870 protein-coding genes, 4 tRNA genes, 1 other RNA gene, 13 pseudogenes, 2 CRISPR repeat arrays and 3 riboswitches (2 of these 893 only partly in view) are annotated in these 922,746 nt (G+C 40.3%); of the genes and pseudogenes, 466 read left to right on the top strand and 422 right to left on the bottom strand.

Going from position 1 to position 922,746, the window contains the following annotated elements:
* On the bottom strand, positions 1-5 hold the 5' end (the start) of the coding sequence (groL, locus tag AC2D3N_RS14405) for a chaperonin GroEL (protein WP_484691260.1). The gene continues 1,672 nt to the left of window position 1, outside the view; 5 of the gene's 1,677 nt are visible here — the first part of the coding sequence; it begins with the start codon at positions 3-5; the stop codon falls past the left edge of the window.
* A 195-nt stretch (positions 6-200) separates the two neighbouring features.
* Between groL and AC2D3N_RS14400 the strand changes: the two genes are divergently transcribed.
* From AC2D3N_RS14400 to AC2D3N_RS14375, 6 genes are all read left to right on the top strand, one after another.
* Positions 201-611, top strand: a complete 411-nt coding sequence (locus AC2D3N_RS14400) for a HEPN domain-containing protein (protein WP_484691259.1) — start codon at positions 201-203, stop codon at positions 609-611.
* The gene (locus tag AC2D3N_RS14395; RefSeq protein ID WP_484691258.1) at positions 590-1,009 is read left to right on the top strand and encodes a hypothetical protein; all 420 of its coding nucleotides are present in this window, start codon (positions 590-592) and stop codon (positions 1,007-1,009) included. The genes AC2D3N_RS14400 and AC2D3N_RS14395 overlap by 22 nt, the downstream gene beginning before the upstream one ends.
* A gap of 109 nt (positions 1,010-1,118) precedes the next feature.
* Positions 1,119-3,032, top strand: a complete 1,914-nt coding sequence (locus AC2D3N_RS14390) for a S9 family peptidase (RefSeq protein WP_484691257.1) — start codon at positions 1,119-1,121, stop codon at positions 3,030-3,032.
* A gap of 111 nt (positions 3,033-3,143) precedes the next feature.
* Positions 3,144-3,887 carry a Uma2 family endonuclease gene (locus AC2D3N_RS14385; protein ID WP_484691256.1) on the top strand — a complete coding sequence of 248 codons (744 nt, stop codon included), beginning with the start codon at positions 3,144-3,146 and terminating at the stop codon, positions 3,885-3,887.
* A 48-nt stretch (positions 3,888-3,935) separates the two neighbouring features.
* Entirely contained in the window at positions 3,936-4,157 is a 222-nt protein-coding gene (gene vapB, locus AC2D3N_RS14380; protein ID WP_231516612.1) for a type II toxin-antitoxin system VapB family antitoxin, read from the top strand.
* A gap of 2 nt (positions 4,158-4,159) precedes the next feature.
* Complete coding sequence (locus AC2D3N_RS14375; RefSeq protein WP_484691255.1) at positions 4,160-4,546, top strand: type II toxin-antitoxin system VapC family toxin; 387 nt, start codon at positions 4,160-4,162, stop codon at positions 4,544-4,546.
* Between the two features lie 12 nt (positions 4,547-4,558).
* Here the strand turns inward: AC2D3N_RS14375 and AC2D3N_RS14370 are convergent, their stop codons facing one another.
* The gene (locus tag AC2D3N_RS14370) at positions 4,559-4,726 is read right to left on the bottom strand and encodes a hypothetical protein (protein WP_484691254.1); all 168 of its coding nucleotides are present in this window, start codon (positions 4,724-4,726) and stop codon (positions 4,559-4,561) included.
* Positions 4,727-4,833: 107 nt separating this feature from the next.
* On the opposite strand from AC2D3N_RS14370, the gene miaB reads away from it, so the two are divergent.
* Together miaB and AC2D3N_RS14360 are read left to right on the top strand one after the other, a co-directional pair.
* Positions 4,834-6,192: a tRNA (N6-isopentenyl adenosine(37)-C2)-methylthiotransferase MiaB gene (gene miaB / locus AC2D3N_RS14365; protein WP_079681350.1), complete on the top strand. Its 1,359-nt coding sequence runs from the start codon at positions 4,834-4,836 to the stop codon at positions 6,190-6,192.
* Positions 6,189-6,728, top strand: a complete 540-nt coding sequence (locus tag AC2D3N_RS14360; RefSeq protein ID WP_484691253.1) for a hypothetical protein — start codon at positions 6,189-6,191, stop codon at positions 6,726-6,728. Before miaB ends, AC2D3N_RS14360 begins: the two co-directional genes overlap by 4 nt.
* Positions 6,729-6,961: 233 nt before the next feature.
* Here the strand turns inward: AC2D3N_RS14360 and AC2D3N_RS14355 are convergent, their stop codons facing one another.
* The 7 genes from AC2D3N_RS14355 to AC2D3N_RS14325 all read right to left on the bottom strand — a co-directional run bounded on the left by AC2D3N_RS14355 (position 6,962) and on the right by AC2D3N_RS14325 (position 15,754).
* Positions 6,962-8,647: a GUN4 domain-containing protein gene (locus AC2D3N_RS14355; protein WP_484691252.1), complete on the bottom strand. Its 1,686-nt coding sequence runs from the start codon at positions 8,645-8,647 to the stop codon at positions 6,962-6,964.
* A 78-nt stretch (positions 8,648-8,725) separates the two neighbouring features.
* A complete protein-coding gene (locus AC2D3N_RS14350) occupies positions 8,726-9,493 on the bottom strand; it encodes an HAD family hydrolase (protein ID WP_079681348.1) in 768 nt (255 codons plus the stop codon).
* Between the two features lie 56 nt (positions 9,494-9,549).
* Positions 9,550-9,639, bottom strand: a tRNA-Ser gene (locus tag AC2D3N_RS14345).
* Positions 9,640-9,687: 48 nt separating this feature from the next.
* Positions 9,688-12,138 carry a ComEC/Rec2 family competence protein gene (locus tag AC2D3N_RS14340; RefSeq protein WP_484691251.1) on the bottom strand — a complete coding sequence of 817 codons (2,451 nt, stop codon included), beginning with the start codon at positions 12,136-12,138 and terminating at the stop codon, positions 9,688-9,690.
* A 294-nt stretch (positions 12,139-12,432) separates the two neighbouring features.
* The gene (locus tag AC2D3N_RS14335; protein WP_079681346.1) at positions 12,433-12,909 is read right to left on the bottom strand and encodes a DUF4079 domain-containing protein; all 477 of its coding nucleotides are present in this window, start codon (positions 12,907-12,909) and stop codon (positions 12,433-12,435) included.
* Between the two features lie 61 nt (positions 12,910-12,970).
* The gene (locus tag AC2D3N_RS14330; protein ID WP_484691250.1) at positions 12,971-14,827 is read right to left on the bottom strand and encodes an ArnT family glycosyltransferase; all 1,857 of its coding nucleotides are present in this window, start codon (positions 14,825-14,827) and stop codon (positions 12,971-12,973) included.
* A 354-nt stretch (positions 14,828-15,181) separates the two neighbouring features.
* A complete protein-coding gene (locus tag AC2D3N_RS14325; RefSeq protein WP_079681344.1) occupies positions 15,182-15,754 on the bottom strand; it encodes a hypothetical protein in 573 nt (190 codons plus the stop codon).
* 54 nt (positions 15,755-15,808) lie between these two features.
* On the opposite strand from AC2D3N_RS14325, the gene AC2D3N_RS14320 reads away from it, so the two are divergent.
* From AC2D3N_RS14320 to AC2D3N_RS14305, 4 genes are all read left to right on the top strand, one after another.
* Positions 15,809-16,141, top strand: a complete 333-nt coding sequence (locus tag AC2D3N_RS14320; RefSeq protein WP_079681343.1) for a DUF565 domain-containing protein — start codon at positions 15,809-15,811, stop codon at positions 16,139-16,141.
* A 32-nt stretch (positions 16,142-16,173) separates the two neighbouring features.
* Positions 16,174-17,208, top strand: coding sequence for a glycerate kinase (locus AC2D3N_RS14315; protein WP_079681342.1), 1,035 nt, complete (start codon positions 16,174-16,176; stop codon positions 17,206-17,208).
* A 122-nt stretch (positions 17,209-17,330) separates the two neighbouring features.
* Positions 17,331-17,849, top strand: coding sequence for an ARC6/PARC6 family protein (locus tag AC2D3N_RS14310; RefSeq protein ID WP_484691249.1), 519 nt, complete (start codon positions 17,331-17,333; stop codon positions 17,847-17,849).
* 39 nt (positions 17,850-17,888) lie between these two features.
* The gene (locus tag AC2D3N_RS14305) at positions 17,889-18,398 is read left to right on the top strand and encodes a DUF29 family protein (RefSeq protein WP_079681340.1); all 510 of its coding nucleotides are present in this window, start codon (positions 17,889-17,891) and stop codon (positions 18,396-18,398) included.
* Between the two features lie 111 nt (positions 18,399-18,509).
* Here AC2D3N_RS14305 and pdhA read toward each other — a convergent pair whose 3' ends face one another.
* The 4 genes from pdhA to AC2D3N_RS14285 form a co-directional block, all read right to left on the bottom strand.
* Positions 18,510-19,541, bottom strand: a complete 1,032-nt coding sequence (gene pdhA / locus AC2D3N_RS14300; RefSeq protein ID WP_079681339.1) for a pyruvate dehydrogenase (acetyl-transferring) E1 component subunit alpha — start codon at positions 19,539-19,541, stop codon at positions 18,510-18,512.
* A gap of 549 nt (positions 19,542-20,090) precedes the next feature.
* On the bottom strand, positions 20,091-20,480 hold the full coding sequence (locus AC2D3N_RS14295) for a hypothetical protein (protein WP_484691248.1): 390 nt from the start codon (positions 20,478-20,480) through the stop codon (positions 20,091-20,093).
* Positions 20,464-21,648 carry a GNAT family N-acetyltransferase gene (locus AC2D3N_RS14290; protein WP_484691247.1) on the bottom strand — a complete coding sequence of 395 codons (1,185 nt, stop codon included), beginning with the start codon at positions 21,646-21,648 and terminating at the stop codon, positions 20,464-20,466. The genes AC2D3N_RS14295 and AC2D3N_RS14290 overlap by 17 nt, the downstream gene beginning before the upstream one ends.
* 79 nt (positions 21,649-21,727) lie before the next feature.
* Positions 21,728-22,429, bottom strand: a complete 702-nt coding sequence (locus AC2D3N_RS14285) for a RibD family protein (RefSeq protein WP_484691246.1) — start codon at positions 22,427-22,429, stop codon at positions 21,728-21,730.
* 212 nt (positions 22,430-22,641) lie between these two features.
* Between AC2D3N_RS14285 and AC2D3N_RS14280 the strand changes: the two genes are divergently transcribed.
* Positions 22,642-22,875 (top strand): hypothetical protein, encoded by a 234-nt coding sequence (locus AC2D3N_RS14280; protein WP_484691245.1) that lies wholly within the window; start codon positions 22,642-22,644, stop codon positions 22,873-22,875.
* Between the two features lie 22 nt (positions 22,876-22,897).
* On the opposite strand, the gene AC2D3N_RS14275 is transcribed toward AC2D3N_RS14280, so the two are convergent.
* From AC2D3N_RS14275 to AC2D3N_RS14265, 3 genes are all read right to left on the bottom strand, one after another.
* Positions 22,898-24,835 (bottom strand): tetratricopeptide repeat protein, encoded by a 1,938-nt coding sequence (locus AC2D3N_RS14275; RefSeq protein ID WP_484691244.1) that lies wholly within the window; start codon positions 24,833-24,835, stop codon positions 22,898-22,900.
* A 155-nt stretch (positions 24,836-24,990) separates the two neighbouring features.
* On the bottom strand, positions 24,991-25,863 hold the full coding sequence (locus tag AC2D3N_RS14270; protein WP_484691243.1) for a 6-carboxytetrahydropterin synthase: 873 nt from the start codon (positions 25,861-25,863) through the stop codon (positions 24,991-24,993).
* 97 nt (positions 25,864-25,960) lie between these two features.
* Entirely contained in the window at positions 25,961-27,325 is a 1,365-nt protein-coding gene (locus tag AC2D3N_RS14265; RefSeq protein WP_484691242.1) for a helix-turn-helix domain-containing protein, read from the bottom strand.
* 198 nt (positions 27,326-27,523) lie between these two features.
* On the opposite strand from AC2D3N_RS14265, the gene AC2D3N_RS14260 reads away from it, so the two are divergent.
* Complete coding sequence (locus AC2D3N_RS14260) at positions 27,524-27,949, top strand: FG-GAP repeat domain-containing protein (RefSeq protein WP_484691241.1); 426 nt, start codon at positions 27,524-27,526, stop codon at positions 27,947-27,949.
* Positions 27,950-28,214: 265 nt separating this feature from the next.
* Complete coding sequence (locus AC2D3N_RS14255; RefSeq protein ID WP_484691240.1) at positions 28,215-28,463, top strand: hypothetical protein; 249 nt, start codon at positions 28,215-28,217, stop codon at positions 28,461-28,463.
* Between the two features lie 68 nt (positions 28,464-28,531).
* On the opposite strand, the gene AC2D3N_RS14250 is transcribed toward AC2D3N_RS14255, so the two are convergent.
* Genes AC2D3N_RS14250 through AC2D3N_RS14235 form a run of 4 tightly spaced genes read right to left on the bottom strand, consistent with a single transcriptional unit; the run spans position 28,532 to position 30,639 of the window.
* A complete protein-coding gene (locus tag AC2D3N_RS14250) occupies positions 28,532-29,017 on the bottom strand; it encodes a PIN domain-containing protein (protein WP_484691239.1) in 486 nt (161 codons plus the stop codon).
* A complete protein-coding gene (locus tag AC2D3N_RS14245; protein WP_484691238.1) occupies positions 29,017-29,259 on the bottom strand; it encodes a UPF0175 family protein in 243 nt (80 codons plus the stop codon). Before AC2D3N_RS14245 ends, AC2D3N_RS14250 begins: the two co-directional genes overlap by 1 nt.
* Before the next feature lie 52 nt (positions 29,260-29,311).
* On the bottom strand, positions 29,312-29,905 hold the full coding sequence (locus tag AC2D3N_RS14240; protein WP_484691237.1) for a Uma2 family endonuclease: 594 nt from the start codon (positions 29,903-29,905) through the stop codon (positions 29,312-29,314).
* Positions 29,906-29,958: 53 nt separating this feature from the next.
* A complete protein-coding gene (locus tag AC2D3N_RS14235; RefSeq protein ID WP_484691236.1) occupies positions 29,959-30,639 on the bottom strand; it encodes a J domain-containing protein in 681 nt (226 codons plus the stop codon).
* Positions 30,640-30,784: 145 nt separating this feature from the next.
* Between AC2D3N_RS14235 and AC2D3N_RS14230 the strand changes: the two genes are divergently transcribed.
* The 7 genes from AC2D3N_RS14230 to AC2D3N_RS14200 all read left to right on the top strand — a co-directional run bounded on the left by AC2D3N_RS14230 (position 30,785) and on the right by AC2D3N_RS14200 (position 37,186).
* A complete protein-coding gene (locus AC2D3N_RS14230; protein WP_484691235.1) occupies positions 30,785-31,606 on the top strand; it encodes a DNA/RNA non-specific endonuclease in 822 nt (273 codons plus the stop codon).
* Between the two features lie 197 nt (positions 31,607-31,803).
* Positions 31,804-32,535: an SIMPL domain-containing protein gene (locus AC2D3N_RS14225; protein WP_484691234.1), complete on the top strand. Its 732-nt coding sequence runs from the start codon at positions 31,804-31,806 to the stop codon at positions 32,533-32,535.
* A gap of 147 nt (positions 32,536-32,682) precedes the next feature.
* A complete protein-coding gene (gene carA / locus AC2D3N_RS14220; protein ID WP_079681328.1) occupies positions 32,683-33,834 on the top strand; it encodes a glutamine-hydrolyzing carbamoyl-phosphate synthase small subunit in 1,152 nt (383 codons plus the stop codon).
* Between the two features lie 105 nt (positions 33,835-33,939).
* The gene (locus AC2D3N_RS14215) at positions 33,940-34,305 is read left to right on the top strand and encodes an STAS domain-containing protein (protein ID WP_079681327.1); all 366 of its coding nucleotides are present in this window, start codon (positions 33,940-33,942) and stop codon (positions 34,303-34,305) included.
* A 133-nt stretch (positions 34,306-34,438) separates the two neighbouring features.
* On the top strand, positions 34,439-34,834 hold the full coding sequence (locus AC2D3N_RS14210) for a Mini-ribonuclease 3 (protein WP_079681326.1): 396 nt from the start codon (positions 34,439-34,441) through the stop codon (positions 34,832-34,834).
* Positions 34,835-35,120: 286 nt separating this feature from the next.
* A complete protein-coding gene (gene rlmB, locus AC2D3N_RS14205; RefSeq protein WP_484691233.1) occupies positions 35,121-36,701 on the top strand; it encodes a 23S rRNA (guanosine(2251)-2'-O)-methyltransferase RlmB in 1,581 nt (526 codons plus the stop codon).
* Between the two features lie 260 nt (positions 36,702-36,961).
* A complete protein-coding gene (locus AC2D3N_RS14200) occupies positions 36,962-37,186 on the top strand; it encodes a DUF1816 domain-containing protein (protein ID WP_079681324.1) in 225 nt (74 codons plus the stop codon).
* Between the two features lie 26 nt (positions 37,187-37,212).
* Here AC2D3N_RS14200 and AC2D3N_RS14195 read toward each other — a convergent pair whose 3' ends face one another.
* From AC2D3N_RS14195 to AC2D3N_RS14175, 5 genes are all read right to left on the bottom strand, one after another.
* Positions 37,213-38,043 carry an alpha/beta fold hydrolase gene (locus AC2D3N_RS14195; RefSeq protein ID WP_484691232.1) on the bottom strand — a complete coding sequence of 277 codons (831 nt, stop codon included), beginning with the start codon at positions 38,041-38,043 and terminating at the stop codon, positions 37,213-37,215.
* 133 nt (positions 38,044-38,176) lie between these two features.
* Complete coding sequence (locus AC2D3N_RS14190; RefSeq protein WP_484691231.1) at positions 38,177-39,487, bottom strand: serine hydrolase; 1,311 nt, start codon at positions 39,485-39,487, stop codon at positions 38,177-38,179.
* Positions 39,488-39,564: 77 nt separating this feature from the next.
* Positions 39,565-40,467: a succinate--CoA ligase subunit alpha gene (locus AC2D3N_RS14185; RefSeq protein ID WP_484691230.1), complete on the bottom strand. Its 903-nt coding sequence runs from the start codon at positions 40,465-40,467 to the stop codon at positions 39,565-39,567.
* A gap of 36 nt (positions 40,468-40,503) precedes the next feature.
* Positions 40,504-41,658: an ATP-grasp domain-containing protein gene (locus tag AC2D3N_RS14180; RefSeq protein ID WP_079681319.1), complete on the bottom strand. Its 1,155-nt coding sequence runs from the start codon at positions 41,656-41,658 to the stop codon at positions 40,504-40,506.
* 285 nt (positions 41,659-41,943) lie between these two features.
* Positions 41,944-43,500 carry a glycosyltransferase family 2 protein gene (locus AC2D3N_RS14175; RefSeq protein ID WP_484691229.1) on the bottom strand — a complete coding sequence of 519 codons (1,557 nt, stop codon included), beginning with the start codon at positions 43,498-43,500 and terminating at the stop codon, positions 41,944-41,946.
* 117 nt (positions 43,501-43,617) lie between these two features.
* Here AC2D3N_RS14175 and ebsA point away from each other — a divergent pair, with 117 nt between their 5' ends.
* On the top strand, positions 43,618-44,007 hold the full coding sequence (gene ebsA, locus AC2D3N_RS14170) for a type IV pilus biogenesis protein EbsA (protein ID WP_200816858.1): 390 nt from the start codon (positions 43,618-43,620) through the stop codon (positions 44,005-44,007).
* Positions 44,008-44,162: 155 nt separating this feature from the next.
* Positions 44,163-45,257, top strand: a complete 1,095-nt coding sequence (locus AC2D3N_RS14165) for a phosphotransacetylase family protein (protein ID WP_079681317.1) — start codon at positions 44,163-44,165, stop codon at positions 45,255-45,257.
* Positions 45,258-45,310: 53 nt separating this feature from the next.
* Here the strand turns inward: AC2D3N_RS14165 and AC2D3N_RS14160 are convergent, their stop codons facing one another.
* Positions 45,311-47,053, bottom strand: a complete 1,743-nt coding sequence (locus AC2D3N_RS14160; RefSeq protein ID WP_484691228.1) for an SdrD B-like domain-containing protein — start codon at positions 47,051-47,053, stop codon at positions 45,311-45,313.
* Positions 47,054-47,384: 331 nt separating this feature from the next.
* On the opposite strand from AC2D3N_RS14160, the gene malQ reads away from it, so the two are divergent.
* Positions 47,385-48,893 (top strand): 4-alpha-glucanotransferase, encoded by a 1,509-nt coding sequence (malQ, locus tag AC2D3N_RS14155; protein WP_484691227.1) that lies wholly within the window; start codon positions 47,385-47,387, stop codon positions 48,891-48,893.
* A 106-nt stretch (positions 48,894-48,999) separates the two neighbouring features.
* Here the strand turns inward: malQ and AC2D3N_RS14150 are convergent, their stop codons facing one another.
* A complete protein-coding gene (locus AC2D3N_RS14150; protein ID WP_484691226.1) occupies positions 49,000-49,656 on the bottom strand; it encodes a pentapeptide repeat-containing protein in 657 nt (218 codons plus the stop codon).
* 150 nt (positions 49,657-49,806) lie between these two features.
* Positions 49,807-50,871 carry an undecaprenyldiphospho-muramoylpentapeptide beta-N-acetylglucosaminyltransferase gene (murG, locus tag AC2D3N_RS14145; RefSeq protein ID WP_484691225.1) on the bottom strand — a complete coding sequence of 355 codons (1,065 nt, stop codon included), beginning with the start codon at positions 50,869-50,871 and terminating at the stop codon, positions 49,807-49,809.
* Positions 50,872-50,966: 95 nt separating this feature from the next.
* Between murG and AC2D3N_RS14140 the strand changes: the two genes are divergently transcribed.
* Positions 50,967-51,809, top strand: a complete 843-nt coding sequence (locus AC2D3N_RS14140) for a nuclear transport factor 2 family protein (protein ID WP_484691224.1) — start codon at positions 50,967-50,969, stop codon at positions 51,807-51,809.
* Between the two features lie 245 nt (positions 51,810-52,054).
* Entirely contained in the window at positions 52,055-53,035 is a 981-nt protein-coding gene (locus AC2D3N_RS14135; RefSeq protein ID WP_484691223.1) for an ABC transporter ATP-binding protein, read from the top strand.
* Here the strand turns inward: AC2D3N_RS14135 and AC2D3N_RS14130 are convergent.
* Positions 53,032-54,423 carry a tetratricopeptide repeat protein gene (locus tag AC2D3N_RS14130; RefSeq protein WP_484691222.1) on the bottom strand — a complete coding sequence of 464 codons (1,392 nt, stop codon included), beginning with the start codon at positions 54,421-54,423 and terminating at the stop codon, positions 53,032-53,034. The two genes, AC2D3N_RS14135 and AC2D3N_RS14130, sit on opposite strands and share 4 nt — an antisense overlap.
* 248 nt (positions 54,424-54,671) lie before the next feature.
* Here AC2D3N_RS14130 and tnpA point away from each other — a divergent pair, with 248 nt between their 5' ends.
* The 4 genes from tnpA to hflX all read left to right on the top strand — a co-directional run bounded on the left by tnpA (position 54,672) and on the right by hflX (position 58,178).
* Positions 54,672-55,124, top strand: coding sequence for an IS200/IS605 family transposase (tnpA, locus tag AC2D3N_RS14125; protein WP_484691221.1), 453 nt, complete (start codon positions 54,672-54,674; stop codon positions 55,122-55,124).
* 107 nt (positions 55,125-55,231) lie between these two features.
* Positions 55,232-56,251, top strand: coding sequence for an ABC transporter ATP-binding protein (locus AC2D3N_RS14120; RefSeq protein ID WP_484691220.1), 1,020 nt, complete (start codon positions 55,232-55,234; stop codon positions 56,249-56,251).
* 192 nt (positions 56,252-56,443) lie between these two features.
* Entirely contained in the window at positions 56,444-56,746 is a 303-nt protein-coding gene (locus AC2D3N_RS14115) for a hypothetical protein (protein ID WP_484691219.1), read from the top strand.
* A 34-nt stretch (positions 56,747-56,780) separates the two neighbouring features.
* Positions 56,781-58,178 carry a GTPase HflX gene (gene hflX / locus AC2D3N_RS14110; RefSeq protein WP_484691218.1) on the top strand — a complete coding sequence of 466 codons (1,398 nt, stop codon included), beginning with the start codon at positions 56,781-56,783 and terminating at the stop codon, positions 58,176-58,178.
* Positions 58,179-58,226: 48 nt separating this feature from the next.
* On the opposite strand, the gene AC2D3N_RS14105 is transcribed toward hflX, so the two are convergent.
* The 5 genes from AC2D3N_RS14105 to AC2D3N_RS14085 all read right to left on the bottom strand — a co-directional run bounded on the left by AC2D3N_RS14105 (position 58,227) and on the right by AC2D3N_RS14085 (position 62,472).
* Positions 58,227-58,571 carry a hypothetical protein gene (locus AC2D3N_RS14105; protein WP_079681308.1) on the bottom strand — a complete coding sequence of 115 codons (345 nt, stop codon included), beginning with the start codon at positions 58,569-58,571 and terminating at the stop codon, positions 58,227-58,229.
* Positions 58,568-59,092 carry a phage tail protein gene (locus AC2D3N_RS14100; RefSeq protein WP_079681307.1) on the bottom strand — a complete coding sequence of 175 codons (525 nt, stop codon included), beginning with the start codon at positions 59,090-59,092 and terminating at the stop codon, positions 58,568-58,570. Before AC2D3N_RS14100 ends, AC2D3N_RS14105 begins: the two co-directional genes overlap by 4 nt.
* Before the next feature lie 257 nt (positions 59,093-59,349).
* Entirely contained in the window at positions 59,350-59,859 is a 510-nt protein-coding gene (locus tag AC2D3N_RS14095; RefSeq protein WP_234996823.1) for a phage tail protein, read from the bottom strand.
* 189 nt (positions 59,860-60,048) lie between these two features.
* The gene (locus tag AC2D3N_RS14090; RefSeq protein ID WP_079681306.1) at positions 60,049-60,570 is read right to left on the bottom strand and encodes a phage tail protein; all 522 of its coding nucleotides are present in this window, start codon (positions 60,568-60,570) and stop codon (positions 60,049-60,051) included.
* A gap of 129 nt (positions 60,571-60,699) precedes the next feature.
* Complete coding sequence (locus AC2D3N_RS14085; RefSeq protein ID WP_484691217.1) at positions 60,700-62,472, bottom strand: phage tail sheath family protein; 1,773 nt, start codon at positions 62,470-62,472, stop codon at positions 60,700-60,702.
* A gap of 606 nt (positions 62,473-63,078) precedes the next feature.
* Between AC2D3N_RS14085 and AC2D3N_RS14080 the strand changes: the two genes are divergently transcribed.
* The 3 genes from AC2D3N_RS14080 to AC2D3N_RS14070 all read left to right on the top strand — a co-directional run bounded on the left by AC2D3N_RS14080 (position 63,079) and on the right by AC2D3N_RS14070 (position 67,157).
* The gene (locus tag AC2D3N_RS14080; RefSeq protein WP_484691216.1) at positions 63,079-63,819 is read left to right on the top strand and encodes a LuxR C-terminal-related transcriptional regulator; all 741 of its coding nucleotides are present in this window, start codon (positions 63,079-63,081) and stop codon (positions 63,817-63,819) included.
* 13 nt (positions 63,820-63,832) lie between these two features.
* Complete coding sequence (locus AC2D3N_RS14075) at positions 63,833-65,104, top strand: Pvc16 family protein (protein WP_484691215.1); 1,272 nt, start codon at positions 63,833-63,835, stop codon at positions 65,102-65,104.
* Between the two features lie 91 nt (positions 65,105-65,195).
* A complete protein-coding gene (locus AC2D3N_RS14070; RefSeq protein ID WP_484691214.1) occupies positions 65,196-67,157 on the top strand; it encodes an ATP-binding protein in 1,962 nt (653 codons plus the stop codon).
* A 96-nt stretch (positions 67,158-67,253) separates the two neighbouring features.
* On the opposite strand, the gene AC2D3N_RS14065 is transcribed toward AC2D3N_RS14070, so the two are convergent.
* On the bottom strand, positions 67,254-67,739 hold the full coding sequence (locus AC2D3N_RS14065; RefSeq protein ID WP_079681301.1) for a hypothetical protein: 486 nt from the start codon (positions 67,737-67,739) through the stop codon (positions 67,254-67,256).
* A gap of 183 nt (positions 67,740-67,922) precedes the next feature.
* Here AC2D3N_RS14065 and AC2D3N_RS14060 point away from each other — a divergent pair, with 183 nt between their 5' ends.
* Positions 67,923-68,120, top strand: a complete 198-nt coding sequence (locus tag AC2D3N_RS14060; protein WP_484691213.1) for a hypothetical protein — start codon at positions 67,923-67,925, stop codon at positions 68,118-68,120.
* Positions 68,121-68,239: 119 nt separating this feature from the next.
* Here AC2D3N_RS14060 and ffh read toward each other — a convergent pair whose 3' ends face one another.
* From ffh to hisF, 4 genes are all read right to left on the bottom strand, one after another.
* Positions 68,240-69,667 carry a signal recognition particle protein gene (gene ffh, locus AC2D3N_RS14055; protein ID WP_484691212.1) on the bottom strand — a complete coding sequence of 476 codons (1,428 nt, stop codon included), beginning with the start codon at positions 69,665-69,667 and terminating at the stop codon, positions 68,240-68,242.
* A 285-nt stretch (positions 69,668-69,952) separates the two neighbouring features.
* The gene (locus tag AC2D3N_RS14050; protein ID WP_484691211.1) at positions 69,953-70,744 is read right to left on the bottom strand and encodes a pentapeptide repeat-containing protein; all 792 of its coding nucleotides are present in this window, start codon (positions 70,742-70,744) and stop codon (positions 69,953-69,955) included.
* An 81-nt stretch (positions 70,745-70,825) separates the two neighbouring features.
* Positions 70,826-72,001 (bottom strand): pentapeptide repeat-containing protein, encoded by a 1,176-nt coding sequence (locus tag AC2D3N_RS14045; RefSeq protein WP_079681297.1) that lies wholly within the window; start codon positions 71,999-72,001, stop codon positions 70,826-70,828.
* 175 nt (positions 72,002-72,176) lie between these two features.
* Positions 72,177-72,956, bottom strand: a complete 780-nt coding sequence (hisF, locus tag AC2D3N_RS14040; RefSeq protein ID WP_484691210.1) for an imidazole glycerol phosphate synthase subunit HisF — start codon at positions 72,954-72,956, stop codon at positions 72,177-72,179.
* A gap of 185 nt (positions 72,957-73,141) precedes the next feature.
* Here hisF and AC2D3N_RS14035 point away from each other — a divergent pair, with 185 nt between their 5' ends.
* Positions 73,142-74,743 carry a tetratricopeptide repeat-containing S1 family peptidase gene (locus tag AC2D3N_RS14035; RefSeq protein ID WP_484691209.1) on the top strand — a complete coding sequence of 534 codons (1,602 nt, stop codon included), beginning with the start codon at positions 73,142-73,144 and terminating at the stop codon, positions 74,741-74,743.
* Between the two features lie 158 nt (positions 74,744-74,901).
* Entirely contained in the window at positions 74,902-75,315 is a 414-nt protein-coding gene (locus AC2D3N_RS14030; protein WP_079681295.1) for a nuclear transport factor 2 family protein, read from the top strand.
* 109 nt (positions 75,316-75,424) lie between these two features.
* Here the strand turns inward: AC2D3N_RS14030 and AC2D3N_RS14025 are convergent, their stop codons facing one another.
* The 4 genes from AC2D3N_RS14025 to AC2D3N_RS14010 all read right to left on the bottom strand — a co-directional run bounded on the left by AC2D3N_RS14025 (position 75,425) and on the right by AC2D3N_RS14010 (position 83,783).
* On the bottom strand, positions 75,425-76,384 hold the full coding sequence (locus AC2D3N_RS14025) for a 3'(2'),5'-bisphosphate nucleotidase (RefSeq protein WP_484691208.1): 960 nt from the start codon (positions 76,382-76,384) through the stop codon (positions 75,425-75,427).
* 123 nt (positions 76,385-76,507) lie between these two features.
* Entirely contained in the window at positions 76,508-77,053 is a 546-nt protein-coding gene (gene rsmD, locus AC2D3N_RS14020; protein ID WP_079681285.1) for a 16S rRNA (guanine(966)-N(2))-methyltransferase RsmD, read from the bottom strand.
* A gap of 38 nt (positions 77,054-77,091) precedes the next feature.
* Positions 77,092-77,745 (bottom strand): imidazole glycerol phosphate synthase subunit HisH, encoded by a 654-nt coding sequence (gene hisH, locus AC2D3N_RS14015; protein ID WP_079681284.1) that lies wholly within the window; start codon positions 77,743-77,745, stop codon positions 77,092-77,094.
* Between the two features lie 299 nt (positions 77,746-78,044).
* Entirely contained in the window at positions 78,045-83,783 is a 5,739-nt protein-coding gene (locus tag AC2D3N_RS14010) for an alpha-2-macroglobulin family protein (RefSeq protein ID WP_484691207.1), read from the bottom strand.
* A 276-nt stretch (positions 83,784-84,059) separates the two neighbouring features.
* On the opposite strand from AC2D3N_RS14010, the gene AC2D3N_RS14005 reads away from it, so the two are divergent.
* From AC2D3N_RS14005 to psbM, 3 genes are all read left to right on the top strand, one after another.
* Positions 84,060-84,647 (top strand): Uma2 family endonuclease, encoded by a 588-nt coding sequence (locus AC2D3N_RS14005; protein ID WP_079681608.1) that lies wholly within the window; start codon positions 84,060-84,062, stop codon positions 84,645-84,647.
* Between the two features lie 46 nt (positions 84,648-84,693).
* A complete protein-coding gene (locus tag AC2D3N_RS14000) occupies positions 84,694-85,281 on the top strand; it encodes a Uma2 family endonuclease (protein WP_484691206.1) in 588 nt (195 codons plus the stop codon).
* A 580-nt stretch (positions 85,282-85,861) separates the two neighbouring features.
* A complete protein-coding gene (psbM, locus tag AC2D3N_RS13995) occupies positions 85,862-85,975 on the top strand; it encodes a photosystem II reaction center protein PsbM (protein ID WP_079681281.1) in 114 nt (37 codons plus the stop codon).
* Between the two features lie 100 nt (positions 85,976-86,075).
* Here psbM and AC2D3N_RS13990 read toward each other — a convergent pair whose 3' ends face one another.
* A complete protein-coding gene (locus AC2D3N_RS13990) occupies positions 86,076-86,930 on the bottom strand; it encodes a universal stress protein (RefSeq protein WP_079681280.1) in 855 nt (284 codons plus the stop codon).
* 115 nt (positions 86,931-87,045) lie between these two features.
* Between AC2D3N_RS13990 and AC2D3N_RS13985 the strand changes: the two genes are divergently transcribed.
* The 4 genes from AC2D3N_RS13985 to AC2D3N_RS13970 all read left to right on the top strand — a co-directional run bounded on the left by AC2D3N_RS13985 (position 87,046) and on the right by AC2D3N_RS13970 (position 91,194).
* Positions 87,046-87,555, top strand: a complete 510-nt coding sequence (locus AC2D3N_RS13985) for an acyl-CoA thioesterase (RefSeq protein ID WP_079681279.1) — start codon at positions 87,046-87,048, stop codon at positions 87,553-87,555.
* 156 nt (positions 87,556-87,711) lie between these two features.
* Complete coding sequence (locus AC2D3N_RS13980; RefSeq protein WP_484691205.1) at positions 87,712-88,851, top strand: ATP-binding protein; 1,140 nt, start codon at positions 87,712-87,714, stop codon at positions 88,849-88,851.
* 57 nt (positions 88,852-88,908) lie between these two features.
* Complete coding sequence (gene mutL / locus AC2D3N_RS13975; RefSeq protein WP_079681277.1) at positions 88,909-90,627, top strand: DNA mismatch repair endonuclease MutL; 1,719 nt, start codon at positions 88,909-88,911, stop codon at positions 90,625-90,627.
* Positions 90,628-90,783: 156 nt separating this feature from the next.
* A complete protein-coding gene (locus AC2D3N_RS13970; protein ID WP_079681276.1) occupies positions 90,784-91,194 on the top strand; it encodes a hypothetical protein in 411 nt (136 codons plus the stop codon).
* A gap of 63 nt (positions 91,195-91,257) precedes the next feature.
* On the opposite strand, the gene AC2D3N_RS13965 is transcribed toward AC2D3N_RS13970, so the two are convergent.
* From AC2D3N_RS13965 to AC2D3N_RS13955, 3 genes are all read right to left on the bottom strand, one after another.
* Positions 91,258-91,962, bottom strand: coding sequence for a CADD family putative folate metabolism protein (locus AC2D3N_RS13965; protein ID WP_484691204.1), 705 nt, complete (start codon positions 91,960-91,962; stop codon positions 91,258-91,260).
* A 249-nt stretch (positions 91,963-92,211) separates the two neighbouring features.
* Complete coding sequence (locus tag AC2D3N_RS13960; RefSeq protein ID WP_484691203.1) at positions 92,212-93,237, bottom strand: bifunctional heptose 7-phosphate kinase/heptose 1-phosphate adenyltransferase; 1,026 nt, start codon at positions 93,235-93,237, stop codon at positions 92,212-92,214.
* A gap of 64 nt (positions 93,238-93,301) precedes the next feature.
* Positions 93,302-93,871, bottom strand: coding sequence for a response regulator (locus AC2D3N_RS13955; RefSeq protein WP_079681273.1), 570 nt, complete (start codon positions 93,869-93,871; stop codon positions 93,302-93,304).
* Positions 93,872-94,012: 141 nt separating this feature from the next.
* On the opposite strand from AC2D3N_RS13955, the gene lipA reads away from it, so the two are divergent.
* On the top strand, positions 94,013-94,972 hold the full coding sequence (gene lipA / locus AC2D3N_RS13950) for a lipoyl synthase (protein WP_484691202.1): 960 nt from the start codon (positions 94,013-94,015) through the stop codon (positions 94,970-94,972).
* 27 nt (positions 94,973-94,999) lie between these two features.
* On the top strand, positions 95,000-95,116 hold the full coding sequence (gene psaX, locus AC2D3N_RS13945; RefSeq protein ID WP_079681271.1) for a photosystem I protein PsaX: 117 nt from the start codon (positions 95,000-95,002) through the stop codon (positions 95,114-95,116).
* 135 nt (positions 95,117-95,251) lie between these two features.
* On the opposite strand, the gene AC2D3N_RS13940 is transcribed toward psaX, so the two are convergent.
* Entirely contained in the window at positions 95,252-95,581 is a 330-nt protein-coding gene (locus tag AC2D3N_RS13940; RefSeq protein ID WP_144017875.1) for a hypothetical protein, read from the bottom strand.
* Between the two features lie 85 nt (positions 95,582-95,666).
* On the opposite strand from AC2D3N_RS13940, the gene AC2D3N_RS13935 reads away from it, so the two are divergent.
* Both AC2D3N_RS13935 and AC2D3N_RS13930 read left to right on the top strand, forming a co-directional pair.
* Complete coding sequence (locus tag AC2D3N_RS13935; RefSeq protein ID WP_079681269.1) at positions 95,667-96,302, top strand: DJ-1/PfpI family protein; 636 nt, start codon at positions 95,667-95,669, stop codon at positions 96,300-96,302.
* Between the two features lie 27 nt (positions 96,303-96,329).
* Positions 96,330-97,244 (top strand): ATP adenylyltransferase family protein, encoded by a 915-nt coding sequence (locus AC2D3N_RS13930; RefSeq protein ID WP_484691201.1) that lies wholly within the window; start codon positions 96,330-96,332, stop codon positions 97,242-97,244.
* Positions 97,245-97,273: 29 nt separating this feature from the next.
* On the opposite strand, the gene ald is transcribed toward AC2D3N_RS13930, so the two are convergent.
* Positions 97,274-98,359, bottom strand: a complete 1,086-nt coding sequence (ald, locus tag AC2D3N_RS13925) for an alanine dehydrogenase (protein WP_484691200.1) — start codon at positions 98,357-98,359, stop codon at positions 97,274-97,276.
* Between the two features lie 218 nt (positions 98,360-98,577).
* Between ald and murA the strand changes: the two genes are divergently transcribed.
* From murA to galT, 4 genes are all read left to right on the top strand, one after another.
* Positions 98,578-99,924, top strand: a complete 1,347-nt coding sequence (gene murA, locus AC2D3N_RS13920; protein WP_079681266.1) for a UDP-N-acetylglucosamine 1-carboxyvinyltransferase — start codon at positions 98,578-98,580, stop codon at positions 99,922-99,924.
* Positions 99,925-100,098: 174 nt separating this feature from the next.
* Positions 100,099-100,764 carry a DUF4340 domain-containing protein gene (locus AC2D3N_RS13915; RefSeq protein WP_484691199.1) on the top strand — a complete coding sequence of 222 codons (666 nt, stop codon included), beginning with the start codon at positions 100,099-100,101 and terminating at the stop codon, positions 100,762-100,764.
* 109 nt (positions 100,765-100,873) lie between these two features.
* The gene (locus tag AC2D3N_RS13910; RefSeq protein ID WP_484691198.1) at positions 100,874-101,917 is read left to right on the top strand and encodes a DUF2891 domain-containing protein; all 1,044 of its coding nucleotides are present in this window, start codon (positions 100,874-100,876) and stop codon (positions 101,915-101,917) included.
* Positions 101,918-102,040: 123 nt separating this feature from the next.
* The gene (gene galT, locus AC2D3N_RS13905) at positions 102,041-103,096 is read left to right on the top strand and encodes a galactose-1-phosphate uridylyltransferase (RefSeq protein ID WP_484691197.1); all 1,056 of its coding nucleotides are present in this window, start codon (positions 102,041-102,043) and stop codon (positions 103,094-103,096) included.
* A 99-nt stretch (positions 103,097-103,195) separates the two neighbouring features.
* Here galT and AC2D3N_RS13900 read toward each other — a convergent pair whose 3' ends face one another.
* The gene (locus AC2D3N_RS13900; RefSeq protein ID WP_079681262.1) at positions 103,196-105,136 is read right to left on the bottom strand and encodes an ABC-F family ATP-binding cassette domain-containing protein; all 1,941 of its coding nucleotides are present in this window, start codon (positions 105,134-105,136) and stop codon (positions 103,196-103,198) included.
* 113 nt (positions 105,137-105,249) lie between these two features.
* Here AC2D3N_RS13900 and AC2D3N_RS13895 point away from each other — a divergent pair.
* Positions 105,250-105,453 (top strand): annotated as a pseudogene (locus AC2D3N_RS13895) (DUF433 domain-containing protein).
* A gap of 57 nt (positions 105,454-105,510) precedes the next feature.
* On the opposite strand, the gene AC2D3N_RS13890 reads toward AC2D3N_RS13895, so the two are convergent.
* The 8 genes from AC2D3N_RS13890 to AC2D3N_RS13855 all read right to left on the bottom strand — a co-directional run bounded on the left by AC2D3N_RS13890 (position 105,511) and on the right by AC2D3N_RS13855 (position 113,879).
* The gene (locus AC2D3N_RS13890) at positions 105,511-106,368 is read right to left on the bottom strand and encodes a prohibitin family protein (protein ID WP_079681261.1); all 858 of its coding nucleotides are present in this window, start codon (positions 106,366-106,368) and stop codon (positions 105,511-105,513) included.
* 129 nt (positions 106,369-106,497) lie between these two features.
* Positions 106,498-108,012: a family 10 glycosylhydrolase gene (locus tag AC2D3N_RS13885; RefSeq protein ID WP_484691196.1), complete on the bottom strand. Its 1,515-nt coding sequence runs from the start codon at positions 108,010-108,012 to the stop codon at positions 106,498-106,500.
* Between the two features lie 217 nt (positions 108,013-108,229).
* The gene (gene psb27 / locus AC2D3N_RS13880) at positions 108,230-108,631 is read right to left on the bottom strand and encodes a photosystem II protein Psb27 (RefSeq protein WP_079681259.1); all 402 of its coding nucleotides are present in this window, start codon (positions 108,629-108,631) and stop codon (positions 108,230-108,232) included.
* Positions 108,632-108,696: 65 nt separating this feature from the next.
* The gene (locus AC2D3N_RS13875) at positions 108,697-110,319 is read right to left on the bottom strand and encodes a WGR domain-containing protein (RefSeq protein WP_484691195.1); all 1,623 of its coding nucleotides are present in this window, start codon (positions 110,317-110,319) and stop codon (positions 108,697-108,699) included.
* Between the two features lie 187 nt (positions 110,320-110,506).
* Positions 110,507-112,159: a DUF4912 domain-containing protein gene (locus AC2D3N_RS13870; RefSeq protein ID WP_484691194.1), complete on the bottom strand. Its 1,653-nt coding sequence runs from the start codon at positions 112,157-112,159 to the stop codon at positions 110,507-110,509.
* A 677-nt stretch (positions 112,160-112,836) separates the two neighbouring features.
* A complete protein-coding gene (locus tag AC2D3N_RS13865; protein ID WP_079681258.1) occupies positions 112,837-113,148 on the bottom strand; it encodes a DUF2973 domain-containing protein in 312 nt (103 codons plus the stop codon).
* 195 nt (positions 113,149-113,343) lie between these two features.
* The gene (locus AC2D3N_RS13860) at positions 113,344-113,676 is read right to left on the bottom strand and encodes a DUF2605 domain-containing protein (RefSeq protein ID WP_079681257.1); all 333 of its coding nucleotides are present in this window, start codon (positions 113,674-113,676) and stop codon (positions 113,344-113,346) included.
* A 77-nt stretch (positions 113,677-113,753) separates the two neighbouring features.
* Positions 113,754-113,879: a hypothetical protein gene (locus AC2D3N_RS13855; protein ID WP_484691193.1), complete on the bottom strand. Its 126-nt coding sequence runs from the start codon at positions 113,877-113,879 to the stop codon at positions 113,754-113,756.
* 194 nt (positions 113,880-114,073) lie between these two features.
* Here AC2D3N_RS13855 and AC2D3N_RS13850 point away from each other — a divergent pair, with 194 nt between their 5' ends.
* From AC2D3N_RS13850 to AC2D3N_RS13830, 5 genes are all read left to right on the top strand, one after another.
* Entirely contained in the window at positions 114,074-114,499 is a 426-nt protein-coding gene (locus AC2D3N_RS13850) for a DUF4278 domain-containing protein (protein WP_484691192.1), read from the top strand.
* A gap of 122 nt (positions 114,500-114,621) precedes the next feature.
* A complete protein-coding gene (locus tag AC2D3N_RS13845; protein ID WP_484691191.1) occupies positions 114,622-116,940 on the top strand; it encodes a TolC family protein in 2,319 nt (772 codons plus the stop codon).
* 67 nt (positions 116,941-117,007) lie between these two features.
* Positions 117,008-117,316, top strand: coding sequence for a 2Fe-2S iron-sulfur cluster-binding protein (locus AC2D3N_RS13840; RefSeq protein WP_079681253.1), 309 nt, complete (start codon positions 117,008-117,010; stop codon positions 117,314-117,316).
* A 463-nt stretch (positions 117,317-117,779) separates the two neighbouring features.
* A complete protein-coding gene (locus AC2D3N_RS13835) occupies positions 117,780-120,086 on the top strand; it encodes an AAA-like domain-containing protein (protein ID WP_484691190.1) in 2,307 nt (768 codons plus the stop codon).
* Positions 120,052-121,293, top strand: coding sequence for a WD40 repeat domain-containing protein (locus tag AC2D3N_RS13830; RefSeq protein ID WP_484691189.1), 1,242 nt, complete (start codon positions 120,052-120,054; stop codon positions 121,291-121,293). The genes AC2D3N_RS13835 and AC2D3N_RS13830 overlap by 35 nt, the downstream gene beginning before the upstream one ends.
* A gap of 183 nt (positions 121,294-121,476) precedes the next feature.
* Here the strand turns inward: AC2D3N_RS13830 and AC2D3N_RS13825 are convergent, their stop codons facing one another.
* From AC2D3N_RS13825 to AC2D3N_RS13810, 4 genes are all read right to left on the bottom strand, one after another.
* On the bottom strand, positions 121,477-123,792 hold the full coding sequence (locus AC2D3N_RS13825; RefSeq protein ID WP_484691188.1) for a bifunctional diguanylate cyclase/phosphodiesterase: 2,316 nt from the start codon (positions 123,790-123,792) through the stop codon (positions 121,477-121,479).
* A gap of 309 nt (positions 123,793-124,101) precedes the next feature.
* Positions 124,102-125,370 carry a bifunctional phosphopantothenoylcysteine decarboxylase/phosphopantothenate--cysteine ligase CoaBC gene (gene coaBC, locus AC2D3N_RS13820; RefSeq protein ID WP_200816855.1) on the bottom strand — a complete coding sequence of 423 codons (1,269 nt, stop codon included), beginning with the start codon at positions 125,368-125,370 and terminating at the stop codon, positions 124,102-124,104.
* A 37-nt stretch (positions 125,371-125,407) separates the two neighbouring features.
* Positions 125,408-125,620, bottom strand: a complete 213-nt coding sequence (gene isiD / locus AC2D3N_RS13815; RefSeq protein ID WP_079681249.1) for a protein IsiD — start codon at positions 125,618-125,620, stop codon at positions 125,408-125,410.
* Positions 125,621-125,709: 89 nt separating this feature from the next.
* Positions 125,710-126,333, bottom strand: a complete 624-nt coding sequence (locus tag AC2D3N_RS13810) for an alpha/beta hydrolase (protein ID WP_079681248.1) — start codon at positions 126,331-126,333, stop codon at positions 125,710-125,712.
* Between the two features lie 93 nt (positions 126,334-126,426).
* Here AC2D3N_RS13810 and AC2D3N_RS13805 point away from each other — a divergent pair, with 93 nt between their 5' ends.
* Positions 126,427-126,765 (top strand): Uma2 family endonuclease, encoded by a 339-nt coding sequence (locus tag AC2D3N_RS13805; RefSeq protein WP_079681247.1) that lies wholly within the window; start codon positions 126,427-126,429, stop codon positions 126,763-126,765.
* On the opposite strand, the gene AC2D3N_RS13800 is transcribed toward AC2D3N_RS13805, so the two are convergent.
* From AC2D3N_RS13800 to AC2D3N_RS13790, 3 genes are all read right to left on the bottom strand, one after another.
* Complete coding sequence (locus AC2D3N_RS13800) at positions 126,732-128,021, bottom strand: Glu/Leu/Phe/Val family dehydrogenase (RefSeq protein WP_079681246.1); 1,290 nt, start codon at positions 128,019-128,021, stop codon at positions 126,732-126,734. The two genes, AC2D3N_RS13805 and AC2D3N_RS13800, sit on opposite strands and share 34 nt — an antisense overlap.
* Positions 128,022-128,292: 271 nt before the next feature.
* The gene (locus AC2D3N_RS13795) at positions 128,293-130,068 is read right to left on the bottom strand and encodes a sensor domain-containing diguanylate cyclase (RefSeq protein WP_079681245.1); all 1,776 of its coding nucleotides are present in this window, start codon (positions 130,066-130,068) and stop codon (positions 128,293-128,295) included.
* 264 nt (positions 130,069-130,332) lie between these two features.
* Entirely contained in the window at positions 130,333-130,725 is a 393-nt protein-coding gene (locus tag AC2D3N_RS13790; RefSeq protein WP_079681244.1) for a winged helix-turn-helix transcriptional regulator, read from the bottom strand.
* A 374-nt stretch (positions 130,726-131,099) separates the two neighbouring features.
* On the opposite strand from AC2D3N_RS13790, the gene ppsA reads away from it, so the two are divergent.
* On the top strand, positions 131,100-133,529 hold the full coding sequence (ppsA, locus tag AC2D3N_RS13785) for a phosphoenolpyruvate synthase (protein ID WP_484691187.1): 2,430 nt from the start codon (positions 131,100-131,102) through the stop codon (positions 133,527-133,529).
* Positions 133,530-133,764: 235 nt separating this feature from the next.
* A complete protein-coding gene (locus AC2D3N_RS13780; RefSeq protein WP_484691186.1) occupies positions 133,765-134,067 on the top strand; it encodes a (2Fe-2S) ferredoxin domain-containing protein in 303 nt (100 codons plus the stop codon).
* Between the two features lie 182 nt (positions 134,068-134,249).
* Here AC2D3N_RS13780 and AC2D3N_RS13775 read toward each other — a convergent pair whose 3' ends face one another.
* Positions 134,250-135,146: an alpha/beta fold hydrolase gene (locus AC2D3N_RS13775; RefSeq protein ID WP_484691185.1), complete on the bottom strand. Its 897-nt coding sequence runs from the start codon at positions 135,144-135,146 to the stop codon at positions 134,250-134,252.
* A gap of 411 nt (positions 135,147-135,557) precedes the next feature.
* Between AC2D3N_RS13775 and AC2D3N_RS13770 the strand changes: the two genes are divergently transcribed.
* Complete coding sequence (locus AC2D3N_RS13770; protein ID WP_484691184.1) at positions 135,558-136,028, top strand: ATP-binding protein; 471 nt, start codon at positions 135,558-135,560, stop codon at positions 136,026-136,028.
* Between the two features lie 129 nt (positions 136,029-136,157).
* Here AC2D3N_RS13770 and AC2D3N_RS13765 read toward each other — a convergent pair whose 3' ends face one another.
* On the bottom strand, positions 136,158-136,487 hold the full coding sequence (locus AC2D3N_RS13765) for a DUF6439 family protein (RefSeq protein ID WP_079681239.1): 330 nt from the start codon (positions 136,485-136,487) through the stop codon (positions 136,158-136,160).
* Positions 136,488-136,531: 44 nt separating this feature from the next.
* Between AC2D3N_RS13765 and AC2D3N_RS13760 the strand changes: the two genes are divergently transcribed.
* Entirely contained in the window at positions 136,532-136,918 is a 387-nt protein-coding gene (locus tag AC2D3N_RS13760) for a sll0565 family protein (RefSeq protein ID WP_484691183.1), read from the top strand.
* A 31-nt stretch (positions 136,919-136,949) separates the two neighbouring features.
* Here AC2D3N_RS13760 and AC2D3N_RS13755 read toward each other — a convergent pair.
* A pseudogene (locus AC2D3N_RS13755) lies at positions 136,950-137,706 on the bottom strand (DevA family ABC transporter ATP-binding protein).
* Between the two features lie 15 nt (positions 137,707-137,721).
* Here AC2D3N_RS13755 and AC2D3N_RS13750 point away from each other — a divergent pair.
* The 3 genes from AC2D3N_RS13750 to AC2D3N_RS13740 all read left to right on the top strand — a co-directional run bounded on the left by AC2D3N_RS13750 (position 137,722) and on the right by AC2D3N_RS13740 (position 139,040).
* Entirely contained in the window at positions 137,722-138,327 is a 606-nt protein-coding gene (locus AC2D3N_RS13750) for a GNAT family N-acetyltransferase (protein ID WP_484691182.1), read from the top strand.
* Positions 138,328-138,390: 63 nt separating this feature from the next.
* Positions 138,391-138,618 carry a hypothetical protein gene (locus tag AC2D3N_RS13745; RefSeq protein ID WP_079681235.1) on the top strand — a complete coding sequence of 76 codons (228 nt, stop codon included), beginning with the start codon at positions 138,391-138,393 and terminating at the stop codon, positions 138,616-138,618.
* Between the two features lie 2 nt (positions 138,619-138,620).
* Positions 138,621-139,040, top strand: coding sequence for a PIN domain-containing protein (locus tag AC2D3N_RS13740; RefSeq protein ID WP_079681234.1), 420 nt, complete (start codon positions 138,621-138,623; stop codon positions 139,038-139,040).
* 55 nt (positions 139,041-139,095) lie between these two features.
* On the opposite strand, the gene devC is transcribed toward AC2D3N_RS13740, so the two are convergent.
* From devC to AC2D3N_RS13720, 4 genes are all read right to left on the bottom strand, one after another.
* Positions 139,096-140,271: an ABC transporter permease DevC gene (gene devC, locus AC2D3N_RS13735; RefSeq protein WP_484691181.1), complete on the bottom strand. Its 1,176-nt coding sequence runs from the start codon at positions 140,269-140,271 to the stop codon at positions 139,096-139,098.
* Between the two features lie 17 nt (positions 140,272-140,288).
* Positions 140,289-141,332 (bottom strand): HlyD family secretion protein, encoded by a 1,044-nt coding sequence (locus tag AC2D3N_RS13730; RefSeq protein ID WP_484691180.1) that lies wholly within the window; start codon positions 141,330-141,332, stop codon positions 140,289-140,291.
* 34 nt (positions 141,333-141,366) lie between these two features.
* Positions 141,367-141,591, bottom strand: coding sequence for a hypothetical protein (locus tag AC2D3N_RS13725; RefSeq protein WP_484691179.1), 225 nt, complete (start codon positions 141,589-141,591; stop codon positions 141,367-141,369).
* A 131-nt stretch (positions 141,592-141,722) separates the two neighbouring features.
* On the bottom strand, positions 141,723-143,213 hold the full coding sequence (locus AC2D3N_RS13720; protein WP_079681604.1) for a vWA domain-containing protein: 1,491 nt from the start codon (positions 143,211-143,213) through the stop codon (positions 141,723-141,725).
* A gap of 282 nt (positions 143,214-143,495) precedes the next feature.
* Here AC2D3N_RS13720 and AC2D3N_RS13715 point away from each other — a divergent pair, with 282 nt between their 5' ends.
* Together AC2D3N_RS13715 and AC2D3N_RS13710 are read left to right on the top strand one after the other, a co-directional pair.
* On the top strand, positions 143,496-144,134 hold the full coding sequence (locus AC2D3N_RS13715; protein WP_079681603.1) for a TetR/AcrR family transcriptional regulator: 639 nt from the start codon (positions 143,496-143,498) through the stop codon (positions 144,132-144,134).
* Between the two features lie 6 nt (positions 144,135-144,140).
* Positions 144,141-145,961 (top strand): DUF3685 domain-containing protein, encoded by a 1,821-nt coding sequence (locus tag AC2D3N_RS13710; RefSeq protein WP_484691178.1) that lies wholly within the window; start codon positions 144,141-144,143, stop codon positions 145,959-145,961.
* Positions 145,962-146,017: 56 nt separating this feature from the next.
* Here the strand turns inward: AC2D3N_RS13710 and AC2D3N_RS13705 are convergent, their stop codons facing one another.
* Positions 146,018-146,731, bottom strand: coding sequence for a Uma2 family endonuclease (locus tag AC2D3N_RS13705; RefSeq protein ID WP_484691177.1), 714 nt, complete (start codon positions 146,729-146,731; stop codon positions 146,018-146,020).
* Between the two features lie 279 nt (positions 146,732-147,010).
* On the opposite strand from AC2D3N_RS13705, the gene AC2D3N_RS13700 reads away from it, so the two are divergent.
* The 3 genes from AC2D3N_RS13700 to cas6 all read left to right on the top strand — a co-directional run bounded on the left by AC2D3N_RS13700 (position 147,011) and on the right by cas6 (position 153,798).
* Positions 147,011-150,466, top strand: coding sequence for a hypothetical protein (locus AC2D3N_RS13700; protein WP_484691176.1), 3,456 nt, complete (start codon positions 147,011-147,013; stop codon positions 150,464-150,466).
* On the top strand, positions 150,463-152,574 hold the full coding sequence (locus AC2D3N_RS13695) for a hypothetical protein (protein ID WP_484691175.1): 2,112 nt from the start codon (positions 150,463-150,465) through the stop codon (positions 152,572-152,574). The genes AC2D3N_RS13700 and AC2D3N_RS13695 overlap by 4 nt, the downstream gene beginning before the upstream one ends.
* Positions 152,575-152,706: 132 nt before the next feature.
* A complete protein-coding gene (cas6, locus tag AC2D3N_RS13690) occupies positions 152,707-153,798 on the top strand; it encodes a CRISPR-associated endoribonuclease Cas6 (protein WP_484691174.1) in 1,092 nt (363 codons plus the stop codon).
* A gap of 89 nt (positions 153,799-153,887) precedes the next feature.
* Here cas6 and AC2D3N_RS13685 read toward each other — a convergent pair whose 3' ends face one another.
* From AC2D3N_RS13685 to csx18, 14 genes are all read right to left on the bottom strand, one after another.
* A complete protein-coding gene (locus AC2D3N_RS13685; protein WP_484691173.1) occupies positions 153,888-155,216 on the bottom strand; it encodes a TIGR02710 family CRISPR-associated CARF protein in 1,329 nt (442 codons plus the stop codon).
* A gap of 26 nt (positions 155,217-155,242) precedes the next feature.
* Positions 155,243-155,902, bottom strand: a complete 660-nt coding sequence (locus AC2D3N_RS13680; protein ID WP_484691172.1) for a hypothetical protein — start codon at positions 155,900-155,902, stop codon at positions 155,243-155,245.
* Entirely contained in the window at positions 155,902-156,954 is a 1,053-nt protein-coding gene (locus AC2D3N_RS13675) for an RAMP superfamily CRISPR-associated protein (RefSeq protein ID WP_484691171.1), read from the bottom strand. The genes AC2D3N_RS13680 and AC2D3N_RS13675 overlap by 1 nt, the downstream gene beginning before the upstream one ends.
* Positions 156,955-156,957: 3 nt before the next feature.
* Positions 156,958-157,407: a hypothetical protein gene (locus AC2D3N_RS13670; RefSeq protein WP_484691170.1), complete on the bottom strand. Its 450-nt coding sequence runs from the start codon at positions 157,405-157,407 to the stop codon at positions 156,958-156,960.
* The gene (locus AC2D3N_RS13665) at positions 157,404-158,348 is read right to left on the bottom strand and encodes an RAMP superfamily CRISPR-associated protein (RefSeq protein ID WP_484691169.1); all 945 of its coding nucleotides are present in this window, start codon (positions 158,346-158,348) and stop codon (positions 157,404-157,406) included. The genes AC2D3N_RS13670 and AC2D3N_RS13665 overlap by 4 nt, the downstream gene beginning before the upstream one ends.
* Positions 158,349-158,432: 84 nt before the next feature.
* Positions 158,433-159,299, bottom strand: a complete 867-nt coding sequence (csx7, locus tag AC2D3N_RS13660) for a type III CRISPR-associated RAMP protein Csx7 (RefSeq protein ID WP_484691168.1) — start codon at positions 159,297-159,299, stop codon at positions 158,433-158,435.
* A 21-nt stretch (positions 159,300-159,320) separates the two neighbouring features.
* The gene (locus tag AC2D3N_RS13655; RefSeq protein WP_484691167.1) at positions 159,321-159,890 is read right to left on the bottom strand and encodes a Uma2 family endonuclease; all 570 of its coding nucleotides are present in this window, start codon (positions 159,888-159,890) and stop codon (positions 159,321-159,323) included.
* Between the two features lie 82 nt (positions 159,891-159,972).
* Entirely contained in the window at positions 159,973-161,130 is a 1,158-nt protein-coding gene (locus AC2D3N_RS13650) for a putative CRISPR-associated protein (protein ID WP_484691166.1), read from the bottom strand.
* Positions 161,131-161,163: 33 nt separating this feature from the next.
* Positions 161,164-161,577 (bottom strand): hypothetical protein, encoded by a 414-nt coding sequence (locus AC2D3N_RS13645; RefSeq protein WP_484691165.1) that lies wholly within the window; start codon positions 161,575-161,577, stop codon positions 161,164-161,166.
* Positions 161,574-162,809, bottom strand: a complete 1,236-nt coding sequence (csx10, locus tag AC2D3N_RS13640) for a type III-D CRISPR-associated RAMP protein Csx10 (RefSeq protein ID WP_484691164.1) — start codon at positions 162,807-162,809, stop codon at positions 161,574-161,576. Before csx10 ends, AC2D3N_RS13645 begins: the two co-directional genes overlap by 4 nt.
* Positions 162,796-163,530 (bottom strand): RAMP superfamily CRISPR-associated protein, encoded by a 735-nt coding sequence (locus tag AC2D3N_RS13635; protein ID WP_484691163.1) that lies wholly within the window; start codon positions 163,528-163,530, stop codon positions 162,796-162,798. The genes csx10 and AC2D3N_RS13635 overlap by 14 nt, the downstream gene beginning before the upstream one ends.
* A gap of 84 nt (positions 163,531-163,614) precedes the next feature.
* Positions 163,615-165,861 (bottom strand): type III-B CRISPR-associated protein Cas10/Cmr2, encoded by a 2,247-nt coding sequence (gene cas10, locus AC2D3N_RS13630; protein WP_484691162.1) that lies wholly within the window; start codon positions 165,859-165,861, stop codon positions 163,615-163,617.
* A gap of 31 nt (positions 165,862-165,892) precedes the next feature.
* Positions 165,893-166,810 carry a CRISPR-associated ring nuclease Crn3/Csx3 gene (gene crn3 / locus AC2D3N_RS13625; RefSeq protein ID WP_484691161.1) on the bottom strand — a complete coding sequence of 306 codons (918 nt, stop codon included), beginning with the start codon at positions 166,808-166,810 and terminating at the stop codon, positions 165,893-165,895.
* A gap of 64 nt (positions 166,811-166,874) precedes the next feature.
* Positions 166,875-167,186: a CRISPR-associated protein Csx18 gene (gene csx18 / locus AC2D3N_RS13620; RefSeq protein WP_484691160.1), complete on the bottom strand. Its 312-nt coding sequence runs from the start codon at positions 167,184-167,186 to the stop codon at positions 166,875-166,877.
* A gap of 132 nt (positions 167,187-167,318) precedes the next feature.
* On the opposite strand from csx18, the gene cas1 reads away from it, so the two are divergent.
* Both cas1 and cas2 read left to right on the top strand, forming a co-directional pair.
* The gene (gene cas1, locus AC2D3N_RS13615; protein WP_484691159.1) at positions 167,319-168,329 is read left to right on the top strand and encodes a CRISPR-associated endonuclease Cas1; all 1,011 of its coding nucleotides are present in this window, start codon (positions 167,319-167,321) and stop codon (positions 168,327-168,329) included.
* A gap of 479 nt (positions 168,330-168,808) precedes the next feature.
* Positions 168,809-169,093: a CRISPR-associated endonuclease Cas2 gene (gene cas2 / locus AC2D3N_RS13610; RefSeq protein ID WP_079681215.1), complete on the top strand. Its 285-nt coding sequence runs from the start codon at positions 168,809-168,811 to the stop codon at positions 169,091-169,093.
* Positions 169,094-169,453: 360 nt separating this feature from the next.
* Positions 169,454-169,805: a CRISPR direct-repeat array (repeat unit 39 nt; unit sequence AGTAGTTTTCTATCTTTTCCCCGCAAGGGGACGGAAACT).
* Positions 169,806-169,839: 34 nt separating this feature from the next.
* On the opposite strand, the gene AC2D3N_RS13605 is transcribed toward cas2, so the two are convergent.
* Both AC2D3N_RS13605 and AC2D3N_RS13600 read right to left on the bottom strand, forming a co-directional pair.
* Positions 169,840-169,956 (bottom strand): UPF0175 family protein, encoded by a 117-nt coding sequence (locus tag AC2D3N_RS13605; RefSeq protein WP_484691158.1) that lies wholly within the window; start codon positions 169,954-169,956, stop codon positions 169,840-169,842.
* Between the two features lie 161 nt (positions 169,957-170,117).
* A complete protein-coding gene (locus AC2D3N_RS13600; RefSeq protein ID WP_484691157.1) occupies positions 170,118-171,752 on the bottom strand; it encodes a TIGR03985 family CRISPR-associated protein in 1,635 nt (544 codons plus the stop codon).
* Positions 171,753-172,040: 288 nt separating this feature from the next.
* Here AC2D3N_RS13600 and AC2D3N_RS13595 point away from each other — a divergent pair, with 288 nt between their 5' ends.
* The 5 genes from AC2D3N_RS13595 to AC2D3N_RS13575 all read left to right on the top strand — a co-directional run bounded on the left by AC2D3N_RS13595 (position 172,041) and on the right by AC2D3N_RS13575 (position 178,650).
* Positions 172,041-172,223: a hypothetical protein gene (locus AC2D3N_RS13595; RefSeq protein WP_484691156.1), complete on the top strand. Its 183-nt coding sequence runs from the start codon at positions 172,041-172,043 to the stop codon at positions 172,221-172,223.
* Between the two features lie 264 nt (positions 172,224-172,487).
* Positions 172,488-173,891: a 3-isopropylmalate dehydratase large subunit gene (gene leuC / locus AC2D3N_RS13590; protein ID WP_079681211.1), complete on the top strand. Its 1,404-nt coding sequence runs from the start codon at positions 172,488-172,490 to the stop codon at positions 173,889-173,891.
* Positions 173,892-174,045: 154 nt separating this feature from the next.
* Positions 174,046-174,639 (top strand): 3-isopropylmalate dehydratase small subunit, encoded by a 594-nt coding sequence (gene leuD, locus AC2D3N_RS13585; protein ID WP_484691155.1) that lies wholly within the window; start codon positions 174,046-174,048, stop codon positions 174,637-174,639.
* Positions 174,640-174,769: 130 nt separating this feature from the next.
* Positions 174,770-175,798: a BMP family lipoprotein gene (locus AC2D3N_RS13580; RefSeq protein WP_484691154.1), complete on the top strand. Its 1,029-nt coding sequence runs from the start codon at positions 174,770-174,772 to the stop codon at positions 175,796-175,798.
* Between the two features lie 32 nt (positions 175,799-175,830).
* The gene (locus tag AC2D3N_RS13575; protein WP_484691153.1) at positions 175,831-178,650 is read left to right on the top strand and encodes a PAS domain S-box protein; all 2,820 of its coding nucleotides are present in this window, start codon (positions 175,831-175,833) and stop codon (positions 178,648-178,650) included.
* Positions 178,651-178,663: 13 nt separating this feature from the next.
* Here the strand turns inward: AC2D3N_RS13575 and uvrC are convergent, their stop codons facing one another.
* Positions 178,664-180,523 (bottom strand): excinuclease ABC subunit UvrC, encoded by a 1,860-nt coding sequence (uvrC, locus tag AC2D3N_RS13570; RefSeq protein ID WP_079681207.1) that lies wholly within the window; start codon positions 180,521-180,523, stop codon positions 178,664-178,666.
* Positions 180,524-180,616: 93 nt separating this feature from the next.
* Between uvrC and AC2D3N_RS13565 the strand changes: the two are divergent.
* The 6 genes and pseudogenes from AC2D3N_RS13565 to AC2D3N_RS13540 form a co-directional block, all read left to right on the top strand.
* Positions 180,617-180,829 (top strand): annotated as a pseudogene (locus tag AC2D3N_RS13565) (DUF29 family protein); the annotation flags it as partial.
* Between the two features lie 68 nt (positions 180,830-180,897).
* Positions 180,898-181,548: a Uma2 family endonuclease gene (locus AC2D3N_RS13560; RefSeq protein ID WP_200816853.1), complete on the top strand. Its 651-nt coding sequence runs from the start codon at positions 180,898-180,900 to the stop codon at positions 181,546-181,548.
* Between the two features lie 467 nt (positions 181,549-182,015).
* Entirely contained in the window at positions 182,016-183,566 is a 1,551-nt protein-coding gene (locus AC2D3N_RS13555) for a sensor histidine kinase (protein ID WP_144017873.1), read from the top strand.
* A 95-nt stretch (positions 183,567-183,661) separates the two neighbouring features.
* Entirely contained in the window at positions 183,662-185,296 is a 1,635-nt protein-coding gene (locus AC2D3N_RS13550; protein ID WP_484691152.1) for an alpha-D-glucose phosphate-specific phosphoglucomutase, read from the top strand.
* A 93-nt stretch (positions 185,297-185,389) separates the two neighbouring features.
* Positions 185,390-186,535 carry an AAA family ATPase gene (locus AC2D3N_RS13545; protein WP_484691151.1) on the top strand — a complete coding sequence of 382 codons (1,146 nt, stop codon included), beginning with the start codon at positions 185,390-185,392 and terminating at the stop codon, positions 186,533-186,535.
* Complete coding sequence (locus tag AC2D3N_RS13540) at positions 186,532-187,140, top strand: DUF4276 family protein (protein ID WP_079681203.1); 609 nt, start codon at positions 186,532-186,534, stop codon at positions 187,138-187,140. Before AC2D3N_RS13545 ends, AC2D3N_RS13540 begins: the two co-directional genes overlap by 4 nt.
* 52 nt (positions 187,141-187,192) lie before the next feature.
* Here AC2D3N_RS13540 and AC2D3N_RS13535 read toward each other — a convergent pair whose 3' ends face one another.
* The gene (locus AC2D3N_RS13535; RefSeq protein ID WP_484691150.1) at positions 187,193-187,858 is read right to left on the bottom strand and encodes a CatB-related O-acetyltransferase; all 666 of its coding nucleotides are present in this window, start codon (positions 187,856-187,858) and stop codon (positions 187,193-187,195) included.
* An 82-nt stretch (positions 187,859-187,940) separates the two neighbouring features.
* Here AC2D3N_RS13535 and AC2D3N_RS13530 point away from each other — a divergent pair, with 82 nt between their 5' ends.
* Positions 187,941-189,269: a cytochrome P450 gene (locus tag AC2D3N_RS13530; protein WP_484691149.1), complete on the top strand. Its 1,329-nt coding sequence runs from the start codon at positions 187,941-187,943 to the stop codon at positions 189,267-189,269.
* Between the two features lie 297 nt (positions 189,270-189,566).
* On the opposite strand, the gene AC2D3N_RS13525 is transcribed toward AC2D3N_RS13530, so the two are convergent.
* On the bottom strand, positions 189,567-189,740 hold the full coding sequence (locus AC2D3N_RS13525; RefSeq protein ID WP_159451540.1) for a hypothetical protein: 174 nt from the start codon (positions 189,738-189,740) through the stop codon (positions 189,567-189,569).
* A 173-nt stretch (positions 189,741-189,913) separates the two neighbouring features.
* On the opposite strand from AC2D3N_RS13525, the gene AC2D3N_RS13520 reads away from it, so the two are divergent.
* From AC2D3N_RS13520 to AC2D3N_RS13510, 3 genes are all read left to right on the top strand, one after another.
* Positions 189,914-190,096 (top strand): CsbD family protein, encoded by a 183-nt coding sequence (locus AC2D3N_RS13520; RefSeq protein WP_484691148.1) that lies wholly within the window; start codon positions 189,914-189,916, stop codon positions 190,094-190,096.
* Positions 190,097-190,329: 233 nt separating this feature from the next.
* Entirely contained in the window at positions 190,330-190,755 is a 426-nt protein-coding gene (locus AC2D3N_RS13515) for a hypothetical protein (protein WP_484691147.1), read from the top strand.
* A 35-nt stretch (positions 190,756-190,790) separates the two neighbouring features.
* The gene (locus AC2D3N_RS13510) at positions 190,791-190,946 is read left to right on the top strand and encodes a lmo0937 family membrane protein (RefSeq protein ID WP_144017872.1); all 156 of its coding nucleotides are present in this window, start codon (positions 190,791-190,793) and stop codon (positions 190,944-190,946) included.
* 104 nt (positions 190,947-191,050) lie between these two features.
* Here the strand turns inward: AC2D3N_RS13510 and AC2D3N_RS13505 are convergent, their stop codons facing one another.
* Both AC2D3N_RS13505 and AC2D3N_RS13500 read right to left on the bottom strand, forming a co-directional pair.
* Complete coding sequence (locus AC2D3N_RS13505; RefSeq protein ID WP_484691146.1) at positions 191,051-191,524, bottom strand: cadmium resistance transporter; 474 nt, start codon at positions 191,522-191,524, stop codon at positions 191,051-191,053.
* Positions 191,517-191,720, bottom strand: coding sequence for a hypothetical protein (locus tag AC2D3N_RS13500; protein ID WP_484691145.1), 204 nt, complete (start codon positions 191,718-191,720; stop codon positions 191,517-191,519). The genes AC2D3N_RS13505 and AC2D3N_RS13500 overlap by 8 nt, the downstream gene beginning before the upstream one ends.
* Before the next feature lie 165 nt (positions 191,721-191,885).
* On the opposite strand from AC2D3N_RS13500, the gene AC2D3N_RS13495 reads away from it, so the two are divergent.
* Complete coding sequence (locus AC2D3N_RS13495; protein WP_484691144.1) at positions 191,886-193,151, top strand: aliphatic sulfonate ABC transporter substrate-binding protein; 1,266 nt, start codon at positions 191,886-191,888, stop codon at positions 193,149-193,151.
* A gap of 98 nt (positions 193,152-193,249) precedes the next feature.
* On the opposite strand, the gene AC2D3N_RS13490 is transcribed toward AC2D3N_RS13495, so the two are convergent.
* Both AC2D3N_RS13490 and AC2D3N_RS13485 read right to left on the bottom strand, forming a co-directional pair.
* Positions 193,250-194,146: a PPC domain-containing protein gene (locus AC2D3N_RS13490; protein ID WP_079681196.1), complete on the bottom strand. Its 897-nt coding sequence runs from the start codon at positions 194,144-194,146 to the stop codon at positions 193,250-193,252.
* Positions 194,147-194,309: 163 nt separating this feature from the next.
* Positions 194,310-197,732, bottom strand: a complete 3,423-nt coding sequence (locus AC2D3N_RS13485) for a hybrid sensor histidine kinase/response regulator (RefSeq protein ID WP_484691143.1) — start codon at positions 197,730-197,732, stop codon at positions 194,310-194,312.
* A 582-nt stretch (positions 197,733-198,314) separates the two neighbouring features.
* Here AC2D3N_RS13485 and AC2D3N_RS13480 point away from each other — a divergent pair.
* Together AC2D3N_RS13480 and AC2D3N_RS13475 are read left to right on the top strand one after the other, a co-directional pair.
* On the top strand, positions 198,315-198,800 hold the full coding sequence (locus AC2D3N_RS13480) for a helix-turn-helix domain-containing protein (protein WP_484691142.1): 486 nt from the start codon (positions 198,315-198,317) through the stop codon (positions 198,798-198,800).
* Positions 198,800-199,369, top strand: coding sequence for a PIN domain-containing protein (locus tag AC2D3N_RS13475; protein ID WP_484691141.1), 570 nt, complete (start codon positions 198,800-198,802; stop codon positions 199,367-199,369). Before AC2D3N_RS13480 ends, AC2D3N_RS13475 begins: the two co-directional genes overlap by 1 nt.
* A gap of 771 nt (positions 199,370-200,140) precedes the next feature.
* On the opposite strand, the gene AC2D3N_RS13470 is transcribed toward AC2D3N_RS13475, so the two are convergent.
* A complete protein-coding gene (locus AC2D3N_RS13470) occupies positions 200,141-201,550 on the bottom strand; it encodes a hypothetical protein (protein WP_484691140.1) in 1,410 nt (469 codons plus the stop codon).
* A 622-nt stretch (positions 201,551-202,172) separates the two neighbouring features.
* On the opposite strand from AC2D3N_RS13470, the gene AC2D3N_RS13465 reads away from it, so the two are divergent.
* Together AC2D3N_RS13465 and AC2D3N_RS13460 are read left to right on the top strand one after the other, a co-directional pair.
* Positions 202,173-203,186, top strand: a complete 1,014-nt coding sequence (locus tag AC2D3N_RS13465; protein ID WP_484691139.1) for an IS701 family transposase — start codon at positions 202,173-202,175, stop codon at positions 203,184-203,186.
* Positions 203,187-203,524: 338 nt separating this feature from the next.
* Positions 203,525-204,079: a hypothetical protein gene (locus AC2D3N_RS13460; RefSeq protein ID WP_484691138.1), complete on the top strand. Its 555-nt coding sequence runs from the start codon at positions 203,525-203,527 to the stop codon at positions 204,077-204,079.
* A 6-nt stretch (positions 204,080-204,085) separates the two neighbouring features.
* On the opposite strand, the gene AC2D3N_RS13455 is transcribed toward AC2D3N_RS13460, so the two are convergent.
* The 12 genes from AC2D3N_RS13455 to AC2D3N_RS13400 form a co-directional block, all read right to left on the bottom strand.
* Positions 204,086-204,280, bottom strand: coding sequence for a hypothetical protein (locus tag AC2D3N_RS13455; RefSeq protein WP_484691137.1), 195 nt, complete (start codon positions 204,278-204,280; stop codon positions 204,086-204,088).
* Positions 204,281-204,393: 113 nt separating this feature from the next.
* Positions 204,394-204,750, bottom strand: a complete 357-nt coding sequence (locus AC2D3N_RS13450; RefSeq protein ID WP_484691136.1) for a type II toxin-antitoxin system PemK/MazF family toxin — start codon at positions 204,748-204,750, stop codon at positions 204,394-204,396.
* Positions 204,728-205,027: a hypothetical protein gene (locus AC2D3N_RS13445; RefSeq protein ID WP_484691135.1), complete on the bottom strand. Its 300-nt coding sequence runs from the start codon at positions 205,025-205,027 to the stop codon at positions 204,728-204,730. The genes AC2D3N_RS13450 and AC2D3N_RS13445 overlap by 23 nt, the downstream gene beginning before the upstream one ends.
* 83 nt (positions 205,028-205,110) lie before the next feature.
* Positions 205,111-205,332 carry a type II toxin-antitoxin system HicA family toxin gene (locus AC2D3N_RS13440; protein WP_484691134.1) on the bottom strand — a complete coding sequence of 74 codons (222 nt, stop codon included), beginning with the start codon at positions 205,330-205,332 and terminating at the stop codon, positions 205,111-205,113.
* Positions 205,329-205,535, bottom strand: coding sequence for a type II toxin-antitoxin system HicB family antitoxin (locus AC2D3N_RS13435; protein ID WP_484691133.1), 207 nt, complete (start codon positions 205,533-205,535; stop codon positions 205,329-205,331). The genes AC2D3N_RS13440 and AC2D3N_RS13435 overlap by 4 nt, the downstream gene beginning before the upstream one ends.
* A 106-nt stretch (positions 205,536-205,641) precedes the next feature.
* Positions 205,642-208,617 (bottom strand): L-glutamate gamma-semialdehyde dehydrogenase, encoded by a 2,976-nt coding sequence (gene pruA, locus AC2D3N_RS13430; protein ID WP_484691132.1) that lies wholly within the window; start codon positions 208,615-208,617, stop codon positions 205,642-205,644.
* A gap of 137 nt (positions 208,618-208,754) precedes the next feature.
* Positions 208,755-208,913 carry a hypothetical protein gene (locus AC2D3N_RS13425; protein WP_159451574.1) on the bottom strand — a complete coding sequence of 53 codons (159 nt, stop codon included), beginning with the start codon at positions 208,911-208,913 and terminating at the stop codon, positions 208,755-208,757.
* Between the two features lie 56 nt (positions 208,914-208,969).
* Entirely contained in the window at positions 208,970-209,161 is a 192-nt protein-coding gene (locus tag AC2D3N_RS13420; RefSeq protein WP_079681188.1) for a hypothetical protein, read from the bottom strand.
* Between the two features lie 151 nt (positions 209,162-209,312).
* Entirely contained in the window at positions 209,313-209,720 is a 408-nt protein-coding gene (locus tag AC2D3N_RS13415) for a barstar family protein (protein ID WP_079681187.1), read from the bottom strand.
* Positions 209,717-210,121, bottom strand: a complete 405-nt coding sequence (locus tag AC2D3N_RS13410; RefSeq protein WP_079681186.1) for a guanyl-specific ribonuclease — start codon at positions 210,119-210,121, stop codon at positions 209,717-209,719. Before AC2D3N_RS13410 ends, AC2D3N_RS13415 begins: the two co-directional genes overlap by 4 nt.
* A 244-nt stretch (positions 210,122-210,365) precedes the next feature.
* A complete protein-coding gene (locus tag AC2D3N_RS13405; protein WP_484691131.1) occupies positions 210,366-211,052 on the bottom strand; it encodes a hypothetical protein in 687 nt (228 codons plus the stop codon).
* A 33-nt stretch (positions 211,053-211,085) separates the two neighbouring features.
* Positions 211,086-211,646: a hypothetical protein gene (locus AC2D3N_RS13400; protein WP_484691130.1), complete on the bottom strand. Its 561-nt coding sequence runs from the start codon at positions 211,644-211,646 to the stop codon at positions 211,086-211,088.
* A gap of 157 nt (positions 211,647-211,803) precedes the next feature.
* Here AC2D3N_RS13400 and AC2D3N_RS13395 point away from each other — a divergent pair, with 157 nt between their 5' ends.
* From AC2D3N_RS13395 to AC2D3N_RS13380, 4 genes are all read left to right on the top strand, one after another.
* The gene (locus AC2D3N_RS13395) at positions 211,804-212,019 is read left to right on the top strand and encodes a type II toxin-antitoxin system HicB family antitoxin (protein WP_484691129.1); all 216 of its coding nucleotides are present in this window, start codon (positions 211,804-211,806) and stop codon (positions 212,017-212,019) included.
* A gap of 65 nt (positions 212,020-212,084) precedes the next feature.
* Entirely contained in the window at positions 212,085-212,336 is a 252-nt protein-coding gene (locus AC2D3N_RS13390; RefSeq protein WP_079681184.1) for a type II toxin-antitoxin system Phd/YefM family antitoxin, read from the top strand.
* Between the two features lie 4 nt (positions 212,337-212,340).
* A complete protein-coding gene (locus AC2D3N_RS13385) occupies positions 212,341-212,598 on the top strand; it encodes a type II toxin-antitoxin system mRNA interferase toxin, RelE/StbE family (protein WP_079681183.1) in 258 nt (85 codons plus the stop codon).
* 282 nt (positions 212,599-212,880) lie between these two features.
* Complete coding sequence (locus AC2D3N_RS13380; protein WP_484691128.1) at positions 212,881-213,747, top strand: alpha/beta hydrolase; 867 nt, start codon at positions 212,881-212,883, stop codon at positions 213,745-213,747.
* Positions 213,748-213,910: 163 nt separating this feature from the next.
* Here the strand turns inward: AC2D3N_RS13380 and AC2D3N_RS13375 are convergent, their stop codons facing one another.
* The 3 genes from AC2D3N_RS13375 to AC2D3N_RS13365 form a co-directional block, all read right to left on the bottom strand.
* Positions 213,911-214,090 (bottom strand): hypothetical protein, encoded by a 180-nt coding sequence (locus tag AC2D3N_RS13375; protein ID WP_079681182.1) that lies wholly within the window; start codon positions 214,088-214,090, stop codon positions 213,911-213,913.
* Positions 214,091-214,127: 37 nt separating this feature from the next.
* Positions 214,128-214,216, bottom strand: a riboswitch (Glutamine riboswitch).
* A 295-nt stretch (positions 214,217-214,511) separates the two neighbouring features.
* Positions 214,512-215,732 carry an HhoA/HhoB/HtrA family serine endopeptidase gene (locus AC2D3N_RS13370; RefSeq protein WP_484693759.1) on the bottom strand — a complete coding sequence of 407 codons (1,221 nt, stop codon included), beginning with the start codon at positions 215,730-215,732 and terminating at the stop codon, positions 214,512-214,514.
* A gap of 234 nt (positions 215,733-215,966) precedes the next feature.
* Positions 215,967-216,401, bottom strand: a complete 435-nt coding sequence (locus AC2D3N_RS13365) for an Hsp20/alpha crystallin family protein (protein WP_484691127.1) — start codon at positions 216,399-216,401, stop codon at positions 215,967-215,969.
* Between the two features lie 344 nt (positions 216,402-216,745).
* Here AC2D3N_RS13365 and AC2D3N_RS13360 point away from each other — a divergent pair, with 344 nt between their 5' ends.
* Complete coding sequence (locus AC2D3N_RS13360) at positions 216,746-218,608, top strand: chloride channel protein (protein ID WP_484691126.1); 1,863 nt, start codon at positions 216,746-216,748, stop codon at positions 218,606-218,608.
* A 50-nt stretch (positions 218,609-218,658) separates the two neighbouring features.
* Here the strand turns inward: AC2D3N_RS13360 and serS are convergent, their stop codons facing one another.
* From serS to AC2D3N_RS13345, 3 genes are all read right to left on the bottom strand, one after another.
* Positions 218,659-219,936, bottom strand: a complete 1,278-nt coding sequence (gene serS / locus AC2D3N_RS13355) for a serine--tRNA ligase (protein ID WP_484691125.1) — start codon at positions 219,934-219,936, stop codon at positions 218,659-218,661.
* A gap of 109 nt (positions 219,937-220,045) precedes the next feature.
* Positions 220,046-221,410 carry a WD40 repeat domain-containing protein gene (locus AC2D3N_RS13350; protein WP_484691124.1) on the bottom strand — a complete coding sequence of 455 codons (1,365 nt, stop codon included), beginning with the start codon at positions 221,408-221,410 and terminating at the stop codon, positions 220,046-220,048.
* A 51-nt stretch (positions 221,411-221,461) separates the two neighbouring features.
* Positions 221,462-221,995 (bottom strand): ferric reductase-like transmembrane domain-containing protein, encoded by a 534-nt coding sequence (locus AC2D3N_RS13345; protein WP_079681178.1) that lies wholly within the window; start codon positions 221,993-221,995, stop codon positions 221,462-221,464.
* Between the two features lie 145 nt (positions 221,996-222,140).
* On the opposite strand from AC2D3N_RS13345, the gene AC2D3N_RS13340 reads away from it, so the two are divergent.
* The 3 genes from AC2D3N_RS13340 to AC2D3N_RS13330 all read left to right on the top strand — a co-directional run bounded on the left by AC2D3N_RS13340 (position 222,141) and on the right by AC2D3N_RS13330 (position 225,046).
* Entirely contained in the window at positions 222,141-222,824 is a 684-nt protein-coding gene (locus AC2D3N_RS13340; RefSeq protein WP_484691123.1) for a response regulator transcription factor, read from the top strand.
* Entirely contained in the window at positions 222,821-224,350 is a 1,530-nt protein-coding gene (locus AC2D3N_RS13335) for a sensor histidine kinase (protein WP_079681176.1), read from the top strand. The genes AC2D3N_RS13340 and AC2D3N_RS13335 overlap by 4 nt, the downstream gene beginning before the upstream one ends.
* Before the next feature lie 213 nt (positions 224,351-224,563).
* Positions 224,564-225,046 carry a thiol-disulfide oxidoreductase DCC family protein gene (locus tag AC2D3N_RS13330; RefSeq protein ID WP_484691122.1) on the top strand — a complete coding sequence of 161 codons (483 nt, stop codon included), beginning with the start codon at positions 224,564-224,566 and terminating at the stop codon, positions 225,044-225,046.
* Between the two features lie 419 nt (positions 225,047-225,465).
* Here AC2D3N_RS13330 and ssrA read toward each other — a convergent pair.
* Positions 225,466-225,856: a transfer-messenger RNA gene (ssrA, locus tag AC2D3N_RS13325) on the bottom strand.
* Positions 225,857-226,081: 225 nt separating this feature from the next.
* Between ssrA and AC2D3N_RS13320 the strand changes: the two genes are divergently transcribed.
* Complete coding sequence (locus AC2D3N_RS13320; RefSeq protein ID WP_484691121.1) at positions 226,082-226,237, top strand: hypothetical protein; 156 nt, start codon at positions 226,082-226,084, stop codon at positions 226,235-226,237.
* Positions 226,234-226,578 carry a DUF6884 domain-containing protein gene (locus tag AC2D3N_RS13315; protein ID WP_079681174.1) on the top strand — a complete coding sequence of 115 codons (345 nt, stop codon included), beginning with the start codon at positions 226,234-226,236 and terminating at the stop codon, positions 226,576-226,578. Before AC2D3N_RS13320 ends, AC2D3N_RS13315 begins: the two co-directional genes overlap by 4 nt.
* Positions 226,579-226,780: 202 nt before the next feature.
* Here AC2D3N_RS13315 and AC2D3N_RS13310 read toward each other — a convergent pair whose 3' ends face one another.
* The 5 genes from AC2D3N_RS13310 to lpxD all read right to left on the bottom strand — a co-directional run bounded on the left by AC2D3N_RS13310 (position 226,781) and on the right by lpxD (position 231,338).
* Entirely contained in the window at positions 226,781-227,194 is a 414-nt protein-coding gene (locus AC2D3N_RS13310) for an AbrB family transcriptional regulator (protein ID WP_079681173.1), read from the bottom strand.
* Between the two features lie 130 nt (positions 227,195-227,324).
* Positions 227,325-228,131, bottom strand: coding sequence for a radical SAM protein (locus AC2D3N_RS13305; RefSeq protein ID WP_484691120.1), 807 nt, complete (start codon positions 228,129-228,131; stop codon positions 227,325-227,327).
* A 40-nt stretch (positions 228,132-228,171) separates the two neighbouring features.
* Positions 228,172-229,062, bottom strand: coding sequence for a CPBP family intramembrane glutamic endopeptidase (locus AC2D3N_RS13300; RefSeq protein ID WP_484691119.1), 891 nt, complete (start codon positions 229,060-229,062; stop codon positions 228,172-228,174).
* A gap of 23 nt (positions 229,063-229,085) precedes the next feature.
* Positions 229,086-229,484: an AbrB family transcriptional regulator gene (locus AC2D3N_RS13295; RefSeq protein WP_079681170.1), complete on the bottom strand. Its 399-nt coding sequence runs from the start codon at positions 229,482-229,484 to the stop codon at positions 229,086-229,088.
* An 807-nt stretch (positions 229,485-230,291) separates the two neighbouring features.
* The gene (gene lpxD, locus AC2D3N_RS13290; protein WP_484691118.1) at positions 230,292-231,338 is read right to left on the bottom strand and encodes a UDP-3-O-(3-hydroxymyristoyl)glucosamine N-acyltransferase; all 1,047 of its coding nucleotides are present in this window, start codon (positions 231,336-231,338) and stop codon (positions 230,292-230,294) included.
* 282 nt (positions 231,339-231,620) lie between these two features.
* Here lpxD and AC2D3N_RS13285 point away from each other — a divergent pair, with 282 nt between their 5' ends.
* Entirely contained in the window at positions 231,621-232,325 is a 705-nt protein-coding gene (locus tag AC2D3N_RS13285; protein ID WP_484691117.1) for a hypothetical protein, read from the top strand.
* Between the two features lie 88 nt (positions 232,326-232,413).
* Positions 232,414-235,218: an SUMF1/EgtB/PvdO family nonheme iron enzyme gene (locus tag AC2D3N_RS13280; RefSeq protein WP_484691116.1), complete on the top strand. Its 2,805-nt coding sequence runs from the start codon at positions 232,414-232,416 to the stop codon at positions 235,216-235,218.
* A 401-nt stretch (positions 235,219-235,619) separates the two neighbouring features.
* Here AC2D3N_RS13280 and AC2D3N_RS13275 read toward each other — a convergent pair whose 3' ends face one another.
* The gene (locus tag AC2D3N_RS13275; protein WP_484691115.1) at positions 235,620-235,880 is read right to left on the bottom strand and encodes a ParE family toxin-like protein; all 261 of its coding nucleotides are present in this window, start codon (positions 235,878-235,880) and stop codon (positions 235,620-235,622) included.
* The gene (locus tag AC2D3N_RS13270; RefSeq protein ID WP_079681164.1) at positions 235,877-236,095 is read right to left on the bottom strand and encodes a hypothetical protein; all 219 of its coding nucleotides are present in this window, start codon (positions 236,093-236,095) and stop codon (positions 235,877-235,879) included. Before AC2D3N_RS13270 ends, AC2D3N_RS13275 begins: the two co-directional genes overlap by 4 nt.
* 65 nt (positions 236,096-236,160) lie before the next feature.
* Between AC2D3N_RS13270 and AC2D3N_RS13265 the strand changes: the two genes are divergently transcribed.
* The 7 genes and pseudogenes from AC2D3N_RS13265 (at position 236,161) to AC2D3N_RS13235 (ending at position 239,300) form a co-directional block, all read left to right on the top strand.
* Positions 236,161-236,370: a 2-oxoisovalerate dehydrogenase E1 subunit beta gene (locus tag AC2D3N_RS13265; protein WP_079681162.1), complete on the top strand. Its 210-nt coding sequence runs from the start codon at positions 236,161-236,163 to the stop codon at positions 236,368-236,370.
* The gene (gene avd / locus AC2D3N_RS13260; RefSeq protein WP_234996821.1) at positions 236,367-236,807 is read left to right on the top strand and encodes a diversity-generating retroelement protein Avd; all 441 of its coding nucleotides are present in this window, start codon (positions 236,367-236,369) and stop codon (positions 236,805-236,807) included. The genes AC2D3N_RS13265 and avd overlap by 4 nt, the downstream gene beginning before the upstream one ends.
* The gene (locus AC2D3N_RS13255; RefSeq protein WP_079681161.1) at positions 236,804-237,862 is read left to right on the top strand and encodes an RNA-directed DNA polymerase; all 1,059 of its coding nucleotides are present in this window, start codon (positions 236,804-236,806) and stop codon (positions 237,860-237,862) included. The genes avd and AC2D3N_RS13255 overlap by 4 nt, the downstream gene beginning before the upstream one ends.
* 18 nt (positions 237,863-237,880) lie before the next feature.
* Positions 237,881-238,123 (top strand): annotated as a pseudogene (locus AC2D3N_RS13250) (formylglycine-generating enzyme family protein); the annotation flags it as partial.
* A 146-nt stretch (positions 238,124-238,269) separates the two neighbouring features.
* On the top strand, positions 238,270-238,872 hold the full coding sequence (locus AC2D3N_RS13245) for a Uma2 family endonuclease (RefSeq protein ID WP_484691114.1): 603 nt from the start codon (positions 238,270-238,272) through the stop codon (positions 238,870-238,872).
* 62 nt (positions 238,873-238,934) lie between these two features.
* A complete protein-coding gene (locus AC2D3N_RS13240; protein WP_079681159.1) occupies positions 238,935-239,150 on the top strand; it encodes a type II toxin-antitoxin system HicB family antitoxin in 216 nt (71 codons plus the stop codon).
* Between the two features lie 12 nt (positions 239,151-239,162).
* The gene (locus tag AC2D3N_RS13235; RefSeq protein WP_234996820.1) at positions 239,163-239,300 is read left to right on the top strand and encodes a four helix bundle protein; all 138 of its coding nucleotides are present in this window, start codon (positions 239,163-239,165) and stop codon (positions 239,298-239,300) included.
* A 184-nt stretch (positions 239,301-239,484) separates the two neighbouring features.
* Here the strand turns inward: AC2D3N_RS13235 and AC2D3N_RS13230 are convergent, their stop codons facing one another.
* The 3 genes from AC2D3N_RS13230 to AC2D3N_RS13220 are packed head-to-tail and all read right to left on the bottom strand — an operon-like array spanning position 239,485 to position 240,585.
* Positions 239,485-239,943, bottom strand: coding sequence for a ferredoxin (locus AC2D3N_RS13230; RefSeq protein ID WP_484691113.1), 459 nt, complete (start codon positions 239,941-239,943; stop codon positions 239,485-239,487).
* Entirely contained in the window at positions 239,943-240,329 is a 387-nt protein-coding gene (locus AC2D3N_RS13225) for a DUF1257 domain-containing protein (RefSeq protein ID WP_079681157.1), read from the bottom strand. The genes AC2D3N_RS13230 and AC2D3N_RS13225 overlap by 1 nt, the downstream gene beginning before the upstream one ends.
* Before the next feature lie 46 nt (positions 240,330-240,375).
* Positions 240,376-240,585: a DUF2997 domain-containing protein gene (locus tag AC2D3N_RS13220; protein WP_079681155.1), complete on the bottom strand. Its 210-nt coding sequence runs from the start codon at positions 240,583-240,585 to the stop codon at positions 240,376-240,378.
* A gap of 629 nt (positions 240,586-241,214) precedes the next feature.
* Here AC2D3N_RS13220 and AC2D3N_RS13215 point away from each other — a divergent pair.
* From AC2D3N_RS13215 to AC2D3N_RS13205, 3 genes are read left to right on the top strand one after another with little or no spacing between them, the layout of a single operon-like run.
* Entirely contained in the window at positions 241,215-243,554 is a 2,340-nt protein-coding gene (locus AC2D3N_RS13215) for a heavy metal translocating P-type ATPase (RefSeq protein WP_484691112.1), read from the top strand.
* 24 nt (positions 243,555-243,578) lie between these two features.
* Entirely contained in the window at positions 243,579-243,878 is a 300-nt protein-coding gene (locus AC2D3N_RS13210) for a Uma2 family endonuclease (RefSeq protein WP_484691111.1), read from the top strand.
* Positions 243,856-244,155 carry a Uma2 family endonuclease gene (locus AC2D3N_RS13205; protein ID WP_484693758.1) on the top strand — a complete coding sequence of 100 codons (300 nt, stop codon included), beginning with the start codon at positions 243,856-243,858 and terminating at the stop codon, positions 244,153-244,155. Before AC2D3N_RS13210 ends, AC2D3N_RS13205 begins: the two co-directional genes overlap by 23 nt.
* Positions 244,156-244,204: 49 nt before the next feature.
* Here AC2D3N_RS13205 and AC2D3N_RS13200 read toward each other — a convergent pair whose 3' ends face one another.
* From AC2D3N_RS13200 to hpf, 7 genes are all read right to left on the bottom strand, one after another.
* Entirely contained in the window at positions 244,205-244,843 is a 639-nt protein-coding gene (locus tag AC2D3N_RS13200; protein ID WP_484691110.1) for a Coq4 family protein, read from the bottom strand.
* A gap of 24 nt (positions 244,844-244,867) precedes the next feature.
* Positions 244,868-245,335, bottom strand: a complete 468-nt coding sequence (locus tag AC2D3N_RS13195) for a universal stress protein (protein ID WP_484691109.1) — start codon at positions 245,333-245,335, stop codon at positions 244,868-244,870.
* Between the two features lie 90 nt (positions 245,336-245,425).
* The gene (gene thiC, locus AC2D3N_RS13190; protein ID WP_079681148.1) at positions 245,426-246,805 is read right to left on the bottom strand and encodes a phosphomethylpyrimidine synthase; all 1,380 of its coding nucleotides are present in this window, start codon (positions 246,803-246,805) and stop codon (positions 245,426-245,428) included.
* 8 nt (positions 246,806-246,813) lie between these two features.
* Positions 246,814-246,913, bottom strand: a riboswitch (TPP riboswitch).
* Positions 246,914-247,074: 161 nt separating this feature from the next.
* A complete protein-coding gene (locus AC2D3N_RS13185) occupies positions 247,075-247,650 on the bottom strand; it encodes a Uma2 family endonuclease (RefSeq protein ID WP_079681147.1) in 576 nt (191 codons plus the stop codon).
* 108 nt (positions 247,651-247,758) lie between these two features.
* Complete coding sequence (locus AC2D3N_RS13180) at positions 247,759-248,802, bottom strand: GGDEF domain-containing response regulator (protein ID WP_484691108.1); 1,044 nt, start codon at positions 248,800-248,802, stop codon at positions 247,759-247,761.
* Positions 248,799-251,420 (bottom strand): response regulator, encoded by a 2,622-nt coding sequence (locus AC2D3N_RS13175; RefSeq protein WP_484691107.1) that lies wholly within the window; start codon positions 251,418-251,420, stop codon positions 248,799-248,801. The genes AC2D3N_RS13180 and AC2D3N_RS13175 overlap by 4 nt, the downstream gene beginning before the upstream one ends.
* A 237-nt stretch (positions 251,421-251,657) precedes the next feature.
* On the bottom strand, positions 251,658-252,305 hold the full coding sequence (gene hpf / locus AC2D3N_RS13170) for a ribosome hibernation-promoting factor, HPF/YfiA family (protein ID WP_079681143.1): 648 nt from the start codon (positions 252,303-252,305) through the stop codon (positions 251,658-251,660).
* Positions 252,306-252,571: 266 nt separating this feature from the next.
* Between hpf and lipB the strand changes: the two genes are divergently transcribed.
* The 3 genes from lipB to rpsU all read left to right on the top strand — a co-directional run bounded on the left by lipB (position 252,572) and on the right by rpsU (position 254,317).
* The gene (lipB, locus tag AC2D3N_RS13165; protein ID WP_234996819.1) at positions 252,572-253,237 is read left to right on the top strand and encodes a lipoyl(octanoyl) transferase LipB; all 666 of its coding nucleotides are present in this window, start codon (positions 252,572-252,574) and stop codon (positions 253,235-253,237) included.
* A gap of 195 nt (positions 253,238-253,432) precedes the next feature.
* Positions 253,433-253,753 (top strand): RNA recognition motif domain-containing protein, encoded by a 321-nt coding sequence (locus AC2D3N_RS13160; protein WP_079681140.1) that lies wholly within the window; start codon positions 253,433-253,435, stop codon positions 253,751-253,753.
* A gap of 348 nt (positions 253,754-254,101) precedes the next feature.
* Positions 254,102-254,317 (top strand): 30S ribosomal protein S21, encoded by a 216-nt coding sequence (rpsU, locus tag AC2D3N_RS13155; protein ID WP_026788585.1) that lies wholly within the window; start codon positions 254,102-254,104, stop codon positions 254,315-254,317.
* 124 nt (positions 254,318-254,441) lie between these two features.
* Here the strand turns inward: rpsU and AC2D3N_RS13150 are convergent, their stop codons facing one another.
* From AC2D3N_RS13150 to AC2D3N_RS13140, 3 genes are all read right to left on the bottom strand, one after another.
* Entirely contained in the window at positions 254,442-256,181 is a 1,740-nt protein-coding gene (locus AC2D3N_RS13150; RefSeq protein ID WP_484691106.1) for a potassium channel family protein, read from the bottom strand.
* A gap of 130 nt (positions 256,182-256,311) precedes the next feature.
* Complete coding sequence (locus AC2D3N_RS13145) at positions 256,312-256,881, bottom strand: Uma2 family endonuclease (RefSeq protein WP_484691105.1); 570 nt, start codon at positions 256,879-256,881, stop codon at positions 256,312-256,314.
* An 80-nt stretch (positions 256,882-256,961) separates the two neighbouring features.
* On the bottom strand, positions 256,962-257,384 hold the full coding sequence (locus AC2D3N_RS13140; protein WP_079681137.1) for a hypothetical protein: 423 nt from the start codon (positions 257,382-257,384) through the stop codon (positions 256,962-256,964).
* Positions 257,385-257,528: 144 nt separating this feature from the next.
* On the opposite strand from AC2D3N_RS13140, the gene gnd reads away from it, so the two are divergent.
* Positions 257,529-258,950 (top strand): decarboxylating NADP(+)-dependent phosphogluconate dehydrogenase, encoded by a 1,422-nt coding sequence (gnd, locus tag AC2D3N_RS13135; protein WP_079681136.1) that lies wholly within the window; start codon positions 257,529-257,531, stop codon positions 258,948-258,950.
* Positions 258,951-259,153: 203 nt separating this feature from the next.
* Here the strand turns inward: gnd and AC2D3N_RS13130 are convergent, their stop codons facing one another.
* Positions 259,154-260,500, bottom strand: a complete 1,347-nt coding sequence (locus AC2D3N_RS13130; RefSeq protein ID WP_484691104.1) for a YegS/Rv2252/BmrU family lipid kinase — start codon at positions 260,498-260,500, stop codon at positions 259,154-259,156.
* Between the two features lie 39 nt (positions 260,501-260,539).
* Positions 260,540-261,673 (bottom strand): Holliday junction branch migration DNA helicase RuvB, encoded by a 1,134-nt coding sequence (ruvB, locus tag AC2D3N_RS13125; protein WP_079681134.1) that lies wholly within the window; start codon positions 261,671-261,673, stop codon positions 260,540-260,542.
* Between the two features lie 237 nt (positions 261,674-261,910).
* Here ruvB and AC2D3N_RS13120 point away from each other — a divergent pair, with 237 nt between their 5' ends.
* Complete coding sequence (locus AC2D3N_RS13120) at positions 261,911-263,524, top strand: HEAT repeat domain-containing protein (protein WP_484691103.1); 1,614 nt, start codon at positions 261,911-261,913, stop codon at positions 263,522-263,524.
* A gap of 85 nt (positions 263,525-263,609) precedes the next feature.
* On the opposite strand, the gene AC2D3N_RS13115 is transcribed toward AC2D3N_RS13120, so the two are convergent.
* Positions 263,610-264,095, bottom strand: coding sequence for an allophycocyanin subunit alpha-B (locus tag AC2D3N_RS13115; RefSeq protein WP_079681132.1), 486 nt, complete (start codon positions 264,093-264,095; stop codon positions 263,610-263,612).
* 428 nt (positions 264,096-264,523) lie between these two features.
* Between AC2D3N_RS13115 and rlmD the strand changes: the two genes are divergently transcribed.
* The 6 genes from rlmD to AC2D3N_RS13085 all read left to right on the top strand — a co-directional run bounded on the left by rlmD (position 264,524) and on the right by AC2D3N_RS13085 (position 269,093).
* The gene (gene rlmD, locus AC2D3N_RS13110; RefSeq protein WP_484691102.1) at positions 264,524-265,915 is read left to right on the top strand and encodes a 23S rRNA (uracil(1939)-C(5))-methyltransferase RlmD; all 1,392 of its coding nucleotides are present in this window, start codon (positions 264,524-264,526) and stop codon (positions 265,913-265,915) included.
* Between the two features lie 224 nt (positions 265,916-266,139).
* Positions 266,140-266,307, top strand: coding sequence for a hypothetical protein (locus AC2D3N_RS13105; RefSeq protein ID WP_484691101.1), 168 nt, complete (start codon positions 266,140-266,142; stop codon positions 266,305-266,307).
* 1 nt (position 266,308) lies between these two features.
* A complete protein-coding gene (locus AC2D3N_RS13100; RefSeq protein WP_484691100.1) occupies positions 266,309-266,518 on the top strand; it encodes a type II toxin-antitoxin system HicB family antitoxin in 210 nt (69 codons plus the stop codon).
* Positions 266,519-266,751: 233 nt separating this feature from the next.
* Positions 266,752-267,228, top strand: a complete 477-nt coding sequence (locus AC2D3N_RS13095; protein WP_484691099.1) for a hypothetical protein — start codon at positions 266,752-266,754, stop codon at positions 267,226-267,228.
* Between the two features lie 61 nt (positions 267,229-267,289).
* A complete protein-coding gene (locus tag AC2D3N_RS13090) occupies positions 267,290-267,595 on the top strand; it encodes a hypothetical protein (protein WP_484691098.1) in 306 nt (101 codons plus the stop codon).
* 10 nt (positions 267,596-267,605) lie between these two features.
* Positions 267,606-269,093 carry an ATP-binding cassette domain-containing protein gene (locus AC2D3N_RS13085; protein WP_484691097.1) on the top strand — a complete coding sequence of 496 codons (1,488 nt, stop codon included), beginning with the start codon at positions 267,606-267,608 and terminating at the stop codon, positions 269,091-269,093.
* A gap of 87 nt (positions 269,094-269,180) precedes the next feature.
* On the opposite strand, the gene AC2D3N_RS13080 is transcribed toward AC2D3N_RS13085, so the two are convergent.
* Positions 269,181-269,465 (bottom strand): YiaA/YiaB family inner membrane protein, encoded by a 285-nt coding sequence (locus AC2D3N_RS13080; RefSeq protein WP_042155498.1) that lies wholly within the window; start codon positions 269,463-269,465, stop codon positions 269,181-269,183.
* 186 nt (positions 269,466-269,651) lie between these two features.
* Here AC2D3N_RS13080 and AC2D3N_RS13075 point away from each other — a divergent pair, with 186 nt between their 5' ends.
* The 4 genes from AC2D3N_RS13075 to AC2D3N_RS13060 all read left to right on the top strand — a co-directional run bounded on the left by AC2D3N_RS13075 (position 269,652) and on the right by AC2D3N_RS13060 (position 276,703).
* Positions 269,652-272,399 (top strand): response regulator, encoded by a 2,748-nt coding sequence (locus AC2D3N_RS13075; protein WP_484691096.1) that lies wholly within the window; start codon positions 269,652-269,654, stop codon positions 272,397-272,399.
* A complete protein-coding gene (locus tag AC2D3N_RS13070) occupies positions 272,396-274,252 on the top strand; it encodes a two-component system response regulator (RefSeq protein ID WP_079681125.1) in 1,857 nt (618 codons plus the stop codon). Before AC2D3N_RS13075 ends, AC2D3N_RS13070 begins: the two co-directional genes overlap by 4 nt.
* A gap of 91 nt (positions 274,253-274,343) precedes the next feature.
* On the top strand, positions 274,344-275,753 hold the full coding sequence (locus AC2D3N_RS13065) for a sensor histidine kinase (RefSeq protein ID WP_484691095.1): 1,410 nt from the start codon (positions 274,344-274,346) through the stop codon (positions 275,751-275,753).
* Between the two features lie 71 nt (positions 275,754-275,824).
* On the top strand, positions 275,825-276,703 hold the full coding sequence (locus tag AC2D3N_RS13060) for a tetratricopeptide repeat protein (RefSeq protein ID WP_234996818.1): 879 nt from the start codon (positions 275,825-275,827) through the stop codon (positions 276,701-276,703).
* A 91-nt stretch (positions 276,704-276,794) separates the two neighbouring features.
* On the opposite strand, the gene AC2D3N_RS13055 is transcribed toward AC2D3N_RS13060, so the two are convergent.
* Positions 276,795-277,196, bottom strand: a complete 402-nt coding sequence (locus AC2D3N_RS13055) for a response regulator (protein WP_079681122.1) — start codon at positions 277,194-277,196, stop codon at positions 276,795-276,797.
* A 270-nt stretch (positions 277,197-277,466) separates the two neighbouring features.
* On the opposite strand from AC2D3N_RS13055, the gene AC2D3N_RS13050 reads away from it, so the two are divergent.
* The 11 genes from AC2D3N_RS13050 (at position 277,467) to AC2D3N_RS13000 (ending at position 289,950) form a co-directional block, all read left to right on the top strand.
* The gene (locus AC2D3N_RS13050; RefSeq protein WP_484691094.1) at positions 277,467-278,666 is read left to right on the top strand and encodes a Fic family protein; all 1,200 of its coding nucleotides are present in this window, start codon (positions 277,467-277,469) and stop codon (positions 278,664-278,666) included.
* A 173-nt stretch (positions 278,667-278,839) separates the two neighbouring features.
* A complete protein-coding gene (gyrA, locus tag AC2D3N_RS13045; protein WP_484691093.1) occupies positions 278,840-281,389 on the top strand; it encodes a DNA topoisomerase (ATP-hydrolyzing) subunit A in 2,550 nt (849 codons plus the stop codon).
* Between the two features lie 246 nt (positions 281,390-281,635).
* Positions 281,636-282,976, top strand: coding sequence for an ABC transporter ATP-binding protein (locus AC2D3N_RS13040; RefSeq protein WP_484691092.1), 1,341 nt, complete (start codon positions 281,636-281,638; stop codon positions 282,974-282,976).
* A 34-nt stretch (positions 282,977-283,010) separates the two neighbouring features.
* Positions 283,011-283,427, top strand: coding sequence for an alternative ribosome rescue aminoacyl-tRNA hydrolase ArfB (arfB, locus tag AC2D3N_RS13035; RefSeq protein ID WP_484691091.1), 417 nt, complete (start codon positions 283,011-283,013; stop codon positions 283,425-283,427).
* Between the two features lie 157 nt (positions 283,428-283,584).
* Positions 283,585-283,770 carry a hypothetical protein gene (locus tag AC2D3N_RS13030; protein ID WP_484691090.1) on the top strand — a complete coding sequence of 62 codons (186 nt, stop codon included), beginning with the start codon at positions 283,585-283,587 and terminating at the stop codon, positions 283,768-283,770.
* A 303-nt stretch (positions 283,771-284,073) separates the two neighbouring features.
* Positions 284,074-285,231: a HesA/MoeB/ThiF family protein gene (locus AC2D3N_RS13025; RefSeq protein ID WP_484691089.1), complete on the top strand. Its 1,158-nt coding sequence runs from the start codon at positions 284,074-284,076 to the stop codon at positions 285,229-285,231.
* 8 nt (positions 285,232-285,239) lie between these two features.
* Positions 285,240-285,494, top strand: coding sequence for a ubiquitin family protein (locus AC2D3N_RS13020; RefSeq protein ID WP_026787947.1), 255 nt, complete (start codon positions 285,240-285,242; stop codon positions 285,492-285,494).
* A 2-nt stretch (positions 285,495-285,496) separates the two neighbouring features.
* Positions 285,497-286,006: a ubiquitin-conjugating enzyme E2 gene (locus AC2D3N_RS13015; RefSeq protein WP_484691088.1), complete on the top strand. Its 510-nt coding sequence runs from the start codon at positions 285,497-285,499 to the stop codon at positions 286,004-286,006.
* Positions 286,003-286,767: a Mov34/MPN/PAD-1 family protein gene (locus AC2D3N_RS13010; RefSeq protein ID WP_484691087.1), complete on the top strand. Its 765-nt coding sequence runs from the start codon at positions 286,003-286,005 to the stop codon at positions 286,765-286,767. The genes AC2D3N_RS13015 and AC2D3N_RS13010 overlap by 4 nt, the downstream gene beginning before the upstream one ends.
* Before the next feature lie 261 nt (positions 286,768-287,028).
* A complete protein-coding gene (locus AC2D3N_RS13005; RefSeq protein ID WP_484691086.1) occupies positions 287,029-289,227 on the top strand; it encodes a tetratricopeptide repeat protein in 2,199 nt (732 codons plus the stop codon).
* A gap of 24 nt (positions 289,228-289,251) precedes the next feature.
* Complete coding sequence (locus AC2D3N_RS13000; protein WP_484691085.1) at positions 289,252-289,950, top strand: hypothetical protein; 699 nt, start codon at positions 289,252-289,254, stop codon at positions 289,948-289,950.
* 112 nt (positions 289,951-290,062) lie between these two features.
* On the opposite strand, the gene AC2D3N_RS12995 is transcribed toward AC2D3N_RS13000, so the two are convergent.
* From AC2D3N_RS12995 to AC2D3N_RS12980, 4 genes are all read right to left on the bottom strand, one after another.
* On the bottom strand, positions 290,063-290,320 hold the full coding sequence (locus AC2D3N_RS12995) for a type II toxin-antitoxin system HicB family antitoxin (protein WP_484691084.1): 258 nt from the start codon (positions 290,318-290,320) through the stop codon (positions 290,063-290,065).
* A 252-nt stretch (positions 290,321-290,572) separates the two neighbouring features.
* Positions 290,573-291,754 carry an RNA polymerase sigma factor RpoD gene (rpoD, locus tag AC2D3N_RS12990; protein WP_079681111.1) on the bottom strand — a complete coding sequence of 394 codons (1,182 nt, stop codon included), beginning with the start codon at positions 291,752-291,754 and terminating at the stop codon, positions 290,573-290,575.
* A gap of 503 nt (positions 291,755-292,257) precedes the next feature.
* Positions 292,258-294,876, bottom strand: coding sequence for a M1 family aminopeptidase (locus AC2D3N_RS12985; protein ID WP_484691083.1), 2,619 nt, complete (start codon positions 294,874-294,876; stop codon positions 292,258-292,260).
* A 236-nt stretch (positions 294,877-295,112) separates the two neighbouring features.
* The gene (locus AC2D3N_RS12980; protein ID WP_484691082.1) at positions 295,113-297,452 is read right to left on the bottom strand and encodes a CHAT domain-containing protein; all 2,340 of its coding nucleotides are present in this window, start codon (positions 297,450-297,452) and stop codon (positions 295,113-295,115) included.
* 185 nt (positions 297,453-297,637) lie between these two features.
* Between AC2D3N_RS12980 and AC2D3N_RS12975 the strand changes: the two genes are divergently transcribed.
* The 7 genes from AC2D3N_RS12975 to AC2D3N_RS12945 all read left to right on the top strand — a co-directional run bounded on the left by AC2D3N_RS12975 (position 297,638) and on the right by AC2D3N_RS12945 (position 306,861).
* Complete coding sequence (locus AC2D3N_RS12975) at positions 297,638-298,279, top strand: sigma-70 family RNA polymerase sigma factor (RefSeq protein WP_484691081.1); 642 nt, start codon at positions 297,638-297,640, stop codon at positions 298,277-298,279.
* A gap of 161 nt (positions 298,280-298,440) precedes the next feature.
* Positions 298,441-299,370 carry a DUF1822 family protein gene (locus tag AC2D3N_RS12970; protein ID WP_484691080.1) on the top strand — a complete coding sequence of 310 codons (930 nt, stop codon included), beginning with the start codon at positions 298,441-298,443 and terminating at the stop codon, positions 299,368-299,370.
* Positions 299,371-299,458: 88 nt separating this feature from the next.
* Positions 299,459-301,750: a CHASE2 domain-containing protein gene (locus AC2D3N_RS12965; protein ID WP_484691079.1), complete on the top strand. Its 2,292-nt coding sequence runs from the start codon at positions 299,459-299,461 to the stop codon at positions 301,748-301,750.
* 94 nt (positions 301,751-301,844) lie between these two features.
* Positions 301,845-302,585, top strand: a complete 741-nt coding sequence (locus tag AC2D3N_RS12960; protein WP_484691078.1) for a DUF928 domain-containing protein — start codon at positions 301,845-301,847, stop codon at positions 302,583-302,585.
* Between the two features lie 298 nt (positions 302,586-302,883).
* A complete protein-coding gene (locus tag AC2D3N_RS12955; protein ID WP_079681103.1) occupies positions 302,884-304,056 on the top strand; it encodes a pyridoxal phosphate-dependent aminotransferase in 1,173 nt (390 codons plus the stop codon).
* 263 nt (positions 304,057-304,319) lie between these two features.
* On the top strand, positions 304,320-305,621 hold the full coding sequence (locus AC2D3N_RS12950; RefSeq protein WP_484691077.1) for an RNA-guided endonuclease InsQ/TnpB family protein: 1,302 nt from the start codon (positions 304,320-304,322) through the stop codon (positions 305,619-305,621).
* A gap of 4 nt (positions 305,622-305,625) precedes the next feature.
* Positions 305,626-306,861, top strand: coding sequence for an RNA-guided endonuclease InsQ/TnpB family protein (locus tag AC2D3N_RS12945; protein WP_484691076.1), 1,236 nt, complete (start codon positions 305,626-305,628; stop codon positions 306,859-306,861).
* Positions 306,862-307,022: 161 nt separating this feature from the next.
* Here AC2D3N_RS12945 and pirA read toward each other — a convergent pair whose 3' ends face one another.
* From pirA to ilvN, 6 genes are all read right to left on the bottom strand, one after another.
* Positions 307,023-307,178, bottom strand: a complete 156-nt coding sequence (gene pirA / locus AC2D3N_RS12940) for an arginine synthesis PII-interacting regulator PirA (RefSeq protein ID WP_197046309.1) — start codon at positions 307,176-307,178, stop codon at positions 307,023-307,025.
* A 217-nt stretch (positions 307,179-307,395) separates the two neighbouring features.
* On the bottom strand, positions 307,396-308,517 hold the full coding sequence (locus AC2D3N_RS12935) for an NAD(P)/FAD-dependent oxidoreductase (RefSeq protein ID WP_484691075.1): 1,122 nt from the start codon (positions 308,515-308,517) through the stop codon (positions 307,396-307,398).
* 156 nt (positions 308,518-308,673) lie between these two features.
* Positions 308,674-309,120 (bottom strand): photosystem II protein PsbQ, encoded by a 447-nt coding sequence (psbQ, locus tag AC2D3N_RS12930; protein WP_484691074.1) that lies wholly within the window; start codon positions 309,118-309,120, stop codon positions 308,674-308,676.
* Between the two features lie 93 nt (positions 309,121-309,213).
* Complete coding sequence (locus AC2D3N_RS12925) at positions 309,214-309,885, bottom strand: hypothetical protein (protein WP_484691073.1); 672 nt, start codon at positions 309,883-309,885, stop codon at positions 309,214-309,216.
* Positions 309,875-310,315, bottom strand: coding sequence for a hypothetical protein (locus AC2D3N_RS12920; protein WP_234996814.1), 441 nt, complete (start codon positions 310,313-310,315; stop codon positions 309,875-309,877). Before AC2D3N_RS12920 ends, AC2D3N_RS12925 begins: the two co-directional genes overlap by 11 nt.
* A 183-nt stretch (positions 310,316-310,498) precedes the next feature.
* A CRISPR array of direct repeats spans positions 310,499-312,922; the repeat unit is 37 nt; unit sequence GTTTCCGTCCCCTTGCGGGGAAAAGATAGAAACTAAC.
* 406 nt (positions 312,923-313,328) lie between these two features.
* Positions 313,329-313,859 (bottom strand): acetolactate synthase small subunit, encoded by a 531-nt coding sequence (gene ilvN / locus AC2D3N_RS12915; protein ID WP_484691072.1) that lies wholly within the window; start codon positions 313,857-313,859, stop codon positions 313,329-313,331.
* 351 nt (positions 313,860-314,210) lie between these two features.
* Here ilvN and crtH point away from each other — a divergent pair, with 351 nt between their 5' ends.
* Entirely contained in the window at positions 314,211-315,755 is a 1,545-nt protein-coding gene (gene crtH / locus AC2D3N_RS12910) for a carotenoid isomerase (protein WP_484691071.1), read from the top strand.
* A gap of 57 nt (positions 315,756-315,812) precedes the next feature.
* Here crtH and pyrF read toward each other — a convergent pair whose 3' ends face one another.
* The 3 genes from pyrF to AC2D3N_RS12895 form a co-directional block, all read right to left on the bottom strand.
* Positions 315,813-316,523: an orotidine-5'-phosphate decarboxylase gene (gene pyrF, locus AC2D3N_RS12905; RefSeq protein ID WP_484691070.1), complete on the bottom strand. Its 711-nt coding sequence runs from the start codon at positions 316,521-316,523 to the stop codon at positions 315,813-315,815.
* A gap of 155 nt (positions 316,524-316,678) precedes the next feature.
* Complete coding sequence (locus AC2D3N_RS12900) at positions 316,679-318,181, bottom strand: arylsulfatase (protein WP_484691069.1); 1,503 nt, start codon at positions 318,179-318,181, stop codon at positions 316,679-316,681.
* A 54-nt stretch (positions 318,182-318,235) separates the two neighbouring features.
* Positions 318,236-318,916, bottom strand: coding sequence for a MarC family protein (locus tag AC2D3N_RS12895; RefSeq protein WP_484691068.1), 681 nt, complete (start codon positions 318,914-318,916; stop codon positions 318,236-318,238).
* 191 nt (positions 318,917-319,107) lie between these two features.
* On the opposite strand from AC2D3N_RS12895, the gene AC2D3N_RS12890 reads away from it, so the two are divergent.
* Complete coding sequence (locus tag AC2D3N_RS12890; protein ID WP_484691067.1) at positions 319,108-320,112, top strand: helix-turn-helix domain-containing protein; 1,005 nt, start codon at positions 319,108-319,110, stop codon at positions 320,110-320,112.
* A gap of 17 nt (positions 320,113-320,129) precedes the next feature.
* Here the strand turns inward: AC2D3N_RS12890 and AC2D3N_RS12885 are convergent, their stop codons facing one another.
* The 13 genes from AC2D3N_RS12885 to AC2D3N_RS12825 all read right to left on the bottom strand — a co-directional run bounded on the left by AC2D3N_RS12885 (position 320,130) and on the right by AC2D3N_RS12825 (position 334,655).
* Entirely contained in the window at positions 320,130-320,342 is a 213-nt protein-coding gene (locus tag AC2D3N_RS12885; RefSeq protein WP_144017867.1) for a putative toxin-antitoxin system toxin component, PIN family, read from the bottom strand.
* A complete protein-coding gene (locus tag AC2D3N_RS12880; protein ID WP_079681093.1) occupies positions 320,332-320,556 on the bottom strand; it encodes a hypothetical protein in 225 nt (74 codons plus the stop codon). The genes AC2D3N_RS12885 and AC2D3N_RS12880 overlap by 11 nt, the downstream gene beginning before the upstream one ends.
* A gap of 139 nt (positions 320,557-320,695) precedes the next feature.
* Positions 320,696-322,192 carry an outer membrane protein gene (locus AC2D3N_RS12875; protein WP_484691066.1) on the bottom strand — a complete coding sequence of 499 codons (1,497 nt, stop codon included), beginning with the start codon at positions 322,190-322,192 and terminating at the stop codon, positions 320,696-320,698.
* A 38-nt stretch (positions 322,193-322,230) separates the two neighbouring features.
* Positions 322,231-322,668, bottom strand: a complete 438-nt coding sequence (locus AC2D3N_RS12870; RefSeq protein WP_484691065.1) for a YidH family protein — start codon at positions 322,666-322,668, stop codon at positions 322,231-322,233.
* A gap of 6 nt (positions 322,669-322,674) precedes the next feature.
* The gene (locus AC2D3N_RS12865; RefSeq protein WP_484691064.1) at positions 322,675-323,535 is read right to left on the bottom strand and encodes a bile acid:sodium symporter family protein; all 861 of its coding nucleotides are present in this window, start codon (positions 323,533-323,535) and stop codon (positions 322,675-322,677) included.
* A 60-nt stretch (positions 323,536-323,595) separates the two neighbouring features.
* Complete coding sequence (gloA, locus tag AC2D3N_RS12860) at positions 323,596-324,030, bottom strand: lactoylglutathione lyase (RefSeq protein WP_234996813.1); 435 nt, start codon at positions 324,028-324,030, stop codon at positions 323,596-323,598.
* A 101-nt stretch (positions 324,031-324,131) separates the two neighbouring features.
* Positions 324,132-324,920, bottom strand: coding sequence for an ABC transporter permease (locus AC2D3N_RS12855; protein ID WP_079681088.1), 789 nt, complete (start codon positions 324,918-324,920; stop codon positions 324,132-324,134).
* Positions 324,921-324,924: 4 nt separating this feature from the next.
* Complete coding sequence (locus tag AC2D3N_RS12850; RefSeq protein ID WP_484691063.1) at positions 324,925-325,953, bottom strand: glycosyltransferase; 1,029 nt, start codon at positions 325,951-325,953, stop codon at positions 324,925-324,927.
* Between the two features lie 101 nt (positions 325,954-326,054).
* Positions 326,055-327,524 (bottom strand): carotenoid oxygenase family protein, encoded by a 1,470-nt coding sequence (locus AC2D3N_RS12845; protein WP_079681086.1) that lies wholly within the window; start codon positions 327,522-327,524, stop codon positions 326,055-326,057.
* Positions 327,525-327,534: 10 nt separating this feature from the next.
* The gene (locus AC2D3N_RS12840) at positions 327,535-328,896 is read right to left on the bottom strand and encodes a folate/biopterin family MFS transporter (RefSeq protein WP_484691062.1); all 1,362 of its coding nucleotides are present in this window, start codon (positions 328,894-328,896) and stop codon (positions 327,535-327,537) included.
* Positions 328,897-329,169: 273 nt separating this feature from the next.
* Positions 329,170-330,486, bottom strand: coding sequence for a homoserine dehydrogenase (locus AC2D3N_RS12835; RefSeq protein WP_484691061.1), 1,317 nt, complete (start codon positions 330,484-330,486; stop codon positions 329,170-329,172).
* A 140-nt stretch (positions 330,487-330,626) separates the two neighbouring features.
* Complete coding sequence (locus AC2D3N_RS12830) at positions 330,627-331,451, bottom strand: SWIM zinc finger family protein (RefSeq protein WP_079681083.1); 825 nt, start codon at positions 331,449-331,451, stop codon at positions 330,627-330,629.
* 75 nt (positions 331,452-331,526) lie between these two features.
* The gene (locus tag AC2D3N_RS12825) at positions 331,527-334,655 is read right to left on the bottom strand and encodes a DEAD/DEAH box helicase (protein WP_484691060.1); all 3,129 of its coding nucleotides are present in this window, start codon (positions 334,653-334,655) and stop codon (positions 331,527-331,529) included.
* Between the two features lie 616 nt (positions 334,656-335,271).
* Here AC2D3N_RS12825 and AC2D3N_RS12820 point away from each other — a divergent pair.
* The 10 genes from AC2D3N_RS12820 (at position 335,272) to AC2D3N_RS12775 (ending at position 345,484) form a co-directional block, all read left to right on the top strand.
* Positions 335,272-335,514, top strand: a complete 243-nt coding sequence (locus AC2D3N_RS12820; RefSeq protein WP_484691059.1) for a hypothetical protein — start codon at positions 335,272-335,274, stop codon at positions 335,512-335,514.
* 53 nt (positions 335,515-335,567) lie between these two features.
* The gene (locus tag AC2D3N_RS12815) at positions 335,568-336,845 is read left to right on the top strand and encodes a hypothetical protein (protein WP_484691058.1); all 1,278 of its coding nucleotides are present in this window, start codon (positions 335,568-335,570) and stop codon (positions 336,843-336,845) included.
* Positions 336,846-336,868: 23 nt separating this feature from the next.
* Entirely contained in the window at positions 336,869-338,767 is a 1,899-nt protein-coding gene (locus tag AC2D3N_RS12810; protein ID WP_484691057.1) for a GTPase family protein, read from the top strand.
* Between the two features lie 85 nt (positions 338,768-338,852).
* On the top strand, positions 338,853-339,098 hold the full coding sequence (locus tag AC2D3N_RS12805) for a type II toxin-antitoxin system Phd/YefM family antitoxin (protein WP_484691056.1): 246 nt from the start codon (positions 338,853-338,855) through the stop codon (positions 339,096-339,098).
* Positions 339,095-339,481, top strand: a complete 387-nt coding sequence (locus tag AC2D3N_RS12800) for a type II toxin-antitoxin system VapC family toxin (protein ID WP_484691055.1) — start codon at positions 339,095-339,097, stop codon at positions 339,479-339,481. The genes AC2D3N_RS12805 and AC2D3N_RS12800 overlap by 4 nt, the downstream gene beginning before the upstream one ends.
* Before the next feature lie 17 nt (positions 339,482-339,498).
* The gene (locus AC2D3N_RS12795; RefSeq protein WP_484691054.1) at positions 339,499-341,817 is read left to right on the top strand and encodes a GTPase; all 2,319 of its coding nucleotides are present in this window, start codon (positions 339,499-339,501) and stop codon (positions 341,815-341,817) included.
* Between the two features lie 210 nt (positions 341,818-342,027).
* On the top strand, positions 342,028-342,351 hold the full coding sequence (locus AC2D3N_RS12790; protein WP_079681079.1) for a hypothetical protein: 324 nt from the start codon (positions 342,028-342,030) through the stop codon (positions 342,349-342,351).
* Positions 342,348-342,731 (top strand): aspartyl protease, encoded by a 384-nt coding sequence (locus tag AC2D3N_RS12785; RefSeq protein WP_484691053.1) that lies wholly within the window; start codon positions 342,348-342,350, stop codon positions 342,729-342,731. Before AC2D3N_RS12790 ends, AC2D3N_RS12785 begins: the two co-directional genes overlap by 4 nt.
* Positions 342,732-343,068: 337 nt before the next feature.
* On the top strand, positions 343,069-343,308 hold the full coding sequence (locus AC2D3N_RS12780; protein WP_484691052.1) for a hypothetical protein: 240 nt from the start codon (positions 343,069-343,071) through the stop codon (positions 343,306-343,308).
* 25 nt (positions 343,309-343,333) lie between these two features.
* Positions 343,334-345,484 (top strand): polyribonucleotide nucleotidyltransferase, encoded by a 2,151-nt coding sequence (locus tag AC2D3N_RS12775; RefSeq protein ID WP_079681077.1) that lies wholly within the window; start codon positions 343,334-343,336, stop codon positions 345,482-345,484.
* Between the two features lie 94 nt (positions 345,485-345,578).
* Here the strand turns inward: AC2D3N_RS12775 and AC2D3N_RS12770 are convergent, their stop codons facing one another.
* Positions 345,579-349,937 (bottom strand): Calx-beta domain-containing protein, encoded by a 4,359-nt coding sequence (locus AC2D3N_RS12770; RefSeq protein ID WP_484691051.1) that lies wholly within the window; start codon positions 349,935-349,937, stop codon positions 345,579-345,581.
* A 415-nt stretch (positions 349,938-350,352) separates the two neighbouring features.
* Between AC2D3N_RS12770 and AC2D3N_RS12765 the strand changes: the two genes are divergently transcribed.
* Entirely contained in the window at positions 350,353-350,538 is a 186-nt protein-coding gene (locus AC2D3N_RS12765; protein WP_079681075.1) for a hypothetical protein, read from the top strand.
* A 38-nt stretch (positions 350,539-350,576) separates the two neighbouring features.
* Here the strand turns inward: AC2D3N_RS12765 and AC2D3N_RS12760 are convergent, their stop codons facing one another.
* A complete protein-coding gene (locus tag AC2D3N_RS12760; RefSeq protein ID WP_079681074.1) occupies positions 350,577-351,536 on the bottom strand; it encodes a GDSL-type esterase/lipase family protein in 960 nt (319 codons plus the stop codon).
* Positions 351,537-351,667: 131 nt separating this feature from the next.
* Positions 351,668-352,870: a bifunctional rod-capping linker CpcD/ferredoxin--NADP reductase PetH gene (gene cpcD/petH, locus AC2D3N_RS12755; RefSeq protein WP_484691050.1), complete on the bottom strand. Its 1,203-nt coding sequence runs from the start codon at positions 352,868-352,870 to the stop codon at positions 351,668-351,670.
* Between the two features lie 292 nt (positions 352,871-353,162).
* On the opposite strand from cpcD/petH, the gene AC2D3N_RS12750 reads away from it, so the two are divergent.
* Positions 353,163-353,963 (top strand): sulfite exporter TauE/SafE family protein, encoded by an 801-nt coding sequence (locus AC2D3N_RS12750; RefSeq protein ID WP_200816848.1) that lies wholly within the window; start codon positions 353,163-353,165, stop codon positions 353,961-353,963.
* Between the two features lie 29 nt (positions 353,964-353,992).
* Here AC2D3N_RS12750 and AC2D3N_RS12745 read toward each other — a convergent pair whose 3' ends face one another.
* Entirely contained in the window at positions 353,993-355,006 is a 1,014-nt protein-coding gene (locus AC2D3N_RS12745) for a tetratricopeptide repeat protein (RefSeq protein ID WP_079681072.1), read from the bottom strand.
* A gap of 309 nt (positions 355,007-355,315) precedes the next feature.
* A complete protein-coding gene (gene leuS, locus AC2D3N_RS12740; protein ID WP_484693757.1) occupies positions 355,316-357,883 on the bottom strand; it encodes a leucine--tRNA ligase in 2,568 nt (855 codons plus the stop codon).
* A gap of 380 nt (positions 357,884-358,263) precedes the next feature.
* Between leuS and urtA the strand changes: the two genes are divergently transcribed.
* Both urtA and AC2D3N_RS12730 read left to right on the top strand, forming a co-directional pair.
* Positions 358,264-359,595: an urea ABC transporter substrate-binding protein gene (gene urtA / locus AC2D3N_RS12735; RefSeq protein WP_484691049.1), complete on the top strand. Its 1,332-nt coding sequence runs from the start codon at positions 358,264-358,266 to the stop codon at positions 359,593-359,595.
* A 135-nt stretch (positions 359,596-359,730) separates the two neighbouring features.
* A complete protein-coding gene (locus AC2D3N_RS12730) occupies positions 359,731-359,874 on the top strand; it encodes a hypothetical protein (protein WP_484691048.1) in 144 nt (47 codons plus the stop codon).
* 69 nt (positions 359,875-359,943) lie between these two features.
* Here the strand turns inward: AC2D3N_RS12730 and proC are convergent, their stop codons facing one another.
* The 7 genes and pseudogenes from proC to der form a co-directional block, all read right to left on the bottom strand.
* On the bottom strand, positions 359,944-360,750 hold the full coding sequence (proC, locus tag AC2D3N_RS12725) for a pyrroline-5-carboxylate reductase (protein ID WP_484691047.1): 807 nt from the start codon (positions 360,748-360,750) through the stop codon (positions 359,944-359,946).
* A gap of 370 nt (positions 360,751-361,120) precedes the next feature.
* Positions 361,121-361,723, bottom strand: a complete 603-nt coding sequence (locus tag AC2D3N_RS12720; RefSeq protein WP_079678500.1) for a cell division protein SepF — start codon at positions 361,721-361,723, stop codon at positions 361,121-361,123.
* A 122-nt stretch (positions 361,724-361,845) separates the two neighbouring features.
* A complete protein-coding gene (locus AC2D3N_RS12715; protein WP_079678501.1) occupies positions 361,846-362,517 on the bottom strand; it encodes a YggS family pyridoxal phosphate-dependent enzyme in 672 nt (223 codons plus the stop codon).
* Between the two features lie 35 nt (positions 362,518-362,552).
* The gene (pipX, locus tag AC2D3N_RS12710; RefSeq protein ID WP_079678502.1) at positions 362,553-362,822 is read right to left on the bottom strand and encodes a transcriptional coactivator PipX; all 270 of its coding nucleotides are present in this window, start codon (positions 362,820-362,822) and stop codon (positions 362,553-362,555) included.
* A 76-nt stretch (positions 362,823-362,898) separates the two neighbouring features.
* Positions 362,899-363,808: pseudogene (locus AC2D3N_RS12705) on the bottom strand (energy-coupling factor transporter transmembrane component T family protein).
* 167 nt (positions 363,809-363,975) lie between these two features.
* Entirely contained in the window at positions 363,976-364,362 is a 387-nt protein-coding gene (locus tag AC2D3N_RS12700) for a four helix bundle protein (protein WP_484691046.1), read from the bottom strand.
* Between the two features lie 200 nt (positions 364,363-364,562).
* The gene (gene der, locus AC2D3N_RS12695) at positions 364,563-365,927 is read right to left on the bottom strand and encodes a ribosome biogenesis GTPase Der (protein ID WP_079678504.1); all 1,365 of its coding nucleotides are present in this window, start codon (positions 365,925-365,927) and stop codon (positions 364,563-364,565) included.
* Positions 365,928-366,223: 296 nt separating this feature from the next.
* Between der and AC2D3N_RS12690 the strand changes: the two genes are divergently transcribed.
* The 8 genes and pseudogenes from AC2D3N_RS12690 (at position 366,224) to AC2D3N_RS12655 (ending at position 372,539) form a co-directional block, all read left to right on the top strand.
* Entirely contained in the window at positions 366,224-366,346 is a 123-nt protein-coding gene (locus tag AC2D3N_RS12690) for a HAMP domain-containing histidine kinase (RefSeq protein ID WP_144017726.1), read from the top strand.
* Positions 366,347-366,485: 139 nt separating this feature from the next.
* Positions 366,486-368,639: a pentapeptide repeat-containing protein gene (locus tag AC2D3N_RS12685; RefSeq protein WP_484691045.1), complete on the top strand. Its 2,154-nt coding sequence runs from the start codon at positions 366,486-366,488 to the stop codon at positions 368,637-368,639.
* 212 nt (positions 368,640-368,851) lie between these two features.
* Positions 368,852-369,282: pseudogene (locus tag AC2D3N_RS12680) on the top strand (ISAs1 family transposase); the annotation flags it as partial.
* Positions 369,283-369,686: 404 nt separating this feature from the next.
* Positions 369,687-369,992, top strand: coding sequence for a hypothetical protein (locus AC2D3N_RS12675; protein WP_484691044.1), 306 nt, complete (start codon positions 369,687-369,689; stop codon positions 369,990-369,992).
* 6 nt (positions 369,993-369,998) lie between these two features.
* A complete protein-coding gene (locus AC2D3N_RS12670) occupies positions 369,999-370,670 on the top strand; it encodes a Fe2+-dependent dioxygenase (protein ID WP_484691043.1) in 672 nt (223 codons plus the stop codon).
* Between the two features lie 110 nt (positions 370,671-370,780).
* Entirely contained in the window at positions 370,781-370,912 is a 132-nt protein-coding gene (locus tag AC2D3N_RS12665; protein ID WP_484691042.1) for a hypothetical protein, read from the top strand.
* Between the two features lie 40 nt (positions 370,913-370,952).
* A protein-coding gene (locus AC2D3N_RS12660) for an IS630 family transposase (RefSeq protein ID WP_484691041.1) occupies positions 370,953-371,827 on the top strand; the annotation gives its coding sequence in 2 pieces (ribosomal slippage) (positions 370,953-371,282 and positions 371,285-371,827; 873 coding nt in all).
* Positions 371,805-372,539 (top strand): hypothetical protein, encoded by a 735-nt coding sequence (locus AC2D3N_RS12655; RefSeq protein ID WP_484691040.1) that lies wholly within the window; start codon positions 371,805-371,807, stop codon positions 372,537-372,539. Before AC2D3N_RS12660 ends, AC2D3N_RS12655 begins: the two co-directional genes overlap by 23 nt.
* A gap of 46 nt (positions 372,540-372,585) precedes the next feature.
* On the opposite strand, the gene AC2D3N_RS12650 is transcribed toward AC2D3N_RS12655, so the two are convergent.
* Positions 372,586-372,966 (bottom strand): hypothetical protein, encoded by a 381-nt coding sequence (locus AC2D3N_RS12650; protein WP_079677922.1) that lies wholly within the window; start codon positions 372,964-372,966, stop codon positions 372,586-372,588.
* A gap of 42 nt (positions 372,967-373,008) precedes the next feature.
* Complete coding sequence (gene sufR, locus AC2D3N_RS12645; protein ID WP_484691039.1) at positions 373,009-373,737, bottom strand: iron-sulfur cluster biosynthesis transcriptional regulator SufR; 729 nt, start codon at positions 373,735-373,737, stop codon at positions 373,009-373,011.
* A gap of 154 nt (positions 373,738-373,891) precedes the next feature.
* Between sufR and sufB the strand changes: the two genes are divergently transcribed.
* The 4 genes from sufB to AC2D3N_RS12625 all read left to right on the top strand — a co-directional run bounded on the left by sufB (position 373,892) and on the right by AC2D3N_RS12625 (position 378,946).
* Positions 373,892-375,328 (top strand): Fe-S cluster assembly protein SufB, encoded by a 1,437-nt coding sequence (sufB, locus tag AC2D3N_RS12640; protein ID WP_079677920.1) that lies wholly within the window; start codon positions 373,892-373,894, stop codon positions 375,326-375,328.
* Between the two features lie 109 nt (positions 375,329-375,437).
* Positions 375,438-376,220, top strand: coding sequence for a Fe-S cluster assembly ATPase SufC (sufC, locus tag AC2D3N_RS12635; RefSeq protein ID WP_079677919.1), 783 nt, complete (start codon positions 375,438-375,440; stop codon positions 376,218-376,220).
* Positions 376,220-377,599 carry a Fe-S cluster assembly protein SufD gene (sufD, locus tag AC2D3N_RS12630; protein ID WP_079677918.1) on the top strand — a complete coding sequence of 460 codons (1,380 nt, stop codon included), beginning with the start codon at positions 376,220-376,222 and terminating at the stop codon, positions 377,597-377,599. The genes sufC and sufD overlap by 1 nt, the downstream gene beginning before the upstream one ends.
* An 84-nt stretch (positions 377,600-377,683) precedes the next feature.
* On the top strand, positions 377,684-378,946 hold the full coding sequence (locus tag AC2D3N_RS12625; protein WP_079677917.1) for a SufS family cysteine desulfurase: 1,263 nt from the start codon (positions 377,684-377,686) through the stop codon (positions 378,944-378,946).
* A gap of 40 nt (positions 378,947-378,986) precedes the next feature.
* On the opposite strand, the gene AC2D3N_RS12620 is transcribed toward AC2D3N_RS12625, so the two are convergent.
* The 4 genes from AC2D3N_RS12620 to AC2D3N_RS12605 all read right to left on the bottom strand — a co-directional run bounded on the left by AC2D3N_RS12620 (position 378,987) and on the right by AC2D3N_RS12605 (position 382,379).
* Complete coding sequence (locus AC2D3N_RS12620) at positions 378,987-379,988, bottom strand: ABC transporter ATP-binding protein (protein ID WP_079677916.1); 1,002 nt, start codon at positions 379,986-379,988, stop codon at positions 378,987-378,989.
* 162 nt (positions 379,989-380,150) lie between these two features.
* Entirely contained in the window at positions 380,151-380,819 is a 669-nt protein-coding gene (locus AC2D3N_RS12615; RefSeq protein ID WP_484691038.1) for a DUF3318 domain-containing protein, read from the bottom strand.
* Between the two features lie 116 nt (positions 380,820-380,935).
* Entirely contained in the window at positions 380,936-381,808 is an 873-nt protein-coding gene (locus AC2D3N_RS12610) for an alpha/beta fold hydrolase (protein WP_484691037.1), read from the bottom strand.
* A 25-nt stretch (positions 381,809-381,833) separates the two neighbouring features.
* Positions 381,834-382,379, bottom strand: coding sequence for a hypothetical protein (locus tag AC2D3N_RS12605; protein WP_079677913.1), 546 nt, complete (start codon positions 382,377-382,379; stop codon positions 381,834-381,836).
* A 196-nt stretch (positions 382,380-382,575) separates the two neighbouring features.
* Here AC2D3N_RS12605 and AC2D3N_RS12600 point away from each other — a divergent pair, with 196 nt between their 5' ends.
* Positions 382,576-383,760 (top strand): ferrochelatase, encoded by a 1,185-nt coding sequence (locus tag AC2D3N_RS12600; protein ID WP_484691036.1) that lies wholly within the window; start codon positions 382,576-382,578, stop codon positions 383,758-383,760.
* Positions 383,761-383,792: 32 nt separating this feature from the next.
* Here AC2D3N_RS12600 and AC2D3N_RS12595 read toward each other — a convergent pair whose 3' ends face one another.
* From AC2D3N_RS12595 to AC2D3N_RS12585, 3 genes are all read right to left on the bottom strand, one after another.
* Positions 383,793-385,271: a CoA-acylating methylmalonate-semialdehyde dehydrogenase gene (locus tag AC2D3N_RS12595; protein ID WP_484691035.1), complete on the bottom strand. Its 1,479-nt coding sequence runs from the start codon at positions 385,269-385,271 to the stop codon at positions 383,793-383,795.
* Positions 385,272-385,343: 72 nt separating this feature from the next.
* Positions 385,344-385,979, bottom strand: coding sequence for a uracil phosphoribosyltransferase (gene upp, locus AC2D3N_RS12590; protein ID WP_079677910.1), 636 nt, complete (start codon positions 385,977-385,979; stop codon positions 385,344-385,346).
* A gap of 31 nt (positions 385,980-386,010) precedes the next feature.
* Positions 386,011-386,556: a GAF domain-containing protein gene (locus AC2D3N_RS12585; protein WP_079677909.1), complete on the bottom strand. Its 546-nt coding sequence runs from the start codon at positions 386,554-386,556 to the stop codon at positions 386,011-386,013.
* Between the two features lie 74 nt (positions 386,557-386,630).
* Here AC2D3N_RS12585 and AC2D3N_RS12580 point away from each other — a divergent pair, with 74 nt between their 5' ends.
* From AC2D3N_RS12580 to AC2D3N_RS12570, 3 genes are all read left to right on the top strand, one after another.
* A complete protein-coding gene (locus AC2D3N_RS12580) occupies positions 386,631-387,284 on the top strand; it encodes a hypothetical protein (RefSeq protein WP_484691034.1) in 654 nt (217 codons plus the stop codon).
* A 50-nt stretch (positions 387,285-387,334) separates the two neighbouring features.
* Positions 387,335-387,928, top strand: a complete 594-nt coding sequence (locus tag AC2D3N_RS12575) for a sulfite oxidase-like oxidoreductase (RefSeq protein WP_484691033.1) — start codon at positions 387,335-387,337, stop codon at positions 387,926-387,928.
* A gap of 93 nt (positions 387,929-388,021) precedes the next feature.
* The gene (locus tag AC2D3N_RS12570; RefSeq protein WP_484691032.1) at positions 388,022-388,243 is read left to right on the top strand and encodes a hypothetical protein; all 222 of its coding nucleotides are present in this window, start codon (positions 388,022-388,024) and stop codon (positions 388,241-388,243) included.
* 278 nt (positions 388,244-388,521) lie between these two features.
* On the opposite strand, the gene AC2D3N_RS12565 is transcribed toward AC2D3N_RS12570, so the two are convergent.
* From AC2D3N_RS12565 to AC2D3N_RS12550, 4 genes are all read right to left on the bottom strand, one after another.
* On the bottom strand, positions 388,522-390,144 hold the full coding sequence (locus tag AC2D3N_RS12565) for a glycosyltransferase family 39 protein (RefSeq protein ID WP_484691031.1): 1,623 nt from the start codon (positions 390,142-390,144) through the stop codon (positions 388,522-388,524).
* A 92-nt stretch (positions 390,145-390,236) separates the two neighbouring features.
* Positions 390,237-390,422 carry a hypothetical protein gene (locus AC2D3N_RS12560; RefSeq protein ID WP_079677905.1) on the bottom strand — a complete coding sequence of 62 codons (186 nt, stop codon included), beginning with the start codon at positions 390,420-390,422 and terminating at the stop codon, positions 390,237-390,239.
* A 167-nt stretch (positions 390,423-390,589) separates the two neighbouring features.
* Positions 390,590-391,012: a type II toxin-antitoxin system VapC family toxin gene (locus AC2D3N_RS12555; RefSeq protein ID WP_079677904.1), complete on the bottom strand. Its 423-nt coding sequence runs from the start codon at positions 391,010-391,012 to the stop codon at positions 390,590-390,592.
* Entirely contained in the window at positions 390,999-391,262 is a 264-nt protein-coding gene (locus AC2D3N_RS12550; RefSeq protein WP_079677903.1) for a FitA-like ribbon-helix-helix domain-containing protein, read from the bottom strand. The genes AC2D3N_RS12555 and AC2D3N_RS12550 overlap by 14 nt, the downstream gene beginning before the upstream one ends.
* Before the next feature lie 277 nt (positions 391,263-391,539).
* Between AC2D3N_RS12550 and AC2D3N_RS12545 the strand changes: the two genes are divergently transcribed.
* The 6 genes from AC2D3N_RS12545 (at position 391,540) to AC2D3N_RS12520 (ending at position 398,032) form a co-directional block, all read left to right on the top strand.
* Complete coding sequence (locus tag AC2D3N_RS12545) at positions 391,540-393,471, top strand: carbamoyltransferase family protein (RefSeq protein ID WP_484691030.1); 1,932 nt, start codon at positions 391,540-391,542, stop codon at positions 393,469-393,471.
* Between the two features lie 115 nt (positions 393,472-393,586).
* A complete protein-coding gene (locus AC2D3N_RS12540) occupies positions 393,587-394,000 on the top strand; it encodes an SxtJ family membrane protein (protein WP_484691029.1) in 414 nt (137 codons plus the stop codon).
* Positions 394,000-394,164 (top strand): DUF5989 family protein, encoded by a 165-nt coding sequence (locus AC2D3N_RS12535; RefSeq protein WP_087882252.1) that lies wholly within the window; start codon positions 394,000-394,002, stop codon positions 394,162-394,164. Before AC2D3N_RS12540 ends, AC2D3N_RS12535 begins: the two co-directional genes overlap by 1 nt.
* A gap of 3 nt (positions 394,165-394,167) precedes the next feature.
* Positions 394,168-395,382, top strand: a complete 1,215-nt coding sequence (locus AC2D3N_RS12530; protein ID WP_484691028.1) for an SGNH/GDSL hydrolase family protein — start codon at positions 394,168-394,170, stop codon at positions 395,380-395,382.
* On the top strand, positions 395,379-396,605 hold the full coding sequence (locus AC2D3N_RS12525) for an SGNH/GDSL hydrolase family protein (protein ID WP_484691027.1): 1,227 nt from the start codon (positions 395,379-395,381) through the stop codon (positions 396,603-396,605). The genes AC2D3N_RS12530 and AC2D3N_RS12525 overlap by 4 nt, the downstream gene beginning before the upstream one ends.
* A gap of 98 nt (positions 396,606-396,703) precedes the next feature.
* Positions 396,704-398,032, top strand: coding sequence for a hypothetical protein (locus AC2D3N_RS12520; RefSeq protein ID WP_484691026.1), 1,329 nt, complete (start codon positions 396,704-396,706; stop codon positions 398,030-398,032).
* Positions 398,033-398,050: 18 nt separating this feature from the next.
* Here the strand turns inward: AC2D3N_RS12520 and AC2D3N_RS12515 are convergent, their stop codons facing one another.
* The 6 genes from AC2D3N_RS12515 to AC2D3N_RS12490 form a co-directional block, all read right to left on the bottom strand.
* Positions 398,051-398,524, bottom strand: a complete 474-nt coding sequence (locus tag AC2D3N_RS12515) for a hypothetical protein (protein ID WP_079677897.1) — start codon at positions 398,522-398,524, stop codon at positions 398,051-398,053.
* A 68-nt stretch (positions 398,525-398,592) separates the two neighbouring features.
* Complete coding sequence (locus AC2D3N_RS12510) at positions 398,593-400,908, bottom strand: tetratricopeptide repeat protein (RefSeq protein ID WP_484691025.1); 2,316 nt, start codon at positions 400,906-400,908, stop codon at positions 398,593-398,595.
* Positions 400,909-400,991: 83 nt separating this feature from the next.
* The gene (locus tag AC2D3N_RS12505) at positions 400,992-401,912 is read right to left on the bottom strand and encodes a HEAT repeat domain-containing protein (protein WP_079677896.1); all 921 of its coding nucleotides are present in this window, start codon (positions 401,910-401,912) and stop codon (positions 400,992-400,994) included.
* Positions 401,913-401,932: 20 nt separating this feature from the next.
* Positions 401,933-402,727 carry a calcium-binding protein gene (locus AC2D3N_RS12500; RefSeq protein ID WP_079677895.1) on the bottom strand — a complete coding sequence of 265 codons (795 nt, stop codon included), beginning with the start codon at positions 402,725-402,727 and terminating at the stop codon, positions 401,933-401,935.
* A 77-nt stretch (positions 402,728-402,804) separates the two neighbouring features.
* Positions 402,805-404,217, bottom strand: a complete 1,413-nt coding sequence (locus tag AC2D3N_RS12495; RefSeq protein WP_484691024.1) for a glycosyltransferase — start codon at positions 404,215-404,217, stop codon at positions 402,805-402,807.
* 270 nt (positions 404,218-404,487) lie between these two features.
* Positions 404,488-405,543 carry a glycoside hydrolase family 10-like protein gene (locus AC2D3N_RS12490; RefSeq protein WP_484691023.1) on the bottom strand — a complete coding sequence of 352 codons (1,056 nt, stop codon included), beginning with the start codon at positions 405,541-405,543 and terminating at the stop codon, positions 404,488-404,490.
* 271 nt (positions 405,544-405,814) lie between these two features.
* Between AC2D3N_RS12490 and AC2D3N_RS12485 the strand changes: the two genes are divergently transcribed.
* The 3 genes from AC2D3N_RS12485 (at position 405,815) to speD (ending at position 407,927) form a co-directional block, all read left to right on the top strand.
* Positions 405,815-406,117, top strand: coding sequence for a hypothetical protein (locus AC2D3N_RS12485; RefSeq protein ID WP_079677892.1), 303 nt, complete (start codon positions 405,815-405,817; stop codon positions 406,115-406,117).
* Between the two features lie 233 nt (positions 406,118-406,350).
* Positions 406,351-407,406 carry a pentapeptide repeat-containing protein gene (locus AC2D3N_RS12480; RefSeq protein WP_484691022.1) on the top strand — a complete coding sequence of 352 codons (1,056 nt, stop codon included), beginning with the start codon at positions 406,351-406,353 and terminating at the stop codon, positions 407,404-407,406.
* A gap of 101 nt (positions 407,407-407,507) precedes the next feature.
* On the top strand, positions 407,508-407,927 hold the full coding sequence (gene speD / locus AC2D3N_RS12475; RefSeq protein WP_026788369.1) for an adenosylmethionine decarboxylase: 420 nt from the start codon (positions 407,508-407,510) through the stop codon (positions 407,925-407,927).
* 293 nt (positions 407,928-408,220) lie between these two features.
* On the opposite strand, the gene AC2D3N_RS12470 is transcribed toward speD, so the two are convergent.
* Complete coding sequence (locus AC2D3N_RS12470; protein WP_234996630.1) at positions 408,221-408,832, bottom strand: hypothetical protein; 612 nt, start codon at positions 408,830-408,832, stop codon at positions 408,221-408,223.
* Positions 408,833-408,964: 132 nt separating this feature from the next.
* On the opposite strand from AC2D3N_RS12470, the gene queF reads away from it, so the two are divergent.
* The 5 genes from queF (at position 408,965) to AC2D3N_RS12445 (ending at position 411,206) form a co-directional block, all read left to right on the top strand.
* Positions 408,965-409,399, top strand: coding sequence for a preQ(1) synthase (queF, locus tag AC2D3N_RS12465; RefSeq protein ID WP_484691021.1), 435 nt, complete (start codon positions 408,965-408,967; stop codon positions 409,397-409,399).
* A 70-nt stretch (positions 409,400-409,469) separates the two neighbouring features.
* The gene (gene rpmI, locus AC2D3N_RS12460) at positions 409,470-409,667 is read left to right on the top strand and encodes a 50S ribosomal protein L35 (RefSeq protein WP_079677889.1); all 198 of its coding nucleotides are present in this window, start codon (positions 409,470-409,472) and stop codon (positions 409,665-409,667) included.
* A 37-nt stretch (positions 409,668-409,704) separates the two neighbouring features.
* Positions 409,705-410,061 carry a 50S ribosomal protein L20 gene (rplT, locus tag AC2D3N_RS12455; protein WP_484691020.1) on the top strand — a complete coding sequence of 119 codons (357 nt, stop codon included), beginning with the start codon at positions 409,705-409,707 and terminating at the stop codon, positions 410,059-410,061.
* A gap of 123 nt (positions 410,062-410,184) precedes the next feature.
* Entirely contained in the window at positions 410,185-410,727 is a 543-nt protein-coding gene (locus AC2D3N_RS12450; RefSeq protein WP_079677888.1) for a tetratricopeptide repeat protein, read from the top strand.
* A 248-nt stretch (positions 410,728-410,975) separates the two neighbouring features.
* The gene (locus tag AC2D3N_RS12445; protein WP_079677887.1) at positions 410,976-411,206 is read left to right on the top strand and encodes a hypothetical protein; all 231 of its coding nucleotides are present in this window, start codon (positions 410,976-410,978) and stop codon (positions 411,204-411,206) included.
* Between the two features lie 382 nt (positions 411,207-411,588).
* Here AC2D3N_RS12445 and AC2D3N_RS12440 read toward each other — a convergent pair whose 3' ends face one another.
* The gene (locus tag AC2D3N_RS12440; RefSeq protein ID WP_079677886.1) at positions 411,589-411,927 is read right to left on the bottom strand and encodes a P-II family nitrogen regulator; all 339 of its coding nucleotides are present in this window, start codon (positions 411,925-411,927) and stop codon (positions 411,589-411,591) included.
* Between the two features lie 499 nt (positions 411,928-412,426).
* On the opposite strand from AC2D3N_RS12440, the gene ilvB reads away from it, so the two are divergent.
* The 5 genes from ilvB to ovoA all read left to right on the top strand — a co-directional run bounded on the left by ilvB (position 412,427) and on the right by ovoA (position 418,520).
* Complete coding sequence (gene ilvB, locus AC2D3N_RS12435; protein WP_079677885.1) at positions 412,427-414,265, top strand: biosynthetic-type acetolactate synthase large subunit; 1,839 nt, start codon at positions 412,427-412,429, stop codon at positions 414,263-414,265.
* 34 nt (positions 414,266-414,299) lie between these two features.
* Complete coding sequence (locus tag AC2D3N_RS12430; protein ID WP_484691019.1) at positions 414,300-414,497, top strand: hypothetical protein; 198 nt, start codon at positions 414,300-414,302, stop codon at positions 414,495-414,497.
* A 180-nt stretch (positions 414,498-414,677) separates the two neighbouring features.
* Positions 414,678-415,802, top strand: coding sequence for a mechanosensitive ion channel family protein (locus AC2D3N_RS12425; RefSeq protein WP_079677883.1), 1,125 nt, complete (start codon positions 414,678-414,680; stop codon positions 415,800-415,802).
* A 324-nt stretch (positions 415,803-416,126) separates the two neighbouring features.
* Complete coding sequence (gene egtD / locus AC2D3N_RS12420; RefSeq protein ID WP_484691018.1) at positions 416,127-417,101, top strand: L-histidine N(alpha)-methyltransferase; 975 nt, start codon at positions 416,127-416,129, stop codon at positions 417,099-417,101.
* 87 nt (positions 417,102-417,188) lie between these two features.
* Complete coding sequence (gene ovoA, locus AC2D3N_RS12415; protein WP_484691017.1) at positions 417,189-418,520, top strand: 5-histidylcysteine sulfoxide synthase; 1,332 nt, start codon at positions 417,189-417,191, stop codon at positions 418,518-418,520.
* Between the two features lie 78 nt (positions 418,521-418,598).
* Here the strand turns inward: ovoA and AC2D3N_RS12410 are convergent, their stop codons facing one another.
* The 3 genes from AC2D3N_RS12410 to AC2D3N_RS12400 form a co-directional block, all read right to left on the bottom strand.
* Entirely contained in the window at positions 418,599-419,669 is a 1,071-nt protein-coding gene (locus AC2D3N_RS12410; protein WP_484691016.1) for an SGNH/GDSL hydrolase family protein, read from the bottom strand.
* Between the two features lies 1 nt (position 419,670).
* The gene (locus tag AC2D3N_RS12405; protein WP_484691015.1) at positions 419,671-420,852 is read right to left on the bottom strand and encodes an SGNH/GDSL hydrolase family protein; all 1,182 of its coding nucleotides are present in this window, start codon (positions 420,850-420,852) and stop codon (positions 419,671-419,673) included.
* Between the two features lie 138 nt (positions 420,853-420,990).
* Positions 420,991-422,319, bottom strand: a complete 1,329-nt coding sequence (locus AC2D3N_RS12400) for a hemolysin family protein (protein ID WP_079677878.1) — start codon at positions 422,317-422,319, stop codon at positions 420,991-420,993.
* Positions 422,320-422,551: 232 nt separating this feature from the next.
* Between AC2D3N_RS12400 and mfd the strand changes: the two genes are divergently transcribed.
* The 5 genes from mfd to AC2D3N_RS12375 all read left to right on the top strand — a co-directional run bounded on the left by mfd (position 422,552) and on the right by AC2D3N_RS12375 (position 427,138).
* Positions 422,552-426,067: a transcription-repair coupling factor gene (mfd, locus tag AC2D3N_RS12395; protein WP_484691014.1), complete on the top strand. Its 3,516-nt coding sequence runs from the start codon at positions 422,552-422,554 to the stop codon at positions 426,065-426,067.
* 116 nt (positions 426,068-426,183) lie between these two features.
* Positions 426,184-426,435 carry a DUF6737 family protein gene (locus AC2D3N_RS12390; RefSeq protein WP_079677876.1) on the top strand — a complete coding sequence of 84 codons (252 nt, stop codon included), beginning with the start codon at positions 426,184-426,186 and terminating at the stop codon, positions 426,433-426,435.
* Between the two features lie 8 nt (positions 426,436-426,443).
* Positions 426,444-426,521: a type II toxin-antitoxin system HigB family toxin gene (locus AC2D3N_RS12385; RefSeq protein ID WP_079677987.1), complete on the top strand. Its 78-nt coding sequence runs from the start codon at positions 426,444-426,446 to the stop codon at positions 426,519-426,521.
* Positions 426,522-426,526: 5 nt separating this feature from the next.
* A complete protein-coding gene (locus AC2D3N_RS12380; RefSeq protein ID WP_079677875.1) occupies positions 426,527-426,748 on the top strand; it encodes a hypothetical protein in 222 nt (73 codons plus the stop codon).
* Between the two features lie 9 nt (positions 426,749-426,757).
* Entirely contained in the window at positions 426,758-427,138 is a 381-nt protein-coding gene (locus AC2D3N_RS12375) for a diacylglycerol kinase (RefSeq protein WP_484691013.1), read from the top strand.
* A 114-nt stretch (positions 427,139-427,252) separates the two neighbouring features.
* On the opposite strand, the gene AC2D3N_RS12370 is transcribed toward AC2D3N_RS12375, so the two are convergent.
* Entirely contained in the window at positions 427,253-427,483 is a 231-nt protein-coding gene (locus tag AC2D3N_RS12370) for a photosystem II protein, Psb35-related (RefSeq protein WP_079677873.1), read from the bottom strand.
* Between the two features lie 514 nt (positions 427,484-427,997).
* Between AC2D3N_RS12370 and pedR the strand changes: the two genes are divergently transcribed.
* From pedR to AC2D3N_RS12350, 4 genes are all read left to right on the top strand, one after another.
* Positions 427,998-428,300: a photosynthetic electron transport-dependent transcriptional regulator PedR gene (gene pedR, locus AC2D3N_RS12365; protein ID WP_079677986.1), complete on the top strand. Its 303-nt coding sequence runs from the start codon at positions 427,998-428,000 to the stop codon at positions 428,298-428,300.
* A 23-nt stretch (positions 428,301-428,323) separates the two neighbouring features.
* The gene (locus tag AC2D3N_RS12360; RefSeq protein ID WP_079677872.1) at positions 428,324-428,635 is read left to right on the top strand and encodes a hypothetical protein; all 312 of its coding nucleotides are present in this window, start codon (positions 428,324-428,326) and stop codon (positions 428,633-428,635) included.
* A gap of 18 nt (positions 428,636-428,653) precedes the next feature.
* Positions 428,654-429,937, top strand: a complete 1,284-nt coding sequence (gene hisS, locus AC2D3N_RS12355; RefSeq protein WP_484691012.1) for a histidine--tRNA ligase — start codon at positions 428,654-428,656, stop codon at positions 429,935-429,937.
* Between the two features lie 410 nt (positions 429,938-430,347).
* Positions 430,348-430,803: an ABA4-like family protein gene (locus AC2D3N_RS12350; protein ID WP_079677870.1), complete on the top strand. Its 456-nt coding sequence runs from the start codon at positions 430,348-430,350 to the stop codon at positions 430,801-430,803.
* Between the two features lie 123 nt (positions 430,804-430,926).
* Here the strand turns inward: AC2D3N_RS12350 and AC2D3N_RS12345 are convergent, their stop codons facing one another.
* The 4 genes from AC2D3N_RS12345 to rpaB all read right to left on the bottom strand — a co-directional run bounded on the left by AC2D3N_RS12345 (position 430,927) and on the right by rpaB (position 433,341).
* Positions 430,927-431,268 carry a hypothetical protein gene (locus AC2D3N_RS12345; RefSeq protein ID WP_079677869.1) on the bottom strand — a complete coding sequence of 114 codons (342 nt, stop codon included), beginning with the start codon at positions 431,266-431,268 and terminating at the stop codon, positions 430,927-430,929.
* Positions 431,240-431,653: a hypothetical protein gene (locus AC2D3N_RS12340; RefSeq protein WP_234996629.1), complete on the bottom strand. Its 414-nt coding sequence runs from the start codon at positions 431,651-431,653 to the stop codon at positions 431,240-431,242. The genes AC2D3N_RS12345 and AC2D3N_RS12340 overlap by 29 nt, the downstream gene beginning before the upstream one ends.
* Positions 431,654-431,761: 108 nt before the next feature.
* Positions 431,762-432,427, bottom strand: a complete 666-nt coding sequence (locus tag AC2D3N_RS12335) for a cofactor assembly of complex C subunit B (protein WP_079677868.1) — start codon at positions 432,425-432,427, stop codon at positions 431,762-431,764.
* 182 nt (positions 432,428-432,609) lie between these two features.
* Complete coding sequence (gene rpaB / locus AC2D3N_RS12330; protein ID WP_026785605.1) at positions 432,610-433,341, bottom strand: response regulator transcription factor RpaB; 732 nt, start codon at positions 433,339-433,341, stop codon at positions 432,610-432,612.
* Between the two features lie 171 nt (positions 433,342-433,512).
* Between rpaB and radA the strand changes: the two genes are divergently transcribed.
* Both radA and AC2D3N_RS12320 read left to right on the top strand, forming a co-directional pair.
* Positions 433,513-435,129, top strand: coding sequence for a DNA repair protein RadA (gene radA / locus AC2D3N_RS12325; RefSeq protein WP_484691011.1), 1,617 nt, complete (start codon positions 433,513-433,515; stop codon positions 435,127-435,129).
* Positions 435,130-435,399: 270 nt separating this feature from the next.
* Positions 435,400-438,009, top strand: coding sequence for an MASE1 domain-containing protein (locus AC2D3N_RS12320; protein ID WP_484691010.1), 2,610 nt, complete (start codon positions 435,400-435,402; stop codon positions 438,007-438,009).
* A 131-nt stretch (positions 438,010-438,140) separates the two neighbouring features.
* Here AC2D3N_RS12320 and AC2D3N_RS12315 read toward each other — a convergent pair whose 3' ends face one another.
* The gene (locus AC2D3N_RS12315; protein ID WP_484691009.1) at positions 438,141-439,007 is read right to left on the bottom strand and encodes a lysophospholipid acyltransferase family protein; all 867 of its coding nucleotides are present in this window, start codon (positions 439,005-439,007) and stop codon (positions 438,141-438,143) included.
* Positions 439,008-439,242: 235 nt separating this feature from the next.
* On the opposite strand from AC2D3N_RS12315, the gene AC2D3N_RS12310 reads away from it, so the two are divergent.
* Positions 439,243-440,223 carry an ABC transporter ATP-binding protein gene (locus AC2D3N_RS12310; protein WP_484691008.1) on the top strand — a complete coding sequence of 327 codons (981 nt, stop codon included), beginning with the start codon at positions 439,243-439,245 and terminating at the stop codon, positions 440,221-440,223.
* A gap of 128 nt (positions 440,224-440,351) precedes the next feature.
* Here AC2D3N_RS12310 and rfbB read toward each other — a convergent pair whose 3' ends face one another.
* Positions 440,352-441,455, bottom strand: a complete 1,104-nt coding sequence (rfbB, locus tag AC2D3N_RS12305; protein ID WP_079677864.1) for a dTDP-glucose 4,6-dehydratase — start codon at positions 441,453-441,455, stop codon at positions 440,352-440,354.
* A 199-nt stretch (positions 441,456-441,654) separates the two neighbouring features.
* On the opposite strand from rfbB, the gene AC2D3N_RS12300 reads away from it, so the two are divergent.
* The 10 genes from AC2D3N_RS12300 (at position 441,655) to radC (ending at position 459,950) form a co-directional block, all read left to right on the top strand.
* On the top strand, positions 441,655-443,310 hold the full coding sequence (locus AC2D3N_RS12300) for a CapA family protein (protein ID WP_484691007.1): 1,656 nt from the start codon (positions 441,655-441,657) through the stop codon (positions 443,308-443,310).
* Between the two features lie 20 nt (positions 443,311-443,330).
* Positions 443,331-443,837 carry a hypothetical protein gene (locus AC2D3N_RS12295; protein WP_484691006.1) on the top strand — a complete coding sequence of 169 codons (507 nt, stop codon included), beginning with the start codon at positions 443,331-443,333 and terminating at the stop codon, positions 443,835-443,837.
* A gap of 251 nt (positions 443,838-444,088) precedes the next feature.
* Entirely contained in the window at positions 444,089-444,463 is a 375-nt protein-coding gene (gene rplU, locus AC2D3N_RS12290; RefSeq protein WP_079677861.1) for a 50S ribosomal protein L21, read from the top strand.
* Positions 444,464-444,517: 54 nt separating this feature from the next.
* Entirely contained in the window at positions 444,518-444,802 is a 285-nt protein-coding gene (rpmA, locus tag AC2D3N_RS12285) for a 50S ribosomal protein L27 (protein WP_079677860.1), read from the top strand.
* 267 nt (positions 444,803-445,069) lie between these two features.
* On the top strand, positions 445,070-445,546 hold the full coding sequence (locus tag AC2D3N_RS12280; RefSeq protein WP_484691005.1) for a GNAT family N-acetyltransferase: 477 nt from the start codon (positions 445,070-445,072) through the stop codon (positions 445,544-445,546).
* Between the two features lie 108 nt (positions 445,547-445,654).
* A complete protein-coding gene (locus AC2D3N_RS12275; protein ID WP_484691004.1) occupies positions 445,655-446,587 on the top strand; it encodes a class I SAM-dependent methyltransferase in 933 nt (310 codons plus the stop codon).
* A gap of 269 nt (positions 446,588-446,856) precedes the next feature.
* A complete protein-coding gene (locus AC2D3N_RS12270) occupies positions 446,857-452,652 on the top strand; it encodes a trifunctional serine/threonine-protein kinase/ATP-binding protein/sensor histidine kinase (RefSeq protein ID WP_484691003.1) in 5,796 nt (1,931 codons plus the stop codon).
* A 36-nt stretch (positions 452,653-452,688) separates the two neighbouring features.
* Positions 452,689-458,073, top strand: coding sequence for a trifunctional serine/threonine-protein kinase/ATP-binding protein/sensor histidine kinase (locus tag AC2D3N_RS12265; RefSeq protein WP_484691002.1), 5,385 nt, complete (start codon positions 452,689-452,691; stop codon positions 458,071-458,073).
* A 139-nt stretch (positions 458,074-458,212) separates the two neighbouring features.
* Complete coding sequence (locus AC2D3N_RS12260; RefSeq protein ID WP_079677855.1) at positions 458,213-459,055, top strand: MOSC domain-containing protein; 843 nt, start codon at positions 458,213-458,215, stop codon at positions 459,053-459,055.
* A 163-nt stretch (positions 459,056-459,218) separates the two neighbouring features.
* Positions 459,219-459,950: a RadC family protein gene (gene radC, locus AC2D3N_RS12255; RefSeq protein ID WP_079677854.1), complete on the top strand. Its 732-nt coding sequence runs from the start codon at positions 459,219-459,221 to the stop codon at positions 459,948-459,950.
* Positions 459,951-459,963: 13 nt separating this feature from the next.
* Here the strand turns inward: radC and AC2D3N_RS12250 are convergent, their stop codons facing one another.
* The 3 genes from AC2D3N_RS12250 to AC2D3N_RS12240 form a co-directional block, all read right to left on the bottom strand.
* Complete coding sequence (locus AC2D3N_RS12250) at positions 459,964-460,917, bottom strand: Hpt domain-containing protein (protein ID WP_079677853.1); 954 nt, start codon at positions 460,915-460,917, stop codon at positions 459,964-459,966.
* Between the two features lie 147 nt (positions 460,918-461,064).
* The gene (locus tag AC2D3N_RS12245; protein WP_484691001.1) at positions 461,065-463,038 is read right to left on the bottom strand and encodes a peptidoglycan D,D-transpeptidase FtsI family protein; all 1,974 of its coding nucleotides are present in this window, start codon (positions 463,036-463,038) and stop codon (positions 461,065-461,067) included.
* Positions 463,039-463,172: 134 nt separating this feature from the next.
* A complete protein-coding gene (locus tag AC2D3N_RS12240) occupies positions 463,173-463,757 on the bottom strand; it encodes a hypothetical protein (RefSeq protein ID WP_484691000.1) in 585 nt (194 codons plus the stop codon).
* 208 nt (positions 463,758-463,965) lie between these two features.
* Between AC2D3N_RS12240 and AC2D3N_RS12235 the strand changes: the two genes are divergently transcribed.
* The 3 genes from AC2D3N_RS12235 (at position 463,966) to AC2D3N_RS12225 (ending at position 468,387) form a co-directional block, all read left to right on the top strand.
* On the top strand, positions 463,966-464,637 hold the full coding sequence (locus AC2D3N_RS12235; RefSeq protein ID WP_484690999.1) for a glutathione S-transferase family protein: 672 nt from the start codon (positions 463,966-463,968) through the stop codon (positions 464,635-464,637).
* A 407-nt stretch (positions 464,638-465,044) separates the two neighbouring features.
* A complete protein-coding gene (glgB, locus tag AC2D3N_RS12230; protein WP_079677848.1) occupies positions 465,045-467,363 on the top strand; it encodes a 1,4-alpha-glucan branching enzyme in 2,319 nt (772 codons plus the stop codon).
* Positions 467,364-467,463: 100 nt separating this feature from the next.
* A complete protein-coding gene (locus tag AC2D3N_RS12225; RefSeq protein ID WP_079677847.1) occupies positions 467,464-468,387 on the top strand; it encodes a DMT family transporter in 924 nt (307 codons plus the stop codon).
* A gap of 138 nt (positions 468,388-468,525) precedes the next feature.
* Here the strand turns inward: AC2D3N_RS12225 and msrB are convergent, their stop codons facing one another.
* The 5 genes from msrB to AC2D3N_RS12200 all read right to left on the bottom strand — a co-directional run bounded on the left by msrB (position 468,526) and on the right by AC2D3N_RS12200 (position 471,575).
* A complete protein-coding gene (gene msrB / locus AC2D3N_RS12220; RefSeq protein WP_484690998.1) occupies positions 468,526-468,927 on the bottom strand; it encodes a peptide-methionine (R)-S-oxide reductase MsrB in 402 nt (133 codons plus the stop codon).
* Positions 468,928-469,016: 89 nt separating this feature from the next.
* Positions 469,017-469,478, bottom strand: coding sequence for a DUF2996 domain-containing protein (locus AC2D3N_RS12215; RefSeq protein WP_484690997.1), 462 nt, complete (start codon positions 469,476-469,478; stop codon positions 469,017-469,019).
* Positions 469,479-469,590: 112 nt separating this feature from the next.
* A complete protein-coding gene (locus AC2D3N_RS12210) occupies positions 469,591-470,484 on the bottom strand; it encodes a hypothetical protein (protein ID WP_484690996.1) in 894 nt (297 codons plus the stop codon).
* A 52-nt stretch (positions 470,485-470,536) separates the two neighbouring features.
* On the bottom strand, positions 470,537-471,043 hold the full coding sequence (locus AC2D3N_RS12205; protein WP_484693721.1) for a hypothetical protein: 507 nt from the start codon (positions 471,041-471,043) through the stop codon (positions 470,537-470,539).
* Between the two features lie 112 nt (positions 471,044-471,155).
* Complete coding sequence (locus AC2D3N_RS12200) at positions 471,156-471,575, bottom strand: hypothetical protein (protein ID WP_079677842.1); 420 nt, start codon at positions 471,573-471,575, stop codon at positions 471,156-471,158.
* Between the two features lie 148 nt (positions 471,576-471,723).
* Here AC2D3N_RS12200 and AC2D3N_RS12195 point away from each other — a divergent pair, with 148 nt between their 5' ends.
* From AC2D3N_RS12195 to AC2D3N_RS12165, 7 genes are all read left to right on the top strand, one after another.
* Positions 471,724-473,556 carry a S8 family peptidase gene (locus AC2D3N_RS12195; protein ID WP_484693720.1) on the top strand — a complete coding sequence of 611 codons (1,833 nt, stop codon included), beginning with the start codon at positions 471,724-471,726 and terminating at the stop codon, positions 473,554-473,556.
* Complete coding sequence (locus AC2D3N_RS12190; RefSeq protein ID WP_484693719.1) at positions 473,553-473,771, top strand: hypothetical protein; 219 nt, start codon at positions 473,553-473,555, stop codon at positions 473,769-473,771. Before AC2D3N_RS12195 ends, AC2D3N_RS12190 begins: the two co-directional genes overlap by 4 nt.
* 159 nt (positions 473,772-473,930) lie before the next feature.
* Positions 473,931-474,839 carry a DNA cytosine methyltransferase gene (locus AC2D3N_RS12185; RefSeq protein ID WP_484693718.1) on the top strand — a complete coding sequence of 303 codons (909 nt, stop codon included), beginning with the start codon at positions 473,931-473,933 and terminating at the stop codon, positions 474,837-474,839.
* Between the two features lie 228 nt (positions 474,840-475,067).
* Positions 475,068-476,345: an adenosylhomocysteinase gene (gene ahcY / locus AC2D3N_RS12180; RefSeq protein ID WP_484693717.1), complete on the top strand. Its 1,278-nt coding sequence runs from the start codon at positions 475,068-475,070 to the stop codon at positions 476,343-476,345.
* A 287-nt stretch (positions 476,346-476,632) separates the two neighbouring features.
* Positions 476,633-477,241 carry a DedA family protein gene (locus AC2D3N_RS12175; protein WP_484693716.1) on the top strand — a complete coding sequence of 203 codons (609 nt, stop codon included), beginning with the start codon at positions 476,633-476,635 and terminating at the stop codon, positions 477,239-477,241.
* Positions 477,242-477,316: 75 nt separating this feature from the next.
* A complete protein-coding gene (locus tag AC2D3N_RS12170) occupies positions 477,317-477,535 on the top strand; it encodes a transferase hexapeptide repeat containing protein (protein ID WP_484693715.1) in 219 nt (72 codons plus the stop codon).
* On the top strand, positions 477,532-477,807 hold the full coding sequence (locus AC2D3N_RS12165; protein ID WP_079677835.1) for a PIN domain-containing protein: 276 nt from the start codon (positions 477,532-477,534) through the stop codon (positions 477,805-477,807). The genes AC2D3N_RS12170 and AC2D3N_RS12165 overlap by 4 nt, the downstream gene beginning before the upstream one ends.
* A gap of 204 nt (positions 477,808-478,011) precedes the next feature.
* On the opposite strand, the gene AC2D3N_RS12160 is transcribed toward AC2D3N_RS12165, so the two are convergent.
* Positions 478,012-478,085 (bottom strand) — tRNA-Met (locus AC2D3N_RS12160).
* Between the two features lie 161 nt (positions 478,086-478,246).
* On the bottom strand, positions 478,247-478,411 hold the full coding sequence (psb34, locus tag AC2D3N_RS12155) for a photosystem II assembly protein Psb34 (protein ID WP_484693714.1): 165 nt from the start codon (positions 478,409-478,411) through the stop codon (positions 478,247-478,249).
* A gap of 244 nt (positions 478,412-478,655) precedes the next feature.
* Between psb34 and AC2D3N_RS12150 the strand changes: the two genes are divergently transcribed.
* From AC2D3N_RS12150 to AC2D3N_RS12115, 8 genes are all read left to right on the top strand, one after another.
* Positions 478,656-480,263, top strand: a complete 1,608-nt coding sequence (locus AC2D3N_RS12150; protein WP_484693713.1) for a class I SAM-dependent DNA methyltransferase — start codon at positions 478,656-478,658, stop codon at positions 480,261-480,263.
* A 362-nt stretch (positions 480,264-480,625) separates the two neighbouring features.
* Entirely contained in the window at positions 480,626-480,868 is a 243-nt protein-coding gene (locus tag AC2D3N_RS12145; protein WP_484693712.1) for a hypothetical protein, read from the top strand.
* Positions 480,869-480,935: 67 nt separating this feature from the next.
* Positions 480,936-482,219 carry a restriction endonuclease subunit S gene (locus AC2D3N_RS12140; RefSeq protein ID WP_484693711.1) on the top strand — a complete coding sequence of 428 codons (1,284 nt, stop codon included), beginning with the start codon at positions 480,936-480,938 and terminating at the stop codon, positions 482,217-482,219.
* Positions 482,216-482,548, top strand: coding sequence for a DUF6883 domain-containing protein (locus tag AC2D3N_RS12135; RefSeq protein WP_079677831.1), 333 nt, complete (start codon positions 482,216-482,218; stop codon positions 482,546-482,548). The genes AC2D3N_RS12140 and AC2D3N_RS12135 overlap by 4 nt, the downstream gene beginning before the upstream one ends.
* A gap of 12 nt (positions 482,549-482,560) precedes the next feature.
* Positions 482,561-482,779: a DUF4926 domain-containing protein gene (locus tag AC2D3N_RS12130; RefSeq protein ID WP_079677830.1), complete on the top strand. Its 219-nt coding sequence runs from the start codon at positions 482,561-482,563 to the stop codon at positions 482,777-482,779.
* A 115-nt stretch (positions 482,780-482,894) separates the two neighbouring features.
* Positions 482,895-483,332 (top strand): PIN domain-containing protein, encoded by a 438-nt coding sequence (locus AC2D3N_RS12125; protein ID WP_484693710.1) that lies wholly within the window; start codon positions 482,895-482,897, stop codon positions 483,330-483,332.
* Complete coding sequence (locus AC2D3N_RS12120; RefSeq protein WP_484693709.1) at positions 483,322-483,531, top strand: hypothetical protein; 210 nt, start codon at positions 483,322-483,324, stop codon at positions 483,529-483,531. The genes AC2D3N_RS12125 and AC2D3N_RS12120 overlap by 11 nt, the downstream gene beginning before the upstream one ends.
* 57 nt (positions 483,532-483,588) lie before the next feature.
* Entirely contained in the window at positions 483,589-486,750 is a 3,162-nt protein-coding gene (locus AC2D3N_RS12115; RefSeq protein WP_484693708.1) for a type I restriction endonuclease subunit R, read from the top strand.
* A 53-nt stretch (positions 486,751-486,803) separates the two neighbouring features.
* On the opposite strand, the gene AC2D3N_RS12110 is transcribed toward AC2D3N_RS12115, so the two are convergent.
* The 4 genes from AC2D3N_RS12110 to AC2D3N_RS12095 all read right to left on the bottom strand — a co-directional run bounded on the left by AC2D3N_RS12110 (position 486,804) and on the right by AC2D3N_RS12095 (position 488,825).
* Positions 486,804-487,361, bottom strand: coding sequence for an Npun_F5560 family protein (locus AC2D3N_RS12110; protein WP_079677826.1), 558 nt, complete (start codon positions 487,359-487,361; stop codon positions 486,804-486,806).
* Between the two features lie 142 nt (positions 487,362-487,503).
* Positions 487,504-487,851 carry a 30S ribosomal protein S6 gene (gene rpsF / locus AC2D3N_RS12105; protein ID WP_079677825.1) on the bottom strand — a complete coding sequence of 116 codons (348 nt, stop codon included), beginning with the start codon at positions 487,849-487,851 and terminating at the stop codon, positions 487,504-487,506.
* Between the two features lie 170 nt (positions 487,852-488,021).
* Positions 488,022-488,498 carry a Tic20 family protein gene (locus AC2D3N_RS12100; protein WP_079677824.1) on the bottom strand — a complete coding sequence of 159 codons (477 nt, stop codon included), beginning with the start codon at positions 488,496-488,498 and terminating at the stop codon, positions 488,022-488,024.
* Positions 488,499-488,627: 129 nt separating this feature from the next.
* Positions 488,628-488,825, bottom strand: coding sequence for a hypothetical protein (locus AC2D3N_RS12095; protein ID WP_079677823.1), 198 nt, complete (start codon positions 488,823-488,825; stop codon positions 488,628-488,630).
* 195 nt (positions 488,826-489,020) lie between these two features.
* On the opposite strand from AC2D3N_RS12095, the gene glyA reads away from it, so the two are divergent.
* From glyA to AC2D3N_RS12060, 7 genes are all read left to right on the top strand, one after another.
* Complete coding sequence (gene glyA / locus AC2D3N_RS12090; RefSeq protein ID WP_484693707.1) at positions 489,021-490,304, top strand: serine hydroxymethyltransferase; 1,284 nt, start codon at positions 489,021-489,023, stop codon at positions 490,302-490,304.
* A gap of 300 nt (positions 490,305-490,604) precedes the next feature.
* Positions 490,605-491,315 carry a pentapeptide repeat-containing protein gene (locus tag AC2D3N_RS12085; RefSeq protein ID WP_484693706.1) on the top strand — a complete coding sequence of 237 codons (711 nt, stop codon included), beginning with the start codon at positions 490,605-490,607 and terminating at the stop codon, positions 491,313-491,315.
* A gap of 340 nt (positions 491,316-491,655) precedes the next feature.
* Positions 491,656-491,813, top strand: a riboswitch (cyclic di-AMP (ydaO/yuaA leader).
* 94 nt (positions 491,814-491,907) lie between these two features.
* The gene (gene ntrB / locus AC2D3N_RS12080) at positions 491,908-492,750 is read left to right on the top strand and encodes a nitrate ABC transporter permease (protein ID WP_484693705.1); all 843 of its coding nucleotides are present in this window, start codon (positions 491,908-491,910) and stop codon (positions 492,748-492,750) included.
* Positions 492,751-492,791: 41 nt separating this feature from the next.
* On the top strand, positions 492,792-494,198 hold the full coding sequence (locus AC2D3N_RS12075) for an ABC transporter substrate-binding protein (RefSeq protein WP_484693704.1): 1,407 nt from the start codon (positions 492,792-492,794) through the stop codon (positions 494,196-494,198).
* A gap of 28 nt (positions 494,199-494,226) precedes the next feature.
* On the top strand, positions 494,227-495,063 hold the full coding sequence (locus AC2D3N_RS12070) for an ABC transporter ATP-binding protein (RefSeq protein WP_484693703.1): 837 nt from the start codon (positions 494,227-494,229) through the stop codon (positions 495,061-495,063).
* Positions 495,064-495,195: 132 nt separating this feature from the next.
* On the top strand, positions 495,196-495,666 hold the full coding sequence (locus AC2D3N_RS12065; RefSeq protein WP_079677820.1) for a J domain-containing protein: 471 nt from the start codon (positions 495,196-495,198) through the stop codon (positions 495,664-495,666).
* A 78-nt stretch (positions 495,667-495,744) separates the two neighbouring features.
* Positions 495,745-496,017: a DUF3143 domain-containing protein gene (locus AC2D3N_RS12060; RefSeq protein ID WP_079677819.1), complete on the top strand. Its 273-nt coding sequence runs from the start codon at positions 495,745-495,747 to the stop codon at positions 496,015-496,017.
* Between the two features lie 153 nt (positions 496,018-496,170).
* Here AC2D3N_RS12060 and uppS read toward each other — a convergent pair whose 3' ends face one another.
* From uppS to lysA, 3 genes are all read right to left on the bottom strand, one after another.
* A complete protein-coding gene (gene uppS, locus AC2D3N_RS12055; protein ID WP_484693702.1) occupies positions 496,171-496,920 on the bottom strand; it encodes a polyprenyl diphosphate synthase in 750 nt (249 codons plus the stop codon).
* Positions 496,917-497,831 (bottom strand): diadenylate cyclase CdaA, encoded by a 915-nt coding sequence (cdaA, locus tag AC2D3N_RS12050; RefSeq protein ID WP_079677817.1) that lies wholly within the window; start codon positions 497,829-497,831, stop codon positions 496,917-496,919. The genes uppS and cdaA overlap by 4 nt, the downstream gene beginning before the upstream one ends.
* 166 nt (positions 497,832-497,997) lie before the next feature.
* Entirely contained in the window at positions 497,998-499,386 is a 1,389-nt protein-coding gene (lysA, locus tag AC2D3N_RS12045) for a diaminopimelate decarboxylase (RefSeq protein ID WP_484693701.1), read from the bottom strand.
* Positions 499,387-499,567: 181 nt separating this feature from the next.
* Here lysA and AC2D3N_RS12040 point away from each other — a divergent pair, with 181 nt between their 5' ends.
* A complete protein-coding gene (locus tag AC2D3N_RS12040) occupies positions 499,568-502,051 on the top strand; it encodes an N-6 DNA methylase (RefSeq protein ID WP_079677815.1) in 2,484 nt (827 codons plus the stop codon).
* A 176-nt stretch (positions 502,052-502,227) separates the two neighbouring features.
* Here the strand turns inward: AC2D3N_RS12040 and AC2D3N_RS12035 are convergent, their stop codons facing one another.
* Both AC2D3N_RS12035 and AC2D3N_RS12030 read right to left on the bottom strand, forming a co-directional pair.
* The gene (locus AC2D3N_RS12035) at positions 502,228-502,794 is read right to left on the bottom strand and encodes a hypothetical protein (RefSeq protein ID WP_484693700.1); all 567 of its coding nucleotides are present in this window, start codon (positions 502,792-502,794) and stop codon (positions 502,228-502,230) included.
* Entirely contained in the window at positions 502,787-503,023 is a 237-nt protein-coding gene (locus AC2D3N_RS12030) for a helix-turn-helix domain-containing protein (RefSeq protein WP_079677813.1), read from the bottom strand. The genes AC2D3N_RS12035 and AC2D3N_RS12030 overlap by 8 nt, the downstream gene beginning before the upstream one ends.
* Positions 503,024-503,309: 286 nt before the next feature.
* On the opposite strand from AC2D3N_RS12030, the gene AC2D3N_RS12025 reads away from it, so the two are divergent.
* Positions 503,310-503,525 carry a hypothetical protein gene (locus tag AC2D3N_RS12025; RefSeq protein WP_079677812.1) on the top strand — a complete coding sequence of 72 codons (216 nt, stop codon included), beginning with the start codon at positions 503,310-503,312 and terminating at the stop codon, positions 503,523-503,525.
* A gap of 191 nt (positions 503,526-503,716) precedes the next feature.
* Positions 503,717-503,914, top strand: coding sequence for a hypothetical protein (locus AC2D3N_RS12020; protein ID WP_079677811.1), 198 nt, complete (start codon positions 503,717-503,719; stop codon positions 503,912-503,914).
* Between the two features lie 365 nt (positions 503,915-504,279).
* On the opposite strand, the gene AC2D3N_RS12015 is transcribed toward AC2D3N_RS12020, so the two are convergent.
* The gene (locus AC2D3N_RS12015) at positions 504,280-506,691 is read right to left on the bottom strand and encodes an ATP-dependent helicase (protein ID WP_484693699.1); all 2,412 of its coding nucleotides are present in this window, start codon (positions 506,689-506,691) and stop codon (positions 504,280-504,282) included.
* 50 nt (positions 506,692-506,741) lie between these two features.
* Here AC2D3N_RS12015 and AC2D3N_RS12010 point away from each other — a divergent pair, with 50 nt between their 5' ends.
* On the top strand, positions 506,742-507,629 hold the full coding sequence (locus AC2D3N_RS12010) for a DUF4349 domain-containing protein (protein ID WP_484693698.1): 888 nt from the start codon (positions 506,742-506,744) through the stop codon (positions 507,627-507,629).
* 129 nt (positions 507,630-507,758) lie between these two features.
* Here the strand turns inward: AC2D3N_RS12010 and AC2D3N_RS12005 are convergent, their stop codons facing one another.
* The 4 genes from AC2D3N_RS12005 to AC2D3N_RS11990 form a co-directional block, all read right to left on the bottom strand.
* Positions 507,759-508,853, bottom strand: a complete 1,095-nt coding sequence (locus AC2D3N_RS12005) for a RuBisCO accumulation factor 1 (protein ID WP_079677808.1) — start codon at positions 508,851-508,853, stop codon at positions 507,759-507,761.
* Between the two features lie 220 nt (positions 508,854-509,073).
* Entirely contained in the window at positions 509,074-510,417 is a 1,344-nt protein-coding gene (locus AC2D3N_RS12000; protein ID WP_484693697.1) for a hypothetical protein, read from the bottom strand.
* A 37-nt stretch (positions 510,418-510,454) separates the two neighbouring features.
* Positions 510,455-511,234, bottom strand: a complete 780-nt coding sequence (locus AC2D3N_RS11995; RefSeq protein WP_484693696.1) for a photosystem II electron transport protein, Sll1252 family — start codon at positions 511,232-511,234, stop codon at positions 510,455-510,457.
* 156 nt (positions 511,235-511,390) lie between these two features.
* On the bottom strand, positions 511,391-511,906 hold the full coding sequence (locus AC2D3N_RS11990; RefSeq protein WP_484693695.1) for a hypothetical protein: 516 nt from the start codon (positions 511,904-511,906) through the stop codon (positions 511,391-511,393).
* A gap of 683 nt (positions 511,907-512,589) precedes the next feature.
* Between AC2D3N_RS11990 and serA the strand changes: the two genes are divergently transcribed.
* From serA to AC2D3N_RS11960, 6 genes are all read left to right on the top strand, one after another.
* The gene (gene serA, locus AC2D3N_RS11985; protein ID WP_079677804.1) at positions 512,590-514,173 is read left to right on the top strand and encodes a phosphoglycerate dehydrogenase; all 1,584 of its coding nucleotides are present in this window, start codon (positions 512,590-512,592) and stop codon (positions 514,171-514,173) included.
* Positions 514,174-514,419: 246 nt separating this feature from the next.
* Positions 514,420-515,310 (top strand): 50S ribosomal protein L11 methyltransferase, encoded by an 891-nt coding sequence (gene prmA / locus AC2D3N_RS11980; protein WP_079677803.1) that lies wholly within the window; start codon positions 514,420-514,422, stop codon positions 515,308-515,310.
* 225 nt (positions 515,311-515,535) lie between these two features.
* On the top strand, positions 515,536-516,573 hold the full coding sequence (fni, locus tag AC2D3N_RS11975) for a type 2 isopentenyl-diphosphate Delta-isomerase (RefSeq protein WP_484693694.1): 1,038 nt from the start codon (positions 515,536-515,538) through the stop codon (positions 516,571-516,573).
* 43 nt (positions 516,574-516,616) lie between these two features.
* Positions 516,617-518,440 (top strand): signal peptide peptidase SppA, encoded by a 1,824-nt coding sequence (gene sppA / locus AC2D3N_RS11970; protein WP_484693693.1) that lies wholly within the window; start codon positions 516,617-516,619, stop codon positions 518,438-518,440.
* 101 nt (positions 518,441-518,541) lie between these two features.
* Positions 518,542-519,405, top strand: a complete 864-nt coding sequence (locus AC2D3N_RS11965) for a Tab2 family RNA-binding protein (RefSeq protein ID WP_484693692.1) — start codon at positions 518,542-518,544, stop codon at positions 519,403-519,405.
* A gap of 88 nt (positions 519,406-519,493) precedes the next feature.
* On the top strand, positions 519,494-520,156 hold the full coding sequence (locus AC2D3N_RS11960) for a Uma2 family endonuclease (protein ID WP_484693691.1): 663 nt from the start codon (positions 519,494-519,496) through the stop codon (positions 520,154-520,156).
* Between the two features lie 51 nt (positions 520,157-520,207).
* Here AC2D3N_RS11960 and AC2D3N_RS11955 read toward each other — a convergent pair whose 3' ends face one another.
* Positions 520,208-522,136 (bottom strand): heavy metal translocating P-type ATPase, encoded by a 1,929-nt coding sequence (locus AC2D3N_RS11955; RefSeq protein ID WP_484693690.1) that lies wholly within the window; start codon positions 522,134-522,136, stop codon positions 520,208-520,210.
* Between the two features lie 338 nt (positions 522,137-522,474).
* Between AC2D3N_RS11955 and AC2D3N_RS11950 the strand changes: the two genes are divergently transcribed.
* The 3 genes from AC2D3N_RS11950 (at position 522,475) to AC2D3N_RS11940 (ending at position 525,722) form a co-directional block, all read left to right on the top strand.
* Complete coding sequence (locus tag AC2D3N_RS11950; protein WP_079677797.1) at positions 522,475-523,422, top strand: metal ABC transporter solute-binding protein, Zn/Mn family; 948 nt, start codon at positions 522,475-522,477, stop codon at positions 523,420-523,422.
* Positions 523,423-523,474: 52 nt separating this feature from the next.
* Positions 523,475-524,212: a metal ABC transporter ATP-binding protein gene (locus AC2D3N_RS11945; RefSeq protein WP_484693689.1), complete on the top strand. Its 738-nt coding sequence runs from the start codon at positions 523,475-523,477 to the stop codon at positions 524,210-524,212.
* 142 nt (positions 524,213-524,354) lie between these two features.
* Positions 524,355-525,722: a 2-succinylbenzoate--CoA ligase gene (locus AC2D3N_RS11940; protein ID WP_484693688.1), complete on the top strand. Its 1,368-nt coding sequence runs from the start codon at positions 524,355-524,357 to the stop codon at positions 525,720-525,722.
* On the opposite strand, the gene AC2D3N_RS11935 is transcribed toward AC2D3N_RS11940, so the two are convergent.
* Both AC2D3N_RS11935 and menA read right to left on the bottom strand, forming a co-directional pair.
* Positions 525,700-526,116: a DoxX family protein gene (locus AC2D3N_RS11935; protein WP_234996628.1), complete on the bottom strand. Its 417-nt coding sequence runs from the start codon at positions 526,114-526,116 to the stop codon at positions 525,700-525,702. The genes AC2D3N_RS11940 and AC2D3N_RS11935 overlap by 23 nt on opposite strands.
* A gap of 64 nt (positions 526,117-526,180) precedes the next feature.
* Entirely contained in the window at positions 526,181-527,080 is a 900-nt protein-coding gene (menA, locus tag AC2D3N_RS11930) for a 2-carboxy-1,4-naphthoquinone phytyltransferase (protein WP_484693687.1), read from the bottom strand.
* Positions 527,081-527,398: 318 nt separating this feature from the next.
* Here menA and AC2D3N_RS11925 point away from each other — a divergent pair, with 318 nt between their 5' ends.
* Positions 527,399-528,880, top strand: coding sequence for an isochorismate synthase (locus tag AC2D3N_RS11925; protein ID WP_484693686.1), 1,482 nt, complete (start codon positions 527,399-527,401; stop codon positions 528,878-528,880).
* Positions 528,881-529,037: 157 nt separating this feature from the next.
* The gene (gene thiL, locus AC2D3N_RS11920) at positions 529,038-530,051 is read left to right on the top strand and encodes a thiamine-phosphate kinase (RefSeq protein WP_484693685.1); all 1,014 of its coding nucleotides are present in this window, start codon (positions 529,038-529,040) and stop codon (positions 530,049-530,051) included.
* A 1-nt stretch (position 530,052) separates the two neighbouring features.
* Here thiL and AC2D3N_RS11915 read toward each other — a convergent pair whose 3' ends face one another.
* Together AC2D3N_RS11915 and AC2D3N_RS11910 are read right to left on the bottom strand one after the other, a co-directional pair.
* Positions 530,053-531,309 (bottom strand): RNA-guided endonuclease InsQ/TnpB family protein, encoded by a 1,257-nt coding sequence (locus AC2D3N_RS11915; protein WP_484693684.1) that lies wholly within the window; start codon positions 531,307-531,309, stop codon positions 530,053-530,055.
* 214 nt (positions 531,310-531,523) lie between these two features.
* Entirely contained in the window at positions 531,524-532,543 is a 1,020-nt protein-coding gene (locus tag AC2D3N_RS11910; RefSeq protein ID WP_079677789.1) for a type I glyceraldehyde-3-phosphate dehydrogenase, read from the bottom strand.
* A gap of 184 nt (positions 532,544-532,727) precedes the next feature.
* On the opposite strand from AC2D3N_RS11910, the gene AC2D3N_RS11905 reads away from it, so the two are divergent.
* Positions 532,728-533,918 (top strand): site-2 protease family protein, encoded by a 1,191-nt coding sequence (locus AC2D3N_RS11905; RefSeq protein ID WP_484693683.1) that lies wholly within the window; start codon positions 532,728-532,730, stop codon positions 533,916-533,918.
* Positions 533,919-534,081: 163 nt separating this feature from the next.
* Positions 534,082-535,140, top strand: coding sequence for an AI-2E family transporter (locus AC2D3N_RS11900; protein WP_234996627.1), 1,059 nt, complete (start codon positions 534,082-534,084; stop codon positions 535,138-535,140).
* A 235-nt stretch (positions 535,141-535,375) separates the two neighbouring features.
* Here the strand turns inward: AC2D3N_RS11900 and AC2D3N_RS11895 are convergent, their stop codons facing one another.
* Positions 535,376-535,531 (bottom strand): hypothetical protein, encoded by a 156-nt coding sequence (locus tag AC2D3N_RS11895; RefSeq protein ID WP_159451518.1) that lies wholly within the window; start codon positions 535,529-535,531, stop codon positions 535,376-535,378.
* Between the two features lie 243 nt (positions 535,532-535,774).
* Here AC2D3N_RS11895 and AC2D3N_RS11890 point away from each other — a divergent pair, with 243 nt between their 5' ends.
* The 10 genes from AC2D3N_RS11890 to AC2D3N_RS11845 all read left to right on the top strand — a co-directional run bounded on the left by AC2D3N_RS11890 (position 535,775) and on the right by AC2D3N_RS11845 (position 542,969).
* The gene (locus tag AC2D3N_RS11890; protein ID WP_484693682.1) at positions 535,775-536,977 is read left to right on the top strand and encodes a Ycf66 family protein; all 1,203 of its coding nucleotides are present in this window, start codon (positions 535,775-535,777) and stop codon (positions 536,975-536,977) included.
* Complete coding sequence (locus tag AC2D3N_RS11885) at positions 536,974-537,330, top strand: YkgJ family cysteine cluster protein (protein WP_079677786.1); 357 nt, start codon at positions 536,974-536,976, stop codon at positions 537,328-537,330. The genes AC2D3N_RS11890 and AC2D3N_RS11885 overlap by 4 nt, the downstream gene beginning before the upstream one ends.
* Positions 537,331-537,475: 145 nt before the next feature.
* The gene (locus tag AC2D3N_RS11880; RefSeq protein ID WP_484693756.1) at positions 537,476-537,808 is read left to right on the top strand and encodes a TMEM165/GDT1 family protein; all 333 of its coding nucleotides are present in this window, start codon (positions 537,476-537,478) and stop codon (positions 537,806-537,808) included.
* A gap of 19 nt (positions 537,809-537,827) precedes the next feature.
* On the top strand, positions 537,828-538,127 hold the full coding sequence (locus tag AC2D3N_RS11875) for a TMEM165/GDT1 family protein (RefSeq protein WP_484693681.1): 300 nt from the start codon (positions 537,828-537,830) through the stop codon (positions 538,125-538,127).
* Positions 538,128-538,368: 241 nt separating this feature from the next.
* Complete coding sequence (locus AC2D3N_RS11870; RefSeq protein WP_484693680.1) at positions 538,369-538,596, top strand: sensor histidine kinase; 228 nt, start codon at positions 538,369-538,371, stop codon at positions 538,594-538,596.
* A gap of 101 nt (positions 538,597-538,697) precedes the next feature.
* Positions 538,698-538,898, top strand: a complete 201-nt coding sequence (locus tag AC2D3N_RS11865) for a hypothetical protein (RefSeq protein WP_484693679.1) — start codon at positions 538,698-538,700, stop codon at positions 538,896-538,898.
* A gap of 29 nt (positions 538,899-538,927) precedes the next feature.
* Complete coding sequence (locus AC2D3N_RS11860) at positions 538,928-539,356, top strand: QcrA and Rieske domain-containing protein (RefSeq protein ID WP_484693678.1); 429 nt, start codon at positions 538,928-538,930, stop codon at positions 539,354-539,356.
* Between the two features lie 195 nt (positions 539,357-539,551).
* Positions 539,552-539,977: a hypothetical protein gene (locus AC2D3N_RS11855; protein ID WP_484693677.1), complete on the top strand. Its 426-nt coding sequence runs from the start codon at positions 539,552-539,554 to the stop codon at positions 539,975-539,977.
* Positions 539,978-539,990: 13 nt separating this feature from the next.
* The gene (locus AC2D3N_RS11850; protein ID WP_484693676.1) at positions 539,991-540,572 is read left to right on the top strand and encodes a calcium-binding protein; all 582 of its coding nucleotides are present in this window, start codon (positions 539,991-539,993) and stop codon (positions 540,570-540,572) included.
* Between the two features lie 153 nt (positions 540,573-540,725).
* Positions 540,726-542,969, top strand: a complete 2,244-nt coding sequence (locus tag AC2D3N_RS11845; RefSeq protein ID WP_484693675.1) for a protein-arginine deiminase family protein — start codon at positions 540,726-540,728, stop codon at positions 542,967-542,969.
* A 55-nt stretch (positions 542,970-543,024) separates the two neighbouring features.
* Here the strand turns inward: AC2D3N_RS11845 and AC2D3N_RS11840 are convergent, their stop codons facing one another.
* From AC2D3N_RS11840 to AC2D3N_RS11830, 3 genes are all read right to left on the bottom strand, one after another.
* Positions 543,025-543,837, bottom strand: a complete 813-nt coding sequence (locus AC2D3N_RS11840) for a carbon-nitrogen hydrolase family protein (RefSeq protein WP_079677777.1) — start codon at positions 543,835-543,837, stop codon at positions 543,025-543,027.
* Positions 543,838-543,995: 158 nt separating this feature from the next.
* Positions 543,996-544,124, bottom strand: a complete 129-nt coding sequence (gene psaJ / locus AC2D3N_RS11835; protein WP_026795751.1) for a photosystem I reaction center subunit IX — start codon at positions 544,122-544,124, stop codon at positions 543,996-543,998.
* Positions 544,125-544,300: 176 nt separating this feature from the next.
* Complete coding sequence (locus tag AC2D3N_RS11830; RefSeq protein WP_079677776.1) at positions 544,301-544,792, bottom strand: Photosystem I reaction center subunit III; 492 nt, start codon at positions 544,790-544,792, stop codon at positions 544,301-544,303.
* A gap of 233 nt (positions 544,793-545,025) precedes the next feature.
* Here AC2D3N_RS11830 and tsaD point away from each other — a divergent pair, with 233 nt between their 5' ends.
* Both tsaD and AC2D3N_RS11820 read left to right on the top strand, forming a co-directional pair.
* Positions 545,026-546,072 carry a tRNA (adenosine(37)-N6)-threonylcarbamoyltransferase complex transferase subunit TsaD gene (tsaD, locus tag AC2D3N_RS11825; protein WP_484693674.1) on the top strand — a complete coding sequence of 349 codons (1,047 nt, stop codon included), beginning with the start codon at positions 545,026-545,028 and terminating at the stop codon, positions 546,070-546,072.
* Between the two features lie 81 nt (positions 546,073-546,153).
* Entirely contained in the window at positions 546,154-546,600 is a 447-nt protein-coding gene (locus AC2D3N_RS11820) for a DUF29 domain-containing protein (protein WP_484693673.1), read from the top strand.
* A gap of 139 nt (positions 546,601-546,739) precedes the next feature.
* Here AC2D3N_RS11820 and AC2D3N_RS11815 read toward each other — a convergent pair whose 3' ends face one another.
* From AC2D3N_RS11815 to AC2D3N_RS11800, 4 genes are all read right to left on the bottom strand, one after another.
* Positions 546,740-546,949 carry a type II toxin-antitoxin system HicB family antitoxin gene (locus tag AC2D3N_RS11815; RefSeq protein ID WP_484693672.1) on the bottom strand — a complete coding sequence of 70 codons (210 nt, stop codon included), beginning with the start codon at positions 546,947-546,949 and terminating at the stop codon, positions 546,740-546,742.
* 245 nt (positions 546,950-547,194) lie between these two features.
* Entirely contained in the window at positions 547,195-548,418 is a 1,224-nt protein-coding gene (locus AC2D3N_RS11810; protein WP_484693755.1) for a GUN4 domain-containing protein, read from the bottom strand.
* Between the two features lie 190 nt (positions 548,419-548,608).
* Positions 548,609-550,489, bottom strand: coding sequence for a calcium-binding protein (locus tag AC2D3N_RS11805; protein ID WP_484693671.1), 1,881 nt, complete (start codon positions 550,487-550,489; stop codon positions 548,609-548,611).
* A gap of 142 nt (positions 550,490-550,631) precedes the next feature.
* The gene (locus AC2D3N_RS11800) at positions 550,632-551,279 is read right to left on the bottom strand and encodes a calcium-binding protein (protein ID WP_484693670.1); all 648 of its coding nucleotides are present in this window, start codon (positions 551,277-551,279) and stop codon (positions 550,632-550,634) included.
* A 248-nt stretch (positions 551,280-551,527) separates the two neighbouring features.
* Between AC2D3N_RS11800 and AC2D3N_RS11795 the strand changes: the two genes are divergently transcribed.
* A complete protein-coding gene (locus AC2D3N_RS11795; protein ID WP_079677769.1) occupies positions 551,528-552,034 on the top strand; it encodes a GNAT family N-acetyltransferase in 507 nt (168 codons plus the stop codon).
* Positions 552,035-552,182: 148 nt separating this feature from the next.
* On the opposite strand, the gene AC2D3N_RS11790 is transcribed toward AC2D3N_RS11795, so the two are convergent.
* Positions 552,183-552,629 (bottom strand): hypothetical protein, encoded by a 447-nt coding sequence (locus AC2D3N_RS11790; protein ID WP_484693669.1) that lies wholly within the window; start codon positions 552,627-552,629, stop codon positions 552,183-552,185.
* A 203-nt stretch (positions 552,630-552,832) separates the two neighbouring features.
* On the opposite strand from AC2D3N_RS11790, the gene AC2D3N_RS11785 reads away from it, so the two are divergent.
* The gene (locus tag AC2D3N_RS11785) at positions 552,833-553,306 is read left to right on the top strand and encodes a photosystem I reaction center protein subunit XI (protein WP_484693668.1); all 474 of its coding nucleotides are present in this window, start codon (positions 552,833-552,835) and stop codon (positions 553,304-553,306) included.
* Positions 553,307-553,360: 54 nt separating this feature from the next.
* Complete coding sequence (locus tag AC2D3N_RS11780; RefSeq protein ID WP_079677766.1) at positions 553,361-553,477, top strand: photosystem I reaction center subunit VIII; 117 nt, start codon at positions 553,361-553,363, stop codon at positions 553,475-553,477.
* 82 nt (positions 553,478-553,559) lie between these two features.
* Here the strand turns inward: AC2D3N_RS11780 and AC2D3N_RS11775 are convergent, their stop codons facing one another.
* The 5 genes from AC2D3N_RS11775 to AC2D3N_RS11755 all read right to left on the bottom strand — a co-directional run bounded on the left by AC2D3N_RS11775 (position 553,560) and on the right by AC2D3N_RS11755 (position 557,133).
* Positions 553,560-553,742: a hypothetical protein gene (locus tag AC2D3N_RS11775; protein WP_484693667.1), complete on the bottom strand. Its 183-nt coding sequence runs from the start codon at positions 553,740-553,742 to the stop codon at positions 553,560-553,562.
* On the bottom strand, positions 553,739-554,083 hold the full coding sequence (locus AC2D3N_RS11770) for a hypothetical protein (protein WP_083620370.1): 345 nt from the start codon (positions 554,081-554,083) through the stop codon (positions 553,739-553,741). The genes AC2D3N_RS11775 and AC2D3N_RS11770 overlap by 4 nt, the downstream gene beginning before the upstream one ends.
* A 159-nt stretch (positions 554,084-554,242) precedes the next feature.
* The gene (locus AC2D3N_RS11765; protein WP_484693666.1) at positions 554,243-554,404 is read right to left on the bottom strand and encodes a hypothetical protein; all 162 of its coding nucleotides are present in this window, start codon (positions 554,402-554,404) and stop codon (positions 554,243-554,245) included.
* A gap of 229 nt (positions 554,405-554,633) precedes the next feature.
* Positions 554,634-556,733, bottom strand: coding sequence for a single-stranded-DNA-specific exonuclease RecJ (locus tag AC2D3N_RS11760; protein ID WP_484693665.1), 2,100 nt, complete (start codon positions 556,731-556,733; stop codon positions 554,634-554,636).
* 115 nt (positions 556,734-556,848) lie between these two features.
* On the bottom strand, positions 556,849-557,133 hold the full coding sequence (locus tag AC2D3N_RS11755; RefSeq protein ID WP_079677762.1) for a DUF427 domain-containing protein: 285 nt from the start codon (positions 557,131-557,133) through the stop codon (positions 556,849-556,851).
* A 162-nt stretch (positions 557,134-557,295) separates the two neighbouring features.
* Between AC2D3N_RS11755 and recQ the strand changes: the two genes are divergently transcribed.
* From recQ to AC2D3N_RS11710, 9 genes are all read left to right on the top strand, one after another.
* Positions 557,296-559,482 (top strand): DNA helicase RecQ, encoded by a 2,187-nt coding sequence (recQ, locus tag AC2D3N_RS11750; RefSeq protein WP_484693664.1) that lies wholly within the window; start codon positions 557,296-557,298, stop codon positions 559,480-559,482.
* Between the two features lie 117 nt (positions 559,483-559,599).
* Positions 559,600-560,232 (top strand): HAD-IB family phosphatase, encoded by a 633-nt coding sequence (locus tag AC2D3N_RS11745; RefSeq protein ID WP_484693663.1) that lies wholly within the window; start codon positions 559,600-559,602, stop codon positions 560,230-560,232.
* Positions 560,233-560,355: 123 nt separating this feature from the next.
* Entirely contained in the window at positions 560,356-561,396 is a 1,041-nt protein-coding gene (locus AC2D3N_RS11740; protein WP_079677759.1) for a patatin-like phospholipase family protein, read from the top strand.
* 21 nt (positions 561,397-561,417) lie between these two features.
* Positions 561,418-562,269: an RnfABCDGE type electron transport complex subunit D gene (locus AC2D3N_RS11735; RefSeq protein ID WP_339394353.1), complete on the top strand. Its 852-nt coding sequence runs from the start codon at positions 561,418-561,420 to the stop codon at positions 562,267-562,269.
* Between the two features lie 24 nt (positions 562,270-562,293).
* On the top strand, positions 562,294-563,613 hold the full coding sequence (locus AC2D3N_RS11730) for a DUF2330 domain-containing protein (protein ID WP_079677758.1): 1,320 nt from the start codon (positions 562,294-562,296) through the stop codon (positions 563,611-563,613).
* A 90-nt stretch (positions 563,614-563,703) separates the two neighbouring features.
* On the top strand, positions 563,704-564,276 hold the full coding sequence (locus tag AC2D3N_RS11725; RefSeq protein WP_484693662.1) for a Uma2 family endonuclease: 573 nt from the start codon (positions 563,704-563,706) through the stop codon (positions 564,274-564,276).
* A 125-nt stretch (positions 564,277-564,401) separates the two neighbouring features.
* Entirely contained in the window at positions 564,402-564,596 is a 195-nt protein-coding gene (locus tag AC2D3N_RS11720) for a hypothetical protein (RefSeq protein WP_079677756.1), read from the top strand.
* Between the two features lie 28 nt (positions 564,597-564,624).
* Positions 564,625-565,671 (top strand): M42 family metallopeptidase, encoded by a 1,047-nt coding sequence (locus AC2D3N_RS11715; protein ID WP_079677755.1) that lies wholly within the window; start codon positions 564,625-564,627, stop codon positions 565,669-565,671.
* Between the two features lie 122 nt (positions 565,672-565,793).
* Positions 565,794-565,866: transfer RNA gene (locus tag AC2D3N_RS11710), tRNA-Glu, on the top strand.
* Between the two features lie 69 nt (positions 565,867-565,935).
* Here the strand turns inward: AC2D3N_RS11710 and AC2D3N_RS11705 are convergent.
* Positions 565,936-568,716, bottom strand: coding sequence for a hybrid sensor histidine kinase/response regulator (locus AC2D3N_RS11705; RefSeq protein ID WP_484693661.1), 2,781 nt, complete (start codon positions 568,714-568,716; stop codon positions 565,936-565,938).
* A gap of 155 nt (positions 568,717-568,871) precedes the next feature.
* Positions 568,872-571,202 (bottom strand): diguanylate cyclase domain-containing protein, encoded by a 2,331-nt coding sequence (locus tag AC2D3N_RS11700; protein ID WP_484693660.1) that lies wholly within the window; start codon positions 571,200-571,202, stop codon positions 568,872-568,874.
* Positions 571,203-571,412: 210 nt separating this feature from the next.
* On the opposite strand from AC2D3N_RS11700, the gene AC2D3N_RS11695 reads away from it, so the two are divergent.
* Complete coding sequence (locus tag AC2D3N_RS11695) at positions 571,413-572,423, top strand: aldo/keto reductase (protein WP_484693659.1); 1,011 nt, start codon at positions 571,413-571,415, stop codon at positions 572,421-572,423.
* 68 nt (positions 572,424-572,491) lie between these two features.
* On the opposite strand, the gene AC2D3N_RS11690 is transcribed toward AC2D3N_RS11695, so the two are convergent.
* Positions 572,492-573,154, bottom strand: a complete 663-nt coding sequence (locus tag AC2D3N_RS11690; RefSeq protein ID WP_079677751.1) for a hypothetical protein — start codon at positions 573,152-573,154, stop codon at positions 572,492-572,494.
* A gap of 186 nt (positions 573,155-573,340) precedes the next feature.
* Between AC2D3N_RS11690 and AC2D3N_RS11685 the strand changes: the two genes are divergently transcribed.
* Positions 573,341-573,880, top strand: coding sequence for a GIY-YIG nuclease family protein (locus AC2D3N_RS11685; RefSeq protein ID WP_079677750.1), 540 nt, complete (start codon positions 573,341-573,343; stop codon positions 573,878-573,880).
* A gap of 178 nt (positions 573,881-574,058) precedes the next feature.
* On the opposite strand, the gene AC2D3N_RS11680 is transcribed toward AC2D3N_RS11685, so the two are convergent.
* On the bottom strand, positions 574,059-574,586 hold the full coding sequence (locus AC2D3N_RS11680; RefSeq protein ID WP_484693658.1) for a hypothetical protein: 528 nt from the start codon (positions 574,584-574,586) through the stop codon (positions 574,059-574,061).
* Positions 574,587-574,630: 44 nt separating this feature from the next.
* Positions 574,631-575,035 (bottom strand): NIL domain-containing protein, encoded by a 405-nt coding sequence (locus AC2D3N_RS11675; protein WP_079677748.1) that lies wholly within the window; start codon positions 575,033-575,035, stop codon positions 574,631-574,633.
* 198 nt (positions 575,036-575,233) lie between these two features.
* Between AC2D3N_RS11675 and AC2D3N_RS11670 the strand changes: the two genes are divergently transcribed.
* From AC2D3N_RS11670 to AC2D3N_RS11660, 3 genes are all read left to right on the top strand, one after another.
* Positions 575,234-575,830 carry a thioredoxin family protein gene (locus tag AC2D3N_RS11670; protein ID WP_079677747.1) on the top strand — a complete coding sequence of 199 codons (597 nt, stop codon included), beginning with the start codon at positions 575,234-575,236 and terminating at the stop codon, positions 575,828-575,830.
* Between the two features lie 104 nt (positions 575,831-575,934).
* On the top strand, positions 575,935-576,885 hold the full coding sequence (locus AC2D3N_RS11665; RefSeq protein WP_484693657.1) for an ABC transporter ATP-binding protein: 951 nt from the start codon (positions 575,935-575,937) through the stop codon (positions 576,883-576,885).
* Between the two features lie 40 nt (positions 576,886-576,925).
* Complete coding sequence (locus AC2D3N_RS11660) at positions 576,926-578,686, top strand: hypothetical protein (RefSeq protein WP_484693656.1); 1,761 nt, start codon at positions 576,926-576,928, stop codon at positions 578,684-578,686.
* Between the two features lie 31 nt (positions 578,687-578,717).
* On the opposite strand, the gene AC2D3N_RS11655 is transcribed toward AC2D3N_RS11660, so the two are convergent.
* Positions 578,718-579,614, bottom strand: coding sequence for a glycosyltransferase family 2 protein (locus tag AC2D3N_RS11655; protein WP_484693655.1), 897 nt, complete (start codon positions 579,612-579,614; stop codon positions 578,718-578,720).
* 151 nt (positions 579,615-579,765) lie between these two features.
* Positions 579,766-580,599 (bottom strand): hormogonium polysaccharide biosynthesis protein HpsJ, encoded by an 834-nt coding sequence (hpsJ-B, locus tag AC2D3N_RS11650; protein WP_079677743.1) that lies wholly within the window; start codon positions 580,597-580,599, stop codon positions 579,766-579,768.
* A 182-nt stretch (positions 580,600-580,781) separates the two neighbouring features.
* Here hpsJ-B and rfaE2 point away from each other — a divergent pair, with 182 nt between their 5' ends.
* From rfaE2 to AC2D3N_RS11625, 5 genes are all read left to right on the top strand, one after another.
* The gene (gene rfaE2 / locus AC2D3N_RS11645; protein WP_484693654.1) at positions 580,782-581,270 is read left to right on the top strand and encodes a D-glycero-beta-D-manno-heptose 1-phosphate adenylyltransferase; all 489 of its coding nucleotides are present in this window, start codon (positions 580,782-580,784) and stop codon (positions 581,268-581,270) included.
* Between the two features lie 81 nt (positions 581,271-581,351).
* On the top strand, positions 581,352-582,086 hold the full coding sequence (locus tag AC2D3N_RS11640; RefSeq protein WP_484693653.1) for a GUN4 N-terminal ARM-like repeat domain-containing protein: 735 nt from the start codon (positions 581,352-581,354) through the stop codon (positions 582,084-582,086).
* Positions 582,087-582,175: 89 nt separating this feature from the next.
* Positions 582,176-583,195 (top strand): ABC transporter ATP-binding protein, encoded by a 1,020-nt coding sequence (locus AC2D3N_RS11635; RefSeq protein WP_484693652.1) that lies wholly within the window; start codon positions 582,176-582,178, stop codon positions 583,193-583,195.
* A gap of 143 nt (positions 583,196-583,338) precedes the next feature.
* Positions 583,339-584,214: an ABC transporter permease gene (locus tag AC2D3N_RS11630; protein ID WP_484693651.1), complete on the top strand. Its 876-nt coding sequence runs from the start codon at positions 583,339-583,341 to the stop codon at positions 584,212-584,214.
* Positions 584,215-584,372: 158 nt separating this feature from the next.
* Positions 584,373-584,747 carry a hypothetical protein gene (locus AC2D3N_RS11625; RefSeq protein ID WP_079677738.1) on the top strand — a complete coding sequence of 125 codons (375 nt, stop codon included), beginning with the start codon at positions 584,373-584,375 and terminating at the stop codon, positions 584,745-584,747.
* A 98-nt stretch (positions 584,748-584,845) separates the two neighbouring features.
* On the opposite strand, the gene cobD is transcribed toward AC2D3N_RS11625, so the two are convergent.
* The 6 genes from cobD to pilM all read right to left on the bottom strand — a co-directional run bounded on the left by cobD (position 584,846) and on the right by pilM (position 591,732).
* Positions 584,846-585,958, bottom strand: a complete 1,113-nt coding sequence (cobD, locus tag AC2D3N_RS11620) for a threonine-phosphate decarboxylase CobD (protein ID WP_079677737.1) — start codon at positions 585,956-585,958, stop codon at positions 584,846-584,848.
* A 9-nt stretch (positions 585,959-585,967) separates the two neighbouring features.
* Positions 585,968-586,273 carry an HU family DNA-binding protein gene (locus AC2D3N_RS11615; protein ID WP_026795206.1) on the bottom strand — a complete coding sequence of 102 codons (306 nt, stop codon included), beginning with the start codon at positions 586,271-586,273 and terminating at the stop codon, positions 585,968-585,970.
* 230 nt (positions 586,274-586,503) lie between these two features.
* Positions 586,504-588,849: an AMIN domain-containing protein gene (locus AC2D3N_RS11610; RefSeq protein WP_484693650.1), complete on the bottom strand. Its 2,346-nt coding sequence runs from the start codon at positions 588,847-588,849 to the stop codon at positions 586,504-586,506.
* Positions 588,850-588,971: 122 nt separating this feature from the next.
* Positions 588,972-589,751 carry a pilus assembly protein PilO gene (locus AC2D3N_RS11605; RefSeq protein WP_484693649.1) on the bottom strand — a complete coding sequence of 260 codons (780 nt, stop codon included), beginning with the start codon at positions 589,749-589,751 and terminating at the stop codon, positions 588,972-588,974.
* Positions 589,748-590,596 carry a PilN domain-containing protein gene (locus tag AC2D3N_RS11600; RefSeq protein WP_079677734.1) on the bottom strand — a complete coding sequence of 283 codons (849 nt, stop codon included), beginning with the start codon at positions 590,594-590,596 and terminating at the stop codon, positions 589,748-589,750. The genes AC2D3N_RS11605 and AC2D3N_RS11600 overlap by 4 nt, the downstream gene beginning before the upstream one ends.
* A gap of 44 nt (positions 590,597-590,640) precedes the next feature.
* Positions 590,641-591,732: a type IV pilus biogenesis protein PilM gene (gene pilM, locus AC2D3N_RS11595; RefSeq protein WP_079677733.1), complete on the bottom strand. Its 1,092-nt coding sequence runs from the start codon at positions 591,730-591,732 to the stop codon at positions 590,641-590,643.
* A 186-nt stretch (positions 591,733-591,918) separates the two neighbouring features.
* Here pilM and AC2D3N_RS11590 point away from each other — a divergent pair, with 186 nt between their 5' ends.
* Together AC2D3N_RS11590 and AC2D3N_RS11585 are read left to right on the top strand one after the other, a co-directional pair.
* The gene (locus tag AC2D3N_RS11590; RefSeq protein ID WP_484693754.1) at positions 591,919-593,226 is read left to right on the top strand and encodes an ABC transporter substrate-binding protein; all 1,308 of its coding nucleotides are present in this window, start codon (positions 591,919-591,921) and stop codon (positions 593,224-593,226) included.
* A 404-nt stretch (positions 593,227-593,630) separates the two neighbouring features.
* Complete coding sequence (locus AC2D3N_RS11585) at positions 593,631-594,515, top strand: PhzF family phenazine biosynthesis protein (protein WP_484693753.1); 885 nt, start codon at positions 593,631-593,633, stop codon at positions 594,513-594,515.
* 2 nt (positions 594,516-594,517) lie between these two features.
* On the opposite strand, the gene AC2D3N_RS11580 is transcribed toward AC2D3N_RS11585, so the two are convergent.
* A complete protein-coding gene (locus AC2D3N_RS11580) occupies positions 594,518-594,958 on the bottom strand; it encodes a hypothetical protein (protein WP_234996626.1) in 441 nt (146 codons plus the stop codon).
* A gap of 50 nt (positions 594,959-595,008) precedes the next feature.
* Here AC2D3N_RS11580 and petN point away from each other — a divergent pair, with 50 nt between their 5' ends.
* Positions 595,009-595,098 (top strand): cytochrome b6-f complex subunit PetN, encoded by a 90-nt coding sequence (gene petN, locus AC2D3N_RS11575; protein WP_071782645.1) that lies wholly within the window; start codon positions 595,009-595,011, stop codon positions 595,096-595,098.
* 65 nt (positions 595,099-595,163) lie between these two features.
* Here the strand turns inward: petN and AC2D3N_RS11570 are convergent, their stop codons facing one another.
* The gene (locus tag AC2D3N_RS11570) at positions 595,164-595,904 is read right to left on the bottom strand and encodes a Uma2 family endonuclease (protein WP_484693648.1); all 741 of its coding nucleotides are present in this window, start codon (positions 595,902-595,904) and stop codon (positions 595,164-595,166) included.
* Between the two features lie 119 nt (positions 595,905-596,023).
* Between AC2D3N_RS11570 and AC2D3N_RS11565 the strand changes: the two genes are divergently transcribed.
* A complete protein-coding gene (locus AC2D3N_RS11565) occupies positions 596,024-599,800 on the top strand; it encodes a hypothetical protein (protein ID WP_484693647.1) in 3,777 nt (1,258 codons plus the stop codon).
* A gap of 29 nt (positions 599,801-599,829) precedes the next feature.
* On the opposite strand, the gene AC2D3N_RS11560 is transcribed toward AC2D3N_RS11565, so the two are convergent.
* The gene (locus AC2D3N_RS11560) at positions 599,830-601,479 is read right to left on the bottom strand and encodes a Ppx/GppA phosphatase family protein (RefSeq protein WP_484693646.1); all 1,650 of its coding nucleotides are present in this window, start codon (positions 601,477-601,479) and stop codon (positions 599,830-599,832) included.
* Positions 601,480-601,582: 103 nt separating this feature from the next.
* On the opposite strand from AC2D3N_RS11560, the gene AC2D3N_RS11555 reads away from it, so the two are divergent.
* On the top strand, positions 601,583-602,464 hold the full coding sequence (locus AC2D3N_RS11555; protein ID WP_079677728.1) for a 4-hydroxybenzoate solanesyltransferase: 882 nt from the start codon (positions 601,583-601,585) through the stop codon (positions 602,462-602,464).
* Positions 602,465-602,684: 220 nt separating this feature from the next.
* Here the strand turns inward: AC2D3N_RS11555 and AC2D3N_RS11550 are convergent, their stop codons facing one another.
* Positions 602,685-603,170: a hypothetical protein gene (locus AC2D3N_RS11550; RefSeq protein ID WP_079677727.1), complete on the bottom strand. Its 486-nt coding sequence runs from the start codon at positions 603,168-603,170 to the stop codon at positions 602,685-602,687.
* 412 nt (positions 603,171-603,582) lie between these two features.
* Between AC2D3N_RS11550 and AC2D3N_RS11545 the strand changes: the two genes are divergently transcribed.
* The gene (locus AC2D3N_RS11545; RefSeq protein ID WP_079677980.1) at positions 603,583-604,650 is read left to right on the top strand and encodes a Gfo/Idh/MocA family protein; all 1,068 of its coding nucleotides are present in this window, start codon (positions 603,583-603,585) and stop codon (positions 604,648-604,650) included.
* Positions 604,651-604,814: 164 nt separating this feature from the next.
* On the opposite strand, the gene speB is transcribed toward AC2D3N_RS11545, so the two are convergent.
* On the bottom strand, positions 604,815-605,735 hold the full coding sequence (speB, locus tag AC2D3N_RS11540) for an agmatinase (RefSeq protein WP_484693645.1): 921 nt from the start codon (positions 605,733-605,735) through the stop codon (positions 604,815-604,817).
* 197 nt (positions 605,736-605,932) lie between these two features.
* On the opposite strand from speB, the gene AC2D3N_RS11535 reads away from it, so the two are divergent.
* Positions 605,933-606,829 (top strand): alpha/beta fold hydrolase, encoded by an 897-nt coding sequence (locus AC2D3N_RS11535; protein WP_484693644.1) that lies wholly within the window; start codon positions 605,933-605,935, stop codon positions 606,827-606,829.
* Between the two features lie 35 nt (positions 606,830-606,864).
* Here AC2D3N_RS11535 and AC2D3N_RS11530 read toward each other — a convergent pair whose 3' ends face one another.
* Complete coding sequence (locus tag AC2D3N_RS11530; protein WP_079677724.1) at positions 606,865-607,263, bottom strand: ArsR/SmtB family transcription factor; 399 nt, start codon at positions 607,261-607,263, stop codon at positions 606,865-606,867.
* A gap of 114 nt (positions 607,264-607,377) precedes the next feature.
* Between AC2D3N_RS11530 and AC2D3N_RS11525 the strand changes: the two genes are divergently transcribed.
* On the top strand, positions 607,378-609,522 hold the full coding sequence (locus tag AC2D3N_RS11525; protein ID WP_484693643.1) for a heavy metal translocating P-type ATPase: 2,145 nt from the start codon (positions 607,378-607,380) through the stop codon (positions 609,520-609,522).
* 129 nt (positions 609,523-609,651) lie between these two features.
* Here the strand turns inward: AC2D3N_RS11525 and AC2D3N_RS11520 are convergent, their stop codons facing one another.
* Positions 609,652-610,554, bottom strand: coding sequence for a vitamin K epoxide reductase family protein (locus AC2D3N_RS11520; RefSeq protein WP_484693642.1), 903 nt, complete (start codon positions 610,552-610,554; stop codon positions 609,652-609,654).
* Positions 610,555-610,668: 114 nt separating this feature from the next.
* Here AC2D3N_RS11520 and AC2D3N_RS11515 point away from each other — a divergent pair.
* From AC2D3N_RS11515 to AC2D3N_RS11495, 5 genes and pseudogenes are all read left to right on the top strand, one after another.
* Positions 610,669-610,800 (top strand): annotated as a pseudogene (locus tag AC2D3N_RS11515) (response regulator); the annotation flags it as partial.
* 157 nt (positions 610,801-610,957) lie between these two features.
* Entirely contained in the window at positions 610,958-611,542 is a 585-nt protein-coding gene (locus tag AC2D3N_RS11510) for a MamS/MamX family magnetosome protein (RefSeq protein ID WP_484693641.1), read from the top strand.
* 138 nt (positions 611,543-611,680) lie between these two features.
* The gene (locus AC2D3N_RS11505) at positions 611,681-611,965 is read left to right on the top strand and encodes a type II toxin-antitoxin system ParD family antitoxin (RefSeq protein ID WP_079677720.1); all 285 of its coding nucleotides are present in this window, start codon (positions 611,681-611,683) and stop codon (positions 611,963-611,965) included.
* Complete coding sequence (locus AC2D3N_RS11500; protein ID WP_079677719.1) at positions 611,962-612,276, top strand: type II toxin-antitoxin system RelE/ParE family toxin; 315 nt, start codon at positions 611,962-611,964, stop codon at positions 612,274-612,276. Before AC2D3N_RS11505 ends, AC2D3N_RS11500 begins: the two co-directional genes overlap by 4 nt.
* Before the next feature lie 29 nt (positions 612,277-612,305).
* The gene (locus tag AC2D3N_RS11495; RefSeq protein WP_079677718.1) at positions 612,306-613,916 is read left to right on the top strand and encodes a SpoIID/LytB domain-containing protein; all 1,611 of its coding nucleotides are present in this window, start codon (positions 612,306-612,308) and stop codon (positions 613,914-613,916) included.
* Between the two features lie 210 nt (positions 613,917-614,126).
* Here the strand turns inward: AC2D3N_RS11495 and AC2D3N_RS11490 are convergent, their stop codons facing one another.
* Positions 614,127-614,447 (bottom strand): ferredoxin, encoded by a 321-nt coding sequence (locus AC2D3N_RS11490; protein WP_079677717.1) that lies wholly within the window; start codon positions 614,445-614,447, stop codon positions 614,127-614,129.
* 365 nt (positions 614,448-614,812) lie between these two features.
* The gene (locus tag AC2D3N_RS11485) at positions 614,813-615,112 is read right to left on the bottom strand and encodes a 2Fe-2S iron-sulfur cluster-binding protein (RefSeq protein WP_079677716.1); all 300 of its coding nucleotides are present in this window, start codon (positions 615,110-615,112) and stop codon (positions 614,813-614,815) included.
* 231 nt (positions 615,113-615,343) lie between these two features.
* Between AC2D3N_RS11485 and AC2D3N_RS11480 the strand changes: the two genes are divergently transcribed.
* The gene (locus AC2D3N_RS11480; RefSeq protein WP_079677715.1) at positions 615,344-616,354 is read left to right on the top strand and encodes a Gfo/Idh/MocA family protein; all 1,011 of its coding nucleotides are present in this window, start codon (positions 615,344-615,346) and stop codon (positions 616,352-616,354) included.
* Here AC2D3N_RS11480 and AC2D3N_RS11475 read toward each other — a convergent pair.
* From AC2D3N_RS11475 to AC2D3N_RS11465, 3 genes are all read right to left on the bottom strand, one after another.
* Positions 616,325-616,576: a helix-turn-helix domain-containing protein gene (locus AC2D3N_RS11475; RefSeq protein WP_079677714.1), complete on the bottom strand. Its 252-nt coding sequence runs from the start codon at positions 616,574-616,576 to the stop codon at positions 616,325-616,327. The two genes, AC2D3N_RS11480 and AC2D3N_RS11475, sit on opposite strands and share 30 nt — an antisense overlap.
* A 61-nt stretch (positions 616,577-616,637) precedes the next feature.
* A complete protein-coding gene (locus AC2D3N_RS11470) occupies positions 616,638-616,874 on the bottom strand; it encodes a DUF4351 domain-containing protein (protein ID WP_255377557.1) in 237 nt (78 codons plus the stop codon).
* A 44-nt stretch (positions 616,875-616,918) separates the two neighbouring features.
* Positions 616,919-618,163, bottom strand: a complete 1,245-nt coding sequence (locus tag AC2D3N_RS11465) for an RNA-guided endonuclease InsQ/TnpB family protein (RefSeq protein WP_484693640.1) — start codon at positions 618,161-618,163, stop codon at positions 616,919-616,921.
* A gap of 70 nt (positions 618,164-618,233) precedes the next feature.
* Between AC2D3N_RS11465 and AC2D3N_RS11460 the strand changes: the two genes are divergently transcribed.
* Positions 618,234-618,809 (top strand): ABC transporter substrate-binding protein, encoded by a 576-nt coding sequence (locus AC2D3N_RS11460; protein WP_484693639.1) that lies wholly within the window; start codon positions 618,234-618,236, stop codon positions 618,807-618,809.
* Positions 618,810-618,997: 188 nt separating this feature from the next.
* Here the strand turns inward: AC2D3N_RS11460 and AC2D3N_RS11455 are convergent, their stop codons facing one another.
* The 3 genes from AC2D3N_RS11455 to AC2D3N_RS11445 all read right to left on the bottom strand — a co-directional run bounded on the left by AC2D3N_RS11455 (position 618,998) and on the right by AC2D3N_RS11445 (position 621,209).
* Positions 618,998-619,522: a hypothetical protein gene (locus tag AC2D3N_RS11455; protein WP_144017679.1), complete on the bottom strand. Its 525-nt coding sequence runs from the start codon at positions 619,520-619,522 to the stop codon at positions 618,998-619,000.
* Between the two features lie 48 nt (positions 619,523-619,570).
* Positions 619,571-620,560: an adenylate/guanylate cyclase domain-containing protein gene (locus AC2D3N_RS11450; protein ID WP_079677709.1), complete on the bottom strand. Its 990-nt coding sequence runs from the start codon at positions 620,558-620,560 to the stop codon at positions 619,571-619,573.
* An 82-nt stretch (positions 620,561-620,642) separates the two neighbouring features.
* The gene (locus AC2D3N_RS11445) at positions 620,643-621,209 is read right to left on the bottom strand and encodes a pentapeptide repeat-containing protein (RefSeq protein ID WP_079677708.1); all 567 of its coding nucleotides are present in this window, start codon (positions 621,207-621,209) and stop codon (positions 620,643-620,645) included.
* A 345-nt stretch (positions 621,210-621,554) separates the two neighbouring features.
* On the opposite strand from AC2D3N_RS11445, the pseudogene AC2D3N_RS11440 reads away from it, so the two are divergent.
* Together AC2D3N_RS11440 and AC2D3N_RS11435 are read left to right on the top strand one after the other, a co-directional pair.
* Positions 621,555-621,837, top strand: a pseudogene (locus tag AC2D3N_RS11440) (zinc ribbon domain-containing protein); the annotation flags it as partial.
* A gap of 19 nt (positions 621,838-621,856) precedes the next feature.
* On the top strand, positions 621,857-622,150 hold the full coding sequence (locus AC2D3N_RS11435; protein WP_079677707.1) for an HU family DNA-binding protein: 294 nt from the start codon (positions 621,857-621,859) through the stop codon (positions 622,148-622,150).
* A 155-nt stretch (positions 622,151-622,305) separates the two neighbouring features.
* Here the strand turns inward: AC2D3N_RS11435 and AC2D3N_RS11430 are convergent, their stop codons facing one another.
* The 3 genes from AC2D3N_RS11430 to AC2D3N_RS11420 form a co-directional block, all read right to left on the bottom strand.
* Positions 622,306-624,618 (bottom strand): hypothetical protein, encoded by a 2,313-nt coding sequence (locus AC2D3N_RS11430; RefSeq protein ID WP_484693638.1) that lies wholly within the window; start codon positions 624,616-624,618, stop codon positions 622,306-622,308.
* Between the two features lie 311 nt (positions 624,619-624,929).
* On the bottom strand, positions 624,930-629,711 hold the full coding sequence (locus AC2D3N_RS11425; RefSeq protein WP_484693752.1) for an ELWxxDGT repeat protein: 4,782 nt from the start codon (positions 629,709-629,711) through the stop codon (positions 624,930-624,932).
* 244 nt (positions 629,712-629,955) lie between these two features.
* Positions 629,956-630,360, bottom strand: coding sequence for a hypothetical protein (locus AC2D3N_RS11420; protein ID WP_079677704.1), 405 nt, complete (start codon positions 630,358-630,360; stop codon positions 629,956-629,958).
* Positions 630,361-630,754: 394 nt separating this feature from the next.
* Between AC2D3N_RS11420 and AC2D3N_RS11415 the strand changes: the two genes are divergently transcribed.
* Positions 630,755-631,930, top strand: a complete 1,176-nt coding sequence (locus tag AC2D3N_RS11415; RefSeq protein ID WP_079677703.1) for a response regulator — start codon at positions 630,755-630,757, stop codon at positions 631,928-631,930.
* 37 nt (positions 631,931-631,967) lie between these two features.
* Positions 631,968-632,855, top strand: a complete 888-nt coding sequence (locus AC2D3N_RS11410; RefSeq protein ID WP_079677702.1) for an alpha/beta fold hydrolase — start codon at positions 631,968-631,970, stop codon at positions 632,853-632,855.
* Between the two features lies 1 nt (position 632,856).
* Here the strand turns inward: AC2D3N_RS11410 and AC2D3N_RS11405 are convergent, their stop codons facing one another.
* The 13 genes and pseudogenes from AC2D3N_RS11405 to murC all read right to left on the bottom strand — a co-directional run bounded on the left by AC2D3N_RS11405 (position 632,857) and on the right by murC (position 644,779).
* Positions 632,857-634,017 carry an amino acid ABC transporter permease gene (locus AC2D3N_RS11405; RefSeq protein ID WP_484693637.1) on the bottom strand — a complete coding sequence of 387 codons (1,161 nt, stop codon included), beginning with the start codon at positions 634,015-634,017 and terminating at the stop codon, positions 632,857-632,859.
* Between the two features lie 176 nt (positions 634,018-634,193).
* Complete coding sequence (locus tag AC2D3N_RS11400) at positions 634,194-635,282, bottom strand: amino acid ABC transporter substrate-binding protein (protein WP_079677700.1); 1,089 nt, start codon at positions 635,280-635,282, stop codon at positions 634,194-634,196.
* On the bottom strand, positions 635,258-635,380 hold the full coding sequence (locus AC2D3N_RS11395) for a hypothetical protein (RefSeq protein WP_200816710.1): 123 nt from the start codon (positions 635,378-635,380) through the stop codon (positions 635,258-635,260). The genes AC2D3N_RS11400 and AC2D3N_RS11395 overlap by 25 nt, the downstream gene beginning before the upstream one ends.
* A gap of 7 nt (positions 635,381-635,387) precedes the next feature.
* Positions 635,388-635,993, bottom strand: a complete 606-nt coding sequence (gene rdgB / locus AC2D3N_RS11390; protein ID WP_079677699.1) for an RdgB/HAM1 family non-canonical purine NTP pyrophosphatase — start codon at positions 635,991-635,993, stop codon at positions 635,388-635,390.
* A 55-nt stretch (positions 635,994-636,048) separates the two neighbouring features.
* Entirely contained in the window at positions 636,049-637,479 is a 1,431-nt protein-coding gene (locus AC2D3N_RS11385) for a phosphoglucomutase/phosphomannomutase family protein (protein WP_079677979.1), read from the bottom strand.
* Between the two features lie 144 nt (positions 637,480-637,623).
* Entirely contained in the window at positions 637,624-638,313 is a 690-nt protein-coding gene (gene folE / locus AC2D3N_RS11380; RefSeq protein ID WP_079677698.1) for a GTP cyclohydrolase I FolE, read from the bottom strand.
* 68 nt (positions 638,314-638,381) lie between these two features.
* Entirely contained in the window at positions 638,382-639,107 is a 726-nt protein-coding gene (locus tag AC2D3N_RS11375) for an SDR family oxidoreductase (RefSeq protein ID WP_079677697.1), read from the bottom strand.
* Positions 639,108-639,353: 246 nt separating this feature from the next.
* Positions 639,354-640,334 carry an acetyl-CoA carboxylase carboxyl transferase subunit alpha gene (gene accA, locus AC2D3N_RS11370; protein ID WP_484693636.1) on the bottom strand — a complete coding sequence of 327 codons (981 nt, stop codon included), beginning with the start codon at positions 640,332-640,334 and terminating at the stop codon, positions 639,354-639,356.
* A 228-nt stretch (positions 640,335-640,562) separates the two neighbouring features.
* Entirely contained in the window at positions 640,563-641,054 is a 492-nt protein-coding gene (locus AC2D3N_RS11365; protein ID WP_079677695.1) for a low molecular weight protein-tyrosine-phosphatase, read from the bottom strand.
* A 67-nt stretch (positions 641,055-641,121) separates the two neighbouring features.
* A pseudogene (locus AC2D3N_RS11360) lies at positions 641,122-641,391 on the bottom strand (zinc ribbon domain-containing protein); the annotation flags it as partial.
* 305 nt (positions 641,392-641,696) lie between these two features.
* Complete coding sequence (locus AC2D3N_RS11355; RefSeq protein ID WP_079677694.1) at positions 641,697-642,044, bottom strand: YbaB/EbfC family nucleoid-associated protein; 348 nt, start codon at positions 642,042-642,044, stop codon at positions 641,697-641,699.
* A 125-nt stretch (positions 642,045-642,169) separates the two neighbouring features.
* Entirely contained in the window at positions 642,170-643,132 is a 963-nt protein-coding gene (gene murB / locus AC2D3N_RS11350) for a UDP-N-acetylmuramate dehydrogenase (protein ID WP_079677693.1), read from the bottom strand.
* A gap of 51 nt (positions 643,133-643,183) precedes the next feature.
* Positions 643,184-644,779, bottom strand: a complete 1,596-nt coding sequence (murC, locus tag AC2D3N_RS11345) for a UDP-N-acetylmuramate--L-alanine ligase (RefSeq protein ID WP_079677692.1) — start codon at positions 644,777-644,779, stop codon at positions 643,184-643,186.
* Positions 644,780-645,140: 361 nt separating this feature from the next.
* Here murC and thrC point away from each other — a divergent pair, with 361 nt between their 5' ends.
* Positions 645,141-646,445: a threonine synthase gene (gene thrC / locus AC2D3N_RS11340; protein WP_079677691.1), complete on the top strand. Its 1,305-nt coding sequence runs from the start codon at positions 645,141-645,143 to the stop codon at positions 646,443-646,445.
* 64 nt (positions 646,446-646,509) lie between these two features.
* Positions 646,510-646,785 carry a MoaD/ThiS family protein gene (locus AC2D3N_RS11335; RefSeq protein ID WP_079677690.1) on the top strand — a complete coding sequence of 92 codons (276 nt, stop codon included), beginning with the start codon at positions 646,510-646,512 and terminating at the stop codon, positions 646,783-646,785.
* Between the two features lie 94 nt (positions 646,786-646,879).
* Here AC2D3N_RS11335 and AC2D3N_RS11330 read toward each other — a convergent pair whose 3' ends face one another.
* The 3 genes from AC2D3N_RS11330 to AC2D3N_RS11320 all read right to left on the bottom strand — a co-directional run bounded on the left by AC2D3N_RS11330 (position 646,880) and on the right by AC2D3N_RS11320 (position 649,194).
* Positions 646,880-647,428 (bottom strand): hypothetical protein, encoded by a 549-nt coding sequence (locus tag AC2D3N_RS11330; protein WP_079677689.1) that lies wholly within the window; start codon positions 647,426-647,428, stop codon positions 646,880-646,882.
* A gap of 319 nt (positions 647,429-647,747) precedes the next feature.
* Positions 647,748-648,497: a 16S rRNA (guanine(527)-N(7))-methyltransferase RsmG gene (rsmG, locus tag AC2D3N_RS11325; protein WP_484693635.1), complete on the bottom strand. Its 750-nt coding sequence runs from the start codon at positions 648,495-648,497 to the stop codon at positions 647,748-647,750.
* 13 nt (positions 648,498-648,510) lie between these two features.
* Positions 648,511-649,194, bottom strand: coding sequence for an ABC transporter ATP-binding protein (locus AC2D3N_RS11320; RefSeq protein WP_079677687.1), 684 nt, complete (start codon positions 649,192-649,194; stop codon positions 648,511-648,513).
* Between the two features lie 213 nt (positions 649,195-649,407).
* Here AC2D3N_RS11320 and AC2D3N_RS11315 point away from each other — a divergent pair, with 213 nt between their 5' ends.
* The 4 genes from AC2D3N_RS11315 to AC2D3N_RS11300 all read left to right on the top strand — a co-directional run bounded on the left by AC2D3N_RS11315 (position 649,408) and on the right by AC2D3N_RS11300 (position 651,751).
* Positions 649,408-650,436, top strand: coding sequence for a Sll0314/Alr1548 family TPR repeat-containing protein (locus tag AC2D3N_RS11315; RefSeq protein ID WP_234996623.1), 1,029 nt, complete (start codon positions 649,408-649,410; stop codon positions 650,434-650,436).
* A 9-nt stretch (positions 650,437-650,445) separates the two neighbouring features.
* Complete coding sequence (locus AC2D3N_RS11310; RefSeq protein WP_079677685.1) at positions 650,446-650,898, top strand: DUF3531 family protein; 453 nt, start codon at positions 650,446-650,448, stop codon at positions 650,896-650,898.
* 49 nt (positions 650,899-650,947) lie between these two features.
* On the top strand, positions 650,948-651,376 hold the full coding sequence (locus AC2D3N_RS11305; RefSeq protein WP_484693634.1) for an NUDIX hydrolase: 429 nt from the start codon (positions 650,948-650,950) through the stop codon (positions 651,374-651,376).
* Positions 651,377-651,487: 111 nt separating this feature from the next.
* Positions 651,488-651,751, top strand: coding sequence for a hypothetical protein (locus AC2D3N_RS11300; protein ID WP_144017677.1), 264 nt, complete (start codon positions 651,488-651,490; stop codon positions 651,749-651,751).
* Between the two features lie 57 nt (positions 651,752-651,808).
* Here the strand turns inward: AC2D3N_RS11300 and AC2D3N_RS11295 are convergent, their stop codons facing one another.
* From AC2D3N_RS11295 to ndhN, 8 genes are all read right to left on the bottom strand, one after another.
* Positions 651,809-654,235 carry a hybrid sensor histidine kinase/response regulator gene (locus AC2D3N_RS11295; protein ID WP_484693751.1) on the bottom strand — a complete coding sequence of 809 codons (2,427 nt, stop codon included), beginning with the start codon at positions 654,233-654,235 and terminating at the stop codon, positions 651,809-651,811.
* Between the two features lie 42 nt (positions 654,236-654,277).
* Positions 654,278-655,636, bottom strand: coding sequence for a methyl-accepting chemotaxis protein (locus AC2D3N_RS11290; protein WP_234996622.1), 1,359 nt, complete (start codon positions 655,634-655,636; stop codon positions 654,278-654,280).
* A gap of 68 nt (positions 655,637-655,704) precedes the next feature.
* A complete protein-coding gene (locus AC2D3N_RS11285; protein ID WP_079677977.1) occupies positions 655,705-657,150 on the bottom strand; it encodes a methyl-accepting chemotaxis protein in 1,446 nt (481 codons plus the stop codon).
* Between the two features lie 62 nt (positions 657,151-657,212).
* The gene (locus tag AC2D3N_RS11280; protein ID WP_079677681.1) at positions 657,213-658,295 is read right to left on the bottom strand and encodes a chemotaxis protein CheW; all 1,083 of its coding nucleotides are present in this window, start codon (positions 658,293-658,295) and stop codon (positions 657,213-657,215) included.
* A 60-nt stretch (positions 658,296-658,355) separates the two neighbouring features.
* Positions 658,356-659,912 carry a CheR family methyltransferase gene (locus AC2D3N_RS11275; protein WP_079677680.1) on the bottom strand — a complete coding sequence of 519 codons (1,557 nt, stop codon included), beginning with the start codon at positions 659,910-659,912 and terminating at the stop codon, positions 658,356-658,358.
* 166 nt (positions 659,913-660,078) lie between these two features.
* Entirely contained in the window at positions 660,079-661,818 is a 1,740-nt protein-coding gene (locus AC2D3N_RS11270) for a R3H domain-containing nucleic acid-binding protein (RefSeq protein WP_484693633.1), read from the bottom strand.
* A 119-nt stretch (positions 661,819-661,937) separates the two neighbouring features.
* The gene (gene ldpA / locus AC2D3N_RS11265; protein WP_484693632.1) at positions 661,938-663,203 is read right to left on the bottom strand and encodes a circadian clock protein LdpA; all 1,266 of its coding nucleotides are present in this window, start codon (positions 663,201-663,203) and stop codon (positions 661,938-661,940) included.
* Between the two features lie 298 nt (positions 663,204-663,501).
* Complete coding sequence (gene ndhN / locus AC2D3N_RS11260; RefSeq protein WP_079677677.1) at positions 663,502-663,978, bottom strand: NAD(P)H-quinone oxidoreductase subunit N; 477 nt, start codon at positions 663,976-663,978, stop codon at positions 663,502-663,504.
* A gap of 616 nt (positions 663,979-664,594) precedes the next feature.
* Here ndhN and rplC point away from each other — a divergent pair.
* The 35 genes from rplC (at position 664,595) to AC2D3N_RS11085 (ending at position 686,652) form a co-directional block, all read left to right on the top strand.
* Entirely contained in the window at positions 664,595-665,284 is a 690-nt protein-coding gene (gene rplC, locus AC2D3N_RS11255; protein ID WP_079677676.1) for a 50S ribosomal protein L3, read from the top strand.
* Positions 665,285-665,298: 14 nt separating this feature from the next.
* Positions 665,299-665,937: a 50S ribosomal protein L4 gene (gene rplD, locus AC2D3N_RS11250; protein WP_079677675.1), complete on the top strand. Its 639-nt coding sequence runs from the start codon at positions 665,299-665,301 to the stop codon at positions 665,935-665,937.
* On the top strand, positions 665,927-666,232 hold the full coding sequence (locus AC2D3N_RS11245; RefSeq protein WP_026786903.1) for a 50S ribosomal protein L23: 306 nt from the start codon (positions 665,927-665,929) through the stop codon (positions 666,230-666,232). Before rplD ends, AC2D3N_RS11245 begins: the two co-directional genes overlap by 11 nt.
* Positions 666,233-666,353: 121 nt before the next feature.
* The gene (gene rplB, locus AC2D3N_RS11240; protein WP_278973572.1) at positions 666,354-667,217 is read left to right on the top strand and encodes a 50S ribosomal protein L2; all 864 of its coding nucleotides are present in this window, start codon (positions 666,354-666,356) and stop codon (positions 667,215-667,217) included.
* Between the two features lie 80 nt (positions 667,218-667,297).
* Positions 667,298-667,576: a 30S ribosomal protein S19 gene (gene rpsS / locus AC2D3N_RS11235; RefSeq protein ID WP_026786901.1), complete on the top strand. Its 279-nt coding sequence runs from the start codon at positions 667,298-667,300 to the stop codon at positions 667,574-667,576.
* A gap of 135 nt (positions 667,577-667,711) precedes the next feature.
* Positions 667,712-668,068, top strand: coding sequence for a 50S ribosomal protein L22 (gene rplV / locus AC2D3N_RS11230; RefSeq protein ID WP_026786900.1), 357 nt, complete (start codon positions 667,712-667,714; stop codon positions 668,066-668,068).
* A gap of 65 nt (positions 668,069-668,133) precedes the next feature.
* Positions 668,134-668,862, top strand: a complete 729-nt coding sequence (rpsC, locus tag AC2D3N_RS11225; RefSeq protein WP_079677673.1) for a 30S ribosomal protein S3 — start codon at positions 668,134-668,136, stop codon at positions 668,860-668,862.
* 75 nt (positions 668,863-668,937) lie between these two features.
* The gene (gene rplP / locus AC2D3N_RS11220; RefSeq protein ID WP_026786898.1) at positions 668,938-669,363 is read left to right on the top strand and encodes a 50S ribosomal protein L16; all 426 of its coding nucleotides are present in this window, start codon (positions 668,938-668,940) and stop codon (positions 669,361-669,363) included.
* Positions 669,364-669,421: 58 nt separating this feature from the next.
* Entirely contained in the window at positions 669,422-669,649 is a 228-nt protein-coding gene (rpmC, locus tag AC2D3N_RS11215; protein ID WP_079677672.1) for a 50S ribosomal protein L29, read from the top strand.
* A 118-nt stretch (positions 669,650-669,767) separates the two neighbouring features.
* Positions 669,768-670,025, top strand: a complete 258-nt coding sequence (rpsQ, locus tag AC2D3N_RS11210; RefSeq protein WP_079677671.1) for a 30S ribosomal protein S17 — start codon at positions 669,768-669,770, stop codon at positions 670,023-670,025.
* A 38-nt stretch (positions 670,026-670,063) separates the two neighbouring features.
* Complete coding sequence (gene rplN, locus AC2D3N_RS11205; protein ID WP_026786895.1) at positions 670,064-670,432, top strand: 50S ribosomal protein L14; 369 nt, start codon at positions 670,064-670,066, stop codon at positions 670,430-670,432.
* A complete protein-coding gene (gene rplX, locus AC2D3N_RS11200; protein WP_079677670.1) occupies positions 670,432-670,785 on the top strand; it encodes a 50S ribosomal protein L24 in 354 nt (117 codons plus the stop codon). Before rplN ends, rplX begins: the two co-directional genes overlap by 1 nt.
* Positions 670,786-670,877: 92 nt before the next feature.
* Entirely contained in the window at positions 670,878-671,429 is a 552-nt protein-coding gene (gene rplE, locus AC2D3N_RS11195) for a 50S ribosomal protein L5 (RefSeq protein WP_079677669.1), read from the top strand.
* Between the two features lie 18 nt (positions 671,430-671,447).
* Positions 671,448-671,849, top strand: a complete 402-nt coding sequence (gene rpsH, locus AC2D3N_RS11190) for a 30S ribosomal protein S8 (RefSeq protein ID WP_079677668.1) — start codon at positions 671,448-671,450, stop codon at positions 671,847-671,849.
* A 144-nt stretch (positions 671,850-671,993) separates the two neighbouring features.
* Positions 671,994-672,542 carry a 50S ribosomal protein L6 gene (rplF, locus tag AC2D3N_RS11185; protein WP_079677667.1) on the top strand — a complete coding sequence of 183 codons (549 nt, stop codon included), beginning with the start codon at positions 671,994-671,996 and terminating at the stop codon, positions 672,540-672,542.
* 3 nt (positions 672,543-672,545) lie between these two features.
* Entirely contained in the window at positions 672,546-672,908 is a 363-nt protein-coding gene (gene rplR, locus AC2D3N_RS11180; protein WP_484693631.1) for a 50S ribosomal protein L18, read from the top strand.
* A gap of 156 nt (positions 672,909-673,064) precedes the next feature.
* Positions 673,065-673,607, top strand: coding sequence for a 30S ribosomal protein S5 (rpsE, locus tag AC2D3N_RS11175; protein WP_079677665.1), 543 nt, complete (start codon positions 673,065-673,067; stop codon positions 673,605-673,607).
* Positions 673,608-673,646: 39 nt separating this feature from the next.
* Positions 673,647-674,117: a 50S ribosomal protein L15 gene (gene rplO / locus AC2D3N_RS11170; RefSeq protein ID WP_079677664.1), complete on the top strand. Its 471-nt coding sequence runs from the start codon at positions 673,647-673,649 to the stop codon at positions 674,115-674,117.
* 89 nt (positions 674,118-674,206) lie between these two features.
* Positions 674,207-675,514 (top strand): preprotein translocase subunit SecY, encoded by a 1,308-nt coding sequence (gene secY / locus AC2D3N_RS11165; protein ID WP_079677663.1) that lies wholly within the window; start codon positions 674,207-674,209, stop codon positions 675,512-675,514.
* Positions 675,511-676,083: an adenylate kinase gene (locus tag AC2D3N_RS11160; RefSeq protein WP_079677662.1), complete on the top strand. Its 573-nt coding sequence runs from the start codon at positions 675,511-675,513 to the stop codon at positions 676,081-676,083. Before secY ends, AC2D3N_RS11160 begins: the two co-directional genes overlap by 4 nt.
* 393 nt (positions 676,084-676,476) lie before the next feature.
* The gene (infA, locus tag AC2D3N_RS11155) at positions 676,477-676,701 is read left to right on the top strand and encodes a translation initiation factor IF-1 (RefSeq protein ID WP_008191178.1); all 225 of its coding nucleotides are present in this window, start codon (positions 676,477-676,479) and stop codon (positions 676,699-676,701) included.
* A gap of 103 nt (positions 676,702-676,804) precedes the next feature.
* Entirely contained in the window at positions 676,805-676,918 is a 114-nt protein-coding gene (gene rpmJ / locus AC2D3N_RS11150; RefSeq protein WP_071782548.1) for a 50S ribosomal protein L36, read from the top strand.
* A 314-nt stretch (positions 676,919-677,232) separates the two neighbouring features.
* Positions 677,233-677,613: a 30S ribosomal protein S13 gene (rpsM, locus tag AC2D3N_RS11145; RefSeq protein ID WP_079677660.1), complete on the top strand. Its 381-nt coding sequence runs from the start codon at positions 677,233-677,235 to the stop codon at positions 677,611-677,613.
* A 92-nt stretch (positions 677,614-677,705) separates the two neighbouring features.
* Positions 677,706-678,098 carry a 30S ribosomal protein S11 gene (gene rpsK / locus AC2D3N_RS11140; RefSeq protein ID WP_026786884.1) on the top strand — a complete coding sequence of 131 codons (393 nt, stop codon included), beginning with the start codon at positions 677,706-677,708 and terminating at the stop codon, positions 678,096-678,098.
* Between the two features lie 135 nt (positions 678,099-678,233).
* Positions 678,234-679,193: a DNA-directed RNA polymerase subunit alpha gene (locus AC2D3N_RS11135; RefSeq protein WP_200816717.1), complete on the top strand. Its 960-nt coding sequence runs from the start codon at positions 678,234-678,236 to the stop codon at positions 679,191-679,193.
* A 162-nt stretch (positions 679,194-679,355) separates the two neighbouring features.
* Positions 679,356-679,706: a 50S ribosomal protein L17 gene (gene rplQ, locus AC2D3N_RS11130; protein ID WP_079677658.1), complete on the top strand. Its 351-nt coding sequence runs from the start codon at positions 679,356-679,358 to the stop codon at positions 679,704-679,706.
* Positions 679,707-679,923: 217 nt separating this feature from the next.
* Positions 679,924-680,727, top strand: coding sequence for a tRNA pseudouridine(38-40) synthase TruA (gene truA / locus AC2D3N_RS11125; RefSeq protein ID WP_200816709.1), 804 nt, complete (start codon positions 679,924-679,926; stop codon positions 680,725-680,727).
* Positions 680,728-680,801: 74 nt separating this feature from the next.
* On the top strand, positions 680,802-681,260 hold the full coding sequence (gene rplM / locus AC2D3N_RS11120) for a 50S ribosomal protein L13 (RefSeq protein WP_484693630.1): 459 nt from the start codon (positions 680,802-680,804) through the stop codon (positions 681,258-681,260).
* The gene (gene rpsI / locus AC2D3N_RS11115) at positions 681,260-681,673 is read left to right on the top strand and encodes a 30S ribosomal protein S9 (RefSeq protein ID WP_079677655.1); all 414 of its coding nucleotides are present in this window, start codon (positions 681,260-681,262) and stop codon (positions 681,671-681,673) included. Before rplM ends, rpsI begins: the two co-directional genes overlap by 1 nt.
* 47 nt (positions 681,674-681,720) lie before the next feature.
* Entirely contained in the window at positions 681,721-681,963 is a 243-nt protein-coding gene (locus AC2D3N_RS11110; protein WP_339394352.1) for a hypothetical protein, read from the top strand.
* 47 nt (positions 681,964-682,010) lie between these two features.
* Positions 682,011-682,238, top strand: coding sequence for a 50S ribosomal protein L31 (gene rpmE, locus AC2D3N_RS11105; protein ID WP_079677654.1), 228 nt, complete (start codon positions 682,011-682,013; stop codon positions 682,236-682,238).
* A 201-nt stretch (positions 682,239-682,439) separates the two neighbouring features.
* Entirely contained in the window at positions 682,440-683,549 is a 1,110-nt protein-coding gene (gene prfA / locus AC2D3N_RS11100) for a peptide chain release factor 1 (RefSeq protein WP_079677653.1), read from the top strand.
* A 127-nt stretch (positions 683,550-683,676) separates the two neighbouring features.
* A complete protein-coding gene (locus AC2D3N_RS11095) occupies positions 683,677-684,078 on the top strand; it encodes a response regulator (RefSeq protein ID WP_484693629.1) in 402 nt (133 codons plus the stop codon).
* A 146-nt stretch (positions 684,079-684,224) separates the two neighbouring features.
* Complete coding sequence (locus AC2D3N_RS11090; protein ID WP_484693628.1) at positions 684,225-685,925, top strand: ABC-F family ATP-binding cassette domain-containing protein; 1,701 nt, start codon at positions 684,225-684,227, stop codon at positions 685,923-685,925.
* 79 nt (positions 685,926-686,004) lie between these two features.
* The gene (locus tag AC2D3N_RS11085; protein ID WP_079677650.1) at positions 686,005-686,652 is read left to right on the top strand and encodes a Uma2 family endonuclease; all 648 of its coding nucleotides are present in this window, start codon (positions 686,005-686,007) and stop codon (positions 686,650-686,652) included.
* Positions 686,653-686,902: 250 nt separating this feature from the next.
* On the opposite strand, the gene dprA is transcribed toward AC2D3N_RS11085, so the two are convergent.
* A complete protein-coding gene (dprA, locus tag AC2D3N_RS11080) occupies positions 686,903-688,033 on the bottom strand; it encodes a DNA-processing protein DprA (protein ID WP_484693627.1) in 1,131 nt (376 codons plus the stop codon).
* Here dprA and AC2D3N_RS11075 point away from each other — a divergent pair.
* A complete protein-coding gene (locus AC2D3N_RS11075) occupies positions 687,972-689,534 on the top strand; it encodes an L-lactate permease (protein WP_484693750.1) in 1,563 nt (520 codons plus the stop codon). The genes dprA and AC2D3N_RS11075 overlap by 62 nt on opposite strands.
* Positions 689,535-689,651: 117 nt before the next feature.
* On the opposite strand, the gene AC2D3N_RS11070 is transcribed toward AC2D3N_RS11075, so the two are convergent.
* Positions 689,652-691,841: an O-linked N-acetylglucosamine transferase, SPINDLY family protein gene (locus tag AC2D3N_RS11070; protein ID WP_484693626.1), complete on the bottom strand. Its 2,190-nt coding sequence runs from the start codon at positions 691,839-691,841 to the stop codon at positions 689,652-689,654.
* 106 nt (positions 691,842-691,947) lie between these two features.
* Here AC2D3N_RS11070 and AC2D3N_RS11065 point away from each other — a divergent pair, with 106 nt between their 5' ends.
* A complete protein-coding gene (locus AC2D3N_RS11065; protein ID WP_484693625.1) occupies positions 691,948-692,796 on the top strand; it encodes a hypothetical protein in 849 nt (282 codons plus the stop codon).
* 24 nt (positions 692,797-692,820) lie between these two features.
* On the opposite strand, the gene AC2D3N_RS11060 is transcribed toward AC2D3N_RS11065, so the two are convergent.
* From AC2D3N_RS11060 to AC2D3N_RS11035, 6 genes and pseudogenes are all read right to left on the bottom strand, one after another.
* A complete protein-coding gene (locus tag AC2D3N_RS11060; protein WP_079677645.1) occupies positions 692,821-693,363 on the bottom strand; it encodes a pentapeptide repeat-containing protein in 543 nt (180 codons plus the stop codon).
* 113 nt (positions 693,364-693,476) lie between these two features.
* Positions 693,477-695,225, bottom strand: a complete 1,749-nt coding sequence (gene crtO, locus AC2D3N_RS11055) for a beta-carotene ketolase CrtO (RefSeq protein WP_339394351.1) — start codon at positions 695,223-695,225, stop codon at positions 693,477-693,479.
* 36 nt (positions 695,226-695,261) lie between these two features.
* Positions 695,262-695,396: pseudogene (locus tag AC2D3N_RS11050) on the bottom strand (RNA-guided endonuclease TnpB family protein); the annotation flags it as partial.
* A 26-nt stretch (positions 695,397-695,422) separates the two neighbouring features.
* Positions 695,423-695,773: pseudogene (locus tag AC2D3N_RS11045) on the bottom strand (RNA-guided endonuclease InsQ/TnpB family protein); the annotation flags it as partial.
* Between the two features lie 528 nt (positions 695,774-696,301).
* The gene (locus tag AC2D3N_RS11040) at positions 696,302-697,321 is read right to left on the bottom strand and encodes a DnaJ C-terminal domain-containing protein (protein WP_484693624.1); all 1,020 of its coding nucleotides are present in this window, start codon (positions 697,319-697,321) and stop codon (positions 696,302-696,304) included.
* A gap of 660 nt (positions 697,322-697,981) precedes the next feature.
* A tRNA-Ser gene (locus tag AC2D3N_RS11035) sits at positions 697,982-698,068 on the bottom strand.
* An 86-nt stretch (positions 698,069-698,154) separates the two neighbouring features.
* Between AC2D3N_RS11035 and AC2D3N_RS11030 the strand changes: the two genes are divergently transcribed.
* The 3 genes from AC2D3N_RS11030 to AC2D3N_RS11020 all read left to right on the top strand — a co-directional run bounded on the left by AC2D3N_RS11030 (position 698,155) and on the right by AC2D3N_RS11020 (position 700,105).
* A complete protein-coding gene (locus tag AC2D3N_RS11030; RefSeq protein ID WP_079677641.1) occupies positions 698,155-698,523 on the top strand; it encodes a 2Fe-2S iron-sulfur cluster-binding protein in 369 nt (122 codons plus the stop codon).
* Positions 698,453-699,076 (top strand): thermonuclease family protein, encoded by a 624-nt coding sequence (locus AC2D3N_RS11025; protein WP_484693623.1) that lies wholly within the window; start codon positions 698,453-698,455, stop codon positions 699,074-699,076. The genes AC2D3N_RS11030 and AC2D3N_RS11025 overlap by 71 nt, the downstream gene beginning before the upstream one ends.
* A 207-nt stretch (positions 699,077-699,283) precedes the next feature.
* Positions 699,284-700,105, top strand: a complete 822-nt coding sequence (locus tag AC2D3N_RS11020) for an inositol monophosphatase family protein (protein WP_484693622.1) — start codon at positions 699,284-699,286, stop codon at positions 700,103-700,105.
* Positions 700,106-700,149: 44 nt separating this feature from the next.
* Here the strand turns inward: AC2D3N_RS11020 and AC2D3N_RS11015 are convergent, their stop codons facing one another.
* On the bottom strand, positions 700,150-701,211 hold the full coding sequence (locus tag AC2D3N_RS11015) for a glucokinase (RefSeq protein WP_484693621.1): 1,062 nt from the start codon (positions 701,209-701,211) through the stop codon (positions 700,150-700,152).
* Positions 701,212-701,418: 207 nt separating this feature from the next.
* On the opposite strand from AC2D3N_RS11015, the gene AC2D3N_RS11010 reads away from it, so the two are divergent.
* The 5 genes from AC2D3N_RS11010 (at position 701,419) to AC2D3N_RS10990 (ending at position 705,329) form a co-directional block, all read left to right on the top strand.
* Complete coding sequence (locus AC2D3N_RS11010) at positions 701,419-702,672, top strand: FAD-dependent hydroxylase (RefSeq protein ID WP_484693620.1); 1,254 nt, start codon at positions 701,419-701,421, stop codon at positions 702,670-702,672.
* 4 nt (positions 702,673-702,676) lie between these two features.
* Positions 702,677-703,714 (top strand): ABC transporter substrate-binding protein, encoded by a 1,038-nt coding sequence (locus tag AC2D3N_RS11005; protein WP_484693619.1) that lies wholly within the window; start codon positions 702,677-702,679, stop codon positions 703,712-703,714.
* 251 nt (positions 703,715-703,965) lie between these two features.
* Positions 703,966-704,286 carry a type II toxin-antitoxin system HicA family toxin gene (locus tag AC2D3N_RS11000; RefSeq protein ID WP_079677976.1) on the top strand — a complete coding sequence of 107 codons (321 nt, stop codon included), beginning with the start codon at positions 703,966-703,968 and terminating at the stop codon, positions 704,284-704,286.
* 169 nt (positions 704,287-704,455) lie between these two features.
* The gene (locus AC2D3N_RS10995; RefSeq protein ID WP_484693618.1) at positions 704,456-704,794 is read left to right on the top strand and encodes a type II toxin-antitoxin system HicB family antitoxin; all 339 of its coding nucleotides are present in this window, start codon (positions 704,456-704,458) and stop codon (positions 704,792-704,794) included.
* A gap of 100 nt (positions 704,795-704,894) precedes the next feature.
* Complete coding sequence (locus tag AC2D3N_RS10990) at positions 704,895-705,329, top strand: hypothetical protein (protein ID WP_484693617.1); 435 nt, start codon at positions 704,895-704,897, stop codon at positions 705,327-705,329.
* 159 nt (positions 705,330-705,488) lie between these two features.
* Here AC2D3N_RS10990 and AC2D3N_RS10985 read toward each other — a convergent pair whose 3' ends face one another.
* Together AC2D3N_RS10985 and AC2D3N_RS10980 are read right to left on the bottom strand one after the other, a co-directional pair.
* Entirely contained in the window at positions 705,489-706,538 is a 1,050-nt protein-coding gene (locus AC2D3N_RS10985; protein ID WP_484693616.1) for a mannose-1-phosphate guanylyltransferase, read from the bottom strand.
* Positions 706,539-706,624: 86 nt separating this feature from the next.
* Positions 706,625-711,817: a response regulator gene (locus AC2D3N_RS10980; protein ID WP_484693615.1), complete on the bottom strand. Its 5,193-nt coding sequence runs from the start codon at positions 711,815-711,817 to the stop codon at positions 706,625-706,627.
* A gap of 456 nt (positions 711,818-712,273) precedes the next feature.
* Between AC2D3N_RS10980 and AC2D3N_RS10975 the strand changes: the two genes are divergently transcribed.
* The 9 genes from AC2D3N_RS10975 (at position 712,274) to AC2D3N_RS10935 (ending at position 721,299) form a co-directional block, all read left to right on the top strand.
* Positions 712,274-712,792, top strand: a complete 519-nt coding sequence (locus tag AC2D3N_RS10975; RefSeq protein ID WP_079677633.1) for a DUF4330 domain-containing protein — start codon at positions 712,274-712,276, stop codon at positions 712,790-712,792.
* Between the two features lie 421 nt (positions 712,793-713,213).
* Complete coding sequence (gene bchM / locus AC2D3N_RS10970) at positions 713,214-713,906, top strand: magnesium protoporphyrin IX methyltransferase (RefSeq protein WP_079677632.1); 693 nt, start codon at positions 713,214-713,216, stop codon at positions 713,904-713,906.
* A 91-nt stretch (positions 713,907-713,997) separates the two neighbouring features.
* Positions 713,998-714,414 carry a hypothetical protein gene (locus AC2D3N_RS10965; RefSeq protein WP_079677631.1) on the top strand — a complete coding sequence of 139 codons (417 nt, stop codon included), beginning with the start codon at positions 713,998-714,000 and terminating at the stop codon, positions 714,412-714,414.
* Between the two features lie 172 nt (positions 714,415-714,586).
* Positions 714,587-715,351, top strand: coding sequence for a type I methionyl aminopeptidase (gene map / locus AC2D3N_RS10960; RefSeq protein WP_079677630.1), 765 nt, complete (start codon positions 714,587-714,589; stop codon positions 715,349-715,351).
* 32 nt (positions 715,352-715,383) lie between these two features.
* A complete protein-coding gene (kaiB, locus tag AC2D3N_RS10955) occupies positions 715,384-715,686 on the top strand; it encodes a circadian clock protein KaiB (RefSeq protein WP_079677629.1) in 303 nt (100 codons plus the stop codon).
* A gap of 173 nt (positions 715,687-715,859) precedes the next feature.
* Positions 715,860-717,422 carry a circadian clock protein KaiC gene (gene kaiC / locus AC2D3N_RS10950; protein WP_079677628.1) on the top strand — a complete coding sequence of 521 codons (1,563 nt, stop codon included), beginning with the start codon at positions 715,860-715,862 and terminating at the stop codon, positions 717,420-717,422.
* Positions 717,423-717,478: 56 nt separating this feature from the next.
* Positions 717,479-718,279, top strand: a complete 801-nt coding sequence (locus tag AC2D3N_RS10945) for a tetratricopeptide repeat protein (protein ID WP_079677627.1) — start codon at positions 717,479-717,481, stop codon at positions 718,277-718,279.
* A 49-nt stretch (positions 718,280-718,328) separates the two neighbouring features.
* Entirely contained in the window at positions 718,329-719,108 is a 780-nt protein-coding gene (locus AC2D3N_RS10940) for a dioxygenase family protein (protein ID WP_079677626.1), read from the top strand.
* A 67-nt stretch (positions 719,109-719,175) separates the two neighbouring features.
* Positions 719,176-721,299 (top strand): DNA-binding protein, encoded by a 2,124-nt coding sequence (locus AC2D3N_RS10935; RefSeq protein WP_079677625.1) that lies wholly within the window; start codon positions 719,176-719,178, stop codon positions 721,297-721,299.
* Here AC2D3N_RS10935 and AC2D3N_RS10930 read toward each other — a convergent pair.
* Together AC2D3N_RS10930 and AC2D3N_RS10925 are read right to left on the bottom strand one after the other, a co-directional pair.
* Positions 721,270-721,605 carry a type II toxin-antitoxin system HicB family antitoxin gene (locus AC2D3N_RS10930; RefSeq protein ID WP_079677624.1) on the bottom strand — a complete coding sequence of 112 codons (336 nt, stop codon included), beginning with the start codon at positions 721,603-721,605 and terminating at the stop codon, positions 721,270-721,272. The two genes, AC2D3N_RS10935 and AC2D3N_RS10930, sit on opposite strands and share 30 nt — an antisense overlap.
* A 10-nt stretch (positions 721,606-721,615) precedes the next feature.
* Positions 721,616-721,804, bottom strand: coding sequence for a type II toxin-antitoxin system HicA family toxin (locus tag AC2D3N_RS10925; RefSeq protein ID WP_484693614.1), 189 nt, complete (start codon positions 721,802-721,804; stop codon positions 721,616-721,618).
* A 234-nt stretch (positions 721,805-722,038) separates the two neighbouring features.
* On the opposite strand from AC2D3N_RS10925, the gene clpS reads away from it, so the two are divergent.
* Positions 722,039-722,332 (top strand): ATP-dependent Clp protease adapter ClpS, encoded by a 294-nt coding sequence (gene clpS, locus AC2D3N_RS10920; protein ID WP_200816716.1) that lies wholly within the window; start codon positions 722,039-722,041, stop codon positions 722,330-722,332.
* Positions 722,333-722,851: 519 nt separating this feature from the next.
* On the opposite strand, the gene AC2D3N_RS10915 is transcribed toward clpS, so the two are convergent.
* Positions 722,852-723,178 carry a helix-turn-helix domain-containing protein gene (locus tag AC2D3N_RS10915; protein ID WP_484693613.1) on the bottom strand — a complete coding sequence of 109 codons (327 nt, stop codon included), beginning with the start codon at positions 723,176-723,178 and terminating at the stop codon, positions 722,852-722,854.
* Positions 723,179-723,337: 159 nt separating this feature from the next.
* Between AC2D3N_RS10915 and AC2D3N_RS10910 the strand changes: the two genes are divergently transcribed.
* The 3 genes from AC2D3N_RS10910 (at position 723,338) to AC2D3N_RS10900 (ending at position 727,707) form a co-directional block, all read left to right on the top strand.
* Complete coding sequence (locus tag AC2D3N_RS10910; protein ID WP_484693612.1) at positions 723,338-725,641, top strand: DNA-methyltransferase; 2,304 nt, start codon at positions 723,338-723,340, stop codon at positions 725,639-725,641.
* Positions 725,642-725,707: 66 nt separating this feature from the next.
* Positions 725,708-726,922: a class I SAM-dependent methyltransferase gene (locus AC2D3N_RS10905; RefSeq protein ID WP_484693611.1), complete on the top strand. Its 1,215-nt coding sequence runs from the start codon at positions 725,708-725,710 to the stop codon at positions 726,920-726,922.
* Positions 726,923-727,047: 125 nt separating this feature from the next.
* Positions 727,048-727,707: a class I SAM-dependent methyltransferase gene (locus tag AC2D3N_RS10900; RefSeq protein WP_079677619.1), complete on the top strand. Its 660-nt coding sequence runs from the start codon at positions 727,048-727,050 to the stop codon at positions 727,705-727,707.
* Here AC2D3N_RS10900 and AC2D3N_RS10895 read toward each other — a convergent pair.
* A complete protein-coding gene (locus tag AC2D3N_RS10895; protein ID WP_079677618.1) occupies positions 727,704-728,645 on the bottom strand; it encodes an AEC family transporter in 942 nt (313 codons plus the stop codon). The two genes, AC2D3N_RS10900 and AC2D3N_RS10895, sit on opposite strands and share 4 nt — an antisense overlap.
* 118 nt (positions 728,646-728,763) lie before the next feature.
* Between AC2D3N_RS10895 and AC2D3N_RS10890 the strand changes: the two genes are divergently transcribed.
* The 4 genes from AC2D3N_RS10890 (at position 728,764) to AC2D3N_RS10875 (ending at position 731,562) form a co-directional block, all read left to right on the top strand.
* Positions 728,764-729,612, top strand: a complete 849-nt coding sequence (locus tag AC2D3N_RS10890; protein WP_484693610.1) for a M15 family metallopeptidase — start codon at positions 728,764-728,766, stop codon at positions 729,610-729,612.
* The gene (locus tag AC2D3N_RS10885; RefSeq protein WP_484693609.1) at positions 729,612-730,319 is read left to right on the top strand and encodes an ATP-dependent Zn protease; all 708 of its coding nucleotides are present in this window, start codon (positions 729,612-729,614) and stop codon (positions 730,317-730,319) included. The genes AC2D3N_RS10890 and AC2D3N_RS10885 overlap by 1 nt, the downstream gene beginning before the upstream one ends.
* A gap of 276 nt (positions 730,320-730,595) precedes the next feature.
* A complete protein-coding gene (locus AC2D3N_RS10880) occupies positions 730,596-730,970 on the top strand; it encodes a PadR family transcriptional regulator (RefSeq protein ID WP_484693608.1) in 375 nt (124 codons plus the stop codon).
* Positions 730,971-731,025: 55 nt separating this feature from the next.
* Entirely contained in the window at positions 731,026-731,562 is a 537-nt protein-coding gene (locus AC2D3N_RS10875; protein ID WP_079677614.1) for a cofactor assembly of complex C subunit B, read from the top strand.
* A 346-nt stretch (positions 731,563-731,908) separates the two neighbouring features.
* On the opposite strand, the gene AC2D3N_RS10870 is transcribed toward AC2D3N_RS10875, so the two are convergent.
* A complete protein-coding gene (locus AC2D3N_RS10870; RefSeq protein WP_026785969.1) occupies positions 731,909-732,232 on the bottom strand; it encodes a DUF3155 domain-containing protein in 324 nt (107 codons plus the stop codon).
* Positions 732,233-732,630: 398 nt separating this feature from the next.
* Between AC2D3N_RS10870 and AC2D3N_RS10865 the strand changes: the two genes are divergently transcribed.
* The 4 genes from AC2D3N_RS10865 to AC2D3N_RS10850 all read left to right on the top strand — a co-directional run bounded on the left by AC2D3N_RS10865 (position 732,631) and on the right by AC2D3N_RS10850 (position 737,079).
* Entirely contained in the window at positions 732,631-734,019 is a 1,389-nt protein-coding gene (locus tag AC2D3N_RS10865; RefSeq protein WP_079677613.1) for a sensor histidine kinase, read from the top strand.
* 106 nt (positions 734,020-734,125) lie between these two features.
* On the top strand, positions 734,126-734,737 hold the full coding sequence (locus tag AC2D3N_RS10860; protein ID WP_079677612.1) for an SLATT domain-containing protein: 612 nt from the start codon (positions 734,126-734,128) through the stop codon (positions 734,735-734,737).
* A gap of 305 nt (positions 734,738-735,042) precedes the next feature.
* Positions 735,043-735,690 (top strand): hypothetical protein, encoded by a 648-nt coding sequence (locus AC2D3N_RS10855; RefSeq protein WP_079677611.1) that lies wholly within the window; start codon positions 735,043-735,045, stop codon positions 735,688-735,690.
* Positions 735,691-735,756: 66 nt separating this feature from the next.
* Entirely contained in the window at positions 735,757-737,079 is a 1,323-nt protein-coding gene (locus tag AC2D3N_RS10850; protein ID WP_484693607.1) for a four-carbon acid sugar kinase family protein, read from the top strand.
* 46 nt (positions 737,080-737,125) lie between these two features.
* Here the strand turns inward: AC2D3N_RS10850 and AC2D3N_RS10845 are convergent, their stop codons facing one another.
* The gene (locus tag AC2D3N_RS10845) at positions 737,126-738,598 is read right to left on the bottom strand and encodes an MBOAT family O-acyltransferase (protein ID WP_484693606.1); all 1,473 of its coding nucleotides are present in this window, start codon (positions 738,596-738,598) and stop codon (positions 737,126-737,128) included.
* Positions 738,599-738,680: 82 nt separating this feature from the next.
* Positions 738,681-740,081 carry an adenylate/guanylate cyclase domain-containing protein gene (locus AC2D3N_RS10840; RefSeq protein WP_079677608.1) on the bottom strand — a complete coding sequence of 467 codons (1,401 nt, stop codon included), beginning with the start codon at positions 740,079-740,081 and terminating at the stop codon, positions 738,681-738,683.
* A 230-nt stretch (positions 740,082-740,311) separates the two neighbouring features.
* On the opposite strand from AC2D3N_RS10840, the gene AC2D3N_RS10835 reads away from it, so the two are divergent.
* Positions 740,312-741,598 carry a pentapeptide repeat-containing protein gene (locus AC2D3N_RS10835; RefSeq protein WP_484693605.1) on the top strand — a complete coding sequence of 429 codons (1,287 nt, stop codon included), beginning with the start codon at positions 740,312-740,314 and terminating at the stop codon, positions 741,596-741,598.
* 122 nt (positions 741,599-741,720) lie between these two features.
* On the opposite strand, the gene AC2D3N_RS10830 is transcribed toward AC2D3N_RS10835, so the two are convergent.
* Together AC2D3N_RS10830 and AC2D3N_RS10825 are read right to left on the bottom strand one after the other, a co-directional pair.
* Entirely contained in the window at positions 741,721-743,547 is a 1,827-nt protein-coding gene (locus AC2D3N_RS10830) for a patatin-like phospholipase family protein (RefSeq protein ID WP_079677606.1), read from the bottom strand.
* A gap of 139 nt (positions 743,548-743,686) precedes the next feature.
* Positions 743,687-746,173, bottom strand: coding sequence for a tetratricopeptide repeat protein (locus AC2D3N_RS10825; protein WP_484693604.1), 2,487 nt, complete (start codon positions 746,171-746,173; stop codon positions 743,687-743,689).
* Between the two features lie 178 nt (positions 746,174-746,351).
* Here AC2D3N_RS10825 and AC2D3N_RS10820 point away from each other — a divergent pair, with 178 nt between their 5' ends.
* Positions 746,352-747,530: a CapA family protein gene (locus AC2D3N_RS10820; RefSeq protein ID WP_484693749.1), complete on the top strand. Its 1,179-nt coding sequence runs from the start codon at positions 746,352-746,354 to the stop codon at positions 747,528-747,530.
* 152 nt (positions 747,531-747,682) lie between these two features.
* Here the strand turns inward: AC2D3N_RS10820 and AC2D3N_RS10815 are convergent, their stop codons facing one another.
* The 7 genes from AC2D3N_RS10815 to AC2D3N_RS10785 form a co-directional block, all read right to left on the bottom strand.
* Complete coding sequence (locus AC2D3N_RS10815) at positions 747,683-748,003, bottom strand: hypothetical protein (RefSeq protein ID WP_484693603.1); 321 nt, start codon at positions 748,001-748,003, stop codon at positions 747,683-747,685.
* Positions 748,004-748,101: 98 nt separating this feature from the next.
* Positions 748,102-750,147, bottom strand: a complete 2,046-nt coding sequence (locus AC2D3N_RS10810) for an ATP-binding protein (protein ID WP_484693602.1) — start codon at positions 750,145-750,147, stop codon at positions 748,102-748,104.
* Positions 750,148-750,340: 193 nt separating this feature from the next.
* Entirely contained in the window at positions 750,341-750,637 is a 297-nt protein-coding gene (locus tag AC2D3N_RS10805; protein WP_484693601.1) for a type II toxin-antitoxin system RelE/ParE family toxin, read from the bottom strand.
* Complete coding sequence (locus AC2D3N_RS10800; RefSeq protein WP_484693600.1) at positions 750,634-750,858, bottom strand: addiction module protein; 225 nt, start codon at positions 750,856-750,858, stop codon at positions 750,634-750,636. The genes AC2D3N_RS10805 and AC2D3N_RS10800 overlap by 4 nt, the downstream gene beginning before the upstream one ends.
* A gap of 208 nt (positions 750,859-751,066) precedes the next feature.
* A complete protein-coding gene (locus AC2D3N_RS10795; protein WP_484693599.1) occupies positions 751,067-752,470 on the bottom strand; it encodes an NAD(P)(+) transhydrogenase (Re/Si-specific) subunit beta in 1,404 nt (467 codons plus the stop codon).
* Complete coding sequence (locus AC2D3N_RS10790) at positions 752,470-752,766, bottom strand: NAD(P) transhydrogenase subunit alpha part 2 (RefSeq protein ID WP_079677602.1); 297 nt, start codon at positions 752,764-752,766, stop codon at positions 752,470-752,472. The genes AC2D3N_RS10795 and AC2D3N_RS10790 overlap by 1 nt, the downstream gene beginning before the upstream one ends.
* Before the next feature lie 20 nt (positions 752,767-752,786).
* The gene (locus AC2D3N_RS10785; protein ID WP_484693598.1) at positions 752,787-753,944 is read right to left on the bottom strand and encodes a Re/Si-specific NAD(P)(+) transhydrogenase subunit alpha; all 1,158 of its coding nucleotides are present in this window, start codon (positions 753,942-753,944) and stop codon (positions 752,787-752,789) included.
* A gap of 344 nt (positions 753,945-754,288) precedes the next feature.
* Here AC2D3N_RS10785 and AC2D3N_RS10780 point away from each other — a divergent pair, with 344 nt between their 5' ends.
* The 5 genes from AC2D3N_RS10780 to AC2D3N_RS10760 all read left to right on the top strand — a co-directional run bounded on the left by AC2D3N_RS10780 (position 754,289) and on the right by AC2D3N_RS10760 (position 756,159).
* Positions 754,289-754,543 carry a DUF4258 domain-containing protein gene (locus AC2D3N_RS10780; RefSeq protein WP_484693597.1) on the top strand — a complete coding sequence of 85 codons (255 nt, stop codon included), beginning with the start codon at positions 754,289-754,291 and terminating at the stop codon, positions 754,541-754,543.
* Between the two features lie 11 nt (positions 754,544-754,554).
* Positions 754,555-754,773 (top strand): DUF2283 domain-containing protein, encoded by a 219-nt coding sequence (locus tag AC2D3N_RS10775; RefSeq protein WP_079677599.1) that lies wholly within the window; start codon positions 754,555-754,557, stop codon positions 754,771-754,773.
* Positions 754,774-754,807: 34 nt separating this feature from the next.
* Positions 754,808-755,296 (top strand): DUF29 domain-containing protein, encoded by a 489-nt coding sequence (locus AC2D3N_RS10770; RefSeq protein ID WP_484693596.1) that lies wholly within the window; start codon positions 754,808-754,810, stop codon positions 755,294-755,296.
* 166 nt (positions 755,297-755,462) lie between these two features.
* Entirely contained in the window at positions 755,463-755,921 is a 459-nt protein-coding gene (locus AC2D3N_RS10765) for a PIN domain-containing protein (RefSeq protein WP_484693595.1), read from the top strand.
* A gap of 10 nt (positions 755,922-755,931) precedes the next feature.
* Positions 755,932-756,159: a hypothetical protein gene (locus tag AC2D3N_RS10760; protein WP_079677597.1), complete on the top strand. Its 228-nt coding sequence runs from the start codon at positions 755,932-755,934 to the stop codon at positions 756,157-756,159.
* Between the two features lie 378 nt (positions 756,160-756,537).
* Here AC2D3N_RS10760 and AC2D3N_RS10755 read toward each other — a convergent pair whose 3' ends face one another.
* A complete protein-coding gene (locus AC2D3N_RS10755; RefSeq protein ID WP_484693748.1) occupies positions 756,538-756,864 on the bottom strand; it encodes a transposase in 327 nt (108 codons plus the stop codon).
* A gap of 11 nt (positions 756,865-756,875) precedes the next feature.
* Positions 756,876-757,481, bottom strand: coding sequence for a Crp/Fnr family transcriptional regulator (locus tag AC2D3N_RS10750; protein ID WP_484693594.1), 606 nt, complete (start codon positions 757,479-757,481; stop codon positions 756,876-756,878).
* Positions 757,482-757,653: 172 nt separating this feature from the next.
* Between AC2D3N_RS10750 and AC2D3N_RS10745 the strand changes: the two genes are divergently transcribed.
* From AC2D3N_RS10745 to AC2D3N_RS10730, 4 genes are all read left to right on the top strand, one after another.
* Complete coding sequence (locus AC2D3N_RS10745) at positions 757,654-758,223, top strand: PadR family transcriptional regulator (RefSeq protein ID WP_079679256.1); 570 nt, start codon at positions 757,654-757,656, stop codon at positions 758,221-758,223.
* 79 nt (positions 758,224-758,302) lie between these two features.
* Positions 758,303-759,898 carry an efflux RND transporter periplasmic adaptor subunit gene (locus AC2D3N_RS10740; protein ID WP_484693593.1) on the top strand — a complete coding sequence of 532 codons (1,596 nt, stop codon included), beginning with the start codon at positions 758,303-758,305 and terminating at the stop codon, positions 759,896-759,898.
* A gap of 66 nt (positions 759,899-759,964) precedes the next feature.
* Positions 759,965-763,204 (top strand): efflux RND transporter permease subunit, encoded by a 3,240-nt coding sequence (locus tag AC2D3N_RS10735; protein ID WP_484693592.1) that lies wholly within the window; start codon positions 759,965-759,967, stop codon positions 763,202-763,204.
* A gap of 275 nt (positions 763,205-763,479) precedes the next feature.
* Positions 763,480-763,740 carry a DUF1830 domain-containing protein gene (locus tag AC2D3N_RS10730; RefSeq protein ID WP_079679251.1) on the top strand — a complete coding sequence of 87 codons (261 nt, stop codon included), beginning with the start codon at positions 763,480-763,482 and terminating at the stop codon, positions 763,738-763,740.
* Between the two features lie 155 nt (positions 763,741-763,895).
* Here the strand turns inward: AC2D3N_RS10730 and AC2D3N_RS10725 are convergent, their stop codons facing one another.
* From AC2D3N_RS10725 to AC2D3N_RS10690, 8 genes are all read right to left on the bottom strand, one after another.
* A complete protein-coding gene (locus AC2D3N_RS10725) occupies positions 763,896-765,623 on the bottom strand; it encodes an ABC transporter permease (protein ID WP_079679250.1) in 1,728 nt (575 codons plus the stop codon).
* Positions 765,624-765,628: 5 nt separating this feature from the next.
* Positions 765,629-766,702 carry an ABC transporter ATP-binding protein gene (locus AC2D3N_RS10720; RefSeq protein ID WP_484693591.1) on the bottom strand — a complete coding sequence of 358 codons (1,074 nt, stop codon included), beginning with the start codon at positions 766,700-766,702 and terminating at the stop codon, positions 765,629-765,631.
* A 7-nt stretch (positions 766,703-766,709) separates the two neighbouring features.
* Positions 766,710-766,955 (bottom strand): ATP-binding cassette domain-containing protein, encoded by a 246-nt coding sequence (locus tag AC2D3N_RS10715; protein ID WP_484693590.1) that lies wholly within the window; start codon positions 766,953-766,955, stop codon positions 766,710-766,712.
* A gap of 396 nt (positions 766,956-767,351) precedes the next feature.
* The gene (locus AC2D3N_RS10710; RefSeq protein WP_484693589.1) at positions 767,352-768,554 is read right to left on the bottom strand and encodes a 4-hydroxy-3-methylbut-2-enyl diphosphate reductase; all 1,203 of its coding nucleotides are present in this window, start codon (positions 768,552-768,554) and stop codon (positions 767,352-767,354) included.
* 40 nt (positions 768,555-768,594) lie between these two features.
* The gene (locus AC2D3N_RS10705; protein WP_484693588.1) at positions 768,595-769,386 is read right to left on the bottom strand and encodes a lipoate--protein ligase family protein; all 792 of its coding nucleotides are present in this window, start codon (positions 769,384-769,386) and stop codon (positions 768,595-768,597) included.
* Complete coding sequence (locus tag AC2D3N_RS10700) at positions 769,355-769,831, bottom strand: YbjN domain-containing protein (RefSeq protein WP_079679244.1); 477 nt, start codon at positions 769,829-769,831, stop codon at positions 769,355-769,357. Before AC2D3N_RS10700 ends, AC2D3N_RS10705 begins: the two co-directional genes overlap by 32 nt.
* 63 nt (positions 769,832-769,894) lie before the next feature.
* Entirely contained in the window at positions 769,895-770,437 is a 543-nt protein-coding gene (locus AC2D3N_RS10695) for a Uma2 family endonuclease (protein WP_484693587.1), read from the bottom strand.
* Positions 770,438-770,534: 97 nt separating this feature from the next.
* Entirely contained in the window at positions 770,535-770,963 is a 429-nt protein-coding gene (locus tag AC2D3N_RS10690; RefSeq protein ID WP_079679240.1) for a DUF29 domain-containing protein, read from the bottom strand.
* A gap of 300 nt (positions 770,964-771,263) precedes the next feature.
* Here AC2D3N_RS10690 and AC2D3N_RS10685 point away from each other — a divergent pair, with 300 nt between their 5' ends.
* From AC2D3N_RS10685 to AC2D3N_RS10660, 6 genes are all read left to right on the top strand, one after another.
* Positions 771,264-771,533 (top strand): hypothetical protein, encoded by a 270-nt coding sequence (locus AC2D3N_RS10685; protein WP_484693586.1) that lies wholly within the window; start codon positions 771,264-771,266, stop codon positions 771,531-771,533.
* 272 nt (positions 771,534-771,805) lie between these two features.
* The gene (locus tag AC2D3N_RS10680; RefSeq protein ID WP_079679237.1) at positions 771,806-772,606 is read left to right on the top strand and encodes a TIGR04255 family protein; all 801 of its coding nucleotides are present in this window, start codon (positions 771,806-771,808) and stop codon (positions 772,604-772,606) included.
* Complete coding sequence (locus AC2D3N_RS10675; RefSeq protein ID WP_234996684.1) at positions 772,599-773,204, top strand: hypothetical protein; 606 nt, start codon at positions 772,599-772,601, stop codon at positions 773,202-773,204. The genes AC2D3N_RS10680 and AC2D3N_RS10675 overlap by 8 nt, the downstream gene beginning before the upstream one ends.
* Positions 773,194-773,637 (top strand): DUF7689 domain-containing protein, encoded by a 444-nt coding sequence (locus AC2D3N_RS10670; RefSeq protein ID WP_079679235.1) that lies wholly within the window; start codon positions 773,194-773,196, stop codon positions 773,635-773,637. The genes AC2D3N_RS10675 and AC2D3N_RS10670 overlap by 11 nt, the downstream gene beginning before the upstream one ends.
* A gap of 82 nt (positions 773,638-773,719) precedes the next feature.
* Positions 773,720-775,642: a tRNA uridine-5-carboxymethylaminomethyl(34) synthesis enzyme MnmG gene (mnmG, locus tag AC2D3N_RS10665; protein ID WP_484693585.1), complete on the top strand. Its 1,923-nt coding sequence runs from the start codon at positions 773,720-773,722 to the stop codon at positions 775,640-775,642.
* 261 nt (positions 775,643-775,903) lie between these two features.
* Positions 775,904-780,253, top strand: coding sequence for a transporter substrate-binding protein (locus tag AC2D3N_RS10660; RefSeq protein WP_079679233.1), 4,350 nt, complete (start codon positions 775,904-775,906; stop codon positions 780,251-780,253).
* Positions 780,254-780,317: 64 nt separating this feature from the next.
* Here the strand turns inward: AC2D3N_RS10660 and AC2D3N_RS10655 are convergent, their stop codons facing one another.
* Both AC2D3N_RS10655 and AC2D3N_RS10650 read right to left on the bottom strand, forming a co-directional pair.
* On the bottom strand, positions 780,318-780,776 hold the full coding sequence (locus tag AC2D3N_RS10655; protein WP_079679596.1) for an SH3 domain-containing protein: 459 nt from the start codon (positions 780,774-780,776) through the stop codon (positions 780,318-780,320).
* A 120-nt stretch (positions 780,777-780,896) separates the two neighbouring features.
* Positions 780,897-782,402, bottom strand: a complete 1,506-nt coding sequence (locus AC2D3N_RS10650; RefSeq protein WP_484693584.1) for an AAA family ATPase — start codon at positions 782,400-782,402, stop codon at positions 780,897-780,899.
* A 245-nt stretch (positions 782,403-782,647) separates the two neighbouring features.
* On the opposite strand from AC2D3N_RS10650, the gene AC2D3N_RS10645 reads away from it, so the two are divergent.
* Entirely contained in the window at positions 782,648-783,874 is a 1,227-nt protein-coding gene (locus AC2D3N_RS10645) for an RNA-guided endonuclease TnpB family protein (protein WP_484693583.1), read from the top strand.
* A gap of 17 nt (positions 783,875-783,891) precedes the next feature.
* On the opposite strand, the gene AC2D3N_RS10640 is transcribed toward AC2D3N_RS10645, so the two are convergent.
* The 8 genes from AC2D3N_RS10640 to AC2D3N_RS10605 form a co-directional block, all read right to left on the bottom strand.
* On the bottom strand, positions 783,892-784,392 hold the full coding sequence (locus tag AC2D3N_RS10640; protein WP_484693582.1) for a YceD family protein: 501 nt from the start codon (positions 784,390-784,392) through the stop codon (positions 783,892-783,894).
* 54 nt (positions 784,393-784,446) lie between these two features.
* Positions 784,447-784,923: a Jag family protein gene (locus AC2D3N_RS10635; RefSeq protein WP_484693581.1), complete on the bottom strand. Its 477-nt coding sequence runs from the start codon at positions 784,921-784,923 to the stop codon at positions 784,447-784,449.
* Positions 784,924-784,928: 5 nt separating this feature from the next.
* The gene (yidC, locus tag AC2D3N_RS10630; RefSeq protein ID WP_484693580.1) at positions 784,929-786,083 is read right to left on the bottom strand and encodes a membrane protein insertase YidC; all 1,155 of its coding nucleotides are present in this window, start codon (positions 786,081-786,083) and stop codon (positions 784,929-784,931) included.
* Between the two features lie 145 nt (positions 786,084-786,228).
* A complete protein-coding gene (locus AC2D3N_RS10625; protein WP_079677591.1) occupies positions 786,229-786,621 on the bottom strand; it encodes a PH domain-containing protein in 393 nt (130 codons plus the stop codon).
* The gene (gene rnpA, locus AC2D3N_RS10620; protein WP_484693579.1) at positions 786,593-786,997 is read right to left on the bottom strand and encodes a ribonuclease P protein component; all 405 of its coding nucleotides are present in this window, start codon (positions 786,995-786,997) and stop codon (positions 786,593-786,595) included. The genes AC2D3N_RS10625 and rnpA overlap by 29 nt, the downstream gene beginning before the upstream one ends.
* Positions 786,998-787,106: 109 nt before the next feature.
* The gene (gene rpmH, locus AC2D3N_RS10615) at positions 787,107-787,244 is read right to left on the bottom strand and encodes a 50S ribosomal protein L34 (RefSeq protein ID WP_071782564.1); all 138 of its coding nucleotides are present in this window, start codon (positions 787,242-787,244) and stop codon (positions 787,107-787,109) included.
* A 116-nt stretch (positions 787,245-787,360) separates the two neighbouring features.
* Positions 787,361-787,876 carry a DUF2808 domain-containing protein gene (locus AC2D3N_RS10610; protein WP_079677969.1) on the bottom strand — a complete coding sequence of 172 codons (516 nt, stop codon included), beginning with the start codon at positions 787,874-787,876 and terminating at the stop codon, positions 787,361-787,363.
* Between the two features lie 474 nt (positions 787,877-788,350).
* Positions 788,351-788,860, bottom strand: coding sequence for a helix-turn-helix domain-containing protein (locus tag AC2D3N_RS10605; RefSeq protein WP_484693578.1), 510 nt, complete (start codon positions 788,858-788,860; stop codon positions 788,351-788,353).
* Positions 788,861-789,036: 176 nt separating this feature from the next.
* Between AC2D3N_RS10605 and AC2D3N_RS10600 the strand changes: the two genes are divergently transcribed.
* The 4 genes from AC2D3N_RS10600 to AC2D3N_RS10585 are packed head-to-tail and all read left to right on the top strand — an operon-like array spanning position 789,037 to position 793,211.
* Complete coding sequence (locus AC2D3N_RS10600) at positions 789,037-789,624, top strand: adenylate kinase (RefSeq protein WP_484693577.1); 588 nt, start codon at positions 789,037-789,039, stop codon at positions 789,622-789,624.
* A gap of 26 nt (positions 789,625-789,650) precedes the next feature.
* The gene (locus AC2D3N_RS10595) at positions 789,651-791,063 is read left to right on the top strand and encodes a KAP family P-loop NTPase fold protein (protein ID WP_484693576.1); all 1,413 of its coding nucleotides are present in this window, start codon (positions 789,651-789,653) and stop codon (positions 791,061-791,063) included.
* Complete coding sequence (locus AC2D3N_RS10590) at positions 791,063-792,145, top strand: CBS domain-containing protein (RefSeq protein WP_484693575.1); 1,083 nt, start codon at positions 791,063-791,065, stop codon at positions 792,143-792,145. Before AC2D3N_RS10595 ends, AC2D3N_RS10590 begins: the two co-directional genes overlap by 1 nt.
* A gap of 22 nt (positions 792,146-792,167) precedes the next feature.
* Positions 792,168-793,211 (top strand): CBS domain-containing protein, encoded by a 1,044-nt coding sequence (locus AC2D3N_RS10585; protein ID WP_484693574.1) that lies wholly within the window; start codon positions 792,168-792,170, stop codon positions 793,209-793,211.
* Positions 793,212-793,357: 146 nt separating this feature from the next.
* Here AC2D3N_RS10585 and AC2D3N_RS10580 read toward each other — a convergent pair whose 3' ends face one another.
* From AC2D3N_RS10580 to psbH, 4 genes are all read right to left on the bottom strand, one after another.
* Positions 793,358-793,624, bottom strand: coding sequence for a DUF3146 family protein (locus AC2D3N_RS10580; protein WP_083622532.1), 267 nt, complete (start codon positions 793,622-793,624; stop codon positions 793,358-793,360).
* Positions 793,621-794,265 (bottom strand): aminoacyl-tRNA hydrolase, encoded by a 645-nt coding sequence (gene pth / locus AC2D3N_RS10575; RefSeq protein WP_484693573.1) that lies wholly within the window; start codon positions 794,263-794,265, stop codon positions 793,621-793,623. The genes AC2D3N_RS10580 and pth overlap by 4 nt, the downstream gene beginning before the upstream one ends.
* 49 nt (positions 794,266-794,314) lie before the next feature.
* Entirely contained in the window at positions 794,315-794,578 is a 264-nt protein-coding gene (locus AC2D3N_RS10570; protein ID WP_484693572.1) for a TatA/E family twin arginine-targeting protein translocase, read from the bottom strand.
* Positions 794,579-794,766: 188 nt separating this feature from the next.
* The gene (gene psbH / locus AC2D3N_RS10565) at positions 794,767-794,970 is read right to left on the bottom strand and encodes a photosystem II reaction center phosphoprotein PsbH (RefSeq protein WP_042151338.1); all 204 of its coding nucleotides are present in this window, start codon (positions 794,968-794,970) and stop codon (positions 794,767-794,769) included.
* Positions 794,971-795,201: 231 nt separating this feature from the next.
* On the opposite strand from psbH, the gene psbN reads away from it, so the two are divergent.
* The 4 genes from psbN to AC2D3N_RS10545 all read left to right on the top strand — a co-directional run bounded on the left by psbN (position 795,202) and on the right by AC2D3N_RS10545 (position 798,203).
* Entirely contained in the window at positions 795,202-795,333 is a 132-nt protein-coding gene (gene psbN / locus AC2D3N_RS10560; RefSeq protein WP_079679270.1) for a photosystem II reaction center protein PsbN, read from the top strand.
* 259 nt (positions 795,334-795,592) lie between these two features.
* Positions 795,593-796,693: a chorismate synthase gene (gene aroC / locus AC2D3N_RS10555; RefSeq protein ID WP_484693571.1), complete on the top strand. Its 1,101-nt coding sequence runs from the start codon at positions 795,593-795,595 to the stop codon at positions 796,691-796,693.
* A gap of 1 nt (position 796,694) precedes the next feature.
* Complete coding sequence (locus tag AC2D3N_RS10550) at positions 796,695-797,606, top strand: MBL fold metallo-hydrolase (protein ID WP_079679273.1); 912 nt, start codon at positions 796,695-796,697, stop codon at positions 797,604-797,606.
* A gap of 48 nt (positions 797,607-797,654) precedes the next feature.
* Positions 797,655-798,203 carry a DUF3747 domain-containing protein gene (locus AC2D3N_RS10545; RefSeq protein ID WP_484693570.1) on the top strand — a complete coding sequence of 183 codons (549 nt, stop codon included), beginning with the start codon at positions 797,655-797,657 and terminating at the stop codon, positions 798,201-798,203.
* A gap of 30 nt (positions 798,204-798,233) precedes the next feature.
* Here the strand turns inward: AC2D3N_RS10545 and AC2D3N_RS10540 are convergent, their stop codons facing one another.
* The 3 genes from AC2D3N_RS10540 to AC2D3N_RS10530 form a co-directional block, all read right to left on the bottom strand.
* Positions 798,234-800,003 (bottom strand): PmeII family type II restriction endonuclease, encoded by a 1,770-nt coding sequence (locus tag AC2D3N_RS10540; protein WP_484693569.1) that lies wholly within the window; start codon positions 800,001-800,003, stop codon positions 798,234-798,236.
* Positions 800,004-800,110: 107 nt separating this feature from the next.
* Entirely contained in the window at positions 800,111-800,992 is an 882-nt protein-coding gene (locus AC2D3N_RS10535; protein WP_484693568.1) for a hypothetical protein, read from the bottom strand.
* Positions 800,993-801,068: 76 nt separating this feature from the next.
* The gene (locus AC2D3N_RS10530) at positions 801,069-801,671 is read right to left on the bottom strand and encodes a DUF1517 domain-containing protein (protein ID WP_484693567.1); all 603 of its coding nucleotides are present in this window, start codon (positions 801,669-801,671) and stop codon (positions 801,069-801,071) included.
* Between the two features lie 117 nt (positions 801,672-801,788).
* On the opposite strand from AC2D3N_RS10530, the gene AC2D3N_RS10525 reads away from it, so the two are divergent.
* From AC2D3N_RS10525 to hetL, 3 genes are all read left to right on the top strand, one after another.
* Entirely contained in the window at positions 801,789-803,213 is a 1,425-nt protein-coding gene (locus tag AC2D3N_RS10525) for an MFS transporter (protein WP_484693566.1), read from the top strand.
* Between the two features lie 217 nt (positions 803,214-803,430).
* Positions 803,431-803,802, top strand: coding sequence for an ArsR/SmtB family transcription factor (locus tag AC2D3N_RS10520; protein WP_234996689.1), 372 nt, complete (start codon positions 803,431-803,433; stop codon positions 803,800-803,802).
* 36 nt (positions 803,803-803,838) lie between these two features.
* Complete coding sequence (gene hetL / locus AC2D3N_RS10515; RefSeq protein WP_079679278.1) at positions 803,839-804,582, top strand: heterocyst differentiation pentapeptide repeat protein HetL; 744 nt, start codon at positions 803,839-803,841, stop codon at positions 804,580-804,582.
* 61 nt (positions 804,583-804,643) lie between these two features.
* Here hetL and acsF read toward each other — a convergent pair.
* A pseudogene (gene acsF / locus AC2D3N_RS10510) lies at positions 804,644-805,721 on the bottom strand (magnesium-protoporphyrin IX monomethyl ester (oxidative) cyclase).
* Between the two features lie 227 nt (positions 805,722-805,948).
* On the opposite strand from acsF, the gene AC2D3N_RS10505 reads away from it, so the two are divergent.
* Genes AC2D3N_RS10505 through hemJ form a run of 3 tightly spaced genes read left to right on the top strand, consistent with a single transcriptional unit; the run spans position 805,949 to position 808,659 of the window.
* Complete coding sequence (locus AC2D3N_RS10505) at positions 805,949-806,596, top strand: biliverdin-producing heme oxygenase (RefSeq protein WP_079679282.1); 648 nt, start codon at positions 805,949-805,951, stop codon at positions 806,594-806,596.
* 50 nt (positions 806,597-806,646) lie between these two features.
* Positions 806,647-808,032 carry an oxygen-independent coproporphyrinogen III oxidase gene (gene hemN / locus AC2D3N_RS10500; RefSeq protein ID WP_484693565.1) on the top strand — a complete coding sequence of 462 codons (1,386 nt, stop codon included), beginning with the start codon at positions 806,647-806,649 and terminating at the stop codon, positions 808,030-808,032.
* A complete protein-coding gene (hemJ, locus tag AC2D3N_RS10495; RefSeq protein ID WP_339394361.1) occupies positions 808,033-808,659 on the top strand; it encodes a protoporphyrinogen oxidase HemJ in 627 nt (208 codons plus the stop codon).
* A gap of 319 nt (positions 808,660-808,978) precedes the next feature.
* Here the strand turns inward: hemJ and AC2D3N_RS10490 are convergent, their stop codons facing one another.
* The 10 genes from AC2D3N_RS10490 to AC2D3N_RS10445 all read right to left on the bottom strand — a co-directional run bounded on the left by AC2D3N_RS10490 (position 808,979) and on the right by AC2D3N_RS10445 (position 820,542).
* Positions 808,979-809,701 (bottom strand): biliverdin-producing heme oxygenase, encoded by a 723-nt coding sequence (locus AC2D3N_RS10490; RefSeq protein ID WP_079679286.1) that lies wholly within the window; start codon positions 809,699-809,701, stop codon positions 808,979-808,981.
* Positions 809,702-809,913: 212 nt separating this feature from the next.
* A complete protein-coding gene (gene surE / locus AC2D3N_RS10485) occupies positions 809,914-810,591 on the bottom strand; it encodes a 5'/3'-nucleotidase SurE (protein ID WP_484693564.1) in 678 nt (225 codons plus the stop codon).
* Positions 810,592-810,699: 108 nt separating this feature from the next.
* Positions 810,700-813,171 carry an ATP-dependent DNA helicase RecG gene (recG, locus tag AC2D3N_RS10480; RefSeq protein ID WP_484693563.1) on the bottom strand — a complete coding sequence of 824 codons (2,472 nt, stop codon included), beginning with the start codon at positions 813,169-813,171 and terminating at the stop codon, positions 810,700-810,702.
* A 457-nt stretch (positions 813,172-813,628) separates the two neighbouring features.
* Positions 813,629-814,450 carry a hypothetical protein gene (locus tag AC2D3N_RS10475; RefSeq protein WP_484693562.1) on the bottom strand — a complete coding sequence of 274 codons (822 nt, stop codon included), beginning with the start codon at positions 814,448-814,450 and terminating at the stop codon, positions 813,629-813,631.
* A gap of 100 nt (positions 814,451-814,550) precedes the next feature.
* Positions 814,551-815,210 (bottom strand): translation elongation factor Ts, encoded by a 660-nt coding sequence (gene tsf / locus AC2D3N_RS10470; RefSeq protein WP_079679293.1) that lies wholly within the window; start codon positions 815,208-815,210, stop codon positions 814,551-814,553.
* A 167-nt stretch (positions 815,211-815,377) separates the two neighbouring features.
* Positions 815,378-816,169: a 30S ribosomal protein S2 gene (gene rpsB, locus AC2D3N_RS10465; RefSeq protein WP_484693561.1), complete on the bottom strand. Its 792-nt coding sequence runs from the start codon at positions 816,167-816,169 to the stop codon at positions 815,378-815,380.
* Between the two features lie 173 nt (positions 816,170-816,342).
* Positions 816,343-817,623, bottom strand: coding sequence for an ABC transporter substrate-binding protein (locus AC2D3N_RS10460; protein WP_484693560.1), 1,281 nt, complete (start codon positions 817,621-817,623; stop codon positions 816,343-816,345).
* A gap of 98 nt (positions 817,624-817,721) precedes the next feature.
* The gene (locus tag AC2D3N_RS10455; RefSeq protein ID WP_079679297.1) at positions 817,722-818,387 is read right to left on the bottom strand and encodes a glycosyltransferase family 2 protein; all 666 of its coding nucleotides are present in this window, start codon (positions 818,385-818,387) and stop codon (positions 817,722-817,724) included.
* Positions 818,388-818,419: 32 nt separating this feature from the next.
* The gene (locus AC2D3N_RS10450) at positions 818,420-819,523 is read right to left on the bottom strand and encodes a methyltransferase domain-containing protein (RefSeq protein ID WP_484693559.1); all 1,104 of its coding nucleotides are present in this window, start codon (positions 819,521-819,523) and stop codon (positions 818,420-818,422) included.
* Positions 819,524-819,648: 125 nt separating this feature from the next.
* Positions 819,649-820,542, bottom strand: a complete 894-nt coding sequence (locus tag AC2D3N_RS10445; RefSeq protein ID WP_079679301.1) for a glycosyltransferase family 2 protein — start codon at positions 820,540-820,542, stop codon at positions 819,649-819,651.
* 297 nt (positions 820,543-820,839) lie between these two features.
* Here AC2D3N_RS10445 and AC2D3N_RS10440 point away from each other — a divergent pair, with 297 nt between their 5' ends.
* Positions 820,840-821,772, top strand: a complete 933-nt coding sequence (locus AC2D3N_RS10440; RefSeq protein ID WP_484693558.1) for a class I SAM-dependent methyltransferase — start codon at positions 820,840-820,842, stop codon at positions 821,770-821,772.
* A gap of 190 nt (positions 821,773-821,962) precedes the next feature.
* Here AC2D3N_RS10440 and AC2D3N_RS10435 read toward each other — a convergent pair whose 3' ends face one another.
* The 8 genes and pseudogenes from AC2D3N_RS10435 to AC2D3N_RS10400 form a co-directional block, all read right to left on the bottom strand.
* Positions 821,963-822,628 carry an HAS-barrel domain-containing protein gene (locus AC2D3N_RS10435; protein ID WP_484693557.1) on the bottom strand — a complete coding sequence of 222 codons (666 nt, stop codon included), beginning with the start codon at positions 822,626-822,628 and terminating at the stop codon, positions 821,963-821,965.
* 246 nt (positions 822,629-822,874) lie between these two features.
* Positions 822,875-823,398, bottom strand: a pseudogene (locus AC2D3N_RS10430) (ISAs1 family transposase).
* A gap of 174 nt (positions 823,399-823,572) precedes the next feature.
* Positions 823,573-825,282 (bottom strand): DUF3352 domain-containing protein, encoded by a 1,710-nt coding sequence (locus AC2D3N_RS10425; protein WP_079678891.1) that lies wholly within the window; start codon positions 825,280-825,282, stop codon positions 823,573-823,575.
* Between the two features lie 91 nt (positions 825,283-825,373).
* A complete protein-coding gene (gene corA / locus AC2D3N_RS10420; RefSeq protein ID WP_079678893.1) occupies positions 825,374-826,549 on the bottom strand; it encodes a magnesium/cobalt transporter CorA in 1,176 nt (391 codons plus the stop codon).
* A gap of 104 nt (positions 826,550-826,653) precedes the next feature.
* Positions 826,654-827,118: a nitrate reductase associated protein gene (locus AC2D3N_RS10415; RefSeq protein ID WP_484693556.1), complete on the bottom strand. Its 465-nt coding sequence runs from the start codon at positions 827,116-827,118 to the stop codon at positions 826,654-826,656.
* Between the two features lie 279 nt (positions 827,119-827,397).
* On the bottom strand, positions 827,398-828,465 hold the full coding sequence (locus tag AC2D3N_RS10410) for an LOG family protein (protein ID WP_079678896.1): 1,068 nt from the start codon (positions 828,463-828,465) through the stop codon (positions 827,398-827,400).
* Positions 828,466-828,660: 195 nt separating this feature from the next.
* A complete protein-coding gene (gene trxA, locus AC2D3N_RS10405; protein WP_079678898.1) occupies positions 828,661-829,005 on the bottom strand; it encodes a thioredoxin in 345 nt (114 codons plus the stop codon).
* Between the two features lie 343 nt (positions 829,006-829,348).
* On the bottom strand, positions 829,349-830,512 hold the full coding sequence (locus AC2D3N_RS10400) for a GuaB3 family IMP dehydrogenase-related protein (protein ID WP_079678899.1): 1,164 nt from the start codon (positions 830,510-830,512) through the stop codon (positions 829,349-829,351).
* A gap of 130 nt (positions 830,513-830,642) precedes the next feature.
* Between AC2D3N_RS10400 and AC2D3N_RS10395 the strand changes: the two genes are divergently transcribed.
* Positions 830,643-831,404 (top strand): hypothetical protein, encoded by a 762-nt coding sequence (locus AC2D3N_RS10395; RefSeq protein WP_484693555.1) that lies wholly within the window; start codon positions 830,643-830,645, stop codon positions 831,402-831,404.
* Here AC2D3N_RS10395 and petM read toward each other — a convergent pair.
* The gene (petM, locus tag AC2D3N_RS10390) at positions 831,378-831,479 is read right to left on the bottom strand and encodes a cytochrome b6-f complex subunit PetM (RefSeq protein ID WP_079679570.1); all 102 of its coding nucleotides are present in this window, start codon (positions 831,477-831,479) and stop codon (positions 831,378-831,380) included. The two genes, AC2D3N_RS10395 and petM, sit on opposite strands and share 27 nt — an antisense overlap.
* 88 nt (positions 831,480-831,567) lie before the next feature.
* Between petM and AC2D3N_RS10385 the strand changes: the two genes are divergently transcribed.
* The 3 genes from AC2D3N_RS10385 to AC2D3N_RS10375 all read left to right on the top strand — a co-directional run bounded on the left by AC2D3N_RS10385 (position 831,568) and on the right by AC2D3N_RS10375 (position 833,655).
* Positions 831,568-832,410: an alpha/beta fold hydrolase gene (locus AC2D3N_RS10385; protein ID WP_484693554.1), complete on the top strand. Its 843-nt coding sequence runs from the start codon at positions 831,568-831,570 to the stop codon at positions 832,408-832,410.
* Positions 832,411-832,422: 12 nt separating this feature from the next.
* Positions 832,423-832,734 carry a cupin domain-containing protein gene (locus tag AC2D3N_RS10380; protein ID WP_079678903.1) on the top strand — a complete coding sequence of 104 codons (312 nt, stop codon included), beginning with the start codon at positions 832,423-832,425 and terminating at the stop codon, positions 832,732-832,734.
* 123 nt (positions 832,735-832,857) lie between these two features.
* On the top strand, positions 832,858-833,655 hold the full coding sequence (locus tag AC2D3N_RS10375; RefSeq protein ID WP_484693553.1) for a PHP domain-containing protein: 798 nt from the start codon (positions 832,858-832,860) through the stop codon (positions 833,653-833,655).
* Here the strand turns inward: AC2D3N_RS10375 and AC2D3N_RS10370 are convergent.
* The 3 genes from AC2D3N_RS10370 to AC2D3N_RS10360 all read right to left on the bottom strand — a co-directional run bounded on the left by AC2D3N_RS10370 (position 833,652) and on the right by AC2D3N_RS10360 (position 837,826).
* The gene (locus tag AC2D3N_RS10370; RefSeq protein ID WP_079679571.1) at positions 833,652-835,064 is read right to left on the bottom strand and encodes a sensor histidine kinase; all 1,413 of its coding nucleotides are present in this window, start codon (positions 835,062-835,064) and stop codon (positions 833,652-833,654) included. The two genes, AC2D3N_RS10375 and AC2D3N_RS10370, sit on opposite strands and share 4 nt — an antisense overlap.
* 323 nt (positions 835,065-835,387) lie before the next feature.
* Positions 835,388-836,503: a diguanylate cyclase domain-containing protein gene (locus tag AC2D3N_RS10365; protein WP_484693552.1), complete on the bottom strand. Its 1,116-nt coding sequence runs from the start codon at positions 836,501-836,503 to the stop codon at positions 835,388-835,390.
* 288 nt (positions 836,504-836,791) lie between these two features.
* Positions 836,792-837,826 carry a hypothetical protein gene (locus tag AC2D3N_RS10360; RefSeq protein ID WP_484693747.1) on the bottom strand — a complete coding sequence of 345 codons (1,035 nt, stop codon included), beginning with the start codon at positions 837,824-837,826 and terminating at the stop codon, positions 836,792-836,794.
* Between the two features lie 212 nt (positions 837,827-838,038).
* On the opposite strand from AC2D3N_RS10360, the gene AC2D3N_RS10355 reads away from it, so the two are divergent.
* Together AC2D3N_RS10355 and yidD are read left to right on the top strand one after the other, a co-directional pair.
* Complete coding sequence (locus AC2D3N_RS10355) at positions 838,039-838,287, top strand: hypothetical protein (protein WP_484693551.1); 249 nt, start codon at positions 838,039-838,041, stop codon at positions 838,285-838,287.
* The gene (gene yidD, locus AC2D3N_RS10350; RefSeq protein WP_079678909.1) at positions 838,275-838,823 is read left to right on the top strand and encodes a membrane protein insertion efficiency factor YidD; all 549 of its coding nucleotides are present in this window, start codon (positions 838,275-838,277) and stop codon (positions 838,821-838,823) included. The genes AC2D3N_RS10355 and yidD overlap by 13 nt, the downstream gene beginning before the upstream one ends.
* A 20-nt stretch (positions 838,824-838,843) precedes the next feature.
* On the opposite strand, the gene AC2D3N_RS10345 is transcribed toward yidD, so the two are convergent.
* The 4 genes from AC2D3N_RS10345 to AC2D3N_RS10330 form a co-directional block, all read right to left on the bottom strand.
* Positions 838,844-840,229, bottom strand: coding sequence for a hypothetical protein (locus tag AC2D3N_RS10345; protein ID WP_484693550.1), 1,386 nt, complete (start codon positions 840,227-840,229; stop codon positions 838,844-838,846).
* Positions 840,219-841,625, bottom strand: a complete 1,407-nt coding sequence (locus AC2D3N_RS10340) for a helix-turn-helix domain-containing protein (RefSeq protein WP_484693549.1) — start codon at positions 841,623-841,625, stop codon at positions 840,219-840,221. Before AC2D3N_RS10340 ends, AC2D3N_RS10345 begins: the two co-directional genes overlap by 11 nt.
* Before the next feature lie 523 nt (positions 841,626-842,148).
* Positions 842,149-842,298, bottom strand: coding sequence for an element excision factor XisI family protein (locus tag AC2D3N_RS10335; RefSeq protein WP_484693548.1), 150 nt, complete (start codon positions 842,296-842,298; stop codon positions 842,149-842,151).
* Positions 842,295-842,426, bottom strand: a complete 132-nt coding sequence (locus AC2D3N_RS10330; protein ID WP_484693547.1) for an element excision factor XisH family protein — start codon at positions 842,424-842,426, stop codon at positions 842,295-842,297. The genes AC2D3N_RS10335 and AC2D3N_RS10330 overlap by 4 nt, the downstream gene beginning before the upstream one ends.
* 118 nt (positions 842,427-842,544) lie before the next feature.
* Here AC2D3N_RS10330 and AC2D3N_RS10325 point away from each other — a divergent pair, with 118 nt between their 5' ends.
* The 7 genes from AC2D3N_RS10325 (at position 842,545) to AC2D3N_RS10295 (ending at position 856,203) form a co-directional block, all read left to right on the top strand.
* On the top strand, positions 842,545-843,966 hold the full coding sequence (locus AC2D3N_RS10325) for a dihydrolipoyl dehydrogenase family protein (RefSeq protein WP_484693546.1): 1,422 nt from the start codon (positions 842,545-842,547) through the stop codon (positions 843,964-843,966).
* Positions 843,967-843,975: 9 nt separating this feature from the next.
* The gene (locus tag AC2D3N_RS10320) at positions 843,976-844,761 is read left to right on the top strand and encodes an endonuclease/exonuclease/phosphatase family protein (RefSeq protein ID WP_079678914.1); all 786 of its coding nucleotides are present in this window, start codon (positions 843,976-843,978) and stop codon (positions 844,759-844,761) included.
* Positions 844,762-845,487: 726 nt separating this feature from the next.
* Positions 845,488-850,884, top strand: coding sequence for a trifunctional serine/threonine-protein kinase/ATP-binding protein/sensor histidine kinase (locus AC2D3N_RS10315; protein WP_484693545.1), 5,397 nt, complete (start codon positions 845,488-845,490; stop codon positions 850,882-850,884).
* A gap of 197 nt (positions 850,885-851,081) precedes the next feature.
* A complete protein-coding gene (locus AC2D3N_RS10310; protein ID WP_079678917.1) occupies positions 851,082-852,377 on the top strand; it encodes a glycosyltransferase family protein in 1,296 nt (431 codons plus the stop codon).
* Positions 852,378-852,467: 90 nt separating this feature from the next.
* Positions 852,468-853,955, top strand: coding sequence for a site-2 protease family protein (locus tag AC2D3N_RS10305; protein ID WP_484693544.1), 1,488 nt, complete (start codon positions 852,468-852,470; stop codon positions 853,953-853,955).
* A 31-nt stretch (positions 853,956-853,986) separates the two neighbouring features.
* The gene (locus AC2D3N_RS10300) at positions 853,987-854,304 is read left to right on the top strand and encodes a DUF3067 family protein (protein ID WP_079678921.1); all 318 of its coding nucleotides are present in this window, start codon (positions 853,987-853,989) and stop codon (positions 854,302-854,304) included.
* A 135-nt stretch (positions 854,305-854,439) separates the two neighbouring features.
* Positions 854,440-856,203, top strand: a complete 1,764-nt coding sequence (locus AC2D3N_RS10295) for a serine/threonine protein kinase (RefSeq protein WP_484693543.1) — start codon at positions 854,440-854,442, stop codon at positions 856,201-856,203.
* A 41-nt stretch (positions 856,204-856,244) separates the two neighbouring features.
* Here AC2D3N_RS10295 and AC2D3N_RS10290 read toward each other — a convergent pair whose 3' ends face one another.
* A complete protein-coding gene (locus tag AC2D3N_RS10290; protein ID WP_484693542.1) occupies positions 856,245-856,895 on the bottom strand; it encodes a TapB family protein in 651 nt (216 codons plus the stop codon).
* A 238-nt stretch (positions 856,896-857,133) separates the two neighbouring features.
* Positions 857,134-857,685 carry a hypothetical protein gene (locus AC2D3N_RS10285; RefSeq protein ID WP_234996672.1) on the bottom strand — a complete coding sequence of 184 codons (552 nt, stop codon included), beginning with the start codon at positions 857,683-857,685 and terminating at the stop codon, positions 857,134-857,136.
* A gap of 211 nt (positions 857,686-857,896) precedes the next feature.
* Between AC2D3N_RS10285 and AC2D3N_RS10280 the strand changes: the two genes are divergently transcribed.
* Positions 857,897-858,082, top strand: a complete 186-nt coding sequence (locus tag AC2D3N_RS10280; protein ID WP_484693541.1) for a hypothetical protein — start codon at positions 857,897-857,899, stop codon at positions 858,080-858,082.
* A gap of 518 nt (positions 858,083-858,600) precedes the next feature.
* Here the strand turns inward: AC2D3N_RS10280 and AC2D3N_RS10275 are convergent.
* Together AC2D3N_RS10275 and AC2D3N_RS10270 are read right to left on the bottom strand one after the other, a co-directional pair.
* On the bottom strand, positions 858,601-858,966 hold the full coding sequence (locus AC2D3N_RS10275) for a clan AA aspartic protease (RefSeq protein WP_079678929.1): 366 nt from the start codon (positions 858,964-858,966) through the stop codon (positions 858,601-858,603).
* A complete protein-coding gene (locus tag AC2D3N_RS10270) occupies positions 858,963-859,238 on the bottom strand; it encodes a hypothetical protein (RefSeq protein WP_026796558.1) in 276 nt (91 codons plus the stop codon). The genes AC2D3N_RS10275 and AC2D3N_RS10270 overlap by 4 nt, the downstream gene beginning before the upstream one ends.
* A gap of 190 nt (positions 859,239-859,428) precedes the next feature.
* On the opposite strand from AC2D3N_RS10270, the gene AC2D3N_RS10265 reads away from it, so the two are divergent.
* Positions 859,429-865,611, top strand: a complete 6,183-nt coding sequence (locus AC2D3N_RS10265; RefSeq protein WP_484693540.1) for a translocation/assembly module TamB domain-containing protein — start codon at positions 859,429-859,431, stop codon at positions 865,609-865,611.
* Positions 865,612-865,624: 13 nt separating this feature from the next.
* On the opposite strand, the gene AC2D3N_RS10260 is transcribed toward AC2D3N_RS10265, so the two are convergent.
* The 4 genes from AC2D3N_RS10260 to AC2D3N_RS10245 all read right to left on the bottom strand — a co-directional run bounded on the left by AC2D3N_RS10260 (position 865,625) and on the right by AC2D3N_RS10245 (position 867,364).
* Positions 865,625-866,122, bottom strand: a complete 498-nt coding sequence (locus AC2D3N_RS10260; protein ID WP_484693539.1) for an AAA family ATPase — start codon at positions 866,120-866,122, stop codon at positions 865,625-865,627.
* A gap of 88 nt (positions 866,123-866,210) precedes the next feature.
* A complete protein-coding gene (locus AC2D3N_RS10255; protein ID WP_079678935.1) occupies positions 866,211-866,624 on the bottom strand; it encodes a putative toxin-antitoxin system toxin component, PIN family in 414 nt (137 codons plus the stop codon).
* Entirely contained in the window at positions 866,620-866,835 is a 216-nt protein-coding gene (locus AC2D3N_RS10250) for a hypothetical protein (protein ID WP_079678937.1), read from the bottom strand. Before AC2D3N_RS10250 ends, AC2D3N_RS10255 begins: the two co-directional genes overlap by 5 nt.
* 139 nt (positions 866,836-866,974) lie before the next feature.
* On the bottom strand, positions 866,975-867,364 hold the full coding sequence (locus AC2D3N_RS10245; protein WP_079678939.1) for a hypothetical protein: 390 nt from the start codon (positions 867,362-867,364) through the stop codon (positions 866,975-866,977).
* A gap of 132 nt (positions 867,365-867,496) precedes the next feature.
* Between AC2D3N_RS10245 and AC2D3N_RS10240 the strand changes: the two genes are divergently transcribed.
* Positions 867,497-867,694 (top strand): hypothetical protein, encoded by a 198-nt coding sequence (locus tag AC2D3N_RS10240; RefSeq protein WP_484693538.1) that lies wholly within the window; start codon positions 867,497-867,499, stop codon positions 867,692-867,694.
* Between the two features lie 175 nt (positions 867,695-867,869).
* Here the strand turns inward: AC2D3N_RS10240 and AC2D3N_RS10235 are convergent, their stop codons facing one another.
* The 9 genes from AC2D3N_RS10235 to AC2D3N_RS10195 all read right to left on the bottom strand — a co-directional run bounded on the left by AC2D3N_RS10235 (position 867,870) and on the right by AC2D3N_RS10195 (position 872,810).
* Complete coding sequence (locus tag AC2D3N_RS10235; RefSeq protein WP_484693537.1) at positions 867,870-868,100, bottom strand: hypothetical protein; 231 nt, start codon at positions 868,098-868,100, stop codon at positions 867,870-867,872.
* A gap of 193 nt (positions 868,101-868,293) precedes the next feature.
* Positions 868,294-868,863 (bottom strand): GTP-binding protein, encoded by a 570-nt coding sequence (locus AC2D3N_RS10230; RefSeq protein ID WP_079678949.1) that lies wholly within the window; start codon positions 868,861-868,863, stop codon positions 868,294-868,296.
* Between the two features lie 245 nt (positions 868,864-869,108).
* On the bottom strand, positions 869,109-869,450 hold the full coding sequence (locus AC2D3N_RS10225) for a XisI protein (protein WP_079678951.1): 342 nt from the start codon (positions 869,448-869,450) through the stop codon (positions 869,109-869,111).
* A complete protein-coding gene (locus AC2D3N_RS10220; RefSeq protein WP_484693536.1) occupies positions 869,435-869,896 on the bottom strand; it encodes a XisH family protein in 462 nt (153 codons plus the stop codon). The genes AC2D3N_RS10225 and AC2D3N_RS10220 overlap by 16 nt, the downstream gene beginning before the upstream one ends.
* Positions 869,897-869,911: 15 nt before the next feature.
* Entirely contained in the window at positions 869,912-870,253 is a 342-nt protein-coding gene (locus tag AC2D3N_RS10215; protein ID WP_079678956.1) for a XisI protein, read from the bottom strand.
* Positions 870,241-870,354, bottom strand: a complete 114-nt coding sequence (locus AC2D3N_RS10210; protein ID WP_255377667.1) for an element excision factor XisH family protein — start codon at positions 870,352-870,354, stop codon at positions 870,241-870,243. Before AC2D3N_RS10210 ends, AC2D3N_RS10215 begins: the two co-directional genes overlap by 13 nt.
* A gap of 46 nt (positions 870,355-870,400) precedes the next feature.
* Positions 870,401-870,730, bottom strand: a complete 330-nt coding sequence (locus AC2D3N_RS10205; RefSeq protein WP_484693535.1) for an element excision factor XisH family protein — start codon at positions 870,728-870,730, stop codon at positions 870,401-870,403.
* Positions 870,731-870,756: 26 nt separating this feature from the next.
* Complete coding sequence (locus AC2D3N_RS10200; protein ID WP_484693534.1) at positions 870,757-871,137, bottom strand: DUF4189 domain-containing protein; 381 nt, start codon at positions 871,135-871,137, stop codon at positions 870,757-870,759.
* Positions 871,134-872,810, bottom strand: coding sequence for a sensor histidine kinase (locus AC2D3N_RS10195; protein WP_484693533.1), 1,677 nt, complete (start codon positions 872,808-872,810; stop codon positions 871,134-871,136). The genes AC2D3N_RS10200 and AC2D3N_RS10195 overlap by 4 nt, the downstream gene beginning before the upstream one ends.
* Before the next feature lie 302 nt (positions 872,811-873,112).
* On the opposite strand from AC2D3N_RS10195, the gene AC2D3N_RS10190 reads away from it, so the two are divergent.
* A complete protein-coding gene (locus tag AC2D3N_RS10190; protein WP_079678961.1) occupies positions 873,113-873,781 on the top strand; it encodes a glycoside hydrolase family 108 protein in 669 nt (222 codons plus the stop codon).
* Positions 873,782-874,015: 234 nt separating this feature from the next.
* On the opposite strand, the gene AC2D3N_RS10185 is transcribed toward AC2D3N_RS10190, so the two are convergent.
* Positions 874,016-874,576, bottom strand: coding sequence for an EF-hand domain-containing protein (locus tag AC2D3N_RS10185; RefSeq protein ID WP_079678963.1), 561 nt, complete (start codon positions 874,574-874,576; stop codon positions 874,016-874,018).
* A 310-nt stretch (positions 874,577-874,886) separates the two neighbouring features.
* Between AC2D3N_RS10185 and AC2D3N_RS10180 the strand changes: the two genes are divergently transcribed.
* Together AC2D3N_RS10180 and AC2D3N_RS10175 are read left to right on the top strand one after the other, a co-directional pair.
* Entirely contained in the window at positions 874,887-876,251 is a 1,365-nt protein-coding gene (locus AC2D3N_RS10180; protein ID WP_234996674.1) for a salicylate synthase, read from the top strand.
* Positions 876,252-876,385: 134 nt separating this feature from the next.
* Positions 876,386-877,189 (top strand): methyltransferase domain-containing protein, encoded by an 804-nt coding sequence (locus AC2D3N_RS10175; protein WP_079678967.1) that lies wholly within the window; start codon positions 876,386-876,388, stop codon positions 877,187-877,189.
* 126 nt (positions 877,190-877,315) lie between these two features.
* Here the strand turns inward: AC2D3N_RS10175 and AC2D3N_RS10170 are convergent, their stop codons facing one another.
* From AC2D3N_RS10170 to hemL, 3 genes are all read right to left on the bottom strand, one after another.
* Positions 877,316-877,552, bottom strand: coding sequence for a CsbD family protein (locus AC2D3N_RS10170; protein ID WP_079678968.1), 237 nt, complete (start codon positions 877,550-877,552; stop codon positions 877,316-877,318).
* Between the two features lie 129 nt (positions 877,553-877,681).
* Positions 877,682-878,032 carry a hypothetical protein gene (locus tag AC2D3N_RS10165; RefSeq protein ID WP_079678970.1) on the bottom strand — a complete coding sequence of 117 codons (351 nt, stop codon included), beginning with the start codon at positions 878,030-878,032 and terminating at the stop codon, positions 877,682-877,684.
* Between the two features lie 64 nt (positions 878,033-878,096).
* Positions 878,097-879,392 carry a glutamate-1-semialdehyde 2,1-aminomutase gene (gene hemL, locus AC2D3N_RS10160; protein WP_079678972.1) on the bottom strand — a complete coding sequence of 432 codons (1,296 nt, stop codon included), beginning with the start codon at positions 879,390-879,392 and terminating at the stop codon, positions 878,097-878,099.
* A gap of 140 nt (positions 879,393-879,532) precedes the next feature.
* On the opposite strand from hemL, the gene hisE reads away from it, so the two are divergent.
* On the top strand, positions 879,533-880,108 hold the full coding sequence (hisE, locus tag AC2D3N_RS10155) for a phosphoribosyl-ATP diphosphatase (protein ID WP_079678973.1): 576 nt from the start codon (positions 879,533-879,535) through the stop codon (positions 880,106-880,108).
* A 144-nt stretch (positions 880,109-880,252) separates the two neighbouring features.
* Here the strand turns inward: hisE and AC2D3N_RS10150 are convergent, their stop codons facing one another.
* Complete coding sequence (locus AC2D3N_RS10150; RefSeq protein ID WP_484693532.1) at positions 880,253-880,966, bottom strand: DUF4079 domain-containing protein; 714 nt, start codon at positions 880,964-880,966, stop codon at positions 880,253-880,255.
* A gap of 127 nt (positions 880,967-881,093) precedes the next feature.
* Between AC2D3N_RS10150 and AC2D3N_RS10145 the strand changes: the two genes are divergently transcribed.
* From AC2D3N_RS10145 to AC2D3N_RS10135, 3 genes are all read left to right on the top strand, one after another.
* Positions 881,094-882,404, top strand: a complete 1,311-nt coding sequence (locus AC2D3N_RS10145) for an FAD-binding oxidoreductase (protein WP_484693531.1) — start codon at positions 881,094-881,096, stop codon at positions 882,402-882,404.
* Between the two features lie 32 nt (positions 882,405-882,436).
* On the top strand, positions 882,437-883,858 hold the full coding sequence (locus AC2D3N_RS10140; protein ID WP_484693530.1) for a (Fe-S)-binding protein: 1,422 nt from the start codon (positions 882,437-882,439) through the stop codon (positions 883,856-883,858).
* Positions 883,859-884,020: 162 nt separating this feature from the next.
* Positions 884,021-886,423, top strand: coding sequence for a protein kinase domain-containing protein (locus tag AC2D3N_RS10135; protein ID WP_484693529.1), 2,403 nt, complete (start codon positions 884,021-884,023; stop codon positions 886,421-886,423).
* Positions 886,424-886,501: 78 nt separating this feature from the next.
* On the opposite strand, the gene AC2D3N_RS10130 is transcribed toward AC2D3N_RS10135, so the two are convergent.
* The gene (locus AC2D3N_RS10130) at positions 886,502-887,146 is read right to left on the bottom strand and encodes a peptidoglycan-binding domain-containing protein (protein WP_484693528.1); all 645 of its coding nucleotides are present in this window, start codon (positions 887,144-887,146) and stop codon (positions 886,502-886,504) included.
* Between the two features lie 227 nt (positions 887,147-887,373).
* Here AC2D3N_RS10130 and AC2D3N_RS10125 point away from each other — a divergent pair, with 227 nt between their 5' ends.
* The 7 genes from AC2D3N_RS10125 to AC2D3N_RS10095 all read left to right on the top strand — a co-directional run bounded on the left by AC2D3N_RS10125 (position 887,374) and on the right by AC2D3N_RS10095 (position 896,884).
* On the top strand, positions 887,374-888,675 hold the full coding sequence (locus tag AC2D3N_RS10125; RefSeq protein ID WP_484693527.1) for an FGGY-family carbohydrate kinase: 1,302 nt from the start codon (positions 887,374-887,376) through the stop codon (positions 888,673-888,675).
* A 114-nt stretch (positions 888,676-888,789) separates the two neighbouring features.
* Positions 888,790-889,842 carry a GmrSD restriction endonuclease domain-containing protein gene (locus AC2D3N_RS10120; RefSeq protein WP_484693526.1) on the top strand — a complete coding sequence of 351 codons (1,053 nt, stop codon included), beginning with the start codon at positions 888,790-888,792 and terminating at the stop codon, positions 889,840-889,842.
* A 33-nt stretch (positions 889,843-889,875) separates the two neighbouring features.
* Positions 889,876-890,055, top strand: coding sequence for a HEPN domain-containing protein (locus AC2D3N_RS10115; protein WP_159451543.1), 180 nt, complete (start codon positions 889,876-889,878; stop codon positions 890,053-890,055).
* An 81-nt stretch (positions 890,056-890,136) separates the two neighbouring features.
* A complete protein-coding gene (gene ribBA, locus AC2D3N_RS10110; protein WP_484693525.1) occupies positions 890,137-891,864 on the top strand; it encodes a bifunctional 3,4-dihydroxy-2-butanone-4-phosphate synthase/GTP cyclohydrolase II in 1,728 nt (575 codons plus the stop codon).
* A gap of 239 nt (positions 891,865-892,103) precedes the next feature.
* Positions 892,104-893,867, top strand: a complete 1,764-nt coding sequence (locus AC2D3N_RS10105; protein WP_484693524.1) for a helicase HerA domain-containing protein — start codon at positions 892,104-892,106, stop codon at positions 893,865-893,867.
* 125 nt (positions 893,868-893,992) lie between these two features.
* Complete coding sequence (locus tag AC2D3N_RS10100) at positions 893,993-895,444, top strand: Vgb family protein (protein WP_484693523.1); 1,452 nt, start codon at positions 893,993-893,995, stop codon at positions 895,442-895,444.
* Positions 895,445-895,885: 441 nt separating this feature from the next.
* Positions 895,886-896,884 (top strand): RNA polymerase sigma factor, RpoD/SigA family, encoded by a 999-nt coding sequence (locus AC2D3N_RS10095; RefSeq protein WP_079678992.1) that lies wholly within the window; start codon positions 895,886-895,888, stop codon positions 896,882-896,884.
* A gap of 301 nt (positions 896,885-897,185) precedes the next feature.
* On the opposite strand, the gene AC2D3N_RS10090 is transcribed toward AC2D3N_RS10095, so the two are convergent.
* A complete protein-coding gene (locus tag AC2D3N_RS10090) occupies positions 897,186-897,419 on the bottom strand; it encodes a 2Fe-2S iron-sulfur cluster-binding protein (RefSeq protein WP_079676888.1) in 234 nt (77 codons plus the stop codon).
* 39 nt (positions 897,420-897,458) lie between these two features.
* Positions 897,459-898,925 (bottom strand): cobyric acid synthase CobQ, encoded by a 1,467-nt coding sequence (gene cobQ, locus AC2D3N_RS10085; protein WP_484693522.1) that lies wholly within the window; start codon positions 898,923-898,925, stop codon positions 897,459-897,461.
* A gap of 118 nt (positions 898,926-899,043) precedes the next feature.
* On the opposite strand from cobQ, the gene upp (AC2D3N_RS10080) reads away from it, so the two are divergent.
* From upp (AC2D3N_RS10080) to AC2D3N_RS10070, 3 genes are all read left to right on the top strand, one after another.
* Entirely contained in the window at positions 899,044-899,721 is a 678-nt protein-coding gene (gene upp, locus AC2D3N_RS10080; RefSeq protein ID WP_079678995.1) for a uracil phosphoribosyltransferase, read from the top strand.
* A 31-nt stretch (positions 899,722-899,752) separates the two neighbouring features.
* Positions 899,753-900,049: a ssl2009 family thylakoid membrane protein gene (locus AC2D3N_RS10075; protein WP_079678996.1), complete on the top strand. Its 297-nt coding sequence runs from the start codon at positions 899,753-899,755 to the stop codon at positions 900,047-900,049.
* A gap of 101 nt (positions 900,050-900,150) precedes the next feature.
* Positions 900,151-900,438, top strand: a complete 288-nt coding sequence (locus AC2D3N_RS10070; protein WP_079679577.1) for a YggT family protein — start codon at positions 900,151-900,153, stop codon at positions 900,436-900,438.
* A 161-nt stretch (positions 900,439-900,599) separates the two neighbouring features.
* Here AC2D3N_RS10070 and trxB read toward each other — a convergent pair whose 3' ends face one another.
* Positions 900,600-901,961 (bottom strand): thioredoxin-disulfide reductase, encoded by a 1,362-nt coding sequence (gene trxB / locus AC2D3N_RS10065; protein WP_484693521.1) that lies wholly within the window; start codon positions 901,959-901,961, stop codon positions 900,600-900,602.
* Positions 901,962-902,250: 289 nt separating this feature from the next.
* Here trxB and AC2D3N_RS10060 point away from each other — a divergent pair, with 289 nt between their 5' ends.
* Both AC2D3N_RS10060 and AC2D3N_RS10055 read left to right on the top strand, forming a co-directional pair.
* Positions 902,251-904,794 carry a phospholipase effector Tle1 domain-containing protein gene (locus AC2D3N_RS10060; RefSeq protein ID WP_484693520.1) on the top strand — a complete coding sequence of 848 codons (2,544 nt, stop codon included), beginning with the start codon at positions 902,251-902,253 and terminating at the stop codon, positions 904,792-904,794.
* 75 nt (positions 904,795-904,869) lie between these two features.
* Entirely contained in the window at positions 904,870-905,238 is a 369-nt protein-coding gene (locus AC2D3N_RS10055) for a hypothetical protein (RefSeq protein WP_144017737.1), read from the top strand.
* 102 nt (positions 905,239-905,340) lie between these two features.
* Here the strand turns inward: AC2D3N_RS10055 and AC2D3N_RS10050 are convergent, their stop codons facing one another.
* Both AC2D3N_RS10050 and AC2D3N_RS10045 read right to left on the bottom strand, forming a co-directional pair.
* Entirely contained in the window at positions 905,341-906,582 is a 1,242-nt protein-coding gene (locus tag AC2D3N_RS10050) for a DUF790 family protein (RefSeq protein WP_484693519.1), read from the bottom strand.
* Positions 906,583-906,792: 210 nt separating this feature from the next.
* On the bottom strand, positions 906,793-908,316 hold the full coding sequence (locus tag AC2D3N_RS10045; protein ID WP_484693518.1) for a DEAD/DEAH box helicase: 1,524 nt from the start codon (positions 908,314-908,316) through the stop codon (positions 906,793-906,795).
* A gap of 156 nt (positions 908,317-908,472) precedes the next feature.
* Here AC2D3N_RS10045 and AC2D3N_RS10040 point away from each other — a divergent pair, with 156 nt between their 5' ends.
* Both AC2D3N_RS10040 and AC2D3N_RS10035 read left to right on the top strand, forming a co-directional pair.
* Positions 908,473-909,135 carry a class I SAM-dependent methyltransferase gene (locus AC2D3N_RS10040; RefSeq protein ID WP_079679005.1) on the top strand — a complete coding sequence of 221 codons (663 nt, stop codon included), beginning with the start codon at positions 908,473-908,475 and terminating at the stop codon, positions 909,133-909,135.
* Between the two features lie 49 nt (positions 909,136-909,184).
* A complete protein-coding gene (locus AC2D3N_RS10035) occupies positions 909,185-909,904 on the top strand; it encodes a M15 family metallopeptidase (protein WP_079679007.1) in 720 nt (239 codons plus the stop codon).
* A 13-nt stretch (positions 909,905-909,917) separates the two neighbouring features.
* On the opposite strand, the gene AC2D3N_RS10030 is transcribed toward AC2D3N_RS10035, so the two are convergent.
* Positions 909,918-910,748, bottom strand: a complete 831-nt coding sequence (locus AC2D3N_RS10030) for an Rpn family recombination-promoting nuclease/putative transposase (protein WP_484693517.1) — start codon at positions 910,746-910,748, stop codon at positions 909,918-909,920.
* 5 nt (positions 910,749-910,753) lie between these two features.
* Positions 910,754-911,200 (bottom strand): hypothetical protein, encoded by a 447-nt coding sequence (locus AC2D3N_RS10025; protein ID WP_484693516.1) that lies wholly within the window; start codon positions 911,198-911,200, stop codon positions 910,754-910,756.
* 217 nt (positions 911,201-911,417) lie between these two features.
* On the opposite strand from AC2D3N_RS10025, the gene AC2D3N_RS10020 reads away from it, so the two are divergent.
* Positions 911,418-913,097: a glycoside hydrolase family 10-like protein gene (locus AC2D3N_RS10020; RefSeq protein ID WP_484693515.1), complete on the top strand. Its 1,680-nt coding sequence runs from the start codon at positions 911,418-911,420 to the stop codon at positions 913,095-913,097.
* Positions 913,098-913,103: 6 nt separating this feature from the next.
* Positions 913,104-913,568 (top strand): GNAT family N-acetyltransferase, encoded by a 465-nt coding sequence (locus tag AC2D3N_RS10015; RefSeq protein WP_079679014.1) that lies wholly within the window; start codon positions 913,104-913,106, stop codon positions 913,566-913,568.
* 246 nt (positions 913,569-913,814) lie between these two features.
* On the opposite strand, the gene AC2D3N_RS10010 is transcribed toward AC2D3N_RS10015, so the two are convergent.
* The 3 genes from AC2D3N_RS10010 to AC2D3N_RS10000 form a co-directional block, all read right to left on the bottom strand.
* Positions 913,815-914,225, bottom strand: coding sequence for a nuclear transport factor 2 family protein (locus AC2D3N_RS10010; protein WP_079679015.1), 411 nt, complete (start codon positions 914,223-914,225; stop codon positions 913,815-913,817).
* A 9-nt stretch (positions 914,226-914,234) separates the two neighbouring features.
* Positions 914,235-916,415: a lytic transglycosylase domain-containing protein gene (locus AC2D3N_RS10005; RefSeq protein ID WP_484693514.1), complete on the bottom strand. Its 2,181-nt coding sequence runs from the start codon at positions 916,413-916,415 to the stop codon at positions 914,235-914,237.
* Between the two features lie 124 nt (positions 916,416-916,539).
* Positions 916,540-917,601: a class I SAM-dependent methyltransferase gene (locus tag AC2D3N_RS10000; protein ID WP_144017738.1), complete on the bottom strand. Its 1,062-nt coding sequence runs from the start codon at positions 917,599-917,601 to the stop codon at positions 916,540-916,542.
* 219 nt (positions 917,602-917,820) lie between these two features.
* Between AC2D3N_RS10000 and AC2D3N_RS09995 the strand changes: the two genes are divergently transcribed.
* The 6 genes from AC2D3N_RS09995 to ygfZ all read left to right on the top strand — a co-directional run.
* Entirely contained in the window at positions 917,821-918,486 is a 666-nt protein-coding gene (locus AC2D3N_RS09995) for a DUF6629 family protein (protein ID WP_079679018.1), read from the top strand.
* 480 nt (positions 918,487-918,966) lie between these two features.
* On the top strand, positions 918,967-919,284 hold the full coding sequence (locus AC2D3N_RS09990) for a PepSY domain-containing protein (RefSeq protein ID WP_234996698.1): 318 nt from the start codon (positions 918,967-918,969) through the stop codon (positions 919,282-919,284).
* Between the two features lie 101 nt (positions 919,285-919,385).
* Positions 919,386-919,796 carry a Fur family transcriptional regulator gene (locus AC2D3N_RS09985; protein WP_079679022.1) on the top strand — a complete coding sequence of 137 codons (411 nt, stop codon included), beginning with the start codon at positions 919,386-919,388 and terminating at the stop codon, positions 919,794-919,796.
* Positions 919,797-919,964: 168 nt separating this feature from the next.
* A complete protein-coding gene (locus tag AC2D3N_RS09980; protein WP_484693513.1) occupies positions 919,965-921,875 on the top strand; it encodes an alpha/beta hydrolase in 1,911 nt (636 codons plus the stop codon).
* Positions 921,876-921,991: 116 nt separating this feature from the next.
* On the top strand, positions 921,992-922,390 hold the full coding sequence (locus tag AC2D3N_RS09975; RefSeq protein WP_079679025.1) for a hypothetical protein: 399 nt from the start codon (positions 921,992-921,994) through the stop codon (positions 922,388-922,390).
* Positions 922,391-922,448: 58 nt separating this feature from the next.
* Positions 922,449-922,746 carry the 5' portion of a CAF17-like 4Fe-4S cluster assembly/insertion protein YgfZ gene (gene ygfZ / locus AC2D3N_RS09970; RefSeq protein ID WP_484693512.1) on the top strand. It continues 761 nt past the right edge of the window, so only the first 298 of its 1,059 coding nucleotides appear in the window; the start codon lies at positions 922,449-922,451; the stop codon falls past the right edge of the window.

Below are 922,746 nucleotides of genomic sequence, written 5' to 3'. Positions count from 1 at the left end.
GCCATCTTACAATATCATTAATCACCAATAAGCCACTTTAGCACTCAAGGGTTTCGAGTGCTAGTTCGGAAATCCGTCATTATCGGTAGGTCGGGTTAATCTGTCTCTGTTCGGTTGCTGATTGAAAAAGGCAAGTTTAAAAGATATTAAAATGGGTTCTATAATCAATAGGGCGAGTTTTTTGGAGGTATACTAATTTTTTGAATAGACAGGATTTCCAGGAATTAGCACTTACTCGACTTCAAGACGCAAAAGTGCTTTTAGACAATCACCAATATTCCGGTGCTTACTATCTGAGTGGTTATGTGATTGAATGTGCTTTGAAGGCTTGTATTGCCAAAAAAACTCAGCAATATGATTTTCCTGACAAGAACACGGTTATGGACAGTTATACCCATAATTTAGAAAAGCTGGTGAAAGTTGCTGGGCTTGATAGAGAATTAAAGTCTCTACTAAATGATCGAGTATTTTCATCTCGATGGTCAGAAGTTAGAGACTGGTCAGAAGAAAGCCGTTATAAAAAAAATAACCAACAAAAAGCCCACGATATTTACTTAGCAATTACCGATCCTAATCACGGAGTTTTACAATGGTTGCAGCAACATTGGTAAATCAAGAAATAGAAGAAGGTCAAAGATTAATAGATGCTCTCAATACCGCAGGTTTATCAGTTCATTCGGCTTTGTGGCTGTATGCGTCAGAACCGGAAATATGGCACTTGACACTTGCTTTACCTGTGTATGATGATGTAGGATCACTTAAAACTTATGAGCAGATATTATCCGTTTTTCGCGAAGTCAAACCAGAATTAAAAATTGATTGGACAGGAATTGTAGCTGTTAGTCCTCAAGATGAATTAATTCAGGGCTTAAGTCAAGATCAGCAACATTGGAATATCAACTTATCAGGAAGACGCATGACCAATAGTATGGTTAATAGAATCTTGATTGAAGATGCTTACATTTATCAAATTGGCGTGAATTTACAACTCGGAATCTTACCAGAATAGGGTAGAACATAGCTGAATTAAGTAGTGAGGCGTTCACGCCTCAGAGTCCTTTAGGACTCACTACAAGTGTTAATATTTTTAATATTGTCAAAAATCAGATAATCAAAATATGAGCAAAAAAACTGCAAAATACGGGTCTTGGAAATCCCCCATTACCGCCGATTTAATGGTAGAAGGAACCGTTGGACTGGGGGGAGTAAGCTGGGATGGAGATAATATTTATTGGATAGAAGGTCGTCCATCAGAAGCGGGACGCAGTGTGATTGTTCGTCTGACTTCTGATAATCAATTAAATGATGTGACACCTCAATCTTTTAATGTTAGAACTCGTGTGCATGAATATGGTGGGGGTTCCTATATTGTTACTCAAGGAAATATTTATTTTTCTAATTTCGTTGATCAACGTCTTTATCAACAGAAAATTCAAGGGGAAAATACCCCTCATCAAATTACTCCAGAACCTATTACTCCAGAAGCAGAATATCGTTATGCAGATGGGATAATTGATGCTCAAAATCAACGGTTAATTTGTGTCCGAGAAGATCATACTCAAGGGGGAGAACCTGTTAATACAATTGTTAGTATTAATCTGAATAATAGTGAGGATATTCGGGTTTTAATTGAGGGAAATGATTTTTATGCTTTTCCTCGTTTAAGCCCTGATGGTAACAAATTATCTTGGATTTCATGGAATCATCCGAATATGCCTTGGGATGGGACGGAATTATGGGTGGCTGAGGTTAATTCCCAGGGGTTATTAGGAGAAAAACTATTAATTGCGGGGGGTTTAGAAGAATCGATTTTTCAACCCCAATGGTCACCGGATGGAATCTTATATTTTGTTAGCGATCGCTCAAATTGGTGGAACCTATATCGGTATACTGGAAAGATAGAACCCCTATATCCCATGGCGGCGGAATTTGGTTTACCCCTTTGGGTATTTTCCATGTCAACCTATGGGTTTAGTTCGGCAGAAAAAATTATTTGTACCTACAGTAAAAATGGTACTTCCTATCTAGCGAGTTTAGATACTCAAACTCATAAATTAGAGGATATTGATATTCCTTATACTGCAATTGATAGCTTAACCGTTTCTGGAAATCAAGTCTTATTTATTGGGAGTTCTCCTACGGAAAGCAGTGCTATTGTACGGCTTAATTTAGAAACAGGAGAACTAGAAGTATTACGGCGTTCCAGTCAAATTGTACTGGATAAAGGCTATTTATCCGTCCCTCAACCCATAGAATTTCCGACAGAAAATGGGAAAACCGCCTATGGATTTTTCTATCCTCCTCAAAACAAAGATTATCAAGTTTCAGAGGAAGAAAAACCGCCTTTAGTTGTGAAAAGTCACGGGGGGCCAACATCAGCAACTTCTAGTAGTTTGAGCTTAAAAATTCAATACTGGACAAGTCGAGGATTTGCCGTTTTAGATGTCAATTATGGGGGAAGTACGGGTTATGGACGGGAGTACCGTCAACGGTTAAATAAAAGTTGGGGAATTGTGGATGTGGATGATTGTTGTAACGGGGCGAAATATCTGGCAGAACAGGGTTTAGTGGACGGAAATCGCATGGCAATTGCGGGGGGAAGTGCGGGGGGTTATACCACTTTATGCGCCTTAACCTTTAAGGATGTATTTAAGGCGGGGGCGAGTTATTATGGAGTCAGTGATTTAGCCGCTTTAGCAACGGATACCCATAAATTTGAATCCCGTTATTTGGATAAATTAATTGGAGCTTATCCTGAAGAAAAGGCTATTTATCAACAGCGTTCTCCGATTTATCACGTTGATCAATTATCCTGTCCGGTGATATTTTTTCAAGGATCAGAGGATAAAATTGTGCCTCCCAACCAAGCAGAAATGATGGTAGAAGCGTTAAAAGCTAAGGGTGTTACCGTAGAATATGTTCTGTTTGAAGGAGAGCAACACGGTTTCAGAAAAGCCGAAAATATTAAATGCGCCATTGATGGTGAATTTAATTTTTATGCCAAAGTCTTCAATTTTGAACCCGCAAAATAAATGTAGGATGGGCTTCGCCCATCACTACTAAATTAATTAAAAATTAAATAAAAAAACACGCACTTTTAAAAATATTGTATAATAGTGTATAAACAGATATCATCAGCCATTATGTCTGTCACACCAATTCAACCTCCAACAATTGATTTAACAGAAGTTATTACCGAGGATGATACTCCTGTGGATAATTTTCTATCTGCAAAGTTACAGCGTTTATTAGTTGAATGTTTATATAGTTCTTGGCAAAGATTGGGAGAAAATTCAACATTTTTAGCGGATGCAAATGTAGGGATTTTCTCTGCAATTCGTCATCCTCCCATTGTACCCGATGTATTTTTATCTTTAGATGTGGAAGTCCCACCAGATTTTCGAGAAAAACGAAATCGGACTTATTTTATTTGGGAGTTTGGGAAACCGCCCGATGTGGTGATTGAAATTGTTTCTAATCAAGAAGGAAATGAACTCGGGAGTAAGTTAATTAATTATGCCCGGATGCGGGTCACCTATTATGTTGTGTTTGACCCATTACAACAATTGGGCGATATTTTATTACGAGTTTACGTCTTACGGGAGGGAAACTATCAAGCATTAGAACCAACGTTAATTGAAAATCAATCAATATTTTGGTTAGAACAAGTTGGTTTGGGATTAACAATTTGGTCAGGAATATATGAAGAAAAACAGGATCTTTGGTTGCGGTGGTGTGATGATCAAGGTGTTATTATTCCAACGGGAAAAGAACGGGCTGAACGGGCGGAGCAATCTCGGCGAAATGCTATTCCTCGGTTACGAGAAATGGGGTTAACGAATGAACAAATTGCTGAAGCGTTAGGTTTAGAGATTGGAGAGATTTAACCCTCTTTTATCGACGTTTTCTCAAATTTATTTAGAGGATAGTGAAAAATGATCATAGAAACAGCGATCTTAAAAAATGTCGAAAAATTACCTGAATCTGTTAAACAAGCCGTGCTTGACTATACGGAATTTCTTGTGAACCGATACAATGAGGAAACACCTCAAATGGAGAAACCTACCAAGCGAGGAGGACTTGGAATTTGGAAAGGTAAAATCTGGATGGCAGATGATTTTGATGAACCTTTGGAAGATTTAAAGGATTATATGTAAACATGAATATTTTATTGGATACCCATACTTTTCTTTGGTACTTTCAAAATAGCGAAGAATTAAGTTATAAAGCGGCAGAAATTCTTGAAGATCCAAATAATACTCTTTGCCTGAGTATTGCCAGCCTGTGGGAAATTTCAATTAAGATTAATCTAGGAAAACTCAGGTTGCAAAACTCTTTTTCTGAGCTAGAGGGAGTGTTACAACAACTAAAAATAGAGGTTTTATCTATTACATTCTCTGATACAGAGTGCTATATTAACTTGCCCCTGCATCATCGAGATCCTTTTGATCGCATTCTTGTTGCACAAGCGATAAATCATTCTCTTATTTTAATTAGTCGTGATTCAGCTTTTGATTATTACCCAATTCAGAGGATATGGAAATAAAACAGAATTGTATTATTTATTGTTAGACACAGAACGCCGTTTTCTAATTCCTTTGGTTAAAATTGCTAATAAAAATCCGACTAAAAATGATAATTCCAAAGCTGGATTTTGAGTCGTTAATACGAAAGACCCAATAATCGAAATAGCAGCTATCATGTAAACAATCTGTTTGGGTTTCATCGTTTTTAACCGTAAAGATCACAAAAATAGACAAAATGAATTATAATAAATTCTGTAGAAAGGCTAAATTTAACCTTTCTCAAGAGATAGGAGACTTCTAAAATTCGATGACTACAAATTCCCAACGTTATCATATTACAACTTTCGGCTGTCAGATGAACAAAGCCGACTCCGAACGCATGGCTGGCGTTTTAGAAGAAATGGGCTTTGATTTTACCGAAGATCCCAATGATGCCAATGTGATTCTTTATAACACTTGTACGATTCGAGATAATGCCGAACAAAAGGTTTATTCCTATTTAGGAAGACAGGCAAAACGCAAACAAGAAGAACCAAATTTAACCATTATTGTCGCCGGATGTGTTGCCCAACAGGAAGGAGAAACCCTACTGCGTCGGGTTCCTGAAGTGGATTTGGTGATGGGGCCACAACACGCTAACCGTTTACAAGACCTCTTAGAACAGGTCTTTCAAGGCAATCAAATTGTTGCAACAGAACCCATAGAAATCATCGAAGATATTACAAAACCCCGTCGAGATAGTCAGGTAACAGCCTGGGTTAATGTGATTTATGGTTGTAATGAACGGTGTACCTATTGTGTGGTTCCCAATGTCCGCGGGATTGAACAATCGCGCCGACCGGAAGCCATTCGAGAAGAAATCGAAGAATTAAGCCGTTTAGGGTATAAAGAAATCACATTATTAGGGCAAAATATTGACGCCTACGGCCGCGATTTGCCCGGTTCAAGTCCTGGAGGTCGGAATTTATATAATTTTACGGATTTATTATATTTTATTCATGATGTTCCTGGCATCGAACGGATTAGATTTGCCACCAGTCACCCCCGTTATTTTACCAAAAGATTAATTCAAGCCTGTGCAGAACTTCCGAAAATTTGTGAACATTTTCATATTCCCTTTCAGTCGGGAGATAATCAACTTTTGAAAGCCATGTCCCGGGGTTATACTCAGGAAAAATATCGCCAAATTATTCATACCATTCGGGAATATATCCCCGATGCTTCTATTAGTGCGGATGCGATTGTGGGCTTTCCAGGGGAAACCGAGGAACAGTTTGAAAATACCATGAAATTAGTCGATGATATTGGCTTTGATTTATTAAATACCGCCGCCTATTCTCCCCGTCCTGGAACTCCGGCGGCGTTATGGGAAAATCAACTGAGTGAGGAGGTAAAAGCCGATCGGTTACAACAATTAAATCGCTTAGTTTCTGTGAAGGCGGCTGAACGTTCCCAGCGTTATTTGGGCAGAATTGAAGAAGTGTTAGTCGAAGGTACAAACTCTAAAGATCCATCTCAAGTGATGGGACGCACCCGGGGAAATCGGTTAACCTTTTTCTCAGGAAATTTAGCGGAATTGAAAGGTCAACAGGTGAAAGTGAAAATAACCCAGGTAAGACCCTTTAGTTTAACTGGGGAACCTGTTGAGTTGTGTATACCTGTATGACCGCTAAAAATGATTTAAGATCGGTGATTTTATCTTTGGGTTTGGGTTTGGTGTTAACGGGGATCGGTGTCCGGGCGATCGCTTGTCAAAATTCCCTCAATACACCTTCCCAAGTCCCCCTTGATAACGGCGGATTAAGTTCGGAGTCTCCCGTTACCCAAACCCAGACAGAGGAGGGGTCTATTCCCCAACCTCGGGCGAATGGAGATTATCAGCGATCGCCCCATTCTTCCTGGGAAACGACCCAATCCAATATTCAAGGAATTGATTGTCGGATGTTAGGAAATACCAATTATTCACAATTAGAAAATCCCAGTAATAAAACCGAATTAAATATTGAAAATTGGCCTGTGGTTGGAAAACTTCCCCCAGGACAGGACTTTGAAATTAATTTAGGCCCGGCGGGGTTTGGTGTGGTTTACGATACGAAACAACAACCTTGGATTTATGTTGAAAAAACCGATCAAACCAGCGTTCCTTCCCACTGTTTTGTGCGAGCCAATCAACAGTTTGTACAACCGATTGCTGCTAATTAAATTATATAGCAAGAGGCAATAGGGAATGGGCAATGGGCAATAGGTAAATACTTACTATAAGTAGCTTTTAGCTTTCAAGAATGTCCTAATAGATGTGGCAACTGCTATACCATAAAAACCCTATTTTTTCGACAATACCGTAGTCTTTTTAAAGTAACCACAAAGGCACGAAGACACAAAGAAGGATAATCAAGGTGAAGGTATTCTGGGAAAAACTGGATTTTTATTCATTACTAATTAATTTTACAACTTTCTAATTTTTCGGCTAAAATTTCTAGGTTTTTCCACCATTTTCCGGTGCTAACTATCCAATTGCGGGTGGGTAAATGTCCAATAGGAGCGGATGTTTTATATTCGATGCCATAATCAGGATTATGGGGATTATAGGTTAACCATCCCACCTGCTGACAAAATTTTCCATAATCTCCTTCGACAGTTTGATAAATTTGATTTTGGATACTAAATCCAAAGCGACTATTACTATATTTTACCCAAAGATGATTAATGGTTTGTAGATCTTCACAGGGTAAATTTACTAAATCCTGGGCGTATAAATAGGTTTTTTTAGATTTTTTTAGGGCTTGACAGAGGACAGCCCAAGTTTCTTGATCCGCTTGTTTCCAGCGTTTTTGAGCTAAGAGGGTTTGGAGTTGAGTATAATCAACTCCCACGGCGGATTTTAAAGGATCATTTAAGGGCTGATAGCCTAAATTTTGTTTAATTCTCTCTAATAAATTAGGTGTTTTAGCGGGAGTCTGGATAACTTTTTTAGATGTTTTTCTAATAGGAATAACAGGTTTAACCGCCAGATTCACAGGCGTTTCAGAAGATTGAATAGCTTTTAAGGCTGCTTCGGCGGATTTATAACGTTGATTAATGGCGATCGCAATTAATTTATTTAAAATGGTTTCTAAGCGATCGCTAATAACTTGTTGAGGGGGTAAATAACTCCGCCAATTCCATTTTTCATCATGATCATCATATAATCTTCCGGGGGAAATTCCCGTGATTAAATATAAACAAGTTAGCCCTAAACTATACAAATCACTGGCGGGGTAAACCTTTCCTCTCATTTGTTCAGGAGCAGCAAAATCCGGTGTTCCGATCCGAGTTCCACTCTCAAGTAAAGCCGTTCCTGTTAATAGTTTAGCGATGCCAAAATCAATTAAAACAATATCATTTTTATTGAGATTTTTACTGATTTTCAAGTCAGAATTTTCCTCTGAAAAAATATCACTAATTTTTTGTTTGAGTTTGGCACTCATTTGAGCTTGTTCTTGATCTCCCATTTGAATAGTAGGAGGAATTTGGGTTAAATCAACCACGGGATCTAAGGAGTCGTCCCCAGAGGCGGGGAGAGAACAACGTCGCATCAAATTAGCAGGTTTAATATCTCGATGAATAATATTCTGTTCATGAATAAATTGTAAAATAGGCAGAATTTGTTTTAAAACTTCCCAGATTTTTTGTTCGGTAAATAATCCATCTTGTTTCAACTCATCAAATAGGGTTTTGCCCGGAATATATTCTTGGACAATAAACAATTGTTGATTTTGTTCAAAGTTAGCCAACAGTTGAGGAATTTGGGGGTGTTTTCCCAATTGATCTAAACGCACTGCTTCCTGACGAAATAATTTAGCGGCGGTTTGATAATCCTGGGGGTTTTCATATTGCACAAAAAATTGTTTAATCACACAATAGGGATGGGACGGAATTTGTTGATCAATTGCCAAAAATGTCCGACCAAAACCGCCCCGACTTAAAGGTTTTATGGCGAGATAACGATTTTGGAGTAATAGAAATTGACCACAACCTTGACAATATTCGGCTGAGTTGAGATTTTCTGGATGGGAACATCCTACGGTCATACAATAACTCATCGCAGGAGAGGGAATATATTGTTGAGCCGATAATAACACAACTTCAGATTATGATCTCGTTGTTGCGCTTAAGCGCGCTCTTACAAAAGGTCTTAGCAACAACAACCAACACTATTATCAATTAAAAACTTTCGCAATTTGACAAAATCCTTCAACTTCTAAACCTGCGGTAATATAACGGGGTTTATGGGTTAATTGATCCCTATATTCTAATAGATTAGCAACTCCAATAGACTGAGGAAATAACTCAGAATTAAATAGAGTTTGATCATTAGGACTATCGCCAATAGTAAGAATTTGTTCCGGGGTTAAGTCTGACCAATAGTGCTGAATAACCTTTAATAATCCCGTGGCTTTGTCTTGGTTTTGAGGTTTAATATGACCTTGAACAGTGCTATAGGTAAATCCCCAACCCAATTCTGCACAGAGTTCTGTTAATTGTTGAATTTCCGATAAACTAATATTTTGAATATCAAATGTCCAATCTGTAAACCGAAAAGGATTATCGGCGGAAGCCTGGAGATGGGGATATTGAACTTGAAGAATTTGAAACCCTAGGGCTAAATTTTGCCGATGTTGGGATAGGGAATTTAAAGGGATTAAAAATTGTGGCTGGTCGGACTCCACGGGATAATATAAACCGCCATTTTCCGCGATCGCACCTGTCACCGGAAGATAATGTTTTAAGGCTTGTACCCATCCCGCCGACCGTCCTGTAATTAAAATTACCGGAATTTTAGCCTGTTTTAATGCAAACAAAGCCTGGAATAAATCCGGGGTAAATTTTCCGTTTTGGGTTAAAGTGCCATCGACATCCGTTGCAATTAGACGAATATTATCGAGTGCATTGGCTTGTATGGCTTCGCTCAATGGCGTTAAGGACATGGACACAACCCCTCTATCAGTGATTCAAATATTTTAACGATAGGGGGCCCGAAAAACGGAGAGGGTGGGATTCGAACCCACGAGGAACCGTAAAGCCCCTAACACATTTCGAGTGTGTCGCATTCGACCAACTCTGCCACCTCTCCAAGTTAGAAATGATCTAGATCTGATTCTAAACCACTTTTTTAAGTATATCAAAGAAAGGAACCATCTGTTTGATCAAAATCTAAAGTTGTTTCAAAACCCTGGGTCGGCGTCCATCTCAAGGCCCCATCTCGACCCGTCCAGAAGATTTGAGTTTGCTGTTGATTTAGGGTTTCTACGGTTTTCGGATCAATAGAATTGGAAGAAGCGATCGCAATTTTAGGTGTTAATACGGATAAAAGTTCCGGGGTTAAAGATTCTCCCGACCACCATAATACCTGAGTTGACCTGAGCTTTTGAATCAACTGTTGTTGTTGGGAGATGGAAGTTTCTCCCAATAATGTCCAAAGATTTTGACCAATTTTAAATTGAATTACCGGAGGTTGAGCACTTAATAACTCCAATTCTACAGAACCTAACATAATGGGTTGACCGACAGTTAGGGAAACATAATTTCCTTTTTGTTGGGCTAAGGCTTTTAGAATGATTTCATTAGTGGCTTGATAGTTTTTTTTCGGAGTAGGATTATCATAAAAAGTTTGAATCGGAATATTTTCTAAAATTAACGGCCAACCAATACTTAAACCCAGTTGAGAATGGGTCGCCACGGCGTTATTAATAGCATTAATCCCCTGGGCATTTAAAAAGGGTAAAACGGCAAATTTAGCGGTGTTCTGACTGCCACTATTGATCAAGGTAACTTGTCCTTTTTCTTCAATCACTAAAATCGGTTCTTGAGGGGTACTCAGAAGGGTGGCTTGAAACCGTAGGGTTTTAGTATACCAACTGGGTAAAATGACTATGAATACGGCCAAGGTGACGGCAAATATAATGGGAATCAACCCTTTTTTTGATCTGGAAAACTGGAGGTTTGATTCAGGGTTAATTAAAGTAAAATAAGCCCAGATTGCCAGAACTAAACTATAAAGACTGATCAACTGAATTAGGGAAATACTGCCCACGGCAATCGAATTTCCCGGAAGCTGACTAAAATATTTAGCAATTTCTATTAAACCTAAAATCGGATAATCAAGAAATTGGGCGATCGCACTTCCCAAACTGGGCAAAAATAAGGCAGATAATGCACCCGCCATCCCTCCTAAAGTGATAATAGAAATCAGGGGAGATGCGATAATATTAACCAGAATACTATAGGGAGATAATACTTTAAAAAAATAGAGTTGCAAAGGCAATGTCCAGATCATTGCTGATAAAGGAACAGCAATTAAGGACGCGAAGAAAGGGGGCATCCAATTTAACCGTTCCATTAAGGCAGGAACCGTAACCATTAATCCTAAAGTGGCTAAAAAACTGAGTTGAAATCCAATATCAAAAATCCAAGTCGGATTAGCAATTAATAATAAAATAGCGACGATTAATAATACGTTTAAAGGTTTGGTTTGACGTTGGGTTAATAGGGCAATTAATACCGCCAAACCCATTAATGTTGCTCGTAATACCGAAGGGGAAATTCCCGTTAATCCCAAATAAATCAGTAAAGTTAATAATCCCAAACTAAATCTAACGGTCGGGGAAAACCTTTGAGTTATAGATAAAATAACTCCCAATAAAAATGATACTTGAAATCCCGAAGCCGCTAGAATATGAGCGAGTCCAACTTGAACAAAAATATCTCTAATATCGTAGGGTAAATCAACAGCTAAACGTCCTAAGACCATCGCGCTTAATAGGGAACCTTTGGGAACTCCTAATAATTGAGCTTGAGCGCGGGTAATCCGTTGGCGAATTTTCCACAGTCCCCAAGGAGACGGTTGACTATCATCATGACTAATATAACGTCCTCGAAGTCCGGTAAATGATCCCTGTTGAGCCAGATAGTTTTGAAAATCGAATCCTCCTGGGTTAGAAGGGGGTTGAGGTTTGTATAAACTTCCGGTAATGGCGATACTTTCCCCCGGATATAATCCCGTCGCTTTTAATATTGGAACAGTCACATAAACCAAACCACTGACATCTTTACTCACGGCGATCGGAGTATTATTATTAGTAATTTCATTAACTTGATGCACCTGTAACCAAAATTGTCCCCGTCCCGAACGAGTCAACCGAGGAATACTAGTCACTTCTCCCCGAACCGTAATTAATAAATCTTGGCTATTTCCACTATTAATAATTAACTGACTAATATCATGGGTCGCGGGTTGAGGGGTTCTGATTTGTAAATAAATACTGGCTAAAAAAGCAATAATTCCGGCTAATAACCATACCCAAAAAGGCAACTTAGGTCGGGGGATTTTAGGAATTTTATCCGCAAATTCAATCGGCTCGGTTAGGGCATCTTTGCGGGTTTGTTTTTGCTGAATAAATTGTTTAATTCGAGCTTGGCGAGATTGTTTCTGTTGATAAACTTGTTTTAGGGCGGTGGCTATTGCCAATATAATTCCTAAGCCTAATATTGCATAATTTCCCCCAGGAATTACACCCACTAGCAAACCCAAGAGATAAGCAAAAGCTAGAATTAAAATCACCGTCTGATTCATGATGTGATGAAATAGGGAGCAGGGAGCAGGGGGAGCAGGGGGAGCAGGGGGAGCAGGGGGAGCAGGGGGAGCAGGGGGAGCAGGGGGCAGGGGGCAGGGGGAGCAGGGGGAGCAGGGGGAGCAGGGGGAGCAGGGGGAGCAGGGGGAGCAGGGGGAGCAGGGGGAGCAGGGGGCAGGGGGCAGGGGGAGCAGGGGGAGTAAGGGGAGTAAGTGGTGCGTCGCTGAATACAACACCTTAATAGCTTAACACTTCAAAACTTCCCACACCTCAACAAGCAAAAACAGTGAACTATTTTAGATAGAAAGCCCTAACTTTAAACCTAAAACGGTATGGACTAACATTAATCCTAAGATAACGGTTCCAATATAAGCATGGGTCGCCCTAAAACCCGAGTTATCTTTGTTAAATCCGGTAAAAGCAATCAGACTATTAGTTAATAACAATCCTAATAATATTGTTCCTGTCCAAAAGTGAGGACTTTCTAAAATGGGTTGTTTTTGCATGACTAAAGATAATAAACCTCCCGTGTAACCTAAAGCCAAAAACAAAAACATTAAAGGGGCAAGTTTTCGGTGGTCAGCACGATTTTTTAAGGCGACTTCCTTATCTGCGGCTAGACGTCCGCGCCATCCCGTCCAACCCACATAACTCCCCATCGTAAAAATAACGGTTCCCATCATCACCGGATGTCCCCAATGGGTGATAGGTTCAGGAATACCCAAACCCCGAAATAGATTAGCAATGGGTTCTAAAAGTTCAACTAAACTCATATTTTCTGTTCAAAAGCCGATTAGATTTCCATAGTTCAGTTTAGGACAATTAGGTACCGAATTAGGTTTTATGAACACGAATGAGTTGATAAGCACCCGCTTGATCTACAATTTGATATTGATCAGGTTTTAATCCTAGATCAATTAATTCTTGGGGATGTGCCAAAATTAAAAGAGTTTGAGGCAAAGACTTTTGAACGGATGGGTTATGAATGTAGGCCATAGTATCCCAGGGTTCAGGATGGTATTTAACTCGATATTGAGTATAAAAAACTAAACTGGGTTTTTTGAAACCAATCATAATTAATTCTTCCCCTAATTTTCGCTGTTGTACGACGGTTTGGGCTAGGTGTCGTAAGGGTTCTTGTCGATGTTGATCGAGTAAACTATAGGTGGGAGTCACCGCCCAAATAAAAAAACTAATAAACCCTAAAATATTAACTATAAAAATGGATGAAATTCGACCTTTCCACCAACTTAGGGCGATTCCCAATGTTGTGATAGCCCAAATTAAAGCCGATATATTTGGAATTCCAGAGGCTTGTAAATCCCCTCTAAAATCCGGCATATCTGCATCATATCCAATTAAATTTTTACTAAAATAACTTCCGATAGAGGCGATAAAAACAAATACAATATTAATCAAAATAGAAGTATTTGTGAAATTAAATTTATTTTTTTTAAATCTATTTTTAGAGATAATATTTTTATTCCAAAATAAAGATACTAATAAAACTGAGGCAGGAATCAGGGGCAAAATATAACTAGGAAGTTTAGTAACCGCTAGGGTGAAAAACAGAAAAACTCCACTGAACCAAAAAATAGCAAATAATTGGAGTTGTTCAATTCGAGTTTGATGTTGCCAATAGCGACGTTTCCAAAATTTTGTGGAAGCGATCGCCAGGGGTAAATAGACAGAAAATGGAGCAAACCCGACTAAAACCACAATAAAATAGAAATACCAAGGTGCAGAATGGTGATTTACAACGGTGGTAAATCGTTGAAAATTATGATAACCAAAAAAAGAGTTAATATAGTTTTGACCATTAACTAAAATTACTAAAATATACCAAGGAATTGTAATCACCAAAAAAATTAAACTTCCCTTCAATAACCCCATTTCTTTTAAAACTTGGCGCCATTCCCCCAAATAAATTAAAAATGAACCAATAATTAAAATCGGTAAAACAATCCCCACCGGGCCTTTTGTCAAAACAGCTAAAGCGGTTAAAATATAAAAAGCCAAATACCAAATCTGAGAAGAATTCCAACCAGGAGGTAAATCTTCCCCTTCCTGCAATTCTGACTTGGCATATCCCAGAAAAAAAGCTAATAATGCCGAACCCAAACACCCGGTTAATAACATATCCGAAACCCCAATTCTTGCCCAAGCCAGAATTCCTGGATTAAATGCGATTAATACAGCCCCCATCCAAGGTAAAGGATGTAAAACAATCTTTCTAAAATCGGGTTGAGTCCATGGAGAAATAAAATCTTGTTTTTGAGCATCTTTTATGGGATAAAATTGGGTTTGTTGGACGTAATAACTTAAAGTATAAAATCCTAAACAGACGAGAAAAAAACCAGAAAATGCCGAAGGAAGACGGACTCCCCATTCATTCACCCCAACTATCTGATAGGAAATTGCCATTAACCAATAAATTAATGGGGGCTTATCGAAACGGGTTTCTTCATTAAAATAGGGAGTAATCCAATCCCCAGTTACCAACATTTGACGGGAGGCTTCCGCAAATAGAGGTTCTGTTTCATCCAGTAAACCCGCAGTTCCTAAGTTCCAAAAAAAAGCCAGGAAACCGATTAAACCTAAACCTAAAATAAAAACTAGCCAAGGGAATATAGGAGTTTTGATCAGAGATGAAAAAAGGGTGGGAGTCTTTCGATTTGAACTTGATTTCATTGGCTAAAAATGCAGATATTAACGATTGAGATATTGACAGTTTACTGTTGATGTGTTAATTAACTAACACTGAAGTCAATATATCAATTAGTTATTATCGTACACGGGAGCAAGAATACCCACATCATTAGGAAGATTGCTGCCTGAGTCAATTCGATCCCACAAAAAAAATAAAAAAATACAAAATTTGTGGTATCATTGGCCTGGTCACTGACCCACCGACTGTTTCGGAACAGACAGGCTAAACACAACAGAAGTAGGCTTTTTGCCTTGCCGCAGATAGAACGGAGTTCGGGAAGGAGATGGATCACTGGTACAAAAAACGAATCCACATTCATCTCCACAATTATTTCTTCATGGGGTCGGTTTAATCACCAATTCCCATTCCTGGTCTTGGGGATTCCAAGCCGGAAGGGAGGTTTCCCCGACAATATAAGGCCCCCAGTAATAGCGAGAACCATCAGGAGCAAAAACCACCAAGATATCACCGGATTTGAGGATTAAATCTTCTTGGGGAAGGGATAAAATCAAACCCTCCCTGCTGCCCTCGGCTGGGGCAAAATCCCAGTGGACAGGTTCTGTGATATTCGGGGCTGAACGACTGAGTAGGGCCACACGCACCGGATGTTCCGTCAGGTTACTGACTCGAAATGACCCTTGGTGATAGCTTTTTGACAGTGGAGGCAAAGACAGTTTTGGAGGAATTATCCCGGGGCTCAGAGACAGGGTTCTAGTCGGGACAGAAGGTCTGGGAACAGAGGGTTCAGCAAAAGTGGACGAGGAAGCCGAAACCGACACAACCTCCGCTTCCGGGGATTTGCGCTGGGTTGACAGGATACAATAGCGAAATAGGAATTGCCTTAAACTAATTAAAGTTAATAAAATTATTCCAGTAATTAGAAAGGCTGGATAAAGTTTAGCTTTCATAATCTTTTGCTTTAAATTAGATCATTAATCCCACTACAATTCACATTCTGTTTTATGCAAAATACCCGTCTCAATCGACTTTTCAATGTAATTAATGCCCAGGTAGGGCGATTGTTAATGAATCCTTGGCGACGGATTTCGCTGCTAATCATTAGTCTGCTGTTTGGGATCTTCCTCGCACTGGGCATTGTCGCAGTAACTGGACAAAAGGCGCGCTTGGATGTGACGGTGGCTTTAGTGGTATCTATCCTGGTTGAAGGAATAAACTGGTTGGCATACAGTAGTTCCCCCCGTTTGCGACAATCTTTTTGGGTAGAAAACCTAAATGCCCTCAAAATTGGTTTGAGTTATGGGTTATTTTTATTAGCCTCAATGTTAGGTTCATAATAAAAATTCATTGAATAGAATTAGAACGGTCTATGATTGAAATTCTCAAAGCTTGGAGAAATGGACAAAAACCCCATTCCTCAGATTTAAAAGTTTTAGAACAATGGGAACTGTCTGATCATCAACGTTCAAATGCCTTTGGAATTACACCGGAAAATGTTAGGGTGAGGATAGAAGCCCGATCCCGTCTATTCTGTCAACTTCAACAGAAAAAGATTGAGTTTCCTCTGTTATTTGAACAGCTAGAAACCCTATGGAAATTTTGGCTACCCTTAGCAACCCAACTGGCTGAACATCGCCGACAGTTAGGTCGTCCTCTGGTTCAGGGAATATTAGGAGGGCAAGGCACGGGAAAAACAACCCTAGGGAAAGTCTTAACTTACATTCTGTCTCTTTTTCACTATGACACACTTAGCTTATCCTTAGATGATCTCTATAAAACTTATTCAGAACGTCAACAGTTACAAAAGGCTGATCCGCGTTTAATTTGGCGAGGGCCACCAGGAACCCATGATCTGGAATTGGGAATCCAGGTTTTAGAACAATTACGTCAACCCTTGCCCGATCAAACCATCGCTATTCCTCGGTTTGATAAGTCATTATGGCAGGGGGCAGGCGATCGCATTTCCCCCGAATTCGTTACCGGAATTGATGTTATTTTATTTGAAGGTTGGTTTGTAGGCTGTAGACCAATTGATCCCCAACTGTTTGATTTTGCCCCGATTCCAATTATTACTCCCTTGGATCAACAATTTGCTCGGGACATGAATCAACAGTTAAATGAATATATTCCATTATGGGAAAAATTGGATCGGTTACTAATTTTAAATCCTGTAGATTATCGCTTATCAAAACAGTGGCGAATCCAAGCCGAACATGATATGATTGACACAGGAAAATCGGGGATGACCGATGGAGAAATTAGTCAATTTGTTGATTATTTCTGGAAAGCCTTACATCCCGAATTATTTATAAACTCCTTAATGGAAAATCCTGGATTTGTAGATTTAATTACAGACATTAATCCCGATCATTCTATCGGGAATGTTTATCAGGTTAATCTATGATTACCTCCGAGATTAGATCCCCCTAAATCTCCCTTTCCAATGAGGATTATGCAGATTAACACAAATTAAAATCCGTGAAATCCGTGAAATCCTCTTAAATCCGTGATCCCTATTTACCTATTATGAAAACAACTCTATTGACCTTAACTTTCATTTTCTCCTTTGGTATTAGTCAAATAGTTGAAGCCCAAACCCCCATCAAAAATCAACCCGTGGGTTTAGACTATTCGCCTATTGTGAATCAAATCACTCAAAATACCGAAACAATAACCATTGGAAAAGCTGCCGATTTAGTCACTCAATGGTTAAATGCCAAATCCCAAATTTTTGCCTCCCCCTTTGACCGGGCAATGCTCGGAGATTTAACTACGGGTGTATTATATGCTGACAGCTTAAAAGCAATTAATTTTTTACTAGAAAATAATGCTTATTATCAATATGGAGTCCAGAAAGTTGAATCCGTAGAACGATTTGCAGCATCGGGAAATAAAGCTACCATAGAAGTTAAAGTTACCGAAGATACAACCCTATACAAAAATGGAAAAATTATTGAAAGTAGCTTTAATACCAAATTAGTGCGTTATAATTTAGAATATTGGGATGGAATTTGGAAAATTGCCAACTCTCAAGTTATGAGTTAAAAGTTTAAAGAATCGCGATCGCATTTGCAGAAATTTACTATGGTACAAGAACTGATTGATTTAAGAAATTGCATCGAAGCACAACGCTATGACCAAGCGTTAATGATTATTGATGAATTGGAAGGAATGGGAAAACAAGCTATTTTACGCAATATTCAGTCTTATTTACTTAGACTGTTGATTCATTTAATTAAAAATCAAATTGAACAAAGATTAACCAATTCTTGGGCCGCTTCTATCCGAGGTTCTATTAGAGAAATCCAAAAACTTAATCTTAAAGATAATAAAAAATCCTATTATATTCAACAAGATGAATGGCAAACTTGGTTAGAAGATAGCTTGGAAGATGCCATTCGAGATGCCAGTGTTGAAGTCATGAATGGAACCTATACCCCGTTTAAATTATCAGAAATAGTAGAACGAGATTCAATTTTAATGAAATCTCAAAGTTTACTCGATTTAACCTATCGTTATCCGGCTAAAGAATTAGCTGCTCAAGTTGATCAAACCTTAATAGAATTACCTGGAGGCACCGCTTGGAAAAATTAATAATCTGATAAAAAAGGCGGGTTTAGTACAATCAATAATTGCTATTATAAATTTTTTTAACCCGCCCCTACAGAAATAATATGCCGTTTTAATTCCTGATTCTATAGTTTATTAATCATCGGCATAAATATAACGGTATAACTCTTTCGGATCAGGTTCCGGGCTGCTTTGGGCAAATTCTACCGCATCATCAATAATGGCTTGAACTTGCTGATCAATAGCTTTCAATTCCTCCGGGGTTGCCAAATTGTGTTCCGTTAAATGGGCGGCAAATTTTTTAATTGGATCACGGGCAAACCAGAATTCCTTCTCCTCTTTATCGCGTAATTCATCGGGATCAGCCAAAGAATGTCCCCGAAAACGATAGGTTAAAGCTTCCACTAAAGTTGGGCCTTCACCCGCCCGGGCACGAGCAACAGCCTTTTTCGCCACTTCCCTAACCGCCAAAACATCCATCCCATCAACTTCATACCCCGGCATTCCAAAAGCTGGGCCTTTTTTGTAGATTTCCGGGTCAGAGGTTGCCCGGTCATGGGCCATCCCGATCGCCCATTTATTATTCTCTACCACATAAATAATCGGCAAATTCCATAATGCCGCCATATTCAAACATTCATAGAATTGGCCGTTATTGCAAGCCCCATCGCCAAAAAAGCACATCGTTACCTGATCCGCATTCGGATCATTCATCGCTTCCCTGCGGTATTTGGTTTGAAAAGCCGCACCTGTAGCCACCGGAATTCCCTCAGCAACAAAGGCAAACCCCCCTAATAAATTATGGGCTGAGGAAAATAGGTGCATTGAGCCGCCCCGACCCTTAGAACAGCCCGTAGCCTTACCAAATAATTCCGCCATGACTTCCCGGGGTGGAACCCCCGCACTCAAAGCATGAACGTGATCCCGATAGGTACTACAAACATAATCCTCATCCCGGCGACCCGCCCGGATCATCCCCGTGGCCACGGCTTCTTGACCGTTGTACAGGTGGACAAAACCGAACATTTTGCCCCGATAATACATCTCGGCACATTTATCTTCAAATAGCCGCCCCAGCACCATATCCTCATACAGCATTAACCCCTCATCACGGGTTACAGCATTTGCATCCGCCTTAAACGTCGGTAACGTGCGTTCCTGTACCATTTTTTCCAATTACCTGTACCAATTTGAGATTCTATTTTACAGGTTGGGGGCGGGTTTATTGAGATTTCTGTTAATTAACAAAGTTTCTCCTATTACCAAATCCCCATATCGTAGGGGCGGGTTCGAGACCATCTCTGCCACCCCACCCAAATCTTGATAAACCCGTCCCGAAGGCGATGGCAAAAACCCAATAAACCCGGTTTCTAATTAATTTGAGAGGGCGGGTTTATTGAGATTTCTGTTAATTAACAAAGTTTCTCCTATTACCAAATCCCCATATCGTAGGGGCGGGTTCGAGACCATCTCTGCCACCCCACCCAAATCTTGATAAACCCGTCCCGAAGGCGATGGCAAAAACCCAAGAAACCCGGTTTCTAATTAAGTTAAGAGGGCGATTTTATTGAGATTTCTGTTAATTAACAAAGTTTCTCCTATTACCAAATCCCCATATCGTAGGGGCGGGTTCGAGACCATCTCTGCCACCCCACCCAAATCTTGATAAACCCGCCCCGAAGGCGATCGCAAAAACCCAAGAAACCCGGTTTCTAATTAAGTTAAGTGGGCGAGTTTATTGAGATTTCTGTTAATTAACAAAGTTTCTCCTATTACCAAATCCCCATATCGTAGGGGCGGGTTCGAGACCATCTCTGCCACCCCACCCAAATCTTGATAAACCCGCCCCGAAGGCGATCGCAAAAACTTTCTTATATGATCAAATCCCCATATCGTAGGGGCGGGTTCGAGACCATCTCCGCCACCCCACCCAAATCTTGATAAACCCGCCCCGAAGGCGATCGCAAAAACCCAATAAACCCGGTTTCTAATTAAGAGGGCGGGTTTATTAGAATTTCTGCTAATTGACAAATTTTGACGCGAACCCGCCCCTACGGTTGGGGTAATATTAAAATAATTAGGGAATTTGTCAATCTGATTTATCATTATTAAAAGGTAAATCCTGATTAACATGATCAATTTCCTGTTGTTCCATCTCGTTAATTCGTCCGATATAAGACTTTAAAATCTGAGCTAAACGTTGATCATAGAATCGATGCAAACTATAATTGGGTGTGGCGGGAAAACCGCGACGTTTTTTATGTCGTCCCCCTGCTCCCGGATCAAATAGAGAAATTTTGTTTTCAATTGCCCATTGAATGGGAGAATAATAACAAGCATCAAAATGTAAACAATCAATATCTTGAACACTTCCCCAATAGCGACCATATAAACGATCGCCTTTGGTTAAACAAAACGACATTCCCATGGGTTGATGTTGGGTGGTATCATCAAACGCCGCAACAAATAACACCCGATGCCGATAATTATGATGTAATTGTTCAAAAAACCTGCGGGTTAAATATTTACTTCCCCACCAACCAAACTTATCACAGGTACTAGCATAAAACTGATACATTTCCGAAAAAAATGCTTTTGGAATTTGATCTCCTGTGTAGGTTTGTAAGTTTAATCCGGCTTGGGTAACGGCTTTCCGTTCCCGTTTAATATTGCGTCTCTGATTAGCATTAAACCCTTTTAAATAATCATCAAAACTTTCATATTCTTGATTTTTCCAAATATAACTATGGTGTAACCAAGAGGCAAACCCAAATTTTTCTAACATCGGTTTCCACTCAGGATCAACATAGAGAAAATTGCAGCCAGAAATTTTATTTTCAATGCAAAATTGATCAATGGAATGTACCATTAACCCCGTAATTTCTTCTTCATCTTCCCCTGGCGCGATCAGAAATCGATAACCTTCGGCGGGGGTAAACGGTGACATTCCTAAGAGTTTGGGATAATATTGAATCCCTAATTGATGGGCCACATCCGCCCATTGATTATCAAAGACAAATTCCCCGCGACTATGCCCTTTTACATATAAAGGCGCAATTCCCACCAATTGTTGATCCCGCCATACGGTTAAATGATGGGGTAACCAACCCGTGCGTCCGGTGGCACTTCCCGAGGATTCAATATTATGTAACCAATCCCATTCAAAAAAGGGTGTGATTAAGGGTTGGGCCAGGGCATCCCAGGCCGTTTGAGGGACTTCGGCAACCGTATTAATCCAACGGGTGGAATAGGCGGAAGTTAAGGGTTTTACCATGTTGTTTCAAAAATGATCAGCGACGCATTCTTCAATATTTAGGGTAATCGAATTTTTACAAAAATGGGAAAGGACAGGATTATCGGTCAGTTAATACTTGATAATGTAAAAATACTTCTTGTCCCAGGGTTTTTACCTCCAATAATTGCAAACGAGGAGCCACGGAGGATAAAAAGCCCTCCCCATCGGCGGGGGTGGGAGAATTTTTACCACTTAAAATTAAGGGACAAATGGTTAACCAGAATTGATCAATTAGGTTGTGTTTTAAGAGGGAAGCCACCAGTTGACCTCCTCCTAATATTCCTAACTTATTTAAGCCTAATTTTTGCAATTGTTCAAAAGCCATACTCCAGTTAATTTGATGATGATTATTATCAGCAATAATTATATTTTCAAACCCTGGGGTATTATGCCATAATTTTTGACCCTGATTTGTGGTTAGTAACCAATGGGGAACAGATTGTTGAAAAAAACGTAAATTCGGATTAATTTTTCCTGAAGCAGACACCACGATTTGTATGGGTTGAGGAGGTTTTCCGTGCTGTTTTCGGTGTTTTAATAATTGAGGAGAATTAATTTTGATAGTGGTTTGATAGGCGTTTAATGTTCCCGCACCGAATAAAACCCCATCCATTTGTGCCACTTGTTTTTCTAAATGTAGTTTATCTTGTTCTGAACCAAAACGGGCGGGCGATCGCATTTCATCGGAAATTTTACCATCCGCACTCATCGCTAAAATTACCGTGGTTTGAGGTCGGTTAACACCGGGTTGGGGAGTCATAAATTAAATTCGCCATCAGCAACATACACCCACTGTATGATTTTTCGTGATGTTGTGATCAAAATCACTTCAAAATCTGCCTGATCTCACCTCTAATCTTTGATCTGATCCATCAATTTACTAGATCAAATTCACAGAATATCAAGATTTTTAGCACAAAGTTTTTAAAATTATCCAACACAATTAAAGGTAATAACCACCCTGTTAAACCTATGGAAACTCAATCTCAACCACTCTCTGATACTCCTTATAGTCAAACTCTACAATCCCGTTTTAACCCTCGTTTAACTCAATGGAATTCCCCAGTTAAACCCAAAACCGTTGACCCTCTGGAAGTTTATTTTTCTATTTTAAAAAATATGATTTTGACCCGAGAAACCTTACCTCTAAATTCTTTAAAGCCAGCTAGATTTAAAGCTCGATTGAGTTACTTAAATTTAATTTAGGTTAAGGGATAAAAATACCCGATCAACTCACAAAATGATTTTTGGTACTTCTCAATTCTTTTTGAATAGAAATCGCTTTTCCTAAAGAGGAAATGGCTTCAGGATATTGTTTTAACTTTGACAATAAAGAACCTCGATAACGCCAGGTTTCCGCATCATCAGACTGACAAGAAAGCGCCGCATCATAGGAAGCTAAGGCTTCAGGATATTGCTCTAATTTTTCTAAACAGACCCCTTTAGATCGCCAGGATTCTGATGAATCGGGTTTTAAATTAATCGCTTGTTCATACAGGGCGATCGCTTCTGAATATTGTTGTAATTTAACTAAAATTTCTCCACATTCAAAACAAGTTTCATAACTATCAGGTTTAATTGTTATGGCTTTTTTGTAGGACTCTAAAGATTCTTGATTTTGGTTTAATTTTCCTAAAATATTACCTTGAATTTTGAATAATTCAAAGTTATTAGGATTTAAAGTTAAGGCTTTTTCTAAGGATTGTAAGGCTTCTTGATAACGTTGTAAAGCGGATAAAGCATTGGCTTGATTTAACCATAATTCTGATTTATTGGGATTCAGTTTAATCGCTTGTTCATAGGAAGCGATCGCTTCTTCATACCGTTCTAACTTTGCTAAAACGTTCCCCCGATTATGCAGGGTTTCATATTTATCAGGAGCAATTTCTAAGGCTTTATTATAGGATTCTAAGGCTTCATCAAACCGTTTAAATTTTCTCAATAATGCCCCACGATTGTGCCAAGATTCATAATCATTAGGTTTAATTTTAATCGCTTGGTCATAGGATTCAATTGCTTCTGTATACCGTTGTAACCGCACTAAAATATTGCCTCGGTTGTACCAAGTTTCATATTTTTGGGGTTGTAAACTCACACATTGATCATAGTCTGATAACGCTTCTTGATAACGTTGTAATTTAACTAAAACACCCGCTTTTTTATACCAGGCTTGATCTAAATTAGCATTAGCTTCAATTGCTTTTTCTAATAACTTTAAAGCCTCGTTAAACTTAGCTTCTAAAATTAACGATTCGGCTTTTTTCAAATAATCATCAGCAATCATTGACTCCGAACCAGGCTGAGATTTATCAACCTTAGCTACTGGAGAAATTACTAATTTTTCCGGTTCAGAAGATTTTAATAATCCATTGAGAGAAATTGATTTTTTTGTTTCTATCGGTTTCTGTTGTAATTCTTTTAAAGACTCCTCTTTGATCTCTTGCACCTCAGAAATCATGGCTTGTAACCGGAATACAAATTGGGATTTAAGGGTTTCTACTTGTTCAATAGACGCTTTAGATAGTTTGGCTTCTCGGGTTAAAAAATTAATGGATTCTTGAGCAGTTTCTATTTGTATTTCTAATTCTTTAATTAACTGTTGATAACGCTGTTTAGAGGCTTTTAATTGTGATTCTAAATTATCAATCCGGTTCAACTGCTTTTGAGCTTGAATTACAATCTCTTTTACAATTAAGCGACGAACTAACCAAAAGAATAAAATCGTGACACTGGGGATTAATGTGGCGACAATTAATAAAGTATTGAGTAAGGTAATGGTTTGACTAAATTCATAATTTAATGCAGAAGCCGGACTAATTTGGGCGACAGAAATGGGGGTTGTGATGGCACTTTGGGCTTTCCCCTGACCCATTTTAACTAATTTTGCTAACCAAGTTTGATCCAGAACATTAGTCATCGATAAGGATACAACTTCTGTTGAGGAATATTCCGCATCACTAAAAGACGGACTGCCGATCATTTCCGGCATACTAACGGCTAAACTAGGAGCTAATGCCATAATTTCGACCGCATCGGATGGCTGACCCAACTCGGAAGCATTGGGGAGAGGACTGCTATTTTGTTCGGGACTAGAACTCGCTTCAACACAGGAGTCTTGAGCAACAAGGGCTGCTAAGGTTAAAAGGGTAACTGTCGATAACCGCATAAGTGTCAACTCGTTTAGGGGGAGTGCTGTTCTATCTTACGAATTGACACCGCGTGATCAGGATTTTGCAGCAGAAACCCGGTTTCTAAACTAGATCTATTGATTTTAGTAATAGACTAATGCAGAAACCCGGTTTCTAATTTTGTTTCTAATTTTTAAACCTGAGCTAAAACAGGCTGTTGAATTTGAGCAAGGGTAGATTCAGATTCCGTATTTGTACAATACACTTCACAGGAATTATTCGGGCTTTCAATCAGTTTAATTTTATGCAATTGTGCCCCTAAATCTTGAATCGGTTTTTGCAATAAATCTCGGATATGAACCGCAATATTTTCCGCCGTTGGTACAACTTTAGAAAAATAGGGAATATCTTTGTTTAAAAACGTATGATCAAAGGGTTCGACAACATAATCATCAATCACTCTTTGTAACCCTTCTAAGTCTACAATCATCCCCGTCCGAGGATCAACTTCCCCTTTAACTGTTACTTCTAAATGGTAATTATGACCATGACCGTTAGGACGGGCGCATTTGCCATAAATTTCGCAATTGTCCTCAAAACTGAGGTCAGGATGGGCCAGCCGATGGGCGGCGCTAAAATGGGTACTAATAGTTAGATAGGCTTCCATGTCGTTTCCTTGATAGTCTGCCCAGAGTTCGGGGTGTTCAAATAGCTGAATATTGGTGAGGGGAAGATGGGGGGCCAACCGATGCCAAATCGCCTGGGCCAGAGCTTCCGTTGTCGGTAAGGTTTGCTGAAATTCCGGCCAAACATCATTCAGGTAGGAAAAGTCTAAATGGTTGGTGACTTCCCGTTTCAAGGTGTGTTTGACATCGGACAGGTTTAAAACCATGCCATATTCATCGAGTTCTCCGACCATGGACACATACAAAATATAGTTATGTCCATGTCCAGGGGCGCGAGATGTGGGGCCAAACCGCTTTAAGTTCTCGGTGGCACTCAATTCGGGCAACCAATACCGATGACTGGCGGAAAATTGCGCCCGACGGGTGATCACGCATTCCATAAAATCTGAGCCAGAGGGATGTTGTTAATTTATATAAACTTAATTTTAAGCTTTTTTGATGATAATTTCAACTTTGATTTAATAAAAACCCGCACTGTCAATCATTCCGGTCTGTGATGTATTGTCTGATAACAGCAGGTAAACAATGAAAATGGTCTTGCTTTTCTAGCCAACACCTTCTTAATAGAGATTGTAGGGCGTTGAATAAATCTGAGGAATTAATTTGTCTCCTTTGCAAAAGTTGGGCTAAATTTACGGGTTGATCATCCTGAACTAATTCTAATAGAACTTGTTTTTCCAGAGGAGATAAACGATTAAATTGCTGTTGTAAATTATCCTTTAAACTTTGGGGTAAAAAAATAGTATTATTTTCAATAATTTTATCCCCAAAATCTTCCATTTCTGGGATAAAATTTGCTATTATATTTAACCATAATGGATTACCTTGATAGTGATGAATCCTGGGGGTTAATTTTTCATATTCTCCCAATTCTTGTTCTGGAAAAAACTCTGCTATAGCTTTTGTTTCTAATCCTCTAATGGTTAGGGTTTTAAATTTAGGATTTGAGCTTCTGATTTCAGCTAATTCTATGGGTTGTTCCCAACCGATGAGCAGAAAACAACTTTGATGAGATAATTCTTCTATCTGTTTGAATAAATAGCGAAATTCTTCATATTCTGGTTGATATTGTCCTGCTAGTTGATTACTACAAAACAGGCAATGAATATTATCAATAACAACTAAACAGCGATGCTTCTGTAAATATTTAATGGGTTTGAAACGCTTTCCATTTTTGGCGATTAATTCACTTTCTGTTTTTGGGTAAAATAATTCTATTAATTCGGCTTGAAATTCAGTAAAAGTTGAGGCGTGATCTAAATTGTACCAAAGAATATATTCAAAATCATGTTTTATTTCTTGTATAAGTTTTACCGCAAGTTGGGTTTTTCCAATACCACTGATACCAGTAATAGTAATCAGGCGACAACGTTCTTGTAAAATCCAGGTTTGTAGGGTTTCAAGTTCGGAAGTGCGATTATAAAAAACACCTAATCCTGGCATTTCACTTAATTTGTGATTTTCAGTTGGTGATTGTTGATAATCTGAATTTGAGCTAGGTATATCTGGCGGTTGTCTTGTTTTTTCACAAAAATTAATACTACCAGCTTGAACATGATCTTGTACAACATTTGAAAATAGAGAGACTTGAAACCTCTGCATGACTGATCTTAAATTCGATTTATTAACTTCTTCTCCTAAAGATTCGGAAAAAATATGCCATAACTTTGATCCAATATCTCTAACATAGCTTTCGTTGCAATGAAAGTCTTCCGCAATTTTTTCATAAGTCTCTCCTTGTATAGTTCCCCGTACAACTTTTTCCTGTAAGTCATTAAGGTGCTGACCTGTTTTAGCAAATACCAGATCATCAGTCAGTTTCAACATTTCGTCAAAAGTCATACAGTATAGCAGATTTTATGATTATTCCTATTATACTAAACAATTACCAACAATTGCCAACATTTTCCAAATACAAAGATTAAAAACACCAACAAAACAGCTTACAAAATAATACTTTTTACGAATAGACAAACTCTAATTATATAGGATAATATAATAGTAAGACTTATAAATAATAGTCTTTGAGGTAGTAAATATATGAAAAATAAAAGCCAAAAAATATTCCTGATTATATTAGGAATAAGCTCAATATTTGTGATGAAATCATCTCTAGCAGCACCACTGGGTTCAGATAGAGGATATGTAGAGCTTCCTAACTGGATGGCTGATGTAAATGCAGACGGCAAACCAGATTTTTGTCGTTTTGTTGGTAACGAAGGAAAAGTTTTCTTATCTTGTCAGTTAGGAACTAATGATGGTTTCCACCCTAATCAGTATACGTTTAATACTATAGCAGGAGTTGACAAAGGATATAATGATATGCCGAGATGGATGGAGGATGTCAATGGAGATGGAAGGGCTGATTTTTGTCGGTGGGTCGGTAATGTACCCAATGTTTATGAGTCCTGTCTATTAGCAGGTGAGAGAGGTTTTACTAGAAGCGAATTTCGTCTTAATAAATAATGATTGATAGGAATATTCGGTTGGATTAAATCAACCCCAAAAACCCGATTTATTAAAGAAATCGGGTTTCTTTATATAATAGAATACTGCGATAGCTTTTTATTTTCAAAGGCGATCGCAACTTCATTAGAATTTACAGAGAAACCGGGTTTCTGAACAACAAATCTTGTTTAAGTCAATAAATAACGGTCAGAAACCCGATTTATTGGGCTAAACGGAACTAGGGTTATGATATAATTAATGATATTTAACTTATTAGTCAGTTATGCTGCGAGAAAAACTTAAACAGGAATTAGACAAACTCAATGAAGATCAACTGAAGAAGATTGCTAATTTCATCAGTTCGATTGAATCTCAATCTAGTCAAGTGACATCATCTTTTATTCCATTTTGGCAAAAAGCAACACCAACAGAGCGGGCTAAAGAGTTCCGTAATTGGATTTCTCAACTCCCTACAACAAGTGTGAGTTTACCCGATGAAGCCTTTGGCCGTGAGTGCATTTACGAAGAATGATTAGATATCTGCTGGATACCAATGTTATCTTGCGTTTTTGTAACGTTTACATTTTCAGAGTCATAAACCTATTCATTTGCTTCCCTTAAAACATCTGCGTAGAGTTTACTACTCACTCGAAAATTTGCTTGAGAGATCAAATCATCTATCACAGGTTTAACTACTGTAATTAACCCTTGCTGTTTCGCACTCAACAGAACACCAAACACTCCCATAATTCTTAATCCTTGGTTTGTCGCTACTTGTCTACCTAAACGCTCATCGATCAGCAGTCGGCTGGCATTGACTTCAACAGCAAGAGCGATCGCTTCAGCCTCTCCCAAATTTGTAATATTTCGTAGTTCGTTTACTAATTCTTGATTCTGAACAGGTTGTATTTTTAACCAAATTGCTGATTTAACTGCTTTAACGACAGTCTCTCCAGCCCTCTCATCCAGCAATTCATCATGAACCGCAGTAGGAATCAGAACTGTTTTATATAGTTGTTCTAAAAGGTTAATTTGCCCAACTTTTGCTAAATTTGAAATGGGCGAAGTGTTGCTCACAATTATCATTATGAACCCACTTCCTGCAATGTTTTGAGATCTTCTTGAAATTCAGCGACATCATAATGAACACAAAGACCACGATCAGCCAGTAATTTCTGAAATTGCATTCGATGTATTCCAAGCAATTCACTCGCTTTTCCTAAGCTAATTTTGTCTTTTTGGAACAGCATCATCACAATTTCCAATAAAAGTTCCTGTTCTGATAAGCCACTAGCTTGTATAATTTCATCTGAGACTAACATACTCATGGTTGTTACTAAAGTTTTGTTTAAATTATAGCAATTTTAGTATTTCTATATTTTAACCGATGTTCCAAATTTCTTGTAAATCTAATACAAACCCCGGGAGCACATCTTCCCCCGATATATTAACTGGAGATTGTAAAATTTCCACTTCTTTCCCGAAACGATAGATTTCTACACGCTGATTTTGAGGGTCTATTAACCAACCCAGTTGAGTCCCATTTTCCAGATACTCTTGCATTTTGTTTCTTAGGGTTTTGAGAGTATCTGTTTCTGAACGTAATTCAATCACAAAATCTGGACATAGAGGCAGAAATTTCTTTTTTTGTTCAGGAGTTAACCCATTCCATCGTTCCAGTTTAACCCAAGATAAATCCGGCGCTCGATCTGCACCATTGGGTAGTTTAAAACCTGTTGAAGAATCAAAAGCTAATCCCAGTTTAGTTTGTTTATTCCAAATTGCTAATTCTCCAGCTAGGTTAAAGTTACAGTTTCCGGTTTCACCCCCTGTTGGTGACATGATAATTAATTCTCCTGTTGCTGATCGCTCAAATTTATAGTATCGGTTATTTTGACAGAGTTGAAAATACTGTTCATCAGTTAAGTCGATTTGCAATTCCAGGGGATTGGGTAAAGAAATTATTGTATCCATAAGGGTTGCAATAGTCTCAAAATATAGATTCAATTATAACACCTTTTTAGTTATTAGGAAATCTTTTTCATTTCTTCCTGGGCTTCTCGACGGGAACCGGATGCCATTCTAAACATTTCTTGTCCCGTATGTAGGGAAGAATAATCATAATTCAGAGTAAAGGTTTCTAATTCATTCAGTCCATCTTCTACATGATTTAGGGTATAATAAATATGGGCAGCAACTCCGGCAACGGGGGAGGGATTTCGTCGAGAACGAAAGAGGGTTTGAGCTTGACTTAGCAAGTTTTTACAAAGTTCAATATAGGCTTGAAACTCCTCCATTAATTGATCGTCAAAGGGATCGGCTGATAATTTGTTGACTTCCGATTTTAGGGGTTTTAAAATTTGATTGATAGAACGATTAATGGGTTTATAAACTTTATCAATCCAAATCGTTAATTCTGCATCGGCTTCGGTTGCTTGTTTTTTAACCTTGGAAACAAAGGGTTTTACGGAGTCGAAATCGGGATTTTTGTCTAAACCGAGTTCTCGATCATGGGACTGACGTTTTTTTGGATCACTTAATATTTCATAAGCCGCATTAATCTGAATAATTTGGTTGTGATCCGCCGATTGATTTTGACTATCAGGATGGAAGACTTTTGCTAATCGACGATAAGCTTGTTTGATTTCTGCGGCTGTGGCTGCGGGGTTAACTTGTAAGGTACTGTAGTAATTTTTGAGCGTAGTCATACCGATTTATCGATTAATTAGGGATTCCTATAACATGGTTTTCAGACCCTATTCATTGTAGCGCGATCGCGATTGATAATGGCTAGTATTTTTTTTCTGGGCTATGGATTATTATTAATAGTATGAATTATGGTTTAGGGTTAATATGAAATTAAGTAAAGTATCAGGGTTGAATATCTTACGCTATTTGGGTATTGGGTTTGCTGTTTTCCTGACTTTAACCGGATGTCAAACTCTATTTAAACCGCCAACAGCATCGGAGATTCATCTGAAACTCGGAAACCCGAGTCGAGCAACGGCTGACCCTGAAAATCCCACTAATTTTCTAATCGAAAAACCTGAATTTGTTCTTTCTTATAATAGCCAAACCGGAACAGCAAATTGGGTCATTTGGCAACTTAATTCATCTTGGTTAGGAACAGTAAAACGTCAAAATAATTTAAGACCTGATCCGAGTTTACCCCCAGGTTGGTATCAAGTCAAACCTAATGATTATCGGGGTACAGGTTATGATCGGGGTCATTTAGTTCCATCGGGCGATCGCACCAAAAACCTTGACCAGAATAGCACAACTTTTCTCATGACTAATATTATTCCCCAAGCCCCAGCATTAAATCGTGGGATTTGGAGCGATTTAGAACAGGACTGTCGAGAATTGCTAGAAAAAGGCAAGGAATTATATATAATTACTGGCGGTGAAGGTAAACTAAAAACCATTGCTAAAGGTAAAGTAACTGTTCCGAAATGGAATTGGAAAATTATTGTTATTTTAGATAAACCCAATCAGAAGATTACGGAAAATACCCGTATTATTGCGGTGAGAATCCCCAACTCTAATTCCTTAAAAAATAACTGGCAAGATTATCGAGTTTCCGTCGATGAAATTGAAACACATACAGGATTAGATTTTTTAACAAATATTCCTAAGAATATTCAAGACAAACTAGAGAGCTTAACTGATGACTGATTTCTGGTACGGGCGGGTTCTTTTAGATATTGGTTAATCACCTAAATCTTGATGAACCCGCCCCTACAGATGACTGTTCATCCCGAATCTTGGAATAATAGAGCGAAATCGAAGAATAGCCGGGATAAAAACAACTTCTGTATCAGTCATAATATCCTGATGGCTATACCCCTTTCGTACTTGAGAGAACGTCTACAATGTCTTTAAATCAATCTTCTTCAATCAATCCCTGGAGTCTAATTACCGCCTTATCCTTAAGTTTAGGATTAGTGAGTATTCCCTTAATTGCTCCAGTTTTCGCCCAGGAGCAACGGGTAAGAACCCTGACGGTTAGTGGTCAAGGAGTAGTTACCATTCCCACCACCCAAACCCAAGTACAGTTAGGGGTGGAAGTTTTAGGGAAAACCGCCGAGGAAGTTCAAACGGAAGCCGCAAAACGGACAGCCTCGGTGATAGAATTACTGCGATCGCGCAATGTTGAGAAACTCGAAACCACCGGAATTCGCCTCAACCCCACCTACAGTTATGCCAACGATCAACAACGATTAACCGGATATTCCGCCACCAATACCGTCAGTTTCAAATTAAACACCGAAAAAGTCGGAAGTCTGCTTGATGATGCCGTCAAAGCCGGAGCAACCCGCATTGACGGGATTAGTTTCATTGCCTCCGATACCGAAATTAACGCCGCCCAACAACAGGCTTTAAAACTTGCCACCCAAGAGGCCGAAAGTCAGGCTAACGCCGTATTAAGCGCCTTGAATTTAACCAGTAGAGAAATTATCGGAATTCAAGTCAATAATGCCAGCGCCCCCGTCCCCATGCCCGTAATGTATCGAGCCGATGCCGTAGCAGCAGCCCCAGCCACTCCCGTTGTGGGCGGAGAACAACAGGTTAGAGCCTCCGTCACCTTGCAAATTAGTTATTAGGTAGTCGGATATTGAAGAAGTTAAACAGGTTCAATTCCCCATTCCCCATTCCCCATTCCCTAAAGTCATGTAATCACAACACCAGGACAAGATCCATTCGTCAGTCTGGAATAATATTGAGGTGATTCCAGATTCAAGGTAGATCAAATGTCCCTGACCTCTGCACAACCCGCTTTACTTGTTCTTGCTGATGGAACCACCTATACGGGCTGGTCATTCGGCGCTCCGGGAACCGTGATTGGAGAAGTTGTCTTTAATACGGGTATGACCGGATATCAAGAAGTATTGACCGATCCTAGCTATTGTGGACAAATTGTTACCTTTACCTATCCCGAGTTGGGCAATACTGGGGTTAATCCTGAAGATGAAGAATCTATCCATCCCCAGGTTCGGGGGGCGATCGCCCGTAATATCTGTCACCGTCCCAGTAATTGGCGTTCCACTCAGTCCCTACCTGACTATTTAAAACAGCACCATATCCCCGGTATTTATGGGATTGATACCCGCGCCCTAACTCGCAAAATTCGTACCGTTGGGGCGATAAATGGGGCGATTTCCACGGAAATTTTAGATCCTGGCGAACTCAGAACTTTAGTGGAACAAGCCCCTAGTATGGCTGGGTTAAACCTGGTTAAAGAAGTCACCACCAAAAAAACCTATGAATGGCTCGAACCCACGGACAGTGCTTGGGAATTTAATAATTCTGCCACCGGAGATCAAGAACCCCGCTATACCGTCGTCGCCTTAGATTTTGGGGTGAAACGCAATATTCTGCGACGGTTAGCTAGTTATGGCTGTCGGGTGATTGTGGTTCCAGCGAGTACCTCCCCAGAGGAGATTCTTAAATATAATCCCGATGGTATCTTCCTATCTAATGGCCCTGGTGATCCCGCCGCCGTTACCGAAGGCATCGCCACCACAAAAGAGTTAGTCAAGGCGGAAAAACCCGTATTTGGGATTTGTATGGGCCATCAAATTTTAGGTCTCTCCCTAGGGGCTGAAACCTTTAAGCTCAAATTCGGCCATCGTGGGTTAAATCAACCCGCAGGTCTGGCACAGCAACAAGTGGAAATTACCAGTCAAAATCATGGGTTTGCTATTGATCCCGATACCCTAGCCTCAGATGTCCAAATTACCCACCTGAATCTGAATGATCGCACCGTTGCGGGCTTGAAACACAAAACTTTACCTCTGTTTTCGGTTCAATATCACCCCGAAGCCAGTCCTGGCCCCCATGACGCTGACTATCTGTTTGAGCGTTTTGTTCAAGCTATGCGGCAACAGCAAGAACAAAATTAAAATCCTTTCTCCCTCCTAACTCAGTAGACAATTCCTTGAAAAGCCCTTATACTAGATCGGCGATGTCAAGCTTTATGTAGTTAGGAGGGTATCATTTCTGAGAAACTGAATTTAACCGTGAGCCTACGCGGTACAAGGTATGTCCAAGACAACTATCAGATCTTTCGGCTAACTGGATTGATGGATGCTTTCTCAGAAGGCACTTTTACGAAGGTGGTTAGTAATTATATAGAAAAAGGCCCCAAGCACATTATATTGGATCTCTCTCAGATAGATTTTGTAGACAGTTCGGGATTAGGGGCGCTCGTGCAGCTTGTGAAAAGAGCTCAACAGAGCGACGATGGAACTTTACAGATTGTTTCCAATCCTCGTGTAACTCAAACTGTTAAACTGGTTCGCTTGGAAAAGTTTCTCTCTTTACAGCCATCTGTAGAAGATGCGATAGAAAACATCAAAAACGCCCAGATGTGAACATCAATTGGGTAGTGCCACCCTTGATAAGGTGAGGTTACTCAGTCAGTGGGATAAGGGTGGAAAAATCTTTACGACGACTTTTTAATGACTAACGAGTTAATCTGTTGGTTAGTCTCTACCTCTGGATCAAATGCTCGATCAAAGCCTATCACCAGAACAGGTTCAACGGATTTCTCCTGCGTCTTGGGCCTATTTAGGAGATGCCGTTTATGAACTCTACATTCGTAGTTTTTATCTGATGCCCCCAAAGCGATCACATTTGTATCATCAGTTAGTCGTGTCTCAAGTTCGCGCCGAAAGTCAAGCTCGTCACTTGCGATCGCTAGAACCTCACCTTACCGAAACGGAATTAGAAGTTTTAAAACGGGGTCGAAATGCTGCTTTTAGTTATCCCAAAAGGCTCGATCCCCAAACTTACCAGCAAGCCACCAGTTTAGAAGCATTATTCGGGTATTTGTATTTAACGAATCCGCAACGTTTAGAGGAATTGTTTAATTATCTTGAGCTTGATTCTAAAGATTGTTGATTTTTGACTGTTGGCTCCTCAATGACGCGGGGAAAACCTGTCAAATTTAGTCGAAAACTCCTAATTACAGCCTAGATCCGATCCCCCCTAACCCCCCTTAAAAAGGGGGGAAGTGGATTTTCAAAGTCCCCCTTTATTAAGGAAACGGATTTTCAAAGTCCCCCTTTTTAAGGGGGATTTAGGGGGATCAAATATAGAACAAAAACAGGGGTTTTAGGCGGTCGTTAACGTCAATTGATCAAGCCCCTATCTCTACAACCATCTATTTCCTATCTCGCTAATTATTATGCCAAAGTTTAGTAGTTCCAATTCTCCATCGAAATCTTCTAAAAAACCATCGACTCGCTCTAAGTTTAATTCTAAATCTGGAGAACGAGATAACAGCAAACCGTCTCGATTCTCCGATGACAGAAAACCGTCTCGATTCTCCGATGACAGAAAACCGTCTCGATTCTCCGATGACAGAAAACCGTCTCGATTCTCCGATGACAGAAAACCGTCTCGATTTGCCGATGACAGAAAACCGTCTCGATTTGCCGATGACAGAAAACCGTCTCGATTTGCCGATGACAGAAAACCGTCTCGATTTGCCGATGACAGAAAACCGTCTCGATTCTCCGATGACAGAAAACCGTCTCGATTCTCCGATGACAGAAAACCGTCTCGATTTGCCGATGACAGAAAACCGTCTCGATTCTCCGATGACAGAAAACCGTCTCGATTTGCCGATGACAGAAAACCGTCTCGATTCTCCGATGACAGAAAACCGTCTCGATTCTCCGATGACAGAAAACCGTCTCGATTCTCCGATGACAGAAAACCGTCTCGATTCTCCGATGACAGAAAACCGTCTCGATTTGTCGATGACAGAAAATCCTACCGATTTTCTGATGAGCAATCCGACAACTATCGAAAATTTTCAGACGAAAGAAAGCAATCTTTTTCTCCTTCCCAACCAGAAGAAAGAACAAGAGAAAAACCTAGCCGATTCTCGGATCAACACCAACCTAGACAACATCAAAATTATTTACCTTATCCCCAAAAAAGTCAACGAATTATTGAAGATGTCAAACCAGAATTTGTTGATGAATATATCGAATCCTTAGATGTTGAAAATGAATTAATTTATGGACGACGTACTGTTCAAGCTGCGTTAGAAAATGAGCGAGCGCTAAGTCGAATTTGGGTTGTTTCCCAACTCAAATCCGATCCCCGATTTTTCAAGTTATTGCAAGAAGCAAAAGCCAACGGTGCGATTCTGGATGAAGTCACTTATCAGCGCTTAGATCAACTCACCCAAGGCGCTAATCATCAAGGTGTGGCCGCTCAAGTTTCTCCCTATAGTTATAAAGATCTGAGTGAGTTAATCGAAAGTGCCCAAACCGCAAGTGTTCAACCCGTAATTCTGGTTGCCGATGGGATTCATGATCCCCACAATTTAGGTGCTATCATTCGGACAGCAGAAGCCATTGGAGCGCAGGGTCTGATTATACCCCAACGTCGGGCTGTGGGTATTACCTCAACGGTGATGAAAGTTGCCGCTGGTGCATTGGAAACTTTCCCCGTCGCCAGAGTGGTTAATCTGAGTCGGGCTTTAGAAGACCTCAAAGCCGCTGGATTTTGGATTTATGGCACTTCATCTACCGCCCAACAATCCTTACCGACTGTGGCGTTTAATGGTGCGATCGCCCTAGTTGTTGGGAATGAAGGGGAAGGTTTGAGTCATTTAATTGAACAAAACTGTGATGTTTTAGTTTCAATTCCCCTATCGGGAGAAACTGCCAGTTTAAATGTTTCCGTAGCAACGGGAATGGCGCTGTATGAAATTTATCGTCAAAGACAATTTCCCGCACCTGATTTGAGTTAAAAAAAGTATAAACGGATGCTTTAGGGTTGGAATCGTTTAAATAAACCATTCAATAACAACCCTATGGAATTCGAGCTTCATAAATACAGAGTTTTCAGATCGGTTACATCTAAAAAATTTAACTTTTCCCTGGAAACTCTCTCGCCTATTCTGAGCAATTAAAATATTTGTTTAATCTAAAATTCATTGATAAGGGTTGATTTTTGCAGATAAAGACTTTGCTCAGTTTATTGAAAAAATCAAGATCATTGATAGTGAATATGAAAGAAATTCTGATTAGCCTACTCAACGTTTTTGGATTTGCTTTCTGGGTAGAAATTCTGACAGAAACTCCAAACTGTACCTACTATTTCGGGCCATTTATCAGTCAACAAGAGGCTCGAACTTCTCAATTTGGTTATCTCGAAGACCTAGAAGCAGAGCACGCACAAGGAATTAAAGTTAAGATTAAACGGTGTAAACCCAATATCCTAACCATTGCATAAATAATAAGACAGTTTGTTGTTGCGCTTTAGCGCTCCGAGTAGGGGCGATCGCCTAACGATAATTCAGCGATCCAATGATCAATATCTGTCAGCACTGTTTGAGGAATTTCCCAAGGGAATAAATGGGCGGTATTCGGGTAACAATAAAACTGGGAATTGGGTAATAATTGCGCCGTTTCTTGACTGGATGCGGCGGTAATATGGCGATCGCATTCTCCCGCTAAAACCAAAGCCGGACAGTGAATTTGTTGTAAGTATTCCAAGCGATTATAACCTAATCTCAAAGATTCATTTAAGGCTTGAGTGGCAAACCCAGAAGTTTGTATAAAAGCTGGAATTGCCTCTTTTGCTAAATAGTGGTAGGCAATAGAATTATGTTGTTGAATTAAATAGCGAAATAGCGATCGCTTTCCCAAAGTTTCAATATTCCATCGCCAACTCGGGAATACCCAATTAATCATTCCAGCTAAACCCGTATAAACATAATCTAAGTTAGAAATTTGAGGATGATTTCCCCTCGGTTTTGCCGCAGAAGCAATTAAGATTAAACCTTTAACTTTTTCGGGAAATTTTAAGGCTAATTCTAAGGCTAAAATTCCCCCTAATGACCATCCCAAAACCAGACATTGATCAATATTAAAGTCTTGAAAAATTGTTTCTAAATCCTGCAAATGATCCCCCATTTCAAACCGTTGACGGGTGCGACTTTTTCCATAACCTCTTAAATCCGGTGTGAGGGTAAGATACCGTTGCGAAAAACGGTTAGTAAAAACAGACATACACTGACTCGAACCCGGATGTCCATGTAAACAAATAATCGGAAATCCTTGACCTTGAATTTGGGTATTTAACCGCAATTGCTAACCTCGTGAATTTAGATCGGTCGTCAACTACCTACACTTTAACCTGCAAGCAGCATTCAGGCTTTTGTAACATTTCTACACTGATAACTGATAACTCTTAAACTGATAACTGATAACTGTTAACTGATTAAAGTTGCCCATTCTCAACAATATATTCAGCTATTTTATGAACGCTCGTGCTAATTTGGGGAACATTGGCTGTATTATTATCAATAGCGGTAATAATATATTTTTCTCCATTAATTTGAGCCGCCACCGTTGTTCCAATTACCCGGGAATTTTGACCAGTTTTTTCTCCTAACCATTGAGTTTTCGGTAATCCTTGTAACCCCGCATAACCAATGACCCGATCATATTGACGATTTAAGGCATCAATTAATACCTGGGATGAGGGATGTTCATAATTATAAACCTGTACCATCATTTCCGTGAGTTCATTACTGGTTAATCTATTTCTTCCAGTTCCCGGTCGCCAAGGCATAATCCGATCACCCATTAATTTAAAATTAACTTTGGTGAATTTATAGCCTTGGGATTCTAAATATTTATTAATATAATCGGAACCCAAATAATCAATTAATTGATTGGTAGCAATGTTACTACTGTGATCAATCATTTGTCCCATTAAGTCTTTTAAGGAGTAGGATTGACGAGCTTGAATCGATGAAGCATCTTCGGTAAAGTTACCCCCCACGACCAGAACTTTTTGCTCTAAACTAATTTTTTCTTCACCTGTTTTATGTAAAAGTGCGATCGCCACGGGAACTTTAATTAAACTCGCAGGACTCGCCGGAGGTTCATTTCCTCGTAAATTAACGCAGTCTCGTTTTAAGGTACAAACCGTTAACATAGCTTGACGAGTTAAGCCACTTTCTTGACGAATTTGTTCTAATATTTTTGAGCGAGCGTCTAACAATTCATCGGTAATTTCTGATAAGCTGAATTTGTATTCTTTAATTTTGTTAGAAGTTTGACGGGCTAATAAGGAACGGGAGGAAATTTCCTCTAAATTATTAATCGCTTTTTCCCAAAGTTCTTGGACTTGTTTTCGCTGCTGAGGAGAAGGATCATCAGGATTAGCAACTTTTCGAGCTTGATTTGCTAAACGGATAGCTTGTTGCCAGTTATCCTCGGCACGTTCTTCAACTAACATTTGAATCTCAACGGTTTTTAACTTTTGTAATAAAACTTCGTTCGGCTCAAATTTCAGGGGATCGGTAAATAAAGAGTTAAAAAAATTAGGTTCGGGTTTATTTTTTGGAGGAGTTTCTAACTCTTGAATTAAGCGATCGCGTAGGTTAATTAACTCTTTTAAAGAACCAGCCCCATACAATTCTGAAGCCGTCCCCAGGGAAGGAAGTGTCTGAGTCAGTCCCAGACCCAAGATCATTGCCATACTAGCTGTTACCGTTGTAGCCCAACGCCACACTTGACGCATCCTTAAACTCCTCACACACAGGTTCCATCAGTTTATCAAAAATGGGAGCAAGAAGACCTGCATGATTATAAAATCCGTTATTTTTTTTGTTTTCTTATCACTTTTTTGACTAATATTGGAATTTCCGAGGGCTGTTTAGCAACAAGAACTTCAGCATTTTTAAAAGCAGAAACTTTGCTTTCAACTGTTCCAGGATCAAGCATATTCTTAACAACTTTTGAAGTCATTAATAGACTAGCATGACCCAAAAGTTTAGTAGTAGGAGCGTGTAACCCGGCAACATAAGCAATAACGGGTGTATCAATCGATTCCGCAATATAAGAAGCGGCTTCTTCTTCGCTAGTTCCCCCCATTTCTCCGACTAAAACAATAACATCTGTATTTTCATCTTCATCCAAAATTTCTAACCATTGCAGAAACGAAGAACCAACAATAAAATCACTGCCAATACTAACAGCAACTGATTGACCTAATCCCGCTTTAGTTAACTCCGCCGCCACTTCATAGGTTAAGGTACTACTGCGACTTAATAATCCCACATTTCCGTGTTGATAAAATTCAACCGGATGGGTTCCTAATAACAATTGATCAGGAATAATAATTCCCGAACAATTAGGGCCAACCACCAAGGTTTCTGTAATTTCCGCCTTCCGAACTAAATGCACCATATCTAAAGGGGGCATTCCCTCCGTCACAATAATTAATTGACGAATTCCCGCCGCCATTGCTTCTAATGCCGCATCTAAAACTTGATAGGGGTGAACAAAAATTACACTAATATCGATTTCACCCACATTTGTAATTACTTGTTCTACCAAATCAAAGATCGGAATTTCACTTAACTCCTGTCCTCCCTGACCCGGACAGACACAGGCGACAACACGAGTGCCATAGGTTTTCATTTGCACCACTGCATGAGTTAAGGAGGGTGATATTGTTGTACCCTGTATAATGACTTTACTATCAGGAGTTAAATTCATAATTCGAGGAAGTTTTACACAGTTAATCAAAAAAAACTATTTGGCTAAATTAATGGCCGCCGTCACAGCTAAATCCAACTGATCGAACAAATTCACAGGTAAATCAGTAAACTGTTCTATATCAGATTCCGGTTTAATTCCAGCCAACATCAGAACAAATTTAGGTAAATTACTGGTTCTAGCTTTTCGTTTCAAATATGTGGCAATTTCTACTAATAACGAAGAACGAATGATTGGTTGAACCCAAAAATTAATAATCACAACTTTAACCTGTTTAGATTGGGTAATTTGATCAATTCCTTGATATAAACGCTGACGAAAATTTTCTGTAATTTCATAGTGATCTGCCCCGCCTAAATTTAAGAAATTAGCAGGTTTTCCCGAGGATTGCATGATTAAATCTAAAGTTGCCATCGTTAAACCTGCACCATTGCATAAAATCCCAATATTACCTTGTAATTCGACTAAATTTAGTTCGGGGTGAAACAATTGATCAGAAATTATCGGCAGGGAGAGAGAACTACATTTTTCTTGAGCTTTGAGTAAAGTAATTAAGTCTTCATGGCGTCCTAATGCTCCATCATTGGCAATGACTTTGCCATCCAATGCCATCACCTCTCCGGTGGGACTAATCCCCAGGGGATTAATTTCTACGAGATCCAAATCTTTCTGCACAAACAGACGATACATTTTTTCCACAATGGCACTGACCAAGAGAATTAAATCTCCCTGCAATCCCATTTTTAGGATTAACCGTCGAGCATAAAAAGGAGAAAAATCTTGATCCACAATCACCTGCTGAATTTTGGAGAGAGTTGCTTCCACATTCACCCCGCCCTGTTGCGATCCCAATAATACCGGACGCCGTGACCCGGAATCCAAGGTGACGGCTAAGTATAATTCCCGATCTGCATCATATTTAGCCTCTGCTAATAGGACTTGGGGACATTCACCCCGAATCGGCAAATTAAAAATCATTTGGGCCGCAGCAACCGCATCGATGGTATTTTCCGCAAAGCGAATTCCTCCAGCTTTTCCCCTACCTCCAGCCCGGACTTGGGATTTTAACACCACTGGATAGGGAATTTTTAAACCCTTTAAGTCTTGGGCGTTATCAATCTGTTGTGAGGGTAAAACCGGAATCCCCATCTCACGAAATAAGGTTTTAGCTTGATACTCTAGCAAATCCATAATTAGTTATTAGTTATTAGTTGTAGGGGCGGGTTCATCGAGATTTAGGTGATTAACAAAGATCTAACGGAACCCGCCCGTACCAGTTATTAGTTATCAGTTATTAGTTATCAGTGTAAGAGTTAAGAGTTAATTAAGATGTTAAGCAGTTAAAGTCTATATCCCAGCCAGCGAGGAAGCTGGGACTACGAGGGTTTGACGATTATCCAATAACCTCGCATCCGGGCTTAACTCTTAACTCTTAACTGATAACGGATAACTGATAACTGTTGACTGATGAGGTGATTACTGATTATTGCCTTGATGAACGGTCTTTACCCACTTGAGTTGTTTGGGACGAATCCCCATCCGAGTCGTTGTACTCCCCACCACCAATAACCAGTGGAGCATATAGATCGTACCCCGCAGGGTATCAGTCCAAAGGGTTAATTTTTCGGAGAGGGGAGGCGATGTCTTGCCGCTAGGGGTTGAACCCAATTCCGGGTTAACATTAACCATTGTCCCTTGTGTTTGACGAATCCTTCGTAATCCTAAGAACATTCCCAATAGAGATAGAATTAGGGTAAAACAGGTTAGGGGTGTGGTTAAGGGTAGACGGCGTTGAATTAGCGATAGCACCAAATCAGGAACTACCGCCGTCGGTAAGATATATTGGGTGAGCCAAAAACAAAGCAAATCCAGGGTTTTTTGAGTTCCCATGCGGTTGCTTACAATCAACTGCCAATAGTCTAAATAGCGTTGATAGCCGCCTTCTGCCCAACGGTTGCGTTGATGCCAAAGGGCTTGAAAATTGGTGACTCCCTCCTCGTATACGGGGGGAAAGGATAAACATTCAATATCCCATTGATCCAAATGCAGCCGAATGGTTAAATCCAAATCATCGGTAATGGTTTCTTCATTCCAACCGCCACAGCTTAACAGGGCTTCCCGTCGGACAAACTGCCCATTGCCCCGCAGTTCTCCAATCCCACCAATACTAATGCGTTTTTCTTGGAAATAGGCATCTAAAGCCATTTCTGCGGCTTGGGAGCGAGTCCAAAAATTTTCGGAGGCATTATTAATTGCTTTTCGCACTTGGACGGCTCCCACTGATTCTCGATGGAATCGGGGAACAATATGGCGTAACATATCCGGTGCAATTTGGGCATCGGCATCAAAGACCCCGATAATCTCTCCTTGAGTTAAGGCTAAAACTTGATTTAGGGCGCCTGATTTTCCCCCACTGGCATTCGCCGAGCGCCGCAATACTTTGAGTTGTGGATAGTCTTGGCCGAGTTTTTCCAGAACTATAGGGGTTTTATCGCTACTATGATCATCAACAACCCATAATTCATAACAATCACTGGGATAATCCAAGTTACATAAATTTTTAACTAACTGACTAATAACGGCTTCTTCGTTTTTAGCCGCCACTAATAGGGAAATATAGGGCCAATCCTGTTGGGGTTGTACTGGCGTAGTTAACTGTAGGGAAGGTATTTTGGCCGAGAAAATTCTGATGGCGTGAATAGATAATAGACCCGTTAAACCCAGGATAAACTCCATCCCCCAGGACACAAAATGCAGGGCAATCATCCCGCCCCAAATTAAGATTAAGGCAAGGGCGGCTTTGCGTCTGCGGCCTTGATACCAATGGGGAAAAACCTGGAAATTTGAGTGGCTTTGAGTCGAAGGGGCAACCGAGGGGTAAAGCACGGATGATCCAGTCTCACGGTATCGACTTTCCTCCTGATTCATTTGAGACTGGGGAGCCGGAGATTCACCAGGACACTCTTGATCACGGGTGAGCTTCTTGATGTCACTATTATCAGAATCCTGTTCTGGCCAAGACTGTTTTGGCATAGATAATCTAATTTACCCCTCAATATTCGTCCAATCTGCTACCAGTGTATCTAATATTGTGACCAAAAAAATGGGATAAATTAAGAGTAGGTAATCCGATCACAGGAGCAAAAATCTATGACTGACACCACAGTGGCTCTGACTCAACTCAAAGCGGCTGAGAAACGGGAAATTGGGGTCTACCTGCCCTACTATGATGAGAAGAAGCGGAAATACTTACCCTATTCGATTAGTCTCTATAAAGAAAAAAGTTTGGAAGGCGCTCGCAATATTGATGGAGGGGATGGAATTCCCTTTGTGGCAACCTGGAATACTTCTTCTTTACCCGCCGATTTAACCCGTTGTCGGGTACAGTTTGATGGCAATGCCGATCTCAGTTATGAAGTGATCCTGTGCAACCACGAGTTTATTAAGTATTTAATTGAAGTTCTGCAAAATTTTAGCCGGACTCGTACCGTTGATTTTTCTCAAGAGTTCTACAAGAAACTTTTGCATTTGGATCATTAAATAAGGATTCACTCTACAATAAAAAGGCTATGGTCAAACCCTGACAATTTCTGTTGAAAAGACTGATAACTAAGAGTATTTTAAGAATTCAGTCTAACTGGGGAAAATGTCATAATTTTTTGAATTAATCGATAAAAAATTGAGGAGTAAATTTCGTGACTGAGTTTGGAAAGTCTATATTAATCGGGTCAACAGAGCCTTACACCGGCAAATCAGCAATTGCCTTGGGTCTGGGTCATCTGTTCCAGGATAAAGGGTTAAAGATAGTTTATGGTAAGCCTTTGGCTACCGATATCAGTGATGAGGATGAATCCTTTGATGCTGATCTTCAGTTTGTGGCTCAAACCTTAAAATTATCTCAGGAGCAATTGCGATTTCCGATTTTAACCCTAGATGAAACCACAATTTATCGGCGTTTACAGGGGGAAGATCCGCTCAAATATAGTGAATCCCTGACTTCCTATCAACAAACATCCTCTGCTGATTTGATTTTACTCGAAGGGCCAAGAACCTTACAAGAGGGGCTGTTATTTGGTTTATCTGTTCCTCAAATCGCGGATCAACTAGATGCGTCAGTTTTGTTGGTGGCGCGTTTGCATTCCCATTTGGCATTAGATGATTTACTGTACGCTCAACAACGTTTAGGCGATCGCTTATTAGGTATTATTATTAATGATGTTCCCCCCGAAGAACTAGAAGTTACAACAACTCGTATCCAACCCTTTTTGGAAGCCCAAGGGATTCCAGTATTTGGAGTTTTACCCAGAAATCCTATTTTACGCAGTGTTACGGTTAAAGAATTAGTTAAACAGTTGAAAGCCCAGGTACTTTGTGGTCGGGAACGCTTAGATTTGATGGTAGAAAGTCTAAGTGTTGGGGCGATGAATGTGAGTTCAGCAATGAAGTATTTTGATAAATCTGTGAATATGGCTGTGGTTACCGGGGGTGACCGTACGGATATTCAACTGGCGGCCTTAGAAAAGTCCACTCACTGTTTAATTCTAACCGGTCAACTTCCCCCGGCACCTATGGTTTTAAGTCGGGCTGAAGATTTAGAAGTTCCAGTTCTTTCGGTTGATTTAGACACCTTAGCAACGGTGGAAATTATTGATCGAACTTTTGGTCAAGTTCGTCTCCATGAACCGATCAAAGTTGCTGCGGTGAATCAACTCATGGAAAAACATTTTGAACTGGATCGTTTTATCCAATGGTTAGGAATTTCTCTGCCTGTGTCAGCAATTAAGAATTAAGAATTAAGACAAGAAGTTATCCTAATTCTCAATTCTTATTCTTCCTACTCTAACTAAGCAGGTAATGGGGGAACCGTTTGAACCCATCCGGGTTGTTGAACTTCCCGCAACACATAATTACCGGGAGGAACATTAGTAAAGGTATAACTACCATTTGCTCCCGTTACGGTTGTTGGTTCGGTGGGGTCAACAACGCCGTTACCATTGGCATCAATATAAATTGTCCACCCCTGCAAAGGGGTTTCACCCGCATTAAACACACCATTGGCATTCGCATCATTGAACTTTATTCCACTGATGGAACCGAATTGACGGTTACCAAAGTTGACGATAGCATTCGTGCCACCAGTAATGCCAACGGGGCCAGGGTTGGGGGTCGTTTGTGTCCATCCAGTTTGCTGTACTTCCCGCAGGGTATAATTTCCTACCGGAACATTCGCAAAGGAGTAGCGACCATTTGCACCTGTGACGGCAGCTGCTTCTGTGGCTTCAAGCGTGCCATTGCCGTTGGCATCAATAAAAATCGTCCACCCGGGTAGGGGGGTTTCACCCGCATCCAGTAGGGCGTTACCGTTGGTATCACTGAACTTTAAACCGGTGATAGTTCCCAATTGGTTGTTACCAAAGTTAATTCCGGTGATATTAGCTCCCCCGGTTAGGTTCACCGGGCCAGGGTTGGGGGTGGTTTGTTTCCATCCGGGTTGCTGGACTTCTCGAACACCATAGTTACCCGGGGGAATATTGGCGAAAGCATAAGCACCCGTGGCATTTGTTACCGTAGTTGGTTCTGTGGCTTCCAGGGTGCCATTGCCATTGGCATCAATAAAAATAGTCCACCCGGCTAAACCTACTTCCCCGGTATCGAAGGTGGCATTGCTATTGAGGTCATTAAATTTCACCCCACTAATGGAACCAAACTGACGGTTACCAAAGTTAATAATGGCATTTGTTCCACCAGTGACTCCGATAGCGCCGGGGTTGGGCGTGGTTTGTGTCCATCCTGATTGCTGTACTTCTCGAATGGTATAACTACCTGGTGGAAGATTAGCGAAGGTGTAACGACCATCGGTGCCTGTCACGGCCCTTCCTTCTCCGGCATCGAGAATGCCATTAGCATTGCCATCGGCAAAAATTGTCCAGCCCTGTAATGGGGTTTCCCCGGCATCAAGTAAAGCGTTACCGTTATTATCGTTGAATTTAATCCCTGTAATCGTGCCAGATTGGTTGTTACCAAAGTTAATTCCGGCAATATTGCTACCTCCAGTGACACCCACTGGGGCTGGGTTAACCGTGGTTTGTACCCATCCGGCTTGCTGTACTTCTCGGATGGTATAGTTGCCTGGAGTTAAGCTGCTGAAGGCATAAGCACCCGTGGCATTTGTTACCGTGCTGGGTTCTGTTGCTTCCCGGGTTCCATTATTATTGGCATCAATAAAGATAGTCCATCCGGCTAAAGCGGGTTCCCCTGTCGTTAGCAGGCCATCACGATTGAGATCGTTAAATTTAATTCCACTGATGGAGCCTAATTGAGTATTTCCGAAGTTAACACCGCTGAGGTTTTGTCCTGAAGCTATTGCAACAGGAGCCGGGTTTTGGAGACCTTCCCTAGTAATCGCATCAATATTAGGGTCTACAGGTACTGTGAGATCCTGGCTTTCTAGTATGGTAACCGGGATCGCAGGAACTAGGCCACTAGCACTCAAACCCAGGGAAGGGGGAAGTTCTAATGGTTGCTCTCCACTGAAAAGAGGAATTGCGCTAGAGGAGGGTGAATCAATTGAAAATACAGCGTCCATAAAATAAATTGTCCTTTTATGACTATTAACTGACGACTCTTGATGGTTTTTCCGATGAAAACTGGGAATCTGGGTATCATGCTACCCTATATTTTGATTTTCATCTAGTTCAGAAGTCAGAGAATTTAATTTTAAGAGAGGGAATGGGGAATGGGGAATCTTACTATAGTTATAGACTCTTGCAATTGATCAATCAGAGAAATTCATTATTTTTGAGAAGTCTTTTTTATCAAATCTTAACATTTTTCAGCAGTTCCCTATCCTGAGAAAGATGCTGTTGGTTTCAATCTATGGTACTTTTATGAAAATAAAAAATTAGCCTAATATGACCATGTTATTTCAACGTTCTAGTGGAATTTTACTTCATCCCACCTCTTTTCCCAGTCAACATGGAATTGGAGATCTAGGAAAATCCGCCTATGAATTTATTGATTTTTTACAACAAAGTGGTTATAAATTGTGGCAGATATTACCCCTGGGGCCAACAGGAGAAGAACATTCTCCTTATATTATGAATTATAGTACCTTTGCGGGTAATCCGTTAATGATTAGTTTAGAAGAACTAGCCCAAGAAAGATTATTAGAAGCTCAAGAAATTATTCCATTAGGGGATAAAGACTCTAACCAGGTTAATTTTGAAGCGGTTATTCCCCACAAAACCTTATATTTCAAAAAAGCCTACACTCGCTTTCAAGAACAATTAGACCAAAACCTTTCTCCAGACTTTGAAAAATTTTGTCAAAAACACGCCTCTTGGTTAGATGATTATGCCTTATTTATGGCCTTATTAGAAGCCCATGGGGGCCAAGGTTGGAATGATTGGGAACCCGCTTTAGCCCATCGAGATCCCGATGCCTTAAAAGTCAAAACCGAAGAATTAAAAGAACCCATAGCCTATCAAAAATTTCTCCAATTTATCTTTTTTAAACAATGGGAAAAATTACGTCAATATGCCAATCAAAAAGGCATAAAAATTATTGGAGATATTTCTATTTATGTGTGTTATAATAGTGTCGAAGTTTGGTCAAATCCCAATTTATTTCAACTAGATTCGGAAACTTTAGAACCCATTTATATTGCCGGAGTTCCCCCTGATTTCTTTAGTGAAACCGGACAATTATGGGGAAATCCGATTTATAATTGGGAGGAACTACAAAACACAAAATTTGCTTGGTGGATAGAACGATTTAAAGCCACTTTGGAATATGCAGATTATGTTCGGATTGACCATTTTCGAGCCTTTGAAGCCTATTGGCGGGTTCCTGGACATGAAAAAAATGCGATTAAGGGTGAATGGATTAAAGCACCTGGTTATGAATTTTTTGATACCCTCAAACAACAGTTAGGAGATTTACCAGTTTTAGCAGAAGATTTAGGAATTATTACTCCAGAAGTGGAACAATTGCGAGATCATTATCATTTCCCGGGAATGAAAATTTTACAATTTGGTTTTGGTGGCGATGCCAATAATGTTTATCTTCCCCATCATTATATGCAAAATTGTTTGGTTTATACAGGAACCCATGATAATGATACGGCCATCGGTTGGTGGGAAACTGCCAGTCCCGCAGAAAAACAGCATTTTGCTGAATATTTGGGTTATGCTTCTCCCGATGAAATCACTAATATTAATTGGGTGATGATTCGTTTAGCCTTAAGTTCCATTGCCAGTTTAGCCATTATTCCTCTCCAGGATATTCTTAATTTAGGGCATGATGCCAGAATGAATGATCCGAGTCATAATGATGGAAATTGGCGGTGGCGTTATCAAAGTTCGGAATTATTAACTCAGGAATTAAGCGATCGCTTATTCAAGTTAAATCAACTTTATAGTCGATAAAAATAGGGAACAGGGAATAGGGGAGGTAAACTTTTGCTATTACCCATTCCCATTCGTAATTCGTAATTACCCATTAACGACGGCGTGGGAAAATGGAATCTTGTTCTTAGCGACGAATATCCATTAAATTGGCATTAATCATTGTTGTATTTTCCAAAGTCGCTCCAGCTAAGTCTGAAGCGGTTAAATTTGCACCCGTGAGATTAGCACCTGTTAAATCAGCATCGCGCAAATTAACACCACTGACATCAAATCCGTATAAACTGCCTTCTTGTAGCTTCACTTGACCTAAAGTAGCAACAGATTGTTGAGCATTTCTCAGGTTAGCACCCGTTAAATCTGCACTCTCTAAATTTGCTCCAATCAGATTAGCATGACTCAAGTTAGCATTATTCAAATTAGCAATCACTAAACCCGCCAAACTCAAGTTAGAATGGCTTAAATTAGATTTTTCTAAATTAGCCCCATGTAATTTAGCTGCAACCAGATTGGCATTTTCTAAATTTGCCTCGGTCAATACAGCCCGATTAAAATTCACTTCATTCAGATTAGCACCCTGTAAATTAACTCCTTTCAAGTTGGCATCTCGAAGATTAGCACCCTGAAGATTCACACCTGCTAACTGAGCGCCACTGAGGTCACATCCAGGGCAGTTTTTGGTTTCCAATAGCTGCTTGAGATGGGCGGGGTTCTCAGCCTGAGCGGGAACAGTTAAACCCAAAATCATCATTACTACTGTGGTGGCTACTGTTGCGAATTTCATACCCACACCCTCAAAAAACTTTATCTTCTACATCATCTATTATTATCGGGCATTGGGGTATGCGTGAAATCCCAGTTGTATGTGATATTGTTTTGATCCCCGTGTGACGGAAATCACTGAGAAAAACCGTTGCTGTTGATACAGTCCCTCCTAAACCACAACCTTTCGGATTAAATCCCCTAATTGTTCTGCACTGTTGGTGATGGCGACGGAGGCGGTGGCTTGGGCCATTTGTTGTAGCTGTTCCGGTGATTGTAACAGATACAAAACTTTACTCCCTAACAGGTCTGCGGTCAAGTCTTTTTGTTGGAACATCCACGCCGCACCCGCCTCGGCAAAAACTTTAGCATTGTAGGTTTGATGGTCTTCGGCGGCAAAGGGATAGGGAATTAAAATCGAGGGGGTGTGGGTAATGGCTAATTCCGTTAAAGTTCCCGCCCCGGCCCGACTCACGGCTAAAGTCGCCCGTTGAAACAGGGCTGCCATATCGTTATAAAAAGGCATTTTAATATATTGAGGATGGTTTAACACCTCGACATCGGGGTCATTATTTCCCGTTAAATGGACAACCCACGCCCCGGCTGCAAACCAAGTTGGAGCAGCCTCTCGGACTAATTTATTCACACTTACCGCCCCTTGACTTCCCCCAACTACCACAATTACCGGAACATCATCGGGGAGGAAAAAAGATAAGGGGGCAGAGGTCTGGAGAAAGTTGGAACGCACGGGAGTTCCGACGACAACGGTATGGGCGCGGGGAAGGTAGGGAATAGCCGCTTCAAACCCCAAACCCACGGCATTACACCAAGGGCCAAAATTGCGGGTAACTTTTCCAGGTAAGGCGTTGGACTCATGGAGAATTACGGGTAGACCCAGGGAACGGGCCGCAATAATCGCAGGGGCTGCAATATAGCCTCCGGTGGTGAATACCCCGCGAAAGTTACCTTTTTTCAGGAGATGGCGAACTTGCACCAGGGAACGGGCGAATTTGACTAAAATCTTCAAGGTTCCTAAACCCAAGGGTTTCTGGAAGCCTTCAACGGAGATGGTATGGAGGGGATATTGGGAGGGGACTAATTCTCGTTCGAGGCGATCGGGCACACCTAACCATTCTATCTTAAAATCCGACAGGTTTTCGGCGGTGGCGATCGCCGGAAATAAATGTCCACCTGTCCCACTGGCGGCAATGAGTAAGCGAATGGGTGTCTGACTCAAGTTTTTTCCCCTAGAATCGGTTCAACTTTGTGTTACAGCTTTTTAAGCTACCATAAAACTTACACGAAATCGCTATTCTTAATCTTGAAAATCCAATGACAATCTTCCCCATAGTTCAACGACAATCTTTTCAGAACAGGTATGGTGTACAGATGCGCCATTTATGGGCAAAGCCATTATTTTTTGTAGTTCTAGGAACAACACTGTGGGGAATAGGCACAGGAATTTCCCCACAGGCAAATGCCCAAACCCCAGAAACAGCCCCCGCCAATGTGACTAATCTTTTAAATCAAATTGATGCCGCCGCTAATCGTCGAGATGTGGAAAAGGTAATGGGCTTTTATGGCTCAGATTTCACCAATTCCGATGGCTTAACTTATCAAAGTTTGAGACAGGTTCTTAAAGAATTTTGGAATAAATATTCTCAACTTAATTATCGCACAGAATTACAATCTTGGCAACAAAATGGCGATCTTTTAACCACGACAACCATTACGGAAATTACCGGAACTAAAAAAATTGATAATCGCGAGTTTTCTTTAACCTCAACCATCACATCACAGCAACAAATTCAAGGGGAAAAAATTATTAAACAGGAAATTCTAGCGGAAAAAAATCAACTGACTTTAGGGAATAAACCACCGACGGTAGTTTTTAATCTCCCAGGACAAGTCAAAGCGGGTCAGGAATTTCATATTGATGCAATTGTTCAAGAACCTTTGGAGAATGATATTTTAATTGGAACCGCCATTACACAACCTATCACCGCAGAAACCTATAACAATTCTGATCTTTTACAATTAGAATTTTTACCCTCTGGCGGTATTTTCAAAATAGGTAAAGCCCCCGATAATGCCGGAAACAATTGGATTTCTGCTATTTTAATGCGTCAAGGAGGATTAACCTTAGTCACGCAACGTTTACGAGTAGTTAAATAATCAGTCATCAGTTGTAGGGGCGGGTTCATCAAGATTTAGGTAATTAACAACAATCTAAAATAACCCGCCCGTACCAGTTGTAGGGCGGGTTCATCAAGATTTAGGTGATTAACAACAATCTAAAATAACCCGCCCGTACCAGTTGTAGGGGCGGGTTCATCAAGATTTAGGTGATTAACAACAATCTAAAATAACCCGCCCGTACCAGTTATCAGTCATTACCCATTACCCATTACCCATTCGTAATGATTCCTTTATTAGAGGTTAAAAATCTAGCCGTTAAGTTTTTTACCCTTGATGGGGTAATTCATGCTGTGAATGGAATTTCCTATCAAGTTTATCCAGGGGAAACCCTAGGAATTGTGGGGGAGTCGGGGTCAGGAAAAAGTATTAGTGTCCTATCAATTTTAGGGTTAATTCCATCACCCCCGGGGAAAATTACCCAAGGTGAAATTTTATTTGAAGGTAAAAATTTACTGCAATTCAATCCTAAACAATTACAACAACTTAGGGGTAATGAAATTTCCATGATTTTTCAAGATCCTATGACTTCGCTCAACCCAGTTTTAACGATTGAAAAACAACTAACCGAAGCACTAAAAATTCATCTAAAATTAACATCAGAAGAAGCTAAAAACCGAGCCATCAAACTCTTAAAACAGGTAGGAATTTCTAGTCCCGAAAAACGCTTAAAAAGTTATCCCCATGAATTTTCAGGGGGAATGCGTCAACGGGTTATGATTGCCATGGGTTTAGGATGTCAACCTAAATTATTAATCGCAGACGAACCCACAACCGCCTTAGATGTAACGGTACAAGCGCAGGTCGTGGAGTTAGTTAAACAACTGAAAAATGCACAGGGAATGTCTGTGATTTGGATTACCCATGATTTAGCATTATTAGCAGGATTAGCCGATAGAATTATAGTCATGTATGCGGGGCAAATTGTGGAACAAGCCACGGTTCATCAACTGTATAAAAATCCTCGTCATCCCTATACTATTGGATTATTAGAAAGTTTACCTCGACTCGATCAAATTCGTCAAGAACCGTTAAAAGCTATTGCTGGAATGCCACCCAGTTTAATAGATTATCCCCCAGGATGTCCCTTTGCTCCGCGATGTCGATTTGCGATTGAACATTGTTTTCAAGAAAATCCTAAATTAGAATTAATTGAAACCGAGCATCAAGTAGCTTGCTGGGTAATTCCTAAAATGGATTGTTAATAGATAGTTTGATTGACACTAAAATGAAACAGTGGGGAGCGATTTTTGCTATCTTGCAAAGCGACAAAAGGAACTAAAAATAAGTCGTAGTGGGGGATAAAGATGATCTGGTTATTGGCATCGGTGGGTAGCAAGTCGATGATCGGTTCGATTAGAATTTGATGGAGGAGTTGCAATAGGGGATAGCCGCCTGTTTGGTTTGGTTGGTACTCTCTTTCTAGTTGAATTTTGTTGCCGTCGTCGTCGGTTTCCTTACTGCCGATGGAGACGCGGGTTTTGAGGATAATTTGTTTGAGGGTTTGGTTTTGTTGGGTGAGGGGTTCGAGGTTGGCGGCGCGATACTTGATGTTGCCGTTTGGTTGGATTACCCAGATGTAAATGATGTCTGACTCAACAATCGAATATTCAACTATTGTGCAGTTTCTCTCGGGGGCGATTTGTTGGATTTTGGGAATTGATAATCTATTTGTTGCGTCATTTGTTGGTAATTCATTCGTTAATAAGGTTTGCTGCAATAACTCGACAAAGGCACGGGTACGCGACATTTCAGATATTTCTAATGCTTGATCAAATTTAGTTTGGGCAACTAGGACTTTTTGGAGCAGGCGATAAGATGCTACCTGGGTTTCAAAGATTGACGCTTTATGGTCATTATTGACTAATTCAAAACGGAGAGTTTCACGAATTTGGATTGAGGCACGCAGCGCTGTTTCAGCTTCAGCAAGTTGGTTAGTTTTGAGTAAAGTATTTCCCAAATTATTTAGAGAAATTGACTCTCCTTGGCGATTTCCGATTTCCCGTTCAATCTCTAAAGACTGTTGGTGAAAGTCGATCGCTTTCTGGTATTGCCCTAGGGATTGGTAAGCATTGCCCAAATTGCCGAGGGAAGCAGCTTCTCCTTGGCGATTTCCGATTTCCTGTGAAATCTCTAAAGACTGTTGGTGAAAGTCGATCGCTTTCTGGTATTGCCCTAGGGAATTGTAAGCATTGCCCAAATTGCCGAATGAAGCAGCTTCTCCTTGGCGATATCCGATTTCCCGATAAATAGTTAATGCCTGTTCCCAAGACTGCAAAGATTCTCGAAATTGACTGATTTTATGCTGCTGATTGCCTTGGTTAAACAGTCTATCTGCTTCTGCTTTCAGTGCAACTCCCGCGAGGAATTCGCCAGCCACCTTACCCAGTAGCCCGGCAAAATTCTTCAACCAATTAGCATTATTTAGTTCGCCTTGTTCTCTGAGATTATCTGCCTTTTTTAGCATAGCCGCCACCAAGCCATCATCGAGCAATTCCGGGTGAGTGTTCAATATCTCTTGTTCTTCGCCGCTGGGACAGGTTAGCAGTTGATTTATCAGGTTGAGATAGGCTGGTTGGGGTTCAGAGTTCATCGGAGAAATGGGATTTGGGATGGTGCAATCAATTATACTATTTGTTAGGGATTGTTGTTGACGCCTTCCCAGTCCGCGCAGGCGGACTTCGTTTGTGTAGACGCGATTTCTAATCGCCGGATTTCTGTAATCGCCTGATTCAATTGATTCAACCTATAATCGTTATAATCTCGGCGATTGAAATCGCGTCTACACAGACGAAACCCGCCTGCGCGGGTTGAAGATAAATTTATTATATTGTAATTAAAATGAGAGAAAATTTCACGCAAATGTATCTCCATTATGTCTGGGCAACTTGGGATAGATTGCCTTTGATTACTCCCGATATTCAGCAAGCAATCTATGCAGCTATTATTGGAGAATGTAACAAGTTAGGATGCACTGTAATCGCAGTTGGAGGTATAGAAGACCATGTTCACTTGCTAATAGGTTTTCCCACAACTTTGGCGGTAGCTGAAATAATTAAGCAAATTAAGGGAAGTTCTTCTCATTTCGTAACTCACCAACTTAAACCAGGTGATTTTTTTAAGTGGCAAGGCAGCTACGGGGCGTTTACCGTTAGCCGCGATGCCATCGACAGTGTAGCTAATTATATCAGAAATCAAGCTGTTCACCACCGTCAGCAATCAATGATTTCTGAGTGGGAATTAATTTCTAAAACTACCCCCGCAGGTGCTAAGAATTCCCCCGGCGATTTCTAATCCCTGTTCCCTCCCCAGTCCGCGCAAGCGGACTTCGTTTCTGTAGACGCGATTTCCAATCGCCGAATTTCCTGATTTCCTATATAAACATTTTTTATAATAAAAATATGGTTAATACTTTAGAATCCAAACTTAAATCCAATCAAAAAAATAATCCCTTAATTCGGGTGGAAAACTTACAAAAACACTTTCCAGTCATGGAAGGAATTTTACTGCAACGTCAAGTAGCAGCGATTAAAGCCGTTGATGGAATTACCTTTAATATTAATAGGGGAGAAACCTTAAGTTTAGTAGGAGAATCAGGTTGTGGGAAAAGTACAACGGGACGAATAATTTTACAGCTTGCTCGTCCTACGGCGGGGAAAATTTACTTTGAAAATACCGATTTAACCGTTTTAAATCCTAAAGAATTACAGCCCTTCCGTCGCCGGATGCAAATGATTTTTCAAGACCCCTATTCCTCCTTAAATCCTCGAATGACCGTAGGAAAAATTATTAGTGAACCTTTAATTATTCATCAATTAGCTACTCCTAAAATAGCCGAAAATCGCGTTAAAGAATTATTAGAATTAGTGGGATTAAATAATGATGTCATCAATCGTTATCCCCATGAATTTTCAGGGGGACAACAACAAAGAATTGGGATTGCTAGAGCCTTAGCCATGAATCCTGATGTAATTATTTGCGATGAACCGATTGCGGCTTTGGATGTTTCAATTCAAGCCCAAGTGATTAATTTAATGCAAAATCTACAGCAAAATTTAGGGTTAACCTATCTGTTTATTGCCCATGATTTAAGTATAGTTCGTCATATTTCTGACCGAGTTGCGGTGATGTATTTGGGCAAAATTGTTGAACTTGCAGATAGAATTTCTTTGTATGAAAATCCTCTGCATCCCTATACCCAAGCCCTATTATCTGCGGTTCCCATTCCTGACCCGGAATTAGAAGCCAAACGACAACGAATTTTATTAACTGGAGAAATTCCTAGTCCCGTTAACCCGCCAACAGGATGTCGATTTTGTAGCCGTTGTCCCTCTGTTATGGAACAATGTTGGCTGGAAGAACCCCGATTAAAAGATATGGGTTTAAACCATTCTGTAGCCTGTCATTTGATTAAATATTAATCACAAATTTAATCAATTTAGCTCTAAACATCAGAGAATTTTATCAGATTCGACATTTAATAATCCTCAAGAAAATATTAAGTTCCCAGTCGGGTCTGAACAGCCCACGGCCCACACTCCGATCAAAATTCAAGCTATCATAATCTCAAATCAACCCCTATTGTTTATGGAGGGCCAGGAAACTGGTAAAACGTGCCTATCGAAACGATTTATGGTCAACTACAAGGTCTAAAAGCCAGTCAGCTTAAACGGTTGCAAAGCCTGTATCATCAACGATTACCTGGCGATTTGATTACAACCGTAGAATTTGCCCAGCGACTAGCGGCCATTAGTACAGAAATTGATCAGCCTCTGTGCGCCTATATCAACCGCAGGGGACAAGTAATGCGGGTGGGAGTCGGAACTCCTCGCCAAACTCAAATTCCCCCCTTAGAAACTGCCCCGTTATGGGAATGGACGCCTGAGTGGCATTCGCTGTATTGCCACCCAAACTAGCCCGGAACCGCCCAAAGAAGCAGCCCTGACTGCCATGGCCATTCAACGGTTAGACGTTCTCGTGGTTCTTACCCTAACCGGAAGCGGTTTTCAGCGACGGGGAGGGGGTGAAACAGGCTATATCAAAGACACCTATCTGGCTCACCTTGTCCCGGATATGGATACGGGAAATCATCAACAAATTGATAATGGCTTTTCGGCTATTCCCTATTATTTGTCGTTGCCCATGAGTCTGGATGCCCTATCGCAACAGGATTTTCTCGATTTAGTCAACGAACTAGAAACGGAATTTGAACGGGAATTTGTTGCCCGGGAAGTCGATTCTAGTCAGGATAAAGTGCTATTAGTGGGGGTGAAAACAGAGAAAATATCCCCCCAACGGTTTGAAGATGGGCTAACGGAATTGGTGCGTTTAGTGGATACCGCCGGAGGTCAGGTGTTACAAACTTTACGCCAAAAACGATCGCAACCTCACCCCCAAACCGTTGTCGGAGAGGGTAAAGTCCAGGAAATTGCCTTGGTTGCCCAAACCATCGGAGCTAATTTAATTGTATTTGACCGTGACCTATCCCCCGCCCAGGTTCGGAACCTGGAAACCCAAATCGGGGTCAGGGTTGTAGACCGAACTGAAGTTATCCTTGATATTTTTGCTCAACGCGCCCAGTCGGGGGCGGGAAAATTACAGGTGGAACTAGCCCAACTGGAATATAGTTTACCCCGCTTAACGGGTCGAGGTCGGGCTATGTCTCGCTTAGGGGGTGGCATTGGAACCCGGGGGCCAGGGGAAACCAAACTGGAAACCGAACGCAGGGCCATCCAACGCCGCATCTCCCGGCTCCAGCAGGAAGTGAATCAACTCCAAGCCCATCGTTCCCGTTTACGCCAAAATCGTCAAGTTCGAGAGGTTCCCACCTTGGCTTTAGTCGGCTATACCAATGCTGGAAAGTCAACATTATTAAACGTTTTAACCCAGTCGGAAGTCTATACGGCTGACCAACTTTTTGCTACCCTCGACCCCACAACTCGCCGTTTAGAGATTCCTGATACGATAACGGAGGAGCCTTTAACGGTGGTTATTACAGATACAGTCGGATTTATCCATGAACTTCCACCTCCTTTAGTAGATGCGTTTCGAGCTACTTTAGAGGAGGTGACGGACGCGGATGCCTTAATTCATTTAGTGGATTTGTCCCATCCCGCTTGGGAAAGTCAAATTGAGTCAGTGATGCAGATTTTAAGGGAAATGCCGGTGACTCCTGGCCCGGGATTATTAGTGTTTAATAAAATCGATCAAACTGATGGGGAAAATTTACGATTAGCGCAGGAAAAATACCCCCAAGCGGTCTATATTTCTGCTTCTAAAGCGTTAGGTTTAGAAACCCTGAGAAAACGCATGGCGGCTTTAGTCCATTATGCGATTTCTAATCGGTGAACTACTCACCGCTAACCTGGAGTACCAGGTATAGCGGGAGTTTCAGAGCTATTCAGGTTGATCATAAACAGGGGATGGGGTGGGAGGATCGGGTTGATCTTCCCCCTCTAACTCGTTAATGTAGCGATAAAACTTTTGTAAATAGCTTAAATCGGAGGCAAATAGATTTTCAATTACCATTGGTGAAATTTCTTCTAAAGTGCCTAACTGAGTAATAACGCGAGAGAGAATAATCACGGTCGCATAGGCTGGATTTGATTTAACTCTAGGATCGCGCATGGGAACAATTTCATCAATAGCTCGCGATAGCCGCATCACCCCTTGACGGTGACAATCCCCCTGTTCATCTAGGTATCCTTTGGGTAGGGTAAACTCAAATTCAGTTTGGATCATGACAAGGATTTGGGAAGGGTAGGAACTCGCTTAAAGGTTTCTACTGCTAATTCTAGTTCCTCAAAGGCGAGATCTGAACCAGAAACAATGCTATCAGCAACGGTGTAGGAAACCGGCCAAGCACCTTTAAAATTAAACCGAGCGCCTTCTTCACTACTTTGGCGATAGATAACTAAAGAACCATCATAGCTTTGAGTTGCCCATTGACCTGATTGCACATTTTCAATCCAATTCCATAAGGTAGTTGATGCACTTAGACCCCGACGCAAATTAATATTATTAACTTTTTCATTTCCAGGCATTTTTGTTCGCAGGACTCGTCCCCGTGTAGCCTTCCCCCACCGTTGGGGAAAAACTTCAGCTAATTCTATTAAACTTTGGGTATATTTAAACCCTTTGCATTCCATAAAATAGGCATCAACAGGCTCGCTGCTTCCATTGAGTTTTAACTCAACATAAAAGCGAGCAATGGTAAGAATCTCTGATAAATTTTGTTTTAATTGGTCTTGATTAATTTGCATATCAAATAGGGAATAGGTAATAGGCAACAGGCGGAAAAACGGGCAATAAGGAATGGGCAATGGGAGAAAGACAGGGAATGGGGAATAGGCAATAGGCAATAAATAGATAATATAGCAGTCGCCACATCTATTAGGACATTCTTGAAAGCTAAAAGCTGCTCACAGTAAGTATTTACCTATAGCGAGATTGCCTATTCCCTATTGCCTCTTGCTATATCTTTACCTATTGCCCATTGCCCGTTCCCTATTCCCTATCGTTAGAGTTTCGTTGCTCCGACAGGAACCCGAATCATCCCGGCGTGGGCAACCTCAATGGTTTCTTTAAAAATATCAGCGCTGTCAGCTTTTACCTGAGTAGTTTTGTATTTAGCGGGAATGGCATCTTTAATATTCCATCGGGCACCTTCTGAACCATTTTGTTTGTAGAAAACCAGGGAAGCTTCGTAACGCCGAGCCATAGTTTGCCGACCGCCTCCTCCCATGGCTTGTGGGTGTGAATCCACATACCATTGCAAGAGAATATCGTTGTCAATTGCTGTTACAAACTCCAGGGTAATATTTTGATAACTGACGGTGGCGGGAGTGGTTTGTGTATCCGTAGCCATGCCCTTACGGGTTCCGATGGGCTTGCCCTCAGAGGCTGGATCAATAGTAATTGAAAGTCCACTAGCTTTGGAAATCAGTAACCTTGTATTATTATTAATTTCTAAGTAAAAGCGAGAAACCGTCAGGTATTCCATTAAGCTTCTCTGAGTTGCTGCTGTCATTTTAAATATTCCTCCTGATCAATAATTAGATTGATTTTGTTTTAACTTACTGTCGCTTGTCTAGCCAGATTTATCGGGGGGGTATGTTGGCAATTACCAATTACGAATTATCAATTACGAATTAATGAATTAATGAATTAATAAATTAGGAGTTAGCTAATTGTCTCGTAATTCGTAATTCATTATATGTCACCGACCACCATAGGTAACGGCAGCACCACTGATGGATTTGACTTTATTGATTCGTTCAGCCACCAGTTCATAGGTTTCTACTGCCAGATCTTGACCTGTGACATCCGCATCGGCAATGGAGTATTTTTTCGGCCAAGCGCGTTCTAAATTCCACCGGAGGATTTCCTTACCGTTGGGATCATAAACAACAACTGAACCACTTTTACGGTTATTTGACCAGTTGCCGTTACCGCCCTCACTAACGGGTAAGCATTCTTGAAACCATTTGTACATTTGGGCGCTGGCACCTTGGGGGGAATCGCACAGGTAAACTTCAACGGTCATGGCGGGGTTAGAATCGTAACCGCCGGAGGTGGTTTGTCGGTCATGAATTCCGCCTTTTGATGAACCTATGGGTTTAGCATTTCCTGTAACTTTACCTTCATAGGAAATTTGAGCCATACTTTTGATTTGAGCCTGAGTAATTCCATCAAACTCAACGTAAAACCGAGAGGCAACAGTAGTAACAACTCCGACCATGTTTTTATTCCTTTTGTAAGTTTTTAGTGTGGAAATCGGGATCACGGATTTAAGAGGATTTCACGGATTTCACGGATTTTAATCTGCGTCATCCTCTTAAATTCCCTAATACCCAAAACCTTTGTTGATTTAAGAGAATTCGTTACCTTCTTCTTCGTTTTCATCGCCGGTGATCTGACTCATGCGGAAGATGACAAATTCAGCGGGACGGACGGGGGCTACACCGACTTCAACGTACAAACGGCCTAGGAGCATCGTTTGTGGGGTATTAATTTCTTCGTCACACTTGACGTAGTAGGCTTGAGCCGGACTACCGCCAACTAGGGCTCCTTCGCGCCAGAGGGAGTCAAGGAAATTACTGAGGGTGCGTTTAACCCGTTGCCAGAGGTCTTCATCGTTGGGTTCAAAGACGACCCACTGGGTTCCCTGTTCAATGGATTTCTCAATGTAGCTCATCAAGCGACGGACGTTAATATAACGCCATTGAATATTATCCGCTTCCACCAGGGTACGGGCACCCCAAATCCGTAGACCTCGGTTGGGGAAACTGCGGACACAGTTAATTCCCAAGGGGTTTAATAATTCCTGCTCCCGGAAGTTGCAGTCATAACTCAAACCAACCAGACCACGGGGGACTTCATTGGCGGGCGCCTTATGGACGCCTCTGGTTTCATCCACCCGTGACCAGACACCTGCAACATATCCACAGGGAGGAATGGAAATCGGACGCCCGGCATTCCGGGGGTTGGGAACTCTGATCCAAGGATAGTAGAGGGCCGCAAATTGAGAACGACGGTTAAATTCTTCGGTGAGCCAACGGGCCACATCTTGGGGTTTAACCCGATCAGGAGGGGTATCGAGAATCACCATTCGGTTTGGTGGGTTGGGGATATCACCAGCCGTCGCACCTTCACTGAGACTGAGCATCATATCCATGATCCCATGAAGCTGATCGAGATTCATCAATCCAGCTTCGTACACGCGCATTAAGTCAGGACAGGCAACAATGGTCACGTCGTCGATTTCAAATAGACCCCGTACCCCTGTGCGATCATCCCGTCCACCTTCGACATATTGACTGAATAGTTCGGGCTGAACGTCCAGTGGCGGGGGACTGACTTCATAGAAGCCATTATTGGGGCGTTTTGCTAGGGGGCTGCCTGTCAGGGAAATATCTGTGATCCGAACATAGCGGGACTCTTGCAGGGCATTGAACACATAATCTGCCACGGCGACGTCGGCTTGGGCGTTCATGGTCAGGTGTTCGTAGCGTTCTAGCTCCTCGCCGCCTTGGGTGATAACAACGGTGAAGTATTCCCCTGTGTTCGCGGGCATAGCAGTTATTGCCCTTGCCTCTGTACCTGCCTCTGTACCTGCCTCTGCTGAGGAGGTTGGGGGTAAGGCGGGTGCTGGAGCTTTGGGTAGGCCTTCGGTAATTCTAACGCGGATGGTTCTTTCGTTAGCTGATACTAAAGCGCCGTTAATGTTCTCTATTGAGGCAATTGCGGGATCGCTCAGGGAAAACCGCAGGGCGGGACGTTTGGCGCGGTTCATCACCTCTGTGCCTAATTCCGTTGGTGATGGAGCCGCAGAACCTGGTAATCTGGTGCCGATACTGGTTACCCAACAACGGCCGCCACCGTTTAAAAACCAGCCGTAAACTGAAAAGGGCAGGTAGGCGTTGAAGTCGGTGAAGCCGTCGGAATTGGGGCGAGCGAAATACTGGAGGTATTGGCTCCAAGTGGTGACTAACATCGGTTTGAACATTTCGGCACCACCGCGCACATCTTCGGTAAAGCCCAAAAATCCGGCGACCGCGGTGGGGACTCCTGCTATCGGACGACTTCCTCTATCAACTTCTTCTACATACACACCTGGAGCAAAATAGTCAAGTCTTGCCATATTTCTTTTCCTTATATCAATATTTAGCCTTCGAGTGCTGCTCAACAATTTGCTATGCAGCCCAGATCGGGTTTGTCCTGATTACTATTAGTTAATGTGCCTAGATTAAGGTGAAATAGACCCCAGGGGTTATAGACTTTGGTCGAAATTTTTTGGCTTTTTGAATGGGTTATTAATGCTAGGGCTTAGTTATGGCCTATTTCAACGGGATGTCAGGAAATCCAAATAATTGTAGGGGCGAGGCGCGCCTCGCCCCTACGGGGGAATGTAAGTATTTTTTAGGGTTAATAACCCCGATCATTATGACTGTACAATTCATTTAGACTTGCTATATCATGCTCTTGATAATGATTTAGGACTGCTATATTTAATTAACATTACTTTATTTTTCTTATTAATTTGTTAGGTTTCTATACAAATGTATTGAGAACTGAGTCGCAAAAATTAAATTTATATCTGAAGATAGATGTTATATTAAAACATAGTGTTCATGACACAAACTTCCTTCTGGGGCATCAAACCATATTAGTTTTAATTGGACTTGATATGTGGGTACATCAACTTAATCACACTTCTAATCGGGGGCCTGCAAGTGTTTCTAGGCTTATGCCTAAGAACATTTTACCAGAAACAATTGCAGTTATGCTGGTAGCTTGTGAATTGCATTTTTGCAAGAGTTTGCAGGTATTACTTAAAGTTTATAATTTGAGTTCGTCATGGCAAATTAAGCTAGTTGGTGAAGCAAGTTCAATCAAATCTGTCCTGACCATGGCTGCCCAATGTCAACCCGGTTTAATTTTCCTAGATTGGGATTTATTTCAGGCACCTGATCAGGGCATTGAAATGATCAGAAGTTTAAGTCAAAAATCAGAACAGAATCAGAATGGCAGCAAAATTTTGGTGTTGTCTTCTTTAGGAGAGGAAAGTAGTATTTTTGCGACGATGCAAGCCGGAGCTTGGGGATATCTGTTGAAGGAAAATTTACCGACGCAACTGCCTATTGCTATTACGGCGGCTCTGAATAATCAAGTTTATTTATGTCCAGAAGTTACGGCCCGATTCTTTCGAGCTTTTCAGATAAACCAAGATCAATCAACAGCCACTCAACCCCAGGAACCCTCTAATCAACTGACAGAATTAAATAGCTCTAATCCCTATAATTTAACAAATCGAGAACGGGAAGTCCTAAAATTGTTGGTAGAAGGATACCGAAATCAAGAAATAGCTCGTTCCCTTTATATTACCGTAGCAACAGTCAAAGCTCACTTAACAACAATATTTGAAAAACTAGAGGTAGATAGTCGTAGTCGAGCGATTGTTCGGTCGTTACAGATGGGTCTTGTTTAAGACAAATTAAAGTATGAGTAATTATTTAGGTATTGCCACTGTGACGGCAACATTGCAGAGGATGTTACAACAATCTGTGCAGATGGATGTGGAGGGGGCAAGAGTGACAACAAACCGTCCAGAAAATACTGGGGGAACTCCAGAAACAGGAATTAGCATTTACCTCTACCATTTGAAGCGCAATACATCCCTGGGAAATGCAGATATGCCACCCCGTCAAAGGAAGGGAGAATTAACAAAGCGGAATCAATTACCTGTAGATTTATATTATTTGTTAAGTTGTTATGGAAATGAGATAGAATTGGAACCCCAGCGCTTATTAGGAAGTGCAATACGAACACTAGAAGACAGAGCGGTTTTATCCTCTCAAATGATTCGAGAAACAGTCAATGATCCCAGTTATCCTTTTTTAGCAAATTCTGATTTATCGGAACAAATTGAGATGATCCGAGCGGAATTTGTTCCGGTTTCAACGGATGAATTATCGAAAGTTTGGTCAGTCTTTTTTCAAACCCCTTATGTTTTATCTGTGATCTATAAAATTACAGTTGTGGTGTTAGATGGTGAGGAACCTGCCATGGTAGCACTGCCGATCCGCGATCGCAGCCTGAACGCCTGGGCATTTAGCAAACAACCGACGATTGATTTTGTCATGTCCACCGAAGGTCGATATCAGCCTATTTTCACCCATAGTACCTTATTAATTCGAGGTAAAATGCTTGCCAATGCCAATACCTCGATTAGAATTGGGGGTGTGGAAGTGGCACCAGGTACGGTGCAAGATCAGTCGATTACCTTAGCTCTGACTTTAGTGCCACCAGAGGCACTGCGACCCGGGGTTCAGGGGTTACAGGTAATTCACGGTCAAAGGTTAGAAAGGGGAAGCACGAATAGCCCCATGCAGGAGCGGGTGGAGTCGAATGTGGCTCCGTTTGTGTTGCGACCCGGTATCAAGGAGGTGAATTTGCTGGATGGGTCAGGAACGGACGACGAGCCTCGTAATGCTGAGGTAGAAGTGGTGACAGACGTGAGGATCGGTCAAGATCAGCGAGTGATTCTGATTTTAAATGAACAGACCGCCCTACAGCCTGCCGCTTACATTTTTAACGCCCAGCCTCGGAATAATAATACTGTTCGTCTTATCTTCTCACTTAAATCCATTAAAAATAGCAACTATTTAGTGAGGATTCAAGTCGATGGTGCAGAAAGTCTCTGTCAAATTGATGGCGATCGCCATAGTCCCACCTTTGATCAGTATATCAGTCCAACGATCACCATCCCCTAGTAGTAAGCCCTTCAGGGCTTCTTCAAGGCTTATATACAAATATGGCAAAGAGTCCTAAAAAACTCACTACAATTGAATTTTCTCACCCAAAATGAACGCTGTTTCTGTGCAAAACTGGCAAAAAGCGAACCAAGAATCCCTAATGGTGGCACTGGCTCAAGTGCGACTGGTACTGGAATGGAAAGCCAGTCAAGATAGTCACACTCCAAAGCCGACGGCTACATTGGAACTATCGGAGCATTCATCTCTACAACAGATCTGTCGCATCTTTGGCCTGTCCACCTTTGAACGAGACTTACTGATCATCTGTGCAGGTATGGAATTAGACGCCAGTTTTGCCAGCTTGTGCGCCCTAGCTCAAGGGGACTCGCAAAAACTTTATCCCACCTTCAGTTTAGCCCTCAGTAGCCTGGATAATCCCCATTGGAACGCCCTCACCCCTACGGCTCCCCTACGACACTGGCGATTGATTGAGATCGGTAGTGGATCGGCACTTACCCAGAGTCCCCTCCGTATTGACGAGCGCATCCTGCATTACTTGGTGGGAGTCCAACACTTAGATGAGCGACTGATGGGAATAATTGAGCCACTAAAAGGAGAAAATCAATTAGTTCCTTCTCATCAACAGTTAGCTAAACAGTTGGCAGAAACCCTGTCTCAGAGTGCCGGAAACGACACTGTGCCCGCCGTGCAACTCTGTGGAGAAGATACCAGTAGCAAGCGGGCGATCGCCCTATCCGCCTGCCAAATATTGGGACTAGATGCCCATTTACTCAGGGCCGATCACTTACCCAGCAACAGAAACGAACTGTCTCAACTGCTGCGGTTGTGGGATCGAGAAGCGGTTTTGTGTAATAGTGCTTTAGTCCTGGACTGCGACGAAGTAGACGGTTCAGATCGGGACGGAAATGCCGTCGCCCATATCATTGAACAAATTAATAGTCCTCTGATTATCACCGCACGAGATCGGATTAGTCAGAGACAGCGCCCGTTAGTGAATTTTGAAGTTAGCAAGCCTACCAACTCAGAACAATACCTATTATGGGAGGAGGCATTGGTGATGGAACGGGAGGAGTTGCCGGAGATTATAGAACACCTAGTCGGACAATTTAACCTGAATGCCCCCGCCATTGCTGCGGCTTGTGCCAGTACCCTCGGACAAATGGGGCTAAGTGAGGATTATGATCACCTGAATGATACTTTATGGGAGGCTTGTCGCGCCCAAGCTCGTCCTCGCATGGAAGATTTGGCCCAACGAATTGAACCAAGTGCGAGTTGGGAGGATTTGGTATTACCTGAAATGCAGTCACAAACTCTGAAAGCGGTGATTGCCCATGTTCGCCAGCGCGTTAAGGTTTATGAAGGTTGGGGGTTTGCTAAAAAAGGCGGACGGGGTTTAGGAATTAGTGCGTTATTTGCTGGCCCTAGTGGGACGGGAAAAACCACGGCGGCGGAAGTGATGGCTCAGGAGTTAAATTTGGACTTATATCGGATTGATCTGAGTTCGGTGGTGAGTAAATATATTGGGGAAACGGAGAAGAATTTGCGACGGGTTTTTGATGCGGCGGAAACGGGTGGAGCGATTTTACTTTTTGATGAAGCGGATGCTTTATTTGGCAAACGTTCTGATGTGAAAGATTCCCATGACCGCCATGCCAATATTGAAGTTAGTTATTTATTGCAACGGATGGAAGCCTATGGAGGGTTAGCAATTTTAACTACGAATTTAAAGGGGGCATTAGATAGTGCATTTTTGCGAAGAATTCGGTTTGTAGTGCAGTTTCCGTTTCCCGATGCGACCCAACGGGCTGAAATTTGGCGGCGGATTTTTCCCCAGGAAATGCCCTTGGAAGGGGTGGATGTGAACAAATTAGCTAAACTGAGTGTATCCGGGGGAAATATTCGTAATATTGCGATGAATGCTGCTTTTTTGGCGGCGGATTCTAATGAAGCTGTGACGATGAAACATTTATTAAATGCGGCTCGTAGTGAAAGTATGAAGATGGAAAAACCTTTAACGGATACGGAGGTAAAAGGATGGGTTAGTCCTTGAATTGTAGACAATAACAATCAATATTTTTAACTCTAAATAATAACTGAATTCCATGTTAGTTTAGGAGTGATATTAACTTTTGGGCAGGGTAAATTATTAGATTCCTCTAATACTACCTGATTGGGCATACTCTAAAACTTGTTGCCAACCTAAAGATATTGCTCTATTTAAAGGCATTGATCCACCATTCGCAAAGACAACTGACTGATTCCCGTTTCGATCTTCTTTAACATCAATGATCAAAGCATTTCTTAAATCATAACCCCAAACTATTGCTGCTTCTTCCCAATATTTTAAACAGGGATTTTTAAAATTAGGATCATTCAACCATTCATCATTCCAGTGATAGGATTTATAACCTTCAGCTAATGCTTTCATCAAAAACCCTGTTGGGTGTTTTAATTGTCCTGCTTTATAGACTTCTATTGTTCTTTGAAAAGCACTTTCCATATTGCTTATATTTAAGAAAATCGACTCTTGTACTTCATCCCAATTTAATTGGACTCCTATATGTAATAAAGCATATTTATATTTTCGATAAATCTCTAATTCTATTTCGTCTAATTCATTTAACCAACTCATTTTTTTTGATATATAAGGATTTAGGAGATTTTTTTACTTATTTGAAAGTAGATAGCTTGATTATTAGATTATGACACTACATCATGATATCATTTGCATTCTGATTGTGCTAAACTTAATTTATAAAACCTCAATGAATCTTAATAAACCATAATAAATCTTCAACAAAAAAATCAGATTATTATGCTCAATTACAAAGGTTATACGGCTCAAATTGAAGTTGATGTAGATGCTGGAATTTTGTTTGGTCAAATGCTAGACATTAACGATGTGATTACCTTTAAAGGAAAAACGGTTGAAGAAATCAGTCAAGAATTTAAAAACTCTATTAATGATTATTTAGAATTTTACCAAGAATTAGGGTTGAGCGACAAAACATGAGGTAGTGCGATCGCCCTCGCTCGCTATAATGATATATAAACTATCGATATGTATGAAATAGTCGGAGGCAGAGCCTCCGGTTGGCATTCCAAGGTAGAACCTTGGAACGAGGGGAGGGGTTAGAGTTGTCCGAAACCTTTTTTCTTTTTCTCTTTCTTTTTCTTGGCTTTAGCCGCCCCGGGATAACCGCCTCCCATGCCGGGCATTCCGGGCATACCCATCCCCGGCATCCCTCCCATTCCGGGCATCATTCCTTGACTCATTTGTTGCATCATCACCCGCATTTTCTGGAAGTCACTAACTAACTTCATCACATCTTTTTCAAGCATTCCTGAACCCTTAGCAATGCGTTTGCGACGGGAAGGAGAACTGGCTAATAAATCGGGGTTTTTGCGCTCATCAACGGTCATGGAATTAATCATCGCTTCTGAGCGTTTTAATTGCGCTTCTCCCTGGTCTAATTGGTCTTGGGAAATCTTATTCATCCCCGGAATTAACTTAATTAATCCTCCCAAAGATCCCATATTTTTCATCATCCGAGTTTGACGCAGGAAGTCGGTAAAATCAAATTTTGCCGTGACAATTTTTTCCTGCATTCTCTCGGCATCCGCCAAGTCGAATTCCTCTTGGGCTTTTTCAACTAAGGTTAAAATATCCCCCATGCCTAAAATTCGAGAGGCCACCCGGTCAGGATAAAAAGGTTGCAGCGCTTCGACTTTTTCCCCCACCCCGACAAATTTAATCGGTGCTCCCGATACCCGACGAATGGATAACGCCGCCCCGCCGCGACTATCCCCATCCATCTTAGTTAAAATTGCCCCAGTAATCCCAATTTGGTCGTTAAATGTGCGGGTTAAATTAGCGGCTTCTTGACCCGTCATGGCATCCACCACTAACAGAGTTTCATGGGGTTCAATGGTTTCTTTAATTTGGGCTAATTCCGCCATCATACTTTCGTCTATTTGCAGACGTCCGGCGGTGTCAATAATCACCGTATCAATATCTTGATTGCGGGCATATTCGACCCCTTGACGGGCAATTTCTACGGGGTCGGTATCGGTTCCCATTTCAAACACAGGAACGTTAATTTGTTTGCCTAATGTGATTAATTGATTAATGGCGGCGGGGCGATAAATGTCCGTTGCCACTAATAAGGCGGTGCGATTTTCCTTTCTTAAATGCAGGGCTAATTTTGCCGTGGCGGTGGTTTTTCCTGTCCCTTGCAACCCGGCCATTAATATAATGGTTGGGGCGGTGTCCGCTTGGGCGAGGGGAACGTTACTTTCCCCCATGACGTTGACCAATTCGTCATGGACGATTTTGACAAACTGTTCTCCGGGTCGCACACCAGACACGACGGCTGCTCCCTGGGCTTTTTCGCCGACTTCGGCGACAAACTCTTTAACCACTTGCAGGTTAACATCGGCTTCGAGTAGGGCGCGACGGACTTCCTTTAGGGCATCTTGAATATTAGACTCACTAATTTTATCCTGACCTCGGAGTTTCTTCCAAGTGGATTCAAAGCGTTCAGCAAGAGCATCAAACATAGCAATTTCTTTATGGAACAAATGGGCGTCAGTCTCTATAATAATATTGAAAGGGCCGCAATTGTGCTTCAATCCATTAATTTAATAGTATTATACAACTTGAATTAGTAGCTGTCATCTAATTGAACACTCTATTTTTTAGAAAAAAGAAGATAAATCCAACCTATAATTTTTGATGGGGATTTTAAAAAGTAATCATAATTATTTGAACCGATAAAAATATTTGTTGTTGCGCTTCAGCGCTCCATATTTGTAGAGTGCGCTGAAGCGCAACAACAATAAGGTTTAATCTCGTTTGATCTTTTCTATCTTTTCATCAAAAATTGCTCCTCTTTTGATTAAGTCTGCTTTCACGGTTTCTGAAATTCCCGCATCATGCCAAAGTCGAGCTTCTTTAACATTAGCTCCGGTAAAATCCACTCCGGCTAAATTGGTTAAAGCTAATCCTGCTTGATATAGGTCAGCATTTTTTAAACAAGCTCCCGTTAAATTGGCATCGCTTAAATTGCAGTTGCTTAAATTAGCTTCTTCCAAATTAACATGGCTTAAATTAGCTCCACTTAAATTCGCTAAAGCTAAACTTACCCGGTGCAAATCAGCACCGCTTAAATCCGTATCACTTAATAAGGCTCCACTTAAATCCGCCCCTCCTAAATTCACGTTTCTTAAATCAGCATTCGTTAAGTTAATATCGCTTAAATCCGCCCCTCGTAAATAGGCATTCGGCAGTTTGGCTCCGATTAAATCCAGTCCACTTAAGTTAGCTCCTAATAGTTTCGCTTGGGCAAAATCTTCTAAGGGATTTAAACCCGCAATTTCCGCTAATTCTAAAAAATTATCGGTTTTTGCGGATATAATAGCTTGAACTGTTGTTTGCAAATCAGAAAAATGACACCCTTGAGATGCTGCTTTTTGGGTTAACAATTGCAAATCTTCATGGTTATCATAATGGAGTGCCATTTCGTGAATATCAGCAGGTAAAGGTTGTTTTTGTAACCAAAGTACCAGTTTACGCTCCAACACCGCCAAGCGATTTGGGCTCAGATTATGGGGCCAAAGTCCTTCTACACCAGTCATAATAGTTTTAATGGTTTTGTTTATTAATATCATTAAACATCACAGAGGGTTAACCACTAACACCTAGGATGTTCTACTAACCTAATCTTTATTTTCCTTAAAAATTGCCCCTTGTTTGACTAACTCGGATTTAATTCGCTGGGAAATTCCTACTACCTCGGTAAAATCAACGTTTGTGACCTGGGCATTTTTAGTCTCGGCTTGGCTGAAATTAGCCCCTGTTAAGTTCACACCTTGAAATTTTACCCCGGTTAGGTCGGCATAGTTCAGATTGGCGTGGCTGAGGTTAGCTTGGGTCAAGTTGGCATAGGGTAAATAGGCACTTATTAAGTTAGCATGGCCTAAATTGGCATGACTCAGATTAGCCCTAGGCATTTTCGTCCTGACATCGGCTTCGCTGAGGTTAGCACCTGTTAAATCGGCATCGCGTAAATTAGCATTCGTTAAAATAGCATAACTGAGGTTAGCTTCTTTTAAAATGGCTCCGCTCAAATCCGCTAAGGTTAAATTAGCATAACTGAGGTTAGTTTTTTCTAAATTTGCCCCTCGTAAATCGGCGTAATTAAAATCAAGATGACTTAAATCCATACCCGCAAAGTCAAACAAAGGATCTAAGCCAATATTTTGGGCTTGCTGTAGAATATTGCCGGGATTTTCTATTAAAAACTCTCGAAAAATAGCTTGATGCTGTTGATGATAGGATTCAACTTCTTCCCATTGTTCTAATTGTTCATAAATTAACTTTAAATGGTTAAAAGCATTGCCTTGACTTGGATAATTTTTGTGGGTTTTTGCCAGGATTAATTGTTGTTGATAAGCCTCAATTGCCAGTTCAAATTGTTCTTGGGCGAGATAGATTTTTCCTAATACTGATAAGGCTTGTTCTTCCGTGTGGGGATCTAAAAATTGACGAGCGAGGGCTAACCGTTGGTTTTGGTATTCCAGGGCGTTAACATAGTCTCCTAAATTATAGGAAATATTGCTCAGATTAATTAAAGCATTCATTTCACCTTTGGGATCTTGAATTTCCCGAGAGATCTCTAAGTGTTGTTGATAGCAATTGATTGCCAATTCCGGGCTTAATAGAACTTCATGGACAGCCCCTAGATTCCCCCAGGCTGCGCCTTCGCGTTTGCGATCCTTTAGATTTCGGTAAGCGTGAAGGGCTGCTTGCCAAGATGCTAAAGCGGCTTGATATTCTGTATTTTGATAGTGTAAAATCCCTTGCTGAAATAACTCGTTGGCTTGATCTAACATCTAAATCGTTTATGTGATGAATTCTTTGATCCAGGTTAATCTAAATCCGTTAATTATGCAAGGGGTAATCTATTCTCCCTAACCCAGCTTTTTTCTGGGGATTTAGGGGGAATAGATAGGGGCAGTCATTAGGGGTTTTAGACTTTAGTTGCTTCTGATCAAGATGACTTCACCCCTACAAAATATCAGGATTCCTCACCGTGACTTGATGTTCCGCTAAATAGGTCTTAATTTCTGCCACACTTAATTGACCATAATGCAATAAGGAAGCTAATAAAGCGGCTTCAGCTTTCCCTTGGGTTAAGGCTTGATAAATATGCTCACAAGTCCCCGCGCCTCCCGATGCAATCACCGGAATTTCCACGGATTCGGCAATAGTTCGAGTTAATTCTAAATCATAGCCCGCCTGGGTTCCATCGGCATCCATACTGGTGATTAGAAGTTCTCCAGCGCCTCTTTTTGTAACTTCTTTCGCCCAGTTTAGGGCATCAATTCCCGTATTTTCCCGACCGCCTCGCACATAAACATCCCAACCCGGATTATCAGCATTTGTGCGCCTACGGGCATCAATTGCTACTACAATACATTGCACCCCAAAGCGATCGCTGGCTCGATTAATTAAGTCAGGATCACGCACGGCGGCGGAATTAATACTAACTTTATCTGCTCCGGCTCTTAATAAGTTTTTAATCATTTCTAAGTTTTGAATTCCGCCCCCCACCGTTAAGGGAATAAATACCTGTTCGGCGGTGCGATAAACCACATCAAAAATAATATCTCGGTCTTCGTGGGTGGCGGTGATATCCAGAAATACTAATTCATCCGCTCCGGCATCATTATAAGCCGCCGCTAATTCCACCGGATCACCAGCATCTTTTAAATCAACAAAATTAACCCCCTTTACCACTCGACCTGCTTTCACATCCAAACAAGGTAAAATTCGTTTTGCCAGCATAATAAATGTTCAAGATTAGGATACCAAAATCAAGGGGAACAATCCCTTTTTTAAGGTGATATTAATTATATAGCAGGGAATACGCAAATAGGGAATAGGTAATTAATCAGTGTTCCAAACCGGATTAATAAAAAACGGCTGGAAGAAAGAAGGAGTTATAAGTCACAACAAATTAGGAGGAAAAAATGAGCTTTCGATTCATCCGTTATCGGTTTTTTAAAATGGGTTTATTTATTATATTCGGTTTGATATTAACTTTGGGTTTCAATCCTCAAGTCATGGCATTAACCGCCGAGGAGATTAACCAAATCAGTCAGTCTATTACGGTGTTAATTGAAGGGTTAAATCCCGGGTCGGGAGTAATTATTGCTAAAAATCAGAATACTTATTATGTATTAACAGCAAATCATGTGGTTAAAACACCCGATGAATATACGGTAATTACCGTTGATGGTGAACAATATCCGATTAACTACAATCAGGTAATTAAATTACCAGGAATTGATTTAGCGATTATCCCTTTTACCAGTGATAAAATTTATGCTGTTGCTCGTCTAGCCGATTATAATTATGATAGCCAATCGGAATATATTTTTATTTCAGGATGGCCAGATTCTAAGTTGCCCATTGCCGATCGCAGACGAGTATTTGCCACGGGTTTATTAATCAGTGAAGCCGAAAAAAACTCCTTAATTAAAGAACCTTTTACCCGAGGATATGATTTATTCTATACTAATAGGACGCAGGTGGGAATGAGCGGATCTCCGATTTTAGATCGGGAGGGTCGAGTGATTGGAATTCATGGTCAATCGGAGGGACAAATTTTTAGTAATCCAGAATTGGGCTCGGTGTCTCGGGTGACATTAGGATATAGTGCTGGTATTCCCCTCCAAAAGTTTTTACAATCAGGAATAACCTTGAATTTAAACATTAGCAATCAACCTCCTAACCCCATGAATGCCCGGGAATTAAAATCGATTCATCAAGCCTTAAAACCCCCGGAATTTACAGGAGAATCAACTGCTTTAGATTGGTCAAATCGGGGGAACCAATTCTATCGATTAGAACAATGGCAAGAGGCTTTAAAAGCCTTTGATCAAGCTATAGCCATTCAATCTAATTTTCATCCTGCTTGGTATGGTAGGGGCAATAGTTTGGTACAGTTAAAACGTTATCAAGAAGCCGTTGAATCTTATTCTAGGACAATCCAACTTCAGCGTGATTTTTATTTAGCTTGGCGGGAAAAGGGCAAGGTTTTAATTAAACTAAAACAATATGAGGATGCTCTTTTAGCCTGGAATCAAATGTTAATCATTAAACCCGAGGATTATCAGATTTGGTATTTAAGGGGAAATTTATTGATGAATCAGTTAAAACAGCATCAAGAAGCAATTCAATCCTATAACCGGGCGATTAATTTAAAACCTGATTTTGTTCCGGCTTTGATTAATCGAGGAATAGCTTATTATCAAATTCAGGATTATCAAGAGGCGATTCTATCTTTTGATCAAGGGTTAAAACTCGATAATCAACAGGAAACTATTTGGCAATTACGGGGGGAAATATTAATGAAGTTACAACTCTATTCTCAAGCGTTAAGTTCTGTGGAAAAAGCGTTAAATTTAGCTGATCAAAATCCCCAACTCTGGATGTTAAAAGCTCAAATTTTAGCGCGGATGAAGCAATATCAAAATGCCAGAAATTCGGCATTAATGGCGTTAAAATTTAAACCGAGAGATCGAGAAATTATGGGTTTTATTCGTTCTTTAAGTCCACCCCGTCGTTAGTATAGAAATGGGCAACGACCCATCAACCTAACAATAGTAATATGAAATATAGTTATTAACGCCATAGATGATCCCCCCTAACCCCCCTTAAAAAGGGGGGAATTTGTAGAATATGTAGTATACATTTAGGGATTTCATATAACAAAGGAGAACGCTTCATGGAAACCAGACCCCCCTTACCGCCCTTTACCCTGGAAACCGCTAAAGCCAAAGTCCAAGCCGCTGAGGATGCTTGGAATACCTGTGATCCCGAACGAGTTGCATTAGCTTATACAGAGGATTCCGTTTGGCGAAATCGGGCGGAATTTTTTACGGGACGGGAAAAGATTCGAGAATTTCTCACTCGCAAGTGGAATACGGAACTAGATTATCGTTTGAAAAAAGAGTTATGGAGTTTCACCGATAACCGAATTTCTGTTAAATTTGAGTATGAATATCGTACGGATTCGGGTAAATGGTATCGCGCCTATGGGAATGAACAATGGGAATTTGCTCCTAATGGGTTAATGCAGCGACGGGAAGCCAGTATTAACGATTTACCGATTCAGGAATCCGAACGTAAATTCCGTTAAAAAGTTATGTGATTTAGTTCGATAGGGAGACCATTATATCAAAGGTTAAACCTCTGTAGAGATGTGCCATAGGAAGTATCTACAGAGGTTAAAAAAAATATCGACTAATTTATTGATTCAATACCGCTAAAACCGTATCATGAATAATCCCATTACTCACAATAATTCCCCGATTTTCTAACATCTTGGGATTAGAGGCAAAATCTAAAGGTTTACCCAACATATCACTTACCCGTCCCCCCGCTTCTTCTACTACAATTGCCCCCGCCGCATGATCCCAAATATTCTCCCGATAATCAGGGGTTTTAGGAGAAGGAAGTCGCAAATATAACGCCGCTTTTCCAGACGCCACCGCCCCATATTTTGCCTGGGAATCCATCTTAATAGCTGGCGCCACAATTCCCACCGCTTTTGCCACAGCATCCTGACGATCAATATCTCCGTGACTCGCTTCAATACTGCCGACAAATCGCAGATTTTCCATATCATTTTCAGCGACAACTTGAATCGGAATTTCTTCCCCGGTTGCCGGAATTAACATCGTTGATCCCTGTCCCCTAACCGCTACAAATAAGGCCCCAGATTGATGATTTTCCAACGGATAGGCTGGGCATCCCATCACCCCAACTTTCACCTCTCCATCCTCAATTAAAGCCAAAGCGATCGCATATTGATCCTGTCTTAAAAAGCCCTTTGTCCCATCAATGGGGTCTAATGTCCAAAACCTTTTTTCAACTTTTCCATTCCCTTGATTAATCCAGTTTATAATCTGTTCTGAAGTGGCATCGGGAATAATTTCTTGGACATATTCAGTGATTTTTGCTAGGTTTTCCGCCTTTTCTGGGGTTTGTAATTCCGTGGCATCTTCTTCCCCGACTACCGGATCATTGGGGAATGCTTCTGCTAAAGCTTTACAAATAATTGCTTGAGATCCATAATCAGCTACCGTCACCGGGCTTTTATCAATTTTTTCCATAGCTTGCGGAATATTTTGGCGCACTCTTTCACACAGTTTCCAGGCGCTTAATGTGGCTGCAATGGCAATTTCTTTTTCTTTTTCGTAGGACATAAAAACTCCGATAGTGGGTAATGGGTAATGGGTAATAGTAAACAATTATCAGACTGATAAATGCTTGTAGGGGCGGGTTTATCCAGATTTAGGTGATTCACAAAAATTGAACATAACCCGCCCCTACAAATGATTACTATAAAATGTTAAAGCACAATTGCCATAGGTTTTTTCTCGACAAATTTCTAGGTCTATAATCGGTTGAATTTGCCAACGATGGGGATGGTGTTCTACGGCAATTTCTCCTTGCTCAGATAGGAGTTGATATTGAGATATTGCCTCTAATACAGGTTGATAAAGATTGCTATTATAGGGCGGATCGAAATAAATACAATCAAATTTTTGCCCGGATAAGGTCTTTAACTTTCCTAAAATATCTCCTCTAATTACTTGAATTGTTTGGGAAGAATCCGCCATTGTTTGCCAATTTTCTTGGATCACTTTACAGGCTTTTCCGTGTTGTTCAATCCCGATCACAACCGCCGCCCCTCGACATAATGCCTCTGCCCCCATTGACCCACTACCCGTACATAAATCTAACCAGCGACAGCCTTTTATTTTACCCTGCCAAATATTAAAAACCGCTTCCCTGACCCTAGCTAATGTGGGTCTAGTTTCTTCTCCAGGTAAGGTTTTAATTAAGCGGTTTCCATAGATTCTTAAACTCAAAAATTTATTCCTCCAATTAATAACAAATCCAGTTTATCTTATACAGAAACAGGGCTTAACGTTTGAGGTTTACCTTGAACTAATTCCACAAAATTATCCAATATTTTGAGTCCAGCATTTGATGATTTTTCCGGGTGAAATTGTACCGCCATCACGTTATCTTTAGCGATCGCAGCCGTAATAATTTGACTTCCATGTTGAATCGTCGCGGCGGTCAAATTACTATCAGTTGGATGAACATAATAGGAATGCACAAAATAGACCCAAGGTTGGGAACCAATAGTTTTCCATAAAGGTAAATTAGGTTGAGTTAAAGATAGTTGATTCCAACCAATATGGGGTATCGTTAACCCCGGTTCTGACTGAAAACGGCGCACGGTTCCAGGGAATATTCCTAAGCCTTTTTCTTGACCTTCTTCTGAAGATTCAAACAGAATTTGTAGCCCTAAACAAATGCCTAAAAAGGGAACACCGGAAGCAATGACATCTTGAATGGGTTCGACTAAATTTCGCGATCGCAAATGTTGCATAGCGGGGTCAAAGGAACCCACCCCAGGTAATACAACCGCATCAGCATTTTTAATCACTGTAGCGGAGTCAGTCACTTGAGGTTTTATCCCGGCTTTTTCTAAACCTTTGCAAACCGAGTGTAAGTTACCCATATCATAGTCAATTACCGCGATCGCAGACATTGATTTTATTCCTTATCCTGTGGGTTGAAATTATTCTGATTTTACCATTTTTTCTGCTTTATTAAAATTTTTTTTTGTAAGATGATCCCCCCTAACCCCCCTTAAAAAAGGAGGAAATGGATTTCAAAGTCCCCCTTAATAACCGGGATTTAGGGGGATCTTAGTCCCTTACAAAAGGGGGAAAATGGATTTAAAAGTCCCTTTTATTAAGGGGGATTTAGGGGGATCTTAGTCCATTAAAAAGGGGGGAAACGGATTTAAAAGTCCCCCTTATTAAGGGGGATTTAGGGGGATCTCAACTAAGGTTTAGAAACCAATAAAGTTGTCGATGCACTGCGACCAAATTGTTCGGGAGTATGTTGTAATTTCGCTTCCGCACCCGGCCATAAATATTCCCCAGGAGTAACAGAACGAACTAAATAATGCAGTTGATAAATTCCCGGTTCTAAGCGATCGCTATAGGCAGTAATTCGGTCATTATGAACCGTTTGATAATTAATTTGCCAACTACTTTCTTGCGCTTGTACTGCCAAATTACTGGTTTTAAAACTAGCATCAATGGCTTCAAATCCGGCAGGAAGGGGGTCAGTAATCATGACTTGATTAATAGGATGATCGGTAATAATATCTAAACCGATATCAAACACTTGTCCTGGTGATACCTTGAGTAGATCTTTCGGGGAATTTAAGTCAATTGTTTTTAGGACTTTATCCTCATTTGCTGGGCGAATTGTGCGAGTAATTCTTAACCCATTTAAACGTCCGGGTTGATTTCCTTCTAAACGATATCGATAGGCGACCCAATAATTTAATTTACCCTGATTTGACGGTTCTAAAATTAAATCATTTTTGCCTTTGGGTAATTCTGACATAGGTAGATTCAAACTAAAATTAGAATCTTTATACCCTTTGAATTGAGTTTCTCCTAATGTTTGATCTGCTAAAGTAATCGCCACATTAAAGTTAGGGGGTGTCGCTTCAGTTTGACTGTAGGCAGTTAAAGCGGTTAACGCCTGGGCATTATCATAACTGCCCCCCCAAGTTCCATCTCGACGCAGATTTAATAAACTTTCCACCAACTTATCAACGGTGGCAGATTGGGGATTTTCTGTTAACAATAAACGTAACCCTTGGGATTGAATTGCGGTATCAGAATGTAACCAACTATAGCCTTGAGGTAAGTTCAGTGTTGCCGTTCTTCCTGTGACATAAATCTGTTTTTGCACTTGCTCAAATAGAGTATCATACTCCTGTTTCCATTGAGGAAATTGAGATAAATAGCGTACCAGTTTAATCTGAGTCACGGGATCAAATTGATCAAAATTTTGCAGAATATCATCTAAGAAATCACTGCGTTTTTCTCCCAGTGCGTCTAAAGCTATTAAAGCATTTAAGCGGATTTGATTTTTGCACACTTCATCGCTACAAAAATCATATTTTAAGGGATCATTTACACCTTGAGTTAAATAGGTTTTGAGAGAATTAATCAACTCAGAATTAACCGAAAATCCCGCAGTTTGAGCTTGAGCTAAAGCGTCTCCGGTATAGGCGGAAAGGAAAGGACTAGAGAATCTTGAACCCGGATAGGCTGAAATTCCACCATCTTCTTGTTGCAATTTTTTGATATCAGCTAAAGCCGTTTTAGCCCGTTCGGGTAACTGCAAATTACTGAAATTTTGATTGTATTTTTTACTCAAAATTTGCAGATTAGCAGCAATGATTAATTCACTAACAGCAGGTTCGAGAAACGGCCATTTTTCTCGATTAAAGACCTGTTGAGCAGAAGCGGTCAGTTGAGGAATTAGGGTACTGGCTAAATTAATTTCTAATCCTCCGAAATCAGGAACAACTTTTTTACTGATATTTAGGGGAATTGTTACGGAATTGGTTGTCCGTCCTGACTCAATCACCTGTTCAGTAACGTTAAAAGTTTTAACCGTTAAAGGCACTTCAAAGCCATCGGATTTACCGTTAAATTCCGTGGTAAATTGAACTTGAGACTCCCCTGCTTTTTGAACTAAAATCGGAAAGCGATAGGCATTAGTTCCGGCTTCTGCGTTAGTTTTTAAGGTTTGTTGATTAGCGTTTCCAGGGGAAAATTGAATCCCTCCATTGACAGTTCCCGTAATATTTAATTTGCCTTTTTCTCCGGTTAAATTTGTAATTGATAATCCGGCTAAAATCCGATCACCAGGACGAGCAAATTGGGGTAAAATTGGGTTAGATATTAATGCTTGAGTAGTCATAAATGTAGTTTCAGCCGACCCAAATTTTTGGTTTCCATCCGTTGCCACTACCATCACTCGCCAGGTCGTTAAATCATCAGGAAGTTTGAAATTAACTGTGGCTTTTCCTTGATTATTGGTAATAATTGAACCTCGATAAAAAGCTAAGGCTTGAAAATTTTTACGAATTCTCGGATTAGCTGTCGCCGTTGATAAACCGCCTCCATAACCCCAACCTTTTTCTAAAGCAGAGGCTAATTGATTTAAAATAACCGCCGGACGATTATCACTAAATCGCGTGGAAATTGGTTGTTCTGCATAGACCGTTTCTACTAAATTTGGAGGTCGATAATTATTGAGTTGTAAAACTGAATCATTCACCACCATCACGATAAATTGTCCCCGCAGAGGTTGATTTTTACTATCAGTTAAAGTCAGGTCTAAGGTTTGTTGAGAACCGGGTTCTAGTTTGGCTTGTTGGGGACTAACTTGCACTTGCAAATATTGATCTTCTAGGTTGATTTTAAAGGGCGTAAATCCAATTTTAGCTAAGTTTTCTAAACTCCCAGGTTCCAGTTCAGAAATCGGTTTTCCTTGTCGCACTAATACCGCTTCAACCGCCGCATTAGGTAGCATTTCTGGGGTAACTTGAAACTGAATTTCTGGCGCGCCTCCTTTAACTTGAATCACCTTTTCATAAAGCGGTTTATCCCGCACTACGGCAAAATATAATTCTCCTTCGGGATAGGGAGATTGAATTAAAGCGGTTGCAGTTTCCCCTGGTTTATAGGTGGTTTTATTCAGTTTAATTGTTAATTGATCTTCCTCTCCTCCCCAATAGACTAATTCATTACCTGTGACCCAAATTTGTAAATCCGTGGCGGTAATTTCATTATTTCCATCGCTAAAATTAGCTCGAATTCGATAGGAACCGGACTCTGGAGCAGTTAAATTAATTGTTTGTTCCTTCTGACCTGACTTAATATCAACTTGAGCAACAGTTTGATATTGAATTTGATTTTTATTGGTTTGTGCCCCTTCAACAACTCGCGTCACTTGGCTATAATCCATTTTTTGCAGTTGCAAATTTACCCCAATATTTTCTAGGGGTTTTCCTTGAATATCGGTGACAATCATCTCAATGGGAAACGCCTTACCCGCTTCGGCAATAAATGGCGTTTTCAACCCAATAAAACGGTCACTGGGAAGGGCGGTAAAGGACTCATAATTGGTAACGGATAAGTTAGAAATATCAGTCACTTCCACATCGACTCGATAGGTCATGGGATAGGGTAAATCCTTATCTACGGCAATAGTTTTGCTCCCCTGACCTTGGGAATCTAAAACTTGATTTTCCTGTAATACACTATCAGAAACATTGGGTTTTTCTTCCGGCCAAAACCATTGACGACCAAAGGAATAATTTTCCCATTCTTTCGGGACAAAATCCGTTGCATTTCGAGTAACATAATATTTAGCAGCACCGTCGGCTACGGGAGCACCAAATAGATATTCACTCTGGGCTTTTGCGGTAATTTTATCTCCAATTTGGGCAAATTTTTGATCTAAATTCAGGGCAACTTTAAAATTAGGGGGTTTAAATTCAGCTACGCGGAATTCCCCTAAAAGTTCCACCCCGTTATTGTCTTTTGCCCGAATAATATAATTTCCTAAAGGTTGGTTTTCTTCTAAGGAAAATTCTACAGAAAATGTAGCAAATTCATTGGTTTGATACTCACCTAACTCTTTCTTTTGTTTTTTGGGATTTTCTAAGGTAACTTGATAGGTTTGATTTTTATGGGGTTTTAATGTGCCATTTTCTAGGGAATAGGCGACACCTGTTAAAGCAACTTTTTCACCGGATTGATACAGTTGACGGTCTGAAAAAATCACGCCCCGGGATAGGGTTTGTTTATCTTCCCAATTGGCTTCAATTCCATATCCATATTTTCCACTATAGGATAAAGTGCGGGTAAAAGCCCAATCTTTACCTTCTTTGGCAATCACTAATAATTCCGGTGCTTGGGCAAACCTTTCCCCTTGCATACAGGATTTTAACTGTTGAGAATTTAAGGATAATATACCTTGATTATCGGTAATTCCCGTTGCACATTTTTGAGGTTTAGGATAGGATTTGGCATCGAGTTTAGAGGAATAAATTTCAACGGTTGCTCCTGCGACAACGGAGCCATTATCTAAGTGATTAACCCGCACCATTCCTGACTCTGGAAACCATTGGGCAAATACTCCTAAATTAGTTAATTGTACCAGTCCATAAAATTCTGGCTCACTCCATTTTTGTTCACCTTCTCGTTGATAACGGGTGGTTTTTGCCCTGACTCCGTAGGCTAACATTCCCGTATTTCCCCCTAATTTTTCTCTTAAATTAATTGAGGTTTCTTGAACGTTATTTTTCGGGGTAGGAACCGGAAAAGTTGCCCATTTTTTCTTGGGAAGTAATAGATTTTTTCCCTTATCTCTCAGGTCAGCTGTATTGGTATAAACTAAATCCGTGGGTTGCACAACTTGATAAGTAGCCTGATATTTTGATTCGGGTAAATTTAAGGTGGAAATATTCAGTTCTAAATTTTGTTGAGAGGGGAAAATATTTAATCCCGAAGGCACAGAAATATCTGGGGTTAAATCTCCGGTTTTATAACTAACAGTAACGGGTTTTCCTAATTTCTGGTTAAATTTATCTTCGACTTCTGCACCAATCGTAATGGTATAATTGGTTTGGGGTTCTAAAGCCCAAGGATTGATGGTTACCCGCTCATAATCATTATAGGCTTGAATGACTTCAATATCGGGCTTGGGTGCGGGTTTAATAGTAATATTTTTTAGGGCTGATTCGGCAATAATTCCATTATTAAATTCCAGTTGAGGATTGCCCGTAATAAACCGCCCTGATGTTCCTTCTTCTGAAGCTTTGCCCTGAAGTTCTAAATTAACAAATTTTAAAGTATCATAGGTTTTAATTGGGCTAGAAATCTCAACTTGGGTTTCTAAATTTCCTTGAACTGGACGTAACCCTGGTGTGATTTTAAATTGATATTTAGTAGCGGTTTGTAATGGTTGTTTAGCAGTAACAATATATTCTGGATTTTGAGTTACTGAATTGAATCTTTTTAAAGGTTCAATGGGGGTTTTATTTTCTTCTGGTTGGGCAATTTTAACCTCAACAGGAACAACTTGATTGTTTTTTTGAGAAATTAGTTGTAAGTGTTCTTTTAAAGAGGTTAAATCTAATTCTACGTTGGAATTAAATTTGAGTTCAGGATTCAATCCTATGGGATTTTCTGGAGAACCGGGTTGTTCTTCACTTCCGGGTAAATTAGATAATTTAATTGGTTCGGTGGCAAATGTCCAGGCGATATCCTGGTCTAATTGATTTTTGTTTAAATCGGCTAATCCTTTTTTTATAGTAACTTGTAAACGAGTGGCTAAGGGTAAGGATTTATCGGCTTGAAATCCGATCATTCTAGGAGTTAAAAATCGAAACTCACCAGGTATTTTGGGGCTGATTTCAAAGTTATTCAGGAGTTTTTTTTGTCCTGAACTATCTAAACTTTCTAGGGGAATTAAAGGGTTTTTAAAAATAACATGAATTTGACTTAATTCTGGGCTCTCACCCAGGGGATTAATTGTTTCAATCCATTCTGGAAGTTGCGGTTTGGGTAAGTCGGCAATCATCGGGATGACTTCGCTAACGGGGGAATTACTGATAATTCGGCATCCCACCAAGGTTAATATAAACAGAAAAACGAAGACAAACCGCTTGCGAATTAAGCGAAATCGGCTAGAATTTATCATCGGATTCAGTTATGATAGTTTCTTATGTAATAACAGATATTTTAATCAAAATCCCAGAATATTCCAGAAGATTTAATTTTAGTTTATGTTTGAGCTTCAAAAATGGGAAAAAACCTCAATTTATGATCGATTTTGTTACAAAAATTAACCTTAACTAGAGATGAGTTTGTTCATCATGACAGTTGATTTTGATATTCTCTATTATATAATGGGGGAATAGGGAATGGGCAATGGGCAATAGCTTTTAGAAAAATAGGAAATTTAGAACAAATGATTATGGAAACCAATATTCTGACCTTACCCCCAATTTTAAAATTGAAACTTGATTTAACCTCGGAACAATTTTGGCAATTGTGTCAAGAAAATAACGATTTTCGATTTGAACGCACGAACTCAGGAGAGTTAATTATTATGCCACCAACTGGAGGAAATACAGGGAAACGGAATGCTGATTTAATTTTTCAACTTTTAGTCTGGAAACGTCAGAATAATTTAGGTGAAGTTTTTGATTCTAATACGGGTTTTACCCTGCCAAATGGCGCTGACCGCGCTCCTGATGCGTCCTGGGTAAGTCAAGAACGTTGGGAATCTTTAACACCCGAACAACAGGACAAATTTGTACCTTTGTGTCCTGATTTTGTGGTGGAATTAATGTCTCCAAGTGATAGTTTAGAAAAAACTCGTCAAAAAATGCAAGAATATCAGGAGAATGGGGCAAAGTTAGGCTGGTTAATTAATCGTAAACAGCAACAAATAGAAGTTTATCGTTTGCATCAAGATGTTGAAATATTGGAACATCCTAACCAAATTTCAGGTGAGGATATTTTACCAGGTTTTGTATTAGATTTAACTTCGATTTGGTAGGCTATTAAGTATTTAATCCCCATTCCATTCAAAAACCCAAATGATTATGGAAACCAATATTCTGACCTTACCCCCAATTTTAAAATTGAAACTTGATTTAACCTCGGAACAATTTTGGCAATTGTGTCAGGAAAATAATGATTTTCAATTTGAACGCACGAACTCAGGAGAGTTAATTATTATGCCACCAACGGGAGGAAATACAGGGAAACGGAATGTTAAAATTACCACTCAACTTGATTTATGGAACTCAAAAACCCGTTTAGGTGAAGTTTTTGATTCTAATACGGGTTTTACCCTGCCGAATGGTGCTGACCGCGCTCCTGATGCGTCCTGGGTAAGTCGAGAACGTTGGGAATCTTTAACACCCGAACAACAGGATAAATTTGTACCTTTGTGTCCTGATTTTGTGGTGGAATTAATGTCTCCAAGTGATAGTTTAGAAAAAACTCGTCAAAAAATGCAAGAATATCAGGAGAATGGGGCAAAGTTAGGCTGGTTAATTAATCGTAAACAGCAACAAATAGAAGTTTATCGTTTACATCAAGATGTTGAAATATTGGAACATCCTAACCAAATTTCAGGCGAGGATATTTTACCAGGTTTTGTATTGGATTTAACTTCGATTTGGTAAGCTGCTAAGTATTTAAACTGGGAAGGGGGAGCAGGGGAGGCAGGGGAGGCAGGGGAAGCAGGGGAGGTAGGGGAGGCAGGGGGAGCAGGGGAGGCAGGGGAAGCGGGGGGAGCGGGGGAAGCGGGGGGAGCAGGGGGAGCAGGGGAGGTAGGGGGAGCAGGGGGAGCAGGGGGAGCAGGGGAGGCAGGGGAGGCAGGGGGAGCAGGGGGAGCAGGGGAGGCAGGGGGAGCAGGGGGAGCAGGGGAGGTAGGGGGAGCAGGGGAGGTAGGGGGAGCAGGGGAGGCAGGGGGAGCAGGGGGAGCAGGGGGAGCAGGGGAGGTAGGGGGAGCAGGGGAGGCAGGGGGAGCAGGGGAGGTAGGGGGAGCAGGGGAGGCAGGGGGAGCAGGGGAGGTAGGGGGAGCAGGGGAGGCAGGGGAGGCAGGGGGAGCAGGGGAGGCAGGGGGAGCAGGGGAAGGAAGTAAACTCTTTTTGTAATTACCCATTACCTATTACCCGCTATAAAATCAATCTATTCAAAAACGTCAATTAATGATACCCTAGGGGTATTTGAATTTCCCATTTAAGTTAAGGTAGGGCAATTATGCAAGTTAATGATTTAGGATTTGTTGCCAGCATTTTGTTTGTGGCAGTTCCTGCGGTTTTTCTGTTGATTCTGTATATTCAAACCCAAAGTCGGGATGGTAAAGAAGGTTAATACCATTTTTTCCTGAATTTTGATTGAATTTTAATTCAAAAAAAGCGCCACAGTAACAGTCTGATGGCGCTTTTTATTATGTTTGTTAATTAAGAGTGGATTATTTTGTCGTTGTCCGTGTTAACAAAACAGGACAATTAGCATAAACTCGCACATAATCTGAGAGGGAACTCCCCAACAATCGGTCTAAGTCAATAAAACTCTTAGCCATGTTGGGGCGACGGTCTGGGGAACCTAACATTAGTAAATCAGCCCCGACTTCTTCAGCAATACTACACAGTTCTGGGCCTGGTTTACCAATCCCACTCACGCAACGATAGCCGATTCCCAGACGTTTTACTGCTTCAATTGCCGGGGCTAAAACAGGATCTTTTTCAGCATTATTACTGAAATCTTCGCTCGATTTCCCTGATATATCCTTATTAATGTGGACTAAAATCAGTTGAGAACTAGCTAAATCTTTAGCAAAGGAAATTGCCAACTGTAAACACTGTTTGGAGGCTTCGGAATTATCCACGGCCACCATAATTTTACGCAGTTTTTTGACATAGGTATCGTCCTTGACTAATAGCATGGGACGAGTAGTTAATTGAAATACATACTGACTGACGGAGTTTTCCAGAATTGCTTGGATGCGTCCTAAACCCCTAGAACCCATAATAATTAAATCCACATCTTCCTCATCAGCCACTTGACAAACGATATCTTTAGGATCACCTTGTTTAAGTAGAGGATTAATTTGCTTGGAGTCGAGTTTAATCGAGGTAACAGCTTCGGCCAGAATCTTTCCAGCTTCGGTTAACTTTTCCGACATCGTATCCGAGCTAATTTCAGGGGAAACAACGTGTAGAAGCGTGATCGATGCTTGTTGGAAAGAGGGGATATCCAAGAGCATATTCAGCATTTCTTCGCATAATCCCCGACCTGCAACAGCAACTAGAATTTTTTTTATCATGGGTTTTCCTTGTGATTAAAATAGGTGATTTATCAGTGGTCAGATGGTTTCCAAGACGGATTAAACAGTCTTCATACCTAGAATAATCCCCCTGGTTGACAGATAATTTATAGAAATGTTGCGTTCTGAATATATTTGTAAAGTGTTTGAAACAAATCCTTTCCCCCAGCCCCCGTCCTCAACGGATGTCCCCTGGTCAACCCCTTGGTTTGACTATGTTGTGCGGGTTTCTCCCCATCACACCGACTATGGTGGTATTGTTTGGCATGGAACCTATCTATCTTGGATGGAAGAAGCCAGGGTAGAACGGTTACGTTTGGCAGGATTGGAATATCATGCCTTAGTAGAAATGGGCTGCGAACTGCCCGTTGTCGAGTTGAATATTCGCTACCATAAACCCGTTAAAATGGGAATGCAGGTGGTGGTTAAAAGTCGAATTCTACCGACTAAAGGAATGCGAATTCCCTGGGAATACCGGATTGAATCCCTAGATGGCCAATCCCATTATCTCAGTGCCCAAGTTACCTTAGTTCCCATCGATGGACAAACGGGGAAAATTATGCGTCGTTTACCCCCGGTATTACAAGCATCTTTGGCTCAACTACTGGGAACATCTACGCTATAATTGATAATAGTATCGAGTCCAAATATTCTAGTTGCTAAAAGCCATTTCTCCCCTAGAATCCCTCTGTTTTCAGATGCCCAACTCTTTCTATTCCCATAATATTAATGTCACAAAAGTAGATCTCCCTAATCTTTGATCACAACCCGGTTTATAAAAATGGATATATCCTCCCACCGATTTCTTAGCTATTTTGATCTTCCCGAAGCTCAACAACTCTGTGAACTGGCAATCGTCGAACAGTTTGCCGACCAACATATTATTTTTGAAGAAGGAGAAGCTCCTAATTTTTTATATCTAGTGTTAGAAGGTCGGGTGGAGTTTAAAAAAGAAGCTCCATTGAGCCAATATCAAACCATTGCTGTTGCCCAAGCTAATGACTTTTTTGGAGAATTTGGGGTCTTAGATGGACAGCCCCGCAGCGCCAGGGCAATAACGGCCGGACAGGTAAAATTAGCTAAAATTTCTCAACCGGATTTGATGCAAATTTTAAGCAATGCTAAGGGTAAAGTGATTCTGAATTTATTCACTTATATTATTAGTCATTTGCGCGTTACTACCAATCAATATGTCCATCAATTAGTCCATAAAGAAAAAATGGAATTAGTCGGGGAAATGGTGAATACCATTTTGCATGATTTTAGAAGTCCGTTTACCGGAATTCAGTTATCGAGTTCCATGCTCAAGGAGATGCACCCCGATGAAGAAACTCAAGAATGGTGTGATTTGATTTCTATGCAAATTCAACGGATGTTAGGCATGGCAGAGGAGGTATTAGAATTCACGAAAGGCAGTGCCCTACTCTACAGAAAATCGATTTCCGTGGCAAAAATGCTACAAAATTTTGAAAAAATAAATCGGGTTTATTTTCAATCTACCCAGGTTAATTTTTCTGTGCAAGCCGATGAAAATTGTCGGATTTATGTTGATGAAAATAAACTGACTCGAGTTTTTCAAAATTTAGTGGGAAATGCGGTAGAAGCCTTTGAAAAACCCGGTGGAACTATTTCAATCACGGCTAAATTAACCGGAGAGTGGACAGAAATTGCTATTGCTGATAATGGCCCTGGAATTCCCGATATGATTCGTGAACATTTATTTGATGCCTTTGTTACCCATGGAAAACGCAGTGGTACGGGGTTAGGAACGGCGATCGCTAAATCTATTATTGATGCCCATGGCGGTCAAATTCAGTTTAAATCCGTTCCCAATGAAGGAACTACTTTTTATATTAAACTTCCCCAAACTCAACTCAAAGAAATGCACGCTGAAGTTGCCGAAGAAGTCAAATTAAACTAAAATTATATTTCACCCTATTACCTATTAGTTATAGCAAGATTGCCTATTGCCTTTGAAATGTTAAATTCAACCTGTTTACCCTTGAATTATATTCGGACTCTCCCCAAAGATGTTGTTGATTTAATTGCAGCCAGTGAAGTTATTGACTCCTTAGTGGCGGTGGTTCGGGAATTAGTGGAAAATGCCTTAGATGCCGAGGCAAATCGGATTATAATTTCAGTCTGGCCGGAGTCTTGGCGGGTACAAGTGGTAGATAATGGTTGGGGTATGGATTTAACTAATTTAAAACAAGCCGCCACCGCCCATAGTACCAGCAAAATTAACACAATTACGGATTTATTTAAAATTAATAGTTTAGGATTTCGGGGGGAAGCCTTACACAGTTTAGCTCAATTATCGGATTTAGAAATTATTAGTCGGCCCCGTTCTCCTTCCCTTTCTCATTCCGGTTGGCGTGTTAGTTATAATCATCAAGGAGAAGTTGTTCAAACCGAAACTATTGCTGTCGCCCAGGGAACAGTGATTACGGTTTCTAATTTATTTGAAAATTGGCAAAATCGACGTGAATCTTTACCGACTTCGGCTCAACAATTGCGCGGTATTCAGTTAATAATTCAGCAAATTGCTTTATGTCATCCCCAGGTAACTTGGCAACTGCGTCAAGGCAATAATCCTTGGTTTCAAATTAGTCCGGGGGTGAATGCTCAACAGGTTTTACCTCAGATTATTAAAAATGTTCAATTCAGTGATTTATTTTATTTGAAAATTCCGCCAGATTATGATAATTTTAACTTAAAAGACATTGAATTAATATTAGGATTACCCGATCGCTGTCATCGTCGCCGACCCGATTGGGTGAAGGTAGCTATTAATGGCCGCATAGTGCGATCGCCGGAATTAGAACAAACCCTATTAACCGCCCTAGAACGCACCTGTCCCCGCGATCGCTATCCCATTTGTTTTGTACATTTGCACCTGTTACCCGAACAAGTAGACTGGAATAGAAACCCTGATAAAAGTGAAGTTTATCTCCAAAATTTGAACCAATGGCAAGAACTGATTAGTCAAGGAATTGAACAGGCTTTAAGGTTGAATTTTGAGAGAATTTCCCCTCCCCAAAATCGAATTGAGAAGTTATTAAAAGTATCGGAAGAAAAGGGAAGTTATAATATAAATTCTGCAATTCACCCAGAATCTGAAACGTCTCCAACTCAGTCTAAAACCGAATTAGGAATATTAGAAATAAAAGCGATCGCTCAAGTTCTGAATACCTATATTATTGCCGAACATTCTAGCGGATTATGGTTAATTGAACAACATATTGCCCACGAACGGATTTTATATGAACAAATCTGTGATCAATGGCGATTAATTCCCCTAGAACCCGGGATTATTTTACAATCCTTATCAACAGCACAATTAGAACAAATGCACCGTTTAGGATTAGAAGTTGATCCCTTTGGAGATGGGGTTTGGGTAGTTAGAAACGCACCAGAATTATTAATCCAACGCAGTGATTGTCCAGAAGCCTTATTAGAATTAAGTTTAGGAGGAGATTTACAAGCCGCACAGGTCGCCACTGCCTGTCGGAGTGCGATCAAAAATGGCACACCACTGAGTTTAACCCAAATGCAAACTATATTAGATCAATGGATTAAAACCCGCAATCCTCGTACCTGTCCCCATGGTCGTCCAATTGTTTTACAACTAGAAGAATCGGCCCTATCCCGTTTTTTCCGTCGGAATTGGGTGATTGGAAAGAGTCATGGAATTTAGGAGATTTTTGCTGTATATTGTGATCCGATCAAATGTTGAGAAAATCTAAAATTTTCATCGGAGACAAGCCGGAAAAATTATTAGTTTGTGTTGTGATCTCAAAAATATAGATTAGAATAATTGACAAACTCATTCTGATTTAATTCCATAAAATCTATGAAAATCAAACTTCTAACGACGGTTGCTTTGGTCGGAATATTAGGTTTCGCTACTCCCGTTATATTCTCCCCTAGTCCCATTTCTGCCCAGGTTTATACCGGATTTCGGGTAAAAACCGATCAAAAGGTTACAGTTCGACTCATCAATGAAGCGGGAAAACCGATTCAGTATGGTTTAAGCCAAAATTCGTCTAAAATTTTAGCCAGTGGACAATCAACCGTTCTAGCATTTTCGCAGATTAAAACGGGGGCAGTCAACATTTTAATTTATACCATAGATGGGACTCCTCTGGGATTTAAAGGCAATTTTGATGCAGAAAAAAATGAACTAACCGTCAATATTTCCTCTGGAGGGGCAGGTCATAAGAGTATTAGTATTGGTTCCAATGGAATCGTTGAACTAATTTAAGATTAAACAGCAAAAGTCTAAATAAAGTAGGGGCGAATGGCCATTCGCCCCTACCGCTTGATATTAAACTTTCTTCTGACAATATTCTTCATAAACACCGTCTAAGAGCAAATTAAACGCATCAACGGCTTTTTGTGTCGCGTCTAATGCTGCTTGTTGTTGTTCGGCGGTTTGACACAGTTGTAACAAGGCTTTGCGAGTCATTTGACTATGAATTTCATCGGCTTTTTCATGAACTTTAAAGAAGGATAAAGCCGATTCTTCATCAATCCCATAAAATTCTTCTAATCCGGCAATTTTAGTGGTGGAAACTTCAGGAAATTGGGATTCATAAGCGTACAGTGCGGCTAACCCTTTTTCTGCTTCTTCACTACGCGATAATTTTTTCAGAATTTGAACAGATTCTTGGGTTTTATTTAACGGTTGGCGCTCAAGAACAGCACTCCGTTCTACTCCTAAACCTTCGGCAAACCGTAACCATAATTCGGGATGATGGGCTGAACCCCGTTCTTCTTCAATCAGGTTTTCTAACAACATTTTGCGAATATTGATATCATCACAAGCTGCATGGGTGGCACTAACATAAGTGGGGAAGTTATGAACGTGCAAATAATATTCTTGGGCATACTCCTGTAACATGGTTAATGTCAGTTTCCCTTCCGTCCACATTTGATAGAAGGGATGCTTGAGTAGGTGATTGCTTTCAATAATTTCGTTAAGTTTAGCCAGAAATGCTGTTTCAGTTAAAGGTTGATCTTGGGTTAACATCCGCTTTCCTATAAATATCGGTTCCCCAGAATTTTATCTTAAAATCAATATTTGTCAAGTAATCAGTTGTAGGGGCGGGTTCATCGAGATTTAGGTGATTAACAAAGATCTAACAGAACCCGCCCTTACCCGAAATCAGTCATCATTTGTAGGGGCGGGTTCATCGAGATTTAAGTGATTAACAAAGATCTAACAGAAACCCGCCCTTACCAGTTAACAGTTAATTACCTATTCGTAATTCGTAATTTCCTATTCTGGGTTTAAAAGCGATCGCAACGCCTCTTTCATATCTTCAATTGTTGTTGTTGCGGTTCCAAATTGACGCACGACTAAACTAGCAGCTAAATTCCCTAAAACCGCCGCTTCCCACAACGATGAACCCGTACATAAACCCAAGGTTAAAGCCGCTACCACCGTATCCCCAGCCCCGGTCACATCAAAAACATCCGTGCGATTAAAAGGTGGGATTTGAAATTGTTGATTTCCCTCAAATAAACTCATTCCTTCCTCCCCACGGGTAATTAACATGGAACTCGCTTGAGTTAATCTTAATAAATCCTGTCCCGCCTGTTGTAAAGTTGGCTGATTTTTAATCGAATATCCCACGGCTTTTTCTGCTTCAGGCAGGTTAGGCGTAAACAAAGTTGCACCTGCAAATCTGTGTAAATCCTTTTGAGTATCAACAATAGTTAAAGGAGCTTTTAATGTCGCTTCAATTACCGCTTGAGTTAAGACGCCATCCCCATAATCTGAACAAACCACCGCATCTACAGTATCAATATTTTCACGAATATATTCAGCTAATTTTAACTGTAATTCCAGATCGGGTAATTCGTCAGATTTGCGATCCACCCTAACAATTTGTTGGGTAACAGATTGCCGCGCATGACCCGAAATCCGAGTTTTTGTTACCGTGGGACGGTTAGGATCAATAAAAATTCCCCCAATATCAATTCCCGCCTGTTCAAAAATTCCACAAAGAGCAATTCCTTGATCATCCTTTCCCACCAGTCCAGCAACCTTAACCGATGCTCCTAATTTCGCCAAATTGTAAACCGCATTTGCACCCCCCCCAGGAATTTGATGGGTATGTTCATGACGTAAAATTAATACCGGAGCTTCACGGGATAAACGTTCTACTTGACCCGTCAAAAATTCATCTAAAGTTAAATCCCCTACCACCAAAACCCGAGCCTGGGAAAATAGATTCATTCGTTTTAATAATGAATCCATGGCGGCGTTTAATTGTGTCAAAAATGAAGCATCCAGTATCATAATTTCTGTTCAATTTCCAATCAATAGTTAACAGTCAACCCTCAACAGTTAACTGTCAACTTCCCTATTGTAATTTCTTCTGAATAAATGTTTTCAGTTGCAACACTTGTTTTTTCAGAGCCGTTATTTCTGCCTGCATTTTATCCATTTGAGCCTTAATTGCTGCAATATCCGTTGCATCTCCACCCGGAGCAGCTTGAGGAGCAGGTGCAGGGGTAGGTGCAGGAGTTCCAGGGGTGGATAGGGGTGGCCGGGGGAGATTAGCTTTTTGGAAAGCCAATTTAATCGCAGAAATCAGTTGATTCTTCTCAAAGGGCTTTTCAATAAATTCAAAATATTGAAAGGGTTCAGAAATTTTTTCCGTGACTTCTTCCTTCCGTCCCGACATCAGGACAAGGGGAATCCGCCGCAAGGTTTCATCCGCTTGAATTCGCTGAAATACATCCCAGCCACTTAACTTAGGCAGGAGGAAATCCAGCATAATTAAATTGGGGTGTTCTTTTTGCACGAATTCGAGACCTTCTTTGCCATCTTTGGCTTCTAATACCTCAAAGTTACCAGGGGGTAACATTTCTCGCACTCGAACTCTAATGACTTTACTATCATCAATAACCAGTATTTTCCGACCTGTCACAACGAACTCCCATAATGATAATGATGCGTTAACTATTATTATATTGGGTTAAAGTCACCCAATGATTAAAAATACCTGCATCTTTAGAATACATAACTAGATTAATCTGAGAAGAAGCCAAAATAGCAACGGAACTTGAATATGTCGTCTGTCGCTGATTCAGCCCCAGCACCATCCTATCGTGATCGGGATCAAAATGTGATTCAACCAATACCTGATTGGTTACGTCGTCCCATCGGTAAAGCCAGTGAATTATCCTCCGTACAACGGATTATCAAACAGCGTCAAATTCATACTATTTGTGAAGAAGGTCGTTGTCCCAACCGGGGGGAATGTTATGCCCAGAAAACCGCAACTTTTTTATTAATGGGGCCGACTTGTACCCGCTCCTGTGGCTTTTGTCAGGTGGATAAGGGCCATGCACCGATGCCCCTTGATCCCGAAGAACCTCAAAAAGTAGCCGAAGCCGTACAAATTTTAGGGTTAGGCTATGTGGTCTTAACTTCCGTGGCCCGGGATGATTTAGCCGATGGGGGGGCGGGCTGGTTTGTGGCGACGATGGACAGAATTCGAGAACTTAACCCCGAAACCCAGATCGAAGTCCTAACGGCGGATTTTTGGGGCGGGCAAGGGGGCGGTAATCCCCAGGAACTACAATATCAACGGATTGCCACTGTAGTTCAAGCAGAACCCGCCTGTTATAATCATAATGTCGAAACAGTCCAAAGGCTACAAGCACCCGTGAGAAGGGGGGCTAAGTATGGGAGATCGTTAGATGTATTAAGAATTGTGAAACAACTTAATCCCGGCATTCCTACAAAATCCGGCCTCATGTTGGGACACGGAGAAACCGAAGCCGAAATTATTCAAACCCTAGAGGATTTACGCGGGGCCGGATGCGACCGAATTACCCTGGGTCAATATATGCGTCCGTCCCTGGAACATCTGCCCGTGCGGAAATATTGGACACCGGAGGAATTTGAGCGTTTGGGAGCGATCGCGACCAAAATCGGGTTTGCTCATGTCCGCTCTGGGCCATTAGTTCGGAGTTCCTATCATGCTGGAGAGTCCGATCCCGATTCAGTTGCTTCTGTGGTTTAATTGGATCATTGTATTTAGGAACCAAATATGGCTAGCAAAACTCAAAAATCCAGCGGCTCTTATACCTTTCGTGCATTTTGGGCAATTCTTCTGTTAGGAATTAACTTTTTAGTTGCCGCTTACTATTTCGGCATCATTGTATAGTTTAAACATCATCAATTTTTAAACACTGTGCTGCTTCTGATCAATCTTCTAAGATGAGGAGAACATCTTTAACTCCTCAGATCATGGCAGCACCTATTTTTTGGGCCTGATTAGATGACTAATTTTAACCCTAAATTATTGAGTTTCTAATTGTGCTTTTAACTCCGCCATTTGTTTCTGAAGTTCTTGGACATCTTGTTTGGTTTCAATCGCTAATGTTGCTAACCGATCAAACATGGGATCGCCGGACATCAAAGGATTTTTGAGTTCGGGAGCAGGATTTGTGGGATCGGGTTTAACCTGGATTACTGTTGTACCTGACGTTTGATATTGCAGACTATTAATCTGTCCAATGAGTTGAGATACCTGTGCTTCTAATCGACTCATCCGATATTCAAGCTGAGTGGTAGAGCCTTGTGCTAAAGTTAAATGATTCCAACCCAGTACAATTGCTAGAGTGATCAAAATAACCAGAACAATATTTTGGAGCCTCAGACACTTTTTTAACATATTTTAATCTTTTATCCCTTTTTTTTAGGATTACTGACCCATGACTCAAACAAATGTTGCTATTTTAATTTTTAATGGGGTTCAACTGCTGGATTTTATTGGCCCTTTTGAGGTATTTTCTATTACATCAGAAATTAATGAGGATAAACCTTTTAATGTGTTCCTAGTGGCGGAAACTTTAAATGCGGTTCAATGCCATTATGGTTTAAGTTTTAATCCCGATTGTACCCTATTAGATAGTCCTCCCCCTGATATTATTATTATTCCCGGGGGGATTGGGACTAGAGAGGCTCTGAATCAACTGCAAATTCTAGCCTGGATTCAATCTAAAGGCTATCATGCTGAATTAATTTTATCAGTTTGTACGGGGTCTTTACTCTTAGCAAAAGTGGGTTTATTAGATGGTTTAGTAGCAACAACTCATCATCTGGCTTTAGATCAATTACAGGCGATGGCACCCCAAACCACGGTTGTTGATAATCAACGATTTGTTGATAATGGAAAAATTATTACGGCGGCGGGAATTTCGGCGGGAATTGATATGTCTCTTTATGTTGTAGCCAAACTTTTAGGGGATAGTAAGGCTTTAAAAACGGCCAAATATATGGAATATGACTGGAAACCTAAAACTAAAGTTACCCTCATTCCTAAACCCTTAAATCCTCTGAATTTTTAAAACTATTAAATCATAGCTATTGTTCAAATGATCAGTACAACACCTGCAAACTTGATGTTACCGTCGGGTACATTATGGCAACGAATAATTACTCAAACCGAATATGCGATCAATTGTGGTGCATTGGCATCAATTCCCACGGATTATAATTTTATAGAGGCGGGAAATATTCGCTTTTTGGTGAGAGTTCTGTCTAACTTAGCAAAAAAACAGAAAGCCAAGAAAAAACAGCAAAAAAAATTAGCTAAATCCGGTCAAGAATTTAATCCGTTTCTGCCCTATGAACAGGATTTATTTGTTGGCGATTTATCAGAAACTCATTTATGTTTACTGAATAAATTTAATGTTGTTGATCATCATTTATTAATCGTTACCCGACAATTTGAAGCACAGGAAACCTGGCTTACTTCATCGGATTTTGAGGCGATGTGGCTGGGTTTAGCAGAAATTGACGGTTTAGTTTTTTATAATGGGGGAAAATTAGCCGGGGCGAGTCAGCGGCATAAACATTTACAATTAGTTCCCTTTCCATTAGTTCCAGAGGGGATTAATCTTCCGATTGAACCTGCGATCGCTTCTGTACAGTTTAATAATTCTATTGGTATAATTCCTGAATTTCCTTTTGTTCATGCGATCGCTTCCTTTAATTCTGACTGGATTAATCAACCGACCGCCGCCGCAATTTTTACTTTAGAATTATATTTTGAGTTATTAGAAAAAGTGGGCTTATCCGTTGGAGATCAGCCCTTTCAATCCGGGGCTTATAATTTATTAGCGACTCGAAATTGGATGATGATTGTTCCTCGATCTCAAGAAAAATTTGAGGGAATTTCGATTAATTCTTTAGGATTTGCCGGGGCGTTATTAGTTAAAAATTCAGAACAACTTCAAAACCTGAAATCCTATCATCCCTTAACGGTTTTAAAACAAGTCGGGTTGTAGGGGCGAGGTCTCCTCGCCCAGAATAGGAATTAAACTAAATCAGGAAAAACTTCCCGCACAGCCGGATGGACTAAATGATGATTTTCCACATTTAATCCCTTGGCTAAAACCGGATTTAATTCTAAGGCCTTGAGTCCTTTATCAGCTAACTGAATAACGTAGGGTAAGGTACTATTATTTAGGGCTTGGGTTGCTGTCCAAGGTACGGCTCCGGGCATATTAGGAACCCCATAATGAACAACACCCTCTTGAATATAGGTGGGATGGGTGTGGGAGGTCGGACGTAGGGTTTCAATACATCCCCCTTGATCCACCGCTACATCCACAATCACAGAACCGGGGCGCATTTGGGCAACTAAATTACGAGAAACTAATTTAGGAGCGCGTTTTCCGAGGATTAAAACCGCACCAATTAATAAGTCAGCTTCAGGAACACTTTCTTCAATTTGAGAGGGATGACTATAGAGTAATTCCACACTCGAACCAAACACCGTTTCTAAATAAGCTAACCGATCCAAATTCACATCTAAAATTTGAACCTGTGCCCCCATTCCGATGGCAATTCTCGCCGCTTCAGTCCCGACTACACCCCCGCCTAAAATCACGACTTTTCCGGCTTTTACCCCGGGAATTCCGGCTAAAAGAACTCCTCTACCTCCCTGTTGTCGTTCTAAATAACGGGAGCCAAACTGAATAGATAAACGTCCGGCGATGATACTCATGGGCGTTAATAACGGTAATCGACCATCGGGAAGTTCCACGGTTTCATAAGCAATTCCATGGACACCACTTTTAATTAATTCCTCGGTGAGTTCCCGATTAGCCGCCAGATGGAGATAGGTAAACAACAGTTGATTTTTTTGAATTAACCCATATTCGGCGGGTAAAGGTTCTTTGACCTTAACTACAAGTTCCCGACCCCAGGCATCGATCGCAGAATGAACGATTGTGGCTCCGGCTCGTGTATAATCGCGATCGCTGAACCCTGAACCCTCCCCGGCACTTGTTTCTACAAAAACTTGATGGCCTTTTTCCGTGCAAACCCTGACACTATCAGGATTCAAGCCCACCCTAAATTCCTGATCCTTGATTTCTTTGGGAATACCGATTTCCATAAATTCTGATTTCTCGTAAGTGTTGATTAGATTTTTACACTGGATTTAAAGATCGATAAGACTTTTGGTATACCAAGAATGATATTCCTATAAAACCCTCCCCATGCCTGATTGCGGGTTTATCAGGGACATAAAATTTGTCTAACCCCTAGACATTTAGAATCTTTTCGGTAGAATCAGAACAAAAAATCTAAGTAAAGTAAACGTACAATTCATTTTTGGAGGATAGACCCATTACACTAGCTATACGTTCATCGAATGTTTCAACTGCGTCCCACGCTAACCAGTCCAGCCTCAAAATTTGGGGACGTCAACCCCTGCGAGGTCATGTTCCGATTAGCGGAGCTAAGAATTCTGCTTTAGTCCTAATGGCGGGTGCATTACTCTGTTCCGAAGATTGTCGGCTACGGAATGTTCCCTCTTTAGCCGATGTGAATAGCATGAGTGAGATCCTCATGACTCTGGGTGTCCAAATTGACCGCCAGGGTGACATCATCGATATTAAGGCGGGTGAGTTATCAGAATCACAAGCTCCCTATGAACTGGTGAGCCAACTACGGGCGAGTTTCTTTGCCATTGGGCCAATATTGGCTCGTTTAGGGGTAGCCAGGGTTCCCTTGCCTGGGGGATGTGCCATTGGAGCTAGACCTGTAGATCTTCATGTTCGTGGACTTCAAGCCCTGGGTGCGGAAGTACACATCGAGCATGGCATTGTTCATGCCCATGTGGTCGGGGCTAACCGTCGGCTCAAGGGCGCTCGCATCTATTTGGACTATCCCAGTGTTGGGGCGACGGAAACTTTGATGATGGCCGCCACCCTAGCGGATGGGGAAACCATCATTGAAAATGCGGCTCAAGAACCGGAAGTCATCGATTTAGCGAATTTCTGCCGGGCGATGGGAGCTAGAATTCATGGGGCTGGCAGTAAAACTATTATCATTTCTGGGGTTCCGAGTCTACATTCTGCGGATTATTCGATTATTCCTGACCGAATAGAAGCCGGAACTTTTTTAATAGCTGGGGCGATTACAGGTTCTGAAATCAACCTATCCCCCATTATTCCAGGACATTTAACTCCTGTACTGGCTAAACTTAAAGCCATGGGTGTCAAAATCCGCATGGAAGGGCTAAACCATTTAAGTATTCTGGCTGGAGAACAGCTAAAGGCGACGGATATTGAGACCCTACCCTATCCAGGCTTCCCCACGGATATGCAAGCCCCTTTTATGGCTCTGTTAACGCTGTGTCAGGGCAATAGTTTGATCAGTGAAACGGTATTTGAAAATCGTTTTGGTCATGTTCCTGAACTCAGTCGCATGGGTGCTGATATTCGGGTTAAAGGGAATACGGTTTTAGTCCGAGGTGTTCCTTTGCTTTCGGGTGCTCCGGTGACAGCGACGGATTTACGCGCTTCTGCTGCCTTAGTTCTAGCAGCCTTAGCCGCCGAAGGAGAAACGACGATTCAAGGATTAAAACATTTGGATCGGGGTTATGAACAATTGGAAGCTAAACTCCGACAATTGGGTGCTAAACTTGAGCGTTTTGATCCTACACCTACGGAGTAATCAGTTATCAGTAAACAGTTATCAGTTATCAGTGTAAGAGTTAATATTTCTGGTAACTGATAATTGTTTACTGGTACGGGCGGGTTCTTTTAGATCTTTGTTAATTACTTAAATCTTGATGAACCCGCCCCTACAACTGATAATGGGTAAGTGACAAATAATGACTGCTAACTGATGAAATTTCAACGTTCAACATTAATTTTAATGGGTTTAGCCTTGGGTTTGACCGGGGTTGTTTATGTATTTGAAATTCAGGGGAAAACTCAACAGCAAGAAATTCAAGCTAAACAACAACAAATTTTTTCTTTTCCCAAGGATGAAATTCAATCTTTTACTATTACAACTCCTCAACAAACACTTACCTTGGAACGGGTTACTAACGCCGATGAGTTGAAAAAATCTCCTTGGAAAATTACAGCCCCAATACAATTTTTAGCTAATCCTGCTTCGGTAGATTACCTACTCAGGGAACTGTTTAAAAATCAAAGTAATCCCTCGGATGTTAACTCAGGGATTCAGAAGTTAACGGTTTCTGCTGAAAAAATTAAGGATTATGGGTTAGATACCGTAACGGATAAAATAGAAATTAAACTTAAAAATAATACCATCCATAGATTAAATTTAGGAAACATTGATTTTCGCGGAGATTCTTTATACGCTCAAATTGATTCTCCTAAATCTTCTGGAAAAGAAGTCAGTATTTTAGTGATTTCTAAAGATATTTTATCTACTATTAATCGTCCTCTGGAGGAGTGGAAACTTCCCCCGGAAATTCCCCAAACACCTCCTACACCTCCTACACCTCAACCGACTCCTAGACCTTCAGTTAGTCCGAAATAATGTTGATTTATTTGTTAGGAGTGCGCTGAAGCGCAACAACGAGCGCAACAAAAAAGTATGATAACTTAACCTAGTAATTTTATAATAGCATAAATTAACTCAAAAAATCGTGAATTTAGAATCAGAAATATTTGCGGTCAACTTAGCCAGTCGATTTGCTGAATTTGGCTTACAATGTGTTGTACAAGAGTATCCTCATGTTCAATATTATTGGTTAGAAAGTTCCCGGGATTTGATTCCCCATCGACAACTTAATCCCGCCTTTTATGGCTGTTTAGATTGGCATTCGGCGGTGCATAACCATTGGATGTTAACTCGGTTAATTAGATATTTTCCCGAGGCAGATTTTGTGTCCTCTGCTCGAGAAATTTTAACCCTAAATCTCACCCCGGAACATATTAAAATCGAGGCTAATTTTTTACAATCTCAGCCCCGATTTGAATGTCCCTATGGGTTAGCTTGGTTGTTACAATTAATGGCAGAACTGACTGAATGGCAAGACGAACAGAGTCAACTCTTATTAGAATATTTACAACCTTTAGAAACCGTTATTATTAACAATATTCATAAATGGTTATTAAATTTATCCTATCCCAACCGCACCGGATTACACAATCAAACAGCTTTTGCGTTAGGATTAATTTGGGATTGGGCAACCCTTACCCACCATCAACCATTATTAGAAGTAGTTGCACATAAAATCCAAAAATTCTATTACCATGATTACAATTATTCCCTTCACTGTGAACCCTTGGGGGATGATTTTCTCTCTCCTAGTCTAGCAGAAGCCGATTTAATGCGTCGGGTTCTCCCGGCTTTAGAATTTGGAGAATGGTTAACTATTTTTTTACCCGAACTTTCCCAAAAATTAGAAACCGATTGGTTTTCTCCGATTATTATTAATAATCCTGAAGATTACGGACAATCTCATTTTGATGGGTTAAACTTGAGTCGGGCGTGGATGTTACAAGGGATAATCTCTGGTTTATTACCCACAGATAACCGCATACCCGCTTTAAAAAGCGTAGCAAATCTTCATCACCAAGTCGGGTTAAATCCTGTATCTGGTAATTTCTATGGTGGCAGTCATTGGTTAGGAAGTTTTGCCGTTTATCTAGGAACAAAAAGAGGTTTAAATAGCAACAAAAAATAATCAATTCTTTTTATTTCTCCATTCCCCATTCCCCATTCCCCATTCCCCATTCCCCATTCCCCATTCCCTATTCCCTATTCCCTATTCCCTATTCCCTATTCCCTGTTCCCTGTTCCCTCCTATATGACTGAACTTAGACAGAATCTAATCACAAGAGATTGGGTAATTATTGCCACTGAAAGGGCAAAACGACCCGATGAATTTACCAAAACTGAAACCCAACTAATTCCTACCCCTCAGTATCGTTCTAATTGCCCCTTTTGTCCAGGGAATGAATTGCTAACAGGAGGTCAAGAAACCTTACGGTTATCCGATGATTTAGATTGGCGAGTCCGGGTGGTTACTAATAAATATCCCGCCCTATCTCCTCAAGGTGAAAGAATCAGAGAAAGCGAGGGAATTTTTCACGCCTTATCAGGGTTTGGGTTTCATGAAGTTGTTATTGAACACCCTCGCCATGATTTAACAATGGCATTAATGGAAATCGAAGATATTGCAAATGTTATTCGAGTTTATCGCCGAAGGTATATTGAAATTCGCCAAGACGCTCGGGTAGAAACTATTATTATCTTTAAAAATCATGGTCAAGGAGCGGGAACTTCTTTAGAACATCCTCACTCTCAAATTGCTGCAATTCCCATTGTTCCCTATCAATGGCGTGACCGCGCGCGAGAAGCAATTCGCCATTATGATGATACTGGAGAATGTCTTTTTTGTCGCACCTTAAAGGAAGAATTACAAGCCCAAGAACGGATTATTTTTACCAGTGAACATTTTGTAGCTTTTATTCCCTATGCCGCCCTTTCTCCTTTTCATACTTGGATTTTTCCCCGTCGTCATAGTTCCTCCTTTGATGAAATTACCGATGAGGAAATCTTGGATTTAGCTAAAACCTTAAAAAATGTTCTAGCTAAACTTTACTATGGGTTAAATAATCCCGATTATAATTATACAATTCGTTCTATTCCTACCGCCGAACAACGCACGGATTATTCCCATTGGTATATTGCCTTAATTCCTCGGGTTTCCCTATCCGCCGGATTTGAATTAGGCAGTGGGATGTATATTAATACGGCTTTACCCGAAGAAAGTGCGACGTTTTTGCGTTCAGTTGAAATTCCACCGGATTTCAATAATGGACAATTGACAACTACCTCTCACGGAAAAAAAGAGGATTGAGAAAGCAGATTTTATTGCTCTTTTCCCCTTAACAGGAAAGGTTTTAAACCTCGAAAAAAAATAACTATCAATTATCAATTATCAATTATCAATTGATCATTAATTAGAAGCCGCAATTTCCGCTAATTCCAACCATCTTTCCGTGGCATTATCAATTTCTAGGATAATATTTTCCACCTGTTGATGCAGGTCTTGAACCTTAGAAACGGCCCCCGGAGGAGCTTGATAGAGTTGTTTTTCTAAGTCTATTTTTTTCGCTTCTAATTCAGCAATTTTTGTCTCTAACTTTTCATATTCTCGCTTTTCCTTAGAAGATAATTTACGCTGTCCACTCTTATCCCAAGAATACCGTTGGGATTTGTCCCCGTCTGCAACCCCAGATAGGATTTTTTCTTCGACCTTTACCCCTTGACGACTTAGCTCTAATTCCTCGGCTTTTTTGTAATCTAAATAAACCGAATAATTCCCTGGATATTGTCGTAAAGTTCCCCCAGATTCAAAGGAAAAAATAGTTTCAACAGTTCGGTCTAAAAAATAGCGGTCATGGGAAACCACAATGACACAACCATTAAAATCCTCTAAATAATCTTCTAAAACCGATAAAGTTTGAACATCTAAATCATTAGTCGGTTCATCTAAAATCAACACATTGGGCGCGCTCATTAACACCCGTAATAAAAATAATCGTCGTTTTTCCCCCCCAGAAAGTTTGTTTAAGGGAGAATATTGTTGATTCGGTGGAAACAAAAACCGTTCCAACATTTGCGAGGCTGTAATTTGGGTTCCATCGGCGGTTTTTACATATTCTGCCACTTCTTTTAAGTAATCAATCACGCGCTGATTTTCGTTCATCGCCGCCAACAAATCCTCCGAATGTTGGTCAAAATAACCGATATGAATGGTTGACCCAATTTCTACTATGCCCTCATCCGGTTGGATTCGCCCTGTAATCATATCTAATAAAGTTGATTTTCCCACCCCATTTCCCCCAATAATTCCTAAACGGTCATCGGGATTAAAACTATAGGTAAAATCTTGAATTAAAGGGCGATTATCATAGGATTTAGAAACATGGTTTAATTCAATCACTTTTTTACCGATACGACGCCCAGGGGTAGAAATTTCAACTTTCCCCTGGACTTGCTTAAATTCCATGTCTTGCAGCCCTTCTACCCTTTGAATCCGGGCTTTTTGTTTGGTACTTCTAGCCTTTGGCCCCCGTCTTAACCACTCTAATTCCCGACGTAAAACCCCCCGATGTTTGCGTTGTTGACTAACAGCAATATCCTCGGCTTCGGCTTTCTTTTCTAAAAAATAAGAATAATTTCCCGCATGGGTAAATAAATCCCCCCGGTCTAGTTCTAAAATTCGATTAGTTACTTGGTCTAAAAAGTAGCGGTCGTGGGTAATTAATAATAGAGCCCCACGATAATTTTTCAAATAATCCTGTAACCATTCCACCGAAGCCGCATCTAAATGGTTTGTGGGTTCATCCATTAATAAAACATCCGGTTCTACTAATAACGCCGTTGCTAAAGCAATGCGTTTGCGATATCCCCCGGATAACTGGCGAATCGGAGTATCAAAATCTTCTATTCCTAATTTAGTTAAAATAATTTTAGCTGTGTTTTCTAGTTCCCAAGCATTTGTCGCATCCATGCGTTGCATGACTTGGGAAAATCGGGTTAAGAGTTGGGAATCTTCGGGATGTTTTGCTAATTTATGAGATAGGTCTTCATACTCTTGAATTAGGTGCATTTGTTCGCCACTATCGGCAAAAATTTGTTCTAAAACCGTGAGGTTTTCATCTAAATTCGGTTGTTGGGGTAAATAGATAACTTTTGCCCTGGGATTAACCCAAAGTTGCCCTTCATCAATTGATTCCTGTCCCGCAATCATCTTTAATAAAGTAGATTTTCCTGAGCCATTGGTTCCAATTAAACCTACTTTATCTGTGGCATCTAAACTAAAGTTAGCATCTCGGAGAATTTCTTTGGTTCCAAATTCTTTTTTAACGGATTGTAAGGTAAAAATAGACATAAGTGTTAAGAGATTAAAAATAGATAATCGTAGCCGAAGCAATTAATTCACAGGAATCTAGTATAATTATACTATGAAATAGTCAATCTTACACCAATGACAATAGGTAAAGTATGATGCCAGCAGATTTACTGTCTCGAATTTCTATTGACCCTAATATTTGTTTTGGTAAACCCTGTATTCGGGGTCATCGCATTTGAGTGTCTCTAATCTTAGATTTTTTAGCCAGTGGAGTCACCATTGAATACCTTTTAGAAGAATACCCTGGAATAGAACGAGAAGATATTCTAGCTTGTATTGCTTGTGGTGCTAAATAATTAGAGGGTTTAGTAATTTTTGCCGCTATAAACCCTCTAATTATTCAGGAATTGTGTTTATTCATAACTCATTTCTGAAGCATTCCCTAAATTAAATAAGAAGGGAATCATGCTTTTATTATCCCCATTCATAATTAACACTCTTGGCATTTGAGAACCGCCCTGTTTCCAAGCTTCAATAGCTTCTTTTTGCAGGACTAATTGTCCTCCGGTTGCTTTCAAAGTTTCTGCTAATAAACGTTGAGCTTCCGCCGTTCCTTTGGCTCGGTTAATGTCAGTTTGAGCTTGTTGTTCCGCTTCTTTAGCAATATAAACTGCCCGTCTGGCTCGTTGTTCGGCAATTTGTTTTTCTTCAACGGCTTTGGCAAATTCAGGAGAAAATGCTAAATCAACCACACTGGTATCTAATACAATAATCCCATATTTATCTAATCGTTCATTCAAAGCTTCATCAAAGTCTGATTTTAATAATTCTCGTTGAGTAATAGCTTCTTCAATGGTTCGTTTTGCTGCTGCAATTTTAAAACATTCTTGGGTTTGGGGAGCCACAACTTTAGAAACAACATTTTGTAAAGTGCCCTGTTCTCGTCTAATTCTGACTACTTGTATCGGGTCAAGCCTAAAGTTAATGGCAAAACTTGCCGATAATTGTTGTAAATCTTTGGTAGAACTTTGAGCCGGAACTTCAAATTTCTGTACCGTCAAATCATAAATATCAACCGCAGAAACCAGAGGGGGTTTGAAATGAATGCCTTCTAATAATACCCCATCTTGAGCTTTTCCTAAAATACTCAACACCCCCGCTTGACCTGGGTTAATAATCACAAAAGAATTGACCGAAATTAAGGCTAATACGGCTAAGGCAATTCCCAAAAAAATACTGGTTAAACCAGCTTGAGGTTCTGCACTTTTCATAAAATTAACTCCAATTGATGAAACAATTATAGCGTCATTGTTCAAATCTGAACCACAGCTAAGGTTAATCCCATAGGGATGAGTGATTTTATACTCAAAAATCTCGAGATTTTTTGTAGTTAATAACTATTAACGTTTACAAAATTTTCGTTCTCGGGTTTCTTCAGAATCTTGCCAATCATAACCATAATGACTAAAGGCATTAATTTGAGGAATTGTGGCGTAAATATCAGCCATTTGCTGTTGTAAAGAAGGGCGATTTTTGATCGATTTTCCCCAGTCTCCCGCCAAGGCTGGGATAATTTGAGTTCCTGGGGGAGCTTGAGTTACAACTTGCTGCACTTGAGCCGTAATACAGTTGACTTGACCACAGACAGCATAGGACATCGGATGCCATTCAATGGAGGGGGAAAATTGATCCCAGGGCTGCATTCGGGAGTCAAATCCCATCTGCCCAATTCGGCGATTTCCTTCGGGAAAAAATACCGCTCCGGCTGGAATTCCTTGACTTTGTACGGGTTGACTTGCTATTGTTAAAAAATCCAAAACTCCCTGTCTAGCATGGGCAACACTTAGCCGCCATAATTGTAGTTGTAAAGTATCTCCCATCTTGGGAATAGAGGCTAAGGTTTTCCACTCTTTTTCATCTGGCCAATAGGGTTTATCCTTTTCATTAGGATACTTTTCATTCACGGTTTTAACATCAATTTCGGTAATAAATCCTTGCTGCAAAAATCGCTGCATCAAGTCTCGTCCTTTCTGACTACTGGCTCGATTTAAAAATGCCTGTTGAGAATATTCTCCATAAATCCATAGGTCTTTGACTTTGGAGGCAACCGAATCTGCTCCTAACCCTTTGGGATAGCGAACATAGTCAAATAAAACTCCATTAGGATGACGTTGTAAGACGGCATTTAATAAGGTTAAATAATCTTGTCTAGCTATGGGATGATAGGGGTCAACAAACCCTTGATTCACAAAACTTTCTCCATATTCGTCTATTTTGGTTTGGTCTAAAACTGCCGTTGTGGTGGTTTCTCCCTTCCCATTTATCGCTAAAACTGATGTTCGGTCAGGTTTTAAGGTGTAAGTATAGCCATAATTTAACATAAACATCCAAGCATATACTTTTAAGCCTCTTTGTCTGCCTTTTTGGATGGTTTCTGCTAATAAATCTTGGTTTTCTGTTCCAGGTGTGCGGATAGCTGCTGGCCAGGCGGTGGGATTTTTCCCAGAAGGTAACAACACTTGACCATCATAAAAGACTTCTAAATAAACCTTGTTATAGCCTTTATTAATAATATTATCTAAAATCCGATCAATTTCTCCGGTTCTCGTATCACAGGGATATAATCTTAACCAAATCGCTTGATTTTTAGGATTAATTTGTTGACGACATTGATTGACTTGTTGCGCGTGTTGAGTTAGAATAGTATTATAGTTTTTAACAGCTTCGGAATTTCCCGTTAATACAGCCTGTCGTAAACTTTCTTTCTGGGCGATCGCTTGTGGAGATAATTTGCACTGAGCCAGGGTTTGAGAATTAGCTACAGAAATTAATAAAAAAGGATTCAAGGAAAGGGTGATCAAAAAATTTAATAATAACCCGGAAAAACGGCGTTGCTGAATCATTAAATTTGACATAAAATTTTATTTGACTTTACTACATTTTCAAGTATTCACAACGTTCCAAACAAAATCAGTAGGGAAACACACTGATAATGGATGCGGGCGAGTTTATCGGTGATTAAAGTGATTAGGCTGTTAGGCAGATTAATGCTCAATAATATAGACGCGCCGTGGCACGTCTCTACACTAATAACTAATAACTGTTAACTGATGACTGATAACTGGTAACTGATTACGCTCCTCGACTCACGGCGACTTCCACTTGTTTAAATTCCTGTTCCAAACGTTCTTTTAATTTATCCGGGATAGGACGGTTGGGATAGGAACTATAATGACCTGCTAGGGCGTTGAGGGCTGTACGCATGGTGGTAAAGGAACTCAGGGTAGTGACAGAATTATCCCGACGGTAACGAGCAATAAATTCGTTAATGACTTCCCTGGCTTGACCTTGGGCTTCGGCTTTCTCGGGTGCATCTTCAGGTAAAAGAATTGCGGTTCTCAAGCTATCGACAACGGCTAAAGTATCTTTAGAATAATTGCCTGTTAACATTCCCGAAGGACTCCCACTGCATCCGACTAAAGTAATGGCAGCCACAAGAACTAGAGCTAACAGACGAGAAATATATTTTTTCATGAGCTTTATTGCAATTGGCATTAAAAATTATAATCAAAATCAGAATCTAAACCAAATAAATAGATTTAGCCACAAGCCCAAACAAAGGCAAACTGATCTTTATGGGTTTTGCATTGCAGAATATGGGCAATTCCCAGATCACCAAACGCATAGTTAAGATTTTGCTCCGAAGCTAGTTGAAATACTTGCCGCATCGGAGCCTGACAAACGGGACAGCCTGGACACTCCAAACCCTGAACCCAGCGCGGGTAGCCCCCCAGCTTATCGCTCTCATCGGTGGGGTATAGCTGATCGTAGTCATCCAAATCATCCAGACCTAAACGCTCCACCACTGCATCCCACAAGTCATTTTCTTTTAACCGCTCCCAGCCATAGATCAGAGCCACCAGATCATCAGGGTCGGGATAGTCTTCAATTTCTAGCCACTCGGTGATGGTCTTGGCTGGCAAATAAGTTCCATAATCTTCTCCACCGATTTGGGGTAGGGGTGGGGTTGATCCCATACCCACGGGCTGTACCAGACGAATTTTGATATTTTTAATTAAGAATGGAACTCTACCATAATAAATTGTTCCTTCTTCTACCTCGAACCCACACTTATCAGACATACAGTGGAACATTTGCAACAGACCTGTACCAAACTCCTCACGGACAGGTTCTGGCAATTGACTCAAATTCAGTTGAACAAACAGTTGCAAGGGTTCGGCACAACAGGGGCAACCGGGCCAGGTTTCATCTATTGCCAGCCAAGGACGACCGGAAAACTTGGAAGCCAGGCGATCGCCATCCCCTTCCGTTACAATGGGCTTCCAAGCAGGACGAACAAATTGGGTAATATCGAGATCAGAGTTAGGAGAATCATCGTTGGAACTTTCTTTTACCATTTGGGCAGGCAGAGGTACCTCAGTAGATTTGGATCGGCTTGGCTTCCCTTTAGGGAATAACACATAGCCTTTTTTCAACTTTTCATTGATTTTCTTCTGGGCAGCGGCCTGGGCTTTTCTTGGACTGCCATAGGTGCTTTTTTCGGTTTGTCCAGTCGTACCAATGCGCCCATAGCCGAATGTGACAGTTAATCCATTCACCGTGACTTCATAGAATTTGTGGGACTTGTCATCGGACAATTCTAGGTAAATGGGTTCGTTGATATGACCGGGCGCATAGTAGGGGTCTTCACCACGAATAGTGGAATGGTAGTATTCTTCGGCTGCTTCTTCGGAATCAAACTCACGCAGTTCGTCAGACAAAAGATTCCCGCCGTAACCACTCTTAATTAACCTTACCTGGCGACCATCTAGGATTATATTCCCATAATTAGGCATTTTACCCGTATCGATCTCAAACTGATAGTTATTTAGATCGGGTTGAGCTATAGGATAGCAAGGAAAGTAATGATTCCGTGGTTTATTACTGGGAACTAACACACTCCCACCCAAGAAAAAACTTCCATCCGCTAGGACAAACAATTCTTCAGTGAAAGCCGGGTTTGTCCAATTTAGCAAAACAGAGCACCCATCGGTTGAGATGGTGTAATGACCCGAACGACTATGGTTTAATATCTCACAAGTGCCATTGGGTTCAAATAAATAAGGGTATTTCTTATTTTGTATCCAGATGGAACCCGTTAGTTTTTCTTGAAGATATTTTTCTGGTTCAGAGGATAATTGATGTGAAGGATGGCTAGGCATAGACACCAGGGTATTTTGTGTTTCCAATATAGCTCAACTATCAAAGATTTAAAAGTATTGTTTTCTCCATAACCAAGACTAACATTTTTCAATCTTGTTAATATCCGGTGAATAGGGTAGTCATTAAATAGGCTGTCAGTTTTCACTAACAGCCTGTTTAATATCTAAAATTAATCTGGTAGAATTGTTAGAGTTTGAAAAAGGTTTTTCCTCTCAGGTCTTCATCCCAAGGAATATTAATAAATTGGTAATTTTCCCAGTCTGTAGGATAAATGGGGGGGATATGAATATGATTGGATCTGACTAAGACTAACCAACGCCCATCTAGGGTTAAATAACCCAATTCTGCAATATAATCTCGATCACTCATGGGAATAGGAATATGCCATTCCCTAGCCATCTCATCACACTCATATTCCTGCACCGACAATGGCGGCTGGGTATCGAGATCAATTGCGGTGACGTCATAAACCCGCAGGAGAAGGTGTTTTCCGCCTTGGTGACGGATATGTTCTTTATGTTCGTTGGGAATATCCCAATACGCATAGGCCCAATTTGGGTCACGGGGTAATAGGAAAATCTGACTTTGACCATATCCATTGGGTAATGGTGGAAGTCCCTGGTCTACATCCGCAAGGGAGGGTTCAAATTTTATTTCCTTTCCTACATTAAATTTAGTAGCTGCTACGTCTGTTTCTGAACGAACCTCTTGGTGAGGTACTCCTAATTCTATTACTTCGGTTTCCGGTTTTACTATCCCTAAAACCGATATTTCTGGTTCCGTTAATTCATCATCAACCGTAACAAATGTTGGTTCTATTTCTGTAATATCTGGTTCCAAAATAATAGATTTATTTTGAATCTCAGACTCAGATTCTACTATTTCTGAAACTAATATTTCCGGTTCCGTTAATTCATCATCAACCGTAGCAACTGTTGATTCTGTTTCTGTACCATTCGATTCCAAAATAATAGATTCAGAATGAATCTTAGGCTCAGGTTCTACTATTTCTGAAACTGATATTTCCGGTTCCGTTAATTCATCATCAACCGTAACAACTGTTGATTCTGTTTCTGTAATATCCGGTTTCAAAATAATAGATTCATTTTGAATCTCAGGTTCGGATTCTACTATTTCTGAAACCGATATATTCTCAATTTGTGTTTTTGTCGTCAAAAATTCTGCAATTACAGCTTCAGCTTCATTCGGATCAATGTCCTTGATTAATACGACTTCCGAAACTTCCTCAATTTCTCCATTTTCAACGGGATAAAATTCCGGCTCAGGAGACTTGGCTGGGATAAAAAATTCTCCTTCTGGTTGGATTTCAACCTGATTTTCAAATAAGATTGATTCTTGCTGGAGAACGGCGATCGCAGAATCTAAATTATCCACCTCCGATGGCATTAAACTAATAGACAATCCTTGGGGTTGTAGATTATTTTCTAATTGAACCGTTTCTGTCTGATGCCGTTTTTGAATAATAGTACGAGGGAGAGAAACAGTAGTAACTGCTGGAGAAAATGGTGTTTTTAAAGGTTCTATAAACTGACGATTAATATTAGGAGAAAATGGAGTTTTCAGAGGTTCTGTCAAACTGTTAAAATCCAGTTGAGCAGAATTTTTCTGAGGTTGCGCCCCGGTGACATCGGGTTTTGTAGATAAGGGAACAGAAATAGGGTCTTCTTGTTTTTTGACTGGGGACTTAGAACGTTGAGCTTTGAATTGTAAATTAACCCATAAACCCAAAAACGGGATCACAGGGAGTAACCACCACAACCAAATCGGGATTTCCGTTGCGGGAACTGTTGTCGGCTGTATTTGGGAAGATTGCCCCACTAGGCTATCATTGTTCGTGTTAGCTTGGAGTGAACGCGAATCAATCTGGCTCAAGAGGATCTGTTGTTGAGAATTAAACCCTAACCCAGAATCTGATCCAGGTTTGGGCTCCAACTTCCCTACCTGGGGAACAGTATTAATATTCCTAACCTGTGCGGGAGACAACCAGGACGACTCTGAAAGCGCAGAAGAATTGACGCTAGAGTTGGAGTTCCACCGAGAGGTAGCCCAGGCCATAGGACTCGTCGCTATTGATAACAATAACGTTAAGGTCACTATCGATGTATCTTTTTTATTTAACAACATATATAGAACCGCAAGCTGTTGACCGAAAATCCCAGGACTCCAGCCCCCAAATTCGTTGGTGGGTTAGAGATGCACTAAGGCAAGTCTGTACAGGGAAACTTATTTCCCATAATTTCTAATTTAACTGAAAATCACGGTTAACGATCAATATTTGAGCTTAGTCTATCAGAAGATTGGAGCATGGGGGACTTAGCCCCAGTCCCCCAGAAGATCATACAGGCTGATTAATTGTCCATCAAAACTAATTTCTAAATCCTGATGACGTAGGTTTTCAAGGAGTTACCCAGGTTAACAATGAGCGGTTATTGTGAATCAATGAGCAATTCAATTGTCAACCCTGATCATTATTAAATTTCTAATGATTAATATTTTTATTCATTTTCATGAATATCATCCCCATAACCGGGAGAAGATTTATATAAATTATCTAATTGATTTCGCGCGTCTTGAACAGACAAAGAGCGCATCACTAACAAAGGTTCATTAATTAAATTTCCCGTTTCATCGAGTAGTTCTGGATGCGGGACTTTTCCCATCTGTCCTGAATTATTTAACCCTCCATAGTTGCGAGGATCATGTAGTTTATGGGATTCCATACTCACTGTCAAAAGACTGTGAATTAAATTCCGAACCGCTAGAAAAGCCAAAATTGTAAAAGCCAGGACGTAAACTAAGTGTAACATTTTTGTCTCCTTAAGGCTAGGGTTTATTTGATTAATCTAAAGCCGTTTTCTAATAGAAAGGGTATTTTATTTTAGAGCTTGATCCGGGGGGGTCATTGAAACGCTCATCTACCTGGATTCTGACATATTTTATCAACAAATTAAACCTTTCTACTTAAAAAGTTGATTAATTTTGGGGGAGTTCACCCTCCCATCTCAATTTTTGACTTGATTAGCTTGTTCCATCCGAAAGCGAGTCGCCACTTGCCAGTATTCTGTCAATAGGTTATGCCAAGGCATTAGTACGGTCATTTCGATTCCAACTTGTCCCCCCGTAGCATAAAACAGAGTTTTAGTCGCCATCACCTTCTGTTGGGCTTGGGTAATTCGGTTCAGCAGGTCAGATTGTTGGAGCCGAGTCAAAAAGGATATCTCCTCCGTTTCCAAAAGATGGCGCGATCGCTCAAACCAGTATTCAAAATCCTCTAGTAGCGGTTCTAAGATCGATTTGAGAAGCTCTGACTCTTCGGGCAAGTTGGAACTTAGCATGGATGGTTTGATTAAGACTTCAGTTAAGACAATATTAACACTCTTTATATTTCTTAATAATTTTCTTAATAAAAGTTTTATAGCCGTTGGCGATCGCTCCGTACTCCAGTCCTTCCTGCCCAAACTGGAAATAGCCCGGGAGCAATTCCCCCTCCCCGAAGATCAACCCAGGTCACGGGTTTAAATGGGTTAAAGGATGCCATAGATCCCAACCAGAATCAACCCCCTAACCTAACCCAACCTAAATTGAGAGATCATTCTTAAATAATTATTAAGTTTCCCGATTTAACCTGAAAAAATGTAACAATGAATACAGAAATAACAAGATCGTTTAAGATTCGTTTAAAATTTGTCTTGAAGACAGCCCATTTAAAACTAAGGTCAGGAGAAACAGCATATGAAACCCACCTATCGTGGTCATCAGTACGAGACATCTTTTTCGCCGAGCGATATAGTGGAAAGGGAATTAACAGGCAAATATCGGGGTCAGGGCGTCCAGTTTCACTACCCTCGCCATGTTCCCGTGCCTCAGACCCCGCAACCCATGAAATATCGGGGTGTTTCCTACAGCAGTACGGAGCCACGAAATCCTGTGCAGGAAGTCAAAGTCACTGCCCCCAACAAAAGCCAAGCGGCGGAAACCAGGGGAGGTGGGTTACTCCATTTAGCTACATTTGAGAAGCCCCTGGACGAGAATCTGGCAAAAGTTCATGCCAATCATTTATGCCGTTTACTTGATCGTAGACGTCAGGCGGCCGCAGCCCGGGGCGATCTTCATCTGCTGCGTTTATTAGATTTAGAAGCAGAACATATTGCTTGCTAGAGTAATCCCTGATCCGGTTGGGTTTGAGCAATCCTATCAGCTATCTAACATCAAAAAACTTAGGAATATTGCTGCCTTAGTCTAAAATTGTTTCTGGACTTGTAGACAAGAAAAGAAGCCTTATGTCCGTTCTTCGTAATTTGATGGCTGTGGGAGTGAGTGGAGCAATCACCTTGATCAATGTGGGGCCAGGAACAGCAGTTCCTTCCCCCATTGAGTCTCGGGATAAATTGCCTGACTCGAATACAACTCAACCGCAGGGTTTTCAACAAAATCCCACAAAGTCTCAGTATCCGGCTCCTGAGCAAGCAGAGGCAGGGTCGGAATCGTTGTCCATAGATTCGACACCTGCCTTAAAGGAAGATTCCAGGGATTTAGTTCCAGATGCTGCTACGGAAACAGAACAACGGAGTGATAACTCCACATCTGAACCCGCCCCCATAGAGAAAGTGGAAAGCGTTTCTGCTCAAACGTCTTTACCCGCAGAAATCCTAAGTTCAACCTTTAAGCAAAATCCTAAAAAATCTCAATTAGGAACCTCCAGTTCTCCCCGTCGGATTATTGATCATCTGTTGATGACACCTCAGTCCATGGCTAGATCTTCCGTACCATCGGAGTTCCCTGCACCAGTTTTTAAACAAAATCCTACAAAAACCGCTCGACAGTCTGCACCCATAACAACGGCATCTACTGGTGTTGGAGCAACGCCGACGATCGCCCCGGCTGCTTCTGGCCCAACAACCGCAGACCCTATCCCAAAACCGACAACTAGGGTCAACCCCGTTTTTAACTTACCCCATCCCCTGGGGAACAATGGACAATCCTCGCCAGACAATAGTCCCCAAGAGATTGAAGTTGCATTACCAAATCCCTCTACCCAGGCTGCAACCCTAACGGATTCTGTAAATCGAGTTAGGCAATCTCAACCGACTCAACTGGCTCAAGTCAGTAGGCCCGCCTTAACGGTTCCTGACCTGACTCCTCCCACGACTCCCTTTCCCCCTCCGACTCCCAACGGAACCTTACAAACCAATCCTCCTCAAATTCTGCTCCCAAGTAGTGATCCTCTGTATCGCCCCACCTTACCCGAACAGGTGAATATTGAGGAAACGGTTCCTGTGACCCTTCAACAAGCGGTTGATTTAGCGATTCGGAATAATGAAAATGTCAGCATTGCCCAACTGCAAGTCGAACAGAGCTTGGCGGCGGTCAGGGAAACCCAAGCGAATTTATATCCGAGTTTGGTCTTTCGTTCCGGTTTTTCTCGCAACGTCTCGGCGGTGGAGGACTTACAAGTTCGGGCTCAAAATCGCGCCCTACGAGTGGCTCGGTTCAATAATGTTCCCGGGGCGGATCAGAGGGAATTTCAGACCCTCTATGGAACCTATTCCTTTGATAATTCCTTTCAATTGCAGTACGACCTGGGAATTAATGGATTGAGGGGGGCTAGAATTAAGGCCTCAGAAGAACAGTTAAGGATTCTGGAGTTAAGGTTAGAAACGGCCTTAGAAGAAGTCCGATTTAATGTAGCTCGTGCCTATTACAATTTGCAAGAAGCAGATGCTGCGGTGGAAATTCAAGCGGCTGCTGTGCGAAACTCTCAAAAGAGTTTAGAGGATGCCGAAGCTTTGGAACGGGCTGGAGTGGGAACCCGTTTTGAAGTGTTGCAAGCTCGTGTCACCCTTGCCAATAACCAACAGGATCTGACTAATTCCCAGCGCAGTCAATTTCAAACCCGGCGGGAGTTAGCCGCGATTCTGAATATTGATGAAAATACGAATTTATTGGCGGCTGACCCGATTGCTTTGGCGGGAGCTTGGGATTTAACCCTGGAAGAAACCATTGTTCAAGCCTATCAAAATCGGGCGGAGTTGGAGGAACAGTTAGCTGAACGCGATCGCGCTCAACAATTGCGCCGGGCAGCCCTAGCCGCCACTCGTCCGAATGTTACCGTGGGGGCGACTTATAACGTCTTGGGTAGAATCAATGATAACACCGATTACAAGGCTGTCCATGGCTGGGCCGATGGCTATGATGCTCAAGTCCAGTTGTCTTGGAATTTCTTTGATGGGGGTGCGGCGAAAGCTCAAGCCCGACAACGGGAGTTAGATATCGGCATCGCAGATGAGCGCTTTAATCAATTACTCAATCAAATTCGTTTGGATGCCGAACGGGCTTACTATGACCTCCAAGCTAACTTTGATAATATTCAAACCTCTAGTTTAGGGGTGGAGGAAGCAACCGAAGCCTTACGTTTAGCGCGTTTACGGTTTCAAGCGGGGGTGGGAACTCAGTTAGAGGTGATTAACCAAGAAACGGACTTAACTCGCGCCCAAAACCGACTCCTCAATGCCATCATCGGTTATAACCGCGCTCTGTCTGCCCTGCAACGGGCTGTAAGTAACCTTCCGGGTAATATCCTGTCGGATTATCCTTTGTAGGGTTGAAATGTTAACTTTTTGTAATAATTTGAAAGAGACGCTATGTTAATGCAGCTAGGACATCAAAATGGGTAATATCAGATTCGTGAGTGAAAACAAGGAAATCATTGCTGCGGATGGGGCCAATCTCAGAATTAAAGCCCTAGAAAACCAGATTGACTTATATACCTTCACGGGCAAAATGATGAACTGTGGCGGTTATGGTCAGTGTGGGACTTGTATTGTGGAAATTGTCGAAGGGATAGATAATCTTCCTGCCCGCACGGAAGTTGAAGCGCGTATTCTTAAGAAAAAACCCGATAGCTATAGATTGGCCTGTCAAACTATTGTTAATGGCCCTATTAGTGTTCAAACTAAACCGCAAAAACGGAAGTAAAGAGGGGATATTTATAGGTAATTACGAATGGGGAATGGGGAATGGGGAATGGGTAAACTGTTATAGTTGGGAACACCGCAACACCGGAGGAAAAGGTTTTACCGCCGTTGGTCTATTAAGCTGTTAATTATCTAAATTTTCGAGACGATCCAAGCCAGTAAGGGGTTTCAGCCTCTAAAATATACAGTTTAAATGCTCAACAGCTTATTCCAGGGTTGTGTTAATCTCTCCCATTTCCCTATCTCCCTATCAACCCATCATTTTAGCTTTTTTCTTAAAATGAAACAGCCCTGGGGCTTGGGGTGAGGGGACTGAAACCGGGGATAAAACTAGCCTAATCTTTTTCAATCCAATTGACACTCCCGCGCCGTAAAACGGCGGGGATTCTTAAGAGACGTAAATCCTTAAAGGGTTAGCCAAAAACCCGCTAGACACTCGCTCAAAATCAAGTCTGTGCTTACTTATGATTTCCAGTCCATATCAAGTTGGGGGGAGTTTAGATCAGAATAACCCAACCTATATTCAGCGTCGGGCGGATGAACAACTTTATACCGCACTCAAAGCCGGGAATTTCTGCTATGTTTTTAATGCTCGACAAATGGGGAAATCTTCCTTAATGGTGCGAGCGAAATCCCGACTGGAAAAAGAGGGATATAGCTGTACAATTCTGGATATGACTCGGATTGGGAGTCAACAAATTACTCCCTTACAATGGTATAAAGGGATTGTTGGAGATTTGTGTAGAGGGTTTAATTGTGTAGGAAAAATTAATTTAAAAACTTGGTGGAAAGAACGGGAAGATGTTTCGTTATTACAGCGACTCAGTGATTTTATTGAGGAATTATTATTTCAGCAATTTCCTGAACAACAGCTTTGTATTTTTATTGATGAAATTGATAGTGTTTTAAGCCTTAATTTTCCCATTGATGATTTTTTTGCTCTGATTCGTTATTGTTATAATCAAAGAGCGATTAATCCTGGGTATAAACGGATTACTTTTGCCTTATTTGGTGTCGCCACTCCCAGTAATTTAATTTTAGATAAAACTCGGACTCCTTTTAATATTGGTCAAGCGATTAACTTATGTGGTTTTACGGCAGAAGAAGCGTTATCTTTAGCAAAAGAATTAGAAGGAAAAATTACCCAAGCCCATTTAATCGTAAAACAAATTATTGCTTGGACGGGAGGACAACCTTTTTTAACCCAAAAACTCTGTCAATTAGTTGATTTTGCCATACAGAATTCTATTTCTCAAAATTTAATTCCTCCCCTGGGTTCGGAATCTTTTTGGATAGAAAATTTAGTGCGATCGCAAATTATTGAACATTGGGAAAGTCAGGACGAACCGGAACATTTAAAAACTATCTGTGATCGCCTTTTGAGAAATGAACAACGGGCCGGAAGATTACTCGGTGTTTATCAACAAGTTTTACAAAATACCCCAATTATAACCGATGATAGTCCCGAACAAACAGAACTTTTATTATCAGGATTATTAATTAAAAAACAAGGCTACTTACAAATCAAAAATCGCATTTATCAAGAAGTCTTTAATCAGTCCTGGGTCGAAAAACAATTAGGGCAACTGCGACCCTATTCTCAGGTTTTAGACGCTTGGGTTTTGACAGGAAGAACCGATGAATCCCGCCTATTACGAGGACAGGCATTAAAAGACGCTCAAACCTGGGCGATGGGCAAAAGTTTAAGTGATTTAGACTATCAATTTTTAGCAGCTAGTGTAGAAGCAGATAGACAGGAAGTACAACTGGTTTTAGAAGCTCAAAGAACCCAAGAAGTTAAAGCCAGATTAACTCAAGAAGAACAGGCAGCAAAACGTCAAAAAAATTTACTAATAGCGGTAAGTTTTGCTTTATTAATTGCCTGTGGTTTAGGGATTACCAGTTATATTCAATATCGACGTTCACTGTTGAGTGAATATCAAGCGCGACTGAGTGAAATTCAAGCCCTGGTTTCCGCCTCCGATGGACTCTTTGTTTCTAACCGTCGTTTAGATGCTTTAATTGAAGCCATCAAAGCTAAACATCGTCTCCAAAACCTCCAAAAAACTGATATAACTATTCAGGATCAAGTTAAAAATGTGCTGCGACAAGCGGTTTATGAAACCGATGAATATAACCGTTTATTGGGTCATAAAGCGGCGGTGATGACCGTTGATATCAGTCCTGATAGTTCTTTAATTGCTTCTGGGAGTGTGGATAAAAAGATCAAACTTTGGGGACGGGACGGTCAGTCCGTGGCCACCCTCAAAGGTCATCAAGGAACCGTTAGAACCCTTAATTTTAGTCCCGATAGTCAATTTATTGCTTCCGGGGGTGATGATGGTACGGTTAAACTGTGGAAACGAGATGGCACACTGTTAAATACCTTTGCGGGGAATGGAATTGGGGTCTGGGGCGTGGCCTTTAGTCCCGATGGTGAGCAGATTGTTTCTAGTAGTATGGACGGGGCGGTGAAGGTATGGCGGCGGGATGGGAGGTTACTCAAAACCCTTGAGCAACGGGGAGAAGGGGTTTGGGGGGTGGCTTGGAGTCCCGATGGTCAATGGATAGCGGCTGGAGGTTTCGACAAAACCATTAAATTGTGGAAATCCGATGGGACTATCTCGCGAACCTTTCGGGGTCATCCCGGGTTAGTGGTGTCGGTGGCTTTTAGTCCCGATAGTCAAACTCTGGCATCGGCTAGTGCTGACAAAACCGTTAAATTGTGGAAACTTGATGGGACTTTGCTCAGAAACCCTAGAAGGTCATAGTGCTGCTGTTTATGGTGTGGCTTGGAGTCCCGATGGTCAGACCCTCGCTTCTGGGAGTGTGGATAAAACCATTAAGTTATGGCGACGGGACGGCACACCTCTGAATACCCTGAAAGGACATCTCGGAGTCATTTGGGGCTTGGATTGGAGTGCTGATGGTCAGTTTATTGCCTCGGCGGGGGCAGAAAATGGTGTGCGACTGTGGCAAAGTCAAAATCCCTTCCGAACGATGATTAATCCTTATCAGGGAGGGGTTTGGGGTGTTGATATTAGTCAGGATGGTCAGACCATTGTCACGGGAACCGTGGACGGTTGGGTGAAGATCTGGAACCGTCAAGGTCAACTGTTAAAAACTCTGAAAAGTGAGCTTAGGGGGTCAGTCGCCGTTGATTTGAGTCGGGATCAAAAATGGATTGTTGCAGCCAGTAATAATAATACGGTGACGTTGTGGAAACGGGACGGAACCTTAGTCAAGAGGTTAGTTGGGCATACGGCTTTAGTCTGGGCTGTCGCCTTGAGTCCCGATGCTCAGATTATCGCTTCAGGAGGGGAGGATAATACCATTAAACTCTGGAACCGAGAGGGTACTTTACTGAAAACCTTGACCGGACATCAGGCGACGGTATGGCAGGTAGTTTTTAGTCCCGATGGTCGGTGGTTGGCTTCTGCAAGTGCCGATGGAACCGTTAAATTGTGGAAATCAGATGGTACTTTACTGAGAACATTCAAGGGTCATGAAACGGCTGTGTGGCGGGTGGCATGGAGTCCTAACGGTGAAATGTTGGCGTCGGGAAGTGCCGATAATACAGTTAAACTCTGGAAACGGGATGGAACTTTATTGAGAACCCTGGAAGGTCACACGGCGGCGGTTTGGGGGGTGGCGTTTAGTCCCAGGGGAGATAGACTAGCATCGGGTAGTGTTGACAATACGGTGAAGTTATGGACGTTGGAAGGAAAGGAACTCACCACCCTACGGGGACATAGTGCGGCAATTCGGGGGTTAGCCTATAGTCCTGATGGTACGTTTGTGGCATCGGTTGGTGAAGATAATACTTTAATTTTATGGAATGTTGAAAATGTTTTGAATTTGGATTTATTGAGTTATGGGTGTAATTTTGTTCGAGATTATTTAACCCATAATATTCTAAGGGGAAAGGAATGTAATTTTCAAAATCAGGAAACAAACTTATTACTCCATCAGCCTTAGAATATAATAATAGTCCATGCTTACTATTCCCCATTCCCCACTATATATAGCAGTTGCTGCATCTATTAGGACGGACATTCTTGAAAGCTAAAATCTGCTCATAGTAAGTATTTACCTATTGCCCATTGCCTATTCCCTATTCCCTATTCCCTATTCCCTATTGCCTCTTGCTATATTTCTTATTTAGGTTAAAAATTTGATTTCAATGTCTTGAGCAGATAAAGGTTTAGCAAATAAATAACCTTGACCAAATTCGCAGTCCAGTTCCCGTAACCATTGCATTTGTTGGGATGTTTCAATCCCTTCAGCAACAATAGCTAAACCCAGATGATGACCTAAATCAATAATGGTACTCACAACTTGATAATTACGGTTTTCTTTCTGCATCTGACTCACAAAAGAATAATCAATTTTCAAATGATCCACAGGAAAACGATGAAGATAATTAAGAGAGGAATATCCCGTACCAAAATCATCAATACTAATTTCAATATTTCGAGACTTAATTTCTTTCAAGACATAAATGGTTTTATTAATATCTTCAATTAACATACTTTCGGTAATTTCTAAGGTTATTGCATTCCCTTCTAAACCCGTTTCTTTTAAAATAGTATCAATTTCTTCGATTAAATTAACTTTGCGAAAATCCTGAGCCGAAAGATTAATACTAATCTTCAGAGGTTGGCGACTGGGAAATTTTTTGTTCCAGGTTGCGAGTTGTTGACAAGCGGTGGATAACATCCAACTATCAATCGCTAAAATTAAGTTAGTTTCTTCGGCTAAAGGAATAAATTCTGCGGGACAAATAAACCCGCGAGTGGGATGTTGCCAACGGATTAATGCCTCAAATCCTATGAGGCGATGATTATAAATATCAATAATTGGTTGATAATAAACTAAAAATTGTTGTTGTTCAATCGCTCTACGAAGATCATTTTCTAACTGGAGTCGATTAATAGCGATCGCGTGCATTTCTCGATCAAAAATTTCATATCTAGCCTTACCTTGATTTTTGGCACGATACATGGCAATATCGGCATCGCGTAGTATATCCGAGGCTCGAATATAGTCTTTTGTCCCAAACACAATCCCAATACTTGTACTTACATGAATTTCCCTTTCTTCGATGATTAATGGGCAAGCTAAGGCTTTAAAAATCTTCTCAGTCGCTCTAATTGCTTCTTGAATATCTTTAATTTCATCTAATAATATTACAAACTCATCACCACCGATTCTAGTGACAAGATCGGTTGAGCGCAAAATCGACTGAAACTTACGCGCTATAGCGATCAATAACTGATCCCCTACTAAATGTCCTAGACTGTCATTAATCACTTTGAATCGGTCGAGATCGAGGAATAAAAGGGCAAAGTGATAGCCTTCAAAATTGTGAATCCGGTTCATCCCTAATTTGAGCCTTTCCATCAGGAGATTTCGATTAGGTAAACCCGTTAGGGCATCATGTAGGGCTTCATATTTGAAACGCTCTTGGACTAAAATTCTTTCTGTGATATCCCTAGAAGTTGTTTGGATTTGAACGACCTGACCCGCCTCATCTAAAATTGGTTTTGTTAAAGTTTCTAACCAAATATAGTTTCCTGATTTCTGACTAATGCGATAGGTTATAGAAATATTGTTTTTACCTAAAATTGCCGCGCGAAATTCTTCGGAAATGCGATCGCGGTCATCGGGATGGAATAGAATATAGGGGTCTTCTCCAATTAATTCCTCATAACCATAACCGAGTAAAGATTCGCAGGAAGGACTCAGGTAGAGATAACGGCGATCCAGATCTTGAATACAGACTAAATCACTAATATTTTCCGCTAATAAACGATAGCGTTGTTCGTTTTCTCGTAGGGATTGTTCAGCGCGTAATGCTATAATTCCAAAACTCAGACTATCTGTGAGTTGTGTTAATAGTTCAACCTCTCTGGGATTAAAAGCATAGGCTTCGGCGGAGTAAATATTCAAAGTCCCAAATACTTCGCCATTATTAAGCATAGGAAGCACTATGGAGGATTGATAGCCACGCTGTTGGGCGGCTTCGCGCCAGGGGGCAAAATTGGGGTCATGGAGCATATTTTGGCAAGCTACCGGATGTCCAGAACGAATTACCCGTCCCGTGGGGCCCCGACCTCGCTCGGTATCCGCCCAGGTAATATTCAGGGTTTTTAAGTAATCGGCTTCATAACCCGCCCAAGCCATTGCTTTGACGCTTTTAGCCTGATCATGGCAAACGTAAGCCACCCAAGCCATACGATAGGCTGCTTCTTGGGTAATTAACTCGCAAAGGGTTTGCAGGAGCGTCATTTCATCGGTAGCGCGGATCACAGCTTGAGTACAAGCACTTAATACCGCCAGCGCCCGGTTAACCACCTGAAAATCTAGCTTTTGTTGTTGCAATTCTGCTTCTGTTTGTTTAATAAGACTGCTTTGATCATCAACACGGAAAACTCTATTTTCTGTTAAAAACTGAGGATTGTGGGATCTTGGCATATCAGTTATCAGTTATTAGTTATCAGTTGCTAGTTATAGCCCTAGGCACTCTTAGAACAGGGAATAGGGAATAGGGAATAGGGAATAGGGAATAGGGAATAGGGAATAGGGAATAGGGAATAGGGAATAGGGAATAGGGAATAGGGAATAGGGAATAGGGAATAGGGAATAGGGAATAGGGAATAGGGAATAGGGAATAGGGAATAGGGAATAGGGAATAGGGAATAGGGAATAGGGAATAGGGACTCAAAAGTGTCCTAACTGTAATGCGTAGCGCTATATCAATTGTTAGTTATCAGTTATTAGTTGTTAGTTATAGCAGTTGTTCGCTATAAAATCAAATAACTGATGGGCTAATTGTAACTTGCTGCAAGCCCCAATTTCTAACTTCTGTCCCTGACGACTTAATAATATCCCTTGATTGGTTTCACTGCCAAATCCAGCGTTAGCTAAATCGATAGGATTAGCAACAATAACATCTAAATTTTTTCGCTGTAATTTATCTTCCGCCGGACTAACAATTTCCCCTGTTTGCGCTGCAAACCCGACTAATTTTTGGTGGGGTTGCTTCATTTTTCCCAGTTCTGCTACAATATCAACAATAGTTTCCAATGGCAGTTCTGTGGGTAGAAGGGCTTTGGGCAATTTATCCTGACTATAAATCGCCGGTTTCACATCACCCACGGCCGCCGCCATTACCGTTATATCCGCTTGGGGAAATCCTGTCAGCATCTCCCGATACATTTCTTCCCCACTGGTGACGGAGACTAACTCCACTTCGGGTAAATTTGCGACTAATTCCGTATTCATCGGGCCATGTACTAAGGTGACTGAGGCTCCTCGATGAATCGCCGCTTGTACTAAAGCCAGTCCCATTTTCCCCGTTGACGGGTTGCCAATAAACCGCACCGGATCAAGATGTTCCCGGGTTCCGCCCGCACTAATTAATATCCGTTTTCCCATTAAATCTCGTTTACCGTTGGTATTTAATAAAGAATTAATATGAGCTAATATTTGTTTGGGTTCTGCCATTCTTCCTACCCCTTCCCGAGTGGAATTGCCTGGGTTTGTAGCCCGAAGATCACAGGCAAGAATTCCATCGACGGGGGTCATCCCATGAAACCGAGGATCTAAAAATAGGGTTTGCCAATTGCGTTGTACCGAAATTTGTTTCCACATTTCCCGGTTCATAGCTGGAGCGAGTAACACCGGACAACTGGAGGCTAAAACCGTATTAGTCAGCAAATTATCTGAAAATCCTGTAGCCAATTTAGCTAAGGTATTAGCCGTCAGGGGTGCAATCAAAAAAATATCCGCCCATTCCCCTAACTGAATATGTAAGGGACGGCCGTGAGTTGGTTGCCAGAATTCTTGATCCGTATAGGCCCGATGGCGGGAGAGAGTCGCGCAGGTTAAAGGAGTAATAAATTCTTGGGCTGAGTCGGTCAAAATCACCCGCACATCAGCCCCAGCTTTCGCTAAAGTTGAAACAATTTCACAGACTTTATAAGCTGCAATGCCCCCACTAATTCCAACTAAAATATGCTTGTTCAAGGTGGAAGGCAAAATCATTTCCATTTGTTAACCTAATTCCAACCTAAAGACGATCAAAGGGTTAGGCTTCATCATAGGCCTCAAGGTCGAGCAAGTAAACATAGGGTTCCACTAGCTCGGGACGTTGAAATGCGATCGCTCGTAACAAATGCCAATCATTGAGTCCTTCAAAGGCATTATCATAATCATCTCGTTCCAGACGAGCAGCCAGTTCCGCCACATCCTCGGCTGTTAGAGTGGGAATATTCGGTGAGGATTGAGTCAAGGTTGCCATGAGTTAAACCTCCCGTGAATTGCATTTGCTTTGAGCTTGACTGGGCGGAGTTACCATTAATGGATAACCCCATCTCTATACTAAGGCTATTAGGTTGATTGTGGTATCGAATCTATTACAAAACTTCTTATTAAGCCTAAAACCTCGGGTCGAATTTCATGACCCATATTAAATTCTTGGTACTGAACTTTTGCCCCCAACTGTTCAAAAGCAGTCCTGGCTTGCCCGGCGGCTTCTATTGGCACAATCGGATCTTGTTTTCCATGAACAATTAATACCGGGGGTAAATCATGGTCTAAAGGTTCGGGGGAAAAATGCAAATAACCACTTAAAATAATTAAGCCCGCTAAAGGAAAATAACGTCCTATATCCAACACCATCGCCCCCCCTTGGGAAAATCCCCCTAAAATGGTTCGGGATAGGGGAACTCCGGTACTCGCTTCTAAGGATTCTAACCATTCCTTGACCTGCTGTTGGGTTTCGGCTAATCCTTCATATTCAGGGGTTTCTAAGGCGTACCAGGCCCTTCCCATCGGGGCTTGAGGATGGGGAAAGGGGGCCTGGGGAAAGATGAATTGATAGTCGCTCAAACGCAACATCGGAGCTAGGGAGGTGAGATCCTCAGCATTTGCGCCCCAACCGTGCATCAGCACAATTAATCCTTGAGGGGGTTTGCCAGTTTCAGGGGGAATGGAGATAAACTTTAAAGCCATAATTGTTGTTGATTTTTAATATTCATTGTTTATTTTAATCTCCATTCAGTAGGTGGGCGGTAAAATTTATAAGTGTATAACCAACATAATTCGATGATTGCGAAAGTTGCTCATCACTATAGTTTGGACGAATATCGCGCCCTTGAAGAAAAAGCAGAAGGACGTAGTGAATATCGTGATGGAGAAATCGTACCCATGCCCGGAGGATCGCTCAACCACAGTCGTATTGGTCGCAATATTTTGACCTATTTGTGTGTTGTGCTTGGGGATACGCAATTTGAGCAGAAATTTACCGTAATGTTATTTTTAAATAGGCGATCGCTTGACACTCCCCCTAACCCCACCAGTCGTAGAGACGTTGCATGCAACGTCTCTACACCGGGAATATTTAGCAAACATTACGGATACAAACCCCGATCTTTTAAGGCTTGAGCTACTCGACCCACGCCTAAAGTATAGGCGGCTAATCGCATAGAAACCCCCCGTTGTTTGGCTAGTTCACTCACCCGAGCATAGGCCTGTACCATCAGGTGTTCCATTTCATGATTCACCCGTTCCTCATCCCAGAAGACAAAGGATTGACCTTGTACCCATTCCCAATAACTAACAACCACACCGCCCGCATTAGCGAGAATATCGGGTAAAACCATAATTCCCCGGGCTTCTAACATTTGATCTGCTAATAATGTAATCGGGGCATTAGCTGCTTCGGCGATCATTTTAGCCTTGATTTGATCGGCATTTTCTTCGGTAATTTGATCTTCCATGGCTGCTGGAATTAACACATCACAAGCTAATGTTAATAATTCGGCATTGCTAATCGGTTCACTATCAGGAAATCCCGTGATATCATGGTTGTTTTGGGCTGCATAGGCTTGCAGAGCCGGAATATCTAAGCCATTTTCGGAATAGATCCCACCATGGACATTAGAAACCGCTAAGACCGTCGCCCCAGCTTCATAAAACAATTGCGCGGCCGCCGCCCCCACTTTTCCAAAACCCTGAATCACAATCGCTGCACCTTCGAGGGATTTGCCCTGTTCGGCTAAAGCTTCGCGCACGGTAATCATCACACCCCGTCCGGTTGCCATTTCCCGTCCTTTCGACCCACCAATAGATAGAGGTTTTCCAGTCACCACCCCCAGCACGGCCCGTCCCATGTTCATCGAATAGGTATCCATAATCCAAGCCATTTCTCGAGCGGAGGTTCCCACATCGGGGGCGGGAATATCGGTTTCTGGCCCAATATCTTTGATCAGTTCACTCGCGTAGCGACGGGTGATCCGTTCTAACTCATTAATACTATATTGATGGGGGTCAAAGCCAATGCCACCCTTAGCACCCCCGTAGGGAATTCCCAATAAAGCGCATTTCCAAGTCATTAACATCGCTAAGGCGGAGAGTTCCCCCAAGTTCACCGAAGGATGATACCGTAAACCTCCTTTATAGGGGCCAAGTACATCGCAATGCTGCACACGATGTCCGGCTAACACCTCAACTTTACCGTTATCCAGTTTGACGGGAATTGAGACGGTGACAACTTTGCGGGGTTGTTGTAACACCACCAGCACATTGTCATCGAGATCTAACTCAACTGCGGCCTGTCCCAAATAGCTACAGGTGCGATCGTAGGGACAAATATAGGCCGGAGTCGGTGCGGGATTAATTCTGACGGGAGAGGATACCATTTGCAGACCTCCTATTGAGATCAGAGAGTTGAATTTGTCTTCCTATCTGTAGCCTAACCTGTGATCCCGAAGAAAAGATTAAATTTGTAATAATTGTTACAGAATTTTACTTTTATGAGTAATACGGGGCGTTGCCTATTAACTGATAACTTATTAACTGATATAGCAGTTGCCACATCTATTAGGACATTCTTGAAAGCTAAAAGCTACTTATAGTAAGTATTTACCTATTGCCCATTGCCCATTCCCTATTGCCTCTTGCTATAACTGATCACTGATAACCGATCACTGATAAGGGTTGCGCCCAGGAAACCCATTGATCTCGTCCTTGTTTTTTGGCACTGTAGAGGGCTTGATCGGCTTCGTTGATTAGGTCTTGGGGAAGTAGATCCGATCGGGGGATTTGACTGGAAACTCCCAGACTGACTGTAACGATGGATTTTCCCGTCGGAATATTGGTATGGGAAATCGTTAAGTTTCTGACCACCGCTTGAATTTTATCAGCCACACGATAGGCTTGATCGGGATTGGTATTGGGTAAAATCACCGCAAATTCTTCTCCGCCATACCTGGCTAAAAGATCCGTTGAGCGTAGAATTTTTTGCACGGATCGGGTAATACTAATTAAGCATTGATCTCCGGCAGGATGTCCATAAAAATCGTTATAAAGTTTAAAATAATCGACATCAAATAAAATCAGAGATAAATATTGATGATTGTCTTTAGCTGTTTCCCAAGTCTTGTTAAAAAAAGCATTAAAATAACGACGATTGGCAATGCCCGTTAACCCATCTCTGCGAGCCAGTTTTTCTAATTTTAAGTTTGCGGTTTTCAGTTCTTTAAGTGTTAGGTTTAATTGTTCTGCTTGGGAACGAGTTTGAACTAATAAATCCGAGTGGCTCAGGGCAATACTGAATTGAGCCGCTAACTGCTTGACAAATTGGAGCTCGGTTTTTGTCCATTGACGGGGGCGATCGCATTGATGAATACAGAGTAATCCCCAGAGTATTTTACCCTTCATTAAAGGCGAAACAATTTGGGCTTGAATCTGAAATTTTTCTAAGATTTTAAGATGACAATCTTTTAATCCATATTCATAAATATTGTTTAAAACTTGCATTCGACCCTGTTGGTAATCCAGGGCATATTTTTCTCCAAAACACCGATCGTTAATTGGAGTGATTAAAGCAGAATCATAGATCGGTAAAACGCTTTCTGAAACAAATTGACCCGAACAATAGTTAGTTTCTGGATCAAAGCGAAAGATGCCCACTCGATCCGCATTGAGGGCTCTGAGAACTTCTCTAGCCGTGGTTTTGAATAAAATATCTAAATCTAAAGATTCCCGAATTGCCGCAATTACGGTTAATAAAATTTGCTGTTGTTCGCTGGTTTCTTGTAAATCTTTGGCTTTTCGTTCCGATTGAGCTAATAATTCAGCTTGCTGTACAGCAAACCCTAACTGAGTGGCAACTTGAGCTAAAAATTCTACCTCTGAATCTTGCCATTCCCGAGGGTTTGAATGTTGATAAGCCGCTAAAACTCCCCAAAGTTTTTGTTTTGTAAAAATAGGAACCGTTGCATAGGCTTGGATACCAAACTGTTGTAAAACATCGAGATGACATTGAGATAATTCGGCTTTCAGTACATCAGAAACCACTAGAGTTTGATTTTCTTTATACCGCCCTCCTTGGTTTTTTTGAAGATAAGTATCAATCCAAACCGTATTTTTTCCTAAACTTTCATGATCGATCCAACCGGGTTCGGCAAATTCAAAATCACTGACAAATTCCCCGCCCCAATCTTCATAAAAACGATAAACTGCGACCCGTTCTGCTCCTAATAGTTTACAGGTTTCTTTAGTTGTCGTGCGAAAAATATAATCAATGTCTAAAGAGGCTCGAATCTTACTAATCACACGATAAAGAGCATTCTGCTGTTGCTTCATCTGCTCAATCTTGGTTGTTTCTGATAAGAGGTTAGCTTCTAATTCATTCAGACTCGGTAATCCCAATAACCGACAACTCCAATTGATTAGGGGACGCATGATGGCCGACGGGCTAAATAATTTTTTTATATACAACATTAGCAAAGCATTCTTGTCAAGAATTGCGATTGTTTTGAGTATTCAATATCCATCAGAATTCTACATCAGATCTGATGTTCCTGAAACCCGCACCCGGTCTGGGATTTTCCTAATCATCTCACCTCAACAATCCCGGAAAACAGACGTTCGATGTTAGTTCTGAAATCCATTTTAGCGCGGGTTATCGACAGGAATGGGAAAACTCTGTCCGCCCCTAAACTGTCCCTAAACCCCCAATTCTAAGGGACAAACACAGTGGCTATCCTTTAACCAGTGTTCTCCCACCTGTTTTAAGGCGAGTAAAATTGGTTGAAGTTCCCGTCCCTTATCGGTTAGACAATATTCTACCCGTGGAGGAATTTCAGCATAAACCGTACGGAGGATTAACCCATGTTTTTCCAATTCCCGCAACCGGATGGTGAGGGTTTTGGTGCTAATTCCGGGTAACGATTCTAATAATTCATGGGTGCGTTGATGTCCCCGAAATAACTCCCGCAGGATGGAGATTGACCATTTTGTTCCGATTAACTCCAGGATGAACTCAATGGGACAAATGGCGTCCAGACATTGGTTGCTTTCCCAGATCTCCGTGGTTTTGTAACATTCCTTAACTTTCATTCGCGCCTCCTAAAAAAACTTAATGTTTCTTAAACTATCTCTCAGAAGCCGATAGGTCGCCATTCTTTCCTTTAAGTAACTAAGACTATTTTACCAAGAGGGATGTCGATTTCCCACAGACGAAATAAGATAAAAGTAGGAACAATTAAACGCCAGGAATTGAGTCGGCTACCCCCTGCTCTCCAACTCTAACAAAATAAAACTCGACGTTTAAATATTGGGGATCAAGGGTTTTCATATTTTAGAGGAAACGTTAACTCTGTCGAAAGACAGAAAAAACTAACCTTTTCCCTCAACAGACTTATTTTGCAACAAAAGTACACACACCCTATCTAACCATTAGATAGTCCGTTGCGTTTGGAGAGATTTAAACCATGTTAAAAACTTTACCATTTAAACCCCTATCTCAACAGAAAGAACAAGCCTTAATTCTCTGGTTTGATCAAGTGGGAATTAAAGATATTGGTTTAGTAGGAGGAAAAAATGCTTCCTTGGGAGAAATGATTCAACAATTACAACCTAAAGGTATTAATGTTCCTCAAGGATTTGCAATTACAGCCTACGCCTATTGGTATTTTATTACTTATGCTAATTTAGAACAACAACTCAGACAATTATTTGCCAAGTTGGATGTCGAAGATCTGAAAAATCTGCGTGATTGTGGTCAACGGGCGCGATCGCTGATTTTAAATACTTTATTCCCTCCCAAATTAGAAACCGAAATCCTATCCGCCTATCAAAAACTTTGCGATCGCTATGGTCAAAATACCGATGTCGCCGTGCGCTCCTCCGCCACCGCCGAAGACTTACCCGATGCGAGTTTTGCCGGACAACAAGAAACCTACTTAAATATTAAAAGCGGTAAAGCTGTCCTAGATGCAACTCGTCAATGTTTTGCGTCTATTTTTACCGATCGCGCCATCTCCTATCGGGCTTTAAAAGGATTTGATCATCTGAATATTGCCCTATCTGTCGGTATTCAAAAAATGGTACGTTCTGACTTAGCCACATCGGGGGTAATGTTCTCCATTGATACCGAAACCGGATTTAAAAATGCTGCCTTAATTACGGCGGCTTACGGGTTAGGAGAAACCGTTGTTCAAGGTACCGTTAATCCCGATGAATATTTGGTTTTTAAACCCACCTTACGGGAAGGATTCAAACCCATTTTAGAGAAACGCTTAGGCACAAAAGCGATTAAAATGGTCTATGAAATGGGACAAACCACCAAAAATATTAATGTTCCGATTTCTGAACAAAAAAAATACGCCCTCTCGGAAGATGAAATTCTGAAATTAGCCCAATGGACAGTGATGATCGAAGATCACTATTCCCAAGTCCGACAATGTTACTCTCCGATGGATATTGAATGGGCAAAGGATGGCTTAACTGGAGAATTATTTATTGTTCAAGCTCGCCCAGAAACCGTACAATCTCAAAAAACTGGTCGAGTATTAGAGCATTATAAATTGCAAGGTAAAGGTCGGGTATTAGTTACAGGTCGGGCAGTTGGGGACAAAATTGGACAGGGGAAAGCCCGTATTATGACTAATGTTAAAAACATGGATCAGTTCCAACCCGGGGATGTCTTAGTTACCCATCGCACTGACCCCGACTGGGAACCAATTATGAAAAAAGCCAGTGCTATTATTACTAACTCCGGGGGCAGAACTTGTCACGCGGCGATTATTGCCCGAGAGTTAGGAATCCCGGCAATTGTCGGGTCAATTAATGCCACAGAAATCCTAAATACTGGGGATAAAATTACGGTTTCTTGTGCAGAAGGAGAAGAAGGAAAAGTCTATCAAGGATTAGTTCCTTTTGTGGTGGAAGAAACGGTTTTAGACCATCTTCCTAAAACCCGAACTAAAATTATGATGAATGTGGGAAACCCAGAAGAAGCGTTTAAATTGTCGGCAATTCCCAATGATGGAGTCGGGTTAGCGCGGTTAGAATTTATTATTGCCAATCATATCCAAACTCACCCCTTAGCGTTAATTCATTTTGATCAATTAGAGGATCAAACCGTTCAACAACAAATTGCCCAATTAACCGAACAATATGATCATAAACCGGATTTCTTTGTCGATAAACTTGCCCAGGGAATTAGTATGATTGCGGCGGCATTTTATCCGAATCCTGTGGTGGTGCGGATGAGTGATTTCAAAAGTAATGAATATGCGAATTTATTGGGGGGTCGGCAATTTGAACCTATCGAAGAAAATCCCATGATTGGTTGGCGGGGGGCGTCCCGATATTATGACCCGAAATATCAAGAGGCTTTTGCCTTAGAATGTCAAGCCTTAAAACGAGTCAGAAATGAAATGGGATTGGCAAATGTGATCCCAATGATTCCTTTTTGTCGGACACCGGAAGAAGGTAAAAAAGTCTTAGCAGAAATGGCAAAACACGGGTTAGTTCGCGGTCAACAGGGGTTACAAGTCTATGTGATGTGTGAATTACCAAGTAATGTTTTGATGGCAGATGAGTTTTGTCAGGTGTTTGATGGGTTCTCGATTGGATCTAATGATTTAACCCAATTAACGTTAGGATTAGATCGAGATTCGGCTTTGGTGGCGCACATTTTTGATGAACGAAATGAAGCGGTGAAACGAATGATTGAAATGGCGATCGCAACGGTTAAAGAATATAATCGTAAGATCGGAATTTGTGGTCAAGCTCCCAGTGATTATCCTGAATTTGCTCGTTTCTTAGTGGAATTAGGAATAGATTCCATCAGTTTAAATCCTGATTCGGTGTTGAGGACAACTTTGGATATTGCTCAGATGGAAGCATCGCTTTAAGTCAATGGGTTTAAATATAGTGTAAGTCAATCTCTGCTTTAGCATCCGCTAGAGCAGTTTTTTTTCGGGTATGTCAGCAAAGCGCACGCATCAAAATAATTTATAGCTAATTTAACCACAAAGACACAAAGACACAAAGAAGTTGTAAACACTAACTTTGATCTTTGGAGTTGTTTTAAGTTAAATTGTAGATGGAGTTAATTGTTAGTTTTTAATTGAAATTAAATGTTTATCTATGCCAACTCAACCCCCTCGTTGTGTGTTAATTTGTCAACATCAGTCTTGCCAACTCCAAGGTGCAAGTAAAGTTCTGGAGGCTTTCCAAAATCTTAATATTGAGGGAGTTACCCTAGAAGCCAGTGGTTGTCTGGGTCAATGTAATACTGGCCCGACGGTGCGGGTAATTCCTGATGAAATTTGGTATTATCGGGTTAAACCCGAAGACGTTCCCCTGATCGTTGAACAACACCTCAAACAAGGCGAACCCGTCCAAGATAGACTCAACCCTCGGATTCATCCCCGATATGAATATTATTAAACCGTTGTTGCGATTCATCGCATCTTAGTGTTAAAAGTTGCTGAAAATTTATGATTATGCTACAGATCAGATCCCCCTAAATCCCCCTTAAAAAAGGGGGACTTTGAATATTGAACTTTAAAATCATAACCAGCAGTTTAAGCGTCCTAGCTCACTGGCTAATATAGTTTCAAAAAGGTAGCTTACATCTGTTCCAAAACCCAAGAATGAATAATATCATTAACTTGTTCAGGAACTTCATCATGGGGGCAATGACCCGCACTTAGAAAGTATTCTTGTAACTGGGGATAATATTGATGAAATTTGCCACTTCGTTCTCGACATTTCATCCAGGGATCTCCTTCTCCCCAAATTAATAATAGAGGAGCGGTTAACTGATTTAATAGTATATCTACTTTTTCGCCTTGGGGACTTTTGAATACCGAGGCAAAGACCTGGGCGGCACCGGAATCACAGGAGGGACGATAAATTTCTTCTACTAATTGATCGGTAACTGCATCGGGATTAACATAGACTTTCAGGAGGGTTTTACGAATAATAGAACGGCGTTTTGTCCATTGGAAAATTAAAAAACTCACCCAATCTTGACGGAAAAGCGATCGCGTAGTTTGAGAAATAGCCTTTTGCCAAAAGGCAGGTTCTGGACGGGGTTCTGTCTCTGTAAATGGCCCAGCACTATTGAGTAAAATCACGCCTTTTGCCGTTGATGGACATTGGGCGGCAACACATAAACAGGCATACCCCCCTAAAGAATTTCCCGCTAAAATCACGGGTTGACCAATCACCTCGGTAATGAAGTCATGGAGTTGATCCCGCCACAGTTGACCACTATATTCGACCTTGGGTTTTGCAGACCTACCAAACCCTAATAAATCAATCGCCCAGACTTCAAAATCCGATTGTAACCCTTGTATATTTTTACGCCAGTGGTCAGTAGATGCTCCAAACCCATGCACTAAAAGCAACGGCGGACGTTGGGGATGACGTTCTCCGGCGCGGACATAGTAAATCGAGTGATCCCGCCACTGCCAATATTGTCCCGGGATCACTTCTGGAGTCAGAGTTACAGGGGCTATCATGTCGTTTTATCAAAAAATGTTAATTTACATTAATAATATTAGCAAGACGATTAAAAGTATCAAGGGTGATTTGATCTTTTGTATCGATAGCTACTAAGTTTTAGCCATTAGGATAAATTAAGGGGGTTGATTTTGTTATCCCGATCAACAGTCAAATCTAAGTCTGCTCTTGGCTTGTTTTCTGCTAAATTCCTTGATTTCTCTCAAGTTGAGACTGTTTATATTGCAAATGTAATACAAAAAAATACACTATTTTTCAAAATTAATTGTGTTTTTTCCTATTCTTTTGGTAATCTAATGAATGAACGGGTACTCACGCTCACCCACCAAGGTTAAGTTCCAGACTGGGAGAGAATTTATAACTATACAGGGTGTGAGGTTTATCCACCACGTTGCCAGGGAGTTTTCCGTGTGATTGCTTTAACATCGCGTCCGGTTAAACGAAACTGGGTCACAATTAGCTTTGCTTCCACATTGTATCTCTGTCCAGTTTTGGACTTGCTTCTGTCTGAAATTCCAGACCCGTTGCAAGCCGAAATTCGCCTGGGACTACAAGAAGCCCTTGTCAATGCCGCCAAGCATGGCAACAAGCTAGACCCCAGTAAAACAGTAGTTGTCCGTTTTTGTTTAATTCAAGATTATTGCTGGTGGATTATATCAGATCAGGGCGGCGGTTTTAAACCTCCTTGTCAGTGTCAATTGCGGGAGGAGGAAAACGATAAACATACCCATGATTCCGATTTACCCCATGATGAACATGAATGTGGACGAGGTTTGTACATTCTCTATCAAATCTTTGATCGTGTGCAATGGAATCGAACTGGGACAGAACTGACGTTATGTAAGAAAGTGACAAGTGCTTATAAACGACAGGATTGGTAATGGTTTTAATCCGTTAAAATTCGTCAAAACCACCTCTTTGATAGGGAGTTGAGTGGTTACCAGTGGAGATTTTATCTCTAATTTTGTCCCCAATTACTTGATTTCAACTCCCAATGCTAGAATAAGTTGCTAGGAGTTATGACTGATTTTTTTTGTTGTGCCATGGGTGGGACAAGGCGGAGCGGAAATCAATCTTTCTAACCAACCTACCGCTTGATTTAACCGAGGAATCACTTCTTTAGGCTGATTCTTAAGCAAAAACACTAAAGCCGCCGCCAAATGTTCCCCAGCGCGGGCATTGCGGTCGGATTTAAGGCGATGCCAGTCTCGTTCAGGAATGGCTAACCGTTCCGATAGGGCTTGGGCGAGTTCCAATGTGCTATACTCGCTGAGACTAGCCGTGCGTGGACTGATATTATGCTTAGAAAGGTCGGTAGTTGTGGAATTGGAGTCAGTCATAAATGATAGTGTTAATTGCGGGGTGAATTCGGTCTTTTACTATTATGGCAAGTCAACCATCATCTCAACCCCCATCAACGAATAATTCTGATCAGGATGGGACTCAAGCTATTGAACAGGGGTTAATCGAGGTTGAACAATCTTTGATTAATCTTAAACAACGATTGACGCAAATTCAACGGGATGAACAACGCCAAATAGAATTAAAAAACCGTATTGATGAAGTTATTCCTCAAATTCGTCAAACGAAATCGCAACAGTTAAAAGAGGAATTAGACCAGTTAAAAACGCAGTTAGAAACTATAGAATTTGATTTGGAAAGTCGTTTGGTGACTTGGGGCAGTTTTAAGGAACCTTTTTGGCAAGCGGTTCGTTTTGGAGGGTTAGGAATTGTGATCGGTTGGGTGTTGAAATCCTGTTCTGGAAGGTAAAAATAAAATGATATCGGATATTCTGGTTAGGTTAAGTGTTTGATTTCAAATTGTTATTGGGTGTTAGTTCGGAATTAGTAATTAAGGCTCCGTCTTCCATGTGAATAATCCGATCAGCCACGTCTAAAATTCGATTATCATGGGTAACAATTAAAATAGTACAACCCTGTTCTTTGGCTAAGGTTTGCATTAAATTAACCACATCTCTCCCCGAGTGACTATCCAGGGCGGCGGTGGGTTCATCTGCTAATACAATGGGGGGATGACTAACTAATGCCCGGGCGATCGCCACCCGTTGTTTTTGTCCTCCCGAGAGATTATCAGGATAATAATTTAAGCGATCTCTTAACCCGACTTTATCTAACATAGCAGTCGCTTTTTGTTGTATTTCTGAACGAGAAAATTTATCCTGAACTTCTAACCCCATTTGCACATTTTGTAAGGTCGTTAAGCTCCGATGTAAATTATGAGCTTGGAAAATATAACCCGTATTTCTTCGGGCTTTAACTAACTCTCCTGAACGCGCACCATAGAGTTTCTCGTCCTAATATATTTAAACTTCCCGACTGTACAGAACGTAACGCTCCAATTAAGGTTAATAATGTAGTTTTTCCTGAACCAGAGGGGCCAGTCATAATCACAATTTCACCAATGGTAATTTCTAAGTTAATATCATATAACACCTGTTTTTGCAATTGATCGTGACCAAAATAATGGTCTAAATTTTGAATTGCGATAGCTGTATTGGTTTTTGTGGAATTTTGAATATCTTGGATTTGAGTTTGCATGGAGTTACCCTAAAAATGGATATTTTTTTAGAAACGAAACGGTTAATTTTACGGCAGTTTACTGAACTGGATGCAGATTTTTTATGGAATTTAGATAACGATCCTAGGGTGATGAAGTATATTAATGGTGGACATTTCACACCTAAAGAATTTATTCAGACTCAAACATTACCGAGATTTATGGGATATTATAGCAGATATTTATATTTTGGGGTTTGGGCTATTGTTGAAAAAGCCACCGGAGAGTTGATCGGTTGGGTACATTTTTTCCCCGCCATTGATCACCCTTTTGCCATGGCGTTAAATCTGGTACAACCCAATGAAATTGCGTTAGGATATCGGTTGATTTATAACAGTTGGGGAAAAGGATACGCAACGGAAGCCTGTCAAATTCTAGTAGATAAAGGGTTTTTAGAATGGGGAGTAAAACGAGTTATTGCTTGGGCATTAGTAGCTAATCAAGGTTCAATTCGAGTTATGGAAAAGCTAGGATTAACCTTAGAAAAACAGTTTAGATTTAGTGAACATCAACTTCCCTATTTTAATTTTGAAGAACGTCAAGCTGTTAAATATAGTCGGGGTAGATCGGAAATCCCTCCAGAAACCGGGTTTTTCCGATAACTTTTCCATAACTGACTTTATAATCTATAATAGATATTATCAAGTCTAGCTGGAATCAAACTGATGTCAAATCAAAGTCTATACAGTATTAGTCTGGAAAATCAAGATATTATTATTAAATTTAATCGAGAGATGGTAAATTTGGAGTTATTAACTCAATTTTTAGAATATCTTGAGTTAGAATCAATTCGTAATCGTAGTCAACTGACAGCAGAACAAATAACTAACCTGAGTCAAGAAGTTAATCAAGAAGTTTGGGATACCTTAACGTCCAAGTCTTGGGTTAGTTAATTATGTTAACTCAAAAGCCGATTATTGTTGATACTAATATATTGTTTTCTGCATTGCTTAGGGAAAATTCTCGTTTCAGTGAATTATTGCTAACTTCAGAGTATGCGTTTTTTGTTTGCGAACTTGTATTTGTAGAACTATTTAAGCGCAAGGAAAAAATCATTCAACTTAGTCATTTAACCGAAGAAGAAATTATTCAAATCTATTATATTTTGCTAAAACGCCTTCATCTCTATAAAGAAGATTTAATTACTTTAGAATATCGTAGACTAGCTTACGAACTATGCCAAGGTGTTGATGTGAGTGATACCCCTCATGTAGCATTAACGCTGCAATTGGATGGATTATTATGGACTGGAGACAAAAAATTAAAACTAGGCTTAAAAAATAAAGGATTTAAACAATTTTTTGAACTCAAATAAATATCAACCCATTTTTTTTACTCCTCATTCACAACCAGACACTTAGAAGTAAGAATCAAAAGATATCAGCAGGATCGGCGGCTTGTAATTTACGAGTGGCGATCGCACCGGATAACATACACATAATAACCGTTAATATTAACACTTGAACCGCTCGAAATAAGGTCATATATAAAGGTAAATTGGTAGCTTGTCTGGTTAAACGATATAAGCCTAAAGAAATCGTAGCACCCGGAATAAATCCCATAATTGCTAAAATAATTGCTTCTTCAAAAACAATCCCTAATAAATAGGCATTTCTAAATCCCATAGCTTTGAAAGTAGCATATTCGGGGGTATGGTCAGCAACATCTGTCGCCAAAACTTGATAAACAATAATCACCCCGACTACAAACCCCATGGCTGTCCCTAAACTAAACACAAATCCAATCGCAGTATTTTTTGACCAGTAATCCTTTTCAAAGGCTAAAAATTGTTCACTGGTTAAAACTTTTACATCTTTGGGTAAATAGTTTTGTATGTCTGTTGCTACTTTTTCCACATCATAACCCGGTTCAACTTTAACCATTCCAGCACTAATTCCCCCTGGTTTTCTTCGGGGAAATAATCGTAAAAAATTGTGATCGCTGGTAATCAATGTTCCATCCGCCGCAAAGGAAGCACCGACTTTAAATAATCCCGCAATTTTGAGGGTGCGTTTTTCTAATTCGGTACTAACAATTTTACCCTGATCAACTTTAGCAATAACTTCTTGATAATCCCCCCTCGAAGACCGATCAAATAAAACCTGATCGGCTAATTTAATCACGTCTAAATTTTGTTGAACTTCGGGTAAATTAAAAGCCGAATGACGGGGATCAAATCCGATGACTAAAATCGCTGTTTTTTTCCCTGTTTTGGGGTTTTTCCAATCGGAAAAATTAACATATAAGGGGTCTGCGGATTTCACCCCCGGAACATCCATGGCTTGATATAAACGTCGCCGGGGTAAAGTTGATAAATTGACTAAATTTCTGGCTTGGGGACTAATAATAAAAATATCCGCATCTAAATGATTATGCAATCTGGTATTACTATCATATAATGCTGTTTGAAATCCCAATTGCATAAAAATTAAAACATCCGCAAAGGCAATTCCTGATAAAGCCACTAACATCCGGGCTTTATCATGACTTAATTGCAACCATCCCAACGGTGTTCTATTTACTAATCTCTGTATAAATCCGATCATAAATTACGAATTACGAATTACTGAGTGATTGTGACTTTAACTTGTAAATTAGTTAAACTCGCGGCTTTTTTGCTAGAAATATCATCTAATTTAACTCTAACTTCGATAACTCTGGCATCAATATTTGTGGTCGGATCAATATCTAAAGCACTTTGTTTTTTGACTCTTAATCCAACTTCTTCAACTGTACCTTTTAACGGTTGGAGTAACGCATCCGCCGTAATGGTTGCCGCTTGTCCCGAATGTATTTTAGGAATATCACTATCATAAACTTCAGCAACAGCATACATTTGTTCGGTTTGTCCTAGTTCGAGAATGCCGTCATTAGAAATCAGTTCCCCGGCGTGGGTATTTACGTCGATCACCCGTCCGGTTTGGGGCGATCGCACATAAGCTTGTTCTAAGTTCGCTTCCGCTTGTTTAACAGCAGCTTCAGCCTTTGTTAATTCACTTTTGGCTAATTGGACATCCACTGGACGGACTTCGCTAACGGCTGTTAAAGTAGCTTGGGCTTCAGCAATTTGTTGGTCAACGGTGGCGATGGTGCGGCTGAGGTTGGCTTGGGCTTCTCGAATTTGTTCAGTGCGGCTGCTAATAGTTTCGTTCAGGTTGGCTTGGGCTTCCTGTAAGCGTTTAAGGCTGGTTTCGGCCTGCAAACATTGACTATCGCGATCTTGGGCGGATACAGCCCCATCCTGATATAAGTTGTCGTAGCGTTGACAGTTGGTTTCAGCGTTGTTGAGTTCTGCCTGAATTCGGTCTAGGGTGGCTTCTTGGGCGCTCCGTTCTCCCCGGAGTTGGGCCTCTAGGGTAGCAATGGTAGCTTTTTGGGTGATAATTTGCCCCTCTAACTCCGCCTGGTTGCCCTGAAATCGGGCTTTTTGAGCCTGAATATCCCCCCGTTTCGCCCCCGCTTGGACTTGCTCTAAACGGGCAACGGCAACTTCTACTTCGGTTTTGGCTTGTTCTAGGGCCGCTTGTAGCCGCTCTCGACTATCCAAAATGGCGATCGCTTGTCCCGCCTCCACCAAGTCCCCCTCTTTCACCAATAATTGATCCACCCGACTCCCTTGGTTGGACTGGGGGGCGGATAGTTTAATAATTTCTCCCTGGGGTTTCTAACCAACCCAAGGCGGTAACGGTTTTGATTCCCGGGACAACGGTTTCGGGTAGGGCTGCGGGTTCGGCGGGAGTGGGACGATACCGCCAGAAAGTATAGCCCATTAAACCACTAATTGCGAAGGTGGTTACGGCAACCAAAATCCCCGTTCGAGGCAGTTTCGGGGATGAAAGTTTACCGACTGTTGTTTGGCGTACCATAATTTTTCCTCCCGCCCAATCTTGAAACTAAACTGTTTAGTTTACTATATCACAAAAAAGCCCCGTTGTTGCGCTTCAGCGCTCCAAGAAGGGCTAAAGCCCAACAACGGGTGGGTTCGCTCCAGGAGGGGCTAAAGCCCAACAACGGGTTTGTTAGTAGTTCTAACTTCTAGGGTGACATCTCCTAATTTGCGTTGTTCTCCATCATGGAGTTCTTGTTTGAGAATTTTCATCCCTCTTTCCTTCATTTCCTCGTCAAATTCCATAATAATTTTTTCTCCTTCGGTGTAGATTTTGGCGGTAATAGGGGGATATCCTTGACTTTTTCTTAGGTAAATATGGTTATTTTCTGAACTGCCTAATAAAACGGGTTCTGCTCCTAAATTGATCTTCGTTTGTTCGTTAGGTGTCCAAGAAACAATTAACCAAGATTCCCGACTGAATTGTTCAATTAAAGCAATCATTAAACCGATAAAAAATCCAATAATGGCCGCCCCAATTAATCGCCCCACTAAATCACCCGATACTGCCGAAATAATCAGAAATCCAATGGCTCCGGCTGTTCCACCTATTGTCCCACCCCGCACCGCCTGGCCCCGTTGCAAGTTCGGAACAAAGAAAGACATTCCTCCCCCGACCACCGAGCCTAAAATTGCCCAACCGATGATTCTTCCCCCAATGGCTAGAATAGGAATGCCCGCAAACGGAATAAATAACAGTTGACCCACTCCTCCAGCCACCAGTCCCGCCATTAAACCTCCGACAACACCTATGGCCGCTTGTTGGGGAGTCAGAAGACGGCGACGGAGGTAATAGTTTTGGCCAGCAATGAGGGCTAGGGATGTACCCATGGCTAAAAGGGCCGTCCATCCGCCTATCCGTAAAACTGAGTAAACAACCCCATAATTTCCCGTAGGGCCAGACTCAACTAATTGACTGCTATATAGGGCTTTTTCGGCTTGTCGAAAGGCTTGGTCAAAGTCACCAGAGTTCACATAAAAAACCCGGTCAGGGTCGCCCGTTAGTTTAGCGAGAAAATTGGTATCCGCATCTCCCGTAGCAACGGCCACGAGGTTAATACCCTCGGATGCAGCTATTCTCATCGCTGACAAGGTTTTTGCCTGTTCTCGGTTGAGGTTTGCCCCGGCATATCCGGGTTGTCCATCGGTGAATAAAAGAATATTGCGCCGTTGTGGGGTTGACTGGAGTTCTTGAGTGGCGGCGAGTAAGGCCTGATCCATATTAGTACCACCACCATCGGAAATTTGGGCGATCGCTTGTTCTAAGGTCGGTTTATTATCGGTTAAATTAGCAGCAGCTTGAATATTACTCCCAAAGCCAAATACCGCTAAACGATTTTCTGATAAATCCTGTCGTTGGACAAAGGCTTGAGCCGCGGTTTTGACTTCTCGGAGTTTGCCATCTTCATTCATACTGCCAGAAGTATCAATTAATAGCACAATTGCTAAGGGAGATTGATCGACTTTGGGGGAAATTTTTGTTAATTGTAATAGGGGTTCACCCAATAGTGTTGCAGCACCTAAACAACCCATCGCTCCATACAAACCAAAGAGTACAGGTTTGCTCAGTTTTTGTCGGAGTTGTCCAAAAAAGTTGCTCATAATTTTGGTTTTTTGTATAATTAAAATTAACATTTAACGATTAACTCTTACACTGATAACTGTTCACTGATGACTGATAACTGATTACTCCAGATTGCTACATCAACCCAGGCATAAATTCCAGAAAAAACCTTCCCATTATTGCCTAGGGGGGATTATCGGCTAAAATTGCTACAATGTAGAGAATTATAGGAGGAATTTCTATTGAATGTATTGGCCTGAGTAAATTTTCCTCTGGTGGTTTTAAAACACACTCATTTACAAATCTCCCCTGTATTTTTTATGAACGCATTAGAACAGACCGAAATCTCCCAGTTGGATAGTATTTGCGAGAAAGCCGAACAAATTTTTGAAGGGGCGCTGCAAGAATTTTTAGTGCATGGGTATGCAGGCACCAGTATGGATCGGGTTGCTGCATCGGCGGGAGTGTCAAAGGCGACGGTTTATAACCATTTTGGGGACAAAGAAGGGTTATTTATTGCCTTGGTCAAGCGGTTAGCCCAGAAAAAATGTCAAATTATGGTGGAGTCCCACAGAGCAGAATTAATGGAAGCTGAACCTGCTGTTGTGGTGCGACAAATTGCCAATACAATTTTAGATAATTCCTTGGATGATCAGCAACATTTAGCTTTTGTTCGTCTTGTCATTGGGGAGTCGGGGCGATTTCCCGAGTTAGCTAAAACCTTTGTACACCATTTGGGAAAACCAGGAATTGAAGTTTTAACAGAATACCTAACAACTCAGCGCTATATTGCTATTCGTGACCCTGAAGCGATGGCACGGGTGATCATTGGAACCCTAGCCCATTATGTGTTAATGCAAGAGATTTTGCAAGGTAAGGAAATTATTCCGATGGAACGGGATCGAATTATTAATACTTTAGTGGATTTAGTTAGCCACCACCCGAAACCCGACATTTAAAGTTTTATGACTTCATCTACTGTGCGACTTTTGATCATTGATGATGACCCTATTTTTCGGATGGGGTTACTAACTGCATTAGAGCCATTTTCGGATTTGGAAGTGGTCGCAGAGGTTGAAAGTTTGGAGGCTGCATTAAAAGTCTTGGTAACGGTAAATGAAACTAAGATTAATTCAGAGGAGCAGAAACCCGTTGATTTAATTATTTTGGAATTGGGGTTAAAAATCAATGAAAATCCATCGGTTAAGACCCATCCGATTTTAGATTTATGTCAACAATTTAAAACTCAATATCCTCAAATTCCGATTCTATTATTAACAACAGTTAAACAACCATATTTATTACTGGCAGCCCAAAAAATTGGAGTAGATGGTTATTGTAATAAGGGGATTCCAGTCAGGGAATTGGTGATAATTATTCATCAATTGGCGGCGGGAGAACGCTATTGGTTAGAATCCTTGGCAGCATTGAATCGAGAACCATTTGTGGGTATTGTATCTCGAAAAACGGGTTCATTATTGGGAAAGATTCAAGGGTTTTTAGTTCAACCGGGACTCCAACAAATTGAACAAGCGATCGCGGAAGTTAACCAAGAAATTAAACGGAATTTAGAAGAATTTAATCAACAGGATACTATTACTATTATTAATAAGTTAATTTTGACGGGAAAACGGCGAGAACTGTTAACAGCCCGTTGGATTATTAGTCAACTTTCGTCGGACAAAACCGCAGCCAGTCTTGAGGAATCTGCTGCTATTGCTAGTAATGATTTTAATTCTGATAATTATGAACCTCTGAATAATTATCAAAATAGTGCTTTAGTTATCACTTCTAATCCCACCAATGAGAAAAGTTCAGGAATTATAGCTAATAATTTAAAATCAGTTTTATTTGATAAAACCGTCATGAAATTGCAATCTGGATTAATTAATTTAACCGGAATGCCTTTAGAAATTGATATTTTACGCCTATCTAAAAAACGAGAATTGTTGTATGTCTTGTTAAAACAGTTAGAACTTCTATTAGATGAATTAATATTATCCGATATTAAATATGAACAACTGGCTGAAAAAATGTCGAGTTTAATCGCAGAGTTTTGGCAATCTGCAACTATTGATTTTTTTGGGAAATATTATACTTTAACCACGGACAAAGAAAACATTGAAATTGTTGCTGTTATCTTAAAAGATGCTGAGATCATTCAAAAAAATATTTTAGATAAAATTCCTTTATCTAAGGATTTATTTGAGCATTTATTATTTTGTAGACCCTTAACTATTAATAATTTATCCTGTCCGGCTGGAACTTTAGACGCCATGGAACGTGCAGAAGCATTATTACAAAATTTATTAATTCAAGTCGCTAATGCAATTATTCAACCTTTACTCAATTATTTTTCAGATTATGAAGAAATCAAACTCAAATTTTATGATCGACGTTTATTATCAACCCGTGAAATTGAGAGATTTAGAAATAGTTTATCCTGGCGATATCGTCTGGATCAATATGTCGCCGAACCCAAAGCAATTTTTGAAAGTTCTTATTTACTCCTAGTTTTAGGCGAAAGGGGAATTCAAAAACAAGTCATTTATTCTCCCCGCCGAGATGAGTTAGAAAAGTTATCGGGAATTCCATTAACGGTAACATTAATCTTAGAAACTCGCGATGCGGTTGCTCCTCCTCTGCGGGCGGCGATTTCCTTTGTTGGGAGTGCGATTATTTACGTTTTAACCAATGTTGTCGGTCGAGGATTAGGTTTAATTGGGAAAGGTCTTTTACAGGGTATTGGGACATCTTTTCAAGATAATCGGACAGGGAAAAAATGATAAGTTGTCTTTGTATTTAAACAATATATTTCTAGCGAGCGAGGACGCTCGCACTCCTATTTTTGTTCGGGGTTGATTCCGAGTGATCGCAACTGTTCTGCTAACCTTTCAGCCCGTTCTCGCTCTTGTTCTACTTGTTGTTCAACTGCTTGTAAACGTTGTTGCGTTTGTTCAACCTCCTGTAACGCCGTATTCAGTTGTTGAGAAATGTCTAAATAGCTAACAAAAGGTTGACCATCGGGACGATAAAGTTTTAATTCTTCCTCAGAATAATTAAAACGAATTCCCAAACGAGGACTCACCCAATTTTCCATTATTTCAATTACTTCTAAACCATCTTCTCCCCTTAACCAACCCGTTAAATCGTTTTTATCAGGATCATAAATATAGTATTCTTCCACACCATAACGGTGATAAAAAACCTGCTTTTTATTCATTTCCGTTAAGGTATTTCCAGGGGAAAGAATTTCAAAGACAACTTGGGGGGAAATGTGATTTTCTTTCCACTGCATATAAGATCCGCGATCGCCTTTAGGAACACCAAATACCACCATAACATCGGGTGCTTGACGAATTTTATTATTTCCTTCAACAGCATACCAAAGCAAATCACCCGCCACAAACACATTAGGATCATTAGCAAATAACCATTCTAAATTATGGTAAATCACCGTAATCCAGCGAAATTGTTTGGTATTATCTGACATAGGTTTTCCATCACTATCAGGGTAAATAATATTGGTTTGTTTCCGTGCTTCTATTCCAACCATAAACCTCCTGTTGTTGATTGATGATTAAAACTTTTGAGTTGGTGCGGGCGCTACGCTTATACACTCTACAATTTTATGTTAAGTGATTTTTACTGATTTAGGTCTGATTGAATTTTATCATAGAAACAAACGGATTATAGACTATAATAAAACTATTCACGCTAAGTGTGTAATCTCCTTGCCCTAACAATAACTAAATTATAAACCAAAAAAATCACTTTTATGATCAACCGTGTTATGATTATAAGATATAGAATATACTAAAGTCATAAAGAATATATGCAAGAAATATTAAATCAATACTGTCAACAACCTAATCCTGGACTGCTTCTTCTCAGTATGCCGACTGGTTTTGGAAAAACCCACAACGTCCTCAATTTTATTTATTCTAATTATCAGGAATTTGCAAATCAAAATAGAAAAATTATTTTTATCACCAACCTCAAAAAAAATTTACCTATAGAGGATTTGAAAAAACGTTTTATCGACGACAATCAAGAAGATAATTTTGATAAGTATGTACTTTTTATTAATTCTAATTCTGAAACCATTATTAACAATCTCCTTTCTATTGCTTTTGAAATTCCTGAACAGTTCAAGACAGAAATTTATTATCGATTAAAAGATTATGTAGAAATTATTAGAGATCCCAAACTCCCTTCATTCGTTAAATCTAAATTTGAAATAGATATTCGCCAAGATCGGGAGCCAAAATTCAGAAAATTTATTCAAGATAAATTAAAAGAAAATTTTAAAACTAAACAGGCTAAACTGTCAGCGATTAAAAACAATAAAGATTATCAATGGATCGGAAAACTCTATCCCAGTGTCTTTACAGATGAGCGTACGGTATTGTTTTTGAGTATGGATAAATTCCTTGTTAAAAACGCAACGCTTATTGAGGATTCTTATTACTGCTATGAGCGGCTGGTTGATCAGGCACTCATATTTATTGATGAATTTGATAGTACAAAAGAAGCTGTCCTTACAAACATCATTCAATCAGGGTTGGAGCATCGATTGGATATGATAAATTCATTTCTGAATATTCATAACCATTTGATGCAAAGTGAATGCCCGACAATACTTTTTCAGGAATCTAATTGGCGAAAAAAACATCCCTCTAGGAAAAATTGGCTATCTTTGCTGGAACAGATTAACTCTTTTAAAACAAAAGCTGATGAAATATTTAATAAATATAAACTCCAACATAGTTGTAAATCTGACGATCAATTTTCAGTTAAAAAACGCAACTTTTTATTCTATGACTATGAATTTCATTATGTATTAGATGCGAGTAATAAGCGAATTGAGATTGTTGAAGATTCAGAAAACCGGACAAATTGGATTAAAGCTTTTGATGCAGGTACAAAAGGATCGGGTGTTGATATTCGCTCACTTCTGAGTGAAATTGCTGGATTTTTAATGTATTTCCAGAGAGGAGTTAAGTATTTAGCTGACAACTATCGCCATTTAAAGCAAGAAGATGACAGAATTAAAGAACTTTATCATCTTGAATCCGCAGTTAAAACAGTTCTTCATGACTTTAAAATTGATAGTACATATATCCAATTATTGACTCGCAAGATTATCGAAGGTGACCTACTCTCTAACTTGCAAACTGAGACTGGAACCATCCAGGGTCAAGGGTTTTATGATAGAGGTTTTCGCTACCATGATATTGTTGATAGCGATGAACATGATACTTTGTCAAAAATATATATGTTTAACTTCAGCCGCACACCGGAATCTTTTTTGGCTGGAGTCTGTTCAAAAGCAATGGTCGTTGGTATTTCTGCAACGGCTGGACTTTATACTAACATTGGAAATTATGATCTTGAGTATTTAAAATATCGTTTGAAAGATTCTTTTATCCGTCTTCAGAAAGATAAGATTGATCATCTCAAAGAGTCTTATTCTCAAGCTACTCAAGGATATAATCAAATTAAAATAGAAACTCAATTTATTAAAACAGATGGAAAAAATGAAGCGATTAAACAGTTAGAATTTATTTTGGATGATCAACAAGCAGCCCAGGCTCTTTGGAACACTGTTCGCCAGAAAATGAAGGATGAGGATGAAAAAACTATTGAATTTTCGTTTAGTCGTTATGTCAGAGCGTTAACAGCATGGAAATATTTTCTTGATCATCCTGATTGCCATGGGTTTCTTTGCTTGTTTACTAAATTTCCAAAATCTTCCGATCCGAAGTTTGATAGGGATATATTTAATGAATATGCAGAATTACTTTTAGAAGGAAAAAAAGATGTTATAGATAGTGGTATACAAGAAACAATAGTTGTACTTTCTACTGATGAATTTGATCAAAATAAATCACAATTGCTCAAGGATTTAAAAGAGAATAAACGTCGATTCATTTTGTCTACTTACCAGACCCTTGGCGTGGGGCAAAATCTGCAATTTCCAATTCCTGATTCTATAAAACCCATACAAATTAATAGCTTTCCCCAGGATAAAAATATGGATATTAATGGGATTTACCTAGATAGCCCAAGACATCTATTGGTGAATCTTTATGGTGATAATATTCAGGATGAGGACTTTATTAAATATATTTTTCAGTTAGAGTTTTTGCGAGAAAATGGAGCTATTTCTCGCCGGACATTTAAAAATTATTTAGATACAGCATTTCATCGATTTGTAGGAAGATCTAAGTCAAAGCGCAAAGCCGAAGATTTTATCAGTTTATATAACACAAAGGCTTACTCCTTGTTCTTGAATAAAGTAATTATTCAAGCTATTGGTCGAATCTGTCGAACAAATATGAAAGCTCCAACCATTCATATTCTTGCTGACGATTCAATCCGAAAACATCTAACCCGATTTTCTGTACCAGAGGATGTTATTCCTGTTGGTGAATACACGGCTCTCCTGGAATCAGCCGGTGAGTTGAATCATCAATCTGAAGACGTAAAAGAAGCAGAAAATATTGCATCCCATAGAAGCAATCAGACTGCTGCTTATATTCGGAGCCAACTCAGTAAACCCTGGCAATCTAAAAGTATTCAAGACTGGCAAGATCTCAGAGTGCAAGTTCTTCGTCAACCGACAATTTCCCAAGATTCAGAATGGGATCAAAAATGGAATCCTATTTACCTAAAATTGCCAAAAGCAGCCAATTTCTATTACTTTTTACAGGAAAATGATTATAATGATATTGAAGTTTTCTTTTCTGATAGCTATGGAAAAAAAGCAGTCAAAACAGTGAGTCAAGAAACAGCAAGATTGACAGATTTAATGAGAATTGATAGTTTTCATAAATTATTTATTAATTCGGGTTGGGCTACAGAATTCCCTGAATCTGAACGGATGTTAACGCCTCCAATGTTCAACAATATTTATAAAGGAGCATTAGGCGAAGTTTGTGGAAAACATATCTTTGAAAATTTCTTAAATATTCCTCTATTAGAACTGGATATACATGAATTTGAACGCTTTGATTTTAAAACAAATCAGAACATTTATATAGACTTCAAGTTCTGGAATGATACAATTGCAGTAGAAGCAGATGAGTTAACTAATAAAATTCGTGAGAAAATGGAGGATGTTGGGGCTGATCGAGTTTTTATCATCAATATCCTGGGTAGTTCAACTACCGATTTTAAGGAGATTATTTCACCTGATGGAAAAATTGTTCAAATTCCTTATCTATGTAAGAATGATAAAATAGATAATTCAGCACTGGAATTTATTAAACAGGAGTTTTCCAAATGAGTATTCTAACCAACCGTCTCAAGATCAATTTTAATATTGATGCTATTAAACGAGACTTCATATTTATTCGATTAGAACGAGAAATCAAAGGCAACTGGTCTGGAGCTAGAGAATTAGATTATCTTCTTGGTAAAGATTTCCATGCTTTTGCTGTCATGTTTCAATATGGAAAATATGCCTATGCTATGTTTAAGAAACCAGTTGATATTTATCAATGTCTTTCTAATATTAGATCAAATAAGGAATTTAATGATAATGCTGTTATGGAAGTTATTCCGACAGTTTCACGCGATGATGCTGAAGATTGTATTTGTGAAGCATGGCTGGCTCAAATTTTGCTCAACTCCCTTTCTTCCTCAAGATCACGTTTTGTTAAATATCATTATTGTAATTTAACCGGAGCCTTGTTACTTGTCCCAAACATTGAAGGTAAAAATAAAGATTGTCTTGATATTGCTAAAATCACTTTAAGATATGATTACTTACTAAAGGTTGAAATTGTTCGTCACCGAACTAAAATTTCTATCCTTAAAGAACTAAAAAATACTACTGATAATCAGCGCAAAAAAGAACTGAACACTGCTCTTTATAATAAACCTCATTATATATTTGAACCTTCAACATCCAGTCTGCGAAGACATTTAGAGCGTGATGGTGAAAGTGACGCCAAACTAACATATATTGCATCTGGGTTAAAAGGCAAAAAAGCATCTACCCCATTTCTTGATTTTGCAAGTATTGATGATTTTAATAAAAGTCGTGCGGGTATTTTTGACTCGGTGATAACGAGTATTAAAGAACATTTATCTGAATACATGGATGTTAATTTTAGTCCCCGTAAAATCGATGAAGAAATTCCATTAAAACGCACTCTGATGAAACAACCAAAACAACTGCACTCCCTACTTAATGAGCAAAAAATAAACATAGTTGATAGAGTTAATAGTGAAGATTCTGCTAGTTTAGTGACTACACTGAAAAAATTAATTTTTCCCTATATGACTGATCAAAAACTGATTACCGATGGAAAAACTGACAAAAAAACTGCTTTAAATTTTAGAATTATTCATAACGACTCCTACTATTCAAAAAATGGACTTGATGATGAGTATATCGCCTCTGACGAAAATACACAACGACAGAATCTTACTATTGAATCAACTGCAAGTCTAAATCAAGCTATTGTTAAAACAAGTATAAAAGAACTGCTCATCAAGCGTGATATTAGCTCCGGTAAGTTAAACCTGTTTAATTGGGCTGAACTTCAGTGCAAAGGAGTTTGGACTTTTGCTGCTTGGGATGAAGATAAAAGTCACGTTATTTTTATGGAAATTCAACCCAATGGGGATTTTGAATTCCATAGGGTAAAAGACCTATTTAATTGGAAAAAATTTGAACAATATCAAAACTTTATGACGGATGACAATAACTCCAAGAAACTCAGGACATTAGAAGGTCTTGTTGTCTCTGATGTAGGCGACATCAATCAAATATTCCGTACTGAGGAAATCACTATTCCCGACCTTGATAAAATTAGAACTATTATCGAAGAAGTTGAAATGCTTTTTCCTGAAAACAAGAGAAATGGAGATGCTTTAGCAGAAATTATACAAGGATTTATGGAAGAAAGAGTCATAGAAAATAGAGATAAACTGGTCAAATTTCATGAGGAGTTAAAAAAATTAGGTGACAGTGAAATTGATAAAAATAGCTTCAAAAAAATTCTTAATGAACAGCTAGGAAAACAATCTACAATTGCATTTGAACTAAGAGATTATTTTTTAACTAGACATCAGATTAGATTACATTTTCCAAAAGATAAACACAGTCTGGAGGACATCTTTGCTGCTTCTCTCAATATAAATTATTTTGGTGAAACCGCAACAGAGGCTTATTACTTTGTTGGAAATCGCAAAGAAAATGTACAATCTTCTTTTAAAGATAGCTGTCATCTTCGTAAAATTGTTGCGGTAAATGGCTCAAAATTAATATTCAGACAACTGCTAACAACGATGGATGTTGATTTTGTTCGCACGGGTCAAAGTACCGTAATTCCTTTTCCGTTTAAGTACATTGAGGAATATAAGAAAATAATTCAGGTCAAATAATAATCTATCTTATATAAACAATATAGAGTTTATATTCTTCAAGACATCTGAGATACTCAATTTATTGAGTTTTTATTTCCCTAATTTTCTATAACCATCTTCTCACTTTACTTGATTCATTTAAAAAATAATATGATAAAAAAAACATCATCTTCTCCTTTAAATTTACCAGATACCACCGAACTTGTGGCCGTGACCTTTCAATTGGTTCCTGAAACCGATGCTTTATTAATTCCTCAATATACTATTGGACTTCATGCTTGGTTTTTGGATCAAATCCGTCAAATTGATCCCCAATTATCTCAATATTTGCATGATGGACAATCCGAAAAACCCTTTACATTATCGGGGTTACAAGGAGAAATAGGAACGGCCGGAAAACAACTACAAGTTTATGCTAATCAAACCTACCAATGGTCAGTTAGTGCCTTGTCTAAATCTATGGTATCTGGGTTAATTAATTGGTTAAAAAATCAACCTCAAACCATTGATTTACGACAAGTCAAACTAAATATTAAAGAAATTAAAATCGCTCAAACTCCCGCCACATACCAACAGTTATTTCAGACCTCTATAACTCAAAATTTAGCCCTAAGTTTTATTTCTCCTACGAGCTTTAGGCGTAAAGGACATCATTTTCCGTTACCTTTACCCTTTAATGTATTTCATAGTTATTTGCGGCGTTGGAATGATTTTTCTCAACAGTCTTTTGACCAGGATACGTTTTTAAATTGGGTTGATGAAAATGTGATCATTTTGCGTCATCAATTACAATCTTTAAAAGTTTCTGCGGGTAAAAAAGGGTCAGTCACTGGGTTTACGGGAGCGATTGAATATAGATTAGCAGAAGAAGCCTATAATCAACCGAAATTTGTACAATTGTTCTCCGCATTAGGTGAATTTGCGCCCTATTGTGGAACCGGACATAAAACTACATTTGGTTTAGGTCAAACTCAGTTAGGATGGACGCAACAACAATTATTAGAAACAACAACGGTTGAGATATTATTTGCTCAACGGGTGGAACAAATTACCCAAACCCTAATGCAAACTCAAAAACGCACGGGAGGGACAAGAGCTATGCAGGTCTGTGAAACTAGGGCTACAATTTTAGCCCGTCAGGAGTTTGGGGAATCGTTAAAAGAGATTGCTGAGGATTTAGAAATGCCCTATGAAACTGTTAAAACCTATGCCAAATTAGCCCGTCAGGGGTTGAAAGTATGATTGAGATTAACTAGCCCGTGAGGACATTGGCACTGCTTTATTCATTAATATGATGTACAATCATTCTAGGTAAAAAACTTGCAAATTTGTCATCCTAAAGAATTAGGAAATTGTACGGGTTTTAAGGAAGAAGATTTTGCGCTAACAGCAGCAATTCCAGATTCTATAAAGGGCTTAACCAGTCCATAAAATCGTTTGTGATAATCTTGCTCTGTTACTGGTTGGAGTCCATGGGCTAAAATTGAATAGTTCCGAATCTGTAGAGCATTTTGAATCGTGTTTTTCTGTTGATTATATAACTCTCCAATCGGATCATTAGGGAATTGACTCAATAGAATATAACCCCGTGTTAATGCTAACTGAATTTTACCTTTATCTCCTCGTAAGATTTCATATTCTGGGCGCAAAGATTCAGGCAATTTTTGTATATCTAAGTCTCCGGTTTTAATCTCGTATTCTTGCCATAATCGAACTTGTTCTAACAGTTCTAAAGCCCGATATAATCGAGCTACCGCATCATCATAACGTTTTAAAGTCGCTCGTCGTTCTGCATTAAGTAATAAATCTTCTATGATTTCATACCCATTTCCTCTAATTTTATCAGGAGCTTGAAAAGAGTCTCCAGAAGCGGGAGCAAAAGCTTCTCGACTCCCCATAACTCGTTTGAGAAATAAAATCATAGGTCTAAGTTCGGTTTTATTCATATAAGGTTGAAGATAATGCCATGCTTCAATATGATCGAATCGATCCCATAAATCAAACCCCATACAAATATCGAGAAGATCTTGTACTCGTTGATCATCTTCTGAGTTTAATTCCATCGTTTGTAGTAGATGATTCAGTTCTGAAATAGCGGCGGGATAATTATAATTCTGTAAAAAAGTAGGTAAAAGTTGTTCAATAGTACGATTGACTGTAACAGAAGATACTGTCGCTTTCCTAACTCGTTCCCCCCGTTCAACTTTAATTAAATTTGGGCGAGTTGTACTGGTCGTTAAGTACAATGTTACCTTATAATCTATTCCTGCCATTCCCAAAGCAACAGACATTGTTTTGGTTCCTCCGGTATAATCAGCTAGAAATTCAGATTCAGGGTTTTCTTGTTGTAAGCTGCGAATTTTATCCGAGATTAAGCGATAACATTCTGATAAGTCATCGGGATTTTGAACTAATACTAAATCCTGATTCGGATTGAATTTATCTCCTAAATTAAGCTGGGTTGGAATATTCGGCAATTTTTCAAGTACCTCTGTTCCTTTTCTGACTTCACAGGGTTTTCCTTCGCCGATAATTTGAGATTGACTTCCGTTAGTACCCCCAGAGCTAATAAAAATTACCCGGTCAGGATTTAAGTTACGAACCGATGTAACAATAGGTTGATGAGAACCGCCAACGGTAATTAAGAGGATTTTAGACATTAGAATTTCTCCACAAAAAATTAAAACTAATAATTAATAATTTTCACCTTATCAATTATCCCATCCTCTGTTAACTCCACAATTTCCACCTGAACCGTTTGCCCCTGATTCAAATTCTTCGCTAGTCTTGGTTCTTTCTGTGTCTTCTTAATAACCCCCAACATCTCATAACTAACTCTATTCCCATTAATACCTGTGATCGTCGCCTCTAAATGTTGTCCGATGGTAAATTTTTGAGCCGCTGAAAATTCAGCAATTTTCGCTCGATCTTCTGACTGTATAGGTGCAGTTTCAATAGTGTTGAGTTCTCCCATTGGGACAGCATCTTTGTAATAACGCATTAACCTCACCACCCAGCCTAAAATTGACAATAACACCGGAACATTATTTTGATAATCTTTCAGATGTTTGTGACAAATATTTTTAATGTTTATGTAGTATTCTTTGTTGTTTTTACCACCTCCAAACTTATGTCCATTACTTTCAAGTTCGTTTAAATATTTAAAGAATTTTTCTCCCGTATCCAGAGGAATTATACACGCCCTAAAGTAAGAAACTATTTTTTCTAATTCAGTCCTGATACCATTAGAATTAGGTTCAATAATTAGTTGTTGTTTAACTAATTCAATGGCAACATTATGAGCTACCTTCCAGTGCGATTCTGTTAATTCAATAGTTTCTAACATTAATACATTCCCTCCGGTGCAGTTCGTGTGGTTGGATATTTCAGAATTGCTTTTAATTGGTTTAATTGTTCGGCTTGAACTAATTTTTCAGAGTGGGCAGCACTCACATTTTTTTGGATAAATTGTTTGAGCTTTTCTCCGGTTAAGTTATTCTCCTCAGAAAGAGTATAGGAAAGATAGCGATTTTTAACACTTTCAGAATGTTCTATCTCTTTTACTTCTACGGTCATTGTTCCCATACCAATTGGCTTACCTCCTCCTACTTTTAAGGCAAAAGAATTATTTTTATCCTGTCCTAAAACAATCAAAAGTGTTCCTAATTCCGCTTCTGTTAAGTTCATAAATCGAAGTTGCGTTGTTAGGGTTAATTCCGCCCCCGCTTGTTGAACCGGAATACCTTTTTGTCCTTTATCAACTGCTTTAATGGTATGATAATAAAACTTTCTCCCTGCAACTTTGCCATTAATTAAATAAGAACGACTGTTAGCGTGAGGTGCATATAATGAAGGCATAAACCCGACACTGGGTTTAATGGTTTCTGCAACAGCATCTTGAAATGAGATTAAACCCTGCCATCCCATCGCCCCAAAGACTTGACAAGCAGGACACAGTTTAGTTTTATCTCTACATTCAAAATATCCCTCTGGAATATTTCTCGCTCTTGTTTTACACAAACAACTTGAAGTAATTGCCTCATAGGTTGAACGGATAACCCCTTTTAAAGAACTCCCCGGAATAATAATTTTTTCCCCTTGACTCACAGCAACTTTAATCAGAGGAATATTTTTATTAGCGCTAGAAACATCATTTCCCATTGCCACCACTCCAGAGGCAACAAAGGTGGCTGTTTTTACCGTTAAACGGAGGTGAATTTTACCACTTAAACGCTTAGGCTTAAACTGTTCCTGACCTACGGGAAGTTTACGTTGGGGTGCAGGTTTAGGTAAAGAAACCATTGCATAGGGTTTAGGAACTCGTTCATCGTCGGAGAAATTGCCTCTCGAACTCGGGGAAGAATTGGGTTGTCTGGGGGTGGGTTGATTGTAATTCATATTTTATCTTAAAGTTAGTGCAATAAAATGAATTGTTGAGGTATCAGCATCCTTAAAATAACGTTGTCCTAGGGAAAAGTTATTATTATCTATTTCTGCTGATAGGGAATGAACACCTCTGGGAAATCGGGTTTCATTTTGATCGTAAATATGGACATTTTGATCTTCGATTTTCCAGTTATTTTTAAGTTTGTTCAGAGTCTGGGTTTGGGGTTCATCTAAACTCAATAATAAAACATTAAACCCTTTTTTTGTTTTTTTCCATCTTAACTCCCTTTGCCGATTAAAAATTTGTCCTTCTGGGGCAAAATCTTGAGGAAGTCCTAGTTTAATGGGTTCTATTTTATCCGGCTTTCGTTCACAGAAATAAGCAGGTTCAGGAAATAAACTTTTAATCAGTTCTTGCAATTGTGTTAGATCTAAATGTTCTTTTGTTCCTACAAATGCACTCATGCTTTCACCTCAACTTTTTGTTTCCAAGCCTGCACGGATTTTGTGAATAAATCTTGAACTTGTACATCTCCTTCCCAGGTTAATTCAACTCCTAACCCTAAGTTCATCTCTTGACCTTTAACGGGAGTTTCTTGATGATCATTTGAGGGAAAACCATAGGTTTGTGCATCTTCTGAAGACAGAAACTCACCCACTCCGATCAGTTGTGTGGTTCCCCAATTTTTATCACTTCCTAACAGTTTAATTCTGTCCTGTTCTAATATACAACCCGGATATTGAACCACTGCTTTTGTTAGGTTAACTTGCACCGTTCCCATCCCGCGAGATTTAGCAAAACCCAACCCAAACCAACCATCATTTAAGTCTCGTAACACTAAACCAATTAATCCTAATTGAGCTAAAGTAAAGTTTTTCAGGTGAATTTTAGTGCTAAATTCTCCCGATGTACACACTTGATAATTAAACGGCCCAACTGCAACGGAACCAAAAACTCGATCAATAGCAACTCCATTGCGTTCTTCAGTTTTCACTTGGGTTTTATCAACGGGGTAAGCATCCTCAATTCTAAGACGACTAGCAACTGAAGTATTACCAAATAATTGATCGGTGAAGGAAGATAAACGATAGATGTCTGTTGATGATTTTTTCTCTAAATATTTGTAATCATCATTTAATGGGTCATTAGCCCATAATAAATTGGCGTTATTGGGACATTTATCCTGACCTACTGTTCTGACAATGCGTTCTGCATGGGCGCGAATTGCCCCTTTTAAACTGCTTCCAGGGAGATAAATAGAACGTCCTCCTTGATAGTAGGTTTCGACAAATTCCATATCTGGTTTTGTGGGATCTGCGCCTTCTTTTCCCGATTTAATTAATATAGGGCCGTCGGGAATAATACTAAATTCAAGGGTACAATGGTTAACAAATCGTTTGTGCATAGTTAGATGGGGTTGAGAGTTGTCTTTTGAATTAAGCTATAATCAGTGGTTGATCTTGAACTTGAAATTATGGGAAAATAAAGTTCACTCTTGCAAAGATACAGCAGTTTTTTGATTCATCTTCTCAGTCAAGTGATCAATTAATTGTTGTACCCAATAATCTTTAAATTCCTGTGCATCTTCATAGGCACTTTCATCTCCAACAACTAACTTTTTCAAATACTCTAAAAGCAAATGGGGCTGATTTTCAGGGTAATCAAACCAATTCATTTGATCAATTTCTAAACGCACAACTCCCAAACCTCTTGAGCGGCCTCCCCCCAACGGAATTTGTTCAGTTTCAAATTGGCGTAACCCAATTATTAATAACCCTAATTCCCATTCTTCTGCATTCTCAACAATCGCTTTAAATTGAAAGGGAGTTGCCGCCGGAACTACTTGGAAATCATAGAGTTTTCCATCGGCGGCGGTTTCTGTATCTCGGTCAATGGCGACTCCATCCCGTTCTTGATATTGTCCAAACCAAGCACCAGAATCTACTGTTAAATCTCGCACTTGAAATTTACTGGCTAACCAAGGAGAACCAAATAAATGAGAAATCAAATCGGTTTGTTTAATGATTTCGTTAGTTAGGGCTAAATCATCTTTAAATTGCTCCTTTTCCTTTAAAATCTTCATTTCATCGGCTTTGATTGACCATTCATTTTCATTCGCTGGGTTAGCGACAAGATGGCGATCGCTTCCTAATATTCCTCTTAAAAAACTTTCTAAACGCGATCGCAATGCACCTTTAAAACTTGACCCAGGAATTAAAGGACGACCTAACGCATCTTTAATTACTGGTAAATCTGATCCAATGGGTTCTGTAGACCGTCCTGCACTAATTCTTAAAGCTGTAACAGTGGTTAAAGTTCCCGTAATTTCTAAGCGATTTTTGAACGTATCAAACATAGTTAAATCAATGTAATAGTGTTAATTAAGATTGAGACAGTTAAAAATGTCTTGCACTGATAATGACCAATCTCCTAAAGGGATTAAAATAGGTAAAGGATCTTGATCTTGCTTGATTTCTGGTTGTTGATCGGGTTTAAAGGTCATAATAAATCGCTCCTGCGGATCAATTAACCAACCTAGTTTTGTTCCATGATTCAGACAAAATAGGATATTATTAATCACACGGGTAGAACTTTGATCAGGAGAGAGAATTTCAATCGTCCAGTCAGGAGGAATTTCAAAGGTATTTTCAATTTCTCCATTGCTATCAAGGGGTATTCTTTCCCAAGTGAAAACAACAATATCAGGAACAAGCGATCGCCCTCCAAAGGTACAACGCAATTCCGTAAATCCCCGCGCGACTCGTTGGGGAATAGCTACTTGATTAATGATAGAAACCACAAAGGTTTGAATCGCACTATGTTTACCTTTTGGCATACATTTGGGATGAATTTTACCCTCGATATATTCACTAGCTGGTTTAGTTTCTGGCAATATTAGAAACTCTGCTAGAGACAACTTTGGAGGAGATTTAATCGCTTCTACCATTGTAGTTTATCCTATCATAAAATGGCAAAATGGGATGAGATTGTTAAGCAGATATTAAAACAAATTACTGAAAATAAAATGTTTAAGGATTATCCTGGACATAATCATGTTCTCCATAGTGGCGTAAATATAGCTTGCCGTCTTTAGCTAAACAACTAACACGCCAACCTGTATTTTTAATATAAAAATGATCCAGTTCATTCTTTCTCACTCCTCCTTCACATTTTTGTCCCCCTTCATATCTGGTATAGTGTAAATGTTCAGAAAACTTTGTTGTGTCTCCTCCGAATTTAATCATAGAACCGCAAATTTCGGCTAATACCTCATGTAAATCTAACTTTCTTTGAGCATTGACGTTATTTCTTCGGTAGTCTTTGTCAAAAGATTTCTCATAAATTAGTTTTGGAAATTGTAGCAAATCTTGAGTTAATAATTTTTGTTTGCAATTATTCCAAGTTAATTTTCCCCAGTTACTGAGTGTTACTTCTTCATCTAGGCTATATAATAAGGCTTCAGGTACATTCTCCAGTTCTGATAAACTCATTTTTACAGCAACTTTTGCCGACATTAATGCAAATTCAACAGGTTTAATTCTGGAGTCGTCAATATTAATTGGAAGTCGAGGAATTGTAATCAGTTTTGAGCCTATACCTTCAAAAATATAAATTATTTCATTGGCATAAAACATCCCAATTGTGTTTAGATAAGCCTGTAAACTTTTGAAGCCCCCTACTAAGTTAAAAATAATCCGATAATCACTATCTCGATAACCAGGAAGCGTTTGATCAATCCATTCTAATAGTTCATCAATACCATTCGTGAAAGCTTCGGTACTGGTAGCAGATAGGTTATTTGGTTGTAAGATTTGTGTAACAATTCCATGTTTTTCTAAAAATGACTGGACAATTTTTGCTGTTGCTTCTCCCTGTGCCGTATCCGTTGCAACTAACCAGTGAATATCCTGTTTTCCCTGTTCTAACTGTTCTTCATATAATCCATAAATTCCATTAAGTTCTGCACTGGCACGCCGAATTTTTGGAATATCGTTTTGATTCAGTTTTTCCGTTGCTCTTTTTTGTAGTTCCTCAATAATTTGTTTGATGTTTTCCGGGGTTTCATCAAGTTTTAAACTGGCATGATTAGAAAGATGATCAAACCAATCTTTTTCTTCGCTATTACCTCGATTAATTTGTTGAGTGAGTAAGCTTGTTCCTATGGTAGATAGCACAAAGCGTGGCATTTTTTTACTTCCTTAATTGAAATTAATTAAAATTCAGACTTTACCTTCTCGCAAATATTTAAGATACCGCGCCCCATATCCTAAATATCGACGAATTAATTCAATATGAATTGACTTGATATCTTGGGTTTTAGATTGTTTAGCGATCGCTTCTGCTTTTTCCTTTGTTTTGGCATTAATATCATTAATAATACTTTCTGCTAAAGAATCTTTACCTCGACCCCATTTAATATCCCGTCCCACTTGATAGCGAATAAAGTTTTTAATCACTTCTGGACTATCGGTCGTTTCAGCCACTCTGACTAAATTTCTGAACTGAGATTCTTCTAAGTTCCCGTATTTTTTACTATCTAATGCTTTTTCTATTGCTTGAACTAACTCATCTTCCGCTTGACGGATTCCTTTTTGAATTTCCAGTGCTGTTTTAACTTCAGTCGATAAACTCATTTTGCCTCCTCGCGTAATACTAAGTGAAATGGGTTACAAATTTGAACTTGACCAAACCCTTCTGAGGTTCGTTCTCCCACACCTTGAGATTCTAATTGAATCAAAGCGTCTGTCCATTCTTTTTCCTGATCTTGACTAATACTAAATAGATAAACCCCCCCTTTATTTGTAACTAACTCGATATCTTTCATTAAACCCCAAGCACTATTCCAACCGGAACGATGGTCATAACTACTATACGCAGCTTCCAATTTTAGGGATGAATCAAGACCTGTTAATTCCCTTAACATCGCCTCGGAAATTACCGTGGTTCGTTGCCAATCTTCCATTAGAATAGCATCGGATTGTAAATCTATGGTGAAATATTTTCGGGCTTTGGGATAGGGTTTTTCCGGTTGACTAAAAATATTCCAGTCTTGCCAACGTTTTTGGAGTTTTTTGTTAAAATCGTCTATTCTTGATTTTACCAGATTTTGAGATTTTTGTGATAATTTTGGTTGAATTTTTACTTTCCCAAGTCCTCTGGAAACTGACCCACCAAAACGGAAGACTTCTTGGTGAGAACGAATAAACGCCACCAATAATTCTGCTAACTGATGATCGGGAACTAAGATCGCCCCTCGATAAATAGCAGGTTTGTTCCCTATCGGTTGGGATTCATTTAAGACTTGTATACTATAGAGAATGGATTCTTCTGATGTTGCCCGTCTTCGGTTAATTCCTACTCGGGTTAACAATCGTTTATTGGCAGATACTTTATAGTATTTTCCCTTAACTATCGTATAGAATCCAGAAAAACCATCTACCCGCTCGCCTGCTTTTGTCGGACAACTGGGGTCATAGGGAAAACCATGTTGTTCTGCACAGAAGCGATCAATTAAGGTGTCAAAAACGCCATCTTTATTAGGTTTAAACCCTGGGTTTATTTTGGAACTCAGAACTGTTGATGGCAGAACATAAACATTTTCTGCTATTTCCTTAGTTTGATCTGATTTATCATAGACAAATGCCGGATAAGCATTCTGAAAAATAGCCTGATTTTCATCTAAAAATAAGCGGTGAAAATCATCTCCGGTTTCAGGTTGATTGGTTTGTAATAGTTGGGATGCGATCGCCCCTCGAATGACGGAACCGGGAATATAGTCTTCTGCTTCACTAACTGAAGCACCAGGTTTATTCCGACCAATTGCCAAAGGAGATAATGCTTTTATTTCTAATTCAATTCGATTCATTTTTTACCCCCTTTGCTAATTCTTGCCATGCAGTTTCATTGATTTTCATATTTTGATCAATTTCCCAAGTTAACCATCCTAACCCGGCTGACTTACTGCCCCCTAACGCATGAATATGATGCAAACCTGCTACAATTAAAGCCTGAGCATAATCAGGACAATTGGGCAGAAAGTGAATTGCACCTGTAAATGCTAATTCAGCATTAGCGGGAGAGGTTTCTAGGAAGTACAGTTTGTGTTCTTCTGCTGTCCCCCGGCGGCGGTTAATGGTGACACCCGGACGTAAAATTTCGGGTAGGTTATCGGGGTCTTCCTGACAGATTAAATCATCAAATAGAACCCGGGATGGTAAACTAGGATTACCAAAAATTTGACAGATTAAACAGTGATGTCGGTGATCTTCTGAAACTTGATATTCTTCCCGGTTAAATCGGTTTTTTTCTACTTCTGAAAATCCGGCAAGTTGGGGACACATAGTTTCCGCTGTGGGAGAATCACAAATTGCCCAACCTAACCCCCGCGCTATTTTCTCACATTCATGGCGTAAACGACCTTTGAGTTGAGATGCGGGAATAATTAGGTTTTTTTCGGCATTCCTAACAATGGGTTTATCTGCTAAGGAACCAGAAGAACCCCCAGAACCGATACATAATGCGGTATTAATATTAGCAGTTAGGGAATAGGAAGTGATACGATTTGTGAGTGCTTGAAGTTGAATCATAGTGTTAGATCATCTGCAATTAAATCAACCATTATTCCGTAGGGGCGGGTTCTCTAAAATCTTTAAGACAAATCAAAGATTAAATTAAACCCGTCCCTTCCCCACAACTGTTTCAGAAGTTGGGGCATCTTCCGAGGTTTCGGATGCTTCAGAGAAAGGATAAAGATCAACTAAATCTCGCCAAATTGTTTCATATAATTTATCCTTTTGATCAAACATCCAAGGGGCAATATTTCCAGGGTTGGTTTTAGCATCACACCAGGTTTTCTCGAAATTTTCTTTTAAAGGAATTTGTGCATCAGATTTTAAACGAACTCGGAAATAACGATAATTCAGAATAGCGGTGTTTTTCCCTTGTTCTAATAAACTGCGAATTTGATAGAGTTGCGATCGCGGAAATTTAGCCTCATGTAATGCTTTCAGTGACTCTAATAAACCCTCAATTTCATAGAGTGTATAAGGCGCGGCATATAAATGAAGTTGTTGTCCTCCAATTGTTTTATTTAGTCCTTCGTCTCGAAATTCTTTAATACTTGATGCTAACATTGTAACAGATTTCATGGTAAAAAAGTCAATAGTTCCTCCTAAATATTTACCTGACTTCTTCAAGGTTTTTGCTTTTTCTTTTGCTGACTTCAGCAACTGGCTAACTATATTTTCTGCATAGTAGATAGGAGTATCTTCGGCGGTAATTAAAACCCCTGTAGACATACTGAGTTGACATTGCTTAGACCCGGAGGGTAGATTTTTACCTTGATATCTATGAACAATTTTAGGATCATATTTTTGCTCGCTTCCATAACCAGTAATCAAACAATTTTCAAATTCTTCTCCCAGGGTTTTAGCGATTTCTAATGCTTGATGAGCAGGAACAATAATTAAAACATCATCTCCCCCAATAGTAACAATTTCAAAGGGATGAATCAATTCTCCCTCTCTATTTTTATTATCAGGATCAGTTAAATTTTTTAATTGGTGAGGGTTGAGGTGTTTTGCTAATGCTTTATAAACAGATTCCTCGGTTGCTTTAAAAATATCTTCACTAAACTTTTTATAGCTTTGGGGATCTTTGATTTTTTGGATATAACCCCCCATATTATTCCCGTCAGCATAGATATAAGCAACAAACCCTTTATGAACATTTCCCAATTCCCTGAGAGAAAGTGCTTCTGTGGGTTTTGGTTTCCCCTGATAATAGTGTTGAGATAAAATTAGATTTTCGGATTGATCTAAAAAATCTTCAAACCGTTTTACCCAACTGGGAATTGTCATTTCTCTAGGATACCAAGATAACCCTAAATCGTTAAACCAACTAGGAATTTGATAAATTTCACGTTTAGCAATTTGTCCAATAATTCGTTTACGCGCTAAAACTTCTGATAATTTGGGGTTGTCGGGAAGTTCAGAAACCTGTGTAATAGCTAAACGGCGATCGCTTTCATCCCGAACTAAAAATGGATGGGTTTCAAACATCGGTGGATAACGACGACTAGGACGATTTTCCGTATCATTTCCACTGCGACGCTGATTGAATTTAATCGCTAAATGGGTGACTAATTCATTAAAACTTTTACGATTTATAAAAGCTTTTTTTGCGTCTGTATCCTCTTGGGTAAAATAGGCTTTTACTAGGTGATTATTGAGATTTTTATTATATTTTTCTTGCCAAAAAGTTTCTGTAATTTCATCTTTTAATAACCCAAACCGAACCTCCAAAGGCTTAAAAACAGCACCCACCGCACAGGAATTAGCGGTTAAGGTTTCTTCGGTATAACGTTTTTCAATCGCATTAGATAAATCATCCACAAAAGCCGCCGGACAAAATGCTAAAACATTTCCGCCTTTGTAATAAACTAATAATTCAGGAATCAAAGACGATCTTAAGTCGGGAAACTCTTGATCTAACCATTGTTCAACGGTGACGGATTTTTTATCTTCATATTCTCCAAAAAACCCCGGAATATCAACTAAATTAATCCGATCTAATAATGCCGACGCTCCTCGAATATCAGGGAGTTTAGCCGCTTCAAAAACATATTGTTTAATTTTAGTTGCCCCACCATAAACTAACCCAATAGGAGATTCCCATAATAACGGATATTTTTTTGTATAGTTTTGCAGTTGATTAATAGTTTCAGGAAAATCTAGTTTCAGAATTTCATCTACCTGCTGAATAATAGACTGTAACGGTTCGGAAATCGGTTGTTTTTGGATGACTGCTGCTCGCAATTGATTGATGTCGATCACATTTTGGGGTTGACGTTTTCCTCCCCAAGCTAAACACCAAACTAGAGCAATTTTAACTGAAGTTTCAGGATCTAAATTAGCCATTTTGACGCATCCTATCTAATATTTTAATAGATTAATTATGAATTAAGGCTTTAACTTTCTTTAACAAAACTTCTGGAATAGCAGGAGCTTGACCCATCACCCAAGCGCCACTGGTAATCTCAATATAGGGTTGAATTTGATGCACCTCCTCCGTATTCGTTAACACACTAGAAATCACCGCTACAGGGGTTAAATTCCCTCTTTGACCACAGAATTCGTGCCAGGAGTTGACCGCTTCGGGCTTAGAACTAATAATCAAATAGTGGCTACAGGCCTCTAATATAGGATACTTGTCCGGTTGTACCATGCCGCCAACATCCACAATAATTAACGATTTCTGCCGTCGCAGTTGTAGGATACCCTGGGCATGATAGGGATAGAAACGCTCCGTTAACCCGCCTCGATTTTGGGCTTTAAACGTTTCGATAAGCTCCGGTGTTTTATCCTCTCCTAACTCTAAACTATAATTGCCCTCTCCATCCCAATGGGCTCTTTGTAAATAAATGTTAGGATATTCGGGCAGAAGGGCTTTAAATAAGGCATGGGACAGGACGCTTTTCCCGCTATCCGGCGGCCCAACAATCATCAAGGCAGGACACAGGGGATCGGGGGCGGGGGACTGATTAAAAAGAGAAATGGCTAGGGGTAAAACTTGACCTACTCTCACTTTTCGGCTATGACTGGAAACCACGATCGCCCCCAAACGGGGGTCATAACAGGCGATCCAAGCGGTCGGATGGAGTTCATGGATCAGGTAGCCATACAACCAAATGGGGCCGCGTCCTGATATCACTATTCCCCCCTGGGGGTTAATTCCGGTTGGGAGTTCCAGGGTTGCAATATCCTGGGGTTCAATAATTCGGTCTTGTCCAGTCAGTTCTAGGGTTAAGATCTGATAGGACAGGGTTTCATGGGTTTGGGATGGACTCAGATGTAAACAAATAGACATAGCGGTTAATAGGGATCTATATTCATATCGGTTCAATTTTCAGGTTTTACGCATTTTTGGTAAATTAGCGATCGCTGATTTCTCGGCGTTGTGGGTGGGAGAGGTGGCGATCGCTTTGAAATGGTGACGCAGAAGGGTTTGGGGTCAGGTCTGTTTGTCGCAGTTGTTCGCCTTCGAGGTGTAAGAGATGATCGAGGGCCCGATCGCCTAACGTAGTCACGATCAGACTACCCATAAACACAGCTAGGGTACAGGTAATCACGGCAAAGAGTCCCAGGGGCGCAATAATTAAGATAATCCAGGTGATGCCTGCATTGGCGATCGCTACACTCAGAATACGGTAACGAACCAGGAGTCGAGCTAAGGAAATTGGCATATCGCAATTCTCGATAAAATTGAGAAACCAGGTTTGCTGATTTCTTATCTTTCATTATGGCTGGGTGTAGAAATGGGGTCTTCCACAGCACCGAGACAATAACCGGGTTTGCTGGTTTTGTAATTTGTGGCTATGACAACTCTATACTTAACAGAACCTGGAACGGTTGTTCGCTATCAAAATCAGAGTTTTTCGGTCAAATATCAGGATAAAACCCATAGCTGTCGGTTAGGGGAATTAACCTTAGTGGTGATTTTGCCTGGAGTCCAGTTAACCGATGAAGCGATCGCCCAACTCCTAGATCGAGGAATAGAAACCCTATTTCTCCGACGGGATGGACAGTTTCGCGGACGTCTTCAGGGACAGTTTCAGACTAACCCGATGTTCAGACTCGCCCAATATCGAATAGTTGATACAACTTTTGGGATGGCGCTGGCCCAACTTTTAGTGATGGCAAAAATTCGCAACCAACGGGTATTACTCCAACAGCGCCATCGGTCTACAAAAGCCCAAATTAGCGAGTTAGCTGAAGCTATAGATGCGATCGCCGCCTATATGATCCAGTTGAAAAATACCTCCACTCCCCTAAACCGTTCCGAATTGATGGGAATTGAGGGAATTTGTGCCCGCACCTATTATCAGGCGTTGCGGCATTATTTCCCGCCCCAGTGGAATTTTACCGGACGCAACCGCCGCCCGCCCCTTGATCCCATTAATGCCCTATTGAGTTGGGGTTATGGGGTATTATTAGCCCGGGTATTTGCCGCTTGTGTTCGGGCGGGACTTGATCCCTATTTGGGGTTTTTCCACGCCACTGAACCCTATCGCCCGAATTTGGTATTAGATTTAATGGAGGAATTTCGCCCGGTGGTGGTGGATCAGGCGGTGATTTCTATGATTAAATCGGATTTACTTCAACGGGAAGATTTTCAACCGTCTCCCGATGGAGAGGGGATCTGGTTGGGGGTAACGGCGAAAAAGTTATTGTTAGGACAGTTAGAGCGTCGTCTGCGGGAACCTTTTCTGTATCCGGCCCAAAATCGTCGGTTAAGTTTGAGTCAAATTTTATTGGAACAGGCGCGATCGCTGGCCCGATGTCTGGTGGAGTCGAGGTTAGATTATCAGGGCTTTGTGTTGAAATAAGTAATTACGAATTACGAATTACGAATGGGGAAGATTAGTGTTTTTATCCTAGACTAGATCCCCCTAAATCCCCCTTAAAAAGGGGGACTTTGAACAGCCTAAAAATTAGGGCTTTGACTCCGGTTCCCCTTTTTTTATGGGGGCTAGGGATATCTAACCGATAGTATTTGGGGGCTAAAAACCGAACAATCTTATCAAGTCCGGTTCCCCCCTTTTTTAAGGGGGGCTAGGGGGGATCTAACCTAGAAAGAAAGTAGTAGATTTTAAGTCTACTAATAACTGATGACTGGTACGGGCGGGTTCATCGAGATTGAGGTGATTAGCAAAGATCTAAAAGAACCCGCCCCTACAACTGTTATAGCAAGAGGCAATAGGGAATGGGCAATGGGCAATAGGTAAATACTTACTATAAGTAGCTTTTAGCTTTCAAGAATGTCCTAATAGATGTGGCAACTGCTATAACTGATGACTGATAACTGATGGCTGAATTATGGTTAGTTTGTTACGATGTCCGGGATGATAAGCGCCGGAATAAGTTGGCAAAATTGCTCGAACAGCGTTGTCAACGGGTGCAATATTCGGTTTTTGAATGTCCCTTGAAACCTGCGGTTTTGGAACATTTGTTAGAACGGCGTTGGCTGAAGGTGTTGAAGTTGGATGAGGATAGTTTGCGGGTCTATCCTTTGGATAATATGGCCAAGCAACAGACCCGGGTGTTTGGCAGTGATCCGCCCTATGAACCGCCGGATTATCTGATTCTGTAACGGAATATTACTTTTTCTCAGATTTTTAGAACGTTTTAACTCGGATTTGATCAACAAATTGGGGTTAAGCGTTCTATTTTATGGGGTTTTATGGGATTGTAATGTTTTGTGGGTTTTTCTCGTTTGTTGTCGCAGGAAGCTAGAAAGCGTTACGACATCAGGGATGAAGATTTTTTGAGATTTTTATGGATTTGGGGGTTGACTCGTTAGGGAAATTCGGTTATAGTCTTGAATATCGAGAAATTTACAGGTTCGGGCAGTTAAAAACAACCTATTTTCGTTTTTATACCAGCCATACATCCGTAGTCTCGCGCAAACGCACTTTGAAAACTAAACAGCGTAAGGTTTCCATAAGGGTAGGGTAGTTTTCTATCTTTTCCCCGCAAGGGGACGGAAACTGGTTTAATTGCGTAGATTTTGAGGTCTTCAGTCAACCAAATATGGTAGTTTTCTATCTTTTCCCCGCAAGGGGACGGAAACCGCATCCAACTCTAGATGCAAGGGCTAACAACTTTTCAGTAGTTTTCTATCTTTTCCCCGCAAGGGGACGGAAACTTAGGTATATGGATATTCAGGCAGCAAAGGATGTTATTGATAGTAGTTTTCTATCTTTTCCCCGCAAGGGGACGGAAACTAATCTATCACCCCCACTCTTATTTCACTTCTCCAGTCAAGTAGTTTTCTATCTTTTCCCCGCAAGGGGACGGAAACTGCGTGAAATTTAATATTACTAAATAGTTATATAATTACATTCGCCCCAACTCTCGCAAGTTTTTCAAGTCCAGTTCAAAATCTTCCACATCGTAGGAATAAAGAGGAATATGGTGCTGCTTCAGAAGTTGGCGAAAAACATCAGTAGACATAACCTACTGTTAAGTGCAAAAATCCTGTAGGGGCGAGGCGCGCCTCGCCCCTACACACCGAATTTGTGTCCATTTTTTAGGGTTAATAATTTGGATCATTATTTTGTACAATTCATTTAGACTTCCTATATATAGCAATTTTTTCTAAAATATCCCATATTCTAATAATTTGATAACTCCTCTAACGCCTCCTGATGTAACCGTTGACGAATAGAAAAAGGGGCAATAACTTCCCCATTTCCCCGCCATTCTCGTAACCGCATTAATACATTAATATCCCCCACCCGTATCCATCCTTGATAATAGCAATCCTGGGGAGAACGTTGGCGAATAATATCTAATACCGCCTTTTGTTCCTCTAAATTAGGAATATGACGGCGAATTAATTGGGGTAAATCGGTATAGGAAATCGGCTTAAAGGTGGGGTGTCTGTCGGTATTATTCACATACCAACGGTCGAAATATGGGTTAAATCGCATAATTAATAATTGACTCGGTAAATAGAAATTAAACCCCCAAGCCGCATCTAATTCCGTTTGTATTTGATCAGAAGTGGGCAGACTTTCTGTTAACCAGAGGTTGTTAAGTTCCGGGGGAATATGGCGATCGCCCCAAGACAAAACCCTAAGATATTCTGAAGCTATTCTATCTAACCGATAATTATGCCAGCCCAACTTTCCCTCCGGGTCAAACCCAAAAGCACTGAGATATTTTGCCCGGCGAACATAATGCAAACACACCGGATAAACCGTAACTTCCACTTTTTTTTCCTGGGCGGGTATCCAGGTTTTAAAATTAATTACCCCGCCAATGGGATCGCGCCATAACAGTTCAATTTGTTCTTGATAAGCGTCAACCCGATCCTGGTTTTCATCGGCTAGAATATAATCTAAATTAATAAAAATTCGCTTTTGGGGTTCTGATTCTTTTTCCTGAATTGGTTTAACTCCATTTTCCACCAATGCTTCCCATAAGGACTGTACCACAACCTCTAAATTCGGCTGCACAAAAACAACGGACTCCAAAACTCGTAATAGTCCCCAAAGTTGGGTTTTAGATAGTCCCGAAAAATTCAGGCTATTAGTTATTGAGGGAATAGGCAACTTTGGAGAATTTCCCCCATAGTAGCAACTAATAGTTGATTGTTTATATTTAGCAAGCGAGCACACTCTCCCTACTCCTCCTACTCCCCCTACTCCCCCTGCCTCCCCTACTCCCCCCGCTCCCCCTACTCCCCCCGCTCCCCCTACTCCCCCCGCTCCCCCTACTCCCCCCGCTCCCCCTGCCTCCCCTGCCTCCCCTACTCCTCCTACTCCCCCCGCTCCCCCATTTTCCAACCATCCCAGGTCGGTTAAGCATTTGAGATCATCCCGCAGGCTACGATGGACGGTGGCAAACGGATAACCCTGTAACTGTTGGTGAAGTTCGGTTTCTGACCATCCGGTCAGGGTTTGTAACTGTTGTTCCCATTCCCCCCAGGTTTCAGGAGAGAAATAATTCTGGAGTAAGTCCATAACCGAGCGGTGGCAAATACAGAAGTCGTCCCGACATTCGGCCAGAATGTTCTGAACCTTGAGGCGATCGCTTTTGGGGTGTTTTTCCGAAAACAAATGGTTTCGGAGGTCAGGATAGGTAAAGGGTTGGGGTAAATGGATAATCCAACGGGACTCCTGACCATATAAACAATGTAATAATACCCATAATCTTACGGCTCGATGGAATCGACGGGCTAGTCGTCCCCCGGCCAGGTATTGCAAGAGTTCTGCGGTCGGGGGATAGTCCCAGGACATGAACATTTGTAGAAGGGTTCAATTCAACATATAATGATAATAGACCCATTGGACTCAAGGTACTCCATGGGTTGATTCTGCTATTTTCGACCTGCTACTCAACAACCACACATCTTTCAACCGTATTTCTAATCTTGTCTTCCCTGTTGCTACCGGACAATTTTTAGGAATAACACTACTGGATTTTTAATTAGTTTCTGCTGCTTACTGTTTAGGCATAAATGACAAAAGCAATGGAAGCATTTGTTATGCACATTTTTCGTGTTTTTTTACTTGAATGGAGACGATAAAATCATGTTAACTTTTCTGTTATCTTTTGTTATCAATGGGACTGTTTTTTTGCCCAAATATTCTGGAATAATCACTTATATTGGAAGTCATTCTCTGGTTAAAATAGCTAATTCTTCTCCATCATTCATTATTCTATCTCAAGTTCGTAAACCGAGTGAAAATGATCCGATTGTTCCTCCGAATTAGATATAATGGGAGTGAGGTAAGCTGTTCAGAATTTACATAGGGTGTTGGATTATCGTCAAATCTTTGTTGGGATGAACACCCCTCCCTAGAGTATTCATCCCAACAAATCTTAGAAAAAACAAAAACTTTTTTATCCGATTTTAATATTTATTATCACCCCCTAAACATTAAGTTATTCCCAAGACTTAACACCACAGATCCATTAACCGCTAGAATAAATACCAGTATAGAGAGCGTTACAAACGCAGTTATTTTTCAGATTCTATGAGCGAAAGAACACTATTTGATCAAGTATGGGAGTTGCATACCGTTGGCACCCTACCATCAGGGCAGACTCAACTTTTCATTGGTTTGCACCTGATCCATGAAGTCACCAGTCCCCAGGCGTTTGCCATGTTGCGCGATCGCCACCTCAAAGTCCTATATCCTGAACGCACCGTCGCCACAGTCGATCATATTGTTCCCACCGATAACCAAGCTCGTCCCTTTGTGGATACCTTGGCAGAAGAAATGATGCAGTCCTTGGAACAAAGTTGTCAAGAACATAGTATCCGTTTTTACAATATCGGTTCTGGGAATCAAGGGATTGTCCACGTCATCGCACCGGAACAGGGGTTAACCCAACCGGGGATGACTATTGCCTGCGGCGACTCCCACACCTCAACTCATGGGGCATTTGGGGCGATCGCTTTTGGGATCGGGACTTCCCAAGTACGGGATGTGCTGGCGTCTCAAACCCTGGCGTTAGGAAAACTGAAAGTCCGCCGCATTCAAGTCGATGGAGAACTGCCACCTGGGGTGTACGCAAAGGATGTGGTGCTGCATATCATCCGCACCTTGGGGGTAAAAGGCGGCGTGGGCTACGCCTATGAATTCGCCGGAAGCACCATCGAGGCGATGTCTATGGAAGAACGGATGACGATCTGTAATATGTCCATTGAAGGAGGCGCCCGATGCGGCTATGTCAACCCCGATCAGGTGACCTACGACTATTTACAGGGTCGAGATTTTGCCCCCAAAGGGGAGGACTGGGAAAAAGCCGTGGCTTGGTGGAATAGTATCCGTAGTAGTACGGATGCGGTTTATGATGATGTCGTCAAATTTAATGCCACCGAGATTGCACCCACCGTCACTTGGGGAATTACCCCCGGACAGGGAATGGCTGTTAATGAGTTAATTCCTACTTTAGAGGAGATTACGGAAACCGATCGGGAAGTGGCCAAAGAAGCCTATCAATACATGGAATTTACCCCCGGAACCCCAATTCAAGGGACAAAAGTGGACGTCTGTTTTATTGGCAGTTGTACCAATGGCCGCCTCAGTGACCTGCGAGAAGCGGCTAAATTTGCCCAGGGTCGGAAAGTCGCTAGTGGGGTGAAAGCCTTTGTGGTGCCGGGTTCAGAACGGGTGAAAGCCGAAGCCGAAGCCGAAGGGCTGGATAAAATCTTTGAAGCTGCGGGCTTTGAATGGCGCGAGGCTGGATGTTCCATGTGTTTGGCGATGAACCCCGATAAGTTACAGGGAAATCAACTGAGTGCATCGTCTTCTAACCGCAACTTTAAAGGCCGTCAGGGTTCCGCTAACGGTCGCACATTGTTAATGAGTCCGGTCATGGTGGTGGCTGCGGCGGTTAACGGTGTAGTTACGGATGTACGGGAGTTATTATAAGCACTTCACCCCCCTAGCCCCCCTTAGTAATGGACTTCAAAGTCCCCCTTTTTAATGGGGATTTAGGGGGATCTAATCTCAGGGTAAAGCAAAGATTTTCGGCTTCATTTGTAGGGTGGGGTCAATTCTTAACACAAATTACAAGATTTAAACCATGAGTAAAATTCAAAGTATTTCGGGAAATGGTATTCCTTTAGTTGGCAGTGATATTGATACCGATCGGATTATTCCAGCTCGGTTTTTACGGTGTGTTACCTTTGATGGATTAGGGGAACAGGTTTTTGCTGATGATCGCCAACAAATGCAACGGAAACACGCCTTTGATCTGCCCGAATATCAAGGGGCAAATCTATTAGTAGTTAATGCTAATTTTGGTTGTGGTTCCTCCCGGGAACACGCCCCCCAAGCCATTGCCAAATGGGGGATTCAAGCTATTATTGGAGAAAGTTTTGCCGAAATATTCTTGGGAAACTGTGTCTCAATTGGGATTCCCTGTGTCACGGCTGAACCAGAAGCCATTAAAGCAGTTCAAGAGGCATTAAAAGCTAATCCTAAAGCAGCTATTAACCTGGATTTGGAATCCATGAAAGTCCACTGTGGGGACTTAACTATTGATGTGAATATGAATCCAGGTTCTCGTCAATCTTTTATTACCGGAATGTGGGATAGTTGCGGACAATTAATTGCTAATGTTGAGCAAATTCGAGCAACAGCCACAAAATTACCCTATCTGAATTGGGCAAGTTAAAGGTCAAAAATGGCAAGGAGGCGTTAAGCTTCCTTGTTGTTTTTATTAAAAAACTCTGTTAACATCAGACAAAAAGAATATAAGGGTGCAATTACAATATTCGTAATTCACCTCAACCCCCAGGAATTTTATGTTCCAAACACCAAAATTATTGACCAATATCCTATTAGGAATAATCACTTTAGTGATGATAGTCAGTTGTAGTCAGTGGAATCAAGAACAATTGACAACCTCCGATTCCCAGAGTCAATTTAAAGTGGCGAGTATTTTCTCCGGTTCTATAGAAGATGGGAGTTGGAGTCAAGCTAATTATGAAGGATTAAAATTAATTGAAAAACAATATAATGCTGAAATTACTTATACTGAAAATGTTCCAGAAACTGATAGTGAAGCCTTAATTCGTCGCTATGCCCAACAGGGATATGATTTAATTATTGGTCATAGTGGTGGTTATATTAAAGCAATGGAAAAGGTGGCTAAAGATTTTCCAGAAATCAAATTTGCTTTAGTGACAAGCTATTCTGGGAATAATAAAAATTTGGGAGCGGTGGCTTTTCGTTCCGGGGAAGTAGGTTATCTAGCCGGAGCATTAGCTGCAATAAAAACCAAAACCAATAAAGTTGGTTACATGGTGGGATATGATTACCCCGTTTATCAAGAAGAAGCAGAATTATTTAGGCGGGGTGCAACCGCAACCAAACCGAATATTGAAGTTCATACTCAATTCTTACAGACTTGGACGGATGCAGAAAAAGGCAATAAAGTTGCCCTAGATTGGTTGGAAAAAGGAGTAGATATTATGGCAATTAACGCAGATGAAGCGGGAATTCCAGCTTTAAAGTTAGCCAGTGAAAAACCAGAGGTTTATGGGATTGGTTGGACGAAAGATCAATATAATTTAGTCCAGGGTAAAATTTTAACCAGTGTTCTACAGAATGTTCCTGAATTAGTCTTAAAAATTGCCACTTTAGTTCAGCAAGGACGCTGGGAAGGTAAACAATATAAATATGGACTACGGGAACAAATTTATGATTTTGCCCCCTTTAGAGGCACGTTAACAGCCGAAGAAGAAGCCAAATTTAATCAGATCAAACAGCAAATAGTAACGGGAAAAATCGATATTACTCCTTCTGGGCTAACAACAGATTACAATAGATAAAAATAGATCATTTCCCTGTTATTGGAAAAATCATGAGTCAAGCAGAGAAACATCATTTTTTATCTAGGCTTGGGGGTTCTTTTTCCTTTTCCACCCCCCGGTTTTTTTCCCTAGCCAAGCAACTCCGTAGGAGTTTACTCCTTGTTGGATTGATTAGTGTTTTAAGCAGTGGCGGATTATTGGTTTATCTGAGTTATCAATCTCAGATGAAGCAGTTACAATCTCTACAAAGAGAGCGATCGCAAGTTATAGCCTATCAAATCAATAACTATTTAGATGATCTCCAACGAAAATTAAATTTTTTAGCCCGGGTTAAAGGCTTAACTGATTTACCCCCAGATATTCAAAAAAACTTGATAGAAGGATTAGTTCGTCATAATGACGCTTATCATTTGGTGGCTATCTTAAATTCTCAAGGAGAGGTGGTAACATCAATACTCACTGATGATCAAACCTTAAATAAAAACTATACCGATTCTCCGTTATTTATTCGACCGTTTAAACAACAAGAAGATTATGTAGGAACAATTGAATTTGATCCTCATGATCGAAAATATAAAATGGTGATGTCCGTTCCCATTCGAGATCAATTTGATCAGATTAATGGGGTTTTATTCGCTGAAATTGACTTAAGTTTTCTCAGTTTTATTCTGTCTCAGACTCAAGTGGGTAAAACTGGATATGTTTATCTTGTGGATGAACAAAATCGAGTCTTTACGGCTTCTAAAAATAGGTCTAAAATATTTAATATTCAGAATTTAAAAAATTATACCATTATTGATTCTATTCAAAAGGCTTTAGATCATAAAAAACCAAAGATAAATCGTTATCTAGGATTGAAAAATGTAGAGGTTTTGGGCGCGACAGCAATGATTCCTAGTGTGAATTGGTTTTTAGTCGTTGAACTTCCGATTAAAGAAGCCTATGCTCCTATTTATCAGATGATTTTCGTGATGGGGTTAACGGTTATTTTAATTACAGGGTTTGCCACGGGTATCGGAATATTTCATAGTCGGCAAATTATTTTCCCCCTCAAACAATTAACCGACGCAGTGATCAAAATTAGTCAAGGAGATTTGAAAACCAAAGTTGATGTGCAGTGTTCTAATGAATTAGGCGTATTAGCCACCGCTTTTAATCAAATGACCACTCAAATCGATGAGTTATTTGCAGCTATTGAAAAAGAACGAAGTTTTATTTCAGCTATTTTAGATATCGCTGGAGCTTTAGTGATTTTAATGGATGCAAAAGGTCGAATTATCCGATTTAATCGCGCCTTTGAACAAACCACTCAATATAGCTTTGATGAAATTAGAAATCGCTATGTTTGGGATATATTTTTAAGCCCAGAGGAAGCCTCTAAAGTTAAAGCGAATTTTGCCTTTTTACTGATTGATCAATTTCCTAAATATTACGAAGCCCGTTGGAACACCAAAAACGGAGATCAAAGAATTATTAGTTGGTCGGATACTGTTCTCCTGAATGAAGCCAAAGAAATTGACTATATTGTCAGTGTGGGTGTAGATGTCACGGAACAAAGGAATACGGAACAAATATTGCAGAATACTCAAAAACGTTATGCAACATTAACAGAAGTTTCTCCGGTGGGAATTTTCCATGCTGACACCGAGGGGAATTGTCTTTATGTGAATCAAAGATGGTGTGAAATTGCGGGATTAACTCCAGAAAAAACAAGGGGAAAAGGTTGGTTGCAAGCTATTTATTCCGAAGATAGAATCCAAGTCTTTCAAAACTGGGAAGACTGTGCTAAAAATCAAGTTCAATTTAATTCTGAATATCGCCTACAACGTCCTGATGGCAAAATTACCTGGGTTTATGGTCAAGCTGCTGCGGAGATAAATTCTGATGGAGAAATTATTGGTTATGTTGGTACAATTACTGATATAACTGATGGAAAACAGGCGGAAGAAGCTCTACGAAAAGCCAAAGAAGAAGCCGAAATTGCCCTAGTTAATTTTCGCAAAGCCCAAACCCAATTAATTCAAGCAGAAAAAATGTCGAGTTTGGGTCAATTGGTGGCTGGGGTTGCCCATGAAATTAATAATCCGGTTAACTTTATTTATGGAAACTTAATTCATGCTCAAGAATATACAGAAACCCTATTAACTTTAATCAACATCTATCAAACTCATTATCCCGACCCCTCGGCTGAAATTATTGATTTTGTGGAGGAGGTTGAACTCGATTTTTTAATTGAAGATTTTCCGAATATTATCAATTCCATGAAAATGGGATCGAACCGGATTAGAGAAATTGTACTTTCCCTTCGTAATTTTTCCCGGTTGGATGAAGCCGAAATGAAGGAAGTTAATATTCATGAAGGAATTGATAATACGTTATTGATTTTACAAAGTCGTTTAAAAGAAAATGTTCAACATCGAGGGGTTAGGGTGATTAAAAAATATGGTAATATTCCCTTGGTAGAATGTTATGTGGGACAATTAAATCAAGTGTTTATGAATTTAATTTCCAATGCTATTGATGCTTTACAAGATTCTAGTAATAATTTCCCTATTATCAATCAGCAAAATTCCGATCAAATTACGATTGAAACTGAATTGATTGATCAAAATAGAGTCAGGATAAAAATTGCAGATAATGGTGTGGGAATGTCGGAAAATATTAAATCTAACTTGTTTAACCCCTTTTTTACCACCAAACCTGTCGGCAAAGGAACCGGGTTAGGGTTATCAATTAGTTATCAAATTATTGTCGAAAAACACAAAGGTTCAATTCAATGTAATTCAGAATTAGGTCAGGGAACAGAGTTTATTATTGAAATTCCCTCACACCAAAAAGTAGTAAGCCCTTTAGGGCTGTCTGAACCCTGAATGGTTCACTACTTTAATGGAAATAATTATAAATTTCTTGGGCTAATTTTGGCCCAATTCCTGACACTTCAGCTAACTGTTCTGGGGTGGCGATTCTAATATATTCTAAGGAACGAAAATGAGCTAATAATAATTTTTGACGATGATGTCCTAACCCTGGAATGTCATCTAAATGCGATCGCTTCATTCTTTGAGTCCTTTGATTTCGATGAAAACTCACCGCAAACCGATGAGCTTCATCTCGTAATCTTCTTAATAGTTGAACTCCCGGTTGTTCCGTGTCAGTTTCTAAGGGTAAACTTTCCCCAGGTAAAAAAATTTCCTCCCGTTGTTTGGCTAAACTAACTACGCGAATTTCCTCTAATAAATTCAGTTCTTCTAAGACAGAAACCACCGCCGAAAGTTGACCTTTTCCCCCATCAATCATGATTAAATCCGGTTTATCTGTTGAAGTCCCATAGTCTCTAAAACGGCGCCCAATCACTTCTGCTAAACTGGCAAAATCATCGGAATGTCCGGCGTGAACCGTGGGGTTTTTAATCTTATAATGACGATAGTATTGTGGGGCGGGTAAACCTTGAATAAAAACCACCCGGGAGGCGACCGCATCTGACCCTTGGATATGGGAAATATCATAACCTTCTATACGATTGGGAATGTCGGGTAAATCGAGAATTGCTGCTAAATCTTCTAGGGCTAAGGTATTACGATCACTTAACTTTTGTACCCGTTCTAATTCATATTTCGCATTCCGTTCTACCATCTCAATTAAATCAGCTTTAACCTGACGTTGGGGGGTTAAAATTGTGACTTTTTTTCCCTTGCGATCGCCCAACCAATCTGTTAAAATAGATTCATCGGGTAACTCATATTGAACTAATATTTCATTGGGAATTTCCACCGGATCAACAGATTGATAATGTTCCTCTAAAACTCGTTGTAAAATTAATCCCATTTCCGTTAATTTTAACTCCGGGGGAACTTGGGCGGTAAACCCTAACCGTCCGACTAATTTTCCGGCGCGAATTTGAAATAACTGCACACAGGATTGTTGAGAATTAGCTGCCAAGGCGATCGCATCACGGGAAACCCGATCATCGGGTAAAGACACCTTTTGATCCGCATTTAAAGACTGTAACCCTTGAATTTGATCCCGAATTATCGCCGCCGTTTCAAAGTTTAAGGCTTCCGAGGCTTGTTCCATTTGTTCTGTTAAATGATCAACCAATTCCCCCGATCTCCCTTGAAAAATCATCGCCACTTTTTGCACAATTTTTCGATAATCTTCAGGGGAAATTAACAGTTGACAAACCCCTGGACAGCGACCAATATCATAATTTAAACAAGGACGATCTTTAAATAACGGTTTAGGACGTTGACGCAGGGGAAAAATTCGTTTGGTCAAATGCAACGTATTTCTTAATACCTGAGTATCCACATAGGGGCCATAATAACGGTCTTTAATATTGCCTAAACGACGTTTACGAGTAATGAAAACTCGCGGATAATCCTCCGACCAAGTAATACATAAATATGGATATTTTTTATCATCCTTGAGCAAAACATTAAAATGGGGTTGATGTTGTTTAACTAAATTTGCTTCTAAGGCTAAGGCTTCTGCTTCTGTATCGGTAATAATAAACTCTATTTCGGTAACTTGTTGCACCATTAAATAAATTCTGGGTGTGTGATGATGCTGTTCTCGAAAATAGGAGCGCACCCGCGATCGCAATTTTTTAGACTTACCAATATAAAGAATATTATCCTGACCATCTCGCATTAAATACACCCCCGGAACCGGAGGAATATCTCGTAACTGTTTTTCTAACCGTTCAGGATCTTTAACTAGAGGAGAAGTTGTAACAGATGGCATAATTAGATTGAGACTTGAATATAAAAAAATGAATTGCTATAATCCTATTATAACAAGACTTTTGTTAGAATTATTCAAAATCAGGATGAAATCATGATTCAGGAACTAACCGATCTAAAAAAATGTATCTTAGAAGAACGTTATCAAGATGCTTTACTCATTATTAATGAACTAGAAGATATGGGAAAACAAGCAATCCTGAGAAACATAGAATCTTTCCTGGTTCGGCTGTTTATCCATTTGATTAAAAATCAAGTTGAAAAGCGATTAACAAATTCTTGGATTGCTTCAATCTCTGATTCTATTATCAGGTGGTCAAGATTGGTTTGAGCGGTTATAATTATAAAACAGCTAAATTTAAGGTTCAGGTGTTGATGATGGTTCAAGCTCCTCCTTTAATAACGATAGCAACGGATACCTGGGTGAAAGCGACCTGGGAAGAATTTTTAGCCTTAGCCGAAAATCCTCAGTATGCCGAGGGTAAGTTTTATTACGATCAAGAATATCTGAGGATAGAAATGGCACCACTAGGTTCAGCACACAGTCAGGATAATTCAATTATTTCTACCGTGATTGTTATTTATGCGGCTTTAAAAAATATTCGGATTAAAGAGTTAACAAATCCATCTTTCCGAAAAATAGGGATGCGAGAAAGTCAGCCAGATATCGGGTTTTATATCGGTGATAACTTCCCATTTCCCCCGCGCAATAATTCCCCAATTAACTTAGATGAATTTACAGCCCCTAACTTAATTGTTGAAGTGGCGGCATCATCTTTTGTTGATGATATTGGTAGAAAAAGATTATTATATGAAAAATTAGGAATCCAAGAATATTGGGTGGTGAACGTTGAAGATAACACAATATTAGCCTTTGCGGTCGAAAACCAAGGGAGTCGATTAATCGAAGCATCCCAAGTTTTACCTGGATTAAACATAGCCTTAGTAATTGAAGCATTGCAACGTTCCCAAACCGAAGATGATGGAAGCATTACACGCTGGTTAATGGGTACTATTAATTCTTAATCCATTTCACCGATGGTGAGTAAGCTGTTCAGCATCTAAATAGGAATAATGTTAGAATAATTTAACAATGGTTAAATTATTCTGTACAAGCCTAGGAATTTGTGTTTTTGTGTTAAGGTTTCAACAAGTAATTTAAAGAATTTTAATCTTTTTTGTAATTTAGATTACTGAAACTGAGGCACTCATTAAGTTAAAGTGTGCTAATAACGTGCGGTAAAGGCTGAAGACTAGCTCTATTTCCGTAAAAACTATGCTGAAAAGGGTGTTAATCATTATTAGTCAATGGTTTGAGGGTTTCAGAAGCAGAACCCGCAATTGTTATACTCAGCTTGTACAATTTTGGTTTATGATTCAATCGGCTATAGGTCTAGCTTTAACATCGGTATTGATGCCACCACTCAACAAACCTTTGAGGATTTATCCCGAAAGGCTGGGTGATATATACAGGATAAAGGAGAAATCCAGATATGAGTTATTACCTTTTCCAGAAAGATTCCTTTAATTATACGCCCATGTTTGATCCGGTATGGGAAGATTTAAACCAAAATGCTATTTTGGACAGAATACTAGCGGATTATGAACGCTTAATCGCAGAACGGAATTATTTAGATAAGGAACTAGGAAAAGCCCATCAAGAAATTCATCAATTGAAAACAGCACTGGCAAGTTCTACCTTGGTTTGCCTTCATTTAGAGACTCAAAAAGTCAATCCCATTCAAGAACAATATGATCAAATGACCAAGGTTTTAGAACAAGCAGAAGCTAAAACCACCAGTTTGATTCAAGCCATCCCTGACTTAATGTTCTGCATTAGTAGAGAGGGGTTGGTTGTAGACTATTATCCCGATAAGCAAAATCTTCATCGGCTCGATATCGAGGATATAATTGGCAAAAAAATTGAAGATGTGTTTCCCAAGGATTTAGCTGATTGGACAAGATATTATCTGGAAAAAACCTTAGAAACCGGTCAAATTCAGGTTGGTGAATATGTGGTGAGAGGTGATAAAGACTGGCATCATTATGAAGCGCGTTATGTAAAAAGTGGTAGCCATGAAATTTTAGCCATTGTCCGAGATATTACCCAACGAAAACAAGTAGAAGCTAATTTGAGAGTCTCAGAAATTCAGGAACGGGAAAGGGCATTACAACTGGAAAAAACCCTACAGGATTTGCGACAGACCCAAGCCCAATTAATCCAGGCCGAAAAAATGTCTAGTTTGGGGCAAATGATGACCGAAATTGCCCATGAAATTAAAAACCCGATTAGTTCCATTCACGGAAATCTCACCTACGTTGATCAAGATATTAAGGCTTTAATGGAATTGGTTAAACTCTATCAACAGCAATATCCTGAACCGACTCCAGAAATTCAAACCTTTATTACAACATCTGATATTCATACGATTATTAATGAACTACCACAAAGCATAGAGTTTATGCGATTAGGCGCTAACCGTTTATATGATTTAGCCCTATCTTTACGGAATTTTTCCCGCTTGGATGAGCAGGAAATGGTATTGGCGGATATTCATGTTGGCCTAGATGGAACCCTAAAAATTCTCCACAATCAACTCAAAGCGAAGGGAAATCATGCAGAAATTCAAGTGATTAAAGACTATGGCGCAATCCCCTTTATCAAATGCTATCCCAACCAACTAAATCAGGTATTTATGAATATTCTATCGAATGCGATTGATGCCTTAGAACCGCAACCGATGCCACGACAAATTACCATTAAAACCCAAGCCTACAAAATGCACCCGGGGTCAATTATCCAAGATGCGATTTGTGTTTCTATTTCTGATAATGGCCCGGGAATTCCTCAGTCAGTGCAAGACCGAGTGTTTAATGCGTTTTTCACCACTAAACCCCTAGGTAAAGGTACGGGTTTAGGTTTGTCCATTTCTCAACAAATTGTGGTTGAAAAACATAATGGTCGGCTCAAGTGTACTTCTGAAGAAGGAAAGGGGACAACCTTTGAGATTCTCCTGTTTGTGGATCAACCTTGTGCTTCCTAACTCCGTTGATCAACAGATAGAATTTTGATCACAAGTGTGAAAAGGAGAGTTGCATACCGATACAATTGGGGCAAGCATTCCATCGTCAATGTCTCATGAATATTCGTCTTGTTTCCACTCAACCCTTTAATGACCAAAAACCGGGAACATCCGGGCTACGCAAGTCCGTTCCGGCTTTTCAAAAGCCCCATTACCTAGAAAATTTCGTTCAGGCGATTTTTGATACCCAAGAGGGGTATGAAGGGGGAACCCTGATTTTAGGGGGAGATGGTCGCTACTATAACCGTCAAGCCATTCAGATTATCTTAAAAATGGCCGCCGCTAACGGCGTTGGAAAGGTTCTCGTCGGATGTGGGGGCATTGTTTCCACTCCCGCCGCCTCCTGTATGATTCGTGAAAATCAAGCCTTTGGGGGGATTATTCTCTCTGCCAGCCATAACCCCGGAGGGCCCGACGGAGATTTTGGGATTAAGTTCAATGGTAGTAATGGCGGGCCAGCCGTCGAAAAAATCACCGAAGCGATTTATGCCCGTACCCTGGTCATGGATACCTACAAAACCATGGAGGCGGCCGATATTAATTTGGATCAACCCGGCAGTTTTAAACTGGGAACCATGGCCGTTGAGGTGATCGATTCCGTCCAACCCTACAGGTCATTGATGGAATCCTTGTTTGATTTTGACTTAATTCAAAAATTGTTAACTTCGGGTAAGTTTCGGATGTGTGTGGACTCCATGCACGCGGTGACTGGCCCCTATGCCCGCGCCATTTTTGAAAACCGCTTAGGGGCCGCACCCGGAACCGTGGTTAATGGCATTCCCTTAGAGGATTTTGGTGGGGGTCATCCCGATCCTAATTTAGTCTATGCCCATGATTTAGTCGAAATTATGTTCGGGGAAAATGCGCCCGACTTTGGGGCGGCGTCCGATGGGGATGGCGATCGCAATATGATTTTAGGCAAGAATTTTTTTGTCACCCCCAGTGATAGTTTAGCCATCATCACCGCTAATGCCCATTTAGTCCCCGGATATAAAGACGGTTTAGCCGGAGTCGCCCGTTCCATGCCCACTTCCCAAGCGCCCGATCGCGTGGCGGCAAAATTAGGCATAGACTGTTATGAAACCCCCACAGGATGGAAATTTTTCGGCAATTTATTAGATGCGGGAAAAGCCACCCTCTGCGGGGAAGAAAGTTTTGGCACCGGATCAAATCATGTTCGGGAAAAAGATGGTTTGTGGGCGGTGTTATTCTGGTTAAATATTTTAGCCGTCCGTCAAGAATCGGTGGAAGATATTGTTCGGAATCATTGGCAAACCTACGGACGCAATTATTATTCTCGCCATGATTATGAAGAAGTGGAAACAGAAAAAGCTAATCAATTAGTTGATCAATTACAGGCAATTTTACCGAACCTAAAAGGTAAACAATACGGTTCCTATCAAGTCGAATATAGTGATAATTTTAGCTATACCGATCCGGTAGATAATAGTGTTAGTAATAATCAGGGGATTCGGATTGGGTTTACCGATGGTTCTCGGATTGTTTTTCGGTTATCAGGGACGGGAACCAAAGGAGCAACCTTGCGGGTGTATTTAGAAAGCTATGAACCCGACTCCACTAAACACAATTTAGATCCCCAAGAGGCGTTAGGAGAATTAATTACTATTGCCGATGAAATTGCCCAAATCAAAACCATAACCGGGCGTCAACAACCCACGGTTATCACCTAATATTGGGTAAATTGATCTAAACTCGTAGGGTGGGCTTTGCCCACCAATATTATTATATTTAATAAAAAATAGGATTATAAACACTACAACCGTATGAATAAATTAGAAACTATATCAATAAAAGGATTTCGCCGTCTTCAAAATATTGAACTTGAGATGAGAAACCTCACCGTTATGATTGGTGCAAACGGCTCTGGAAAAACATCTTTTTTAGATGTTATGTCCGTAATTGCTGCTTCAGCTAGTGGAAATTTACATAACATATTACAACTCAAAGGAGGCTTGAATGAAATTTTAACCCGAGGTAAAGTACAGGAACTTGAAATTAAAATGTCAATGCAAGTTCCAGATGAAAACCCTTTAAAATACAGTTTCACCTTGTCTACCAAAGGGTTATCTTATGAAGTCAAAGACGAAAATTTAACGCAACAGAGAAATCCCAATAGACCGGAACCCTTCAAGTATATTGAATCCCAGGGATTAGATATTAAATATTTTCAGGAAGGGATTGGACTTGTGAGGCCCAATTGGGAACATAACCCGCTTGAAACATCCCTTTCTCAAGTTCCTAAAATGTATCGTGAACCAGAGAAATTGAGAAAAAGCCTGGCTTCCTGTACCTATTATGGGGCGCTCGATGTTTCTGAGAAAAGCCCCATTCGTCTACCACAAACCATGCGCCCTGCCAAGTTACCAGGGGCAAGGGGTGAAGACTTAGTTTCCTGTCTTTATGACCTTCGAGAAAGCGATCGCGATCGCTTTGAATGGGTAGAAAATATTCTATCTGCGGCTTTTCCAGATTTTGAGCGATTAAACTTTCCTGCCGTTGCCGCCGGAACTCTTTCTATGACTTGGACAGACCGCAATTTTGATCAACCGATTTATGTCCATGAATTATCAGAAGGAACACTGCGTTTTCTCTGGTTAGTTACTTTACTTCAAAGTCAAAATTTAACCACAATTACCTTGCTAGATGAACCAGAAGTTAGCTTACATCCTGAACTTTTAAGACATTTAGTTTATCTAATGCGAGAAGCGTCAAAACACACACAACTGATCGTTGCAACCCACTCAGATCGACTGATTGGATTTCTTGAACCCAAGGAAGTTTTAATTTGTGATATTGAAGAAGGTGAAACAAAAATGACTTGGGCTGATACATTTAATTTGTGTAAATGGTTAGAAGATTATAGCCTAGATCAATTGTGGGCAATGAATATTATGGGGGGTCGTCCATGAAAATTGCGATTTTAGTTGAAGGGGCTACTGAAAGGGCATTTAGAGAAATACTTCATGAATTTTTGAAAAAACGTTTAGGGGAAGGAATGCCCAGGCTTAAATTTATTCCGCAGGGTGGTCGCATTCCCAAGGAAGGTAAACTCAAGCGTACTGTTAAAAATCTTTTAGATAATGATGGCTATGATGCTGTTATTGCACTGACAGATGTTTATACAGGAACAAATGATTTTAAAGATGCGACTGATGCTAAAAATAAAATGAACAATTGGGTGGGAAATAACCCCAATTTTTACCCCCATACAGCATTACATGATTTTGAAGCATGGCTTCTTCCCTATTGGAAAACTATCCAAGAAAAGGCAAAACATAATCGTTCTGCGCCGAGTGGTTCTCCTGAAACAGTTAATCACAATAAGCCACCTTCCTATCATATTATAGATATTTTTAGATCAGGAAAACGTGGCAGAGACTATGATAAAATCATTGATGGTAAAGCAATTTTAGAAAAAAATGATCTAATGATTGCGATTCAAACTTGTCCAGAGTTAAAAGCTTTTGTGAATCGAATTATTTCTCTGTGTGATCCAGATCAAGTTATTCCTTAATTAAGACTAATCTCAAGAAACAGGGTTTCTGGCTATTGGCTAGAATCAAGATTTATGATTCCAGAACCTCTGATTCTATTGATTCAGAATCTAAAGCCTGACGTAACGCCTGAATATCCGCCCCACAAATAGCGTGAAGATGACGAGTAATCTTCTGAATATCCCAATCCCACCATCGGATATTTAATAGGTCTTCAATCACAGAATCTTCAAACCGTTTGCGAATTTCTTGGGCTGGATTTCCCCCCACAATTGTATAGGGAGAAACATCCCTAGTAACAACCGATTGAGCCCCAATAATCGCCCCATCTCCAATATTAATACCCGGCATAATTGTCGCCCCATATCCGATCCAAACATCATTACCAATTACCGTATTTCCTTTAAACGGCCAAGAATCGGGCATGGCGGATTCCCAACCATTTCCAAATACCGGAAAAGGATAATTTGTCAACCAATCCGTGCGATGATTCCCGCCATTCATGATAAATTTAACATCGGAAGCGATCGAACAGAATTTTCCAATAATCAGTTGATCTCCGATAAAATCAAAATGATATAAAACATTCTTTTCAAAGTTTTCTGGGTTCTCGAAATCATCATAATAAGTGTAATCCCCGACAATAATATTCGGATTTTTAATAATAGTTTTCAGATACACTAATCGAGTTTGTTCGGGGATGGGATAACGGGTTTGGGGAGAGGGGCCGTAATTCATGATCTTTTGAGTAAATAGTGTTAGCATTTTGATCATGACTCAATCCTATCATTTTCGTTCAAATTAAGCAATTACCTTCACTATGACCTCAACTCAATCTACAACATCTCTCCCTTTACCCCCTGGTAAGTTGGGTTTTCCGATGATTGGTGAAACCATTAGTTTTTTGCGAGATCCTAATTTTGCTGACAAGCGACAAAAACAATATGGAGCAATCTTTAAAACCCATCTTTTTGGTCGCCCTACTGTAATTATGATGGGGGCAGAAGCTAATCGGTTTTTATTTGCCAATGAGAATAAATATTTTATTGCTACTTGGCCTCTAAGTACCCAAATATTATTAGGACAGGGATCATTATCAATGCAATTGGGAGATATTCATAAGTCTCGCCGTAAAATTTTATCCCAAGCCTTTCAACCCAGAGCTTTAGCCGGATATGCTACGACTATGGAAGATTTCACCCATCGTTATTTGCATAAATGGGAACAGAAATCAACCTTAACTTGGTATCCTGAATTACGGAAATATACCTTTGATATTGCCTGTAAATTATTAATTGGAAAACAGCAAGCTACCGATACCCATTTAGAAGAACTATTTGAAGATTGGTGTAATGGACTATTTACTATTCCCCTACGTTTACCCGGAACAAAATTTAATCGGGGTTGGCAATGTCGTCAGTTATTATTAACAGAAATAGAAACCCTAATTCGTCAACGTCAGCAACAACCCCAGTCTGGGGAAGATGCCCTGGGATTATTATTACAAGCCCAGGATGAGGAGGGAAATAAACTGGGTATTGAAGAACTTAAAGATCAGATTTTAACCCTATTATTTGCCGGACATGAAACCTTAACCTCCGCGATCGCATCTTTCTGTTTACAGGTCGGTCAGCGTCCCGATATTATAGCAAAAATTAGAGCCGAACAACAACATTTTGATCCGACTCAACCCATCACTTTTGAAGATTTAAAATCCATGGTTTATTTAGAACAGGTGATGAAAGAAGTATTGCGGTTTGTGCCTCCGGTTGGCGGCGGGTTTCGAGAAGTAATTCAAGATTGTGAATATAACGGTTATTTTATCCCCAAAGGCTGGTCAATTTTATATCAAATTGCCAAAACCCATCAGGATGAAACGGTTTATTTTCAACCGCAAGAATTCGATCCTGATCGCTTTAGTGAAGCCCGCAATGAAGATAAACCTAAACCCTTTAGTTGGGTTCCCTTTGGTGGCGGAATGCGCGAATGTATTGGCAAAGAATTTGCTAAATTAGAGATCAAATTATTTGCAGCATTGTTAGTCAGAAATTATGATTGGCAACTATTACCCAATCAATCTTTAGAATTAATTACCATTCCCACCCCCCGTCCCCGGGATGGTTTAAAAGTACAGTTGAGACGTTTATAAAGTTAGGATAATGTTGTTGTGTTTAACCCGATTTTGATTAGGCATTAAACACAACAACACCGTTAGATTTAGGCTTGAATTAGAAATTGACTAGCTGTTAATACAGGTTTATCCGGTGATGTCAATGATCTATTTAGTAGCTAGAATTCCCTGAGATAATGGTAGAAGATGGCTTTGACAACCGTGATTCTACTTAGGTGATGCCAAACTTTTTTTTGAGCTTCTAGGTATTATTATCTAGTCTGATCTTGATTCTTACCAGTTCTTGTTACTAAACGTTACACAAAAGAGTTAGATTTAGGCTTGAATGAGAAATTGACTAGCTGTTAAGGCAGGTTTATTGGTTAAGGTTAGGAATTGACCTCTGATAAGAAAATCTGCGACTGTGCCATTTTGATTGTAAAATAATCCTCCTGTTGCACTGTTATAAATAATATCGGCTGCCTTGAGACCTTGGAATTTGGGTTCCATCTGGGAAGGGATGAAATTCTATTCCTAATGGTATATCTTTCGTATGAATTGATAAAAACGGAATCAATTTATAAAAAGGCAACTACAATAAAAGTATGAAATTTATTAATAGAGTTGTTAAGTCTGCTCGAATTAATAAATATCAAATTTAAAACCCGTAACTAGGAGCCGATATGAGCTTAAAAAATAGAGAAAAAGCCACCGCTAAAAATATCGCGGGTAAGGTTCAAGAAGCCGTAGGTAACGTGACGGGAGATCCTAAAGATCAGGCAGAAGGCAAGGAGAAACAAGCTGAGGCAAAGATGATTCACACCATTGAAGATGTGAAAGATGAAGTCAAAGCCAAACTGGACTAGAAGACTGTTTGAACCTGAAACTTTAACATTTTTGACCCGTAAGATCGGTTTCAAATTATGGTAAAAACGATAAAAACTAAACACCTAAAATAGTGTGAAACTTCCGTTTACCGACTTTTACCAGAGAGTCTTGATCATTTGCCCCGGTTTAAAATAAATATTTTTTGGTAGATCTACCAACGAATAAAAAACTCAGTTAGTTGCGAACCATCAAAAATATTTTGGATATTAACATGATTTTGTTTAGCAAAGTTCGTAAATTTCTGTTCTCTATTGGCATGGTTTTTTTCATCTCCACTGCCCTTGTCTTTAGTTTGGCATCGGGATCAAGTTGGGCTGCAACTTCATCAACCCAAGGCATGAACTCACCGCAGACTCAAGTTGCTATCATGGATCAAGCGAAAGAGATGATCAATAATGTTAAAGATAAAGCCCAAGAAGCGATCGCTAACATGACAGACGATCTAAAAACCGATGTTGTTCAAAACGATCAGCAATTTGATGCGAATACCCAACAAGGGATTCTGGATAGTATTAAAAACCCTGACTACAACCCGGGTGGAAAAACCAGCACCGCAGCAAAGCAAGACCGTGAAGCCATCAAAGGTGTAGAAGCTGATGTTCGTGATCTATTTAAACCAGAATCACCGACTAAATAACGTCATTAAATTTTATCTGAATAGAAGGAGAAACTATGTCTAATATCATCTGGAGTGCCGTTGGTGTACTACTCATCCTCTGGTTATTAGGATTCTCAGTGAACGTGGGAGGGGGCTTAATCCATATTCTTTTGGTTTTGGCGCTGATTGCTATTATCTACAACCTCCTGACCGGCCGACGTGTGGTCTAATGATTTGACGGACTGATTCCCCCCCCAACCTTACTTGGGTTAGGGGGGAAGTGGAACTCAGGATTGGGTAAAAAGAAGTTTCTAACATCAATTGAATAAGATTGCTATATATTGGGCAAAAAAAGACGATAGGACTGGCTATCTATCAGAATTCTAAAACCCAGCCACATCAGGACGAAGGGAAAAATTTTGCTGGCGTAACGACTCAGGACGATAGCGATGCCCGGTTGACGAGTCAGATTATAGGATAAAAATAGCCAGCAGCAAACAATCAAATAGCAAATAGGTATGATCACAGCTAAACTTTGGATACTGCTACTCGCAAATAGGGGAATATAGACACCCAGATTATTACCGCCATTGGAAATCGTGACGGCGGAAACACTATAGGTTTGGCGGTCGCGAATCACGTCCCACAGCGATCGCTTTCGAGAATCAAATCCTCGATATTTAGAGTTTATTTTTAGGTTAGCCGACTTATCCTCGGCGGAATCATCCTTATTCAAGTTGATCAAATTATTCAGACCAATCAGTATCGGTAGAATCCCCAATAAACCGATCCAAGTTGAATCAATCACCAGCCCCACAAAAAAACCAATCAAACTGACACTCAACAGTATAGTGAAACCCGATCAGTTCACCCACCACAATATGTTGAGGACGAAACGTCCGATTAACCTCACTAAAGAAGCCCGTCAGATAAATATTATCGTCAAAGGTTGTTGCTATGGCAACAGCTATCCCAATCTTAATTGTTTCAATTAACCAATCCATCACTATTCCTCACTCAAAACCTGTCTGATCACTGAAACTATAGAATAATTGCACAAGTCCTAATAATATATAAATAGCGTGAAAAAGTCTAACACCCTGGCTACATTCTCCTATTTCCAATTCATCTAACAATGTCCATTATTTATATTTATGAAAGGAGTGATTATGATTAGCTATTTACGGGATATTCTGTCTAAACATAAAAGCCAAAATATTCTAAAACCATTCAGATCAATTCCTCGTAGATTGGTTACATCCAAGTTTGCGGTGCAGTTTGGCATCGGTCTTGCCTCCAGTCTGGTTTTGAGTCTAGCCTTTAATAGTGATGGGGTGGCAACTCCTGAATCTAGCCATGTACTCTCCCCTCTAATTAGTCAGGTCAGCCCGGTCAATCAAGCTAACCCGCCGAAAAACTCAACCATTCGGTTATTAGAAACGGTGGGATTGTTTGTCGGGGGGATCGTTTTTTGTATTGTTTTGGATCGTTGGTTTTCTGACCGCTCGGCTCACTCGGGTAACACACCCTTAGCCGAACAAGCGCGACGACTCAAACAACTCAAAATCGGGTATCCAGAGGGGATGACTAATTTTGAAGTTCTTCGCAGTCAAGCCCTACTAGAAGAACGTTTGCGACCCTTTGGGCTGATTGTAAGCTGGACAAGCTTTTTATCAGCATCGGCTCTGATTGAGGCCCTGAGTAACGGGACAATTGATTTTTGCGGGGGGGGTGGTACGGCCAGTATTTTCTCCCAGGCGGCGGATCATGTTTTTGTGCGGGTGGCGAAGGAAAAATATACCGCTCCCAAGGGTCAAGCCATTCTAGTCCCGGAGGATTCACCAATTCAGACCCTGGCTGACCTCAAGGGTAAGAAGATCGTTTTTGATAAAGGCTCCAGCGCCCACTATATATTGATCAAAGCATTGCGGAAGGTCGGACTCGATTTTAGCGATATTGACCCGATTTATCTGACCCAGCCCCAGGCATTATCTCTATTCCGACAGGGTGAAGTGGATGCTTGGGTGGTTTGGGTTCCCTATACACCGACTCAAGCCCGAAGTTCCTACCCAGGGCGCTCCATTGCTGACCTAGAAAGCATCTTTGGGGATAGGGCTTCTTTGGAGGTTCCAACTTATTACTATGCGGTTCCAGAACTAGTCCGAGACTATCCTGACCTACTAAAAGTGATTTTAGAGGAGGTAAACGAGGCGGGAGCCTGGGCTAAAAAACAGGAATTAGAAGCGGCTCAACGATTGCTAGATCAGCACGAAATTGACCCATTTATCCTAGAAACTCTACAGAAACGCAGTGCTGAACGGGCAATTATCCCAATTGATGAACAATCCCTTGATGCCCTACAGCATCAGGCTAATTTGTTTCGGGATCTTGATCTGATTCCTGAGCGGGTGAATGTGAAGGATGGAAACCTATAGTTTGCAGACTAAGCAAAATTGGACTTATTAATCCGACGTTGTTGGGCTTTAGCCCCTTCTAAGAGCGCTGAAGCGCAACAACGATGGCAACAATCAACTTAAATGGGAGTAGCTGATAAATTTAAAAGATAATGGGTGCTTCCGTCCATGGGAGAAACTCGCAAAAAGTAGGTTCCACTGGGTAATTTATCTAATTTAATTGATTCTGGGGTGAGGCCTAAATTAGCGGAACTAGCAACAATTTCATTACTTTGAACCGCTTGATTGTTATTCAGATCATAAATCAAGTCTAAGTCTAAATTGGCTTTCATTTGATTCATGACTATACTAACTTTACTATTAAAATTAGGAATAATAAACTCATAAATATCAACGGGGTTGGCAGCATCAATCAAGCCTACAATGGTTTTTTGTCCCAATAATATATCTATATTAATGGCTTGGGTCAGGTCGTCCTTAAAAGCGGGAGCAATCCCTAATCTTGATTCTTTTAATCCTTGCCGCCAAAAATGTTCAAAAAATGTATTATACGGCCCGGATTGAATGTCAGATAAGACATCGGGATATCGAGTTTGATAAAAGTTAGTATCAAAAGCAATACTGGGATTGCGTCCCTCATATTGTCCATAGAGAAAAAAATGTTCAAACGGATTAATTTCGGCTTGAAGAAAACCCGCTTTTACATCGGGATATCGTTGTAAATAATAAATTGGATCAAATAAGGGATTAGGAGAACGGGGTTGAAATTGACCAAAATCAATAAAATGTTCCGCAGGCGTAATAAATCCTTCCTTTATTTGAGTCAAGAGTTCAGGATCTCCTTGCTGATAATATTGACTATCAAATAAAGGATTAGGTTCATAACCCAAAAATTGCCCCTCCTCGACAAAATGATCAAAAGCGTTCCGAAATTCTCGCCTCTCAATCGCTGGAGCCACATCAGGATATTGAGCCAGATAAAATTCTTCATCAAATAGCGTTTCTAAAGTTAACATTAGCTTAAAATCTCCTGATTATATACATTACCAATTCCCTTGTTTTAACTGATTTCGGGTACGGGCGGGTTTATCGAGATGCACGGTAATTAACAAAGATCTAAAAGAACCCGCCCCTACAACTTATGACTGATGACTGATGACTGATGACTGATTTATCCTATTATCCAATAATTCCAATTAAATTAGCAATAGTAAACAGTAATTCATGGGGTTCGACGGGTTTAGCTAAATGGGCATAAAACCCGGCGGAGAATGCAGCTTGACGGTCTTCATCTTTGGCATAGGCGGTTAGTGCTAAAGCGGGAATTTGCCCTCCTGCTTCTGGGGGTAATAAACGAATTTGACGTAATAATGAATAACCATCTCCCCCCGATAGTCCAATATCACTGATTAAAATATGAAAGGGAGATATGGCACTATTGGCTTTGAAGATATTAATGGCTTCTTCTGCACTGCCAACGGTCACCACCTCTGACCCACAACTTTCTAAAATATGAGCGACTAAATCCCGCGCATCCACTTGATCATCAACCACTAAAATTTTAATTCCTTTGAGTTTCAAACAACTTTCAAATATCAAATCATTGTCACCGAGACCCCCTTGAAGATGCTGATAATCTTCTAACATTTCTGGTGTCATTATGGGTAATTTTATGGTAAATAGTGTTCCCTTCCCCAACCCTGGACTATCGACGGTAACGTTTCCTCCATGCAGTTCAACTAAATGGCGAACAATGGTTAATCCTAGTCCTAATCCGCCCTGTTTCCTGGTAATTGAACCATCGGCTTGACGAAATCTTTCAAAGACAAAGGGTAAAAATTCTTTGCTAATCCCTTGTCCGGTATCACTAACTTGAATTTCTGCATAATTGCTACTATCAGTTACCCAGGAATTTTGATCCTGAGACTTATAAATTCTAACCTGAATTTGTCCCCCTTCTGAGCTAAATTTTATCGCATTGGTTAATAGGTTCCACATCACTTGTTGTAAACGGTTACCATCGGCCATAATCATCCCGATATCAGACTCAAAGGAAATATCAATCGTAATATTTTTTGCCTGTGCCACCGAGCGTACCGTTTCAATTGCTGCTTCAATGATCGGAATTAAAGCAGTCGGGTTAGGGCTAAAATTGAGTTTCCCATTAATAATTCGAGAAACATCTAATAAATCCTCAATCAGTTGTGCTAGAGCCCGGGTATTACGATTAATTGTTTCTGTCGCCCGACTAAATGTCTCTTGATCTAAATCTCGTGATATCAACAGTTGTGTCCATCCCAAAATAGCATTCAGAGGAGTCCGTAATTCATGGGAAAGGGTGGCTAAAAATTCATCTTTGAGGCGGTTGGCTTCCATTAACTCCTCTGCCCGGGTACGCAGTTGAGATTCTAATTGTTTACGATTAGTAATATCCCGCAGGGCTGTCACTTGAACTTGACGTCCTCTATAAATTTGAGAACGACCGATCATTTCTACATCAAAGATTGTACCATCTTTTCTTAATCCCATTGCTTCCAATGGAGCTTCTAAGTTGTTTCTGATATTTTGTGTAATTAAATCCTGACTCTCGGGGGTGACAAAATCCAGCAAAGAAGTTCCCATCATTTCTCCTAAAGGGTAATCAAACATAATAGAAGCCCCTTGGTTAGCATCGAGAATAATGCCATTTTCATGAATAATAATGCCATCAAAGGTGGTTTCAATTAGGGTTCTAAACCGAGATTCACTCTCTTGTAATTCTTCCTCTGCGTGTTTGCGTTCTGTGATATCTTCATAGATAAATACGACTTCGCGAATTTGACCCATTTCATCCCGCACTGGATAAATATAAGCCTCAACCCAGCGTTGAGCATACCCATAACTCGACAATCCTGGGAAGCTTTGATGGGGATCATATAAAATCGGAGGAATAGCCAAGGCTTCCCCGGCTAAACCCTTTTGAATATAGGGAATTATCCCCTTTTCAATCAGTTGTTGATCGGCTAAAAGATTGTAGTCTTTAATCGTTTCTGCTTTAATTCCCCATAGCTCCTCCCAGGCTCGATTCACTCGCTGAACTGAACCATCTAATGATAGGATTGAAATACTCAGGGGAGATTGTTCAACCATTGTCCGATATTGAACTTCCGAGCGACGTAATAGGGTTTCGGCTCGATGACTTTCTGTGCGGTCAATGGCTACACCCCCGACTAAAGGTTCTCCGACGGCTACCCAAATCGGAAATTGATAGATGAGAAATTCCCCGATTTTTCCATCTCGTCGAGGCAAAGATTCAATGACTTCTAAAACCAGGTTTTGTGAAGCTACAATCGAAATATAATTCAGGAATTTGGAGGCTAAATCTGGGGGAAATATATCAAATATACTGGTTTCTAAAGATTCTGGGAAAACCTTAAAGGTTTGAGTATAACTTTTACTAAAATATAACATCTTACCTTGCTGATCGCAAATCCAAGCTAAGGCTGGGTTATAGTCCATAAACGCCTGAAATCGGGCTTCACTATCTCGCAGGGCTTTTTCTGATTTCTTGAGTTCCGTTGCAGTTTTTTCCGCAATATATCGAGCTTTAATTTGCGATCGCATTAATCCAAATAAGATAACACCAACAAAACTTCCTACTAAGGCAATATAGGGAGCCATCAGACGTTGGGAATTAAAATCAAGTTCAGGACGGGAAGTATAGATAATCGTCCAAGTTTGTCCCGCAATGGAGAGCATTTTTCGCCGCTCAAATTGGGGCTTAAACCCCAATAAATGACTAGAATTAGAATTGTATAGGAGAGAGGAGGGAGTAATCGCTAAACCGTCATAAATTTCAAAATCGATGAAAGCATCTGGACGATTCCCAAATAGCCCTTGCATCAAGTCACCGATCCGAAAGGGGCTATAGATAAATCCCAGCAATTTCTCCCTTCGTTCTGTGACCGTTGGGGGAGTAGAATTACCTCGATAAATGGGGAAATAGATCAGAAAACCCGCTTGTTTTTGGGCATTAATTTCTTGTCGGAGTTTAACCTTCCCCGATGCTACCGGAGCTCCTCCATCCCGGGCGTGTTCCATGGCGCGGCGACGCGTGGGTTCGGTAAACATATCAAAACCAATGGCGGCTTGATTGCGTCGATCTAGGGGTTCGAGGTAGATGATGGCATGGTATTCTGGTCGAGGGTAATCAGGATTGATCGCAAAGTTAGGAATACCCTCAGCTTTCATCCGGGCAATTAATTGAGCTTTTTCGGAGGGTCGAACCCGAATTGTAAACCCAATCCCTTGAATCCCTGGATATTCCCCCCGCAGTTTTAATTGTTCCATATAGGCGCGGAATATCTCTCGATTCACGGTATCATGGCTGGCAAATAACCCACTTCCGGCACGGAGTAAGGCAATATAGGTTTTGACCCGATCTCGAATCAGGTTTTCCGTCTGTTGGATGGAAGCATTAAATTGCAACTGACCCTGGCTACGGGTTGTTGATTCTACATAATAGGTGGCGATCGCCGTCAGGATCAAAGTCCCCAACAGCACTAAGTAGGGAACAATCCGCCGATTGGGAGAGAGAAACTGATACAGCCATTTACGCTTCATAGAGCTATCACGGAAAGTCTGTTAATTGGAACTGCGGGTCAACCATTAATGTTTGTTTTGTTTGGGGTCAGTTTTAATTAGGATTTTTTGCCCATCATATCACGGAACATTGAATTGGATAGTTACAAGAAAGCAATTCCGCTCAGATTGACGCTTGTATTCAACAATTTTAACTATTCATACTGATATTTACACCGAAACAATTTTATGAATATTAATTCTCATCAATTGTTGAAGTTTTAAATGCTTTAGGGTTTCAAATTTCGATCAGTTTGAAAGCAACAGAATCATAAAGTAGAGCGATCGCTGTTTTTAAAATAGCGATCGCTTAGAGTCACGCACCCATCGCAACTACAAACTAAGCAACCTCTTGAAAAACTGTAATTTTAACTATTTGGTGGCAAGCGGATGGGGACGAGAGCAAAAGCCAGACTAATTTCGCTCATTTTGTTTATTGCGTTTATTTCGCAAAATTGCTAACATAGGTTATAGCCAATTCTATCCGACCTCTCGTTTGTAGAAGTTGGAGACACTTTTGTAGTAAACGCAAACCTTTATATTAGATAGTCAGAGGCTGAATCAATGACACTTACAGAGACTCCCAACTTGCGGTCTGTTCTACCTACGGAAGAAGAAGCTACTCTTGCACAAGCCAGTAGCCTGTCTTTGGCACGGTATATCAACAACAAAGCTGGATACGGCACTGCCATAAAGCTTGTGCACGATGACAGTAAAAATGAAGTTGTTGTCATACCTGCTGAGGCTTTTCGTCTGCTGCTTGAGATTTTGGCACAGATGGCGAAGGGAAATGCTGTAACGCTGATTCCAATCCACGCAGAACTCACAACCCAAGAAGCGGCTGATATTTTGAATGTTTCCCGTCCCTATTTAGTGCAACTGCTGGAGTCTGGAGAAATCCCTTTTCGTAAAGTGGGTACGCGCCGAAGGGTGCGTTACCAAGATTTAATGGACTACAAAAATCGAGTTGATGCAGCACGAAGGAAAACTCTTGATGAGCTTGTTGCTCAAGCTCAAGAACTGAATATGGGATACGAAGGAGTTGTGTAGTGGCTAATTTTTCCGTTGTCTACGATGCTTGTGTTTTATATCCAGCACCGCTTCGTGATTTTTTAATGGAACTTGCCATTACTGACTTATTTAAGGCACTTTGGACAGATGCTATTCACGATGAATGGATCAGAAATGTTCTCAAAAATCGTCCTGATCTGACACTTGAACAGCTTACCAGGACTAAAACTCTGATGAATTCTCATGTTAGAGATTGCCTGGTTACAGGATACGAAGACCTGATACCAGCATTACAACTTCCTGATCCAGATGATCGCCATGTTCTTGCTGCTGCCATTCGTTGTAATGCTGATGTAATTGTCACTTTTAATCTTGATGACTTTCCCAGTCAAGCACTGCAACAATATGGTGTTGAAGCGCAGCACCCCGATGAGTTTATTCTACAGTTACTCGACTTGAACCCAGCAATAATCTGTACAGCAGCCGAAATACAACGAATGAGACTCAAAAATCCACCTAAAAAACCTGATGAGTATCTGGACACGCTTCTAAAACAAGGACTTCCGCAGTCCGTGAGTAGGTTAAGGGAGTTGTGTTATGGGATTTAGCGATCGCGCCTTTCTCCCAAACTTATCTTCACTCAGATGAATTGATAGTTGCTAATTGGCTAACTTTTTTTCTAGGTTTTGTCTTTCTTCCGGTGTTAATGAAGAAAGGATTTGAACTAAAGAATCAATGAGTTTATGGTTCATATTCTTTCAACTCCTCAATAATCCTATCTTAATTATAGCGCGATCGCTTTTTTTCAAAGGGCGATCGCTTTCTACCACACACCCATCGCAACTACGAACATTTTAATATAAATAGCGATCGCTATCTATTTGGATTGACCATCAAGGGATATAATGGAGAACCGAAAAAACTTGTAGCCTAGCTCATGACACGACCTCCTAACGAATCAGAGGGACAGAGTAATAAATGGTCACATCTTAATCAATTTGAACGAAAATATCTAAAACAGGCAATTCAAGATTATGATCAGATTATGCTAGAAACTAACGTTAAAATCAATGAACGCCTTATTAGAAAATAAATTCTTACAAGCAATCAATATTTGTCAATCTTTAACAGAATAGAAGTCTAAACCAACTAATTCAACATTTCAATCCATTGAACTATTTTGTGAGGTTGCACAATCTCCTAGTGATTTTTTAAGTTTAACAAAAACCTATTTTAATCAGGACTTACGCATTGACACTAAATATGGTGGAATGGTGCGTAACGTTATATTAGCACTAACTCACCTTATTCATAGAGGCTTTGCGTAAGTCCTGAAGCCTTAACTCGTGAGTGAGAAAACTGTATCGCTTCCTTTTTGTTTACGAATCTGCTGTGTTTATTAATGGGATGCTTGTGGTTTTCACAACATTGGTTTTAAACTTGGCCTTCTCAACGTACTTGCAAGTATCAGTGGCTGGATCATATCGCAATATTGCCGATAACAGATACCCTTGGTAGGTAAAAGACTTCTTACCTGCTGGTACTGAGATTTCAATAGTTTCCGTTCTACTTGTACTCCATTCCTCTGTAAAAGATAGCTGAAATCCCACCTTGGTACCAATTTTTACGATTTCTGTACTAGCTTCAAATGAATACTCAACACTAAAAGATTGGGATGTCGCAAAAGTAAAACCATTGGTCAAACTCAGGCTATATGTTGATGTAGCCTCAGAATCTGTATTGTCCAGACAGCCCATCTGCTCTAAATCAGGAGAGTATAAAACAATCACTTCAACAAAGTTCTCTTTGGCAATCTTGGGCAAACTTTTTAGAATGGTATCACGGTTTGCAGGAGGCAAAGAAGGGAATATTTCTACCTTGCTCTTCACAGGTATTGATGACAGACCAAACGCCTTGAACAGTTTTTCTTTGAAATTAGTCTCGACATACAGTTTATCTGCCGCAAGAATATTTACATCTGCGTACAACACACTGCGAACATTTATTTCTATTGTTGCATCATGACAAAACCGATTCGGACTGCTTTTTTTGTAATTTTTGATATTTATATGCCACGAGATTGTTAATACGCCAATCCCATCACACTCCTCCTGAGATTGGTTGTAATTGTCTACCAAATATATTAGACGAGATTCTCGTTTATCATAGTCTTTTTTTTGGAGTTCAGCCTCATCAAGTGGAGCAATTATTGTGCTCAATACCGATTCCATATCCTCCTTTTGCAAGCCTTTAACAACAAGTGAAGAAGCATTAATCGCAACTTCAATGAACAGCTTCTTAATCGCGTCTACAGTCGTCTCATTTTGAAAATAGATAGGCGGATTATTTTCTTGACCTGCAAATCCTGGTTTATGCTCCTTAAGAAAATTAAAATGGGGTTCATATTGAATAAATGTTAGTTCAGCTAAGTATCCCCCACCTGTAACATTTGGTTCCCAGTTTGCGTTTGAAGATGGCTCCAATTCACTATAGAGTAGATTTCCAACATAGAGGGGATCTGCTAGCTGTTCAACATGAAACTCGCCCATCCCAAACAACTGATTGTCTTTGCTTCTCTTGGGTGCATAAATCCCGTATGATTCTACCTCTCCTTGAGGTAACTTAACTCTTACTTCATTGACAATAGAATCAAGTTTTACTGCGTGTGTAAACTCGCAACTTAATCCAATACCCTGCAATTGTTTGCTCAGATCTTCAGAATTTACTCTTGTTGGTTGATTCTGTTTTAAAGAAATGCGGACTTTTTTTATAGGAATTGATGTGGACATTGATATCCTCCTTTTGCATATATTGACTTACTTAACCAAGAAACTGTTGTGCCTTAACATATTTCCTGGATTGGGCATTGCTCACTATTAACGAATCGTTTGAGCATCGAGGATTTGGTGGAAATCACCCTCTCTATATAAAGAGAGCATTTTTACTCCAGGTTATTCAACTCGCACTCATCAAACGAAAGCTAGTAAACTCCTGTTTTGGAATGTTGCCTGCATCTGTCTAGTATGCAAATTTAGTTCGGTCTAAACAACCGAAGTTTAGGAATTTAAGAACGAACTTAAAATAATATTTCCCCTTTTGCCAAACTTAACCAACTACTTATGACCACGCACCCTCAGCCTTCCAATTAACCATTCACAATGCCGAAGTTAATGAGATTTCCTTAAATTACTTAACTTCGTCACTAGAAAAAAGCGAGTAAGATAGAAATAGATCAGTCAGGACTTACGCAAGCACACTATATATGGTGTGCGGTAAGCCAGCGAACGCTGCCAATTATTCAAGTATTTGCGCCAGCAATATAAAATTTAGACACAAAAATCATACTGATTGACAGATATTTAACAGTCAATATTTATGCTAAACTGATTAAGTTAACTTGGGGTGAAAAATATGTCGTTTAGCCAATTAGATTACTGCCAGTATCTATTAAGCAGTCCAAACAATTATACTTTAAATAACTTAGCCAACCACTTAGAAAACGTTAGCCATGATACCATAAACCGTTACTTAACCAAAGAAAATTTTACCTCGGAATCTTTGTGGCAAAATGTCAAAAAAGATATCCAAATAAGTGAAAATAGTGCGATCATTTTTGATGATACAGTGCTGGATAAAAGGTTTGGGGAAAAGATTGAATTAGTCCGTCGTCAATATAGCGGAACAGAACATCGTGTACTGTCAGGTATTGGGCTGGTTAACTGTGTTTATGTTAATCCAGAACTAGGTTTATTTTGGGTAATTGATTATCGCATATATCAGCCAGAGTATGATGATAAAACCAAACTAGATCATGTAGCTGATATGTTGAATAATCTGGTGACAGAAAAACAACTCCCCTTCGCAAAAGTCCTGATGGATAGTTGGTATGGGTCACAAAAACTAATGGCAATGATTGACGAATTAGGAAAAATTTATTATTGCCCATTGAAAAAGAATCGTTTAGTAGATGACACAGGAGGAAAAGAAAAATACCAATCAATTGAAAAGTTAAACTGGTCTAATACTGAAGAAAAATCAGGGAAGTTAATCAAAATCAAAAATTTCCCTAAATCTCATAAAGTCAAGCTATTTCGGGTTATTGTTTCTACCAACAGAACGGAATATGTAGCAACTAATGACTTAACTCAAGCATCCACATTGGATACGAAAAAAACCTGTGCTATTCGCTGGAAAATAGAGGAATTTCATCGAGAAATTAAGCAGTTAACAGGGATTGAATCTTGCCAGTGTCGTAAAGCTAGTATTCAAAGAAATCATATTGCTTGTGCCATTTTAGTTTGGAATCAATTGAAAAGATTAGCTCATCTGACTCAGAAAACAGTCTATCAGTTAAAAGCTGAATCTTTGTCAAGTTATTTAATCAAAGAATTGAATTTTCCTTCGATAAAAATGGAACTTGTTTGATTGTTTTGGGTTTATTTTTAAATAAATAATCAGGACTTTTTGGGACGATTGCTATTATCATTGGTATGCGATCGCCTACTTTTGACACTCTATATATAGCGTGCTTGCGTAAGTCCTGACTGATTCATTATTTGCAACGCCACCGTTGCTTACTGATATTAGATGGTGCTGACAGAATTCTCCAAGACTGTGAAGCAAAGATGACCTGTCGAGACGGGATCTGTCTTTTCCACCAAACCAAGGGGGCATACTGTGAGTTGTTGAGGAGAGTGGGGGAAGCGACTCATCAAAGTTGCTTAATCTTAACTAGCCGAGTTAAATTACACCAAATAACCCCGATGGAAGGAGAAACACGACCTGTACGGGTATTCCGTCTTCAAGGATTACAGGTAACAGACATCCAAAAACTTTTCCACACCAAAGGAAGTTTTAGCGGAACAAAAGACGACTGGAATCGATTCGTCGAATTTTATGCCGGAAATCCTCTAGTTGTCAACCGAATTGCTACAACAATTCAACAGTTATTTAATGGCAGCATCACTGATTTTTTAGAACAAAAAGTTACAGTTTTTGGTGCAATCTTCAACAGTTTAGACCAAGAATTTAAACAGTTGTCGGATACGGCTAAAGCCACTATTAAATGTATGGTAAACCATCGGCAACCCATTGACTTTTCCAAGTTGCGCTCCCAGATCCAATCCTCTGTTTCTTCCCAAACACTTCTGGAAACTTTGGAATTTTTGCAAGGGCGATCGTGGATTGATGCCAAAGCGGGTCTGTTTTCTCTCCAACCCATGATCGTTGAATATGTCAAATCTTTTCTAGTTGAAGAGAAGATCACCAAATTTCAACCCCTGGCTTTTTTGGAGCGAGAACGAAAGCTAGTTCCGTAAAAGGAACTATAGCATTTTTAAATAATTCTGTAAATCTTCTCGATCTTTCCACATTCCCACGCAAGGATCATCTTTAATGGAAATAAAAGACTTTTGAATTGAGGGTTGTTGACTGGCCAATTGTTTTTCTAGGTTTTGTCTTTCTTCCAATGTTAATGAAGAAATGATTTGAACTAAAGAATCGATGAGTTTATGGTTCATATTCTTTCAACTCCTCAATAATCTTATCTTAATTATAGCGCGATCGCCCTTTAACTTAAAAAGAGCGATCGCTTTTTAGGTTGCTAAAACACAACAACAAGTTATATTCTGTATTATTCAGACAGTAACTTACACAGTTTTTGAGTAATTTGTTCCTGTGTATCTTCGGATAATTGACCGAGTTCACGCAAGATAATAGATGATCGAACTGTGACTAAAAAATCTAACTTGATCGTTGAAGGTTTGTGTAACCCAGAGGCTTTAAAATCAGGGTGATCTGTATTTAGTAAAACATCTGATTCTGTTATATTAGTCGGAATTGTACTGGTAATCAACGCTAAAATAATATGATTATACTGCCCAATTGGATTGGTAAGACAAACCGCAGGACGGACTTTTGTTGCAGATAAATCATCAAATGGAAAAGGCACTAATACAACTTTACCTTTAGTCATAAAACGGCTTTCCATCAGTAATGGTGTAAATATCTTCTTCAGGGTTTTTTAGAAAGTCAAAGGCGGGATTGTTAGCAACTGCATGAAGCCATTCTTGAGTATTAGGTTCACTATAATTCTGTAAATCTTCTCGATCTTTCCAGATTCCCACGCAAGGATGATCTTTAATAGAAATAGAAGACTGTTGAATTGATGGTTGTTGACTGGCTAATTGTTTTTCTAGGTTTTGTCTTTCTTCCGGTGTTAATGAAGAAATAATTTGAACTAAAGAATCGATGAGTTTATAGTTCATATTCTTTCAAGTCGTGAATAATACCATATTAATTATAGCGCGATCGCCCTTTAAAAAAGAGCGATCGCTAATTTATATTTAATCTATAACAAGCTAATAAATTCATCCACTGTTAAACCTGAAGCTCTAATAATAGATCGCAAGGTTCCTTTATCGAGTTCTTGATGATTGGGTACAACCACCTGAGCTACAGGATCATCTCGAAACATTGAAATATGACTTCCCCTCTGACGCACAATATAAAAACCTGCTTTTTCCAATGCTCTCACACATTCTCGACCAGAAATGATCGGTAATTTACTCATACCGCTACTACCATAATTTCAAAGGGATCTTCTGGCAGAAGTTGCCCTTTTTCTTGACACACTTCAATATAAAGCTCAATCGCTTCTTTAATATTTATCAACGCTTCTTCTTTTGTTTTTCCTTGACTAATACAGCCAGGTAAACTCGGACATTCAACTACCCAATAGCCATCTTCACCCGGATAAATGATCACTTGTCTCATTAGGGTTTCCTCCTTTTTTTATGATTATAGCGCGATCGCTCCTTTAAAAAAAAGCGATCGCCTTATCTTCTTCCCTCCCCTTAGTAAAGGGAGGGTTAGGGTGGGGTTATTCCATCCCTTCAATGGGGGCAAAACCTTGACGTTGAATATTTTCAGTAATGTGACGGGGTTCTAAGAATTGTAATAAATAATCCGGGCCCCCCGCCTTAGAACCCACACCAGAAAGTTTGAACCCACCGAAGGGTTGACGGGAAACAATTGCCCCCGTAATGCCTCGGTTAATATACAAATTTCCCACTTCAAATTCCGCTTTAGCCTTGCTAATATGGGAGGGAGTTCGGGAATATAAACCCCCGGTTAAAGCAAAATTAGTCCCATTGGCAATATCTAAAGCCTCCTCAAAGTTTTGTGCTTTCATCACGGATAAAACAGGCCCAAAAATTTCCTCTTGGGCGATTTTTGCCGTCGGTAAAACATTAATAAATACCGTTGGCCCGACAAAATAACCGGTTTCCGGTGCAGTCACTTGGATCGCTAATTCTGCTTCTTGTTTACCAATCTCAATATACTCCTTAATCTTCTGTTGAGCATTGGCATCAATCACTGGCCCCACTTGCGTACTTAATAACGCCGCATCTCCCACATTTAAAGACCGTACCGCCTCCGTTAAACGGTTAACAAACGCCTGATAAACGGGTTCCAACACCACCACCCGGGAACAGGCGGAACATTTTTGCCCCGTATACCCAAAGGCAGAATAGACTACCCCCGCCACCGCTTGGTCAAGGTCGGCACTCTCATCGACAATAACGGCATTTTTGCCCCCCATTTCCGCAACCACCCGCTTCAGGTGTTTCTGTCCGGGTTTCAGCAGTGCCGCCTCAGCATAAATGCGGCACCCGACTTCCTGGGAACCCGTGAAGGTAATCATGTGAACCTCCGGGTGTTGTACCATGTAGGAACCCACCGTTGAGCCTTTCCCTGGCACAAATTGGAACACACCCGGTGGCACACCCGCATCCACCAATACTTCCGTAATTTTAGCACCGATCACCGATGACACTTCCGCAGGCTTGAGTAACGTGCAGTTACCCGTTACCAAAGATGCTACCGTCATGCCCACGGGAATCGCCAGGGGGAAATTCCAGGGGGAAATAATCAGAGAAATACCGCGGGGTTGATAGTTATAACGGTTAGTTTCTCCAGCAGTATCATACTGGTAGCCCTGATCTAACCGTTCCATTTCATCGGCATAATAGCGACAAAAATCAATCGCCTCCGATACCTCAGCATCGCACTGGTGCAGGGGTTTACCCACTTCATAGACCATCCAAGCACTGAACTCCGCCCGCCGTTGTTCAAACAGGTCGGCGGCTTTGCGTAGCACACCTGCCCGTTCTCGCACGGGGGTATGCCGCCAGGCGGGGAATGCGGCTTTAGCGGCTTGAATAGCGGTTTCCGCTTGGTCAACAGTAATTAACCCGACTTTCCCAACAATTTCCGAAGGGTTAGAAGGGTTTACCGAGTCCACCATTTGGGCGGTATTGACATATTGACCATTAATTAAGGGGTTATAGGTTTGTCCCAATTGATTATAGACAATTTCTAAAGCCCGCACCCCTTTATCGCGTAAAGCAGCATTAGAAAAATTGGTATCGGCTGAATTAGGAAATACGGGTTTCCAAGTCTCAAAAATATTGCTATTCGGGTTATCTTTCGGGGGAGATAATAACTCCTCAACCGGGCGATTTTCTGAACTTTGGCGCACAAAAGAACTATTAGCCGTATTTTCTAATAACCGCCGAATTAAATAGGACATTCCAGGTAGTAAATCCCCATAAGGACAATACATTCTCACCCGATATCCTTTCTGAACTAAGGCTTTAGCCAGTTGGTCACCCATGCCATATAAAACCTGCATTTCAAAGGCACGACTGGGTACATTTAAGGTTTCGGCAATGGCGATCGCTCTAGCTTGAGAACGGACATTATGACTACCAATAGCTGAATAAATATATTGATAATTTTCTAACATCAATTTAGTCAACCGTTCAAAATTAGCATCCGTCGCCGCCTTATCATTATAAACGGGTTGGGGCCAGTCATTCTGCATCGATTTAATCGTTTCTTGATCCCAATAGGCCCCTTTTACCAGTCGCACACTCACCGGATATCCCCGTAATTTCACCCATTCTATAATCCCTTCTAAATCCTTTTGAGATTCTCGTAAATAGGCTTGCACCGTCATCCCAATATCGGTACGGCTGCGAAATTCTGATTCCATCAACAGATTTTTTAAAATGCTGAAGGTTAAATCTTTATAGGCGTATTGTTCCATATCAAAATGAACAGCCGCCCCCAATTCCTGCGCCCGCCGTAATAAAATACGGATACGTTCACCGACTTTTTCTTCGCTGCCTTTCGCATCTAAAGGATCAAATTGGGAATAAAAAGCGGTTAATTTAACCGAAACTTGCACTTTAGGAATGGGGTCACCATCGGCTTGATCAATTTGGGGAATATTCTGCCATTTTTTAGCAGCCTCACTGAGTTTTTCCATCAATTCTAAATAATTATTGAGATAGGATTGTGCCTCAGTTTCCGTAATGACTGCTTCCCCTAATAAATCAACAGTAAACGCCATTTTATCTTTGCGTAACTGTTCTAAAGTTTTAATTACCTTGGGGATATTTTCCCCGGCAATATATTTTTGGGCTAAGGTTTCCACCGCCGGGGCTACGGTGGTCGCCGCCAGTTGTCCGGGTACGGAGTCGGGGTTGGCAAAGTTGAGTAATTTTTTTAACATATCGGGAAGTTCGACTGCTTCCGTTGTCAAATATTCTTGCAAGTGTGCCGCTATTTCGGATTTACTCCGTAACGCGGGTAAACAGTCAATAAAATGAAATAATTGTACCCGTAAACCTGGGTTTGCCATTGTCCAGTCAAGGAGCTTATCATCTAAGCGCATTTGGTCTTGTAACTGTCCGAACAATGAGCGTTTTTTTTCTTGGGTCGCCGCCAGTAATTGTTTAGCAATTTCTAGGGTTTTGAGTTCGTAGGTGTCAGGGTATTGTGCAACCACTGTTGAATGTCTCCAATTAAGATACAGCATAAGAATTGAGGGGAAATGTCAGGAAGTTCTGACAATTATTTCCCCTCAATTGTGTTTAGGTTCATTTCTTCTATTGTACGTCTAAAAGGGTGACTGGATTTACAGTGTTAAATTAGATTTATAATTTGATTAACAATTCTATCAACATCTTGAATTAATAATCTAGCCTGAGTTATGGTAATTTGCTCTTGAGGTGCTTTATAAGTATCATCAGATTGAAACTCAGGATAGAGAAACTTTTCTTGATAAATTTTCTTCGCACTCATAGACAATAATTCCCTGTTTAAATTCCTGTATTAAGTCCGGTTTAATATCATTATAGTTAAAAACATGAAAAATAGGCATCAACAATAATTAAATCAATCCCATGTAACTGTTTAATTGTCTTGATTTCAGCAGAAATACTGTTGTTAATCCTCTGATAAAATCCCAGAAAATCATCAGGGTATGATTGCAGGGAAATTGTTAACTCCTTAATTGTATCTCTAATATTGTCTATATCAACAACAATCATATCAACTCTCCTGAGTAAACTAATGTATCTACTAATTATAAACGATAACATAAACCCAATCATTATGTCTTCCCTATTTCCCCTGGGAATGTAAACAGCAGGCGGAACCTGCAAAATAGCATTGCTAGGTGGAGTCTGGCAACGAGGGGAATTAAGGACTGATTAATAATACATAAAATTGCTTATTTCTCTTAATCCAATAGGCGATCGCTTCTGAAAAAATATCGTTTAATATTTGCCAATCATTCGGATGATCCTGGGCGAAATTTTGCCATTGATCATAAACAAGCAAATAGGATGAAGCATCACACCAACTCAGATCCGTAATACAATCTTGCCAAGCATCCCAATTATAGCCAAAATATTCCGGTAAATTAACTACGATGCTGGCGGTGTTCAGAAAATCAGCTTTATTGTTAATTGAAGTTCCGTCAAAATAAAATAACTGACAGTCATATTCTTGACACAGTTGAGATAAGTCCTCGGGCGAAATATCTAAGGGAAACTGATAAATATTGGGCTGACTTTTGCCCTGGATCAGATCTAATATTTGATTCATTGTCTTAAAACCCTAAAAAAACTTTGATAATGGTCGCTGGTGTAATAAATTTCCCCCTGACTCCCGACGACAAAACGCCTTGCCCCCCGATGTCCTATCCCGGGAGTGGGTATGGTATATTCTCGATAATAACCCTTTGGTTTATAGGGTAATAATTTTTCTTGATTAAAGAAAGTTGATCCATCTTTTTCCGGGTAGGGAAAAGGGCCGCCCTGATCAATTAATTTTAAAGTATTTCGGGCTTCCGGTGGCAGTTGACTCAAGTTAACCGTCGGAACTTGAGCAACGATCAGGGTTTCCGTTGCAGAAACGGGAGAAAGGTGAAAATGAGAGGTAATCGTAACGGTAAAACAGACTAAATAAGTCAGGAAAAAGATTAATCCTTTTCTCAAAAAAGACATAATTTTTGATTCAATACCTCCTAAATATTATTAAAATCATATCATGGTTTTGGATATCTCTCATAACCCTGTAGGGGCGAGGCGCGCCTCGCCCCTACGAGGTATTGGGATATTATCAACAATACCACTAAGCAATATTTCGTTGTTGTGATCAGACAAACCCTACCTGTTTTTAAAATAGGGATTATATTCTTATCGACTCAACCATAAGCATCAAATAGATCTGAATTTAGTGGTAATCTTTTCAAGTTGTAAGCTCATCATTCATCTTTTGGAGATTCTCAATATCAGACTTATGAAGTTGTTCTTGGCGTTCTGTAAGCCATTGATAAAAATTTTGAATTAAGATAAAGTATTCATTAGATAAATAAATTAGAGATAAGTTATCTCCTAGTGTTTCCAAATAAGACCTTGAGCTTTTCCATTCACCCCACTGTTTTAGAATGTTTACATCAAGACGCATACTCATTTCTATATCTTCTGCAAATTCGATTTGCAACGCGGGGATAGGTAAGGTGTAATGCTGTGTATAGTTCCGCAAATACTGCACAAACTTTTGAACATCATTGTTGGCAATATCTTGATCAATTTTTGCTTGGTATTCCTTTATAAACTCTTGGTTAGAGTACAGTCTCTTAACAATAACTCTTGTATGGTCAACTAATGTTTTTGCCGATGCCAGAAAGTTATGGAATAGTCTTGAAGTTTCATCAATTAAAAGATTAACTTCCTTTTGTTTGTCAATATTGTTGTACAAAGACAACGATTCTCTCAGATTTTTGAGATGCTCCAGATATTTTATAAGCTCATTGTAATTTACGGCAAAGACCCTATAGCTTGCACTTAAAGCTTGTAAGTTCCGGTAAATTTCCATTTCTGGTGAGGCTTCTAACTGATCTAAACGGATACCAAATTCTGTCTTGTGTCGCATACATTTTTTTAAAATAAATTTACACACTCTTGATCACCCAAACAAAAATCGTAGTCTGTCATCCTGTGGATTGACACCCCAAGCCTTTAATGTTGGTACGGCATCTCCACCATTAAGACCCAACCTTTGAATGTTTTGCTGTTCGCAGTCTAAGAAATAAGCATCACAACAATAAGACTCACGAACTTGAGGATCACAAAACAAAATGTCATCTTTAGTTCGGATCAGTAGCGGTTCTCGAGTAATATTATTTTCGTCGTTTCCCTTCGACTGCTCAAAAGCATCGGATGGCGATACATTTATATAGTGGTCTGACTTTCCAGATAACCTCATAGCAAGCGTCACCATATCTGCTAGTTCTAATGTAGTAGCTATCCAAAACCCTGCACTATGCAAAGATTCTACTCGCCACTGCATATTTAATGTTGTATCATTATTTATACTTTCAAAGTAGTAGCAGTCACTCAAGCCCTCAATTTGGGTTACAGGAATTACAATGGCTATCTGATCCCAATAGCTTTTTACAAACTCGCTAAGAAAAGGCTCTTGAATGAGCAGACGCGATTTATCATCCAGAATTAAGAAGTTGTGCATCCTGTGAATTTTCAGTTATAACTATGATATCTCCTATGATAGCAACAAATTCGCTTCATTATTGGTGGATCATTGTGGAACTATTTTGCTGTTGGGTCATTAATAGTGTTAAACTAAACCTATTGACTTAGTATAATAGCAGGTGATTCAGAAAACTATGCTAAAAAACATTGAAGTTCGGCTAGAAATATTTCAAGAAGGTAATTTTTATGTAGCCCTTTGTCCTGATTTAGATGTTTCTAGTTTTGGTGAAACCCTGGAAGAAGCAAAACAATCTGTTCAAGAAGCATTAGAAACTTTTTTTGAAGAATGCGAAATAATGGGAACATTAAGCATTGTTTTGGAAGAAGCGGGTTTTATGCAACAGAATTGAAGTATGTCATAATATTGTTAAATATCGCTTTCCGTTATTTATGAACTTAACAAAGAGGTTAAACCATGTATCATGTGACAGGAGAATATGCTAAAAACAACTTCAGTGAAGTTTTAGAAAAAGCCAGTACGGAACCGGGAGGAGTTGTTATTGTTCAGGAAAATAAAAGTTTCATTCTCATCAGTCAAGAAGAATTAGAAAGCTGGATAGAAACCGCCGAACTACTTCAAGATAAAACTTTAATTGCTGATATTGAAGCCTCTCGTCAAGAATATCATCAGGGGGAAGTTTTCACAATGGATCAACTTCTGGATTAAAACTATGGCAGATTATCAAATCTTATTTTCTAAATCTGCTCAGAAAGATATTGCTCAACTGACCTCCCAGCAAAAAGCAAAGTTAAAGCAAATTTTGCAAGATATTATCTCTAAAAATCCTTATCTTGGAAAATCGCTTAAAGGTCAGCTAGAGGGATTATATTCTTATCGTCTCAACCGTAAAGATCGAATTGTTTATGAAATTTTAGAAACCGATAAAGTGGTCTTTATAATTAGAACAAAAACCCATTACGGCGATTAATTGTGGTGATCAACTTAACTTTTTATTGTTGCACTGTTTCGCCATTAGGTTATTAATAATTGATCCCCCCTAACCTCCCTTAAAAAAAGGGAAGAAAGCATCTCTCGTTAGAGTGGAAATGGGTTGTTCAAAATTCTTGCGAAATTAAGCGGAAATGGGTTGATCTCCACCGAAAAGAATAGGGTTGTGTGCAAAGACCCTTTTTTCTCTTTTTAACTTAACTTATTTAAGAGATAAAAAAGATTAAAAAAGGTGATTCTATTCAGAATGGGAGGGGTTAAAATGATGTTACATTCAATTTTAATAATTCTGTTTCAAGGAGGACTAACTCTTTTAGCGGTGGGTGCGATCGCTTATTTCTGTGTTTGTCTATTTATGTTTTTTCAACAAACCCGATTTATTTTTTTCCCCTCTCATTTAATTTCCATCACCCCGGATGATGTGGGTTTATTTTATCAAGATATTGAGTTAACAATTCCCACTCCTTCAGGAAAAATAGAAATGATACATTGTTGGTGGATTCCTTCAGAAACTAATCCTAATCAAAAAGTGATTATTGATTTACATGGAAACCGCAATACCATCGGGGCAAATGTGGGATATGCGGAACAATTTCACCAAATGGGTTTATCGGTTTTATTAGTGGAATATCGGGGATATGGGCGCAGTACCGACCGCTTTCCTTCGGAAAAAACAGTTTATGAAGATGTAGAAGCAGTCTGGAATTATTTAGTCAATGAACGCCAAATTAATCCTAATAATATTTATGTTTTTGGTCATTCATTAGGAGGAGCGATCGCAATTGATTTAGCCTGCAAACATCCTGAAATTGCTGGATTAATTATTGAAAGTTCCTTTACTAATATTCGAGAAATGATTGATTATAAAAATAGATATTGGATGTTTCCCATTGATTTAATTTTAACCCAAAAATTTGACTCCTTAGCTAAAATTTCTGCCTTAGAAATGCCAATATTATTAACCCATGGAACCGAAGATGAGTTAATTCCCAAAACCATGAGTGAAGACCTATTTAACGCCGCCACAGAACCGAAGCAGCTTTTAATTGTTGCGGGTGCGGGTCATAATAATGTTAGACAGGTTGGAGGGAATCAATATTGGGAAACAGTACAAGAATTTTTAACTTGATATAGTAGGGAACAGGGAATAGGGAATAGGGAACAGGAACATAGCCAGTTTCAAAACAGGTAAGGGTGACTGATAAGCCACCCCTACAAATAATATTATCGAATAGAAAATAGTATAAAACTCAATAAATTGAGATTAACCGTTTTCCTCGAACCCGATTTCCTTATAATTCGGATGGGGTTGTTTGAGCATCGTTCTGAGAAAGTTCGGGAGCTACTTGGTGATTTAATGCCGCTACAAGCTGACGTTTCACTTTTGTCGCCCACAAATCAAAATCGAAACTTTCACTGGTTGGAATATCCTCTGAAGAAGTTTCGCGCACAGTTTCTTTACTTAAAGTCATGGTTTTTCGCCTCCTGTTTCAACTCGCAGTGAAGACAGGCGCGTTCCTTCGGGAGAACTCCCTACTTCCGTCTTTTAGTAGTTATTTTGGTATGCGAGAATCAAAGACTACCAAGAGATGAACGATTTCACTACTCTTTCCGATCCTAACACTAAATCTAATTAATATCAAATTATCTTATGCTAATTTTACATCATTATTATACGTTTTTTGCTCTATCTCTGGTACCAATCTCAATCTTTGCTTTTACATCTGTCCGATGAGATATCTTGTTGCTCAATATTCCATAAATTGATTATAATAGGAACACCGAGTTTGCTCCTCAAAAAAATATTTAAAATTTTTCTCCTGACAAATGCACCCTTCCTTCAACTTTATTCAGAAAGAGTGCATTTTTTTTGTTAGAGAAAAGCCACAATCATTAACGCAAGGCCGCTTCATCTAGTTGACCTGGACGGACAGAAATTTGTTCGGTTTTTTGTCCGCGATGGAGAGTAATTTTCAGAGGTTGACCAATTTTGCTTTTTTCCACCAAACGCTGCAATTGGTCGGCGCTAATAATAGCTTGTCCATCAATTTCTGTGATCACATCTCCTCGACGTAAACCCGCATTAGCCGCCGGACTATTCGGCATAATTTGTACCACTAATACCCCATTAAATTCAGGAATTAACATTAAGGAATTAGGGTCATTATTCAGTTGTTTTGCCATATCCGCCGTTAAGGTTGCCATACGAATCCCGATATAGGGATGGGCAATTTTTTCCCCTCGAACTAAAGCACCTTCAATGGCTTTAGCCGCATCAATCGGAATAGCAAAACCAATCCCTTGACCATCGGCCCGAATCGCAGTATTAATCCCAATGACTTCTCCTCTATCATTTAATAAGGGCCCCCCAGAATTCCCGGGATTAATGGCGGCATCGGTTTGAATAAAATCTAATCGTTTATCAGGAATTCCCACCTGAGAACTAGGACGATTTAAGGTACTGACAATTCCCAGAGTCACAGTATTATCTAATCCTAACGGATTTCCCACAGCAATCGCCCAATCTCCGACTTGAACTTGACTGGAATTTCCTAAAGGAGCAACGGGTAAATTATTACCATTAATTTTAATAACGGCTAAATCTGAAGGGTCATCGCTACCACGAACTTCTCCTTGAAATTGACGACCATCTTTGAGGGTAACGGTGACTTTATCGGCTCCTTTAATAACGTGGGAATTGGTTAAAATAATCCCACTACTATCAATAATAAATCCCGAACCTTGTCCCCGTTGTTGATATTCTTGGGGAGTTTGGGGCATTCCTTCCCCAAAGAAACGGCGGAAAAAAGGATCATCAAAAAAAGGATCGGAAATATTGCCAGAAACCGTCCGTTCCGTATCAATTCTCACCACGGCTGGCCCGACTCGATTCACGGCTGCGGAGACAAAGTTTCGGGCGGAATTAGAGTTAGGAATAGCGGCAACCTTTGGGGGTTGACTCGGAGTTGAAATCGGTTCGGCTTGGGCAGAAGTGATCAAAAAATTGGGGAAAATCTGTAGACTGATTAAGGTTAAACCCACACTCAAAACCGCAACCAAAAGATAACGAATAATGGAATTAATAGTAATAGTTTTGGGTAGTATTTTCTCCATGGCTTTATCTTCAATGACCTCATTTTCAGCATTAGGCTGAGATTCTGATTCGTTAATACTCAAAGCAACTATCCTCAATTTTAACAAAAAATTCATAAGAAGAAAAGCGGAAATATTGTCATAAATCCGCTTTCCTCTTTTCTATTATAGTCGAATTTTAGAGAAATTTCGACCTGGATTAACAATATCTTTATTTAACCTTCCCTAATAAAAGGTCGGTTTAATTGCTAATCCCTAACCCAAGGTTATTTTAACGACTTTGTTTTTTTCTTCTTCTGCTTTCGGTAAGGTTAGGCTCAGAATTCCGTCCTTATAGTCAGCCTGAACTTGGGTATTTTGAATCCGAGTCGGAAGGGGAATTATCCGGCGGAATTTTCCATAACGGAATTCACTACGACTAACGCCTTTTTCTTCCGTATGGTTGGTTGATTTGCGTTCTCCCGTAATTGCCACCCCATCAAGACTGACTTGGACATCTAAATCCTCTGGATTTACCCCTGGAACTTCTAGTTTCAGGATAATCGCTTCGGGGGTTTCTTCGAGTTCAGCCGGAGGAAAGAGGGACATCCCGGCTTTTTCCGAAGGCAGGGCCAAACTATCAAACAAACGATTCATTTCTCGTTGCAGAGAATCAATTTCTTGGAAGGGTTGCCAACGTACTAACTGCATAATCTTTACCTCCATTGACAAATTATTTGATACAATGTTGACATAGGCTTGAATACAGCCTTGATGATTCTAAGGATAGTAAATCGGCCGCCGGAATGAATTCGGTTTTAACGAATAAAAAACGGGAAATAGCCGTACTTCAGAGAAAGATTAGAAACTCCAGATGGGTAATCAGCAGTAGGCGGGATACAGTGGTGTATTTTTTCTATGTATAGTCTGGGGAATCTAATCGATAAACCTCAAGTATCTGTTCTTTATCAATGAGTACGTTATTTAAGTTTTAATACTCCCAAAGGTTAGAACTTGTTTTAAATTTTATAAAGATTATTCGTGAATTAATCCTAATGACAACAACTCTGCCCAACAATGGGGGCATTCTGCCGCAGCAACCTGAACTTGTCTCCATTTCTGACCGCCTAACCAGCTTATTAAACCGTTTACAACCGCCCCCGCAAGTCCTAATTTTAATCTTTGCCCTTTTAATTGGCGGGGGGACGGGATTGGTCATGGTCATGTTTCACGGATTAGTGGAACTTCTACAACGGTTAACCCTAGAAGATTTTATGGGATTAATGATGCCCTTTGGTCTGTGGACATTGGCATTAATTCCACCGATTGGGGGTCTAATTGTTGGGTTAATTCGCTATCGTTATCAGGAATTTTTTGGCGAGGGGATTTCTTCTTTAATTAATACTCAAAGAATCCAAATTATTTCTCCTTTCCGACCCTTTATTAAACTGTTAGCCGCTGCCATTTCTTTAGGTACGGGTGCTTCTTTGGGCCCCGAGGGGCCGAGTGTGGAAATTGGGGCAAATTTAGGAGCAATTTTAGGGCAAAATTTTCAAGTTTCTAAGGAGCGCTATCGACTTTTATTAGGCGCCGGAGCCGCCGCCGGATTAGCCGCCGGGTTTAATGCTCCTATTGCTGGGGTTTTCTTTGCTTTGGAAGTAATTTTAGGCTCAAGTTTTGCGGCTTCGGGGGTGGGTTTAGTTCTCTTATCCTCGGTGGTTTCTTCTGTCGTTGCTCGAATTGTTTTTGGTGACCATCCGGCTTTTTCTCCCCCGGTTTATGAAGTTCGCAGCAATTGGGAATTATTACTTTATTTAGGATTAGGCTGTTTAGCCAGTTTTGTTTCCTTAGCCTATACCCAAGCCATTAAATTTTCACAACGTTGTTTTCGCGGAGAAGTTCCGGCTTTCTTCTGTTTAACTAAAATTCCTCGCACCTTACACCCAATGTTGGGGGGATTATTTGTCGGAATTATTGCGATTCAATTTCCCCATATTCTCGGCCCAGGTTATGGCACTATTCAAGCGCTATTACAAGAGGGGAAATTTTCCTTAGATTTATTAATGATTTTATTGGTGCTGAAAATTCTTGCCACTTCGGTTAGTTTGGGCAGTGGATTAGTGGGGGGAATTTTTGCTCCGGCGATGTTTATTGGGGCAACATTGGGAGCAACCTATGGGCAAGCCGCCGGGGGATTATTACACCCATTTCTACCTAATATTGCGCCCCCGGCTGCCTATGCCATGGTGGGAATGGCGGCGGTATTAGCGTCCAGTGTGCGAGCGCCTTTAACCGCGATTTTATTATTATTTGAAATGACTCAAAATTATCTGATTATTTTACCGTTAATGGCGGCGGTGGGGGTGAGTGTTTTAATTGTGGATGTGGTGCAATCTAATCAATCGGATTCGGGATTAAATTTACAACAAATGGGGGTTTATTTAGAACGACCCAATGAGTTAGAAATCTTACAAACCATTCGGATTTCTGAGGTGATGGGTCAATCCTATTTAACCCTTCCCTGTTCCATGCCAATTTTAGAGGCGGGTGCGGTGATGGTACAACTGAATTGTCATACGGCTTTAATCTTAGATGAAACCTCTCAATTAGCTGGATTAATCACGGTTACAGATATCCGTCGTTCAATTTTTCAAGCCACAAACCCCGATTCTTCTTTAGCATTAGGACAGCAAATATTAAAGGAAATTTGCACTACAGAAATCCTCTGTGCCTATGAAGATGAACCCGTTCAGGTCGCCTTAGAACGGATGGCCGCCAGAGATTTGCCCCAGTTACCCGTTGTTACCCGGGAACATCCGCGTCAAGTGGTTGGGATTATTGAAAAAGAACATATTGCTTTAGCTTGTAATATTGCTGTTACTAAAGATGCCTTACAACCCTATCTACCCAACTCGTAGTTACCCCTTTAGGGGTGAGAGATAGAGAGCCCGGTCGGGCTCACTACGAATTAGAGGATTTCCCGTCTTAAATAGGGTTGTAAAACTTCAGGAATACGGATAGTTTCATCGGGTTGTTGATAATTTTCTAAAATTGCGGCCATGGTTCGACCCACGGCTAACCCGGAACCATTTAAAGCATGAATATATTGTGTACCTTTCTTGCCCGCTTCCTTAAAGCGAATATTGGCGCGTCTAGCTTGAAAATCCCTAACATTGGAACAGCTAGAAATCTCTCGATAGGTTCCGGCTGAAGGCAACCACACCTCAATATCATAACATTTTGCCGCCGAAAATCCTAAATCCCCCGTACATAATTCTATCACCCGATAAGGTAATTTTAAAGCCTGTAAAACCCCTTCGGCATCCTGCACTAATTTCTCATGTTCTGCTTCTGAACTATCAGGATGAACCAGTTTTACCATTTCCACTTTATTAAATTGATGTAACCGAATTAACCCCCTAGTATCCCGACCATAACTTCCCGCTTCTCGACGAAAACAAGGAGTATAAGAACAGTGATAAATCGGTAATTGTTCCGCTTCTAAAATCTCATCTCGATACAAATTCATCACCGATACTTCCGATGTCGGAATTAACCATAAATCATCGGGTTCACATTTGAAACTTTCCTCCGCAAATTTCGGCAATTGTCCCGTTGCCGTTAAGGATGTACTATTAACTAATAAGGGCGGTATTACCTCAACATAACCATTATTTGTATGACGGTCTAACATAAACTGAATTAACGCCCTTTCTAAAGCAGCACCCGCACCTTTTAAAGCTACAAATCGCGCTTGGGCAACTTTAACCGCCTGTTTAAATTCTAATATATTCATTTTTTCCCCAATATCCGCATGATGTAAAATATTAGGATTTGTAGGAATATATTCATCTCCCCAGCGTCTAATTTCTACATTCTCCCGTTCATCTTTTCCAATAGGAGTTGATTCACTAGGTAAATTCGGAATTGGTAATAATAATTGCGTGATTTGAGCATCAATTTCTTTCTCTTTTGGTTCCAATTCACTCAACTTAATTTTAAGTTGTTGACCTTCTTCTCTTAATGCCTTAACTTCTTCTCCTTTGGGGTCACATCCTGACTTAATTTTATCCCCCACTAATTTACCAATATCGTTACTTCGGGTTTGTAATACCACTCGTTCTTGTTCCAGTTGGCGACGTTGTTCATCTAAGGTTAAAATAGGTTGCAAATCATACTCGCCTCGTAAATTTAGGCGTGCTTGCACGGCGGCTGAATTTTCCCGAATTAATTTGATATCTAACACGGCTTTCCTTTCAATACTACTTGATTTTTGATTATTGGTTCATTTTCATAGTTTACTGCATTCAGGGAACATCCAACAAAAGAAAACCGAAAAGTTATGGATTTAGACACTATCTCCACCCATCCCAAGGACTAACTTCAAGTATTCCATCGGCAGATAACACCACTTGAAATTGAGCCACATATTGAGATTGAGATTGAGTATCCGCTTGGAAAATAGGGGCGGTTTTTTGCATCTCCGCAACTGCGGCTGAGTTAAAGGGTTGATACTTGATAATTTTTCCTTGTTCGTTTAAAGTTACTCGATAAATTAATGAATCACTAATCTTTAAATTCGATTGCCAACGTTGATCAATTATAGCATAAAGTTGTTGATTTAAGTATTTAATTGATTCTGACTTTGTGATTATTACAGGTGGTTTTTTAATTTGAGCTTGGGAAGCGGCGTAAATTGGATTTTCCGTGGTCTTAATTGACCAAAATTTAATAGTTTCATCTCCGCTTGCACTTGCTAAAACCGTACCTTTAGGATTAAATACCAATGACCAAACTGGATTTTTATGCTCCGATAAAGTGTGTAACAATTCTCCCGTATTCGGATTCCATAAATTAATCGTTTTATCATAACTCCCACTCGCTAAGATATCCCCTTTAGGATTAAAAACAACAGACAAAACGGCGGCGGAATGATGATTTAATGTTTTTAAAACTTTCCCGGTTTTAAACTGCCATAATTTCACAGTATGGTCAGCACTTCCACTGGCTAACATCTGACTATCGGGACTAAAAGCTAAGGATTGAACCGCCCCAGAATGCTGCATTAAAATATAGTTTCCCTCATCCATTAAAGACCAAATTGTAATATTGCCATTTTCGCTTCCTGCTGCTAAAGTATGACTATCGAGACTAAAAGCAAGAGATTTAACCCAATCTTGATTTTTTAGAGTTTTAATCAGTTTACCATTAGACAAATTCCACAGACAAATTGTTTTATCTATCCCCCCAGATGCCAGTAATTTTCCATCGGGACTAATAGCAATTGTTTTAATATCATCGGTATGACCTTTAAGGGTATTAATTAGTTGACCTGTTTTCAGATTCCAGAGTTTGATTTCATTATCCCAACTCGCACTAATAACTAAATTTCCATCGGGACTAATGGCTAAAGATTCAATCGCATCAACGTGAGCATTTAAGGTTTTTTGTAATTGACCTGTTTTGGTATCCCAAATTTTCATTAAACCGCCATAACCGCCACTCACCAAGGTTTTACCATTAGGAGTAATTGCGATCGCATAAATCCATCCTGAATCATCTCTTAAGGTTTGCATAGAGGTCAACGACAAACCAGATTTTAGATGGGATGATGTTGAGTTGGATGCCGATAACTTTGGACTCAAATAAACACCTGTAATCATTACGGTTGCAACCCATAAAACCGTTGAAATTTTCCAGTTAATTTGTTTAAAGAACATAGAATCTGACTCCATTAATATTATAGACTAAAGAAATCCTGCTGATGATAATTACTGAGCAGCCCGTTTTTTCGTTTGATGCTGAACAATCCATTGACGATGGAGAAATAAAATAATAATAATTAACATTGCTACTATTCCAATTGGAGTTAAATATGTCCAATGATGAGCCATAATTGCCCAAATATGCCAAGTCAATAAAAACATTGCTAAATAGGTTAACTGTTGTAATTTCTTCCAATTCTTCTTGAGTTTTTTCATACTCCAATTATTAGAAGTAATCGCCAATAAGGTAAAAATGGTCAACGTTGAAACACCTTGAAAATAGAACCAATAGGTTTTAATATCCAACAAATCAAAATTTCTTTGTTTAAAATAAATATAAGCATGACCGACAGCCAAACAAAAGGATAAAAGACCAATCCAACGCCGATATTTTAATAACCATTTAGGAATCCCGCTTTTTGTTGTCGCTGGAAAAACAATTTTTAAAGTTGTCGGAAGTAACGTTAGAATATAAGCCCCCACGGCTAAAAATCCCAAGAAAGCCGCAAAGGAAACCGGATTAAATTCAAGTAGTTGCATGGCTTAATTCCCTAATTCTTGATATTTCTATTAAGCCAAACTATAATTACCGTTTTCCGCTCCCCTAGATTACAAATTTGTAATATTATAGAACCATTAATCGAACTATTATTAAGTAAACTCTCATCAAATTCTCATTAAAATTATGAATGTTCTGTTGATTGAAGATCAACCCAAAATCGCCAACTTTGTACAAATGGGTCTGAAAGAACAAGGATTTGTGGTAAACTATTGCGATAACGGCGATGATGGGTATGTACAAGCGATGAACAACGACTATGATGTGATTGTTCTCGATATTATGATTCCCGGAAAAGACGGATTAGCTATTCTCAAAAGTCTCCGCAAAGCTGGACGCAATATTCCCGTGATTTTACTCACCGCCCGTAATGAATTAGAAGACCGACTCGAAGGACTTAATTTAGGTGCAGATGACTATATTTCTAAACCTTTTTTTGTCGAAGAATTAATCGCTCGCATCCATGCTGTCGTCCGTCGGAATATCGGTGAACGCCAAAATATTATTGCTTATGGGCTGCTAAAATTAGATAGAATTAGCCGAGAAGTTACCTGTAATCAACAAATTGTTGAACTCACAACCCGGGAATTTAACTTGTTAGAATATTTGATGCGATCGCCCGGACGAGTATTAACCCGCACCCAAATATTAGAACACATTTGGGGGTATGATTTCAACCCAAATACAAATGTTGTAGATGTCTGTATTCAACGGATTAGAAAAAAGATTGATGGTATCGGTGGAAATGATTGTATTGAAAGTGTGCGCGGTGTTGGTTATCGCTTTCGTAAACCGGAGTCACAATCATGAAACGTCACTCTTTTCGAGTCCGTATTGCTCTATTATCAGCAACCCTGACCGGAGCTTCTTTAATCGCTTTTAGTTTGGTATTTTGGTGGATGATTTATAATGCTTATTCCGGCCGTTTAGACGCAGAACTCAAAAATAAATTATTAGAAACCGACCACCTACAAGAGCAACCCTCATTACAAGTTTATGAAACTCAATTAACCCGTGATTTTAAGGATAACCCAATCAGAATTTGGGTACTTGATAGAGAGGGTTATACCCGATATCAGTCAACCAATTGGTCAGACCTCAATCTCCAGGTTTCTGATTTTCTCCCATTCTCCTTACCTCCTCGCCATGATTTGGAGATTCCCCATCAGAGGGACTTTCCCCATGATTTAGATATTCCCCATCAGTCGAATTTTCCGCGTGATTTAGATATTCCCCATCAGTCAGATTTTCTTGATCATTTGGATATTCCTCGTCCTCCCCGCAACCGTTTACCTCCTCCCCCTCCTGAACTCAAAATCATCACCCGACGCTCTCCTAATGGGTTGTGGCGTGTGGGTTTAGTCACCTTTCCCCATCAAAAAGTGGCGATCGCTGTTAATTTGAGTATTATTGATCAGGAAATGACCTCGGTTCGCAATGGTTTTTTAGTATCAATTCCTATTTTATTATTACTGATTGCTGGAGGATCGTGGGCTTTATCGGGTAGTGCATTACGTCCGATTCAAGAATTAACAAAAAGTATCCAACAAGTCACAGTCCAAGGACTAGATCAGCGTGTTCCCATCAGCACAACGGATATGGAATTTGTCGAATTAATTAAAGTCTTTAATCAAATGTTAGAACGCTTAGAACGCAGCTTCAAACAAGCATCTCGCTTCAGTGGCGACGCCGCCCATGAACTCAAAACTCCCTTAGCAATTCTTCAAGGAGAATTAGAACAAATGTTACAAAAAGCCGAAACAGAATCATCCACACAGCAAGCCTTAAGTCATCTCCTCGATGAAGTTAGACGTTTAGGAGGAACCACCCGAAAACTATTATTATTATCCTTAGCAGATGCTGGACAAATGCGGATATATCAAACCAAGGTTAATTTATATCCCGTGTTATTAGACATGATGGAAGATATAGAATTATTAGACCCAGATTTAACCATTAAAACTGAAATTGATCCCGAATTAATTGTCTTAGGAGACCAGGATTTATTAACCCAGGTTATCCAAAATTTAATTAGTAATGCTATTAAATATAATCTGCCTGAAGGTTGGATCAAAATCAAAAGCTATCAACGGGGAAAGAAGGTGATAATTAATGTTAGTAATGCCTCTAAAGATATTCATATTAAAGATCGAGATCGTTTATTTGATCGCTTTTATCGCGGCGATCCGGCTCGAACTCGCCAAATAGAGGGAATCGGATTAGGATTAAGTTTAGCAAGGGAAATCGCCCGCGCCCATCAAGGAGATCTAACCTTAGATCCCCCTCAATTGGGTCAAACTGCTTTCACCTTTACCCTTCCTAAAGCTGGAGATTAATTATCATATTCACGGCCAAGTTTAGAGGGGCGGGTTTAGTTAAATCTGGGGCGAGTCTTATCGATCTTTGCGAATCCGCGCCTACAGGATTAATTATAATATTCAGGGGCGGGTTTAGTTAAATCTGGGACAAGTCTTATAGATCTTTGCGAACCCGCCCCGACAGGAATTATGCCATTATTATCTTATACTCAAAAATTGTAATTATTTTTTATGAATCAAATCTTACCAACGGTTAACCCATCCCCCATAACGTCAACCCCCTGGAAAATTAAACTGCTTTATGATGGTGAATGTCCCCTATGTCTGCGAGAGGTGAATTTTTTACAAAAACAGGACGCGGGACGGGAATTAATTGCTTTTGTTGATATTAGCGATCTAAATTATAACCCCGAAGATCATGGCAATATCTCCTTTGAAGCCGCCATGGGACGAATTCACGCCTTACTTCCCGACGGGACAATTCTGCAAAATGTAGAGGTGTTTTATCGAGTTTACCAAGTGATCGGACTGGGTTGGATTTATGCCCCCACTCGCTGGCCATTAATCGGGCCAATCATCAATGCCGTCTATGAAATTTGGGCTGATTGGCGTTTGGCCCTAACCGGACGTCCCAATTTAGCCACCTTAATCCAACAGCGTCAGCAGGCTTTAATCTCCCAAACCCTTGCAGGATGCCGTTGTCAGCCTAAATGATCAAAAAAATAAGGGGTTTTAGCAATAGGGGGTGACACCCATCATTTTATGTGTTATAGTTCAATTATTAAGTAGATGCACCCTGAATTTATCTCCCACAGTCTGAACTGATAGGGAGATTTTTATTTAGTTTTCAATTCCTATGCTGTCTTTCAACCTTAAGAAGGGACTCTCGAATCGACCCATCCTCCAATATTGTCTTTTGGTGATCACTGCCTGTATAATCTCTGTCACTCTCACAAAATTACCCGACTGGATTAATTCCCATTCCCCCACACCCGAAAAGGAAATTTTGGTGCGTCATTTCCTTTCCCATAGCTCGGAAATCGCGAGTTACTACCAACAAACTACCCCGTCAGTTTCTAGCCAAAACCAAAAACCACCTAGGAATTTTCCTAAGTGGTTTTAAGAGTATAGGGGAATGGAGCATATGGGAATCGAACCCATGTCCAGAACAAGTATTTACTCCTCGCTCATTCACAGACTTAGCCTTTCTAATCCTCAAGGCGGGAACCCCTCATTATCCCGAAGGGTGGGATGCAATGGTTAAATCTTAGCTAACTTTTCAACCAAAGAAACTAAGTTAGAGCATCCGTTGGGGGTTTGTCTATTGTCTTTAACGGAGTCAAACAGTAGACGCTCGAACCTACTAGAGGTGTTTAGGCAGCAACAGCGGCTGATTTACGAGCAAAAGGAACGATGTTGTTCGCAGTTACGTTTTTGTTTGAGTCTTGATTTACGAGAGTTGACTCACTCTCGGCCTGCATCACTTGGTAGCTTTCCTTGCCCTGTCGAAACCAGTAATGCCCCTTACATATTCACCATCATACACAATATTTTGGCGATCGTCAAGTTTTCTCCTCTCGTCCCTTAAGAGACTCGGTTTCTGGATCTATGCTAGGATAGGTTAAAAGTTTTAATTTCAAGAAGATTTAACTATGATTTTAGCTATCAATAAATAAAGATGTAATTTTAGAGAACATCGAAACTCTAACAGTACAACAACAGGAAGCAGTTTTAGAATTTATTGAATTTTTGCGATATAAAGCGCAAAAGCAGGAGGAACAGGTAGAGGAAAAACAACCAATTTCTGCTTATGAAGCAGCGAAACAGTGGGCGGGATGTGTAGACTTTGGCCCTGGTGATTTAGGGACAAATAAAGAATATTTAAAAGGTATGGGTAAAAAATGAAAAGAAACATATTACTAGATACAGGGGTGTTAGTGACATTTATTAATAAAAGAGAAAAACTACATCTCTGGACAAATGAACAATGGAAAAAGATTGAACCGCCTTTATATTCACAACCAGAATTTCTACCAGCAATTGAACGTTACAATGGCGTGGCTTTTCGAGTTGTACGAAAGTTTTTACAGGAACAAACAACTGATTATTTAGATATTTTTATTTTATCTGCTAAGTTTGGACTGATACCTGCTTATCAGTTGATCCCTAATTATGATCAGAAGATGGATCGGGTGCGATCGCAAGAATTAAAACCTTTAGTGAATGTAAAATTTAATGAACTTTGATAATTTAGGTCAAGAATATGCAATTAATTTTGTTTAGGAACTTATCAACAAATCCAGCTGATGTTCCAATAATTTTGAACAGTCTGATTTAAAATTTTTATCGGGAAGGTTAGCTTCTAAACTTGAAAATACAGTAGCTTGTGGATGCGGGTTCTTAAAATTAAACCAGCCAACCTTAACCCATTAAATCAGATTCAAGAAATTAGTCTTTATCAATGATATCTTCTTCAGATTTCTCGCCCACTTGAATCAGATGAATATGTTTTGAACCTAAGCGAATTTCAAACTGATCTCCCGCTTCTAATCCCATAGATTCGGTATAATTCGCACCAATAACCAGAGAACCGTTTTTATGAACGCAAGCTCGATAACTGGCTTCTCTGCCCCGTCCATCTTTGCTCGCGCCAGGATCTAAAGCAATACCCTTAGCCGCCAATAAAGCATCGTAAAACTCTGTCATATTGGCGCGGGTTTGGTTATCTTTTGTTTGGGTAGAATACCCGCACAATCTCGCCGTTTCCCGTCGTGGTAAGTTCCCCAAGGCCTTAACTTTCTGTAACAAGGCTTTACCCGTTATCGGAACAGTCGAAGGTTTTTCTGTTGCTGTTTTTGACATAAATATTCTCCAGATATAACTGATTTTATCCTATCATATTTAACTGGTTGTTTTATATTAAAATAGGGAATAGGGAATCCATTCACTCTTACACCGATAACTGATAATGCGGATACTTGATAACTGTTTACTATACCGGAGGATAACGGACGGGAATACCTGTCTGATCTTGAATTTCTTGGGCAAAATTTTGTAAAACAGACGGACTAACGGATTTTAATTTTATGGTCTGATAAGGTAGCTTTTCTAGTGGGGCATGATTTCCCCGTCCAGCTAATTCATGTTTTAACGGTTTGGGACGGGTGGGAGTATTCAGTTGAATTTCTGTCGGTGCGATCGCTTTTACCCAACGGAGATATTCTTGGCGCTCTGATAATGACCAAGGAGATAAAAGCATGGTTTGTAGTCCCAATTCTCCAGGGAAAATTCGACTAAATTCTTGAATGTCATTGAGTAACTGGCTGAGATTAATTTCCATTACGGGTCGATTAACTCGTTGCAGTTGGGCAGTAGAAATTCCATCGAGTTTTATAGAGACGCGATCGGCTAAAGCTAATTGTTCTCGAACTTGCGGATCACATAAAGTTGTACCATTAGTTAAAACTAAAGTTGGGCGCTGAGTTAGGGTTTTAATTGTGATCAGAATTTCCCCTAAATTCGCCGCCAAAGTTGGTTCTCCACTCCCACTTAAAGTAATTACATCCACATCCCAGGGGGAAAATTCTGTTAATGCTTGTAAAATTCGATCCGTCGGTACATAAATTTGGCGTTGCTGGGTTTTCAGTTCAATTTCTCCCAGTTGACAATAAACACAGTTAAACGAACAGGTAGAAATTTCACCTATGGGATCAATTCCCAAGGATTTCCCATATCTCCATGAAGATACAGGGCCATAAACCGGGTTAAATTCTGAGGGGGAGGCTTTTGTAGTTGTCATGATTCTCCAATGTCATACAAAGCCAGAGGAATACAGATACTCAAATTAGACGGTAAACAATTCCCAATAGGCCAGCCACAAACAGCAACATCACAATTCCTAACAAACCCGCTAAGGGTTTACCTCCTAACCCTGTCACCCATTCTGGAACCTGCTCAGATGCGGTAACAGTCCCGAGGGTATCCATACTCGTAATTCCCCAAATCCAACCCGCGTGTAGTCCGATGGCTAAACCTAAAGAACCTCGATCACACAAACAAGCTAGGCTCAAAACCATTCCCATCAACCCCAGTCCGGGTAATTGGGGTAAGGTGTTGCGGACTTCCCAAAGTAGATGGCTGAAGGCAAAAATCAGGCTGGCGAGGGTAGCCGCCACAAACCAAGAATAATCTTGCTGTAATTGTTTTTGTAAAAATCCTCGAAATATTAACTCCTCCGTACTGCTAACCCAGAGAGCAATCAGCAAAATCGGCAGTAAAATAGATACTTTTTTCCCTAACTCAATCCACCTGTTTCTAGGGAGCAGATCGGGATTTAAGGTCGATGACTGTTCATCGGTTTGTTTCGAGTCTTGGGGTCGCCAATCACTCCAACCCAGAACAAATTGAAATCCAAACAAGAGGATCAAGCTGATAACAGCTAGACCAAAACCAATGGCAGTCGATTGAAAAAACTGCGATCGCCAACTTAAACCATAATCCCAGAAGGATTGACCCTGAATTTGGCTAATTTTCCACAAAACTATCGGGGCAATTCCATAAAGGGGCGCCAGCAACGCCAACTTTTGGGTTTCATTTAAGGGTTGAGGTGGACGCCAATTGAGAGCGATCGCACTGATAACAGCAATTGGCATCCATAAACCCATCCACACCCCAAAAAAAACCAGAATTTTAATCGGGGTTGGTGCATTTACCAGCCATGAAAACGTCATTTTAATGGCTCAGGGGAAAAAATTTACTCTTCTTCGTCACCGCCAGCATCTTTACCATTTTCGACTTGAATCAGGTGAATATGCTTGTATCCGAGCTTGATATCAAACTCATCCCCCGGTTTAAGTCCCATTTCTTTGGTATAGGTTGAGCCAATCACAATTTGACCGTTTTTGTGAACGCTTACCAGATAAGTTGCTTCCCGACCTCGACCATCTTTTGTACCATCGGGACTGAGGGGAATACCCCGTGCTTTCAGCACTGCGTCATAAAAATCTGTGAGATTGACACGCACTTGGTTGTCCTTTGTCGTGCTGTAATAACCGCACAGCTTTGCTGTTTCACGCCGGGGCATATGAGACAGTTCTTTTACTTTTTGAAGCAGAGCCTTTCCGGTTAAGGGTGTTGGTGCAGGTTTATTCATGTTCTTCTTAATCTCCTTACTTCTCTATGGGGTAATTTTTATCCAATTAAACTTTTTGGAGTTATAAGAAATAATATATACTTAAATACATCAATTTGACAAATATTTTTTTTCTCAGTTACAAATCTTTCCCTACACCGAATCACCATCTTCCCCTAGGGGAAAAAAAGCAGGACTTAAAAATCCCGTTATCATTGAATCGGGCAAGATTGACTTATTCGGTGGTACTTGAACCCATCTGTTGTTTTTGTCTTGAAATTTATATGGCCCTCCTCTTTGATTGCTTTAGAGTCAGACCTAAGCCATTTTTTGAGAAAGTCTTCTGTCCGGGTAAAAATGCTCTAGGCTTCTCGCCCCATCTCATTAAAAAATATCCGCCGTCAAAGCAGATCAATAGATCCGTGATTACCGGGTAATGGGTAATTACGAATTACGAATGGGGAATTACGAATGGGGAATTACGAATTACGAATTACGAATGGGTTATGGATTATGGGTTTTGGGTGATATTCAGCGAGCGAGGACGTGACGCCAACGCACTGCCTGGTACTCCCCCTGCCTCCCCTGCTCCCCCTGCCTCCCCCTGCTCCCCCTGCCTCCCCTGCTCCCCCTGCCTCCCCTGCTCCCCCTGCCTCCCCTACTCCCCCTGCTCCCCCTGCCTCCCCTGCCTCCCCTGCCTCCCCTGCTCCCCCTGCTCCCCCTGCTCCCCCTGCCTCCCCTGCTCCCCCTGCCTCCCCTGCTCCCCCTGCCTCCCCTACTCCCCCTGCTCCCCCTGCCTCCCCTGCTCCCCCTGCCTCCCCTACTCCCCTACTCCCCCTTAATAATTTTTTCTAATGCCTTTAAAGATCGGTAGAGTTCGGGTAATCGTCTATAAACAGCAGCCGTTTTTAAATACAATTTATTGGCGATCGCCGGAGAACCAGAAACCACCTCTCCGGGTGAAATATTATTATGAACCCCAGATTGAGCCGTAACGATCACCCCGTCCCCAATTTTGACTTGATTAGCAATGCCGACTTGACCCGCTAATAACACCCCATTGCCAACGGTAACACCCCCAGCTAATCCCACATGACCTGCAAAGGCACAATTTTGCCCCACGGTACAACCGTGACCAATATGAACTAAATTGTCTAATTTTGTGGCTTTTCCGATGCGGGTTTCGCCCACCGCCGGACGATCAATTGTACTATTACATCCCACCTCTACCCTATCTTCTAAAACCGTAATTCCCGATTGTTCCATTTTTAGCCAACCCCCATCGGTCGGCACAAAACCAAAGCCTTCAGCCCCGATCACAGCCCCGCTATGAATTACACAATCACAACCAATTTGGGCGCGTTCATGAATTGTACAATTGGCGTGTAAAATGCTGCGATCGCCAATTTTTACCCCCGGATAAACCACCACATTCGGATGTAAACACACCCGATTTCCGATAGTTACTCCGGCTTGAATTACCACATGGGGGCCGATATAAACTTCCGATCCAATTTGGGCACTCGGATCAATCACCGCCGTCGGATGAATTTGGGGTTGGGGTTGATAGGGTTGATAAAATAAAGCGATCGCTTGGGCGAAAAACGCCCTAGGATTTGCTACGGAAATCCACGCTTTCCCCCCAGCTGTGGCTTGATTTTGTAAGGATTCATCTAAGGGCAAAATCAACGCACTCGCCGCAGAAACCGACACAAAAGACGCAAATTTCAACCCCTCAATATAACTCAGGGTTCCAGAAGTTGCTGTATCTACCGCCGCCACCCCTTGAATATCAGGATTAAGGGTCGGATCATGGATCAAACTATGGGCGGTAATTCCAGCGTTAAGTTTTTCTACCAGTTCACTAAATTTCATTCTTAAGAATAATGCCAGGGGTAGGAAATTTTAATTTCACCGCAGTGGAATCGGATCAATTATATTATTAATCCGATCTCCGGTTAACAAATTTTGATCAAAAAAAATAAACAAAGGAGCCGGGTGCTGGTCACACAGTTTCAATTGCAATCAAGCAAAACCCTTGGGGAGAAAACCATCTCTAGTATTAAAAGAGTGATCTATAATATTAAGTGGACTCGCGCTCACCAAGAATCCACTTGCTTTTAGGCAGTAGAGTGTCAACGAACTGGACTAATAACTATGAATAATCCCCCCGACAATGACTCACAATATAGTTTAGATTCTATCTTTGATCATCTGATCCAATCCCTAGAAATCGACCCCCATCAACCCCCTATTCCCGAACAGACCCACCCTATGATGTCTGTCCCTGATTTCCAGGGTTACGACCCCCATCATCCTCATTTTGATGTCTCTAACTTAGGTGAAAATGGGGAATATTATCAAGGTTTACACTCATCTTTTATATCCGACCTTGACCCTCACACCCCCGAATTACATCCCCATGGGACGGACTTAGAACAATTTAATCCCTATCAACTACCCGAACAGACGGACTATTCCACAGGATATCAAACCGATCACCATTTGGGAGGTATGGGAGATCACTCACAACAAATGTCTACCTTTTCCGCAATGCACAGTTCCGATCCTGTAGAAAAGGGAGATTCCAATAGCATCACAATTTATGCAGATGGGGATGTTTATTGGGATCGTGGAGGACAAGCTGGACATATCGAGGGGCAAAAATTTTATAACAATGGCCACCATTATATCGGGCATTTAGGTGCTGATATGAAGGTCTATGATGCCCATGAAAAATGTATTGGCTGGGTTGATAACAAAGGTCATGCCTATACTTTAGATGGGGCGGTTTTTGCTGAAGGAAAAACACCTATTTGGGCGGCGACGGTGTTAGTTTTTAATACCTGTAGCCCAGGTTGATTTTAACAAAAACTCCGTAGGGGCGAGGCGCGCCTCGCCCCTACCCCTAAATTGATTTCTACAGAATTTATTACCAGGAGATGGAAAAATGGAACCTTGGAAATGGTTGAATATGGGTTTAGAAGTGGTATCTCGATTTGTGATTCAAAAAGCCTTGGTAGATGGCCAAAAGAGAAATACGGATTGGATTGTAACCAATCAAGCTGAAATGGAGGAAAAACGACAACAAATTCAATTAGCACAGTATAAATTACAATGTGTACAAGTTACAAACAGTGCTGTTATGGAGGAAAAACGACAGGAGATTCAATTAGAACAAATTAAATTACAATATATAGAAAATGAAAAAAATCGAGGACTTCAAGCCAAACAAGCTGAACTTAATCATCAACGACAAAAAGAACTCCAAGAATATATCCAAAGCGTTAATTTAGCCATTCACAAAAGTAATATCGAGTTTCAACGATGGCGTTTTGAACAGGAACAAAGCCTCCAAAAAGAATTAACAACCTATGGCCGAGAAACTCAATTATTAGTAGCTGAATATCACCGAGAAACAGCGATAAAAGTTGCCCATGACCAAGCAGAAGTTCAGAAAATTTTTGCTAATTGGCCGTTAACATTGCCTCCGGCGCAAATTTTAGAATCCTACAATAATAGTTTAATTCCCCTGCGAGTTTTTATTGCGCCGCCTAAAGTTCAGTTTGAAAAGTTTGCCACCACGTCACAAAATTTCCCTGATATTGAATTAACTATAAATCAAAAAATGCGTGATTTTTTTGATCAGTATTCTCAACAGGGAAGACCTATCGAATTTTTAGCAGGCGCTTGGGAAAGTAAACGCTTTCATAGCGAAGCCAGTATTAAAGCCCTATTCGGGATGCTAAAATCAGAACCGACATTAATATTAGAGTCGGAATTTGATGGAGATTATCTCAATTTCCGAGTCGCCTATTGGACAATAGGACAAGATAACTATTCCTATCAAACGATTATTTCTCAACTGTCCTATCGGGATATTTTATATGATTCTGCTAAAACTCGCGCCCGCAAATGGAAAGTTACAAAAGATAAACTATTAGCACTGGGAAAAACCCAAGCTGATATTGATAAACGCGGCGGGGATAATGAAATTAATCTCAAAATTTGGGAAGAAGAACAAAGTTTACGAGAGGAGGGAATAGACGATGATGAGTTAGAAATTCACTATAAAATTAATAGCAAGCATTTTGAAGATTTGTACCAGTTTTTAATCACCTGTCATTGTCTAGTCGCAGGTTGGATAGCTGACACGCATCATTTATTTCTCCATGATTTCACGCCTTTATTACCGCAACTCCTCCCAGATTTAACTCAGAATATCCCAGAGGGAGAAGTTGCAGATTCAGTCATAGGGATGGTTATTTCTGGCTATGAACAAATCTACAAAATCCTAGAAGCAGAAAGTTCTCACCGTCTCCCTGAATTAATCTTAGAATTAGCCCAGGGTTTAGTCAATTTACCCAATAAATCTTGGGCTAAAAATCAATTAATTAATTCTGTAGAATCTTGGTTGAAGTTAAGAAACCCCAGAAACCCGGTTTCTGAATTATGGGATACCGTTAATTCTGTGGTAACGGCTAAGGATTTAGAATATATTGAAAAAATCAATAATTTGTTAGAATCTTTAGGAGAAACCCACCGCGTTAATATTATCCAAGCCTGTTATCAACGGGGACAAAACCATTGTCAACAGGGAGAATATCCGACCGCCATTGATGATTTTACCCAAGTCTTGTTACTCGAACCAAATTCCCCCGATGCTAATTATAATCGCGGATTAGCCTATAGTAAATTAGGGGAATATTCCGCCGCCATTGAGGATTATCACCAAACCTTGCGACTGAATCCGAATTATGTCGGAGCTTACAATAATCGCGCTAATGCCTATTATAAATTAGGGCAATATGAAAAAGCGATCGCCGATTACAATTCCTGTCTCGCCCTTAATCCTAATTTACCCGATGTCGCCCATAATCGGGATGTTGCTCAAGGAGTTTGGGATGAAAAACGCCGTCAGGAAGGGGATAAAAAACGTCAGGAAGAAGCCGAAAAACGCCGTCTCCAAAAGGAATTTGAGTTTGATGTGATTACCGTTAACGCCCAAGGAAAGGAAACCCACCGAGAACGTCGTCGGGCTGAATTTTTTAAACAAGATTTAGGCAATAATATCAGCTTAGAAATGGTATCCATTCCTGGGGGAACTTTTCTGATGGGTGCGGCTCAAAATGAAGCAAATGCGAGTAGCGACGAATATCCCCAACATCCCGTTAATATTGCTGCATTTTCTATGGCAAAATATCCCATTACCCAAGCTCAATGGGAAGCCATTATGGGGAATAATCCTTCTAGTTTTAAAGGCGCAAACCGACCCGTTGAGAATGTAACTTGGCATGAAGCTCAAGAATTCTGTCAGCGACTTTCCCAAAAAACAGGCAAAACCTATCGTTTACCTTCTGAAGCGGAATGGGAATACGCTTGTCGCGCTCAAACTACAAGTCCTTTCCATTTTGGTGAAACCATTACAGCCGATTTAGCTAATTATGGTAGTAATTGTGGGCAAACCACCGATGTCGGTAGTTTCCCTCCAAATGCCTTTGGATTATACGATATGCACGGCAACGTTTGGGAATGGTGCGCCGACCCTTGGCATGACAATTATGATCGTGCGCCAGATGATGGCAGTGTTTGGGAGTCGGAGGGAAATACTCAATACCGGGTGTTTCGCGGAGGTTCGTGGGACTTCAATCCCTGGGATTGTCGCAGTGCCAATCGTGACAGGGACGAGCCGGGCAGTCGGGACAGCAACTACGGATTTCGTGTTGTTTCCTCCCCGCCTGCGTGGACTCTTTAGCCCTTTGTCCTTTAGCCCTTTAGCCCTTTACCCTTCTTTCTTCTTTTCCCTTCTTCCCTTTTCGCGCGTTAGCGCGTTTAAAAATTTTTTTTTTCAGGGGACGGGTTTTGTTAGAAATCGGGTTTCTGCAATAACCTTTGCTAAATTATAGAAATCTCGTTGAAGAAACCCGGTTTCTGAGCCCCCACAGTTGTATCGAGAAACCGGGTTTCTACCTTAATCTTTGCTGCATAACAGAAATCTGGTTGAAGAAACCCGATTTCTGAGCCCCTATCAGCAATTGGAGAAATTACAATTGAGACAGTAATCTCTCATAATCTGTGTGCGAACCAATCCAAAACCAAATAATGATATAGCAAGAGGCAATAGGGAATGGGCAATGGGCAATAGGTAAATACTTACTATAAGTAGCTTTTAGCTTTCAAGAATGTCCTAATAGATGTGGCAACTGCTATATCTCCTTCTAACTGTCCAACGGCTCGATAATCCTTGTTAATTCTAGCCGAATAAATAGGTAATTCTGGATGTACCTTTTTGAAACGAAGGCTTGGATAATTGGGATCTCGTTTGAATTGTCGATAGGCTTCACGAGCCTGGTTTTGGACTTGCTTTGGCAGAGTGGCAAATGCTTTACGAAAAGAGAAAGTTGTTCGTGACTTCACAGTGTTTCTGGATCTAAATCTTGGGTTTGTCCAGAATGGTATTCAGCCATTGCATTAGCTGCTAGTTTAGCAAGAGCATCGGGTGATTGAGTAAATGCACTATCCCAGCGCATTTCCGCTTCGAGTTCCTGTAAAATTAGAGTAGCGATCGCATCTTGTTCAGTGGGGGATAAAATTTTCAATTTAGCGATCGCACGTTCTAGTAACTCAGTCATATTCCTAAAAATATTATCTCAAAGATTACCAATAATAATTATAGCACTTAGAGGTTATTTAAACGATGACGGAAATCATTTTCTTAGTAGAACATGATATTGAGCAAGGTTATATTGCCCAGGCATTAGGGGAATCAATTATTACCCAAGCCGATGATTTAGAAAGCTTAAAGAAAGAAATTAAAGATGCAGTTCATTGTCATTTTCCTGAGCCAGCATTACGTCCTAAAATCATCCGACTGCATATTGTTCAGGAGGAGGTGATTGCTTCATGAAATTACCGAGAGATTTATCAGGTCAAGATTTAGTAAAAACCCTTAAAATCTTATATTTGATTGAGAAACAGAGAAAGTTTATGAGTATGAGTGAATTACCGATTATTCAGAAAACCTATGATTTAATCAAATGGTATGTACCCATATTAAACCGCCTACCGCGAGATCATAAATTTACCTTAGGAGATAGAATCATTACCGGACTCTATGACCTTCTCGAAGGATTAATTTTAGCCCGTTATGCCACAGATAAACTCAATCAATTAGAATTATTGAATGGCAAACTAGATATTCTGCGCCATCAAACCAGACTATTATTAGATTTCGAGTTAATTAAAACTGAACGCTATGAATATATCGGAAAATTAATTAACGAAATCGGCACGGAACTAGGAGCATGGATAAAACAACAACGCAATAAACCCCCAAAACTATGAAACGCTACGGAAATCTCTGGTCAGAAATTATTGATTTTAGCAATTTATTCGCAGCAGCACGTCAAGCCCAAAAAGGCAAGCGTTTTCGAGAAAATGTTTTAGCCTTTAACTATAATTTAGAGCCAGAACTTTTTAAGTTAAAAACCGAATTAGAGTCTAAAACCTACTGTCCAGGTCATTATCGAACCTTTGAAATTAAAGAACCCAAATCTCGAATGATTTCCGCCGCACCCTATAGAGATAGGGTAGTACATCATGCCCTATGTAATATTATTCTACCCCTTTTTGAACGTACCTATATTGCTGATTCTTATGCAAATCGTGTCGGTTTTGGAACCCACCGCGCCCTGCGTCGATTTACAAAATTTGCCCGGTCTAGTCCCTATGTTCTCCAATGTGATATCCGCAAATATTTTCCCAGTATTGACCATACTATTTTAAAATCCTTAATTCGCAAAAAGATCAAATGTTCCGATACCCTGTGGTTAATTGATAAAATTATTGATAATAGTAATGAACAAGAACCTATGGTAGAATATTTTCCAGGGGATAGTTTATTAGATCCCTTACAACGACGGCGAGGTCTTCCCATTGGAAATTTAACCAGTCAATTTTTTGCTAATATTTATCTGAATGGGTTTGATCATTTTGTCAAAGAAAAACTCAAAGTCACCCAATATATCCGCTATGTCGATGATTTTGCTTTATTTTCAGATAATTCCCAATTCCTAGCGGATGCAAGAATAGCAGTTGAGGAATATTTAGACACATTGAGACTCAAAATTCATCCGATTAAAAGCCAATTATTTGAAACAAAAATCGGAGCCAATTTTCTTGGATTTCGCATCTTACCCGATAGAATTCGAGTCCGTAAAGAAAATTTACGTCGAGCCAGACGCCGATTGCGACGAATGCAGGTAGAATATGATCAGGGTAAAATTGGGGGCGAAAAAGTGTCGCAGTCAATCCAGAGTTGGGTTGCTCATCTTCAACAGGGCGATACTTGGCAACTCCGTCAACAGATATTTGCTTCTCTCGAATTATCGAGAAGGTAAAGACGGGACAGGCACTTCCGGGTGATACGCGGAGGTTCGTGGAACAACAATCCCAGGAATTGTCGCAGTGCCAATCGTAACAGGAACGAGCCGGACAGTCGGAACAGCAACTACGGATTTCGTGTTGTTTCCTCCCCGCCTGCGTGCGCTCTCCTAGGTCAGAACTGGCAGATGGGAATTTGTCGGGCAAATTTAGGGAGAGTCCAGACCTGTTCCGGTGATAGGGGTGACTTTATCCAAAAATCAAACAAAGTTAGGTAGCTTGGTAGGCGTAAAAACCGAAAAGTTGCCTAATCTATAATTCTTAGATCAGATTATATCACACTTTGAAAGAATATATTATCATTTTTGAATGGGCTGGGAGTAACTATTCTGCTTATGTTCCCGACTTACTAGGAAATTAAACTATGACAACAGCACAAGCACAAAAACTAACATTTGACAACTTTTTAGAACAATGTCCAGAAACAGGAATCTATGAATTTGTGAATGGAGAAATTGTAGAAGTGAGAGCAACAAGAAACCATAATGATGTAGCCAATTTGCTTTTATTCTGTTTTAATGATGAAATTAGAAAACTTAATCTTAATTTAGTTGTAACTAATACTGCGGTCATCAAAACGGTAACAAAAGACGGCTTAGAACAGGGTAGAAATCCTGATGTTAGTGTGATTGACCGAACAATTTGGCGTTCTAATCGTTCTGATTATAATGCCTTAGAAGTGCCAATTCAGTTAGCAGTAGAAGTGACATCAACGAATTGGGAAGATGACTATGTAGATAAATTAGAAGAATATCAACGGTTAGGAATTTCTGAATATTGGATTGTAGACTATTTAGCGATCGCTTCCAGGGCTTACTTAGGAAATCCTAAAATTCCGACTATCTTTGTTTACTCTTTAGACGAAAAAGGTCAGTATCAAAAAACTCTATTTAGAGGAACTGATCGGATTATATCACCCACTTTTTCAGAATTATCCTTAACAGCAGAACAGGTGTTAAATGCTTAAAAAAATATTCCGAGAAATCGGGTTTCTGACTTAACCTTTGCTGCATCAGAAGAGGAGAAACCATGAAAGAATATGTTGCAATTTTTGAATGGGCTGGGAGTAACTATTCTGCTTATGTTCCCGACTTACCCGGTTGTATTTCTACAGGAAAAACCTTAGAAGAAACCGAAAATAATATTAAAGAAGCGATTGAACTGTATATTGACACCCTGCGGGAAGATGGTCAACCCATTCCCGAACCTTCTCTAACCGTTAAGGCAATTTCTGTAGCCGCTTAACCTATATTAACAATGAGTGAATTACCGATTATCCAGAAAACCTATGATTTAATTAAATGGTATGTACCCATATTAAACCGCCTACCGCGAGATCGTATAGCAGTTGCCACATCTATTAGGACATTCTTGAAAGCTAAAAGCTACTTATAGTAAGTATTTACCTATTGCCCATTGCCCATTCCCTATTGCCTCTTGCTATAACTATATAGCGTAACTGCGTAAGTCCTGTTAATTAAACCAAAGATTAAAATAGGCAAAAGAAGAATATTCTCCTTTTGCCTAATCCCAATTAAATGAATATAAAAAAAGGCAGTTTTAGCCCGCCAGAAATCAGTTATTCGGTTAAAGAATTCTCTTGTTTCCGTTTTTGTTTCTGACGTTTCCGGTTAGCCAAACCCGCTTCCACAGGGAAACCAACCACAGGAATTACCTGGTCTTGACGTTCTGCTTCCAAACGTTTTAGTTCAGTGTAATCCACCCAATTAATACAATTGACCGGACAAGTATCAATCGCTTCCTGTATTAACACGGATGTATCGCCATCCTGTCTAAATACCCGCGCTCGACCATAATCTTCTTGAATAAAAAAAGTATTATGAGCGACGTGGGAACAGTGTTTACACCCGATACAGGTGAGTTCATCCACATAAACCCCTTTTTGTCGTAATGCACCGCCGAGTTCCGGCTCAAACCCCGAACGTTCCGGTGCATTTCGCAAAAATCCGCCCAATTCCGGTTCAAACCCAGAACGCTCGGATACGGGATCACTTAGCGATACAGACCCATCAGACATTAGGCACTCCAGCGTTGTAAAACTAAGCGGATGGAACCATCTTGATGATTTTGTTGTTGGGCAACCTGAAACCCTTGTTTGGTGGTTTCATTAACAACGGTGTGGTAAGCATAGCGTTGAGTGATTTTGCTCAAAAACCGATCAACGGGAACTGCTTGTTGCCAAAATTGTAAATCCGCAACAAACTCATATTCTTGGCCATTCCAGGTAAAACCTAAGTCATAACCGTTGTCTTGTTCAATGACGACTTGAGCAGGACGGGTTTGACCTTGATAACCGCGAACCTCTTTGGGGCCAGCTTTCCAGTCAATGCCCAGATCACTTAAAGCAGTTTCTAATGAGGTCAGATTCCGAATTTGGGTCTTGATTTGGCTAAAGTGTGACATAGTTAGCTATTTTTAACGAGATTTTCAGTGAACTCAAAAACAGAATTTACCAATGGCTCGAACCGACTTGGGTTGTCGCGGTCTCGGACTGTTGTTGGCTACGGGCGTAATATTCAGAAGTGGCCTCCTGAGTCAGCACGATACCTAATTCGGCTTCGAGGGCGGCGGTTACTTCCGCACAGGAAGACCCAACAATCCCAGTAACTTTCTCCTGCACACGGCCATCTGGATAGATGATGAATTCTAAGGTTTCCATAATGCTAGGGGAATGGCGAGGAAATACACCGACGGTTGACCGTTCAGCGACAACTGACAACTGATGATCCCTTTGTTGATTAAGGTTTGACTCAAAAAGTCCGTACATCAATTTTGACGAATGGAGTCAAAAAGAGTCACAACTTAACAAAAGTTATTAATATTTGCAGCAGTAGGACAATTATATGTTAAGTTTATCCTAAATTTACAATCCCAGTCTTAATAAAATCCTCAGAAACCTTTATAATCTGGGGAGGACTGTTGATGAGCTTTTTTTGTCAGCCCCCACAATTGATTGTTAAGAGAATTTGATCTACCCTCAATATGGAAGCGATTAGTAGACAATGGTTCTACCCCATTAGTTTCAACTTGAGGCTAAAAGTAGGCTATATCTCGTCGATCCCCCCTAACCCCCCTTTTTAAGGGGGGAATTAGATCCCATAACTCTGCTTTTTAGGAGAGAATTAGATTCAAAGTCTACCTTTTCAAAGGAACTTAGGCAGATCTAATTTTTAGGAGAGAATCAGATTCAAAGTCCCCCTTTTTAAGGGGGATTTAGGGGGATCTAATCGGGGGATTATCACAAATAACTGTATTTTTCTTTTATAAGTACCAATAATCTAAACCTTTATGCAGCTTGCTCCCAAACCTCTGACTGAGGAAACCTTAACCCCACCCCCAACCGAAATGATTATTTTAGATGTATCCGGGATGCAATGTGCGGGCTGTGTGAAAGCGGTGGAACGTCAACTGCTCCAACAGTCGGGGGTTATTTCTGTTTCTGTGAATTTGGCGACGGAAGTGGCAAGGGTTGAATGTGTGGCGAACCAAATTAACCCGGAAAATCTGGCTGAAATTTTAACTAATAGCGGGTTTCCCAGCCAACTCCGTAATTTAACGTCCTCGGCTACGGACAAATTAAAGGCGCTCCAAGACCGACATCGCCAGGACATGGGAAAACAAATTCAACGCATTGTTACCTGTGGTCTGTTGTTATTATTATCCAGTATTGGACATTTACATCATTTTGGCTTTCCCCATATTCATCTATTAAGTAATATTTGGTTTCATTGGGGACTCGCTACTATTGCCTTATTATTTCCCGCCCGTTCTATTATTATTGATGGCGGACGTAGTTTATTAAACCAGTCCCCCAATATGAATACCTTGGTGGGACTGGGAACAGTTACGGCCTATTTAACCAGTTTTGTTGCCCTCTTATTTCCCCAATTGGGTTGGGAATGTTTCTTTGATGAACCGGTCATGTTATTGGGGTTTATTTTATTAGGAAAAACCCTAGAACAGTACGCAAGACAAAGAGCCGCCACCGCCTTTCAATCTTTAATTGCCTTACAACCCACTACGGCCCGTTTAGTTGCGCCTAAATCTCAATATGAGGGGATTTTAAATAGTGTAGAAATTCCCGCCGAACAAGTTAAAGCGGGGGAATGGTTACAAGTTTTACCTGGGGAAAAAATACCCGTGGATGGCGAAATTCGGTTCGGAACAACCACCGTTGATGAATCGATGTTAACGGGGGAATCGATGCCGATTTTAAAACAAATTGGGGATGATATTTCGGCAGGAACAATTAATCAAACGGGGGTAATTTTAATCGAAGCAACCCGCACGGGTTCCGATACTATTTTAGCCCAAATTGTACAATTAGTAGAAACAGCCCAAACTCGCAAAGCCCCAATTCAGAAATTAGCGGATATTGTCGCGGGATATTTTACCTATTTTGTCATGGGTTTAGCGGGTTTAACCTTTTTATTTTGGTATGGGTTAGGAACTCGAATTTGGCCGGATGTGATTCCCTTAGCCGGAATAGAAATAGCCACAAATGCTCCTTTATTATTAAGTTTAAAATTAGCGATTGCAGTGTTAGTAATTGCCTGTCCCTGTGCCTTGGGATTAGCCACGCCTACGGCTATTTTAGTCGGTTCGGGAATGGGTGCGGAACGGGGATTATTAATCAAAGGCGGGGATATTTTAGAACGGGTACATCAACTGAATACCGTTGTTTTTGATAAGACGGGAACCTTAACTACAGGTTCTCCCAGGGTCACAGATTGTATTACTATTTCTGAGTTATCACCACAACAAATAGTACAACTGGCGGCAACGGTAGAACAGGGTTCAAATCATCCGATTTCTCAAGCCATTTTAAGGGAAGCAAAAGAGCAAAATTTATCGTTATTAATCGGATCAAATTTTCAAACCGAACCGGGTTTAGGGGTTTCGGCGACTATTGATGATAAAGTGGTATTTGTCGGCAATTTAGCTGGGTTAATCGAACACACAATTAACCCTCCTGAAACCTTACCGGAATTTTTAGGAAAAACCCTAGTTTATGTTGCCATTGAGGGTGAAGTGGTTGGGTTAATAGCTATGAGTGACCCCTTAAAAGATGATGCTCAAGCAACAGTTAAACAGTTAAAAAATATGGGTTTACGGGTAATTTTATTAACGGGCGATCGCCAATCCGTTGCCAATGCGATCGCCCTTGAGTTAAACTTAAACTCAGAGGATATATTTGCCGAAGTTCGACCCCAAGGCAAAGTTAATCTCATTCAAACTTTACAACAACAAAATCAAGTTGTAGCCATGGTGGGAGATGGAATTAACGATGCACCCGCCTTAGCGCAAGCTGATATTGGAATTGGGTTACAAACCGGGACGGATGTGGCGAATGAAACCGCAGATATTGTGTTAATGCGAAATTCCTTAATGGATATTGTTAATTCTATCCAATTAAGTCGCGCCACCTTTAATAAAATTCGTCAAAATCTTTTCTGGGCATTCGGTTATAATCTATTAGCAATTCCCCTCGCGGCTGGGTTTTTATTCCCTGAATTTGGCATATTATTAAGTCCTTCCAGTGCGGGTGCTTTAATGGCATTAAGTTCCGTTACTGTGGTCACCAATTCTTTATTATTACGTCGTCAAGTTAAACGTTGTTGTGCTTAAGCACAATCTTTATAGGAAAAAATCATGTTAACTGAAATTCAACAACGCCATTACACCCCAGAAGAATATCTGGAATTAGAAGAAAAAGCCGACAGTAAAAACGAGTATATCGATGGGAAAATTGTTTCTATGACAGGTGGTACACCCAATCATAACGATATTGCGGGTAATTTTTATGCGTATTTAAAATTTGCCCTCAGAAACCAAAGTTATAAAATATTTATTAGTGATGTTCGTCTGTGGATACCCCATTATCGGATTTATACTTATCCTGATGTGATGGTGATTTCAGGAGAAACCAATTCTTCAAGAAAACCGAACTGATACCGTAATTAATCCTTTAATAATTGTTAAAGTTCTATCCCGAAGTACAAAAAACTATGACCAAGGAGACAAATTTGATTATTATCGGTCAATTCCTGAGTTTAAGGAATATATTTTAATTGACCAATATAAAACCTATATTGAACAGTTTACTAAAACGCCTGAAAACAAATGGTTACTAACAGAGTACCATTCTCCTAATGATATTTTATCCTTAGCTTCTATCAATTTTCAAATCCCGTTAAATGAAATTTATCAAGGGATTAATTGGGGATAAAATAGGGATAGGCAAGAAATATTCTTACAAAAACGAGCATAGATGCAGACTAAACAACAATATCTAAAGAAACGCGAATATCTTCCAATGGTTTTTCCCAGAGACTATTCCATTGAATTCCAAACAAGGGTTTAGCTTGTTTTCCCATCGTCCATCCCTTTGTTAAAGCATCCATAATAGATTCAGCAAACTCTATTTCTTCAATTGCCGTCTTGAGTAAATTTTTAGATAGGAGTGATAGAAATAAACGGTCATAATGCAACTGTGCGACATAAAAAGCTTCTAATTTAACCTCACCTGGCTTATCAATATCACTATCGGTTACAATGTGCCAAATATCATGGGTTTCACCAATATGAACTCCTAAATAAGAGAAGTCATGATCTTCTATTTTTTCAACGGGAACAGGTTTTAAATTATTCTTTATCATTCTATCAGAATAAATGTAACCCAAAGTATTGTTGGGTAGCTGATGAAGTTGCTCTAAATTAATATTTCCTAAAAGGGGACGTTCTTTAAATGCCCATTCACCTTGAGGTGTTTGACGCAGAAAATCGACAACTTGCTCTACAGTAGAATCATCATTAAGTTCTTTAGAAAGTTTTCTAATTCCTGAAAAATCTCCATAAGGAGCCTTAACAATGGCTAAAAAACTATCAAAAATTGCTGCTTGTTGATCTTGAGTCATTGTATTTCAGTAATATTCGTAATTTTATCTACCCTGAACAATCAACACCGAACAGGGTGCATGATGAACAACATGATAACTGACACTGCCTAAAATTGTCTCTGCAATTGCCGTTCTTCCCCGTCTTCCCATCACAATAATATCAGCATCCCAATCCTTTGCCACCTGGCAAATTAAACGCCCGGCATTCCCTTCTTTCCAATCCCATTCAGCCTTAATTCCAGCTTCAATGGCTAGGTTTTCTAACCCCGTTAACCATAGGCGAACTCGTTCTAAATCCTGTTCTAACTTATCTTGAATAAATTGATAATGGTGAACAATTTTATCTACCTGCACACTACTGTAACTATAACTTTCCGGTTCATGGAGAGTTAAACGATTAAAAATCATCAACTGTCCCGACGATTTCTGCGCTAATTCTAACGCCTTTTCAAACACGATTTGACTTTGTGCCGACTGGTCAACTGCAACTAAAATTCTTTGATAACTCATATTCCGTTGTTGCGCTTCAGCGCATCTTAAAACTTAATATTCTAAACCAACCAATAAACCGGGTTTATATAAAACCCGGCTTATGGCTAATTAACTTTGAGTGACAACTTCTTTTTCCTTCGCCAAGAATTTTTCTAATTCTGTTAGCGCATCCGCATCCATTTTAGTTTGCATCGGACAGAATTTCGGCCCACACATCGAACAGAATTCCGCCGTTTTGTAGATATCTGCCGGAAGGGTTTCGTCGTGATATTCCTTCGCCCGTTCTGGGTCTAAGGATAACTCAAATTGACGATTCCAGTCAAAGTTATAACGAGCTTTGGATAACTCATCATCACGGTCACGGGCGCCAATCCGATGACGGGCAATATCGGCGGCATGGGCGGCAATTTTATAGGCAATTAACCCATTTCTGACGTCTTCGGCATTCGGTAAACCCAGGTGTTCTTTTGGTGTCACATAACATAACATGGCAGTTCCATGCCAACCCGCGATCGCCGCCCCAATGGCTGAGGTAATATGATCATAACCTGGGGCAATATCTGTTACTAACGGCCCCAAAACATAGAAGGGTGCTTCAGAACAATCCTCCATCTGTTTTTTAACATTAAACTCAATTTGATCCATGGGAACGTGACCAGGGCCTTCTACCATCACCTGAACATCATGTTCCCAGGCGCGACGGGTTAATTGTCCCAGGGTTTTGAGTTCGGCCAGTTGAGCATCATCAGACGCATCATGGGTACAACCCGGGCGTAAAGAGTCCCCTAAACTAAAGGAAACGTCGTATTTTTTGAAGATTTCAATGATATCATCAAAGTGAGTATAGAGGGGATTTTGTTTGTGATGATGGAGCATCCAACGGGCAATAATTCCGCCCCCCCGAGACACAATTCCGGTAATTCGACTTCTAACCAAGGGCAGATATTCAATTAATAAACCCGCATGAATCGTCATATAATCCACACCCTGTTGGGCGTGTTTTTCAATAATATGCAGAAAATCGTCGGGGGTAAGACTTTCGATTTTGCCGTGAACACTTTCCAAAGCTTGATAAATGGGAACAGTGCCAATAGGAACAGGAGAAGCGTTAATAATAGCGGTACGAATGGTATCTAAATTCCCGCCTCCGGTGGATAAATCCATCACCGTATCAGCGCCATATTTCACCGCTAAATTGAGTTTAGCCACTTCTTCTTCTAAGTTAGAAGAATTAGGGGAAGCCCCAATATTAGCATTAACCTTACATTTAGAAGCAATGCCAATTGCCATCGGTTCTAAATTGGTATGATTAATATTAGCAGGAATAATCATCCGTCCCCGTGCCACTTCTTCCCGAATCAACTCAACCGGTAAATTTTCCCGTTGAGCCACATAGTTCATTTCTTCGGTAATCACGCCTTGGCGGGCGTAGTGCATTTGGGAAACGTTGCCCTGTCCACGCCGTTTGGCGACCCATTCTGTCCGCATTTTGATTTTCCTCGTATTAATAGCTTCCCTCCGCCGGTACTAGCCGGACTCAGGTTCCAAGGGTGTTTTTTCTCAGCCTGAACCTAGCAGGCACCCCTAGCTTATTAATAGAAGATGGTATCACAATTTTTGTTAATTGGGTAGAAATTAATCAAATCTTTAGAAATATCGGAACAATTTGGGCGTAATTATACTTATTGTAGGGGGCTATTCAAGGAAAATATTATCATTTTCAATGAATTGATGGGGGTGTGCGTTATGGCTACATCTTACGGGTGATTGAAGTCTAAAACATCTTCATAAATTTCTGATACCTGACAACTAAAATTAATACTTTCTAATTGTATCTGTTGATTTTGTTGATAGGTAAACAATACCCAACGCCCCTCTTGATTTTGTCTAAAACATTCTATATTAATTTTATTTTGACTAATTAACACATATTCTTGTAAGGTTTCAATCTGTCGATAATCGGCAAATTTATCTCCCCGATTAAATGCTTCGGTTGAGGGAGATAATACCTCAATAATTAAACTAGGATATTGTTTAAAATAACCATTGTTTCGGTCGCGGAAGTCGCAAGTTACCATAACATCAGGATAATAATAAGTATCGGCGGTTTGAATATGAACTTTCATGTTTCCCGTATAAACACGACATCCTTGGCCGCGTAAGTGATTTTTAAATAAAGCAATCAAATTCCCAGAAATCGTATCATGAGCATCACTTCCCCCAACCATTGCATAGACTTCTCCCCGAATATATTCATGGCGAATTGGGCTAATTTTTTCGCCTTCGAGATAATCTTCATGAGAAATTTTATAATCAGAAGGATTAACAATCATAATTAAAATACCATCAAACAGAACTCCATTATAACTCGATACCAATTAATTGATCAATATTATCTTGTTATTGCTTTATTAATGTTCTTTAGTCGATATTAAAATAATTTAAAAAGGATTGGTATAAGCATAAATAGCATAGGTATTACGCCCTTGTATTTTGGCTTCATAAAGGGCTTGATCTGCTTGAATAATTAAAGGTGTAGGTGATGTATTTGGCTCAGGATATTGAGAGGAAATTCCAAAGCTTAACGTGGTTTTTTGATAGATGGAAAAATTACTATGTAGGTGATGAAGTTGTTCCACTTCAAGCTGTATATTTTTAGTTACTTGGATTGCACCTTCTAAGGAAGTTTCAGGGAGAATAATCACAAATTCCTCTCCACCATAACGAAAAACCGCATCCCCCGGACGTTTGAGTGCCCGCTTAATCGCATCAGCCACTTGTTTAAGACAAAGATCACCAGCCGGATGACCATAGGTATCATTATAGATTTTAAAATAATCTAAATCACAAATAACCAAAGAAATTAACTGTTTATTTCTAGCCATCTGTCGCCAAATTCGAGGCAACTGTTCATCAAAATAACGACGGTTTCCTAACTCTGTGAGACTATCAATAAACGCTAATTTTTCTAATTTTAAATTAGCTGCTTTTAAAAATTCTTCCGTTTTAATCCGTTGCTCAACTTCTGATTGAAGCTGGTGATTTTTTTCAAACAAGGTGTGATTTTGGTGTTCCAATTGATTATAAAGATTTCTAATCATCAGTTGAGTTTTAACTCTAATAATAACTTCTTCTGGCTGGAATGGTTTTTTGATATAATCCACTGCCCCCTCTGCAAAGGCCCTAACAATATCTTCAGCCTGATCATGAATACTAATCATTAAAATTGGAACAGCATAGGTGCGGGGGTTAGCTTTAATCTGACGACAGAGATCATAACCATTAATATCAGGAAGTTGAATATCTAATAAGATTAAATCAGGAACTTGAGCTTCAATAGTAGCCAGTGCAAGTTGACCATTAATTGCTTTTCTCACCCGATATCCTTGTTCGGCTAAAATCGCAGTTAAAACCCTTAGATTATCGGGGTAATCATCAATAACTAATATATCACAGGGATTTAGGGGGTTTTGATCGTTATTCATTGCTTGGAGGATTGAATCTGATAAGTTAGATCAATAATTAGATCAAATCTAAAATTTAATACCCATTCTTGAATTACTTGGCTCAAATCCATAAATTCTTCTGGAATTTGATCAATTAATTGTAAAACTAAATCATCACTACATTGAGTAGCTGCATGATGTAATTGTTGAATGAATGAATCAGGCAACATTGCCAGTTTAGTTTTTAATGCCGAACTGACCAGAGATGTCGTAATTTTGGGGAATGTATAACTAAAATCGGGTTCTTGATAGATATATTCTACCCCTAGATGTTCTTTAATTTTTTCTAACAGAACTTCTTCTTTAAAGGGCTTACTAATCCAATCATTACATCCAGAAACTGCAATAGATTGTCGATCTTGCTCAAATACCGAGGCAGTAATGGCTAAAATCGGAATAGAATGTTGCTGTTCTTGACTCCGAATTTGACGAGCCACAGCAAAGCCATCCAGAATCGGTAATTGCATATCTAAACAAATTAAATCCGGCCGCCAACTTTGCCAAAGGTCTAATGCCTCTTGACCATCCCTGGCTTCTTGTACCTCAAAACCAATTCTATTTAACATTTTAACTAATAATGAGCAATTATCCGCATCATCATCTACAATTAAAATCCGAACTGAATTTTGATCGGGAGCTAGATGGACAATTTGTTGCTGATTTTGATCAGGAGAGAAGCTGGTTTCCCTATCTATTCTTGCTTGAATTTCAAAGGTAAAGGTTGAACCTTTTTCTGGAATCGATTTTACCTGAATATCTCCTCCCATTAATTGGATAAAATGACGACTAATGGGCAGTCCTAAGCCTGTTCCCTGACCTGATTTACGACCCACTTCTGTTTGGGTAAAAGCCTCAAATAATAAAGGTAGTTCTTCAGGCGAAATGCCGGCTCCCGTATCTTCAATTTCAAATTGAATATTGATTTTTCGCTCCTCTTTTATTGCTTCTGATCTAGCACTCAAGTTCAAGGGTAAAAATCGGTTAGTATTCTGGGTACTTAGCTCATCTTCTGATAGGGGTTTAAATCCGGCACTCACTCGCAATTGAACTCGACCTGTTGTCGTAAATTTAATCGCATTTCCTAACAAATTTGCCAAAATTTGACGTAGCTTTCTTTCGTCGCCGATAATATATTGAGGAACAGTATTAGAGATATAAAACTTAAATATCAAGCCTTTACTTTCGGCTTTCAAGCGTAACATATCCTTAATATTATCTAGCAATATTAACAAATCAAATCGAGTTTCATTTAAAGTTGTCTTCCCTGCTTCGATTTTAGAAAGTTCTAAAACATCATTAATTAAATCCAGTAAATGTTCTCCACTACGATTAATAATTTCAATGTGCTTTCGCTGTTCTAATAATAGAGAATCATCTTTTTTCATAATTTGAGCAAAACCTAAAATTGCATTCAAAGGAGTCCGCAATTCATGACTCATATTAGCCAAGAATTCACTCTTAGCAGCATTGGCCGAATCGGCTGCCTTTTTGGCAATTTTTAATTCTTCTGTTTGCTCTTGAATTTTTGTAAAAAGTTGGGCTTGCTGAACAGCAACCCCTAATTGGCTGGCAATTTGGACTACCATTGAAATTTCTATGTGATGCCATTTGCGAAAATCCGAACTTTGATAGGCTCCTAACAGACCCCACAGTTGATTGGCACAAAAAATAGCAACGGTTAAATAAGATTTAACTTGAAATCGCTCCAAAAAATTAATATAACAAGGACTAAATTGAGCTTGATAAATATTTTCAACACATCGATAAATGACCCCCCGGCGGTAAACACCCCCTTGGGTTTCTTGCAAATAAGTATCTTCTACAAGAATTTCAGAAGTTTCTGTTAAGGATTCAAAGACACAATCGGAATTTAAAATCGCCGTTTGAGTCATCACCGGATCATGATATTGAGCTTTAATTAAAGGTATCCAACCCGTTTCTACTGACTCAGCAACGACTTTTCCACTCCAGTCAGGATTAAACTGATAAATCACCACCCGATCGCAATGTAAGACCTTCCTTAATTCTACGGTTGTAGATTTAAATATCTTATTCAAGTTGAGGGTTTGGCGCATTCGTTGAATCACACGGGCGCTGGTTTTTTCTCGTTTAATACTTTGTTGCAGGGCTGTTTCAACTCGTCGTCGCTCTTGAATTTCTTTTTCTAATTGAGCTTTTTGTTCTTGTAACTGTTTTTGTTGTTCAACAATGGTTAACTGATTTTTCACCCGAACTATAACATCTTCAATTTCAAAAGGTTTGGTAATATAGTCTACCCCTCCCACTTCAAAACCCTTGACTTTATTATTAATTTCAGCTAAAGCACTAATAAAAATTACAGGAATGTCCCGGGTTTGAGGGCAAGCCTTTAATTGTTGGCACAATTCGTAACCATTCAAACCCGGCATCATGACGTCGAGTAAAATTACCTCTGGAGGATGATGATTGATTTGTTCTAAGGCCGATTCTCCATCTAAAGCTCTATCGACGTCATACCCGGCATCCGTCAAAACATGATAGAGCAGTTCCAGATTTTCTGGAAGATCATCAACAATTAAAATCTTGGAAGCCGGGGTATTGTCAGCACGGTTCAACATATTCTGTCCTTTGGGCAATCAACGGCATCCCAGGGACGCATTAATTAAAAAAATCCACCGCCATTCCTGGGGTGGAGCTTTAAACGTTCCATCCTAATATGGCACGGTTTTTTTGATGGTCTTCCTTTGAGCCAAAGCGTCCTAGAATAGAATACTCGTTCAACAAAAACCCATCTTCAATTATTAGTCCGTACAGTTGTAATCGGGGTTTGACACACCGCCAAACCCTCGACACCCCTAAACTTGAGCAGCTTTGGATGAACTCAAAGTCTCAGTATTCGCCTGGGCAGATTTACCGTTACTTTCTGCATCTCCGTGGCGAGGTTGAATCACGCCGTAACCACGATGATTAGAACGCTTGTAGATCACATTAATTTCTTCTGTTTCGGCATTGCGGAACATATAGAAATCATGATCAATAAATTGAAGCTGTTCTAAAGCCTCATCAACGGTGATTAGAGGCATCGCAAAATATTTGGTGCGAATCACCTCTGGGGGTAGTTCAGGAGAACGATCCCCGATCAAATCTTCAACCACGGGATGATCAATAACGACTTCACCAGTTTTAGGTAGATTTTGACTCTTATCCTGACGTTTTTCTTTGTACTTCCGCAGTTGGCGAGCAATTTTGTCGGCGACTAGATCAATGCTGGCGTAAAGATTTTCACTACTTTCTTGAGCGCGAATCACAGTTCCGTTGGCATAAATTGTCACTTCTGCGGTTTGTTTTGGATTTATCCGAGGGTTCCGAGCAACCGATAAATGTACATCCACTTCCGTTGTCAATTGTTCAAAATGACTGACAGCTTTTGTGATCTTCTGATGTACATATTCGTGAATTGCAGTCGTAACTTCCAAATTTTTACCCTGGATAACAAGCTTCATAAAGCTCCCTCCCGCTCATAATGTGGGCATATTCTCACCTTAACACTAACCTGATACCAAACTTCACCCATTGCAATTTTTTTTGATCCTGTGACAATTCTTGACTTTTCTGGGGTTAAGTTTCGTCGAAAACCGCTTGATTTTTTTTCTGATCTCTTGTACGTTTTTTCTGCTCTCCTTGAAGTTGAATTAAGTATTCCTACTTATTATATTAGCATCAAATCTGTTACTCTATCTCCTGTTAACTTCTTTTTTTTAAGGTTATTGTGGCTGTCCCCTGTCAAATTTATTACCTTGGATCGGTTCCCTATACAACGGCCTGGAATTGGCAGCAATCCTTGGTTCAAGACCGCAAGCTTAACCCCGATCTCGATGATGTGTTAATCCTGTTGGAACATCCCCCCGTCTATACCCTGGGACAAGGGGCTGATTTACAATTTCTGAAGTTCGATCCCGACGATTGTGCCTTTGAACTGCATCGGGTAGAACGGGGAGGGGAAGTTACCTACCATTGCCCAGGGCAGCTTGTCGGCTATCCGATTTTGAATCTACGACGCCACACCCCCGATTTACATTGGTATTTAAGGCAGCTAGAACAGGTGTTAATTCAAGTCTTGGAGAGCTATGGACTCCCCGCCCAAAGGATTCCTGGGTTAACAGGAGTTTGGATTAATCAAACCAAAGTGGCGGCTGTAGGCATCAAAGTCAGTCGTTGGATTACTATGCACGGTTTTTCCCTGAATGTCTGCCCTGACTTGCAGGGTTTTGAAGCAATTGTTCCCTGTGGGATTGCCCATCGACCCGTTGGCAGTTTGGCTCAATTTATTCCGGGGATTACTTGGGAACAAGTCCGTTCCCAAGTTGCTGAAACCTTTGCTCAAGTTTTTGAAGTTGAGTTGATTCCTCCCCAATTAAAATTAACAATTAATTAACAATTCTGTTAAGCCAGCAAGATTATTTCAGTCGCACTGGTAATGATTGAAAATTATGTTATAATCACAAATGGATTAGGTATCGGTAGCCCTGTAATGCCCGAATCAGGAAAAATTTTTCTGTTTAGTGTAAGTCCTACTCGCTTACCTCCGAATTCCAATATCTGCACACCACTCGATTTTAAGAGGTAAGTAATGACTATTTACGTTGGTAATTTATCTTACAGCGTCACTGAAGATGATCTTAAAGAAGTCTTTGGTGAGTATGGAACTATTAAAAAAGTTCAGCTTCCAATTGACCGTGAAACCCAACGCAAACGAGGTTTCGGTTTTGTAGAAATGGAAACCGAAGATCAAGAAGCCAAAGCGATTCAAGAGTTAGATGGGGCTGAATGGATGGAGCGCACCCTCAAGGTCAATAAAGCTCGTCCCCAAGAAGAACGCAGCAAATCTCCCCGGGGTGGTGGTGGCGGCTGGGGTGGCGGTGGTGGTGGTGGTGGTTACCCCCGTCGATAGACCGTGTTAATCTCGAAAAAAAGCATTCACACACCTTATCTCAGTCCATTGCCAAGGATCACCCCAGCATGGAGTGAGATAAGGTCGGAATTTGTGTTATAGTAAGAACTGCTCTGCATGGGGAGTAGATGGCAAGCACTATGCCGTATAGGAAAATTTTTTCTACCATGCTTCGATTTATGCGGATTTTCCCCATTGTTGTCATTGGGGTCTGTCTCAAGCCTTGATCAATACTTCGGGGAGCGGACAGGGGTCTGTAAATGTGAAGACCCACCTTGTCCCGTTTCTATCCGCTAAATCAGGGTAGCTTGTTAAACCAATCTATAATTTTAACTGGGAGAATATGGAATGAGCCAAGTCGTTCTCGGTGAAACTGAGCAATTAGAGTCTGCTTTGCGTCGCTTTAAACGAAAAGTTTCACAAGCTGGCATTTTTGCCGATCTGAAAAAAAATCGTCACTTTGAAACCCCCGGACAAAAACGCAAGCGTAAAGAGGTAGCTCGCCATAAAGAACGCCGTCGCCTTCGCAACCGTAGACAACAATTTCAAAATAGTGAACCCTAAAGGGAAAAACGGACATTTGCAGTGAGCAGTTAGTCGGTGTTTGTCCGTCATGTAGTACGAACGGGGACGTTCGTATTTTACATCCTTCACGACTAACGGTTTGCTGTCCCTGTTTCCCGACACATTAATTCTTTCCTGGCCCTAGGCTCGACTCTCGACTGAATGCGTGATGATCCTCCCAGGGAAATCGTTCTGGGGGGAGAGTGTGCCACAGTTGCTCAATATGATGGGCTGGCATAGTCAAATATAAAATATCCCCAGGTTGTAGGAGAAAATTCAGCAGTTCCCAACTGTGAATTGTTTGATAGGCGGTTTCAATATATAAGGGAACAAAATCAGCTTTTCTGGCAACCTCTTGGACTCGCTTCCCACAAAAGGGGTGATTGTGGGTAATCAGGGTTCCTAAAGCCACCCACAAACTATCCGCCGTAATTCCACTCCCTAAAATTTTTCCTCCCAGTGCCGCTGCTGCAAAGGCTGGAGCCGCAATTTCCGTTGTATTTAAGACCGCTTCAAAATCAAAAATCTGTTGTACCATCAAGGCAAAATGGGAGTCATGGGTGCGAGTGATCACCCTTAAGCGGGGTGCTAATCCCCTAGCACTTAAAACAATTTCTAAATTTCCCGTATCATCATTGGTAACGGCTAATAGGGCTTCGGCGGCTTCAATGTTGACGCTTTTTAGGGTATTAGCTAAACTGGCATCTCCTTCAAAAATGGGAATTTTTAACCCCTTGGCGGTACTGAGAAAACGGCTATTAGGATCACGTTCAATCACAACAACTTCATAACCCCGTTGATATAAATGTTGGGCAATATTTAATCCTAATTCTCCTAATCCACAAATAACATAGTGATTGCGTTCGGGAACTCGGGTCGCATCCAGATAATCTTTCAAACGAGTTCCTAAGATAAAATCATTTAATAGGGCATAACTAATTCCCACAACTCCGGTGCCAATTAACATCATCACCACCGTAAATATTTTAATACTATCGGGGGAATGTTCAACAACTTGTTCATTCCCTCCGGCTCCGGTAATCATCCCCACGGAAAAATAGAGGGAATCTACAAAAGAATAACTAGGATCGACAACAACATAGGTTAAAGCTGCTCCTAATATTGTTAGAAATAAAATTGAACTGACAATTAAAGCTGACTTAGCATATTGTTTAAACTTTTGTAGCCCCCGTTTGAATTTAAGAAAGCGATATTTCAGATCCTTTTGAATTTGATGGGTTTTGGGTTTGATCGCTATAATTAAGCGATCGCCTACCTGTAACTTTTGATCCGCCATCACCCCAGAAACTAAATCAATTTTATCTTTAAACGGCAAATAATAAATTAACATTCGACCCGAATCTGCCCATAAATCCCTCAAACTATGTCCTAACCAGGGATGATCTTCATCGATTAATTCTTCATGAATCGGCCAAATTTGATTAAATAATTCTAGTTGTCCAATTGCTTGATTTCCCAAAGCTGCAAAGGCAAACACAGGAGCAGCCAGAGCCGAAACGCTCATGGTACTATGATCTGGTAAAGTTTGATTCAGGCGCGTTCCTAAATTAGTATTAAATAAACGATTAATAATCCGAATCTGAGGATTTAAAATTCGGGCTTGCATTAAAATCGCTAAATTTGTCGCTTCATCATTTCCGGCTAAAATCAAAGCGTTGGCTGTTTTTACCCCGGCGGCTAATAAAGTCGAAGCGGAGCGTAAATTCCCCACCACCACATCAGACCCTTCTTGGGGGATGGGTTTATCGCTGATGCCCACAACAATAGCACCTTGTTGTTTCAGGAGTCTAAAAATCTGATATCCCGTGCGACCTAAACTACAAACAATAATTCGAGGTTTCATAGGTATTACAATCCATAACAGCGATCATCCCACTAAAGTTCTTAACCTGATAGCCACCTGATGAAATTATCAATGGTCTGATTCCCCCGAAACTGTATCTTAAAACACGAACTCCCATAGAAAAGTGCTTTCAGAATTCATCATCGGTAAAAACCGGAGGCCATAATTCATTAATCGATAATTCCCAACCTGCAAATAGTTCTGGCAGGGTTAAAATATCTCCATTTCCGAGTACAATGGGCTCCTCTGTAGCGCGATAAACCGTAACTGTTAACTCATCAGGATCAATTAAAATACCAACTTGCGCCCCTAATTCTAAAAACTGATTAATTTTCTTTTTTAACGGATTGATGCGATCGCTCTGGGATTTAATTTCTACGACTAAATCAGGCACTAATTCAGCAAAATAACGCACACTTTTTCTAAGACGGGATGCGCGAACAAAAGAAACATCAGGGGCTTTTAGGTTGGTATTCGGGAGAATAAAACCCCCAGCAGAGTCAAAGACACGACCTAAACGACGAGGTTTAACCCAATTTCCCAATAGTCTAATTAATTCGGCTCCAACTTCACTAGAGACAATATCCGATGGCCCCATAATCTCAATCTTCCCGTTAATCAATTCTAACTGATAATCTAAACCGCCTTCGGAGAGATTTTTTTGGACTTGCTCTAAATCTTTTATGGTCATCAAAGACATAAAAATAATCTCCTATTATGTTTTATTAGATTTTAATTATAACAAAAAAAGCGATCGCTATCCCCACAATAATTAATAGTTTAGAGTCCAGTTAGAGCATCGGTATTCGGGTCAGGTAGAGGCTGTTGAACATCGATATTAGACCAGGATTTCGCAGGGGAAGAAGGACGTTGAACCGATAAACGAGTAGTTGATTGTAACCGTCCTTGATCCTGTAACTTAACCAATTCTTCTTGATAAATACCCATTAACCGAGCTAAACTTTCAGCAATTTGATCCCAACTTTCATCACTGACAATTTTATCGGCAATCCCTTGAAACAGATCCCCTTGTTTGCTTTTCTTGACAAATTCCTTCAACCGTTTACCCGATTTTTGTAAAACCGCTTGGTAAACTTCCCCATTCGACCACCAGAGGCCCGGTTGAGTTAATAACCAAGTCAGGATATATTCTTGGGCGTGTTGTTCCTTAACCCAAGTGGCGAGATACTGTAATTCTTCCATCGGTTTTAATCAAACTGCACTAAATTCTTGATCCGGCAAATCTTTAAAAAAATCTGACTTAAATTATACACCCAGTAAAATCAACGCTAATCTAATAAGATTACTGCATTCAGTAACCCACAATATTACATTCAATAGAAATCTATGACCCTACAAAAATTTGGTGTAATTGGTCTAGCCGTCATGGGTGAAAACCTGGCGCTCAACGTTGAGCGTAATGGGTTTCCGATCGCAGTTTATAACCGCACCGGGGCTAAAACCGATGAGTTTATGCAGCAACGGGCCCAGGGAAAAAACGTCAAAGCCGCCTATACCCTAGAAGAATTTGTCCAATCTTTAGAACGTCCCCGCCGGATTCTGGTGATGGTCAAAGCCGGGAAACCCGTTGATGCCGTGATTGATCAGCTTAAACCCCTGCTGGATCAAGATGACATGATTATCGACGGGGGCAACTCCCTCTATGAAGACACCGAACGCCGCACCAAGGAATTAGAAGCCACGGGTTTAGGGTTTGTGGGCATGGGTGTGAGTGGGGGGGAAGAAGGCGCCCTCTGGGGGCCTAGCCTAATGCCAGGGGGGACAGAAGCCTCCTATAAAGAATTAGAGCCGATTTTAACCAAAATTGCCGCCCAGGTGGATGACGGCCCCTGTGTAACGTTTATTGGGCCAGGGGGGGCGGGTCACTACGTTAAGATGGTGCATAACGGCATTGAATATGGGGATATGCAGTTAATTGCCGAAGCCTACGACCTGCTAAAAAATGTCGCCCGGTTGAATGCGGCGCAACTGCATGAAGTCTTTGCCCAATGGAATACCACCGACGAACTCAATTCTTTTTTAATTGAAATTACGGCGGATATTTTCAAAAAGATTGACCCGGAAACCGGTTCTCCTTTAGTTGATTTAATTGTTGATTCCGCCGGACAAAAAGGTACCGGACGCTGGACGGTAATGAGTGCTTTAGAGTTGGGTGTTTCGATTCCTACAATTATCGCGGCGGTGAATAGTCGGATTATTTCTTCCTATAAAGATCAACGGGTAGCCGCTTCCGTAGAATTGCCTTGGCCGACGAGTGAATATCAGGGCGATATTTCCGAATTAGTGAATAAAATTCGGGATGCGTTGTACTGTTCTAAAATTTGTTCCTATGCCCAAGGGATGGCGTTATTAGGTGCCGCTTCTAAGGAATATGGGTACAATTTGGATCTGGGGGAAATGGCGCGAATTTGGAAAGGAGGCTGTATTATTCGGGCGGGATTTTTGAATAAAATTAAAGCCGCTTTTAGCGAGAATCCTGATTTACCGAATTTGTTATTGGCGCCAGAATTTAAACAGACGATTTTAGATCGTCAACAAGCCTGGCGGGAAGTGTTAGTTATTGCCAATCAATTTGGGATTCCGGTTCCGGCTTTTAGTGCGTCCTTAGACTATTTTGATAGTTACCGACGGGCAACTTTACCCTTGAATTTAACCCAAGCCCAACGGGATTATTTTGGTGCCCATACCTATGAACGCACCGATAAACCCAGGGGTGAATTTTTCCACACGGAATGGACAAAAGACTAAGTATTAACTAACTTCGTAGTGAGCCCTTCAGGGCTCAATATCTTTTAGGGCTAACTACTTTGTGGTGGGGCGTTTACGCCTCAAAGAAAGCCCTAAAGGGCTTACTACGTTAAATTTCACTTAGGAAAATTTGATTAATGGTTAGATTAAGTTCGGTAAATGTAGGGGAAATTAGGCGATCGCCTTTTCTAAAAACAATGTCATCAACCAGTTAAGCTATTCCCTATTTTATCAGCTTCAATCCTATCAACAGCTTCTATACTTTCAACCGTTGGTAAAGATGAAAAAGCCGGAGTTATAATTATTAATCCCCTGGGAACACATTCCACTTCTATCGGTGTTGTCCCAATAATTTCCCCATCTACAACCACTTTTTGGGGGGGATTTGTAGAAATTCTAATCCGTTGAGTTCTAAATCCGATCATATTATCCCGTTGAATTTCTACCTTCAGTAAACCCGCCCCCAATAAACCCATCATTCCCGCCACCGCCTGCATTTTATTCACCGGAGAAGTATAGATTAAAACCTCTAATAATCCATCATCAGGAACAATTTGTCCCAAACCTTGAGCTAAAACCGAAGTAGCAGGGGCGACATTAGCAATAGTAATCGCGGCGGCTTCAACTTGATTAATTTCGCCATTAATTTCAATTGTCGTTTCAAAGTCTTTTTGTTCCTTTAATTGTTGCCATCCTGCCATGATATAAGCTAAGGGCCCCCAGCGTTTTTTCGCATCTCGATCCGCCTTATTAACTGTTTCCGCTTCAAACCCAATTCCCGCTAATAAAATCATCGGTAAACTATTACAATAAGCCATATCAACGGTACGAACTAATCCCGCAATAATTACTTCACAAGCCCCTTGAATATTAGTCGGAATTCCCAAAGCCACCGAAAAAGCATTGGCAGTTCCTCGAGGAATAATTCCCAAGGGAATATTAGTATTTATCACGGCTCCAGCTACGGCAGAAACCGTGCCATCTCCCCCCGATGCGATGACTAAATCCACCTTTTCTTCGATCGCATCTTGTGCTAATTGAGTCGGATCAGTTTCTGCGGTTGTTAAGCAAACTTTTAAGTGAAAATAAGGTTCTAATAATTGTCGAATTAATAATAAATCTTGATTGGCATTTCCTACCCCAGCAACAGGATTAAAAATCAAATGAGCCGAACGAGTTCGTCGCAGTTGCACAATAATAGCTTCGGCGGTTCCAGTATTAGTCGCGATCGGAATATTATAGATATTGCAAACTCTTAATAAATTTAAAAGCGGGAATTCATAAAGGTGGGTTTGGGTGGATTCTACTAAATAAATAACAGCTACAATTTCTTCTCTGGCGGTGATTTTAGACGCGATGACAATATCTCCCCCCTGTCGTAAAGGCAAAACCGTTTCAACCTTTAACCAGGTCTGTTGAGTTAAAGCCGTTGCGATACTGTCTAAAGCCGCTAGATGATAATGGGACAGAATATTCGCGTGTTGAGTCACAAAGCTGACTAAAGTTTCTTGCTGAGTTTCGTCAGCTAAGAGAAAAATCGTCCCTGGCATAATTCACCGATGATTATTGCAATTATTAGTATAGCTAATTTAACTATTTTGAGGATGATCTAATCCTAAATGTTTCCAAGCCGCAGGCGTCGCTACACGACCCCGATTTGTCCGTTGAATAAACCCAATTTGCATTAAATAGGGTTCATAAACTTCTTCAATAGTTTGGGTATCTTCCCCCGTAATTGCCGCCATGGTTTCTAATCCCACTGGCCCCCCTTGAAATTTTTCAATAATAGCCGTTAACATATTTCGGTCTGTCCAATCTAATCCCAGGGGATCAACATTAAATAATTCCAAAGCAATATTCGCCACTTCTGCATCAATTTCACCCGTACTTTTCACCTGTACATAATCCCGAACTCGACGTAATAAACGATTCGCAATTCGAGGGGTTCCCCTAGCCCGTTGAGCAATTTCTATCGCTCCTTCTGGGGTGATCGGAGTATTTAATAACTTGGCACTCCGTTGAACAATTAAACTTAATTCGTCCACTTCATAAAAGCGTAACCGTTGAATAATGCCGAAGCGATCGCGCAGGGGAGCCGTGAGGGAACCCACCCGAGTTGTAGCACCAACAATCGTAAAAGGTTTCAGGGGAATACTCCGAGTTTTTGCCGATCTTCCCTGACCAATAGTAATATCTAATCGGCAATCCTCCATCGCCGGATATAAAATTTCCTCCGCCACTTTAGATAACCGATGAATTTCATCAATAAATAAGACTTCCCCGGGTTTTAAACTAACTAATAATCCGGCAATATCCCGAGGTTTTTCTAACGCGGGAGCCGTGGTAATTTTACAAGTCACCCCCATTTCCGAGGCTAAAATTAAGGACATGGTGGTTTTTCCCAATCCCGGCGGGCCATATAATAATAAATGATCTAAAGGTTCCTGACGGGATTTTGCCGCGGCGATCGCAATCGATAAAACCTCTTTTAAATCCTTTTGTCCCACATAATCTTCTAAACGATGGGGTCGGATTTTCTCATCCTGTTGACGATTAATTTCTTCCTCGGGTATCGCTTCGGCTGCTAACAAATAATCCAATTCATCCGTTGGCTCACTACTCTTGGATTTTCTGGATTTTTTAGCCATGGGAGTCGCTAACCCAGAAAACTCATCAGACGGTTCGGGTTCAGGGGACTGCTTTTTTGAAGAAATAATCGCCATAATAGACTTATGCCATACCGGGGCTACAGGTTCCAACTTTAGCAGGTTTTGGGTGAAACTAATCCTATTATTAGTCTCCAAATCAATATAAAATAAGAACTGAATAAGGGAATAGGCAATTAGGGAATGGGTAATAGCAAGAGTTTGCCTCCCGGTAATCCCTCTCAGAGAGTCCTAAAGGACTTACTACGTTGAGATGCCCCCTGCTCCCGGTGCTCCCCTGTCTGTCCCAATTCAATGATTAATTATTCAGATATTGAGATATTCAAAAAACAACTGCATCAGTTGAGTGATGAACAACTCAAACAAGACTATTTGCGGGGTGCATTGACCTTTGATTTTCTCGCAGAGGTATTGGGGGAGGTTGAGTCGGAAGAATTAGTTCTGCGATTGGTGAGTTTAGGTTTAAAATTGAATATTATTCAAGGAATTTTATTAACAAAAAATGTTAAACCTGAATTTCAAATTAAGGCTTTTTCTCGGGTACTCCAGTTAAATATTCCCCTGGCTTTAAAAATTCGTCTGTTGGGACAAACCCGTTCACCCCTATTACTTTCTTGGTTGCTTAAAGGATTACATCATAACAATCAATTGGTGAATGCTTGGTCGGCTTGGGCGATCGCTCAAATCGGTGAAGCTGCTGAATCTTCCCTATTAAAAGCCTTAAAAGATCCCCAACAAAAAGTCCGTCTTTGGGCAATTTGGGCGTTAGGGCAAATTGGCAGCGATCGGGCAATTCGTGGATTAATTATGGCTTTGCACCATGAAGATAGTCAAGTTCGTTGGCGAGCCGCCGCCGCTTTAGGAAAAATCAAAAATCGTTTAGCCACAACAAAATTAAGAGAAATTTTAGTTTCCGATCCAGAGCATTATGTCCGAGGTCGGGCTGCAACTGCATTAGGGAATTTAGGGGGAGCAGCAGCAATTATTGGGTTAAAAAATTCCCTTGATGATCGAGAATTTTATGTTTATACTAATGCAGTTTATGGCTTAGAAACCATTGGCGATTCCTTTGCCATTAAGGTACTTTTACAAGCTCTTAATCATGGTAATTCAGATGTTAGAATCCGGGTTGTTGAAGTTTTAGGTCGAATTGGAGGGGATTTTATTGTTAATAAGTTGCTCAATAAAATTCATGATCCCGATCCGTTTGTGCGGGCAAAAGTGGTTGAAACGATTCAATCTATGAATACTCCTTTAGCCATTGGGGGTCTAAAAACCGCCTTGAATGATACGGATATTTATGTGCGTTCCTGGGCAGAAACGGCTTTGCAAAAATTAGATTCTCCCTCACCAACAACCCTATTAAAAATATTATTGGATTCTGATATTACTTCTCCCCATGCTAATTTACCTAAACTCTGGATTGGATCTAGGGCGGAAGCTAGTGAATATATTTTACAGAAATTTCGAGGAGCAAATATTCACCATTTAATTTCTATCGGTAGTCCGGGTAGTGAACTGCCTGAAGGGTTCGATCAAGTTCCGAATCGATTACGATTAGAATTTGATGATATTGATACCCCCTGCCATGATCCTGAATATGTTTTACCCAGTCTTCAACATATTTTAAAAGCCCTTCATTTTATGAAATCTGTTCGTGCCCATCAAGGAGATTTATTAATTCATTGTCAAGCAGGAATTAGTCGATCAACGGCGATCGCATTTACCCTATATGCCTATGGTTTAGGAATCGGAAAAGAAGCAGAAGCCCTTAATTATATTGTGGCGGTGCAACCCCAAGCTATACCGAATCAATGGATTGTGGAACTAGCCGATATCGCTCTCAAACGAGGAGGCAGATTAATTCAAACCCTACGCCATTATCGCCGTTCTTTTCCTAATTCCTAATTCCTAATTCCCTGCTACATACAAAAAATCTGTGAAGACGGACACTAAGTGCATCTTCACAGACACCTGAAAACCAGGCTGAAAATTAGGACATGGCTTGAATGATAAAGTCAAAGTAGGGGGCTGCTTCCTTCGCATCTTCGTCATCGAGTAACGCCAGAGACGCTTCCTTGAGACAACGAACCGCTTCCACCATCCCAGGCATCGGAACACCCAAAGAGTTATACATATCTTTGACACCGATTAAACCAATGTCTTCAATGGGATCTTTATCACCCGAAAGAACTCCATAGGTAATCAACCGCAGATACCAGCCATAGTCCCGAAGGCATAGGGCCCGTTCCCGTGAGCCGGACGCATTACCACCGGGGGCAATAAAATCAGGGCGTTTTTTCCACAGTTGGTTACTAGCACGCTCTACAATCTTCTTTTCATTATCCGCAAGGGTCGAAGCAATTCGCACGCGCTGTTCACCCGTTTTTAAAAAGTCATTGATGTTTTTGAGTTCACCAACACTAGGATAACGGAGTTCATCGTCAGCTTTGAGAATAACTTGGCTAACTACTGTCATCTAAAACCTCAGAGCTATTAAAGTTTTTCAAGATACCATTAAGTAGTTTAGCGACTTGAGGGGATCAGGGGAAGTCATAACCTTTGTAAACTTTCATCCATCCTCATCAAAGTGGGGTGGAAACACCTGTGCAAAGTCGTGGAGATCGGGCAGAGTCAAGAGTTATCTGCCCCGGTTTAGTCTGAATACCCTTAACAATTCTTAATTTTCACCCCTCAACGGTTAATCAGTTATCAGTCATCAGTCATCAGTTATCAGTTAAGAGGTAGTTTGCAGTTATTTACAGTAAAATAGATCTATACTTTATTTCTTTCACTGTTTACTGTTTACTCTGTAGAGACAGGTTCCGGGGAGATTTTTTTTAAATAAACTAAAATCTTGATCAACCCATTGATTACTGATAACTGATTACTGATAACTGATTAATAATGTGGCAGCAAGGGCAACAAGTTGAAGTCGAAATCACAGATTTGACCGATGAAGGTAGTGGCGTCGGTCGTTACCAAGAGCGGGTTATATTTGTTCCTGATACAGTTCCTGGCGATCGGGTGCGGGTGCGGTTAGTGCGGGTGAAAACCCAATATGCAGAAGGCAAGTTAGACCGACTGTTAAGCCCCTCAACCGATCGCATTTCCCCTCGATGTATTGTGGCGGATAAATGTGGCGGATGTCAGTGGCAACATATTGATTATGCGCTGCAACTGCAAAGTAAGCGAAATTTAGTCGTTAAAACCTTAGAAAAAATTGGAGGATTTATCGATCCTCCGGTGGATCAGGTGTTAGCAGGAGCGTCGGAATTAGGTTATCGCAATAAAGTTACCTATCCCCTAGGACGGTCAGCAACGGGTCAAGTCCAGGCGGGTTACTTCCAGAAACATAGCCATCGTTTGGTTAACTTAAATCAATGTCCGGTACAGGATCAACGGCTAAATCCTTTACTGGCTAATGTGAAACAGGATATTCAAAACCGGGGATGGTCAATTTATGAAGAAGCCCAACATCGGGGCAAACTTCGCCATCTCTCCCTCAGAATTGGACGGCGTACCGGGGAAATGTTATTAACCTTAATTGCCACCCAAGCCAGTTTACCCGGACTGACGGAACAGGCGGAAACTTGGTTAGAACAATATCCGGGGTTACAAGGGGTTTGTTTAAATTTGAATCCCGATCAAACTAATGTGATTTTTGGTCAGGAAACACGCTGTTTAGCGGGTCATCCCTATTTAAAAGAAGAATTTGGGGGGTTAACGTTTTTTCTAGGGCCCGATACGTTTTTTCAAGTGAATACGGAAGTGGCGGAAGCATTATTAGAAATCATGCTCCAGGAACTTAATTTACAAGGGACTGAACGCATTGTTGATGCCTATTGTGGGATTGGAACCTTTACTTTACCCCTAGCTTCCTATTTATTGAAAAAACAAAGAGGTTCAATTCAGCCCTCCGATCTTCCCCAAGTCATGGGTTTAGAAGTCCAAGAAACCGCCATAGACCAGGCTCGAAAAAATGCGATTTTTAATCAGCTTGATCAGGTAGAGTTTAAATTAGGAACGGTGCAAAAGTTGTTACCCCAGTTAGGATATAAACCGGATGTTGTTTTGCTTGATCCTCCCCGAAAAGGCTGCGATCGCACGGTCTTAGAAACCTTACGGTCACTGCAACCGCAACACTTGATTTATATTAGTTGTAGACCCGCCACCCTAGCCAGAGATCTGAAGATTTTATGTGAAACCGGAGTTTATGAATTAGTGCGGGTACAACCTGCGGATTTTTTCCCGCAAACGTCCCATGTTGAATCTATGGCATTTTTGCGGCGTTTATAAACAAGTCGGATCATGTGCTCAGAAATCAGGTTTCTGACTTAACCTTTGCTGAATAATCAAAAGATGACGGAAGAAACCCGATTTCTGGCGGGCTAAAACTGCCTTTTTTTATATTCATTTAGTTGGTATTGGGCAAAAGGAGAATATTCTTCTTTTGCCTATTTTAATCTTTGGTTTAATTTTGATATAATTAATTTAAACAGTTGAGAATCTGGGGATTAACAATGTTAGTAAGTAATCTGACTGTAGAACAACTTCAAGATTTAATTCGGCACACCGTTGAGCAATGCTTAGAGGAATATTTTGGTGATCCTGATGTGGAGTTAAATGTAAAACCAGAAGTTAAACAGAAATTGCAAAAAATTATCCAGTCTCAACCCTTAGAAAATTAAAATGCTACGATATAAAATAGTTATTTATTGGAGTCATGAAGATCAAGCGTTTATTGCAGAAGTACCAGAGTTACCTGGATGTGCTGCGGATGGAAAAACCTATCAAGAAGCATTAGAAAATGTAGAAATTATTATGCAAGAATGGATTGAAACAGCGCAAGAGTTAGGACGTTCTATTCCTGAACCCAAGGGACGATTATTATTAGCTTAATACTGCTATAACCTGTTTTAAAAAAATTGTAGGGGCGGGTTCTCCGAGAGCTTTGTCACTTCACCCCAATATTACTAAACCCGCCCCACTCCTTCTCGTTAGCTTAAATTGTAATTCAAGGGCATAATGAGGGAACAAGGGAAAAAAAATTTCCGTAAATTTACTGATGACACTTGAGAAATATTAATTTATTATATTTTATTGAGGGTATCATTAAGCAGGATTTTATTCTTATGGATTCCACCCAGTCTAAATTATCTGGTGTTCCCAAGACATTAAAAATAGGAAAACCCCTATTCAAAATTTCGCCAACGTGGGCATTCCGAATTTTGATTTTATTGTGGACACCCTTGATTTTCTTTCAAACCTGGAGTATTCAGCATTCAGATAAACCTTTTATAAAAGTAGATTCATCTCCTAATGAAAATCATAGAAAAATAGATTCTTCTGAACCCAAAAAAACCGGGCTAATTAAAGAAAATCCTCCGCCATCTGCTCGGGTTTCACCTAAGCCGGATGGCTCAGACCATCCTCCAGTACCCACCCCTAGTCCACCCATTCCTGATATAAATTTATCAGAAATGGGTGTTGTAATTGTTGTTGGCAGTGTTTTAACTGTTGGTGCTATTGCTGCTGGTGCAGCCGTTGCACCTGCTGTAATACTTGGTGGCTTAGCGGCTGCGGTATTTTATTTGTGGAGTTCCCAATAACTAAAATATGTTCGTCTATTGGTTAACAATGTAATTTTATTGGAGTTAGGAGATATCAATTATGAACTCACCGGATCAGGATCACCCAGTAACTAAAATTTTATCAAATCATGGGTTAGACATTAGAAATATCGTTTTGATGATTGTTGGTATCATTTTTACTGTTATTATTGTAGTACCATTGATAACTGATTTTACTAATACTCTCGATAATATTAAGTGTTTTGCTCCCAATAATCCTGTAGAAATACTCCTAGGAATTTGTGGAATGATTGGACTAACAATTATTGGAGTTCCTTTGTTTCCAGCTATAGTATTTGGGCTGGGGATATGGTCAGTTATTAAATATTGGATTTGTCACATATAGGAGGTTAACTATGAATATTATTGAACTTAAAAACGTTTCTAAATCTTACGGTAATAATCTCATCTTGAATCAGATTAACCTCATTGTTCAGCCAGGTGAATTGATAATTTTACAAGGAGATATTGGATCGGGAAAAACAACACTTATGGATTTAGTAGTAGGATTAAAAAATCCTGATGGGGGCACAATTGAAGTGTTTGGAAATTCACCCAATGATCCTAAATCTCGATTTCAGCTAGGGTGTATGCTGCAAAAAGCTAGAGTACCGGATCATCTAAAAGTTCGAGAACTCATTAACTTAATTAGAAGTTATTATCCTCATCCTTTATCTTCCGAAAGAATTGAAGAACTTTTAAAAATAACTAAACTGAAAGATAAAGAATACAGACTCGCCTCCGAACTATCGGGGGGGCAAGAACAACATCTCTATTTTTTACTATCTATAATAGGGAATCCTGATCTTTTAATTCTTGATGAACCAACTCGTAGTTTAGCGACAGAAGCAATTAAAGAATTTTTGCAACAAGTCAAAAATTTTATTCTTGAAGGTAAAACAGTTATATTTATTAGTCATTCTCAAACTGACAAAGCGGAACTGAAGGACTTAGTAACTCGAATTTTAACCTTAAGTAAGGGTCAACTTCAAGAAGAAAAAACTTCTCGATCTGTAGAAATTATAAATACGGAAACGAAAGTGATTAATGTTCAGAAATCATCAGAACAATTAAAAAATCGAGTTTCTCAATTGTCATCTTCTTTGAAAGGACAGTTATGGGTTGAACTTCTTGACTTGATTAGAAACCCTTTGTTAATCGGATTGATCCTGGTTATTTCTATTGCGCTCCCTTTGGGTTTTAATCATAATCTTGATCAGCCTAATATTGGTTGGCAAATACTAATACTTGTTGCTGCAATAAGTCCTTTTTTTATTGCTAGTCAGCTAGTTGCTCAACGAATTGCAAGTGATAGAACTCAAGGATGGACTAAGTTATTACGAGTTACTCCCCTATCTCCTTGGATTTATTTAGTTTCAAAAGTCATCATTGCATTCATAGTTTATAGCTTAGAATTAGGATTAATGTTTGGATTAGGAATTTCTAAAGGTGGTATTCAGCAAGATTTTATAGTTTGGTTAGCCCTCTTTTCTAGCTTAATGCTGGGAATGCTAGTGATGACAATTCTAGGATGTGCATTGGGATATTGGTTTAACATAAAAGATATTACTATTCCCCTTGTGATTCTTCTATTCATGGCAGCCTTCACAAGTTTTCCATTGCCCCATATGCCGATACTTTTGAAAAAATTGATGCCTTTTTCGCCTTTCTATCATTATTCACAATTAGTTAGTTGGGCAGGAAAAATTAATCTCAATAATTTTATTGAAGGTATAATTAATGATCAGCATTTAGATGTGAATTTTGAGTGGTTACTCTGGACTACTTGTGTTTTAAGTTTTTTAGCAATTTGGGGATACAAGCGGGATAAATCCTTTAATTAATTCAAGAATGCAAATAGGCAAAAGCAGAATATTCTCCTTTTGCCTATTTTAATCTATTATATTTTAATAGGTAATTAACAGCCTAAATCACTTCATCGGATTATATTCAGCTAATAATTTTTCTAACTTAGCTTGATCAACTTTAGATAATAATTTGTCCGCTTCATAATTATCTCGAACAGTTTTAGCTAAAGTAAAAGAAGACCCCACCGAAAAGGTTAAACCCATCCCCATAAATCCTTTCACCCAAATATCAACAGGAAGGTAAGCAATCCCGACGGCGGTTGTGGATACAGCCAGAATAAAAGATAGCCAAACTTGAAGAATCCAAGCGGATGTATCTTTTTGTGCCAACATTTGTTTATTGCTCATAATCGTGACTTCCTTGGGGCGTTATTGTTGATTCTATTGTAGTTTTGAGCCGCAAAACCCCTCAACTATCATGGACAGTTTGAGAAACTGTCTACTCCCCCCTTGTCAATGGGTTAAAATATTATTGATTCAATCTGACTGCGATCGCAATTCATCAAAAATTTTAATTTATTAATCACTTATCCTATGAAGCCCTTATTAATTAAATTTCCCCTACGATGGGTTCTAATTGTTCCTTTTATTTTACAACTATTTGGCACTGTTGGACTAATTGGCTGGTTGTCTTTTCGTAGCAGTAAAGCCTCCGTTGGAGATGTTGCTTATCAACTCAGAAATGAAATTTCTAACCGAATTGAACAAAGATTGTATCAATTTTTAGAAGTTCCCCATTTAATTAATCAACTCAATTTAGATGCGATTAAATCCGGTTATATTGATATTGATAATATGCAAAACTTAAAAAATCATTTTTGGTTACAAGTACAATCGTTTAAAACCATCAGTTTTATTTTATTTGGGAGTGAAAAAAATGAATTTATCGGAGTAGGAAGATTTGATCATTCGGGTTTACTGATGATGAAAGCTGATCCATCTACCCAGGGAAGTATTCAATTTTATGAATTAGATGCTCAAGGAAACCCTCAAAAATTAGTCCAAGAAACACCAAATTTTGTGATTCGAGAGCGACCTTGGTACAAAGCAGCATTGCAAACAGATCAATCCATTTGGAGTCCAATTTTCACTTATTATGCCTATCCTGAAATGGTATTACCTGCTAGTGTTGTTGTTAAGGATAATCAGGGAAAAGTGTTAGGAGTATTAGCGAGTCACTTATTTCTAAACCAAGTCAGTGACTTTTTAAAAAGTATAGAAGTCGGTAAATCAGGGCAAACCTTTATTATTGAACGTTCCGGTTTAATTGTAGCTAGTTCTAGTTTAAATAGATCATTTTTAGTAGATAAACAGGGTAAAACTCAAAGAATTAAAGCGATTGAAAGTTCCGACAAAGTATTACAAAATACAGCTATTTTTTTATTGGAACATTTTGAAAAATTTAATAATATTAATAGCAAACAACAACTCGACTTTATTTATAATAATCAAAGACAACTGATCCAAATTGTTCCCTATTCCGACCCCAGAGGTTTAGATTGGTTAATTGTGGTGGTTGTTCCCGAATCAGACTTTACGCAAAAGATCCAAAACAATCAAAAAAGAACAATTATTCTTTGCTTTTTAGCCTTGGGTTTATCCGTAATCTTGGGAATTTTAACCGCCCGATGGATTATGAAACCGATTATAAAATTAAATCAAGATTCTCAAAAAATTGCCCAAGGAAAATTAGAAGAAATTCTACCCAAAACTGAAGTTTATAGTATTGATGAATTAGAGGTTTTATCTCAATCTTTTAATCAAATGGTATCTGAACTGAAACAATCCTTTGATACCCTAGAAGTTCGAGTCGAAGAACGAACCCTAGAATTGAAACAAGCTAAGGAATCGGCAGAATTAGCTAATCTGGCTAAAAGCCTATTTTTAGCGAATATGAGTCATGAATTAAGAACTCCTTTACACGCGATTTTAGGGTTTACCCAATTAATGCTCCGTCAGTATAACGGCGATGCTCAACTTTCAGAAAACCTGGAAATTGTCAATCGTTCTGGAGAACATTTACTCAAATTAATTAATGAAATTTTAGATTTAACCAAAATTGAATCGGGAAAAACCCAGATAAATCTGAGTTGTTTTAATCTCCATTCCTGTTTTACAACCTTAGAACAAATGTTTGAATTAAAAGCACAATCTAAAGGAATACAGCTAATTTTTGAATTAGATCCAGGCTTGCCTCAATATATTAAAACCGATGAAAGTAAATTTCGCCAAATTCTCATAAATTTATTATCAAATGGAATTAAATTTACTAGCACAGGACAAGTAATATTAAGAGTAAAAAAGCAGCCTCAAGCCGATCATAAATTTGAGGATATCGAACCCAAACTAACCCTTGAATTTGAGATCGAAGATACTGGCTACGGCATTGCCTCCGATGAGATCCATCAAGTTTTTGAGGCATTTAGCCAAACGGAAACAGGACGTCAATCGCAACAGGGAACCGGGTTAGGATTAGCCATTAGTCAAAAATTTATCCAGTTAATGGGTGGCGATATTCAAGTCAATAGTATCCTAAATCAAGGAACAATTTTTAAATTCTATCTTCAAGTTAATCCGGCTGAAGTCGAGGATATTCAAGAACTTCAGACTCAAAAACGAATTATTGGTTTAGCCGAAAATCAACCCCAATTCCGAATTTTAGTGGTAGATGACCGATTTACCAATCGCCAATTATTAGTTAAACTATTATCTCCTTTGGGGTTTGAGGTGGCTGAGGCGGAAAATGGTCAAGAAGCATTAAAAGTATGGAATGAATGGCAACCCCATTTAGTCTTGATGGATATGCGGATGCCGATCATGGATGGTTACGAAGCCACAAAACAAATCAAATCCCAATTAAAAGGTCAAGCGACGGTGATTATTGCTTTAACCGCTAGTGTTTTTGAGGAAGAACGAGCTATAGTTTTATCAGTGGGATGTGATGATTTTGTCAAAAAACCCTTCCGAGAAGATGCCCTATTAGAAAAAATTGCCCACTATTTAGGGGTACGATATTTATACACACCCGATCTTCCCACTTTAGAACCCTTAGCACCCCCGCCAAGCTCCATCATTAGCCCGGATGCGTTAACTATGATGTCTTCTGAATGGTTAGTCGCATTGCGCTACAGTGCGGCTGCCGCCGATGGCGAACAAATTTTACAACTGGTGCAACAAATTCCCGTATCCCACAGTCCGGTCGCAGAATCTCTCATCCTATTAGTGAATAATTTTTCTTTTGATCAGATAATGGATTTAGCTCATAAAGCGACCCAGCAATGAATCATTCTTTTAATCGATCTTTTAAAGCCGATATTTTAATTGTAGATGACACCCTAGAAAATCTACGTCTGTTATCGAATACTTTGATCCAAATGGGATATAAAGTTCGGGGGGTAATGAATGGACAAATGGCAATTATGGCTGTACAAACTCTGCCACCTGATTTGATTTTATTAGATATCAAAATGCCCGATATGGACGGTTATACCGTTTGTCAATCCTTGAAGGCGAATGAACAAACTCGTGATATACCAGTAATTTTTTTAAGTGCTTTGAATGAAGTGATTGATAAAGTCAAAGCCTTTCAAGTGGGCGGGGTGGATTATATTACTAAACCTTTTCAATTTGAAGAAGTAGTAGCGCGGATTGAGAATCAAATAGCCTTACAATTGGCTAAGGCTGAAATTCGACAATTGAATGAGAAATTAGAACAGCGAGTCCAATCTCGGACGATAGAATTAGAAATTGTCAATGCCCAATTAAAAGGCTTAAATCACAAGCTAGAAAAGGAAATTGCAGAACACCAGAAAACCCAAACCAGATTACTACATCTGGCATCCCATGATGCCCTCACCAATTTACCGAATCGGGTTTTATTTATGAATCGACTGATCCAGGCATTACAACGCACCCAACGGGAACCCAATTATCAATTTGGAGTTTTATTTTTGGATTGTGATCGGTTTAAAGTAGTCAATGATTCCCTGGGACATTTTGCTGGAGATCGGCTATTAATTGCGATCGCTCGCCGCCTGAAAACCCATTTATCCTCTACGGATATGTTAGCACGGTTTGGGGGCGATGAGTTTACTATCTTATTAGAAAATATTCAGGATATTGACGATGCCAGTCGTTTGGCTCAAAAAATCCAAACCTCTATGAGTTGGCCGTTTCAATTTGAGGAACAGGAATTATTTATTAATGCCAGTATTGGGATTGTTATTGGGAATAAAACCTATCAAGAACCGGAACATCTTTTAAGAGATGCCGATATTGCCATGTATCAAGCCAAAGCCAAAGGAAAGGCTCGGTATCAAGTTTTTGATACCCAAATGCACCGTCATGCCCAACAACGCTTAGAATTAGAAACAGATTTAAGATTGGCATTACACCGTCAAGAATTTATCTTATATTATCAACCAATTATCTCCTTAGCAACGGGGAGAATTAACGGATTTGAAGCATTATTAAGGTGGCATCATGGGAAAAAAGGTCTAATATCCCCCGGGGATTTTATTCCCGCAGCCGAAGAAACCGGGTTAATTGTTCCCATCGGTTTATGGGTTTTAAAAGAAGCCTGTCAGCAGTTAAAAATTTGGCAAGATCGGGGTTTATTTAAAAACAAGATTAAAATGAGTGTTAATTTATCCGTAAAACAGTTTTCTCAACTGAATTTAATTCAAAATATTGATAAAATCATTTTACAAACTCAATTAAATAGCAGTTATTTAAAATTGGAAATTACCGAAAGTGCCATCATGGAACATCCCGAATCCGCCGCCGAACTTTTACAACAACTCAGAGACCGAGATATTCAGTTAAGTATTGATGATTTTGGCACGGGGTATTCCTCCCTAAGTTATTTACATCGATTTCCCTTACATAATTTAAAAATTGATCGATCTTTTATTCAACGAATTAGTGAAACCCGTCAAAATTTAGACATTATTCAAGCCATTATTACCCTCGGCCATCATCTAAATATGACTGTGACCGCCGAAGGGGTAGAAACCGCAGAACAGTTGTCCCTGCTGAAAAATTTGGGCTGTGAAGAAGGACAGGGTTATTTCTTTGCCCGTCCTTTAGATGCGGATGCGGCTCAAGCGTTATTGCAAGATAACCCTCACTGGTAATTAAAATTAACTAATTTTTGAGGGATTTTTTCCAACTTAATGTTAGTCTAGGCTATAAGATATTGTGTAATTAATCCTGCGAGAAAGTACCTTGGCGAGCCTATCTGTACCATATTTATGGGAAAGTCAAACCGGAGGAGATTTAAGTTTAGACTCCACCCTAGAAGATTTACCCCTATACGATTTTCAAGTGGTTTTGAGTTCCGGCGTGCGAACTCTTGTGCAACAGTTTGAAAGACATCCCTTACTCCCCGGAGTAATTATTGTAGACCAAAAAGAAAACTCCACTTCTGAATTTTTAGGAATAATTTCTCGGCGAGATCTCCTAGAATTTTTTTTACGTCCCCAGGGGTTAGAATTATTTTTAGATCAATCCCTAGATGTGCTTTATAGTTATGTTAGAACTCCGGTATTAGTATTACCTGCACAAACCACAATTCTCACAGCAACTCAACAGTCCTTGAAGCGAACTGCCCCTGGATATATAGATCCGATTGTGGTACAAGGAAATTGGCCGGCTTCTAAGGATTATCCTTGGATGGTTTCCTATCGTCTTTTAAACAGCCATGAATTAAATCTTGCCTATTGGCAAATTCGAGGAATTGAAACTCAAGTTCGCTATGAGAGAACTCAAGTTCAACTGTTACAAAGTGAAAAAATGGCAAGTTTAGGAAGATTAGTTGATGGCGTTGCCCATGAAATTTTAGATCCGGTGGGATTTATTTGGGGCAATTTAACCTATTTAATCACCTATAGTGATAGTTTGATTGAACTTTTAGATGCCTATGAATCCCATTATCCCCAGAAATTGCCAGCCCTTGAGAACCTGAAGGAAGAAATTGAATTTGATTTTCTCCGCCAAGATTTCCCTCGGATTCTATCAAGCATCAAAAGTGGTACGGAACGATTAAGTAAATTAGCAACCAGTTTACAAAACTTTTGTCACATTGATGAAATCCATCCCAAACCCGCAGATTTACACAGTCATTTAGATAGTATTTTACTGTTAATGAAAAGCCGGATTAACCGAGAAATTAACGTGGTAAAAAATTACGGTCATTTACCTCCAGTCACTTGTTATGTCGGACAGTTGAGTCAAGTATTTATCAATATTTTGATTCATGGTTTTGATGCCTTGCTCAATCAATTGGTGAGACAAGATTGGGTCGATGAATATAGTCTTTCCCCAAGTTTAGAGTCGGGCAAGACTCCGCAAATTGTGATTACAACAATGATGATTGGTTTAGATTCATCTGCGGTTGAGAATCTCAGCCCTCCCGAACGTTGGGTTTCAATTTCCATTGCCGATAATGGCCCGGGATTGTCTCCCCAAGAACAACAAAAAATCCTAGATTCATTTTCTAATCTCAAACGCACGGAAAAAGAAACCAGTTTATCCCTGAGTTATCATATTGTTACCGCCAAACATGGCGGACAATTAAAATTGCGATCGCAGCCGGGAAAGGGTACGGAATTTGAGATTTTATTCCCCTTTATTTAACCCATTGATCCAAGTTCGTGTATGATCAATAGAACTCGCAAAATATTAAAAAATTTAGGTTACCTCTTACTGTGCGAAATCGAACCCTGATTCTGTCCGTAATCCTTACTCTGAGTTTGTGGAATGTCGCCAAATCAGCCATGGGACAAGCCCTGATTCCCTATACCCCCGCCCTAGACTCAGAACAACTTAAACAAACTGGATTAGGGTTGCTCGAAGAAGCAGCTCAGTTAACCCGATTTCAACAATATCAATTAGCTTTACCCCGGGCAGAACTTGCGACTCAACTGGCACCGGACAGTTATCAAGCTTGGGCCCTATTAGGCAGTTTATATCTGCAATTAGATGAACTCGATAAAGGGATTGAATTTTTACAAAAAGCCAAAAACTTAGAACCCCAAGACCCTGGGATTCAGTTTATTTTGGGGGAAGCCTACTTCAAAAAAGGGGACTATCAAAAATCCGTTCAATCCCTAGAAGCTGCTTTGAAACTTGACCCGAAGGTTCCGGGGGCGTTATTTGATTTGGGCAATGCCTATTATAAGTTGGGGCGGTTAGAGCAGGCAGTTATACAATACGAGAAAGCCTTTTCCCAAGAAAGTAGTCTTTGGCCAGCCATTAATAATGTGGGCTTAGTCAAGTATGAACAGGGAGAAATCGATACGGCGATCAGCAAATGGAGACAGGCGATTAAGATTGATCCCAAAGCCGCCGAACCCCTATTAGCCTTAGCCGTTGCTCTGTACACTAAAGGAGAAGCTCAAGAGGCCCTATCTTTAGGAGAAACGGCTTTACGTCTTGATGGCCGTTATGCCGACTCTGATTATCTGAAAGAAAATCTTTGGGGCGATCGCTTAATCAAAGATACCCAAAAATTTCTAGCTAATCCTCAAATCCAAAAAGTGCTAGTTCAAGTTAAAGATACCCAACCTCCCTCTCCAAGTCCCTAGTCTCAAGATTAGGATCATCCCTACCTCTTAGGAGTACAAAGCAGCAGTAGGTACTGGAAAAAAAGATTGATTCCAGTTCCCCTATTACGGCCTACTCCTCGGGTGATAGCAAGGATTTAATCTTATCCACGAACTTTTGATGATCAATAACGGGTTTAGAGATGTAATCATCGGCTCCACTTTGGGCTAGAAAATCCTCCCGATCTCCAGCCATGGCATGGGCCGTCACTAAAATAATCGGCAGTTTCGCGGTTGTGGGATCAGCTTTGAGGAGTTGGGTAATTTTAATTCCATCAACTGGTTTCCCTTGATAGACACTGCGCGCTAGGGAAACATCCATCAAAATCAAGTCAGCCTCCCCAGTGCGAGCAATATCCATCACTTCTTCCACGTTTTCCGTGTGTTTAACGGCTAATCCACCCCGTTTTGTCAATATTTTTGAAAAAACACGAGCATTAACCTGATCGTCTTCTACAATCAGAACGGTCTTCATTTAAGTCTCCCAACCGATATACTGTTCAAATGGAACCACCTAATATTTCTATTTTTCACTCTCCAGTACCGAAAGGTTATCATACCACGCCCATTCAACGGGTTGACAGGAATAGCCCGACAGTAAATGCCAGAAACCTTTGTCTAAGAAACGCTGCGGAAATTGATCTCTCCTTGAAATTATCGGCAAAAACATCGGCAAAAATCTGTATATTTGAAACTTGAAAGCCATAGCTTATAATCAATATGTATGGTTTTAGAGAACGGCAAAATGTCTAGTCCCACCGAATTTATCGAATCTGTTGATTTGATGGAACCAATGCTCCCAGCAGTAGGTAATCAGTTGTTGGACGATTTAGCAACTGAGTTGATTGCTTTAAGCAGGGCTCTTAACGCACAGGTGACTCCCAGTGTCGCCTTAAGTATGGGAGAGCTTGTCCGTTCCATGAATTGCTATTACAGTAATCTGATTGAGGGGCACAATACACATCCTAGAGATATAGACCGAGCTTTAGCAAATGACTTTTCCCAGGAGCCGAAAAAACGCTCTCTACAACTAGAAGCTAAAGCTCATATCGAAGTTCAACGGATGATTGATAACGGGGAAGAAAAAGATTGTGCAGTAGTAACAACTGATTACCTAATCTGGATTCATCGTGAGTTTTGTCAACGACTTTCTTCTGACTTACTCTACGTTGAAGACCCCCAAGGCAAGAAACGGGTTGAAGTCAAACCGGGAGAATTACGGACTGGGGATGTGAGTGTCGGTGCTCACGTTCCGATTAGCGCTCCAGCAATTCCACGTTTTTTAGGGCGTTTTGAAGAAGCCTATAATCCCAAACGTTTATCTTTAATTCAGCAAGTCATTGCTGTGGCTGCTTCTCATCATCGGCTGCTTTGGATTCATCCTTTCTTTGATGGCAATGGTCGCGTGACACGGCTGTTTTCTCATGCTTTTTTAAGGCAAATTGGGGTGGGCAGTAGTTTGTGGTCTGTCTCTCGTGGTTTAGCCAGAAATGCTAATTTATATCGAGATTTATTGATGGCAGCCGACAAGCGACGATGGAACGATTTAGACGGTCGTGGAAATTTGACAGAGGCTGGTTTGCAGAAGTTTTGTAAGTTCTTTTTAGAGACTTGTATCGACCAAGTGACATTCATGCGTTCACTACTAGAACCCTCCCAACTCTTAAATCGCATTGAACTCTATGTGGAGGAGGAAATTCGAGCCGGACGGTTACTTGAACGTTCTTTTCCTTTACTTAAGGAAGCACTCTATTCTGGTTCTTTTGAGCGTGGTCAGGCTGCTACAATCACAGGTTACAAAGAGCGACAAGCTAGAACAGTGCTAAAGAAATTAGTTGAGGTGGGTCTTCTAGTTTCAGATACTCCCAAGGGTGCTGTCCGCTTGGGATTTCCTACTGATGTTGTCGAGCGCTACTTCCCCAAACTTTATGTTCCAACTATTTAAGGTAGCAGATCACGTCTATACACAACTTGATTGACTCGTCAAATTGAACGCAATTGGTTATCCTCAAAAAAGTAACCACATCCCCTGAGCTTTGTTAGATAGCCGTGATCGAAACAACCGATCACGCCATAATCTAAGATCAGAACCCTATCGCTGTAGACTCAACTAAACTCATGGCTAAACAGTTAAACCTCTTTTCTGGGCAAGTGATCACAACATCGCTTCATACCGAGATGCAACAATCGTACCTCGAATATGCCATGAGTGTGATTGTTGGTCGAGCTTTACCCGATGTTCGCGACGGGCTCAAACCTGTACATCGTCGGATTTTATATGCGATGCACGAATTGGGGCTGACTCCCGACCGTCCCTACCGCAAATGTGCTCGGGTAGTTGGGGATGTTCTGGGTAAATATCACCCCCACGGCGATCAATCGGTTTATGATGCTTTAGTCAGATTGGTTCAGGAGTTTTCCAGTCGTTATCCATTATTAGCAGGTCATGGTAACTTCGGGTCTGTGGATAATGACCCCCCGGCGGCAATGCGTTACACCGAAACCCGTTTAGCTGCGGTTGGTCATGAAGGGTTACTCTCCCAAGTCGGGGAAGCTACAGTTAATTTTATTAGTAATTTTGATAATTCTCAACAGGAACCCACGGTTTTACCCGCCCAACTGCCGTTTTTATTATTAAATGGATCTTCGGGAATTGCTGTCGGGATGGCGACGAATATTCCTCCCCATAATTTAGGGGAGGTGGTCGATGGACTCATTGCCTTAATTGATAATCCTGAATTATCCGATCAAAAATTAATCGAATTGATTCCCGGGCCGGATTTTCCCACGGGGGGAGAAATTATTAGCACCGAAGGAATTGCTGAAGCTTATCATCACGGAAAAGGCAGTATTGTGGTGCGGGGGGTGGCGAAAATGGAAGAAGTTCCCACCGCCCAAAAACGTCGGACTAAAAACGCAATTATTGTCACGGAACTCCCATTTCAGGTGAATAAAGCGGCTTGGATTGAAAAAATTGCCGGGTTAGTAAATGCGGGAAAATTAGAAGGAATTTCTGATATTCGGGATGAAAGCGATCGCGAAGGAATTCGAGTCGTGATTGAATTAAAACGGGAATTTTCCCCCGAGGTGGTGTTACATCATCTCTATCAACAAACGGAATTAATGACTAAGTTTGGGGCGATTTTTTTAGCCATTGTCAATGGACAACCTAGACAATTAAGTTTAAAACAAATTCTCCAAGAATTTCTCACCTTTAGGGAACATACTTTAACCCGTCAATATCGCCATGAATTAGAAGCCGCCGAACGTCGCTGTCATTTAGTGGAAGGGTTATTACTGGCTTTAGAAAATTTAGATAGTCTGATTGAAATTCTCAGAAATGCCCCCGATGGTTCCACGGCAAAAATAACCTTAGAAAATCAATTAGGGTTTAGTGATATTCAATCCGATGCTATTTTAGCCATGCCTATGCGTAGGTTAACTGGGTTAGAAAGGCAAAAGTTGCAGGAAGAATTTACCCAATTAACAACTCATATTGAACAGTTAAGACGGTTACTGGATGAACGTCCTGAACTGTTAAAATTCTTAAAAAAAGAATTGCGATCGCTTAAACGAAAATATGGCGATGAACGACGGACTCGAATTATTTATCCCCAGGGTCAGACTACTATTACATCTGACGATAAAACCGCTAAAAAATCCAAAGAAAAGATCTTAGAACTCACATCCCCTCCCGATGTATTACAACCCTTACCCCCGGTGGATGAAGAAACCGTAATTGAAATTACCCATCGCGGTTATATTCGGCGAGTCTCTCCCAAAACCGCAGATTCTAAACGGAATCAAACTGAAAATAAGACCGCTATTAATATTGAGGAAACCGATGATTTTATCACCCAAACCCACAATACTCAAACCAGTCAAAATCTAGTGATGGTGTTGAAAACTGGAAAAGCCTATCCCTTGAGTGTAGCGGATATTCCTGTGGGTAACAATCGTTCCAAGGGAAAACCCATTATTACCTTATTATCACCTTCCGCCTATAAAGATACATCAATTAATCCCCAAGACTTAATGATTGCTCAATTTCTATTATCAGCTTTTCCCGATAAAACCGATCTAATTACCCTAACTCAACAAGGGAAAATTAAGCGTTTACCCTTAATAGAATTAGCGGAATTAACCAACCGAGGGAGTACCATTGTTAAACTAAAAGATGACGATGAATTATGTTTTGCTACCCTAGCTAAACTCGATGAAAAAGTAGTCTTAGCCACATCCGGGGGGCGACTCTTACGATTTGATCTCAATGATGAACAACTACCTCCTATGGGTAAAGTCGCCCAGGGTTCCCAAGCAACTCGGTTAAGACAAAAAGAACATTTAATTGGATGTGTTACCCTATCACCTAAAGGCAGTTTATTATTAGTCACAGAACAGGGTTATATTAAACGAATTGCGATGGAATTAGTGCGGGGAAGTAACCGAGGTGGAATCGGAATTTCCATGATCCAGTTTAAATCTCCTAATGATATATTAGTAGGAATTGCCCCGGCTAAACCCCGACAACAGATCCATCTGTTAACCAGTGAAAATCGAATTATTCATGTTCCCACGGATCAAATTCATCTATCCACAAAAGATAGTACAGGCGATCGCCTTTTCAAACTCAAACCCGATGAAAAAATCATCTCGATCAAATCCTAGGGTATTGAATTAACAGTCAAAGTCCCCCTTGTTAATGGGGATTTAGGGGGATCTAATCTCGGCTATAATTAGGGGTTTTGGGCTAAAACTGATATCGATAGCGGTGACATTTATCCCCTACACTAAAATAGTAAATTTCTTAATTTGAACCCAAGTCCTAGATCCCCCCTAACCCCCCTTAAATAAGGGGGGAACTAGAAAGTAAAACCCGATTCTATACTATCAAGAAAATTAGGTAAAATTAAAATGGCAGAAGTTATTTTAGATAATATTTATAAAAGTTTTCCCACCCGTCGTCAAACCGCCTCCGAGGAAAAAAACTCATCGGAACTCTTAGAGTCAACCCTCACCCGTCAGGCGATTTTAAAACGGGTACATCTGAATATATTGGATGGGGAATTCATGGTATTAGTCGGGCCTTCCGGTTGTGGGAAAAGTACCCTATTGCGATTAATTGCGGGCTTAGAAACCATTACGGGCGGTAATATTTATATTGGGGATAAATTAGTTAATGAATTACCCCCCAAGGCGCGAGATATTGCCATGGTGTTTCAAAATTATGCCCTATATCCCCATTTAAAAGTTTATGATAACTTAGCCTTTGGGTTGCGTCGTTCCTATCGGCAAACAGAACCTAAACAGCCTTTAATTATTCCCAGAAAAGACTCTAATTTAGGTTCTAATCAACAATTATCCTTGACCCTTGGAGATTATGAAATCTTCGCGCCCCTGTGGTTAGAAGATGCTATTGTAAGAATAACGCGATCGCTTCCTTCCCAATTTCGCTATCTTTCAGAACGAGAAAAAGCCGTATCCGAAAGAGTCTTAACCGTTGCCCAATTATTACAAATTGAATCCTTATTAGATCGATATCCCAAACAATTATCAGGCGGGCAAAAACAGCGTGTCGCATTAGGTCGAGCCATGGCTAGAAATCCCCAGGTTTTCTTAATGGATGAACCCCTATCTAATTTAGATGCAAAATTAAGAACCGAAACCCGGGCTCAAATTGTAGAATTACAAAAAAAATTAGGGACAACTACGATTTATGTTACCCATGATCAAGTTGAAGCCATGACCATGGGGTCAAGAATTGCGGTGATGAATCAAGGTAGAATTCAACAAGTTGCTCCCCCTTTAGAACTTTATAATCGTCCTAATAATCGCTTTGTAGCAGAGTTTATTGGCTCTCCCCCCATGAATTTTATTCCGATTCAATTTATCGCTCCTTTATTAATTACCCATGCTCAATTCCGTTTAACTTTACCCGATATTTGGCAAACGGTTTTACCTCGCCAGAAGGAAGAAAAATTAATCTTAGGAATTAGACCGGAACACTTAATTGTTAGTTGTCCAGCTACTAAAAATTTACCCGTAATTGTTGATAGAATGGAAGCATTAGGACATGAAACATTATTATGGGTTCATCTATTCGGAGAAAATAATCTTTCTTTCTCCTTACAAGTCAGAATTCCCGCCGAAACGAAATTTGTACAGGGTGAAAAAATTTGGTTAGCCCTCACACCGGAAAAAATTCATTTATTTGACCCAAAAACAGACTTAGCTATTCTTCCTTCCCGTGTTTAATTTTGCTATTTTTTCCTAAAATTATTAATCAATTATGTTAAAAATTTCTAACACTTTCAGCCTTCCAGAGCATGAGATTGAAATGAGTGCAATTCGCTCTCAGGGAGCCGGGGGACAAAATGTTAACAAGGTAGCAACTGCAATTCATCTACGTTTTGATATCTCCGCTTCTTCATTACCTGAACAGTATAAAAAGCGACTATTAACATTAAATGATCAGCGTATTAGTCAAGAAGGGGTAATTATTATCAAAGCCCAGAAACATCGCAGCCAAGAACAGAATCGAGAAGACGCTTTACAACGACTTCAAGACTTAATTAAAAGTGCGATTTCGCTTCCCAAACCCCGCAAACCGAGTAAACCGACTCGGAGTTCCCAGAGAAAGCGTTTGGATAGCAAAACTAAACACTCACATTTGAAGATAATGCGGGGAAAAGTTATTGATGAGTAAAAGAAGTTTATAAGGGCGGGTTCAACAATATCTTTCCTAATTAACAGCAACTCGACTGAACTCGCCCCTACTACTCTAAAAAATTTTTGAAAATTTGCGTAATTTTGTTCGCAGGTGGCAATAGGTCAGGAGAAACGATCATGAGGGATTAGTGACCATGCGTTACGATAATTTTGGCCCAGGTGAGGACGGTTACAACAACAACGACCACGAATATGACTCTGACCGAGATACTCAGGATAGTTACGATGATTACCGAGAACAAAACGACTTAGATCGGGAATTAGAAAGAGATTCAGAACGGGAGATGTGGGAGGGAAACGAATCAGATTCGGACTGGTAGCACCATCACCCCTGAGTTTTAGAGAGCTTATTTTAGCGAAATAGCTCCACTAACGAGGGGGTAAATTGAGCCGAAATATTAAAAAAGATGAAAGTTCGGTAATTTTACTGATTTACAAAATCATAGACAAGTTATAACCTTTAATCTATAAGTAAACTGATAGTTCTCTTATCAGTTATTTCTCCCATAGCCCCTAAGTTGCAACGATGGATCTGGATTGAGATTTTTCCTTAATCGTCCCACTCATTGCTACTCGGTAAATTCCTCTATTTTAGGGGGACTATAAACTCTAACTTGGCTCTGATGGATTCATTTGTTATCGAAACTGAAGTTGAAAGCCGTTATGATCGGCACCATTTAATTGATTGGTGGCAACAAGAACGATTAAAATCTGCAAAGGTTTTAATTGCAGGAGCAGGTGCATTAGGAAATGAAGTTCTTAAAAACCTAGCCCTTGTTGGTGTTGGTAATATAACTATCATTGACTTTGATACTGTTTCTATTACCAACCTGACCCGTTCTGTTTTATTTCGAGAGTCTGATGTGGGATTGCCAAAAGTCGAAATTGCACGTCAACGAGCTTTAGAAATTAATCCCGAATTATCTATCCAAACAATTTACGGAGATTTGGAATTTGATCTCAGTATTGGAGATGTCCGAAAACATGACATTATTATTGGCTGTTTAGATAGTGTAAATGCACGCTGGGCTATCAACCAAATGGCTTATCGCGCTGGAATTCCTTGGATTAATGGTGGTCTTGGTGTAGGGGAAGGAGAAGTTAGTTTTTTTGACCCTAAAACCGAGGCAGCTTGTTATGAATGCAGCATTTCTAATGCAATGTGGGAACGACGCAACCAACGTTATTCTTGCCAAGGAATGAAGCGGAATATTCCAGAAACAGCAATGCCAACCACTGCCACAATTGCTTCCATTGTTGGAGCGATGCAAGTACAGCAAGCCTTACTTTATTTACATGAACAACCGGGTTTTCTCAACCCTGGAGAAAAAGTGTTTTTAGGCTTAAATCCTTGGATGGTATTTAAGGTACAAATTCAACGCCAAGAAACTTGTATTGCTCATGATTTAGCTCTTGAACCTCAAGTTCAGATCGGTTATAATTCTAATCTGACAATTCAACAAATTCTTAAGCAGATTGAAGAATCTGGATTTCCAGAACCGATTCTCTCATTGCGAAAAGAAATCATTAGTACAATGCAATGCTTGAATTCAGAATGTGGTTATCAAGAGCGCGTTAATCTTCCTCTAAGTCGATATTCTGAATCTAAACTGGCTTGTCCTAAGTGTCACCAAGAAAGAAGTTTTGAAGTGATTCAGAATTTTTCACTACAGGAATGTGGAGAAGATTTAACCTTGGGAGAATTATGTCTACCAGAGAACGAGATACTACATTGCAAGACCTCGAAAGGTCAAATCGCAATTCAGTTTTGTCCAATTTAGGAGTTAGTATGTCTGATTCAATTTCTTTAGTAATTCGCTCGGCTGATCAAACTCGTAAAGCGTCTGTGACTTTGCCTAAAAATCTCAGCGTTGAAGAACTGGTTCAAGCTACGCAACAACGTTGGAACCTTCCCAATAAAACCAGTTACGCTGTGCGTGTAGAAAGAACAGGCCAACAACTTGATCCAGGAACAACACTAGGAACAGTTGGGGTTATGGAAAATGATGTTCTCGAAGTTTATCCTATTTTAGAGGCAGGTTGATTATGGGAATTCGTGAAACACGCTTAGAAAATGACTTTAATGAAGTTTCACAACTGATTGCTAATTCAGGTGGAACTATTGCTTTAATTTCTAGCCAAGGTAAACCCGCTTATGAATATGTGATTGAATACCGATGCAAAGGAATTGAACGATTACAAGGTAATGATCCAGTTTTTTGTACAAATCATCGAGTTAAAATTACTCTCAGCAATGACTATCCAAAAAATTCACCTTCTGCTGAGTTTTTAACCCCTATTTTTCACCCTAATGTTTATACAAACCAACGTGTTTGTCTGGGTTCCTATTGGACAATGGCAGAAAATCTTTCTGAATTAGTGATTCGGATTGGCAAAATTATCCAGTATTCCAAGGACGTTCTAAATTTGAATAGTCCTGCTAATGGTGATGCAAAAGACTGGGCTAATCGGAACCCTAACCGTTATCCAGTGGATAATCAAACCTTCAAAAGTGCTAAAAAGCCACAAGCTCAAATCGTTTGGAATGATGTATGAATTGGAGTACAACTTTCATTGAAAAACTAGAGAAAATATTGGCTTTTGTAAAAGCTATGGTGGCAAAAAAAAATGATTCAGAAACCTTGGGTTTGCCTCAAGCACAAGAAAATTTAAGGCCAGAAATGCTTGATCAGGATGAATCAATTCCAGATGAATATAAAAAACAGGAGGTGATTAAATCTCAATCAATGATTGAATGGGTAGAATCTGAGGATGTTTTTAAACCAACAGAAAAGCCAATTCAAGAATTTATACAAGAGCGCAATATTACTCCACAATACCCTAAAGTTTATATATTAGAAGATGCTCTAAAAAATCTAATAGAGCATTTACAAAGTAACTTAAGGGTTGAACAAGGGGGAATTTTATTTGGTAATGCTTACACTGATCCTACGTTTGGGATTTATGTGGAAGTAACAGCCGCTGTACCTGCACCCGCAACCATTGGAACTGGAGCATCTTTAGAATTTACACCAGATTCTTGGGTCGGAATTATGAACCACGCTAAAGCAACTCATCCAGAAGCAAATATTATTGGCTGGTATCATTCTCACCCTAATATTGGTGTCTTTATGTCGGGAACAGATATGCGGACTCAACGCTCTTTTTTCCCCCATCCTTGGTGTTTATCCATTGTCTGTGATCCAGTACAAAATAAAATTGGTTACTTTTTAGGGGAACAAGCTCAAAAAGTCCAACCTAATTTATTTAAGACTCAAGACACAAGACAAGAATCCGTCAAATCCGATACCAATTAATAGGAGATCACAACTTCAAAATCCCATAGATTGTTTTTGAGCTTTAGCTTTTACTGAATATCCTAAAGTTTAATAACAATCTATGAGAACGATATTATTATTTTTGAATCCCCCTAAAATTTTTAATCAAAATGAAATGGTTGTTAATTTTATTAGATAATTTTTATAAGTTAACAACCTAAAAAAAGTATTATAAACGTATTTTTAATTAAAAAATAATTTTTTTATTTTACTACCAGACCAAACGGAAAAAATAGACCTATGAGTAATGAACAGACTGATAACCCAGGAGGAACTTGCGGCTGTATAAGCTTAAGCTGTTCAGTCTTCTTGTGTTTATTAATTCCGCCCCTCTGGTTTATTGTTATTCCATTAGGTTTATGGTGGATTATATCTATTTTTAATAATGTGGCATCTTCTAACAATTCACAATCCGCCTCTGAGTCGTCTACTTCTCAAATGCAAAATCAAGCCAACACTACAAGCTCGTCTTCTTCTGCAACTGTAGATAGGCATGGTATTAGTTGGATAGAAGATCCCACATCTACAACATCATCATCATCACAGACATCAAATCCTATTGTTGATCATGATTTTTTAAGCGGAAGTCAACACTTCTTTGATATTGATGAACTGTTGAGAAACTTAATTGGACAAAAAGATGTAGTCACTCGACAAGAATTTAAACCCGGAGAAACAATTTATCTTTGTGTTCGCTGTCAACTCGGCTATCATGAAGAAAGTTACCGATTTCTCAATAATAGATGTAATCAATGCGAAACAAATGATAAAACAAAAGCCTATACTTTACCCCACCAGATGTCTTTCGATGACTATTATAATCAGGGTATTTCAGCATTTAATCATAAAAACTATGAGCAAGCTATTGACAAATTTACTAGAGCATTAAGCCTTAATCCTAATCATGCTGATGCTTACGCTTGGCGAGGTTATGTTTATCTTTATCATTGTCTAAATAAGTATCAGCAAGCTATTGACGACTGCAACCAAGCCATTAGGCTAAATCCTAATTATGTTAATGCTTATATTAACCGAGCAAATGCTTATAATTATCTGAAAAATTACGAGCAAGCTATTGACGACTGCAATCAAGCAATTAGGCTGAATCCTAATGATCCTAATGCTTATAATAACCGAGCATTTGCTCAGATGGAATTAGGAGAGTATCAACAAGCTATTGATGACTGTAAAGAAGCGATTAGACTTAATCCTAATCATGTTAATGCTCATCAACATCTAACTAATGCTAATAATCGTTTATTTGAGCAATGTTTTAATCAGGGAATTAATCTGTTTAATAAAGAAAAATATCAGCAAGCTATTGACAAATTCACTAGAGCATTAAGCCTTAATCCTAATCGTATTCAGGTTTATGGTTGGCGCAGGGAGGCTTATATTCGATTAGGTCAATATCAGCAAGCAATAGAAGATTGTACCCAAATTATCAGGGTTGATCCTCATGATATGCCTGCTTATGTTAGACGAGGTTTTGCTCATCTGTCATTAGGAGAGTATCAACAATCTCTTGAAGATAGTAATAGAGCTATTAGTCTTATTAGTCTTAGTTTTAATCAGACTGATACTGATAGCTGGTTATCTCAAGCCTATACTCAACAAGGTGATGCTCATCAAGCTTTAGGAAACAGTAATGAAGCTATTGAAAATTATCAAAAATCTTTAGATATTGCCCCTAATGATGATCTTCGAGCTAAACTAGATGCTTTACAAAATCAAGTAACCCAATCAAGCCAAGTTTCCACAAATATTTTAACCTTCGATGAATTTTTTGGTTTAGATCAAATTATTGAAAATCAAGAAAATACTGCTCAGGTTAACAAAATACTATGGGAAGATATTCCGAAAAATATTCAACTTGATGTTGAAATCGATAACTTTTCTGAAAAGCAAGATGATAACCCATTTGAAATGGAATTTTTACCCCAGAAAATACCTGATATACTACTTGAATCTAATGAGCTTGATATTGATGCAAGTTATGATCCTTTTAAAATTGAAATTTTAACAGATCAAGCTCATGAAGATATTGAAATTCTATTTGAGGAGGCAGATCATGAAATTTCTACAATCACTTTATTACAAGAGCTACAATTAGCCAAAGAAAAATTACAAGCCAGAGATTATCAAGCAGCAATTGAAAAATTTAATTTAGTCTTAAATCATAACCCTGATGAATTTGAAGCCTATTATCATCGAGGAATAGCTTATGCTGAAATAGGTTTATATTCAAATGCAATTCGAGATTTTAATAAAACTATAGCGTTAAACAAATATAATGCTGAGGCTTACTTTCAACGAGGTATGAACTACAAACAAACAGGAGATTATAAACAAGCTATTAGAGATTTTGAGTTTACTTTATTTTTGAAACCCAATCATTCTCTAGCTTACCAAAACAAAAAACAATTGATGAATCTTTAATTACCCAAAAACCAGGAGATCAACATGAAAAAATTCTACTGTATCGAACCGGATTTATGTATGAGTCAGCCCGAACTTATTATTCAAAGTTCCAAAGATATTGTTTTACCTAAATATCTTTATACACAACTGATTTATCTCAAAAATGGTAATTTTGCAAATGCAACCACAACTGCTACTCAAATACTGGATGTTTTAGAGGCGGGAGCCCATTCTAATGATTTAATTTTTAGAAACCTTAATAATGGAATAATCTATTTTATCAATGAAAAAAATTATGGCGATCAGTTGAATATCTTAAATATACCTTTGGATAATAATAACTTATTAGATTGTTATTTATTAAGTTCACTGCATCTTGCTGAAATCCTAGAATCTCAAGTAGTATTCCTGGCTAGTAGTCCAGAACTACGGAGAAAATGCCATTCCCTCAATATGGAAATAATGGTTGTAGAAGAATTCTTGGTTGGGGGTGAAACTTGGTTTCAACCTGAATTGTTTTTACCCTTACAGGAGTCAACCGTACAACAGGAAGTAACTGTCCCAGAAATGACCCAACAAGAATCTAATAACCGAGAATCAACTATTAATAATATCCCTGAAATCCCATTTCTTATAACTGAACCAGAATCTCCCCAAGATAATTCTTTACCTTCTATTCAATGGCGAGACATCCCAATGCCGCCAAAACCTAATAATATTCAGTGGATAGATGTTATTTGAAATTCATAATCTCCCATGTTGGGATTGTACCATTTTCGATGAGAACCACCGCCTCGCCTTGAAATTTCTTGGCATCCCATTTGTTTTAATTTTTGTGCTACCTCTCTATATTTCATTTTGTACCAATGGGAATTAAACTTTCTGTCCACAGGGTCATATCTTCTCCTATCGGCTTTAAAACAGCAGGTAAGGGTTGGTTTAAATCTTGATAGGCTTCAATTAAAGCTTGTAAAGCATCGGATACATTAGGAATAACTTCTTCTAAAGTATCAGCTTCAGTAATTAAATTGGGCAAAAGAGGACAAGTAATTGTATAACCTCCTTCGGGTTGAGGTTCTAAAATTAAGGGTAGTTTATAAATGGCATTCATAAGTTATTAAACTTGCTTTAATTTAATTGTATCGCTGGTTAAGAAAAAAGTGGTTATTTTATATACATAAACAACAAAAATCTGCCGAAACTTTATATTTTTTCAAAGTCTGTTTCGGCAGGTTAATCCTTAACTGTGATGTTTCCATAAACGGGTTGATAAATTGCAGCCTGAGTTATCCTCAATAGAGGATAATTAAAAAATTTATTTCTCAGAATCCAATTGTTTCAACCCGAACAGAAATAACCGCAATTAACGGATATACTCTTTCAAAATGCTATTGCGGTTAGGATGACGTAACTTTCTTAACGCCTTCGCCTCTATTTGACGAATCCGTTCCCGGGTGACATTAAAAATCTGACCAATTTCTTCTAATGTCTTCATCCGACCATCATCTAACCCATAACGTAGACGCAGTACATCTCGTTCTCTGGGACTGAGGGTATCTAATACATTTTCTAAGTCTTCTCTTAATAGATTCTTAGAAACTTGATCTTCAGGAGTTTCGCCATCGGATTCAATAAAATCTCCTAAACGAGAATCCTCCTCTTTCCCAATCGGTGTTTCTAAAGAAATCGGAAGTTGAGCCGATTTAGCAATAAACCGTAACTTCTCGATGGTCATTTCCATGCGAGTCGCGATTTCTTCTTCCGTGGGTTTGCGGCCCATTTCTTGGGACAGTAACTTGGTAGTTTTTTTAATCCGAGAAATGGTTTCATACAGGTGAACTGGTAGTCTAATTGTCCGAGATTGATCGGCAATTGCCCGGGTAATCGCTTGACGAATCCACCAGGTCGCATAGGTGGAAAATTTGTAACCTTTTTCGTGATCAAATTTCTCGGCGGCGCGAATTAATCCTAAACTGCCTTCTTGAATCAAGTCTTGGAAAGAAAGACCCCGATTCATGTATTTTTTGGCAATGGAAACCACCAGTCGTAAATTAGACTGTACCATCTTATCTTTTGCCCGGCGGCCAATATATAGACGGCGGCGGAATTCTGGCAACCTCATTTCAACGGCACTCGCCCATTCCTGCTCATTGGGTTCGCGGTCGTAATGTTCCATCAGTTTCTCTCGAATTCGCTCTAGTTCGAGTAAGTCGGCAATTTTACGAGCGAGTTCAATTTCTTCATCCGCGCGCAATAATCGAATCCGACCGATTTCTTGCAGATAGAGACGAATCGAATCTTCCGTATAGTGTTTTTTCTTGGTCTGAGTTCGACGCCGAGATTTCGCCCCTTTAGGAGCCTTGCTCTCGTCATCTTCCTCCCCAATCACATCCCCTAAGATTTCTTCTTCATCGATTAAATCTTCTTCATCCGGTTCCATATCATCTAAGTCCGGAGGGATTTTGCTGGCAAGGTTTAACGGTAATGTTTCTATCTTGGGCGACGAAATTGTTGTGGTTGCGAGTCCGTTGTTACTGTGGGTCATGCCGCGTTCCTCATGCTCCTCAATTAGTAAAAATTAATTACAGAATAAAGATGTCTATTCATAGACCCCTGAACCAGTGACAACTGAATCCAGGTTTAAATATTTACCCACTGAGTTACCGAGTGAGTGATTGCAACCCACTTCAGTCCTAGCATAGTGAAGGCAAATATTCAAAGGTGATCATTGGATGACGCCAAGACCTTTTCGATTGTAGCCTTTTTGACAAAAATTGCACGGTTTGTCAAAAAAGAAATCTGATCATCGTTCATTCACCGACGGAGAATTGATCAAGTAGGGGGTCGAGTACAACTATCTAACCTGTTTGATTGTTCTTTACTTGTAAGTTAACTTAAATCTCCCCGTTTGGGACTCAATCAAACGTTAAATCACGTTAAGTTTTTGACGTCGTTAGGTTGAATTATTATTCAATACGGGGGAGATAAGTTCTATACAAGGTTTTTACCCTTCAAGATCGAGAAATGTCTCGCGCCTGGTATCCGGTTTTATGACTTGCTGGATTTACTTTTTGCCTCTAAGGTTTCCAGACGACTGCGAAGGTCTTGATTTTCCTTTTTGATTTTGTCGAGTTCCTCCCGCAGTTTTTTCAACGCTGGTTCAGAACCGATTTTTCCCTGAACAGTCTGAATAGCTTCTTCCGCCCGACGGCGAACCCGTCCATCTAGGGTTTGGTCGGCTAAAGATTGCAACACATCCATGGCTTTCGGGGTTTCCATCTGTTCTAGGGAGGCAACCACGGCTACTTGAGTTAGGAAAAAAGCCTCATTCGATAATTCTTCCAACCGTTGGACAATGCGTTCGGTATTGGTGGGGGTTTGACCCGTGGAAATACTCCCTAAAGCCCGAATGGAAGTTAACCGCAAAGCCTGGGGAATACCGGGGGCGGTATATTTTAAAATCAGGTTTAAGGCATCTTCTGAGGTTTTCATTTTACTCAATCCTGAAATTGCCCCGGAACGCACCACCTCATTCCAGCCTTCCCGTTCTTTCAGGACAGATTTTAATAGTTTAACGGTTTGTTCAACTAAATGTTTATCCTCGAGATGGGTAGCGGCAATTTCTCCCAGGGCGGCGGCGGTGGTCGCTTCCACTAAATAACTCGGATCTCCTTTTTCTAAAAGGGGTTTTAAGACTTGATAACTTTCGGTGGTTTTCAGTTTAGCTAAACTATGAATCACCGCCCGTCTGACCCGGGCATCACTGTCATTTAATCCTTCAACTAATCCCGGGAAAACTTGATCTAATTTCACCCGCACTAATTGTTTAGCAACTTCTACCCGTACTCCCCAAAAGCCATCATTTTTTAAAGCGTTGGATAGGGCTTTAACGGCTTCTAATCCGCCTTTTTTAGCTAAGGCTTTAGCAGCATAAATTCGAGAAATTGGATCAGGATCATGGTGTAATTGGGCTTTTAATTCCGCCACCGCATAATCCAAGGTTACGGTTTTGAGGATATTATTATTGACATCAAAACTAATAAAAGCGGGTTTTTCTTCTAAGGGAAAATAGAAGGTTTGTTCCTTTTCATGAACCTGCACCGTAAAGGTTTTGAGTTTGACCTCGGTTTCGGGAGATTTTTTCTCGGGTTTATAGCCAAAACCAATCGGTATTTTCAAATCAAACAGGTTACTCTCGCTGAGTTTATCGCTATCGGTGGCTTGGTTTTGTTTAATCGTAATTTTGGCTAATTTATTATGATTATCCCAACTATAGGATACTTTATAATCAGGATGTCCGCCTCGGAATACATATTGATCAAATAGGGGAAGTAAATTAGCTCCGGTTGATTTTTCCAGTGCGCGTAATAAATCAACGGTTTCTACGGTTTGATGGGCATTATCTTGAACAAAAGTTTGAATCGCTTTTTTAAAAAGTTCATCTCCTAATTCAGTTCTAATTAAATGATAAACACAAGCGCCTTTTTCATATAAATGGCGATCGTAAAGTTCAATGGCTTCTCGATAAATATGGGTAACAATGGGGCGACGATAGCGAGAACTATCCTCGGAAAAATAGTTTCTGGCTTGATTTAAACGATAATAAGCTGCGTCGTCTTTGCCATATTCCTGTTCCGTCCATAATACCTCAGTATAGGTCGCCATACCTTCTTTAATCCAGGCGTGTGACCAATGTTTAATGACGACTAAATCCCCGAACCATTGATGGGCTAATTCATGGGCAACTAAACTTTCTGTGTTACGATTATCTAGGGTGGCTCGTTCATCTAATAAACAGCGATCGGTTAATAGGGTTGTAGAGGTATTTTCCATCCCGCCAAAAATGAAATCATCTACACAAACTTGAGCATATTTAGGATAGGGGTAGGAATAGCCAAAATATTCAGAGAAAAATCCAATCATTTTTGGAGTTTTCCCCATGCTTCTTAGAGCATCTTCTTGGCGATTTTTCTCAACATAATATAAGACGGGAATTCCATTCCATTCATCTTTAATTTCGGCAAAATCTCCCACCGCTAAGGTCATTAAATAAGTGGGATGCACTTGTTTTTGTGACCAATGATAAATTTTAGTTTTGCCTTTGGTTTCGGTATTAATTAATTCCCCATTAGAAATGGCTAAATATTGTTTAGGAACTTGTACCCGAATTTCTGAGGTTGCCAGTTGTCCGGGGTAGTCAAAGCAAGGGAACCAAAAGCGAGAATCTTCATCCTCTCCCTGTGTCCAAACTTGAATCGGTTTATCGGGATAATCTTTATTGGGACTAATAAAATAAAGTCCGCGTTGGGGATTGGTAACGGAATAATTAATGACAATTTTAATTAATTGATTGACGGTTGTAGGTTGCTGTAGATAAATCTGTAGTTGTTCCCCATCATAGTCAAATTCCTGCTGATTTTGCTCTATTTTTATGTCTTTTATTTCTAAGTTAACGGCATCTAAAGTTAAGGTTTCTATGCCATTTTTAATCGGATTCAAATGTATGGTACAAGTTCCTTGAAAACTTTGATTAGGAATATCGAGAACTAAGTCCAGAAAAATATGTTCTACTTGACCCGGACGGTCAGGGTTATAGTGGGGACGAGCGCCAGGTAACTCAAAGGATTTGTGAGTATTGGTTTCTGGATCAAAGTAAAAATTCAGCATCGAGTACAATCAAGCTCAAGAATAAGGGATAATCAAACGCTAATGCGTATTGCTTTATTATATAGCAACCCGTGTAGGATTTGTGTTCAAAACCTGTAGGGGTTGGGTCTCCCAACCCTCTTGGAACCTGGGTTGGGAGACCCAACCCCTACGATAAAATGTGACAACCTAGACGCGGATTGCTATAGTTTTAATCCATGCTATAAAATTAGGGTTTTTGAGGGAAATCAAGACTGTCAATCAGCTTGACCGATGATCATAAAACCTGCCCAATGTTTGGGTTGGGGATAGTTTTTCATCGTAATTAACATTGCTTGGCGCAAGGCTTGGGCTTGATCATTGGTTTGTTGGAGTTGCTGATAAAATGTTTGCATCAATTCAAAGGTGGGAGTATCGTCAACTTTCCAGAAAGAGACAATTAAACGGGGAACTCCAGCAGCGATTAAAGAACGAGATAACCCTAAAATCCCATCGCTGGTAATCGTTCCTGCTCCCGTATTACAAGCACTTAAAACAACTAAATCAGCCGTTAAATTTAATCGGAGAATTTCTTCAGAGGTGAGTAACCCATCATCGGATACTGAGGGGGAAAAGGCGATCGCCCCGGGAATTCCAGACTCGGTTAAGTCACTCAAAATTCCGTGAGTTGCCAGATGAATATAACGGGCTTTTTCTATTTGTTGAATCACGTTAGATTCCGTGGCATTTTCCCCTAACAACGGTTCGGTTTCAAGTAGTTTAGCAATGGCGATCGCTTCTTTCTCACTAGCCGGAAGGGGTTGTAAAAATTGAGGTTCTTCTCCGGGTAATAAAGCTACTTTCGGCATATTAGGATTGCCCACCACTAACGCGGTTTTTTCCCCATTTCTGGGCTGTTGTTTTTGTTGCTCTGCGGTTAATTGTAATAGTTGAATTGATGGAGCAGTTAAAATAGTATGATTTTGAATTAAATAGTTTCCCTGTTCATCCACTAAAGCCGCAAAAGGCACTAATAATAAGTCTTGATGGGGAATAAAAATAATCCGATCCTGGGGATTTTCCGGTAATAAATCCGCAATCGGAGCGATTAAAAGCTGATACAATTTATTGAGTTGTTTATTAGTCACATCATTTGCTATTAGCCCTGAAGTCCCTGAATCTAGGCTAATACGAGTTCCCCGAATGAGCTCATTTAGGGGAGGCAACGGTGGGAGTTCTTCGCGACTTAACATAGGCACGAGGTTATCTGTATTTAAACTTGTTAAATCAACAGACCGAAACTGCACGCTACCATCGGGTTTAATCACCCAAATTAATAAGGTGGAATTTTGCTTAAATTGATCAACAATAACCGAATATTCAACTAATGTAGCATTTTGCCTTTGAGCAACTTTTTGAATATCCGAAAAGTTAGGGGATTTTACAGAAATTGAGGTTAATTTTTTCGGTGATATATTATTTTGCGCTACCAACTCAACAAACGCTCTAGCTCTGCCACGTTCGGCAACTTCTAAGGCTTTCTCAATTTGTTTTTGCTCAATTAAAACCTGTTGTAAAACCCCATAACTTTTTGAAAAAGTTTCAAGGAAAGAGACTTTGTTCGCATCACTTAACCCGGGACGTAAAGACTCAATAATTGCCAGGGCAGAATAGAGGGTTTGAGTGGCTTCATTCAATTTTCCCACTGCAAACTCAGCCACCCCTAAATTAATTAATGTCACCGCTTCTCCCCGTTTATCTTGGATATTTCGGCGAACTTCTAAGGCTTTTTTATAGAACTCGAAAGCTTGGGGATATTGATTCTGAATCCGATAAATATAACCGATATTATTCAACGCTTGCCCAACGGCTTCTAAATCTCCGACTTTTTCCATCATTGGCAAGCCTTCTTGATATAATGTTAAGGCTTGATCATAGTCTTTAAGTCGTTCATAAACTGCCCCTAAATTAATGATGACTTGACCAATTCCTTGAGCATCCTGTTCTGTTTTGGCTAATTTTAAAGATTGCTCAAAGGCAAGTTTAGCTTGTTCATATTCCCCTAAAGAAATATAGGCTGTAGCGATATTATTAAAAATAATTCCTTCCGTCCGGGTATCATCTAGGGTTTTAATTACTATTAAGGCTTGTTGAAAGTAGGATAATGAGTTTCGATGCTTTCCTAAAGCTTGATAAATCGCCCCTAAATTAGATAAAATATTAACTTCGCCCGACTTTTCGCCCAGTTTCTGAACTAATTTTAAAGCCTGTTCAAATCCTTGAATTGCCTGGGGATATTGACTTAAACTTAGATAAGCAGTAGCTTGATTATTTAAAGCTACACTAATACCCGCCTCATCGTTTAATTGTTGATAAATTTTCAAGGCTTTTGTCGAGCTTTCTAATGCTAAATTATTAGCACCTTGATTCCGATAAGCTAGGGCTAAATCATTGAGAGTTGCGGCTTCTAAAAATTGATTGTTTTTTTGTTTTGCGATCGCCAATAATTTCTCTAATATAACAATAGCTTGGGTGAAATTTCCTTGATCAATCTGTTCGTATGCCCTATCATACATCTGATCTAATTCAGCATGGGACTGAGCGAATGCTAAAGGCATAATCAAACCCCATTGTAATTGTATCAATAATGTAACCGCACCCATTCCCCAAGAGCAAGTCTTTAGTCCCATAACCTTTATAATCAAAAAATATCCACTTTATTTGATAGAATTTTAACTTATATTGGGACTCCCCTACTATTTCATCAAAACAAAGTTAATCCTAAATCTAAACTAAAATCGAAATGACTGGACTTGATGAACAACTGCGTCAATTAACTACTGAAACTTGCAAACATTCTCCCACAAGTGTAGAACGTCGCAAGGGTTTTACCCAGATTATTCGCCTCATCCAAAAATCCGGTAAATTGTGGCACGAGTCCACCCTAGACTACGAAGACGCATGGCAACATACCATGACTTTTTTATATCTAAATCTTTGTGAAGCGACGACGGCGGCGCAGTATGACCCAGCCCGAGCAAGTATAATCACCTGGCTAAATGTTTATTTAAAAGGACGGTTAAAAGACTGTTATCGAAAGCAGCAACAACGGCAATATCGTTATATTTCTATCGATATTCCCCTGTGTGAAAATATTAATTTGATCGATACATTAGAAGCACCCCCCGATATTCCGCCGATGTTAGAAGAAGTGCGTCACTGGGCACAAACTGATGTGACAGGAGAGTTGAGCAATACTCACGTTCGCGGGCGTCCAGACATCACCTGTCAATTATTAATTTTAAGTCGCCTCCCGCCCGAAACTAACTGGGAACAACTGGCTCATGAGTTGGGAGTTGCCGTCAGTACCCTAAGTAGCTTTTATGAACGAAATTGTCGTAAATTTTTGCGTAATTTTGCTCGGTCACAGGGATATCTTGAATAGTAAGCAGGAAAGAGAAATTGCTTCTGCATTAATTTTGGCAAATCACTTGAAGCACCCAAACATAATTATTTACATATTTCTAATTCCCTGTTCCCTGTTCCCTATTCCCTGTTCCCTTTTTTAACTCAGTAATTTATTTTGCACAAACACTTAAAAAAAATATGATTAATCAACGTTTTAATTTAGAAGATTACAGTTTACCGATTATCATATCCCAAGAAGCCAGGGATATTGCCACACAATTTGCCCTACGACATCCCAAAGGAGGCAAGCGAGAACAGGTTTATCTCAATACCTTAGCAGTTTGGGGAGTTAATTGTTATTTAGAATGGATGCAAATTGCCACGGAATTAGAGGCGAGTGATAGTTGGAATCCGATTATTCAACTCTGTGCAAATGTGGCAGATTTGCAAATAACCGGGGTCGGACGTTTAGAATGTCGTCCGGTGCGCGAAGGACAACAAATGGTGAGCATTCCCCCAGAAGTACAAATTAACCGAATTGGATATGTAGTGGTGCGGATTTTTGATAACTTGAAAACCGCAGAAATTTTAGGCTTTATCCCAACTATTAATCAGGAAATATTACCCCTGGAGCAGTTACAACCCATCGAAGAATTATTAGTTCACTTAAATTCACCTCAAGGCACAGAATTTAAAACTCCTGTGCGATTAAGTTTGTGGTTAATAGATGAATGGACAGGACTTTGGCAGTCGGTTTCTCAACAACCCGCTTTAGGATTAAGAAGTTCATCTCGCGGTGATGAAGACTTTATTCAGGGGGCAAAATTAATTGATTTAAAAATGCAATTGGGGAGTCAATCTATTGTATTATGGGTAGCATTAACTCCAGAAACAGCAGGACAAATTGCAGTCAGGGTGCGGTTATATCCTGCCCCCCAAGACCGTTATTTACCTCCCAATATTCAACTAATTTTATTATCAGAAACAGGTGAAATTTTATCAGAAGTTCAATCCCGTTTACAGGATAATTATATACAACTGCCTCGGTTTCGAGGAATGCCAGAAGAACAATTTAGGATTACCGTCTGTTTGGCTGAAGCATCTGTTACAGAAACATTTATTTTTTAATATGAAATCCCTTAATATTTGCTACATATTCCCATGTAGAGACGTTGCATGCAACGTCTCTACATGGCACGTCTCTACTTGATAAAACATGACAGAAAAAATTGTAATCATTGATTTAGGAAAAGGGTCATTAACGGCAGGATTTCCTTTAGTAACAGCACGACTATCGGATTTAGAAAATCCCCGTCCGATTAAAATAACGGGTTGTTTACCAGCCGCACCAGAATTGATCAGTTTTTATCAACGTTGGCGGTTTATTTATCAAGAACTCTATCACACTTTAGGCATTCCATCGCGGATTGAATTAGAACAAGAAGATATTACCCATGTTTCTGAAGTCGAACTTCAGGAAATCTGTACCCAATATATTCATCAGTTTAATCAATGGCTTAATTTTGCCGAATTTCGCACCATTGATCAACAGTTACGTTCAGCGTTACAACCCACTGATGAAATTCAAATTATTTTAGAAACCTCGGATTTCCAAGTCCGACATTTACCCTGGCAATTATGGCATTTTTTCCACGATTATCCTCGCGCCGAATTAGCTCTGAGTCAGCCCCAATACACTCGCAAAACCTCCGTATCTGTCCCCGGTTCAAAAATTAGAATTTTAGCGATTTTAGGGAATAAAACGGGAATTGATATTGCAGAAGATCAAAAGATTTTAACCGCTTTACCCCAGACAGAAACGTTTTTTTTAATTGAACCTAATGCACAACAACTGGATCAGGCTTTATGGGATGTTCAAGGTTGGGATATTCTGTTTTTTGCCGGACATAGTGACAGTCAAGACCAGGAAAGATCGGGAACTTTTAAAATCAATCATCAAGATAAAGTCTCTATTAAAATGCTATTGCCTGCGTTTAAAAAAGCGATTGAAAATGGGTTACAAATTGCTATTTTTAATTCCTGTGACGGTTTGGGTTTAGCCACGGAACTTGCTCAATTAAATATTCCCCAAACCATTGTTATGCGCGAACCTGTGCCTGATGTTGTAGCACAAACTTTTTTAAAACATTTTTTACAGGAATTTTCTCAAGGTCAATCTTTATATTTAGCAGTGCGACAAGCAAGAGAACGGTTATACATCTTAGAAAATCGTTTTCCCTGTGGTAGTTGGTTGCCTGTTATTTGCCAAAATCCGGCCATTGTTTCTGTCAGTTGGCAAGATTTAAAACGTCGTAAAAATCTACATAATTTGCCAAGTTTTGAGTTAAATAAAATTAAGAAAATCGGATTAATCAGTTTAACTATTACTCTTTTAGTCTGTTTAATTCGTCAGGGGGGAGGCTTACAATTTTGGGAATTAAAAGCCTATGATAGCATGATGCGATCGCGCCCTATGGAAAAACAGGATAATCGCTTATTGTTAGTCACCATCACAGAGGCAGAAATTAAAGCCTTCAAAAACGGGACTGTTACCGATCAAATTCTCACTCAATTTTTACAAAAACTTGCCCAATATCAACCCCGAACCATTGGATTAAATCTTTATCGAGATCTGCCCGTTGAACCGGGATATCAAAACTTAATTAATCAATTTAAAACCCAAAATAATCTATTTTTAATTTGTAAAAAACCGTATAAAAATGATTCCGGTCTTGCTGCTCCGCCCGATGCTCCCCTTTTGCAAGTTGGATTTAATGATGTGATGCGCGATTCTGATCACATTTTACGCCGTCAACTTTTATTTATCAATAATTCCCAGGGATGTAAAACCCAACTTTCTTTAGCCATTAAACTCGCTTTTCATTATTTAAAACAACAAGGAATTCAACCCCAAACCTTGCCACAAGATCAAATTAAATTGGGTAATCTGATTTTAAAACCGATGAAATCTGATATCGGATTTTATCCAAAATCGGATGGAAAAGGATATCAAATTATGCTAAACTATAGATTATCAGAACCCATTGCCCCAGAAGTAACGTTTACACAAATTCTGAATGGCGAAGTTGATCCCAATTTAATTAAAGATAAATTAGTTTTAGTCGGTGTTAATAGCATCAGCGTTAAAGATGAAGGTCATCGTACCCCCTACAGCCCAGATCAAGAAGTGCGAGGATTAATCATTCAGGCACAAATGGTTAGTCATCTTCTATCTGCGGTTTTAGATAATCGTCCGTTGTTACAAGTGGGGTCAAAATGGACAGATGCACTCTGGATTGGGTTTTGGACGCTGTTAGGGGGGGTTTCGGCTCTGTTGACCCGCCATCGCACCAGAATCCTGATTACCTTCGCAACCACGGCCACTGTCTTATACGCGGTGTGTTGTGGGTTGTTTTTGGGGGCGATTTGGGTTCCTGTGGTTCCGGCGTTATTTGGGTTGGTGGGAGCGGGGGTTTGGGTGTGGCGATTGCAGTTTAATACAAAATAAGAATTGCGTAAAACCTATATTGTGGGTCAATAAAGATATAAGGGCGGATTTAATTCTACCCATTACTAAAAAATACAGCATTTTACCGTCATCCATGAAGCACCTAAACTTATTTTTATTATTTGTTTTAGCTGGAATTTTAATCCCATTAAATTCAACAAAATCTGGGGTTGCCCAACACCCTTCATCTGCTCAACAAGTCGCCGTTGAATTTCAACCTCCAGATCGGGGTGAACCTAATGAAGATCGTCAAGGTTCCTCCGGTCGAACCAATTGTCCGGCGGTTTCTAAACCCTTAACTGCATTGGTTCCTAAATCCAATATCGTGTTAACATTATCAGGATATCCCACATTTATGATTTATGTTCCCTACAGTTCAAATCCCCCTAGAGAGGTAGAATTTGTGTTGTTAGATGAAGAAGATAATAAAATTTTTCAGCAAAAAATGCCTCTCACCGGAACCCCTGGAATTGTCAAATTTAAGTTACCCCCATCTGCACCAATGTTAGAAGTAGGTAAACAATATCGTTGGCGATTTTTCTATCAATGTAATCCTAGATTGCGGGCTGAGGATGATGGAGTTGAAGGAGCGATCGCCCGAATTAACCCCAGTGAAAATTTAATCCGTCAGTTAGAAAAAGCCAATACACCCCTAGAACAAATTCAAGTCTATGCTCAAAACGGATTATGGTATGAAACCTTAACTTTATTAGCAGGATTGCGGCAGGAAAAACCTCAAGATCCAAAGATTTTACAGGAGTGGAAAGAGTTATTAAATTCGATTGGGTTAGAAAGTTTAGCCGATGAACCCTTGAGTCCTTGTTGCAAACCCTAGAAACCGGGTTTCTTCAACAAAATTTCTGTTAAGCATCAAAGATTACAGCAGAAACCGGGTTTCTTCAACAAAATTTCTATTGGGAAGTAAAGATTAGAGTAGAAACCCGGTTTCTTGAATTTTTCTTAATATTTAACCCTAAATAATCGCGTCTTAACCTCAACAGATTAAGATTTGTGGTAGAAAAACCGTGGTAATCATAATATAATGTTACCATCCTGTAACAAATGGGTTGCCACGATGCAATCCCCCTCCTAAGATCTAAAGATTGAAACAGAAAATCAGAGATTATTAAAATATGAAGCTAGCAGCGCGAGTAGAAAAAGTTCCGCCGTCTGTAACGCTGGCGATCTCAGCGAAGGCAAAAGCAATGAAAGCTGAGGGGATGGATGTCTTAAATTTTAGCGTAGGCGAACCGGACTTCGATACCCCGAAACATATTGTTGCTGCGGCGAAAAAAGCCCTGGATGAAGGTAAAACTCGCTATGGCCCAGCAGCAGGGGAACCCCTGTTACGCTCCTTAATTGCCCAAACCTTAAGTAAAGAAACCGGTTTAGACTATAAAAGTGACAATATTATTGTTACTAATGGGGGCAAACATTCCCTCTACAATTTGATGGTGGCGGTGGTTGATCCTGGGGATGAAGTGATTATTCCGTCTCCCTATTGGTTAAGTTATCCTGAAATGGTAAAACTGGTCGAAGGGATTCCAGTTATTGTGCCAACGGGTGCGGAAACCGGTTATAAAATTACCCCGGAAATGTTACGCCAAGCGATTACACCCAAGACCAAACTTTTTGTTTTAAATTCGCCTTCTAACCCGACGGGAATGGTCTATACCCCGGCGGAAATTCGCGCCTTAGCGGAAGTGGTTGTGGAAGCGGGTATTTTAGTAGTTTCCGATGAAATTTATTCTAAAATTATTTATGATGATGCTCAACATTTAAGTATTGCCGCCGCCCATCCTGAAAGCTATAAATGCACTTTAATTAGTAGTGGTTTTGCTAAATCCTTTGCCATGACGGGTTGGCGTTTGGGATATTTAGCCGGGGATATAGATATTATTAAAGCCACCACTCGTATACAAGGTCATAGTACCTCTAATGTTTGTACTTTTGCTCAATATGGGGCGATCGCAGCTTTAGAAAACTCCCTCGACTGTGTAGAAGAAATGCGTTTAGCTTTTGCAAATCGGCGAGAAGTTATGTTCAAATTATTAAATGCAATTCAGGGGATTAGTTGTCTCAAACCTGACGGGGCATTTTATATGTACATTAATATTGACAAAACGGGTTTAAATTCCGTTGACTTCTGTAATTTATTACTAGAAGAAAAACACTTAGCCGCCGTACCCGGTCACGCCTTCGGCAATGATGATCATATTCGTTTATCCTACGCAACGGATTTAACTACGATTGAAAAAGGCATCAAACGTTTAGAGGAATTTGTTCAATCTAAGATTAATAGATAGCAGCACTGCAACCGTCCTCGCTCGCTATTATTATAGATAAACCACCAAAAAGCCTGGTGATTTTACATAACCAGGCTTTGGGAATTTTTAACTGACGAGGGGGTTTGGGGGAGCGATAAGTCCCACGCTGAATTTCACAAAACAAAAAATAACTAGAAATCAGCGTGGGATACATGGACTCCCCCAAGTTAATTTTGTTCGGTCAACCCCGACAAAATTAACAATTATATGTTAGACTTTATTAAAGGGTTTTGAAAATAACAATGTTTCAAGCATACAAGTATCGTATATATCCAAATATCGAGCAGGAAACAGCCTTAGCTAAAAGTTTTGGTTGTTGCCGTTGGTATTGGAATTATGCCCTGAACTTGTGTCAAGAAACCTACAAAACGACAGGGAAAGGATTATCAAGGAAAGCTATTCAAGGATTGTTACCTGAGTTAAAAAAGGAATATCCTTGGTTAACAGATGCCTACTCTCAGTCGCTACAAGTCGTCGCTCTTAACTTATCCGTATCTTACAAAAACTTCTTTGAGAAACGGACAAGATTACCTCGATTCAAATCTAAACACGGTAAGCAATCAATCAGTTATCCCCAAAACGTTAAATTTGAGGGAGATTATCTAAAACTACCGGGGAAAGTTGGGTTGGTTTATTGTTTGCGCCATCGGGAATTTCAAGGCGTAATTAAAACCGTTACTATCTCAAAGAATCCCGATGGAAAGTATTATGCTTCCGTTTTGGTTGATGATGGTAAGGAAATGCCCAATCTATCAACCAATGGAAAAGCAATTGGGATTGATTTAGGGTTAACCCATTTTGCCATTACCAGTGATGGGGACAAGTATAGCAACCCCAAACATTTTGCTAAACATCAGCGCAACTTAAAACGTAAACAACAAAAATTATCCCATAAACAGAAGGGAAGTAATAGCAGACAAAAAGCTAAATTAAAAGTAGCTAAAGTCCACGCCAAGATTGCTCGTTGTCGAGAAGATTTTCTACACAAACTATCCCGCAAGATAGTTAACGAAAACCAAGTTATTGCTGTAGAAGATCTAGCAGTTAAGAATATGGTTAAAAACCATAAGTTAGCTAAATCAATTAGCGATTGTGGTTGGGGAATGTTTGGCACAATGCTCAAGTACAAAGCAGAAAAAGAAGGTAAAACCTATATCGAAATCGATAGATTTTTCCCTTCTTCTAAAACTTGTAACGTCTGTCTAAACAAAGTCGGTAGTTTACCACTTGATATTAGAAGTTGGACTTGTGAGCATTGTCAAACTACCCATGACCGTGATATCAATGCTGCGGTAAATATCAAGAATGAAGCCTTGCGGATTTTGTCGTTGGGAACCAGCGATACTGCTAGTCTGAGGGGATGTCAGTCACCAGAACAAACTTCTGTTTCTTTTGATGCCCCTCCCGTTGATGCTAGAAGCACACACTTACCGAAATGCGAGTGGAAAGCCCCTGACTTTAGGCATGGGGATGAACACGGCAGTGGCTTTAGCCACCTTGCGTCACAAAAAGACTTTTATCTACAATATCTTGTGATAAACTAAAGCTATGTTAATTCGAGAAGCCAAACTACTAAACGGAACCAAGGAGCAATACCTAGCTCTTGATGAAGCCATTCGTACCGCGCAATTTATTAGAAATAAATGCGTTCGTCATTGGATGGATAATCAAGGAGTGGGTAAAGCTGGTTTGTATGCGCTATGCAAGGATTTAGCTAAAGAATTTCCTTTCGCCAGAAAGTTAAATTCGTCGGCTCGTCAAGCTAGTGCGGAACGTGCGTGGGCTTCTATCTCTAGCTTCTACAGCCGTTGTAGAAAGAAAGAGAATAAAAAGGGCTACCCAAAGTTTAAAAAACATTGTCGCTCTGTAGAGTATAAAGTTTCGGGATGGAAACTATCTAATGATTGCATGAATATTGCTTTCACCGATGGCTTCGAGATCGGAACTTTATCTGTTTATTGCAACAAAGAAACAAGGGAAGATCTGTTTCGGTTAAAAATTAATCGTGTTCGTGTGGTCAAAAGAGCGGACGGGTATCATGCCCAATTTTGCTTTGATACTGACCGCAAGGAACAGATTGAATACACTGGCAACGTTGTCGGATTAGATCTTGGATTAAAATACTTTTTCAAGGATCAAAATGACAATGCTGTGGTGTATCCTCAGTTCCTAAGAAAATCTGAGCGTAAACTCAAAAAAGCTCAAAAACAATTAAGTAAAAAGTTTGTGAAAGGGGCAAAACCCCAATCTAATAATTATCATAAAGCTCGGAAACGACTGGGGAGAACCCACCTAAAGATTCAAAGACAGCGTAAAGACTGGGCAATTAAGCAAGCTCGGTGCGTAGTTCACTCTAACGATGTGATTGTCTATGAAGATTTGAAGGTGTCGAATATGGTCAAGAATCACCACTTGGCTAAGTCGATTTCCGATGCTAGTTGGTATCAATTCACCCAATGGTTAGACTACTACGGAAAAGTATGGGACAAAGCAGTTGTGGCAGTTTCGCCTAACTATACTTCTCAAGATTGTTCTAGTTGTGGTCATCGGGTGAAAAAGTCATTGAGTACCAGAACTCATTCATGCCCTGGTTGTGGAATAGAGATTTGTCGCGATACGAATGCGGCAATTAATATTCTTAAAAAGGGTATGGGGATTCTGGGGATGGAATGGCAAAACAGTACCTTTGGGCAAAAGGGATCTGCCGAGCAATCGGGAAAGCATGGGGAGAAGACCGCCTCTACTATTAATGGGAAACCAGAGATAGCAAGTGGATTTCTGTGAACCATGAACAAGAATCCCCCGCATTTATGCGTGGGGAGTATGTCAATCGTAGAGAAGTGTGGGTAGTTCACTCATAAATTCTTCTAGGAGTAAGGTTAACGCAAATGGGTTTTACCACTGCCTAGCTGAATACAAATATCTGATCAAGGAAGGGACAATTCTTAGAACTGGCGCATTTCGGCTTCCAGAACACGAACTAAATTCTCGTCTCCATTAGCTCTAGCAACTTCCAAGCGGTGTTCCAGTCTTTTTTGAATATTAGCCCGATGGACGTCAGACAGTTTAATGGAGTTTTTGCGTAGGTTTGTGTTTAACATGGACTTTTTTAGATAATCTTTTGTGCTTACCCCCTCATTATATAGTTCCTTTGATTGAAAGTGGATGAAATAGGTAAAAATCTTAAAATTTTGTAACGTAAGCTACAGCTTTTTTTAAAAAAACAAGATCGAGTATTTATACTTAGGGGAATTTGAGGGATTTATGGGAATTATGTCATCCTGCTACGGGTTGATTTATTTTAGAGCGTGCCTTTTTTCAACCCTCAACCCTGATCATCCCACGAATTTGATCCGCCGTTGCTGGTGCTAATAACACACCATTGCGATAATGTCCAGTAGCCAATAGAATATTCTCAAACCCGGGTAAATTCCCAATCACAGGGGCTGGAATCCCGTCAGGGCGGGGACGTAACCCAGACCATTGCTTAATAATAGTTGCGTTTTCCAACGCTGGACACATGGCGATCGCCCCTTTTAACACTAAATCCAATAGTTCAGAACTCGCTAAAATCTCATCTCCGTGTTCGGGAAATTCCACCGTTGCCCCAATCCAATATTCCGCATTTCCTAATGGTACAATATGAATATCATTCCCCGTAATTACAGGTTCAAATCCCACATTTCCCAAGGTTTCCAGACAACGAACTTGCAAAGCCTGTCCTAAAACTGGACGAATATTAATTAATTTTTCTGGCTCATTTTCCCTAGGAATTGCAGAAATTAACGGCGTTGTTCCTAACCCCGTCGCCAACACAACCCAATCACTTTTAAATTCTCCTGTACTGGTTTTCAAGCCTTGACAAACCTGCTGATTATTTGCTGTTTTTATAGTTTCTAAAGATTCTACCTTAACACCGAATTGAAATGTCACCCCCCGACTTTTAGCCGCCTCGACTAACGCCAAAGTTAAAGCCGTTGGATCAACTTGTCGATCCCGGGGAGAATAGACCGCACCTAATACTTTTTCAGGATTAATCTGGGGATATTTAACCTGAATTTGATCCGGATCTAACCATTGCAATTCTAATCCTTGACTTCGACGTAAATTGATTAAATTTTGCCATTTTTCCAATTCATCTTCCCCATAGGATAATAATAAAATACCTTGGCGATTAAAAGGAATAATTTTACCCGTAATCCCTTCTAATTCGGGAATTAGGGTTTCATAACGCTGCATACTCAACTCTCGCAGTCGCCACGCCCTTCCCTTCGTTTTTTGGCTAATAATTCCCATCAAAACTCCCAAAGCCGCCCCTGTTGAGCCTTGAGCCGGAGGATTTTGATCAATAACAGTAATCTTTAAATCTGGATTTTGGGAGAGTTCATAAGCAATGGTAGCTCCGACTACACCGCAACCAATAATAACAATAGAATTCATAAAAAATCTTAAAAAACGTTGTTGGGCTTCAGCCCCTCTTGCCCGTTGTTGGGCTTTAGCCCCTCTTATAAGTTGTTGGGCTTTAGCCCTGGGAAATAAGAGTGCGCTGAAGCGCAACAACGGCGCAACAACGCAACTAAAAAGTATTGGGTTTGACTAAGCTTTGGGGACTAAACTCAAGAATGAATCTAAATCTTTCAGAGCTTCTTGATATCCCGAAGCCGCTTGAATGGGATCACGGGCTTCTGCGGCTTTAGAAACCGTTACTAAATGTTCAAACACTTCTCTGGACAATTCACGGGCTTTCGGCTGGACATCGGGCAACAAATTTTTAGTAATATAATTCATTTCTTGCAACAATGATCCTAATGGCCCATGCACAAAGGTGTCCACTTGTACCCAATTCCGAGTGCTAATATACCGGGGAAGTTCGGTAGTAAAGCGATCGCGCAGGGCTAAAATATCAGTGTTATGTTTTTGGATCTGTTGAATTTGAATTTCCGTGTAGGTGGTGGGAATTGCCGCTTTTGGAGAACTGCAACCGACCACAAACGTTGTGACTAGGGCTAAGACACAGGCCAAAATTGAACGATAAATTTTCATATCCTAACTGTTTTTCAGGTTACTAAAAAAAACACATCCCCAATCTATTCCGATCAGGGATTCTAATATTGTTGCAGATTCGGGGACATTTGGCTAACTTCTGGCTTTGAAGTCCTTAAATTTTGTCTGAAATTCATACATTAACCGATTGACATTATTCGTTTCACTCGGCACAATATCATATTCCCATTTTCGTTTGCGACTGGCCAAAAGTTTACCCACGGCCGGGGAAGAACTATTAGAAACAAAATAACAATCCCCCGCTACCCTTAATTCCGAAGAAAAAGCTAGAAAAGTTTGGGCAAATTCTAGTCGCAATTCCGAGGCATAATGCTGACAGTTGATCGCCATAAAAATTCGAGATGCCCGGGGTTCCCGTTGATTCGTCCGACAACTCTCGGCCTCCATTTTATAAAGAACACAAACATCACAATCATATAACACCCTTAAACGCCCATGAATTTTCACACCCAAATGAATTTCTAAGGGCGGTTTTTGTTCAAATTCAATCACGGCGTGGGTATAGGGTTGGGTCAGATCATAAATTTGTCCCGCCCGTCGGCGAAACACTAAGGTTTCTGGATTTCTTTTCAAAACATCTTGATAATAAACTAAGGCTCCTTCATTCCGAGCGGCTTTGATAATAATATTGAAAATGTAGAATTTAAACCAATCCTCAAGATCTCTAAGGGTTTGCAGATCGGGATTTAAACTTTGTTTTAACTGTTGATTTATCTTATCTAATAAAGCGGTATTAATCGACATCGGTTTCCATCTCCTGACGTAATTGTTCCAGCAATTTTTTTAATTCTTGGCGGTGTTGTTGGCGGCTATTAACAGATTCAATACTATATTTAAACACTGTACCTTTTCCATCCACCGAGGAGGTAAATCTCAATTCTGGTTTTAAATCACTATTTTGGGCTTCATGGCTGAAAATATCCAGAATTTCTGTTTCGATTTCTCCGGTATTAATGACGGATTTCTCAATCGCATTAATTAAAAGTAATAGTTGTTCTTGGGGTGTATAATAATTTAACTTTAAATCAGGAGATTTCCGTCCTGATACCAATTCTTCGGTAGTTTTTCCCGCACTAATAACGTCGGCAACTTGTTCGGTTACCCACCCCAATTTTATAGAGTTTAGCATCTCTACAAGTGCCTGATAAACGGCTAAACAATCTTCTTGATTCATGATGGTTTCTGATGAGTTTCGACACTGCGCGATCGCTCACCTTTCTCTATTCTAACAATTTTTTGTAAAAATGACTTAAAAATCAACTTTTTTATCAAAAAGACCAAAAACCCTTAATTTTGCGGAGGTGTAGCAGTTTAAATGCCTGACAGATTACCAGTTGAGCGTTGTTACAGTTTCTGTGTTTCCGTCCCCTTGCGGGGAAAAGATAGAAACTAACTAGATTCACAAGAGCAAGCGTTAATGGAACAACTTGCACAACTGTTTCCGTCCCCTTGCGGGGAAAAGATAGAAACTAACATTATTTTTGCGTTAAAAATACCATACTCATCTACATCTTCAAAAGTTTCCGTCCCCTTGCGGGGAAAAGATAGAAACTAACTTATAACAGGTAATACAGTGGGAGCAGTCAGTCACATGTTTCCGTCCCCTTGCGGGGAAAAGATAGAAACTAACGTTGCAGTTAATGTAGACCCTGACCAAATAGAAAGACTGGCGTTTCCGTCCCCTTGCGGGGAAAAGATAGAAACTAACCACAGGCAGAGCAGCACAGTGGTATGCCAAGCATCAGCACAAGTTTCCGTCCCCTTGCGGGGAAAAGATAGAAACTAACTTTCTGACGTTTGATGAGGGATTAAGTCCCTTCCAGAGGTTTCCGTCCCCTTGCGGGGAAAAGATAGAAACTAACGAGGTTAAAATCCGAGCGGCTGTCAGTATGCCACATGACTCTATTCAAAACGTTTCCGTCCCCTTGCGGGGAAAAGATAGAAACTAACTGTTTCTAGTTAACATATCAGGAACTCACATGAAACCTTCAAGTTTCCGTCCCCTTGCGGGGAAAAGATAGAAACTAACAAACAAGAAATCTATATGAACTACCTTCAAATTACATTCAGTTTCCGTCCCCTTGCGGGGAAAAGATAGAAACTAACACATAATTTTAGAAGGACTTAATCCTTCTACCAACGTTTCCGTCCCCTTGCGGGGAAAAGATAGAAACTAACTTGGATGATGGCTCTCGCTGTCCTCCCATGATATATTCCTCTTCTCGTTTCCGTCCCCTTGCGGGGAAAAGATAGAAACTAACTGGTTAATTTCCGCGAGACCAACAATTACCACAATGGTTTCCGTCCCCTTGCGGGGAAAAGATAGAAACTAACTTGGCATACAACTACCTTATAACCTAGTTCAGCTAGGTACTGTGGTGTTTCCGTCCCCTTGCGGGGAAAAGATAGAAACTAACTTGGCTTAACAACCAAGGGCAACAAGTTCATCCCTTAGTTGAGGTTTCCGTCCCCTTGCGGGGAAAAGATAGAAACTAACCATAGGTGGTGTGGCAGAAGGCTTTGCTGGTGAAGTGGTGTTTCCGTCCCCTTGCGGGGAAAAGATAGAAACTAACGAAGGTTAAGTATATCCTGTCCCAAGCGGGATTGGATGTGTTTCCGTCCCCTTGCGGGGAAAAGATAGAAACTAACTGGATGTTAAGTAAAGTGTTTGGAACTTAGGTAATTGTGTTTCCGTCCCCTTGCGGGGAAAAGATAGAAACTAACCCCTAATCTTCGGGGACATGATACACTTCATGCCCTCCTTGGTGAGGGTGTGTTTCCGTCCCCTTGCGGGGAAAAGATAGAAACTAACTTGATGCTTTGGATGCAGGTGTTAATCCTCTGCTGGTGTTTCCGTCCCCTTGCGGGGAAAAGATAGAAACTAACTCACGGGGTGGTAGGGGGGTATTACATACACACTACAAGTTTCCGTCCCCTTGCGGGGAAAAGATAGAAACTAACGAGAGTGAGATAAGACTTTCACTCAATGCTTTAACATTATAAACTCTTGTTTCCGTCCCCTTGCGGGGAAAAGATAGAAACTAACCCAATATAAGTTTACATAAGTACCATCCCCTGTATCTTCCTCTTCGACAGTAAAGTTTCCGTCCCCTTGCGGGGAAAAGATAGAAACTAACAATGTAATCTATTCCCTTAGGGGAAAGGACATTGATATGAGTTTCCGTCCCCTTGCGGGGAAAAGATAGAAACTAACCTTGCATCCAAATTGGGATGTGCAGAATTAATCAACTCTGCAGTTTCCGTCCCCTTGCGGGGAAAAGATAGAAACTAACCAGGAGAGAAACAAGTCACAAGATAGTAAAAGAGATTTAGAATATAAGTTTCCGTCCCCTTGCGGGGAAAAGATAGAAACTAACTGCAGCTGGTGTTTCTGTTAGAACAAGAAGGGAAGATATTATGTTTCCGTCCCCTTGCGGGGAAAAGATAGAAACTAACGCCCGAGTTCATGGGATTTATGTTGACGTTGACCGTTATGTGTGTTTCCGTCCCCTTGCGGGGAAAAGATAGAAACTAACGAAGCTTCTGTTACTGCTGGTGCAACTGTTGAAGCTGAGTTTCCGTCCCCTTGCGGGGAAAAGATAGAAACTAACCGTCTCAAACGTACGTGACATTGAAACAGGAGAAACCTCAAAAGTTTCCGTCCCCTTGCGGGGAAAAGATAGAAACTAACGTCATATTAGATGAGTGTCACACAACGGCGTTTTTTGAGCATTACAACACAGTGTTTCCGTCCCCTTGCGGGGAAAAGATAGAAACTAACCCTACCCTTCTGGAAACCTTACCCTATTTAGTTTTCAAAGTGCGTTTGCGCGAGACTACGGATGTATGGCTGGTATAAAAACTAAAATAGGTTGTTTTCAACTGCCCGAACCTGTAAATTTCTCGATATTCAAGACTATAACCGAATTCTCCTAACGAGTCAACCCCCAAATCCATAAAAATCTTAAAAAAGCTCCTATTCTGATGGAATTAGGCTTTCTAGCTTCGTGCGACAACGGATGAAAAAAATTTACAAAACATTACAACCCCCTAAAACCCAATAAAATAGGACGCTCAACCCCAATTTGTTAATCAAATCCGAGTTAAAACGTCCGACAAATCTGAGAAGCCACGGTAGGGGCGAATGGCCATTCGCCCCTACTTGGTTTAAGATTCTGCTGTTTCAGCTAAAATCTCGCTTCCACCGAAGCTTTACTTTTCAGGAATTCCGTATTGACCCCCGACTCGCGCACCAAGACAATTTTGCCCGTCCGAGCAATTTCCCGAATTCCAAACTTACCTAAAACCTGGACAATAGCCACCATTTTCCCCGGGTCGCCCACTACCTCAATGGTTAGGGCATCATCCCCAATATCCACAACCCGCGCCCGGAAAATCTGGGCCAACTCAATAATCTCAGAACGAGTGGTACTACTATTGTAATTAACTTTCAATAGCATTAACTCCCGTTCCACACAGGGAACTTCCGTAATATCCTGCACCTTCAGAACATTGATCAGTTTGTAGAGTTGTTTGGTCAACTGTTCAATAATATGGTCATCCCCAGGAACCACCATTGTAATTCGAGAAATCCCCGATTGTTCCGCCGGGCCCACGGCCAAACTCTCAATATTGAACCCCCGACGGGCAAATAAACCCGCAATGCGCGTCAGGACTCCGGCTTCATCTTCCACTAAAACAGATAGGGTGTGTTTCATACTGGCTACAAATTTATCTGGGACGACACTCCCGACTTAAAACTAACTATATTAATCATTGATTGTACACCGAATCCAGAGCCACAAAACTATCCCCCGCCAGTCCCCTATCCCACTCAAGGCAAAAAAAATTTCCCAAGGTGTTGACAATAATTATCAACAAAGCTATATTAACTTTCAGTGTTCTCCTCTCAAAAGGATCGGCAAACGGGGCAGTCGGCAATGGTAGGCTGACCCCGAATTTCTTGATTGTGATTCCCCTTTCTTGAAAACGGTGAAAATTGAACTCTCTGATTTGGGCGTAAGACGCTACACTGTACAGTCAGGAAATGCTTAAGAGAGTTGACAGTCATGCCTGTTTCTAACCTATCCCAGTCTTTTGCTGAATTTAGTTCTGACTCAGATCAGGAATTTGACGTAATTGTCATTGGTTCTGGTATTGGAGGACTGGTGACTGCGACCCAATTAGCGGCCAAGGGTGCGAAAGTTCTCGTCCTGGAAAGCTATATCATCCCGGGCGGAAGTTCGGGATATTTTGAACGGGACGGATATCGATTTGATGTCGGTGCATCCATGATTTTTGGCTTTGGGGACAAGGGAACCACCAACCTACTTACCCGCGCCCTGCAAGCTGTAGATGTCACCCTAGAAACCATTCCCGATCCGGTTCAAATTCATTATCACCTACCCAATGATCTCAAATTACGGGTACATAGAGATTATGAGAAATTTTTGCAAGAACTAATTACCCGCTTCCCCCAGGAAGAAAAAGGGATTCGTAAATTTTATGATGAATGCTGGAACGTCTTTAACTGTCTGAACTCCATGGAGTTGCTATCTTTGGAAGAACCCCGTTATTTAATGCGGGTATTTTTCCAAGAACCGGGATCATGTTTAGGGTTAGTCCAGTATTTACCCCAAAATGTCGGAGATATTGCCAAACGTTATATTACTGATCCTGAAGTTTTAAAGTTTATTGATATTGAATGTTACTGCTGGTCAGTGGTTCCCGCAGATTTAACCCCAATGATCAACGCCGGAATGGTATTTTCCGATCGCCATTATGGCGGAATTAACTATCCCAAAGGTGGAGTTGGTCAAATTGCGATTAAATTAGTCGAGGGATTAGAAAAATTTGGTGGACAAATTCAATATAAAGCCCGAGCTAAACAAATTGTATTAGAAAATGGAAAAGCAGTGGGAGTAGAACTCGTTGATGGTAAAGTTTATCGAGGGAAAAGAATCGTTTCTAATGCCACCCGTTGGGATACCTTTGGTAAATTAATTCCCACGGAATCTATGCCTAGGGCGGAAAAAAAATGGCGAGAACGTTATCAAAAATCCCCCAGTTTCTTGAGTTTACATTTAGGGGTAGAAGCCTCCATCCTTCCCCCAGAAACCGATTGTCACCATATTATTGTGGAAAATTGGGATAAAATGGAGGAACCCGAGGGCACAATTTTTGTGTCAATTCCAACTTTATTAGATCCGAGTTTAGCTCCGGTCGGCTATCATATTATTCATGCTTTTACCCCTAGTTGGATTGATGATTGGGAAAAATTACCCGAATCAGAATATGAAGCCAAAAAAGAACAGGCGGCGGGCAGAATTATTGATCGTTTAGAAATACTTTTCCCCGGGTTAGATGCGGGTTTAGACTATATGGAAGTGGGCACCGCGCGATCGCATCGTCGCTTTTTAAACCGACAGGATGGAACCTACGGCCCCATTCCCACCCATAAATTAAAAGGACTCCTAGGAATGCCCTTTAACCGCACATCCATCCGGGGGTTATATTGTGTCGGTGATAGCACTTTCCCCGGCCAAGGATTAAACGCTGTCGCTTTCTCCGGCTTCGCCTGCGCCCATCGGGTCGCCGTTGACCTAGGACTTTAATCACACTGTAGAGACGTGCCACGGCGCGTCTGTCTGTATGCCACGGCGCGTCTGTTATTAGTTATTGATTTCCTCAATAATACGTTCTAGGGCGGTTATGGGGTCATCGGCGGCGGTGATCGGGCGTCCAATAACCAGATAATTTGCCCCGGCTTTGAGCGCTTCGGAGGGGGTAAAAGTTCGTTGTTGATCGCCTTTATCTGCCCAAACCGGACGTACCCCCGGACAAACTAATAGAAACTCATCCCCGCAGGTTTGACGCAGTTGGGCGACTTCCTGGGGAGAACAAACGGCCCCCGCTAACCCACTTTCTTGAGCTAATAAGGCCATTTGTAAGGCATATTCCGGTAATTCTAAAGGCACTTTTAAATCAAAGGCTAAATCCCTAGAATTTAAACTGGTTAATAGGGTAATAGCGATTAATTTAGGGACGGGATAACCCGCCTCCTTTGCGCCATCTTCGGCGGCGATTTGTGCGGCTTTCAGGGCTGTTTTTCCGGCCGTTGCGTGGAGGGTAATTAAATCCACACCATATCGAGAAGCAGACCGACAAGCGCCAGCAACGGTATTCGGAATATCATGGAATTTCAAATCCAGAAAAATGCGTTTTTCTTGGGATTTAAGGAAAGTTAAAATTTCTGGGCCACAACTAACAAATAATTCTAAACCAACTTTCCAGAAGGTGACTTGAGGCAGTTTTTCCACCAGGGCGATCGCATCTTCTTTTGTGGGAACATCCAAGGGAACAATAATTTTATCTAAGCTCATTTTCAATTATAAATTGTACTCAAACCGTAGTAAGCCCTTTAGGGCTGAGTCCTGAAGGACTCACTACGGGTGATACTTCGTGTGTAAGTACTTCCTCAATACTCTTACCACGCAGCTAGGGCTGAGTCCTGAAGGACTCACTACGGGTGATACCCCTAACGACTGGCAATACCAGAGGTAATTTTTTCCATCACCTGATCAACAGTAAAACTAGCAGCTTTTTGGCGTGGGGGAAACTCTTGGAAAGTTGCAATAAATTTGGCAACTAGAGGCTGGGCAGCCAATACTAAAGGAATGTGATCAAACATCCAATCCCAATAGGTATTTGAGGTAATATCTGCACGCTCATAGGGATCGGTGCGGAGATTAAACAGTTTTGGAACTCGCAACGTGACCAAGGGTTCGGCCCAAATTTGGCAAGTCCCTTTTACCCGTTGTTCCATGAAAACCGTCTTCCAGTGGTCAAAGCGCAATGCCATCAGGTCGCCATCATCACTAAAGTAAAAGTATTCGACTCGTGGGCTTTTTTCCACCTCGCCTTTGAGATAAGGCACTAGGTTATAGCCATCCAGATGTACCTTGAAGGTTTTATTCCCCGCTTGGTAGCCTGTGAGTAGTTTTTCTTTAATGTCTGGATCACCTGCGATCGCCAAAAAAGTTGGCAACCAGTCCAGATGACTAACAATTTCATTCGAGACACTACCCGGCTGAATCACACCTGGCCAGCGCACCAACTTGGGTACACGGAAAGCCCCTTCCCAGTTCGTATTTTTTTCACTCCGAAAAGGGGTCATCCCGGCATCAGGCCAGGAGTTCATGTGGGGGCCGTTATCGGTGCTATACATGACAAATGTATTATCTGTAATCCCGAGGGCATCGAGATAATTGAGCAATTCCCCAACGCACTTGTCATGGTCAATCATCACATCGTGGTATTCTGACTGCCAGCGTCCAGACTGTCCTAAGCTCTCAGCCTTAGCATGGGTGCGGAAGTGCATATGGGTCGTATTAAACCAGAGGAAGAAGGGAATACCTGCTTTCACCTGGCGATCAATAAAATCCTTGGCTTTGGCCAGCACTTCATCATCAATGGTTTCCATCCGTTTCTTGGTCAACGCACCCGTATCTACAATAGTTTGAGTGCCATCTGGGTTGGCTTTACAGTCGAGGACACCGCGCGGGCCAAAATTTTTCTTGAAGTTGGGAAAGTCGGCGGCCGGGGGATAGTCCCGTAATTCCGGTTCTTCTTCTGCGTTCAGGTGATAGAGATTACCAAAAAACTCGTCAAAGCCGTGGTTGGTGGGCAGCATTTCGTCTTTGTCGCCCAGGTGGTTTTTACCAAATTGTCCGGTGGCGTAACCCAGGGGCTTCAGAAGTTCGGCAATAGTCGGATCTTCGGAACGCATCCCCAGGTCGGCTCCCGGCATCCCGACTTTGCTTAAACCTGTGCGAAAAACGCATTGACCCGTGATGAAAGCTGATCGCCCGGCGGTACAACTCTGCTCGGCGTAGGAGTCGGTAAATAGCATCCCCTCCTTGGCAATCCGATCAATATTAGGGGTTTTATAGCCCATCAAACCATGAGTATAACAACTGAGGTTAGATTGACCAATATCATCCCCCCAAATAACGACAATGTTCGGTTTTTTATCGGTCATTTTTTATTTCTCCTTGAAGTTAGAATTGTATTGATATAGTAATCGACTGTAGCTTTATCGGAGTTTCAAAATTTCAGGCACAATTTGAACAACAATGATATTGGTTAAACCTGTAACTATAAATTGAACACCGATCGCCGCGACAAATAGTCCAAGAGTTCGTTGAGCAATACTGAGTCCCGTATCTCCGATCATGCGCTGTAACTCTCTACCCGATAAGAGAATAACGAACACGAAGAAACTGACTAAAATCGTCATTAAGATTAATCCGAGAAGCAATCCACTCCCTTTCTTTGCCTCTGCTTCACTAGCATAAAGTATGACGTTGGCAATTACACCGGGCCCCACTAATAAAGGCATCGCCATCGGGATCACAATTTGGCGATAGATAGATTGGGCCTGGGTTAGATCGCTTTCTTTTGCCTTGGTAACGTTAATTTCTGTGGTCTTGGATACTACTCCATTTACAATGTTAATCCCGATAATTAATAACAGGATGCCTCCCGCAATCCGAAACGAATTCAGGGTGACACCAAAAAATTGCAGGACAGATGCGCCTGTTAACATAAATAACAGTAGCAAGCCCAACACAGTGCCAGAAATAAACAAGGCTAACCAGCGTTGCACCCCTAGTCGCTCACGACCCACATAGCTAATAAAAATTGGCAGCATCCCTAAAGGATTTAAAAGGGCAAATAGGGTAATTGCAAAGTTTCTTAAAAACGACCATTCCATAAGATGACAAATTAACCAGATTATTGACAAACTCCCGTATAGGTTTTGTCGCCTCTTTTTAGCTAGTTTACCTCCTAATTCTGAAATCCCCTAATATTATCGTAAGATTTTAGAAATGATGGTATACCAAATTTGCAATCTTAATATATTGACACAATTACTAAAATGTGATTGACAAAAATAAATATTCTATGACTACCCCAAATATAGTCCCGATGAGGGATGAATTTAATCCGTTTTGTTTGCATCAATTATTTGAAGATTTTGATCAATGGACTGAGGCGTTCAAAACCTGGAACTTGACAGCAAATCAACTCAGTCAGGGAAAATTTAAAGGGGAATTAGCGATCGCTCAATTTGGCTGTTTACAATTCATTTATGCTTCTGCTAATCAAGCTATGCAAATTGTCGGAGGTAAACCCCCAAATACCCTGACTTTTGGAACACTTTTAACCTCTCAAGATCAAGAATTAGTCGCCCATAATCAGCGTTTGAATCAGAAGGTTTTATTTGGATTAGATCCCATTCGTGAAACCCATATTATTAATCAGAAACCCTGCCAAGTCGGAATCGTTGTCGTCAGCACTAATGTATTTCATAAATACACCGATCTTATGAAATACAAGTCCTTTAATGATGCGTTTTTCCATAAAAATATAGTTCATATTGATCCGACTCAACTCAGTTATTTTAAAACTTACTTACAAGAATTATTTTATTTACTTCAAACTAACCCAACTTGGCTACAGCAAGCGCAAACCAAAAAGATAATTGTTGAAGACTGCTTACCGCTTTTAATTGATACCTTGCGGTTTGATGAGGAATCTTTTGATTCTGGGATTCCAAAATTGGGGCGCTATCAGATGGTAAAAGAATTGGAAGATTTTATGATAGCAAATATTGACCAACCTCTAACTCTAAAAGATCTGTACACAGCCGTCAACGCCAGTCCCAGAACATTGTCTTATGGTGTTCACGATTTGTTTGGGATGAGTCCGATGGAATATCTCAAAATCAAGCGATTAAATGGAGTACGACGAACTCTAAAAACTTGTGATCCTAACCAAACTACAATTTCAGGAATTGCAACTCATTGGGGATTTTGGAGTATGGGGCATTTTTCGAGGGATTATAAACAATTATTTGGGGAGTTACCTTCAGAAACGTTGAAAAAAACATGGGAAGGCGAGAGCTAACTTATAGACTGGCTGAATCATGCAGTAACGCACTGTTCTATTTGAGTCACATATTTGTCAAATTTAGGTCTAAATAAAACTTCTTCTAGTTCCAGTAAGACAGAAGATGACATTAAAATATTCCCTATATTTTGTGCTTTGTCTAAGGCTTGACGTGCTTTACTTGCTTTAGACAGAACCGCACTGACTAGAATATTGGTATCTAAAACTAAATATTGTCTAGGTTTCATTAATAATTGATTCTAAAATTTCTGGTGTTAAGCCTCTCGCCATTGCTCTGTCGCTAATTTCATCCATTATTTTTCTTAAAAAATCAATATCATTTTCATTTTCTCTCTTGAGTAAAAGGCTAACAATTTGCTGAATCTGTTGACGTTCCTCTAAGGAAGCAAATTGATAAGCTTCGGCAATTTCGGGACTGACTTCAAGGGTGATGGTCTGCATAGTTATGCAATTTTAAGATATTATTGGATATTCTGATTATATCAAAGCCTTCCTAAGTACGGAAGAGAATGGATTAAAATTTTAAAATTCCAATCCATAAGCCAAACCTTTAATCAGTTTCAGTGGGTTTGTGTTTAAACTAGAAAGACCAAGCTAATCCTAAACGCATTCCTTGAGAAGTCATCTTAACCGTTGAGGTTCCAATATTCCCTTCTTTTTCAACTTTTAATTGATACAAACGATAACCTGTAGATAAGGTTAAATTCCGCGATATTTGCCAATCTAAAGCTACCAATAAATCCCAATTGGCTTGGGCTTCACTTCCCCCTGTGATTGCGGTTCCGCCTCTGGTTGTAATTTTAAGATTATCGGCTAAATTGAGTGTGATTTGCGCTCCTAATGCCGGATCAAACCAATCCGGTCGATAGTTAATTTCCGGGCCAGGATTAAAATTAAAATTCAGATCAAGATAGCCAAAACGAGTCCCTCCATAGACTTCAAAATCAAGGGAAGGATAGACATTATTTGGTTTTGAGGTATCTTTAACAGCTGTTAGCGGAAGGGTTCCTAAATGCCATGCTAATAAGATTTCTGAGGTTAATAATTCCGTATCAAAATCAACATCAATTTGCGAACCTTTATTCGTCAAACCGATTTCAGCATATACCCCTTGAAAGATTAATCCGATATCCCCATTCCATGCTTCCAAACGGGTTCCTAACTGTAAAAGTCTAGTAAAATTAAGGTCAAGAATTTTGGAGATACCCAAATTAAAATCAACTTCAATCGGAACTTGACCGTAAGGAACTCGATTGACTATTGTTTGTACTCCTTCTCGAATTTGAGTTTCTAAGCGTGCTGTTAGGTCTTCTCCCCGTTGTTTTAAACGATCGCGCACTCCTTGAGCAATGCGGTCTTCTAACCGAGTATTACTGCGATCAAATGGTAGACGTTCTAAAACTCTATTAACGGTTTGTTCAATTATATCTTTGGGTAATTGATTTAAGATTCGATTCGTAATTTCAGCCGTAATTAAGTCAACTAAAACAACTCGATTTACACTTGCACCTTCTCCAACAATGGCATAACCCTGAATATTAAAGGGTACAAATAGCATCGGTTCAACTTCAAATCTCCATCCGGGTTTTTTCGTTGGTTGTTCAGTTTCTGGAGTTGAACTAGGTGTATCTTCAGCTAGGAATTCATTGACAATATTATTGGGATTTTGGCTAAGTGTATTTCCCTCAATATTAGGAGGATTTGGAATAGTTGTTTCTGGGGCGATCGCATAATTAATGGTTCTCAGTTCAGGCGATTGTAAATCAGCGGCATTAATGCTATGATTTAAGAAGGTTGAACTTAGTTGAGAGAGTTTATAATCTTCTGCATTCTTTTCAGTTAATTGTTGTGAGGGAGAAGGAGCGATCGCCATTTTTTCAACCGCAACTGGATTGAATTCAAGCGGATATTGATCTACGGGAAAATGCCGATCAGAATTAATCAAAAACTGATGCTGATCTTCTGAAAAAGCCGAGGATACCGTCGGATCAGAATCCAGATTAACAGCACTCGCCCAAGCAGGTGTGGCGACTAAAATTGTTAATAGACTGAAACAAGAACTTAAAGTTGATTTCATCTGGTGGTTTTTAGTGGTTATGTTATATCGAAAGAGGATTAAAAAATTAGGGACTTAACGATTACCCCAATAAAACTAACTAACCCAATGACCAGCAAAGCAACCCCAATAATTTCCGTACTGTAAGAGGCTTCGTAGGTATAGCGATCGCTTTGAATTTGTTCAAGTAAACGACGGTGTTCCCTTAATCCTAAAGCCATTCCTAACATTCCCGTACTAATAAAAGACAGTCCAACAATGACAGAAAATCTTACGGGGTCAATATTAGGATGAAGGTGGGTTTGTTCAATTGTTCTAACAATAGTGGGGATACCAAAACCAAAAGCAATCAACGACAGACAGGTGCGTATCCAAGCCATTAAAGTGCGATCTGCGGCCGCCCGACTGCGGTATTTAGCCATTTCGGTACGATCTACTGCTAAATCATCATTAGAAAGATGTTTAGGGGGTTCTGAATTGACGGGTGGCTGACTCATAATGGGTTAGGTTTCGGGGGTTAAGGAGGCTAATTTTCGCTTATTCCAAAGAGAGTAGGGAACACCTAAAATGGCTCCCAAAATTATATAAGCTATCAGCGTCGGAATCACCTGCTGTTGTACATTATTCAAAATAGCAATAAATAGAGCCAAACCGACATTACGAGCAATACAGGAAATCGCTAGAATTGATCGTTTATCCTCATCTGGCCCCCCTAAAGTGTGTCCAATACCGAGAGAAGCAATGACCAGAATAGCGATCGCAATCATCGGTAATCCCCAAACTTTCAATAATAAAGGGAATCCTAAGATACAGAGTAATATGGCTAATACAAAAAACAAACCATTTGACATAAAAGTTAAAAATTTAGCGATCGCATCTACATATTTAGCCTCATATTTTTGGAGTAAAAGACCGATAATAACAGGTAAAAATTGTACTATAGTCACTTGTTCAGCGACTTCTAAAATCGTTGTGTTTTCTGGAATTCCTTTAAACAAAATGGCGAAAATAGCTAAGGTTATAGGAGTAATAAAAACGGCCAGTAAAGCTAGGGTTAGCTGAAGACTGGCTGAATAACGAAATCTCGCTCCAGCCATTTGCGCTCGCATTGTGGTCAGAGGTGCTCCTGGAGATGCTGCTAGCAGGACTAATCCTATCATTACTCCTGGCGGTAAATTAAACAGTTTTAGCAGGATAATAACGACTAGGGGAACTAACACAACAACGGCTAGAAGCGCACGGAATAGTAAAGCTGGTTTGCGCCAGAAGGAGAGCATTTTCTCAAAAGAAAGATTGAGTCCGATGGCTAACATCAAAGAAAAAATCGTGACTTTGACGAAAATTATAAGCAAAGGATGGTGCATAACTTTACTTTAAATATTTTCCCCTCCCCCTATTAAGGGAAGGGTTTTAATTGTTTAAAATCAAGAACCTAAAGCCGCAACAGTCGTTTCTTTTTCCGAATTTGATCCCTGAGTTCCTAACTGAATTAACTCAATTTTATAACCATCGGGATCTTCCACAAAGGCAATTATAGTGTTTCCATGTTTCATTGGGCCGGGTTCACGGGTAATTTTACCCCCAGCGGCTCTAATTTGTTCACAAGTGGCGTAAATGTCATCCACACCGAGGGCAATATGACCATAACCGGTACCGATTTCATATTGTTCGACGCCCCAGTTATAGGTTAACTCAATCACGCTATGATCGGATTCATCGCCATAACCGACAAAAGCTAAGGTAAATTCACCCCCTGGATAGTCTTTCTGGCGCAGTAGTTTCATTCCTAAAATATCGCAGTAAAATTTTAGAGAACGGTCTAGGTTTCCTACGCGTAACATTGTATGGAGTAGTCTCATTGTTGTTTTTTTTGGTGATGTATTTATATTAATATAACCCATTAATCGTAGTAAGCCCTTTAGGGCTTTCTCCCAGAAAGAGAGTCCTGAAGGACTCACTACTAGGCACCCATTCCTGAATATTGTTTTAATCCCCGTTTCCATAGCCAACGGTTGAGTATAAAAAACAAAATTCCCCAAAAGAACATTATCAATAAACCTCGAAATACATCAACGGGAAATCCCACAATAATAGAAGCAGGAAAATAAACTAGGTAGGGAAAAGGAGTCCATAATGTTATTTCCCGAATCAAGGGAGGAAAGACGGTTAAAGGAGCAATTATTCCTGATAAAAATATATAGGGTAAATACCAAATTTGTTCAATGGCACTGGCTCGTTCCGTCCAAAATGATAATAAAGCAAAGGTATATTGAATAATAAACCGCAGCATAAAAGCTAAAATTAATACGAATAAAAATAATAAGGTTTGTCCTAAACTGGGTATCCAAAAAGATTCGGGATAGAGGGCAAAAAATAAAATAATTAGTCCAATAATAAAGGGAAAACGGGCAAATCGTTCGGCAATATGGCTAAGAAAATGATGCCAAACTGGATCAATCGGTTGTAATAATCGAGGGGAAAGTTTTCCTTGAATTACTTCTTTTTCAAACTCCCAAATCACCCAAACTACATTACTTTGTCGGACAATAAAAGCAGCCAAAAAGTATCGAGCAAACTCAATAGAACTAAGTCCGATATTACCTGTTTCGGAGGCTTTTATCCAAATTCCCATTAAAATAAAAGGTAAGGAACCCGACAATACCCAGAAAAACAATTCGGCTCGATATTCAACCATATAAGCATAGTAGGTTGACAGGAAAGTTCGAGCTATTTTTAAAAAATGTTTCATAATATTATTCAATTAAAATTATTTTTTTGACGAAAATTTCTGAGGTTTTATCTACTTTTGACATTTGTTTTAATTTTGACCATTGTTGTCTTCGATTTAAAAGAGAAGATATTAATAATTTCCAACCTTGAGCAGAAAACAAGGATTTTGAGGAAAAACAAATAGCGTTTTTAACTTTGGCTCTTTTTAACGCCACAAGACTCCAATGTAGTTTAAGATAATCCCTAATATGTTCAAGGCTAGGAAGTTGAATATGATATTTTTGATTAACCAATTTATAGATTTTTTCCTTGATTAAAATATTAGTATCTAATCGCTTTTGCAGGGATATTTTTTGATTAAAAGCTCCCGGCCAAATAGTACGATAGGCTAAACACTGATTAATAAAAATTGCATCTCCAAATTGAGAAATTTTAATCCAAGAATCAATATCATCACAATTAGTATCCAAACTCGAATCCCATCCACCGGATTTGATAAACGCTTCTTTGGAATAGGCGACTTGAATCGGGGTTCCAAATGGCACTTGTTCTAATAACATTCCATAGTGAATATCTTCCTGGGGAATATAATAAACTGTGCCCGGGCCGGTTAAGCGAGTTCGACTTAATTCTTTACCGTCAGGGTCTACTTGAGACGCTGAGACCGAACAAATTACCGCCTGGGAGGATGAATTTTGATTGACTTTAGTTTGATAGGTTTCAATAGCTTTGCTCATTTCTTCAATGCAATTGACCGCCAAATAATCATCATCATCTACGGGTTTAATCCATTCTCCAGAAGCGACTTTAACCCCGGCATTCATCGTGGCAGAATGGCCTAGATTACTGGAGTTGCGATGATAAACTAAACGGTGGTCTCCCTGTTGAGCTAAGGAAGCAGATAAATTACGAACATAGTCTTCTGTTTCGTCAGAAGAACTATCATCTGCAACCACAACTTCACAGGGAATGGTTTGTTTCAATGCAGAATCAATTGCCCGTTTCAGTAAAGCAATGCGGTTATAAGTTGTAATCACGATGCTAAACTTCATCGGACTGCCTCGCTAAAGAGTCTACTAATTCTGTCGTTTTTACCCTAACATATCGAGCGGATCAGCGATCTTACCGTTGTTAGGGTATCAGAGTCTAAACTTCAAAAAGGCACGAAGGTTCCATGTAAACCGTAGGGAATATGATGTTTTAAGTGTAATCGAGCGATCGCACCTTTCCCCAAATCACGACCATCCAAAATTACAATCTCGGAACGATGATTTTCAGAATTATACACCACCGTTAACACCCATCCATCATCCTCGGCGATGGCATTTTTCCGCGGCACAAATATGGGCTCACTGACAAATCCTGTCGGGGCGGCACTCCATAATTGACGCTGATTCATTTTTAAATCCACTTTCAAAATTGCCTGTAGGGGGGCATTTTCTTCGGCATCGTGGGCGGCCCCTAAATATAAATAGCGATAGGGTCTACCGACATAATTTGGATGGAGAGATGGGAATTCACAACAGCGAGATTCAATCAGTTGACGCTCTATTTTTCCCGTGGTCAAACCCAAGGAAAAACGCCATAATTGTCCGGGGTCTAATACACTAAAATCCGTCTCTCGATAATCTTCATTGGGGCGAATTTGGGATAGGGATTGATAACAAATAGAATCCACAAATAAAGTATCATCTTGTTCATAGGCATTGGCATGATGAAACACAAATCCCAAAGGCATTTCAAAATATTGAATTTTACCCTTTTTACCCCTGGGAATCACAATAATCTTAGTCGGTTTTTCGGTTTGAAAGTTAATACATTCTCCCGCCCCCGATAATCCTAATAAATAGGGAATGGGATTGAACTGGACGGGATTTTGGAAGAAAATACAATAATTGGGAGTAATAGCAAAATCGTGAATAAAAGCAAATCCAGGTACAGAATGAACCTGTTTTCTCAGTAACTTTCCTTGGGTAGAAATTTCATAAATTGTAATGGTGGTTGATAACATCGGTTTAATCGAAAAATTGACTAAACAGGGTTCACCGCCATTCCATTCACAATTAGGATCAATTCGAGGATGGGCTGAAAAGGCATCTCCGGGTTCTAAAATCCCCTCTAAGTCATCAATTCCAATAGTTTCTAAACTTTTGGTATCCAGATGATAGGGTTGGGCAGCTTCCCATAATGCTAATAGTTTTCCCGCCCAATAAATAACATTTGTGTTAGCAATATTTTTGATTTTTAAATCCAGAAAATTTGCTAACCATCCTCCGGCTTTTTGGGTTCCAAACACACCCCGATAGAGAATTTTTCCGGCTTTTTGTTCTTCTAAATAACCTTGAGTTTTGACAAATCGATTACAATAGTGGGCAGTACCTTCGGTAAAGCGAATCGCAGATATCATGCCATCGCCATCGAAGGGATGACGAAAACTTTGTCCATTAATATCTAATAAACCTGGGCCATTGCGATAGAGAGTTCCTTCTAGTTCCGTCGGAATTTCTCCTTCAATATCTTCAATCCAATAGTCGTATTCATGGGGTTGAGAAAGATATCCCTTTGCCCAATCTTTGATACTGTAGGATAAGGGATTTGCTGGCTGAGAAATTATATTTTTCATTGTCTCTTAATTAAGGATTTACGGTTAATTGATCAAGTTCTGCTGGTTGAATGGTGACCGTTGGGGGTTCGATTTCTGCACTATTATTTGGCAACCAATGAATTAAGGGAATCGGTAATAAGGTACTCAGGTTAGTAATCATCACCAGTAACCATAATTGGTCAAAATTGGTTTCCGTAATTCCTAACCAATAGGTGAGGACACCTCCTAATTGATAGGAAATTAAACCTGCTAAATTAGAAATAGACATTAATAGGGCAAATAATGTGGCTTCTACCCCTGGAGGACAGAGGCGAGCAGCTAATATCAAAACAGGCATATAGGCAATTTGTCCCATCACGCTTAGGATTAAACTATCCCCTAAACTAAACCAATGATCATCAATTCCTAGGGTTCGGTTGGTGTGGGTGACTAATAGTAACATCGTCATCCCTAATAGGGTGGAAATAATTGTTGACCAAAAAAAGATTGTCCGAAAGGGAAGGGACTTAAAAAATCGTTGAAATAGCCAAATTCCGAGTAGGGATGCCACGCTAGTCACTAAACGAACTCGCCCTAAAAATTCTGGTTGAAATCCTAATTCATTAGTGGTAAAAAAGAAAAATGCCGAATCAGCCGTGGGTGTGGCTTGCCAAATAAAAATAAAGGCCGTAGGCAACCAAATTGATTTTTGGGTGATGGCTTGACGCAGATTTTTAATTTGAGATTTAACCGTTTGCCAATTAGAAGGTTGACCTTGAAATTCTTCTACAATTAATCCCGCCACAATGGAAGTAATTAAGGGAAAAGTTGCTGTAATTAAAAATATGGTTTGTGGGGGAAATTTCTCTAATAAAAATCCTCCTAAATAGGCGGTAATTAATCCGCCAATGGCCGAAGCTCCCCAGGAAGCGGATTGCAGAGAACCAATATTATGAATCGATTCGTGACGGGCTCTTTCAACCACTAAGGAATCGACAATTACATCGCCAATAGCCACGGAAAGGGAACTCAAGGCAATCGCCCCCGTAGCGGCTAAAGGAGTGTGAACAATTGTAGCCAGGGCGACCCAGGATAGGGTTCCTAACAGTCCTGAGAGAATTAAATAGGGACGCCGCCGATAACCAAAAATCGGCAGACCATCGGAAATAAAGCCAAATAGGGGTTTAATAATCCAGGGAATCGCCACAATTCCCAGTAATACCGACACTTGCGCCGGACTCATTCCCAATTCATCCTTGAGGAAAAAACTCACCCCCAAACGGGCCAGTCCTAAAATTCCCTGGACAAAGTACACCAGCAAAATGGCGATCAGTTCTGGGGTTGGCTCGTTGTCAAAAAATACGGTTTTCTTAAAGAATTGCTTGGTTTTGGCAATGCTTGGTGCAGTCATCAGGATTTTGTAAACAAAAATTAAGAAATATGAATATATCTATCATAACCTACGGATCTACACTCCTAATCAGTCATCAGTTGTAGGGGCGGGTTCATCAAGATGCGCGGTGATTAGCAAAGATCTAAAAGAACCCGCCCCTACCAGTTAACTGTTTTTAGCCCACAAATATTAACAATGAACTCTTTACTGTCAACTGATAACTAATAACTTTTACACTGATAACTGATAACTCTTACACTGATAACTGATAACTGTTTACTGATGACTGATTTACAGTACCCTTAAAATACTAGGAATACTGTCAATTTCATCAAAACCTTTAATTTCACTTAAAGCTTGATTAAAATTACCCTCCAAAACATCATGGGTAACCACAACAATTTCTGCTAAATTTTCATGAAATCCCGTTTGTACAATCGATTCTATACTGACCTGATGCTGACCAAAACAAGTGCCTAATTTGCCAATTACCCCAGGAGAATCCTTAGTCAGAAACCGAGTATAAAAACGGGTGACTAGATCCTCCATCGGCGCAATTTTACAGTAATGTTGATGACTACAACTCATCATTTCATGGGGAATAATCGGATTAACGACTTCTGCTTCTTGCATTTGTAAAACAGCAATAATATTCAACATATCAGAAACTACAGCACTCGCCGTAGGCCCCGATCCGGCTCCCCTGCCAAAAAACATTACCTGTCCAATCGGTTCTCCTTCAACTAAAATGGCATTATAAACATCATTAATACTGGCTAAAGGATGGGAAAATGGAACTAAAGTCGGATGAACTCGAACCGATAATAAATCCTGTTCGGGAGTCGCCTGGGGATTTCGGCTTGCGATCGCTAATAACTTAATCACAAATCCCAATTTTTCCGCATAGGTGATATCCGTCGCCGTCACCTTTCTAATCCCTTCACAATAAACCTGTTCTAACTTAATTCTGCCTCCAAAAGCTAAGGACGCCAGAATCGCAATTTTATCTCCTGCATCTAAGCCATCAATATCGGCGGTGGGGTCAGCTTCTGCATATCCTAACCGTTGAGCATCCGCTAAAACTTCAGAGAAATCTGCCCCCTCATTTTTCATCCGGGTCAAAATATAGTTAGTTGTCCCATTAATAATTCCGGTGACTGTTTGAATCCGATTCGCAGCCAAGGATTGTCTTAACGGTTGAATCACCGGAATCCCGCCCCCAACGGCGGCCTCTAACATCACATAAACCCCTTTTTTATTCGCCGCATCAAAAATTTCACTCCCATAACGGGAAATCACGGCTTTATTGGCGGTAACAATATGCTTGCCATTTTCAATCGCTTGTAGAATGAGCGATCGCGCTGGTTCCAAACCGCCGATTAATTCCACCACAATATCAATGGCCGGATCAATGACAATTGCTTCTAAATCCGTTGTCAGCATATGTTCGGGTATATTGACACTGCGGGGTTTAGCAAGCGATCGCACCCCTACCCGATGCAAACTTAACTCCGATAACAAGGGATGACGACCCTCCGGGTTGGACAGAATTTCAACCACTCCGGTTGCAACTGTTCCTAGTCCTAATAAACCAATTTTAAAAACCACGATTCTAAACCATCCCTAACGCAAGGCTACACTTCTCATTTTTACATTAGAGGTTGACAATCTTGATGAATATGATCACCTACTTGATATGGTTTTTAACATATCAGATACTAAATTACCCTATTTTGTTGATTGATCAATTAATTTTCTTCCCGATTAAGTGCTACTAAAACCGCTTGCTGGCTGACATTTTTGTAGACTGTTTCTAAATATTGCATCACAATATCTGTGTCAGATAATGTAGAACGATTTGTAGACTTCATCCCGATTGTGGCTAAGGTCATTGCCCCTAAAATATCAAGTACCGTTTCACTACTCGGAGGCGGTGTAATCACAACTAAAGCAGAATCTAGCTGTTGAGAGTAATTCCAAAATTGATCAATTTTTAACGAATTAGGATTAAATTTTATCGTTATTTCTTCCGAGGTAGCAACGTTAATTTCATCTTTACTTTGACCTCGCAACTGTCGTAAAGCATTAATAATTTGTTCGGCATTTTTTCCCCTCAGTTGAAATAAAACGAAAGGATCTTCACTAAAGCGATCGCCTAACATATAATAAACTGCGGCAATATGTTTACAGGGATTAGCTTGATCTGGACAACTACATTCAGAATGAACATTATCTAGGGAAAAAGGAAATAATCTTAACCCATTGGCGGCAAACACATCCTCAATATCCGGCGGCATTTCTCCGGCTAATAATTTAGCACTAAAAATTGCCCGTTGTGATAGGGTGGCGATAATATAATTCCATTCTTCATTACTAAATATATCTAACCACAAGGAAACGGTATAAGGTTCAATTTGAGTCCCCTGAACCTGTGCTAAAACTTTTTGATCTTTAAATTCAATATTTAAAACGTTACCTTCTCTCGCGTAATTTCTAGCCCGTTCCAAGCGTTTTTTAAACCGATATTTGTCTAATAAATCTAACCATTGTTGTGACCACCATTCTTGACTCATTTTATCCTCCTTGTTGTTGCGCTTTAGCGCACATAATTTTTATAAGATAAGATGCGCTTAAGCGCAACAACGGGGCTATAATGGGATTTCTTCTTCAATAATTGAGTTCCGATCTAATATTAATAGATCTCTGAGTTGATCAGTATCTAAAGCTGTTAACCAATCTTCTCCCGCACTAACAACCTGTTCCGCTAACGCTTTTTTACTTTCAATTAAATCATGGATTTTTTCCTCTAATGTTCCTGTACAAACGAATTTATGGACTTGTACATTGCGGGTTTGACCAATTCTAAAAACTCGATCTGTCGCCTGATTTTCCACTGCGGGGTTCCACCATCGGTCAAAGTGAAAAACATGATTCGCCCGGGTTAAATTTAATCCTACTCCTCCGGCTTTTAACGATAATATCATAATTGGAGGAGCTTGGGGATCATTTTGAAAGCGATCAATCATTTCTTCCCGTTTATTTTTTGAGGTACTTCCATATAGAAATAATATTTCTCGTTGAAAATAATGTTCTAAATAGGGTTGTAATACTTTTCCCCATTCAGCAAATTGAGTAAAAATTAAAGCCCGATCGCCTTCTGCTAAAACCTCATCTAACATTTCTGTTAAACGTTGTAATTTTCCTGAATATTGAGTTTTAATTATATCTGATTTTTTACTATTTTTAACTTTAGCTTCGATTAAAACCGGATGGTTACAAATTTGTTTCAGTCTGACTAATAAAGCTAAAATCATTCCTCGACGTTGAATTCCTGCCGCATCATCAATTTTTTCTAAGGAGTCATCAACAATTTTTTGATAGAGGGTTGCTTGTTCAGTTGTTAAAGGACAAAATACTATATTTTCCTGTTTTTCCGGTAAATCTTGAATAATATCCTTATCGGTTTTTAAGCGACGTAAAATAAAGGGTTGTACGAGCGATCGCAAAATCTTTAAAGAATCCGTATCCCCATATTTTTCAATGGGAATAGCAAACCGTCGTTGAAAAAATAGTCGTTGTCCTAAATACCCTGGATTCAAGAAATCCATAATTGACCACAATTCCGAGAGGCGATTTTCTACCGGAGTTCCTGTTAGTGCTATTTTAAACGATGCGTTAATATTTTTAATGGTTTTTGACTGTTTAGCATCGGGATTTTTAATATTTTGAGCTTCATCTAATACCAGTCCTTGCCAAGTTACTCCTTGCAATTCTTTCTCGTCTCGGAAGGTTAACGGATAACTGGTAATCACTAAATTTTTATCTTGAATTATTTTAGTAAAATTATTACCTTTAGCCCGTTTATCGCCATGATGAACCATAACTTTTAGGGTGGGACTAAACTTTTTAACCTCCCGTTCCCAATTTCCTAAAACCGATGTTGGACAAACCAATAAAACTGGATTTTCTAAACTATTCTGTTCTTTTAAATGTAGTAAAAAAGCAATAAATTCTATGGTTTTTCCCAATCCCATATCATCAGCCAAACAAGCTCCTAAACCCCATTGTTCTAGGAAAGACAACCAACCTGCACCTCTAGCTTGATAAGGTCGTAATTCCCCTTTAAAATCTTTAGGATTCGGAATCGGTTCTAAGTTACGATTATTGGTTAAAGTATTTAATAATTCCTGTAATTTTCCTCCCGCTTCAAAATTAACAACAGGTAATTTTTCAATCATTTGAGTATCTCCCGTTGATAACCTTAACGCATCTTCTAAGGAAAGCGTCATTTCATCTTTGCGCTGACTAAAAAATATCTTTGCCGATCTAATATCCGATTCGCGTAATTCTACCCATTCCCCATTAATTTCTACTAACGGACTTTCCTTAGCAACTAAGCGATCAAATTCCGCCTTAGTCATGGTTTGACCACCAATTGATAATTGCCATTTAAAGTTTAATAGACTTTTTAATCCTAATCTTTCATTAGTTTTTAATTTAGGGGTTTCTGCTTTAATACTTAATCCTAATCGACTCGCCCACCCCTCTCGATTTGCTAAACTCGGAGGTAATATTACCCCTAAACCACTATCAGTAAAGCGCCAAGCATAGCTTTTCAAGAATTGATAAGCTTGTAAAGGATTTAAACTACAGCTTTGGGGGCGTGCTTGCTGTAAACTGGTTTCAATTACCGGATATAATTTTGAAGCCAGTCCTAAGCCTTTTAACAGGGTTTCTTGGGGATGTTTAATGGTTCTCCCTCGATAATTAAATGAGTCAACAGGATGATTCCAAACAATATTAGAATTAACAATAAATTCAGGTTGATCAATAGCTTGTAGACAATATTCTAATTGCCAATTAGAATTATATTCCGTGGGAGGATGTAAACGAAAAGCCGTCGAAAATAGATTAAATTCAGATAAAGAATATTGTAGGGGAGAAGTCCAATTTTTTAAAGTGGTTTCTAGGAATTCTATTTCTGTTAATTCAGCATTAATAGTATTTTCTTTTTGTCCTAAACTCTGTAACCATTTTTGCCAAATTGGAAGTGATACAATCGCTTTTTGATCAACTTCTTTAGCTATATTTCTCACCTGTTGATCAATCATTATCGATAAAAAATTAATAATAATATCCTCAGCAGACAGGGGTAAATTAATCGCCAAACTATCACCTTCTATTAACTCCTGATATACTCGACAAACCGTTGGCATTTGTTGGGCAAAACGTAATAATCTAGCTTGATCAATCGCACTATCAAGAAGCGGTTGCCATTGAGATATAATAGTTTGATCAGATTGTTTAATTAATCCGGGTAAAAATTTAGATCGGGCTAATAAATCCAAACTCCAACGGGCAATATGTGACCAAAAACGTAGATCTTCCCCCAGGTCGGAATCAGATGTTATAACGGTATTCAAGGGTAGAGATTGTAAAAATTGAAACGCTTGTTTGGGATTAAGAGAAATTCCCGTAATTTGCCAAGGATAAAGATAGGATTTAGGAATATTAGTTGTAGCAGAATAAATCGGAGTCAGTTCTCCAGATTCAGAAATATTTGTTGGTAACGCTATAATTTGTTGGGATGGAATATTTGATAAACCAATATTTTTTAATAAGGGTTGAGTCAATAATTCTGTATCATTTAAAGCAAAAGGATAGGGGAAAATTGCTTCTGAATAAAAGGACTCTGACGGGACTCGTCGCCAGGTTTCTCCCCATAGAAAGAAAGACCCACCCGGCGTCATGCACCAACTTCCATGTAAAATTGCCATTTAGTCAACCTGTAACTGTGCTGTATTGATTATATTCTGTCTTGATTCATTAAAACATAATTTAAAAATTAGAGATTTTATTAAGATTTGACTGAATTAAGATTCAATTTTCATAAAATTAATTTTAAACATCTATTTGGAATTGATTAATAGTAGTTAAAATACGGTCTATCTCCCTGTAAATAGGCATTTCAACCTCTGGATTCACTTTTTGTCACTTTTTGTCACTTTTTTCACCTCTGAATTCACTTTCTGGCAACTTTTTTTCCGTGAGAGGGTGGTAGCCTATTGGCATCATCAATTTTGTTCGATAGGTTTCAACCTGTCGCTACAAAGTTAAAGTCCGCCTACGCACACTCAGAACAGATCCAAGAAACCGGGTTTTCCCCAAAAAATTCAGATTCAAGAGTTCAGGAGATTAACCAATGAACAACGACTTAACAAGTTTCGGCTTTTTGCGTAAAAGTTGCGGCTGAAATTGGATACCTAGATAGAGAGTTGCGAGGAGTTATTTAGCGGTGGCCAGTACGCGATCGCGCTACACCTCGTACTTAAGGTAAACGGCAGTCTTAATTAGAGAACTTGCATAACCCAAAATTATTAGGAGTGAAAATCCATGACTCAAAACCTGAATAATGCTTTGAATGGTCTGAGTGATGAACTAAAACGTCATCGTCGCAGTACCGAGCCTTATGAAGACAATAGTCCAGCCAGTGACCATGTTGAGGAAGATCATCACCATGAGGAAGATTATCACGATGAAGACGATCATCACGATGGTTGTGTTTATGGCGGTTACGACCACGATGATGACCACGATGATGGAGGTTGTGATGGCGGTGATGACGGAGGCGACTGATAAATTTCAACCTTGCTATTGCTAATAAACATAATTTGAGTGCATGAGGTTATATGCCAGTTCCCTATTTCTTTGTGGCTATAAGTGGATTTATGACCATGACTGCCAGCCGAATTATATCAGTGGTTGCTAGTAGAAAGCTCACCGACAAGTCCTCCAAGGGAAAGCCGTCTAATCCACCTGATAAAAGTGAGCTAGTGAGGCGAGATGAGCGATCGCGTAAAGCTGAAGCTGAGTATTTACGCGGTAAAACCCAAAGAGAGAAGGAATTGCTTAATATTCAAGCTGACCTTGCTAATATGAGGGAAGTTGAAGTACGAGCAAACATTGAAATTGCCAAAGCACAAGCGGAACGAGAAGATCGCGCCCTTGAAATTTCTGAACGAACCTTACAACTCAAAAAACAAGAATTAGACTTAGCCAAAAGTCGTTTAAAACAGGAGGTAAAGATCGCCGAAGGTCAGAGAGAACAGGTAGAGAAAGCCTTACGACTACGGGAAAGAGAACTTCAAATCATGGAAGAAGAACTCACCGAAAAACGTAACTTGAGTTATTTGTATCTCGATATTTTGCGCGAACAAGAAGCCCTGAAAATCGCCCTGAAAATTCAAGAAATTCAGTCAAATTGGGATTTGAAAAATTGGGCAGGGATTATTAGCCGTGAGGAGATGCAAAAAATCTTAATAGAAGGACAGAAAAAGCATCGTTTATTGATGATGATTTCTCCCCCTGATATTGAAGATTGTCCAGAGTTTAATACTAATCTACAAAAAGAGGTCAGAAGTGAAGTTAAAGAATTTCTGGAAAGATATTATCCTCTTAATGATGTTTGTCCCGTAGAATATTACGGTAAGTTTTTCAAGAATTCAATTTTTGATGCGGAGGTAAAACAATTATCTAGTGATTTATCACCAGTTCCTACAGCCGTCATTTATAGTGATATTACCGACCAAAAGGTTTACTTTCATGTTACCTTTTGGGGTTTAGAAGAATCTCTGTCAGTGACACTACCTTGGAATTGGAAAGAAGAACAACAAAAATTGATGTCAGAGGGTTTAAGTGAAGAAGATAGTTTGCAAACAGTTCGGCAATCAATTGTTAAAATTCATCAATTGGTAGCAGCATTTTTAGCGGATTTATACTATCTTAATATTAATCCACTGCATCAACCGCGTCTATTTGAAATGGAATCAGATATTCCTATAGAATGGATGCAAACTAACTTAGGGATACTCAAAGAAATTCAGGAAGAAAAATTAGCTGAGTATCAGGCAGAGTTAGAAAAACCAAAGTTTGAACCGATTGATTGGTTTATTAATTGCCAAAATTAGTTACTTAAAGCAAGGAGTATATCGTGGTTAAAACAGCATTACAGACTCTAAGATTCATCTTTTCCGATCGTCCCGATGTTCTTAAATTACTCGATCTCAGAGAATTAGATTTAGAAGGTAGAGTAGATGCAGAATTTGTTCAAGCACAATCAAAACGAGAGCTATTTCCTGAACCCGTTAATTTTTATGCTACAGGACGGACAAGTGCAGGTAAAACAACCTTAGCAACTACTTTTATAGATCCCAATCAAGAACTCGCTGAGACGATCAAATCAGTTTTACCCCGTACAGGGAAAACTGACTGTACCTGGATGGATGTTTTCTTCCAGATGCGGAGTAATTTACGTTACTTTGATCTTCCAGGCGCAGGGGGATGTAATGAAACTTACGAAAACATTAACAGAGCTACCTTACTTTTACCTCAAATTGACGATGAAGATGAAGGTTTAAAGCCAATCAATAAGTTTGAATTATGGAATTTATCAGATTATCCGACTACAAAACAAGTCGTCAAAAGAGTAGTTTCTGTTACTGAATGGCAATCCCAAGAAAATCAGCAAAATGTTAAGCCTGATATCATTCTTTATGTTGTTGCCCCTCATCGCGGTTTTGTCCGAGAAGATGGTAAATATTTACGCTCTTTACTGCGACAACAAACCAAACAAAGCAACAAAAATAAAGTAATTTTTGCCCTCAATATTTTCTATAATCCAGATGGGTCACAGATTACCACTAAAGAAAATATTGAAGATTCCCGGCAGCAGATTACAAAGATTTTCCAAGAGTTTTATCCCCATGTACCAGTTCCTATTGTTGAAGTAAACTGCTTAACTGGAACGGGGGTAAACAAGATCACTGAACTTATGTGTCAAATGTTGCCAGATAATAAGATTGGTAACATGGGACAAGTTCTACAAGATGAATTAAAATCTTTTGCGAAAAAAGAGCGTAGTCGTCGTTATCGCAAAGCATTGATTCACATTGCCAGTCGTTTAGCTACCTGTGTTGTCGATCAAAAATTAGGGGATCAAGACTTACTCAATGAAGCATATATGGCTATTGCTGATTATGGTATTCGAGTATTCAGAGAAGAGGATGCTCTTTTAGAAGCTCAACAACAACTCAATAGTGCTATAGATCGCTTGGCTAAAGACGCAAAAATTTCACGACAGGAAGCAGAAACCATTTTAGTTCCTGATATACGTTATGTAGATAAAGAAGTGGAAGAAAGTGATTGGATTCCTGATGTTCAAGATGTAGAGGTTAAACAGCAAGTTGTAGATTATGAAGAATCTCAAGAGTCAAGAAAAGAATGGGTTGATGGAGAGCGATCAGCAGGTCGTATTGCTGGTGGTGTTGCTGTTGGCGGATTAGCAGGTTTAGGTGGATTGGCTGCTGGTTTAATGGGTTTAGCTGCTGCTGGTGTTACAGTAGCAACTGGTGGACTAGCAGCCCCTCTAGCTGCTGCTGTAATAGGTGGTGCTTTAACAGGTGGTGCAATGGGAGCAAGTAAACAAAAGAAAGAAGTGACCGTCACAGAGGATGTTATTAAGCCTCTTGTCAAAACAATTACAACTACTGAAAAACGCTTAGTGGGCATGAAAGAAGTTAAGAAAAAAGTTGTCAAACAAGTACAAGAATTGTTTGAAAAAGAAAAAGTTGTCGGTCAAAAATATTTACAAGGTGGCTACCCTGTTGTTGAAAACCTATTAGCTATTGGTTTAGGGATTGAAAAGGCTAATCCACAACTAGATTTACAGGCTAACTTTCAAGCAATTGTGAATAATGGAAGGCAGGAAGTCAAAGCTACTTTGCAATCCTATGCAGAAGAGATTAACAATTTAGCCGTAAACCAGAATGCTCGGTATGCAGAGGAGCAAATCGTAAATATTTTAGAGCGGATTTTGTTACAACTCAGTTAGCGAAAGTGGGGGTAGGTAATACCTACTCCTTTTCAAAAAAATGCTCGCTTGAATAATTCTTATTTTCACTTAGCAAAACTCAACCATGATTACTCTCAACATAGATGACATTCAGCAGAATTTATCAGGATTTATCAAACTGATTCAAGAAGGTAATAGCTTAATTATCACTCAAGCTAATCAACCTATTGCTGAAATTAAACCCATACCCACAAACCAATCTCAGAAAGAACGCCGTCCTATTGGTTTATGTGAGGGTGAATTTGTTGTACCTGATGATTTTAATGCTCCCCTTCCTGAAGAAATTATTAAATTATTTGAAAATCCATGAAAATTCTGTTAGATACTCATATCTTTCTGTGGTTTATTACTAATAATAAACGACTTCCTCAAAAATTTTGTGATGCTATTAGTAATCAAGATAACGAGATTTACCTCAGTGTAGTTTCTGTTTGGGAAGCAATGATTAAATATCAATTAGGAAAATTACCATTACCAGAATCTCCTGAAATTTATCTTCCTCAACAGCGTGAAAAGCATCTAATTTCTAGCTTATCTATTGCTGAAACTACGATTACTCAATTAGCTAAATTACCACCATTACATAATGATCCTTTTGATCGTCTTTTACTCTGTCAATCTTTAGAGCAGGATTTAATCATTATGACAGAAGATCAAGCAATTCTCTCTTATCCAATGGCAAATTTTTTCTAAAAATTAGGTGACATATTATGTACTTCCAACTTAATCCACCCTCTATATCTCAAATTCGTGCTAAATTAATCATTGAAAAATTAGCAAATTATCCGCAAAATATCAGCACTATTAATATTTTTGCTACTGGAAGAACTCACAGTGGTAAAACAACATTAGGAAATCGTTTATTGGGAATTGATTACTTCCTATCAACTGGTCGTCAAGATTGTACTAAAGAAATTAACTTGATTGAATTTCCCATTGGTTTAAAATACTTTGATCTTCCGGGTATTTGTAGTGATGATTTTTTAGAAAATTATAATCGTGTTGCTTTAAATGTCAAGCAATTTGATGATTTTCCTTTGGTTTCAGAAGTCAAGTTATTAACATACAAAAAAGATCAAGAACCTTCTGAACAAAATTTAACTATTAGTCACTATAAAAGTCTGAATTTTCAACCTGATTTAATTTACTATTTGATTGCTCCTGATAAACAGTTCGCAAGGGGAGACAGAAAATACCTCAGAGACTTGTTAAAACATCATCAAAATATCATTTATGTTTTCAATATGTTTGTCAATAAACAAACAGGAATGAGTTATTTTGCCACTGAAGCTAATATTCAAGATGTGACTACTCAAATACTCAAAGTTCATCGGGATATTTTAGGAGAAGGTTCTCAACCGATGATTGTCGGTGTTAATTGTTTAACAGGAGAAGGAATCTCAGAATTATTACATCAATCTCAACAAATGTTATCAGGTCAAAAAGGGATAATTTTCCAAGAATTAATTAACTATCAACAACAAAAAACACCTGATGAATATGTAAGTCAAGTTAAACGAGAATTAGTCAGAATATATGCTCATTCTGCTTGTGAAAGAGCTACAGGTACAGATACTTGTGATCAACCTTTACATAAAATTTGTTACACCCTATTCGATTTTTTGATCAGTCTTCCTATTCAATCTGAACAAGCAGATAATTCCATTGCCCAACAAGTCAATGCTATTGTTCAGCAAATATTAGCTAATCCAATAGAACAAAATAAATCTGAATCTTTTGAGGATAAAATTGATTATGTTAATCGAGCGGTTGATTATATTTTAAATGAAAGCATTGATTCTTTTAATGATTTAATTAAAACCTATATTTCAGAGGTGCAAAAACAAGGATATGAACTCAGGGATCAAGAGTTAGAAGAATGGAAACAAGAGAAAGAATCCTACGGAGAACAATTAGAATCTAAATGGAATCTAATTTCATCAAAGCTTGAAGACCTAGAGCCAATTCGTAATTCTATCGAATCACTTGATCATGAAATTACTAAGGATAGAACAAAACTTAACTCTCGTGAAGAAGCTCATAATGCTAATTATGTTAGCATTTTATCCCGTCGCCAGAGTTATAATGCTCGTTACGAAAGATGGAGAGATCGACGAGATCGATATAACGCTAATATTGACAGAATTAATCGTAGTTCTGCAAGACCAACTTATGAAACTGAACAGTCAATTAAACAAGAAAGGAATTATCTTGAACGGGAAATAAGCTCTATTGACTCTGAGGATAATTATATCAATGCTCTAGCAAAAGAGTGGCAAGAAGAAGGTGAACGTATTGATGTAGAAAGGGCAAAATTTAATGACAAAATTGACAAGATTAATGATAAAATCAATAAGCACGAGCGCCTGAGAAAGTCAATTCAAGAACTCCAGAAAGAACGTAATAAATTTAATAAAGATGCTCAAGATGAGATTAATTTCTGGCGACAGTTTCTCATTGCTTTTGAAAACGAATTAGGCTCTCTTGATGAAAAAATTAATGCTAGAATTGAGGAAATGAATGTTCATGTTAGAGAAATAATAAGTCGTCTAAGTGCAAATTATTCCGAGCAATTTTATGATCCAGAAGATGCAATTAATGAGTTACAAGAAGTTGTTAACTGTTGTCTTGATAAATTGAGTGTGTTTGAATCTCAAATTTTTACTTTTCATCAAGAGCTTAATCATTGTATTTTTAGAGTGAATATCAATAAAATGGTGATTCAAGTTTTGCAAAAAAACACAGAACATTATTTTGATGAAACAGGTGAGTTTGAATATAGAGGAAGTCATTATCATTTTTTCCGTCAGCATGGTGTTACTCTTGGATTAGCTTTAACAACCATGACTCTTATGGGTTTTGAAGGAGAGTATGAAGACTTTTATAATGCTTTATTGCGTAAAGTTGAGAAATTGGGTCATTTTCCCGATCATCCAGTAGAAAGTAAAATGCTCAGTTTGTTAGAATCAAATATTAATTCATTATTCGATTCTTCTTTTGAGGAGGTAATTAGACAAGCTGTTTTATAGTCATCAATCAGATGTAATTCAATTCTGGTAAACTGTACTATAAACAAAAAGTTCTGATCACGATCGCGCCTCTCCCATCTCCCCATCTCAAAGCCCGTCTCTCCCATCCCCAATCACCAAAAGCGCGATCGCACCTCTCCCATCCCTAACTTGACAAAATAATATTTATTAGCTATAATAAAACATAGTAAAATTTACTTTATTAAAAACATGACGAACTTATCAGAGAAGCGACAAGTAAGACGGGGTAGAATCTTAAAAGAAAATACCATCCCCCCCGAAGAATTAGCAAAACGCAAAGCAGAAAGAACTCAATTAGGTCTGCGTTGCCGAGCGATATTTGAAAGACTACGCCCCCAATTAATAGATGAATATTATAATTATTTCATTGCTATCGAACCTGATAGTGAAGATTATTTAATTGCACCCCAATTACCCAAGTTAATTGAAAAAATACGCGAGATTTATGGCGAACAAAATATTAAAATGACCGCATTTCGTCTCAATGAAAGAGGAACCTGTGGCATGATATGATCGCAGGTACATTTGGTGAAAATGGGCAGTTATTCTTTGAAATTGAATTAATTGCAACTCATGGTGAATCCTTTCCAATAGAAGTGTTGTTCGACACTGGTTTTACCACAGGTTGGCTGGCAATTAATTCTCAAGACCTACAAGCCTTACAATGGTCTTTAATTGCTCCCCAAGTCGAGATGCAGACAGCGCGGGGAGATGAGTTTTTTGATATCTATGAAGGCAAAGTAATTCTGGATGGAGAAGAATTTATTATCCCAGTTCATGTTGGCGATGAACTGCCTGAAATTTTAATAGGTTCTCAATGGCTAGAAATGATGGAGTTAGTTGTCAATAAATCTAGGGGTATTTTGACATTAGATATGGTAAATTCTATGTGAAAGATTATCGAACTTATGCTGATCAAGGGTCATAAGTACCTTGATAACTGCTATAAATCCGGTATCCGGGGAATACTAAATCTTAGAAATAGACATGGCACTAATTCGGTAGTAATATTATGCCATTATTCTAAGTTAAAAAAAGCCTCAGAAGGGGGCGGGTTTAGTCAGGTGATCGGTTAGAATCAAAGAATTGTTAAGAACCCGCCCCTACAGTATTAACGAGTTAAAATTAGCCCCAACCCCGATAATTGAGGATAGGTAGTTTGGTTCTCAGTCCCGTTAAGATTACATTTGTTGACCCAAATATATGGGATTGAGAGGGTCAGCAACTATAATGAAGAACGGAACTCAGGTTTCTCAAACACAGGGATTCAGTCGAAATCAACCTCAATCGGTGAGGTCGGATGGGATTGGAGATCAGAAACCTCAGTCCAACTTTAAAACTCCCTCTGTTGCTTGTGAAATCGTGGCTAGAAGACTGTTAACTGTTCATAAGGAAGGGTTGACGGCGAGTGTTTATACACTCCCTACCCATGCTCATCACCGTGTTACGATGGCGACAGAGAGAGAATAGTGGAAGAAGAAGGAAGATAAAATACATGGAAGAGATCATTAAGTCGATATCGTTTGATGGAAGGGATATTCGACTCAAAATAGGTTTACTTGCGCCACAGGCAGGTGGAGCCGTGTTAATCGAGTCGGGAGATACATCAGTTCTAGTGACTGCGACTCGCGCCGAAGGTAGACCCGGATTGGACTTTCTACCCTTGTTGGTGGACTACGAGGAGCGACTGTACGCGGGGGGAAGAATTCCAGGGGGATTCTTACGTCGGGAAGGTCGTCCACCCGATCGCGTTACCTTAACCAGTCGTTTAATTGACCGTCCCTTACGTCCTCTGATTCCTCATTGGTTGCGGGATGATATTCAGGTGGTGGCCACAACCCTGTCGATGGATGAACAAGTACCCCCGGATGTGTTAGCGGTGACGGGTGCTTCTGTAGCAGTAATTTTGGCAAGAATTCCCTTTTTTGGGCCGATGGCTGCGGTACGAGTTGGGTTAGTCGGAGATGACTTTATTATTAACCCGACTTACCGGGAAGTGAAAAATGGGGATTTGGATTTAGTCGTGGCGGGTTCCCCCGATGGCGTGGTGATGGTGGAAGCAGGTGCGAACCAACTACCGGAACAGGATATTATCGAAGCGATCGACTTTGGTTATGAGGCGGTTTGTGATTTAATCAAGGCCCAAGAGGAATTAATGCGAGACTTGGGAATTGAGGTCAAACCTGGGGAACCCCCAGAGGGAAATCAGGGGTTAATCCAGTTTGTCCGTGACCGTGTGACTCTCCCGGTTAAACAAGTTCTCCAACAACATGACCTGGATAAAACCGCCCGGGATGCCAACCTGGATAAAATCAAGGCAAGTGAGGTCGTAGCTCCCATTGAAGCTCTGCCCGAAGATGATCCGATCCGGGTGGCGGTGGCTGAGGATTCTAAGTTGGTGAGTCAGATTTTCAAGGACATCACCAAAACCTTGATGCGTCAGCAAATTGTTCAAGATAGTGTGCGGGTGGATGGTCGCAGCTTGGATCAGGTGCGTCCGGTATCCTGTAAGGTCAGTTGTTTGCCGAAACGGGTACATGGCAGTGGTTTGTTTAATCGCGGTTTAACTCAAGTATTATCAATTGCCACTTTGGGGACGCCGGGAGATGCTCAGGATTTGGATGACTTGCATCCCCAGGAAGAAAAACGCTATATGCACCACTACAATTTTCCGCCTTATTCGGTTGGAGAAACCAAACCCATGCGATCGCCCGGACGTCGGGAAATTGGTCACGGAGCTTTAGCAGAACGGGCCTTAGTTCCGGTATTACCTTCTAAGGATCAGTTTCCCTATGTAATTCGGGTGGTTTCAGAGGTCTTATCTTCTAATGGTTCAACGTCCATGGGTTCGGTCTGTGGCTCAACACTAGCACTGATGGATGCCGGGGTTCCCATTTCTAAACCCGTGAGTGGGGCGGCGATGGGATTAATTAAAGAAGGGGAAGAAGTTCGGATTCTCACCGATATCCAAGGAATAGAGGACTTTTTAGGAGATATGGATTTCAAGGTGGCGGGGACAGATACCGGAGTCACTGCCCTACAAATGGATATGAAAATCACCGGGTTGCCGATGAAGACGGTGGCGGATGCCATTTATCAGGCAAAACCTGCCCGACTGCATATCCTGGAAAAAATGTTAGAGGTAATTGGCAAACCTCGTTCGGATTTATCGCCCTACGCCCCTCGGTTATTAACCTTGAAAATTGATCCCGATTTGATTGGTTTGGTAATTGGGCCTGGTGGGAAAACCATTAAGGGGATTACGGAAGAAACCGGAGTCAAGATTGATATTGATGATGATGGTACGGTCACAATTGCTTCCACCGATAGCGAAAATGCCGCCCGCGCCTATCAAATCATTCAGGGAATGACCCGCAAACTGAATGCTGGGGATGTCTATGTGGGCCGAATTACTCGGATTATTCCGATTGGCGCCTTTGTGGAATTACTCCCCGGTAAAGAGGGAATGATTCATATTTCCCAGTTGGCAGATTACCGGGTTCCTCGGGTGGAGGATGAAGTCTCGGTCGGGGATGAAGTGATTGTCAAAGTTCGGGAAATTGACAGTAAGGGTCGGATTAATCTTACCCGTCTGAATATTCACCCCGATGAAGCTGCGGCTGCCCGGACTGCGGCAACGAAATAGATCAGACTGTAGGGGCGGGTTCTTTACAAATTTCTGATACTCACAGATAACCTTTCTAAACCCGCCCCACTCATTCGTAATTCGTAATTCGTAATTAGAACAGTTGAGATTCAAAGGCTCCGATATCAATGATGTTATTAATAATTCGGTTAAAGCCTGTCCCCCGTTGGTCAAATTGTCCCGGGTCTGTATAGGGGGCAATAAAGCTATTACTTCCCTTGTTAATGGCGACACTGGTACTAGCTAGAGCCAAGGTAGGCGTGCCACCACCGTTATTTTGTAAGGGACTGAGTAAAGGATCAATCGGGGTGGTACTGCTACCGACTTGATCATTGTTCACTCCATTGACTAAACCCTGTCCTCCAGTTCCGTCTCCAATTATATTATTGCCACCACTCTTAAAGGCAAATTCTATGGATGCTCCCACGTCGGGGTCAAGGGGGGAGGTGTTACTGGCGATAATTGTGTTTTTCAGGTTGGCTACACCGCCAATATTTCTGACCCCGCCACTGTTTCCGGTCGCATTATTGAAGGCAATCGTACTATTGGTAATCGTCAAGTCCGCAACGGAGTTAAACACGCCACCACCGATGTTGCCTTTGTTGTTAGCAATCGTGCTATTAATAACTTGGACTTGACCATCAATCACAATAATTCCACCACCGTTGCTACCTATGTTATTGCTGATGGTACTATTTTGAACCGTGAGTTGGCCAGAGTTGGCGATCGCCCCCCCATTATTCGCCTGGTTTGCATCGAGCCAACTGTCGATCACCTTCACCTTACTGGTAGAGGAAGTAATATTAATCGCACCGCCCCGACTCCCTGTGGTCGTACTGCTTGTATTGGGTATCGTCCCGGCGGGGAAACCATTGCTCAGTTTCAATCCTTCAAAGGTGACATTCCCGCCATTAACGGTGAAAATATTGTAGTCTCCGCCCGTATCTCGACGAATCGTGAGCGCCGAGGCTCCTGGCCCATCAAAAATCACATCGCTACCGACCCCGGGTAAAGCCCCAGCCAGATTAATCACCCCAGCAGCGGCTTTGTCAACAAAGGTAATCTTATCTTCCCCTGGTAAAGATTCAGCGTTAAGAATCGCCTGACGTAAGGAACCTTCTACTAGGGTGGCATAGTCTGCCGGGGCTTGGCTGGTGGTATCTCCCAGTTGAGTCACGGCGGTATCATTGGCCAGAATTGTCACCTTTGCGGTATTTTCTTTGGGAGCAATCTTATAATTGCCGTCCGCTAAGACTAGGGTGAGGGATTCATCGGCTTCGGCTGGGACATCATCAATCGGAGTCAGGATGATATCAATACTGGATTGATTGTTGGGAAGGGTGAGCGTAGCGGTGGAGGTGTTACTGACCGCTACGGTTTGACCCGTCGAGGTGGTCAAAGTATAGTCCGCCGCGCTAATTTTATCGGGTTTTAGGGTGAGGTTGATCGTTAAATCCCCAAAGGTGTCCGGGGCGCGACTAATCCGATAAATCCCGTTTTTGGGTAGTTCATTGGGGACTTTTGTGGTGACAGGTTCGGTGGCCGTTGCTTCTACGGTGGTTAAACTGAGAGTGGCTTTGTCGTCATCTTTGATGGTCACGGTACTGGTAGGGATAATGTCTCCCGCGAGTCCGTTTTTGTCAAAATTAGCAAAGGAGAGTTGAAAGTCACGGTCAGGTTGCACCCGGGTGTTCCCAATAATTCCCAGGGGGACAATTTGTTTGTCTTGGTTAACAGCAAATTGAATTCTTTGGGGCCCTGGTGTAAAGTCGGTATTAGCGATCGCCGTCTCACTGGTAAATACCACATCCACACTAGAGGTTTGACTAATATCTCCTGAGCGAACCACCTGAACTTCATTAAACAGGCTAGTGGTGTCTCCTTCATCTACGCTGTAGTTGTTCTGGGTAAAGTTATAGCTAGGTGGGGAATCATCATCATCAATGATCAGAGCCGCTTGCGGGACTGTGGTTCCCGTTTGTCCATCGTTATCGAAGTTAGAAAAGGACAGAATTACGGTTTCGGTAGACTCAGATGTTTCATCCCCTTTAATCGTAACCGGTACCGTTTTACTAATTTCCCCAGGTGCAAATTGCACCGGGATGGTACTCGGGGTAAAATCATCTCCTGGGGTCGCTCCATTTTTGGCAGCGGGGTTTAAGTTCACCGTCACCGAGGAGTCAATATCAACCTTTCCTGAGCGAACAATAGTAATTTCACTGTAGGTAATATCACTATTCCCTTCCCGAACTCGATAAGTATTAGTGGTGAAGTCGTAGGTCGGAACATTATCATCGTCAACCACCAGTAACTCTGCGGTGGGATGCTGGTTCCCCACCAAAGCCCCTAGGGGGGGATTGAGGGAGAGATTCAGGGTTCTGTTTTGATTGGGTGTGAGGTTGCCGATAATGGTAATCGGGACAGTTTGAGCGATTTGTCCCGGGGTGAAGTTGACGGTGATTGGCCCGGGAACAAAATCTACATTGGGGATAGCATTGACTCCGGTAATATTAACTTCCACAGAGGAGTTAACATTAATATCCCCAGAACGATCAATTTCTACCAGTTGGGTAATATTACTGGAGTTACCTTCAAGGGTTTTGAATAGGGGTTCTTTGAAATCATAGGTAGTGGGGCCATCGTCGTCATTAATAATTAAGTTGGTTGTGGGATTAAGGGTTCCCGCTTGTCCCGTGGGGAGAAAACCGTCTGGTGCAAAGGATAGGATAATTGTTTCTGAAGGTTCAATTTCGTTATCACCAATGATCGGGATTTGGAAGGTATTCTCAGTCTGACCAGGGGCAAATTGTAGGACGATTTCCGTGGGTTCGACATCAACCCCAGGTGTTCCGCCATTCTGTCGGGCCGGGGTAAGCAAAACTCTAACACTCGATTGCTGACTGGTATCAAAAGTACGATTAACCGTAATCGTGGCTTGCTGAGGAAAGCCAGGATCACCCTCAAAGATGGGAAATTCCGGCTGACTAAAGTTATAAACCGGGGGTCTGGGCGGAAGATCTTCGCTCCCGATACTAGCTATGGCGGTGGATTGTTGTGGATTAGCGGTGTATAAAAAGCCGGATTCTTTTAAGGTGATATCGATAGTTAGGGGGTCTTCTTCAAATTTATCATTATTGATGGGAGCGAGTTTTAGGGTGGCGATGGTACCATTTGCCGGGAAGGAAATGCTACCTCCGGTACTCGTAAAGGTTTGGTTGTCAATAACGGTATAGTTTTCCCCTAGTTTCGCCGTTCCTCCCACGGTGAAGTTAACGTTAATTGGTAGGTCTAAGGAACCTCCCGCCCGTGTAAAGGTATAAACAAAGTTTTCTTCGCTGTTTTCGAGGATAGTAGAGGGAGCAACTGACAGACTAATCGCGGAGGGAAAGGGCCCGATGGGAAAAACGAGCGGTGGCGTTGAGTTGGTGGGAGGGACAGTTCCTGGGGAACTACTATCATTGTCTTGTAGGGTGACAACAATTTCCTGGGATTGTCCTAGGGTAGCTCCTCCGGTGGGATTGGCTAAAATTAACTTAAAGCTTTCATTCGGTTCGGTTTCTCGATCATCAATAACGGTTAAAGGAATAGGAACGATTTTAAAAGTTTCGTAAGGTTTAAAAACGATTTCTACGGGTTCTAGGTTAACGTCACTACCAGTGGCGGTGTCTAGTTGCAATTCTAGTTTTGCACTCACCGTATTAAACGGGGAGCCCGCCCGCCGAACGTTGACAAATAGGGCCGGTGTTTCGCCTTCTTTGACTACCAAGGAATCATTATTGGTAAACTCAATAATGGGCGTAAGGCTTTCGATCGACTGGGTAAAGTTGGCCTGATTATTCAGGGTTGTAGCTTGGGTTTCGGTTAACAATATCAGTTGTTGATTGCTGACCTTATCTTCAATTACGGTATCATTTCCCACTTGAACAAACCGCAAATCAGCAAATTTTAATTCCTTGGTTAATCCAAGTAAATCGACTCCAATTCTAAAATCGGTAATGATATCAATTTCACTATCAATGAGTTCTCGACCAATCACAAATACATCGGAACCCCCTCCACCGGTGAGTTCATTTTTCCCGCTTCCGCTATAGAGAAGGTCGTTTCCTCTATCTCCAAATAGCTGATCATTTCCACTACTGTTAAATAGGGTATCATTCCCCTGTCCACCATAAAGGAGGTCGTCACCTTCACCGCCATTGAGTTGATCGTCCCCACTATTGCCATAGGCAATATCATTCCCTGCTTCTCCTTCGAGGGTATCATTTCCCAGATCCCCAAACATCAGATCATTGCCATTACCCCCAGACAGCAAATCCTGATCCTGACCTCCATTCAGGGTATCGTTTTTGTCTAATCCTTGTAAGGTATCATTTCCTAAAAATCCTAGGATTTCATCGGGTTCGGGTGTCCCGGTTAAAAAATCATCGCTCGCAGTGCCAATAATTTGTGTCATATCCAGGAATCTAATTTAAGTGAGTAATTGATTTTAAGTTTGAGTTGGGTTAAATGTCGTTTTTTCTGTATCCCATGATACATAACGCCAATTAACCCCTATCTTTTGTCTGGAGTGTCCCCAGGTTGGTTAGTCCTGTACTGGAATGTTTCCCTCTAATATAAATTTTGTTAACACCACAAAGCTTACCCATAAGTCTCCTGTTTGTTAACAAATCTCAATATTGCAATAATTAGCGGTCAGTCGTTTAGTTGCCTCCCATCTTCCTCGATCTGTAACAAACTGTAAAGATTATCCCCAAAACCGTTAAACTTCGTTGCGGGATCATACAGTTTGGCAACGGACGTGATACCTTCTACCCAGTGACCAAAAAACACAGTTAAGCGTAAGGGGAGAAAAACCTGTGAAGTTAGAGATGGGATACTCAACAGCTTCTGATCATCAAGGCGTAAGTGCTTATGTGGCAGATTTACAACTGCACATGACGTTACAAGCTCGTAATTTAGTTCCCAACCTGACAATAGCTCGTGATTCTCGTGAGCAAATGCTACAACAAACTCAGGCAGACCTGGAAAAATTCGTTTCTCGCCAAACTCTCTAGTTCAGTTTGGCTATCCACCCTAAAAACCCGCAACCCTGCTATTTTTGGATTAATTGCGGGATTTCGATCCGATCATCGATCAGGAGAAAATCTGATGTCAGGTTATTTCGGATAGCGATTAAATCGCAATAATCGAAATCCTCTCGTCCTAATGCTTTTAGGGTGATTTTTTCTAGGGTATCTCCAGGTTTAACCTGATAGGAAACCCAACTATAGGATTGTCCATCTAAGGGAAGTTCTGATGATTTTTGTAACCATTTTTGATAGTTATGATCTCGGTTTTTAGATAGGCGAGATTCCGTTTGTTTCAGGGCAAATTGCCAAACTTTGTAACCTTCTGGACTCAGGTGTAAACCGTCGGTTGTTAATTCAGATCGGAGATTTCCCTGGGTATTAGTAAATCGTTGATGAAAGTCCAAATAGATGCTTCCCCTGTCGTTAACTTGTTGGGCTAAGTTTTGATTTAGTTGTTTAATTAAAGAATTTGGAATCGAAAAAGTTAGGGTTTCTGTTGGTAATTGAGTCGGAAAAATAGATTGAACTAAAATACGGGTATCAGGATAATTGTATTGTAAATAATCGAGTATTTTCTGATGGTTTTCTAATATCTCTGCAACGGGAACTTGTCTTTTTAAATCATTAATTCCAGCTAAAATATAAATATTATTAGGATTATTCTTGGCAAAAATATCCAGACGTTTTAAAATTCCACTGGTTGTATCTCCTGAAATCCCTTGATTTAACCAGAATGTTCCCGATGGTAATAAACTATTAGGAAACCACATACTTAGGGAATCTCCTAATAAAATATTCAGACGAGATGAATCAGATTTTTTGGCAATTTTATCTTTAATTAAATCGGATTCTTGCTTTAATATATCCAGCCAATCTTGATAATTTGGCTGGTCAATTTCATAGTCTGAATGGGTGTAAATTTGACTTTTATGCAGGGCAAAAAGCCTTTGTTGGTACATTTCAATGCCAGTTTTTGGGAGCATAAAATCATGGGAAACGGGGATAACGGATTTAAGAGGATTTCGCGGATTTCACGGATTTTCATCTGTGTTAATCGGCATCATCCTCTTAAATTCTTACACTGATAACTGGTAACTGTTTACTGATAACTGATTTAGTAGGTTTCAACGTGCCAACGATGTGCTTTTTTGAGTGTTTTCTGGTAGTCACTCCAGTTAACATCAAATTTACCCGCAGCCGAGGTCATACCTTCGTCAATTCCACCTTCCATACCTTTGAGACCACAAATATAGGTATGGGTATTATCTTTCTGAACTAATTGCCATAGTTCATCGGCGTTTTCTTTAATCCGATCTTGAATATACATTTTGCCACCTTCGGGATTTTGTTGCTCACGACTGATGGCATAGGTCAAGCGGAAGTTATCAGGAAATTCCCGTTGTAACTGTTCCAATTCTTCTTTATACAGAATATTGGCAGTGTAAGGAATTCCAAAGAATAGCCAAGCTAAACCCTTGAATTTGTAGTCTTCATGTTGTTCTTTAAACATCCGCCACAGGAAGGCTCGGAACGGCGCAATACCCGTACCCGTTGCCATCATCACCACCGTAGCTTCCTCATCATCAGGGAGTAACATTTCCTTACCCACCGGCCCGGTGATAGCCACATCCGCCCCGACTTCTAAATTGCATAGATGGGTGGAACAAACACCATAGACGGTTTCTCCAGTTTCAGGATGTTTGTATTCCAGTTGACGAACACAGAGGGAAACGGTTTTATCATCCAGTTTATCCCCATGACGAGTAGAGGCAATGGAATACAGCCTTAATTTATGGGATTTGCCTTTTTTATCTGTTCCAGGGGGAATAATCCCAATACTTTGACCTTCAACATAGCGTAAGTCGCCACCAGAGAGGTCAAAGGTGAGGTGACGGACAGTACCCGAACCGCCTTCACCCACGAGTTCATAGTTCTCAATACATTTCCCGATATAGGGATTGTTCGGACGGTAGGTATTAACGGGAATTTCCGTTTTGGCCTTGGCTTCAGTTATGGGCTGGCTGTTTTCTTCAGATGGTTGGCTCTGATGTTGACTGACAGTCGCTACGGACGTTTCGGGTAGAGGTTCACCCGCGGGGCGAATACTAACAATTTTCCCACCCGACCGAGCAATCCGACGCATTTCTTGATTCATGCGTTCGTAGGGGACAGTGACATAAACCACACCACTGCGACGAATCGGGAAGTTGAGTTTGTCTGTATTTTCCCCTTGTCGGAGTCCCTCCACTTCAAAGATAAAGACGCGGCCGTTAGCCCCTGTCTTGGTTGCAACACCATTTCCACTTGGACGATACATTCGTTTGTTCTCCCTTATAATGCCTAAGCTCTTAACTAACAAAATGTGACGAATACATCACTTGCTGGTTTTTTTGACGTGCGATGGACGGAAACAGTCAAATATTACTTTTCCCTCTCACACTGGCTTGAGGGCCGTTACTGTTGTCAATTTGCACTTTGCACTATTTTACAGCTTAGTGTTCATCGGCTAATCGGAATTAATGACACAGAAGATCGGCTTAGGGGAAACGCGCTATAAACATTTGTGACACAATACAATTGACCTATTGCTTTAAACTGGATATTTTTTGATGGTCATGGGGATTCTGCCTTGGGTGTTATTAGCCACATTGGGACTAGCCGCGGGAACAACGGCCGGATTACTCGGGATTGGTGGGGGAATGTTAGTTGTCCCGGGGTTATTTTATATTTTTAATTTAATGGGGTTTCCAACCGATCTGGTGATGCACAGTGCGATCGCCACTTCCATGAGTGTAATGACTTTTACGGCGACTTCTTCGATTGTGGCGCACCATTCTCAAGGGGATGTGCAATGGGGAGTTTTTTGGAAAATTATTCCTGGGATTCTATTAGGGGTTTTATTCGGTGCTTTATTAGATCATACTTTATCTAGTGCTTTACTGAAAATAATTTTCGGATTATTTTTATTATTGATTTCTGTTAAATTATTGCTAGATTTTAAACCTCGAGTACAATCAGATTCCTTACCTGGATTAGCTATAATCAACGCTGTAGGGTTGGGAATCGGTTTTAAGTCGGGTCTTCTCGGAGTAGGAGGCGGTGCAATTAGTGTTCCTTTTTTAATTTATTGCGGATTACCCATGTATGAAGTGGTGGGGACATCTTCCTCCTTTAGTTTACCGATTTCTATTTTAGGAACTTTGGCTTTTTTGCTATCTTCCCATGGCGATTCTTTTCTTCCTGGGTTTATTGGATATATTTACTGGCCAGCTTTATTATTAATCGCTCCGTTTGCAATCTTAGGCGCTTTTTGGGGAACAGCACTTTCCCATATTATTTCAGGAGAAAAATTACGGACGGGTTTTGCTTTATTTTTATTGTTCATTAGTTTAAATATGTTATTCACTTAAACCCAGAGACTGAATTAGCCGACAAGTTTTTATTCATTGATAAATTCAGCTTCACAGATAGTTGATTCCCTTTGTTCTAGGTCTTCTGCATCCCACAATCCATTCAGAAAGGTAGTATAAAAATATTCTCCGCCGTGTTGCATATCAACTTTAGGAGAGTTTTTAGCATAGGGACTCGGATCGGAAATCCCCCGTTGTGCTTGATAATGAATATAGGTATCTGAATTAACGCACATCACATGATAAAAGTCTTTATTGGCTCCCGATTCATCTCCTAGCTTATAACGAGATAGCCCCCGGTTTAAATAGGCTTTAATAAAGTTGGGATCAATATTTAGAACTTGATCAAAATCATCAATTGCGGCTTGATATTGTTTTAAGTTGTGATGAACACAGCCTCGATTATAATAGGCATAGACATTATAAGGATCAATTTGTAATGCTCGGTTATAATCTCGAATGGCGCGATCATGATTGCCTAATTGATAATGACATAATCCCCGATTAATATAGGCTTTAATATAATTCAATTCTAATTCAGTGGTTTTATTAAAATCATCTAAAGCCTTTTCTTTGATCCCTAATAAATAAAAAGCTCGACCGCGATTATAATAGGTTTTATGATTCTCAGGATTGAGGGATAGAGCTTGATTGTAATTATCAATTGCATCTTGATACTGTCCTGATTGGGCGATCGCTAATCCCAAATTATTATAAACCGCATCACTTTTGGGATTAAAACTTAGGGCGATTTTAAAATCTTGAATGGCTTTTTCATATTTGCCCAAATGTCTCCAAGCATTGCCTCGATTCACATAAGCATCGGGTAACTTAGGTTCGATTTGTAAGGCTTTTGTTAAATCACTCACCGCTTTTTGATAGTCTTTCAAATAATAATAAACTAGACCCCTATTATTATAAGCATTGGCATAATTAGGGTTTAATTGAATCACTTGATCAAAATCCTTCAAAGCACCCTGATAATTGCCTAGGCGTGCTTTTGTTAAACCTTGTTCATAAAATCTTTTACTATTATTAAACATGGAACTCCCTTTTGGTAAATTAAACTCAGTTGATTTTTATAGAAATATTAAATTTGATTAAAAACAGGCGAACCCTACTGAAATCTAGGATTATGCTTTGAGCTTGATCTTCTCAGTCTGGGCAAAAATTCCTTTACACTTCCCCATTGTCCATGATATCAAATTTAGAATTCAAAAGTCTGGAGTCTGGACAAAAAATTTACAATCATCTGATATCCCCAACCTAATCCCTAATTTATTTATTCTGCATAAAAAACCCCCAAACCGGAAAAGTTTGGAGGAATCTTAAAGTATTTTAACCGTGCTGGGTTAAACGACTACAAAATTGACTAATTTTCCCGGGACAACAATCACTTTTTTAATAGTTTTGTCCCCAATATGACGTTGACTCACTTCAGAATTTCGGGCATATTCTTCTAAAGTTTGGTGATCGGCGGTCGCTGGAACTTGCAGCGTCCCACGGGTTTTTCCATTAATTTGAATCACTAAGGTAATTTCATCCACCACTAAGGCTTCTGGCTCATGCTCAGGCCATATTTGAGTATGAATTGAACCCGTTTTTCCAATCAATTGCCATAATTCCTCCGCGATATGGGGGGCAAAGGGAGCTAATAATTTCAACAGGGTTTCAATGCCTTCAGAATAAACGATAGACTCCTTACAATTCGCCTCTGATAAAGCATTACTGAGTTTCATTAATTCAGATACGGCCGTATTAAATTGATAGTCTCCGTTTAAATCCTCGCTGACTTCTTTAATAGCCGTATGAATCGCCCGTTTTAAGTCTTTTTCGACTTTAGTTAATTCTCGATTCTTAGGTTTAGAAGTGGTAATTTCAGCAAATTCGGTAACAATTCTCCAAACCCGATTTAAGAAGCGAAATTGTCCCTCAACATCGGCATCATCCCATTCTAAATCCTTCTCAGGAGGGGCTTTAAATAGAATAAACATTCGGGCGGTATCAGCCCCATATTTGCCCATTACTTCTAATGGATCAACCCCATTATATTTAGATTTAGACATCTTCTCATAAAAGACTTCTAACTTTTCTCCCGTGGTCGGATCTTGGGGATTACTCGGACTAACTTGGGAGGCGGAAAAATACTTTCCAGTGGTGCGGTTTTTATAGGTAATTCCCTGCACCATTCCTTGAGTTAATAACTTTTCAAAGGGCTCTTTACAATGTAATAATCCGCGATCGCGCACCACTTTAGTAAAGAATCGAGAATACAACAAATGCAAAATGGCGTGTTCAATACCACCCACATATTGATCTACTGACATCCAATCATTAGTAATGGCTGGATTGAATACTTGTTGATCATTTTTGGCATCGGGATAACGCAAATAATACCAAGAAGAATCAATAAAAGTATCCATGGTATCGGTTTCCCGTTTAGCCGGAGTTCCACAACTTGGACAAGGCACATTAATCCAATCTTCTAATTGGGCTAAAGGAGACAAACCTCGACCACTAAATTTAACATTTTCCGGCAATTTTACGGGTAAATCTTGATCAGGAACTGCCACCGCCCCACAATTCGGACAATGAATAATCGGGATCGGAGTTCCCCAATAGCGTTGACGGGAAATCAACCAATCTCTTAACCGATATTGAATAATTCCTTTGCCATATCCTTCATCTTCAGCATAGTCAATAATCGCTTGTTTAGCGTGTTCGGAATGTTCCCCACTAAAATTACAGGATTCGACTAAAATTCCTGTTCCCGTATAGGCGGTTGTGATTTGATCATTTTCCTCATTATCATTATCCGCATCATCAGGAACAATCACCTGTTTGATGGGTAAATCATATTGAGTGGCAAATTGAAAATCCCGAACATCATGGGCTGGAACTCCCATGACCGCGCCCGTTCCATATCCATATAAAACATAATCCGCAATCCAAATCGGAATTTCTTCCTCATTAAAAGGATTAAGGACTTTTCCCCCGGTAGGAACGCCGCGTTTTGGTTTATCTTCCGAGGTGCGATCGGTTTGGCTTTCGTTTTTAACTTCCTGAATAAATGCTTCTACGGCGGCTTTTTGTTCGGGAGTTGTTACCTGAGCAACTAAGGGATGTTCCGGGGCTAATACCACATAGGAAACCCCATAAACCGTATCGGGACGGGTGGTAAAAACGGGGATATTTTCATCTAACCCAATGATCGGAAATTCTAACTGTGCCCCAATGGATTGTCCAATCCAGTTAGCTTGCATTAATTTAACCCGTTCCGGCCAGCCGTTTAAATGCTCTAAATCGTTGAGTAATTCGTTAGCATAGTCGGTAATTTTTAAGAACCATTGCCGCAATAATTTCTGCTCAACAATAGCCCCAGACCGCCAAGATCTTCCCTCATTATCGACTTGTTCATTAGCCAGCACCGTTTGATCAATTGGATCCCAATTAACCGCCGCTTCTTTTTGATAGGCGAGTCCACACTTATAGAATTGTAAGAATAGCCATTGTGTCCAACGGTAATATTCCGGGGAACAGGTGGTGACCTCCTTTTCCCAATCAATGGAGAACCCCAACTTTTGCAGTTGTTCCCGCATTTGGGCAATATTTTGATACGTCCATTCCGCCGGAGGAATTCCTCGGTCAATGGCGGCATTTTCGGCGGGTAGTCCAAAGGCGTCCCACCCCATGGGATGTAAGACACGATAGCCTTGCATCCGTTTGTGTCGGGCGATCACGTCAGTAATGGTATAATTGCGAACGTGACCCATGTGTAAACTCCCCGACGGATAGGGGAACATGGATAGCGCGTAAAATTTGGGCCGGTTTTTATCGGTCGGGGTTTTGTACAACCCCTGTTGTGCCCAGGTTTGTTGCCACTTTTGTTCAAGGGATGCAGGATTATATCGAGACTCCACAGCCATACTTCGTGCCGGATACGTTTTCTTATTTGTTTATTATTTTTACATATTGGTGAGGTTACAAACCTAAGCTAAGGGTTTCCCAGTTCCATTTCACTGTTTAATTTCTTCTGGGTTAGGGGTATGTCTTTATGCCAATAATCAATATTTTGTATTGTAGATTACAATTCGACCCATGGAATTCCTCTAGTATACGAAGCCTGAATAGGAAATTGCCCCACCCTATCTTCACTGAGTCGCAGTCAATTATTAATTTTTAAGTGTTTTTATCTACTGCGTAATCCATGAATTAAACTGATTCTAAGATGGCAGATAGGGTCAAGAAAATCACCTATTCTTCGAGCAACTTTATTAAGTTAAATTCCTAAATAGTCATCGTGAAAAAAAATTTCGGTAGACGCAAATTCTTAGTTTATGGTTCGGCAGCCTTTGGGAGTACCCTGTTCCTGAAAGGGTGTGCCAACTCTGCTAACAATAATACCACGAGTTCAACCCCAACCTCAACCGCAACCCCAACCTCAACCCCCAGCGGTGGCGGCGATACCATTAAGGTGGGAATTCTTCACTCCTTAAGTGGAACGATGGCAATTAGTGAAACTACCGTTGTGGAAGCCGAAAAGTTGGCAATTAAAGAAATTAACGCCAATGGTGGGGTGCTTGGTAAACAAATTGAAGCCGTAGTTGAAGATGGTGCTTCTGACTGGCCGACTTTTGCCGAAAAAGCTCAAAAATTAATCGACCAAGATAAAGTTGTTACTGTTTTTGGTTGCTGGACATCTGCCAGTCGGAAAGCGGTAAAAGATGTATTTGAATCGAGAAATCATATGTTATGGTATCCGGTTCAATACGAAGGTCAAGAATGTTCTAAAAACATTTTTTATACCGGAGCCGCCCCGAATCAACAAATTGAACCCGCCGTACAATGGTTATTTGATAATAAAGGTAAGGAGTTTTTCCTAGTAGGCTCCGACTATGTTTTTCCCCGCACGGCTAACAATATTATTAAGGAACAATTAAAAGCTATTGGTGGCACAACCGTAGGGGAAGATTATTTACCTCTAGGGAATACGGAAGTTACCCCAATTATTACTAAAATTAAACAGGCATTACCCAATGGCGGTGTGATTTTTAATAGTTTGAATGGAGATAGTAATGTAGCCTTCTTCAAACAGTTACAAGGGGCGGGAATGACCCCGGAAAAATATCCGGTGATGTCGGTCAGTATTGGGGAAGAAGAAGTCCGACAAATTGGTAAAGACTTCCTTTTGGGTCACTATGCCGCTTGGAACTATTTCCAAACCGTTGACACTCCCACTAATAAGAAATGGGTAGAAGCGTTTAAAGCTGAATATGGGCCAGACCGGGTAACTAATGACCCGATGGAAGCCGCTTATTTGATGGTCTATTTGTGGAAACAGGCCGTAGAAAAAGCCGGAACTGCTGATGATTTAGAGAAGGTTAGATTGGCAGCTATCGGTCAAAGTTTCGATGCTCCTGAGGGCAAAGTGACGATGTTCCCCAACCATCATATTTCTAAAACCGTGCGGATGGGACAGGTACGGGATGATGGATTATTTAATATTGTTTGGGCAACGGAAGGCCCCGTTGATCCGATTCCCTGGAACCAATTTGTTCCGGCGACCAAGGGCTTTGGTTGTGACTGGACTGATCCCAAGAAAGGGGAAAAATACAAAATGGAAGCGACATAATTAATCAATTTTAACCCCTGATTTAGATCCCCCCTAAAAAAGCCCCGGCGCTGTTTCATTTGCCAGAAATTAGGTGCAAAAAAGCCAAAGATAATTGATATTTTCGGCTATCATTCTTTGAGTTATTGTCGGAGAATGATAGCCGTTAATTCTGGAAAGATTAAGAACCATATTTCTGATAATTGCGATCGCGAAAAACGTCTGAATCAACCCGATTCTGTTTGGACATTTATTATTTTATTTGCGATCGCCTTGATTTTTGTAATAGCAATCGCCTAAAATAAAATTAATATTAACTAAGTAGTGAGGCGTTCACGCCTCATTCAGCCCTAAAGGGCTTACTACATTCTAACTTCCTAGCTCTTTTGAACGTTGGGTTGCGGCTTTTACGGCTTCAATTAATGCCGAACGAAATCCGGCTTTTTCCAGTTGGGAAACCCCTGCAATTGTTGTTCCCCCCGGACTGGTAACACGGTCTTTTAATTCTGCCGGATGTAACTTTGATTCCGATAGAAGTTGGGCTGTTCCTAATACCGTTGATAATGCTAATTTTGCCGCAATCGGTCGAGGGAGTCCAGAGGCGACGCCGCCATCGGCTAAGGCTTCAATTAAAATCGCCACATAAGCCGGGCCAGAACCCGATAATCCGGTGACGGCATCCATTAGGGTCTCCGCCACCTCTACCACGTCCCCAACGGCCTGAAAAATGCCTTTGGTGAGATCTAAATGGGAGGGTTGCACCAATTTTCCAGAGGCGATCGCACTGATCCCCGCCCCAACCGTCGCCGGAGTATTGGGCATAATTCTAATTACGGGATGGTGGGGAAAAGCCGTTTCTAATTTATTTAGGGTAACTCCCGCTAAAATAGACAAAATAACGGTATTTTTTGATAGGGTTTCACCCTCGGCTAATTCCGTTGCGATCGCGCCAAAAATTTGGGGTTTAATGGCTAATAAAAGGGCTGCCGTCGCCTGGGTTGTTTGTTTATTATTATCTGCGATCGCCACGCCATAATGTTGAGATAAATAATTACAACGCTCTAATTGCGGGTCACTAATAATAATTTCAGCAGGTTGATAAATATTGGCAGAAATTAAGCGGGATATAATAGCTTCTGCCATCACCCCGCCACCAATTACACCCAATTTAAACATAAAATAAACTCGTAAAATAAAGCCGTTAGCTGTTAACCCTTTACAGTTGAGAAGGGATCACCGAAGAAGAAGGTTTTGGGGGTTAGGTTTTGGGGGTTAGGTTCTAGGGTTCTAAGGTTCTAGGTTCTGAGGTTACAGGTTCTAAGGTTCCAGGTTCTAAGAATTGTTAATTTCTTCCCTCCCCTGCCTCCCCTGCCTCCCCTGCTCCCCCTGCCTCCCCTGCCTCCCCTGCCTCCCCTGCTCCCCCTGCCTCCCCTGCCTCCCCTGCCTCCCCTGCCTCCCCTGCTCCCCCTGCCTCCCCTGCCTCCCCTGCCTCCCCTGCCTCCCCTGCCTCCCCTGCTCCCCCACTCCCCCACTCCCTTCTACTAATTTACTGAATAGCCTGGGCGGGCTGCCATGGGGGGGCTGCCGGGCTACTGGTGCGGGAGTTACGAGCTTGGGGGATGCCTTCGTGGACAACGCCGCCGCCTTGAGTTCTGACCTGAACACAACTGGGCGTAAACAGGAAAATGCTTTCCCCAATTCGTTCTTGATGGCCGTCGAGGGCGAAGGTTCCACCCGCCACAAAATCAACGGCTCTTTGGGCCTGATCAGGATCCATTAAGGTTAAATTAAGTACAACAGACTTGCGTTCTTTGAGGGCGCGAATCGCTGTCGGCATTTCCTCAAAGGTGCGGGGTTCCATCACCACGACTTCAGAAATTCCATTCAGAGCGCCAGGCATTCCGATAACATTACTCATTGTTGATCCAATTCCAACTTCAGACATTACACCAGTATTAATCGATCCAGTAGACCGTTGTGACCGACGAGACGCCCGGGGGTCTTCTGCCGCTACGGTCGGGGTGGGCTGTTCTTGCGGGGGAGGATAGTTACCCGGGTAACGATTCCCCTCCGTTTCGTCGTATTCGTAATCGTATTCTACAGAGTCATTGAACCCTACAAAATCTTTTAGTCTATTAAAAATGTTCACGGTCTAGTCTCCATCACTCACGACTTTAGAATTTCAACTCAACTTCCAGTTTAGATGGGTTGAGGGTCTGGTTTATATTGAATTTGTTTAAGACTCGCCTATTTTACTGTTAATTGTTGTATTTAACTCCTCCTTTGGCCAAAAATTATCCGTCCTAGTCGAATCATGGTAGCACCTTTTTGAATGGCTAAAGGATAATCTTCCGACATCCCCATGGATAATTCCTGCATCCTAATATTAGTCCAATTCTGTTGTCGAATGGTTTCTGCTAATTCCCGGGTGCGGTCAAAAATATCTAGGGTTTCGGACTCGGTTAACCCCAAGGGGGGAATGGTCATTAAACCTTGAATTTTGAGATGCTGACAGTCATTTAACTGGGGCAATTCTGCCAATAGTTCGGGGATAGTCCAGCCAAACTTATTAGGATCGGGGATAATTTTAACTTGAAGACAAACTTGGGGTTGACATCCTAATTCACCTGCTAGATGATCTAAACGTAGGGCTAACTTTAGACTATCTACGGATTCAATCCATTCAAACAGTTGTAATGCTTTTGCAGCTTTATTGGTTTGCAAATTACCGATTAAATGCCAAGTAATATCACTGAGATCTTGGAGTTGAGGATATTTTTCCGCCGCTTCTTGGACTCGATTTTCTGCAAAATCTCGAATTCCAGCTTGATAAGCGACCCGCATGGCTTCAACAGAAACTGTCTTTGTGACCGCAATTAATCGCACCGACTCGGGAATGGAGTCTCGAATTTTAGCAATCTGTTCAGTAATCAAATCAGTCATGTTAAGTAAGTTGGCCGTTGGCGGTTTCAGCTAAACTATTGAAACGTATTACGATGGACTTCTTGGAGTTTTTTATATTCTTCGGCCTGTCCAGTGCGGCGGAGCATTCTCAGACGAATTTCCAGCAAGAGTTTGGCATCGGAACGACTAATCGGTTCAAATTTGAGTCCCGGTGGCCCCTGAGTCACTAAAAAAAATAGGCGCTGGGCGTAAAGGGTTGTAAATAGTTCTTGATGATCCTCAACGGCGCATATTTTGAACAATAGCCCGAAGTTGGGATGATTCATGTAAGTTTCTGTGGTCATTCAGTTTCACAACTAACAAATAAGGGCTTGATTTAGGAGACAGAACTATTTTAGGCGATCGGGTCAACTCAGAATCTCAAATTTCTCCTCCCCAAACCCACCGGACACCCCAGAATACCATCAGACAAATCAGAGCTACTCCATCCCAAGGTTTAAAGCGAAGTTGATGCCATTCTACCCGATGTTGATCAGGACTGGTGAACCCTCGAACCTGCATGGCGCTGGCAATTTGTTCGGCGCGTAATAATAAATTTTGTAAAAGCCGTTCGGCCAAGGTTAACCAAACCTGAATGGTGCGTCGTAGTCCTAATTTTTTCCAATTAATGGCACGGGTTTCTGACAGAACGGATTAAATTTTGAATTTCCTCTAAAACTAAGGGAAAAAATCGCAGGGATAGGGTCAGGGTTAGGGCAATTTCTGTAACGGGTAATTTTAACTTTCGTAGGGGTTCCATGAGGCTTTCTAAAGCCATGGCAATTTCTTCAGAAGCGGTGGTTAATAAATACAAATTTGTACTATAAACCAGGGTAAACAATAGGGTACTCGTCCTAATCGCTAAATCAACGGAATAGCGGGTAATTTCTAGGGGCCCTTGGGAAAATAATACATATCGATAGGAGGTGGGTTGCGGTAAGGGTTCTGTTGATCCAGATGCAGAAAAAAAGGTTAATTCCTGTTCAGGAAGTCGAGGTTGATGGTTAACTGCCAAACCATCGGGCATAATACAACTTAATAGAAATAGTAACCCACAAAACATCAGTAACCACCCCATTTGTCGCTTCCAAACCCGCAAAGGAATGCGCGCCAATAGGGTGATTAAAATTAACAACCCAACCAAAACTAATCGCCACCACGGATTAGCTAATAAAGGAGCCACTAAAAAGCTCATTAACCAAATTAACTTAACCCGGGCGTCGAGACGATGTAACCCGGTAATTGGTTGTTCTAAATATAATCCAATGGGAAGCGATCGGAGTAAGTCCATATAGGAGAGCAGGGGGAGTGGGGGGGCAGGGGGAGCAGGGGGAGCAGGGGAGGCAGGGGGGGCAGGGGGGGCAGGGGGGGCAGGGGGAGCAGGGGAGGCAGGGGGAGCAGGGGAGGCAGGGGGAGTAGGGGAGTAGGGGAGTAGGGGAGTAGGGGAGTAGGGGAGATTTAGTGTTTTATTAGCCAGGGTGTGGGATTGTTGATCATGGTGACAAGACCCGCTAAAACTTGGTTGTAGGTTCCATAAAGTTCTCGGCCGGTTTCTGCGTTCATGTAATGGCATCTCACGGCAAATTCAATCCAAGTTTGGGTTTCCGATGCTTCAGATTCGCAATCGTTAAGTTTAGCAATAAAAGCGGCTTCATACCGACGTTTTCGCCAGGCTTCGGCAAAATTTGCACAAACAGAACGTGATGAACGACGAATCTGATCGGTGAGTGAATATCGTTCTTCGACTGGAAATTTCTTAGACAGTTCAAAAATTTGCATAGCAACTTCAAACGCCTTCTTATATATCTCCAAATCCCGATGATCTTTAAGGGGTTCTCTATCCATCTACCTCATAACTTAAAAGTTCATCCAAATAACATAGTTAGTTAAGACTTAGGCTGGTCAACAGAAGCTCTTTTTCAAGCCCCTGCTCCCCCTGCCTCCCCTGCCCCCCTTGCCTCCCCTGCCCCCCCTTGCCTCCCCTGCCTCCCCTGCCCCCCTTGCCTCCCCTGCCCCCCTTGCCTCCCCTGCCCCCTCTGCTCCTATTACTTAACGCGGGTGGCTCGGTTAGCGGGATTTCGTTCGATTTCTCGGGCGGATTTGCCTCGCCAAATTAACTTAATCGGTGTGCCTTTAAAGCCCAATTGTTTGCGGAATTGACCATCAATATAACGGCGGTAATTGTCATTAAATCGTTTGGGATCATTAACAAATAAAACCAACGTTGGAGGTTTACTACTGACTTGGGTTCCATAATAGATTTTCCCCTGTTTCCCTTGGCGAGTGACGGGGGGAGAATGCCAACTGATCGCTTCTTCGATCACTTCATTAATCACGGCCGTTGAGACCCGTCGTTCATGACCTTCGGCGGCGGTATCAACTAAATTGAGAATTTTTTCCACCCGTTGACCGGTTTTAGCACTGATAAAAATTAATTCCGCCCAATCCATAAAATAGAGTTTGGCTCGGACTTCTTTTTCATAGTCTAAAATAGTATAAGTATCCTTCTCGATCGCATCCCATTTATTCACCACAATTACACAGGATCGACCTTCTTCAATAATCCGATCGGCTAATTTTTGATCTTGATCGGTGACTTGATCAATTGCATCAATCACGAGTAACACCACATCCGCCCGATTAATAGCTTTAAAAGCTCGATTAATCCCAAAAAATTCCGCCCCATATTCCACATTTTTCTTGCGTCGAATTCCGGCGGTATCAATTAACCGATAGGTTTTTCCATCCCGTTCAATTACTGTATCAATGGCATCCCGGGTTGTGCCGGAAATGGGACTGACAATGGCGCGATTTTCTCCTAAAAAGGCATTCAATAAACTCGATTTTCCGACATTAGGACGACCAATGATCGCTACTTTAATTTCTTTTTCCGTTTCGATTTCATCAATCGAGGGTAAATGCTTAATTAAATCATCTAATAATTCCCCGGTTCCCGATCCATGAATCCCGGAAACCGGATAGGGTTCTCCTAGTCCCAGTTCCCAAAAATCGGCAGCTTGAATCATTCCGGTGGTGGGAGATTCACATTTATTGACTGCTAATAAAATCGGTATTGATTGTTCTCGTAACCAAATGGCGATCGCTTCATCCCCGCCCGTTAACCCCACCTGACCATCCACCACAAAAATCGCGGCGGTAGCTTCGGTTAAAGCGATCATTGCTTGTTCTCGAATCAGGGGCAAAAATTCCGTATCATCATCAAAGACTAAACCGCCGGTATCTACGACCTGAAATTCTCGATCCTGCCAAAAAGCCGGACGATAGGTGCGATCGCGGGTAATACCGGGCTGATCATGCACAATCGCTTCAGGATTACCCGCCAAACGATTGGCTAGAGTTGATTTTCCCACATTAGGACGGCCAATAATAGCAACAATAGGTAGAGACATAAATCTGTTTGGTAAGACGTAATTAACGGTAGGAGTATAATTGCTTTTCTCCTACAGTGTGCTGGGGGGGCTAACAGTAATGAGCAAAGGGTTGATTTTGGATTCTGACGCTTTTCGCACAGCATTTTAATTGTACATTAAAAATCTACATTAAATCAAACAGTTAGTGACTAGCACCAAATGCTCTTGATATCCGAAATAGCATTAGACTTGATGACCATATTGCAGAGTTTGGGTGCGCCCGTTTTGTCTACAATCACTTTTTAGTTCATGGTGAAATCTATCTGAATAATTTAATGAGTCATATTCAAATTATTGAAGAAAAACATCAAGGTAAAATCTTCTATTGTTCCTCGATGCTAGGACAAGGAACCTGTTTCACAATAGAACTGGGGATTACCACTGTTTTAGATGTTTAGCAAATTAAATTAGAGGGGACAGGGGCAAAGACCTCTATTTAGTTGCGAAACCTTTTGCGTTAGGCTATAAACTCGAACAAAGCATTTTAATTGCTTTCCGTTTTTTGCATCTTAACGACTTACCCGGAAATTTTGAACTATGGCAAGCCCTACTGTAGATAGAGAAACAAATCAATCTCAATCTCCTTCATCCTGGCATGATGTCTCCTCGAAGCCATTGCCCTTTTGGGTGCGTCGATGGGGGGCGTTTGTGGCGGAATTATCCCTAGTGGCGGTGAGTGGGTTAATTCCTTTTACCCTGGGTGCTGTCTCCAACCGCAGTTCCCAACCCGTACCTCTAAATCCGGTGGTGCGGGTGACATCGGAAACCGTTGCCGCCACTTTGGGGATTCCTGTACGCGATCGCAGTCCTAAAGTCGCCCCATTAACTAATCTATTCTGGTCGGGGGCGTTACTTCTACCTCTGGTGGTGGGAGGATGGCAATTTTATTTGTTAGCCAAGCGGGGCCAAACCTTGCCGAAACTCTGGTTTGGAGTCCAGGTGGTGAGTCCTAATGGTTCCAACCCGGGATGGGGACGGGCCTTTCGTCGGGAATTTATTGGCCGTTGGGGTATCCCCCTGGGCATTGCTTATGGCCTTTGGCAAGTGACGGGGGCCTATCCTAATCTATTGATTTTAGGGGTTTTATCCAGTGCAACTTTACTGGGAGATGCTCTGATTGCGAAACGATTTCAAGGTCGGACTGGACATGATTTATTAGCAGGAACTTCGGTACATGAAGTTCCTAGGATCTTGGTGTTTAACCCCTTTACAAATTATCATTGGGTGAATGAAGATAATGCGGTTCATAGCCTAGTTATTAGTACGGAAACACTAAAACCGGAGTTTAATTTATGGGCATGGATGCGTCAACATCCCGGTTTAACTTTAGTTATTGTTAGTAGTGCTAGTTTGGCGGCGGTATTAGGAACTTTTGTTGGCACGCAAATTTATATTCAAAATCAAGCTAACCGTCGGGAATTTCAACAACAGGATAATCAGGTTTTTCTGGCTCTAGTAAATAAATTATCCCCCAATGCTGCCACGGATGTAGCCCAAAAACGTGGGGCTATTTTAGCGTTAGGGGCAATTAAAGATCCCCGGGCAATTCCCCTATTAGTGGACGTATTAGCTCAGGAAGAAAACCCGGTGTTAATTGATGTAACTCAACAGGCGTTAGTTAGTACGGGGCCCGAAGCCTTACCCCATTTAAGACGATTAAATCAAGCCCTCAAAAATGATTTAGATTCGATGAAATTTGGGGCAGAAAACCAAGAAAAACAGTTAGCAGGGCAAAGACTACAAGCAACTCAAAGAGCGATCGCAAAAATTCTGAAAGTCTATGAGGGATTTATCCATAATGCCGATTTAAGTCGGATTGATTTAGGGCAAAATTTAACTCCACCGATACAATTTACCTTGGTTTTAGAACAAACGGATTTATCGGGGATTAGCTTTAGAAACACTAACCTAAATCAAGCTAATTTAAAAAATAGTCGCTTCGCCAGTCCAGGGAAAGATGGACGATTAGAAACCTTCGATGATTGGATTTCTGATTTAAGTGGGGCGGATTTAACCGAAGCCGATTTGACCGGAGCTTTCTTCAGTAATACCCTATTAAAATATACTAATTTTTTAAAGGCAAATCTGAGTAAAGCCAATTTGTCGAAGGCCGATTTAACCGGAGCAAATTTCAGCAACGCCCAATTATTGGGTTCCAATTTACAACAAGCTAATCTCACCGATGCTAAATTCACCGGGGCGGAATTAGCCAGTGCTAATTTGTCTCAAGCTAATTTAAGAATGGCTCGTTTTAGTGAAGCTAAAGCCCCAGGTGCAAATTTTCAAGCAGGAGATTTAAGACAAACTAGCTTTAAAAATGCTGATGTATCTGCGGTTAATTTCTCCGACGCAAACTTAGCAGCAGCAGACTTTACCTCCGCTAAACTTACGGGTTCAAATTTTAAAAATGCCCGATTGCAAGATGCTAATTTCAAAAGTGCTAATTTAAGTTTAGTTAATTTTCAAGGAGCAAAATTAGACGAAACCAATTTTAAAGGGGCAATCTTTGTTGCTTCTGAACAAAACAAACCTGATCAATTTATTGCTAAATCTGAAGAAACTGTTCAATCTAGCCGCATGAAAAAGGTAGATTTTAGCAATGCAATTAATTTGGATTCTAACCAAATTAAATATATTTGCTCTCAAGGCGGCATTCACCCCGACTGTCCCCCCGTTGAGGGTAAGAAATAGGGGAGCAGGGGGGGCAGGGGGAGCAGCAGGGCTGTTTCAAAGTCGGGTGAAAAAGAGTAAAGAAAGAGCGATCGCCACCTGATAAAATGGAAAGCGATCGCCATTTTTTCTAAAAAAAGATGCTAACAAGTTTAATAGAAAATTTAAAAAAAGTCAAGGACTTCAGAAAAAGTCAGGGAAAAAGGTATGAGTTATGGGAAGTGCTATTAGTAGTAGTTTTAGGGGTGATAGGAGAATGTGGTCTAAAAGGAAAGTTGATAACTGCGGATGCGTTACATTGTAATGTCACCGGGAACATATTCAAAGTATAATTCAGGTAGAACGGTGGGGATACAGAGGAAAAAAGTCTGATAAAGAAACGGTTTATTATATAAGTAGTATCTGGGAAAAGGCAGAATTTTTTTCCCAAAAGATTAAAGGGCATTGGGGGATTGAAAATCAAGTTCATTGGGTAAAAGATGTGTTATTTAAAGAGGATAGTATGAAAATTCATCAAGTACGAGCGGCGACTAATTTGGCATTGCTCAACACCCTAGGATTGAATATTTTCAGAGGTTTAGGATTTTTATCAATAACAGAGGGAAGAAGGTGGTTAGGAAATCAGTGGGAGAAATTAGTGGCTATCTCTTCATCCCCAAGTTAAGAATAGAGCGATTAGTTTAGGAAAAATAGAGAAAAATCACAAACGTAAGTCTTACTCCGTAGGGAATAGGAATATTTATGCTATTTAGATAACTATTTCATATAATTAATATTATATAGCCCTTATAGGAAATATTAATTCTTCCGAAAATAGCTATCATGTTTGAGAATTATGGCTAAAAAGTAAGCTATAATTTTCAAACATGAAACAGCCCTGCCCTGCCCCCCTGCCTCCCCTGCTCCCCCCTGCTCCCCCTGCTCCCCCTGCCTCCCCTGCTCCCCCCTGCCCCCCCTGCTCCCTCTACCTCCTAACCACCTAAACACGAATTTTCTCTCGTCACCAGTTTGTCACTATCCCATGGCAAATTGAGGTTAGTTTCAAATCAAGAACAAAGGAATCAACCCATGAATACCAACAAAAATAATGGTCTGTCTACTCGTACTAAGATTTGGATGGGACTCGGAGCTTATGTTTTAACTGCCGGATTGGGCAACGTTGCTAATGCTTCTACAACCCAATCTGCATCTAATTCTATCCAAGAAATTGCCTCTGGAATTTCAACTTCTGGGAATACTTTTACCTCCTCAGAAATGTTACAAGCTGCTGCTCCAACCAACAATAAAGATGATAAAAAAGACGATAAAGGAAAAGACAATAAAGGGGATAAAAAAGATGAAGGCGGAGAAAGTGGTGAAGGTGGAGAAGGCTAAAAACCAATGATTTTTTGTATCGCAGATGTTCTCACACCCGAAGAACTAGAAACAACTTTGACGCTACTGCAACAAGCTGAGTTTATAGATGGGAAAACAACGGCTGGTCGGTACGTCAAAGAAGTTAAAAATAATCAACAAATTAAAACCGATACTGAGATTACTTCTGACCTGAGAAATATTGTTCTCGAAGCTTTAAAACGTAACGAACTGTTTAAAGTAGCGGCACGTCCTAAAATAATCCGCCCGATTATTTTCAGTCGTTATGATGTGGGAATGTATTATGGTTCCCATTTCGATAATGCGATTATGGGGGATGAATCTATCTCTCGAACTGATGTTTCATTAACTCTATTTCTCACTGACCCGGACACCTATCAAGGGGGAGAATTAGTGATTGAAACTTCACTAGGGGAACAGAGTTTTAAGTTAGATGCAGGTTCGGCGATTGTTTATCCGTCTTCGACTTTGCATCGCGTGGAAACGGTAACTGAAGGGACTCGGTGGGCGGCGGTTACTTGGATTCAAAGTTTAGTTCGTGACCCATCCCAACGAGAAATATTGTTTGATTTAGATACCGCCCGTAGAAGTATTTTCCAACAATATGGCAAGACTATAGAATTTGACTTAATTGCCAAAAGTCACGCAAATTTATTGCGAAAATGGGCTGATATTTAACCCAAATTTAATTAAAATGTAGGGGAGTTTTATCGAACTTCTCTACACATCAGGGCTTTATTCTCAAATTCTCGCATATTTTCGATTTAAACGCAACGGGAGAAAACATCATGAGTCTGTATGAATCTAATAATGATAACAATAGTTCAGATGATAATTATAAATCCATGACCGTATCAGGCGTTAACCCAACAACGGGTCTTTATTATGATATAGCGCCCGCCAAGGCGGTTAGGACATAGAATAGGAGCAGTTCTGTTTTGACGTTGTGCTTGCTCCCCTATGGCTAAACCTTATAGTTACGACTTGCGTTCAAAAGTGATCACAGCCATTCAACAAGATGGGATGAAAAAAAGTGAAGTTAGTCAACTGCTCAATGTTAGTCGGAACACGATTGACTTATGGTTGAAGCGACAAGCTGAAACAGGAGATTTTAAAGCTCTGCCTAATCGACCACCCGGTAATAACCATAAAATTACAGACTGGGATAAATTTCATCAGTTTGCTAAAATTTATGGGGATAAAACCCAAGCGGAACTGGCTCAACTCTGGGAAGATAAAATTAGCACTCGCACTATTTCAAGAGCTTTAAAAAAAATTGGTTTCACACGAAAAAAAAAACTTATGGTTACCGAGAACGAGATGAAACTAAACGGCAGGATTTCATAGCCCAATTGTCAACTTTGCCAACCGAAAAGATTGTGTACGTCGATGAATCAGGCATGGATAGCCGAGACGAATATGATTATGGATGGAATCTCAAAGGGCAACGTTTTCATGCACTCAAGTCCGGGCGACGTCAAGGACGAGTCAATATGATTGCTGCTTTGTGTAACCAAAATCTGATGGCAACTTTTACTGTCGATGGAGCTTGTAATCGAATTGTGTTTGAAACCTGGTTAGAAACTTGTTTGTTACCCGTGCTAAAACCTGGGCAGGTTGTTGTCATGGATAACGCCAGCTTTCATAAAGGTGGGCGAATTCAACAATTGATTCAGGACGTAGGTTGCCAACTATTGTACTTACCACCCTATTCACCTGATCTTAACAAGATTGAGAACTCTTGGTCGTGGTTAAAGAGTCGAATCCGTCATCAATTAACTCACTTTGATTCCTTACGAGAGGCAATTGAGAATGTACTGCGTCTTGTGTCCTAACCGCCTTGGCGGTTGCTATAATAGTTGGGATAACAACACTTCAGATGATTATTATAAATCCCTGGCGGTAACGGGTGCTACCTCAATAACTCCCGCAACTGGTGTTAACCCAACAACGGGTCTGTATTATGATAATAGTTGGGATAACAATAGTTCAGATGATTATTATAAATCCCTGGCGGTAACGGGTGCTACCTCAATAACTCCCGCAACTGGTGTTAATCCAATAACGGGTGTTTCTGATAATAATGGTTGGGATAGTTTAACTGGAACCCATTGGGATGATGTCCTGAAAAATCCTCAATATCAACAGAATTTAACTGAAATATTTGATGAGGAATATTATCGTAATACTAATCCTGATGTCAATGCAGCTATCTCTCAAGGAACCTTATCTTCGGGTTTACAACAGTATCTTAAATCGGGGGAAACAGAAGGACGTTCACCGAATCAATTCTTTGATGAATCCTACTACTTAAATACAAATCCTGATGTGGCAAATGCCGTCCAAGCGGGTGCATTTACTTCGGGTTTTGAACATTTTGTCATGTCGGGGGCTGATGAAGGACGAAACCCCAGCAACCAGTTTAACACAGGAGCCTATTTAGCACATAATCCTGATGTGGCACAAGCTATTAACAGTGGAGTTATTACCAGTGCGTTCTCCCATTATACCCAATATGGTCACTTAGAAGGTCGGATTACACACTAATTTAAACAGCAATTGAATCTATAGCAATCCTGTATAAATAGGGTTGCTATATGGGTGATTCTTGAGCTAAATTATTTTTAGATTGTTGCTCAAACCATTGAATTAACTGTTTAACTGTTAAATCTTGAATAGGAATATTTTCAGCTTGAGACGCTTGTTTTAAAGGCTTTAATGAAGAAATCACTAATTTACTAAAAAAATCATGAAAATTACTATCTAATTCTAATTTTTCTTTAAAACTATCATCATTTTTAACCCAATATTGAACTTGTTCTGGTTTAATATTGTCAATTTTAATATCTTGAGTTTCAGCAATTTCCTTCAAACACCGTAACGCATAAATCGCTAACCGCGTTGAAAACTTCTCCTTAGAAGATAATAACGCCGCATCCACTTGAATTGCCTCGTCCTCGGTTAAAAATTCCATAGTTTTACTTAATTATTTAATATAGCAATTGTGGCAACACGGTTATGACAAAGACTGATTTAATAAACCCAGGCTTGTGTCTGTCTTTTCCTCCGGTGTTCCCCGTCCCTGTTCCCTGTTCCCTCCGATAATTAAATAGCCACAACGATGTTCCCCATTCACAATCCAATGGGTTCTTTCTACCGTACAATCTTCTAAGATTTCCTCAAACATTTCTAACTCATGGCCACAAACACTCGGAAAGGATTCCGCCACATTAGAAATTGCACAATGATGTTCAGTTAAAATATAACGTTCTCGCTGAATATCCGGTTGTTCTGACTCCACCAAATACCACTCCGCCATATACCCTTCAGCTTTTCTTAATTCTACCAATTTTTCCACCCGTTCTTTTAACGAACCCTTGCCAACTTTTTCCCGATATTCTATTGCTTTTCGTTGCCATTGTTTCTGTAAAATTTGACTAACCTGTTCATGTCCGACGGTTTGCGCTAAAGTATCCAAAAAGGAAATTGCAAATTCATCATAACGGTTGGGAAAACCTTCCCGTCCTTGAGTCGTCAATTTATAAACGTGCTGAGGGCGTCCCATCCCCACCTGCACCGAGTTGTAGGCAATTAACCCCGACTGTTCTAAATCTTTGAGATGGCGACGAATGGCTTGGGGGCTAATATCAAGGGTTTCCGCCAACTCCTGGGCTGTCGCCTGTGCTTGTTTCAGGAGAAGTTGCAGAATATCATGTTTCGTGGACTGGTGTTGAGTGGTGGCCATCGTCTTAACAAAAATTAATGAATTTGGACTTTGACAATACACTTGTTGTTAATGTAGCCTAAAATAGACTTAAGTAACAAATCTGTTGCTTAAGTCTACAGCCTACCACCCGTCTGTCATCCTTTGAGAACCGTCGAACACTAAATTTAACCTTATGAGTGCTTCTGTTAAAACCCTGGTCAACCAACCGTACAAATACGGCTTTGTCACCGATATCGAGTCAGACACCATCCCTCGGGGACTGAGTGAGGATGTTGTGCGCCTGATTTCAGCTAAAAAAAACGAGCCGGAGTTTATGCTCAACTTCCGTCTGAGAGCCTATCGACAATGGCTGAAGATGGAGGAACCTACTTGGCCCCATGTCAACTATCCGGCCATTGACTATCAATCTATTATCTACTATTCCGCGCCCAAAGTTGAAAAGAAAAAAACCAGTTTAGAAGAAGTTGACCCGACTTTATTAGAAACCTTTGAAAAATTAGGCATCCCTTTAAACGAACAAAAGCGCCTATCTAATGTGGCGGTAGATGCGGTTTTTGATAGTGTTTCAATTGCCACCACCTTTAAAGAAAAATTAGCTGAAGATGGGGTGATTTTCTGTTCCATTTCCGAAGCAGTTAAAGAACATCCTGAACTGATTGAAAAATATTTGGGTAGTGTGGTTCCCATTAGCGATAATTTCTTCGCCGCTTTGAACTCGGCTGTTTTTAGTGATGGGTCATTTGTTTATATTCCGAAAGGGGTACAATGTCCGATGGATTTGTCTACCTATTTTCGGATTAACAATGGCGATTCGGGGCAGTTTGAACGCACCTTAATTGTAGCAGAATCAGGCAGTTCGGTCACCTATTTAGAAGGCTGTACCGCTCCGATGTTTGACACGAATCAACTGCACGCCGCTGTGGTGGAATTGGTGACTTTAGATAATGCGGAAATCAAATATTCAACGGTGCAAAATTGGTACGCCGGAGATGAAGAAGGCAAGGGCGGAATTTATAACTTTGTCACCAAACGGGGATTATGTAAAGGAGTCAATTCTAAGATTTCTTGGACACAGGTAGAAACCGGGTCTGCTATTACTTGGAAATATCCCAGTTGTCTATTAGTTGGGGATAATTCAGTGGGTGAATTTTATTCTGTGGCGCTGACAAATAATAAACAACAAGCAGACACCGGAACTAAAATGATTCATATTGGCAAAAATACCCGCAGCACGATTATTTCTAAAGGAATTTCTGCTGGAAAGTCCTCCAATAGTTATCGCGGTTTAGTCAAAATGGGGCCGAAAGCGGCTGGGGCAAGAAATTACTCCCAATGTGATTCTATGTTAATCGGAGATCGGGCGCAAGCCAATACTTTTCCCTATATTCAAGTGGAAAATAATACCGCCAAAGTTGAACACGAAGCCTCTACTTCTAAAATTGGAGAAGACCAACTTTTCTATTTTTCCCAACGGGGAATTTCCGCCGAAGATGCTGTGTCTATGATGATTAGCGGTTTCTGTAAAGATGTGTTCAATAAATTGCCGATGGAATTTGCCGTCGAAGCGGATAAATTATTGAGCTTAAAATTAGAAGGAACCGTTGGTTAATCAGTTATCAGTTATCAGTCATCAGTTATCAGTTATTAGTGATCAGTTTTTAGTCGAGTAGTGCGAGGGTTCCCGCTCGCCAACAACAAAAAACAAACAACAAACAACCATGATTAAAGAGAACAGCGAAGTGATTTTATCCGTTAAAAATTTGACGGCTAATATTGATGATAAAGAAATCCTCAAAGGCTTTAATTTAGAAGTCAAAGCCGGAGAAATCCATGCAATTATGGGTTTAAATGGTTCGGGTAAAAGCACTTTTTCTAAGGTTTTAAGCGGACATCCTAGCTACCAAGTTACAGGAGGCGAAATTACCTTTCTAGGGCAAGATTTATTAGAATTAGCACCGGAAGAACGGGCTTTGGCAGGGATTTTCTTAGCATTTCAATATCCGATTGAAATTCCGGGGGTGAGTAATTTAGACTTTTTGAGAGTAGCTTATAATGCCCATCAAAAACACAAAGGACTCGAAGAATTAGATGCCTTTGATTTTGATGAATTAGTCCGAGAAAAACTAGATATTGTAAAAATGCGGGATGAATTTTTAGAACGCAGTGTTAACGAAGGCTTTTCCGGGGGGGAGAAAAAACGCAATGAAATCTTACAAATGGCTTTATTAGAGCCTAAATTGGCGATTTTAGATGAAACAGATTCGGGTTTAGATATTGATGCGTTGCGAATTGTTGCCAGTGGAGTTAATCAATTAGCGAATGAAAATAACGCCCTATTATTGATTACCCATTATCAACGGTTACTGGATTATATTGTACCTGATTATGTTCATGTTGTGTCAGACGGACGGATTATTAAAACAGGCACAAAAGAACTGGCTTTAGAGTTAGAAGAACAGGGTTATGATGATGTTGTCGCCAAATCTATGGTGGGGGTTTAATGAATAATATTACAGTCAAAGAAAAACGGGAAGTCTCCTATTTAAACCATCTGTTAGAACAAATTCAAGAGGGACTTTCTAAACGGTCTTTTCCCTATCCCCCTGGGTCGGAAATTGCCATTCAATTGCAAAACATTCGAGATCACGCTTTAACTTGGATCAAGGAATTAGAAATTCCTACTAAACGGGATGAAGAATGGCGGTTTACCGATTTATCCCCATTATTAGAACATCGCTTTGAGGTGGCTAATTTTGTTCAGTTAGAACATCAAGCGATCGCTTCTTTAATATTACCCGAAGCCGCCCATAGACGAATTGTATTTGTCAATGGAATTTATGCGCCCCATCTATCTGATATTACAGAAATTCCCGAGGGTGTTTTTGTTGGGAATTTAGGAGAACTTCCTGAACAATTTCGAGATCGTCTTCCTGACTATCTCAGTCAACAACAGGGAAATCAAGACGTTTTTGCTACCCTCAATTCCACCTGGTTAAATGATGCCGCCGTCCTCTGGGTTGACAAAAATAAAATAATTCAAGACCCAATTCATTTATTATTTATTGCCTTACCGGATAACCTGCCGGTGATCAATCAAACCAGAACATTAATTGTAGCAGAAACCGGAAGTTCAACTACCTTAATTGAACATTATGCAACCGCCGAAGTTTTCGGATGTTCAGATCGGGTAAAAGTTCAACCATATTTTACTAATGCAGTCACAGAAATCTACCTAGAAGAAAACGCCCAAGTTATCCATACAAGGGTTCAACGGGGTGCAGGATCAGCATTTCATATTGGTAAAAATGCTATTTTTCAAGCTCGAAATAGCCAATATACTTGCCATGCTATTAGTTTAGGATCTAAACTATCTCGCCACAATTTAGAAGTTTATCAACGGGGGGAAGGAACCGAAACCACTCTGAATGGATTAACATTAATTGGAGGTGAACAGTTAGCGGATACCCACAGTTCCATGATGCTCAATCATCAACATGGTACATTTAATCAAGTGCATAAATGTATTATTGACGACAAGGCTCATGGCATTTTTAATGGTAAAGTGTTTGTACCCCAAACAGCACAGTTCACCAATGCTAATCAACTGAGTCGGAATTTATTGCTATCTTCCAAAGGAAGAATAGACACTAAACCCCAGTTAGAAATTGTAGCGGATAATGTTAAATGTTCTCACGGCGCCACCGTCAGTCAATTAGAAGCAGATGAAGTCTTCTATTTGCGGAGTCGGGGGTTAAGTGAACAGATGAGTCGTCACCTCTTAATTGATGCTTTTGCGGCAGAAATTTTAGGTAAATTACCATCACCAACATTAACCCAAGTTTTATCCCGTTGCGTTTCCTGTCGCACCGACTTTAGTTAACTGTTGTTGGGCTTTAATCCTAAAAAGAGTGGGCTAAAGCCCAACAACGAAGGGATTTATTAATTGTATTAAAGGATATTAAAAATTATGTTAACTCAAGAAAAAACATTAGCTGAAAGCGTCCGTCAAGATTTCCCCATTTTACATCAAGAAATCAACGGTTATCCCTTGGTTTATTTAGATAATGCCGCCACTTCTCAGAAACCTTTAGCGGTATTAAATGCCATTCAAGAATATTATCAAAAGTATAATTCTAATGTGCATCGAGGGGTTCACGTTTTAAGTGCAAAAGCCACGGATGCTTATGAAGCAGCTAGAGTAAAAGTTGCCCAATTTATTAATGCTCAATCCTACAAAGAAATTGTCTATACCCGCAACGCCAGTGAAGCTATTAATATTGTAGCCTATTCCTGGGGTTTAAATACTTTAAAACCCGGAGATGAAATTATTCTCAGTGTCATGGAACATCATAGTAATTTAGTTCCTTGGCAAATGGTCGCTCAAAAAACTGGAGCGGTGATTAAATTTGTCGAGTTAACAGAAACTCAAGAATTTGATTTAGAACATTTTAAAACATTGATTTCTGACAAAACCAAATTAGTTTCTATTGTTCATATTTCTAATACGTTGGGTTGTATTAATCCTATTGAAGAAATTACTAAAATTAGTCATCAATACGGTGCAAAAGTATTAATTGATGCTTGCCAAAGTGCGCCCCATAAGGCTTTAGATGTGCAGAAAATTGATTGTGATTGGTTAGTGGCATCGGGTCATAAAATGTGCGCTCCTACGGGTATCGGCTTTTTATACGGCAAATTAGAGGTATTAGAAGCCATGCCGCCCTTTTTTGGGGGAGGAGAAATGATTGCTGAGGTGTTTTTAGATCATTTCACGGTGGGGGAATTACCCCATAAATTTGAAGCGGGAACTCCGGCGATTGGAGAAGCAATTGCTTTAGGGGCAGCGATTGATTATTTAACGTCAATTGGTATGGACAAAATAGAAGATTATGAACATGAATTAACGGCCTATTTATTTGAAAGATTGCGAGAAATTCCTGAATTAAAACTTTATGGCCCCCAACCCAATGCTAAGGGAGAAGGGAGAGCCGCCTTAGCGTCTTTTAGCGTGGATGGGATTCATGCCAATGATTTATCCACCATGTTAGATGATTCCGGGGTGGCGATTCGTTCAGGACATCACTGTACCCAACCTTTACATCGTTATTTAGGCTTAAGTTCCACCGCCAGAGCGAGTTTATATTTCTACAATACTAAACAAGAAATTGATGTTTTTATTGTAGCTCTAAAAGATGCGATCGCATTTTTTAAAGAAATAATGAGTTAATCCGATAATTTAAGAAGTAACAGGGAATATTGAATCTATTTTAATCAACAACTCCAGCGCGAAAAACTCGCCCAATCACATTTTCAATCGGAGGGTCACTCACGGTTAAATCCAGGATATTGAATTCAGCTAATATTTTAGCGACCGTTGTAGTTAAGGTATCGCGCTTGACTAATAAGCGCACAACTTGACCCTCCATGGATTCAATTTCTGCATAGGTTAATAATTTCTGACGACAACTTTCTAATACTTCAGCAGAAGAATATTCTAATTCAATTTTAACTTCTCGGTAGGGGGAAAATTGTTCTAATAAACCCTCTAAACTGCCATCATAAATCAATTGTCCCTGATGAATTAAAATCACCCGTTTACACAATGCCGTAATATCAGCCATGTAGTGACTGGTTAACAAAATTGTAGCTTGATAACGACGATTATATTCAGCTAAAAACCCCCGGACACTGACTTGGGCATTAACATCTAATCCCAAGGTGGGTTCATCTAAAAATAAGACTTGAGGACGATGTAATAAAGCCGCCATTAATTCCGCCTTCATTCGTTCCCCTAAAGATAGTTTTCGCATCGGTTGTTTTAACTTTCCTTCTAGGGATAACATCTCGCTTAATTCCCCGACCCGTTGACGATATTCACCATCAGAAATTCCATAAACTGCGGCATTAATTTTTAAAGAATCTAAGGCGGGTAAATCCCAGATTAACTGTTGTTTTTGCCCCATAACCAGGGTAATTTTTTGTAAAAACTTAGATTGACGTTTAAAGGGAGTATGATGGGCAACTTCCACAAATCCGCTAGAGGGATAAATTAACCCCGTTAACATTTTTAAAGTTGTGGTTTTCCCGGCTCCATTAGCCCCTAAAAATCCCACCACTTCCCCCGATTCAATTTTAAACGAAACTTCTTTTACCGCTTCTATATTCTGATAGGTGCGTTGAAAAAAATGGCGAATGGTTCCTTGAAATCCGGGTTCTTTGATGGCGACGGGATAAACTTTACCTAGCTGTTCAGCAATAATAATAGACATAATGGGGGATGGGGATCACGGATTTAAGAGGATTTCACGGATTTTCATCGGTGTTAATCTGCGTAATCCTCTTTATTCGCTATTTTCTATGACTTTAAAACCAAAAATTTGGGGCACGTCAACGTTCATTTAACGCACCCTAGAAAGAATGATCACTATCAATTAATTAAATACATTTTCCGAATTCGAGGAGGCGGTATCACTTCCCCCTTTAACTCTAGCTTTGGCCTTAGTTGCACTGCGTTTAAGAGCTTGTAAGCGAGCTTCATAACGGGCTTTTAGGCGTTTTTTCGGGGTTTGATCCACTAAGGTTTTTAGGGCACTTCCTAGGCTTTTGTAGGCGTTGGGTAAGGTATAACCGAAACGGGTAGCCAGAGAAATTGCTTTCTCATCAGCCTCTAAGGATTCCTGTAATGTACGTTCTCCGTTATTTTTTTGATAGAGACGAAAACCGGAAACCCCACATAATGCTAGGGCTAATAAGAGTAGTAGTCCGTCTTGTACCCAGAGTTCCCCGACGGCTCCCCCTAAACCAATGGCGAGGGCGGCCATTTCCCAACCATCTCTAGGAATCGTATCATTTTGAATGCGGGCGACTTCATGCCAAAATAGTAGGTTGCGTTGATCCATTGCCAACTGTTCCCAACGAACCAAGTCAATTTGAATTTCGACTTGATCCTTGCCAATTTCTTCGCAACGGACGAGGGGCGGGTTGACTTCGACGGTTTTTTCCACCGTGACCCAACTCTGCAACTCAGGAGGAAGTAAGCCTTTTAGTCGCCGGAGTTCGCTCATTTCGGCTCTGGCTGTGGAGGTTGCATAGGATGTCATAGTTCCGGCTCAACTAAGTTTCTAACCAAAAACAGGGTTTCTTTATATTTTAATGTATTCTAATCCGTTTGCGACAACCGCCAACCCAAAACTTGTCACTTTAATTCCCCTCAGACTCAAATTCCTAGGAATTCTCGCAGTTTTTCTAAGTAGGTTTCGGGATCTTCAAGCATGGGAAAATGGGCGGTATCTTTAAGAATTGCTAACTGAACGTTAGGGTTTAAAGTAGCAGCTTGTCGTCCCATTTCTGCGGGGATAATTTGATCGTGTTCTCCGGCGACTAATAAAGTGGGAACAGTTAATTTTTTAAATTCTGCGGGGAGCCATTCCGTTGCTTCTTTAGAAACAGAGGTTAATACGGTTCCATAGGCGGCATCAAAATCTGCTAGGAGAAAATCTTCTAAAAAGGCTTGACTCAAGGGACGAGGAATTGGACGGTGGAGAAACCGAGCCATAAACATTTTATCCATCCCGGGAATTAAGGTTAACCATTTAGGGCGAAACATGACGACATAACGACTAAATTTGTGAAAGGTATTAAAGGTTTTTTCGTCATATTCAAAGATGCCACTACAGGTTAGAATAGCTCGTTCAACTCGCTGGGGATATCGATTTAAAAATAACATGGCAATAGAGCCGCCCATGGAGTGGGCATTGATATAAACTTTGTCTAAATTTAACTGGTCTAATAAAGTGACTAAATCTTCGGCATATTCGATTAATTCATACCGTTTTGATGGGGGTTTATCCGTGACTTCTGGTGCATTAGACCGTCCAAACCCGCGTAAGTCATAAATTAAACAATCAAATTCTGGAGATAAAACTTGGGCGGTGCTTTCCCAATAGCGTCCCGAACCACCCCAACCGTGAATAAAGACCATGATAGGTTTGGTTCCGGGTGTGGAATTGGCTGTTGTTACCCATTCACAATAATGCTCGACTCCATTAACAGAAATTACGGTTTTATTTAGGTTTGTGGCTACAGTCATCTTTCTAAATATTGAATGAGTTTCTCTAGTTTAAACGATTCAATACCTTTTGAATAAAGGTTGCTGCGCTGGTGGGTGTTGCGGTTTTTAGTCCTGTTGAGGTTTGATGTATCCACCATCCTTTTGTGGTTTGGGGCGATCGCCATATTTCTAAATGTTCAACAGCAGGATCGGCATAAAAGCTCTCTATTCCTCCTCCTAATAATGCGGAACTCCAGTGGGTAAAATAATCATGACTGATGCGATAAATCGGGAAATTCCCCCCTAAAGGAACCCCCCAACCATCGATCGCAATTAATCCTTGAATTTCCTTTCCCCATTGTTGCCAAACTAAAGCCGCCCCCATTGCCCCGACAACTCCAGCACTAAAAGCTATGATTATTATAGCAGATTTGGGATTATTTTTATCGATAAAATTTAAAATATCAAAACTAGAATAGGCAGAATAATCTTGAGTGGGAAAGATTAATAATTCTCCCAATTGTTGTTGGTTTTTCCAATTTTCTAAAACTCCATTTAAAAAACATTCCGTTAATTCCGATGGATGAACTCCAGGACAAATTAATAGCATTTTTTGATAGTTGTTAAGTGACTACTCCCCCTACCTCCCCCGCTCCCCCTGCTCCTACCTCCCTTTCCCCATCCCCCTGTAGGGGATGTTAAACTATTAGGGAGAGTAATTTTATGGAATATCCCTCCTGAGAATATCATGAGGGAGAGTTTCATCAAAGGACTTGATAGTAGCACTTGAACGTGAGGACAAAAACTTGGTTGCCACTCCTGAAAAACTGGACATCATTAATTCAGCCCCAACCGATACCAAGGGGGAAAACCGGGTTGCGGTTTTGCTTATGGGCTATGGTGAAGTCGAAAGTTATGAAGACTTTGCCAATTATAACGAACAGGCTTTAAACCTTTTAACCGCTAAATTTGCCCCGGTTCCCACTTGGATTTATCCGCCTTTGGCTAAACTTTTAGCAATGTTTGATCTTCATGAATGGAGTCATCAACACGGGAATTTTATTTCTCCCCATAATGCAATTTTTGAGAAACAACGGGCGGGAATTGAGGAACATTTACAAGAAAAATGGGGCAACCAGATTAAAGTGTTCAAAGCCTTTAACTTTTGTGCGCCTTTCCTTCCTGAACAGGTTTTAACTCAAATTCAAGCTGAAGGATTTGATAAACTGTTAATTTATCCTCTGTTAGTGGTTGATTCTATTTTTACCAGTGGAATTGCCGTGGAACAGGTAAATATAGCCCTGGAAAAATTAGCAGATGAAGGTGAACATTGGGTAAAAGGTCAACGGTATATCCCCTCTTTTTATAATGAACCTGCCTATATTCAACTACTCGGAAAGTTAGTCGAAGACAAAATTCAACATGATCTGATTCAATCCTGTCTCCCCTCTCAAATTGGGATTGTTTTAATGAATCATGGTTGTCCTCACAAAGCTAAAGGATTTACCTCGGGAATTGATGAAAGTCAAGCCCTATATGAACAGGTTCGGGAAAATTTAATTAACCGTTATCCGTTAATTTCTGTGGGTTGGTTAAACCATGATACTCCCTTAATTGAATGGACGCAACCTAACGCCCAATTAGCGGCGAATAATTTAATTGAATTAGGGGCGAAAGCGATTGTCTTTATGCCCATTGGATTTGCCACCGAAAACCATGAAACCCTCTTAGATGTTGAGCATATTATTGAGGGTTTACGTCGGAAATATACGGATGTTAAATATGTACAAATGGAGTGTGTTAACGACCATCCCGAGTTTTTAAAAATGGCCGCAGATTGGGCAAATCCCCAAATTGAAGCGCTATTAAATGAAATGGCCCTAGCGGTTAATCCTTCCCTGGTGAGTGTTCATAGCCACGATGATCACCATCATCACAGTCATGATCATGATCATCATCATCATGGTCACGATCACCACCACCACCATTAAACCTAGGGGCGAGGTCTTCTCGCCCTCTATAATTAAAATTGTCGTGACCAGTCAGATAACCACCGCTCAACCACAACTTTAGTTTGAGTAAAAAACTCAACCGCCTGCTGTCCTTGACCGTGCAAATCTCCAAAAAAACTATTTTTCCAACCACTAAAAGGAAAGAATGCCATCGGTGCAGCAACACCAATATTAATTCCAATATTTCCCGCTTGAACTTGATACCGAAACTGTCGCGCCGCCGCCCCACTACGGGTAAATAAACAGGCCATATTGCCATATTCACTTTGATTAATCAATGCGATCGCTTCTTCAAGAGTATTCAGATGAATTAAACTTAATACAGGGCCAAAAATTTCGGTGCGGGCAATTTCTCCCTGGGGGTTAATATCTTGTAAAATGGTCGGGCGAATAAAATAACCCTGTTCATAACCGGAAATTTTAGGATTTCTGCCATCAATTAAAATTTTGCCTCCTTCCTGTTTTCCTTGTTGAATTAATCCTTCAATTCGAGTTTTACTTTCGGCGGAAATTACCGTTCCCATTTGAACACCTGGATCTAATCCATAACCGACAATTCGAGTTTCCGCCGCAGAGGCGATCGCATCGGTAAAACTCTGTTTAGCTTGACCAATTGTAATCGCAATTGAGGTGGCTAAACAGCGTTGTCCGGCACAACCAAAGGCACTATCAGCAATAATTTTTGTGGTCATTTCTAAATCAGCATCGGGTAAAATAATCACCGGATTTTTTGCCCCGCCCTGACATTGCGCCCTTTTGCCATGAGCAGCCGCCCGACTATAGACATATTTGGCAACGGCCGTGGAACCGACAAAACTAATCGCTTTAATTTGGGGATTTTCTAAAATAGCATCAACGGTTTCTTTAGCTCCATTGACTAAATTAATCACCCCTGGGGGTAATCCTAATTGATCAATTAAAGCAAAAACCTTTTGCATGGTTAAGGGAACTTTTTCCGAGGGTTTAATAATACAAGTATTGCCGCAAGCGATCGCATAGGGAAAAAACCAAAACGGAATCATCCCCGGAAAATTAAATGGGGAAATAATCGCCACAACTCCTAAAGGTTGACGAATCATTATTTCATCAATTCCCCTGGCAATATCTTCAGAATTGTAACCTTGAATTAAGCTAGGAACACCACAAGCCACTTCCACATTTTCAATTGCCCGTTGTAATTCTCCTAGAGATTCAGCCAGGGTTTTTCCACATTCTAAGGTAATAGTTTCCGCTAAATCCTGTTGATTTTGTTCAAGTAATTCTCTCAGTTTAAACAGATAACGAATCCTTTCTGTAACCGGAGTTTGTCGCCATGAATCAAAGGATTTTTGGGCGATTTCTGCCACCTGATGCAGTTCCCTTGCTGGAGAAAGAGGAACTTTTGCTAATACTTCTAAGGTTGCCGGGTTGATGATATCTAAGGTTTCTGTTGCCTGGGATAAACACCATTGTCCATTAATATAGTTGGGTGAAATTTTAACTGTTTTCATCTTTGCTATTTCCTAAAAAATCTTACTTTCGACCGAGCTTTTTCTGGTAAAAGCTGTTAAAATTAACCGCTATTATTTGGTTCCAAATAGGCGATCGCCCGCATCCCCCAACCCCGGAATAATATACCCATGTTCATCCAAATGATCATCAATAGCTGCAGTATATAGAGGAACATCAGGGTGATAGGAATGAAAATGTTTAATCCCCTCTGGAGAGGCAATTAAACACAGAAATTTGACCGAAAAAGGGTTAGTTTGTTTCAATCTTTGGATGGCAGCAATGGCTGTATTTCCCGTAGCAATCATCGGATCAACCACTAAAACTTCCCGTTCTTCTATATCATCAGGAAGTTTAAAATAATATTCAATGGGGATAAAGGTTCGAGGGTCTCGATATAAACCAATATGTCCGACTCTTGCCGAAGGAATTAATTCTAAAATTCCATCTAAAATTCCCTGACCTGCCCGCATGATCGATACAATCACCATTTTTTTCTCCGAGGCTAAAATTGGCGCTTCCATCGCAGCCAGGGGAGTTTGAATTAACTCTTTTCGTAGGGGTAAATCCCGGGTAATTTCATAGGCTAATAACATACTAATTTCCCGCAACAATTGCCTAAATTTAGCGGTACTGGTTTGTTCTCGTCGCATCAAGGTGAGTTTATGTTGAACCAAAGGATGCTCAATAATTGTAACGTTAGGATACATAGATTAAGGGGTAATAAAATCTTAATAAAAATTAGCTGGCTGTCAATGATTTTAAACAATCATCAACAGATTGGTTGATCCCAAAAAGATGGCGACGAGTGTTTAACTGTCTCATAATTTGATGATTAATCAGTTTTAAAGATTCGGTTTGAGCTAGGGCTAAATTGCGGGGCATAAAATCCATCACACATAGACTTCCAATGGCAAAACCTTGATTATTGATTAAGGGAAACCCGCCATAAAAACGGATTTTAGGTTCGGATATAACCAGAGGATTATTAATAAATCGTTCATCTTTTAAGGTATCGGGAACAATCATGAAATCATCCTGTAAAATACAATGGGAAGAAAAGGCAATCTCCCGAGTCGTTTCGGGTGGCATCGGGCCAATAATCGATTTAAACCATTGGCGATCGCGATCGAGTAAACTAATCAAAGCAATGGGTGTTTTGCAAATATAGGTCGCTAGAAGGGTTAATTCATCAAAAGAAGGTTCCGCTTGGGTATCGAGAATTTGATAGTCATACAGGGCCTCTAATCGTTCTTTTTCGTTGTCTGGGATCGGAGCAGGTATCATAGAGAGGATTGAGTTGAAGTTCACTGTCACTATTGTATCGTAATTTTAGTTTTTAAGGTCAATGATCAAGTTTTATGATGTTCAAAAAAATTAAGTTTTTACAATCATCTGCGATGGTTTGGACAGGATTTTTGAGTGGTTTTATCTGGGCTAACTATTCTTTAATTTCGGTAAATGCTGAGGTGATTTTTGGTTCCGGTGAAGGCAATGGTTCCTTTGGATTACTGAGTGATTTTGATGGTCAATACTTTTCAGGACAACAACAAATTGGTTATGAGTTTATCATTCATGAAACAGTTGAAGTGGATCAAATTGATTGGAATGGTCAATATTTCCCCGAGGGTCAACCTTTAAAGGATAAATTTTCCTTGAGAATTTTTAAAATGGTTGAGAGAGTCCCAGAAATTACCCCTAAAATTGAGGTGAAGTTAAGGGAAGTACGCCAAACTAAAACTAATATTGAACGGTTTTCCCATCCCGTATTTAATTATGTGGGTTCGGTGATCCCGTTTCAATTAGAAGCGGGACGTTATTTGCTATCTATTGTTAATAATACCCAGGGTCTTACGGATGACTGGTTATGGATGACCACTGACCCCAAAACCCAGTTACAGGATGCCGATCTAAAAATCTTTTTTCGAGATGGGGATGGCTTGGTTTGGAAAAGTGGCTTAACCGGAAAAATGTCTTTTACAATTTTTGGCAAACCCACCTCTAATTCTAATTAAAATTAGGCGTTTAATAGTATACTTATAAAAGTGGTTGTTAGGGGTTAATCATGTTAGGTAAATTTTTCAGTAAGCCAACTTCTGATCAGAGCGATCGCGTTCCTCCCAAACAACATCTGAGCAAAGGATTTCCGGTTTTAACCTATGGGGAAACCCCCCAAGTTTCTATCGAGAATTGGCAGTTAAAGGTTTGGGGGTTAGTCCAGCCAAAAACCTTTAGTTGGTCTGAGATGATGGCAATGCCTAAAAGTAACTTTACTGCGGATTTTCATTGCGTTACCCATTGGTCAAAATTAGATGTGCAGTGGACAGGAATAAAGGTTACGGACTTTATGCAGTTTGTTGAAGTTGATCCCCAAGCCATTCAGATTATGGAACATTGCTATGGCGGTTATACTACTAATCTTTCAATGGAGGATTTTTTGCGGGAAGAAAACTTTTTTGCCTATCAAGTTTTTGATGAACCTTTACCCGCCGATCATGGTGGCCCTCTGCGGTTAGTGGTTCCCCATTTATATGCTTGGAAAAGTGGAAAATGGATTAACGGGTTAGAGTTTTTGGATCATGAGGAATTGGGATTTTGGGAATTGAATGGTTATCACAAAAGGGGGGAACCTTGGGCGGAAGAACGCTATAGTGATTGAGTCTAAAAGTTAGGTTGTATCTTCCTTAACCCAACTAATCACCACAATTTGATATTATAGTTTAAGTGCCAATCTTAGTAATTTTGCAGTATTATGACTCTGAGCAAAACGGAATCCAGACAACTTTTAGAACGCATGATTTTTGATGATGAACTCCCTAGAGACTGGGTACAAGATGTTTGGGATATGAGTCCCATTTTAGGAGAAAATGCCGCCAAACTGCTGGATGCTTTTGATCTGTTAATTGACTGTTGTTCTGAAGAAAAATTAGAAAATTTAGTTGAAAGTTTATATGATGAAATAGAAAATCAATAAATTGATTAATCAGTGGGTTGAGGTACCGCTCGATAGTTCCATTTAGATCAATATTCATCGTAAACAACCGAATTGATAGTGGTTATCAGGAATATTTTCTGGATTTTATATCAAGAATGGTTTAACGCATTGCTAACACAGAAAAATTAATTGATAAAGATTTAATATTTTCATCAATTAAAGTGGGATAACTGTCTTTAATTTTTTCAAAACCAATCTTTTTTTGCAGAAAGTCATTATTAGCTATTGAAAAATTAGAATCAAAAGTCCTACACCTACTAAGTACCAATTGGGAGCACTCTCCAAAGCACAGGCTTATCTTTTAACCATTCAACAAATCCAAATACAACAGGTTGAAATTTATAATTTTTCTGTTTTGCTAATTCCTTAAGCCATTCATTACTGGGAGGATATCGGTATAAAAAAACATCACTAAAGCGATTAAATTCTTCTACTGGTAGTTGAGATCCAAATATGCTAGAAGAATGAATTGGACAGGTAGCGCAGGAAGGTTGAAGGAGAATTTGTACAGTGGGTTTAAGTGAATGGCTTAAAGATAAAAGATGACCTACTCTTTCATCGCTAATCAAAAGAGGATGAGTCGTCTGATTAACAATTTTAGCAATAGCTATATTTTCTCCATTAATGCCAAGACTTTTATTATACCAAACTGTTGCTTGAGAGCTAACAGCGCAGGACAAGATACTTCCAGAAAGTAGGATAACTAAAAGTAATTGCCAAAATTTATGATGCCAAAAATTTAACGAAGGATTCGCTAAATGTTTCCCTAGTAAGTAAGCCATAGCAAGTTGAACTCCCAATAATCCAGGAATCATATATCGTAATGTTATCGAGCGCCTTCCTCCTAAAATCCAGTCGGGAATCATTAAAGGCAATGTGCTACTCGCAGTCAGAAGGACAATCAGTAACCAAACTGACATAGGCGTTTGACGACAAAGGCAATAAAGAGCATATACGCACAAGACTAACAACACTCGATGAATATAAAAATCCCAGGGATCTTGATTGACATCAAAAAAGATCCGACCAAGGTGCTGAATCCAGATATTCGTCAATTCTGAGCGTTTAACGCTATAAAGAAATGACCACTCCAGACCTTTTTCAGCTTGAGACTGATTAACAATTAGAATCCAAATATAAGGGACAAAAAATATAGCACTTACCAATAATGATATAATGTAGTTTCTGAGGATTTTTATATGACTAAAACCATAAACAAGAATAATATATAAACCCTGAGCAATCATCGTTAGTACACTCAGAAGAAAGGTATAAAAATTGATGACCACAGTAAAGGAATAAATACCCCAACTCATCCCCGTATTAAGTCGTATTGCCCGCAATAAAGCTGCGTTTGAAAGTAAAGTTGTTACAACCCATAGACTGTATTGTCTTGACTCCTGGGCATAAACGACGTGAAATGGCGAAACGGCAATTAATCCGATCATTAAATATGTAGACAACCTGGAAGTAAAAACCCCTGTTTCAATAAATATCTCTTGACACAGCCAATAAGCACTGGGAAATGCCAGCAAGCTGAGTAACGCAGGTAACAACCTCGATAATGTTGGTGAACTACCAATTATATGAAACCAAATATTTGCCAAAATGTAGTATAAAGGCGGATGCTGCGGGTCTTCCTTAACTAAACTTTTGACTGTATCAATTAAGCTTTTTGTTCCATCAGGATGTTGATAGTGCTGGAGTTCCGTTACACTCACTATTGACTTTTGGGAAAAGTGCTGAACAACTTCTTGTTCAGTATAACCAGAAGCTCGTAGAGATGTTATGGCTTCATCGTACCAGTACACTTTATGATCAAGATTAGTGAAGCGAAAAAATATGCCCAATATCAGCACAATCAGGAGGAAAAAACGCATAACAAAACTCCTATTTTATTATTATTGATCAATGATTTAACGCATTGCTAACACGGAAAAATTAATTGATAAAGATTTAACATTTTCATCAATTAAAGTGGGATAACTGTCTTTAATTTTTTCAAAACTAAAGGAGAAGTGTAAAGCGAATGATTTTCTGTCAAAATAGCTTCTAAAAAGAATTCTATAGAAGTATCAGTTTTGATACCCAATACATAACTATCTTCAAGATAGATATTTTCTAAACCTGGTAACTGCCAATAATTAAGTCTATCCATAATCTATAATTTTATATATCCCATTGAATTCGTGTATGATTCCCTGGACTTTTGCGAGTAACGTGATTTCCCCAGATATCTATCCTTTCGACATATTAACAATCATCGGAATTGAATTAAATAGGAGACAGAGGGGTTAATCAGAGAAATTGGAGTTTTCCCTAAGTTTAATCAGGTTCCCAAGGATTAAAAATTGTAATACTACACCCTTCAAAATCAGAAACATTCCGAGTAGCAAGAGTAGCTTGGCGAGTGTAACAAATACTGGCTATTTGAGCATCAGCTTGGGAAATTGGTTTACCCATTTGTCTTCTTTCCGTGGCAATTCTAGCAAAAGCGTTCGCTGCTGTTTCATCAAACGGTAAAATCCGCCCGGCAAAATCTTCAGCAAACATCAATTGAGCAGATTGGCTAAGTTCAGTTTGGCGTTTTCCAGAAGGCAACAAAGCAATTCCATAGAGAATTTCAGCTTGAGTGATAGTTGTTGTAAAAAGATTCATTATCGGTTGTGCTGCTACCCATTGACGAACCACTAACGAACCTTTTGAGTGCATCAGTTCAGACAATACATTGGTATCAAGTACAATCATATAAATCCTCAAAATTAGGGGGTTCGCGTAAAGGCTCCCTAGGAATAGTTGGAAGTTCAAAATTACCAAAATGGGCAAAACGTCGCTCGATAGCTAAGGCAAGATTTAGGGGTTCCATAGCATTTTCTGTCAAGACAACCCGGAGGATTTCTTTGGCTTCTTCTTCGAGAGAACGCCCATAGGATTCGGCTCGCTTTTGCAGGCGATTTTTCAGGTCATCATCAAAGTTTTGAATCGTGATATTGATCATAGTCAATTTAATTTATAAAGCTAGATTTTTTTGAATATCAATATCAGGTTAGCATGATCTTAGTTCCGTAAATGTCATTTTTGCCTGATTCTATGTAGGTGAAATCTTTTAAGCCTAAACATTTATTATACCGAACAAATAGCTTTTATTGTTGAAAATTTCCCATTCCAGCAGAAGATATGCGGCAGATTGTCCACTTAACGCTATAATCTCTTGATTATTTCTTTTTTCTTTATAATCACAGACAGGCTCGACTGCGCCTAGTGAGGAGACACCGATGAACATACTTGGAATTTCAGCCTACTACCATGACAGCGCCGCGGCGCTCGTCTGTGATGGTAAGATTGTGGCCGCGGCCCAGGAAGAACGGTTTACGCGCAAAAAGCACGACCCAGGATTTCCCGCCAACGCCATCCGCTATTGTCTTCAGGAAGCGAACATCACCTTTTTTGAAATTGATCAGGTGGTTTTTTATGATAAACCCCTGGTGAAATTTGAACGACTCCTGGAAACCTACCTCAGCTACGCGCCCCGAGGGTTTCGTTCTTTTATTAAAGCCATGCCCGTTTGGTTAAAAGAAAAACTTTACCTAAAATCCGTATTAAAAAAAGAATTATGCACTATCGCCGGGGCTAAAAAAGCCAAACTTCCCCCGTTATTATTTACCGAACATCATCAATCCCACGCGGCTTCTGCCTTCTTTCCCAGTCCCTTTCAAAAAGCGGCGGTGATGTGTTTAGATGGTGTGGGAGAATGGGCAACAACCTCGGTTTGGTTGGGAGATGGTAATAGTTTAACCCCGGTTTGGGAAATCGATTTTCCCCATTCTTTAGGCTTACTTTATTCAGCTTTTACCTATTATACCGGGTTTAAAGTCAACTCCGGGGAATATAAATTAATGGGATTAGCTCCTTACGGGGAACCCATTTATGTTGATAAAATCCTCACCCATTTAATTGATTTAAAAGACGATGGTACATTCCGATTAAATCTGGAATATTTTAATTATGCCGTCGGTCTGACCATGACCAATACTAAGTTTGATCAACTGTTTGGTGGCCCGCCCCGTAAGCCAGAAACCCCCATTAGCCAACGGGAAATGGACATTGCTGCCTCGATTCAAGTGGTCACCGAAGAAGTGGTGTTGCGTCTAACCCGCAGTGTGCAGAAGGAATTAAACGTTGATTACCTGTGTTTAGCTGGAGGGGTAGCCCTCAACTGCGTGGCTAACGGCCGGATTTTGCGGGAAGGCCCCTTTAAGGATATTTGGATTCAACCAGCCGCGGGAGATGCGGGAGGGGCGTTAGGGGCAGCCTTAGCGGTTTGGTATCAATATCATCAGCAACCGCGCCATGTAGAAACCGATCTAGCCTTCGATGTTTCGGCGGAAAAACAATTAGAAACCAGTGCCGGATCAAAACCTGCGGTTGTGGCGTTAAAAACCCATCAAAAACGCTTGGATTATATGCAAGGTTCCTATCTGGGGCCGAAATTTAGTGATGCTGAAATTCAGGAGTATTTAGACAAGGTTGGGGCGAACTATTTACGCTTAGATGATCCCGAATTAATGCCCCGTCTAGCAGAAATTTTAGCCGCAGGAAACGTGGTGGGATGGTTTCAAGGACGGATGGAATTTGGGCCGAGAGCCTTGGGCGGACGTTCAATTATTGGTGATCCGCGCAATCAGAAAATGCAGTCGGTGATGAACCTAAAAATCAAATACAGAGAGTCTTTCCGACCCTTTGCCCCATCGGTGAGGGCGGAACGAGTTTCTGATTATTTTGAATTAGATCGCCCTAGTCCCTATATGTTAATTGTGGCTCCGGTTCAAGAGCGTTTAAGAATTCCCATGACCCCGGAACAGGAACAACTATTTGGGATTGAAAAACTTAATGTTCCCCGTTCAGAACTTCCCTCTATTACCCACGTTGATTATTCCGCCCGGGTACAAACCATTCACAAAGAAACCAATCCTCGTTATTATGATTTAATCCATCATTTTGAAAAACAAACGGGCTGTCCTGTAATCGTGAATACCTCTTTTAACGTGCGGGGGGAACCGATTGTTGGTAGTCCCGAAGATGCCTACCGTTGTTTTATGCGAACGGAAATGGATTATCTGGTTTTGGAGAATTTCCTATTAGCTAAAACGGAACAAACCCCCTGGCAAAAAGATGATGCTTGGCAAAAAGAATTTGAATTAGATTAGCGTTTCCCTCGTCCCTCTCGTTTCTAGGTTCTACCTAGAAATGCCTCTGGGTGGCTCTGCCACCCTCGATAAAGAAGGCGTGAACGCCTCACTACGGTTGAATTAAATTAAGATTATGACTGATCACGATATTCCTCAACTTGACGCCAAAGGATTACGCGAATTTGGATTAACCACCGGAGCCATTATTATTGGCTTATTTGGTGTGGTTTTACCTTTATTATTCGGACATTGGCCACCCAGAACTTGGCCCTGGATATTAGGAACCGTCCTGATCCTTTGGGCGTTAATTGCCCCCAAAACCTTAAATCCCGTGTATCACTACTGGATGAAGTTTGGGTTATTTATGGGGGCAATTAACAGCAAGATTATTCTCGGTGTCGTCTTTTACGTTATGATGGCTCCGATGGGATTTATTAAACGCCTATTCGGTTCTGATGCGATGCAGCGTGAATTAAATCCCAGCCTCTCAACCTATCGGGTTGCGAGTAAAGTTAGACCCAAAGAAAGTATGGAGCGACCGTTCTAGTGTTTGAAGCAACATTAGATTTTTTGAAGGATATTTGGGCGTTCATGAGAGAACGCAAAAAGTATTGGTTATTGCCTCTAATTATCACACTGGTTTTATTAGGGGCTTTGATTGTTCTAAGCCATGGTTCTGCGATCGCACCATTTATTTATACTTTGTTCTAAACGATGGGGCATTGGAAAACATGGGCATCAAATCTAGGACTAGCTTTAGGTAGTTTAGTCCTAGGTCTTGCGGTCGGAGAAATCGGTTTACGGTTAGCCAATATTCAGGGATTAAAAAAACTTCCTGAACCGGGTCATGCAGTTTTTTCTCCTTCCTTTTTTACCCAATCCGATCCTGATCGCGGTTGGTCGAATCGACCTGGGGCTAGGGGATTGTGGCAGTATGAAGGTGAATCCTATGTTGAAGTTAATAGTGATGGTTTGAGGGATAAGGAATATGCGATCGCTAAACCTAAAAACACCTTTAGAATTGCAATTTTAGGAGATTCTTTTACCTTGGCATCCCAAGTTCCCGCCGAAAAAAACTATACTTCGGTATTAGAAAAAACCTTGAGTAACTGCTCCAAATTCCAAGGTAAAAACATTGAAGTTCTCAATTTTGGAGTCGATGGCTATGGCACAGCCCAAGAATTAATCACCTTGCGGGAAAAAGTAGGAAAATATCACCCCGATTTAGTAATTGTTTCCTTTTTTATTGGCAATGATGTGATTGATAATTCCCGACAATTAGAAAATAACTATTATCGGCCGTTTTTTGTCTATAAAAATGGTCAATTAGAACCGGATTTTTCGTTCCGTAATTTACCAATGGGGTATAGTAATCGCTATTTGATTACAACCGTTGATCATTTTCCCGATTGGTTAGTCAATAACTCTCGAATTTTACAGGTGGCAAAAAAAGCCGAATTAGAATATCGCAAAAATAATTTAGTTAAACACTCTAACGAATTAAGTGTTAGCACCTTTCGAGAACCTAAAGATGCGAATTGGAAAGAAGCATGGCAAATTACAGAAGATTTACTCACCTCAATGCAGCAAGAAGTCAAAAATAAAGAAGCTAATTTTTTATTAGTCATTATTGCCGATCCGATGCAAGTTCATAAAGATGAAGCCACAAGAAAATTCTTTCAAGTCTCTAATAAAATTGATAATTTATATTATCCCAATCAACGATTAAAAGATATCGGGAAACGGCATAATTTCCCGGTTTTAGACTTAGCCCCCGCTTTTCAATCCTATGCAACCAAAAATCAAACCTGTTTACATGGGTTTGAAAAAAATGGTACGCTTTGTGGGGGGCATTGGAATCCAGAGGGACATCGTTTAGCCGCAGAATTAATTGCTAATCAATTGTGTGAAAATAAAACTGGATTATGAAGATTTGGAAATCTTTAATTTTAAATACGAGCCTAGTTTTTGGGAGTTTAGTCTTAGCAATTGTTTTGGGAGAAGTGGGATTAAGAATTGCGGGAATTGAACATCAACCGCCCCTTCCGGCAGACTCAAAATCTCTCGCTTACACCGTCAATGATCCCGAGCGGGGTTGGTCACCTCGACCGAATGCTAAAACAGTTTGGGCGGGGGAAGGAGAGGTTTCAGAAGTGAAAATGAACAGTTTTGGAATGCGCGATCGCGAACGAACTTTAGAAAAACCCACTAATAGTTATCGCATTGCTGTATTAGGGGATTCTTTTATGGAAGCTTTGCAAGTTCCCCTAGAAAAAACGGCATTATCAATCATGGAGACTCAATTAAAAACCTGCCCCATTTTAAAGGGGAAAAACATTGAAGTCTTAAATTTTGGAGTTCAGGGTTACGGGACTGCCCAAGAATTAATGACTTGGCGACATCATGCCCAACAATTTTCTCCCGATTTAGTAATTTTGGGTTTCTATCCTGGGAATGATATCACCAATAATTTTCGTGCCTTAGAACATGATCATTTACGTCCCTATTTTGTGGAAACAAATGGTCAGCTTGTGGAAGATGTATCCTTTAGAAAATTAAACCCTAATAGTATTGAACGAGATTATTATTTATTTTCTAAAATGGATCAATTACCTTATCCATTAATGACAAATTCTCGAATATTACAAGTGATGAGACAAGCGGAAATGGAATCTAAACGTCGTCAGTTGCAAAAAGACTATCGGGAAACGGAGATTGATTTTTATAAGGAACCCCCCGATCAAAATTGGCAACAAGCTTGGAAAATTACAGAACAGTTAATTACACTACTCAAGGATGAAGTTAAAGCTCAGGGAAAGGATTTTATGCTAATAATGGTGAGTGACTCCTTTCAAGTTCTGCCCGACCCCAAAAAACGTCAAGAATTTATGCAAAAACATCAAATTCAAGATTTATTCTACCCAAATAAGCGAATTGAAGCGTTAGGAAAACAAAAGGGATTTCCGGTTTTACAGTTAGCAGAACCCTTACGAAAAGAAGCAGAAAGAACCGGAAATTGTTTACATGGATTTGAGAATGCAGAAGTCTGTGGAGGACATTGGAACGTTCAAGGAAATCGCGTCGCCGGGGAATTAATGGCTAGTCAAGTTTGTCAACAACTGATGGGTCAAACCCAAAAGTCTCAACCGTAAAATTAAAATTGCTCTCGTAATTGTTATATAATAATGTAACGGGGTTTTTGCCTCGTCAAAAATTTTAATTGTTTTGGTTTTAATTTTCTCTTATTACTATGAAAAATTTTAAATTCTTGCCTCAAGCTAAAGCAGGTCTAAAAATAGGGTTAATTAACTTAGTTGTTTTATTCGTTCTTTTAGAAATTGGTTCGTTAATTTTTTATTATTCTAAGCATAAACAATTCTACTATACCCGGGAACGTACAGAGGATTTACAGAACTTAGGGATTAATTTAGAAGGGGTAAGAGTCGGGGAATCTGTAGTCGAGAGATTACATCCTTATTTTGGTTATGTGCAGAAACCCGGCCCCGATTTTAGACCCGGATTTAAGTATAATAACTATGGGTTTATTTCTCCCTACGATTACCCCTACACAAAAACCAATAAAAATCAAGTAATTGTTGGAGTTTTAGGTGGCTCCGTTGCGGGTAATTACTCAATTTATGAAGTTCAAAATAAGATTTTAGAGAAAAAACTCCAACAACTCCCTCAATTTAAAGGCAAAGAATTAATTATTATCTCTTTAGCCATTGGCGGGTATAAACAACCCCAACAGTTAATTACTTTAAATTATCTACTCTCCTTGGGGCAAAAATTTGATCTAGTGATTAATATTGATGGCTTTAATGAAGTTGCCCTCGCTAATATTAATAATCAAAATGGATTAGAATTTGCCATGCCCAGTTCATCCCATGTTCAAGCCTTAACGGGTTTAGCTAATAACAGTCTATCCACTCGGGCACTCAAAACCCTATTAAGAATTAAAGATAATAAACCTAAAATCAAAAATGCCTTAGAGACCTTAAAAGATTGTCCCTTAGCCTCTTGTAATGCAGTCATGTCCCTGTATGTTGAAGACTTAGTTAACAACTATCGCCGAGATGTGGCACGATTTGAACGATATCGCCAGAAACCCTCGGAGGATGGTAGTTCGGCGGAGAGTGTGATTTATTTTTATATGCAATATCCCATTTTAACCGATGCCAAACTATTCCCAAAAATTGCTAATCATTGGGCTAAAAGTTCTATTTTAATCCATGAAGTTTTAAAAGAAAATAATATTCCCTATTTCCATATTTTACAACCTAATCAATATTATCCCACCCAGCGAGTGTTTAGTGAAGCGGAAAAAAAAGTTGCCTTTAGTCAAGATAGTCCCTATCAAGATGCCGTCAAAAAAGGATATCCCTTTTTGTTAAAAGAGGTGAAAGAACTCAAAGCTAATCAAATTAATTTCTTTGATGGGGTATCTATTCTCGATGATACTAAAGAACCAGCTTATATTGATAACTGTTGCCATTATCAGAAAATAGGAGAAAATATTTTATCGAATTTTGTTGCGGATTCAATTGTCAATACGCTGAAAAAGCAACCCAGTCCCTAATAGGTTTAATTTAATCCTTTACCTATCTAACGCAGCTAATTCGGCGCGACGTTGTTTTAATTCAAACTCTAGTTGTTGAATTTCTTGCATTAATTGTTGACGTCTTTTTTCTCCAGAGTCTTGCTGTCTAATAAAATAGGCATCAATTTCAGGCCATAATTGCACCCCCCAATCTTTACTCCCGGTTTTTAATTCGTTTAATACTTCCACACTTCCATCGGGTTCTAAGATAAATAAAGTATATAATCGTTCCGTAACATTCTGTTTTTGTTTCTTTTTTTCACAAAATAAATATAATCCGGGTTGTTGGGTGGATAATTGATCACATTGATTCACAAAACTACCTAAAATAGAATAACCATCGGTGCGACTTTTATCCAAACCATCGACTAATTTACACCAATTTCCAGTTTTGATTAAAAACCGAGTTTGCCAAAATCCTGGAGCATGAAAAAATGCTTCTTTGAGGTTAATTAAAATTGCTTGACTCATATAAAAAGGGAACAGGGAACAGGGAACAGGGAACAGGGAATAGGGCGAATTAGTTGTTAAAGTCTCCTTTAATTAGGGGGATTTAGGGGGATATTATTAAAATTGTGAATAGTTTGTTGATAAAATTTTTCTAATGCTGGGACACAACTTTTATCCTCATAGAGTTTCCATTGATTTTGTTTGATTTTTTCTCTAATTGCTAATCTCCATTCTAAATCTAATCCTAACTTTATTGCTATTTTAATATAATCTTCTCGATTTTGGGCAATGGTTTCTGTGATTCCTAATCGGTTTAATATGCCCGCAGACTGACGACTTCTCATCCATTCTCCCTCACAGGTAACTAGGGGAAGACAACAGGATAAACTATCTAAAGTGGTTAAAAAACCAGTAAATTGCAGAGTATCTAAGCCAATATCAGCTAAGTTATTAAGTTGTAAATAATCTAGTTTATCTAAACGGGGTAAAATCACACAATATTCTTGAATATCTAAGTTATGTTCGGCAAAAGATCGGTTTAACCGTTGTTTAAACTTTTCGGTAATTGCAGCATTCCAATGGGCTATAAATACAAATTGAGCGGATTTTATCTGTTTAGCGATCGCCACTAATATTAAATCAAAATCTGGCAAATACTTAAATAAAGATTGACAGGATAAGTATAAAATAGCATCCTCTTTTAATCCAAAATCTAAACGGGTTTTTTGCAGTTCTAATAACGGAGGTTGAGCATAATTAATTCCTAAATTCGGCAAACAAAATAACCGCTCTGAATAATGGTTTTCAGCCCTGGGAGGTTCTAATAATTCCGCAGAAATAAAATAGTCAATCGTCGGTAAACCCGTAGTAATCGGATGTCCCCAAGCCGCACATTGAATTGGAGCAACTCGTAACCCGGCTATCTGGGTTAGTTGAGGGCACATCCCAATATCTAAAAATACCAGAATCTGGACTTGATCCGCTAAAATTTGCTCAACAATCGGCTCTAAATTGCCATAATTATGATAGAATTGATCACTATAAAGCTGAAATAAATTAGTAATGGCATCGGTTTCTTTTCCGGTATAATAACAATGGATTTCAAATTTATTGCGATCGCAATCTCTCAACCATCCTAAAAATACTAACCCGACCGTATGCCAGGTTAAATGGGAGGAAATATAACCAACTTTGATTTTTTGACTAGCAGTTAAAGGGGGCAATAATAAAGGTTTTGTCCATTCAGGATAATTTGCTTGCATAATTCGATGGACAAATCCACCATATTGTTTTTGTAGCTCTAAATCATCATATCCCTGATATTGTAAATAAAAATGAGTTCCCCTAGCAATAGCGGTTAACGCCTGTTGTTTAACTTCTGAATCCTCTAAATCTGTTTGTTCAATTAATTTAACTAATTCTTCAGTAAAATGTTGTCGATACTTAAAAATTTCTGGAGAATGATCATATAAAATCGGTAACAAAGATTGTTTGGCAAATTTGACAGAAATATGATTTGGAAACCTATCAATAGACTGTTCAGCTATTTGCAATGCCGTTTGAATTTCCCCCAAATTTTGCCAAGCTGAAATTAAAGCCAAATATAATTCTATCCCATCAGGAAACCGTGGCAAAGCCTGTTCATAAATAGCAACCGCCTCCCACCATTGCTCTAAATTTTGATAACAGTTTCCCAATCTTAAATAAATTTCAACTGTTGCTAATGGAGTCTGTAAAATATTATGATAAAATTGAATAGCTGTTTCATACTGATCTTGAAATTCCGCCGCCAATCCCAAATAGAAATCCGCCCTTTCAGAATTTTGATTAACCCTGAATGCTAATCCCATCTGATATAATAAATCAGAATCATGGGGATGAATATTTAAGGCTGTTTCATAAAGAGCGATCGCATCTTCTACCCGATTTTGTCCTAAAAAAAGATTCCCTAACTTTAAATATCCCCTAGCTGTATAGGGTTGTCGATCTATCCCTTGCTGATAATAGAATTGTGCGGTTTGAAATTCTCCCAATTCTGCTAACAAGTCACCCAATTTCAAACACCCATCTATCCCTTCCTTGTCTAAATCAATCGCCCATTTATACGCCGAAATTGCTTCGGTAATATTCCCCAATTTTTCCCAAACCCAACCCAAACTATAATATTGACTCCCTTGGGTTCCATCTAAGATTAAGCAACGTTCTAAAATTTCCAATACTTGATCATATTTCTCATAGTAAAAATATACCCTAGCCAAACCTTGCAACGCCTGAATATTATCCTTATCCAACTCTAAGATACTTTGATATTTCGCCTGTGCAGACTCAAAATATCCCGCCTGTTCTAAGGCTAATGCCGAGGCATATAGCCCTTGAATATTAATACTAGATCGAGGATCATTCATATTCTGAAAACCATTCATAGGGTACGTCAAAAAAGTACACGCACCCTGTCCTAATCTTGATGGCAACTGCTATACCAAAAAAGTTAAGAACCCATACGCTGGGGCTGATTCCCCAGAGGCACAGGGCGATTTCCTAGGGGTCGATTTCCCAGGGGTCGATTTCCGGGTTGATTTCCTTGAGGACTGACCCCAGGCTGATTTTGCCGTTGAACCAGTAATTGATCGGAGGTGAGTTGATCCAACTTCATCGCCACCGTTTGACGAATTTGGCGATCGCTATTTTGTAAGGCTTGGGTTACACCCGTAATCCCCGACGCCTGAATATTCCCCAAAGCAAACGCCGCCCGAGCCCGCACTCCTGCATCCGGGTCATTCAACGCCTCTTTCAAAGCCGGAACCGCCACCGTACCCATGCGTTTAAGGGCGATTGCGGCGGCCAGTCGGACTTCCTCATCGGTATCTTGTAACGCCTGAATTAACGGAGGGATGGTATTTGGGGCCTCGGAACCGATGACTCCCAAGCCCAAAGCTGCCCCCTGACGAACGGCACTCTCAGGATGGTTTAATCCGGCTGTCAACTCCTGAACCGCTTGCTGTAAAGCCTCTGGGGAGGCTACGGTAATTTGTTTCAGGGCAACAGCAACATCCATCCGCACCGCCGATACCGGATCTTTTAAGGTCGCCAGCAACGCCGGAACCGCATCCACCGCATCCTGGGCCATCGCCCCCAAGGCAAAAGCCGCCCCCCGACGAATGCCTTCGTGGTCATCGCTCAAGGCTTCGACTAAAATCGGAATCGCCGGAGAACCCAAGGTTTTTAAGGTTTTGATGGCTTCTAAACGGTTGTGTCGGTTAGTATCAGTTAATTTTTGTAACTGATCAATCACCGCCGTGGTGGTCATAGCTTGGGTTTGAGCTTTCCCTGCAAACAATAGCACCATTGATAAACATAATAATGCTAGTTTTGCGGAATAAAACCCATTAAATTTGGTGTTGGTTTCCATAAAAAGTTCCCAAATTTTGTTTATAAATTAAAATCAAATCCGTTACTAAAAACGAAATCCAAATCGAAGGTTAACTGGGCAGGTAAAAATCCATCGTTAATCACTACACCCAAAATTCGTCCGTCTAATAATTCCACGATAATATCATTTAAGCCATCGCCATTGAGATCATTTTCTTGGGGTAACAAATCAAACCGATCTCTAAATAAGGAATTCGGATCAATTTGAGTTCCTAGCGGAACCGCAATTTTATCTCCATTAAACGGACTGGTTCCCGGTTCAAATTGTTGAATTTCATCCACATTCCGAACCCGAACACTGGCTTCACCCGGGTCAAAAATAAAGGTATCATTTCCTAAACCACCGATTAATGTATCAACCCCGGCATCCCCATCTACAATATCATTTCCCAGGTCACCAAATAGTATATCTCCATCTTCGTCACCATAAAGACTATCATTACCTTGACCGCCATAAATACTATCGGCATTAAATCCTCCTTCTAGGACATCATCACCGAAATTTCCGAAGATTAAATCATTACCAGCACCTGCAAAAATCCGATCATTATCTTGTCCACCAAAGAGGGTATCAAATCCATTGGATGCCACCAGAGTATCATTTCCTTGATTGCCATTAATTAGTAAATTATCGCTGATGTTAGAACTCTGTAAATTATCATTTCCTGCCAATAATAGTACACCGTCTGGATAGGCGGAAACCTGTCCAGAAAATAGAAGAACATTATCATCTTGGGGACTTGCTAAAAGGGCAAATACACCAGGAATTGTGCTAGGAGTGAGAAAATTAGCCATAGTTAAAACAGTCCTAAGTTATTTCTGAATAAACCTTACAGGGTTTTGGTTAGGTTAGCAAACCCCATGGGATAGAATTATAGATCAATCCCGCTTGAGGATCGAAATTGGGGAGGAAATAGCTGATAATCGGGATGGGAATAGATTTTATCATAAAAATTTTGATCGTTTGCTTGACCTTCAAACATATTTTGACAGGTTTTTTGTTGAGTATGGAGTCGAAAATAAGATAGAGTTTCTTCGACAAAACCGACTTTAAATTGTGCCAATATTCTCCACCATAAATCTAAATCGACTAATTGATTTAATTCGGGGTCAAAACCTGCTATAGTTTTAAATACTGATTTTCTTAATAATACGGTGCTGGGTTCTCCAATTTTATTAATCGGATGTTGCCATAAATTCGGATCGTTTAGAAGTTCTTTTCCCCATTGAATTGATTTTAAATTAGACCAACTTTGATGTAAATTAGCAAATTGTTGATAAACTGCAATTAATTCTAAATTAATATTTTCTTGCTCAAGAAAAAACATTTCCCTAGGAGAAAAAACCAATCCAATATCGGGATCGGTTTCGGCTAAATCAACCATTTTTTCAATACAATTAGGCATTAAAATATCATCTTGATAGACAAATTTAATATATTTACCCTGGGATTGATTAATACAAAAATTGCTATTTTCAGCTAATCCTAAAGTCTGATGAGTTAAAATATTAATGGGAATAGAAGTTTGGGTTTGAAAAGATTGGGCGATCGCGATCGTATTATCGGAGGAATGATCATCAGAAATAATTAATTCTATTGCTGAATAGGTTTGAGATAAAATACTAGATATCGCTTCAGCAATAAATTTTTCTCCATTATAACTCGGAATACAAACACTAACTAAAGGTAATTCTGGATTAAAACTATAATTAAATTTAACCTCACATATTTTTTCAGAAAGTTGATTAATAATTAAATCTTTTTGACTATTTCTAAATCCCAAAAACCCAGTTTCTTCAAGAAACCGAGTTTTTAATATAATTTCCGTTTCCCAAATTGCCTTTCTAAAAACAGATCCAATTTTTACCCCTTCTCGCTCATCTTCAAAATCTATGAATTGTTGAATCTGATTAACTCCATCAACCTCTAAATTATTATCTAAAATATTAATAGCTTCTGCCAAACCTTTCGGATACAAGATCACCGGATATTGTAGCCAAACAATATAATTACCCCGGGCTTGGGCAATGGCTTGATTAAAAATATCCTGACTATTAAAAGCAGGTTCAAAATATAAAATCTGATGCTCTTGCAAGTTTAAATAATTCAGAATATCAGCTAACTCAAAATCAAGTAAATTTCGATTTACTAAAACAATAAATTCATAAATGATCTCTAAATTATACTCTAAACTCCTAATTATATCTAATAAAAAATCCCCCTGTTGCCAGAAGGGAATAATCACAGATAGTTTTATCTTTTCTGTCTCTAAACTATTTGGCATAATCCTTAAACCAGTCCAGTATTGACAACTACAAAGCAGGCAAAACAAACAGTGTACCCCCTAGCAAAAAGTAACCCACTTCCCCTACTCCCCCCTGCCTCCCCTGCCTCCCCTGTCTCCCCTGCTCCCCCTGCCTCCCCTGCTCCCCCTGCCTCCCCTGCTTCCCCTGCCTCCCCTGCTCCCCCTGCTCCCCCTGCCTCCCCTGCCTCCCCTGCCTCCCCTGCTCCCCCTGCCTCCCCTGCTCCCCCTACTCCCCTACCTCCCCTGAACTTATCTCAATTTAGCCGGAATAGCATAGGGCCCTTTTTTCAAAGCAGTTGCCAAGGCATTATTATTCAATCTTAGGGCTTCATAAAAGAAAAATATTTCTCCCTGAACTCCTTTAAACCGATTATAGTCAATTGACTTTAATAAATCATCAGTCGTAATGCAATAGGAACCTATTTTTGCTAAAATACCTGGAGAAAGTTTGGGTAACTGCCAATCCCTAAACTGAACATCAACTAATTGATCAACTAACCCTTTATAACTCCAAAAATTGCGTCGATATAACTGAGGGTGAATCCAATCCACTAAATCTTGATCAATCCAAGCAATATAATCCTGTAAATATTCATCTAACCCCCATTTATAAATACTAGGAGCCATGGAAATCAACAAATTTGGCTTGATTGCCTTGACTTCTCGACGCAAACGAATTAAAAAATTTGTGAGGATATTCGCCCGCCATTGTACCCATTGGGCGTCTTTATGATAGGTCGGAGGTTGACGCCCGAATTCCTCCCGATAAAGAGCAACCGTTTTTGGATCATACCCTCCTTCCGAGGGCATTGCAGGCATCCGGTCATCCCCCTGAATTCCATCAATATCGTATTTTCTCACCACTTCTAAGACTAAACTTAGAACAAAATTTTGTACTTCTGGGTCAAAAGCATTCATCCACTCAAACCCATTTTTAGCAACTAATCCCCCCGTGGAATTAATCCCCGACCACTCAGGTTTTTGAGATAAAATTCGGCCCCCATTTTGTTGATAAGAACTCGCAAATCCAAATTCAAACCAGGGAACAACTTTTAGTCCCGCCCGATGACCTTCCTCAATTACTTCCTGTAACGGGTCGCGTCCCTTAGCATAGAAATCAATTTCGATACCAAAGGTTTGAGACATGACTTGAGAGCGATAAAAAGTCACGCCCTTATTCCAAACCACCGGAAACACCACATTAAAACCCGTCTCCGCCAAGAATTCCATTGCTTCGGTAATGGTCGGTCGAGAAAACAGCACTCGACTGTCCGTATTGGTTAACCAGACACCGCGAATTTCCATAAAATCTCCTAACAGGATCACACTTTAATCTTAGTATGGAGGTTTTCCAGGTTTAGTGATTCAGCAATTAGCACTTTGAATCTGACACTTGCCCACTTGAGCCTTCAGCGATTATGATTAGTTTAAGGAATAATTGTGATCAATCGAGGTGAAAAGATCAGTTAACCTTTGATCCTAGCCCGTAAAAATCCCCGAACCCTTTTGAGGTCAAGCCGTTGTGCCTAAACCATGCCAGGATTAGGGAGGAAAGGGTTTAGGATTAAAATATCCTATGAATATCCCAAATCAACAGCGATGGAGGAGTTTATTCCGGGTTAGACCTCTAGCCCGTCGTTTTCATCCGAAACCAATATTTCACTCGAACTCGGTTGTCAGTTTACCCAGGCTTGGGGTGTTTCCCCTCCCAGGTAATCAACCCGGGTCTAAGGCTTCTAAGCCCTTTCAGTCTCGAATTATTTTATCGACGTTGCGGGATATTCCACTTCAGCCGCACTATGATTTTCAGCAATTCTGTTTAGTAATAATCTGGCGATTAATCGCCCAATACACCTATATTGCAGGTGATACCAGTTAGGCTCGATTAACTTTGGGGTTAGCGATTCACCGAAATATAGTCAGGTAGCAAAGCCCGATACAGTTAGATTCTAACAAAGAATTTAGACTGAAATCCAATCAGGGTTAGGTTATCCGTGATTACACGCCCATAACTGTTATTTTGCATTCTTTTTCCCCTGCCATGAACTGCGATTCAAGCAATTTGTGGTCATTTTCCACTATTTACACATTAAATAAAACCGTTCATTTTTTATGAAGGCTAATGAAAGCATCGATGTCGATAAGTTATTAACTCGATATGCTACAGGAGAGAGAAATTTTAGCGGTATCCATCTGATGGTAGCCTGCTTGAAACAGGAAAATTTGAATCGGATTAATCTCAGTAACGCGGCTTTACAAGGAACTAATTTATCTCGCGCTCGCCTAATTGGAGCCAATCTCAATGGGGCTGATTTGAGTCAAGTCAACCTCTCCATGGCGGTTCTGGTTGAAGCGAATCTCAGTGGTGCCAGTCTGACCGATACTATTTTACGCAATGCTGACCTGAGTGGAGTTATGCTCAGTGGTGCGATTTTGTCCCAAACCGATTTGACTGGGGCTAACCTCACCGGAGCCAGTTTAATTTCAGCCTGTCTCCTGAATGGTTGCAAACTCACCGATGCGATTTTAGTGGGGGCAACTCTCAGCCGAGCAATTTTAAGCGGTGCTGATTTAAGTGGGGCCAACTTAACTCGAACCATTTTAACCGAAGTTGATCTCAGTGGTGCTAATTTAAGTCATGCTAAATTAGTCCGATCTTATCTAAACCAAGGTAATCTGAGTGGGGCGAATCTGAGTCATGCCGATCTGAGCGAGGCTAGTCTACGAGAGGCTAATTTGGGTGTGGCCAACCTGGTGGCGGCTAACTTACAAGGGGCGGATTTAAGTGGCGCTAACTTAAACGGAGCCAACTTAAAAGGAGCCTGCCTCCAAGACACAAATCTTAAAGATACCTATTTAAACGGTTTAAATTTACAGAATGCTGATTTAAGACGCAGCGATTTGACCAAGGCTAATTTGCGGGGGGCGAACCTCAGTGGCGCGAACTTGGAAGGGGCGACGCTCTTAGGAGCAGATTTGCGGGGGGCGAACCTGAGCCATGCTAATCTCACTGGAGCCGGATTACTTTTGACTTCCCTCAAAGGCGCCAATTTAACCGGAGCTAATCTCTGTGCGGCTAACTTAATCGGTGCGAGTCTCAATATTGATAACCTGAACCAAGCCACCCTCGAAGGAGCGATTCTGCCCAACGGAGCCAGCTATTCTTAGGGATTCGGAGCGGTTTTGATGAAACTCTTGCACAATTTCTGAAAATGTGTGATATGATCAGAGGGTTTGATACACTTTAGGGTGGAGGTAAAACCCGAAGAATGAAACAATTGGGAACCCATCTGGTCGTTGACGCTTGGCAGTGTCCTGCAGAACTTCTGAACGATCCCGAACGCATCCGTCGCGCGATGCTTGATGCAATTTCTGCTGGAGGGGCTACCCTCATCGACTTATGTGTACACCAGTTTAGTCCTCACGGAGTAACTGCAACAGCCACTTTGGCTGAGTCTCACATTGCCATTCACACTTGGCCAGAATTAGGCTATTTCGCTGCTGACTTATTCTTTTGTGGAGCAGGCAATCCTCAGCGAGCCATTAAGTTTCTAGAAACCGCGCTTCAAGCCAAACAGGTAAGATCGAGAGAATTCAAACGCGGTTATGAACCCGACGAGACTGAGATCCCAGATTCAATTAGTGAAGAATCTTTAGCAACTTTAGTTGAAACTGGAACTCGCGGTTAAAACCCGTTTATCGGTCATCCGAGTCAAGTCAAATCGAAACAAAAGATTGTGTTTCTCATCCTCTCGTTGGTATTGATAATTTCCTAAAATTCAAAATAGTGAAACTATTAATACCAACACCGAGCTAACACAATCAATGTCCCTTCTGGAAACTACATTACAGCCACTCGATAAGGTGGCTAATTCCTAGGAAGTTGCATTAATATCTACAACTTCAAAAACAGTATTGGCGGAAGGAAAACCCTCCGCCATTATTTTTATAAATCATGTTTGGGAAACAATTCCTGAATCATCTACCGTTGTTGGTTCAACAGAGGACGAACAATCCAATAACCCGCACCAAAGGCAACTACGACAATCAAAACAATTGATACAATTAGCCAAAACCCGCTCAATTCAGAACGCTGAGATTTAGACATCGGGCGTAACCGAGCCTCCGTTGGTTCTGTAAATAATGGTTCAGCTACCTCCGTATTTAACGGTTGTTGGGGTGGCTGAGGAAAGGGAAAACTGGGTTGATTTCCCCTGGCTTCTGGTATGGTCTGCTGTGCAATTTCCAGAACTGGGGGATTTGTTGGAGTCGCGCCGAGATTGCTAGGAATTTCGAGGGTAAAAGAACTCGCTCCTGCAGATGAAAATTGAGATTTTTTCCCCTGACCGATGCTTTGAGCTTTATTAATGGCTTGGTGTAACCCAATGGCAGATTGCACAACGTTTTCTAATTCTTGCCTAAGTTGTTGATTTTGCTGGGTTAGCTGTTGATTTTGGGTTTTGAGCGTTTGCAGTTGAGATTGAACCGTTTGCAACTCCGCCGTAACTTCTCGATAAATGGAAATGGGAATCGATGGAGAGTAATTACTCGATGCCACTGACGGATTAGGGCTAGAGGCGTCAGCATTTTGCATAAGACTTTTAATTGAGGGTGAACATTTTATTAGAAACTTATTATGTTTTACAATACCTGTGATTAGAACGATTTGAACGAATTTTTTTCAGCAATTTCAGAAAAATTCACCCTTCCATCACATAAATTAACCATGAGTCACTCTTATACTGAACCCACAGAAGTTTCTACCGCCAGCCCAGAAGAATTAAAGTATGGTGAACGGGAAATCGAGGAAGGACAATTGATTACCTTTCCCAATCCCAGAATTGGTCGTCGCTATCAGGTTGAGATTACCTTACCCGAATTTACCTGTAAATGTCCTTTTTCCGGCTATCCCGATTTTGCTACGATTTATTTAACATATCTTCCCGATGAGCGGGTAGTGGAATTAAAGTCTATCAAACTGTATATTAACAGTTACCGCGATCGCTATATTTCCCACGAAGAATCCATCAACCAAATTTTAGATGATTTTGTTGCCGCTGCCGATCCCTTAGAAGTCCGAATTAAAGGGGATTTTAACCCCCGAGGGAATGTGCATACCGTTGTGGAAGTCGCGCACCAGAAGCTCAACCCCAACCTCTAAAGCTCAAGACTTGTGAGAATATCAACTCCTATGATAGAATTATAGGCTGTGTCGAAATTTAGGGAAATCCATGCCCAAACTCAAAACTCGTAAATCTGCGGCCAGACGTTTTAGAGTCACTGGCAGTGGAAAAATCGCACGTCGCAAGGCTTATAAAAGCCACCTGTTACAGCATAAAAGTTCTGCTCGCAAACGGAATCTGTCTAAGATGGCGCTGGTGAGTGAGACTCAAGAAGACAACGTGCGTTTGATGCTGCCCTATTTGTAAGCCTCTAAACGAATTTTATTAAAGGAAACAAACGTAAATGACCAGAGTTAAGCGCGGTAATGTTGCTCGCAAACGCCGCAAAAAAATACTGAAACTTGCCAAAGGATTCCGTGGTTGTCAGTCAACTAACTTCCGCACCGCGAATCAGAGAGTTATGCAGGCGTTGAAAAATGCCTATCGCGATCGTCGTAACCGCAAACGTGATTTTAGACGGTTGTGGATTACTCGGATTAATGCCGCGGCTCGGGTTAACGGAATTAGCTATAGTCAGTTAGTTGGTAATATGAAAAAAGCCGATATCTTACTGAATCGCAAAATGTTAGCCCAACTTGCTGTTTTAGATCCTCAAACCTTTGGGAAAGTCGTTGATCTTGCCAAGAGTGCAAACAAGTAGTTTTAACCAATTAAAACCGCCTGTTAAACTGAATAGACAAAATTGCCGATTGTCGGCTCAGGTGAAGGATCGGATTTAATCTGTCCTTCGCCTTTGTGTTGAAAAAACTCTCTTTTTAAAATGATGGATAAGAACCTTCCCATTGCCTATTTATTACTTTTAGTGGCGTTGCTTTCTGGGGCTATCGTCTTTGTGATTCGTCAAATTATTAAAACTCGTCGGATAGAAAGCACCCTTTTTGATCTACAAAATAAGTTATCAAAAGAACAGGGAAATGCACAAGAATATTATGAATTAGGAAGTATTTATAACGATAAAAAACTTTACTCTCAAGCTGTTACCGTATTACAAAAAGCCTTGAAAGCTGGGGAAGATGAAGCTCCTGAAAACCTAGCCATGATTTATAATGCCTTGGGATATGCCCATTTAGCTAAAGAACAATACGATATTGCCATTCGTCAATATAAAGAAGCCTTAAAGTTAAGTCCCATTTACCCCACCGCTTCTAATAATTTGGGTTATGCCTACGAAAAGAAAAAGCTAACCGCTCAAGCGTTGGAAGCCTACGAAGAAACTCTAAAAAATGATCCCGATAATCAAACCGCCAAATATCGAGCCCAATCCCTACGCAAACGGATTGGAATTCCCTCAGAATCGGCTAAGTAGGGGGGAGCAGGGGGAGCAGGGGGCAGGGCAGGCATTTGTCAAGATTTAATGCAAAGGATTAAGAGAGTTGTAGCTGTTGTGACATCTTGTATGTTTTTGCTTGCAATTTGAGAAAACTCGGTTATTCTGGAAACTTGAAGAAAGTATTAAGCCTTCTCCCAAATGGTGAAGTAACTTTCTAAGTCACTCAGAAAAACACTGTTATTTTCTGTATAGAAACTGACAAAACTGCATCCATCGGAGATTTTATGACTCCTACAATGCTTCGTCAACTTTGGTCACTGGTAGAAACCACTCAAGCATCCACTTTAGTTGATCTTGATGATGCGAGTCTTGTCCAGTGTTTAGTCAAACAGTTCAAAAAACAAGCTGGCATCAACGCCAAAGAAGCCGATCTCTTAAAGGATTATATCTGCTCTCGGATTGCTTTAATTCGAGATATGGCAGAAGCCCGCCTATCTGGAGATGCTTCGGCTTAACCCCCCATATTCCAATAGTTTCAAATTCAGTGAAAGTATAACTATGGGGGAATTTTTCTCAAAAAGCTGCATGGAAAATTCTCAGATTCAGGTAAACTTAAAGCGTTTGAGGTCACTCCTTGAGAGTTAATGACCTCAAAAACTTTATCAAAAATGGCAGCAAGAAGACCCGCACCATAGGGAATGTTGGTGTCGGGGTGAATAGCGCGGAACCAAAAGAACAATTACCTATAACAGTTAAGTTAGACCCCTGTGGGCGATGATTTGTCTGCTGAAGAATTGATGACCCAACGAATAACAAATTGGAGCCAACCGATAAAAATATAAGATAGTGTAATAAATAATGGGATACGACAATGCCGTATCCCTGATGGAAAAAAACTTAAATGGCTTCTAAATTTTTCTCTCCAGTCCGAATTCGGATGATTGCTTCCACGGTCGAGATAAAAATCTTACCGTCACCGATTTCTCCTGTACGGGCGGCAGAAATGACTTTATCCAAGACCATATCAACCTGACTATCTTCGACAACAATTTCAACTTTGAGTTTTTGCAGGAACTCCACGGTGTACTCAGAACCCCGGTAACGTTCCGTTTGACCCTTCTGACGTCCAAAACCTCTAACTTCAGAAACCGTCATCCCCACAATACCTGCATTGACCAGGGCGATTTTAACCTCATCAAGTTTAAAAGGCCGAATAATTGCTTCTATCTTCTTCAAGATCCTCACTCCTCAAGTTAAATATTTCTTGTAGTCGTCACTTAGCATTCTATCTCTTGATATCATCGCCAAGAAACAATTATTTGTAAAATATGCTACAATTTATCCCCTAAATGGAATCAGGGTTGACTGAGCCTAACATCTTGATCTCAATTTGATCTAATCAAACTAGAGAACAAGGGAAAAGCCAACGAACACACCCCAAATCCACCAGAGATTCTACCATACTTTGGAAAGTTAAGATAATGGTTTAAGAATCGATAGACAGACTCCCTTGAAAATCTATCTGATCTCCCTAAAAAATCCCAACACCCTTAACAACTTCACTGATATTGTAAAGTCTTGTTAAAAGTGGCAGTCTCTCAGGCTTGAGAGCTTGGTAACTTTTAAAATAAAAAAACTATCGAAGGGCGGGTTAATCAAAATCAAATTTTAGTGTGCTGCACGCTAATTGAAAAACCTACCCCCAGTCAACTCAAACACAGTTCGAGGAATTACTGTGCAACTAAAAACTAAAATAGCTGCAAAACGAGCAACGGGCGCTTACGCATTGATGGACAGTTTGAAACGCCATGGCGTCAAACACATTTTCGGTTATCCCGGTGGAGCGATTCTGCCCATTTATGATGAACTCTATCGCTTTGAAGCCACGGGGGATTTAAAACATATCCTGGTGCGCCATGAACAGGGAGCCGCCCATGCCGCCGATGGTTATGCCCGGGCAACGGGCCGTGTCGGGGTCTGTTTTGGAACTTCTGGCCCGGGAGCCACCAACTTAGTGACGGGCATTGCCACGGCCCAAATGGACTCGATTCCCATGGTGGTAATTACCGGACAGGTGCCCCGGTCAGCCATTGGGACGGATGCCTTCCAGGAAACGGATATCTACGGGATCACCCTGCCGATTGTCAAACACTCCTATGTGGTGCGTGATCCGAGGGAGATGGCTCGAATTATCGCCGAGGCGTTCCATATTGCCAGTAGTGGACGTCCTGGCCCGGTATTAGTTGATATTCCTAAAGATGTAGGTTTAGAAGAATTTGATTATATTCCCGTTAATCCTGGGGAAGTCACCTTACCCGGATATCGGCCGACGGTGAAGGGAAATACCCGCCAAATTAATCAAGCCATTAAATTAATCCGGCAGGCAGAAAAACCGTTACTCTATGTGGGCGGTGGAGCGATTGCAGCCGGAGCCCACGGGGAAATCCAAGAATTAGCCGAACTGTTTAATCTACCCGTGACCACAACCCTGATGGGTAAGGGAGCGTTTAATGAAACCCATCCCCTATCGGTGGGAATGTTGGGAATGCACGGCACCGCCTATGCTAATTTTGCGGTGACCGAATGCGATTTATTAATTGCCGTGGGCGCCCGTTTTGATGACCGGGTGACGGGGAAACTCGATGAATTTGCCGCCAGGGCCAAGGTGATCCATATTGATATTGATCCGGCCGAAGTGGGGAAAAATCGCGCCCCGGAAGTTCCCATTGTTGGGGATGTTAGACAGGTGTTAGTAGATTTATTGCGCCGATGTCAGGAAACGGGCGGAGCAACGGAAACCCAGCAAAAAACAGCCGAATGGTTACAACGGATTCAACGCTGGCGGGAAGATTATCCCCTGGTTGTGCCGATTTATCAGGATTCCCTATCCCCCCAAGAGGTGATCGATACTTTGGGGAAAATGGCTCCCGATGCTTATTTCACCACGGATGTGGGACAACATCAAATGTGGGCGGCTCAATTCCTGAAAAATGGCCCGCGACGATGGATTTCCAGCGCCGGGTTAGGGACAATGGGTTATGGAATGCCCGCGGCGATGGGGGCAAAAACAGCCCTTCCCCATGAACAGGTGATCTGTGTGGCCGGGGATGCCAGTATTCAGATGAATATTCAGGAGTTAGGGACTCTGGCCGAATATGGGATTAATGTAAAAACCGTGATTGTCAATAATGGTTGGCAGGGCATGGTGCGTCAGTGGCAAGAAACCTTCTATGGCGAGCGCTATTCTTCTTCTAATATGCAGGCGGGAATGCCTGATTTTGTGATGTTAGCCCAGGCCTACGGGGTCAAGGGGATGCAAGTCACCCGCCGGGAGGACTTGAAGGATGCCATTGCAGAAATGTTGGCTTTTGAGGGCCCGGTATTAATGGATGTGCAGGTGAAACGGGATGAAAACTGCTATCCGATGGTCGCCCCAGGTAAGAGCAATGCTCAAATGATTGGTTTACCTGAGCGGACAAATTTAGAAACCATTGAGTTAGTTTATTGCAACAATTGTGGCGCGAAAAATGTGGGCAGTAATAATTTCTGTCCTGATTGTGGCACTAAATTATAAATTAACCAGATTTCAGGTGATCAGCAACCCCTATATGGGGTTTTTTTTTGTTGATTTGAGGTGTACGGTTTGTTGTTGTGCTTTAGCACTTCCGAATCAGAGACCCCAAGCGCAACAACGGGATAACGAATTCTGGACTTACTATGCTTTAGGGTATAGTTATTTTCAAGATAGCCAATGGGAAAAGGCGATCGCAAATTACCTAAATGCAAATGAATTAGAAATGTATTGAAAAGCTGCAACCACGAGCTAGTAATTTTGCGAAAGCAAAGCGAAGCATTGTTAATTTTTTTTGTTATCCGCCAATCTTCCCTCTCATTATGATAAATTTTACCACAGGCAAAGCACTAGGGTGATTGTCTAAAGAATATTAAGCGAATGTCTATCAACTATACCAGAGAGCAAAGGAATTATGGAACAATTTTTAAGTATCCTAAAAAACATCAATATCGATGTTTCAGGTATCCCAGTCGGCAAAATTCTTCTAGTTATTCTCGTCCTAACAATAACACAGGTATTCAGACGATTTATTACCTCGGCAATTATTAAACGCATTGAGTATTTAACCGCTAAAACCGAGAGTACACTGGATGATGAGTTAATTGCGATTCTCAAACCCTCTTTAAACTGGCTAATTCTGATTGGTGGACTGTGGCTAGTCAAGGAGATTTTGGCAACAAATATTGGGCCACAATTGAGCGAAGCAATCACTAAAATTCTTAACTTAATTGTTTTTTTCATCGTTGCTTATGTGATTTATCGCAGTGCTTCAATCTTCGGGCAAATCATTGCTAATATCACGCTGCGGACTGAAACAGAACTCGATGAGTTACTCAGACCCTTGATGCCGAAGATTTTTCAATCGGCAGCTATTATCGTACTCACAATTAAGGTCAGTGAGATATTTTTAGGACAATCAGCAGCAGCACTCGTGGGTCTATTAGGGGGTGCTGGGATTACTTTAGGTTTGCTGTTGAAAGATATTGTTTATGACTGGTTTTGTACAATTATTATCTACTCCGATAATCTCTATCGAGAAGGAGATTGGGTTTCAGTCTCAGGATTACAGGGTTTTGTGCAAATCATGAGTATTGGATTTAGAACTACAACCCTCCATGTCTATCAGTGGGGTTCGATTGTGAAAATGCCTAACTCCAGAATGATTACTGGAATTGTAGAAAATTGGTCACAAAATCCGGGTGAGGAGTTAAAGTGGGGTATTAGTTTAACCCTCAGAATTGATAGTATTTCAGCCAAGCAAACCGCCAGAATTTGCGATGCTATTCGAGAAATGCCAGAATCTATTCCTGGCTTATCTAAAGAGATGATTGTTCGGTTTAGCCAGATTGAAAATAATGCTCGTGTGATTAAAATTGTTGCCTTTGTTAATGATGATAAGCTCTACTTTGATGCCGAGAAAAACTTAAATCTAGCCATCTTAGAACTTTTAGAGAAAGAGGGCATAGATTTCTTGTATGTGGATCTCCGAACCGATCCCGAAAAATATAAACAAAGTCAGAAAGCTGCTAACAATTAAATTTATAGCAATCCTATTTGAGTTGTGTTCAAAATTCCCGATCAAAAGGGAACAGGCAACACCGCATCTGGGATAAGACTTCTGACTGTTTCATATCAAATCCATTTAGGATTGCTATAGGAATTCTATAGGAATAAAACCTAACAAAAATTATATAGGTTTTGGTTAAGCAATATCCTAACCAAAACCCACAGAATTTTGTCTGATTATTCAGACTTTATATTGTTGATCAATGTAAAGTTTTTCTAGGTAAATATTGACAATGGATTTTAAGCATGAGATTATTTATATATAAAAATATTAGCTTCACAAAAAAAGATCATCATGTTAACAACTAGTTTGCAAAGTGTCGATAAATCTAATCAACATCTAAACAGGGAAGGTGAAGATGTTATTCAAGGATTAACTAACGAATTTAAGTATTTACCACCCAAATATTTTTATGACGATCACGGATCAAATTTATTCGAACAAATTTGTGAGTTACCCGAATATTACCCAACCCGAACAGAAGCCTGGATTTTGAGCCAATATGCCGATGAAATTGCTCAAATTACAGGGGCTTGTGAACTGGTAGAATTAGGAAGTGGCAGTTCTACAAAAACGCTGTTTTTATTAGATGCTTATCAAAAAAATGCCCCGGACTCTAAATATATACCCATTGATGTTAGCGGTGGCATACTTAAATCTACCGTTGTCAAGCTACAACAAAAATATCCGACTTTCTCAATTCAAGGATTAATTGGAACCTACGAACAAGCCTTGGTGAAGTTAGAATCAACCCCAGCATCGTCGCGGATGATTTTTTTCTTGGGTAGTTCCATGGGCAATTTTAATCCCATGGAATCTAATACTTTCTTAAGTCAAATTTCCAAAACATTACAACCAGGAGATTACTTTCTTTTAGGCATTGATTTACAAAAACCTAAAGAAATATTAGAGCCAGCTTATAATGATAGTCAGGGCGTTACGGCGGCTTTTAACTTGAATATGCTTTCCCATTTAAATTGGCGTTTTCAGGGCAATTTTGACCTGAATTTATTCAGCCATCAAGCGATTTACAATCAAGCAGATACTCAAATTGAAATGTATCTGCATTGTCAAAAAAGTCATTGGGTATCCCTAGACATTTTAGATTTAAAGGTTTTCTTTACCCAGGGAGAATCTATTTTAACTGAAATTTCTCGCAAGTTTGATTTAGCAAATCTACAAAAACAACTCCAGTCCAAACACCTGAAAACCGTCAAAATTTGGACAGATCCCCAAGAATGGTTTGGGTTAATTCTTTGTCAAGTTTAAAACAATTCTGTTGATCAAATTGAGGCATAAAACTTCAATAAATCGGGTTTGATGCCGAAAAAAGCCTGATTCCCATTAACTATAACTATGAACACTCTTGTATCGAATTGTCCCCCCAAACTAGATTGTTGCGATCGCCAAACCCTCCTCAATTATTTTCAGGAGGCTTGGCAACTTGAAGATATGCTCCTAAAAAGTTTAGTTGGGGAAGACACATTTTATCTGAATCCCGACCCTTTGAGAAATCCGCTCATTTTTTATCTGGGACATTCGGCATCTTTCTACATCAATAAATTAGTTCGGGTGGGATTATTAGAAAAATCTCTGAATCAGGACTATGAAATTCTGTTTGGAGTTGGGGTCGATCCCGAAACACCCACAGAATTGAATCAAGCGATCGCCCACCTGCAATGGCCAGACCTTACCTCGGCTTGGCAATATCGAGAACAAGTCTTAGAAATCCTATCAGAATTCATTGAAAAAACGCCAATTACTCTGCCGATTCTTCCCAATCATCCCCTGTGGGCATTAATCATGGGAATTGAACATCAGCGCATTCATGTCGAAACATCTTCGATGTTATTTCGCCAGCTTCCCCTAGAGCGAGTTAAACGCCCCTCAAACTGGAAATATGCCCCTTCTAAAAGTTATATTCCAGAGAATGAAATGCTCGAAGTTGCCGGGGGAATTGCCCAACTTGGTAAAGCCTTTGACGATTCCACTTATGGCTGGGATATTGATTATGGGTCACGCACCGTTGAAGTTGCACCTTTTTTAGCTAGTAAATATCTCATTACCAATAGCGAATTTCTGGATTTTGTTAAGGCGGGTGGCTATGGAAATCAAGAGTATTGGGATAAAAAATCTTGGCAATGGAAAACTGAAAATAATATCCAACATCCCAAATTTTGGCGCTTAGAAAAGGGGAGTTATAAATATCGCGCCCAGTTTGATGAAATGGATTTACCTTTAGATTGGCCAGCAGAAGTCAATTACTATGAAGCCATGGCTTATTGTCGTTGGCAAGGTGAGGGGACTCGGTTAATGAATGAAGCCGAGTACAATGTCGCCACTTACGGTGATGGTTTAGTAGAAGATGTAGACCATTACAATCTCAATTTCAAATTCGGCTCACCCAGTCCCGTCGGAATGTTAGAAACTGCCAAAAGTTACTCTGGACTCTATGATTTGCGAGGTAATGTTTGGGAATGGTTGAGTGATAATTTAAACCCCTTTTGTGGATATGAACCCCATTTTCTTTATGAAGATAATTCTGCCATCTTTTTTGATACCGAACATCAAATGATGTTAGGAGGATGTTGGATAACGAATGGTGCGGAAGCTTTAAAATATTACCGCAATTGGTTCCGTCCCAATTTCTATCAACACGCTGGTTTTCGGATCGTTCAAGATATTTAGTTATGTAGAGACTTGCCATGGCGCGTCTCTAGCAGTCATCAGTTAGCAGTTAGTAGTTATCAGTAAATAGTCTATTGTCTAGGGTTGATTATTTTTTGATTTGAGATGTTGCGTAATTAATTCTGCCGCTAAACGGTTTCCGGCGATATTCCAGTGGGTGTCATTGGGTTTATAGAGACGAGTTTTTTGGGATGCGACTTTAAAATCAGGTAATAAATCCAGATAATCAATATTCGCTTGCTGTAACTGTTCTGTTAACAGTCGGTTTGGGATTTCAAAATCTAATAAATTTTGATTATTGGGATCAAATGCTTGTTTGACTTGTTTTTGAAGTTGTGAATTGACTTGAACTTCATCAGGAATAATTACAATTGTTAAAGGGATATTTTGAGAATCACAAATTTGTTTAATTTTAATTAAATCTTTAACTGCATCCTCTACAAAGCCTTTAAACATCCCATCGGCTGGATTTCTAACAAACATATTACTTTTACTAACAGTATTCTGGAGATACTTTGCATTATCAATTGTCGGTTGATTATCCTCATATTTAGGCACCGTGTTAATGAATGTACCTTGATAATGGCTTTGAATTTTAATTAGAGATTTGATTAAAGCTACGACATAGGATTTTTCCTCTTTTCTCAGGTGGGTGGTCATGGAATTATCTAAAAAATCATTACCAATATAGAAGGATAATACTACTCGATCTGGATTGAGTTTTAATCCTTCATTGACTAAAATTGATAAATAATCCCTTGGCCCCATACCCGGAATTCCCATATTAATCACTTCGGTTTTTTGCCCCGATTTATTTAATTTTTCTTCTAAAAGCGTCAAATAATTATATTGATAGGGAACAACACCATAAGCAAAAGAATCTCCTATTCCTAAAATCCGATTGATTCCCGCAGGTTTCTCAACGGTAAATTCAACGTCTTTAAAGCCTTGGGAATTTAACTTAAAATCATAATCGGGAGCGTTAGGTTTTCCGCGAAAACGGTTATAGGAAGAATCATAAAAGACAAAACTAGGATTAATTTTATTATAAATTCTTAGGGTAATTTCAGACATTATAAACGTAATTAAAGCGATTAATGCAGTTTGTCCAAGAATTTTAGTAAAGCCTTTCAGTTTAGTTTTTTGCATTTTAAATTTTGTTAGGGGAAGGGGGAAAAAGTTTAAAAAATTGATTGGTTTTGGGGATTAACTTCTCAAATAATAGTTCCGCAGCCAGTTGATTTCCGGCTGAATTCCAATGGGGTTCTTGTAACAGGTATAAGGGACGTAGTTTTTGTTCAGCTTGAAACCGAGGGCGGAAATCGATATAACTAATTTGTTGGGATTGCAGATGGGGAATTAAAATATTCTGCATACAGTTTGGGTCATATTTTGATAAATTCAAGTCATGTTTTTCCTGTATTTGATTTAATAAGTTAGGATTGATTTGAAACTCATCGGGATATATCGCAACGATAAACTGAATATTTTGCTGTTGTAATAGCCGACTCATTTCGTCAATACTTTGGAGAATATAGTTAATATTATCATTCCAAACCCCTTTTTGCAAATCTTGACGTTTACAAAAGTCTAAGCGAGTTTTTTCGGTTGCTAGAAAGGTTTCTAGGGATAAAATACCAGGGGATTTTTCCGGTTCAGTCGGATTAATTACAAATTGTACATGATAGGGTAAAATTGATTGTTTTTGAGCTTTTTTAGCTTCTTGAAATACTTTATATTTTTGTTGAAGAAAGAGTAACAAACGAGATTGATTAATAATTGGATAACCGAATATTTTTAACTCCTGGCGTTTATCAATATCAACATAAATATCATTAACAATAATTCGTTTTCGGTTGGATTTTGCATCAATAAAGTCATTCCCAACAAAAAAACCTAATACGACCAAATCAGGATGATATTGTATGGCATATTTTTTCAACAGGGCTAATTGTTCCCCCGTGTGGGTTCCGGGGTATCCAGCATTAATTACTTCAACTTGAGAATTTTGATAATATTGGGCAAATTTCTGTTCTAATAAAGCGGTATAATTTCCATCTTTTCCCCCCGCCCAATTATAGGAATCACTCAGAATTAAAATTCGATATTTTCCCGGTTCTTTTTGCAGGGGATAATCTCGGTCATTAAACCCAAATTGATTATTTCCATTAGCATAAGGACGAATTTTAAACCCTAAATCTGGATCATATTGATACAGTCCTTGGGATAAATAGGGTTCGAGGACAATCATTAATATTTCCACTAAGAATAATGGTACAATTGTCCAACAGAACAATAATAGCAAGATTTTAGATAGAGATTTTTTCATCATAAATAACCTGAAATCATAGAAGAAAAAATTAATTTAACCACAGAGACACAAAGAAGTTTGAAACAATAACCTGCCGATGGTCATAGCGATCGCAAACTTCCTAAATTATAGGGTAATTCAGAGAGTAATTGATTTTTTTCAAGGTTCAATAAGCTCATTATTTTTATTCAGAGGCGGAGGCACAATTAATACTTTATCGACGCGGTTGCCATCCATATCCATCACTTCAATGCGTAAATTTTGCCATTCAAAATGATCGGCAGCAGCCGGAATCCGCCCTAACTGAGTAATCACAAATCCTCCGACAGTGTGATAGTTTCCTTCTGATTCTTCTAATAAATCTTCTAAGTCAAATAACTCAAAAAATTCTTCAACGGGCAACATTCCATCTAATAGCCAAGATCCATCTTCCCGTTGCACTTTCTGGGGTTCTTCGGGATTATCCCAAGAGGGCATATCACCCACTAATTCCATTAAAATATCATTTAAAGTTACTAATCCTTGAATCACGCCATATTCATCAACTACTACGGCAAAATGGGTTTCTCCCTGTTTAAATAATTCTAAAATTTTCAAAACAGAAGTGGTTTCAGGAACAAATAAGGGACGGCGTAAATTTGCAGTTAAATCTAAGGGATTACCGGATAGGGATTGAGTTAATAAATCCGAGACTTTAATAAACCCTAAAACATGATCTAAATCTTCTTGACAAACTAGGATGCGAGTGTAAGCATTTTGGGCAATACTCTGACGATTTTCTTCGGCAGAATCATCAATATCAATCCAAAAAATCTCAGGGCGAGGGGTCATTAAACTTCTGACTTGGCGATCGCCTAATTCAAACACTCGTCCCACAATACTTTGTTCCGTTTCCTCAACAATTCCTGATCGAGTTCCCTGCTCAATCAGAATTTTAATTTCTTCTTCGGTAACTTCCGGTTCCATCGAGGCATGACTGCCTAAAAGCCTTAAAATTAATTCCGTAGACAGACTTAATAAATGCACAATGGGAGAACTAAAATTAGATAACCAACGCATGGGAATTGAAACGCTAGTTGCGATAGATTCAGGCGCATTCAGGGCTAACCGTTTAGGAACTAATTCCCCAATAATTAAGGATAAATAGGTAATAATAATCACAACAATTGTAAAACTAATGGCATTGCTGTGGGGAGCTAAAATCGGAATTTTGTTCAGTTGCATGGCTAATCGGGCTGAAATTGCTGCCCCTCCAAAAGCACCTGCTAAAATTCCAATTAGGGTAATTCCTACTTGTACCGTTGAGAGTAAACTATTGGGAGAGTTGGCTAATTCCAGAGCCACTTTAGCTTTTTTATTTCCTCGATTGGCTGACTGTTGTAGGCGAACTTTGCGCGCTGAAAGAATAGCAATTTCTGACATAGCAAATACGCCATTGGCTACAATCAGCAGGAAAACGATCAGAATTTCTTGGAATACAGATGACATTTTGAGGTCAGAATAGGAAGATAAAAGATTAGAATAGCTGATCCTATCAAGATCTGATTATCTTATCGGATTTTCAAAGAATTGCTTACAATGTTATAACGACTTCTGTGGCAGGGCGACTCGCCATGGCAGTCGAGGTTAACGGTTAGAACAAAGACTCATACTCGAACACGAGAACGATGGTCTTTCTCTCCGGTGTTCCGGTGTTCCCTATTCCCTGTTCCCTTCCCATATGACATTTTCCTCTATCGTGCGTGCATTGGGGCGATCGCCTTTAACGACTGAACTCCTGACCAAACTGAATAAATCTCAGTCTCTCTACCTCAATGGTCTGTCTCGCATTCCCAAGGGGTTAGTCGCTTCTACCTTAGCCCAGGAGTCGGGATTAAATTTATTGGTGGTCACAGCTACCCTGGAGGAAGCCGGACGGTGGGCGGCTCAACTGGAGGCGATGGGATGGGCTACGGTTCAGTTTTATCCCACTTCTGAGGCGTCCCCCTACGAGTCGGTGACTTCCGAGGAAATGACCTGGGGCCAAATGCAGGTATTAGCGGAGTTGGCGGGACGGTTACAGACCCCTTCGGGTGTTCCCATGGCCATTGTGGCCACAGAAAGAAGTTTACAGCCCCATTTACCCCCGGTTTCCGCGTTTCAACCCTATTGTTTAAAACTATATCGGGGGATGACCTCGGCCGGAAAAACCCTGGATGAACAGTTTGCCAAGTTAGGCTATGAGCGGGTATCCTTGGTGGAAACCGAGGGTCAATGGAGTCGCCGGGGGGATATTGTGGATATTTTTCCGGTGGCCTCGGAATTACCCGTGCGTTTAGAATGGTTTGGGGATGAGTTAGAACAAATTCGGGAACTCGATCCCACCACCCAAAGATCCTTAGATAAAATTGAAGCTCTCATTCTCACCCCGACGAATTTTGATGTGATTATTCAAGGGAATTTAGCCGATACTGAAACCTTAATTTCCCAAATTATTCCTCCCATCCCTAAACCGGAATTTCAACTCGATAATAATAATTATAAACCCCCTAAATCCTATCATTCCTTATTGGGATTAGCCTTTGAAAAACCCGCTTGTTTATTAGACTATTTAACCGATACGACTCTAATTGTAATTGATGAATTAGATCAATGTTGCGCCCATAGTGATCGCTGGTTAGAACATATTCAAGAACAATGGCAAGCCTTACCCCAAAAACCCCCTAAAATTCATCGTTCCTTTACTGAATCCCTGCAACAAATTGAATCCTTTGATAAACTCTATTTATCAGAAATAGGAGATTATCAACCTAGCTTAGTTAATATTACCAATGTTCCCAGTTTAAACCTAGCTTCCCGTCCAGTTCCCGCCACTCCCCATCAATTTGCTAAACTGGCAGAATTAATTCGGTCTGAGCGAGAACGATATTTTTCTATATTTATTGTTTCCGCCCAACCTAGTCGATCGGTTGCCCTGTTATCGGAACATGATTGCCCCTCAAAATTCATTCCCAACCCCCGGGATTATCCCGCTATTGATAGCTTAATTAAAAATACCCCCGTTGCCTTAAAATATACTGGACTCGCTGAATTAGAAGGGTTTATTTTACCCACCTTTCGGTTAGTTTTAATTACCGACCGAGAATTTTATGGCCAGCATTCCCTCGCCACCCATGGTTATATTAGAAAACGACGGCGGGCGGTATCCAAACAGGTTGAACTGAATAAACTCCGTCCCGGGGATTTTGTGGTTCATCGTCAACATGGGGTAGGGCGATTTACTAAATTAGAAAGCCTGGTAATTAATAACGAAACCCGAGAATATTTAGTTTTACAATATGACGATGGCACGTTACGGGTTGCCGCCGATCAAGTGGGCAGTTTATCAAGGTTTAGAAGTACCGGGGGCAAAGTTCCCCAACTGAATAAACTCACCGGACAAGCTTGGGAAAAAACCAAGGAAAAAGTTAAAAAAACCTTAAAGAAATTAGCCGTAGATCTATTAAAATTATACGCCCAACGCGCCCAACAAACGGGCTATGCTTTCCCCCCCGATATGCCTTGGCAACAGGAACTTGAAGACTCCTTTTCCTATCAAGCAACCCCCGATCAAATTAAATCAACCCAAGACGTGAAACGGGATATGGAAAGCGATCGACCAATGGATCGGTTAGTTTGTGGGGATGTGGGTTTTGGCAAAACAGAAGTGGCAATTCGGGCTATTTTTAAAGCCGTTACTGCTGGAAAACAGGTAGCTTTATTAGCCCCCACCACAATTTTAACCCAACAACATTATCATACCCTAAAAGAACGATTTTCTCCCTATCCCATAGAAGTGGCTTTAATTAATCGTTTTCGCAGCAATTCGGAAAAACAAGAAATATTAAAACGGTTAGCAACGGGGGAAATTGATATCATTGTTGGCACTCAATCCTTATTGGGAAAAGGAGTACATTTTAAGGATTTAGGGTTATTAGTGGTTGATGAAGAACAACGTTTTGGAGTGAATCAAAAGGAAAAAATTAAGACCTTAAAAACCCATGTTGATGTCTTAACTTTAACCGCCACCCCCATTCCCAGAACCCTATATATGGCATTATCTGGGATTCGAGAAATGAGTTTAATTACCACTCCTCCTCCTTCCCGCCGCCCAATTCAAACCCATTTATCTCCTTTGAATTTAGAAATAGTTAGAACAGCCATTCGTCAGGAATTAGATCGGGGGGGACAGGTGTTTTATGTTGTCCCTAGAATCGAAGGAATTGAAGAAAAATCTGCCCAAATTCGAGAGATGATTCCTGGGGTGAGATTGGCGATCGCCCACGGACAAATAGACGCCTCCGAATTAGAATCAATTATGTTAACATTTAGTTCGGGGGATGCGGATGTTTTAGTCTGTACAACCATTATTGAATCGGGGTTAGATATTCCCAGAGTTAACACGATTTTAGTTGAAGACTCCCACCGTTTCGGCCTAGGTCAACTCTATCAATTACGCGGTCGGGTCGGACGTTCTGGAGTGCAAGCCCACGCCTGGTTATTCTATCCTACCACCGCCGACGGACGGGTGAATTTAACCGATGATGCGCGCAAAAGATTGAGAGCAATTCAAGAATTTGCCCAGTTAGGATCGGGTTATCAATTAGCCATGCGAGACTTGGAAATTCGGGGTGCGGGAGATATTTTAGGGGCCGAACAATCGGGTCAAATGGATGTGGTGGGGTTCGATCTTTATAGTGAAATGTTACAAGAAGCCATTCAAGAAGTCCGGGGTCAAGAAATTCCCCAGGTGGATGATACTCAAATTGATTTGAGTTTAACTGCTTTTATTCCTTCCGATTATATTACGGATTTAGATCAAAAAATGAGTGCCTATCGGTCAGTGGCGGCTTGTCAAAGTCGGGATGAATTATCTCGAATTGAGGAAGATTGGTGCGATCGCTATGGCCCAATTCCCACCCCGGCGCGTCAATTAATTAGAATTATGGAACTCAAACAAATTGCTAAGAAATTAGGCTTTTCTCGCATTAAACCCGATGGTAAACAACATATTTTATTAGAAACCCCCATGGAAGAACCCGCCTGGAATTTATTAAAAGCCAATTTATCGGAAAGTTTACATCCTCGGTTTGTGTATAGTAAAGGTAAAGTTACGGTTAGGGGATTAGCGGTATTGAGTGCGGATAAACAGTTAGAATCTTTAGTTAGTTGGTTAGCTCAAATGCAAACCGCTTTACCGGAAAGTTCTGTTGTTTAGATAATCTAACTTTTTATCAAAAATAACAACCGCAGATGGCAGTTTGGACATAGACTTATGCTCAAACTTAGAGAGTGAAATCTTTCCCCCTGTTCCCTGTTCCCTAATTACTTACAATGAAAGATCAAACACCGATTGAAACCCCAACCTTTAACCCCTGGAATTATAAACCTTGGTGGTGTCAACCTTGGTCAATTCTATTAACTGGAATTACCCTAATTTCAGGAAGTTGGTTGTTATTTAAAACCCTGTGGATGACAATTTTAGTCGCTATTCCTTTGTTAGCCTGGATGGGATTTTTTCTATTAATCTGGCCGAAGTTAATGGCAGATGTCTATTCTCAGGAATATTTAAGTAATAATGAGTAAGTTATTAAATTCATTATAATCGACAAAAGCTTTATATTCGAGCAGTGCTTACCCACACAGAGTATGATCGAGGAACATGGAGGTAGTCAAAATGTTGAGTATAGATGAAACCCAAAAACTATGGCAACCCTTAGCCAATAGATTAATCATTCCCCAGGATGAAGCAGATTATCAACGGCTTGTGGAATGGCTCGATCAACTGATTGATGAAGTTGGCGAAAATGAACAACATCCCCTCGCCTCACTCATGGATATTCTCGGTGTTTTAATCGAGCATTATGAAAATGAGCACATTCCTGAACTTCAAGTTTGATTAATATTTATGAGTAAAAAATTTCGTCCACCTGGCTATCATCCGATCCGAAAGTTTAAAATCATCTTATCAGGACTCTATTTTGCAGTCGTGTCTGATTTTAGCGTTGCCTATAAGATGATTTTATCTATCTTTGTATTAGGTCTTTCCTTTGTTTTTCGTGAATGGATAGATTTTACTTTAATTCTGTTAGGAACAGGACTGATGCTTATTGCTGAATTGTTTAATAGCTGCATCGAAGCCTTATGCGATTTTATGAAAGAACAGCTAGACGAACGAATTCGGATAATTAAAGATATTGCCGCCGCCGCCGCCGGAATTAGTATTTTGGTTTGGGCTACTATTTTAATTATCGAACTGAGTCATATCTGGAGCTCATTAAAACGTTAACTTCAACCCGGTTTCCACTTAATTCTTATAAAAAATACCCCTTCAACTTTCCACTAATTGAGGGGGTAAAAACGTTACTTATTTTTTTGTCTTTTTGGCTTGAACCCTAGAAAATTAATTACTTAAATGATTGCTGGCGTAAGCATCCAAACTATAGGCGGGGACGCGGACAGTGTAGTCAGTTTCTTTACCTGTAACGGACTGGGCGATTTGCTCGAAGGAGGCAGAATTCCAGTTCCGTTGGTGAATGGGTTTGGTTTGTTCACCCAGGAAGTAAGCCTGAGTCCCAATCACAGCAGCAGCAACCCAACCGACGATGAATAAAGAGATTAAAACGGTAAACATATTATTTTTCTCCTAAGCTGACTTAGTTTGTTCTTTATGTAAACGATTGTAACAGATAGTTAAAAAATATTGCAATAGCTTGACAAAATTTTTTTGGCGTGTTTACCGTACTTGTTTGTGGGGGAGGTAGGGGGAGTGGGAAGCAGGGGAGAGAGGGAAGCAGGGGGAAGCAGGGGGAAGCAGGGGAGCAGGGGGAGCGGGGGGAGTAGGGGGAGCGGGGGAGAGAGGGAAGCAGGGGGAGCAGGGGGACGGCGTGTCCTCCCTCGCTAATAACTGACAACCAAGAACTAACAACTAAGAAGCAACGGCTGACAGTCAATGGTTAAGCACAGGAGAAATCAAGAAAAATTAACAAAAAAGTGATAGGCATTTCTGCTAAATTTGATATACACCAGTTATGTCTTGTAAAGCCAGAGTTTATTAGAAATTCCTGAGTTTGATCAAATAAAGGATATTGTTGACGGGTTCCCTTTAGAATAATAAATAGGTAGTTATGCAGAAATTGGAAGCTAATATGACGGAAAGCAATTCTCACAGACCTGTTTCACTCTCAGACCGAGAACTGCAAGTTGTAGAGTTAGTGGCTAGTGGATTAACCAATCAAGAAATTTCAGAGAAACTGGAAATTAGTAAGCGTACTGTTGACAATCATATCAGTAACATTCTGACGAAAACTGCCACCGAGAACCGAGTTTCATTAGTTCGTTGGGCGTTGCAATGGGGGAAAGTTTGTCTGGATGATATTAATTGCTGTTCTCTACCCCTTGTGACCGATGATGATGAAACAGAAGTGATCATTTCTTCTTCAGTAGAATAGTGGAAAAAATAGGTTAATTTTGAATGCAAACAGTTAAACAAAAACAACGGCTTCGCTATGAAATTCGCTGTCCGAAACTTCCCTTAAGCGTTTATCGAGAAGTGGCTGCCCATTTACGACAGGTGGAAGGAGTGGACACTGGGTTAATTGCAACTCATATTAGTCCCGATGAAATCCCGCCAGAATTTGATTATACCCAAAGTCAAGTGGGTAGTTTATGGATTGAATATGATCACACCCAAAATCGGGAAACTCGTCAACAGATTGATCAAATTTTGGCGTATTATAACGATCGTTATGGCGTCTGGGAAACAATCGATCCGCCACAGGACTAACGATTAATTGAGAAACCAATGGAACTGATTAAGGCATTACGAGGAACACGCGATATTCTGCCGGATGAAATAGGATATTGGCAATGGGTTGAATCTATTGCTAGAGATGTTTTATTTAAGGCAAATTATCAAGAAATCCGCACCCCAATTTTTGAACAAACGGCTTTATTTGAACGGGGTATCGGAGAAGCAACCGATGTGGTCGGGAAAGAAATGTATACCTTTGTTGATCGTGGCGATCGCTCCATTACTCTGCGACCGGAAGGGACAGCTGGAGTCGTGCGTAGCTTAATTGAAAACAAACTCCATGCTACTTCTGGGGCGCAACGGTTATGGTATACCGGGCCGATGTTTCGCTATGAACGACCCCAAGCCGGACGTCAACGACAGTTTCATCAAATTGGGGTTGAGGTGTTAGGAAGTCGGGATGCTAGGGCTGATGTAGAAGTGATTGCGATCGCCACAAATTTATTAAAAACCTTGGGATTAAAGAATTTAAACCTTAACTTAAATTCTGTGGGAAATTCAAGCGATCGCCTAGCCTATCGTCAAGCTTTAGTTGATTATTTAACCCAATATCAAGACGAATTAGATCCCGATTCTCAGGATCGATTATCTCGAAATCCCTTAAGAATTTTAGATAGTAAAGACCCCCGCACCCAAGAAATTGTTCAGGATTCTCCGAGTATTTTAGAGTATTTAGGAGAAGATTCTCGCGCCCATTTTGACCAGGTGAAACAGCTATTAACTGCCTTAGAAATTCCCTACAGTCTAAACCCGAGATTAGTCCGAGGATTGGATTATTATACCCATACGGCGTTTGAGATTATTTCCGATGATTTAGGCGCCCAAGCAACGGTTTGTGGGGGCGGTCGTTATGATGGTTTAGTCCAGGAATTGGGGGGGCCAGAAACTCCGGCGGTCGGTTGGGCAATTGGGTTAGAACGGTTAGTAATTCTGTTACAACAGTTAAACTCTCTTTCCAGTTCCACCTTAGATTTTTATATCGTTTCTAGGGGGAATTTAGCAGAATCTCAGGCTTTAATTTTAGCTCAAAAATTGCGGACAAATGGCTTTGCGGTAGAACTAGATTTAAGTGGAAGTGCCTTCGGTAAACAGTTTAAACGGGCTGACCGTAGTGGTGCTGTCGGGTGTTTAGTATTAGGAGATGCGGAAGCCGAACAGCAAACCCTGAAGTTGAAATGGTTAAAAACCGGGGAAGAAACAATCTTAAATCAATCGGATTTATTTGATAAAATCGATCAATTTCGCCAACAAATCCAATCTTTAAAAACCCCCTAATCCCCCGTTCTAATGCCACCCGTCGGAATGCCATTTGATTAATCAAAAATTGCTGAATGGTGCGTTCTGCATAGAGCTTACGCACCTAATAACGGATCAAAAATACCTTTTAACCTCCGGCGGAAAAGGCTCCCATAACAATAATAGATAGGGCTAAACCAGGGAACAATAAAATCAATAACAGGAACAGATCGTGAGCATTCATAACAAAAAATCAGCTAGATTAACTTGCCCGTAGCATAACATAAATTTCCCAAAAAGCAGATTAAATTGAAAAAAATATAGCAACCACGCCCATGGAGTTAGGAAACCTAGGCGGTTAAATATTTTCCGCCCTATTCCCTATTCCCTATTCCCTGCTATATTTTAGAATATGGATATTTTAACCCCTGATCTGAGAAATTCTGACTATGACTATTGCAATTGATCAAATTTTTAACATCGCCAATATTTTCGTCCTTCCCTTTTGGGCATTAATGATTATTTTGCCTAACTGGGGAGTCACCCGAAAAGTCATGGAGTCCTATTTTCCCTTTGTGTTGTTAGCCTGCGTTTATTTATACCTGTTTGTCAGCAGTATCACCCCCGAGAATGCCGCCGCTTTATCCAATCCCAAATTATCAGATATTGCCCATTTCTTTGCCGATGAAAACGCCGCAGCAACGGGATGGATTCACTTTTTAGTCATGGATTTATTTGTTGGACGTTGGATTTATTGGGATGGACAAAAAACCGGAATTTGGACTACCCATTCCCTAGCTTTTTGTTTATTTGCCGGGCCTTTAGGATTATTGTCCCACATCCTGACCACTGGGATTAGTAAATTATTTTTCTCTCGGTCGCCCTCTGAAATTAACCCCGTATAATCTTCTTAGTATCACAGAAAATCGGATAAAAAGTATTAAAAGGGAACAGGGAAATACCCCTAATTAATCATTCTTTTCCTTTTCTGTTACTTTTTCAGCAAGCCCTAATTTGTTTCTATTTCTTTAAAAATCATTCAATTCAGCAATGATATCTAAACTATCTTTATCTTTATGGGCTTTAGGAACAGGATGAATAATATCTTCTAAATACAATTTACCCTCTTGATAAGATATATAAAGTTTCCAATTTTCCGCATCATCAATTTTTGCACAATAAAGGGGAATTTGTGTTCCTTTGATGCGTCTGAGTTTGGTTTTATAAAACCGTTGATAGCGATAGCAAGATTCGTCTTGAAGTTCGGCTAAAACCTCTAAAAACCGACCTCGTAATTGTAAGGGAAGCAGTTTTAACACTCTGCCAATAATTCCGCGTTCATCAATGAGTGATGGTGGCGACTGTAACATGATTTGATTTGACCTCCGTTAAGGGTTGGGGTGGTAAGAAAGACTGATAAATTGATTCTCCAACTTGTTGATAAACTTTCGCTGCGACTTGACTATCAACCACTCTAAATAAAGTAATAATGGTGCGACCAAATATAGGATCATCATCAATCGTTAAAATCACTCGCAGGTAATAATTAACAATAAAAGAATAGAGAGATGACCCATAATCTTCGAGGAAATCAAATTGATAAAATTGATGGATTCGTTTATCGCGATCTCTTTTATCTTCTAATAATAAGGCAAAATATTCATGAAGCTGTTGCACAATAATATCATGTTCCGCTTCACTATGGGTGTTTAAATCCGCTTCAAATTCCTCCGTAGACTCAAATATAATTTCCATGACTTCAACTCCCAAGCTAACATTCGGTTATCCAGAATTATTAATAATATTATCTTAAAATAGACCGATAGCGGTTTTATTTTTGTATGGGACTTGATAACCCTGCCATCAGGTCAGAATTGAAGATTGATTCAGGAGATTAGATAATGTATACGTTAACTTATCCCCTATGCCCGCGACCCAATTTTCATCCTGTTGGGTATAACTTCGAGGAGCATTTGCCCCCAGAATTAAAACGCCCTCATGACCGAGGGGTTGACAAATCACGCCCTGGGTATTTTCGGGTAAATAATCAAATTCAATTCGACCCGGATATAAGGCTAAATTGACTAAATAAATTGGTTTCTGTTTGTCTATCACCCGTTGTAAAATTGGCCCGGGTTTAACATCAGGATTATTCCCTAATACTCCTCGCCTTAATAAAACTTCCCCCTGATAATAAACCACAATAGAACGGGTGACGGTATTGGTTAATAATAAATGGGAAGCCCAGGCTAATTCGGCTTGAACTAATTCGGGTAAATCCGGTTTTAATTCAAACCCTTGTTCCCCGATTAAATCCACAGAATCTGGTGATTTAGGTTGAATTTGTTGCCATAATAAACCAGTTAAAATCAACACCGCACTCAAAATTACCCCCAAGGCATCGGAACGGGCTTGAGAGTTGAATAATTCCGGGGTTAAGAGCCGATTTACCAGGAGGAGTAACCCACCCAAAACCCCGGCAAAAATAGGGAGTAATCTTAATATCTGATTTCGATCGGATTTTGGCATGATTAGATTTTAATTTTTCAAAGTGTAGAAGGGAATAGGGAACAGGGAACAGGGAATGGGGAATGGGGAATGGGGAATGGGGAATGGGGAATGGGGAATGGGGAATGGGGAATGGGGAATGGGGAATTCAAAAATTTAAGTCCCCCTTTTTAAGGGGGATTTAGGGGGATCAGATCCAGTTTTTAACCGACTTCTCCGGGTTCAATAATTCGTTGGAATAGATATCCGGTTCCCCGTGCGGTTAAAATTAATTCGGGATTACTCGGATCATCTTCTAACTTTGCCCGGAGGCGAGAAATATGAACATCTACTACCCGGGTATCGACGTGACGTTCTGGAGTATATCCCCAGACTTCTTGTAGAATTTCAGAACGGGAAAAAGGTTCACCAGAACGACTGACTAAGAGTTCTAATAAACTAAATTCCATCCCCGTTAAGCGGATGCGTTCATCTCCCTTGTACACCTGTCGCTTGTTCGTATCAATTCTAATATTGCTAACCTGAATGACACCGGAACTGGGAATACCCGAAGTTCCATTTTTATCAATGCGACGTAATACCGAGCGAATTCTAGCTTCAAGTTCCTTGGGAGAAAAGGGTTTAACCACATAATCATCCGCCCCTAACTCTAACCCGGTAATCCGATCCGCCACATCCCCCAAGGCTGTTAACATGATAATCGGAATATCGGATTCCTTGCGTAACTCCTGACAGACCCCATACCCGTCTAATTTGGGCATCATCACATCCAAAACCACTAAGTCAGGGTTGGTTTTGCGGAAGGTCTCTAGGGCTTCTTCTCCATCGGCGGCGGTTACGACATCGTAACCAATCATGGAAAGGCGAGTTTCCAAAATCCGGCGGATACTAGCCTCATCATCAACGACCAAAATTTTTTCCTTATGATTTTCCAATGGATTTCAACGCTCCCTTAGTTGGATTAAGTTACAGTTTTAATAGAAATCATAATCGAACTCGCAACCCGATCACTGGCACGGGCGGGTTCTTTTAGATCTTTGTTCATCACCTAAATCTTGATAAACCCGCCCCTACAACTCTTAAACTGATTACTAATTACTGATTACATGGCAAAGTCCCGTACCCTTTATGTTTGTCACGAATGTGGAGCCGAATTTCCGCAATATTTTGGCCGATGTTCCGCTTGTCATGCCTGGAATTCCCTAGAAGAACAAATTGAACAACCTGCACCTACGCCTTCCCAACGCTTTAGCTGGAGTCACCTCCAGGGAGAAAACCCCGATGGTCTAGCAGAAGTAACTAAACCGGGACAACCCCGTGCTTCTTTTCTATTATCCCAAATTTCTGATCAATCCCAATCTCGGATGCCATCGGGTTATGGAGAGTTAGATCGGGTTTTGGGGGGTGGAATTGTGCCAGGTTCTTTGGTATTAATTGGGGGGGAACCCGGGATTGGGAAGTCTACCCTATTATTACAGGTCGCTAATCTTTTGTCTTACAGGAATCGGGTGTTGTATGTGTCGGCGGAGGAATCGGGACAACAGGTAAAATTGCGATCACAACGTTTAGGCGTTGGTGAGGAGATCGAAACCGAAACCAAACCCGAAAATGGCAGTCAACATCCCCCAACCCCCACTGACCCCTTTACCGAACAACTCAAAAATCGTCAGTCCAAACAGCCAGACGAGCCGTGGCACGTCTCTACAGAAAATGGTGAAAACACAACCCCCAAGCCAGAATCTTCGACGATTTCTCATCAGGAACAGGATTTATATTTACTCCCCGAAACCGATTTAGAAGTGATTTTAAGAGAGTTAGAATCTCTGAAACCGCAGTTAGCCGTGATTGATAGTATTCAGACGGTTTTTTTCTCTAGTCTAACCTCTGCACCGGGTTCGGTGGCGCAGGTGCGGGAATGTACATCGGCCTTAATGCAGGTGGCAAAACGGGAAAATATTACCCTGTTGATTGTTGGTCATGTGACCAAGGATGGGGGCATTGCCGGGCCGCGGGTGTTAGAACATTTAGTGGATACGGTGTTATATTTTGAAGGCGATCGCTTTGCCTCCCATCGCTTATTGCGTTCAATGAAAAACCGTTTTGGTGCCACCCATGAAATTGGGGTGTTTGAAATGGTCGCCCATGGATTAAAGGAAGTTTCTAATCCCTCAGAATTATTTTTAGGCAATCGAGACGATTTTTCCCCCGGAACCTCGACGGTGGTAGCCCTAGAGGGAACTCGACCGATTGTGGTGGAAATTCAAGCCCTAGTCAGTCCGGCCAGTTACGGTTCGGCGCGACGGGCGACCACCGGGGTAGATAGTAGTCGGTTATTACAGATTTTAGCGGTTTTGGAAAAACGGGTGGGGATTCCCCTGTCTAAATTGGATGCTTATGTGGCGTCGGTGGGGGGTTTAAAGGTCGAAGAACCGGCGGCGGACTTGGGGATAGCCATTGCGATTGTAGCAAGTTTCCGTGACCGAGTGGTTGACCCCCGGACTATTTTAATTGGGGAAATCGGTTTAGGGGGACAGGTGCGCCCGGTATCTCAATTGGAATTACGGTTAAGGGAGGCGGCAAAACTGGGATTTAAACGGGCGATTATTCCCAAAGGCCAGAGTCCGGCGGATTTAGGATTACAAATTATTCCGGTGAGTAAGGTGATTGATGCAATTATTGCTTCTATCCCCGCCCAACCGCCAACCATGAATGATGAATTCTGATCGGAGGGTAATTAAATAAAGAAAAGCGTCTAATTTCAATAGTGAACTATTAGTCTATTTCTCCGATTAGATCTGTTAAAATAAAAATGATCCAGGGAGAGTTTAGGATAAAAACTATGGCTGCCATAGTTTTTAAATAACTCGATTTTCTCAAACAATCAGTGTATTTACGGAAAATCTGCGTTAATTATATACAGAAATTAAGATTGAAGTGGTGATCAAAAATAATCTCTACCACTGATATTTATGATCAGCTTACTCACAACTAAAATGAAATTCCTTGAACGCGCCCATGTTACAAGTAGCCGATACTTAGTTATAGTTAGTTTGATTACAGTATGCTACTGGATAGTTGGCAAGGTGACGGTTGAATATTTAATCTTGGGTTCCACCCCAGCCCTATTCTGGCCGAATGCGGGGGTCGCCCAGGGAATTGTTCTGTTGTGTGGTTATCGATATTGGCCAGCAATTGCCCTGGGGGCGTTTTTTTCCCTAATTGCCATTGACCAAATGCCTGTGTTTATGGTGATACTGTCTAGTTGTGGTGTGACGTTACAAGCCTGTTTAGTTAGTAAATTGCTCCATCGCCTTGAATTTTCTCCCCAACTCAAACACCTCAAAGATGTTCTGGGACTAATTATTTTAGCGGGGACAATTGCTACCCTGATTAATCCCACTCTTACTGTTCTCATAGCCTGTTTGAGTGGTTGGCTACCCTGGGAAGATTTTACCCAAATTTGGATTGGTGGGTGGCTAGGAAGTGCTACTGGGGTATTAGTTATAACCCCGGTATTATTAACCTGGGGTAGCGAATTTCAACGGTATTACTATCGCTGTCAAACTCCTACTTCCCCGGTCTGGTCTTTTCTCAACGCCTTATCCCAAAGTTTATCCCTGGGTACAACCAGATTACGCCTTTCTGAACGCTCTCCTGGGAATTTTTGGTTACGTCAGTTAGAAGTTGGGGTTTGGTTGTTCCTGTTATTGGGCTTAAATTGGTTTGTATTTTGTTCTCGAACTCGGTCGGCATTTATTGGTTTTCCCCTGGAATATTTGCCCTTTCCGTTTTTTGTTTGGGCTTCCTTACGATTTGGTCAACGGGGAACGGTCATTGGTCATTTGATCACAGCCAGTTTTGCGGTTTGGGGAGTAGTACGGGGGAGTGGGCCTTTTATTAGTCGCAGTACGGATACCCCCCAAATTTTTTCTCTACAAGCCTTTATCCTGATTATGGCAATTACGGGGTTAGTTTTAGCCGCCACGGTTACAGAACGTCAACAAGCGGAAACTCGCCTGAGAAACAGTGAAACCAGTTTAGCAAATGCTCAACGGATTGCTAAGTTGGGTCATTGGGATCTGAAAATTAGCAGCTATGAATTATTTTGGTCGGACGAACTCTATCGAATTTTAGACACAACGGCTAAATCTGTGAAACCAAGTTTTCCCCAATTTTTGGAATTTGTTCATCCTGAAGATCGCAGTTATGTGCAAAGTTACTTGGATCAAGCCTTATTTCAACAAAAACCTTATTGTATTGATTATCGGTTGAAATTAGCCTCCGGTGAGGAACGGATTGTTTTTGAACAGGCGGTAATTACTCCTAGTCATATCACTAGCACAATTCAAGATATTACAGACCGGAAACAGGCAGAAATTGCTTTACGAGCTAGTGAGGAAAGATTTTCAAAAACCTTTAGTGCCAGTCCCGTTGGGATTAGTATTATGACCCTGGCTGATGAACTATTTTTAGATGTCAATGATAGTTTTTTACGTCAAATTGGTTGGGGGCGAGAGCAGGTGCTGAACCACACCCCAGAACAACTGAATCTGTGGGTTGATTCTCAACAACATCTGCAACTTAAAAAACAATTAAAAAGTCAAAATCAAATTAGTAATGTTGAGTTAAAAATTCGCCAAAAATCAGGAATAATTAGAAATTGGTTAGTGTCTATTGAATTAATTGATTTAGGGGGAATTTCCTGTTTATTGATGATGGCTAATGATATTACGGAGCGTCAACAGGCGGAGGAATTGAAAATGGCTAAGGAAGCTGCCGAAACCGCTAACCATGCTAAAAGTTTATTTTTAGCCAATATGAGCCATGAACTTAGGACTCCCCTCAATGCAATTTTAGGTTATAGTGAATTATTAATAGAAGATGCTCAAGAGTTACATCAAGATGAATTTGTAGGAGATTTAAAAAATATTTATGTAGCCGGGCAACATTTATTAACTTTGATTAGTGAAATTCTGGATTTCTCCAAAATTGAAGCGGGTCGGATGAATTTTCATTTAGAAACCTTTAAAGTTTCGACCTTACTTTGGGAAGTGGAAACCACTGTTAATCCGGCTGCGGATAAGAATTCTAATCAGTTTATCCTAGAGGTGGCAGAGAATGTAGATTTTATGCACACCGACTTAACAAAAGTTCGTCAATGTTTATTAAATCTCCTCAGTAATGCCTGCAAATTCACAGAAAATGGTCAGGTGACTTTAAAGGTTTGGCAAGAAAAAGTAGACAGGGTTAATCTAAATATAGATTCTATACTAGAGCCAGAATTTATCATGGTTAATGAAGAACTAACGAGTAGTGCTTGTTGTCTTCCTGATGTTCCGAAAAGCTGTTCAACGGTGATTATTTTTCAAGTGATAGATAATGGAATTGGCATGAGTCCTAAACAGTTAGCAACGGTTTTTAATCCCTTTACTCAAGCGGATGAAAGCACAACTCGCCGTTATGGAGGTACGGGTTTAGGGTTAACCATTACTCAAAAATTATGTCAAATGATGGGAGGTGATTTATCCGTAATTAGTGAGTTAGGCAAAGGGTCTACCTTCACGATGAAACTTCCTAAAATCCTGCGTTGTTTACCCCAATAATCAGTCATCAGGGCGGGTTCATCAAGATTTAGGTAACTCACAAAAATCTAACAGAACCCGCCCGTACCAGTGATCAGTTTAAGAGTTAATATACTAATAACTGTACTGAATTACCGTTGCTAAAGGGAATTTTACCGCATAACTAAATCATCAAGTTCCTTTTGCATTGCTGTTTTCACCTGTTGATAACAAACATCTACATACTCCCTGTCATTAGCCGCGTCCCGTCCATAGCGTTCAAATTCAATCGCTGGACAAATGTGAATCTTGATTTTTGCCGGAAGCGGAAAATTCGGTAAAGGCCCAATTCCCACACCCCAAGGCAACCCCAAATAAATCGGAAATACCTCTGGGTCGAGATCCAATAACCAAGGCATTCCCAAGTTGTGTAGTTGTTTTACCCAGTCGTAAATATCCGCCAGCACAATCAGAGTATCGTGGGCACCCGATGAAATCACCGGAACAATGGGGGCTTTCTCCCGCAGGGCTAACTTAATAAACCCTTTACGACCAGCGAAATGAATTTGGTTGCGTAACGTATGGGGACGAAATACATCCTCACCCCCGCCCGGATACACCAACACCGTCGCATTCTGTCGCAAAGCCGCCATTCCCATGCGCGGATGGGCGATAACAGCCCCGGAACGCACGGCTGAAGCGGCTACTTCTGGAGCCACCTGCCAGACTTTCGGGTGCATGAGACCATAAAGTAATCTTTCGGTTCCGAAGTGACGACACCAAGCGTATAACCCCATAAACATATCCGGGGCGGCTAAACCACCGTTATGGGAACCCACCAACAACATCTTATGTTGGGGCGGGAGATTCTCCCAGCCGGAGGTTTGGACTTGAAAATAATGGTCATAGAACCAACCCAAAAACGGCATCAGAGATCGGATATATTCGGGATCACGATCCTGTAATGACCAACCGGTGAAACGGGGATTCTCGCTTGGGTTAGGAGATGGATGACTGTTGAAGAAGGGGTTAAAGATCACGAAACGGTAAACTTTGCCTCCGTCAAGATACTCTGGTTTTGAGGAAATTCGATCTTAATTAAACCACAAAAAAGCAGGGAATGGGCAATGGGCAATGGGCAATGGGCAAAAAGATTTCACCTCGTAGTGAGGGCCAAAGCCCTAAGAATAGCCCTAAAGGGCTTACTACGAATTTCTTCTGTTGTATTAAAATAGAATATAACCGCCTAAATATTGTATCTAATCCGTAACGCTTATGAATTCGGCTATTGAGGTCAAAGATTCAGCTTCAATTCCTCCGTTAAACCAGGTGGTGGAAACGCATAATTTGGGAAAATTTTATCGCACGGGTTTTTGGATGAATCAAAAGATTGAATCCTTAAAAAGCTGTACTTTAAGCATTCATGCGGGAGAAACCTTTGGTTTATTAGGACAAAATGGGGCAGGGAAAACCACATTATTAAAAACCTTATTAGGCATTGTTCGCCCGACCTCTGGATCAGGTCTATTATTAGGTAAACCCATTGGCGATCGCCATGTTAAACAACGAGTAGGATATTTACCAGAAAATCCCTATTTTTATGATCATCTTACGGGATGGGAATTTTTAGAATTTGCCGCCGGACTGTTTCAAATTCCGAAATCTATTCAACGTCAACGCATTCCCCAATTATTAGATTTAGTCGGGTTAGCAAAAACCGCCGCCATTAAAAAACAAATGCGCCAATATTCTAAGGGAATGTTACAACGGGTGGGAATGGCGCAAGCTTTAATTAATGATCCTGAAGTGGTGTTTTTAGATGAACCGATGTCAGGACTTGACCCGATGGGACGGTATCAAATTAGAGAAATTATCTTATCTTTAAAAGCACAAAATAGAACTGTTTTTTTTAATAGTCATGTTTTATCCGATGTGGAAAAAATTTGCGATCGCATTGCTATTTTAGCAGAAGGTGAATTAATTAGTATGGGTTCTTTGGATGATTTATTGGGAACAACTCAAACTTATGTTGTTAAGGGAAAAGGAGGAGATATTAATATTCTGCAAAATTGGATATCGGATTTAGAAAGGGATCAAGATTATTGGGAGGGACATTTGAAGGGTGAGCCAGAGGAATTTTTTCTAGTATTGAAAGAAATGAATGCTCAACTATTGAGTTTGAATTTATCTCGATTAACCTTAGAAGAATTCTTTATGCAAAAGTTAAAAGAAAGGGGAATTCATGCCAGTGGTTAAAGGTAAGATTTCAATTACACCAAACGGCACCAGCCACAAAGTTTCAATCATTCCTTGTACAAATCCCCTACTTTTAAGTAGGGCTGGCTGAATATCAACAGGGTTGGGTCTCCCAACCCCTACCTGGTTTAAGACGGGTAGACTTGACGATAATAAGCTTGATATTCTTCTGATAATAACGGTTCCCACCAACTGCGATGGGTCAAATACCAGCCAATAGTTTGACGCAACCCTTCTTCCACAGTAACTAACGGAGCCCAGCCTAATTCCGTTTTAATTTTAGTCGCATCAATGGCATAGCGTCGATCATGTCCAGCCCTATCTTTAACAAAGGTAATTAATTGATTAGAGGGTTTTACAGGCAGATGAACAGCCAATTCATCCATAATCCGACATAACATTTTAACTAAATCAATATTCTTAACTTCATTATTTCCCCCAATATTATAAGTTTCTCCAATTCTTCCATTATGAATCACCGCATCTAAAGCCCGACAATGATCTAAAACATACAACCAATCTCGGACATTTTGACCATCGCCATAAACCGGAAGGGGTTTTCCTAATAAAGCATTAATACACATTAACGGAATCAGTTTTTCAGGATAATGATAGGGGCCATAATTATTAGAACAATTAGTAATAATTGTCGGCATTCCGTAGGTATGATAATAGGCGCGAGCTAAATGATCACTGCCCGCTTTGGAGGCAGAATAGGGGCTATTAGGAGTATAGGGAGTCTGTTCGGTAAACGCATGATCATTTGGGCCCAGACTTCCATAAACTTCATCGGTGGAAACGTGCAGAAACCGATAATGTTCCGGTTGACCCTGGGCTATCCAATATTGACGAAAGGCTTCTAACAGGGTAAATGTCCCGACTACATTGGTTTGTACAAAAGCACCGGGGCCAATAATTGACCGATCAACATGGGATTCTGCGGCAAAATGGGCAATAGTATTGATCTGTTCTTCTTTCAATAAACTATCAATTAAAGGGCGATCGCAAATATCCCCTTGCACAAACCGAAAATTAGGGTTATGTTCCAAACTGACAATATTTTGCAAATTTCCCGCATAGGTCAAAGCATCTAAAACCACAATCCGGTCATCGGGATAGGCACTAAACCAATGATGGACAAAGTTTGAGCCAATAAACCCCGCCCCCCCGGTAATTAGAATGCAATGGGGTGAACGGTTGCTCGTGTTATCGTAACTATACTGAACGGCCAAGGTTATATCCTCCCAAGATCTGCCTATAAAAATAATACTGAAAATTCTGTTTCAAGCCCTGATCGAATAAACTCTTGATCATTGTACTTGCTCCCGGTGGAGTGCTAAGGGAAAGTTCGCTAAAAAAATCGAAAGTAGGTTATTGACCCTAAAATACCAGTTAATCCTATGATATTGAAGTGGCTGTGAGGAAAGCGGAGTGAGCGACTATCAGACTATCGCCTTGGCAAAAACTGGTGATCCCAAAGCGATCGCAATTTTAATCAACCAAGCGTTACAATCCAAGGGAGTGACCGCTAAGGTGACTCGTCAAGACCACCATCTCCAGGTCGTTTTGGTGTCTGAACAACTTCCCGATATTCAAGGGAGTGTTCGGGTTGTCCAAAATGGGTTAATGCGGTTACAATCCTCTGTGATTGGGTCGGTGACAATTTCTGGAACCCGTCGCGGTCAAAAAAAATCCGGCTGGACACAAACCCTAGTCTTGCAGGAATTTATCCCAGAACCTCTAAAATCTCCAAAACCTCCAAAACCTCCAAAAAATCAGAAGATAGGGTTATCCTTTCCTAAACTAACCTTTCCTGCCCTAAAAGTTGCCCTTCCTAAACCGCAAGTTTCTGTTTCTAAGCCTTGGTTAATTGTAGGTTCCGTTAGTTTAATGGTTTTGCCCCTATCCGGGATTATAGTCAATCAAAATCAAGAAAAAATCAATACTTTTTTAACGGAAATTCCCCAGGGTATATCTTCAAGTTTAGCTCAAATTCCCGCCTTTTCCTTGTCAACGGAAATCATTTCTAAACCGAATCCAATTTCTAAAACTGCAACCATAAAAAATCTAAATAAAGTCTCTAAATTAACCCTAAAAACCCTAGAAAATCCGATTAATTCTGATTTACAAATTACGATTCGGGCCGTCGGTGATATCATTCCTGGGACTAATTATCCCTCTAATAAATTATCTGCTAACAAAACCGCTTTATTTGCCGGGGTTAAATCGGAATTGAAAGGGGATATTGTGTTTGGCAATTTTGAAAGCACTTTAACTCAATATCCTAATAGTGCTAAAAATATCGGTCGCGGGTTAGTCTTTGCTTTTCGTACTCCTCCCGAATATAAGGCTTTACTTAAGGATGCCGGATTTAGCATTTTAAATGTTGCCAATAATCATTCCTTTGATTTTTTTGAGGCGGGTTTTAAAGATACGATTCAAAATATTAAAACAACAGGAATTAAGGCAGTCGGGGAAAAAGGAAAGATTGTTTATCATGAAGTAAAAGGAATAAAGCTGGCATTTGTTGGGTTTAGCAATTATGATTATCATAATAATTTAAGTGATATTGAAGCGGGGAAAAAGTTAGTTACACAAGCTCAAAAAAATGCTGATTTTGTGGTTATTTCTTTTCATGGTGGGGCGGAAGGAACTGGAGCTTTAAATGTCAGGAATAAAACCGAATATTTCTATGGAGAAAATCGCGGAAATTTAGTGCTTTTTGCCCATAGTATGATTGATGCTGGGGCGGATTTAATCTTGGGTCATGGCCCCCATGTTCCCAGGGCGTTAGAGTTATATAAAGGCAAATTAATTGCTTATTCCCTCGGGAATTTTATGGGATATCGAACTTTATCCACCAGTGGGGAGTTAGGATATTCTTTGATTTTGGAAGCGAAAGTTAATCCTCAAGGGGATTTTATTGAAGGTAAAATTATTCCTGTTCAGTTAAATTCCCAAGGGATTCCTAATTTAGATAATCGTAATAAAAGTATTAGTTTAATTCGCAATCTCACCCAAAAAGATTTTCCTAAAACGCCTTTAAAAATTGATAATAATGGCCAGATTTTAATTAAAAAACCCTAGAATCACTGTAGAGACGTGCCATGGCACGTCTCTACGGATTTCTGCTATACTATGTAACGAATTGTAAAAAATCATCTATCCTTGCCATTAATATGATGCCTGAACTTAACGTCGTTTCGCCGATTTATATTGTGGTTGTTGCTTCAACGGTCTTGGCCGTGTTATGGGGTATTATTTTTAAAGATATGTTAGAATATAGGGTTTCTCTCTGGAGTGATAGCTCTCAACCCACAACTTCTATTAATTATAAAACCCCCAATTTAATTATTGCTTATTTGGGGATGACCCTATTAATTCTAGTCTCCGTCAGTTCGAGTTTAGCGGTCTTTATCGGCGTCTATTGGATTGCGGGAGTTATGGGTTTGGTGGTGGTGATTCCGACTGCATTATTAATTTGGTTTCAATTGGGTTCAATGCTGAATTTATTAGCGACAAAAGGCTATGGAGCAATTGATATTGACACCCTATTTCCTGAGCAATCTTCTGAAAAAATACCGAATCCAACGGTTAGCAAAAGTGAGAGTTAATTAATTTCCTGTAATTGTTGTTGATGGTTGGGGGAAGCCCTGAAGGGCTTACTACGGTTGGGGAGTTGAAGCCCTTCAGGGCTTACTACGGTTTTGGACTTGACAGAAATACCAGTCATCAACGATAATAGGAGATTGTGTCTAAACCTTGCTCGGAACAGGTGCAGACATGGCAAAGGCTCAAAACTCGGGGAAAGTGAAAACACTCTGACCCGTTGAGCTACCTGTACGGCAACCTTAACCCAAAATACATGACTTACGCAATTATTGAAACAGGCGGTAAACAAATCAAAGTAGAACCCGGTCGTTTCTACGATATTGAACTGTTACCCGTCGATGAAAATGAACAAGTTATCATTGATAAAGTTCTGTTAGTCAATCATGATGGTGAAGTTCAAATTGGTCAGCCCTTAGTGAATGGGGCCACCGTTGAAGGGACTGTACTGCGCCATCTGCGGGGACGCAAAATCATCGTTTATAAAATGCGTCCGAAAAAGAAAACCCGCAAAAAACAAGGTCATCGTCAAGAAATTACCCGTTTGATGATTGAATCTATTAGTCTGAATGGGTCTGTGGTGGCGAAGCGGGAAGAAAAACCCGCAGAACCTGCAACAACAGAAGCATAAAATTAGATTGTGATTGAATATCTGAAATACTGATCATTTAATTAGGAGAATAAAATGGCTCATAAGAAAGGTACGGGTAGCACTCGTAACGGTCGTGACTCTAATGCCCAGCGCTTGGGTGTCAAACGTTTTGGCGGTCAAGTGGTGCGCGCAGGTAATATTTTAGTGCGTCAACGGGGGTGCAAATTCCACCCTGGCAATAACGTGGGTATCGGCAGTGATGATACCTTATTCGCTAAAGTTGATGGTATAGTTCGCTTTGAACGTAAAGGCAAAACTCGTCAAAAAATTAGCGTTTATCCTGCGATTGAGGCTGAACCTGTAGCCGTTGAAGCTTAATTAATAAAAACCTGATTTTATTGAATTCTGAAGCGGGCTAGATTAGCCCGTTTTTTATTAAAAAATTCAGAGCTTAATCCAACCAACCCGAGAAAAAAGCCAGTGTTTTTTGAGATTTTGTTAAATTCGCCACACATTTTATTAACTATAATATGTTAAATATTTTAGTGTTTCAGTTAATACAACTGAATGAGTTAAAATTTCATATTCTCACGACAGTCATGGGTATTTATCAGTTGCTCAAAATAATTTGAAGGATTATTGTATATGAAAAACATCTCACCAGACAACCATCATATTCTCTTTGATGATTCTCGTTCAAAGGTTGATTTAAACCAACTGCAAAATCTATTTCAAATTGCTGCATTTTGGGCAGAAAATCGAAGTCAAGAAGATCTAAAAATTGCAATTGAGAATAGCGAGCCTGTAGTTACAGTCTGGGATTATAAACAAATGATTGGATTTGCTCGGGCTACCTCCGATGGTATTTATCGAGCCAGTATTTGGGATGTGGTGATTCATCCGAATTATCAAGGGAGTGGATTAGGCCGAAAATTAGTTCAAACGGTATTAAGTCATCCTAAAATGTGTCGAGTTGAACGAATTTATTTGATGACAACCCATCAACAAAAATTTTATGAACGGATTGGGTTTGAATATAATTCAACAACTACAATGGTTTTGAATAATCAACCCTTAGAAATGAATAGTCAAAAAATAGAATTAACAACGGTTCGTCCTTGAGCTTGCTAGGGGCGAGGTCTTCTCGCCCTGACATCCCTTGTGGGTGACAAAAATCCCCAATTATGGAACACTAGAAGATTGAATAGTCATCCATCAGATATCAAAATCATGGCGGTCAGTACAACCTCGGAACCGGAATTGATGTCCCGCTTCATTAATGGGATTTTAGCCGTTAAACCCTTAAGCAATTTTGCTAAACACCAAGCCCGACAAATGATGATTAAACGGGCTGAAGCGATGGGAGTTCCTTGGAGACAACAGACCCAAACCCTTTTATCACGGAATTGGGATGGGGAACTAACCCAAGTCCAAAACCCCCATCTGCAATATCCTGATTATTATCTGACTTCTTTCCACGCTTATGATTCGGGAAACCTAAGTTGGCAAGCCGCCGTGGAAGTGGAAGTGGCGGCCTATGCAGTTCATGCTAAAATCTGGCCAGAAGCCGGGGCTAAGGGGGATGCCAAACTCCGCCGAAGTTATCATGACCTTTTAAAAGCCCAATTGCCCATTCCTCCCCAGGATATTGTGGATTTGGGATGTAGTGTAGGAATGAGTACCTTTGCCCTGCAAGAAATTTATCCAGAAGCTCAGATCACTGGTGTTGATCTATCGCCTTATTTTTTAGCGATCGCCACTTATAATACACAAAAACAGTCTAACTTAAAATCTCTCCCGAAATGGATTCACGCAACGGCAGAATCAACGGGTTTACCCAGTGGCTCTTTTGACTTAGTTTCCCTGTGTTTAATTTGTCACGAATTACCCCAATCTCCCACCCGTGAAATCTTGCAAGAAGCGCGGCGGCTATTGCGTCCCGGGGGTCATCTGGCGATTATGGATATGAACCCGAAATCGGAAATGTTCAAGAAAATGCCCCCTTATATTTTCACCTTGTTAAAAAGTACAGAACCCTATTTAGATGAATATTTCACCTTAGACATAGAACAAGCCATCATAGATGCCGGATTTCAACCTCCTACAGTTAATTTTAATAGCCCTCGTCACCGGACTATTATTGCCTCGGTTGGGTCAGTTTAAGATCATTCACGACAAATAGAGGAGAGACCATAATATTAACAAAAAGCTGTCTAATCATTCAAGAGATTTAAACCTCTATTTGTAGGAAATAGGGGGAAGCACCGATAGCCATTTTGTTATGATTAATGTAACCAGAATCAATTCTGGTTTCTACCTAATTCATCATCATTTTTACCAGAATATATTGGTTGTGAATATTGATTGCACGGGTAGCGATATCAATATTCCCAAAACTAGACTATTAAAGACAAAAAAGAGGCTTTTAGGTTATGGATATTGTTACTAATTTACCCGATTATCAAATCACGGAAGAATTGTACACCAGTACGCACACCCGAGTCTATCGCGGTATCCGTAATTGTGACCAAGTAACCGTCGTGATCAAAATTCTGCGAAATGAATACCCCAATTTCAGCGAACTTGTGCAATTTCGCAATCAATATACCATCGCCAAAAATCTTGATTTTCTCCATATTATCAAACCCCTGAGTCTCCACGCCTATCACAATAGTTATGCTTTAGTCATGGAAGACTTTGGGGGTATTTCCCTCTGTCAATATCTGGATATTACCACCGATAAAAGTCACTCCTATAAATTCTTACCCTTAATAGAGTTTCTCGAAATTACGATCAAACTTACAGAAACACTACACTATCTCTATCAAAATCGAGTCATTCATAAAGATATTAAACCCGCTAATATTCTAATTAACCCCGAAACTAAACAGGTTAAATTAATTGATTTTAGCATTTCTTCCCTGCTGCCGAGAGAAACCCAAGAAATTCAGAATCCCAATATTTTAGAAGGGACATTAACCTATATTTCCCCCGAACAAACCGGACGGATGAATCGAGGCATCGATTATCGGAGTGACTTTTATTCCTTGGGGGTCACCTGCTATCAATTATTAACCGGAAAACCTCCCTTTGAATCCGCCGATGTCATGGAATTAGTCCATTGTCATCTCGCCAAAAAACCCATACCCCTTCATAAAATTAACCCCAATATTCCGATGGTTTTGTCAGAAATTATCGGTAAATTAATGGCAAAAAATGCCGAAGACCGTTATCAAAGTGCCTTGGGAATTAAGCATGATTTAGAGATTTGTTTGACTCAATTGCAAACCACTGGTCAGATTGATACCTTTGAAATTGGTCAGCAAGATATTAGCGATCACTTTATTATACCCGAAAAACTCTATGGTCGAGAACAGGAAGTCAAGCAACTCCTTGATGCCTTTGAGCGAGTTAATATTAATAGCACAGAAATGATGCTAGTGGCAGGGTTTTCTGGTATTGGCAAAACCGCCGTAATTAACGAAGTTCATAAACCGATTGTCCGACAACGGGGCTATTTTATTAAAGGCAAATATGATCAATTTAATCAACAGATTCCCCTAGGGGCTTTTGTACAAGCATTCCGAGACTTAATGGGGCAGTTATTATCAGAATCCGATCCCAAAATTCAAACTTGGAAAACAAAAATTATAGAAGCCATTGGCGAAAACGGACAAGTTTTAATTGAGGTAATTCCCGAGTTAGAAAATATCATCGGGAAACAGCCCCCCGCCCTGGAATTATCCGGTACAGCCGCCCAGAATCGCTTTAATTTACTGTTTCAAAAATTTGTCCAGGTCTTCACCCGCCAAGAACATCCCCTCGTCCTCTTTTTAGATGACTTACAATGGTCAGATTCCGCTTCCTTGAATTTACTCAAATTATTAATGCAAGATAGCTTAGGCTATTTATTAATCTTAGGAGCCTATCGAGATAATGAAGTTTCTCCCGTCCATCCTTTTATTTTAACGGTTAATGAAATGCTCAAAACGGGAGCAACCATTAATACCATTACTTTACCCCCGTTAACCCAACCTCATCTCAATCATTTGGTAGCCGATACCATTAATTGTGAATTACCCCTTGCCCAACCGTTAACAAAATTAATCTATCAAAAAACCCAGGGAAATCCTTTTTTTACCACTCAGTTTCTCAAGGTTTTGCATAGTGAAAGGTTGATTAGCTTTAATTGGGAAACTCGGTATTGGCAATGTGATATTGCCCAAGTTGAAGCCCTATCTCTCACCGATGATGTGGTGGAATTTATGGCATGGCAATTACAGAAATTAGCAACGGATACCCAAGAAGTTCTGAAATTAGCCGCTTGTATTGGGGCTGAATTTGATTTGAATACCCTGGGTATTATCAGTGAGAAATCAGCCGCAACAACGGCAAAGACTTTATGGGAAGCATTACAAAAAGGTTTAGTCATTCCGACTACCAAAATCTATAAATTCTTTACTGAAACCGATAGAGAAGAAGCCCTGAATACGTCAATGAATCCGACCTATCGATTTTTACATGACCGGGTTCAACAAGCAGCCTATTGTTTAATTGCCCCAGAAGAAAAACAAACCACCCATTTTAATATTGGAACATTGCTGTTACAAAATTTCTCTTTAGTAGAACGAGAAGAACGAATTTTTGAAATTGTTAATCACTTAAACATTGGCAAGGGCTTAATCACTCAAGCCCGTCAAAAAGAAGAATTAGCTAGACTAAATTTACTCGCCGGAATGAAGGCTAAGGCCTCGACCGCCTATTCTGATGCCTTTAACTATATTGCAACGGCAATGGAACTTTTACCCACGGATGCTTGGGAAAACCATTATGATTTGAGCCTAAGCTTATTTAAAGAACGAGCCGAACTTGAGTATTTTAAAGGAAACTTTGACTCAGCAGAACACTGGCTGCAAGAGGCTTTAAACCAGGCAAAATTGCCCCTAGAAAAAGCCGAAATTTATAATATGGCTATTGTTCAATATACGATGCAAGCCAAGTATCCAGAAGCAATTAAAGCGGGTCGTCAAGCCCTGGCTTTAGTAAATATTGATTTGCCAGAAGAAAATTTGGATAGGGTGCGAGATTCCGAACTTTTCCTGGTACAAGAAGCCTTAAAAAATCGCCAATTTTCTGACTTGGTTCATTTACCGATTATGACAGAAATAGAACCAAAAATGGCAATCAAATTATTAATTGCCATGGGGCCACCCACCTATCGTTCCCATCAAAGATTATGGTCGGTAATCTGTGCAAAAGCCGTCAATTTGTGCTTGAAATATGGCAATACACCGGAGATTGGATATATTTATCCTGCCTTTGGAGGCTTACGGGGCTATGCGTTGAATCATTATGAAAATACGAACCAATTAATTGATGTCACCCTCAATTTAATGCAAATTTTTAATAATAAATCCGCCGAAAGTGTGGCTTATTTGATGATTGGAAGTTCCTTAAGACATTGGTCACATCCGCTAAAAATTGCCAGTGAAGATTATCTCTCATCCTATCGAGTTGGTTTAGAGTCGAGTAATTTACAATATGCTGCCTATGCCTTTGGGCATAATATGTATTGTCGGTTTTATCAAAGTGTTTTCCTGGAACAACTTCTGCGTGAAATTACAGAATCCTTAACTTTTAGTCAGAAATATAAAAATCAGTGGGCGATTGATTTATTTCTGGGGGGTCAAATTCTCTTAGCGGAATGGATTGGAAATACACCTAATCTTAAGGAATCGGATTATTTGCAGCAATGTCATGACCATAAAAATTGGCAGGTCATTTGTATTTTCAATATCTTGAAAAGCCAATTACTATTTGTTCATGAACAGTTTGAAAAAGCATTTTATTACAGTGAGCAAGCGGATGCCGAAATTATTAATGTAGCACCGCAAGGGTTGTTACCCTATGTTCACCATTGTTTTATTCATGCCCTGTTATTAATTAAACGTTATCCCACCCTCCCAGAAAACCAAAAACAAGACTGTTGGGATAAAATTTCTAGGTATCGGCAACAACTCGGAATTTGGTCACATAATAATCCGGTTAATTTCTTACATTTATCCAGTTTAGTCAATGCAGAAATAGATCGGATTTCTGGCAATTTTGCCCAGGCAATAGAGGATTATGATCAGGCGATTACGGCCGCTAAAGTCAATGAATCGATTCAAGGAGAAGCTATAGGAAATGAACTGGCGGCTCAATTTTATCTCGCTTGGGGTAAGGAAAAAGTGGCAGCTGGATATTGCACAGAAGCCTATTATTGTTATGCCAAATGGGGAGCTAAAGCCAAAGTTGCTGATTTAGAAAAATGCTATCCTGAATTGCTGATGCCGATTCTGCAACAATCTCGCCCGGCGGATTTATTAGAAGAAACTATCACCCAAGGGGTAAAGATGTCTACTTATAGTTCGAGTAGTATGTCTGAAGTTCTGGATTTAACAACTTTACTCAAAGCCTCTCAGGCTATTTCTAGCGAAATTGAACTTAAAAAACTCCTGGTGACTCTATTAGAAATCGTAATTACTAATGCGGGTGCAAATAAGGGTGTATTACTGCTTAAACAAGAGGAAGTATTCAAAGTAGCTGCCCTCTTAGAAGATGGGAAATCACCCCAAATCCTATCCTCCGTGGCTTTAGAGTTGAGCTTAGAAGTACCGATTACGGTGATTAATAATGTTAAGAGAAATTTAAAACCGCTAGTCCTAACAGATGCCAGAATTAGTAATCGCTTTATCGCCGATCCTTATATTCAAAAAAATCGCCCAAAAAGTATTATTTGTGTTCCCATTATCCATCAAGGTCAGTTAATTGGGATTTTATATTTAGAAAATAATTTAGCCGTCGGTGCATTTACCAGCGATCGTGTCGAATTACTCAAATTCCTCTGTTCCCAAGCGGCAATTTCCCTAGAAAATGGCCGACTCTATCAAGAATCCCAAACCTATGCTCAACAGCTAGAACAATCTTTAGAGAAACTTCAAGTTAGTGAATCTCGCTATCGCTATCTAGCAACCGCCACTTCCCAGATTATCTGGCTGGCAAACTCTGAAGGGGAAAACCTCGATACCGTCCACTGGATTGCCTATACGGGACAGACCCAGGAAGAAGTCCAGGGAACCGGATGGCTAAATGCTCTACATCCCGATGATCTTGAGCATACTACTAAACTTTGGCTTCAGGCCATTGAAACCAAGAGTATATACCGAACTCAGTACCGCATTCGAGGGGCTGATGGCATTTACCGTTATTTTGATGTTCAAGGGGTTCCGATCCTCAGCACAGACGGGAGTGTGAAAGAATGGATTGGTACTTGCACCGATATTGATGCTCGCAAACGGGCGGAAGATAATCTCCGACAAAAATCTCAGGAATTGGAGAGAACGCTACAAGAACTACAAACCATGCAACTCCAACTGGTGCAGAACGAAAAAATGTCGGCTTTAGGAAATTTAGTAGCCGGGGTTGCCCATGAAATTAATAATCCCGTGAGTTTTCTCAAGTGCAATATTCCACCCATCCTGAATTATATCAAAGACCTGTTAGAGTTAATTAATTTATATCAGAAAAAATACTCCCAACCGGATGCAGAAATTCAAGCGGAAATAGAAGCGATTGATCTCGATTATATCAGGGAAGATTTACCAAAATTAATCGGTTCGATGCGGGAAGGGGTGAAGCGAATTCAAGATATGAGTGTTAGCCTCAGAACCTTTTCCCGTGGGGATAGCGATCACCCCATTGCCTGTAATATTCATGATGGCATTGATAGCACCTTGATGATTCTCAAACATCGCCTCAAAGCCAATGAGAAACGCCCGGAAATTCAAGTAATTAAGGATTATGGCAGTTTGCCCCAATTCCAATGTTACGCGGGACAACTGAATCAGGTGTTTATGAATATTTTAAGTAATGCGATCGATGCTTTAGAACAATCGAATCAAGGACAGAGTTATGGGGAGATTAATAATCAAATTATAATTAAAACTGAGTTATCTCAGGATCAAAAACAGGTAATTATACGGATTAAAGATAATGGTATTGGCATGAGTCCAGAGGTTCAGGAACAGGTATTTGATCATTTGTTTACCACTAAAGAAGTAGGTAAAGGTACGGGTTTAGGATTGGCGATCGCTCGACAGATTATTGTGGAAAAACACTCTGGTATAATAGAGTTAAGTTCAAGTCTGGGTGAAGGTACGGAATTCATGATTTCAATTCCTTGTTAATCTGGAGTGATCCACCCAATTAAAAAGGTTATAACCATGGTCGTCAACTTAGTGGGTTATCAAATTACAGAGCAATTATACGCAGGAACTCGCACCCTCGTATATCGAGGTATCCGTACCGACGACCAAGCAACTGTTGTGATCAAATTCCTGCGAAACGAGTATCCAACTTTTCATGAACTCGTCCAATTTCGTAACCAATATACCATTGCTAAAAATCTCGACTTTCCCCATATTATTAAACCCTTAAACCTAGAAATCTATCACAATGGCTATGCCTTAGTGATGGAAGATTTTGGTGGAATTTCCCTCTCCCATTATCTGCAAAACGCCACAAAGGAAAATTCTCAATCTAAATATTTACCTTTAACTGAATTTCTGGAAATCGCTATCAAACTCGCCGATACCCTACACTATCTTTACCAAAATCGAGTCATTCATAAAGATATCAAACCCGCTAATATTCTGATTCATCCCGATACCAAACAAATTAAATTAATTGACTTTAGTATTTCTTCCCTGTTACCCAAAGAAAGCCAAGAAATTCAGAATCCCAATATCTTAGAAGGGACATTACCTTATCTTTCCCCCGAACAAACGGGACGGATGAATCGAGGGATTGATTATCGGAGTGATTTTTATTCCCTGGGCATCACTTTTTATGAATTGTTAACGGGAATATTACCCTTTTCTGCTGAAAATGCCATGGAATTAGTCCATTGTCATCTGGCTAAAAAACCCAGACCGATTCATCAAATTAATCGAGAAATCCCCCTGATTTTATCAAAAATTGTTAAGAAGTTGATGGCAAAAAATGCCGAAAACCGCTATCAGAGCGCCCTGGGAATTAAATATGATTTAGAGAAATGTTTGACTCAACTTAAAACAACGGGTCAAATAGACTTTTTTGAATTAGGAAACCAAGATATTACAGACCGTTTTCTAATTCCCGAAAAACTATACGGTAGGGAACGAGAAGTGGATCAACTCTTAGCTGCTTTTGAAAGAGTTGCGTCACTATCTTCATCGTCGCAAAAGGGAGAAAATTTCCCCCTATCCAGTAGTGAAATCATGCTCGTTGCCGGATTTTCTGGGATTGGAAAAACAGCCGTTATTAATGAAGTTCATAAACCCATTGTCCGACAACGGGGATATTTTATTAAAGGCAAATATGACCAATTTCAACGGAACATTCCCTTTTCGGGATTTGTGCAAGCCTTCCGCGACTTAATGCGGCAATTATTATCGGATTCGGATATTCAATTGCAAATCTGGAAGGATAAAATATTAGCAGAATTAGGAGAGAATGGACAAGTTTTAATTGAGGTTATTCCTGAGCTAGAACATATTATTGGGAAACAACCTCAAGCCCCAGAAATTTCTGGGAATGCGGCTCAAAATCGCTTTAATTTATTGATGCAGAAATTTGTCGGGATCTTCAGCACGAAAGAACAGCCTTTAGTTATATTTTTGGACGATTTGCAATGGGCAGATTCTGCTTCTTTGAATTTGCTGCAACTATTAATGCAAGATACGGGAAATTTATTGATATTAGGAGCCTATCGAGATAACGAAGTCTCGCCAATTCATCCCCTTATGTTAACCATAGATCGAATTGTTAAAAGTGGAGCTACGGTCAATACCATTACTTTACCCCCCCTAAGTGAATCCGATCTCAATCGATTAGTAGCCGATACACTCCATTGTGAATTACCCCTAGCCCAACCTTTAACCCAGAATGTTTATCAAAAAACTAAAGGAAATCCCTTTTTCGCCGTACAGTTTCTTAAAGCCTTATATGACGAAAAATTAATTACCTTTAATTGGGAGATTCAGCATTGGCAATGTGATATTGCTAATATTAAAGCCTTAGCCATTACCGATGATGTGGTTGAATTTATGGCGTTGCAATTACGGAAATTACCAACAGAAACCCAAGACGTTCTCAAATTAGCCGCTTGTATCGGATCTCAGTTTGATTTAGCCACTTTAGCCATCGTTTCAGAAACCGATAACTCCCCGGCATTGATGGCGGATCAACTGTGGAAAGCATTAGAAGAAGGCTTAATTATTGCCACAACGGAAGTTTATAAATTTTTCCGGCAAAATGATAATATTTGCACCGTCGATGATGTGGCTACCCATGCCAATTATAGATTCCTCCATGACCGCGTTCAACAAGCGGCCTATTCTTTGATTCCCGATGACAAAAAGCAAGCCACCCATCTCAAAATTGGGCAATTATTACTCAAAAATTCCTCAAACATTGAGCAGGATGACAAAATTTTTGAAATTGTTAGACACTTAAATCAAGGTCAAGATTTAATTAAACCACCCCAGGAACGTCAAGAATTAGCGGAATTAAACCTCATAACCGGACGAAAAGCCAAGGCATCTACCGCTTATGTTGCCGCATTGGTTTATTTGCAAACCGCCATGGAGTTACTGACCGCAGAATGTTGGCAAAATCAGTATGAATTGACCCTGAATATTTACATTGATACGGCTGAGGCTCAATATTTAAACCTGGATTTTGAGGAGTCACTCAAGTTAGCTGAAGTGGCAATGCAAACGGCTAATAGTTTATTGGATAAAGTCAAAGTTTATGAATTGCAAATGCAGATTCATATTGCTCAACTCGAAATGTTAACAGCCGTGAATATTGGGTTAGAAGTCTTAGAAAAACTCACGATTTCCTTACTCACAATCGATGTCGAAAAAGAATTAATCATTGATTTACCCCATCTTGACCGTTTGGATGAGTTGCCCATCATGACCGATCCCAATAAGTTGGCAGCCATGCAGATTTTGAAAATCCTTTGCGCGCCTGTATTTATGGCAAAACCAGAGATTTTCCCGCAAATTATTATCACCATGATTAATTTGTGTCTGCAACATGGAAATTCGGGAATATCATCCTTTGCCTATGGTTTTTATGGGTTATTGCTAGTGGGATTTGGTCAATTAGATAGGGGTTATCATGCGGGTTTAATTGCCTTAAAACTTTTAGAAAAATTTAATGCTAAAGACCTGAAAGCTAAGGTTTATAACTTGTTTAATTCTAATATTCGGACTTGGAAAGAACACCCGAGAAATAGTGTAGAACCTTTACGAGAAGCAGTACAAGCCGGGCTAGAAGTGGGTGATTTAGAGTGGGGGGGATATTCTGCTGCCAATTTATCGAGTTACTTATTTTTTACGGCAGATAACTTAGGGTCATCTGTTGGGGAACAGAAAGTTTATATTGATTTGTGTATTCATATCAAACAAGAAATTCCGACTCATTTTTCGCAAATATGGCGACAATTGGGCTTAAATTTACAGGGGGAATCGGCAGATCCCTTATTATTAATCGGTGAAAGTTTTGATGAAGCAAAAATTTTACCTCGCATGATTGAAGCCAAATCAGGAAATGTTTTATTTATTTTTTATGTGGCAAAAACAATTTTACTCTATTTGTTAGGGGATAGTCGCCAAGCCTTAAAAAATGTGGAATTTGCCCAGGAACAAGCGGGGGCTGCTTTTGGTTTTATGCAGGTTGTCTTTCTCAATTTTTACCATTCCCTGGCGTTACTCAATCTCTATGCTAAAGTTCCCCAGAGCGAACAACAAAACTATTTAGCACAAGTCAATATTAATCAGGAAAAAATGAAATTTTGGGCGGAGAATGCCCCGCAGGTAAATCAACATAAATATGATTTAGTAGAAGCCGAAAAAGCCCGAGTCTTGGGGATGAATTGGCAGGCGGCGGAGTTCTATGAACAGGCTATTTTAGGAGCAAAAAAACAAAGTTATATTTGCGAAGAAGGGCTGGCTCAGGAACTCGCGGCTCAGTTTTGCCTAGGGTGGGGGAAAGAACACCTCGCCCGGGATTATATGATCGAGGCTTATTATATTTATAGTCGTTGGGGAGCTAAGGCTAAAATTGACGCTCTGGAAAAACATTATCCCCGACTCCTCGCGCCCATCCTACAACAACCTAACGCTGCTCATTCCTTCCAAGAAACCATTGCCAGGGGAACGCTCACGTCTACCAAAACCTCGACCAGTAGTTCGGAAGTGCTAGATTTACCGACTCTACTCAAAGCTTCTCAAGCGATTTCTGGTGAAATTCAACTCGATAAACTCCTCACAACTCTATTAGAAATAGTGATTGCCAATGCGGGGGCCAGTAAGTGTGTCTTGCTGATTAAACAAGATCAGGCTTTAAAATTAGTCGGTTTAGTAGAATCCGAAAAATCTCCCCAACTCCTATCTTCTGTTCCCCTAGAATTAAGTCCCGATATCCCGATTAGTTTAGTTAATAATGTTAAGCGAACCTTGCAACCTCTGGTACTCGCAGATGCCCGGATCCGTGCTGATTTTGCTGCTGATTTTTACATCAAAAAACACCAGCCGATCAGTATTCTTTGTATTCCAATTATAAATCAAAGGCAGTTAATCGGTATTTTATATTTAGAAAATAATTTGACGGTGGGAGCGTTTACGAGCGATCGCGTTGAAGTGTTAAATTTAATTTGCTCTCAAGCCGCTATTTCCTTAGAAAATGCCCGTCTGTATCAAGCCTCTCAACAAGCTTTAACTGACTTACAACACGCCCAAATTCAAATTATCCAAAGTGAAAAAATGTCGGCTTTAGGGAGTTTGGTGGCGGGTGTCGCCCATGAAATTAATAATCCCGTGGGTTTCCTTTCGGGTAATATTCAACCTGCCTTAGATTATATCCATGATTTATTTCGATTGCTCGATCTCGTGCAAAAAAAATATCCTGAATTGGACTCAGAAGTTCAACAGGAAATTTCAGCCATTGAACTGGATTATATTCGGGAAGATTTGCCTAAATTAGTCGGTTCGATGGCGGAAGGAGTCAAACGAATTCAGGATATTAGTATGAGTCTGAGAAACTTCTCCCGTGCGGATAAGGACTATCCGGTGGCTTGCAATATTCATGACGGGATTGATAGCACGTTAATGATTCTCAGACACCGCCTCAAAGCTAATGAAAAACGACCCGAAATTCAGGTGATTAAGGACTATGGTGATTTACCACAAATCCAATGTTATGCCGGACAACTCAATCAGGTATTTATGAATATTTTAAGTAATGCGATCGATGCTCTGGAACAATCGAATCAAGGACTAAGTTATGGGAAAATTCATAATCAGATTAGGGTTAAAACGGAGTTATCTAGTGATCAAAAACAGGTAATTATTTGGATTAAAGATAATGGTATTGGTATTAGTAAAGAGGTACAGGAAAAGATATTTGATCATTTATTTACAACTAAAGAAGTGGGAAAAGGAACGGGTTTAGGGTTGGCGATCGCCCGACAGATTATTGTGGAAAAACACTCGGGTACATTAACAGTAAACTCTAGTTTAGATCAAGGTTCAGAATTCACAATTTTAATTCCCTGTTAATTTTAGGTAACAGGCAACGGTGAACTCTTTTCCTCCTGATCTTAGCTTTTTCTTGTTCCTGTCGTTTTTCTTGTTCTAATAACTCCGCGGCTTGAATTAGTTCTAAGATAGGAATTAGATTATTGTGGAGATCTAACTAATGAATTTGGTTGAACTATTTATTTATCCGATTAAGTCCTGTGGCAAAATAGCCCTTAACCAAGGGGAAGTAACCCTGAAAGGATTAGATTGGGATCGGGAGTTTATGTGGGTTGATGAATCCGGTCAGTTTGTTACCCAGAGAACTTATCCTCAATTAGCAAAAATTCGAGTTCAACAGTTAGGGGAATTAATAGAATTATCCGTTGAGAATCAAAATATTAAATCTTTTCAGTTGCAACCTACATTAACGGGAATTTCTAAACCTGTACAAGTTTGGAGAGATACAACAATTGCAGTCGATCAAGGAGATGAGGTTGCTGACTGGCTAAAAAATGCTTTAAAACAGGATAATCAACCTAATTTGCGGTTAGTGCGACAATCTCCTGATTTTATTCGACCCGTTGATCCCAATTATGCTGTTAATATTAATAATCAGGTGAGTTTTGCCGACGGTTATCCCTGTTTATTAACTAATACTGCTTCTTTAGCCGAATTAAACCGAAAACTCACAGAAACCTATCCCATATCATCACAAGAGATTCCGATGAATAGATTTAGACCTAATCTTGTGATTGATACTGATCAACCTTTTATTGAAGATCAATGGAAAACTATTTTAATTGGAGAGGTTTATTTTGATTTAGTTAAACCCTGTAGCCGTTGTATTGTGACGACAACCGATCAAAATAGTGGGGAGCGTAACCCATTAACAGAACCTTTAAAAACCCTAGCCACCTTTCGACAACAACCCCGTGGGGTGATGTTTGGTGTGAATATCATTCCTCGAAATACCGGGACAATTCAGGTCGGAGATGTCCTTGAGGTGGTGGAAACCACTTAAAAAAAAGCGTTAAAGTGAATTTTTGTTACAAGCTAGAGTTTTAATTACTGAGACCAATTTGATATAGAACCCCTGGAGTTAACACCCGATTCAACTTGAAATCATGAAAAAAATTGAGTAAAATTTAATACCATAAATATTGCGTTGGTGGGGTGCAACCCAAATGACCTATAGCCTGAGAATTGCTGATTTACCCAGTGATGAGCGTCCCCGTGAACGATTAATGGCCATTGGTTCCAGAAATTTAGCCACGGCTGAATTGATGGCAATTCTGTTAGGAACAGGTCAGGGAAAGGGAAAATTATCCGCCGTCGGTTTAGGACAATATATCTTAAATCAGTTAAGTCAACATCAACGAGATCCCCTAGCGGTATTGCGGGATATTGGGGTTCATGAATTAACCCAAATTCATGGTATTGGGCCAGCGAAAGCCACCACAATTCTAGCAGCCGTTGAGTTGGGGAAACGGGTTTTTCAGTCCAAACCCCCAGATTTAGCCGTTATTGAGACTCCCCAAGCCGCCGCCGACGCCTTAAGCCATGATTTGATGTGGCAACCCCAAGAACGTTTTGCGGTCTTGCTATTGGACGTTAAACACCGTCTATTAGGAACTCAAGTGATTACCATTGGAAGTGCAACGGAAACGATCGCCCATCCCCGGGATATTTTTCGAGAAGTATTGAAAAGCGGCGCAACCCGGGTAATTGTTTCCCATAACCACCCATCGGGGAATGTTGAACCCAGTTCAGAAGATATTAATTTAACTCGCCAATTACTGCAAGGGGCGCAATTTTTGTCTATCCCGATTTTAGATCATATTATTTTGGGAAATGGCAATCATCTGAGTTTAAGAACCACAACATCTTTATGGGAAGAATATCCCCAAACCGAGTAAATTTTTACTGATTTTAGGATTTAACGTGCTTAATTAACAACTGAGCGATCGCTTGTAATTGTTGTTTATTAAAGGTTTTTAATAGCACTTTTACCACTTCTTTCGGATCAGCCGGAATTGTGATTTCTTGAGTAGCGGGTTTAGCAGCGGCTTTTGCACCCGCCAAGGATAATAACGCTGCACTGGGGGCAATGGTACTGGCTTTTCCCGCTTGTAAAAGTTCTGCCCCTTGCTTCAACTCATTAATAATTGGGGTTGCTAAAACTTTAAAAGAATTTTTAGGATTGGCGATCGCACCATGGGCCGTTTTCACTAATGTTTGCCAAGGTTCAATTCCTGCCCCAACCTTCGTTAATCGAGCGCATAAACCCGCCAATTGTTTACGAGTTTCTGGAGATTCTGCTTGTTTTAATCCTTGTAACATGGGTTTGAGAACCGTCATCACTTGATTAACGGCATTAGCCACCCCAGGTGTTGCTGTAGCTGTTGGCGTTGTCGCCGTTGAAGGTGCCGCGGCTACCTTACCACTCATTAAGTCTTTTAAGTGGTTTTCCAACTTATCATACACAGGTAGAGAAGCCTTGAGAATTTTCTCCCCTATTTCTTCCGAAAGTCCGGCGGGACTAGCAGCTCGATCAATAAGATTTTTCAATACTTCAAACCCCTTACTATAAAGGGTTTGAGTTGTGGCATCAATTTTTAACGGTGTGTCCTTAACCAGCTTAAAACAATCTTCTAGGCGTTTGGACACCTTATTAATACTGGCAAGACTGGGCATATTCTCCATCAACATCGCCGCCGCCCCCTTAATGGAGTGAGCAGCCCGATAGATGGAAGCTACTTCTTCCCTGTCTGGATCAGCCATAATTGCGGGGAGCTTTGTGACCCCCATTTGCAGGGTTTCGAGACGCTCCTCCGCCTCTTCCATGAAGATAGCAAAGATCCTTTGGTCTTGGTTTGTTGGCACAGCAGCCCTCCTAAACCCTTGAATCAGTAATCAGTTATCAGTAATCAGTTATCAGTGTAAGAGTTGATCTGTGATTGGTCAACCCTAAACATTGTAGAAGCTCGGAGTTAATCAACAGATTAGTATTTATTATTTACTAATAACTGATTAACGATCTGGGGAAGTTTCCGCAGAATTGAGAGCCGGAATATCTGAGGGGGGAAGTTTTTCCAGATGAATCAGGGCTTCCATCACCGATTTCACAATGGGTGCAGCCACAATTCCCCCGGCGCGACCTTCTAAGGGTTCATCCACGACCGCCACCACCACATAACGGGGGTGATCAACACTTAAAATTCCGACGAAACTGGTAATCAGGGCGTTGGAAGAATAGCCTCCATCCGCCGATGCTTTTTGAGCCGTCCCGGTCTTTCCAGCCACCCGATAACCGTCTATGGCGGCCCGGGTTCCGGTTCCTCCTTCTTTGACAACGGTTTCCATCATCTTTAAAACGGAATTGGCTGTTTCAGAGGAGAACACTTGTTCGGGTTCACTCAGGGGCAATTTCCAATACAGTTGGCTTTTGCTGTTGTATAACCCTTGAATAACGTGGGGAGTAACCAGTTTACCCCCATTGGCTAAAAGACTATGTAGTTGGGCTAACTGAATGGGAGTAATGGAAAATCCTTGGCCAAAAGCTGTGGTAGCTGGTTCAATGGCGGCGGAAACAAATTGTTCTTTAGATTTTAGGGTACTGGTGGCGGCAAAGGGTAAATCAATGCCCATGGTTGTTCCTAAGCCCAAACGTTTTAAGCCTTCATAAAACACCTCCGGCTCCATCCGTTGCATAATTCGCACCATGCCCACGTTACTGGAATATTTGACCACATCACTGATATTAATTTCGCCTCTAGCGGAACCATCGGAATTTTGAATCGGCCAACCTCCAACTTGAATGCGACCTTGATCATTAACAACAGTATCCGGTTGAATTGCTCCTGCTTCTAAGGCCAAAGCAACGTTAATTGGTTTGAAGGTTGAACCGGGTTCATAAAGATCCGTTAAGGCCCAATTTTTAAACCGTTCTAAGTCAAATTTATAGTATTGATTCGGATTATAGGTCGGTTCATTGGCTAGGGTTAGTACGGAGCCATCGGTAGCATCCATGACAATGACCGTTCCCCGTTTGGCTTTGTATTCTTTAACGCTTTTCTGGAGGGCTTGATGGGCAACCCGTTGTAAGGAGGAGTCAATCGTTAGCCTTAATTCTAAATCATCAATGGGGATAAATCCTGTAGCGATTTGTTCAGGAACCCAAGCACCATTAGCAGCCCGTTGAAAGGACAAGGAGGGCATGGTGCGTTCTAGTAAATTTTCCTGACTATATTCAATTCCAGCTTGACCTTTACCTTCAAGATTGACATGACCCACAACATCTGCGGTGTTTTCCTGTTGCGGATAAAGTCGTTGACGACTTTCTAATAGTTCTAATCCGTCTAAGCCTAAATTATTAATTCGATTTGCGACTTGTTCGGAGATTGAATCTGCAACTTTAATTCCACTAGGAGATGTACCAAATAGTGTTAAAAGTTCGCTCTTGAGTGGGGTGGTTGAATCTTCTCGCAATAATACAGGGGCTAACTTTTCAGCAATTTCATCGGGAGTTTGTTTAAAGAGTTTAGGGTGAACATAAAGGGTATAAACTCGCTGATCTAAAGCCAGAATATCTCCTTTGCGATCGGTAATTGAACGTCTGGGAACAAACGGTAGAATTTTTTGTTGTTGTTGAGATAAAGCCTGTTCTTTGAGGAAGGAAGATTCTTGACCTATTTGTAAACGAAATAAATTAAGGGATAGACCCAGAATTCCCCCTAGTATTACTAACCAAACTAATATTAAACGCCTGCGATCTGCTCTTACAGGGGCGGAGCGAGGGCGCTTTCTAGGATAGGCGACAAAGGGAAGATTCACCGGGCTTGTCGCGAAGGGAGCGAAACCCGAATTCCGAGATGGGGAATTTTGACCTTTACTTCCCCAGGCGGTTCTTTTTCGCCCCATCACTGTTCTTTTTCCCCCACGCTGACTAGGAGAAGAACGCTGTCGTTGAAAACGAGAACCGGAAGAATAGTCTGAAGAAGCCATATAGTAGGGGCAGGGGAGGCAGGGGGAGCAGGGGAGGCAGGGGGAGCAGGGGGAGCAGGGGGAGCAGGGGGAGCAGGGGAGGCAGGGGGAGCAAACTATTGCCCATTACCCATTGCCCATTGCCTGTTCCCTGTTTAATATCCTAAAGGTCTATTTAATGTTGGATGGGGAGAAGGATCTAATTTGATCACAGCAGTGGGTTCTGGGGAGGGTTGGGGACGGGGTTTCGCCGGTTCAACATAAATCATATCACCTGGTTGGGGAGTCACAAGACCTGTGGTGGGTTCGTCGGCGGCGATCGCAATTTGATTTTTTAACAGTTCTTGAGCCGTGCGTAGTTGTTGTTCCGTGGCTCGTAACTTTTCTAATTTGGGATATTCCTGTGTCCAACTCGACTCTCCATAAACCGTTAACCCATAAACCGTTAAAGTTGAACCGATAATCAATGAGGTGACCACCGATGAAACCTTTTGTACAGCGACCATGGAACCAAGCCAGAAAGGTTTGGGTTGAGGTTTGGGCAGGGCTTTAACAACCGTTGACGAGGGTATGGGCGAGGGGGGATTATTAACCAAGGGTATAGAGGTCGTCAAGGAGGCTTTAACCCGTTTTTTCCGAACCTGATCAAAGGGAACAACTTTACTTTGTATCGAAGGAAGATCAACGGGACTAGAAATTCTGCGTTGAGGAGAAGGTGTCGATTTGAACGCAACAGTCATAAAATTTACCTACCTTGACTTCAGCTTTCGGTGTGGGGGAATGGAAAGGCAATGCTTGATCCGGGGCTGGGGTAACTTGGAACCATCTCCAATAGAAAAATCCCACCCTTAATTATCAAACTAACTTAAAACTATCTAATCACGAAAAACCCCCAAAATATTGTTAAATTTCAGTTTTGGATCTTTAGTTAATCAATTTTAGTTTTTTATGCTCCTATTGCAGTTTAGTACGTCCCATTATTGTCGAAAAGCGCGTTTAGCATTGGGGTATAAGGGGATTTCTTATCAGGTGGAAAATCTCACTCCGGGATTTCATACCCTGAAACTCAAACCCCTAACGGGACTGACAACAGTTCCGGTTTTATTACCCCAAATAGAAGGTCAGCCCCAAGTGATCGCCGACTCGACTCAAATTTTCAAGTATTTAGAACAAAATTACCCTGATCCCCCCTTATTTTTAGCCGATCCCCACCTACAAACCCAAGCTGCCTTATTAGAAGATTGGTTAGATGAAAGTATTGGGACAGCGACTCGATTTGTTTATTATCAGTTTCGGTCTGGAGAAGGGAAAAACATTGATCCGTCCCTATCGAGTTTATTGGTGATTCGGGTGGTGTGTTGGCAATATCAGATTAATCCGGCGGCGGTTGAACTGGCTAAAACTCGGTTAAAAACGGCTTTTGAGGTGTTGGAAGTCTGGAAAGAACGGCCCTATTTAGTGGGCGATCGCATCAGTATTGCGGATCTGGCTGCGGCGGCCTTGCTCAGTCCCCTGGCCTTAATTCCTGAATACCGCCAAAGTTACCCCTGGATATTCGACCGGATTGTCAAAATTCATGATCTTTGTGGTGAACCCTTACCGCCGGGATTATCAAGATAAGCAGGGGGAGTAGGGGAGCAGGGGGAGCAGGGGGAGCAGGGGGAGCAGGGGAGGCAGGGGGAGCAGGGGGAGTAGGGGAGCAGGGGAGGCAGGGGGAGCAGGGGGAGTAGGGGAGCAGGGGTGTCCTCGCTTGCTGACGGTCAACAGTCATTGATGAATAGATGGTCAAAATCAAGTAAAATAATCCCAAATCTCGCTTATCAAAAATGGGAGCAGGAAGAACCGCAGCATAAGCGAAGCGTTGGTGTCGGGAGGATGTCAAAGCGTAAGAGTAGGATTTTCCCGAAAATGCGGAAGGTAGGAAGCAGGAGGTTTCGTCGTCCTGAAAAGGTCGAAATCTAGTAAATTGATACTACCCTTCCGATCCATATTAGACCTGTTTTGTAATCGTAGAGCAGTAGAAATCCATGACGACCATCGCAACTGATCAGATTGATAAGATTGTTTGGAACCATCACCAAGATCCCTTTGAAGTGTTGGGTTCCCATCAAATTGAACATGAGGGTAAAACGGTATGGGTAGTGAGAGCGTACCTCCCTAATGCGGAGGCGGCATGGGTTCTGTTGCCCGAACAACGACAGGAATACCCCATGCAGTCCGTCCATAATCCCCATTTCTTCGAGTGCATCATTGATACCCATGAACTCTCCAATTATCAATTGCGACTCAAGGAAGGGGAACATGAAAAGGTGGTTTATGACCCCTATGCTTTCCGTTCGGCCCAATTTACCGATGTGGATGTTCACCTGTTTGCAGAAGGAAACCACCACCGGATTTATGAAAAATTAGGCGCCCACCTGATGACCGTCAATGACGTGGCGGGGGTGTATTTTGCCGTTTGGGCTCCCAGTGCGCGGAATGTTTCGATTATTGGTAACTTCAACAATTGGGATGGCCGCAAACACCAAATGCGGAAATTGGGCAATGGTGTTTGGGAAATGTTTGTCCCCGGACTCGGAGTCGGCGAACATTACAAATATGAAATTAAAAACTGGGAAGGACATATCTATGAGAAAACCGATCCCTACGGGTTTTATCAAGAAGTTCGCCCCAAAACCGCTTCTATTGTTGCTAATTTAGATGCCTACCAATGGCGTGACCAAGATTGGTTAGAAGAACGACGTCATAAAGATCCCCTGAAATCCCCGATTTCGGTTTATGAATGCCATTTAGGGTCTTGGAACCGCGCTCCGTTTGATCAACCCCATGTTTTACCCGATGGCACGGTTGAACCTCCTGTACAAGCCACTGAGCTTGATCCAGGGGGTCGTTTTTTAACCTATCGGGAACTCGCAGATCAGTTAATTCCCTATGTTAAAGATTTAGGCTTTACCCATATTGAATTATTGCCGATCGCCGAACATCCCTTTGATGGATCTTGGGGATATCAAGTCACTGGATATTATGCCCCTACCTCCCGGTTTGGCAGTCCTGAAGATTTCATGTATTTTGTCGATCAGTGCCATTTGAACGGCATTGGGGTGATCGTGGACTGGGTTCCGGGGCATTTCCCTAAAGACGGACATGGTTTGCCCTTCTTTGATGGCACTCACCTCTATGAACACGCCGACCCCCGCAAAGGCGAACACAAGGAATGGGGAACCTTAGTATTTAACTATGGTCGCAACGAAGTCCGAAATTTCTTGGTGGCTAATGCCCTATTTTGGTATGACAAGTATCATATCGATGGAATTCGGGTGGATGCAGTCGCCTCGATGCTGTATCTGAACTATTTACGTCCCGATGGGGAATGGGTCGCCAACGAATACGGCGGTTGTGAACATATTGAAGCGGCGGATTTCCTACGTCAAACTAATCATGTTCTGTTTAGTTATTATCCGGGGACGTTATCCATTGCGGAGGAATCAACTTCCTGGCCGATGGTATCCTGGCCCACTTACGTTGGCGGCTTAGGGTTTAACCTGAAATGGAATATGGGATGGATGCACGATATGTTGGATTATTTCAGCATGGATCCCTGGTTCCGTCAGTTCCATCAAAATAACGTTACCTTTAGTATTTGGTATCACCACAGCGAGAACTTTATGTTGGCGCTTTCCCATGATGAGGTGGTGCATTGTAAGAGCAATATTGCTAACAAAATGCCGGGGGATGATTGGCAAAAATTTGCTAATGTCCGGTGTTTGTTTACCTATATGTTTACTCACCCGGGTAAGAAAACTTTGTTCATGGGAATGGAGTTTGGTCAGCGTCAAGAGTGGAATGCTTGGGGGACTTTGGAATGGGAATTGATGCAATATCCTGCCCACCAAGGGATTAAACGGTTATTCCAAGCGTTGAATGAATTGTATCGCAGTGAACCGGCGTTGTATGAACAGGATTTTGCTGAAGCTGGGTTCCAATGGATTGATTGTACGGATACTCGTCACAGTGTGGTGTCGTTTATTCGACGGGCTAAGGAGCCGGAGGAATTTGTGGTGGTGGTCTGTAATTTTACGCCCCAACCCCATAGTCATTATCGTGTAGGTGTTCCTGAATTGGGATTCTATAGCGAAATATTCAATAGTGATTCCGGTGAATTTGGCGGCAGTAATATGGGGAATTTAGGCGGAAAATGGACGGATGAATGGTGGTTCCATAATTATCCCCATTCTCTGGATTTATGCTTACCTCCATTGGGAGTTTTAGTGCTCAAATTAGACCGACTGAAAACGGAAGCAGCTTTGCAAGCAGCGGCGGTGGAAGTTCCCGTTTTAGAGGCTTAATCAGCTTGAATTAAACCCATGAAAAACAGCGATCGCTATTTTAAAAAGTGGCGATCGCTTTCATATTTTGTGTTAGAAAAAAGTAGCCAATAATTTTACAATGTCTATTCATTCAACTTCAGGACGATGGCGCTTAGGGTTAGGATTAGCCCTATTAACAACATTTTTATGGGGAATTCTACCCTTAGCATTAGCTATTATTTTACAAGGTTTAGACGTTTATACCGTAACTTGGTATCGATTTTTTATTGCCTTTGTATTGTTAGGAGGATATTTAGTCAGTCGTCAACACCTTCCTAACTCGGAAAAAGTTAAGTTAATTCCTTGGCATTTATTGGGAATTGCTACACTATTTTTAGCCGCTAATTACGTTCTATTTTTACAAGGTTTAGCTTTAACTTCTCCTACCAATGCTGAAGTTTTAATTCAAACATCTCCGGTTTTAATGGGGTTAGGGGCATTAGTTATTTTTAAAGAACATTATACCCGCTTACAATGGTCAGGGTTAGGGGTTCTAACTTTAGGATTTAGTTTGTTTTTTCATGAACAATTAAAAGTTCTAGTTACTGCTTCCAATCAATATTTATGGGGGAGTTTTTTACTGGGAGTTGGAGCCATATCCTGGGCAATTTATGCCTTAGCTCAAAAACAACTACTACAATCTCTTTCCTCCTCTCAAGTTATGGCATTTATTTATGGAAGCTGTGCGATTTTATATTTACCCGTTGCCACTCCCGCAGCAATTTTTACTTTAACCCCATTTCAGGTATTAATCCTACTATTTTGTGGACTCAATACCTTAATTGCCTATGGTTGTTTTGCGGAATCTTTAGAACATTGGGAAGCTTCACGGGTCAGTGCGGTTTTAGCTTTAGCTCCGATTATTACTCTCATTTCTGTTGATAGTATTGCGGTCTTATTTCCCCATTTAATTGAACCGGAAAATTTAACTATTTTGGCTGTGATAGGAGCAATTATTGTAGTTATAGGTTCGATGATGATTGCATTAGGAAAAAAAACCTAGAGTCAAGGAAACATAACGCATGAGGGAATAGGGAACAGGGAACAGATAGAATTAAATATTATAATCACTCATATAATATGCAATTTTAAAACCGGGTTGGGTGAATGTTTCCCAAAAACCCCGGTTATTATTTCAGAATTAACCTTCTGATTTCTCGAAATCTAAAGCCGCAGAATTCATACAATAGCGTTGTCCTGTGGGTTTAGGGCCATCATCAAAAACATGACCTAAATGGGCATCACAAGTGGCACAAAGAACTTCAGTTCGACGCATGAAGAAACTGAAATCATTTTCACACTTAACATTTTCTTCGTTAACGGGTTGCCAAAAACTCGGCCATCCAGTTCCAGAATCAAATTTTGTTTCGGAAGTAAATAATTCCGTGCCACAACAAACGCATTTATAAATACCCTTTTCTTTATTATCATGGTATTTTCCTGCAAATGCACGTTCCGTCCCTTTTTTCCGAGTGACCCGAAATTCTTCATCACTCAGTTGTTGTTTCCATTCCGCATCAGTTTTTTTGACTTTATTGACCATAATACCTCTAGTAAAGTAAGTTGTTCCGGTGTTCTTGTGTTCTTGTGTTCCGGTGTTCTTGTGTTCCGGTGTTCCGGTGTTCCCTATTATCAGTTACGAGTTAACCATTTTTGTGCATTCAACCGTTGAACTACGCCAAATACTAATAAATCAAGATTAACTTTTCGTTCATCTCCTAGGAAGGGTTCAATTGTAGAGGGTTTAATCCCATTTAAAGCACAGGTAAATAATTTTAAAGAACTAATATCTTCATTAGGAAAATAGACATTAAACTGGCGTTTTCCCTGTTGCCATTGACCAACCACTTGCCAACAATCTTGACTAACTCCTAGGCCAGAAGGCAATTTTTCTTTAGCAAACTTGAGGTTTAAATCCTCAACACCTTGACTATTTAATGCTTGTTGTAAGGCGGGAATATAGTCCTGTTGGATAAACTCACCGAAAGGTTTATCTTCTAATGCCGGGGCTTTGGCTTTCTTCTGAGCCGCAGGTTTTTCGCCTGGTGTTTCTGGGGCGGTGGCTTCAGGGTTGGGTTTTGTTTCTTCAGACATAGAGACTTCCTTATTTTAATTTCAACAACAATTTACCAGAATATTTAAGCTATTTTAACGGATGATTGATTTCTGTGCAGGGGTGGGAAAACCCTACCCCTGATTTTTTTGGTTAAATTTCGGCGGCGGCTCGTTCAATTAAACGACGGGCTAAGGTTTGAGTTCCGGTATGGGTATAATAGTTAGTAGTCATGTCCAAAAATGCAGCAACATAATCTAATTTATCATTGGTAATATCGACAAATCCTTGCAGATTTTTAACTACTTTTTCCGGGGTTAAATCATGTTGAGAAACAAAATCTCCCATCCAACCCTTGACAGAATCAAAACTTCCTTGAATAAATTGTAATTTTCCTTCAGAAGTTTTACCCGGAATGACATCATTAATCCGTTTAAAGCCTTCATTTTTTTCTAATTCTTCCGTGGTTAAGTTTCCAATAGTTGATAAAGCCGAACTAATAAAATCTGGCCCCAAAGGAATTAAACCATCCAAACAAACTAAGGCGGTCATCCGCATTAAAGATTCTCCGCCATAATCTCCTAATGCGGCTAAAAAGTCCCCAATACTATCACCCGGGATGCCATTAATTAAGCAAAATCCGACTAATTCCGCCACTAATTTTAGGGATAAATCAATCGCTTGGGCTTTGTTGGGTTTGGGGGTTAATTGATTTAAGAAGCCTAAAAAGCTGATATTTTCTCCAATTTTATTGGCTAAAGCCGCTGCTCCTAAAGCAGTTCCAGCGCTATCAATAGTTTGATATAACCATAAAGCCCGTTGATAATCTTGTTCTTGTTTTTTGTCATTATAGAGCCATAAAGCCCGTTCACTGACCTGTTGAATATAGGCGGGGTCATCTTCTCCGGTAATAGTTTTAACTGTATTTTCAAACCCAACTAAATTATTCCATTGACCGGGAATTACAAAGTCTAACCCGCGTAAAACCATGACGGTAACGCCACCTGTCGGTAATTCATCCACTAATTGATTGATAGATTTACTCACAGTCATTCTCCTAAAATAGTACAGTTATTGTTGCTAGAAATGCTAACTAATATTATTTGACCCGGGATAAACCATTCAAATTGAATTTTCCCAGCCAGTTTTCTCGGTCATTGGCAGTAAAAGATTCAGAACGAGATTGAACTTTGACTTGATGGCGGTTCGCGACTAAAATAGCAGTGGTATTTTTCCCTTGAGTCACAGCCGGATATCCACTAATCGTTTTACTACTTTGTTGATATTTAGTTGCCGCACTGGGATTATTAGCCAAGTCATTAATCGAAAGCATGGCTACATTTTGCCCCCCTTGATTTAATTTGGCTTCGGCAAAACCAGTTTTTTCCTGAGCAAAAACGACTTGATAACCGTCTTGACTTTTGGGGAAAAATTTATTAAATTGGCTGCCAGAAACAGGTTTCTGTGCCACAGTAGTTGGGGCAGATTTATTAACAGATTGATTCCCCGACGGAGGTGTAGAAGCTTTGCCCCCGCAAGCCGATATTAATAACGACATTGCCAGGGTTAAGGCGATTAAATTCTTAGGTAATCGTTTAAAATTCATCTTTTTAGCTAAAAATTAGGTAAAAATCGGCAATTATTCCCCTATAGTTGCGGAAAATAACCCTTATTTTCCCTAGTATAAGCTTTTTAGAGGAAAGGAGAAGCCAGAAGTTCTACAAGTTTGACTGCATAAAGGATTGAAGATATTTATACCATCGGACGGCTAGAGAAATTTCAGTAAAGGGAATTTGGACAATTTTAGCAGCATCGGTGAATCTAAATTCTAACGCGATCGCTTTTCCTTTCTCTGGGGGAATATTCGGGTCAACGGCTTGATTTTCCACCAATAACCTCAAAGACTCTACCTGTTTGAGAGAAAAGGTTTCTAAATTAATCGGGCCTTTGCGGGTGGGTTTTCCCCAGGTTAAGTCCGTTTCCTTGAGGCCCAAGACCGCATAAATATCATATTTAGCCTTATCAAAATGGGTCGCCCAGGCTTGATAGGCTTCCAATTTTTGGTATTCATTCCAACCCGACCAAGCTAGACCGATAAATACCGCCAGCAGGGGAAGCCATAATAAACCACGTTCCATTGTTATTTTTCCTCTGTCAAAGTTATGATCTATGATCATCTATTTTGAGGATGATAGATAGAATAGGAATAAGATATATGTTCAGACCCAAGAAACCCGGTTTCTGGAAACCTACCGACTTCTCATCAACCTCAACTTTTGAAAAACGATGAAAAAATTTTTCCTATTCTGCTTATTTTTAATTGGTTTGGGCTGGGCAGTTTCTAACTTCTCCGGTCTTGCTAATCAAGGCAGTTATGACAGTATTGTACTTGATTTTAAAGAATCTTTAGGGCAGCCAGAAATTGCCAATCAGGTACGGTCAATTTCTGAACAGTATCAAATTGTTCCCTATCTCAATAGTGAATTTTCTCAAGCGGATAACGTTTATGTGGTTAGAGGGGATGCCAAACTGCTCAAATCCTTGAGAAAATCTTTGGGCAAACAAACAGAATTTATTGAACCCAATTATATCTATAGTGCTGATGAAATACCAGGGAAAAATTCTCAAGCTGCGATTATTTATGATACGGCAAATACAATTCCCAATGACCCTTTGTATGGAAAACAATGGAATTTTCGTAGTATTAATTTAGAAGGAGCCTGGAGTGAAACCCAGGGAGAAGGAGTTACCGTTGCCGTTATTGATAGCGGAGTTAGTCTAGTTCCCGATTTAGAACAGACCCAATTTGTGGAAGGCTATGATTTTGTGAATGATAAAATTGAAGCCTTTGATGATAACGGACATGGAACCCATGTTTCCGGAACTATTGCCCAATCCACTAATAATAATTATGGGGTAACAGGCATTGCTTATAAAGCCAAAATTATGCCCTTAAAAGTATTAAGTGCCGGAGGCGGTGGCACGATTTCTGATATTGCCGAAGCGATTAAATTTGCGGCTGACCATAACGCCGATGTGATTAACATGAGTTTAGGCGGTGGTGGCGAAAGTCATTTAATGCAAGAAGCCATTAATTATGCCTATTCTAAAGGAGTTGTAATTATTGGGGCTGCGGGAAATTCCGGGGAAAATTGCGCCGGATATCCTGCCCGTTATCCCAAAGTTTTAGGTGTGGCGGCGTTAGATGCGGCGGGAAATAAAACCCCCTATTCTAACTTTGGTGCTGGGGTTGATATTGCCGCCCCTGGAGGATTAATTGAAGGGGAAAATCAAGTCGGAGGTATCCTACAAAATACCATTGACCCGGCAACGGGTGAGGCGGTTTTTGCAGCTTTTCAAGGCACAAGTATGGCGGCACCGCACGTTGCTGGGGTAGCAGCATTAATTAAAGCTAGTGGAGTTACCGAACCGAATCAAGTTATTAATATTCTCAAAGAATCTGCCCGCAAAGTTTCAGAAGACCCCCTAAATCATTTTGGGGCGGGTCATTTGGATGCCACAAATGCGGTGCAAATGGCTTTAAAAGGACAAATTACTTTCCGAGATTTCTTTCGTTGGTTACGCGATAATGGCTATCTGAGTCCTCGGTTTTGGGTTGATGGCGGGGCGGTGGCATTATTACCCAAATTAGCGATGGTTTTGGGTTCCTATTTATTAGCGTGGTTTCTGAGAAATTATTTTCCGTTTCAATGGGGTTGGTCTTTAGCCGGGGGATTAGTTGCGGGAAGTAGTGGTTTATTTTTCCTGCGGGGTTTCTATATCTTTGATTTACCCCAATGGCCGATGCGAATGATGGGTAGTTCTCTGCCGGAATTAGGGGGGGCAATTCAAGGAAGTTCGACTTTAAATCCCCTATTTGCCAGTGTATTAATTCCAGCAATTTTAATTCTATTATTCCTGGGACATCCCCAGTGGAAATGGGTGGCGATTGGGATAACAATTGGAACAGCAAGTTGTTTAGGAATTAGTGCGATAGTCTCTCCTGCGGTTTGGGGATTAGGCACAGGTTTCGTCTCTCAACTGTTTTTAGTTACCAATGCTTTGTTATGTTTTGGGTTAGCTCGTTTAGCGATTAAAACTCAGGTGAATGCGATATGAATATCACCGTTACAGGTACAATTGAGCGGAAAGGATTGGGTTCTGGAACCTGGGCATTAGTCAGCGATGGCAAAACCTATGAACTCCATAATCCTCCTAAAGATTTGCAAAAATCCGGGTTAAAAGTCACCGTTGCAGGTCAAATTCGAGAGGATATTATGACCTTGGCAATGATTGGCCCCGTGTTGGAAATAGACTCTTTTGAAATGGCTTAATTTTTCAGAGGAAACACCGGAACACCGGAACAGGGGTAATACTTCTGGTTGTCACATTTTATCGTAGGGGTTGGGTCTCCCAACCCTCTTTGCGCCTGGGTTGACCAGGGACGCCACCCTAGAAACAATTAAAAAAGCCGTATAACATCAAAATTAGGAATGAGATATATTGATTTATTTTGTGGAGTTGGAGGATTTAGAATTGCGATTAATCAAGTATTAAATGCTAAAAATATTAATCCAGAATGTGTTTTTTCCTCGGATATTGACCCCGATGCTCAAAAAATCTATCAGATGAATTTTGGGGAAAAACCTGCTGGAGATATTACTCAAATTGAGGCTGAAGATATTCCCGAACATGATATTTTATTAGCGGGTTTTCCCTGTCAACCCTTTAGTATTTGTGGACAACTGAAAGGGTTTGAAGATACCAGAGGAACGTTATTTTTTGATATTGCTAGAATTTTGGCTAGTAAAAAACCTAGTTATTTTATCCTAGAAAACGTTAAACAATTAGTTGGACATAACCAAGGAAAGACTTTAAAATCTATTATTGAAGTTTTAGAACAATTGGGTTATACTGTTGAATATAAAGTATTAAATGCCTTAAATTGTGGATTACCCCAAAAGCGAGAACGAATTTTTATTGTCGGTTATCTTCAACCGTTGCCCTTTCGCTGGGAAATTCAAAAAATACCGATGAAACCCTTAACAGAAATTTTAGAACCGCAGGTTTCCGACTTTTATTATGCCTCGAAAAAAATCCGTAACAGTCGTTTAGTTAAATATCAAGGTAAAACCCATACTGAACCGACAATTTGGCATGAAAATAAAGCCGGTCATATTAGTGCTTATCCCTACTCCTGTGCATTAAGAGCCGGAGCATCCTATAATTATTTATTAGTCAATGGAGAACGAAGATTAACCGAACGAGAAATGCTGCGTTTACAAGGATTTCCCGATGAGTTTAAAATAGTGGGTTCCTATTCGACTTGTCGCCGATTAATTGGCAATAGTGTCCCGGTACCCTGTGTAGAAATCGTGCTGAATTGTTTGTTGAATAAATAGAAATCGGGTTTCTTCAAGCAACCGGGTTTCTGTGTTACCTCTGGCCTAATGACAACTTTCACGCTAGGCTCTATGTTAATAAATTGCAACAATCGCTAATTTTGACGAGGAACCCTAGGTTGCATGGGGACGTCACCAACAGAATGCTTGAGTTAGGCCCTGTGTGCCGGATGACTTGAGTATCTTCTGGAAACTGGAAATAATTTCTGTCTAGGAAACAACTACAAAATGACTGCAACAACTGCCCGTATTAAGTACGAAATTAAAGACCCCGCCCTCGCCCCCAAAGGCAAACAACGGATTGAATGGGCCGGGCGTGAAATGCCTGTGCTGCGCCTGATTCAAGAACGCTTTGCCAAAGAAAAACCCTTTGCTGGCCTGCGGTTAGCTGCCTGTTGCCACGTTACAACGGAAACGGCCCACTTAGCCATTGCCCTGAAATTGGGTGGCGCCGATGCGGTATTAATTGCCAGTAACCCTCTGTCTACCCAGGATGATGTTGCAGCGAGTTTAGTTGTTGACTACGGAATTCCGGTTTATGCGATTAAAGGGGAAGACGCCGAAACCTACACTCGCCACGTTCAAATTGCTTTAGACCATCGTCCTAATATTATTATTGATGATGGTAGTGATGTGGTAGCTACCTTAATTCAAGAACGTCAACACCAAATTCCCGACCTGATTGGGACAACCGAAGAAACCACCACCGGAATTGTGCGTTTAAAGGCGATGTTGAGAGATGGGGTGTTAACTTTCCCCGCCATGAATGTCAACGATGCCGATACTAAGCATTTCTTTGATAACCGTTATGGTACTGGTCAATCTACCCTAGATGGAATTATCCGCGCCACTAACGTCCTGTTAGCGGGCAAAAATATTGTGGTGGCAGGTTACGGTTGGTGTGGAAAAGGTACCGCCCTGCGGGCACGGGGTTTGGGCGCTAATGTGATTGTGACCGAAATTGACCCAGTTCGCGCTATTGAAGCGGTGATGGATGGTTTCCGGGTGATGCCGATGGATGAAGCTGCATCCGTGGGCGATTTATTTATTACGGTTACTGGGAATAAGCACGTTATTCGCGGCGAACATTTTGACATCATGAAAGATGGGGCCATGGTTTGCAATTCCGGTCACTTTGATATTGAAATTGACCTGAAAACCTTGGGAGAAAAAGCCACGGAAATTAAGGAAGTTCGTAACTTTACCCAAGAATATAAACTCAAAAATGGTAAATCCGTTGTGGTCTTGGGAGAAGGTCGTTTAATTAATTTAGCCGCGGCGGAAGGACATCCTAGCGCGGTGATGGATATGAGTTTTGCTAACCAAGCATTGGCTTGTGAACATTTGGTGAAAAACCAAGGCAAATTGGCACCGGGAATTCATTCTATTCCTGCGAATCTTGACAAGGAAATTGCCCGTTTGAAATTGGATGCCATGGGGATTAAAGTTGATAGCTTGACCCCAGAACAAATTGAGTATGTGAACTCTTGGACATCGGGAACATAAATCAGTTTAGATATCAACTTTTGCTGCTTTTCATCTGGGAGGGTTTATGTCTCCAAAGTCCGTCAACTTAACCTGAAAAGTAGTATTAGCTAGTGGCAAGAAGTCGAAACCTGAGTGATCCCCCCTAACCCCATTGGGAAGGGGGGAAGCAGAATCAAAGTCCCCCTTTTTAAGGGGGATTTAGGGGGATCTAATTTACGATATAATCAGGGGTTTTAGACTTAATTTGACACCCTGCTATGCCCATCACCTCATTCTACTTTTAACAATTAAATCAAGAAAAGATTATGGCTGAATGGATTACTAATACTATGAGTTCCTTGGGTTATCTAGGAATTGGATTATTAATGTTTTTAGAAAATCTATTTCCGCCCATTCCCTCTGAGTTAATTATGCCGTTAGCGGGTTTTACGGTATCCCGAGGGGAAATGCAATTTTTTCCTGCGATTTTAGCGGGAGTTATCGGAACAATATTAGGGGCGTTTCCTTGGTATTATGCGGGTAAATTCTTCGGGGAAGAAAGGTTAAGAGATTTAGCGGACAAGTACGGAAAATGGATTACGGTTTCCGGTAAGGATATTGATAAAGCTAATAATTGGTTTACTCGATATGGCGGTAGGGCTGTTTTTTTATGTCGTTTAGTTCCTGGGGTAAGAACCTTAATTTCTTTACCTGCGGGTTTAAACAATATGCCGTTAATTCCTTTCATTATCTATTCTACCATTGGCACGACCCTTTGGGTGACTTTTTTAACAGGAGCCGGGTATTTTTTAGGAGACCATTATGATTTGGTCGATGAATATTTGGGCCCGGTTTCTAAGATTGTGTTATTGAGTTTAGTGATTGGATTTGGACTTTGGATTCTTCGCAAAAACATGAGAAAAAGTGCTGAATAATCAGTAAATCTTACTCTCTGGATTTTGTAAACTTAGTTAGCAGCTAAATTACCCCTAATATTCTCAGGAGGAAAAATGTTAGATGAAACGACTCTTGAACAACGCTTAGTAACTCTTGAACGAGCGGTTGCTGACCTTCAAGGCAAATCTCAGAACCAGTCTACATCTGAAAACTGGCTAGAAAAATTGATCGGTTCAGTTTCCGATCAAACAGCATTGATAGAAGCTTTAGAATATGGACGAGCTTTTCGTCAAGCTGATCAACCCGTTGTTCAAGGTAATCAAGCATTGTGAAATATCTGCTCGACACCGACCATATTAGTTTCCTACAACGAGGTTCAAGTTTAGAATATACTCGTTTAACCGATAAAATGAGTCAACACTCACCATCAGATTTTGCTTTATCAGTTGTTAGTTTTCACGAACAGACACTTGGCGCACACGATTTTATCAATCGTGCTAAAACAAATACCGACACTATTCGTGGATATACTTTGTTATTGACTAGAAATGTTAGGGATTTTAGCAAAGTTCCTGGCTTGAAAACAGAAGATTGGACGGTATAACCTAGATAGGATTTGCTATTTATTTCTGTCTTCCCCTTTTTTCGCATACTAGGTGCTGAATAACCATAAAAACAAACCCCGCATCCATTCAAGTTTGCGAGGTCTATTTTTATGTAACTTGGTGGTGGGGAGGGAAATTGATTTTAATTCGATTAGGTTTTTTGAATCACCCAATTCAACAATTACATCCCAGAAATCATAAAGTGGCGGGGAGCGGATTTGAACCACTGACCTTCGGGTTATGAGCCCGACGAGCTACCAGACTGCTCTACCCCGCGTTGCCTTTCTTCCTTTTGCATTATAACCATAACTCTCTGGATTTGGCAACCCCTTTTGGGAAATATTTTTTTTGGAGCAGGGGGAGGGGGGAGCAAAGGGAGCAGGGGGAGCAGGGGGAGCAGGGGGAGCAGGGGGGGGAGAGAAATAATGGCCCATGATTTTAGGCGGCGAAAGCAATCAGGAGTAGGGAAGTCACCAGCAGGACAGCGGCAGCGGCTTGGAGTGCATAGCGACTTTGCTGTTCGGGTGAGGGGTACTCAGCAAAATAAAGTTTGGGTTCGGTGGCGTAGTTATTCAGGATGCCGTTTTCGTTGGTGGTTCTCATGGTCTTTTTCCTTTACTTGGCTTATGTAAACAAATATAACGGAATGTTAAAGATTGTAACAGTGACTTGACTCAATAACCTTGGTGATGTTAATCACAGGGAATTTGACCGTAATCTATTGATGGGGTAGAGCCGAATTAATGCCAAAATTCTGGCAATATTTGTCAATGAACCCTTAGACTGAGGTTTGACAAGCAACTGAAATTGGAAGCTGAACCAATCTCCATGGTAAGTTAGGGTAATAATGGCGAAAACCAGTAATAGTAAAACTCAAGACAACGGAACCTTAGAACAGAAGCTTTGGAAATCTGCTGATAAGCTGCGAAAAAATATGGATGCAGCCGAATATAAGCACGTTGTTCTAGGGTTAATTTTCCTTAAATATATTTCTGATTCCTTTGAAGAATTGCACCATAAATTTATTAAAGGCGAGGGAGAATACGCCCAAGTAGACCCCGAAGATAAAAACGAATATTTAGCGGAAAACGTCTTTTTTGTGCCTGAAAAAGCCCGTTGGTCATCTCTACAAGCCCAAGCCAAACAGCCAGAAATCGGGAAATATGTTGACGAGGCGATGATTGCCATTGAACAGGAAAATCCAGGGTTAAGAGGGGTGTTATCTAAGGTTTACGCCAAACAAAACTTAGATAAAACATCCTTAGGCGGGTTAATTGATTTAATCGGGAGTTTTAAGTTAGTTAGTGAGAAGAAAACGTCATCATCACAGTTAGAGTTAGACTTAGAACAGAACGTTAGAAAGCTACAGCAAGCGGATGTTTTAGGGCGGGTTTATGAATATTTTTTAGGACAATTTGCCCTAGAAGAAGGGAAGAAGGGCGGACAGTTCTACACCCCAGAACCGATTGTTAAATTATTAGTAGAAATGTTGGAACCGTACAACGGGCGGGTATTTGATCCTTGCTGTGGTTCGGGGGGAATGTTTGTTCAAAGTGAGAAGTTTGTTGCTAATCATCAGGGGCAGTTAGATAATATTTCGATTTATGGACAGGAAAGCAACGAAACGACCTATCGATTATGTAAGATGAATTTAGCGATTCGGGGGATTGATTCATCTAATATTAAATGGAACAATGAAGGGTCTTTTCTGAATGATGCTCACCCGGATTTAAAAGCAGATTTTATTATTGCTAATCCGCCTTTTAATGATAGTGATTGGGGCGGAGAACTGTTAAGAAATGATGGACGCTGGAAATACGGGGTTCCTCCAGTCGGTAACGCTAACTTTGCTTGGGTACAACATTTCCTTTATCATTTAGCCCCAACGGGAAGCGCGGGGTTTGTGTTGTCGAATGGTTCGCTTTCTTCTAATACCAGTGGGGAGGGAGAGATTAGGCAGAAATTAGTCGAACAGGATTTAGTAGATTGTATTGTGATGCTCCCAACACAGTTATTTTATAATACGGGAATCCCGGCTTGTTTATGGTTTTTGAGTCGTTATAAAAACGGTAATAAAAATCGCGATCGCCAGGGAGAAGTATTATTTATTGATGGTTCCGAATTGGGAGAAATGATTAACCGGAGAAACCGCACTTTAACGGATACTGATGTTAAGAATATTGCTACAACTTACCATGAATGGAAGCGGAAAAATGGCAATTATCAGGATATTAAGGGTTTCTGTAAATCAGCAACTTTAGAAGACATTGAAAAACACAAGTTTGTGTTAACTCCAGGGCGTTATGTGGGGATTCCTGATGAGGTGGAGGATGAGGTGAGCTTTGAGGATAGGATGAGTTATCTTACAATGGCTTTAGGTGAGCAAATGCGCGAGGGTCAGCTTTTAGATCAGGAGATTAAAAAGCAGTTAGCTAAGGTCGGGTTTGAGCTATGACTTTGATGATGGCTATACCCGTTTCGCATCCAGCGAATATAATTCGTGGCTATACAGACAAAACCCGCCTACGCGGGTTAAAGACCCGTATTCGCATCTTAGAAAAGCCTTGAAATAAATTTCAGGCTAAAAGCTTAAACCCGTTAAAACGGGTTAATCAAGACCAGTTTTGAGTCATCTTTAGATGACTTCGGCTTTTAGCCCGAACTTTAGTTCAGGGCATTAAGGAGGTTTTATGGTAGCAAGGTTTTTAGTGATAGTACGGAAATATTGCGAGAGGATCGACAACGTGGTTAAGTGGGTAATTGATGCCAATGTAGCGATTAAGTGGGTATTACCAGTTTTACAGGGGAGGTTAAGTTATGAACGTACTAGAAATAGTCGAGTCTTTTGAGAATTTATCAGAAGATGAACAGGATTCTTTGTTGGATATTCTTGTAAAAAAAAGAAAATATCAACAAAATATAAATAATACTAATCAAGAAAACTTTTGGGAAATGACCTTGCGATTCCGTGAGCAGATGGAACAAGAAGAAATTGTTTTTACGGATGAAGATTTTGCTAATTTAAGAGATCGTAGTCCAGGTCGAGAGGTTAATTTCTGATTTTCAATATTTTGATGGGTTGAGAATAGAGAATTGGTTTAATGTTAGTGAAGGTGAGGTTTGAGTTATGAGTGAGTGGAGAGAAGTTTATTTAAACGAAGCCTATAGTATTTGTTCTGGGATATCAAAACCAGCTAAAGATTTTGGTTCTGGGTTTCCTTTTCTGTCCTTTAAAGACGTATTTAATAACTTTTTTATTCCAGAAAGTTTATCAGAACTTGTCGAATCAACAGATAAGGAACGAGAAAGTTTTTCAATAAAAAGAGGTGATGTATTCCTAACTCGCACTAGCGAGACTGTAAAAGAATTAGGTATGAGTTGTGTTGCCTTAAAAGATTATGAAAATGCGACGTTTAATGGATTTACTAAGAGATTGCGTCCGAACAACAATTTTGTGATTGTACCTGAATATGCAGGGTATTATTTTCGCACTTCTAGGTTTAGAAGCGAAGTAACAGCAATGTCTTCTGCTTCTACAAGAGCAAGTTTAAATAACGAGATGCTTGGGAGACTCAAGATAATACTTCCAAGTGAGAAAGAACAAAAACAAATAGCTGACATATTATCCTGTCTCGACAACAAAATAGACAACCTCCGCCGCCAAAACGAAACCCTAGAAACCATCGCGCAAACACTCTTTAAGCATTGGTTTATTGACTTTGAATTTCCCAACGATGACGGCAAACCTTATAAATCATCCGGTGGGGCGATGGTTGCTTCTGAGTTGGGGGATATTCCCGAAGGGTGGCGTGTTGGGAAATTAGAAGAATTAATAATAGTCAACCCCAGAGAATCAATTAAAACTGGTGCAATTGTAAAATATGTAGACATGAGAGCATTGTCTACTTCAAGTATGGAAATTACAGACTATGTAACTAGAGAATTTACATCTGGCAGTAAATTTAGAAACCAAGATACACTACTAGCAAGAATTACGCCTTGTTTGGAAAATGGAAAAACAGCTTTTGTAAGTATCTTAGATGATGGAGAGGTTGCTTTCGGTTCAACTGAATTTATAGTTTTAAGAGCTAAAGAAAATTGCTGTTCTGAATATATTTATCCTCTTGCCCGTAGTCCATATTTTCGAGATTTTGCTGTAAAAAATATGACTGGCTCATCAGGTCGTCAGAGAATCCCAAATGATGTTATAGCAAATTATAAATTAGCTATTCCAGATATTCAGACAATTAAAAACTATCAAAAAATATGTCGTCCTTTATTTTGGAAAACAAGCTCTAATCAGCAACAAATTCAAACTCTAACTAAAACCCGTGACGCTCTATTACCTAAATTAATGAGTGGTCAAATTAGGATTAAGGAAGCAGAAAGTATGATAGAGGAGGTAAAATGAAACTACCCAATCCTGAAAATGCAATTATTGATGAACAGAAACTAGCGGGTTATTCCCTCAACCCTAATCATTCAGAGGGAAAACATAAAGCCCGTGTCTTCAAATCTGCTTTAAACTTAACGCTTGACAACCTAGACGAACTAAAAAACGCGCTTTTATTTGCAGTCAAAACCTATGATGCTATCCCAGATAAAACTAACACTTATGGACAAAAATATATTATTGATTTTCTGCTCACACGGGAAAACAAAACCGCTATTATCCATAGCGTTTGGATAATTAGAAATAACGAACAAATCCCCCGCTTAGTAACTTGTTACATTCTTTAAGGAGAACTGAAAATGAAACTTTTAGATGTTGTGGCTTTATTAGAAAACTTACCAGAATTAGAACTTTATCGAGGACAAGTTGGCACAATTGTTGAAGAATATGAACCCGGAGTTTTTGAGGTTGAATTTAGCGATGATACAGGCAGAGCTTATGCCATAGAAACCCTAAGTGAACATCAGTTAATGGTTCTTTATCACTATCGCTTAGAACTTGAAGCCGTAGCAATCTAAAACCGATTAGATTTATCAAAATGGCGATAATATTTGTTTTTATATCGTAGATTTTGAACATAATATCCTATTAGGGTTAAGGAAGGTGAGAGTATAATAGAGGAGGAGTAAAACCATGAGAATATATTTAGATACCAGTGTATATAATCGCCCTTATGATGACCAAACTCAAGCTAAAATATACCTAGAGACTCAAGCTGTCCTAATCATCCTTAATTTAATAGAAACCCAACAGATAGAATCCGTAAACTCATCAGTATTAGAATATGAAAATCAGAAAAACCCAGTTCTTATCATCCAAACAGCTATTAAGAAATACCTCACCAAAGCCAGTCTATTTCAACCTCTAAATGAAACCATCAGGCAAAGAGCAAAACAACTAGAAACACAAGGCATAAAGCCCATAGATGCCCTTCACGTTGCTAGTTTTGAATCTTCAAAAAGTAATTATTTTATCACTTGTGATAAACGACTACTCAACCGTTGTGAAGCCCTAGCCATCCCAGCTATTAATCCTATTAATTTTATCGAGGAGTTAGATAATGAAAATTAATCTTAACAACGACCAACAAATTATAGAAGAAGTCTTTAATATTTTAATCGAAAATTTAGACCCTTCTAAAATCAGCCGTTTTTGGGCAATTTGTAACTTAGGAAGTGGGGAATATTCCCAACTCAAAAACAAACTCTTTGCTGGAGAAACCGTTGATAGTCTTTATGAAAAAATCCAAGCACAAGAAAACAATGATTAAACTACAGAAAAATTTCTAAACTTTGCCCGCTTTCTCGATCAAATATAATCTTAAATTATGGCATTTACCACGGAAGACGAAATCGAACTTTACAACCTAGAACTACTTGAAAATCTCGGTTATAATTATCGAAACGGTCATGATATTGAACCCGAAGGTCAACACCCCGAACGGGAAAGTTTTAGTGATATCCTGTTAAAAGATAGATTACAAAACGCCATCACAAAACTTAACCCCCATATTCCCTTAGAAGCTAGAGAACAAGCATTTCTACAAATTACAACTCTGAGCACCCCTGACCTACTCAATAATAACGAAACCTTCCATAAATACCTAACAGAAGGCATCGATATTGAATATCAATGGCAGGGAGAAACCAGAGGCGGTAAGGTTTGGTTAATTGACTTTAACCATCCTGAAAATAACCAATTCTTAGCCGTTAATCAATATACCGTTATTGAAGATAACCACAACCGCCGACCGGATATTATTTTATTTATTAATGGTTTACCTTTAGTTGTTATTGAACTAAAAAATGCTGCTGATTCTAAAGCAAATCTAAAAGCTGCTTATCAGCAATTACAAACCTATAAACGAGAAATTCCGAGTTTATTTAATTATAATGCTTTATTAATTATTTCCGATGGTTTAGAAGCTCGGGCGGGTTCACTTTCGGCGGATTTTAACCGTTTTCTGACTTGGAAAAACCCCAACGGTGAACAAGACCCTAACCGCAATGAATTAGAGATTTTAACAAACGGTATCCTGAATAAAACCACCCTCCTCGACTTTATCCGTCATTTTTCAGTCTTTGAAAAAATTAAATTTGTTAATCCTGAAACCCAAGTAACAACCCTACAAACCATTAAAAAAATTGCCGCTTACCATCAATATTATGCTGTTAATAAAGCCTTTGAATCTGTTCTAGGAGCAGTGAGCCGGAAAGATGCTAAAGGAGGTGTGATTTGGCATACCCAAGGCAGCGGTAAATCTCTGACCATGGTTTTTTTAACTGGAAAATTAGTCTTAAAACTCAATAACCCGACGGTGGTAGTTTTAACCGATAGAAATGATTTAGATGACCAACTCTTTGATACCTTTGCCGGATGTCGTCAACTGCTCCGCCAAGACCCAAAACAAGCGGAAAATCGCGCCCAAGTTAGAGAACTTTTAACTGTTGATTCTGGGGGGATTATATTTACAACGGTACAAAAATTTTCTCCCGAAAATGACGAAACTCCTTATCTTAGAATTAGCGATCGCTCTAATATTATTATCTTAGCAGATGAAGCCCACCGCAGTCAATATGGCTTAAAAGCTAAACAAATTAACCTCAAAGATACGGCAGGAAATGTTATTGGGAAACAAACTAAATATGGCTTTGCTAAGTATATTCGGGATGCTTTCCCCCATGCTATTTTTGTCGGGTTTACCGGAACTCCCGTCGAACAAACTGATAAAAATACCCCGGCGGTTTTTGGGAATTATATTGATATTTATGATATCGCTCAAGCGGTAAAAGATGGGGCAACGGTTCCCATTTATTATGAAAGTCGGTTAGTGAAAGTACACCTAGATGAAAAAGGAAAAAAACTCCTCGATGAACTAGATGATGATCTGCAATATGAAGACCTCAGCACCACTCAAAAAGCTAAAGCAAATCAAACCCAATTAGAAGCTATTATCGTTTCTACTAAGCGGTTAAAAACCATTGCTGAGGATATTATTACCCACTTTGAACACCGACAAACTGTTAACCGGGGTAAAGGAATGATTGTCACCATGAGTCGTCGTATTGCTGCTGATCTTTACGAGAATATTGTTAAATTGCGTCCTGACTGGCACAGTGATAATCTCCACAATGGCAATATTAAAGTAGTGATGACGGCCGCCGCCTCCGATGAGGAAAAACTGGTTAAACATCATACTAATAAAAAAGACCGTCAAATTCTCGCCCAACGTCTGAAAGACCCCGATAATTCCCTAGAATTAGTCATTGTTTGTGATATGTGGTTAACTGGTTTTGACGCGCCTTGTTTGCATACCATGTATATTGATAAAGGGTTAAAAGCCCATAATTTAATGCAAGCGATCGCCCGAATTAATCGAGTTTATTTTGAGAAAATGGGGGGATTGATTGTTGATTATTTGGGATTAGCCCATGAACTAAAAAAAGCCCTTTCCTTTTATTCTCAAAGCGGGGGCAAAGGTAGTCTTTTTATTAATCAAGAAGAAGCCGTTAATATTTTCTTAACTAAGTTAGAAATTGTGGAACAAATTATGGCGGGTTGCTCTTATCAAGATTATTTTACAGCGTCCACCGGAGAAAAACTAAATCTGTTAAAAACCGCCACAAATTATATTGCTGACCCGACCCGTAAAACTCGATTTCAAAATGGGGTTGTTGCCCTTTCTAAAGCGTTTTCTCTGGCAGTTCCCCATCCTGAAGCCCTGCAAAAAGCGGAAAAAGTATCTTTTTTTCAAGCCATTTTAGCCAGTCTCAAAAAGTTAGAAATCAGTGATGGGGGCGTGAGTAATATTGAAATTGAAACCGCCATTCGTCAAGTGGTAGACCAGGCGCTGGTTTCCAGTGCGGTGATTAATATTTTTGATGAGGCTGGAATTAAAAACCCTGATATTTCTATTATTTCTGATGAATTTATGGCAGAAGTGCAGGGTATGGAACATAAAAATTTAGCTGTTGAACTGTTAACTCGTTTATTGAAAGATGAGGTTAAAGCGAGAAGTCGGACGAATATTGTTCAAAGTCGCAAACTAGCAGAAATGTTAGAGGAATCCTTGCGTCGTTATCAAAATCAAGTGATTAGTGTAACAGATATTATTCAGGAATTATTAGGAATTGCTAAGGATACCCAAGCGGCAAATCAACGGGGGGAAGAATTGAAGTTAGAACCCTATGAATTAGCATTTTATGATGCCCTGGCTCAAAATGAAAGTGCAACGGAAGTGATGGGGGTTGAACAATTACGAGAATTAGCGATCGTTTTAGTGCAGAGAATTCGGCAGAATGTGACAATTGATTGGAATTTGAAAGAAAGTGTTAGAGCTAGAATGAAGGTGATGGTTAAACGCTTACTACGCCAGTATGGTTATCCCCCGGATATGCAGGCGTTAGCTACAGAGTTAGTGTTGGAACAGGCGAAAGTATTTACAGAATCTATTGATATCAATAAAAAACACTTAAGAGGCTATTCCTAATCGGGAACAACCTCTTAAACTTTAATAGGGGATAATTTTTAAGCTATCAATAATCAAGCATTACCCAAGGTGGGAATCTCAACAGAGCCCGAACCTCGATTCTGAAAACTGGGTAAATCCAAGCCACTGGGACGGCGACTTTTCTGGGCTAAACGATAGCTGACACTTTGTAATTCCGCATGGAGTTGTTTATTTTCCCGTTGAAGTAATTCAACTTTTTCCATGACTTCGTTCAGACGTTCTGAGAACTTCTGACGGTATACTCCGGGTAACTCCTGGACGACCTGTTCCAACATTCGAGAACGGTCTGTTAACTCCTCCACTGACTGTCTGAGTTGATAGGCTTCCGTATCTCGTTCGGCTATTTGTCCTTGATAAAACTTAACTTGCTGCTCCATCTCTTGCAGTTGTTCGCGCAAGGCCACCATTTGCACTTGATGACGTTCAGAAACCTCCGGGCTTGGTAATAAGTTAGCATCCCCTTTTACCAAACGGAAAAGTTCCTGGGATAACTGTTGAATCAACTGCTCCCGCATTTGTAGCTCCTCGTTCAAACGAGTAACTTCAGCTTGTAAATCCTGTGGCGTTTGACTTTTAGCTTGGCTCACGATGATTAACGGCTCCTATAAATTTATTCTTTATATTTACTCTTAAAATACTCTTAGTATTCCGAATCGGCAAGGGTGAAAAAAACGGAGTAGAGGAAGAACACAGTAGAGATGTTCCAGGGAGAGTCTCTACTGTGTTCTTAATCTATTCAGCCTCTTGAGATTCGGGTTCCGCTTCCGTGGCTTCGACAGGTTCGACCGTTACTTCTTCCTTGATAGTCAGATAACGAATCACCTCATCGCTAATTCGCATAGCTCTTTCCAAAATAGCGATCTGAGCCCCAGGGCCTTCATAATTCATTTGAACGTAAACGCCTTCCCGATGCTTGTCAATGTCATAGGCTAGACGTCGTTTACCTCGATTTTGAATTTTGATATTCTGTCCGCCTTGCTCTTTAAGAATGTTTTCGTATTTGCCAATAGACTGACCAACTTGCTCATCATTGAGATCGGGGCGCAGAATATACATCGTTTCGTAAACAAAAGGCTTCATGCTGTGATTCTCCTTGTGGACAACGGGGCTTCTGGATTCAGAAGCAAGGATCTCTGATTGTATCAGGTTTAGGGTGACAATTTACGTTAATAGTAGTCTCGCAACCCACGATTAGGACATCAACGGATGCTCAAACCCAGAGGGTAAAGTTCCCCATTCCCCATTCCCTATTACCGAACTTGCATATAAACAGCATCAGAAATTGTGGGAATTTCTGCATATTTCCCAGATAAAGACTGAATCACAGAATAGAAAAATACTGCTAAAAGCCCCAGAAATATCATGTTGTAAAGGGTTTGACCGACAAATCCTTGTAAAAGAATACTGCCGAATACCTGGAACACTAACGTGCATAAAATCAGAACAATGTCAATCAGAATGGCTTGCATTGTATTAAATCGGATGAAATGGGGAATATTTTCATTGCGAACCACTAACATATACAGGCCGATAAACACAACAAATCCAGCGAAAGGAATGTATTGATAAAGGAAAATCAAAGGAATAACAGGCAATGTAATAATTTGTAAAACTGGAAACTGTTGGAATAAAAAGCGTCCAAAGGGCAACCCATCCATTAAAGGCAGTAGATAGGGTAGGGCGGCAAAAATGCGATCGCGTACTGTCGTGGTTCCGCGCCAAGTCATAACCAATTCTCCTGAGTATCTCTTAAACCCAGGATAGCGCAGTCCCAGAGATTGGGGTCGGATGTTAGGAAGAAAAGCCGGGAATTGATTCTTAGAAGCCTAGACTGTACCTGTAATCAGGTCTTGATCTCACTGAATATTAGCGATGCGGAAGCCCATCTGACACTCGTACTGACTCGGTTGATTGTTGATGGAGGGACGAACTAAATGCCCACAGGACAACTGCCCCCCTCTCCAACGAGGTTGACCGCTTTGATCGGCTAATAAACATCCCTGACAAACTTGTTGAGAAGCAAGTATCTGGTTATCCATCAAGATGACTAGCATAATGATTCCTCCGACAGACGCCCAACTATATTTCCATTTTAAGTCGATAGTTGTAGGGGATTCGGCTAAATGAGTCACAACTTAATACAATTTTGGAATCAACCATCAGCACAGTAAAGTTATGATTTAAAATCAGGGATAATCCTAATCCGTTTAAATCGGTGATCAAATTGTCTAATTAAGAGGAATTTTATTGTGAGTCGGTCTAACCTAGAAATCTTATCTGAAACTGATCCCGTCATTGCTGATCTGATTCAGCATGAACTCTGTCGTCAACGGGAACACCTAGAATTAATTGCCAGTGAAAACTTTACCTCGGCGGCGGTAATGGCAGCCCAAGGGTCGGTGCTCACCAATAAATACGCCGAAGGGCTTCCCAAAAAACGCTACTACGGCGGTTGTGAATTTGTCGATGGCATCGAACAATTAGCCATTGAGCGCGCCAAACAACTGTTCGGAGCCGCCAGTGCCAATGTTCAACCCCATTCGGGAGCTCAAGCTAACTTTGCGGTGTTCCTGGCGATGCTCAAACCAGGTGACACGATCATGGGGATGGACTTATCCCATGGGGGACATTTAACCCATGGTTCTCCGGTCAATGTCTCTGGTAAATGGTTTAAAGCCTGTCATTATGGGGTTAGCCCGGAAACCGAACAACTGGATTATGACTTGATTTTAGAACTGGCCAAACAGCATAAACCCCAAATGCTCATTTGTGGGTATTCGGCCTATCCTCGAATTATTGATTTTGAGAAATTCAGGGCGATTGCTGATGAAGTCGGGGCCTATTTAATGGCCGATATTGCCCATATTGCCGGGTTAGTGGCAACGGGTCATCATCCTAACCCGATTCCCTACTGTGATGTGGTCACCACCACTACTCACAAAACCTTGAGAGGGCCCCGGGGTGGATTGATTTTAAGTCGGGATGCCGAACTGGGCAAAAAATTGGATAAAGCTGTTTTCCCTGGCAGTCAAGGTGGCCCCCTAGAACACGTTATTGCGGGGAAAGCTGTTGCCTTTGGGGAAGCCCTGAAACCGGAATTTTCTACCTATTCGGGTCAAGTGATTGCTAATGCGAAGGCCCTGGCTACTCAGTTACAAAACCGAGGCTTAAAAATTGTCTCCGGTGGTACGGATAATCATTTGATGTTAGTAGATTTACGGTCGGTGAATATGACTGGAAAACGGGCTGATCAACTGGTTACTGAAGTTAATATTACGGCGAATAAAAATACTGTTCCCTTTGATCCTGAATCTCCCTTTGTCACCAGTGGTTTACGGTTGGGTTCTCCGGCTATGACCACCCGGGGGATGGGAGAAACGGAATTTATCGAAATTGGGAATATTATTGCAGATCGTCTGCTCAACCCTGAAGATGAAGGGATCGGTGAAGTTTGTCGTCAACGGGTGGCGAATTTGTGCGATCGCTTTCCCCTCTATCCCCATTTGAGTTTGAAAGTTCCGGCTTTAGCTTAGTAGGATTTAAACGGATTGATTAAGTATCGTTTTTTCAAAGTTAGCGATCGCTCTCCAACTTATCAAAAGTGCGATCGCTTTTTCTTTTATTAACTTTTCTTAATGGGTTGGGGATTTAGACTTTGATTGGGCTTATATAGCAGTTGCCACATCTATTAGGACATTCTTGAAAGCTAAAAGCTACTTATAGTAAGTATTTACCTATTGCCCATTGCCCATTCCCTATTGCCTCTTGCTATAATAAGAAAAACGAAAACTATTAGGTGTAGTTTTTCGGTGGCCGAAGCGGAGGATAAAGTTATGAAAATTCTATCCACAGCAGTTTTTGGAGCCGCCACAGTGCTTCTACTCGGTTTAGGAGTGACGACTCCAGCCTATTCACAAAATCCTAATGATCTTAAACAATTATTAGAAACCCGGTTCTGTCAAGGGTGTGATTTGAGAGGAGCTAATTTAAGCGGTGCTCATTTGATTGGTGTTGATTTACGAGATGCTAACCTTACGGGTGCAAACCTAGCTAATATCAATTTAGAAGGTGCAGATTTAACCGGAGCAAACTTAACATCTGCCAACCTAGAGGGCGCGTTTTTAAATCAGACTGAATTTAATCATGCTAACCTTAGTAATGCTAATTTAACTAATGCTAATTTAGTTCAAGCTCAATTAGAAGGTTCAAATCTGTTGAATGCAGATTTAACTGGAACTGAATTTGCAATTCCTACTTTACAGACGGCTGAACTTCCTGGAGGTTACGCCCAGGATTTAGGAAGGCCAGAAGAACTAACAATTGGACGAGACCCTGATCGTTTAGTATTCCCTTTTGGGGGGCCAGAATCCGATCAACCCTTTGAATATAATCAAGAATATTTGGATGAGATGGTTAATCCAACTTTGAACCCACTTAAACCCATTGATTCAAATTCTTTTTCCCGCCCAAATAATACTTTTAATGATGGAATGAGAGGAGATGTTCGTCCATCAGGAATAGATATGTTAGAGGTTGGTTTTTAATCCTAATCCATGATCAGCAGTCCTGTTCTAGTTCAGCAAAAATTACCCAAACCAGGGAAGAAAATCGGAACCTTTTTTCCCTGTTAACAAATAATAAATAATACTCTGTTTGTATAATAATTTTCTGAATAGTCAGGATCATTAATTACTCCATAGGATTACTTATTCCTCAAGATAGAACCATTCTAGTTAATTCATGAAGGCAAATCAAGCCGAAACCTTATAATTCAACAATTCCTATTTTACAGATCACCAAAGATTATTAGAGAAGATACAGAAAATTTTAATTTCACCCTTGCAACTTGGAAAATAATGTGTTAACTTCGTAGTCAACCATAAGCGAAGAAGTCAGCCGAGTCTTGCTATTGACAAACAACCGTCAGCAAGAACGGGGGAACCAAATTTTTGGGGCTAATCTCTTTTGATAAATAATAAAGAGAAGGGTATCTCTCAACCCCAGCCCGTCAGCTAACTCCGTAGGCATTGGGAGGAGACTGAAACAGTCAGAATTATTGATAATCTGACAAGATCAGTGTTCCAGGCCAGTATCTTTTTTCTTCGCATTCACTGACCTAGACTCTGAGGAAAATTAATGTTTTTACAATTAAATCTTGCGACCCTAGCGGTCGCCGGACAGATAGCCTGGAAAAAAACCAAGCCTATCTTACTTAGGGATACGTTTGTGTTACCAACGTTAGGATTTTTAGGCGTAATTCTTCTGTGGTGGTTTGTGGCAACTTTCCTCACAGACTTAATGCCAACCCCTTTAGAAGCTTTAATAGATAGCCGAGAATATGCAAATCCTTTTTTCAGAAAAGGGCCGGGTAATTTAGGATTAGGTTGGCTGTTAATTGCCAGTTTACGCAGGGTGATCTTAGGGTTTTTATTAGGGGCTGTAGTAGCAATTCCATTAGGGTTTTTAATTGGAATGTCACGCCCGGCTTTTTTAGCCTTAAATCCCTTAGTTCAGATTTTTAAACCCGTTTCTCCCTTAGCTTGGTTGCCCATTGCTTTAGCCATTTTTAACTTAGCAGAACCCTCCGCCATTTTCGTAATTTTTATTACTTCTTTATGGCCGACGATTATCAATACAGCGTTAGGGGTTGCCAGCGTTAATCCCGATTATTTAGACGTAGCCAGGGTATTAGAAATGCCCCCATGGAAACGGGTGATTAAAATTATTTTACCCGCCAGTTTACCCTACATTTTTACGGGATTACGGATTAGTTTAGGGATTGCTTGGTTAGTGATTGTTGCTGTTGAAATGTTAACCGGAGGAGTTGGGATTGGATTCTTTGTTTGGGATCAATGGAATCGCTTGAATTTAAGTTCAGTATTCCTAGCGGTATTTGTCATCGGAATAACCGGATTATTACTCGATTACGGTTTGGGTCGAATACAAGTTTTAGTTACCCATCGTCGAGCAGCATCATGAGTTTAATTCAATAGAAATTCCCTCTAAAACCTAAAATCAATATGACTACCCGACGTCAATTTTTACAAGGAATGGGACTGACGGCGACGGGGATGGCGTTGTATTCCTGCAATGTTGGTAAACCTCCCGTATCTCAATTATCTGAAGCCGCCTTAGCCGTTGAACCCGTTGTTGATCCCAAAACTTTAGAAAAACGCAATATTACTGTTGGTTACGTTCCTGTTAATGATTGCGCGCCCTTTGCTATTGCTTATGAAAAGGGATTTTTCCACAAATACGGACTTAATGTTAATTTGTCCCGTGAGGCGAGTTGGGCTAATTCCCGTGATGGCATTATTTTCGGCCGTTTAGATGCCTCTCCCGTCGTTTCTGGGGCGGTGACAAATGCCCGTATTGGGGCAGAAGGCGCACGAAAAGCCCCCTTGTGTGCGGCGATGACCATTCACCGCCATGGAAACGCCATGACGATGAATAAAGCCATGTGGGATTATGGCTTACGTCCTTGGCATGAATATAACGGCAATTTAGAAGAATTTGGGCGAGATTTTCGAGGTTATTTTGATGCTTTGCCTCCTGAACAACGCATCTGGGCTGTTGTTTTAAGTTCAGCGATTTATGAATATTTTGCCCGCTATTTATCGGCGGCTGCGGGAGTTGATCCGATGCAAGAATTTCGGATTATTATTATTCCGCCACCCCAAATGGTAAACAATATTAGAATTGGCGCCATGCAAGCTTATATGGTCGCTGAACCTTGGAATACTCGCGCCATTACAGGGAATGAAGGAGTGGGTTTTACCTGCGCCCAAGGTCATGAAATTTGGCATGGACACCCCGATAGACTATTAGGTGTCATGGAGTCTTTTATTAATGAAAATCCTAAGACCTATCGCAGTTTAGTCAAAGCCATGATTGAAGCTTGTCAATATTGCAGTGATCCGGCAAATCGGGCGGAAGTTGCTCAACTGATTACTGACCCTTCTTATACGGGGGCAAAACCGAAAAAAGGAGCTATTGATAAGTTTACTCGACCTGCACTTGTGGGGGATTATAATTACGGCGGATTTGATAACCAACCCCGAATTATTTCTAATCCCTACACCACTGTTTTTTATGATTTACCCCCTGATTTATCTCAAATATCGGGCAATCATTCCACATTTTTATGGCAGTCTCAAAGTCTTTGGTTAATGACACAAGCGGCTCGTTGGGGACAAATTAAAGAAATTCCCAAAGATGCGGAACAAAAAGCTCAGAAAGCTTGGCGAACGGATTTATACAGGGAGATTGCCAACGAAATGGGAATTAAATGTCCGAAGGAGGATTATAAAGTCGAACCTGCTGAATTTTTTATTGATAAAAAAGCCTTTGATCCCAGCGATCCAGTGGGTTATCTTAACAGTTTTGAAATTCGGGCTAATCGTCCTCAATCTTTCTTTTTATCTTAGTTTATCTTGAATATCTTTTGAGGTTAATATGAAACAATTTCCCACTTCAATGTCAACCCCAGGTTCTACTTTAAACCCAACTGAATTTTTAACGATTGAAAATTTAGTTAAGTCTTATCCTAATCCTAACGGCGGAGAATTTGTCGTTTTAGATCAGATTAATCTAACAATTGGTGAAGATGAATTTATCTCGGTTGTTGGTCATTCCGGTTGTGGCAAGTCAACCCTATTAAAAATAGTAGCAGGGTTGGAAAAAGCCACATCAGGTTCTGTGAAAATAGAAGGCAAAGAAATTCGTAAACCGGGTTCAGATCGGATGATGATCTTTCAAAGTTATTCTTTATTACCTTGGTTAACAGTTCGAGAAAATATCCGTCTAGCGGTCGATGAAGTGTTAAAAAATCTCTCCTCAGCCGAAAAAATTAGTTTAGTGAATGAACATATTTCCATGGTGAATTTAACCGCAGCCGCCAATAAATATCCCCATGAAATTTCTGGAGGAATGAAACAACGGGTGGGAATTGCACGGGCTTTATCAATTCAGCCTAAAATGTTATTAATGGATGAACCTTTTGGGGCGTTAGATGCGTTAACTCGTGGAAAATTACAAAAACAAGTTTTAGATATTTGGGAACAAAATCGTCAAGCGGTAATGATGATTACCCATGATGTGGATGAGGCAATTTATATGTCTGATCGAATTGTTTTGATGACTAATGGCCCCCATGCTAATATTGGAGAAATCTTGGATGTACCCTTTCCCCATCCGCGAGATCGCCATGAATTGCGAGAATCTTCAGAATATTATGAATTGCGGAATTATGCCTTAGATTTCCTAGAACGGTATTTTACCTCAGATGAATAAAAAATAGTACAGATCCCACCGTTGTGTAGAGGCGTTAGATATGGCGTCTCTACCTGTTTTCGGGTTGCCTATTTTCTGGCTTTATTCTGTATAATAAACGGAACTGTTTCATGATGTAGAGTTAGGATAGCCGTGACTTCTCCCAGAAATTCATCTCAACAGCAACAACCCGAAAACCATCGGGCACTGAGTTCTAGTTATTACACCCTGTTAGGGGTTCATCCCAGTGCCACCCCGATAGAAATTCGACGCGCCTATCGAGAATTGAGTAAACTGTATCATCCTGATACGACAACATTATCAAAAGCGATCGCCACGGCAAAATTTCAGAAACTGAATGAAGCTTATGCCACCTTATGTAACCCAGATCGGCGTCAGTCCTATGATCAAAAAATTGGCTATTCTCGATATCATTTAATTCAGGTTCCAACGGACTTAAATCAACCCTATTCTAAAAACAATCGTTCTCATTCTTCTTCTGCCTATTTAGACCCAACAGATCGTCCTCTTTCCTCTGGAGAAGTTTTTTCATTATTTCTAATGGGATTAACTTTTATTGGATGTATCCTGTTAGCAATTTTTATTAGTTTAACTCGTTATTAATATTTATGTATTGGTTGGAATTGATCAAAAATGCTATAATCAATACCTAATATAAATTAGCTCTCTTTCTTCTTATTTATGACTTTGCCGAGTTCAGAGACACCTTTATATAATCATCCCCTACCCGATATTGAAGAATGGTTACGCTCTCATGGGGGTGAACAGGATAAAAAAGAACTCCATTATTGGCGCATTGGAAACCAAAATTGGACAGCGGATTTATGGTTAGAAGTTGACCAAATTACAGTCCGTTATATCGGTGCTACAACCAATGGTCAAGATATTCAACGTTCTTTTAAATATTCCCTTCCGCGCCGAGATCTTGAAGCTGCTATATTTGGGGGGCCTTAATCAGTTATCAGTTATCAGTTATCAGTTACCAGTTATCAGTTGCCAGTTATCAGTTGTTAATTATCAGTTGGTAGTTGTTAGTTATCAGTTGTTAATTATCAGTTGTTAGTTGTTAGTTGGTAGTTAATTGATGACCGCTTACTGATTAACGATTCAAACTTTGCCGAATCTACGTTCCCGTTTTTGATAGGAAGACAATGCTAGATGCAATTCCGTATGATTAAAATCAGGCCAAAGAGTGTCAGTTACATAAATTTCTGCATAGGCGAGTTGCCATAATAAAAAATTACTAATTCGCATTTCTCCACTGGTACGAATCAATAAATCAGGGTGACAGATTTCGGCGGTATATAAATGTTTTTCAAACAGAGTTTCATCAATATCTTCCGGTAGAATTAACCCTTGTTTGACTTGAGTTGCAATCTCTCGACAGGCTTTTAAAATTTCTTGTCGCCCACCATAATTAGTGGCAATTGTCAAGAGAATCCCCTTATTTTGTTTCGTTTCCTCCATTGAATATTCTATTTTTTCCTGTAGAGATTTAGGGAGTGCTGCCAAATTTCCGACAAACTGAATTCGCACTTCCTCCTCCATCATTTCTCGCAGTTCTCGCATTAAAACCCGCTCAAATAATGCCATGAGAAAATCTACTTCCTCTAAAGGACGTCCCCAATTTTCCGTAGAAAAAGCATAGGCCGTTAGTGCCGCCACACCCCAGTCTCGACAACAGCGTAAGACTTCTTTGAGGGAATCGACTCCCCGACGGTGGCCCATAGTTCGAGGTAAACCTCGACGCTTCGCCCAGCGACCATTGCCATCCATAATCACAGCAATGTGTTTAGGCAAGCGGTTCTGGTCTAAATCTACGGGTAATTCATATATAACCCTTGTCTTAGCACTCATTTTTTCTCCCGAGAAGCTTTGGATCGAGGACGGAATAGGCGAGACACTAAAGCCCATCCTTGGTAACCCATGCGGTTTCCCCAATGGGTAATAGAAATCGAAGCAACAGTTCCGTCATCATTGGATGTCCAAGAACGAGCTTCTAATAGCTCTTTTAGTTTACTGCTAGTTAAGGGTCGGTTGAGGATTCCTTTTTCCGCCAGAGAAATTGAACCCGTTTCTTCCGACACCACAATACACATACATTTTGCCACTCGTTCCGTAATTCCCATCGCCGCCCGATGACGAGTTCCCAATTGTCGGGACGCCATGCGTTCCGATAGAGGTAAAATCACCCCAGCCGCCGCAATCCGAGACGCCCGAATTAATACCGCCCCATCATGGAGGAGGGTTTTAGGTTGAAAAATAGTTTGTAATAATTCCCTGGAAACTTCGGCATTGAGTTTGACTCCTGGGACAGAAAAATCCCGTTCATCAATGGGACTTCCGGTTTCAATAATAATTAATGCCCCTGTACGATTTTGGGAGAGTTCTTTAACCGCTTCTACAAGTTGATCAATAACCCCATCGGGTTCAGGAATGACACGGCGACCCTGACCAAACAACTGTGAAACTTCTCCGCGACCCAACTGTTCCAAAAATTCGCGGAATTCTGATTGTAATATGACTGCCATCGCTACGGCAGAACCTGTAACTAAACTATTCAGGGCAATATGCAATAATTTTAAATTTGCCCAGTTACTAATGGCCGTTGCCAACATTAGAATAATAAACCCACGCACCATCCAAAGGGTACGACGTTCTCCAATGATGACCAAAACCACATAAGCGACGGCAAAAACTAATCCAATATCAAGACTTTGAATTAACCAGGGAGGAATTCCTTGCTTAGTCATGACTAGACGCCGCATTCATCGAATTTTGCTCAAATTAATAGAAGCCTGAGTCAACCCCCTAACAAAAGGGGGGGATCAAAGTCCCTCTTAAAAAGGGGGACTTAGGGGAATCAGAGCTCGGCGATCAGCATGAGTTTTTGGCAATTGTTGACACCGATCTTGTAGTTCACCTCGGCAACCCTTAACGATTTATGGTTAAGCGTTCTGGGAGTCGATCTTGACGGATTAAATCTTGGTAAGATTCTCGTTCAATAATGACATTAGCATCGCCATTATTAACCAAAACTGCCGCCGGTTTAGACAGTCGATTATAGTTAGAGGCCATACTATAATTGTAGGCTCCCGTTGCCATAACCACGAGAATATCCCCAGATTCAACTTTGGGAAGTTGAGCATCCTTAATTAAAATATCCCCAGATTCACAATGTTTTCCTGCAACGGTAACGGTTTCGGTCATGGGTGCAGACATTTGGTTAGCTGAAACCACTCGGTACAAGGACTGATAGGTAATCGGACGAGGGTTATCGGACATCCCGCCATCTACAGCAATATAAGTCCGAATTCCGGGAACTTGTTTTTGAGAACCTACAGTATAAGCTGTAACGCAACTAGAGCCAATAATAGAGCGTCCCGGCTCACATAATAATTTCGGCAGGGGATATTGTTTATGTTCACAGGCTTTGATAACGGATTCAGTCACAATTTTTACCCAATCTTCGATACTTGGGGGATCATCTGACTCCGTATAGCAAATGCCTAAACCACCACCAATATTGACTTCTGAGATATTTAAACCATGTTGATTGGCTTTAGTTAAAGTATCAATAATCACATAGCCCAAATCGTTATGGGGTTGCAATTCAAAAATTTGGGAGCCAATATGAGCATGAACTCCAATACAAGATAAACCCGATTGCTGACTAATAAATTCAAAGACTTCATCCAGTTGACCGGGATCAAAACCAAATTTACTATCTAAGTGTCCGGTGCGGATGTATTCGTGGGTATGACATTCAATTCCTGGGGTAAACCGCACCGTGATCCGAATGGGATGAGCAACGATAGACTGCTGACTCAGTTTAGCGAGGGTATGTAAATCTAACCAATTATCCGCAACAACGGTACACCCATTTTCAATTGCTAATTGAATTTCTTCCGAGGATTTATTATTCCCATGGAGGTAGGTTTTCTCCGGTGCAACTCCAGCTTGGAGGGCGGTACAGAGCTCACCTCCTGATACAACATCAATGCCTAATCCTTCGGAAGCCACAATAGCACAAACCGCCAAACAATTCCAGGCTTTGGAGGCATACAGGACTAGGGACTCACCAGGATAATATTGTTTGAAGGCGTCCCGGTATTGTTGACAAGCGGTTCGCAGGGTGGTTTCATCAACAATATAAAGGGGTGTGCCAAATTGTTTGACTAAGGCGGTAACGTCACAACCGCCAATTTCTAAGTGATCTTGCGGATTGACTTTTGCTGTCAAAGGAAATAGTTGTTGATTAGGCGATCGGGTTTCTAAGGCATCCGTTGATGCAGATAGGTATTGCAGTCCAGAATTTTGCACAGGAAATACTATATTAACACTTCTATAGATCAGATTTTAGCGTAAAGTTGCACGGGTGTCTGGTGTTGGCTATCGAATATTGGCTGATTTACAAGAATGATAGGCGTTTATGTTGAGGTTTTTTTACTGGGGGTTTAAGATAGATTAGGGTGTTTTGCACTTTTAATCTCTATATTTGACTATGCAAAAAAAAGCTGAATTTAAGGCAAACAATAAAAATAATATTCCTAATTTAGAAACCCAAAGAATAATTCAAGAATTATGTGATTTAGGGTATCCTAATAAAAATATATTATTCAATAGCAACTTTTGGGGTTCTAATGGTCAGACTTTTTTAGGTGATATTATTGTTTTGCCTGAAAACTCTGTATTGCATATCAATCCTATTTTGGTGATTAAAATTATTGACTCTTTAGAGAATTTAAACGCTAAATTACTGGAAAAATGGCAATATTCAGGAGCCAAGGTTTTAATCTTTAAACAAAAAGATATTATCAGAGTATTTGCCTTGGATAATCATCAAAATTATCATGAGATTTCACCCTTTATTCCTCATTTTAAAGAAATAGAAAATTTGCCAAATCCAGATTATTATCGTTTAAAATCTAGTTTGTCACCTGGTTATAATTTAAAATCTATTTTAGCCAATCTCCATGATCACCTCTATGGAAATAGTAATATTCGGATTCCTTCAAGATTAGGAATCGAAATTCAAAAATTACTATTAATTAAAAAATTTGATGAGGAACAAGTTGATGATCAATGCGAATTTTGTCTAACAGGGAAAGAATTATATAAAAAATATGATGATCAAATTACTCCTAATTTAGATGCCGTTAATCAAGTTGCTGAAAGGATAAAAAATCTTCTCCATAAATATAATTTAAACAAAGATGATTGTCACAAAATTAGATCTTTAGAGTTAGATCATGAATCAATTTATTATACTGTATTTCATTTAGAAGGAATATCTTTAAGTCAAACTCCTAGTGATGTTTTAGGTGATGCTTTAGAAACCTTCAGAAGCTATATCATGAAAAGAGAAGGGGGACAGTTTTTTACTCCTAGACCTGTAATTGAATTAGCATTAAATTTAGTTGGATTTACAGGGGAAAACCATCAAACATTAGCTGATATTAGTTGTGGGACATCAGGATTTTTACACCAAGCCAGAAAAATTATTATAAAATCAGCAGAAAAAAAAGGAATTCTTGATCAATCTAAACAAAACCAATTAATTTCCGATTTATTGTTGGGTTTAGAAGTTGACCAAGATCTTGTCCAAATTTCTAACACATCACCCGAATTGGAAAAACTCCCTCAAAAAATAGTAGAAAATCAAGATAGTTTACTTCCTTTTCAACATTGGAAAAGCCAACTATTAGATCGAATTTCACCTGATTCAAAAATGTTTATGGTAGGAAATCCTCCGTTTGGAACTAAAATTACTATTAAAAATTTAGAGATTTTACAATCTTTTCAGTTAGCAAGATCATGGAAAAAGCATCAAGATCAATGGATATCTACAGAAAAAATTGTTCCCCGTTCTCCTGATATTTTATTCATTGAGAGAAATTTAGATTTATTGAAACATGAAACAGGTAAAATGGTACTTGTTTTTCCTTATCAAATCCTCAGTGGCCCTCAAGAAGAATTTGTGCGAGAATGGTTAATTACTCATTGTAAAATTATAGCTGTTATTGATCTTCCTGAAGATACTTTTCAACCTTATACAGGAACAAAAGGAGCATTATTAGTTGTTCAAAAACGAGAAAAACCCAATCCTTTATGGGAAGATGAACCCGAATATCCTATCTTTATGGCTAGACCTATAAAAATTGGACATGATCGCAGAGGAAAACCTGTCTTTAAAGATGATCAACAGACTATTGTAGATATAGACTTACCTGAAATTAGCCAAGCTTATGAAGAATTTTTAAAAGCAAATGATCCAAGTAAAGTTACTAAAAAAGCATTCATAATTTCTTCAAAATCTATTACACATTCTAACAATATTCGTTTAAATGCAGCTTATTATGAACCAAAATCTTCTAATTTAAAACAACAATTAGTGACAATAACGGAACAAAATCCTGATTTTACTATTTCAACATTAGGAGAATTAGTAGATAAGATTTTTTATCCTGGGCGTTTTAAGCGAGATTATACAGATAATTTGGATCATGATAATTCTGTTCCCTTTTTAGGGGGTGCAAACATTACCCAATTAATTCCCGTAACCGAAAAAAGAATTTTAAAAAGTAGTCCGCACTATAATGAATTAGCATTAAAAGCGGGTTGGATTTTGATTACTCGCAGTGGAACAACTGGAATAGTAGCAACCGTCCCTCAAGATTGGGAGGGTTTTGCAGCATCAGAACATATTATTAGAATTGTACCAAATCCTGATAAATTAAACCCGGGGTATCTCTATGGATATCTCAAAAGCCAAATAGGACAAAGATTATTAAAAGACGGTATTTTTGGTTCGGTTATTGATGAAATTAATTGTAGTCATATTTCATTAATTCCTGTGTTATATCCTAAAAGTGTAGAAAAAGCTAATAAAATTGGTGATCAAATCTTAAAAGCTGATCTTCTCAGATATGAAGCAGCAAATTTGATCAAGAATACGACAGAAACAATAGAAAAATTTATTCTTTAAATAGTTCGGGTTTGTGCTTCCGCAGAATTTTTTCTATCCATACCCATAACTCATCTAAAGTTAAATTATTTTGAATTCTATTGCTTTGACTTTCCATTAAAAATGTATTTGAGGGTATATGTTTTCCACCCCGATCTAAAGGAATTACATGACCAGATTCAATGCTTCTAGGATATTTAATGAATCTTGAAAAAGAGATAGGTTTCTAATTGAATGGGATCGAGACATTGACCCGGTTCTACTTGATGTCCTAATAACCAAATAAAACTATTTTGTATGGAATTAGGTGGTAAAAGTGGCGCACCTTCCATTGATAACGCCTGTAAAAAGTATTTGACTCCTACTAATTTAGCATCAATTTCAGTAGCATAAAATTTATGATCTTTCGGCAATTCCCAACGATTAATTCTATTACCATCTTGACCATCTTGCGGTCTTCCTGGTATACGACTGGAATTCGGTTTCCAAGGGGCTGAACGTGGCCCAGAATCATTGAATTTTGTACTAATAGCGTCGATCTTTTTTTGATCAAATCCAGCTAAAAGTAAATGGTTTTTAAATAAACTTCTTACTCCTGAGTAGAGTAGATTGACATTTTCTGTAGAGATTTTATTCTCTTGAATTGCTAGTAAATTGATGATTAGCAAAAGTTCTTCTATAGTTTTCCGGTGTACATTTGTATATCGTATTTTGCCTTCGTTAATTTGCTGTTGAATGATATTTTTTTCTATGGGTTTATTCATCAATCTTATCTCGATCTTGTTCAAAATTAAATAGTTCTGAAAACGAGACTTTTAAGGCTTCTGATAATTTTTCTAAGGTATCAAATGAAGGAGCATGAATTCCTCTTTCAATATAACTAATAAATTCTACAGATAAACCTGTTAACTCAGCTAGACTTTCTTGAGTCAACTTCTGAGATTTTCTTAATTTTTTTAGTCGGCGACCAAATAAAAATTTAAGATGACCTATAATTTAAGCCTCGTTTTCACAACTGAGGTTACAGACTACAGCATCTGGTGTTGCCAAAAAACGAAGTATGACTACGGATTTTTAATAATGTTAATTTTGGGACAGAGTAAATTTACTTATCTGATCGGCATTTTTGTCTGTCGAGTTGTCGTCGGAAAACTAAATCTATTTTGAGAGGATGAAGTTTTAAAGGATATCTCCCAAGAAATTCTGGGTTAGTTGGAATATTCTTAATCTCCTTGACGTTATCAAGATTAGTCCACAATTAACAGTATCTTTGAGGGAAATGAGCCAAATTTGCCAACTTGTGAAAAATATTTTAGAAACGGGTTATTTAACCCTGGAAGATGAACAAAAGTTACGAATACTTTTACAGGGGACAAAATATGGAGTCTCTGAATTAAATGCCTTTACCAACTTACAATATGCAGTCATACAAGGTCAAGTTCGCCAACAGTCTCGTGAGCAGTTAGATATGGTTTTTTCTGAAATAAAACTTTGAATTTTTAAAATAAATTATATATGGATTAAACCTCTGCTAACTTGAATTAGCAGATGGTATTTTTTCTTTTTAAAAGATTTGGCAAATAGTTTTAAATCTTAATTTAAAAAAATATTTGAGTTAATGGAATATTCAGAATCTGTTGTCCGTTTAAAAGATTAACAACTGAAAAACCAAAGGTGCAAAGAAAAATGAATACTTTTTTAACTCTTGTGTGTGTTGTTTTCTTAGGCAATTTAGGATTAAGTCAATTAGAAACCCGTCTCAACTCAGAACACCCCAAAATCAATTTTAACGGGATTCAAATTAACGGTAAAACCCATTTTTTAAATTTTGTTGATGAAAATCAGAGCCAAGATGAGGAGACACCTACTGTTCCTACAGCATGAGGGAATTAATTTCTTAGAAATTATCTAATTTTATGCAAATTAAAACAGTTTTAAAATCGTTTTTTCCTGCAATTTAATTATTGTTAAGAGGACAAGATTATGGCCTGTCAAGTTAATCGGCGTGGTCGCCCCAAATGTAATATTACCAACCATCCAGATCATCCTAATGATAAATTTTGTGCAACTTGTAATCAGCGTTTCTCGGAATCTAATTCTTGGCAAGTTATAGGATTTTTAATTGCTCTTTTAATAGCATTGATTATGATCAGTGTTAATCACGTTCAAAAAAGTTCAAACTCAAACCTACTAAGGAGGGAGACAATTTATATCAAGTCTAATTAGAGCAAATAATTATTTGTATCTTTTTAAAATGGCTCTAAAAAATGTTGAGGAAATTGTTGTTTTAAAGCAATAAAAACTGGACAGGGTTTTTGTTCCTGCATATTTTCAGGTTTATGCCAACTGTAGGGGGAAAAACGCGAGACAGACATCCATAAAAAACGTTTAGCTCGGGTCATGGCGACATAGAGTAATCGATATTCCTCGGCGGTTTTTAAATCTTTGGCTTGCTCCCAAGCTGTGGCTATATCAGGAATTAATTCTTGTCCGTGAGCAGCGGCTCGAATTTGGGCGCGGGCTACTTCCGAAAGGGTAAATTCTCCTAAAAATTTGGCTTGGGGTAATACTCTTAAACTCCCAGGAATTGTAGACTCTTGTAAGAAGGGAATAAACACATAATCCCAATCTAATCCTTTGGCTTTGTGCATGGTAATTAATGTTAATTGACCTTCCCGGGTATAGGGACTGTCTTTAGAGGTTGCTTCCTCATCAATATCCACGGTTTCAAACCGTTCAGAACTGACAATATCGTTTAAAACATCTAAAATTGTTCCCATGGAATGGTTACCAAAAGTTTTTTTACCAATCCGTTCCGCTAATTTATCCGCCGTGGCTAATTCCGTTTTTTCGTATTGTAAAGATAAAGCTAAAAAGGAAATCAATTGATAGGGTGGAAGCTCTAAACGGGCTTGCAATAATTGACAACAAAAATAACGACATTGGCGAATTTCTTCCGATTGTGGTGGGTCAAGGGGGCCGGGATAAAGAAATTCTTCGGGATGAATCGCAATTTTATTATAATCTAAATTGGGAATTAAATTGCGATCGCCTAATACTTTTAATGCCAATTTTAAGTAATCCGGTGAATGGGGACGATCTAAAAATTGTAATAAAGATAAAATTTCTGCCGGAATTTGAGAATTTCGTGCCTGTTGGGAGGCATCATAAATCCGAATTTTGGTTTGAAAATCTTCGGGAATTTTAATATTATATAATTGGGGATGATTAAAAACATTAGAAATAAACTCTCCCTGTTTATTCTCTCTGAGTAAAATTGTAAATTTTCCTTGAGGATCATCTTCAAGAATAGTCACAATTTTTTGAACAATTAACTCAACAGTTTGATAAATATCCGCCACTTCCCATAGTTCTAAACCTCGATCATAGGCTGGGGGATTGGCATTAGTTTGGTGGTCATGAAATCCGACTAATCGAATCATTTGCTCCCTAAACGGTTGTTCATTTCCAGCTAATTTTGAACGATTGACCCAGGATAACATATAGTTAGCAGCATCAATAATAATACAACTACTGCGTCCAGCTTGATCCATGGTAGCTAATCGTTCCAACTGTTCACAATCATGACAAAATCGACGAAAATAAATTGGATCAGCCGTAGTAAAGGTTGAGTTAATCGCTTGATTTGGATCACCGACTCTAACTAAATTTAAAGTTTCTAAATCATCAGTAATTGATTCAGAAGAACTAGCTAAATTTCTCAATAGTTTACTTTGTAGCGGGGTAGAATCTTGGGCTTCATCTTCAAAAACAGCAAAAACTTGATTTTGCCAAACTTGACGAATTGTGGGATTTTCTAATACTCGTAAGGCGGCTAAAATCATCTCATCATAATCAATAAAATTCAGTGATCGTAATATATTTTGATAATTTTCATATAATCCAGCAGCTATTTTTAAGGTTTCATAATCATCAGGAATTTGTTCGGAAATATTCGTTAGATCCTGCGGTCGCAGTCCTGAACTTTTGGCTTCTTGAATCACTTTCCAAGCTAAATTTGGTAAAACTTCAGTCCTTAAAACCGATTGTCGCCTTAAGCGTTCGGTTTCTTCTCCATCAAATTGAACCCCCTCAATTAATCGTTGATAATGGCGAGGATTAGCCATGATCCACTGTTCTACACAACTGCGGGTAATTCGATTACTGGGAGTGGGTAAAATTAAAGTAAAATTGTCTAAATTCAACCCCGATAATTCCGGGTTTTTTAACGCAATATTCAAGGCTAAACCATGCAAAGTATGAACCACAAATCCCCCTAAAGGTAATCGCATTTGTTTGAGTTCTTGACTCACTTTCGCGCGAATATTAGCGGCGGCGGAACGGGTGAAGGTGACAATCACTAATTGACGCTGGGAATGGAGTTGATGACGAGCGATCGCTAAAGCCGCAGCAAAAGCCATTCCCGTTGATTTCCCAGCCCCTGGAACCGCAGAAATAGCTAGTGGGCCCCCATTCCAATCGGCCATTTGTTGTTGACCCGGACGTAAACTTTGGTAAATTTCTTTAATTTTTTGATCTCGGAATGCACGAATTTGATCAATATTTTCTAATGGGTTCGTTGTTGGATCAGACAGGGCTATTTCCGTGGTTAGGATAGAATTAATAGAGGAAACTGGATCGAGATCAAAATCGTCTGTCATGCTAGGCTCAATATTAAGTGAATAATCAACGATAATAGGAATATAACACTATGAATCCTAATAAAATTCGCTCTCAGACTGGATTAAAGCCCAGATTTATTTTAGGGTTAATGGTATCAATTTTAGCTTTATCGAGTTGCGCTCAGGCGAATAAAGCTAAACAGATTGCTCCCGCCAGCGCACCTGCACCTTTAGCCGCCGCAGAGGGTCTGGAAATGGCTAATTCTGCACCAGAACAAACGACCCCGGAACCTAAAAAACAATCCCAACTAATTAAGCGTGCTCAGTTAACCTTAATCGTACAATCAATTCATCAAACCACGGAATCAATTACGGAAATTATAAAAAAACAGCAAGGGGATATTTTAAAATTTGAAGCTCAGAAATCCCCGGATAATAGTCAGCGTCAAACCGCTTATTTAGAATTTAGAGTGCCGCAACAGCGCTTAGAAACCACCTTAAATGCGTTAGCCAAGTTGGGAACCGTAGAAAATCAAATGATTACGGCGGAGGATGTTTCGGATCAATTAGTGGATGTTCAGGCGCGACTGCGAAATTTACGGAAATCGGAGGAAATGATCTTAAAAATTATGGAGCGCGCGGGTTCGGTTGGGGATGTTTTGAAGGCGGCTAATGAATTAAGTACAATTCGAGAATCCATTGAACGTATTGATGCTCAGTTAAGAAATTTACAAAATCAAGTGGCTTATTCGACGATTAATTTAAGGATTGAATCATTAGTTTCCGTGACTCCGGCTCCAGACAATTTGGGTTTAAGAGTCCAAGAAACTTGGGGAAAAGCAACTCATAGGATGGGTGAATTTACCTGGCTATTAGTGGGATTGGTTTTATGGTTATTGGCTTTTAGTCCCTATTTATTAATTGTTGGAGGAGGAATTTATGGTTATCGTTGGTATCGTCACAATAGAATGAAATAGGGATCACGGATTTAAGAGGATTTCGCGGATTTCACGGATTTTAGGATTTATTGGGTGTAAATAGCGAGCGGGGACGCTCGCACTGCATTTGATTTTGATAAATTTTATGGGAATATCAAGCTATTTTTCCTATTCATCAATTTGCCAAACATCATGAATTTGATCCTCATCTAAGACCTTCTTAGGACGCATAATTAAAATCAATTTTCCCAGTAAATGAATAGCAGGAGTTTCATCAAACCATCGTAATTCCAAATGTTCGGCTTCTTCAACTAAGAAATAAGAATCAATATCCCATTCTCGTTGAGCGCGATCAATTAAAATTAAAATCGGTTCTGATTTACCGGGTAGGGGATTCGGTAAATTAGCACTATTTCCTAAAATTACAACTGGATCTTCCGCATTTCTGACGACTTGCCACCCGGGAACCGCTACCCAAGCTGCATTTCCTGATGATTTAACAATCCTAAATTCCCCTAATTCTTCAATCAAAGGAACGGCTTTAAAATCCGATGGAGTTAAGGGAAATTTCCCCGCGACCGGAATTAAACGGGGTAGATCTTCTTCCGTTTCTAAACGATAAATAGGTAAACGAGGTGCTGATTTTTTGGCGGTAATCGAAAAATCCGTTAACAGTTGTTCTATGATTTCTCGGGCGGTTTGGGAGTGCGCATATTTTAATCCTTTGGCAATTAAACGTGATCGCTGTTGTAAATCATGATGTTGTCGGGCAGCTTTCCAGGCTTGATAGGCTAAAGCATCCCCAGGATGCTCAGAAAAACCAGGAGGGAGAATCGAAAATCGAGAAAATTCTTTGATGGCTTTAGCTAATTCTCGGGCTTCATCCGCATCTAATTTGCGTTGATCTGAAAATTCAGTCGCCATCACCCGTTCTCCTTGATTCAGGATACGAAATTCATATAAAATATCGCTTCCTCGGTTTTGGAAATGGGATTGAATTTCTTCGGATAAATTGCCTTTGATTAAGGATGAAAAAACTTGCCCTGCTACAATTACTTGATTTTGTTGAATCGGTTCAAAACCCGTTTCTTCAAAAATTTGTTGAGGATTATAACCGGATTTTTGTAATTTAGCACAGGCATCGCCCCATTCCACCCAATTTCCTTCTTTCCGCCGTAATAATTGTATTAATTTAGCCGGATCTGCTGATGGATCGGGTGTTGAGGAAATAAATGGGGAAGAATCTTGTGGTGTTTGAGTCATAATTATAGAGAATTAATCAATTTCAAGGACAGAACAGTTTCAAAATATCAAGTTAGTTAGTATTTGACATCCGCCCCGCCGTAAAACGGGCGGGGATTCCATCTATTTCAACAAATCAAAGATTGACAACTGCTGAAATTCTGGACGGGTTGACGCTTCGCCGAGATGTGCTTTCTTTACAGAAAGACTGACCTTCTCTCCACGGTGGAACTTAGGGGTTTTAAACCCATTTTTCTGATAACTTATCATGGGTATGTCGTGCCGATCCTAATAATTTTTGGGCTTCTGCGCTAACCGTTGTCCCTGCGGGAACCTGTTCTAATATACTAATAATATCAGTTAATTGACCAATTAAGGAACCAATATTAGGCTCTTTAGAACGGGCTGAGGTTTGCCATTGAGCAATCGCAGCTTTTGCCTGTTTAACAGATTCTACCGCGTCTTTTTCCGCTTGTAACCGACTTTCGGAACTCCCTAAATTAGATTGATATTCAGCTAATTTTTTCTGAGCATCCAAATAACTAGGATTATCCGTTGGAACTTGTTCTAAGCGACGAATAGCTTCTTGCCATAATTTAATTACTTGTTCCCATTGTTTGGCGGTATGAGGCGGATTTTGAGCGGCTTTTGCAGCCTGAATTCCAAACTGCATCCCCGCATCAATTAAGGTATTTCCTTTAATTGTTCCCGCGACAAATCCCAGTTTTTCTTGAAAATCTCGTTTGGCGGTTTCTAAGTCTTTTTCAGCTAATTTTCCGGCTAAGGTTGCGGAGGGAATTTTATCTAATTGATCAATAGCATTTTGCCACTGGTTAATCATCTGTTGTTGTTGATTTCCAGCGCTAAGTTTGGAGAAGTTTTTTTGAGATTCTTTGATTAATTGTTCAGCTTTTGTATATGCTTGATAAGCATTTTGTTCTTGAAAAATTTTAGATTCCATCCGGCCAATATTCTTTCTCGCACTTTCATATTCATCGAAGGTAAATCGCCAAACACAACCCATAAAGGAACAGTAAGCTTGAGGATAATACCCTAAAAACCAAACGGGGAGTTTATCGAGATGCTGTTGAGATTTTTCGACTTTTTCAACCCCTAATTCAATATCTGTAATTGCCGTAGCTTGATTAATTAATTGATCAGATTGTTCGACTAAGGACACCGCTTGTCGATAGTTATAATCCATACTAATGTAACTGGGAATTAATAAAATAGGTACGGTTTTTGAAACGGGAAAGCGAATCATGGGATAGGGTAAATTAGCGAGAGCCACAATTCCTACAAATCCCCCTAAAATGGCTGTACCTAAAAGCATTTTAGACCCAATTCCGGGGGGATGATTTGCTTTTGCAGCTTGCTTTAAAACCGATTGATTAAAGTCAGGAAATTGATCGGAAACTAAGTTATTTAACTCATCTAAAGTCAGGGGTTTTCCTGGCTGCGATCGCATTTTTTCCAAACGTTTCAGAATAATTTCCGCCCCAACTTCCCCGACTAAATCTTTCTGAGCATTTTTTTGCAATTCTCTTTTTAAAATTTCAAAGGATTGATCATAAAGTCTAACCATGACTAATATTCTCCTTAAATTATCCAGTAAAAACTGATTACTGATAGCGGGTTAATTCAACTCGATATCTTTGTTTTTTAGTAATAGCCATATCTTTAACTTCTAAACGTCCTTTTCCCCGAATAGCGATTAAATCCCCCGACTTTAATTGATAACTCGCTTGGGTAATTTCCTTCCAATTCACCCGCACATCTCCCCCATCAATTAAACTCACCATCTTGCTACGAGACATCCCAAATCCAGCAGAAGCGATCGCATCTAACCGCATAGAAGCTTCTACGGTGGTTAACTCTTTTTTCTTGGGTTCTCTAACCTTTAATTCCCCCTGATCAATTCGTCTAGTTTTCACCGGAACAGACCGAACTTGAGTCAGATTTAACTCTAAAAAATCCGCCAATTCTGGAGTAACAATTGTTTGGGCTCCCCGTTCTCCTAAAACAATAATATCCCCGGTTTTATCTCTGACAATTCCCGTCCCTAACATTGACCCTAAAAAGTCCCGATGGGTAGCCGGGTCAAAGAGAAAATTACCCGATATTTCTAACACAACAACGCTAACTTGAGTTTCATCAATAGGAAGTTCAGATCGGGCAATTCCTAACCGTTGGCGTTCCGCTTGGGGGTAACCGCCCCAGGGGAGCATTTGTACTTCTGTTAATCGGCTAAACACCTTTTGAGATTCCGCCAATTCCGGGGGAGAAAGGAAATCGGTTAGGGTAATTTCCCAGGTTTTCAGGGCTTGTTCTGCCAAGTCTATCACCCGGGCTAGACTATCTCGATTTTCGATGCCTTTTAGGAGTTCTTCTCTTGGTAACATTAGGGAATTTTAGGTGAAGGAAGATAAAAATTTGTTGAAATTATGATGGCATTTTTAATAAAATCGGGGTTAATTTTCGGGAATTTTACCCTCAAATGATTAAAAATACTTAGGAGTAAAAGGGATAAATTCAATGATCAATTCCGCCTATTTTAATTATTCATTTTCCCCCACGGTATACCCTTGAATATTTTCCGGTTCTAAGTCTCTTAAAATCCGATTAGCTTTGCGCATCAGGGTTTCCGAACCCGTAACCACGACTAAATATTTCCCCGCATTCAGGCGGTTACGGTAGGGTAAAGCATCGCCGCCCCCAACAATTAATCCGACGCCACCCCCGGCTAATATACTCCCTAGCCCCCCCGAAATGCCGCCGAGCACCGCACCAATTAAATGATTTCCCAGAACTCCCGCCCAGGCAAAGGTATCTAATCCCGTAATTAAACTAAAGCTAAAACCCGAAACAAATCCAAAGGGAATTAACCAAGTTGCCATTAATTTCACTTGTTTAATAGCACTTTCATTCGGGTCAATTAAGCCAAATTCATCGGCGGTTTTATAACCTTTTCCTAGAATACTGATTTGAGTGGTGGGCACACCTTCTTTTTCTAATTCAACATAGGCCGTTTCTGCTTGAAAGCGATCGGCCAGGACAGTGACAAGATAGTTCATAATAAAAAATGGGAAGTTTGGAAACCGCGTCTCTTCAGAGCACGGAGGAAAAACGACTCAGGAGAATTTATTCTCCGTGAATACTAGATTGGGAATCGACAAAAATTGTTGTATTTGCCGATTCCCGGTTTTTTGGTATTTCTACCACACTGATTTCTCAGGTAATGTTAGCTGAGTGATTCGCACACGCTACGCGAACGCCAATGTTATCGGTCGGTACTATCTCAAAAGCACTGCCTTACCCCTCGTAAAACTGTTTAAATGCCCGAGTTTTAGAGCTACAAACTAGCTACGCATCTGTAGGTAAGAACTTTAACGCTTACCAATAACGGAGTCAGTTAAGACTTAGGCTGGTCAACTAACTAAAGTTAGAGGCATGAAGCCGTGTCACTTTAGTGCGGGGTGCTGACAATTATCGTTGGGAATAGGCAAATCAATCTATTGTTAGTTTACACTTCCCCCAGCCCATCTTCTCGCCCCGCTCCAGCAAAGCTAAATTTTTTCCAAGAATTCGCAGTGAATATACCCATTAACAGTTAAAATGACCTACTGCGGTATTTATACAGACCGTATTGGGGAGAGAAAATAGCTGATGAAAACTCTCCCGAACTTCCCCCTCCCCTAGCGGATTTTGTCCGGGGGTCATGTTTCGTTTCCCGCTATTGCAATCATTTTCCTAAATCATGTCTAAGGTTCTCGTATCCGATTCTATTGATCAAGTTGGTATAGACATCCTGTCTCAAGTGGCTCAGGTGGATGTCAAAATAGGTTTACCCCCAGAAGAACTGGTGCGGATTATTCCAGAGTATGATGCTTTGATGATCCGGTCTGGAACCCGTGTAACCCAAGAAATTATCGAAGCCGCCGATAACTTAAAAATTATTGGTCGGGCGGGTGTCGGTGTGGATAACGTGGATATTCCCGCCGCTACCCGCAAAGGAATTGTGGTGGTCAACTCCCCCGAAGGAAATACCATTGCCGCCGCCGAACACGCCCTGGCAATGATGTTATCCATGTCTCGCTATATCCCCGATGCGAACCAATCGGTGAAAAGTGGCAAGTGGGATCGTAAAAGCTTCGTGGGTGTGGAAGTTTACAAGAAAACCCTCGGAATTGTGGGTTTAGGTAAAATTGGTTCCCACTTTGCCGCCGCAGCAAAGGCAATGGGGATGAAACTTTTGGCCTATGATCCCTTTATATCCCAAGAACGAGCGGATCAAATTGGTTGTCGGTTAGTGGACTTGGATCTCTTGGTTCAGGAGTCCGATTATATTACGCTGCATATCCCCAAAACCAAAGAAACCTACCATCTGTTTAATGCGGAAGTCTTCGCCAAGATGAAGCCCACCGCCCGCCTGATTAACTGTGCTAGGGGCGGTGTGATTGATGAAGCAGCCCTAGCTGATGCTCTACGAACTGGCCAAATTGCCGGGGCGGCCCTGGATGTCTTTGAAAATGAACCCCTAGAAGCGGATTCTCCCCTGCGGGAATTGGGCTCTAAAATTGTTCTCACACCCCACCTGGGAGCCTCGACAGAGGAAGCTCAAGTTAATGTGGCGATCGATGTCGCTGAACAAATTCGGGACGTGTTATTGGGCCTGCCAGCCCGCTCGGCGGTGAATATTCCGGGGTTATATCCCGATGTTTTGGAAAAACTCAAACCCTATCTGCAATTGGCGGAAACCCTGGGGAACATGGTGGGTCAATTAGCTGGGGGACGGATCGATTTTCTCGATGTCCGTTTGCAAGGAGAACTGGCCGGAACGAAAAGCCAAGCGGTGGTCGTGGCTTCTCTGAAAGGGTTACTGTCCCAAGCCTTACGGGAGCGAGTTAACTATGTGAACGCCAGTATTGAAGCCAAGGAACGGGGTATCCGAGTGATTGAGACCCGGGATGCCTCCTTGATGGACTACACGGGATCGCTGCATTTAGAAGCTAAGGGCAGTTTAGGCACTCATTCAGTGACCGGGGCCCTCTTAGGCGATCACGAAATTCGGATCACCAGTGTGGACGATTTCCCCATTAACGTTCCTCCGACCCGCTATATGTTGTTTACCCTCCATCGGGATGTACCGGGGATTATTGGTAAAATTGGCTCACTTTTGGGCAGCTTTAATGTCAATATTGCCAGTATGCAGGTCGGACGTAAAATTGTTCGGGGTGAAGCCGTCATGGTCTTGAGTCTTGATGATCCGTTGCCTGAAGGTATTCTTGCAGAAATCATCAAAGTGGCTGGCATCCGCGATGCTTATACCGTAACGCTTTAATCAGTTAACAGTTATCAGTTAACAGTTATCAGTTGTAGGGGTGGGTTCATCGAGATGCTCGGTAATTAATAAAGATCTAAAAGAACCCGCCCGTACCAGTTAACAGTTTATAGCCCACAAATATTAACTATTAACAATGAATTTTTTACTGTCAACTAATGACTGATACCTCTTACACTGTTAACTGATGACTGATGACTAATAACTGATAACTAATGACTGATAACTGATAACTGATTAATGATTATGGCTAATAGTTGGTGGGAAATTAAAGTATTGTGTGATCCGATGCTAGAAGATGCCGTTTTTTGGCGTATGGAAGCATTTGGTTGTCGAGGAACAGCGAGTCAAATAAAGAATAATTCCTGCTTGTTATCAGCCTATCTCCCCGAAGAAAAAGCCCATTTACTAGATTTAGCAGCCCTGGCTTTATTGTTACGTCAAGATGCGTTATGTTTAGAAATGCCAATTCCGGCGGTGACTTGGGATTTAATTGATGAACAGGACTGGTCAAGTAGTTGGAAACAATATTGGGAACCCACACCAATTGGCGATCGCTTTTTAGTTTACCCGGCTTGGTTAGCATTACCCGAAAATCCCGATCGCATCCTATTACGTTTAGATCCCGGGGTTGCCTTTGGAACCGGAACCCACGCCACAACTCAACTGTGTTTAGAATCTTTGGAAATGCGATTGGGCGGAGAACACAACCAAGCGGTGATTGCAGATATTGGTTGCGGTTCTGGTATCTTATCAATTGGGGCAATTTTGTTAGGAGCTTCTAAGGTGTATGCAGTTGATAATGATCCGTTAGCGACTCGTTCAACTTACGAAAATTGCGAATTAAACCAAATTTCACCAGAAAGAATTAATATTCAAGATGGCAGTATTGAGCAAGTAATTCAAGCAGTAGAGCAACCTGTAGATGGAATTGTTTGTAATATTTTAGCAGAAGTGATTATCGATTTAATTCCTCAATTTAATGCTATATCCAAGAAAAATACTTGGGCAATTTTAAGCGGGATTTTAATGGATCAGGCTAAACCAATTGCAGATACTTTAGAACAACAGGGCTGGGTCGTTGCTACCCTCTGGCGTCGTCAAGACTGGTGTTGTTTTAATATTCGACGATCCTAATTCAGTCATCAGTCATCAGTTAACAGTTATCAGTTATCAGTTGTAGGGGCGGGTTCTTTTAGATATGAGTTAATCACCGCGCATCTCGATGAACCCGCCCGTACCAGTTAACTGTTTTTATTTTAGCCCACACATATTAACAATGCACTCTTTACTGTCAACTGATCACTGATAACTCTTACACTGATAACTCTTACACTGATAACTGTTAACTGATAACTGAATATGGTATTTCCCAATCAAATTGAAAATAGAAAAGCTGATCACCTAAGAATTTGTTTAGAAGAAGATGTGCAGTTTCGACAAACAACAACGGGGTTAGAACGTTATGACTTTACCCATTGTTGTTTACCCGATTTAAACCGTAGCGAAATTGATATCACCACATCATTTTTAGGTAAAATATTAGGAGCGCCCCTATTAATTTCCTCCATGACTGGAGGCACAGAACAGGCAAAATTAATTAATTATCGGTTAGCGGCCGTGGCTGAACATTATCAGATTGCCATGGGAGTCGGTTCCCAACGGGTAGCTGTGGAAAATCCCGATGTAGCTGATACTTTTGCCGTGCGATCGCTCGCCCCTAATATTTTACTCTTTGCCAATTTAGGAGCCGTTCAATTAAACTATGAATATGGTTTAGAACAGTGTTTAAAAACCATTGATTTATTACAAGCTGATGCCTTAATTTTACATCTAAATCCTTTACAAGAATGTATTCAAACCGAAGGAGATACCAATTTTAAAAGATTATTTCATAAAATAGAACAATTATGTACTCAACTTCGGGTTCCAGTAATTGCCAAAGAAGTCGGAAATGGGATTGATGCCGTCATGGCCAAACGATTAATTGAGGCAGGAGTGACCGCCATTGACGTGGCAGGCGCGGGGGGAACCTCCTGGGCTAAAATCGAAGGAAAACGCGCCCCAGACCCCCTACAGCGTCGTCTAGGGGAAACCTTTGCCAATTGGGGCATACCCACGGCCGATTGTATTACCAGTATTCGGCAAGTGTCTCCCGATATTCCCTTAATTGCTTCGGGGGGGTTACGCAGTGGTTTAGATGCAGCCAAAGCGATCGCCCTGGGTGCGAATTTAACTGGGTTTGCTTGGCCGTTTTTGCAAGCCGCGGCCGAATCGGAAGCAGCAGTCTATACTTTAGTAGAGATTTTAAAAGCAGAACTGATCACCGTGCTATTTTGTACCAACAACCGTACCCTAAATCATTTACAAACATCGGGAGCCTTGAAACCCAAACCCTAAACCCCGCACTCGATTAAATTAGATTATCCCCTTTATTAATAATATGAAAGATTTTTTAAAATTTACATTTGCCAGTTTATTAGGAAACTTAATTGGACTGGTCTTGACTACCACTCTAGGCATTGGAGGATTAATTTTCCTAGTAATTCTAATGGCAAATCAAGAGTCTGGGCCGTTAGTTAAGGATAAATCCGTTTTAGTTTTTGACCTCTCCTTGAGTGTGAGTGATACGGGGCCTAATCCCTCAACCTCTGAAGCCTTACAGGAACTTTTATCAGAGGATAGTCCGACTTCAATTCAGTTAAGAACCTTAGTTCAAACGATTGATCAAGCCAGTCAAGATGATAAAATTGTTGCCCTTTATTTGCAAGGAACTAATACTCCTATTTCTACAGGATTAGCTAATTTAAAAGAAATTCGTCAAGCCTTACAACGATTTAAACAGAGTGGAAAAACCATTATTGCTTATGATATTGATTGGACAGCACCCGAATATTATTTAGCTTCGGTTGCGAATCAAGTCGTGATTAATCCCTTGGGTTCTTTAGATATTAAAGGGTTAAGTTCTCAAGTCATGTTTTTAACCGGAGCTTTAGAAAAATATGGTATTGGGGTGCAGGTGATTCGGGTGGGAAAATATAAGGCAGCCGTTGAACCTTTTGTACTGAAAAAATTAAGTCCAGAAAATCGAGAACAAACTCAAAAACTATTAGGAGATTTATGGGGAGAATGGTTAAGAACCATTGCACCCAGCCGAAAGGTAACAACCCAACAGTTACAAGCCTTTTCTAATACTGAAGGTATTTTATTAGCAGATACGGCTTTAAAAGGAAAATTAGTTGATCAAGTTGCCTATAGTGATGAAGTGATTACAGACTTCAAAAAAATGACAGGAGAATCCCAGGATAAAAGTCAACAATTCCGGCAAATTAGTATTAATTCCTATTCTAAAATCCCTGAAGTTGCTGATATTAATAATGGTAATCAAAATAGTAAAAATAAAATTGCCATCATCTATGCTGAAGGCGAAATTGTCGATGGGAGAGGAACTTCTAGCCAAATTGGAAGCGATCGGTTAGCCAAAGAATTAAGAAAATTACGCTTAGATGAACAGGTAAAAGCGGTGGTTTTACGGGTTAATAGTCCCGGGGGCAGTGCCACAGCTTCGGAAGTGATTGGGCGGGAAGTAGATCTGATCAGAAAACAAAAACCTGTGATAGTTTCTATGGGGAATTTTGCCGCTTCCGGGGGATATTGGATTGCCATGGGTGCGGATCAAATTTTTGCCCAGGCTAATACGGTGACCGGATCAATTGGGGTGTTTGGATTACTGTTTAATATTCAAGATATTGCTAGTAACAATGGGATTACCTGGGATATTGTTAAAACCAGTAAGTTTGCGGATATTCAAACTAATAGTCGGCCAAAAAGTCCCGAGGAATTAGCTCGGTTACAAAAGGTGGTTAACTTAATTTATGATCGCTTTATTTCTAACGTAGCCACCCATCGTAAGTTACCTAAAAATAAGGTTCAAGAAATTGCCCAAGGGCGAGTTTGGTCGGGTTCACAGGCGAAACAGTTAGGGTTAGTCGATGAAATTGGGGGGTTAGATGCGGCGATCGCGGCGGCAGCCAAAAAAGCTAATTTAGGAGAGGATTGGACACTCAAAGAACCCGCTAAACCTCGGACATTAGAAGAACGAATTTTAGAGAATTTAGCCGGAGATAACCTAACAAAAATACCGACCCCCGTTGATCCCCTCACCCGTGAATTTCTCAGACTGCAAGAGGAGTTATTGATGATTAAAGAAATGAATGACCCGAAAGGAATTTATACCCGTTTACCGTTTAATTTAACGATAGAATGAGTGAGTTAATCCCTGAAAAATGAATCCTTAGCTACAGCTTAACCCTAATTGCTGGTAGGATTTATTTTTAGATGTTAATTACCCACAAAATCCAGTCATTGATGAAATCAACTATTTGGGAACTCGATTTTTATAGCCGCCCCCTGCGGGACGAAGAAGGGAAGAAAGTTTGGGAAGTTTTAATCTGTGAAACCCCGCTCAATATTGAAGATAGTACCGAGACGATGTTTCGCTATACCCAGTTTTGCCCCAGTAACCAAGTCAATTCAATTTGGTTAAAAGAGGCGATTGAAAATGCGATCGCCACCGCCCCCACACCCCCCTCTCGGATTCGCTTTTTCCGTCGTCCGATGGCGAATATGATTTCTAAATCCTGTAAAGAATTAGCCATTCCTGCCTCGGCTAGTCGGCGTACCTATGCCCTCTATCAATGGTTAAACCAACGCATAGAAACCTATTATCCCACGTTGGAAAATTATCAAGCGGGGGCTAATCCTTCAGTTCAATTTATGGCATCTCAACCCCAGCCCCTTCCTGATGCTTTGCAAGGGGATAAATGGGCTTTTGTGACGTTAGAAGCAGGTGCCTTTTCTGACTTCTCGGAATGGGATATTAGCTTTGGTGAAGCCTTCGGATTACCGATGGTCGGATTAACACCAGAAACCCCCATTCCTGGGTTAATTATTTATTCCTCTCGGGCTAATCCTTTAGCGGCTTGGATGTCGGGATTAGAGTTAGCTTATTTACGATTAGATCAGGATTCCCGTCCTAATTTATTATTAGAAACCGGGGAAAGTGAAAGTTGGATTTTAGCCAATTTACCCGATAGTAAAACCCAAACGGAAGCCCAAAATTTTGAACTCGCCAAACAAAAAGCCAAAAATGTACATTTTTTAGCGGTTCAATCTGACCCCAATTCTGAATCTTTTGCCGGATTTTGGTTATTACAAGAACTACAATTCTAATCCATAGGGTGCGTGTGCTGGGCCTGCGCACCATCTTTAATCCTATGTTAAAATAGTCTATACTTTGTTTCTTAGTTAGGATGAAACCATGACAACTCTAGTTTCTATTCCTGAATCTGCTCAAAAAACGCAATGGCAACCGGCGACCTGGGAGGATTATTTGGATTTTGTGAACAATCCCCATTTGCAGGACTATAATATTAGTTTTAATCAAGGCTATTTGTGGATTGATATGGGTAATGAAGGAATTAATCACTCTAATGTGAATGATTTGTTGAGTTTTTTATTTTATGTGTGGTTTTCTCGGGAACCTGGGGTATTAGCAAACTCCTTTAGTGGATGTGTGATTGAAAAACCTAATCAACGGGCAGCTTCACCGGATAAAGTATTATATATTGGTGAAAATTCTCCCAAATGGCAGGAAGGAGAACCCCGCAGAATTAATTTAGAACAATGGCGAGTTCCCGATTTAGTTGGAGAAATTTCCGATACGACTTTAGCAATAGATTTAGATGAGAAAAAACAACTCTATGCTGGATTAGGAATACCGGAATATTGGGTAATTGATATTCGAGGAAAACGGGCGATCGCTTTTCGCTTACAAGACAATGGTAAATATCAAGAAATCAATACTTCTATTGCTTTGAATGGATTGCCGATCGCCTTATTAGAATTAACCTTAGAACAACTCGAAAAAACCAATAATTTTAACGCCGCTTTCTGGTTTTCCCAACAAATTATTAATCTATAAAATCCTTAACATAACCTCAAAACCTGGTTTCTTGAAGAAACCAGGTTTCTGTTAATTCCTTAATAACCGTAAACCACTTAAAGTTACCAATAACGTTGATCCTTCGTGTCCGATTATCCCCATGGGCATATTAATTAATCCTAAGAAATTAAAGATTAATAATAATATAATAAACAAAAGAGAAAAAGCAATATTTTGTTTAATAACTCGATTAGCTCGACGACCTAATTTAATCGCTTTTAAGATCTTGCCTAATTGATCCGTCATTAACACAATATCTGCGGTTTCTAACGCCACATCATTTCCCGCACCACCCATGGCTATTCCTACATCAGCTAATGCTAAAGCTGGGGCATCATTAATTCCATCTCCCACCATTGCCACCCCTGGATAACGATTTTTTATCTGTCGAATAATTGTTAATTTATCCTCGGGCAATAAATTAGCATAAACCAGATCAATATTTAACTGTTTTGCCACACTATCGGCAGTTCGCTGATGATCTCCGGTTAGCATGACGACCTGTTCAATGCCAAATTTTTTCAGATTCTTAATTAAGGTTTTCGCCTCTAAACGCACCGTATCCGTCACGGCAATTAATCCTAAAGTTTGATGATTTTGTGCTACCCAAACTACGGTTTTACCATCGGTTTCTAAATGGTCACTAATTTCTACCAATTCAGGACTAACATAAATATTATGTTGATAAATCCACTCTAATTTCCCGACAAAAATATGGTCTTCATCCACTTTTCCAATAATTCCTTCCCCGATTTGAGTTGCAACATTAACGGCTGTAATTCGAGGAATATTTTTTTCCTGGGCAAATTGGGTAATTGCTTGTCCAATTGGATGTTCAGAAACCAACTCCACCGCCACCGCTAATTGCAATAATTCTGTTTCTGATATACCCGCCATAGGAATAATATCAACAATATTTAATTTTCCCGTTGTTAAGGTTCCAGTTTTATCAAAAGCGATCGCATTAATTCGTCCAATTTTTTCTAATTGCGCCCCATTTTTAAATAAAATTCCATGTCTTGCCCCATTCGCTATTCCTGATAATAATGTGGGCATAATCGAGGCTAATAATGCAGAGGGAGAAGCAACTACTAAAAAAATTAAAGCTCGATAAATTGTAGTTTCCCAATCCCAACCTAAAAATAAAGGCGGTATAATTGCTAATCCCAGACCCGTTAATATAATAACTTTAGCATAACTGTGTTCAAATTTTTCCATAAATTTTTGAGATGGAGGTGCATCGGTTTGCGCCTGTTCAACTAACTTAATTACTCGTTGAATTAAACTACTTTCAGGAGGTTGATGGACTTTTAATTTTAACACCCCATTGCCATTTAATGTTCCGGCAAATACTTGATCACCAACGGTTTTATCTACGGGCATCGACTCCCCGGTAATCGCAGCTTGATTTATCGAACTATTCCCCGATAAAATAATCGCATCGGTAGGAATTATTTCCCCAGGTTTGATTAAAATAATATCTCCTATTTTTAATTGATTAATTTGGATTTGTTGCTCTTGTTGATTATCAATTACCCTAACGGTATCGGGGATCAATTGCATTGATTTTTCAATATTGCGTTCCGTATGTTTCATCGCAATACTTTCTAATGCACCACTCAAAGTAAAAATTAAAATTAAGATTCCACCATCTATAATTAGAGAATAATTTTGTTTCCAAACTCCTAAAAAAGCTGCCCCTAATGCAGCCACAATCATTAATAAATTAACATCAAATTGTTTTTCTTCTACGAGAGTTGTTAACCCGTCTTTGGCACTTCCATAACCGCCGATAACATAGGCAATGGGTAGGGCCAAAAATGCTAATCCCACCCAACCTATTTGTAAGCATATCCAACCAATAAATACTAAAACAGCGCAAACTACCGTCGCCATTATTTCAGAATAGTGCTGAAAAAAGCCCTGCACAGAAATTAGAGGATTAGAACGTTGAGTCATTATAAAAGAATATAAAATACTTTTTTTAGCATAAACCGTGATCAAGAATTTTGTACTTTAGATTTTGGATAAGTTGACTGTTGACGACTCAGTTTGATTATTCAAAGACATCTAGGGTTAATATTCCATCCTTTAAGTTTGCCTCTACAGAGGGGGACGGTCTGAGGTTTGGGGAATAATTTGTTTGGCCGACTTTGGCGAAGACACCGCCACGAAAATCCAACCTTCTTGCCAAAAATTTTGAAAACGATTATCATTATACTTAAACCGACCATATTCCCATCCTACCTTTATTCTGTTTGGCTGATGGGGTGCAAAACTGCATTGAGGACATCAAGATGAGATTTTCGGTTTACGCCGGAATGGTAATACTGTTATGGGGTATGAGTGTAATTAGTGGGTGTAACACCGTTTCTACACCGAAAAGTTCGGTTGAGAATAACAACCATCAAGCCAAACAAATAGCAGATGAAACTGTTAATAATACTGTTGATATTACTGTTAGCATTATGCCCCAAAAATATTTTGTTGAAAAAATTGGAGGCAAAAATGTGAGAGTAAATGTGATGATTCCTCCTGGAGTAGATTTACATAATTATGAACCCAAACCTCAACAGTTGCAATCTTTAAATGATTCTAAGGCTTATATTGCCACTGGAATTGCTTTTGAAACGGCTTGGATAGATAGAATTAAAGCCGCTAATCAAAAAATGTTAATTATAGATTCGAGTCAAGGAATTGAGAGAATACCCATGATAGAAAATTATCATCAGGGTGAAAACCATCAAGCAGAAGAAACTTTAGATCCTCATATTTGGTTATCTCCTAAATTAGTTAAAACTCAAGCTAAAAATATCTATGATGGCTTAGTCAAAATTGACCCTAAACGCCAAGCCGAATATCAGGTTAACTTAAATCATTTTATCACAGAAATTGACCAACTAGATCAACAAATTAGCCAGAAATTAGCCCCGCTCAAAAACCGTAAATTTATCGTTTTTCATCCAGCTTGGGGTTATTTTGCCAAGGATTATAACTTAGAACAAGAATCAATTGAAGTAGGAGGACAGGAACCTAGTGCAGCCGAGTTAGCTAACTTAATTTCTGAAGCCAAACAAGAGAATATTAAGGTAATTTTTGCTCAACCAGAATTTAATCCCAGTTCTGCGGAAACCATAGCTAAAGAAATCGGAGGAAAAGTTATTTTTGTTAGTGATTTAGAAGAAAATTGGTCTACTAATTTGCTTCAAGTTTCTGAACTGTTATCACAAACTTTAAAGCCATAAATTAATTTAATTTTTTACCGTGATTTTACTTCCTAAATTTACATTTATATCCGTGAAAAATCCCCAAGAATTATCCCCACAAAGTTGTCAAAAAAATGAAGTCATCCGCTTGAAAGAAGTCTGGGCAGGTTATGATTCCCAGGAGCCGATTTTAGAGGGGATTAACTTAACGGTTAATGAATTAGATTTTATCGGATTAATTGGCCCTAATGGGGGAGGAAAAACTACATTAATTAAAGTGCTTTTAGGACTGCTAAAACCATTGAAAGGGGATGTAAAAATCATGGGTTATTCTGTTACAAAAGGACGGCGTTATTTGGGCTATGTCCCGCAAATTTTAGAATTTGATCGCAATTTTCCTGTGCGGGTGAATGAAGTAGTCAGAATGGGACGGTTAGGAAAGCGTCATTTATTTCAACCCTATACAAAAAAAGATGAAGAAATTGTGATTCAGGCTTTAGAAAAAGTCGAAATGTTAGATTTAAAAAATCGCGCCATTGGTGAACTTTCGGGAGGACAACGACAACGGGTTTTTATTGCTAGAGCTTTAGCCAGTGAACCCCAGGTTTTACTCCTTGATGAACCCACCGCTAGTGTTGACCCCAAAATGTGCGCGAATATCTATGAGCTATTATTAAAATTGAATGAATATATGACAATTTTAATGATTACCCATGATATTAATACTATGTCTTCCTATGTCAAAACTATTGGCTGTTTAAATCGACGTTTACACTATCACGGAGAACAACAAATTACCTCAAAAATGTTAGAACAAACCTATGGGTGATCAGCTTTTTCTTGTATTTTTTGAATTTTGTAGTAACTTGGGGGGTTTTTGTTTGTTCAATGCCTTCTGGATTGATTTTGAACTTATTTTTCTGATCAATTTTGGCAATAGAAATGGTTAAACAAGGTTGCAAGGGTTAAATATGAATCTAATTGATAAAATCCGAAATGGGTTAATTTTAAATAACAAAGACCGTTTAATAGATATTTCTAAAACTCATTTACAAAATATCAATTTATGGATTAATTCAAATAAAAATTATCCCAAAATTCTAATATCAGAATCCGATCCTATCTTATTCTTATCGGCTTTTGTTGCTGCGGTGACAGCCAAATGTCCGGTTTTTTTATGTAATCCTCAATGGGGACAACAGGAATGGATACAGGTTTATCAATTAGTTAAACCTAATTTATTAATTTCTCAAGGTCGAATTTCTGATTATCAAAAACCATTAAATTCCAATCATGAAATTCTCAAAAATTTGATTATGATTCCCACCGGAGGCACATCAGGAAACATTAAGTTTACTGTCCATAATTGGGATAGTTTAACGGCTTCAGTCATAGGTGTCCAGCAATATTTTCAGTTACCTACTATTAATTCTTTTTGTGCTTTACCCCTTTATCATGTTAGTGGATTAATGCAGTGGATGCGATCGCTTTTAACAAACGGACAATTAGTTTTAACGTCTTTTAAAACCGTAGAAGCAGAAGATTGGATTAATTTTAATCCTACTAACTATTTTATCTCCTTAGTTCCTACTCAATTACACCGTTTATTACAATATCCCTCCCTAACCCGTTGGTTATCTCAATTTCAGATCGTATTATTAGGAGGAGCACCACCCTGGTTAGAGTTATTAGAACAGAGTCGTTTTTATCAAATTCCCCTAGCATTAACTTATGGTATGACAGAAACCGCTTCCCAAATTGTCACTTTAAGACCTTCGGATTTTTTACAAGATAATAATAGCTGTGGAAAGGTTTTACCCCATGCTCAAATTAAAATATATAATGAGAATGGAGAAGAATTAAAAACAAACCAACTGGGAATAATTAAGATTAAAGCCGATTCTTTAATGTTAGGATATTATCAAGATAATTTTGAGCCAAACTTACGAATTAATAGCTTTACAACCGATGATTTAGGTTATTGGAATGAACAGGGATATTTAACTTTAGTAAGGAGACAAAGTAATAAAATTATTACTGGAGGAGAAAATGTATTTCCCGCCGAAGTAGAAGCAGTTATTTTTTCTACGGGTTTGGTTAAAGATATTTGTGTGATTGGAAAACCTGATCAATATTGGGGTGAAATTGTGGTAGCGGTGTATGTTCCTAATTATAAACAGCTTTTAGAAGTTGAATTAGAACAGGCAATTTTAGGAAAATTATCTAAATTCAAACACCCTAAATTATGGATTTCTGTAGAACAATTACCTCGCAATTCTCAAGGAAAATTAAATCAACAACAGATTCAAGAATGGGTTATGGGTTATCAGGATCGGTAAAATCAGTATTACTCATGGTAATATGTTCATCAACACTCACTGGCCCGGCTCCAAAATAGGTAATCATCAGTAACCCACCCATAATGGATAAATTCTTGAGAAAATCAATTTTTTCTGAGGGAACTTCCCAAAAATTATGAAAAATTACCGTAGCGGGAATTAAAAATACAATCAGAAGCCAAGCTCCTAAACGAGTTTGATACCCTAAAACTAAAGATAATCCACCTAAAATTTCAAAAACAATAGTTATAACTAATAATACCCCAGCCAAAGGTAGTCCTCGTCCGGTAATCATTGTTTGAGTTTCGGCAAAATCAAAGATTTTATTAATAGCTGCGTGTATAAAAATTGTTGCTAAAAATGTTCTACCAATTAAGGGAATAAACTGGATCATTATTTAACCTCTAGTTGCTTTTTTGCTTCTGGGTGGAATTGACCCACCCTAACAATAGATTCAATTAACCTAAAATAAAACCAATTCCTAAGAATAAGCCACTCCAAAACTGTAGAGCAATAGCGATAAACTTGCAATTGCTGACTAAGCTAGGTTGGTTATGGTATTGACTGACATGGCGACAAAGTTTAATCGCAGAGGGAATTGCAACAAAACTAAGTAGAGTCCAAATCGGGAATATTCCCCAGAGGACAAATCCACCCGTCAGCGTAAAAATACTACCACAAAACCAGGGTAAAAGTTTTGCCCCCCGTTCGGTTCCTAAACGAACAATCGGGGACTTTTTACCCGCACTAATATCATCTTCGACTTGATGAAAATGGGAACAAAAGAGAACTAAAGTAATCGGAATTGCCACAATAATTGATGTGGCTAAACAGACCCAAGACCAGTTTTGAGTTTGACTATAATAGGCAGCAGAAACTCCTAACGGCCCAAAGGCAAAGAAACATAAAAATTCCCCTAAACCTTGATAACCCAAACGAAAGGGTGGCCCCTGATATAAATAGCCTAAGCCACAACAGAGGAGAATTAACCCTAAAACCGTTAAATCCTGTTGCCACCAACAAATCACTAATAAACCCAAAATTGCTAGGGCTAAACAGCTATTTCCCAGGGCGATAACCAGGGATTTATTTTTGGTTAAATTGACTAAAGAATGATCTTTGTTTTTGTCAATTCCCGTTTCTGAGTCAAAGACATCATTGAGGATATTTTCCCAGGCTAAAATTAAAATTGCCGATGTAATAAAGGTGGTAAAAATTTTCCAATTAATCGTAGAAGTTTCAAAGATAGCAACAGCAGTCCCCACCCAAATTGGCATAATTGCCACACTATACATTGGAGGTTTAATTGCCGCTAACCATAATTTATTTTTTGAGGTTGCAATTAATTCTGTGGTCATAGCAAGTCGCGGAGGTTTAACGGGTTTATTGTCCCATAACACTATCTGATAGGCTAGAGAAGTGCAAAAAGATTCCGCCAGGGAAGTCGGGAAACACCGGGGCGGGGGGAAACACCAGAGCGGGGGGAAAGCCAGGGCGGGAGAAAATAATTCAATTATGAACTTTTTTTACAGACTGAGGGCAATATTTTTAGAGGGGAGATTATGAATAAGGGGTAAATGACTCTGAAAGTCGTTAACATAGATTAAAATAACATGAGTTAACGATTTTTCGGTAACAGTTTTCCCTATTTTAACCTTTTTTTGTTCATTTTTTATATGCCAGTTTTTCCTTCTGCAACCCCGTTATTGCAAGATCGCCAAGAACTGCATCGTTTTTTGTTAGAGTTTCAAAATTATGGATTACAGGACTATCAGACTAAAATTCTGAGTATTGCCCATGAAATTGAATGGATTGATCCTTTAGAAATTTTACAGCAATTTTATCATCCTAATTTAATTCATTTTTATTTTGAAAAACCTCAATTTGAGGAGTCCTTTGTGGCGGTTGATACGGCTCTAAAATTCACGACAGCCGGAAAAAATAGGTTTTTTGAAGCGCAAAAATTTATTCAATCTTGTTTAGATAAAACCGTTATTATTGGTTCTAAAAATAGCCATTTACCTAAGCCTTATTTTTGCTGTAGTTTTACTTTCTTTGACCAATATTTTAATCCTAATTTGTCCTTAAATTCCCGACAGAATCCTTCAGGTGAACCGGAAAATGTTTATTTCCCTCCCGCTACCATATTTTTACCTAAATGGCAAGTAATTAGAAAAAAAAATCGCTGTATTTTGATTGTTAATATTGTTTTGAAGAAAAACTCTAAAATTGAAAATATTTTGAGTGATGTTTGGTATAAAAGTCAACAAATCAATGCGTTAAAAACTACCTTAATTCCTTCTGTTACAAGTAAAAACCCTAGTTTATTATTAACCCAACAAGTCGAAACCGACCCTAAACCCTATTTACAATTTAAACAGTCTGTCCATTCGGCTTTAGATTTAATTAAATCTAAATCTTTAAAAAAATTAGTTCTATCTCAACCGATTGATGTGGTGTCTAAAACCCCCTTTAATTTAATTCATTCTTTGAATAATTTAAGACTTTTATATCCCGATTGCTATATTTTTTCAACGGGGAATGGCAAGGGTCAACAGTTTATTGGGGCGAGTCCAGAAAGATTAATTAGTCTGAAAAATAATCAATTAATTACGGATGCCTTGGCGGGTTCAGCCCCTCGGGGTAAAACACCAATCGAAGATATTAATTTAGGTCAAGAATTACTCAATAGTGAAAAAAATCTGCGAGAACATCAAGTAGTGGTAGATTTTATTATCGAACGGTTATTAAGTTTGGGTTTAACCCCAGATTTAACGGATTTACCTTGTTTAAGACAACTCACCAATATTCAACACCTTTGGACACCGATTAAATGTCAAGTTTCAACCAATATTCATCTCTTGGAAATCTTATCACAATTACATCCAACTCCGGCAGTTGCGGGAACTCCCAGAGATATTGCCCAACAACATATCCATCACTATGAAAGTTTTGATCGGTCTCTTTATGCCGCCCCCCTTGGTTGGATTGATCATCAAGGAAATGGGGAATTTGTGGTGGGGATTCGTTCGGCTTTATTAGACGGAAATCGTGCTAGACTCTATGCGGGAGCCGGAATTGTTGCGGGTTCAGAACCGGAAAAAGAAGTAGCTGAAATTCAGTTAAAGTTACAGGCTTTATTAAGAGCATTGGTATGAAATGGGTAATAGGTAAGAGGTAATAGGTAATGGGTAAGAAAGAGGTAATGGGTAATAGACTAATAACTGGTAGGGGCGGGTTCTTTTAGATCTTTGTTAATCACCGCGAATCTCGATGAACCCGCCCCTACAACTGATAACTGATAACTGATTTACGATGCTAATTAAAGATATTGGAGAACAGGGTTTACTGGAAATTGTTAAGGGTTTTTGTCCCTCGGAAATGGTGGGGGATGATGCGGCAATTTTGGCGGTTTCTGGGGATGAATCCTTAGTAATTACCACGGATATGTTAGTGGATGAAGTGCATTTTAGCGATCGCACCACATCACCATTTGATGTCGGTTGGCGTGGGGCTGCGGTTAACCTATCCGACCTGGCGGCTATGGGTGCTTTTCCCATCGGAATTACCGTTGCTTTAGGGATCACGGGCAACAAAACCGTTAGCTGGGTAGAACAACTTTATCAAGGATTAACCACCTGTTTAAATCAATATCAGACCCCCATTGTGGGCGGGGATATTTGTCGGTCGGCGGTAACTTGTATTTCTATTACGGCGTTGGGAAGGGTTAACCCAAAATTAGCCATTCGGCGTTCGGTTGCCCGTCCTGGGGATAGAATCATCGTGACTGGAGATCATGGCGACTCCCGGGCTGGATTAGAATTACTCCTACATCCCGAATTAGGAACCGAATTAACTTCTGATCAGCGTTTATCCTTAATCCAAGCCCATCAACGGCCCCAACCCCGTCTGGATATTGTCCCGAAATTGCAAAGCTGGTTAGCCTCCCATCCTGACACCATAATTGCGGGAATGGATAGTAGCGATGGACTGGCCGATGCGATTGTCCAAATTTGTCGAGGAAGTCAGGTCGGGGCTAAAATACAACGTCCTCAAATTCCGATTTCTCAAGCCTTAAAAACCTTTGTTTCTCCGCAACAGGCTGTTTATTGGGCTTTGTATGGGGGTGAAGACTTTCAACTGGTGTTGTCTGTGGCTGCGGATGGAGCCCAAATCCTGATGCAACAATTAGGAACCACCGCCGCTATTATTGGAGAAATTACTGCTAACCCAGATATTTTATTAATGGATAATGCTGAACCCTCAACCGTTGAAAAACTATCCTTGAGTCGAGGGTTTCAGCACTTTTCACCGATAACAGGGAGGTGAACTACCCACACTGACTTGGAGTACCAAGTACAGTGTCGGCTTCTGTACTCACAGGGGAATGCCGCAACTTAGGCTTTCGCCCAAGATGGGGTCTGACATCCCCTCCTACAGCAGAAACGGCTGAACCATCCGTCTTTAGCATTTCGACTGCGCTCAATGCAAGTATTCTGATACCCCCTGCTCTAATATTGCTCGCTGCGTTTTCATCACGGTCATGATCAGTGCCACAATCAGGACAAGTCCATTCACGAACATCCAACGGCATCTCACTGACTTGATAGAAACAATTAGAACAGAGTTTAGAACTGGGAAACCATCTATCAATCTCGACTAACTTCCCACCTTTTCGTTCTAGTTTATAGGCTAAGAAATTAGTGAAAGTTCCCCATCCACAATCAGAAATTGCTTTTGCCAAATTGTGATTACGAACCATGCCTTTGACATGAAGATTCTCTACTATAACAGCTTGGCTATCGCTGACCAACTTATGACTAAGTTTATGTAAAAAATCTTGCCGGGAATTACTAACTCGTTCGTATAATGCGGCAACAACTTGACGATATTTATTTCTGGATTTACTCCCCTTTTGTTTACGCGCTAATTTCTTCTGTTTGCGTTTGAGATTTTTCTCATGTTTAGCAAGGTGTTTAGGATTATCGTATTTAGAAACCTTTTCGCCATCAGTTACAACTGCAAAGTGTTTGATTCCTAAATCAATACCATAGATTTTACCTTCTGAAACAGTAGGGTTTTCCCCTTCTACTTCTGTCAGGATAGATGCTAAATATTTGCCTGATGGTGTTCTACTAACAGTTACAGTCTTGATTTTCCCTTCAATTGGTCTATGTATGTTGGCTTTGATTATCCCAATATTGCCAGGAAGTTTGACATTACCATCGACAATTTTGACGTTTTGAGGGTATTGAATTGACTGTTTGCCCTGCTTAGATTTGAACTTAGGAAATCCGGCACGTTTCTCAAAAAAGTTTTTGTATGCTGTAGTTAGATTAAGTGTTGTAGCTTGTAAAACTTGGCTATAACAGTCGGCTAACCATACCGTATCTTCAGCTTTTTTGAGTGGGGGGAGAAATGCGTTGAGTGCTGCACGCCCAAGTCCTTTACCCGTCTCCTTATAAGTCTCAATAGATTTGTTCAGAGCATAATTCCACCACCAACGGGCGCAACCAAATGTTTGAGCTAGTTGTATTTCTTGTTCTTTTGATGGATATAAACGGACTTGGACAACTTTGTGTAACACTCAGCATCACCTCGGGCGATAACAATACTTTAACGCCAATTGATATTGTGGTGAACTAGCTCAATCAAATAATTGGTGATTCGGATTACATCCAGCATTTGTTTTTGCCTAGCAAAAAAGCCATACTAGATGCAATCGTTATCACCTGCCTTATATCCCACCACTGATTCGGATTACCAAATTCAGTGGGGGACTTACGGCGTCCCAATTAAATCTAGGCTTTCCAATTGGAAGCCACCAATTCGGCTAAATCAACCACCCGTTGACTATAACCCCATTCGTTGTCATACCAGGCGACCACTTTCACCATGTCGCCACCCATCACCATTGTTAAGCTGGCATCCACAATCGAAGAAGCATCATGTCCCTTGTAGTCAGAAGACACCAAAGGCAGATCGCTATATTCCAGAATCCCTTTCATGGGGCCGTCAGCAGCTTCTTTCAGAGCTAAATTCACTTCTTCAACAAAGGTTGCCTTCTCTACCTGCACCACTAAATCCACAATCGAGACATTAGGAGTCGGAACCCGGAAAGCAATCCCGTTGAGTTTTCCTTTCAGTTCAGGAATCACTAAAGCAACGGCCTTTGCAGCACCCGTGGAAGTCGGAACAATATTCACCGCCGCGGCTCTGGCCCGACGCACATCCCGGTGGCTGGCATCTAACAGACGCTGATCTCCGGTGTAACTGTGGGTTGTGGTCATTGTGCCTTTGACAATGCCGAATTTTTCATGCAGCACTTTGGCAAAGGGAGCTAAACAGTTGGTGGTACAACTGGCATTACTCAGAATCCGGTGTTGATCATGATTGTAGTCATGGTGATTCACACCTACCACAAAGGTATCTACGCCTTCTCCCTTTCCAGGAGCCGTAATCAGGACTTTTTGGGCTCCGGCGGTAATATGCTTAGAAGCACCTTCCTCGGTAATAAAGACCCCGGTGGATTCAATAATTAAATCCACACCCCATTCTTTCCAAGGCAGATTTAATGGGTTACGATCGGAAACACACTTAATGGTTTTGCCATTGACGGTAATGGAATTCTCATCGGCTTTGATATCAACGCCTTTGAGTGTGCCGAGCATGGAATCGTATTTCAGCAAATGAGCATTGGTACTCGGATCAGAAGTATCATTGATGCCCACAAACTCTAAATTGCTATTTTGCCGGGTTAACCAGCAGCGTAAAACGTTACGTCCAATTCTTCCAAAACCGTTGATTGCGACCTTAATCACTTACTTTGTTCCTCCTAACAATGGCATCGCCCAAACCAGGCTAAAGTTTGACTAGATAGATGTTTCTATTGACCCCAATCATACCGTAAAGGCTGTCGCAATTTTCCAGACTATTTTTTGGCCGGGGTCGATGATCACAGACATCAGACCGTTACAATGAAATAAACGGAGTCAAAGACATCTCATGCAGGCAGGTTGGCGGATTGGATCGTTATTTGGAATTCCCTTCTTTGTTGATTCTTCTTGGTTGGTGATTGTTGTGCTGTTTACGGTTGCCAATCGCCAGAGTTATTTGGAGTGGGGGCAAACTTTATCTTGGGTTGCTGGGTTAGCTATTGCACTCTTGTTATTTGCTTCGGTGTTACTCCATGAGCTAGGCCATAGTTTGGTCGCCCAATCCCAGGGAATTCGAGTCAACTCGATTACTCTGTTTTTGTTTGGGGGAGTGGCTGCTATTGATAAGGAATCAAAAACCCCCGGTCAAGCGTTTCAAGTGGCGATCGCTGGCCCTCTGGTAAGTTTTAGCTTATTTTTTATTCTGAATCTTGTTGCTCAACTCTTACCCAGTTCCAGTTTAATTTATTCCGTAGTTGGGGAATTAGCCCGAATTAATTTAGTTTTAGGAATCTTTAATTTAATTCCTGGCTTACCCCTCGATGGGGGACAGGTGCTTAAAGCAACGGTTTGGAAAATTACTGGAAATCGCTTAACCGGGGTACGTTGGGCGGCACGAACAGGACAGTTTTTAGGCATTTTAGCCATTTCTTTGGGCTTATCTTCGGTTTTTTTAGCCAGAAGTTATGGCGGGTTATGGATTGCTTTAATCGGTTGGTTTGTCTTACAAAATGCCACTTCCTATAATCGAATCACCGATCTACAAGAAGCTTTAGTTAATATTAAAGCTGGGGACGCTATGACCCGGGAATTTCGAGTGGTGGATGCGGATTTGAGTTTACGTCAATTCGCCGATGAATATTTAATTGGGGTTGAGAGCATTCCGGTGTATTTTGCATCTTCTAATGGTCGTTATCGGGGGTTGGTTTCCGTGGAAGCGTTGCGAGTGGTTGAACGCAGTCAATGGGAAAGTCAAACTTTAAATCAAATTCTGCAACCTCTAAATGAACTGATTACGGTATCAGAAAAAGCCTCATTGGTGGAGGTAATTAATCTGATGGAAGACCAAGAATTACGTCGAATTACGGTATTATCTCCGGCGGTCGCCATAGCAGGTATTATTGATCGGGGGGATGTGGTACGCTCGGTGGCTAACTATCTGAAAGTTCCCATTCCAGATGCTAATATTCGGCGAATTAAGGAAGAAGGAATTTATCCTCCGGGTTTACCGTTAGCAGCTTTAGCAAAAACTATGGCCTAACCCCAAGGACAGGAAAACACAAAGAAGTTGGCGACACTGAACTGGGTGATAGTAAAATTATTGATTAATTAGTCAAGGTTAGGCGCGAACGGCAGACCAGTAAATATATAATAGCCCGACCAGGGTTTTTTGTCAAGTCCCGGCCCAACGGATCAGATTAACAATGGTTAAACCCTATATGAATACTAAAAACTCGTGGCTCCGATTATTAGTCATAGCCTCAGCAATTCCGGCCTTAGTTTTAAATGGTTGGCTATTATTACTAACGTTAGAATACTTTAAATCAATTATCAATATTTTTGTCACCGCTACCCTATTATCATTTCTTTTAGATTATCCCGTACAACGATTACAACGCTATGGATTCAAACGGACAATCGCAATTTTAGGGGTTTTATTGATCACATTAATTATTTTCATCATTTTAGGGATTACCCTCATCCCCATGATTCTCCAACAGTTTAATACTTTAATAGAACGTCTTCCCAGTTGGATTGAATCAGGAATTCAACAAGTTAAAACCCTAGAATCTTGGGCCATGAGTCGTCATATTCCAGTGAATATTGGAGGAGTCACCTCTCAGCTTTTAGAAAAATTATCGAGTCAAGTTCAGAGTCTAGGCGGAGATGTAATTGGAGGGGTACTAACGGTTTTTGGTCGAGTATTAGATCTAGTTATTACGGTCGCCATGACCTTTTATCTATTGTTGCATGGAGATCAGCTTTGGGACGATTTATATAAACTCTTTCCAGTCCGAATTCGCACTCCTATTCGTCTAGCACTCAAAAAAAACTTTAAGAATTATTTAATTGGTCAAGCCTCCGTCGCCTCACTGATAGGAATACTGATGACTTTAGCATTTGTGATCATTCAAGTTCCCTTTGGGTTACTATTTGGCATGGTAATTGGGGTAATGGCTTTATTTCCCTTCGGAGCCAGTTTAGGAATTGGTTTAATCTGCTTTTTAGTGGCTTTGAATAGTATTTGGTTAGGGGTAAAAGTTTTAATTACAGCAATTATTGTCGATCAAATTATCGAAAATGGTATTGCGCCTCGGTTATTAGGAGGATTTACCGGGTTAAACCCAGTTTTAATTTTACTTTCTCTCTTAATTGGTGCTAGAATTGCCGGATTTCTCGGATTAATTATTGCAGTTCCCCTAGCCAGTTTTATCAAATCCTTAATCACTATTTTACAAAACCCCGCTTCTGAATCTGTTTAGATCGGCTGAAAAACGGAGGAATTTGGAGTAAAAATTTATGAATTTTATTATAGCAAGAGGGAGTGGACAATGGGAAATCAGGATTTGTGAGGGAAAATCTGAAACGATTTAGGGTAAGCTAGAAATGAAATCTTGATGAGAAAAGTTTCATAAAAGAAAACTCGATTTTTAGGGAACCTCTATCTACAGGATAGAGGGATTGTTTAGTCCCTAAAATAGCCTAGGTTAGCCAAATCTACTCGATCACGTCTGGAGACAGAACAATTTTTTCCACTTGCATTTGAGAGGCTACTCCCATTGAGGATAATGGTTTAGAGCCGAACCAGTTCACACTTACTTGCAAATGTAGAGACAACGTAATAAAAGCCGCCAACAATAATTTTTCTAACATAATCAACTCCCCATCAAACAATTTCTAGCCGCACCCTTAAATCGTAGATATATATATATTAATTAGACGATGTTTCTTTTCCGTATGATTCCCTACAATGTTGATAGGTGATAAAATTCACATTAAATTATGATCTGAATCACAAACCGTCAACAGCCAATAGTCAAAATCTCAACGGCTAACCGTCAACCGTTAACGGTAAAATAACGGAATAGAGGTTTTTTGATAGAGTGAGAGGGAAAAATGCTGGCATATATTCTAGCGATCGCAGTGGGTTTAGCAAGTTTTGGCCTTTATATGGCTGCCTTCTTCTTTCCAGAAGTGCACCGCAAAAGTGATTTCGTCTGGAGTGGAGTCGGATTGTTTTATGGACTAATTCTGTGGGCTTGTGCGGGACGGATTACCGGAGCCGTGCTGTTAGGTCAGGTGGCGAGTGTGTCCCTGTTGGTTTGGTTGGGATGGGAGGTTCTGACCCTACGACGATCAGCAACCCCCGTGACTGAACAAACCCCGGTTCCAGCGAAGGTGAAACAAAAACTGAATGGCTTTCTCAGTGGTCAGTCCCCGGTAATTTTTCCCAAACCCGTACAGGATATTGTTACTGCTCCCGAACCCGTGTCTGAGAACAACTCAGTGATTCCTGAGACCCCTGTAGAAACCAAGGAACAACCCGAACCAGAAATTATTTCCCCATCCCCAGAAATTGTAGAGGAACCGCCGATCTCCCTGATCACCCAAGAACAGAGTCTTCCTGAAGTTGAAGCAACACCATCGATTACTCCCCCAACTTCAGACACCCAGGTAGAAACACCCAAGGTCAAAGCAGAAAAACCTGGAGTTACTCCCAAGGTCAAGACTGCAAAAACCGATTCTAAACCTCAAAAATCTATCCCGGCGATCGCCGGAACCCTATCGGGTTTGGTCAGTAATTTAACAGGTTTATTCAATAAAAAGCCAAAAACCCCTAAAACTCCCAGTCAGCCGAAATCCCCAGAACCCACCCCCGTTCCCCCGGCTTCCACGGTTGTAGAAGACAGTCAGACGGTGACTAAGGATGAGTTTGCTGAATTTGAGGATCGGGAAACAATAGCTGTTGAGGGGGAATTCACCCCAGAAACTGCGGTTAGTGAGCCAGAAATCCTAGAAGAAGTTGAAAAATCTTCTCCTTCACCCTTTGAACAAATTGTGACTCCCCAGGTTGAAGTTGTTGTGGAAACGATCACAGAACAGGTTAATCCTATTATTGAGGAAATTCAGGAATCTGTGATAGGAGAAATATCCTCTGAAACTAATACTTTAGAATCAGAAAGTGTTGAAGAAGGGATGACAATTGCAGAAATTGAAACTCCTTCAGAAACAACGGAATCTGAGGAAATAAGTTCTCCTCCATCGGTTAATCCTCAACCAGAAACAACTGATTTAAAAACTGCTAATCCAGAATTATGACCACTTGGCTTTGTATCAAACAATGTGGGGCGTGCTGTCATCTCGACCCCAGTGAACGCCCTGAATTAGATCAATATTTAGCCCCGCAAGACTTACAATTATATTTAAGTTTAGTTGGAGAAGATGGATGGTGTATTAATTTTGATTCTGAAACTAAAGAATGCAAAATTTATGATCAGCGCCCTCGATTTTGTCGGGTAGAATCCGATGTTTTTCAGGAATTATATGGAATTGAAGCGTCAGAATTAAACGATTTTGCCATTGATTGTTGTCAACAACAAATTGAAGGCATCTATGGGGATGATTCCCCGGAAATGGAGCGTTTTAATCAAACCGTCGGGTATGAATTCTAGGGACTTTCCCAGTTTTTTATTGCCGGATGGGGTAAAATATGAAAAGATTATGATATAGTTTTAATATTACCCCAACCGTCAACCAATGAGTTCACCCCAAACCCTTGTTGAAGTTCAGGAAGACCCCGCTAGTAAACTATCGGCGATGGCGCCAGCCGCGCCGCTGCGCATCACGAATCAACAGCAACATTCGGTAAAAGCTAATACTTGGAAAATTTTTGTCTCCACATTCATTACTATTTTTTTAGCTGAAATTGGAGATAAAACTCAACTGACCACTTTATTAATGACAGCAGAATCTCGTAATCCTTGGATCGTTTTTGCCGGAGCGGGAAGTGCATTAGTTTTAACCAGTTTCTTAGGGGTTTTAGTCGGACAATGGTTAGCTTCTCGGATTTCACCCCGAACCTTAGAACTGGCTGCGGGTAGCAGTTTATTATTGATTTCGGTGCTATTGTTTTGGGAAGTTTTACACTAAATTAGTGATAATTAAATCTATGGATTTTCAACTATTAGGATTGACTTTTATCACGGTTTTTCTATCAGAATTAGGGGATAAAAGTCAAGTGGCGGCGATCGCTTTGAGTGGGACTAGCAAATCCCCCCGGGCTATCTTTTTTGGTACAGCCACCGCCCTATTATTAGCCAGTTTCCTCGGTGTGATAGTGGGACAATGGGTTGCAGAAGTTTTACCCACTCGTCTAGTTAAAATTGCCGCCGCCATCGGTTTTGCGGTATTAGGAATTCGGTTATTATGGTTTAGTCAAGACGAAAACATAGAAATAAAGAAGACATAGGCAGATCCTGCTGAAGTTAATAATGAAAATCTTATTAAGTAGGTAGGCGGGATCAAACTTTTCCATGTAACAATATGTAAAAAATCCTTAGATCAGCCATGATAGAGCGTTAGAACGATTTACAATCGTTTACATAGGGAGGTTTTATACAGCCTACCTACTTAGTAGAAGACGATGAGCAAATTGCTGAAGCCTTAGAGCAAGTTCTGACCGACAAACAGCGAAGAAAATAGATCATGCAGTGGCGATCGCAATTACCGATACAGGCATTGGCATTGCCCCGGAAGATTTGAAATTTGTCTTTGATCGATTCTGGCGAGCAGATCGCGCCCGATCTCGACGGGTTGGGGGGACTGGTTTGGGACTGGTGATCGCTCAAACCATTGCCCAACAGCATCGTGGAGAGATTACGGTGAGTAGTCAATTGGGGGTTGGTAGTTGTTTTCAAGTTCGTTTACCCATTGTGTGAATTTTTTTTCCATCTACCCCAATTTCTTCCCCCTTCTGGTTCTACTGTTGAAATTAGTTCAGATTATTAATATCTTTCCCCTTAATTTTCTTGAGGCTGCTTTGAAAAGCCTCAACTATGCGCTGGCGGCCGAAACTCAACACGCTAAACTCTACACAGAAGCGTCTGAGAATTTAACCGCTTGGCGCGAGGCTACCCCTTTCTACGTCTGTAAAGTTTCTGGTGAAACCGTAGTTAATGAAGCGGATACAGCCAGTTGTCCTAGTGTAACCTCTGGTCAAGCTTATGAGTCGGTAATTTAAGCCAATTGACTGATCAAAGAGGTATTTTTATGAAACGTCGAGAATTTGTCGGTTTAGTGGGTGTAGGCAGTATGATGCCGTTGGCGATCGCCGCCTGTAGCTCGGGGACAAAGGAAAATCCGACCGTCAATTCCCCCCGCAGTGATGGCTTTGTGGCTGTTGGGACTGTTTCCGATCTGAGTGCTAAAGGGCAACTTCTAGCGGAAACAACGGGGTCGGGGAAGGTGTTAGTAATTCCAGATCCTACCAATAGTAATCAGGTGCGGGCCGTGAATCCCATTTGCCCCCATGCGGGTTGTGCCGTGACCTGGGAGAAAGACCAAAACGTCTTTGTTTGTCCCTGTCATGACTCCAAATTTGCCGGGGATGGTAAGGTGCTACAAGGCCCGGCTGATAAACCTCTCCCCACCTATATTGCCAAGGTGGAAAAAGATTCGATTTTAGTAAAAATTAATTGAAATAATTATTTCATACAAGTAAAACCCCCGGCAAGATTTTCCGCGCCGATGGGGGTTTTTCCGTTTATTTAATGGTTGGGCGTGTTGAGTTTTTGTCAGAGAGGGTAAAGCTGAAAAAACTATCCTGAATGATCACAAATGAAAGTGCAAAATCAAAAAGAATAACTAATGATTTTCACTTAAAAATTTTTCCCTATGTTTAACAAAATTATTAACTTCATTAGCAATGTCATTTTTCCCATTGCTAAACCCGTTATTTTCACCTTCTTTCCCCAGTATGAACCCTTATTTAACACCATTCTACCCATTGCGGAACCTTGGGTTAATAAATTATTAGAACAAAACCCCCAAATTACCCTAAGTACCGCCCCTACTTTGGAAGTGAAACCGAGTCTAATTCTCGAAGATATTAATATTTTAAGCAGTTATAAAACCTTAACCGAATTATCGGGAAAATCTGCTCAACTGTTTGTTTTAACCGATGATATTGATATCTTAGCACCCGCCAATTATTTTAATATTTCACAGCCACCCACCGGGTTAGTTTTGCCCGAATGGACAAGGGAATATCCGGGGGGTATTTTGGCTTTAGCTGGGGATGATATTTTAGTGGGTTTCTAATCAAACTGATGTTATGAATGGTAATACCGGAAATGATCAATTATCCGGTGCCGAAGGCATTGATTTACTCCGAGGCGGTCAGGGAAATGATACTCTTAATGGCGATGGGGGAAATGATATTATTAATGGCAATCGTGAGGATGATTTCTTAATGGGAGGTGATGGAAATGACTTATTAAGAGGCGGGAAAGGAAAAGATATTTTAGAAGGTAGTGCGGGACGGGATATTTTAATCGGTGATTTAGACTTTGATATCCTGACAGGCGGCACTGATGCTGATACTTTTATTTTAGGTGCAAATGCTTCCGAAGTTCCGGTTAACGCCACAGAAGCCGATTTCATTACGGATTTTAACCCCACAGAAGGGGATAAAATTGTGATTATTGCTAGTTTAAATTCACAAGAATTAACCCTAGAAACATTTGATCAAACTGCTAATTTACAACTAGCAACTGGAATATCTCAGGGAATAATTATTCGTCAAACGACAACCGGAAATATTTTTGGTCTGGTGGCTAATATTACCGATGTTAATACTGTTAAAAATAGTATTTCTATTATTAATATTAGTGATCCTTTATTGGGAATTGGATAAAGGGTTGTCAGATTCAGGATATTAAGAGGGCGAGAAGACCTCGCCCCTACCATTAAGAATTTTAAAATCTGCCTTTTTAAAAAGGATTGAGGGATATCTGATCTACAGTTAGCCAATTTCAGGTACAATCAATCAGGATGTCTGAGGTTGACCATGAATTGGATGCGCTACATTGCTGTTGCTTTAATTAATGCTTTGGGTGTAGTTGTTGGAATTATCCTAGTTCCTGCCCCTTCAACTTTAGCCCAATCTTCACCAACGGATCTCAATTTAGAGTATCGGATTAATGACTCCGGCGTGCAACTGCAAGGATTTGAAGCAGGTACTCCGGGCAGTTATAACACAGAAACCACAGAAGTTACACCCCAATCCTTAGCCGAATTATATCAATTACAAGATTTGATTAAAGCTGAATTGAAGAAAGTTTCTAGTCCTCCTGATATTAATAGTAATTTAGAAGTTTGGCAATATCAACTGCAACTGAAACAATACGAAACTTTAGTTAAAGCTAATCGCCAAGTTGAAGCTCAAATTAAATTTGAAGAAAAAACCCTGGAAACTTGGAATCAGGTAATAAAAATAGCCACTCAAGCGGCAAATTTTGGTAAACAATCTGAAACTAATACAATAGAAGATTGGGAAACTGCACAACAATTATGGATTCAAGCTATTGATACCCTACGGAAAATTCCTAGAGAGTCTTTTCTGAGTTCTAAAGCTATTGATAAAACCGTAGAATATCAGGGTTATTTAGCGATCGCTACCTATCAACGCGCCTTAATCCAACAATCCCAACAACAACAACCAGAAAAACCGCAAACAATTTCGACCGTTTCCGTTGCAAATCCTCAATTTCCCGGGTTTAAACTCTATGGAGATACAAACCGAGATGGTATTGTGAATGAACAAGATCAACAACGCCCGGAACAATGGTCTTTATCCCTAGGGCCGTTAATATTATTTAATAATGATGATGATGATATTAATGGATTACCCGATTGGCGAGATAAAACAGTTAATGGGGCTGAAGATGAAAAGGATTTGGCTTTAGTTCATTTTAAAGTTGATCCAGAGTATAAAGGTTCTGAATTATTGCTCACCATTGATCAAGCTGCGCAACCCTATATTAATATTTTCCAACAAACTTCAACGGGATGGAAAGCTATTGATTTATCGGGTACAACGCCTTTAGAATTTGGTTCAGATATTGTTTTAGGAGTGGAAGCGAAACAATTTGCTAATAGCAATTGGTCGGGTTTAGTTAATTTAAAAGCCATTGCTCGTAAACAGGGAATTGTGGTGGCAACGGACAGCATTTCTATGGGGGTTGCTCCTTGGATTATGTCGGATAATACTGAACCTGTTTCTGAGGTTCATATTAGCGATCGCGGTGATAATCAAACTATCATTAAAGATGTAAAAACCATTGTTGAAAAGACTGGGGCAAAGGTTAAAGTCACACCAGGGGCGACTTTATGGATGCGAGGAACTCAAGAAATAGGCTATGTTCAGTTTCCCAAACCCGAAGGTTTAGAGAAAAATCCGGTGGTTTTAAAAGGAAACCGAAGTGCGGAAAGTGATGATTATGCTAAATCTTTAATGAATCAAAATTTTGGCTGGTTTGAAGTGGGTAAACCTCGGGAATTAGATGCTTTTAATCAATGGGCAGATTGGTATAATAATTTAGCCGTAACTCCCGCTTTACCTGATTATCCTTTGGGAAGAATTTATTATGGCACAGCTGATAATGTTAGTTTAAATCCCGAAGTTGTTGAGTTTTTAAAAGCCCAAAAAGTTCAAGGTGATCCCGTTGCCATTGATACTTCTTGGTTGATGTTGCGTCATGTTGATGAAATTATTAATTTTATTCCTAGTGCTTCCGGCGAACCTTTAATGTTAATTGCTAGTCCAGAGGAAGGAGTTAAACTATTAAAAGAACTGGAAAAACAAGGTTATGAAGGGGCGGCAATTAATCGCGGATTAAGCACTCAAACAACAGTCAGAGCTACCTTAAATAATCAATTATTAATCCAACATAATCTGAATTTACAAAAACAGAAAATCGAACCCTTAATTAATCAACTCAAAAAAGAATTTAATCTCAGAAATGATCAAATTATTAGAATTCCGGCTTTATTTAGTTATAGTGGGTATGCTTGGTGGCCAAATTTAATTAATTCGGTTTATGTGAATGGGGAATTATTAGTATCTAATCCGAAAGGAGCCTTAATTGATGGCCGAGACTACACCCAAGAAGACTTTAAACGTCGGGTTGCCATTGCCGGAATTAATGTTAATTTCTTAGATGATGACTATTATCAAGAATTACAGGGCAATATTTACAGTGCTACTAATACAACCCATGTAGGAAATGAACAACCATTCTGGCAAGATTAACACAGATTAAAATCCGTGAAATCCGTGAAATCCTCTTAAATCCGTGATCCCCATTTCACATAAATACCCGATGTTGCAGACTCGGCATTTGGCGACGAACTTGTTCCAGACGGGTGGGATTAATTTCTGCGATCGCAATCCCTGGTTTATCACCAGCATCGGCTAAAACCGCCCCCCAAGGGTCAAGAATCATTGCATGACCATGGGTATTCCGACGCCCATAATGACATCCTGTTTGAGCAGGTGCGACCACATAACAGGTATTTTCAATCGCTCTAGCCTTGAGGAGAACTTCCCAATGATCCTTACCTGTATAAGCAGTAAAAGCTGCTGGGACAAATAAAATTTCTGCTCCTTTTGCGGATAAATGGCGATAGAGTTCTGGAAATCGGACATCGTAACAGACCGATATTCCCAGGTTGCCCAACTCTGGATGATGATAAACCGGAGGTAAAACCGTCCCCGCCATCACCGTATTAGATTCCCGATAAGTATTACCATCGGGTAAATTAACATCAAACAGATGAACTTTTTGATAACGGGCTAATTCTTGACCATTAGCATCAATTAACACCGCCGTATTATATACTTTGCCATCACCCGAAGGAACTGGAAATCCTCCAGCTAATAGAGTAATTTGGAACTTTTGGGAAATGGTTTTAAGAAATTTTTCTGTAGTTTGAGCAATAGTTTCAGCTTGAGCCATTTTCTCGGCTTCTTCGCCCATAAAGGGAAAATTCTCAGGCAAGCTGATTAACTCTGCCCCCTGACGAACTGCTAAATCAATCAATTCTTCTGCCTCCGCTAGATTTTTGTCTAGCCAAGGTGTACTGGTCATTTGAATAGCCGCAGCGAGATAGGATTTCATCGATAAAAATATATTTAGAGGTTAAAAGCCAGGAGGCAGGGGGAGCAGGGGGGGCAGGGGGGCAGGGGGGCAGGGGAGGTAAACTCTTGCTATTACCCATTACCTATTACCCATTACCTATTACCTGTTCCCTGTTCCCCTTTTAGCTCCAGGTTTGATTAAGAGAGGGGATGGAACAGTAAATCGGGGAAAAAGCGATTAAATTCGATTAAAACTCCAGCCGTAAAAACCATCAAAGCCGCAGCTAAAACGGGTGCTGTTGAAAGATATTTCAGGAAATACTGCATGGGGGTTTTTCTCCTAAGTTTAGAACCGTGTGAACAACAATTAATCTGTTAAAAGAAAGCAGAATTCACAAAGATTATTAGAACATAAACAAACTTTGTTTATGGGATAATTTGGGAATATTTAGGTGATTAATTCAACTGAAATCTTCCCAAATCTCTGTTTAAGAATTCCGTAATTAACGAGGTGAAACGGTGATTTCGTCATCTTTGGCGTACATTTCACCCGTGGTCATTTCTTTCAACGCGGCTAAGGGCCACAGGAAGCCACTTAACATATAGGTCAGAGCCACAGGAACATCGATGATAATTTCTTTTTCTGCGGGGTTTTCGCTCTTTCTCGCATATTGTAAATAAGACCGACCGACCCAACCAATCCATCCGGCAATATACAGGAACAGAACCCCAGGAATTAAGAAATCTCCCGCATGGGATAGGCTGCCATCTACGATTAAATGGGGTAAGCCATCTTCTTTTCCGCAGAGTTCTTGGGAATAGCGTTCAAAGCGTGCTTTTGCCTGTGCCGGGTTAGCCGCAACAGAGATAGAGGTTTTGGCTCGTTGCTGAAATACCGAAGATTCAGAGCAGGGAACCAGGTTATAAGCTGAAGCTGCGGGAACAACGGTCATCCACAAGCCCAGGGCCAGAATAGCAGCTAACAATCGACGCATAGAAGTGTTTCCTTTTGTTACAGAACAATACGTTTTTCATCCGTTGAACCGAAGGTGTTTTGATAACTCCTTCTTAACAACCACCGGACAAAGCGTTTGTTATCCCTCAAACCGAGGTGAAGACCCACGCACTAATTTGACTATTAGGTTCAGTTGTTCACTGTACCTAAAAAATCTGCCATGATAAAGCTACTCAAAGTTAGCTCCAATCATTTCATAAAATTTATCAGTCAATGGCAACAGTTTTAGCAATTGAAACAAGTTGTGACGAAACCGGGGTCGCAATTGTAAAGAATCGTAAAGTTTTAAGCAATGTTGTGGCCTCTCAAATCGCCATTCATCAACAATATGGCGGGGTTGTCCCCGAGGTTGCCTCCCGCCATCATTTAGAAATGGTTAATCCTGTCCTTGACCAAGCTTTAGAAATCGCAGGTTTAGACTGGTCTGCCATTGATGGTGTAGCGGCTACCTGTGCGCCGGGACTGGTAGGGGCGTTAATAACGGGCATTACCACCGCTAAAACCTTAGCCTTAGTGCATGATAAACCCTTTTTAGGGATTCATCACCTCGAAGGTCATATCTATGCCAGCTATTTAACCGAAACCAGTCTTCAGCCACCGTTTTTATGTCTGTTGGTATCGGGGGGTCATACCAGTTTAATTCATGTCAAAGATTGCGGGGTCTATCAAATCTTGGGACATACGATGGATGATGCCGCAGGGGAAGCCTTTGATAAAGTAGCCCGGTTATTAAACTTGGGATATCCTGGGGGGCCAATTATTGACCAATTAGCCAGCCAAGGCAACCCCAAAGCCTTTGCCTTACCCGAAGGTAAGATTTCCCTCCCCAATGGCGGTTATCATCCCTATCACTCCAGTTTTAGCGGGTTAAAAACGGCGGTATTAAGGTTAGTTCAAACCTTAGAAAAAAAAGAAAATACCCCCTTACCCGTTGCCGATATTGCGGCGAGCTTTCAAGATACCGTGGCTAAAAGTTTAACTAAAAGGGCGATCGCTTGTGCCTTAGATTTTGGATTAGATACAATTGCTATTGGGGGCGGTGTGGCGGCAAATAGTGGGTTAAGAAACCATCTCCAAGAGGCGGCTAAAATTCACGATTTGCGGGTATTATTTCCCCCATTAAAATATTGTACCGATAACGCCGCCATGATTGCTTGTGCCGCCTCAGACCATCTGATTCGAGGTCATATTTCACCCTTAACATTAGGGGCGCAGTCCCGAATGTCCTTAGAAGATGTGATGCTTTTGTATAAAGGGTGATAGGGAATTACGAATTACGAATGGGATGGAAAGTTGCACGCTCGGTCTTTCAATTATTAATTGTTAAGGACAAAAAACAATATGAAAATAGCAGCAGAACAATTATCAGAAATTTATGAAAAAGATTATTTATTGTGGTTAGAAGAAACTATCAAACTTTTAAAAAACCGTCATCTTAACCAGATTGATTATGACCATTTAATTGAGGAATTAGAAGAATTGGGAAACGAACAAAAACGGAAAGTTGAAAGTTTGTTAGAACAAATTATCAGACATTTATTATTATATCAATATTGGGAAAAAGAATTTCAATATAATTCTCACCATTGGCAAGCAGAAATTATTGGATTTAGAACCCAAATCAAACGCCGTTTAACAACGAATTTAAAACAATATTTATCCCAGGAATTATTATCAATTTATGCCGATGCTCTGAAATTCGTTAAAGCGAAAACAACACTCAATAATTTTCCCCAACAATGTCCTTATACCTTAGAACAAATTTTAGACGAAGATTGGCTACCTTAATCACACCTGCTAGAAACTAGGTTTCTGACCCTCACCCCATTAGAATCCAAAAGCTTATAGTAATTCTAGCATTTGCGATCACATCTTAAATCTACATCATGATCGAACATCGGGAACCCGCCCCTACATTCTTTTTAAATTAAACTTCAACATATTCCGATATTGACGTAGGTTCAGGGATGGGTAAACCTTCGATTTCTAATCCTTCCAGATGAAAAATAATTGCTTCTTTAATTTCTTTCTCAACTTCTTCTATTGTGTAACCCGTCGCAACACATCCCGGCAAATCTGGAACATAAGCACAATAGTTACCTTCAGCTTTTTCAATGACAATTGCATAACGTTTCATTGAGTAATCTCTCCTAAAATTTAAAGATTAATTCGACAAAATCTGACAAATCCCACAAATAATCTTTCTAAACCCGCCCCAACCCACCCAGATTTAACGTTAATAAAACGGGGTTTATATTGATTCCTATTACGGGGTTGGGCGGGTTTATTTAGGTTAATTATTATTAACAAAAATCCCGGCGAACCCGCCCCTACATTCAGTCGATGTCATCAATCTTTACGAAAATCTATAAGCCTTATATGTTACAGTCTACAAGTATCGACGCGAGAGAAGAGAGACCCCCACCAAAATCCCAGACTGAACACCCCACCACCCAAGACCCCCACCCCCACAGACTCCCCACACCTACCCATTATTAGGAGGTGGCCCACTGGTGCTGTCTGATTGAATTTTAGATCTTTGTAATACAACCAGCTACCTCCTACACGCCAACTCACCTGATCACCAAACGCTGACCAGACTTGACCATCATAACTCCGGGTTCCTCCCAGACTTTTATAGATGCGCTTCTGTACCGAAAAGCCGAAGCGTCCATTGCTATATTTTACCCAAAGTTGGTCAATAGTGCGTAAATCCTCACAGGGAAATTTATCAATATCTTCTTCCCTTAACCATCCTTCCTTTGTTCTCCCTGCGACTTCACACATTTTTTTAGCCGTTTCTTCGTCAGCTTCTTTCCAGCTTCCGGCTTTCAAAAGTTGTTCTAATTGATGATAACTCACACCTTTAGCTGACTTTAATTCTATATTGGGTTCGGGTGTTGGTTGCGATGTCGGTTTTGCTGTCGGTTGCGGTGTAAATTGTGGTGTTGGTGGTGATATCGGTTTTGCGCTTAATTGTAAAGCCTCTAATACTTCTTGAGCAGTTTGAAAGCGTTTTCTTGTTCCCTGCTGTAAGAGTTTATCTAAGACTTGACCCAAAGTATTATTGACTTTAACTGTTAAATAATCTCGCCACACCCAATCACTTTCACTGACATCAAATAAATCAAAGGGTTCAATATTAGTAAATAAATGAATACAAGTTACCCCTAAACTATATAAATCACTCGCAAAAGTCGGTTTTCCCATCGCTTGTTCGGGTGCAGTATATTGGGCAGAACCAATCACTGTTCCTGTCACCGCTAACGCCGTTATAGTGGCTGCTTTAGCTGCTCCAAAATCCACTAAAAATAATTTATTATCGCTCTTTCTTCTAATAATATTTTCTGGTTTAATATCTCGATGAATTACTGGTTTTTGATGAATAAACGCTAAAACAGGCAATAAATCTCCTAAAAGGTTAATGATTTTAGTTTCTGAAAATTCCCCAGTTTCAGCTAATTCTTGAGCTAAATTTTGTCCTTCAATATATTCTTGAACTAAATATTGACGATGATCTTGGATAAAATGGGCGAATAATTCAGGAATTTGTTGATGTTTGCCTAATTGTTCTAAAGGTTGTTTTAGAGTTGGATTGGAGGCAATCTGGGTTAAGGCATTGACTCATGGTTAAGTCGGGGGATAGATGACGATGCTGATTTGATTATAGCAGTAAATTAAGTGGTGTGTGCGCTACGATACCCTCACCTATAGCAAATTCAAGAAACCGGGTTTCTGCTATTACTTTTATTAATAACAGAAAAATGAGTTGAGAAACCCGGTTTCTGACCTATATCTATCCTAAAATAGTAATATTCGGATCATCTGCAATGAAGTTAGCTGCGGTGAGTTGAACCGGGGTTATCCCTTGTACTAACGCATAAAAAGTTGTTCCCGATTGAATTGATGTGGATACTAATGCTGTACTACCATCAACTTGTACGGTGACAGGTGTTAATGTTAGTTGGGCAAAAGTTATCCCCGAAGGTAACATAATTTTATCGGTTCCGGCGAGAAAATCAGTGATTAGGTCGGCTTGATTTAAGCTGGTTGCGGCGACGGACGCTCCTGGTAGAACAAAGATATCGGCGTCGGCTCCCCCCGTGAGTTTATCCTGATCCGCATCTCCAATCAAGTAATCTGTACCTGCACCGCCATCTAAGACGTCTGCACCTTTACCACCCCGGATAATATCATTTCCCACACCTCCCAATACGGTGTCATTGTCCAGGTTGCCATTGAGTAGGTCATCTCCTTCTTGACCATCGAGGTTATCTGACCCTTTACCGCCTCGAATAGCTGTGCGAATGGTATTGGCTGGAATTGTTAGGGTGCGATCGCCATCATTCCCCCCACCAGCTAAAATATTATCACCCCCTAAATTGCCATTAATATTATCAGCCGATGCGGTTCCAATAATGGCATCATTCCCGTTTAAGGCTTGAATATACAGGTTTGCTGCTGTTGCTGGGACAAAGGCATTATCGGGGCCGTTGGTAAACAGATAGGATGTAATTCCTTGGTCAACAAACGTGGTATTCCCACCACCAGGTGCCGGAACATTTGGCCCAGGATCACTCACGGAGGCGGTGGGCGTTGTCCAGGTAACATTAGAGACTGGAGGAGGTGCGGTGTTGGGAATATTAGAGTCAATAATATCTTGCCCTTTAAGATTCACCACATTTTCAATTAACCCTATGCCTGCGGTTTTTGCTGTGGTATCGGCATAAAAATCAACAATCAACAAATCTTGAGTTAGGTCAATTTTGCCATCAATATTTAAGTCAATAGCTAGATTTTTTCCTTGTCTTTCTAAACCATAACCCGTTGTGCTAGGGCCAGATAGTAATAGCGTTATACCTGGAATAAAAAGACTGTCTGCTGCTCCTCCAGTATCTTGAATTTCGGTACCATTACCGGCAGTAAGTACGGTGTAGAAATCATCGCCCAAACCCCCTTTAAGGGTATCTTTCCCTCCGGCTCCAGCCAGATTATCACTCGCCGCACCCCCAATTAAAATATTATCGCCCCCGGCTCCAGTCAGATCATTGGGGATACCCGGAGCGCCAATAATATTTTCAATCGGCCCCGTAATATTATCCGTGGCAATGGCAACAAAGGCATTATTTAAAACTTCTCCCTTTGTGGTTAAATTAGCCGTAATTCGACTAGCTCCAGCCGGAGAAGTTGGGGTAACCTTTTCATAGGAAAGGTAGTCAATTCCATCGCCCCCATCGACATTATTTATTCCTAAACCGCCAAAGAAAGTATCATTTCCATCTCCACCAATGGCGTTGTCATCTCCCTCTCCCAAATCGAAAGTATCGTTTCCTTTGCCACCATCACCGATGTCATTCCCCTTTCCACCGAGGATAATATCATCTCCTAGACCGCCAATCCCATAATCATTGCCATCGCCCAGGGTAATACTATCATTACCATCTCCGCCATTAATGGGATTATCGTCTCCGCCTCCGGCATCAATGGTATCATTTCCGGCTCCACCATCAGCTTTATCAGGCCCATTCAATAAAAGAATAGTATCATTTCCGGCTAAATCAGATTCTTGAATCGCAATCAGAGGAATCAGAGGTAGACCATCTTTGGTAATGGTAATCAGTGGAAAAGCACCGATTTGAAGAACATCACCTAAATCTGTTCCTTGGAAAGTAGCCATTTGTTGTTCCTTTTTTGTAAAAAATGTTAAATCCTACTTAAAGCTAGTTTAAATATTCAAGACTGTCAATATTCCTGATGATCAATAGTATAAATTTCAGATTTTTATAATAATTTATACTGTCGCTTAATGGTTTGATTAATCAATTAATGGTAATAAATTGATTAATCAAACCTCCGGGGCTGACATTTGCCACAAATCCCACAAATTGATTAGAATTGATCACAGAAATTAAAGTCCCTGGACTTCCACTGATGACGGTAGACGTGAGCAGAATATTGTTTTGATTCAAACCTTCAGTTAAACCAATTTTATCCTCACCGACAATAAAATCCGTAATTATATCAACCGTATTCATATTATCAACGGCGACACTAACGGGAAGAACAAAAATATCATTCCCGTAATTTCCGGTGAGTAAATCCTGTCCCTGGTCACCACTTAATAGATCATTTCCTTCTCCTCCGAATAGGGTATCATTACCTTGTCCGCCAAAGAGGATATCATCCCCCCCTTGACCCTGAAGCAGATCATTGCCTTTTAACCCTTGGAATGTATCATTTCCCTCTATTCCGGTTAAAATATCATTGCCCGATGTCCCTAATAAGACTTGTGGCACTGAAAGGGAATTGCTCAGTTTTGTTGAGTCAAAATAAGCCCCCCCAAACACTGGGTTACTAATAATTGGAGGAACAACAATCCCTTGGGTTACCAACTCTTGACTAGGCGGGTTAAATCCCCCAATATTGATGACTGCACTACCACCATCATTAACAAAAAATGTAGACATTTTGTTTTTTTTGTATGGATAGGAGATAGACAATCTGGCGATGGGGAAAATATAGAATTTTTAATAAACGAGCAACAATCAGAAACGATAATGACTATTGATCGGATGAGAACACTTAGACAATCAATCACTATTGCCTACAGCCCATTGTCCATTACCTATTGCCTATTTCCCGTGATTATTGATATTATTATAACACTTAAAAAATCAATGACTATTACCCAAAACCCAAAAAGTTTTTAGAAATAATGAAGATTCGGGATGCAGTTGAAACGGACTTACCCGCGATAGTTGATATTTATAATGCCGCAATTCCAGGACGGATGGCGACAGCAGACCTGGAAATGATATCGGTGGAAAGTCGAATTCCTTGGTATCACGAACATCAAGCTCAAACCCGTCCAGTTTGGGTGATTGAGTTAGATGGAAAAATTCTAGGATGGTTGAGTTTCCAAATCTTTTATAACCGTCCGGCCTATAACGGTACAGCAGAAGTGAGTATTTATGTTCATCCTGAATATCAAGGTCAGGGAATCGGAAAAAGACTATTAACCCAAGCGGTGTACCACAGTCCTAGTTTGGGATTAAAAGCCTTACTAGCGTTAATTTTTGCTCACAATCAACCTAGTTTAGAATTATTCAAACGCTTAGATTTTGAACAATGGGGTTATTTGCCCAGAGTAGCTGATTTAGATGGAATTGAACGGGATTTAGTGATTCTGGGACTTCATCTCACCCCGGCTAAAATTAATTAACCCCAAAATTTGATCCCCGACATGGGAGCAAAAAAAGTATTTTTGAGTCTATAGACTTGGGATTCTACAAAAAAAAGGAGCTTATCCAATGAACTGCTGATCTTGAAAGATCGGCAGTTTTTTTATGGAAACAGACCTGTTAATGGCTTTAGCGACGTTGTACAGGCAATCCTGGCGCGCTCTGAAGGTCAAGATCCCGATAGGAGGGTTGGTTCAGAATAGAGGTATTGTAGGGATTAATTAAATCGGCTGTACGAATAATCGGGTCGCTACTGGTTTGGCGCAGCATCCCATCCCGATACAATTGATTCACCAGCCGGGCATCATTGGTCATTAAGGTTTCGGGAAAACCATTGATGCCGTTGGGCCAGGGAAAACTGATTCCTAAATAGGTAGACGTTTGACCCAGTAAGGATTTGTTTTTAAACACATCCCCAGAGGTTCTTGAAGCCGCCCGCATAAATTCTTCCGCAAAGGGTTGATAGGTGGTGGGATAGTCCTTAAACATGGGTTCAGCTTTGATAGCGGTGGCAAACATCGTGGATGCGATCGCCCCAAACAAGGCATAGCTAAGAGATTTTAGTCGGTTATTCATGATCCGAATTCCTCAATAATTGGTTAAATCTTAACCTGTTTTGTTAATCCTAGCCTTGACATCAGATATACCCCCCCGACATCGAGATGTGAACTTTTTTGAAGCTTATGCTCATTTTTGTAACGAGATTGCCTATCCCTGCGTAAAATATGAGCTTAATAACTGCTACAAGTTCTTCAATAATTAGAGGAGAAAGAAACCCCATGGCAGAATTGATTAAACCCTATAATGGCGATCCCTTTGTAGGCCATCTGTCCACGCCCATCAGCGATTCCGATTTTACCCGTGCATTTATCGGGAATTTGCCCGCCTACCGTAAAGGTTTATCTCCTTTACTCCGGGGCTTAGAAGTCGGGATGGCCCATGGTTACTTTTTGATCGGGCCTTGGATTTTACTGGGGCCATTACGCGATCATCCCAGCGCGGCTAATTTAGGTGGCTTAATTTCAGGCATTACCTTAGTTCTGATTGCCACGATTTGTTTATCTGCTTACGGATTAGTTACTTTCCAAAAAAGCAGTTCAGATGCGGGGGATTCTCTGCAAACCTCTGAAGGTTGGAGTCAGTTTGCTGGCGGTTTCTTCATCGGTGGAATGGGTGGCGCTTTTGTTGCCTTTTTCTTGCTGGAAAACTTCGGCATAGTCGATTCGATTTTCCGAGGCTTGGTTAATAGCTAATTGAGCTTTTTACCAAACATCAAAACTTTCTAACATTCAATAGGAGAATTTGATATGACCGGAGCATACGCAGCTTCTTTTTTACCTTGGATTTTAATTCCCGTGGTTTGCTGGTTAATGCCAGTTGTGGTAATGGGTTTATTATTCATCCACATTGAAAGCGAAGCTTAGATCTTTGTTTTGATTAACAAAAAATCTCCGCCGTTATGGTGGAGATTTTTTGTTAATAATTTGTACTATTATTGCTTCCTTATTAATAATTATTTAATAGATTATTTAACCTGGACAACCGTTTGTTTCGGTTAACTTCCTCTAATTTCGCATTAATTTCTTCTAACTCTAAATTAAACTGTTCCATTTCTAAATGAGTCCGGCGTAAATTTGCTAAAAGTCTTTGCACTGTTACAGGATCAGGAATAGGAGATTGTTGGTTCATGGTAAATTCCATTCTAATTTTACTTCTTCTAAACTGCGTTCCCAGGCGGGAATTCTAGCTTGAGTGCGGATAATAGCTCTATTCATCAACTCTAGCATATCTGATGAGGCTTCGGGTTGAGAACGAGCAATATTTAATCCTAATCGAGTTAGCTGCATATAAGTTGCTTCAGCATCCTCTAACACTGTTGTTAATTCAGCAAAAAAAAGTAACGTTTCCTCTGTTTCACCTAATCGCTCAAATAAGGCTGATTCCGTTGTTGTAACCTGATCAATAATATCTAGTGATTTTTGTTTCAGTTGATTGACAAGTTCTTTAATTTCCGGTGGTAGGTTTGCCATAATATTAATTCATTAATAGCCAAGTTTATTTTATCACAAAAGATTATTAATAATAACTTAAAAATGATTACATATATTTAATGCTTCTGCTTCTATAACACTGTAGGGGCGAGGCGCGCCTCACCCCTACGAGATATTGGGATATTATCAACAATATCACTAAGCAATATTTCGTTGTTGTGACCAAAACTGACCGACTATTACTTTCCACTTTTCCCAATATTCCACGACTTCCTGAGCTTCAATTAAGGTAATATCAACTTCATAGGGAGTAATATTAATAATTATTCTATGATTAATATTAACTGATTGCGATCGCATTTCTAAAGTTGAAGATAAAACAGCTTTATTCTCTATCTTCTAAGGTTAGGAAATGAAGTTTTCCAGATTCATCGCCTGCTAAAATTTTTGTGCTATCTGGAGTAATGGGCATGATTTTGAACTAAAAGTTGTTCTTATGTTGAGTGTTGATTATTGTTAGCCATTGATTAAATACCAGATACATTGTTAGATTTTAGAACAGTTACTACCTATCACTAAGATTATAAGCTTACCCTAACGCTTTAACTGCCGCCTGAATTAAATTGTAAAACCCAGGTTGAGATACATCAACGGTTTTAGCATCCTGACGACTTGTCCCTAACAGTCCAAAGCGTTGACCTTTTTTTATCGCTAATACTTCGCCTTTCTGATTACGGATTTTTAATTCTTGGGTTTCCCCAACGGAAGATAAACTACAAGTATAGTGTTTCTCGTGATAGTTAAATTCCGCACTTTTATTAACTAGAGAATGTTGGATTTCTGGAGATTCGGGTAATCTTGCCCCGACTAATTCTAACTCAATATTGGTTTGACCATTCCAGTTATTTTCTTTTAATTGATAGGCGATATCTAAACAGTGGGGAAGGGGAAAATAGTCGGCCCAACGCCAAGCCATGGCATTAATTGTGGGTAAGGCGGTAAGTTGAGTATGGGAAAATTTATCTTGGGTTAAGGTAAGTTTAATATGTCCTTTTCCTACCAGTTTTTGTTGCACAATTCGCACGTTAGGAGTCCAAAAGGTGGGGGCATTATTTTCTATGCCGCAGGGATGGAGTTGATTAATTTGATCATAGAGATTAAAATTAATTTCACTTAAATTAGCTTGAGTATCAATTTTAATTAAGGGTTTTAGATGTTCTAATTCTAAACATTGATGGGCAAATTCACTTAAACGGGTTTTAATTTGATCTAGGTTTTCTGCGGGGAAAGAAAACCCTCCAGCGGCTTTATGTCCTCCGAATTTACCTAGTAAATCTTGACAATATTCTAAGGCTTTAAAGATATCAAATTCTAAAATTCCCCGGGCTGAACCTCGAACTATTTTAGGGGATTCTGTTTCATTTTCTGAGTGTTCATAGGTTCCAATAAATACGGGAACTCCGTATCTTTCTACTAACCGAGAAGCGACAATTCCAATCACGCCATGATGCCATTCTGGTTGTACAACTACTAACACCCGTTCTTGTTTTAAGTCAATATTTTGTGATTCTATCCAAGCGATGGCTTCCTGTTGAATTTCTTCACATAGGAGTTGTCTTTGTTGATTGATTTGTTCACATTGCATTGCCCGTTCTAAGGCAATTCCCATATTTTCTGTGGTTAATAATTCTATCACAATTTGAGGGTCAGCTAACCGTCCAATGGCGTTAATTCTTGGCCCCAAACGAAAGCCAATATCATCGGGTTTTAGGGTTTTATTATTGTTAGATGGGAGAGAATTTTCGGGCTGTTCTTCCGATTTTGCTTGATATCCAGTGGAGACTCCGGCGACTTGAATTAGGGCTTGAATTCCGGTGATTTGAGAATAGGGAATTAACTTTAACCCGCGTTTTAACCAACGGCGGTTAACTCCCACCAAGGGGGCTAAATCGGCAATCGTTCCTAATGTAAATAATTCTAACAAAGGATTGACTAATCCTTGCATTTTACCGAGTTTTTGAGCTAAACAAATGGCTAAAACATAGGCAACTCCCACCCCGGCTAATCCTCGATAGGGGGATAATAAAGGTAATAGTTTTGGATTAAGAATTGCGTCCGCAGGGGGTAGTTTTTCGGGTAAATCATGGTGATCGGTAATAATTACAATTAACCCTAATTCCTTAGCCCTAGCAATGGGTTGATAGGCGGAAATTCCATTATCAACGGTCAGGATAATTTTAACGTCTTCCTGATGGAATTCTTCTACAATTCGGGTGTTAATTCCATAGCCTTCGGTCATGCGGCTAGGAATAGCATAATTAACATTAGCTCCCAAGGTAGAAAGCGATCGCATTAATAAAGCCGTACTGGTCATCCCATCGGCATCATAATCCCCACAAATTGCAATTTTATCCCCCTGATTAATCGCATTTTCTAATAATTCTACACTTTTTTCTAAATCCTTAAATTCTTCTAGGGGAGAGGGTAAAACTTGAGATTCAGGGGTTAAAAAAGCCTCCGCCTGTTCGGGGGTTTCAATGCCGCGATTAATTAAAACTTGAGTGACTAAAGGTATAATTCCCGTCTCATCTGCCAATTGTTGTGCCAGGTCGGGTTGTTGGGGAAAAATATACCACCGTTGATTCGGAAGTCGTTGAGAATTAAAAGACTCTGGGGGAGAAGGTTGCACAGTAAATTAGGATTAATTGATAATAGTTTAATTGTACTTATTCGAGCATAAGGGCGAGATGACCTCGCCCCTACAAGTTATGTTAATTCACGTTCATCCAGAAACATGAAACCGCTTAAACCTCAACTTTAACTCCTTTCCAAAATCCAATATAACCTTCAATATTTTTGGCAGCAGATTTCGTTTCAGGATAATACCAAGCGGCATCCTTATTCACTTGACCATCAACGACGATATCATAATAACTAGCAACTCCTTTCCAACCACAGGTTGTATGAGTGTTACTTTCTTTGAAATATTCACCTTTGATGGAGTCCGGGGGAAAATATTGATTGCCCTCAACAACAACGCATTGGTCAGTTTCTGCCAAAACTGCACCATTCCAAATCGCTTTCGGCATAAATCTCCTCTAAAATTTACAACGTTGTATTAAAATTTAACATCTTTGAGGCATTCAGTGTCTAGTCTGGGTTATCAATGACAAAATTTTATCGAGATTTCGCAGTCATTTACCCAATTTTAATCATAAAATAAAAAAGACGTTTTATCTAAATTACGAGCAATGTCAGGGCTAATTTCTACTCCCTTCGCCCAACCCCAATCCCTAGAACAGTCCCTTAAACATTTCTTTGGCTATGATTCCTTTCGACCCGGACAGCGCGAAATTATTGAACAGGCGCTACAAAAGCGAGATTTATTAATTATTATGCCCACCGGAGGGGGAAAGTCTCTGTGTTTTCAACTTCCGGCTTTATTGAAACCTGGATTAATGATTGTCGTCTCGCCCTTAATTGCTTTAATGCAAGATCAAGTAGAGGCATTACAAGATAATGGGGTTGGTGCTACCTTTCTCAATAGTACCTTAACGGCTGCGGAAGTAAAATCAAGGGAATCGGCAATTTTAAAAGGAGAGATTAAACTACTTTATGTGGCCCCAGAACGTTTATTATCCGAACGATTTTTATTTTTTTTAGACACCCTAGAAGAACAGTTGGGAATCTCTGCTTTTGCCATTGATGAAGCCCATTGTGTATCGGAATGGGGGCATGATTTTCGGCCCGAATATCGTCAACTCAAACAATTGCGAATTCGCTATCCTAAAATTCCGGTTTTAGCCTTAACTGCGACTGCGACTCAACGGGTGAGACAGGATATTATTCAACAGTTAGAGTTAAAAAATCCCTATATTCATGTTGCTAGTTTTAATCGTCCTAATTTATATTATGAAGTAATTCCCAAGAAAAAACAAACCTTTACCCAGCTATTAAAAATTATTCAGGAGGTGGGCGGGTCAGGAATTATCTATTGTTTAAGTCGAAAAAACGTAGAAGATTTGGCATTTCGGTTACAAAATCATGGGATTTCCGCCCTCCCCTATCATGCTGGACTTGAAGATCAAATCCGGTCAGAAAATCAGACTCGGTTTATTCGAGATGATGTGCAAATTATGGTGGCTACTGTTGCTTTTGGCATGGGAATTAATAAGCCCGATGTTCGCTTTGTGATTCATTATAGTTTACCTCGAACCTTAGAAAGTTATTATCAAGAATCGGGTCGGGCGGGACGGGATGGAGAATCCGCTAGATGTACGTTATTTTTTAGTTATGGTGATCTAAAAACTATTGAATATTTGATTGAACAAAAACCCGATCCCGATGAACAACGGATCGCCCGTCAACAGTTACGACAAATGTTAGATTATGCCGAAGCATCGGAATGTCGGCGCACGGTTCAATTAAGTTATTTTGGGGAATTTTTCTCGGAAAATTGTGCCAAATGTGATAATTGTCGCACCCAAAATCCGGTGGAAGATTGGACAATTGAAGCGATGAAATTTTTATCCTGTATTGCCCGATGTCATGAAAGATTTGGCATGAATTATATTATTGATGTATTAAGAGGATCGAAAAGTCAAAAAATTCTGGAGCGACGCCATGATCAACTGTCTACCTATGGTATTGGAAAGGATAAAACGGCGGAAGAATGGAAGAATTTAGGGCGATCGCTTTTACGTCAAGGACTATTAGAGCAAACCACCGATGGTTATGCGATTTTAAAGTTAAATTCCCGCAGTTGGGAAGTAATGAAACGGGAAAGAACCGTTGAAATTACGGTAATTAAAGAACAAAATGTTGAAAAATCAACTCGTTCTTTAGCCATAGAAGTAGAAATGCTATTTGAACAGTTGCGCCAACTACGGAAGAAATTAGCCGATGAACAATCTATCCCTCCCTATATGGTTTTTTCCGATTCTACGTTAAAATTAATGGCACAACAACGCCCCCAAACTTTAGAGGAATTAAGTCAAGTTTCTGGAGTCGGGAGTTATAAATTAGAACGGTATGGTCAACAATTTACGGAAGCTATTTTTACCTATTGTCATGGACAAAAACCGCCCAATGCTTCCTCTAAAAAATCGGAATCTAAACGTCTCACCCTGGAGGATTTATCCGATAGTTTAATTATGACTTTATCTTTATATCAAGACGGTCTGAGTTTGAATGCGATCGCCAATGAACGAGGATTAAAAACCAGTACCATCGCCGATCATTTAACCCAATTAATTGCCGCTAATCAGAATATTAATATCGATCAATTTGTTGAACCTGAACGGCAAAAATTGATTATTCAGGCTATGGAAAAAGTCGGAGATACCAGCTTAAAAACAATTTATGAATGTTTGGGAGAAAACTATAATTATGAAGAAATAAAAATGGTTCGGGAATGGTGGCGACAGCATCCTAATTAATCCATTATTGCGCTCGTTGTTGCGCTCGTTGTTGCGCTCGTTGTTGCGCTTTAGCGCATCTAGTGGGCTAACAAAAAACTGACAAATTTTCTCTACTATAACCTACCCAAACTAATTATGAACCCAATTATTTTTTGTGACTTCGATGGAACAATTACCGCAGAAGAAACCTTTGTGGCAATGTTAAAAGAATTTACTCCAGACAAAGCGGCGGAAATTATGCCCTTATTATATCGCCAGGAAATGACCTTACGAGAAGGAGTCAGAACCATGTTAGAATCAATCCCATCCCGTTGTTATCCTGAAATTATAGAATTTTCTAGGACAAAGAAAATACGACCCGGATTTGTGGAATTTCTGGATTTTCTTAATACTCAAAAAGTGCCTTTTATCCTAGTTTCAGGAGGGGTTAGGGTGATGGTTGAAACGGTTTTAGGAGATTTAAGTCAAAAAATTGATGGGATGTATGCCGTTGATTTAGACACCTCAGAGGAGTATTTTAAGGTTCATTCCGAGTTTGAAGCCGATACGGAATTAGTCGCTAAAGTCAAAGTAATGGAACGCTATCCAAACCTCGAAAAAATTGCCATTGGAGATTCGATTACGGACTTAAATATGGCCTTAGCCGCGCCGATTGTTTTTGCGCGCGATCGCTTGGCAAAATATTTAGATGAATACCAAAAACCCTATATTAATTGGACGGATTTTTTTGATATTAGAGATCACTTATCTGAAAAATGGAAGATATAGTAGGGAACAGGGAACAGGGGGAAAAGACTTTTTACTGCATTTGTCTGTGTCCTAACCGTGAGTCGCACGACTGCTATATTATAAATTCATTCATGATTTTTAAACAGGAGAAAATCTTAAAATATGGCACAATTTACTCGAATTCTTTCTTTAGATGGCGGTGGACTGCGGGGAATAATTTCCGCCGAAGTTTTAAAGTATGTCGAACAGAAATTACAGGATTTTACAGGAAACTCCGATGCGAGAATAGCGGATTATTTTGACTTAATTGCTGGAACTAGCGTCGGAGGAATTTTAACGGCTCTTTACCTTTGCCCCGATCCTGAAAATCCTCTGCGACCCAGATGTTCTGCTCAACAGGTTTATAATTTTTTTCGATATGAATCAAGTCAAATCTTTGAGCCTATTTCTAAAAATTCCTTGCCAGTCTTGGGAGAATTATTTGATGAAAAATACTCCTATCACAAGTTTGATCAGATCATGGGTGATTTTTTTAAAGACCTTAAATTGAGCGAACTCCTGAAACCTTGCTTAATTACTAGCTATGAAATAGAAAAGCGAAAAAGTCAATTTTTTACCCAACATGATGCTTTTTCAAACCCCAAAGATGATTATTTTATTAAAGATGTTTTACGAGCCACTTCCGCCGCCCCTACCTTCTTTGAAGTGGCTCAAATTAAGGCGATGAATCAGGATGTTTATACCTGTATTGATGGAGGAGTTTTTGCTAATAATCCTACTCTTTGTGCCTATGCAGAAGCTCGACATAAATTTAATCGTGACTTTAATCTCGATAATCGCTATGAAAAAGGCCCAACTGCTAAAGAAATGGTGGTTTTATCTTTAGGTACAGGAGTGGTTAAAAAGAAATATCCCTATGAAGAAGCAAAAGATTGGGGAAAATTACAATGGCTTGAGCCTTTATTTGATATTATTATGACCGGGGGTGCGGAAACAGTGGACTATCAAATGCAACAAATCTTTGATACCACAGAACATCCTGAAAACTATTTGCGAATTAATACGGTTTTGGAAAGTCGTAAAACCTTAAAAATGGATGATTGCTCGGAAGCCAATTTGAGCGAAATTGCTAAATTAGGGCAACAATTAACAGAAGACAATCGTCAACGATTGGATGAGTGGATTCAACTGCTTTTACTTTAATCTTAATTTCAGGTGAATATCATGTTTAAAGATGCTCGTAACGCTCAAATCCTATTTCTATCGATGTTTTTGCTCCTAGGAATTGGAACGAGAGACTGGACATTACGACCAGATTTTATACTGATCATTGGGTTAAGTTGTTTATTTACTCAATGGTTGTGTTCCTCGATTTACTCGTTCTATATTAACAAAAAGATTACCCTTTTATCCCCTGAATTTTTGGTATCTTGGCGGAGTGCTTTAATTACCACATTGGGGTTATGTTTATTACTTAGAGCCAATCATTGGACAACCTTAGTTCTGGCCGGATGTTGTGCGATCACCAGTAAATTCATCTTTCAATCCCAGGGAAAACATTTTTTTAATCCCGCTAACTTTGGGATTATTATTGCCCTAACTCTCAGCGCCGATGCTTGGGTTTCCCCCGGACAATGGGGAACGGATTCTTGGTATTTATTACTATTTTTAGGAACCGCAGGAATTATTCTTAAAAAAGTGGGTCGCTGGGATACTTCCGCCGCCTTTTTAATCACCTATATGGCATTAGAAGCCGGACGAAATTTTAGTCTAGGTTGGGGTTGGGATGTTTATGCCCATCAACTGATGAATGGGAGTTTATTATTGTTTGCGTTCTTCATGATTACCGATCCGCGTTCAATTCCCAATGCCACTTTGGGCCGGATTATTTGGGCGGTCTTAATCGCTGGAATAACTTTTATTTTACAACATCAATTTTTTATCTCAACCGCTTTATTTTGGGCTTTATTTGCCCTCTCTCCCTTGACCCTAATTTTAGACCAAATATTTCAAAATCATCGATTTTCTTGGTCTACCAAACCCCTGAAATATTTGCCTTTATCTGCCTCTTTTTAGACCTTATTTTCACAGGAGTTAATCATGAAAGTTTTAAATCGGTTAATTCTCTTTTTAATTGTTGTTTTTGCTGGTATTAGTTTTGCTGCCCCTGCCTTAGCCTTTTGTGGGTTTTATGTAGCAAAAGCTGATGCTACCTTATATAATCAAGCCTCACAAGTTGTGATTGCTAGAGACAAAAATCGGACAATTTTAACCATGGCAAATGATTATCAAGGAGCAGTAAAAGATTTTGCCTTAGTAGTTCCGGTTCCCGTGGTTTTAAAACCCGAACAAGTTAAGATTGGAGAACCGAAAGTTATCCAACAATTAGATGCGTTTAGTGCACCCCGACTGGTGGAATATTTCGATCCCGATCCCTGTAATTCCTATCCCCAAGCCCCATTACCAGCAACCAGAGGGGGAAATGTAACCTTACAAATGGACAAACAACAGGAAGCTCGGTCGGGTTTAGGAGTAACTATTGAAGCCCGTTTCAGCGTGGGAGAATACGATATTTTGATTCTGAGTGCGAAGGAATCCGATGGTTTAGAAACCTGGTTAATTCAAAATGGTTATCAAATTCCCCCAGGTGCAAGTGCCCTATTAAAACCCTATATTCAACAGGGATTAAAGTTTTTTGTTGCTAAAGTGAATTTAGAAAAATTTGATCAAAGTGGGTTCCAAACCCTACGACCTTTAATGATTGCCTACGAATCCCCTCGGTTTATGTTACCGATTCGTTTAGGAATGATTAATGGCAAGGGAGAACAGGATTTAATTGTTTATTTACTCTCTCCCAAAGGTCAAGTCGAATTAACCAATTATCGCACCGTTAAAATTCCTTCCGATCAAGATATTCCTGAATTTGTCAAAGAAGTGTTTCCGGGTTTTTATAAATCCCTATTCAATACAATTTATGAACGGGAACAGAAAAAAGTTGCCTTTTTAGAATATGCTTGGAATATGGCAGGATGTGATCCCTGTTCTGCCGATCCTTTAACAACTGAAGAATTAAAACAGGCGGGGGTATTTTGGTTAGATTCCCCGACGGGAAATTCCACCTTTATTACTCGCTTACATATTCGCTACGCCCGCAATACCTTTCCCGAAGATTTAAACTTTCAAGAAACAGCAAATCAAGCCAACTTTCAAGGTCGATATATTATTAACCATCCCTATCGTGAATCCATGCAGTGTTCACAGGCCCAACAATATCGGCAATCTGTTCGCCAAAGACAGCAACTCGAAGCCCAAAACTTAGCCACATTAACGGGCTGGAAAATTGAGGATATTCGTCGCCGGATTAATTGGATAGAATCCAGTTCGGATTCCTGGTGGAATCGAATTTGGCATAAAAATTAATCGTGTCAGCAACAAATATAAAATAGGAAAGTTGCTCCTGATCCAGAATATTGCTAAACTAAAATACAAGGATTTCGGAGCAACAAAGCCATGACCGTTGCCAAAGCCAAATTTTTAAGATTGGAGGAATTTCTGAAGTTAGCAGAAACTAAACCTGCTGGCGAATATATTGACGGTGAAATCATTCAGAAACCCATGCCAAAGCCCCGCCATTCTCGACTTCAAGGAAAGTTAATTAATGCCATCAATGAAGTCACAGAAACAGAGGAAATCGCCTATGCTTTTCCCGAGTTGCGTTGTACCTTTGGGGGTCGTTCAATTATTCCTGATATCGCCGTCCTGCGTTGGCAAAAAATTCAATTAGATCAGCAGGGGGAACTAAGTGACAATACACTAATTATACCTGATTGGTCAATTGCAATTCTTTCCCCGGATCAAAAAGCAAATCGTGTGATCGATAACCTTCTACACTGCATCAGACATGGCTGCCAATTGGGATGGATGATTGATCCTGATGATTATTCTATTCTGATTTTTGCTCCTCAACAAGAGCCTAATGTGTTTAGAGGTTCTTGTCAATTACAAATCTTGGAAAATATTAATTTAGAAACTAACCGCCGAACAGGTTTTTGCCTGGTTAAAAATAGGCAAATGATTAATTAAAATCAAACCGTAGGAGTTGGTTTATTTGTGTCTTTGTATCTTTGTGGTTGAATTAGCCTTAAATCCCTATCTTCTTCATTGCCCATTTCCTATGCCCCCAAAAAACACATTAATTTTAACCTAAAATGTTTGATTCCTTGACTGACCCTTCTGTAATTTTAACTTTGGCAATTCTTCATGGTATTATTGGCACGATTGCAGCCTTTGTCGCCCAAAAAAAAGGACGCAGTTATCCCCGATGGTTAATGATTGGATTAATTGGTGGAACCCCCGCTTTAATTGTGGCATTATTATTAAAACCTACTACTGATAATTTTTGATGGGATGATGGAATTGAGGACAAATGAAATGGATTATCAGGTTTTATTTGAAACCATTGAAGACTTAGTTTTGCAACATTCTCCGAGTGGGGTAGAATCGGAAATTAATCAATGGTTATTAGAACGATTTTCTCAACTGGGGGTAGAGGTTTGGCGAGATCAAGCAGATAATATTATTGCCAAAATTCCTGGTAAAACTTCAGAAAGAGCGATCGCCATTACCGCCCATAAAGATGAAATTGGCATGATTGTCAAAACCATTGGAGAAAAAGGACGGGTTTCCGTTAGAAAATTAGGCGGATCATTTCCTTGGGTTTATGGGGAAGGAGTGGTAGATTTATTAGGAGATTATCAAACTATTAGCGGGATTCTTAGCTTTGGTTCTCGTCATATTTCCCATGAATCTCCTCAAAAAGTTTACCAGGAAGAAAAAGCCTTGAAATGGGAAGATACTTGGATTGAAACCAAATGTACAACGGCAGAATTAGCAACCGCAGGAATTCGCCCAGGAACCCGGGTAGTTGTGGGAAAACATCGCAAAAAACCCATCCGAATTAAAGATTATATTGCCAGTTATACCCTCGATAATAAAGCGTCTCTGGCGATTTTATTAGCCTTAGCAGAAACCGTTAAACATCCCCCCATTGATGTGTATTTAGTGGCTTCAGCCAAGGAGGAAGTGGGAGCTATTGGGGCCTTATATTTTACCCAAAGACAAACCTTAGAGGCGTTAATTGCCTTGGAAATTTGCCCCCTGGCACCGGAATATCCCATTGAAGGGGATGAAAAACCGGTGTTGCTGTCCCAGGATAACTATGGTGTTTATGACGAGGGTTTGAATCGTCAATTACGACAGGCGGCGACCACCGCCGGAGTGCCGTTACAATTGACGATCCTTAGTGGCTTTGGAAGTGATGCTTCTATTGCCATGAAATTTGGCCATGTTGCCCGGGCGGCTTGCTTGGGTTTCCCGACTCAAAACACCCATGGCTATGAAGTGGCGCATTTGGGGGCGATCGCTAATTGTATTAAAGTGCTAAAAGCCTTCTGTGAGAAGGATTTTAGCCCAATTTAAAAAAGATCAAACAAATTTTGCTCAAAGGGTTGACACCGATAAAAATATAGGCTACATTAATAAAGGTGAAAGGCGAGTAACCAAAACTCAACCGAGAAAAAGTTAACCGCAAAACACCCTAAGCCCCCATCGTCTAGAGGCCTAGGACACCTCCCTTTCACGGAGGCGACAGGGATTCGAATTCCCTTGGGGGTACTGAATATAAAATAGAGCCTGGGATTATCTATTAATCTCGGGTTTTATTTTTGGGCTTTGAATAACCGATCAAACAGAAGCAGATTGAGACAAAAAGACCGTTATCGTATCTGAAATCACATCATACCGAAAATTATGTGCTAAATGGGTGATGGTATGGACTAAATGACTCTGATCGGTGGGAATTTTTTCTAATATTTCAAAAATTAATTGATCATCGAGTTGAATTGTGGCTTGATGCAGTTGTGCAATTAAATCTAAAGGGATTGGACTAAAATCAGAGGGTTGTAGAGTCAGATCGGATTTAGAAACAAGATTCTGATCTTGATATTCAGGATATTGATATTTTATGCCTAAATGGTGAGCAATTTTTTCTAATAAAAGGGATTTCTGCACAGGTTTACTAACATAGTCTTCACATCCAATGGCTAAAATTTTGGCTTTTTCTTCGTCAAATATACTCGCTGTCACCGCAATAATTACTGGGTTTGATTCTGTAGATTGGGATTTAATGGATTGAGTGGCATTAAATCCATTTATGATCGGCATATTCATATCCATGAGGATTAATTGAGGAGACCAACTTAAAGTAATGGCGATCGCTTCTTCTCCATTTTTTGCCTCTTGAATTTCAAATCCAATGGGTTCTAAAATTCCCCGCAGCACTTGGCGATTTTCCCATCGATCATCGGCAACTAAAACCCGATAAATTTGGGTATTATTGGCAATTCCAATGATGGGTTGATTCAGACTATTAAATTGATAACTCTCTACGTCTTCAGTTAAGATTACGGGAATTTGAAAATAAAATATGGTTCCTTTACCAATACTACTTTTAACCTGAATTTCTCCGCCAATAAGTTGAATAAATTGTCGGCTGATGGATAATCCTAAACCCGTTCCTTCTGCGGCTTTCTGTCCGGCTTTGGTTTGAATAAATGCTTCAAAAATACTCTCTAGTTGGTCTGCTTCAATTCCTACTCCTGTGTCTTCGACTTCAAATTTAAGCATCACTTCTTCCGAGGAGTTTAAATCATCATTTAATCCTCTTTTGACCCGTAAAATAACTGAACCATTATCGGTGAATTTAATGGCATTGCCCAATAAATTAATCAGGATTTGGCGTAATTTTTTTTCATCGGTTTCTATATATTGAGGCACATTATCATCCCGGTCAATAATTAAATCTAAGCCCTTAGATTCCGCTCTTAAGTTTAACATTTGTCGAATTAATTCCAGTAGGTGATAGAGGTTGAAACTACTAAAATCAAGAGAAATATGACCGGATTCAATTTTAGCCATATCGAGAACATCATTGATTAAAGATAATAAATGTTCTCCACTTCGACTAATAATTTGGGTATACTCTTTTTGTTCCGAATCGAGGCTATGATGGTTATTTAGTATTCCCGCAAATCCTAATATAGCATTCAAGGGAGTTCGCAATTCATGACTCATGCGTGCTAAAAATTCACTTTTGGCATGGTTGGCAACCTCCGCTATCTCTTTCGCTTGCTTCAGTTCTAAGGTACGTTCTTCCACTCTTTCTTCTAATACGAGATTAGTTTTTTCTAAAGTAATAAAATAATCCCTTAATTGTTGTGCCATTTGATTAAAAGTTTCAGCTAAAATTCCTAATTCGTCGGAGCGATTTAGGTTAATTTTTTGTTCAAAATTTCCCTGGGAAAAAGCGATCGCAGCTTCTTTTAAACGGGTCAAAGGAATCAAAATCCAACGAGAAGTTATTAAACCCACTAAAGTTGCTATCAGGAGAGCAACAATACTGAGTAAAATAGTTGTGCGTGTATTTTGATTAATTTGCTGCATAAAATCTGATTCGGGAACCACAACAACAATTAACCAATCTAAACCCACCTGATCTCTCCAAGGTGTAACTTGAACAAAATATTTTTCTCCGGCTTGAGTAAAAATGAAATTTTGTTTCTGTTTGATTTTAGCTAAATCAATAAAATATTGCCCTAAGTATTTGCTAGTTAAACGAATTAAATCATCTTTGATTTCCGTTCCTTTCATGCGTTTGGCTTGTTCTTTAACTAAATAATAGGACGGAGCATTGCTGGAACTGGCGACCAATAAACCATTGCGTTCTAAAATAAAAATTTTTCCCGATGAACTAATTTTTAGAGTTTTTAAAAAATCACTAATTTGAGATAATTGCTGGTCAACACTTAATACCCCAATCAATTTTTTATCTTCAGTATAGAGGGGTTGACTATAGGAAATAGAAATATATTGGGGATAGCCTTCCCAATTATAAATTTTACTCCAAACGGCGTGACCAACTTTTACTGGATCACTATACCAGGCTTCTGGTTTAAAATTATAGCTATCGGCAATATCATAGGGTGGTTGGATAAAATTTCCTTGAAGATCAGTTTTATAGGAAAAACTCTTGCCTCCAGTACGTTTTTGGGAAACTTCACTAATTTCTAAATGACCTTCAGGATATCGACCTGCACCAATAAATTCCCCTGTGGAACTGCCAAAACTAATATAACCCACATCAGGAAAAACTTTCAGTTGTTGCCAAAAATATTTTCCAGTAGTTTGAAAATTATTCAGATTTAATAATCCTAATTTAATAGCTTCTTGATTCAGTTTGTTAATAGAAATTGGAATTGATAAATAAGTATTGAGATGATCTTCTAGGCGAGAGCTAATTTCCCGTTGTAATTGATTTGCTAAATCATAGACAGCCTTTTGTCCATTCTGAAAAGATAGCCAACTGACTAAGCCAACGGAACTAAAAATTAACACTGAAAAGGGAACAACCAAAACATAACGTAACGGAATTTTAATCAGAGATTTAACTAAATAGGGGTGGGACATTAAGATCACAGTAACATCATGAATAGGAGATGAGGGAATAGTTTTTAGGCTGTGCTTCGGGTCACCCAGATAAAGGTATTTGATATTAAGACATTCACCTTGAATGAAATGGTCAAGACTAGGGGTTTCCATCAAGCTCTGGTATTACTAATATTCTATTCTCCGTTATGTACAATATAACGATTTCTTCCCTCTCTTTTAGCTTGATAGAGAGCTTGGTCGGTCACCTCAATCACAACTTGAAAGGAGGAGTCAAGGGAAGGAATCAAACTAGCAATTCCCATACTGACGGTGAGGTTTGAACTAATTAAAGATGTCCGATGGGGAATTTTAAGAGATTCCAGGGTTTGAATAATTAAATCAGCCACTTGAACTGCTCCTGTGGCAGAGGTTTGAGGTAAAATAATTGCAAATTCTTCTCCTCCATAGCGAGCGACTAAATCCCCGGGACGACGCACCGTTTCATCCAGAGCTTGAGCCACTTTAATTAAACATTCATCTCCTGCTAAATGACCATAGGTATCGTTATATTGTTTAAAGTAATCAACATCACAAAGAATTAATGCTAAGGGTTGTTGTTCTCGGGTGGCACGCTTCCATTCTTGGATCAAATATTCATCAAATCGACGTCGATTTGCCACCTGAGTCAGTCCATCCATCATCACTAACCCTTGTAATCGTTGATTGGCAACTTGTAATTGTTGATAAAGTTGTGATTGTTGAATTGCCACTTGCAATTGCTCAACTAAGGTACAGGCTAATTCAACTTCTGTATCTTGCCAAATCCAGGTTTGGTGATGACGATATAAACTTAAACTTCCCCAAATTGAGAAACCAACTAATAATGGTACAATTAATAAAGCCCCAGGGTTTTTCTCTGCTAAATCTTGATTTAAAGGACGAATAACATCCTGTTTAAAGTTAGAAATCCGAATCACTTTTTGTTTTTTTAATTCAGCTAAAATTAAGTTGTTATTGTCAGGAATTATCATTTCAACTATATTAGGAATTTCTGGATTTTGAGTGGTACTTGCCACCACACACCAGTGGTTTTGATCGGGGAGATATTGGGCAATAGATACCCGATCTACACCTAATAATTGACCGATTTCAAAGGTGGCAGTGGAGAAAATAGTTGTTAGGTCTAAGGACTGACTAATGGCTTGAATCACACGCCTTAATCCTCTTTCCCATTGAGCTTGAGCTTGGGTTTGCTCATACAATTGACTTTGATGAATCGCAATGGAAACTTGGGCCGCAATTTGTTCGAGTAAATCCAATTCCCAATAGGCCCATTGTCGAGGACAAGCACAATGATGAACCATTAAAAATCCCCAGAGTATTTCTCCTTTGATAATCGGAACTCCTAAACAAGCTCGAACTTGATACTGTTCAAACCACTGTAAATATTCTGGTTTACAGTTAATGGTATAAACATCAGAAATATTATGAAGACATCCTTGACTAAAGGGAATAACACATTGTTCTTGAGTTAAATAGGTACTAGGAATTTTATTTCCCCACAAAGATATCCATTCTGCACCAACAGATTGTACAATGACTGTGGCATCTTGAGGAGACTCAAATTGATAAATTAAAACTCGATCGGTTTGTAATAACTTACGAATTTCTATAACGGTAGTATTCAATATTTCTTTTAGGTTTAATGACTGACGAATCCGTTGAGTAATTTCTGTAATCACTCGTTCCCGTTTGAGCAGTTGACGCAGGGTTTCTTCAATTTGTTTACGTTCAGTAATCTCCAAAAAAGTTCCAAATAGTTCAATAACTTGACCTTGCTGATTAATTATACCTTGGCATTTAATTAAAATATAATGCAGGGAACCATCGGGGTGAAAAATCCGAATTTCCTGATCAAACTTTTCGCCAGTATTTATTGCTTTTTCTATGCGATGACGAATGATTTCTCGATCATCGGGATGGGTAAAAATTTGCAGTAATTCCTCATAACTCGGAACAGGTTGATCAGAACTTAATCCATGAATCGAAAAGGCTTCCTCTGACCAATAAATCTGTTGAGTTACTAGATCATAAGACCAACTGCCTAAATGAGCCAGTTTTTGAGCTTCTGCCAGGGCTAAATTCGTTTTTTGTAGGGTTTCTTCTACCTGTTTGTGCTCGCCAATATCTCGAATCACCGCGACAACAGAATGATCAGATAATGGAGAAAGATTAGCAGAAAACCAAATATTTTTTTCTTCAATTTCCAAACAATATTCCAAGAGAATAGTTCCTTGGGTTTGAAGCACAGTTTGAATTGTCTCTAAGATATAATCGGCTAGGGGTTGAGGGAAAACTTCATGCAAGGTTTTACCTAAAATTTCATCAACGGGTTTATATAAAAGTTTGGGCTGATTTGTAATCACATTTAGATAACGTCCTTGATGATCTAAAGTTAATACTAAATCTGACATGGCTGCAAAAATAGCCCGTAGTTCGGCTTCTGATAACAAACTAGAATTCATAGTTGTCTGAAACAATTTTTTGCTCAAAACCATAACGATTAACTTGATTTTCTGTAACTGCTTATTTGGGGAAGGCGACTCAAGGCACGCTTAGAAATTCTATTGTGGCTTAAATTTATCAAATTGTCATGCTATGTTATAGATCTTTAAAGTTAAACGTTATGTTATTTATGTTATATTGATCACTATTTAGTTTAAACGAAAGAACCTATGAAACTTCCCGATTCTAGTCGTTTTCAATTCACAGAAGACCTGAATATTTGTCGTATTTTAAACGGAATGTGGCAAGTCTCCGGTGCCCATGGTCGAATTAACCCCACCGTTGCCATTGAGAGTATGTTTAAATACCTAGACGCGGGATATACCACTTGGGATCTGGCTGATCATTATGGCCCGGCGGAGGATTTTATTGGGGAATTTAGGCGACAATTAATTACCACCCGTGGACAGGAAGCCTTATCCCAAGTACAAGCCTTTACGAAATGGGTTCCCCGTCCTGGTAAAATGACCAAAGCCCTGGTGGAAAAAAATATTGATATTTCCCGTCAACGCATGGGAGTTGATTGTCTCGATTTACTACAATTTCATTGGTGGGATTATCGAGATCAAAATTATTTAGATGCTTTAAATTATCTAGCGCAACTACAAACTGAAGGTAAAATTAAACATTTAGCGTTAACTAATTTTGATACCCAACACTTAAAAATTATTGTTGAAAATGGGATTAAAATTGTATCCAATCAAGTACAATTTTCTTTGGTTGATCGCCGTCCTTTAGCTCAAATGACCGAATTTTGTCAAGCTCATAATATTAAGTTACTTCCCTATGGTGTGGTTTGTGGCGGTTTTTTATCGGAAAAATATTTGGGAAAATCCGAACCGAATGGCTTTAGTTTGGAAACCGTTAGCTTGAAAAAATATAAAAATATGATTGATGCTTGGGGAGGATGGAATTTATTTCAAACTCTCTTAAAAACTTTAAATGCGATCGCTCAAAAATACCAAGTAACAATTCCTAATATTGCAGTTCGTTATATCCTAGAACAGCCCACTGTTGCTGGAGCCATGGTGGGGACAAGATTAGGGCTTTCTGACCATATCAAAGATAATGCTAAAGTCTTTGAATTTAGTCTCGACCCCGAAGATTATCAAAATATTAATTCTGTTCTTTCCCAAGATCTCATGCAAATAATTGGTGATTGTGGTGACGAATATCGATAAATCCCTTGATATTTTCCCTCACTAATCCCCCCTAAGCCCCATAAAAAATGGGGGGATAAGATTAAAATTTAACGATTTTTTAACTCCTTAACCGCATTAACTAAGCGTTTAATATAAGGTTTAATTAGGGTTTGCTGTTCCGTTTGTAAGGCATTAACCTGTTCAGAAATCTGATCTATTTGTATTTGCATGGTGGCTGAATCTGTAATTGACTGACTTACAAATGCTTCTAAAGTTGTGTTTAAAGATTCTTGATCGTTTTTTTCAAAATTAAGTCCCGAGGTCTCCATCGATGTTTTCAATTCATCAATTGTTTCTTGGATTAACTGAAAGCGCACATTCATCACTTCCCAATCATCTTGTCGCAGAGCGTTTTTTTCTAACCCTTTAGTCACCCGTTGTAACTCCGTCAGGACATCCGTAATCGGATCAAGTTCGTTCGACTCCGGGGGTAGCAGTTGAATTTGTTGATGGAGCGATTCTACCACCATCCGAACATCCGTAATCGCTGCATCCATATCTTGACGCATATCCTGTTCAAACCGTTGGCGATTCACCACATTTAAAATCAAGGCTAAAGTTAGGGGAGTCCCAGCAAACAGAATAGGCTGATACCACGCAGCAATGAGTGTTCCCACTGCTGTCCCCGCAATAGAAACATACTCTGCTAACTTCCACCCATCGACTGGGTGGCGCGACGGTTTTAATAATTCTTCTTCACTATTCTGCATGGTCGTGGCTGACTTAATACAATCTTAGAGTTATGCTAACTCAAATTCCACAATAATCCTTAAACCAGTTCAAAAATTCTGACTCAAACCTTAATCTGGAGCTTGGCTTAATAAAACTTTAGTATCCAATTTTCAGAAATCGAGACCAATACCTTTAAAATTAGGGAGAAAGCATTTTTTGGATCAATGACTACTCCCACCGAAATTCCTTCCCTTAATAGTTTAGATTATATCCCCTATCTGGATGAAAATGGCAAAATTCCTGAATTCCTCCAAGGGAAAATCGGAGTTTATGCTATTTTTAATTTAGATAAAAATTTAAAATATGTAGGTTATTCTCGGGATATATATTTGAGTTTAAAACAACATTTTATTCGTCAAAATCAAGGCTGCTATTGGTTAAAATTACAAACTATTGAACGTCCGAGTCGAACTATTTTAGAAGGGATTCAAAAGGCTTGGATTGATGAAAATGGTTCAATTCCTCCCGGAAATGGGGAAGATGAAGCTCTCTGGAATGATCCGATTCAAGTTAAACCTTTTATGACCCCAGAAGAACAAGATCAGTATCAAAAAACTGATGAAATCGGTCAAGAAAAACTTTTAAAACAAATTGCCCGTCGTGTAGAAGGACAGATTTTATCCGAACTCAAAACCCGAGGATTACAAGAGGAAATTCGCTTTAATCCCAAATTAAAAACCAGTGGATTATTAGATTTAAAATAATCGGTTAATTCAGTTATCAGTTATCAGTTAAAGAGTTTACAGATCAAACTTATATTTTTTCCATTCCCCATTCCCCATTCCCCATTCCCCATTCCCCATTCCCCATTCCCCATTCCCCATTCCCCATTCCCCATTCCCCATTCCCCATTCCCCATTCCCCATTCCCCATTCCTTATATTTAATTTTCAGGGAGGGGAATTTCTCCATGATAGGGAACATGAATACATCCTAAATGAAAGGGTAAACAAAACTGGGATTCTAAATGCCCAAAGGAAAAATAGTGATTCAATCCCCATCCTAATATTAAACCCAGGGTAGATAATATCGATAAAATAACAAAAGATTGCCAATCTTTAAATCGGGCAGTTTGTAATTCTAATCGAGCTAAAGCTGTCGCCGAAACCATTAATAAAATATTAATAGAAACCTTGATCCAGGTCAGCATAAATACACCCAGAATAGAGATGAACACAATCATTAAAAATGTTCCTAAATCCGTTCTGATTTTATTTAAAATAAATGAATTAAGTTTATTCAATGGCAGGGTAAAGAATAAATCAATTAACCAAATTAACGCTAAAAATAGACCAGAAACTAAGGAATACCAACTCGATTCAAATAAAAACCAACCAAAATGTAGACAAGTCACGAGAAGTAATCCAAAGGAAAACCAAGTAATAATTGTAATTTCTTGTTTTGATTTCATTGAAAGATTAGGATAAAAAATAAGTTTTTAGATGCAATTTCCCTTCAAAGATTAGTAGAAATTGCCTGAAGGGGACAGGTCGGAATACATTGTTCACAAACAATACACCGTGAGCGAGTAAAGGTCAAATAAAAGGTTTCTGGATTTAGGGTTAAAGCATCTGTCGGACAAACTCCAGTACAGAGTCCACAATCCACACAACTTTGCTCATCAATGATAATCTCCCGTCCGACTAAAGAAACTCCAATATTTTGAGTTTGCATCCACTCAATAGCAGACTCTAGTTCATCGATATCTCCTGATAATTCTACCACTAATTTTCCGACTTGATTCGGAGCAACTTGAGCGCGAATAATATTAGCAGCTACATTAAAATCCTTAGCTAATCTATAGGTAATCGGCATTTGAATAGAACGTTTGGGAAACGTCAACGTCACTCGTTTTTTCATGTTATTAGTCCTAAATTTATTTCTGTCCCATAGTCCATTTCAGGATGGGTTAGTATTGCACTACAGACTTTTATGCCTTTTATATTTCATTGACTTTTCTATTTTACAACAATTTTCAGAAGAACGTTAATCAATTTGGTTCAAAATTTTGTTAAACTAAAATCATCAATAATAATTATCATCTTTGACGATATCAACATGAACGAAAACCCATTACATTCAACCTCCTCAACGGAACCTTCTGATTTAGCCAAACGAATCAGAAACTTTTTAATTATTATCGCAGCTATCATTCTGAGTCTCTCGGTTTTCTTAGGAATTCGTAGCGAAGCCACCTCCACTTCCCTCCCTCAACTCGTAGAAGAATCAATTCCCCTAGATATTGCCTTGAGTAATAGCAAACCGACTTTAATGGAATTTTATGCAAATTGGTGTACCAGTTGTCAAACTATGGCACCAGAATTAAGCGAAATCAAACATAAATATTCTGAAAAACTCAATTTTGTGATGTTGAATGTTGATAATAGTAAATGGCTACCCGAACTCCTCAAATATCGAGTCGATGGCATTCCTCATTTCGTTTATTTGAATCAAAAAGCCGAAACAATTGCCCAAACTATCGGTGAAATTCCTCGCCCGATTTTAGAAGCCAATTTAGAGTCTTTAATCGCAGAAAATCCCCTTCCCTATACCCAAGCCAGTGGTCAAGTTTCTGCATTTAATTCTCCCCTAAATATTGATAACCCTAGCAGTAGTGATCCCCGTTCCCATGGTGCTCAGGTTCAATCAGAATAGAGAGAGACGCGCCGTGGCTCGTCTCTACATTCCGTAAATCGGTTAGAGTAGGTTGTAGAGGGAATCTAAGTTAAAACTTCAAACCCAATTCTTCTTATATTGCTATGGCGAAAGAACTTGCAATTCAAACCCGGGGACTAACAAAACGATTTGAGCGCCATCTGGCGGTTAATGATTTAGATTTACAAATTCCCATGGGAGAAGTCTATGGATTAATTGGGCCCAATGGAGCCGGAAAAACTACATTATTGCGGATGTTAGCCACCATAGAAGAACCCACAAAAGGGGAAATTTATATTAATGGAGAAGCTGTATCCCGGGATCATACCAATCCTAAAATCAAACAACGTTTAGGGTATTTACCCGATGATTTTCCTCTCTATGATGATTTGACAGTTTGGGATTATTTAGATTACTTTGCTCGATTATATTATCTGCGGGAACCTCGACGGACTCAACGAATTTATGAAGTCTTGGAAATCGTGCAGTTAACCCAAAAACGTAATCATTTAATTTCTACCCTTTCCCGGGGGATGAAACAACGATTGAGTTTAGGACGCACCATTATTCATGAACCTTTATTACTCTTTCTTGATGAACCCGTATCCGGTTTAGATCCGATTGCCCGAATGCAGTTTCGAGAGATTATTAAAAGTTTACATGAAGCGGGAATGACCATTGTGATTTCTTCCCATGTCTTAAGTGACTTGGAGGATTTTTGTAGCTATATTGGGATTATGGAATTGGGGTATCTGGTTGAAAGTGCATCAATACAAGACTTGTATAAACGTTTGAGTGTGCAGCATCTTTTTATTTCGACCTTGGGTAAAATGGAAATACTGATCGAGGAATTAAAACATCATTCCGGGGTGGAGAGTTGGGAAGTTTTGCCAGGGAAACAACAGGTAAAAGTTCAATTTTCAGGTACAGAGAAAGATGCAGCAATGTTATTGCGATCGCTGATTTCTGCTGAAGTTCCTTTAAGTGAATTTAATCGAATTCAAGAAAACTTAGAATCCATTTTCTTAAAACTCGGACACAAACAAGCCTCTTAAAAGCCATAAACCGTTCAATTTTATGTAGGAATAAAAAGTCATGAACCGTCTTTCTTTACCTCAATTTAATGAGTGGAACCCCCAACTGGTTCGAGAATTTAAAGGTCGATTTCAAGTTCGCAATATTCTGATAACAATTGGAATTTCTCTCCTCACCCAACTGACTATATTTTTGAGTCACCTGAACCAATTTCCTGGCATTAATCAGATTGTAATTAGTAGCCCATACTGTCCTTCTAAAAACCAACTATATACTCAATCTGAGACACAATACTGGAAGATTTATGATCAAATCAATGCCCTAGGTAATGCCGGAAAACGTCCCGATTTAGAAAAACAACTGCAAGACCTCGACAAAATCAGAGATGCGGTCTGTCCCCAGGATTTAATTGATTTTAACCGTTGGTTTACGGACTATTGGACAAGCATTTTTATCTGGATTAGTGTTGTAGCAGTTTTTGGCTTAATTGTGCTGGGAACCTATATGCTAATTAATGATTTAGCCACGGAAGAACGACGAGGAACCCTAAACTTTATTCGATTAAGTCCCCAATCGGCTCAGAATATTTTAACGGGTAAATTATTGGGTGTACCCATTTTATTATATCTGGGAGTTTTCCTCACGATTCCCTTTCATTTATGGGCGGGAATTTCTGCTCATATTTCCCTCCTAGAAATTTGTAGTTTCTATGGTTTAACCGTAGCCAGTTGTGCATTTTTCTATAGTTTAGCTTTATTAGTCGGAGTGACAACTAGCACCTGGTTACATGGGTTACAATCTTGGATTGGAAGTGGAATAACGTTAATTTTTCTATCCGCAGCTAATAGTAAACCCATTATCTCTGAAGGTTGGGATTGGCTGAATCTATTTTCTCCCCTGTGTCTGATTCGCTATCTAATTAATCAGACAGGAAATGATTACTCCAATTATCCTTTTAATCATGCCAATATTATTCAATTAAAATGGTTTGGATTGAATATAGGAGCCAATGGAATTTCCCTTCTAGCATTAGCCTTACTCAATTATGGGTTTTTAACCTATTGGATTTGGCAAGCCTTAAAACGCAACTATCAGCATCCTAATCTTCCGAGTTTAAGTAAACAACAGAGTTATCTATTAACCCTGAACTTTACGCTGATGAATCTAGGGTTTTCCCTCTCTAAATTTGAAGTAAATAATGGTTATTATGGGACTATTTTCATTGGTAATATTTTCCTGATTTTGGCTTTAATTTCAGCCCTATCTCCTCAACGACAAACCCTACAGGATTGGGTGCGATATCGACGGGAACGGAAAAAACATTGGCGGATGGATTTAGGAAAGGATTTAATTTGGGGTGAAAAAAGTCCGGCAATTGTGGCAATTTTGATTAATCTTTTGATTGCTTCTACAATTTGGATAGTCACAATTTTGCGGGTGGTTCCTTCTTCGGACAAAGGCGAAATGTTGTTAGCGGTTGCTTTACATTGTAGTTTTATGCTGCTTTGTGCCAGTATTGCTCAATTAATGGCAATGATGAAAACCCCAAAACGAACTTTATGGGCAACGGGTATGGTATTAGGGGTGATGATTATTCCCCTATTATTTATAGTTGTGGTGTTTTCCTCTAAACCTGATGACTATTATGCCGTTTTTGTGGTGTCTGCTATCTCTTTCATCTCAGTTTCGTCGGCTCCACTTTCTTTAATTCTCACCAGTTTTCTGGGTCAAGTCTTAATCACTATTCTGTGCAATATCCAACTGACTCGATTATTGAAAAAAGCGGGAGAATCGGAACTGAAAGCTCTAGTAAGTTCCTGAAATAAAAGCACCCTGAAGCATGAAATAAAAACTAAGAGTCTGATGTTCCCAGATTGGAGATAACTTTCTGGGACTCTGATTTTTCTGAAGTCTCTAAAACCCGATCATACAGTTGAGGAGAATTTTTAACTTCCCAAACTTTCAGCAAGATCAAATATTCATAAAATGCTTGTAAAACACACCAAGAAAACCCAGAACGACCATCTAAAATTCCCCCCAAGAAAAAGTACATATAAATAAAGCGAATCAGAGGTCTAAACGGTAAACGTAAGGATAAATCTTTTAAGGCTCGTCGTCGTTCAACTTCCGAACTTCCTAATAATAAATCCTTCCAATTAACTGTTCCCGTCTGTAACTGTCGCAGGGTTTCTACTGCTTCATCCGTTGAGTAACGATTGTGTTTATCAATCCAACGGGATAACCCTTTGCTACAGGTATAATGGGGATAGGTTTCTCGAATAAATCCCGTCGGGCCATCACAGACTTCCCGTTCCGTATGACCATAATCGGTAAACCAGACTTTATCCTTGCGAAACAGACGCATTTGATACCGGGGATATTGGGTACTACGTCGAATCCAATTCCCTAAAAATATCACCCTTTCAGCCACATAATATCCAATATAATCCTGACTTTGAATCGCTTGTAAACATTCTGCAAATAACTCAGGAGTCATTCGTTCATCGGCTTCTAAAATGTAGACCCAATCGTGTTTTGTCGGAATTTCCTGTAACATCCAGGTGCGTTGTTTCCCGTGACTTTCAAAACGATGTTGTAACACCCGAACTGGATACTGTTGGGCAATTTCAACGGTGCGATCTTGACTAAAGGAATCCACCACAATAATGTCATCCGACAACAGGGCGGAATCAATACAGTCTGCAATATCAATTTCTTCGTTGGCGGTGAGAATATAAATTGAAAACATGAAAAATGATAATAGGGAACAGGGAACAGGGAATAGGATTAATAAAATCTTGATTTTATTTCTGCCACTGATAACTGGTACGGGCGGGTTCTTTTAGATCTTTGTTAATCACCGCGCATCTTGATGAACCCGCCCCTACAAATGATAAATGTTAAGCTGTTGGTGTTTTGCGACGATTTCCACTGCGTAAAATTCCCAACCCTTTTAGTCCTGTCCAACCTAAAGTAATATAACCAATGGCTAACAATAAACTACTAATTCCAGTTCTCAAACTCGATTTTAAGGATTGAGTTTTAGCTTGTTTTTCCAGTTCTTGTTTGCGATCGCGAATTTGACCTAACAATTGTGTGGGTAAATTATCCGCCTGTTGATTCAAAAACTCCTCAACCGCCTTGGGATTAGATTTAGACTGTTCTAAGATTTGTCTAACTTCCTTAGGAAGATTCGGGTTGGCAAGGGCTTGATTCAGAGCCTCGGGATTTTGTGCTAACCCCGCAAGTTGATCTTTAAGCTGAGTTTTTTTCTGTTGAATTTGCTGCTGAAATTGGGGACTTCCGAGTTGATTTTCCAATTGAGTTTGAGCTTGAGTCGCTTGTTGACTAATTTCCGTGAGGGCTTCGGCTCTAGCTAAACGGGTATTATTGAGATGCAAAGGAAACAGTAAAAGATACAATAACCCTAATAAGCTCGCCAGCAATGCCACCCAAAATCTTAAACTCGCAAAGGGTTTAGCGGGTTTGATATTCCCCTCGGTGGCAGCATCCATCCAAAAAGCAATAAAAACTAAGGCCATGCCCACCATCGGGACAATGCCTCGATCTACTAAATCACTGGTGACGCTAATTTGCCAGCCTCGGTTGAGAAAATTGGGCGGAATCAAAATTACCAAAAAATCCACTAGGGACGAGAAAATCAAAATTACTCCAACCAGTTTCAGGATGAGAGAGGTTGTAGAAGAAAATTGACGGCTAGAAGTAGCTTTCATTGAATGATCCGTAAACTAAGTTATGATCTCGATTTGGGCTTGTTGATATATTCCCTGACCCTAAGTTTGTAGGGCTGGCTCGGAAATATTCGAGATTAAGATCAACAAACGTTACAATTCTAATCGGTTCAGACCTCTGGATAGATTGACTTGAGTAAATTCCCCCTCCCCAATCAACTGGAATGACTGCTTATCTTTACACCTTAACCGAATTACAACAAGACATCACCCTGAATCCTCAACGATGGCGTCCCCTGGTTTTTACCAATGGTTGTTTTGATTTAATTCATGCGGGTCATGTTCGCTATTTACAAGCGGCTAAGGCATTGGGGCGATCGCTGGTGGTCGGATTAAATAGCGATGTATCCGTCCAAAAGATTAAACCGCAAAAACCCGGACATCCTCCCCGCCCCATCGTCCCCGAAGCACAACGGGCTGAAGTCTTAGCGAGTCTCAAGCCCATCGATGGGGTGGTTATTTTTTCTGAAACCACCGCCGATCATCTCATTCAAACCCTAAAACCTGATATTTATGTCAAGGGAGGAGACTACACCTTAGAAACCCTGCCAGAAGCCCCGATTGTGCAAGCCTATGGAGGTCAAGTTGCCTTCATTAATATTGAAGTCCCCTCCTCCACCAGTGCCCTGATTCAACGGATTCTCAACGGTTAACTATTGCCTGCTCCTTGTACAATAAAGAGTCGATATTAAGAATTCCAGAGTCACTCCCAATTACCTAATGCCACGCTCCCTATGACTGACCTGACCACTTCCCCCCAACAAAACCATGCCATGAGTGCCGATGAATTGCGCTCCGGGCTTTTTGGTGCCTCATCCAAGGCTCAATTCCAACTATTAGAAACATTAACCCAAGGTGGGGAAACGGTTTGGGAGGTGTTAATGGAATTTTTATTAAAACAACAGTCTACCTCCCCAAGTCTAGTCAGTGGCAAGGTTTATCAAATTCTATATCGGGCGATTCCCACTTCTGAAAAAGTGAGTCATTTTTTAAAACTTCATTTCCCGACGGGCATTGTTTCCCTGGCCTCCGATGCTGGAATTGATTATATCCCCCTACAAACCTTACTCGCTCAACAAGACTTTTTAGAAGCGGATAAATTAAGCGTCCAAAAACTTTGTGAATTAGCCGGAAGTTCTGCGGTGCGACGAAAATGGCTGTATTTTTCCGAAATTGAACGCTTTCCCATCACGGATTTAAAAACCATTGATACCCTTTGGCGTATCCATTCCGAGGGTAAATTTGGCTATTCTGTCCAGCGAGAACTTTGGTTGGGCGTTAATAAAAATTGGGATAAATTATGGCCTAAAATTGGCTGGCGTGAAGGTCGCAATTGGACACGCTACCCCCAAGGATTTACCTGGGATTTAACCGCCCCGAAAGGTCATCTTCCCCTATCTAATCAATTACGAGGCGTTAGGGTCATCGAAGCCCTGCTCTCCCATAAAGCCTGGTCGCAGCCTCAATAATCAGCAGCTAAGGCGGGAAAAACCACAGAAAAGCCATAGTAGGAAATTGTTTAGAAGTGTTAAGCTAATTGATTATTTAAGCGTTGACTATGATTCCTGCTGTTCTGATTCAAAATTTAAAAAAATCCTATGGCACCTGTCCCGCCGTTAAAGATGTCTCTCTTGATGTCCAACCAGGGGAGATCTTTGGCCTGCTCGGGCCCAATGGAGCCGGAAAAACCACAACCCTACGGGCTTTGTGTACCTTAATTACTCCCGATGCTGGACGTTTGGAGGTTTCTGGTATTTCTGTGGTCGATCAACCGCGACTTGTTCGTCAACGCCTCGGTTATGTGGCCCAGGAGGTCGCCTTAGATAAGGTATTAACCGGGCGAGAGTTATTACAATTACAAGCCGCCCTCTATCATATCCCTCGCGCTAATATTGCCGAACGCATTCATCAAGTTACGGATTTATTAGGATTACAAGATTGGTTAGATCAAAAAACCGGAACCTATTCCGGGGGGATTCGCAAACGTTTAGATTTAGCTTCGGGTTTACTCCATCAACCGGATTTATTAGTATTAGATGAACCTACTGTCGGTTTAGATATTGAAAGTCGGGTGGTGGTCTGGAATTTTCTGCGTCAATTACGGGAAAATGGCACAACAATTTTAATTACAAGCCACTATTTAGAGGAAGTGGATGCTTTAGCTGACCGGGTAGCTATTATTGACCAAGGATTAGTGATTGCCCTGGGTACGCCTTCGGCTTTGAAAGATCAACTTGGAGGCGATCGCATTACCCTCAGAATTAGAGAATTTTCCCCGGTTGCAGAAGCAGAAACAGCCAAATCCCTATTACAATCTTTGCCTTTTGTACAGGAGATTATTATTAATCCGGCTCAAGGCAATTCTTTAAATTTAGTGGTTCAAACTCAAAGTGATGCTTTATTTACAATTCAACAGGCGTTAAAAGATGCGGGTTTACCCACCTTTGGAATTGCCCAATCTCGACCTAGTTTAGATGATGTTTATTTAGCTGCCACGGGTCGAACCTTACTCGATGCTGAAATTGCTGCTTCTAGTAATCGAGATTTGAAAGCCGAGAAAAAGAAAAGTATGCGTTAAGGCAATATTTTCTAAATTTTTGTAAGATATGTATACCGTAAACAATCGTAGGGGCGGGTTCGCGTTAACCTTTGATATCAACAAACAATCTACCAAAACCCGCCCTTATTTCTATATCATTAACAGCCAAAACCTCAAAAACCATGAGTAGTTCAACAACCTCTGTTAAAATTTTAACCTCGAATCAAACGGTTGATCAGCAACCGAATTTAGTGGGGGAATTTCTCCAAGAAACCCTAGCCTTAACCCGTCGGTTATTTATTCAATTACAACGCCGTCCTTCTACCTTAATTGCCGGGATTATTCAACCGTTAATGTGGTTAGTTTTATTTGGAGCTTTATTTCAAAATGCCCCTAAAGGATTATTTGGTGGAACCCTGAATTATGCTCAATTTTTAGGGGCGGGAGTGATTGTTTTCACTGCCTTTGCCGGGGCTTTAAATGCCGGATTACCGATTATGTTTGACCGAGAATTTGGCTTCCTAAATCGGTTATTAGTCGCCCCTTTAGTCTCTCGGTTTTCGATTGTTTTAGCCTCGGCAATTTATATCGTGACCTTGAGTTTAATTCAAACCTCGGTTATTATTGCCGCCGGAGCCGTTTTAGGGGCAGGATTACCCGGAATTGCCGGATTAAGTATCATTACCCTAATTGTGTTTCTCTTAGTTTTGGGAGTAACGGGATTAAGTCTGGGATTAGCTTTTGCCTTGCCCGGTCATATTGAATTAATTGCAGTAATTTTTGTAACCAATTTACCCCTTTTATTTGCTAGTACCGCCCTGGCTCCTTTATCTTTTATGCCCCATTGGTTACAGGTGGTGGTTTGTCTAAATCCACTAAGTTATGCGATTGAACCTATTCGTTATTTATACCTCCATCAAGATTGGGCGTTCAATAGTGTGGTCATGGAAGCCCCCTTTGCTACGATTACTTTTGGCGGTGCCTTGTTGGTATTAATAGGGTTTGCAACGGTGGCTTTATTATCGATTCAGCCTTTATTAAAGCGTCGTTTTGCCTAAACAAACCCATCAATTTTATAAAATTTTTCTGCCTATTAATCCCCCCAACCCTTCATCAATGTTAGGGGGGAATATTTATGTTAAATTTTCAGAAAAATAGCTACAATTATAGAAATCTAAGTTTTTATAGTTATTTTTGAAATTGTGAGGTTGTGATCATGCAATTTAAAGCCTTAAAATCGGTTCTGGGAATCTGCTCCTCTGCTGTTGTGGCCGTCGGGATGGGAGTTTGTGGGTTCACTTCCACCAGTCTAGCTCAATCCACTTCCGCTACCCCTTTACAACAATTTCAACGTTCTGATAACCCAGACCCCCTGAGTGGTGAAAATAGTGGGAGAACAATGTTAGATATTATTCATAATTCTCGGTTGGGGGGATTTAATGTTGATTATGAAGCAGTAGGAAATAAACAGCGCCAAAATATTCAAGATGCGGCGACTCAATTTCGGGAAAAACAACGCTTACTCCTCCAAGAACCTGAAGTTACCGAAGCTTTGACTAACCCTACTAACCCTGTAGAGGTTAAACCATAAATCAGTTATCAGTTGTAGGGGCGGGTTCATCGAGATGCGCGGTGATTAACAAAGATCTAAAAGAACCCGCCCCTACCAGTTATCAGTGTAAGAGTCAATTAATTGACGAATAAATCACCATTACCCATTACCCATTTTAACGCCTCAATTAACCTTTGATTTTCGGCTTCAGTTCTAATTGCCACTCGGAAATAGCGATCGCCCAAACTGGGAAAACTTAAACAATCTCGAATTAGAATTCGATGTTTTTTTAATAGATTGAATTGTAGTTGAGAAACCGAAAAATTAGATTCTACTAAAATAAAATTAGCGGCACCTGGATAGGGTTTTAATCCCGATATATTAGCTAAATTATGATATAATTGGGGACGGGATTCTTCTAACCAATTCCAGGTTTGTTGTTGAAATTTATCATCTTGTAAAACAGCAATTCCCGCCGCCACCGCCAAACTATTCACCGGCCAAGGATCGCGCCACCGTTGCCATTTTTTTAAGCGTTGGGGATGGGCGATCGCATATCCTAAACGCAGTCCGGGTAAACTATAGAATTTGGTTAGCGATCGCAAAATCACTAAATTTTCGTATTCCTTAACCCAAGATACTAAACTTTGCTGTTGAGTGGGCAGTAAAAAATCCATAAATGCCTCATCCACCACCACCAGAGCAAACTGTTTTAAGGATTCCAATAACATCTGGGAAGCAAACAGTTTTCCGGTGGGATTATGGGGATTATTTAATAATAACCCCGAGTTAGAACTCAAGGGTTGAGGCATAGAGAAATCCCACCCACCAGAAGCCATCGAAAGCGGACATTCGATCACATTCCCCTCAAAAGCCTGGAGTGAGCGCCCATAGTCCCCAAAGGCAGGAGTCAGTAAATAGGTCGCATCTAATGCTGCCAGTTCCCGTCCTGCCCAGGTGAGTAACTCTGCCGCCCCATTGCCGGGTAAAATCCAATCTGCCCCTAGGAAGTTCGATCCGGTTTCGCGGTTGATCTGAGTGGCGATCACTTGCCTCAACTGTCCATAATCAGGATTAGGATAGGCTTTTAAATCCCTCAAATGGTCTTGAATTGCCGCCAGAGCCGACGCAGGCGGCCCCCAAGGATTAATACTGGCGGAAAAATCCAGAATATCCAAGGGAGAGCAGTCGGCCACGGTCGCAGCCCAAATCAAGTTTCCGCCATGACGGGGTGAATGGGTTGCTTCCACGCCTAGAAATTAGTCCTCATCACTGTCTGGCTCTGCTTTGGTATTAGCCACTTTTTCCTTGAATAATTTACCCGATGAAAAAGCCGGGACTTTGGTGGCTGGAATTTCCATTTTTTCCCCAGTTTTCGGGTTACGACCCTCCCGGGCTTTGCGTTCGCGGGACTCAAAGGAACCAAAGCCAACCAGTGTCACTTTGTCGTCATTGGAAACTGCTTCCATGATGGTTTCTAAAGCTGCCGTTAACACCGCATCAGCTTGTTTTTTGGTTACACTGGCCCGTTCTGCTACGGCGTCCACTAATTCACCTTTGTTCATTTGAGTTTTTACTCCTTAAAATTGGCATGAAGCAATCAATAGTATAGCTGTTGGCTGTTAACTGATAAGAACGAAGTGACCAATCATTGTCAACTTAAAGCGATCAGTAAGCTAGAAATTTGAGTTGAAATTAGGTTTTGCCCCTCCTAGCCCCCTGTTGGTAAGAAGTTGTAGGGGCGGGGTCTTCCCGCCCAACTCTTAAGGGGGGCAAAAAGGTCTGTATTACTGATTTATCGTTTTTGCATCATCCGTAAGGCATCGGGACTGGCGTTATATTGATAACCGTAGGGAGCGCGATCGCTGTCATCCAATATTTGAGGCGTGACCAACACAATCACTTCCGCCCGTGAATTCTGCTTATTGGTTCTGCGGAATAGGGAGCCCACAATGGGTAAATCCCCCAATAATGGAATTTTGCTCACTGTAGCCCGTTCCTGTTCCTGGATAATCCCCGATAAAATCAAGGTTTGGCCATCGCGCAAACGAATTAAACCCGATTCGACCGTCCGGCTGAGAATTTGACGGGCAAAATCACCCCCACCAGCATCGACTTGATCTCCGGGGGCACTCACAGTCGGGTTAATTCGCAGGGAAACAAAGCCATTATCATCAATCCGTTCCACGTTAACATCCAGGGTTAAACCCACATTTTGAAAGGTAAAGTCTTTGCTATCCCTTGTGCCGGAAACCGTGTCTACAAATGTTGTTGTGACTGATTTAACAATTTCTTCAACTAAAGCCACTTTTGCGGTTTCACCCTCCTGAACCACTAAGGTCGGATCGGTGAGAATCTTAGCATTACCACTGATAATTTGAGCGGTTAAAGTGGATAAGAACTTGCGGGGATACTGGAAGAAGGGAAAAACGCTATTCGTAACTGTACCTAAAGCTGTCACCGCTCCAGTTGCTAAATCTCGGGTGTAAGGGTCATACGCAGAAATCCCGATTTGACCCGGACGGGAAGTTACGGGTGCTATTGGGTCTAAACCAACGCCCCCTCCGGGTGCTGTTAAAGGAGTTGTAGACAATGCGTTAGGATTATAAAAAGGGCTCTGACTATCTAAAAGTTGACCATCGCTGGTTCGGTTCCGAATAATCGGTCGGGCATTAATCCCACTGGTTGCGGTTGTCCCACTGGGGGGATTATATCCACCAAAATTAACCGATGCGGCACCCCCATCATTCACAAAGAAGGTGTCGTTAACCCCAAAGGAGAAACTGCTACTGGCGGCTTCTTCTCCACTTAAATTAACGTCAACGACTTTAACGTTAACGGCGACTTGACGCTGACGTAAATCCATCTGTGTCAACATCGCCACGGCGGTTTCTACTAGGTGCGCCTGGCCAACGAGGGTGATAGAATTGAGTCGGTCATCGGTAGAGATGGATAATCCTTTGAGCACTAGGGGACTGCCGGACTCTTTGGCCGATAATTCTGTAATTGTTGGTGTTCTAGTCTCAACATATCTGGAATTAATCCCGGTTCCCACCTGCTCAATCCGAACTTGCTCGACCTGAACTTGAGTTGCTGCTCCTTGACTACTCAAAAAACCGGCCGCGGTTTTGGCAGGAACCTGATTCAGTCTGAGGCTGCGAACGACAATATCATTAGCAGTGGTAGGCAGTTTCACCCCGACAAAAATCGTATTCCCGACACGATTAGCCTGTAATCCACTTAAACGTAAAACATAGTTGAAAACATCTTCAACGGATTCATTTTCAATATCTAAGGATATCTTTCGCCCTAGGATTTGGTTTTGTTCCTTCTCATCATTGGGTGCTCTGAACTCACCATTGGAGTCATCTTTGATTAAATTACTGATTGCTAAATTCAGTCCAGCAGTTCTCGCTAATAATGCTAAGACATCACTCACCGGGGCATCTCGTAATACTAAGCGGGGAATCCGTTGATTGGTATTGAGTCGAATCGTTGGGACTCCGGCGTTAATATTAGAAACGGCTATATCACCCAAGGGTGGGGCAACAGCCTGGGAGAGGAAAGGAGGAGCCGCATCGGAAGGGCGAATCCCACTCTGGGGAGCATTACGGCCCTCAATGGTAATTTGAGGATCGGGAACTAATACGGGTTGAGGGCTTCTGGCTGGGGGGTTAGAAGCGGTCGGTGGGGGTGCTACTGGGGGAGCTTGATTCGGTACTTGAGCCGCGGCACCCCCAGACGCACCCATACTAATCACAATCCCTTCGTTAGCCCCTTGCATAATTCGGGCTTCGGGGGGACTATTCACCCCACTGACAATCACCCGCACACTGGTAGAATCGAGTTGGGTCACCACCACCGAAGCAATCCCGGGGATAGGATTATTTTGTTGAAAGTTTTGTTTTTGGGCCGGAAGTTGGGTATTGATAATATCGGCTACAAAATCATTGCCCCGTCTGACCACAAAAACTTCCGGTCTTTCTCCACTTTTAGTTACTAATATTAGAGCGACTTCCCCGTTCATTTCCACCAGTCGGATATCCTGGACTTGAGTTTGGGCAAATGCCGGGGTTGGTGCCACAATGGCGATCGCAGCACCAGTTAAAATTCCTGTACCAATTCTTTGAAAATGTTTCACGTTTGCTCCTCAACACAATATCTAAATTTTGGGTGTTAGTTTAACAGCCCACGCTTGAAGGCCTCAACCCATTAATCCCTAATATCCTGATACCTTACAACACCTTGGGCCAGAAGTTCCAACTATTTAGGGGGTTCAGCAGCAGCCGCCGCAGCCGCTTTCACTTCTTCTTGACTCAAGGGGAGTAACACCTGCAACTCAAAACTACTTTTTAGCTGTCGTTGCGGTTGATTTGGAGAGGGAACAAATTTCCCTTGTCGATATTCTCCCTCAATCACTGAAGTTTGATCTCCTAATTGAGATTTTAAGCCTCTGACTACTAACAGAGGTTGTAGTCTTTCTAAGGCTACTAAAAACTGGCGAGTTTGCTCAAAACTGCCTGTTAACTCGACTTCATACCTCCTTCTTCTGAGTTTGCCATTTACCTCTGGCCCCAGGGTACTATCATTAACAATCTCATCCTCTGGTTTTTCGATGGGAATGGGTTTAAACTGATTGAGTTGGGCTCGTTTGCGATCATCAATGATCCCAGCGTTAATTTTATCAATCTGTTCATTAATATCAAATAACAGGGTTTCTAAACTGGCATCATTGGCAAATAAAGCTGTAACTGTAGCTCGACGAGTTTTAGCATCGGCTAATTCTTTTTTAGCCTTATCCTTTTCGCGCAAACGCTGATCTTGTTTCTCAATTTCGTCTTGTTTAGTTTTAATATCTTCCCGCAGAGTTTGTCCTGTGGTTAAGGTGGGAAGCACTAATTTATAAATTAAGAAACCAGCGAGGAGTACACCGAGAACTCCTGCACCAATCCCCATAACTTTTGGCGTTAGGGCAACACCAAAGATAACTGGCCCACTGCCTTCGCCCTCAACATCTTGAATAAATTCATTGGCTACGGTCATTGCTTGATGACTCCTTTTTCCTGAAGGGTTTTAATCCGATTTACCAATCCTAAAGCCCCTTTACTTTGAAGCTCAGGTAACAACTCGGAAGCGGTGGCTCGACTGAGATTTGTTTCAATCGTATATTTGACCACCGATTGTAACTGGGGTTTAAGATTCTCCCCGTCCTTACTAGCAAGTTTAGACACAAGTTGAGTAGGATTGTCTTCTAATTTAGCCGAAATCAATTTGGTTTTTTCCCCATTAAAGAAGGGGGATTGATTCAGTAATAATACAAAGTCATTAATTTGGGTAAAAGAGTTAGCCACTCCTGAAATTTCTAGTTTAGCGGTTGCTGGTTCTGATGCTGGGGGCGGAGCCGCGGCTTGAGCGTCGGCGGGGGCTGCTGCGGGTGTGGCTGCTGCTGCGGGTGCGGCTGCTGCTGGGGCGATTTCGGGTTCGGTTTGTTTAACATCAACAATTCTCACCCCGGCGATCTGCATCAGTTGTCCTAATTCTAGGCTGAGGGCTGACCAGGGTTTAATCTGATTAAATACGGTGGCTAGGGCATCCGCTTCCTGATTGGCTTTAGCAGTTTGGGCATTAATTTGATCTAAGGCTTGTACCTCCGATGTTTTTGTTCCCAAGGTGGCAACCAGGGTATCGAGTTCCCGTTGTAAATCGGCATTTTGTCGATCAAAAACAAACCAAGCTCCACCAATGATGGCATTCAGGGCTAAAGCTGCCCCGACCCCGATTAAAATAGGGGTCTGGTCAACCTTCTCGGTGGTACTCACCTGTCGTCGAACTTCCCGTTCTAATAGATCGGGTCGATCATTCAAAAAGTTGATCTCTAAGTTATACATAATCAGTTGAAGTATTGACGGTTTATGGCCGAGTGATCCCGGATTTAGGTCATTCGCATTCCCAAACCTAATGCCACTCCTAAACTAGCACGTTGTTCTAGGGGAATTTCCCGCTCAAAGGTAAGGGCGAGGGATTCAATCGGGTCAACTTGGGTGGCGGGCATGGCTAACCTTTGCATGAAAAACTCATCGAGTTGTCCAATAGCAGCACCTGGGCCAGTTAATAGTAACTGGGCCATTTCTAAGCCATCACTTTGATTAATATAAAAATCAACGGAACGACGCAGTTCATCGGCTAATTCTGCGAAAACCTTAATGATGGCATTGGTTCCGGGATTCGGATCGTTTAATGCTCCCATTGTATCAGTCACCGGAAGGGTCATAGCCTGTAATTCGCTGACATCCCTCGTTGGAGGTAAATTCATCGCACTGTTTAAGGCACTTTGCACTTGGAATAGGCCAATGGGAATGGTGCGGTTAAACTGGGGAATGCCATCGACCACGATCGCTAATTCTGTACTATCAAATTGAATATCAGCAATAATGGCGGCTTCGGTGGAGGAAAATTGCTCAAGTTGGTGTTTTAGGGTACGAATCAGAGAAAAACTACTCACCTCTAATACCGTTACTTTTAAACCCGCTTGAGCAAAGGTTTCTACATAGGTATCCGTCACTTCTTTGCGGGCTGCGACTAATAAAACCTGTACTTTTTCGATGCCATCCTCATCCACAAACCGCCCTAATTTTTGATAATCGACATCTCCTTCTTCCCGGGGAAAGGGCAGGTACAGTCCCGACTCGGCGTTCATGTAGTCTTTGAGTTCGTCGTCGTTGAGTTCAGCCGGAACCGGAATAATCCGGGTTACGGCTTCCCGTCCGGGGATGGCTGTGCCAACGGTCTTAGCTTTGATATTGTTATCGGTGACGGTTGCCTGAATTAACTCAGCCATGGCTGGGGTATCGACAATTTGACCATCTTGGACAATCCCCTCGGGAACTGGAGTAATCGCTAAGGTGACTAACTTTAATTGGTTGCCTTTTTTCCTCAGTTCGACGAGATTAATTCGTTCCGTGGATAACTCGATGCCAATTCCCGGCTTGCGCTTGGAAAACAGTCCTTTTAATAGACTAACCATATTTTTAGTTTGAGTGATCGATCCGAGTAAACAGGTACAATTATTTTTCCCTATGTTACCCTGTTTTTTTGATCAATACCTGGGATTTTTTGACTGTATAAGTCACCACAAAGACACAAATACACGAAGGAAGATATAAGATGTAGTTTAACAAAATTTATCTGGTTTAGTTAATTTATGAATAAAATGCAACAATTAAAATCTTGGAAACGGTTTGGTTTGTTATTGGTTTTAGGGTTATGTTTAAGTTGGGGAGTTAGTTGTTCCAGCCCTTCTTCTACTTCTCAAAATGGCAAGCAGGAAGTTGAGTTTTGGACAATGCAACTTCAACCACAATTTACGGATTATTTTAATCAATTAATTGCTAATTTTGAAGCGGAAAATCCAGATATTAAGGTGAAGTGGGTTGATATTCCTTGGTCTGCCATGGAAAGTAAGGTGCTGGCGGCGGTAGCGGCGAAAACGGCTGCTGATGTGATTAATTTAAATCCTGATTTTGCTGCCTTACTTGCAGGACGGAATGCCTGGTTAAATTTGAATGAAATGGTTCCTGAAACGGTGCAATCTCAATATTTACCGAATATTTGGCAGGCTAATAAAATTGATGTTTGTCCGAATAATAAATGTGAAACTGTTACCTTTGGGATTCCTTGGTATTTAACAACTCAAATTACCATTTATAATCAACAATTGTTGCAACAGGCGGGAGTCACTCAACCGCCCAAAACCTATAAAGAACTAGCACAAATCGCAGAAAAAGTCAAGGAAAAAACGGGAAAATATGCGTTTTTTGTCTCTTTTGTGCCGGAAGATTCTGCCCAGATTTTACAATCTTTGGTGCAGATGGGAGTGGTATTACTGGACAAAAATGGGAAAGCAGCTTTTAATACTCCCGAGGGAAAAGCTGCTTTTGAATATTGGGTTAATTTATATCAAAAAGACTTACTTCCCAAGGAAGTTTTGACCCAAGGACATCGCCGGGCAATTGAATTATATCAGGCCGGAGAAATAGCTTTATTAGCCTCGGGGCCACAGTTTTTAAAAGCTATTAGTCAAAACGCCCCTACGGTTGCTCAAGTTTCTATTCCCGCTCCTCAAATTACTGGAGATACGAGGAAAACCACGGTGGCGGTCATGAATTTAGTTATGCCCAGATCTACGAATGTTCCTGAACAATCTTTAAAGTTTGCTTTGTTTGTAACTAATAGTACCAATCAACTGGCTTTTGCGAAAGCTGCTAATGTTTTACCTTCAATTCAAGAAGCTCTTAAAGATAGTTATTTTACCACCCTTCCTGCTAATTCAACGGTAGCAGATCAAGCCCGTTTAATTAGTGCAGAAGAACTCAAAAATGCCCAGGTTTTGATTCCCCCGAAAAAAGATATTAAACAGTTGCAAAAAATTATCTATGATAATTTACAAGCGGCAATGTTGAATCAAAAAACGGTTGATCAAGCGATCGCAGATGCGGAAAAGAGTTGGAATGAAAGGTGAAGGGAAGGGGGAGTAGGGGGGGCAGGGGAGGCAGGGGAGGCAGGGGGAGCAGGGGAGGCAGGGGGAGCAGGGGAGGCAGGGGGAGGCAGGGGGAGCAGGGGAGGCAGGGGAGGCAGGGGGAGTAGGGGGGGCAGGGGAGGCAGGGGGAGCAGGGGAGGCAGGGGAGGTAGGGGGGCAGGGGAGCAGGGGGAGGCAGGGGGAGCAGGGGAGGCAGGGGGAGCAGGGGAGGCAGGGGGAGCAGGGGGAGCAGGGGAGGCAGGGGGAGCAGGGGGAGCAGGGGAGGTAAACTATTTCTATTACCCATTACCCATTACTAATCACGGATTTAAGAGGATGACGCAGATTAACACCGATGAAAATCCGTGAAATCCGTGAAATCATCTTCAATCCGCGATCCCTATTCTATGAAATTCTCAATTGTTGATGTTTTTGCCGAAACCCGATACACTGGAAATCCATTAGCGGTGATTTGGGGGGAAGGGGTAGAGCGATTATCTGATCAAGAAATGCTCAAAATTGCCCAAGAAATGAATTATTCAGAAACCACATTTATTAGTGCTTCTGAACCTCAAAATGGTGGTTATCCCGTGCGAATTTTTACCCCCAAAAAGGAATTACCTTTTGCGGGTCATCCTACCTTGGGGACTGCTTATATAATTGCCCAGGAAATAATTAAAACTGATGTTGTTCAGGTGATTTTAAATTTAGCGGTGGGTCAAATTCCGGTGAATTGGAAACCTGAAGACTCAGGAAAAAAAATACTCTGGATGCGACAAAATTCTCCCGAGTTTACTAATAGTTATGATCATAAACTATTAGCCCCTGTTCTTAATTTAGAACCCTGTGATTTTGATACTAACTATCCCATTCAAGAGGTTTCTACCGGGATTCCGTTTATTATTGTTCCGTTAAAAACTCAGTCTGCATTAAGAAAAGCCAAGGTTGATTTGGAACGTTATACTGAGTTGATTAAGATCACAACAGCCCAGGAAATTTTTCTATTTTGTCCTGAAACCCATCATCCCGAAAATCAGTTATGTGCTAGAATGTTTGCACCCGCTTTAGGAATTATAGAAGATCCGGCAACGGGAAGTGCTAATGGTTGTTTGGCTGGATATCTGTCAAATTATCATTATTTTGGTTCCGATCAAGTTAATATTAGGGTAGAACAAGGATATGAAATTGATCGTCCTTCTTTACTTTTATTAAAAGCTGAAAAAATAGGAGATTTAATTCAAGTGGAAGTGGGGGGAAATGTGATCAAAGTTGCAGAAGGAATTTTGGTTTAAGATTAATTAAAAGGTTTGACCCAACCTTTTTGTAACGCCATATCTAAAATCAATCCGGCTATTCCAAATAATAATAAACTTTCTCCCCCAAACCGGGCTATTTGTGCGAGGGAAGTTGGGGTATGGAGTTGAATTTCTAGTCCCGCGAGGGCGCGTACCAGTCCAAAGGCAAAAATACCCCCCAATTTTAACTGGGGGTTATCGTCTCGGCGAATAATATAGCGATAGGTGACTCCAAACAAAAACCCGCTAAACCCGGCTAGAGGGGTCGAAAATAGGAGATTAATGGATGTGTCCCCCAACCAGAGGTTAACCCAACTCAGGACAAGATGGCTTAGTCCCACACAAAAACCTGCCAGAAGACCCCCCTTTAGGGATTCTAACCGTTCGGTAGCCGTAAAATTTGAGGAGGAGTTAGGGTTCATGCGATCGCTCCATTTCAAGTTATGATCTACGGTAGAGTTATTTTGCCACGTTTTTTTAATACATCACTATGGATATTGTGTCACTGGGTTGGGTTTCGCTGTTAGTGCTATTTACTTTTTCGATTTCCATGGTTGTTTGGGCGCGTAACGGATTCTAATAAAGATTGCGGTCAAACCCACAAAAACCTGTAGAGACGTGCCACGGCGCGTCTCTCTGTTTTAATTATTCGGGTAAATCCCCATATTGCTGTCGATAACGTTGCAATATTGCCTCTAGTTCTTCAACTTTTTGCTGTTTCTGTTCTATTTGTTCTGTGGGTGTCGGTATCCAGTTCTGATTTTGATCATACCAACGCAGCCACAATCCCGCAATTTCTTGATAGCATCCCTGCCATAATCCTAAACCCAATTCTAATTCCGGCATCCAAACCCGCGAGTTGGAAACCGTGAGTTCCTGGTAGCGACTAGCACTATTTTGAAAGACCCGAAGTTGATGGGTATAGCGACTAAAAACCACATAATAGGGAATGCGTAAAATCCGTTCATAAACTTCCCATTTGGTCGGTGGTTGATTAATTTCTCGTAGGGTTTGACCTAAATCTTCTGCTTCTGTTCCTGGGGATAATAATTCAACAATTACAAACGGGTTGACTCCCTCTTGCCAAGTCACATAACTCAAGCGTAAATCTTGCTGTTCATACAATCGGGACACCCCAAGGACGGCAAACCAATCGGGACGTTTATACCAATTAAAATGGCGAGGGTCGTAATAGAGATTCAGGTCATTGGCAATAAAAACAGAGTCGGGGGAATAACTCGGGGGAAGGAAAGTTATTCTTAATAATTTGGGTTGTAAATCGTGAAATTCGTCGGGCAAACCGGGTTCCTGCGGGTCTTCACTTTTCAGGTCATACATCGTCGGTAAGACTTCTTTCGGGGAACGTGGGGGGTCGGTTTGGTACATAGCAGACTGAATCAATACCTACAATTTAGTATATCATAATAGATACTTTAAAATACAAAAATAGCTTAAATTAAAGTCTACCCAGTTTTCTTTCCCCTACCCTATACCCGGTTTTGCCCATGTCTGTTTCAAAACCTTTAATTCGCATTTTAATTCAGGCGGATAGCACCAATCCCAGGTTATTAGAGGGGTTAGAAGTTTGGTTGAATTTGGGTTTATTATCCGATAGACAAGTTCGTCAAATTGGTGAACTTTATTTGAGTGACCCTTTACCTAAAAAGACGGTTACTTCTGCAAATAATCAACGGGTTTTGGCAGAAAAAATAACTCCAAAGCGTGTTGTTTCTAAATCACCCCAACCCGCTTGGCAATTTCCTACTTTTGCCACCGATTTAGTTGCATCCTTAAAGTCTGAGTTGAGTGTTCGTTGGCTATTATTTTTAGGATTATTTTTAGTCATTGTTTCCTCTGGAGTTTTAGCGGCGAGTCAGTGGGAAAAATTTCCCGCCACTGGACAATATTTGATTTTATTTGCCTATACTTTTGCTTTTTGGGGGGCGAGTTTATGGGGCGCTCAACAGTCCCGTTTACCCGTCACTGCTGAAGCCTTAAAATTAGTCACTTTATTATTAATTCCCTTGAATTTTTGGGCAATGGATGGGTTGAAGTTGTGGTCAGAGTCCTGGGGTTTATTAACCATTGCTATTGCTGCGGTAGCCCTCACTACTTTAACCGTAACTTTATATCGAAATCAAGGACAATTCCAACGCCGCTTTCTATTCAATCATTTAGGATTAAGTTATTTAAACTGGGGATGGCAAATTCCTGGATTTTCTCTCATTGCTGTTTATTTGGGGATTATTATTACGGGATTTTTAACCATTGCCAACCCTCCCCCTACTTCGTCCTCCCATCCTAACCCAAAGATTGATTTTAAAATTGTTGTTATTTATCTTTTAACTCTGCTTTTCGGACGGGCGATTTTTGTGGTTAATGTTGATATTAGTCAACTGGGATTAGCTTTGGGAATTTTTGCTGGATTTCTCTATATTTCTTCTTCATTAATTTTACATCGTTCTAGCTATTTTATTTTATTGTTTGGTTGGTTAGTAACTGTTTATATCCAACCTTGGCAGGGGTTTTTAGTGAGTGGAATTGGTGTGGGGATTTTCAGTAATCATTTATTAAAATATTGGCAACGGCGAGATTTGGCGGCAATATTTGGTTTTGGGTTATCAATGGTGGATTTAGTCGGTCGTTTAATTCCACGAGAATTAAGGAAAACTGCCATTAGCGTAGGGGTAGAAATATCCAGTTCTCAGGATTCTCCTTGGGCATTACTGAGTTTAACATGGTTTCCATATTTGATTTTTATGGTGATTGTAACCGATTGGATTTATCACCGTCCACAACGAAAGGTAGCCCATTTTGGAGATTTGCTGAGTTTAGGATTTGGTGCATTTTTAACCTATTTGTCTCTATTGAATCCGGCATTGCGATCGCTAAATCTATTAGCCTCAACTATTACTTTAGCAATTGTTATCAGTCGTCGTCAACCCCTAAAACCTATTGTCGTTTTGGGAACTCATCTTTTAGGGTTAGTCACCATTGCTAATCTGGTTTACTGGCAATTTCCCAACTTAATCCTAGAGGATTGGGCGATTATTTTATTAGTCTTAATGGTGGGTGAATTTATATTATTTACAGTCAATAGTCCAGTGGCAACTGTTATCCGTAAAGATGCCTTAAACCTAGGAATATTATTATCGGGAATCAGTTATATTTTATTTTTAAATAACTTTGATTTTTCCACGCCCCATTCCTCAACAATGGCTTGGTTAATCACACCCCTAGGATTAACCTATGTCGCGACACAAACCAGAGAATCTCAACAAAAAAAAGCCGTTATTTTTAGTATAATAGCCTGTGGTTTAGTTCAGGTTTTAACCCTACCCCACCCTCAAATTCGTTTATGGAGTTTAGGCTTAACAACAGTATTCATGGTTGTTAATACTCAAGTTATTAAAACCCTATTTTCATCGGTTTTTACCGTGGGTTTAGGATTAGCTTTTTTATTCCTATCCGTCAAGGATTTGGTCACAATAGAAGGATGGTTAATGTTTTTAAGTTTAACCATCGCAGGATTATGGGTATTCCGTTTTATGTTATTCCGTTATGGTGTGACTCAATCCAATATTGTTAGACTTTATCAACAAGCATTTGATGGTTGGGCTATGACTTTTTTGGGATTTGAAATATCAATCATAACCCTTAATTCCTTTGGAGTTTTATTGTATAAAATCCCTAGAAACTTCACCCTAACTTCCACCTTAATTATTTTGATTGCAGCCTTGATTTTTCGAGGATTAGATTGGGAAAACCCTCGGAAAATAGCCAGGTCTGGATTCTCGCCTTGGATATTATATGGTTTAGCTTGGGCTGTAGAATTACTCATTGTTGAAATATTGATTTCTGGCAATCAATCTTTAGTTAGTTTGGCGGTTGCTAATATTATTTTAGGATTAACTACCCAACTATTCGGGGATTGGTGGCAACGTCATTATCAAATTGAAAAATTGCCTAATCCTTGGCAAATTATTCCAATTATTTACGGTATTTTAGCTATTGTTTTTCGAGTTCAAACCTCCGCTAACTGGACGGGATTAATCTCTTTAGCATTCGCCTTAATTTTAATTGGGATTGGCAGAAGAAATATTGAAGCGAAATCTCTAGTTTATTTAGGATTAATCGGGGTTTCTGTTTCTACCTATGAAATATTATTATATCAAATTAATTCCCAAACTTTAACAGAACAATGGATTGCTTTTGCCACATTAGGAACCAGTTTAATGTATGGCTACCGAATTCTCAGTCCCTGGTTAACAGGGTATTTACGAATTCCTGAAGCCGAAATTAAAAACATTGCCCATTTGCATTGGTTTATCAGTAGTATATTATTGGGTTTAGTGACTTTAATTCCCATTAACCCCCAATTTTTATTAACGATTGGAACTAGTGTATTATTAATTCGTTATGCCCTATTCCAAGGTCGCCATAATTCAAATTTAGATATAGCAGAAACTTGGGTTTATATTGGTTTAATCCAAGCAACAGGTTTAGTAATTTATCTACAGCATTTAGTCGATTTAAGTAACTTTTTGATTCCCTGGTCGGGGTCGTTAGTCTCAATTTTATCTTATTTCTTTTATATTCTTCCTTGGAATACTTGGGGATGGCCAGTTAGACCTTGGAAAAGAACAGCTATTATTCTCCCTGTAATCACCCTTATCGGTTCCCATTTTATTCTGCAACCAGAACAACAGTTAACTTGGTATTTTTCAGTAATCTTTGGAACTTTATTCTATATTATTTTAGCAAAATTTACTCAAAATATTCGGTTAACCTACCTGAGTTTAATCCTAATCAGTTTTACCTTTTATGATTGGCTAGGCTCAATAGATGATATATTTATTTTTACTCTCCCGATATCCTGCTCATTACTCTATTTTTCCCAGGTTGAACCCACTCTAAAATTAGAAGAAAATCGGAATTTACGTCATGGGTTACGGGTTTTGGGGACGGGTCTTTTATGTGGAACTTCCCTGGGTAATTTCCAAGGAACTGGAATTCTCCCAGGAATTTTAAGTTTAGTTACAATTTTTGTCGGACTAGGATTAAGAATTAGAGCTTTTCTCTATATTGGAACCGCAATATTTTTAATTGATATTGTAAATCAACTGATTATTCTTAATTCCGTTTATTCCTTTATCAAGTGGATAATTTTGTTTATTTTAGGGGTGATTTTAATGTGGATTGCAGCTAATTTTGAAACCCGTCGAGAACAGTTAATCACCCTTTGGAATAACTGGATAGCAGAATTAGAAACCTGGGAATAAGAATAGTAGAGACGTTGTATATAACGTCTCTACTGGGGGAATGTGGGGTTTGAATGATTGCTAGATTCTAATTTAGCTACTAACTTTAATCCATAGTTAATTTCAAAGGCTTCTTTTTTTAAATTCAAGCTCCACAATTCTAATGCACAATCATCATTAGCATTGGTCGGTTTTAACTTCAAATGAAACTCTCGGGTCATGGATTTATATTCACAAACCACTTGAGAGATAGCACCAATCATGCGTCTATCTAAGGCGACTGATAACCTTAATAAAGGATGCAATTGATCAATGACTTGTCGAAACCTTCGAGGTAAATTTTGATAGGATTCATGTTTCTTTTTAGCATTGCTCTTGCGATGGTATCGGGCTAAATTTGCGATCGCATCAATTTCCGTTTCCGTAAATCCTAATAACTCCCCATAACGAATTAAATAATAGGAATGTTTATGGTGGGCTGAATGACTAATATATAATCCACAATTATGCAGAATACTCGCCGCCCATAATAACTCCCGTTCGGCCAATCCCCAATTATGTAATAATCCCTTAGTCTGATCAAATAAACTTAAAGCAAAAGTCGCAACCCGTTGACTATGTTCTAAGTCAACTTGATATTTTTGAGCAATGTTTAAAACACTTCTTTCTCGAACAGAACTGCCATAATGTAAACGATCATCAATTAACCCATGGGTTAACATCCAATCTACAACTACTCCTTCCCTCAGACTCCGTTCACAGACCTTTAAAGACGGGATATTTAACAAGGTCATGGCTTCTTGTAAAATCAAGGCTCCGGCGACAATAATCTCCGCCCGACGGTCAGCCATACCCGGAATTTGTAATCGTTCTTGATAGGATAATTTGCGAATTCTATTGACAAATTCTCTTAATTCTTCTAAGGTTAATTCGTAGCCCCCCAAACGAGTCGGATCTATTCCTGATTTTTCCCTGGCTTTAATTGCCACTAAGGTTTCAATAGTTCCAGAAGTTCCGACTAAACGAGGAATTTCACCCGGTTGTAAATGGGAAGATAATTCGTCCACAACCCGTTCTAATGTTCCGCGAATATAGGCTTGTAAATACAAAAACTCCGTGCGACTAACGGGATCACTATGAACAAAATCCTTGGTTAATCGGACAGCACCGACTTTTGTACTACTTAAAAATCGAGGTTCCCAACCGTCCCCTAAAATTAATTCCGTAGACCCGCCACCAATATCAATAATGATATGGGGTTGATTATTCAATTCCATCGCCGACAGCACCCCTAAATAGATGCGTCGGGCTTCTTCTTGACCGGAAATTAAACTAATTTCTAAGTTCAGTTCATCGGCGACTCGGCTAATAAATTCTCGACCATTGGGCGCTTCTCTTACGGCACTGGTCGCTACCGCCACAATTTGTTCGGCGTTAAAGGTTTTAGCCACACCTTGAAACCTTTTTAAACAAGCAATAGCTCGTTCCATTACCTCCGGTTTGAGATTGCCTTTTTCCTCACAATCTCCCAAACGAACGGTTTCTTTTTCCCGGGCAATAATCGTAAAGGTAGGCAATTGAGGTTGCACTTTCACCACAACCATGTGTAAAGAATTCGTGCCTAAATCAATGGCGGCTAGGATTCGATCTCGGTCGTCTGTGGGTTCATATCCTCTCACCAAAGGCATTGATGTGACCATAATTAGTCTCTAAAAAGCTACTGCTTTTAATTTTAAACCGAGGGCGGATCTATGTTACAAAATATTGTGAAGATTCAATTCAATTTTTTTGATTCAACCTGCAATGCTGACCCAATCTAATCCCCCCGAACCCACTTGGCAAACGATTATGCGGCTGTTGCGATGGGATAAACCCGCCGGACGTCTAATTTTGATGATTCCGGCATTGTGGGCAATTTTTCTGGCTACCCATGGCACACCGCCCCTAAGCCTAATTTTAATTATTGTCTTTGGAACTTTGGCCACCAGTGCGGCGGGCTGTGTGGTGAATGATTTATGGGATAGGGATATTGACCCCCAAGTCGAACGCACCCGCACCCGTCCCCTGGCTTCGAGGGCGTTAACGGTCAAAACGGCTATTGTGATCGCTTTGATTTCTTTTATTTGCGCGGCGGGACTGGCGGTCTATTTAAACCCCTTGAGTTTGGGTTTATCGGTCGCCGCAGTTCCAGTTATTATTGGTTATCCTTTGGCAAAACGAGTGTTTCCTGTGCCGCAATTAGTATTATCAATTGCTTGGGGATTTGCGGTATTAATTAGTTGGACGGCGGCGGTAGGAAATTTACAAACATCTACTTGGTTTTTATGGGGAGCCACGGTATTATGGACGTTGGGATTTGATACTGTTTATGCCATGAGCGATCGGGAAGATGATCAGCGTTTGGGTATTAATTCCAGTGCTATTTTTTTCGGAGATCAATCTGCGAATGCCGTGGGAATTTTGTTTTTAGGGACGGGAATATTATTGGGAATTTTAGGCTGGAATCTTCAATTAAACTGGGAATATTGGCTAACTCTAATCCTTTCTATTATACTATGGTCTAGGCAATATTTTCAACTGCTAAATCCCGATCTTCCTAAACCTATTTATGCTAAAATTTTTCGGAATAATGTGGGAATTGGTTTTATTTTATTAGGCGGAATGATTGGTGGGTTTTTACTTTAAAAACTTATCTAAACTAATCTATAATGCTCTGTAGGGGCAGGTTAGGCAAAAATCTATGTTTCCCACCCATAACCTTTCTAAACTTGCCCAACTTACAGGTATCTTGACTCCCTAACTTTCCTTACAAAATAAATCGGATTTCCCCTATCTAACTCATGAATTAAAACATAAGCCTTGGTTCAGAAACCCGATTTCTATGAAAAATGATTCAATTTGGTGTTTAATCCAGAAATCCCATTAAAGTGAAGGGATCATCAACATCATTAGTGGCAATAGGACGGTTCATGATCATTGAAGTAATTTGTAAATGACTGACTTCAATGGGGCGATTAGCTAAAGCTCCCACCGCATCTTCTAAATGAATAAAGGCTACATTACTAGCACTATTCGCTTTAAAAATAGGACGTCTTGGTGACAGCATTCCTGAAATTTCAAGATGGCTATGTTCAATTGGACGATTCATAAATGTCGCCATTGAAGCGACTTGAATTTGAGTGGGTGCAGTATTGGCTTCAGAGCCTTTTTTTGCAGGTTTGTCCACAATATCTAACTTGGTTTCTTGGCTCATATTTGGGGTTGGTTCGTTTTCAACAGAATCTACTTTAAGCTGATCCGCTTCAGTTTTATTATCTTGATTTGAGTTTGCTGTTCCACTGGTTCGCTTCCCAGCATCCCCCCTTTTTGGTGTAGATGAGCTAACTGTCATGATAAATACCTAGTTTTTTTACAGGGTGAATTCTTGATTTATACTTAACCCTGTTATTAATTTCATCGCTGAAATTTCCCTAACCTTTGACTCAATTAAGGAGGGGTTAGGCATTAATTTTGGATTAAAGCTAAACAAATTATAAAATAAACTGGATCTTTAGTAAATACCATTTTCAGAAAAATCTCTTTTTGTAACAATAAGTAAAGACAATATTGGGTGGTAAGCAGGGGGAGTAGGGGAGGCAGGGGAAGTGCGTCCTTCCTGGCTCAAACCCCAACCGCCCACCCCTAATTAAAATTTCTTTACAAAATCCAAGGCTGTGATAGTATCTGGATGGATTTACACTGCTGATGGACAGCCTATGGGCTTAATTTCTGTGGTGGAGGAGAGTAGAGGAGTGCAAAATAGGATGTCCCTTGGATATTCAAATGCTATGGCTGGAAGAAATTACCTTGACCCGATTCAAGTTGGTGTGATCGGTGTCGGTAATATGGGGCAGCATCATACCCGGGTTTTGAGTATGCTTAAGGACGTGGAACTTGTGGGAGTTTCCGACCTCAGTGTTGAACGGGGACTCGATACGGCGAGTAAGTACCGAGTGAGGTTTTTTGAAGATTATCGAGACCTTTTACCCTTAGTAGATGCCGTTTGTATCGCAGTTCCCACCCGGTTACACTATCCTGTGGGGATGGCCTGTTTACAAGCCGGGGTTCATGTCTTAATTGAAAAACCCATTGCTGCAAGTATTGGTGAGGCTGAATTATTAGTCAATGCGGCGGCGGATTATCAACGAATTTTGCAAGTGGGTCATATTGAACGGTTTAATCCCGCTTTTCAAGAATTTAGTAAAGTTTTAAAAACGGAGGAAGTTTTAGCCTTAGAAGCCCGTCGGATGAGTCCCTATTCTAACCGAGCTAATGATGTTTCGGTGGTCTTAGATCTAATGATTCATGATATTGATTTGATGTTAGATCTAGTGGCTGCTCCCGTTGTTAAATTAACGGCTAGTGGTAGTCGGGCTTCGGACTCTGGCTATTTAGATTATGTGACCGCTACCCTTGGTTTTGCTAATGGCGTGATCGCCAATTTAATTAGCAGTAAAGTCACCCATCGCAAATTACGTTCTATTGTTGCCCATTGCAAAAATTCCTTAACTGAAGCCGATTTTCTCAATAATGAAATTTTAATTCATCGACAAACCACGGCTAATTATGTTACGGATTATGGTCAAGTTCTCTATCGTCAAGATGGGTTAATTCAAAAAGTTCATACCAGTAATATTGAACCCCTACACGCTGAATTAGAACATTTTGTCAGTTGTGTTCGGGGTGGAAATCAACCATCCGTGGGTGGAGAACAAGCCTTAAAAGCCTTACGTCTGGCCAGTTTAATTGAACAAATGGCATTAGATGGTAAAGCTTGGGATTTGGTGGAAACGGACTATCTGTTTGATTCATCAACGGTGTCAATCGCTTAAGGTGTAGCAGGGAAAAGCAACTAGAGGTAGAAGACTTCATCGTCTGGTTTACTAGATCGGTCTTTGTCAAATATCAGGGTTGCGCGACTGCTATTATTAGGGATTTTGGGCTGAAGCTCACCCGCTTTGGCTCCCCTCAACCCTCAACCATCAAACCTTAATTTTTAATCCTTAATCCATCCTTTGGCTAAAGTTTGATAGCCAATTAATTTATAGGTTAATTTAGCAACGGTAAATTCAGAAACCACTGAATCAACCACGGGAGCTAGTTCCATTACATCACACCCAATTACATCTTTAGATTCAAATAGACGGCGTAAAAAGGTTAGGGTAGAATACCAATTTAATCCCCCTGGTTCGGGAGTTCCCACCCCAGGAATTAAACTCGGATCAATGCCATCAACATCAATAGTTAAAAAGACTTTTTCGGTGGGAATACTGGCGATCGCTTGTTCAATCCAATCCAGATTAAATGCCATTTCTCTCGCCCGAAAAACCGTTAAATTTTTCTCTTTAATTAAGTCAGCTTCCTCTTGACAAATGGCTCTAATTCCCACTTGTACCGTCGGTAATCCCATATTCACAATTCGACGCATAACACAGGCATGACTATGAATTGTATCCTGATATTCATGCCTTAAGTCCCCATGGGCATCAATTTGAACTACAGTAAAAGATTCTTGATAGACTTGACGATATCCCTGTACCACTCCTTCGGTAATACTGTGTTCTCCCCCAATGGAAATCACAAATTTTTTCTGTTCAATTAAAGACTGGAGGGTTTCTTGGGTTACCCGCAACATTTCTGTGTCTGAAACTGTCTTTCCATGGCGAGTATCTGCAATCGGAGCATGGGTAAAAATTCCCGCATCAAAACAGATTTCCCGGTCTAGTTCTTCATCATAACATTCTAACTGATGGGAAGCCTCTAACAGCGCATCAGGGCCGTTCTCGCATCCTTTTCTATAGCTGGTTGTGGCTTCATAGGGAATCGGTAAAATCACAACCTTAGCGGTTTCATATTCCGGGACAATTTCCGAACCCAGAAAGTCTATAGTCGTAGTCTGAGGGAGAGTTGATGTCATTTTAATTTAGGAAACTAACAACTTTTAATTTTGACACAGAATTAGAAAATAGAATAATTTATTGCTATTATTATAACAGTTAAAAAATCAATCCCCTTACCCATTACCGATCACGCATTTAAAAAGATGACGCAGATTAACACAAATTAAAATCCGTGAAATCCTCTTAAATCCGTGATCCCTATTCCCTTAAACTCATGTTAACTACTTCATCTGTACCACAAACTTGGATTTGGAAAGGATACCCGATTTGTTATGTCAGCGAAGGCAATAATGGCCCGGCGGTGGTTTTAATTCATGGGTTTGGGGCATCTTGGGGTCATTGGCGAAAAAATATTCCTGAATTAGCCAAACATTGTCGAGTCTTTGCTTTAGATTTAATTGGGTTTGGGGGGTCAGCGAAACCGAAACCCAGTCCAGAAATGGGTTATACCTTTGAAACTTGGGGAGAACAAATCGCTGATTTTTGTCGAGAAATTGTTCAAGAATCTGCGTTTTTAGTAGGAAATTCCATTGGTTGTATTGCAGTGATGCAGGCGGCTATTGATTATCCTGATATTGTTCGAGAAATTGCTTTATTAAACTGTTCTTTAAGATTATTACACGATCGCAAACGCTCCGAACTTCCTTGGTATCGAAATTATGGCTCCAGTGTGGTTCAGGAGTTATTAAAGTATTCCTGGTTTAATCAATTCTTTTTTAATCTTTTAGCTACCCCAAAAACCGTTAAAAAAGTATTATTACAAGCCTATAAACGGGATGAAGCTGTTACGGATGAATTAGTAGAAATGTTATTAAAACCTGCCCAAGATCAAGGAGCGGTTGAGGTTTTCGCCGCCTTTACTCGCTATTCCCAAGGGCCATTACCGGAGGATTTATTGCCAAAATTACCCTGTTTAGCGATAATATTATGGGGAACGAATGACCCTTGGGAACCGATAGAAATTGCTGAACAATTTCAACACTATTCGACGGTAAAACAATTTATTCGATTAGAAGGTGTGGGTCATTGTCCCCAAGATGAAGCCCCAGAATTAGTTAATCCTATTTTATTAGATTGGATGGTCGGGGCAGGTGTCAGAATATCTGATTAGTAAATTTGAGGTAAACATCACTAATTTACTTAGGGTTATTTTGTCCCACCTAGATGTTCTGCAACTTCACGGTACAGATTGATAACGTGCCTATCTGCCAAGCTGTAATAGACGTTACGACCCTCTTTGCGATGCTTAACCAAGCGCAAGGTTCGCAGGAGGCGCAACTGATGAGAAACGGCAGATTCACTGATCCTTAAGCTAGCCGCTAAGTCACAAACACATAACTCCTGCTTTGCCAAGCAAGAGAGGAGACGCAGACGGCTCGGATCGGCAAGTACGCCAAAAAATTCCGCCATGCGCTGTGCTTCCTCAAGTGGCAAGATTTCTGGCTGTAAGGAGCGCACGTTGTCTAAATTGACCAGGTGAGACTCACAACTTGGTGCGTCCGACTCCTGGGATAGTGACTTTTGTAAAGGGTTGGGTTTGTTCATACACCTTCAGTATAAACATAGAATGAGAATCATTTTAATAACTGAACAACTGCTCATATATTTCATGAATTGGATTACAATGCTGGTAATTACGATCTATTCAGCAAATGAGCAATGACTCAGACTCCTTCCCTTAAAACTCAACAGATGCAGATCGGCGGTATGGATTGCGGTAGCTGTGCCACTAAGATCGAAGCAGGTGTTGGGAAAATACCAGGTGTGGCAGAAATATCCGTCAGTGTTGCGACGGAACGCTTAAGGGTGATGTATGACCCAAAGCAGGTGAATGAACAGGAAATCTGCGATCGCGTCATCTCTCTGGGCTTCACCATCATCAGCCCAGAATCTCATTTAGAGACTCACTACCATGACCATAACCACGAGCATAATCACGGTTCAGGGGAGTTTAACCTAAAACGGGAACTTCCCTCAGTGTTGGCAGTAATCACATTACTTGTTTTAGGAATAGTTTTTGAGAAACCCCTGCATAATACGCCCTACAGCTTGGGTGAATATGCCGTATTCATCCCCGCTTATTTACTGAGTGGTTGGTCGGTGTTGAAAACGGCTGGACGGAATATTCTCAGGGGACAGGTGTTTGATGAGAACTTCTTGATGACCATTGCGACGGTAGGAGCGATCGCCATTCATCAACTCCCGGAGGCGGTCGCCGTCATGCTGTTTTTCCGAATCGGAGAATTGTTTCAAGAATACTCTGTGGGTCACTCTCGCCGCACGATCAAATCTCTGCTGGAAATTCGCCCGGACACTGCCAATCTAAAAGTTAATGGAATAGTCAAACAAGTCTCCCCAGAAACCGTCAACGTGGGAGATATTATTCTAGTCAAACCCGGAGAAAAGATTCCCTTAGATGGTGAAATTATCGAAGGGAATTCTCAGATTGATACTTCAGCATTAACTGGAGAATCTGTTCCGCGCCGGGTGAAAGTTGGAGAGGTTGTCTTAGCAGGGACGATTAACCAAAGTGGTGTTTTAACGATTCAAGTTACCAAACCTTTTGGGGAATCTTCGATTGTCAAAATTCTCGATCTCGTTGAAAATGCTACCAGCAAGAAAGCAGAAACCGAGAAATTTATTACCCAATTTGCCCGCTACTATACCCCCGTTGTAGTCGTTTTATCTTTAGCTGTAGCCCTTTTACCCCCCCTGTTTATTCCCGGTGCAACTTCCACAGAATGGGTTTACCGCGCCCTAATTTTACTGGTTATTTCCTGCCCCTGTGGATTGGTGATTAGTATTCCCTTGGGCTATTTTGGTGGTGTTGGAGGTGCTGCCAAACGAGGAATTCTGGTCAAAGGTTCGACGTTTTTGGATACCTTGACTGCTGTTAAAACCGTTGTTTTTGATAAAACTGGAACCTTGACCAAAGGTGTGTTTAAAGTGACGAGAATTGTAACTCAAAACGGTTTTTCTGAGTCGGAATTACTGAAGTTGGCAGCCAAAGCGGAATCTCATTCTCACCACCCAGTAGCACAGTCAATTCGAGAAGCATACGGTCAACTTATTGATGACGGGGATGTAACGGACTACGAAGAAATTGCGGGTCATGGTATTCGGGCAAAAGTGAAAAATCAAGTGGTTTTGGCAGGGAATGATCGTCTCTTGCATCGAGAAAATATTGATCACGATACCTGCAATTTAGAGGGTACTGTTGTTCATGTTGCGATTGATGGATGCTATGGGGGCTACATTTTAATTGCAGATGAAATTAAGGACGATGCGATTAAGGTAATTCAAGATCTTAAAAGGGTGGGAGTCGAGCGAATTATGATGCTTACGGGTGACAACCGGGCTGTTGCTAAAAGCGTAGCAGAAAGTCTGGGTTTAGATTCCTATATTGCTGAATTGTTACCCGAAGGAAAAGTAGAGGCGATCGAGAAGTTGCTGAGTGGAGCCGGAAAAGGCAAAGTTGCATTTGTGGGCGATGGTATCAATGATGCTCCTGTAATTGCTAGAGCCGATGTGGGTATAGCAATGGGAGGATTAGGGTCAGATGCGGCTATTGAGACGGCTGATGTGGTGATTATGACCGATGCCCCGTCTAAAGTAGCAGAGGCGATTCAAGTCGCTAAAAAGACTCGCAAAATTGTCGTGCAAAATATTGTATTGGCGATGGCGATTAAAGGATTATTCATTGTTTTGGGTGCGATCGGAATTGCCACCTTGTGGGAGGCAGTATTTGCCGATGTGGGAGTGGCGCTACTGGCAATTTTCAATGCTACAAGAGTCCTCAAGTAGCAATTTGATCTGAATATTGAGTGCTTTTTTCCCCGATAGGGACTCTTGTAAAGACGCGCCAACAGTCTAACGGCACAATTCGCGCTTGGCACGTCTCTACTTGATTTGGGGTTAGGTTTTGAGAGTCTATTAACGAACACCAAAAGTCCGAGATCCCTTATATTCTGAAACCTTTGCTAACTTTTCTAAACTCTGAACTCCTGCATACATCTGACCCTTAACTTCCCAAGTAGGATAAGATTCAATATTCTTGGCTTTACACAAATCAAGTTGAGGATTTTTACCTTCCTTGTCACACTCAATATAAGGCAGTTTATCCACTGCTTGTTGACCAAATAATTGCTTTTGATCATGGCAGTGACCACACCAAAAAGCTCCATACATTTTTGCTCCAGACTGGGTTAAATATTCCGCCAGTTCAATATTGGCGGGGTCAGAGGTAGTTGTAATTTGAAATGTGCTTTTTTCGGCACGAGGGCTATTAATGGGAGCATATACCGCTAAGGTTCCAATTAAAGTAATCATTGCTACTACTACCGCAATAAAAAATATTTGACCTCGATCTTCCCAATCTTTACCTAATAAAGCTAAAACGAATAAACTAATAGAACAAATTGCAGAAGCAGTACAATAGATACACAAGGATTTAATGACAAATGCCATTATATACATCAGATAAAAACTGAAAATCATCATGGCAGATGCTTGAGCAAACATCAATAGCCATGTCCAATCTTCTGTTTTTATTCTTAATTTTTTTTGGGTTTCAGAATTAATTAACCAAGGGGAAACTGCCATGCCTGCCATGATAATATAAGCTACCAACCCAAACAGAGGTAGAGGTAAACCAAAAACAATGGCATAAGGACTTTCCAGAACTTGATCACAACCTGTTGTCGGACAAGCCGCACTTCCTCCTGTCAGTTTGACAAAGGTTAAATAGGCGGCAATCACTGCACCAAAAGCAGCTACACTAGCAATGATAAATCTCGATTTTTGATGAATCCAAGGAGTTGAACGTCGTCGAATCATAGCACTGTTCTTGTGGGTTATACTGGAAGAAATTTTATATCCTTTTAGGGATTTTAAACCATGAGAATTTTGCTAGTGGAAGATGAACCCAATTTAGGGGAAGCCATTAAATGAATATTAACCCAAAAAGCATATATTGTAGATTGGGTTCAGGATGAGATGGAAGCTTGGGATTATTTGGAAAATCAATGGACACAATACACTTTAGTTATTTTTGATTGGTTATTACCAGGCTTATCGGGAATTGGTATTCCTTTAACTGAACAATCTCGAATCTTAATCTGATGAAGATTTGCTGTTTTTTATAAAGTTTTATCAACTTAACTAGACTCTCCACTTACAGGATACTTTATCATATATCTATCAGCAAAACTGGTTAATTATTCACCAGGAGGACTGAACCATGAAAACTAATTTATCTAAAACTCAAGTTAAAGGGGTTATAATTGCCACGGGGATTGCTTTTATTTCCCTGAATTATTCCCCACCTTTATTTGCACAGTCTAACTCAAATTCTCCCCAACCTACTCCTACAAATGGCAATAATTTTTATCCCCCCTGTCAACAACTGATGGGACAAAATCATCCGATGATGGGTCAAGGTGGAAGGGGAAATCGTTCAGGAGGAAAAGGGCGATATTCTGGGATGATGTATGATCCTAGTCATGTAGAAACAGTTCAAGGAACGATATTAGAAATACAACCAGGAAATCGAGGAAATCAAATGCCTCACGGTATGTATTTATTGATGAAAACGAATACAGAAACCCTCGGGCTTCATGTTGCCCCCGTGTGGTATTTAGAACAACAAAACTTTCAAATTAAACCCAATGACACCGTAGAAGTTACGGGAACACGAGTTGACTGGGGAGGACAACCCAATTTAATTGTTGGAGAGATTAAAAAAGGAAATCAAACCTTACAATTACGCGATGAAAATGGTTTTCCCCGATGGATGGGATCGCGACAAAAAACCCCTATTAATTAATCCTTAATAGGTTAGTATTAATTGAATCCGGTTTTCTTGATTTTGTCTCCCAAAGATAGCCGGATTTTATTTGCAGTTATCCTAAAAAACGATTAAAATATAAATTGATGGTCAAGACAACTTCAGGATATTTAAACCATGCAAATTCCATTAACGAAGCACTTAACAGAGTTTATTCAGGATAAAGTTAATAGCGGTCGCTATGCTTCTGTCAGTGACGTCATTGGGGAAGCCTTAATGTTATTAGATCAACGCGATCGCATTCGGGAAGCTAAGTTAGCCAAATTAAAAGCTAAAATTCAAGAGGGAATTGCAGCTTCAGAACGAGGTGAGGTATTTGATGGGGAAGAAGTTTTTGCTGAATTAGAAGCCGATTTGCAACGGATGGAAGCTGAACTTCAAGCAGAGGAAGTAATATCATGAGCCGATATTTAATTACACTTCCAGCCAAGCAAGACTTAAGAGAAATCAACAACTACCTCACCCGTTTTAGTCCCGTAGCAGTTAGACAAATTAATGAAAAAATCCAACAACAATTTAAACGTTTAGCGGATTTTCCTAACATGGGACAAAGCTGCAATGAACTATCAGAAGGTCTACGACGATTTCCAGTAGAAGACTATTTAATATTTTATCGCCCGATTTCAAATGGTGTAGAAATTGTTCGGATAGTCAGTGGTTATCGCAATATAGAAGCTGTTTTTTCCGATCAAGAATCACCTGAAGAAGAATAACTCAATCAACAACTATAGCAGTAATTAATATGGCTAAGATGATATTATTTTTCCCTCCAAAGGTATTCAGTATATTATGCTTTTTGATCCTCTCCCCCACTCCCACCAGTGCCCAAGAACAAAAACCCCAAGATCAAGACTTCAACCCGACATTAAAAATCGGTGTAGTGCAACACTTTGGGGATAAACCCAGTGATCAATTAATTCTCAAAGCCCAACCGGGAGACTACTTAACCCTGCAATTTCAGACGCCCCAAGGGGAAAAACAACTCCAGACTGAGAGTGTGCTCCTGAAAATGGGCGTTGAACCCCTCCTGGAACCAGAAGTCGAAGAAAGAGTGGTTTTGAGTACCCACCGCAGCTATGAAAATGCCGAAGAAGATGCTCAACAATGGCGATCGCTGGGTTTAGAAGTGGAATTAGCCCAACCAGATCGCTGGCAAGTTTGGGCCAAACGCAGTGTTTATAATACCCCCCTGTTGCGACGGTGGTTAATCGATAGTTTACAAGCCCAAGGCCATAAACTGCCCCAATTGGAAACCCAAATTCTCACCCAAAAACGTACCCCCTATTGGACGGCAGCCGGATATCGCTATAACCGCAATCAACTGGAGATTACCAGTCCCCAGAATGTGATTCAAGTTAGTCAAAAAACCAATGACCCCGAACCTCTGGTCTATGGGGGGAGTTTGCGACTACAACCCGACGCTTATGGAACCTATACCCTGGTTAATAACGTGCCGTTAGAGACCTATTTGCGGGGCGTCGTGCCCCATGAAATTGGGGCTTGGCCCCCGGCAGCCTCCATCGAAGCCCAGGCTGTTCTAGCGCGAACCTACGCCTTGCGAAACCTGCAACGGTTTGAAGCGGACAATTATCATCTTTGTGCAAATACGGACTGTCAAGTTTATCGAGGACTAACGGAAGTTTATGGGAGTACGGATCAAGCTATTGAGGTGACTAAGGGTTTAGTTTTAACCCATAACAATACCTTGACAGATGCGGTGTATTTTTCCGCCAGTGGGGGAGTCACGGCAAATTATAATGATATTTGGAATGGAGAACCCCGGCCCTATTTGCTAGGGGTAATTGATGCCCCGAATAAAATTTGGGATTTATCTCAACAAAATTTAGCTTCCGAACCTAATTTTAGAAAGTTTATCAATCTAAAAACCGGATTTAATGAAACCGGAGAACTTGATTTTCGTTGGCGGGAAGAAGCTACTTTAGAAGCCATTGCAGAACAATTGCGATCTTACTTAAAACGGCGAAATTTGCCTCAAGCTAATTTTAAGAAAGTTCAAAAGGTTGAGATTGTAAAGCGATCGCAAACCGGGCGGATATTGAAAATGACAGTAACGACAGATCAAGGGGTGTTAGAAATTGCTAAAGATGAAATTCAAAGTGCATTTTTACCCCCGATTAGCACTTTATTTTATATTGATCCCGTTTACAATCCCAATAAAACCCTTAAAGGTTATGTTTTTGTTGGAGGTGGTTTCGGACATGGAGTAGGAATGAGTCAGACAGGATCTTATCATCTGGCTAAATTAGGATGGTCAAGTGAACAAATTTTAAACTTTTACTTCCCAGGAACCCAACTGCAACCTTTAAATTCATCCCTGCTGTCGGAGAATTAAAAAAAATTTAGAGTTCAACGCCGTTGATATAGCAGTGGCCATAACGCTTAGTGGGACTTAAACAGAAATAAAGAGCTAAATAGGTGATAATGATTATCGGAAAAATGGGTTTAAAACCCTTCTACGACGGCTTTTTATTGTAAACCTTTAAGTTAGCTCTATGAACAAAGAATCCCCACGCCTTTAGGCACAGGGAGTGTCAAACCTCAATTAATATAATTCATCTTCCTTGTTCGTCCAGATCACGGAATCAGAAGTCGGGTAGGCAACGCAGGTTAAAACATATCCGTCTTTGATTTGGTCATCATCCAAGAAAGACTGATCCGATTGGTCAACAGTACCCGATTCAATTTTACCCGCACAGGTAGAACAAGCACCTGAACGACAAGAAGACGGTAGTTCCAGTCCGGCTTCTTCTGCTACATCTAAAATGTACTCATCATCGGGGACTTCAATCGTATTTTCAGTTATGGTGTCGCCTTCTAGTGTTTTCAGTGTGACTTTGTAAATAGCAGTAGCATCAGCAGTCATGTAGTGATCCTCTCACGAATTTCGATAAAAACTCTAAAAACCCCTGATAGCAAGCAAAAGCTTGATTAGGCTTTGTTTGCATCGTGGAATTTTCTTCCCCTCTGATATTACGAGAAAAAGCCGATGTTGTAAAACCTGATCAATCCAGATTTACAATGGGATTTATTATAAATTTTTCCAATTACATCTTGATTCCTTATATAAGACTTGGGTTGGGAATCGGATCAACAGGCGAAGTTAGGGTAGTGAGTAACTAAACTCTTAATTCCCAAAAACCGAACTTCAGCCCGTCAATCCCTGATGAATTCAAAGCTCAACGCCGATAATAACCATCACCGTTGAACTTTGAACGAACACGCAAATGACTAGGCTTCCACCTCATCTTCTTTGTGGGTTTCGATCACAACATCAGAAGTGGGGTAGGCCACGCAGGTCAAAACGTATCCTGCTGCGATTTGGTCATCCTCTAAGAAATTCTGATCGTCTTGGTTGACTGTACCGGAAACAAGTTTACCTGCACAGGATGAGCAAGAACCCGAACGACAGGAATAGGGCAAATCAATACCTTCGTCGTCTACCGCCGCATCCAAAATATAAACATCATCAGCGACTTCAATGGTTTTCTCGCCGTCTGGAGTTCTCAATGTGACTTTATAACTAGCCATGTAGTGTTCCTCTCGTTAATTTCGATAAAAATATAAAAATCCCTTATACAAACCAAAAGCATTAATGGGCTTTTGCCTGCATCACAGATTTTTTTCACATCTCGATATTAGGAGAAAAAGCCGAAGTTGTAAAACCTTGTCAACCTAGATTTAGAATGGGATTTATTATAAATTTTTCTAATTGCATCTTGATTACTTATATCTAGCACCCTTGTCCCTAACCCTGATATCATGAGTCGATTTTTATTTTCTTCTGTTAGTAAGGTTTCCCATCCTCTACGAGTGGGAATTGTTGGCAGTGGATATGTGGCGAAAATGCGGGCGGCGGCTCTAATTGCCGATCTGCGATCGCAGCTTGTGGCCATTGCGGGTAATACCCCGGCCTCCACAATTGCCTTTAGTCAAGAATTTGATGTTACGGTATCTGCATCCTGGGCTGATTTAGTCGAACGGCCAGATATTGATCTGGTAATCATTTGCACGGTAAATCGAGATCATGGCAAGATTGCTCGTTATGCTTTAGAACAGGATAAACACGTTGTCGTTGAATATCCCCTGAGTTTAGATCCCCAGGACGCAGAATCTTTAATTGCCCTGGCGCAAGAGAAAAATAAACTCCTCCATGTCGAACATCTTGAACTGTTGGGAGGAATGCACAATGCTATCAAAGCGTCCCTGGAGGCCATTGGTCAAGTGTTCTATGTTCGTTATGTCACTATTAACCCCCAAAATCCAGCCCCGGCTAAATGGACATATCAGCCCTCTTTATTTGGTTTTCCGATAACTGGGGCTTTGTCCCGTTTGCACAGATTTACCGATTTATTTGGGACAGTAGCTAGTGTCAATTGTCAAGTCCAATATTGGGATATTGAACCGGATCTCTACAAAGCCTGTTTATGTAATGCTAGGTTAACTTTTAATAATGGCATCCTGGGAGAGTCTGTTTATGGAAAAGGAGAAGTTTTTTGGCAGTCTGATAACACTTTTACCCTCTATGGTGAACAGGGAACGTTAATTTTTACTCCCGAAAAGGGTCAACTGATTCAAAAGGATACTGTTCAAAATATTGAGGTGGCTTCCCGTCGGGGATTATTTGTTAAAGATACTCAGATGGTTTTAGATTGTCTCTATGAAGGAACGCCCCTTTATGTTAGCCCAGAAGCCAGTTTATCTACCCTGAAAGTTGCTGAGGCAGCACGAATGTCGAGTTTATTAGGGGAAACTGTTAAAATTCCTTCTTAGATTATTTCTTAATATTTGGTTGGGTTGAGTGACAACAAAACCCAACACTAGTTTAGCAGCAATGGATTTTATGTATTCATCATCATACTTGGAAAGTTTAGCAATTTCCTCATAGGAGCATCTACCTTCCCAACATTGTCTAAATATTAGCTCTCGCACGTCGTTTAAGCATTCCCCATCAAGGACAACTTCTGCGATCGCAAGAACTTCATCAACGGTCATGGGTTAAATGTCCTTAAAGTATTAGGTGAAGTTTTAAACAGATGAACCTCTATTGTACTCATTAAGGCTGACTTTGATTCAACCAATTTTCTAAATCCGTTGCTTCTGAAAAATCCAGAAGTGCTTCCCCTAAATCCTCTAATTGTTCTACAGATAGGGTCTGAATTTGTTCTTGTATTGTAGGAGCGATCGCACCGACTCGTCGAGTCACTAAGCGAGTAACAAATGACATCGCCTCCCGTTGTCTTCCTTGTTGGACTCCTTGTTGGAGACCCTCAAGGAGACCATCTTCCCGAATTTCTTGGTAATTGACACTCCCGCGCCGTAAAACGGCGGGGATTCTTAAGAGACGTAAATCCTTAAAGGGTTAGCCAAAAACCCGCTAGACACTCGCTCAAAATCAAGTCTGTGCTTACTTTTAACCAAAATATTGGCACTACCATTAATATCAGCCGAAACCAGATGTCTATCCTTTGTTCTATACAATCCTCTCTTAATCCTTCTACCAGAAAACTTCTGTTTACTGGGATTATCGGCATTGTAAATAGGGATCTCATCTTGGTCATAAAAACTAGCCTTAGAGGAGTAAGATTCCTCTTGTTCACCATACTCAATTCCGTATCGACAACACAAAGCTTTAAGTTTTTGTCTCAACTGCCAAAAAGGAATCTGGACAAAGTTTTGATTATTAGAACGTCCGATATTAATCTCTTGCTTGATACCCGGATTGTAACCAACTATCAATTTACCAATTTGATAAGTCAAACAATGGTCGATTATTATTCGAGCCGATTTATTCAAATAATCTCGAATAGAGTCATTCCGCTTTTGATTAAGTCGTGCCTGTTTATTTGTGATCCCTTTTATCCCTTGCTTGTCTTTGGCAGATTGAAGCTGGGCGTTACGCTTGTTATACCAGTGATTAATGCTTTTAAGTCTTTTGCCATCAATCAAAAATTGATGCCCATCAGTGTCAAAACAAGCTGCCAGATTATTAACCCCCAAGTCAATAGCTATCGCTTTTTCGGAATCAACAGATGTTTCGATTTTTTCATCTTCATAAATATACTCAATCTCAAACCATCGAGCCGAGTATTTCGGATGTATTCGTACCTCCTTAATCTTCTTGTCTTTCAGTCTTTCTGGGAGTGGGATTTTCACTTCCCCATATTCCTGTTTAAATTGTTGAGACATGGGGATATTAAACACCCCATTTTTAACTTTAATTCTCGGAATAATCAAAGGGAAATAACCATCTTTGGGCAAGTATTTAGGCAGTTGTGGTTTTTGTTCACAGCGTCCTATACTGATGGCTTGAAGAAGTCCCAAGAAAGACCGCATACTTCTATCTACCACCTTCATTGTCTGTTGAGCAATATCGGTATTAAGAAGCCGATAGTTCTCATTAGACTTGCAAATATGGTAGTTAGATTCATAGGTCAGTCGCTTTCTTTGAGTAAAGAAATACTGCCTACATTCATACAAAGCCACATTAAAAAGATTCTTGCTCAAACGACACAAAACAGTCAGGGCGTTAAATTCCTGCTGGCTAAGTCGTCTAAGTTGGTTCTTTTGAGTGGCGTACATCTTCTCAAGTGTTTCACTATTTCTCTAGTATATAGCGAAAACATCTAAAAAAAATGAGTTTACAAAAAATTTGGCTCAAAATAATGGCAATGTGGTAGCAGAATTTGACTTGGGTAATACATCTTTTAGCCCTAAAGCTAACGTAGACGCGGCAATTAGTCAGGGAGCAGAAGTCATTACTTTATTGCCCAATGAGAAGACACGCAATCAATCTTTACAAGTAGTGCAAGTAAACCAGGGAAGACTACCACTTTTAGGAGGAGACAGTGCTTACCATATTGATACATTAAAAGTAGGTAAAGAAAATGTTATGGGCATGGTACTAGCAATTCCTTGGCATAGAGAAGCAAATTTGCAAGAAAAGTTTACTACAGATGCTGATCGCCTTTGGGGTGCAGACGTTAACTGGCGCACCGCAATGGCTTATGATGCAACTAAAGCATTGATTGCTGCTTTACAGGAAAATCCCACTCGTAGTGGGGTGCAAAAAGTGCTTTCATCGCCCAAATTTTCTGCTCAAGGTGCTTCTGGAGTCGTGACCTTTTTGCCAACAGGCGATCGTAACGCCCCAATTCAACTCGTGAAAATTATTGGGGACGAAAACTCTCGTTCTGGTACTGGTTATGATTTTGTGCCAGCGCAGTGAAATGCTTTTGATATAGAGTAATCTGTGTATCTGCGATCGCCCTTAACAACTTGCAATTCTCCAAGCATTCTAAAAATTAGAAAGTGCCCCGAAGGTGGACACATTATGGTTGATTTTTGTTTTTCTAAAGTGGGTGATTCTGTTATCCTGATCAAAAAACGACTAGAAACTCACCCACCCTAGACCTATTATTTGTGTTTTTCTAAATATTTTTGTACTCCTTTCCCCATATCAATTAAATTGGGTTCGAGTTTACTTCCTAGGATTTGTTCAAACAAACTGGCTAATTGAGTCTTGAGAAAATCGGGAACTCCATCTATTTTGTTCGGGTCTAGTTGAATTTCGCCTCGGGTTTGAATTATGGTATTATTTTTATCCTCTAAAAAGGTATTTTTTCCTGAACATTGGAATGCTTCTGTAAAAATTTGGGTTTGAATTTTCCAATCTAAGGTAAAATCTTGATTATTCCAAGTGTCGTATTCTGTCCAACGGAGTTTATCCTGTTTTAATATATTTTCAATCAGGGCGGGAATATCTTCATCCGATTGCCAATCATAAACAGTATAAACCGTATCGGCTTCTACTCGATGAGAGACTAATTTAACATCATTTTTATTGGGTAATGAGTTGACCACATCCATTAAATTGTCTCTGTAGGTACTAAAAACTAGGGGACGAGGGAAGGGAATTTTGATGTCGGTGGCAAGTTTCATGATCAAGTAGGTAAAATATTCTGATTTAATATTATACACTTTACAAGATTATGATTTCGGTTCCAAAAACTCATCTAAATTGGCAAAAGTTCCCCCATAGGTAATTGTAGGGGTATCATAGCCTTTAAGATTAACAGTATATTGTTGAAAATTTTGTTGAGGACAAGCCTGGGATAGATATTTATAGGTAGTTTCTCCTAATGCAATATCCATACCAATTTCTTTGGTCGAAGATTCTAAACGAAAGGCTGCATTTACCGTATCTCCCAAAGCTGTATAATCAGCAGTACCACCGCTTCCAGTATTACCGACCATGGCATATCCGGTATTAATTCCAGCACCGACTCGCAACGGGAAAGGCAAGGGATAATGATTACTCAGTTCTATTGTAATTTTATGTAATTGACTTAATGCGTTAGCAATTTTTAACATTTCTTGGGGAGTGACTCCTTGGGTTCCATGAAACCAAACCGCCATAATCGCATCGCCAATATATTTATCTACCCAACTGCCATTTTCTCGAATAATTTGTCCGGCGTGACGAAACCAACGACCGATCACTTCTGATAAAATCCGTTCATCTAATTGTCGGGTTAATACGGTAAAATCCCGAATATCCATGACCATGACTGATATCAAACGGCGAACCGTTAATGTAGCGGTAAAATCTTCCGATTCAGGTTCGGAAGGGTCAGTTTCTTGGGTGACATCAGGACAATAGAATTCTAATTCCATTTGTCCGAAAACAATATGATCTCCATTATGAAGGGTAACCGGAATTGTCACCCGCCGACCATTGACAAAGGAACCATTTCGACTCCCTAAATCAATTAAAAAAAACTCTCCATTTTCCATGCGTTGTAACATGGCATGGTTACGAGACATCCATCGGTCTTTGACGACAAAAGTATTGTCCTCACTGCGACCCAATGTCCAGTAATTTTTACCCATCAGTGGTAAATAGCGATTACCACCTTCGGTATGTAAGACTAAGTGGGGAGTTGGTTCCAAGGTCGTATAGCGCGCGATAGAGAGCATTGGGGGGATTAAGAAGCCACACCGAATATTGCCACGATTTTGAGGGGCTGGGTGCGGAAGCCAAGTCCGCACGTTCAAGGGTCTAGCACTGAGTCACCGAAAGCTCCGATTTCGATAGAATTGCCCCCTGCTGTTGCAGGTAACTGAGTAAATCTAAACTTATATTAATTGCACCCGTAAAATTAGCGTCCTGAACCGTTGAATCCGTGAAATTAGCATCTTTCAAATTAGCTCCTTTGAGATTCCCATGATTCAAATTCGCTTCCACCAAATCGACTTTTAATAAAGTGGCTCGACTCAGATCAGCATAACTCAAATTTGCCAGGGATAAAGTGGCTCCACTCAAGTCCGCCCCACTTAAGTCGGCTCCACTCAGGTTAGCCCCGGTTAAATCCGCCCGCGTCAAATTAGCCCCACTCAGGTTAGCCCCACTTAAATTAGCACAGTAGAGGTTAGCACCAACGAGATCGGCATTGTATAAATTCACCCCAATCAAGTTAGCCCGAAATAAGTTAGCCCGAAACAGGTGACATCGAAATAGGCTGGCTCCACTCAAGTCAGCATTATTAAAATCAGCCCGAAATAGGTCTGTATCCCGAAAATCCCGCTTTCCAGAGGCATAAGCCATCAAAAGTTCTTCAGCCGTCATATTTGATCTTTTCCAGTCTAGGGTCTATTCTATTGTCGCCCAAAAATAGGCTATCAAGCCCCGTCCTTCTACTTGGGCTTTAAATCTCTCAAATTCTATTCGTAAGAGTGTCAAAACTCCCTCAAATCAATGCTAATCTCTACAAAAGCGGTAAATTGGTGTTCTGTCAGGATGACTTCCCATCATCCACTCGGGCTTTACCGACGGAGAACCCAAAAACACCAACTTTACTTAGGGTTAAGGTGGTTGAGGCTTTCTGGGCTTGCCAATTGCTGATGGGGTTGTGCTAGCACTGCCATCAGCCTTAACTTACACCGCCGGCAAGTCCCCCGCTCTACCTGTAACCAGGTGAGTGAGATGCCGTTGGATGTTCGTGAATGGACTTGTCCCCATTGTGGTACCGATCACGACCGAGATGGAAACGCAGCGATCAATATCAGAGCAGAAGGCATCAGAATGTTAAAGACGGATGGTTCAGCCGTTTGATGCTGGTTGAGGGGAGGTAAGACCAAAAGGGGGACGCAAGTCTGTCTTGAGGCACTCGCGGTGTAAGTACAGAAACTTCCGCTCTGCCTGGTACTCCAGGTTAGCGGTGAGTAGTTCACTATTTGCAGACTTGCTCACATAATTTATGAGGTTCATATCAGATGAATAAAGAACAACTGGTTCAAGCCACGGCCATTAAAGCTGGTGTGACTAAAAAACAAGCGGATTTAATTGTTTCAGCCATTTGTGAGTCCATCATGGAAGCGGTGGCGGATGGGGAAAAAGTGACTTTGGTAGGTTTTGGTTCCTTTGAAGCCAGAGAACGTAAAGCCCGTGAGGGTCGTAACCCAAGTACGGGTGCACCCATGACCATTCCGGCGACCACTGTTCCGGTATTTTCGGCGGGTAAAGCCTTCAAAGAGTTAGTTTCAGGGGTGGCTGACGAAGTGGCTTAAACCCTCAGTTGAGTTGTCCTTATTTCCCGGAAGAATCTCAGATTATTCCGGTTTTGGTTTAACGTTTTTTTGCTATTGCAATTTTTTATAACTTTTCCCACGCTATACGGATTTTTTTGGCGTGGGATTATTGTTTAAATGGGACTTAAACTTGATTAATTCTTGCCCTGAGCTTCGCGCCCCGACTGGAATGGGTTACCCGGATGACCGACTCGAAATAACACCGTAAAAATATTATCATTAACTAATAATTTATTCCCGAAAACATCATTCCCATAATCATATTGTTGATTTTGCCAATTAAAGGATAAAGTGGGACTGTTATACTGGTTTTTGAATTGCCAAATGATACCCGCACCATAGAGAGAACGATTAGAAGTTTCATCAATGGGTGCGATATAACCAGAGAGAGTCAGGGTTTTGGTCGGACTGATACTGCATTCAGCAAGTAAGCGATTATCATAGGAATTAGGAAGAATACCGCCAAAATAGTTACTTAAACCAATAAAAACAATTCCCCAATTTAAGCGCGCAGCAACGGCAACTTCACTCGCGGGTGAAATACTAACAACATCACCAATCGTTGTATCCCGATCAATAGCATAATTGAATCCCGATGATAAAGTTAAATTAGCACTTTTACTAAAGCTAATTATTTTGGCGACACCACCCCAAACTTGACTATAATAATCCTGATCGGGATTAATATAACCAATTGCACCACCCCGAAAATTCCAACCGTTAACCGTGTTTCTGGTATAATCAGTACCCAGATAAGGTTTAACTTCTTCTGACGCAATAATACCCGTATAATATCGGAGAATATATTGGCTACCTGTCCAATCTCCTGTAAAGCTTAAATGGGGATAATAACCCATTTTTTCTCGATAGATATTTTCCGTCACTAAGTTAACATTTTGTTGGAAAAAACCTAAATAAACTTGAGCATAAAAATTCTGTAGATTCGCCGTTGAATAGGTATCTTGATTCACCGCAGAGATTAACTGAACATTCGTATCGGCTCCCCCTTCTCCACCCCCATTGGCGAGGGTAAATTGTGGGCCTGTGGGCTGATAAAAGATTTGACTATCTTCAAAGTTGCGTTTAATTACTGGAGAAAGACCGAACCAAAGACTATGATAATTTGCTCTGGGAATTTGGCTTAAATTAGTAATATTAGAAGTTAAACTTTCGGCACGTCCAAGTCCGGCGGAATAAATAGTAAAACTACTACTGGGTAAACGAGTATTATTAGCAGCAAAAAATAAGTTAAGATTAATATTAGGATTAGCCGGCTTTTCACTGCCTTCTAAATCAGGAATGACATCGGGTAACAATTGCGCCCCAGCTTGAATTATCGTATTATTCCAGCGATTTTCGTCATCAAAAAATAGAGTAAATCCTCGAATAGTTCTCCCTAAAACAGCTTCTGTATCATTGGCTTTAATGACTTGACGCACCCTGGAAAATGTCCCAACAAGGGTATAATTAATTTCTTCTTTTCGCTGAAAATCTGTTTCTTGAGATTGACTATTTCCAGGGAAAGCACCCGTATTTGGAAAATAAAAATCTACGCCAATGGGTTGACTACTTGTTCCTCCTTGAAAGCCGGGACGCTCGACAAAAGCTAAGGTTTCTGGTTTGAGAACTTCCCCCACGGTCGAGGTTTGAAAAACGCGAGTGGGGACAAAAAATTTGGGATCAATACTATTGCGATCAATTACTAAACCAGGCATATAAGTACATTGTTGATTAGGGGTCGTTCCCGAAAAAATACAAGCCCCGGTTAAACTCATTTGTAGTTCTAAACCCGTCATGGTTTGGGGCTCAATGGTTGTGGTGGTAATGGTTCTTTCTAAGGGAACAGTTCGCAATTGAAAATAACTTCCTTTTTGATCTACGGTATAAATATTATCGCGGGTTAAACTCTCAATAACTCGACTCTGAATTTTGAGCGTACCATTAAAAAAAATATCGCTGTTTGTAGTCTCAGCAAAGGCTTGTAAAGCACTCAATTGCCATTCTGTTAAGTGACTAATGGGAATATCATTAAGCGGTAACCTTGTCGTTCCTGGGTTGATTTTTTCTTTAGGATCAATGCGCGGTGGGATAATATAATTGGGGTCGGGGGAGGTAGTTAAACCTTTAGACTTTTTATTTAAAAATAGTTCTTTGGGGTTGGGTTCCGTGCTTAAATTTTGTGATAAATTTTGTGATAAAGGTTGCAGGTCTATAGCAGAATGAGACCAGTGGAGTGTTTGTGACAAGGAGAGGGCTTCTGGAAACTCGGGAACCCTGATCTCTGAGGCATTTTGATCGGGGGTATTGTTGGGTAAATTGGATTCGGTCTGTGCAAAAATTGGGGCTGCACTTGCAATACTAAAGATAGTTAAACCGAGGGAAATAGTACGGTTGTATGTTGTGGAAATACGGGGATCAAAGTTAAGAATTATTCGGGGAAAGTTCATGATTATAAATCAATTAAATCGAGGGTTGATATAATAGTAAATACAGTAACAAATTCTAATATCAAATTTTTTACAATTAAAACATCCTGACTTAAAAGTTAAAATAAATTAGGAATTAGAGGACTGTTAATTAGAGTATTTTGTGGTAGTGTGAGTGTCCTCACTCGCTGGAAATTATAGAAATGAGTTAACAGTTTTTAAACCCCGATTACACCTTGAGATTAGATCCCCCTAAATCTCCCTTTTCCAAGGGTGCTAGGGGGGTCTAAGACTATAAAGAGATCAACGAACTTTCGGTTTTCTAGTCTACATTAAATAAAATCAGCCGACCCAATCAGGGTTGAATTTACGTTAATTAAAGAAGCAAGAGTTACTCCACTTGCTAACACTTTAATTAAGGTAGAAGTGCCACTTGTGGTAATGTTTAAATCGGCAAAAGTCAAACCACCATCTAATCGGATTTTATCTTTGCCATCTTCAAAACCGTTGATCAGATCCTGACCCATTCCAGCAGCTAGAACAAAAGTATCAATCCCGGTGTTACCATAAATTTGATCGCTACCCGCTCCGCCATCAAGGAGATTGTCACCGTCGCCGCCATAGAGGATATCGTTACCCGCATCACCATAAAGTTGATCATTACCTGCATCACCATAAAGGCGATCACTGCCATTGCCACCGTGCAGCAAATCATCATCATCACCACCGTAGAGGATATCGTTGCCCTCGCCACCATCGATGGTATCGTTTCCGCCCTCACCGTAGATGCGATCGCTGCCTGCTAAAGCGTCGATTTGGTCGGCACTAGCAGTCCCATTGAAAATGTCGTTATTGGGTGTGAGGGAGACTAACTTTTCGTTAAGGTTATTAATATTAACTGTCAATGCCTTCTCGAAAGTCAGTCCCGCAGCATCAGTGGTTTTCAGTCGGATACTGTAACTGGACTTAGTTTCAAAGTCAGGGGAAGCGTTGATTTTCAGTTGGTCGCCCACAAGAGTAAAGGCAGTGTTATCAGTATCTCCCGTACCCGTGACTAAACTATAAGTAAAGGTATCACCGACATCAAGATCGGTGCTGGTTAATGTCCCAACGATGCTATTAGCAGCCACGTTTTCATCAATGTTGTTACTGCTGAGAGTGAGATTAGTAGGGGTTTGGTCGGCGAGATTATTAATATTAACTGTCAATGCCTTCTCGAAAGTCAGTCCCGCAGCATCAGTGGTTTTCAGTCGGATACTGTAACTGGACTTAGTTTCAAAGTCAGGGGAAGCGTTGATTTTCAGTTGGTCACCCACAAGGGTAAAGGCGGTGTTATCAGTATCTCCCGTACCCGTGACTAAACTATAAGTAAAGGTATCACCGACATCCAGATCGGTGCTGGTTAATGTCCCAACGGTGCTATTAGCAGCGACGTTTTCGTTAATGGTGCTATTGCTGAGGGCTAGGGCTGTAGGAGTTTCATTAACATTAGCAACAGTAACCGTCAATGGGGCTTCGGTAAACAGTCCCCCAGCATCGGTAGTCCGCACCCGGACACTGTAACTGGACTTGGCTTCAAAGTTGGGGGAGGCGTTGATGTTGAGTTGGTTGCCAACAATAGCGAAGGCGGTGTTATCTGTTGAGCCTGTACCCGTGACTAAACTATAAGTAAAGGTATTTCCGGTGTCGGGGTCGGTGCTGGTGAAGGTGCCGACTGCGCTATTAGCAGCGACGTTTTCGTTAATGCTGGTACTGCTGAGGACTAGGGCTGTAGGAGTTTCGTTGAGGTTATTAACAGTAACCGTCAATGGGGTTTCGTAAGTTAGTCCCCCCTGATCGGTAGTCCGTACTCGGATAGCATAACTGGACTTGGCTTCAAAGTTGGGGGATGCAACGATGTTGAGTTGGTTGCCAACAATAGCGAAGGCGGTGTTATCTGTTGAGCCTGTACCCGTGACTAAACTATAAGTAAAGGTATTTCCGGTGTCGGGGTCAGTGCTGGTGAAGGTGCCGACTGCGCTATTAGCAGCGACGTTTTCGTTAATGCTGGTACTGCTGAGGGCTAGGGCTGTAGGAGTTTCGTTGAGGTTATTAACAGTAACCGTCAATGGGGTTTCGTAAGTTAGTCCCCCCTGATCGGTAGTCCGTACTCGGATAGCATAACTGGACTTGGCTTCAAAGTTGGGGGATGCAACGATGTTGAGTTGGTTGCCAACAATAGCGAAGGCGGTGTTATCTGTTGAGCCTGTACCCGTGACTAAACTATAAGTAAAGGTATTTCCGGTGTCGGGGTCAGTGCTGGTGAAGGTGCCGACTGCGCTATTAGCAGCGACGTTTTCGTTAATGCTGGTACTGCTGAGGACTAGGGCTGTAGGAGTTTCGTTGAGGTTATTAACAGTAACCGTCAATGGGGTTTCGTAAGTTAGTCCCCCCTGATCGGTAGTCCGTACTCGGATAGCATAACTGGACTTGGCTTCAAAGTTGGGGGATGCAACGATGTTGAGTTGGTTGCCAACAATAGCGAAGGCGGTGTTATCTGTTGAGCCTGTACCCGTGACTAAACTATAAGTAAAGGTATTTCCGGTGTCGGGGTCGGTGCTGGTGAAGGTGCCGACTGCGCTATTAGCAGCGACGTTTTCGTTAATGCTGGTACTGCTGAGGACTAGGGCTGTAGGAGTTTCGTTGAGGTTATTAACAGTAACCGTCAATGGGGTTTCGTAAGTTAGTCCCCCCTGATCGGTAGTCCGTACTCGGATAGCATAACTGGACTTGGCTTCAAAGTTGGGGGATGCAACGATGTTGAGTTGGTTGCCAACAATAGCGAAGGCGGTGTTATCTGTTGAGCCTGTACCCGTGACTAAACTATAAGTAAAGGTATTTCCGGTGTCGGGGTCAGTGCTGGTGAAGGTGCCGACTGCGCTATTAGCAGCGACGTTTTCGTTAATGCTGGTACTGCTGAGGACTAGGGCTGTAGGAGTTTCGTTGAGGTTATTAACAGTAACCGTCAATGGGGTTTCGTAAGTTAGTCCCCCCTGATCGGTAGTCCGTACTCGGATAGCATAACTGGACTTGGCTTCAAAGTTGGGGGATGCAACGATGTTGAGTTGGTTGCCAACAATAGCGAAGGCGGTGTTATCTGTTGAGCCTGTACCCGTGACTAAACTATAAGTAAAGGTATTTCCGGTGTCGGGGTCAGTGCTGGTTAATGTCCCGACGGCGCTATTAGCTGCGACGTTTTCATTGATGGTGCTATTGCTTAAAGCAATATTGGTGGGGCTACTGTTATCAACTAGCTTCCACAACTCTTGGCCGTTGGTGCCATTATCGGCTCGAAAGTACAGGGTGCCGTTGATGTTGGTGAGGTTGTTGGGCATGGAGCTACCTGTGCCAGGGTAGATATCTTGAACCAGGACGGTGCCGGCGGCGGTGCCATCAGTCTTCCACAACTCTTGGCCGTTGGTGCCATTATTGGCGGTAAAGTACAGGTTGCCGTTGACGTTGATCAAGTTTTGGAGATTGGAGGCAGTTGTACCAGGGTAGATATCTTTGACCATGACGGTGCCGGCGGCGGTGCCATCACTCTTCCACAACTCTGTGCCGTTGGTACCATTATCGGCTTTAAAGTACAGGATGCCGTTGACGTTGGTGAGTTCGTAGGCATCGGAGCTACCTGTGCCAGGGTTGATATCTTTGACCATGACGGTGCCGGCGGCGGTGCCATCACTCTTCCACAACTCATAGCCGTTGGTAGAATTCCCGGCTTTAAAGTACAGGATGCCGTTGACGTTGGTGAGTTCGCTGGGGTTGCCACCACCTGTTGTGCCAAGGTAGATATCTTTGACCATGACGGTGCCAGTGGCGGTGCCATCACTCTTCCACAACTCATTGTTGTTGGCGGCATCACGGGCGTTAAAATACAGGGTGCTGTTGATATTGATAAGTTCGGTGGGATTGGAGGCAGCGAGATTATTACCCAGGAAGATATCTTTGACCATGACAGTGCCGGCGGTGCTGCCATCACTCTTCCACAACTCATAGCCGTTTGTGCCATTATCGGCTGAAAAGTACAGGATGCCGTTGAGGTTGGTGAGTTCGTGGGGACGGGATTGACTTGTGCCAGGGTAGATATCTTTGACCATGACGGTGCCGGCGGCGGTGCCATCAGTCTTCCACAACTCCTCGCCGTTGGTGCCATTATTGGCGCTAAAATACACGATGCTGTTGACGTTAGTAACGTAATTGTCAAGGTAGATAAAGGCACTGGAGCTAGTTAAGCCAGGGTAGATATCTTTGACCATGACGGTGCCGGCGGCAGTGCCATCACTCTTCCACAACTCCTCGCCGTTGGTGCCATTATTGGCTCGAAAGTACAGGGTGCCGTTGACGTTGGTGAAGTAGGCCGGATTGGAGTTAGTTAAGCCAGGGTTGATATCTTTGACTATGACGGTGCCGGCGGTGGTGCCATCACTTTTCCAAAACTCATAGCCGTTGGTGCCATTATCGGCGGTAAAGTACAGGATGCCGTTGAGGTTGGTGAGTTCGTAGGCATTGGAGCTACTTGTGCCAGGGTTGATATCTTTGACCAGGACTGGAGCAGCGAATATTCCCGGATAGTTTGTCATCACTTCTGGGGTAAAAGCTACCGTCAACTCAGCTTGACCTGTAGTGACTTCTAACTCCCAATTTCCCCCTTTGGCAGCATTCCCCGTCATAGACTTAGATGCCGCAATTTCTGACCCGGTGAGGGCGTGTAACTTAGTAATAAATTCTTCCCCAGCATCCCCAGCCGCCACATTGCAACCGTAGAGGAGCAGGTTGGTAACATTCCACTGTTGCAGTTGGGGGATATGGTAAATTAGGGTATCTAAACTGAGTTGAGTATTGCCTAGAGATAAACAACCGGGCGCACCGTGAGAAATAATATGAACTGCATCAATATGCTGATATCGACTTAAAACTTGGCTAATTTGCTCAATACCATCGGCGGTTTTATCTAAGATAAAGACTTTGGCATTAGGAATAACACCCTTAACCAGTTGCCGGGCATTGTCAACTCCCGCATCGATAAAAACAATTGTCGGGGTGGAATTAAAAGTTTTTGTAGTAGAATTCATCATAGTTTCTCCTAAAAAATTCCGAGTTAATTATTAGAAATGTTGCGAAAAAAAAGCGTATATTGATTGGGCAGTTCCTAAAATTTCGGCTTTAACCTTGAGATTAGATCCCCCTAAATCCCATTAAAAAGGGGGACTTTGATCCCCCCAAACCCCCTTTTTTATGATGACTTTAAAATCTGGTTACCCATTAAAAAGGGGGGCTAGGAGGGATCGACTTCCCCATTAACAATTCATAAAAGTTCTAGGGAGACTTAACCAAAGGATTGCCACTAATAGTACCAATAGTGATGGTATACCCGGCTGTGAAGGTATTCGTTTGGGGTGTACCCAGAAGAGGATCATCTAATGTGTTGTAGCCAGAGCCTGTCGGGGCACCAATAGTGGTGAGATTGAGTGTTCCCGAAGTACCCAATGCAAAAGCCGAGTTCTGTAAACCATTGGCATTGGTAGCATCGTAGTTGAAAGCCTGAGCGGTGGCACTTTGTTTACCGACAGCAGCCGAAACCGCCACACCCGTAACCTTATCTGCAACAACGGTGAAAGCCGCCGAACCAGCTACGCCCCCTTCACCCGCACGGGCTACGGTAGATAATCCAAAGGAACCTAGCACAACGAGGCTACTAACTATCGCAAAACGACGTATCATGATGTTTTATCCTACTAAATTAAATCTCAAACGATGAAAGTGGAGCCCTATTTCATAATTTAGAAATAGATACTAAGTTTGTAGAAATGATTAAACAGAAAAACCTTTTGACTGACATTAAATCGTTCTAACTTCCGATTTTTTACTCCTGACCTTGTTAATTGTGTTGATTTACGACTACTGACTTAGAACTTCTAAACTGCACCCTTTCAATATTTTTATCATCGTTGATCACTCCTACGCTTGTCAGTCGGAAAAGTCGGATCTACAAAGTCGGAAAAGTCGGATAATTAGATTTTTCTGGCTAGAGTCGGTCATAAACTCACGCACAACTGTGATGATACTGATACCCATTTAACCCAACTACCGAAAACCGGATCACTCTTAGCCCGTCATGACTTTTGAAGAAACCCTCGAATTTGTAGAAACTACCCTAGACTCTAAAGCGGGTCAACCCCTAACACTTTCAGAAAAACAAATCCTCAAAGCAGCTTGGGATAATGAAAGCTACAGTAGCCTTGCTGAGAGCTTATATCTTAGTGTTGGTCATATTAAAGATTTAGCTTCCCTATTATGGCAACGTCTTTCCTGCGCCTTTGGGAAAAAAATCACTAAAAATAACTTTCGATGGGTAATAGAGGTGCATTGTGGCACATCCCCATCTTCTGAAGAAAAAATAGCAGAAACTAATCCTGACAAAAATGAAGACCCGAAAGGCAATATTTTAATTGTTGACGACCTGGTTGAAAACCTACATTTCTTAACAAAGCTATTAAATGAATATGGGTATATAGTCCGAAGTGTCAATAATGGTAAGATGGCATTAAGAACAATCCAAAAGACTCACCCGGATGTAATTTTGCTCGATATTATCATGCCAGAAATGAATGGATATCAAGTCTGCCAAGCTTTAAAATCTGATGAAACAACCTCAGATATTCCGGTAATTTTCTTGAGTGCGCTAAATGAAGTTTTCGATAAAGTCAAAGCTTTTCAAGTCGGGGGAGTGGATTATATTACCAAACCCTGTGAACCCAAAGAAGTGATCGCCCGTTTGCAAACTCAACTCATTATCCAACGACAAAAACAACAATTAAAAAAGCAAATCGAACACCATCAACAAACAGCAGAAATTCTCTACCAATCTCGTGCTTTACTGGCTAATTTATTAAATAGTTCTAAAGATGGAATTATGGCTTTACAAGCTGAAAGAGATATGATAACTAAAGAAATTAACGATTTTTACTGTTTAATCATTAATCCCGTCTTTGTTAAACTTTTAGATCAAAAACGAGAAGACCTTATGGGTAAAATCATCCCCAAAAAATTGCTCAATCAAGTAACTCCTACTCTATTTTATTCTTTGATTACAGTAGTTGATACGGGAGACGAAATCGAGAAAAGATTTTGTTGGGATAATGATCCGGCTCAGGCTTGTTTTTATTTGACTGCTGTAAAATTTGGAGATGGTTGTTCAATTAAAATTAGTCAGATTAGCAATTTTAAACTCCCTGAATGTGAGTGTAATCTGCAAGCCAATAATTCAGATAGCAAATTTAACTGGATCTGACTATATTCTCAGTGAAGTTTTATGATACGATGGTATCATGGCTACTATCGATATCCAGGGCGTAAAACACAGTTACGAATTGACATCACCAACCTCATCGGGTGATGTGCTGGTGTTTATTCATGGTTGGCTGCTGAGTCGTCACTATTGGCAACCCGTCATTGACCTGTTAGCCCCCGAATATCAATGTTTATCCTACGATTTACGGGGATTTGGGAATTCTCAATTGTTGGCGGGAAACCCATCACACGCCATCTATACCCCCATTTCCTACGCTGAAGATTTAGCGATTTTATTACAAACCCTGAAGATCAAAAATGCCTGGTTAGTGGGTCATTCCCTGGGGGGGACGATTGCTCTGTTAGGGGCGGATAAATTATCGGAACAGGTGAAAGGCGTGATTTGTATTAATGCCGGGGGGGGAATTTACCTGAAAGAAGAATTTGAGAAATTTCGTTCCGTGGGAGAAAAAATTGTTAAATTCCGCCCCCGATGGTTATGTTATTTGCCCCTGTTGGATTTAATCTTTACTCGCGCTCAAGTGTCTTGTCCTATCAAACAACGGTGGGGACGACAACGGTTAATCGATTTTGTTATAGCTTGTCCTGAAGCCGCATTAGGGGCATTATTAGATTCCACCACCGAAACCGAAGTTCATCGTTTACCGCAAGTGGTTTCCCGACTCGGGCAACCCGTTTATTTTATCGCAGGACGACAAGACTTGATTATGGAACCGCAATATGTTCGCTATTTAGCCAGCTTTCATTGGCTATTTCGTCAGGGGTATAATAATGTAATTGAAATTGACAATTGTGGACATTTAGCTATGGTAGAACAGACTAATATTGTAGTTGATCATATCAAAAATATTCTCAATAAGTGTTTGATTCTGAAAAAGATTGAAGATGATTTTATTGACCATTAATTTATCTTTCTTGCAACTGAACACTACGGTTTAATTGGTTCATTGCCAAAGAAATTAATAAATTAATGGTCAGGTAAGTTCCCATAATAATTAACATGACTTCAATCGCTTTTCCCGTTTGATTAAAAGTAGTAGTGGCAACATTATAGATATCAGCATAGGCAACGGCGATCGCTAAACTGGAGTTTTTTACTAAGTTTAAATATTGACTATTTAAAGGAGGTATAATCACCCGCAGGGCTTGAGGAAATACGACTAACTGCATGACTAAACCCGATTGTAAGCCCAAAGATCGCGCCGCTTCCCATTGACCTTTGGAAACAGATTGAATCCCGGCTCGCACAATTTCAGCAATATAAGCCGCCGTATAAACCACTAAACCGACTAAAAGTGTGGTAAATTCAATGGTAAGTCGTAATCCTCCTTCCATATTATTTGTTGTGGGATTAAATATTGGAGTTTGCCAATTTAATCCAATAGTTAATGTTAATAAAGCTATGATACCAATGATTCCCAAAGTGATTAATTGAGGTTGTCCCGATTCTCCCCTTTCTATCATAACTTTTGTGCGTTTTTTCCAGATAATTAGGGTGGAGATCGCACAAATCAATAACACCCCAAATCCAATCATTCCTTGAATTCCTGACGGCCAAGGTATAAAAATTCCTTGCTTAGACAGGAAAATTGAATTTAAAAACCTGAAACTTTCCTTGATAGGCGGAAGTTGAACAAAAACCCCATACCAAAAAACCAGTTGTAATAATAGGGGAGTATTTCTAACAATTTCGACATAAATAAACGATAATTTACGCAAAAGCCAATTATCAGAAAAACGGGCAATACCAACAGTAATTCCCAATAAAGTTGTGAGAATAATTCCAAAAAACATCACCCGCAAAGAATTCAATAATCCAGCAAATAAAACCCGAATATAAGGATCAGTTGGAGTATAGGGAATTAAACTATCAAGAATATTAAATCCTGCCGATGTACCTAAAAAATCAAAGCCAAAACCACTACCTGTTTTTCTCAGATTTCGAGTTAGGTTTCCTCCTAAAATAGCAAATACACTAACCAAAATCAAAATCACTAAAACCTGTAAGGCAATTCGCCAAAATCGTTCATCTCGCCAAAGGGGAATTTTTTGATCTGTGTTAGTCATAAAATCAGTTATCAGTAAACAGTAATCAGTTATCAGTAGGAGCGTGGAGACCTCGCCCATTCCAGCAATTAGGAATCATTAACATCAATAAAATCAAGATTTTGGTCATGAGAAACAACGTAACTACTTCTTAACTCTTAAACTGATAACTGATAACTGATGACTGATAACTGACTTTAGCGGAAGGGTGGAGAATACATCAAACCCCCATTTGTCCATAGGGCATTTTGTCCCCGGGGCAGTTTAAATTGTGAACCTTGACCTAAATTTCGTTCGTAAACTTCACTATAATTGCCAACTGCTTTAACTATATTAGCCGCAAAATCATTACTTAATCCGGCACCTTTACCCAGGTCACCTTCTGTCCCTAAAAATCGTTTAATATTGGGGTTCTCACTGGTTTTGAGTTGATCAACATTCCCTTGATTAATTCCTAATTCTTCCGCCTCAATTAAAGCATAAGTTGTCCATTTAACCACATCAAACCAAGCAGAATCATTATTAACTGTTACTGGGCCAAGGGGTTCTTTAGACATAGTAACATCCAAAAGAACATGATCGTCAGAGTTGGGGAGGGTACTACGACGGGCTACCAGTTGGGATTTGTCCGAAGTCATCCCTTGACATCGACCTTCTGCATAGGCTGCATAAGCCGGGTCAGCTTGTTGGAAGGTAACCGTTTCAGCTTTGACATTCCTTTGGCGCAGGGCATCGGTTAGGTTCAGTTCGGTTGTGGTTCCTGCCTCAACACAAACGGCCTTTCCTGCTAAATCTTCTAATTTAGTAATCCCGCTATCTTTGCGAACCATCATCCCCTGACCATCGTAGAATGTAGTTGGGGCAAATTCTAAGCCAACGGAGGTATCACGGCTAATCGTCCAGGTAGTATTCCGCGATAGCATATCCACCTCCCCCGATTTTAAGGCTTCAAATCGTTCTGTAGAATCCAAATTCCGATATTCCACCGCATTAGGATCACCAAAAACGGCAGCGGCGACGGCTTTACATATATCTACATCCAGACCCGAATATTGGCCACTTTCATTCACAAAGCTGAATCCGGGGATTTTGCCATCAACTCCACAGATTAGCTTTCCCCTTTGCTTGACAATATCAAGACGACTTTGACCTGTTCCTCCTTTAGTAGCCGTTGAGTTTCCCCCAGACGAAGTTGTACCAGTGTTGGTAGGATTCGATGATTCACAGGCTGTTAGGGATGCCACCGACAGTAAGATTGCTACTAGCAAAGAACCGCATTTGTGCATAGTTTTATATTGCTCGTGTATGAGTTAGGTAAGCTGAAAAGATTAAGTCCTGCCGTCAAAATGTTATTTGCTGCATTAATATCACGGTCATGGTGCATCCCGCAATTAGGACAATCCCATTCCCTTGTGGCAATTTAATAAAGCTTGAAGCTGGGGTAAAATACCTTGAAAGGCTTGCCCACGGTGGGAAATTTTATGTTTTAATTCCGCAGGCATTTGGGCAAAAGTCATGTTAACCTGGGGAACGTAAAAAATCGGATCGTAACCAAAGCCCCCGATTCCCATGGGTGCTTGTGTGATGCTTCCTTGACAAGTTCCTTGATATTCTACAGCAATGGAACCATCGGGACGGGCGATCGCCACCGCACAAACAAATTCAGCATTACGGTTAGGGTGATCTCCGAGTTCCTTGAGCAGTCGCACAATACATTCGGCTTCTGTAGGAGCATAACGGGCTGAATAGATTCCTGGCGCTCCATTTAAGGCTTCTACAGCCAATCCTGAATCATCAGCGATCGCCCATTCTCCCGTCGCCAATGCAACTTGGGATGCTTTTAAAGCTGCATTCTCAACAAAGGTTTTTCCAGTTTCTTCTATTTCTAAATCTTGAGGTTTAAGCTGCAATTCAATCTCTAAACCCTCCAAATAAGCCTGCATCTCCTTGAGTTTACCTGGATTTCCGGTTGCAACAATTAATGTTTTTTTTGTCATATTCCGATGCTAATAATTAACGGGTAGGGGCGAGGTCTCCTCGCCCTAATCCATGCTAAAACTGATTTGCCCAATCCTTCGCCCAGGCTAGGGTCTCTTGAACCCTATCCATGTCGGGAGCTTCACAATAAAGACGCAGGACAGGCTCTGTCCCACTGAAGCGAATTAATAACCAACGACTATCTGCAAGGCGATATTTATAGCCATCTACGGTTAAACAATCAACCACCGCCTGTCCTGCAATTTCCTGTAAAGGTTGATTCTTTAATTGTTCGACCAGGCGCGATCGCACATCCATACTCGCCAACGGTAAATCAATCCGATCATAGGCTGAATCAAAGCCCGTTTGTGCTTGTAAGCGTTGATAGGTTTGCGTCGGATCTTCCCCTGACTGCACCATGGCTTCTAAGACATACAGCGCCGATAACAACGCATCCCGTTCGGGAATATGGGTTCCATAACCCACTCCCCCCGATTCTTCACCCCCGACTAAAACTTCCGTAGTTAACATCCGATCGGCAATATATTTATAACCGATCGCCGTTTCATACAACGATAAATTAAATAATTGAGCAATTCGAGGAATTAAATCGGAACCACTCACGGTTTTAACGATTTCTCCGGTAAATCCTCGACGAGTGGATAAATGTTCAATTAATACGGGAATTAAAATTTGAGAACTGAGAAAATTGCCATTTTGATCGACCGCAGCAATGCGATCGCTATCCCCATCAAACACAAATCCAATGGCTAAACCCCCATTAGCAACGCGATGGGATTCTAATTGTTCAAATAATTTAGGAATATAACGGGGTAAAGGTTCCGGCGCCGTCCCGCCAAAATAAGGATCACGATCAGTATTAATTTCGTGAATATTATCTCCCAATAATTGGGTTAATCCTCCGGTCGCCGCCCCGTGCATAACATCAGCAAAAACCGTTAATTTTCCTTGATTAATTGCCTCTTGAATTGCCGGAATATCCACCTTAGAACGCAGGGTTTGGCAATAACTCGGCCAGGGATTAAACAGTTCTAAAGTTCCGGGAGTTGTCTGAAAAATTTGTGCTTGATCTAATAGGGCTTCAATTTGTTGGGTAATTTCTGGCCCCACCGAACCGCCAAAAGCACCTTTGACTTTTAAGCCTAAATATTTACCCGGGTTATGACTAGCCGTTAAAACAATCGCCCCTAAAGCCTTTTGTTCATAGGCGATTAAGGAAAAAGCCGGAGTTGGAGCATAGGTTTCACTGAGTTTGACATTAAATCCTGCTGCTTGGATGGCGACCGCCGCACATTGGGCAAATTCCTCGGCTAAAAAGCGCCGATCATAGCCCACAATAATCGTCCGGCTTCCGGTTGTTTCTCCATAGGTTTGATAGAGAATCTGAGCCGCAATGGGGGCGACTAAAGCCACTCGTTCAAAGGTAAAGTCCGCAGCAATCACACCGCGCCAGCCATCGGTTCCAAACTTAATGGGTTGAGGGATCATGAATTTTCAAGGTTAAAAGTGAACTAAGAACTAAGAATTAAGAATTAAGAATTATAGCTTTTAGGCTTTTTCTAGGATAAGTTAAATTTTTCTTAATTCTCAATCTTCAATTCTTAATTCAGCATTAATATCCCTAATTAGTTAAAAAAATGCGGGTTGGTGGCGAATCAAATTCAGGAATTCCTCACGGGTTTTTTGTTCATCTTGGAATACACCAACCATAGCGCTAGTAACTGTCCAAGACCCGGGTTTTTGCACCCCTCGCATCGCCATACACATATGGGTGGCTTCCATGACCACGGCGACCCCTTGGGGTTCAAGGACGGTTTGAATTGATTCGGCAATTTGGCGAGTTAAACGTTCTTGAACTTGTAAGCGACGGCTGTACATTTCCACGATCCGAGCGAGTTTGCTTAACCCAATCACTTTTTGATTAGGAATATAGGCAACGTGCGCCCGACCCATGAAGGGTAACATATGGTGTTCGCACATACTGAAAAAAGTGATATCGCGTACCAGCACCATTTCTTCATGACCTTCATCAAAAATAGCCCCATTCACCAAGTCTTCCAGGGATTGATTATAGCCACTGGTGAGAAAACGCATGGCTTCAGCTACCCGTTTTGGGGTTTTGAGTAACCCTTCCCGTTCAGGATCTTCACCCACTCCTAAAAGCATGGTACGAACAGCATTCATCATTTCCTCGTCACTCACCTCTGAATCGAGTTGGGAGTGGGTGCTTTGGCTATAGGATAAAGTCCGATCGGGTCGAATCGAAAACCCCGTCTTGTCCTCATTTTTGAGGCCATTGGTGTTGGATGAGATAGTCATGGTGTATCTTGAATCAAGGTTTAGAAACAACAAAGTTAAATGGTTTTAAAATCGATATTAAAAACGATTCAAAACGTGCCGATGCTTGGCATCAGGGTTAATTCTTCAATAACCGCAGCGGTGGGTAATAATGCCACATAGAGAATCGACTCGGCTACAATCTCTGGTGTCAGCATGGCAGATCGATCAAAATCAGCTTTAACGGTTTCGCTATCCCAGATGGGAGTATTCACAGAACCAGGACAGAGGGCTGTGACCCGAATTCCATTGGCCCGTTCCTCCATATTCAGGGTTTTGGATAGAGCCATCAAACCAAATTTGCTGACACAGTAAGCCCCCCAATGGGGAAAAACCTGTATACCAGCAATGGAGACTACATTAATAATGGTTCCACTTGCTTGATCCCGCATCCCAGGCAAAACTCCTTTGATACACTGGAATACGCTGGTGAGATTTAAGTCGATTACCTTTTGCCAATCGGCCAGGGATGTTTCGATTAAGTCTCCGGTATATCCCATCCCGGCGTTATTGACGAGGATGTTAACTGGGCCAAAAGCAGCCACAATACTATCGATTTGGGCATGAACTTGTTCGACTTTTGCTAAATCCAGGGGGAAGGCTTCCGCCTCCACTCCCAGATTGCGGGCTTCTTCGGCTACAGACTCTAAGCGATCCTTTTGGCGACTGACCAATGCAATATCAATCCCGGCTTTAGCAAAGGCCAGGGCTGTTGCCCGACCAATTCCGCTACTAGCTCCTGTGATCAAGGCTCTTTTTTGCATGGGAGAAGTCATCTTTTAAGTGGTCGGCCATGGGACTAAAACTGATGTCACAAATCTGTAAACGGCTTAATCTGAGAAATTTGTAAAGATTTGTTACTATCATCAGTATATCACTAAAGGAATTTAGGATTAGGGATTTTAGATTTTTGTTGAACGCCCCTCACAAAAAAATTTTTTTTCCCGTCAAGTTCTGAAGATTAACGGCCACTTGGTTAATTTCTTGAATAATGTCTTTTTCTCCCTGGTATTCTCACTGGCTTAAACCTTGACTTCTGCAAAAATTCCAATATTTCTAAATTTCTGATAGCGCATTGTTTGACGCTGCCCGGATGTTAGAGCCAGAAGTTCTCCCAAAGATTGAATTAAAGCCTTTTTCAGTAGTTCTGCGGCTTTCAAGGGGTTGCTGTGGGCACCTCCCTCGGGTTCAGGGACTACCTCATCAATAATGCCTAGTTGTTTGAGATCTTTGGAGGTAATTTTCAGGGCTTGGGCAGCTTGGGGGGCTTGACCTGCATCTTTCCACAAAATGGCGGCGCAGGCTTCGGGGGTGGCTACGGTATACACCGAATGTTCTAACATTAGCAGTTTTTCACCCACACCAATACCTAAAGCTCCACCGGAACCACCCTCACCAATAACAGTACAGATAATCGGAACCTCTAAATCAAACATTTCTCGGAGGTTATAGGCGATCGCTTCGCCTTGGCCTAGTTTTTCGGCGTCCACTCCCGCCCAAGCCCCCGGAGTATCAATAAAGGTGATAATCGGCATCCCAAAGCGGTTAGCGTGTTCCATCAGGCGCATGGCTTTCCGATAACCTCCGGGGGCGGCCATGCCAAAATTGCGGGCAACATTATCTTTGGTATCCCGTCCTTTCTGATGACCGAGGATAACTACGGGTTGTCCCCCTAAACGGGCCACACCACCCACTAAAGCCGGATCGTCATAGCCCCGGCGATCGCCATGCAGTTCCATCCATTCATCGGTTATGGCTTGAATATAATCCAGGGTACTAGGCCGACGGGGGTGGCGAGCCAGTTGTAGCCGTTGTAAGGGAGATAAACCACTGAAAATTTCCTGTCGCAGTTGACTAGCCCGGGCTTCAAGTTGTTGAATTTCCTCGGACACATCCACACCATTTTCATTCGCTAACTGACGAATTTGGTCAATTCGGCTTTCTAGTTCAACTAGAGGCTTTTCAAAGTCAAGGAGAATTGGTTTTCGATTAGAATTAGCCACACTCAAAATTACTGTTACACAGGGTAAATATTATTTCTAGTATTTTACCGGAAAATCACCGGACGTTTGATTCCTAAATTGCTCGGAAATTATTCAGGTCAATATGGACTGTCACAAATGTCCCTGTTATAGTTTCTGGCTTAAAAACCATCGATCCCAGCCTCATTCACAAATTAATGGCTCTGGGAATTATGCGTAGAGATGTTCTGATTCAGAAACTTGACATTTCTAGGGTTGAGTTTCTAATTTTTGTTCTTTAATAAGGAACTCTAACAAGCCCTCACAGGAATCTAATAATAAATCAATCACCTGATTGAACCCTTCCCTCCCTCCATAATAGGGATCGGGAACTTCTTTGAGGTTATGATGGCGACAAAACTCACACATCAACTTAACTTTATGGCGATATTTTCCTGAAGGATCAAGATGGAGAATATTTTCATAATTCTCTTGATCCATTGCCAAAATTAAATCAAATAGTTCAAAATCATCTCGCCTAAATTGACGTGCTTTTCCCGTCATTGTAATTCCCCTTTGGTTGGCAGTTTGAGTCATGCGTTGGTCGGGGGAATTGCCAATATGATAACTAGATGTTCCCGCAGAGTCACAAACAATGCGATCGCTCAGATTTGCCTGATCAATTAAATGATTCATAATATTTTCCGCCGCCGGAGAACGGCAAATATTACCAAGACACACAAATAATAATTTGTAAGGCATAAGTAAAGAATTTAACTCAAAACTCGAGACCCCAAATCAGAGATCTGACAATTGACACTCCCTTTGCCTAAAGGCGTGGGGATTCTTTGTTCATAGAGCTAACTTGCTCGAACAGGATTTCGACCGCCTGAGCAGAGGTCAATTCTCCCAAAGCGTTGCTTGCGTACTTCGCAAAAGTTCCCGTATGCCCTACGGTACTCAACCCTCGACTCAGGATATTTCTAGCTGCATTTTCATCTCTATCCATGACACAACCGCACCTACAAACATGGGTTCTAGTGGATAGCGTTTTCTGAACAATTTCACCGCAACTAGAGCATTCTTGGCTGGTATATCGACACAGAGCGGACAAATTGTGCTGTACGAATTGCTTCCTTTACTGCTTCAATCTGACTGGCTTTTCCGTAAGTTTTGAACTCAAATACTAACATTGCCTTACCTCTCGCCTGATTTCTTATGCTATATCTTTGGGCACAAGATTGGCTGATATTTTAACAAAGGTTTACAATAAAAAGCCTAAGTAGAACTTAGGGGTTTTAAACCCATTTTTCCGATAATTTGTTCTACCTTTAACCTAAAAACACAGCCAGCGAGGACGCTGGCACTGCCTTGTTTGAGGTTTATGGGTTATTGCTGTACACTCTAACCTAACCCGGGTAAATTCAAACCCCCGGTCAGTTCTTCCATCCGTTCGCGCATGGTGGCAGTGGAGTTACCATAAGCTTCCTGCATGGCAACCAGAACCAGATCAGAGATCACCTCAGCGCCCTCGCCTAAAACATCCGGTGAAATTTCCACCCGACGGGGTTCTTGGTTTCCACTGAGATATACCTTAACTAAGCCCCCCCCCGCTTCCCCCAAAATTTCCAACTGATCCAGGTCTTCTTGGAGCTTTTTTGCCCCTTCTTGAACTTGCTGCGCCTTTTTAAACGCTTCAGCCAGTTCCTTCATTTTGCCCAGACCGAAACCAAATCCCTTTTCTTGTGTCATAGTTTGTTCATCGAGCGCTGAAAACGCTTTGTATAGTCAAGATAAGTAAGCTATAGTAGCATTTTTTGGCGGATCAACTGCATTTTGGGGGAGGAGATCGTCCCTGCCGCGATCCGCATTGGGAATCAAAACCCGTGGAAATCCCCCATAATTCTCACCTCGGGTTCCAATAAAAACGACCAACGCCGTTCAACTTGTTCTTGAACATGACGAATTAACGAAAAAATATCACTGGCCGTTGCCCCCCCACAATTGAGAATAAAATTAGCATGGCGCTCGGCTACTTGAGCTTGACCAATGCTGTAACCTTTTAAACCCGTTTGTTCAATTAACCACCCCGCCGTTTTCAGACCAGGGTTACGGAAAACACTGCCACAACTGGGTAGATGATAGGGTTGGCTATTGCGACGTTGATTAAAATGGGCGGTTGTATCAGCGAGAACCTTTTGCGGATCATGACCGGGTTCCAACTGGAAAGTGGCTTGAGTCACAAACCGATCGCCCCCTTGCAAAATCGAGGTGCGATAGCGATAGGCTAAATCTTCCGGGGTTAAAACTTGTAATTCCCCAGACTTGGATAGGACATGGGTATGGACTAAAATTTCTGCGGTGCAGGATCGGTGGGCACCTGCATTCATTACCACCGCCCCCCCCATGGTTCCGGGGATGCCCACGGCCCATTCTAGTCCCCGCCATCCTAAACGAGCGGCTTTCCAGGCTAAACGGGGAAGGGAGGTTCCCGCCCCGGCAGTCAGTAACCCCGTTTCTGAATCAAAGTCAACATGACGCAGGTGACGAGTCGCAATCACTAATCCAGATAACCCTTGGTCACTAATTAATAAATTTGATCCAGCCCCGAGGAGGGTGATCGGTAATCCTTGAGTATCAGCCCATAAGAGAGCTTCTTGAAGTTGTTCTACCCCCTTAGGCGCGATGTACCACTCGGCTGGCCCTCCGACCCGAAAGGAGGTGAAGGTGGTTAAAGGAACTAAAGATTGAATCAAACAGTCCGTTTCAGGTAGGGCTAGGTCGTGGGGCTCAGAGCAGTTTGTTTGACTGGGGGAGTCATAAGAGAGTGTCATGACCATATCAAAATGAATACCTTAGAACTTGGATGTAAATCACCGATTGCAGATAAATCAGTCCATTAAGCGTGAGAAGCACCCTGGCTCAGTCCCAACCGTGTTCTGGGAACCCTGATAAAATTCCATCACCTCTGGAATAATTTTATTGAGGTTACCCGCACCGAGAAATATAGCTAAATCACCGGGCTGTAGGAGTTGAGCCAAACTGCCCTTAACGTCATTCATAGAGGGCTGGTACAATACTTGAGGGTGGTAATCACCAATCAAGTCTGCGACTTTCTGGCCATCAATGTCCCAGATATTCGGTTCTCCGGCACTATAAATTTCGGTCAGAACTACCACATCGGCATCGGTGAAACACTGAGCGAAGTCTTGAAGAAAGGCATGAGTTCGACTATACCGATGGGGCTGAAAAATAGCAACAATACGCTGAAGGTGGGGTTGGGTGTTTAAGGCACTGTCTTGCATCCGCAGACGGGCAGCGGCGAGGGTGGCGCGGATTTCACTCGGATGATGGGCGTAGTCGTCCACAAACAGGATGTTATTAAAACAGCCTCGATGCTCAAAACGACGTTTTGCCCCTTCAAAGTCTGCTAATGCCTTGGCTATGACGGAAAACTCTAGGCCTAACTGCCGTCCTACCGCGATCGCAGCTAAGGCATTGCTGAGATTATGTTGCCCGAGCAACTTCAACTCTAGTTCTCCGAGGAAATTGCCTCGCTCCCAAACCGGAGCTAAGATCCCATTGGCACGATATTCCACATCCCTGACTTGGTAATCGGCATCGGAGTCAGGATTTAAACTGTAGGTGATCCCGGGTTGGATTTGCTCCCGTACCGTTTCACAATCAATGCAGGCTACTAAGGTTTTACAGTTGTGTTCAAAGATTTTGAAGGTATTGATTACCTGTTCTAAGCTTTCGTAGTGATCGGGATGGTCTAACTCAATATTGGTAATTACACCAATTTGAGCCTTGATTTTGACGAGGGAACCGTCGGATTCATCGGCTTCCGCCACCATATAGGGCCCTTGACCCATGCGGGCATTGCCCTCCCAGGCATTGACTTCTCCCCCAATTAAAATGGTGGGATCAAGACCTGCCCCCAGCAACATCATGGCAATCATGCTGCTGGTGGTGGTTTTGCCGTGGGTTCCAGCCACAGCAATACTTTGATAGTCTTGAATTAAGGCAGCTAGTAAATCGGAACGATGAAAAATCGGACAGCCTAACTCCTGAGCGGCTTGATATTCTAAATTTTCAGCACTAATGGCGGTCGAACAAATAACTTGAGGTAATTCCATCCCCGGGGTGTTCTTTCCCTTGCCATTTAAACTTTCGACTTTTACCCTAGCTAGGGCAGTTTTCAAGCCATTTTGAGTGGCGGATAATTCTAGTTCCGTTGCAGAACTTGGCTTTTGATTCCCTTGATTTGGGGATTGTTTGACATACTCAAAATTGCTTGCCTGTTGATGGCAAAAAATTTGGGCGCCTAAATCTTGCAGGCGTTGAGTAATATGGCTGCGTTGAATATCCGAGCCATAAATAGGTAGCTTTCGCTTCGCTAGGATATAGGCTAGGGCTGACATTCCAATCCCGCCGATCCCGATAAAGTGAAAAGGCCTGCCACTGAAATCTACAGAAATTGGCATCAATTACTCCTCATCACACCACACCACACCAATAACACGCGACATCATATCAAGAATTGTTTTTTACCGATACTCCCTGTGCCACATTTTTCAGATGGCATTTTGCGCTAATATCTTTAAATTTTAGGCAAATTGAGTCTTATCAGTAGTTGTATACTATATACCCCTAGGTTTGTAAATCACCGGATTCTCACCAAATCGATCAAGGGATTCAGGAGGCGGAGCGGTGAGTCCTAAACCTAGCACCGTTGCATCTCATTTAATCCCGACAAAAAAGGTCGGGTATTGTTGACGACATTTTCTGGGTTGTGATACCTTAATTTCAACACCGCAGTATCAGATTCACAGTGGAGAACAGGTCATGACTCAGGCAACAACCAACAACTTAACACTCACTGGCGCTACCTTTGACAAATTAAAATGTAAAGAGTGTGGCGAAGAATACGCCCCCGAAGCCAAGCACGTTTGTGAAGTCTGTTTTGGCCCCTTAGAAGTTCAGTACAACTATGACCTGCTCCGCCAAACCGTGACTCGCGCTACGATTGAAGCTGGCCCCAACTCGATTTGGCGTTATCGGAAGTTTCTGCCTGTCGCTACTGAGAATGTGATTGATGTCGGTACTGGGATGACTCCCCTGATTAAGTCAGAACGGTTAGCCCGTCGTCTGGGTTTAAAGAATCTGTATATTAAAAACGATGCTGTGAATATGCCCACCCTCAGCTTCAAAGATCGGGTGGTGTCGGTTGCCTTGAGTCGCGCTAGAGAATTAGGATTTTCCACGGTTTCCTGTGCCAGTACCGGAAATTTGGCCAACTCCACGGCCGCCATTGCCGCCCGAGCGGGTCTGGACTGTTGTGTGTTCATTCCAGCAGATTTAGAAGCGGGTAAAATCCTGGGAACTTTAATCTACAACCCGATTTTAATGGCTGTTAAGGGCAATTACGATCAGGTCAACCGCCTCTGTTCAGAAGTGGCTAATACCCACGGCTGGGGATTTGTGAATATTAACCTGCGTCCCTACTATTCTGAAGGTTCCAAAACCCTAGGTTATGAAGTCATCGAACAACTGGGCTGGAAATTACCTGACCATATTGTGGCCCCCATTGCTTCGGGTTCCCTGTTTACCAAAATTCATAAAGGCTTCCAAGAATTTGTCAAAGTGGGTTTAGTTGATGACAAACCCGTGCGTTTCAGTGGTGCTCAAGCGGAAGGTTGTTCTCCCGTTGCTACGGCGTTTAAAGAAGGACGGGATTTTATTACTCCGGTTAAACCGAATACTATTGCTAAATCCATTGCTATTGGCAACCCCGCCGATGGAGTTTATGCTGTTGAATTAGCGAATAAAACTAACGGAAATATTGAATCGGTTAATGATGAAGAAGTGATTCAAGGAATGAAATTATTGGCCGAAACCGAAGGTATTTTTACAGAAACCGCCGGGGGAACAACTATTGCGGTTTTGAAAAAATTGGTGGAAGCGGGTAAAATTGATCCGGAAGAAACCACCGTTGTTTATATTACGGGGAATGGCTTAAAAACTCAAGAAGCCATTCAAGGTTATGTCGGTGAACCCTTAACCATCGAACCAAAATTAGAAAGTTTTGAACGGGCAATTGAACGCGCTCGCACTTTAGACCGTCTGGAATGGCAACAAGTGTTAGTATAGGTTTAAAATCGTCTAAAACGTTTCTACTCAACCCAAACCATTAATTTATCGTCCTGTTGAACCTATGACCGTTAAAGTTTTAATTCCCACACCCCTGCAAAAGTTTACTAATAATCAAGCAACAATTGAATGTACAGGTTCTAGCGTTTCTGAATTAATTGATTCCTTAGAAGTTAGTTGTCCAGGGATTAAAAAAAGTCTCTGTGATGATAGCGGAGAGCCACGGAGATTCTTGAATTTCTATGTGAATAGTGAAGATATTCGCTTCTTAGAAGGAACAAAAACCGAACTGAAGTCTGGGGATGAAGTTAGTATTGTTCCGGCGGTTGCTGGTGGTTGATTCAGTTGAAATATTAATAGAAATTTTCCTAAGACATGGTTTAATACCATGTCTTTATTTTTTATATTATAATTAAAATTAGAGATTTCTATATTCATGCCGATTGATACTCCTCAAAATCATTAAAGCGAGACTTGATAAATAGACCTTCAGAAAACTGTTGAACATAATTGTGAAAAGAATCTGAACTTAACACATCTGTCATCTGCATTGCCCATTGATTTAAACCCACAACTAAATTAATGATTTCATATTTTTCAGTCTCATCCATGAGTTTATGGTGATAGTTTGAATGGGAAATCGTTTCTGAATTTCCCAAAACGGTTTGGCAAAAATAGATCATTTTATCCAAATAAAAACGAATCCGATTTAAAGCCCAACTATCAAAATTAGCTTGATTCATTCTGGTGACCATCCGATGACAACTGGTTTCCAAACATTGAGCCGCATCTTGTATCAGAGCGATATATTTCGAGGGAGACTGAGACGATTTTTTCTGTTGGCTCAGAGAAACTTGAAGTAAATAAGATGAGGATGCAATAATAGAAACAGGAGTTCTTAAATAATGATGAATTTCGGTGATCATCTCCTGAACAGTGGTAAAGTCTTGCTCTAAATTTAAGACTAGATTTAGCGGTGGCATTGGCTCACTCCTCCTGATTTACTCAATCTAATCATCGGGGATTGACCCCAAAAACCCAGTGAAGTTAATCTCCTAACTTCGATGAGCTTGATCACAAGCTTCTGTGATGTTGGTACATCTGAAATAATAGTTTAAAATTGAGCTAATGTTGTGACACAAATCACAGAAGGGGGAATAGGCTTTTTCAGTTATCCTCGGCAATCGGTGATGGATAATGGGTAATGGGTAATAGGTAATAGGAGTTCAATATTTTATATCTTCCTAATTGCTTAATTTTATATCTTCCCAATTGCCTATTCCCAATTGCCTATTCCCTCGATTACAAGGGTTTTTGACCTGGAATACCAATAGGGCGGGGATATTGTTTAGCCGTGGGTCTGACTTTTTTTAAATATAAACAATGGCGAATACTTTGGGTTAAAGGTGTGGTAAACCCATCCACAGATTCTAGCACTCCCCCTAACTGTTTAACCGCCGAGATTAACTGTTGTTCTTCTTCCGGTGTCCAATGACCGCGATAGAGAATTGCCGTCCCTCCCACCTTTAATAAAGGCAGTGCATATTCAGCACTAACTGAGGGAGGAGCAACGGCTCTTAATAGGGCAAAATCGTAGGATTCTCGATGTTTTGGATGTTGACCAAGAGCTTCCGCCCGACCCACCCAAGGAATGGTATTATTGATCTTTAATTCTTCTAAAATGGTGGTTAATGCCGTAATTTTTTTCCGAGTTGAGTCTAAAAGGGTGACGGAAGATTCCGGGAAAATTACAGCCAAAGGGATGCCAGGAAAACCCCCACCTGTGCCAATATCAATAAATTTTGTCCCCGGGGATAGGGAATTTTTTTCTGATAATAAAAAAGAAATTCCTCGGAGGGAATCCCATAAATGTTTTTCCCAAAATTCTTGGGGTTCAGTCAGGCGAGTTAGGTTAAGCTGTTGATTAAACTGAATAATTAACTCAAATAATTGTTGGAATAAAATCTGTTGTTGGGGAGTGGGTTGCCAATTTAAGGTTTCTTGCCAAACGGCAGTCATATCAGGTAATTGGGGAGAGGAAATTTCATTCATAATTGACTCAAAATTAAACGGGAGGAGAAGCGGCAATTTTTTGTTTTTCTGCGATTGCCATGGCATTGACATCTAAGGGGGTTAAATGACCATGTTTTAATGACCAACATCGGTCAGCCAAACCTAATAATTCTCGGGCATCATGGGTAACGACTAATAACGTCCAATGTTTTTTTAATTTACCTAATAAACTAATCAATTGTTGTCGCATTGACCAGTCTAACCCGGCGGTGGGTTCATCTAACATCAGAATATGGGGTTGACGAATTAATTGTACTGCCAAAGCTAGACGTCGTTGCTGTCCCCCACTAAGAGAATGGGGCGCAATCTGTAAAGATAAATGGCTTAGTCCCACTTCCTCTAAGGCTTTATCAACCTGTTCTGCATCGATTTCGGGATGACCCAGGCGCAATTCCTCTAAAATTGTTCCGCCACAAAAATGTCGTTCTGGAAATTGAAACACTAAACCCACCAGTTGTTGTAGGTGTTCTGGGGTTAATTCTTGCTCCCTCCAGCGAATATTTCCCTGGGTTTTTGTGGCCAAACCCGATAAAATCTCTAGTAGTGTGCTTTTCCCCGATCCACTAGGCCCAATAACCAGTCCCATTTGCTGCGGTGCCAATTCTAAGTTAACTTGGGTTAAAATCGAGTTGTCACTAGCGGCGGGATGATAAACTAAGTTTTTGATATAAAGCATCGGAAAAATATAGCAGGGAACAGGCAACGGGCAACAGGGGATAAGACGTTAATAAATGATAGTCCAACCCAGAAGCGAGGCAAAGGCAATGGTCAAATCACTAATTACCTTAGATTATAACATATTTATCAGTCATCAGTTGATTGATTAACAGTTAACTTTTTGTGTTTTTCCAATTCAATCACTCCTTAGCTGTTTACTCATTGATTAAAAATGATGATTTATTCTTATTTTAAAAACCCAAAACTATTTCTGAAAAAATTTATCCTAGGAATTAATACAGGTTTAATTGTATTTAGTTTAGGGATAAATCTTGTTTTTGCTGCTGATCCCTTCCGTAAAAATGATCCTCGTCCGATTGGAAATCAAACGGAATCTGCTTTTAAATCCATGTTTGCCCAGGGGAATTATAAACAAGCCAAGGAATATTTGGAACAAGCGCAATCTCAAGAACCGAATGAACCTTTAGTTTATGCTCTTTTGGCTTCTTTAGCTTACCAAGATCAGGATTTTACGGCTTTAAAAACCTATGGTGATAAAACCCTAGAAACTGCCAAGTTATTGAGTACAAAAGATCCTTTACGCGGGAATCTCTATGTGGCGGTCGGTTTATTTTTACAGGGAGGCCATACTTTAGTCACTGAAGGTACACTCAAAGGTGCTCCTAAAGCACTCAACAAATTACAAGAGGTGTTAAAGTTTTTAGATGTCGCTCAAAAAATTGATTCTCAAGATCCCGAACTCAATTTAATTCAAGGTTATATGGATTTATTATTGTCCTTAAATCTTCCCTTTTCTGACTCTAACAAAGCAATTAATAAATTAGAAAAACAGGCGGAACCTCGTTATTTAGTCTATCGAGGAATTGCCATTGGCTACAAAAATTTAGGTCAACCGGATCAAGCCTTAGCTTATACAGACAAAGCCCTATCAGAAGCTCCTAACCATCCAGAAGTATTATATTTAAAGGCGCAAATCTTAGCTGACCAGGGGAAAAAATTAAAAACAGAAAATCAAACCACAACCCCGGCCCAGCTAAAAGAAGCTCAAAAATATTTTACTCAATCTTTGGGTCAATCCGATCGACTTCCTAAACGATTAGTGGCTCAAATATTTTATGAACAATGCAAAAATTTAAACCGAATTGATAATCAAAGCCGTCCCTGTGATCCCTTGCGAGATACAATTAAAAATGCCAATGGTCTTTGGGGGCCAACTGCCAATCAATTACCACCATTATAGCTTTTAATTATGGAAGTTTTGTTTAGAGAATGTAATCCTTTTGATATTTGGATTTGGCTACAATTTCAAACCGTCCCTTCCCGCAGTGAACGGGATTATATTGAGGAAGTATTTGATTCCTGGTTTTTATTAGGAAAAATGGGAGGATTTAACGCCGAAAATCTACAGGTTCAGGACACGGGAATTGACCTAAATTATATGACCTATGATGATGCCATTGTGGATAATAGTATGATGGCACTGATGCACAATATGGGGGAAATAGAATATCAAGGTATCTGGGCGCGTTGTTGGTTTGATTTGGGAACCAGTGATGCTTTTGCCCTTGATGTTTTAATTAACACCTTTCGTCAACTCAGCCAAGAATATGTCACCATTGAAAAAATTATTATTGGCGGTGAAAATGAAGATTGGCCAATTGAAAAAGACATTTATCAATCTAGTGTAGGCGATTATAATTAATCCTAGGGGCGCGCTCAGTCGCGTCTCGATATTTTCCTGCTTTTATCTTATGTCTAAATCCAGTAAAATTCGAGTTTTAGCATTAGGATTAATTCAAAATAGCGATCGCATTTTTGTTTCCCAAGGCTATGATACCAGTAAACAACAAACTTTCTATCGAGCTTTAGGAGGAGGAATTGATTTTGGAGAATCAAGTCTGGATGCCTTAAAGCGAGAATTTCAAGAAGAAATTCAAGCAGAATTAACCAATATCGATTATTTAGGCTGTTTGGAAAATATTTTTGTTTACGAGAATAACATCCAACATGAATTAATTCAACTATATAGATGTGATTTTGTTGATGTGAAATTATATGAACTAGAAGAACTGAAATTTATGGAAAAGAAACGCAAGAAAAAAGCGTTATGGGTTCCCATAGAACAGTTTAAATCAGGAGAATTAATTCTATTTCCTGAACAGTTTTTACAATATTGTTAGGAAAAATTAGCGCAAATTGACAAAATAATCAAACGATAGTAAACTTATATCAAAATCTAGGATCAGGGAAAGTGTTAATCTAAATAGGACGATAATCAAATATTTATGGTTATGACAGAAGATGCAGATTTTGAACTAAAAAACCGCGAAAAAGATCAGGAAATCAAGCGAAAGCAGAAGCGGATATCTTTTTGGGTAAAAGATATTACTGTATTTATAGTTGCTCTGGTTATAATTTTATTAATTGATTTTTACTCCTTTACCATTCTACAAAAAGGTACCACTTCTGAAGGTGAAATCAGATTTGCGATCGCGGCTCTTTCTTCTACCGTGATCGGACTTCTTAGCTACATGGTTGGTAGGGCTAGTAAGTAGGAACAGGGGATGACAGCCTGGGTGAACTAAGCTGCTACGCAGCTTATGAACTAAATGTCAAACTAATCTTTTTAGGGTCTCGATCAAAACTTCTTGATTGAAAGATGCCTTAGTAATATAAGCATTTGCCCCCGCTTCTGCACCTTTGCGCTTATCTTCATCGGAAGCTAGAGAAGTGACCAAAATAATCGGTAGTTCTCTATATTCATGATGCTGTCGAATTTTTTTGGCTAAACTTAACCCATCTAAATTAGGCATCTGAATATCAGAAACCACCGCATCAAAAGCACGAGTGCTCAGTTTATTAAACCCATCTAATCCATCCACCGCCGTCACCACTTCATAGCCAGCGGCTTCTAAAATTCGTTTTTCTTGGGTGCGAGTGGCGATCGAATCTTCGACTAATAAAATAACCGGTTTAACAGCAGAATGATTCTGAATAATTAGAGGAGATCGGACGATGGGGGAACTGATCACACCCGCTTGTTTGCGAATGGATTTAATTAAATCTTGAGGACTTAAAATAATACAGACTTCTCCCGTTCCTAAAATCGTGGCTCCCGCCACATTTCTGACCCGTTTTAATAGTTGGCTTTGAGGTTTTAAAACCACATCCTGCTCATCAATTAAAGCATCAACAAATAATCCTAATTTTTCTTCTCCCACTTTTAAAATAATGCAGGGTGAAGCAATATCCATCGTTGAAGAACTGGGATTTTTGTCAATAAAAGATGGGAAAATAGAAAAACGAGATTTGGATTCTTTAGAAACCGTAGGTTCCGCTTCAATCTGAGGGGGAATCCCACGAATTTCTAATAAATCAGCTAGTTGAGCTACGGAAATTGGTTGGTCTTCAAAAATAATCGTTTCTCGGCCTTCAATCGCAAAAATTTCATCAGCTAGAACCAGTCGCGTCATTTGGACAAATTCGACAGGAATGGCATAGGAAATTCCCTGAACCGATACAATTAAAACATGAGCAGTTGCTAAGGTAGTTCCCAATTGAATCCGAAATAAACACCCCTTTCCTGGGGAAGATTCAACTTGAATAATGCCTTTTAAATGTTCCACATTAGTTCGCACCACATCCATTCCTACTCCCCGTCCCGATACTTCGGTGACCACCGTTCGGGTGGTAAAACCTGGGGCAAAAATTAAACTATGGATTTGTTGTGGAGTCATTCCCAATAATTCTTCCTGTTGGCAAATTCCCCGTTTTAAAGCAGTTTGTTTGATTTTTTCAATATCTAATCCCCGACCATCATCACAAACTTCTAAGACAACGTGGGTCGCGGTTTGGTACCCCCGTAACTCGATTTTAGCGATCGCCGTTTTCCCTGAAGTTTGCCGTTCTTCTGGAGTTTCAATCCCATGATCAATCGCATTTCTTAAAATGTGCATCAACGGATCTTTCATTTCTTCTAAAATCCGTTTATCCGCACGGGTTTCTCCACCAGAAATCACTAATTCAATTTCTTTTCCTTGTTGCCGCGCTAAATCGCGTACCATGCGAGGAAACAAATTAAAAATAGTTGCTAGGGGTAATAAACGTAAGGTTCTGACCCCATCTTCAAGTTCATCACTAATAATATCTAAACGGGCAATATCTTCAGAAAAGGTATTTCTCAGTTGATTAATTAAAGATCCTAACTGTTCTAAACGTTCCGTACTACGATGATAATAATTCTGGAGTTGCCCGATTGTTCCCTTTTCGGAAATATGACGATTGAGGTTATTTTCTAGGTCATGAACTACAAACCGATTCACAAACGCATCTCGACTCCATTCTTCCCATAAACTCACCAGGTCTTCAATTTCATTTAACCGGTGGGCAATCCGAATTTTTGTTACTGTTAATTCTCCCGTTTGAGTCATTAACCCATCTAAATTACGCGTCGGGACTCGAATGGTTTCAATTTTATAAGCAGAGTCGCGACTGGCCGTCACCGGAGGCGTAGGATTCATCGCTTCAGCCACGGTCGCTACAGGAATAGGCGTTTCATCGGGAGCGGGGGGAGCGGAGGGAGCAGGGGGAGCAGGGGTGGCAGGGGGAGCAGGTTCGGGGGTTAGCGTCGGTATGGCTGAAATTGCATCCGTCGGTGTTTCGGGTTTAGCCCCCATCAAATAGGCTAAACTGTGAAAGGCATTAATCCCACAGGGTTCTCCGGTCACCGCCGCATCAACTAATTGACGGATCGCATCAATTCCATAGGAAATTCGATCCACTAAATCTACTGTGAGAGTCGTTTCTTGACGTTTTAACCCCCCTAATAGGTGTTCGATTTGATGGGATAAAGTGGCAACATCTTTGACCCCTAACATCCCCGCATCCCCTTTCAGGCTATGGGCTTCTCGCAATAATTCTTCTAGTTTAGCTGCATCATTGGGATTTTTTTCCAGATATAATAATCCTTCATCTAAATTCTGTAAATGTTCTTCACTAGCGGTTTTAAAAACTTCCCGCAGCTCATCGTCTTCGATCATCATAAGTGTTTGATCCTGTCAGTGTAATTCAATTTTGACTGATTAAACCAGAGTTTGCAGATTTTTGGCAGTTTCATTTAACTTTTGAACTCCCTGTTTGGTTTGGTTGATGCTGGTTGCCATTTCTGTTGAAACAAAATTTAAGTTACTCATGGCATCAACCACTTGTTCAACCGCAATCGATTGCTGTCTGGTATTCAGGGAAATTTGTTGTAAATTAATCGCAACATCATTAATCGCATGAACAATATCTTCAACGGATTTCGAGCCTTCCTCTGTCACCCTCACGGTTGAATTAGTCGCTATTTGAATATCGGTAACAATTGAACTAATTTTTTCGGCTGATTTGCGACTTTGATCGGCTAGTTTACGAATTTCAGATGCTATAACCCCAAATCCTTTACCATTTTCTCCGGCTCTAACAGCTTCTACAGAAGCATTTAAAGCCAACATATTAGTTTGACTTGCCAAATCCGTGACCGCATTGGTAATACTATAAATTTTTCCTAAATGTTCACTTAAACGCATAATTTGCTGTTGTAATTGTTCCATTTTTATTTTCAAACTGAAGTTATTACCCGTTTGAAAAGATGATTTTTGCTCACCACCCGCTAGGAGTAAAACTTGATTAGCTCCGGCGGAGGCCGTTGACGCTTGTTCGGCAGATTGGCGACTTGATGCCCCTAATTCATCCATACTAGCTGTGGTTTCATTCACTGAACTTGCCTGTTGAACAGTAACTCGTTCTTGAGATTCCATAATACTGACTAATTCTTGAGAGGCTTGCAAAATTTGAGAGGCTTCTTGATTAATCCGTTTGAAGATGAGGGTAATGAGTCCAATTCCCAAGAAAACCGAACAAAATACCGTTGCTCCGGTTCCGATCCAAACCGCATTCATCAGGTGATCTAAAGAATCATTTTGCCGTTGATGGTATACCTCTACTTGTTGAGTTTCTAAAGCGATAAATTTTTGAGTTTTCTCCAAAACCGTTGTTGATAGTTCCGTACCTTTTCCTTGCTTCCAAATCTCTAAGGCTTGGTCAACTTGATTATCATTAATTAATTTAAATAATGAGGAATAGTATTGTTCTAATTCATCTACCGATGCAGTTAAACTATCTAAATCTTGAATCACTTCAGGATTGGGAATGAGTCTTTTAACATCTACCAATGCTTTTTGATAAAGAGATTCAGCAGTTTTATACAACTTATGGGATTGAGGATTTTTAACTAAAATATATCCGCGGGCGGCAATCGTTAAGTCTTTCGTGGCTAAAGCCAAGTTATTAATCGCTTGCATGGCATCACCAGATGTTTGGACTTCTAGGGTGGTTTTACGAACTTTTTCAACATTGGAGGATACAACTCCAGCTACTAATATAGAGAGCAAAATTGGCATTAAATAACCGGCAATAATCCAGTACCTTAAACCCTTGAATTTTAACATATTCCGGTGCTATTGCTATATTAAACAATTGAGTTCAAATTTAACGCGACTTCATTCAATTTTTGCATTCCAATTTTAGCTTGGTTTAATCCATTAGCGGTTTCACCCACGCCCTGACTTAAAGCATTCATCGCGTCTAAAACCTGTCCAATGGCGATCGCTTGTTGCTTAACATTAAGGGAAATTTGCTGATTATTCAATACTACATTATTCACCGCTTCCGCAACCCCAGCAAAAGCATCTGCGGTTTCCCGGGTAAGTTCTGCATTAGATAAAACAGTTTTTGTCCCTTCCTCCGTTGCCATGACCGTTGAATTAATGGAAGTTAAAATATCAGCAACAAGGATATTAATTTTTAAGGCAGATTTTTTGCTTTCATCTGCTAGTTTTCGGATTTCAGTGGCAACAACCGCAAATCCTTTCCCATGTTCTCCGGCTCTAACCGCCTCTACAGCAGCATTCAGGGCTAACATATTGGTTTGATTTGCTAAATCACTCACCAATTCAGAAATATTCCCAATTTGATTAGTTTGTTCACTTAAACGGATAATTTGTTGGGCAATCGCTTCAACTTTTTGTTGCAGATTTTCCATCCCTTCTAAGGTACTATTAACTGCTTGTTTTCCTCCTTCTGTTAATCCTAAAACCTGTCTAGCTCCATAGGTCGCAGACTCCGCTTGTTCCGCCGTTGATTGAGAGGAAGAACTCAATTCATCCATCGTTGTTGTAGTTTCATGAACAGAACTTGCTTGTTGATTGGCGGTTCGTTCTTGTTCCGCGAGGGTAGCAGCAATTTCGGTGGAAGAAGTGGCGATAACTTGTGTGGCTTGATGAATAGTTCCACCAATATTAACCGAAATTAATAGGGCAATAACAATCACCGTAACCAAAATTAGCAAGGCTCCAAACACGAGCATTGTCAATAATCCTTCCAATGATTCTTTTGTTTTCGTTCTTTCCTGATTTAAAAGACTAGCTTCTGTTGTCGAAAATTCATCGCTAATTCGATCAAAATTGAGTACATATTGAGTTCCACCCCGAGCTTTTTCAATGGCTTCAGACAATTTTCCTTGATTGGCTAGGATAAAAGCTTGTTGTGCCATTTGATCATATTCATTCACTAAGTTATCAAGTTTTTGTAACCGTTGTTTTTGCTCTGGACGATAAACTAAGGATTCTAATGTTTTAGCCGCTTCTCGATAAAGGACTAAACCGGAATTATATTCCGCTACAAAATCTTGATTTTTTAGTGCTAAATATCCCCTTAAGCTGCGAACCATCCCCTGAGCACCACGTTCTATAACGTTGACTTTTAAAATTACCTCTTGAACCCTTTCCGCCTCTTTGAAAGTATTAGATACTTGACTAATATTGGTATAAACGAATGTGGTTAATCCCATAAATAAAAACACTGGGATACTATACCCTAACAACAACTTTTCTCTTAATTTCAAATTGTTAAACATATAATTTTTTTTTGATGGTTGATGGTTGACTATAAAATTCATCAAATCTATCTTATCCGGGATTAAACCTCTTGATCAACAAATAATTCTCCTTGAGTCATAATTTTTGCCACATTCAGAATGCTGATCATTTTGTCTTGATAAAAAGCTGTCCCTTGTAGGTATTCATCCTGTTTGAGATGAACTGCCGTGGGAATGGTTTTAATCTCGGATTCTTTTAAGTATATGACATCAAAAATTCCTTCTACTATAATTCCAGCCACAATATCATTAATTTTAACAATCATAGCCTTGGATAATACCTGAGAGGTTTGTAAAGGCAAATTCACGAGACCCCGAATATTCACTAAGGTTAATATTTCCCCGCGTAAATTCATATTTCCCACAATATGGGGGGGAGTACAAGGAATCGGTGTAATATGATGAATATCTGTAAACTCTCGGATAATCTCTAGGTTAACCCCAAAATATTCTCCATTTAAACTGATCACTGCTAAAGGAACTAACCCAGCAAAATCTTGGTCGTCAATAGGATGCCTTAAATTTTTAGCCCGCTCTTGAAAAATCTGACGTTCTTCTGGGGTCGCATCGGTCGAAAAAATATAGTTTTGTAGTTTTCTAAAATTATTTTTTCTTGAGGATTCTCCATGGATAGGAGATTGGTTTCCTTCGGGATTGATTTTCTCTAAATTAAAATCTGGGAGAGAGTGACTAATATATTGAATCAGGGTTTCTGGATTTAAAACCATGACCAAATGCTCATCGACTTGAGCCACTCCTTGAAGATAATAAGAGGGGTGAATCTGATCAAATTCCTGTTGAAAATTATAGGCTAATTCAGTTTTAATTTCATCGTTAGCAATCATCTTGACTTCAGAAACTTGGGTGACAATAATCCCTAATCTAATATTATTAAATTTTAAAATGATCACGCTATCAGATAAAGCATAATTCGGTTCAGGATAACCTAATCGAATGGTTAAATCAATCACGGGAAGTAACTCTCCACGCAAATTAATTAAACCCACTAAATCAGCAGGAGCGGCGGGAATTGGAGTTAATTCCGGTAGGAAAAAAATTTCTTCAACCACGGAAGCCATGATCGCATAACACATTGACTTCAGTGCAAAAATTAAATAAGCCATAATCAGTGATTAGTAAATAGTTATCAGATTAGTACATAGTTATCAGTAAATAGCCAACAGTCAACGGTCAATAGCCAAATGTTTATTTTCTAAAAAAACAATTAAATCTTGAGCCGTAACTCCGTCTAAATGTTCAATCCCCATGGTCGGAGGTAAGGATTTGAGGAGAGCTAAAGCGTTACTATACATTTTAGCTGCTCGGGTATGATCTGCTTCCCGTTCATAAATTGATGCGAGTTCCAGATAGGCTGGAATTGAGGAGGGAAGCAGATAAATAATTCGTTTGGACAATAACTTTGCTCCGACTAAATCCTCCTGTTCCTGAGCTATATGTAAGAGTAAATAATAGGGTAATATAGATAAAGAATCTATTTCAATAGCTTTTTTGCAGTAGGATATGGCTTGTTCATATTGTCCTAAATTCGCCCAGGATTGTGCTAATAAATAATAGGCATCAAATTTAGTTTTGGATTTTAGGTGATGATTTTTTTCTTGTTCTCCAATTGTGAAGTTCCGATTTTTTAAAGCGTATTCAGGAGTTTGAATAAATTGTTCAGCCTTTTGAATAGCAGCCGGATACTGTTTGTTTTTGAAATATATTTTTGCTTCTTCTAAGCTTTTTTGGGGTAAATTGAAAATTTCAGATGGATGATTCTCGCCCTGGCTGGTTTTGGGGTATGGCTCCTGATATTTCCGAGAAGAATATAATAGATTATTCCAGCGATTATCCACATCAATAATTAATCTGGGGGGAATAGTCAAGGGTTCTTTAAATAAATCAATAGGTCGTTGATAAATCATGGATTCAGGATAAATTTTGGCTTGAAATTTTTCAATATTTTCTGTGCCTTGTAATTCAGCGTGTCCTGTAATTAAATAACCTCCTGGTTTTAAAACATTAAAAAACTTAGAAATTACTTGATTAATATATTCTTTTTCAAAATAAACAAAAACATTCCGACAAATAATTAAATCCACATCTTGAATCGGGGTATAATTAGGATAACAATAGGAATCTTTAACTAAATTCAAATTAAAAAATTGAACAGAACTTTGAGTCAACGAATTAATTTTCCAATTTTCTCCTTGTCGCATAAAATATCGATTTTTGAGTGCTGAGTCCACCAGGCGAAAAGACCAAGCTGTATATAAGCCTTGACTGGCTTTTGTTAAGGCCTGTTCATTCACATCAGTCCCTAGAATCTGAAGATTCCAACTTCCCCAGTCTGGAATCAACTGTTGAAGCAAAATAGACAGGGTGTAGGGTTCTTCTCCTGTCGAACAACCGGCACTCCACAGGGTTAAACTTTTTGTGTCTTGCCGCAATTTAATTAACTCTGGTAAAACGACAGTTCGCAAGAGATTAACTTGACCTTGATCTCTAAAAAAATAACTTTCAATTGTTGTAATTAAAGGAATTAATTGTTTCCACTCCTCTCGACTCTGGGGGCTATCGTTACTTAATAACTTTAAGTAAACTTGAGGGTTTGGTAATTTTAAAAATTTAACTCTGATCTTGATTTTTTCAGCCAGTATACCGTAGTCCTGCAAACGAATAAATAACCCGGTTTGACTTGTAATAAGATTAATAAAAAGTTTGATTAATTCAGGTTCCATACAATAATCAGTTATCAGTTAACAGTCATCAGTTATCAGTCATCAGTTATCATTTTAAGAGTTATCATTTTAAGAGTTATTAGTTAATTAACTGTTAACTGATGACTAATAACTTTTAACTGTTAACTGATGACTAATAACTCTTAACTGATAACTGATGACTGACTTAGGCTGGATAAATTCTTAAACGACGGTTGGGTTCCTCCCCAAAACTATTAGATTTCAACCGATAATGTTCCACCAATTCATGCTGCATTTTTCTGACTTGGGGAGACCGAGGCAGTAATTCTACCGGTTGTCCTTTGGGAATCACAATTTGTTCCACCGCCAAACGGGCTTCTTCTAAGGCTTCAATTTCATCGGAAGAACCACTCGCCGCAAACAAATTCAAATCCGCAATTTCTGGGGTACTGGGATCTTCCATTTGTAACAGACGTCGCAGGGCTCGGGCAATTTGATGGTTGTTCGGTGATTTTATCGTATGAATCGGAACTTGGCGAGTTTTAGCAACATGGCGGATTTTGGATTGATTTCTAATATGCGATCGCAACGCCAACACCACATCCGCACTATCAATATCCTTAGTCAAAATCACCGGTAAAGACAACATTTGGATGACTTGTTCAATTTGATGACGAGGAACCCCATAGGGATAAATATTTAACGGTGAACCCTCCCCTAATTTATTAATGAAGGTGAATTCTTCATCAGGATGTAAAGGAATCACCCCAGAAAAAGACTGTTCCAGGAGTTGTTCAAAATATTGAGATTCCGATGCCGGGTTTTCTACAGGCAAAGGCATCATTTTCCCTGAACCTCGCAACCCTCTAACACCAGGCATTGTAGCCACAGGTTCCCGGGATTTCATCGTTGAGCGTCCGGGGCTGGGAATGGGGTTGACGGGAGTATATCGTTCTTCAAAAACTTCGACTTCACCCTGATCATTCATAGTTCTGACCTGCAAGATCGGCTGCATTCCGCGTAACAGATGATCAATCGTAGTCGCCACGGATTCATGCACCACCCACCGTTGCTGTTCCAACATTTCCACCGCTACATCAAAGGTCGGAGGGGCTTTGCGTTCCAAGACCGTCTTTTGGGAACCCCGACGTCGAGCCTCCTCATCCCCTAGGGTCACCGCTTGAATTCCTCCAATCAAATCGGCAAGGGTGGGGTTTTTCATTAAATTCTCAATCCGGTTTCCGTGGGCCGTACCAATCAACTGTACCCCACGTTCGGCGATGGTTCGCGCCGCCAACGCCTCTAGTTCTGTCCCAATTTCATCAATCACGATCACCTCCGGCATATGGTTCTCCACCGCCTCAATCATGACTTGATGTTGCAGTTCAGGACGAGCCACCTGCATCCGACGCGCCCGCCCAATAGCTGGATGGGGAATATCTCCATCTCCAGCAATTTCGTTAGAGGTATCAATAATAACTACTCGTTTTTCCAGTTCATCTGCTAACACACGAGTAATTTCTCGCAATGCTGTGGTTTTTCCCACCCCTGGACGACCGAGCAAGAGAATAGATTGACCCGTTTCCACCAAATCTCGGATCATGCCAATCTTGCCAAAGACGGCTCGACCCACCCGACAGGTTAAACCAATCACCTTTCCCGTCCGGTTGCGAATCGCACTAATTCGATGTAAGGTTTGCTCAATTCCGGCTCGATTATCCCCGCTAAATTCCCCAATCTGCACAATACAATGTTCCAGATCGTCCAAGGAGACAGGTATAGCCGAGAGATATTCTGCTTTGGACGGAAAACGAGCCTCTGGAAGACGTCCCAAATCCATCACGATCTCAATCAGACTGTCGCGTTGTGGATGCCGTTGCAAATTCTGCCGAATCTCATCAGGAACAATGGAGAGTAATTTGTTCAGGTCGTCTGTAATTTGCATACTCTTATCAGTTATCAGTAAACAGTTATCAGTTATCAGTGATGAATCAGTCATATTTTGGTGGTTATATATGAGTCTTTTTATCAGCAAAACTTGTGATCGTATTCACTGATAACTGATCACTGATCACTGATAACTGATTTAATTTGGGAGACAAGGGTTGAGGCTTTACCAACCGCTTGCCACAGCAACTCAGGGTGAGCTTCCAGTACAGACACAGAATGTTGCATCTCTACTGGGGGAAATGGCTTGTCCTGACTTAAAGGCTGAAGTCTTTGGGTTTGGGTGTCCTGCCGATGAAAAGTACCCCTTTGAGGTTCGGTCGTGGATCGGGATTCTAACTGTTCTAAAAGGGGTGACAACAGGACACGGGCATAGCTACCATAGGCAACACCCGCCACCTGATGACCAGAATTAACTGACCGTAACTGTTTTCCACCGATGGTCTGAGTTTGTTGATCAGGATTTGGAAAAACGGAGTTAAGCACAGGATCATCGATAACTGTTGACGGTAAAAGCCCAAGGGATTTGAGCTTGGCTACAGTATAATCGTTTGTGCCACCCGCAAGCTGTACATATCCCGGTAAATTCGCCGCCAAAATTTTTTGGCACAACTTCACACTCGCCCAGGTTGTCCCCGCCCCAATATCGCCACTCATGGGTCGGCCATCGGTTTGCCAGATTAAGGGACAATTCAGGGGTAGGATCATTTCAGATAAGGTTTTCAGATAGTTCACGACCCCCTCCCCATCAGGGCAGCTAATTGCTACCAGTTTGAGTTTTTCTAAATAGGGTTGGATACTATTCCAGAGTCGTTGAAAATCTTTTTCCCGTCCCACTTGAGTATGAATTTCTAAGGCATCTATCCCGGCTTGTAATACCAGGGGTGCAATTTCATCTGGGCGAAAAACATAAGACCGAGCATCAATCAAATCCACTGGACAGATGGAAATACAGCGTCCGCAGCCATAACACAGTTCATCGATGACACCGGATTTTAGGGGGGAAAATGCGATCGCTCCCGTAGGACAAACCGTTTCACAAGGTCGCCAACAACTTTCAGGACAAGCGGTAGCCTCAAACTGTGCCTTCCGAAAATGCGGGTCTTCACCATCATTCAAGCTGACCATTAACCATGGGCGATAGCGATAGCCAAATCCCAGGTTTTGAGCCTGTACACCCAAAAATTCAGCCCGGTTTAAAGCCTCCTGAGCTACTGTAATCACCGCCGGGTCAGCCGCCACATCGATACAGTCGGCCCCAGCTAAGGTGTAGGCTAAGGTTAAATTTCGGATGGCAGGCAAATGTTGATAACTGGCCCCGCAAATGAGTTTGAACCAGTTACCCCGTTGTAAAGCTGTTAAAGGGGAATTATAAGTGTTCACACTTTCTATGGTGACACAAGAATAGGCGTTTTAGCATCTTCGCGCCGAAGCCTCACGTCTGACCCGATAGGGCAGTGTGAGATGAATTGCGGTTAGGGACTACTGGGTTGAGGATGATTTTGGTTTTCAATATATTTCCTTAAAGATTTTGCCATTGTTCATGATGGAGAAAAATTTAATAAATATTTTAATCCTAAATATATTTATTGATTAATCACGGTGTTTTTGTTAGAAAAATAAGTTGGGTGTTCACCCAACTTATTTAGCTTAAAATCAACCCCCAAATTAATCACAGTGTTCAAGCCGCAACATTTACATCCTTGAGCGGCGTCCACTGCACCGCCCGCGCTCCACCCATTTCTACCACTAACTTGACCCGGGGTTCTTGTTGGGGTAACTGAGTCAAAAACGTAATCTCTTGACTCGACAAAATATGACCTTCAATCATCCACAGGACTAAACCTTTCGATTTAGGTGGCAGTTGCTCTAACTGGGTATTTAAAATCGGGGGGATATAATAAACATCCCCAACAGCCGCTTCATTCCCACTACTTTTTTTCCCTAAATGGGCAGGACGAACCCCATGCACCCCGGTTAAATAAGCCGCTAAATCTCCTAAACCCCTGGCGGTTAGGCTATAGGTCGTATATCCATGGGCGCGTAACCGACGACGATACCGTCCTTCAAACCCACCTTCGAGGGGAACATACATTCCTAAAGCCTTGTATGTTTCTAAATCTCTAATCAGCTTGCTTCCTGTTGTAATCAATGCCATAACTTAGTGATTAACCTCTTAACTGCATCTTGCTGAATCTTCGCTTGAGATATTTTGACACAATTGCGATCAGAATCCGTATTGGTTATTGACAGTTTGTTAAAATTACCCTACAATTAAAAATTGTCGCTAATCGGTCAAATACTGTGAGCTTCTAAAATACTAAATTTCAGAGGCTGTGAGGACATCACGTTAACGGTGTTCACCCCAAAGAAGTTAGTGATTAGGAGTAGAGCAGTTAAGCCGAATCCGTAAGGAAACAGCAACCGACTGAGTCTTAAATTCTAAACGAATTCGGCGCGAGCCAAGGAATCTGCAAGGGGTTTGAGATATATCAGCAAAGGATACTGAGTAGCTTGCTGCTCAAGTCCGGGCGACATAAGTGCAGTATTGAGGGCAATCCTCAATTTGCCAACAGCTTAGAACTTGTTAATAGCCTGAAACTGTTCTAAACTCTCCAGGGTTTATCCCCCTTAAACGGTGGGATAGGGTTTTGGTGTGTTTAAACATCTACAAGCCATTTTAGCAAATGTCTTGTTCATCTGTTACAAGCGGATTCTTCCTTAAAGTCGATCCGAATTTTATTGTAATACTTAGAAAAGAGAGGCTAGTTTAAGTGTCTGTAGGTATCCTCGGCACAAAGGTTGGCATGACCCAAATCTTTGAAGTGGAAAGCGGGAAAGCAATTCCTGTCACCGTCATTCAAGCCGGGCCTTGCATTGTGACCCAGATTAAGACCAAACAAACCGACGGCTACACAGCTATCCAACTGGGATACGGTGAAGTTCCTGATAACAAACGCAAGCTTAATACAAAAAAAACTCCCGACAAAGAGGTCAATAAGTATCTCAGCAATGCGGAACAAGGACATTTAGCCAAATCCGGCGGCACCTGTGTACGTCACCTGAAAGAATACCGGGTGAGCGAACCCGAATCTTTTGAATTAGGCCAACAACTCAAAGCTGATATTTTCACCCCGGGACAACTGGTGGATGTCAGTGGAACCAGTATGGGTCGTGGCTTCTCCGGTTATCAAAAACGGCATAACTTCAAACGGGGCCCCATGGCCCACGGTTCTAAAAACCATCGTCAACCCGGTTCGATCGGCCCAGGAACCACTCCTGGCCGTGTTTATCCTGGAAAACGCATGGCCGGACAGTATGGAGCCAGCCAAGTGACCACACGCAAATTAATCGTTGTGCGTATCGATCCTGAACGTAACCTCCTGTTAGTCAAAGGAGCGGTTCCTGGCAAGCCCGGTGGTTTGTTGAGCATCGCCCCCGCTAATATCGTCGGTGGTAAGTAGTCAAGGAGATAACTATGGTTGATTGTGTAGTCCGAAATTGGCAGGGTGAAAGCGTTGGAGAAGCGACCCTTGATCTGAAAGTCGCATCTCCCGAAAATGCCAGTCATATTGTTCATAGAGCCGTAGTCCGGCAACTAGCCAATGCTCGTCAAGGCACAGCCTGCACCAAAACCCGGGCGGAAGTTCGGGGGGGCGGTCGTAAACCCTGGCGTCAAAAAGGCACAGGTCGCGCTAGAGCCGGTTCTATTCGTTCTCCCCTATGGCGAGGGGGCGGGGTGATCTTTGGGCCCAAACCCAGAGACTATTCCCAGAAGATGAATCGCAAAGAAAGACAGTTAGCCCTACGCACCGCCTTTCAAAGCCGGGCTGAGGATCTGATTGTGGTGGAAGACTTTGCGGATCAGTTTTCTCGGCCGAAAACCAAAGACCTAGTATCGGCGATGACCCGTTGGGGCATTGAACCCGACTCAAAAGTCCTCTTGGTACTGTCAGAGAAACAACCGAATATTTATCTGTCCGGTCGTAACATTCCCAGATTGAGAATGTGCTTGTCCGATAGCTTAAACGTTTATGACGTCCTAGCTGCTGACAGAATTGTAACAACCGCTGCTGCCCTAGCCAAAATTCAGGAGGTTTACGGAGATGCAACATGATCCCGGCGATCTGATTGATTTGGTGAAGCGTCCGATTGTGACCGAAAAAGCCACGAGGTTAATGGAAATCAATCAGTTCACCTTTGATGTTGATCGGCACGCAACTAAGCCGATGATCAAACAAGCCATTGAACTGTTATTCCCCGTGAAAGTCAAAGCCGTTAATACCCATATTCCGCCTCGTAAACGTCGTCGGGTCGGTAAATTTGTGGGCTTTAAAACAGGTTACAAACGGGCAATTATTACCCTAGAGGATGGGGAGCCTCTGCGGAAAGTATTGTTCCCTGGGGTGTAGAGTCAGTTGTTGGTCATCAGTAAACAGTAAATATTGTAAGAATTAAACATTAAATCTTGCATTTTTTCTTGACTGATAACTGATAACTGATAACTGATTACTGATTAGTAAGGATTAGATAATGGGAATTCGTTCATACCGACCCTATACTCCCGGTACTCGCCAACATACTGTTTCTGATTTTGCAGAAATTACCCGTTCTGAACCGGAACGTTCTTTAACCACTTCCAAACACCGGGATAAGGGAAGAAACAACCGGGGCGTGATTACCTGCCGTCATCGGGGTGGCGGACACAAAAAGCTGTATCGAATCGTTGATTTTCGTCGCGATAAGCACGAAATCCTCGCTAAAGTCGCTGAGATTGAGTACGATCCCAACCGGAATGCCCGGATTGCCCTGGTGTATTACACCGATGGCGAAAAGCGTTACATCCTGCATCCGTTAGGACTCAAAGTCGGAACCATGATTGTTTCTGGCCCAGAAGCTCCGATCGAGATCGGGAATGCCCTGCCCTTATCGAAAATTCCGTTAGGGACAGACGTGCATAACGTCGAATTGATTCCCGGTAAAGGGGGACAAATCGTTCGAGCCGCAGGTACTACAGCCCAAGTCCTGGCGAAAGAAGGGGACTATGTGACCCTGAAATTACCTTCAGGCGAACAACGCAAAATCCCAGCTAAATCCTACGCCACCATTGGACAGGTGGGTAATATTGATGCTCGGAACATCAGTATCGGGAAAGCAGGTCGTAAGCGTTGGAAAGGTCGTCGTCCTGAAGTTCGCGGTAGTGTCATGAACCCGGTGGATCACCCCCATGGTGGTGGTGAAGGACGCGCTCCTATCGGTCGTTCTGGCCCCGTTACTCCTTGGGGTAAACCCGCCCTAGGCGCGAAGACTCGGAACAAGAAAAAACGCAGTACCGCTTTGATTGTTCGTCGTCGTCGGAAGTCCTCGAAACGGGGTAAAGGTGGACGGCAAACTTAATCGGGTTGGCCGTTGACGGTTCATTCGGTCAACAGTCAACACTGCAACACCTTGACACCTTAACGGTTAATAAATTAACTATGTCTCGTTCACTTAAAAAAGGCCCCTTTGTGGCTGATCATCTTCTGAGCAAAGTTGAAAAACTCAATGCTAAAGGAGAAAAACAGGTAATTAAAACCTGGTCAAGAGCATCAACGATTATTCCTCAAATGGTGGGTCATACGATCGCCGTCCACAACGGCAGACAACACGTTCCTGTGTTTCTGACGGAACAAATGGTGGGTCACAAATTGGGAGAATTCGCTCCAACTCGTACCTTCCGAGGTCACGCTAAAAGTGACAAAAAAGCCCGCCGTTAACAGTAAACAGTAAACAGTAAATATTTTATTCACTGATAACTGATGAAGACGCGCTAATAGCCCACGGGCATCGCTGGCTATGAAGCACGTCCGATGAACTGATAACTGATAACTGATAATGCGGATACGTGAACTATGGCTATAGATACTAGCGCCGAGGTGAAGGCGATCGCTCGTTACATTCGGATGTCACCTCATAAAGTCAGACGAGTCTTGGATCAGATTCGAGGACGATCCTACCGGGAAGCTTTGATTATTTTGGAATTCATGCCTTATCGGTCTTGTGAGCCAATTCTCAAAGTTTTACGCTCTGCGGTTGCCAACGCAGAACACAATTCTGGTTTAGATCCAGCCAGTTTAGTGATTTCCCAGGCTTACGCGGATCAAGGGCCAACCATTAAACGGTTTAGACCTCGCGCCCAGGGTCGTGCCTACCAAATTAGAAAGCCGACTTGTCATATTGTGGTTGCCGTCGCTCCAGCCACGGAGTAGGGAATTGCAATCAGCAGCAAGTGCGAGTGGGACATTCTAACTCTTTTCTAAAAAAGAATTGAAACATGGGACAAAAAATTAATCCTATTGGGTTCCGGTTAGGAATTACCCAAGAACATCGATCTCGTTGGTTTGCGGATTCCAAACAGTATCCTGAACTGTTACAGGAAGACCATACGATTCGGGAGTATGTTCGCAAGGAATTGAGTAATGCCGGAATTTCTAAAATCCGAATTGAACGCAAAGCCGATCAAGTTGACTTAGAAATTCATACCGCCAGACCGGGTGTGGTGGTGGGTCGTGGGGGAGCAGGAATTGAAACCCTGCGTCTGGGTCTCCAGAAAAAACTCGGCAATAATCGCCAAATTCGGATCAACGTGGTGGAAGTTGCCAAGGTTGATGCGGATGCTACCTTAATTGCCGAGTATATCGCCCAACAACTGGAAAAACGGGTTTCCTTCCGTCGAGTCGTGCGTCAAGCCATTACCCGGGCACAGAAAGCCGGAATTGAAGGAATCAAAATTCAAGTCAGCGGTCGGTTGAACGGAGCAGAAATCGCTCGAACTGAATGGACTCGCGAAGGGAGAGTACCTTTACATACCCTACGGGCTGATATTGACTACGCTTACTGCACAGCGTTGACTATTTACGGCATTCTCGGCGTTAAAGTTTGGGTCTTTAAGGGCGAAATTATCCCAGGACAAGAGGAATTAGCGAATTCTCCGACCAATCAACCCCGTCGGAATCGGCAACCTCGTCGTCAAAAATATGACGACCGTTCTAACGAAGGATAAAAGGATTGTTGTCTGTTATCTATTTACTGATAACTGATAATGCGGATACGTTATTACTGATTATCGGATTCGATCATGTTAAGTCCAAGAAGAACAAAATTCCGCAAACAACAGCGTGGCCGCATGAGAGGTCAAGCGACCCGCGGTAATGATCTAAATTTCGGTGATTTCGCACTGCAAGCTTTAGAACCCTGTTGGATTACCTCTCGCCAAATCGAAGCAGCCCGTCGAGCCATGACTCGCTATATTCGTCGGGGTGGAAAGATTTGGATTCGGATTTTCCCTGATAAACCCGTGACCATGAGAGCCGCAGAAACCCGGATGGGTTCTGGTAAAGGTGCTCCTGAGTATTGGGTGGCTGTGGTTAAACCCGGTCGCGTATTATTTGAAATTGCCGGAGTTACCGAAGAAATTGCCCGAGAAGCAATGCGGTTAGCGGCATTTAAATTACCGATCAAAACCAAATTTATTGCCCGCCCCGTGGACGAAGAAGCTCAATAAAGGTGCTGTTAACCATTAACCGTTAACGGCTAACTGTCAATCACACACCGACTCTGTTATGTCTTTTCCTAAAATCGAAGAAGCAAGACAGTTAAATGATGAAGAACTGTCTGAGCAAATCTTAGACATCAAAAAACAATTGGCTAACCTGCGATTACTCAAAGCAACCGGGCGTTTAGAAAAACCCCACGAGTTCAAGCATACGCGCCATCGTTTAGCCCAATTAAAAACGGTGGAACGGGAACGCCAAATCAGTAATCAGTTATCAGTAATTAGTGATCAGTGAAAAGTTAATCGTTATCAACTCTGGGAACAGAACTGATAACTAAAAACCAAAAACCAAAAACTGATAACTGATGATTGATGACTGGTGACTGATAACTGATTTTGGAGAGATTTGCACTATGGCAGTAAAAGAAAAAGTTGGCTTGGTCGTGAGTAACAAAATGGATAAAACGGTGGTTGTAACGGTAGAAAACCGTTCTCCCCATCCTAAATACGGCAAAATTGTTGTCAAAACGAAACGATATAAAGCCCACGACGAAAACAACCAATGTCAAGAAGGGGATAGAGTTCGTATTTCTGAAACTCGCCCTTTAAGCAAAACAAAGCGCTGGAATGTGGTCGAAATTCTAGGCGGTAATGACAAAACCAATCTGTAGGGATTTGGGTATTACTTGAGAAAGAAAAACGGGAGATCATGATTCAAGTCCAAACAATTCTCAATGTTGCTGACAATAGCGGTGCGCGGAAACTAATGTGTATTCGCGTTTTAAAAGGGGGTAACTGTCGCTATGGCGGAATCGGCGATGTGATCATTGCGGTGGTCAAAGATGCTATTCCCAATATGGCGGTGAAAAGATCCGATGTAGTTCGGGCTGTAATCGTCCGTACTCGTCATAGTTTACGTCGAGATAGTGGCATGAGCATTCGGTTTGATGACAATGCGGCTGTGATTATCAACGCAGACGGTAATCCCAGAGGCACTCGTGTATTCGGCCCTGTAGCTCGGGAACTACGGGATAAGAATTTCACGAAAATTGTTTCCCTTGCACCGGAGGTTCTGTAATGTCCAAAAAAACCACATCTAATCAGCCCGCACGCTATAAAATGCACGTAAAAAAAGGCGATACCGTGCAGGTGATTACGGGTAGCGATAAAGGAAAAGTCGGAGAGATTATTCGGGTTCTTCCCAAAGCCAGTAAAGTCGTTGTTAAGGATGTTAACGTGAGAACCAAGCACGTTAAACCTCGTCAAGAGGGAGAATCCGGTCAGATTACGACTTTTGAAGCCCCAGTTCACAGTTCTAATGTGATGCTGTATTCCACCAAAGAAAACGTTGCCAGTCGGGTGTGTTACACCTTTACCGAAGACGGACGTAAGGTGAGAATGCTGAAAAAAACGGGTGAAATTATCGATTAAACCCATTGTCCGCTAACTGTTAAACGTTAACGGTCGACCCTCAATTGTCAACCATCCTGACAAAGCCCAGGATTTATAAAGAGCAACTCACTATGGTAGCTAAACTCAAGACTGTCTACTTGGACAAAATCGTCCCAAAAATGATGGAGCAGTTCCAATATGAGAACATCCATCAGGTTCCTAAGATTGTTAAAGTCACAATCAACCGGGGTTTAGGTGAAGCCTCTCAAAATGCTAAAGCGTTAGAGTCCTCCCTGAATGAGTTGGCGGTGATTACCGGACAAAAACCCGTGGTCACCAGAGCCACAAAAGCCATTGCTGGATTCAAAGTTCGCAAAGGAATGCCCGTTGGTGTGATGGTGACCCTGCGTGCAGAACGGATGTATGCCTTCTTAGACCGACTGATAAATTTATCCCTGCCTCGGATTCGTGACTTTCGGGGTGTGAGTGGAAAAAGTTTTGATGGTCGGGGTAACTACAGTTTGGGTGTCCGAGAACAACTGATCTTTCCTGAAATCAGCTATGACAGTATTGATCAAATTCGAGGCTTAGATATTTCAATTGTCACCACGGCAAAAACCGATGAAGAAGGGCGAGCCTTGCTCAAAGAAATGGGAATGCCTTTTCGGGAAAGCGGTGTGTAGTAAAGTAACGAGGAAACTATGGCGGCAAACGATACCATTGCGGATATGTTGACGCGCATTCGCAATTCTTGCATGGCGCGGCATCAAACTACACAAATTCCTTCTACAAGAATGACTCGTAGTATAGCCCAAGTTCTCAAACAAGAGGGCTTTATTGCAGACTTTGAGGAAACAGGCGAAGGCATTAAAAAATACTTGGTGGTCTCCCTCAAGTACAACTCCAAAACCAAAGCTCCAACCATCCAGAAATTACAGCGAGTCAGCCGACCGGGTTTGCGAGTGTATCGCAACCGCAAAGAACTCCCTCGCGTCTTAGGTGGCATCGGTGTAGCAATTATTTCTACGTCTTGTGGGGTCATGACTGACCGAGAAGCCCGACGCCAAGGTGTTGGTGGTGAAGTGCTTTGCTACATCTGGTAAAAAGTTCGCGTATCTCGCTTGTCAGACTTCGGGTTTACTGGTTTCAAAGCCATATATTTTGTCTCGGTGTCTCGGTGAACAGTCAAACGAGCGCGATTAGAACTAATCCAACCCTTTTCTATTCGAGAATTGAAATAAATAACTATGTCTAGGATTGGTAAACGTCCAATTTCTGTACCCCCCGCCGTCACCCTAACCATTAATGGTCAACAGGTTATAGTTAAAGGCCCCAAGGGTGAACTCTCCCGTGTGCTTCCCCCTGAAGTTGTGGTCGAACAGGACGGAGGAATCGTTAACGTCAAACGAGCCTCCGAGTCTCGCACGGCTCGTCAACGCCATGGCCTCTGTCGAACCCTGGTATCTAATATGGTTGAAGGGGTTTCTAATGGCTTTGAACGCCGTTTAGAAATCCAAGGGGTCGGTTATCGGGCAGCGGTGCAAGGTACAAACCTGGTGTTAAACGTCGGTTATAGCAAACCCGTGGAAATGATTCCCCCGGAAGGTATTCGCGTTGCTGTTGAAAATAACACTAATGTGATTATTAGCGGGATTGACAAGGAAATTGTCGGCAATATGGCCGCCAAGGTTCGTGCCGTGCGTCCCCCTGAACCCTATAAAGGCAAAGGCATTCGTTATCAAGGCGAAGTGGTCAGACGTAAAGCTGGTAAAACTGGTAAGGGTGGGAAAAAATAAACTATGAAACTAACTCGTCAAGAATCCCGGGATCGTCGTCATCGGAGAGTTCGGGTCAAGGTCTTTGGAACCTCTGAACGGCCTAGATTAGCAGTGTTTCGCTCCAACCATCACATTTATGTGCAGGTGATTGATGATACAAAACATCACACCTTAGTCGCAGCCTCTACCGTAGAACCTGATTTTAAATCTGCAGATTCATCCGGGGCAACCTGTGATGCTTCTGTCAAAATCGGGCAATTAATTGCTGAACGGGCTGTGGCTAAAGGCATTAAGAAGGTGGTATTTGATCGGGGTGGATATATATATCACGGTCGCGTTAAAGCTCTAGCTGATGCAGCCCGAGAAGCTGGATTAGACTTCTAATAGTAAACAGTAAACAGTCAATCAAATAAAATAGAAGTTATTGTTAATCAACCATGAATGACGACAACAACCTAAATGATTACTGATTACTGATGACTGATCGGGCTAGGAGACCTTGCCCCTACTGAAATCAACGTTGTTCAGGATATTCAAACTATGGCAGAGCAGCAGCAACAGCGGCGCAACAACAAAAAAGGTAGCCGCACCAAAGAAAAAGAAGTCGAGTGGCAAGAACGGGTTGTACAAATCCGTCGTGTCACTAAGGTGGTGAAGGGCGGTAAAAAACTCAGCTTTCGGGCTGTAGTCATCGTCGGGAATGAAAAGGGTCAAGTTGGCGTAGGTGTGGGTAAAGCCGCCGATGTGATTGGAGCCGTTAAAAAAGGCGTTGCCGATGGCCGCAAAAACGTGATCGAGGTTCCTTTAACCAAATCCAACTCTATTCCCCATCCGATCAACGGGGCAGGGGGAGGTGCTCAAGTGATGATGCGTCCAGCCTCTCCTGGGACGGGGGTAATTGCCGGTGGAGCCGTCCGTACCGTTTTAGAACTCGCTGGCGTTCGGAATATCTTGGCTAAACAACTCGGTTCTAGTAATCCTCTGAATAACGCCAGAGCCACCATTGACGCTTTGCAATCATTACGCACCCTCGCGGATGTAGCTAAAGAGCGGGGAGTTCCCATTGAGCATCTTTATGCTTAATTCCGTTGTCCATCTGAAACTGTTCAAGTATAAGCAATCATGAGACTCAACGATGCTATACCCAAACCAGGCTCTCGCAAACGCGGACGTCGCCTAGGTCGTGGGATCTCTGCTGGTCAAGGTGCAAGCTGTGGTAAAGGGATGCGGGGGCAAAATTCCCGTTCCGGTCACAGCACCCGCCCTGGTTTTGAAGGCGGTCAAAACCCTCTGTATCGACGCCTTCCCAAACTTAAGGGATTTCCTCAAGTTAATCGGAAACATTACACTACGATTAATGTAGGTGAATTGTCATCCCTGTCTGCCAATACAGAGGTTACTCTAGCTTACCTACTAGAAGCGGGACTCCTAACCGCAAGTCGTGGCCCTCTAAAAATTTTAGGGCATGGGGAACTCAATGTCGCCCTTAGCATAGAAGCGGCTGCATTTACTCAAGGTGCTCGTACCAAAATTGAAGCCGCAGGCGGGACTTGTCAGTTATTAGTCAACAGTAAACAGTTATCGGTGGAATAGTTAATAGTTGTTGGCTATTAACTCTTAACTCTTAACTCTTAACTGATGACTGATAACTGATTACTGATAACTGATTGAGGTAGTCCTTCATGGTCGTTAGTCGAGACAAAGCGCCAACTGCACAGGAAACTTTCTTGCAGATGGCTCAAGCTGCTGGTCTAAGAGGTCGAATTCTAGTCACCATTGGCTTACTGCTCCTGGTGCGTGTGGGCGTGTTTCTACCGATTCCCGGTATTGATACGGCCAGTTTCCGAGCGGCAATTCAAAATAACCCGGTGATTGGATTCCTCGATTTATTTTCTGGAGGTGGCCTTTCGGCTCTGGGAATTTTTGCCCTGGGGATTTTGCCCTATATTAATGCCTCCATCATCATGCAGTTGATGACGGCGGCTTTACCCAGTCTGGAAGACCTACAAAAAAATGAGGGAGAAGCCGGACGCCGGAAGATTTCCCAAATTACTCGCTATGTGGCTTTAGGGTGGGCAGTGTTACAAAGCGTGGGGATCTCGATTTGGATTAATCCCTTTGCCAATAACCCTGGCCCCCTATTCCAAGTTCAAGTGGTTCTGGCACTTGTCGCCGGATCAATGTTTGTGATGTGGCTCTCGGAACTAATTACTGAACGCGGGATTGGTAACGGTGCTTCTTTACTGATTTTTCTGGGTATCGTAGCGGTTTTACCCACTTCTTTGGGTCAGACCCTAGAATTAGCCCAAAGTGGAGATCAAGCAATTGTCGGTCGGGTGATTCTTCTGTTGATTGTTTTCCTGGCGATGATCGTTGGGATTGTTTTTGTTCAGGAGGGAACTCGTCGAATTCCGATTGTTTCCGCCCGTCGGCAAGTTGGCAGAAAATTATACCGAGAAAAAACCAGCTATTTGCCTCTGCGATTAAATCAAGGGGGTGTGATGCCAATTATTTTTGCCTCGGCGGTTTTAGTTTTGCCCGCTTCTCTGTCTCAATTTACTAACAATCCAGTTCTGATTCAAATAGCAACGGCCCTAACTCCTAGTGGATCGACTCCCTGGCTGTATGCAGCTTTCTATTTGGTACTGATTGTGTTCTTTAGCTATTTCTACGCTTCATTAATTATGAATCCTGTAGATATGGCACAGAACCTGAAGAAGATGGGGGCGAGTGTTCCGGGGATTCGTCCGGGTCGCACCACCAGTGAGTATATTGAGCGAGTTTTAAATCGATTGACGTTTTTGGGAGCTATCTTTTTAGGTTTGGTTGCCATTATCCCCACGATCGTTGAGGGCGCCACACGGGTTCCCACTTTTCGGGGCTTTGGTGCCACATCTCTGCTGATTTTGGTGGGTGTAGCCATTGATACGGCGAAACAGGTGCAAACCTATGTGATTTCTCAACGATATGAAGGGATGGTGAAACGATAGTGCGTTTGATTTTTCTCGGGCCCCCAGGGGCAGGCAAAGGGACTCAAGCAGCCATTATAGCTGCGAGTTTTGGGGTTCCTCACATCTCGACGGGTGAAATTTTACGCACCCATGTCGGTGAAGAAACTGATCTGGGTCAAAAAGCTAAGGACTATATGGCTCAAGGTGAATTAGTCCCCGATCAATTGATTTTGGATATGGTGGAACATCGTCTTGAGGAGTCCGATGCTCAGAACGGTTGGATTTTGGATGGGTTTCCGAGGAATATTTCTCAGGCTGATTTTGTCGCAGCCCTTATTCTGAAGGTTGACAGGGAAGCTAAAAACAGCATCGGAGATCTGAAGGTGATTAACCTGGATGTTCCTGATCAGATTCTGGTAGAACGATTGTTAGCCAGAGGACGGAAGGATGACCACGAGGAAGTTATTCGTCACCGTTTACAAGTGTATCGGGAACAAACGGCTCCCTTAATTAATTACTATCTTGATCGCAATCAACTCCAATCTATCAATGGCAACCGTTCCATGGATGAGATTACTCAAGAGTTGAAACAGGTTGTTTCTGCTTAGTAAAAATTCTGGGTCGGTCAAGTTGCAACCCCTTTTAGGAATCAACAAAGCTACAAGTGCTAAGTTGAAAGTGATTGGGCTGAAGTTATTACTGCAAATACAGTCAATTGTCCGCCCCTCACCTATGGTTTTACCTTGGGTTTTAATGAAAATTAAAGCTAAGAGATTGACAAAAAACAGAGATTACGCTCCGATTTTTGATAAAATATGTTAAGAAATACGGATCGCGGATTAAACGGATTACGCAGATGACGCGGATTAAAAAAATCTAATCCGTGAAATCTGTGTAATTCATCTAAATCTGCAATACGGATTTCTGAATGTCATCAGATGAGCAAATCTCGGTCATTTGTTGATCGACGGGATGGATTGTTGAATTGAGGTAAAAACAACTTGGCTAAACAGGATCTGATTGAAATGGAAGGGACAGTCACTGAATCCCTTCCCAATGCTATGTTTCGCGTAGACCTAGATAATGGATTTAATGTCTTGGCCCACATCTCGGGAAAAATCCGCAGGAATTACATTAAGATATTACCTGGAGATCGAGTCAAAGTGGAATTAACCCCCTATGACTTGACTAAAGGGAGAATCACCTATCGTCTACGCAAAAAATAGATGGAAATCTTACCCCTTATCCCAAAGGTTAAGGGTTAGACTAGATAAAAATCAGCTTTCAGTGATATAATAATAAATTTGTTGTAGCGTCGCTCTAATTGGCATGAAAGTTCGAGCATCAGTCCGCAAAATTTGTGAAAAGTGTCGTGTTATCCGCCGTCGCGGACGGGTAATGGTGATTTGTTCTAATCCCAAGCATAAGCAGCGCCAAGGTTAACACCCTAGGTCGTCCACTAGGGACGGATTATGAGTCTTGCTGAAACTAGAAAAACAGACGCTTACCAATTAAAATTCTGTGATTCAAGCCCTTACCTGAACAAGCTTCAACCCTTGTTAAGTCTCAAAAGTAGCTACAATCCCATTCCTTCCCAGATCAAAGGAAAGAATGTGCAGTTGAAATCAGTACAGTAGCTTCAACCTGCGTGCGTAGCCTCGGGCCATTCAGCAAATTGGGAATCCATTAATTGCCTATCATTTTACTGCATGATTTAGGCATTGTCGTTAGTTACATTTTAAAGGGAGACGTTCATTGTGGCACGGATAGCCGGAGTAGACCTTCCACGAGATAAGCGTGTTGAAATTGGTCTGACTTACATTTATGGAATTGGACTTTCGCGGTCTCAACAAATTCTTAAAGACTCGGGTGTTAATCCTGATACCCGGATTAAAGATCTAAATGATGCTGATGTGGCAGCCCTACGGGCAGCCATCCAACTGTATCAGGTAGAGGGAGATCTGCGACGGGTGGAGGCGATGAACATTAAGCGCCTCATGGATATCGGCACCTATCGGGGTCGTCGCCATCGTTTAGGTTTACCTGTGCGGGGTCAACGCACCCGGACGAACGCTAGAACCCGTCGGGGTGTTCGCCGTACCGTTGCTGGTAAGAAAAAAGCGGCAGCTAAGAAATAATTAAGCCAGGCGTTTCAACTTACAAGAACTGCTGGTTAAACCCAAGCAGATCTCCTCAACTCACCGCAAAGAAAATCGTAAACGAGATTACTATGGCGCGACAAACGAAAAAAACAGGGCCTAAAAAGCAAAAACGTAATGTCCCGAATGGGTTGGCCTACATTCAATCCACCTTCAACAATACGATTGTAACGATTACCGATCCGAATGGGGAAGTCATTTCCTGGGCTTCTGCGGGGTCTACGGGGTTTAAAGGGGCGAAAAAAGGAACTCCTTTTGCTGCTCAAACCGCCGCAGAAAACGCCGGACGCCGAGCTAATGATCAAGGAATGCGTCAGGTTGAAGTGATGGTCAGCGGGCCAGGTGCAGGTAGAGAAACTGCGATTCGAGCCTTGCAAGGGGCTGGTTTAGAAATCACCTTGATTCGAGACATTACTCCAATTCCCCATAATGGTTGCCGTCCTCCCAAACGACGTCGCGTTTAATTAAAGCTTTTGATAGCGTTACAGACGTGGAAGTTAGTGTCTTGTCGAGGAAGAATGAATACTCAAGTTTAGTTTCATTCTTTGCCTTATACTGTCAATTCATTTTGGGGTTCAATGGAGAAGGGAGGTCCATCGGTGGCGCAGTTTAAGATTGAGTGTATTGAATCGAACACTGATACAGACCGGAGTCAGTACGGAAAATTCGTCTTAGAACCGTTAGAACGGGGTCAAGGGACAACGGTTGGTAATGCTCTAAGACGGGTTTTACTCTCGAACTTAGAAGGAACGGCGATTACATCAGCAAGGTTTGCCAATGTTAATCATGAGTTTGCAACGATTCGAGGGGTTAGGGAAGATGTTTTAGAGATTTTGCTGAACCTGAAAGAAGTTGTACTCAAAAGCTATACCCACCAAAAACAAATTGGTCGCTTAGAAGTTCAAGGTCCAGCGACGGTAACGGCGGGTCATTTTAAGCTGCCTTCAGAAGTTGAGGTCGTAGACAAAAACCAATATATCGCTACCCTATCCCCAGGATCAACCTTGGAAATGGAAGTCCAAGTTGATAAGGGGACTGGGTATCGCGCCGTTGAACGCAATCGGGACGAGGCAATTGCTTTGGATTTTCTCCAAATTGATGCCGTGTTCATGCCAGTACGGAAAGTGAATTACACCGTTGAGGATGCACGGGTCGGCGGAACTTTAGAAAAAGACCGCCTGATCATGGAGATTTGGACAAATGGGAGTTTAACGCCCCAAGAAGCCATCAGTCAATCCGCGACCATTCTGGTGGACTTGTTCACTCCGTTGAAAGACATCACCTTGGAATCAATCAAAAGTGACCAAAATAATGATGTTGATCCAACCAGTCAAATCCCGATTGAAGAACTACAGTTATCTGTTCGGGCTTATAACTGTCTCAAACGCGCTCAAATTAACTCGGTCGCAGACTTACGAGATTATACTCAGGAAGACCTATTAGAAATTAAAAACTTCGGTCAGAAGTCTGCGGAGGAGGTTATCGAGGCGTTACAAAAACGCCTAGGAATTACACTGCCTCAAGAAAGGGCATCTAAATCAGTCGTCAGTAATCAGTGATCAGTTATCAGTGTAGAGACGCCCCATGGCACGTCTTCTGTACCAGTCGTCAGGTAAAGAGTTAAAGATAGCTCATTAACTCTTGCACTGATTACTTTTAACTGATTACTTTTAACTGATAACTGATAAAACCACTCAATCATTTTCTACCAGAAGGTAATTATGCGTCATCGTTGTCGTGTTCCCCAATTGGGCAAACCTGCTGATCAGCGAAAAGCATTGCTGCGATCGCTGGCTACAGAACTGATTCGCCATGGCCGAATCACCACCACTAAAGTTAGAGCCAAAGCGGTACAATCGGAAGCAGAAAAAATGATTACCCTGGCTAAAGACGGCTCCTTGGCAGCCCGTCGCCAAGCCATGGGGTATATCTATGACAAACAACTGGTTCACTCGTTATTTGATGCGGCTCCATCACGGTATGGCTCTCGCAATGGGGGTTACACCCGGATTGTTAGAACCGTGAGCCGTCGGGGAGATAATGCCGAAATGGCAATTATTGAATTGGTGTAAACAGTTATCAGTTAACAGTTAATAGTAAACAGTTATCAGTGTAAGAGTTAATAGTAAACAGTTATCAGTGCAGGAGTTAATAATTAAATTCCTTACCTGATAACTCCTTAACTGATAACTGGTAGGGGCGGGTTCTTTTATATCTTTGTTAGTTACCTAAATCTCGATGAACCCGCCCCTACAACTGATCACTGTTTACTGATAACTGATTTATGTGATGGATCAACAGCGTATTGCCTTAGTGATTCAGTATCAGGGAACTCACTTTCAAGGTTGGCAGCGACAACCGAATCAACGGACAGTGCAGCAGGAAATTGAAACCGCGATCGCAACGGTAACTCAGGCTCCAGTGACACTCCACGCAGCGGGTCGCACCGATACGGGAGTTCATGCGGCGGCACAAGTGGCTCATTTTAATGCCCCTAGCTATATTCCTGACTATCGTTGGGCGACCATTCTCAATAACCGTTTATCGGAGGATGTGTTGATTCGGGCATCTGCCTCTGTTCCTAGCTCCTGGCACGCTAGGTTTTCAGCCAAATGGCGTCGATATCGGTACACCCTCTATACAGATGCTCGACCCAACCTATTTGTCCGGCCTTTCAGTTGGCATTACTATCATCATCCTTTGGATGAACAGTTAGTCCAAGCCGCCCTAGAACAGTTAGTGGGATATCACCACTTATCGGCGTTTCAACGGAGTGGAACCTCTCGCCCCCATGCTTGGGTAGATGTACAGTTTGTCAGTTGTCAACGCCAAAATTCCTTCATCCATATCGAAGTACAAGCCAGTGGATTTCTATACGGGATGATGAGATTGTTAGTCGGGTTACTGGTACAGGTGGGAAACGGGGAACGCTCCCTAGAGGAATTTCGGGACATCTGGACTCAAGAACGCCGAGAAGTTGTTAAATATGCAGCACCCGCCCAGGGACTTTGCTTATTGCGAGTCGGTTATCCAGAGTTTCCCTTTCCGCCTGACATTTGGTTTGATACCTTTCCTAAACTTGTCGTTGGTTGATGCACTGGCGGAGTAAAGTTTAATCCCTCAAAGGCTAACACCCCATTTATTCTTAAATTTAAGGACAATCAAGAATGACCACAAAAACCTTCCTGCCTTCAGAAGCTTCCCTAGAACCCAAATGGTATGTTATCGATGCGGCTGACCAACGTTTGGGGCGTTTAGCCACTGAAGTTGCCCGAATTATTCGGGGCAAAAATAAACCCATTTACACCCCCCACATGGACACGGGTGACTTTGTAATTATTGTAAATGCGGAAAAAATTGAGGTCACCGGTAAAAAACGCAGTCAAAAACTATATCGTCGTCACTCCGGTAGACCGGGTGGGATGAAGACCGAAACCTTTGAAAAATTACAGGCCCGCATCCCAGAACGAATTATTGAGCAGGCGATTAAGGGGATGTTACCCAAAAATGCTTTAGGACGCAACCTGTTCACTAAACTCAAAGTTTATGCGGGGCCTGATCATCCCCATCAGGCTCAAAAACCTGAAACCTTAACCATCAATACTATTCCAACAGGAGGTAATTAATGCAAGCAACTGATAATGCAACACGCGCCGTTTACTGGGGAACTGGCCGTCGGAAGTCTTCCGTAGCAAGAGTTCGCCTAGTTCCGGGTACTGGTAAATTAACCATTAATGGTAAAGATGGGGATTTGTACCTACAATACAACCAGGGCTATTTAGTCGCGGCCAAGTCTCCCTTAGAAACCCTGGGCTTGGAAAATGACTATGATATTTTGGTCAATGCCAGTGGTGGTGGTTTAACTGGTCAAGCCGAGTCCATCCGTTTAGGAGTGGCTCGTGCCCTGTGTGAACTTAACCCAGATAACCGCAAACCTCTGAAAACCGAAGGGTACTTAACCCGTGACCCCCGGGCTACGGAGCGGAAAAAATATGGTTTACGCAAAGCGCGTAAAGCTCCTCAATACTCCAAACGTTAACTTACACCGCCGGGAAGTCCACCGCTCTACCTTTACCCAGGTTAGTGGTGGGAACAGAGATTGTTTCTATCAAGTCAGTGAGATGTTGTGGTACTGATCACGACCGAGATGGAAACGTAGCTATTAATATTAGAATAGAAGGCATTAGAATGCTAAAGACGGATGGTGCAGCCGTTTCTGCTGTAGGAGGGGATGTTAGACCAAAAGGGGGACGCAAGTCTGTCTTGAGGCATTCTCCTGTGAGTACAGAAGCCGACACTGTACTTGGTACTTCAAGTCAGTGTGGGTAGTTCACAATTGTTAGTTAACAACTCGTAAAAATTAAAACGTCAAAACCATGCCTAAACCTGGTATTCACCCTGAATGGTATCCAGAAGCCGAAGTCTATTGTAACGGTGTATTAGTCACCACCGTTGGTTCTACACAGCCTCGACTTAATGTTGATGTGTGGTCAGGAAATCATCCTTTCTACACCGGGAATCAAAAAATCCTAGACACAGAGGGACGAGTTGAGCGCTTCCTGCGGAAATATGGTATGACCGAAGATAAGCAATCCCAGAAATAGCAAGGTTGTCGTTTGTCCGTCGTTAGTTGTCTGTAGCGTTAACGCTCCTTCAACTGACTGCTTTAAATCATTAGAGCAAACAGGGCTGATTTCAAGTTGAATTCATCCCATCTAGGCTCTCAATCAGATTTAGATAACCTGGGCGGCTAAATAAATCTTGAATTTCTGACAACTGACAACTGACAAAGGACAACTGAGATTATGGCTGATGCTTATCTTGTCGATAAACTCAAATCGATTGAACAAACCTTTAATGAGTTAACCCTCCGTTTAGCTGACCCTGATGTGGCCACTGACCCCGATGAATTTCAACGGGTGGCAATGGCTCGTTCCTCGATGGAAGAAATTGTTTTAGCCTATCAGGACTGGAAAACGGCTCAAGAAGAACTTCTCGGCTCTCGTCAAGTCATGAAAGAAGCCGGGGATGACCTGGAAATGCGGGAAATGGCTTCTTTGGAAGTGGCGGAGTTGGAAGCTAAAATTAGTCGGCTGGAAATTCTTCTGAAAGTCCTGTTACTGCCCCGTGACCCTAACGATGATAAAAATATCATGTTGGAAATTCGGGCGGGAACTGGAGGGGAAGAAGCCAGTATTTGGGCGGGAGATTTAGTCCGAATGTACACCCGATATGCCGAAAGTCAGGGCTGGCGGGTGAGTATGGTCAGTGAGTCCGTCGCCGATATGGGGGGCTTTAAGGAGGCTATTTTAGAAATTCAAGGGGACAGTGTTTACAGCAAACTCAAGTTTGAGGCGGGAGTTCATCGAGTTCAGAGGGTTCCGGTAACGGAAGCGGGTGGTCGAGTTCATACTTCTACTGCAACTGTGGCGATCATGCCTGAAGTTGATGAAGTGGAAATAGCTATTGACCCCAAGGATATTGAGATGACCACGGCTCGTTCCGGGGGGGCAGGTGGCCAAAATGTCAACAAGGTGGAAACGGCCGTTGACCTGTTCCATAAACCTTCGGGGATTCGGATTTTCTGTACGGAAGAACGGAGTCAACTAAAAAACCGAGAACGGGCAATGCAGATTTTACGCGCCAAGTTGTACGAAGCCAAACTGCGGGAACAACAGGAGGCCGTAACTTCCATGCGACGTTCCCAGGTGGGAACCGGGTCACGTTCTGAAAAAATTCGGACTTATAACTATAAAGATAGTCGAGTTACGGATCACCGCTTAGGTGAAAACTTCACTCTAGCTACGATTTTGGAAGGAAGTTTGGAAAGTGTACTCAGTGCCTGTATTGTTAAGGATCAAGAGGAAAGATTAGCCGAATTAGCAAATTCCACATCCAGTCCAGTTTCCGTGTAATTGAAAGAGTTTTGGCTTTGATGTTGTGATTATATTCACTAATTGAGTAAGCCCTGGATGCGGAAAGTGCGAGAACTCTTTGGAGTCTCGCCTTTTTTATAAATAAGTTTTTATCAGAGATAAAAGTATGCCTGGAAGCAAACTGAAACTCATGGTGGTTGATGATGAGCGAGATAATCTCGATCTGCTCTATCGGACATTCCGGCGGGAATTTCAGGTATTTAGAGCCGATAGTCCTTCGGAGGCGATGGATATTCTTGATCAGGAAGGAGAAATGGCGGTAATCATTTCTGACCAAAGTATGCCCGAAATGACCGGGATTGAGTTTTTTAGCCGAGTCACCCAGCTTTTTCCTGATACCATTAGGATTCTGCTCACGGGTTATTCTGAAGATGCTTTAGATGTCGATTCTGTAACCATGGCGGCGGCTGATATTTTCAAGTGTATTACCAAGCCTTGGGATACTGAAGATTTTAAACAAATTATTCAGAAGGCGGTAGAAACCTATAAAAACAGTAAAGGGAGGTAAAAATTAAAGCTAATACTTCAGAGGTTAAAAAAGTTTTTGACTTAAAATTTAGCCTTAAAAAATAGAGTTAATAAGGTTAAAAATATTTAAGTTTACTTCAATTTATTAAGACAATATTCATCTTATTATAGTCAAGGAGATTGGCAATGTTACGGCTTGAGCATATCAGTAAAATTTATTCTACAGGTTTAGTTCTTAAAGATGTGAATTGGGAGGTTAAACCGGGCGATCGCGTTGGTTTGGTCGGGGTAAATGGGGCGGGAAAATCAACGCAATTAAAAATTATTGCGGGAGAAATGGAACCGACTTCGGGGGAAATTATTCGTCCAGCAAGTTTGAAAATTGCCTATTTAACCCAAGAATTTGAAGTCAACCCCACCCATACGGTGCGGGAGGAGTTTTGGACAGTATTTGAAGCCGCTAATCAAATTCAAGAATCCTTGACCCAGGTACAACATGAAATGCAAACCGCTACCCCAGAGGAGTTAGATCAATTAATCAAAAAATTAGATCGTTTACATCGAGACTTTGAAGCGATTGGGGGGTATACCTTAGAATCTCAAATTGAGAAAATCTTACCGGAAATGGGATTTGAGTCGGAAGATGGTGATCGCTTAGTCAGTGCCTTTAGTGGCGGTTGGCAAATGCGTATGAGTTTAGGTAAAATTTTACTCCAAGAACCGGATTTATTATTATTAGATGAACCGACAAACCATTTGGATTTAGAAACCATTGAATGGTTAGAAGTTTATCTTAAAGGCTTAACAACGCCAATGGTGATTGTTTCCCACGACCGAGAGTTTTTGGATCGTCTCTGTACCCAAATTGTGGAAACAGAACAAGGAGTTTCTAAAACCTATTTAGGGAATTATTCGGCTTATTTACAACAAAAAGAAGAAGCTGCATTAGCTCAATTAAGTGCCTATGACCGTCAGCAAAAAGAGTTAGAAAAACAACAGGCTTTTGTAGAACGATTTCGAGCTAGTGCCACCCGCAGTACCCAAGCTAAAAGCCGAGAGAAACAACTGGATAAAATAGAACGAATTGAAGCCCCCAGTTCTTCTTCTCCGACCCTAAAATTTCGATTTCCGGCTGCGGTGAGAAGTGGTCGAGAAGTCGTCAATATTCAAGATTTAACCCATTTTTATGATAACAAAGTTTTGTTTTTAGGGACGGATTTATTAGTGGAACGGGGCGATCGCATTGCCTTTTTAGGGCCGAATGGTTGCGGAAAATCTACCCTCCTGCGTTTAATTATGGGTTTAGAAGAAGCCACCGAAGGCAAGGTTGGTTTAGGAGAACATAACGTTATTCCCGGATATTTTGAACAAAATCAAGCGGAAGCCTTAGATTTAGAAAAAACCGTTATGGATACCATCCATGATGAAGTTCCCGAATGGAAAAATGAAGAAGTTCGGACTTTGTTGGGACGGTTTTTATTTAGTGGAGATACGGTTTTAAAACAGGTTAATGCGTTAAGTGGAGGGGAAAAAGCCCGGTTAGCCTTAGCAAAATTATTACTCCAACCGGTGAACTGTTTAATTTTAGATGAACCCACCAACCATTTAGATATTCCCGCTAAAGAAATGTTAGAGGAAGCAATCCAACATTACGATGGAACAGTTTTAATTGTTTCCCATGATCGGTATTTTATTTCTAAAGTTGCTAATAAAATTGTCGAAATTCGCGACGGAGAGTTTCGGGTTTATTTAGGGGATTATCACTATTATCTCGATAAACTAGCGGAGGAGAAAGAACAGGCACAGTTAGCCAAATTGGAAGCGGAGAAAACTGCTAAAAAGGCGGCTAAGGATGCCAAGAAAAAAGCAAATAATAAACGAAAATAATATCCTCACCTAAGATGTGGGATAGGTTCCGAGGATTAATATTAAGCAAACAGCCCAGGAATTAACACAAGGCAAAAACATGAGTGTAACTTTTCCTATTCAAGCTATTAAACTCACTCCGGGTAGCCAGATTACTATTTCTAACCTGTCCTGGCAAGATTTCGAGCAGATTTTGATTGACTTAGGAGAAAAACGCAACAGTCGCGTTACCTACTACCAGGGAACCCTAGAAATTATGTCCCCTTTGGCACTACATGAACGTCCCCATCGGATTATTGCCGATATCCTTAAAACGATTCTTGATATTCAAGGGCGGGACTGGGAGGATTTTGGTTCAACGACCCTCAAACGTCCACCCATTGGCGGAATAGAACCTGATACCTGCTTTTATATCGAAAATGCCCAACGGGTGCAAGGTTGTACCAACTTAGATTTAAAACAGTATCCACCGCCAGACTTAGCAATAGAAGCGGATGTTACCTCTAAAACGACTTTAGATGTCTACGAAGCCATCGGAGTTCCTGAAGTTTGGATTTATCGAAATCAACAGTTAAAAATTTACTTACTTTCTGCTCAAGGTTACACTGAAACTGTTAATAGTCCTACCTTTCCTGAATTATCCCTCACGGAACTTATTCCCCAATTAGTTCAAAAAGCAATTGATGCAGGAACTAGCAAAATGTTACGAGAATTAAGAACGGAAACAGTCATCAGTCATCAGTTGTAAAAAACTACCTGAAATTAGTGTTACAGATAGGTAGGGAATAGGGAATAGGGAATAGGGAATAGGGAATAGGGAATAGGGAATAGGGAATAGGGAATAGGGAATAGGGAATAGGGAATAGGGAATAGGGAATAGGGAATAGGGAATAGGGAATAGGGAATAGGGAATAGGGAATAGGGAATAGGGAATAGGGAATAGGGAATAGGGAATGGGTTTGCTGGATTTAGAAGTGTCCTAACTGTAATGCGTAGCGCTATAATCTTCGATATCGCATCCCTGGTAATTGTTCCACTAATTCTAATAATTCTAATTGTAATAATGCTGCTGATACATTGCCAGCATCTAAATTCAGATTAACAATAATTTGATCAAAAGCCATAGGTTCCGATGAAATAGCCTGCAATACTTTAGATAATTCAGGGTCTAAATCGGGTATAGATTTTGAGGGTTGAACCGGAATTTCAAATAAAGATAATTGTTGGGGTTCATCTAAAGGTGGTATTGCTCCTAATTGTTCCAGTAACTCGTCTAAATCAACCGGAATTAAACTCGCCCCACCATTAATTAATTTCAAACACCCCTGAGAATTTTGATCATCCAAACGACCGGGTAAAACATAAACATCTCGACAGAATTCATTAGCAACATGAGCCGTAATTAATGCCCCGGATTTTTGGGGAGCTTCCATCACAAAAACGGCTCGACTTAACCCCGCAATAATCCGATTTCGTTGGGGAAAATGACTGGGATTCGGTTTAGTTCCCGAGGGATATTCACTGACTAATAATCCTTGATTAATCACCGCTTCACAAAGTTGACGGTTTTCCTTGGGATAGGCAATATCTACCCCAGTTCCTAACGCTGCAATGGTTCGTCCTCCGACCTCCAAACAACTGCGGTGAGCTTGGGTATCAATTCCCGCCGCCATCCCCGAAACAATCGTAAATCCTCGACGGGTTAGGGTCGTACTAATTTGACGAGTCCAACGACACCCATATTCCGTTGGGGTACGGGTTCCCACAATCGCCACCGTCGGAGTAACACCCTGATTTTCAAGGGTTTCAACCCTTCCCCGATAATATAAAACCGCAGGAAAGGTGGGAATTTCTAATAATAATCGGGGATATTCGGCATCGGCAGGAGTCCAAAAACAGGGGTTTTTAGCGGTATGTTGTTCTAATAATTCTTGGGGATTAATTTGCGATCGCTGTTGAACAATTTTCTCGGCTTTTGGCTTGCCAAAACCTTCAACTTCTATTAACTCATTAACCGTTGCTTTCCAGGCAATTTCTAATTCTTGAAAATGCTGTTTAAGACGCTGAATTAATATAGAACCTAACCCATTAATCTGTGACCATGCTAACCAGTATGTTCGTTCTTTCACAAAAAATAGACTCCTCTATACCCTGGAAATTCTCTACATTGTATTTGGTGCAATTCTATTACTCAATACCTTGCAAGAGTCCGGGGCGATTAGCAAAATCCGCCAAGGATTATTAGGGATTTCCCGCGATCGCCGCATTCAAGTGATTCTGATTGCCTGGTTATTTGGTAGTTTTATCGAGGGGGCTTCCGGTTTTGGAACACCCGCCGTGATTTGTGTACCCCTGTTGGTAGCGATTGGATTTCCCGCCATGGCCGCGGTTATGGCTGCACTGATTATTCAAAGTACACCATCGGCCTTTGGTGCCATCGGAACACCAGTTTTAATCGGAATTAACAATGGATTAGAAGGGAGCGCCGCCGTAGAGCAGGAAATTGCCCGTTTAGGGTTAGATTTCTCCGATTATATCGGCATTATTGCAGCCCAGATCGGACTGATTCAAGGAGTGATTGGGGTTTTCATGCCCCTGCTGTTAATTGGGGTGGTAACGGCCTATTTTGGAGATGCCAAATCCTGGAAAGATGCCTTACCTGCGGCGGGGTTTGCCCTATTTGCCGGACTCGCCTTTGCCATTCCCTATGCCCTGACCGCCATCTTCATCGGGCCAGAATTTCCCTCTCTGATGGGCGGTTTGGTGGGAATGTTGATCGTGATTCCTGCTGCTCAGAGAGGATTTCTCAGGCCGAAAACCCTCTGGGATTTTCCCGATCGCGATCAGTGGTCACCGGCTTGGCTGGGAACCTCCACACCAGAAATTTCCCAGACCACGGTTCCGATGAAAGCCCTGCAAGCCTGGACACCATACCTGCTTTTAGGGATTTTGCTGGTGCTGTCCCGGTTGCGAGTCCTGCCCCTACGCCAGTGGCTGCAATCTGTCCAAATCCCATTTTCTAATATTTTAGGGACGGAGATTAGTATTTCGGTTCAACCCCTGTTTCTTCCCGCCACTCTATTTATTGTGGTGGTGATCATCACCTACTTCTTACATCAAATGAAGGGGGAGCAGATACAAAGAGCGATCGCCCAAGCCCTACAAAAGTTACTGGGAACAGCTTTGGCGATTGGGGCTTCCGTACCAATGGCGAAAGTATTTATTAACTCCGGTGTGAATAGTTCGGGACTGGCCAGTATGCCCCTAACCTTAGCCGATGGGATTTCCCAGCTAGTCGGTCAAGTCTGGCCTTTCTTTGCTCCGGTGATTGGGATGATCGGTTCTTTTGTCGCCGGAAGTACCACCGTCAGCAACATGATGTTTTCTTTGTTTCAGTTCGGGGTGGCAGAACAGAGTGGCCTCTCGACATCGGTGATTCTAGCCCTACAATGTGTGGGGGCGGCGGCGGGTAATATGCTGGCTGTCTCTAATATTGTGGCTGCGGTGGCTACGGTGGGATTGATTGGGCGCGAGGGGATTTTGTTACGTCAGTTACTCCTACCCGTGACTTTTTATTTAATATTTGCGGGATTGATGGGTCTAGTTGCTGTATTTATTCTTGGGTTTTAAATAGATCAGTGTTATATTTGACATCCAATTCATCGTAGGGGCAAGGCGCGCCGTCCCCCTACAGGGGAATATAGATATTTTTGGGGATTAATAATCACCGCGAGTCCTTTTGTACAATCAATTTTGAACAATTAATTGTTGTAAAACATCATACAAATTCTGAGCAAATTGTTGAGGATTCCAAAGAGCAGCCAAAGATTCAGATTGCTTAGATTGAATTAACTTTTCTTGAACTAATGTTCTCAAAACCCGATCCTGACCGAAACGCACCCCCCAGTTAATATAGTCCTTCCAAGACTCAGCAATGCCTTCTTCAATTGATAATCCTTGTAAAAAAGAATAACCCATCCTTGATAAAAATTGTTCCCCTTTTCGAGTCACCACAGGAACATTAAACCAAAGCGCTTCTAAACTATGAGTCCCGCCATTATAGGGATAGGAGTCCAAGAAAACATCCGCAATAGCATAAACTTGACGGTGTTCTTCTTCCTTGGGAAAACGCGGCAAGAATTTTATCCGATGTTTCCCCACTCCCAACTGATCACAAACTTGACGATAGGTGGAAATTACCACTTCTTGATCCGCCAAACCCTTATAAATTAAAATACTATCGGGAACTTGTTTGAGAATTTCGACTTGAGCTTTAGCTAATTCAAAATTAAATTTCCGACCCGATGCCACACATAAATAAACAATTTGATCCGAACTAATTCGATGGGTTTGTCGAAATTTAATTGGATCAGTTTCAACTCGGTTAAACCCAGAAACCGCCATAAAGGAATGCGGCATTTTTAACAATTGTTCGGTGTAATATTTTTCCGTCCCTTTGGGATGGGTAAATTCATCCCCTAAAAAATAAGTTTGATTAGAGATTTGCAACGCATCAAATCCCAACCAAGAGATACAAATAGGAGCGGGTTTCTGATAAAAAATATCCCCATGAATTGGTAAACTCAAAGCATCTAAATCCAAAATAATATCAATTTGATCATTAGTAATTTCTTGAATAATTTCTTCAGGTGTTGGTAATCCATTCGGATAGTATTTAGGGATGAAAAATTTATTGGCGATCGCTTCAAATAACGGAGTCCGATCATCCACCTGGAGACGATCCGTACAATAAAGATAGAGTTTAACTGGTAAATTCGATAACTCCCGCAACACATCCAAACTACACCAACCCACCGAATGACGATTAAAATGGCTAGATAAAATTCCAATTCTTAACGGAGAATGGGGAAATGTAGCTGGAATAGCATCAGAAATATTTTGATATTTGGGCTTGAGAATTTTCTCAATATATTTTTTAGTAATTCGATGATGGAGCTTAATATTTTTATCCAAATCATCCCTTAAATAAGGCATACTAAAAAGTAAATTAGAATAGAGCGATTTAATTTCTACTAAAGTCGTTCGATCTAATTTAGAATACAGTTGGGATTCCAATTTCAAAAACCTATCCTTAGCGATATGATTTAACCCCGAGACTTGATAGGTGCTAATGCTATAAATTGCCGCCATAATCGGGTCAATTTCACGACAACATTCTACATACCGATCCACCGCTTGACGGGCGGCAGCTAAATTACTACTATCACGATAAATGCCACATAAATGTTGATGAGCTAAGGGCAAATTAGGTTTAATTTCCAGGGCTTTTTGTAATAAAGGAATTGCCTCTTTATATTTCCCCTGATGTCGTAAAACCATCCCCATTTGACCATAGGCTTCAGCAAAATCTGGTTTCAAGTCAACGGCTTTTTGCCAAAGGGCGATCGCTTCTTCAATTTTTCCCTGAAACGCCAATTGATTCCCTTGATTAAATAGAAGATCAGCCCCTCCCAATTCAGGATTTAAGACTAAGGCGCGTTGCTCTGAAAGTTGAGCCTCCTCGTCCTGTCCTAAATGTTTTAAAACTTGAGCTAAGTTCCAATGGACGGCGGCTAAATCCGGCTGTAAATCGACCGCCTGACGATAACTATTAATCGCTAATTCCAGTTGTCCTTGTCGATAAAACATACTCCCCAAATTAACATGAGCTTGGGCTAAATTAGGGTTAATTTGTAATGCTTGTTGATAGGATCGAATCGCCTCTGGAATTTGACCCTGGGCTTGATAAATATTCCCCATGGTCACATAGGTTAGTGACTCATTTGGCTCGATTGCGATCGCTTTTTGACAGGCTGCGATCGCTTGTTCATAAAATTTCTGAGCATAATAGGTTTCCGCCAATTGTATCCACCCTTGGGGACTATCAGGCTGTATTGCGGTCAACGGATCAGAGGATTGATTCGGATTCACGGACATTAGGACGGTGCGATGAAGGTATCACCTATAATTTTAACGGCTAACGGGATCAATAGTTTATGATTTTAGCCTGTTGATTGAAGATTTTATCTATTCTCTATTGCCCATGTTATTAATCATCACAATTGTATTAACTGCGATCGCCCTAATTCTATTATTCACAGCCTTAGAAACCCTGTTATGGTGGTATACTTGGCAGCAACAATCCCCCACCATCCCAACCGCAACCCAACCCTGGGAAACGGCGTTAGTTTTCATTACTGGAATTAGTAACTATACTCAAGAAAGTTTAGATCCAGAGCAAATCGAATTGATTAATAAAATTAGCCAAGTCTATGCTATTGATACTATTATTGCAGAACCTTTCCCCTGGAAATATTTTTCTAATAAAACCTTAATAATCTTTAAACTTTGGAATATTTTATATCTCAAAACCCTACCTTTCTGGGTGATGTCTTTGCATAACTTTTGGCAAACCGTTTTAATTTTAGGATTCACAAATTACTATGGAAAAGATATTGCTCACTGTCTATTCAACCGCATCGGTTTACCCAAATCAACCCATAGTCAATTAATATTTTTATCTGGAAGTACCGGGACAGGAATGGCTTTAGCCTCCCTACCCTATTTAAAACAATATCTTCCCCGTTGTAAATTGATGATTATTTCCTACGGAGGTGTGTTTGGATTATCTCCCGGGTTAAATGATGTTGATCAGTTTTTTCATCTATTAGGAAATCAAGATTATTGGGCAAAATTAGCTAAAATAATATTACTAAATCGAGGAAATATTCCAACTGCTTTTACAAAAGCACAGGCAGAAAAACGCTTATTGATAGTTTCTACCGGAGAACATAAACATCTGGATTATTTAAGCGATCGCTATTCACAAAACCAACTTAAAACCAATCTCCAATTAACATTAGAAACTATTTTTAGTTTAAAAATATTATAAGAATTTTTTACCTAAAGTTTTAATTTAATTATTTTCCTCTGATTCTGATAAAATAGCCGACTTAGTATCACTTTTAATCAGGGTAGTTTCGCTCAAATCAGTTCCCACCAAATTCGCTTGATTCAAATTAACAGCAAATAAAATTACCCCTTTTAAATTAGCACCTTTTAAATTAGCACCATCCAAATCAGTATAAATTAACTTAGCCCCCCTTAAATCCGCCCCCCTTAAATCCGCCCCTTTCAAATTGGTTTTAAATAACTTAGCACAGGTTAAATCTGCTTTCCTTAAATCCGCATAAATGAGTTTAGTACCTGATAAATCAGCACCACTTAAATTCGTTTGAATTAAGTTAGCAAATAAATGAGCATTAGTTAAATCTGCCCCACTTAAATTCGCGGATTTGAGATTAGCTTGCCACAGTAAAATCCCTTTTAATACAGCCCCCCTTAAATCAGCCCCTTGCAAATTCACACCAATAAAACCTCGTTTTCCAGCCGCATAACGGTCTAATAATTCCCGGGGACTCATTAATATAGAATTAGCACTGGTTTCAGGTGGCTTCATAACATTTGGGGTGATAAATTGCTAACTGTACCTCTGTTATAGCAGGGAATTGGAACAATCAAAAAGATTAATCTAGCCATCTTGTTGATCTCCTCAATTCTTCCAATACGGCCTTACCTTAATCGACTCCAGACAGACTTGAGAGTATTTTGAGTCTGCTTTAAAACCTGATTTAGAGGTTTTTGAGCCTGGAGAAATACCCGAGCGCAATTGCGACCGGGCATCCCGGAAATTGAACCGCCTGGATGAGTCCCTGCACCCGTTAAAAATAAACCTTGAATGGGGGTTGTATAATTAGCTAATTCGGGCAGGGGACGGAAAAAAATCATTTGATCTAAGGTCATATCAATATGATAGCAATTACCTTTATAAGATCCTAAACGTTCTCCTAATTCTGCCGGACTTTCTACCCGACGGGCTAAAACTGAATGCTTGATATTTGGAGCGTATTCAGCAATTTTATCGAGCACCCGATCCGCTACCTTATATTTTAACTCATCCGTCCATCCGGTTCCATTTAACCCCGTTCCTTCGGCTCCTGCTATTTGATAGGGGGCAAAAAATTCAATCCATAAGGTGTGTTTTCCTTCAGGAGCCATGGAGGGATCTAAAACCGTGGGCACAACTAAATAAACCGACGGATCTTGATCGGGAATTTCCCCCACAGTACATAAATTATGGGCTTTTTCCACATGATTCACCGAATCAGCAATTAAAACCGAGCCCATTAAATAGCTATCTTGATGATTATAACCCTCAAATCGGAGGGGTTCGGATAAAGCACAATCAATTTTAAGAATAGTTTCATTATTATTAATAATTTTCCGTTCTAATCTTTCTCTTAAATTCGGATCAGCCGCATCAATATCCGTCGGGTCAACACATTGTAAAAATAAACGTCGAGCATCAATATTAGAAATCACACCCCGTTTAGCCCGATATTCTTGATGGTCTGACACCCTAACCCCAACAGCACGACCGTCATCAATTAATATTTTTTCTACCGGAGTTTCTGTTAGGATAACTCCTCCCAAATGTTTAACTAAATTGACCAACGCTTGAGTTAAGGCCCCTGTGCCACCCCGAGGGCGAGACATCCCAGGGTCATGACGCATGGCTAACATACTCGCCCCCACAGAAATGCCTTTTTGAGAGGGAGGAGCACCGATTTCAGAGGCTAATCTCGCCAAAGGTGCTTTGACAATTTCCGTATCAAACCATTCATTAATTAAATCCTCTGGACTAATTAACATAGTTCTGACAAAATCTAAGATTTTATCCGTTCCTCCTAATACGGCTAATAAATCCATCAAAGAATCTCGATCAAAGTTTTTAGCAATCTCAATAATTGCCGTCGGAGGGGCATTAAATAAAGGACTAACCGCACTCATTAACCTTTGCCAATATTCCACAAATTCCTGATATTTTTGAGCATCTCTTTCGCTATATCGGGCAATTTCCGCACAGGTTTTTTCCACAGAGCGATGGGCTAAAAAATACCGTCCATCGGGGTGCGGACAAAACACCACCGGGTCACAATATAAATACTCTAAGCCATATTTGGTTAATTCTAATTCCTGTACCACCGGGCCAAGATGGATAAATTCATGATCAATGGCACAGAGGTTAAACTTAAATCCTGGAGCGTCTTCTGCCATGACTTCTTCCGTTGTGGCCGCACCCCCGGGAACGGAACGTTTTTCTAATAGTAAAACACTATATCCGGCTTTGAGAAGATAGGCTGCACAAACTAACCCATTATGGCCTGCACCAATGATAATCACATCATAAGTAGACATAAAAAACCAATTATTGATCACTTTGTTGAGTGTATCAACAGATTGGAACTTTCTATTTGACATCCTCACCGCCGTAAAACGGACGGTGATTCCTAAACTTCACAATTTAGGTTTCTGCTTCTTAGCAGTTGCCTTCACAGATTTACTCTGTTCAGGTCTTACACTCGCTCCACAGACTGACACGGCCAGCCCGGCCGCCAAAATATTTTTACTGGCGTTAAGATCTCGGTCATGGTGAGTCCCACAGTTGGGACAGTCCCAAAAGCAGACTTAGTAAATTCCGCACTACCTCCTTGATGTTTTTTCTTAAAATTAGGATATTGAGTACGACCAGCAAAAAAGTTAGTAAAGGCTGTTTGTAAGTGTCTTAATCCTTGTTGTAAAGGGACACAACTTACCTGATTTAAAAAGTCTAAATCTTCCTGTTTTTTCCAATTAGTTAACATTGAAGACGTTTGACTATAACCTATTCTTTCTTGCTTTTCATACCATGCTTGAGTTCGTTCATGGAGTGCCTTATTGTAAACTAATCTTACACAGCCTAACGTGCGTCGCAATAGCGACTCTTGTTCAGGTGTAGGGTAAAATCGGTAACTGTGTGCTTTTTCCATATCTCACATTCCAGCACATAGTTGGTGAAAATGGGGAGATTGTGTTTAAATTAAATTTAAAAGCCGTCCTCCGCTATCGCGGCATGACGGGGTTTCAAACCCAATTTTCTGATGATTCCTATTCCCTGCTATCTGAAAAAAAAGTGTAGGGGTGAATCGGATTTCACAAAAACGGGAATTCCGACCTTGTTTGACTTTAACCCCTACTTACGAACCCGCTACCACATCTTCAAAGAGCGATGCCACCAGATTGAGTCTATATTCGGTTCCCCTGAATTACTAAAGAGGATTTATATAATCTCAGAGCTACAGGATACATCTCTCTGCTACTGTGCGCCTATTATGGCAATATTACTAAAGTTTGAAAATCTATAAAGTTAACAAGTTTGATCAGTAAAATTGCTGACTTTGAGGCTTTCAGGGCTTAATATGCACATTTTGTGTGTTTTGTCAAGATACAAAAGTAAGCATTTTTTGTATTTATGTCAATAAAAATCAAAAAATTTACTCCCTATGGCCTATTCCCCTTCAGAGCTTAATGTCTTTTAAACTATTGCGGGGATTAAACGTGCGACTGGCACGAATTTTCTCATAATATTCCCGTTCACTGGGACTAATTTCTTTGGGTGGCACCACAATAATTTTAACTAATTGATCGGTGCGACCGCCCCCTTTTGGTTTTGGCCATCCTTTGCCCCGTAATCGTAGCGACTGTCCCGAACGAATTCCGGCGGGAATATTCATTGTGACCATCCCATCGGGCGTCGGAATTTCAATTGATGTACCTAAAACCATTTCATCGGGCGTAACCGGGACTTCACAAACTAGATTATCCCCGTCAAATTGAAAAAAGCTATGGGGTTGAATTTCCACTTTCAGGTATAAATCCCCCCGTTGTTGACTGTAGGGGTCAAGTTGACCTTGGCCTCGAACCCGAATCCGACTGCCTGGCTTGACTCCCGCCGGAATCGTTACCTCCCCGGTGGAATAGCGTTTCTGCACCCCATGAAAGGCTTCAGCCAGAGTTAGGGTAATAATTGCTTCCGTATCCGCAACCGACGGAGGATTGCGAGGGTTAAATCCCGAGGCAAAATCATTACCGTAGGGACTCCCCCCAAATCCCGAAGGGTTTCCCGTTTGAGTCCGATAGGAATAACTACGACTGCTACTACTTCCGGGTCTAGCTCCTGTACCCGTGGCGGCACGACCTAAAAGACTATTAATAAAATCATCAAAACTGTTAAATTGACTAAAATCAAATCCGCTAACGTCTTGACCCGCACCCGCACCACCTGGCCAACCTGTGGCCCCGGCTTGATTCCAATATTGACCAAACTGATCATATTTGCGGCGTTTATCGGCGTCGGATAACACCTCGTAGGCTTCGTTAACATCCTTGAAACTCGCCTCAGCTTGTTTATTCCCCGGATTCATGTCCGGGTGATATTTGCGGGCTAGTTTGCGATAGGCTTTTTTAATATCATCAGCAGTCGCGGTTTTATCTAGTCCTAAAGTCGTGTAGTAGTCTTTATAGTCAGTCGCAGACATTCTTCCCCTCTCCTCAATACAGTGATCCCTAGGCTACTCGTTGTTGGATAGTATGCTCCCTAACCTATAGGGTATCAAAGTTATTAACAGGATTGGGTTCGGTTGTTGCTGATTTTGCGATCGCAATTTCCGAACCTGGGGAGCAGGGGAGGCAGGGGAGGCAGGGGGAGCAGGGGGAGCAGGGGAGGCAGGGGAGGCAGGGGGAGCAGGGGGAGCAGGGGGAGCAGGGGAGGCAGGGGGAGCAGGGGGAGCAGGGGGAGCAGGGGGAGCAGGGGGAGCAGGGGGAGCAGGGGAGGCAGGGGGAGCAGGGGGAGCAGGGGAAGTAGGGGGAGCAGGGGAAGTAGGGGGAGCAGGGGAGGCAGGGGGAGCAGGGGAGGCAGGGGGAGCAGGGGGAGCAGGGGGAGCAGGGGAAGTAGGGGGAGCAGGGGAAGTAGGGGGAGGAGAAATATTTTAAGCGGAAACCCTAGTTACTGTTTCCAGAATTTGTTTTCTAGGATTTGAGCCAGGAGGGAATATTAGATTATTCGCGCGAGCTAGAACGTTCGCACTCGGCTTGTATAGCAATAGACACAGCGATTAGGACAAAGAAAGACTGAGCCAGAAAAATTAAGGCAAAGTCTTGCCCTCATTACCTATTACCTATTACCTTCTACATAAAAACGGAGAGGGAGGGATTCGAACCCTCGTTAAAGTCACCCCTAAACGACATTTCCAGTGTCGCGCCTTCAACCGCTCGGCCACCTCTCCAGGTGGAATATTTCATTTTTACCCACGAAAATATATACTATCATAAATTTCGGAAAGTCAACACGATCTCAGAAAAATTTTTTTTTATGGCCAGTTCCCATCGGGTAGAAATTCATTATCGTCAGACGGGTGAGCGTTTTTATGTCAACGTTCCTGAAGATCGGTATATTCTCCAAAGTGCCGAAAATCAGGGGGTAGAGTTGCCCTTTTCCTGTCGCAATGGCGCCTGTACCAGTTGTGCGGTACGGGTGGTGTCTGGGGAGTTGCAGCAATCGGAAGCCATGGGACTCTCCCCGGACTTACAACAACAGGGATATGCGTTGCTCTGTGTGAGTTATCCCCGCTCCGATTTAGTTGTGGAAACCCAAGACGAGGATGAAGTGTATGAACTTCAGTTCGGACGCTACTTTGGTAAAGGTAAAGTTAAAACCGGATTACCCCTGGACGAAGATTAGTCGAGCTCATTTGGGCTTGAGAGGCTTTGGGATTTTATTAGGATGCTTGCTGCTGCTGACCAGTTGTACTCAACCTGACCTTCCGAAAGGCATTTTTACCAAAGTTGAACGGGTGATTAGTGGTCAAACCCTGGAAATTCTCGATAAAACGGGCAAAATTCCGGTATTGCAACAGGTTCGACTCGCTGGAATTATGGCCCCTGACCTGAAACAAGATCCTTGGGGAATCAGAGCTAAACAATATTTAAAACAACTTTCTGAGGGTAAAAAAATCCTATTAGAAGCAGATTTAACAGCAAAAGATCGCTATGGTCGCATCTCAGGTTATATCTGGCTGGACGGAATTTTAATTAATGAACATTTACTGAAAGAGGGATATGTTTTAGCGGAAACGACCCCTATTTATAACTCCGGTAGTTCTAATTTCCAGACTCAATATGGTCAACGGTTTAACTATGCTCAAGAATATGCCCGACTCATGGGAAATGGCATTTGGAACCCTGATAAACCCATGGGTTTAACGCCAATGGAATTTCGAGAGCAACAACCCTAGGGGAGCAGGGGAGCAGGGGAGGTAGGGGGAGCAGGGGGAGCAGGGGAGGCAGGGGAGGCAGGGGAGGTAGGGGGAGCAGGGGGAGCAGGGGAGGCAGGGGAGGTAGGGGGAGGAGAAATATTTTAAGCTGAAACCCTAATTACTGTTTACTGATTTATAGATGTGCCATGGCTCGTCTCTACACCGATGACTGATTACCGAAATAATATGACTAAAAACGAATTACAGTTTTTTTTAGATGTTGCTACCTTAGCTGCTCAGGCGGGGGGTGCTGTTTTAAAATACTATTTGGGAAATTTAACCGATGTTCAAGAAAAGGGACGGTCTGGGGATTTAGTCACCGAAGCGGATAAGGCATCGGAAGCGGCGATTTTAGCCGTATTGGAACGTCATGTGCCTGACCATGGAATTTTAACCGAAGAATCGGGGGAATTGGGGGATTTGAAAAGTCCCTATCTTTGGGCGATTGACCCTTTAGATGGAACTACAAATTTTGCCCACCAATATCCATTTTTTTCCGCTTCTATTGGGTTATTAATTAACGGAGTGCCTCAAGTGGGAGTGATTTATGATCCCTTTCATGATGAATTGTTTCAAGCTGCTAAAGGGTTAGGAGCAACTTGCAATAATCGTTTAATTAATGTGTCTAAAACCGATAGTTTAGATAAAAGTTTACTGGTGACAGGCTTTGCTTACGATCGCCGAGAAACGACGGATAATAATTATGCTGAATTTGCCTATTTAACCCATTTAACCCAGGGTGTTCGTCGCAGTGGGGCGGCGTCTATTGATTTGGCACACACGGCCTGTGGACGCTTAGATGGCTATTGGGAAAGGGGGTTATCTCCCTGGGATATGGCCGCAGGAATTGTATTAGTAGAAGAAGCCGGAGGGAAAGTTACCGCCTATGATACCAGTCCGTTTAAAATCGGTTCGGGTCGAATTTTAGCCACTAATGGTTATTTACATGAACCGTTAAGTCAAGCATTAATAGAAACTCCTGCATTATCGAGTTGGAAAGACAAATAATCTGGCGTTAGTAGGGGTAATTCATGAATTACCCTTACTAATGGTTAAAAAATCGCAGCACAAACCGCTGCCCCAATTAATCCTACCTGGGGATTTAATACGACATAAACGGGAACTTTAGCTAAAATAGGTTTCATGCGTCCTTTATTAGAAAAAGCCTCCATGAATTCAAAAGTTTCTAATAAAGGTAAAATCTTAGGGGCAATTCCTCCGGCAATATATAACCCACTATATGGTAATAGTTTTAACGCTAAATTTCCCGCTTCTGCCCCATAGGATTCTACAAAAAGCTGCATGGTTTGTTCTGATAGATGATCTAGTTTTTCTAAAGCAGCTTGAGAAATGGCGGCGGCGGGATCAACTGTTACTTCTGCTAACCCAATTTGATGTTCCCACTCCTTGACAATTTCGCTAATTTCTGGAGATTCTTTTGCCGTATTGCGATCGCGTAAAAATTGATAAATTGCGATAATTCCCGGCCCAGAAACCACTCGTTCTACGGATATTCGATCAATCCTATGTTTAGCTAACAAATATTTCATTAACTGAAATTCTAATTCAGAACGGGGAGCAAAATCCGTATGACCTCCTTCGCAGGGATAGACTTTGATTCTATTAACTAAAGGTGTCACAAAACATTGCCCTAAACCTGTTCCCGCCCCAATAACTCCAATAGGAGCATCGGTCTGTGGCTGTCCTTTTTGTAAGACTAAAATATCGCTTTCGGGTAAACTTGTAACTCCATAGCCCACGGCTTCAAAATCATTAATTAAAGTCACCTGGGAAATGGCTAATTCTGACCCTAAATATTGAGCATCTAAGTGCCAAGGTAAATTAGTTAATTTGGCGGTTTGATGAACCACTGGCCCGGCAATGGCAAAACAGGCTTTTTCTGGATGCAAATTTTCACCCAATTGTTCCTTTACTTCTTGTAAAAATTGTTGTACAATGGGAACTAAATCAGGATAATCCCCACTTAAATAACGGGATTCATAGAGGGTTTTTAATCGCTCTTGGGTTTGGCTGCCTTTCACAATTTCTGTCCCATCCACCAAGCGCAAAATTGTTTTTGTTCCCCCAATATCTCCAGCTAATAATAAGGTCATAGTCTCACGGATTAAGGCTTTACTCTCCCTATTGTGACATATAACAATTACGAATTACGAATTACGAATGGATAATGGGGAATGGTTAGCGGGGAATGGGTAATAAACTAATAAAGACGCGCCATGGCACGTCTCTACTGATGACTGATGACTGATAACTGTGCAAGAATAGAGCTAGTCAAGTTATAAATATAGTCATAGAACATAATGCTGGTGCAGTCACGTTCACAAACTCAATCTTCCGTCGTCGATTCATCAAAACCCCAGATCGATTATGATGTCGTTATTGTTGGGGGTGGAATTGTTGGGGCAACTTTGGCCTGTGGCTTGAAAGATTCGGGGTTAAAAATAACAATTATTGAATCCCAAAAGCCGGATGTTGCCATTAGTAAAAAACAAGCCTATGCTTTAACATTACAAACGGGACGCATTCTTAAATCCATTGGGGTTTGGGATGAAATTGTCACAAAAATTACGACTTTTTATCAGATTAGTTTGAGTGATTCTGATTATCCTAGAGTAGTGGAATTTCTGTCTAAAGATTTGGGAACAGATGAATTAGGATATGTGGGTGAACATGGGATAATTTTATCGGCAATGTATGAATTTTTAGCCCAGTGTCCGAATATTTCTTGGCAATGTCCGGCTAGTTTAAAAAATGTTCATTACCATGCCGATTTTGTAGAAATTGAAATCGAAAATCAAGGTAATCTTAACACATTTTATAGTAAAATTGTTGTGGCCGCCGATGGTTCTAAATCTCGGTTACGAGAAGAAGCGGGGATTAAAACCCACGGTTGGAAATATTGGCAATCCTGTATTGCGATGACAATTAAAACGGAAAAATCCCATCAAAATATTGCTTTTGAACGGTTTTGGCCGAGCGGCCCCATGGGAGTTTTACCCTTACCCGGAAATCGCTGTCAGGTGGTCTGGACGGCTCCCCATGCGGAAGCCCAGGCTTTAAAGGAGTTAGATGAAACTGAGTTTTTAAAGTTATTAGAATATCGCACGGGCGGATTATTAGGAAAGTTAGAATTATTGAGTGATCGCTATGTTTATCCGGTACAATTAATGCAGAGCGATCGCTATATTCAACACCGATTAGCCTTAGTTGGAGATGCGGCCCATTGTTGTCATCCCGTGGGGGGACAGGGTTTAAATATGGGAATTCGGGATGCGGGAGCTTTAGCAGAAGTGTTAAAAATAGCGACTCAAAAAGGCGAGGATATTGGGCAAAAACGGGTATTAAAACGGTATGAAGGTTGGCGACAAAGGGAGAATTTAATTGTTTTAGGATTAACGGATTTCTTAGATAGAACTTTCTCAGGAAATTGGACTCCAAAAGTCAGTTTACGCCGCCTAGGATTAGGGATATTAACCAAAGTGCAAATATTCCGCTATTTGGCATTAAGATTAATGACAGGTCTCATCGGTCGCGCACCCAAAATCAACTATTAAATCCATGGGTCAACAGAAAATAGAGTTAATTTCTCGTCGGGACTTTTTAAAATATTCTGGGGGTTTAGGACTTGGGATTTTAGCCAATCCTGCAACCTCCATTCTTGATATTATTCCAACCTCAACTCCCCATTTAACGATGCAGTTGGACTGGAAATATAATGTTCAATTTGCCGGGTTACTATTAGCAGATTATTATAAGTTATACCAACAACGGGGATTAAAGGTTGATATTCTACCTTTAAATTCAGATCGAAGTGTATTTGAACAAATGGCAGAAAATCCTTTAATATTAGGATGTGGGGAACAGGATATCATTTTAGCCGCCCAAGTGCAAGGATATCCGGTTAAAGCGATCGCAACTATGTTTCAAACCTCTCCTTTAGGGTTAATGTCAATTCCCCAAAATAATATCCATTCTCTTAACGATTTGGTTGGGCAAAAAGTTGGGATTCATGGGAATATCAAAAAAATTATGGAATTAGTCATTAATACCAATGGTTTATCACCCCAAGATATTCAAATTGTCCCAATTTCCTATCAAGATAAATATGAGCGACTACAAAGTGGGGAATTAGCCGCCGTTCAATGTTATAGTGTTGATGAACCTATTGGTTTTAGCTATAAAACTGGAATTCAACCTAATATTTTGAAATTTAGCGATTATGGATATGATGCCTATGTGCAGGTCATTTTTGCCCATCAACGGTTATTAGACCATCACCCTGAATGGGTAAATCAGTTTTTAAAAGCATCTTTTGCGGGATGGAAATTAGCCCTAGATAATATTAATCAAGCCGCTAAAATTGTAGTTGATACCTATATAAAACCCGATAGTCAATATCATAATTTAGAGTATCAAACTCAATCTTTAAAATTAATTGCTGATTATATTACCCACGGAATTAACCCCGATCAAATCGGTACTATTTCGGCAAGTCGTTGGCAAAGAATGTCAGAAAAACTGGCTAAATATGGTATAATTGAAAGTGTTCCTCAACTGCCAGATTCTTTAGATTCTACCTTTTGGTCAGTGGCTTAAGTTTTTAGATCAGTTTCCATAGCTGAAGTGATCTTTAGATGAATCAATCTTGATGTTAGGTAATCCGTTAAAGCGGGTTTTGGCTTTTGTGAAATCAATTTATTCCTTTTCATAAAATTACCAGTAACACGACTTAAAGTAATGACCAAACTACGTCGGATTGATCAGGAGTTGCTACACTTAACGGATTGACTTGACATTGATATCAAAATATGATATCAATACACACATGGCATCACGCTGGGGTGATAATGCAGGCAATTCCTCTAAAGGCAGCTAAATCTGGCAACTTTCAAATGGCAAATGGATTAAATAGTAAACAGCGTCGAACTCTAAAGGCAATCTACGCAAACCCTGTTCGGTCAGATATTGTCTGGACGGATGTTGAGAGTCTGTTTGTGGCGCTGGGTGCTACCGTCAGCCAAGGGAGAGGGTCGAGAGTGCGAGTGTTGTTAAACGGTGTAAAAGCCGTTTTTCACGAACCACATCCTGAAAAAGAGGTATGTAAGGATGCAGTTAAAAGTGTCAGGGAATTCTTAGAGAATGCAGGGGTTGCCCCTATGTCTGAGTAGTCATTAGTAAGACGTCCAATCAGGGGTACCATCACTGGCTGCCCCGGCCCCAGATCACGAAAAGACAAACTCTCTATTTAGTAAAACCAGCACAATCGTGTATCACAATTTTAAAGATTTTCCAAAAAGTGTTATTGTGCCGTTTCGTTATTCGAGAACTGAGGCAACTATGCTAACTTACAAAGGTTATACGGCTCAAATTGAAGTAGATGCAGAAAAAGCAATCCTTTTTGGTCGCGTTTTGGACATTAAGGATGTGATTACCTTTCAGGGTAAAACTGTGGAAGAAGCGCGTCAGGCATTCCACGACTCGGTTGATGATTATTTAGACTTTTGTGAAGATTTAGGGGAAAAACCAGATAAGCCTTTCTCCGGTAAACTGCCATTTCGTACAACACCTGAATGTCACCGTCAAATTTTTTTAGCTGCTACTAAAGCAGGTAAAAGCATTAATGCTTGGATGGAAGAAATTTTAGCAGATGCCGCTAATCGTGCTTTTGGGAATTGACGTTTATGTAAGTATCAGAGCCATCCTCTCCAACAGTCCGCCACTCATCAAAAAAAGTGTAGAATCTGGTAACATGGAAAAGTAAGTTCAAGTTTGTTTTATGTCAAATTCTGAATTATTGTCTCAACAGCAGCAGTTATCCCGTAAGGATAAGTTTCAAATAAAAGTTGTTATGACTTATGATGAAATAGCTAGCTTGTGTGAACAGCTTGGATACAGAGACAAGTTACGTTTGGCGCAACTGCTGATACAACTAGCCAGAAAAGAAGAAGAAACTCAAAATCCTCAAAGCCGAATTGAAAGTAACCCCAAAAACTTATCAAAACCTCAAAATAACAAAGAAGTAGTTCAATATGTTTTTGAAAGGATCGTAAAGTTAAAGCCAAGCAAAAGAAGCACCCTTAAAAATTCAATCAGTGCCATGTTTCAATTTCAAGGAGGAATTTCTGATGCTGAACAAGAAAGAATAATATCTGAACTCGAAAAGTTAAAATATATACAAATTAATACCAACAATCAAGTTAAATATTTATAGTTTAAACAGCAAAAAAATATATTTTTATTTCACCTTGATTGAGTAGAGACGGGCTATGGCGCATCTCTACATTCCTACTCATTTTTCGATTTGAGCGATCGCGACTCGACCCAAACTTTCTAATTCTTTCCTACTCAATTTTGCCGAAAGAATCTGGGCTTAGAGTAAGTCTTTTAACTTCGGATCATCTCCTAACTGTTTGAGAACTTGCTTAATATCTTGAGTTCGATCTTTTTTGGCAATTAAGGTAACATTGCCATCTCGAACCACAACGAGATCTTCAACTCCAATTGTAACAATAACTTCATCAGAATTACTACTAAATAAAATAGCCCCTTTTGTGTCCAGTCCTACATGATTTGTTAATTCCACATTCGGTTTATCTCCCCCTAATAATCGTTCTAACCCATTCCAATCTCCTAAATCGTCCCAGCCAAATTCAACGGGTAAAACACAAGCTTTCTGGGTTTTTTCCATTAACGCATAATCAATACTAATTTTTTTCAACTCAGGATAGGCGTCTTTTCCCTTAGTTTCTAAAGCACTAACTAATTCAGGAACATAAGTTTTTAATTCTGCTAAAACCACACCGACCCGAAACACAAAAATCCCCCCATTCCAACTAAATCGCCCGGTTTCTAAGAAATTTTCTGCGGTTTCTCGATTGGGTTTTTCGGTAAAACGAGCCACTTTATAAGCAGGAAATCCGTCAAAAATTCCGATTTCTTCCCCCTGTTCAATATAACCATATCCTGTGGAGGGATAGGTAGGTTTTACCCCTAAAGTAACAATCACATCTTGGGTTTTTGCTAATACTTCCGCCGCCTTTAAAGTTTGGCGAAATTTCTCCGGTTCCACAATCCAATGATCCGCCGGAAAAAACCCAATTACCGCTTCTTCCCCGTAACGTTTTGCGACTTCTAAAGTTGTCCAGGTTAAGGCGGCGGCGGTGTCTCGTCCTTCGGGTTCTGCTAAAATATTGGGGTGGGGTAATTGGGGTAACTGAGTTTGAACTCCCGACTCTAACAAAGCAGAAGTTACGACCCACAAACCCTCCCAACTTTCGGTTAAAGGTAATAAACGTTCTGCGGTGGCTTGTAATAAACTAATCCCACTGCCATCTAAACTCAAAAATTGTTTCGGTCGATGTTTCCGACTTAGGGGCCAAAACCGTTCACCTTTTCCGCCAGCCAAAATTACAGGAATCATACTTAAAATTTATTTTTTTCCTCATAATTTATTCTAAGTAATTAACAGAAAAACGTCAATAGTTGAGAGCAACAAATCAACAATTCTTAATTATTTATATTCACGGTTTCCTTAGATAATTCCTGTTCTAAAGTAGCTTTGACTCGTAACCATTCTATTTCCATTTTAGATAATCCTGCGGCGGCTTTTCCCGATGTAAAACATTCCAGACCCGTGCCATTTTCGGCCGCCATTCCTGCCCGTCCCATATATTCTAACTCTTTGCATAACTCGGAAAAGGTGAGAGCCCCCAATTGAGCACTACTGGATTTTAGGGTATGAGAAGCTTCTTTTAACCCTTGGATATCTTGAGTCTTGATTGCTGTTTGAATTTGGGCAATTTTTTGGGGAGTATCGGCTAAATAATCCTGAATTAAGGTATTAACAAAGGGATCATCTTCATCATCATATTCCCTTAAATTTTCTAAGACTTGTTGATCAATTGCCGAAGATTCTGGAATATTACCATTAGAATTAGACAGATATTCAGAAGATGAATTAGAATGTCCGTTACTGGCAAAATCCGATAAATTTTCTAAGGATTTATAACCATTTCCATTCTGAATCGGTTGACATTGGGATAGGGCTTTGGCGAGTTCTTCCCGACGCACAGGTTTAGTAATATAATCATTCATGCCCGCGGCTAAACACATTTCTCGATCGCCTTGCATAGCATTAGCCGTCATCGCAATAATCCAAGGTTTATTGGGACGATTTGCATATTCTTCGCAAATACGACGAGAGGTTTCTAAACCATCCATTAAAGGCATTTGAACATCCATCAAAATCACATCATAATCCTGTCGATTTAAAGCATCTAAAACCTCTAATCCATTCCCGGCAATATCCGTACGATATCCTAATCTTTGTAACATTTGAATTGCCACTTTTTGGTTGACAACATGATCTTCTGCCAGCAAAATTTTTAAATTGCTAGATGGAGTAACAGATAACATATTCGATGCTCCCAAAGACTTCCCTGGTTCTCGAATGACACTTTCTATGGACTCACCCAAAATTTGAAGCAAAGTATTATAAAACTGTGATTGTTTCAGGGGTTTATTAATAAACCCGGCACAATCAATATTACTGTGTTCTACCTGCTTGACTAAATCGGTATTCACCACATAATTAAAGAAGGTAATATTCATCGGTTTCTGTTCGGGGAATGTTTCTGCCTGGCTTCGTTCCCAATCTCGAATCCGTTTGGCTAAATTAATCCCATCAATATCAGCCAAATTCATGCCTAAAATAATCAAATCAAAATCAGGATTATTTTTTAACACATTTAAGGCTTCATGTCCGGTTTTGACCGAAACAGGAACCATACCCCAAGATTTAGCTTGTCGAATTAAAACCGTTTGATTAATTCCATGATTTTCAACAATTAATAATCTCTTACCCACCAGTAAACTTGAAAGTTCATTGGTTTCAATTTTGGGAATTGCTTCCGCCCGAATAGTAAAGTAAAAAGTTGAACCCGTATCTAACTCAAACGCCTCAACAAAATTATCGGGAGGATTGCCAGTCATTGTCGAAATAAACGATTGATTGTCGGTATGAGAATCGGATTGGGATCGACTCACCACCCACATTTGTCCCCCCATCATTTCACATAATCGTTGACTAATAGCTAATCCTAAACCCGTCCCGCCATACTGACGAGAAGTGGACGCATCAACCTGAGAAAAGGCTTTAAATAAACGATCCATGCGATCGGCAGGAATCCCAATTCCAGTATCCTTAACCGCAAACTGAATGTCATAAATTTTATGGGCAATTGTTGGGGCAGTATTAAGGTCAAGGGGAAGATTTGTGACCTCCGAAGCTTTTACCGAAACTACCACATCTCCTTGGGCGGTAAACTTCACTGCATTACTGAGTAAATTCACTAAAACTTGGCGCAGTCGGGTGACATCGCCCAAAATAATTTGGGGGGTAGAAGGTTCAATTAAATAGGCAATTTCCAGACCTTTTTCTGCGGCTTTTCCTGAAAGTAAATCTAGGGATTCTTCCAAACAATCTCGCAGTTTAAATGGATTAGTTTCTAAATCTAATTTACCCGATTCAATCTTAGAAAAATCTAAAATATCATTAATAATTGTTAATAAAGCATCGCCACTGGTGCGAATGGTTTCGACAAAATCCAATTGTTCCGGGGTTAAATTCATATCGAGGAGTAACCCGGTCATCCCAATCACGGCATTCATGGGGGTACGGATTTCGTGACTCATAGTAGCCAGAAATTCACTTTTAGCCCGACTCGCCACTTCTGCGGCTAATCTAGCTTCTTCTAAATCTTTATTTTGTTCAGCTAATTGTTGACGATTTTTTACCTCTGCTTCTAATAGTTTAGCCTGGGCTAAGGTTAAACCAACTTGATTGGCAACATCTTCTAAAAATTCAATTTCTTCGGGTATCCATTGCCGCATTTTATCGCATTGATGCAGCATCATAATACCGTTAGCATCTCCTTGATAGGAAGTCCGAACCGCTAACATTGATTTTAACCCCATGCGCCGACACATGGGGGCAGAGGATTCTAATAAAGGTTCGGTAAAAACATCCACCGAAGCGATCGCTTGATCTTCAGCCAGGAGTTTTTCAATATAGGGATTATAACTCACAGAAATTTCAAAATTTAAGGTCGAATCATAACCGGATTCCAGATATTCTGCCACACAAGATAAATGGGGATAGGGGTCGGATCGATAGGTATAAATTGAACAACGATTCACCCCAAAAATTCTACCTATTTGCGTAGCAGTAGTTTGAAAAATTTCTTGCGTATCTAATTTAGAACGCACTTTATGGGTAATTTCTTTGAGTAACAATAAATGTTGATTTTGTTGTTGAAGAATCTCTTGAGATTTATCCCTAGCAATTTCATTTCCGATATAATTTGCCATTAATTGCATAATTTCTAAATCCAATTCTTGAAACGAGGCGCGGGAATTGCGACTCATAAAACTCAAGGTTCCATAGACCCGTCCCCCCACCATCACCCGGATACCAATATAGGCTTCTAAACGTCGGGTTTGATAAGCCCGATGGTCTTTCCAGGGTGATTGTTTAATGGATTCTAAACAAACAACATCCTCTGTTTTTAAGGCTTCCCATTCAAAGGTTTGTTCAATGGCTAAGGTATCCCCCTTGGCAAATCCAAAGGGAAAATCATCAGCAAGATAGGAAGAAATTACTTCATATCGGTCGGCAAAAACTTTTCCCAGTAAGCCAATATCCATGCCAAATCGATGACAACCCAGACTCAATATCGCACTAATTCGAGTTTCAAAATCCGTATTATTACTAACCGTAATTTCGTAGAATTGATGGATCAGTCTTTCTCTTTCTCTGAGATCATTTAACTCTTTAAACTGTTCCGCAATATCATTTAATGTTCCTAGAACTCCTAAAATATGTTTGTGTTCATCTAAAATTAATTGACCAGAAATTAAAACCCGGCGAGTTGCAGGTTGAGAAGACTGTCCGCCCCCTTCCTTCTCTTTAAGATTAAACACTAACATTCGGACATCAAGTTGCTCCGTTTTGGGACGACCTAACATTAATGATTCAAACCATTGGCTAACTTTTGTCCGATCTTGAGAATAAATATAATTTAAAAATGATGTCCCTAAGCTATTTTCTATGGTTAATCCCGTTAACTGTGTCCAGGCGGAATTTAAAAATATAAAGTTTCCTTGGCTATCGGTTTTAAATACAATGGATTTCAACTGCTGAATCGGATCATCAACGGGATAATTAGCATTTAAGGATGGAGTTTTTTCTAACTGAGAAGATGCTACATCAATTTGAGTCCCAATCAAGTGCAAAGGTTCCCCTTGTTCACTCCAAAACCCCTGACCTCGACTTCGTACAGATTTATATTTACCGTCTTTACAGAGGATACGATATTCTATAACATATTCACTATTTTTCTTGGAAAAATATTTTTTTAGAGTGACTTTAACTCGTTTCAAATCTTGAGGATGAATCCGACTTAACCATTCTTCCCTGGTATTTTTAATCTCATGATCTTGATATCCTAACATGGCTTTCCATTGGGAAGAATATAAAATTTCGTTCGTTTTTAAGTTCCAATGATAAATCCCTTCCAGGTTTGATTCTAAAGGTTCCGTAACTGGATGACTTGAGGATAAAGGCAAGGACTCAGGAGAAGATGGAGTTGCTTTTAACATCTCCTGAAATTGATGCTGCCAACTCAAGAGGGTATTGTGCATCGATTTGGGTTGGAGAACTTGTAAAAGTAGGGTTTTAGGGGAGATGAGGGTGACGGGATTATTATGATCATCCACCAAAATTATCGGGAGTTGATAATAATATTTTCTCATTAAGTTTAATGCCGTTTTTAGGGAGACCTGCGATCGCAAAACTAAAGGCGGAGTATTACAAATCGTAATTGCTTTTACAGTTTTTAGATCCAAACCCAATGCCTGTATGGAAATAATGTCCTGGGAGGTTACAACGCCTACCCATTTACATTGAGATTGGGTTCGGAAAATCTGATCCCCTGTTAACTTAGAATTAGGAGGAGAGGTTTCTGTAATTATAATTTCATCCACACTATAGTTAAACATTAATTCCGTTAATTCTCGTAGGGTTGCCCCCCCCGATATCGGCACAATTTTAGAATTAGGAATGGGGGCAAGTTGATTCAATTTAATTAAATGATCGGGAATAAAAAGATGATCCAGAAGTTGTTGACAATTGGGTTGATGTTCAGGTAAAACCAAATCCGAGTTAGAAGATAATTCCAGAGAAATTTCTTGAGGAACAGGGGGTAAAGATTTAGCTATTTTTCTGGCTTCTGAATCTTTTAAAGATAGTTGTAGAATAATTTTAGGACTAATGACCCCGACTAATCTTCCTTGATCATCAACAACGGGAAGCTGTTGAATCTGATGTTTTTCTAATATCCCCATCAGGGTAAAGATATCATCCACCTCCGATTCTTTTACCGTGATAAATGACCGAATCATAATTTGAGAAATTGGAAATCCTCGCAATGGATCTCCAATAGAATTAAGCTGAATAATATCTTGTTCTGTAAAAATTCCGATGACCGTTGGCCTTTGATTGACAATATCGTCCCGTTCAATCACAAAAACACAACTAGAACAGGTACGACTCATCAACAAAATCACCTCGGATACAGGGGTTTCCGGTGCTGTGGTGAGGGGATAGCGGTTGATTGCTTGACGGACTGAGGGAATAAACATAAAAGGCTGATTGGGGTTGGTACTGAGTGGAATCAGGTTTGGGACTCGGTTTGGGGTAAACTGGGCCAATCATCAAAGAACAGGGTTGTAATACCTGGGGGGTAACACCCACTCCTACTACCAGCATATTGGTATTTTTAGTGGATGTCTTACCTAATTTTGCCGTGTACTCTGACTCTGGCAACCTTGAAGGCGATTTTTGGGGTTGAGATTTCGGGTACTAGGGGTCAGGGGGCTGTCAAAAACAAAATCCAGATTGATGTTATCTTTGGGGATCAAACGAGAATCTTTACTTCTATTTTGGCTTCTGATCGCCTTTAGATTTAAAATTTTTGAGGGTAACTTGACCCTGGGTTGTTCTGTTTGTTGCTGTTTCCTTGAGTTTTTCCCTCTAGTACAGGTTTTTGTCAATTGACAAGGTTCAATCCTCTGTAAAACTTATTGTGTATTTGTTCTATGAAAATTTTAGATTCTCAAGGTCGTCTTTTTGGTAGGATTAGTATTCTCGATTTTGGTGCGGCTTTAGTTATTTTACTGGTGCTGTTTGGGGTTTTCTTCTATCCAGGTACATCGGGTTCAGTGGCTCAAGTCGGTGTGACAACCCGTCCCGTGACCATAGATGTTTTAGTGGTGGGACTCAAAAGCAGTAACGCCAAAGAATTATTTAAAACCGGAGAAAAAACTAACTTAATTATTCGAAATCAACCCTATGGTCAAATTACTCTGAATAAAGTCAATTTTTTACCTAGAATTATCCCTGTGACTCAACCGGATGGTACATTAAAAGCCCTACCTGACCCCACCGCCGATAATCTATTTAATAATAATTTGCTTTTAACCCTAGAAGGAAAAGGTCAAATCACCGAAAATGGCCCAGTTTTAGGCAATATCAAAATCAAAGTCGGTACTACCGTTGAACTCGACGGCAAAAATTACAACTTTAACGGTACAGTCATCGACGTCCGCGTTCAATAAACGGCACACCCCTCCTTTCGATAATTACGAATTACGAATTACGAACGGGTAATGGGTAATGGGTAATGGGTAATAGCAAGAGTTTACCTCCCCTGCTCCCCCTGCCTCCCCTGCCTCCCCTACTCCTCTACTCCCCCTGCCTCCCCTGCCTCCCCTGCCTCCCCTACTCCTCTACTCCCCCTGCCTCCCCTGCCTCCCCTGCCTCCCCTGCTCCCCCTGCCTCCCCTGCCTCCCCTGCCCCCCCTGCCTCCCCTGCTCCCCCTGCCTCCCCTGCCTCCCCTACTCCCCCTGCCTCCCCTGCCTCCCCTGCTCCTCTACTCCCCCTGCCTCCCCTACTCCCCCTGCCCCCCTGCTCCTCTACTCCCCTGCTCCTATATGCCTTACAATAAAGGTTTGGACTGAATTAATTTCAAACAAACCCATGAGTGTAGCAGACGAGAAAACCGTAGTTCGGGATTATTTTAATAGCACAGGATTTGATCGGTGGAGACGCATCTACGGTGACGGTCAAGTGAATAAGGTGCAACTTGATATTCGTCAGGGACATCAACAAACCGTTGATCAAGTTTTGGAGTGGTTAAAAGCCGATGGTAACCTGCCGGGTTTAAGCATCTGTGACGCGGGATGTGGTGTGGGCAGTTTGAGTATTCCCTTAGCAGAGGCAGGAGCCATAGTCTACGGGAGCGATATTTCTGAAAAAATGGTGGCTGAGGCTTATGATCGGGCAAAAGACCGCCTGAACGTGATCCAAAAACTCAGCTTCACAGCCCAGGATTTGGAAACCCTACAGGGTCGCTATCATACGGTGATTTGTTTGGATGTTTTGATTCATTATCCCCAAGATCAAATTCCTGAGATGATTGCTCATCTGTGTTCCCTAGCCGAGTCCCGGGTGATTTTGAGTTTCGCGCCTAAAACCTTAGCATTAAGTATGCTTAAAAAAGTTGGGGAATTATTTCCTGGGCCGAGTAAAACTACTCGTGCTTACCAACATAAAGAAGCGGATATTGTTAAAATTTTTAGTGATAATGGTTTTTCGATTCAACGACAAACTATGATCGGGACTAACTTCTACTATTCCCGGTTAATTGAAGCAATACGCAATACGGATTAGGAGACACAAACCGGAGATGTAACATAGGCATCTCTCCGGTGTAATGGGGTTTTGATTCTGTTCCGCATTCTCTCGGTGGGGAGGAAAAACGATGCAGTTCCTGAAGGTAATCACAGCGAGTTTATTAGTTCCGGTGGGAATGGGTTGTTTATTAGCGATCGCCACGGAATTAATTAATCCTAATTCAACCACTGATAGTAGACTGAGTATTATTTTAGGAGGATTAATCCTCGGTTTGCCTTCCCTGGGAATTGGGGGATGGGTCGCCTGGGATTGGGTTCAAGAACGGCGTCAAAAAAATCAAGCTCGTTCTCGACGGATTAGTTCTATCTTTTGGCATTTAGTTAAGGTTCAAGGTGGAGAAATTAGTGTTGATAAATTAGCTCAATATACCCATTTATCCCGACTCGAATCTAAATTATTTTTAGAGAAAAAAGCTCAAGAGTTAAATGGAAAATCCCAACAGAAATCAAACGGTGAAATTATTTATTGTTTCCCTATTGATTAATATTTGATTGTTTTTAGTACATAGAGTAAATTTCTAAACCCATAAATCAGCTATTAGTTATTACCCATTACCCATTTGTAATTCGTAATTCGTAATTCGTAATTCCCTAATTATGATACCGTAGTAGAAATGCTGATAACTTGCGAGATATATTCAGATTTTTAACAAACCCATGGGCAGTGAAACAATTGTTCTTTTATCCCGCCGAGAAATCGAAAAAATGCGCCAAGCCGGACGTCTGGCGGTGCAACTGTTAAATCATCTTGAACCGATGATTCAACCCGGGGTGAGTACCCTAGAACTTAACGACGAAGCCGAACGCTGGACACAGGAACATGGGGCTCGCAGTGCCCCCCTAGGGTATCATGGATTTCCCAAATCAATCTGTACCAGCGTGAATGAAGTCATCTGTCATGGCATCCCCAACGCCAAACAGATTCTCAAAGATGGGGATATTATCAATGTCGATGTTACCCCCATCCTAGACGGCTATTATGGTGACGTCTCCCGCACCTTTTTTGTCGGGACTCCTTCGGCCGTAGCTAAAAAATTAGTCGAAGTCACAGAAGAATGTTTAAGGCGAGGAATTGAGGCCGTTAAACCCGATGGACGGGTGGGCGATATTGGGGCAGCCATTCAAGAATATGCCGAAGCCCACGGCTTTTCCGTCGTGCGGGATTTTGTTGGTCATGGAGTCAATACGGTGTTTCATACCGCCCCCCAAATTCCCCACTATGGAAAACGAGGAAAAGGAAAACGTCTACGTCCGGGGATGGTCTTTACCATCGAACCCATGATCAATGAAGGCACTTGGGAAGCCAAAGTTTTAGACGATGGTTGGACGGCCATCACCAAGGATCAAAAACTCTCCGCCCAATTTGAACATACCGTTGCCGTCACAGAAACAGGTGTAGAGATTCTCACCCTCGCAGACTAAGTGGATGTTACCCTATTAACCCCTAAAAATCTATGAGTCCTCTCCAAAAAACCTATGTTCTCAAACTCTATGTTGCTGGAAATACGCCTAACTCAGTCCGGGCGTTAAAAACCCTCAAGGACATCTTAGAACAGGAATTTCAAGGGGTTTATGCCTTAAAAGTGATTGATGTTCTGAAAAATCCGCAACTGGCTGAGGAAGACAAAATTTTGGCGACCCCTACCCTGTCCAAAATTTTACCCCCGCCCGTGCGAAAAATTATTGGAGATCTGTCCGATCGCGAAAAAGTCTTAATTGGGCTGGATCTTCTTTACGAAGAACTAATGGATGATTAAGACTGGCTCTCAAGCTCCCCCTATACAATAAGTTACTCCAATTGATCAACCCATCTTCTACCTTCGTAGGTTGGCTTGGCGGGGGAGTGTCAATGTTCCAGATTTTGTGGTAAATGTAGCATTATTATCAGAGGTTGAGTGATCAACAGTTACGTCTTTTAAAATTAAAATTTATGACTGAAAGTTCTCAGGACACCAAAGGCAATGAACGCAAACTAACCGGGGTGCAAAAAATTCGCACCATGATCGAAGGGTTTGATGATATTAGTCATGGGGGAATGCCCATTGCTAGAGCTACTCTAGTGAGCGGAACTTCGGGCACAGGAAAAACCTTATTTGCAGTTCATTTTCTCTACAACGGCATTATTTATTTTGATGAACCAGGGATTTTTATTACCTTTGAAGAATCACCTACAGATATTATTAAAAACGCCTCTAGTTTTGGATGGGATCTGCAAAAACTAATTGATGAAGGTAAGTTATTTATCTTAGATGCTTCTCCCGACCCAGAAGGACAGGATATTGTCGGAAATTTTGACCTATCTGCATTAATTGAACGGATTCAATATGCTATTCGTAAATATAAAGCCAGACGAGTATCAATTGATTCAGTAACAGCCGTTTTCCAACAATATGATGCCGCTGGGGTGGTGAGACGAGAGATTTTTCGCCTGGTGGCGCGACTGAAACAGGTGGGAGCCACTACAATTATGACAACGGAACGAGAGGCTGAATATGGCCCGGTGGCTCGGTTTGGGGTAGAAGAATTTGTCTCCGATAATGTCGTAATTTTGAGAAATGTTTTAGAAGGAGAACGGCGACGACGCACGGCCGAAATCCTGAAATTACGGGGAACAACCCACATGAAAGGGGAATATCCCTTTACAATTACTAATAATGGAATTAGTATTTTTCCCCTGGGTGCGATGCGACTTACTCAACGTTCGTCTAATGTTCGGGTTTCTTCTGGAAACACAACCCTCGACAAAATGTGTGGGGGTGGTTTCTTCAAAGATTCGATTATTCTGGCGACCGGAGCCACGGGAACAGGTAAAACTTTATTAGTTAGTATTTTTCTGGAAAATGCCTGTAGAAATGGTCAGCGGGCACTGTTATTTGCTTACGAAGAATCCCGATCTCAATTGTTTAGAAATGCGAGTTCCTGGGGAATTGATTTTGAAGAAATGGAAAGCAAGGGTTTACTGAAAATTTTATGTAGTTATCCTGAATCTACTGGGTTAGAAGATCATTTGCAAATTATTAAATCGGAAATTTCCGAGTTTAAACCGGATCGAATTGCGATTGATTCCTTATCAGCTTTAGCGCGAGGGGTGAGTAATAACGCCTTCCGTCAATTTGTGATTGGGGTGACCGGTTATGCGAAACAGGAGGAAATCACGGGATTTTTCACCAATACAACCGATCAATTTATGGGGTCTAATTCTATTACCGATTCCCATATTTCCACGATTACCGATACGATTTTGATGCTGCAATATGTGGAAATTCGTGGGGAAATGTGCCGGGCGTTGAATGTATTTAAAATGCGGGGTTCTTGGCATGATAAAGGCATTAGAGAATATACTATTAGTGATCATGGCCCGGTAATTACGGATTCTTTCCGTGATTATGAACGGATTATTAGTGGTTCTCCCAGCCGAATTGCTGTTAATGAAAAGAATGAATTATCTCGGATTATTCAAGGCGTTCAAGGGAAAATTGATTTGGATGAATAATGGGTTAAGCTATTAAGTATTCTGATTGATTTAACTTATTTGAGTTAATACCTAAAATGCGTTGGTTTCACCAAATTATAGTTCTATTTTTCAGTATTCTGATTTTTACTTGGGGAAATATAACCCCCCTATGGGCTGAAAATCAATCCCGATCTTCTGATGTGGATACTTTACTTGAGCAAGCGTTTACTGCCACTCAAAAAGGTCAGTTTTCTCAAGCTGAAATCTACTGGACTGAAATTATTGATCAATATCCTGAAAATCCGGCGATGTGGAGTAACCGCGGCAATGTTAGAGTGAGTCAAAATAAACTAAATCAGGGGATTTCTGACTATAATCAATCTATAGAATTATCTCCTAATTTTCCTGATTCCTATTTAAACCGAGGGGTAGCCTATGAAGGTTTAGGAGAGTGGGAAAAAGCGATCGCCGACTATAATCAGGTCTTAGTAATTAACCCTAATGATGCCATTGCTTATAATAATCGGGGGAATGCGGAAGCGGGATTAGGAAACTGGTCAGCCGCCCTTTTAGACTATCAAACCGCTAGTGATTTAGATAAAAACTATTCCTTTGCCCGGGGGAATTATGCCTTAACATTATATCAATTAGGAGAAACTGAAACCGCCCTAAAAACCATGAAAAATCTAGTGCGGAAATATCCTAATTTTGCTGATATGCGAGCCGCCTTAACCGCCTGTTTATGGGATATGGGCAAACCCGGAGAAGCCGAAAGTAATTGGGTGGCGGTGGTGGGACTGGATGCTCGATATAAAAATATTGATTGGGTGAAAAACGTTAGACGGTGGCCGCCCAAATTAGTCACCGCCTTAAATAATTTTCTGACTTTGAAATAATCTGATTTTTGAGGATTAATTCATCAATACACTGTTCCCCCATCGACCCATGAATACCCTACCCGCCCTCTTTTTATCCCATGGAGCACCGGATTTAACCCTTCGAGAAGGTGCTGTTACCGACTTCCTACGGTCTCTCCATGAACAATTCCCCAAGCCAAAAGCCATTCTGGTGATCTCCGCCCACTGGCTGACTGATTCACCCATGGTCAGTGCAGCCGAACACCCCAGAACAATCCATGACTTTTCTGGGTTTCCCGAACCGCTTTATCGGCTCAACTATCCCGCCCCAGGCGCACCTGAACTTGCCGAGCGCGTCCTGAGCTTGCTAACCCAAGCCAAGATTCCCTGTGAGATTCATCCTTCACGGGGACTCGATCATGGAACTTGGACACCGTTGATTCTAGCCTATCCAGCCGCCGACATCCCTGTAACCCAGCTATCCATTCAATACTACCGTGACCCCCGATATCATTGGCAACTGGGACAGGCATTAGCACCTTTACGACAGGAGGGGGTGCTGATTATCGGCAGTGGTGGCATTACCCACAATCTTGATGCCTTTGCTGAAGATTACAATGCACCGCCACCTGATTGGGTGCAAAAGTTTGATCAGTGGCTGGCAAAGACCATTGAGCAGGGAAACTGGGAAGATCTGATCGGGTATCGGCAACTTGCGCCCTATGCTCCCGAAAACCATCCCACGGAGGAACATTTACTGCCTTTGTTTGTTGCGTTAGGTGCGGTCGGGGCAACGGCTAAGGGCATACAACTGCACCGCAGCTACACCTATGGTGCTTTCAGTATGGCAGCTTACGCATTTAATTAACCCTGCCCCAACGCGCTATGCTTTAGGTACGATTCAACAGGTGCAACGGTTCAACCCCTAACTTGCTATGCGGCTGCAACGCCAATTCAACGGACAAACTATTACTCTTGATACCCACAACCCTCTAGGAAGTGGGGGGGAAGGACGCATCTATGGGATTTTAGAAGATCCGAATTTAGTTGCCAAAATCTACCATAAACCCAGCGAGGAAGATGCCGAAAAACTCACCGTTATGTATAACTATCCCCCGGCAACGGCGATGGTTTCCCCTGAAATGACGGCGATCGCTTGGCCCGTTGACCTGCTGCATACCACCGACCCTCAGCGCAAAATTGTCGGTTATTTAATGCCCCGGGTGCATAAAGCTACCCCAATTCATATTTTTTATACTCCCAAAAGTCGCCGGGAACAAAAGCCTTTATTTAATTATTTATATCTCCATCGTACCGCCCGTAATTTAGTTGCTTCCGTTGCCGATTTACATAGTAGTGGATATATTATTGGTGACGTCAATGAATCTAATATTTTAGTTAGTGATACGGCATTAGTCACCCTGGTAGATACCGACTCCTTTCAAGTTCGAGATCCCGATAGCGGGTTAATTTATCGCTGTCCCGTCGGTAAAGCCGAATTTACTCCCCCAGAACTCCAGGGACAAGCCTTTCGCGACTTAAACCGCACCCCCGAACAGGATCGGTTTGGACTGGCGGTATTAATATTTCTATTATTAATGGAAGGGACTCACCCGTTTTCCGGGGTCTATCAGGGCAGTGGCGACCCTCCAGCCATTGAGTCTCGGGTGCGGGCTGGTCATTTTGTCTATGGGACAAAACAGGTTCCCTATCAACCCATGCCCTATGCTCCTCCTTTTGAACTGTTGTATCCCAAACTGCAACAATTATTTATTCAATGTTTTGAAATGGGATATAAAAATCCCCAAGTTAGACCCGATGCGAAAACTTGGTTAATAGTATTAAAAGAAGCCGAAGCGAATTTAATTACCTGTAACCAACAATCAGAACATCGTTATGGAAATCATTTAAGCCATTGTCCTTGGTGCGATCGCACGGAAAAATTAGGGGGGCGCGACCCCTTTCCTTCCCGCCTAGCCGTTAAACAAAAACAAAATTTACAACCGCTCAAACGCAAACGCAAACGAGTTTTAAATAATAAACCTATTCCGGTTAATAATCGTCCTGTATTCAATCCGTCAAACCGTCCTATTTTTGCTCAACAAACGGCAAAAAAAACCTTGGTTTTTCCCCAGACTCCTAATTTTTATCTCCAAACTTTATTCGGAAATATCTTTGAAGGAGTTGTCTTAGGAGGACTGTGGGGAACGTCGGTTTTATCGGCAATTATTGCGCTGATTATTGCGTTTGTGCAAGGGAAAGAAGCAATTATTGGCGGGTTAGTCGTGGGGGCAATGTGGGGGGCATTTCTAGGAATGGTTATTAGTGTGTATCTCCCTCCGCCCGGGGGATTAAACCGAGTTGTAGCGTTAATTGTGGGGGGCTGGTCAGGGATTTTTGTGGCAGCGGTGATTGCCGGATTAATCCTTGGGGTAGTGGAACGGGAACCCTTGATTGGTCAAACCTTAATGTGGGGGGCTTTAATGGGGATGGTTTGGGGTGCGGTTTGGCATTTATTTAAACCTCCTTTATCCTTACCTCATATTGGACGGTTGTGGGGAAGACGCGGGGCATTTGTTGGGGGAGTTTGGGGGTCATATTTAGGAACTTTAGGGGGAATTTGTTTAGGAATTTTAGCTGTGGGTTGGCAACAATTTGAACAGATGAATTCTAATATTAATTCCCCTGCAAATTCCTCGGAAATAGCCCTGAGAATAATGGCGACGGCTATTGTGGCTGCGGGGGTGGGAACTATTGGGGGAACTGTAGCGGGAGGGTTATTTGGAAGCGTTGGAGGTGCTCCGAGTTTGCCTTTATCCCTGAATTTATCAGGACGAAGGGGGGCTTTTATTGGGGCAATTTGGGGTAATTTTTTAGGGGCAATTTCTGGGGCGGGTTTGGGAGTTTTAGCCGCCACAACTTTTGCTAATTTTTTAGATACTTCTGCAACAACGGGTACAACTTCTTTATTAATGGGTTCAATTATTGTATCGGCTGGAATTGGCAGTATTTGGGGGATGATTTCCGGTTTAATTTGGGGAGCTTTTGGCAAACTTTAAGGGTTGTTGTTGTTTGTTAGTCGAAGTGTTAATTATATTAAAAATTTTATCAGGAATATGAATCACTAAAAATGCGATCGCATCTTGATGATCACTATCGCTTAAAATTGTTTCTAGGGAACTAGGAACTGGAATTTCATCTCCATCAGCAACCATTAAATTAATATGACCTATTAAGGCTTCCTGAGCTATAATTTGTGTGGCTTCTATCGTTTTTTCCGCAGTAATACAACCAGGAAAATCATAAAACTGTACTCCATAATCACTGTCAGTATCTTTATGAACAGTAGCAATATAATAAGTCATTTTTTCTCCTTTATGTTAATTTAATTCCAGCTTGTTTTTCAATACTTTTTAAGGTTTGAATCGGAATATCCCTTTTCGGATGGGGTACAGTAACTTTACCCAATTTTACAGGATGTTTAAAATGATAATGACTGCCAGTAACACCGACTTGATACCATCCATCTTGTTGTAATTTCTTGATAATTTTTCTACTCTCCATGTATCATTTTCTCAATTAGCAACTGCATCTGGATCATCACCAGTCCTTAAAATCATTTCTAACCAATTGATAACCAAAATACTCATTTTAAGGTATAATGATTCTAAATCACTGCCAAAAACCTCAATTATTCAGGTTTGGGTTGAGAGTATAAAAAATTATTGTTTAATTTGTATTGTGTTTGAAATTAGGGTTATTGATATGAATACAGAAATTTTCGCATTCATTCGGGGGATGACCAGTTCACCGACAATTGCACCTACTCGCTCTCGTCAAACTATTAATCAACTCTATCCTAATTATAAAGTTATTGTCTTGAATGATGATTTTAATACCTTTGAACACGTTAGTCATTGTTTGATGAAATATATTCCCGGGATGACAGCCGATAGCGCCTGGGAATTAACAAATCAAATCCATTATGAAGGTCAAGCGACGGTATGGGTTGGCCCCCAAGAACAAGCGGAATTATATCATCAACAATTAAGTCGGGAAGGGTTAACCATGGCACCTTTAGAAAAGGCTTAATATTGATTAAAATTAACGGGAAATTTGGGTGCGTGTGCTGCGCTTACGCACCACCTCTAAATTATGCTGAGATAAAATCTAATTATAAACGAACCACGATCATCCCCCATGAAAAAGGGAGGAATTAAGGGGGATCATTTAGGAATTCACCCAACAGAAATACCAGATTTGGTTATTGTTTGATGGGGCGGTTGTGGATGTTATGTCAAATTTTACAACCGGAGGGCGGTTCAAGTGAAATAATTTGCTAGACTGCCTTAACCCAGAACTAATATAGGGAGTCATCACTAATACAATACTTTTCTTCTCTTTCTAGCCATTTAGCCATTGCCCAAGCTTCCTGAAATCTTATATCCGCCATAGTCAGACCATAGTTTCTACATAAATCTTTAAACTCTTGATAGGTAGAAGGTTGCTTAGTAAAAAGTAACCACATTAGTTTTCTTTGAGATTAAACCGCGATTAACCAAATCATTTAGGAAGTTACACCAATCCTCATCTGACCAATTTTTGCTGTCGTCAGGGTATTGACCGATTTCCATTTTCTAATTCCTCTATGAGAATGTGAATGTCAATTTCGAGTATCCTACAAATATCCAGAGTCTCCAAAAAATCGAGCCTCCGCACACCATTTTCATATTTGGAGACAAACGTTTGATCTTGACCAACTAGCATCCCAAGCTCGGCTTGAGAAAGCCTTCGTTTCTCCCGCGCACTCCTTAAAATTCCAAGCAATTGAAGATATTCAGCTCGAAAGATGGTCTTTGGGTGTCCTTTATTTCTCTCGGTATTTATGTTGTAGTCATTTGATCTACTACGCCGATCTAATCGATCTGATAAAGCCATGCGAAATTGACATTGAGGCAGTGTTCAATATAACCTTGACATGACAGCCAAAATATGCGAAAATAGCATAAAAAGTTATGAAGATGCAGTAAAGCGATAGTAAAGCGATAAAATTTTTACATAGTAAAGGTTTCAATTCTGTCAGCAAGGATAAATGTTATGTCAACTGAAATGGAAAGAAAAGTGCTGGTCAATAAATTGATTGCTAATTTCCAAGAATGGACTTTAACTAGCTGGAAACCTTCTGAGGATATGCTACAGGCGCTAGAAGAATACTTAGTTTTCTTTTCTCCAAAAGATATTTGTGATGTCAACCATATAAAACAATCCTTAATTTTTGTCATCAATGAAAGACTGGAATTAAACAGAAAAGTATATCGATATTTTATCGATCAAGCAGCCAAGAAGGGAGAAATATTTAACTATCATCAAAAATTAGAGATAGAAGAAGCCATCAATCGTCCTGAAATTAATTTCAATGAATGGGTTTCTGATATTTTCAAACACCATCAATACCTGGGATATCTTGTGATTTTAGCAACTAAAGTTGAAAGAGAAAAAAACAGAGATTTTATTGACTTAGACAAATTATTAAAAGAAAAAGAAAAAGAAAAATACATAAATATAATTGAATCTATTTTTTGTTCATATATTTTTTATTGTGTATCTGAAGATACTATTCATAAAGCTGTTAATAAAAATTGTCAAGAGAGATATTTTAAAAACTATTGGGAACATCTTAAATATTTCCATAGTAAGCAAGTTGCTAGAGATCAGGGACTTTCAATAATTGATGTCGATAATTTTTTTGATGAACTCCAGGATTATGATCGAATTCTCAGTCAACTAATTGATCAAATTACTAAAATTTATGACGAATTAACAAATCATTGTTATTTAGCAATAATTATAGGAGATAAATTTTCCTGCAAATGGAGCTTAATTGCAGATATCACAATTTTTTGTGAAAAGTTTTTAGAAAGACCTATAGAGCGCACTTACTTCAGATGGAAAGAAGTAGAGCGTCAAACAATAGATTATATCAAGAATTTAGATCGGAAAACCTGTGAGTTTCAGAAGGGTAATGAGGGATTTACCTATAAAGACTGTTATCTTGTTTATGTAGATCAGCAAGAAAAAACCGTTCTTCTTTTTGAAAAAAATGAACGGGATGAAACTCTGATTCCTTGTCCAAAATGCAGAACATTTAAAGTTCAAGGTAATTCCTATCCTATACTTGGTGTCAGAAGCTTTGAGTGTAAAAATCTGTTTTGTGGAGAAAAAAGCAAATATAATAGAGGAAAGCGTTATTCCCTGGCTTCTATTATCAGGCAACAAGCTATCTTAGATGATAGGAATATAATTCCAAAAGAAATTATAAAAAAATGGAGGAGAGATATAGTAAAAACTTCTTCAATTGCCGATATTTTTTTATTTTTAATAAAATCTTATTCATTATATGGCGATACTGTGGTCATTTATTCTAATCAAGTAAGTCTCGAAAATGAAAGTTTTGGAAGAAATATAAAATACCAAAATTCATATTTTCTATACAATAAATACAATAAAATTTTAGATAATAAACTAGCAAAAGAATATAGAGAGCTTTCATTTTTTAAGCGATTTATCTGTGATCAAGAACATGAAAAACAATGTTTAATTTTGAATCTATCTAACGTTCCAGAGGTAACTTTATATCAAGGAGATGCCTTTCAGGTGCTTCACCAATTAAACAGTGAATCTATAGGAGGCGCAGTAACATCGCCTCCATACTATAATGCCAGAGAATATTCTCAGTGGTCTAATATTTATTGCTATTTGTACGATATGTACAACATATCAAAGGAGGTTTTTAGATGTTTAAAGTATGGAGCACCATACTTATTTAATATATTTGACTACTTTGATAATGAAAATATTATAGTTTTTTCGGATATGGGTAAAAAAAGACTGATTTTAAGTAGCTATATTAGCTTTATTTTTAGGTATATTGGTTTTACCCATTTAGGAAACATTGCATGGGATAAGGGAGAAATTGAGGGTCACAGAAATTTCAATCAAGGTAATGACTCTCCTTATTATCAGGCTCCCTTAAATTGTTGGGAACACATCCTAATATTTTCTAAAGGTTATCCATCCTTCGATATATCTAAACTCCCGAAAGTTATTCAAGAAAAACCTGTAACGAAAATGGTTGGAGGTAAAAATATTTATGGTCATAGTGCGCCATTTCCTGAAGCACTTCCCAAACTTCTTTTTTCTATTGTACCCTCTGAAGATATCATATTAGATCCCTTTGCCGGGAGTATGACTACGGGTAGGGTTGCTGCTAGAGAATCTCGTACATCTATTAATATTGAGTTACATCAACATTACTGCGATCTATCTCTAAACTTACTCAACACTCAGATTATTAAACCTTTGCAGAGGAGCTTGTTTGATACGGAAATTTTTTGTAATTAATTTTAATGATAGTATCTGAAACCCATCCTCTGCTACCCTGGCGGATGAAACTAAATTTTTTAATGGATGACAACGATGGAAGAAGTTAGTTCTGCGGTTAAACGACTTTATGACACCTATCCCTTTCCCCCTGACCCCCTACTGGATGAACCGCCCCCTGGGTACAACTGGCGATGGTCTTGGCCAGTGGCCTATAGTTTTTGTACGGGTCAGAAGCCCCAAAATCTTGATATCCGTATTTTAGATGCAGGCTGCGGTACGGGTTCAAGTACGGAGTATTTAATTATACTTAACCCAGAAGCCTCGGTTCTCGGGATTGACCTAAGTGAAGGGGCGATCCAAACAGCCATAGAACGCTGTAGTCGGTCTGGGATTTCTACTCACGGAACTCCCTCCCCGGAATTTCGCCGTTTGAGTCTCTATGATGCAGGACAGTTGGAGGGACAGTTTGATTTTATTAACTGTGTTGGGGTTTTGCACCATTTACCCGATCCAATTCGCGGGATTCAAACCTTAGCATTAAAGTTGGCCCCTGGGGGGTTAATCCACATTTTTGTCTACGCTGAATTGGGACGCTGGGAAGTTCAGTTGATGCAAAAAGCGATCGCCCTTTTACAAGGAGAAAAACGGGGAGACTATAAAGATGGGGTAAAAATTGGTCGTCAGATTTTTGAAGCTCTACCGGAAAAAAATCGCTTAGTCACTTATGAATCTAAACGCTGGGGATTAGAAAATCAGCGGGATGAATGTTTTGCGGATATGTATGTCCATCCTCAAGAAATTGACTACAATATTGATAGTTTATTTGAGTTAATTGATGCTTCGGGGTTGGAATTTATCGGTTTTTCTAATCCAAATTATTGGAACTTAGAGCGCTTAATTGGGGACTCACCGGAGTTGCTAGAACGGGCGAGTCAATTGAGCGATCGCCAACGCTATCGTTTAATTGAACTCCTTGATCCTGAGATTAGTCATTATGAATTCTTCCTCGGACGTTCCCCTTTACCCAGGAATAATTGGTCAAGTGATCAGGCATTATTAGCTGCTATTCCTGAACGCAGTCCTTGTATGAATGGCTGGCCAAGTCAAAATTTATTTGACTATAATTATCAAATTGTCAGTTTATCCGATGCGGAATTTGAGTTTCTCAAAGCCTGTGATCAAAATTCAGCATCTCCTCGAACCGTTGGGGAAATTTTAACTCAAATCTCTTTTGATTTAGAGGGGGTGCGATCGCTTTTCAATCGACATTTAATTCTATTATCAATCAAGCAGAATTAACCCGAAAGTTAACGGCGATTTAACAACCGTTTCCAAACCTGATTTGATCTGGGGTTTGGAAACAAAACCGCTCCTATAAGATTAGGAATAAAAGCAGTGAGATCACATTTATCTGAATAACAGTTATGGAACGTATCCCGGAACCGGAAGTCATGGATAGTTGGGAAGAAGCCAGCGAATATGATGCCATGGATTTTACCCAAGTGAATCAAGAATTTACAGAAATGGCGATCGAATTAGGGCCAGAAACCGGATTAATATTAGATGCGGGAACTGGGACAGCCCGAATTCCGATTTTAATTGCTCAAAGGCGATCGCAATGGCAAATTACCGGAATTGATTTATCGGCAAATATGCTATTTATTGGCAATCAAAATATTGGGCAAGCGGGGTTAGAGCAGCAAATTAAATTAGAACAAATCGATGCCAAGCAGTTACCCTATCCCGATGCTACCTTTGATATGGTGATTTCCAATAGTATTATTCATCATTTAACCGATCCTCTGCTATTTTTTCAAGAAATTCAGCGCGTATTAAAACCCCAAGGGGGAATATTTCTAAGAGATTTAACTCGTCCAAGTTGCGAAACAGAACTTAATAGTTTAGTTGAACAATATGCGAGAGATTGTAATGATCATCGGAAAAAATTATTTCGAGATTCATTAAAGGCGGCTTATACTTTAGATGAAATTATTAATTTTATAGAATCTGTGGGTTTAGAAAACACGAGAATTTATCAATCTTCCGACCGCCATTGGACAGCCGAACGTTCCTATCTTCCTTAGCCAAATAAAAACAACCATAGGGGTAAGGTTAATAATAAGAGTGCAGCACCCAAAGCTAAATTAGTAACGGCTAATTCTCGATCTAAATTAAAGGCTTCGGCTAATACTAAAGTTGCAAAAGCCGGAGGAGTTGCCATTTGTAAGACCAAAACCAATAACGGAGATCCCTTTAATCCCAATAGTGTTAATCCATAACCTAAAACTAAAGGCACAATTAACATTTTAATCGCTAAACTAACAGAAGCCGGTCGGAAATGATGCCAAGAATTAAGCTGACTTAAACGCATTCCCATTAACACTAAAGTTAAAGCCACACTCCCCCAAGCAATCCCTCTTAACCCCTGTTCTATCGGCTCAGATAAAGGGATATTCCGCACCATTAAACCAATTACCATACTAATTAAAGCCGGATTAGTTAATGACACCCCAACTAATTGCCAAGGGTCTTGTTTTCCCATACCAAACCGAGCAGCTAAAGCTACCCCCAACCCATAGGCTCCAATCACCGTTCCTAATCCATCATAAAATATCGCCCAGCCAAAATATTTCGGGCCGACTAATGCTAAACTCACAGGGAAACCAATATATCCCGTATTCCCTACCATAGCCGCCAATAAAAAACTCCCTTGGGCGGGGAGAGATAGGGGCAAAATATCCCATTTTGGCATCCGGCTTTGCCAGTACAACCCTATCCCCGCTAACCCCGCGCCGAGGAAAATAGCAGCCCAAGCCACTAAGGGAGCAATCCATATCGAACCAGATAAATCAGCTTTTCTTAAAAAGGCAATAATGGCAATCGGAACCACACCCCAATATAAAATTTTACCTAAATAATAGGGAACAATCTCAGGCAATTTTTGACCCAAAATCCATCCGATTAAAACGCCCCCAATTAGCCATTGATAAAGCGTTAAAAGTTGACTTACAGAATTAGACATAAAGATTAAGTTAAATTGTTGATCCTTGGCTGTTGACTGACAACTGCTTGTGATGGATGACTAAATAGGGGATGATCTAATAGAATTGAGACTTTGATGGATGTCAGGAGTCAAACCGTTGAAGAATTCTAGTCTACCGAAACAAGCCCAAACCTTAGCCGATGGAGTAACAGAAGATATTCCAGAGGCGATACGAGATATTCCCGTGCTTCCGGTGGTTTCCTCTGGCTCCTCTGGGAAGCCGGGGCTATTCTGGAAAATGCTAGGGTTAGCCGTGGTAGCCTTCTGTACCGCGTTAGTTATGAATTATCAATTTGGAATTCTGGCTCCTCGGTCTGATATTCCCGTAGTCCAAACCCCAATTCCTGTGATTCCGCCATCACCTTCTGCGTCTTTGTCTTCAACTCCCCCGCCAACGAGTTCCCCAAACCCAACTCCGACCCTTCCCGACACTTTATTGGGTCATCTCCCCTATCAAGAAGCACCAGAATCAGAGTTAAAAAGTATTACGGCCGATGGGGGACATCGGTTACGCAAAGCTGCCGCCAAAGCCTATCAGGAAATGGAACAGGATGCCAGGGCAAGTGGGGTCAGTTTAGTTCCGATTTCCACCTTTCGCAGTGTTAAAGACCAGGAAACGATCTTTTTTGAAATAAAAGCCCAACGGGGACAGGTGACGACGAAACGGGCAGAGGTTAGCGCTCCTCCGGGTTATAGTGAACATCATACGGGTTATGCCATTGATATTGGAGATGGGGGCAGACCCTCTACGGATTTGAATGTAAGTTTTGAAGAAACCCCGGCGTTTCAATGGTTAAAAGATCATGCCGCTTTTCATAGTTTTGAGTTATCCTTTCCTAAAGACAATCCCCAGGGAGTCAGTTATGAACCTTGGCATTGGCGTTTTGTTGGAGACCGCCATAGTTTAGAAACTTTTTATAGGGCCAGAAACCAAAAGGAAAATTGATGAGAACCACCAGTTTAAATCTAATTGCCATTAGTGTTTTCTGTATGACTCTATCGGTGTTATTAAGTCCGGTATTAAATATTTCGCCCTTTATTCCAGCGGGGATTACTTTTTTTTTATTGGGGGTTGCCACTTTAGATGTTTTTCAGTTTCAAGGTCAGGGGGCGAGTTTATTAGTGGATGGGTTGGCGGGAACTTCCGCATCTACTCGGGAGCGAATTTTACACCATGAAGCGGGACATTTTTTGGTAGCCTATTTGATGGAAATTCCCGTTCAGGGATATGCCTTAAATGGCTGGGAAGCCTTTAAACAAGGATTTAAAGCTCAAGGAGGGGTGCAGTTTGCCGATCAACTTTTATGGGAACAATTAAAGCAGGGTCAGATTTCTTCTCAGGTTTTAGATCGTTATTGTGCAGTTTGGATGGCGGGAATTGCCGCAGAAACTTTAATATTTAAAAAAGCCGAAGGAGGACGGGAAGATCGAGATAAAATTATAGCAATTTGGACTCAGCTACAGTGCCCTTTGAGTGAAGCTAAAATCAAGGAGCGTTGGGCAATATTACAGGCTAAAACATTAATTGAAACTCACAAAGTGGCTTATTTTGATTTAGTGGAAGCCATGAGAAATCGGGCTTCCGTAGAAGATTGTTGTCGAAGGATCAAAGATTTTAAAGATGGAGGCGGGGTGTTAACAGTTGAGAGTTAAATCTAAAATACAAGGTTAGAGGAGCGGAAAATAAGTAGTGGGGCATTAATCAACCTAACCCTGTAAATAACTGTAAAAATGACCGAATGCTTTACCATTGCCCATTGCCCATTGCCTAATCTTCACCATTAACTTAACTTTTGGGCGATTACTTAGCTAATTTGGATGCAGCAATAATTGATCAATGCTGCTATTAATAGAGGAGAGCGAAAGCAAGAATACAGAGAATCGCCCGACCGGACAACTGCCGATCACTCAAGCAAAGGGGAGAATTCTATGACCTTTGAAGAAATCTATCAATTTTTCCAAGAACCGCCACCTATCTATCTGAATAAAGAACTGGCAGTTTGCTATATCTTATCTGTATTTCTCCAAAGGGACTCCTATGGAACTGAACTAATTGAACAACTGGAGCAGGAACATTCTAACTATAGATTATCCGATACGGTTCTTTACAGCGCCCTCAAGTTTTTGGAAAAACAAGGAACGATTACGGGATACTGGCAAAAGGTTGAAGGTCGGGGACGCCCTCGCCGAATGTATCAAATTCTGCCGGAACATCAGCCCCAGGCCCAAGAGTTGGCTGGACTTTGGTACGAATACACCTCTAGCCAAGGTAAACTACAAATTAATCAATTACATCCCCTCTAAATACGCTGAGGGACTTCTCGGCCGTTAGGTTAAAACTAGACTGACTTCATTTCTTATGACTCCGGTAATCCCTTCTACTTTTGTGTTGACCCTGTTAATGGTTATTGGTTTATTCTTTTTTGTTCGAGCTTCAACTAAAGATCGGATAGAACAGGAAAAACTGATTGCCGAACAGGAAGCAGACTCCTTGCTCACACAAATCCAGCAGCATTTTGCATCCCGAGCCTATCGGATTACGGCGTTAAATCGGGAAGAAAATCAAATCACCTTTGAGGGGTTAGTCCGGCCCAGTTGGTTCTTGGCTATCTTCCTCACCCTATTAACAGCCGTGGGACTATTATGTTTGGGGTTAGTCCTATCGATGGCTATGCCCGACCTAGGCAAACTGTTTTGGGGACTGGTGTTGCTTTCGCCCCTAGCCGGTTGGTTCTATTGGAAAGGCTCCGGGCGTCCAGAACAGGTCTGTCTCAGGCTAGATGCCGTCATTGATCAGGGCCAACAAACTCAAAGTTTGATTACCGTAACTGCCCACCGAGACGAACTGGCGATGCTCAAACAAGCCCTTCACCTCAAACCTTGGGAATCATTTTGATTCATTTACTGACATCCCCATTAGGTTCAAAACCGCAAACATGATAACGATGCCAACGGTCTTGAATCTTGATTCAGGATACAATTGCCAAAATTAGAACAATTTTGATTCGTGGCACTGGGGTTGGGAGCAATTCCACCAAAAAGAGCAAGAATCGAGAGAAATTCATCCCAACCAGCACCCAGAATCAACGGACTAATTTTTTTCCCTCGCGCCTGCCTTATCAGAGTTAAGGAGTGAAGCTCATATTAATCATGGCTCTCATCAGGTGTCACGGCTCAAGAAAAGTTCTGGATATGAAATCCTTTCATTTAGAGGATGGGATGTTGCAGACAACATCTCGATTTCAAACCCCCTTAGCTGGGGAAGCAGAGGAAACCAATGTGGCCTTCTCCACAAGCTGTTTTAAACTGGGGAATAAAAAGTGATTCTCCTCAACGTACTGGGCTCCAAATAGACCCTTTTCAGCCCAGAAGTATCGATCTGTGGTATGCTCATTTCGTTTTACAAGAAGCAAAGCCGGAGGAATAATTCCTTCAGCATGGATAAACTTACGAGCGGCCGTTACGGGTTTATCTTCGCCACTTGAAATGCTATATTGAGGCACACATTCTAAAATCCTACGTCCTTCTTGTCTGCGACGGCTTTTACGCTTACGTCTTCTAGCCAACTTGTTGACCTCCTTTTTAAGCAGGCGGGTTGTAAATATAGCTACAAAATCCGAGGGAATTATATCTGTTCTAGTTCAAAATATCAAGCTGTTTTAATAGATTGACACAAATCGATAAAGAAGGGGATCGGGAGCAGGGGGAGCAGGGGAGCAGGGGGAGCAGGGGGAGCAGGGGGAGCAGGGGAGGCAGGGGGAGCAGGGGGAGCAGGGGAGGCAGGGGAGGCAGGGGGAGCAGGGGGAGCAGGGGAGGCAGGGGAGGCAGGGGGAGCAGGGGGAGCAGGGGAGGCAGGGGGAGCAGGTAAACTATAATCCATAACCATAATCCATAATCCATAACCCATTTGTAATTCGTAATTCGTAATCCGTAATTAACCATTACCTCTTGCCCGTTGAATTCTATGCTCACAGCCAGTGCTGAATTTGTCCAACTGTGTCGCACCCAACTGTCGTTAACGGCGAGTTTGGGCGCTTCCTTGAGTGTAGTCTATTTAGCAGAGGCGTGGGTAGATGAGGAACATAAAAAATTGATCCCCATTGCCACCTATCCTGAAACATCCCTGGATGATTTGGATATTCCGGGTTTGACGGGTTTGCCCGAAACCCTAATCTCTGTCTCACCCCCGCTATTAACCACAGAAGTCACAGGGAAAACAAAAGTTTTAATGCCTGCGGTGGAAATGGATGATTTTTCGGAAACAGAGGTGGAAGCAGAAGCTCCTTGGCAACAACGGAGTCAAAAGGTTTTAGCCTTAATTCAAGAGGATGTGGTTTTGGGATTTTTGGTAACTGGACGCAATGACCGACCCTGGAACCCGGAGGAATATGCTCAACTCCAAGCGATCGCCCATACCTTAGCCCTTGCCTGTATTTTAGATCAACGCGCCCAATGGTTCCAGCAACAAATAGACCGACAACAACAACTGCAAGGGCAGCAAGCCGATACACTGCATAATATATTCCATCAACTCAAAAGCCCTTTAACGGCTGTTCGTACCTTTGGTAAATTATTATTAAAGCGACTGCTACCCGAAGATAAAAACTATCCTATTGCTAATAGTATTTTACGCGAGAGTGATCGGATTCAAGAATTATTAGCACAGGCGGATGAGACCTTAGAACAGACTCAAACCTCCCTGAGTTTGCCTTTAACGGTGGAAGTTGCCACACCCAAAGCCCAAGCGTCCCTATTCCCGACACCTGCCCTACCCCTATTACCCGCTTGTGATCAACTCGAACCCCTACTATTGTCGGAGGTATTATCTCCTTTAATTGTATCGGCTCAGGCGATCGCCCAGGAACGACAATTAGAATGTGAAGTTGACCTGCCTGAAAACCTGCCCCCCATCCAAGGGAATGCTAAAGCCCTGCGGGAAGTCTTGAGTAATCTCCTCGATAATGCCTTAAAATATACTCCTGCTGGCGGGAAACTCTATATTCGAGTTCAACTGGCCTCTCCTTCCCTAGTCGGAGGAAAAACCCTAAAATCTCAAGTGGGTATTGGTATTAGTGATAGTGGCCCAGGAATTCCCCCCGAAGATTTGGAGCATCTGTTTGAACGTCACTATCGCGGTGTTCAGGGAAATTCTGAGATTCCGGGGACGGGTTTAGGGTTAGCGATCGCTAAAGCCTTTGTACAACAGATGCAAGGAGAAATTCAAGTCTTTTCTCCCGTCCATCGGGCTTGGATATCCGAGGATAGGGTTTGTACTGATAATACTTCCCCTGGAACAACATTTATAGTTTGGGTGCAGGTGGCAATCCCGGATCAAGAATTGAACTTAATTTGATAGAATTATTGTTTCTCAACCCATCTTTCCCTCATCCCAAAGGATGTTCAAACCTAGAGGGTGAAATATTTTCTTCCCTATTCCCTATTCCCCGCTATAAAAAACCATGAGTGCATCCAGTAGCCCTGATAATAGTATTGATCAACCCACGACTTCCTCCACTGATTCTGAGGATAGTTTAAACCAGCCTCTCCCTTATATTGTTCAGAAAGATATCACCGATCGTGCCATTGAGCGAAAAATTCTTTGTCGGGTGTTGAGTCAAGCCCATATTGATGTTTCAATTCGTTGGTCAACCGCCCATCTTTATATCGGGATTCCCAGTACAATTTTAGCTGCCATTGCTAGTGTACAAGCTATTAATAGTTTAGGGGGAGAGTATCAATTACTATCTGTAGTGATTGCAGTTTTAGTGGCAATTCTCGCCCCCTTACTGACTTTTTTAGATCCTAATGGTAGAGCTAATAATCATTTGAATGCTTCTCGGGTCTATGAACAAATGGCAGATCAATATGATTCTTTTACTCTCAAGTGTCGATTAGAACCTCGCTCTATTCAAGAAGAATTTAATGATTTAACTCAGCTTAATTCTATTTATAGTGAAAGTAAAAAAAACCTACCCGCTTGTCCAGAATGGGCTTATCAAAAGGCGATAAATACTAATAATGCAGTACAAAAACTTATGCCAGTCGCTGTAAAAAAAATTGGAAACCAGTAAAAACAGTTATTCAGTTATCAGTTAAGTGCTTGTGCAAAATAAATTACCTAGTTGGGAGAGGGAACAGGGAACAGGTTAGAGGATTTGTAATTAATTTTGTTTAGGTACTTATCAGTGTAAGAGTTGATCTGTTCAGCATTTAAAATATAAAATCTAGTGATGGAGGACGCTCTCACCACGAGGGTTTTGCGATTCCTGGATAGCCAATTTAAATCCGCTCCCACCTTAATAGTTAACTGTTAATTTATTAACTGATAACTTCTTAACTGTAAACTCTTTAACTGATAACTGATGACTGATAACTGATGACTGATTTAGATGGATTAGAAATTACTCCAGGGGAACTCAAGCATTGGAGTGGGATTAACAAAAATTTGCTGTATCGACCAGGGACAGCTAAAAAACTTATTGGGGAAGGATTAAAAACCTTAGTCATTGCTGGATTATTATTAATTAGTTATGGGATTTGGAGTTTAATTTTTCCAGAACTTGCCTTAATTTTTATTGTCATTTACTTAATCCTAATTATTCTATTGGTTCTTGAGGATATCATTAAAATTTGGCTAACCTTAACTCGTCCTCAGTGTGTTAAACTATTGAATCAAGTAGATAATTATAATAGTATTGTTAAAGCCTTAAACATTTATCATCAACTCGAAGCAACGGAACATCCCCAAGCAAAATTAGACAATCAAGATGCTATTATTCACGCCCTAAAACTAATTAGAATAGAATTAATTAGAGGATTAAAAATAGAACGAATCTTAAAAAAACATAAAAAATTTATTGAGCAAAATCCAGAACTTTTTGATCTAAACTTCACCTCCTTAACCGTATTGCAAACTGAAAAACCAACAACAGAACAAGGAAGACTCCTGTATCAAGCCTTTGAAATAGCTTCGGAAGTTCATCAACTGTTAAAACAACTTCAGGAGCAACAAAATTCCCATTAAATGCTAGGCTTTTTTTATCCGGTGAAAACCCTCCCATAACCTCAACAAATTTTGATCAGAACGCCAATGCGACCTAAAATTATTGTTCTCGATGATGACCCCACAGGTTCTCAAACCGTCCATAGTTGCTTACTTCTGACCCAGTGGGATGTCGATACCCTGCGAATTGGACTGGCTGACCAATCCCCGATTTTCTTTATTCTGACCAACACCAGAGCCCTAACCCCAGACCAAGCAGCCGCGGTCACCCGTGAAGTCACCCAAAATCTGAAACTAGCCCTCGCCAGCGAGTCCATCACCGACTTTCTGGTGGTCAGTCGTTCCGATTCTACCCTACGAGGTCACTATCCCGTAGAAACCGATGTGATTGCGGAGGAACTTGGCCCCTTTGATGCCCATTTTCTAGTTCCGGCTTTTTTTGAAGGAGGAAGAATTACCCGCAATAGTATTCATTATTTAATCATTGATGGCGTAGAAACCCCGGTTCATTTAACCGAATTTGCGAAGGATTCTGTCTTTGCTTATCAACATAGTTATTTACCCGATTATGTCACTGAAAAAACCAAAGGTTTGATTCCTTCGGAAAAAGTAGAACAATTTTTGCTATCGGATATGCGAGCAGGAACTTTAGCTCGGTTAATGGGCTTAACGGAGAATCAATGTGTGGTCGTCGATGGGGAAAATCAAGGGGATTTTGATCAATTTGCCTCGGATATTATTGCCGCTGCTAGTCAGGGAAAACGCTTTTTATTCCGCAGTGCAGCGAGTATTTTAACCTCTTTAGCTGCTTTAGGAAATCAACCGATTCCCGCCGAAGAAATGGCAAAATATACCCGAAATGGTAAGCCGGGTGTGGTGATTATGGGTTCCCATGTTAAAAAATCTACCCAACAATTAGAACAGTTATTGCAAGAATCTGGAATAGTCGGAATTGAGGTAGATGTTTCCCATTTATTAGAAGAAAGTGAGACTCAAAGACAGGAACTATTACAACAGATTTTAGACCAAGTTTCTGTGATTCATCATCAAGGTCAAACCCCAGTTATTTATACCAGTCGTCAAGAATTACAATTTGATACGGTAGAAATTCGATTAGCCTTTGGGAGTAAAGTTTCAGATTTACTGATGGATATTGTCAGAGGTTTACCGCCAGATATTGGATTTTTAATTAGTAAAGGCGGAATTACTTCTAATGATGTTTTGAGTAAAGGATTATCATTAAAAACAGCCCGATTATTAGGTCAAGTATTAGCCGGATGTTCAATGGTTAAAACATCATCTAGTCATCCCCTCTATCCCAATTTACCTGTTGTTTTATTCCCTGGAAATGTTGGAGATGCTAAGGGTTTAGCCACGGTTTACCAACGTTTAAGTCAACCCCAAACCTAAGTAAACAGAGGGTGGACTTCGCTTAATTTATTTTGATTTTATCTCCTTAAAAATCAAAATAAATATAAGGTAAACCCCCTGCGGGTGCTAATAACCAAACGGTGAAGAAACTCAAGGGAACCAAGGCTAATTTTACTGTCCAATTTAATTCTAATTTTAACCCTCGATTTAATAAAGTGGTAATCGCCATTAATCCAAAAACAGAGGATAATAAAATCACCAAATGCTGTCTTTCTAAACCCAAGGCTTCAACATAAACTTTATGGGCAAACTGGACATCGGCGGTATGACCCCATAACCGATTGATGACTAACCAAGAATCTTGTAAATTAGGGAGTCTGAAAAAAATCCAAGTCGCAAATACCATCAACTGAGTTATTAACCAAGCGATTAAAATTCCGGGTAAACTGTTCCAAATCCAAGTAATTGATAATTGCTTAGATAGTGCTTCGGTGAGACGATTAACTACTAATGCTAACCCATGTAATCCCCCCCAAATGATAAATCCCCAGGCGGCACCGTGCCAAATTCCTGCGATTAACATAACTAGAATTAAATTAAAACAGGTGCGGAATAATCCGACCCGAGAACCGCCCAAGGGAAAGTATAAATAATTGCGTAACCAATCCCCTAATGTGATGTGCCAACGGCGCCAAAAATCTCCGATACTGGTGCTAAAATAGGGGGCATCAAAGTTGATGGGTAAAGTTAATCCTAGGAGTAGTGCGGTTCCCCTGGCTAAGTCCACATAACCGCTAAAATCCAGGTATAATTGTAACCCATAGGCGAAAATTGCTAACCATAAATCTCCACTCCCAGCCCGTTGTAAATTACTGAAACTTAAATCTACTAAAATCCCAATATTATCGGCAAAAAGCCCTTTTTTGATTGCCCCCCTAGCCATTAACCAGAGTCCGTCAGCAATTTGTTCGGGGATGGGGAATTTTAGGGTTTTAAACTGATTATTTAAGTGATGATAACGAGTAATTGGCCCGGATATTAGTTTGGCAAAAAATAATTTATAGGCGGTAAATTCTAGTAGGGAAGTGGCGGCGGGCGCGCCTCGATAAACATCGACTAAATAGGCGATTAATTCAAAGCAGAAAAAACTTAATCCTAATGGGGCAATAACATATTGATCGATCCAACTTCCGGTATTAATAATAACAGGAATATTCCAGACTGTTCCTAGAGTATTGAAAATAAAAGGTAAATATTTGAACCCAACTAGAATTAAGATATTAATGATAATTCCTAATGTGAGTAAAAAAGTGCGACGACGATTCCAAGAAATATGGGGGATTTCCCATTCTTGAGGTTCGACAATTGTCAAAGCTAAACCAAAGTTAAAGATTGTCCAAAGTAGGAGTAAGGGGATATATTGAATTTGTAAGGTAGAATAGAAAAGCAAACTTGAGATTAATAGAATAAAAAGTCGCCAAGATTTCCCAGGAATAATCCAATATAATCCCAATAAAAGCAATAAAAATATTCCATAAGTGACTGAAATAAAGGTCATAAATAAGGTAACAATAGGAATAGGGTTTGTCGTTGCGATAACTACGCTGCTGGGTAAGGACTAGAGCAGTGATAACTAGGGTTTATTGTTTCCCTGTTAACCAATAGGTTCGCATTTCGCCTTTACCTTTGACTAAAATTATACCTCTTTCTTCCAGTAAGTAACTATCTTTAATTTTTTCATAGGTGGTGTGACTGACTTGAATTTGTCCGGGTGTACCTTGAGATTCCATGCGAGAGGCAATATTAACAGCATCTCCCCATAAATCGTAACTGAATTTTTTTAATCCAATTACTCCAGCAACTACTGGCCCCGTATTAATACCAATTCTAAGATTTAATAATTGATTATCGTGATAGCGAAATTTTTGAATAATTTGTTGCATTTCCAAAGCCATTTCTGCGATCGCTTGGGCATGATTGGGTTTGGGAATAGGGATACCGCCAGCGACCATATAAGCATCCCCAATGGTTTTTATTTTTTCTAATTCATATTTATCTGCCAGACGATCAAATTCCGAGAAAATTTCATTCAAAATAGTAACAATTTGTGTGGGAGAACTGCGAGAGGATATGCCCGTAAAATCGGTCAAGTCGGCAAATAAAATTGTGGTTTCTTCAAAGCGATCAGCAATACACCCCTGATTCCTTTTTAGTTTTTCAGCGATCGCCAAAGGTAAAATATTCAGTAATAATTTCTCAGATTTATCTTTTTCCAATCGCAAATCGGCTTCGGCTTGATTTCTTTCTAAAGTGGCTTGATAAATTTTTTCAAACATAGTTTGAAATGTAGCAATTACATCACCTAGTTCATCATTTCTTTGAACTAACTTTGAATAAAATCTGGGTACGGGTTTGTTATCAACAATTGCTTTCCCCGCTTCAATTAAATCTAAACGTAGTTTTAAAATCGGAAGAATCACGTTTTTCCCCAATATAAATAAAGTGGTTGATGTTACAAAAAAAGCAATAATTAAAACTAAACCTGCAATTCTTAAAATATAAGCATAAGTTTCTTTCTGAATATCAGAAGCATCATGACGAATGATAATCACATATTTATTGTTCATGGGATTAACATTACAAACAACATCATAGCGATCGCCATTTTTTTGACGCAAATATAATGTTTTCTCCTGTATTGCTTGTGAAAATGTTAAAATAGGAGGCTCGCCAAATTTACCAATTAATTCCCCCGTAGTTCGGTAAACGGCTCCTCCTAAAATATCGGGATTCAAATGATGTAAATGACTCAACTGTTTTAAGAGTTCAGGATTAGAACTATAAGGATAGGTTTCAATTATCCAAGCAATTTTACTAGAAGATATTGCCGGAAGTTGTCTTAAAAGTTGTTGTTGATATTGATATACTGAAGGAATTAAGATTAAAATTTCAATAAAAACCAAACTCAAAAATACCCAGATTGTAATGGTTCGAGATAGACGAGCATTCAAAAGTTTTAATAATTTCAGTTGTTCCGGCATGAATTGATCGCTCCTACAAATATCTTTTTTAAGGTTGACAGTAAAGATTGCTATATATAATCAATACCTGTATATTTAAAATTGCGGACATCATGCACTCTTACCAGAAATATTAGCATCTAAAAAAATCATACCTTAGAAGCTTGATCCAATGTTAAGACTGATTTAGTTAAAATCAGGATAATTTTAATTAAAATAATTGTAAGCATGAACACAACAGAGGTTAACTGATGACAACAGAGCCAAATTCATCCCCATCTCAAGGACTGGAGGATACCTCCGAAACCCTCAATGGTGCAGCGCCTAAACCTGCTCTTGAGCCTTCAGAAGCGGAAACCTCGACGAAGGCGATCCAACCCTCCTCCGTGGACTCTTGGGAAATCGAAACTGAAAACCCGACTTTGGACAATCGACCGAATCAGGTATCGGGTTCGGTGGTCGTTTTATCGGCGATGGCATTGATGATTTTGGGATTGGGAATTGATAATATTGGATTAGGATATGTCAGTGCTTTCGCGACATTAGCAGTGTCTCTGCGGTTAGTCTGGTCGGATTGGGGAAAAGTTTGGAAAACATTAATTCCCCCGAGTTGGCGCAATTTAATTATTGCTTGTATTGGGATTTTAGGCTCCTTAATTGGCTTAGTTATTTTTAGTAATGCGAATACTCCCAATGAAGTTAGTAATATTACTATTAATTGGGATGCAATTGGAGCGTTGGGTGATTTAGGAGGAGCATTAGGTCAAATTTTAATTGCTATTATTGCCGTTTATGTGGCTTGGAGACAGTATATTATTTCTCGGGATTTAACGATGCAACAAAACCGAATTACTCAACAACAAACCATTGATGCTTATTTTCAAGGAGTTTCTGATTTAGCTTTAGGAGAACAGGGATTATTAGAAGATTGGCCGCAGGAAAGAGTGATTGCAGAAGGACGAACCTCAGCTATTATTAAAAGTGTGGATGCGGAAGGAAAAGCTAAAATTCTCCGGTTTTTATCTCAAGCCCGATTAATTACTCCGTTACAACGCGATCGCCATCTGGGACGTCCGATGTTAGATGGTAATGGTAATTATGCCGAAGATCGCGCCCATGGGGTGCGGGTGATTGATTTGGGGGCGATGTTAGCGGGGGCAGATTTAGCGGAAACCGACCTAAGACGCACGGATTTAACAGATACTAACTTAGTCAAAGCTAATTTAACCGGATGTAATTTAGTCCGCGCTAATTTAGCCCGTTCTATTCTGTATGAAGCTAATTTATCCCGAGCAAATTTACGTTCTGTTAAACTATTTTATGGCCCTGTAGAAACCGCTTCCCCTCGCAGTCGAACATTAATTCCCAATTTTGAAACCGGAGAATATACGGGGGCTGTGGTGGAAAATGCTGACTTTACTGGGGCGGATAATTTATCAGAAGAAAATCGTTATTATTGTTGTGCATGGTGCGGTTCTAAATCTCGAAAAACTATTCCCGGAGGGTGCGAAGGTATTCCCAATAAGTTAGACCGATGATTTTTTTATACTTTTAGATTCCCCCTAAACCTACTAAAAAAGGGGGGAAATGAATTGAAATCCTGCTTAAAAACAGGGATTCAGGGGGATATAATCAATGTTTGCTATCCACAACCTATCCTTTATTTCCGATTGATTTTTTCCCAGAAAATTTCGATAATTTCAGTAAATACTAACGCCAAGGTTAATAAAATTTCTATGAATATAAATAATGGCAATAAAATTACTTGAACTAACCAAAGTAAAATTTTCTTGCTATTTTTCATTTCAGTTTGGACGGTAATCATTCTTAGCCCCCGAACTAATAGTCTAATTAAGCGGATTCTATAACTAATTTTTAAGTCTTTAACCTTGGGATTATCAAATTGAATTTTACCGGAATCAAAGACTTGATTTAACCTTGAAATTGAACTTTGGGTATCAATTTGATTAAAGTTTAAGTGGAGCCAAGTTAGACCACAAAGTCTCCCTAAAATAAAATCCTGTTCTCGATATTTTCTATCAAAAAAACCTCCAAAAGCGTTGAGAAAATCTGAAGCTAATAGTTGATCGACGTTTGTAGGTTTCTCGACCAGAGGAGCTTTGAATAAATATCGGAATTTTTTATAGAGATTTTCTAATTGCTCTCGCGCTTCTACATTTTCAATCCCTGGAATTTGATTCAAAATTAAGGGTGTAATGGGCGATAATTGAATATGATGATAGGGGATAGCTTTTTCTAAGTCGGTTTTTATTTGAGAGATAGTTTCCCCTGACGGGTCGGTGGACAAAGTTTCTAAAAGGGATAATATATTTTCTTTATAATCCACTTGTTGATTAATTTCTACAATCTGTTTTAACTGCATAGCATCCTGTTGAGCAGAAGGAATATTTAGCCCATCAAATAACAAATCAAATAAATTAAAATTGTTCTTTTTTAAGCTGGGTTTACTTTCTAAATTTTCCAAAGAGGAGGGAGAAACATAAGCATAAATTCGCCGATCTCGTTCGGCTTTAATTTTGCTGTTAAAATCATGACTGAATTTAATAAAATCTGCCCCTTCTTCTTGAATTAAATACTCTGAGTTGGGCAAAGAACTTAAATGAATCCTAGCTTCTAAATCAATGGCTTTGAGAATGGGTAAATTATCTAAAATTCCCCCGTCACTATACCAAAATTTGATGGTTTCCTGGGTACAAAACATCGGTAGATTCGGATCTAGCTGTTGTTTTTTTGATTCATCACACATGGTAAAATAAGCTGGACTTAGATTTTTTAAGTTATAACTTTTAACATTAGATGAATCTTGAATCGGAGGAAATGCAACGGGAAATGCCCCCGAAATTAGGCTGGTATCAATTACTTTTTTCCAAATTTTTTGTAAGCGATCACTTTGACGATTTAACTCAGAATAAAACAAAAATTGCCGCGTTTCTGCATGGTTAACGGCTGGAATACCGGAAAAATTGCGACATTTGTTTTCATAGGTGACTAATAGCCCTTGTAAATTCGTAACCGTCATTACTAAGGCCAAGGGTTGATGAACTTTCAGTTGATTGGTATTTTCCGTAATTAAATTAGCAATATTTTTAATCCCTTTTTGAGATAATAAACTTTCATTTTGATTTTTAAATAAATTCTTTAAAACTTGACGGTAATCTTCAATGGCAAACACCGTATCAATATCTTTCATATCAGCTTTTTCTACCCAAGCTCTTTGTAAGATATTTTGGGATTCATACTCAGGATCAGTAATCTCTCGATTTAATAAATAATAGGCTGTAATTGCTCCGGTCATTGCCCCAGCAGATGCTCCGGTAATCAAATCAATTAATAGGGGAGAATTGTCTTTTCTGGCTTGTCTAACTAATTCAAAACACACCCCAGCCATATAAGCTCCGAGGGCAATTCCTCCCGACAAATTTAGGGAAATTTGACAAGGGTTGGGAGAGGTATTTTCTAGGGTCATAACTATTAAAATTTTCAGAAAGGCACTGTTGTTGGGCTTTAGCCCATTCTTCTTAGGGAGTTTATCCTAATAACTAGGAGGGGCTAAAGCCCAACAATTAGGAGGGGCTAAAGCCCAACAACAGCCCAACAACGGGATATTAGGATTGAAGTTTGGCTTTCGGACGCAAAAACTTAATAATTGCATATAAATCCGGGTCGGTTTTGGCCTCCTCTCGATAACGGGCACTGAGATCAATTGCTTGCTCTAAATTTTCAACGGCTAATTCCGTTTGACGTTGTTGAGCATAAATAATCGCTTTATTATAATAAGCATCGGCATAATCGGGTTTTAAAGTTAACGTCCGATCTAAACTTTCTAGGGCTTCTTTTCCCCGTTTTAACTTAATTAAAACATAACCGCGATAATTCCAGGCTTTAGAATTATCCGGGTCAAATTCAATCGCCTTATCAAAAGATGTTGCCGCATCTTGATATCTTTCAATTGCTTGTAATGCCATGCCCCGATTTAACCAAGCCACACTATCTTCTGGTTTAACTTTTACCGCTTGATCAAAGGCTTCAAAGGCATCTTGATGTTTTTGTAATTTGCCATAGGCTACACCTAAATCCACCCAGGCTTGGTGATAATCTGGTTTGATTTCTAGGGCTTTTTTATAGGATGCGATCGCCTCATTTTGACGTTTTAAGCGACTTAATGCCATACCTCGATTTAGCCAAGATCGATAATCATTGGGCTGCAATTCTACCACTTGATGAAAGGTGGCTAAAGCATCTTCATAACGACCTTCAGCAAACAATAAATTCCCCCGTTGCACATAATCATCAACGTTTAAAAATAACTCCGGTTTATTGGATTTTAACCGATCCAATTGCTCGGAAATGGTGTCAATTTTCTGCATCATTTCTGAAACCGCCGATTCCATTAAATCCTTTGGCGAAACAGCTAATAACTGTTGGAGAATTTCATCTTTTCTCGCCAAGGCTTCCGACTGCATTGCCACTAATTCTTGGAAAATTCCAGTTTTTTGAGCATTAGCATCCGCCTGAACTTCCGTGATCTGCTCCGTTAACATTAAATCAAATTTATCTAATTTATTAAAAGTAGAATCCTTGCGGGTTTGCAAATCTCCTCTTAACTGTTCAATCACCCCATTTACATCTTGATCAAACTTCTCCAACCGTTGAACAATTCGTTCTTTTTGGGTTTTCCATCCCGTTTGACTATCGGCAATTATGGCGGCATATTCCGCTTCTAATTGTTGTAATCTTTGTAACTTTTCATCCACTTGAACTTGGAGTTGTTGTTGATAGGTAGCCAGTTGAGTTTCCGCTTGCTGTTCTAACTGTTTAATCCGTTGGAGTTTCTGCTCCATTTGTCCTTGAATTCTGCCTTGGGAATCGGAGAGTTGAGTCACCGCATCATTGCCAAATTTCTCTAAATTTTTCAGAGCTAAATCAATTTGTTCCTGAGCTTTTTGTTCTGATTTAATTCTAATTTCTTCCAGTTGCGGGGCGAAATCCGTTTCATAGCGTTCTAAACGAGCAAAGACCCGATCTTTTTGGGTTTCCGCCTGTTTTTGTAGTTGGGATAACTCCTGAGCTAATTCAGTTTCAATTTGTTGTAAATTCTTGCCCACGGTATTCTTTTGACCTTCGATATCGGTTTGCCAACCGGATAGGGTGGTTTTAAATTCCGTACCTACCTGTTCTAAGGTTTGGAATAGGCGATCGCGTTGATTTTGGACTTGAATTTGTAACTCGGATAATTGGCTAGTTAAAGTTGCTTCTGACTGTTTAAAATTCTCTAAAACCGTATTTTTTTGACCATCCACATCCGCCTGCAACCCGGCAACATGGTTAGCGTAATTTGTGCCCAGTTGATCTAAATTTTGCAAGATTAAATTCTGTTGATTACTGGCGCGATTTTGTAATTCTGCCAATTGTTGAGAAAACTCAATTTCTAAGCGATGAAGTTCTTGGGTAACTTCCTGAGTTTCCTGTTGAAAATTTTGTAATGCACCTTGACGCACTTGGGACAATTCGGTTAACCATTCCCCAATTTGATCGCGATGGGTTCCTAATTCATCCTGAAAATCATCCGCTTCTGCATTCAGGTCTTGAGCAATTTTATCAGTTTCCCTGATCACCGCTTGCATTTGTTGATTGGCAGCGGCGATTTTTCCTTCTAAATCCCCTAATTCATTCAGGTGATTTTTAACAATAACAGTTACTTCTCGGACAACGGAACGCCGTAATAACCATAATCCCACTAGGGTTGCTGCTAATAAAATCCCTAACAATCCTAACAGGAGATTAAACAGGGTCATTGTCTGTTTAAAAGTGCGTTGAGCTTCTGCTTGCACCTGTTCCTGCAAAAGCTGCTGTTGTCGCAGTTGTTCGAGTTCCAGCCGCTCCTTGGGGGATAGGGTTTTTGTGGGAGTGGTGGGTTTCGGTTCTGGGGACTTGGGGGACTGAGCCATGCTGACTCCCGCCGAAAGTAATACCAAAGTTAGAATTAGGCTGCTGCGGGATATCCAGGCCAAAAAATTCAGGCGTTGATCCGAGACCACACCAGCATCAGTCCGTTGATAATTTTGCATGAATAGCTTTGTCTGCTTAACCAAGTCCGAGTTCTCCAACCCATCCCCTATAGTTTACCCTACATCCAAGCGATCGGATTCTTAATTAATTACCTAATTCTCCGATCAATCAAAACGAATTCCCTATCTGGGACTAAGCCAATGATTGATCTGATCAGGGTAACAATTGCGGTAAGATTATCAAAATTTTAGGGTGAAAATGATGATTTTTAAAAGTCGATGGCTGACTTTAATATTAACCAGTAGTTTTTTTATTTTTATGGGGGGATGTAGTAATCCAAACCCAAAAACAGCAGAAGTCGCAGCAGAAACTATCAACCCTCAACCCCCCAAAACCCAACCTTATACAAAAGAAGCAGAATTAATCGCCGTCGGGGATATTATGATGCACGGGGCTCAAATTAAATCCGGTTATCACCCAACTACAAAAACCTATAATTATGATAATTTCTTTAAAGAAGTTAAAGGAATTTTATCCTCGGGAGATTGGGTCATTGGTAACTTAGAAACGACCCTAGCAGGCCCAGAAACTGGATATACAGGATATCCTTTATTTAATGCTCCAGATGCTTTAGCAGATGCGATCGCCAAAGCCGGATTTAATATTATCTCAACGACAAATAATCATTCTTTGGATCGAGGAGAAAAAGGCGTTTTAAAAACCTTAGAAAATGTGAAAAAACGAGGTTTAATTCCTGTGGGAACGGCCGCCTCGGTTGAAGAAGCTCAAAAAATAGTTATCGTTGAAAAGAATAATATTTCTATGGCAATTTTGGCTTATAGTTATGGTACTAATGGTATCCCGATTCCCAAGGGTAAAAATTATTTAGTCTCATTAATAGATGCTAAAAAAATTACCCAAGATATTACTAAAGCTCGTAAATTAGGGGTAGATCTGGTCACGGTTATTTTACATTTTGGTTCAGAATATCAACGTCAACCGAATACGGCACAAAAAACTTTAGTGAAGCAGTTAGTTGATGCCGGGGCTGATATTATTTTAGGGAGTCATCCCCATGTTGTGCAACCCTATCAAGTTTTTGAACAAACCGGGAAATTAGGAAAGTCTAAAAAAGCTGTAGTTATTTATTCTATGGGAAATTTTGTCTCTAATCAACGGGAAAAATATCGAGATTTAGGGATGATTTTTAAAGTGAATATTTTAAAGAATTTCCCCGATAAAACCATTGAAATTAAAAACATTCAAACCCTACCGACTTGGGTACATCGCTATGAGCAGAATGGGAAATATCAGTTTCTGATTCTGCCCATAGAACAGGTATTAAAATCTCGAAAAGATCCCTTATTATCGGCGGGAGATTATCGACAGTTAGAAATTGACTTAAATAATATGAATCGTCATCTTAATTCTTTAAAGTAGAGTATTCAAGAAACCGGGTTTATAATTAAGATTAATTGTATCCGATCAATATTTGTTGAGCAACCCGGTTTATGTGGCATTATATTTTTCCCGATAATTAATATTAATTATCTAAATTAGAATTTATCCTAAAAATAACATAACAACCGTTTTTAGGCTTGATCTTCATGTATAAGGTAGAAGATCAAGCCTGGAGGCTCTGGAGGACTGTTTTCTTCATAATGATCTACTTTCCAGGCTCTACCCTGCTGATCACGAAAAACTGAATAGTCGGTAGGGTCAATTCTTTGATTACCCTCTCTTATGGTATTAATACAGGAAAAGTAAATAACTGCACAACCATCACAATCTTTATATTTTTCAGAGTAAACATAGAACAAAGAACACTTTACTCCTGTATACGAAACACCAGACTTCAAAGTAATTTCTAGATTAATGTCTCTGTATTCTTTATAAGAATTATTTTGATTCATAGTTCTGAATTAAGATAGGTTTGTACAACTACAGGATTTATACTTACTACGTTATCAGCTTTGAGCATGATAATTATGCCTGCCTTTTTAATTTCAACTTAACCTGTTAATTTTTTCCACTCTAAAAGGCAATTTTCAATCCACCCTATTTTAGTTCTGAAGTTTATAAACTCATTATCAGTTACTGTGTCTTGTGCATGAGCATCAACCTTGCGGAAATCATTAATAGTTTTCATGCTATTCTCAAAACGATCTTGATCTCTGAAGATTCTTTGAAATATTTCCCATTCGTTAACAATAATTTCTTTTAAATTAAAAAAGTATATCTTAACCTTAGATGGATTAAATAGATCTGGATAAGTTAATGACTCTAGGTATGGCTGTTTATTACGTGATTTCAAGTTTTCTATCATTAAACTCTTTGCTTTTTCCACATCATAATGCCCTAGTAATTTCCCTTGAATTATTTTTCTTAATTTTAGTTCTAGATCGTTTCTCCGTTGACAAATCTCCTGGCGTATTTCATCTGGGGTACAACTTAATTTTTTATACCTATTACGATTTTGCAGATATTTCTGAACAGCATCTATTTTAAAATCATATCCATCTGCATTTTGATTTCGAGATATGATCCCATAGCCTATCAAATGAGTGACATACTCTGGAGAGTCATTTGCTAAACTGTTAAAGAAGTCTATGTCTTCTATTGCTAAATATGTAAGCATAGTATGTTCATCTGGGTAGAAATCTGTAAGCACTTCTAGAATCATGCTAATGTAGTTTAAAGACTTCTCCTGATCAAAATCATCTTTAGCTTTATTGTACATTGCTCTATCCACTGTAATAGGCAACTGTTGTTGACAACGCCGATATATTAAGCTGCAAATTTGACGAACTAGAAAAGGATGACCACCGTAATCTTCGACAAGTTTACTATAAATTGTTTCTTCAAAAGTTAAACCTAAAAATTTACCGATGGTACTAACCATATGGCGTGTTTGATGGACATCAAACTGCTCCAAATATTGGATCGATATAGAATGAAAAATAGGATTGTCTATCCCTCTTATTTTTGATTTTTCAATACAGGTAGGATTAGTTCCAACAATTAAGTACGAAAATACTTTGTCTAAGGTATTAAACTTTGATTTTAAAGTTTGCCAGAGAAATATAAAATCTTCCCCAGATTTCCAATGTTCTACAGTAGCCGTATTAAATGTAATCCTTTCAATTTCATCAAATACTATAAGAATAGGCTTTTTGCCCAACCTATTATATATCTTAAGAATATCCTTTTCAAAAAGTGAAGCTGCATCTTTTTCTGTGTACAAATCTACAGAGCTAAGTGAAACTTTTAACTGATTTTGTCTTTTATATTTATCAACTAATCTATCAAGAATATAGTAGAGGCACTCATTCCAACGACGCTGTTGAAAGCTTACATCATCACAACTAATAAGAACAGATGGATTACCAACAAGATCCATCTGTCGCTGAACAGCAAAAATAAGAGAAGTTTTACCTGATCTTCTTAACCCGAATACACCTGAGTTCTCATGAGAAGAATGCCGATCTCCTAATTTATTAATAAGATCTGTTCTTCCAAAAAAATATAAATCTTTTTTAAGAGGCGATGTGAAATCAAAGAGATTACGTTTATAAAAATTATCTGTAAATTTATTCTTTAAAAAGTAAGCATCTGAGCTATCTATAATTTCCTGATATGATATTGGCACAATGACCTGAGATTCTTGGGACTCCCTAAGAAGATCACTAATTTTTCTTTCAATATCGCTATCTTCACTAAAAAGAATACTACAGATTCTTTCTATCCTCAAAACTTGATATCTGTCTAAAACAGACTGATATAATGTATCGATTGCATCAATTGATCTCGGTTCAAAGTTTTTATATCGGCTAAAAATCACTATGAGTTCTTTTTCAAACCCAAACATATTTCTATAAGCTGGTGTCGCTTTTATCAAAGCATAATTGTATCGGCTTTTTGGGCCTATTTTCAATTCTCCTGCATTGGTCACATACCACTCTTCAGCTAACTTGTATATAATTTTTTTTTCTTCTTCAGAAAAATTAGCTATATTGCCCTTTATAGTATGGTGCAATCCTGGTTTTTGTTCAGTCATTTTAAAATCTAAACTAATCCACTATATACTATATTAATCTTTTAATATACCATAATTTTAAAATTATTGATGTCTAGGCTAAAAATTTACAAAAATTTACAAAAAATTTTATCTCCGTGTACTCACTCCATCATTTGAGTTAACTACATCACTAGCACTATTGATAAAAAATAAGTTTCGCTACAACTGTTGATTAGTTTCTAATTTTCAACGTTTTTGGATCTCTCCGACTATGAAAAATTGCTGTTATAATCACCCGACTCGATACAATCCGATAGTAAACAACATAAGGGAAGCGACGCACCACAGACCGCCTAACATCACGATAAACTATTGGATAGGACTCTGGCATCTGGCAAATACGATTTAATACCTCGTCTATAGAATCCAAAAAATCGTCACCTAGTCCAGTTTGCTGATTTTCATACCAATCATAAGCTTCATTAAGTTCTTCACGAACTTCTGGTCGAAATACTAGGACATAATTCATGATTTTCTTTTAATTGATGCTTTTATATCCTCCCAAGTCATAACATCATCTGGATTGGTTTCATAAGCAGTAATTCGATGATCAAGTTCTTGTTTCTCTGCATCTGTCAAATCAAGATAAGTTTGCTCTGCTGCTATACTATCCCAAATCGCTTGTACAAGCTGAATTCGGTCTACAATACTCAGAGATGTAATTTGATTTAAGGTAGCAGTAATATCCATACCCATTACCTAGATAAAAAGTTTTACAACTAATACACTCAAAATATAACAGAAATAATGTTAACTATCATTTCTTGTTTAACACTGGGTATCGATGACATCTGTTTAACCCTTACTCTATTATTGGTTTAAGCGATCGCTTTGCTCCTAACCTCATTATAATCAAAAACCCTCCCCGAACTTGCGGAGAGGGTCAGAAAGGATACTTCTACAGTTGTTTGACTTCCGAAACTAACTTAGCCACAACATCTTTTGCACTTCCAAATAACATCATGGTTTTGTCTTTATAAAATAGGTCATTTTCCACCCCAGCAAACCCAGTATTCATACTGCGTTTAATCACAATGGTATGTTTAGCTTTATCCACATCCAAAATCGGCATCCCATAAATCGGGCTATTTTTATCTTCCCGTGCCGCCGGGTTCACCACATCGTTTGCTCCGATAACTAACGCTACATCGGTTTGATCAAACTGTGGATTAATGTCATCCATGTCATATAACTGAGGGTAGGGAACATTCGCCTCTGCTAACAGCACGTTCATGTGTCCGGGCATCCGTCCCGCTACAGGATGAATGGCATATTTGACATCCACCCCATTACTTTCTAATTGATCCACCAACTCCTTAACACTATGCTGCGCCTGGGCTACAGCCATGCCATAACCGGGTACAATCACCACAGACCGGGCATATCCTAACATCATCGCCCCTTCCTCGGTATCAATACTGCGAACCGTTTGATCCGTTGCAGTGCCTCCACTAGCAGCCCCAGAACCACTTTCTCCGGTTCCAAACCCAGCAAATAGCACGTTAGTTAAAGAACGGTTCATCGCCTTACACATAATCACGGTCAGGATAATCCCCGACGCCCCCACTAACGCCCCAGCAATGATTAATAGGTTGTTCATCACCACAAACCCAGCCGCTGATGCTGCTAACCCGGAGAAGGAATTTAACAGAGAAATCACCACGGGCATATCGCCACCCCCGATGGGAATGACGAATAACACCCCTAAAATTAGGGAAATGAACACTAACCCTAAAAATACCGACACATTAAAAGGGGTGAGGCAAATATAAATACTGCCTACCCCAAAAGCAACAAACAGCAGAATATTAAACTGTTGTTGCAGGGGAAATAAGATCGGAGAACCACTCATAATCCCCTGCAATTTGGCAAAGGCAATCATCGAACCTGTAAAGGTTATCCCCCCAATTAATACCCCTAAAATGGCGGTAATGGTTGTACCTAAAGGTGGAGTTTGGGCTAGGGCTAAATAGCGCCAGAATTCTCCCACCGCTACCATAGAAGAAGCAGCACCCCCCAAACCATTCAGTAACCCTACCATTTGGGGCATTTCGGTCATTTGAATTTTATAAGCCATCACTGCCCCGATGACCGAACCAATAATTAAGGCAAGAACGATCAGTTCATAGTTCAAAACCTGCCGATCTAACATTGTGGCAACAACAGCAATTAACATCCCAATTGCTGCCCATAAATTGCCACTTCTAGCTGTTGCTGGAGATCCTAACTTTTTCAATCCAAAGAAAAAGAAGGTGACAGCTACTAAATAACTAAGTTGTATTCCCGTTAAGCGAATATCCATTAGGCTTTAACCTCTTTTTTCTTGAACATTTCCAGCATTCGATCTGTGACTAAAAAGCCACCAACGACGTTAATCATGGCGAGAATAATCCCAATAAATCCCAGAATTACGGTGACATTCCAATCGCGATCGCCCGCAATAATTAACGCGCCTAAAACAGAAATTCCTGAAATCGCATTGGCCCCCGACATTAAGGGAGTATGCAAAGTTGGCGGAACTTTCGTAATTACTTCAAACCCCGCAAAGGTGGCTAAAACAAAGACAAACAATGCGGAAATTAATGTTTCAGTAGTCATAATTTCAGAACAATTGACAGTTAACTGTTGACGGGGGACTGTTGAGGATTTTGGGTTAGGGCTTGTTTGACTCTTTCAGAACGAATTTCACCGTTATGAGTCACACAAGATCCATCGAGAATATCATCGGCAAAATTAATCTCCAGTTGCTTATCTTTGTTAATCATTAATGCCAATAAAGCCGAAATATTTTTAGCATAAACTTCGCTGGCATGAATGGGCATGGAAGCGGGTAAATTAATCGGCCCAATAATCGTCACGCCATGTTTCACCACATCTTTCCCGGCTTCGCTGCATTCACAGTTTCCCCCCTGTTCCGCAGCCAGATCGACGATCACCGAACCCGGTTTCATTTGAGCTACCATGTCCTCTGTGACTAATACTGGGGCTTTTCTGCCGGGAACTTGGGCCGTTGTCACCACCACATCAGAAGCCGCGACGTGCTGACTCAGGACTTCCCGGGTGCGTTCCTTGGCTTTTTCGGAAATTTCCTTAGCATAACCCCCCTCGGCCACTGTATCTTCCTCTAGGGACACATCGACAAACTTAGCCCCCAAACTTTGTACCTGTTCTTTAACTTCGGGACGAATATCAAACCCTTCGACAATAGCACCCAGACGTCGGGCCGTGGCGATCGCTTGTAACCCAGCGACCCCGGCCCCCAAAATTAACACCTTAGCGGGCCGAATAGTTCCGGCGGCCGTGGTTAACATCGGGAAATATTTCGGTAAAGCCGCGGCGGCAATTAATACGGCCTTATATCCGGCCAGGTTCGCTTGGGAGGATAGGGCATCCATGCTTTGGGCGCGACTGGTACGGGGGATCAATTCCATACTAAAGGCCGTCACGTTCTGGGCCGCCAGTTTCTGAATTAATTCAGGATTTCCCAAGGGGTTTAAAAAGGTGATTAACACCCCGCCAGACTTGAGTTTAGAGACTTCTGAGTCTTCTAATACCCCCACTTTCAGCAGGACGTCCACTTCGCTCCAAAGTGTCCCCTGATCAACAATTTTCGCCCCTGCCTGTTCATAGGTTCCATCGGAAAAACAGGCCCGCTCCCCTGCTCCTGCCTCCACCCACACTTCCACACCCTGTTTAACCAAACGGGCTACAACATCAGGGATGAGGGCAACTCGCCGTTCATCTACCTGACTTTCTTTAGCAATGCCAATTTTCATACAATCTCCTGATAATTTGTTCAGAGTTAACAGTTAACGGTTAACAGTTATGTTTTTTTCTCCGCTTCGCCAAGTTAATGCAATAGGGGCCAATCCCGATAACATGAACAAGATCGTGTTACATTATAGGCGAGGTTTTGAAAATTCGATAAGATTCGAGACATACAAGTTTAGGTTATACCTTAATACAGATCAACAAATATCCCTAGGAAAAAAGCAAGTAATAGTAAAGATAAAGCACGGTTAGCTGTTGCTAAAATTTATTCTAAAATCTCTTAATGTCAGCATGATGGGATTGAAAATGGCATCACTAATGAACTCGTAGCTGTTGGAGTACCTAAAGAGTGAAACCCATTAGATTAACTAATCATGCCCAAGAACAAGCCATTGAAAGAGGTACAAATGAAGTAGAAATTGTTGATACCATTATTACAGGTAATCGACAAGCTGCTAAAAATGGTAGATACAAATATCAAGCCACTTTTCAGTATAATAATTATTGGCAGGGTAAGTTCCACTCTCTCAATAAAGTAGCACCTATTGTTGCCGAGACTGATACTGAGTTAGTCGTTATCACGGTCTATACTTTTTATTTTTGAGGTCAAAATTTATGAAGATTAGTTATGATTCAGAAGTTAATGCTCTCTACATTAGACTTGTAGAAGGTGAGCATCAGTGTCGGACTTTACATTTAACCGAGGAAATTGCTTTAAATATTGGTGAAAATGAGTTATTAGTTGGGATAGAAATTTTAGATGCTACACAGGTTTTAGGTACAGGAAATATCCCCCATGTGGTTATAGAAAATATATCTTTTACTGTAGCTTAAATAGAATAGGGAATGCGTTAGTTATGATAAGTTTATGAATATGGGTAATCTCAAGGAAATGGCAATGCTGACTAAACAAGATTGGGACTGGTTAGCAACTGGATCAGAGTATCAAATGGCTGTAACTATCCAGCAACTCTTACAGGAGAATCAAGTAATGGAAGCAAAAGAAGGTTTAGAATCTCTAATTGAAGCAATGGGAAGAAATGACAGACGAGCATTAAAAAGTAAGTTAATTCGGTTAATGGTTCATATTATTAAATGGAAATGTCAACCTCAAAAACGCACAAATAGTTGGGCGATTAGTATTTTCTCAGCCCGTCGAGAAATCGAGGATATTCAAGAGGAAGTTCCGAGTTTAAATAGAGATTTTATTGAATCAATTTGGGATAAATGTTTTCAAGCCGCCGTCAAAGAAGCAGAACTGGAAATGAGGAAAGTTAAATGTCATTTGACCTCCCTTTCTTGGTCAGAGGTTTTTGAGGATGAATATATTTTATCGGATGATGACCCAGAAGATTAGCACGGTGAAAAATCTTAAGAAACCGGGTTTCTAATTGAGATTAATATCCCAACTTCCTCCTGACTGTTGAGAAGAATCTGTAAAAATATCGGTGATAATGCCACCTTCCATAAAGAAAGGAGGAGGGAATGATGCAAGAATTGTTAACCGGGAGGACACGCCTGATATGAGTGAAAGCTATAGAATTTATTTAGATGCTTGCTGCCTTAATCGTCCCTTTGACGACCAAACCCAGCCCCGAATCGCCTTAGAAACCCAAGCAATCCTCACTATCTTAAGCCAATGCCAATCAGGACAATGGAAACTAATCACCAGCACCGCCTTAGATGTAGAACTCGCTCAAACTCCCGACGTTGAAAGACTCAAGAACGTCAAGGCAATCCTGAGAATTGCTAAAATTAAAATAATCAGCAGTCAATTAATAGAAAACCGTTCTATAGAACTTGTAAAATTAGGATTTTCTGGCTACGATGCCACCCACATCGCCAGTGCAGAACGAAGCCGTGCCAATATATTTTTATCCACAGATGACCGTCTAATCAAAAAAACCCAAAGAAATATTCAGCTTATCCAGGTTCCCGTTAACAATCCCGTTCAATGGCTAATGAGTATTACCCAAAAATAGGAGCAAAACCATGACTAAAACCCAGCAAGAAATTATCAAACAAGGATATCAAGCCTTAATTGATTCTTTAGGAGTCGTTGATGCTATCCGGTTTATTAACTACTTTAATCTCGGTCAAGGCGACTATACCCAAGAGCGCCATCAGTGGCTAAACCAAACGCCATTAGACGAAATTCTGCTTTCAATGAAACAGCATCGAGAAGACGAGAACAACCAATATGATGAAATAATTGAATAGGTTTCTCATTGATTTATTGAACGGTAGTTATTAAAGGAGAAAAATAGTGAGTACACCCTAATTAATAAAGCTTTGGAAAAACTGGATAAAGCTGCCACCCTGGGAAAATCCAAAACCTTTATGATGCCAATAAAGCCGTTTATGGCTTGCTCCGCTACGGATTTAAAGTCAAAGAAGGAGCCGAAGAACAAAACCAAACTATCCGGCGATCGCTCTCATCTCAACTCAAGAAACCGGGTTTATAATTAAAGTTAATTGTATCCCATCAAGATTTATTCAGAAACCGGGTTTCTGTGCCGCGATCGCACTTTCCCTTATGATTAAATCCCCCAATTGTAGGGGCGAGTTCGAGTCAACCTCTATCACATCACCCCAATCTTAATAAACCCGCCCCATCCTTACGGAAAAAGATTCCAAACTTTCCCATTTTGACCAAAGTTTTTTCACCTCATGGCATTGATGTATCGGGCTATTATCTTGGACAATCACTCTCATCCGTCCGGTTTTTTCCGCATCTTGTGCTTCTTGTTCCATCATTTGGATATAACACTTGCGATTCACACCTCCAATCACCAAGCCGTAAACAAAACTGATTTGCTGTTGCAAAAACCCAATAATACTTAATCTTCGACCCCGACGATGTGTTTGTTCTAAACGTTTTTGTTCCCCTCTAAAATAATAGGTGTAGCCCGGTTCACTCCACAGACAAAATATATTTAATCTACTTTCTTAACCTCTGATGATTGGTACGAAAGAAAAACAGATGATTTCAAAATAATACAATGACGACCCGGACGTTGAATTAATTCATCCTGTTCAAGTTTAATCATCATACGGGTGACACTTACCCGAGTCATCCCAATTAAATCAGAAATATCGGCATGGGTTAGACGTAAATCAATTAATAATCCATCGGGCATCAAACGACCAAATTTTTTTCCCAGCCATTTTAAACAATTTAATAAACGCTGCTCTGTCCCTTGGGTATGGAAAATAGTTTGCAATTCCTCGATTTGGCGCAGATGGGTCAAAATTCCATCGGTATAATCTGACCAAAGAGTTGAGGGGATAACGCTAACTTCAACGGAGCTAACACATTCAATTTGATATGGGTCAAGTTGAGACAGGGGTCTACCGACAATATCATTCTGTCCCCAATATCCTAAACTAATTAAGGTTCCGTCTTCTTTCCAGGTGAGGGTACGCACGACACCCCGTTCGATTTTCCATAGGGTATTAGACCAGAGGGGGATTTGTTCCCGGGGGTTAAAGGTACGGGGTCTGGAGGTTAACGCAGGATTAACAAGGGTTGAAATATTCACAGGAGATTCCTTGAATGCTTACTCCCAGCCTAAAGGCTTGAGGTTAAATTTAGGTTTAGTCTCGATTAAAATTCTCCGACATTTCTAGGAATACTGCACTACAATACAACCTGATTGCCTAAAAAATAATCGGGTACAATCCAATACATTAATTAACTATCAATTTGATATAATGTTAGAATTATCTGCCCTCGGACTATTACAACAAGAACCCTTACATGGCTACCGACTTAAACAACAGCTGGAGTTATTTCTCAGTAGTTGTATGAGTGTTAACTATGGAGCGATTTACCCCTTGCTCAAACGTTTAGAAGAACGGGGTCAAGTCCAGGTGTTGTTGGAGGAGTCTGGGCGTGCAGGAGCGAGTCGCAGAATTTATGCCGTTACTGCCGCTGGATGCGCTCGTTGGCGGGAAAAAATGTTGGAACATCCGCAAGAAAGCTGGGTTAAAAGTCGCGCTCGATTTTTAGTGAAGTATTTCTTTTTCGGAAGTTTAGAACCTGGGGAACGAGTCCAACTGATTCAGATCCGTTTAAGGGTTTGTCACCAACGACAAACTTATTTAGATAGTCAAGAAATGGAAAAGTTAGTAACGGACTCTTTTCAATCCGCCACTTGGGAACGGGCAAAGTTCATGCTAAAGTCAGAAATGGATTGGCTTCAGGAATGTTTAGAAAAAGAACAATCTAGTGCTTTTGCATCTACCTCTGGAAAGATGTTAACTGAGTTTAATATATTGTAACTTTAGACTATAACCCTAATTTTGTCTCAATTTAATGGTCATTTTGCTCCGTAAAAACAACCTCAATCTTGGCTGAAAAATGTCTGATTTACAATTCCCTAAATCTACGGTGAAAGAACAGGATCAAGAATGGATTGAGTCGGAAAATCAACAAGAAATAACTGATTTTCCAGCTAAATCTTTACCCATAAAAGTTGCTCCAGAACCCTCGGCTTATAAAACCGGAGGGTTCCAAATTTTACTGGTTACTTTAATGGCGTTGGGGGTGGGTTTCGTCGGAGGACAATGGTGGCAAGCTACCCCTGAAAATAGGGATAACCCAACCTCGGAAAAAGCTAGTAAGCCGAGGGGAAATGCTGTTAAAATCGCTGCGGTAGAAACTTTTGATTTTGAAGAAACCTCTGATTTTGTTGGGACATTAGAGGCAAAACGGGCAGTGGATATTAAGCCAGAAATTGAAGGTAGAATTACCCAGATTTTAGTGGAATCGGGGCAGGTGATTGAACAGGGAGACGCGATCGCTCGCCTCAAAAGTGATAGTGTAGAATCAAGTTTAAATCAAGCTAAAGCTAATTTAGTTCGGACTCAAGCCCGTTTATCAGAATTACAAGCCGGAAGTCGTCCTGAAGAAATTGCTCAAGGAAGGGCAAAATTAGCCGAAGCAAAAGCTAGATTAGCCGATGCGGAATCCGGTAGTTTATTAGCAGAAATTAATCAAGCCAAATCTCAAATTGATTCAATTCAAGCCGATGCCGAATTAGCTCAAAATCGAGTGAATCGCTTTCAAGATTTAAGCGAATCCGGGGCAATTTCCCAAGATCAATTTGATGCGTTATCGTCTCAAAGAAATAGTGCTAATGCGAATTTGCAAGCCGCTAAACGCCGTTTAGAACAATTACAAAAAAATCGACAATCAGAAATTAATCTCCGTCAAGCCGTTATTGAACAGGAACAACAGGCTTTAAATCAATTAGAAAGTGGCACTCGTATCCAAGAAATACAACAGGCGGAAGCCCAGGTTGCTGAAGCAGTGGCTCAGGTGCGGAATATTGAATTGGATTTACAAGAAACAGCCGTTTTAGCACCCTTTACTGGGGTTGTTGGTGATGTGGGAATTAAAGTAGGAGATTATGTTAGTAAAGGAGATATTCTCACCCGTTTAACTGCGAATGATCAGTTGGAATTGCGCTTACCAATAGCTTTAGAACGTAAAGAGGATTTAAAGTTAGGATTATCGGTACAAATGGTTGATCCTCAAGGTAAAATATTAGGAACAGGACGAATTAGTTTTATCTCGCCTTCGGTAAATCAAGACTCCCAAACTATTTTAGCAAAAGCGAGTTTTAATAATAGTCAAGGCTTATTTAAAGATGGTCAATTTGTGCGGGCTGAAGTAGTTTGGAAACAAAAACTAAATGCCGTTGTGATTCCGATGACCGCCGTTAAATTTCAAGGTGATCAGCGATTTGTATTTATTGCGGAAGGGGAAGAAAAATTAACTGCTAAAAAACAGACGATTAAATTAGGTTTAATTCAAAATGATCGCGCCGAAATTTTAGAAGGACTTAAACCAGGACAGAAATTGATTATTTCCGGTACACAAAAACTATCCGATGGTGCGGCTATTAATATTTTACCTGCTAATTCCGATCAGACTTCAAAGGGTAAACGTTAGGGAGGGGTGTTTACTGCTGATTGAAGCCCTGAAGGGCTTACTACAAACATTCAATAACCTAATAATATGTTTACTCATTTTTTCATTAAAAGACCTGTTTTTGCTTCGGTTTGTTCACTGCTAATTATTATTTTAGGAATAGTCGGTTTTACTCGGCTTCCGGTGCAGGAATATCCTAAAATTGATCCGCCGATTGTTACCGTTAGTACCAGCTATCCGGGGGCAAGTCCCCGAGTAGTAGAAACAGAAGTTACGGAGATTTTAGAAGCACAAATTAACGGTATTGCTGGGATTAAAACCCTAACTTCTAGTAGTCGAGAAGGAAGCAGTTCTATTTCTGTTCAATTTGAATTAAATCGAGATTTAGAAGTAGCTGCCCAAGAAGTTAGAAGTCGGGTGGCTAGGGGGGCGGGAAAATTACCCGATGATGTTGATATTCCAGTGGTAGAAAAACGATCTGGAGATGATGAACGAATTTTATGGATCGCCTTTTTTAGTCAAACTTTATCAGCTTTAGAGTTAAGTAATTACGCCGATCTTTATATTAAAAATGCTTTAGAAACGGTTGATGGTGTTAATAGTGTTTCTATTTCAGGAGAACGCCGTTATGCCATGCGATTATGGTTAGATACCCTGAAAATGGCAGCCCGTCAAATTACCGCTTTAGATGTTGAACAAGCCCTAAGACGACAAAATATTGAAATTCCCAGTGGTCGAATTGAAGGAAAAGAAACAGAATATCCCGTGAGAACTTTGGGAAGACTGCAAACTCCCCAAGATTATGAAGACTTAATTATTAAACGTAATGATAATGGCTCGCAAGTTAAAATTAGAGATATTGGACGGGCAGAAATTGGGGCAAAAGATGATCGGGTAATTGCCCGTTTTAATGGCAATCCTGCCGTGGGATTAGGAATTAGTAAACTTGCCGATGCGAATTTAATTGAAGTTGCCCACGGAATTAAAGCTAAATTAGCGGAACTCAAAAAAAGTTTTCCTGAAGGACTCAGCTATGAAATTGCGGTAGATTATTCCGAGTTTGTAGAACTTGCGATTGAAGAAGTTTGGATCAGTCTGTTAATTTCGATTGGACTGGTGGTTTTAATTATCTTTTTATTCTTGAGAAATTGGAGAGCCACTTTAATTCCAGCCATCACGATTCCCATTTCTTTAATTGGGGCATTTAGTGTGATGTTTTTTATGGGATTTTCGATTAATACCTTAACCCTATTTGCCTTAACTTTAGCCACGGGTTTAGTCGTGGATGATACGATTGTAGTCTTAGAAAATATCATCCGTTATATGGAAGAAAAACGGCTAGATGCCTTTCCAGCGACCTATGCCGCCGTTGGAGAGGTGGTATTTGCTGTGATTGCCACAACGGTTGTTTTAGTAGCAGTATTTGTTCCCGTTGCCTTTGCCGGGGGAACCAGTGGACGATTATTCAATGAATTTGCCTTAACTTTAGCCGCTTCTGTGGTTTTTTCAAGTATCGTTGCCCTAACTTTAGCCCCTCCTCTTTCCGCCCGTTTATTGCGTCACGAAACCCAGCCCCAAGGATTGATGAAAATTCTATCTTTCCCCTTGGATTTATTTGAATGGGTTTTGCATAAAATTACGGCTATTTATGGTTGGACATTACGGCTATTAATGACAATTAAACCCGTCGTTATTTTAGGATTTATTGCCAGTTTAGGATTAACAGTTTGGTTGTTTTTACAGTTACCCCAGGGCTTTTTACCGAGTGAAGATCGGGGTCGGATTTTTACTACGATTACGGCTCCAGATGGGGTAAGTATTAACTATACTAACCGGGTGGTTAAACAGGTTGAAAATATCTTCAATCAAGTACCGGAAATTACCAGTTATTTTGCGATCGCAGGTTCTAGTCGAGGGGCATCCCAAGCTAATACAGGATTCTCTTTTGCCCGTTTAAAACCTTGGTCTGAACGCCCGGAACCCGAACAAACTCAACAATCTCTTGTTAAGAAATTATTGGGTAAATTTTCAACAATTACCGATGCCTTAGTCTTCGCTACAAATCCAGGGGGATTACCCGGAGGCGGTCAAGGTCAACCCATACAATTTGTCTTACAAGGTAATGATTTAGAACAATTGGCACAAGTTTCCCAAGACTTTGTAATTCGCGCCAGAGATTTACCAGAGTTAGTTAATATTGACACCAATTTAAAACTGAATAAACCGGAATTAACCATCAGTGTAGATCGTTCTCAAGCCGGAAATTTAGGGGTTTCTGTACAAGATATTGCCCGAACCTTACAAATTTTAGTGGGCGGTCAGGAAATTACCAGTTTTAATCAGGGAAATCAACGTTATGAAGTTGTAGTTCGCGCCGATGAGAAATATCGAGCAAATCCCGAGGATTTAAAGCAATTATATGTGCGTTCCCAACAGGGAGAAATGATTGCTTTAAGTAATTTAGTCACCATTTCCACCGCCACCACACCCCCTCAAATTAACCATTTTAATCGCTTTCGGTCTGCCACTTTAGAAGGTAGTCCGGCCCCGGGAGTCAGTTTAGGCGTGGCGTTAAATGCCTTGGAAAATTTAGCTAAAGAAATTCTACCCCCGGATATGCGTACCGCTTTTTCTGGGGAGTCTTTAGAATTTAAAGAGGCGGGTCAATCGACTAATTTTATTTTTGCCCTTGCCTTAGTGTTTATTTTCCTAACCTTAGCCGCTCAATTTGAAAGTTATATTGACCCTGTGATTATTCTATTAGCGGTTCCTCTGTCTTTATTAGGGGCATTTGGGGCGTTATGGATAGCACAATTAGAGTTAAATGCGTTTAGTCGGATTGGGTTGATTATGTTGATAGGATTAGCAACAAAAAACTCGATTTTAATTGTGGAATTTGCTAACCAATTACGGGAACAGGGATTATCAATTCAAAAGGCAGCCATTGAAGCCTGTCGGTTACGATTTCGCCCGATTATGATGACGGCTTTATCAACGATTTTAGGGGTGATGCCCCTAGCTTTTGCCACGGGGGCAGGGGCCGCGAGTCGGGTCGCCATTGGTATGGCGGTAATGGGTGGAATGTTTGTTTCTACGCTTCTAAGTTTGTATATTATTCCAGTTTTTTATGTGATTGCCACCAGTATTCAATCCCGTTTGATGGGGCACAATTCTCCAAAACAACATTTAGAAAATGTCGCTTTGAATACAGACAACGGATCTTATTCTAATGGAAATGGTCATAATAATGGTAAGAGCACTGTCCCACCCCATGGGGATCAACTTACAAAAGCTTTACAAAGTTCTGATAAAAGTCGGGATTTGTAAAGGCATCCTATAGATAATTCGGGTAACGGACTTTTGGTTGTAACTGAGATAATGGGTGTATAATTGAGTTAACATAACTTAATTTATAAATTGTTAAGTTATGATGATTTGATAACATTACCAGATTAATGATTCTTATGGAGGTTGCACAGAAGTATCAGGAAAAGTCTATCTAACGTCAGAAAGATAGATTACTGACCCAGTGCCCCAACCCTTAGCTGAAAAGTTAAGAAATTTCCAAATAGTTCTTTAAAACCTAACTTTAATAAAACATCATGCAAACTGTAAACTTGTCTGTAGATTCGATGAAGACTGAAATTTTATGCAGCTATAAAAACCCCACTAAACAGGTGCAAATTCTGCGGATGGAAACCACAGTTCGAGGTTATTTTGAACGAGTTATTTTTCCAGGGGAGTATTGCTTATTTGTCGGAGAATCTAATATGGATTTGGAGGTTTATTCTAGTGGAGATCCTACTCGGATAGAACTAGAAAAAATCCCTTGTGATGCGTTAAGAGTTGAAGAAACTGAATAATTTTCTAACTTCGTAGTAAGGCGTTTACGCCTCAATTCTTACTCAAAGATCAAGATGAGGCGTGAACACCTCACTACGCGGCGTTTACGTCTCAATATCTTACTCAAAGATCAAGATGGGGCATAAACACCTGACTACGGAGAAATGGGGTTATATTATAAAAGTTGATATTTTGAGCGAGCAAATTGATAAAGTCTGCGCCAAACTAAACGATTGGTTAAAACAACTAATAAAGACATGACCACAGTAGAAGCAAACAACAGAGGATAGTTCCCTGTTTCTGTTGCTTGAGAAATTAGTGATCCTAACCCTGGTGTTGTTAAAGTTTGGCTTTGAAACTGAACATATTCGCTGACAATACTAGCATTCCAGGCTCCACCAACTGCCGTAATCATCCCGGTAATTAAATAGGGAAAAATTCCAGGTAAAATCACTGTTTTCCATCGCTGTACTAAAGAGAGTTTATAAATACTGGCTGCTTCAAATAACTCTGAGGGAATAGCCTGGGCACCCGCAATTACATTGAATAAAATATACCACATCGTTCCTAACATCATCAGTGCCACAGAACCAATTTGTAAACCCCCTCCTAAACGGGCTAAAAATAGTAATAAAACGGGAAATAAAGCAGTTGCTGGAACTGATGCCGCAATTTGAACTAAGGGTTGTAAACTTTGGGCAAGTCGAGGATTTCTCCCAATGGCAACTCCCACAGGGACAGTCCATAATAGGGATAGACATAGGGCGATAACTACTCGTAAAGCGGTTAAAATAGCACCGATCATGATGTGTTTCCAGTCTTGAAACTCTAATTTCTGTAAGAGTAAAACCGATTCCCAAGTTCCCCATACAATCATAAATCCAAACCCCGTTAACAATAGGCGATTCCACCAACGTTTATTGGGTTTTACTGATAAATTCAAGGTTGAATTACGATGGGATTTTCCGATAGGCTTATCAATTTTTTCTGACCAAAAATATCCCAAGCGTTCCGTTAAAATTCTCAGAGTTGGAGAACGTCGCAGGAAATCTAATACAATAGATTGGGGAACATTTTGGGATTCAACGGTTTCCAACTTAAATTTTTCAGCCCAAGCAATTAAGGGTTTCCATACCAAAAAATCGAGGATGATAATAATTCCAATTAAAACCGCTACTCCCCAAGCAATGGCAGTGAAATCTCCCTGATCGGAGGCTTGGGCTAAAAATGATCCCAGCCCGGGAAGTCGAAAACTGCGATCGCCCAGGGTAAAGGATTCAATTGCCATCAAAAAAAACCAACCTCCGGCAACGGACATGACACTATTCCAAACTAATCCTAAGATTCCCGAAGGTAATTCTACCGACCAAAACCGTTGCCAAAAACTGAGATTATAGACCCGAGCGACTTCTAATAATTCTTGGGGAATACTCAATAAAGATTGATAAAAACTAAAAACTAAATTCCAAGTCATTCCGGTAAAAATCAAGATAATAGCAGCAAATTCAACTCCAATTCTTTGACCGGGAAATAAAGCAATCAAAGCCAGAACAACCCCGGGTAAAAAAGATAAAACCGGAATCGATTGTAAAATATCTAATAGGGGAATTAAAATTTTTGCCGCCCATGCAGAACGATAGGCAAAATAGGCATAACCTAAACTAAAAATCAAGGATAAAAAATAAGCTAACCCCATTCTTAATAGAGTTTGGGCTGTATAACTTGGCAGTTGATCTAAATTCGTAGAGATGATCACATCGGGTTCATAATCCCCGACTAATTGAGAAGCAGTGCGAATAATCACTAAAATTACTGTAATAATGGCTAAAATCAATAAGCCATCCTGCCAGGTCAAGCGAGAGCGATCTAAGGTTTTATTTTCAGGAATCAAAGGACGAGCCATGCTATTTATTCCTCCGGTATAGTTAAATTAAAATCAGATGTTTCTAAAAAGATTTCGCCACTGGGTTCATCATAGGCATAGAGTTCTGCATAACGTCCCCAGTCAATGGCAGTGTTTAACTGTCTTTGAGCTTCTTTTGGACTAAAATGATTATTCAAAATATCTAAGACTAAATCTTCAGGAATCCGATGATTTTGTTTGGATTGACAAAGAGTATAGATTTGTTGAACAAGACGAATATGACTAAGTAATTGTTGTCGAATAATTTGTTTTCGATCATCAATATTTCCCTGAATAAATGCTAGGGCGATCGCCGTCAGACTCAAATCTCCCTCTCTAATTTTGATTAAAGCCATGAATTCTGCCGCTTCAACAATGGGGAGTAAATCATCAACTTCCAGTTGTAGTTCTTGTCCCAAACGGTATAAATCAGGGTTTTGTCTTCCTTCTAAAAGTTCTAATAAGCCGGCAACAGAGCCGATACGAACATGGGGTAAAGATTGATATTTACTGGGAATATTAGTAACGTTTTTTTGGGGTTCTAAGGTTTCTAACTCGGGGTTAGTTAGAATTTTATAAACTTGATCGACTAGGGCTTGAAAACTGGGACTTTTGCGATCACGATAATGGCTTAATTTAATCGGTAAATTTGCTCGAATTCGTCCGGGATTTCTACCTAAAACAATCACTCTATCCGCTAGGGTAATCGCTTCTTCAATCCCATGGGTCACAATTAAAATTCCCTGGGTAGGAATCCGTTTTTCTAACCACAAATCTAATAGTTCAATTCGCAGGTTTTCTGCGGTTAAAACGTCCAGGGCAGAGAAGGGTTCATCCATACATAATAATTCCGGTTCAACGGCTAAAGCCCGGGCAAAGCCAACCCGTTGTCGCATTCCCCCGGATAGTTCTTTAGGATAGGCATTTTCAAATCCATCTAAACCAATAATATCAATCATTTTTAAGGCTCTTTGTCGTCGCCAGTCTACGGGAAATCCCCTGGCTTTTAATCCTAATTCAACATTTTCTAAAACAGTTAACCAAGGGTAAAGGGCAAAACTTTGGAAGACAATTGCCACCCCTGGATTAATTCCAATTAATGGTTTTCCATGACAGAGAAACCTGTCCTTGGGTGGGAGAAATTAACCCGGCAATAATTCGCATTAGAGTGGATTTTCCTGAACCAGAAGGCCCTAATAGGGCAATGATTTCACCTTGGCGCAATTCTAAGTTGATATTATTGAGAATTGGAATTTCTTGACCATTGGGCTGTTGATAGGATTTACCAACGTCTTGAAGGATGATCAAAGGTTCTGTTTTGGAATCACGCATATCTCAATAATTCCTGTTGAAATTTTTTTTATTGTGGCATTTTTGTTAACTGGAGAATCATCTTAACATGAATTATGATCCTTGAAAAATATTTTTAAGTTAATAATAGGTTAGGTCTACTAATAATGTTAATTGATTAAAAAAAGTTAATTAAATGTTTTTTGTTTTAGATTTTATTGAAAGGATATAACTGGTGATAGTTGTCTGATTAAGAAAGCCCTCGTCTTAGGCAATAGATAACAATTAAGATAGACTCTCCCTAATGCTTGATTCAAAAAATATTATTCATCGATAAAATTATTAGGGATAATCAAAAGGGGAAAACTGAATCGGGATGATTACAACCTTGCCTGATTCCCCTAATAATGGGAGAGTCAATCTTGTTGATTTTTAGCTTTAAACCTGAGAAAGTTTTTGTGCAAAAATTCTTTCAATCACTTCTTCTACGACTTTATCAGGGGTTGATGCACCGGAAGTAATTCCGACTATAATCTCCCCATCAGGAAGCCAGTTTTCTTGAATTTCTAAAGACTTGCCTAACGGTTTATGTTCAATCTGGTTATTATTTGAAATTCGTTCAGCACAGTCAATATGATAAGAAGGAATCCCCTTTTCTACCGACATTTCTTGTAAATGGGTCGTATTGGAAGAATTAAAGCCCCCGATCACAACCATTAAATCTAACGGTTGATCTAATATCCCAATCATGGCATCTTGACGTTCTTGGGTAGCATCACAAATGGTATTAAAACTTTGAAAATGAGCATTTAATTGATCGGGGCCATATTTTTTGATCATTGTATGCTCTAACAGTTTGCCGATTTGTTCGGTTTCACTTTTTAGCATGGTGGTTTGGTTAGCAATCCCAATTTGTTTTAAATCTTGATCGGGATCAAAACCTGCGGAATAGGATCGACTAAATTTCGCTAAAAACTCTTGACGATCGCCTCCATTCAGAATATAATTAGACACATATTCTGCTTCTTTGTAGTTCAAAATCACTAAATATTTATCGGCAAAGGAAATGGTAGCAACGGTTTCTTCATGGTTATATTTTCCATGAATAATAGAGGTATAATCTCTTTTTTTATGTTTCTCAACGCTATTCCAAACTTTAGACACCCAAGGGCAAGTGGTATCAACAATTTTACAGCCTTTTTCATTCAAGGTTTGCATTTCTTGAATACTCGCCCCAAACGCAGGTAAAATTACCACATCCCCAGAATTCACCACTGAAAAATCCTTATTCCCATTTTCGACAGGAATAAACTCAACTTTCATATCCTTTAAATGTTGATTCACCGAAGGATTATGAATAATTTCGTTGGTAATCCAAATATTTTCCGTGGGAAAATGTTGACGAGTTTCATAGGCCATGGCTACAGCCCTTTCTACACCCCAACAAAACCCAAAGGATTGAGCCATTTGAATCGTAACATTTCCCCGTTTAATACTATAGTTATTCTCTCTAATTTCTCGAATTAAAGAACTTTGATAGGCTGAGTGCATGACATTTGCCACTTCCTCCTGATGACCAAAGCCTTTGCGATGATAGGTTTCTGAATGTTGCAAGGAACGTCTAAATGCTTTTGTATCCATTTTTTTAATCTTCAACTCGGGTGCATTATCATTGATGATCTTAAACTACCACGGTCTCAGAAAACACGCCCCAATGGGTTGAATACTCGGCTTCAATAGTTTGCAATTCCGTATCTGAGAGGGCTTGTATCACCCATTCTCCCCCGAAGCAACAACGCGCTGCTACCCCCAAAGCATCGATAACCGTTGAAACCAACTCCTCTGCTGACGGTAAAGTGGTTAAGTTGGGTGCGGGCATTTCCAGACCAAACACCTGACGAAACAGTTCCGCATCAGGAGTTAACCGAATGGAGCCATGTTGTAGAATTGTCCCATTTCCCTTGAGTTGGGCACTCCCAATTAATTTAGTGCCATCGGATAGGACTAAATCGGCGGCGGTGGCGGTGGCAAAACAGTTGGGGCTGTGAATATATCCCCGTTCAGCAGAACCATAGTGGAGTTCATAGCCGAGCGATCGCCATCCTTCAATTAAAAATTGGCATAATGTTTGATAGGCTGCCCTAGAATTTTGGGGTAATCCCGAAGCAATCACCGCATAGGTTAAATCCCCTTGATGTAAAACCGCCCGACCTCCGGTGGGACGTTTAACTAACTCTAAAGGTTGGTTTTGCCAAGTTAACCGTTGCCAATGTTCTGGCCAAGATTTCTGATGATAACCTAAAGAAATACTCGCAGGTTCCCAAAGATAAAACCGTAAAGTGGGGGGATGTTTTCCCTGTTGATGTTGACGAAACAACCAATGGTCAATTGCCATTTGTAAATGTCCCGAGGCTTTCAATACAGGAATTAAACGCCAAATATTAGACTCCGAACTCGGCTTGTAAGCTATCATCGTTATTATCGGCAATTGTCGCCACAATAGTAATCAGGCGGGAGATTTCAGTGGCAGATATTTCTGCTAAAGTGCGGTTCGATAAAACTACAACTTGATCATTCGTAATTGCAAAATGGGATTCTAAAGTAGATAACCAGTTCATTTCTAATAATTTTCGCATTAACTGGTTTTCATTTTTAACGGGAAATTTTAGTACCGTCGCCCAAACCGTCAAGGTATCTTCATCGGTTTCTCCGGTGAGTTGCACAAAAACTTCCACACTACCATATTCAAACTGCCAAACCCTACCCGCTTCAGACTGTCCGACCATTACCTTTTGGTCTTGAGCTAACCCAACGAGGACGTTTTCAATTTCTTCTGAGGGTCGGACGGTGGCCATAGCATTATCAATCAGTTCTGCGTCAGTCTCGGTCGTTAATGGTGCTTGTTCTGTAGTTGTCATAATACTTGATACTAGCTTTTAATTGAATTGTATCGTAACTAGCCCTGCCTTTGTGAAGATTATTTAACTCAGTAATCTTTCAACAGATATCTCAATATCTGGAAAAGCTAAGGGGGTAATCATCCCTTGATTAATAATTTGTTGACTCAAATAGGTGTTATTTTCAGGATTTATAAATACAATTAATTGTTTTTGGGATAAATCTAAAACCCAATATTCCTCAATTATAGCTTGAGCATAAATTGATAATTTTAATTCTAAATCTTTTTTTAAACTACTTTTAGCCACTTCTATGAGCCAAAAAATATCCTCAGCATAGGGATGATGATCTTGATAAGTTGACTCTGGTAGTCGGACAATAGCAATATCCGGTTCGGGTTCAGAATCAGATAAGGTAATGGGGCCATTAAAACGAATATCAGCTTTACCCGTTAACAAGGTTTCTAAGTATTTTGTACCTTGCTTGGCAGTATAATAATGAATGGGACTTTCGGGACTCATTTCAATAATTTCACCTGCTAATAGTTCAACTTGGCGATCGCACAAAATCCCCGCATTAATCATTTGGTGATAATCCTCGATAGACCATTTTGCTAAGGTTTTCATGGCAGAATTACCTATTTTAATTATAGAATTGAGTTATTCCTATATTAACATTTTTTAGGGAGTTGCCACAAAATAGAGTAAAATTTTATGTAATCATTTACTCCGGTAAAAATTCATCGGATAAAATCTCTGTTAAGGTATAGAGACAAGTTTCAGGAAATAAAGATAACCCGGTTTCTCTTTCCGCGCTCAGAGTCGCCAAAGGATACACATCTTCTATCGCTTCAGTCAAATTAGGTTGAAGACTAGGGTTTTTTTGTAGAAGCTTTTCTAACCGGAGGCGTTGCTCTTTAATCGTTAATTGCCAACTCCGAGAGCGTAGGTTTGGCTGAAATTGCCATTTTAATAAGTGCATAATTAAGACTTCTAATCGGCTTTCTAATTGTCGTTGTTCCGAGCGTCCCATGTCCTCTATTTCTTCAGCAATGTTTTGCCAATCAATTTGATTAAGTTGTCCGGTTTTTAATAGCTGTACCTGTTCCTGTGTCCAAGCATAAAAGTCTGTTTCATGGGTGGTTGAGTTCATGGGTTCTCCTGTAATTCAAGATACTATTTACTTTGTTTTTTAAAATGAATCGGACTTTCTGGACTCATTTCAATGATTTCACCTGATTAATAGTTTAACTTGGCGATCGCACAAAATCCCAGCATCAATCACATCTGGTGATAATCCTCTACAGACCATTTTGCTAACGTCTTCATGGCAGAATTACCTGTTTTCGTGATAGAATTGAGTTGTTACTATATTAACATTTTTTAGAGAGTTGTCACAAATCTGATAACCGTCTTACAATTAAAGTAAGTTTAGAATCTTAATTAACTGATCATGCAGCAACTTTCTATATCGTTCAAAAATATTGATCAATTTCCTTATCACAACTATATTTCTAATCAATCAGATCAAAAACCTTGCTTTATTTCAAGACAGGGAGTTCTTTTTGAAGAAGATTGTCTAACGCTTTTAAAACAGATCAATAACAGTGTAGCTGATGTTGTTTTTGCTGATCCTCCCTTTAATTTAGGGAAAAAATATGGCAAAAAGCATGATGATAGTCTCGAAGATAGCGAAAACATCCAGCAAGAACTCAGTCAGTAGAGTAAAAAAGCCAGCAATCTCCCAGATATTTGAGTGGACTTACCCGAATATAACCCTGTAATGTTGAACTGACTGTAAATTGTCCGATTGTATAAGCAGCAACAGCTTGCGTTCTCGCTATCGGGGATATTTATACAGGCGGTGCGTGCGAAGAATACTTACACACCCTAAAACTTCAGAAGATTGAATGGTAGTATAAGATTGTAAGGGATAGAAGGATTATCCCGATCAACATGGTATATCTTGTAACGGTGAAATAATTACGTCTTCAAATGAAACTGCCTGATTACCTGCGAGTTATTTATCAGCGCACTCCCTTGATCGAGGTTGTGGGACAATTACGCTTCCCTACAATCCTCAAAATCAATAATCAAGAGCCTTATGAATTTCAGGAGAGAATTAGTTCTGATTACCCGATTTTTCAACGATCTCAATCTCTAAATCTCCCACCTGAAATAGTCTCATTATTGCCACAAATAAGCTCTATTTTGCCCAAACATAACACTTATAACTTTCTATCTGAAAATTCAAAATGGAAGTTATCTTTAGACCAAGAAAATCTAATATTAGCCACCTTTGAATACAAGCGATATGAAGAATTTAAAGAAAAATTATTCAACATTGTTAATATATTTAAAGATGTATATAATCCCTCTTTTTACCTAAGATTAGGATTAAGGTATAAGAATTTGATACTTCGCTCTAAATTGAAAATGGAGGATAAAGACAAACCTTGGTCAGCATTAATCAGTCCACAAATTGCTTCAGAGCTACATAGTAGCGAGTTATCTGGTTCGATTTTGACTTCAGTTAAAAATCTGGAAATTGAACTAGAAACAGGCAGAGTTAATTTTAATCATGGTTTAGTCATATCACAAGATCCGTCAAGAGGTAATGTTCAGGAACCTGGTTATTTGTTTGATGCTGATTTTTTTGTAGAAAGCAAAATCAATAAGGAGGAGATTGGGAATGTCTTTGACACCTTTAATCGAACGGGAGGACAGTTATTCCGGTGGAGCATTACAGACGAACTCCACAGAGCAATGGAACCTATTCCGATCACCAATGATTAATTTACTGACTTTTTCTAGTCTGCAAAATACAACTGTAACCATAAAAAGCTCATACCAAAATATTGATGATACTGCCTTTGTTTCAGCAACAATAAAACCTAATATTTTTCAGGAATATCTATATAATTTATCTCCCAGAATAGAGTCGAATGATCAGTCATATCAGAAAATAGCCTGCTTGTTACAGTGCATCTTAATCTTAACTACACTTTCTCAAAATGGTTTGGAGGAAGCTTATCAGAAGTTGGAGTCTATTCAGCAAATAGACAAAATTACTACCGATAATTACTCCATCGAAAGTAAGCTAGAACTCGAAGCCAAATTTAATACCCTCGCAGAAGAATGGCGTGCCGAGACAAGAATGCTGTCATTAGTTACACAGAAGTCAATGCACTCCGCTTATCAGAGAATTATTGGCATGGGGCAGCCTGTTGTACCGTTAATTTTGCGCGATCTCGAACAAAAACCTGACCATTGGTTTTGGGCGTTGAGGGCAATTACTGGTGATAATCCAGTAAAATCTGAACAGTGCGGTCGAATGAAACTTATGGCTCAAGCGTGGATACAATGGGGAAAAGAACACGGTTATGAGTGGTAGACTGGAATACCGCAAAATCTTCAGATTTCCTAATTTAGAGCGTAGTGAATATGAAGTCACAAGTGAAGAAACTGTGGATTATAATTGCTTTGCTTTCGCTGCTGATGAAGATGAATGTAGATGGGATCCGGTAGACCCTGATGGCTACTGGCCTGATGGCGTGCCAAGAGAGTTAACGCTGGACGCTTTTATCAAGGCTTATCAAACTATGGGATATGAATGTTGTGATAATTGCAACCTTGAACCGGGTTTTCAAAAGATAGCAATATACACCTATAATGGTGAGCCACAGCACGCCGCCAGACAAGAAGAAGATGGTATGTGGAAAAGTAAATTAGGAGATTGGGAAGATATAAAACATGAATTACAAGGGTTAGAAAATCCTAATTATTATGGGGTTGTTGAACAAATTTTAAAACGACCGATAAGTTAAGTAATAGAAACCTTAGTCTAAGATGATATTAATTTTAACCGCTAAAATCAAAAAATAAATCTATAAAACCTTAACCTAACCCATGACCCTAACACCCTCAGTAGAATTTTTAGATGAATTTGACATTATTGTAGTCGGGGCCGGACATTCGGGCTGTGAAGCGGCACTAGCAACGGCCCGCTTGGGATGTCGTACTCTGCTCCTAACCCTCAACCTCGATAAAATCGCTTGGCAACCCTGCAACCCGGCCGTTGGAGGCCCTGCTAAGTCCCAACTCGTCCATGAAGTCGATGCGTTGGGCGGGGAAATTGGCAAAATGGCCGACCGCACCTATTTGCAAAAACGGGTGCTGAACATTTCCCGTGGCCCGGCGGTGTGGGCTTTACGCGCCCAAACAGATAAACGGGAATACGCCGCGGTGATGAAAAATATTGTGGAAAATCAGGATAATCTGACTGTCCGAGAAGGGATGGTAACGGATTTAATTTTAGGTAAAAATCAAGAAATTATTGGGGTTGAAACCTATTTTGGAGTTGCCTTTAAATGTCAAGCGGTAATATTAACAACGGGTACATTTTTAGGCGGTATTATTTGGGTTGGTAATAAATCAATGCCCGCAGGACGGGCGGGAGAATTTGCCGCCGTTGGGTTAACAGAAACCCTCAACCGTTTAGGCTTTGAAACTGGACGCTTAAAAACCGGAACTCCGGCGCGAGTGGATAAAAGATCCGTGGATTATTCTAAATTAGAACCCCAACCCGGAGATGCAGAAGTGCGCTGGTTTAGTTTCGACCCAGAAGTACAAATTGAACGGGAACAAATGTGTTGTCATTTGACTCGAACTACGGCGGAAACTCACCGAATTATTCGAGAAAATTTGCATTTATCTCCGGTTTATGGCGGTTGGGTAGATGCGAAGGGCCCCCGATATTGTCCGAGTATTGAAGATAAAATTGTTCGATTTGCGGATAAAGAAAGTCATCAAATTTTTATTGAGCCGGAAGGTCGAGATATTCCTGAGTTGTATATTCAAGGATTTTCCACGGGCTTACCAGAAACCTTGCAATTGCAAATGTTAAGAAGTCTTCCCGGGTTAGAAAATTGTGCCATGTTGCGTCCGGCTTATGCGGTGGAATATGATTATTTACCCGCAACTCAATGTTATCCCACCTTGATGACGAAGAAAATTGAGGGGCTATTTTGTGCCGGACAAATTAATGGTACAACCGGATATGAAGAAGCCGCAGCCCAGGGTTTAGTGGCGGGAATTAATGCGGTGAGATTTGTTAAACATCAAGAGATGATTGTATTTTCCCGGGAACAAAGTTACATCGGAACATTAATTGATGATTTGTGTACAAAAGACCTGCGAGAACCCTATCGGGTGTTAACAAGTCGGTCGGAATATCGGTTATTATTACGGTCAGATAATGCCGATGAACGGTTAACGCCCTTGGGTCGAGAAATTGGGTTAATTGATGATCGTCGCTGGGAGTTATTTGAACAGAAACAAGAGAATATTATTGCGGAAAAGGAACGATTATATGCTACTCGAATTAAGGAAAATGATCAAGTAGGAATGGCGATTGTTAATGATACCCAACAAAAAATTAAAGGGTCAATTACCTTGGCTGATTTATTACGCCGTCCTGGGTTCCATTACGTTGATTTAGAACGGTATAATTTAGGGAATATTCTTTTAAATCAAGTGGAAAAAGAAGGGGCAGAAATTGAGATTAAATATTCAGGATATCTGCAAAGGCAACAAAACCAAGTTGACCAAATTAGTCGCCAATCTAATCGGCTTTTATCGGAAGATTTGAACTATCTCAAAATCGAAACTTTGTCAATGGAAGCGCGAGAAAAGTTAATGAAAGTTAAACCATTAACCATTGGTCAAGCGTCGAGAATTGGGGGAGTAAATCCGGCGGATATTAATGCGTTATTGATTTATTTGGAGGTGAGAAATCGTCAAGAAACGGTGAGTCTTCATTCCCAATCTTAATTGATGTTTGTGGGTTGAGTTAAGCGATTGCTCCACTCAACCCAGGAATATTCTATATTAATCATCTGCCTAACTCTACGAGGGGGAGGATGTCAATGTTAAGATCAAGGAATTATTGAATTAGGGATTTAAGCCCATCGCAGCTTAGACTATTGTAATGGGACAAGCCTATCTTGTTGATTCTATTAAGGGTAAAGGATTTGAAGGTGCAGCTATCTTACCCGCAGTTTAAAGTTTAGTTCTACCAGCCGTTAATCAACTATGCCAGGTGTACGAGTCGGGTTACTGCATTCTCTGAGTGGAGCGATGGCTTATAGGGAAAAGCCGTTGCTAGAAGCGGAATTAATGACCATTGCCCAAATCAATGATCAGGGGGGGGTTTTAGGGCAAATCATTGAACCCATGATTGAGGATGGTGCCTCAGACTGCTTCACCTTTGAACAAAAAGCCCAAAAATTAATTCAACAGGACGGTGTTACGACCCTGTTTGGCTGTTGGACTTCGGCCAGTCGTCACGGGGTTAGACCGGTACTTGAAGCCTTTAATGCTCAACTTTGGTATCCGGCTTCCTACGAAGGGTTAGAAAATTGTAGCCAAATTTTCTACACGGGGTTTTGTGCGAATCAACAGGTTGAATTAACGATTAGTTGGTTATTGCGAAACCAGAAAACCCGATGTTATTTATTGGGTTGGGATCAGGTGTTTTCCCATACCATGAATAAATTGATGAAAGTCCACCTCAAACATCATGGTGGGGAGGTAGTTGGAGAAGCCTATGTTCCGTCTTCAACGATGGATTTTGAACCTATTATTACTCGGATTCGACAGGCACAACCGGATATTATTATTAATACCCTCAGAGGCGATCGCAATTTAAGTTTTTATCGCCAGTTTTATGAAAGTGGAATTAGGGCTTCTGATTTACCGATTTTAGCCACCTCTTTCTCGGAATCTGAAGCGCAAAGACTTCAAGAAGCCGCCGTTGGTCACTTCAGTTGTTTTCATTATTTTCAAAGTTTAAATACCCCAGAAAATCATCAATTTGTTCAATCTTTTAAACGCTTTTATGGAGAAGAACGGGTTATCAATAACTCTATGGCAACCGCCCATACTCAAATTCATCTCTGGAAACAAGCCGTTGAATTAGCTGAATCTTTTGATGTAGAACGGGTGAGAATTGCAGCCTATGGACAGCGTTTTTTGTCTCCTGGAGGATTAGTTCGTTTAGAATCCAATCATCATGTTGCTAAGGTTTGTCGTATTGGTCAGGTATTACCCAATCAGCAATTTGAGGTTTTATATACCAGCGAAAAACTGATTAAACCGTTGCCTTGGTTGGGGTTTAATGAAGATAATTTTAATGCCTCTGGCATTGTTTTTGAGTTATTATCTGAACTGAGTCAAGGCATTGAAAGAGCCGAACAATTAGAACAAAAATCGATTGAGTTGCAAGCGACAAAGGCGCAACTCCAGCAGGAAATTGAAACTCGCAAACAGTTTGAATTAGCACTCCAAAAGGCTAATGAACAATTAGAAAAAAAGGTAGAAGAACGCACCGCGGCATTAAAAGAATCGAATGATAATTTAGTCCAAGAAATTGTCCAGCATCAACAATCAGAAAATGCCCTGCGCATGGCTAGAGATCAACTGCAAACGGTTTTAGATGCGGTTCCAGGAACGGTTTCTTGGATTGACTCAGACTTGTGTTATATCGAAGTGAATCAACGATTAGCGGATATGCTTAACCTTCCTAGGGAGCGTTTTATCGGTCAACATATTGGATTTTTAGGAACCAGTTTAGAATTCCAAGATTTTGTTCAAGATTTATTTGATAGTCCTGAAATTGACGCCTATCGAGAAGTCAGAAATCAGGTGAATGGAGAGTGGCGATATTATTTAATTGTGGCTCAAAAGTATAATTATAATCGAGCAGCTTTTGTGGTGGGAATTGATATCACCGAACGCAAACAAGCTGAAGAATCTTTGAAAAATGCTAAAAATCAATTGCAAACAGTATTAGAAGCTGTTCCGGGGACGGTTTCTTGGATTGATTCCGATTTGTGTTATATCGAAGTAAATCAGCGATTAGCCAATATGTTAAACCTCCCTCGGGAGCGTTTTATCGGTCAACATATTGGATTTTTAGGAACCAGTTCGGAATTCCAAGATTTTGTTCAAGATTTATTTGATAGTCCTGAAATTGACACCTATCGAGAAGTTAGAAATCAGGTGAACGGGGAATGGCGACATTATTTAATTGTGGCTCAAAAGTATAATTATAATCGAGCAGCTTTTGTGGTCGGAATTGACATTACTGATCGCAAACAGGCTGAAGAATCTTTGAGAAATGCCAAGAATCAATTACAAACAGTATTAGAAGCAGTTCCAGGGACAGTTTCTTGGATTAATTCAGATTTACGTTATATCGAAGTTAATCAACGCTTGGCAGATATGTTTAGTATGCCTAGAGAAACTTTTATTGATCAAGATATTGGTTTTTTAGGCAATCATTCAGGGTTTACCGAATTTATCCAGGATTTATTTAATAGTCCTGCGATTGATGCCTTTCAAGAGGTTTCATTTTTCCTGAATGAAAAGTTACGATATTATTTAATTGTTGCTCAAAAATATAATGATAATCAAGCTGCCTTTGTCGTCGGAATTGATATTACAGAACGCCGGGATGCCGAAGAAGCATTAAGACTCACCCAAGATCAATTAGAAGCGGTATTAGATGTGGTTCCAGGGACAGTTTCTTGGATTAGTTCAGATTTACGTTATTTGGGAGTCAATCGTTATTTGGCATCAACTTTTGACCTCAAACCCGAAGATTTTGTTAATCAAGATATTGGGTTTTTAAAAGCAAGTTTTCAGTTTAATAATTTCGTCCAAAACTTTTTTGATCATCCCGAAAAAGACTCCTATCAAGAAGTCATGTCTGTAATTCAAGGTAAACCTCGGAATTATTTAATTGTTGCCCATAAATATAACCAAAATCAAGCGGCTTTCTTTGTGGGCATTGATATTACAGAACGTAAACAAGCAGAAGAAGCCCTAAAACAAGCAGAAGCTAACTATCGGAGTATTTTTGAGAATGCTGTTGAAGGCATATTTCAAACCACACCTACAGGGATTTATTTAAGTGCAAATCCGGCTTTAGCTCGAATTTATGGTTATCAATCTCCTGAAGAATTAATCCAAAATCTAACTAATATTCAAGACCAACTCTATGTTCAACCTCAGCGTCGCCAAGAGTTTCTTAAACTATTAGCAGAACAGGGTGCAATTGTCGGATTTGAGTCTCAAATTCGACGCTTAGATGGACAGTTAACTTGGATTTCAGAAAATGCTTTTGCTGTCCGAGATGAAGCCGGAAACCTACTCCATTATGAAGGAACCGTCGAAGATATTAACGAGCGAAAACAAGCAGAAGCCGCCCTACAAAGGGCTATGGAACAGTTGGAAATTCGGGTGGAAGAACGCACCGCTGCCCTGAAGGAAGCCAACCATCAATTAGTCAGAGAAGTTGCCGAAAGAACCAGAATTGAAAATGCCTTACGAGAGTCGGAAGCCGAACTGAGAGCTTTATTTGCTGCGATGACGGATGTAATTACAGTGTTTGATGCAGAAGGAAGATATAAAAAGATTGTCACCACAAATTCAGAGGTTTTATATAGTCCCACAGAAGAACTGCTTGGCAAAACTGTGTTTGAAGTTTTTCCAGCTAGTCATGCCACTTTATTTTATAATCAAATTCAAGAAGTATTAAACACCAGGCAAACTTTAAATATTGAATATAGTTTAGTTTCTGCTGAATATCAACCCGGACATCATGGAACTAATTCATCTCCTTTGAATCCGGGAGATGAAGTTTGGTTTGCGGCAACGGTGTCTCCAATGCCGGATAATTGTGTGATTTGGGTGGCGAGAAATACAACCGAAAGACGCCGGGTTTTAGAAGCATTACAAGCAGAAAGAGAAAAATCGGAACGGTTATTATTGAATATTCTCCCTCCGTCCATTGCCGAACAACTGAAACAGAATCAGCATTCTATTGCTGAACGTTTTGAAAAAGCTACGATTATGTTTGCGGATATTGTAGATTTTACCGGATTTTCTGCTCGCATTTCTCCCTCAGAATTAGTTAATTTCCTGAATCAAATTTTTTCCGCTTTTGATGAATTAGCCGAAAAACATCATTTAGAAAAAATCAAAACCATTGGAGATTCCTATATGGTGGCGGGCGGTTTACCCACTCCTCGCCATGACCATGTGGAAGCTATTGCAGAAATGGCTTTAGATATGCAGGCAGAAATTCGCCGATTTCAAGGACAAATGGGTCAATCTTGTAATTTAAGAATTGGGATTAATACCGGGCCAGTGGTGGCGGGTGTAATTGGCACAAAAAAATTTATCTATGATTTATGGGGAGACGCCGTTAATATTGCGTCGCGCATGGAATCCCAAGGAGAAGTGGGTAAAATTCAGGTGACAGCTGCTACTAAAAACCTTTTAAATGGCAAATATGATTTTGAAGAACGGGGTTTAATTGATGTTAAAGGTCGAGGAGAAATGCTGACCTATTGGTTAACTAAACGCCGATTGTCATAGAATTTGAAAACTTCCAACTCTCTGCCTAAAACCGACTGGTTTATGGGGTATTTTTTCTCAAAAATTAGTTTTCAGATTCAACTTTTTCTGTGTTTCCACCTTTAATCCATCCCGTGCGATCTCTATCAGTAATAACCCGCACTTTTTGCCATTGTTTATCATCACTTTCTCCCAAGACAACCACTTTTTCTTGATAGGCAATGCCACCAATTCGGTTAGCCTCCGTACTGGGAGTATCGCGTAAAATCAAACCAATCGGCTGGGTGACAATCGCCTGATAAGCACCGGGTTCAAGTTTTTCTGCCTCTGGAGTTGGGATCGGGGTTGGCGTGACCGCTGCTTGGGGAGTAACTGGATTTGCTGCTATTTTTGTTTGGGGGTTATCATTGGGAAAGGTCGGACGTTCTGGAAGTTCTGATAAACGGGCTGCAAAATATAAGGCGGTAGCAACCGTTGCACCCGCTAAAATCAAAATTGCCAGGAAAAAACCCACAATAAATTTAAAAACACCATAAAGACTCATAGTTTTTGGAACCGTTCTATACATAGGTTTTAAACCCCGATCAAAGATACCTATAATACCATCAACCGGTTGACACTCTCAGATCTGAAGACGCTGAGTTTTCAATCTCCCAGACCTGTCTTATAAGCGACGATGTAAACTACTCTGTCGAGAAGCTAAACGGGCTTTCCCCGCCGCTGCCCACTCTTGCAGAAACTCAATTTGTTCTTTAGCAGTTCTGGCTAAGGGGACAATTTGACTCGCTGCTTCTAAAATATCATCGGTTGTGAAATCTCGGTTTTGACTAAAACCAATGTGCATGGCTTCAATTAAGGTCTGTTCAATTTCTGCCCCAGAAAAATCCGGGGTTTCATAGGCTAATCGTTCTGTATCATAGTTTCTAATATTTTGGGGACGTAGTTTAGACAAATGCACTTCAAAAATGGCTTTTCGTTCTTCTTGATAGGGTAATCCCACAAAGAAAATTTCGTCAAATCGTCCCTTTCTTAACATTTCCGGGGGCAAAGATTGAATATTATTTGCCGTTGCGACCACAAAAACCGGGGAGGTTTTTTCAGCTAACCAAGTAATAAATGTTCCAAACACTCGATTACTGGTTCCTGAATCTCCTCTACCATCTAATCCCGAAAAGGCTTTGTCAATTTCATCAATCCATAACACACAAGGGGCTAGGGCTTCTGCTAATTGAATCATTTGTCGGGTGCGAGATTCCGATTCTCCTACTAATCCTGCAAATAACCGCCCCACATCTAATCTTAATAGGGGTAAATGCCAATGATGGGCGATCGCTTTTGCCGTTAAGGATTTTCCCGTGCCTTGAATTCCTACTAATAATAACCCTCTGGGATAGGGTAAACCATATTGTCTCGCCCGTTCTGAAAAGGCTCCTCCCCGGAGTAATAACCAATCTTTTAAATTATCTAATCCCCCAATATCCGAGATATTTTCCTGGGCAGAATAGAAGTCTAAAATTTGAGTTTGACGAATGGTTTGGCGTTTTTCTTCTAAGATTAATTCAATATCATCGGCTTGTAATTCTCCATGGGTGGCGATCGCTTTTGCCAAAATTCGGCGAATCCGTTCCATCGAAAGTCCCTGACACGAACGCACCATTTCATCTAATAAACGAGGTTCTACCGGATGTCCTGTGGAGGTTAATAGCCGTTCCACTTCCGTTTTAATTTCTGTTTGATTGGGTAAAGGAAATTCTAAAACCGTTAACACTTCACTCAAGTCAGAAGGAATCGAAATTTGGGGAGAAATAATCACCAAATTCTTAGGTTGAGATTTTAATTTTTTGGCTAAATTTCTTAATTTTCTCGAAATTGCAATATCTTCTAAAAATCGATGAAAGTCTCTTAAAATAAAGACAGCAGGCATCGCCTCGGGTAGTTTTTCTACAAATTCTAAGGCTTGTAACGGATTCCGTTTTCCGGCTCCTAAATCATTAGGATTTCCCTCTTGATATCCTTCCACAAAATCCCAGACATAAACCCCACGGTTGCCTTGATCTTTTGCCGCCTGTTTAATTACGGTTTCGACTCGTTCTTCTTCTAAAGTCGGAATGTAAATAATAGCGTAGCGCGATCGCAATAATAGCTTCAATTCCTCATTGAATTTATTCATAGAAAGAATAGGGGCAGGGGGGGTAGGGGAGCAGGGGTAGCAGGGGAAGTGGTAGGGGGAGCATCCTCCCTCGCTGACTATGAAATGTTAACAATGTTAACTATCAACACCTCTTAATTACAAAATAGGGTGGGAGCGTGAAAGCCCACTGGCTTTAGTCGTGGGATGAAACGCGACGCAGGCGCTTTTAAGCGCCGTCATCTACTAATTTGATTTGTATCCAATTAGTCAATATTTATGTTATCATGTTTTCCATGATCAAAGTAACTCGGACTATAAAAATAAAATTCGTGGATCTCAACCGTTGTAAAGCTCAAATGTTCGAGCAAATGACGGAAGAAAACACACGGATTGCTAATAAGTTGTTGTCATTGCCGATTAAAGAACGGCGTAAAATGACGACAGCTAAAATAATGTCCGAGTTGAAATCTGCCCTAGTCAATCAAGTCATCCGACATACCACATCCCCGACGGGTCGCAAAACTAAAAAATATAAAGTTCTTCCCGTTGAAGTTAATAACCAGAACTGGAAGTTAACCCAGAAAGGTAATACTTATTCAATTAGCTTTCCTACTCTCAAAGGAGAAAAAAGAATCCCCGTTGAAGTTGCATCCTCTTATTGGCAATCTATTTTAGATGGATTACTAGAGGGAAAAATTCAAGGAGGATCTTTTAAGTTAATTAAACACAGAAATAAGTGGTATATCTATCTGTCAATCAATGAGGATGTTCCAGAAGTTAAGACAGAGAAACGGTTAGGATGCGACAGAGGGCAGAATAATTTAGCGGTAGTTGCACCCAAAAAAGGTTTTGGCAAATTTTTTAAGGGTCAAAGTGTTAAGCATCGAAGACGTTATTTTCAACAACGCAGAAAACAACTTCAAGAAGCTAAAAAGTTTCGGGCCTTAAAGAAATGGAACAAGAAAGAGCAACGATGGAGCGAGGCAGTTAATCATACCATTAGTCGCCGAATTGTTCGTTTTGCCCAATACCATAATGCTGATGTTGTAATTGAAGATTTAGAAGGATGTCGCAACACGATGAAACAGAGCCAGAAATCTCGTTCTGATTCAGGCGAATCTCGACACAGTTGGTCTTATTATTCTTTGGAACAGAAACTTAATTATAAGTTAGCTCTCAAAGGCTTGAAACTGATTAAAAGACCTGCTCCGTATACTTCTAAATCCTGCTCAACTTGTGGTGTTATTGGAAAAAGAAATCGACAGGATTTCAACTGTCCTAATGGTCATTACCATAATTCCGATCTTAATGCTGCGAAAAACCTAGCCCAATGGGATGGTTTTTCTTGTGATTTAAACCTAAAAAAAGGTGTCTCTGTAATGGATTCATCCGGTTTAAATTATGGGGTGCTTGGCACACCCCCGAACTCGGTGAATACTGTTAAAGAAAAGTACATTCAACTGTCTCTTTTTGACTGGGCTAGATACGAGAATCCCACCCCTTTAGCGTAAGCAGAGGGGTGGGAGTGTCAATGTAGATTTTGCTTTAAATCTTGTAATGAGGCCCAGCGTTGATCGACAATAGGCTGGGATTCGGTTGATATCGGTTTGGGAAGTTCACAGGGCCCCTCACAGAGTTGGCGTAGGGGTAGGGCTAGGCACAATTGCTGATAGAGCCAATCCCCCAGTAAAAAATGACCTTGGGGGTGCAGACTTTCCACAGGTTCATCTAAAGAAATTTCTACTTCAGCTTTAGAAGTATCGACTTTATCTGCCAAAACGTCCAACCAAATCAACTCAGAAGTATCGACCTTCAACCGATGGTTATATTGTTTTAAACATCGGTCACAGGTCAAAGTCACAATCGTTTCCGCCTGAACCACCGCCTCGATATAAGTGGTTTTGTGACTGACACGCATCCGACCTCGAACCGGAGTTAGAGTTTCTAGCTCAGGGAAAAGCTCCTGAAACTCAAATTCTAAAGAGCGGTTTTGTGTCCTGAGTAAATCTGGGATATAGATGGAGTCCATAATTATTTTCCCACCTGCGGTACAATCAGTAAGGCTAAACAGAGTTTTCGGTGTCTAGCCTTTTATTTTAACCACCAAACGGCGATCGGGTTCCTGTCCCCGACTATAGGTTTCCAAATCATCGCTTTCTTGGAGAAAGGAATGAATCAGACGTCGTTCTGCTGAAGACAGGGATTTAATTTCCACCTCTCCCCCGGTCTCTCGGACACGACTGGCCGCATGGTCAGCTAAAGCCCGCAATTCCAAATGACGTTGAGTTCTATATCCGTTGAGTTCTACGGTGTAAGAGGTGCGATTTTCGTCCTCCTTGCCCAGATTATGAATCGCGTTGAGTAAATATTGAATCGCATCCAAAACTTCCCCGTCTTGGCCGATTAAAGTTGCCACCTGTTCGGGGGTGAGATTAACTTGATCAATGGTTAACCAACAGGAGTCCGTTTCTAAACTGGGTTTTACCTGGGAGGGAACCGCCCCTAATTTGAGCAATTCCTCCAACCATTCTTGCCCCTGTTGTATATCGCTATTGTTCATTTGTACTATTGAGCCTTTTTCTTAGAACGTCCTGGTTCAAAGGGTAATGCTTCTCTTTCCCCATCAACCGTTGCTAATTTAGCGGTCTTACTGGATTCTTCCACAATTTTTTGCAAGTGTTCGGGTAGAGGTTCCCGGGACAAAATAAATGCTTGAACCGTTTGGAAGATATTCGCAATCAGCATATACAGCAACACACCCGCTGGCAGGGGGAAGAAGAAAAACATCCCACTAAACAGTACAGGTGTAATTTTATTAATGGTATCTTGCTGAGGATTGCCACTGCTGGAACCTTGTCCTGATAAGACTTGGTTGAGATATAAAGATACCCCAAAGGCCAGAATCATCCCGACAATATCCCAATGAATCTTACCATCGGGATCAACGGCTCCGACCCGACCCAAGGCATCAATAAACAGAAATCCTTTATCCGAAGCTAATCCCCTCAGACCAACTTGAATCGTGACATCTCCAGGAGCTAAGGCCAGGATTTGACCGTTTTCACCAACTTGGATCTTATCTTCCCCTTTCAGAATTTTCCAGGTAGGGATTAAGTTGACTTCTGGATATTTCTCCAATTCCGATGTTAAGGGTTTACCGTCAACGGTTTGGAGTTCTACCTGTACCTTTTCGTTCACCCCTAAACGATTACCACTGGGAATCATTGCTACAACCGAAGTATGAATTCCATCGGCAAAATAATAGTTTTGAGCTTTCGTGGCGTAGGCTTGGGGCTGAATTTGTTCTATCTGTTCCTGGGGTAAAATCTGTAGGTCTACGCTGTAGTTGACATCAGAAAAGGGTGAACCCCGCAAAGTGGCAAACAGAGCAAAAAGAATCGGCATTTGAATCAGAAGCGGGAAACATCCAGCTAGGGGGTTTCCCAGTTCTTTGTAGACTCTGCTCATTTCTTCCCGTTGTTTCACGGGGTCATCTTTATGCTGTTGTTGAATTTGATCAACCCGTTCTTTCATCAACGGTTGGGTGACTTTCATTCGCCGCATATTGCGAATGGAACCCGCATTCAAGGGGTAAAGCGCGAAGCGAACCACTAAGGTTAACGCCACAATCGCTAAACCATAACTAGGCACGATCCCGTAGAAAAAATCTAGGATCGGCAACATCACATTATTGGAAAGAAACCCGATACCAAAGTCCATTCTTTTGAGTTTATTGAACTGCTTGCGTCAAATATATATAATTTTAAGAACCATCAGCCGACGCTGGACTAATAGGTTGGCGACAACCCACACCATCCGTCAGCTTTCAGGCTCAACACCGAAAAAACTGCATCCTTTTCCCAGATTAGCGGCTGGTTGTCGCACTGGCTTTTTGGGCCTGGGGTGAGATTTTATCGAGGATAAAATCATAGGCTTCTCGAAATCGAGGGACAGCCCGCAGTTCCAGACGAGACCCATTTTTCAGGGTGACAACCATATCCCCCCAAGTCCCGAGTCCTCTGGGAACCTTCACGATTTTGATGATTTCCGAATAGACAATATCGGTACGATCCTGTCCCATCCATCCACCGATCACAGAGATTCGGCGGTTCGTGATCCGATAGCGCAGCCATAATGCCCGCACAACCGCGCCAATCGCCAGAGGGATGCCAATAACTGTCAGTCCTATTAATAGATTGATAATGAGGTCGCCGATCGCTGGGCCTCCTTCATAAAAACTTTCCTCCCGTATACCCATTTAAAACCTCTGCTTCTACCAACAACTTTTCTAATTCTTGCAGAATTTCTGAATAATTGCACTGATCGGCCGTTGGTTTAACGACGATCACAACGTCCCAACCAGGTGAGATCAAGGGTAAAAACTGATGCCAAACTGCTCTAATTCGACGTTTAATCCGATTCCGAACCACAGCCCGTTTACTGACTTTTTGACTTATGGAAATCCCCATCCTAGTCGGCTGAACACAGGACGAGTCGGTTAAATTTCGTTCTGTTCTATGGGGCTGAACTCGTAATGCCCTCAAGGTTAAATGAGGGGTTTTGCGATGCAGTCCTTTGCTATAGACGGCTTTGAAGTCTTTGGGATGCCGGAGTCGATTGATTTTCGGTAACATTAATTAGGTACTGCTACCCACAAATCCAAAATTTCCTTTAGCTTGATCATCAGGATGGCAATGAGTTCGTGGGAATAGCAATAGGTTTTCTTGAATTGGGATCAAGTAATTAAAACGTTAGACGCGCCCGTCCTTTCCTGCGACGAGCTTTGATAACTGCTTGACCGTTTTTTGTCCGCATTCGTACTCTGAAGCCAGAAACTCTTTTCTTTTTGCGGTTCGTTCCTTGCAGGGTTTGTTGAGCCATTGCTTACCTCCGGTGCCTTTTTGTTAATTTGTTAATTAAAAGTCACAATTTTTCAGTGTATCACATCTTTTGGACTTTAGATGCCGGGTGCAAAAAGCTGCTCCGCAACTACAATATTAATCAATTGTCAAAACCCAGGTTCCCACATAACGCAACATCGGCACATCCCCGGGGGAGCGAATATTGGCATTAAAGTTGAAGACGCCCCCAAAGGTGGGATTTTTGACGTTAGAGAGAACGATTTCTACTTTAGTCCCGGCGGGAATTGGTTCTCGGGGATAAATTTGGATGATATGGTTTTCTTGATCCCAAATCACATCTTCTAAAGGAATGGACTCATTTTCATCTTTGAGTCGAATTTCTACTGATTTAGGATCAATTTTGCCTTTATAGTAATCGGGATAGGTGATGGAAACTTCGGCGATCGCTAAATTTAACTTATCAGCCGGAAGTCTTAGTTTATAACGATCCCATTCTCCCGACCGTCCGCTTTGGAGAAAATAATTTAAGATATTGGTTTTATCGGGGCCACTCAACAAAGTCATCCCCGGTAAACCCTGGGCTTGGGTGATTTTCGCCAAACTGGTCAGGGCTAAACCCGTTATTAATATCGCAGAAAATAGTCGTCGCATATCGGCTCCTGTAAAAAAAATTAAGTTTTGTTTAAATTTTAGCAACTATATCAAAAATAGGTTAAAGGATTAAAATTTTACATCGACCCAACACGCGGGCTATTGTAGCATTTTTCGGGTTTTTCATACAATAATTACAGGTAACGACCGATTCATCCCAACGCCTTAAGTCGTGGGCTTTCTCGGTCGTTACCTGTAAATTCAACTCATCAATCCTACAGATATGGTAGTTATTGATTCCCTGCTTAAGATCGCTAATTGCAGTAATTAGGTCACGAGTAAACAGATGAGAATGACCGCCCCCTTCTGTTTCTCTTGTTTTTACCCGAATCAATAAACTTACTTTATGATCGCCAATTTTCGGTATTAACTCAACAGAAACATCAATCGTGTGTTTTCCCAGCTTGATTTGTTTGTCAGCAATTTTAATCTTTTTAAATGTACCATAGTTTCCATAAATAGAATAATAATATATTAATAAAAATCAGAGTCCACCTGCTTAACTTCATCTAATCTTAACCCTAGCAATTCTGCAATTTGCTCATCGCTCAAGCCAAATTGCCGTAACTTACCAACTGTTTCAATCTTAGTTTGATACTTACCTTGCTGGAAGTCGGGAGTTACAGGCTGACTTTTATCTGGGGTATCACCACGCTGATCGAAGCAAACATTAATGTATCCAATACTATTGCTATTAATACTATTATTACCAAAATTAATATTCAAATTTCCCTGTCGTTCTAAGACTGATTTAAGATTATATTTATCAACAGGTTCATCAAAGACATCTGATAACATTTGTAAAAGCTCGTAACCTACATCCTTAGCATGACCGAAAGAACAACCATAATTTTCTGCAATGTCCATATATTTCTGTCGTTTCAGTGTTCCCTCGATAATGCGCCGCTGCAAGTCATTTAGATGTTGGCCTGTCTTAGCGTAAACAACTTGCTCTACAAATTGCAATACTTCGCGAATGTCCATCAGCCAGGTATGTGAGAGAACTGAAGTTATTATATCCGACTTTATCCGACTTTATCCGTCTCGATCCGACTTGTAACTAAAAGTTAAAAAGATCCGTCTTTTTCCGCTTTTTAGTTTTGGAGCGATCGTTTAGGATATTGATGAGTAAAGCGATAGACTGTTGAATCATAAAAAGTATGCGAATTATATTTTTAGGCCCGAATGGGGCAGGCAAAGGTACTCAAGCTGCGATCGTAGCCAAGGAATTCGGGATTCATCATATCTCAACGGGCGAACTACTGCGCGAGGAGCGAAAGGCGAAAACAGAGATAGGCCAAAAAGCACAATCTTATATAGATAAAGGGGCATTAGTCCCTGATAGCATTGTGCTAGATATTGTAAAAGAGCAACTGACGAAAAAAGAAGCAAAACCAGGTTGGATATTAGACGGATTTCCTCGGAATGTCGCTCAAGTAGGGGCGTTAGATAAATTATTAAGGGATTTAGATCAGGCAGGTTGTGATTGCGTGATCAATTTTGACGTACCAGACTCAGTTTTAATTCAGCGACTGAGAAAGAGGGCTATCAAAGAAAATCGTACAGATGATACACCAGAAGTTATTCGGCGGCGCATCCAAATTTTTCAGGAAGAAACTGCACCTTTAATCAACTTATATAGTGAGTGGTTGTTGCTAGAAACCATCAACGGGTTTATGTCGAAAGAGGCAGTGACATCAGCAATTAAAGAGGTTTTGTCAGAAGTAAAAAAGTCCACTAAGTCCTAATTGATAAATCAAGGGGTAAACAACTTATGTCTTTTAATCAAGCCGATAGAAATATCATTCGCGGTGGCGCGGGGATTAGCAGTGAGCTTAATTATGATATTTACGCTGAATTACTGTGTGATATGGCGATCGAGTCTACACAACCACTTTCGAGACAAAATCAAGATCATAAAGAAGGAGCTTTTACCATTGGTATTTTTGGTTCTTGGGGGAGCGGCAAAACCAGCCTTATGGCGCGGATGAAACGGGATTTTGAAAAATTAGCGACTCCTAACACAAAATATAAAACTGTTTGGTTTAATGCTTGGAAATATGACGATAAACTGGATATCAAAAATGCTCTGATCCAGACCATTCTTAGTCAAATATGTGAAGATGAAAGTATCTCTCCAAAAGAGCGTCAAACTATTACAAAAGCCGCTTTAACTTATTCAGTTTGCGCTTTTAAATTAGCTGGCGTTTTAGGCAGAGGATATGTTAATGGTGCAACAGCAGGTTTTATTAATACCGAAGCCATAGCTAAACAACTTGCAATGTTAGTTAATCCTGGTGAAAACCCTCACCTCATTAATCCTTATCAATTTATCAATGAATTTGAGGATGTCTTTGGAAAAGCAGTAAAAAGTTATGTGGGTAACAATGGCCGATTGATGATATTTATTGATGATTTGGATCGTTGCTTACCAGAAAATGCTTTATCTGTCCTAGAATGCTTGAAATTACATTTAGATCAGTCTAACTGTATTTTTGTCATTGGAATTGATAAAAGAATTATTGAGCAAGCGGTGGGACAAAGATATCCTAAAGAGCTTGGCATTACTGGGAGAGAATATATAGAAAAAATCATCAATCTTAACTTTTTTCTCTCTGATAAAGATCAAGAAGAAGTTAAAAATAGACTGCTTCAAGGTTCTTTGACTGCCCAGTATAGTAATGATGAAAAAATATGGGGGATGATTTCTCAAGCTACTAATTCAAATATCCGTAAAATGCAGCAATTTATTACTGCTTTTTATATGATTCAAGAGATTGTCAAAAAACACAACTCTACCCTTGCTGATAAGCTGGCACAACCAGGATTAAGCAGCGATCATCGAAGCATAATTGAAAAGAAAAAAATAGACTGGAATACTGATAACAAGTATAAATTTTGCAAAATAATTTTACTCCAGTTAAATTTTCCTGAGTTTTATGATCGTTTAGCTAACAATCATCAACTTATAGATCAAATATACACTGCTTGGCAAAATGAAGGTGTAACAGATAATGGCATAGATAATTTAATCAAGTCTACGAACAAATATCCAATATTTGCACAATTCTTAGAAGATCGAAATTTAATAGATTTTCTAGTTACCTACTATCAAGATGGTAAAATAAAAAATAGTGATGACTGGAAAGTGATTCAAAAACTATCTCAATCTGTAACTTATATGTAATGTTTGAACAATTTAAGTCAATTTTTGACCAAGTTGTTATTTGGGTTGATGATTTTTTATCAGAAACACAAACAGAAAATTCTAACCTAGAAAACAAAAGGAAGTCGGAGTCTCAAACTATCGAATCAACTCTTGAAATCAATGTCAATATGGAAAATAGCGATGCAGTCAGTTTAGAAGATACGAAAGTCATAACCCATGATTTTTGTATCTTGAAAGACACAGATACAGTAGCAGAAGCATTAGCTCTAGTTACTGTGCAAAATGCAAGTGAAATTGTTATTGTCGATGAGGATAAAAAATTTGCGGGTATCCTAACTGACTTATCAATTTTACAATCATTACCACCGCCAGTTTTAGATGTACCTGTTAAGTTTAGAATTAAAACCCCTAAATTTAGCAAACAATTAAATGAGGAATTAGTTAATAGTTTAAAAAAGCCGATAAAAGAGGTATTTGAACTAGAAAAAATTAAGCCTTATACATCTAAAAATCAGAGGTTAATTTATGCGATGGATAAATTGGTCGAATCCTATAAATCAACTTCAGCCATCAGAGTTTTACCTATTATCAATGAGGACGAAACAGTTTATGGTGTAGCTTCTCCCGAAAGCATCTTAAGTCACATTAAATCTAATCAAGCATTTTGTCAATTGAAAGCAGAACGCTTTTTAGGGTTATCGGAAGTGAGTGGTATGGAACAACCATATACTCTACTACCATCAGATACCCTAGCTCAAGCTCGATTTGCGATGAAATATTTGCCGATAGAGCATATAACTATCTGCGATAAAGATGGCAATTTGCTAGGAATAGTTGATAAAAAGCAGGTGACGACACTGACTCATCCGATGTATTTTAGTTTAATGGGTATATCATTATCGGAAATAATGAAACCTTTAACTAAATTATGTTTGGTCGATAAAAGTCAACCGTTGCAAGAGTGTATTAATGCTTGCTTAAATTTGGCATTTAAGGAAGTAGTTATTATTGAACAATTGGCAGGAAAAATTTGCCCGAAAAAGGTAGTAACTCCAATTGATATTTTACAATTTCGCGTACAAGTTTACCGTCAAAGTTAAACAATAATGGAGGATTTTAATCATGTCTATTAATAATATGAACTCACTTATTAGTCAGGTTTTTCCTAGACTTTCACAGAATAGACCATTATACTGGTTAAAGCCAACTGACAAAGTGGCCAAGTTAGATGCTATGATGGATATACGGAAGATCAGACACGTCCCCATTATTGAGCCTATTGATCAAAGCGTTCAACCAAGAGGAGAGTTATTAACTGTTATTAACAAAACAGATTTAGTAAAAATTTTCACTCCTCCTAATGAACTATATCCGCCCCAATTTCCTCTTACACCTCAAGAAAAATTGGCAGTAGCAAGCTTTAGTAAAGATATTAGTGCAAAACGTATTAATCAAATTCCAGAGTTTGTACAACTTATGACGATACCTGTTAAAACTCTTTCTCTTGGCAATAGTACAGTTGGTAATGTATTTGACGCTTTAATCAATCCTGTAAAACCCGAAGGACAAAATTTTACTCGACGATATCGGACTCTATGTGTATATGGGCACAATCAGCTTATTGTAGGAACAATATCTTACACGGATGTATTGCATGAAATCAACGATCCAGATCCAAGTCGTACACAGTTCTTAATGGCAACTATAGATCAAAATAGCCTATTTAAGAAAAGAGCGGATCTTATCGTATTAACTGAGGATGAAGATTTGCTCCAAGCCCGAAAGATTTTGAACGACAATGACTTCACTCATATTCCTATCACAACACCAGATGGTAGATTTGTGACAGGAATAGTTGATGATGTGATTGTTAATACTTTCTTACACGATGAAATTTTTGATCTATACTCAGAATTGCCGTTGAAACATATTATGCTTCCGCTAAATAAGAGGAATAGTGTAAGTCCTGGGACTGTGACATCTAGGGTGATTGAAACATTTGTTCCACCTAATTCCAAGGATAGACCTACGGCTCTTGTAGTTTGCACAGAAGACCCTAATAGTGGGAATTTTACCTTAGACGGAATAATCAGCTATACTGATATCTTCCGAGGCTTCCTACGTTATATAAATCCAGGTTTGCCAAATCCTGAAACTCCAGAATAAACTGCAAGATAATTGACGCAAACCAACTCAAAAAATGCTTCCTAAATGATAGAATTAACTTGAGACAATACTGGTGAATTTTGATTAAAATTAGTCCGCGTAGGCGGACTTTGTTTGTGTAGCTGCGATTTTAATCGCCGAGTCTATTAAAATTGAGCGCGAACCGTAAAGCAATAATCTCCACCAGGTTCTAATTGATAATCATACTTTTCTAAAAACCGTCCTAGGGGTTCTTGTATTAAAGCTCGTCCTTGGGACGGTTGAATTGTGAGTTTTTTGGTATGTCGAAATCGCCACTGAAATCGCCACTCATAATCCCCAGCACTCACCTCCCCTTCGAGTAGACCCTGGTGCCAAGATTGTCGCGTAATTCTGACATACGCTGTTGTTTCAGGTAAACTTTTAGAACTCACTCTGGGTTATCAACAAGACTGCGATTATTATATAAACTCATGGCTTTTTCCACACCTTGATGCAAACTTAAATCGATCGCTTCTCCCACCCATTTTAGAACTTGTTCCATGATTTGCATTTCCGTTGCAGAAAATTTTCCCAGAACATAGGAAACCGTTTCCCGTTCCATTGTTCCAGTCATTGATTTGGGTTTACCAATGCCAATTCGCAACCGAGGAAAATTTTGGGTTCCTAAATGGGAAATCGTAGATTTCATCCCATTATGACCTCCTGCGGAACCGGACAACCGCAGTCGTAACCGTCCTAGGGGTAAATCCATATCATCATAAATCACTAATACCGATGTCGGAGGAAGTTTATACCAATCAACGACAGCCCGAATTGCCTGTCCCGACAAATTCATATAGGTCAGAGGCTTTAATAATCTAATTTTTTCGCCAGAAGATGTTACCCCTTCCCCAAATTTACCTTTAAATTTGCGATTTTCTGAAACGGGAATTCGCCAAGCCTTGGCTAAAGCATCTATCGCCTCAAAACCAATATTATGTCGGGTTTGTTCATATTTGTTTTCAGGATTTCCTAAACCCACTATTAATTGAGGCACAATTAATATTTTAGCAGGTGTAACCTCCGTAATCATAATCATTAATATAACTAAATAACGTTAATTTCTCTATGTTACCCATTAATTAATCAAGGGTATTTTTGATGGAATTTTCTTGAGAAGTGGATGCGACAGTTGAGTTATTTTCTGGCTGGATTTTAGCTGTTTCTTCTAACTTTTGAGCTTCTTTTTTAAATTCATCTTCAAACTCTTTAGAAGCCTGTTGAAACCCTTTTAGGGCTTTGCCTAAACTACTGCCAATTTCTGGCAATTTTTTCGGGCCAAAAATCAACAGTGCCAGTACCAAAATTACTGCCATTTCGGGTAAACCAATGCCAAATATATTCACTAAAATAGTCTCCTAAATTACAAAAAAATAATCGATAGTTGTTACCAATAGAAAACCGTGAACTGTGATTTTTAACTTTCCAGAAGTAGAAATCTAGGACTTGAGTTAAGTATTTTTAGTTATTATACTTAAAACTCATTGCCTAAATTACTCCTCACAGTTCACGATTAACTGGATTTTAAACTTGATTAGCGGGTTAAATTAGCCCAGTTCACATCCACATTTTCGAGTAGCAGTGAGGAATTATAAATCTGTAAAATAATTAACAGAAACACGAAAAACAGACCCATAAACACTGCCATTAAAGAGGTAGTTCCCCAACCTGGAGAAACTTTACCATACTCGGAATTTAAAGGTCTTAGTAAATCTCCTAACCAAGTCCGTTGTGCCATAGTTCACCTAAATTTTTTACGTCAACAAAATTTTTTCTGGATTTTGGACACTCTCACCGCTTCAAGCCAGGGAAGAGATGGGAGGCTTAGGCTAATGTTACCCGATTTAGGTGTCCCCATCTCGGGTTAAACATAATATCCTGGCTCCAGTACCCAAACAATTGTTAAATTGTCTTAAGTTTTCTGAGTATTTTATTATAGAAGCATACGAATAACAAGGGACTAATCATCATGGAACCCGCATTAACTCTGAGTATTTCTATCGCTGTGGTTGTGATCGCCCTGACGGGATATGCAATTTACACCGCTTTCGGCCCCGCTTCTACCGACCTGCGCGACCCCTTTGAAGAACACGAGGACTAAATGGGCTAGGAAACCTCGCCTTGGCATAATATACCTGTGATACAGATATAAACAGCAACTATATGGGCGAGAAGACCTCGCCCCTACAATGGGCGAGAAGACCTCGCCCCTACCAGCAATCGGTAACGAGGTTGTAATCTTTTATCGTAGGGGTGGCGTCCCTCCAAACCCAACAGTTGAGAATGGGGGAGGGGAATTGAGGATTTTAATAGCGCGTCTGGGGTAGAATAGAAAGTTTGGCAAAATAAACACAACCATTATGGGCAACACATTTGGGCATTTATTTCGGATCACGACCTTTGGAGAATCCCACGGTGGGGCGGTGGGAGTTGTGATCGATGGTTGTCCTCCCCGATTAAAACTTGATATTACAGACATTCAGGCGGAACTGGATCGACGTCGCCCCGGACAAAGCAAGATTACCACTCCTCGCAAAGAAACCGATACCTGCGATATCCTCAGTGGCGTGTTTGAGGGGCAAACCTTGGGAACCCCGATTATGATTATGGTACGAAACCAGGATACTCGCCCCCAAGATTACAGTGATATGGCGGTAAAATATCGCCCTTCCCATGCCGATGCCACCTATGATGCGAAATATGGGATTAGAAATTGGCAAGGGGGGGGAAGATCTTCGGCCAGAGAAACCATTGGACGGGTGGCTGCCGGGGCGATCGCCAAACAAATCCTTAAACAATACGCCGGGGTAGAAATTATTGGTTATGTGAAACGGATTCAAGATATCGAAGGAGTGATTGATCCCAATACCGTTACCCTAGATCAAGTAGAAAGTAATATTGTCCGTTGTCCCGATGGCAATTGTGCCGAAACCATGATAGAACGGATTGAACAGGTTCGAGATCAAGGAGACTCGATTGGGGGAGTAGTGGAATGTGTGGCTCGAAATGTTCCATTAGGACTCGGATCTCCAGTATTTGATAAACTAGAAGCAGATCTAGCGAAAGGCGTAATGTCCTTACCCGCGAGTAAAGGATTTGAAATTGGCTCTGGCTTTGGTGGTACTCTGCTCACAGGCAGTCAACATAACGATGAATTTTATATTGATCCTGTGGGTGGCGTCCGAACCGTAACCAATCGATCGGGTGGAATTCAGGGTGGCATTTCCAATGGAGAAAATATTATTATCCGAGTAGCATTTAAGCCAACTGCTACAATTCGGAAGGAGCAACGCACCGTCACCCAGGAGGGAGAGGAAACGTTGTTATCGGCGAAAGGACGGCATGACCCTTGTGTTTTACCTCGGGCTGTGCCAATGGTGGAAGCGATGGTTGCCCTTGTGTTGTGCGATCATTTGCTGCGTCATCATGGTCAGTGTGGAACTTTGAAGCCTGAAGAATAAAATGGAAACCAGCCTATCGTCTGTGGGGGCTAACCCTCAGAAGCTCTCTAATTTATCTGCTCCCGACTCTAAACCCGAGGATTTTGTGATCCAGTTCTGGGGGGTTAGGGGCAGTATTCCCACCCCTGGAAAAGAGACGATTCGTTATGGGGGCAATACCTCCTGTTTGGAAATGCGAGTGGCTGGTAAACGCTTGATTTTTGATGGCGGAACTGGCCTGCGACTCCTAGGAGATGATTTACTCAAAGAAGCCCCGGTGGAGGCGTATATGTTCTTTACGCACTACCACTGGGATCATATTCAAGGATTTCCCCTGTTTACCCCGGCTTTTATGCGGGGCAATTGCTTTCATATTTATGGGGCAATTCCGCCGGATGGGGAGTCGATGAAACAACATTTTATTGACCGGATTTTGCATCCTAATTCTCCAGTTCCCCTGACGGGACTGCAAGGTGACTTGAGATTCTATACACTCAAGCCCGGAGACTCGATGATGTTGGATGATATTCTGATTGAAACCGGACAACTGAACCATCCGAATACGGCTATGGGATATCGGGTGACTTGGAAGGGACGCACGGCGGTTTATTGCTCCGATACCGAACATCTCCCTGATGGTCTGGATGAAAATGTCTTAAATCTGTCTCAAAATGCCGATATTTTGATCTACGATGCTATGTATAGCGATGAGGAGTATCATAATCCTAAATCTCCGAAAATCGGTTGGGGACATTCCACTTGGCAAGAGGCGGTAAAGATGGCTAAAGCTGCCGGAGTCAAGCGAGTAGTCATTTTTCATCACGACCCTAGCCATAGCGATGACTTTTTGGATCAGATAGAAAAGGAAGTCCAGGCCATATCTCCCCAAGCAATTATGGCACGGGAAGGGTTAGTGGTTCCCGTGGGATTTTAGAGAATCGATTAAGTAAATTCCTGCCACCATTAGACGGTGCAAATTCATATGAAATCAGCACTAAAACCAATTATAGTTGCTTTGGTAATCGGGATATCAGTCCTGAGTTTTAGCTTAAATGCGATCGCGGTTGATTTTGACCAAAAAGAGGTAGATCAGGATCGATTTGTGGCGATCGCTGTGCCTCGCGCCTTTGGACATACTTTAGTCATTGTGGAACAGGTCTCGGATAGTCGCCCCTGTTGGAGTGAAAGCGGTAGTCAGCCCACGATTGTTGATCCGTTACTGCTGAATTTTGATTTTACTGGGATTTGTGGACGGGCTACCGATAGTAATGGTTATTCGGTGAGAATGGCTGGAACGGATTTGGTGCTGTCCCATGCTTTGAGTGTTCAAAGTACGCCTAGTGATATTTTGTTAGTTGCCCAGTCCCGGGCCGATGCCTACGCGCCACCGATTATTATTGGTAGAACCTATGGATTTACCAGTGGTTTCGCTAAAATAATTTTAGAACCCGGTTGGCGTTTAACCAAACGAGTTTATCAGGGAAAAACTTTAGGTCATATTTATTTTACTAGCGATTCTTCTGCCTTTTAAATAAAGGTTGAAATGGAGTTATGCGATCGCTTATTCCTCTAAATCAAAGGATTCTTCTAATTCTAATTCTAAAGACAACTGGGCTTCTACTGATTCTAACTTCACATCTTCCCGCTTGGAAACATAATCAACTAATTTAATCCAGTCAATCTGATTATTTTTCATAAAATAACGCATAAATTCTTGCGTCATTTCATTGATTTTAGCAGAATAAGTTGCTTTAAAAATTTCATCTTTTTTCTTGGCTTCTATATCAATGGGTACAATCATCTCCTGGTAGAAATTATCATCTTCTGAGATAAAATTCCAAAAATCTTGGCCAGCATATTTAAAATAGACTTTATCTGGATCTTGATCCGCTTTCAAAGGGTTTTTATCTTTTCCATACATACAACCATTTACAGCCACAATTTCCTGAGTTATTCCTCGGTCTCTTAAAATTATTCTGGCTTTTTTAAAGTTATCTTTCATTCGATTAATTTGATCGGAATTTCCCCAGCTTATTCCTGATTTAATCCCAACGATATAATAAATTCCTCCTCTCTCAAATTCCAGATCAACACTATTAAGCGTTGATTTAACTCCTCCGTATAGTGTTTCTGAGATATATATAGCAAAACCTTCTAATAAATTTCCGAAAATCGTTTCTTCTTGGGAAGATAGAAAAGCATCAACAATACTTTTGACAAATTCTCCCGCCAATTCAATATTTTTAGCCTTAAATAAATAAGGATTTTTACGCTTAATAATATCTCTAATCTGAAGTTGTCTCAACTTTTCAAACCGTTTGTCGTAGAAGGGGTTCAAAACATTCTCAATTAGATATTTAGAATAAATTTGATGATTCGATTCGCTCATGGCTAAATTATTAACTTCTTGTGGTTGATTAATCCCAGTAAAACTTTGATTTTGACAATTAAATAGGGTTTTTTCTATATTAATTAAAGCCCCATGATAATATTCTTCTTTAATCTCAATACCAATATAATGTCTACCTAACTCTTTCGCTACCATCGCAGTAGTTCCCGAACCCAAAAAGGGATCAAAAACTGTATCCCCTGGTTCTGTAAATAATTGAATAAACCATGAAGGCAGAGATTTAGGAAATGTAGCGCTGTGATTTTTATTGCTGCATTCCGTTGCTAAATGTAAAACATTGGTAGGATAAGCCATTGTCCGTCCCAACCAATTAGATACATTTTTGCCAAATCCACTTTCGACCTTAGAATTATCCCGTATCTGATCAATTTCACTCAAATTTTTTAAGCGAGTTTTAGCCCAATCTCCCATAGGAACCATAACCCTTTCTTGATACATCTTGAATTTTTTCTGCTTATTGAACTGTAGACAACGTTCCCAAGCATCACGAAAACGATTAGGCCATTTACCAGGATAGCTATTCTTTTTATGCCAAATATATTCTTCAGTCCATAACCATCCTTGTTGTTGCATTTCTAAAATTAACTTAATAACGTAGTTATGCCTTTCTCCATTAACAACTTTTTCTTTGATATTAATAATAAAGGTTCCATCTTCTTTTAAAACTCTGTACAATTCCAGAGAAATAGGAAGAAACCATTGGACATAATTATCTGGATTAATCCCGCCATAGGTTTTCTTCCTGCTATCTGCATAGGGAGGAGATGTTACAATCAGATCGGCTATATTAGAAGGAATTTGCTGCAAAACTTTTGAGCAATCACCTAAAATAATTGTGTTGTGCCAATCTTTTTCAGAGGTAATTATTTCCTGCTGATTGGGATTTGATATTAGTTTTAATTCTGGGGGGTGAATACTCAATGTAACTCTCCAAAGAAGCGATCGCTTTTTCCCAATCAAACTCTATCAGTTGTAGTGATCTCGAATCAAATTGTTGAAAGAAAGAGCCCTGAAGGGCTCACTACGGTTTAACGGCGTCTTCTGCTGCCACTGCCAGAGGAGGAACGACTGCGGGAACCACTGCCGAAACTGGATTTGCGTTGTTGAGTTGAACCTTTATTCGGGGAGGTGCGTAAATCCGTTGCTCCGAACCCCGAACCCGTTGAACGGCTGGAATTGGGGGAGTTGGGACGGTTGACGGAGGAATTCCGGTTGGAGTTGCGAATATTTCCGGTGGTGCGGAGGGTGGTGCTATTTTTTACCGCCGCTGGGGGGCTATTGTATCGAGTCCGATAGTCGTTGACGGCTTGATTATAATTGGAACCGTAACCGCCATATCCGGTCATCACACCGCCGGGTTGATACATTGGAGGGACATAATAGCGGGGGGCAAATAAGCTATTGGCGATCGCACTTCCGGCGAAAGAGGCGGCAAAGGGTGTCCAGAAACTCGATTCTTGTCGCACGACAACGGTTTGCGGTTGACCCGTGGCGGGGTTGGTTTGAGTTTCGGTAACATTATGAACATATTCAATCCGAAAGTCTTCGGTTAAATACAAAATGGGTTGACCATTGGTAATATTTAAGGTGCTTTTTTCTCCGGCTTTAATTTGTTCATCGCTTAACTGCGCCATTTGCAAATCCGTCGTCCGATAGGTGGCAGATTTCCCCGCCGGAGTATTTAATAACATCAGGGTATACTCCCCATCGACGTCATTATATTGGGCTTGCTGAACCGGATATTTACCCTCCATCACTTGATTTTGGGGCGCCGACGTGGTGCGAGTGGATTGTTGGGGAATCGATGAAGTTGTGGCAGACCCACAGGCAACCGTTGTCCAACAAAACGTTACCGAAATCAACAGAATTAAAATTTTTTTCCACATAAATCCATTCACTTTTGTCAACATTTGTGTCTCCTATTGTAACAAAAAAATCCTCAATTGGTAACTATTTTTTAACTTCCAGATCAACCGATAATATTCCCTAAAGGGGAATCAGTTCGGGAAAGTTCTCTAATAATTGGTCGTTGGTTAATTCATCTCCTAAAACAGCCGGGGAAAAATGCACTTGAATCCCTCGGAGTCGGTGTTGATAATGCAGATTAATTAATGTTTTTAACCCCCGATTCATGGCTTCCAAACTGGCTAAATCAGTTTCTAAATCGGGAACTTCTCCTTCACTAACTATGGTAATCATCACAATTAAATTGTGGGTAATGGGTAAAGATAGGTATGAACTTTCATCTAGGGGTTGAGAAAAATCCGGTTGACTCAAATACCGTTGGCCCGAATCCGTGAACAGTTCGTTAAAGTAGTCCGCCGCCTCGCCCTCACTCCAGACCACATCCCCTTCATTGGAGCCTGAGAGCCAATAGGTGTCATACTGAAGCAGACCTTGGCAGACTTCTACTAAGGCTTCTCCTGTGACTGGTAAATCCCCCTCAGCATCAATCACGTCCCTGGCGGCTTGGTTAAGTATTCCCAGCAGGGGCGCGACCTGATCTCCTCCCAAATGCAGAAACAAACGACTAACGACAAATCGGGTTTTCCCCATCATCCGATTAAAGCGATCGCCTAGAGCAGCCATAATTACATTACTCCTGAATGATTATTGGTATTTAATCAGCATATCGTTTTAAGCTATCCTGTTGTTAGCCATCGGGTTTTGGTTCTAAGTTGGCAATACTCTTTAATATCAATACAGATGAACTCCACTCCTTCTCCAACGGTTTCTCCTCGAGAAAAGCTAAATTTATCAACTAAATTAGCCTTTGGTGCGGGGGATTTAGGCCCGGCAATTACCGCTAATATTTCTGTATTTTTTGTTTTGGTTTTTCTGACTAATGTTGCGGGTTTACCTGCTGGATTAGCCGGAAGTGTATTAATGGTGGGAAAAATTTGGGATGCGATTAATGATCCGATTGTGGGAGTATTAAGTGATCGCACGGTTCATCCTTGGGGAAGACGTTATCCTTGGATGGTTTTTGGTGCAATTCCCTTTGGGATTCTGTTTTTTTTACAGTGGATTGTTCCGAGTAATAATCAATGGTTTTTGTTTGGGTATTATGTGATTATTGGGATTTTATTTAATACCGCTTACACCGCCGTTAATTTACCTTACACTGCCCTAACTCCCGAATTAACATCGGACTATAATGAACGCACCAGTCTCAATAGTTTTCGCTTTTCTTTTTCCATCAGTGGTAGTATTTTCTCCTTGATTTTAGCACAAATTATTTTTAGTTTATTTCCTGATTCTCCCTATCAAAAATATTTAGTTTTAGGGGCAGTTTGTGCGATTCTATCAGTTCTTCCCATATTTTGGTGTTTCTTGGGAACTCGAAAGCGGGTATGGTCGGGAAATTCAGTCGCAGATAGTCAGGATAATTCCGATAGTATTCCCCTGGCAGAACAAATCAAAATTGCCTTGAGTAATCGGCCTTTTTTATTGGTGATTGGAATTTATCTTTGTTCCTGGTTAGGAGTTCAACTCACCGCTTCAATTTTACCTTATTTTGTAGTCAATTGGATGCAGATGCCGGAAGCAGCTTTTCCCCAGGTGGCAATCGCAGTTCAGGGAACCGCTTTAGTGATGTTATTTGTCTGGAGTTCTGTTAGTAAACGCTATGGGAAAAAGTCAGTTTATTTTATGGGAATGGGGGTGTGGATTATTGCCCAAGCGGGTTTGTTTTTCCTCCAACCCGGACAGGTTGGATTAATGTATATTCTGGCAATTTTAGCTGGATGTGGGGTCTCAACGGCCTATTTAGTTCCCTGGTCAATGATTCCTGATGTCATCGATTTAGATGAATTAAATACCGGACAAAGACGAGAAGGAGTCTTCTATTCTTTTATGGTTTTATTGCAAAAAATTGGGTTAGCCGTGGGGTTATTTTTGGTCGGACAAGCCTTAAGTTTTGCTGGATTTCTTTCTACAGTTCCCGGTCAACCCGCCCCCATTCAACCAGACTCAGCCCTGTTAGCCGTCCGGTTTGCTATTGGCCCCTTACCCACCCTTGTTCTCATAATTGGGATGATTTTTACTTTTTTATATCCGATTACAAAAGAGGCTCACACCGATATTTTACTGCGACTGAGCGAGAAAAAACGCACCAAAAATCTCAATTAAAACCCAATTAGAGATATTATAGCAGTCGCCCAGAGACTAATGCTAAAACCGGGCACAGAGAACTCTTTTCCTGTCTGTTCCCCATTCCCCATTCCCCATTCCCCATTCCCCATTCCCCATTCCCTAAATGATTAGATAATGTGGTAATATAATAGACAAGTAATATTAATAATCCGATTCAGTCCTACTGCCCATCACCCACCCCAGTCTAAAATCCATGCAATCGACTTCAAACTGCGATTATTTACAATTATCTCCCGCCGCCCTAGCATTAATGGCAGACTTTTTTAAAGTGTTATCAGAAGTCAGTCGATTACAAATTATTTGCTGCCTAAAATCTGGGGCTAAAAATGTCACCCAAATTATTGAAGCCACCGGGTTAGGACAGGCGAATGTTTCTAAACATTTAAAACTACTAGCCCAGGCAGGAATTGTTACCCGCACCCAACAAGGTGTCAGCGTTTACTATGAAATTGCTAATCCCCTTTTATTTGAAGTTTGTGATTTAGTCTGTGAATCTTTAGTGGTTCAAATGCAGCAACAAAACCAACAGTTAGAACAACTTCGAGCGGTTAAATCTGCTGTTTAGTTTATTTTTTAATCCTTGATTTAACTTAATATTATCATGAATGTTGATGAATTTCTCCGCAGATATGCCGCCGCCGAGCGGAATTTTCCCGATATTGACCTATCTTATGTTGATTTACAAGAAGCGAATTTAGTTAATTTAAACCTAACCCGAGCCAATTTAAGTTATGCCGATTTGCGAGAAGCAAGATTAGGAAAAGCTAAGCTTTCTCAAGCTAATTTATTTCATGCTAACCTCAGTGAAACCATTCTTTGGGGGGCTGATTTAAGCGAAGCGAATTTATATCAAGCTCAGTTACGAGAAGCCGATTTAACCGGAGCAAAACTGATTCACACATCCTTAGAAGAAACTAAACTCATCAAAGCGTGTTTATCGGGATGTAATTTAAAAAATGCCAACCTTTCCCAAGCTATTATTTTTGAAGCTAATTTTCGCCCTAACCAGAATCAACAAACGGATTTAACTGATGCAATTCTAGTGGAAGCTGATTTGAGTTATGCTAATTTTAGTGGAGCAATTTTAGAACAGGCTAACTTTGAAAAAGCTAAACTCTGTCATGCCATTTTTGGAGTTTCAGGGTTAGGGGTTTTAAGCTCTGAACAAAGCTATAAGACTAACCTCAGTGGCGTAAATTTCAAAGATGCCGATTTAAGTTATGCCGATTTTAGTGGAGCGAATTTATCCAGAGCTAATTTACAAGGGGCGGACTTAACTCGGACAATTTTAACCCACGCTAATCTTCATGGGGCGGTGATGCCCGATGGCACAATTCATGATTAATTTATAATTAAAAAACAGGGTTTTATAAATTATTGTAAAACCCTGTTTTTATACAAAAATATTAATGAACTTCCGCCCGTAATGCTTCTGCATCAATAGGTTTAGCTAAATAAATTCTTAGTAAATGCCACAAAGTTGAACAATTTGTGGGCAATTTTAATAGGAATTTAACCCATTTTGGTTTTTCGGTAGCATCAATTTTTTGATTCTTGACATTATTCTCAGAACATTGTTCTAAACGACGGAAAAAGTCTGGGTGTTCTGTATCTAAAACTTCGGGAAATGCTCTTAAAGAAGTTTCATTAGTTTTCCGCACCACATGACGATTATATTCCTTAGCATCTAACCCCAAGGTTTCATAGAAATCTTCTCGTTCATTAACGGTTAAAGTATGGGTAGCAAACACAGTTAACAGGAAAAACCGTGCCCACAGTCTACCTTGCCAACTTTGCCACATATTGGGCTGCGATCGCAATAAAACCTTAAAGAAATCACCATGACGGTTTTCATCCTGACACCAATTTTCAAAATAACGGAATAAAGGATAATATTCATGTTCGGGATGGTTTTCTAAATGACGAAACACCGTAATATAACGCCAATAACCAATTTTTTCCGATAAATAAACCGCGAAAATAATCCACTCGGGTTTAAAGAAAGTATAAGTCCGGTTTTTAGTTAAATAGCCTAAGTCTAACGATAAATTAAAATCTGACATCGCCTTATTAATAAACCCCGCATGACGGGCTTCATCTCTGGCTAATAAATGAAACGCTTCTGATAATAAAGGGTTGCGATTTTTCAGTTGACGTGATAACTCTTTAAATAATAAAAATCCAGAAAATTCAGAAGTACAAGACCGTTCTAAAAAGTCAACAAACGCCAAGCGGGTTTCTCTCATCAATTTGTTCCCAACTTTGGTCAAATTGTTCATCCCGTACAAAATGATGGCGGTTATAGTCCGCCCGCAACTCCTGTAAAACCGCCGAAAATTCCTCCTCACAAGTGGATAAATTGATATTCGCCATCGCGTCAAAGTCCGTTGTGTAGAAGCGAGGGGTCAGCAATGTCTCTTGAACCGGATTTTTAATCCCGGGCCGCAGTCCTTGAGTTTCGGGGTTTTGGATAGTGTTTACCATCGCTGCGATTCCTTAAATATTACTATCTAGTTATTGAACTATATAATTTTTATTTTGTCTAGGGGTTCCCCTAAATTTCCTGCGTTAGTAAAGAATTGTAACAACTATATAACTAACCAGCGATATAGTGATAGATTCATTCGAGTAGGAAAAACCGAACCTCGGGCTTGCTATTTCCCCTGTTTTTAGTCTGAGGAAAAATTTAATCTTAATTCATCTCTAAAATTATGACAAACTTAGCTGAAAAACTCAAAATCGGAACCCAACAATCTCATAGTAATGCCGAACATACCGGATTTATGAGAAACTTTTTATCCGGGGGTATCAGTAGAGAATCTTTTTGTCAACTTCTGAGTAATTTATATTTTGTTTATAGCCAATTAGAAGCAGAATTACAAGCCCATCAAACCCATCCCAATATTAGCAAAATTTATTTCCCCGAACTCAACCGAAAAGCCAATTTAGAGAAAGACTTAAACTTTTATTATGGAGAACATTGGCCAGATAATATTACCGCTTCTCCCGCCGCCCAAGCTTATGTTTCTCGACTTCACGAACTTTCTGCTACCGAACCCACCTTATTAATTGCTCACTCCTATACTCGCTATATGGGTGATTTATCGGGAGGACAAAGTTTGAAAAAAATTGTCCAATCTGTATTTCATTTAGAAGAACATCAAGGAATTTGTTTTTATGAATTCGATCAAATCTTAGATGTCAATGAATTTAAAAATCTCTATCGTCAAAGATTGAATGAATTAGTCCTCAGTGAACAACTCCAAGATCAAATTGTTGCCGAAGCCAATAACGCTTTTGTCCTGAATATTGCTATGTTGCGAGATTTGGGAGAAGCCCCAACTCCAGCTACGGTTTAATTTTGTCTATTTATTATCTACAATTATAACTGATTAGGGAGAACAAATCAATGGTTTTTTCAGTTGCCAATGTGGCGTTTGATTTTGATTTAATTGAAAAATACGGTAATGCAGTTCCTCGTTATACCAGTTATCCACCAGCCACAGAATTAAAAGATGAATTTACCCCTTTAGATTGGGAATTTTCCCTGACTGAATCGAATCGACGCCAATCTCCCTTATCTCTCTATTTCCATATCCCCTTTTGCCAAACAGCTTGCTATTTCTGCGGCTGTAATGTGATTGTTTCTAATAATAAAAATGCAGCTAAAACTTATGTCGAATATTTGTCAAAAGAAATTGAATTCACTTCTGGTTTTATTGATACTCGACGCCCCGTTACCCAACTGCATTGGGGCGGTGGTACGCCGAATTACTTATCCTTAGAACAGGTTGATTATTTATGGGAAACCATTAATAAACAGTTTATCTTTGATGATAAAGCCGAAATTTCCATAGAAATTAATCCCCGATATGTCGATAGAAACTATATCTTTTTCCTGAAACAAATGGGGTTTAATCGGATTAGTTTTGGGATTCAAGACTTTAATCCCCAGGTGCAAGAAGCGGTTAATAGAGTCCAGCCGGAAGCTCTGTTATTTGATGTGATGGATTGGATTAAAGAAGCCGGATTTGAAAGTGTGAATGTGGACTTAATTTATGGCTTACCCTATCAAACTTTGTCTAGCTTTAAAGAAACCATTAAAAAGACCATTAAACTCGATCCCGATCGGATTGCTATTTTTAACTTTGCCTATGTTCCCTGGATGAAACCAGTCCAGAAAAATATTCCCGAATCTGCCCTACCCCAACCCCATGAAAAGTTGGAAATTTGGCAAATGTCAATCCAAGAATTGACCGATAATGGCTATGTTTTTATTGGCATGGATCACTTTGCAAAACCCAATGATGAATTAGCGATCGCCCAACGAAATTCATCCTTAAAACGAAATTTTCAAGGGTATACAACCCAACCGGAAGCCGAACTTTATGGATTTGGGTTAACCTCTATTAGTATGTTAGAAGATACCTATGCTCAAAACCATAAGCGATTAAAAGAGTATTATCAAGCCATTGATCAAGGAATTTTACCCGTAAGTAAAGGGTTTAAATTGAGTAAGGATGATATTCTCAGACGAGATGTGATTATGCAAATTATGTCTAGTTTCTACTTAGATAAATCTCAAATCGAAGCTAAATATCATCTGGATTTTGACACCTACTTTGCCACGGAATTAATCGCCATGCGTCCCTTAATTGCCGATGGTTTAGTTCAGTCCAACCATGATTCCATTGTGGTGACAAACCTAGGCAGACTTTTAGTTAGAAATATTGCCTTTTTATTTGATACCCATACCCTAGCCCAACAGGAACAAAGATTATCAAGGGCGATTTAATTGCCAGATTGTCCAGAATCCAGTAAGGTGGTTTATACCACCTTTATTGTTGAGGATTTTATTGGATCTATGACTTATTTTTGGTTTAAATCCTTTCATATCATTGGAATGGTTGTCTGGTTTGCGGGTTTATTTTATCTGGTGAGATTATTTGTTTATCACGCCGAGGCGGAAGAAAAACCTGAACCAGCCCGCAGCATTTTAAAAGAACAATATGAATTGATGGAAAAGCGTCTTTATGGGATTATCACAACCCCAGGAATGGTGGTGACGGTGGTAATGGCGATCGCCCTTTTAATTACACAACCCAGCCTGTTACAAGATATGTGGCTGCATATTAAATTAGGATTAGTTGCGGTTTTAGTCGCCTATCATTTTTATTGTGGTCGGATTATGCGACAATTAGCTACCCATAAGGTGATGTTCACCAGTCAACAATTCCGCAGTTTAAATGAAGTACCAACGGTGCTTTTATTGGTGATTGTTTTACTAGCAGTATTCAAAAATAATTTACCCATCAATACAGCTATTGCTGTGACGGGTAGTTTTATTGTAGGGATGATTGTGTTCTTCCAACTCTATGCCCTCCATCGACAAAAAAACGCCCAGCAAGTGGTTAGTCAGTAAGCCAATATAGCAATCCTAAATAGCATAGCGCTACGCGCAAGGGAACACCGGAACAGGGAACAGGGAACAGAATTGAAAGGGTTTCAGGGTTTAAAAATGTCCTAACCGTAATGCGTAGTGCTATATATCGTAGGGGTTGGGTCTTCCAACCCTCTTATGGATCTTTCATTCCCCTATAAAAATACAAAATCCTGAACACAAGACAAATCCTTGCATTCAGGACTAATTTGTTTTATAGTATTTTATAGCAGTTTCCAGAAAGGTTAGCACAAGGACTGATCTCGCAAACCTGACGTTACCTGTTGCCTGCTATTACCGATTATTCGGCGGCGGTTGCTAACCCTTCCGTTGCGCCCTTTGTCCGGCGACGAGTTAAGGTATTAAACAACATTTGACCAATAGCTTTGACTAAATTCCCTTCTAATTCATTGAACATTTTCATGTTCATCCCAAAGGCATCATTGGCTTCATCGACAATGCGAGTTGCCATTTCTTGGTCAATATCAACGCTATCCATTTGTTGACGATAATTGACCTTAAATGCTTTTTCGTCGGGAATATCATTAAACTCGTAAAACTGAGTTCCTTGTCCATCCTGTAAGTTCATCGCGTTTTGAGCAATTCCCTTGAGAATTTGCCCCCCGGACAAATCCCCTAAATAGCGAGTATAGAGATGGGCAATTAACAATTCGGGTTCAGAATTAGAGATTTCTCGAATTCGAGCAACATAGGCTTTTGTGGCTTCAGAAGGTTGTACTTCTTCTTTCCAATTTGCACCATGATAAAAGCATAAATCCTGCTCTAAACTTTGTTTGCGATTCAGTTCAGGAAAATACAATTTAGATAAAATTGGATGGTTACGGTGGCGCTCCATTTCTTCTTCCATTGCGGAGTAGACAAAATAGAGATTTCCTGCCAATTTTCGGTAAGACGTCTTTTCTACTGTACCCTTTAAAAAGCACTTAATAAAACCAACGTTTTCCGCCATTGTGTGAGACTTCTTTGTGCCTTCTCGCAGTTGGGTTGCTAAGTTAACGCTCATACTAAAGTTTTAATCCCAAAGCTAAATTCAACAATAGGCGTCTTGCTAATCACAGCACCAAGAAAAACCGCCTAATTCCTGATACTAAACTAATTTCATGAGAAATGGTGTTAAGAATTGTCACATCCACCCCTGACACCAATCGGCTAGTTATATTTACAACCTCTTTGTGTCTGGGTGTCTGGGTGTTTAAATTAATCTTGACCCCTCACCTACAATCTAATTAAACTCACAGCTATTTTACCCCGAAAACACACCTCTACATCCGTTCCGACTTCGTAGGTGCGATCGCTATAACTTCCGTAATAATGAAAATAATCCCCTTCCATCCTATAATTAATCGGCAAAGATTGAATTCCTAATTTACAAAATACCAGATCTGGCTCAGGATCTTCCGGTTCCAAGTCGGGAAAATTAACATTCCAAAAACACCCCCGTTGCGGAGGATGCTGCATTAATTCATTTAACACTAAATTTGCCCAACGGGTTGCCCTTTTCCAATTCACGGGTTTTCCTTTTTTGCGATATTGCGATAAAGCTATCCCCGGAATTCCCTGAATTGCCGCCTCCCTCACCGCCGCCACCGTCCCGGAAATATACACATCAACCCCCATATTTCCCCCCGGATTAATTCCCGAAATCACCCAACTTAAATCAGGACAAAGATGGGATACTGCTAACCGAATACAATCGGCGGGAGTTCCCCCGATCGCATATTCTATTTCCGAACGTTTTTCAACATGAATGCCTTGATTAGTTGTGACTTGATGTCCACATTGAGAATATTCTTTTTGGGGAGCAATCAAAAATTTTTCCCCAGAAATTGCCTTCCCTAATGCTTTAATTCCTGGTGCATCAATACCATCATCATTTGTTAATACTATTTTCATTTTTTAAGGGAATAGGGAACACGGATTTAAGAGGATTTCACGGATTTCACGGATTTTAATCTGTGTTAATCTGCGTAATCCGTTTAAATCTGCGATAGGTAATGAGAACTAGGTTAAAATACTGCCTCCCATAATCTTAATATAACGACGATTTAATTCATCTCGCATTAAAGGTAAACCCTGTAACTTTGGATCTTTTTCTAATACATTTTGGGCAGCATCCCTAGCCAATTGTAACACCTCCTGATCCTCAACTAAACTGGCTAAAGCAAAATCCGGTAAACCTGACTGACGAGTGCCTAAAACCTGTCCTGGCCCCCGCAATTGTAAATCCATTTCGGCAATCAAAAACCCATCCTGAGATTGTTCCAAAACCTGTAACCGTTGTCGCGCTTCCGGGGTAGAACCTCCTAACATTAATAAACAATAGGATTTATCCTTTCCTCGACCGACCCGTCCCCGTAATTGATGCACTTGAGATAATCCAAACCGCTCGGCATTTTCAATTAACATCACCGTGGCATTCGGAACATCCACCCCCACTTCCACCACCGTTGTTGATACCAGAATCTGAGTTTCTTGATCTCGAAATAGAGTAATCGCTTCATCTTTTTCCGCACTACTCATCCGACCATGGAGCAACCCAATTTTAAACTCGGGAAAAATCTTAGACTGTAATTTTTGATGTTCCTCCACCGCCGATTTAACATCTAATTTTTCTGATTCTTCAATTAGGGGTAACACCACATAAACCTGTCTACCTTTGGCTACCTCCCGTTGAATTAAATCATAGGCATCCCGTCGTTGTTTTCCGGTTAAAATAGTGGTTTGAATGGGTTGGCGACCGGGGGGAAGTTCATCAATTTGACTCACATCTAAATCCCCATGTAAGGTTAGGGCTAAGGTGCGGGGAATGGGAGTGGCGGTCATCGTTAAAACATGGGGAGATTCGCCTTTTTGTTGTAATCTAGCCCGTTGTTGAACCCCAAATCGATGTTGTTCATCTATCACCACCAATCCCAAACGATGAAAATTTACCTTATCTTGAATTAAGGCATGGGTTCCGACTAAAACTGGCAATTCTCCCGTTTCTAAATGGGCATGAATTTGACGCCGTTTTCCCACTTTCGTTGAACCCGTTAATAATTCTACAGGCAGGTGCATTAAATTAAACCAACTGACTAATTTTCGATAATGTTGTTCGGCTAAAACTTCCGTTGGCGCCATTAAAGCGGCTTGATATCCGGCTTGAATTGCCGCTAACATTGCCACCACCGCCACCACGGTTTTTCCGGCTCCCACATCTCCTTGTACTAATCGATTCATCGGTTCAGGGGAATATAAATCTTGGAGAATTTCTTGAATTACCCGATTTTGAGCATTGGTTAATTGAAAGGGTAACATCTGATGAAATTCATCAATTAATTTTCCCTTGGGTGCTAAAATCGCGCTGGTTTCAACCTGTTTCTGCTGTTGTCTTCGGGTTAATAATCCTAACTGTAAATAGAAAAATTCATCAAAGACTAACCGCCGTCTCGCCGCCGATAAACAATCTCGGTCTGGGGGAAAATGGATATTCTCAATGGCATTAGTTAACCCAATTAATTGATATTGATTTAATACTTCTTGGGGTAACGCTTCTGCCAATTGTTTCGCCGCAGGTAAAGCCGCAATTACCGCTTTTCTCACCACATCCGCCCCGATGCCATCTGCTAACGGATACACGGGCAAAAGTCGCCCAATTTTCATTGATTCAATTTGACCCTCGGCATCATCTAAAACCTCTAATTCCGGGTTATCTAAGGTAATCCCATATTGATTTTTTTTGACTAAACCCGATGCGGCAATTAACGCCCCGGTCGCATAATTATTTTTTTGTTGATGTTGCCAACCTTTACTACTATATCGATTTCCGGCATAAAATCGACTAATTTTAAGCTGTCCGGTATTATCGCTTAATACTAATTCTAATATGGTTAATTTTTTATTGCGCGGACTACTAAAACAACTACACCGTTTTACCTGAGCAATTAGGGTTACGGTTTCCCCAGGTTCGAGTTCTTTGATTTTTACCTGTCGGGCGTAGTCAATATGATCCCTCGGATAATAATAGAGTAAATCAAATACGGTTAAAATTCCTAATTTAGCGATGCGATCGCTATTTCTCGGCCCGATAATTTTTTCTAAGGATTGTTCTAAGGAAATCTCAACACTTTTGCCTTTTTCCGCCATTCCAGCACTACGAGCCTGGGGGTTTCGATTTTGTTCTTTTTCCCGAATTTCCGATACCTGATTCCGACAATCAAATAACCGTTGTAATTGCAGTAAAAAACGTCTCGTATCTGCAATTAAATGTTGTCGGTCTTCTACGGCTAATTCAGGATAGCGTAAAAACTCCTCCGCCAAATCTTGACACCGTTGCTGAGTCTCCGGCGGTGCATTTTCAAACAATTCTTTTAAACTCACATAAAAAAATTCATGGAACTGATATTGACTCCCCTGTAAATTCGTAAAACCCCGTTCTGCTTCCACGCACAACGCTTTACTAAATCTCCACCAGTCCGGTTGATAAGATTTCATCTTAATCTCAGTTCCTAATTACCCTGTCTTTGTGACTCACCACAGCCTATTATAATATATTGTATTGTCAGCAGAACAGAGATTTTCTTTGCTTTTCTTTAACCTCTCTACTCGGCTTTTTAATAATAGGAATTAACGCCAATTTCAGGGGGGTTGACAATAACAAATCCATTTTGCTATAATTTTAGCAAATGCTAGTGGCAGTTTTTTGGGTTTACACTTGATTTTTTAGGCAATAAATCTTAGAACCCTTTATCCATAGCATTACAGACTTTTCTAATTTCCCTACTCCTCAATTTTCGGAAAAAATCAAGGCAAATTTTAAACAAGGTTGACACGAATAATTTTCGGGTGCTATAATTTGAGTAGATGCTACTGGGGGTCTTTCGTCCCTACTCTTGATTTTTTAGTCAATTAAAACCCCTAAAACCTTAACCCACAAGTATTACAACCCTTTTTAATCCTCATACCAACTGGCTCGCCAAGCGGCTTCTGCCTGAAGTATAGCCCTCTCGCGTAACTTTTTTTGATAGTCCCGACGGATACCACTCAACTGTCCCGATAAATGGCGGAGTTGGTGGCGTCGCGCCATCACATTAGCATCCGCAAACTCAATTTCCCCCAGGCGCAAATGAATAGCCGTTAACTTGGTCATCATAGAGGTTTGGGACTCGTCATCATCCTCCGTCTCAATCATGATCTGGAGCAAATTCGCTGGCCCAGCCACCATATCACTCGACGCTTGAGCTTTAGAAGCCACTTCCAAAATCGCTTCCGGTAATTTTTTCGGTAACAGTCCAAACCGTTGTAACAGCAAGTTAGCATCCTTAGATAGCAATTTTAACAGCCGCACAATTTCGGTTTCAATCCCTTCTTGCCAAGCCAATAAATCCAACGGTTGTGGAGTCCGAGAAACCTGCAAATTTTCCTCGGGCTGTGCCTCCCCCGGCTCAGAGGTAAAATCCTCCTCCTCTCCATCTACAAGTTCAAACGAAACTAGAATGTGCAGAGAATCGCACAAATCCGTCTGCATTTGTCGGGCTAAATTTCTTAGCTCCTGTTGTAATTTTTGTCGTTGTGAAACCGATAACTCTAAAAATGCTTGAGGATAGGTTTGAGTACAGAGATGATAACTCGCCAAAATTAATTGTTGACGTACCCCTTGCCCCAGGGCTACCAAATAGACTTCATAAGCCTGATGAAACTCTTGGGCAATTTTAGCGATCGCTTCTTCCAAAGCAGCGATATCCTGATCAACGCGATTTATTGATCCAGCCATAAAGGAATTACGAATTACGAATTACGAATTAATGAACTCCGATCATAATTAAATTCCTATCAGATCGGAGTTCCAACTATCAATTAACTTCAGAAGTAACCTAGGCTTTACCCATTTGTTCAGCCACTTCATCCGCAAAATTCTTTTCTTCCTTCTCTAACCCTTCGCCCAAAACAAAACGAGCAAAGCGACGAATTTTAATGTTTTCTCCTAACAGAGCAATACTTTGTTTTACCAACTCCGCCACCGTAATATCTTGATTGCGAATGTAAGGTTGATCAACTAAAGATAGCTCTTGAAGACGCTTATCAATTCGTCCTTGAACAATTTTTTCCTTAATATTATCAGGTTTATTTCCTAAATCATCCCGCTTCATTTCAATCTCTTTTTCCTTAGCGGTAATGCTGGGGGGAATATCATCAATAGAAACATATTCCACATTAGGACAAGCTGCAATTTGCATTGCAATATTATTCACTAATGCCTTAAATTCCTCCCGACGCGCCACAAAGTCTGTTTCGCAGTTGACTTCCACCATCACTCCAACCCGTCCGCCAGTGTGAATATAACTTCCCACCAAGCCTTCGGTAGCGCTGCGAGAGGTCTTTTTATCCGCAGAACTAATTCCCTTTTGACGCAACCATTCTATGGACTTAGTGATATCCCCATCATTTTCAATCAGGGCTTTTTTACAGTCCATCATCCCCGCGCCCGTTTTATCGCGCAGTTCCTTCACAACTTTTGCTGAGATTTCCGCCATCTTTTCCTCAGATTTATTCTAGGTTTGCTACAGCTATCATCCATCTGTTAACCACCAGTATAACAAATGAATAAGAGCGTTTTTCCAGATTAATATTCCAGGAGTCCCGAGGGATTATTCAGCTTCAAACCGCCCCAAAAAAGACTCCTGAGAACTTGCTTTAGGTTTTATTCTTCCGACTCCGAATCAGAATCTAAATCGCCGATATCTTCAACTTCTTCATCGTCTTCATAATCGGCTTCGTAATCTTCAAAGTCTTCGGGCGCTTCTGCACCTTGACCATGACGTCCTTCATAAATTGCATCGGCTAACTTACCGACGATCAACTTAATTGAACGAATAGCATCATCATTAGCAGGAATATGAATATCTGCCAAATCAGGATCACAATTAGTATCTAATAAAGACACAATGGGAATATCTAATTTCCGACATTCCATCACCGCATTATATTCCCGGCGTTGGTCAACTAAAATCACCACATCAGGAACACGACGCATGGCTTTAATTCCACCTAAATACTTCCGTAATTTCGTCAATTCTCGACGTAAAACCGAAGCTTCTTTTTTAGGAAGATAATCAAAATAACCACTGGACTCGCGGTCTTCCAAAGTTTTCAGACGGTCAACCCGGGTTTTAATCGTCGCCCAGTTGGTCAGCATTCCCCCCAACCAACGTTGGTTGACATAATATCCCCCGCAACGGGCGGCTTCGCTGGCGATAATTCCAGCAGCTTGACGTTTAGTACCGACAAACAGAAACTTCTTCCCATCTTCAGAGGAACTTCTGACATAATCATAGGCCTCCTCCATTAGTTCTGCGGTTTGAACTAAATCAATAATATGAACCCCGTTACGCTCCGTGTAGATATAGGGAGACATTTTTGGATTCCAACGGCGGGTCTGATGTCCAAAGTGAACTCCAGACTCCAGCATTTCTGCCAAACTAATAACGCCCATTCTTTATAACTCCTAATTCGGGTTAATCCTCCATCCAGGCGTATCAGCTAAGGGTTTTAACCCTAGAAACACCCGAATCCCTGGATGTGTGATTTTTAGACAACCTTTCCAATATACCATATCGTGAGGATTTTGAATCAAAGAATTAAAAGATCACGGGAATTTGTCAGTAATTAATTACTATTCCAAATTAGTTCTAAACGGGCTTGAGCTTCTTTGAGTGCTTCCTCAGCAGAAGATTTACCTAGTAATGTGGACTCAATGGCTCGACCCAAACTATTAGATAAACGATTATATCCAGCAATAATGGGTCGAGCGCGGGCTACAGGCATTTGGTCTACAAACACTTTTAACCAAGGTTGGGAGTTGAGGAATTGTTGATAGGCCGGACTTTGAACAGAATTAATATTAACGGGTAAAAAACCAGTACCTACAGCCCATTCTGTTTGAAATTCTTCACTTAAAACAAATTCTAAAAACCTCAGTGCTGCCTTCTCTCTTTCTGGCTTAGTCTTCATCACATAAAGATTTCCACCCCCAATCACCGTAGCTTTCTTAATATTAGCAGGGATAGGAAATACTTGATAATCAACATTAGATTTAGTAATATAAGTCCAGGGGCCAGTGATTTGCATTGCCACACGACCCGCCAGAAAATTATCCTCCTCATAACCCCGTTCTGGACTAGAAAGAATGGCTGAACCATCTTTAATTAAGTCTTGCCAGAATTTTAAAGCGGTAATAGCTCCAGCATTTGTTAAATTGGGATAGCCATTTGTGACTATTTCACCGGGGGCACTTAATAAAAACGGAAACCAACTAAAAACAGTCCATTCTCCTTTACCTAAAGGCAGTAATATTCCATGTTGTTCGGGTAGTTGATCGCCATTTTTATCGATTGTCAATTTTTTAGCAACTTGGCGTAATTCTTCCCAATTTTTCGGGGTTTCTTTTATTCCCGCAGCTTCAAAAAGTGTAGGACGATAAAAAATAGCCAGATTACTTGTAGAAAGAGGAATTGACCACAAGTGACCATCTAATTTTAATTCCTCCAATGTGTTAGGAATAATTTCAGATTTCCCGGGTAATTGGTCAAACCATTCTTCTAGGGGAACAATTGCGCCCAATTCGACAAACTGACCCGTAAGTTGAGGATAAAATGATAGAATATCTGGAGAGGCATTACCAACGACAGCCGTTAATACTTTTGGTAATCCTTCTGCGTAAATAGATTCTACCTGAATATCAGTATGTTTTTGATTGAATTTTTCTACCAATCTTTCAAAAACATCGCGGTTTTTAGGGGGATTAATTGATTGCCATAGTGTCAGATGAATTACCCCGTTATTTTTATTTACATATTCTTGACAGCCAGATAAAAAAGTAATACAAAATAAAAGTATAATAGCCGAAATCAAAAGCCGCTTCCAGATATAAAGCATTTCCTGTTGCACAATAGATAACTCCTCTATTTTTCATATAAAAACCTTTGAAAATGGTAAAATTCGTTGATTTATGTTATTAGCTTTTAGCTAATTTGGCAAAAAAAGTATTAATTTTCATGTAAATAAATATTTGCTAAAACACTCTTAGTAATACTTGTTTCTGCTCTTGTGTAAATATAGGTTTCTGGTTTGGTAATGTTTTGAGTTTTGAATACTTTTTCTGCTCGTTGCCAAAAATCTGTATCTTCACCATAGGCGATATTATCAAATCCTTTTAATTCAAAAAATACTTGACGTTTACCAAAAAAGGTAGGGCCTAAAACACATTCTTTTAAATTAATGGTTTTCCCAGGTTTATAATAATCAGCTACTATAATATCTTCCTCAGAAAAAAATCCGCCTTGTATTAAATCAATTTCAGGATGAGATTTTAGATAATTAAAACGAGATTCTATATGATGAGGGGCATAGGTATCATCACTATCTAAAAATGTAATATAGGAGCTAAATGAGGCTTGAATACCGACATTTTTAGAGTAGGCTAACTTGCGATTTTTATGTTTCAAATAACGGATATTTTGAGTGTTTTGTAAATAGGGGTTGACAATTTCAAAAGTCTGATCATTGCTGCCATCATCGACAACTAGCAATTCCCAATTTTTAAAAGTTTGACCGATAACACTATCAATACATTGACTTAAATATTGGGCTCGATTGTATGTACATAAAATGATGCTAACTTCGGGTTGGATATCAAAATTAATCGGACTCATGGCAATTGATAAAGAGTTATAAAAAGTGAATTTTATTTCTGGGCTACGATACAGGTAGCCACAGGATAATCTGGATGATAGGCGTCTAATTCTGCGGTTGTTAGTTCTTCAGTGGCGATGCCATGATAACTAGCAATAACAGTAATAGGATTACCATAAATATAGAGCTTTTGGTGAGAAAAATTTCTAAACATCCAAGCAAAAGCATCGGGTAATGGCCGCCAATAGTCCATGGGTGTAGCATGGAGTCTGATAGAACTAGGAACCATGGCAAAACATTTACCCCCTGGTTTTAACCAAGTATAAATATTTTCTACTACTTGCCAAGGTGCGTAACAATGTTCGAGAACATTAAAAATTACGATGGAATCAAAGGATTCCGGTTTAATTATAGATGGATCGTGAGCATCACCGACTATATCTATTCCCAAACCGGGTTCTATATTCATAATTTGATAGGATGTACCCGGATTAACTTCATAGAAATCCTTATCTTTTGGTATTCCTCCTATTTCTAAAATATTCCCAGAAATTTGCGTTTGAATTTCCTGTAAATATTTGCTGAGATAATATCTATCTACGGGTGTACCTCTAGTTAAACCAAAGGCTTGACAAATAGGAACAGCTTTTTTTAAATCACCCCAATCTATAGAATTTGTAGCAGGAGATAGCAACCCAAGTTTTTCTAAATGTTCTACTACCTTGCGAAATTCTTCTATATTTTCAATAGATTCTAAATCATCTTTTAATTGATAGTTAAAAAATAATTGTGTCAGAACTTGGTAATTTTCTTGACTAATATCGCCAAGTTCAAATAACATTTCTTTTTCAATAAAGCTGCGAAATCCTTTACCAAAAATTGTAATTTTTCCATCGGCTAAAAATACTATGGCATTTTCAATCAGATGTTGATATTGCTCTAGCTCCTCCATCTTTTCCAGGACTGAAGCTGATTTAATTTGTTCAAAGATTAGGTAAGCTTTTTCTAAAGAATGTTCGTGAACAAATATTTCTAATATTGTTAACCAGGATTTGTTAGTAATAATTTCTGCTGTGCGTTGACTCCAAGCAAAAATAGCATACAGTTGGGAATCTTCGATTTTTAAAAAAGCATTACTTACATAGGTTTTAATCATTGAATTTTTTCTCATTTAAAAAGTAAATTGTACTGAATTTGCAACCAAAGCTAAAGTTATCATGGTAAAGTAATAGTGTCAAGTTGATGTAAAAAAACACGATTTTCACCGTTCTTGTGCCTTTTTTAAACCTCGTTTCTCAAAAAATTTACATATCCTAAAAAATCCCGATCTTGAATTTTAGTTTTAAAAATTTCCAGCCAATCAGTTTGGGGATTTTTCAGAATTTCCATATCGTAAATATTATCTGTTTCCGATATGAAATTTATGATTTTTATGCACTCAGCTTTGGCTAAATTGTTTTGAATAGATATTTGACCATTATTTATTTTTTCAAGCAATTTATTTCTAGATTTATGAAACGTTTCATGGGTATCGGCAGAGTTACAAGCAGATCCCTTACGCTTATAGTAAATATGCAAAGGCTCATGTTCAAAACCAATACACTCAATGTCATTAAAAAAGGACATTAAAAAAACAAAATCCTGCATTCTGGGAAAATCAGTATCATAATATAAATTGGGTATTTTGGTGGCATCATATAAATAAATACTAGAGCTATGAAGAGAAACCCATGGTAAGTCTTTTGGAGAAAGAAACTCATAATTAGGTAACTTATTGAATTTTTCTAGTAAAAGATCAGAATCATGATCTCGAATTTCAATATCAGAAATAGCCGCACCATACCTCTCAACCAAAGGGATCATCTTTGATAATTTTTGAGGTTTAAATTCATCGTCCGCATCTAGGGTTGCCATGTACTGTCCTCTAGCAACCTCTAACCCTTTATTTCTGGCATTACTTGAACCCGAACCAAATTTATTTGTTGAAATAAATTGTAAGCGTTCATCCACGATATGATCTTCTTTAAGAATTTGAGAATAATTTTGGTAATCATCGCTAATAATAATCATTTCCCAATCCATAAAATCTTGATGTATGACACTGCTCACGGCTCTCTTGATAGTGTTTTCTGCCTTATAAGCGGGAGTAATAATAGAAATTAAAGGATTTTTCATGGCATTTGATTTGTTGGTTATCGGTAAGAACTTGATTTAATCTATCGAAATAAAGTTATCTTTGGCTTTGAAAAAGGTAGAAGTATTGAGCCACAGATGCTGATCACCCCAAGTGAATCGGAGAACAACAACTAACAGCACAGGATATTCAAGATTTTTATCCAAAATAGACGAATCCATGTTAACATAATGGAAGCTTTAATCAAAGCTTGTCGCCAAAATTGCCATAAAATTACCGATTTAGGTTTTTTGTATACAATTAAGCAATTATTTATGATCTAATGATCCCATACATTAATGAATTTTGATAATCATCAGTTAAATCTTAATTTGGCTTGGCGGATTGGGGAAGAAGGATTCCTAAAAATTGTTGACTTGATCAATGAGAAAGTTAATTTGCCAAATTATATTTTAGAGTTTGGTAGCGGTGCAAGTTCCATCCGTCTAGCTTTAAGTTTTCCTCAAACCAAAATAATCTCAATAGATGCAGATTTAGACTGTTATCATCAAACTCAAGAGCTTGCTAAAGAATTTCTTCAACCAGAATCTCTCTTTGAGTTAAAATATCAGCCTTTGAGTTTTCAAGAATATGGTTTGGGTACGATTTTTGCTTATACTCAAGATACTTCCTTAAACAACCTTAGTTTTGACTGCGTAATTATAGATGGGCCACCATTCTATACCTTAAGAGGAAGAGAAGCCTGTTTATATCAAGTCTATAACCAACTCCGTATTGGTGGTATTGTCATTTTGGATGATTTCAATCGAGAAAGTGAAAAGATTATTTTAAAAAATTGGTTGTCAGTATATCCTGATAGTTTTAATATAGAAATTATTGAATCAGGACATCACCTGGCTATTCTTCAGAAAAAACAGTCAGTAAAACCTGATTGGCTTAATGAATATAGACACAATGATGCCATGGAGATTAACCAAAAATACAGGAAACTTCGGGCTGCATTCTTAAACTTAAAAGATGCCGATTTTATTAAAATACTTGAGTCTTTACCCAGCAATGTAATTATCCCTGTACTCAAAGATAAAGATAACTTGGATGATTTTATCAAACTAATGTTGACAATTCAAACAACATATCAAAGTGCTTCTGATCAAGTTAATTTTATTTCTGAGTCTCAATCAAATTTGACGGCTGAAGAAATTTTTCAGCAACAAACTGAGATTTTCTGTTCTTGTTTAGACTTGTTAAATTTAACCCAATCAAACCTATAGATGATATAGCAGTCGCCACATCTATAAGGACATTCTTGAAAGCTAAAAGCTGCTCACAGTAAGTATTTACCTATGGCGAGATTGCCTATTCCCTATTGCCTCTTGCTATAACATTTGGCTAAATTAGTTTATTTAATACTTGCTTAATTCGGAAAGTGACAGAAGCTGGATCAATTTAAGTCTCCGATAATCAAGGATGAATTTGCTTGAGAATTACTCGCAAGCGATCATAGTCATCTTTTAATAAAATACTCAGGGTTCGTCCCGCTTCTACTAACCAAGCTCTATCTGAGGTTTTAAACTTATAAACTTCTCGAATTGCTGCTGCTACCAAAGAATCAACCGGAGCATTACCTACATCTAATAAAGTTCTTAAAAAATCTAATTCCTGACTAAAATCCACAATTTCATCCGGTTCGCATTCATACACCGCTTGATGAATTTGAGGAGGACGGGGCGGAATATATTGATAAATTTTGCCCCGTTGCGGTTGCGAACTATTATCTTCACTCGCCAACTCAAACCCCACAATTGCCACCCGAAATTCCGTTTTTAACATGGCAAAAATTTGGGGTTGCTGTTCTCGCAATTCCTCTAAACTTAATCCTAACGCCCTCGCCCGATGTACGGAATCAATTGGGCTAGTCGTAGCATGATAAACTACCCCATAAACCTGATTTCCCGACTCCTCATCCCTAGATTTCACCCAACTGCCAAAGGCAGGCATCACCGGAAAACTCAAATCCTCCGGTTCCAAACATTGGGCTAAATATTCCGTTGTCGCCGTTTCAATTACCTCACCAATATGTTGTTGAGAACGGGCAGAAGTTGAGAAGGTGGGGAAGGGAAGACGCATAAGAGAGGGGAGGGGAGGCAGGGGCAGGGGCAGGGCTGTTTCATGTTTGAAAATTATAGCTTACTTTTTAGCCATAATTCTCAAACATGATAGCTATTTTCGGAAGAATTAATATTTCCTATAAGGGCTATATAATATTAATTATATGAAATAGTTATCTAAATAGCATAAATATTCCTATTCCCTACGGAGTAAGACTTACGTTTGTGATTTTTCTCTATTTTTCCTAAACTAATCGCTCTATTCTTAACTTGGGGATGAAGAGATAGCCACTAATTTCTCCCACTGATTTCCTAACCACCTTCTTCCCTCTGTTATTGATAAAAATCCTAAACCTCTGAAAATATTCAATCCTAGGGTGTTGAGCAATGCCAAATTAGTCGCCGCTCGTACTTGATGAATTTTCATACTATCCTCTTTAAATAACACATCTTTTACCCAATGAACTTGATTTTCAATCCCCCAATGCCCTTTAATCTTTTGGGAAAAAAATTCTGCCTTTTCCCAGATACTACTTATATAATAAACCGTTTCTTTATCAGACTTTTTTCCTCTGTATCCCCACCGTTCTACCTGAATTATACTTTGAATATGTTCCCGGTGACATTACAATGTAACGCATCCGCAGTTATCAACTTTCCTTTTAGACCACATTCTCCTATCACCCCTAAAACTACTACTAATAGCACTTCCCATAACTCATACCTTTTTCCCTGACTTTTTCTGAAGTCCTTGACTTTTTTTAAATTTTCTATTAAACTTGTTAGCATCTTTTTTTAGAAAAAATGGCGATCGCTTTCCATTTTATCAGGTGGCGATCGCTCTTTCTTTACTCTTTTTCACCCGACTTTGAAACAGCCCTGCCCTGCTCCCCCTGCTCCCCCTGCTCCCCCTGCTCCCCCTGCTCCCCCTGCTCCCCCTGCTCCCCCTGCTCTCCCTGCCCTTTAAGGTTCTGTTTTGGGGGTTGCGGTTGGAGGAAGTTGAGTGCTAGGCGTTTTGATTTTAACAAAAATATCATAACGGCTAGTGCGATCGCCGATAATTGCAGTAGTTAATCCAATTGATTGAATCGCATCAATCCATAGCCTTTGATCTGGGGGAAGTTGAGGTAAAGATAGAGTTCTAACATTCGGATCAAACACCCGTTCAAGATTCATAAAAAAGTTGCCATTATTGGGGTTGAGTCCCATCGGAATAGTTTGCTGAAATAGCGGATTAGAGGTGATTGCAGCTTGAGGTGAAGGCACAACTTGATCCGCGATCGCCCCCCCCAAAGTCACAAAAGCCACATCGGATTCTAACCAACCCCGAGTTACCATAAATCCCCCAAAGGGAGATACCCATTGCACCGCCGATTGATCCTTAACTTTAGTTTCACTCACCTTAAATTTCTTATTCTTCATCACCTCATCTAACTGGGTTAAAGCCTTATCCGCCGCACTGCGATCGGAAACCTTCACCATTAATACTAACCCCGCCACAAATCGTTCTAACGCCCTAGGATTAGGATTAGCCGGAACTAAAGATAAAGAAAACTCCCCCCCCATCCAATTCAAAACATCTTTTTCTAACTCCATCCCCGTCGCCGATTTAAAACTCGAACTCAAAACTTGAGGATTCAAGGGCGCTATCGGATTAGCATTTGCCCCTTGAGTATAATCTTCCCAAACCCGTTTTAAATTACTTCCAGAAACCATCATTAATGTATTTTCTGGAATCCGAGGTAGAATCTCTTGAGCCTTATTTTCAACGGTAAATTTTTTCTGACTATTAGGTTTTAACCAAGATACGGCTTTTAGACCTACGCCCTGAGCTTCTAAATTAATATTAGTAGCTAATCCTTGATGCTGTTGTACCTGTTCCAAATTTTTATCAGGAATCGGATTAGGAGAACGATAGGAGGCAATCTTTGTAGCTACGGGAATATTTAGGTAAACTTGAGCAAAAGGATTAGTAGTTTTAATCGTCTTTAAACTAGCAGCATATCCAGGGGTTTTCGCTAAGGAATCCGAACCTCTATAAGTATCAATTACCCGTTCAGTTGCATTCGGATCGGTGGTAACAACTAAAAAATCTTGTCCCAGGACAGAAATCGAATAATTCTGTTTAGGATTTCCCTGGGTTTCAATAATATCAACTCCTCGATAGGAGCGCTGGGTGGTTTGACCCGGTTGTACTGTTCTCGGTTGCGATAATAATTCCTTTGCTTTGGCGGGGTTAGCAATGGGAAATACCATCACCATTGCCTGTTGATTTAGGGTTGTAGAAGCATCCGGGGTAGGAGCAGTCCCAGAAATCAAGCTAGAATTCGGTAAAGCAGCCATCATCACTTCTTGACCGACCCAGGGCTGGATATCCTTTTGATAATCATAGCCATTGTCTGTAAAGACCCGATTTTGCCAACCCTTGAGAATTTCCTGCAACGCCGCCTGAGATTGGACTGTGCCGTATTGCTTTAATTTATCCCATTGTTGGCCATTTGTAGAGAGGGATACAGCCACCATTGCTTCTTGGGGGACAACATTCGCACCCAGGGGAACACCTTCTAAAAATTTACGCGAAACTAGACTGTAGTAGGCTGCAATTCCCCCTCCAACCAGCAGCGTCGCAACTCCCACAGTCAAAACTAGATTGGGTTTAATTTTTTGGATCATGAATGGCAAGGATGGCTTTAGACAACCAGTAGACTAATTAATTCGATATCGAGGGAGATTTTAACCCAGGGGGTCACACTTTGCAAATTGATCACAGGGGTTCTTGATCTTCGGGCTCGGAAATACTATTAAACCAACCGCGTTTCCAGAAGAAGAAAAATAACCCTAAAGCGATGAAAAACATCATTCCCAAACAGACTGGATAACCCCAATACCAATTAAGTTCGGGCATATTCAAAGCAGAAATTTCCGTATTAAAGTTCATTCCATAGACTCCAGCTACAAAGGTCAGGGGAATAAAAATAGTCGAAATAACGGTGAGCAATTTCATGATTTCATTCATTTTATTACTCATCGTAGACATATAAATTCCCATTAAATCCGAGGATAATTCTCGATAGGTTTCTACCATATCCCGAACTAAAATGGTATGATCATAACAGTCTCGTAAATATATCCTAACTTCTGGACTAATTAAATCGCTTCCATCTCGAATTAATACATTAATCGCTTCCCGTTGCGCCCAAATTGCCCGGCGCAGGGTAAATAAATCCCGACGAATACTATAAATTCTAGCTAGATCTTTAGGGACAGGATTAAAGACAACCTTGTCTTCTAAATCTTCTAAAATCTCTCCATATTCTTCTAATACCGGGAAAAAACCATCAATAATGGCATCTAAAATCGCATAGGCTAAATAATCAGCCCCTTGTTTACGGATAATTCCTTGATTATAACGAATGCGATCGCGCACTGGTTGCAAACAATCATATTCCGCTTCTTCCTGCACCGTCAGTAAATAATTTTTCCCTAAAATAATACTAACCTGTTCTTTATGCAGGGGCTCTGCGCCAGGTTTGATCATGATCATCCAGGCCACAATCACCAATTGACCCTCATATTCCACAACTTTAGGACGTTGGGGAACATTCACCACATCTTCTAAGGCAATCGGATGTAAATTAAATACCTTCGCCATCCGATCCCAAGTGTCTTGATTTCCTAACCCTAAAATATCCAACCAAGAGACAGAATGGGTATCTAAATAAGGTGCACATTCCTCCGGTGTTTTTAAGGTTAAACGAGTTGCCATTTCGTCACTATAATCAATTAATACCATTTCCGGGGGTGGATCATCGGCTTCCACATCCAATGTTCCAGGGATAGTTCCCGGATCATCATAGAAATAATCTAATTTGGATTCTTCCTCATCTTCATCAATAGCAGAATCGAGCGGGGGCATCGTAGATTTTATACTGTGTGCCATAAAAAACTGCCCTGAAAGTTAATGGAATGGGTTTGGGAGTCGCAAAACTAATCCAAGTTTAACAGATGAAGTTCACAAGGGAGTTTATATTTTAATAAAAAAATCTATAGGCTGTTTTCTAAGATTTTAAATTCCTTTAAAGCAGGTAAAAAGTTTTTATTTTCATGACTAGGATGGCTTAACTTTAGTAAAGCAAATCGTTGTAACGGACTTAAATCTTGCCATTGTTTTAAGGTAATCTTAACCCCGATTTCCCCTGCTTTTTTCTGTACGTCATCGGGTAATTTTTTTGTTTCTAACCAAAGCGGTTGATCCTCAATCGGTAAATCCTTGAGAGGAAGATTCGTATATTGTTCTGCTAATTCATATAATAAACTCCGATAAGCCGCGATTTCTTCCGGTGTATTAATCGAATTGCTAACTAACTGTTGACGAGCCTCCTGACTAAATTTATTCCAATGTTCCAATTTTAACTTAACCCCACAACTATCTAACTTATACCGCACAACCATCGGAATACATCGCAAAGATTCAACAAAATCCTGTTCAAATTCAAACAAATTATTCATATATAGCAATCCTATTTGAGTTGTGTTCAAAATTCTTTATCAAAAGGGAACAGGGAACAGGTAATGGGTAATAGGTAATAGGTAATGATACTTCCCCTGCCTCCCCTGCCTCCCCTGCCTCCCCTGCCTCCCCTGCCTCCCCTGCCTCCCCTGCCTCCCCTGCCTCCCCTGCCTCCCCTGCTCCCCCTGCTCCCCCTGCTCCCCCTGCCTCCCCTGCCTCCCCTGCCTCCCCTGCTCCCCCTGCCTCCCCTGCTCCCCCTGCCTCCCCTGCCTCCCCTGCTATTTCTGCTCTGGATGAGCAGCCTCTGGGGAAGTAGCCCCCATTTGATTAATTGTATAAATCATTTGATACAATCTCCCTACTCGACGTTGATTAAAATGGAAGGTTAAACGGGGTAATTTCTCCGTATCGTCGCCTATTTCTTCTGGGAGGGCTGTAGTTGTCTCAATCCTTCCTTTAGATAACATATCGTGAAACTCCGTATTCAGTTGTTCCACCTGTTGATCAGATAATTCAGACTTTAACCGCATCACATATTTATCTTTAACATAGCGGCTAGAATGATAAACACGATAGAAACTGGCGATCGCTTCACAAGCCACAGACAGATCATCCGTAATTGTATAAAAACTCGGATCATCAGGTGAAATTAATCCTCGATTGAGCAATTGTTTCTCAATAAATTGGTTGAGATCATACCAATAATCTCCCCCCGGACGATCCACCAAAATTAACGGGGCTGGGCCGAACTTTCCCGTTTGAATTAAAGTTAAACATTCAAAGGTTTCATCTAAAGTGCCAAACCCCCCGGGAAACATCGCTAAAGCATCACTTTCACGCAGAAAGAATAATTTGCGCGTGAAAAAATACTTAAACATAATCGCTTTTTTATTCCCGTGAATATAAGGATTTGAAGATTGTTCAAAGGGAAGTTGAATATTTAAACCAAACGATAAATCCAGACCCGCGCCCTCATTTCCCGCCTGCATAATCCCACCTCCACCCCCGGTTAACACCATAAAACCTTGCTGGGTGACACATTGGGCAAAATCCGCCGCCATTTGATATTCCGGGGTATCCGCAGGAATTCGAGCCGAACCAAAAATACAAATTTTGCGAACATGGCGATAGGGATAAAAAATTTGAAAACCCCGCTCTAAGTCCAATAAAGAAGCCGAAATAATTTTCCAGTCTAGGGTTTCAAATTCCTCTCCAGCCATCCGAACTAGACTGGAAAGCGATCGTGAAATCCATTTTTTATGCTTCAAATTCGGCAATTTAGCCACTAACTGGATAATATCTGCTTGTAGAGGATCTACCGCCAAACTAATATCTGAGGAGTCCATAAAATTCATCACCTAAAACAAAGCGCCTCAGATCCAAGGTTCCAAGGCGCAATACCCGTGAATAATCAGCTTGAGATTCAAGTATCACTTTCCTAGGAATTGAAAACCACTTTTATTAACCGACTCAAACCTACTCTTTTTTTCAGCCCGTTTTTGAGTTCAGTAATCAACCCAGGTAACAATGATTAAAGTATTCTACTGGCTACTCTTTGGAGAATTAATATAACCCTCCAAAGTAGATGCTAAAGTCGTTTTAGGGACAGCACCTACAACCATATCCACCCTTTGACCATCTTTGAAAATCATCAGAGTTGGGATACTGCGAATTCCGTACTGACTAGCAGTATTAGGATTTTCATCTGTGTTGAGCTTGACTACTTTGAGTTGTCCAACATATTGCGCTGCAATTTCTTCTACAACCGGTGCAACCATACGACAAGGCCCACACCAAGGCGCCCAAAAATCCACTAATACCGGGATCGGACTCTCAAGCACATCTTGTTTAAAACTAGCATCAGTAACTGGTAAGGCGTTGGACATCTCTATACATCCTTGATAATATAAAAGACCTTTTTGTCTATTCTACCCTTAATTTGAGCAAGCTTTCTACAAAGCAATAACTCCCGATTATATTTCAATATGATCTCCTAAAGAAACCGCCCGAACAAAAGTCCAGGCGGAGTGTGGTGTGAGGAGTGAACGGAAACATACGTCTCCGCTTCTTCTATTGTGCCATTTTATTTCATATAATTCCAGGTTGAGTCGTAAGTTTTACAACGATTTAACAAGTTTCGTCAAGAATCCTGAAACCCAACCTCCGTAAATTTACCTTAAACAGCAAGAAGGCTCACACTATACCTGTACTCAGTTCAGTGTAGGTAGTTCACTTACCCATCCCTAACTGTTGGGCTTTTTGATAGACTTTTCCTTCGGTCAGCAGCGAAGGAGCAATCACAACTTCCACTTGTTGCATTTCTGGAATCGTCTGCGCTCCCAGGGTTCCCATACTGGTTTTTAACGCCCCCAATAAATTATGAGTCCCGTCATCAAGTTGAGCCGGGCCCCGCAGAATTTGTTCTAAGGTTCCGGTTGTCCCCACCCGAATCCGAGTTCCCCTGGGTAACACCGGACTGGGCGTTGCCATTCCCCAATGATAACCCCGTCCGGGTGCTTCTTTAGCCCGGGCAAAGGGGGAACCAATCATCACGCCATCAGCACCACAGGCGATACATTTACAGATATCTCCTCCGGTAATTAGGCCCCCATCGGCAATAATCGGTACATAACGTCCGGTTTCTTGATAATAGTCATTGCGAGCCGCCGCACAGTCAGCCACGGCCGTCGCTTGGGGAACTCCCACCCCTAAAACCCCCCGGGAGGTACAGGCCGCACCAGGGCCAATCCCAACTAAAATTCCCGCCGCTCCCGCTTTGAGTAATTCTAGGGTGATATCGTAGGTGACACAGTTACCCAAAATCACCGGAATCGGCATTTCTTGGCAAAACTTAACTAAATCCAGAGGAATCACAGATTCTGGAGATAAGAAGGTAGTTGACACTACTGTGGCTTGCACAAAGAATAAATCAGCCCCGGCTTCAGCCACCACCAAACCATATTTACTCGCTCCAACTGGTGTCGCACTCACCGCAGCAATTCCGCCCCCATTCTTGATTTCCTGAATGCGTTGGGTAATTAATTCTGGTTTAATCGGTTCTGCATATAATTCTTGCATCAGGGTGACAAACCCTTCTTTTCCGACTGAAGTGATGCGGTCTAAAATCGGTTCTGGGTCTTGATAACGGGTTTGAATCCCTTCTAGGTTCAATACCCCCAATGCTCCCAATTTCGATAATTCCACAGCCATACGCACATCAACTACCCCATCCATGGCACTGGCAATAATCGGAATTTCTCGTTGAATGCCACCAATTGTCCAAGTTGTATCTGCTAAACCCGGGTCAAGGGTGCGTTGTCCAGGGACTAACGCAATTTCGTCAATGCCATAAGCTCTGCGGGCAACCTTGCCCCGACCAATTACAATATCCACTCTTGTATGTGTTCCCAAGACTCTATTTCTAATTAGACTATCACAATCGAGCCAAAGGATTGTCCGTGAACCTGGGAGAATGGGGAACGGGGGCAGGGCTGTTTCAAAGTCGGGTGGAAATGATTATATAATGGCTTTAAAGAAAAATCAAAAAAAGCTATATGAGCAAGTTGAAGCCGTAATAAAAAGTGAAAATCCTTTGAGTGTAGATGTGACTCATGAACACAGCCATGGCAGATCAGAATATCCCCTATCTTTTGCTGCAATTGCTACTCAAATACTAGAAGTGAGTAAATATGAACTCAAAGAAAATATTATCCTGGCTCTCAAGCGTCGGCAACTGCTATATTATGATTGCCAACGCGAATCCTATAAATTGCATCCCCTAGTCCAAGAAAAAGGCGATCGCTTGTTGAATCAAAACCCTGAAAATGTTAGGAGAGCGCATCATCAAGCCTATAGTTATTATATTAATATTCCGCTCAAACCTAAATCTGAATGGCAAAATATTGATGATATTAAACCACTAATCAGGGCGCACTATCATGCGTCTCAAGCAGAAGATTTAGACGCAGTAAAGGCGATAATTGCTGAAGTATGCCAGGTTATTGACTGGGTGGGGGGTTTTATCAATATATTTGCCACCCACCGAGCAATGCTCACTATCCCAGTTAGACTGTTGACTGTTGCGGAGTCAGAAGAAACAGAGGAAACAAACGTGCAGACCAAAGACCAAGAAACACAAAGGAACATAAAGAAACATAAAAGTTTTCTTCCTCCTCCCCTCCTCCCCTCCTCCCCTCCTCCCCTCCTCCCCTCCTCCCCTGCCTCCCCTGCCTCCCCTGCTCCCCTGCTCCCCTGCTCCCTATTCTCCGCCTTGGATTTTCAGTAACAGAAAGCCACCACCCAGACCCACCAGAATTAGGGAAAAGCACAGGAACGCGGTTGAGAAAATTTCGCCAGTCATGTATTTCATCTCCATTTATGATAGTTAAGGCTTATTGTATCGGATCGTTGCCACCCCTTATCATGGCCTTAACGCCTAACTAAAATTTATGTTCAATTTTGCTGAACTGGGACGTTTCCTATTTGAAGGAATTGAAGTTTTGCCCAATATTCCCTATCGCCGGATTAATGATGTTACAGTTCATCTGGATATCTACAAACCACGGAACCTCAAGGGAGTCAATAAAACTTTGGTGGCGGTTCATGGTGGTGGTTGGATATCAGGAAGCAAAGAGGAAGTCCTGCCCCAACTGTTCCCATTTTTAACCCAAGGATGGTCGATTGTTAATGTTGAGTATCGTTTAGGGAATGTGGCGTTAGCTCCGGCGGCGGTTGAAGATGTTAGGTGTGCTTTGCGTTGGGTCTTTTCCCATGGTTTTGAATATCAATTTGATCTCAATAAAATTGTCGTTATTGGTGGTTCAGCCGGGGGACATTTAGCCACGTTATGTAGTATTTTACCTAATTCTGCCGGATTTGATTTATTAGCAGAAACGGGTGAAGATAGAAACCCACCTGAATTAAAAGTTGCGGCGATTATTAATCTATTTGGGATTATGGATGTTAATGATGTTTTATTTGGAGTTAACCGCCAAGATTATGCTCTGATGTGGTTCGGTCAACAACCTAATATTCAGGAATTAGCGACTAAAATTTCCCCGATTAATTACGTTCGCCCGGGACTACCTCCGATTTTAACCATTCATGGGAATCAAGATGGATTAGTTCCCCACCAACAAGCGGTTAAACTCCATCTCAAGCTAGATGAATTAGGGGTATCTAATCAATTATTAACAATACCAGGGGCAGGTCACGGGGGATTTTCTCCAGAACAGGCCCATTTACTCTATCAAACTATTCAGGATTTCTTGCAAACCCATCAACTTTGGTAAAAGGATTCAACCATGACTCAAACTATCTTAAATCTAAAAGACAAAATCAACTATTCAGAATCGGGAATTTTCAGTTCAGTGCTCTGGAAAAATGACATCTGCCAATATACCCTATTTTGTTTGGCAAAAGGAACCGATATTTCTGAACATACCTCAAGTCGAAATGCTACAGTTCAGGTATTAGAAGGAGAAGGAATTTTTACCTTAAATGGGGAAGATATTAGATTAGAACCTGGGATTTTTATTATCATGGCTGCTAACGCCCCCCATGCTTTAAAAGCAGAGTCTAATTTGGCTTTTTTATTAACATTATCCGCACCTTAATCTTAAGAAATACGGTATGACAGGGAATACCGGAGGAAAAGAAATCTTCAGGCGGATTAATTCTGATTCGGGATTCTTCAGACTATACTCTAAGCAAGGAATCCCTGGGAGATTAATTAACCGATGTTAGAACTACACTGTCATACCACCTACTCCGATGGTCAACTGACTCCAACGGAACTGGTGAAGGTCGCCGCCGAGGCTGGAGTTAAGGCATTAGCGATTACCGATCATGATACTTTATCCGGTTGGGAAGAAGCGTTTCAGGCGGCACAATTCTACGGTATAGAAATTGTCCCGGGTGTGGAATTGTCAACCGTTCATAATGAAAGATCATTGCATATTTTGGGATTTTATCCTAATAGAAATAAATTGGAAACTCCCCTAAAAGAACGTTTAAATGGACGCAAAAATAGAGCTACTCAGATCATAGAAAAACTGGCTGAGCTGGGTTATCCAATTGAGTTAGAACCCATGGGAGAAGGGATGGCAGTTGCGCGTCCCCATATTGCCATGGCGATGGTCAAAGCGGGTTATGTTAAGTCTACTAAAGAAGCCTTTGACCGATGGTTAGGAGATTATAAACCTGCATTTGTTCAGTATGACAGATTTTCGAGTATTGATGGGATTAAATTATTAAAATCCTGCGGCGCGATTCCGGTTTGGGCTCATCCTTATTTATATCAAGGGGGAAAAATTGAAACAGTTTTTCAAGAATTATTTGAAGCCGGATTAATGGGTTTAGAAGTTTATCATCCTCACCATAGTTTATCACAAATTCAACGGTTAGAAAACCTTTGTGAAGAATATAATCTATTAAAAACGGGGGGGAGTGATTATCATGGAATCGGAGAAATTAATCAGTTTAATTTACCTCTAAGTTTATTAGAACTACTGAAACAATCAGTGATCAGTTTTTAAATAATCGGGAGTAAAATCTCAAATTCCGTCCCCAATCCTAAATTAGAAATAAAATTGAGTTGACCCCCATGTTTTTCACTAATAATTTGGTAGCTAATCGCTAATCCTAATCCGGTTCCTTTTCCGGCGGGTTTAGTGGTGAAAAAAGTATCAAAAATTCGAGCTTGAATTTCTGGGGGAATACCCATTCCATTGTCCCGAATAGAAACTGATAGCCATTCTGAGTTCACATCAATATCAAGCATATCAATTTTTTTGTCAGTGGGTAAACAATATAATAATCGATTTCCCTGAGAAAGTTGGGCTAACTGCGCCGGATATATTTGATCTTCAGATAGGGTTTTAACCTGGGTATTAATCTCAATTTTGAGAGACTGTTGATCAGTTTCTTCTAACGCATCAATGGCATTAGAAATTAGGTTCATAAACACTTGACTCAGTTGACCCGAATAACACTTAATTAAGGGAATATCACCATAGTTTTTGACGACTTCAATTCCCTGTTTTAGACGATTTTTTAAAATTAATAATGTTCCATCCAGACAATCATGAATATTGATTTCCCGCCGTTGACTACCATCCATGTGGGAAAAACTATGCAAACTATTAACCAGTTGACTCAGACGTTCTGAACTGACTAAAATACTTTTAACTGCTTCTCCTAAGTCTTGCTGCAAAAATTCAAAATCAATTTCGGCTTTAACATCATCAATCGCAGGACAAGGTTTTTGGATATTGTCTTCATAGGTTTGAATTAACTTAATTAAATCTTGATAATAATTTAACAGACAGCTAGAATTTCCTAAAATACAACTGACAGGATTTCGGATTTCATGGGCAACTCCAGCGACCATTTTTCCTAAACTGGCTAATTTTTCAGTTTGAATCAGTTGGGATTGAGCCTGTTGACGTAATAATTCAGTTGCTAATTGATGAATATGGGATTGAGCAACTAATAATTGTTGAATATCGAGAAGTTGATGACGATTTTCTGTTAACTGAACTACAATGGGTTCATATAATAATTCAGGCGATCGCTTGACAACTCGATGGGCTGCTTCTACAATTAAGGTGTCTCCTGATAAAACTAATAATTGGCTTTGAGCAAACCTTTGTAATGAACGAATAGACCGTTGTAAAAACAATTCCCGTCCATAGGGACGACTTAAACATTCTAAAAATATTCGTCGAGAAATCATTCCGCTAAACTGACCATTTTGAGTTAGCATCACCCCGGGAATCAGGGGATTTTCTTCTAACTTCTGAGTCAGAATTATTCCCGGTTGATTGACATCAACTTGAGCATCATACAAAGATAAATCTTTCAGGGTTGACCCTAAATTTAACTCATTAATTGATGAAAAAGCAGGCATTAAGGATGACGTTTCCATAGAGTAAGTAGTGAGCATAATCATGTCAAAATAAATAGATTGAATTTCAATTGATTGGATAGCTGTTGCTGCATCTAAATTACCGATTCAAAAACCGTAAAATCTTCACAATTTAGTCATATTGATGACTGGGGTAGTGTCTTTCAAATCCTTAACAGCTTAAAGGATACCGTTTCACCCTGAAAAGCCTTTACTCCATTTTATTCTATAATTTATAATTTGAAGCAAAATTTTAAATTTAACCTATTATTAATCTATTTACCTGTTCTTAAACTAATGGGGATACATACTCCTATCACCCGCGATACAGGTTTAAAAAACAACAATATGATTGTGTAATTTTAGCTATCTTTCCGGGAATTTTGAAGTGAAATTGCGGGATTTGTTACCCAAAGATAGGGATGTCTTAAACTCGAACAAATCACCCGATCGCGTCCTTGATTTTTAGCTTGATATAAGGCTTGATCGGCTATAACAATTAAATCTCCGGGTGTTTTAATCGTTTTCATGGTTTCTGGATTTCCAAATTCTGCGGTAGCAATTCCCAAACTCAATGTGACATAGGAACTCACCGAAGAACTTTGATGATCAAGTTGAATAAATTTGAGATTATCTCGGATTTTTTCGGCTATTGAAACCGCTTCATTTTGATCGATTTTGGGTAACACAACCACAAATTCTTCCCCTCCATATCGAGCCACTAAACCCGGTTTTAATGTTAAAGTTTGGGCGATGACTTGAGCCACTTGTTTAAGACAATCATCTCCCACTTGATGTCCGTAGGTATCATTATACTTTTTGAAGTAATCGACATCAATAAAAATCAGAGATAGGGGAAATTCAGTGGATTTTAGTTGTGACCATTGTTGATCAAAATATTGGTCAAAAAACCGACGGTTGGGGACTTGAGTTAATCCATCTAGGCTGGCTTGAATTTGTAATTCCTGATATAATTTGTGGAGAACTTGATTCGATAATTGATGAATTTTAGACTGAGCTAGTAACAGTTGGTACATATCAATCAGTCGATAAATCTGGGGAGAAAGTTCAACCACAATAGGTTCATAAACTAAATCGGGTAAGCGTTGTAAAGCGGTTTGAGTGGCTTCTAAAATTGGTGTAGAACCCGCTAGAACTAAGATTTCTTTATTTTCCCAGCGATATAATACTTTTAAAGGACGTTTTAAAAATAGTTCAATGCCGTAGGGACGGCTTAACCGTTCTAAAAATCGTTGTCGAGAAATCATCCCAAAAAAATTGTTATTTTCTGTTAAAATTACCCCAGGTAATAAAGGGTTAGAGTTAAAATAATTAGTAACTACTTCTCCAGTTTCCGAAGTATCTACCTGACAATCATATAAACATTGATCTTGCAGGGTTGATGATAGATTAGGATAGGAAATAGCAGTAGAACTCGGGAACAGGTTGTATAGCTCAAATCCGTTGCAACTTAGCATACAATTTTGATGATGTTTGTAAAGAGATGATCTTGTAACTGATTCAGATCTCCAGAATCTTACATCAGATCAGTTATCCTCTATAATAACTAAGTTTTTAATTAATATTTGGGGGGTGCGTTGACAAAGCCCTGGGTGATTTTGTGCGTCTTTGATCGCTAGGATTTATATTTTACATTGGAATCTATGGTTAAAATGCTTAATAGTTTAGGAAATTATAGTTTAGGAAATCATAGCGGGCGATGGCGTGCTGCTACCATAGCCCTGACGCCAACCCACCGCTTGGTTTTAATCGTTATCCGATAGAATTTGTAGGCGAATTTTGCCCTCACTACCATCGCCTAATTGTACTTCAATAATTTGACCTGCTAACTGTTCTAAACAGCCTAAAAGCGATCGCAAATGGGGGGTACTTGCTCCGGTATCCACATATAATCTATCCGCTAAACTACCCACTCGTTTCCAACTACTATGGAGTTTAACCATAGTTTGTTCGAGGACAGTTGCCTGTTTAACTAAATCAGAAGCCGTATTTAAACATCCCACCCGCAACGCTTCTTCTAACGCCATTTCCATATCCACAGAAGATTGATTTAAGGCTTGAACTTGACCCGCCGCATCCAAATATTTTGATAAATTTTTGGCTTCTGATGTTAACTGTTTAATCGTATCTACATCGGGATTTTCGATCATTTCCCGTTGTAATTCCGTAATATGAACTTCTGGTAGTTTTTCCATTTCTCGCACTAAAGGCGCTAAATAGCGAGGTGGCATTGCGCCTTCCGTGGCTTTTTCTCGAATACTATCGGGAATTAAATCGGAACTCATTGCCGTCCATTCATCATTTAATTGTCGGACTTCACGGCGAGTAATTCGATCGCCATTGCAAGCCGCATCACTAACCATTTGTTGAACTTCTGCGGGGGCTTTTGCGGTTTCGATAAATGCCCTTTTACTAAAGTTATTAATCGCATCGGGATTAAGATGACCTTGAAGTAATAGGGCATCAGCGCTATTAGCTAATTCAATTAAAGCATAGGCTTGACTTTTGCTAATTTCCCGTTCTTTTAACCAATTTAAAAAGCCTGTACCCCGTCCTTCTCCGCCTTTTTTTTCTCGATCTCTAACAACTCTTAATATTCTGCCGCGCCAGATTTCGGTTTGCAAGTCAAAGCGATCGCAAACTTTCCAAGCGACATCAATTTGGTGTTCAAAATCCAATTCAGGAATTTCCGCTTCTGGATCAGGGAGTTCAAAATGCAGATCCTGAAATTCAGCTAAAACCTGGATCAGTTCATCGGGGATTTGGGGACTGTCGGCCATTGGACGCACGTTGGGTTGGGAGACTGCCCGGATCATTATTGCACAATTCGGGAACCTCTGGAGTTCTTCTGCGGCTGTTGTGTCCAGTTCAAACAGGCTATCTGTTGTTGGTTAGATTTGGTAATTTTGTTATAAATTAGCCCAAACACTCTGGGAATATATAATAGAAAGTATGATCTAACCCCTCAATAAAATTTGTTAAAAAATCTCTTATGAACGTTCAAGAACTCCTCAAGGCGGCTCAACAATTGAGCTTATCCGATCAGGTTCATCTAGCCAGTCAAATTATGCAGTTAGTCGAACAAAAAATGCCACCCTCGACAGGAGAAATTGCCCTAATTCCCCAGTCAAAAGACCCCCTAATTGGTCTTTTTGCAGGTTCACCCGATTTGGCAACCCAGTCTGAGGAAATCTTGAATCGAGAACTGAACTCAACCTCTGGTTTTACATGGAAAGAGTAATCGCCGATACTGGTTTTGTTGTCGCTCTCGTTAATCGTTTGGATCAACGCCATGCTGACGTAACGCCCATTTACTTACAGTATCAACAGATTTTTCTTCCCCAGGTCGCATTGGTTGAAATTGCATATTTGATCGGTTTAGAACAATATATCGATAGTAGAATTGATTTTGTTGATGCCTGCATCATGGCGATCGCAGCAATTACAGGATATCAAAAATATCTTTCACCGCGTAAAGGATTCTCCTGTGCATACCGAGTTTTACACAAGACTGATTCTTGCTCCCAATATATTAAAAAATTGATTAAAAAATATGGTATAATTGATGCTATTCCCTTAGCCAATCAACGCTTCAAATCTTGTAAAACTGCCGCTCTGATTCTCTATAGTGAAACACAAAAAAAACAGCGTCCGTGTCAGAACTTAATTAATCAAAACTGTCAATGCAAACCTGAAGATATTTTAGCAGGAATTTGTGAAGTTTCATTTTGCTTTATCACGGATTGTGGTGACGGGGCAAATTGTAGTTTATTTTAAGGTGGAATACCTGATATTTTTCATCTAAGTTTCCTACATTCAGGATCGTGGCAAGGGCAAACTTTGAGAATAGTCCTAGGTTTTTGCTTTTGCTTTTGGTATAATTTAGCGATGTAATAAGGCCCCATACCATATAGCCCTATTGCTAGTTGGAATCCAGACATAAAAGTATTTGGATTAATAAGTTGATAAAATTCAGAGGCTGTAACAATAGCAAAACATACTTTAATTAAATCCCATATTTTCCCATATTTTAGATACAGAAATAATAGACGTAATAAGGCTTCAAGATAGCCCCGATTATAACCTATAGCCTGTGCATCTTTCGCTGCATTCTTAATTTGTTCTACTTGTTTTTCCAAGATACTTTTTTTGTTAAAGGTCGAGTTATCTACATAACTACCTATCAAATTTGCTCGAATCAAAGATACTTGCATTAGACCCGAAGCAGCACCACACTCAAGAAATAATTTCTGGCTTTGCTGATAGTGATAATCTGCACTTTCAATCAATTGACACGCTTCTAAAACTTGACCTAATCTTAGATGATAAAATCCAGTTGCTGCTGGGTTGCTATCAGCTAAAGTAGATTTGTTAGTAGGAAAATTTTCGATTTCCAGCATCTGTTGACTTTTAATATAGAGTTGAGCCGCGGTCACAAAATCATACTGTGCAAAATAAACTCGACCTAAATAATGTAAGCAATTTCCAAACAATCCTAAAATTTTTATATTTTCTTTTTTTTCCTGTTTGCAGATAATCTCTAAAAGATTTTTAGCTTGATTCATATAATCTCTGGATTTCTGAAATTGGAATCTATAAAAATAGTAATGCCCTAAAAAAAGCCAAGTCATTGCTAACTGTTGATCTAAATTAGGATTTTGCTTACATAGGATTTCAGACTGATCAAGAATTTTTTTCATTTTTTGATATTGGCTACTATTTTCATAGTAAGTTGCTAATGCCAATTTCAATTCAATTTGTTGAGATTCATCTGTTTCTAAAGCAATTGCTTTATTGATAGATAATTCCGCTTCAGGATCAGAAACTGATAAATGTGTTAAACATTTGAATTGTGCAAAATATAGACTATAAGGTGGATTTTTATAATTGATTTCATACTCTTTTAGAATAAGTTTAATTTCATCAGACCATTCTTGAGTTCTCTCTAAAATTTGTAGGGCTTTATTGGTAAATTTAGTTAACAATTGGGAACAAAGTGGTAAATATTGGATATTTTTAGAGTTATCTTTTAAAGCCGTAATCACATTAGCTAAATCTATTTCATCCTCAGATTTTTCTAAAAGAAGATTCAAATGATGATCATTTTCCAGATCATTTCGACGTAATCTATTTCTTAGACTTTCTCGACGATTAATCGATTGATTTTTTGTTTTAATGTTCATCTTGAATTCTCCTTAAAAATTCATAAAGTAAGCTATGAATTGAATATCGGGATTCGTCTTTCAGACTGCGACTGCTATCTAAAAGGTTAAATTGACTGCACTCTGTTATTGCTTGTCTAAATTCATCATTATTCAAACCCGATGGTTTTTGCAGGTCGGAACTAGGAATTAAATAGCCCGCAGCATACTTAATCATTAAGTTTAAAATCAGTAGAGCATTATCTGAAAGTGAATTTAAAGATTCTTCATATAAAAACTCTTGAATATCTTGATCTTGTTCAAATCGTTCAAAAATTTTTAATAAAGGGTCGTCATAGATTCTTAATAAGTTCATCACCAATGAAATCATCAAAGGATTACCCTCTGTTTTTTGATAAATTGGCTCTAATTCTTCATCTAATGCTTGTTTGACAATATCTAATTCTTGACCTTGGTGTCGAATCATCTCTAAAGTCGCTGACTTATCTATACCAGGTAACTTAATTTCTCTCACTGCACAATTATTAGCTTTTAGATCTTTACGAGAAGTAAATATGACTTTACTGGGTCTAATATTGCACATTGGGTCAAAAGGGTTAAATCTAGCTAAAAGCTTTTGATATTCGGGTAATGTTTCCAAATTATCAATAACAATTAAATAAGGTTCGGATGTTAATTTTCTTTGCAGGGCTAAAAAATAATCTTGATTTGCAGGAGGTAAATTAATGTCTAATTGTGAAGCGATATCATAGATCATGTAATCTGTATTGATATCTTTTTTATTGTTGTCTTTTTTAACTGACATATTGGGTTCTAAATAATAAGTCCTTTTAGCCATAGTCCAAGCTAACTTAAAAAAACCTGCATCAGCAGCATATTCACCCACTAATTTTTCCGTCAAAGAAGTTTTTCCGATTCCCCCAGCACCCGTAATACTCATCAACCAATAATCATCACGAGTTTGGAGATGATCTCTGAGTTGCTCAAGGATTGTATTAATACCAAATAACTTTTTTTGCTCCCAATTTGTTTTCTCTCTTAAAGTAATTTCAATTTGATGGCATTCTCTGTGATCTTCTGAATCAATTGTTTCAATATTAACAGTTAATGAGCTATTAATCGGCACAGTAGCCTCGGCTAAACCAACTTTATTATAGTAACGCTCTACAACCGCTTGTACATTATCCCGATTTACCTTGTCTTCACATATTGTTGACAATCTCTGCCAAAGTTTGTATGCAGCCGTCTTAACACTTCCACCATCAAGGTACTCGCTATTTCCAATTTCGTCATAACTTTTGCCATCTTTACCCTTCCACGCTTCTTTCAAGATAGTAGTTTCAAGGGTACTCAAGGTTTTGAGCTTCTTAGCCATCAGTTGTGAACTGATAAAATCCAAAGCCGCATTAATGTCCATTAGTCTATCTGGTGGTAAGTTACAGCTTGAAATAATAACTATAACTCACTTTGATTGACTTTAATTAACTTTGCATCCTTCAAACAAAGTTTTCCCTTACCTAAATTAACTTTTAAATCACTAACTTTCATCTACAGACAATTAAACAAGTAAGTTTTAATCTGGTAATTACAAACACCATAAAGCAATCTTTAAACACCATGAATAAACCATTCAAGCTAATTATATTTAGCCTAATTTTATTATTTTTAACCCCTAGTTTGGGGTGGAGATCTTTGGGTATTGCATCTGCTAGTACAGTTTGCTGCGAACAGACAAAAGACGGTTGCTATTCTTGTGATCCTAAGTAGGAGAACATAGGAATAAACTTGCATGAAAAATCATCAGCTGTAGCTAATAGCACGATTCGCTATTCTTCATCCGATTTTCTCTCCGCTTAATTCAACACAATTCCCGTAGGGGCGGGTTCGCCAATATCTCGAATACCTGCTAGAAATTTCACTAAACCCGCCCCTTTTTATTATCAATTAACAGCAAACTCCGTGTAAGGACGAATATTAGGGGGATGAAACCCTAAGACAATTTGAGTTTTGGGAATTCCTGCCTTGACTAACTCATTGGCAATTCCATCCTCTAATCCATCTCGATGTATCCAAATTTTATCGCCAATCACCTCTGAACAATTTCCTCCTTTTGACTTTCAAAAATCAATAAATTAACTCGATATTTGTTAATCACTAACTGTCCAATTGGCTCAGAAAAAATCGCTTGATAGGTTGTTTTACGAACAGCCAGATACAACAAACAAAACGTAATGGATCATTCGTAATCGTCCAGCCATCTTTAACCAAGGCATTTTTTGCTGCATAATAGAAAGATAGCTGAAGAAATCCAGCTTCTACAATTTAAAGGTAAAATTATGGCCGTTGAGTATGACTTGGTGGTGATTGGAGGTGGTTCTGGGGGGTTAGTGGTTGCCAGTGCCGCTGCCCAATTAAAGGCAAAAGTTGCTTTAGTAGAACGCGATCGCCTAGGGGGAGATTGTTTATGGTTTGGTTGTGTTCCTAGTAAGTCTTTAATTCATGCCTCTCGGGTGGCTTATGAAGTTAAAAATGCAGCAAAATTTGGGATTTATACCGATAATTATAACATTAATTTCGCTAAAGCCGCGAGTCATGTTCAACAGGTTATTTCTACTATTCAACCCCATGATTCTCCCGAGCGGTTTGAATCTTTAGGAGTTGAGGTTATTTTTGGAGATGGTGAATTTTTAGATAACAAAACCTTCGGTATTAATGGGCGTAAACTAACCGCTAGAGCCTTTGTAATTGCCACGGGTTCCCGGGCAGCTATTCCTAATATTCCAGGGTTAAATCAAGCAGGTTTTCTCACCAATGAACAGGTTTTTTCTCTACAAGATTGTCCTGAATCCTTAGCAATTTTTGGAGGAGGGCCCATAGGCTGTGAACTGGGACAAGCCTTTTCTCGGTTAGGGTCAAAGGTGACAATTTTATCGAGTCGAAATCAAATTTTACCGAAAGAAGATCCCGAAGCGGCAAAGGTAGTTCAGAATCAATTATTATCGGAAAATATTGTGATTTTAAATAATACTAAAGCTGAACGCATAGAAATTGAAAATGGCAAAAAGAAAATTATTGCCGGGAACAATATCATTTTAGCCGATGAAATTTTAGTTTCCGTGGGACGAGTACCTAATATTGAATCCTTAAATTTGGAAGCGGCGGGTGTTATAATAAATCCATCGGGGATTCAAGTTAATGATAAACTCCAAACCACTAATCCGTGTATTTACGCTTGCGGAGATGTCATTGGCGGGTATCAATTTACTCATGTTGCGGGTTATGAGGCTGTTGTGGTGTTAACGAATGCGCTATTTTTTCCGATTAGTAAAGTTAACTATCGGGTCATACCTTGGGCGACTTTTACCGATCCTGAATTAGCTAGAGTCGGGTTAACAGAACAACAAGCAAAGGAACAGTATGGGGAGGATATTTGTGTTTTAAAACAACCTTTTGGGGGAGTTGATCGTGCCATTGCTGAAGCAAAAACCCTAGGATTTGCTAAAATTATTACTCGGAGGAATGGTGAGATATTAGGTGCTCATTTAGTGGGTGCATCCGCCGGAGATTTAATTCATGAAATTGTTTTGGCCATGTCTCATGGTTTGAAGGTTTCCGCTTTGACAGGGATTCATATTTATCCGACTTTATCGGAAGTTAATAGTAAAGCAGCATTATTGTTAAAAAAACAAAAATATGCAGCGAATACTTGGCAACAAACGCTTTTAGAACGATTTTTTAATTGGAGGCGATCGCTTTAATCTTACCCTATGAAAATTATCACTTTAAATCTTCGTTATGATAAACCCGATCAAGGTAACAATGACTGGAAGTTTCGCCGTTATGCGATTGCTAAATTAATTGAAAAACACAACCCTGATATTATTGGAACCCAGGAAGGAACAGCCCATCAACTCTTAGATTTACACAGATTATTACCCCAATATCAAAGTATTGGCACGGATCAAATTGGCAATGGAACTGGAGAACATTGTGCTATTTTTTATCAAACTAAAACGTTCCAATGTATTGAATCAAAAGATTTCTGGTTAAGTAATACTCCTAAATTGGTCGGAAGTATCAGTTCAGAATGGGGAAATTCTACCCCTAAATCCGTGAGTTGCGGGGTGTTTATTTCCAGAGAAACCCAACAACAAATCACCGTTTTTAATACCCATTTAGATTATTATAGTCAACAATCTCGAAAATTGAGTATTCCGTTAATTCAAAAATACTTAAATCAAGTTAATCTGGAGCATTCCTTATTAATATTGACCGGAGATTTTAACGCCGAACCCCATAGTGAAGAACGTCAAACTTTATTAAAACCCCTTGCTAATGGGATTCAATTACTAGATAGTTTATCCGATATTCCTTTAGAATTTCAACAAACCTTTCATAATTTTACAGGTGAAGCGATCGCCGCCGTTGATACGATTTATTATGATTATCGGATGTTATTAAAATCTGTGAACATTGACGTTAATCAAATTAATTATATTTGGCCGTCGGATCATTTTCCCGTCATTGCAGAATTCAATCCAGTTGTTGAGTAGATAAATGGATTTAATCTAACCAATAAATAATAATTTTCCGACGATTAGGGAAATACTTTTGAGCTTGGTGATCACCAGATCACCAGTTTAAATACTTAGACCAACTGATCATTTGTCTGTTCAAAAATTGGGCAAATTTTGGGTTATTCCCTAATGATCGTGTTGACACTCTCAGGTTTAAAAACACTGAGATTCTTGGTTCAACGAAACCACTTAATCAAAGTACCTTGCAGTGCTTCAACCAGAGGTGGGATTCTCCCCAAGCGTGAATTCGGGTATGCCCTACCCTATTCGCAGTGAGCCTGTCGAACTGCTGCGAGTTCTTTTTTACTTGAAAACTGTTCGTCTAGCTCCCATGAATCTTTTACCCACTGCTGGGGGAAAACTAGAACTGTGCAGTAGAACCCTATAGATTCAATTGTCAAGGTGAGCGCGTTTTGCCGTTAGGCGACTAGGTTTTTAGACAGGTTGTTTACCTTTTCCTGTTACCGTAAATGGTAGCATAAATCCATGAGAATATTCACGGGGAATAAATTCCCTTGGGTCGCTTTTCATCTGGTGGGCTGAAGCCTCTGAGTTTTCAATCTCCCAGACTTTTTTTATAAAATTCTAATAAAACTACCAAAAAATCAAGTAAACAGCCATCAATTGTGAAAAAATTAATCACAAAACTTTATTAAATACACATTTAACTAACCTCACATTAATCAATTTTTAAATACAGCTATGGATCACTCCCTAAAAAACGGCAACCCTCACACAACCGTTCAAATTCTTGACTATCAAATTGTCGAAACAGTTTATTCAGGAAGTCGCACTTTAGTTTATCGGGCTATTCGTAACAGTGACCAATTATCTGTGATCATTAAACGGCTGAAAAACGATTATCCCACCTTTAGCGAATTGGTACAGTTTGGCAATCAATACACGATTACTAAACATCTCAAATCCCCTCTAATCATCGAAACCTATAGCCTAGAAGTTTACAAAAATGGCTATGTGTTAGTCATGGAAGATTTTGGGGGGATGTCTCTGCAAGAATGGGTAGTTAAAGGGAAAAATATCCTCTCTTTAAGTGATTTTTTACAGATAGCAATTACCCTTTGCAATATCTTAGATATACTCTACCGAGAGCGGATTATTCATAAAGATATTAAACCCAGTAATATTTTAATTAATCCCGAAACCAAACAAATAAAATTAACTGATTTTAGTATTGCTTCCTTGCTGCCTAGAGAAACACAAATACTGCTTAATCCTAACGTATTAGAAGGAACACTGACCTATATTTCTCCCGAACAAACCGGACGAATGAATCGGGGAGTTGACTATCGAACTGACTTTTATTCATTAGGTGTAACTTTCTACAAATTACTCACAAAAAAATTACCTTTTCAATCCAATGACCCGATGGAGTTAGTCCATTGTCACATTGCCAAAGTACCACCCTTAGTCCATAAAATCAATTCAAAAATTCCCCAGGTACTCTCGGAAATCGTTAATAAATTGATGGATAAAAATGCAGAAGACCGCTATCAAAGTGCTTTAGGGCTGAAATATGATTTAGAAAATTGTTTAACTCAACTGCAAGAAACGGGTAAAATAAAAACCTTTAAAATTGGACAACGGGATCTGTGCGATCGCTTTTTAATTCCCGAAAAACTCTACGGTCGAGAACCAGAAGTAACTCAACTCTTAGCAGCTTTTGAAAGAGTCAGCACCGGAAACCCCGAAATAATGCTAGTTGCAGGTTTTTCTGGGATTGGGAAAACTGCCCTAATTAATGAAGTGCATAAACCCATTGTCCGTCAACGGGGTTATTTTATCAAAGGCAAATATGATCAATTCCAACGAAACATTCCCTTCAGTGCTTTTGTACAAGCTTTCCGTGATTTAATCGGACAATTATTATCAGAATCCCAGAGTCAACTGCAAACTTGGAAAACCCAAATATTAGCAGCAGTAGGAGATAACGGACAAGTCTTAATTGATGTGATTCCCGAATTAGAAAATATCATTGGTCAACAACCACCAGCACCGGAACTATCAGGAAGCGCCGCCCAACATCGGTTTAACCTCCTATTTTCCCAGTTTATGCAAGTCTTTACCAGCATTGAACATCCCTTAGTCATGTTTTTAGATGATTTGCAATGGGCAGATTTAGCGTCACTGAATTTACTCAAACTATTAATCCAAGATACCGGACATTTATTAATATTAGGAGCCTATCGAGATAATGAAGTTTACCCCGTTCATCCCTTGATATTAACCTTAGATGAAATCGGGAAAACCGGGGCGATTGTGAATACAATGACTTTGCTCCCTTTAAGTGAATCAGATCTAAATTGCTTAGTGGTAGATACACTGCATAGTGAATCATCTCTGACGCAACCTTTAACAAAATTAGTCCATCAAAAAACTCAAGGAAACCCCTTTTTTATCACCCAGTTTCTGAAAGCATTATATGATGAAAAACTGATTAGCTTCAATTGGGATATTTGGCATTGGCAATGTGATCTTTCCCAAGTCAAAGCCTTAGCAATTACCGATGATATCGTGGAATTCATGGCATTGCAATTACAGAAGTTACCAATAGAAACTCAGGAGGTAGTAAAATTAGCCGCTTGTATTGGAGCGCAGTTTGATTTAGCCACTTTAGCCATCGTTTCAGAAACCTCTCAATCTCTGACCTCAATGGCGGATAAACTATGGAAAGCCTTACAAGAAGGGTTAATTGTTCCGATTACGGAAGTCTATAAATTCTTTACCCAATCTGACGGGATTTCCAGCGTCAACCCCACTGCTAATGCCCATTATAAATTCCTGCACGATCGCGTCCAACAAGCGGCTTATTCCCTAATTCCCGACGACCAAAAACCCGCCCTGCATTTACAAATTGGTCAATTGCTATTAGCTCAAACCGCACCGGAGCAACTCGATGAGAAAATTTTTGCCATTGTTAGTCAATTTAACCTAGGCCTCGACCGAATAACTAACACCGAACAACGAGATCATCTGGCTAATCTAAATCTGATAGCGGGGCGAAAAGCCCGACTCTCGGCGGCTTACCCGGCATCAGCCCAATATTGTGACCTGGGGCTACAACTGTTAGACACTGACAATTCTGATCCCTGGAAAAGACAGCCGATTCTCACTTTAGAATTGCATACCGAAGCCGCTAATTCAGCCTGTCTGATTGGGGAATTTGAGCGGGTAGAGGCTTGGGTAAAAGCAGTTCTCCAGCATACCTCCAGCCCCCTAGAACAGGTCAAAATTTTAGAAATTCAAATTCAATCCTTAATCGCCCAGAATCAATTATCAGAGGCTATTCAGGTCGCCCGCACAACCCTGAAACAGTTGGATGTGGAGTTACCCGCCCATCCCACCCCAGACATGATTCCAGAGGCTCTGGAGGCCATTGGCGAGGGACTCAGGATTGAGAATGTGATGAATTTACCCCCGATGAGCGATCCTAAACATCTGGCTGCGATGAATATTCTTAGCAGTATGGCCTCGGCTGCCTACATGGGTTCCCCAGAACTTTATCCGTTAATTGTCCTCAAACAAATTGAGTTATCCCTGGAGTTTGGCAATGCAATTCAAACCCCCTATGCCTATTCCACCTATGGACTAATTCTTTGTGCCTATGGGGGAGAAATTGTCGCTGGAAATCGGGCGGCGGATATTGCGATCGCCTTGATGGAAACCTTGAAAGCATCGAGTTTTAAAGCCAAAATTATCAATTTAGTTTATCCCTTTGTGCGGATTTGGCAACAGCCGATTCACACGGTATTGATGCCTTTAATTGAAGGTTATCAAGCGGGTTTGGCATCGGGAGATTTGGAGTTCGCAGCCTACTGTGTCCATAACCGATGTGAGCTTGCTTATGCGACGGGAAATGAACTGCTCCAACTCCGGGAAGAAATGCAAACCTATGGCGAGGCGATCGCCCAACTCAATCAAACAACCGCTCTGAACTTTCATCAAATTCATCAACAGGCCGTCTTAAATTGGACGGGTGAAGCCGATGATCCGCAGCAACTCGTGGGCAGCGCTTACGATGAAACCACCCGATTTCCTCAACATCAATTAGCTGGAGATACCTACTCCATCGGCAGTGTTAATGCCCATAAATTGGTTCTAGCTTACCATTTTGGCCAACCAGAAAACGCCCTAGAAAGGGCAGAAATTGCCGAGAAAACTATTGGTAGTATTATTGGGACGGTGTTCTATGGCGTGTTTTATTTCTATCATGCCCTGACGTTACTGGCTAATACCAAGACCTTGCCCATCAGTGAAGCGGTGACTCAGGATCTGGATCGGCTGATCAACTGGGCGACTCTAGCACCGATGAATTTTGCCCACAAATGTGATTTAATTCGGGCGGAACAGGAGCGGATTTTAGGTCACAAAGCCGAGGCGATCGAATTTTATGATCGGGCGATTGCCGGGGCTAAAACCCATGGCTTTATTCAAGAAGAAGCACTGGCCAACGAACTCGCCGCCAGGTTTTATTGGGAATGGGACAAACAGAAAATCGCCGCCGGATATATGCAAGAAGCCTACTACTGCTATGCCCGTTGGGGAGCCAAAGCTAAAATTGCTAATTTAGAACAATCCTATCCCCAACTCCTAACACCCATCCTGCAACAACCTCGGGTTATGGACTCTGTTCAGGAAACGATCACCGGGGGAACGATTTCTGGGACTAAAACCTCCACCAGTATCTCTGAAGCCCTAGATTTGGCAACTTTGATCAAAGCCTCTCAAGCGATTTCTCGGGAAATTGAACGGGATCAATTAATCACTACTCTCCTAAAAATGGTGATTGCTAATGCCGGAGCGAGTAAGTGTGTGTTACTACTTAAACAAGATAGTTCGTTAGAATTAGTTGCTTTGGTAGAGGAGGGAAAACCACCGCAACTCTTACCCTCAATTCCCCTAGAATCAAGTTTAGATGTAGCAATTAGTTTAGTTAATACCGTTGAGCGAACCAGGGAACCTTTAGTATTAGCTAATGCGGCGATAAATTACCGATTTATTGCTGATTCTTATATTCACAAATATCAGCCAAAAAGTATCCTTTGTAGCCCGATTTTGAATCAGGGAAATTTGATTGGAGTTTTATATCTGGAAAATAATTTGACGATCGGAGCATTTACCCGTGATCGGGTTGAACTTCTGAATTTAATCTGTACTCAGGTGGCAATTTCTCTGGAAAATGCCCGACTGTATGAGCGAGAACAGCAAAAATCCCAAGCCTTGGAAGACGCACTAAACGATCTGAAAAACGCTCATTTACAACTTGTACAAAATGAGAAGATGTCGGCTTTGGGTAATTTGGTTGCGGGTGTTGGTCATGAAATGAATAATCCTTTAGGGTTTATTTATGCTAGTCTACAACAAGCTAAACCGACTTTTTTTGACCTAGTTGAACATTTAAAACTCTATCAACAAACTTTCCCAAATCCTGGTGCAGAAATTCAACGCCATGCCGAAGAAATTGACTTAAATTCTAGTTTAGAAGACTTGCCAAACATATTAAATTCCATGGTAATGGCTTGCGATCGCCTGAAAAATATTAGCACTTCGCTCCGCACTTTTTCCCGGGCTGATCGAGATTACAAAGTACCATTTAACATTCATGAAGGGATTGATAGTACAATTTTAATTCTGAAACATCGCCTCAAAGCTAACGAAAAACGTCCGGCAATTGAAGTAATTACTAACTATGGTGATTTACCCAAAATCAATTGTTTTCCAGGTCAACTGAATCAGGTATTTATGAATATTTTGGCCAATGCGCTCGATGCTTTAGATGAGTCAAATACCCATCGCAGTTTGGCAGAAATTCAGGCAAATCCTAATCGGATTACCATTACAACTGCTTTAGTAGATAACCAAGTGAAGATTAATATTGCTGATAATGCTCAGGGGATGACTGAAGATGTTAAACAAAAAATATTTGACCATTTATTCACAACGAAATTAGTGGGGAAAGGGACAGGTTTAGGACTAGCGATCGCCCGTCAAATTGTGGTAGAAAAACATGGGGGAGAGATTCAAGTCAATTCCGTCTTAGGTGAAGGAACTGATTTTACCCTCATTTTAGCAGCCAAGTGATTAGGCATTCTAAAATTGTAGGGGTAAGTTCGACCCAATCTGACACATCCTCTGTTAACCTTTTATTCTGATTAATAAATCAAGGAGCCGCCACGGCGTTGATTTTTCTGTAAAAAATTCTATCCTTTTTTGTCATTGAGTGTTAGCATAGATGGACTTTGTAAGTCGCTGGCTATCTTGGGAGTTGGGTCACCATAATGGACTATAAACAAGAATTAATTACCACAATTCACGACTTTGGTTGCGATCTCGACTTATTAGAAGCCCGACTTATCCAACTTTGTGAAACTTGCCCCACGGCGGTCTTGATTCCAGCCCTATACGAAGAACTGGAAAGACCCGCTCTGACCCGGATTCGAGATTGCCTCAAAGACTGTCATTTCGTTAATACCATTGTGGTCTGTTTGTATGCAAAGACCTTAGAAGAATATACAAAAGCGGTTCATTTTTTTAGTGTTCTACCCCAACCTACCCTGGTGATTTGGGAAAATAGCCCAAGAGTCAACCAACTTTTAGAAAAATTGCGAGAAAAAGGCCTAGACCTGATGAGCTTCAAAGGCAAGGGTCGGGCGGTTTGGATTGGTTTGGGGGTGGTATCCCTGCAAGCCGAAGTGATTGCCCTGCACGATGCTGATATTATTACCTACGATAAATCCTATCCCCTGAAACTATTATTTCCCCTGCTGGAAAAAGAACTAGGGATTTCCTTTAATAAAGCCTATTATGCCCGATTGGGCGGCGAACCTAGAAGTTTCCATGGTCGGGTGATGCGTCTATTTGTCACCCCGTTATTGGTGGCACTGATGGATTTATATGGCTATAACAATTATCTGCGCTATTTAAGTGCCTATCGTTATCCCCTATCTGGAGAATTTGCCCTAACCAATGATATCGCCCTTAATACTCGAATTCCCAGCAATTGGGGCCTAGAAATTGGTTTATTAGCGGAGGTTTATCGCAATGTTGTTCCCCAAAGAATTGCTCAAATTGATTTAGGTAACTTCGACCATAAACATCAAACTATTGGTCAATCTCCCACCGAAGGATTACGCAAAATGTGCGCTGATATTCTGCGGTCGATTTTGCGTACCTTAATCGAAACCGAACGGGTGGTGGTGACTAGGGAACAAATTCATACCTTGCGAATTAAATTCAAACGGGAAGCCCAGGATTTTACCCGCCAATATTTTGTCGATGCTCGGTTTAATAATATGCAGTATGACCGTCATCACGAAGAAGCGATTATTGATGTCTTTGAAAAAGTGATCGCCGAAGCGGGTCAGGAATTCTTTCAAAATCCGGTCACGGCTGAAATTCCCGACTGGACAAGGGCTTTGGCCGCCATGCCCGCCCTGCGAGAACAACTGCGCGAAGCAACCCGCCGAGATATGGCAGAAGCTAAAGCAATTTTAGCGACAAATCCCGATTTCATTTCCCAGGGGGATATCAATACCCACCCCAAAGACCTAGATATCATTCCGACAATGCCTTGATTACTGGTCTGATTGGAGTTGGGTGGAATGGACTGGGCTACAATGAATTCTCAAGGTGATCGCCTTTCAAGCTCAAAATCAAGGTCAATAATGTTTACTGCATCTGATAACACCACTATTCTCGTCCTCCTTGTAGCCCTGGGTATCCTGGGTTGGGGGTATTATCGAGCCTTGCCTTATGGGAAACTGGGTTTGTTGTCCTGGTTGCAATCGGTGGCCTTAATGTCTCCTGGGTTACTGTTTTTCTGCTTGGCGGCGGCGGGAATTTACCTCAATTTGGTGAGTCTTTTATTTTTATTCGTGGCTTCGACCGGATTATATATTATGATTGGCCGACGACTTAGGGAAGTGGCGAATCAAGATTCGGTCTCTGGGCCGAAACCCGAACTGTCAGAAAATCCACCCCCCCGGTCGCCGGAGCCTCAACCTTCCCCAACCTCCGATCCGGTTTTGAACCTGCGCTCGGTGCCATTATCCCCAGAAGACCTGAAAATTATTCAGGGTATTTTTGGCATTGATACCTTTTTTGCCACGGAAACCATTCCCTATCAAGACGGGGTGATTTTTAAAGGAAATCTTCGCAGTGATCCAGAAATTGCTTATCAACAATTATCGGCAAATTTAAAAAAAAGAATTGGCGATCGCTTACGATTATTTTTAGTAGATAATCCCGATGGCAAACCCGTTGTGATTGTTCTACCCCAGACGAATGAACCCTTAACCACTTCAATTCCTCAAAAAATTTTAGCGATTATTTTATTTTTAATGACGGTAGGAACAATTTTTGAAGCGGGGGGTTTATTATTAGGATTCGATTTTTCTGAAAATTTAACCCGTTACCCGGAAATTATCCCCATCGCCCTCGGAATTTTAGCGGTTTTATTTCTCCATGAAATCGCCCATCAAGTAATAGCAAAACGTTATGATATTAAGTTTAGTTGGCCGTTTTTTATTCCTACGGTTCAAATCGGAAGTTTTGGAGCCTTTAATCGCTTTGAATCCGTATTACCTAACCGGACGGTGTTATTTGATGTGGCTTTTGCTGGCCCGGCGGCCGCCGGAGCATTATCGTTATTCCTATTAATTACGGGGTTGTTTTTATCCCATCCAGGCAGTGCTTTTCAAGTGCCAACGGAATTTTTTCAGGGATCGGTCTTAGTCGGAACTTTATCCCGATTAATTTTAGGTTCCCAACTGCACCAAGCCAGCGTTGACGTGCATCTGCTAACCTTAATCGGTTGGTTTGGGTTAGTGATTACGGCTTTGAATTTAATGCCAGCCGGACAGTTAGATGGGGGACGAATGATGCAGGCGATTTATGGCCGGAAAATTGCCGGACGTTCAACTATTGCTACCTTTATTGTTTTAGCGATCGCTTCTTTATCTAATCCGTTAGCTCTTTATTGGGCCTTAGTAATTTTAATTTTACAACGAAATTTAGAAAGACCGAGTTCAAATGAATTAACTGAACCCAATGATACCCGTGCCGCCTTGGGATTATTGGTTTTCTTGTTGATGATTTTAACCCTGTTTCCCCTCACCCCCGCCTTAGCCACCGGGTTAGGAATTGGCGGTTAATGGATCTGTATTTAGGGAGTTAATCGCAACTATGACTGGTGAAGATATCCGTCAATTGTTATTAAATAAATGGGGAGTGTCCTACGATATTCAACTGCGCCGGACAAGGGGGAAAATATTTCTGCAAATTATGTGGAAATATTTGGAACAATTATCCTTTCCCCTGAATGAAGCCGATTATATCGCCCATTTGAATGCGATCGCTAACTATTTGAATAGTTGGGGAAGTACGGAACAGGTAAGACATTATATTCTAAATACCCGAGAAAAACCCCGTTTAGGAAAAGCCGTGAGTATTCCCCTCGATTTAGGAGGGAGATCTTCGGAATGGATGGTGGAGGAGTTCTAGTCTAACCCCTGGGGAGAGTTGGCGATCATCCCATAGAGGCGCTACAATCCCAGAACTGAAGGTAGACTGTGCTAAAACGATGGTTTCGTTCTGGTATGGGCGGATAATAAACGGTGGGGAGTTGGTGATTAAGCAATGAATCTAACGCAGGAAATGGTTCTCCAGAACGGCAAATATCGAATTGATGCGGTTCTTGGTCGCGGGGAGTTTGGTGTAACTTACCAAGGGACTCACCCCCTGACAAATCAAACGGTGGTGATTAAAACCCTCCATCCGAAATTCATGACCTCCGTTGATTTTCCCAAAATTAGGCGACAATTTATCACCTTTGCTCAGGGTTTAAGTCACTGTCACCATCCGAATATTGTGCGTGTCCTAGACCTATTTGAAGAACAGGGTTTACCCTATCTGGTAATGAGTTATATTCCTGGGAAAACCCTAGAAGAAACCCTACAATCGAGTCCCAGGCTATCGGTGGGTCAAGCCATAAACTATATTAGTCAGATTTCTGCGGCGTTGCGAAAACTCCATCAACAGGGTTTACTCCACTGTAATCTCCAACCCAAAAATATCCGATGTCATGGAAATACCCTCACCTTAGTTGATTTTGGTTTAACTAATGGCTTCATCCAGTATCACCCGGAGTTTCCCATCCGTAACCGGGTTTTATCCGTGGGTTACGCACCCCTAGAACATTATCTTCCCCATCAACAATTAACTCCGGCAACGGATATTTATAGTTTGTCGGCTACACTCTATTATTTATTAACGGGTGAACCGCCCTTAGAAGCCCCTCTACGAGTCAATGAAGCCACACAGGAGTTACTCAACGCGACTAAACCGAGTTTAAGGAGAATTCAACCCACCCTGAGTGTTGTGGTGGAAAGGTTGATCTATTGGGGATTAGAAATTGAACCTGCACGACGGCCTCAAAATGTCGATCAGTGGATCGCTTTTTTACCGATTGAAGCAACTACTACGGTAATTCAATCTCCTAATACTTTAATTCAACCTAATCCGGTTATTATCCCCCCTGAACCTGAACCTGTGGCGGTGAAACCTGTTGTGGAAACCCCCGTATTTGTAACCGTTACCCCGCCCCATCCCCAACCTAAAATTCCGCCTGTTCCTGTCTCAATTTCCCAATGGGAACCCGTAGAATATACCCCTTCTTTGGGTTTTTTAGTTCCGATTTTATTTTTAGTTACCTCTTTATTTTTTGGTTGGGTTGGTTTTGATTTGACCCGTCGTTATGGATATATTGTTAGTCAGAAAACCAAGATTCAGATCAATCATCCTTTTGCCAATTTAGATTCCACGGAACCGATGTTTGAAAATCCCTCCATTCAAACTCAAGCTCCAAGTGAAGTAGCCCCTCAACGTTCGGTTGAAGAACCCTTAGAAAATGGAGATTACCCAATACCAAAATCTGCGGATTTAGAAGCAAAAACCGCAGAAGAATCGCCCGTTGATCAATATAATAATTCTGGTGTTGTGGCTGAAACCCAGGAACAAAGTCCGTCAACGGATGAATCTAAAATAGATGAATATTTACTCTCTCCTTCCGAGGTGAAATCGGAACCTCCTACCACAGATTACTCGGTTTCTACTCCTGTTAATAGTTATTATGGTGATCCAACGGTTCAACCCGATATTCCAACTGACCCTAATTACTCTCAATCTGGGGCTGAAACTCTACCGCCAGAGGTTCCATCCGCCGCAGGAGGAGGTTATGTTTCTGAAGAATCTGCTCCTAATTACTACACAGAACCAACCCCTCCGGTAGAAGTACAATCTCCTATTCTTTCAGAAGAAACCGCCCCGATCAACTCCGCACCTAACGATGGAATAGAGCCTAGTCTTCCCTATTCTCCTTTAACTATTCCCTTGAAAAACTAGAAAATTATCAATGGGTTTTGAAGGAGCGATCGCCTCTTAATTTAATTAGGAGGAAAGGTATATTTTTCTAATTCCGTTGTCGTTTTTAAAGTGCCTTGATCATCAAAAATTTGCCATTTAATCGGCCCGATAAAGTTACCATACCAAGCCACTTTTTTAAAGGGTTTTCCGGCTTTGGTTCCCTCAATTTCTAGTTTAAACGTTGAAAATTTCCCGGCGGGAACTTCAATATCTTCTATTCCGACAACCCGATAATTTTCTTTAACTTCTGTGGTCATCACCGCAATTTCTTTACCCTCCCAAGTCCAACTATCCCCAGACGTAGGGGGATTTTTAAGGATAGTTTTGGCAGGTTCTAAGCGATATTCTGTGTTATTTCCTCCAAAAGTATATAGTTGTCGATGTTCTTTGACTAATCCACTGGGTTTGCTATACCAAATATAAAAGGGTGCAAATCCTAAATTATTTTCGGTTTTATAAAGGGTTGTTCCATCGGATTGCGTTTCTAATCCTTCAACTTTAATTGTTAGTTTAGACTGCTTCCCATCGGCTGTTTTTGCTTGATATTCCCACACTCCCCCCACAGGTAAAGGGAAATAGTCCGGGGGCGGTGTTTGGGCAAAACTTTTGAACCCGATCATCACTAGGACAATCGTTAGAAATAATCCCCAAAAGCGTTTTTGGTTTAACATAATTTTGAGTCTCCATACTCTAGGAATCTACCAATCTTTAGTCTTGATAGCCAGATTATATTGTCATTAAAATCCCTGGGTTTTCTTAACTTGACTTATCCCCTTCTATCCTATCAATATCATTGCTAATCGGACAACACAATCAAACTGGAAATCAAATAACATAAGGTTTTTCCGAGTTAATTCACTAACGCCAAACGTAGCGAATAACAGTCTCTTTCTCCTCAACCTTCGCACCCTATCGTATCAGCATCTCTTCAGTCCACAAAGGTTCGTTATAGTACACAGCATTAGGATCATCTCCAGACCAAGGAGGAGGAGGGTCGCCTCTTTTGCCGTCTCTACAGTCTTGGTGAGTAAATTGTCTCTCGATCCACTTCACAGGTTTGTCATCGCTAAAATGTGTTGCACCAACAAACTCACCTTGTTCAGTAAAAACCTCAACCAAGCTAGTGTCGTTATCCCAAGCATCCTCACTGACTCCTTGGTGAAATAGAAAAAAGAAGTTTTGCTCATCAATGGGAACTTTTATAAGAAACAGATGGGCAAAATTCCATTGAGAATACCAGAGGTGGCGAGCGAAAGCATCGGAAACAGATTGAGGAACATTTTGGTTGATTCTCTCGATTTCTACTTGCAAAGGACTTAGCTCTCCTAAAGTAACGCTTGCAATCCTTTCAAATGGTGGAGCGAACCCCTCACATCTCCCATACCAGATTGTTTCAAATAAGTGCACATGGTTCTCTTCGTAAAACTGCCTCACCACTAATCTCTGTGTTTCCAAATCCATAACTTCAAATTCTTCGAGCTTAACTCAGCACAAAAGTTATCTTCAACTGTTCAAGAGTTTGCAGTCTAACTATTTATTATACTGAAACTTTCTGTCTTATCAACCACTAGGGGACAAAAAGCCGAAATTTTCGGTATATTTGCCTCATAGAAAATAATAGGCAGAAACTTTCGGTATATTCTCCAATAGTGACCAAGAACTGCATCAAGATTTGCCAAAGGTAAATCCACCCCATTTAGTAGAAAAATTCGGTGATTTTGATGTTGAAACCCACATTCGGCAGATGGGGGCTAAATTTTCCACTAATTCTAAAAAATTGAAAACCTTTACAGTTTTTCGTTCAATTTCCGAGGCTTTATTATCAGATTGTATAGCTAATTTACCGTTATTTAACTAAACCAAAATAATTGTTATTTTTTCATAGAAATAGAATCCTCTTTTTTAACAAATTTGTATTTTATAACCAAGTTCGTTCCAGCCAAGAGTTCTCATCTTGACTCATAACTTAGATTTATTTACAACTATTTTCCCCTTTTTCTTTTTTGAGCTATTCCAATTATTATTCTACATTAAAAATAGCCCCAATTATTACATGACAGTCATTTGGGCTTTTATTTATTCCAATTTAATTGGAAATTCAATTGGCTTAAATATCTGCGGAATGTGGGTTTATGCCCCGATCACCTATATATTACTTAAGCTTTGCGATCGCTGATTACCTTTGGGGACTCAACAACGAAGCCGACCATCTTTGCTTGCCTAATCTTAGCTAGAAACAGATAACCTTAACGGACTTAGAGGTATTGGCATAACGACCAAGATAAGCGGTGGCAGATAACCTTTGCATCACAATCCAAATGTCTCGCCCGTCCGCTTCATCGACTTGTTAGCCTGCGTTTGTGCCGATGCTGAGGACTACAACTCATCAATCGTTATCAACCCACCTTCCGTAAATTGGATCACAAGCTCATGGCTATCCAATAAAGCAGTTCCAACTAGAGGTCGTCGCCCTGTCGCAAGTACACGAGCTTCTCGCTCCTCTCCGTTCCAGACAATAATTGCTCTATGAAGAGGCAACATCACTCGGCTGTTGTCTGCCAAATTCACACGGATATCGTATCTGAAGGGGAGATTCAGTAGTGCCACTGCTTCAGGTGGTAAACAAAGCTCATCGGTAAATCCTGTGTCTATCACGAATTCAATGGGGAAGTCAGCGCGATTAGGAATCCGAAATGGGATGGTAATAATCGGGTGTCCATCAGCCACAATCCCTGAAATCACTTGACTACACGCTCCATAACACCCCCACCAAAAGCGGCAGCAACGTTGTACCCAATTTTAATCCCAAAGAGTCGAGCATGGGGGTGCTTCTCGCTCAAGAAGTCAGCAGCGCGTAAGCCATTTGCATCAATCCTATAGTCACCTGTCTCAATGTCTATGATGACCATCTTGCCAATATTTTCTTCAACTTCCACTTCTTGGCGGATTCTGCTTTCGTACAGTTGCTCTGCACGTTGAGCAACTTCTTCGCGGCTTAAAAGGATAGCTTGCATAAGTTGACTCCCAATCGCTACATTACCTGTTCTAACCCCTCCATAATACCCTGCAAATCAATAGAATGGTCACTGCCAGACCTGTCAAGTATTATCTCTAAGGTGGGAGTCTTGTGGGTTTTGGAGCAGGTTCTCTAAGTCTGAATTACTTCTATAATATTGTGTTGATTCACTTAGAGCCAGATTTGAGATGCCTAATTCACCGAATCCCAATTCTGAATCGATAGTACGTCCCCGACGACGGTTAAAGCGCATCCTGATTTGGGGGGGTGTAGGATGCGGAATTACGCTGTTAACCGTGGGAACAACCGCTAGTTGGTTGATTAGATATCGGTTAGCCCCCATAATTAGTAATGTCTTAGAGGGGATACTACAACGGCCCGTTGATGTTGGCCCCCTTGAACGATTTACCCTGAATAGTATTCGTTTTGGTCATTCGTCCATCCCCGCCACAGCCACGGATACTGATAGGGGGGAAGCGACGGCGGTAGAGGTTCATTTCTCTGTTTTATCCTTGTTTAAACCCAAGGTTCAACTTGATATTACCATAGTTAATCCTAATATTTATATTGAACAAAATTCATCAGGAAACTGGATTGATACTCAACTTAAGTTAGATCCAAATCCTCCGGTTACATTGGTTTTTAGAACGATTGGAATTGAAAATGCTCAAATTAGTTTAACGCCCTACGCGCTTTTGAAAGCCAAAGAAAAGCCGATTGTCATTGCGGTGGATCAAATCAAAGCTAATTTAACCGAAGATCAGCAGCGGATTCAAGCGGATTTAAGGGGTAAATTTGCAGAAACAGGTACTTTTGCCATCAAAGGTGATGCTTTATTAGAAACAGGGAAAATTAATGCTCAAATTCAAGCCAATCATTTGGATTTAAGCCATTTAGCTTGGTTTATAGATACTCCTGGGATTTCGATCAAACAGGGAAAACTCAATACAAATTTAAACGTTAAATTAAATAACTATCAACCCTTAAATATCCGGGGAACGCTGAATTTAGATCAAGTTAAAGTTGCTGTTGATAGTCTTCCTCAACCCGTTAATTTGAGTCAAGCTAAATTGCGCTTTTCGGGAACTCAATTGATCATTGATCAGTTGAATACCACCATGGGAGATTTAGCACTGGGGTTAACTGGATCGGTTTTAACTAATTCTAACTTAGACTTGGCTAAAACTCAAGTTAATTTATTAGCAAATTTACAACCAGTTCAAGTTTCTACCCTACTAAAAACCGGAGAAACTATTCAGGGAAAACCTGTTACCCTTCCCTTTCCGGTAACGGGAGAATTGAAAGCTAATCTTAACTTAAAGGGAAATTTAAACGCCCCTCAAATTTCCGGGACTATCGCCACAACCCAAAAAACCTTATTAGATCGCGTTTATTTTGATACAATTCAAACGGATTTTAATATCTTAACTAAACTTGATCCAAATTTCAAGATTTCAGCTGATCCAATTATTGAAATTCAAAACCTATTAATTAAACCTTCCCTTGGGGGGTCAGTCGCAGGAAAAGGAGAAATTAAATTAGCAGGACTGACGGGGTTATTAGCACCCCCAATAAAACCTCAGCCTACGGTTGACCAAAAAACTTTGCCGAAATTACCCCCAAATCCCCAGATTTCACAACCTAAAACCGAACTTAATCCGATTGTTAAATTAGATTTTAATATTAATGATATTCCTGTGGACGCGATCGCTAAATCCTATGGATTTATCACCAGTTTTCAGATGGGAAACCTATCTGCAAATGGTCAAATTTCTGGGAATTTAGATAACTTAAAAGCCCAGACTCAATTCTCCTTACCTTCAGCTATTTATCCAATTTTAGGGGAAGCTCAATTTTCAGGAAATACGGCGAAAGCACAGATTAAAATTGCTGAAGGTAATCTTAATATTATTGCTCAACAAACTAATAATAACATTTGGAATGCTGAAGTCATAGCCAATCAACTTTCCCTGACTCCGTTAGTTGATTTGGGGCTATTATTTGCTGCAATTCCTGATGAGACTAAACAACAAATTCAATCCATTGATTTAACCGATGGTCAGTTAGATTTAGCCGCTAAGTTATCAGCAAATTTGCAAAATTTTTCCCTCAATAGCTTAAAAGCAGATAGTCAAATTCAACTTAACTTTCAGAATAGCACAATTAAGGCGATCGCCCAACTCCAAAACGGACTCCTACAAACGGATTTTTCTAGCAACAATTTAGCCCTACCTCGGTTAATTAATATTGGATTACCTTTTGCCAACTTAACCGATGATCTCACCTCCCAAATTCAGAGTTTAGATATCAGTCAAGGAACTTTACAAATTGATGGATCTCTATCGGGTAAAATCGATAATTTTAGCCCTAACAACTTTATAGGAAATGCGAAAACAGTCATTAATTTAGGTAAATTAGGGGGAATAATTACCGCCAATAATCAACTAAATCAGGGGCAATTTAAAGGACAATTTAATGCCAAAGAACTCCAGTTAAATCCTTGGATTAATTTGGGTTTACCCCTGGCTAATTTACCTGCAAACCTTCAGAATCAAATTCAGACCTTAGACTTTCGTAATAGTCGTTTAACCGGAGAAGGAAATGTTACCGGAAATTTAACTAATTTTAATCTTAATACTCTGATTGCTACGGGATTAGCACAGGTTAATTTAGGGAATTTTGGTGGAATTATTAACGCGGAAGGACAATTAGCCAATAATCAATTAACAGGTCAAGTAATCACCGCTCAAATTCCTCTACAACCCCTGATTAATTTAGGATTACCCTTGGCCAATTTACAACCTAGTTTAGTAGCTGAAATTAACGCCTTAAATTTCCCAGGCGGATTTCTACAAGGGTTAGCAAAATTCAAGGGAAATCTCACTAATTTTTCCCCAAATAACCTGATCGCTTTCCTCGATAGTCAAGTCAATTTAGGTAGAGATGGAGGAGTCATTTTAGCAACCGGAGAAACCCGCCAAGGACAATGGAAAACAACCCTTAAAGGAGATCAAATTGCTTTAGGTCGTTTCTCCCAATTAGTCGAATCTCAAATGCCAAATAGTTTACGTCAAAATGGACTATTACAGCAAGCTGAAAATATGCCTTTATTGCGAGGATTATTAAACACTGAAATCACCGGACAAGGAAATGTTGCCTCCTTTAATCCTAACACTATACAGGCATTAGGTCAATTAAGACTAACAGAATTACCGATTATTAAACAACCTTTTGAAGCCATTGCCAGTTGGAATGGTCGGGAAATTAATATTAAAAAAGCTGAAACCCAGGGATTTTCAACCGATGGCTTAATTGGAGTTGAATTTCAAGGAAATGGTATGCCCCAATTATCTAATTTAAACCTAAATGTTCGGGCTGATAATTTTGATTTACAATCTCCATTAGTTCAAAGTTTCTTAACTGCTTTACCCTTGGAAATTAGAAACGGAGATAGTCCTTTAGTGGCTGGAATTGTTGATTTTAATGGTAAGTTAACTGGAACTCCTTCTGCTTTAAACCTAAACGGAAATTTAAGATTAAATAACTTTGCAGTTCGAGATGTCACCTTTGAATCTATTCTAGCAGGAACTGTGAATATTATTCCAAATCAAAAGGTTAATATTGCCTTGGCGGGAGAACGGGATAAAATAGAATTAGCTTTAGATGATCAATATTTGCCTACTTCGTTTTTAGTAAAACGGAATGATAGTCTATTGGTCGGAAATTCCCAAGGGAATAATTTAGAGATTAATTTAGACGACTTTCCTCTACAAACTTTAAGTTTATCTCCCTTAGCTGAACTAGATATTGGACAATTAAAAGGCATGGCATCGGGAAAATTAACCGTCTCTAATTTAGCTAGTTTTGATATTAATAAAATAGGGGTAGTCGGAAATATTGCAGTTCAGAAACTAATTTTAGGTCATATTGAAACCGATTTATTCTTAGGAAATTTTAGTTATCAAAATGGGATTGCTAAGTTAACCGATGCTGAACTGAGCAAAGGAATAACTCAGATTTTTATTCAAGGTCAAGCCAATCTTTCTGATATTTTAGCGAGTCTTTCTACACCTCAAACCCCAAATTCATCCCCCGTGCCAAATCAATTTGAAGGTACAATTAAAATCACTCAAGGAAGTTTACAGGATATTTTAACCGCCCTAAAAATCTTTAATTTAGCAGATTTTGGCAGGGGATTAACTCCTCCAAACTATGGAATAGCCGCCGATGTAAAGCCTGTTCCCGTCGGTTTACCCCCTACTGCTACGTTATTTGAACAGTTACAACGCCTAGAAGAAATTAGACGAATCCTACAAGAATCCCTGGCAGAAATCGCGGCGGAGCCCTTACCTCCTTTACAGGATTTAGATGGAAAATTTACCGGGGAAATGGCATTTCAAGGTTCAATTCCAGGGGGAATTAATGCAACAGCAACCATCAAAGGTCAAGATTGGAATTATGGCAGATATACCGCCGATCAGTTTTTATTAGAAGCTAATTTTGCAGATAATGTAGTGCGAGTTGAACCCATACAATTGCGTGCTGGATCGGCATTATATGATTTTCGCGGACAGTTGAATTTAGCTAATCAACAAACATCAGGTCAGTTTCGGGGCAAAAATATCCGCTTAGAAGAAATTGAAAAAATTGTTGATTTGCCGAATGTGGATTTAACCGGACAATTGAATGTGCGGGCGAGTATTGCTGGAACTTTAGAGAATCCCCAATCATCGGGGGAATTAACCTTATTAGAAGCAACGGTTAATGATGAACCAATTCAAGAAGCGCAAAGCAGTTTTAGTTATAATAATTCTCGACTAAGATTTGGCGGGAGTTTGTTAGTTACCGAAACCGATCCGATTAATTTTAGAGGGACTTTACCTTTTCAATTACCCTTTGCAACAGTTTCCCCAGAAAGTGATGTAGTGGATGTTCGAGTTGATATTAAAGATCAAGGATTAGCGGTGATCAATTTGCTCAATCCTGAATTAAATTGGCAGGAAGGAAAAGGATTAGTTCAATTAAGAATTAGTGGTAGTTTACAACAACCAGAAACTGGAGGAATTAAACTCGATCTGAAACCAGAAGGATTATTTAAAATCCAAGATGCCGTTTTAATTGCTCGCAGTTTAGAACAATCAATTGTCGGATTAAGTGGAACAGCTATATTTATCGGCGATCGCATTCAAGTAAAAGATATTCAAGGAGATTTACAAGGAGATAAAGGAACCGGACATATCCGGTTAAGTGGTGTTTTACCCGTGTCTCGTCCCTTAGATGAAAATGACCCAGATCTGCAAACTCCTCTACAATTAGACCTGGAAAAACTAACACTTAATTTACCCGAACTCTATAAAGGAAATGCTGATGGTGCTATTCTTCTTACAGGAACATTATTGAAACCAAAATTAGGAGGAGAAGTCATATTAAGTCAGGGAAAAGTGACCTTACCTTCGCAAGAAACCGCTAAATTACCCACAGATACTACGAATACAACTCAACCTTCTGTGGATGTCAGTTTGAACGGATTAAAACTGACTTTAGGTGACAATATTCAAGTCATGACTCCCCCGATTTTAAATGCACCTTTAATTAATTTTAATGCCCAAGGAACGATTGAATTAAATGGAAGTTTAGCCAGTCTTGATGATATTCGTCCTCAAGGAACGATTGAATTAACCGGGGGGCAAGTGAATCTTTATACCAGTCAATTAAGGTTAGATCGAGGTTATCCCCAACGGGCAATATTTGTCCCTTCAGAGGGATTAGATCCAATTTTAGATGTCCGTTTAGTCACCCGTGTTCCTGAAACTTTAAGGTTTGTTTCTCCCCCTTCAGCGTTTCCGGCGGAACAAACGGAAGCCTTAAGTCCTTCTCGATTTGGAACCGTTAGGACGATCCGAATTACCGCAATTGTTCGCGGCCCAGCTTCGGAAATTAATGATATTATTAAGTTACAAAGTTCTCCGTCCCGTTCTCAAAATGAATTGGTTGCTTTATTAGGTGGAAGTGTAATTCAAGGCATCCAAGATGATAGTACATTAGTATTAGCAAATATTGCCAGTACCGGATTATTTGGTAAACTCCAACAGAATGTGATTAACGCCACGGGATTAACGGAATTTAGGATTTATCCCTCGCGGGTAGCTGAACGCGGTTCTAAGGGCACAGCTTCCGCTTTAGGAGTTGGAATTGAAGTGGGTTTAGATGTGACTGATAATGCTTATGTTTCCTTGAGTCGGGTTTTAGCCGCTGATCAACCGTTTCAATTTAATATTAATTATCGCCTCAATGATAATATACTGTTGCGGGGAGTTACAAATTTTAGGAATGAAAGTGAAGTTCGGTTTGAGTATGAAACGAGATTTTAAGGAGTTTTGATGGTTAAAAATCAATCAAAGTTTTTAAGTCAAAATAGTCTGGTTTTAAACTATAAACTTTGATAAATCCTTCTGAGGTAGTGGGAGGAAAATCTGCGATCGCTTTTCCCATTTGTTCAATCACAGATTCAGGAACTTGACGTTGGCGATTTTGATTCCGCAGTTTGCAAGTTTCTATGGGAGTTTCTAACACCCAAGCAATCCAATATCGAGGGATTTCAGGATAAATTAGAGCAATTTTTTCTAATATATCGAGTCGCCAAGGTCGATAAGCATTAGTCGCATCATAAATAATGGGTTGAGAAGATGCGATCGCCTGTTCCATTTCCTGTAATACTTTTTGTTCAATTTCTAACCAATTACCCTGAATAATTTCATCCCCATAAAGTTGTTCTCGAATCCGATCCGTAGAAATAATTAAACCCTGCGTGAGATCCGCAAGCTGTTGAGCAACCGTTGACTTTCCCGAACCCGGAATACCGACCATAAAATGACAAATCATATTTGATTAAATTAAAATATTTTGTTGGAAAAATAGATTTATAAGTGTTATAATTGGAGGGTAAGTGATCAGAGAGTTACTAAGATCATTAATTAAACCTTATTAAAAACTCATTAACAGTAATAATTTCAATATTTTCAAAAGGATTTAATACCAATAAATCTTGATCTCCTGTAATAATCAAGTCAGCTTTCCCACTTACTGCTAATTCCAAGAATTTATTGTCTTTAGCATCTCGACAAATAGTAATTGTTTCAGTAACATTCACTATTTCTGCTTTTTGCCTTAAACTCCCAATAAAATTCAACCTTTTTTCTAAAGATACATATTTATCAAATTTAGGACGAATAAAAGTTTGATAAATTTCGACAAAAGTGCTGTCAGATATCAAGAGAATTTGGCTTTCAGTAACTTGATCAAAAACCTGTTGGGCTTTTGATGCTGATAACAATAAACCACTAATAAAAATATTTGTATCTAATACAGTTCTAAGTTTATTAATCTTCTAATAACTCGGCTAAAATTTCGGGAGTTAAACCATTAACTTTAGCTTCTTCTCTTACTTGTTTAACAATCTCATCAAAATCAGATGATTTTAATAATTCTTTCAGAATCAGGCTACAAACCCAAATTGCTTTTTCTTGTTTATTACTATCTGCTTCCTGGTAAAGCTTCGCTACTTCATTATCAACTTTAATCGTAATTGCTTCCATTTGTTACTCCTGATTTTATCTAAATTAAAATCTATCTTTATTATATACTCTTTTAGAATCAGAATATTTTTCCCAGAAACCGCGTTCATCATTCAAAAACTCGGTTTCCGTATCAGTCCTATTTTAAAAGTTAACTGAATTAGAGCCGACAAGTTCCCCTCGCCCACTGTCCATCCAGTGAGACAGAAACCTGTGTCCCAGGTTGGACGGCTCCTTTTGATAAGTCGATGACAATGATATCAGCACCGCCCATATCACCCCCCCGATAAACTAATTCTCCCCGCTCGTTGGGTCGATCATATTTTAATTGATTGGTGCGAGGTGGGCCACTTTGAGGGGTTAACGTAATGGTTGTAAATCGGCCATCAAGATAACTCACAGAAAACTGCATTCTGTTTTGGGGAAATTGGCCCGGACAGTTAAAATTTGTTGCGGCTTCTGCTTTGGGAATGGGTAAAAAGGTTAATGCTGCTATCCCATAGAGTAGGGTAGATAGGGAAAAAGCCTTAAATTTATTGAGTTTAGCCATCTTGTTGATAGTAATATATTGAACAGGGAAACTATATCATGGATTGATAGGTATTTGAGGGGATTTTAATATTACTAATAATGTTTAAAAATCTTCAAGTAAAGACTTTTACCAATTACAATTTACCCCATATTGGTCAAAGACAATTTAGAAGAAAAGGTTATTTCTTTAGAACAAGAAATGAATCAAGTCAAAAAAATATTATCTATTAATGTTAAAAAATCTGTTCCTTGGTGGGAAGAAATAACGGGGACATTCGCCGATGATTTAGCGTTTGAGGAAGCGATAGAATTAGGTAATCAATATCGTCAATCAGATCAATCCAATTAAGTATTAATATATGTATATTTTAGATACAGATCATCTAACTATTTTACAAAGAGGTAGACAATTAGCACAGCAATTAAAGTATAAACTTAAAGTTCATAAGCTTTATCAGCCTGCTCTTGCACTGATGCGGGAAGTCGATCAAGGCATTTACGAAACGCTTTTGTGACACTCGATTTCATGACTTGACCGGAAAGACTTCATCCAACGAAACGGTGTCACCGTCTGCGATTTCCTGCCGAACCATGTCAGCTAATCGATCCCACTGCTCGTCTGTGGTTGATTCAAACTGCTTTGTCCATCTCTGTTGATCTTTCAGTTCAGCCATAAGACGCAATGCGATCGCATCTTGCTGGTCGGCAGGAAGTTCTTGGATTTCTGCAATAACTTGCTTGAGGAGTTCAGTCATGATTCCAGGCAATAGAGATATCAATAATTTATAATAAGCGATCGCACCATAACTCTCCTACACCTCAAAGAGCGATCGCACCTCAACCTCCCCTAGAAAAGCGATCGCACTTAAACTTGAAATGTTCACTGTGTAATCCGTGTATTTTTTAGGCGGGAACCCTGTTTAACAACACAGAAACATGACACTCACCTTAAGGTAGTGGAATGCTATCGAGTACCGCAGAAATATCTCGAATTTTTACCTCCTCAAACCCGTCACCTTCCAGGGCTTTTAGAGATGAACCACAGACAATATGGTCATAGACATCATCACCTGGATAGTCATTGTTAGACAACAGTTCACACACTTCCATTTTAAGCAACTCTAATGCTTCTTCATCAACATCCTCGAATTGATTCAGAAATACAGCGATATAGGGAACGCCAGCTTGTCTTGCCATCTGAATGTGCTCGCTGGTTTGTGGCATTAGACCCTCAGTTACTGCAACAACTAGGATTGCACCATCGAACTTAACATCACCTGTAAGCCTAGTGTTTAAATCATCACTTGGGTAGTCAGCGTGTGCATAGTGACGTGTTGGAGTATCGTACTCTGCATGATGAGAAGTGGCAATTTGCTCAAAAGAGTTTTCTTCACCACCATAGGTACGAGTAATTACCCTGGATAGGGCTGCGGTAAGTGTGGTTTTACCGTGACCTGTATGACCGATAGTAATAAGGTTAATATGCGGTTTGGTACGTTCAAATACTGCTTGCGACATATCTTTAATCCTACTGGTTATGTTTTTTAGGCGTTTAAGCCATAATTTTCAATCGTACACAGTGTTTAGACTGAAAGTCAAGTTTCTGGCTAATCCCCCTACGCGATGTTATTAGAGGAGGTAGAGGTACAAAAACCCCCACTTGATTCCTAAAATCTAAACTAGAACTCAAGTGTTTCTTTTCGTTAAAAATTTTTAATCTTAGGAAAAGACAAAAAACAGCAAAGTTAAACTTAACCATACAATCAAGCCACAGCAAACTCAGTTAATTTACGAGTTTCTGGATCATAAAAAGCCAAAACAATATCCTCTTTGGGTACGCCTTCAGTTAATAACTCATTAGCAATACCTTCCTCTGTCCAATCTTCCTCAATATAAATTTTCTCATTTTTAATGCGAATATGAACATGAGTTGATTTTAGTCGTTTATCCTCTTTCCAATCAACTGTTAACCAAAGATAATGATCGTGAGTTTCATCAAAAACTAAACAAGTTTCAGTATTATAATCAGGTGATTTATGAACTAACTGATCATATTCTGTTAAAATACTTTTAATTAACTCTCGATATTTTACGATTTTATCCATGATACAATCTCCTCTTTTTTATCATTAAAAACAATCAAGTGAAGTTGATGACGTTTAATTACAGGTTGGATTGATTTTCTTTGAAAGAAAGAATTAAAAACAGCACTTCTTACTGCTAAATAAAGTTCATAATCCTTATGAGAAAATTCAAGAAAATCACGATATAGAAGATATTGCCCTAAAGCGTTTTGAAAATCATTCATTGGCGAAGGATTAATAAAACTTTTGATTTCCACTACAATTATACGCTTTTGTTGTTCTGGCAATAAACTCTTTTCTGCTAATAAATCAGCATAAAGGTTATCATCTTCATATTCAACTGTATAAGGATCGGCTAGAATTGTCCAACCATCCTTAATTAAAGCATTTTTAAAAGAATCATGGTAAATATCTTTTCTTGGCATTATCCTCCTTGCATTATCCTCCTTTGTCACTAATTCTACCATTATAAACAAAAACTATTAAGCCACAGCAAACTCAGTAAATTGACGAGTTTCAGGATCATAAAAAGCTAAAACAATATCCTCTTTTGGTACACCTTCAGTTAATAACTCATTAGCAATTCCTTCTTCTGTCCAATCTTCCTCAATATAAATTTTATCATTTTTAATGCGAATATGAACATGAGTATTATTAATTCTCTTGTGATTAACCCAATCTACAGACATCCATAAATAATGATCATGAGTTTCATCAAAAACTAAACAAGTTTCATATTTTTTCTTAGATGAACGATTAGCAAGATAATCATGTTCTGTTAATATCTTTTTAATAGTTTGACGATAATTAGTTAATTTATCCATTCTACTATTTCCTCCTTATCCGTATTAATAACAAGTAAAGCAACTTGATTTAATTTTACCACAGCTTTAATTGATTTTCTTTGAAAAAAAGTGTCATAAATTTCATCTTTAATCGCTAAGTAAATTTCTTGGTATTCATCTCGAAGCTCATTGAATTAAATTACGATACAGTATATATTGTCCTAAAGCCAATTCAAAATCTTTCATTAATGAAGAACTAATAAAACTTTTAATCTCAATAATAATTTTACGGTGTTTTTGTTCTTCTGAAATGACTTTTTCTACTGCTAAATCAGGATAAAGTTCAACATCTTCATATTCCAGAGGATAGGGATCGGCTGTGATTGTCCAACCATCCTTAATTAGAGCGTTTTTAACCGCATCATGGTAAACATCTTTTGCTGGCATTGTCCCTCCTTGTAATTGAGTTAGGTGGGCAATGCCCCCATTATACTCTCGCAGTTCTTGTTGATACATGAACTAATAAAACACCATTGAACTGATTATCGGGTTGTACAAGTCCAGGTTTCAATTTTGCAAGTCCCGGTACCACATTCAATTAGAGCATTTGCTTGGGCTTGTTCTTTTGTGATCGCCCAACCCCAACCGAGGTTTCCTTCTGGACTCTTGGCTACCGCACCACAGGCATTTTTAAACCAAACCTGGACTTTACAATCGGATTTAGCACATTCTTTCAGGGCTTTTTGTTCGGCTTCTTGTCGAGTCGGATAATCGTAACCATAACCCCAACCTCCCGATATGGAGGTGGCGATCGCTCCATAACGATCTGGTTGAGCTAGGGCGACCCCGGCCATTAAACCTTCAAGGACGATAACAGAAGCACTAATTAATAGAAAGGGTTGTTTTATCCAATTTTTATTCATTCGGTTTCCGAGGTATTTTGTAATGGTAAATAAATCGTCATTATGTTCCTTTGTTGCGGGCGCTGTTTAATTACCAGTTTCCCACCTAACGCATGAAATAGATTTTTTGTTACCGCCATATTTAGGCTTAAACTTCCGGTTTCTGGTTGGAACATTAATAACGGCCCTATTGATTTTAATGGAGATTGGGGAGATACCGCAAAGGGGGAATTACCTTCTTTTTCTGGTTGGGATTCTAATTGTAATTTTAACTGATGTCCTGCTAATCTTACCCCGACTTTAATATGGCTACCACAGGGAAGACTGCGGGTAAAATTATCAATAACTCCAGTTAAGACTTGATCAAGCATAGTCGGATCACTGATTACTGTCGGTAGTTTATGCGGCAAAATTACCTCTAAGGTTTGGTTACGCTGACTCGCTTGTTTTTGCCATTGAGATAGACTACTTTGAAACACATCTCCTAATGACATTGCCGTTAATGGTAGGGATTTCTCCTCACTATTTCCTCGACTATTTTGTCGGCTTTGTTCTATTTCTAATTCAACAGCCCGGAAAATTAAGTTAAACCGATCAATTTGGGTTGTACATTCTTGATCGATCATTTCTAAACGTTTATGAATTACTTCTGCTGGTAAATTTGGCCGTTTTAATAGTAACCGTGTTAAGGTGCGAATTGTTGCTAAGGGTGTCCGAACTTCATGGGCAATCGCTTGTAATAATTCAACTTCTGCCGTTTGGATTGGATTTTCCAGAATAGTCGTTTCTGGCTCGGGAGGAAAAGATTTTGAACTCTTGTTTTTATCTAAATTGGAATTTTTTTTGACGGCAATGCCAACGGTTTTTAACTTATTTTTTAAAGGTTCAATTTCTGATTTTTTTTCTACTTCTAAGGATAAATTATTTAATAATAAACGACTAAATTGCATCACCGTTTTATAATTGGGTTCAATCGGAATAAACCGGGCAATGCTCTCCTCTAATTTGGCTTTTTGTCTAGCTACTTCCATTCCTAAATCTCGGTTTGCTGTGGCTTTAATTAATTCCATGCGATCACGCAGAATTAATAATGCTTTTTCCACAATATCAGGATCAAAGGAAAACAGAAAAGCCGGACTTCCAATTAAATCCTGACCCAATACCATAACTAAACTAAACTGACTTGTTAAAACTAAACAAAACTGTTCTTTAACTAAAGGATCTTTCCCATGTAAAGGACAGGCTTCTGTTTCAGGCATAGAATTATAGAATTCCTCCGATGCCGGAAGTAAGGCTTTAGGATGGCGTAATTTTAAAACTAATTCATCTCCTAATTTAGACAGGTCATGGGTAAAAATTTGAGTCGCAAAATGAATCGCTAAATCGGGATGAATTAAAACCGGAACTGGCCCGGAAATAATTAATCCTAAATGGGATAGTGCGTCTGAACTTGAAATCGAATTTTCCGATATTGAATTGATATTAGATTGGAGTTCTTCTAATAAACAATTCATGGATTTAACGCCACTATACCATTCTTCCTCTGCCTTTAAATATCGTTTAACCTCAGAAGAAATATTAGAATGATGTTCTGAATGACACAGAAATTGAGACGAATAGGAATAACCTAATTTATGGGTTTCATCTTCTGCCAAAATCTGACTGAGTGTTGGTAATAATATTTGGTTCATCATCGTCCCCCTAAAACGAATTATAGAATTTAGAAATAACTTTTAGAAATAAGTAAAGTCTCACTCCCCGACAAAGGCGGTTTGTTATCCCTTCACCATAGCGACATTTGCCTGATTCGTACATTCGTAGAACCGAACTCCCTAGGGGTGAGTTTACCCCTTAGAGCGGTGGGGGAGGGGAGACATCCTTGCTGGGGTGAATAACTAAGCCTCAACTATTAACCATATCTGCTATCCTAGACTTTGGCTTGTTAGTCCCTAGTGCGCTAAATAGCCCTACGGTAAATTTCATCCCCTCTAAACCTATGAATTGGCAGCAAATGCTCCCTGGAAAACTAAAGACCCAACTCAAGCCCCAGGTGATCGCCGGAATGGTGTTATTAACCCTAGCATTTTCGGTTGTGATTGGTAGCCAAAGTTGGGCAAGAAATAAAATTAGAAGTGATTATGAAACCAAATTATTTAATGCAGCTTTAGGATTTACCCTGTATTTTGAAGGAGGATTCAGTGATCATCCCTCCGATATTGGGGGCAGAACCTATCGAGGAATTACCCAGGCGGAATATAATGTCTATCGTTCTAATCGAGGATTACCCGGCTTAGATGTGAGTCAAATGTCTGAGACAGAATTAATTGAAATTTATAATAGCTATTGGCAAGGAAGTGAGGCTGCAAAAATGCACCCATCCCTCGCTATTGTGATGTTTGATACTTCTGTTAACTTCGGAATTAATAACTCAATTACGTTTTTACAACAAGCATTAGGATTACCACAAACCGGAGTATTTGATCCAGAAACCAGGGAAGCCTTAGAACGCGGAAATAACCAATACACAGCCCTACAAATTATTAATGAACGAATTTTATATCGTTATAAACGGGTTCAAGAAAATCCCAGTCAAATGGCATTTTTTCACGGTTGGTTAAGTCGAGATTATAGTTTATGGGGTTATGTAGAAAAGATTAAAAATTAAGGCTTAAAAGTCTCCAAACTCAACAGGACTTACGCAAGGACGCTATATATATTATGATCTGTTTCTCTCTCCATCAAACATTGCCTAAATTGAACCCAACTAGGCAATGTTTGAAAGACATAAATACATTGCTACTTTACAAAACTTTACGTCGTGATAAATTTTGCGCGTATCTTGTCTTTACCCCGTTTTGGCGTTACTTCTGCCGCTGTGTACTAGTCTATCTTGTGCCGGTTAGGAATCAAGCGGGCCTAGCAACAAGCTTCCAATCGATTGCGGGTCTTCGTTGAAGTAGTATTCGCGGATAGCCTCCACCATTTCATCGGTGGTGATATAGCCGCTGCCATCCTTATCGACCAGGCGGAAAGCCACAAGTGTATCGGCCTTTGGCACGTTGATCAACGTATGCATCCAAAGTTCATATTCCTCTAAACTTTGACGACCATCGCCATCGACATCGGCGATTTCCATGACCGCCTCGCAAAACGGACGATAGCCTTGCTCAAAGTTTTCAGGGGTTACAAGCATACTGTTGGAAAATGCATTCTTGTATTCGGCTTCGCTGATCCGACCATCGCCATCGACATCGGCAGTGGTGACAAGACGCTGCCAAAGTTGCATGGTGAGGTCATATAACCTCTGTCGCGCTGCGGAATCAGGCCCATGACCAAATGCCTCGCACATCCTGGCAACAGCCTGCTCGAAATCTGTTTTCTCGACGTAGCCATTGCCATCAAAGTCGTATCCTTTAAAACGTCGAGCGAGCTTTTTATTGAGAAATGGTGAAATGTTCATAAGAGATATTCTCCTTGTCGAGTTAAATGAATTAAGGTCAGTAACTTTGGACGACGAGGTAACGCATCCGCCACTCTACGAAAGCGTCGTTGCTCAAAATAGAGTTCCCATTTGGGGCCAGGGCGTTTTCATTGTCGGGGTAAAAAAGAAAATAAAAGTGATCTTCTTTCGGTAAAATCAAAAATAGATCACTTTTATTTAGTTTTAAAAAATTCACGTTAAACAGTATAATTGAATACCTGAAGTTAGTCAATACTGTCAATTGCACCCCTGTTCAGTTTCATTTAAGTTGTAAAATAGTATAGAATAAATGGGTGCTTGTTCTCGTAACTATAAATTGCTAGAAAATATAATGAGCGAAACACAAATATATGAGTACGAAGAAGTGTTTGTAACAGGGGAAATTCATCCTATTATTGTGTTGCAAAATTTGCTTCAAGAAGGTATTATTTCTGACTATATTCTTTATCAAGATCAGGACGAAGTGCGTATTGCTGGCAATATCTTATTTAAAGTATCAGTAAGCTGCGAGGCTGTCTCATTAGAAGATACAGAAAAAAAGCTGTCAGTCCCTATTAGCGATCCATTTAAACAAGTAGAATCCTTATTAGCATCTTTGCCAATTAGAGATTGGACGGCTTATGGCTATATTGCTTTTGATATAGTTCGCTTCTACTCAAGCTACTCCAAAGCAATACAGCAACCACTTTTATGTTTTATTGTGCCAGAAACTGAAATTCACATTACTAAACAAAAAGTAAAAATTAAAAGCATAAAATCCCTAGATAAAATCAAAAAAACGTTATTGGTTAATAGCCAATTAACAGAGTTCGTTCCCACACCCATATCGATTAATGTTACTGATAACGAGCAGGAATGTTATCAAAGTAAAGTAGATGTTCTCATTCAAGCTATTCAAGCAGGTAAATTACAAAAAGCCATACTTTCTCGTTATGTAAAGCTCAAAGGAGATCTGGATGTTATTAAAACTTATATAGCCGGAACGAAACTTAATAACTCTGCCCGTTCATATTGTCTGAATATAGGAGATGTAAGTGCTGTAGGATTTAGTCCCGAAATATTGATGCAAATAGACAATCAAGGATTTGTTACTACTAATCCGTTGGCAGGCACCCGGCGACGGGGTGAAAACTCGCAAGAAGATGCTCGCCTGTATAGTGAATTATTTACCAATGCTAAAGAGGTTAAGGAACACGCGCTCTCCGTCGAACTTGCTCAACAAGAGATAGCCAAACTTTCTGTACCTGGAACAGTTAAAATATTTGATTTTATGCAGGTCAAGAAATACCGCTATGTACAGCATTTGTCATCGCGAGTGAGCGGTCAGTTAAAACCAAAGAAAACTTTATGGGATGCTCTGAAGGTTTTATTTCCAGGCATTACTGTGTCCGGTATTGATAAAAGTGAGGCGTTGGAATGGATAGCTCGCCTAGAAGACGAGCCACGAGGTATTTATGCAGGTGCTATTGGTTGGATAAACAGCGCTGGACTAGTAGATTTAGCGATCGCCATCCGCTCCGTCTATCAATATGATGACTGGATTTACCTAAATGCTGGAGCAGGTATAGTAGCAGAATCACTCCCGGAACAAGAGTACATGGAGTCTGTTAACAAAATGAACACCATGTTATGCTGTCTGGTATTAAAGTATTAATCAATCCCAGCCATTCATGACAGGGAATAGGGAACGCCGGATCTGGGAACAGAAATAATACTTCTGGCTCTTTCATATCAGTATTAAAATGTTACAACCTATTTAGGATTGCTATAGTATCTTCTAAAAACGTTATGCAAAATATAGCCCTGGGATTTCAATCTCCCGAAAAAATCACCGAACAAAAATTTTTATTTGACTTTCTAGATAAATGTGACGAAATAGATTCTGTGCGTGTATGCAAGCAGAAAATCATTAATTATTTAGACATTAAAGAAGGTGATTGCGTTTTAGATGTAGGGTGCGGAATCGGTCAGGAAGTACAACGTATAAAACAAATTGTTGGGAAGAATGGTTTGGTTGTGGGAGTCGATAAAAGTGAGTTAATGATTGAGGAGGCCAAGAAAAGAGCAGATAAATTAAATCTGTCAGTCAAGTATTCTGTAGCTGATGCCAACTCTCTCCAGATGAATGATAATAGCTTTGATGCTTGTCGGGCAGAACGAGTTTTATTATTCCTAGAAAACCCCAAGAATGCAGTTGAGGAAATGATTCGTGTATTGCGTCCTGGCGGAAAAATTGCCATCTTTGATTTTTACTTAGACGGCACTTTTGTTAACTCGGCTTTTCCCGCTTTAACTCGCAAAATTGTAGGCTTCATATCGGACAGTTTTCCCAATGGATTAATAGGTTGTAAACTCCCAGAAATATTTGCCGAATTAGGTTTAACCAACATCACTTTTGTTCCCCACACTAATCTGGCACCATACGATTTCTTTATGTGGGTTTGTCATGGACTTTTAGAGCAAGCGATTCACCAAAAAGTCATATCAGAATCCGAATTAAATCAATGGGTAAATCAGTTAAAAAAACTGCACAACCAAGGGAGTTTTTTAGCAGGTTTTCCAGGTTTTATTGTGACTGGTCAAAAAAAATAATCTAAAGATAAATGCGTTATTTCTATTACTTCGTCATACTATTCAGTGATTGATTATAAGTCCTGCTCAAGTAAAAAGAGGGTTGGGAGACCCAACCCCTACGATAATATAATTTGATTTTCTGGTTTAGTCCAATTTTTTTTTCACGCCATCGAGTGCATCGTTAGTCGCATTTTTCACCCCATCAATTAGGTTTTTAGCCTTATCTTTGAGATCGGCTGCTGCATTCATAGCTTCTGCTTGTATTTGTTTGGCTTCCCCTTCCGCTTTGAGTTGGTTGTCACCCGTTAAATCACCCGCAGCGGTTTTTAATTTGCCTTCGACATCTGTAGCCGCAGCTTTGATTCTATCTTCTATGCTCATAATTGTTTTTTCCTGAAGGATAGTAAAGTGATTGTTCAAAATTTAAACAGAAAATTGTTCAAAATGATAGGTTATTCCGATCCTTTTTTGCTAACATTTGTGAACTAATCCATCGGTTTTGAACGTTATCTAGTAGGGAGCCGTATCCCAATAGACATAAATTGACTCCTGGGCTAACCGATAAATTTGCCCTTTGTCGTCCAAACCAGCTTGACGATAGGCGGCTTGACCATTTTGGTCTACATAGTTACCCGGTTTATTCTTTACGGGGCGAAGGTCATAGCGTTTGCCATCTTTGAGTTGAATACCGACAGCGCCCTGACGCTGAGAAAAGGTACATAGCCCGGAAGATGAGGCTTTATCTTCTCCTTTGGGGTAAACATCACAGCGCGCCTTTACGGTGTCTGCTTTGGCAACCATGGCGGTACCCAGAATGGTCAAAGACAGGAGTGCTGCAAAAACAGAGGTCTGAACTTTCATAATTCTTGTGTTTTAAAAACAAAATCGCCCCTACATTCAATTCAATTTGTAGGGGCAGAAAAAATTATAAACTAGACATGACTTCTCTAGCCGCTGCTAAGGTTTGATCAATGTCTTCATCCGTATGGGCTAAAGAGGTAAACCCGGCTTCAAATTGAGAGGGGGCTAAATAGATTCCTCGCTCTAACATTCCCCGATGAAAACGACTAAATTTGGCTAAATCAGATTTTTTAGCATCTTCATAATTGTGGACTGGCCCTGGAGTAAAGAATAAACCAAACATTCCACTAATTTGACCTCCACAGGCTGCATGACCAGTTTCTTTGGCTATTTGTAACAAACCAACACTTAATTTTTTGGTGATTTTATCCAAATATTCATAGGTTCCCTGTTTTTGCAATAACTCCAAGGTTTTGATGCCTGCGGTCATCGCTAAGGGATTTCCCGATAGGGTTCCCGCTTGATACATCGGGCCAGCCGGAGCCACCATGGACATAATATCCCGCCGTCCGCCATAGGCCCCCACGGGTAAACCGCCACCAATGACTTTTCCCAAGGTCGTTAAGTCTGGTATCACCCCGAATTTCTCCTGCACCCCGCCATAGGCAATGCGAAACCCGGTCATCACCTCGTCAAACACCAATAAAGCCCCATTTTCCCGAGTTAGCACCCGCAACCCTTCCAAAAATCCGCCATCGGGAGGAATAAAGCCAGCGTTGCCTACAATCGGTTCTAGGATGACTCCGGCAATTTCACCTGGATTTTCCTTAAATAGCTGTTTGACGGCTTCTAGGTCATTGTAGGGGGCGGTGAGGGTACTAATAGTAACGGATTTAGGAACCCCAGGAGAATCCGGTAAACCTAATGTGGCGACCCCGGAACCAGCTTTTACCAGGAACATATCCCCGTGCCCGTGATAGCAACCTTCAAATTTAATCAGTTTCTCCCGTCCAGTGAAGGCACGCATCAAGCGCAAGACCGATAAACAGGCTTCGGTTCCTGAATTGACAAATCGTACCATTTCCACGCTGGGAACCGCATCAATCACCATTTCTGCCAAAATATTCTCTAATAGGCAGGGAGCCCCGAAACTGGTACCTTTTTCTAAGGCTTCTTTCAGGGCGTTGATCACCTCGGGATGGGCATGACCGCAAATAGCCGGCCCCCAAGAGCCAACATAATCAATATACTGATTGCCGTCCACATCCCAAGCATAGGCGCCTTTGACGCGATCAAAAACAATGGGTTGTCCCCCGACGGACTTAAACGCCCGCACGGGAGAATTCACACCCCCCGGCATGATTTTTTGGGCGGCGGCAAAGATTTCTTCTGATTTTGTAGTTGTTAAGGGTAGGGTCACTCTGAGATAATCTCCTTGAACTGTATATAGTTTGGGTTAATGGACAAAAAGCAATATTCCGATCACTTTTACTGGGCATAGCCCAACCAACCAGATGATATTGTAATCAAGTTAGGGATCTCGTTGTATTCGGTAAATTTATGTCAACCTTAAAACCCTTAGAGTTAAGCCTGTCGAGTGAAATTGATACAATTCGTTACAACGAAAACGGATTACTTCTGGCGATCATCCAAGATTGTTTAGAAGGAACGGTGTTAAATTGGGTTTGGATGAATCCAGAAGCCCTAGAAAAAACGATTACATCAAAACAGATTTGGTCTTGTCAAGAAACATCGATTGTGTTATGGAAGTCGGAAATAATGGTAAAGGAAATTCGTTACCATGATGATAGTCCAATGGTGATTATTGGGGTAGAAGAACGGCATCAGGAGTTATCAGGAAATACGTTATCGGGGTTATTTGATATAATTTGCGATCGCCGGGATTATCCACAATTAGAATCCTATACCTGTAAATTATTAGCGGGGGGAGATAATAAAATTCTCAAAAAAATTGGAGAAGAATCGGCTGAAGTAGTTATGGCTTGTAAGGATAATGAAAAAGATGCGATCGCCGGGGAAGTTGCGGATTTATTCTATCATACCTTAGTCGCCTTAGCTTATCACAATGTTGAGTTAAGAAATGTTTATCAAAAATTAGAATCAAGACGAAAATAATCATAGTGCTGGGGAATAGGGAACGGGTAATAGGTAATAGGTAATAGGTAATAGGTAATAGTAGGCTATGGGAGGTTTACTATTGTCAAATACCTTAATTGGTAGCGCTATATAAGACCAATTTGGGGGATAAAACTTTAACTCCTAACCTTTAGGCGGTTGAGGACAGGTTTTCTGATTCCAGTCACATTGATAGAGATGTTGTTCTTGCCAACTGAGGGGAATTTCTAGTAAATCTCTGGTTCCCGTCATTCCTTGACCTAGAAACAATAATAAAGCAATACAATTTAAAACCGTATGGGTAATTCTCCAGCGATTTGATTGATAAATATCCGGGACAATTGCCAAGGAAAAAATCATTAATAACGCTGCTGCTACCCCGTAATAGTAATGGGAGAATTGCCACTCATAACCCCGTCTAAACACCCCTTCCTGACATCCGATAACCACAATTCCCATTCCGGCTAAAGTGGCAAAAACTCCTCGCCAAATCCGTTGATTGGGTTTAGCTCGATAGAGTAAAATCAGTGAAGCAATCGTGAGTACAAACATAAAAACAATAAAAATGGCTTGAGGCATTTTCTCAGGGGATAAATCTTTAAAAACCCCCTTAAAATAAATTGAATACCCTAAAGCAACTAACGTAATTCCCACCACCGAACCCGTTAACCACCGACCTATTTTTAAATGTTCTTGTCCAACATTCGCCGGAATTTTACTCTTATTCTCTGATTCAGAACGATGTAAACGGCGTTGACGGGTTTGCCATGCCATATATACAGAAATCCCGATTAAGGGAAACACAAAAACCACCGCCAACACAGGATGGATTAATCTAATAATATCCTTAAATTCCATAACGGTCTCCTAGAAAAAATTACCACCCATTGCTTGAATCCCCTTTTCCCTATTCCAGATTCTGGTGTTTTTTGTTATAGAATAGTTATAACTTAATTTTGCCTCAATCAATCTCTGAATTTTTTAAATGAACGCGATTTCTAGCACCAACCCTAAAAACCAACAGGAATTAGAAAAAATTGTGGGGGTAGGGAATGTCCAACCCTGGGACAAAATTGAATCCGTGCGACAACAACAAATCATTCAATGTTTAGCACCAGAAACCCCAATTCAAGGGCTAATTTATCCTCAAACTCAACAACAATTAGCAGAGGTTATTGCCCATACTAACCAACAGCAATTAAAGGTTTTACCCTGCGGTTTTTGTAGTAAAATTGATTGGGGGGGACTGGTCAAAAATATTGATTTTGCTGTCAGTACCCAGGGCATGAATCAACTGATTGAACACGCCGTTGGCGATTTAACTGTTACCGTAGAAGCAGGGATGAAATTCTCCCAGTTGCAAGCTATTTTAGCTCAGGAAAATCAAGTTTTAGGATTTGATCCTAGTTATCCTGAAACCGCAACAATTGGCGGAATTATTGCCACGGGAGATACAGGTTCCCTGCGCCAACGTTATCGAAGTATTCGAGATTTAATCCTGGGGATTTCCATTGTTCGTTATGATGGAAAAATCGCGAAAGCTGGGGGGCGAGTTGTTAAAAATGTGGCGGGTTATGACTTAATGAAACTATTTACAGGTTCCTATGGAACTTTAGGCATTATTAGTCAAATTACCCTACGAGTTTATCCCCAAGCTGAAGCTTCCGGGACGGTAATATTAACAGGAGAAGCTGAAGCTATTTCTCAAGTCAATCAAATTTTATTAGCTTCTGCTTTAACTCCTGTCGCTGTGGATTTAATCTCGTCTGACCTATCAAAAATATTAGGATTGGGAGATAATATTGGTTTAATGGTTCGGTTCCAAAGTATTGCAGAAGGTGTTAAACAACAATCTCAACGATTAACAGAGTTGGGAGAAAAAATAGGGTTAAAAGCAATTTATATTGATTCCGATGAGGATAATTTATGGCAACAATTAAAACAGCAAATTTGGCAATCTGAATCTCAAGATTCTATTATTTGTAAAATCGGAATCACCCCTACCTCGGCGGTCAAAACCTTAATCCAATATCAAACCCTGGGAATGATTCATGCTGGAGTTGGTTTAGGGGTATTAAGGTTTGACAGCATTTCCCCAGAAACCCTGTTAAAATTAAGAAATTGGTGTGAGTCCCAAGGGGGGTTTTTATCAATTTTAAAAGCACCTGTAGACCTAAAACAAAAGTTAGAAGTTTGGGGATATGCAGGAAATGCTTTGAATTTGATGCGTCAAATTAAACAACAATTTGACCCTCAAAATCAGTTTAGTCCCAATCGTTTTGTCGGTGGAATTTAATTAATCAATTATTTTGGGAGAATTTAGTTAAAATGCAAACATCTGATCAAATTATTGACCCTCAATCACTTCCTGCTAAACAAAGTAACTTTTTAGGACAAAATCCCCATTTAAACCCGACTGAAATTCCTGGTTTTGACTCCACAAATCCCCCTAATCCTAATTTAATAAGTACCTGTGTTCACTGCGGGTTTTGTTTGTCCACTTGTCCCAGTTATCGGGTTTTAGGAACAGAAATGGACTCCCCAAGAGGGCGGATTTATTTAATGGATGCCATTTCTAAAAATGATGCTTCCTTGGGGGAAACAACCGCCCAACATTTTGATAGCTGTTTAGGATGTTTAGCCTGTGTCACCACTTGTCCTTCAGGTGTTAAATATGATCAATTAATTGCCGCCACTCGTCCTCAAGTTGAAAGAAATGTTCCCAGAAGTTTATCTGACCGTTTAATTCGAGGATTAATTTTTAATTTATTCCCCTACCCTAAACGTCTACAGGCATTTTTAATACCGCTTTTCATCTATCAAAAATTAGGAATACAAAAAATAGTCAGAAAAACAGGTTTATTACCAAAAATATCTCCTCGTTTAGCTGCAATGGAATCAATTTTACCTGCTATTCCTAAAGACGCTTTTCGAGAAGATTTTCCGGTTATTATTCCCACCCAAGGAGAAAAACGCTATCGAGTCGGGGTAATTTTAGGCTGTGTTCAACGGTTATTATTTAACCCCGTTAATGAAGCCACGGTCAGGGTTTTAACCGCCAATGGCTGTGAAGTTGTGATTCCGAGAAATCAAGGATGTTGTGGAGCATTACCCGAACATCAGGGACAAACGGAACAGTCCCATACCTTAATTAAACAAATGATTGACAGATTTTCCGGGACTCGTTTAGATGCTATTATTATTAATGCGGCGGGCTGTGGTCATACCTTAAAAGAATATGGACATATCTTAAAAGATGATCCCCAATATCGAGAAGCAGCACAAGAATTTTCGGCAAAAGTTAAAGATATTCAGGAATTTTTAGTCGAAATTGGGTTAACAACACCCCTATTTCCCTTAACAGAAACCGGGGAATTAACCCTAGTTTATCAAGATGCTTGTCATTTATTACATGGACAAAAAATTAGTTCCCAACCCCGTCAACTGCTGCAACAAATTCCGGGGGTAAAATTACGAGAACCAATAGATGCTTCCCTATGTTGTGGAAGTGCGGGGATTTATAATTTATTGCAACCGGAAATTGCAGACGAATTAGGGCAGCAAAAAGTAGATAATTTGACAAATACCGGGGCAGAATTAATTGCTTCCTCTAATCCCGGTTGTTCTTTGCAAATTAAAAAACACTTACAATTGCAAGGAAAAGATATTAATTTAATGCACCCTATGGAATTACTAGATTATTCAATTCGAGGGGTTAAAATCAATATAGCAATCCTAAATAGGTTGTAGCATTTTATCGTAGGGGTTGGGTCTCCCAACCCTCTTTGCGCTTGGGTTGGGAGACCCAACCCCTACGGGTTTTTATCACAAATCCTACACGGATTGCTATATTTTATAAGTTTATTCACGATTAATGCCATAATCAAACAAAATAGGGTCAATATTTTTGCTATGGTTGGTCAGCTTTTAGACGGACGCTATCAAGTCATAGACGTGATTGAGTCAACGGATTTCGGGAAAACCTATCTCGCTAAAGACACTCGCCGACCCGGTGAGTCGTTATGTTTTGTTAAACATTTGCATCTGACCCCAGCAGATGCCAAACTTGTTAATGTAGCCCGTCAGCGTTTTCAACAGGAAGCCAAGGTTTTAGAAAAACTCTCCCAACATGATCAAATTCCCCAACTGTTGGCTTATTTTGAAGAAAATCGAGAATTTTATTTAGTTGAATCCTATGTTTCGGGTCACTCATTAATGGATGAGATTTTACCAGGTAAGCCCTTAACAGAAAATCAAGTCATTAATTTACTTACCGATGTATTAGGAATACTCCGATTTGTGCATCAACAGGGAGTGATTCATCGGGATATTAAACCGAGTAATTTAATCCGTCGTCAAACCGATGGAAAAATTATTTTACTGGATTTTGGAGCGGTTCAAGAAATTAATTTGAATTCCGATCAAGATTCCCCCAGTAGTCGGGTGGGAACCCTGGAATATATGCCCATTGAACAGTTTCAATGTCATCCCCATTTTAACAGTGATATTTATGCCTTGGGAATGGTTGCCATTCAAGCATTAACGGGTTTGCCAGCATCAGAATTGTCAAAATTGCGAAGAAATAATGGTTCAGATACAGGGGAAATATTTTGGCGACATTTAGCAATTGTTAGTGTGGAATTTGGTGATCTCATTGATAAGATGGTGCGGTCTGATTATCACCAACGTTATCAATCTGTTGATGACGTTTTATCTGTTCTGAAAACTCTGCGTTCCGCCTCCGCGCCTAATCTTTCCAAACTAGAAATCTATCGGGAAGAAGTTCAACGGTGTGCCAACCATCATCGGGGTGAAATTTCGATTATCGGTCGGCAAATTTTAGAGGAGTTACGCCTAAGTTTAGAACTGTTACCCGAAGATGCAGAAGCTATTGAAGATGAAATCTTAAATCCCTATCGTAAATATCATGAAAAGGGAGAACGTTATGAACAAGCTTTAATTGCCACAATGCAGCAGGAATATCCTTTTAGTCCTGAAACTAGGGAAGAACTCAAACGATTTCAACAACTTTTAGGGTTAAATGATCAGGATATTGCCACTATTGAAAAACAGGTTTTACCCCAATCTATTTTAACTCAATTTGCTAAATTTATCCAAAATTTTCGCCCCATTCCTACTCTAGCTAAATCTCAAAATATAGAGTCTAAATCCTTAAAAAAAGTTCGTCTTGATCAACTGCTTTGGTTGGGTTTAGGACTGGTGAGTTTATTGGGAATAATTCTGGCACTATCTGAATATCAAAAATGGAGAAATTTACAACAATTTCAAACCCAAAAAATTAATGCTATCCAAGAATTATTAGTCACAGGAAAATATGAGCAATGTTTAAATGAAGCGGACAATATTACCGAAACCGCTTTAAAAAATCAAGCCATTAAAAACCTCATCCAAAAATGTCAGGATAAACTATTTTGGAAAACCGTAACGCCTGAAGAATTTGCCCAAAATGCTGATGCGGTTTGGGCTGTTACCTTTAGTCCCGATGGTCAAACTATTGCTAGTGGGAGTCAGGACACAACTTTGAAATTATGGGATATTAAAAGTAGAAATGAAACTAAAAGTTTAGTTGGAGATTTCTCCCCAATTTATGCTGTAGATTTTAACTCCGATGGTACAGAAATATCCTCTGGAAGTGGGTTATGGCGGATTTTAGAATGGAATCTGACTACTGGAAAAGCCTATCCTCCCTTAGAACATTTAGCAACTATTTGGTCAGTTGATGTTAGTCCTGATAATCAAAAAATTGCCAGTGCGAGTGCGGATAAAACTGTGAAAATTTGGGATCGACAAACGGGGGCTATTTTACATAATTTAACCGACCATCAAGATCAGGTTTATGCGGTTGTTTTTAGTCCCGATGGTCAACTATTAGTTACAGCTTCTCAGGATAAAACTATTAAAATTTGGCAGGTGGAAACCGGAGAATTATTAAATACGCTTACCGGACATTTAGAAGGGGTGCGATCGCTGGCAATTAGTTCCGATGGTAAAATTATTGTCAGTGGTAGCTTGGATGATACCGTTAAAGTTTGGAACCGAGAAACTGGCGCGTTAATTCAGACTTTAACCGGACATTCTAACGATGTCTTATCCGTCGCCATTAGTCCTGATAACCTTATTATTGCTAGTAGTAGCCGAGATAAAACTATTAAACTATGGAATTTAAAAACGGGAGAATTATTAAATACCCTAACCGGACATCAAGATGAGATTTATTCGATTAAATTTAGTCCCGATGGGAATAGTTTAGTCAGTGGAAGTAAAGACAAAACCATTAAATTGTGGTTGCGTTAATATCAACTTCGTAGAGACGTTGTATACAACGTCTCTTTTTTTGTAGAGACGTTGCATGCAACGTCTCTACAAAAAAAGCTAAATTCCTAATGCTGCTAGGGTTGCCGGGCCAGCAATACCATCAGCCGAGAGTCCACAGTTATATTGAAAGGATTTAACAGCACTAGCGGTTAATTTGCCATAGTAACCTGTGGAGTTAGCATTAAAATAACCCAGGTCTGCTAAACGATTTTGCAGGTGTTTGACATTACGGCCACTGTCACCCCGGGACAGAGCTCCACCGCCACCGCCACAACGATGACTACAGCCACCGCCATAGCTATCACTAACCTGAGAGCTTCCTACCCCTAACGCTCTTGCCGTTTTCCAGCCAACAACTCCATCGGGATTTAAGCCATAATCCTTTTGAAAGGCGATGACGGCGTGTTTTGTCACCGACCCAAAGTAACCCGTTGCTCTGCCGTTAAAATAGCCGTAATTCTGCAACGCATATTGAAGACTTTTCACACCCTGACCGCTATCGCCACGGGTGAGGGCAGCACTGGCGGGTTGGCTTACACTCAGCACAGACAAGCCAATAGCCGTTGCTACAATGGGCAACCAGCAAGCGGTTGATATTTTACTCCAATTCACACATCGGAATAGTACCAAATCCCCATTGAAATCGGCTTTCCGAGGGGACTCATAGGCAGAAACTAAATGATTGTAGGCAAGAGTATCCATAAAATCCTTGATTAACGCATTAACAGTACGATTGCCAGCAGTTAATCCGATTAAAGTTCAACTACCGACTCTTAATTTATAACTTTGTAAGCAATAAACGTCCAGATAAATTTTATGTTTTCCGCAATTTTTATTAAAACTTAACAAAATAACTGATCATCTTATAATTCACAAACCTACAATTGTACAATAAATAAAAAAATATGAATTGAACTTAGATGGAAACAATGGTTAATTTTTATATCGGGATTGATTTTGGGACATCCGGTGCTCGTTCGATTACCATTAATTCTCAAGGGACAGTGGTAGCCCAAACTCAATTTCCTTTCCCCTCGTCAGCTTCCTCCTCTGAATGGGTTGGTCTTTGGAAAACGTCTCTGTTTGATGTAATCCAACAAATTCCGTTACATTTTCGCCATCAAGTTGATGCGATCGCTATTAATGGAACCTCTGCCACTGTGCTACTTTGTGATCTTAATGGCATTCCAGTACAATCCCCAATTCTATATAATGATAGTCGGGCTGTTACCGTCTTAGAACTGTTAAAAAAAATCGCCCCTCCCGATAATATTGTTAACAGTGCCACTTCTAGTTTAGCCAAACTAATCTGGTGGTTAACCGTTGAAACTGCCAACACTAAACTACAAAAATCTGCGCCCCGCTATTTTCTCCATCAAGCCGATTGGTTAGCATTTTTATTACATGGAAAATTAGGGATTAGTGATTATCATAATAGCTTAAAATTAGGCTACGATGTCGAGAATTTGACCTATCCCGATTGGTTAATTAATGGTTTACAACCTCTGACTGATTTAGAATTATTGAAACTGCCTGATATAGTTGCTCCTGGAACCCCAATTGCCACCATTACCCCCGAAATGGCAGAACAGTTAAAATTACCTAAAACCTGTGTGATCTGTGCGGGAACTACCGATAGTATAGCAGCGTTTTTAGCCAGTGGCGCCAAGATTCCAGGGGAAGCAGTAACATCTTTAGGTTCCACTTTAGTCTTAAAACTCCTCAGTCATACTCCTGTAAATAATGCTAAATATGGTATTTATAGCCATCGCTTAGGAGATTTATGGTTAACAGGAGGTGCTTCTAATACCGGGGGTGCGGTCTTACGGCAATTTTTTAGTGATCGGTCACTGGAAAATTTCAGCCGTCAAATTAACCCTAATTGTAATAGTAACTTAGATTATTATCCTTTAATTAAAAAAGGCGATCGCTTCCCGATTAACGACCCCGAATTACTTCCCCGTCTGCAACCTCGTCCCGATCATCCGGTTGAGTTTTTACAGGGTTTATTAGAAGGAATTGCCAAAATTGAAGCCCAAGGTTATCAACTTTTACAACAACTCGGAGCCACTCCCCTCACCCAAGTTTATACCGCCGGAGGTGGGGCAAAAAATCCGACTTGGACAGCTATTCGTCAGCGCTATTTAAACGTTAACATGGTTAATTCTATTCATACAGAAGCGGCTTATGGAAGTGCGTTACTTGCTATTAAGGGAAGAAAAGGGGTGTAGAGTTAGATGATCTTTGTAGTAGAATCATATAAAACTTCCGTTAGTTTTTGGATTGATTGACAATCTATAGGCTAAGATTTGGGAATGTTGACTACTGACGATCAGCTTATATAGATGGCTATAGCAGATACAGGTACTAAGACGATGATCAATCATGAGTTTGTAGAAGCTGAGAATACTAGGCTTAATGTAGATTACTATGGAGCCGATTTCCCTGTCGATGTATTAGTCAAAAGAATGGAGGATGGGGATTTTATCATTCCGGGTTTCCAGAGAAAATATGTCTGGAAAGAGGAAGAAGCATCTCGCTTTATTGAATCTCTATTAATTGGGCTTCCAACTCCTGCTCTTTTTCTGGCTAAGGATAAATTTTCTAATCAATATATTGTTATTGATGGACAACAAAGATTAAAAACACTACAGTATTTTTATCAAGAATCTTTTTCAGATGGAAAAATATTTAAACTTAAAGGAGTTATACCTGCCTTCAATGGTCTAACCTATTCTAGTCTGTCACTGTCTCAACGTCGTGCTTTAGATAATGCAATCATTCATTGCATCATCATATCGGAAAACTATGATTCAATAGGAATATATTACCTATTCGAGAGGCTGAATACAACAGGTACTTCCTTGAATTCGCAAGAGATTAGAAACGCAATTTATCATGGTTTATTTAGTGAATTAATTCAAGAATTATCGAGTCATGAAACATGGAAGCAACTTTATAATAAAAAAGATGATGATCGAGCAGCAGATCAAGAGTTAATCCTGAGATTTTTAGCTTTGCACTATGACTTAGATAAGTATAAAGGGAACATGGTTGATTTCCTGAATGATTTTATGCTTAAAAATAAAAACTTAGATGTAATTTCAAAAGCTGAAATAAAACATATTTTTTTGAATACAGTTCGGTTTCTGAAAGATTGCATTGGTGAGAAGGTATTCTTTCATAATAATGGATTTAGTACAACTCTTTTCGAGAGTGTTATGGTGACAGTTGCCAGAGAATTAACAGAAAAATCAGAATGTGAACGTTTTAAAAAGTTTTATAACTCTCTCATTCATGACCAAGATTTTTGGTTATTATCTCGCTCCTCTACAACAAGTAAAAAGAACCTGATCAAGAGGCTGGAATTAACTAGAGAGATTTACAAAAATACTTAACAGATGAATCCATAGTGGGCTGAGGAGTTTACTATTAAAATTCAAGAGAGGAGTGATAAAACAGATGAAATTAAAAATTCAATTGATAGTGTAATTACTAATCGACATACCATAGCTCATGGTGGAAATGTTGGTATCACTTACGCCAGGATTCAGACATACTATAATAATATTAAAAAGGCTGTGGAAATATTGGAAGACATAATAAAATAAGCCAGCATTTTTAGTTAGAATGCGATCTCAATTCATCAACGGCGTTACAATTAATGAATCAGCGTTGATGAGAAAACGATTTTGAACGAGTCCGTGCTACCGACAAACCCCTACCCATTCGACACCATTGAAGCCGCCTTAGCCGACCTCAAAGCCGGGCACTGTATTGTAGTGGTGGACGATGAACACCGCGAAAACGAAGGCGACTTAATTTGTGCCGCCCAATTTGCCACCCCCGATATGATTAACTTCATGGCGGTGTATGCCCGGGGATTAATTTGTTTGGCCATGACCGGAGAACGTCTGGATCAGCTAGACTTGCCCCTGATGGTCACCAAAAACACCGACGCCAACCAAACCGCCTTCACCGTTAGTATTGATGCGTCCCCTCAAATGGGAGTTTCTACGGGAATTTCCGCCGATGACCGCGCCCGCACGATTCAAATTGCCATTAACCCCGCCAGTCGTCCCGAAGATTTACGGCGTCCGGGCCATATTTTCCCCCTGCGGGCTAAGGATGGCGGCGTATTAAAACGGGCGGGACATACAGAAGCCGCCGTTGATTTATCTCGGTTAGCGGGGTTGTATCCTGGAGGAGTGATTTGTGAAATTCAAAATCCCGATGGGTCAATGGCGCGACTTCCCGAATTAATTGAATATGCTAAAGTTCACCATTTAAAATTAATTACGATCGCCGATTTAATTAGTTATCGCCTCAAACATGACCGTTTTGTGTATCGGGAAACCGTGGCTCAATTGCCCACCCAATTCGGGGATTTTAAAATTTATGCCTATCGTAATTCCTTAGATAATACGGAACATATTGCTTTAGTTAAAGGTGATATTGAAAAATTAAAAGAAATGCCTGTAATGGTACGGGTTCACTCCGAATGTTTAACCGGAGATTCCTTTGGATCTTTGCGTTGTGACTGTCGAATGCAGTTACAAACAGCAATGAAAATGATTGATTATGCAGGGGTGGGAGTGATTATTTATCTCCGCCAAGAAGGACGCGGGATTGGATTAATTAATAAGATTAAAGCCTATTCTTTGCAGGATATTGGATTCGATACCGTTGAAGCTAATGAAAGGTTAGGATTTGCTCCTGACCTACGGGATTATGGCATGGGGGCGCAAATGCTGAATGATTTAGGGGTGCGTCAAATCCGTTTAATTACGAATAATCCGCGTAAAATTGCCGGGTTAAAAGGCTATGGAATTGAAATCGTAGATCGGGTTCCCTTAATTATTGAAGCCACGGATTATAACACAGTTTATTTAGCTACAAAAGCGGAAAAGTTAGGTCATTTATTATTACAAACCTACTTAATCACCGTGGCTATTAATTGGGATGAATCTCAACCTTTAGTTGAAAATCCAGAAGCAGAATACATGGAGTCAAAACGCAATAAAACTTCAATTCTGAGCAGTTATGAACGGTTAGAAAAGTTGAGATTTTTAGCAAAAACCCATGATTTGTTATTACAAGAAGAAGCTCGACCCGTAGCAACTGCTTTATTTGATCAAGCACAATTAATTGTTAATTTAGGCTTTGATCAAGCCGGAGTCGCCGATCCCCATTGGTATCAACAACTAGATCATCCCTACCTCAAAGCTGTTACCCAAATTTTAGATCAAATTACCCAATGGCCCCATCTCCAAAAACTACAATTTATTGTTTCTTCCGGGGCTGATCCCCTGACCAATTTACAGGTACAACTCCATCGGGAACAATTTCCCCTAACTCAACTCCCTTCCTCTATTTGTCAACAGTTACAACCCCAAACCATTTATAGTTTTTCCTCCTAAAATAATAGGAAAAAATCAACAACTATCAAAAAATCCTCTCGTTGTTGGGCTTTAGCCCATCCTATTGGGGCTAAAGTTCTTGACGAAAAACAACAAACAGTAGATATTATGGATAGGGAAATTGTAAGTTGCAATTGATTTTATAGGAAAATGTTGAAGTATGAACAATACAACAACCCGCTATAAACCCCGAATGCGTGGCGATAGTTCCCCATTGCTCACCTCAAAAAAACTCCCCTATGACCATTGAAAAACCCCTGGGTTCTGTCATTCAAGGTTCCTTAACAAAAGGTTTAGAAGTTCGCTTACATCCCGATGTGTCTGTAGAAGAAATGCGGGTGGGAAAATTTTTAGTCGTGCGGGGAAAGCGATCGCATTTTTTCTGTTTATTAACCGATGTCTCATTAGGAACATCCAGCTTGCGAATTATCGCTAACCCCCCTCACCCCGATGATGATTTTTTACAGGCAATTTTAGCCGGAAATAGCACCTACGGAACCATTGAACTCAGTCCAATGTTAATGTTAAGTCGGGAAGTTTCAGAACGAGAAGAAGAAATAATTCGCGTTGTCGCCCAACAAAATGTAGGGGCGAGGTCTTCTCGCCCCCTTAATAATGGAAAATCCGCGAGCATCGCATCATTCCAAACCCAAACCAATAACAGTGAAATTGAACTATTACCAGTAAAAACCATTCCCGTGCATTTTTCCCAGGTTTATGAAGCCAGTGAACGAGATTTTAGAATCATTTTTGGTTGGGAAGATGACCCCACCCGGCGTAATTTTGCCATCGGTAAACCCCTGGATATGGACGTGCCCATTTGTTTAGATTTAGATCGATTTGTAGAACGCAGTAACGGAGTTTTCGGAAAATCGGGAACCGGAAAATCTTTTTTAACCCGGTTATTATTATCAGGAATTATTAAGAAAAAAGCCGCCGTTAATTTAATCTTTGATATGCACTCCGAATATGGCTGGGAAGCGGTATCGGAGGGCAAACAATTTAGTACCGTTAAAGGCTTAAGACAACTGTTTCCTGGTCAGGTAGAAGTGTATACCCTTGATCCAGAATCTAGCCGACGGCGAGGGATTAAAGATGCACAGGAATTATATTTAAGCTATGCTCAAATTGAGGTAGAAGATATTATGTTAGTGCAACGGGAATTAAATCTTTCCGAAGCTAGTATTGATAATGCTAATATTCTCCGCAGTGAATTTGGCTCCTCTTGGATTTCTCAATTGTTATCAATGACTAATGAAGAAATTCAACTGTTTTGTGATGAACGTCGCGGACATAAAGGGTCAATTATGGCACTCCAACGAAAATTACTACGGATGGATAATTTAAAATATATGCGTCCTACTTGTCCGTTTAATTATGTAGATCGAATCTTACAATCTTTGGACGCGGGAAAAAATGTGGTGGTGGAGTTTGGATCGCAATCAGATATGCTATCCTATATGTTAGTGACTAACATGATTACTCGGCGGATTCACCACGCTTATGTTAAAAAAGCTGAGAATTTTTTAGCCTCTAAAAATCCCGTAGACCGTCCGACACAATTGGTCATTACGATTGAAGAAGCTCACCGTTTTTTAGATCCGGCTATTGTGCGCTCTACGATTTTTGGAACCATTGCCCGAGAAATGCGAAAATATTTTGTTACCCTCTTAATTGTTGATCAACGTCCCTCTGGTATTGATGCAGAAGTCATGTCTCAAGTGGGCACTCGAATTACCGCTTTACTCAATGATGATAAAGATATTGATGCGATTTTTACCGGAGTTTCTGGGGGGCAAAGTTTGCGGTCGGTGTTATCAAAATTAGATTCTAAACAACAAGCATTAGTATTAGGTCATGCTGTCCCGATGCCCGTTGTAGTTCGCACCCGTCCCTATGATGAAACATTCTATCGGGAAGTTGGGGAAACTGACTGGACACAACAATCCGATGAAAAGGTATTAAAAGCGGCGGCTTTAGCTAAGGATGATTTAGGGTTTTAAAATTTGGAACCCCAAAATCAAGACATTTTTAATATTTGTCATTGAAAATCAAACCCTATAGTGTTAATATCTAAAAATCTTAATTGATATTTTCTCTGTCTGTAATATTAGTACAAAGATTAATCATGGTAGAAACATCCCCAATAGCTGATTTGCTTCCGGTAGTCGAACCGAATCTGATCAAATCCGATTTCTTTTTAAAGAATTATTTAATTGAACATCAAGGATTAAATAGTTTAAATATTAATGTCAGTTATACTGATAAAGTCAATAATTCTCCGAGTCTTTCCTCTCTCCTAACTCAACAAATTGATCAAACTTTAATTAAATATCCGAATGAAAGTGATTCTTGGCGAGTTCTAAATCAGAATTTAACCCAACAAATCCTAAAATTGAATCCCAACTTATCAGAAATTACAATTAATTTAGAGGTATTACCGAATTCTAGTCAGGGTTATGGCTTTATTAGTAATATTACCCAAATTCAACCGCAATTTATTCCCGATAGTCAGAGTTTTTTAATCACTAATAGTGAGGGAAATAATGTTCTGCGTTATGATGGGACAACGGGCAATTATTTAGGGGAATTGATTTCAACCCAAAGTGGGGGATTATTCAAACCGGATACGGCAATTATTGGGCCCGATGGAAATGGGGATTTTGTGAATGATATTTATGTTACCAGTGGAGATAAACCCGCCACTTCACTACAATTAGGGGCATCTTCTGTTTTCCGATATGATGGGATAACAGGATTTTTTATCGATGAATTTATTGGGGATAATCCTAATACACCTATTGATGAAACCGGAGGTTTATTACGTCCCTATGGGGCTGTATTTGGCCCCGATGGATATTTTTATGTCGCCAGTTTCTTAACGGATCAAATTCTTCGCTATGATGGACAAACGGGTGAATTTTTAGATGTATTTGCCTTTGGAAATCAACAACCTGGGGGATTAAATGGCCCCAATGGATTATTATTTGCACCCGATGGTAATTTATATGTTACCACTCAAGGCAGTGTCGCAGTGAATGGAAAACCCGATTTTAGCCAAGGGTTACCCAGTCAAATTTTGCGTTACAATTCGATGGGACAGGGAAGTGTTTTTGCAACCCCGGAAGCCGCTAGTGATGGGGCGGGTTTTGTGAGCTTATTAGGGTTAGCTATAAATCCCAATAATGGGAGTTTAGCGGTGAGTGATTTCGCCGGAGGAATCAAAAATTATGATTTATTAACGGGTGAATTATTAAATAGCATTTCCACAAATTATTTAGGGACTTCCCCCAGTAGTAACTTTTTGGGTGGGTTAACCTTTGGCAATGATGGGAATGTTTATACCGTGGGTTTTGATACCCGAGAAGGGGCGGATAATATCGGAGCGATTTTAGCTTATAATCCCCTAACGGGTGTTCCTATTCCTAATCTTAATAACCCCAATTCTAATATCTTTGTTGGCCCAGATTCTCGCCTAAATCGACCCATTGGGATTACCTCCTATACGCCGCCTCTATTGGGTGATACTCAATTTACCGAAACTTTCTCCGTAATTAGTCCGAATCTCGCTGTAGTCTAACTGACTGACTGTCAAAAGTTCGGTTAAGGGGTGTGGGAAAACCCATACACCCCGCAACCGATACCCGAAAGTTCGGTTATTACTCAATTACTACAGTTGTATTATCGAAACAATCAGGGCATGATGAAAATATGTCAATAAAATCGGCTAAGATGGGAGGTCTTGCCATGAAGCCCTTGACTTTTAACCCTAGTTATATGTCATAATCTTGTAAGGACGTTTATTAGCCCCAGGCCATGGAGAGCAACCCTCTATTTAATCGCAACGAAAAATAAAGATAGGACAGAATTCGTCTTTACGGAGACAGACAAAAATTGGAATCATTCCCCGAACCAAAGTGTGGGGATCATTTGTAGTCGATTCCTGTGGAACCTCCTGTAGAGAGATGAAAAAAATTTGCTACCGCTATAAATTCTGTTTTTAGGAGTGTAATTCATAGTCATGCCAACTGTCAATACTACATACAAAGAGCAAGTGGCTTCCAGAAGCACTCGACCTGCAACCACCGACGCAGTTCGTACCTATTTGCATGAAATTGGGCGCGTTCCCTTACTCACCCGAGAACAGGAGATTACCTACGGTAAGCAGGTACAGACCATGATGCAACAGTTGGAAGTGAAAAACACCCTCGCAGAACAACTGGGTCGAGAACCGAGTCAGCAAGAGTGGTCTGAGGCGTTAGAAATGAGTCCAGAGGAACTTCAAACCCTGCTGCAAAAAGGACGCCGCGCCAAGCAAAAAATGATCGAAGCTAACTTGCGTTTAGTCGTTTCCATTGCTAAGAAATATCAAAAACGCAACATGGAATTTTTGGATTTAATCCAAGAAGGAACCCTGGGTTTAGAAAGGGGTGTGGAAAAATTCGACCCCATGCGGGGATATAAATTCTCGACCTATGCTTACTGGTGGATTCGTCAAGCGATTACCCGTGCCATTGCCCAAACTTCTCGCACCATTCGTTTGCCCATCCATATTACTGAAAAACTCAACAAAATTAAAAAAGTTCAACGGGAGTTAGTCCAAAAATTAGGACGCAACGCCACTCCGGGGGAGATTGCTCAAGCGTTAGAGTTAGACCCGGCTCAAATTCGGGATTATCTGTTGGCGTCTCGTCATCCCGTATCTTTGGATTTGCGGGTGGGGGATAATCAAGATACGGAATTGCAGGATCTCCTGGAAGATCATAATACCTCCGCCGACGCTTTTGTGACTCAAGAGTTACTGCGTCAGGACTTGAAAAATTTACTGGCGGACTTAACCGCCCAACAACGGGAAGTAATTACCCTGCGTTACGGGCTCGAAGATGGTAAGGAGATGTCCCTATCTAAAGTGGGGGTGCAAATGAGCATCAGTCGTGAACGGGTTCGTCAACTGGAAAGCCAAGCGTTGAACCACCTGCGCCGTCGTAAAGCTCAAGTTCGAGAATATTTGGCTAGTTAGTTAATAGTTGAAAAGACGCCTGTAGGGGTTGGGTTTCCCAATCCCTATTTTTTTGATAGGACACTAGGGAGCAGGGGAGGCAGGGGGAGCAGGGGAGCAGGGGAGGCAGGGGAGGCAGGGGAGGCAGGGGGAGCAGGGGAGGCAGGGGGAGCAGGGGGAGCAGGGGAGGCAGGGGGAGCAGGGGAGGCAGGGGGAGCAGGGGGAGCAGGGGAGGCAGGGGGAGCAGGGGAGGCAGGGGGAGCAGGGGGAGCAGGGGAGGTAATGCTATCAACCCATGACCCATTACCCATTCCCTAATATCCTACCAAGTCGGATCACTATAAATATTAATAGTCATTTCACTTTTCCCAGGGGGAACAGCAGAAATACAAGCACAGATAAAATTATCTGTGTCTATTTCTACTTCACAAGCATGACAAGACCCCATTAAACACCCGGTAGGAATAATCACACCTGCTCGTTTGGCGACGTCTAATAAGGGTTCTCCTGGTTCGGCTTCAATAGTAACTTCGTCGGGCAAAAAATGAATTTTCATAATCAATTTTCATCATTAAGAATTAGATTTTTTTACAACTCAACTCAAAATAGATTTCAGATCTAAATGAGATTCCACCGTATCTGCTAATACATCTAATAATATTTCTCGCTGTTCTCGATAATTAGCAATACCAGTGGGTAAAGGATTTAAACCCCTGGCTTTTCTGAGATGATTCAGCCAAGTTCGTCTCCAAGATCCATTATCAAAAATTCCATGTAAATAATGCCCCCAAATGGATTTTTGACCATTGACATATCCTAAATTTTGGTCATCAAATAAAGGAAAAATATCATTAGCATCTAGGAGTTGAGTTCTTCCCTGATGAATTTCATAGCCTTCAACGGGTAAATTTTTCTGGGGATAATTAGAAGTTACTAACCGTTGACGGGAGGTTTTTTGATTAGAAATTACTGTTTTCAGGGCTAATAATCCTAACCCTTCATAATCTCCTTGCTCTCCTTCTAAACCATAGGGATCAGATACAACTTTTCCTAACATTTGATAACCGCCACAAATTCCCATAACTTGACCCCCGGCTTTAATATAATTTTTAATTTGATCGGCCATTCCCGATTCTTTTAAGACTTGCAAATCCGATATAGTAGTTTTAGAACCGGGAAGAATTACGGCATCGGGATGTCCTAAATATTCCGCCGGGTTAACATACTTAATACTGACCGTTGATTCCGAGTCTAAAGGATCAAAATCGGTGAAATTAGAAATCCGAGGAAAACGGATCACGGCAATGGTTAATTCCGTTTGGGGAGAACTAGAAGCCCGATCTAATAAACTTAAAGAATCCTCTGCGGGAAACGGATTATCAATCCAAGGAATCACGGCAACAACGGGAATTTTTGTATATTCCTCTAACCATTTTATCCCAGATTCTAAGAGCGATCGCTGTCCCCTAAACTTATTAATAATAATACCACAAATTAACGCTCGTTCATCGGGTTCTAATAATTGTAAAGTTCCCACAACATGGGCAAAAGCCCCACCCCGATCAATATCAACTACTAATAAAGTTTTCGCATTTAAGTATTTAGCCACCCGCATATTAGTTAAATCTCGATGTTTGAGATTAATTTCAGCCGGACTTCCCGCACCTTCACAAACTAAAATATCAAATTCTTGAGTTAAATAATCTAAACATTCGGTAATAGCTTTCCAGCCCCGATCAAAATATTGTTCATAATAATCACTAGCTTTCACCACCCCCACAGGTTTCCCCTTAAAAATCACCTGAGAGGTCATATTCCCTTGGGGTTTCAATAAAATCGGATTCATCGTCACCGACGGAATAACTCCCGCCGCCCACGCCTGCACCGCTTGAGCATAACCCATTTCTGACCCCCCGGGAGAAACATAGGAATTGAGGGCCATATTTTGTCCCTTAAACGGTGCAACTCGCACCCCGCGACGATGTAGGATGCGACAAATAGCCGTAACCATCATCGATTTTCCGGCGTGGGAAGTCGTTCCCACAATCATAATTGCTTTCATTTGTAATCACTCTCAAGATAGAATAATATTTTAATCGGTCAGGGTGAGGTTACAAACCTTCAACTCGACCCTGGCAACGGTATGGGATGATAGTTGAGAAATGAAGAACGGTTTTGATATGGCTCCTCAACTGCGTATTTATGTCCCCCCCCATCCTCTGATTAAACACTGGTTAGGGGTTGCAAGAGATCAAGCGACTCCTCCGGGTTTGTTTCGGACGGCGATGACGGAGTTGGGACGTTGGTTAACTTATGAAGCGGCGAGGGACTGGTTACCGACCCTGGAAACAACGGTACAAACCCCCTTAGCCGAATGTCATGCTACTTTTGTGAATCCTGAAGTTCCCTTAATTGTGATTCCGATTTTACGCGCGGGTTTAGCGTTAATGGAGGGTATTCAAAGCGTTGTACCGCTATCTTCCGTCTATCATTTAGGCATGGTACGCAACGAAGAAACCTTAGAAGTCAGTTGCTACTTAAATAAATTACCCACCCAATTTGATCCCCAAACCAGGGTGATCATCAGTGAACCGATGTTAGCAACCGGGGGAACAATTATGGCAGTGATGGCCGAACTTACCCAACGTCATCTTGACCCGGCTTTAATTAGAATTATCTCCATTGTCGCCTCCCCCCCAGCGTTACAAAAGTTAAGTCAAGCCTATCCCAGTTTGCAAGTGTATACCGCTATTATCGATCCCGAAGTTAATGAACAGGGATTCATTATACCAGGGTTAGGGGATGCGGGCGATCGCACCTTTGGTACTTTTGACCGTCTGCCTACCCAATCACAGTAAAATCAAGCTATTGTGACATAGTGGTTAAATTATGGGTAATCGAGACGGCTTTACCAGTGGCTTTTTCCTGGGTGCAACCCTCGGAGGTTTGGTTGGGGGGGTATTAGGGGTGGTACTTGCTAACCGCATCAGTAATCAAGATCGGATTGAACCTCTGTTAGAAATACAGGGAAAATCGGGCAAGACGGCTAAATTGACCGGAGAAAATATGGAAACTTCCCGTTTGAGTTTGGAGGATAAAATAGCTCAACTCAATCAAGCCATTGATGATGTCCGTCAACAGTTAGGTAGTGTCAATGGCAATGGTGGGTCGGAAATCGAAAATTAATCGATTCTAGCTGCTGGTTTGAATCTATCCCCGGGTTTCAAATGTGGTACACTGGGGAACATAACTTTATGTCAAATTCAGTCAAACATCAAAAGAATTTTATGGCACTTCCTTTAAATTTACTCGCTAGTACCCTGGCACAGTTCCTGAACATTTATATGTTGATCCTATTTGTTAGGATTCTATTAAGCTGGTTTCCTACAATTAATTGGTATGATCCACCCTTTTCCATCTTAAGCCAATTAACTGATCCCTACCTCAACCTATTTCGTTCTTTTATTCCCCCTTTAGGTGGAATTGATTTTTCAGCAATTATTGCGATTTTTGCCTTACAATTTGGTTCTCAATTGATTATTGCTTTATTGGGAAGTATGCAACAAGTATTCTAACTCAAACGTAGTAAGCCCTTTAGGGCTTATTTCTTCCCCATTGAGTTAGGAGTCCTAAAGGACTCACTACGAACGTAGTAAGCCCTTTAGGGCTATTTCTTCCCCATTGGGTTAGGAGTCCTAAAGGACTCACTACGATTAGAGAAACCGGGTTTTTTGTTCTATGAATTCTTCTCAATTAATTCCCGATATAAACTCTTGGGTTTAACACCTTTGAGGTTTTCAATTAAATCCTTATTTTTGAAAAACTGCACCGTTGGAGTCCCAACTACCCCGGCATTTTGGGCAATTTCAGGATCTTCCTCAATGTCAATTTCAATATAATGAATCCTGCCCTCAAATTCAGCCACGACTTTATCTAAAATCGGTTTCAGAGCATGGCAAGGCCCACAGGTCGGCGAAGAATATTTTACCATAATTAAGCGATCGCTATCATGGTAGAGTTTCCGCAACGCATAACCCCCGATATGGCGAGTATTCTGGATATCGAAATTCTCCGAAGTCGTAATCTGAGGTGAGGTGGGTTTCGGGGTTTCCACTTCTGGGGTTTCCGTCTGTTGAAATTCCTCCCCTAACCCATTTAGCGATAACCAACGTTCTGCTAACATCGCCCCCATACAACCACTTCCGGCGGCTGTAATTGCTTGACGGAATTCATGATCCTGGACATCCCCCACGGCATAAACTCCTTCCACGCTGGTTTCTGGAGTCCCGTGTTTCGTAACAATATACCCCACCTGATCCAGTTCTAACTGTCCTTGGAATATTTGGGTATTGGGGGTATGACCAATGGCGTAAAATAATCCCTGAACAGGTAAATCTTGCTGTTCTCCCGTCTGAGTATTCTTAATTTTAATCCCGCCTAATTTGCCATTCCCATACACATCAAGCGCCTCGGTATACCAATGTACGGTAATTTTAGGATGGTTAATCACCCGTTGCTGCATGGTTTTACTCGCCCGCAGTTCTCCCCGTCTGACCAACAGATGAACATGGGTGGCATATTTTGTTAGATAAACCGCTTCCTCCGTCGCCGTATCTCCTCCCCCAATTACCGCTAATTCCACCCCTTTGAAAATCGGACTCGCCCCATCACAAATGGCACAGGCGGAAATTCCCGCATTCCAAAAGGTTTCTTCCTGGGGTAAATGCAGCCGTTTTGCCGTCGCCCCAGTCGCAATTACAATCGTATGGGTTCTGATTTCCCGGTCTTCCGATTTAACGGTAAAGGGACGTTGACTCAAATCAACAGTAATCACATCCTCGGTAAAGAGTTCCGCCCCCCACCGTTGGGCCTGGGCTTTGATTCGATCCATAAGTTCTGGCCCGGTAATACCTTCGGGAAAACCTGGGAAGTTCTCAACTTCTGTGGTGGTCATTAACTGACCCCCGGGAATCCCCCCGATTTGATAGCCTTCAAAGACCACGGGTTTCAAATTCGCCCGTCCGGCATAAATGGCAGCCGTATAGCCCGCAGGCCCAGAACCAATAATTACAAGGTTTTCAACGGTTGGGTTGGTCATTTTTACTTCAAACTCATAACGACTTCATTTAACTGGATTATAGCAATTTATTTGCTAATCTGGGGAGGTGATCATAGGGTTTTTCCGAGAATTATTCAATGCCTTGATAAATCTCTTGTCTGGATTATTGTCAAGGAATTATTGCTAATTATGGCCGACTGAATAATAAGAAAAAGCCGATAGGAAGGGGGTTAAAGAGTCAAAAATTGGTAGCCAGATGCGATAAAAACAAGTAAAATATATCAAAACCCGTGCAGAACCCTTTAATAATGTTCTTAGGATAAAATTAATGTCTGAACAAAAATCAGTCCTAGTTTTTGATGGTATCGATGACCAAATAGAATTATCCAAAAGTTTTCCCGACCTGGACAAAGCCATAACTATCGAATTTTGGGCTAAGGGCGGAAACAGTTTGACTGAACAAACCAGTATTCTTGAAGCTTATAATAATCAAAATACTCGGGTCTTACAAATTAGTTTGCCTTGGTGGGATGAAACAGATACTCGTATTTTTTGGGACGCTGGGAATCAGGATGGCTTTGATCGCATCGATAAAATAGTCAGACTCAGAGAATATAATGGGTGGACTCATTGGGCTTTTGTGAAAAATGCCACCACCGGGCGAATGTATATTTATCGAAATGGAGGAGTTTGGCATCGAGGGAACGGGCATAATAGACTATTAACGGGCATCAAAAAACTGGTCATTGGTTCTTCTGTCAATGGTTCTCATTATTGGAAGGGTTCCCTTGCTGAATTATATATTTGGAATCAAGCTCGCACCCAAGAAGAAATTAAACAGGACATGAATCGGCGTTTAATGGGTGATGAACTAGGATTATCAACTTATTTACCTCTAAATGGGGATGTTAATGACAAAACCAGCTATGCTAACGATGGCATAATGTATGGAACGAGTTGGAAATTAGAGAAATTGCCTGCCAAAAAAATTGAACAAGCTCCTAGGATTAAAAATAAAACTAAAACCAGAACCAAAACTAAAAAATCCAGTCAACCAATGAATACTAATGAACCCTTATCAGAATCGGAAATCTTAGAACCGATATTAGAAACCGTTGAACCGATTATTACCGATGAACTAACATCAGAATCGGAAATCTTAGAACCGATATTAGAAACCGTTGAACCAATTATTACCGATGAACTAACATCAGAATCGGAAATCTTAGAACCGATATTAGAAACCGTTGAACCAATTATTACCGATGAACTAACATCAGAATCGGAAATCTTAGAACCGATATTAGAAACCGTTGAACAGATTATTACCGATGAACTAACATCAGAATCGGAAATCTTAGAACCGATATTAGAAACCGTTGAACCAATTATTAGCGATGAACTAACATCAGCATCGGAAATCTTAGAACCGATATTAGAAACCGTTGAACCAATTATTACCGATGAACCCTTATCAGAATCGGAAATCTTAGAACCGATATTAGAAACCGTTGAACCAATTATTACCGATGAACTAACATCAGCATCGGAAATCTTAGAACCGATATTAGAAACCGTTGAACCAATTATTACCGATGAACTAACATCAGAATCGGAAATCTCAGAACCGATATTAGAAACCGTTGAACCAATTATTACCGACGAACTAGCGTCAGAATCGGAAATCTTAGAACTGATATTAGAATCAACTCAACCCATAATTACCGAACAAATATGTAATGATGAAATACTAGAATCTAATCAACTTTATTCTGGAAATCGGAAAAAACGATTAGTGATTTGCTGTGATGGAACTTGGAATCAACCTGCAAGTTCCTATCCAACTAATGTGATCAAATTTGCCCAATCAGTTAAATATACAGCCGATGATCAAACACCGCAAATTGTCTTATATTTATCAGGATATGGCACATCAGAAGAAGAAGATTTAGATCATTTAATCAAACGTTTAGGCGAAGGTGCTTTTGGATGGGGAATTGACAGAATCATTCAAGAGACTTATCGGTTTTTATGTATGAACTATGATGTAGATGCCCACGACGAAATCTACCTCGTTGGTTTTAGTCGTGGAGCCTATATTGTTCGCTCTTTAGCGGGTATGATCTATAAGTGTGGTTTGTTAAAACGTTCCAAGATTCGGGAAATTTCTAAAGCATATCAGCTTTATCGAGATGCAAAAATTAGTCCCAATCATCCAAAAGCCCAAAAATTCCGTGAAGAAAATTCCCAAAAGATCGACACCGAAAAAGAATATCTACAGTATCGTGTCCCGATTAAAATGTTAGGCTGTTGGGATACGGTGGGAACATTAGGTATTCCTGATTTAACACCTTGGCTACCGATTGCCAAACCCTGGAATCAGAAATATCAGTTTTTTGATGCTAGATTGAGTCCCATTGTAGAAAATGCCTTTCATGCGGTTGCCATTGATGAGAAATGTAAAAGTTTTCCTGTGGCTGTCATGGAAGGAAATGAAAAAAATCCTGACCAAATAGTCAAAGAAGTCTGGTTTTCTGGTGAACATAACTGTATCGGTGGAGGAATTAAAGAATATCAAGGACTATCGGATTATCCTTTAGAATGGATGCTAAACCAAGCTAAAAAATTAGGATTAGAGTTTTGTTCCCCTGAAAATGAAAGTGAAGAATTCCAGATTAAGCCAGATATAATGGCTAAATTTGATAATCGTGTTAAGGGGGTTTATTCTCTGGGTGGTGAGGAATGGCGATCGCTAAAATCTGCAAAAGTTATTATTCATCATAGTGTTGTCAAACGACTTAAAGCCTATCCCGATTATCGGCCCAAAAATCTCAATCCGATGCTCAATGATTTGATCGAAACCGAATCATAAAATAGAATTGACAACGAATTTTGATACCCTTAATTAATGTTTCAAACTACAGTGTAAGGATGTTAGGTAATTCCCATGGACATTGACACAATTGCTAAAAAGATTGCTAGTTTGTATTTAAGTTCTGCGGCCATGGCTACTATTGTCGCAATTCTCACCCTGGGAGAGCCATTTATTGTCCTAGGAAGTATAGCGATGCTGGGACTAATAGCGGTTTTAGGAGATGCGGTAGCCGAATATGGAATTGAAGCAGTTCTCCATGCTATTTATGCAGAACGTAGCAAACAAGAATCGGTGCAGTCTCTCTTTCAAGAAATTGAAAGTTTGCCCATTACATGGCCACTAAAACTTAAACTTAAAAATCAACTCAGTTCAAACAATAGTAGCAGCGATCAACAGACTCAAATTGATGATCAACCCAAGGTCATTGAAATTGAGCAATAATTTCACTCGCAACTGCTCAGATCTCTTGAATTTAAGTGATAATTCCTCATCGTTGTTGGGCTTCAGCCCTCTAAAGCCCAATAACGAACTTCTGATCTATAGCTAATTTTTGTTAAAATTGTCAACCTGATTTTCCAAAATTTCTAATACCGCCTTGGGAGATAATTTATCCTTAAACCAAACCACAGGAACCGGGAGACGATTAATATTAATTCCGGCATTTTCTAAATTCAATCGTTCAGAAATCGCTAATATTAAATAATCACAGCCAGAAGATTGAACTTGATAAAACTTTTTCTGTAAATATTCCGGTCGCCAATAACCAATAATCTCTAATAAAAACATTCTACCATCGGGATGAACTAAGCGAAAATCAGGAATCATTACACTCCCTGGAATCGGAATTAAATCGACTTCTCGCTCTAATTTCCACTCGGTTTTTAAGCTAGTCCAGCGCTCGGCGAAAGACTGTTCAATCATACTATCATAGGGTTTACCTGGGGGATAATGACTGACTAAACCGCAATCAGAATTTAAACTAAAATAACCTGTTTTTACCACCCGAGTATAGGGGTCACGTTGTTGTAATTTAGCTTTTAAACTCCATTTGGTCACATGAAGTAAGGCGGGAATCATTTTAGCTAAGGATAAACCATAGCGGGTACTGGCTTTAAATAAACTCGTTGGCCCGTCAATAGTTAAAGTAAAACCTTGATCCGCATCTCCCTCAATATAAGTCATTAATTGGAACAATTTTAAATAGCGAAATAAGAGTTTATATTCCCCTGGATCATTACGATAGGCGTTAATAATAATTTGACTAGCTTGATAGAAAATCCCCTGAACTTGAGATAAATTATACCGATGTAATAACGCTTCTGGAGTCGGAGAATCTAATTGCGTTAAAATCCGATTTTCCTGTAAATCTGCATAAAGACCCGATAAAATTTGATGGGGTAAAACCTCTCGATTTAAGTCTTGACTTAGTTGAGTTGCTAACTGTTCTAAGGTCTGTTCTGTTGCGGCTAAACTGGGTATTGTTTTGGCGGATAAGGTAAATACTTTTTGTCGTAATTCCACAGGTTCTAAGGGACTAACTATCTCGAAAGTACAAAAACCACTTCTTAATAAATGGGCTAACCCTCTTTTTAACCTATAGTCGGGACTATCTCCTTCAAATTCCTGTAAGCGTTTATTTAATTCTCCTTGGGTTTTATTCACAGATTCTTCAAAACATTGAATCACATCCGTTGCTAAATTGATATGTTTTGGATCAATATTTAGTCGCAGGGGAATTACTGTTTCTCCCTGTTGTTTATAACTTAAAAGTTCAGAAGGTAGCATAAGAAGGGGAATGGGTAATGGGGATCACAGATTTAATAGGATTTCACAGATTTCACGGATTTTAATCTGTGTTAATCTGCGTAATCCTCTTAAATCCGTGATGAGTAATGGGGAATAGTTATTCTAGTTTCTAATTTTAGATCGTTTATCAAAAATAATATACCTTCCCTATTCCCTTTTTGTATAAAATCTATTGCTCATTGCCTTGTTCTATTCAGATTCTTCTGAATTATTCCATTTTTCTGAAGATTCTGCAACCCGTTTACTTGGGATATTTTGAATCCCATATAACGGTTTAGGTTGAAATATATCTAACTGTTGGTAATCAGAATTAGAAGATTTATTGGGCGGTTGGGGTTTAGATGATGTTTCGCCTTTGCGACGTTGGGATGTGCGTTCTTCGCTGGTATCTTCTGTCACAACTTCATACAAAATCGCCTGTTTATTGGGGGTATTTCCTTTGCGTAAAACTCGCCCTAACCGTTGAATATATTCTCTTTCTGAGCCTGTCCCTGACAAAATAATTGCTATCTTAGCATCGGGAACATCCACCCCTTCATTTAAAACATGGGATGCAACTAGGGTTTTATAGTCTCCTGCTCGGAATTTAGTTAAGATTTCATGGCGTTCTTTTACGGGGGTTTGATGGGTAATAGCTGGAATTAAAAAACTTTGAGAAATTTTATAAACCGTTGAATTGTCGGCGGTAAAAATTAGGGTCTTTTCCAGATGATGTTGACTCAATAAATCGGCTAATATCCTCAATTTTCCGTTAGTACATAATGATATTTCCTTTGCTTGTCGGTGGGCTAACATGGCTCGTCTTCCTAAAGGCGATCGCGCACTTAACATCACAAATTGTTTCCAACCTTCTAAACTCGATAATTTAATATTATTCTCCTTAATAAACTCATTTCTGACTTTCATTTGTTCTTGATAAGTCTCTCGTTCCTTGGGAGAAAGTTTAACTAAAATTTGTACAACTCGATGATTTGCTAATGCCGATCCTGCTAAATCTTCCGGGGTTTTGCGATAAACCGTAGACCCAATTAACAAGGATAAATCACTATGTTTACCATCCGAACGTTCAGGAGTTGCTGTTAGTCCCAAACGATAAGGAGCGAGGGAATATTCTGCAATAACTCGATAAAAGTCCGTAGGTAAATGATGACATTCATCAAAAATTAACAGTCCATATTTATTTCCCAAGGTTTCGGAATTAATCGTTGCGCTATCATAGGTTGCCACTAAAATTGGGGTTCTATCCTTCGATCCTCCCCCCAATAATCCAATTTCAATATCTGGAAAAGCTGCCAATAAATGGGCATACCATTGGTGCATTAAATCCAAGGTTGGCACAACAATTAAGCTACTATATCCTGTTACTTGCATCGCCAATTGAGCTAAATAGGTTTTCCCTGAAGCGGTGGGTAAAACCACCACTCCTTGACTTCCTACCGCTTGCCAGGCTGCTAATGCCTCCTGTTGATGAAGATAGGGAGGCATTTCAAAACTGGGAGTTAATTCTAATCGATTAAAATTATGGGCTTGATCAATAAAATCTACTTGATTTTTGCGTAAAGTTTCTACTAAATTTCGATAATAAAAAGCTGGACTTCTGAATTTTTCTACCCGATCATCCCAGGTAACAAAATCAATCCAAGTTTTCCCTTTTGGGGGAGGATGTAATAAAAGTGTACCTCGATCAAAGGATAATGTAGGCGTGCGAGGCATGGGTTTCTAGGGTATTTTTAATAGCGATTTTGAATCATGATATCTTTGACTTATTAATCAATATTAGAATGATTATACCCATTGGATCAAAATTAGTATACAATTCTTCATATTCAGATTGACAAACCCATAGCATCTATCAGGATCAATAGAATTATGTTACTCCAACGCCATGAACGGATTAAATTAGACGAGACAGAGGACTCACTATTTTACTCGTTTCCTCGCTTTGTGACCCACGTTGATCAGGGGTTTATTGATCAGTTAACAACTCTGTATCAAAAGCATCTTAAACCCCAAACTCGGATTTTAGATTTAATGAGTAGTTGGGTATCTCACCTTCCCCCTGAAATTCAATTTTCCCATATAGAAGGACATGGAATGAATGAGGAGGAATTAGCTAAAAATTCTCAACTCGATCATTATTTTATTCAAGACTTAAATCAAAATCTCAAACTTCCCCTACCCGATCAAGATTTTGATGCGGTTTTAATTTGTGTTTCCATCCAATATTTACAATATCCTGAAGCCATTTTTGCGGAAATTCATCGGATTTTAAAACCTGGCGGAATTACCATTGTAAGCTTTTCTAATCGAATGTTTTATCAAAAAGCGATCTCCGCCTGGCGAGAAGCAACAGAAACTGATAGACTAGAATTAGTTAAAGGCTATATTAATTCCGTTAAAATTAATAAATTACCTGGATTTAATAGCCCCAAAGTTATTGCTAGTCAATCTAAAACCCCTCTATTTATGCAAATGTTGGGAATGGGAGGAAGCGACCCATTTTATGCTTTAATTGCATCCCGACAATCTTAACTGTATTTCTAAGCCCTGAAGGGCTTACTAATTAAAAACAACAAATATTATGAAACCTTATCAAGAAATTTTGATTCAAGACTGTGGTGAACCTTTAGTTAATATACCCCTGGAAAAATTTGTAATAGAAACTCCCCATGCTTATCAAAAATTAGGAGCACCCTATCATTTTTCTTCGGTAGATTCTCCCTATTATTTAAGACAAGGTGTTTTAGAACGTCTCCTCGCAGCACAACGACAATTAGAGAATAATTATCCTAGTTGGAAGATATTAGTTTTTGACGCCTATCGTCCCGTAGAAGTGCAACAATTTATGGTCAATTATTCATACAAACAACTATTAGAAGAACGGGGATTAACGCCACACAATCTTTCCGCCGAACAACACCAATCTATATTAACAGAAGTTGACCAATTTTGGGCGGCTCCGAGCTTAGATCCTGCCACTCCTCCGCCCCATAGTACGGGTGCGGCTTTGGATATTACTTTAGTTGATCATAGGGGAGAAATCTTAAATATGGGTTCGGAAATTGATCAGATTTCTCCTCGATCCTATCCTAATTATTTTGAGCATAGTTCTGATCAAATAGAGAAAGAATATCAGCGAAATCGTCTGATTTTATCCCAGGTTATGCTATCAACAGGATTTCAGCAACATCCGAATGAATGGTGGCATTTTTCCCAGGGTGATCAACTTTGGGCGTGGTTAACAAATCAACAAAATCCAAAAGAAAATGCGATCGCCAAATACGGTCGATATTCCTCTTAATTACTAAGAAAGACTAAGATTTTAAGTTTTGAATTTCTTCTAAACTTAACCCCGTGGTGCGACTAATAGTTTGATCATCTAAAATATTCAGGAGTTGACGAGCAATTTCTATCGCTTTTTCTTGTCTAGCTTGACTTTCTGCAAAACTAATCGCATTTCTTTGATCTTGTAAAAACAGTTCCACTTTTTCAACTTCATCGAGTTCCTCACGGGTTAAATTAGTTTGATTAGCAATTTGAAAAGCCCGTTGAATTTGAGGGACAGTTTCTAAGGTTTCAGGAACGGTTTCTAAAGTTCTAGCACTTTGCATAAAATAAATCCATTTATCCGTTAAGGTTTCTAATTGTTCTAAGGATTTTTGAAATTTAGGTAATTCCACAAACACTAACTCTAATTCATTCTCGGAATAATTAAAGTTTTGAACTTTCTCCTTAAAAATAAAGTGAGAAATCAAAGAATCCGTATTTTCAAATTGAATAAAATCCGTAATTGTTAAAGCAATAACAGGTTTTAAAAAACGATAGCCCTGTCCCACATCTAATTGCAGAGAATAGGTTTTAGCCGCATTATATAAGACTCGTTTTGTAAAGGCTTCTACATTAATCACCTGCATCTCAATAATGACAATTTCACCCGTATTTAGTTGAGCTTTAACGTCTAAATAAGTATCTTTAAGCCCGTTAACTTTGGGCGCGAGGTAAGGATCAATAATCTCTAAATCCTGAATAACTAGCTCAGAATTATAAACCAGGGCATTCAAGAAACTGATTAAAATATCCTTACTTTCCGAGGAACCAAATATTTTTTTAAAGGCAAAATCAGTTTTGGGATTGATAAAACGCATAGCTTTTATTTCCTTTTAAACATATCGAGATAATCACCATTAATCGGGGCAATATATTTCAAATTAGCCCGAACATAACAAACTCCAGAATTTAATCGAGGCCCATAGGGATGAATACTTTCTACCTTTAACCAAGATTGACCATTTTTAAGTACAATAGCATCGCCTTTTCCATCATTAGAAAACAGGGCTGTCATAATTGCGCCAGACTCTAAGCGAGTCCTAACCGTTCCTTCGGGAGTATTGCGACAGTTCAGATATTCAGGATCGACAACCAACCAGTTTATATTATTATAAAGTCCTCGATTTCCTTGAACTTTTGCCGTGATAAAATCACCTTTCATATTGGGTTTAGGGACTTCCGCCATTTGAGCCATGGCTAGACCTGTTACCAAGGTTAGGGTGGTAATGGAGGTGGTAATTCCAGAAAACAGGGTGGAAATGATTTTCATAATTTAGCTCGAAACCTCTAAACAAGGATTTAAAAAATATGGACAAGTTGACATTTTTTAAAGATTGCAACTGATCCTACTTTGGGGTACAATTCATACTGCTATTATATTCTTTCTGAATCTAATTAGAGGCAAAGTTAATAGATTGTATCGTTTTGTTCAAAAATATTAACAATTAAACAGAAATCTTGAACCCATTTTACCCCTTTTAAACTTCATGGTAAACTTTACAGATATAACCAATCATTGGGCCAAAAATAGTATAGAAACTCTGGCAAATAAAGGCATGATCAGTGGCTATCGAGATGGAACTTTTAAGCCCGATGCTCCTTTGACTCGTGCTGAGTTTGCTACTATGCTGATTAAAGCCTTTCCCCAACTTTTAGACAGTCGAGAACCGCTCCAATTTAAGGATGTTCCGTCGAATTTTTGGGCTTATAGTGTAATTCAAAAAACCTATAGTACGGGGTTTATGAGTGGTTATGAAGACCAAAGTTTTAAACCCCAACAAAATATCCCTAGAGTTCAAGCATTAGTCGCTTTAGTCAAAGGGCTAAATTATGAACCCAGTCAATCTATTATTAAAACCCTAAATCAAAGTTTAAATGATGGGAAAGATATTCCCAATTATGCTAAGAATGCGATCGCGGCGGCGATTGAATTTGGCTTAGTTGTTAATTATCCAGAGGTGAAACTTTTAAACCCGAATAAACCTGCAACTCGCGCCGAAGTAGCTGTATTTTTCTGTCAAGCGTTGCGCCAAGTTGATGAACCCTTAACTATTGCTGAACAGTATATTGTTAAACCGCCGATCATTCCAGTTCCGACCGGAGAATTAAGGGGAGTTTGGTTAACCAATATTGATAGTGATGTTTTGTTCTCTAAAAACACCTTAACCAACGCTCTAAATTTATTGGCAGAATGTAACTTTAATACCGTTTATCCTACCATTTGGAATAACGGTTATACCCTTTATCCAAGTGTTTTAATGGAACGGTTTACCGGAACTCAAATATATCCGATTCCTGAATTAAAAGACCGAGATATTCTCAAGGAAATGATTCCCTTAGCCAAAGAAAAAAAGATTAGTGTGATTCCTTGGTTTGAATATGGGTTTATGGTTCCCCCTGATTCTAAAATTGTTGAACTGCGTCCCCATTGGATTACCTGTCGTCAAGATGGTACGAAAGTATATAAAGAAAGTCAAGTTAATCAAGTCTGGTTAAATCCCTTCCATCCCCAAGTCCAACAGTTTCTTCTGGGTTTAATCATTGAAGTGGTCAAAAACTATGAGGTTGATGGGATTCAATTTGATGATCATTTTGGTTTACCTGTCGATTTAGGCTATGATGAGTTTACAATCCAATTATATCGGAAAGAAACGGGAAATTCCCAACCTCCCACAGACTTTCAAGAAGCAAATTGGGTAAGTTGGAGAGCGAAAAAAATCACAGAATTTGTCAGTAGAGTGTTCTGGGTGATCAAAGATTATAAACCGAATTGTATTCTTTCTTTATCTCCAAATCCTTATCTTTATGCCTATTCTCAATTTTTACAAGATTGGAAAACCTGGGAACAAGAAGGTTATTTAGAAGAATTAGTTTTACAATTATATCGGGATGATATTAATGGATTTTTAGCAGATTTAAAACGTCCTGAACTTTTGGAAGCTAAGAGTCATATTCCTGTTAGTATTGGTATTTTAACCGGGTTAAGAATTAAGCCAATTTCTTTTCTAACTGTTAAAGAACAAATTCAACTGACGCGCGATCACCAATTTGCCGGAACCACATTTTTCTTTTATGAAACATGGAAACAAATGATGGAATCAGAAACCCAAAAAAATGAATTTAAAACCCTATTTTCTCAGATTTTAGAACGTCCACAATTTGTCTAAACATGAATGAAAACAATTAATATTCGTCCTTATTTAGAAAGAGATTGGTCGGCTATTTGTCGAGTGCATAATCGCTCCCAACCCGATGAATTTAAAGGATCTTGTGATTTAAGGGCGATGAGACCTCTGGAACAAAATCCCAATGTTCATCACATTCGCTATACTTATGACAAATTCGTAGCCTGTGAAGGGAAAAAAGTCGTCGCTTTTATTGCCCTTGATTCTCACTGTATTGCTTTATTATATGTTGATCCCGATTATCAAAATCAAGGCATTGGTAAACGGTTATTAGATTTATCTTTAAAACTAATTGCTTCTCCTATTTATACCATTGTGATGGCAGGAAATCAACGGGCAATCGCATTTTATAAAAAATCTGGATTTCAAGAAATTGGCACTTTTAACAGCAATATTTCGGGTTATCCTTGCCAGTTTATTCGTTTAGTTTTTTCAACAGAAAAGAGTGATTAGTTATAGCAGTTGCCGCATCTGTTAGGACATTCTTGAAAGCTAAAAGCTGCTCACAGTAAGTATTTACCTATTGCCTATTGCCCATTGCCTATTCCCTATTGCCTCTTGCTATAATATCAATCATCCCAAAATAGGTTTAAGGTATAGCAGTCGCGCAACTCACTGTTATAGCGCTACGCACTCTTAGAACACCGGAACAGGGGTAATACTTCTGGTTGTTTTATGTCAGTATTAAAATGTTATAACCTATTTGGGATTGCTATATAAGGTGAAAACCACCGCTAAGTATTCTCGGTAACTGCAAATCTTATCCCCTTGAATATCAAAGGCAATTGCTGCTTGATTTTCATAGGGTTTCCCCCACATTTCCCCTTCCGAATAAACTTCAAAGACAACCGTAGTTTCATTATTGGTTATCCGTTTTAATGTTAGTAATAACCCATTTTTAAACACGGATTCAGTAGCATAATTTAAGAACTTTGCTAACATTGTTTTTCCTTGATGTAAGCCTTTATAAGATCCGGCGGGAAAGGAAAAGGTACAATCATCCGTCAGCATTTCTAAAAAAGGTTCCCACTGTCCGGTCGTTAAACCCTGCTGCAATAGATCAAAGCCCTTTTGAGCGACGGCTAAGGTTGAATAAGATGCAGATTCCATAACTTCTCCTTAATTCTTATAATTAGCCGTATGTTCTTGCATTAATTTGGCAACATCGGGGTTATAAATTCTAAGATAATTCCAGTAATTCTCAAATACAGATTTCACATAATCTTGAGTTTCAGGATAGGGAATTTTAACTACAAATTCATCGGGATCTTGAAATCCAAAGCGCTGTAACCACCCAGAAACAGCCCCCGGCCCGGCATTATAACTAGCTACTGCTAACATCGAATTATTGTTATATTCTCGATGGGTAAAATCCAGATAATAGGTTCCTAAATTGATATTATCATTGACGTTTTCCAAGGAGTAATTTGTCAATTTAATTTGTTTGGCCACATCCGCCCCCGTGTCCGGCATCACTTGCATTAATCCCGTAGCGCCGACAATGGATTTAATCCCTGGCATAAACCGCGATTCTTGACGAATTAATGCTGTTACTAATACCGGATTTAATTGCCGTTCTTTTGACCAATTAACAATAGTTTCTAAGTAGGGAAATGGATATAATGCTTCCCAATAAGCCGGTTTTTGTTTGATTTCTAAATATTGTGATCGCTCTTGAGGATCATCCCGGCGATTTAAACTTGATAACATCCAAATTCCTTCTAAATTATCCCCTATTCCCATCCGCATTAACCCATCGGTATATTGTTCAGCAACTGAAGGCTGGTTGAGATTTTTAAACTCTGTTTGCCATAGTTTCCAGGCTTCTTGATTTTGTCCTAACCCATACAGTTCTTGTAAGGTTTCAGAACCAGCCGGAGGCACTTCTCGAATATCAGGATGTTCGACATGGGGAGATAGGGGTCGAACGGTGGTAAAATCCCCTACAGGCCAGCCTAAATGCACCGCAGAACGCCAAGCATAATAGGAAGAAGGATAACGAACAATTAAATATTCAAAGGCTTTTTTAGCCTCTTGGGAATTGCCGTTTTTTTCCGCCCATTTCCCTACCCAAAACGTCGCTTCTGGGGCAAATTCACTATCGGGATTTTTCGTGGAAACTTGTTTTGCCCAGTCGGAGGCGGATTTTAAATTTCCCGCTTTTAAGGCTTGTTGGGCGAGTTCCCAACGCAATTGGGCGGCGGCTTCAGAATCGCTATATTTACTCAGTAATTGTTGACGAGTTTCGGAGGCTAATTTTTCCGATCCCATTTGATCTAAGAGTTTAGATTTATCTAATAAAGCCTCGGCTGCATGACGGGGAAATTTAGCAATCACTTGATCTAAATACCCTAAAGCCTCTTTTTTCTCAACCAGCCGTGATAACCGCAATAAACCAAATCCTGCATCTTCTCCTTGAGGATCTATTTCCTGGGGAAAGGTATTAATTAATTGTTTATAGGCAATTCGAGACTCAGGAATTTTATCATTTAACCACAATCCTCTGGCTTGACGGTAAAGGTTTTTAGGGGTCTTGGGTGCTTTAGAATAGGCAATGGCAGCTTTCCCATAATCCTGTTTTTCCCAATAGCCAAAAGCTACAATTTCCCATTGTTCCGGGGTGAGTTGATTGCCAAATTTTGCTTTTAATTGTTCTAAATAGGTTCCATAGTCTTTTAAATACAATCCATGTTTCGCAATTAGAAATAATAATTCCGGTTGATTGGGATTTTGTTTAAGTTTACTTTGAATAATTTCTATGGTTTTGGGATGACTGGGAAATTGGGCGATCGCTTGATCCCAATATTCAGAATTGGTTTTTCCTAACGTATATAAGGCTTCGACTACAACGGGTTGAGTGCTATAATTTTTTAACAATTCCTGCCAAGTTTTTTGGGCTTTTTCCAGATCTCCAATTTGTTCATAAGCCCGCGCCCGTTTGACTAAAATATGACCCCCTAAGAGGGGATAATCCTGTTCTAATCCCTGTAATAATTGAAGGGCTGTGTTAGGATTTTCGGCTAAAGAATCACTAGCCAATAAATATCGTGCCCGACTTCTTTCTAAAGAAGCATTTCGGTCTTGGGCGATCGCTTCTAATTCCCCTTGACGTTGGGAAACGGGGGATAAAGCCAGTTGTAATACTTTCGACTGCGGGATTTGTTGATCGGCCAAATAGTTCTGTTCAACGGACTGTTTCCATCCCCGAAATACCGCCATCGGAAAGAACACACCCACCAACAAAGCCCCAGATGCGATCACGGGCAAAATCCATACTTTAGAGATTCGTCGCTTAATCATGATCGATGTTTAGAAAGGGAATAGAATAGGATTAATTTCAACGGATATTTTTAGGGGTGGCTTTGTGTTTTCAACCCTACGGAAGAAACCTGCCACCTCCTCTGAACCGCCCGACTCTAATATTCTACTTATTCACCCGACATAATAACCAACGCAAGGACATCGGGGGGTTTTGGATCGGAACCACATCTCGACCCTGTGACCAATGTTCAAACCAACCCGTCGGTGGCCAGGCTTCCGGGGGGAGGTGAGTGCGTTCATACTCATACACCGACTCATTGGAAATCAATTGTAGCGGTAAACCCTGGAGCAGCGAATTCATTTCACCCGGAGTAATCACATAAGACCATTGAATTTGACCCATTTCTCGAATTTTATCATCCGGCTCAAAATCGGCATCGGTGATAAACGTACTGAATAAAATTAAACCCCCTGTCGCTACGGCATCACAGACTTTGCTTAAGAGGGTTTGGACATCATCCAAATTGCGAAAATGGGAAATCACTTCTGCAATTAACCCTAACCGATAATAATTAGCCGGGAGGACTAAGGCCGGGTTGAGAATATTGCTTTGGATCACCCGAATTGGTAGGCTGGCGTCTTTGGCTTCCTTGGCAATAATTTGAGCAAAGTCTGGGGTGAGTTCCACCGCATCCACCGGATGTCCCTTGCGGGCTAAAGGTAGGGTATTGCGACCCACCCCCGCCCCCACATCTAAAATCGGAGTTCGGGCTGGGTCAGAAAATTCGGACACCACGGCCATTAATTTAGTATCAGGGTGCGCCCCAAATAATGGCCCCTCCCGGGTGGTTAACCAGCGTTGATATTTGTTTTCTAAAGAGGCAACCTCGGTGGTTACGGTTAGTTTGAGGCCACTGGTTAAGCCTTGAGTGGGTTCAGGGGGTTCATATCTAAAGATTAAACGGGCATGGGGGGAAGCCTGATATCCTTCATGCAGTTTACGTTCGACAAGCTGACGTAACCCCTTCATTTCCTCTGGGGTGAAATTTTGCCCCAAGGCCGCCAGCAGAGCGTTAAACTGAGTCATGTATTCATCGATCAAAGCAGGTGCACAAGGGAGAACCAGTTGTCCCCGGGCTGAGGTCAGTCGTTTCACTTTGAGTAAAAGTGCTTTTTCAATCAGATTTTGATCATTCACTGTAATCGGTTGATTCACGGCTACCACGAATATTATTTCCTCTCAATGCTGTATAATAAACAATCTTGTTGATCTAATTGATCAGGAAAAGTCTGAAAATTTCCAGGCCTCCTCGGTCTCCTACCAAAATATTAACAAAGGTGGAATGAGATTGAACACATACAGTGCCGAGGTTGAGGAGGTTCCAAAACCCAGGAAATGGTAAACAATCTACGGTTTTGAGAACTCACCGAGTCTAGTGTTTTTATGTGCTTTTCAGCAACGGCAAGTTTTACCGCCAGTTTATCCTTATCTGTTTTAGGAATTGCCACTCTGAAACAAACGACCTCGAAAAAGCAGCTTTTATTAGCAACTTTTCCATTGTTATTTGCAACTCAGCAATTTTTTGAGGGAGTGGTCTGGTTAAATTTAGAGGATAAATCATCACCCATATACTTTATCGGAATCTACGTTTTTTTAGTTTTTGCTACGGGATTTTGGTTGATTTTTTGCCCCATCTCAGTTTATTTATTAGAAGATCATCCCCTTCGCAAGAAAACTATTTTAGGAATAGCGGTAATAGGAGCTATTTTAGGGATTTATCTTGTGAGTTGTGTGGTGAGACAAGAAGTGATGGCAACTAATAATTTAGGTAATTTATTTTACAACCTTAATTTATTATATGATTTTAAATTTGCCTTCTTTTATGATATTTGTAAATATTTATATTTGCTAGTGATTAGTGTTCCTTTTTTGATATCAAGTCAAAGATTATTAGCTGTATTTGGAATTTTGATTATCTTTTCTTTCATTCTAGCAGACCGATTTTATCAAGCCACTTTCATTTCAGTTTGGTGTTTTTTTGCAGCAGTTATCAGTAGTGTTTTGTTGTTTATATTTTTTGACTGGAAAACAGCGTTGTCACGGAATTAAACGTCATTTGAGAGCCAAGTTCAAAGAGGTCTCTAAAATCTTTCCTTAGTGATCATAAAATTGAGACCAAATCATGCTACCATAGAAATAGTGTAAATTTGGGGCTGTGGCTCAGGTGGATAGAGCAAGCGCCTCCTGAAGAATCGGGCACCATGTGGGGAAACCCCGTGAGTGAATGTGGTCAAACTCAAGGAAGCCTAAGTCGGGAAACCGATAAGGTAATCTTGAGCCAAGCTTTCCCTCTAAACAAGGAAAGAAGGTGCAGAGACTGGCTCTAGGGAATAATGATTTTATTCTTTAGACAAACGGCCACCGCCTACGGGCGACATCCGCCTACGGTGAAGGAATAGTCCAGAGAGTGGGGAAACTCACACAAATCTGAAGCGCTAGGTCGGCGGTTCAAATCCGCCCAGTCCCGTTGAATTTTGACTGAGCAACATCATGAACCTGAATCAACACCTGAGAAAATGGCATCGTACCTTGGCACCGATTGCTTTGCTGCCTTTGTTCGTTACCGTCACCACAGGTGTTTCCTATCGGCTGGGGAAAAGTTGGTTGGGACTATCCCGCGACCAAGTACATCTCCTCATGAGTATCCACGAAGGCGAGTATTTAGGACAGACCTTAGAGCCACTGTATGTGTTGCTCAATGGCCTAGGCTTGCTCTGGATGTTAGTAACCGGCGGGGTGATGGTCTTTCAACAGATTAAACCGCTAAAAAAACTCCAATCTGGGATTGCTCAAGTCAAATCTTTATTTAAGAAACCATCACTTCATCCGTTGGACGATGAGAAATAATCTCCTCCCATCCGTCAGCTGTTTATACAGGTCGGGGCTTCTGTGTTGTATTCTGGTAAAATAGCCGCACCAAACAGGCTAAGATTTGCAAATCATTAATAATGAAACCTCGTCGCACCCGTAGTCAAGACCGGATTCTCACTAAATTGAAAACCCTAAAACGATCGGTTTCTGCTCAAGACCTTTATTTGGAGTTGCGGAAAACAAATCAAATGATGGGGTTAGCCACGGTTTATCGCTCCTTGGATGCTTTAAAACGGGAAGGGTTAATTAATGTCCGCACCTTAACAACGGGGGAAGCGGTTTATAGTTGTATGCAGCAAGACGAACATCATCTCACCTGTGTTGAATGTGGACGTTCGATTCCCCTTGATGAATGTCCTGTTCACCACCTGGAAATTGAACTTCAACAATCCCACAATTTTAAAATTTACTACCATACCTTAGAGTTTTTTGGGTTATGTGATCGCTGTAATCAGTTATCAGTAATCAGTGATCAGTTATCGGTGTAAGATTTTAATTTTAAAGCTACTGATTACCGACTGAGTTTTAGCTGTTTCCAATTCAGTGCTTATTGCAGATCACTTAAAACTGGTTCTTTATATTTACTGACAACGGATTACCGATTACTCTTACACTGATAACTGATCACTGATTACTGGTAACTGATTAAAAGCACTATGGGTACTAATCGGATATACAAAGGTTTACCCCTGTACTGGCATCAAGAAACCATGGAAAATGACCATGGTTGGTTAGAGTCGATTGTTCGCAATACAGCACCCTTTTCTGATGCTTGGACAAAAGCTCGTATTGTCCAACTCGCCTATTCTGTTCCCAAAGGAAGGAAGACCCAAACCCTCTATAATTTGCCCCTCTATGGTAGTTATCGTTCTGAATTAGAAATCGCAGAAGCATTACGTTCTACCTGCAATTTGGAAGAATACCCTGATTTTGATACCCAAGTTAATGAAGATTATGTAATTAAAGCCCTAAATAGTTGGCATAATAAACAATTTGCTAAAGCGGTAAGTCGTAATTTTGAAATTTATGTTGATCGTCAATATTCCAATAGTTTTTTAGTCGTTAGTACCGCCAGAACTTCATTAAATGTTGATCGACAATTGCCCCCTTTAGCAAGATTTCGCCCCTTATTTAATATTGCTGAAATGGGACGACTAATGCGGATAGCAAACTTTGAGCGTCTCACCTTGAAAACCCATGGTTATGCTAGTCCAGCTTCTAAATTTTATCAAGAATTTATCGCAGAAATAGAATCCTTATCCGTGAAGGGGCCGATTAATCAAATTGGAACCTTAGAAAATCGCAGTGTTTATATTGGTTATCATTGGCCGAGTGAAATGCCCTTAATTCATCCTGGATTATGGAGCGATATGACCGAACAAAAAGGTCTTTCATTAAAGTTTTTATTTATTGTTGCTCTGTTAGCTTGGATGTTTGGTACGGGATTTTATATTCTATTAACCTTAATTGTCGTTCCCCTAGTTAATTTATTAGGGATAGAACAACCTTTATCTCCCTTTTGGTATTGGTTTAATTGGCATAAAATTTCTGATTTAATAACTCAATGGAATGGAGTCACTCTAACGGTTTTTGTCCTGTGGTTATTATTAATGCAGATTTTAAGAATTTCTGTTTATCAACGTGATCGCTATCGAGCAATTCACTATGGCGCACCAGATTTAGCAGAATTTTTTTGGAGATTAGATAAAGTTTTAGGCGAAAATCCCTATACGTCGATGCCCTTTTACGAACCGGAAAAGGAAACAGCTATTGCTAATTATTATAACCAAAACTTCCCCCCAATGAATGTTAATTTAATCGGACATAGTATGGGGGGGTTAGTCATTGTCAATGTCCTGAGAATTCTCTCCGATCGGTTTGGTAAGGAAGATCGCTTAGAATATGAAAAAAACAATATGGGTGATTATCTGCAACTAGACAAACTCATTTTAACTTCCCCTGATATTCCCTTAGAATTTCTTCGAGAAGGTCGGAATAATTATGTTCGTTCTGCTATTTTGCGATGTCGGGAAATTTATTTATTTTCTAGCGATCGAGATTTGATCCTTCGCTATCTTTCTATTTTGGGCAATTGGTTTAGTGAACCCAGTATAGAAATGTCAGGATTACGATTGGGAAATGTTTATTTAAAACCCTTCAAAAATTCCAAAAATCAAATTGATTATCAGCCCTATATTCGAGTGATGATTAGTTCTCAATCGGCAGTACAACCCACTTCAGCCTATGATTTATTTGAAAAATTTAACTATATTGATTGTTCTGAAATGCCAGGATTAAATTGTATCTCCCTTCCCTTAAATGTTTGGACAAGCATGATTATTGATCTGATCAATACCTTGTTTTTTATTGCTGGGAAAGTTGATATTCATGGGGGTTATTCCTTTACAAACACCACCAGCTTTGATATTTTAAAACTTTTAATCACCAGAGATGGACTATCTCGAACAGAAACCCTAGCTGAAATTAATCGCCTGATTAGCGGGAAACCCGTTTTATTTTTGCCCTCTTATCAACCCGTAGGAAACAGCAGTGAAGAAGACTTTTAGAGTTAATGATCATTGAAGAATATCTGAGCAGTATTGATTTCTTCTAATTTTAAGAAGGTTTAGCACTTTCCGCATAAACATCAGACAATAAAAAAATCCCTGGAAAATTCAGATATATGAAACCTAAAATTAAAGATCCCGTAGCTTGGCAACAGGCTGAACTCCTGATGCAGCCTGCTTTGATTCGCCTCCTAGACAACATCCGTAAACAATTAGACGAATCTATCTGGACAGGAAGTTATCAGGAAGTCCAAGATCCTTTCCCTGGATATCGGTTGGAATTAGAGCATAATGGTCAGCACGTTAGTGTCGATATTTGGGAATTGTGTTATCAGATCTGTTTTCAAAACTATCACCTGACCCATACCGCCCAAGAAAGTTTGGAGGTTGAAATTGATATGAGTTTAATTGATCAAGAAATAGGAGATGTGAATTGGCAGAACCTAGAAACTAAAACTCGTCAAATTATTCAAGATTTATTTGCTAATTTAGCCTCAGACGTTCCCCATTCTTGATCTTAATTCTCTATACTCATCAATGTTGAAAAAATTTTTAATCTAGGTGACTCCCGCCATGACTTCAGAATTACAGAATTTACAAGCTTCCATCGGGGCTATTTTTGCCGACTCAAAAACAGGGGAAGCCATTCCCATTAGTTTTAACAATGATGTTGAAGCCATCACCGCCACAAAACAGGGTGTTGCGATCTATGATCGGTCTCACTGGGGATTGTTAAAAATTTCAGGAGCCGATCGACTGCGATTTTTACATAATCAAAGCACCAATTCTATTCAGAGTTTCAAACCCGGAGAAGGTTGTGATACCGTATTGGTCACTTCTACGGCTCGAACTATTGACTTAGCAACGGCCT

Source organism: Planktothrix sp. PLAVEN19ND, from assembly GCF_057220675.1.
This window is presented reverse-complemented; position numbering and strand designations above follow the sequence as displayed.

Coding starts and splice junctions, on each gene's coding strand:
- AC2D3N_RS12620 (WP_079677916.1), bottom strand. CDS start 379,988: ATGTCTATTATTATTGCTGAACAGCTAGGTAAAGTTTATCCCGTCGCC.
- AC2D3N_RS12885 (WP_144017867.1), bottom strand. CDS start 320,342: ATGAAACCTAGACAATATTTAGTTTTAGATACCAATATTCTAGTCAGT.
- clpS (WP_200816716.1), top strand. CDS start 722,039: ATGACCAGTTCACCGACAATTGCACCTACTCGCTCTCGTCAAACTATT.
- AC2D3N_RS13425 (WP_159451574.1), bottom strand. CDS start 208,913: ATGAGTGCGAAGAAAATTTATCAAGAAAAGTTTCTCTATCCTGAGTTT.
- AC2D3N_RS13580 (WP_484691154.1), top strand. CDS start 174,770: ATGTTCCAAACACCAAAATTATTGACCAATATCCTATTAGGAATAATC.
- AC2D3N_RS13985 (WP_079681279.1), top strand. CDS start 87,046: ATGTTGCGTTCTGAATATATTTGTAAAGTGTTTGAAACAAATCCTTTC.
- AC2D3N_RS10680 (WP_079679237.1), top strand. CDS start 771,806: ATGAAACTGCCTGATTACCTGCGAGTTATTTATCAGCGCACTCCCTTG.
- AC2D3N_RS11680 (WP_484693658.1), bottom strand. CDS start 574,586: ATGAAATCAAAACAAGAAATTACAATTATTACTTGGTTTTCCTTTGGA.
- AC2D3N_RS14285 (WP_484691246.1), bottom strand. CDS start 22,429: ATGACTCCCCAACCCGGTGTTAACCGACCTCAAACCACGGTAATTTTA.
- AC2D3N_RS12260 (WP_079677855.1), top strand. CDS start 458,213: ATGAATTTGGTTGAACTATTTATTTATCCGATTAAGTCCTGTGGCAAA.
- AC2D3N_RS10370 (WP_079679571.1), bottom strand. CDS start 835,064: ATGCTCACTACTTACTCTATGGAAACGTCATCCTTAATGCCTGCTTTT.
- AC2D3N_RS11590 (WP_484693754.1), top strand. CDS start 591,919: ATGCAACAATTAAAATCTTGGAAACGGTTTGGTTTGTTATTGGTTTTA.
- AC2D3N_RS13695 (WP_484691175.1), top strand. CDS start 150,463: ATGAGTATTCTAACCAACCGTCTCAAGATCAATTTTAATATTGATGCT.
- AC2D3N_RS13745 (WP_079681235.1), top strand. CDS start 138,391: ATGTCAAATCAAAGTCTATACAGTATTAGTCTGGAAAATCAAGATATT.
- upp (WP_079677910.1), bottom strand. CDS start 385,979: ATGTATCCTAACGTTACAATTATTGAGCATCCTTTGGTTCAACATAAA.
- AC2D3N_RS11010 (WP_484693620.1), top strand. CDS start 701,419: ATGCTGGTGCAGTCACGTTCACAAACTCAATCTTCCGTCGTCGATTCA.
- AC2D3N_RS10925 (WP_484693614.1), bottom strand. CDS start 721,804: ATGGAGAGTAGAAAAATTATCAAGAAATTACAACAAGATGGATGGTAT.
- AC2D3N_RS11375 (WP_079677697.1), bottom strand. CDS start 639,107: ATGACTTCTCCCATGCAAAAAAGAGCCTTGATCACAGGAGCTAGTAGC.
- AC2D3N_RS10030 (WP_484693517.1), bottom strand. CDS start 910,748: ATGCGTTTTATCAATCCCAAAACTGATTTTGCCTTTAAAAAAATATTT.
- cas2 (WP_079681215.1), top strand. CDS start 168,809: ATGGCTGAATTATGGTTAGTTTGTTACGATGTCCGGGATGATAAGCGC.
- AC2D3N_RS11770 (WP_083620370.1), bottom strand. CDS start 554,083: ATGGCAAACCTACCACCGGAAATTAAAGAACTTGTCAATCAACTGAAA.
- AC2D3N_RS10850 (WP_484693607.1), top strand. CDS start 735,757: ATGCGACCTAAAATTATTGTTCTCGATGATGACCCCACAGGTTCTCAA.
- cdaA (WP_079677817.1), bottom strand. CDS start 497,831: ATGCGGCGTCTAGTCATGACTAAGCAAGGAATTCCTCCCTGGTTAATT.
- AC2D3N_RS12430 (WP_484691019.1), top strand. CDS start 414,300: ATGGGGTTTTTTTTTGTTGATTTGAGGTGTACGGTTTGTTGTTGTGCT.
- AC2D3N_RS10075 (WP_079678996.1), top strand. CDS start 899,753: ATGGGTAATCGAGACGGCTTTACCAGTGGCTTTTTCCTGGGTGCAACC.
- ovoA (WP_484691017.1), top strand. CDS start 417,189: ATGAACACTCTTGTATCGAATTGTCCCCCCAAACTAGATTGTTGCGAT.
- AC2D3N_RS13595 (WP_484691156.1), top strand. CDS start 172,041: ATGTTAACTTTTCTGTTATCTTTTGTTATCAATGGGACTGTTTTTTTG.
- AC2D3N_RS14295 (WP_484691248.1), bottom strand. CDS start 20,480: ATGATAAATCAGATTGACAAATTCCCTAATTATTTTAATATTACCCCA.
- AC2D3N_RS12205 (WP_484693721.1), bottom strand. CDS start 471,043: ATGAATTTTAAACGATTACCTAAGAATTTAATCGCCTTAACCCTGGCA.
- radC (WP_079677854.1), top strand. CDS start 459,219: ATGACCTATAGCCTGAGAATTGCTGATTTACCCAGTGATGAGCGTCCC.
- AC2D3N_RS12505 (WP_079677896.1), bottom strand. CDS start 401,912: ATGGAAACCAACACCAAATTTAATGGGTTTTATTCCGCAAAACTAGCA.
- hisE (WP_079678973.1), top strand. CDS start 879,533: ATGTCAACCTTAAAACCCTTAGAGTTAAGCCTGTCGAGTGAAATTGAT.
- rplB (WP_278973572.1), top strand. CDS start 666,354: ATGGGAATTCGTTCATACCGACCCTATACTCCCGGTACTCGCCAACAT.
- AC2D3N_RS13885 (WP_484691196.1), bottom strand. CDS start 108,012: ATGTCAAATTTAATGATTCAGCAACGCCGTTTTTCCGGGTTATTATTA.
- AC2D3N_RS10505 (WP_079679282.1), top strand. CDS start 805,949: ATGACAAACTTAGCTGAAAAACTCAAAATCGGAACCCAACAATCTCAT.
- AC2D3N_RS12985 (WP_484691083.1), bottom strand. CDS start 294,876: ATGCTGAATTTTTACTTTGATCCAGAAACCAATACTCACAAATCCTTT.
- AC2D3N_RS10535 (WP_484693568.1), bottom strand. CDS start 800,992: ATGTTGACAAAAGTGAATGGATTTATGTGGAAAAAAATTTTAATTCTG.
- AC2D3N_RS14315 (WP_079681342.1), top strand. CDS start 16,174: ATGATTGAAATTCTCAAAGCTTGGAGAAATGGACAAAAACCCCATTCC.
- sufB (WP_079677920.1), top strand. CDS start 373,892: ATGAGTGCTTCTGTTAAAACCCTGGTCAACCAACCGTACAAATACGGC.
- AC2D3N_RS10315 (WP_484693545.1), top strand. CDS start 845,488: ATGGATCACTCCCTAAAAAACGGCAACCCTCACACAACCGTTCAAATT.
- AC2D3N_RS13550 (WP_484691152.1), top strand. CDS start 183,662: ATGAATATTCGTCTTGTTTCCACTCAACCCTTTAATGACCAAAAACCG.
- psbN (WP_079679270.1), top strand. CDS start 795,202: ATGGAACCCGCATTAACTCTGAGTATTTCTATCGCTGTGGTTGTGATC.
- AC2D3N_RS12560 (WP_079677905.1), bottom strand. CDS start 390,422: ATGGATAGACTTAATTATTGGCAGTTACCAGGTTTAGAAAATATCTAT.
- AC2D3N_RS14140 (WP_484691224.1), top strand. CDS start 50,967: ATGACAATCTTCCCCATAGTTCAACGACAATCTTTTCAGAACAGGTAT.
- AC2D3N_RS14135 (WP_484691223.1), top strand. CDS start 52,055: ATGATTCCTTTATTAGAGGTTAAAAATCTAGCCGTTAAGTTTTTTACC.
- AC2D3N_RS11895 (WP_159451518.1), bottom strand. CDS start 535,531: ATGTTAGAAAAATTATTGTTGGCGGCTTTTATTACGTTGTCTCTACAT.
- crtO (WP_339394351.1), bottom strand. CDS start 695,225: ATGTCAAATAGAAAGTTCCAATCTGTTGATACACTCAACAAAGTGATC.
- AC2D3N_RS12865 (WP_484691064.1), bottom strand. CDS start 323,535: ATGCACCATCCTTTGCTTATAATTTTCGTCAAAGTCACGATTTTTTCT.
- AC2D3N_RS13865 (WP_079681258.1), bottom strand. CDS start 113,148: ATGTTACACTTAGTTTACGTCCTGGCTTTTACAATTTTGGCTTTTCTA.
- AC2D3N_RS12510 (WP_484691025.1), bottom strand. CDS start 400,908: ATGAATGATCCTCGATCTAGTATTAATATTCAAGGGCTATATGCCTCG.
- ald (WP_484691200.1), bottom strand. CDS start 98,359: ATGGAAATCGGTATTCCCAAAGAAATCAAGGATCAGGAATTTAGGGTG.
- rpsK (WP_026786884.1), top strand. CDS start 677,706: ATGGCGCGACAAACGAAAAAAACAGGGCCTAAAAAGCAAAAACGTAAT.
- AC2D3N_RS14275 (WP_484691244.1), bottom strand. CDS start 24,835: ATGCGGTTATCGACAGTTACCCTTTTAACCTTAGCAGCCCTTGTTGCT.
- AC2D3N_RS10340 (WP_484693549.1), bottom strand. CDS start 841,625: ATGGACATTAATGCGGCTTTGGATTTTATCAGTTCACAACTGATGGCT.
- hisH (WP_079681284.1), bottom strand. CDS start 77,745: ATGTCTGCGATCGCGGTAATTGACTATGATATGGGTAACTTACACTCG.
- ppsA (WP_484691187.1), top strand. CDS start 131,100: ATGTTAAAAACTTTACCATTTAAACCCCTATCTCAACAGAAAGAACAA.
- AC2D3N_RS11675 (WP_079677748.1), bottom strand. CDS start 575,035: ATGAAAAAACGAGTGACGTTGACGTTTCCCAAACGTTCTATTCAAATG.
- kaiB (WP_079677629.1), top strand. CDS start 715,384: ATGAGTCCTCTCCAAAAAACCTATGTTCTCAAACTCTATGTTGCTGGA.
- AC2D3N_RS13670 (WP_484691170.1), bottom strand. CDS start 157,407: ATGAGTGCATTTGTAGGAACAAAAGAACATTTAGATCTAACACAATTG.
- AC2D3N_RS10440 (WP_484693558.1), top strand. CDS start 820,840: ATGAATTTTGATAATCATCAGTTAAATCTTAATTTGGCTTGGCGGATT.
- rplD (WP_079677675.1), top strand. CDS start 665,299: ATGGTTGATTGTGTAGTCCGAAATTGGCAGGGTGAAAGCGTTGGAGAA.
- AC2D3N_RS10005 (WP_484693514.1), bottom strand. CDS start 916,415: ATGATTAAGCGACGAATCTCTAAAGTATGGATTTTGCCCGTGATCGCA.
- AC2D3N_RS11755 (WP_079677762.1), bottom strand. CDS start 557,133: ATGCCGAAAGCGATTTGGAATGGTGCAGTTTTGGCAGAAACTGACCAA.
- rplF (WP_079677667.1), top strand. CDS start 671,994: ATGTCTAGGATTGGTAAACGTCCAATTTCTGTACCCCCCGCCGTCACC.
- csx7 (WP_484691168.1), bottom strand. CDS start 159,299: ATGTTTGATACGTTCAAAAATCGCTTAGAAATTACGGGAACTTTAACC.
- AC2D3N_RS14240 (WP_484691237.1), bottom strand. CDS start 29,905: ATGGATACAATAATTTCTTTACCCAATCCCCTGGAATTGCAAATCGAC.
- AC2D3N_RS13645 (WP_484691165.1), bottom strand. CDS start 161,577: ATGAGTTTATCGACTGAAGTTAAAACAGCACTGGAAATTCAAAAAGGA.
- yidC (WP_484693580.1), bottom strand. CDS start 786,083: ATGGACTTTGGTATCGGGTTTCTTTCCAATAATGTGATGTTGCCGATC.
- AC2D3N_RS12450 (WP_079677888.1), top strand. CDS start 410,185: ATGGATAAGAACCTTCCCATTGCCTATTTATTACTTTTAGTGGCGTTG.
- AC2D3N_RS12585 (WP_079677909.1), bottom strand. CDS start 386,556: ATGATACCTGCTCCGATCCCAGACAACGAAAAAGAACGATTAGAGGCC.
- AC2D3N_RS13530 (WP_484691149.1), top strand. CDS start 187,941: ATGACCTCAACTCAATCTACAACATCTCTCCCTTTACCCCCTGGTAAG.
- AC2D3N_RS12935 (WP_484691075.1), bottom strand. CDS start 308,517: ATGAATTCTATTGTTATTATTGGTTGCGGTGTAGTCGGAGCTACCATT.
- AC2D3N_RS12515 (WP_079677897.1), bottom strand. CDS start 398,524: ATGAGTCAAGCAATTTTAATTAACCTCAAAGAAGCATTTTTTCATGCT.
- AC2D3N_RS12445 (WP_079677887.1), top strand. CDS start 410,976: ATGACTCCTACAATGCTTCGTCAACTTTGGTCACTGGTAGAAACCACT.
- AC2D3N_RS13305 (WP_484691120.1), bottom strand. CDS start 228,131: ATGACAACTACAAAAGCCTCCCCCTCAGAATTTAACCCGGTTTATGGC.
- AC2D3N_RS12895 (WP_484691068.1), bottom strand. CDS start 318,916: ATGGAATGGTCGTTTTTAAGAAACTTTGCAATTACCCTATTTGCCCTT.
- AC2D3N_RS11335 (WP_079677690.1), top strand. CDS start 646,510: ATGACCGTTAAAGTTTTAATTCCCACACCCCTGCAAAAGTTTACTAAT.
- AC2D3N_RS11520 (WP_484693642.1), bottom strand. CDS start 610,554: ATGATTCGACGACGTTCAACTCCTTGGATTCATCAAAAATCGAGATTT.
- AC2D3N_RS11420 (WP_079677704.1), bottom strand. CDS start 630,360: ATGATACGTCGTTTTGCGATAGTTAGTAGCCTCGTTGTGCTAGGTTCC.
- AC2D3N_RS10895 (WP_079677618.1), bottom strand. CDS start 728,645: ATGTCTAATTCTGTAAGTCAACTTTTAACGCTTTATCAATGGCTAATT.
- AC2D3N_RS11955 (WP_484693690.1), bottom strand. CDS start 522,136: ATGACTCAACGTTCTAATCCTCTAATTTCTGTGCAGGGCTTTTTTCAG.
- rpsI (WP_079677655.1), top strand. CDS start 681,260: ATGCAAGCAACTGATAATGCAACACGCGCCGTTTACTGGGGAACTGGC.
- AC2D3N_RS12120 (WP_484693709.1), top strand. CDS start 483,322: ATGAAAATTAATCTTAACAACGACCAACAAATTATAGAAGAAGTCTTT.
- AC2D3N_RS10610 (WP_079677969.1), bottom strand. CDS start 787,876: ATGCGACGACTATTTTCTGCGATATTAATAACGGGTTTAGCCCTGACC.
- AC2D3N_RS12950 (WP_484691077.1), top strand. CDS start 304,320: ATGTTTCAAGCATACAAGTATCGTATATATCCAAATATCGAGCAGGAA.
- AC2D3N_RS12175 (WP_484693716.1), top strand. CDS start 476,633: ATGGCTGAATGGATTACTAATACTATGAGTTCCTTGGGTTATCTAGGA.
- pyrF (WP_484691070.1), bottom strand. CDS start 316,523: ATGAGCTTAGATAAAATTATTGTTCCCTTGGATGTTCCCACAAAAGAA.
- AC2D3N_RS10060 (WP_484693520.1), top strand. CDS start 902,251: ATGTCTGAACAAAAATCAGTCCTAGTTTTTGATGGTATCGATGACCAA.
- hisF (WP_484691210.1), bottom strand. CDS start 72,956: ATGCTGGCAAAACGAATTTTACCTTGTTTGGATGTGAAAGCAGGTCGA.
- AC2D3N_RS14225 (WP_484691234.1), top strand. CDS start 31,804: ATGTCTTTAAATCAATCTTCTTCAATCAATCCCTGGAGTCTAATTACC.
- hisS (WP_484691012.1), top strand. CDS start 428,654: ATGGAACTGATTAAGGCATTACGAGGAACACGCGATATTCTGCCGGAT.
- AC2D3N_RS10810 (WP_484693602.1), bottom strand. CDS start 750,147: ATGACTGAACAAAAACCAGGATTGCACCATACTATAAAGGGCAATATA.
- AC2D3N_RS11410 (WP_079677702.1), top strand. CDS start 631,968: ATGGCTACTATCGATATCCAGGGCGTAAAACACAGTTACGAATTGACA.
- bchM (WP_079677632.1), top strand. CDS start 713,214: ATGAGTGTAGCAGACGAGAAAACCGTAGTTCGGGATTATTTTAATAGC.
- AC2D3N_RS12480 (WP_484691022.1), top strand. CDS start 406,351: ATGAAGGCTAATGAAAGCATCGATGTCGATAAGTTATTAACTCGATAT.
- gloA (WP_234996813.1), bottom strand. CDS start 324,030: ATGAGACTACTCCATACAATGTTACGCGTAGGAAACCTAGACCGTTCT.
- AC2D3N_RS12075 (WP_484693704.1), top strand. CDS start 492,792: ATGACTACCCGACGTCAATTTTTACAAGGAATGGGACTGACGGCGACG.
- AC2D3N_RS12490 (WP_484691023.1), bottom strand. CDS start 405,543: ATGGAAATTCGCGGTGTCTGGTTAACCAATACGGACAGTCGAGTGCTG.
- AC2D3N_RS13090 (WP_484691098.1), top strand. CDS start 267,290: ATGAACTCACCGGATCAGGATCACCCAGTAACTAAAATTTTATCAAAT.
- AC2D3N_RS12595 (WP_484691035.1), bottom strand. CDS start 385,271: ATGAAAACAGTTAAAATTTCACCCAACTATATTAATGGACAATGGTGT.
- AC2D3N_RS12380 (WP_079677875.1), top strand. CDS start 426,527: ATGTTGAGTATAGATGAAACCCAAAAACTATGGCAACCCTTAGCCAAT.
- rpoD (WP_079681111.1), bottom strand. CDS start 291,754: ATGACCCACAGTAACAACGGACTCGCAACCACAACAATTTCGTCGCCC.
- AC2D3N_RS12185 (WP_484693718.1), top strand. CDS start 473,931: ATGAGATATATTGATTTATTTTGTGGAGTTGGAGGATTTAGAATTGCG.
- arfB (WP_484691091.1), top strand. CDS start 283,011: ATGTTAAAAATTTCTAACACTTTCAGCCTTCCAGAGCATGAGATTGAA.
- psb34 (WP_484693714.1), bottom strand. CDS start 478,411: ATGAGAACCACCAACGAAAACGGCATCCTGAATAACTACGCCACCGAA.
- AC2D3N_RS11245 (WP_026786903.1), top strand. CDS start 665,927: ATGCAACATGATCCCGGCGATCTGATTGATTTGGTGAAGCGTCCGATT.
- menA (WP_484693687.1), bottom strand. CDS start 527,080: ATGACCACAGAATTAATTGCAACCTCAAAAAATAAATTATGGTTAGCG.
- AC2D3N_RS11705 (WP_484693661.1), bottom strand. CDS start 568,716: ATGTCCCACCCCTATTTAGTTAAATCTCTGATTAAAATTCCGTTACGT.
- AC2D3N_RS13470 (WP_484691140.1), bottom strand. CDS start 201,550: ATGTCCACATCAATTCCTATAAAAAAAGTCCGCATTTCTTTAAAACAG.
- AC2D3N_RS11530 (WP_079677724.1), bottom strand. CDS start 607,263: ATGAACAAACCCAACCCTTTACAAAAGTCACTATCCCAGGAGTCGGAC.
- AC2D3N_RS13635 (WP_484691163.1), bottom strand. CDS start 163,530: ATGATTCAACTTCAAGCACTCACAAATCGTATCACTTCCTATTCCCTA.
- AC2D3N_RS11295 (WP_484693751.1), bottom strand. CDS start 654,235: ATGATCGAAGACGATGAGCTGCGGGAAGTTTTTAAAACCGCTAGTGAA.
- malQ (WP_484691227.1), top strand. CDS start 47,385: ATGTTATTTCAACGTTCTAGTGGAATTTTACTTCATCCCACCTCTTTT.
- AC2D3N_RS13605 (WP_484691158.1), bottom strand. CDS start 169,956: ATGTCTACTGATGTTTTTCGCCAACTTCTGAAGCAGCACCATATTCCT.
- AC2D3N_RS10690 (WP_079679240.1), bottom strand. CDS start 770,963: ATGAACTCAACCACCCATGAAACAGACTTTTATGCTTGGACACAGGAA.
- AC2D3N_RS11510 (WP_484693641.1), top strand. CDS start 610,958: ATGAAAACTAATTTATCTAAAACTCAAGTTAAAGGGGTTATAATTGCC.
- AC2D3N_RS10410 (WP_079678896.1), bottom strand. CDS start 828,465: ATGGACTCCTCAGATATTAGTTTGGCGGTAGATCCTCTACAAGCAGAT.
- AC2D3N_RS12770 (WP_484691051.1), bottom strand. CDS start 349,937: ATGACACAAATTATTGGCACTGCGAGCGATGATTTTTTAACCGGGACA.
- AC2D3N_RS10885 (WP_484693609.1), top strand. CDS start 729,612: ATGAGAACCACCAGTTTAAATCTAATTGCCATTAGTGTTTTCTGTATG.
- AC2D3N_RS13095 (WP_484691099.1), top strand. CDS start 266,752: ATGGATTCCACCCAGTCTAAATTATCTGGTGTTCCCAAGACATTAAAA.
- AC2D3N_RS13980 (WP_484691205.1), top strand. CDS start 87,712: ATGGATATATCCTCCCACCGATTTCTTAGCTATTTTGATCTTCCCGAA.
- AC2D3N_RS10380 (WP_079678903.1), top strand. CDS start 832,423: ATGACTCAAACTATCTTAAATCTAAAAGACAAAATCAACTATTCAGAA.
- AC2D3N_RS13340 (WP_484691123.1), top strand. CDS start 222,141: ATGAATGTTCTGTTGATTGAAGATCAACCCAAAATCGCCAACTTTGTA.
- AC2D3N_RS11565 (WP_484693647.1), top strand. CDS start 596,024: ATGTCTGTTTCAAAACCTTTAATTCGCATTTTAATTCAGGCGGATAGC.
- rdgB (WP_079677699.1), bottom strand. CDS start 635,993: ATGACAAAAAAAACATTAATTGTTGCAACCGGAAATCCAGGTAAACTC.
- petM (WP_079679570.1), bottom strand. CDS start 831,479: ATGACTGGCGAAATTTTCTCAACCGCGTTCCTGTGCTTTTCCCTAATT.
- lpxD (WP_484691118.1), bottom strand. CDS start 231,338: ATGAAATTTAGTGAACTGGTAGAAAAACTTAACGCTGGAATTACCGCC.
- AC2D3N_RS13840 (WP_079681253.1), top strand. CDS start 117,008: ATGGGTAATATCAGATTCGTGAGTGAAAACAAGGAAATCATTGCTGCG.
- AC2D3N_RS13720 (WP_079681604.1), bottom strand. CDS start 143,213: ATGAGCAACTTTTTTGGACAACTCCGACAAAAACTGAGCAAACCTGTA.
- AC2D3N_RS12765 (WP_079681075.1), top strand. CDS start 350,353: ATGGGATACTCAACAGCTTCTGATCATCAAGGCGTAAGTGCTTATGTG.
- AC2D3N_RS10050 (WP_484693519.1), bottom strand. CDS start 906,582: ATGCTACCTTCTGAACTTTTAAGTTATAAACAACAGGGAGAAACAGTA.
- AC2D3N_RS13455 (WP_484691137.1), bottom strand. CDS start 204,280: ATGAACCATAAACTCATCGATTCTTTAGTTCAAATCATTTCTTCATTA.
- AC2D3N_RS12125 (WP_484693710.1), top strand. CDS start 482,895: ATGAGAATATATTTAGATACCAGTGTATATAATCGCCCTTATGATGAC.
- AC2D3N_RS10365 (WP_484693552.1), bottom strand. CDS start 836,503: ATGCTAAGTTGCAACGGATTTGAGCTATACAACCTGTTCCCGAGTTCT.
- AC2D3N_RS12575 (WP_484691033.1), top strand. CDS start 387,335: ATGTTAGGTAAATTTTTCAGTAAGCCAACTTCTGATCAGAGCGATCGC.
- AC2D3N_RS13390 (WP_079681184.1), top strand. CDS start 212,085: ATGTATCATGTGACAGGAGAATATGCTAAAAACAACTTCAGTGAAGTT.
- AC2D3N_RS13750 (WP_484691182.1), top strand. CDS start 137,722: ATGGATATTTTTTTAGAAACGAAACGGTTAATTTTACGGCAGTTTACT.
- AC2D3N_RS10710 (WP_484693589.1), bottom strand. CDS start 768,554: ATGGATACAAAAGCATTTAGACGTTCCTTGCAACATTCAGAAACCTAT.
- AC2D3N_RS11695 (WP_484693659.1), top strand. CDS start 571,413: ATGAAACTTCCCGATTCTAGTCGTTTTCAATTCACAGAAGACCTGAAT.
- AC2D3N_RS10915 (WP_484693613.1), bottom strand. CDS start 723,178: ATGGCTTTATCAGATCGATTAGATCGGCGTAGTAGATCAAATGACTAC.
- AC2D3N_RS10725 (WP_079679250.1), bottom strand. CDS start 765,623: ATGGCTCGTCCTTTGATTCCTGAAAATAAAACCTTAGATCGCTCTCGC.
- AC2D3N_RS13440 (WP_484691134.1), bottom strand. CDS start 205,332: ATGAGTAAATTACCGATCATTTCTGGTCGAGAATGTGTGAGAGCATTG.
- proC (WP_484691047.1), bottom strand. CDS start 360,750: ATGTTTAAATTGGGTGTAATTGGTGGCGGGGTGATGGCAGAAGCTATT.
- miaB (WP_079681350.1), top strand. CDS start 4,834: ATGACTACAAATTCCCAACGTTATCATATTACAACTTTCGGCTGTCAG.
- AC2D3N_RS12850 (WP_484691063.1), bottom strand. CDS start 325,953: ATGAAGTTTAGCATCGTGATTACAACTTATAACCGCATTGCTTTACTG.
- AC2D3N_RS13120 (WP_484691103.1), top strand. CDS start 261,911: ATGATTAATTATTCAGATATTGAGATATTCAAAAAACAACTGCATCAG.
- AC2D3N_RS12920 (WP_234996814.1), bottom strand. CDS start 310,315: ATGAATCAAGAAGATTGTTTAGCCGTTTATCAGGCACTTGTAGAGATG.
- AC2D3N_RS11790 (WP_484693669.1), bottom strand. CDS start 552,629: ATGAATAACCGACTAAAATCTCTTAGCTATGCCTTGTTTGGGGCGATC.
- AC2D3N_RS12410 (WP_484691016.1), bottom strand. CDS start 419,669: ATGCAAAAAACTAAACTGAAAGGCTTTACTAAAATTCTTGGACAAACT.
- AC2D3N_RS12890 (WP_484691067.1), top strand. CDS start 319,108: ATGACTACCCCAAATATAGTCCCGATGAGGGATGAATTTAATCCGTTT.
- AC2D3N_RS14290 (WP_484691247.1), bottom strand. CDS start 21,648: ATGGTAAAACCCTTAACTTCCGCCTATTCCACCCGTTGGATTAATACG.
- AC2D3N_RS13790 (WP_079681244.1), bottom strand. CDS start 130,725: ATGAAAGTTAAGGAATGTTACAAAACCACGGAGATCTGGGAAAGCAAC.
- AC2D3N_RS10865 (WP_079677613.1), top strand. CDS start 732,631: ATGCTCACAGCCAGTGCTGAATTTGTCCAACTGTGTCGCACCCAACTG.
- AC2D3N_RS14075 (WP_484691215.1), top strand. CDS start 63,833: ATGAGTAATTATTTAGGTATTGCCACTGTGACGGCAACATTGCAGAGG.
- AC2D3N_RS11285 (WP_079677977.1), bottom strand. CDS start 657,150: ATGTTTAACAATTTGAAATTAAGAGAAAAGTTGTTGTTAGGGTATAGT.
- AC2D3N_RS13345 (WP_079681178.1), bottom strand. CDS start 221,995: ATGCAACTACTTGAATTTAATCCGGTTTCCTTTGCGGCTTTCTTGGGA.
- AC2D3N_RS12795 (WP_484691054.1), top strand. CDS start 339,499: ATGTACTTCCAACTTAATCCACCCTCTATATCTCAAATTCGTGCTAAA.
- AC2D3N_RS11535 (WP_484693644.1), top strand. CDS start 605,933: ATGTTAACTACTTCATCTGTACCACAAACTTGGATTTGGAAAGGATAC.
- cas10 (WP_484691162.1), bottom strand. CDS start 165,861: ATGGCTAATTTAGATCCTGAAACTTCAGTTAAAATTGCTCTAGTTTGG.
- AC2D3N_RS14325 (WP_079681344.1), bottom strand. CDS start 15,754: ATGAAAGCTAAACTTTATCCAGCCTTTCTAATTACTGGAATAATTTTA.
- AC2D3N_RS10165 (WP_079678970.1), bottom strand. CDS start 878,032: ATGAAAGTTCAGACCTCTGTTTTTGCAGCACTCCTGTCTTTGACCATT.
- msrB (WP_484690998.1), bottom strand. CDS start 468,927: ATGGTCAATAAAGTCAAAAAAACTGATGCGGAATGGAAACAACAACTG.
- speB (WP_484693645.1), bottom strand. CDS start 605,735: ATGACATCAACTCTCCCTCAGACTACGACTATAGACTTTCTGGGTTCG.
- AC2D3N_RS12345 (WP_079677869.1), bottom strand. CDS start 431,268: ATGTTACAGTCGCCACCATCACTCATTGATGAACGCGGAATTATTGGC.
- surE (WP_484693564.1), bottom strand. CDS start 810,591: ATGAAAATAGTATTAACAAATGATGATGGTATTGATGCACCAGGAATT.
- hemN (WP_484693565.1), top strand. CDS start 806,647: ATGGTTTTTTCAGTTGCCAATGTGGCGTTTGATTTTGATTTAATTGAA.
- AC2D3N_RS12060 (WP_079677819.1), top strand. CDS start 495,745: ATGACTTTGCCGAGTTCAGAGACACCTTTATATAATCATCCCCTACCC.
- AC2D3N_RS13330 (WP_484691122.1), top strand. CDS start 224,564: ATGAATCAAATCTTACCAACGGTTAACCCATCCCCCATAACGTCAACC.
- prmA (WP_079677803.1), top strand. CDS start 514,420: ATGGCTAATAGTTGGTGGGAAATTAAAGTATTGTGTGATCCGATGCTA.
- AC2D3N_RS12190 (WP_484693719.1), top strand. CDS start 473,553: ATGAATATCACCGTTACAGGTACAATTGAGCGGAAAGGATTGGGTTCT.
- AC2D3N_RS13525 (WP_159451540.1), bottom strand. CDS start 189,740: ATGGAACCCAAATTCCAAGGTCTCAAGGCAGCCGATATTATTTATAAC.
- AC2D3N_RS10145 (WP_484693531.1), top strand. CDS start 881,094: ATGAACGCGATTTCTAGCACCAACCCTAAAAACCAACAGGAATTAGAA.
- AC2D3N_RS13710 (WP_484691178.1), top strand. CDS start 144,141: ATGACTTCATCTACTGTGCGACTTTTGATCATTGATGATGACCCTATT.
- recG (WP_484693563.1), bottom strand. CDS start 813,171: ATGAAATCTTATCAACCGGACTGGTGGAGATTTAGTAAAGCGTTGTGC.
- AC2D3N_RS10520 (WP_234996689.1), top strand. CDS start 803,431: ATGCAATCGACTTCAAACTGCGATTATTTACAATTATCTCCCGCCGCC.
- hpsJ-B (WP_079677743.1), bottom strand. CDS start 580,599: ATGAAAGCTACTTCTAGCCGTCAATTTTCTTCTACAACCTCTCTCATC.
- AC2D3N_RS11450 (WP_079677709.1), bottom strand. CDS start 620,560: ATGCTCTCTATCGCGCGCTATACGACCTTGGAACCAACTCCCCACTTA.
- AC2D3N_RS10905 (WP_484693611.1), top strand. CDS start 725,708: ATGACAACGATGGAAGAAGTTAGTTCTGCGGTTAAACGACTTTATGAC.
- AC2D3N_RS10300 (WP_079678921.1), top strand. CDS start 853,987: ATGACTGGTGAAGATATCCGTCAATTGTTATTAAATAAATGGGGAGTG.
- rpsF (WP_079677825.1), bottom strand. CDS start 487,851: ATGAAGCCTTTTGTTTACGAAACGATGTATATTCTGCGCCCCGATCTC.
- AC2D3N_RS13760 (WP_484691183.1), top strand. CDS start 136,532: ATGGCAAGTCAACCATCATCTCAACCCCCATCAACGAATAATTCTGAT.
- AC2D3N_RS14260 (WP_484691241.1), top strand. CDS start 27,524: ATGAAAAATAAAAGCCAAAAAATATTCCTGATTATATTAGGAATAAGC.
- AC2D3N_RS13545 (WP_484691151.1), top strand. CDS start 185,390: ATGAATAAATTAGAAACTATATCAATAAAAGGATTTCGCCGTCTTCAA.
- ruvB (WP_079681134.1), bottom strand. CDS start 261,673: ATGGCGATTATTTCTTCAAAAAAGCAGTCCCCTGAACCCGAACCGTCT.
- tsf (WP_079679293.1), bottom strand. CDS start 815,210: ATGGCGGAAATCTCAGCAAAAGTTGTGAAGGAACTGCGCGATAAAACG.
- pth (WP_484693573.1), bottom strand. CDS start 794,265: ATGATTACGGAGGTTACACCTGCTAAAATATTAATTGTGCCTCAATTA.
- AC2D3N_RS10735 (WP_484693592.1), top strand. CDS start 759,965: ATGTTTACTCATTTTTTCATTAAAAGACCTGTTTTTGCTTCGGTTTGT.
- AC2D3N_RS12195 (WP_484693720.1), top strand. CDS start 471,724: ATGAAAAAATTTTTCCTATTCTGCTTATTTTTAATTGGTTTGGGCTGG.
- AC2D3N_RS10900 (WP_079677619.1), top strand. CDS start 727,048: ATGGAACGTATCCCGGAACCGGAAGTCATGGATAGTTGGGAAGAAGCC.
- AC2D3N_RS12580 (WP_484691034.1), top strand. CDS start 386,631: ATGATGTTCAAAAAAATTAAGTTTTTACAATCATCTGCGATGGTTTGG.
- AC2D3N_RS13445 (WP_484691135.1), bottom strand. CDS start 205,027: ATGAACTATAAACTCATCGATTCTTTAGTTCAAATTATTTCTTCATTA.
- AC2D3N_RS12785 (WP_484691053.1), top strand. CDS start 342,348: ATGATCGCAGGTACATTTGGTGAAAATGGGCAGTTATTCTTTGAAATT.
- AC2D3N_RS12270 (WP_484691003.1), top strand. CDS start 446,857: ATGGATATTGTTACTAATTTACCCGATTATCAAATCACGGAAGAATTG.
- AC2D3N_RS13350 (WP_484691124.1), bottom strand. CDS start 221,410: ATGTTCTTTAAACAAATTAACTGGAAAATTTCAACGGTTTTATGGGTT.
- AC2D3N_RS10760 (WP_079677597.1), top strand. CDS start 755,932: ATGACTAAAACCCAGCAAGAAATTATCAAACAAGGATATCAAGCCTTA.
- AC2D3N_RS11320 (WP_079677687.1), bottom strand. CDS start 649,194: ATGCTTTATATCAAAAACTTAGTTTATCATCCCGCCGCTAGTGACAAC.
- AC2D3N_RS12820 (WP_484691059.1), top strand. CDS start 335,272: ATGACTCAAAACCTGAATAATGCTTTGAATGGTCTGAGTGATGAACTA.
- rlmD (WP_484691102.1), top strand. CDS start 264,524: ATGTGGCAGCAAGGGCAACAAGTTGAAGTCGAAATCACAGATTTGACC.
- thiL (WP_484693685.1), top strand. CDS start 529,038: ATGCTAATTAAAGATATTGGAGAACAGGGTTTACTGGAAATTGTTAAG.
- cpcD/petH (WP_484691050.1), bottom strand. CDS start 352,870: ATGTATCGTCCAAGTGGAAATGGTGTTGCAACCAAGACAGGGGCTAAC.
- pilM (WP_079677733.1), bottom strand. CDS start 591,732: ATGGTTAGTCTATTAAAAGGACTGTTTTCCAAGCGCAAGCCGGGAATT.
- AC2D3N_RS10395 (WP_484693555.1), top strand. CDS start 830,643: ATGGCTTTAAAGAAAAATCAAAAAAAGCTATATGAGCAAGTTGAAGCC.
- psb27 (WP_079681259.1), bottom strand. CDS start 108,631: ATGAAAAAATATATTTCTCGTCTGTTAGCTCTAGTTCTTGTGGCTGCC.
- AC2D3N_RS12870 (WP_484691065.1), bottom strand. CDS start 322,668: ATGAGTCAGCCACCCGTCAATTCAGAACCCCCTAAACATCTTTCTAAT.
- rpmC (WP_079677672.1), top strand. CDS start 669,422: ATGTCTTTTCCTAAAATCGAAGAAGCAAGACAGTTAAATGATGAAGAA.
- AC2D3N_RS11735 (WP_339394353.1), top strand. CDS start 561,418: ATGTTTAAAGATGCTCGTAACGCTCAAATCCTATTTCTATCGATGTTT.
- rpmJ (WP_071782548.1), top strand. CDS start 676,805: ATGAAAGTTCGAGCATCAGTCCGCAAAATTTGTGAAAAGTGTCGTGTT.
- AC2D3N_RS10385 (WP_484693554.1), top strand. CDS start 831,568: ATGTTCAATTTTGCTGAACTGGGACGTTTCCTATTTGAAGGAATTGAA.
- AC2D3N_RS10015 (WP_079679014.1), top strand. CDS start 913,104: ATGAAAACAATTAATATTCGTCCTTATTTAGAAAGAGATTGGTCGGCT.
- AC2D3N_RS10140 (WP_484693530.1), top strand. CDS start 882,437: ATGCAAACATCTGATCAAATTATTGACCCTCAATCACTTCCTGCTAAA.
- AC2D3N_RS13890 (WP_079681261.1), bottom strand. CDS start 106,368: ATGAAAAGTGCAGAACCTCAAGCTGGTTTAACCAGTATTTTTTTGGGA.
- AC2D3N_RS10975 (WP_079677633.1), top strand. CDS start 712,274: ATGAAAATTTTAGATTCTCAAGGTCGTCTTTTTGGTAGGATTAGTATT.
- AC2D3N_RS14060 (WP_484691213.1), top strand. CDS start 67,923: ATGCTCAATTACAAAGGTTATACGGCTCAAATTGAAGTTGATGTAGAT.
- rplP (WP_026786898.1), top strand. CDS start 668,938: ATGTTAAGTCCAAGAAGAACAAAATTCCGCAAACAACAGCGTGGCCGC.
- AC2D3N_RS13265 (WP_079681162.1), top strand. CDS start 236,161: ATGACGGAAATCATTTTCTTAGTAGAACATGATATTGAGCAAGGTTAT.
- AC2D3N_RS14185 (WP_484691230.1), bottom strand. CDS start 40,467: ATGAATTTAACTCCTGATAGTAAAGTCATTATACAGGGTACAACAATA.
- AC2D3N_RS10100 (WP_484693523.1), top strand. CDS start 893,993: ATGGTAGAAACATCCCCAATAGCTGATTTGCTTCCGGTAGTCGAACCG.
- AC2D3N_RS10550 (WP_079679273.1), top strand. CDS start 796,695: ATGGAAACCAGCCTATCGTCTGTGGGGGCTAACCCTCAGAAGCTCTCT.
- AC2D3N_RS10805 (WP_484693601.1), bottom strand. CDS start 750,637: ATGAATTATGTCCTAGTATTTCGACCAGAAGTTCGTGAAGAACTTAAT.
- AC2D3N_RS10845 (WP_484693606.1), bottom strand. CDS start 738,598: ATGACCTTTATTTCAGTCACTTATGGAATATTTTTATTGCTTTTATTG.
- AC2D3N_RS10150 (WP_484693532.1), bottom strand. CDS start 880,966: ATGGAATTTAAGGATATTATTAGATTAATCCATCCTGTGTTGGCGGTG.
- AC2D3N_RS10270 (WP_026796558.1), bottom strand. CDS start 859,238: ATGCAAGCTATCCTTTTAAGCCGCGAAGAAGTTGCTCAACGTGCAGAG.
- AC2D3N_RS12405 (WP_484691015.1), bottom strand. CDS start 420,852: ATGATGAAAAAATCTCTATCTAAAATCTTGCTATTATTGTTCTGTTGG.
- AC2D3N_RS13400 (WP_484691130.1), bottom strand. CDS start 211,646: ATGCACAACTTCTTAATTCTGGATGATAAATCGCGTCTGCTCATTCAA.
- AC2D3N_RS11935 (WP_234996628.1), bottom strand. CDS start 526,116: ATGATCCAGTTTATTCCCTTAATTGGTAGAACATTTTTAGCAACAATT.
- AC2D3N_RS10785 (WP_484693598.1), bottom strand. CDS start 753,944: ATGAAAATTGGCATTGCTAAAGAAAGTCAGGTAGATGAACGGCGAGTT.
- upp (WP_079678995.1), top strand. CDS start 899,044: ATGGCTCCTCAACTGCGTATTTATGTCCCCCCCCATCCTCTGATTAAA.
- AC2D3N_RS12150 (WP_484693713.1), top strand. CDS start 478,656: ATGGCGAAAACCAGTAATAGTAAAACTCAAGACAACGGAACCTTAGAA.
- AC2D3N_RS10965 (WP_079677631.1), top strand. CDS start 713,998: ATGCAGTTCCTGAAGGTAATCACAGCGAGTTTATTAGTTCCGGTGGGA.
- AC2D3N_RS13175 (WP_484691107.1), bottom strand. CDS start 251,420: ATGTTGAACCGTGCTGACAATACCCCGGCTTCCAAGATTTTAATTGTT.
- AC2D3N_RS13100 (WP_484691100.1), top strand. CDS start 266,309: ATGCTACGATATAAAATAGTTATTTATTGGAGTCATGAAGATCAAGCG.
- thrC (WP_079677691.1), top strand. CDS start 645,141: ATGACTCAGGCAACAACCAACAACTTAACACTCACTGGCGCTACCTTT.
- AC2D3N_RS12005 (WP_079677808.1), bottom strand. CDS start 508,853: ATGACTCAAACACCACAAGATTCTTCCCCATTTATTTCCTCAACACCC.
- AC2D3N_RS12830 (WP_079681083.1), bottom strand. CDS start 331,451: ATGAGTCAAGAATGGTGGTCACAACAATGGTTAGATTTATTAGACAAA.
- AC2D3N_RS12800 (WP_484691055.1), top strand. CDS start 339,095: ATGAAAATTCTGTTAGATACTCATATCTTTCTGTGGTTTATTACTAAT.
- AC2D3N_RS11545 (WP_079677980.1), top strand. CDS start 603,583: ATGTCCCTTGGATATTCAAATGCTATGGCTGGAAGAAATTACCTTGAC.
- AC2D3N_RS14280 (WP_484691245.1), top strand. CDS start 22,642: ATGGAAACTCAATCTCAACCACTCTCTGATACTCCTTATAGTCAAACT.
- AC2D3N_RS11660 (WP_484693656.1), top strand. CDS start 576,926: ATGAACCGTCTTTCTTTACCTCAATTTAATGAGTGGAACCCCCAACTG.
- AC2D3N_RS12965 (WP_484691079.1), top strand. CDS start 299,459: ATGACAGAAAAAATTGTAATCATTGATTTAGGAAAAGGGTCATTAACG.
- AC2D3N_RS12115 (WP_484693708.1), top strand. CDS start 483,589: ATGGCATTTACCACGGAAGACGAAATCGAACTTTACAACCTAGAACTA.
- AC2D3N_RS14050 (WP_484691211.1), bottom strand. CDS start 70,744: ATGACTGGTGTAGAAGGACTTTGGCCCCATAATCTGAGCCCAAATCGC.
- AC2D3N_RS13200 (WP_484691110.1), bottom strand. CDS start 244,843: ATGACTCAAGATCAACAAGCAGCAATTTTTGATAGTTTTTTAGCCATT.
- AC2D3N_RS10320 (WP_079678914.1), top strand. CDS start 843,976: ATGAAAATTATCACTTTAAATCTTCGTTATGATAAACCCGATCAAGGT.
- AC2D3N_RS12690 (WP_144017726.1), top strand. CDS start 366,224: ATGAGTCATATTCAAATTATTGAAGAAAAACATCAAGGTAAAATCTTC.
- AC2D3N_RS10855 (WP_079677611.1), top strand. CDS start 735,043: ATGACTGATTTAGATGGATTAGAAATTACTCCAGGGGAACTCAAGCAT.
- AC2D3N_RS12540 (WP_484691029.1), top strand. CDS start 393,587: ATGACTGATCACGATATTCCTCAACTTGACGCCAAAGGATTACGCGAA.
- AC2D3N_RS10880 (WP_484693608.1), top strand. CDS start 730,596: ATGACCTTTGAAGAAATCTATCAATTTTTCCAAGAACCGCCACCTATC.
- AC2D3N_RS10290 (WP_484693542.1), bottom strand. CDS start 856,895: ATGTTAAACCAAAAACGCTTTTGGGGATTATTTCTAACGATTGTCCTA.
- AC2D3N_RS13145 (WP_484691105.1), bottom strand. CDS start 256,881: ATGTCTTTGATGACCATAAAAGATTTAGAGCAAGTCCAAAAAAATCTC.
- AC2D3N_RS13315 (WP_079681174.1), top strand. CDS start 226,234: ATGAAAAGAAACATATTACTAGATACAGGGGTGTTAGTGACATTTATT.
- mnmG (WP_484693585.1), top strand. CDS start 773,720: ATGACCCTAACACCCTCAGTAGAATTTTTAGATGAATTTGACATTATT.
- AC2D3N_RS10055 (WP_144017737.1), top strand. CDS start 904,870: ATGGACATTGACACAATTGCTAAAAAGATTGCTAGTTTGTATTTAAGT.
- AC2D3N_RS14090 (WP_079681306.1), bottom strand. CDS start 60,570: ATGGTCGGAGTTGTTACTACTGTTGCCTCTCGGTTTTACGTTGAGTTT.
- AC2D3N_RS10945 (WP_079677627.1), top strand. CDS start 717,479: ATGCGTTGGTTTCACCAAATTATAGTTCTATTTTTCAGTATTCTGATT.
- AC2D3N_RS13860 (WP_079681257.1), bottom strand. CDS start 113,676: ATGCTAAGTTCCAACTTGCCCGAAGAGTCAGAGCTTCTCAAATCGATC.
- AC2D3N_RS10360 (WP_484693747.1), bottom strand. CDS start 837,826: ATGGCCGACAGTCCCCAAATCCCCGATGAACTGATCCAGGTTTTAGCT.
- AC2D3N_RS11560 (WP_484693646.1), bottom strand. CDS start 601,479: ATGGTCACATCAATGCCTTTGGTGAGAGGATATGAACCCACAGACGAC.
- AC2D3N_RS10875 (WP_079677614.1), top strand. CDS start 731,026: ATGACTCCGGTAATCCCTTCTACTTTTGTGTTGACCCTGTTAATGGTT.
- AC2D3N_RS12525 (WP_484691027.1), top strand. CDS start 395,379: ATGAAGATTTGGAAATCTTTAATTTTAAATACGAGCCTAGTTTTTGGG.
- AC2D3N_RS10045 (WP_484693518.1), bottom strand. CDS start 908,316: ATGCCTCGCACGCCTACATTATCCTTTGATCGAGGTACACTTTTATTA.
- rplX (WP_079677670.1), top strand. CDS start 670,432: ATGTCCAAAAAAACCACATCTAATCAGCCCGCACGCTATAAAATGCAC.
- AC2D3N_RS14385 (WP_484691256.1), top strand. CDS start 3,144: ATGTCTGTCACACCAATTCAACCTCCAACAATTGATTTAACAGAAGTT.
- coaBC (WP_200816855.1), bottom strand. CDS start 125,370: ATGGAAATGATTTTGCCTTCCACCTTGAACAAGCATATTTTAGTTGGA.
- AC2D3N_RS12375 (WP_484691013.1), top strand. CDS start 426,758: ATGAGTAAAAAATTTCGTCCACCTGGCTATCATCCGATCCGAAAGTTT.
- AC2D3N_RS11780 (WP_079677766.1), top strand. CDS start 553,361: ATGACCGGAGCATACGCAGCTTCTTTTTTACCTTGGATTTTAATTCCC.
- AC2D3N_RS14105 (WP_079681308.1), bottom strand. CDS start 58,571: ATGATCCAAACTGAATTTGAGTTTACCCTACCCAAAGGATACCTAGAT.
- AC2D3N_RS13410 (WP_079681186.1), bottom strand. CDS start 210,121: ATGTCTTTTTTGAGAAAAGGATTAATCTTTTTCCTGACTTATTTAGTC.
- AC2D3N_RS14250 (WP_484691239.1), bottom strand. CDS start 29,017: ATGATAATTGTGAGCAACACTTCGCCCATTTCAAATTTAGCAAAAGTT.
- AC2D3N_RS10705 (WP_484693588.1), bottom strand. CDS start 769,386: ATGATAGCTTACAAGCCGAGTTCGGAGTCTAATATTTGGCGTTTAATT.
- AC2D3N_RS13030 (WP_484691090.1), top strand. CDS start 283,585: ATGCGTTACGATAATTTTGGCCCAGGTGAGGACGGTTACAACAACAAC.
- rpmI (WP_079677889.1), top strand. CDS start 409,470: ATGCCCAAACTCAAAACTCGTAAATCTGCGGCCAGACGTTTTAGAGTC.
- AC2D3N_RS11090 (WP_484693628.1), top strand. CDS start 684,225: ATGTTACGGCTTGAGCATATCAGTAAAATTTATTCTACAGGTTTAGTT.
- ebsA (WP_200816858.1), top strand. CDS start 43,618: ATGACTGACACCACAGTGGCTCTGACTCAACTCAAAGCGGCTGAGAAA.
- avd (WP_234996821.1), top strand. CDS start 236,367: ATGAAATTACCGAGAGATTTATCAGGTCAAGATTTAGTAAAAACCCTT.
- AC2D3N_RS11005 (WP_484693619.1), top strand. CDS start 702,677: ATGGGTCAACAGAAAATAGAGTTAATTTCTCGTCGGGACTTTTTAAAA.
- AC2D3N_RS10775 (WP_079677599.1), top strand. CDS start 754,555: ATGAAGATTAGTTATGATTCAGAAGTTAATGCTCTCTACATTAGACTT.
- AC2D3N_RS12085 (WP_484693706.1), top strand. CDS start 490,605: ATGAAAATTCTATCCACAGCAGTTTTTGGAGCCGCCACAGTGCTTCTA.
- AC2D3N_RS12390 (WP_079677876.1), top strand. CDS start 426,184: ATGAAAGATCAAACACCGATTGAAACCCCAACCTTTAACCCCTGGAAT.
- AC2D3N_RS12790 (WP_079681079.1), top strand. CDS start 342,028: ATGACGAACTTATCAGAGAAGCGACAAGTAAGACGGGGTAGAATCTTA.
- AC2D3N_RS13805 (WP_079681247.1), top strand. CDS start 126,427: ATGATTGCGAAAGTTGCTCATCACTATAGTTTGGACGAATATCGCGCC.
- AC2D3N_RS11030 (WP_079677641.1), top strand. CDS start 698,155: ATGGCCAGTTCCCATCGGGTAGAAATTCATTATCGTCAGACGGGTGAG.
- AC2D3N_RS10640 (WP_484693582.1), bottom strand. CDS start 784,392: ATGGACTCCATCTATATCCCAGATTTACTCAGGACACAAAACCGCTCT.
- AC2D3N_RS13225 (WP_079681157.1), bottom strand. CDS start 240,329: ATGTCACACTTTAGCCAAATCAAGACCCAAATTCGGAATCTGACCTCA.
- crtH (WP_484691071.1), top strand. CDS start 314,211: ATGCCTGTTTCTAACCTATCCCAGTCTTTTGCTGAATTTAGTTCTGAC.
- AC2D3N_RS10635 (WP_484693581.1), bottom strand. CDS start 784,923: ATGAACAATAGCGATATACAACAGGGGCAAGAATGGTTGGAGGAATTG.
- psaJ (WP_026795751.1), bottom strand. CDS start 544,124: ATGCAGTATTTCCTGAAATATCTTTCAACAGCACCCGTTTTAGCTGCG.
- AC2D3N_RS10935 (WP_079677625.1), top strand. CDS start 719,176: ATGCGGCTGCAACGCCAATTCAACGGACAAACTATTACTCTTGATACC.
- rplV (WP_026786900.1), top strand. CDS start 667,712: ATGGCTATAGATACTAGCGCCGAGGTGAAGGCGATCGCTCGTTACATT.
- AC2D3N_RS10245 (WP_079678939.1), bottom strand. CDS start 867,364: ATGGCTAAACTCAATAAATTTAAGGCTTTTTCCCTATCTACCCTACTC.
- AC2D3N_RS13365 (WP_484691127.1), bottom strand. CDS start 216,401: ATGCAGTTAGTACGTTGGCAACCCTTCCAAGAAATTGATTCTCTGCAA.
- AC2D3N_RS13665 (WP_484691169.1), bottom strand. CDS start 158,348: ATGCACAAACGATTTGTTAACCATTGTACCCTTGAATTTAGTATTATT.
- truA (WP_200816709.1), top strand. CDS start 679,924: ATGGATCAACAGCGTATTGCCTTAGTGATTCAGTATCAGGGAACTCAC.
- AC2D3N_RS13965 (WP_484691204.1), bottom strand. CDS start 91,962: ATGTTAACCCAAGATCAACCTTTAACTGAAACAGCATTTCTGGCTAAA.
- AC2D3N_RS13215 (WP_484691112.1), top strand. CDS start 241,215: ATGCAGCTTGCTCCCAAACCTCTGACTGAGGAAACCTTAACCCCACCC.
- AC2D3N_RS13675 (WP_484691171.1), bottom strand. CDS start 156,954: ATGAATTACAATCAACCCACCCCCAGACAACCCAATTCTTCCCCGAGT.
- rsmG (WP_484693635.1), bottom strand. CDS start 648,497: ATGAATGAAATTTCCTCTCCCCAATTACCTGATATGACTGCCGTTTGG.
- AC2D3N_RS11065 (WP_484693625.1), top strand. CDS start 691,948: ATGTTATTAATCATCACAATTGTATTAACTGCGATCGCCCTAATTCTA.
- AC2D3N_RS13300 (WP_484691119.1), bottom strand. CDS start 229,062: ATGACGTTTTCATGGCTGGTAAATGCACCAACCCCGATTAAAATTCTG.
- AC2D3N_RS12900 (WP_484691069.1), bottom strand. CDS start 318,181: ATGACCGATAAAAAACCGAACATTGTCGTTATTTGGGGGGATGATATT.
- AC2D3N_RS13005 (WP_484691086.1), top strand. CDS start 287,029: ATGAGTAATGAACAGACTGATAACCCAGGAGGAACTTGCGGCTGTATA.
- AC2D3N_RS14175 (WP_484691229.1), bottom strand. CDS start 43,500: ATGCCAAAACAGTCTTGGCCAGAACAGGATTCTGATAATAGTGACATC.
- AC2D3N_RS11290 (WP_234996622.1), bottom strand. CDS start 655,636: ATGCCAATTTTGCTCTCTATATTAGTAGCTGGAGTTGTATCCTCCAAT.
- AC2D3N_RS13055 (WP_079681122.1), bottom strand. CDS start 277,196: ATGAAGACCGTTCTGATTGTAGAAGACGATCAGGTTAATGCTCGTGTT.
- AC2D3N_RS13080 (WP_042155498.1), bottom strand. CDS start 269,465: ATGAGCAATAAACAAATGTTGGCACAAAAAGATACATCCGCTTGGATT.
- AC2D3N_RS13685 (WP_484691173.1), bottom strand. CDS start 155,216: ATGTCTAAAATCCTCTTAATTACCGTTGGCGGTTCTCATCAACCTATT.
- AC2D3N_RS12335 (WP_079677868.1), bottom strand. CDS start 432,427: ATGCCAAAATCCGATCGAAATCAGATATTAAGATTACTCCCTATTTTT.
- AC2D3N_RS10135 (WP_484693529.1), top strand. CDS start 884,021: ATGGTTGGTCAGCTTTTAGACGGACGCTATCAAGTCATAGACGTGATT.
- AC2D3N_RS14035 (WP_484691209.1), top strand. CDS start 73,142: ATGAGCTTTCGATTCATCCGTTATCGGTTTTTTAAAATGGGTTTATTT.
- AC2D3N_RS12975 (WP_484691081.1), top strand. CDS start 297,638: ATGACTGGACTTGATGAACAACTGCGTCAATTAACTACTGAAACTTGC.
- AC2D3N_RS11950 (WP_079677797.1), top strand. CDS start 522,475: ATGAGATTTTCGGTTTACGCCGGAATGGTAATACTGTTATGGGGTATG.
- AC2D3N_RS12780 (WP_484691052.1), top strand. CDS start 343,069: ATGAAGAACGGAACTCAGGTTTCTCAAACACAGGGATTCAGTCGAAAT.
- ffh (WP_484691212.1), bottom strand. CDS start 69,667: ATGTTTGATGCTCTTGCTGAACGCTTTGAATCCACTTGGAAGAAACTC.
- AC2D3N_RS12135 (WP_079677831.1), top strand. CDS start 482,216: ATGAAACTACCCAATCCTGAAAATGCAATTATTGATGAACAGAAACTA.
- AC2D3N_RS11730 (WP_079677758.1), top strand. CDS start 562,294: ATGAAAGTTTTAAATCGGTTAATTCTCTTTTTAATTGTTGTTTTTGCT.
- AC2D3N_RS12855 (WP_079681088.1), bottom strand. CDS start 324,920: ATGAAACATTTTTTAAAAATAGCTCGAACTTTCCTGTCAACCTACTAT.
- AC2D3N_RS13835 (WP_484691190.1), top strand. CDS start 117,780: ATGATTTCCAGTCCATATCAAGTTGGGGGGAGTTTAGATCAGAATAAC.
- AC2D3N_RS13010 (WP_484691087.1), top strand. CDS start 286,003: ATGAATTGGAGTACAACTTTCATTGAAAAACTAGAGAAAATATTGGCT.
- AC2D3N_RS14000 (WP_484691206.1), top strand. CDS start 84,694: ATGGAAACCAATATTCTGACCTTACCCCCAATTTTAAAATTGAAACTT.
- AC2D3N_RS11690 (WP_079677751.1), bottom strand. CDS start 573,154: ATGCAGAATAGTGAAGAAGAATTATTAAAACCGTCGCGCCACCCAGTC.
- AC2D3N_RS14080 (WP_484691216.1), top strand. CDS start 63,079: ATGCCTAAGAACATTTTACCAGAAACAATTGCAGTTATGCTGGTAGCT.
- AC2D3N_RS12095 (WP_079677823.1), bottom strand. CDS start 488,825: ATGCTAGTCATCTTGATGGATAACCAGATACTTGCTTCTCAACAAGTT.
- AC2D3N_RS10355 (WP_484693551.1), top strand. CDS start 838,039: ATGAACGTTCAAGAACTCCTCAAGGCGGCTCAACAATTGAGCTTATCC.
- AC2D3N_RS13420 (WP_079681188.1), bottom strand. CDS start 209,161: ATGATTGTTGTTGATATAGACAATATTAGAGATACAATTAAGGAGTTA.
- AC2D3N_RS11765 (WP_484693666.1), bottom strand. CDS start 554,404: ATGCGATCGCAATCAGTTAATATTAATCATAGAATAATTATTAATATT.
- AC2D3N_RS10730 (WP_079679251.1), top strand. CDS start 763,480: ATGCAAACTGTAAACTTGTCTGTAGATTCGATGAAGACTGAAATTTTA.
- AC2D3N_RS13395 (WP_484691129.1), top strand. CDS start 211,804: ATGCTAAAAAACATTGAAGTTCGGCTAGAAATATTTCAAGAAGGTAAT.
- rpmA (WP_079677860.1), top strand. CDS start 444,518: ATGGCTCATAAGAAAGGTACGGGTAGCACTCGTAACGGTCGTGACTCT.
- AC2D3N_RS12485 (WP_079677892.1), top strand. CDS start 405,815: ATGAATATCCCAAATCAACAGCGATGGAGGAGTTTATTCCGGGTTAGA.
- kaiC (WP_079677628.1), top strand. CDS start 715,860: ATGACTGAAAGTTCTCAGGACACCAAAGGCAATGAACGCAAACTAACC.
- psaX (WP_079681271.1), top strand. CDS start 95,000: ATGGCTAGCAAAACTCAAAAATCCAGCGGCTCTTATACCTTTCGTGCA.
- AC2D3N_RS13465 (WP_484691139.1), top strand. CDS start 202,173: ATGTCGTTTAGCCAATTAGATTACTGCCAGTATCTATTAAGCAGTCCA.
- AC2D3N_RS11485 (WP_079677716.1), bottom strand. CDS start 615,112: ATGGCTAGTTATAAAGTCACATTGAGAACTCCAGACGGCGAGAAAACC.
- AC2D3N_RS12565 (WP_484691031.1), bottom strand. CDS start 390,144: ATGCGTTTTTTCCTCCTGATTGTGCTGATATTGGGCATATTTTTTCGC.
- gnd (WP_079681136.1), top strand. CDS start 257,529: ATGACCCTACAAAAATTTGGTGTAATTGGTCTAGCCGTCATGGGTGAA.
- AC2D3N_RS13160 (WP_079681140.1), top strand. CDS start 253,433: ATGACTATTTACGTTGGTAATTTATCTTACAGCGTCACTGAAGATGAT.
- cobQ (WP_484693522.1), bottom strand. CDS start 898,925: ATGAAAGCAATTATGATTGTGGGAACGACTTCCCACGCCGGAAAATCG.
- AC2D3N_RS14305 (WP_079681340.1), top strand. CDS start 17,889: ATGGTACAAGAACTGATTGATTTAAGAAATTGCATCGAAGCACAACGC.
- AC2D3N_RS12340 (WP_234996629.1), bottom strand. CDS start 431,653: ATGGAAATTATATTTGAGTCTACGGAGGAATTTGAAGCGGATTTAAAC.
- pipX (WP_079678502.1), bottom strand. CDS start 362,822: ATGACCACAGAAACTTACATGAATCATCCCAACTTCGGGCTATTGTTC.
- AC2D3N_RS13270 (WP_079681164.1), bottom strand. CDS start 236,095: ATGACTGAGTTACTAGAACGTGCGATCGCTAAATTGAAAATTTTATCC.
- AC2D3N_RS13020 (WP_026787947.1), top strand. CDS start 285,240: ATGTCTGATTCAATTTCTTTAGTAATTCGCTCGGCTGATCAAACTCGT.
- AC2D3N_RS11700 (WP_484693660.1), bottom strand. CDS start 571,202: ATGAATTCTAGTTTGTTATCAGAAGCCGAACTACGGGCTATTTTTGCA.
- AC2D3N_RS13385 (WP_079681183.1), top strand. CDS start 212,341: ATGGCAGATTATCAAATCTTATTTTCTAAATCTGCTCAGAAAGATATT.
- AC2D3N_RS13830 (WP_484691189.1), top strand. CDS start 120,052: ATGGGACTTTGCTCAGAAACCCTAGAAGGTCATAGTGCTGCTGTTTAT.
- queF (WP_484691021.1), top strand. CDS start 408,965: ATGAGTCACTCTTATACTGAACCCACAGAAGTTTCTACCGCCAGCCCA.
- AC2D3N_RS13700 (WP_484691176.1), top strand. CDS start 147,011: ATGCAAGAAATATTAAATCAATACTGTCAACAACCTAATCCTGGACTG.
- galT (WP_484691197.1), top strand. CDS start 102,041: ATGACTGAACTTAGACAGAATCTAATCACAAGAGATTGGGTAATTATT.
- psbM (WP_079681281.1), top strand. CDS start 85,862: ATGCAAGTTAATGATTTAGGATTTGTTGCCAGCATTTTGTTTGTGGCA.
- AC2D3N_RS11875 (WP_484693681.1), top strand. CDS start 537,828: ATGGATTTTCAACTATTAGGATTGACTTTTATCACGGTTTTTCTATCA.
- AC2D3N_RS13370 (WP_484693759.1), bottom strand. CDS start 215,732: ATGGAGAAAATACTACCCAAAACTATTACTATTAATTCCATTATTCGT.
- AC2D3N_RS10185 (WP_079678963.1), bottom strand. CDS start 874,576: ATGAACATTTCACCATTTCTCAATAAAAAGCTCGCTCGACGTTTTAAA.
- AC2D3N_RS10700 (WP_079679244.1), bottom strand. CDS start 769,831: ATGACAACTACAGAACAAGCACCATTAACGACCGAGACTGACGCAGAA.
- AC2D3N_RS12520 (WP_484691026.1), top strand. CDS start 396,704: ATGAAAAATTTTAAATTCTTGCCTCAAGCTAAAGCAGGTCTAAAAATA.
- AC2D3N_RS10095 (WP_079678992.1), top strand. CDS start 895,886: ATGCCAACTGTCAATACTACATACAAAGAGCAAGTGGCTTCCAGAAGC.
- AC2D3N_RS12140 (WP_484693711.1), top strand. CDS start 480,936: ATGAGTGAGTGGAGAGAAGTTTATTTAAACGAAGCCTATAGTATTTGT.
- pirA (WP_197046309.1), bottom strand. CDS start 307,178: ATGTTAAACACAAACCTACGCAAAAACTCCATTAAACTGTCTGACGTC.
- AC2D3N_RS12495 (WP_484691024.1), bottom strand. CDS start 404,217: ATGCCAAATAGTTTAGAGACAGAAAAGATAAAACTATCTGTGATTATT.
- rlmB (WP_484691233.1), top strand. CDS start 35,121: ATGCCAAAGTTTAGTAGTTCCAATTCTCCATCGAAATCTTCTAAAAAA.
- AC2D3N_RS13775 (WP_484691185.1), bottom strand. CDS start 135,146: ATGATAGCCCCTGTAACTCTGACTCCAGAAGTGATCCCGGGACAATAT.
- AC2D3N_RS11775 (WP_484693667.1), bottom strand. CDS start 553,742: ATGAACCAACAATCTCCTATTCCTGATCCTGTAACAGTGCAAAGACTT.
- AC2D3N_RS13715 (WP_079681603.1), top strand. CDS start 143,496: ATGAACGCATTAGAACAGACCGAAATCTCCCAGTTGGATAGTATTTGC.
- crn3 (WP_484691161.1), bottom strand. CDS start 166,810: ATGTCTATTTGTTTACATCTGAGTCCATCCCAAACCCATGAAACCCTG.
- AC2D3N_RS12840 (WP_484691062.1), bottom strand. CDS start 328,896: ATGACTGCACCAAGCATTGCCAAAACCAAGCAATTCTTTAAGAAAACC.
- rpsU (WP_026788585.1), top strand. CDS start 254,102: ATGAGCCAAGTCGTTCTCGGTGAAACTGAGCAATTAGAGTCTGCTTTG.
- AC2D3N_RS10090 (WP_079676888.1), bottom strand. CDS start 897,419: ATGAAAATTCATTTTTTGCCCGACGAAGTTACTATTGAAGCCGAACCA.
- AC2D3N_RS12875 (WP_484691066.1), bottom strand. CDS start 322,192: ATGAAATCAACTTTAAGTTCTTGTTTCAGTCTATTAACAATTTTAGTC.
- trxA (WP_079678898.1), bottom strand. CDS start 829,005: ATGTCCAACGCCTTACCAGTTACTGATGCTAGTTTTAAACAAGATGTG.
- AC2D3N_RS11785 (WP_484693668.1), top strand. CDS start 552,833: ATGGCAGAATTGATTAAACCCTATAATGGCGATCCCTTTGTAGGCCAT.
- AC2D3N_RS13050 (WP_484691094.1), top strand. CDS start 277,467: ATGTCTAGTCCCACCGAATTTATCGAATCTGTTGATTTGATGGAACCA.
- AC2D3N_RS11585 (WP_484693753.1), top strand. CDS start 593,631: ATGAAATTCTCAATTGTTGATGTTTTTGCCGAAACCCGATACACTGGA.
- speD (WP_026788369.1), top strand. CDS start 407,508: ATGAAACAATTGGGAACCCATCTGGTCGTTGACGCTTGGCAGTGTCCT.
- gyrA (WP_484691093.1), top strand. CDS start 278,840: ATGGCTAAACAGTTAAACCTCTTTTCTGGGCAAGTGATCACAACATCG.
- AC2D3N_RS10445 (WP_079679301.1), bottom strand. CDS start 820,542: ATGAAAAATCCTTTAATTTCTATTATTACTCCCGCTTATAAGGCAGAA.
- rpsH (WP_079677668.1), top strand. CDS start 671,448: ATGGCGGCAAACGATACCATTGCGGATATGTTGACGCGCATTCGCAAT.
- AC2D3N_RS13930 (WP_484691201.1), top strand. CDS start 96,330: ATGATCAGTACAACACCTGCAAACTTGATGTTACCGTCGGGTACATTA.
- AC2D3N_RS12470 (WP_234996630.1), bottom strand. CDS start 408,832: ATGCAAAATGCTGACGCCTCTAGCCCTAATCCGTCAGTGGCATCGAGT.
- AC2D3N_RS10170 (WP_079678968.1), bottom strand. CDS start 877,552: ATGAGCATAGAAGATAGAATCAAAGCTGCGGCTACAGATGTCGAAGGC.
- sufC (WP_079677919.1), top strand. CDS start 375,438: ATGATTAAAGAGAACAGCGAAGTGATTTTATCCGTTAAAAATTTGACG.
- AC2D3N_RS13520 (WP_484691148.1), top strand. CDS start 189,914: ATGAGCTTAAAAAATAGAGAAAAAGCCACCGCTAAAAATATCGCGGGT.
- AC2D3N_RS11720 (WP_079677756.1), top strand. CDS start 564,402: ATGTTTGATTCCTTGACTGACCCTTCTGTAATTTTAACTTTGGCAATT.
- glgB (WP_079677848.1), top strand. CDS start 465,045: ATGACGACCATCGCAACTGATCAGATTGATAAGATTGTTTGGAACCAT.
- rpsQ (WP_079677671.1), top strand. CDS start 669,768: ATGGCAGTAAAAGAAAAAGTTGGCTTGGTCGTGAGTAACAAAATGGAT.
- AC2D3N_RS12925 (WP_484691073.1), bottom strand. CDS start 309,885: ATGTCGATTAATACCGCTTTATTAGATAAGATAAATCAACAGTTAAAA.
- AC2D3N_RS11395 (WP_200816710.1), bottom strand. CDS start 635,380: ATGCACCATGACCGTGATATTAATGCAGCAAATAACATTTTGACGGCA.
- AC2D3N_RS11525 (WP_484693643.1), top strand. CDS start 607,378: ATGACTCAGACTCCTTCCCTTAAAACTCAACAGATGCAGATCGGCGGT.
- AC2D3N_RS10020 (WP_484693515.1), top strand. CDS start 911,418: ATGGTAAACTTTACAGATATAACCAATCATTGGGCCAAAAATAGTATA.
- AC2D3N_RS12960 (WP_484691078.1), top strand. CDS start 301,845: ATGAAGCACCTAAACTTATTTTTATTATTTGTTTTAGCTGGAATTTTA.
- AC2D3N_RS11670 (WP_079677747.1), top strand. CDS start 575,234: ATGAACGAAAACCCATTACATTCAACCTCCTCAACGGAACCTTCTGAT.
- AC2D3N_RS12215 (WP_484690997.1), bottom strand. CDS start 469,478: ATGTCTGAAGAAACAAAACCCAACCCTGAAGCCACCGCCCCAGAAACA.
- AC2D3N_RS13900 (WP_079681262.1), bottom strand. CDS start 105,136: ATGTCTATTTTTACCTTACAATCCGTTAAAAAAGAATTTGGAACCAAA.
- AC2D3N_RS12425 (WP_079677883.1), top strand. CDS start 414,678: ATGGAACAATTTTTAAGTATCCTAAAAAACATCAATATCGATGTTTCA.
- AC2D3N_RS14235 (WP_484691236.1), bottom strand. CDS start 30,639: ATGACTACGCTCAAAAATTACTACAGTACCTTACAAGTTAACCCCGCA.
- rplE (WP_079677669.1), top strand. CDS start 670,878: ATGGTAGCTAAACTCAAGACTGTCTACTTGGACAAAATCGTCCCAAAA.
- secY (WP_079677663.1), top strand. CDS start 674,207: ATGGTCGTTAGTCGAGACAAAGCGCCAACTGCACAGGAAACTTTCTTG.
- folE (WP_079677698.1), bottom strand. CDS start 638,313: ATGACTATCTCATCCAACACCAATGGCCTCAAAAATGAGGACAAGACG.
- AC2D3N_RS10590 (WP_484693575.1), top strand. CDS start 791,063: ATGTTTGAACAATTTAAGTCAATTTTTGACCAAGTTGTTATTTGGGTT.
- AC2D3N_RS13680 (WP_484691172.1), bottom strand. CDS start 155,902: ATGTTAGAAACTATTGAATTAACAGAATCGCACTGGAAGGTAGCTCAT.
- AC2D3N_RS14100 (WP_079681307.1), bottom strand. CDS start 59,092: ATGCAAATTAATCAAGACCAATTAAAACAAAATTTATCAGAGATTCTT.
- sufD (WP_079677918.1), top strand. CDS start 376,220: ATGAATAATATTACAGTCAAAGAAAAACGGGAAGTCTCCTATTTAAAC.
- AC2D3N_RS11615 (WP_026795206.1), bottom strand. CDS start 586,273: ATGAACAAAGGTGAATTAGTGGACGCCGTAGCAGAACGGGCCAGTGTA.
- AC2D3N_RS10265 (WP_484693540.1), top strand. CDS start 859,429: ATGCCTAATTCACCGAATCCCAATTCTGAATCGATAGTACGTCCCCGA.
- AC2D3N_RS13855 (WP_484691193.1), bottom strand. CDS start 113,879: ATGGCATCCTTTAACCCATTTAAACCCGTGACCTGGGTTGATCTTCGG.
- AC2D3N_RS12825 (WP_484691060.1), bottom strand. CDS start 334,655: ATGGCAATTTTACATGGAAGTTGGTGCATGACGCCGGGTGGGTCTTTC.
- AC2D3N_RS11040 (WP_484693624.1), bottom strand. CDS start 697,321: ATGTCTGCGACTGACTATAAAGACTACTACACGACTTTAGGACTAGAT.
- AC2D3N_RS11885 (WP_079677786.1), top strand. CDS start 536,974: ATGACCACTTGGCTTTGTATCAAACAATGTGGGGCGTGCTGTCATCTC.
- AC2D3N_RS11925 (WP_484693686.1), top strand. CDS start 527,399: ATGCCAGTTTTTCCTTCTGCAACCCCGTTATTGCAAGATCGCCAAGAA.
- AC2D3N_RS12015 (WP_484693699.1), bottom strand. CDS start 506,691: ATGACAGACGATTTTGATCTCGATCCAGTTTCCTCTATTAATTCTATC.
- isiD (WP_079681249.1), bottom strand. CDS start 125,620: ATGGCAACCTTGACTCAATCCTCACCGAATATTCCCACTCTAACAGCC.
- AC2D3N_RS13500 (WP_484691145.1), bottom strand. CDS start 191,720: ATGGATTGGTTAATTGAAACAATTAAGATTGGGATAGCTGTTGCCATA.
- AC2D3N_RS13360 (WP_484691126.1), top strand. CDS start 216,746: ATGACAACAACTCTGCCCAACAATGGGGGCATTCTGCCGCAGCAACCT.
- AC2D3N_RS11445 (WP_079677708.1), bottom strand. CDS start 621,209: ATGACGGCTGAAGAACTTTTGATGGCTTATGCCTCTGGAAAGCGGGAT.
- AC2D3N_RS12040 (WP_079677815.1), top strand. CDS start 499,568: ATGCAAAAAAAAGCTGAATTTAAGGCAAACAATAAAAATAATATTCCT.
- rplO (WP_079677664.1), top strand. CDS start 673,647: ATGAGACTCAACGATGCTATACCCAAACCAGGCTCTCGCAAACGCGGA.
- devC (WP_484691181.1), bottom strand. CDS start 140,271: ATGATCGGATTTATACAGAGATTAGTAAATAGAACACCGTTGGGATGG.
- AC2D3N_RS13650 (WP_484691166.1), bottom strand. CDS start 161,130: ATGCCACGCTTTGTGCTATCTACCATAGGAACAAGCTTACTCACTCAA.
- AC2D3N_RS10435 (WP_484693557.1), bottom strand. CDS start 822,628: ATGCGTCTTCCCTTCCCCACCTTCTCAACTTCTGCCCGTTCTCAACAA.
- AC2D3N_RS13105 (WP_484691101.1), top strand. CDS start 266,140: ATGTTAGTAAGTAATCTGACTGTAGAACAACTTCAAGATTTAATTCGG.
- AC2D3N_RS13195 (WP_484691109.1), bottom strand. CDS start 245,335: ATGAGTTATCAAAGAATTTTAGTTGCAGTTGACCAGTCGGCACAAAGT.
- AC2D3N_RS14255 (WP_484691240.1), top strand. CDS start 28,215: ATGCTGCGAGAAAAACTTAAACAGGAATTAGACAAACTCAATGAAGAT.
- AC2D3N_RS12970 (WP_484691080.1), top strand. CDS start 298,441: ATGATTAATCAACGTTTTAATTTAGAAGATTACAGTTTACCGATTATC.
- AC2D3N_RS12605 (WP_079677913.1), bottom strand. CDS start 382,379: ATGCTATTAATTTGTCCTGGAGTTCATCCATCGGAATTAACGGAATGT.
- AC2D3N_RS13240 (WP_079681159.1), top strand. CDS start 238,935: ATGAAAGAATATGTTGCAATTTTTGAATGGGCTGGGAGTAACTATTCT.
- AC2D3N_RS14370 (WP_484691254.1), bottom strand. CDS start 4,726: ATGAAACCCAAACAGATTGTTTACATGATAGCTGCTATTTCGATTATT.
- AC2D3N_RS14270 (WP_484691243.1), bottom strand. CDS start 25,863: ATGGAATGCGTGATCACCCGTCGGGCGCAATTTTCCGCCAGTCATCGG.
- AC2D3N_RS13935 (WP_079681269.1), top strand. CDS start 95,667: ATGACTCAAACAAATGTTGCTATTTTAATTTTTAATGGGGTTCAACTG.
- AC2D3N_RS13655 (WP_484691167.1), bottom strand. CDS start 159,890: ATGGTAGAAGCGATTAAATCTCCTCCAAAGTTGTCTCTAGCAGAGTTT.
- AC2D3N_RS11640 (WP_484693653.1), top strand. CDS start 581,352: ATGACTGACCTGACCACTTCCCCCCAACAAAACCATGCCATGAGTGCC.
- hetL (WP_079679278.1), top strand. CDS start 803,839: ATGAATGTTGATGAATTTCTCCGCAGATATGCCGCCGCCGAGCGGAAT.
- AC2D3N_RS10940 (WP_079677626.1), top strand. CDS start 718,329: ATGAATACCCTACCCGCCCTCTTTTTATCCCATGGAGCACCGGATTTA.
- AC2D3N_RS11495 (WP_079677718.1), top strand. CDS start 612,306: ATGGCTAAGATGATATTATTTTTCCCTCCAAAGGTATTCAGTATATTA.
- AC2D3N_RS12170 (WP_484693715.1), top strand. CDS start 477,317: ATGTTAGATGAAACGACTCTTGAACAACGCTTAGTAACTCTTGAACGA.
- AC2D3N_RS14010 (WP_484691207.1), bottom strand. CDS start 83,783: ATGATAAATTCTAGCCGATTTCGCTTAATTCGCAAGCGGTTTGTCTTC.
- AC2D3N_RS10010 (WP_079679015.1), bottom strand. CDS start 914,225: ATGGAATCTGCATCTTATTCAACCTTAGCCGTCGCTCAAAAGGGCTTT.
- AC2D3N_RS10415 (WP_484693556.1), bottom strand. CDS start 827,118: ATGAATAATTTGTTTGAATTTGAACAGGATTTTGTTGAATCTTTGCGA.
- AC2D3N_RS10645 (WP_484693583.1), top strand. CDS start 782,648: ATGTTTTCCATGATCAAAGTAACTCGGACTATAAAAATAAAATTCGTG.
- serA (WP_079677804.1), top strand. CDS start 512,590: ATGTCTAAGGTTCTCGTATCCGATTCTATTGATCAAGTTGGTATAGAC.
- rpmH (WP_071782564.1), bottom strand. CDS start 787,244: ATGGCTCAACAAACCCTGCAAGGAACGAACCGCAAAAAGAAAAGAGTT.
- AC2D3N_RS12000 (WP_484693697.1), bottom strand. CDS start 510,417: ATGGTTAGACTTTATGATCAATCCTTTGAAATTTTAAAAAGAGAATTG.
- ntrB (WP_484693705.1), top strand. CDS start 491,908: ATGTTTTTACAATTAAATCTTGCGACCCTAGCGGTCGCCGGACAGATA.
- AC2D3N_RS13210 (WP_484691111.1), top strand. CDS start 243,579: ATGTTAACTGAAATTCAACAACGCCATTACACCCCAGAAGAATATCTG.
- AC2D3N_RS10120 (WP_484693526.1), top strand. CDS start 888,790: ATGGCTATAGCAGATACAGGTACTAAGACGATGATCAATCATGAGTTT.
- csx18 (WP_484691160.1), bottom strand. CDS start 167,186: ATGCCAATTTCCTTAGCTCGACTCCTGGTTCGTTACCGTATTCTGAGT.
- AC2D3N_RS13450 (WP_484691136.1), bottom strand. CDS start 204,750: ATGGAAAGCCGTTTTATGACTAAAGGTAAAGTTGTATTAGTGCCTTTT.
- AC2D3N_RS10250 (WP_079678937.1), bottom strand. CDS start 866,835: ATGGAAGCAATTACGATTAAAGTTGATAATGAAGTAGCGAAGCTTTAC.
- AC2D3N_RS11600 (WP_079677734.1), bottom strand. CDS start 590,596: ATGTATAACTTAGAGATCAACTTTTTGAATGATCGACCCGATCTATTA.
- AC2D3N_RS10910 (WP_484693612.1), top strand. CDS start 723,338: ATGTCAACTGAAATGGAAAGAAAAGTGCTGGTCAATAAATTGATTGCT.
- hpf (WP_079681143.1), bottom strand. CDS start 252,305: ATGAAGCTTGTTATCCAGGGTAAAAATTTGGAAGTTACGACTGCAATT.
- AC2D3N_RS10130 (WP_484693528.1), bottom strand. CDS start 887,146: ATGGATACTCTTGCCTACAATCATTTAGTTTCTGCCTATGAGTCCCCT.
- AC2D3N_RS14390 (WP_484691257.1), top strand. CDS start 1,119: ATGAGCAAAAAAACTGCAAAATACGGGTCTTGGAAATCCCCCATTACC.
- cas6 (WP_484691174.1), top strand. CDS start 152,707: ATGATAAAAAAAACATCATCTTCTCCTTTAAATTTACCAGATACCACC.
- AC2D3N_RS13220 (WP_079681155.1), bottom strand. CDS start 240,585: ATGGAAACCTTAGAATTCATCATCTATCCAGATGGCCGTGTGCAGGAG.
- AC2D3N_RS11455 (WP_144017679.1), bottom strand. CDS start 619,522: ATGAAACTTGCCACCGACATCAAAATTCCCTTCCCTCGTCCCCTAGTT.
- AC2D3N_RS10205 (WP_484693535.1), bottom strand. CDS start 870,730: ATGTATCAACAAGAACTGCGAGAGTATAATGGGGGCATTGCCCACCTA.
- AC2D3N_RS12010 (WP_484693698.1), top strand. CDS start 506,742: ATGAATCCTAATAAAATTCGCTCTCAGACTGGATTAAAGCCCAGATTT.
- AC2D3N_RS11060 (WP_079677645.1), bottom strand. CDS start 693,363: ATGAAGCCACCTGAAACCAGTGCTAATTCTATATTAATGAGTCCCCGG.
- AC2D3N_RS12670 (WP_484691043.1), top strand. CDS start 369,999: ATGATTTTTTGTATCGCAGATGTTCTCACACCCGAAGAACTAGAAACA.
- AC2D3N_RS10840 (WP_079677608.1), bottom strand. CDS start 740,081: ATGCCGGAACAACTGAAATTATTAAAACTTTTGAATGCTCGTCTATCT.
- AC2D3N_RS11845 (WP_484693675.1), top strand. CDS start 540,726: ATGAATTGGATGCGCTACATTGCTGTTGCTTTAATTAATGCTTTGGGT.
- AC2D3N_RS10660 (WP_079679233.1), top strand. CDS start 775,904: ATGCCAGGTGTACGAGTCGGGTTACTGCATTCTCTGAGTGGAGCGATG.
- AC2D3N_RS14340 (WP_484691251.1), bottom strand. CDS start 12,138: ATGAATCAGACGGTGATTTTAATTCTAGCTTTTGCTTATCTCTTGGGT.
- AC2D3N_RS13435 (WP_484691133.1), bottom strand. CDS start 205,535: ATGAGACAAGTGATCATTTATCCGGGTGAAGATGGCTATTGGGTAGTT.
- AC2D3N_RS12310 (WP_484691008.1), top strand. CDS start 439,243: ATGAATTCGGCTATTGAGGTCAAAGATTCAGCTTCAATTCCTCCGTTA.
- psbQ (WP_484691074.1), bottom strand. CDS start 309,120: ATGAAAATTTATCGTTCAATTTTGGCCTGTGTCTTAGCCCTAGTCACA.
- AC2D3N_RS10475 (WP_484693562.1), bottom strand. CDS start 814,450: ATGGCTGGATCAATAAATCGCGTTGATCAGGATATCGCTGCTTTGGAA.
- AC2D3N_RS11315 (WP_234996623.1), top strand. CDS start 649,408: ATGATGATTTATTCTTATTTTAAAAACCCAAAACTATTTCTGAAAAAA.
- AC2D3N_RS13575 (WP_484691153.1), top strand. CDS start 175,831: ATGAGTCAAGCAGAGAAACATCATTTTTTATCTAGGCTTGGGGGTTCT.
- AC2D3N_RS10800 (WP_484693600.1), bottom strand. CDS start 750,858: ATGGATATTACTGCTACCTTAAATCAAATTACATCTCTGAGTATTGTA.
- AC2D3N_RS14160 (WP_484691228.1), bottom strand. CDS start 47,053: ATGGACGCTGTATTTTCAATTGATTCACCCTCCTCTAGCGCAATTCCT.
- ahcY (WP_484693717.1), top strand. CDS start 475,068: ATGACTGCAACAACTGCCCGTATTAAGTACGAAATTAAAGACCCCGCC.
- AC2D3N_RS11655 (WP_484693655.1), bottom strand. CDS start 579,614: ATGTTTTCAATTTATATTCTCACCGCCAACGAAGAAATTGATATTGCA.
- AC2D3N_RS13555 (WP_144017873.1), top strand. CDS start 182,016: ATGAGTTATTACCTTTTCCAGAAAGATTCCTTTAATTATACGCCCATG.
- rpmE (WP_079677654.1), top strand. CDS start 682,011: ATGCCTAAACCTGGTATTCACCCTGAATGGTATCCAGAAGCCGAAGTC.
- AC2D3N_RS10070 (WP_079679577.1), top strand. CDS start 900,151: ATGGCACTTCCTTTAAATTTACTCGCTAGTACCCTGGCACAGTTCCTG.
- AC2D3N_RS11405 (WP_484693637.1), bottom strand. CDS start 634,017: ATGACTAACACAGATCAAAAAATTCCCCTTTGGCGAGATGAACGATTT.
- AC2D3N_RS12035 (WP_484693700.1), bottom strand. CDS start 502,794: ATGAATAAACCCATAGAAAAAAATATCATTCAACAGCAAATTAACGAA.
- AC2D3N_RS14265 (WP_484691242.1), bottom strand. CDS start 27,325: ATGACTTTTGACGAAATGTTGAAACTGACTGATGATCTGGTATTTGCT.
- AC2D3N_RS12815 (WP_484691058.1), top strand. CDS start 335,568: ATGCCAGTTCCCTATTTCTTTGTGGCTATAAGTGGATTTATGACCATG.
- AC2D3N_RS12615 (WP_484691038.1), bottom strand. CDS start 380,819: ATGACATCCTATGCAACCTCCACAGCCAGAGCCGAAATGAGCGAACTC.
- AC2D3N_RS12100 (WP_079677824.1), bottom strand. CDS start 488,498: ATGACTTGGCGCGGAACCACGACAGTACGCGATCGCATTTTTGCCGCC.
- rplT (WP_484691020.1), top strand. CDS start 409,705: ATGACCAGAGTTAAGCGCGGTAATGTTGCTCGCAAACGCCGCAAAAAA.
- rpsS (WP_026786901.1), top strand. CDS start 667,298: ATGTCTCGTTCACTTAAAAAAGGCCCCTTTGTGGCTGATCATCTTCTG.
- AC2D3N_RS14375 (WP_484691255.1), top strand. CDS start 4,160: ATGAATATTTTATTGGATACCCATACTTTTCTTTGGTACTTTCAAAAT.
- AC2D3N_RS10490 (WP_079679286.1), bottom strand. CDS start 809,701: ATGAGCGTTAACTTAGCAACCCAACTGCGAGAAGGCACAAAGAAGTCT.
- AC2D3N_RS10715 (WP_484693590.1), bottom strand. CDS start 766,955: ATGCGTGATTCCAAAACAGAACCTTTGATCATCCTTCAAGACGTTGGT.
- AC2D3N_RS10695 (WP_484693587.1), bottom strand. CDS start 770,437: ATGAAAACCTTAGCAAAATGGTCTATCGAGGATTATCACCAAATGATT.
- AC2D3N_RS11300 (WP_144017677.1), top strand. CDS start 651,488: ATGACAGAAGATGCAGATTTTGAACTAAAAAACCGCGAAAAAGATCAG.
- trxB (WP_484693521.1), bottom strand. CDS start 901,961: ATGACCAACCCAACCGTTGAAAACCTTGTAATTATTGGTTCTGGGCCT.
- petN (WP_071782645.1), top strand. CDS start 595,009: ATGGATATTGTGTCACTGGGTTGGGTTTCGCTGTTAGTGCTATTTACT.
- AC2D3N_RS13600 (WP_484691157.1), bottom strand. CDS start 171,752: ATGTTCATGTCCTGGGACTATCCCCCGACCGCAGAACTCTTGCAATAC.
- ilvN (WP_484691072.1), bottom strand. CDS start 313,859: ATGAAACACACCCTATCTGTTTTAGTGGAAGATGAAGCCGGAGTCCTG.
- uvrC (WP_079681207.1), bottom strand. CDS start 180,523: ATGCCATCTGTTACAACTTCTCCTCTAGTTAAAGATCCTGAACGGTTA.
- AC2D3N_RS13375 (WP_079681182.1), bottom strand. CDS start 214,090: ATGACTTTAAGTAAAGAAACTGTGCGCGAAACTTCTTCAGAGGATATT.
- AC2D3N_RS14030 (WP_079681295.1), top strand. CDS start 74,902: ATGGAAACCAGACCCCCCTTACCGCCCTTTACCCTGGAAACCGCTAAA.
- AC2D3N_RS11415 (WP_079677703.1), top strand. CDS start 630,755: ATGACTTTTGAAGAAACCCTCGAATTTGTAGAAACTACCCTAGACTCT.
- AC2D3N_RS13915 (WP_484691199.1), top strand. CDS start 100,099: ATGAAATTTCAACGTTCAACATTAATTTTAATGGGTTTAGCCTTGGGT.
- map (WP_079677630.1), top strand. CDS start 714,587: ATGGGCAGTGAAACAATTGTTCTTTTATCCCGCCGAGAAATCGAAAAA.
- AC2D3N_RS12880 (WP_079681093.1), bottom strand. CDS start 320,556: ATGCAGACCATCACCCTTGAAGTCAGTCCCGAAATTGCCGAAGCTTAT.
- AC2D3N_RS14005 (WP_079681608.1), top strand. CDS start 84,060: ATGGAAACCAATATTCTGACCTTACCCCCAATTTTAAAATTGAAACTT.
- yidD (WP_079678909.1), top strand. CDS start 838,275: ATGGAAAGAGTAATCGCCGATACTGGTTTTGTTGTCGCTCTCGTTAAT.
- AC2D3N_RS11500 (WP_079677719.1), top strand. CDS start 611,962: ATGAGCCGATATTTAATTACACTTCCAGCCAAGCAAGACTTAAGAGAA.
- AC2D3N_RS13810 (WP_079681248.1), bottom strand. CDS start 126,333: ATGGCTTTAAAGTTTATCTCCATTCCCCCTGAAACTGGCAAACCCCCT.
- AC2D3N_RS10035 (WP_079679007.1), top strand. CDS start 909,185: ATGAAACCTTATCAAGAAATTTTGATTCAAGACTGTGGTGAACCTTTA.
- AC2D3N_RS10180 (WP_234996674.1), top strand. CDS start 874,887: ATGGGTGCTTGTTCTCGTAACTATAAATTGCTAGAAAATATAATGAGC.
- AC2D3N_RS11020 (WP_484693622.1), top strand. CDS start 699,284: ATGACTAAAAACGAATTACAGTTTTTTTTAGATGTTGCTACCTTAGCT.
- AC2D3N_RS11685 (WP_079677750.1), top strand. CDS start 573,341: ATGACTACTCCCACCGAAATTCCTTCCCTTAATAGTTTAGATTATATC.
- AC2D3N_RS10190 (WP_079678961.1), top strand. CDS start 873,113: ATGAATTGGCAGCAAATGCTCCCTGGAAAACTAAAGACCCAACTCAAG.
- AC2D3N_RS13280 (WP_484691116.1), top strand. CDS start 232,414: ATGGAACCTTGGAAATGGTTGAATATGGGTTTAGAAGTGGTATCTCGA.
- AC2D3N_RS14210 (WP_079681326.1), top strand. CDS start 34,439: ATGCTCGATCAAAGCCTATCACCAGAACAGGTTCAACGGATTTCTCCT.
- AC2D3N_RS10650 (WP_484693584.1), bottom strand. CDS start 782,402: ATGAATAAATTCAATGAGGAATTGAAGCTATTATTGCGATCGCGCTAC.
- AC2D3N_RS12550 (WP_079677903.1), bottom strand. CDS start 391,262: ATGATCAATATCACGATTCAAAACTTTGATGATGACCTGAAAAATCGC.
- AC2D3N_RS11570 (WP_484693648.1), bottom strand. CDS start 595,904: ATGTACCAAACCGACCCCCCACGTTCCCCGAAAGAAGTCTTACCGACG.
- AC2D3N_RS11465 (WP_484693640.1), bottom strand. CDS start 618,163: ATGTACGCCACTCAAAAGAACCAACTTAGACGACTTAGCCAGCAGGAA.
- AC2D3N_RS12350 (WP_079677870.1), top strand. CDS start 430,348: ATGACTATTGCAATTGATCAAATTTTTAACATCGCCAATATTTTCGTC.
- AC2D3N_RS12570 (WP_484691032.1), top strand. CDS start 388,022: ATGACTCTGAGCAAAACGGAATCCAGACAACTTTTAGAACGCATGATT.
- AC2D3N_RS10790 (WP_079677602.1), bottom strand. CDS start 752,766: ATGACTACTGAAACATTAATTTCCGCATTGTTTGTCTTTGTTTTAGCC.
- AC2D3N_RS13480 (WP_484691142.1), top strand. CDS start 198,315: ATGACACTTACAGAGACTCCCAACTTGCGGTCTGTTCTACCTACGGAA.
- AC2D3N_RS10455 (WP_079679297.1), bottom strand. CDS start 818,387: ATGAGTCCGATTAATTTTGATATCCAACCCGAAGTTAGCATCATTTTA.
- AC2D3N_RS10765 (WP_484693595.1), top strand. CDS start 755,463: ATGAGTGAAAGCTATAGAATTTATTTAGATGCTTGCTGCCTTAATCGT.
- AC2D3N_RS13040 (WP_484691092.1), top strand. CDS start 281,636: ATGGCAGAAGTTATTTTAGATAATATTTATAAAAGTTTTCCCACCCGT.
- AC2D3N_RS13875 (WP_484691195.1), bottom strand. CDS start 110,319: ATGCCTAGCCATCCTTCACATCAATTATCCTCTGAACCAGAAAAATAT.
- radA (WP_484691011.1), top strand. CDS start 433,513: ATGGCAAAGTCCCGTACCCTTTATGTTTGTCACGAATGTGGAGCCGAA.
- AC2D3N_RS13740 (WP_079681234.1), top strand. CDS start 138,621: ATGTTAACTCAAAAGCCGATTATTGTTGATACTAATATATTGTTTTCT.
- ndhN (WP_079677677.1), bottom strand. CDS start 663,978: ATGGCATTGATTACAACAGGAAGCAAGCTGATTAGAGATTTAGAAACA.
- AC2D3N_RS09975 (WP_079679025.1), top strand. CDS start 921,992: ATGAAACCTAAAATTAAAGATCCCGTAGCTTGGCAACAGGCTGAACTC.
- AC2D3N_RS12650 (WP_079677922.1), bottom strand. CDS start 372,966: ATGGAATTTTTAACCGAGGACGAGGCAATTCAAGTGGATGCGGCGTTA.
- AC2D3N_RS11605 (WP_484693649.1), bottom strand. CDS start 589,751: ATGACCGTAGCCAATGAATTTATTCAAGATGTTGAGGGCGAAGGCAGT.
- AC2D3N_RS12320 (WP_484691010.1), top strand. CDS start 435,400: ATGAAATTCCTTGAACGCGCCCATGTTACAAGTAGCCGATACTTAGTT.
- AC2D3N_RS13845 (WP_484691191.1), top strand. CDS start 114,622: ATGTCCGTTCTTCGTAATTTGATGGCTGTGGGAGTGAGTGGAGCAATC.
- AC2D3N_RS11890 (WP_484693682.1), top strand. CDS start 535,775: ATGCTGGCATATATTCTAGCGATCGCAGTGGGTTTAGCAAGTTTTGGC.
- AC2D3N_RS12700 (WP_484691046.1), bottom strand. CDS start 364,362: ATGGATAGAGAACCCCTTAAAGATCATCGGGATTTGGAGATATATAAG.
- AC2D3N_RS14130 (WP_484691222.1), bottom strand. CDS start 54,423: ATGAACTCTGAACCCCAACCAGCCTATCTCAACCTGATAAATCAACTG.
- AC2D3N_RS11840 (WP_079677777.1), bottom strand. CDS start 543,837: ATGAAATCCTATCTCGCTGCGGCTATTCAAATGACCAGTACACCTTGG.
- AC2D3N_RS14085 (WP_484691217.1), bottom strand. CDS start 62,472: ATGGCAAGACTTGACTATTTTGCTCCAGGTGTGTATGTAGAAGAAGTT.
- AC2D3N_RS10820 (WP_484693749.1), top strand. CDS start 746,352: ATGATTTTTAAAAGTCGATGGCTGACTTTAATATTAACCAGTAGTTTT.
- AC2D3N_RS11490 (WP_079677717.1), bottom strand. CDS start 614,447: ATGACTGCTGATGCTACTGCTATTTACAAAGTCACACTGAAAACACTA.
- AC2D3N_RS13075 (WP_484691096.1), top strand. CDS start 269,652: ATGAAGCCCTTATTAATTAAATTTCCCCTACGATGGGTTCTAATTGTT.
- AC2D3N_RS11505 (WP_079677720.1), top strand. CDS start 611,681: ATGCAAATTCCATTAACGAAGCACTTAACAGAGTTTATTCAGGATAAA.
- AC2D3N_RS11280 (WP_079677681.1), bottom strand. CDS start 658,295: ATGGCTTATTTAATTTTTGCACTGAAGTCAATGTGTTATGCGATCATG.
- AC2D3N_RS13285 (WP_484691117.1), top strand. CDS start 231,621: ATGAATAATCCCCCCGACAATGACTCACAATATAGTTTAGATTCTATC.
- rnpA (WP_484693579.1), bottom strand. CDS start 786,997: ATGTTACCGAAAATCAATCGACTCCGGCATCCCAAAGACTTCAAAGCC.
- AC2D3N_RS13150 (WP_484691106.1), bottom strand. CDS start 256,181: ATGAAACCTCGAATTATTGTTTGTAGTTTAGGTCGCACGGGATATCAG.
- AC2D3N_RS13295 (WP_079681170.1), bottom strand. CDS start 229,484: ATGAATAAACCTGCACCAACACCCTTAACCGGAAAGGCTCTGCTTCAA.
- AC2D3N_RS13405 (WP_484691131.1), bottom strand. CDS start 211,052: ATGCGACACAAGACAGAATTTGGTATCCGTTTAGATCAGTTAGAAGCC.
- AC2D3N_RS10285 (WP_234996672.1), bottom strand. CDS start 857,685: ATGGATTTGGAAACACAGAGATTAGTGGTGAGGCAGTTTTACGAAGAG.
- AC2D3N_RS13310 (WP_079681173.1), bottom strand. CDS start 227,194: ATGTCAAAAACAGCAACAGAAAAACCTTCGACTGTTCCGATAACGGGT.
- AC2D3N_RS12500 (WP_079677895.1), bottom strand. CDS start 402,727: ATGGCTAATTTTCTCACTCCTAGCACAATTCCTGGTGTATTTGCCCTT.
- AC2D3N_RS13705 (WP_484691177.1), bottom strand. CDS start 146,731: ATGGTTGGAATAGAAGCACGGAAACAAACCAATATTATTTACCCTGAT.
- AC2D3N_RS12225 (WP_079677847.1), top strand. CDS start 467,464: ATGTCTATTCATTCAACTTCAGGACGATGGCGCTTAGGGTTAGGATTA.
- leuC (WP_079681211.1), top strand. CDS start 172,488: ATGAGCGAAAGAACACTATTTGATCAAGTATGGGAGTTGCATACCGTT.
- AC2D3N_RS12025 (WP_079677812.1), top strand. CDS start 503,310: ATGAGCCAAATTTGCCAACTTGTGAAAAATATTTTAGAAACGGGTTAT.
- der (WP_079678504.1), bottom strand. CDS start 365,927: ATGTCTCTACCTATTGTTGCTATTATTGGCCGTCCTAATGTGGGAAAA.
- AC2D3N_RS12545 (WP_484691030.1), top strand. CDS start 391,540: ATGAACATACTTGGAATTTCAGCCTACTACCATGACAGCGCCGCGGCG.
- AC2D3N_RS11275 (WP_079677680.1), bottom strand. CDS start 659,912: ATGGAACCTGAATTAATCAAACTTTTTATTAATCTTATTACAAGTCAA.
- AC2D3N_RS12730 (WP_484691048.1), top strand. CDS start 359,731: ATGATAGCCGTTAATTCTGGAAAGATTAAGAACCATATTTCTGATAAT.
- rpsB (WP_484693561.1), bottom strand. CDS start 816,169: ATGGGCGTTATTAGTTTGGCAGAAATGCTGGAGTCTGGAGTTCACTTT.
- AC2D3N_RS12675 (WP_484691044.1), top strand. CDS start 369,687: ATGAATACCAACAAAAATAATGGTCTGTCTACTCGTACTAAGATTTGG.
- AC2D3N_RS11550 (WP_079677727.1), bottom strand. CDS start 603,170: ATGACAGTTAGCTCATCTACACCAAAAAGGGGGGATGCTGGGAAGCGA.
- AC2D3N_RS12280 (WP_484691005.1), top strand. CDS start 445,070: ATGAAAAACATCTCACCAGACAACCATCATATTCTCTTTGATGATTCT.
- AC2D3N_RS12995 (WP_484691084.1), bottom strand. CDS start 290,320: ATGAATGCCATTTATAAACTACCCTTAATTTTAGAACCTCAACCCGAA.
- AC2D3N_RS09980 (WP_484693513.1), top strand. CDS start 919,965: ATGGGTACTAATCGGATATACAAAGGTTTACCCCTGTACTGGCATCAA.
- AC2D3N_RS11860 (WP_484693678.1), top strand. CDS start 538,928: ATGAAACGTCGAGAATTTGTCGGTTTAGTGGGTGTAGGCAGTATGATG.
- AC2D3N_RS13235 (WP_234996820.1), top strand. CDS start 239,163: ATGAGTGAATTACCGATTATCCAGAAAACCTATGATTTAATTAAATGG.
- recQ (WP_484693664.1), top strand. CDS start 557,296: ATGTCAGGGCTAATTTCTACTCCCTTCGCCCAACCCCAATCCCTAGAA.
- AC2D3N_RS12655 (WP_484691040.1), top strand. CDS start 371,805: ATGTACTGCGTCTTGTGTCCTAACCGCCTTGGCGGTTGCTATAATAGT.
- leuD (WP_484691155.1), top strand. CDS start 174,046: ATGAGTAAAATTCAAAGTATTTCGGGAAATGGTATTCCTTTAGTTGGC.
- rpsE (WP_079677665.1), top strand. CDS start 673,065: ATGGCAGAGCAGCAGCAACAGCGGCGCAACAACAAAAAAGGTAGCCGC.
- AC2D3N_RS10990 (WP_484693617.1), top strand. CDS start 704,895: ATGTCAAATTCTGAATTATTGTCTCAACAGCAGCAGTTATCCCGTAAG.
- AC2D3N_RS12200 (WP_079677842.1), bottom strand. CDS start 471,575: ATGGAACGTGGTTTATTATGGCTTCCCCTGCTGGCGGTATTTATCGGT.
- AC2D3N_RS13185 (WP_079681147.1), bottom strand. CDS start 247,650: ATGATTGTTAATCCTTCTGATTATAAAATTTCTCATGAAGATTATCTC.
- AC2D3N_RS13960 (WP_484691203.1), bottom strand. CDS start 93,237: ATGATACTGGATGCTTCATTTTTGACACAATTAAACGCCGCCATGGAT.
- rplU (WP_079677861.1), top strand. CDS start 444,089: ATGACTTACGCAATTATTGAAACAGGCGGTAAACAAATCAAAGTAGAA.
- AC2D3N_RS11310 (WP_079677685.1), top strand. CDS start 650,446: ATGGAAGTTTTGTTTAGAGAATGTAATCCTTTTGATATTTGGATTTGG.
- AC2D3N_RS13415 (WP_079681187.1), bottom strand. CDS start 209,720: ATGAATCAAATATTAGATCTGATCCAGGGCAAAAGTCAGCCCAATATT.
- murC (WP_079677692.1), bottom strand. CDS start 644,779: ATGCCAATTTCTGTAGATTTCAGTGGCAGGCCTTTTCACTTTATCGGG.
- AC2D3N_RS13850 (WP_484691192.1), top strand. CDS start 114,074: ATGAAACCCACCTATCGTGGTCATCAGTACGAGACATCTTTTTCGCCG.
- AC2D3N_RS12145 (WP_484693712.1), top strand. CDS start 480,626: ATGAACGTACTAGAAATAGTCGAGTCTTTTGAGAATTTATCAGAAGAT.
- AC2D3N_RS11740 (WP_079677759.1), top strand. CDS start 560,356: ATGGCACAATTTACTCGAATTCTTTCTTTAGATGGCGGTGGACTGCGG.
- AC2D3N_RS10225 (WP_079678951.1), bottom strand. CDS start 869,450: ATGGATAAAATCGTAAAATATCGAGAGTTAATTAAAAGTATTTTAACA.
- AC2D3N_RS14045 (WP_079681297.1), bottom strand. CDS start 72,001: ATGTTAGATCAAGCCAACGAGTTATTTCAGCAAGGGATTTTACACTAT.
- AC2D3N_RS10530 (WP_484693567.1), bottom strand. CDS start 801,671: ATGGCTGCTCTAGGCGATCGCTTTAATCGGATGATGGGGAAAACCCGA.
- AC2D3N_RS10830 (WP_079677606.1), bottom strand. CDS start 743,547: ATGACCCTAGAAAATACCTCTCCCAACCCTTGTCAAATTTCCCTAAAT.
- sufR (WP_484691039.1), bottom strand. CDS start 373,737: ATGGCCACCACTCAACACCAGTCCACGAAACATGATATTCTGCAACTT.
- AC2D3N_RS13490 (WP_079681196.1), bottom strand. CDS start 194,146: ATGTTAACTTTAGAAACGCTATTTGATGAAGAATTTTATCTGGCTCAA.
- rfaE2 (WP_484693654.1), top strand. CDS start 580,782: ATGACTGCTTATCTTTACACCTTAACCGAATTACAACAAGACATCACC.
- AC2D3N_RS14395 (WP_484691258.1), top strand. CDS start 590: ATGGTTGCAGCAACATTGGTAAATCAAGAAATAGAAGAAGGTCAAAGA.
- AC2D3N_RS13485 (WP_484691143.1), bottom strand. CDS start 197,732: ATGAAGCGTAAATGGCTGTATCAGTTTCTCTCTCCCAATCGGCGGATT.
- AC2D3N_RS11480 (WP_079677715.1), top strand. CDS start 615,344: ATGAGTCGATTTTTATTTTCTTCTGTTAGTAAGGTTTCCCATCCTCTA.
- AC2D3N_RS13795 (WP_079681245.1), bottom strand. CDS start 130,068: ATGCGTCCCCTAATCAATTGGAGTTGTCGGTTATTGGGATTACCGAGT.
- AC2D3N_RS10260 (WP_484693539.1), bottom strand. CDS start 866,122: ATGATTTGTCATTTTATGGTCGGTATTCCGGGTTCGGGAAAGTCAACG.
- AC2D3N_RS11025 (WP_484693623.1), top strand. CDS start 698,453: ATGAACTTCAGTTCGGACGCTACTTTGGTAAAGGTAAAGTTAAAACCG.
- AC2D3N_RS12530 (WP_484691028.1), top strand. CDS start 394,168: ATGGGGCATTGGAAAACATGGGCATCAAATCTAGGACTAGCTTTAGGT.
- AC2D3N_RS14025 (WP_484691208.1), bottom strand. CDS start 76,384: ATGTCCTACGAAAAAGAAAAAGAAATTGCCATTGCAGCCACATTAAGC.
- AC2D3N_RS11330 (WP_079677689.1), bottom strand. CDS start 647,428: ATGCCACCGCTAAATCTAGTCTTAAATTTAGAGCAAGACTTTACCACT.
- AC2D3N_RS11425 (WP_484693752.1), bottom strand. CDS start 629,711: ATGAATTCTACTACAAAAACTTTTAATTCCACCCCGACAATTGTTTTT.
- AC2D3N_RS13140 (WP_079681137.1), bottom strand. CDS start 257,384: ATGGAAGAATTACAGTATCTCGCCACTTGGGTTAAGGAACAACACGCC.
- uppS (WP_484693702.1), bottom strand. CDS start 496,920: ATGAGTGCTAAGACAAGGGTTATATATGAATTACCCGTAGATTTAGAC.
- AC2D3N_RS11800 (WP_484693670.1), bottom strand. CDS start 551,279: ATGTCTACATTTTTTGTTAATGATGGTGGTAGTGCAGTCATCAATATT.
- sppA (WP_484693693.1), top strand. CDS start 516,617: ATGAAAGATTTTTTAAAATTTACATTTGCCAGTTTATTAGGAAACTTA.
- csx10 (WP_484691164.1), bottom strand. CDS start 162,809: ATGAATCGAATTGAATTAGAAATAAAAGCATTATCTCCTTTGGCAATT.
- AC2D3N_RS13230 (WP_484691113.1), bottom strand. CDS start 239,943: ATGTCTGATGGGTCTGTATCGCTAAGTGATCCCGTATCCGAGCGTTCT.
- AC2D3N_RS14190 (WP_484691231.1), bottom strand. CDS start 39,487: ATGCGTCAAGTGTGGCGTTGGGCTACAACGGTAACAGCTAGTATGGCA.
- AC2D3N_RS10625 (WP_079677591.1), bottom strand. CDS start 786,621: ATGGGTATACGGGAGGAAAGTTTTTATGAAGGAGGCCCAGCGATCGGC.
- rpsC (WP_079677673.1), top strand. CDS start 668,134: ATGGGACAAAAAATTAATCCTATTGGGTTCCGGTTAGGAATTACCCAA.
- AC2D3N_RS12295 (WP_484691006.1), top strand. CDS start 443,331: ATGGCACGTCTCTACGGATTTCTGCTATACTATGTAACGAATTGTAAA.
- AC2D3N_RS10670 (WP_079679235.1), top strand. CDS start 773,194: ATGAGTGGTAGACTGGAATACCGCAAAATCTTCAGATTTCCTAATTTA.
- AC2D3N_RS13560 (WP_200816853.1), top strand. CDS start 180,898: ATGATGGTTCAAGCTCCTCCTTTAATAACGATAGCAACGGATACCTGG.
- AC2D3N_RS12240 (WP_484691000.1), bottom strand. CDS start 463,757: ATGACTGTTGCGTTCAAATCGACACCTTCTCCTCAACGCAGAATTTCT.
- AC2D3N_RS09995 (WP_079679018.1), top strand. CDS start 917,821: ATGTGCTTTTCAGCAACGGCAAGTTTTACCGCCAGTTTATCCTTATCT.
- AC2D3N_RS10740 (WP_484693593.1), top strand. CDS start 758,303: ATGTCTGATTTACAATTCCCTAAATCTACGGTGAAAGAACAGGATCAA.
- AC2D3N_RS10105 (WP_484693524.1), top strand. CDS start 892,104: ATGACCATTGAAAAACCCCTGGGTTCTGTCATTCAAGGTTCCTTAACA.
- AC2D3N_RS13535 (WP_484691150.1), bottom strand. CDS start 187,858: ATGAATTACGGCCCCTCTCCCCAAACCCGTTATCCCATCCCCGAACAA.
- AC2D3N_RS12805 (WP_484691056.1), top strand. CDS start 338,853: ATGATTACTCTCAACATAGATGACATTCAGCAGAATTTATCAGGATTT.
- AC2D3N_RS11815 (WP_484693672.1), bottom strand. CDS start 546,949: ATGAAACGTTATGCAATTGTCATTGAAAAAGCTGAAGGTAACTATTGT.
- AC2D3N_RS14070 (WP_484691214.1), top strand. CDS start 65,196: ATGAACGCTGTTTCTGTGCAAAACTGGCAAAAAGCGAACCAAGAATCC.
- AC2D3N_RS10230 (WP_079678949.1), bottom strand. CDS start 868,863: ATGTCGCAAGCAGTATTTGAACGTACCAAACCGCATATTAACCTTATT.
- AC2D3N_RS12400 (WP_079677878.1), bottom strand. CDS start 422,319: ATGTCATCTGTATTCCAAGAAATTCTGATCGTTTTCCTGCTGATTGTA.
- AC2D3N_RS10310 (WP_079678917.1), top strand. CDS start 851,082: ATGGACTATAAACAAGAATTAATTACCACAATTCACGACTTTGGTTGC.
- aroC (WP_484693571.1), top strand. CDS start 795,593: ATGGGCAACACATTTGGGCATTTATTTCGGATCACGACCTTTGGAGAA.
- AC2D3N_RS10195 (WP_484693533.1), bottom strand. CDS start 872,810: ATGATGAACCAAATATTATTACCAACACTCAGTCAGATTTTGGCAGAA.
- AC2D3N_RS10375 (WP_484693553.1), top strand. CDS start 832,858: ATGTTAGAACTACACTGTCATACCACCTACTCCGATGGTCAACTGACT.
- AC2D3N_RS13780 (WP_484691186.1), top strand. CDS start 133,765: ATGCCAACTCAACCCCCTCGTTGTGTGTTAATTTGTCAACATCAGTCT.
- AC2D3N_RS11855 (WP_484693677.1), top strand. CDS start 539,552: ATGTTTAACAAAATTATTAACTTCATTAGCAATGTCATTTTTCCCATT.
- AC2D3N_RS13130 (WP_484691104.1), bottom strand. CDS start 260,500: ATGCCAGGGACGATTTTTCTCTTAGCTGACGAAACTCAGCAAGAAACT.
- egtD (WP_484691018.1), top strand. CDS start 416,127: ATGTTAACAACTAGTTTGCAAAGTGTCGATAAATCTAATCAACATCTA.
- AC2D3N_RS13025 (WP_484691089.1), top strand. CDS start 284,074: ATGGATTCATTTGTTATCGAAACTGAAGTTGAAAGCCGTTATGATCGG.
- AC2D3N_RS11355 (WP_079677694.1), bottom strand. CDS start 642,044: ATGACACAAGAAAAGGGATTTGGTTTCGGTCTGGGCAAAATGAAGGAA.
- AC2D3N_RS11820 (WP_484693673.1), top strand. CDS start 546,154: ATGAAAATAGCAGCAGAACAATTATCAGAAATTTATGAAAAAGATTAT.
- AC2D3N_RS11095 (WP_484693629.1), top strand. CDS start 683,677: ATGCCTGGAAGCAAACTGAAACTCATGGTGGTTGATGATGAGCGAGAT.
- AC2D3N_RS14095 (WP_234996823.1), bottom strand. CDS start 59,859: ATGACAGCAGCAACTCAGAGAAGCTTAATGGAATACCTGACGGTTTCT.
- AC2D3N_RS13765 (WP_079681239.1), bottom strand. CDS start 136,487: ATGACTGACTCCAATTCCACAACTACCGACCTTTCTAAGCATAATATC.
- AC2D3N_RS10450 (WP_484693559.1), bottom strand. CDS start 819,523: ATGATTAAAACCTATGTAAGTAATGCTTTTTTAAAAATCGAAGATTCC.
- AC2D3N_RS10235 (WP_484693537.1), bottom strand. CDS start 868,100: ATGACTGAACTCCTCAAGCAAGTTATTGCAGAAATCCAAGAACTTCCT.
- fni (WP_484693694.1), top strand. CDS start 515,536: ATGGTATTTCCCAATCAAATTGAAAATAGAAAAGCTGATCACCTAAGA.
- AC2D3N_RS12745 (WP_079681072.1), bottom strand. CDS start 355,006: ATGTTTAATAATAGTAAAAGATTTTATGAACAAGGTTTAACAAAAGCA.
- murB (WP_079677693.1), bottom strand. CDS start 643,132: ATGGTCATGACACTCTCTTATGACTCCCCCAGTCAAACAAACTGCTCT.
- AC2D3N_RS11270 (WP_484693633.1), bottom strand. CDS start 661,818: ATGCAAATTACAGACGACCTGAACAAATTACTCTCCATTGTTCCTGAT.
- rplN (WP_026786895.1), top strand. CDS start 670,064: ATGATTCAAGTCCAAACAATTCTCAATGTTGCTGACAATAGCGGTGCG.
- AC2D3N_RS12610 (WP_484691037.1), bottom strand. CDS start 381,808: ATGACTGTAGCCACAAACCTAAATAAAACCGTAATTTCTGTTAATGGA.
- AC2D3N_RS12275 (WP_484691004.1), top strand. CDS start 445,655: ATGGCGGTCAGTACAACCTCGGAACCGGAATTGATGTCCCGCTTCATT.
- AC2D3N_RS10795 (WP_484693599.1), bottom strand. CDS start 752,470: ATGGATATTCGCTTAACGGGAATACAACTTAGTTATTTAGTAGCTGTC.
- AC2D3N_RS10305 (WP_484693544.1), top strand. CDS start 852,468: ATGTTTACTGCATCTGATAACACCACTATTCTCGTCCTCCTTGTAGCC.
- AC2D3N_RS11625 (WP_079677738.1), top strand. CDS start 584,373: ATGCAATTTAAAGCCTTAAAATCGGTTCTGGGAATCTGCTCCTCTGCT.
- AC2D3N_RS11830 (WP_079677776.1), bottom strand. CDS start 544,792: ATGCGTCGATTGTTAGCTGCTATTCTGGCCCTGGGCTTGTGGATGACC.
- AC2D3N_RS11070 (WP_484693626.1), bottom strand. CDS start 691,841: ATGTCCGTGAATCCGAATCAATCCTCTGATCCGTTGACCGCAATACAG.
- AC2D3N_RS10200 (WP_484693534.1), bottom strand. CDS start 871,137: ATGAATAAAAATTGGATAAAACAACCCTTTCTATTAATTAGTGCTTCT.
- AC2D3N_RS10525 (WP_484693566.1), top strand. CDS start 801,789: ATGAACTCCACTCCTTCTCCAACGGTTTCTCCTCGAGAAAAGCTAAAT.
- AC2D3N_RS12980 (WP_484691082.1), bottom strand. CDS start 297,452: ATGCCTTTAGCATTCGCTCAGTCCCATGCTGAATTAGATCAGATGTAT.
- AC2D3N_RS12685 (WP_484691045.1), top strand. CDS start 366,486: ATGGCAAGCCCTACTGTAGATAGAGAAACAAATCAATCTCAATCTCCT.
- AC2D3N_RS11475 (WP_079677714.1), bottom strand. CDS start 616,576: ATGACCGTTGATGAAGTTCTTGCGATCGCAGAAGTTGTCCTTGATGGG.
- AC2D3N_RS11365 (WP_079677695.1), bottom strand. CDS start 641,054: ATGCCTTACAAATTATTATTTGTGTGTCTTGGTAATATTTGCCGTTCT.
- AC2D3N_RS14120 (WP_484691220.1), top strand. CDS start 55,232: ATGGTTAATACTTTAGAATCCAAACTTAAATCCAATCAAAAAAATAAT.
- AC2D3N_RS11305 (WP_484693634.1), top strand. CDS start 650,948: ATGTCTAAATCCAGTAAAATTCGAGTTTTAGCATTAGGATTAATTCAA.
- AC2D3N_RS14335 (WP_079681346.1), bottom strand. CDS start 12,909: ATGAGTTTAGTTGAACTTTTAGAACCCATTGCTAATCTATTTCGGGGT.
- AC2D3N_RS11430 (WP_484693638.1), bottom strand. CDS start 624,618: ATGAACTTTCCCCGAATAATTCTTAACTTTGATCCCCGTATTTCCACA.
- AC2D3N_RS12665 (WP_484691042.1), top strand. CDS start 370,781: ATGAGTCTGTATGAATCTAATAATGATAACAATAGTTCAGATGATAAT.
- AC2D3N_RS10425 (WP_079678891.1), bottom strand. CDS start 825,282: ATGATCCAAAAAATTAAACCCAATCTAGTTTTGACTGTGGGAGTTGCG.
- carA (WP_079681328.1), top strand. CDS start 32,683: ATGTCCCTGACCTCTGCACAACCCGCTTTACTTGTTCTTGCTGATGGA.
- AC2D3N_RS12945 (WP_484691076.1), top strand. CDS start 305,626: ATGTTAATTCGAGAAGCCAAACTACTAAACGGAACCAAGGAGCAATAC.
- AC2D3N_RS10295 (WP_484693543.1), top strand. CDS start 854,440: ATGAATCTAACGCAGGAAATGGTTCTCCAGAACGGCAAATATCGAATT.
- AC2D3N_RS10860 (WP_079677612.1), top strand. CDS start 734,126: ATGAGTGCATCCAGTAGCCCTGATAATAGTATTGATCAACCCACGACT.
- AC2D3N_RS10985 (WP_484693616.1), bottom strand. CDS start 706,538: ATGATTCCTGTAATTTTGGCTGGCGGAAAAGGTGAACGGTTTTGGCCC.
- AC2D3N_RS10345 (WP_484693550.1), bottom strand. CDS start 840,229: ATGAACATTAAAACAAAAAATCAATCGATTAATCGTCGAGAAAGTCTA.
- AC2D3N_RS13495 (WP_484691144.1), top strand. CDS start 191,886: ATGATTAGCTATTTACGGGATATTCTGTCTAAACATAAAAGCCAAAAT.
- AC2D3N_RS10220 (WP_484693536.1), bottom strand. CDS start 869,896: ATGGTAGAATTAGTGACAAAGGAGGATAATGCAAGGAGGATAATGCCA.
- pedR (WP_079677986.1), top strand. CDS start 427,998: ATGACGGAAAGCAATTCTCACAGACCTGTTTCACTCTCAGACCGAGAA.
- AC2D3N_RS11990 (WP_484693695.1), bottom strand. CDS start 511,906: ATGAACTATCTTGTCACTGTCCTGGCCGATCGCTTTCAAGCAGAAACG.
- AC2D3N_RS12245 (WP_484691001.1), bottom strand. CDS start 463,038: ATGGCTTCTTCAGACTATTCTTCCGGTTCTCGTTTTCAACGACAGCGT.
- AC2D3N_RS11960 (WP_484693691.1), top strand. CDS start 519,494: ATGACAACTCTAGTTTCTATTCCTGAATCTGCTCAAAAAACGCAATGG.
- AC2D3N_RS09985 (WP_079679022.1), top strand. CDS start 919,386: ATGAAACCTCGTCGCACCCGTAGTCAAGACCGGATTCTCACTAAATTG.
- AC2D3N_RS12775 (WP_079681077.1), top strand. CDS start 343,334: ATGGAAGAGATCATTAAGTCGATATCGTTTGATGGAAGGGATATTCGA.
- AC2D3N_RS13990 (WP_079681280.1), bottom strand. CDS start 86,930: ATGATAAAAAAAATTCTAGTTGCTGTTGCAGGTCGGGGATTATGCGAA.
- psbH (WP_042151338.1), bottom strand. CDS start 794,970: ATGGCACAACGGACTTGGTTAGGAGATTTACTAAGACCTTTAAATTCC.
- AC2D3N_RS12760 (WP_079681074.1), bottom strand. CDS start 351,536: ATGCTCCCAAAAACTGGCATTGAAATGTACCAACAAAGGCTTTTTGCC.
- AC2D3N_RS13515 (WP_484691147.1), top strand. CDS start 190,330: ATGATTTTGTTTAGCAAAGTTCGTAAATTTCTGTTCTCTATTGGCATG.
- AC2D3N_RS13015 (WP_484691088.1), top strand. CDS start 285,497: ATGGGAATTCGTGAAACACGCTTAGAAAATGACTTTAATGAAGTTTCA.
- AC2D3N_RS14310 (WP_484691249.1), top strand. CDS start 17,331: ATGAAAACAACTCTATTGACCTTAACTTTCATTTTCTCCTTTGGTATT.
- tnpA (WP_484691221.1), top strand. CDS start 54,672: ATGAGAGAAAATTTCACGCAAATGTATCTCCATTATGTCTGGGCAACT.
- AC2D3N_RS10585 (WP_484693574.1), top strand. CDS start 792,168: ATGTCTATTAATAATATGAACTCACTTATTAGTCAGGTTTTTCCTAGA.
- AC2D3N_RS13970 (WP_079681276.1), top strand. CDS start 90,784: ATGAAAATCAAACTTCTAACGACGGTTGCTTTGGTCGGAATATTAGGT.
- AC2D3N_RS12235 (WP_484690999.1), top strand. CDS start 463,966: ATGCTCCTATTGCAGTTTAGTACGTCCCATTATTGTCGAAAAGCGCGT.
- AC2D3N_RS11965 (WP_484693692.1), top strand. CDS start 518,542: ATGAAATCAACTATTTGGGAACTCGATTTTTATAGCCGCCCCCTGCGG.
- AC2D3N_RS13070 (WP_079681125.1), top strand. CDS start 272,396: ATGAATCATTCTTTTAATCGATCTTTTAAAGCCGATATTTTAATTGTA.
- AC2D3N_RS10815 (WP_484693603.1), bottom strand. CDS start 748,003: ATGAATCAAAATAATTCTTATAAAGAATACAGAGACATTAATCTAGAA.
- AC2D3N_RS10930 (WP_079677624.1), bottom strand. CDS start 721,605: ATGACTTATTATATTGCTACTGTTCATAAAGATACTGACAGTGATTAT.
- AC2D3N_RS13245 (WP_484691114.1), top strand. CDS start 238,270: ATGACAACAGCACAAGCACAAAAACTAACATTTGACAACTTTTTAGAA.
- AC2D3N_RS10325 (WP_484693546.1), top strand. CDS start 842,545: ATGGCCGTTGAGTATGACTTGGTGGTGATTGGAGGTGGTTCTGGGGGG.
- pdhA (WP_079681339.1), bottom strand. CDS start 19,541: ATGGTACAGGAACGCACGTTACCGACGTTTAAGGCGGATGCAAATGCT.
- AC2D3N_RS10125 (WP_484693527.1), top strand. CDS start 887,374: ATGGTTAATTTTTATATCGGGATTGATTTTGGGACATCCGGTGCTCGT.
- rplQ (WP_079677658.1), top strand. CDS start 679,356: ATGCGTCATCGTTGTCGTGTTCCCCAATTGGGCAAACCTGCTGATCAG.
- AC2D3N_RS13255 (WP_079681161.1), top strand. CDS start 236,804: ATGAAACGCTACGGAAATCTCTGGTCAGAAATTATTGATTTTAGCAAT.
- AC2D3N_RS14320 (WP_079681343.1), top strand. CDS start 15,809: ATGCAAAATACCCGTCTCAATCGACTTTTCAATGTAATTAATGCCCAG.
- AC2D3N_RS14230 (WP_484691235.1), top strand. CDS start 30,785: ATGAAATTAAGTAAAGTATCAGGGTTGAATATCTTACGCTATTTGGGT.
- AC2D3N_RS10995 (WP_484693618.1), top strand. CDS start 704,456: ATGCTAACTTACAAAGGTTATACGGCTCAAATTGAAGTAGATGCAGAA.
- AC2D3N_RS13725 (WP_484691179.1), bottom strand. CDS start 141,591: ATGGTACGCCAAACAACAGTCGGTAAACTTTCATCCCCGAAACTGCCT.
- AC2D3N_RS13380 (WP_484691128.1), top strand. CDS start 212,881: ATGATGTTACATTCAATTTTAATAATTCTGTTTCAAGGAGGACTAACT.
- AC2D3N_RS13180 (WP_484691108.1), bottom strand. CDS start 248,802: ATGAATAACGATCAAAACCCCCTAAATCCCTGTGATATATTAGTTATT.
- tsaD (WP_484693674.1), top strand. CDS start 545,026: ATGGCAACAGTTTTAGCAATTGAAACAAGTTGTGACGAAACCGGGGTC.
- thiC (WP_079681148.1), bottom strand. CDS start 246,805: ATGCGGACAGAATGGGTCGCCAAACGGCGTGGACAGGGCAACGTTTCC.
- AC2D3N_RS14350 (WP_079681348.1), bottom strand. CDS start 9,493: ATGTCCTTAACGCCATTGAGCGAAGCCATACAAGCCAATGCACTCGAT.
- AC2D3N_RS12845 (WP_079681086.1), bottom strand. CDS start 327,524: ATGAAAAATATAATTTCTCAGCCAGCAAATCCCTTATCCTACAGTATC.
- corA (WP_079678893.1), bottom strand. CDS start 826,549: ATGGCACACAGTATAAAATCTACGATGCCCCCGCTCGATTCTGCTATT.
- hflX (WP_484691218.1), top strand. CDS start 56,781: ATGGCCATTCAACGGTTAGACGTTCTCGTGGTTCTTACCCTAACCGGA.
- AC2D3N_RS11795 (WP_079677769.1), top strand. CDS start 551,528: ATGAAGATTCGGGATGCAGTTGAAACGGACTTACCCGCGATAGTTGAT.
- AC2D3N_RS10025 (WP_484693516.1), bottom strand. CDS start 911,200: ATGAAAATCATTTCCACCCTGTTTTCTGGAATTACCACCTCCATTACC.
- AC2D3N_RS11400 (WP_079677700.1), bottom strand. CDS start 635,282: ATGCACAAATGCGGTTCTTTGCTAGTAGCAATCTTACTGTCGGTGGCA.
- AC2D3N_RS11850 (WP_484693676.1), top strand. CDS start 539,991: ATGAATGGTAATACCGGAAATGATCAATTATCCGGTGCCGAAGGCATT.
- AC2D3N_RS10675 (WP_234996684.1), top strand. CDS start 772,599: ATGATTAATTTACTGACTTTTTCTAGTCTGCAAAATACAACTGTAACC.
- AC2D3N_RS10595 (WP_484693576.1), top strand. CDS start 789,651: ATGTCTTTTAATCAAGCCGATAGAAATATCATTCGCGGTGGCGCGGGG.
- AC2D3N_RS14245 (WP_484691238.1), bottom strand. CDS start 29,259: ATGAGTATGTTAGTCTCAGATGAAATTATACAAGCTAGTGGCTTATCA.
- AC2D3N_RS11665 (WP_484693657.1), top strand. CDS start 575,935: ATGGCGAAAGAACTTGCAATTCAAACCCGGGGACTAACAAAACGATTT.
- AC2D3N_RS11635 (WP_484693652.1), top strand. CDS start 582,176: ATGATTCCTGCTGTTCTGATTCAAAATTTAAAAAAATCCTATGGCACC.
- AC2D3N_RS13000 (WP_484691085.1), top strand. CDS start 289,252: ATGAAAAAATTCTACTGTATCGAACCGGATTTATGTATGAGTCAGCCC.
- lipA (WP_484691202.1), top strand. CDS start 94,013: ATGTCGTCTGTCGCTGATTCAGCCCCAGCACCATCCTATCGTGATCGG.
- AC2D3N_RS12130 (WP_079677830.1), top strand. CDS start 482,561: ATGAAACTTTTAGATGTTGTGGCTTTATTAGAAAACTTACCAGAATTA.
- AC2D3N_RS14360 (WP_484691253.1), top strand. CDS start 6,189: ATGACCGCTAAAAATGATTTAAGATCGGTGATTTTATCTTTGGGTTTG.
- AC2D3N_RS10215 (WP_079678956.1), bottom strand. CDS start 870,253: ATGGATAAATTAACTAATTATCGTCAAACTATTAAAAAGATATTAACA.
- AC2D3N_RS11805 (WP_484693671.1), bottom strand. CDS start 550,489: ATGGCTACTTTCCAAGGAACAGATTTAGGTGATGTTCTTCAAATCGGT.
- AC2D3N_RS13460 (WP_484691138.1), top strand. CDS start 203,525: ATGGAAGGAGAAACACGACCTGTACGGGTATTCCGTCTTCAAGGATTA.
- AC2D3N_RS13800 (WP_079681246.1), bottom strand. CDS start 128,021: ATGGTATCCTCTCCCGTCAGAATTAATCCCGCACCGACTCCGGCCTAT.
- AC2D3N_RS12715 (WP_079678501.1), bottom strand. CDS start 362,517: ATGACTGATTTGATTACTGAACAGATTGCTAAAATTCGAGACTCCATT.
- AC2D3N_RS13115 (WP_079681132.1), bottom strand. CDS start 264,095: ATGACAGTAGTTAGCCAAGTTATTCTCAAAGCTGACGATGAACTCCGT.
- AC2D3N_RS11085 (WP_079677650.1), top strand. CDS start 686,005: ATGAGTGTAACTTTTCCTATTCAAGCTATTAAACTCACTCCGGGTAGC.
- rplM (WP_484693630.1), top strand. CDS start 680,802: ATGACCACAAAAACCTTCCTGCCTTCAGAAGCTTCCCTAGAACCCAAA.
- AC2D3N_RS14150 (WP_484691226.1), bottom strand. CDS start 49,656: ATGAAATTCGCAACAGTAGCCACCACAGTAGTAATGATGATTTTGGGT.
- AC2D3N_RS11745 (WP_484693663.1), top strand. CDS start 559,600: ATGAACCCAATTATTTTTTGTGACTTCGATGGAACAATTACCGCAGAA.
- AC2D3N_RS10545 (WP_484693570.1), top strand. CDS start 797,655: ATGAAATCAGCACTAAAACCAATTATAGTTGCTTTGGTAATCGGGATA.
- AC2D3N_RS10175 (WP_079678967.1), top strand. CDS start 876,386: ATGCAAAATATAGCCCTGGGATTTCAATCTCCCGAAAAAATCACCGAA.
- AC2D3N_RS12265 (WP_484691002.1), top strand. CDS start 452,689: ATGGTCGTCAACTTAGTGGGTTATCAAATTACAGAGCAATTATACGCA.
- AC2D3N_RS12750 (WP_200816848.1), top strand. CDS start 353,163: ATGGTCATGGGGATTCTGCCTTGGGTGTTATTAGCCACATTGGGACTA.
- AC2D3N_RS11905 (WP_484693683.1), top strand. CDS start 532,728: ATGCAGGCAGGTTGGCGGATTGGATCGTTATTTGGAATTCCCTTCTTT.
- AC2D3N_RS12070 (WP_484693703.1), top strand. CDS start 494,227: ATGAAACAATTTCCCACTTCAATGTCAACCCCAGGTTCTACTTTAAAC.
- AC2D3N_RS12555 (WP_079677904.1), bottom strand. CDS start 391,012: ATGATTGTACTTGATACCAATGTATTGTCTGAACTGATGCACTCAAAA.
- AC2D3N_RS13825 (WP_484691188.1), bottom strand. CDS start 123,792: ATGCCAAGATCCCACAATCCTCAGTTTTTAACAGAAAATAGAGTTTTC.
- AC2D3N_RS11000 (WP_079677976.1), top strand. CDS start 703,966: ATGCAGGCAATTCCTCTAAAGGCAGCTAAATCTGGCAACTTTCAAATG.
- AC2D3N_RS11880 (WP_484693756.1), top strand. CDS start 537,476: ATGGCGCCAGCCGCGCCGCTGCGCATCACGAATCAACAGCAACATTCG.
- mutL (WP_079681277.1), top strand. CDS start 88,909: ATGTTAAATTCAACCTGTTTACCCTTGAATTATATTCGGACTCTCCCC.
- AC2D3N_RS11995 (WP_484693696.1), bottom strand. CDS start 511,234: ATGTTACCAAGAGAAGAACTCCTAAAAGGCATCGAAAATCGAGATAGT.
- cas1 (WP_484691159.1), top strand. CDS start 167,319: ATGACAACTCTATACTTAACAGAACCTGGAACGGTTGTTCGCTATCAA.
- AC2D3N_RS12370 (WP_079677873.1), bottom strand. CDS start 427,483: ATGTTTACCGTTTTAATCTCTTTATTCATCGTCGGTTGGGTTGCTGCT.
- AC2D3N_RS12360 (WP_079677872.1), top strand. CDS start 428,324: ATGCAAACAGTTAAACAAAAACAACGGCTTCGCTATGAAATTCGCTGT.
- AC2D3N_RS11015 (WP_484693621.1), bottom strand. CDS start 701,211: ATGACCTTATTATTAGCTGGAGATATTGGGGGAACAAAAACAATTTTG.
- AC2D3N_RS14180 (WP_079681319.1), bottom strand. CDS start 41,658: ATGGATTTGCTAGAGTATCAAGCTAAAACCTTATTTCGTGAGATGGGG.
- vapB (WP_231516612.1), top strand. CDS start 3,936: ATGATCATAGAAACAGCGATCTTAAAAAATGTCGAAAAATTACCTGAA.
- AC2D3N_RS10655 (WP_079679596.1), bottom strand. CDS start 780,776: ATGAGTCTTTATGGTGTTTTTAAATTTATTGTGGGTTTTTTCCTGGCA.
- AC2D3N_RS11940 (WP_484693688.1), top strand. CDS start 524,355: ATGAATCTAATTGATAAAATCCGAAATGGGTTAATTTTAAATAACAAA.
- AC2D3N_RS11555 (WP_079677728.1), top strand. CDS start 601,583: ATGCTGACCCAATCTAATCCCCCCGAACCCACTTGGCAAACGATTATG.
- AC2D3N_RS13085 (WP_484691097.1), top strand. CDS start 267,606: ATGAATATTATTGAACTTAAAAACGTTTCTAAATCTTACGGTAATAAT.
- AC2D3N_RS10605 (WP_484693578.1), bottom strand. CDS start 788,860: ATGGACATTCGCGAAGTATTGCAATTTGTAGAGCAAGTTGTTTACGCT.
- AC2D3N_RS12020 (WP_079677811.1), top strand. CDS start 503,717: ATGAATACTTTTTTAACTCTTGTGTGTGTTGTTTTCTTAGGCAATTTA.
- prfA (WP_079677653.1), top strand. CDS start 682,440: ATGGCTGATGCTTATCTTGTCGATAAACTCAAATCGATTGAACAAACC.
- AC2D3N_RS10685 (WP_484693586.1), top strand. CDS start 771,264: ATGCAGCAACTTTCTATATCGTTCAAAAATATTGATCAATTTCCTTAT.
- AC2D3N_RS10770 (WP_484693596.1), top strand. CDS start 754,808: ATGAATATGGGTAATCTCAAGGAAATGGCAATGCTGACTAAACAAGAT.
- AC2D3N_RS13335 (WP_079681176.1), top strand. CDS start 222,821: ATGAAACGTCACTCTTTTCGAGTCCGTATTGCTCTATTATCAGCAACC.
- AC2D3N_RS10745 (WP_079679256.1), top strand. CDS start 757,654: ATGTTAGAATTATCTGCCCTCGGACTATTACAACAAGAACCCTTACAT.
- AC2D3N_RS14065 (WP_079681301.1), bottom strand. CDS start 67,739: ATGAGTTGGTTAAATGAATTAGACGAAATAGAATTAGAGATTTATCGA.
- rplR (WP_484693631.1), top strand. CDS start 672,546: ATGAAACTAACTCGTCAAGAATCCCGGGATCGTCGTCATCGGAGAGTT.
- AC2D3N_RS12955 (WP_079681103.1), top strand. CDS start 302,884: ATGAAGCTAGCAGCGCGAGTAGAAAAAGTTCCGCCGTCTGTAACGCTG.
- AC2D3N_RS10600 (WP_484693577.1), top strand. CDS start 789,037: ATGCGAATTATATTTTTAGGCCCGAATGGGGCAGGCAAAGGTACTCAA.
- AC2D3N_RS11725 (WP_484693662.1), top strand. CDS start 563,704: ATGACCGTTGCCAAAGCCAAATTTTTAAGATTGGAGGAATTTCTGAAG.
- AC2D3N_RS13510 (WP_144017872.1), top strand. CDS start 190,791: ATGTCTAATATCATCTGGAGTGCCGTTGGTGTACTACTCATCCTCTGG.
- mfd (WP_484691014.1), top strand. CDS start 422,552: ATGACATTTTCCTCTATCGTGCGTGCATTGGGGCGATCGCCTTTAACG.
- AC2D3N_RS10980 (WP_484693615.1), bottom strand. CDS start 711,817: ATGTTTATTCCCTCAGTCCGTCAAGCAATCAACCGCTATCCCCTCACC.
- AC2D3N_RS11900 (WP_234996627.1), top strand. CDS start 534,082: ATGGTTAAACCCTATATGAATACTAAAAACTCGTGGCTCCGATTATTA.
- AC2D3N_RS11715 (WP_079677755.1), top strand. CDS start 564,625: ATGGATTATCAGGTTTTATTTGAAACCATTGAAGACTTAGTTTTGCAA.
- AC2D3N_RS14200 (WP_079681324.1), top strand. CDS start 36,962: ATGAAAGAAATTCTGATTAGCCTACTCAACGTTTTTGGATTTGCTTTC.
- AC2D3N_RS11630 (WP_484693651.1), top strand. CDS start 583,339: ATGAGTAGTTCAACAACCTCTGTTAAAATTTTAACCTCGAATCAAACG.
- AC2D3N_RS10835 (WP_484693605.1), top strand. CDS start 740,312: ATGACAACAGAGCCAAATTCATCCCCATCTCAAGGACTGGAGGATACC.
- AC2D3N_RS14330 (WP_484691250.1), bottom strand. CDS start 14,827: ATGAAATCAAGTTCAAATCGAAAGACTCCCACCCTTTTTTCATCTCTG.
- AC2D3N_RS11435 (WP_079677707.1), top strand. CDS start 621,857: ATGAATAAAGAACAACTGGTTCAAGCCACGGCCATTAAAGCTGGTGTG.
- AC2D3N_RS10040 (WP_079679005.1), top strand. CDS start 908,473: ATGTTACTCCAACGCCATGAACGGATTAAATTAGACGAGACAGAGGAC.
- AC2D3N_RS13540 (WP_079681203.1), top strand. CDS start 186,532: ATGAAAATTGCGATTTTAGTTGAAGGGGCTACTGAAAGGGCATTTAGA.